This is a genomic window from Thermosynechococcus sp. HY596, from assembly GCF_030518715.1.
Taxonomy (GTDB): domain Bacteria; phylum Cyanobacteriota; class Cyanobacteriia; order Thermosynechococcales; family Thermosynechococcaceae; genus Thermosynechococcus.
On sequence record NZ_CP130346.1, the window covers coordinates 1,527,566 to 2,450,311 of the forward strand.

846 protein-coding genes, 17 tRNA genes, 3 other RNA genes, 16 pseudogenes, 2 CRISPR repeat arrays and 3 riboswitches (2 of these 887 only partly in view) are annotated in these 922,746 nt (G+C 53.7%); of the genes and pseudogenes, 450 read left to right on the plus strand and 432 right to left on the minus strand.

What is annotated here, in order from left to right; all coding sequences use genetic code 11:
* Window positions 1-86, plus strand: partial view of a hypothetical protein gene (locus tag QYC28_RS07660; RefSeq protein WP_149819672.1) — the 3' portion only. It extends 1,165 nt beyond the left edge of the window; the window shows 86 of its 1,251 coding nt (coding positions 1,166-1,251); its start codon lies beyond the left edge, outside the window; it ends in the stop codon at window positions 84-86.
* Window positions 87-92: 6 nt separating this feature from the next.
* Here QYC28_RS07660 and QYC28_RS07665 read toward each other — a convergent pair whose 3' ends face one another.
* On the minus strand, window positions 93-1,496 hold the full coding sequence (locus QYC28_RS07665; RefSeq protein WP_149819674.1) for a BCD family MFS transporter: 1,404 nt from the start codon (window positions 1,494-1,496) through the stop codon (window positions 93-95).
* 309 nt (window positions 1,497-1,805) lie between these two features.
* Between QYC28_RS07665 and QYC28_RS07670 the strand changes: the two genes are divergently transcribed.
* Both QYC28_RS07670 and QYC28_RS07675 read left to right on the plus strand, forming a co-directional pair.
* Window positions 1,806-3,017, plus strand: a complete 1,212-nt coding sequence (locus QYC28_RS07670; RefSeq protein WP_286649477.1) for an MFS transporter — start codon at window positions 1,806-1,808, stop codon at window positions 3,015-3,017.
* Window positions 3,018-3,095: 78 nt separating this feature from the next.
* Window positions 3,096-3,632, plus strand: coding sequence for a DUF2062 domain-containing protein (locus tag QYC28_RS07675; protein ID WP_286625208.1), 537 nt, complete (start codon window positions 3,096-3,098; stop codon window positions 3,630-3,632).
* Here QYC28_RS07675 and QYC28_RS07680 read toward each other — a convergent pair.
* Together QYC28_RS07680 and QYC28_RS07685 are read right to left on the minus strand one after the other, a co-directional pair.
* Entirely contained in the window at window positions 3,592-4,323 is a 732-nt protein-coding gene (locus QYC28_RS07680) for a peptidylprolyl isomerase (protein WP_302679249.1), read from the minus strand. The two genes, QYC28_RS07675 and QYC28_RS07680, sit on opposite strands and share 41 nt — an antisense overlap.
* Before the next feature lie 49 nt (window positions 4,324-4,372).
* Window positions 4,373-5,287, minus strand: a complete 915-nt coding sequence (locus QYC28_RS07685; protein WP_286649479.1) for a cell division protein FtsQ/DivIB — start codon at window positions 5,285-5,287, stop codon at window positions 4,373-4,375.
* A 127-nt stretch (window positions 5,288-5,414) separates the two neighbouring features.
* Here QYC28_RS07685 and QYC28_RS07690 point away from each other — a divergent pair, with 127 nt between their 5' ends.
* Entirely contained in the window at window positions 5,415-6,035 is a 621-nt protein-coding gene (locus tag QYC28_RS07690) for a hypothetical protein (RefSeq protein WP_206200315.1), read from the plus strand.
* Between the two features lie 6 nt (window positions 6,036-6,041).
* Window positions 6,042-6,674: an imidazoleglycerol-phosphate dehydratase HisB gene (gene hisB, locus QYC28_RS07695; RefSeq protein WP_286625210.1), complete on the plus strand. Its 633-nt coding sequence runs from the start codon at window positions 6,042-6,044 to the stop codon at window positions 6,672-6,674.
* Here the strand turns inward: hisB and QYC28_RS07700 are convergent.
* The gene (locus QYC28_RS07700) at window positions 6,671-7,480 is read right to left on the minus strand and encodes a pentapeptide repeat-containing protein (RefSeq protein ID WP_286625212.1); all 810 of its coding nucleotides are present in this window, start codon (window positions 7,478-7,480) and stop codon (window positions 6,671-6,673) included. The genes hisB and QYC28_RS07700 overlap by 4 nt on opposite strands.
* 128 nt (window positions 7,481-7,608) lie before the next feature.
* Here QYC28_RS07700 and ftsH3 point away from each other — a divergent pair, with 128 nt between their 5' ends.
* From ftsH3 to menD, 3 genes are all read left to right on the plus strand, one after another.
* A complete protein-coding gene (gene ftsH3 / locus QYC28_RS07705; protein WP_149819690.1) occupies window positions 7,609-9,447 on the plus strand; it encodes an ATP-dependent zinc metalloprotease FtsH3 in 1,839 nt (612 codons plus the stop codon).
* A gap of 55 nt (window positions 9,448-9,502) precedes the next feature.
* Window positions 9,503-9,573 (plus strand) — tRNA-Gly (locus QYC28_RS07710).
* Between the two features lie 148 nt (window positions 9,574-9,721).
* The gene (gene menD, locus QYC28_RS07715) at window positions 9,722-11,410 is read left to right on the plus strand and encodes a 2-succinyl-5-enolpyruvyl-6-hydroxy-3-cyclohexene-1-carboxylic-acid synthase (protein ID WP_302679250.1); all 1,689 of its coding nucleotides are present in this window, start codon (window positions 9,722-9,724) and stop codon (window positions 11,408-11,410) included.
* A gap of 11 nt (window positions 11,411-11,421) precedes the next feature.
* On the opposite strand, the gene QYC28_RS07720 is transcribed toward menD, so the two are convergent.
* A complete protein-coding gene (locus QYC28_RS07720; RefSeq protein WP_302679251.1) occupies window positions 11,422-11,781 on the minus strand; it encodes a hypothetical protein in 360 nt (119 codons plus the stop codon).
* Between the two features lie 442 nt (window positions 11,782-12,223).
* Here QYC28_RS07720 and QYC28_RS07725 point away from each other — a divergent pair, with 442 nt between their 5' ends.
* Window positions 12,224-14,986: an SMC family ATPase gene (locus QYC28_RS07725; RefSeq protein WP_302679252.1), complete on the plus strand. Its 2,763-nt coding sequence runs from the start codon at window positions 12,224-12,226 to the stop codon at window positions 14,984-14,986.
* On the opposite strand, the gene QYC28_RS07730 is transcribed toward QYC28_RS07725, so the two are convergent.
* Entirely contained in the window at window positions 14,983-15,120 is a 138-nt protein-coding gene (locus tag QYC28_RS07730) for a hypothetical protein (protein WP_024125599.1), read from the minus strand. The two genes, QYC28_RS07725 and QYC28_RS07730, sit on opposite strands and share 4 nt — an antisense overlap.
* 316 nt (window positions 15,121-15,436) lie before the next feature.
* On the opposite strand from QYC28_RS07730, the gene QYC28_RS07735 reads away from it, so the two are divergent.
* Both QYC28_RS07735 and QYC28_RS07740 read left to right on the plus strand, forming a co-directional pair.
* Window positions 15,437-16,177, plus strand: coding sequence for an FHA domain-containing protein (locus tag QYC28_RS07735; RefSeq protein ID WP_149819698.1), 741 nt, complete (start codon window positions 15,437-15,439; stop codon window positions 16,175-16,177).
* Between the two features lie 199 nt (window positions 16,178-16,376).
* Complete coding sequence (locus tag QYC28_RS07740; RefSeq protein ID WP_149819700.1) at window positions 16,377-16,703, plus strand: 2Fe-2S iron-sulfur cluster-binding protein; 327 nt, start codon at window positions 16,377-16,379, stop codon at window positions 16,701-16,703.
* Window positions 16,704-16,825: 122 nt separating this feature from the next.
* Here the strand turns inward: QYC28_RS07740 and glmS are convergent, their stop codons facing one another.
* Window positions 16,826-18,706 carry a glutamine--fructose-6-phosphate transaminase (isomerizing) gene (gene glmS, locus QYC28_RS07745; RefSeq protein WP_149819702.1) on the minus strand — a complete coding sequence of 627 codons (1,881 nt, stop codon included), beginning with the start codon at window positions 18,704-18,706 and terminating at the stop codon, window positions 16,826-16,828.
* Window positions 18,707-18,745: 39 nt separating this feature from the next.
* Complete coding sequence (locus tag QYC28_RS07750) at window positions 18,746-19,051, minus strand: hypothetical protein (RefSeq protein ID WP_190278022.1); 306 nt, start codon at window positions 19,049-19,051, stop codon at window positions 18,746-18,748.
* 347 nt (window positions 19,052-19,398) lie between these two features.
* On the opposite strand from QYC28_RS07750, the gene QYC28_RS07755 reads away from it, so the two are divergent.
* Both QYC28_RS07755 and QYC28_RS07760 read left to right on the plus strand, forming a co-directional pair.
* On the plus strand, window positions 19,399-20,892 hold the full coding sequence (locus QYC28_RS07755) for a UDP-N-acetylmuramoyl-L-alanyl-D-glutamate--2,6-diaminopimelate ligase (protein WP_302679253.1): 1,494 nt from the start codon (window positions 19,399-19,401) through the stop codon (window positions 20,890-20,892).
* Complete coding sequence (locus QYC28_RS07760; protein WP_302679254.1) at window positions 20,865-22,406, plus strand: helicase C-terminal domain-containing protein; 1,542 nt, start codon at window positions 20,865-20,867, stop codon at window positions 22,404-22,406. Before QYC28_RS07755 ends, QYC28_RS07760 begins: the two co-directional genes overlap by 28 nt.
* Here QYC28_RS07760 and larE read toward each other — a convergent pair.
* A complete protein-coding gene (larE, locus tag QYC28_RS07765) occupies window positions 22,378-23,190 on the minus strand; it encodes an ATP-dependent sacrificial sulfur transferase LarE (protein ID WP_302679255.1) in 813 nt (270 codons plus the stop codon). The genes QYC28_RS07760 and larE overlap by 29 nt on opposite strands.
* Before the next feature lie 153 nt (window positions 23,191-23,343).
* On the opposite strand from larE, the gene psb30 reads away from it, so the two are divergent.
* Window positions 23,344-23,484 (plus strand): photosystem II reaction center protein Ycf12/Psb30, encoded by a 141-nt coding sequence (gene psb30 / locus QYC28_RS07770; protein ID WP_149819710.1) that lies wholly within the window; start codon window positions 23,344-23,346, stop codon window positions 23,482-23,484.
* Window positions 23,485-23,503: 19 nt separating this feature from the next.
* Here psb30 and recJ (QYC28_RS07775) read toward each other — a convergent pair whose 3' ends face one another.
* Window positions 23,504-25,792 (minus strand): single-stranded-DNA-specific exonuclease RecJ, encoded by a 2,289-nt coding sequence (recJ, locus tag QYC28_RS07775; RefSeq protein ID WP_302679256.1) that lies wholly within the window; start codon window positions 25,790-25,792, stop codon window positions 23,504-23,506.
* A gap of 136 nt (window positions 25,793-25,928) precedes the next feature.
* Here recJ (QYC28_RS07775) and QYC28_RS07780 point away from each other — a divergent pair, with 136 nt between their 5' ends.
* On the plus strand, window positions 25,929-27,518 hold the full coding sequence (locus QYC28_RS07780) for an iron uptake porin (RefSeq protein ID WP_302679257.1): 1,590 nt from the start codon (window positions 25,929-25,931) through the stop codon (window positions 27,516-27,518).
* Here the strand turns inward: QYC28_RS07780 and QYC28_RS07785 are convergent.
* On the minus strand, window positions 27,515-28,459 hold the full coding sequence (locus QYC28_RS07785; RefSeq protein WP_149819714.1) for a GTP-binding protein: 945 nt from the start codon (window positions 28,457-28,459) through the stop codon (window positions 27,515-27,517). The genes QYC28_RS07780 and QYC28_RS07785 overlap by 4 nt on opposite strands.
* 109 nt (window positions 28,460-28,568) lie before the next feature.
* Between QYC28_RS07785 and QYC28_RS07790 the strand changes: the two genes are divergently transcribed.
* Entirely contained in the window at window positions 28,569-29,309 is a 741-nt protein-coding gene (locus tag QYC28_RS07790; protein ID WP_286625228.1) for a DUF561 domain-containing protein, read from the plus strand.
* On the plus strand, window positions 29,287-30,291 hold the full coding sequence (locus QYC28_RS07795; RefSeq protein WP_302679258.1) for an RsmB/NOP family class I SAM-dependent RNA methyltransferase: 1,005 nt from the start codon (window positions 29,287-29,289) through the stop codon (window positions 30,289-30,291). The genes QYC28_RS07790 and QYC28_RS07795 overlap by 23 nt, the downstream gene beginning before the upstream one ends.
* On the opposite strand, the gene QYC28_RS07800 is transcribed toward QYC28_RS07795, so the two are convergent.
* Window positions 30,195-31,322 carry a hypothetical protein gene (locus QYC28_RS07800; protein WP_302679259.1) on the minus strand — a complete coding sequence of 376 codons (1,128 nt, stop codon included), beginning with the start codon at window positions 31,320-31,322 and terminating at the stop codon, window positions 30,195-30,197. The genes QYC28_RS07795 and QYC28_RS07800 overlap by 97 nt on opposite strands.
* Before the next feature lie 38 nt (window positions 31,323-31,360).
* On the opposite strand from QYC28_RS07800, the gene glgP reads away from it, so the two are divergent.
* The 17 genes and pseudogenes from glgP to QYC28_RS07885 all read left to right on the plus strand — a co-directional run bounded on the left by glgP (window position 31,361) and on the right by QYC28_RS07885 (window position 52,605).
* Window positions 31,361-33,952: an alpha-glucan family phosphorylase gene (gene glgP, locus QYC28_RS07805; RefSeq protein WP_302679260.1), complete on the plus strand. Its 2,592-nt coding sequence runs from the start codon at window positions 31,361-31,363 to the stop codon at window positions 33,950-33,952.
* Between the two features lie 12 nt (window positions 33,953-33,964).
* Entirely contained in the window at window positions 33,965-34,270 is a 306-nt protein-coding gene (locus QYC28_RS07810) for a nucleotidyltransferase domain-containing protein (RefSeq protein ID WP_149819724.1), read from the plus strand.
* Window positions 34,264-34,746 carry a hypothetical protein gene (locus tag QYC28_RS07815; protein WP_302679261.1) on the plus strand — a complete coding sequence of 161 codons (483 nt, stop codon included), beginning with the start codon at window positions 34,264-34,266 and terminating at the stop codon, window positions 34,744-34,746. The genes QYC28_RS07810 and QYC28_RS07815 overlap by 7 nt, the downstream gene beginning before the upstream one ends.
* Window positions 34,747-34,805: 59 nt before the next feature.
* Window positions 34,806-35,520, plus strand: a pseudogene (locus QYC28_RS07820) (efflux RND transporter permease subunit); the annotation flags it as partial.
* A gap of 35 nt (window positions 35,521-35,555) precedes the next feature.
* Window positions 35,556-35,777 carry a hypothetical protein gene (locus QYC28_RS07825; protein ID WP_149819728.1) on the plus strand — a complete coding sequence of 74 codons (222 nt, stop codon included), beginning with the start codon at window positions 35,556-35,558 and terminating at the stop codon, window positions 35,775-35,777.
* Window positions 35,774-36,628, plus strand: a complete 855-nt coding sequence (locus QYC28_RS07830) for a hypothetical protein (protein WP_149819730.1) — start codon at window positions 35,774-35,776, stop codon at window positions 36,626-36,628. The genes QYC28_RS07825 and QYC28_RS07830 overlap by 4 nt, the downstream gene beginning before the upstream one ends.
* A 12-nt stretch (window positions 36,629-36,640) precedes the next feature.
* Window positions 36,641-37,327 (plus strand): two-component system response regulator RppA, encoded by a 687-nt coding sequence (rppA, locus tag QYC28_RS07835; protein WP_302679262.1) that lies wholly within the window; start codon window positions 36,641-36,643, stop codon window positions 37,325-37,327.
* 113 nt (window positions 37,328-37,440) lie between these two features.
* On the plus strand, window positions 37,441-38,040 hold the full coding sequence (locus QYC28_RS07840) for an efflux RND transporter periplasmic adaptor subunit (protein WP_302679263.1): 600 nt from the start codon (window positions 37,441-37,443) through the stop codon (window positions 38,038-38,040).
* A gap of 124 nt (window positions 38,041-38,164) precedes the next feature.
* On the plus strand, window positions 38,165-40,630 hold the full coding sequence (locus QYC28_RS07845) for an ATP-binding cassette domain-containing protein (protein WP_149819736.1): 2,466 nt from the start codon (window positions 38,165-38,167) through the stop codon (window positions 40,628-40,630).
* A 153-nt stretch (window positions 40,631-40,783) separates the two neighbouring features.
* Entirely contained in the window at window positions 40,784-42,970 is a 2,187-nt protein-coding gene (locus tag QYC28_RS07850) for an amylo-alpha-1,6-glucosidase (RefSeq protein ID WP_149819738.1), read from the plus strand.
* Between the two features lie 78 nt (window positions 42,971-43,048).
* Window positions 43,049-45,766, plus strand: a complete 2,718-nt coding sequence (locus QYC28_RS07855; RefSeq protein ID WP_149819740.1) for a bifunctional acetate--CoA ligase family protein/GNAT family N-acetyltransferase — start codon at window positions 43,049-43,051, stop codon at window positions 45,764-45,766.
* 123 nt (window positions 45,767-45,889) lie between these two features.
* Window positions 45,890-46,975, plus strand: coding sequence for a 5-(carboxyamino)imidazole ribonucleotide synthase (locus QYC28_RS07860; protein WP_399363215.1), 1,086 nt, complete (start codon window positions 45,890-45,892; stop codon window positions 46,973-46,975).
* A 12-nt stretch (window positions 46,976-46,987) separates the two neighbouring features.
* Entirely contained in the window at window positions 46,988-48,523 is a 1,536-nt protein-coding gene (locus QYC28_RS07865; RefSeq protein WP_149819744.1) for a hypothetical protein, read from the plus strand.
* Between the two features lie 2 nt (window positions 48,524-48,525).
* Entirely contained in the window at window positions 48,526-48,819 is a 294-nt protein-coding gene (locus tag QYC28_RS07870; protein WP_190278328.1) for a DUF2103 domain-containing protein, read from the plus strand.
* A gap of 3 nt (window positions 48,820-48,822) precedes the next feature.
* Window positions 48,823-49,821 carry an ABC transporter permease gene (locus QYC28_RS07875; protein ID WP_149819749.1) on the plus strand — a complete coding sequence of 333 codons (999 nt, stop codon included), beginning with the start codon at window positions 48,823-48,825 and terminating at the stop codon, window positions 49,819-49,821.
* Window positions 49,822-49,953: 132 nt separating this feature from the next.
* On the plus strand, window positions 49,954-50,316 hold the full coding sequence (locus QYC28_RS07880) for a single-stranded DNA-binding protein (RefSeq protein ID WP_286668573.1): 363 nt from the start codon (window positions 49,954-49,956) through the stop codon (window positions 50,314-50,316).
* Between the two features lie 54 nt (window positions 50,317-50,370).
* A complete protein-coding gene (locus tag QYC28_RS07885) occupies window positions 50,371-52,605 on the plus strand; it encodes a transglycosylase domain-containing protein (protein ID WP_302679264.1) in 2,235 nt (744 codons plus the stop codon).
* Here the strand turns inward: QYC28_RS07885 and QYC28_RS07890 are convergent.
* Complete coding sequence (locus tag QYC28_RS07890) at window positions 52,602-53,672, minus strand: ABC transporter ATP-binding protein (RefSeq protein WP_226971912.1); 1,071 nt, start codon at window positions 53,670-53,672, stop codon at window positions 52,602-52,604. The two genes, QYC28_RS07885 and QYC28_RS07890, sit on opposite strands and share 4 nt — an antisense overlap.
* A 267-nt stretch (window positions 53,673-53,939) precedes the next feature.
* A complete protein-coding gene (locus QYC28_RS07895; protein WP_149819757.1) occupies window positions 53,940-54,407 on the minus strand; it encodes a DUF4079 domain-containing protein in 468 nt (155 codons plus the stop codon).
* Between the two features lie 251 nt (window positions 54,408-54,658).
* Here QYC28_RS07895 and QYC28_RS07900 point away from each other — a divergent pair, with 251 nt between their 5' ends.
* Window positions 54,659-55,594 carry a DUF1517 domain-containing protein gene (locus QYC28_RS07900; protein ID WP_302679265.1) on the plus strand — a complete coding sequence of 312 codons (936 nt, stop codon included), beginning with the start codon at window positions 54,659-54,661 and terminating at the stop codon, window positions 55,592-55,594.
* A 3-nt stretch (window positions 55,595-55,597) separates the two neighbouring features.
* Here QYC28_RS07900 and QYC28_RS07905 read toward each other — a convergent pair whose 3' ends face one another.
* Together QYC28_RS07905 and purC are read right to left on the minus strand one after the other, a co-directional pair.
* Entirely contained in the window at window positions 55,598-56,581 is a 984-nt protein-coding gene (locus QYC28_RS07905; protein WP_149819761.1) for a glucokinase, read from the minus strand.
* 13 nt (window positions 56,582-56,594) lie between these two features.
* On the minus strand, window positions 56,595-57,326 hold the full coding sequence (gene purC, locus QYC28_RS07910; RefSeq protein WP_302679266.1) for a phosphoribosylaminoimidazolesuccinocarboxamide synthase: 732 nt from the start codon (window positions 57,324-57,326) through the stop codon (window positions 56,595-56,597).
* A 141-nt stretch (window positions 57,327-57,467) separates the two neighbouring features.
* On the opposite strand from purC, the gene QYC28_RS07915 reads away from it, so the two are divergent.
* Together QYC28_RS07915 and QYC28_RS07920 are read left to right on the plus strand one after the other, a co-directional pair.
* Complete coding sequence (locus QYC28_RS07915) at window positions 57,468-58,274, plus strand: helix-turn-helix domain-containing protein (RefSeq protein ID WP_149819765.1); 807 nt, start codon at window positions 57,468-57,470, stop codon at window positions 58,272-58,274.
* A 10-nt stretch (window positions 58,275-58,284) separates the two neighbouring features.
* Window positions 58,285-61,776 carry an AAA-like domain-containing protein gene (locus tag QYC28_RS07920; protein ID WP_302679267.1) on the plus strand — a complete coding sequence of 1,164 codons (3,492 nt, stop codon included), beginning with the start codon at window positions 58,285-58,287 and terminating at the stop codon, window positions 61,774-61,776.
* On the opposite strand, the gene QYC28_RS07925 is transcribed toward QYC28_RS07920, so the two are convergent.
* On the minus strand, window positions 61,773-62,093 hold the full coding sequence (locus tag QYC28_RS07925) for an MgPME-cyclase complex family protein (protein ID WP_286668575.1): 321 nt from the start codon (window positions 62,091-62,093) through the stop codon (window positions 61,773-61,775). The two genes, QYC28_RS07920 and QYC28_RS07925, sit on opposite strands and share 4 nt — an antisense overlap.
* Before the next feature lie 132 nt (window positions 62,094-62,225).
* Here QYC28_RS07925 and QYC28_RS07930 point away from each other — a divergent pair, with 132 nt between their 5' ends.
* The 5 genes from QYC28_RS07930 (at window position 62,226) to QYC28_RS07950 (ending at window position 68,702) form a co-directional block, all read left to right on the plus strand.
* Window positions 62,226-63,131 carry an Rpn family recombination-promoting nuclease/putative transposase gene (locus QYC28_RS07930; protein ID WP_302679268.1) on the plus strand — a complete coding sequence of 302 codons (906 nt, stop codon included), beginning with the start codon at window positions 62,226-62,228 and terminating at the stop codon, window positions 63,129-63,131.
* Between the two features lie 3 nt (window positions 63,132-63,134).
* Window positions 63,135-64,124: an Rpn family recombination-promoting nuclease/putative transposase gene (locus QYC28_RS07935; protein WP_302679269.1), complete on the plus strand. Its 990-nt coding sequence runs from the start codon at window positions 63,135-63,137 to the stop codon at window positions 64,122-64,124.
* Between the two features lie 3 nt (window positions 64,125-64,127).
* Window positions 64,128-65,081, plus strand: coding sequence for an Rpn family recombination-promoting nuclease/putative transposase (locus tag QYC28_RS07940; protein WP_302679270.1), 954 nt, complete (start codon window positions 64,128-64,130; stop codon window positions 65,079-65,081).
* 128 nt (window positions 65,082-65,209) lie between these two features.
* On the plus strand, window positions 65,210-65,947 hold the full coding sequence (gene fabG, locus QYC28_RS07945) for a 3-oxoacyl-[acyl-carrier-protein] reductase (protein ID WP_286625256.1): 738 nt from the start codon (window positions 65,210-65,212) through the stop codon (window positions 65,945-65,947).
* Between the two features lie 25 nt (window positions 65,948-65,972).
* Window positions 65,973-68,702, plus strand: a complete 2,730-nt coding sequence (locus tag QYC28_RS07950; protein WP_149819781.1) for a valine--tRNA ligase — start codon at window positions 65,973-65,975, stop codon at window positions 68,700-68,702.
* Window positions 68,703-68,844: 142 nt separating this feature from the next.
* Here the strand turns inward: QYC28_RS07950 and QYC28_RS07955 are convergent, their stop codons facing one another.
* The 3 genes from QYC28_RS07955 to QYC28_RS07965 are packed head-to-tail and all read right to left on the minus strand — an operon-like array spanning window position 68,845 to window position 71,093.
* A complete protein-coding gene (locus QYC28_RS07955) occupies window positions 68,845-69,201 on the minus strand; it encodes a ribulose bisphosphate carboxylase small subunit (RefSeq protein ID WP_149819783.1) in 357 nt (118 codons plus the stop codon).
* 30 nt (window positions 69,202-69,231) lie between these two features.
* Window positions 69,232-69,612, minus strand: a complete 381-nt coding sequence (rcbX, locus tag QYC28_RS07960) for a RuBisCO chaperone RbcX (RefSeq protein ID WP_149819785.1) — start codon at window positions 69,610-69,612, stop codon at window positions 69,232-69,234.
* A 53-nt stretch (window positions 69,613-69,665) separates the two neighbouring features.
* Complete coding sequence (locus QYC28_RS07965; RefSeq protein WP_149819787.1) at window positions 69,666-71,093, minus strand: form I ribulose bisphosphate carboxylase large subunit; 1,428 nt, start codon at window positions 71,091-71,093, stop codon at window positions 69,666-69,668.
* 412 nt (window positions 71,094-71,505) lie between these two features.
* Between QYC28_RS07965 and ylqF the strand changes: the two genes are divergently transcribed.
* Both ylqF and QYC28_RS07975 read left to right on the plus strand, forming a co-directional pair.
* Window positions 71,506-72,354, plus strand: a complete 849-nt coding sequence (ylqF, locus tag QYC28_RS07970) for a ribosome biogenesis GTPase YlqF (RefSeq protein ID WP_302679271.1) — start codon at window positions 71,506-71,508, stop codon at window positions 72,352-72,354.
* A 43-nt stretch (window positions 72,355-72,397) separates the two neighbouring features.
* Entirely contained in the window at window positions 72,398-73,915 is a 1,518-nt protein-coding gene (locus tag QYC28_RS07975; RefSeq protein ID WP_302679272.1) for a hypothetical protein, read from the plus strand.
* Window positions 73,916-73,928: 13 nt separating this feature from the next.
* Here QYC28_RS07975 and bchI read toward each other — a convergent pair whose 3' ends face one another.
* Window positions 73,929-74,996 (minus strand): magnesium chelatase ATPase subunit I, encoded by a 1,068-nt coding sequence (bchI, locus tag QYC28_RS07980; protein ID WP_302679273.1) that lies wholly within the window; start codon window positions 74,994-74,996, stop codon window positions 73,929-73,931.
* 342 nt (window positions 74,997-75,338) lie between these two features.
* Here bchI and QYC28_RS07985 point away from each other — a divergent pair, with 342 nt between their 5' ends.
* From QYC28_RS07985 to rsmI, 3 genes are read left to right on the plus strand one after another with little or no spacing between them, the layout of a single operon-like run.
* Window positions 75,339-75,815, plus strand: a complete 477-nt coding sequence (locus tag QYC28_RS07985) for an RNA-binding protein (RefSeq protein ID WP_286649502.1) — start codon at window positions 75,339-75,341, stop codon at window positions 75,813-75,815.
* A gap of 18 nt (window positions 75,816-75,833) precedes the next feature.
* The gene (gene cbiT / locus QYC28_RS07990) at window positions 75,834-76,436 is read left to right on the plus strand and encodes a precorrin-6Y C5,15-methyltransferase subunit CbiT (protein WP_149819795.1); all 603 of its coding nucleotides are present in this window, start codon (window positions 75,834-75,836) and stop codon (window positions 76,434-76,436) included.
* Complete coding sequence (gene rsmI / locus QYC28_RS07995; RefSeq protein WP_149819797.1) at window positions 76,436-77,281, plus strand: 16S rRNA (cytidine(1402)-2'-O)-methyltransferase; 846 nt, start codon at window positions 76,436-76,438, stop codon at window positions 77,279-77,281. Before cbiT ends, rsmI begins: the two co-directional genes overlap by 1 nt.
* Here rsmI and cofG read toward each other — a convergent pair.
* From cofG to QYC28_RS08020, 5 genes are all read right to left on the minus strand, one after another.
* Window positions 77,262-78,212, minus strand: a complete 951-nt coding sequence (cofG, locus tag QYC28_RS08000) for a 7,8-didemethyl-8-hydroxy-5-deazariboflavin synthase subunit CofG (RefSeq protein WP_302679274.1) — start codon at window positions 78,210-78,212, stop codon at window positions 77,262-77,264. The two genes, rsmI and cofG, sit on opposite strands and share 20 nt — an antisense overlap.
* 58 nt (window positions 78,213-78,270) lie before the next feature.
* On the minus strand, window positions 78,271-78,504 hold the full coding sequence (locus QYC28_RS08005) for a hypothetical protein (protein ID WP_149819801.1): 234 nt from the start codon (window positions 78,502-78,504) through the stop codon (window positions 78,271-78,273).
* A gap of 11 nt (window positions 78,505-78,515) precedes the next feature.
* Window positions 78,516-78,761 carry a ferredoxin-thioredoxin reductase variable chain gene (locus QYC28_RS08010; protein WP_149819803.1) on the minus strand — a complete coding sequence of 82 codons (246 nt, stop codon included), beginning with the start codon at window positions 78,759-78,761 and terminating at the stop codon, window positions 78,516-78,518.
* A gap of 119 nt (window positions 78,762-78,880) precedes the next feature.
* Complete coding sequence (locus QYC28_RS08015) at window positions 78,881-79,873, minus strand: CHAD domain-containing protein (RefSeq protein WP_206200371.1); 993 nt, start codon at window positions 79,871-79,873, stop codon at window positions 78,881-78,883.
* Window positions 79,874-80,076: 203 nt separating this feature from the next.
* A complete protein-coding gene (locus tag QYC28_RS08020) occupies window positions 80,077-80,679 on the minus strand; it encodes a superoxide dismutase (RefSeq protein WP_149819807.1) in 603 nt (200 codons plus the stop codon).
* A gap of 192 nt (window positions 80,680-80,871) precedes the next feature.
* Between QYC28_RS08020 and QYC28_RS08025 the strand changes: the two genes are divergently transcribed.
* From QYC28_RS08025 to folP, 3 genes are read left to right on the plus strand one after another with little or no spacing between them, the layout of a single operon-like run.
* A complete protein-coding gene (locus QYC28_RS08025) occupies window positions 80,872-82,350 on the plus strand; it encodes a phosphoglucomutase/phosphomannomutase family protein (RefSeq protein WP_302679275.1) in 1,479 nt (492 codons plus the stop codon).
* 34 nt (window positions 82,351-82,384) lie between these two features.
* Window positions 82,385-83,818, plus strand: a complete 1,434-nt coding sequence (locus QYC28_RS08030) for an MFS transporter (RefSeq protein ID WP_149819812.1) — start codon at window positions 82,385-82,387, stop codon at window positions 83,816-83,818.
* The gene (gene folP / locus QYC28_RS08035) at window positions 83,815-84,657 is read left to right on the plus strand and encodes a dihydropteroate synthase (RefSeq protein WP_149819814.1); all 843 of its coding nucleotides are present in this window, start codon (window positions 83,815-83,817) and stop codon (window positions 84,655-84,657) included. The genes QYC28_RS08030 and folP overlap by 4 nt, the downstream gene beginning before the upstream one ends.
* On the opposite strand, the gene QYC28_RS08040 is transcribed toward folP, so the two are convergent.
* Window positions 84,654-85,253 carry a hypothetical protein gene (locus QYC28_RS08040; RefSeq protein ID WP_302679276.1) on the minus strand — a complete coding sequence of 200 codons (600 nt, stop codon included), beginning with the start codon at window positions 85,251-85,253 and terminating at the stop codon, window positions 84,654-84,656. The genes folP and QYC28_RS08040 overlap by 4 nt on opposite strands.
* 162 nt (window positions 85,254-85,415) lie before the next feature.
* Here QYC28_RS08040 and QYC28_RS08045 point away from each other — a divergent pair, with 162 nt between their 5' ends.
* Window positions 85,416-86,375 (plus strand): ARPP-1 family domain-containing protein, encoded by a 960-nt coding sequence (locus QYC28_RS08045; protein ID WP_302679277.1) that lies wholly within the window; start codon window positions 85,416-85,418, stop codon window positions 86,373-86,375.
* Between the two features lie 3 nt (window positions 86,376-86,378).
* On the opposite strand, the gene QYC28_RS08050 is transcribed toward QYC28_RS08045, so the two are convergent.
* The 3 genes from QYC28_RS08050 to QYC28_RS08060 are packed head-to-tail and all read right to left on the minus strand — an operon-like array spanning window position 86,379 to window position 87,686.
* Entirely contained in the window at window positions 86,379-86,849 is a 471-nt protein-coding gene (locus QYC28_RS08050) for a hypothetical protein (protein WP_149819820.1), read from the minus strand.
* 11 nt (window positions 86,850-86,860) lie between these two features.
* Window positions 86,861-87,154, minus strand: a complete 294-nt coding sequence (gene gatC / locus QYC28_RS08055; protein ID WP_286625270.1) for an Asp-tRNA(Asn)/Glu-tRNA(Gln) amidotransferase subunit GatC — start codon at window positions 87,152-87,154, stop codon at window positions 86,861-86,863.
* Between the two features lie 10 nt (window positions 87,155-87,164).
* Complete coding sequence (locus tag QYC28_RS08060) at window positions 87,165-87,686, minus strand: photosystem I assembly protein Ycf3 (protein ID WP_286625271.1); 522 nt, start codon at window positions 87,684-87,686, stop codon at window positions 87,165-87,167.
* 278 nt (window positions 87,687-87,964) lie between these two features.
* Between QYC28_RS08060 and QYC28_RS08065 the strand changes: the two genes are divergently transcribed.
* The 3 genes from QYC28_RS08065 to QYC28_RS08075 are packed head-to-tail and all read left to right on the plus strand — an operon-like array spanning window position 87,965 to window position 90,582.
* Complete coding sequence (locus QYC28_RS08065) at window positions 87,965-88,819, plus strand: universal stress protein (protein WP_149819826.1); 855 nt, start codon at window positions 87,965-87,967, stop codon at window positions 88,817-88,819.
* A gap of 15 nt (window positions 88,820-88,834) precedes the next feature.
* A complete protein-coding gene (locus QYC28_RS08070) occupies window positions 88,835-89,458 on the plus strand; it encodes a DUF4129 domain-containing protein (protein ID WP_302679278.1) in 624 nt (207 codons plus the stop codon).
* Window positions 89,455-90,582: a DUF4350 domain-containing protein gene (locus QYC28_RS08075; RefSeq protein ID WP_302679279.1), complete on the plus strand. Its 1,128-nt coding sequence runs from the start codon at window positions 89,455-89,457 to the stop codon at window positions 90,580-90,582. The genes QYC28_RS08070 and QYC28_RS08075 overlap by 4 nt, the downstream gene beginning before the upstream one ends.
* 4 nt (window positions 90,583-90,586) lie before the next feature.
* Here the strand turns inward: QYC28_RS08075 and QYC28_RS08080 are convergent, their stop codons facing one another.
* Window positions 90,587-90,913, minus strand: a complete 327-nt coding sequence (locus tag QYC28_RS08080; RefSeq protein ID WP_286625277.1) for a 2Fe-2S iron-sulfur cluster-binding protein — start codon at window positions 90,911-90,913, stop codon at window positions 90,587-90,589.
* Window positions 90,914-91,102: 189 nt separating this feature from the next.
* Between QYC28_RS08080 and psbB the strand changes: the two genes are divergently transcribed.
* The 4 genes from psbB to QYC28_RS08100 all read left to right on the plus strand — a co-directional run bounded on the left by psbB (window position 91,103) and on the right by QYC28_RS08100 (window position 95,575).
* Window positions 91,103-92,635 (plus strand): photosystem II chlorophyll-binding protein CP47, encoded by a 1,533-nt coding sequence (psbB, locus tag QYC28_RS08085; protein WP_149819834.1) that lies wholly within the window; start codon window positions 91,103-91,105, stop codon window positions 92,633-92,635.
* A gap of 19 nt (window positions 92,636-92,654) precedes the next feature.
* Window positions 92,655-92,753: a photosystem II reaction center protein T gene (locus QYC28_RS08090; protein WP_011057371.1), complete on the plus strand. Its 99-nt coding sequence runs from the start codon at window positions 92,655-92,657 to the stop codon at window positions 92,751-92,753.
* 146 nt (window positions 92,754-92,899) lie between these two features.
* Entirely contained in the window at window positions 92,900-94,306 is a 1,407-nt protein-coding gene (locus tag QYC28_RS08095) for a histidine phosphatase family protein (RefSeq protein ID WP_149819836.1), read from the plus strand.
* Between the two features lie 3 nt (window positions 94,307-94,309).
* Window positions 94,310-95,575, plus strand: coding sequence for a dihydroorotase (locus QYC28_RS08100; RefSeq protein WP_286668581.1), 1,266 nt, complete (start codon window positions 94,310-94,312; stop codon window positions 95,573-95,575).
* Here QYC28_RS08100 and fumC read toward each other — a convergent pair.
* From fumC to QYC28_RS08120, 4 genes are all read right to left on the minus strand, one after another.
* Window positions 95,527-96,930, minus strand: a complete 1,404-nt coding sequence (gene fumC / locus QYC28_RS08105) for a class II fumarate hydratase (RefSeq protein WP_302679280.1) — start codon at window positions 96,928-96,930, stop codon at window positions 95,527-95,529. The two genes, QYC28_RS08100 and fumC, sit on opposite strands and share 49 nt — an antisense overlap.
* Before the next feature lie 232 nt (window positions 96,931-97,162).
* Entirely contained in the window at window positions 97,163-102,907 is a 5,745-nt protein-coding gene (locus tag QYC28_RS08110; RefSeq protein ID WP_302679281.1) for a DEAD/DEAH box helicase, read from the minus strand.
* Window positions 102,908-102,909: 2 nt separating this feature from the next.
* Window positions 102,910-104,277, minus strand: coding sequence for a hypothetical protein (locus QYC28_RS08115; RefSeq protein WP_302679282.1), 1,368 nt, complete (start codon window positions 104,275-104,277; stop codon window positions 102,910-102,912).
* 17 nt (window positions 104,278-104,294) lie between these two features.
* A complete protein-coding gene (locus QYC28_RS08120) occupies window positions 104,295-106,049 on the minus strand; it encodes a hypothetical protein (protein ID WP_149819846.1) in 1,755 nt (584 codons plus the stop codon).
* Between the two features lie 340 nt (window positions 106,050-106,389).
* Here QYC28_RS08120 and QYC28_RS08125 point away from each other — a divergent pair, with 340 nt between their 5' ends.
* The gene (locus QYC28_RS08125; protein WP_149819848.1) at window positions 106,390-107,253 is read left to right on the plus strand and encodes a PD-(D/E)XK nuclease family protein; all 864 of its coding nucleotides are present in this window, start codon (window positions 106,390-106,392) and stop codon (window positions 107,251-107,253) included.
* Here QYC28_RS08125 and QYC28_RS08130 read toward each other — a convergent pair.
* Entirely contained in the window at window positions 107,236-107,916 is a 681-nt protein-coding gene (locus QYC28_RS08130; RefSeq protein WP_302679283.1) for a transposase, read from the minus strand. The two genes, QYC28_RS08125 and QYC28_RS08130, sit on opposite strands and share 18 nt — an antisense overlap.
* Window positions 107,917-108,671: 755 nt before the next feature.
* On the opposite strand from QYC28_RS08130, the gene QYC28_RS08135 reads away from it, so the two are divergent.
* The gene (locus QYC28_RS08135) at window positions 108,672-109,283 is read left to right on the plus strand and encodes a cation diffusion facilitator family transporter (RefSeq protein ID WP_149819852.1); all 612 of its coding nucleotides are present in this window, start codon (window positions 108,672-108,674) and stop codon (window positions 109,281-109,283) included.
* A 63-nt stretch (window positions 109,284-109,346) separates the two neighbouring features.
* Window positions 109,347-109,964 carry an imidazole glycerol phosphate synthase subunit HisH gene (gene hisH / locus QYC28_RS08140; protein ID WP_399363219.1) on the plus strand — a complete coding sequence of 206 codons (618 nt, stop codon included), beginning with the start codon at window positions 109,347-109,349 and terminating at the stop codon, window positions 109,962-109,964.
* Between the two features lie 27 nt (window positions 109,965-109,991).
* Here hisH and QYC28_RS08145 read toward each other — a convergent pair whose 3' ends face one another.
* The 9 genes from QYC28_RS08145 to QYC28_RS08185 are packed head-to-tail and all read right to left on the minus strand — an operon-like array spanning window position 109,992 to window position 114,338.
* Window positions 109,992-110,135 (minus strand): DUF2887 domain-containing protein, encoded by a 144-nt coding sequence (locus QYC28_RS08145; RefSeq protein WP_302679285.1) that lies wholly within the window; start codon window positions 110,133-110,135, stop codon window positions 109,992-109,994.
* Between the two features lie 3 nt (window positions 110,136-110,138).
* Window positions 110,139-110,417 carry a DUF2887 domain-containing protein gene (locus tag QYC28_RS08150; protein ID WP_286668590.1) on the minus strand — a complete coding sequence of 93 codons (279 nt, stop codon included), beginning with the start codon at window positions 110,415-110,417 and terminating at the stop codon, window positions 110,139-110,141.
* A 30-nt stretch (window positions 110,418-110,447) separates the two neighbouring features.
* Window positions 110,448-111,107, minus strand: a complete 660-nt coding sequence (locus tag QYC28_RS08155; RefSeq protein ID WP_149819856.1) for a Na(+)/H(+) antiporter subunit B — start codon at window positions 111,105-111,107, stop codon at window positions 110,448-110,450.
* Window positions 111,104-111,634, minus strand: coding sequence for a DUF4040 domain-containing protein (locus tag QYC28_RS08160; protein WP_149819858.1), 531 nt, complete (start codon window positions 111,632-111,634; stop codon window positions 111,104-111,106). Before QYC28_RS08160 ends, QYC28_RS08155 begins: the two co-directional genes overlap by 4 nt.
* Entirely contained in the window at window positions 111,627-111,905 is a 279-nt protein-coding gene (locus tag QYC28_RS08165) for a monovalent cation/H(+) antiporter subunit G (RefSeq protein WP_181496944.1), read from the minus strand. The genes QYC28_RS08160 and QYC28_RS08165 overlap by 8 nt, the downstream gene beginning before the upstream one ends.
* A gap of 14 nt (window positions 111,906-111,919) precedes the next feature.
* The gene (locus tag QYC28_RS08170) at window positions 111,920-112,180 is read right to left on the minus strand and encodes a hypothetical protein (protein ID WP_181495024.1); all 261 of its coding nucleotides are present in this window, start codon (window positions 112,178-112,180) and stop codon (window positions 111,920-111,922) included.
* Window positions 112,177-112,566 carry a Na+/H+ antiporter subunit E gene (locus QYC28_RS08175; RefSeq protein WP_149819862.1) on the minus strand — a complete coding sequence of 130 codons (390 nt, stop codon included), beginning with the start codon at window positions 112,564-112,566 and terminating at the stop codon, window positions 112,177-112,179. Before QYC28_RS08175 ends, QYC28_RS08170 begins: the two co-directional genes overlap by 4 nt.
* On the minus strand, window positions 112,563-113,987 hold the full coding sequence (locus QYC28_RS08180; protein WP_226972050.1) for a cation:proton antiporter: 1,425 nt from the start codon (window positions 113,985-113,987) through the stop codon (window positions 112,563-112,565). The genes QYC28_RS08175 and QYC28_RS08180 overlap by 4 nt, the downstream gene beginning before the upstream one ends.
* A gap of 9 nt (window positions 113,988-113,996) precedes the next feature.
* Window positions 113,997-114,338, minus strand: a complete 342-nt coding sequence (locus tag QYC28_RS08185; protein WP_302679286.1) for a cation:proton antiporter subunit C — start codon at window positions 114,336-114,338, stop codon at window positions 113,997-113,999.
* A 327-nt stretch (window positions 114,339-114,665) separates the two neighbouring features.
* On the opposite strand from QYC28_RS08185, the gene QYC28_RS08190 reads away from it, so the two are divergent.
* The 3 genes from QYC28_RS08190 to QYC28_RS08200 all read left to right on the plus strand — a co-directional run bounded on the left by QYC28_RS08190 (window position 114,666) and on the right by QYC28_RS08200 (window position 117,497).
* Window positions 114,666-116,267, plus strand: a complete 1,602-nt coding sequence (locus QYC28_RS08190) for an NAD(P)H-quinone oxidoreductase subunit 4 (protein WP_302679287.1) — start codon at window positions 114,666-114,668, stop codon at window positions 116,265-116,267.
* Between the two features lie 127 nt (window positions 116,268-116,394).
* Window positions 116,395-116,622 (plus strand): Calvin cycle protein CP12, encoded by a 228-nt coding sequence (locus QYC28_RS08195; protein WP_011057657.1) that lies wholly within the window; start codon window positions 116,395-116,397, stop codon window positions 116,620-116,622.
* 11 nt (window positions 116,623-116,633) lie between these two features.
* Window positions 116,634-117,497, plus strand: coding sequence for a fructosamine kinase family protein (locus tag QYC28_RS08200; RefSeq protein ID WP_226971914.1), 864 nt, complete (start codon window positions 116,634-116,636; stop codon window positions 117,495-117,497).
* Window positions 117,498-117,581: 84 nt separating this feature from the next.
* On the opposite strand, the gene QYC28_RS08205 is transcribed toward QYC28_RS08200, so the two are convergent.
* From QYC28_RS08205 to QYC28_RS08220, 4 genes are all read right to left on the minus strand, one after another.
* The gene (locus QYC28_RS08205; RefSeq protein ID WP_286625299.1) at window positions 117,582-118,463 is read right to left on the minus strand and encodes a DUF4388 domain-containing protein; all 882 of its coding nucleotides are present in this window, start codon (window positions 118,461-118,463) and stop codon (window positions 117,582-117,584) included.
* A gap of 22 nt (window positions 118,464-118,485) precedes the next feature.
* The gene (locus QYC28_RS08210) at window positions 118,486-119,076 is read right to left on the minus strand and encodes an ATP/GTP-binding protein (protein WP_149819874.1); all 591 of its coding nucleotides are present in this window, start codon (window positions 119,074-119,076) and stop codon (window positions 118,486-118,488) included.
* 17 nt (window positions 119,077-119,093) lie between these two features.
* Window positions 119,094-119,489 carry a roadblock/LC7 domain-containing protein gene (locus tag QYC28_RS08215; RefSeq protein ID WP_149819876.1) on the minus strand — a complete coding sequence of 132 codons (396 nt, stop codon included), beginning with the start codon at window positions 119,487-119,489 and terminating at the stop codon, window positions 119,094-119,096.
* 79 nt (window positions 119,490-119,568) lie between these two features.
* Window positions 119,569-120,123, minus strand: coding sequence for a protoglobin domain-containing protein (locus QYC28_RS08220; protein ID WP_149819878.1), 555 nt, complete (start codon window positions 120,121-120,123; stop codon window positions 119,569-119,571).
* Window positions 120,124-120,320: 197 nt separating this feature from the next.
* Between QYC28_RS08220 and lepB the strand changes: the two genes are divergently transcribed.
* Together lepB and QYC28_RS08230 are read left to right on the plus strand one after the other, a co-directional pair.
* Complete coding sequence (gene lepB, locus QYC28_RS08225) at window positions 120,321-120,968, plus strand: signal peptidase I (protein ID WP_399375241.1); 648 nt, start codon at window positions 120,321-120,323, stop codon at window positions 120,966-120,968.
* On the plus strand, window positions 120,965-122,704 hold the full coding sequence (locus QYC28_RS08230; RefSeq protein ID WP_302679288.1) for an FAD-dependent oxidoreductase: 1,740 nt from the start codon (window positions 120,965-120,967) through the stop codon (window positions 122,702-122,704). Before lepB ends, QYC28_RS08230 begins: the two co-directional genes overlap by 4 nt.
* Here QYC28_RS08230 and QYC28_RS08235 read toward each other — a convergent pair.
* The 3 genes from QYC28_RS08235 to rpsN form a co-directional block, all read right to left on the minus strand.
* The gene (locus QYC28_RS08235) at window positions 122,701-124,338 is read right to left on the minus strand and encodes an acetolactate synthase large subunit (RefSeq protein ID WP_302679289.1); all 1,638 of its coding nucleotides are present in this window, start codon (window positions 124,336-124,338) and stop codon (window positions 122,701-122,703) included. The two genes, QYC28_RS08230 and QYC28_RS08235, sit on opposite strands and share 4 nt — an antisense overlap.
* An 85-nt stretch (window positions 124,339-124,423) precedes the next feature.
* The gene (locus QYC28_RS08240) at window positions 124,424-124,711 is read right to left on the minus strand and encodes a 4a-hydroxytetrahydrobiopterin dehydratase (protein ID WP_286625305.1); all 288 of its coding nucleotides are present in this window, start codon (window positions 124,709-124,711) and stop codon (window positions 124,424-124,426) included.
* 43 nt (window positions 124,712-124,754) lie between these two features.
* Window positions 124,755-125,057 carry a 30S ribosomal protein S14 gene (gene rpsN, locus QYC28_RS08245; protein ID WP_011057663.1) on the minus strand — a complete coding sequence of 101 codons (303 nt, stop codon included), beginning with the start codon at window positions 125,055-125,057 and terminating at the stop codon, window positions 124,755-124,757.
* Between the two features lie 98 nt (window positions 125,058-125,155).
* On the opposite strand from rpsN, the gene cysS reads away from it, so the two are divergent.
* Both cysS and pyrE read left to right on the plus strand, forming a co-directional pair.
* The gene (gene cysS, locus QYC28_RS08250) at window positions 125,156-126,622 is read left to right on the plus strand and encodes a cysteine--tRNA ligase (protein ID WP_190278030.1); all 1,467 of its coding nucleotides are present in this window, start codon (window positions 125,156-125,158) and stop codon (window positions 126,620-126,622) included.
* A 14-nt stretch (window positions 126,623-126,636) separates the two neighbouring features.
* The gene (gene pyrE, locus QYC28_RS08255; RefSeq protein ID WP_149819886.1) at window positions 126,637-127,206 is read left to right on the plus strand and encodes an orotate phosphoribosyltransferase; all 570 of its coding nucleotides are present in this window, start codon (window positions 126,637-126,639) and stop codon (window positions 127,204-127,206) included.
* Here pyrE and purB read toward each other — a convergent pair.
* Genes purB through ftsH form a run of 4 tightly spaced genes read right to left on the minus strand, consistent with a single transcriptional unit; the run spans window position 127,203 to window position 133,762 of the window.
* Window positions 127,203-128,498 carry an adenylosuccinate lyase gene (purB, locus tag QYC28_RS08260; RefSeq protein ID WP_149819888.1) on the minus strand — a complete coding sequence of 432 codons (1,296 nt, stop codon included), beginning with the start codon at window positions 128,496-128,498 and terminating at the stop codon, window positions 127,203-127,205. The genes pyrE and purB overlap by 4 nt on opposite strands.
* Window positions 128,499-128,554: 56 nt before the next feature.
* Entirely contained in the window at window positions 128,555-129,643 is a 1,089-nt protein-coding gene (locus tag QYC28_RS08265; RefSeq protein WP_149819890.1) for an LOG family protein, read from the minus strand.
* A 31-nt stretch (window positions 129,644-129,674) separates the two neighbouring features.
* Window positions 129,675-131,822: an ATP-binding protein gene (locus tag QYC28_RS08270; RefSeq protein WP_226971916.1), complete on the minus strand. Its 2,148-nt coding sequence runs from the start codon at window positions 131,820-131,822 to the stop codon at window positions 129,675-129,677.
* A gap of 11 nt (window positions 131,823-131,833) precedes the next feature.
* Window positions 131,834-133,762 carry an ATP-dependent zinc metalloprotease FtsH gene (gene ftsH, locus QYC28_RS08275; RefSeq protein WP_190278031.1) on the minus strand — a complete coding sequence of 643 codons (1,929 nt, stop codon included), beginning with the start codon at window positions 133,760-133,762 and terminating at the stop codon, window positions 131,834-131,836.
* A 136-nt stretch (window positions 133,763-133,898) separates the two neighbouring features.
* On the opposite strand from ftsH, the gene QYC28_RS08280 reads away from it, so the two are divergent.
* Both QYC28_RS08280 and QYC28_RS08285 read left to right on the plus strand, forming a co-directional pair.
* Window positions 133,899-135,698: an aspartate kinase gene (locus tag QYC28_RS08280; RefSeq protein ID WP_149819894.1), complete on the plus strand. Its 1,800-nt coding sequence runs from the start codon at window positions 133,899-133,901 to the stop codon at window positions 135,696-135,698.
* Window positions 135,685-136,599 (plus strand): DMT family transporter, encoded by a 915-nt coding sequence (locus QYC28_RS08285; RefSeq protein ID WP_286668600.1) that lies wholly within the window; start codon window positions 135,685-135,687, stop codon window positions 136,597-136,599. Before QYC28_RS08280 ends, QYC28_RS08285 begins: the two co-directional genes overlap by 14 nt.
* On the opposite strand, the gene QYC28_RS08290 is transcribed toward QYC28_RS08285, so the two are convergent.
* Window positions 136,596-136,949 (minus strand): hypothetical protein, encoded by a 354-nt coding sequence (locus tag QYC28_RS08290; protein WP_149819898.1) that lies wholly within the window; start codon window positions 136,947-136,949, stop codon window positions 136,596-136,598. The genes QYC28_RS08285 and QYC28_RS08290 overlap by 4 nt on opposite strands.
* A gap of 78 nt (window positions 136,950-137,027) precedes the next feature.
* Here QYC28_RS08290 and prmC point away from each other — a divergent pair, with 78 nt between their 5' ends.
* Window positions 137,028-137,903, plus strand: coding sequence for a peptide chain release factor N(5)-glutamine methyltransferase (prmC, locus tag QYC28_RS08295; protein WP_149819900.1), 876 nt, complete (start codon window positions 137,028-137,030; stop codon window positions 137,901-137,903).
* On the opposite strand, the gene QYC28_RS08300 is transcribed toward prmC, so the two are convergent.
* The gene (locus QYC28_RS08300; protein ID WP_149819902.1) at window positions 137,900-138,163 is read right to left on the minus strand and encodes a DUF3493 domain-containing protein; all 264 of its coding nucleotides are present in this window, start codon (window positions 138,161-138,163) and stop codon (window positions 137,900-137,902) included. The two genes, prmC and QYC28_RS08300, sit on opposite strands and share 4 nt — an antisense overlap.
* Window positions 138,164-138,270: 107 nt before the next feature.
* On the opposite strand from QYC28_RS08300, the gene QYC28_RS08305 reads away from it, so the two are divergent.
* A complete protein-coding gene (locus QYC28_RS08305) occupies window positions 138,271-138,849 on the plus strand; it encodes a M23 family metallopeptidase (RefSeq protein WP_149819904.1) in 579 nt (192 codons plus the stop codon).
* 19 nt (window positions 138,850-138,868) lie between these two features.
* Here the strand turns inward: QYC28_RS08305 and QYC28_RS08310 are convergent.
* Window positions 138,869-138,942, minus strand: a tRNA-Asp gene (locus QYC28_RS08310).
* A 63-nt stretch (window positions 138,943-139,005) separates the two neighbouring features.
* Between QYC28_RS08310 and QYC28_RS08315 the strand changes: the two genes are divergently transcribed.
* Window positions 139,006-139,506: a HEAT repeat domain-containing protein gene (locus QYC28_RS08315; RefSeq protein ID WP_302679290.1), complete on the plus strand. Its 501-nt coding sequence runs from the start codon at window positions 139,006-139,008 to the stop codon at window positions 139,504-139,506.
* A complete protein-coding gene (locus tag QYC28_RS08320) occupies window positions 139,507-139,860 on the plus strand; it encodes a hypothetical protein (RefSeq protein ID WP_149819908.1) in 354 nt (117 codons plus the stop codon).
* A 33-nt stretch (window positions 139,861-139,893) separates the two neighbouring features.
* Here QYC28_RS08320 and QYC28_RS08325 read toward each other — a convergent pair whose 3' ends face one another.
* Window positions 139,894-140,577 carry an O-methyltransferase gene (locus QYC28_RS08325; RefSeq protein ID WP_190278033.1) on the minus strand — a complete coding sequence of 228 codons (684 nt, stop codon included), beginning with the start codon at window positions 140,575-140,577 and terminating at the stop codon, window positions 139,894-139,896.
* A gap of 94 nt (window positions 140,578-140,671) precedes the next feature.
* Between QYC28_RS08325 and QYC28_RS08330 the strand changes: the two genes are divergently transcribed.
* Window positions 140,672-140,758, plus strand: a tRNA-Ser gene (locus QYC28_RS08330).
* Window positions 140,759-140,826: 68 nt separating this feature from the next.
* On the opposite strand, the gene QYC28_RS08335 is transcribed toward QYC28_RS08330, so the two are convergent.
* The 3 genes from QYC28_RS08335 to QYC28_RS08345 all read right to left on the minus strand — a co-directional run bounded on the left by QYC28_RS08335 (window position 140,827) and on the right by QYC28_RS08345 (window position 142,600).
* Window positions 140,827-141,264, minus strand: coding sequence for a peroxiredoxin (locus QYC28_RS08335; protein WP_149819912.1), 438 nt, complete (start codon window positions 141,262-141,264; stop codon window positions 140,827-140,829).
* A 70-nt stretch (window positions 141,265-141,334) separates the two neighbouring features.
* Window positions 141,335-142,360 carry an ABC transporter permease gene (locus tag QYC28_RS08340; protein WP_149819914.1) on the minus strand — a complete coding sequence of 342 codons (1,026 nt, stop codon included), beginning with the start codon at window positions 142,358-142,360 and terminating at the stop codon, window positions 141,335-141,337.
* Window positions 142,361-142,372: 12 nt separating this feature from the next.
* On the minus strand, window positions 142,373-142,600 hold the full coding sequence (locus tag QYC28_RS08345) for a hypothetical protein (protein WP_149819916.1): 228 nt from the start codon (window positions 142,598-142,600) through the stop codon (window positions 142,373-142,375).
* Between the two features lie 122 nt (window positions 142,601-142,722).
* Here QYC28_RS08345 and QYC28_RS08350 point away from each other — a divergent pair, with 122 nt between their 5' ends.
* On the plus strand, window positions 142,723-143,568 hold the full coding sequence (locus QYC28_RS08350) for a lipopolysaccharide assembly protein LapB (RefSeq protein ID WP_302679291.1): 846 nt from the start codon (window positions 142,723-142,725) through the stop codon (window positions 143,566-143,568).
* Between the two features lie 4 nt (window positions 143,569-143,572).
* Here QYC28_RS08350 and QYC28_RS08355 read toward each other — a convergent pair whose 3' ends face one another.
* Window positions 143,573-144,112 carry a peroxiredoxin gene (locus QYC28_RS08355; protein ID WP_302678622.1) on the minus strand — a complete coding sequence of 180 codons (540 nt, stop codon included), beginning with the start codon at window positions 144,110-144,112 and terminating at the stop codon, window positions 143,573-143,575.
* A gap of 102 nt (window positions 144,113-144,214) precedes the next feature.
* On the opposite strand from QYC28_RS08355, the gene QYC28_RS08360 reads away from it, so the two are divergent.
* From QYC28_RS08360 to QYC28_RS08395, 5 genes and pseudogenes are all read left to right on the plus strand, one after another.
* A complete protein-coding gene (locus QYC28_RS08360; protein ID WP_302679292.1) occupies window positions 144,215-147,058 on the plus strand; it encodes a UPF0182 family protein in 2,844 nt (947 codons plus the stop codon).
* A 437-nt stretch (window positions 147,059-147,495) separates the two neighbouring features.
* A complete protein-coding gene (locus QYC28_RS08365) occupies window positions 147,496-148,365 on the plus strand; it encodes a DNA methyltransferase (RefSeq protein ID WP_226971918.1) in 870 nt (289 codons plus the stop codon).
* 311 nt (window positions 148,366-148,676) lie between these two features.
* On the plus strand, window positions 148,677-150,893 hold the full coding sequence (locus QYC28_RS08370; protein WP_302679293.1) for a DUF559 domain-containing protein: 2,217 nt from the start codon (window positions 148,677-148,679) through the stop codon (window positions 150,891-150,893).
* Window positions 150,890-152,827, plus strand: coding sequence for an ATP-dependent endonuclease (locus QYC28_RS08375; RefSeq protein WP_302679294.1), 1,938 nt, complete (start codon window positions 150,890-150,892; stop codon window positions 152,825-152,827). The genes QYC28_RS08370 and QYC28_RS08375 overlap by 4 nt, the downstream gene beginning before the upstream one ends.
* Window positions 152,827-155,689 (plus strand): annotated as a pseudogene (locus QYC28_RS08395) (BPTD_3080 family restriction endonuclease). The gene QYC28_RS08375 and the pseudogene QYC28_RS08395 overlap by 1 nt, the downstream one beginning before the upstream one ends.
* Here the strand turns inward: QYC28_RS08395 and QYC28_RS08400 are convergent.
* Window positions 155,642-156,267: pseudogene (locus QYC28_RS08400) on the minus strand (transposase). The pseudogenes QYC28_RS08395 and QYC28_RS08400 sit on opposite strands and share 48 nt — an antisense overlap.
* Window positions 156,268-156,446: 179 nt before the next feature.
* Window positions 156,447-156,761 (minus strand): hypothetical protein, encoded by a 315-nt coding sequence (locus QYC28_RS13270; protein ID WP_399375118.1) that lies wholly within the window; start codon window positions 156,759-156,761, stop codon window positions 156,447-156,449.
* Window positions 156,762-156,857: 96 nt separating this feature from the next.
* Here QYC28_RS13270 and purD point away from each other — a divergent pair, with 96 nt between their 5' ends.
* Complete coding sequence (purD, locus tag QYC28_RS08410; RefSeq protein WP_302679298.1) at window positions 156,858-158,162, plus strand: phosphoribosylamine--glycine ligase; 1,305 nt, start codon at window positions 156,858-156,860, stop codon at window positions 158,160-158,162.
* A complete protein-coding gene (locus tag QYC28_RS08415) occupies window positions 158,159-158,452 on the plus strand; it encodes a DUF3082 domain-containing protein (protein WP_149819930.1) in 294 nt (97 codons plus the stop codon). Before purD ends, QYC28_RS08415 begins: the two co-directional genes overlap by 4 nt.
* Here QYC28_RS08415 and QYC28_RS08420 read toward each other — a convergent pair.
* The gene (locus QYC28_RS08420) at window positions 158,449-159,150 is read right to left on the minus strand and encodes an ABC transporter ATP-binding protein (RefSeq protein ID WP_149819932.1); all 702 of its coding nucleotides are present in this window, start codon (window positions 159,148-159,150) and stop codon (window positions 158,449-158,451) included. The two genes, QYC28_RS08415 and QYC28_RS08420, sit on opposite strands and share 4 nt — an antisense overlap.
* Window positions 159,151-159,169: 19 nt before the next feature.
* The gene (locus tag QYC28_RS08425; protein ID WP_149819934.1) at window positions 159,170-160,357 is read right to left on the minus strand and encodes a TRC40/GET3/ArsA family transport-energizing ATPase; all 1,188 of its coding nucleotides are present in this window, start codon (window positions 160,355-160,357) and stop codon (window positions 159,170-159,172) included.
* 264 nt (window positions 160,358-160,621) lie between these two features.
* Here QYC28_RS08425 and psbA (QYC28_RS08430) point away from each other — a divergent pair, with 264 nt between their 5' ends.
* On the plus strand, window positions 160,622-161,704 hold the full coding sequence (psbA, locus tag QYC28_RS08430; RefSeq protein ID WP_149819936.1) for a photosystem II q(b) protein: 1,083 nt from the start codon (window positions 160,622-160,624) through the stop codon (window positions 161,702-161,704).
* 312 nt (window positions 161,705-162,016) lie between these two features.
* Window positions 162,017-163,099 (plus strand): photosystem II q(b) protein, encoded by a 1,083-nt coding sequence (psbA, locus tag QYC28_RS08435; protein WP_149819938.1) that lies wholly within the window; start codon window positions 162,017-162,019, stop codon window positions 163,097-163,099.
* Window positions 163,100-163,172: 73 nt separating this feature from the next.
* On the opposite strand, the gene QYC28_RS08440 is transcribed toward psbA (QYC28_RS08435), so the two are convergent.
* Together QYC28_RS08440 and QYC28_RS08445 are read right to left on the minus strand one after the other, a co-directional pair.
* Window positions 163,173-164,363, minus strand: a complete 1,191-nt coding sequence (locus QYC28_RS08440; RefSeq protein WP_190278035.1) for a Coenzyme F420 hydrogenase/dehydrogenase, beta subunit C-terminal domain — start codon at window positions 164,361-164,363, stop codon at window positions 163,173-163,175.
* A 6-nt stretch (window positions 164,364-164,369) separates the two neighbouring features.
* Window positions 164,370-166,568 carry a phosphoketolase gene (locus tag QYC28_RS08445; RefSeq protein WP_302679299.1) on the minus strand — a complete coding sequence of 733 codons (2,199 nt, stop codon included), beginning with the start codon at window positions 166,566-166,568 and terminating at the stop codon, window positions 164,370-164,372.
* A gap of 156 nt (window positions 166,569-166,724) precedes the next feature.
* Between QYC28_RS08445 and QYC28_RS08450 the strand changes: the two genes are divergently transcribed.
* Both QYC28_RS08450 and QYC28_RS08455 read left to right on the plus strand, forming a co-directional pair.
* Window positions 166,725-168,050 (plus strand): cobyrinate a,c-diamide synthase, encoded by a 1,326-nt coding sequence (locus QYC28_RS08450; protein WP_302679300.1) that lies wholly within the window; start codon window positions 166,725-166,727, stop codon window positions 168,048-168,050.
* A 61-nt stretch (window positions 168,051-168,111) separates the two neighbouring features.
* The gene (locus QYC28_RS08455; protein WP_302679301.1) at window positions 168,112-169,266 is read left to right on the plus strand and encodes a M23 family metallopeptidase; all 1,155 of its coding nucleotides are present in this window, start codon (window positions 168,112-168,114) and stop codon (window positions 169,264-169,266) included.
* Here the strand turns inward: QYC28_RS08455 and QYC28_RS08460 are convergent.
* The 3 genes from QYC28_RS08460 to QYC28_RS08470 all read right to left on the minus strand — a co-directional run bounded on the left by QYC28_RS08460 (window position 169,263) and on the right by QYC28_RS08470 (window position 174,246).
* Complete coding sequence (locus tag QYC28_RS08460; protein ID WP_226971919.1) at window positions 169,263-170,918, minus strand: phosphodiester glycosidase family protein; 1,656 nt, start codon at window positions 170,916-170,918, stop codon at window positions 169,263-169,265. The two genes, QYC28_RS08455 and QYC28_RS08460, sit on opposite strands and share 4 nt — an antisense overlap.
* A gap of 172 nt (window positions 170,919-171,090) precedes the next feature.
* Window positions 171,091-173,868, minus strand: a complete 2,778-nt coding sequence (gene secA / locus QYC28_RS08465; RefSeq protein ID WP_149819950.1) for a preprotein translocase subunit SecA — start codon at window positions 173,866-173,868, stop codon at window positions 171,091-171,093.
* A 66-nt stretch (window positions 173,869-173,934) separates the two neighbouring features.
* Complete coding sequence (locus QYC28_RS08470) at window positions 173,935-174,246, minus strand: Mo-dependent nitrogenase C-terminal domain-containing protein (RefSeq protein ID WP_399375120.1); 312 nt, start codon at window positions 174,244-174,246, stop codon at window positions 173,935-173,937.
* Window positions 174,247-174,502: 256 nt separating this feature from the next.
* On the opposite strand from QYC28_RS08470, the gene QYC28_RS08475 reads away from it, so the two are divergent.
* From QYC28_RS08475 to QYC28_RS08490, 4 genes are all read left to right on the plus strand, one after another.
* The gene (locus tag QYC28_RS08475; protein WP_149819954.1) at window positions 174,503-175,510 is read left to right on the plus strand and encodes a radical SAM protein; all 1,008 of its coding nucleotides are present in this window, start codon (window positions 174,503-174,505) and stop codon (window positions 175,508-175,510) included.
* Complete coding sequence (locus tag QYC28_RS08480) at window positions 175,431-176,795, plus strand: glycosyltransferase family 2 protein (RefSeq protein WP_149819956.1); 1,365 nt, start codon at window positions 175,431-175,433, stop codon at window positions 176,793-176,795. Before QYC28_RS08475 ends, QYC28_RS08480 begins: the two co-directional genes overlap by 80 nt.
* Window positions 176,796-176,875: 80 nt before the next feature.
* Window positions 176,876-177,922 carry a PstS family phosphate ABC transporter substrate-binding protein gene (locus QYC28_RS08485; RefSeq protein WP_286625342.1) on the plus strand — a complete coding sequence of 349 codons (1,047 nt, stop codon included), beginning with the start codon at window positions 176,876-176,878 and terminating at the stop codon, window positions 177,920-177,922.
* Window positions 177,923-177,931: 9 nt separating this feature from the next.
* Window positions 177,932-179,422, plus strand: a complete 1,491-nt coding sequence (locus tag QYC28_RS08490; RefSeq protein WP_302679303.1) for a hypothetical protein — start codon at window positions 177,932-177,934, stop codon at window positions 179,420-179,422.
* Between the two features lies 1 nt (window position 179,423).
* Here QYC28_RS08490 and QYC28_RS08495 read toward each other — a convergent pair whose 3' ends face one another.
* From QYC28_RS08495 to QYC28_RS08515, 5 genes are all read right to left on the minus strand, one after another.
* The gene (locus tag QYC28_RS08495; RefSeq protein WP_149819960.1) at window positions 179,424-180,254 is read right to left on the minus strand and encodes a Tab2/Atab2 family RNA-binding protein; all 831 of its coding nucleotides are present in this window, start codon (window positions 180,252-180,254) and stop codon (window positions 179,424-179,426) included.
* 176 nt (window positions 180,255-180,430) lie between these two features.
* A complete protein-coding gene (gene cydB, locus QYC28_RS08500) occupies window positions 180,431-181,444 on the minus strand; it encodes a cytochrome d ubiquinol oxidase subunit II (protein WP_149819962.1) in 1,014 nt (337 codons plus the stop codon).
* 11 nt (window positions 181,445-181,455) lie between these two features.
* Window positions 181,456-182,907, minus strand: coding sequence for a cytochrome ubiquinol oxidase subunit I (locus QYC28_RS08505; RefSeq protein ID WP_286625347.1), 1,452 nt, complete (start codon window positions 182,905-182,907; stop codon window positions 181,456-181,458).
* Between the two features lie 96 nt (window positions 182,908-183,003).
* Window positions 183,004-185,874, minus strand: a complete 2,871-nt coding sequence (gene gcvP / locus QYC28_RS08510; RefSeq protein ID WP_302679304.1) for an aminomethyl-transferring glycine dehydrogenase — start codon at window positions 185,872-185,874, stop codon at window positions 183,004-183,006.
* Window positions 185,875-185,910: 36 nt separating this feature from the next.
* Entirely contained in the window at window positions 185,911-186,549 is a 639-nt protein-coding gene (locus QYC28_RS08515) for a class I SAM-dependent methyltransferase (RefSeq protein WP_302679305.1), read from the minus strand.
* A 147-nt stretch (window positions 186,550-186,696) separates the two neighbouring features.
* Between QYC28_RS08515 and QYC28_RS08520 the strand changes: the two genes are divergently transcribed.
* The 3 genes from QYC28_RS08520 (at window position 186,697) to ctpA (ending at window position 190,303) form a co-directional block, all read left to right on the plus strand.
* Window positions 186,697-188,136, plus strand: a complete 1,440-nt coding sequence (locus QYC28_RS08520; RefSeq protein WP_302679306.1) for a TolC family protein — start codon at window positions 186,697-186,699, stop codon at window positions 188,134-188,136.
* Window positions 188,136-188,999 (plus strand): tRNA pseudouridine(55) synthase TruB, encoded by an 864-nt coding sequence (truB, locus tag QYC28_RS08525; protein WP_149819972.1) that lies wholly within the window; start codon window positions 188,136-188,138, stop codon window positions 188,997-188,999. The genes QYC28_RS08520 and truB overlap by 1 nt, the downstream gene beginning before the upstream one ends.
* 65 nt (window positions 189,000-189,064) lie before the next feature.
* Complete coding sequence (ctpA, locus tag QYC28_RS08530; protein WP_302679307.1) at window positions 189,065-190,303, plus strand: carboxyl-terminal processing protease CtpA; 1,239 nt, start codon at window positions 189,065-189,067, stop codon at window positions 190,301-190,303.
* On the opposite strand, the gene gor is transcribed toward ctpA, so the two are convergent.
* Together gor and pipX are read right to left on the minus strand one after the other, a co-directional pair.
* Window positions 190,290-191,675, minus strand: a complete 1,386-nt coding sequence (gene gor, locus QYC28_RS08535) for a glutathione-disulfide reductase (RefSeq protein WP_302679308.1) — start codon at window positions 191,673-191,675, stop codon at window positions 190,290-190,292. The genes ctpA and gor overlap by 14 nt on opposite strands.
* A 47-nt stretch (window positions 191,676-191,722) precedes the next feature.
* The gene (gene pipX, locus QYC28_RS08540) at window positions 191,723-191,992 is read right to left on the minus strand and encodes a transcriptional coactivator PipX (RefSeq protein WP_190278331.1); all 270 of its coding nucleotides are present in this window, start codon (window positions 191,990-191,992) and stop codon (window positions 191,723-191,725) included.
* Between the two features lie 171 nt (window positions 191,993-192,163).
* On the opposite strand from pipX, the gene QYC28_RS08545 reads away from it, so the two are divergent.
* The 4 genes from QYC28_RS08545 (at window position 192,164) to QYC28_RS08560 (ending at window position 201,054) form a co-directional block, all read left to right on the plus strand.
* Window positions 192,164-193,273, plus strand: coding sequence for a S49 family peptidase (locus tag QYC28_RS08545; protein ID WP_149819980.1), 1,110 nt, complete (start codon window positions 192,164-192,166; stop codon window positions 193,271-193,273).
* Window positions 193,273-193,995: a tRNA (guanosine(37)-N1)-methyltransferase TrmD gene (gene trmD, locus QYC28_RS08550; protein ID WP_149819981.1), complete on the plus strand. Its 723-nt coding sequence runs from the start codon at window positions 193,273-193,275 to the stop codon at window positions 193,993-193,995. Before QYC28_RS08545 ends, trmD begins: the two co-directional genes overlap by 1 nt.
* Before the next feature lie 165 nt (window positions 193,996-194,160).
* The gene (locus QYC28_RS08555; RefSeq protein WP_302679309.1) at window positions 194,161-198,045 is read left to right on the plus strand and encodes an EAL domain-containing protein; all 3,885 of its coding nucleotides are present in this window, start codon (window positions 194,161-194,163) and stop codon (window positions 198,043-198,045) included.
* A gap of 9 nt (window positions 198,046-198,054) precedes the next feature.
* Window positions 198,055-201,054, plus strand: a complete 3,000-nt coding sequence (locus tag QYC28_RS08560; protein WP_302679310.1) for a DEAD/DEAH box helicase — start codon at window positions 198,055-198,057, stop codon at window positions 201,052-201,054.
* Here QYC28_RS08560 and QYC28_RS08565 read toward each other — a convergent pair.
* Window positions 201,051-201,833, minus strand: coding sequence for a YaaW family protein (locus QYC28_RS08565; RefSeq protein ID WP_190278036.1), 783 nt, complete (start codon window positions 201,831-201,833; stop codon window positions 201,051-201,053). The genes QYC28_RS08560 and QYC28_RS08565 overlap by 4 nt on opposite strands.
* A 183-nt stretch (window positions 201,834-202,016) precedes the next feature.
* Between QYC28_RS08565 and ccsB the strand changes: the two genes are divergently transcribed.
* Complete coding sequence (gene ccsB / locus QYC28_RS08570; RefSeq protein WP_286649528.1) at window positions 202,017-202,976, plus strand: c-type cytochrome biogenesis protein CcsB; 960 nt, start codon at window positions 202,017-202,019, stop codon at window positions 202,974-202,976.
* Window positions 202,977-202,989: 13 nt separating this feature from the next.
* Window positions 202,990-204,024: a tRNA lysidine(34) synthetase TilS gene (tilS, locus tag QYC28_RS08575; RefSeq protein WP_302679311.1), complete on the plus strand. Its 1,035-nt coding sequence runs from the start codon at window positions 202,990-202,992 to the stop codon at window positions 204,022-204,024.
* Here the strand turns inward: tilS and QYC28_RS08580 are convergent.
* The 3 genes from QYC28_RS08580 to QYC28_RS08590 form a co-directional block, all read right to left on the minus strand.
* Complete coding sequence (locus tag QYC28_RS08580; RefSeq protein WP_302680064.1) at window positions 203,945-206,380, minus strand: DNA topoisomerase (ATP-hydrolyzing) subunit A; 2,436 nt, start codon at window positions 206,378-206,380, stop codon at window positions 203,945-203,947. The genes tilS and QYC28_RS08580 overlap by 80 nt on opposite strands.
* A gap of 63 nt (window positions 206,381-206,443) precedes the next feature.
* Entirely contained in the window at window positions 206,444-209,578 is a 3,135-nt protein-coding gene (locus tag QYC28_RS08585; protein ID WP_302679312.1) for an efflux RND transporter permease subunit, read from the minus strand.
* 6 nt (window positions 209,579-209,584) lie between these two features.
* Entirely contained in the window at window positions 209,585-210,793 is a 1,209-nt protein-coding gene (locus QYC28_RS08590; protein ID WP_286649530.1) for an efflux RND transporter periplasmic adaptor subunit, read from the minus strand.
* A 276-nt stretch (window positions 210,794-211,069) separates the two neighbouring features.
* On the opposite strand from QYC28_RS08590, the gene infC reads away from it, so the two are divergent.
* Both infC and QYC28_RS08600 read left to right on the plus strand, forming a co-directional pair.
* Entirely contained in the window at window positions 211,070-211,564 is a 495-nt protein-coding gene (gene infC, locus QYC28_RS08595) for a translation initiation factor IF-3 (RefSeq protein WP_220131114.1), read from the plus strand.
* A 17-nt stretch (window positions 211,565-211,581) separates the two neighbouring features.
* On the plus strand, window positions 211,582-212,325 hold the full coding sequence (locus QYC28_RS08600; protein ID WP_149820000.1) for a M50 family metallopeptidase: 744 nt from the start codon (window positions 211,582-211,584) through the stop codon (window positions 212,323-212,325).
* Here QYC28_RS08600 and QYC28_RS08605 read toward each other — a convergent pair.
* The 5 genes from QYC28_RS08605 to QYC28_RS08625 all read right to left on the minus strand — a co-directional run bounded on the left by QYC28_RS08605 (window position 212,318) and on the right by QYC28_RS08625 (window position 218,965).
* Entirely contained in the window at window positions 212,318-213,220 is a 903-nt protein-coding gene (locus QYC28_RS08605) for a tRNA (5-methylaminomethyl-2-thiouridine)(34)-methyltransferase MnmD (RefSeq protein WP_302679313.1), read from the minus strand. The genes QYC28_RS08600 and QYC28_RS08605 overlap by 8 nt on opposite strands.
* On the minus strand, window positions 213,220-213,858 hold the full coding sequence (locus QYC28_RS08610) for an FHA domain-containing protein (protein ID WP_149820004.1): 639 nt from the start codon (window positions 213,856-213,858) through the stop codon (window positions 213,220-213,222). Before QYC28_RS08610 ends, QYC28_RS08605 begins: the two co-directional genes overlap by 1 nt.
* Window positions 213,859-214,142: 284 nt before the next feature.
* Window positions 214,143-216,479, minus strand: coding sequence for an NAD-binding protein (locus tag QYC28_RS08615; protein WP_302679314.1), 2,337 nt, complete (start codon window positions 216,477-216,479; stop codon window positions 214,143-214,145).
* Between the two features lie 6 nt (window positions 216,480-216,485).
* Window positions 216,486-217,502, minus strand: a complete 1,017-nt coding sequence (cobW, locus tag QYC28_RS08620) for a cobalamin biosynthesis protein CobW (RefSeq protein ID WP_302679315.1) — start codon at window positions 217,500-217,502, stop codon at window positions 216,486-216,488.
* Window positions 217,502-218,965, minus strand: coding sequence for an FAD-linked oxidase C-terminal domain-containing protein (locus QYC28_RS08625; protein ID WP_149820010.1), 1,464 nt, complete (start codon window positions 218,963-218,965; stop codon window positions 217,502-217,504). The genes cobW and QYC28_RS08625 overlap by 1 nt, the downstream gene beginning before the upstream one ends.
* 200 nt (window positions 218,966-219,165) lie before the next feature.
* Here QYC28_RS08625 and QYC28_RS08630 point away from each other — a divergent pair, with 200 nt between their 5' ends.
* The 3 genes from QYC28_RS08630 (at window position 219,166) to QYC28_RS08640 (ending at window position 221,461) form a co-directional block, all read left to right on the plus strand.
* Window positions 219,166-219,864 carry an MBL fold metallo-hydrolase gene (locus tag QYC28_RS08630; protein ID WP_024124642.1) on the plus strand — a complete coding sequence of 233 codons (699 nt, stop codon included), beginning with the start codon at window positions 219,166-219,168 and terminating at the stop codon, window positions 219,862-219,864.
* 63 nt (window positions 219,865-219,927) lie between these two features.
* The gene (locus QYC28_RS08635; protein WP_302679316.1) at window positions 219,928-220,470 is read left to right on the plus strand and encodes a rhodanese-like domain-containing protein; all 543 of its coding nucleotides are present in this window, start codon (window positions 219,928-219,930) and stop codon (window positions 220,468-220,470) included.
* A 103-nt stretch (window positions 220,471-220,573) separates the two neighbouring features.
* Entirely contained in the window at window positions 220,574-221,461 is an 888-nt protein-coding gene (locus QYC28_RS08640; protein ID WP_149820014.1) for a sulfite exporter TauE/SafE family protein, read from the plus strand.
* Here QYC28_RS08640 and rbfA read toward each other — a convergent pair.
* A complete protein-coding gene (gene rbfA / locus QYC28_RS08645; RefSeq protein WP_286625378.1) occupies window positions 221,458-221,844 on the minus strand; it encodes a 30S ribosome-binding factor RbfA in 387 nt (128 codons plus the stop codon). The two genes, QYC28_RS08640 and rbfA, sit on opposite strands and share 4 nt — an antisense overlap.
* Between rbfA and QYC28_RS08650 the strand changes: the two genes are divergently transcribed.
* The 3 genes from QYC28_RS08650 to psbC all read left to right on the plus strand — a co-directional run bounded on the left by QYC28_RS08650 (window position 221,843) and on the right by psbC (window position 224,805).
* Window positions 221,843-221,977, plus strand: a complete 135-nt coding sequence (locus QYC28_RS08650) for a hypothetical protein (RefSeq protein WP_302679317.1) — start codon at window positions 221,843-221,845, stop codon at window positions 221,975-221,977. The genes rbfA and QYC28_RS08650 overlap by 2 nt on opposite strands.
* Window positions 221,978-222,377: 400 nt before the next feature.
* Entirely contained in the window at window positions 222,378-223,436 is a 1,059-nt protein-coding gene (gene psbD, locus QYC28_RS08655) for a photosystem II D2 protein (photosystem q(a) protein) (RefSeq protein ID WP_149818344.1), read from the plus strand.
* Window positions 223,420-224,805, plus strand: a complete 1,386-nt coding sequence (psbC, locus tag QYC28_RS08660) for a photosystem II reaction center protein CP43 (protein ID WP_190278038.1) — start codon at window positions 223,420-223,422, stop codon at window positions 224,803-224,805. Before psbD ends, psbC begins: the two co-directional genes overlap by 17 nt.
* Window positions 224,806-224,882: 77 nt before the next feature.
* On the opposite strand, the gene QYC28_RS08665 is transcribed toward psbC, so the two are convergent.
* The 4 genes and pseudogenes from QYC28_RS08665 to QYC28_RS13275 all read right to left on the minus strand — a co-directional run.
* On the minus strand, window positions 224,883-226,076 hold the full coding sequence (locus QYC28_RS08665) for a lipid-A-disaccharide synthase-related protein (protein ID WP_302679318.1): 1,194 nt from the start codon (window positions 226,074-226,076) through the stop codon (window positions 224,883-224,885).
* Window positions 226,073-227,500: a YdiU family protein gene (locus QYC28_RS08670; protein WP_286649536.1), complete on the minus strand. Its 1,428-nt coding sequence runs from the start codon at window positions 227,498-227,500 to the stop codon at window positions 226,073-226,075. The genes QYC28_RS08665 and QYC28_RS08670 overlap by 4 nt, the downstream gene beginning before the upstream one ends.
* Window positions 227,501-227,524: 24 nt before the next feature.
* Complete coding sequence (locus tag QYC28_RS08675; protein ID WP_302679319.1) at window positions 227,525-229,267, minus strand: M48 family metalloprotease; 1,743 nt, start codon at window positions 229,265-229,267, stop codon at window positions 227,525-227,527.
* 102 nt (window positions 229,268-229,369) lie between these two features.
* A pseudogene (locus QYC28_RS13275) lies at window positions 229,370-229,474 on the minus strand (IS630 family transposase); the annotation flags it as partial.
* A gap of 125 nt (window positions 229,475-229,599) precedes the next feature.
* Here QYC28_RS13275 and QYC28_RS08680 point away from each other — a divergent pair.
* The 4 genes from QYC28_RS08680 to QYC28_RS08695 are packed head-to-tail and all read left to right on the plus strand — an operon-like array spanning window position 229,600 to window position 233,148.
* Window positions 229,600-231,144 carry a DEAD/DEAH box helicase family protein gene (locus QYC28_RS08680; RefSeq protein ID WP_302679320.1) on the plus strand — a complete coding sequence of 515 codons (1,545 nt, stop codon included), beginning with the start codon at window positions 229,600-229,602 and terminating at the stop codon, window positions 231,142-231,144.
* On the plus strand, window positions 231,077-231,811 hold the full coding sequence (locus QYC28_RS08685) for a hypothetical protein (protein WP_286649539.1): 735 nt from the start codon (window positions 231,077-231,079) through the stop codon (window positions 231,809-231,811). The genes QYC28_RS08680 and QYC28_RS08685 overlap by 68 nt, the downstream gene beginning before the upstream one ends.
* Before the next feature lie 28 nt (window positions 231,812-231,839).
* Window positions 231,840-232,478 (plus strand): Eco57I restriction-modification methylase domain-containing protein, encoded by a 639-nt coding sequence (locus tag QYC28_RS08690; RefSeq protein ID WP_286649540.1) that lies wholly within the window; start codon window positions 231,840-231,842, stop codon window positions 232,476-232,478.
* A gap of 46 nt (window positions 232,479-232,524) precedes the next feature.
* On the plus strand, window positions 232,525-233,148 hold the full coding sequence (locus QYC28_RS08695) for a type ISP restriction/modification enzyme (RefSeq protein ID WP_302679321.1): 624 nt from the start codon (window positions 232,525-232,527) through the stop codon (window positions 233,146-233,148).
* Between the two features lie 4 nt (window positions 233,149-233,152).
* Here QYC28_RS08695 and QYC28_RS08700 read toward each other — a convergent pair.
* Window positions 233,153-234,000 (minus strand): annotated as a pseudogene (locus QYC28_RS08700) (IS630 family transposase).
* Window positions 234,001-234,078: 78 nt separating this feature from the next.
* Between QYC28_RS08700 and QYC28_RS08705 the strand changes: the two are divergent.
* Window positions 234,079-234,258: pseudogene (locus tag QYC28_RS08705) on the plus strand (hypothetical protein); the annotation flags it as partial.
* A gap of 7 nt (window positions 234,259-234,265) precedes the next feature.
* On the opposite strand, the gene purU reads toward QYC28_RS08705, so the two are convergent.
* The 5 genes from purU to QYC28_RS08730 all read right to left on the minus strand — a co-directional run bounded on the left by purU (window position 234,266) and on the right by QYC28_RS08730 (window position 241,249).
* Window positions 234,266-235,141 carry a formyltetrahydrofolate deformylase gene (gene purU / locus QYC28_RS08710; protein ID WP_206201223.1) on the minus strand — a complete coding sequence of 292 codons (876 nt, stop codon included), beginning with the start codon at window positions 235,139-235,141 and terminating at the stop codon, window positions 234,266-234,268.
* A 43-nt stretch (window positions 235,142-235,184) separates the two neighbouring features.
* The gene (gene uvrA / locus QYC28_RS08715) at window positions 235,185-238,046 is read right to left on the minus strand and encodes an excinuclease ABC subunit UvrA (RefSeq protein ID WP_302679323.1); all 2,862 of its coding nucleotides are present in this window, start codon (window positions 238,044-238,046) and stop codon (window positions 235,185-235,187) included.
* Window positions 238,047-238,219: 173 nt separating this feature from the next.
* Window positions 238,220-239,857 carry a chaperonin GroEL gene (gene groL, locus QYC28_RS08720; RefSeq protein WP_149820028.1) on the minus strand — a complete coding sequence of 546 codons (1,638 nt, stop codon included), beginning with the start codon at window positions 239,855-239,857 and terminating at the stop codon, window positions 238,220-238,222.
* Between the two features lie 68 nt (window positions 239,858-239,925).
* On the minus strand, window positions 239,926-240,237 hold the full coding sequence (groES, locus tag QYC28_RS08725; RefSeq protein WP_149820030.1) for a co-chaperone GroES: 312 nt from the start codon (window positions 240,235-240,237) through the stop codon (window positions 239,926-239,928).
* Between the two features lie 187 nt (window positions 240,238-240,424).
* Window positions 240,425-241,249: a carbohydrate ABC transporter permease gene (locus QYC28_RS08730; protein ID WP_315863223.1), complete on the minus strand. Its 825-nt coding sequence runs from the start codon at window positions 241,247-241,249 to the stop codon at window positions 240,425-240,427.
* A 418-nt stretch (window positions 241,250-241,667) separates the two neighbouring features.
* Between QYC28_RS08730 and QYC28_RS08735 the strand changes: the two genes are divergently transcribed.
* The 10 genes and pseudogenes from QYC28_RS08735 (at window position 241,668) to QYC28_RS08780 (ending at window position 249,751) form a co-directional block, all read left to right on the plus strand.
* Entirely contained in the window at window positions 241,668-242,300 is a 633-nt protein-coding gene (locus tag QYC28_RS08735; RefSeq protein ID WP_206201218.1) for an MORN repeat-containing protein, read from the plus strand.
* Window positions 242,270-243,580, plus strand: coding sequence for a folylpolyglutamate synthase/dihydrofolate synthase family protein (locus QYC28_RS08740; RefSeq protein WP_315863207.1), 1,311 nt, complete (start codon window positions 242,270-242,272; stop codon window positions 243,578-243,580). The genes QYC28_RS08735 and QYC28_RS08740 overlap by 31 nt, the downstream gene beginning before the upstream one ends.
* A gap of 133 nt (window positions 243,581-243,713) precedes the next feature.
* Window positions 243,714-243,935: pseudogene (locus QYC28_RS08745) on the plus strand (SAM-dependent methyltransferase); the annotation flags it as partial.
* A 43-nt stretch (window positions 243,936-243,978) separates the two neighbouring features.
* The gene (locus QYC28_RS08750; RefSeq protein WP_149820036.1) at window positions 243,979-244,371 is read left to right on the plus strand and encodes a Fur family transcriptional regulator; all 393 of its coding nucleotides are present in this window, start codon (window positions 243,979-243,981) and stop codon (window positions 244,369-244,371) included.
* A gap of 38 nt (window positions 244,372-244,409) precedes the next feature.
* Window positions 244,410-246,767, plus strand: a complete 2,358-nt coding sequence (locus tag QYC28_RS08755) for a GH116 family glycosyl hydrolase (RefSeq protein WP_302679326.1) — start codon at window positions 244,410-244,412, stop codon at window positions 246,765-246,767.
* A gap of 117 nt (window positions 246,768-246,884) precedes the next feature.
* Window positions 246,885-247,334, plus strand: coding sequence for a hypothetical protein (locus tag QYC28_RS08760; protein ID WP_149820040.1), 450 nt, complete (start codon window positions 246,885-246,887; stop codon window positions 247,332-247,334).
* Window positions 247,335-248,492, plus strand: coding sequence for a HAMP domain-containing sensor histidine kinase (locus tag QYC28_RS08765; protein ID WP_149820042.1), 1,158 nt, complete (start codon window positions 247,335-247,337; stop codon window positions 248,490-248,492). It begins immediately after the preceding gene.
* A complete protein-coding gene (locus QYC28_RS08770; RefSeq protein WP_149820044.1) occupies window positions 248,489-249,079 on the plus strand; it encodes a PepSY domain-containing protein in 591 nt (196 codons plus the stop codon). The genes QYC28_RS08765 and QYC28_RS08770 overlap by 4 nt, the downstream gene beginning before the upstream one ends.
* Window positions 249,080-249,184: 105 nt before the next feature.
* Entirely contained in the window at window positions 249,185-249,280 is a 96-nt protein-coding gene (gene psaM / locus QYC28_RS08775) for a photosystem I reaction center subunit XII (protein ID WP_011056052.1), read from the plus strand.
* 144 nt (window positions 249,281-249,424) lie between these two features.
* Window positions 249,425-249,751, plus strand: a complete 327-nt coding sequence (locus tag QYC28_RS08780) for a hypothetical protein (RefSeq protein ID WP_149820046.1) — start codon at window positions 249,425-249,427, stop codon at window positions 249,749-249,751.
* Between the two features lie 7 nt (window positions 249,752-249,758).
* On the opposite strand, the gene QYC28_RS08785 is transcribed toward QYC28_RS08780, so the two are convergent.
* Genes QYC28_RS08785 through QYC28_RS08810 form a run of 6 tightly spaced genes read right to left on the minus strand, consistent with a single transcriptional unit; the run spans window position 249,759 to window position 255,398 of the window.
* Window positions 249,759-250,526 (minus strand): E3 ubiquitin ligase family protein, encoded by a 768-nt coding sequence (locus QYC28_RS08785; protein WP_149820048.1) that lies wholly within the window; start codon window positions 250,524-250,526, stop codon window positions 249,759-249,761.
* A gap of 44 nt (window positions 250,527-250,570) precedes the next feature.
* The gene (locus QYC28_RS08790; protein ID WP_286625395.1) at window positions 250,571-251,293 is read right to left on the minus strand and encodes a DUF3120 domain-containing protein; all 723 of its coding nucleotides are present in this window, start codon (window positions 251,291-251,293) and stop codon (window positions 250,571-250,573) included.
* A gap of 45 nt (window positions 251,294-251,338) precedes the next feature.
* Complete coding sequence (locus tag QYC28_RS08795; RefSeq protein ID WP_149820050.1) at window positions 251,339-252,025, minus strand: phosphate ABC transporter permease; 687 nt, start codon at window positions 252,023-252,025, stop codon at window positions 251,339-251,341.
* Between the two features lie 6 nt (window positions 252,026-252,031).
* Complete coding sequence (gene secF / locus QYC28_RS08800; protein WP_149820052.1) at window positions 252,032-252,985, minus strand: protein translocase subunit SecF; 954 nt, start codon at window positions 252,983-252,985, stop codon at window positions 252,032-252,034.
* A complete protein-coding gene (secD, locus tag QYC28_RS08805; RefSeq protein ID WP_149820054.1) occupies window positions 252,982-254,412 on the minus strand; it encodes a protein translocase subunit SecD in 1,431 nt (476 codons plus the stop codon). Before secD ends, secF begins: the two co-directional genes overlap by 4 nt.
* A gap of 2 nt (window positions 254,413-254,414) precedes the next feature.
* Entirely contained in the window at window positions 254,415-255,398 is a 984-nt protein-coding gene (locus QYC28_RS08810) for an alpha-ketoacid dehydrogenase subunit beta (protein WP_149821777.1), read from the minus strand.
* 183 nt (window positions 255,399-255,581) lie between these two features.
* On the opposite strand from QYC28_RS08810, the gene QYC28_RS08815 reads away from it, so the two are divergent.
* From QYC28_RS08815 to QYC28_RS08835, 5 genes are all read left to right on the plus strand, one after another.
* On the plus strand, window positions 255,582-256,223 hold the full coding sequence (locus tag QYC28_RS08815; protein WP_302679327.1) for an L-threonylcarbamoyladenylate synthase: 642 nt from the start codon (window positions 255,582-255,584) through the stop codon (window positions 256,221-256,223).
* Between the two features lie 100 nt (window positions 256,224-256,323).
* Window positions 256,324-256,959, plus strand: a complete 636-nt coding sequence (gene bioD / locus QYC28_RS08820) for a dethiobiotin synthase (protein WP_302679328.1) — start codon at window positions 256,324-256,326, stop codon at window positions 256,957-256,959.
* A gap of 93 nt (window positions 256,960-257,052) precedes the next feature.
* Window positions 257,053-257,613, plus strand: coding sequence for a glutathione S-transferase family protein (locus QYC28_RS08825; protein WP_149820060.1), 561 nt, complete (start codon window positions 257,053-257,055; stop codon window positions 257,611-257,613).
* Window positions 257,610-258,068: a DUF3531 family protein gene (locus QYC28_RS08830; RefSeq protein WP_302679329.1), complete on the plus strand. Its 459-nt coding sequence runs from the start codon at window positions 257,610-257,612 to the stop codon at window positions 258,066-258,068. The genes QYC28_RS08825 and QYC28_RS08830 overlap by 4 nt, the downstream gene beginning before the upstream one ends.
* Complete coding sequence (locus tag QYC28_RS08835) at window positions 258,059-259,387, plus strand: 16S rRNA (cytosine(967)-C(5))-methyltransferase (RefSeq protein WP_302679330.1); 1,329 nt, start codon at window positions 258,059-258,061, stop codon at window positions 259,385-259,387. Before QYC28_RS08830 ends, QYC28_RS08835 begins: the two co-directional genes overlap by 10 nt.
* Here QYC28_RS08835 and QYC28_RS08840 read toward each other — a convergent pair.
* The 3 genes from QYC28_RS08840 to lysS form a co-directional block, all read right to left on the minus strand.
* On the minus strand, window positions 259,359-260,165 hold the full coding sequence (locus QYC28_RS08840; RefSeq protein ID WP_302679331.1) for a CPBP family intramembrane glutamic endopeptidase: 807 nt from the start codon (window positions 260,163-260,165) through the stop codon (window positions 259,359-259,361). The genes QYC28_RS08835 and QYC28_RS08840 overlap by 29 nt on opposite strands.
* 28 nt (window positions 260,166-260,193) lie before the next feature.
* Complete coding sequence (clpS, locus tag QYC28_RS08845) at window positions 260,194-260,475, minus strand: ATP-dependent Clp protease adapter ClpS (protein ID WP_297049288.1); 282 nt, start codon at window positions 260,473-260,475, stop codon at window positions 260,194-260,196.
* 76 nt (window positions 260,476-260,551) lie between these two features.
* Window positions 260,552-262,072 carry a lysine--tRNA ligase gene (gene lysS, locus QYC28_RS08850; RefSeq protein WP_149820070.1) on the minus strand — a complete coding sequence of 507 codons (1,521 nt, stop codon included), beginning with the start codon at window positions 262,070-262,072 and terminating at the stop codon, window positions 260,552-260,554.
* A gap of 132 nt (window positions 262,073-262,204) precedes the next feature.
* Here lysS and ppk1 point away from each other — a divergent pair, with 132 nt between their 5' ends.
* Window positions 262,205-264,403: a polyphosphate kinase 1 gene (gene ppk1 / locus QYC28_RS08855; protein ID WP_302680065.1), complete on the plus strand. Its 2,199-nt coding sequence runs from the start codon at window positions 262,205-262,207 to the stop codon at window positions 264,401-264,403.
* On the opposite strand, the gene QYC28_RS08860 is transcribed toward ppk1, so the two are convergent.
* Both QYC28_RS08860 and hisA read right to left on the minus strand, forming a co-directional pair.
* Entirely contained in the window at window positions 264,400-266,211 is a 1,812-nt protein-coding gene (locus QYC28_RS08860; RefSeq protein ID WP_302679332.1) for an ABC transporter ATP-binding protein, read from the minus strand. The genes ppk1 and QYC28_RS08860 overlap by 4 nt on opposite strands.
* A 38-nt stretch (window positions 266,212-266,249) precedes the next feature.
* A complete protein-coding gene (gene hisA / locus QYC28_RS08865) occupies window positions 266,250-267,023 on the minus strand; it encodes a 1-(5-phosphoribosyl)-5-[(5-phosphoribosylamino)methylideneamino]imidazole-4-carboxamide isomerase (protein WP_286625407.1) in 774 nt (257 codons plus the stop codon).
* Between the two features lie 359 nt (window positions 267,024-267,382).
* Here hisA and QYC28_RS08870 point away from each other — a divergent pair, with 359 nt between their 5' ends.
* Entirely contained in the window at window positions 267,383-268,630 is a 1,248-nt protein-coding gene (locus tag QYC28_RS08870) for a YcjF family protein (protein ID WP_149820078.1), read from the plus strand.
* On the opposite strand, the gene QYC28_RS08875 is transcribed toward QYC28_RS08870, so the two are convergent.
* On the minus strand, window positions 268,598-269,371 hold the full coding sequence (locus QYC28_RS08875; RefSeq protein WP_302676718.1) for a WecB/TagA/CpsF family glycosyltransferase: 774 nt from the start codon (window positions 269,369-269,371) through the stop codon (window positions 268,598-268,600). The genes QYC28_RS08870 and QYC28_RS08875 overlap by 33 nt on opposite strands.
* Window positions 269,372-269,479: 108 nt before the next feature.
* On the opposite strand from QYC28_RS08875, the gene QYC28_RS08880 reads away from it, so the two are divergent.
* Entirely contained in the window at window positions 269,480-270,046 is a 567-nt protein-coding gene (locus QYC28_RS08880) for a J domain-containing protein (RefSeq protein ID WP_286649550.1), read from the plus strand.
* Here the strand turns inward: QYC28_RS08880 and QYC28_RS08885 are convergent.
* The 4 genes from QYC28_RS08885 to ndhC are packed head-to-tail and all read right to left on the minus strand — an operon-like array spanning window position 270,043 to window position 272,391.
* Window positions 270,043-270,327: a DUF3288 family protein gene (locus tag QYC28_RS08885; RefSeq protein WP_286649551.1), complete on the minus strand. Its 285-nt coding sequence runs from the start codon at window positions 270,325-270,327 to the stop codon at window positions 270,043-270,045. The two genes, QYC28_RS08880 and QYC28_RS08885, sit on opposite strands and share 4 nt — an antisense overlap.
* 29 nt (window positions 270,328-270,356) lie before the next feature.
* The gene (dprA, locus tag QYC28_RS08890) at window positions 270,357-271,481 is read right to left on the minus strand and encodes a DNA-processing protein DprA (RefSeq protein ID WP_302679333.1); all 1,125 of its coding nucleotides are present in this window, start codon (window positions 271,479-271,481) and stop codon (window positions 270,357-270,359) included.
* Window positions 271,482-271,487: 6 nt separating this feature from the next.
* Window positions 271,488-271,994, minus strand: a complete 507-nt coding sequence (locus tag QYC28_RS08895) for an NAD(P)H-quinone oxidoreductase subunit J (RefSeq protein WP_149820084.1) — start codon at window positions 271,992-271,994, stop codon at window positions 271,488-271,490.
* 34 nt (window positions 271,995-272,028) lie between these two features.
* Window positions 272,029-272,391 carry a photosynthetic/respiratory NAD(P)H-quinone oxidoreductase subunit C gene (gene ndhC, locus QYC28_RS08900; protein WP_149820086.1) on the minus strand — a complete coding sequence of 121 codons (363 nt, stop codon included), beginning with the start codon at window positions 272,389-272,391 and terminating at the stop codon, window positions 272,029-272,031.
* Between the two features lie 114 nt (window positions 272,392-272,505).
* Here ndhC and QYC28_RS08905 point away from each other — a divergent pair, with 114 nt between their 5' ends.
* On the plus strand, window positions 272,506-273,495 hold the full coding sequence (locus tag QYC28_RS08905; RefSeq protein ID WP_302679334.1) for a carbohydrate kinase: 990 nt from the start codon (window positions 272,506-272,508) through the stop codon (window positions 273,493-273,495).
* Here the strand turns inward: QYC28_RS08905 and QYC28_RS08910 are convergent.
* From QYC28_RS08910 to QYC28_RS08940, 7 genes are all read right to left on the minus strand, one after another.
* Window positions 273,437-273,685, minus strand: a complete 249-nt coding sequence (locus tag QYC28_RS08910; protein ID WP_190278043.1) for a hypothetical protein — start codon at window positions 273,683-273,685, stop codon at window positions 273,437-273,439. The genes QYC28_RS08905 and QYC28_RS08910 overlap by 59 nt on opposite strands.
* Window positions 273,686-273,957: 272 nt before the next feature.
* A complete protein-coding gene (acsF, locus tag QYC28_RS08915) occupies window positions 273,958-275,100 on the minus strand; it encodes a magnesium-protoporphyrin IX monomethyl ester (oxidative) cyclase (RefSeq protein ID WP_149820092.1) in 1,143 nt (380 codons plus the stop codon).
* An 86-nt stretch (window positions 275,101-275,186) separates the two neighbouring features.
* Complete coding sequence (locus QYC28_RS08920; protein ID WP_302679335.1) at window positions 275,187-275,555, minus strand: Npun_F0494 family protein; 369 nt, start codon at window positions 275,553-275,555, stop codon at window positions 275,187-275,189.
* An 11-nt stretch (window positions 275,556-275,566) separates the two neighbouring features.
* Entirely contained in the window at window positions 275,567-276,241 is a 675-nt protein-coding gene (locus QYC28_RS08925) for a hypothetical protein (RefSeq protein WP_149820097.1), read from the minus strand.
* Window positions 276,242-276,413: 172 nt separating this feature from the next.
* Window positions 276,414-277,157: a dienelactone hydrolase family protein gene (locus tag QYC28_RS08930; RefSeq protein WP_302679336.1), complete on the minus strand. Its 744-nt coding sequence runs from the start codon at window positions 277,155-277,157 to the stop codon at window positions 276,414-276,416.
* 10 nt (window positions 277,158-277,167) lie between these two features.
* Entirely contained in the window at window positions 277,168-277,353 is a 186-nt protein-coding gene (locus QYC28_RS08935; RefSeq protein WP_149820101.1) for a hypothetical protein, read from the minus strand.
* A 26-nt stretch (window positions 277,354-277,379) separates the two neighbouring features.
* Window positions 277,380-277,964 carry a thylakoid membrane photosystem I accumulation factor gene (locus QYC28_RS08940; RefSeq protein ID WP_226971934.1) on the minus strand — a complete coding sequence of 195 codons (585 nt, stop codon included), beginning with the start codon at window positions 277,962-277,964 and terminating at the stop codon, window positions 277,380-277,382.
* Window positions 277,965-278,132: 168 nt separating this feature from the next.
* Here QYC28_RS08940 and QYC28_RS08945 point away from each other — a divergent pair, with 168 nt between their 5' ends.
* The 4 genes from QYC28_RS08945 to QYC28_RS08960 are packed head-to-tail and all read left to right on the plus strand — an operon-like array spanning window position 278,133 to window position 280,954.
* Window positions 278,133-278,894, plus strand: a complete 762-nt coding sequence (locus QYC28_RS08945; protein WP_302679337.1) for a DUF4382 domain-containing protein — start codon at window positions 278,133-278,135, stop codon at window positions 278,892-278,894.
* Window positions 278,891-279,373, plus strand: a complete 483-nt coding sequence (locus tag QYC28_RS08950; RefSeq protein WP_302679338.1) for a carboxypeptidase regulatory-like domain-containing protein — start codon at window positions 278,891-278,893, stop codon at window positions 279,371-279,373. Before QYC28_RS08945 ends, QYC28_RS08950 begins: the two co-directional genes overlap by 4 nt.
* Complete coding sequence (gene cbiM, locus QYC28_RS08955) at window positions 279,331-280,062, plus strand: cobalt transporter CbiM (RefSeq protein WP_302676724.1); 732 nt, start codon at window positions 279,331-279,333, stop codon at window positions 280,060-280,062. The genes QYC28_RS08950 and cbiM overlap by 43 nt, the downstream gene beginning before the upstream one ends.
* Window positions 280,025-280,954 carry an AEC family transporter gene (locus tag QYC28_RS08960; RefSeq protein ID WP_302679339.1) on the plus strand — a complete coding sequence of 310 codons (930 nt, stop codon included), beginning with the start codon at window positions 280,025-280,027 and terminating at the stop codon, window positions 280,952-280,954. Before cbiM ends, QYC28_RS08960 begins: the two co-directional genes overlap by 38 nt.
* Window positions 280,955-280,968: 14 nt before the next feature.
* On the opposite strand, the gene petM is transcribed toward QYC28_RS08960, so the two are convergent.
* Both petM and QYC28_RS08965 read right to left on the minus strand, forming a co-directional pair.
* Window positions 280,969-281,070: a cytochrome b6-f complex subunit PetM gene (petM, locus tag QYC28_RS13190; RefSeq protein WP_011057256.1), complete on the minus strand. Its 102-nt coding sequence runs from the start codon at window positions 281,068-281,070 to the stop codon at window positions 280,969-280,971.
* A 51-nt stretch (window positions 281,071-281,121) separates the two neighbouring features.
* Window positions 281,122-281,484 (minus strand): hypothetical protein, encoded by a 363-nt coding sequence (locus tag QYC28_RS08965; protein ID WP_149820106.1) that lies wholly within the window; start codon window positions 281,482-281,484, stop codon window positions 281,122-281,124.
* A gap of 114 nt (window positions 281,485-281,598) precedes the next feature.
* Here QYC28_RS08965 and bchD point away from each other — a divergent pair, with 114 nt between their 5' ends.
* Window positions 281,599-283,605, plus strand: a complete 2,007-nt coding sequence (gene bchD / locus QYC28_RS08970) for a magnesium chelatase ATPase subunit D (RefSeq protein WP_302679340.1) — start codon at window positions 281,599-281,601, stop codon at window positions 283,603-283,605.
* A 67-nt stretch (window positions 283,606-283,672) separates the two neighbouring features.
* On the opposite strand, the gene groL (QYC28_RS08975) is transcribed toward bchD, so the two are convergent.
* On the minus strand, window positions 283,673-285,304 hold the full coding sequence (gene groL / locus QYC28_RS08975) for a chaperonin GroEL (RefSeq protein WP_302679341.1): 1,632 nt from the start codon (window positions 285,302-285,304) through the stop codon (window positions 283,673-283,675).
* Window positions 285,305-285,488: 184 nt separating this feature from the next.
* Here groL (QYC28_RS08975) and QYC28_RS08980 point away from each other — a divergent pair, with 184 nt between their 5' ends.
* From QYC28_RS08980 to fni, 9 genes are all read left to right on the plus strand, one after another.
* Window positions 285,489-286,088 (plus strand): CAP domain-containing protein, encoded by a 600-nt coding sequence (locus tag QYC28_RS08980; protein WP_149820112.1) that lies wholly within the window; start codon window positions 285,489-285,491, stop codon window positions 286,086-286,088.
* Between the two features lie 63 nt (window positions 286,089-286,151).
* Window positions 286,152-286,397, plus strand: a complete 246-nt coding sequence (locus tag QYC28_RS08985; protein ID WP_149820114.1) for a chlororespiratory reduction protein 7 — start codon at window positions 286,152-286,154, stop codon at window positions 286,395-286,397.
* 179 nt (window positions 286,398-286,576) lie between these two features.
* Window positions 286,577-287,047 (plus strand): SRPBCC family protein, encoded by a 471-nt coding sequence (locus tag QYC28_RS08990; protein ID WP_190278334.1) that lies wholly within the window; start codon window positions 286,577-286,579, stop codon window positions 287,045-287,047.
* A gap of 19 nt (window positions 287,048-287,066) precedes the next feature.
* On the plus strand, window positions 287,067-287,954 hold the full coding sequence (argB, locus tag QYC28_RS08995; RefSeq protein WP_149820119.1) for an acetylglutamate kinase: 888 nt from the start codon (window positions 287,067-287,069) through the stop codon (window positions 287,952-287,954).
* A 68-nt stretch (window positions 287,955-288,022) separates the two neighbouring features.
* Window positions 288,023-288,361, plus strand: coding sequence for a hypothetical protein (locus QYC28_RS09000; protein ID WP_190278045.1), 339 nt, complete (start codon window positions 288,023-288,025; stop codon window positions 288,359-288,361).
* Window positions 288,362-288,478: 117 nt separating this feature from the next.
* Window positions 288,479-289,780 (plus strand): carboxyl-terminal processing protease CtpC, encoded by a 1,302-nt coding sequence (ctpC, locus tag QYC28_RS09005; RefSeq protein ID WP_286625427.1) that lies wholly within the window; start codon window positions 288,479-288,481, stop codon window positions 289,778-289,780.
* A gap of 23 nt (window positions 289,781-289,803) precedes the next feature.
* Window positions 289,804-290,694, plus strand: coding sequence for a cation diffusion facilitator family transporter (locus QYC28_RS09010; protein WP_190278046.1), 891 nt, complete (start codon window positions 289,804-289,806; stop codon window positions 290,692-290,694).
* A gap of 56 nt (window positions 290,695-290,750) precedes the next feature.
* Window positions 290,751-291,887 (plus strand): geranylgeranyl reductase family protein, encoded by a 1,137-nt coding sequence (locus tag QYC28_RS09015; RefSeq protein ID WP_302680066.1) that lies wholly within the window; start codon window positions 290,751-290,753, stop codon window positions 291,885-291,887.
* A 69-nt stretch (window positions 291,888-291,956) separates the two neighbouring features.
* Complete coding sequence (gene fni / locus QYC28_RS09020) at window positions 291,957-292,985, plus strand: type 2 isopentenyl-diphosphate Delta-isomerase (protein ID WP_226971936.1); 1,029 nt, start codon at window positions 291,957-291,959, stop codon at window positions 292,983-292,985.
* Here fni and QYC28_RS09025 read toward each other — a convergent pair.
* Window positions 292,982-293,692 (minus strand): DUF2232 domain-containing protein, encoded by a 711-nt coding sequence (locus QYC28_RS09025; RefSeq protein WP_149820125.1) that lies wholly within the window; start codon window positions 293,690-293,692, stop codon window positions 292,982-292,984. The genes fni and QYC28_RS09025 overlap by 4 nt on opposite strands.
* Window positions 293,693-293,853: 161 nt before the next feature.
* On the opposite strand from QYC28_RS09025, the gene egtC reads away from it, so the two are divergent.
* From egtC to QYC28_RS09060, 7 genes are all read left to right on the plus strand, one after another.
* Window positions 293,854-294,615: an ergothioneine biosynthesis protein EgtC gene (gene egtC / locus QYC28_RS09030; RefSeq protein WP_286668629.1), complete on the plus strand. Its 762-nt coding sequence runs from the start codon at window positions 293,854-293,856 to the stop codon at window positions 294,613-294,615.
* A gap of 7 nt (window positions 294,616-294,622) precedes the next feature.
* Entirely contained in the window at window positions 294,623-295,735 is a 1,113-nt protein-coding gene (locus QYC28_RS09035) for an SUMF1/EgtB/PvdO family nonheme iron enzyme (RefSeq protein WP_286625436.1), read from the plus strand.
* A gap of 162 nt (window positions 295,736-295,897) precedes the next feature.
* Window positions 295,898-296,314 (plus strand): hypothetical protein, encoded by a 417-nt coding sequence (locus QYC28_RS09040; RefSeq protein WP_149820131.1) that lies wholly within the window; start codon window positions 295,898-295,900, stop codon window positions 296,312-296,314.
* A 130-nt stretch (window positions 296,315-296,444) separates the two neighbouring features.
* Window positions 296,445-297,971, plus strand: coding sequence for a peptide ligase PGM1-related protein (locus tag QYC28_RS09045; protein ID WP_149820133.1), 1,527 nt, complete (start codon window positions 296,445-296,447; stop codon window positions 297,969-297,971).
* Window positions 297,972-298,006: 35 nt separating this feature from the next.
* A riboswitch (cobalamin riboswitch) is annotated at window positions 298,007-298,148 on the plus strand.
* Window positions 298,149-298,180: 32 nt separating this feature from the next.
* Window positions 298,181-299,203: a sirohydrochlorin chelatase gene (locus tag QYC28_RS09050; protein ID WP_302679342.1), complete on the plus strand. Its 1,023-nt coding sequence runs from the start codon at window positions 298,181-298,183 to the stop codon at window positions 299,201-299,203.
* A gap of 73 nt (window positions 299,204-299,276) precedes the next feature.
* Window positions 299,277-300,911, plus strand: a complete 1,635-nt coding sequence (locus QYC28_RS09055; RefSeq protein ID WP_149820138.1) for a 2-isopropylmalate synthase — start codon at window positions 299,277-299,279, stop codon at window positions 300,909-300,911.
* Entirely contained in the window at window positions 300,892-301,335 is a 444-nt protein-coding gene (locus QYC28_RS09060) for a hypothetical protein (protein WP_286625441.1), read from the plus strand. Before QYC28_RS09055 ends, QYC28_RS09060 begins: the two co-directional genes overlap by 20 nt.
* Window positions 301,336-301,339: 4 nt before the next feature.
* On the opposite strand, the gene QYC28_RS09065 is transcribed toward QYC28_RS09060, so the two are convergent.
* From QYC28_RS09065 to QYC28_RS09145, 17 genes and pseudogenes are all read right to left on the minus strand, one after another.
* On the minus strand, window positions 301,340-303,688 hold the full coding sequence (locus QYC28_RS09065; RefSeq protein ID WP_302679344.1) for a polysaccharide biosynthesis tyrosine autokinase: 2,349 nt from the start codon (window positions 303,686-303,688) through the stop codon (window positions 301,340-301,342).
* A 17-nt stretch (window positions 303,689-303,705) separates the two neighbouring features.
* Complete coding sequence (locus QYC28_RS09070) at window positions 303,706-304,722, minus strand: NAD-dependent epimerase (RefSeq protein WP_302679345.1); 1,017 nt, start codon at window positions 304,720-304,722, stop codon at window positions 303,706-303,708.
* Window positions 304,723-304,749: 27 nt separating this feature from the next.
* Window positions 304,750-306,027 carry a Vi polysaccharide biosynthesis UDP-N-acetylglucosamine C-6 dehydrogenase TviB gene (gene tviB / locus QYC28_RS09075; RefSeq protein ID WP_315863185.1) on the minus strand — a complete coding sequence of 426 codons (1,278 nt, stop codon included), beginning with the start codon at window positions 306,025-306,027 and terminating at the stop codon, window positions 304,750-304,752.
* A gap of 69 nt (window positions 306,028-306,096) precedes the next feature.
* Window positions 306,097-307,251: a glycosyltransferase family 4 protein gene (locus QYC28_RS09080; RefSeq protein WP_302679346.1), complete on the minus strand. Its 1,155-nt coding sequence runs from the start codon at window positions 307,249-307,251 to the stop codon at window positions 306,097-306,099.
* Between the two features lies 1 nt (window position 307,252).
* Window positions 307,253-308,257: an EpsG family protein gene (locus QYC28_RS09085; protein ID WP_302679347.1), complete on the minus strand. Its 1,005-nt coding sequence runs from the start codon at window positions 308,255-308,257 to the stop codon at window positions 307,253-307,255.
* 71 nt (window positions 308,258-308,328) lie between these two features.
* Complete coding sequence (gene asnB, locus QYC28_RS09090; RefSeq protein ID WP_302679348.1) at window positions 308,329-310,287, minus strand: asparagine synthase (glutamine-hydrolyzing); 1,959 nt, start codon at window positions 310,285-310,287, stop codon at window positions 308,329-308,331.
* Between the two features lie 3 nt (window positions 310,288-310,290).
* Entirely contained in the window at window positions 310,291-311,121 is an 831-nt protein-coding gene (locus QYC28_RS09095) for a bifunctional 2-polyprenyl-6-hydroxyphenol methylase/3-demethylubiquinol 3-O-methyltransferase UbiG (RefSeq protein ID WP_302679349.1), read from the minus strand.
* A gap of 1 nt (window position 311,122) precedes the next feature.
* A complete protein-coding gene (locus QYC28_RS09100) occupies window positions 311,123-312,085 on the minus strand; it encodes an IS4 family transposase (protein WP_302679350.1) in 963 nt (320 codons plus the stop codon).
* A 139-nt stretch (window positions 312,086-312,224) separates the two neighbouring features.
* Window positions 312,225-313,274: a glycosyltransferase gene (locus QYC28_RS09105; RefSeq protein WP_302679351.1), complete on the minus strand. Its 1,050-nt coding sequence runs from the start codon at window positions 313,272-313,274 to the stop codon at window positions 312,225-312,227.
* Window positions 313,250-315,214 carry an asparagine synthase (glutamine-hydrolyzing) gene (asnB, locus tag QYC28_RS09110; protein WP_302679352.1) on the minus strand — a complete coding sequence of 655 codons (1,965 nt, stop codon included), beginning with the start codon at window positions 315,212-315,214 and terminating at the stop codon, window positions 313,250-313,252. The genes QYC28_RS09105 and asnB (QYC28_RS09110) overlap by 25 nt, the downstream gene beginning before the upstream one ends.
* A gap of 475 nt (window positions 315,215-315,689) precedes the next feature.
* A pseudogene (locus QYC28_RS09115) lies at window positions 315,690-315,860 on the minus strand (nucleotidyltransferase substrate binding protein); the annotation flags it as partial.
* Between the two features lie 11 nt (window positions 315,861-315,871).
* Window positions 315,872-316,747 carry a bifunctional 2-polyprenyl-6-hydroxyphenol methylase/3-demethylubiquinol 3-O-methyltransferase UbiG gene (locus tag QYC28_RS09120; protein WP_302679354.1) on the minus strand — a complete coding sequence of 292 codons (876 nt, stop codon included), beginning with the start codon at window positions 316,745-316,747 and terminating at the stop codon, window positions 315,872-315,874.
* Entirely contained in the window at window positions 316,728-317,891 is a 1,164-nt protein-coding gene (locus QYC28_RS09125; RefSeq protein ID WP_302679355.1) for a glycosyltransferase, read from the minus strand. Before QYC28_RS09125 ends, QYC28_RS09120 begins: the two co-directional genes overlap by 20 nt.
* Window positions 317,888-319,081 (minus strand): hypothetical protein, encoded by a 1,194-nt coding sequence (locus QYC28_RS09130; RefSeq protein ID WP_302679356.1) that lies wholly within the window; start codon window positions 319,079-319,081, stop codon window positions 317,888-317,890. Before QYC28_RS09130 ends, QYC28_RS09125 begins: the two co-directional genes overlap by 4 nt.
* Window positions 319,081-320,157 (minus strand): glycosyltransferase, encoded by a 1,077-nt coding sequence (locus tag QYC28_RS09135; protein ID WP_302679357.1) that lies wholly within the window; start codon window positions 320,155-320,157, stop codon window positions 319,081-319,083. The genes QYC28_RS09130 and QYC28_RS09135 overlap by 1 nt, the downstream gene beginning before the upstream one ends.
* A 99-nt stretch (window positions 320,158-320,256) precedes the next feature.
* The gene (locus QYC28_RS09140) at window positions 320,257-320,820 is read right to left on the minus strand and encodes a class I SAM-dependent methyltransferase (protein ID WP_302679358.1); all 564 of its coding nucleotides are present in this window, start codon (window positions 320,818-320,820) and stop codon (window positions 320,257-320,259) included.
* 158 nt (window positions 320,821-320,978) lie between these two features.
* Window positions 320,979-322,097: a glycosyltransferase family 4 protein gene (locus tag QYC28_RS09145; RefSeq protein WP_302679359.1), complete on the minus strand. Its 1,119-nt coding sequence runs from the start codon at window positions 322,095-322,097 to the stop codon at window positions 320,979-320,981.
* Between the two features lie 157 nt (window positions 322,098-322,254).
* Here QYC28_RS09145 and QYC28_RS09150 point away from each other — a divergent pair.
* Window positions 322,255-322,809, plus strand: a pseudogene (locus tag QYC28_RS09150) (transposase); the annotation flags it as partial.
* Window positions 322,810-323,001: 192 nt separating this feature from the next.
* Here QYC28_RS09150 and QYC28_RS09155 read toward each other — a convergent pair.
* The 8 genes from QYC28_RS09155 to QYC28_RS09190 form a co-directional block, all read right to left on the minus strand.
* Window positions 323,002-323,607, minus strand: a complete 606-nt coding sequence (locus QYC28_RS09155) for a glycosyltransferase (protein WP_302679360.1) — start codon at window positions 323,605-323,607, stop codon at window positions 323,002-323,004.
* A 27-nt stretch (window positions 323,608-323,634) separates the two neighbouring features.
* Window positions 323,635-323,865, minus strand: coding sequence for a glycosyltransferase (locus QYC28_RS09160; RefSeq protein ID WP_302679361.1), 231 nt, complete (start codon window positions 323,863-323,865; stop codon window positions 323,635-323,637).
* Window positions 323,862-324,104, minus strand: coding sequence for a hypothetical protein (locus QYC28_RS09165; protein ID WP_302679362.1), 243 nt, complete (start codon window positions 324,102-324,104; stop codon window positions 323,862-323,864). Before QYC28_RS09165 ends, QYC28_RS09160 begins: the two co-directional genes overlap by 4 nt.
* The gene (locus QYC28_RS09170; RefSeq protein WP_302679363.1) at window positions 324,101-325,123 is read right to left on the minus strand and encodes a hypothetical protein; all 1,023 of its coding nucleotides are present in this window, start codon (window positions 325,121-325,123) and stop codon (window positions 324,101-324,103) included. The genes QYC28_RS09165 and QYC28_RS09170 overlap by 4 nt, the downstream gene beginning before the upstream one ends.
* A 134-nt stretch (window positions 325,124-325,257) precedes the next feature.
* On the minus strand, window positions 325,258-326,220 hold the full coding sequence (locus tag QYC28_RS09175) for a glycosyltransferase family 2 protein (RefSeq protein ID WP_302679364.1): 963 nt from the start codon (window positions 326,218-326,220) through the stop codon (window positions 325,258-325,260).
* A 2-nt stretch (window positions 326,221-326,222) separates the two neighbouring features.
* Window positions 326,223-327,734 carry a hypothetical protein gene (locus tag QYC28_RS09180; RefSeq protein WP_302679365.1) on the minus strand — a complete coding sequence of 504 codons (1,512 nt, stop codon included), beginning with the start codon at window positions 327,732-327,734 and terminating at the stop codon, window positions 326,223-326,225.
* Between the two features lie 5 nt (window positions 327,735-327,739).
* The gene (locus QYC28_RS09185; protein ID WP_302679366.1) at window positions 327,740-328,837 is read right to left on the minus strand and encodes a DegT/DnrJ/EryC1/StrS aminotransferase family protein; all 1,098 of its coding nucleotides are present in this window, start codon (window positions 328,835-328,837) and stop codon (window positions 327,740-327,742) included.
* Entirely contained in the window at window positions 328,834-329,250 is a 417-nt protein-coding gene (locus tag QYC28_RS09190; RefSeq protein WP_302676752.1) for an FdtA/QdtA family cupin domain-containing protein, read from the minus strand. Before QYC28_RS09190 ends, QYC28_RS09185 begins: the two co-directional genes overlap by 4 nt.
* Window positions 329,251-329,332: 82 nt before the next feature.
* Between QYC28_RS09190 and QYC28_RS09195 the strand changes: the two genes are divergently transcribed.
* Entirely contained in the window at window positions 329,333-330,166 is an 834-nt protein-coding gene (locus QYC28_RS09195; protein ID WP_302676753.1) for a methionyl-tRNA formyltransferase, read from the plus strand.
* A gap of 13 nt (window positions 330,167-330,179) precedes the next feature.
* On the opposite strand, the gene QYC28_RS09200 is transcribed toward QYC28_RS09195, so the two are convergent.
* The 4 genes from QYC28_RS09200 to QYC28_RS09215 form a co-directional block, all read right to left on the minus strand.
* Window positions 330,180-330,253 (minus strand) — tRNA-Pro (locus QYC28_RS09200).
* A 38-nt stretch (window positions 330,254-330,291) separates the two neighbouring features.
* Complete coding sequence (locus QYC28_RS09205; RefSeq protein ID WP_302679367.1) at window positions 330,292-331,176, minus strand: alpha/beta fold hydrolase; 885 nt, start codon at window positions 331,174-331,176, stop codon at window positions 330,292-330,294.
* Window positions 331,177-331,926 (minus strand): creatininase family protein, encoded by a 750-nt coding sequence (locus QYC28_RS09210; protein ID WP_302679368.1) that lies wholly within the window; start codon window positions 331,924-331,926, stop codon window positions 331,177-331,179.
* Window positions 331,927-331,935: 9 nt separating this feature from the next.
* A complete protein-coding gene (locus tag QYC28_RS09215; protein ID WP_149820181.1) occupies window positions 331,936-333,186 on the minus strand; it encodes an MFS transporter in 1,251 nt (416 codons plus the stop codon).
* A gap of 531 nt (window positions 333,187-333,717) precedes the next feature.
* Between QYC28_RS09215 and QYC28_RS09220 the strand changes: the two genes are divergently transcribed.
* From QYC28_RS09220 to QYC28_RS09230, 3 genes are read left to right on the plus strand one after another with little or no spacing between them, the layout of a single operon-like run.
* Window positions 333,718-334,110, plus strand: coding sequence for a hypothetical protein (locus tag QYC28_RS09220; protein ID WP_302679369.1), 393 nt, complete (start codon window positions 333,718-333,720; stop codon window positions 334,108-334,110).
* An 11-nt stretch (window positions 334,111-334,121) separates the two neighbouring features.
* On the plus strand, window positions 334,122-334,568 hold the full coding sequence (locus QYC28_RS09225; RefSeq protein ID WP_149820185.1) for a hypothetical protein: 447 nt from the start codon (window positions 334,122-334,124) through the stop codon (window positions 334,566-334,568).
* 11 nt (window positions 334,569-334,579) lie between these two features.
* Window positions 334,580-335,083, plus strand: coding sequence for a hypothetical protein (locus tag QYC28_RS09230; protein WP_149820187.1), 504 nt, complete (start codon window positions 334,580-334,582; stop codon window positions 335,081-335,083).
* Window positions 335,084-335,155: 72 nt separating this feature from the next.
* Here QYC28_RS09230 and clpB read toward each other — a convergent pair whose 3' ends face one another.
* Window positions 335,156-337,771 carry an ATP-dependent chaperone ClpB gene (clpB, locus tag QYC28_RS09235; protein WP_149820189.1) on the minus strand — a complete coding sequence of 872 codons (2,616 nt, stop codon included), beginning with the start codon at window positions 337,769-337,771 and terminating at the stop codon, window positions 335,156-335,158.
* 226 nt (window positions 337,772-337,997) lie between these two features.
* Here clpB and QYC28_RS09240 point away from each other — a divergent pair, with 226 nt between their 5' ends.
* Complete coding sequence (locus QYC28_RS09240) at window positions 337,998-338,576, plus strand: photosystem I assembly protein Ycf4 (protein ID WP_149820191.1); 579 nt, start codon at window positions 337,998-338,000, stop codon at window positions 338,574-338,576.
* Window positions 338,577-338,578: 2 nt separating this feature from the next.
* Here QYC28_RS09240 and psbN read toward each other — a convergent pair whose 3' ends face one another.
* Entirely contained in the window at window positions 338,579-338,710 is a 132-nt protein-coding gene (gene psbN / locus QYC28_RS09245; RefSeq protein WP_011057227.1) for a photosystem II reaction center protein PsbN, read from the minus strand.
* Window positions 338,711-338,796: 86 nt separating this feature from the next.
* Between psbN and psbH the strand changes: the two genes are divergently transcribed.
* From psbH to QYC28_RS09270, 5 genes are all read left to right on the plus strand, one after another.
* The gene (gene psbH / locus QYC28_RS09250) at window positions 338,797-338,997 is read left to right on the plus strand and encodes a photosystem II reaction center phosphoprotein PsbH (protein ID WP_149820192.1); all 201 of its coding nucleotides are present in this window, start codon (window positions 338,797-338,799) and stop codon (window positions 338,995-338,997) included.
* Window positions 338,998-339,000: 3 nt separating this feature from the next.
* The gene (locus QYC28_RS09255) at window positions 339,001-339,234 is read left to right on the plus strand and encodes a TatA/E family twin arginine-targeting protein translocase (RefSeq protein ID WP_149820194.1); all 234 of its coding nucleotides are present in this window, start codon (window positions 339,001-339,003) and stop codon (window positions 339,232-339,234) included.
* 5 nt (window positions 339,235-339,239) lie between these two features.
* Window positions 339,240-339,857, plus strand: coding sequence for an aminoacyl-tRNA hydrolase (pth, locus tag QYC28_RS09260; RefSeq protein ID WP_149820197.1), 618 nt, complete (start codon window positions 339,240-339,242; stop codon window positions 339,855-339,857).
* A gap of 60 nt (window positions 339,858-339,917) precedes the next feature.
* Window positions 339,918-341,135: an ABC transporter permease gene (locus QYC28_RS09265; RefSeq protein WP_149820199.1), complete on the plus strand. Its 1,218-nt coding sequence runs from the start codon at window positions 339,918-339,920 to the stop codon at window positions 341,133-341,135.
* 120 nt (window positions 341,136-341,255) lie between these two features.
* The gene (locus QYC28_RS09270; protein WP_302679370.1) at window positions 341,256-342,074 is read left to right on the plus strand and encodes a carbohydrate ABC transporter permease; all 819 of its coding nucleotides are present in this window, start codon (window positions 341,256-341,258) and stop codon (window positions 342,072-342,074) included.
* Here the strand turns inward: QYC28_RS09270 and QYC28_RS09275 are convergent.
* Genes QYC28_RS09275 through QYC28_RS09285 form a run of 3 tightly spaced genes read right to left on the minus strand, consistent with a single transcriptional unit; the run spans window position 342,071 to window position 345,616 of the window.
* A complete protein-coding gene (locus QYC28_RS09275) occupies window positions 342,071-342,838 on the minus strand; it encodes a TrkA family potassium uptake protein (protein WP_149820203.1) in 768 nt (255 codons plus the stop codon). The two genes, QYC28_RS09270 and QYC28_RS09275, sit on opposite strands and share 4 nt — an antisense overlap.
* Window positions 342,835-343,884, minus strand: a complete 1,050-nt coding sequence (locus tag QYC28_RS09280; RefSeq protein WP_149820205.1) for a TrkA family potassium uptake protein — start codon at window positions 343,882-343,884, stop codon at window positions 342,835-342,837. The genes QYC28_RS09275 and QYC28_RS09280 overlap by 4 nt, the downstream gene beginning before the upstream one ends.
* A gap of 4 nt (window positions 343,885-343,888) precedes the next feature.
* Window positions 343,889-345,616: a succinate dehydrogenase/fumarate reductase flavoprotein subunit gene (locus QYC28_RS09285; protein WP_310829036.1), complete on the minus strand. Its 1,728-nt coding sequence runs from the start codon at window positions 345,614-345,616 to the stop codon at window positions 343,889-343,891.
* Window positions 345,617-345,915: 299 nt separating this feature from the next.
* On the opposite strand from QYC28_RS09285, the gene QYC28_RS09290 reads away from it, so the two are divergent.
* Together QYC28_RS09290 and dacB are read left to right on the plus strand one after the other, a co-directional pair.
* Window positions 345,916-346,371, plus strand: coding sequence for a GNAT family N-acetyltransferase (locus QYC28_RS09290; protein WP_399375242.1), 456 nt, complete (start codon window positions 345,916-345,918; stop codon window positions 346,369-346,371).
* Entirely contained in the window at window positions 346,337-347,707 is a 1,371-nt protein-coding gene (gene dacB / locus QYC28_RS09295; protein ID WP_302679372.1) for a D-alanyl-D-alanine carboxypeptidase/D-alanyl-D-alanine-endopeptidase, read from the plus strand. Before QYC28_RS09290 ends, dacB begins: the two co-directional genes overlap by 35 nt.
* A 57-nt stretch (window positions 347,708-347,764) precedes the next feature.
* Here dacB and QYC28_RS09300 read toward each other — a convergent pair.
* Window positions 347,765-348,612 (minus strand): annotated as a pseudogene (locus tag QYC28_RS09300) (IS630 family transposase).
* Window positions 348,602-348,976: a hypothetical protein gene (locus tag QYC28_RS09305; protein WP_302679373.1), complete on the minus strand. Its 375-nt coding sequence runs from the start codon at window positions 348,974-348,976 to the stop codon at window positions 348,602-348,604. The pseudogene QYC28_RS09300 and the gene QYC28_RS09305 overlap by 11 nt, the downstream one beginning before the upstream one ends.
* A gap of 112 nt (window positions 348,977-349,088) precedes the next feature.
* Between QYC28_RS09305 and QYC28_RS09310 the strand changes: the two genes are divergently transcribed.
* The gene (locus tag QYC28_RS09310) at window positions 349,089-350,825 is read left to right on the plus strand and encodes a diflavin flavoprotein (RefSeq protein ID WP_286625457.1); all 1,737 of its coding nucleotides are present in this window, start codon (window positions 349,089-349,091) and stop codon (window positions 350,823-350,825) included.
* A gap of 9 nt (window positions 350,826-350,834) precedes the next feature.
* Here the strand turns inward: QYC28_RS09310 and QYC28_RS09315 are convergent, their stop codons facing one another.
* The 4 genes from QYC28_RS09315 to gyrA all read right to left on the minus strand — a co-directional run bounded on the left by QYC28_RS09315 (window position 350,835) and on the right by gyrA (window position 356,083).
* Window positions 350,835-351,284, minus strand: a complete 450-nt coding sequence (locus QYC28_RS09315; RefSeq protein ID WP_286625458.1) for a hemerythrin family protein — start codon at window positions 351,282-351,284, stop codon at window positions 350,835-350,837.
* A gap of 119 nt (window positions 351,285-351,403) precedes the next feature.
* A complete protein-coding gene (locus QYC28_RS09320) occupies window positions 351,404-352,486 on the minus strand; it encodes a class I SAM-dependent methyltransferase (RefSeq protein ID WP_302679374.1) in 1,083 nt (360 codons plus the stop codon).
* 49 nt (window positions 352,487-352,535) lie between these two features.
* The gene (hpnA, locus tag QYC28_RS09325) at window positions 352,536-353,525 is read right to left on the minus strand and encodes a hopanoid-associated sugar epimerase (protein ID WP_286668633.1); all 990 of its coding nucleotides are present in this window, start codon (window positions 353,523-353,525) and stop codon (window positions 352,536-352,538) included.
* A complete protein-coding gene (gene gyrA / locus QYC28_RS09330; protein WP_302679375.1) occupies window positions 353,522-356,083 on the minus strand; it encodes a DNA gyrase subunit A in 2,562 nt (853 codons plus the stop codon). Before gyrA ends, hpnA begins: the two co-directional genes overlap by 4 nt.
* 379 nt (window positions 356,084-356,462) lie before the next feature.
* Between gyrA and QYC28_RS09335 the strand changes: the two genes are divergently transcribed.
* The 15 genes from QYC28_RS09335 to QYC28_RS09405 all read left to right on the plus strand — a co-directional run bounded on the left by QYC28_RS09335 (window position 356,463) and on the right by QYC28_RS09405 (window position 373,381).
* A complete protein-coding gene (locus QYC28_RS09335; RefSeq protein WP_302679376.1) occupies window positions 356,463-361,088 on the plus strand; it encodes a glutamate synthase-related protein in 4,626 nt (1,541 codons plus the stop codon).
* 59 nt (window positions 361,089-361,147) lie between these two features.
* Entirely contained in the window at window positions 361,148-364,330 is a 3,183-nt protein-coding gene (locus QYC28_RS09340) for an ATP-binding protein (protein ID WP_302679377.1), read from the plus strand.
* On the plus strand, window positions 364,330-364,764 hold the full coding sequence (ureE, locus tag QYC28_RS09345; protein WP_149820225.1) for an urease accessory protein UreE: 435 nt from the start codon (window positions 364,330-364,332) through the stop codon (window positions 364,762-364,764). Before QYC28_RS09340 ends, ureE begins: the two co-directional genes overlap by 1 nt.
* Window positions 364,754-365,239, plus strand: a complete 486-nt coding sequence (locus QYC28_RS09350) for an urease accessory protein UreF (RefSeq protein WP_302679378.1) — start codon at window positions 364,754-364,756, stop codon at window positions 365,237-365,239. The genes ureE and QYC28_RS09350 overlap by 11 nt, the downstream gene beginning before the upstream one ends.
* The gene (locus QYC28_RS09355; RefSeq protein WP_302679379.1) at window positions 365,218-365,436 is read left to right on the plus strand and encodes an urease accessory protein UreF; all 219 of its coding nucleotides are present in this window, start codon (window positions 365,218-365,220) and stop codon (window positions 365,434-365,436) included. The genes QYC28_RS09350 and QYC28_RS09355 overlap by 22 nt, the downstream gene beginning before the upstream one ends.
* Window positions 365,437-365,449: 13 nt before the next feature.
* Window positions 365,450-366,625 (plus strand): molybdopterin molybdotransferase MoeA, encoded by a 1,176-nt coding sequence (locus QYC28_RS09360; protein WP_302679380.1) that lies wholly within the window; start codon window positions 365,450-365,452, stop codon window positions 366,623-366,625.
* Window positions 366,626-366,630: 5 nt separating this feature from the next.
* Complete coding sequence (gene moaA, locus QYC28_RS09365) at window positions 366,631-367,596, plus strand: GTP 3',8-cyclase MoaA (RefSeq protein WP_190278050.1); 966 nt, start codon at window positions 366,631-366,633, stop codon at window positions 367,594-367,596.
* Window positions 367,597-367,600: 4 nt separating this feature from the next.
* A complete protein-coding gene (moaC, locus tag QYC28_RS09370) occupies window positions 367,601-368,659 on the plus strand; it encodes a cyclic pyranopterin monophosphate synthase MoaC (protein ID WP_286625471.1) in 1,059 nt (352 codons plus the stop codon).
* Entirely contained in the window at window positions 368,643-368,897 is a 255-nt protein-coding gene (locus tag QYC28_RS09375) for a MoaD/ThiS family protein (protein ID WP_149820235.1), read from the plus strand. The genes moaC and QYC28_RS09375 overlap by 17 nt, the downstream gene beginning before the upstream one ends.
* A gap of 7 nt (window positions 368,898-368,904) precedes the next feature.
* A complete protein-coding gene (locus QYC28_RS09380; protein ID WP_286625473.1) occupies window positions 368,905-369,351 on the plus strand; it encodes a molybdenum cofactor biosynthesis protein MoaE in 447 nt (148 codons plus the stop codon).
* 89 nt (window positions 369,352-369,440) lie between these two features.
* On the plus strand, window positions 369,441-369,776 hold the full coding sequence (locus QYC28_RS09385; RefSeq protein WP_286649571.1) for a DUF4258 domain-containing protein: 336 nt from the start codon (window positions 369,441-369,443) through the stop codon (window positions 369,774-369,776).
* Window positions 369,764-369,949, plus strand: coding sequence for a DUF2283 domain-containing protein (locus QYC28_RS09390; RefSeq protein ID WP_149820239.1), 186 nt, complete (start codon window positions 369,764-369,766; stop codon window positions 369,947-369,949). The genes QYC28_RS09385 and QYC28_RS09390 overlap by 13 nt, the downstream gene beginning before the upstream one ends.
* Window positions 369,950-370,299: 350 nt before the next feature.
* Window positions 370,300-371,208 carry a LysR family transcriptional regulator gene (locus QYC28_RS09395; RefSeq protein ID WP_302679381.1) on the plus strand — a complete coding sequence of 303 codons (909 nt, stop codon included), beginning with the start codon at window positions 370,300-370,302 and terminating at the stop codon, window positions 371,206-371,208.
* Entirely contained in the window at window positions 371,189-372,241 is a 1,053-nt protein-coding gene (locus QYC28_RS09400; RefSeq protein ID WP_149820243.1) for an anthranilate phosphoribosyltransferase family protein, read from the plus strand. The genes QYC28_RS09395 and QYC28_RS09400 overlap by 20 nt, the downstream gene beginning before the upstream one ends.
* Window positions 372,242-373,381: a putative sulfate/molybdate transporter gene (locus QYC28_RS09405; RefSeq protein WP_149820245.1), complete on the plus strand. Its 1,140-nt coding sequence runs from the start codon at window positions 372,242-372,244 to the stop codon at window positions 373,379-373,381.
* Window positions 373,382-373,385: 4 nt separating this feature from the next.
* Here QYC28_RS09405 and QYC28_RS09410 read toward each other — a convergent pair whose 3' ends face one another.
* The 10 genes from QYC28_RS09410 to bchB form a co-directional block, all read right to left on the minus strand.
* Entirely contained in the window at window positions 373,386-373,841 is a 456-nt protein-coding gene (locus QYC28_RS09410) for a nitrate reductase associated protein (RefSeq protein WP_149820247.1), read from the minus strand.
* A gap of 36 nt (window positions 373,842-373,877) precedes the next feature.
* Entirely contained in the window at window positions 373,878-376,301 is a 2,424-nt protein-coding gene (locus QYC28_RS09415) for a molybdopterin oxidoreductase family protein (RefSeq protein WP_302679382.1), read from the minus strand.
* Between the two features lie 7 nt (window positions 376,302-376,308).
* On the minus strand, window positions 376,309-377,124 hold the full coding sequence (locus QYC28_RS09420) for an ABC transporter ATP-binding protein (RefSeq protein WP_302679383.1): 816 nt from the start codon (window positions 377,122-377,124) through the stop codon (window positions 376,309-376,311).
* 19 nt (window positions 377,125-377,143) lie between these two features.
* The gene (locus tag QYC28_RS09425; RefSeq protein WP_286625476.1) at window positions 377,144-379,138 is read right to left on the minus strand and encodes a nitrate ABC transporter ATP-binding protein; all 1,995 of its coding nucleotides are present in this window, start codon (window positions 379,136-379,138) and stop codon (window positions 377,144-377,146) included.
* A gap of 65 nt (window positions 379,139-379,203) precedes the next feature.
* Window positions 379,204-380,049: a nitrate ABC transporter permease gene (gene ntrB / locus QYC28_RS09430; RefSeq protein WP_149820255.1), complete on the minus strand. Its 846-nt coding sequence runs from the start codon at window positions 380,047-380,049 to the stop codon at window positions 379,204-379,206.
* Between the two features lie 12 nt (window positions 380,050-380,061).
* Window positions 380,062-381,381, minus strand: coding sequence for a CmpA/NrtA family ABC transporter substrate-binding protein (locus tag QYC28_RS09435; RefSeq protein WP_149820257.1), 1,320 nt, complete (start codon window positions 381,379-381,381; stop codon window positions 380,062-380,064).
* Window positions 381,382-381,403: 22 nt separating this feature from the next.
* The gene (locus QYC28_RS09440) at window positions 381,404-382,966 is read right to left on the minus strand and encodes a ferredoxin--nitrite reductase (protein WP_149820259.1); all 1,563 of its coding nucleotides are present in this window, start codon (window positions 382,964-382,966) and stop codon (window positions 381,404-381,406) included.
* Window positions 382,967-383,320: 354 nt separating this feature from the next.
* Entirely contained in the window at window positions 383,321-384,610 is a 1,290-nt protein-coding gene (gene ahcY, locus QYC28_RS09445) for an adenosylhomocysteinase (RefSeq protein ID WP_149820261.1), read from the minus strand.
* A 44-nt stretch (window positions 384,611-384,654) separates the two neighbouring features.
* The gene (locus QYC28_RS09450; protein ID WP_149820263.1) at window positions 384,655-385,038 is read right to left on the minus strand and encodes a hypothetical protein; all 384 of its coding nucleotides are present in this window, start codon (window positions 385,036-385,038) and stop codon (window positions 384,655-384,657) included.
* Window positions 385,039-385,110: 72 nt separating this feature from the next.
* Entirely contained in the window at window positions 385,111-386,637 is a 1,527-nt protein-coding gene (gene bchB / locus QYC28_RS09455) for a ferredoxin:protochlorophyllide reductase (ATP-dependent) subunit B (RefSeq protein ID WP_149821788.1), read from the minus strand.
* A 245-nt stretch (window positions 386,638-386,882) separates the two neighbouring features.
* On the opposite strand from bchB, the gene QYC28_RS09460 reads away from it, so the two are divergent.
* Window positions 386,883-388,031: a citrate synthase gene (locus QYC28_RS09460; RefSeq protein WP_302679384.1), complete on the plus strand. Its 1,149-nt coding sequence runs from the start codon at window positions 386,883-386,885 to the stop codon at window positions 388,029-388,031.
* 272 nt (window positions 388,032-388,303) lie between these two features.
* A complete protein-coding gene (gene gatB / locus QYC28_RS09465) occupies window positions 388,304-389,806 on the plus strand; it encodes an Asp-tRNA(Asn)/Glu-tRNA(Gln) amidotransferase subunit GatB (protein WP_302680067.1) in 1,503 nt (500 codons plus the stop codon).
* On the opposite strand, the gene QYC28_RS09470 is transcribed toward gatB, so the two are convergent.
* From QYC28_RS09470 to QYC28_RS09480, 3 genes are read right to left on the minus strand one after another with little or no spacing between them, the layout of a single operon-like run.
* Window positions 389,789-391,294 carry an NAD(P)H-hydrate dehydratase gene (locus tag QYC28_RS09470; RefSeq protein WP_149820267.1) on the minus strand — a complete coding sequence of 502 codons (1,506 nt, stop codon included), beginning with the start codon at window positions 391,292-391,294 and terminating at the stop codon, window positions 389,789-389,791. The two genes, gatB and QYC28_RS09470, sit on opposite strands and share 18 nt — an antisense overlap.
* Window positions 391,291-392,427, minus strand: coding sequence for an anhydro-N-acetylmuramic acid kinase (locus QYC28_RS09475; protein ID WP_286649578.1), 1,137 nt, complete (start codon window positions 392,425-392,427; stop codon window positions 391,291-391,293). Before QYC28_RS09475 ends, QYC28_RS09470 begins: the two co-directional genes overlap by 4 nt.
* Window positions 392,428-392,436: 9 nt before the next feature.
* On the minus strand, window positions 392,437-394,161 hold the full coding sequence (locus QYC28_RS09480) for an ABC transporter permease subunit (protein WP_149820271.1): 1,725 nt from the start codon (window positions 394,159-394,161) through the stop codon (window positions 392,437-392,439).
* Between the two features lie 127 nt (window positions 394,162-394,288).
* Here QYC28_RS09480 and pyk point away from each other — a divergent pair, with 127 nt between their 5' ends.
* The 6 genes from pyk to QYC28_RS09510 all read left to right on the plus strand — a co-directional run bounded on the left by pyk (window position 394,289) and on the right by QYC28_RS09510 (window position 399,914).
* Window positions 394,289-395,722 (plus strand): pyruvate kinase, encoded by a 1,434-nt coding sequence (gene pyk, locus QYC28_RS09485; protein ID WP_302679385.1) that lies wholly within the window; start codon window positions 394,289-394,291, stop codon window positions 395,720-395,722.
* Between the two features lie 82 nt (window positions 395,723-395,804).
* Window positions 395,805-396,512 carry an SIMPL domain-containing protein gene (locus QYC28_RS09490; protein ID WP_302678752.1) on the plus strand — a complete coding sequence of 236 codons (708 nt, stop codon included), beginning with the start codon at window positions 395,805-395,807 and terminating at the stop codon, window positions 396,510-396,512.
* A 9-nt stretch (window positions 396,513-396,521) separates the two neighbouring features.
* Window positions 396,522-397,874, plus strand: a complete 1,353-nt coding sequence (locus tag QYC28_RS09495; RefSeq protein WP_302679386.1) for a DUF3370 domain-containing protein — start codon at window positions 396,522-396,524, stop codon at window positions 397,872-397,874.
* Window positions 397,875-397,944: 70 nt separating this feature from the next.
* The gene (gene moeB / locus QYC28_RS09500) at window positions 397,945-399,117 is read left to right on the plus strand and encodes a molybdopterin-synthase adenylyltransferase MoeB (RefSeq protein ID WP_149820279.1); all 1,173 of its coding nucleotides are present in this window, start codon (window positions 397,945-397,947) and stop codon (window positions 399,115-399,117) included.
* Window positions 399,118-399,279: 162 nt separating this feature from the next.
* Window positions 399,280-399,747, plus strand: coding sequence for a photosystem I reaction center protein subunit XI (locus QYC28_RS09505; protein ID WP_149820281.1), 468 nt, complete (start codon window positions 399,280-399,282; stop codon window positions 399,745-399,747).
* 50 nt (window positions 399,748-399,797) lie between these two features.
* Window positions 399,798-399,914, plus strand: a complete 117-nt coding sequence (locus QYC28_RS09510; protein WP_149820283.1) for a photosystem I reaction center subunit VIII — start codon at window positions 399,798-399,800, stop codon at window positions 399,912-399,914.
* 109 nt (window positions 399,915-400,023) lie between these two features.
* Here QYC28_RS09510 and QYC28_RS09515 read toward each other — a convergent pair whose 3' ends face one another.
* Window positions 400,024-400,557, minus strand: a complete 534-nt coding sequence (locus QYC28_RS09515; protein WP_149820285.1) for a tetratricopeptide repeat protein — start codon at window positions 400,555-400,557, stop codon at window positions 400,024-400,026.
* Between the two features lie 128 nt (window positions 400,558-400,685).
* Here QYC28_RS09515 and QYC28_RS09520 point away from each other — a divergent pair, with 128 nt between their 5' ends.
* From QYC28_RS09520 to QYC28_RS09535, 4 genes are read left to right on the plus strand one after another with little or no spacing between them, the layout of a single operon-like run.
* Entirely contained in the window at window positions 400,686-401,753 is a 1,068-nt protein-coding gene (locus tag QYC28_RS09520; RefSeq protein ID WP_302679387.1) for a hypothetical protein, read from the plus strand.
* Window positions 401,754-401,808: 55 nt separating this feature from the next.
* A complete protein-coding gene (locus QYC28_RS09525) occupies window positions 401,809-405,009 on the plus strand; it encodes a tubulin-like doman-containing protein (RefSeq protein WP_302679388.1) in 3,201 nt (1,066 codons plus the stop codon).
* A gap of 27 nt (window positions 405,010-405,036) precedes the next feature.
* Window positions 405,037-406,866, plus strand: coding sequence for a hypothetical protein (locus QYC28_RS09530; RefSeq protein ID WP_302679389.1), 1,830 nt, complete (start codon window positions 405,037-405,039; stop codon window positions 406,864-406,866).
* 10 nt (window positions 406,867-406,876) lie between these two features.
* Window positions 406,877-407,560, plus strand: a complete 684-nt coding sequence (locus tag QYC28_RS09535) for a hypothetical protein (RefSeq protein WP_302679390.1) — start codon at window positions 406,877-406,879, stop codon at window positions 407,558-407,560.
* A 13-nt stretch (window positions 407,561-407,573) separates the two neighbouring features.
* Here QYC28_RS09535 and QYC28_RS09540 read toward each other — a convergent pair whose 3' ends face one another.
* The 4 genes from QYC28_RS09540 to QYC28_RS09555 all read right to left on the minus strand — a co-directional run bounded on the left by QYC28_RS09540 (window position 407,574) and on the right by QYC28_RS09555 (window position 412,337).
* A complete protein-coding gene (locus QYC28_RS09540; protein WP_149820289.1) occupies window positions 407,574-408,782 on the minus strand; it encodes an MlaD family protein in 1,209 nt (402 codons plus the stop codon).
* 41 nt (window positions 408,783-408,823) lie between these two features.
* Window positions 408,824-410,464 (minus strand): L-aspartate oxidase, encoded by a 1,641-nt coding sequence (gene nadB / locus QYC28_RS09545; protein ID WP_286668644.1) that lies wholly within the window; start codon window positions 410,462-410,464, stop codon window positions 408,824-408,826.
* Window positions 410,465-410,495: 31 nt separating this feature from the next.
* Window positions 410,496-410,900 carry a photosystem II complex extrinsic protein PsbU gene (psbU, locus tag QYC28_RS09550; protein WP_149820293.1) on the minus strand — a complete coding sequence of 135 codons (405 nt, stop codon included), beginning with the start codon at window positions 410,898-410,900 and terminating at the stop codon, window positions 410,496-410,498.
* Between the two features lie 237 nt (window positions 410,901-411,137).
* On the minus strand, window positions 411,138-412,337 hold the full coding sequence (locus QYC28_RS09555) for an adenylate/guanylate cyclase domain-containing protein (protein ID WP_286625493.1): 1,200 nt from the start codon (window positions 412,335-412,337) through the stop codon (window positions 411,138-411,140).
* A 316-nt stretch (window positions 412,338-412,653) separates the two neighbouring features.
* On the opposite strand from QYC28_RS09555, the gene QYC28_RS09560 reads away from it, so the two are divergent.
* From QYC28_RS09560 to QYC28_RS09580, 5 genes are all read left to right on the plus strand, one after another.
* Complete coding sequence (locus QYC28_RS09560) at window positions 412,654-413,148, plus strand: Photosystem I reaction center subunit III (RefSeq protein ID WP_149820294.1); 495 nt, start codon at window positions 412,654-412,656, stop codon at window positions 413,146-413,148.
* A gap of 37 nt (window positions 413,149-413,185) precedes the next feature.
* Window positions 413,186-413,311 carry a photosystem I reaction center subunit IX gene (psaJ, locus tag QYC28_RS09565; protein ID WP_011058244.1) on the plus strand — a complete coding sequence of 42 codons (126 nt, stop codon included), beginning with the start codon at window positions 413,186-413,188 and terminating at the stop codon, window positions 413,309-413,311.
* Between the two features lie 175 nt (window positions 413,312-413,486).
* Window positions 413,487-413,945 carry a 50S ribosomal protein L9 gene (gene rplI / locus QYC28_RS09570; protein WP_149820295.1) on the plus strand — a complete coding sequence of 153 codons (459 nt, stop codon included), beginning with the start codon at window positions 413,487-413,489 and terminating at the stop codon, window positions 413,943-413,945.
* 14 nt (window positions 413,946-413,959) lie between these two features.
* Complete coding sequence (gene dnaB / locus QYC28_RS09575) at window positions 413,960-415,309, plus strand: replicative DNA helicase (protein ID WP_149820297.1); 1,350 nt, start codon at window positions 413,960-413,962, stop codon at window positions 415,307-415,309.
* Between the two features lie 102 nt (window positions 415,310-415,411).
* On the plus strand, window positions 415,412-416,170 hold the full coding sequence (locus QYC28_RS09580; protein ID WP_149820298.1) for a ChaB family protein: 759 nt from the start codon (window positions 415,412-415,414) through the stop codon (window positions 416,168-416,170).
* 67 nt (window positions 416,171-416,237) lie between these two features.
* On the opposite strand, the gene QYC28_RS09585 is transcribed toward QYC28_RS09580, so the two are convergent.
* The 3 genes from QYC28_RS09585 to QYC28_RS09595 form a co-directional block, all read right to left on the minus strand.
* A complete protein-coding gene (locus QYC28_RS09585) occupies window positions 416,238-418,115 on the minus strand; it encodes a hypothetical protein (RefSeq protein ID WP_302679391.1) in 1,878 nt (625 codons plus the stop codon).
* 61 nt (window positions 418,116-418,176) lie between these two features.
* Entirely contained in the window at window positions 418,177-419,784 is a 1,608-nt protein-coding gene (gene guaA / locus QYC28_RS09590; protein WP_149820302.1) for a glutamine-hydrolyzing GMP synthase, read from the minus strand.
* Window positions 419,781-419,993, minus strand: coding sequence for a hypothetical protein (locus tag QYC28_RS09595; RefSeq protein ID WP_149820304.1), 213 nt, complete (start codon window positions 419,991-419,993; stop codon window positions 419,781-419,783). The genes guaA and QYC28_RS09595 overlap by 4 nt, the downstream gene beginning before the upstream one ends.
* On the opposite strand from QYC28_RS09595, the gene QYC28_RS09600 reads away from it, so the two are divergent.
* Together QYC28_RS09600 and lspA are read left to right on the plus strand one after the other, a co-directional pair.
* Complete coding sequence (locus tag QYC28_RS09600; protein WP_149820305.1) at window positions 419,992-421,071, plus strand: Mrp/NBP35 family ATP-binding protein; 1,080 nt, start codon at window positions 419,992-419,994, stop codon at window positions 421,069-421,071. The genes QYC28_RS09595 and QYC28_RS09600 overlap by 2 nt on opposite strands.
* Window positions 421,068-421,544, plus strand: coding sequence for a signal peptidase II (gene lspA, locus QYC28_RS09605; RefSeq protein WP_149820307.1), 477 nt, complete (start codon window positions 421,068-421,070; stop codon window positions 421,542-421,544). Before QYC28_RS09600 ends, lspA begins: the two co-directional genes overlap by 4 nt.
* On the opposite strand, the gene QYC28_RS09610 is transcribed toward lspA, so the two are convergent.
* Together QYC28_RS09610 and QYC28_RS09615 are read right to left on the minus strand one after the other, a co-directional pair.
* On the minus strand, window positions 421,541-422,296 hold the full coding sequence (locus QYC28_RS09610) for a metallophosphoesterase (RefSeq protein WP_302679392.1): 756 nt from the start codon (window positions 422,294-422,296) through the stop codon (window positions 421,541-421,543). The two genes, lspA and QYC28_RS09610, sit on opposite strands and share 4 nt — an antisense overlap.
* Before the next feature lie 11 nt (window positions 422,297-422,307).
* Complete coding sequence (locus tag QYC28_RS09615; protein ID WP_190278053.1) at window positions 422,308-423,975, minus strand: DUF3370 domain-containing protein; 1,668 nt, start codon at window positions 423,973-423,975, stop codon at window positions 422,308-422,310.
* 482 nt (window positions 423,976-424,457) lie between these two features.
* On the opposite strand from QYC28_RS09615, the gene QYC28_RS09620 reads away from it, so the two are divergent.
* Window positions 424,458-425,186 carry a response regulator transcription factor gene (locus QYC28_RS09620; protein WP_286625503.1) on the plus strand — a complete coding sequence of 243 codons (729 nt, stop codon included), beginning with the start codon at window positions 424,458-424,460 and terminating at the stop codon, window positions 425,184-425,186.
* Here the strand turns inward: QYC28_RS09620 and QYC28_RS09625 are convergent.
* The 6 genes from QYC28_RS09625 to QYC28_RS09650 all read right to left on the minus strand — a co-directional run bounded on the left by QYC28_RS09625 (window position 425,183) and on the right by QYC28_RS09650 (window position 434,884).
* On the minus strand, window positions 425,183-427,024 hold the full coding sequence (locus QYC28_RS09625) for an NYN domain-containing protein (protein WP_302679393.1): 1,842 nt from the start codon (window positions 427,022-427,024) through the stop codon (window positions 425,183-425,185). The two genes, QYC28_RS09620 and QYC28_RS09625, sit on opposite strands and share 4 nt — an antisense overlap.
* 53 nt (window positions 427,025-427,077) lie before the next feature.
* Window positions 427,078-428,091 carry a 23S rRNA (adenine(2503)-C(2))-methyltransferase RlmN gene (gene rlmN / locus QYC28_RS09630; protein WP_302680068.1) on the minus strand — a complete coding sequence of 338 codons (1,014 nt, stop codon included), beginning with the start codon at window positions 428,089-428,091 and terminating at the stop codon, window positions 427,078-427,080.
* Window positions 428,092-428,556: 465 nt separating this feature from the next.
* Window positions 428,557-431,582: direct repeats of the CRISPR family, unit length 36 nt; unit sequence GTGCCTCTACCTTTGATGCCGTAAGGCGTTGAGCAC.
* Between the two features lie 34 nt (window positions 431,583-431,616).
* Window positions 431,617-432,756 carry a glycosyltransferase family 2 protein gene (locus QYC28_RS09635; protein ID WP_149820316.1) on the minus strand — a complete coding sequence of 380 codons (1,140 nt, stop codon included), beginning with the start codon at window positions 432,754-432,756 and terminating at the stop codon, window positions 431,617-431,619.
* A 13-nt stretch (window positions 432,757-432,769) separates the two neighbouring features.
* Complete coding sequence (gene sipA / locus QYC28_RS09640) at window positions 432,770-432,985, minus strand: regulatory protein SipA (RefSeq protein WP_190278054.1); 216 nt, start codon at window positions 432,983-432,985, stop codon at window positions 432,770-432,772.
* 85 nt (window positions 432,986-433,070) lie between these two features.
* The gene (locus QYC28_RS09645) at window positions 433,071-433,445 is read right to left on the minus strand and encodes a cytochrome c (protein WP_302679394.1); all 375 of its coding nucleotides are present in this window, start codon (window positions 433,443-433,445) and stop codon (window positions 433,071-433,073) included.
* A gap of 95 nt (window positions 433,446-433,540) precedes the next feature.
* Window positions 433,541-434,884, minus strand: a complete 1,344-nt coding sequence (locus QYC28_RS09650; protein WP_302679395.1) for a four-carbon acid sugar kinase family protein — start codon at window positions 434,882-434,884, stop codon at window positions 433,541-433,543.
* Between the two features lie 126 nt (window positions 434,885-435,010).
* Here QYC28_RS09650 and QYC28_RS09655 point away from each other — a divergent pair, with 126 nt between their 5' ends.
* Complete coding sequence (locus QYC28_RS09655) at window positions 435,011-436,021, plus strand: ADP-ribosylglycohydrolase family protein (protein ID WP_302679396.1); 1,011 nt, start codon at window positions 435,011-435,013, stop codon at window positions 436,019-436,021.
* A gap of 43 nt (window positions 436,022-436,064) precedes the next feature.
* Here the strand turns inward: QYC28_RS09655 and metH are convergent, their stop codons facing one another.
* The 5 genes from metH to QYC28_RS09680 form a co-directional block, all read right to left on the minus strand.
* A complete protein-coding gene (gene metH, locus QYC28_RS09660; RefSeq protein ID WP_302679397.1) occupies window positions 436,065-439,604 on the minus strand; it encodes a methionine synthase in 3,540 nt (1,179 codons plus the stop codon).
* Window positions 439,605-439,805: 201 nt separating this feature from the next.
* A CRISPR array of direct repeats spans window positions 439,806-440,288; the repeat unit is 36 nt; unit sequence GTTTCCACTTAATCTACTTCCCCGAAGGGAAGCAAG.
* A gap of 194 nt (window positions 440,289-440,482) precedes the next feature.
* The gene (locus tag QYC28_RS09665; protein WP_399363236.1) at window positions 440,483-441,106 is read right to left on the minus strand and encodes a lysozyme; all 624 of its coding nucleotides are present in this window, start codon (window positions 441,104-441,106) and stop codon (window positions 440,483-440,485) included.
* Between the two features lie 55 nt (window positions 441,107-441,161).
* The gene (locus tag QYC28_RS09670) at window positions 441,162-441,824 is read right to left on the minus strand and encodes an SDR family oxidoreductase (protein ID WP_302679398.1); all 663 of its coding nucleotides are present in this window, start codon (window positions 441,822-441,824) and stop codon (window positions 441,162-441,164) included.
* 30 nt (window positions 441,825-441,854) lie between these two features.
* Window positions 441,855-442,376, minus strand: coding sequence for a hypothetical protein (locus QYC28_RS09675; protein ID WP_149820329.1), 522 nt, complete (start codon window positions 442,374-442,376; stop codon window positions 441,855-441,857).
* The gene (locus QYC28_RS09680) at window positions 442,376-442,996 is read right to left on the minus strand and encodes a flavin prenyltransferase UbiX (protein WP_302679399.1); all 621 of its coding nucleotides are present in this window, start codon (window positions 442,994-442,996) and stop codon (window positions 442,376-442,378) included. The genes QYC28_RS09675 and QYC28_RS09680 overlap by 1 nt, the downstream gene beginning before the upstream one ends.
* A gap of 103 nt (window positions 442,997-443,099) precedes the next feature.
* On the opposite strand from QYC28_RS09680, the gene QYC28_RS09685 reads away from it, so the two are divergent.
* Window positions 443,100-443,606: a hypothetical protein gene (locus QYC28_RS09685; protein WP_190278058.1), complete on the plus strand. Its 507-nt coding sequence runs from the start codon at window positions 443,100-443,102 to the stop codon at window positions 443,604-443,606.
* Here the strand turns inward: QYC28_RS09685 and QYC28_RS09690 are convergent.
* From QYC28_RS09690 to QYC28_RS09720, 7 genes are all read right to left on the minus strand, one after another.
* The gene (locus QYC28_RS09690; RefSeq protein ID WP_302679400.1) at window positions 443,603-444,502 is read right to left on the minus strand and encodes a polysaccharide deacetylase family protein; all 900 of its coding nucleotides are present in this window, start codon (window positions 444,500-444,502) and stop codon (window positions 443,603-443,605) included. The two genes, QYC28_RS09685 and QYC28_RS09690, sit on opposite strands and share 4 nt — an antisense overlap.
* A gap of 24 nt (window positions 444,503-444,526) precedes the next feature.
* On the minus strand, window positions 444,527-445,414 hold the full coding sequence (gene glyQ, locus QYC28_RS09695) for a glycine--tRNA ligase subunit alpha (RefSeq protein ID WP_190278338.1): 888 nt from the start codon (window positions 445,412-445,414) through the stop codon (window positions 444,527-444,529).
* A gap of 4 nt (window positions 445,415-445,418) precedes the next feature.
* Window positions 445,419-446,129, minus strand: a complete 711-nt coding sequence (gene cysH / locus QYC28_RS09700) for a phosphoadenosine phosphosulfate reductase (RefSeq protein ID WP_226971940.1) — start codon at window positions 446,127-446,129, stop codon at window positions 445,419-445,421.
* A 116-nt stretch (window positions 446,130-446,245) separates the two neighbouring features.
* On the minus strand, window positions 446,246-446,440 hold the full coding sequence (locus QYC28_RS09705; protein ID WP_286668653.1) for a hypothetical protein: 195 nt from the start codon (window positions 446,438-446,440) through the stop codon (window positions 446,246-446,248).
* 3 nt (window positions 446,441-446,443) lie between these two features.
* Window positions 446,444-446,803, minus strand: a complete 360-nt coding sequence (locus QYC28_RS09710) for a hypothetical protein (RefSeq protein ID WP_149820343.1) — start codon at window positions 446,801-446,803, stop codon at window positions 446,444-446,446.
* A gap of 90 nt (window positions 446,804-446,893) precedes the next feature.
* Entirely contained in the window at window positions 446,894-447,169 is a 276-nt protein-coding gene (locus QYC28_RS09715) for a hypothetical protein (RefSeq protein WP_286625519.1), read from the minus strand.
* A 397-nt stretch (window positions 447,170-447,566) separates the two neighbouring features.
* A complete protein-coding gene (locus tag QYC28_RS09720) occupies window positions 447,567-448,376 on the minus strand; it encodes a fumarylacetoacetate hydrolase family protein (RefSeq protein ID WP_149820347.1) in 810 nt (269 codons plus the stop codon).
* A gap of 116 nt (window positions 448,377-448,492) precedes the next feature.
* Here QYC28_RS09720 and rpsF point away from each other — a divergent pair, with 116 nt between their 5' ends.
* The 3 genes from rpsF to QYC28_RS09735 are packed head-to-tail and all read left to right on the plus strand — an operon-like array spanning window position 448,493 to window position 451,418.
* Window positions 448,493-448,837, plus strand: coding sequence for a 30S ribosomal protein S6 (rpsF, locus tag QYC28_RS09725; RefSeq protein WP_149820349.1), 345 nt, complete (start codon window positions 448,493-448,495; stop codon window positions 448,835-448,837).
* A 40-nt stretch (window positions 448,838-448,877) separates the two neighbouring features.
* On the plus strand, window positions 448,878-450,497 hold the full coding sequence (locus tag QYC28_RS09730) for an ABC transporter substrate-binding protein (RefSeq protein WP_302679401.1): 1,620 nt from the start codon (window positions 448,878-448,880) through the stop codon (window positions 450,495-450,497).
* Between the two features lie 51 nt (window positions 450,498-450,548).
* Window positions 450,549-451,418, plus strand: a complete 870-nt coding sequence (locus tag QYC28_RS09735; protein ID WP_149820352.1) for an S-methyl-5'-thioadenosine phosphorylase — start codon at window positions 450,549-450,551, stop codon at window positions 451,416-451,418.
* Here QYC28_RS09735 and QYC28_RS09740 read toward each other — a convergent pair.
* The 5 genes from QYC28_RS09740 to QYC28_RS09760 all read right to left on the minus strand — a co-directional run bounded on the left by QYC28_RS09740 (window position 451,415) and on the right by QYC28_RS09760 (window position 457,376).
* Window positions 451,415-455,461, minus strand: a complete 4,047-nt coding sequence (locus tag QYC28_RS09740) for a GAF domain-containing protein (RefSeq protein WP_302679402.1) — start codon at window positions 455,459-455,461, stop codon at window positions 451,415-451,417. The genes QYC28_RS09735 and QYC28_RS09740 overlap by 4 nt on opposite strands.
* Window positions 455,462-455,661: 200 nt before the next feature.
* A complete protein-coding gene (petJ, locus tag QYC28_RS09745) occupies window positions 455,662-456,000 on the minus strand; it encodes a cytochrome c6 PetJ (protein ID WP_149820357.1) in 339 nt (112 codons plus the stop codon).
* 99 nt (window positions 456,001-456,099) lie between these two features.
* The gene (psbV2, locus tag QYC28_RS09750) at window positions 456,100-456,627 is read right to left on the minus strand and encodes a photosystem II cytochrome PsbV2 (RefSeq protein ID WP_302679403.1); all 528 of its coding nucleotides are present in this window, start codon (window positions 456,625-456,627) and stop codon (window positions 456,100-456,102) included.
* A gap of 29 nt (window positions 456,628-456,656) precedes the next feature.
* Window positions 456,657-457,148: a photosystem II cytochrome c-550 gene (gene psbV, locus QYC28_RS09755; protein WP_149820364.1), complete on the minus strand. Its 492-nt coding sequence runs from the start codon at window positions 457,146-457,148 to the stop codon at window positions 456,657-456,659.
* A gap of 21 nt (window positions 457,149-457,169) precedes the next feature.
* On the minus strand, window positions 457,170-457,376 hold the full coding sequence (locus tag QYC28_RS09760; protein ID WP_206201021.1) for a translation initiation factor IF-2: 207 nt from the start codon (window positions 457,374-457,376) through the stop codon (window positions 457,170-457,172).
* Window positions 457,377-457,519: 143 nt separating this feature from the next.
* Between QYC28_RS09760 and QYC28_RS09765 the strand changes: the two genes are divergently transcribed.
* From QYC28_RS09765 to QYC28_RS09785, 5 genes are all read left to right on the plus strand, one after another.
* Window positions 457,520-458,809, plus strand: coding sequence for a glucose-1-phosphate adenylyltransferase (locus QYC28_RS09765; RefSeq protein WP_190278059.1), 1,290 nt, complete (start codon window positions 457,520-457,522; stop codon window positions 458,807-458,809).
* An 88-nt stretch (window positions 458,810-458,897) separates the two neighbouring features.
* Complete coding sequence (locus tag QYC28_RS09770; RefSeq protein WP_149820368.1) at window positions 458,898-460,082, plus strand: NAD(P)H-quinone oxidoreductase subunit H; 1,185 nt, start codon at window positions 458,898-458,900, stop codon at window positions 460,080-460,082.
* A 29-nt stretch (window positions 460,083-460,111) separates the two neighbouring features.
* Complete coding sequence (locus QYC28_RS09775) at window positions 460,112-460,696, plus strand: peroxiredoxin family protein (protein WP_149820370.1); 585 nt, start codon at window positions 460,112-460,114, stop codon at window positions 460,694-460,696.
* Between the two features lie 38 nt (window positions 460,697-460,734).
* A tRNA-Arg gene (locus QYC28_RS09780) sits at window positions 460,735-460,808 on the plus strand.
* A 51-nt stretch (window positions 460,809-460,859) separates the two neighbouring features.
* Complete coding sequence (locus QYC28_RS09785; RefSeq protein ID WP_149820372.1) at window positions 460,860-462,248, plus strand: GTP-binding protein; 1,389 nt, start codon at window positions 460,860-460,862, stop codon at window positions 462,246-462,248.
* Here the strand turns inward: QYC28_RS09785 and QYC28_RS09790 are convergent.
* Genes QYC28_RS09790 through QYC28_RS09800 form a run of 3 tightly spaced genes read right to left on the minus strand, consistent with a single transcriptional unit; the run spans window position 462,241 to window position 464,285 of the window.
* Window positions 462,241-463,515, minus strand: coding sequence for an FGGY-family carbohydrate kinase (locus QYC28_RS09790; protein WP_302679404.1), 1,275 nt, complete (start codon window positions 463,513-463,515; stop codon window positions 462,241-462,243). The two genes, QYC28_RS09785 and QYC28_RS09790, sit on opposite strands and share 8 nt — an antisense overlap.
* Window positions 463,516-463,530: 15 nt before the next feature.
* Window positions 463,531-464,013, minus strand: coding sequence for a CRR6 family NdhI maturation factor (locus tag QYC28_RS09795; RefSeq protein WP_286625530.1), 483 nt, complete (start codon window positions 464,011-464,013; stop codon window positions 463,531-463,533).
* 29 nt (window positions 464,014-464,042) lie between these two features.
* Window positions 464,043-464,285: a NifU family protein gene (locus QYC28_RS09800; RefSeq protein ID WP_181495240.1), complete on the minus strand. Its 243-nt coding sequence runs from the start codon at window positions 464,283-464,285 to the stop codon at window positions 464,043-464,045.
* Between the two features lie 179 nt (window positions 464,286-464,464).
* Here QYC28_RS09800 and efp point away from each other — a divergent pair, with 179 nt between their 5' ends.
* The 3 genes from efp (at window position 464,465) to ilvB (ending at window position 467,497) form a co-directional block, all read left to right on the plus strand.
* Complete coding sequence (efp, locus tag QYC28_RS09805) at window positions 464,465-465,022, plus strand: elongation factor P (RefSeq protein WP_149820380.1); 558 nt, start codon at window positions 464,465-464,467, stop codon at window positions 465,020-465,022.
* 11 nt (window positions 465,023-465,033) lie between these two features.
* Window positions 465,034-465,513, plus strand: a complete 480-nt coding sequence (accB, locus tag QYC28_RS09810) for an acetyl-CoA carboxylase biotin carboxyl carrier protein (protein WP_190278340.1) — start codon at window positions 465,034-465,036, stop codon at window positions 465,511-465,513.
* 175 nt (window positions 465,514-465,688) lie between these two features.
* On the plus strand, window positions 465,689-467,497 hold the full coding sequence (gene ilvB / locus QYC28_RS09815; RefSeq protein WP_302679405.1) for a biosynthetic-type acetolactate synthase large subunit: 1,809 nt from the start codon (window positions 465,689-465,691) through the stop codon (window positions 467,495-467,497).
* Here ilvB and QYC28_RS09820 read toward each other — a convergent pair.
* The 5 genes from QYC28_RS09820 to QYC28_RS09840 form a co-directional block, all read right to left on the minus strand.
* On the minus strand, window positions 467,494-468,663 hold the full coding sequence (locus QYC28_RS09820; RefSeq protein WP_149820386.1) for a glycoside hydrolase family 10 protein: 1,170 nt from the start codon (window positions 468,661-468,663) through the stop codon (window positions 467,494-467,496). The genes ilvB and QYC28_RS09820 overlap by 4 nt on opposite strands.
* Before the next feature lie 3 nt (window positions 468,664-468,666).
* A complete protein-coding gene (locus QYC28_RS09825; RefSeq protein WP_302679406.1) occupies window positions 468,667-469,314 on the minus strand; it encodes an energy-coupling factor ABC transporter ATP-binding protein in 648 nt (215 codons plus the stop codon).
* Between the two features lie 13 nt (window positions 469,315-469,327).
* Window positions 469,328-470,614 carry a dihydrolipoamide acetyltransferase family protein gene (locus tag QYC28_RS09830; RefSeq protein WP_302679407.1) on the minus strand — a complete coding sequence of 429 codons (1,287 nt, stop codon included), beginning with the start codon at window positions 470,612-470,614 and terminating at the stop codon, window positions 469,328-469,330.
* A 65-nt stretch (window positions 470,615-470,679) separates the two neighbouring features.
* Window positions 470,680-471,126, minus strand: coding sequence for a YlqD family protein (locus tag QYC28_RS09835; RefSeq protein WP_149820392.1), 447 nt, complete (start codon window positions 471,124-471,126; stop codon window positions 470,680-470,682).
* A gap of 5 nt (window positions 471,127-471,131) precedes the next feature.
* The gene (locus tag QYC28_RS09840; protein WP_286649596.1) at window positions 471,132-473,108 is read right to left on the minus strand and encodes a long-chain fatty acid--CoA ligase; all 1,977 of its coding nucleotides are present in this window, start codon (window positions 473,106-473,108) and stop codon (window positions 471,132-471,134) included.
* 113 nt (window positions 473,109-473,221) lie between these two features.
* Between QYC28_RS09840 and QYC28_RS09845 the strand changes: the two genes are divergently transcribed.
* The 3 genes from QYC28_RS09845 (at window position 473,222) to QYC28_RS09855 (ending at window position 474,327) form a co-directional block, all read left to right on the plus strand.
* Window positions 473,222-473,818 (plus strand): nucleoside triphosphate pyrophosphatase, encoded by a 597-nt coding sequence (locus QYC28_RS09845; protein ID WP_206201008.1) that lies wholly within the window; start codon window positions 473,222-473,224, stop codon window positions 473,816-473,818.
* 65 nt (window positions 473,819-473,883) lie between these two features.
* A complete protein-coding gene (gene rplS, locus QYC28_RS09850; protein ID WP_149820398.1) occupies window positions 473,884-474,246 on the plus strand; it encodes a 50S ribosomal protein L19 in 363 nt (120 codons plus the stop codon).
* Between the two features lie 8 nt (window positions 474,247-474,254).
* A tRNA-Trp gene (locus tag QYC28_RS09855) sits at window positions 474,255-474,327 on the plus strand.
* Here QYC28_RS09855 and QYC28_RS09860 read toward each other — a convergent pair.
* Together QYC28_RS09860 and QYC28_RS09865 are read right to left on the minus strand one after the other, a co-directional pair.
* Window positions 474,328-475,011 carry a type I restriction endonuclease subunit R gene (locus QYC28_RS09860; RefSeq protein WP_149820400.1) on the minus strand — a complete coding sequence of 228 codons (684 nt, stop codon included), beginning with the start codon at window positions 475,009-475,011 and terminating at the stop codon, window positions 474,328-474,330.
* 22 nt (window positions 475,012-475,033) lie between these two features.
* Complete coding sequence (locus QYC28_RS09865) at window positions 475,034-476,281, minus strand: site-2 protease family protein (RefSeq protein ID WP_149820402.1); 1,248 nt, start codon at window positions 476,279-476,281, stop codon at window positions 475,034-475,036.
* A gap of 140 nt (window positions 476,282-476,421) precedes the next feature.
* Here QYC28_RS09865 and QYC28_RS09870 point away from each other — a divergent pair, with 140 nt between their 5' ends.
* Both QYC28_RS09870 and QYC28_RS09875 read left to right on the plus strand, forming a co-directional pair.
* A complete protein-coding gene (locus QYC28_RS09870) occupies window positions 476,422-476,634 on the plus strand; it encodes a hypothetical protein (protein ID WP_149820404.1) in 213 nt (70 codons plus the stop codon).
* Window positions 476,635-476,651: 17 nt separating this feature from the next.
* On the plus strand, window positions 476,652-477,011 hold the full coding sequence (locus QYC28_RS09875; protein ID WP_206201004.1) for a phage holin family protein: 360 nt from the start codon (window positions 476,652-476,654) through the stop codon (window positions 477,009-477,011).
* Here QYC28_RS09875 and cobJ read toward each other — a convergent pair.
* From cobJ to QYC28_RS09915, 8 genes are all read right to left on the minus strand, one after another.
* Window positions 477,008-478,837, minus strand: coding sequence for a precorrin-3B C(17)-methyltransferase (cobJ, locus tag QYC28_RS09880; RefSeq protein WP_302679408.1), 1,830 nt, complete (start codon window positions 478,835-478,837; stop codon window positions 477,008-477,010). The genes QYC28_RS09875 and cobJ overlap by 4 nt on opposite strands.
* Before the next feature lie 3 nt (window positions 478,838-478,840).
* Window positions 478,841-479,329: a TM2 domain-containing protein gene (locus tag QYC28_RS09885; protein WP_286668660.1), complete on the minus strand. Its 489-nt coding sequence runs from the start codon at window positions 479,327-479,329 to the stop codon at window positions 478,841-478,843.
* 89 nt (window positions 479,330-479,418) lie between these two features.
* Complete coding sequence (gene folE / locus QYC28_RS09890; protein WP_226972056.1) at window positions 479,419-480,093, minus strand: GTP cyclohydrolase I FolE; 675 nt, start codon at window positions 480,091-480,093, stop codon at window positions 479,419-479,421.
* Window positions 480,094-480,140: 47 nt separating this feature from the next.
* A complete protein-coding gene (locus QYC28_RS09895) occupies window positions 480,141-480,848 on the minus strand; it encodes an SDR family oxidoreductase (protein WP_149820412.1) in 708 nt (235 codons plus the stop codon).
* Window positions 480,845-481,819, minus strand: a complete 975-nt coding sequence (locus QYC28_RS09900; RefSeq protein ID WP_149820414.1) for an acetyl-CoA carboxylase carboxyltransferase subunit alpha — start codon at window positions 481,817-481,819, stop codon at window positions 480,845-480,847. Before QYC28_RS09900 ends, QYC28_RS09895 begins: the two co-directional genes overlap by 4 nt.
* Before the next feature lie 23 nt (window positions 481,820-481,842).
* Window positions 481,843-482,871, minus strand: coding sequence for a long-chain acyl-[acyl-carrier-protein] reductase (locus QYC28_RS09905; RefSeq protein WP_149820416.1), 1,029 nt, complete (start codon window positions 482,869-482,871; stop codon window positions 481,843-481,845).
* 44 nt (window positions 482,872-482,915) lie between these two features.
* On the minus strand, window positions 482,916-483,611 hold the full coding sequence (locus QYC28_RS09910) for an aldehyde oxygenase (deformylating) (protein WP_149820418.1): 696 nt from the start codon (window positions 483,609-483,611) through the stop codon (window positions 482,916-482,918).
* 147 nt (window positions 483,612-483,758) lie between these two features.
* Window positions 483,759-484,205, minus strand: coding sequence for a hypothetical protein (locus QYC28_RS09915; protein WP_149820420.1), 447 nt, complete (start codon window positions 484,203-484,205; stop codon window positions 483,759-483,761).
* A 330-nt stretch (window positions 484,206-484,535) separates the two neighbouring features.
* Between QYC28_RS09915 and grpE the strand changes: the two genes are divergently transcribed.
* Window positions 484,536-485,222, plus strand: coding sequence for a nucleotide exchange factor GrpE (gene grpE / locus QYC28_RS09920; RefSeq protein WP_226971942.1), 687 nt, complete (start codon window positions 484,536-484,538; stop codon window positions 485,220-485,222).
* 15 nt (window positions 485,223-485,237) lie between these two features.
* Window positions 485,238-486,590 (plus strand): tRNA (N6-isopentenyl adenosine(37)-C2)-methylthiotransferase MiaB, encoded by a 1,353-nt coding sequence (miaB, locus tag QYC28_RS09925; RefSeq protein WP_149820422.1) that lies wholly within the window; start codon window positions 485,238-485,240, stop codon window positions 486,588-486,590.
* Window positions 486,591-486,600: 10 nt separating this feature from the next.
* On the opposite strand, the gene QYC28_RS09930 is transcribed toward miaB, so the two are convergent.
* On the minus strand, window positions 486,601-487,710 hold the full coding sequence (locus QYC28_RS09930) for an ATP-dependent 6-phosphofructokinase (RefSeq protein ID WP_149820424.1): 1,110 nt from the start codon (window positions 487,708-487,710) through the stop codon (window positions 486,601-486,603).
* Between the two features lie 192 nt (window positions 487,711-487,902).
* Between QYC28_RS09930 and dnaG the strand changes: the two genes are divergently transcribed.
* Window positions 487,903-489,981, plus strand: coding sequence for a DNA primase (gene dnaG / locus QYC28_RS09935; protein ID WP_302679409.1), 2,079 nt, complete (start codon window positions 487,903-487,905; stop codon window positions 489,979-489,981).
* Between the two features lie 98 nt (window positions 489,982-490,079).
* On the opposite strand, the gene QYC28_RS09940 is transcribed toward dnaG, so the two are convergent.
* The gene (locus QYC28_RS09940; RefSeq protein WP_302679410.1) at window positions 490,080-490,757 is read right to left on the minus strand and encodes a Crp/Fnr family transcriptional regulator; all 678 of its coding nucleotides are present in this window, start codon (window positions 490,755-490,757) and stop codon (window positions 490,080-490,082) included.
* 112 nt (window positions 490,758-490,869) lie between these two features.
* On the opposite strand from QYC28_RS09940, the gene QYC28_RS09945 reads away from it, so the two are divergent.
* Genes QYC28_RS09945 through QYC28_RS09960 form a run of 4 tightly spaced genes read left to right on the plus strand, consistent with a single transcriptional unit; the run spans window position 490,870 to window position 495,206 of the window.
* On the plus strand, window positions 490,870-493,161 hold the full coding sequence (locus QYC28_RS09945) for a nitric-oxide reductase large subunit (protein WP_286668661.1): 2,292 nt from the start codon (window positions 490,870-490,872) through the stop codon (window positions 493,159-493,161).
* Window positions 493,162-493,195: 34 nt separating this feature from the next.
* Entirely contained in the window at window positions 493,196-493,912 is a 717-nt protein-coding gene (ric, locus tag QYC28_RS09950; RefSeq protein ID WP_286668662.1) for an iron-sulfur cluster repair di-iron protein, read from the plus strand.
* Window positions 493,912-494,358: a CopD family protein gene (locus QYC28_RS09955; protein WP_149820435.1), complete on the plus strand. Its 447-nt coding sequence runs from the start codon at window positions 493,912-493,914 to the stop codon at window positions 494,356-494,358. The genes ric and QYC28_RS09955 overlap by 1 nt, the downstream gene beginning before the upstream one ends.
* A 14-nt stretch (window positions 494,359-494,372) precedes the next feature.
* Window positions 494,373-495,206 carry a YwiC-like family protein gene (locus QYC28_RS09960; RefSeq protein ID WP_302679411.1) on the plus strand — a complete coding sequence of 278 codons (834 nt, stop codon included), beginning with the start codon at window positions 494,373-494,375 and terminating at the stop codon, window positions 495,204-495,206.
* A 98-nt stretch (window positions 495,207-495,304) separates the two neighbouring features.
* Here QYC28_RS09960 and QYC28_RS09965 read toward each other — a convergent pair whose 3' ends face one another.
* The 3 genes from QYC28_RS09965 to QYC28_RS09975 all read right to left on the minus strand — a co-directional run bounded on the left by QYC28_RS09965 (window position 495,305) and on the right by QYC28_RS09975 (window position 498,744).
* On the minus strand, window positions 495,305-496,117 hold the full coding sequence (locus tag QYC28_RS09965; RefSeq protein ID WP_310828575.1) for an ABC transporter ATP-binding protein: 813 nt from the start codon (window positions 496,115-496,117) through the stop codon (window positions 495,305-495,307).
* A complete protein-coding gene (locus QYC28_RS09970) occupies window positions 496,107-497,357 on the minus strand; it encodes a branched-chain amino acid ABC transporter permease (RefSeq protein WP_286625552.1) in 1,251 nt (416 codons plus the stop codon). Before QYC28_RS09970 ends, QYC28_RS09965 begins: the two co-directional genes overlap by 11 nt.
* Before the next feature lie 97 nt (window positions 497,358-497,454).
* Complete coding sequence (locus QYC28_RS09975; protein WP_149821797.1) at window positions 497,455-498,744, minus strand: PrsW family glutamic-type intramembrane protease; 1,290 nt, start codon at window positions 498,742-498,744, stop codon at window positions 497,455-497,457.
* Between the two features lie 217 nt (window positions 498,745-498,961).
* Between QYC28_RS09975 and QYC28_RS09980 the strand changes: the two genes are divergently transcribed.
* The 8 genes from QYC28_RS09980 (at window position 498,962) to QYC28_RS10015 (ending at window position 507,452) form a co-directional block, all read left to right on the plus strand.
* Window positions 498,962-499,034: transfer RNA gene (locus tag QYC28_RS09980), tRNA-Ala, on the plus strand.
* Window positions 499,035-499,259: 225 nt separating this feature from the next.
* Complete coding sequence (locus QYC28_RS09985) at window positions 499,260-499,916, plus strand: DNA methyltransferase (RefSeq protein WP_315863209.1); 657 nt, start codon at window positions 499,260-499,262, stop codon at window positions 499,914-499,916.
* Window positions 499,900-501,537: an Eco57I restriction-modification methylase domain-containing protein gene (locus QYC28_RS09990; protein WP_315863210.1), complete on the plus strand. Its 1,638-nt coding sequence runs from the start codon at window positions 499,900-499,902 to the stop codon at window positions 501,535-501,537. Before QYC28_RS09985 ends, QYC28_RS09990 begins: the two co-directional genes overlap by 17 nt.
* A 592-nt stretch (window positions 501,538-502,129) precedes the next feature.
* On the plus strand, window positions 502,130-502,471 hold the full coding sequence (locus QYC28_RS09995; RefSeq protein ID WP_302678798.1) for a GIY-YIG nuclease family protein: 342 nt from the start codon (window positions 502,130-502,132) through the stop codon (window positions 502,469-502,471).
* Window positions 502,472-503,027: 556 nt separating this feature from the next.
* Window positions 503,028-505,541, plus strand: a complete 2,514-nt coding sequence (locus QYC28_RS10000; RefSeq protein ID WP_302679414.1) for a GIY-YIG nuclease family protein — start codon at window positions 503,028-503,030, stop codon at window positions 505,539-505,541.
* A gap of 24 nt (window positions 505,542-505,565) precedes the next feature.
* A complete protein-coding gene (locus QYC28_RS10005) occupies window positions 505,566-505,697 on the plus strand; it encodes an N-6 DNA methylase (RefSeq protein WP_149820449.1) in 132 nt (43 codons plus the stop codon).
* Between the two features lie 352 nt (window positions 505,698-506,049).
* Window positions 506,050-507,036 (plus strand): hypothetical protein, encoded by a 987-nt coding sequence (locus QYC28_RS10010; protein WP_286668667.1) that lies wholly within the window; start codon window positions 506,050-506,052, stop codon window positions 507,034-507,036.
* Entirely contained in the window at window positions 507,033-507,452 is a 420-nt protein-coding gene (locus tag QYC28_RS10015) for a type II toxin-antitoxin system VapC family toxin (protein WP_149820451.1), read from the plus strand. Before QYC28_RS10010 ends, QYC28_RS10015 begins: the two co-directional genes overlap by 4 nt.
* A 127-nt stretch (window positions 507,453-507,579) precedes the next feature.
* Here QYC28_RS10015 and QYC28_RS10025 read toward each other — a convergent pair whose 3' ends face one another.
* Both QYC28_RS10025 and chlG read right to left on the minus strand, forming a co-directional pair.
* Window positions 507,580-508,509: an RluA family pseudouridine synthase gene (locus QYC28_RS10025; RefSeq protein WP_302679415.1), complete on the minus strand. Its 930-nt coding sequence runs from the start codon at window positions 508,507-508,509 to the stop codon at window positions 507,580-507,582.
* Window positions 508,510-508,518: 9 nt separating this feature from the next.
* Window positions 508,519-509,514 carry a chlorophyll synthase ChlG gene (chlG, locus tag QYC28_RS10030; protein ID WP_149820455.1) on the minus strand — a complete coding sequence of 332 codons (996 nt, stop codon included), beginning with the start codon at window positions 509,512-509,514 and terminating at the stop codon, window positions 508,519-508,521.
* Window positions 509,515-509,719: 205 nt separating this feature from the next.
* On the opposite strand from chlG, the gene QYC28_RS10035 reads away from it, so the two are divergent.
* The 5 genes from QYC28_RS10035 to QYC28_RS10055 all read left to right on the plus strand — a co-directional run bounded on the left by QYC28_RS10035 (window position 509,720) and on the right by QYC28_RS10055 (window position 513,555).
* Window positions 509,720-512,725: a CHASE2 domain-containing protein gene (locus QYC28_RS10035; RefSeq protein WP_302679416.1), complete on the plus strand. Its 3,006-nt coding sequence runs from the start codon at window positions 509,720-509,722 to the stop codon at window positions 512,723-512,725.
* A gap of 140 nt (window positions 512,726-512,865) precedes the next feature.
* Window positions 512,866-513,120, plus strand: coding sequence for a cytochrome b559 subunit alpha (gene psbE / locus QYC28_RS10040; RefSeq protein WP_149820457.1), 255 nt, complete (start codon window positions 512,866-512,868; stop codon window positions 513,118-513,120).
* Window positions 513,121-513,127: 7 nt separating this feature from the next.
* Window positions 513,128-513,265 (plus strand): cytochrome b559 subunit beta, encoded by a 138-nt coding sequence (gene psbF, locus QYC28_RS10045; RefSeq protein ID WP_099798824.1) that lies wholly within the window; start codon window positions 513,128-513,130, stop codon window positions 513,263-513,265.
* A 12-nt stretch (window positions 513,266-513,277) separates the two neighbouring features.
* The gene (locus QYC28_RS10050; protein ID WP_149820459.1) at window positions 513,278-513,391 is read left to right on the plus strand and encodes a photosystem II reaction center protein L; all 114 of its coding nucleotides are present in this window, start codon (window positions 513,278-513,280) and stop codon (window positions 513,389-513,391) included.
* 44 nt (window positions 513,392-513,435) lie between these two features.
* Window positions 513,436-513,555 (plus strand): photosystem II reaction center protein J, encoded by a 120-nt coding sequence (locus tag QYC28_RS10055; RefSeq protein WP_099798822.1) that lies wholly within the window; start codon window positions 513,436-513,438, stop codon window positions 513,553-513,555.
* Here QYC28_RS10055 and QYC28_RS10060 read toward each other — a convergent pair.
* Window positions 513,552-514,448 (minus strand): carbohydrate ABC transporter permease, encoded by an 897-nt coding sequence (locus QYC28_RS10060; RefSeq protein ID WP_149820463.1) that lies wholly within the window; start codon window positions 514,446-514,448, stop codon window positions 513,552-513,554. The genes QYC28_RS10055 and QYC28_RS10060 overlap by 4 nt on opposite strands.
* 73 nt (window positions 514,449-514,521) lie before the next feature.
* Here QYC28_RS10060 and QYC28_RS10065 point away from each other — a divergent pair, with 73 nt between their 5' ends.
* The 4 genes from QYC28_RS10065 to QYC28_RS10080 all read left to right on the plus strand — a co-directional run bounded on the left by QYC28_RS10065 (window position 514,522) and on the right by QYC28_RS10080 (window position 519,486).
* Window positions 514,522-515,556 (plus strand): ribose-phosphate pyrophosphokinase, encoded by a 1,035-nt coding sequence (locus tag QYC28_RS10065; protein ID WP_149820465.1) that lies wholly within the window; start codon window positions 514,522-514,524, stop codon window positions 515,554-515,556.
* Between the two features lie 45 nt (window positions 515,557-515,601).
* A complete protein-coding gene (gene purH, locus QYC28_RS10070; protein ID WP_302679417.1) occupies window positions 515,602-517,158 on the plus strand; it encodes a bifunctional phosphoribosylaminoimidazolecarboxamide formyltransferase/IMP cyclohydrolase in 1,557 nt (518 codons plus the stop codon).
* Between the two features lie 9 nt (window positions 517,159-517,167).
* On the plus strand, window positions 517,168-518,262 hold the full coding sequence (locus tag QYC28_RS10075; protein ID WP_149820469.1) for a metallophosphoesterase: 1,095 nt from the start codon (window positions 517,168-517,170) through the stop codon (window positions 518,260-518,262).
* An 84-nt stretch (window positions 518,263-518,346) separates the two neighbouring features.
* Window positions 518,347-519,486: an AI-2E family transporter gene (locus QYC28_RS10080; protein WP_399375139.1), complete on the plus strand. Its 1,140-nt coding sequence runs from the start codon at window positions 518,347-518,349 to the stop codon at window positions 519,484-519,486.
* Between the two features lie 1,252 nt (window positions 519,487-520,738).
* Here the strand turns inward: QYC28_RS10080 and apcD are convergent.
* Window positions 520,739-521,224 carry an allophycocyanin subunit alpha-B gene (apcD, locus tag QYC28_RS10090; RefSeq protein WP_190278062.1) on the minus strand — a complete coding sequence of 162 codons (486 nt, stop codon included), beginning with the start codon at window positions 521,222-521,224 and terminating at the stop codon, window positions 520,739-520,741.
* Between the two features lie 197 nt (window positions 521,225-521,421).
* Here apcD and serS point away from each other — a divergent pair, with 197 nt between their 5' ends.
* The 3 genes from serS (at window position 521,422) to QYC28_RS10105 (ending at window position 524,174) form a co-directional block, all read left to right on the plus strand.
* Window positions 521,422-522,714 carry a serine--tRNA ligase gene (serS, locus tag QYC28_RS10095; RefSeq protein ID WP_302679419.1) on the plus strand — a complete coding sequence of 431 codons (1,293 nt, stop codon included), beginning with the start codon at window positions 521,422-521,424 and terminating at the stop codon, window positions 522,712-522,714.
* On the plus strand, window positions 522,711-524,054 hold the full coding sequence (gene murF / locus QYC28_RS10100) for a UDP-N-acetylmuramoyl-tripeptide--D-alanyl-D-alanine ligase (RefSeq protein WP_226971947.1): 1,344 nt from the start codon (window positions 522,711-522,713) through the stop codon (window positions 524,052-524,054). Before serS ends, murF begins: the two co-directional genes overlap by 4 nt.
* Window positions 524,055-524,102: 48 nt before the next feature.
* A tRNA-Asn gene (locus tag QYC28_RS10105) sits at window positions 524,103-524,174 on the plus strand.
* A gap of 1 nt (window position 524,175) precedes the next feature.
* On the opposite strand, the gene QYC28_RS10110 is transcribed toward QYC28_RS10105, so the two are convergent.
* The 3 genes from QYC28_RS10110 to QYC28_RS10120 form a co-directional block, all read right to left on the minus strand.
* Complete coding sequence (locus QYC28_RS10110) at window positions 524,176-524,532, minus strand: hypothetical protein (RefSeq protein ID WP_302679420.1); 357 nt, start codon at window positions 524,530-524,532, stop codon at window positions 524,176-524,178.
* Between the two features lie 118 nt (window positions 524,533-524,650).
* Complete coding sequence (locus tag QYC28_RS10115; protein ID WP_149820480.1) at window positions 524,651-525,559, minus strand: MoxR family ATPase; 909 nt, start codon at window positions 525,557-525,559, stop codon at window positions 524,651-524,653.
* Entirely contained in the window at window positions 525,552-526,457 is a 906-nt protein-coding gene (locus QYC28_RS10120; RefSeq protein WP_302679421.1) for a bifunctional riboflavin kinase/FAD synthetase, read from the minus strand. Before QYC28_RS10120 ends, QYC28_RS10115 begins: the two co-directional genes overlap by 8 nt.
* 155 nt (window positions 526,458-526,612) lie before the next feature.
* Window positions 526,613-526,751: riboswitch (cyclic di-AMP (ydaO/yuaA leader) on the plus strand.
* A gap of 87 nt (window positions 526,752-526,838) precedes the next feature.
* Between QYC28_RS10120 and QYC28_RS10125 the strand changes: the two genes are divergently transcribed.
* A complete protein-coding gene (locus QYC28_RS10125; protein WP_286625574.1) occupies window positions 526,839-528,188 on the plus strand; it encodes an ArsB/NhaD family transporter in 1,350 nt (449 codons plus the stop codon).
* Window positions 528,189-528,205: 17 nt separating this feature from the next.
* Here the strand turns inward: QYC28_RS10125 and QYC28_RS10130 are convergent, their stop codons facing one another.
* The 6 genes from QYC28_RS10130 to QYC28_RS10155 form a co-directional block, all read right to left on the minus strand.
* Complete coding sequence (locus tag QYC28_RS10130; protein WP_149820486.1) at window positions 528,206-528,451, minus strand: 2Fe-2S iron-sulfur cluster-binding protein; 246 nt, start codon at window positions 528,449-528,451, stop codon at window positions 528,206-528,208.
* On the minus strand, window positions 528,448-529,443 hold the full coding sequence (locus tag QYC28_RS10135; RefSeq protein WP_149820488.1) for an aspartate carbamoyltransferase catalytic subunit: 996 nt from the start codon (window positions 529,441-529,443) through the stop codon (window positions 528,448-528,450). The genes QYC28_RS10130 and QYC28_RS10135 overlap by 4 nt, the downstream gene beginning before the upstream one ends.
* Window positions 529,440-529,958, minus strand: a complete 519-nt coding sequence (locus QYC28_RS10140; RefSeq protein ID WP_149820490.1) for a phosphoribosyltransferase — start codon at window positions 529,956-529,958, stop codon at window positions 529,440-529,442. The genes QYC28_RS10135 and QYC28_RS10140 overlap by 4 nt, the downstream gene beginning before the upstream one ends.
* Before the next feature lie 5 nt (window positions 529,959-529,963).
* The gene (locus tag QYC28_RS10145; RefSeq protein WP_286625575.1) at window positions 529,964-530,899 is read right to left on the minus strand and encodes a phytoene synthase; all 936 of its coding nucleotides are present in this window, start codon (window positions 530,897-530,899) and stop codon (window positions 529,964-529,966) included.
* Window positions 530,883-532,316: a 15-cis-phytoene desaturase gene (pds, locus tag QYC28_RS10150; protein WP_149820494.1), complete on the minus strand. Its 1,434-nt coding sequence runs from the start codon at window positions 532,314-532,316 to the stop codon at window positions 530,883-530,885. Before pds ends, QYC28_RS10145 begins: the two co-directional genes overlap by 17 nt.
* 98 nt (window positions 532,317-532,414) lie before the next feature.
* On the minus strand, window positions 532,415-533,050 hold the full coding sequence (locus tag QYC28_RS10155) for a chorismate lyase (protein ID WP_302679422.1): 636 nt from the start codon (window positions 533,048-533,050) through the stop codon (window positions 532,415-532,417).
* A 127-nt stretch (window positions 533,051-533,177) separates the two neighbouring features.
* Between QYC28_RS10155 and QYC28_RS10160 the strand changes: the two genes are divergently transcribed.
* From QYC28_RS10160 to QYC28_RS10170, 3 genes are all read left to right on the plus strand, one after another.
* Window positions 533,178-533,834 (plus strand): Mo-dependent nitrogenase C-terminal domain-containing protein, encoded by a 657-nt coding sequence (locus QYC28_RS10160; RefSeq protein ID WP_190278064.1) that lies wholly within the window; start codon window positions 533,178-533,180, stop codon window positions 533,832-533,834.
* A gap of 19 nt (window positions 533,835-533,853) precedes the next feature.
* A complete protein-coding gene (gene rimO / locus QYC28_RS10165; RefSeq protein WP_149820498.1) occupies window positions 533,854-535,176 on the plus strand; it encodes a 30S ribosomal protein S12 methylthiotransferase RimO in 1,323 nt (440 codons plus the stop codon).
* A 76-nt stretch (window positions 535,177-535,252) separates the two neighbouring features.
* Entirely contained in the window at window positions 535,253-536,491 is a 1,239-nt protein-coding gene (locus QYC28_RS10170) for a sensor histidine kinase KdpD (RefSeq protein ID WP_302679423.1), read from the plus strand.
* Here the strand turns inward: QYC28_RS10170 and QYC28_RS10175 are convergent.
* Both QYC28_RS10175 and QYC28_RS10180 read right to left on the minus strand, forming a co-directional pair.
* Window positions 536,461-537,315 carry a DNA-formamidopyrimidine glycosylase gene (locus tag QYC28_RS10175; RefSeq protein ID WP_302679424.1) on the minus strand — a complete coding sequence of 285 codons (855 nt, stop codon included), beginning with the start codon at window positions 537,313-537,315 and terminating at the stop codon, window positions 536,461-536,463. The genes QYC28_RS10170 and QYC28_RS10175 overlap by 31 nt on opposite strands.
* An 11-nt stretch (window positions 537,316-537,326) precedes the next feature.
* Entirely contained in the window at window positions 537,327-537,557 is a 231-nt protein-coding gene (locus QYC28_RS10180) for a photosystem I reaction center subunit IV (protein WP_011057407.1), read from the minus strand.
* A 200-nt stretch (window positions 537,558-537,757) separates the two neighbouring features.
* Here QYC28_RS10180 and QYC28_RS10185 point away from each other — a divergent pair, with 200 nt between their 5' ends.
* The gene (locus QYC28_RS10185) at window positions 537,758-538,096 is read left to right on the plus strand and encodes an STAS domain-containing protein (protein WP_149820504.1); all 339 of its coding nucleotides are present in this window, start codon (window positions 537,758-537,760) and stop codon (window positions 538,094-538,096) included.
* A gap of 27 nt (window positions 538,097-538,123) precedes the next feature.
* On the opposite strand, the gene QYC28_RS10190 is transcribed toward QYC28_RS10185, so the two are convergent.
* Genes QYC28_RS10190 through QYC28_RS10205 form a run of 4 tightly spaced genes read right to left on the minus strand, consistent with a single transcriptional unit; the run spans window position 538,124 to window position 541,554 of the window.
* Complete coding sequence (locus QYC28_RS10190) at window positions 538,124-539,185, minus strand: 3-deoxy-7-phosphoheptulonate synthase (RefSeq protein WP_149820506.1); 1,062 nt, start codon at window positions 539,183-539,185, stop codon at window positions 538,124-538,126.
* A 35-nt stretch (window positions 539,186-539,220) separates the two neighbouring features.
* A complete protein-coding gene (locus QYC28_RS10195; RefSeq protein WP_149820508.1) occupies window positions 539,221-540,357 on the minus strand; it encodes an LptF/LptG family permease in 1,137 nt (378 codons plus the stop codon).
* Between the two features lie 2 nt (window positions 540,358-540,359).
* Window positions 540,360-541,148, minus strand: coding sequence for an LPS export ABC transporter ATP-binding protein (gene lptB, locus QYC28_RS10200; RefSeq protein ID WP_302679425.1), 789 nt, complete (start codon window positions 541,146-541,148; stop codon window positions 540,360-540,362).
* Window positions 541,108-541,554, minus strand: coding sequence for an LptA/OstA family protein (locus tag QYC28_RS10205; protein WP_302679426.1), 447 nt, complete (start codon window positions 541,552-541,554; stop codon window positions 541,108-541,110). Before QYC28_RS10205 ends, lptB begins: the two co-directional genes overlap by 41 nt.
* A 60-nt stretch (window positions 541,555-541,614) precedes the next feature.
* Here QYC28_RS10205 and holA point away from each other — a divergent pair, with 60 nt between their 5' ends.
* A complete protein-coding gene (gene holA / locus QYC28_RS10210) occupies window positions 541,615-542,622 on the plus strand; it encodes a DNA polymerase III subunit delta (protein WP_190278066.1) in 1,008 nt (335 codons plus the stop codon).
* Here the strand turns inward: holA and QYC28_RS10215 are convergent.
* Window positions 542,559-543,014: a DUF948 domain-containing protein gene (locus QYC28_RS10215; RefSeq protein WP_149820516.1), complete on the minus strand. Its 456-nt coding sequence runs from the start codon at window positions 543,012-543,014 to the stop codon at window positions 542,559-542,561. The genes holA and QYC28_RS10215 overlap by 64 nt on opposite strands.
* Before the next feature lie 323 nt (window positions 543,015-543,337).
* On the opposite strand from QYC28_RS10215, the pseudogene QYC28_RS10220 reads away from it, so the two are divergent.
* The 7 genes and pseudogenes from QYC28_RS10220 to QYC28_RS13285 all read left to right on the plus strand — a co-directional run.
* Window positions 543,338-543,655, plus strand: a pseudogene (locus tag QYC28_RS10220) (helix-turn-helix domain-containing protein); the annotation flags it as partial.
* Between the two features lie 14 nt (window positions 543,656-543,669).
* Entirely contained in the window at window positions 543,670-543,891 is a 222-nt protein-coding gene (locus tag QYC28_RS10225; RefSeq protein WP_149820518.1) for a hypothetical protein, read from the plus strand.
* 11 nt (window positions 543,892-543,902) lie between these two features.
* The gene (locus QYC28_RS10230; RefSeq protein WP_149820521.1) at window positions 543,903-544,226 is read left to right on the plus strand and encodes a metal-sensing transcriptional repressor; all 324 of its coding nucleotides are present in this window, start codon (window positions 543,903-543,905) and stop codon (window positions 544,224-544,226) included.
* A gap of 21 nt (window positions 544,227-544,247) precedes the next feature.
* Window positions 544,248-544,544, plus strand: coding sequence for a YggT family protein (locus QYC28_RS10235; RefSeq protein WP_149820523.1), 297 nt, complete (start codon window positions 544,248-544,250; stop codon window positions 544,542-544,544).
* 74 nt (window positions 544,545-544,618) lie between these two features.
* Entirely contained in the window at window positions 544,619-545,413 is a 795-nt protein-coding gene (locus tag QYC28_RS10240; RefSeq protein ID WP_302679428.1) for a DNA adenine methylase, read from the plus strand.
* A 56-nt stretch (window positions 545,414-545,469) separates the two neighbouring features.
* Window positions 545,470-545,586, plus strand: coding sequence for an IS630 transposase-related protein (locus tag QYC28_RS13280; protein WP_399362138.1), 117 nt, complete (start codon window positions 545,470-545,472; stop codon window positions 545,584-545,586).
* 61 nt (window positions 545,587-545,647) lie between these two features.
* Window positions 545,648-545,848 (plus strand): annotated as a pseudogene (locus QYC28_RS13285) (transposase); the annotation flags it as partial.
* Window positions 545,849-545,871: 23 nt separating this feature from the next.
* On the opposite strand, the gene QYC28_RS10250 reads toward QYC28_RS13285, so the two are convergent.
* From QYC28_RS10250 to QYC28_RS10270, 5 genes and pseudogenes are all read right to left on the minus strand, one after another.
* Window positions 545,872-546,252, minus strand: a complete 381-nt coding sequence (locus QYC28_RS10250) for a GxxExxY protein (RefSeq protein ID WP_286625587.1) — start codon at window positions 546,250-546,252, stop codon at window positions 545,872-545,874.
* Entirely contained in the window at window positions 546,249-547,190 is a 942-nt protein-coding gene (locus QYC28_RS10255; protein ID WP_302679429.1) for a GDP-L-fucose synthase, read from the minus strand. Before QYC28_RS10255 ends, QYC28_RS10250 begins: the two co-directional genes overlap by 4 nt.
* 2 nt (window positions 547,191-547,192) lie before the next feature.
* Window positions 547,193-547,702: pseudogene (locus QYC28_RS13290) on the minus strand (GDP-mannose 4,6-dehydratase); the annotation flags it as partial.
* Between the two features lie 1,032 nt (window positions 547,703-548,734).
* Window positions 548,735-549,310, minus strand: a pseudogene (locus QYC28_RS10265) (GDP-mannose 4,6-dehydratase); the annotation flags it as partial.
* A 3-nt stretch (window positions 549,311-549,313) separates the two neighbouring features.
* Window positions 549,314-551,071, minus strand: coding sequence for a TolC family protein (locus tag QYC28_RS10270; protein ID WP_302679430.1), 1,758 nt, complete (start codon window positions 551,069-551,071; stop codon window positions 549,314-549,316).
* 225 nt (window positions 551,072-551,296) lie between these two features.
* Here QYC28_RS10270 and QYC28_RS10275 point away from each other — a divergent pair.
* From QYC28_RS10275 to QYC28_RS10285, 3 genes are all read left to right on the plus strand, one after another.
* A tRNA-Ser gene (locus QYC28_RS10275) sits at window positions 551,297-551,388 on the plus strand.
* Window positions 551,389-551,399: 11 nt separating this feature from the next.
* The gene (gene ndhS, locus QYC28_RS13295) at window positions 551,400-551,732 is read left to right on the plus strand and encodes a photosynthetic/respiratory NAD(P)H-quinone oxidoreductase subunit S (protein ID WP_286627186.1); all 333 of its coding nucleotides are present in this window, start codon (window positions 551,400-551,402) and stop codon (window positions 551,730-551,732) included.
* A gap of 3 nt (window positions 551,733-551,735) precedes the next feature.
* Complete coding sequence (locus tag QYC28_RS10285) at window positions 551,736-552,338, plus strand: HAS-barrel domain-containing protein (RefSeq protein ID WP_149820538.1); 603 nt, start codon at window positions 551,736-551,738, stop codon at window positions 552,336-552,338.
* Here the strand turns inward: QYC28_RS10285 and QYC28_RS10290 are convergent.
* The 13 genes and pseudogenes from QYC28_RS10290 to QYC28_RS13210 form a co-directional block, all read right to left on the minus strand.
* Complete coding sequence (locus QYC28_RS10290; protein WP_302679431.1) at window positions 552,322-552,987, minus strand: cytochrome b/b6 domain-containing protein; 666 nt, start codon at window positions 552,985-552,987, stop codon at window positions 552,322-552,324. The genes QYC28_RS10285 and QYC28_RS10290 overlap by 17 nt on opposite strands.
* 2 nt (window positions 552,988-552,989) lie before the next feature.
* Window positions 552,990-553,820, minus strand: coding sequence for a M48 family metallopeptidase (locus QYC28_RS10295; protein ID WP_286649612.1), 831 nt, complete (start codon window positions 553,818-553,820; stop codon window positions 552,990-552,992).
* Between the two features lie 203 nt (window positions 553,821-554,023).
* Window positions 554,024-558,004 (minus strand): DNA-directed RNA polymerase subunit beta'', encoded by a 3,981-nt coding sequence (locus QYC28_RS10300; RefSeq protein ID WP_302679432.1) that lies wholly within the window; start codon window positions 558,002-558,004, stop codon window positions 554,024-554,026.
* 19 nt (window positions 558,005-558,023) lie between these two features.
* A complete protein-coding gene (locus QYC28_RS10305) occupies window positions 558,024-559,892 on the minus strand; it encodes a DNA-directed RNA polymerase subunit gamma (RefSeq protein ID WP_286625599.1) in 1,869 nt (622 codons plus the stop codon).
* Between the two features lie 76 nt (window positions 559,893-559,968).
* Window positions 559,969-563,295: a DNA-directed RNA polymerase subunit beta gene (rpoB, locus tag QYC28_RS10310; protein WP_149820548.1), complete on the minus strand. Its 3,327-nt coding sequence runs from the start codon at window positions 563,293-563,295 to the stop codon at window positions 559,969-559,971.
* A 235-nt stretch (window positions 563,296-563,530) separates the two neighbouring features.
* Complete coding sequence (locus tag QYC28_RS10315; protein ID WP_149820550.1) at window positions 563,531-564,175, minus strand: Uma2 family endonuclease; 645 nt, start codon at window positions 564,173-564,175, stop codon at window positions 563,531-563,533.
* 41 nt (window positions 564,176-564,216) lie between these two features.
* A complete protein-coding gene (locus QYC28_RS10320; protein ID WP_149820552.1) occupies window positions 564,217-564,912 on the minus strand; it encodes a DevA family ABC transporter ATP-binding protein in 696 nt (231 codons plus the stop codon).
* Between the two features lie 9 nt (window positions 564,913-564,921).
* A complete protein-coding gene (gene devC / locus QYC28_RS10325; RefSeq protein WP_302679433.1) occupies window positions 564,922-566,076 on the minus strand; it encodes an ABC transporter permease DevC in 1,155 nt (384 codons plus the stop codon).
* Between the two features lie 9 nt (window positions 566,077-566,085).
* Complete coding sequence (locus QYC28_RS10330; RefSeq protein ID WP_302679434.1) at window positions 566,086-567,249, minus strand: ABC exporter membrane fusion protein; 1,164 nt, start codon at window positions 567,247-567,249, stop codon at window positions 566,086-566,088.
* A gap of 91 nt (window positions 567,250-567,340) precedes the next feature.
* Window positions 567,341-567,940, minus strand: coding sequence for a pseudouridine synthase (locus QYC28_RS10335; RefSeq protein ID WP_302679435.1), 600 nt, complete (start codon window positions 567,938-567,940; stop codon window positions 567,341-567,343).
* Window positions 567,941-567,950: 10 nt separating this feature from the next.
* A non-coding RNA gene (ssrS, locus tag QYC28_RS10340) (6S RNA) lies at window positions 567,951-568,137 on the minus strand.
* A 37-nt stretch (window positions 568,138-568,174) separates the two neighbouring features.
* Window positions 568,175-570,253 carry an LAGLIDADG family homing endonuclease gene (locus tag QYC28_RS13205; RefSeq protein WP_315863226.1) on the minus strand — a complete coding sequence of 693 codons (2,079 nt, stop codon included), beginning with the start codon at window positions 570,251-570,253 and terminating at the stop codon, window positions 568,175-568,177.
* A gap of 21 nt (window positions 570,254-570,274) precedes the next feature.
* Window positions 570,275-572,665 (minus strand): annotated as a pseudogene (locus QYC28_RS13210) (ATP-binding protein); the annotation flags it as partial.
* A gap of 126 nt (window positions 572,666-572,791) precedes the next feature.
* On the opposite strand from QYC28_RS13210, the gene miaA reads away from it, so the two are divergent.
* On the plus strand, window positions 572,792-573,694 hold the full coding sequence (miaA, locus tag QYC28_RS10350) for a tRNA (adenosine(37)-N6)-dimethylallyltransferase MiaA (protein ID WP_302679437.1): 903 nt from the start codon (window positions 572,792-572,794) through the stop codon (window positions 573,692-573,694).
* Here miaA and QYC28_RS10355 read toward each other — a convergent pair.
* Complete coding sequence (locus QYC28_RS10355) at window positions 573,673-574,416, minus strand: type 1 glutamine amidotransferase (protein WP_149820564.1); 744 nt, start codon at window positions 574,414-574,416, stop codon at window positions 573,673-573,675. The two genes, miaA and QYC28_RS10355, sit on opposite strands and share 22 nt — an antisense overlap.
* Before the next feature lie 6 nt (window positions 574,417-574,422).
* Entirely contained in the window at window positions 574,423-576,015 is a 1,593-nt protein-coding gene (locus QYC28_RS10360) for a DUF6930 domain-containing protein (RefSeq protein WP_286625611.1), read from the minus strand.
* Between the two features lie 42 nt (window positions 576,016-576,057).
* On the opposite strand from QYC28_RS10360, the gene QYC28_RS10365 reads away from it, so the two are divergent.
* Genes QYC28_RS10365 through QYC28_RS10385 form a run of 5 tightly spaced genes read left to right on the plus strand, consistent with a single transcriptional unit; the run spans window position 576,058 to window position 581,164 of the window.
* On the plus strand, window positions 576,058-576,489 hold the full coding sequence (locus tag QYC28_RS10365) for a resolvase (protein WP_149820566.1): 432 nt from the start codon (window positions 576,058-576,060) through the stop codon (window positions 576,487-576,489).
* 38 nt (window positions 576,490-576,527) lie between these two features.
* Window positions 576,528-578,558 carry a ribonuclease catalytic domain-containing protein gene (locus QYC28_RS10370; protein ID WP_149820568.1) on the plus strand — a complete coding sequence of 677 codons (2,031 nt, stop codon included), beginning with the start codon at window positions 576,528-576,530 and terminating at the stop codon, window positions 578,556-578,558.
* Between the two features lie 4 nt (window positions 578,559-578,562).
* Window positions 578,563-578,946, plus strand: a complete 384-nt coding sequence (locus QYC28_RS10375; protein WP_302679438.1) for a YkgJ family cysteine cluster protein — start codon at window positions 578,563-578,565, stop codon at window positions 578,944-578,946.
* Window positions 578,947-578,974: 28 nt separating this feature from the next.
* Window positions 578,975-579,367, plus strand: a complete 393-nt coding sequence (locus tag QYC28_RS10380; RefSeq protein WP_302679439.1) for a hypothetical protein — start codon at window positions 578,975-578,977, stop codon at window positions 579,365-579,367.
* 27 nt (window positions 579,368-579,394) lie between these two features.
* A complete protein-coding gene (locus QYC28_RS10385; protein ID WP_302679440.1) occupies window positions 579,395-581,164 on the plus strand; it encodes an ABC transporter ATP-binding protein in 1,770 nt (589 codons plus the stop codon).
* Window positions 581,165-581,277: 113 nt separating this feature from the next.
* Here the strand turns inward: QYC28_RS10385 and QYC28_RS10390 are convergent, their stop codons facing one another.
* A complete protein-coding gene (locus QYC28_RS10390; protein ID WP_302679441.1) occupies window positions 581,278-581,421 on the minus strand; it encodes a hypothetical protein in 144 nt (47 codons plus the stop codon).
* A 139-nt stretch (window positions 581,422-581,560) separates the two neighbouring features.
* On the opposite strand from QYC28_RS10390, the gene QYC28_RS10395 reads away from it, so the two are divergent.
* Window positions 581,561-582,310: a pseudouridine synthase gene (locus tag QYC28_RS10395; RefSeq protein ID WP_302679442.1), complete on the plus strand. Its 750-nt coding sequence runs from the start codon at window positions 581,561-581,563 to the stop codon at window positions 582,308-582,310.
* Here QYC28_RS10395 and QYC28_RS10400 read toward each other — a convergent pair.
* The gene (locus QYC28_RS10400; protein WP_149820578.1) at window positions 582,280-584,616 is read right to left on the minus strand and encodes a heavy metal translocating P-type ATPase; all 2,337 of its coding nucleotides are present in this window, start codon (window positions 584,614-584,616) and stop codon (window positions 582,280-582,282) included. The genes QYC28_RS10395 and QYC28_RS10400 overlap by 31 nt on opposite strands.
* 225 nt (window positions 584,617-584,841) lie before the next feature.
* Here QYC28_RS10400 and eno point away from each other — a divergent pair, with 225 nt between their 5' ends.
* Together eno and rsmA are read left to right on the plus strand one after the other, a co-directional pair.
* Window positions 584,842-586,122, plus strand: a complete 1,281-nt coding sequence (gene eno / locus QYC28_RS10405; protein WP_149820580.1) for a phosphopyruvate hydratase — start codon at window positions 584,842-584,844, stop codon at window positions 586,120-586,122.
* A gap of 3 nt (window positions 586,123-586,125) precedes the next feature.
* Window positions 586,126-586,962: a 16S rRNA (adenine(1518)-N(6)/adenine(1519)-N(6))-dimethyltransferase RsmA gene (gene rsmA, locus QYC28_RS10410; RefSeq protein WP_190278343.1), complete on the plus strand. Its 837-nt coding sequence runs from the start codon at window positions 586,126-586,128 to the stop codon at window positions 586,960-586,962.
* Here rsmA and QYC28_RS10415 read toward each other — a convergent pair.
* From QYC28_RS10415 to QYC28_RS10445, 7 genes are all read right to left on the minus strand, one after another.
* A complete protein-coding gene (locus tag QYC28_RS10415) occupies window positions 586,897-587,685 on the minus strand; it encodes an E3 ubiquitin ligase family protein (protein ID WP_149820584.1) in 789 nt (262 codons plus the stop codon). The two genes, rsmA and QYC28_RS10415, sit on opposite strands and share 66 nt — an antisense overlap.
* Before the next feature lie 59 nt (window positions 587,686-587,744).
* A complete protein-coding gene (bioB, locus tag QYC28_RS10420; RefSeq protein WP_149820586.1) occupies window positions 587,745-588,755 on the minus strand; it encodes a biotin synthase BioB in 1,011 nt (336 codons plus the stop codon).
* Window positions 588,756-588,764: 9 nt separating this feature from the next.
* A complete protein-coding gene (pheT, locus tag QYC28_RS10425) occupies window positions 588,765-591,230 on the minus strand; it encodes a phenylalanine--tRNA ligase subunit beta (RefSeq protein WP_149820588.1) in 2,466 nt (821 codons plus the stop codon).
* 85 nt (window positions 591,231-591,315) lie between these two features.
* Entirely contained in the window at window positions 591,316-591,915 is a 600-nt protein-coding gene (locus QYC28_RS10430; RefSeq protein ID WP_286625617.1) for a ribonuclease HII, read from the minus strand.
* 2 nt (window positions 591,916-591,917) lie between these two features.
* On the minus strand, window positions 591,918-593,297 hold the full coding sequence (locus QYC28_RS10435; protein ID WP_149820592.1) for a UDP-glucose/GDP-mannose dehydrogenase family protein: 1,380 nt from the start codon (window positions 593,295-593,297) through the stop codon (window positions 591,918-591,920).
* Window positions 593,298-593,311: 14 nt separating this feature from the next.
* Window positions 593,312-594,268 carry a UDP-glucuronic acid decarboxylase family protein gene (locus QYC28_RS10440; RefSeq protein ID WP_149820594.1) on the minus strand — a complete coding sequence of 319 codons (957 nt, stop codon included), beginning with the start codon at window positions 594,266-594,268 and terminating at the stop codon, window positions 593,312-593,314.
* A gap of 99 nt (window positions 594,269-594,367) precedes the next feature.
* Window positions 594,368-595,678, minus strand: a complete 1,311-nt coding sequence (locus QYC28_RS10445) for a dihydroorotase (RefSeq protein WP_149820596.1) — start codon at window positions 595,676-595,678, stop codon at window positions 594,368-594,370.
* Between the two features lie 190 nt (window positions 595,679-595,868).
* Here QYC28_RS10445 and nuoH point away from each other — a divergent pair, with 190 nt between their 5' ends.
* From nuoH to QYC28_RS10555, 22 genes are all read left to right on the plus strand, one after another.
* Window positions 595,869-596,987, plus strand: a complete 1,119-nt coding sequence (gene nuoH / locus QYC28_RS10450) for an NADH-quinone oxidoreductase subunit NuoH (protein WP_149820598.1) — start codon at window positions 595,869-595,871, stop codon at window positions 596,985-596,987.
* A gap of 29 nt (window positions 596,988-597,016) precedes the next feature.
* Entirely contained in the window at window positions 597,017-597,607 is a 591-nt protein-coding gene (ndhI, locus tag QYC28_RS10455; protein ID WP_149820600.1) for an NAD(P)H-quinone oxidoreductase subunit I, read from the plus strand.
* An 11-nt stretch (window positions 597,608-597,618) separates the two neighbouring features.
* On the plus strand, window positions 597,619-598,221 hold the full coding sequence (locus QYC28_RS10460; protein ID WP_149820602.1) for an NADH-quinone oxidoreductase subunit J: 603 nt from the start codon (window positions 597,619-597,621) through the stop codon (window positions 598,219-598,221).
* A gap of 9 nt (window positions 598,222-598,230) precedes the next feature.
* Entirely contained in the window at window positions 598,231-598,536 is a 306-nt protein-coding gene (gene nuoK, locus QYC28_RS10465) for an NADH-quinone oxidoreductase subunit NuoK (protein ID WP_149820604.1), read from the plus strand.
* A 76-nt stretch (window positions 598,537-598,612) separates the two neighbouring features.
* Window positions 598,613-599,782, plus strand: coding sequence for an HhoA/HhoB/HtrA family serine endopeptidase (locus QYC28_RS10470; RefSeq protein WP_149820606.1), 1,170 nt, complete (start codon window positions 598,613-598,615; stop codon window positions 599,780-599,782).
* Between the two features lies 1 nt (window position 599,783).
* A complete protein-coding gene (locus tag QYC28_RS10475) occupies window positions 599,784-600,797 on the plus strand; it encodes a DUF3326 domain-containing protein (protein WP_286668682.1) in 1,014 nt (337 codons plus the stop codon).
* Between the two features lie 84 nt (window positions 600,798-600,881).
* On the plus strand, window positions 600,882-601,208 hold the full coding sequence (locus QYC28_RS10480) for a DUF4351 domain-containing protein (RefSeq protein WP_302679443.1): 327 nt from the start codon (window positions 600,882-600,884) through the stop codon (window positions 601,206-601,208).
* Between the two features lie 3 nt (window positions 601,209-601,211).
* Window positions 601,212-602,141: an Rpn family recombination-promoting nuclease/putative transposase gene (locus tag QYC28_RS10485; RefSeq protein ID WP_302679444.1), complete on the plus strand. Its 930-nt coding sequence runs from the start codon at window positions 601,212-601,214 to the stop codon at window positions 602,139-602,141.
* 3 nt (window positions 602,142-602,144) lie between these two features.
* Window positions 602,145-603,074, plus strand: a complete 930-nt coding sequence (locus QYC28_RS10490) for an Rpn family recombination-promoting nuclease/putative transposase (RefSeq protein ID WP_149820615.1) — start codon at window positions 602,145-602,147, stop codon at window positions 603,072-603,074.
* 3 nt (window positions 603,075-603,077) lie between these two features.
* Window positions 603,078-603,947, plus strand: coding sequence for an Rpn family recombination-promoting nuclease/putative transposase (locus tag QYC28_RS10495; RefSeq protein ID WP_302679445.1), 870 nt, complete (start codon window positions 603,078-603,080; stop codon window positions 603,945-603,947).
* A 3-nt stretch (window positions 603,948-603,950) separates the two neighbouring features.
* Complete coding sequence (locus QYC28_RS10500; RefSeq protein ID WP_149820615.1) at window positions 603,951-604,880, plus strand: Rpn family recombination-promoting nuclease/putative transposase; 930 nt, start codon at window positions 603,951-603,953, stop codon at window positions 604,878-604,880.
* 3 nt (window positions 604,881-604,883) lie between these two features.
* Complete coding sequence (locus tag QYC28_RS10505) at window positions 604,884-605,777, plus strand: Rpn family recombination-promoting nuclease/putative transposase (protein ID WP_302679446.1); 894 nt, start codon at window positions 604,884-604,886, stop codon at window positions 605,775-605,777.
* A 3-nt stretch (window positions 605,778-605,780) separates the two neighbouring features.
* On the plus strand, window positions 605,781-606,734 hold the full coding sequence (locus tag QYC28_RS10510; RefSeq protein WP_302679447.1) for an Rpn family recombination-promoting nuclease/putative transposase: 954 nt from the start codon (window positions 605,781-605,783) through the stop codon (window positions 606,732-606,734).
* 3 nt (window positions 606,735-606,737) lie between these two features.
* Window positions 606,738-607,643, plus strand: a complete 906-nt coding sequence (locus tag QYC28_RS10515; RefSeq protein WP_302679448.1) for an Rpn family recombination-promoting nuclease/putative transposase — start codon at window positions 606,738-606,740, stop codon at window positions 607,641-607,643.
* 3 nt (window positions 607,644-607,646) lie between these two features.
* Window positions 607,647-608,624 carry an Rpn family recombination-promoting nuclease/putative transposase gene (locus QYC28_RS10520; RefSeq protein WP_302679449.1) on the plus strand — a complete coding sequence of 326 codons (978 nt, stop codon included), beginning with the start codon at window positions 607,647-607,649 and terminating at the stop codon, window positions 608,622-608,624.
* A 3-nt stretch (window positions 608,625-608,627) separates the two neighbouring features.
* Window positions 608,628-609,533 carry an Rpn family recombination-promoting nuclease/putative transposase gene (locus tag QYC28_RS10525; RefSeq protein ID WP_302679450.1) on the plus strand — a complete coding sequence of 302 codons (906 nt, stop codon included), beginning with the start codon at window positions 608,628-608,630 and terminating at the stop codon, window positions 609,531-609,533.
* 3 nt (window positions 609,534-609,536) lie between these two features.
* Entirely contained in the window at window positions 609,537-610,538 is a 1,002-nt protein-coding gene (locus QYC28_RS10530) for an Rpn family recombination-promoting nuclease/putative transposase (RefSeq protein ID WP_302679451.1), read from the plus strand.
* Window positions 610,539-610,746: 208 nt separating this feature from the next.
* The gene (hpsA, locus tag QYC28_RS10535; RefSeq protein WP_302679452.1) at window positions 610,747-615,768 is read left to right on the plus strand and encodes a hormogonium polysaccharide biosynthesis protein HpsA; all 5,022 of its coding nucleotides are present in this window, start codon (window positions 610,747-610,749) and stop codon (window positions 615,766-615,768) included.
* Between the two features lie 17 nt (window positions 615,769-615,785).
* Window positions 615,786-616,460 carry a hypothetical protein gene (locus QYC28_RS10540; RefSeq protein ID WP_302679453.1) on the plus strand — a complete coding sequence of 225 codons (675 nt, stop codon included), beginning with the start codon at window positions 615,786-615,788 and terminating at the stop codon, window positions 616,458-616,460.
* A 39-nt stretch (window positions 616,461-616,499) separates the two neighbouring features.
* Window positions 616,500-617,576 carry a type II secretion system protein J gene (locus QYC28_RS10545; protein ID WP_302679454.1) on the plus strand — a complete coding sequence of 359 codons (1,077 nt, stop codon included), beginning with the start codon at window positions 616,500-616,502 and terminating at the stop codon, window positions 617,574-617,576.
* A gap of 32 nt (window positions 617,577-617,608) precedes the next feature.
* The gene (locus QYC28_RS10550; RefSeq protein ID WP_286668695.1) at window positions 617,609-618,193 is read left to right on the plus strand and encodes a prepilin-type N-terminal cleavage/methylation domain-containing protein; all 585 of its coding nucleotides are present in this window, start codon (window positions 617,609-617,611) and stop codon (window positions 618,191-618,193) included.
* 32 nt (window positions 618,194-618,225) lie between these two features.
* A complete protein-coding gene (locus tag QYC28_RS10555) occupies window positions 618,226-618,843 on the plus strand; it encodes a prepilin-type N-terminal cleavage/methylation domain-containing protein (protein ID WP_302679455.1) in 618 nt (205 codons plus the stop codon).
* Between the two features lie 19 nt (window positions 618,844-618,862).
* Here QYC28_RS10555 and QYC28_RS10560 read toward each other — a convergent pair whose 3' ends face one another.
* The 5 genes from QYC28_RS10560 to QYC28_RS10580 all read right to left on the minus strand — a co-directional run bounded on the left by QYC28_RS10560 (window position 618,863) and on the right by QYC28_RS10580 (window position 624,408).
* Window positions 618,863-621,094, minus strand: coding sequence for a heavy metal translocating P-type ATPase (locus QYC28_RS10560; RefSeq protein WP_302679456.1), 2,232 nt, complete (start codon window positions 621,092-621,094; stop codon window positions 618,863-618,865).
* Window positions 621,091-621,285: a heavy-metal-associated domain-containing protein gene (locus QYC28_RS10565; protein WP_302679457.1), complete on the minus strand. Its 195-nt coding sequence runs from the start codon at window positions 621,283-621,285 to the stop codon at window positions 621,091-621,093. The genes QYC28_RS10560 and QYC28_RS10565 overlap by 4 nt, the downstream gene beginning before the upstream one ends.
* 69 nt (window positions 621,286-621,354) lie before the next feature.
* Window positions 621,355-622,686 carry a cytochrome c biogenesis protein gene (locus QYC28_RS10570; protein WP_302679458.1) on the minus strand — a complete coding sequence of 444 codons (1,332 nt, stop codon included), beginning with the start codon at window positions 622,684-622,686 and terminating at the stop codon, window positions 621,355-621,357.
* Window positions 622,687-623,703 carry an oxygen-dependent coproporphyrinogen oxidase gene (gene hemF / locus QYC28_RS10575; RefSeq protein ID WP_302679459.1) on the minus strand — a complete coding sequence of 339 codons (1,017 nt, stop codon included), beginning with the start codon at window positions 623,701-623,703 and terminating at the stop codon, window positions 622,687-622,689. It abuts the gene before it with no gap.
* 63 nt (window positions 623,704-623,766) lie between these two features.
* Window positions 623,767-624,408 carry a cofactor assembly of complex C subunit B gene (locus QYC28_RS10580; protein ID WP_149820642.1) on the minus strand — a complete coding sequence of 214 codons (642 nt, stop codon included), beginning with the start codon at window positions 624,406-624,408 and terminating at the stop codon, window positions 623,767-623,769.
* Between the two features lie 87 nt (window positions 624,409-624,495).
* Between QYC28_RS10580 and QYC28_RS10585 the strand changes: the two genes are divergently transcribed.
* Entirely contained in the window at window positions 624,496-625,011 is a 516-nt protein-coding gene (locus QYC28_RS10585; RefSeq protein WP_149820644.1) for a L,D-transpeptidase, read from the plus strand.
* Here the strand turns inward: QYC28_RS10585 and QYC28_RS10590 are convergent.
* Window positions 625,008-626,372, minus strand: coding sequence for a CPBP family intramembrane glutamic endopeptidase (locus tag QYC28_RS10590; RefSeq protein WP_302679460.1), 1,365 nt, complete (start codon window positions 626,370-626,372; stop codon window positions 625,008-625,010). The genes QYC28_RS10585 and QYC28_RS10590 overlap by 4 nt on opposite strands.
* A gap of 125 nt (window positions 626,373-626,497) precedes the next feature.
* Here QYC28_RS10590 and pheS point away from each other — a divergent pair, with 125 nt between their 5' ends.
* The 3 genes from pheS (at window position 626,498) to acnB (ending at window position 630,877) form a co-directional block, all read left to right on the plus strand.
* Window positions 626,498-627,508 (plus strand): phenylalanine--tRNA ligase subunit alpha, encoded by a 1,011-nt coding sequence (pheS, locus tag QYC28_RS10595; protein WP_302679461.1) that lies wholly within the window; start codon window positions 626,498-626,500, stop codon window positions 627,506-627,508.
* Between the two features lie 12 nt (window positions 627,509-627,520).
* Window positions 627,521-628,156, plus strand: a complete 636-nt coding sequence (locus QYC28_RS10600) for a ParA family protein (protein ID WP_302679462.1) — start codon at window positions 627,521-627,523, stop codon at window positions 628,154-628,156.
* 114 nt (window positions 628,157-628,270) lie between these two features.
* Complete coding sequence (gene acnB / locus QYC28_RS10605; RefSeq protein ID WP_302679463.1) at window positions 628,271-630,877, plus strand: bifunctional aconitate hydratase 2/2-methylisocitrate dehydratase; 2,607 nt, start codon at window positions 628,271-628,273, stop codon at window positions 630,875-630,877.
* An 8-nt stretch (window positions 630,878-630,885) separates the two neighbouring features.
* Here acnB and QYC28_RS10610 read toward each other — a convergent pair whose 3' ends face one another.
* The 3 genes from QYC28_RS10610 to QYC28_RS10620 are packed head-to-tail and all read right to left on the minus strand — an operon-like array spanning window position 630,886 to window position 633,291.
* Window positions 630,886-631,263, minus strand: coding sequence for a CrcB family protein (locus QYC28_RS10610; protein WP_286649625.1), 378 nt, complete (start codon window positions 631,261-631,263; stop codon window positions 630,886-630,888).
* Entirely contained in the window at window positions 631,250-631,681 is a 432-nt protein-coding gene (gene crcB / locus QYC28_RS10615) for a fluoride efflux transporter CrcB (RefSeq protein ID WP_226971950.1), read from the minus strand. Before crcB ends, QYC28_RS10610 begins: the two co-directional genes overlap by 14 nt.
* Window positions 631,678-633,291 carry a sodium:proton antiporter gene (locus QYC28_RS10620; protein ID WP_302679464.1) on the minus strand — a complete coding sequence of 538 codons (1,614 nt, stop codon included), beginning with the start codon at window positions 633,289-633,291 and terminating at the stop codon, window positions 631,678-631,680. The genes crcB and QYC28_RS10620 overlap by 4 nt, the downstream gene beginning before the upstream one ends.
* Window positions 633,292-633,429: 138 nt before the next feature.
* Here QYC28_RS10620 and QYC28_RS10625 point away from each other — a divergent pair, with 138 nt between their 5' ends.
* Window positions 633,430-634,221: a proteasome-type protease gene (locus QYC28_RS10625; protein ID WP_190278070.1), complete on the plus strand. Its 792-nt coding sequence runs from the start codon at window positions 633,430-633,432 to the stop codon at window positions 634,219-634,221.
* A gap of 12 nt (window positions 634,222-634,233) precedes the next feature.
* Window positions 634,234-634,641, plus strand: a complete 408-nt coding sequence (locus QYC28_RS10630; RefSeq protein ID WP_149820658.1) for a ferredoxin — start codon at window positions 634,234-634,236, stop codon at window positions 634,639-634,641.
* Here QYC28_RS10630 and QYC28_RS10635 read toward each other — a convergent pair.
* From QYC28_RS10635 to QYC28_RS10645, 3 genes are all read right to left on the minus strand, one after another.
* The gene (locus QYC28_RS10635) at window positions 634,523-635,104 is read right to left on the minus strand and encodes a helix-turn-helix domain-containing protein (RefSeq protein ID WP_302679465.1); all 582 of its coding nucleotides are present in this window, start codon (window positions 635,102-635,104) and stop codon (window positions 634,523-634,525) included. The two genes, QYC28_RS10630 and QYC28_RS10635, sit on opposite strands and share 119 nt — an antisense overlap.
* Window positions 635,101-636,273, minus strand: a complete 1,173-nt coding sequence (locus QYC28_RS10640; protein ID WP_149820662.1) for an ABC transporter ATP-binding protein — start codon at window positions 636,271-636,273, stop codon at window positions 635,101-635,103. Before QYC28_RS10640 ends, QYC28_RS10635 begins: the two co-directional genes overlap by 4 nt.
* A gap of 63 nt (window positions 636,274-636,336) precedes the next feature.
* A complete protein-coding gene (locus QYC28_RS10645) occupies window positions 636,337-636,597 on the minus strand; it encodes a ParB N-terminal domain-containing protein (protein WP_149820664.1) in 261 nt (86 codons plus the stop codon).
* Window positions 636,598-636,742: 145 nt separating this feature from the next.
* Here QYC28_RS10645 and QYC28_RS10650 point away from each other — a divergent pair, with 145 nt between their 5' ends.
* Complete coding sequence (locus QYC28_RS10650) at window positions 636,743-638,077, plus strand: alkaline phosphatase PhoX (RefSeq protein ID WP_149820666.1); 1,335 nt, start codon at window positions 636,743-636,745, stop codon at window positions 638,075-638,077.
* 93 nt (window positions 638,078-638,170) lie between these two features.
* Here QYC28_RS10650 and QYC28_RS10655 read toward each other — a convergent pair whose 3' ends face one another.
* From QYC28_RS10655 to QYC28_RS10680, 6 genes are all read right to left on the minus strand, one after another.
* Complete coding sequence (locus QYC28_RS10655; protein WP_149820668.1) at window positions 638,171-638,614, minus strand: DUF4278 domain-containing protein; 444 nt, start codon at window positions 638,612-638,614, stop codon at window positions 638,171-638,173.
* 39 nt (window positions 638,615-638,653) lie between these two features.
* Window positions 638,654-638,766, minus strand: a riboswitch (Glutamine riboswitch).
* A 174-nt stretch (window positions 638,767-638,940) separates the two neighbouring features.
* Complete coding sequence (gene rpmA / locus QYC28_RS10660; RefSeq protein ID WP_149820670.1) at window positions 638,941-639,204, minus strand: 50S ribosomal protein L27; 264 nt, start codon at window positions 639,202-639,204, stop codon at window positions 638,941-638,943.
* Window position 639,205: 1 nt separating this feature from the next.
* On the minus strand, window positions 639,206-639,541 hold the full coding sequence (gene rplU, locus QYC28_RS10665; RefSeq protein ID WP_149820672.1) for a 50S ribosomal protein L21: 336 nt from the start codon (window positions 639,539-639,541) through the stop codon (window positions 639,206-639,208).
* A 118-nt stretch (window positions 639,542-639,659) separates the two neighbouring features.
* Window positions 639,660-640,064 (minus strand): FHA domain-containing protein, encoded by a 405-nt coding sequence (locus tag QYC28_RS10670; protein ID WP_149820675.1) that lies wholly within the window; start codon window positions 640,062-640,064, stop codon window positions 639,660-639,662.
* Between the two features lie 42 nt (window positions 640,065-640,106).
* The gene (locus tag QYC28_RS10675; RefSeq protein WP_149820677.1) at window positions 640,107-640,553 is read right to left on the minus strand and encodes an Rrf2 family transcriptional regulator; all 447 of its coding nucleotides are present in this window, start codon (window positions 640,551-640,553) and stop codon (window positions 640,107-640,109) included.
* The gene (locus tag QYC28_RS10680; RefSeq protein WP_302679466.1) at window positions 640,550-642,085 is read right to left on the minus strand and encodes a SagB/ThcOx family dehydrogenase; all 1,536 of its coding nucleotides are present in this window, start codon (window positions 642,083-642,085) and stop codon (window positions 640,550-640,552) included. Before QYC28_RS10680 ends, QYC28_RS10675 begins: the two co-directional genes overlap by 4 nt.
* Window positions 642,086-642,206: 121 nt before the next feature.
* Here QYC28_RS10680 and QYC28_RS10685 point away from each other — a divergent pair, with 121 nt between their 5' ends.
* Window positions 642,207-642,737, plus strand: coding sequence for a pentapeptide repeat-containing protein (locus QYC28_RS10685; protein WP_149820681.1), 531 nt, complete (start codon window positions 642,207-642,209; stop codon window positions 642,735-642,737).
* On the opposite strand, the gene cbiE is transcribed toward QYC28_RS10685, so the two are convergent.
* Both cbiE and QYC28_RS10695 read right to left on the minus strand, forming a co-directional pair.
* Window positions 642,728-643,975, minus strand: coding sequence for a precorrin-6y C5,15-methyltransferase (decarboxylating) subunit CbiE (gene cbiE / locus QYC28_RS10690; protein ID WP_149820683.1), 1,248 nt, complete (start codon window positions 643,973-643,975; stop codon window positions 642,728-642,730). The genes QYC28_RS10685 and cbiE overlap by 10 nt on opposite strands.
* On the minus strand, window positions 643,972-644,586 hold the full coding sequence (locus QYC28_RS10695; RefSeq protein WP_149820685.1) for a cobalt-precorrin-8X methylmutase: 615 nt from the start codon (window positions 644,584-644,586) through the stop codon (window positions 643,972-643,974). The genes cbiE and QYC28_RS10695 overlap by 4 nt, the downstream gene beginning before the upstream one ends.
* Before the next feature lie 36 nt (window positions 644,587-644,622).
* Here QYC28_RS10695 and QYC28_RS10700 point away from each other — a divergent pair.
* Both QYC28_RS10700 and QYC28_RS10705 read left to right on the plus strand, forming a co-directional pair.
* Window positions 644,623-644,707: transfer RNA gene (locus QYC28_RS10700), tRNA-Ser, on the plus strand.
* Between the two features lie 150 nt (window positions 644,708-644,857).
* Window positions 644,858-645,154 carry a hypothetical protein gene (locus tag QYC28_RS10705; protein WP_302679467.1) on the plus strand — a complete coding sequence of 99 codons (297 nt, stop codon included), beginning with the start codon at window positions 644,858-644,860 and terminating at the stop codon, window positions 645,152-645,154.
* On the opposite strand, the gene murQ is transcribed toward QYC28_RS10705, so the two are convergent.
* Window positions 645,151-646,077, minus strand: a complete 927-nt coding sequence (murQ, locus tag QYC28_RS10710) for an N-acetylmuramic acid 6-phosphate etherase (RefSeq protein ID WP_302679468.1) — start codon at window positions 646,075-646,077, stop codon at window positions 645,151-645,153. The two genes, QYC28_RS10705 and murQ, sit on opposite strands and share 4 nt — an antisense overlap.
* Window positions 646,074-646,643 carry a glyoxalase-like domain protein gene (locus QYC28_RS10715; protein ID WP_149820691.1) on the minus strand — a complete coding sequence of 190 codons (570 nt, stop codon included), beginning with the start codon at window positions 646,641-646,643 and terminating at the stop codon, window positions 646,074-646,076. The genes murQ and QYC28_RS10715 overlap by 4 nt, the downstream gene beginning before the upstream one ends.
* 369 nt (window positions 646,644-647,012) lie before the next feature.
* On the opposite strand from QYC28_RS10715, the gene QYC28_RS10720 reads away from it, so the two are divergent.
* Window positions 647,013-647,513, plus strand: a complete 501-nt coding sequence (locus tag QYC28_RS10720; RefSeq protein WP_302679469.1) for a phosphatase PAP2 family protein — start codon at window positions 647,013-647,015, stop codon at window positions 647,511-647,513.
* Between the two features lie 31 nt (window positions 647,514-647,544).
* Here QYC28_RS10720 and pdhA read toward each other — a convergent pair whose 3' ends face one another.
* From pdhA to QYC28_RS10735, 3 genes are all read right to left on the minus strand, one after another.
* Window positions 647,545-648,573, minus strand: coding sequence for a pyruvate dehydrogenase (acetyl-transferring) E1 component subunit alpha (pdhA, locus tag QYC28_RS10725; RefSeq protein WP_149820695.1), 1,029 nt, complete (start codon window positions 648,571-648,573; stop codon window positions 647,545-647,547).
* Window positions 648,574-648,705: 132 nt separating this feature from the next.
* The gene (locus QYC28_RS10730) at window positions 648,706-648,945 is read right to left on the minus strand and encodes a hypothetical protein (RefSeq protein WP_286625662.1); all 240 of its coding nucleotides are present in this window, start codon (window positions 648,943-648,945) and stop codon (window positions 648,706-648,708) included.
* Window positions 648,946-648,984: 39 nt separating this feature from the next.
* Window positions 648,985-649,317 (minus strand): DUF565 domain-containing protein, encoded by a 333-nt coding sequence (locus tag QYC28_RS10735; RefSeq protein ID WP_286625663.1) that lies wholly within the window; start codon window positions 649,315-649,317, stop codon window positions 648,985-648,987.
* A 57-nt stretch (window positions 649,318-649,374) separates the two neighbouring features.
* On the opposite strand from QYC28_RS10735, the gene QYC28_RS10740 reads away from it, so the two are divergent.
* The gene (locus QYC28_RS10740; protein WP_190278071.1) at window positions 649,375-650,334 is read left to right on the plus strand and encodes an alpha-E domain-containing protein; all 960 of its coding nucleotides are present in this window, start codon (window positions 649,375-649,377) and stop codon (window positions 650,332-650,334) included.
* Window positions 650,335-650,359: 25 nt separating this feature from the next.
* Here the strand turns inward: QYC28_RS10740 and QYC28_RS10745 are convergent, their stop codons facing one another.
* Window positions 650,360-650,998, minus strand: coding sequence for an ATP synthase F0 subunit B (locus tag QYC28_RS10745; protein WP_149820702.1), 639 nt, complete (start codon window positions 650,996-650,998; stop codon window positions 650,360-650,362).
* The gene (gene coaD, locus QYC28_RS10750; protein ID WP_149820703.1) at window positions 650,953-651,459 is read right to left on the minus strand and encodes a pantetheine-phosphate adenylyltransferase; all 507 of its coding nucleotides are present in this window, start codon (window positions 651,457-651,459) and stop codon (window positions 650,953-650,955) included. Before coaD ends, QYC28_RS10745 begins: the two co-directional genes overlap by 46 nt.
* A 719-nt stretch (window positions 651,460-652,178) precedes the next feature.
* Between coaD and QYC28_RS10755 the strand changes: the two genes are divergently transcribed.
* Window positions 652,179-652,871 carry a hypothetical protein gene (locus tag QYC28_RS10755; protein ID WP_286625665.1) on the plus strand — a complete coding sequence of 231 codons (693 nt, stop codon included), beginning with the start codon at window positions 652,179-652,181 and terminating at the stop codon, window positions 652,869-652,871.
* Window positions 652,872-652,911: 40 nt separating this feature from the next.
* Here the strand turns inward: QYC28_RS10755 and QYC28_RS10760 are convergent, their stop codons facing one another.
* Window positions 652,912-653,643 (minus strand): hypothetical protein, encoded by a 732-nt coding sequence (locus QYC28_RS10760; RefSeq protein WP_149820705.1) that lies wholly within the window; start codon window positions 653,641-653,643, stop codon window positions 652,912-652,914.
* Window positions 653,644-653,788: 145 nt separating this feature from the next.
* Here QYC28_RS10760 and QYC28_RS10765 point away from each other — a divergent pair, with 145 nt between their 5' ends.
* Window positions 653,789-654,469: a response regulator transcription factor gene (locus tag QYC28_RS10765; RefSeq protein WP_149820706.1), complete on the plus strand. Its 681-nt coding sequence runs from the start codon at window positions 653,789-653,791 to the stop codon at window positions 654,467-654,469.
* A gap of 2 nt (window positions 654,470-654,471) precedes the next feature.
* Here the strand turns inward: QYC28_RS10765 and QYC28_RS10770 are convergent, their stop codons facing one another.
* A complete protein-coding gene (locus tag QYC28_RS10770; RefSeq protein WP_286649627.1) occupies window positions 654,472-655,380 on the minus strand; it encodes a ChaN family lipoprotein in 909 nt (302 codons plus the stop codon).
* Between the two features lie 113 nt (window positions 655,381-655,493).
* Between QYC28_RS10770 and QYC28_RS10775 the strand changes: the two genes are divergently transcribed.
* From QYC28_RS10775 to QYC28_RS10785, 3 genes are all read left to right on the plus strand, one after another.
* Complete coding sequence (locus QYC28_RS10775; RefSeq protein ID WP_149820708.1) at window positions 655,494-656,753, plus strand: bifunctional oligoribonuclease/PAP phosphatase NrnA; 1,260 nt, start codon at window positions 655,494-655,496, stop codon at window positions 656,751-656,753.
* A 34-nt stretch (window positions 656,754-656,787) separates the two neighbouring features.
* Entirely contained in the window at window positions 656,788-657,306 is a 519-nt protein-coding gene (gene sixA, locus QYC28_RS10780) for a phosphohistidine phosphatase SixA (protein WP_302679470.1), read from the plus strand.
* A gap of 91 nt (window positions 657,307-657,397) precedes the next feature.
* Window positions 657,398-657,772, plus strand: coding sequence for a SlyX family protein (locus QYC28_RS10785; RefSeq protein ID WP_149820712.1), 375 nt, complete (start codon window positions 657,398-657,400; stop codon window positions 657,770-657,772).
* Here QYC28_RS10785 and QYC28_RS10790 read toward each other — a convergent pair.
* A complete protein-coding gene (locus QYC28_RS10790; RefSeq protein WP_149820714.1) occupies window positions 657,741-658,157 on the minus strand; it encodes a nuclear transport factor 2 family protein in 417 nt (138 codons plus the stop codon). The genes QYC28_RS10785 and QYC28_RS10790 overlap by 32 nt on opposite strands.
* A gap of 79 nt (window positions 658,158-658,236) precedes the next feature.
* Complete coding sequence (locus QYC28_RS10795; RefSeq protein ID WP_286625668.1) at window positions 658,237-658,734, minus strand: orange carotenoid protein N-terminal domain-containing protein; 498 nt, start codon at window positions 658,732-658,734, stop codon at window positions 658,237-658,239.
* A 293-nt stretch (window positions 658,735-659,027) separates the two neighbouring features.
* Here QYC28_RS10795 and QYC28_RS10800 point away from each other — a divergent pair, with 293 nt between their 5' ends.
* From QYC28_RS10800 to QYC28_RS10810, 3 genes are read left to right on the plus strand one after another with little or no spacing between them, the layout of a single operon-like run.
* Window positions 659,028-660,125, plus strand: a complete 1,098-nt coding sequence (locus QYC28_RS10800) for a glycosyl transferase (protein WP_149820717.1) — start codon at window positions 659,028-659,030, stop codon at window positions 660,123-660,125.
* Window positions 660,126-660,133: 8 nt separating this feature from the next.
* The gene (locus QYC28_RS10805; RefSeq protein WP_302679471.1) at window positions 660,134-662,008 is read left to right on the plus strand and encodes a tetratricopeptide repeat protein; all 1,875 of its coding nucleotides are present in this window, start codon (window positions 660,134-660,136) and stop codon (window positions 662,006-662,008) included.
* Window positions 661,992-662,945 carry a 5'-nucleotidase gene (locus QYC28_RS10810; RefSeq protein WP_286625670.1) on the plus strand — a complete coding sequence of 318 codons (954 nt, stop codon included), beginning with the start codon at window positions 661,992-661,994 and terminating at the stop codon, window positions 662,943-662,945. Before QYC28_RS10805 ends, QYC28_RS10810 begins: the two co-directional genes overlap by 17 nt.
* Here QYC28_RS10810 and QYC28_RS10815 read toward each other — a convergent pair.
* From QYC28_RS10815 to rpiA, 3 genes are all read right to left on the minus strand, one after another.
* The gene (locus tag QYC28_RS10815) at window positions 662,930-663,247 is read right to left on the minus strand and encodes a hypothetical protein (protein ID WP_149820721.1); all 318 of its coding nucleotides are present in this window, start codon (window positions 663,245-663,247) and stop codon (window positions 662,930-662,932) included. The genes QYC28_RS10810 and QYC28_RS10815 overlap by 16 nt on opposite strands.
* 397 nt (window positions 663,248-663,644) lie before the next feature.
* Window positions 663,645-664,079 carry a hypothetical protein gene (locus QYC28_RS10820; RefSeq protein WP_149820722.1) on the minus strand — a complete coding sequence of 145 codons (435 nt, stop codon included), beginning with the start codon at window positions 664,077-664,079 and terminating at the stop codon, window positions 663,645-663,647.
* A 135-nt stretch (window positions 664,080-664,214) separates the two neighbouring features.
* On the minus strand, window positions 664,215-664,922 hold the full coding sequence (gene rpiA / locus QYC28_RS10825; protein WP_149820724.1) for a ribose-5-phosphate isomerase RpiA: 708 nt from the start codon (window positions 664,920-664,922) through the stop codon (window positions 664,215-664,217).
* 169 nt (window positions 664,923-665,091) lie between these two features.
* Here rpiA and QYC28_RS10830 point away from each other — a divergent pair, with 169 nt between their 5' ends.
* Window positions 665,092-666,750, plus strand: a complete 1,659-nt coding sequence (locus QYC28_RS10830) for an alpha/beta hydrolase (RefSeq protein ID WP_302679472.1) — start codon at window positions 665,092-665,094, stop codon at window positions 666,748-666,750.
* Here the strand turns inward: QYC28_RS10830 and pgsA are convergent.
* The 3 genes from pgsA to QYC28_RS10845 all read right to left on the minus strand — a co-directional run bounded on the left by pgsA (window position 666,735) and on the right by QYC28_RS10845 (window position 670,743).
* On the minus strand, window positions 666,735-667,241 hold the full coding sequence (gene pgsA, locus QYC28_RS10835; protein ID WP_149821806.1) for a CDP-diacylglycerol--glycerol-3-phosphate 3-phosphatidyltransferase: 507 nt from the start codon (window positions 667,239-667,241) through the stop codon (window positions 666,735-666,737). The two genes, QYC28_RS10830 and pgsA, sit on opposite strands and share 16 nt — an antisense overlap.
* A gap of 66 nt (window positions 667,242-667,307) precedes the next feature.
* Window positions 667,308-668,351, minus strand: coding sequence for a class II fructose-bisphosphatase (gene glpX / locus QYC28_RS10840; protein ID WP_149820730.1), 1,044 nt, complete (start codon window positions 668,349-668,351; stop codon window positions 667,308-667,310).
* A 157-nt stretch (window positions 668,352-668,508) separates the two neighbouring features.
* Complete coding sequence (locus tag QYC28_RS10845) at window positions 668,509-670,743, minus strand: glycoside hydrolase (protein ID WP_149820732.1); 2,235 nt, start codon at window positions 670,741-670,743, stop codon at window positions 668,509-668,511.
* A gap of 472 nt (window positions 670,744-671,215) precedes the next feature.
* Here QYC28_RS10845 and QYC28_RS10850 point away from each other — a divergent pair, with 472 nt between their 5' ends.
* The 4 genes from QYC28_RS10850 (at window position 671,216) to QYC28_RS10865 (ending at window position 676,137) form a co-directional block, all read left to right on the plus strand.
* Window positions 671,216-672,268 carry a zinc-dependent dehydrogenase gene (locus QYC28_RS10850; protein WP_302679473.1) on the plus strand — a complete coding sequence of 351 codons (1,053 nt, stop codon included), beginning with the start codon at window positions 671,216-671,218 and terminating at the stop codon, window positions 672,266-672,268.
* Window positions 672,268-672,570 carry a DUF2499 domain-containing protein gene (locus tag QYC28_RS10855; RefSeq protein ID WP_149820737.1) on the plus strand — a complete coding sequence of 101 codons (303 nt, stop codon included), beginning with the start codon at window positions 672,268-672,270 and terminating at the stop codon, window positions 672,568-672,570. The genes QYC28_RS10850 and QYC28_RS10855 overlap by 1 nt, the downstream gene beginning before the upstream one ends.
* 196 nt (window positions 672,571-672,766) lie before the next feature.
* Window positions 672,767-674,644, plus strand: a complete 1,878-nt coding sequence (locus QYC28_RS10860) for a sodium:proton antiporter (protein ID WP_302679474.1) — start codon at window positions 672,767-672,769, stop codon at window positions 674,642-674,644.
* A 128-nt stretch (window positions 674,645-674,772) separates the two neighbouring features.
* Window positions 674,773-676,137, plus strand: coding sequence for an S-layer homology domain-containing protein (locus QYC28_RS10865; protein WP_149820741.1), 1,365 nt, complete (start codon window positions 674,773-674,775; stop codon window positions 676,135-676,137).
* A 3-nt stretch (window positions 676,138-676,140) separates the two neighbouring features.
* Here QYC28_RS10865 and QYC28_RS10870 read toward each other — a convergent pair whose 3' ends face one another.
* Both QYC28_RS10870 and QYC28_RS10875 read right to left on the minus strand, forming a co-directional pair.
* The gene (locus QYC28_RS10870) at window positions 676,141-677,529 is read right to left on the minus strand and encodes an NAD-dependent malic enzyme (protein ID WP_149820743.1); all 1,389 of its coding nucleotides are present in this window, start codon (window positions 677,527-677,529) and stop codon (window positions 676,141-676,143) included.
* 56 nt (window positions 677,530-677,585) lie between these two features.
* Window positions 677,586-678,026, minus strand: a complete 441-nt coding sequence (locus QYC28_RS10875) for a hypothetical protein (protein WP_149820745.1) — start codon at window positions 678,024-678,026, stop codon at window positions 677,586-677,588.
* A 784-nt stretch (window positions 678,027-678,810) separates the two neighbouring features.
* On the opposite strand from QYC28_RS10875, the gene QYC28_RS10880 reads away from it, so the two are divergent.
* Genes QYC28_RS10880 through QYC28_RS10910 form a run of 7 tightly spaced genes read left to right on the plus strand, consistent with a single transcriptional unit; the run spans window position 678,811 to window position 686,319 of the window.
* Window positions 678,811-679,083, plus strand: coding sequence for an RNA-binding protein (locus tag QYC28_RS10880; RefSeq protein WP_149820749.1), 273 nt, complete (start codon window positions 678,811-678,813; stop codon window positions 679,081-679,083).
* A gap of 39 nt (window positions 679,084-679,122) precedes the next feature.
* Window positions 679,123-679,674 carry a DUF3172 domain-containing protein gene (locus tag QYC28_RS10885; RefSeq protein WP_190278074.1) on the plus strand — a complete coding sequence of 184 codons (552 nt, stop codon included), beginning with the start codon at window positions 679,123-679,125 and terminating at the stop codon, window positions 679,672-679,674.
* A gap of 18 nt (window positions 679,675-679,692) precedes the next feature.
* Window positions 679,693-680,487 (plus strand): MlaE family lipid ABC transporter permease subunit, encoded by a 795-nt coding sequence (locus QYC28_RS10890; RefSeq protein WP_399363245.1) that lies wholly within the window; start codon window positions 679,693-679,695, stop codon window positions 680,485-680,487.
* Between the two features lie 11 nt (window positions 680,488-680,498).
* Complete coding sequence (locus QYC28_RS10895) at window positions 680,499-680,879, plus strand: DUF1818 family protein (protein ID WP_149820755.1); 381 nt, start codon at window positions 680,499-680,501, stop codon at window positions 680,877-680,879.
* 30 nt (window positions 680,880-680,909) lie between these two features.
* A complete protein-coding gene (locus tag QYC28_RS10900) occupies window positions 680,910-683,798 on the plus strand; it encodes a GAF domain-containing protein (protein WP_302679475.1) in 2,889 nt (962 codons plus the stop codon).
* Window positions 683,795-685,585, plus strand: a complete 1,791-nt coding sequence (feoB, locus tag QYC28_RS10905) for a ferrous iron transport protein B (protein ID WP_302679476.1) — start codon at window positions 683,795-683,797, stop codon at window positions 685,583-685,585. The genes QYC28_RS10900 and feoB (QYC28_RS10905) overlap by 4 nt, the downstream gene beginning before the upstream one ends.
* On the plus strand, window positions 685,576-686,319 hold the full coding sequence (locus tag QYC28_RS10910; protein WP_399375244.1) for a precorrin-2 C(20)-methyltransferase: 744 nt from the start codon (window positions 685,576-685,578) through the stop codon (window positions 686,317-686,319). The genes feoB (QYC28_RS10905) and QYC28_RS10910 overlap by 10 nt, the downstream gene beginning before the upstream one ends.
* Before the next feature lie 162 nt (window positions 686,320-686,481).
* On the opposite strand, the gene QYC28_RS10915 is transcribed toward QYC28_RS10910, so the two are convergent.
* The 9 genes from QYC28_RS10915 to QYC28_RS10955 form a co-directional block, all read right to left on the minus strand.
* The gene (locus tag QYC28_RS10915; RefSeq protein ID WP_149820763.1) at window positions 686,482-686,937 is read right to left on the minus strand and encodes an NUDIX domain-containing protein; all 456 of its coding nucleotides are present in this window, start codon (window positions 686,935-686,937) and stop codon (window positions 686,482-686,484) included.
* Window positions 686,934-687,404 (minus strand): thioredoxin-dependent thiol peroxidase, encoded by a 471-nt coding sequence (bcp, locus tag QYC28_RS10920; protein ID WP_286625685.1) that lies wholly within the window; start codon window positions 687,402-687,404, stop codon window positions 686,934-686,936. The genes QYC28_RS10915 and bcp overlap by 4 nt, the downstream gene beginning before the upstream one ends.
* 80 nt (window positions 687,405-687,484) lie before the next feature.
* The gene (locus tag QYC28_RS10925) at window positions 687,485-688,609 is read right to left on the minus strand and encodes a hypothetical protein (RefSeq protein ID WP_302679478.1); all 1,125 of its coding nucleotides are present in this window, start codon (window positions 688,607-688,609) and stop codon (window positions 687,485-687,487) included.
* Between the two features lie 3 nt (window positions 688,610-688,612).
* Entirely contained in the window at window positions 688,613-689,911 is a 1,299-nt protein-coding gene (locus QYC28_RS10930; RefSeq protein ID WP_302679479.1) for a hypothetical protein, read from the minus strand.
* A gap of 131 nt (window positions 689,912-690,042) precedes the next feature.
* Complete coding sequence (locus tag QYC28_RS10935; RefSeq protein WP_149820771.1) at window positions 690,043-690,636, minus strand: peroxiredoxin; 594 nt, start codon at window positions 690,634-690,636, stop codon at window positions 690,043-690,045.
* A 95-nt stretch (window positions 690,637-690,731) separates the two neighbouring features.
* Window positions 690,732-691,577, minus strand: coding sequence for an amino acid ABC transporter permease (locus QYC28_RS10940; protein ID WP_149820773.1), 846 nt, complete (start codon window positions 691,575-691,577; stop codon window positions 690,732-690,734).
* A gap of 22 nt (window positions 691,578-691,599) precedes the next feature.
* Window positions 691,600-692,394: a TlyA family RNA methyltransferase gene (locus QYC28_RS10945; RefSeq protein ID WP_149820775.1), complete on the minus strand. Its 795-nt coding sequence runs from the start codon at window positions 692,392-692,394 to the stop codon at window positions 691,600-691,602.
* A complete protein-coding gene (locus tag QYC28_RS10950) occupies window positions 692,391-694,004 on the minus strand; it encodes an ABC transporter substrate-binding protein (protein ID WP_399375151.1) in 1,614 nt (537 codons plus the stop codon). Before QYC28_RS10950 ends, QYC28_RS10945 begins: the two co-directional genes overlap by 4 nt.
* Window positions 694,005-694,018: 14 nt before the next feature.
* Window positions 694,019-694,091: transfer RNA gene (locus QYC28_RS10955), tRNA-His, on the minus strand.
* A gap of 46 nt (window positions 694,092-694,137) precedes the next feature.
* Between QYC28_RS10955 and QYC28_RS10960 the strand changes: the two genes are divergently transcribed.
* The 3 genes from QYC28_RS10960 (at window position 694,138) to QYC28_RS10970 (ending at window position 697,896) form a co-directional block, all read left to right on the plus strand.
* Window positions 694,138-694,521, plus strand: a complete 384-nt coding sequence (locus QYC28_RS10960) for a DUF4359 domain-containing protein (RefSeq protein ID WP_302679481.1) — start codon at window positions 694,138-694,140, stop codon at window positions 694,519-694,521.
* Window positions 694,522-694,709: 188 nt separating this feature from the next.
* Window positions 694,710-697,328 carry an AAA-like domain-containing protein gene (locus tag QYC28_RS10965; protein ID WP_302679482.1) on the plus strand — a complete coding sequence of 873 codons (2,619 nt, stop codon included), beginning with the start codon at window positions 694,710-694,712 and terminating at the stop codon, window positions 697,326-697,328.
* A gap of 163 nt (window positions 697,329-697,491) precedes the next feature.
* Window positions 697,492-697,896 carry an ATP-binding protein gene (locus QYC28_RS10970; RefSeq protein ID WP_226971953.1) on the plus strand — a complete coding sequence of 135 codons (405 nt, stop codon included), beginning with the start codon at window positions 697,492-697,494 and terminating at the stop codon, window positions 697,894-697,896.
* A gap of 20 nt (window positions 697,897-697,916) precedes the next feature.
* Here QYC28_RS10970 and QYC28_RS10975 read toward each other — a convergent pair whose 3' ends face one another.
* The 6 genes from QYC28_RS10975 to QYC28_RS11000 all read right to left on the minus strand — a co-directional run bounded on the left by QYC28_RS10975 (window position 697,917) and on the right by QYC28_RS11000 (window position 704,296).
* Window positions 697,917-698,828 (minus strand): branched-chain amino acid transaminase, encoded by a 912-nt coding sequence (locus tag QYC28_RS10975; RefSeq protein WP_149820790.1) that lies wholly within the window; start codon window positions 698,826-698,828, stop codon window positions 697,917-697,919.
* Window positions 698,829-698,919: 91 nt separating this feature from the next.
* On the minus strand, window positions 698,920-699,930 hold the full coding sequence (locus QYC28_RS10980) for a DUF389 domain-containing protein (RefSeq protein ID WP_302679483.1): 1,011 nt from the start codon (window positions 699,928-699,930) through the stop codon (window positions 698,920-698,922).
* Window positions 699,931-699,975: 45 nt separating this feature from the next.
* The gene (locus QYC28_RS10985) at window positions 699,976-700,440 is read right to left on the minus strand and encodes an MEKHLA domain-containing protein (RefSeq protein WP_149821808.1); all 465 of its coding nucleotides are present in this window, start codon (window positions 700,438-700,440) and stop codon (window positions 699,976-699,978) included.
* A 3-nt stretch (window positions 700,441-700,443) separates the two neighbouring features.
* Window positions 700,444-701,598 (minus strand): alanine--glyoxylate aminotransferase family protein, encoded by a 1,155-nt coding sequence (locus tag QYC28_RS10990; protein WP_149820794.1) that lies wholly within the window; start codon window positions 701,596-701,598, stop codon window positions 700,444-700,446.
* A 34-nt stretch (window positions 701,599-701,632) separates the two neighbouring features.
* The gene (locus QYC28_RS10995) at window positions 701,633-702,646 is read right to left on the minus strand and encodes a type I glyceraldehyde-3-phosphate dehydrogenase (RefSeq protein WP_149820796.1); all 1,014 of its coding nucleotides are present in this window, start codon (window positions 702,644-702,646) and stop codon (window positions 701,633-701,635) included.
* A gap of 87 nt (window positions 702,647-702,733) precedes the next feature.
* Window positions 702,734-704,296 carry a photosystem II high light acclimation radical SAM protein gene (locus QYC28_RS11000; protein ID WP_149820798.1) on the minus strand — a complete coding sequence of 521 codons (1,563 nt, stop codon included), beginning with the start codon at window positions 704,294-704,296 and terminating at the stop codon, window positions 702,734-702,736.
* Between the two features lie 213 nt (window positions 704,297-704,509).
* Here QYC28_RS11000 and QYC28_RS11005 point away from each other — a divergent pair, with 213 nt between their 5' ends.
* Complete coding sequence (locus QYC28_RS11005; protein WP_149820800.1) at window positions 704,510-704,866, plus strand: DUF1830 domain-containing protein; 357 nt, start codon at window positions 704,510-704,512, stop codon at window positions 704,864-704,866.
* Entirely contained in the window at window positions 704,863-705,543 is a 681-nt protein-coding gene (locus tag QYC28_RS11010) for a RibD family protein (RefSeq protein WP_286625698.1), read from the plus strand. The genes QYC28_RS11005 and QYC28_RS11010 overlap by 4 nt, the downstream gene beginning before the upstream one ends.
* A 44-nt stretch (window positions 705,544-705,587) precedes the next feature.
* On the opposite strand, the gene QYC28_RS11015 is transcribed toward QYC28_RS11010, so the two are convergent.
* A complete protein-coding gene (locus QYC28_RS11015) occupies window positions 705,588-706,331 on the minus strand; it encodes an HAD family hydrolase (protein WP_286625700.1) in 744 nt (247 codons plus the stop codon).
* Between the two features lie 66 nt (window positions 706,332-706,397).
* Between QYC28_RS11015 and QYC28_RS11020 the strand changes: the two genes are divergently transcribed.
* From QYC28_RS11020 to QYC28_RS11090, 15 genes are all read left to right on the plus strand, one after another.
* Complete coding sequence (locus tag QYC28_RS11020; protein ID WP_286625701.1) at window positions 706,398-707,000, plus strand: aminodeoxychorismate/anthranilate synthase component II; 603 nt, start codon at window positions 706,398-706,400, stop codon at window positions 706,998-707,000.
* A 51-nt stretch (window positions 707,001-707,051) separates the two neighbouring features.
* On the plus strand, window positions 707,052-707,801 hold the full coding sequence (locus QYC28_RS11025; protein WP_190278075.1) for an MBL fold metallo-hydrolase: 750 nt from the start codon (window positions 707,052-707,054) through the stop codon (window positions 707,799-707,801).
* Between the two features lie 59 nt (window positions 707,802-707,860).
* Complete coding sequence (locus QYC28_RS11030) at window positions 707,861-708,820, plus strand: ABC transporter ATP-binding protein (protein WP_302679484.1); 960 nt, start codon at window positions 707,861-707,863, stop codon at window positions 708,818-708,820.
* Window positions 708,821-708,836: 16 nt separating this feature from the next.
* On the plus strand, window positions 708,837-709,640 hold the full coding sequence (locus QYC28_RS11035; RefSeq protein WP_315863228.1) for an ABC transporter permease subunit: 804 nt from the start codon (window positions 708,837-708,839) through the stop codon (window positions 709,638-709,640).
* A gap of 12 nt (window positions 709,641-709,652) precedes the next feature.
* Entirely contained in the window at window positions 709,653-711,194 is a 1,542-nt protein-coding gene (locus QYC28_RS11040; protein ID WP_286649639.1) for a Gldg family protein, read from the plus strand.
* A gap of 82 nt (window positions 711,195-711,276) precedes the next feature.
* Window positions 711,277-712,467, plus strand: coding sequence for a chloride channel protein (locus QYC28_RS11045; protein WP_302679486.1), 1,191 nt, complete (start codon window positions 711,277-711,279; stop codon window positions 712,465-712,467).
* Between the two features lie 184 nt (window positions 712,468-712,651).
* Window positions 712,652-713,734 carry a photosystem II q(b) protein gene (psbA, locus tag QYC28_RS11050; RefSeq protein WP_024124333.1) on the plus strand — a complete coding sequence of 361 codons (1,083 nt, stop codon included), beginning with the start codon at window positions 712,652-712,654 and terminating at the stop codon, window positions 713,732-713,734.
* 100 nt (window positions 713,735-713,834) lie between these two features.
* Window positions 713,835-714,641 carry a hypothetical protein gene (locus QYC28_RS11055; protein WP_302679487.1) on the plus strand — a complete coding sequence of 269 codons (807 nt, stop codon included), beginning with the start codon at window positions 713,835-713,837 and terminating at the stop codon, window positions 714,639-714,641.
* 7 nt (window positions 714,642-714,648) lie between these two features.
* A complete protein-coding gene (hemW, locus tag QYC28_RS11060; RefSeq protein ID WP_302679488.1) occupies window positions 714,649-715,848 on the plus strand; it encodes a radical SAM family heme chaperone HemW in 1,200 nt (399 codons plus the stop codon).
* A gap of 37 nt (window positions 715,849-715,885) precedes the next feature.
* Window positions 715,886-717,814: a molecular chaperone HtpG gene (gene htpG, locus QYC28_RS11065; protein ID WP_286625708.1), complete on the plus strand. Its 1,929-nt coding sequence runs from the start codon at window positions 715,886-715,888 to the stop codon at window positions 717,812-717,814.
* Between the two features lie 25 nt (window positions 717,815-717,839).
* Window positions 717,840-719,306 (plus strand): site-2 protease family protein, encoded by a 1,467-nt coding sequence (locus QYC28_RS11070; RefSeq protein ID WP_302679489.1) that lies wholly within the window; start codon window positions 717,840-717,842, stop codon window positions 719,304-719,306.
* Window positions 719,307-720,068, plus strand: coding sequence for a nickel pincer cofactor biosynthesis protein LarB (gene larB, locus QYC28_RS11075; RefSeq protein WP_149820825.1), 762 nt, complete (start codon window positions 719,307-719,309; stop codon window positions 720,066-720,068).
* Between the two features lie 42 nt (window positions 720,069-720,110).
* The gene (gene rpsT, locus QYC28_RS11080; protein ID WP_149820827.1) at window positions 720,111-720,407 is read left to right on the plus strand and encodes a 30S ribosomal protein S20; all 297 of its coding nucleotides are present in this window, start codon (window positions 720,111-720,113) and stop codon (window positions 720,405-720,407) included.
* A 5-nt stretch (window positions 720,408-720,412) separates the two neighbouring features.
* On the plus strand, window positions 720,413-721,210 hold the full coding sequence (locus QYC28_RS11085) for a TatD family hydrolase (RefSeq protein ID WP_286625711.1): 798 nt from the start codon (window positions 720,413-720,415) through the stop codon (window positions 721,208-721,210).
* A 248-nt stretch (window positions 721,211-721,458) separates the two neighbouring features.
* Window positions 721,459-723,897 (plus strand): phosphoketolase, encoded by a 2,439-nt coding sequence (locus QYC28_RS11090; RefSeq protein ID WP_149820831.1) that lies wholly within the window; start codon window positions 721,459-721,461, stop codon window positions 723,895-723,897.
* Window positions 723,898-723,935: 38 nt separating this feature from the next.
* On the opposite strand, the gene hisF is transcribed toward QYC28_RS11090, so the two are convergent.
* Window positions 723,936-724,730, minus strand: coding sequence for an imidazole glycerol phosphate synthase subunit HisF (gene hisF, locus QYC28_RS11095; protein ID WP_149820833.1), 795 nt, complete (start codon window positions 724,728-724,730; stop codon window positions 723,936-723,938).
* Between the two features lie 15 nt (window positions 724,731-724,745).
* A complete protein-coding gene (locus tag QYC28_RS11100) occupies window positions 724,746-725,405 on the minus strand; it encodes a hypothetical protein (protein ID WP_302679490.1) in 660 nt (219 codons plus the stop codon).
* A gap of 119 nt (window positions 725,406-725,524) precedes the next feature.
* On the opposite strand from QYC28_RS11100, the gene mrdA reads away from it, so the two are divergent.
* The 3 genes from mrdA (at window position 725,525) to QYC28_RS11115 (ending at window position 730,459) form a co-directional block, all read left to right on the plus strand.
* The gene (gene mrdA / locus QYC28_RS11105) at window positions 725,525-727,303 is read left to right on the plus strand and encodes a penicillin-binding protein 2 (RefSeq protein WP_149820837.1); all 1,779 of its coding nucleotides are present in this window, start codon (window positions 725,525-725,527) and stop codon (window positions 727,301-727,303) included.
* 77 nt (window positions 727,304-727,380) lie between these two features.
* The gene (locus QYC28_RS13300; protein ID WP_302679491.1) at window positions 727,381-728,340 is read left to right on the plus strand and encodes a M23 family metallopeptidase; all 960 of its coding nucleotides are present in this window, start codon (window positions 727,381-727,383) and stop codon (window positions 728,338-728,340) included.
* A 10-nt stretch (window positions 728,341-728,350) separates the two neighbouring features.
* Window positions 728,351-730,459, plus strand: a complete 2,109-nt coding sequence (locus QYC28_RS11115) for a M3 family metallopeptidase (protein WP_149820839.1) — start codon at window positions 728,351-728,353, stop codon at window positions 730,457-730,459.
* 8 nt (window positions 730,460-730,467) lie between these two features.
* Here the strand turns inward: QYC28_RS11115 and QYC28_RS11120 are convergent, their stop codons facing one another.
* Window positions 730,468-730,680 carry a DUF2949 domain-containing protein gene (locus tag QYC28_RS11120; protein ID WP_149820841.1) on the minus strand — a complete coding sequence of 71 codons (213 nt, stop codon included), beginning with the start codon at window positions 730,678-730,680 and terminating at the stop codon, window positions 730,468-730,470.
* 241 nt (window positions 730,681-730,921) lie between these two features.
* On the opposite strand from QYC28_RS11120, the gene QYC28_RS11125 reads away from it, so the two are divergent.
* The 3 genes from QYC28_RS11125 (at window position 730,922) to ssrA (ending at window position 733,912) form a co-directional block, all read left to right on the plus strand.
* Window positions 730,922-731,686 (plus strand): TPM domain-containing protein, encoded by a 765-nt coding sequence (locus QYC28_RS11125; protein ID WP_399363249.1) that lies wholly within the window; start codon window positions 730,922-730,924, stop codon window positions 731,684-731,686.
* An 85-nt stretch (window positions 731,687-731,771) separates the two neighbouring features.
* The gene (locus QYC28_RS11130; protein ID WP_302679492.1) at window positions 731,772-733,472 is read left to right on the plus strand and encodes an ATP-binding protein; all 1,701 of its coding nucleotides are present in this window, start codon (window positions 731,772-731,774) and stop codon (window positions 733,470-733,472) included.
* 54 nt (window positions 733,473-733,526) lie between these two features.
* Window positions 733,527-733,912: a transfer-messenger RNA gene (gene ssrA / locus QYC28_RS11135) on the plus strand.
* On the opposite strand, the gene QYC28_RS11140 is transcribed toward ssrA, so the two are convergent.
* On the minus strand, window positions 733,910-735,718 hold the full coding sequence (locus QYC28_RS11140; protein ID WP_302679493.1) for an N-acetylmuramoyl-L-alanine amidase: 1,809 nt from the start codon (window positions 735,716-735,718) through the stop codon (window positions 733,910-733,912). The two genes, ssrA and QYC28_RS11140, sit on opposite strands and share 3 nt — an antisense overlap.
* A gap of 270 nt (window positions 735,719-735,988) precedes the next feature.
* Here QYC28_RS11140 and QYC28_RS11145 point away from each other — a divergent pair, with 270 nt between their 5' ends.
* On the plus strand, window positions 735,989-736,480 hold the full coding sequence (locus tag QYC28_RS11145) for a metal-binding protein (RefSeq protein WP_302679494.1): 492 nt from the start codon (window positions 735,989-735,991) through the stop codon (window positions 736,478-736,480).
* On the opposite strand, the gene QYC28_RS11150 is transcribed toward QYC28_RS11145, so the two are convergent.
* Window positions 736,477-736,722, minus strand: a complete 246-nt coding sequence (locus tag QYC28_RS11150; RefSeq protein WP_149820848.1) for a DUF6439 family protein — start codon at window positions 736,720-736,722, stop codon at window positions 736,477-736,479. The two genes, QYC28_RS11145 and QYC28_RS11150, sit on opposite strands and share 4 nt — an antisense overlap.
* A gap of 143 nt (window positions 736,723-736,865) precedes the next feature.
* On the opposite strand from QYC28_RS11150, the gene QYC28_RS11155 reads away from it, so the two are divergent.
* Entirely contained in the window at window positions 736,866-737,450 is a 585-nt protein-coding gene (locus QYC28_RS11155) for a GerMN domain-containing protein (protein WP_190278078.1), read from the plus strand.
* On the opposite strand, the gene QYC28_RS11160 is transcribed toward QYC28_RS11155, so the two are convergent.
* Window positions 737,420-738,670 carry an APC family permease gene (locus tag QYC28_RS11160; RefSeq protein WP_149820850.1) on the minus strand — a complete coding sequence of 417 codons (1,251 nt, stop codon included), beginning with the start codon at window positions 738,668-738,670 and terminating at the stop codon, window positions 737,420-737,422. The two genes, QYC28_RS11155 and QYC28_RS11160, sit on opposite strands and share 31 nt — an antisense overlap.
* Window positions 738,671-738,774: 104 nt before the next feature.
* Between QYC28_RS11160 and QYC28_RS11165 the strand changes: the two genes are divergently transcribed.
* The 6 genes from QYC28_RS11165 (at window position 738,775) to QYC28_RS11190 (ending at window position 745,303) form a co-directional block, all read left to right on the plus strand.
* The gene (locus QYC28_RS11165; protein WP_149820852.1) at window positions 738,775-739,740 is read left to right on the plus strand and encodes a hypothetical protein; all 966 of its coding nucleotides are present in this window, start codon (window positions 738,775-738,777) and stop codon (window positions 739,738-739,740) included.
* Between the two features lie 62 nt (window positions 739,741-739,802).
* Window positions 739,803-740,750 (plus strand): F0F1 ATP synthase subunit gamma, encoded by a 948-nt coding sequence (locus tag QYC28_RS11170; protein ID WP_149820854.1) that lies wholly within the window; start codon window positions 739,803-739,805, stop codon window positions 740,748-740,750.
* A 91-nt stretch (window positions 740,751-740,841) separates the two neighbouring features.
* Complete coding sequence (locus QYC28_RS11175) at window positions 740,842-741,831, plus strand: glycosyltransferase family 4 protein (RefSeq protein WP_302680069.1); 990 nt, start codon at window positions 740,842-740,844, stop codon at window positions 741,829-741,831.
* Window positions 741,832-741,905: 74 nt separating this feature from the next.
* Window positions 741,906-742,955 (plus strand): SpoIID/LytB domain-containing protein, encoded by a 1,050-nt coding sequence (locus QYC28_RS11180; RefSeq protein WP_302679495.1) that lies wholly within the window; start codon window positions 741,906-741,908, stop codon window positions 742,953-742,955.
* A 19-nt stretch (window positions 742,956-742,974) separates the two neighbouring features.
* Window positions 742,975-743,595, plus strand: a complete 621-nt coding sequence (locus QYC28_RS11185; RefSeq protein WP_302679496.1) for a hypothetical protein — start codon at window positions 742,975-742,977, stop codon at window positions 743,593-743,595.
* 10 nt (window positions 743,596-743,605) lie between these two features.
* A complete protein-coding gene (locus QYC28_RS11190; protein WP_302679497.1) occupies window positions 743,606-745,303 on the plus strand; it encodes a hypothetical protein in 1,698 nt (565 codons plus the stop codon).
* Window positions 745,304-745,332: 29 nt separating this feature from the next.
* Here QYC28_RS11190 and QYC28_RS11195 read toward each other — a convergent pair whose 3' ends face one another.
* Window positions 745,333-745,968: a TMEM165/GDT1 family protein gene (locus QYC28_RS11195; RefSeq protein WP_149820863.1), complete on the minus strand. Its 636-nt coding sequence runs from the start codon at window positions 745,966-745,968 to the stop codon at window positions 745,333-745,335.
* A gap of 45 nt (window positions 745,969-746,013) precedes the next feature.
* Here QYC28_RS11195 and QYC28_RS11200 point away from each other — a divergent pair, with 45 nt between their 5' ends.
* A complete protein-coding gene (locus QYC28_RS11200; protein WP_302679498.1) occupies window positions 746,014-747,456 on the plus strand; it encodes a TldD/PmbA family protein in 1,443 nt (480 codons plus the stop codon).
* A gap of 547 nt (window positions 747,457-748,003) precedes the next feature.
* Here QYC28_RS11200 and QYC28_RS11205 read toward each other — a convergent pair.
* From QYC28_RS11205 to QYC28_RS11225, 5 genes are all read right to left on the minus strand, one after another.
* Window positions 748,004-750,343: a VapE domain-containing protein gene (locus QYC28_RS11205; RefSeq protein WP_302679499.1), complete on the minus strand. Its 2,340-nt coding sequence runs from the start codon at window positions 750,341-750,343 to the stop codon at window positions 748,004-748,006.
* Complete coding sequence (locus tag QYC28_RS11210) at window positions 750,336-750,746, minus strand: hypothetical protein (RefSeq protein ID WP_302679500.1); 411 nt, start codon at window positions 750,744-750,746, stop codon at window positions 750,336-750,338. The genes QYC28_RS11205 and QYC28_RS11210 overlap by 8 nt, the downstream gene beginning before the upstream one ends.
* Window positions 750,747-750,814: 68 nt before the next feature.
* On the minus strand, window positions 750,815-751,960 hold the full coding sequence (locus QYC28_RS11215; RefSeq protein ID WP_302679501.1) for a site-specific integrase: 1,146 nt from the start codon (window positions 751,958-751,960) through the stop codon (window positions 750,815-750,817).
* A gap of 190 nt (window positions 751,961-752,150) precedes the next feature.
* Window positions 752,151-752,232: transfer RNA gene (locus tag QYC28_RS11220), tRNA-Leu, on the minus strand.
* A 24-nt stretch (window positions 752,233-752,256) separates the two neighbouring features.
* On the minus strand, window positions 752,257-753,924 hold the full coding sequence (locus QYC28_RS11225; protein WP_302679502.1) for a hypothetical protein: 1,668 nt from the start codon (window positions 753,922-753,924) through the stop codon (window positions 752,257-752,259).
* Window positions 753,925-754,037: 113 nt separating this feature from the next.
* Between QYC28_RS11225 and QYC28_RS11230 the strand changes: the two genes are divergently transcribed.
* Window positions 754,038-754,111 (plus strand) — tRNA-Arg (locus QYC28_RS11230).
* Window positions 754,112-754,224: 113 nt separating this feature from the next.
* Here QYC28_RS11230 and fba read toward each other — a convergent pair.
* From fba to QYC28_RS11255, 5 genes are all read right to left on the minus strand, one after another.
* Window positions 754,225-755,304 carry a class II fructose-bisphosphate aldolase gene (gene fba / locus QYC28_RS11235; protein WP_149820867.1) on the minus strand — a complete coding sequence of 360 codons (1,080 nt, stop codon included), beginning with the start codon at window positions 755,302-755,304 and terminating at the stop codon, window positions 754,225-754,227.
* 160 nt (window positions 755,305-755,464) lie between these two features.
* The gene (locus QYC28_RS11240; protein WP_149820869.1) at window positions 755,465-755,710 is read right to left on the minus strand and encodes a type II toxin-antitoxin system HicB family antitoxin; all 246 of its coding nucleotides are present in this window, start codon (window positions 755,708-755,710) and stop codon (window positions 755,465-755,467) included.
* 2 nt (window positions 755,711-755,712) lie between these two features.
* Entirely contained in the window at window positions 755,713-757,116 is a 1,404-nt protein-coding gene (gene hemG, locus QYC28_RS11245; protein WP_302679503.1) for a protoporphyrinogen oxidase, read from the minus strand.
* Between the two features lie 24 nt (window positions 757,117-757,140).
* Window positions 757,141-757,344, minus strand: coding sequence for a DUF2811 domain-containing protein (locus tag QYC28_RS11250; RefSeq protein WP_011056228.1), 204 nt, complete (start codon window positions 757,342-757,344; stop codon window positions 757,141-757,143).
* A 554-nt stretch (window positions 757,345-757,898) separates the two neighbouring features.
* Window positions 757,899-759,149 carry a Ycf66 family protein gene (locus QYC28_RS11255; RefSeq protein ID WP_149820873.1) on the minus strand — a complete coding sequence of 417 codons (1,251 nt, stop codon included), beginning with the start codon at window positions 759,147-759,149 and terminating at the stop codon, window positions 757,899-757,901.
* A gap of 342 nt (window positions 759,150-759,491) precedes the next feature.
* Between QYC28_RS11255 and murC the strand changes: the two genes are divergently transcribed.
* The 3 genes from murC to QYC28_RS11270 are packed head-to-tail and all read left to right on the plus strand — an operon-like array spanning window position 759,492 to window position 762,900.
* Window positions 759,492-760,916: a UDP-N-acetylmuramate--L-alanine ligase gene (murC, locus tag QYC28_RS11260; RefSeq protein WP_190278349.1), complete on the plus strand. Its 1,425-nt coding sequence runs from the start codon at window positions 759,492-759,494 to the stop codon at window positions 760,914-760,916.
* The gene (gene murB, locus QYC28_RS11265) at window positions 760,913-761,818 is read left to right on the plus strand and encodes a UDP-N-acetylmuramate dehydrogenase (RefSeq protein WP_302679504.1); all 906 of its coding nucleotides are present in this window, start codon (window positions 760,913-760,915) and stop codon (window positions 761,816-761,818) included. The genes murC and murB overlap by 4 nt, the downstream gene beginning before the upstream one ends.
* A gap of 5 nt (window positions 761,819-761,823) precedes the next feature.
* Entirely contained in the window at window positions 761,824-762,900 is a 1,077-nt protein-coding gene (locus QYC28_RS11270) for a TPR domain-containing glycosyltransferase (protein ID WP_302679505.1), read from the plus strand.
* A gap of 1 nt (window position 762,901) precedes the next feature.
* Here QYC28_RS11270 and QYC28_RS11275 read toward each other — a convergent pair whose 3' ends face one another.
* The 6 genes from QYC28_RS11275 to QYC28_RS11300 are packed head-to-tail and all read right to left on the minus strand — an operon-like array spanning window position 762,902 to window position 768,686.
* Window positions 762,902-764,617 (minus strand): NAD+ synthase, encoded by a 1,716-nt coding sequence (locus QYC28_RS11275; RefSeq protein WP_302679506.1) that lies wholly within the window; start codon window positions 764,615-764,617, stop codon window positions 762,902-762,904.
* Between the two features lie 16 nt (window positions 764,618-764,633).
* Window positions 764,634-765,344: an NrtR DNA-binding winged helix domain-containing protein gene (locus QYC28_RS11280; protein ID WP_149820881.1), complete on the minus strand. Its 711-nt coding sequence runs from the start codon at window positions 765,342-765,344 to the stop codon at window positions 764,634-764,636.
* The gene (locus tag QYC28_RS11285) at window positions 765,341-765,901 is read right to left on the minus strand and encodes a nicotinate-nucleotide adenylyltransferase (RefSeq protein ID WP_149820883.1); all 561 of its coding nucleotides are present in this window, start codon (window positions 765,899-765,901) and stop codon (window positions 765,341-765,343) included. Before QYC28_RS11285 ends, QYC28_RS11280 begins: the two co-directional genes overlap by 4 nt.
* Window positions 765,898-767,211 carry a nicotinate phosphoribosyltransferase gene (locus QYC28_RS11290; RefSeq protein WP_149820885.1) on the minus strand — a complete coding sequence of 438 codons (1,314 nt, stop codon included), beginning with the start codon at window positions 767,209-767,211 and terminating at the stop codon, window positions 765,898-765,900. Before QYC28_RS11290 ends, QYC28_RS11285 begins: the two co-directional genes overlap by 4 nt.
* 23 nt (window positions 767,212-767,234) lie before the next feature.
* A complete protein-coding gene (locus QYC28_RS11295) occupies window positions 767,235-768,224 on the minus strand; it encodes an o-succinylbenzoate synthase (protein ID WP_302679507.1) in 990 nt (329 codons plus the stop codon).
* A gap of 12 nt (window positions 768,225-768,236) precedes the next feature.
* Window positions 768,237-768,686: a hypothetical protein gene (locus tag QYC28_RS11300; protein WP_149820889.1), complete on the minus strand. Its 450-nt coding sequence runs from the start codon at window positions 768,684-768,686 to the stop codon at window positions 768,237-768,239.
* A gap of 158 nt (window positions 768,687-768,844) precedes the next feature.
* On the opposite strand from QYC28_RS11300, the gene recJ (QYC28_RS11305) reads away from it, so the two are divergent.
* Window positions 768,845-771,097 carry a single-stranded-DNA-specific exonuclease RecJ gene (gene recJ / locus QYC28_RS11305; RefSeq protein WP_286625749.1) on the plus strand — a complete coding sequence of 751 codons (2,253 nt, stop codon included), beginning with the start codon at window positions 768,845-768,847 and terminating at the stop codon, window positions 771,095-771,097.
* Between the two features lie 290 nt (window positions 771,098-771,387).
* On the opposite strand, the gene QYC28_RS11310 is transcribed toward recJ (QYC28_RS11305), so the two are convergent.
* Entirely contained in the window at window positions 771,388-772,140 is a 753-nt protein-coding gene (locus QYC28_RS11310) for a YebC/PmpR family DNA-binding transcriptional regulator (protein ID WP_149820893.1), read from the minus strand.
* Between the two features lie 85 nt (window positions 772,141-772,225).
* Window positions 772,226-772,366, minus strand: a complete 141-nt coding sequence (locus tag QYC28_RS11315) for a photosystem II reaction center protein K (RefSeq protein ID WP_011056031.1) — start codon at window positions 772,364-772,366, stop codon at window positions 772,226-772,228.
* 79 nt (window positions 772,367-772,445) lie between these two features.
* On the opposite strand from QYC28_RS11315, the gene tadA reads away from it, so the two are divergent.
* Window positions 772,446-772,940 carry a tRNA adenosine(34) deaminase TadA gene (gene tadA / locus QYC28_RS11320; RefSeq protein WP_149820895.1) on the plus strand — a complete coding sequence of 165 codons (495 nt, stop codon included), beginning with the start codon at window positions 772,446-772,448 and terminating at the stop codon, window positions 772,938-772,940.
* Here the strand turns inward: tadA and folK are convergent.
* Window positions 772,861-773,442, minus strand: a complete 582-nt coding sequence (folK, locus tag QYC28_RS11325; protein ID WP_149820897.1) for a 2-amino-4-hydroxy-6-hydroxymethyldihydropteridine diphosphokinase — start codon at window positions 773,440-773,442, stop codon at window positions 772,861-772,863. The two genes, tadA and folK, sit on opposite strands and share 80 nt — an antisense overlap.
* Before the next feature lie 69 nt (window positions 773,443-773,511).
* Here folK and btpA point away from each other — a divergent pair, with 69 nt between their 5' ends.
* Window positions 773,512-774,402 (plus strand): photosystem I biogenesis protein BtpA, encoded by an 891-nt coding sequence (gene btpA, locus QYC28_RS11330; RefSeq protein ID WP_149820900.1) that lies wholly within the window; start codon window positions 773,512-773,514, stop codon window positions 774,400-774,402.
* Between the two features lie 2 nt (window positions 774,403-774,404).
* On the opposite strand, the gene hisG is transcribed toward btpA, so the two are convergent.
* The 5 genes from hisG to queF all read right to left on the minus strand — a co-directional run bounded on the left by hisG (window position 774,405) and on the right by queF (window position 777,885).
* The gene (gene hisG, locus QYC28_RS11335) at window positions 774,405-775,040 is read right to left on the minus strand and encodes an ATP phosphoribosyltransferase (protein ID WP_149820902.1); all 636 of its coding nucleotides are present in this window, start codon (window positions 775,038-775,040) and stop codon (window positions 774,405-774,407) included.
* Between the two features lie 3 nt (window positions 775,041-775,043).
* A complete protein-coding gene (locus QYC28_RS11340) occupies window positions 775,044-776,270 on the minus strand; it encodes an ATP phosphoribosyltransferase regulatory subunit (RefSeq protein WP_149820904.1) in 1,227 nt (408 codons plus the stop codon).
* A 6-nt stretch (window positions 776,271-776,276) separates the two neighbouring features.
* Window positions 776,277-777,218 carry a DnaJ domain-containing protein gene (locus QYC28_RS11345; protein WP_149820906.1) on the minus strand — a complete coding sequence of 314 codons (942 nt, stop codon included), beginning with the start codon at window positions 777,216-777,218 and terminating at the stop codon, window positions 776,277-776,279.
* A gap of 177 nt (window positions 777,219-777,395) precedes the next feature.
* A tRNA-Gly gene (locus QYC28_RS11350) sits at window positions 777,396-777,467 on the minus strand.
* Window positions 777,468-777,486: 19 nt separating this feature from the next.
* Entirely contained in the window at window positions 777,487-777,885 is a 399-nt protein-coding gene (gene queF, locus QYC28_RS11355; protein WP_149820908.1) for a preQ(1) synthase, read from the minus strand.
* A gap of 143 nt (window positions 777,886-778,028) precedes the next feature.
* Between queF and QYC28_RS11360 the strand changes: the two genes are divergently transcribed.
* On the plus strand, window positions 778,029-778,268 hold the full coding sequence (locus QYC28_RS11360; RefSeq protein WP_149820910.1) for a hypothetical protein: 240 nt from the start codon (window positions 778,029-778,031) through the stop codon (window positions 778,266-778,268).
* 4 nt (window positions 778,269-778,272) lie between these two features.
* Here QYC28_RS11360 and QYC28_RS11365 read toward each other — a convergent pair whose 3' ends face one another.
* Window positions 778,273-778,722, minus strand: coding sequence for a fasciclin domain-containing protein (locus QYC28_RS11365; RefSeq protein WP_149820912.1), 450 nt, complete (start codon window positions 778,720-778,722; stop codon window positions 778,273-778,275).
* 162 nt (window positions 778,723-778,884) lie between these two features.
* Here QYC28_RS11365 and QYC28_RS11370 point away from each other — a divergent pair, with 162 nt between their 5' ends.
* Window positions 778,885-780,261, plus strand: a complete 1,377-nt coding sequence (locus QYC28_RS11370; protein WP_302679508.1) for an NAD-dependent succinate-semialdehyde dehydrogenase — start codon at window positions 778,885-778,887, stop codon at window positions 780,259-780,261.
* A 333-nt stretch (window positions 780,262-780,594) separates the two neighbouring features.
* Window positions 780,595-781,011: an HPP family protein gene (locus QYC28_RS11375; RefSeq protein WP_226971956.1), complete on the plus strand. Its 417-nt coding sequence runs from the start codon at window positions 780,595-780,597 to the stop codon at window positions 781,009-781,011.
* Window positions 781,012-781,051: 40 nt separating this feature from the next.
* Here the strand turns inward: QYC28_RS11375 and QYC28_RS11380 are convergent, their stop codons facing one another.
* Window positions 781,052-783,004, minus strand: coding sequence for an ABC transporter ATP-binding protein/permease (locus tag QYC28_RS11380; protein ID WP_302679509.1), 1,953 nt, complete (start codon window positions 783,002-783,004; stop codon window positions 781,052-781,054).
* A 73-nt stretch (window positions 783,005-783,077) separates the two neighbouring features.
* Here QYC28_RS11380 and QYC28_RS11385 point away from each other — a divergent pair, with 73 nt between their 5' ends.
* The 6 genes from QYC28_RS11385 (at window position 783,078) to QYC28_RS11410 (ending at window position 789,842) form a co-directional block, all read left to right on the plus strand.
* The gene (locus tag QYC28_RS11385) at window positions 783,078-783,743 is read left to right on the plus strand and encodes a 1-acyl-sn-glycerol-3-phosphate acyltransferase (protein ID WP_286625757.1); all 666 of its coding nucleotides are present in this window, start codon (window positions 783,078-783,080) and stop codon (window positions 783,741-783,743) included.
* 484 nt (window positions 783,744-784,227) lie between these two features.
* Complete coding sequence (gene pflA, locus QYC28_RS11390) at window positions 784,228-784,992, plus strand: pyruvate formate-lyase-activating protein (protein ID WP_286625758.1); 765 nt, start codon at window positions 784,228-784,230, stop codon at window positions 784,990-784,992.
* Between the two features lie 39 nt (window positions 784,993-785,031).
* Window positions 785,032-787,689 carry a bifunctional acetaldehyde-CoA/alcohol dehydrogenase gene (gene adhE, locus QYC28_RS11395; protein WP_149820924.1) on the plus strand — a complete coding sequence of 886 codons (2,658 nt, stop codon included), beginning with the start codon at window positions 785,032-785,034 and terminating at the stop codon, window positions 787,687-787,689.
* Complete coding sequence (locus tag QYC28_RS11400; protein WP_226971957.1) at window positions 787,689-788,390, plus strand: lipoate--protein ligase family protein; 702 nt, start codon at window positions 787,689-787,691, stop codon at window positions 788,388-788,390. Before adhE ends, QYC28_RS11400 begins: the two co-directional genes overlap by 1 nt.
* Window positions 788,391-788,443: 53 nt before the next feature.
* Window positions 788,444-788,944 carry a hypothetical protein gene (locus QYC28_RS11405; protein WP_181495418.1) on the plus strand — a complete coding sequence of 167 codons (501 nt, stop codon included), beginning with the start codon at window positions 788,444-788,446 and terminating at the stop codon, window positions 788,942-788,944.
* 10 nt (window positions 788,945-788,954) lie between these two features.
* Complete coding sequence (locus tag QYC28_RS11410; protein ID WP_286668728.1) at window positions 788,955-789,842, plus strand: hypothetical protein; 888 nt, start codon at window positions 788,955-788,957, stop codon at window positions 789,840-789,842.
* A gap of 19 nt (window positions 789,843-789,861) precedes the next feature.
* Here QYC28_RS11410 and nadA read toward each other — a convergent pair whose 3' ends face one another.
* The 4 genes from nadA to ffs all read right to left on the minus strand — a co-directional run bounded on the left by nadA (window position 789,862) and on the right by ffs (window position 793,233).
* On the minus strand, window positions 789,862-790,821 hold the full coding sequence (gene nadA, locus QYC28_RS11415) for a quinolinate synthase NadA (protein ID WP_149820930.1): 960 nt from the start codon (window positions 790,819-790,821) through the stop codon (window positions 789,862-789,864).
* 72 nt (window positions 790,822-790,893) lie between these two features.
* Window positions 790,894-792,390, minus strand: coding sequence for a C-3',4' desaturase CrtD (crtD, locus tag QYC28_RS11420; protein ID WP_302679511.1), 1,497 nt, complete (start codon window positions 792,388-792,390; stop codon window positions 790,894-790,896).
* Between the two features lie 78 nt (window positions 792,391-792,468).
* Entirely contained in the window at window positions 792,469-793,113 is a 645-nt protein-coding gene (hisIE, locus tag QYC28_RS11425) for a bifunctional phosphoribosyl-AMP cyclohydrolase/phosphoribosyl-ATP diphosphatase HisIE (RefSeq protein ID WP_302679512.1), read from the minus strand.
* 23 nt (window positions 793,114-793,136) lie between these two features.
* Window positions 793,137-793,233: signal recognition particle sRNA small type (ffs, locus tag QYC28_RS11430), an RNA gene on the minus strand.
* Window positions 793,234-793,353: 120 nt separating this feature from the next.
* Between ffs and QYC28_RS11435 the strand changes: the two genes are divergently transcribed.
* The 6 genes from QYC28_RS11435 (at window position 793,354) to cobS (ending at window position 802,603) form a co-directional block, all read left to right on the plus strand.
* Window positions 793,354-794,025, plus strand: coding sequence for a PHP domain-containing protein (locus QYC28_RS11435; RefSeq protein WP_286625769.1), 672 nt, complete (start codon window positions 793,354-793,356; stop codon window positions 794,023-794,025).
* On the plus strand, window positions 794,022-794,261 hold the full coding sequence (locus tag QYC28_RS11440; RefSeq protein ID WP_149820936.1) for a hypothetical protein: 240 nt from the start codon (window positions 794,022-794,024) through the stop codon (window positions 794,259-794,261). Before QYC28_RS11435 ends, QYC28_RS11440 begins: the two co-directional genes overlap by 4 nt.
* A 100-nt stretch (window positions 794,262-794,361) precedes the next feature.
* Window positions 794,362-797,442 (plus strand): FHA domain-containing protein, encoded by a 3,081-nt coding sequence (locus QYC28_RS11445; RefSeq protein WP_302679513.1) that lies wholly within the window; start codon window positions 794,362-794,364, stop codon window positions 797,440-797,442.
* A gap of 75 nt (window positions 797,443-797,517) precedes the next feature.
* Complete coding sequence (gene polA / locus QYC28_RS11450) at window positions 797,518-800,355, plus strand: DNA polymerase I (protein WP_302679514.1); 2,838 nt, start codon at window positions 797,518-797,520, stop codon at window positions 800,353-800,355.
* An 8-nt stretch (window positions 800,356-800,363) separates the two neighbouring features.
* A complete protein-coding gene (locus QYC28_RS11455) occupies window positions 800,364-801,875 on the plus strand; it encodes a pitrilysin family protein (RefSeq protein WP_302679515.1) in 1,512 nt (503 codons plus the stop codon).
* Entirely contained in the window at window positions 801,872-802,603 is a 732-nt protein-coding gene (gene cobS / locus QYC28_RS11460) for an adenosylcobinamide-GDP ribazoletransferase (protein WP_149820945.1), read from the plus strand. The genes QYC28_RS11455 and cobS overlap by 4 nt, the downstream gene beginning before the upstream one ends.
* On the opposite strand, the gene QYC28_RS11465 is transcribed toward cobS, so the two are convergent.
* Together QYC28_RS11465 and QYC28_RS11470 are read right to left on the minus strand one after the other, a co-directional pair.
* Window positions 802,534-803,247, minus strand: a complete 714-nt coding sequence (locus QYC28_RS11465) for a ComF family protein (protein WP_286649655.1) — start codon at window positions 803,245-803,247, stop codon at window positions 802,534-802,536. The genes cobS and QYC28_RS11465 overlap by 70 nt on opposite strands.
* A gap of 18 nt (window positions 803,248-803,265) precedes the next feature.
* Window positions 803,266-803,553 carry a Mo-dependent nitrogenase C-terminal domain-containing protein gene (locus QYC28_RS11470; protein ID WP_149820949.1) on the minus strand — a complete coding sequence of 96 codons (288 nt, stop codon included), beginning with the start codon at window positions 803,551-803,553 and terminating at the stop codon, window positions 803,266-803,268.
* 559 nt (window positions 803,554-804,112) lie between these two features.
* Between QYC28_RS11470 and QYC28_RS11475 the strand changes: the two genes are divergently transcribed.
* Window positions 804,113-804,994 carry a universal stress protein gene (locus tag QYC28_RS11475; protein ID WP_149820951.1) on the plus strand — a complete coding sequence of 294 codons (882 nt, stop codon included), beginning with the start codon at window positions 804,113-804,115 and terminating at the stop codon, window positions 804,992-804,994.
* 63 nt (window positions 804,995-805,057) lie between these two features.
* On the opposite strand, the gene QYC28_RS11480 is transcribed toward QYC28_RS11475, so the two are convergent.
* The 4 genes from QYC28_RS11480 to QYC28_RS11495 form a co-directional block, all read right to left on the minus strand.
* Entirely contained in the window at window positions 805,058-805,372 is a 315-nt protein-coding gene (locus QYC28_RS11480) for a DUF5132 domain-containing protein (protein ID WP_190278082.1), read from the minus strand.
* 131 nt (window positions 805,373-805,503) lie between these two features.
* Window positions 805,504-805,713 carry a glycogen debranching protein gene (locus QYC28_RS11485; RefSeq protein WP_149820955.1) on the minus strand — a complete coding sequence of 70 codons (210 nt, stop codon included), beginning with the start codon at window positions 805,711-805,713 and terminating at the stop codon, window positions 805,504-805,506.
* A gap of 81 nt (window positions 805,714-805,794) precedes the next feature.
* Window positions 805,795-806,970, minus strand: a complete 1,176-nt coding sequence (gene bioF / locus QYC28_RS11490) for an 8-amino-7-oxononanoate synthase (protein ID WP_149820957.1) — start codon at window positions 806,968-806,970, stop codon at window positions 805,795-805,797.
* Between the two features lie 40 nt (window positions 806,971-807,010).
* The gene (locus tag QYC28_RS11495; RefSeq protein WP_149820959.1) at window positions 807,011-807,763 is read right to left on the minus strand and encodes a response regulator transcription factor; all 753 of its coding nucleotides are present in this window, start codon (window positions 807,761-807,763) and stop codon (window positions 807,011-807,013) included.
* Window positions 807,764-807,995: 232 nt separating this feature from the next.
* Between QYC28_RS11495 and QYC28_RS11500 the strand changes: the two genes are divergently transcribed.
* Complete coding sequence (locus QYC28_RS11500) at window positions 807,996-810,977, plus strand: FHA domain-containing protein (protein ID WP_302679516.1); 2,982 nt, start codon at window positions 807,996-807,998, stop codon at window positions 810,975-810,977.
* Here QYC28_RS11500 and QYC28_RS11505 read toward each other — a convergent pair.
* On the minus strand, window positions 810,974-812,212 hold the full coding sequence (locus QYC28_RS11505; RefSeq protein ID WP_302679517.1) for an aspartate aminotransferase family protein: 1,239 nt from the start codon (window positions 812,210-812,212) through the stop codon (window positions 810,974-810,976). The two genes, QYC28_RS11500 and QYC28_RS11505, sit on opposite strands and share 4 nt — an antisense overlap.
* A 156-nt stretch (window positions 812,213-812,368) precedes the next feature.
* On the opposite strand from QYC28_RS11505, the gene nrdJ reads away from it, so the two are divergent.
* Entirely contained in the window at window positions 812,369-816,733 is a 4,365-nt protein-coding gene (gene nrdJ, locus QYC28_RS11510) for a ribonucleoside-triphosphate reductase, adenosylcobalamin-dependent (RefSeq protein WP_302679518.1), read from the plus strand.
* Window positions 816,734-816,756: 23 nt separating this feature from the next.
* On the opposite strand, the gene QYC28_RS11515 is transcribed toward nrdJ, so the two are convergent.
* Window positions 816,757-818,325, minus strand: coding sequence for a serine/threonine-protein kinase (locus tag QYC28_RS11515; protein ID WP_149820965.1), 1,569 nt, complete (start codon window positions 818,323-818,325; stop codon window positions 816,757-816,759).
* A 353-nt stretch (window positions 818,326-818,678) separates the two neighbouring features.
* Here QYC28_RS11515 and yqeK point away from each other — a divergent pair, with 353 nt between their 5' ends.
* Complete coding sequence (yqeK, locus tag QYC28_RS11520) at window positions 818,679-819,329, plus strand: bis(5'-nucleosyl)-tetraphosphatase (symmetrical) YqeK (RefSeq protein WP_149820967.1); 651 nt, start codon at window positions 818,679-818,681, stop codon at window positions 819,327-819,329.
* 45 nt (window positions 819,330-819,374) lie between these two features.
* Window positions 819,375-820,220: an ABC transporter permease gene (locus tag QYC28_RS11525; RefSeq protein ID WP_149820969.1), complete on the plus strand. Its 846-nt coding sequence runs from the start codon at window positions 819,375-819,377 to the stop codon at window positions 820,218-820,220.
* On the opposite strand, the gene QYC28_RS11530 is transcribed toward QYC28_RS11525, so the two are convergent.
* Window positions 820,217-822,094 carry a caspase family protein gene (locus QYC28_RS11530; RefSeq protein WP_302679519.1) on the minus strand — a complete coding sequence of 626 codons (1,878 nt, stop codon included), beginning with the start codon at window positions 822,092-822,094 and terminating at the stop codon, window positions 820,217-820,219. The genes QYC28_RS11525 and QYC28_RS11530 overlap by 4 nt on opposite strands.
* Window positions 822,095-822,226: 132 nt before the next feature.
* Window positions 822,227-822,865, minus strand: a complete 639-nt coding sequence (gene phoU, locus QYC28_RS11535) for a phosphate signaling complex protein PhoU (protein ID WP_302679520.1) — start codon at window positions 822,863-822,865, stop codon at window positions 822,227-822,229.
* 298 nt (window positions 822,866-823,163) lie between these two features.
* On the opposite strand from phoU, the gene QYC28_RS11540 reads away from it, so the two are divergent.
* Window positions 823,164-823,463: a hypothetical protein gene (locus tag QYC28_RS11540; protein ID WP_302679521.1), complete on the plus strand. Its 300-nt coding sequence runs from the start codon at window positions 823,164-823,166 to the stop codon at window positions 823,461-823,463.
* Between the two features lie 75 nt (window positions 823,464-823,538).
* Window positions 823,539-824,072, plus strand: a complete 534-nt coding sequence (locus QYC28_RS11545; RefSeq protein WP_302679522.1) for a hypothetical protein — start codon at window positions 823,539-823,541, stop codon at window positions 824,070-824,072.
* Here QYC28_RS11545 and QYC28_RS11550 read toward each other — a convergent pair.
* Window positions 823,995-824,456 carry a hypothetical protein gene (locus QYC28_RS11550; protein ID WP_302679523.1) on the minus strand — a complete coding sequence of 154 codons (462 nt, stop codon included), beginning with the start codon at window positions 824,454-824,456 and terminating at the stop codon, window positions 823,995-823,997. The two genes, QYC28_RS11545 and QYC28_RS11550, sit on opposite strands and share 78 nt — an antisense overlap.
* Window positions 824,456-824,755 carry a nucleotidyltransferase domain-containing protein gene (locus QYC28_RS11555; RefSeq protein ID WP_149820981.1) on the minus strand — a complete coding sequence of 100 codons (300 nt, stop codon included), beginning with the start codon at window positions 824,753-824,755 and terminating at the stop codon, window positions 824,456-824,458. The genes QYC28_RS11550 and QYC28_RS11555 overlap by 1 nt, the downstream gene beginning before the upstream one ends.
* 152 nt (window positions 824,756-824,907) lie before the next feature.
* Between QYC28_RS11555 and QYC28_RS11560 the strand changes: the two genes are divergently transcribed.
* A complete protein-coding gene (locus QYC28_RS11560; RefSeq protein WP_302679524.1) occupies window positions 824,908-825,387 on the plus strand; it encodes a hypothetical protein in 480 nt (159 codons plus the stop codon).
* Between the two features lie 3 nt (window positions 825,388-825,390).
* On the opposite strand, the pseudogene QYC28_RS13220 reads toward QYC28_RS11560, so the two are convergent.
* Window positions 825,391-825,735, minus strand: a pseudogene (locus tag QYC28_RS13220) (hypothetical protein); the annotation flags it as partial.
* 201 nt (window positions 825,736-825,936) lie between these two features.
* On the opposite strand from QYC28_RS13220, the gene QYC28_RS11570 reads away from it, so the two are divergent.
* On the plus strand, window positions 825,937-826,620 hold the full coding sequence (locus tag QYC28_RS11570; protein ID WP_302679526.1) for a DUF4177 domain-containing protein: 684 nt from the start codon (window positions 825,937-825,939) through the stop codon (window positions 826,618-826,620).
* Between the two features lie 93 nt (window positions 826,621-826,713).
* The gene (locus tag QYC28_RS11575; protein ID WP_286668740.1) at window positions 826,714-827,085 is read left to right on the plus strand and encodes a hypothetical protein; all 372 of its coding nucleotides are present in this window, start codon (window positions 826,714-826,716) and stop codon (window positions 827,083-827,085) included.
* Here QYC28_RS11575 and QYC28_RS11580 read toward each other — a convergent pair.
* Window positions 827,039-827,740, minus strand: coding sequence for a YggS family pyridoxal phosphate-dependent enzyme (locus QYC28_RS11580; RefSeq protein ID WP_302680070.1), 702 nt, complete (start codon window positions 827,738-827,740; stop codon window positions 827,039-827,041). The genes QYC28_RS11575 and QYC28_RS11580 overlap by 47 nt on opposite strands.
* Before the next feature lie 117 nt (window positions 827,741-827,857).
* Between QYC28_RS11580 and QYC28_RS11585 the strand changes: the two genes are divergently transcribed.
* Window positions 827,858-829,348, plus strand: a complete 1,491-nt coding sequence (locus tag QYC28_RS11585) for a hypothetical protein (RefSeq protein ID WP_226971962.1) — start codon at window positions 827,858-827,860, stop codon at window positions 829,346-829,348.
* Between the two features lie 2 nt (window positions 829,349-829,350).
* On the opposite strand, the gene QYC28_RS11590 is transcribed toward QYC28_RS11585, so the two are convergent.
* The gene (locus QYC28_RS11590) at window positions 829,351-830,529 is read right to left on the minus strand and encodes a DNA double-strand break repair nuclease NurA (RefSeq protein ID WP_302679527.1); all 1,179 of its coding nucleotides are present in this window, start codon (window positions 830,527-830,529) and stop codon (window positions 829,351-829,353) included.
* Between the two features lie 117 nt (window positions 830,530-830,646).
* Here QYC28_RS11590 and QYC28_RS11595 point away from each other — a divergent pair, with 117 nt between their 5' ends.
* Together QYC28_RS11595 and QYC28_RS11600 are read left to right on the plus strand one after the other, a co-directional pair.
* The gene (locus tag QYC28_RS11595) at window positions 830,647-831,834 is read left to right on the plus strand and encodes a 1-deoxy-D-xylulose-5-phosphate reductoisomerase (protein WP_286649661.1); all 1,188 of its coding nucleotides are present in this window, start codon (window positions 830,647-830,649) and stop codon (window positions 831,832-831,834) included.
* Between the two features lie 42 nt (window positions 831,835-831,876).
* On the plus strand, window positions 831,877-833,085 hold the full coding sequence (locus QYC28_RS11600; RefSeq protein WP_286625794.1) for a 4-hydroxy-3-methylbut-2-enyl diphosphate reductase: 1,209 nt from the start codon (window positions 831,877-831,879) through the stop codon (window positions 833,083-833,085).
* On the opposite strand, the gene rlmB is transcribed toward QYC28_RS11600, so the two are convergent.
* From rlmB to QYC28_RS11615, 3 genes are all read right to left on the minus strand, one after another.
* Window positions 833,082-833,963, minus strand: coding sequence for a 23S rRNA (guanosine(2251)-2'-O)-methyltransferase RlmB (gene rlmB, locus QYC28_RS11605; RefSeq protein WP_302679528.1), 882 nt, complete (start codon window positions 833,961-833,963; stop codon window positions 833,082-833,084). The genes QYC28_RS11600 and rlmB overlap by 4 nt on opposite strands.
* A gap of 28 nt (window positions 833,964-833,991) precedes the next feature.
* The gene (locus tag QYC28_RS11610) at window positions 833,992-835,302 is read right to left on the minus strand and encodes an META domain-containing protein (RefSeq protein WP_302679529.1); all 1,311 of its coding nucleotides are present in this window, start codon (window positions 835,300-835,302) and stop codon (window positions 833,992-833,994) included.
* 85 nt (window positions 835,303-835,387) lie between these two features.
* Window positions 835,388-836,947, minus strand: coding sequence for a glycoside hydrolase family 3 N-terminal domain-containing protein (locus QYC28_RS11615; protein WP_286649663.1), 1,560 nt, complete (start codon window positions 836,945-836,947; stop codon window positions 835,388-835,390).
* 349 nt (window positions 836,948-837,296) lie between these two features.
* Here QYC28_RS11615 and QYC28_RS11620 point away from each other — a divergent pair, with 349 nt between their 5' ends.
* A complete protein-coding gene (locus QYC28_RS11620; protein WP_181495457.1) occupies window positions 837,297-837,440 on the plus strand; it encodes a hypothetical protein in 144 nt (47 codons plus the stop codon).
* A gap of 766 nt (window positions 837,441-838,206) precedes the next feature.
* On the opposite strand, the gene sat is transcribed toward QYC28_RS11620, so the two are convergent.
* Window positions 838,207-839,403: a sulfate adenylyltransferase gene (gene sat / locus QYC28_RS11625; RefSeq protein ID WP_302679530.1), complete on the minus strand. Its 1,197-nt coding sequence runs from the start codon at window positions 839,401-839,403 to the stop codon at window positions 838,207-838,209.
* A gap of 83 nt (window positions 839,404-839,486) precedes the next feature.
* Between sat and QYC28_RS11630 the strand changes: the two genes are divergently transcribed.
* The 3 genes from QYC28_RS11630 to QYC28_RS11640 all read left to right on the plus strand — a co-directional run bounded on the left by QYC28_RS11630 (window position 839,487) and on the right by QYC28_RS11640 (window position 844,386).
* A complete protein-coding gene (locus tag QYC28_RS11630) occupies window positions 839,487-840,392 on the plus strand; it encodes an alpha/beta fold hydrolase (protein WP_149821004.1) in 906 nt (301 codons plus the stop codon).
* Between the two features lie 54 nt (window positions 840,393-840,446).
* A complete protein-coding gene (locus QYC28_RS11635) occupies window positions 840,447-841,877 on the plus strand; it encodes a sodium/glutamate symporter (RefSeq protein WP_149821006.1) in 1,431 nt (476 codons plus the stop codon).
* Between the two features lie 82 nt (window positions 841,878-841,959).
* Complete coding sequence (locus QYC28_RS11640; protein WP_149821008.1) at window positions 841,960-844,386, plus strand: sucrose synthase; 2,427 nt, start codon at window positions 841,960-841,962, stop codon at window positions 844,384-844,386.
* Window positions 844,387-844,434: 48 nt separating this feature from the next.
* On the opposite strand, the gene QYC28_RS11645 is transcribed toward QYC28_RS11640, so the two are convergent.
* Together QYC28_RS11645 and QYC28_RS11650 are read right to left on the minus strand one after the other, a co-directional pair.
* A complete protein-coding gene (locus QYC28_RS11645; RefSeq protein ID WP_149821010.1) occupies window positions 844,435-845,079 on the minus strand; it encodes a response regulator transcription factor in 645 nt (214 codons plus the stop codon).
* Between the two features lie 68 nt (window positions 845,080-845,147).
* Window positions 845,148-846,824, minus strand: a complete 1,677-nt coding sequence (locus QYC28_RS11650) for a diguanylate cyclase (RefSeq protein WP_302679531.1) — start codon at window positions 846,822-846,824, stop codon at window positions 845,148-845,150.
* A 228-nt stretch (window positions 846,825-847,052) separates the two neighbouring features.
* Here QYC28_RS11650 and QYC28_RS11655 point away from each other — a divergent pair, with 228 nt between their 5' ends.
* The gene (locus QYC28_RS11655) at window positions 847,053-848,144 is read left to right on the plus strand and encodes a chlorophyll a/b binding light-harvesting protein (protein ID WP_149821828.1); all 1,092 of its coding nucleotides are present in this window, start codon (window positions 847,053-847,055) and stop codon (window positions 848,142-848,144) included.
* Between the two features lie 69 nt (window positions 848,145-848,213).
* Here QYC28_RS11655 and QYC28_RS11660 read toward each other — a convergent pair whose 3' ends face one another.
* The 3 genes from QYC28_RS11660 to QYC28_RS11670 form a co-directional block, all read right to left on the minus strand.
* Window positions 848,214-848,432, minus strand: a complete 219-nt coding sequence (locus QYC28_RS11660) for a hypothetical protein (protein ID WP_149821014.1) — start codon at window positions 848,430-848,432, stop codon at window positions 848,214-848,216.
* A gap of 2 nt (window positions 848,433-848,434) precedes the next feature.
* Entirely contained in the window at window positions 848,435-849,088 is a 654-nt protein-coding gene (locus QYC28_RS11665) for a DUF3318 domain-containing protein (protein ID WP_286625803.1), read from the minus strand.
* Window positions 849,089-849,145: 57 nt separating this feature from the next.
* Window positions 849,146-849,219 (minus strand) — tRNA-Pro (locus QYC28_RS11670).
* 1,094 nt (window positions 849,220-850,313) lie between these two features.
* On the opposite strand from QYC28_RS11670, the gene QYC28_RS11675 reads away from it, so the two are divergent.
* From QYC28_RS11675 to QYC28_RS11715, 9 genes are all read left to right on the plus strand, one after another.
* A complete protein-coding gene (locus QYC28_RS11675; protein WP_190278087.1) occupies window positions 850,314-850,778 on the plus strand; it encodes a ferrous iron transport protein A in 465 nt (154 codons plus the stop codon).
* Between the two features lie 14 nt (window positions 850,779-850,792).
* Window positions 850,793-853,090 carry a Fe(2+) transporter permease subunit FeoB gene (gene feoB / locus QYC28_RS11680; RefSeq protein WP_302679532.1) on the plus strand — a complete coding sequence of 766 codons (2,298 nt, stop codon included), beginning with the start codon at window positions 850,793-850,795 and terminating at the stop codon, window positions 853,088-853,090.
* 2 nt (window positions 853,091-853,092) lie between these two features.
* The gene (locus tag QYC28_RS11685) at window positions 853,093-853,341 is read left to right on the plus strand and encodes a FeoC-like transcriptional regulator (RefSeq protein ID WP_190278088.1); all 249 of its coding nucleotides are present in this window, start codon (window positions 853,093-853,095) and stop codon (window positions 853,339-853,341) included.
* Window positions 853,307-853,837 (plus strand): non-heme ferritin, encoded by a 531-nt coding sequence (ftnA, locus tag QYC28_RS11690; protein WP_149821024.1) that lies wholly within the window; start codon window positions 853,307-853,309, stop codon window positions 853,835-853,837. Before QYC28_RS11685 ends, ftnA begins: the two co-directional genes overlap by 35 nt.
* Before the next feature lie 172 nt (window positions 853,838-854,009).
* Window positions 854,010-854,567 carry a 16S rRNA (guanine(966)-N(2))-methyltransferase RsmD gene (rsmD, locus tag QYC28_RS11695; RefSeq protein ID WP_149821026.1) on the plus strand — a complete coding sequence of 186 codons (558 nt, stop codon included), beginning with the start codon at window positions 854,010-854,012 and terminating at the stop codon, window positions 854,565-854,567.
* Window positions 854,564-854,830, plus strand: a complete 267-nt coding sequence (locus tag QYC28_RS11700; protein WP_149821028.1) for a diguanylate cyclase — start codon at window positions 854,564-854,566, stop codon at window positions 854,828-854,830. The genes rsmD and QYC28_RS11700 overlap by 4 nt, the downstream gene beginning before the upstream one ends.
* Before the next feature lie 23 nt (window positions 854,831-854,853).
* Window positions 854,854-855,816, plus strand: coding sequence for an aldo/keto reductase (locus QYC28_RS11705; RefSeq protein WP_302679533.1), 963 nt, complete (start codon window positions 854,854-854,856; stop codon window positions 855,814-855,816).
* 21 nt (window positions 855,817-855,837) lie between these two features.
* Window positions 855,838-856,014: a hypothetical protein gene (locus tag QYC28_RS11710; protein WP_206200825.1), complete on the plus strand. Its 177-nt coding sequence runs from the start codon at window positions 855,838-855,840 to the stop codon at window positions 856,012-856,014.
* Complete coding sequence (locus QYC28_RS11715) at window positions 856,015-856,806, plus strand: cobalt-precorrin-6A reductase (protein WP_149821034.1); 792 nt, start codon at window positions 856,015-856,017, stop codon at window positions 856,804-856,806.
* Here QYC28_RS11715 and ilvD read toward each other — a convergent pair.
* From ilvD to QYC28_RS11730, 3 genes are read right to left on the minus strand one after another with little or no spacing between them, the layout of a single operon-like run.
* Complete coding sequence (ilvD, locus tag QYC28_RS11720; RefSeq protein WP_149821036.1) at window positions 856,769-858,451, minus strand: dihydroxy-acid dehydratase; 1,683 nt, start codon at window positions 858,449-858,451, stop codon at window positions 856,769-856,771. The genes QYC28_RS11715 and ilvD overlap by 38 nt on opposite strands.
* Window positions 858,452-858,492: 41 nt before the next feature.
* Window positions 858,493-859,470 carry a stage II sporulation protein M gene (locus QYC28_RS11725; protein ID WP_149821038.1) on the minus strand — a complete coding sequence of 326 codons (978 nt, stop codon included), beginning with the start codon at window positions 859,468-859,470 and terminating at the stop codon, window positions 858,493-858,495.
* On the minus strand, window positions 859,460-859,765 hold the full coding sequence (locus QYC28_RS11730; protein ID WP_286625814.1) for a hypothetical protein: 306 nt from the start codon (window positions 859,763-859,765) through the stop codon (window positions 859,460-859,462). Before QYC28_RS11730 ends, QYC28_RS11725 begins: the two co-directional genes overlap by 11 nt.
* A 95-nt stretch (window positions 859,766-859,860) precedes the next feature.
* On the opposite strand from QYC28_RS11730, the gene QYC28_RS11735 reads away from it, so the two are divergent.
* Window positions 859,861-860,208: a hypothetical protein gene (locus QYC28_RS11735; RefSeq protein ID WP_149821042.1), complete on the plus strand. Its 348-nt coding sequence runs from the start codon at window positions 859,861-859,863 to the stop codon at window positions 860,206-860,208.
* On the opposite strand, the gene mtnA is transcribed toward QYC28_RS11735, so the two are convergent.
* From mtnA to QYC28_RS11750, 3 genes are all read right to left on the minus strand, one after another.
* Entirely contained in the window at window positions 860,205-861,272 is a 1,068-nt protein-coding gene (mtnA, locus tag QYC28_RS11740) for an S-methyl-5-thioribose-1-phosphate isomerase (protein ID WP_149821044.1), read from the minus strand. The genes QYC28_RS11735 and mtnA overlap by 4 nt on opposite strands.
* Window positions 861,273-861,349: 77 nt before the next feature.
* Window positions 861,350-862,297 carry an asparaginase gene (locus tag QYC28_RS11745; RefSeq protein WP_255451666.1) on the minus strand — a complete coding sequence of 316 codons (948 nt, stop codon included), beginning with the start codon at window positions 862,295-862,297 and terminating at the stop codon, window positions 861,350-861,352.
* Window positions 862,298-862,340: 43 nt separating this feature from the next.
* On the minus strand, window positions 862,341-862,832 hold the full coding sequence (locus QYC28_RS11750) for a CGLD27 family protein (RefSeq protein WP_149821048.1): 492 nt from the start codon (window positions 862,830-862,832) through the stop codon (window positions 862,341-862,343).
* 186 nt (window positions 862,833-863,018) lie between these two features.
* Here QYC28_RS11750 and QYC28_RS11755 point away from each other — a divergent pair, with 186 nt between their 5' ends.
* The 4 genes from QYC28_RS11755 to QYC28_RS11770 all read left to right on the plus strand — a co-directional run bounded on the left by QYC28_RS11755 (window position 863,019) and on the right by QYC28_RS11770 (window position 868,233).
* Window positions 863,019-863,633: a precorrin-8X methylmutase gene (locus QYC28_RS11755; RefSeq protein WP_149821050.1), complete on the plus strand. Its 615-nt coding sequence runs from the start codon at window positions 863,019-863,021 to the stop codon at window positions 863,631-863,633.
* Entirely contained in the window at window positions 863,614-864,165 is a 552-nt protein-coding gene (gene rimM, locus QYC28_RS11760) for a ribosome maturation factor RimM (protein ID WP_149821052.1), read from the plus strand. Before QYC28_RS11755 ends, rimM begins: the two co-directional genes overlap by 20 nt.
* 199 nt (window positions 864,166-864,364) lie before the next feature.
* Window positions 864,365-867,250 (plus strand): translation initiation factor IF-2, encoded by a 2,886-nt coding sequence (gene infB / locus QYC28_RS11765; RefSeq protein ID WP_302679534.1) that lies wholly within the window; start codon window positions 864,365-864,367, stop codon window positions 867,248-867,250.
* Window positions 867,251-867,315: 65 nt separating this feature from the next.
* Window positions 867,316-868,233 carry an ABC transporter substrate-binding protein gene (locus QYC28_RS11770; RefSeq protein ID WP_149821056.1) on the plus strand — a complete coding sequence of 306 codons (918 nt, stop codon included), beginning with the start codon at window positions 867,316-867,318 and terminating at the stop codon, window positions 868,231-868,233.
* A 150-nt stretch (window positions 868,234-868,383) separates the two neighbouring features.
* On the opposite strand, the gene QYC28_RS11775 is transcribed toward QYC28_RS11770, so the two are convergent.
* Together QYC28_RS11775 and QYC28_RS11780 are read right to left on the minus strand one after the other, a co-directional pair.
* A complete protein-coding gene (locus tag QYC28_RS11775; protein WP_190278089.1) occupies window positions 868,384-868,746 on the minus strand; it encodes a hypothetical protein in 363 nt (120 codons plus the stop codon).
* A 118-nt stretch (window positions 868,747-868,864) separates the two neighbouring features.
* A complete protein-coding gene (locus QYC28_RS11780; protein WP_226971963.1) occupies window positions 868,865-870,358 on the minus strand; it encodes a pitrilysin family protein in 1,494 nt (497 codons plus the stop codon).
* 316 nt (window positions 870,359-870,674) lie between these two features.
* On the opposite strand from QYC28_RS11780, the gene QYC28_RS11785 reads away from it, so the two are divergent.
* Window positions 870,675-873,203, plus strand: a complete 2,529-nt coding sequence (locus tag QYC28_RS11785) for an EAL domain-containing protein (protein ID WP_149821058.1) — start codon at window positions 870,675-870,677, stop codon at window positions 873,201-873,203.
* Here QYC28_RS11785 and QYC28_RS11790 read toward each other — a convergent pair.
* The gene (locus QYC28_RS11790) at window positions 873,156-874,574 is read right to left on the minus strand and encodes a sugar transferase (RefSeq protein WP_149821834.1); all 1,419 of its coding nucleotides are present in this window, start codon (window positions 874,572-874,574) and stop codon (window positions 873,156-873,158) included. The two genes, QYC28_RS11785 and QYC28_RS11790, sit on opposite strands and share 48 nt — an antisense overlap.
* Before the next feature lie 137 nt (window positions 874,575-874,711).
* Between QYC28_RS11790 and QYC28_RS11795 the strand changes: the two genes are divergently transcribed.
* The 3 genes from QYC28_RS11795 (at window position 874,712) to dxs (ending at window position 877,901) form a co-directional block, all read left to right on the plus strand.
* Window positions 874,712-875,227, plus strand: coding sequence for a cofactor assembly of complex C subunit B (locus tag QYC28_RS11795; protein WP_149821060.1), 516 nt, complete (start codon window positions 874,712-874,714; stop codon window positions 875,225-875,227).
* 77 nt (window positions 875,228-875,304) lie between these two features.
* Window positions 875,305-875,883, plus strand: coding sequence for a hypothetical protein (locus QYC28_RS11800; RefSeq protein WP_190278090.1), 579 nt, complete (start codon window positions 875,305-875,307; stop codon window positions 875,881-875,883).
* A gap of 104 nt (window positions 875,884-875,987) precedes the next feature.
* Window positions 875,988-877,901 carry a 1-deoxy-D-xylulose-5-phosphate synthase gene (gene dxs / locus QYC28_RS11805; protein WP_286625826.1) on the plus strand — a complete coding sequence of 638 codons (1,914 nt, stop codon included), beginning with the start codon at window positions 875,988-875,990 and terminating at the stop codon, window positions 877,899-877,901.
* Here the strand turns inward: dxs and QYC28_RS11810 are convergent.
* Window positions 877,898-878,992, minus strand: coding sequence for a beta-ketoacyl-ACP synthase (locus QYC28_RS11810; RefSeq protein WP_149821064.1), 1,095 nt, complete (start codon window positions 878,990-878,992; stop codon window positions 877,898-877,900). The genes dxs and QYC28_RS11810 overlap by 4 nt on opposite strands.
* 31 nt (window positions 878,993-879,023) lie before the next feature.
* Here QYC28_RS11810 and cutA point away from each other — a divergent pair, with 31 nt between their 5' ends.
* The 13 genes from cutA (at window position 879,024) to cobU (ending at window position 891,550) form a co-directional block, all read left to right on the plus strand.
* Complete coding sequence (cutA, locus tag QYC28_RS11815; protein ID WP_302679535.1) at window positions 879,024-879,401, plus strand: divalent-cation tolerance protein CutA; 378 nt, start codon at window positions 879,024-879,026, stop codon at window positions 879,399-879,401.
* 2 nt (window positions 879,402-879,403) lie between these two features.
* On the plus strand, window positions 879,404-880,570 hold the full coding sequence (locus QYC28_RS11820) for a DarT ssDNA thymidine ADP-ribosyltransferase family protein (protein WP_149821066.1): 1,167 nt from the start codon (window positions 879,404-879,406) through the stop codon (window positions 880,568-880,570).
* Between the two features lie 70 nt (window positions 880,571-880,640).
* The gene (locus tag QYC28_RS11825) at window positions 880,641-881,822 is read left to right on the plus strand and encodes an FtsX-like permease family protein (protein WP_302679536.1); all 1,182 of its coding nucleotides are present in this window, start codon (window positions 880,641-880,643) and stop codon (window positions 881,820-881,822) included.
* Window positions 881,823-881,825: 3 nt separating this feature from the next.
* Window positions 881,826-883,295: a glycosyl hydrolase family 57 gene (locus QYC28_RS11830; RefSeq protein WP_302679537.1), complete on the plus strand. Its 1,470-nt coding sequence runs from the start codon at window positions 881,826-881,828 to the stop codon at window positions 883,293-883,295.
* 75 nt (window positions 883,296-883,370) lie between these two features.
* Window positions 883,371-884,897, plus strand: a complete 1,527-nt coding sequence (locus QYC28_RS11835; protein ID WP_190278091.1) for an NYN domain-containing protein — start codon at window positions 883,371-883,373, stop codon at window positions 884,895-884,897.
* A 9-nt stretch (window positions 884,898-884,906) separates the two neighbouring features.
* Window positions 884,907-885,623 (plus strand): biotin--[acetyl-CoA-carboxylase] ligase, encoded by a 717-nt coding sequence (locus tag QYC28_RS11840; RefSeq protein WP_302679538.1) that lies wholly within the window; start codon window positions 884,907-884,909, stop codon window positions 885,621-885,623.
* A gap of 70 nt (window positions 885,624-885,693) precedes the next feature.
* Window positions 885,694-887,037, plus strand: a complete 1,344-nt coding sequence (locus QYC28_RS11845; protein ID WP_302679539.1) for a hypothetical protein — start codon at window positions 885,694-885,696, stop codon at window positions 887,035-887,037.
* A gap of 9 nt (window positions 887,038-887,046) precedes the next feature.
* Window positions 887,047-887,451, plus strand: a complete 405-nt coding sequence (locus QYC28_RS11850) for a DUF3119 family protein (RefSeq protein WP_302679540.1) — start codon at window positions 887,047-887,049, stop codon at window positions 887,449-887,451.
* Window positions 887,441-888,409 (plus strand): DUF3086 domain-containing protein, encoded by a 969-nt coding sequence (locus tag QYC28_RS11855; protein ID WP_149821078.1) that lies wholly within the window; start codon window positions 887,441-887,443, stop codon window positions 888,407-888,409. The genes QYC28_RS11850 and QYC28_RS11855 overlap by 11 nt, the downstream gene beginning before the upstream one ends.
* Before the next feature lie 10 nt (window positions 888,410-888,419).
* Entirely contained in the window at window positions 888,420-889,055 is a 636-nt protein-coding gene (gene plsY / locus QYC28_RS11860) for a glycerol-3-phosphate 1-O-acyltransferase PlsY (RefSeq protein ID WP_149821080.1), read from the plus strand.
* A 141-nt stretch (window positions 889,056-889,196) separates the two neighbouring features.
* Window positions 889,197-890,111, plus strand: a complete 915-nt coding sequence (gene argF / locus QYC28_RS11865; RefSeq protein ID WP_286649676.1) for an ornithine carbamoyltransferase — start codon at window positions 889,197-889,199, stop codon at window positions 890,109-890,111.
* Between the two features lie 4 nt (window positions 890,112-890,115).
* Window positions 890,116-890,967 carry an ABC transporter permease gene (locus QYC28_RS11870; RefSeq protein WP_190278093.1) on the plus strand — a complete coding sequence of 284 codons (852 nt, stop codon included), beginning with the start codon at window positions 890,116-890,118 and terminating at the stop codon, window positions 890,965-890,967.
* A 16-nt stretch (window positions 890,968-890,983) separates the two neighbouring features.
* Window positions 890,984-891,550 carry a bifunctional adenosylcobinamide kinase/adenosylcobinamide-phosphate guanylyltransferase gene (gene cobU / locus QYC28_RS11875; RefSeq protein WP_149821086.1) on the plus strand — a complete coding sequence of 189 codons (567 nt, stop codon included), beginning with the start codon at window positions 890,984-890,986 and terminating at the stop codon, window positions 891,548-891,550.
* Window positions 891,551-891,553: 3 nt separating this feature from the next.
* On the opposite strand, the gene radA is transcribed toward cobU, so the two are convergent.
* From radA to QYC28_RS11890, 3 genes are read right to left on the minus strand one after another with little or no spacing between them, the layout of a single operon-like run.
* Window positions 891,554-892,945, minus strand: coding sequence for a DNA repair protein RadA (gene radA, locus QYC28_RS11880; protein WP_302679541.1), 1,392 nt, complete (start codon window positions 892,943-892,945; stop codon window positions 891,554-891,556).
* A gap of 18 nt (window positions 892,946-892,963) precedes the next feature.
* A complete protein-coding gene (locus QYC28_RS11885; RefSeq protein WP_302679542.1) occupies window positions 892,964-893,452 on the minus strand; it encodes an FKBP-type peptidyl-prolyl cis-trans isomerase in 489 nt (162 codons plus the stop codon).
* Window positions 893,446-893,766, minus strand: a complete 321-nt coding sequence (locus QYC28_RS11890; RefSeq protein ID WP_149821092.1) for a phasin family protein — start codon at window positions 893,764-893,766, stop codon at window positions 893,446-893,448. The genes QYC28_RS11885 and QYC28_RS11890 overlap by 7 nt, the downstream gene beginning before the upstream one ends.
* Window positions 893,767-893,875: 109 nt before the next feature.
* On the opposite strand from QYC28_RS11890, the gene secG reads away from it, so the two are divergent.
* Window positions 893,876-894,109, plus strand: coding sequence for a preprotein translocase subunit SecG (gene secG / locus QYC28_RS11895; protein WP_149821094.1), 234 nt, complete (start codon window positions 893,876-893,878; stop codon window positions 894,107-894,109).
* A gap of 11 nt (window positions 894,110-894,120) precedes the next feature.
* Entirely contained in the window at window positions 894,121-894,618 is a 498-nt protein-coding gene (locus QYC28_RS11900) for a GNAT family N-acetyltransferase (protein ID WP_149821096.1), read from the plus strand.
* On the opposite strand, the gene QYC28_RS11905 is transcribed toward QYC28_RS11900, so the two are convergent.
* Both QYC28_RS11905 and QYC28_RS11910 read right to left on the minus strand, forming a co-directional pair.
* The gene (locus tag QYC28_RS11905; RefSeq protein ID WP_149821099.1) at window positions 894,584-895,996 is read right to left on the minus strand and encodes a serine/threonine-protein kinase; all 1,413 of its coding nucleotides are present in this window, start codon (window positions 895,994-895,996) and stop codon (window positions 894,584-894,586) included. The genes QYC28_RS11900 and QYC28_RS11905 overlap by 35 nt on opposite strands.
* A gap of 28 nt (window positions 895,997-896,024) precedes the next feature.
* Window positions 896,025-896,675 (minus strand): hypothetical protein, encoded by a 651-nt coding sequence (locus QYC28_RS11910; RefSeq protein ID WP_149821101.1) that lies wholly within the window; start codon window positions 896,673-896,675, stop codon window positions 896,025-896,027.
* 417 nt (window positions 896,676-897,092) lie between these two features.
* On the opposite strand from QYC28_RS11910, the gene QYC28_RS11915 reads away from it, so the two are divergent.
* The 6 genes from QYC28_RS11915 to QYC28_RS11940 all read left to right on the plus strand — a co-directional run bounded on the left by QYC28_RS11915 (window position 897,093) and on the right by QYC28_RS11940 (window position 900,655).
* Window positions 897,093-898,148: a phytoene/squalene synthase family protein gene (locus tag QYC28_RS11915; RefSeq protein WP_302679543.1), complete on the plus strand. Its 1,056-nt coding sequence runs from the start codon at window positions 897,093-897,095 to the stop codon at window positions 898,146-898,148.
* 93 nt (window positions 898,149-898,241) lie between these two features.
* Entirely contained in the window at window positions 898,242-899,114 is an 873-nt protein-coding gene (locus QYC28_RS11920; protein ID WP_302679544.1) for a 6-carboxytetrahydropterin synthase, read from the plus strand.
* A complete protein-coding gene (locus tag QYC28_RS11925; protein ID WP_399375163.1) occupies window positions 899,115-899,528 on the plus strand; it encodes an MAPEG family protein in 414 nt (137 codons plus the stop codon).
* Window positions 899,529-899,578: 50 nt separating this feature from the next.
* Entirely contained in the window at window positions 899,579-900,064 is a 486-nt protein-coding gene (gene sufU, locus QYC28_RS11930; protein WP_286649681.1) for a Fe-S cluster assembly sulfur transfer protein SufU, read from the plus strand.
* Window positions 900,064-900,552 (plus strand): Ycf51 family protein, encoded by a 489-nt coding sequence (locus QYC28_RS11935; RefSeq protein ID WP_206200786.1) that lies wholly within the window; start codon window positions 900,064-900,066, stop codon window positions 900,550-900,552. Before sufU ends, QYC28_RS11935 begins: the two co-directional genes overlap by 1 nt.
* A 29-nt stretch (window positions 900,553-900,581) precedes the next feature.
* A tRNA-Val gene (locus tag QYC28_RS11940) sits at window positions 900,582-900,655 on the plus strand.
* Window positions 900,656-900,746: 91 nt separating this feature from the next.
* On the opposite strand, the gene QYC28_RS11945 is transcribed toward QYC28_RS11940, so the two are convergent.
* From QYC28_RS11945 to clpS (QYC28_RS11955), 3 genes are all read right to left on the minus strand, one after another.
* Window positions 900,747-900,828 (minus strand) — tRNA-Leu (locus QYC28_RS11945).
* A 43-nt stretch (window positions 900,829-900,871) separates the two neighbouring features.
* Complete coding sequence (locus QYC28_RS11950) at window positions 900,872-902,587, minus strand: diflavin flavoprotein (protein ID WP_302679546.1); 1,716 nt, start codon at window positions 902,585-902,587, stop codon at window positions 900,872-900,874.
* Between the two features lie 109 nt (window positions 902,588-902,696).
* Window positions 902,697-902,981, minus strand: coding sequence for an ATP-dependent Clp protease adapter ClpS (gene clpS, locus QYC28_RS11955; RefSeq protein ID WP_149821115.1), 285 nt, complete (start codon window positions 902,979-902,981; stop codon window positions 902,697-902,699).
* Window positions 902,982-903,116: 135 nt separating this feature from the next.
* Between clpS (QYC28_RS11955) and QYC28_RS11960 the strand changes: the two genes are divergently transcribed.
* From QYC28_RS11960 to QYC28_RS11970, 3 genes are read left to right on the plus strand one after another with little or no spacing between them, the layout of a single operon-like run.
* Complete coding sequence (locus tag QYC28_RS11960) at window positions 903,117-903,494, plus strand: DUF2237 family protein (RefSeq protein ID WP_399362305.1); 378 nt, start codon at window positions 903,117-903,119, stop codon at window positions 903,492-903,494.
* An 18-nt stretch (window positions 903,495-903,512) separates the two neighbouring features.
* Complete coding sequence (locus tag QYC28_RS11965) at window positions 903,513-905,576, plus strand: zinc metalloprotease HtpX (protein WP_302679547.1); 2,064 nt, start codon at window positions 903,513-903,515, stop codon at window positions 905,574-905,576.
* Between the two features lie 12 nt (window positions 905,577-905,588).
* Window positions 905,589-906,359, plus strand: coding sequence for a PD-(D/E)XK nuclease family protein (locus QYC28_RS11970; RefSeq protein ID WP_286625851.1), 771 nt, complete (start codon window positions 905,589-905,591; stop codon window positions 906,357-906,359).
* Here the strand turns inward: QYC28_RS11970 and QYC28_RS11975 are convergent.
* Both QYC28_RS11975 and QYC28_RS11980 read right to left on the minus strand, forming a co-directional pair.
* Window positions 906,324-906,959: a ribonuclease H-like domain-containing protein gene (locus QYC28_RS11975; protein ID WP_149821123.1), complete on the minus strand. Its 636-nt coding sequence runs from the start codon at window positions 906,957-906,959 to the stop codon at window positions 906,324-906,326. The genes QYC28_RS11970 and QYC28_RS11975 overlap by 36 nt on opposite strands.
* 14 nt (window positions 906,960-906,973) lie before the next feature.
* Window positions 906,974-907,303 carry a hypothetical protein gene (locus QYC28_RS11980; RefSeq protein WP_149821125.1) on the minus strand — a complete coding sequence of 110 codons (330 nt, stop codon included), beginning with the start codon at window positions 907,301-907,303 and terminating at the stop codon, window positions 906,974-906,976.
* Between the two features lie 191 nt (window positions 907,304-907,494).
* On the opposite strand from QYC28_RS11980, the gene QYC28_RS11985 reads away from it, so the two are divergent.
* Window positions 907,495-908,787: a TldD/PmbA family protein gene (locus tag QYC28_RS11985; RefSeq protein WP_190278354.1), complete on the plus strand. Its 1,293-nt coding sequence runs from the start codon at window positions 907,495-907,497 to the stop codon at window positions 908,785-908,787.
* On the opposite strand, the gene deoC is transcribed toward QYC28_RS11985, so the two are convergent.
* Entirely contained in the window at window positions 908,788-909,441 is a 654-nt protein-coding gene (gene deoC / locus QYC28_RS11990) for a deoxyribose-phosphate aldolase (RefSeq protein ID WP_149821126.1), read from the minus strand.
* A gap of 197 nt (window positions 909,442-909,638) precedes the next feature.
* Here deoC and QYC28_RS11995 point away from each other — a divergent pair, with 197 nt between their 5' ends.
* Window positions 909,639-909,953 carry a DUF760 domain-containing protein gene (locus QYC28_RS11995; RefSeq protein WP_226971964.1) on the plus strand — a complete coding sequence of 105 codons (315 nt, stop codon included), beginning with the start codon at window positions 909,639-909,641 and terminating at the stop codon, window positions 909,951-909,953.
* Between the two features lie 3 nt (window positions 909,954-909,956).
* Window positions 909,957-911,063 (plus strand): A/G-specific adenine glycosylase, encoded by a 1,107-nt coding sequence (gene mutY, locus QYC28_RS12000; RefSeq protein ID WP_149821131.1) that lies wholly within the window; start codon window positions 909,957-909,959, stop codon window positions 911,061-911,063.
* On the opposite strand, the gene pgl is transcribed toward mutY, so the two are convergent.
* The 9 genes from pgl to QYC28_RS12045 form a co-directional block, all read right to left on the minus strand.
* Window positions 911,060-911,785 carry a 6-phosphogluconolactonase gene (gene pgl / locus QYC28_RS12005; protein WP_149821133.1) on the minus strand — a complete coding sequence of 242 codons (726 nt, stop codon included), beginning with the start codon at window positions 911,783-911,785 and terminating at the stop codon, window positions 911,060-911,062. The two genes, mutY and pgl, sit on opposite strands and share 4 nt — an antisense overlap.
* Window positions 911,786-911,797: 12 nt before the next feature.
* Window positions 911,798-913,747 carry a DUF3769 domain-containing protein gene (locus QYC28_RS12010; RefSeq protein WP_302679548.1) on the minus strand — a complete coding sequence of 650 codons (1,950 nt, stop codon included), beginning with the start codon at window positions 913,745-913,747 and terminating at the stop codon, window positions 911,798-911,800.
* Between the two features lie 68 nt (window positions 913,748-913,815).
* The gene (locus tag QYC28_RS12015) at window positions 913,816-913,932 is read right to left on the minus strand and encodes a photosystem II reaction center protein I (protein ID WP_011056917.1); all 117 of its coding nucleotides are present in this window, start codon (window positions 913,930-913,932) and stop codon (window positions 913,816-913,818) included.
* Between the two features lie 64 nt (window positions 913,933-913,996).
* A complete protein-coding gene (locus QYC28_RS12020) occupies window positions 913,997-914,470 on the minus strand; it encodes a Tic20 family protein (RefSeq protein WP_286625855.1) in 474 nt (157 codons plus the stop codon).
* A gap of 12 nt (window positions 914,471-914,482) precedes the next feature.
* On the minus strand, window positions 914,483-914,893 hold the full coding sequence (locus QYC28_RS12025) for a hypothetical protein (RefSeq protein ID WP_190278096.1): 411 nt from the start codon (window positions 914,891-914,893) through the stop codon (window positions 914,483-914,485).
* Window positions 914,894-914,939: 46 nt separating this feature from the next.
* Complete coding sequence (locus tag QYC28_RS12030) at window positions 914,940-915,536, minus strand: ATP-dependent Clp protease proteolytic subunit (protein WP_149821139.1); 597 nt, start codon at window positions 915,534-915,536, stop codon at window positions 914,940-914,942.
* A gap of 92 nt (window positions 915,537-915,628) precedes the next feature.
* On the minus strand, window positions 915,629-916,600 hold the full coding sequence (egtD, locus tag QYC28_RS12035) for an L-histidine N(alpha)-methyltransferase (RefSeq protein WP_149821141.1): 972 nt from the start codon (window positions 916,598-916,600) through the stop codon (window positions 915,629-915,631).
* Between the two features lie 29 nt (window positions 916,601-916,629).
* Window positions 916,630-917,298 (minus strand): amino acid ABC transporter permease, encoded by a 669-nt coding sequence (locus QYC28_RS12040; protein ID WP_149821143.1) that lies wholly within the window; start codon window positions 917,296-917,298, stop codon window positions 916,630-916,632.
* A gap of 170 nt (window positions 917,299-917,468) precedes the next feature.
* Window positions 917,469-917,645, minus strand: coding sequence for a transposase family protein (locus QYC28_RS12045; protein WP_149821145.1), 177 nt, complete (start codon window positions 917,643-917,645; stop codon window positions 917,469-917,471).
* Between the two features lie 185 nt (window positions 917,646-917,830).
* Here QYC28_RS12045 and rpsD point away from each other — a divergent pair, with 185 nt between their 5' ends.
* From rpsD to QYC28_RS12060, 3 genes are read left to right on the plus strand one after another with little or no spacing between them, the layout of a single operon-like run.
* Entirely contained in the window at window positions 917,831-918,439 is a 609-nt protein-coding gene (gene rpsD, locus QYC28_RS12050) for a 30S ribosomal protein S4 (protein ID WP_181495092.1), read from the plus strand.
* Window positions 918,440-918,457: 18 nt separating this feature from the next.
* The gene (prfA, locus tag QYC28_RS12055) at window positions 918,458-919,552 is read left to right on the plus strand and encodes a peptide chain release factor 1 (protein ID WP_149821148.1); all 1,095 of its coding nucleotides are present in this window, start codon (window positions 918,458-918,460) and stop codon (window positions 919,550-919,552) included.
* Window positions 919,553-919,561: 9 nt separating this feature from the next.
* Window positions 919,562-919,831: a YciI family protein gene (locus QYC28_RS12060; RefSeq protein ID WP_149821150.1), complete on the plus strand. Its 270-nt coding sequence runs from the start codon at window positions 919,562-919,564 to the stop codon at window positions 919,829-919,831.
* A gap of 25 nt (window positions 919,832-919,856) precedes the next feature.
* Here QYC28_RS12060 and chlP read toward each other — a convergent pair whose 3' ends face one another.
* Window positions 919,857-921,065: a geranylgeranyl reductase gene (gene chlP, locus QYC28_RS12065; RefSeq protein WP_149821152.1), complete on the minus strand. Its 1,209-nt coding sequence runs from the start codon at window positions 921,063-921,065 to the stop codon at window positions 919,857-919,859.
* A gap of 282 nt (window positions 921,066-921,347) precedes the next feature.
* Here chlP and gpmI point away from each other — a divergent pair, with 282 nt between their 5' ends.
* Window positions 921,348-922,746 carry the 5' portion of a 2,3-bisphosphoglycerate-independent phosphoglycerate mutase gene (gene gpmI, locus QYC28_RS12070; RefSeq protein WP_149821155.1) on the plus strand. It continues 197 nt past the right edge of the window, so the window shows 1,399 of its 1,596 coding nt (coding positions 1-1,399); it begins with the start codon at window positions 921,348-921,350; its stop codon lies beyond the right edge, outside the window.

Genomic DNA, 922,746 nt, shown 5'->3' on the forward strand with positions numbered 1-922,746 from the left:
GGCTGGTGAATTGCCTAGAGTATTTTAATATCGCCCATGTCACCCACTTTGGTAAGTTGGATTTTTCCTTCTTTGCCCGCTGGTAGGTGACTCTATTCCAAGTCCTCAGCCAAGACCTTGGCGATCGCCACCTGAGATTGTTGGCGAAATTGACTGACATCCACTCGTTTCAGAAGTAAGACAGCGGCCAGCATTCCCAGCATCGGCAGACAAAAGACAAAGCCATAGGCGAGGATCGGCACGCCAAACAGTTGACGCCCAATATCAAGGGCCGTTCCGCCGACAACAGTCGCTGATCCCCGGGCAATGGCCTGCGCTAAGCCCCAAGCGCCAATAAATGTCCCCGCTGTTTCCGCCGCCGTTAAGTCCAGCATGAGACTGAGGGCACCCGTTGTTGTCACCCCAGCGGCAATGCCAAAGAGAAAGAGTTGCAACTGAAAGAGCCACACCTGCTGCGTGACGCCTGAGATGATCAAGAGCAAGAACATCAAGGCCACCCCCCAACAGCCATAGGTGGTGGTGCGGATCTTGCCGAGGCGGGGCACAATCAAAAATCCGGTGAAACTTAGACCCACAAGGGTACCCATGCCCCAGTAGGCATTCAAGCGGGTGGTTTCGGCGATCGTCATGCCAAAAACTTCACCGCCAAAGGGTTCCAGAATCGGTTCCTGAATAAATAAACTCAGGGTCATCAGGACAAGGAAGAGAAAAAAGCGCCACGTTTGGGAGTTGGCCGTGAGAATTTTCAGGGCGCGACCAAGGGTAATGTTTTCCGGGTTGTCACAGGCACGACTGCGCACACGGTAGCGGGAATACTTGGCCTCAACCCCCCAGGTGCTGGCGATCGCGAGTGCAAAGACCACTGTCAAAACCACCAAAAAGAGGCGATTCACACTTTGTTGCAGCAGTTCAATGGGGGTGTCTAGCTCCAACTGCCGCAGCAGCACACTACTGAGAATGGCACCGACAACAATGCCCACGGTCAACATGGACCAGACAATGCCCACCAATTTGCCCCGATCTTCCTCTTCGGAGACATCCACGAGCAGGGCAGCAAAGGGGGTCGAGCTACTACTGACACAAATGCCATAGGCGGCAAAGAGCAATCCCAATAGGCCAATCCACCCTTGGGTGACGAGACTCCAGCCCGCTTGATCTAAACTCTGCCCCACCTGCCAGATCACTTGAACAATCGCGTAGGTGACCAACGTAAAGGCCAAAGCCCCACCCCAGACATACCCCGTGCGATGATAGCCGCCAATGGGATGGGCATCGGAGAGCTGGCCAAACCACACGCGCACCGGTGAGACAAATTGATGCATGGCGATCGTCAGCGTCACCAATGTGGCCGGCACCGCCAGTTCCTTAATCAGGATGCGGTTGAGTACTCCCAACACCAGAATCGACATCATGCCCAGTGCCATCTGAAACAGACCTAGGCGAAACATCACCCACAGGGGCAGCGGCGGGGGTGCAGCGGCAGAACGAGTGGCCATACCTCACTCAACTCACATCACTGATAGAAGATGATAAATGATTTTCAGGGCAAATTTAGATTGCCATCAAGAAGGAAATCGTCAATGATACAACTAGGGCAATCAGTGTCAAAAAGAGCGATCGCTTCAAAGATTCCGTATAAGCAGACATGGGTGGCATCACCTCATCAGTAGGATGTTTTGTGCTGTGTCCAATCGATGGGAAAAGGGCTGTATTGTGTTAAGTTGTAGTCTTTTATTGTACTGCCTTTTTCTGGGGGTCAAAACCCGACAGGGCAGGCATCCATTACATCAGGACGTATCACATCAATGGGGATCAACCTACGCTCACCATTATTCATTGTTTTACTCACAATTGTCATCGACCGTTTGGGTGAGAGTCTGATTTTCCCCATTTTGCCCTTCCTTGTGGAGCGATTTAACTTTGATGCCTTGAGCTTGACGCTGTTATTTTCTGCCTTTGCCGCTGCCCAATTCATTGCTGCTCCCCTTTTGGGTGCCCTCTCGGATCACTGGGGACGTCGCCCGGTGTTGCTGATTTGCATTGCCGGCACGGCTCTGTCCTACATTCTCTTTGCTGTGGCAACGGTGCCTTGGCTGCTCTTTGTCTCGCGGATTATTGATGGCCTCACGGGGGGCGTGGTTTCAACGGCTCAGGCCTATATTGCCGACACCTCCGCTCCAGCAGATCGGGCTAAGAACTTTGGTTTAACGGGGGCAGCCTTTGGCATTGGCTTCATTTTTGGGCCGGCCATTGGCGGCAGTCTAGCAGCCATTGATCTCAAGTTGCCGATTTGGTTTGCCGCTGTTTTGGCACTGGTCAATGTGGTGTTGGCCTACTTCATCTTGCCGGAGTCATTGCCCGCAGCCCAGCGATCGCCCCTGACCCTAAAGAGCTTTGCCTTGCAGCAACAGTGGTTGGAGCTATTCAATCAACGCACCCTCCAAGCCTTACTCATGGCCTTCTTTATTTTCAACTTTGCCTTTGCTGGCTTTACCAGTATCTTCGTCCTCTTCTTGAAGCGGCAATTGAGTTGGGGACCTGCCCAAGCGGGGATCATTTTTGTGATTATTGGCGTGGTGAGTACGATTGTGCAGGCGGGCTTGATTCGCTCATTGATTCCTCGCTTTGGTGAGCAGCGCTTGAGCTTGGGGGGATTGCTCCTAGTGGCCTTGGCCTTGTTGGGGATTGCCGCTGTTCCCAGTGGGGGCAGTTTCAGCGTGCCGCTCCTCTACAGCTGTGTTGTGGGCTTGGCCTTTGGGGTGGGCATCATGTTGCCCTCCCTGCGAGGGGTGATCTCCAATCGGGTGCGAGATCAAGATCAGGGGAAAATTATTGGCGCTAGCCAATCGCTCCAAAGTGTGGCGGGGATTGCTGGACCGGCATGGGCAGGGTGGGTCTTCGATCGCTGGGGTGGGGTGGCGCCCGCTTGGCAAAGTAGTGTGATGATGGCGATCGCCCTTGGCTTTTTGGCGCTGGGATTGGGCAAGCCCAAGGATGCGACCCCTAGCACTCTCTAAGCAAAATATGTCAAACTGCTAAGCAAAGACCTTTATTCGCCCATTTTTTCAACCTTTGAACCCTCTCGAAGCTCACCTATGATGCGGTTGTCTTTTCCTCAGCCTTCTCGACAGCCCCGTTGGCTCCATGCTTGGCGACGATCGCTCCGCTATCACTATTTGCGCTTGATGCGCTCCCACAGTAGCACTGAGAGTATTGCCCGTGGCCTTGGGGCAGGGGTCTTTGCTGGCATGCTTCCCCTCTTTGGGGGTCAGATGCTCATTGCGGTCAGTGTAGCGCTCCTCGTGCGGGGAAATAAGCCCTTGGCCGCCCTTGCCACTTGGGTGAGCAATCCCTTTACCTATGTGCCCTTGTATTGGTTTAACTTTCAGGTGGGCTGGTGGCTGATGGGGCAGCCTGCCCTATCTTTTGGCGAGTGGCAATCTTGGGAAAAGCTCCTCGAACAGGGGGGGCAAATGGCAACGATTCTGATTTTTGGCAGTGTTTGGGTGGGCGTGATTGCCGGACTCCTCACCTACGCCCTGTGTTTGCGGCTGTTACCCACCCTGCGGCAACGCTTTCGGCGGCGTTCTGCTATGGCTGCTGTAAATTTTCTAAACCGGCCACAACCTTAGCGGATTGCAGGCGATCGCCCTGTTGGATCGTGTCCACCACGTCCATACCATCGGTGACATAGCCAAAGACGGCATAATTGCCATCCAGAAAATCCAGTTGATCAAGGGCAATATAAAACTGGGCTGAGGCCGAATCGGGGAGTTGCGATCGCGCCATGGCCACCGCACCGCGCGTATGATTCAGAACGGGTGAGACTTTGCCCGCTTGGCTATAGGTGGGGGTGTCACTGCCCTGACCAAGAATTTCTAGGGGAATGTAGCGGGGGCGATTGGTCGCGGGGTCAATGAATGAACCCGTGCCGTAGAGTTGCGGCGACACACTGGGGTCTTTGCTCTGGGGATCCCCCCCTTGAACCACAAAGGGTCGGGGTTCACGGACGACGCGGTGAAAAATCGTGCCATCATAGACCCCCCGCTGTACTAAATCCACAAAATTGCCAGCGGTAATCGGGGCAGCATCCCCCTTCACTTGAATCGTAATCGGGCGATCGTTGACTGTCAGTACAATCGTTGCATCGCCATTGAGTCGAGGTAAATTGGCCATAGGGGTTGGGCTTTGTGCTCCTGGAATTGAACTGGTGTCAGCCACTGAGGAGAGTGACGCGCAACTCACCAGCAGAAGCACACCGAGCACCATCACCAACTGTGGCAGAAATCGGGGCAATCTTGTGCCGAACTTCAGGGGTTTCATTGACCAGCCACTCCAAGCTAACCGTTCTATTATGCCGTGCCCTTGCGCCTTAATGACTGCGGGGAAGGGGTTGCTGTGTCGGCTGCTGCCGCAGTTGCACCAAGGGTTCATCGGGGTTCACCAAGTCAATAAAGACCATTTGGCGGGGATCCAAGTACTGAGGTAACTGCTTGAGGCTGGCTAGGGCACTGAGTTGTTTCTTAAATGTGGGACTATGCCACTGCACCACCCCAAGGTGAACCGGCGCGAGGGGGGTTTGGACAATTAGATTCTGTTCATTGCGCCAATCTAAACCCGTAATCGGTAGATCCTGCTGCTGGAGAATCTGGTGAATTTGCTGCCACTGCTGCTGGCGATCGCCATCCACGGCCAATGTCTGCGGGCGCGGCGCATCCTTAACGGGTACAAAATACCCCTGCAACTGGAGTGTGGGCATTGGCTTCACGGCCCTAGCTTGATAGCTACTCAGCGGGGCAACAAATCCGAGACCATCCACCAACCAGCGACTGGCAGGCCCTTGCAGCTGCCCGGTTGCACTCATTACCCAGCATTGATTACAGGTGGCCACTGCGACAGGCTTGCGTTCTTGGACTTCGACAATCAGTGTCGGCGGAAAGAGTTGGCGGGCGATCGTCACCCGTTGCAGAGGCAGCGTCGTTTCTAAGGCATGAATGATCTCCTGTGGCCGCAAACGCAGCAGTGACTCCGGATACTCAAGGGGCAATTGTGCCTGCAACGCTTCCGTTTTCAGCAGTTGATTGCCGCGAATCACCACTTGCTCCGGGCGGCGGATAACCCAGTCCGGCAGCGTCAGTCCCCAAACCAGTCCCCCTGTTAAGGTCAAGAGGACACTGGTACGCCAAAGCCCTGCCAGTTGCCGCCAGCGGCGTTTACTTTGCAATTGGCGGCGCCGTTCCCGAATGGCATCATGAGCCGTTGTCCCCTGAGGAGTGGGATTTACCATGGCCACGGCCTCAGTCTTGAGGAAAATTGGAACTTAGGATCCTGCACGGGCTGTCATTACTTGGTGATAAGATACGCGATGTTGATTGTCCGCTTGACTGCCTCTATCTTAGTAAAGGGTTCGCACCATGCCCCTGAATACATTTGCTCACTGCTCAAGATCATCGCTGCTCCTTGGGGTGTTACTACTGGGGGTACTCCCGCGGGCAGTGTTTGCTCAGAATCAATCTTCTAGCCCCAATGTCCAGATTGTGAATCCCACACCCCCACCCAGCTCCTCAATCTATACCCTTGAGGGGGGCAAGCGCTTGATGGATGAGGCTGCCGCCGCAGTCAATAGCCAAAATTATGCCGTCGCCGCTCGCAAGCTGCTGGAAGCCCGTACGGTGATGAACCAACTCTCGAACTTTTACCAGTCCCTCAACTCTAGCTTTTTGGGGATTGATACTGCGGCTGCCGATAGCAACCGTCGCCGTGCCCTAGAAGCAGCACAACTGCGCGATCAAGCAACTTTTCAACTGGCTTTGGTCTATCGCGCCAATAACCAACCTGAGCTTGCCGTGCCCCTTTTGGTGGAAATTATCCGCAGCCAAAACCCCACCCGTGAACTGGGACAAAAGGCCTATCAGCAATTGCTAGAATTAGGTTTTGTGGATGTGCCCTTTCCGCGTACGGGGGCAATTCCTTCCGGAACGCCTGCGGCGAGTCCACCGCCAGCCACTTCTGCCAATCCCCAACCGCGTCAGTAATTCTTCATGAATGACTCTCTCCTCAGTAATGGCCACGCCCCTCTGTTGCGCCAAGCCACGATCGATCGCCAGACCAAAGAAACTAGCGTTCACGTTGAACTGGTTCTCGATGGCAATGGTCGAGCGGACAATCACACGGGGATTCCCTTTCTCGATCACATGCTGGATCAGCTTTGCTCCCACGGCCTTGTGGATTTGCGGGTGCAGGCCACAGGCGATACCCATATTGACGACCACCACACCAATGAGGATGTGGGCATTACCTTGGGGATGGCACTCGATCAAGCCTTGGGCGATCGCCGGGGGATTCATCGTTTTGGTCACTTTGTGGCGCCCCTTGATGAAAGTTTGGTGGAAGTTGCCCTAGACTTCTCGGGGCGTCCCCACCTTAGCTATGGGTTGCAGATTCCCACGCAGCGGGTGGGCACCTATGATACGCAACTAGTGCGGGAGTTTTTCGTTGCTTTGGTGAACCATAGCCGCATGACGCTGCATATTCGCCAATTGGATGGCATTAATTCCCACCACATTATTGAAGCGACATTCAAAGCCTTTGCCCGTGCCCTACGCATGGCGATCGCCATTGACCCGCGCCGCAGTCAGCAAATTCCCAGTTCTAAGGGTGTGATTCAAGCTTAGGCGTGGACGTGCCCATCGGGCATAATCGCTCCCGTGAGGCGTGCCCCGGTCAGTTTCACTAGGAGGCGATTGCCTTGGCTGATCTTTGCTCCCCGTAAATCGGCACCCCGCAGATCAGCCCCACTCAAGTCAGCACCAATGAGATTGGCCTCTTGCAGGTCCGCATAGCTGAGATCCGCTTGCAGCAAATTGGCGCGAAAGAGATTGGCGTGGCGCAGGTTAGCGCGGTGGAGAATCACCCGATGCAAAAAGGCATCACTGAGATCGGCATAGCTGAGATTGGCATGGCTGAGGTTGCGCCCCTCAAAGTCCTTTTCACTCAGGTTGGCTCCCTGTAAATTCACCCCCGACATATCCTTGTGGGGAGGCGTCGTGCGCGGTGGTTCTGGGGGCGGTGGTGCTGCGGTACGTTGGCGTTGATAGGTGCTGTAGGTGTGGTTGTGGTGTTGACTATAGGTGTGCTGCGTGGTTTGCTGCGGCTCACGGGGCGCATGATAGCTGCGATAGGTGTAGGGATTGGATTGATAGCGTGGGGGTGGCGGCGAGGAACGATAGGTTTGCCGCTGGCTAGCAGTCCGCTGGGAGGTTTGGCTGCCGTGTCGGGCAATATGCTGCCGCAGTTGATCTCGCGCTTCATTAAATTGCTTAATTTTCTCCTGTGCCTTCTCGATTAGTCGTGTGTTGTCCTTCGGGATGCGATCGGGATGCCAAATAAACACCAAATCCCGATAAGCTCGGTTCACTTCCTCGAGGGTTGCCCCCGGCTCCAACTCCAGTACCCGGTAGCAGGTGTCTAAATCGAGCATTTTCTGACGGCTTATCATGGATATTGATGATCTTAACCACGGGACTGCTCACCTAGGGTTGCGAAAGAATGCGTTAGTATGAACTTATGTAAAGACTTTTCACTTTTCCTAGCGGAGGATGGCGATCGGTGAATAAACAATGGCGAAACGCAGGTTTATACGTTCTTCTTGCAATCGTGGTGCTGGCCTTGGCCACTGCCTTCTTTGATCGCCAACCCACGACTAAACAGACATGGCCCTACAGTGAGTTCATCCAACAGGTCGAAAGTAAGCAAATCACCAAAGTCAGTATCACCCCTGACCGCTCCCAAGCTCAAGCTATAACCCAAGATGGCACGCGAGTACTCGTCAATCTTCCCAATGACCCTGAACTCCTTGACATTCTCACAACTAACAATGTGGACATCGCTGTCTTGCCCCAAAGCAACGATGGCTTCTGGTTCCGCGCCCTGAGCAGCTTGCTTGTTCCCATTGGTCTTTTGGTACTGCTCTTTTTCCTACTGCGGCGTGCCCAAGCAGGTCCCGGCAACCAAGCGATGAACTTTGGTAAGTCGCGGGCACGGGTACAGATGGAACCCCAAACCCAAGTGACCTTTAATGATGTGGCTGGGATTGATCAGGCCAAGCTGGAACTGGGCGAGGTCGTGGAATTCCTCAAGTACGCCGATCGCTTTACGGAAGTGGGCGCCAAAATTCCCAAGGGCGTCCTCCTTGTGGGGCCTCCTGGAACGGGTAAAACCCTGCTTGCGCGGGCAGTGGCTGGTGAAGCGGGCGTTCCCTTCTTCTCGATTTCGGGTTCGGAGTTTGTGGAAATGTTTGTGGGGGTGGGTGCCTCACGGGTGCGCGACCTCTTTGAACAAGCTAAAGCCAATGCCCCTTGTATTGTCTTCATTGATGAGATTGATGCCGTTGGTCGCCAGCGCGGTGCCGGTCTGGGCGGTGGCAACGATGAACGGGAGCAAACCCTCAACCAATTGCTGACGGAAATGGATGGCTTTGAGGGGAATACGGGCATCATTATTATTGCCGCGACAAATCGTCCGGATGTTTTAGATGCAGCGCTGTTGCGTCCGGGGCGTTTTGACCGTCAAGTGGTGGTGGATCGTCCTGATTACAAGGGTCGCCTCGATATTCTCAAAGTCCATGCCCGTGGCAAAACCCTCGCTAAGGACGTGGATCTCGACAAAATTGCGCGGCGGACGCCGGGCTTTACCGGTGCGGATCTCGCGAACTTGCTCAATGAAGCGGCCATTCTGGCAGCTCGCCGCAACCTGACTGAAATCTCGATGGATGAGATTAACGATGCCATCGATCGCGTCCTCGCGGGCCCTGAGAAAAAAGACCGCGTCATGAGCGATCGCCGCAAGAAGTTAGTCGCCTACCATGAGGCGGGTCATGCCCTTGTCGGTGCCCTGATGCCCGACTACGATCCTGTCCAAAAAGTGAGCATCATTCCCCGGGGGCGGGCAGGTGGTCTGACTTGGTTTACCCCCAACGAAGATCAGATGGATTCGGGTCTCTATAGCCGTGCCTACCTGCAAAACCAAATGGCTGTTGCCTTGGGGGGTCGCATCGCGGAAGAAATTGTCTTTGGCGAAGATGAGGTGACAACGGGTGCCTCAAACGACCTGCAACAGGTGGCACGGGTGGCGCGGCAAATGGTGACGCGCTTTGGCATGAGCGATCGCCTAGGACCTGTGGCCTTGGGACGGCAAACCGGGAATGTCTTCCTTGGCCGCGACATTATGGCAGAACGGGACTTCTCCGAGGAAACGGCTGCCACCATTGATGACGAAGTGCGCAATCTCGTCGAGCAAGCCTATCGCCGTGCCAAAGAGGTCTTGGTGAACAACCGCCATGTCCTTGACCAAATTGCCCAAGTGCTGATTGAAAAAGAAACGATCGATGCTGAGGAACTCCAAGGCATCTTGGATCGCAACGATGTGAAGATGGCAACGATTCCCTAGGCTTGCCCTTTGCGATCGCCCCAAGGGTCGTGCTAATGTAGTATTCCTTGGGACTGCGGGCATGGTTTAATGGTAAAACCCTAGCCTTCCAAGCTAGAGACGCGGGTTCGATTCCCGCTGCCCGCTTAACACTCAACTCCTTGAAGAACCTGCATTTTGGCGTATGGCAAAGACTCTGGGATGCTCTTTCAAAGTCTCAAAATAGGCTCAAACTGGATTTAGCACCCTATTCTATTGGTGGCCTATGGCTAGGGTAGCGCTTCTGGATTGATGAATGATTCTCACTGAAAATCTCAATGTCCTCTGGGCGAGCGTCCTCTTTGAAACCCTCTATCGCTTGGGACTGCGGACAGTCGTTCTCTCGCCGGGATCACGTTCTGGACCATTGGCGATCGCGGCTGCTGCCCATCCCCATCTTGAGGCCCTGCCGATTCTTGACGAACGCTCGGCAGCTTTTTTTGCCCTTGGCTTTGTCCAACAGCAGGGACGACCCGTTGCCCTTGTCTGCACTTCAGGAACCGCTGCGGCCAATTTCTATCCTGCGATTATCGAAGCGAGTTTAAGTCATTTACCGTTAATTGTGCTGACCGCCGATCGCCCCCCCGAATTGCGCTTTTGCCAAGCGGGGCAAGCCATTGATCAGGTGCATCTCTATGGTCAGGCGGTACGTCACTATCGCGAACTGAGTCTGCCGGAACTTGCTTTGCTGCCCTACCTGCGGCAAACCCTCTGCCATAGCTGGCAAACTGCCCTCTGGCCAGATCCGGGGCCAGTCCATTTGAATATTCCCCTGCGGGATCCCCTTGACCTGCGCCCTGAGGCCAATTTTCATGGGGCACTTCCTGAAAACTTCTTTGATCAGGTGCAGCCCTTTGTGCCACCTCGGGTTGTCACCGCTCTCCCTTGGCAAACATGGCAGCAGATGCAGCGGGGGTTAATTATTGCGGGGCCTAGTCATGGGGTGGATTCTCTAGCGGAAGCTGCCGCGATTGATCGCCTGAGTCGGTTTCTGCAGTGGCCAGTGCTTGCCGATGCCCTCTCCTACGCACGGGGGCTGCCCCACAGTATTACCCATTACGATCTGCTACTGCGAAATGCCCACCTACGGGAATCCTTGCGTCCTGAAGCAGTGATTCAACTGGGACCGCTGCCCACCAGTAAGACCCTGCGGGAGTGGCTGAGTGCCTGCGATCCGCTGATCTGGTGCTTTGACCCCACGGGCGATAACAACAATCCTCTCCATGGTCGCTGTCAGACGCTGGCGATCGCCCCCCAAGCGGTGGACTGCCCCCCCGACCCCCTACCCCCCAACCCCTACCTCAAGGACTGGCAAGACCAAGACCAACGAATGCATGAGCAACTGCAGCGAACCTTTGAGGCCATTGATTGGTTCTGTGAGGCTAAGCTGATTTACCATCTGCCGCAGTGGTTGCCATCGCAAACGGCGATTTTTGTGGCCAGTAGTATGCCCGTGCGCGATGTTGAGGGTGTTTGGCGGGCGAGCGATCGCCACCATCGTTTTTACTTTAATCGAGGCGCCAACGGCATTGATGGCACATTATCTAGTGCCCTTGGGGTTGCCCATCGCGGTCAACCGACCCTCTTGATCACTGGGGATCTGGCCTGCTTGCACGATACCAATGGTTGGCTGATCACGCCCCAGTTTCAGGGGTGTCTCACTGTACTGCTGATCAATAACAACGGCGGTGGTATTTTTGAGCATCTACCGATTCGGCAGTTTGATCCACCCTTTGAGGCCTTTTTTGCCACCCCCCAAGCGGTCAATTTTGCCCATCTTGCAGCGGCCTACGGTATTCCCTATCACTGCTTACAGGATTGGGCGGATGTGCAAACCCAACTTTCCCTTGCCCCTTGGCCAAAAATACGGCTTTTGGAATTTAGGAGCGATCGCCACCAGAACGCCCAATGGCGACAGCAGGTGCTGGCTCACCTTGGGATCTGACTTGTGGTATCTCAGTGGCTGTGGATGTGGTGGGAGAGCAACTGTTCCTCCAGAGCAGCAATCTGGTTGTAGGCCGCCGTGAGTTGTGCCGTGAGCCGTTGAATTTGAATCTCTGGACTCAGGGGGCGATCGCCACTGAGGTTGCGTGTTTGGCTATAGTCATCATCCACCAGAATATCCTTGTGCTCTGGGGTACTCACCAAAGGACGCGGTTTGGGCAGAGGATTCTGCTCAGTAGGGGTTACAGGCAGAGGCTTGAGCCGCCCCTCCTCTAGGGCCTTAGAAACCTTTTGGTTGAGTTGTTCAACGATCTGGTAGAGGGCATCAATTTTGTTACTCAGAACCAGAATCTGCTTATGTAATAAATCCACAGGTCAAATCCTCTCGTGGTGAAATGCTGTAGTTGTCAACTCAACTGCCTCTGGAGAAAATAGCGGTGCAAGGCATTGCTAACCCTAGGCACTGGAAATACGCTTGATAAGATAAATTAGGCATTTCTCCAAGCGTAGGGTGCCTAGAGCTAGGAGCATCGAGTGCGGAGACCAAGCTTGCCGAAAAACAAGGATATTACTATAGATCCAGCCTAGGGAAAGTCACTCGCCAATGGCAACTTTTTCAAAAAGACTTAAGACCAAGTAAACTTTTGTAAAAGTATGGATCGTTTTATCAATGCAGAACACCTACCGACAAGTAATATTCCTAAAGAACTTCACACTTGGCTGAGCGAGGGTAGCTAGCTTTAACTCTCTCACTTGTTGTTTGATATGGGTTGATCAACGTTCTATCAACTGCCCTAGCCTTTGGAGACAGACGGTGGAAATTCAGCGACTAACCCTAAAAAACTTTAAGACCCACCGCGATCGTACGTTTGAGTTTCTGCCCGGTGTGAATGTCATCTGTGGCGAGAATGGTGCGGGCAAAACCAGTCTTTTTGAAGCCATTGCTTGGGTGCTCTTTGATGCTACGTCGGGGTATGGCAGTGGCTTTAATAAGGTCATTATTCGCAAGGGCGCTAAACGCGCCGAAGCCACAGTTCAGTTTATCTCGGCAGCAGATGGTCGCTCCTATGTGGTACGGCGCAATACGCAAACGGGGTACGCGATTTATGACCCCCAAGTGGGAGACCTCGGTCTTTCGTTGCGTGAAGATGTGCAGGTGTGGTTGCAGGAGCACCTCGGTATCCGCAGTGCCTTTCCGCTTCGGGATCTCTTTGAGCAGATCATTGGCATTCCCCAAGGGATGATCACGGCGGATTTTCTCAAGCCACCCGCCCAGCGGCGGCAAGTTTTTGAACCGATTTTGCAAGTCAGTGACTATCGCCAAGCCTTTGACAATGCCCTTCCCCTCGTCAATTTTTCCCAAGAGCAGGTGGTGTCCCTAGAGCGGCAGTTGGCGGTGCAAAAACAGGAACTGGCCACGCGATCGCAATATGAACAACAGGCAACCGCCTTGGCAGCGGAGCTAGAGCGCGATCGCCAGCAGTGCGAGGAATTACACCAACAATGTCAGGCCTTAGCTGCCGAAAAACAGCAATATGAAGCTGCCGTTGAAACGCTGAACCGTCTTGCGCAAACCTGTCAGCGCCTCGAAGCCCAACTCCATCAGCAGGAGGAACTCTGTCGCGATCGCCAGCGCCAGTTGGCCGCAGCTCGCAACAGCCAAGCCCAGTGCCAGCAATTGCAAGCCGACTACGATCGCTATCGGCAGCAAGAGAGCCGCTACCAAGAACTCGAGCAGCAACTGCGGGGACGAGCTGCCCTTGAGCAGAACATCCGCAAGCTAGAGCAGCAGCAACACAAGCTGGCTACCCAATTGGCCAGTATTGAAAGCCAACGTCAAGCGATCGCCACCATTGCCAGTCAACTTGCTGCCCTTGAACCCCAAATTGCTGCTGCCGACGCCCTCGATGCCGAAATTGCCCCCCTTGAGGCGCGCTACCAACAAGCCCAGCAGGCGGATCAAGAACTGCGCCACCTCAAGCAACAAGCGGCAACGTTGCAAGCCCGCCTTGAGGAAATTGCGCAACAGGTGCAAGCCCTAGAGCAACAGCGTCCCATAGCCGCCACCTTGAGCGCTAAACAGGCAGAACGGGAGCGACTCCAAGCCCAACTCAGCCACGCCACCGCCGCCCATGCCTTTGCTGCTACCCTCGATCCCATTCTCAAGAGAGCGCAAACCCAAGCCACGGAAACGGATCCCCTTGTAGCGGCAGCGATCGCCGAACTCACTGCCGCTCAGCAATTTGCTCTAGTTCGCCCTGCCATTGAACAGGGGCTAACGGCACTCCAACAGCTGCAGGAGAACTACCGTTGGCTTTTGGATCAACTCACGGCACTGCGACAAACCCTCACGGATCCTGCCGCTATTCCTGCCCTCAACCAAACGTTAAAACAGTTAGAAACTGACATTGCCCGTGCTGCCGCCGCAGAACGATCCCTCTTGCAAGCCCAAGCCCTTGAGGAGGAACGCAGCCGTTTGGCAGCAGAGCTTAAGCAGTTGAGCGATCGCCAGCAAACCGTAGAACCCCTAAGCAAAGAACTCACTGATTTAGAACGCCGCTTGAACGAGTTACGGGAAGAACGCGCTAACCTTGGTCAACCCCATGCCCAGCGGCAACTGTTACTGGAGCAGCAGGCAGCAGCCCCCCAACTGGAAGCCGACTACGCACGTTTGGGTACCGAACAGGCCAGCCTACAAGCTCGCCTCACCCCCCTTTATGAGGAACGCCAACATTACGCCACCCTTGAGGAACAGCGGCAACAGCTTAGGGATGAACTAGCTAGCTTGCGTCCCAGCTATGATACCTATCTCCAACACCAGCAGCAGGCCGCCCAAGTAGAGAGCTATGAAGCTGCCCTGCGAACAGCCACCCAATCCGCCCATGAATTGCAAGCTGCCCTTGCCAAAGCCCAAGCAGAGTACAACGCCCAAGAGCAAGGGGTCGATTTAGCCGCTCTGGAAGCCGTGCGCGATCGCTACGAGCAGCTACACCGCGAGTATCAACGGCTCCTTGGTGCGATTCCTGAAAAAGAAAAGCAGTACCAAACCTGCCTTGCCACCCTCAAGCATCTTGATGAAGTCGCCACCGAAAAGGAAAAGACACTGCAAAAGCTCGTAGCGGCACAAAAACACCACTCTCTGATTGAGACGGCCCGCGACATTTTCAAAAAGAGCGGTCCCCGGGTTGGTGAAGCCTATTTGCACACCGTTTCCAGCGAAGCCGATCGCCTGCTGCGCGAACTTCTCAACCGTCCCGATGTGGCGCTCCAGTGGACATCGGACTATGAGATTCAGGTGAATGAAGGCGGCTACTGGCGACCCTTCAAAAGCCTCTCTGGCGGCGAGCAAATGTGTGCTGCCCTTGCGGTGCGCTTAGCCCTGCTGCGGGTACTGGTCAACACCGACATTGCCTTCTTTGATGAACCGACCACCAATATGGATCAGGTGCGCCGCCAACAACTGGCCGAGAGCCTGAGCAATCTCAGAAGTTTTCATCAACTTTTTGTGATTAGCCACGATGAAACCTTTGAAGCCCTCACCGAGCACACGATCCATCTGGAGCGATCGCTCCCTTAGGCGTAGGCCGTGTGGAGTGCCCACCAAATGAGTGCCGCAATAAAGCCAAGAATCAAAACGGCAGAAATCGCGATCATCGCTGGGCTGTCAGCACCATCAAACTTCATAATGCCGCGATTAAAATCCGTGGCCATAGGAATAAACTCCAAGCACCATTGAATCCACAGTAACCAAATTAATTTTAGGCTGCTTTTCTGGCAGTGGGGTTGAGGATAACGACTTGTTACGATTTGTGGCGCTCCCTAAAAACCCTCTTCAATGTGATCAATATCACAGCAGCCCTAGGTGAAACAGGCAAAGGTAGAAGTAAGCACACAGCCTAGACCACTTGTTGAAGTGTCACGTTTTGTAACGTTGCTCCTGCCCTAACTCAAGATGAAGGCGGGGAGTATTCAGATTTGCAGAGGGGATGATTTCTTGAGGGCTGTTGAAACACGGGGGATAGAGATAATGAATAGCCTGCAACAGGAACGTCACGTCTTAATTTTGAATACCGTGGGTGGCCGGCGGGCGATCGCCCTTGAGGCAGCGGCCTACTCCCTTGGGCGCGATGAGAGTAATGCCATTGTTATTGACTTTGAAACCGTTTCCCGCCAGCACGCTATTCTCCTGCGGGTACCTGTCCCCGGTACCACCAGCTATCGCTATCGTTTGGTGGATGGCAATGCCAATGGTAAGCCCAGTACCAACGGCACCTTTGTCAATGGCAAGCGCATCAGTAGCCATGAATTGCAGCACGGCGATGTGATTCTCTTTGGTCGTAAAGCCAAGGCTTCCTATCTCATGCTCTCGATGGCGGATACCGAGTTCAGCCAATATCTGCAATCCATTGCCTTCCAAAGCATTAAATCCGATCTGCGGGGTGCCAAGGAAACCCTTGTGGGTATGGAGCTAAGTGGCGAACTGCGGCGAACCCCGAGCCGTGAATTGGTGGCAGCGGCAGCCACGCAGTTACATCCTGAAGCCGAACCCGCAAAAGAGACCTTGGCCAGTGAGAGCGACAGGGAGCCGCAGGGGAACAACAAAGAAACCGTCCATGAAAAAGAGAGCCAAGGCTCAAAAACCAGCCTCGTGGGTCTAGGGGCGATCGCCCTGGTGGTTGTTGCCATTATCGCAGGAGCCGTCTGGCGATCGGGCTTCTCCCCCAGTCAACCGCAGGGTACACCACCTGCCACTCAAACCCGCCACTAGCTCAACCCAGATCCTGCATTGCTTTGATAAATAGTTTCAAAGTATAAACAATTCCGTATAACAGTCGTTCCCCTGAGTCCCTTTGCTAAAATGAAAGCAATATAGAATGCGTTCTACAACTGCCTGTGGGGTTGCGATCGCTCTGGGTTAAGCGGACAAACAGACAGGCATTTCAAAAGCAAGTTTTAGGAGAGCTTGAATGACAAAGCGGGATCATAGCAAAGTTTATAATGTCACACTGGTCAATGAAGCAAAAGGCTTGAATAAAACCATTCGTGTTCATGCCGACGAGTACATTCTTGATGCTGCCGAAGCCCAAGGTATTGCTTTGCCCTACTCCTGCCGCGCCGGTGCCTGCGTCAACTGTGCTGGTCGGATCATCAAAGGCACGGTGGATCAGTCGGATCACTCCTTTTTGAAGCCTAAGGAGTTGGATGCTGGATTTGTGCTCCTGTGTGCAGCCTATCCCACGTCCGATTGTGTGATCTCAACCCACGAAGAAGATAACTTACTGAACTTGACTTAATCTTTTAGTTAATTTCGTCATTATTATCGCTCAAAAATTAAGTACCCCGTAGGGGCAAGACCACAAGTTTTGCTAGGTGGTCTTTTATTAGTTATTGACATTGCCGTCGGTGCAATACAAGGTTATTCAACAGTTACTGACTTGGCGAGGTTGCGGGGTTGATCGACATCTAAGCCACGGCGAGCAGCAATGTGATACGCCAACAGTTGCAGGGGGATCACCGTCAGGATCGGGGAGAGAAGCTCATCGACCTCGGGTACAGGTAAAAGGTTATCGAAGGTGTGCTGGGCTTCGGCTTCGTCAAGGGGGGTAACACCAATGAGGCGGGCATCGCGGGCACGGGCTTCTTGGGCATTGGAGAGGACTTTCTCAAAGACACTGCCAGGCATGGCGATCGTGACCACCGGTACTTTGGCATCGAGCAGGGCGATCGGGCCATGTTTCATCTCACCCGCAGGATACCCCTCGGCATGAATATAGCTAATTTCCTTGAGTTTGAGGGCACCTTCGAGGGCAATGGGAAAGTTGATGCCCCGTCCCAAAAAGATAAAGTCTTGGGTCTCGGAAAAGTCATGGGAGAGAGCTTCAATATAGCGTTCTTGGCTCTCTAAGATTTGCTCCATCTGGGCAGGCAATTGGCGCAAGCCAGTGACGAGTTCCGCCAAGCGGGAGCGATCGCAAGACTGCCGCTGCCATGCCAACTCCAAGGTCAGCAAATAGAAGGCCATGAGTTGAGCCACAAAGGTTTTTGTAGCAGCTACGCCAATTTCAATACCGGCACGGGTATCAATAATGTGGGGCACCAGATGCCCAAGACTACTTTCTGGGCGATTGGTAATCCCCAGCAAACGAGGTTGGAGAGCACCCTCGAGTCCTTGGCGGCGTTTTAGCTCCATCTCTAGAGCGGCAAGGGTGTCGGCTGTTTCCCCTGACTGGGTGACGCCAATGGTGAGGGTATGGGGTAGCAGGGGTGGGGGCGCATAGCGAAACTCTGAGGCATATTGCACACTGGTGGGAATCTGGGCGATTTGCTCAAGAAGATATTTGCCCACAAGGCCAGCGTGCCAACTGGTGCCACAGGCAACAATTTGAATGTGCTGCAGATTTTCGAGGAGGCTGGGGTCTAGGTGCAACTGCACCGGGCTACAGGAACTGTTCTCATCCCAATCGGCTCGCAAATAGTCCTCTAAACAGGTGCGCACCACCCCCGGCTGCTCATAGATTTCCTTGAGCATGTAGTGCTTAAAGCCCTGCTTTTCCACCATGACGGGGTTCCAGTTGAGGGTGCGAGGGGTTTTGCGTAGGCGATGTCCCGCAAAGTCATAGACTTCAACCCCTGTGGGCGTCAACCGAGCCAGTTCGCCATTTTCCAGCGGCAATACAGCACGGGTATAGGGAATGATCGCTGGGGTATCGGAGGCGCAGAAGAATTCCCCTTGGCCAAAGCCAATGACAAGAGGGGCTTGCTGCCGGGCCACGATCAATTCATCGGGATAATCCGCACAAATAACGGCGATCGCAAACGCCCCTTCCAGTTGATGAACCGCTTGGCGTACTGCTTCTAGGAGGCCATTGGCGGTGGGGGTCTCAGGCAACGCTTCGGCAATCAGGTGGGGAATGACTTCTGTATCGGTCTCGGAGCGGAAAATGTGCCCCCGCGCTTGGAGTTGCTCCCGCAGTTCACGGTAGTTTTCAATGATGCCATTTTGCACCACGGCTAGGCGATCGCGACTGTCGCGATGAGGGTGGGCATTGTGTTCCTCTGGTTTACCGTGGGTCGCCCAACGGGTGTGGCCAATGCCAACATGGGCAATCATATCCAGCTGTTCGACCTTCTCAGCCAAGTTGTGGAGTTTGCCCTTGGCGCGCACACAGAGGAGTTCGCCCTCATTGAGTGTGGCAATGCCAGCGGAATCATAGCCTCGATATTCCAGCTTTTGCAGCCCCTGAAGCAGGACTTGGGCTGCTCGCTGTGGGCCAATATAACCAACAATGCCACACATAATTTATAGACCTCGTAAGCTGAGAGAAACAGGAGTGCTCTAACGACGGCTAGCAAATTGCGGCAGTTCCACCTGTGACCGTTTGAGGGGGATTCGCGAACGGGAGGCAAAGCGTTCTTTGGTGAATTCGGCTTGCCACGGTTGAATGCCAATGGGTTGAATCGAACGCGGATGGGAAACTGCTGGCATGGTGATCGCGTCTAAGGGTTTCGAGGCGGTTCTGGAGGGAACCTGAACGCGGTAAACTGTCCTGTGCCAAGAGGTTTCAATCTGGCGGCGAGAATTGGCGATCGCGTGCCATTCTTGATCATCCATGTTCCACTCTACTTTGTGCCACTCACTCATCACCCAACACCCACACCTTGATGACATCTTGTTATTTGGATTTTTATGAACTAGATTATCGGAATTTTAACAAAAGGCAAGCTTTGGACAAAAATTGTCACAGGATGCTAGGGGGACAGCCTGTAACTCCCGTCACCTGCTGTGTTGAGCAATTACGCCAATCCGCTAGGGTCCATGCGCTTTCAGTACAACTCAAGACACTTCACAAACTGGTACGTGCCTAGGCTTTATCTCCTCTCACAGAATTCCTCATCCATACAGTGGGGTCGTTCATTTCCGTATCTTTCACCGGCGAGTGCCGTAGTGCCACAATACCCTAAACGGCCTATCACTGGAGATGCACAGCCATGAACCTACGGGAACTCCTGACGGCGGCAGCGATTACGCCGAGTTTTGAACATCCTGCCCTCGATCAAGAGGTGAAGTCCCTGAGTACGAATTCTTGGGAGTGTCAGCGTGGCTCTTTGTTTATTGGTATGCCCGGTACGCGGGTGGATGGGGGCAATTTTTGGCCAAGTGCCTTGGTAGCTGGGGCGATCGCGGCAGTGGTGTCTCCGCAAGCCAAACCCCGTGAGGGACATGCCTGTGTGATTGTCGTACCCGATATCGAACGCGCCTGTGGTCGGCTCGCGGCTGCTTTTTATCATTACCCCAGTCAACATCTCAGCCTGCTAGGGGTTACGGGTACCAACGGCAAAACAACCACCACCCACTTGGTGGAACATCTCCTCAACAGTGTGGGCTATCCAACGGCACTCTTGGGAACGCTCTATAGTCGTTGGCCGGGACACTGTGAGATTGCCAGTCATACCACGCCCTTTGCGGTGACCCTTCAGGAACAATTGGCGGCAGCAGTCGCAGCGGGCTGTCGGTTTGCGGTCATGGAGGTGAGTTCCCATGCCTTGGCGCAGGATCGGGTGTGGGGTTGCCAGTTTGAGGTGGCAGCTTTCACGAATTTGACCCAAGATCATCTGGACTATCACCGCGATCTGGAGGATTATTTTGCCGCTAAGGCCAAGCTCTTTACTGCTGACTATCTCAAGGGTCGAGCAATTCTCAATGGCGATGATCCCTTTGGCCAGCGACTGGCTCAACAGTTGCCGCGCGATCGCTACTGGACCTATGGCCTCAGCGAGAATGCTGATTTTCGGGCTGAGCATCTCACCTATCGTGTCAATGGCGTGACGGGCACGGTTCATACCCCTATCGGTAGCGGCACCCTAGACTCGCCTTTGGTGGGACAGTTTAATGTGGCCAATGTGCTGGCCGCGATCGCCATGGGGGCAGCGGTGGGACTCCCCCTAGAATCGATGCTGAAGGCCATTCGTGACTTTGCGGGGGTACCGGGGCGGATGGAGCAGGTGCGCATTAGCCCAGACCAAGAGATTACGGTTCTTGTGGATTATGCCCATACCCCCGATAGCCTTGAGAACTTGTTAAAAGCTGCCCGTCCCTTTATTCCCGGTAAGCTGATCTGTGTCTTTGGCTGTGGGGGCGATCGCGATCGTACCAAGCGTCCCCAGATGGGAACCATTGCCGCTCGCCTTGCGGATCAAGTGGTGGTGACCTCTGACAATCCCCGCACCGAGGATCCCCGCCGCATTCTTGATGACATCCTAGCCGGTATCCCACCACAAACGCCGCTGATTGTTGAGGCCGATCGCCGTCAAGCGATTCTGCAAGCCATTCTGAGCGCAGCGCCGGGTGATGGCGTGATCATTGCCGGCAAAGGCCATGAGGACTACCAAATTCTGGGGACTGAAAAAGTTCACTTCGACGATCGCGAGGAAGCCCGCACTGCCCTCGAACAGCGATGCAAACAACGACCGGATCAGGGCTAACGTGCCACAATAGGGGATTGTTGTTCCACAGCGAGCAGATTGTGATTGAGGCAGAGGTTCACCGCCAATTACGGGCATTTTTACGCAGCAGTGGCGATCGCCGGTGGCCTCACCATCTCACCTTGGCGCGGCTGGTTGCCCGTGCCCTACGGCTGCAGCGGGGGTGTTTACTTCAAGTCACTCAGCGGGCAGTGTTGCACCATCGCTATGGCCTGAGTTATCTGCTGCCGCTGCTGTTGTATCCTGAACCTGCCCTGCTTGTCGTCCCCCAAGAGCGACTGACACGACTACTGCACCAAAAAATTCCTGAACTCCTCACCTTCCTTGCGGTTGCGAAACCGATTCAGCATAGCCAGTACCCGCAGCCAGCCTTTGAGGGGGTGCTTGTAATGAGCCTCGAGGACTGGTGTCGCCACACCACCGTCTATCCCAACGTTGTCACGATCATTGATGGCATTGAAGCCTTGCCCCAAATTGCCCAGCAGCAGATGACCTGCACCATTACCACCAGCGATTGGGAGCATTTGAAACTGGCTCTTCCCGGTGCAGTTGATGCCATTCGCCAAGTCTATGCCCAGTTGGTGCAGCATCTCTTGCAACGGCCCCACAACCCCTATGGCGATTACCTGCTGACGCCAACGGAACAACAACCGCTCCTTGAGCTACTCAATCAATGGCCGCAGGGGTTGCCTCCCCAATGGTCACAACTGCGTGAATACCTCAACCGCAGTGACACGGCAATTTGGGGACGCCGCCACCCGACGGTGGGCTACTTTACGCTTCAAGGGCACCCCCTGAATGTGCGTCCCTATTTTCAAGGCATTTGGTCACAAGCTCCCTTTGTTCTGATCGGTAGCGGTCCGGAGACTGACCCGCCCTTGGCCTATGTGCAACAGGAATTGGGCATTCCTCCCCAAACCACGATTAAATTTGCTGGCGATCGCCACAGTGAAGCGATTACGCTCTCAATTGCTGAAGACTTACCTCTCCCTAACACCCCAGAATTTGCCCCAGCCGTCCTGCGGCGTCTCTACGATCTCATTGGCACGATCGGCCATCGGCGGGCGGTGATCCTTGTCAGCGATGTGCCCCTACGGGAACAGTTGGCCACCCAATTGGCTGCCCTCTACGGTTCACGGGTACAGGTGGAGACCCCCAACCTTGACACGAACACGATTTTAGTGACGGGGGAGACCTTTTGGCTGCGTCATGGGGCGCAGTTGCCCTGCCCAGCGCTATTCGTCTTAACGACGTTGCCCTTGCCCTCGCCAGAAAAAGCGGTGGTAAGTGCCCGCATTGAATGGCACAAGCAGCAAAAACAGGATTGGTTTCGCCAGTATCTCTTGCCAGAGTGCTTGACGGTGCTGGATCGTGCCCTTGCCCCTGTGCGTCAGGATGAAACGCTGGTGGCGATTTTGGATCGGCGGCTCACGGAGCGCAGCTATGGCCGGGAAATTCTCCAGAGTCTCAGTCCCTACAACCGCGTTAGCGATCGCGCCCAATCACCGCGTTGAGTTTGCCACTGCGAAAGCCCTCTAGATCCAACGTGACATAGGTAAAGCCAAGGGACTGAAAGTGGTTCACCAGCTTCTCCAGATCCGTCATCGTCACAAAGTGGGCAATCTGCGCTTGGGGCACCTCAATGCGCGCCGTATCGCCATGGCTGCGGACGCGGCACAGTTCCCAGCCCTGCTTGCGCAGGTAGTATTCGGCATTGCCCACCCGTTGCAGCTTGGCAAGGGTAATTTCCTCACCGTAGGGAAAACGCGAACTGAGACAGGGTTGGGCAGGTTTATTCCACCACGGCAGCCCTAGGGATTTGGCAATTTCGCGCACCTCGAGTTTACCAATCCCCACCTCGGCAAGGGGCGATCGCACCCCCCGCTCTTTGGCCGCAGCAATGCCGGGGCGATAGTCTTGAAGATCATCGGCATTCACGCCATCAAGAATATAGTCATAGCCCCACGCCTGAGCCAGTTCCCGCAGGCGATCGTGGAGTTCACTTTTGCAAAAGTAGCAGCGATTGACGGGGTTAGTGGCGTAGTTGGGGTTCTCCAGTTCATGGGTTTCAATCAGCTCATGGCGAATGCCAATGGTCGCTGCCTGAATACGCGCATCCTCTAGATCCGCTGGAAATAATGAGGGGGACACCGCCGTGACCGCCACTGCGCGATCGCCCAAGACATCCTGAGCCACCTTGGCCACGAGCGTACTATCAATACCACCAGAGTAGGCAATCAAGGCTTGATCGAGTTCGCCAATGAGATCCCGTAAGGCCGCTAGTTTGTCCACGCCCATCACCGACCAATGTTCCGAGAATTCTGCTCCTACAGTTTAGCTTAGGGATAGACGGAGCAAGCTCAAGCGCCCATTAAGCAAATGCTGCGAGTGCTCCCCCCTGCTCTACAATAAAATCACGAACTAATAACCGCTGATTGCTCGGGAGAACCTATGGGAATTTTCAATGGCATTATTGAGTTTCTTAGCAATATCAACTTTGAGGTGATTGCCCAACTGACCATGATTGCCATGATTGGCATTGCAGGGCCGGCAATTATCTTCCTACTGGCTGTGCGGCGCGGCAATTTGTAGGCCATTGTTTTGCCAAGAATTAGGAAGTCTCCCACCTTTGCGCTAGCCGTGCCAAATCCTTAGCTTGCAGCTGATACCAGCGTTGCAATCGTGTTAGTTCGGCGGTAATGCTCAGGGTGGGAGCAAATCCTTCACAGCCATAGCCCAAATGGCGCAGGATCGCTACAAGCGTACAGGGAGCAATCCAATAGGTTTGACTCAAGGCTAAAAGATTCACCTTAGTCTGTTCTTTGAGGTCATTTTGAATTGAGAGGATGAGGGTTGTCAGCGGAGCGATCGCCGGTCGTTGGCACCCTACATAGACCATTTCTGGTTGGGCAATGGCCAAGAGCCAACGCAAGTGGGTGGCAGAGGGCGGCAGTGACCAGAGAATGAGGGTGCGACAGCGATCGCGGGGGCGATCGTAGTGAATGATTGCCGTGGTTAAGTTTGGGGGGACCTCAGGGCGGCCATAGCCATAGAGCAAGACATTGTCCCGCAACTGCGGCAGGAGCGTTGTCAAAGGCGGTAGGGGTTGCCAATGGGGAAGCGGGTGACTGGGCGGATTAGGGACGTACCACGCCAGTGAGAGTTTGACCCCCTTGAGTTCGAGTTCCAACTGGGTTTCGCCATTCCAAGTGTGGGCTGTGAGGTGATAGGCAATATCGACCGTGGTGGGCAACGGAAAAAATTGTCCCCAGCGCCAAGCCTTAGCGGTCATCTGCCGCCCATTCTGCTCTAGGGTGAGTTGCAGATGTTCCCGCTGCTGACCCATGGGTGCTTGTTCGAGAATTTTGACCCCGCGACTACAGAAAATTGGCTGCGGATTCTCACTGCCAAAGGGTTGCAGTTGCTCCACTTGGGCGTAAAAGTCCCACGTCAGCTGCTCAAAGGAGACTTCGGCATCAAGGGTAACAAGGGGACGCAGATCCTCTGGTTTGAGACAGGTTTGGGCAAAGGCTCGCAGGCGATCGCGCCAAGTCGCTAAATGCTCCGCCCGTAGGCTAAACCCCCCGGCTGCCCTATGACCGCCATATTTCAAGAGCAGATCCTTGGTCGCTTCAAGGGCTTCAAAGACATGGAATTCAGGAATACTGCGAATTGAGCCGCGAATGGTTGTCTCATCTTCATAGGTGCCAATAAACACCGGTACGCCGTAGCGCTCCACAAGCCGCGAGGCAACAATGCCAATGACCCCATGGTGCCAGTCGGGCTGGACGATCACTAAGACCCACTCCTGTTGGGGATCAAAGCCCGTCTCTTCAAGGTGGGCGATCGCCTGTCTCTCAATTTCAGCACAGAGTTCCTGACGGCGGTGGTTCGTTGCCTCGCAGAGGGTGGCCAATTCCAGAGCACGCTGCGGATCTTCTGTGGTCAGCAGGTCAATTACCACTTGGGGATCGCCAATGCGGCCAATGGCATTGATGCGCGGCCCCAAGCGAAACCCCACCACCGTCGGCTTGAGAGCAGCATCCTGAGCAGGCAAACAACCCGCCACCCGCATCAGCGCTTGCACCCCCACAAGAGAAGAGGTGGGAATTGTTTGCAACCCCTGCTTGACCCAGCGGCGATTCACTCCCGTCAAGGGCGCCAGATCCGCAATCGTGCCCAAGGTACACAGTTCTCGCAAGGGTCGCACCAGTTCGCGCCAGTTGCCCAGTCGCTGTGCTAGGGACAGAGCAAGGGTATAGGCCATTCCCACCCCAGCGAGGGTATGGTAGGGGGATGCTGGCGGCACCAGTTTTGGATTGAGAATGGCATGGGCAGGGGGCAGTTGCTCCGGTACATCGTGGTGATCCGTCACGATCACCGTCAGTCCCAGTTCCCGTGCCTTGAGAATGGGCTGGTGGGCAGCAATGCCGTTGTCCACCGTGAGAATCAGTTTCACACCGCGCTCGTAGCAGTCTTGAACAATCCGCTCATTGATGCCGTAGCCTTCCTGCATCCGCGAGGGAATCTCATAGTCAATGTCGGCGCCTAGATGGCGCAGCGCACGCAACAGCAGAGCGGTACTGGTCATGCCATCAGCATCGTAATCGCCACAAATGGTCATTTTGTCACCGCGGGCGATCGCCCGTTGCAACAATTCCACCGCTAAATCAAGGTCAGGAAAGACGGTATTGGGAGGCGGTAGCTCTAGGGTTTCGGGTTCAAGAAACGCCCGGACGGCTGTGGGAGTCGTGAGACCCCGCCGCAGATAAATTTCCGCCAGTGATGCGGGACAACCCAAGGCCTGCCTCAAGGCGTCACAAGACTCGGGATCAATTGGTGGCAAGAGCCAACGTTGCTGGGGAAGGGCACCCATGATGCGGCGGGGGGAGATAGGCAAAGCGATAACCCCAATGCTAACTTGAGCGTGGCTTCGGTTGACAGGCCGAGAAAATAGAATAATAATCGTTATTATTCTCATTTAGCCTTGGTGAATTCCCGGGGCCGTGTCTTGGTGTGAGGTAAGGAGGTCAGTGATGGAAAAATCCCTAACAACGGTCATGGTGGGTGCCATTCACCTTGCACTACTCAGTCCAGCCGCTGTTGCTGAACCTCAGATGCCCGCTAGTGCCAGCATGGGACAGGTGACCTCTGTCTCCCAACTGTCTGACGTACGCCCCACCGATTGGGCCTATCAAGCCCTTGCTTCCCTTGTCGAAAAATACGGCTGTATTGCCGGCTATCCCGATGGCACCTTTCGGGGCAACCGTGCCCTAACACGGTTTGAGATGGCTGCTGCCTTGAATGCCTGCCTCGATGTTGTGAGCGATCGCTTTGCCACCAAGGAAGATTTAGCCACCTTGCAACGGCTTAGGGAGGAGTTTGCCGCTGAACTAGCGACCCTACGCGGACGGGTGGACAACCTCGAAGCCCGTACTGCTACTCTGGAGGCCACGCAATTTTCAACAACCACCAAGCTCTCTGTGGATGCCGTGATGGCCTTTCAAGCCGGTGGCAATACTCGCCAAGTCGTTGACCCCGTCTCTGGGAATACGTTCACTGGGGGCAGCTACAATCCGACGGTGATTAGCAAGGTGGAGATTAACCTCAATACCAGTTTTCGCGGTACGGATTTACTGACCACGACCCTCGAAGTGGGTAACAACGGGTTAGATACGTTTGGGGCAACGGGGATTGGTACCAGTGGTGCTATTGCGGGTGGCTCTGTGGATTATGCTGGGGTTGAATCAACCGTCAATCTCTTCCGTTTTTTCTACAGCTTCAAGCCCACAGAGGATTTAACGATTGGTGTTGGGCCGCAATTTTATCCCAGTGATATTGTGGATACCAATAGCTACGCCAACGATTCTTTCAGGGATTTTAGTTCCAATTTCTTTATCAACAACCCGCTGATTGTGCCCTACGCCGTCAATGATCCCGGTGGGGCGGGTGTCAGTATTGAATGGAATCCGGGAGGCGGATTCTTCACACTGCGCGGTGTTTATGTGGCCGCTGCAGCAGGAGCACCGACGGGTATCCCTACGGGAGGAGGTCTTTTTGGCGATCCCTATCAGGGAACCGTGGAACTGGAGTTTGCCCGTGCCTTTGGTGCCAATGAACGGAACAACTTTGCGGTGCGCCTGCAATATACCAATTCCTCAACCCTGAACATTTCCCAGAATGCCGGCGGTGTCAATGTGGAACTCACCCTCGGTAAGTTTGGCCTCTTTGGCCGCTATGCCTACTCCGATATGAAACTCTATGGCGATGGAGCAACGATTAATGGCTTGGGGCCCTTTACTGTGGATCCGGGGGTCTTTGTCCTTCCCGCTGGTGGCCAAGTGAAAACCACCGCGCAAACATGGATGGCGGGTTTGGCCTATCGGGACTTGTTGGCGGAAGGATCATTGCTAGCAGCGGCGGTGGGTCAGCCCTTTATTAACTCGTTGGCATCAGCATCCGGGATCAATGATGCTACCCAAACCAACTATGAACTCTTTTTCCGCTATCCCCTCAGCGACAATATCTCAATTACGCCTGTGTTTATGGCAATCACCAATGCCAACAATAGCGCCACCAATAGCCCCATTTTCCAAGGGTTGATCCGCACCACGTTTAGCTTCTAAACAAGACAGGCTCTAAAGGCTTGGCGCAGTTGGCTTTCATCAAGGTTGCGGCCAATAAAGATGAGTTCATTGCGCTGATGGCCAAGGGGGCGATCGAGGGGACGACCATCAAAGAGCATATGCACCCCCTGAAAAACAAAGGGCTGGGGCTGCTCCGCGAGGTGCAAAATCCCCTTCATGCGGAAAATATCGGGGCCTTGGGTTTGCAGCAACTGGCTCAGCCACGTTTGCAGCTTAGCGCCATCCAATTTGCCCTCAGCAACAATGGCCACAGAACCCACAGATTCATCGTGTTCATGGTGATCTTCGCCAAGAAAGTCTGGGTCGAGTTCGAGGGCCCGCTCAAGGTCAAAGCCCCCCACATCGAGGATGTGCTCCATGGGGATGGCGGCCTGCTGGGTGTAATACACTTTGGCCAAGGGGTTCATGGCATGAATGCGATCGCGCAACTGGGCGAGGTCTGCTTCGCTTACCAAGTCCGTTTTATTGAGCAAAATCACATCGGCAAAGGCAATTTGCTCTTGGGCTTCGTCCGCTTGCCAGTGGTAGTGAATGTGCTTGGCATCCACCACGGTAATCACGGCATCTAGGTGAGTTTGGCTGCGGATGTCCTCATCCATGAAGAAGGTTTGAATGACGGGTGCGGGATCGGCAAGCCCCGTGGTTTCAATAACAAGGTGATCAAACTTGTGCCGCCGCTTCATCAGGTTGCCAATAATGCGAATCAAGTCGCCGCGCACCGTACAGCAAATGCAGCCATTATTCATCTCGAAAATTTCTTCATCGGTATTGACCACCAGTTGATGATCAATGCCCACTTCGCCAAACTCGTTGACAATCACAGCGACCTTCTTGCCGTGTTCGTGGGTGAGAATGCGATTGAGGAGTGTGGTTTTACCGGCACCCAAGTAGCCAGTGAGCACTGTAACGGGAACGGTCATAGGCTGGACAACAGCTAGAGACTCTTTGAGCCTATCAAATATCCGTTACAGTCGTTGTGAAAAGGGCTGTAGGATAAAAAAATGCACAACTACGGAAAGTTTCAAGTCTATGCTGCATCCGCGTTTAGCCGCTGCCTTTGAGCAGCGTTCTGTTCTCAAGATTATTAGTGGCCTCAACAATTTTGATCGCGATCGCGTGCGGGCGGTGGTGACTGCTGCCGATCAGGGGGGTGCCACTTTTGTGGATATTGCTGCCGATCCTGAGCTGGTGCGCCTTGCCAAGGAACTAACGATGCTGCCCATCTGTGTGTCTGCGGTGGAGCCATTACAACTGCTGAATGCCGTTGCCGCTGGTGCCGATCTGGTGGAAATCGGCAACTACGATAGCTTCTATGCCCAGGGGCGGGTGTTTAGCGCTGAGGAAGTGCTGGTATTGACGCGCCAAACTCGCGAGTTGCTGCCCCAAATCATGCTGTCAGTAACCGTGCCCCACACGCTGCCTTTGGATCAACAGGTTGCCCTCGCTGAGGCCTTGGTGGCCGCTGGTGCCGACGTGATTCAAACCGAAGGGGGAACCAGTAGCCAACCCCACCACAGTGGCACGTTGGGTCTCATTGAAAAAGCAGCCCCGACATTGGCGGCAGCCTACGAAATTTCCCGCGCCGTTGCGGTGCCGGTGCTGTGTGCTTCGGGGCTTTCGACAGTGACGATTCCCTTGGCGATCGCTGCTGGGGCTGCGGGTGTCGGGGTCGGCTCTGCCGTCAACCAACTCAATAGTGAAGTGGCTATGGTGGCCAGTGTGCGTGCCCTCGCGGAAGCGGTCAAAGGTGCCATCGCCGTCCACCGCTAAGCCTGTGGTGATGCTCTCCCGATTGGCTGTGGCCTGTGCCAACCGTCTCTTTGAGACTGCCGGCGATCGGGAGCGTTTTTTAGAGGCTCTCACCACCCCCCCGCCCTACCCTGCCACGGTGCTGTGGTGTCGCGAGTCAGCGTCCCCCTTACCCTTTGAGCCGTTGCCGCCACTTTCTTGGCAGCCTCCTTGGGTGAGTCGCTTTGCCCCCGGCAGCCGTACCGGTCAACACCCTCTCCATGAGGCCGGGGCTTATTATTGCTTGGATAGCTCATCGGTGTTTGCGGCGGTTCCGCTGCTGACGCTGCCCCAAGAGCCATCCTTGGTGATTGATGTGTGTGCGGCGCCCGGCGGCAAGAGTCTCTTTGCGTGGCGATCGCTCCAACCCCGTTACCTCATCTGTAATGAAACCATTGGCAAACGGGTGGGGATGCTGATTAGCAATCTCAAACGCTGTCGAGTGCATCCAGTGGGCGTCACCGCTTGGGATAGTGAAGTGCTGGCTGCTGAGTTCCAAGGCGCTGCTGATGTGGTGATTGTGGATGCCCCCTGCTCCGGCCAATCCCTGCTGGCCAAGGGACAAAAAGCCGACGGGTGCTTTCATCCTCTGACGATTCGCCACAACCAACGGCGACAAAAGCGAATTCTGGCGGCAGCAACTGCCCTTGTGCGTCCGGGGGGATGGCTGCTCTATAGCACCTGCACCTTTAGTCAGGATGAAAATGAGGATGTGGCGGCTTGGCTGATGGCCAAGTTTCCGCAGTGGGTTCCTCAACCTGTGGCGGCGCTGGCGGCCTATCAATCCCATCTAGCAGCCTTTCCCTGCTATCGGCTGTGGCCCCACCAAGGGGAAGGGGCGGGAGCCTTTACAATTCTCTGGCAGCATCAGGGTAAGGGGGAATCAAACCCACTACCCGATTTAGGGGAACGTCGCGCCTTGGGCGATCGCTGGCGCTGGCAATCGAATTCCCAACCGGCATAGGTAATGGCAGCAAAGGCATTTTGATCTAAACACCTCCCGAAAATGCGACTACTGGCGATCGCTGCGCGTCCCATCAGGGTTACACCTAGAAGCTGCCCTTGGCGATTGATCACCACTTGACCCAAGCTCTGACCTTCGGAACTAAACTGCTGAATCTCCCACAGTTGAATCGGTTCTCTGAAGCGCTGCTGGGCTTGCCGCGCATTCCAACCGACGCGGGCAATGGGAACAGGTAGGGCAATCCACCACGGTTGACGGTAGTAATCAAGGGGCATGGGTTTCCGCTGCAAAATCTGGCGGGCGATCGCAAAGGCCTCAAAGTAGGTCAGGGAGGGCAAATGGTACCCCCGCTGCCAACCGCCACAGGCATAGACTTGGGGATGACTGGTGCGCCCTTGGGAATTGATCCGCAACCACCCTTGAGCATCTCGCTGCAGGCGGTGCAGGTTCAAAGGAGTTGGATCGGGGGCTTTGCGCCTTCCTAGGAGGGGAACCCCTAGACCGAGGCCACTCAGGGCAGCATGCAGGCGATCGTTGAACCACGCATCTTCTGTGGCCACAAGCGGCAGACCTTGTGCATCGGGATGCAAGGCTTTGCCAGACCAGTGGTGCCAACAGGCCAGCTCAATCCTGCTGAGGGTGTCCATATCCTGAGCATCCATTGCCGCAGGCGCATCAAGGAGGAAATAGCCTTGCGCATACAGGCGATCGCCCCCCACCTGAAAATGACAGCGGGGCTGCCAGACAAATTCCCCCGCCCCTGTGATCACATCGACCCCCACCAATTCCAAGACCCTAGGGGCATAGCGGCGCTGTCCGTGGCTGAGGTGGGCTTGAAAGTGCTGCCACTGCTGAGTGTCCAATTTTTGGGGGGGAAACTGCGACAGCCACCAGCGTTGCCACTGCCATTGCCAATGCACATCAGCGGCTGGGATTACTAGGCCAATCCGCCCCAAGGCCGCACACCGATAGGCAATGTCCAATGCCAAAGGACTCGCCGCCACAATCAGCAAATCATACTCAAAGCGCATAGGAAATTAAGATAGAAACGACGACACTGGCAGCCCCTATGAAGCCCATCCGCACGTTTAACGTTCGTCCTCACCTGCCGCAACGTTTGGAACCCCTGCGGGAACTGGCCTACAACCTCTACTGGACGTGGAACACGGAGGCGATCGCCCTCTTTCGCCGCCTCGACCCAGAACTGTGGGAGCAAACAAACCATAACCCTGTCGCCCTTTTGGGACGCATTCGCCAAGATCGCCTCTTGGATGCGGCGGCCGACAACGGCTTTTTGGCACAGATGGAGCGGGTGATCAGCCAATTTCAAGAATATGCCCAGCCTGTGCAGACGTGGTACCAGCAAACGCGCACGGACGCGCCTCCCGGCGAGTGTATTGCCTATTTTTCCCTTGAATTTGGCCTCACGGAGTGCCTGCCAATCTATTCGGGGGGCTTGGGGGTCTTGGCCGGAGATCACCTCAAATCCGCCAGTGACTTGGGACTGCCCTTGGTGGGGGTGGGGCTGCTCTATCAAAAGGGCTATTTTTCGCAGTACCTCAGTGCCGATGGCTGGCAGCAGGAACGCTATCCCAGCAACGATTTTTATACCCTGCCCCTCAAGCTGGTCACTACTGGCCAAGGTCAAGAGCATCGGATTCGAGTGGACTACCCCAATCGAGAAGTCCAAGCACGGGTTTGGCAAGTTCAGGTGGGTCGGGTTCCCCTTTATCTTTTAGACACAAACCTGCCAGAAAACAGTACCTACGATCAGCAGATCACCGACTACCTCTACGGTGGGGACATGGACATGCGCATCCATCAAGAGATGTTGCTGGGCATTGGTGGCGTGCGTCTGCTCCACAGCTTGGGGTTGCGACCAACGGTTTATCACATGAATGAGGGGCACTCCGCCTTTTTATCCCTAGAGCGCATTCGCCAACTGATCACCGAAGAGCAGCTTACCTACGATGAAGCCTTGCAGGTGGTCAAGGCCAGCCAGTTGTTTACCACCCATACCCCCGTGCCTGCGGGGATTGATCTGTTTCCTGCCGATAAGGTGACGTACTATGTCGGCCACTATGCGGAGGCCTTTAACCTCTCACAGCAGGAGTTTCTCTCCTTGGGTCGTGTCAATCCGGGGGCTTTTCAAGAACCCTTTAGTATGGCGAACCTAGCCATTCATACCGCCAGTTTTGTCAATGGGGTGAGCGCGCTCCACGGTGAAGTCTCCCGCCAGATGTTCCAAGGTCTGTGGCCCAATCTGCCGCCGACGGAGGTGCCGATTACCTCGATTACCAATGGCGTCCATGCTCGCAGTCGCGTTTCTGAACCATTGCAATACCTGCTGGATATTTACCTTGGGCCGCAGTGGTCTGATGCGCCCTTGGCGGATCCCCTCTGGTCGCGGGTCAGCAGTATTCCCGATGAGGAGTTGTGGCGTATCCATGAGATTTGCCGCTATCAGTTGGTGATGTTTGTGCGATCGCGCCTACAACGGATGCTTGAAGAGCAGGGCGCCTCTAGTGCTGAATTGACGCAAGCGGCAGAAGTGCTGGATCCGACCGCCTTGACCATTGGCTTTGCCCGTCGCTTTGCTACCTATAAACGCGCCACTCTCTTTTTGCGGGATGTGGAACGGCTGCGGCGAATTTTATTGGGATCCATACCGGTGAAAACGGGAGCAAAGCAGCGGCGGCCGATTGTCCAGTTTGTGATTGCGGGGAAGGCGCACCCCAAGGACAACCCCGGCAAAGAACTGATTCAGGAAATTATTCACTTTACGCGCCAAGAGGGCATGGCCAACCACATTGCCTTTATCCCGGATTACGATATGCACGTGGCAAAAATGATGGTGGCAGGCTGTGATGTTTGGCTGAATACCCCTTTGCGGCCTCAGGAGGCCTCCGGCACCAGTGGCATGAAAGCGGCTATGAATGGGCTACCGAATTTAAGTACATTGGACGGTTGGTGGGACGAGGCAGACTATGTGAAAACGGGTTGGGCGATTGGCCACGGCGAAACCTATGACGATCGCCACTATCAAGATCTGGTGGAAGCCAATGCGCTCTATGAACGGTTGGAGCGGGATGTCATTCCCCTCTTTTACGATCGCGATGAAAATGGTGTGCCGCGCGGCTGGGTGCAAAAGATGAAAGCCGCCCTCTCTTTGAATACGCCCCAGTTCAATACCGCCCGCATGGTGCGTGAGTATGCCCATCGCGGCTATTTCCCTGCTAGCGATCGCTCCTTTATCCTCAAGGAAAATAACTATGCCGCAGCCAAGGAACTGGCTCGCTGGAAAGCCCACATTTTTGAACATTGGTACTCGATTCAGATTATCGGGGTTGAAACCTCGGCTGAGCACAACCTCGAGGTTAACGAACTTGTGGAAGTCAAAGCCGTGATTGCCCTCGGTGCCCTATTGCCAAGCGATGTGCAGGTGATTTTGTTCCAAGGGCGGGTGAATGAGGCCGGCACCCTAGAGGAGGCCTGTCCTACCCTGATGACGTTTGTGGGTACCACCCCTGAAGGCCATAGCCTTTACACCGCTGAGATGAGCTACGACACGAGTGGCCACCAAGGCATTGCCCTCCAACTGCTACCGCGCCACGCCTATTTGAGTCATCCCTATGAAATGGGACTGGTTTTGTGGGCTTAGGAGAGAATCAGGTTGCGATTAACGGATCAGCAAGTGCAGCAAATTTGCCAGACGGTGGCGGCGCTGGTAGGTACCGAAGCCGAAGTGTGGTTGTTTGGTTCGCGGGTGAACGATGACCTAAAGGGCGGCGATGTGGATTTATTGATCCGGCTGTCTCACCCCGTTGAGAATCCTGCCCTTGTCAGTGCTCGACTCAGTGCCAAAATCAGCCGCGCCATGGCAGGTCGTAAAGTGGACATTCTCCTCTGGGCACCCAATCTCCAGCGGCAGCCGATTCACGATTGGGCCCAACAAACGGGAGTTCGCCTTCAATGTTGAGTCCTCAACTTCAGGAACGGCTACATCGCCTTTGCGAATTGGTGGAGCGAGAAGTGGCACACCTACGGGTGACGGATCAACGCCTCTTTCAGGAGCCATTTACGGCACGGCGGGCAGCACAATTGGAGGAGGATATTGACCTAGCGGAGCGGGTGGATGCTTTTTTGGCACGCTTTGGCCGCCTTCAAGATACCCTAGGGAGCAAGCTATTGCCCGCCTATCTGAGTGCCTTTGGCGAACCAGTGGCGACTTTCTTGGAAAACCTTGACCGTGCTGAACGGCTCGGCCTTGTGTCCGATGCAGATGCTTGGTTTACTATGCGGCAACTGCGCAATCAAATGGTTCACGATTACATTCGAGATGCAGCCATCTTAGCCACGAGTTTGCAAGCTGCCCACGAGTTTGTTCCTGTCCTGATTGAAACTGCAACTCGGTTTTGCCAACGAATAAAGCACAAATCGTCCGGCAACTCCTAGCTTTTCATCTTTATTTCATGTGCCTTTGCCAAAATCAGCCTTAGTAACACACTGTGGTAATGCTGAATCGAATTCTTTGGTGGTCAATTGTCCAACGTTGGTTGGTGGTGCTCGGGGCGATCGCCCTGACGATTTTCGGTATTTTTCAACTGCGGCAAATGCCCCTTGATGTACTGCCAGAGTTTGCGCCCCCCCAAGTGGAAATTCAAACGGAGGCACCGGGCCTAGCACCAGAGGAAGTGGAATCGCTGATTACGCTGCCCATTGAAAGTGTCGTCAATGGTACGGCAGGGGTCGAAACTGTGCGCTCTGCATCGTCTCTTGGCTTATCTGTTGTCAAGGTAGTTTTTAGTTGGCAAACGAATATCTATCAAGCACGGCAACTGATTACCGAGCGGTTGCAGGAGGTGCGCGATCGCCTACCACCTAATGCCTCACCCCAAATTTCACCGATTACCTCCCCCATTGCCACGATTTTGATGTATGCCCTCCGATCGCCTCGCCGCACAACAGGTCTCTTTGCAGGACGTGGTGGCGGGGGTGAGTGGCGCCAATGAAAATGCAGCGGGTGGGGTCATTGTCACTCCCGATCAGGAGTTAATTGTGCGGGGCATTGGTCGGGCAACATCAGTCGCTGATTTAGCGGTGGCGTTGGTGGCGCACCGCAATGGCCAACCAATTCGCGTGCAGGATGTGGCAACAGTCACGAAAGGGCCTGCCTTAGCGCGGGGAGATGGCAGTGTTAATGGACAGCGAGCAATTATGCTTATATTGACTTCTATATCCAAGAGGGGGAAGACCATATTCCCGTGGGTACTGCTACCGTTACTGCTGATATTGAAACGCCAACGGGCGATCGGGTCACTCTACCGATGACCTATACCCCTGAGGACAAACACTACACCGCACGGCTAGCCAATCCCGTGACAGGAGACTATGGTATTGTTCTCCTTAGACCCATCAATGGTCAACCCATTAACAGTCGTTTTCGCTTTCGTTATGAACCCAATCAGGGAGGAAGACAAGAATGATGCTACCACGCTTTATCCAACCCACCCTCTTGGGACTGGCCATGCTCTTGAGTGGGGCGATCGCCACCCTTGGGATTGCCCAGCAACGGCAAATGCCTATGCTTCATGACCACCATCACCTGCACCACAGTCCCAACCCTGAGCACGCAGACGGCTCTGCTACGACCCATATGGAACTGCTGAATGCGCCCGCACCTACGCCTCAACAACCAACCACCTTTACGTTGGCGATTCGCACCCACACTGGTGAAGCAGTGACGCAGTTTGAGCGTTTTCAAGAGGCGCTAATGCACCTGATCATCGTCAGTGATGATTTTCAAGTGTTTCAGCACCTGCATCCCCGCTATCTGGGTGAAGGTCAGTTTCAAGTCACAACCACATTGCCCCAGGGGGGAGGCTACACCCTCATTGCTGATTATAAACCCGCTGGCGCTGACGAAACGGTGGCGATGATCCCGATCGCGGCTGAAGGAACGCCGCCCGCATCGAGTACGCCAACCGCTCAAACCACCCAAGTGATTGGCACAACGGCAGTCGAACTAAAACTCCCTCAACCCCTCAAGGCTGGATCAGCGGTGGAAGTGGCCTTTCGCCTACGGGATGCTGCCACCCAGCAACCCCTTAGGGATCTGCGCCCCTACCTTGGCGAAGCAGGGCATCTGGTGATTTTGCGAGACACGACTCCCCTCGAACCTGCTGATTATCTCCATGCCCATGCCGTGGATCATCAACCTAAGGAGGTGATCCGTTTTATGACCCAGTTTCCTGTGCCCGGACGTTACAAGCTCTGGGGACAGTTCCAGCGGGGTGAGCAAATTGTTACTGCTCCCTTTTGGGTGACGGTGAATTAGGGGATTGCACGGATGAAGGTGTTGCTGCTTGAAGATGAACCGGATTTAGGAGCCGCCATTCAGCGGGTGTTGCAACGGGAAGGCTATGTGATGGACTGGGCGCAGGAGGGGGAACTGGTTTGGGCCTACGTTGAGCAGTTGCAGGTGGACTACAGTGTTGCGATTTTGGATTGGATGGTCCCTCGGCTGTCGGGGTTCGAGGTTTGTCAGCGACTGCGTATCCACCACTACACGGTGCCCATTTTGTTGCTGACGGCACGGGATGGCCTCAGCGATCGCGTTCAGGGATTAGATGCGGGGGCAGATGACTATTTGATTAAGCCCTTTGCAATGGCTGAGTTGCTGGCGCGGCTGCGGGCTTTACTGCGGCGATCGCCCCAATTCCAACCCCAGCAATTGTGTCAAGGGGCATTAACGTTAGACTATGGTACCTTCACCCTGAGAAATAGGGCGGGTACTGAGGTGCAGTTAACCGCTAAGGAATTCCAGACCTTGGAATACCTCATGAAACGCCCCCAGCGGATTCTCAGTAGCGACCAACTGATGATGCAGCTTTGGGAAGTGGGCAGTGAACCCAGTAGTAATGTAGTGGCAGCACAAATTCGCCTGCTGCGCCGCAAACTCGCCCTCCTTGGTCAAGAGCACTGCATTGAAACCGTCCATGGGTTAGGCTATCGCTTTGTTGTCGATCATGGTTGATCATAAGCTCTTCCGCCACAGCCGCAGTCGTCTTGCCCTCTGGTATGCCCTCACCATGAGCGCTATTCTCAACGGTTGCTTACCTTACAGAAGCACAGCGAGCACAGGTGGCTGTGGGTCAAGCTGTAAATATCACTGTTGCAGGACTTCCCAATCGTGTTTTCCGCAGTCGTATTGAACTCATTGATAGTGTCGTTGATCCCGCCACGCAGCGAGTTGCGGTACGCGCCAGCTTGGCTAATTCCAGCCAAGAACTCAAACCTGGTAGCTTTGCGACTGTCCAAATTTTTGACGATCGCCAAACCCGCAATGCCGTGATGATTCCCCAGTCCGCGATCGTGGAGCCAGTCGATCAGCCCCCCCTTGTGTTTGTGCAGAATGGTACTGCCTTTGAAGCTGTCGAAGTGACCCTTGGCCAGCGAGTTGGCGATCAGGTAGAAGTAATTAGCGGTCTTTATGGGGGCGATCGTATTGTTACCCAAGGTACGATGCAACTCTATGCCCAATCTCTGCGGGGGGATACCTCAACCGCTACTTCAGACACAAAACCGGAAACAGACTCTCCACCGTGGATTTGGTTGGGGGCGGCTGTTGGGGCGATCGCTCTATTTGGGGCAGGTCTGGGTTGGCAAGCCTATCGAACACAGCGGCTGAATTCCGCAGCTCATACCGAACCCTCTCAATCTTTTACCCCCACGAAGGTCAACCCTTAGAAATCGCAAAATGCCACTCGATCTTCTCCATTCTGAGGGGTTTGTGCGTCACGAGGACAGGGTGTCTGCCAAACTAGGCAAGATATTAGTTAGAGCTTTGAACACCTTGAACAGGCAGATAGTGATGCGATCGCCCCCCCCAAAAACGGTTGTTGATCTCCCCACCGTCACCCTCACCCTCGAAAGTCAGGGGAAAATGTTGACCTATTCCCTGACCCAACCGGAGCATCGCCTCGGACGCGATTACCAATGGGCGGATTTAGTAGTGCCCGATGAGCCACTGTGGTCAGTGATTTCCAGCCGCCATGCCGTTTTTCAGCAACAGGGGGCAACCTACTACCTCTGGGATGGCGATGGCCATCAACGCCGCAGTACCAATGGCACCTTCTACAACCGACGCCGCATCGGCATTGAAGAGGGCTTTGCCCTTGGGGAAACCCTACGCTTAGAAATTGGCCAAGACCCGAAAAACAAAGTGCAATTGCTGGTGCAGATCCAGTTTTCAGGCACGGCCAGTGCACCGCCTTTGCCGCAGCAGCGCCGCCTTGTCCTCAAAACCCTCAAAGAATGGCCGCTGACTTTAGGGCGCGAAGCCAGCAACAGCTATCAGCATTGGCAACTGGATGCCCCCACGGTGTCTTTGCGCCACGCCAGTATTGATCGCACCAGTGCCGGCCTCTACGTCCTACGGGATTTGGGCAGCAGCAACGGCACCTATGTCAACGCCAAACTCCTCAAAGACCCCTACACGCTGCGCAACGGGGATCAGATTCGCATTGGGCCTTTTGTCCTGCTCTACCGCCACGAGACCCTAGAGATTACGGATCAGGGCAGTCACATTCGCATTGATGCTTGGGGATTGGAACGACGGGTGAAAACCCCAGCGGGCGATCGCTCCCTCTTGCAAGAGGTCTCCTTTGTGGCGGAGCCGACGCAGCTTGTGGGTATTGTCGGTGGCAGTGGTACGGGGAAATCCACCCTCTTGAAAGTGTTGATGGGGCTGGCTCCCCTTCAGGCAGGACAGGTGCTACTCAATGGTCTCGATCTGCATCGCAATCTTGCCACCTACCGTCACCAAATTGGTTATGTACCCCAAGATGATATTGTCCACGCCCGCCTCACGGTGGCCGAAGTTCTGAACTATGCGGCGCAACTGCGCTTACCAGCGGATACCGATGCCCAAAACCGCAAAGCCGCCATTCAGCGAGTTCTTGAACAGGTGCAGTTAACGGGAACTGAAGATCAACTGGTGGCGAGTCTCAGTGGCGGTCAGCGCAAGCGGGTGAGTATTGCCGTTGAGCTATTGGCCAACCCCAAGCTCTTTTTCCTTGACGAACCCACCTCGGGTCTGGATCCGGGGCTAGACTTTTTGTTGATGCAGTTGCTGCGGCAATTGGCAGATGAAGAACGCACGATTGTCTTGGTGACCCATGCTACGAGTCATGTGCATTTGTGCGATCGCCTGCTGGTTCTAGGCTCTGGTGGGCGTCTTTGCTATTTTGGCCCCGGCGATCAGGCTCGGCAATTCTTTAGTCCTGATCGCCCCCTGAATTCCGTGGCTGAAATCTATGCCCTCTTGACTCCCGAAAATAGTGCTGAATGGAGTCAAAAATTTCGCCAATCCACGGACTATCAACGCTACCTTGCCAGCCACCTCAGCATGGGGCACCACTATGAGAGCACCAGTGTTTTGGGGGGCGAAAACCGTGCCAGTGCCGAATCCCCTCCCCAACAGCCAGCACCCCCTCACCTCTATCAATGGCGGGTGTTGTGTCAACGCCAGTGGCAACTCCTGTGGCGCGATCGCCTCAGCCTTGTCTTGAATCTGATCAGCGTCCCCATTGCCCTGCTGCTCACCCGCTTTGCTATTGATCGCTCCCCCTTTGTCCCCCAAGATCCCCCCGGCCTGCTGCAAGCGGCTCAAACCCTGCGCATTCTCTTTGTCTTTACCTGTGCCTGTCTTTGGGTGGGACTCTCCGGCTGGGCGCAAGCCTTGATTACAGAGGTGGCCATCTACCGCCGCGAACGTCTTGCCAATCTCAGTCTCTGGGCTTACATGGCAGCTAAACTCACCCTTGGTAAGGGGATGGCTTTGGTACAAACACTGCTCATTACCCTTGTGGCACTGTTGGCCTTTGGTCTGCCGCAGGGTGCCCTCCTCCCTTGGCCGGTGGGGTTTGGCATCACCACCTTCCTGACGCTGGTGGCCAGTCTCTGTCTGGGACTTTTGATCTCCGCTGCCGTGAGTAATAGCGATCAAGCGAGCAAGATTTTACCGCCATTGCTCCTGCCGCAAATTATCTTTGCCGGTGTCCTCTTTAAGCTCACGGGAATTGCAAGGGCACTCTCTTGGCTGACGATTGGCCGTTGGACAATGGGTGCCTATGGTGCCTTGATTGACGTGAATGGCATGGTACCGCCGCCCCTTGATTTTGGCCTGTTTGAACCACCGCCTCAGCCCTTTGATCCGACACCTGTCTATGCTCCCACTTGGGGTAATCTGCTGCTAAATTGGGGACTGCTGATCCTCCACAGCCTCATTTACACGGGCGTGGCCACCTATTTGCAATGGCGCAAAGCGCCACCTTAAGGCCATCGGGGGTTTACCTTCCAACCAGAGGCAACCGCATATTTACTCATTACAATTGTGCATATTTACTTATTGCAATTATGGCTGTCCTGCGAGATGATCTAGCAAATAACCGAAAATTGTTCCTATTGAACACAGACTGCTGCCGCACCCATGGAGAGCGATGTTGTTTCCCTGTATGGGCGCGATTATATCCCCATTGTCGCCCCGCCCCTGCCGGCTACTAAAATTCGAACTCACCCGAAAACTGTTCCTGTCCTTAAGGACAACGATGTGCTGCTCATTTGTGATGAATTGGGCAATATCTGCAATGATGAGCAGCAAACGGCTATTACAGGTTTATTTTGTCAGGATACCCGCTTCCTCAGTCAAGCGGAGTTGCGCGTGGGGGGCGATCGCCCGATTCTGCTGAGTTTTCATTGTACGGGTAGCCATGCGCTCAAGGTGGTGTGCACTAATTCCAAGCAACCTTCTCTGCCCGCGGAGGCCTTAGCAATTGAACGATTCCTAGTGGTGCGGGGTGCCCTCTTTGAAACGATTCTCATCACCAATCATCAGGCGCAGCCGGCCAGCGTGGAGATTAGTTTAACCTTTGCGGCAGACTTTCAAGATTTATTTGAAATTCGCCAATACGGCGGTGGTCGCCCACAGCGGGGAAAAACGCTGCAACCCGTCAGTTGTGAATTGCGCCACACCAAAGGACGCGCCGATCTCTGCTTTGCCTACCAAGGCCTTGATGGTGCCCTCATGGAGACCCAAGTGCAGTTCTTGGGCACCCCCCCCGACCGTCTTGATGACACCACCGCCACATGGCACCTCAAGCTAGAACCCCAAGGCTACCACAGCATTCACTATTGCGTCCGTCCCTTTACCAATGGGGCACCCACCGCCCATGTCCCTGTGCCTTCATCCCTAGCGGCTGCCGATCGAGCGGCGCAACAGGAACGGCAACAATGGTGGTCAGACTGCACGGAAATTGTCACCTCAAATCCGCAGTGGAATCGCATCCTACGGCGGGGGATGGCGGATCTCTATATGCTCTTGCAGTCCTTTGGCCATGGCAAGGTTTTGACTGCGGGGATTCCTTGGTTTGCGACGCTCTTTGGCCGTGACTCGATCATCTCGGCGATACAGACGCTGATCCTCAATCCAGCGATCGCCCGTGATACCCTGCGTACCCTTGCCCATTACCAAGGGAAACAGGTCTGTCCTGAGCGCGATGAGCAGCCGGGGAAAATTCTCCATGAACTGCGCTTTGGCGAGATGGCGCGCAACCGCGAGATTCCCCATACCCCCTACTATGGTACGGTGGATGCCACCCCCCTGTGGCTGATGCTCTATGCCGACTACTACGCATGGACGGGCGATCGCACCACGGTCGAGGCGCTCTGGCCCCATGCCCTTGCGGCAATGAACTGGGTGGATCAACAAATGGCCGCCACGGGCTACCTCACCTACGATCGCCAAGCAGCCAAGGGCATTGACAACCAAGGCTGGAAAGATTCTGGCAATTGTATCGTCAACCGTCGCGGTCAACTGGCTCACAGTCCCATTGCCCTCTGTGAAGTCCAAGGCTACGTCTATGCCGCCAAAACCCGTCTGAGTGCCCTTGCTCGAGACTTTGGCTATGGCGAGTGGGGCGATCGCTGGCAAAACGAAGCCGCTGCCCTCAAAGACCGCTTCAACCGTGACTTTTGGCTGGAATCAGAGGGTTTTTATGCCCTTGCCCTCGATGGCGACGGTCAGCCGGTGGATAGCCTCACCTCTAATGCGGGGCAGTGCTTGATGACGGGCATTTGCGACCCCGAGAAAGCACAGCGGATAGGGCAACGCCTGCGGCTGCCGGATCTATTCAATGGTTGGGGCATTCGCACCCTCAGCAGCACCTCCCCTGCCTACAATCCCATTGGCTATCACTTGGGGTCGGTCTGGCCCCACGATACGGGTCTGATTGCCTTGGGGCTGCGCGCCATTGGTGATAGTGACTTTGCCCTGACCTTAGTGGATACCCTTTTTGATATGGCCTGTCGGCAGCCAGATTTGCGCCCACCAGAACTTTTCTGTGGCTTCGATCGCCAGACCTATCCCCAACCGGTGCAATATCCCGTAGCCTGCTCTCCCCAAGCTTGGGCAACGGGCAGTCTGTTTCAATTCATTCAGATCATGGCTTGGCCGCTGGTGGATGTGCCCCAAGGCAAGTTTTTGGTGCATCAGCCCCTGTTGCCCAACAGTATCGAGGAACTCCACCTCCGTAATTTGCGGGTTGGTGACAGTCGCTTTCATCTGCGGCTCTGGCGCACCGGCGAGAAGGGCTGTGACTGGGAAGTGCACTCAGCGTAACGAAGCGTAACTAGGGGCGATCGCCCTCGCTAGAGTAGAGGTGGCTCAGTTCCCAACCTCTGTAGCGCGAGTAACAGCATGACACGAACCACCGCCTACGATATTTGGCGCGCCGGTCATCAGCCCCTGCGTCCCCTCTTTGCCCCCAAAAGTGTTGCTGTCATCGGTGCCAGTGAAAAAGAAGGCAGTGTTGGCCGCACCCTTCTCTGGAATCTGATTCAAACCCCCTTTGGCGGAACGGTTTTTCCCGTCAACCCGCGCCGCAGTTCGGTGTTGGGCATCAAGGCCTATGCCAGTGTGACCGCGATTCCCGAAGCGGTTGATCTCGCAGTCATTGCCACCCCTGCGGCTACAGTACCAGCGGTGGTTGCCGAGTGTGCAGCAGCGGGTGTGAAGGGGGCAATTATTGTCTCGGCGGGATTTCGGGAAGTGGGGGCGGCGGGTCTTGCCCTCGAAGAAGAGATTTTAGCCATCGCCCGTCAGGCGCGGATGCGCATTATTGGTCCCAATTGTCTGGGGGTAATGTGTCCGCCCACGGGGCTGAATGCTACCTTTGCCGCGACAATGGCGCGATCGGGTCATGTCGGCTTTCTCAGTCAAAGTGGCGCCCTGTGCACCTCAATTTTGGACTGGAGTTTGCAGGAAAATGTCGGCTTTAGTGCCTTTGTGTCCATTGGCACGATGCTGGATGTGGGCTGGGGCGACCTCATTTACTACCTAGGCGATGATCCGCAAACCCGCTGCATTGTTATTTACATGGAATCTCTGGGGGATGCGCGATCGTTCCTCTCCGCCGCGCGGGAAGTGGCCTATGTCAAGCCGATTATTGTCATCAAAGCAGGACGCACTGCCGCCGCCGCTCAGGCCGCCGCTTCCCATACCGGGGCATTGATGGGATCCGATGCAGTGGTGGATGCGGCCCTAGAACGCTGTGGGGTGCTGCGGGTGGAAACCATTGAAGATTTGTTTGACATGGCCGAAGTCTTGGACAAGCAATCGCGCCCCAAAGGCCCCCATCTGACGATTCTCACCAATGCCGGTGGACCTGGGGTCTTGGCCACTGATGCCCTGATTCGGGCGGGTGGTAAACTCAGTCCCCTCTCTGGGGATACCCTACAGGCACTGAATCAAGTGCTCCCCCCCGCTTGGAGCCACGGTAACCCCGTGGATATTTTGGGGGATGCCACTGCGGATCGCTACCTCAAGGCACTGCAACACTGTGAAACCGATGCCAACAGTGATGGCCTACTGGTGGTGCTGACGCCCCAAGCTATGACGGATCCGCTGGCGATCGCCCAAGATCTCGCTACCTATGCCAAAAACCGTCCCAGTGGTGCCAAGCCGATTCTGGCCAGTTGGATGGGGGGCACAACGGTCAAAGGGGGAGAAGCGATTCTCAATCAGGCGGGCATTCCCACCTATGCCTATGCCGATACCGCTGCCCGCATCTTTAGTTATATGTGGCGCTATAGCGATCACTTGCAGGCGCTTTACCAAACCCCCTCGCTGCCCCTAACCACCACCCCCCCGGATCGGGATGCTGTCAGTCAACTCTTTGAGCACGTGCGCAGTGAGGGGCGCACCCTATTGACGGAGTGGGAAGCCAAGGCGGTTCTTGCTGCCTACGGCCTACCGGTGGTGGAAACCTGTATTGCCCGCAGTGAAGCAGAGGCAGTGGCTGCTGCCGATCGCCTAGGGTATCCCGTAGTTCTCAAGCTCTATTCGCCCACAATTACCCACAAAACCGATGTCGGGGGTGTTGCCCTCAATCTTCCCGATGCCGCTGCGGTCATTACCGCCTACCAACAGATTGAGAAAAATGTCACCACTGCTGCTGGCGCGGGTCATTTTGCTGGTGTCACCGTGCAGCCGATGATCCCATGGAAGGGGTTTGAACTCATTTTGGGCAGTTCCACCGATGCTCAGTTTGGGCCGGTGATTCTCTTTGGTACGGGGGGACAGTTGGTGGAAGTCCTCGAAGACACCGCGATCGCCCTTCCCCCCCTGAACACCACCTTGGCACGCCGTCTGATTCAGCAAACGAAAATCTCCCGTGCCTTTGCCGGCGTGCGGGGCTGGCCAGCCGTCAACCTTGCCCTATTAGAAGATCTGCTGGTGCGCTTTAGCCTGCTGGTGGTGGAGCAGCCGTGGATTAAGGAAATTGACATCAATCCCCTGCTGGTGGCACCCCCGGATCGCCTGATGGCCTTGGATGCCCGCATTCTGCTCCACAAAGAGGAAAGCACCTTTGTCAAGCCTGCGATTCGTCCCTATCCCACCCAATACGTGAGTCCTTGGCAGTTGCGCGATGGTACCCCAGTGCTGATTCGACCGATTCGGCCAGAGGATGAACCCCTAATGCGGCAGTACCATGCGACCCTCTCGGAGCAGAGTGTCTATTTGCGCTATTTCCACCTGATGAAGTTGTCGCAGCGGGTTGCCCACGATCGCCTAGTGCGCATCTGTTTTGTGGACTACGATCGCGAGATGGCTCTGGTGGTGGAGCATCAAGGCGCCAGTGAACCGCAAATTATTGGTGCGGCTCGCCTCAGTAAGGATCACTTTAGCAATACAGCCGAGTTTTCGATGTTGATTAGCGATCGCTGGCAGCGGCAAGGCCTTGGTACTGAATTACTACGCCGCTTGATTCAAATTGGCCGCGATGAGGGTCTCAGTGCCATCCACGCCTATGTTCTCAAGGATAACGAGGGAATGATTCGTATTTGCCGCAAATTGAACTTTGAGTTTGCTGCGGGTGACGACCCCAGTGTTTGGTTGGTGCAGCTTGCCCTCTAGGGGATACAAAGCATAGAACCCTAGGATCATTGGTGTAGGACAATAGGTTCCGTTGAGTCGATTAGAGGAAGCGTGAACAACGTAACCAAGATTGGGGTGATTGGTGGCGGTCAGTTGGCTTGGATGTTGGGGCTGGCGGCCAAGGAAATGGGACTCTCGCTGTGGGTACAAACGCCTGCGGCAACGGATCCAGCCGTCGCGGTTGCTGAGGGGGTCTGCTATGGGGCGATCGCCGATGTGGCAACGACAGCACACCTAGCTAAGCAGGTTGATGTGATGACCTTTGAGAATGAGTTTGTCGATCTCGAGGGGTTGCAGCGCCTTGAACAGCAGGGGGTTTGTTTTTATCCCCGCCTTGCTTCCCTAGCCCCCCTTTTGGACAAGTACCAGCAGCGCCACTTTTTGCAACAACTGGGGATTCCTGTACCGGCCTTTGGCTATTTGGGCGATCGCCCCCCCACCTTGCCCTGTGTGATTAAGACCTGTCGCCACGGCTATGACGGCCAAGGAACATTTGTCATCTCCGATGAGCAGGCATGGCAGCAGTTTCAGCAGCGTTGGCCAGAAATTCCGCCCCAAGGGTTTTTGGTGGAAGCCTTTGTGCCCTATGTCAAAGAACTGGCGATCATGGCGGCGCGATCGCCCCAAGGGGAGATTGCCCTTTATCCCGTGGTGGAGACGCAGCAGGTGGCTGCCATCTGTCGCTGGGTGATTGCCCCTGCCCCGGTTGACCCCCAAGTGAGTGAGCAAATTCAGCAGATTGCCCGCCAAATCCTAACGGCACTTGATGCTGTGGGTATTTTTGGCATTGAGTTTTTCCTCACAGCCACGGGTGAGGTACTCGTGAATGAAATTGCGCCCCGCACCCACAATTCTGGGCATTACACCATTGATGCCTGCATCACGAGTCAATTTCAGCAGCACTTGCGCGCCATTAGTGGCCAGTCCTTGGGCAGTCCCGCCATGCAGGTACCGGCAGCGGTGATGGTAAATCTCTTGGGCTTAGCCGAACCGCAGGTTGACTATGGGGCAAAATGTCAGGCCTTGGCGGCTCTCCCCCACGCGAACCTTCACTGGTATGGTAAAAGTCAAACCTACGCGGGCCGCAAGTTGGGTCATCTTACAGTGCTGTTGGCAGAACCAGCGGCAGCCCTACCCATGATCCAGCACATTGAAGCCCTCTGGTATAGTACGCCTGTTGCTGTGTGACCGTTCCTGCTAATGCGTTCTCACTCCTTTCCTCAGCCCCTTGATCGCGCTGCTTTGAGTGTGTTCCTTGTGGCGCTGGTGCTGACCCTTTTGCTGTTGTGGGGGGGCGATCGCACCCAAGCCCAAGTGCGGGACTTTACATGGCAAAACCGCGATGTGGGGTCTGACGATCGCGCCTTTATCCTCGCCTTTAATCGGCTGATGGATTGGTCATCGGTGGCGGAGCATCTCAAGATTGAGCCACCCCTTGAGGGCAAGGCCAGTTGGTCGGGGCGTCGTTTTGCCTACACGCTGACGCAGCCGATTCCCTACGGTCAAACCTTCAAAGTCTCCCTCGAGGATGCCGTTTCTGTGCCCCAAGGGAAACCGATCAAACCCTTTCAGGGACAGTTTCGCAGTCGCGATCGCGTGCTGGTCTATCTTGGCTCCGGGGTCGAAGAGGGGCGCCTCATCCTCTATAACCTAACGCTGCAACAGAAGACCTTCCTCAGTCCCCCCAATCTACGGGTGTTTGACTTTCAGCCCTATCCTGCTGGCGATCGCATTCTCTTTAGTGCCGGCGAGCGCGGCGAGCAAATGGGCTTTGACCCCCAACTGTACACCGTGACTACCGGGCTATACTTCAATGCCCCTGAAACCCCCCGCCGGCAACCTCGACCCGTGGGCGAAATTTCCCTAATCCTTGACAATAGCGAGTATCAAAACCTGCGCTTTCAGTTGGCCAATGACGGCAGCAAAATTGTGGTTCAGCGGGTAAATCGTCTCCAGCCTGCGGATAGCTCCCTGTGGCTCCTCGATGAAAATTTTCAGCCTCGGCGGCTCAACCAAGCGGCGGCCGGTGATTTTCGCATTGCCCCCGACAACCAGCATTTAATCATTGCCCAAGGGCAGGGGTTAGCGATTGTGCCCCTAGAAGCCGGCAATGGTGAGAGTGACTTTGACTTTTTGCCCCAGTATGGCATGGTGCTGGACTTTAGCCGCGATGGCCGGCAAGTGGCAGCGGTGAAGTTTAACCCCAATTTCTCGCGATCGCTCTATGTGGTGGACATCTTTGGCGAGCATAGAGAACTGCTAACCATCAATGGCTCAATCATTGCTGGTCAATTTGACCCCAAGGGGGAATTTCTCTATGCCATCCTCACCCGCATTGAAGGGGAAGGCCATTACCGCGAAGTTCCCTATCTTGCCCTCTTTGATCTGAAAACCAAGGAACTGTTCAAGCTCAAGGATTTTGACCCGCAGCAGGAACTCTACCTCAGTTTGGCACCCGATGGCCGTACATTGGCCGTTGACTCTGTTGAGGGACGGGAAATGCCCGATGTGGTGGATAATAGCGATCTCTATAGCGAGACTGCCCCCGTCAACCCCAGTCCCAGTGATCTGGCAGAACTGCCCACTGACCCCCAAGCACCCCCCCCGCCACCGCGTCAACTGCCCCCTCAACAGCATCAAATTTGGCTTTTCCCCCTAGAATTAAATCAAGATAAAATTGTCGTTGGGATGCCAGAACCTTTGGCACCCGGCTTGCACGCACGGTGGTTACCCTAACAATGGCAGCAGGAACGGGTCGGGTTGTCCTGAATCACTCTACCCATATTGAAGGCTTGATTCCCGTCTTGGAAAAATTGGCCAAAGTGGCGGGGATTAGTACCCTCACGCCCGGTGTCATTGCCCCTGTCAAAGGGAAATCCCCCCATCTACACCTACGGGTTTCGGTGCCCATCAAAGGTGGGTTTAAGGTGATTGCGCGGCGAGGCAAAACGGTGCAGGAGGTGTTTGTCATTACCCAACTGAGTGAAGCAGAACTCAAGGCTGCTATTGATGCCGTGCTGGCTTCCAAATGATCCATGCTCAAATCCATTGGCCAAGGCTTAGGGAATGAAACGAGCCGCCTGATTTTGCGACGCTTGGGGGAAGCCCTGATCACGCTGCTGTTGGCCTCGGCGTTGAGTTTTGCCATTATGCAGTTGGCACCGGGCAACTATCTGGACAATCTCAAGGCGGATCCCCAAATTTCCTTGGAACGCTTGCAGGAATTGGAGCGGCAATTTGGCCTCGACAAGTCGCCCGTGGAGCAATACTTTCGCTGGCTGTGGCAAATTATTCGCTATGGCAACTTCGGTACTAGTTTTGTCTATCAGCGATCGGTGGCATCGCTATTGTGGGAGCGGGTACCCGCCACCCTCCTGTTGTCCGTAAGTTCCATTCTGCTCACATGGGGATTAGCCATTCCCTTAGGTATTTGGGCAGCGGTGACCCAAGATCGTTGGAGCGATCGCCTGCTGCGGGTCATTAGTTACATTGGCCAAGGGTTTCCCAGCTTCATTACCGCCCTCTTGCTGCTCTTTCTTGCCCAAAGCACCCCTTTGTTTCCGGTGGGGGGCATGACCAGTTTGTTTTACGACGACCTCCCTTGGTGGGGCAAAGTTCTGGATATTGGCTGGCACCTGATTTTACCGACTATTGCCCTCACCCTCACCAGCTTTGCGGGTTTACAGCGGCTCATGCGCGGGAATTTACTAGATGTGCTGCGCCAAAACTACATTCAAACGGCACGAGCCAAGGGACTCCCGGAATCACGGGTGATCTACGTCCATGCCCTACGCAATGCGGTGAACCCCCTCATTACCCTGTTGGGTTTTGAATTTGCCAGCCTCCTCAGTGGTGCTTTTATTGCCGAATTTTTCTTTAACTGGCCGGGTCTGGGGCGCTTAATTTTACAGGCGGTAACTGCCCAAGATATTTATGTCGTCATGGCCAGCCTGATGATGGGGGCAGTGATGCTGATTATTGGCAACCTCCTTGCAGATTTACTCCTGAAATGGGCTGACCCCCGCATTCGGTAACCCCGCAGAACCCAATTTTTACAAAAATCTATGGAGAGGCAACAGCTGAGCAAGGCGCTGGCTGGGCTTTGAGGCAGTAGCACCAATGGAACCATGTACAATGGGGCAAAGAGCAGTTTGAGGCAGTCAGCCATGGGTCTAAACGTGGTTCATCTAGTGGGTCGTGTTGGCAGTGATCCCGACGTTCGCTATTTTGAGTCGGGGAGTGTGAAGTGTCGGCTGACATTGGCGGTGAATCGCCCCACCAAGGACGATCAACCCGATTGGTTTAACTTGGAAATTTGGGGAAAAACCGCTCAGGTGGCTGCTGATTATGTGCGCAAAGGAACGCTGTTGGGTATCAAGGGCAGTCTCAAGTTCGATCGCTGGCAAGACCGCAACACGGGGGCTGAGCGCTCCTCGCCGGTCATTTTAGTTGACCGAATGGATATTCTCAGTTCCAAGCGGGATACGGATCCGAGTGCCGTGCCAGCGGGCTATGTGCCAGAAATGTAGGGATACAATCGAGTTACCTGTTCGTCAAATCACAGTGTCCCTATCGTTGCTGCCATGCCCAATCCTGCCCGAGATTTTTGGCAGTCCATGACTCAAACCGTCACCCAAGCGGTGCAAACGGTACACTCTCGCTTTGATTGGCAACAGGTCTCCCTGCGGGAAAATGCTCGCACGCCCGAGTTATGGGTTGAGTTCAAAGGTCAACGCCAAGTCTTTCCCTTGGTTGGCGATCGCTATGTTATTGGACGTAGCCACAGCCGTGCCGATATTATTGTCGATGCCGAGATTGTCAGTGGTACCCATGCCCGCCTCAAACGGCTCACCCCCACAGGCGTCTTTCAAATCCAAGACTTAGACTCCACCAACGGCATCTATCGCAAACGGCAGCGCCTGAAAACAAGTGAACTGCACCACGGCGATGTCATTACCCTTGGCCCCCCAGAGGTTAAAGGTGCTGTTACCCTCCGCTTCCACAATCCACTCCCCCCTTGGGTTCATGCTGTCACCTACAGCATTTGGGGGGCGATCGGCATCAGTGGCCTTGTAATGGGATTACTAGCTGCCGAAGCTAGCAAAGTGGCGGTGCGTCCCCTGCCTCCGATTGAGCAAGGGCCGATTATTCTCCTCGATCGCCAAGGGGAACTGATCAACCCAGTCGAAGATCGCCCCCACCGCGAACTGCAACGGCTCAATGAGTTTTCCCCTTACTTAGTCCATGGGGTCTTGGCCTCTGAGGATGTGCGCTACTACTGGCACTTTGGTGTTGATCCTCTGGGCATGGCGCGAGCGGTGGTGACCAATCTATTAACCCGCCAAACACGTGAAGGAGCAAGTACCCTATCCCAGCAGTTGGCACGTACACTCTTTCGTTCCCATGTGGGGATGGATGAGAGCCTCGGCCGCAAGTGGCGCGAAATGGCGGTTGCCCTGAAGCTGGAATTTTTCTACAGCAAAGAGGAGCTGCTGTTGGCCTACCTCAACCGCGTGTATCTGGGCTTAGGCAATCGCGGCTTTGAGGATGCGGCGCAATTCTACTTTGATAAGCCTGCCAAAGACTTGACACTCAATGAGGCCGCCACCCTAGTGGGGATTCTGCCGGCACCGAACCGCTTTAACCCGGTGCGCGACTACGATGCGGCGGTGGATTATCGCAATCGGGTCATTTTGCGCATGGTGCAGCAGGGCTACATCAGCAAAGAAGAGGGCGATCGCGCCCGTCGCTCCCGCATTGAAATTAGTCCCAAGGCGCGGGAATTGCTCACCTCCCAGCGCTTTCCCTACTACACGGATCATGTCTATCAGGAACTTGCCCAACTCCTCGGTGAAAACCTCGCCCAAGAGGGCAACCTGATTGTGGAGACAGGCCTAGACCCCCGCTGGCAAGAACTGGCCGAAACCAGTCTGCGCAATTTTATCACCAGCACTGGCAGCGCCTATGGGGTTCATCAGGGGGGACTGATTACCCTGCGGCCGAGGGATGGTTTGATTCTTGCCCTCGTGGGTGGCGTGGATTACCAAAAAAGCCAGTTTAACCGTGCCACCCTTGCCCTGCGTCAACCGGGCTCCACATTCAAGGTGTTTGTCTATACCGAAGCCCTCCTGCAAGGCCATAGGGCTGGTGAAACCTTTTCCTGCGCGCCCGTCTTCTGGCAGGGGCAACAATTTGAGGGCTGTCGTGCAGGCGGTGGTGCGATGGATTTAGCCACAGCGTTAGCCCTTTCCGAAAATCCGATTGCTTTACGTCTTGCCCAAGCCGTTGGTTTGGAGGCCACCATTCGATTGGCCAGAGCAATGGGGATTACGACGCCTCTGCAAGCGGTGCCCGGCCTTGTTCTCGGTCAAAGTGAAGTCACCCTCCTTGAAATCAGTGGTGCCTTTGCCGTACTCGCCAATGAAGGACAGCGCATTCCGCCCCATGCCATTGTTTCGGTGCGCGATGGCGGTGATTGTAAAAGAACAAACGACTGGCAGACCTGTCGCCTGATCTATGCCGCGAGTGATGAAAGGCCTCAACGGGTGCTCGACCCAGCGATCGCCAATGAAATGACGCGTTTGCTGACCGCTGTTGTCAGCCGGGGGACGGGTCGTGCCGCCGCCATTGGCCGTTCCGTGGCGGGCAAAACGGGCACCACGAATGATGGCCGCGACCTTTGGTTTATTGGCTACGTGCCCGCTGCTGATGTCCTCACCGGAATTTGGCTGGGCAATGATGATAATAGCCCCACCCAAGGCAGTAGTGGGTTGGCTGCCGCTCTTTGGGGCGAATATATGGGGCGTGCCCTAAACTAGAGTTCCTTGGGAAAGAAACGCACCGCTTGCGCGGCCACTTTCACAGGGGTACCAACGGGTAAATTCACAGCAAGGGGCTGGCGGGCGTGGAGATCTTGACCGGAGGGCAGTTGAATACAGTAGCGATACTCGCGACCAAGGAACTGGCGATCGCGAATCACAAAGCAGCTGGTTGCCGCAGTGTCTGGCTGCAATTGCACATCCTCTTCCCGAATCATCACCTCCCCTTCCCTCTTGGGGAGTGCTTCCGGCAGGGGAAAGACACCAACATCCGTGCGCACCTGAGACCCTTCGGCACAGGCCGGCAAAAAGTTGGCTTGGGTAATGAAGCCTGCCACAAATCGCGAGGCCGGCTGGCAATAAATGTCTTGGGGGTTACCCACCTGCTCAATCTTGCCTTGACGCATCACCGCTAAGCGATCCGACAGACTCAGGGCTTCCTCCTGATCATGGGTAACAAAAATTGCCGTTGTCCCTGTGCCCTTGAGAATGGTGCGTAATTCTTCCCGCAGTTGCAGTCGCACTTGGGCATCCAGATTACTCAGGGGTTCATCGAGGAGAATCACCGCTGGTTGGGGGGCGATCGCCCGCGCCAAGGCAACTCGTTGCTGTTGGCCACCCGACAACTCATGGGGATAGCGCTTTTTCAGATCCGCCAGCTGCACTAGAGCCAAAACTGCTGCCACCCGCTCCTGAATTTGCTGCTTGCTCAGGCGTTGTTGTTGCAAACCAAAGGCAATATTCTCCGCCACCGTCAAATGGGGAAACAGGGCAAAGTCCTGAAAGACCATGCCCAAAGACCGTTGCTCAGGGGGCACAAAGACATTTGCCGCTGCCACACAGCGATCGCCCACCCAAATTTCCCCAGCATCTGGCGTGTCCAGACCGGCAATTAAGCGCAGTAGCGTTGTCTTACCGCAACCCGAAGGCCCCAACAGCCCGAGAATTTCCCCCTCATGGACACAGAGGCTCACATCGCAAATCGCAGCAAAGCGGCCAAAGGATTTATGTAAGTGCTCAACCCGGACGGCTGTTTGAAGCGTTGGCATCAGGGAAAGTGTGGTCATGATCACCCAGAAAGCGAACTGTCTGCAATCAGTAAAGCGAAGGAGCACCCACTGCATTAGGAATTATTTGCAGTACAGCCCTTTTCTGAAATATTGGGTACGTCAGGTAAGTGAAATGCTGACCCACACGCGCTTTCGCAGTGCTAAGCATATTCATCCCTGTGAAAAGGGCTGTAACTAGTGCTCCTCATATTCTGGCACAAAAGTCCTCGCTTGTTGCAGAGATTTTGCAATTGCTACGCTCGCTGCCTAGGTTGCCACCCGCATCTAACTAGCATTGAGAATTCGCTGCACAATTTGCAGACCCGTCACCGCCTGCCAACCAAAAAGGATCACCAGAAACAGGTTGAGGGTCATGTGCAGGGCTCGAGCAGTCTCACTGCCCTTTTGCATAAAGGGAACTAAGCTAGCGGAAAGGGCAATCAGAGCCGTCATGGTCAGACCCACAATCAAGTGCGGTCCGACAAAGAGCTTGCCATTATTGATGTAGGTGACCGCCATCCCGCCAATCGTCCCCATGACCATCAAAGCCAATAGGATGGCGCCAACTTGGTGGTGTTTGATATTTACCTTGGATTGGATCAGTGCTTTCTTTTCCTCGCCGCTGAGGGAGCGTAGGCGACGGGTTTGAATCCCTAAATACATGGCATAAAGCGTGAGCGCAAAAAGAATCCACATCAGCACCGGGTGGGCAAAGGTAATCACCGGCTTAAGAGACTCAGGAATTTCAATCATTGTTTTCGTGAACAGAACTCGGCAGGCAAAGCATTCATCGAAAGTTTGCTTTTCATATCGTAATACAGCCCTTTTCTAAAATATGGCCTACACCAAGGGGGCGCGAGGCTTCCGTAATTTTGACTGCTGCCAGTGTGTTCCATCCCCGCGAAAAGGGCTGTAGGGTTTACCCATCTGTTCTAAAGATGACAAAACGTTAGACTGAGAGCAGGACCTCTCCTTCGGTGTGTCAATCCTTGGGAACACAATTTATGATGAAAACTTTTTGGCAACGTCTCAAATCTGTGACAGCAATTGTGGCAGTGGGGGTATTGATTGCCCATCTTGTCCTTGACAGTGGTGCCGCATGGGCAGCCCGCAGTGGTGGACGTGTCGGGGGTGGCTCCTTTAGTCGTCCGGCGCCCGCCCGTTCCTACCGTGCCCCCCGCAGTGATTACGGCGGCTATGCTCAGCCTGTTCCAGTCTATGGCGGTGGTTTTGGCTTTCCCTTCCTGATTCCCTTCTTTGGTTTTGGCGGTGGCTTTGGCGGCCTATTCACGATCATCATGATTGGTGTGCTGGCCAATATTTTGATCTCCACCTTCCGCAACTTCCGCAATAGCGGCGATGACTCAGAGATCTACCAAGACAACCCCGTGGTCTCGCTGCATACGCTGCATGTGGGACTCCTCGCCCAAGCTCGCGAACTCCAAGAGGAACTGAATCAACTAGCGCTCACCGCTGATACCCAAAGTCCCGAAGGTCTCACCAAAGTGCTGCAAGAGGCAACGCTTGCTCTGCTGCGCCATCCCCAATACTGGGTTTATGCCCACGCCAGCAGCCAAGAAACGAAACTGCTGCAAGCGGAAACAGCCTTTAACCAACTGGCGCTTGCGGAGCGCAGCAAACTCAGTGCAGAAACCCTCTCCAACTACCGCCGTGAAATTAAGCAGACAGCGATCGCCCCTGTGGTGAGCAATGATGTGGGTGAATATATTGTTGTAACTTTGGTGGTGGCTGCCACGGGTCGCTTGAAACTGCCCGCAGTCAATAATGACCTAGAGCTACGGCAAGCGCTGCAACAGTTGGGAGGCATTGGTAGCGATCGCCTACTGGCGGTCGAATTGCTCTGGCAACCCCAAGCCATTGGTGACACCCTCACTGCTGATGAGTTGCTAATGGCCTATCCACAACTGAAGCACCTCTAACCCCTAGGCCCCCTGAGCGGCTAAATGTACCGCGCCCCGCAATCCCACCTCTGGATTCGTAATCACTGCAACGTACAACTGCTCCATCAGGGGGCGAAATCGTCCCTTACTCACAAACCCTTGGCGAAACGTGCCATCGGTCATTTTCGGCAGAATTTTCGGGGCAATCCCTCCGGCAATCAGCACCCCCCCCAAGGGCAAACTTTTCAGGGCAAGGTTGCCAGCCTCTGCCCCATAGGCATCCACAAACATCCGTAAGGCTTCTGCACACAGAGGATCCCCCTCAAGGCCGTATTGACTGATCACGGCGGCGCGATCCTCCACCTCTGCCATGGCTGCTGCAACCACTGCTGATTCGGGAGCAAAGTGGACACTCTTGAGATACTCGTAAATTGCCACTAGCCCCGCGCCAGAAACCACCCGTTCCACAGAAACTCGCTCGTAGGTTTGCCACAAATAGCGCAATAGACCCATTTCCTGTTCATTGCGGGGTGGAAAGTCGGTGTGGCCGCCCTCTAGGGGCATCACTTGGTAGCGATCGCCCTGCCAAATCATCAGTGCTTCCCCTAATCCAGTACCTGCTCCCAATAGGGCAATAGGCGCCTGGGGGCGCCGCGGTCGCTCCTGAAGGACAACAAAATCCGTCGGCGGTAACACCAATGCACCATAGGCCACGGCTGCAAAATCATTCAGCAGCGTCACGCAAGGGATCTGCAATGCCGTTTCTAATTCAGCACCACTGACCCGCCAGCCCAAATTGGTTACCTGAGCCACTTGGTCAATCACAGGCCCCGGAATCCCCAGACAAGCCCGCTGGGGATGGGCAGGACTCTCCTTGAGGAACATTTGCAAAAGAGCTGTCAAGTCAGGGAAATCGCGGCTGGCGTATTTCGCCCTGTGGAGCAAATGCCAATCGCTACCCACCACATCCCATAACTCGATGAGAGTTTTTGTGCCACCCACATCGGCGCCAAGTACAACGGTCATTGCCCACCCCTTGCTAACTCACGCTATGGGCTAACACTCGCTGCATCACGAGGGCGTAGGCATCCTCAATGGCGCCCAAATCTTGGCGAAAACGATCTTTATCGAGAATGCGCTTCTCAGGATCACTTTCATCCTGATTCCAGAGGCGGCAACTGTCGGGACTAATTTCATCCGCCAAGAGAATCTCCCCCGTCGGACTGCGGCCAAACTCCAGCTTAAAGTCCACCAAGGTAATGCCACACTCAGCAAAAAAGCGACTGAGATGGGTATTGACGGCCAAGGCCATTTCCTTGATTCTTGCGACTTCCTCATCTGTGGCAATCTGCAATAGGCGCAGGCGATCGCCCGTGAGCAGCGGATCACCAAGATCATCATTCTTGAGGTAAAACTCCACCAAGGGGGGATTGAGTTCTAATCCCAAGGGCAATCCCGTCTGCCGACAAAGGCTTCCCGCTGCCCGATTGCGCACCACCACCTCAAGGGGAATAATCTCTACTCGCCGAATGTGCATCTTGTTTGGCGCCACTTGGGCAATAAAATGGTTGGGGATGCCCTGAGCCGCCAGATACCGAAACAAATGGCTGGCGATCGCGCAGTTCATCACTCCCTTGTTTTGGATCGAGCCGCGCTTCTGAGCATTAAAGGCGGTGGCATCATCCTTGAACGCCGCCAGCAAGATGTCTGGATCCGCTGTGGCATAAATAATCTTTGCCTTGCCTTCGTACAAGGGAGAGAACTGAGTCATAAAAATGAGGTGCGTCTAAAAGCCAGATCTAGCCTAGCAAAGGCAGTCCCCCAATCCACAGCAGCTTGCTATAGGATAATCCCAATGGCTAAACCCCTCTTCGGCAAATTGGCATAGACTGACGGCAGGAGATAGATAGCGATGCCTCACTTCAGTAATCAACAGGCAGAAAAACTGGCAGAAATTGGTGCCTTCCTCCGCGAAAAGCGACGGGAAGTGGGTCTAAGTCTTGAGGAGTTGGCCGCCAAAACGTTGGTGCGCCAGTCAATCCTTGCAGCCATTGAAAATGCCAACCTTGAGGAGTTACCCGAACCCGTCTATACCCAAGGATTTATTCGCCGTTTTGCCGATGCCCTTGGCCTTGATGGCAAAAGTATTGCCGCCAATTTTCCAACAGTGGCTGACCCTGTGGAGCGCCCCGATAAACCCAGTGTTCCCAAGGGTGGCATAGGTTGGCAGTTGCGCCCAATTCACCTCTACCTGATGTACTTTGCCCTCGTGGCAGCGGCAGTGGCTGGGTTGGCCTATCTCTTTCGTCCCCAAGCCCAAAGCATCACCGATTTAGCCCCCGCACCGACCCCTACCGCGTCCCCCAGCCCCACACCCACCCCCACAGCAGCGGCAACACCGACGCCCAGCCCTACGACCCCTGAAACGGTTGAGGTCAAGTTGTCCCTCTCCGATGCCTCGTGGCTCGAGGTGGAAGCCGATGGTCGAGTTGTCTATGCCGGTATTTTGGAGTCGGGAACAGAGCGCAGTTGGCAAGCCAAGGAACGTTTAATTGTCCGCACGGGGAATGCTGGCGCTGTCAAGGTGAGTGTCAATAATGGTCCGTCCCAACCGATGGGGCAACTGGGAGAAGTGACAGAAAAAGAATTTCTTGCTAGTCAGGCCACTTCAGAGAGGGCAACCACGTCAACAGCACCTGAGCGTACCGTTTCCAACTAGGTCACCCTCAATGGATGCAGCAACCACCTATCAAGTGGGGGGCAGTTTACCCACCACATCGGCAGTCTATGTCCGACGGCAAGCGGATGCGGATCTGTTGGCTGCCCTCACCGCTGGCGAATTTTGCTATATTCTCAATTCGCGGCAAATGGGCAAATCCAGCTTGCGGGTGCAGGTGACGCAGCAATTGATGACAATGGGGTACCGCTGTGCTGCCCTCGACATTACCAAAATTGGCAGCCAAAATATTCAACCCGAGCAGTGGTATGCCAGCTTTGTGGGTGCCCTCATTCAGGGATTTCAGTTAACTGATGTGGTCTCCTTGCGCTCTTGGTGGCGCGATCGCCAGCTGGTGTCACCCATTCAGCGCCTCAGTGATTTCGTAGAAACAGTGCTGCTTGCCCACACCCGTGAACCTCTTGTCATTTTTATTGATGAAATTGATAGTTTGTTGAGTCTGCCCTTTTCCACCGATGATTTTTTTGCTTGGATCCGCGCTTGTTACAACCAACGGGCAGATTATCCCGAATATCAGCGCTTAACCTTTGCTCTCTTTGGCGTGGCCACCCCCGATCAACTGATTCAAGATAAGCAACGCACCCCCTTTAACATTGGTTGTGCCATTGATTTACAGGGATTTACCCTTGCGGAAGCCACCCCCCTACTCAAGGGCATTGCCCATCTTAGCGACAACCCCGATCAACTCTTGGCGGAAATTCTCAATTGGACGGGTGGCCAACCCTTCTTGACCCAAAAACTCTGTCGCCTGCTGCAACACCACGGGTCATTCATGCCAACGTCAACCCTCTCCCAGCAGTTAGCCCAGTTTGTCCAAGAGCATATCCTTCAGGATTGGGAGCGGCAAGATGAACCCGAACACCTCAAGACCATTCGCAATCGCTTGCTGGCTGATGAACAGCGCATCGGTCGGCTCTTGGGTCTCTATCAGCGGGTTTTAGAAACGGGGGGCATTCCCCTTGATGGCAGTAGTGAGCAGCGTGCCCTCGCTCTAACGGGACTGGTGTGTCAGCGCCAAGGCAAATTGCAAGTCTTTAACCCCATCTATGCCCATATTTTTGACGCTGCGTGGGTGGAGCAACAGTTGGCACAACTGCGCCCCTACAGTGAGGAGTTCCAAGCATGGCTGCGCTCTGGGGGGAGTGATAGCTCCCGTCTCCTGCGGGGACAAGCCCTTGAGGAAGCGTTGATCTGGGCCAGTGGCAAAAGTCTCAGTGATCTGGATTATCAGTATCTTTCTGCCAGTCAGGAGGCCAACCAGAAAGCGATTCAAGACACGTTACTGCTCGAGCGCCAAGAAAAGGAGGCGATCAGTGCTGCCAACCGCATTCTCGAGGCAGCTCGCCAAAAAGCCAGTCGTCTGACCCGCCGCGCCCTCATGGCTCTTGGTATTGTTTCTGTGATTTCTCTAGGGGTAGCGGCAATTTTGGCAAAGACCCATGCGAATCTGCAAGCCGCCCAAGAAAGTCTAGCCCTTGAGCAAACCAGTAATGATCTTCTGGAACAGTTTCAAACCCAAGAGTTACCCGCCCTTTTAGCAGGTATTGAGGCAGGACGCCACTTAAAACGACTGGTGGGCGATCGCCCCCTGAGTCAATACCCCACGACGCGCCCCCTCTTTGTGCTCAATTTTTTCCTCGATCACATTCAAGCCCGCAACCAATGGCAGAGTGACAATACCCCCCTGATGGCGGCCTTTTTGACGGCTGATGGTCAGCAGTTCAGCATTAGTGAAAGCGGCCTTGTCGAATTTTGGCGAGTGAACGGCGAGCGACTGAGTGCCCAGTCTTTGGAGATTGGCAATGTCAAACTGGCGCGGATCAGCCCTGCGGGCGATCGCGTGGGTCTGCTCAATAATAAGGGCGAAATTTCCCTGTGGCGTGTCGAACTGCAAAAACTTATCTTTGAACGGCGTTTGCCTGCCTTACCGATCAATAACTTTCGCTTTAGTCCAGAGGGGCAGGAGTTGACGGCCACCACAACTACAGGGGATATGCTGCGTTGGAGCCTTGAAGGGGAATTACTGGCCACTATTCCCACCCCTAGCCAGAGTATCAATAGCTTGAGTTATGCCATCAGGGGCGATCGCTTGGCCACTGCCGATGAAGAAGGCTGGATTCGGGTTTGGTCCCGTCAGGGGGAACTGCTCCAAGCATGGCAAGTCCAAGCCGATCTTCCCGTTCCCCAAACCAGTTTGACCTATCTCAGCAATGGCCAACTGGCGACGGTAGGCAAAGATGGCACCCTCCGCCTTTGGAACACCAAGGGGCAGCAAATCAATCAATGGCGTGTCAGTGCAGCCCCAGTGTATTTTGTGGGTACGTCTCCTGTGGGCTATCGTCTATTGACCCTGAGCACAGATAACACGATGCGTCTGTGGCAGCCAACGGGTGAACTGATTGCTGAGTTGGGGAGTCATGAACGCCTGATCAATACCGTCAGCTTTAATCCAACGGGGTCAGTTCTCCTCAGTAGCGATCGCGGGGGGCAAATGACGCTGTGGTACCTCGATCATCACCGCACGGAACACTGGTTTGCCGATCAAGAAAGTATTTGGACAGTGGCCTTAGATCCCCAAGCAGCCACAGTGGTCACGGGGGGCAAAGATGGTCGCGTCAAGTACTGGCGACGGGATGGCACGCTCCTTGCCACAACCCCAGTTCTCGATCCTCAAGGCATCAACCAAGTGCTCTTTAGTCCCAGTGGCCAGCGGGTGGCGATCGCCACCAAAGGGGGAAAATTAGTGATCTGGAACCTTGCGGATCGCTCCCAGCAAATCTGGCAACTGCCCATCGAGGCTCCCCTCTACACCGTGTCCATGGATCCCCAACGACGGTACTTAGCCGCAGGCGATGAAAAAGGCACTATTTATCTTGTTGACCTCCAGCGGCCAGAGAACATTCAAAAGCGCAAAAGTGAAGGGGAAATTTGGAGCCTCAGCTTCCATCCGACACTCCCCCTGCTGGCGAGTACGGGGTCTGCGGGCACAATTGAGGTCTGGAATTTTGAGGGCGATCGCCTTGCCTATCGCCTGAACCCTGATGCAGGATGGCTGGCCGGTCTTGAATTTAGTGCCAACGGCCAATTCCTAGCGGCGGCTGGCGAAAGTGGCTCCGTCTATTTGTGGTCAATTCACGGCAAAACTGCCCCCAGCAACCCCCGTGTGTTTCGTGCTCACCAGCGGAGTATTGTCAGTCTCGGTCTGAGCCCCGATGGTGAAATGATTGCCACCGCCTCCCCCGATCGCAGTGTGCGGGTTTGGAACCAAAGAGGCCAGCTCATTACACTGATTGATCGTATTTCTGCCATTCCCTACAGCGTTGATGTGAGTGGCCAAGACGAACTTTATGTGGCGATCGGTACCGAGGATGACGAGGTCTTGATTAGCCCACTGGCCACCCTAGGACAGTTATTAACCAGTGCCTGTGACTGGCTCAAGGACTACCGTCAACAAAATCCCGCTGTTGCTCAAGCCTGTCCCTAAACGCTTGCAAGGGAAGCAAGGGGATTCGGAACCTCCTCGCTGGTGAATTGCCCCATTAGCACATACTCCAAGCGCAGCTTCAGCCACTGAATAAATTGCTGGTTGGTGGAGATAATGGCTGCGGCGGGCTGTGGACAACGTCCCTTCTGTTCAGCAAACTGGGGCTGCTCTAAAAACGCCGGCTCGGGCACCAGCCAAAAATCAATCTCCTTACCCTGCTCCCGGTAGTGACGCTGTCGCTCGCGAAACACTTCCTCAAGGGGTTCTTCCTCAGTCAAAAACTTTTTGCTTGCGAGAATGTAATAGTACGTCGCCATAGGGATCTATGCAAAACCACAACATATTCTATACAGTCCTCAGCTTAGCATAGGGGGAACACCTGCCTCCATAACACTCTAGTTCTGAAGTTTTCTGAAGTTTCTGGTCGGAGCGATCGCTCTTCCTCGCCCATGCGCCGTGACTCCCTCTTTTACCAACTGTTTGCCCAGCTACCCCAAACTCTCTTTGACCTTTTGGGCAGAGACACCCCTCAGGGGTATCGTTTTGACTCCGTGGAACTCAAGCAAACGGCCTTTCGCATGGATGGCGTCTTCGTGCCCCCTGACCCCTCGGGAATAGTCTATTTTTGTGAAGTGCAGTTTCAGCGGGACAACACCTTTTATGAACGCTTCTTTGCGGAAATCTTTCTCTATTTGCGGCTGTATCGCCACACCTTTTCTGACTGGCAAGCGGTGGTGATTTATCCCCATCGTCAAGCAGAACAAGTGTCCTTTGACCCCTATGAGGTGTTGGTGAATAGTCATCGCCTGCATCGGGTCTATTTGAATGAACTGGGGTCACTTGAGGCGTTGCCATTGAGCCTAGCGCTGATGCAACTCACCGTGCTAACCGAAGCAGAGATGCCGACAGCAGCACGGTTGCTGGCAGAGCGCACTCGCACAGAGGCAGTGCCAAAGCCAGAAGTCATAATAGAGTTAATCACCACCATTGTGTTGTACAAGTTTACGGAGCTGAGTCGGGAGGAGGTGCTGCGCATGCTGGGGTTTACGACGGAAGAGTTGAAGCGGACGCGGTTTTATCGGGACGTCTATGCTGAGGCACGGGAAGAGGGGTTACAAGAGGGGCGAGCACAAGGGCGAGAAGAAGGACGAGAAGAGGGACGGCAACAAGGGCTACAGCAAGGCGAAGCAGCCGTTGTCCTGCGGCAGTTAAGGCGGCGGTTTGGTAGTGTGCCCAATGACCTTGAAGAACGGATTCGTCAGCTCTCTCCCGATCAAATCGAAGCGTTGGCAGAAGCACTTCTAGACTTCACTGACCTAGAGGCAGTGTTTGCGTGGCTAAATCGCTCTTCCTAGCCCATGCACCGCGACTCCCTCTTTTACCAACTGTTTGCCCAGCTACCCCAAACCCTCTTCGACCTTTTGGGCAGAGAAGCGCCGCAGGGGTATCGTTTTGACTCCGTGGAACTCAAGCAAACGGCCTTTCGCATTGATGGCGTCTTCGTGCCCCCTGACCCCTCGGGAATAGTCTATTTTTGTGAAGTGCAGTTTCAGCGGGACAACACCTTTTATGAACGCTTCTTTGCGGAAATCTTTCTCTATTTGCGGCTGTATCGCCACACCTTTTCTGACTGGCAAGCGGTGGTGATTTATCCCCATCGTCAAGCAGAACAAGTGTCCTTTGACCCCTATGAGGTGTTGGTGAATAGTCATCGCCTGCGTCGGGTCTATTTGAATGAACTGGGGTCACTTGAGGCGTTGCCATTGAGCCTAGCGCTGATGCAGCTCACAGTGTTACCTGAAGCAGAAATGCCGACAGCAGCACGGTTGCTGGCAGAACGCACTCGCATAGAGGCGGTTCCAAGGCCAGAAGTCATAATGGAGTTGATCACCACCATTGTGTTGTACAAATTCACCAAGCTGAGTCGCGAGGAGGTGCTGCGCATGCTGGGGTTTACCACTGAGGAACTAAAGCGGACGCGGTTTTATCAAGAGGTTTATGCTGAGGCGCGAGAGGATGGATTACAGCAGGGATTACAGCAGGGATTGCAACAGGGACTGCAACAAGGATTGCAACAAGGATTGCAACAAGGATTGCAGCAAGGATTGCAACAAGGACTGCAGCAAGGATTGCAACAAGGATTGCAACAAGGATTGCAACAAGGGCTACAGCAAGGCGAAGCAGCCGTTGTCCTGCGGCAGTTAAGGCGGCGGTTTGGCAGTGTGCCCAATGACCTTGAAGAACGGATTCGTCAGCTCTCTCCCGATCAAATCGAAGCGTTGGCAGAAGCACTTCTAGACTTCACTGACCTAGAGGCAGTGTTTGCGTGGCTAAATCGCTCTTCCTAGCCCATGCACCGCGACTCCCTCTTTTACCAACTGTTTGCCCAGCTACCCCAAACCCTCTTCGACCTTTTGGGCAGAGAAGCGCCGCAGGGGTATCGTTTTGACTCCGTGGAACTCAAGCAAACGGCCTTTCGCATTGATGGCGTCTTCGTGCCCCCTGACCCCTCGGGAATAGTCTATTTTTGTGAAGTGCAGTTTCAGCGGGACAACACCTTTTATGAACGCTTCTTTGCGGAAATCTTTCTCTATTTGCGGCTGTATCGCCACACCTTTTCTGACTGGCAAGCGGTGGTGATTTATCCCCATCGTCAAGCAGAACAAGTGTCTTTTGACCCCTATGAGGTGTTGGTGAATAGTCATCGCCTGCATCGGGTCTATTTGAATGAACTGGGGTCACTTGAGGCGTTGCCATTGAGCCTAGCGCTGATGCAGCTCACAGTGTTACCTGAAGCAGAAATGCCGACAGCAGCACGGTTGCTGGCAGAGCGCACTCGCATAGAGGCGGTTCCAAGGCCAGAAGTCATAATGGAGTTGATCACCACCATTGTGTTGTACAAATTCACCAAGCTGAGTCGCGAGGAGGTGCTGCGCATGCTGGGGTTTACCACTGAGGAACTAAAGCGGACGCGGTTTTATCAAGAGGTTTATGCTGAGGCGCGAGAGGATGGATTACAGCAGGGATTACAGCAGGGATTGCAACAAGGACTGCAACAGGGATTGCAACAGGGACTGCAACAAGGATTGCAGCAAGGATTGCAACAAGGATTGCAACAAGGGCTACAGCAAGGCGAAGCAGCCGTTGTCCTACGGCAGTTAAGGCGGCGGTTTGGCAGTGTGCCCAATGACCTTGAAGAACGGATTCGTCAGCTCTCTCCCGATCAAATCGAAGCGTTGGCAGAAGCACTCCTAGACTTCACTGACCTAGAGGCAGTGTTTGATTGGCTCGATCACTCCGCCTAAGAATACTGCCTCGCGTGTTGATCTATTGGGTTGACATGCCCTAGACCCAAGAGGGGTAACATCGGCTGTTAAAATTTGTGATGGATTATCCATACGTGCAGCATTTTTGCCCTTAGGAGAGAACTGATTTGAGCGAAGCAGCCGTTGCCATTGTCACTGGTGCCTCACGGGGAATTGGTCGGGCGATCGCCCTCGAGCTGGCAAAAGCAGGAGCCACGGTAGTGGTTAACTACGCCCGTTCTGCTGAAGCTGCCCTTGAAGTGGTGCAAATGATTGAACAGCAAGGGGGAACAGCGATCGCGATTGCTGCCGATGTGTCTGTCCCTGAGCAGGTCGATACCCTTGTGGCCAAAACTGTGGACACCTATGGCCGCGTCGATGTGCTGGTCAACAATGCCGGCATTACCCGCGACACGCTGCTGCTGCGCATGAGCCTCGAGGATTGGCAGGCCGTGATTAACCTGAACCTGACGGGGGTCTTCCTGTGTACCCGTGCGGTGAGTAAACTGATGCTCAAGCAAAAGCGGGGACGAATTATCAACATTGCCTCTGTGGCCGGGCAAATGGGCAACCCTGGCCAAGCCAACTACAGTGCTGCCAAAGCAGGCGTGATTGGGTTTAGCAAAACTGTGGCCAAAGAACTCGCCAGTCGGGGCATTACCGTGAATGCCGTTGCCCCCGGTTTTATTGCCACTGAGATGACCGCTGGACTCAAGGCGGAGGACATTCTTAAATTCATTCCTCTAGGGCGGTATGGTGAACCCACAGAAGTGGCGGGGATGGTGCGCTTTTTGGCCTTGGATCCGGCAGCCGCTTACATTACGGGGCAAGTCTTCAATGTGGATGGTGGTATGGTGATGGCCTAGGCGCCTTGGAGTAGTGCAACAACCCATGACCGACGCGATTACCCTCCCCAGTCAATACGATCCCAAGCAAACCGAGGCCAAATGGCAACAGCTTTGGGAAAGCAGTGGTGTCTTTCACGCCGATCCCAACCACCCCGGCAAGCCCTATTGCATTGTCATTCCGCCTCCGAATGTCACCGGCAGTTTGCACATGGGGCACGCCTTTGAGCACGCCCTGATTGATGTGCTGATTCGCTATTACCGCATGATTGGTCGCAACGTTCTCTGGCTGCCGGGGACAGACCATGCCAGTATTGCTGTTAGCACGATTTTGGATCAACAGTTGCAGGCGGAGGGCACCAACCGCTTTGCCTTGGGACGAGAGGCCTATCTCCAGCGGGCTTGGGCGTGGAAGGAGTCATCGGGCAATACGATTGTCGGCCAAATTCGTCGCTTGGGACTATCGGTGGATTGGTCGCGCGAACGCTTCACCATGGACGAGGGGTTGTCGCGGGCGGTGCTGACCGCCTTTAATCGCCTCTATGAAGCAGGGCTGATCTATCGCGGTAAGTATTTGGTGAACTGGTGCCCCGCCAGTCAATCGGCAGTCTCGGATTTAGAAGTGGAAAACCGTGAAGTACAGGGGCATCTCTGGCATTTTCGCTATCCGCTGACGGATGGCTCAGGCTATTTGGAGGTGGCGACGACCCGGCCAGAAACGATGCTGGGAGATACAGCGGTGGCGGTTCACCCTGAGGACGATCGCTATCGCCATTTGATTGGCAAAACGCTGCGGCTTCCCCTGATGAATCGGGAAATTCCCATTATTGGCGATCCCTTAGTAGATCCGACCTTTGGCACCGGCTGTGTGAAAGTCACCCCAGCCCACGATTCCAATGATTTTGTCATGGGGCAACGCCATCACCTACCCATGATTAACCTGATGAATAAGGATGGCACCCTCAATGAGAATGCTGGCGAGTTTGCGGGTCTGGATCGCTTTGTGGCGCGTCAACAGGTGGTGGCTCGCCTAGAGGCAGAGGGCTTTTTGGTACGGGTGGAGGACTATAAACACACCGTTCCCTATAGCGATCGCGGCAAAGTGCCCATTGAACCGCTCCTCTCTACCCAATGGTTTGTGAAAATTCGTCCCCTCGCGGATGCCACCCTCAAGGCACTGGATAAAAAGCACTCCCCCCGCTTTATTCCCGATCGCTGGGCAAAGGTCTATCGCGATTGGCTGGTGAACTTACGGGATTGGTGTATTTCACGGCAACTGTGGTGGGGGCATCAAATTCCCGCTTGGTATGTGGTCAGTGAAACCGAGGGCGAAGTGCGCGATGACACGCCCTTTGTGGTGGCCATGGATGAGGCCGCTGCCCGCGCCAAGGCGATCGCCCAATTTGGCAAGGAGATTCAGCTCCAGCAGGATCAGGACGTACTGGATACGTGGTTTTCCTCTGGTCTATGGCCCTTTTCCACCTTGGGCTGGCCGGATGATACGCCAGATTATCACTGCTACTACCCTACTGCCACCTTGGTCACCGGCTTTGACATCATCTTTTTCTGGGTGGCGCGGATGACAATGATGGGGCAGTACTTCACCGGTAAAATCCCCTTCCGCGATGTCTATATCCACGGCTTGGTGCGGGACGAAAACAACAAAAAAATGTCCAAGTCTGCCAACAACGGCATTGACCCCTTGGTTTTAATTGAAAAATACGGCACCGATGCCCTGCGCTATAGCTTAGTCAAGGAAGTGGTGGGCGCCGGACAGGATATTCGCCTAGAGTACAACCGCAAAACCGATGAATCGGCAACCGTCGAAGCTGGCCGCAATTTTGCCAACAAGCTTTGGAATGCCTCTCGCTTTGTGCTGCTGAATCTAGAGGGGCAAACCCCCAGCCAGTTGGGGACACCGCGGCGGCGGGACTTGGCGGCTAGCGATCGCTGGATTCTCAGTCGCTACCACACGGCCATTCAAACCACCCGCGAACGCATTGAAAGCTATGGCCTTGGGGAGGCGGCCAAGGGACTCTACGAATTCATCTGGGGGGATTTTTGCGACTGGTACATTGAACTGGTGAAACCCCGTTTGCAAGGGGAAAACGCCAAAGCCAAGCGCACGGCGCAACAGGTGCTAGCTACGGTTCTCGATGGTATCCTGAAGCTGCTCCATCCTTTCATGCCCCACATTACAGAGGAAATTTGGCACACGCTGCATCAGGTGGGAGACAGGGAAGTTTTAGCGGTACAACCCTACCCGAAAGTGAATCGCCGCGCCATTGACCCTGACCTTGAAGCCCAATTTAGCCTTTTGATTGAAACCATCCGCACCCTGCGCAATCTGCGGGCAGAGGCGGGGATTAAGCCGGGGTTGTATATTACGGCCTTGATTGAGGCCAGTGCTGAGGAAGCACCGATCTTTGAGGCTGGGGCGACAGATATTCAACACCTAGCGCGTCTCGAGTCGCTAACCATTGGTACTGGACTGCAAATTCCGCAGCAGGTGTTTAGTGGTGTGGTTGGCAAAAGCGAGGTGCTCATTCCCCTAGCGGGGGTCGTAGATGTGGAGGCCTTGGTAACAAAACTCCAGAAGGAGGGCGATCGCCTGACCAAAGACATTCAATCTTTAACGGCTCGCCTCAACAACCCCAATTTTGTTAACAAAGCCCAACCAGAGGTGGTGGCTACGGCTCAGGCGCAATTGACCGCTGCCCAACAGCAACTCACGATTATTCAGCGCCGACTCCAATCCCTGAGTGCCGATGCCTAAACCCAATTCTGATCAGTAGAAAACGGCACCGCAAGCAGTCGAAGCCTATTTGCGCGATCGCTCGCCTCGTTAACATGCAATAAAAAGCAATAAAAAATAGGGGGGTGTTTCCCCCCTGAAATGGACTGAGAAAATCTCAGCCTTAGTAGCGATAGCCGCCGTAGCCGCTGTTGGCCTGATTGGGCTTGTAGACAATAAAGCCCATCACTTGGCACTGCTTGATATTGTCAAAGGCCACCACCCGGACGAAGCAGTTGGGATATTCCGAGCGGCACTGCTGCACCTCGTTGAGCACCTCTTGGGCATTGGTGCAGTTAAACAGGGGCAGCTTCCACATCGTCCAGTAGTGAATCTCAGCATCAGAGGTTTCGTTGAACTCTACGCAGGGGTGGTAACCCTGATCAATGGCGTACTGGATTTGGCGAGCAATTTGGGCGTCACTGAGGGGAGGCAGGTAGGAGAAGGTTTCGTAACGACGCTCTTTGGGCAGTGTTTTCATAGGTTCCTCAATTGGTTCACAGTCAACAAATTATTCAGGGGTTTCTGGGTTGCTGCTCTCAACATTGGCTTCCGACACTTGGGTCATTCGCTCCAGTTGTTGACAGCGTTGTTGCAAATTGGCCTGCTGGATGCCCGCACGTAGCATTTCTGGCAGGTAGTCTGCCACCATTTCCGCAAGATGTTCGCGTACCGTGAGGATGCGAAAACCGAGATCGGGCTGTTCGCGAAAGAGGGCTTCCAAGTAGCGTTCACCGTCTTGGATACTTTCTTGACTCGTGAACTGGTGTAGCCAGAGCGATCGCGGTGGATCGGTTTCGGCCAGTTGCCCAATCACGGTTCGCACGGCCTGATAGGTGAGATAACTCATCAGGGTTTTGGTGGTTTGCTTCGCAATGTGCTTGACATCCATAGACCTACGGGGAAATCGTTGCCGTAGCTCCGATTGAACCCCAACTGCACCACCTAGATCGTGTCTTGCGCTTCAAACTCGAACTTGATTTCTTTCCAGAGTTCGCAGGCAGCAGCCAGTTCTGGACTCCAGCGAGCGGCTTCGCGGATGATGTCGCTGCCTTCGCGCATCAGGTCACGACCTTCGTTGCGGGCTTGGATGCAGGCTTCAAGGGCGACCCGGTTCGCAGTTGCCCCCGGTGCATTCCCCCAAGGGTGACCAAGTGTGCCGCCCCCAAATTGCAGCACAGAATCATCACCAAAAATGTCCACCAGTGCGGGCATGTGCCAGACGTGAATGCCACCAGAAGCCACCGCCATCACTCCTGGCATCGAGGCCCAGTCTTGGGTGAAGTAAATGCCACGAGAGCGATCCTGCTCAATGTAGTTTTCCCGCAACAGATCGATAAAACCAAGGGTGATGGCTTTATCCCCTTCCAGCTTACCGACAACGGTACCGGTGTGGATGTGGTCACCACCAGACATCCGCAAGCACTTGGCCAAGACCCGGAAGTGGATGCCGTGGTTTTTCTGACGGTCAATCACAGCGTGCATAGCGCGGTGAATGTGCAGTAGCATGCCATTGTCACGGCACCATTTGGCCAAGGTAGTGTTGGCAGTGAACCCCGCGGTCAGGAAGTCATGCATGATGATGGGCATTTCCAGTTCTTTGGCAAACTCTGCCCGCTTCAGCATTTCCTCGCAAGTGGGAGCGGTTACGTTGAGATAGTGGCCTTTGATTTCGCCAGTTTCAGCCTGGGCTTTGTGAATGGCATCGGCGACAAACAGGAAGCGATCGCGCCAGCGTTGGAAAGGCTGGGAGTTGATGTTTTCGTCATCTTTGGTGAAGTCCAGACCACCGCGCAGACATTCATAAACGGCACGGCCATAGTTTTTCGCCGACAGACCCAGTTTCGGCTTAATGGTGCAGCCCAAGAGGGGACGACCGTATTTATTCAATTTGTCGCGTTCCACTTGAATCCCGTGGGGTGGCCCTTGGAAGGTTTTCAGGTAAGCCACAGGAATCCGCAGGTCTTCAAGGCGCAGCGCTTTGAGGGCTTTGAAACCAAACACGTTCCCCACAATGGAGGTCAGCATGTTGGTGACCGAGCCTTCTTCAAAGAGATCCAGCGGGTAGGCAATGTAGGCGATGAACTGATTATCTTCACCCGGCAGGGGCTCGATGTCGTAGCAGCGACCTTTGTAGCGATCCAAGTCGGTCAGCAGGTCGGTCCACACGGTGGTCCATGTCCCTGTCGAGGATTCGGCGGCAACGGCGGCAGCAGCTTCTTCAAAGGGCACGCCCGGCTGCGGGGTCACACGAAAGGCCGCTAGAATATCAGTGTCTTTGGGGGTGTAATCCGGGGTGTAATAGGTCAGGCGGTAATCTTTTACCCCTGCCTGATACCCAGCTTTCTGGGATTTAGATTGCGTGTAGGCCATAGACATTTTTCCTCTTTAACAGCTACTGTGCCAAGTAGAGCAATCTCTACGGGCAACCTTTGCAATGGGTAGTGTGAACGCTACGATTCCCCGAAAATGGGGCAAAATTGAGCAATGCAAAACTCAGCGAGAGGATGCAACCATCCGCAAGCCTGTGATATGGTCGTAGGTCTTATGCTTAGCATCAGCTTAGTTGATACCCAATGCAATAACTTTTGCTTTGGAGATTCTTAATTATTCTATAGGTTTGGGTTATCAATCTTTAGAGTTGTTTATGGGTTTCTAATCAGAGGCGCATAACTATAGTCTTCTCTCTATTCAAAAATGATTGAGGATTATCCGAAATCAATTGAATGGCACTCATGGGGGGCGATCGCTCTATTGTTTTTGCAAAAAAGGGGGTGGAATTTCTATGAGTCCGATCATTCAATGGTATCCCGGCCACATTGCCAAGGCCGAACGTGCCCTCAAGGAACAACTGAAGCAGGTGGATGTGATCTTAGAAGTGCGGGATGCGCGGATTCCCTTGGCCAGTTGCCATCCCCAAATTCGGCAGTGGGCCAGTGGCAAGCAACGCCTCTTAGTGCTCAATGGCATGGACAGGATTAGCGATCGCGATCACCAAGAGTGGCTCACTTGGTTTGAGACCCAAGGAGAAACCGTCTTTTTCACCAATGCGCAGCGGGGGGAAGGCATTTACCGCCTCCAACAGGCGACGGTGCAGGCAGGGGCTGTCATGAATCAACGCCGCCAACAGCGGGGCATGCAAGTAAGAGCCGTGCGGGCTGTGGTTCTGGGATTTCCCAATGTGGGCAAATCTGCCTTGATCAATCGCCTTTTGCAGCAGCGGGTGGTCGAGAGTGCCGCTCGGCCGGGGGTGACGCGGCAACTGCGTTGGGTGCGTTTGTCCCCCACCTTGGAACTCTTGGATGCGCCGGGGGTGTTGCCCATGAATTTCAAGAACCAAGACGCTGCGGTGAAACTAGCCATTTGCGATGACATTGGCCAAGCTGCCTACGATCCTTGTCGGGTGGCGCCGATTCTTGTTGAGCTACTGCACCAGTTGGGACAGACCGATCGCCTCAGCGATCGCTATGGTCTAGCCGTCACCGACACGGGTGAAACCTATCTTCATGATCTCGCCACTCGCCGCTACCACGGCGACTTGGAACGGGCGGCTCGTCAACTTTTGCAAGACTATCGCCGCGGTTACTTGGGGGCGATCGCCCTTGAGCATCCCCCTTTACAAAATAGCATGTAAGTATTTAGTATGTAGGTATTTCTGCAATTTTAATTGCTGTGCCATGAAAACACTGATGATTACTGTGGGCAACCGACAGGTGGGCTGGCGGTGCAAGGATGGTATTGTGCGCAATTTTGGAGCTGATGGTGATCCTGCCTGTAAGGGGGATGCGCCACCTCACCTGAGTGAGTTGTACGCGGAATTTGGCATCGAACGGGGTTTTCATGATCCTGAGGCAAAGCACCGCCACAACGTGCGCTATTTAAGTGAAATCGTTTATCGGCATTGTCAAGCCAAGAATGACTTTTCACCCGTGGTTTTGCTGCTGGATGAGCAAATCTTGGCGGAGCACTATGCCACGCCAACGGAAACCGCAGACGTGATTCTCTGGGGAACGGATCAGCCAGAATCGGTCGGTTGGCAATTTTACGCCATGGATACTTGTTGGCTGGCGCAGTTGATGGCAGGGGCAATTCAGCAGCGCTATCCCCACCTCAACGTCACGGTTTGGAACTGTCCAGTTGATGTGAATCAGAGGCAAGCCCTGTGGGACTTCACGGAAAAGCAGTTAGAGCAATATATTGAGCGTTTGCCAGAGAACGCGGCTGGCAATTGGCAGTTGCAAATTCAAACAAAGGGGTCTGTCCCTCAAATGGCAGATGCTTTGAACATGATTGCAGCAGTTCTCATGCGTCAGTATCCCGTTTGCAAAATTATCCCAACAGAGCCAAAACCGTTCTTTGATCCAAGCAATCAGTCTGCTCGCAGTGCTGAATCTTTTGAAGTGGTCTCTTTAGGTGAGATCTTTTGGCCCCTAGAGCGCCAGCGGATTGCCACAGCATGGAAACGGGGCGACTTTACGGCTGCAAAGGCACTCCTTGAAGCCCATCGCGATCGCTATGAAGCGCTCTATCACTTGGCCGATCGCCTTGCCTTAGCAAAAAACTGGAGTATTCAAGATTTTCTCAAGGGAATTCAGGGGCAACGCTGGCTGGATCAAGGGTCTACGAGAGCAGTGACTGACAAAGCTCAACGGCAGCAGTGGTGCAAGGCAACAGTCACTCGCTGTCCCAATAATGAAACGGCCACCAGCAAGTTCTTGAAAATTTGGGAATTTGAGCTATTGATTGATCTGAGCTTGCAGCAGGCGAACTATACCCTCGCCTTTATGCAATTTGCCCAGATGCTTGAACGGCTCCTGTTTTGGCGATGCGAACAGGAAGATTGGCGCACGCAGGGGCACTTAGGTGAGGAATTTTTGCAGGAGGGCAACTATCGTGCTCCGACATTGGGGGTGCTGTGGCAAGCCTGGGCAAAAGCGGAGCAGCGATCGGACGGTGATGACCTTGTTAAAAAGCTGAAGACAGTCAATGAATATCGCAATGGCGTTGTTCACCGCAATCGAGCGATCACTCGTCAAAAGCTAACCGCGTTAGCCGACGTTTCAGAAGAGGCCTCCCTAAGTGAAATTCATCAAGGGCTGTTAAAGGTGCTCTCCTCCCTTGTCAATCTGGAACATATGCCTGAGCAAGGGGTGGCGCGATCGCTCTACGAGTGGGGACTAGAGCAACTGAAGTAATCCCAATCCCAGCCTAAGCAGCAATCTCCACCCCAAAGACCTCTTGGAAGACTTTGCCCACCTTGTAGCCGGAGTCAATGGACTCGAGGGGATCCTTGCGCAGGCGGTGGCGCAGACAGAGGACAATCACCCGCGCAATATCCTCAACGGTAACATCCGTGCGTCCCTCAAAGGCGGCTAGCGCCTTGGCCGCGCGGTTAGTAACAATGTCTCCCCGCAGGCCATCCACATCTAGCTCGGCACAGACTTGGGAAATTTTCACCCGCAGTTCGTAGTCAATTGTGACACTCGGCAAGAGGGCTTGGGCAGCAACTAGCTTGGCTTGCAGCGCTTCCTGTTGGGCTTGGTATTTGGCCAAAAAGGCTGCGGGGTTTTGATCAAATTGCGATCGCTGTTCCACTATTTCCACCCGCAGGGTTGGATCCTTGACGGTGCGAATTTCAGCGTGCATGCCAAAGCGATCCAGCAGTTGCGGTCGCAGTTCCCCTTCTTCAGGGTTACCAGAGCCGACCAAGACAAAGCGTGCCGGGTGACGAATTGAAATGCCTTCGCGCTCAACGGTATTCCAGCCGGAGGCAGCGGCATCGAGCAGCACATCCACTAGGTGATCATCCAGCAGGTTCACCTCATCCACATAGAGAATGCCGCGATTGGCCTTAGCCAAGAGTCCAGGCTCAAAGGCTTTGACCCCCTCCGCTAGGGCTTTTTCAATATCAATGGTGCCGCAAACCCGATCCTCAGTTGCCCCCAAGGGCAGATCCACCATCGGCACTTTTTTCTTAATGGTGTGAAGGGGTTCACCCGCCGCCACCGCCACCTTCACTGCGTCGCTCATCAAATCTGGATCGCTGGGGTGACTATTAAAGGGATCATCGGCCACCACCTCAATTTCCGGCAGCAGATCCGCGAGGGCGCGAATGGTGGTTGATTTGCCCGTGCCGCGATCGCCCATGATCATCACCCCACCAATTTTGGGGTCAATGACATTGAGCAACAATGACAGTTTCATTTCGTCTTGACCGACAATTGCCGTAAAGGGAAAAACAGGCCGACGAGGGACAGCAGTCGCAGTCACAGGCATCACATCGCAAAAACAGCATTGATTATTGTGCCACATTGGGCTTGCGCTGCCACAGCAAAATTTTTCCGCAAAATCCTAGCCCTAGGTGGAGGAACTGTGATACCCTAAGTAGGGACAATTAAGGAGCTTAAGCGCTCTCATTGCTTTTGCTCTGCGACATCCATGCAGGTTCTCAATTAGCAACAATCGCTGTGAACCCATCCAGTCATTTTACACCACTAATAAAGGCGGAGACTTTGCGTACCATTGCGGGACGTAGGCCTCAGTTGCGAGCGGTTTCTCACGCCCGACTGTCCATTTTTCAATTGTGTTGTTTTTAAGCTGCCTAAGGGAGGTTTCTTTATGTCCGTGCGTTTATATGTGGGCAATCTGCCGCGTGAACTGAGCCGCGAAGAGCTAGAAGCCCTATTTAACCAAGAAGTGGGCGAAGTAGGCACCACTAAACTGATTACCGATCGCAAGACTGGTAAGTGCCGCGGTTTCGGCTTTGTCACCGTTGAATCCGAGGAAGTGGCGGATCAGGTGATTGAGAAACTCAACGGCTACACCTTTAAGGACAATCCCCTCAAGATTGAGAAGGCCAACGACAAGCCGAAATCTGAAGCTAAGGAAAAAGAAGAAGCAGTGGCTGAAAAAGCCACTCCCAGCAACCGCAATAATCGCAAAAATAATAAAAACAATGGGCGGCGTACCCAAGCCAATTCGGCGCCGGCTGAATATAGCTCCATGGATACGGAAGCTGCTCAACCGGATCCCCGCTGGGCAGATGCCCTAGCACAGCTTAAGGAACGACTCCTTGCCCAAAGCAGCAACGCTTAAAGGTTTTAGGCAGTTTCTATGACGGCGGATCCCTGGCCATTTGTGACCCCGGGTATCCCCGATGGTCTCTTTGAGCGCTTACCAGGTATTCCCCTCACCCAACGGGAAACGCGATTATTGATGCTCTCCTATTTGCGCCTTGAGCCGGACTCTTGTCTTTGGGATGTGGGCGCGGGCACGGGTACGATCGCTGTTGAGGCGGCACGCTTGGCAAAGCGGGGACAGGTGATTGCCGTTGAACGAGACGAGGAAGTGGTTGATCTGATCCAGCGCAATTGCGATCGCTTTGGCGTCAAGAATGTGCAGATTGTTGCCGGTTCCGCTCCAGATTGCTTTCCCCAGTTATGTCGCACACCGCAGCGCATTTGTCTCGAGGGGGGGCGCCCGATTAAGGAAGTTTTGCTGCAAGCGTGGGAGTATCTTGCGCCCGGTGGTCGCTTGGTGGCGATCGCCAGCAGTTTAGAAAATCTCTATGCCCTCTCTGAAGGGTTTGCGACAGTCCAAGCCCGCAGCCTAGAGGTGGTGCAATCAGTGATCAATCGTCTGGAAACGCGGGGCGGCCACCAAATTTTTGCAGCAGTGGAACCGATCTTTATTCTCAGTGGCGAGAAAATTTCCTAATGGGCAGCGGGCAACTGTGGGTGGTGGGTACCCCCATTGGCAATCTTGAGGATATAAGCGCTCGTGCCCTGCGCATTCTCAAGGCGGTGGATCTCATTGCTGCGGAGGATACACGCCACACCGGCCGCCTGTTACAGCATTTTGGCATTACCACACCCCAAATCAGTCTCCATGAGCACAATACCCAACAGCGCGTGCCCCAGCTGCTTCAGCGCCTAGAGGCGGGTCAACAGATTGCCTTGGTTAGCGATGCAGGGTTACCGGGGGTGTCGGATCCCGGTTATGAATTGATCACGGCCTGTATTGCCGCAGCCATTCCGGTCACACCGATTCCCGGCGCGAATGCTGCCTTAACAGCCTTGATGGCCGCAGGATTACCGATGAATCGCTTTTGTTTTGAAGGGTTTTTGCCGACCAAGGGGCGCGATCGCCAGCAGCGATTAGCAGCACTGCAACAGGAAACGCGCACAATTCTTCTCTACGAAGCCCCCCATCGCTTGCTGCAAACGGTAACAGAGTTATGTCAAATCTTGGGGAACGATCGCCCCCTCGTCCTCGCCCGCGAACTCACAAAGCGCCACGAAGAATTTTGGCGGGGAACCCTCGGCACTGCCTGCACTTATCTACAGGAGCATCCCCCCCGTGGCGAATACACACTGGTTTTAGGCGGTGCCCCTGAACACTCTGTGGCCGTGAATCCCAATCATCTCGCGGACGAATTAGCGACACTTCTCAGCCAAGGCCTTTCTCTTACCCAAGCCAGCCGTCAACTGGCAGATCTCACAGGGCTTTCACGGCGCGACATCTATCAACTGGGACTCCAGCTCAAACAGGCATCCCCTTAACTTTCTCCCTCAAGGGCGACGGCAACCCATCCACAAATTGGGGATAGACGGGGAGTCGTGGCACTAATTCCCATCCCCACGCCTGTAATTGTTCCCTCAATGCTGCCACATTGGTGTGGGGATAGTCGGGATTGACGTGATCCAAGGGAACGATGCCCCCCAAATCGCGAGCGCCCGCGTTTAGGCACGCCCGAAAGACCTCTGGATCTGTGACCAGATTCGCAGGAATTTGAATCGTGATGTCTTCAGGCAAGAGCGATCGCGCCCAGTGTACCACGTTCGGTAATTGCCTCAGATCAAAGGGGGGCAACGCTGCTTCCTGTTGCTGGCCGGGACTGTGGGGCTGCAAAATCACCTCCTGAATATGTCCCCACCGCCGATGACACTCAGCAATGGCCGTGAGCGTTTCTGCCCAATCCTGCGGCTCTTCACCAATGCCCAAGAGCAAGCCCGTAGTGAAGGGAATGCCCAATTCCCCAGCCTGTTCCAGTTGGTGTAAACGCAGTTGCGGATCCTTGCTAGGGGCATGGCGATGGACGCTTTGCAACAACTTCGGTGTTAATTGCTCTAGCATCAGTCCCATCGAGACATTCACCGCCTTGAGAGCGGCCATTTCTGCTCGATTGAGGGGACCCGCATTGGTATGGGGCAGAAATCCCTGATCCAAGGCTAAGGCGGCTAGATCATAGAGACGCTCTAACCATTGGGAACGCTGGGGACTGTTGGGGGTAACTTCGCCACTGAGAATCAAAATTTCTCGCACCTGTTGGGGGTCAAGCCCTGCCAACTGTTGAGCCGCCGCCTCTAAACTCAACCAACCACTCGTGCCAATATCCTGACGGAAGTTGCAGTAGGTACAGCGATTAAAACACTCGTACGTCGGTACAAGAGTAAAAGCTGGACTATAGGTGATGGTGCGATCATCGCTCATGGAGACTCACGAAAAAGTGCTCTTATCTCAGCACCCCTGCGTTCAAGGAGATAATTTCTCAATAACGGGCGATCGCGAACACGTAGAGGGCATGGCCTGCCAATAACGTTAACCACACCAGCGTTACCGTTGGCATAAAGGGTACTGCCGTGGGTTGCACCTGATGCCAAAACCAGCCACCAGAGTTAAAAGCAGCAAAAAGGGCAACATGAACCGCAAAATTCATGCGATCGTCCAAACGGCGATAGCTCGGATCACGGCGATCGGGCTTACGGGGCCAACGGGGAGGCATATAGAGGGTACCTAAATCACTTCCAGCTCGTCGGGGTGCAAATGGGCAATGAACTTGGGACTAAACCGCACCTGAATCGGGTAGTTGGGACTAATGGGACGGCCCTGCCAGTCGCTGAGAATGGCGAAAATCTCCCCTTCCATGCCCTGAATGTCAAAGGGTTCGTTACGGTGATCGGGATGGTGATAGACAATGGTGGGGGTCTTAACGCGCACTCGCAGACCGACACTTAAAGCTTGTTGCTCCATAACACTCATTCGTTTCTTGCTCTCCTCGACTGGCAGGGGTTTTGTTTTTATCGTCGCATACGGATCGGCAAGGGCGATCGCCCTAGGACAATTGAACATCAATTGTTACCATTGCCGCCCGACCTCTGTCAGTTGGCAGAGGAGATCATCGGATGACCGAGGGAGTTGCCATTGGCGCTTATTGTCATTGGTGGCATGAGGAGTAGAGAGCGCACTTGATGGCGTTTTTCGGGGCTGAGGTATTCCTGCTGGACGGAGCGCCAAGTTTGCCACTGGCGTGTTTGCTCAAGGGCAATCATTTCTGCAAGGCAAGGAGAGGCTTGGCGAAGATTGAGTCCAAGTTGGGTACGGAAAAAGTCATGGAGGACAACGCCATCGTGAAGTGTGCCTAGGAGTTCTTGCAACTGAGCAAAGGCATCTACCTGTTCAGTGAAGGTGTCTCCATAGACACTGCTAAAGAGTTCCATTTGGTAGCGTACCCGCTTGGTTTGCTTGCGTAGATCGTGGAGATCTTCACCCGCTGTTTGCAGCCACTGGGGCGGGTTACTCACCGCAAGGAAAAGGGGGCGATCGCCCTGCCATTCAATCGCCACTTGCCACCCCGGATGCAGCAACAGTTGACACACCAAGGGCAACAAAATATCTGGGGCAATCAGTTCCGTCGGTAAGTTGGCAATCTCACGATATTGAGGGGCAGCTAGCCATTCTTCTAGCCCCTGTTGCAATTTGCGATAGCGATCGCTGCGCAGCAATTGAAGGGCTTTTTGTAGCAGTTCTGTCCGTTGCTTTTCGAGTTTTTTGATCAGTTTTGCCAGTTGTTGTTGCTCAGGGCGAGGTAGGTGAGGGTAATACTGCTCCTTGAGCGCCAGCATCATCACATCCAAATCCCGTACGGGACTGAGGCTGCCGGCGATCGCCCGTACCCGCTGAATGGAGACTCCCTTGGGCAAACGTACGGTATTACAAAAGACCTCCAGAGCCGTTCGCAGGCGGCGCAAGCCCACCCGCATCTGGTGAATTGCCTCAACATCGCGATCGCGAATCACCCCCGGCTCGTGTTTGCTAATTTTGCGGTAGTACTTTTCAAAAGCGGCGTACGCGATATGCCCTAGGGTTTCCATAAGACCCCCTCCCTGCTCAACGCCTAAAGGAATACCACTATTAAATTAACGTTTATTAACCAAGGTTACTTTTATCTTAATTTTAACTTAACCATAGTTGTGGCTGAATCATGGCTCAGCAAAAAAAGCCCCGCTCGATCAGAACGGGGATCAGTGAAATCAGTGAAGTCATTCAGTAAGAGCGGAACAAAAAATTGGGAAACTTAGGCAGCCGCTAGATTTTTAGCAACAAAGTCCCAGTTCACCAGTTGGTTGAGGAAGTTATCAATGAAGTCTGGACGGCGGTTTTGGTAGTCGAGATAGTAGGCGTGCTCCCAAACATCAATCGTCAGGAGGGGCACTTGACCGTGAACCAAGGGGTTTTCGGCATTGGGGGTTTTGGTCACTTTCAGCGTACCCGCTTCGAGCACCAGCCATGCCCAACCGCTACCAAATTGGGTCGCCGCTGCATTTTTGAACTGGGACTTGAACTCGTCGTAGCTCCCAAAGGCACTGTTGATCCGGGCGGCCACATCACCCGTAGGAGCGCCACCGCCACCGGGCTTGAGGCTATTCCAGAAGAAGGTGTGATTCCACACTTGAGCCGCATTGTTGAAGATGCCCACCTTGGCAGCATCGCCATAGGTCATGCGAATGACATCTTCAAGGGATTTGTCAGCGAGTTCCGTATCTTGAGTCAGTTTATTGAGGTTATCCACGTAGGCTTTATGGTGCTTGCCATAGTGAAATTCAAAGGTTTTTGCAGACATCCCATAGGGTTCAAGGGCGCCCGGATCAAAGGGAAGGGGTTCTTGTACAAATGCCATAGTGCTCAATACCTCTCTAAAGGTGATGCAGGTTTAGGCTACTAGAGATCAGTCATCGCCAAAAGGCACCTAGCAGCAGTGCCCATCGCCTAATTAACAATTCGCAATAATTATATCATCCTCCTTTCCGCTTCAGAAAAGAGCTGTCTCGCAGCATGATATGTTCAGAGGGGTTCTTGGGTCTTGGGTTCTATGGTTGCTTCTGTCCTTCGCCTAGATCAGGTTTTGATTCCTGAGGATGCCCCGATTCGCTTTGGTACCGATGGCTGGCGCGGCATCATTGGCGCTGAGTTTACCTTTAACCGTCTGCTGCGGGCAGCCAAGGCAGCGGCGGCAGTGCTCCATCAAACCTATGGCAAGGGCACAACGCCTCGGATCATTGTGGGCTACGATCGCCGGTTTTTAGCGGAACAGTTTGCCGCAGCCGTTGCCCAATTACTGGCGAGCCAAGGCTATGAGGTGTGGCTTTCAAATTGTGCGGCACCGACCCCCGCCTTTAGTTGGGCCGTCAAAGCAGAGGGAGCCATTGGCGGCTTGGTAATGACGGCAAGTCACAATCCCGGTATCTATGCGGGACTGAAGGTGAAGGGCGCCTTTGGTGGCTCCGTACCCACGACCGTCACCCAAGCCATTGAAGCGCAGTTAGCTCAGGGAGAGCCGCCACCCGTGGGTGAGGCCAAAACAGACTATCAAGTCTTTGATCCGTGGCCCAGCTATTGTGCGGCCTTGCGCACTCATGTTGATCCAAGCCCCATTCGTGAGGCGATCGCCAGCGGTAAGCTGCGGATCTGTGCCGATGTTATGCATGGGGTGGCCGCAGGAGGGCTAGAGCGCTTGTTGGATTTAGCGATACCAGAGTTTCGGCGCGATCGCGATCCCCTCTTTGGGGGAGGTGCTCCTGAACCCATTGGCCGTTATTTAACTGCAACCCAAGAGCAACTGCGGCAACAACACAGTGCCACCCCAACAGTGTGTTTCGTCTTTGATGGTGATGCCGATCGCCTAGCAGTCATTGATGGCGAGGGGGTGCTGTACACTGCCCAAGAAATTATTCCCATCTTGATTGATCATCTGGCACAACACAGTAGCTACCGAGGGGCCGTGATCAAATCCATTAGCAGTTCTGATCTAGTGGCGCGAGTGTCCGCCCACCATGGTTTAGCGGTGATTGAAACGCCCATTGGCTTTAAGTACATTGGCGATCGCATGCTGGCAGGGGAAGCTGTCCTCTTGGGCGGTGAAGAATCAGGGGGAATTGGCTATGGCCATCATCTTCCTGAACGAGATGCCTTACTCTCAGCACTGTACCTACTACAAGCCCTAGTGACATCTGGCTTGAGCGTAGGGGAATACTATCAACAGTTGCAGGCAACCACGAACTTTTACAGTGCCTACGATCGCGTTGATCTCACCCTCGCGTCCTTAGCGCAGCGACAACAACTAGAAGCAATCCTAGCAGCGCATCCCTTCACCCAGATTTTGGATAGCCCCGTGAGCCACTGGGAGAGCATTGACGGCTACAAGTTTCATCTGGCCGATGGCGGTTGGTTACTGATTCGCTTTAGCGGCACCGAACCCCTGCTGCGCCTCTACTGCCAAGGGAAAACGCCTGAACAGGTGCAGCGCATTTTAGACTGGGCAAGTCAATGGGCAGTTGCAGTGGCTAGCTAATCGTTAAAAAAACAATCGTAATGGACAACGCATCATGCCACTAGACCCATCCAGCCCAAATTCCGCTGCCACCAGTGCCCGTTCGCCCCTTTCCCTATGGACAAAACTTGCCTTTGGCGCCGGTGATCTCGGAACCGCCATCACTGCCAATTTACAGGTGTTTTTCCTGATGGTGTTCTTGACCAATGTGGCTGGCCTCAATGCGGGCTTGGCAGGCAGTGTGTTGATGATTGGCAAAATCTGGGATGCCATCAATGATCCGATCATCGGCTACCTCAGCGATCGCACCCCTGTGGGCAAGTGGGGACGCCGCCACATCTGGATGATCCTAGCAGCCCTTCCCTTTGGCATTTGCTTTTTCTTGAACTGGTGGGTACCAACGACGGATCAAGGGTTGCTCTTTGGCTACTACGTTCTCATGGGTCTCCTCTTTAACACGTTTTACACCGCAGTCAACCTACCCTACAGTGCCCTAACACCAGAACTGACAGAAGACTACAACGAACGCACTAGTCTGAATAGTTTTCGCTTTGCCTTTTCCATTGGCGGCAGTATTGGCTCACTCCTATTGGCGCAAATTCTCTTCCAAGTCATTAAGGAACCCAAAACTCAGTACATTGTCCTGGGGGGCATTGCCGCTGTATTATCTGTGTTGCCCATCTATTGGTGTGTCTGGGGCACACGGGGACGGGTACGGGAGTTTGAACGGCATACCCCCAGCAGTGGCCAAAGTCCTTTACCCTTGAAGACGCAACTGCGGTTGGTCTTTAGCAATCGGCCCTTCCTATTCGTGATGGGCATTTACCTCTGTTCTTGGCTAGCGGTGCAAATTACTGCCTCGCTGATTCCCTTTTTTATTGGCGATTGGTTGCAAATGTCCCCCGCTGAATATACGCAAGTGGCGCTGGCGGTGCAATCGACGGCGATGATCATGCTTTTTGTTTGGAGTGCCGTGAGTCGGCGTATTGGCAAGAAGGCGGTCTATTACATGGGCATGGCACTGTGGATGATTGCCCAAGCTGGCTTGTTTTTATTGCAGCCGGGACAAACAACGCTGGTCTATATCTGCGCGATTCTGGCGGGGTTTGGGGTTTCAACGGCCTACCTTGTCCCTTGGTCAATGATTCCCGATGTGATTGATCTCGATGAACTCAACAGTGGCCAACGGCGGGAGGGGATCTTCTATGCCTTTATGGTGCTACTGCAAAAAATTGGTCTTGCCTTGGGGCTATTTCTCGTCGGTCAGGCCTTGCAGTGGGCAGGCTACCTCTCCAGCGTTGCCGGTGAACCGCGCCCCGTTCAGCCCCCCTCGGCACTGTTGGCAATCCGCATTGCCATTGGACCGCTACCAACCTTTTTTCTCATTATTGGCATTGTTTTAGCCTACCTCTATCCCATTACGCAAGCGGTACACCAAGAGATTCTCTTAAGGCTGCACGCTAAACGGCAAGGAGAGGCTAGTGCATGAAGGGCTGGTACGTGGGCGATCGCGCTTTTGTGTGGGGAGAGCGCACCTACATCATGGGGATCTTAAATATCACCCCCGACAGTTTTAGCGATGGCGGTGACTTTTTTAATCCCGCCAGTGCCGTTGCCCATGCCCTTGAGATGGTGGCGGCAGGGGTTGATGTCATTGATATCGGCGGTGAGTCCACCCGTCCGGGCGCCAGTGAAGTGCCCATTAGTGCTGAGTTAGCGCGGGTGTTGCCCGTGATTGAGGGCATCCGTCAGCAGTCGCAGATTCCCATTTCCATTGATACCACCCATGCGGTGGTTGCCCGCGCAGCCGTCGAAGCCGGTGCCAATATTGTCAACGATGTCTCAGGCGGGCAGGCGGATCCGGAAATGTTTGCCACGGTAGCGGCATTGGGGGTGCCCTATATCCTCATGCATCGGCGGGGAACGCCAGCCACCATGCAGCAATTAACGGACTACGAGGATTTGATTGGCGATTTGCTTCGCTATTTTCAGGAACAAACGCAGCGGGCAGTTGCCAGCGGCATTCTCCCCGAGCATCTGATGATTGATCCCGGTATTGGCTTTGCCAAAACCACGCCCCAGAATCTCACCCTTTTACGAGAACTGCGGCAATTTCACAGCCTTGGCTATCCTCTCCTGCTGGGGCCATCGCGCAAACGCTTTATTGGTGATATCCTGAACCTGCCCAATCCTAAAGACCGGGTTTGGGGTACCGCAGCGGTCTGCTGTCATGCCATTGCCCAAGGGGTCGAGATGGTGCGTGTCCACGATGTGGCGGCAATGGTGCAGGTGTGTCGGATGGCCGATGTGCTCTGGCGATCGCCCTAGAGGGACTCAAACCACTTCAGGAGACCAATGGCTATCAGAAACAGACTGGCAGCGCCTTCTAAGTAGGGCGTAAAGTGCAGAGGGGCTTGTTCCCGTAGTTGCTGCCCCAACCAAAAGCCACTGCCAATGCAGACCCAACTGGTTACTGTACTCGCTATCACAGCACTAGCGATCGGTAACTGTGCCAAACCCGCAGCTACCCCTGTGGCAAAGTTCGTCAGGGTCAAGGCTAAACCCAACAGCAGCGACTGGTAGAGCGTGAAGTCATAGGCATAGTCAAGAATTGGTAATAAGTTCGGCTTTGTGGTTTTAGAGGGATGATTCAAGTTGAGCAAGACTCCCCCCAGTGCCGATGCCCCCATGACGATTAGCAAGCCACTGCCAAGCCGCTGTGTCCAAATCAACGGCACATACTGCTCTACCCACCCACCCAACTCCATGGCCAAAAAGGTACTGCTACCCGAAAGAGCCGCAATCAGGACATTCCCCAGCCAACTCATACGATAGCGGCGCAGACCATAGCTAACGGCCACGCTAAAGTTATCCATATTGGTGGCAAAACCAAAGAGTAGGGAGGCGATCGCGACTGGGAGCATTGGAACCTCTCAAGAATTCACCCTGAGCATAAGCGATTTCTAAGGACAAAGGCACCTGTTAATTAAGATGGTTTGGCGGGGCGATCGCAAATTTTCTGGGTGGATGCATATCCCTAACAACAGCAATGGATAACCAGATGTATACCCTTGCGAGGTGATCCCATGAATCTTCTCCAAGAACTCCTACAAACCGTTGAAATTGGCACTCCCCAAACCTTTGGTGGCATGACGCTGTTTCCCCTGCTGCGCCCGATTGTGGCAGAACCCGACTATTGGACGCTGACGGAAGCAATGAACCAAAACCTGCTAAAGATTACCGAGGTGTCTGAAGGGGGGCATGTGCCTGAACTCCTGTGCCATAACTGGGGCGATCGCTCGGTACTGCTTGTGGATGGGGAAGAACTCGTCGGTGCCAAGCAAAACCGTATTCTTAACCTCACAGTACTTGTACCTGCCCACACTGATCTGAAAATTCCCGTCTCCTGTGTTGAACGGGGTCGCTGGCACTACCGCTGCCGTGAGTTTGCCGCTGCTGATCGCGCCTACCATGCCACAGGGCGCGCCAAGAAACTCCGCTATGTTACAGAGTCGTTGAAACACAGGGGAAGCCGCCGTGCTGATCAGGGGGAAATCTGGGCGGATGTCGATGACCATCTGCTTTTCTTTGCTTGCAAGTCCGCCACCGATGCCCTCGCTGATGTTTATGAAAAAGAAGCCCACTCCCTCGATGAGTACGTCCAAGCATTTCGGGCGATCGCCCAGCAGATTGGTGCGCTTTTCGTCGTGCACGGTCAAATTTTGGGCTTGGAACTCTTTGACTTCCCTGCTACCTTTGGCAAACTGCTCCCCAAATTCAGCCGCAGCTACGGCCTTGAAGCCCTGAAACCCTCTCTTTCTCACGGTTCAGAAGTCACAACTGCCGATGCTAAAGCCTTTTTGACGACTGTGGCGGCTGCAACGGCTGAAACCTTTGAGGCCTTGGCCGAAGGCACGGATGTGCGGCTCACCCATCCCGAAGTCATTGGTAGTGCCCTTGTGGCCAAGGGGCGGGTGGTGCACTTGAGCGCCTTTCCCACCGAGATCACCCAGTCCAAACGCCGGCGGTCAGGTTGGGAAATTTAAGTCCTAGGGACAATTGCTGCGCCCCGGTGCCGGCACACACAACTCCCATTCCGCATTGAAGGGTTCGTAGCCGAGAGCCACCCCCGCCCGTTCTGCTTGGTAGCGCACCTCCTCAAAGCAGTCAAAGCCATCGGGGCGCACGGCAATGATAATGTACTCGCGATCGCTCTGACGGCGGAGATTGGCCAACAAAATGGCCAGCGTGGAAGTGGGCTTGCCGAGGTCTGCTTTGGACACCAGCACCTTTTGGGGATGGATGATCACCCCCTCGCGACGGCACTCCAGATAGCGGGGGGTACGCCCGTCATTTTGGGCATTTTCCCGTGCCAAAATTTGCACATTGGTACGTTCTCGCCCAAGGCTACTAGCACTAATCACCACCACCAGCAGGATCAGCGTGCCAATGGTGCAGGCCAAGATCGAGAGGAAGGGAAATAAGTCCAGTTGTAAATGGTGGGATTGACGCCGCCGCACAGCCTGATGCCTTACATAATTTTGGGCACACGGAAAAAGTCATCCTCGCGATCCGGGGCGATCGCCAGTAGATCCTCGCGATTTGGCCAAGGCTCCAACACATCGGGACGGGTTACATTACTGACTTCAATCGCACGGGTCGTCGGTGGAATATCCGTGACATCCAGTTCACTCAATTGGTTCACATAGTCAAGGATGCTATCTAGTTGCTGGGTCAGGGCTTCAATCTCGCTTTCCTCAAGGGCGAGGCGAGCCAAGTGAGCCACCTTGCGCACATCCTCTGCGGTAATGACTTTTGTTGCCATGTGTAATCCCTTAGAAATAAACATCCATCCTGGAGCGACCCGTGGTCTTCAGCCAGTTTTGCGCCTCGATATAGTTATTGGGCGCCAGTTGAATCGCCCGTTTCCAGTAGTCTGCGGCGCGATCGAAGAGTTGTTCAGCCTCCTCGGAACGCTGTTGCTCCTCTGCCTGTGTGCCCAAGTAGTGGTAGATCACCGCGATATTATTAAGGGCTTGGGGCATGCGGGGATTGAGTTCAAGGGCTTGGTGATAATACTCTAGGGCTTTTTCATGATCGCCGTTACTGGCGTGGATCAGGCCAATGTTGTAGAGAATGTAGCTGCGATCGTTGGGGTCTTCCTCTAGTTCTAGGGCTGCTTGGTAGTTCTCCAGTGCCTCGGCATATTCCCCGTCCGCTTGGGCAGACATGCCATCGCGATAATAGGCAAAGGCGGTTTTTGACTGCGAACTGGTGGGCAAGACCTTGAGAATGAGGTCAGCCATGACCGTAAAGGTTTTGTCAATAAAATTGTCGTTCCGTTGTGATCGCGGCATAGGGCTTCCTTGAACGGTCTCTTGCTTAGTGTATCAAAAGCACTCCCAAGGGCGCCCCCTAGCCAATGCCTAAGATTTGTAGCATTCCACCAAGAAGCCCCTACCCCAGACCTAAGATCGTCATACAGCCCTTTTCTTGAGATGTGGCGTGTACGAATGAGGAGAGCATCCTATCCTCCAGCAGTTTTGACTGTTTTCAGCGTGTGCCATCCTTGGGAAAAGGGCTGTAGTGGCCATCCGTGCCCTGATGCTCACCAGATGTTGGGAGTTTAAGATTTATGATTGAAAATATTCTATTGGCAGACTCAGGAACTGGACAATCCGAACAAATGCTCAAGTCGCTGATGGAGTTGCCAGCGATTCAACGGGCTGCCGTCACTGTTTTGCACGTGATTCCACCGAAAATTACTGCCGAGGAGATGGCCGAACAACGTCAAGCGGGTGCCAAACTCCTAGCGGAAGCCGTTGCTCGACTGCATCTTGACCCAGTGATTAGTGTCAATACCATGCTGCGGGAGGGGGATCCCAAAGATACCGTGTTGCACGTGGCCGATGAAATCAATGCCGACTTAATCATCATGGGATCGCGGGGACTCAAGCGCCTGCAATCCATTCTCGAAAACTCCGTCAGCCAGTATGTGTTTCAACTGTCTTCCCGACCGATGTTGCTGGTGCGCGATGACCTCTTTGTGAAGAAAATCAACCGCATCATGGTAGCGCTCAATAATTCCGCCGCAGCCAAGGCCTCCTTGGACTTAGCCGTACGCCTGATGGAGGGGGTCAAGGGCGGTAAATTGATTCTTGCCCACGTCAATCCCGACCTCAAGGGTCATGCTGATACCCCCAGCACGGCTGCTGAAAAAGATCCGATTCTCTCGGAAGCCTCAACGGTGGCCAAGCAGCGGGGTGTGGAATACCAGTGTGTCCTGACCACCGGTAAGCCCGGTGAAGAAATCTGCCGCATTGCTGCTGATACCAATGCCGATCTCCTCGTTCTGGGTTCCCCGGATCGGCGTCCGTCCATCGCCCGCAGTTTGCCCGATTTAGATCGCCTCTTGGGCACCTCCCTTTCAGACTATGTGCGGGTCTATGCTGAGTGCCCCGTGCTCTTTGTGCGACAATTGGAGGCGTAGTCTGGGCTAGCGGCGGTGAGCCTTTTTGATGATCTGCGCTGGCAGGGCGATCGCCAGTGGCGACAATTGGGTGAAGCCCTTGAGTACAGCTTTCGCCAACTCTTTCGCCAGCAAACGGAGCCATTTTGGCAGGACTCCCCCTCCTTAGAGGCATGGCTACGCTGGTTCTTGCAAGGGGTCTTGCTCGTTGGCCTTGGACTCGCCCTCTATTTCCTAGGGCGCAGCCTGTGGCGATGGTGGCAGCAGCGATCGCGATCCTCCTCAGCAACACTGGTTTCTACCCTTGAGGAGCGACCGCGGCCTGTGCGCGAGTGGCTGGAACTTGCTCAAGACCTGCAATTGGCGGGGGATTATGGGGGTGCTTGTCGTGCTCTCTACATGGCCTTGCTCTATCGGTTGCAGGAGGCGGGCTGGCTACGGCTACAGCCCCACTGCACCAATGGCGACTATCTACGGGAATTGGAGCGACTCTTTCAACTGGGGGAGCGATCGCCAGCCGTGCGGCGGAGTATTCAGCACCTCTTTCAAGTTCACAGTCGCAGTTACTATGGCGCCGAGGCGGTGGATGCCCAAACCCTAGCCACCTGTCAAGCCGCCTATTTTGAGGTGGACCCCTTCCTGCGGGAGCGCCAGCAATGATCACGATCAACCGTCGCCAGTGGTTTTTCCTCGGCTGCGCTGTCCTTGTGCTGCTGGTGGTCGGCCTCCTGATTCTGGCGGTGGCGCCCAGTAGCCGCGCTGGCTCCTCCTTTGATGCCTCCCCTTGGGGCACGCAGAAATTTTATGCGTATCTACAACAGCAGGGGTTCCAAGTGGCGCGTTGGCAGCGGGACTATAACTACCTCAAGGGTCAAGGGCACGTTTTCATTCAAATTAGTGGTCGTCCCATGAGCTGGCCACCATCCCTTGTGGAGTGGCTGGCCCAGGGCAATACGCTGGTGCGCTTTTACTGGCATGGGGAACCCACCGCAGCCCCCTTTGTACAGCGCCTCTCCACTCCCCAGGGCAATGTGTTAGTTGAAACGCGCCGCCGCGTCCCCCGCCAGCGGGGCGATCGCCCCCTGCTCAAGGATGATCATGGTTCAATTGTCTATCTCAGGGAAGCCACTAGTCCCCAGACCCATGGACAACGAATCCTTGGGGTCTATCCTTGGCTGGTGGCTAATGTCTATGGCGGTGACCCCCCCCTTGCGAACTTTGCTGTTGTGGCCGAGATTTTGCAGAACGTGGTTACGCCGGGGGCGACGATATACTTTGATGAATGGCTCCACGGCTACCGCCAACGCACTCCAGAGGATGTGGTCAGGGAGACGGTGCCTGAAACCCTCTTCGACTACTTCAGTCGTACCCCTTGGCTGGCTGTGGGGGTGCAATTCAGCCTCTTGCTCCTCTTTTTGCTATGGCAGCAAAGTCAACGTTTTGGCCCACCCCTATTAGAAAAAGAACCTGTGGCCAGTAATAGTGCCGCCTACATTGCAGCCCTCGCAGGCGTTCTTGAGCGGGCACAGCAGCGGCACTTTGTCCTAGAACAGCTGCAAGATCGCTTTCGCTATGATTTAGCCAACCAACTCGGCCTTGCCGCCAATCCTCACCATCTGCCTAGGGATTCAGAACTCATTCAGGCATGGCAGACCACAACGGGGCGATCGCCGCAACACCTGCAAGACCTCCTCAGTATTCCCCACAGCATTGATGATTCCCAGTTACTCAAGTGGCTAGAGCAGGCCGGCAGTGCCCTACAGGCTCTGAAAAGGGCTGTCTAATGATCTAGCCCTTCGGCTTTGTCTTCACACACACAGGTCCATAGACAAGAGTTTGGCAAGCCAAGCGATAATTCTCTGGCTTACGGCGGAGCTTGCGTTCTTCCACTGGTGTGCGGGGGGAAAGGTTTTCCATACCCTCGACGATCTCAACAATACAGGTGCCACACTGGCCGTAGCCCCCACAATTCAAGAACTTGCCCTTGAGGGTGTAGAGGTCAACCCCCGCTTCCATTGCTTTTAAGCGCAGATTCGCGCCGTTGGCAGCAATAATTTCTTTGTTTTCGTTAACAAACTTAATATTTGTGGCCACAAATTCAGCTTTGCTTGCCATAGGAACCTACGCTAGTTACCATTCTTAATACATTCTCATTTTGGCAGAAAAACTGCCCAACCGTAGCTGAAGTTACGGGTAAATTGGCCGTTAAACTCTTAGTAGGGAAGCGGTTATGACCGTGATCCGGCTGCTTAATAAAATTTGTTCATGCAAACGCTAAATTTTTGTATAGGAGGAGCGTAGTCAATGGGACTACCTTGGTACCGAGTCCACACTGTCCTGATCAATGATCCAGGGCGGTTGATTGCGGCCCACCTGATGCACACGGCATTGGTCGCCGGTTGGGCAGGGTCGATGGCTCTTTATGAGCTAGCTATTTTTGATCCCAGTGATCCCGTTCTCAACCCAATGTGGCGGCAGGGAATGTTTGTGTTGCCCTTCATGGCACGGTTGGGGGTCACGGGGTCTTGGAGCGGTTGGAGTATTACTGGCGAAACAGGGATTGACCCCGGTTTTTGGAGCTTTGAGGGGGTTGCCCTCGCTCACATCGTCCTGTCAGGTCTGTTGTTCTTGGCGGCCTGCTGGCACTGGGTCTATTGGGATTTGGAACTCTTCCGCGATCCTCGCACCGGTGAGCCTGCCCTCGACTTGCCGAAAATGTTTGGCATTCACCTGTTCCTTGCCGGTTTACTCTGCTTTAGCTTTGGTGCTTTTCACCTGACCGGTCTCTTTGGTCCTGGGATGTGGGTCTCTGACCCCTATGGCTTGACGGGCAGTGTCCAGCCTGTGGCACCCGAATGGGGACCCGATGGCTTTAATCCCTACAACCCCGGTGGTGTGGTTGCTCACCATATCGCCGCAGGCATTGTCGGTATTATTGCTGGTTTATTCCACCTGCTGGTACGTCCACCCCAACGACTTTACAAAGCTCTGCGCATGGGGAATATTGAAACGGTACTCTCCAGCAGTATTGCTGCCGTCTTCTTTGCTGCCTTTGTCGTTGCCGGCACGATGTGGTATGGCAGTGCCACCACGCCCATTGAACTCTTTGGGCCGACTCGCTATCAGTGGGACAGTGGCTACTTCCAACAGGAAATTAACCGCCGCGTGCAGGCCTCCCTCGCCAGTGGCGCCACCCTTGAAGAGGCTTGGTCAGCCATTCCAGAGAAACTGGCCTTCTACGATTACATTGGCAACAACCCCGCCAAAGGAGGTCTCTTCCGTACGGGCCCGATGAACAAAGGGGATGGGATTGCCCAAGCTTGGAAAGGCCATGCCGTCTTCCGCAACAAAGAGGGTGAAGAACTCTTTGTCCGTCGCATGCCTGCCTTCTTTGAAAGCTTCCCCGTCATCCTCACCGATAAGAATGGCGTTGTCAAAGCCGACATTCCCTTCCGTCGTGCCGAGTCGAAGTATAGCTTTGAGCAACAAGGCGTGACCGTCAGCTTCTACGGTGGTGAATTGAACGGCCAAACCTTCACCGATCCACCCACCGTTAAGAGCTATGCCCGTAAAGCTATCTTCGGTGAGATCTTTGAATTCGATAAGGAAACCCTCAACTCCGACGGGATTTTCCGCACCAGTCCCCGTGGCTGGTTTACCTTCGGCCATGCGGTGTTTGCCTTGCTCTTCTTCTTTGGTCACATTTGGCATGGTGCCCGCACGCTGTTCCGCGATGTCTTCTCTGGGATTGATCCCGAACTGTCGCCGGAGCAAGTGGAATGGGGCTTCTACCAAAAAGTGGGCGATGTCACCACTCGTCGCAAAGAAGCTGTCTAGTCATTCCTAGGGGACTACTATGGAAACCATCACCTACGTTTTCATCTTTGCCTGCATTATCGCGCTGTTCTTCTTTGCCATCTTCTTCCGTGAGCCTCCTCGGATCACCAAGAAGTAGCCTCTGATCCATCAGCGAATAGGTCTTTAATACTTGCCGATCGCCCCTGCGGTCGGTTTTTTGATTTTTATGTGATGCTCAAGAGATGATGCCTGCCGATTCCTGAATCTTTCGCTCTTGAAGCCACGGTTTCTGGTACAGTCTTTATGGCACGGTGGGACGGCCAAGCTTGTTGTCTGTCAATCGCTAAGGAGAAACCTCTGAGTACCCGAGTCATTATTGTCCGCCACGGTGAAAGCACGTTTAATGTTCAGGAGCGGGTGCAAGGTCACAGTGATGCCTCTTCGCTCACGGAACGCGGTCATTGGATGGCAGCCCAAGTGGGTCTCGCTCTACGGGGCATTCCCATCCGCAAGATTTACACCAGTCCCCTGAAACGGGCAACGGAAACCGCAGAGGGCATCCATGCTCAGCTCCAAGACCCGCAACTCAAGCCACCCCATTCCCTTGATTTACTCAAAGAGATTGCGCTGCCCGCTTGGGAAGATCTGCCCTTTGCCGAAGTGAAGGCACGGTTTCCCGAGGACTATCGCCGCTGGCAGGAAGCCCCAGAAACCTTGATGATGAAAATCACCACGGAGAGTGGCCAAACCAAGGAGTTTTTTCCGCTATTGGATCTCTACGATCGCGCGGGCATGGTTTTGGAAGCGCTGCTGACGGCTCACGAAAATGAAACCATTGTCATTGTCGGCCACAGCGGTATGAATCGTGCCCTGATTTGCACGGGTCTCGGCTTGGGGGTCAAGGGCTATTTGCGGCTGCAGCAGGCCAATGGCGGCATTAGTGTCCTCAATTTCAGCAACGGCTTGCGACAACCCGCACAACTAGAAGCCCTCAATCTCACGAGCCATCTTAATGATCCCTTTCCGCAACCCCGTTTCAAGGAGCAAACGCTGCGCATCTTTTTGGTGCGCCATGGTGAAACCGACTGGAATCGCGAGGGACGCTTCCAAGGGCAAATTGATGTGCCCCTGAATGAAAATGGCCGTGCCCAAGCGGCGGCGGTGGCCGAGTTCCTCAAGGCGGTGCCCTTTCACCATGCCTTGAGTAGTCCCCTACGGCGGCCCAAGGATACGGCCTTGGCGATTTTGCAGTACCACCCTGATGTCGAGCTAGCGCTAGAACCAGCCCTTGCCGAGATTAGCCACGGGGATTGGGAGGGCAAGTTTGAACCGGAGGTGGCGGCGGCCTATCCGGGGGAACTGGAACGCTGGCGCACAACCCCGGCCCTGGTGCAAATGCCCAATGGGGAAAACCTCGAACAGGTGCGCGATCGCGTGGTTAAGGCATGGGAAGAGTGGCTGAAGCGCTGGAAAACCAATGCTCCCACCCCCCACAATGTTTTGGTTGTGGCTCATGATGCCACTAATAAGGTCTTGCTCTGCCACATTGTTGGCCTAGGCATTGAAAACTTCTGGCTCTTTAAGCAGGGCAATGGCAGCGTCACGGTAATTGACTATCCCATCAAGGGCGGTCTGCCGCGATTGCAGGCAGTGAATATCACCACCCATTTGGGGGGCGTGCTGGATCGGACGGCGGCGGGAGCCTTGTAAGCCATGGTGTGGCGACTGTTGCAACAGGTGCGGCTGCTGGATCCGGTCAACCGCCAAGATCAACGCGCCGATGTGCTGCTGGCGGCGGATCAATTGGCGGCGATCGCCCCCCAAGAGGTACCCCCTGATACAGAAGTGATTGATGCTTCAGCTTGGGTGCTGGCACCCCCCTTGGTGGATCTCTACAGCCACAGTGGTCAACCCGGTTATGAGGCGCGAGAAACCCTTGAGACACTCTTGGCCGCTGCCGCTGCCGGTGGGGTTCAGCATTTAACCCTCTTACCGACTACAAACCCCGTGATTGACCATCCTGCTGTTTGGCAAGCGCTGCAACAGGAGATACCAACCACCGCTTGGTCACAGGTACGGGTTTGGGGCGCACTCACCCAAGGATGCCAAGGGACGGCTTTAACCGATTTAGCGGAACTAGCCGCCAGTGGGGTAGTTGGCTTTTGTGATGATCGGGGGTTGACCCATTGGCCTTTGGTGCAGCGGGCACTCACCTATCTCCAGCCCCTAGGCAAACCCGTTGCCCTTTGGCCCTTTGACCCGGCCTTGGCCGCCAATGGGGTGGCGCGGCAAAGTGGGGTAGCCACTCGTCTCGGATTGGTGGAGCAACTGGTCTGCTGTGAAACCATTCCCCTATTGGCGATTTTGGAATTGGCACGCACCGTCTCAACCTCCATTCACCTCATGCGCCTGTCAACCGCTCGCAGTGTCGAGATTCTCGCTAAGGACAAACCTGAACAGGTCAGTGCCAGTGTGTCGTGGTTACATTTGCTCTTTACGGTTGAGGATCTAGCCAGTTACGATCCGCATCTGCGCCTTGACCCGCCCCTAGGAACGGCCAGCGATCGCCAAGCCCTGATCGAAGGACTCAAAACGGGGGTTATTGAGGCGATTGCCATTGACCACACCCCCTTGCTCTATGAAGAAAAAATGGTTTCCTTTGCCGAGGCACTCCCCGGTGCCATTGGTCTCGAATTAGCCCTACCCGCCCTCTGGCAGGAACTAGTAGTGAATAATACCTTGAGCGCCCTTGACCTCTGGCACGCCCTCAGTACGGCACCGGCGCGGATTTTGAGCATTGAGCCACCCCGCCTCGAACTGAACAGTCGCCACTTTGTGCTTTTTGATCCAAACGTGACTTGGACAGTGACGCACCAAAGCCTGCGATCGCGCGCTCGCAATACGCCCTTTTGGCAGCACTCCCTGCGGGGTCAATTAGTGCCCTTTTCACCCAGCATCAACTCTGGCCGCACCCACTGATCAAATTCCTCAGCCGTGAGATACCCCAATTCCACCGCCGCTTCCTTCAGGGTTTTACCTTCGCTGTAGGCCTTTTTTGCGACGGCTGCTGCCTTGTCGTAGCCAATGTGGGGGTTCAAGGCCGTCACCAACATGAGCGATCGCTGCAAATGGCGCTGAATTTGCTCCCGATTGGGTTCAATGCCCACGAGGCAAAACTGGGTAAAGGCTTCCCCGGCATCACTCAGCAGTTCAATGGAGCGCAGCACATTGTGAATGATCAGGGGCTTATAAACATTGAGTTCAAAATTCCCTTGACTGCCCGCTATCCCCACTGCGGCGTCGTTGCCCATCACTTGCACACAGACCATCGTCAGGGCTTCACATTGGGTGGGATTCACCTTGCCGGGCATAATCGACGACCCTAGCTCATTGGCGGGTAGGATCAGTTCTCCTAGACCACAACGGGGGCCTGAAGCCAACCAACGAATATCATTGGCCATTTTCATCATCGCTGCGGCCAATGTTTTCAGGGCACCACTGAGCATCACCAAGGGATCATGGGCGGCCAAGGCAGCAAAGGGGTTCTCGGCTTTGCAGAAGGGATACCCCGTCATTTGGGCTAATTCTGCCGCCACGCGATCGCCAAAGCCGGCGGGGGCATTCAAACCCGTCCCCACGGCCGTACCGCCAATGGCAAGGGGATACAGATGCTGGAGTGCGTACTCAATATGGCCTTGACAGGCAGCAATTTGACTGGCATAGCCCGAGAATTCTTGGCCAAGGGTGAGAGGCACGGCATCCATTAAGTGGGTGCGCCCAATTTTAATAATGTCGGCAAAAGCGGTGACCTTTTCCTGCAATACGGCCAGTAAGTGCCGCAACATCGGCAGCAGTCGCTCCTGCAGCTCAATCACTGTGGCAATATGCATCGCCGCCGGAAAGGTGTCATTAGAAGACTGGCTACAGTTCACATGGTCATTGGGGTGGATCGGAGTTTTGCTCCCCTTAACGCCCCCCGCCAGTTCAATGGCACGGTTGGCAATCACCTCATTCACATTCATATTGGTTTGGGTACCGCTGCCGGTCTGCCAGATGGAAAGGGGAAACTGATCATCCCAGCGCCCTTCAATGACCTCATCGGCTGCTTGCATAATCCATGCTGCTTTATCGGTAGCTAAAACCCCTAAATCGCGGTTGGCGATCGCGGCTGCCTTCTTTAGCCGTGCCATGGCATGAATAACCTCGAGGGGCATGCGCTCGTGACTGATGGGAAAATACTTTAGGGAGCGCGCCGTCTGGGCACCCCAGTAGCAGTCCGCTGGTACCTCAATGGCGCCGAGGGAGTCGTATTCTAGGCGAGTTGCAATTGTCATGATTCGTCATACCGAGGGGGAGAACCCATCTCTCATCATTGCAGAAGAAGAGCCAATGCTTACCTTAGACCTATCAGAGATAGAGTGGCAACAACTGAAATAGTCTAAGTCAATATTCCGAGTCAGAGAACTTAGCGTCGGGAAATTTGGCTGGGAATGATTTAAGTTATATTGTAAAGCCGATTTTATTGCCTGATCTCTCATCAAATCAAATGAATTTACCAGTGCTCATCTAAACATAATCTCCGGGTCGTCGGAGGGCAATCAAAGGATTAGCATGTTCAATCTGATAGTTAGGGTATCGTGTTCTAGCATCTGCCACAGCTTCTATCCATTCAGTATGCCGATCGTTCCACAAGGGATGGCGGATAATTCGAATCACACTGTTGTTTCTCTGATTTTTCACAAAACCAGTTAGATTAGCAAACTGAGTAGGACTGCCATAACCAAGGTGTTGAAAAGTTGTAGAAATTGCACCAGTTACTAAACTTTGCCAAGGATTAGGGAAATTCCCCCAATTAGAGGCTAAGTCTATAGTAACGGATGAGTCTCTGACCAATCGAGCCATATCCAAAGCCAATCGCCAGTCTAGGAGACCATGATAGGCAAGATTTCGATAATCCCGCAAACAGTCATTACAAGAAGTATCACAGTTTCTGCCGTGACCTTGAGAATTCAGCCAACGGTAGGCTATTGACAGAGAATTATTAGGGTCTGATTGAGCCATGACTTTCTCAAATTGATGAGGATTGGCTAAAAAATTGCAGTAGCCTGCACCATTCTCCAAACTGTCACAGAGAAACGCTTGGCCTACAACTTTGCCATCTTGAGCTAATGTACGAAATCCTGCTTGCAATTCCAGCGGATCGACATCTAAATAAGCAGAGGCGGCAATCCTGAGCCAAAAAGCGAAGGAATACCATGCCGCTCTCCCTTCTACCGTCATTGGATCAGCAAATACCCCCTCACTCCACCGGGCAATGTTTACCAAGAGAATGTCAGTTCTGCGCCGTGAAAGAAGTGCAATTTTATATTTCTGCCCTGAACCAGTAACACGATCGCTCCCTTCAATGGCATCGGCAACTACATAAGCTCCTGATTTGGGGTTACCGAATACTGAGGCATTTTGAAAATCGAACCCTCCCCTCCCGCCATTATCATTGATTGAAATAATGCGATCGCTTACAGAAGAAACATTAGCGTTCAAAACTAAGATTGGATTACCAGCAGGAGAATTGATACTAACAGTGGGGCGGGTCGAGCGAGGTTGCCACTCAAACTGCCCATCATAATCCTCTGGTTTCAAATTCGTAAAAAAACCTTTTGGTTCTCTAGCATCCAAAGATCGTAAACTTTGTTGATGGCACACAGGGCATTCAAAAAGTTGATCTATTTTACTGCCAGTAATAGATTGATCAGGTTGATAGGGATAAACTACGGCTTGACAATTACTGCATAACCCCAGTGCTTGGTTAGGCTCAGATAAAGGGGGCGAAAAACCAGGCTTAACATCAACGTAGTTACCATTGTTTTGAGGTACTAACTCCACAACTCCACAGGCGGTATGCACTGCTCTATCTCTTACAGTCTGAGAACCTGGCGCAAACTGACCGATCGCTATATCCAAATCACGATCGATGGTTTCTTTATTTGACCATTTGGTGTAGAGAAGCCTTACCCTAGTTGGAAAGCCAAACATAGGCAAGTATCCTGCATTTGCTAATCGCTCGCTCAAATTATTTTGAGTGTAGGTAGCATCTGCCACAATACGATCAATTTCAGGAATAAGGTCATTACGAAGATAAGTCAGAAATTGAGAGTCTTCTGTGCTTAAATCAACTTGGATTTTTAATGCCTCTAAAATAGATAGAATTTTTGACTTATTAGAATTATCCTGCAACCAAGCAATAATCTGAGGTTTGTATTTATGCCAGTCTTCAACTTTGCCAAACTCACCATGCACGCTATCAGTTAGCTCCAAAGAGCTACTAATCCCTTTTTCTTTAAATGACTGTCGTAAAACTTCCTTGATCAACACTCGCCTAAAAATCTCCTCACTACGCATATCCACATAGGGTGGGGGAGGTGGATCACCCGTAATGCTCTCTGGACGCTGGAAATAAAAATCGTCATGACTTCTACCCCTACAGAAAGTAACCGCTAGAGAAACTCCTGCACTACGCCGTCCTGCCCGTCCTACCCGTTGCTGATAGTTGAATCTGCGGGGGGGCATATTAGACATCATCACCGCCAATAACGCTCCAATATCAACACCAGCCTCCATTGTGGTCGTTACGCTTAAAAGATCAATGCCTTGAACCTTGGGAATTTCTTGACTGATGAATACATCTTGAAACCAGCGCTGGCGTTTTGGTCGCTCATCCTTATCCGTTTGTCCTGTGAGTTCTGCCGCATTCATCCGAAAAGGATTCCCCGACTGCTCCGAAAGATAAGTGTAGTAATCAAAATCCGATCTGCTTTGGCTAGGTTCAAGCCTTACTATTGGCGCATTTTTATTTTTGGAAGTATTGCATTCAGGACAAATTCCACCCGCAGGATGAAGATAAAAAGCATTGCATTGGGGACAGCGATAACCGGGGCGAGTGCCATCACTATTCAATTGTGTAGGAGGAGGAGGTACAAGATAAAGTCTGTCTGGATCGAGAACAAGACTCTCACTACTAGCTATGCCTGCATTAGAGCCAGCAAGCTGTTTTAGAACATCAGCGGAAGAAACATTAGCGATACAGTTGCAATATCTTTCAGAATAGCCGGGTAAGTTTTGATTAGTCCCTGGATGGAAATAACTGGAGTATCTATGAAGTCGGCGGATACCTAATTGGCGAATGACAGCATCCACGACTTGAACCAAAACATCAGAGGCATTCCCGACAGGTGAATAGCTAACCCACGCTTGTCCAATATTCTCAAGTACCCTAGCTGAATGAATGAATATAGCGTACATCATCTCATCAGCTAATTTTGCTTCTAGGCGATCACAATGATTAGTCTGTTCAGGAGTAATAGGATATACTTGAACCACTGGTTTGCCCCAGTCATCTGGCCAGTCATAGCACTCAAACCAAGGATGCCATTCTTTTCCAGCGCCCTGACCTACTGAGTAGTTTAGAGCACTGAGATCAGTCCCCCCTGGACAAATTCCATACTGCAATAAAGAGTCTCTTAATTTGCGCCTTAAATCCAAGAGGGGGACACGATTTGGATAATCTCGGAGCATTCTTAGCCATTCACTTCTTGCCGATTCGTTGGCAGAAGGAAGATTCCTAATCCAAGAAAGTGCCTCTGTTGTGAGAGTAGGATAGGCATTAGCAAAGCGTTTGTACCGCTCCATGTCATCTGATGAATTAGGTAGATTCAGATCATTTCTCAGCCTAGGATTCAAATCTTCTATTCTGTCAAGAATATCTTGGTTCGTGCAGGTTTGTTTCACAAATGATAATAAATCTCCCCAATAATCCTTAAAGGATTGAATTAGTAGTAATCGCACCATATCTCGATAGTGATCTCGCTCCATCCCCGCCGCCAGTTTTGCCGCATCTTGACGACTATCAGAAAAAATCACCAATTTACGAGGAGAACGAATACTTTGAGGGGCAGGTGCAGGCATTTCTCTCAACAAGCCGCCTGCAATCACCTGACAAGCCTTCTGAAAACCTGTGCGATGGGTATGCAGTGGAGTTGGAAATATTTTTCTTCTGCTGTAGTCTGCATCACATCGGGGACACTTACTCGGAAAAGCGGAAGCTTCATCTGAGCCACTACCCATCACTTGATAAAGCCAACCTGGTACCTGATTTTTCCTTGGCGGTGTATTCGACTGATCAAGCATTCCAGTTACATGATCTAGTTTTGCTTTAGTCCATTTACACTTAATTCCATTGTGAGTCCATTGCTCATCTTGAGGTTGAGTTTCCCAAGGATTGCGATCATTAGGTAGGGGCCAAAAAATGCGATAGTTGCCATACTTTTGACTTAATATAACCGCATCTGGAATTCCTTCCAAGTCAGGTTGATCGGGAGTGAGAATTTCCACAGTAGTATTTCCTACCTTTCTTGTAGCTTTGTATCCGCCCACTAGGACTTCGCCACAGACTTCACAAACAATTAAATCTAAGACACGAGAACCGCAGGAGCAAGATAAACTATGGTTGGCATGAATTGCTCCTATAGTTGGTCTACTTGGTTTTGGCTGACTATTTCGTAACTCTTGATCAACGGCTGGATCGGTACAATTGGGATTAGTACAAGCCCAAAGATTTTGCAAGTTATGGAAAAATAAATGACCTCTCACTGGTTGGGGCGATCGGCCGTTAGCCAAGGTACTCATTCCCAATGCCATTAAAAATCCTCGCATAGCATCAGAAGTAAGCTGTCCTAGTTCTCTAGCATTGGGAAAAAGCTGATCATCTAAATCTCTTACATCAGTAGCACGAACACTACCATTGACGGCTCTACAAGCATCTCTGATAGCATCTGCCGCTTCTATATTTTCTAGAGCTTCACCCAGTTGTCTGCGTGGGTCAGAGTCACTACTGAAAGTTCCTAAATTTTCTGCCAAAGTAGTTATGTATGGCAGTGATGATTCAATATCAGGTGGTTGCATGGGACGAAATGGATCGGGCTGAACTGAGCGAGCAAACTGAGCAAAAACATCGCTATATTGATTGATATTTAACCGTGCTCCTTCTCTAGGTGGAGTTTGCTCCCCAGTAATCAAACTAAAGTCCCCCCGACCAAAAAACTGCCGCAGAAAGTCGTTTCCCTCTTGTCCTGCTTCTAAACTAGCTGTGGTCGTTAAGATTCTCAGTTGGGGTGAATCAGCAGTTAAACCGAGGCGATAGTATAACAGGCGAAGGATGTAGGCAACTTCTGTACCCGGTGTACCCCGATAGGCATGCAGCTCATCAATAATTAAGTAGAATTTATTTTCTGGATTACTTTCTAACCATCTCTTTGTAGCATCAAATATATTGTTTTCGATACTTCGCATCATCATGATATTCAGCATTGAATAGTTGGTGATCAAAATATCAGGGGGATGGTCTTGCATATCCCAGCGCGATCGCATTTCACCACCATCTAATCTTGGAAAGTAGAAGCGTAAATCTGGCATGTCATTAAGCAGTGATGGATCACTTTCAATACCACTTTGAAGATTTTGATATTCCTGTTCCATAGTTCGCATGATAGTTCTTAATTCATTCAACTTGACTGAATTGGTTACCTGCTCATTTCTACGGTTTAGCCTAGTTTTTGTTCCAGGTACAGGGGTAAGCCCTGTGTAGCGTCCAAAGGTAATGCGGTTTCCTGCTCTAGTACGATCGAGCCATTCATGCACAGTAGGACTATCTAAAACTTTGCGTAATCGGCGTAATTGGTCTTCTACCAAAGCATTCAAGGGATAGAGAATCAAGGCGCGTACAGCCGCAGGACGAGTTTCATGGCTCCTTTGAGCAACCCAATCACCACGAGGATTATCAGTTTCATCCCACCAGCGTTGATTTGCAGGTTTAGCATTAGGTGCTGTCCAGCTTTGAGATTCTTTGGCTAACTCAGCTAAAAGTGGCAAGAGAAAGCACTCTGTTTTACCCGATCCTGTTCCCGTTGTAACCACAATATCTCTTTGATTAACAATCGCCTCTTGTAAACTTTGCCATTGATGCTGATAAAGCTGAATTCCATCATCAAAGAGAGTTTGTCCAAGTTGGTCTAACTCTTGATATTCTCTTGGTAAATTTCTTGCGGCATCAGACAAGCTCATGCCTGATGAGGGATAAATTGGTACTGGCTCAACTAATGGTGGAATAGTCAGGACAGGATTATGGGGATCACGAAGAAATTGCAAGCGGCGATCGCGTTCTTTGGCTAGGGCAGGATACCGCAAGGGAAATGCACTCTTGATGTAAAGTTGATAAATGCGATCAAGTCTTTGATATGTGCCAAGTAAATCATGCATAACTACTGCTCAGTTAGTGTAATCTTGAGAGCTTTTGAAATTTCTCTAGCCAGCCGTGAACTAATTCTATTATAAATCAAGAAGCCATCTCGGTAGGTAGGTAACATGCCAGATGCCATAACTAAATGAGATTCATAAATCTCTGGCAACCTTTGAGCCATAGGAATTGCCAAAGTTTTTTCTTGGCGATCGTAGTAAAACTCAACATTCTGCCCAAGAGATAGAATTGCCAAAAATCTTAATCCATACCAATCTCCTTGTAACCACTGATCTCTGTTTTGATCGTAGAAAAAACTGTACCTAAGCTGTGAAGTAGAGTCCTTTGCCAAAAACTGATAAAACCCAGTTTGATTTTGAAAAGTACAATCAACAAAGTCTGTTCCATCAAATCTCTTCAGATCAAAATTAAAAGTGAGGATACTGTCAATTCTACTCAAACTATTCTGCCAATCATTAAGGCTGAGAATACTTGGAGGTTGAGTAAATTTAATAGAATATCCATAATTTTGCATCCTTTGAGCTAAAATTTCATCCGTAATTTGACTGGACAGTATCAGCTTAATTCTGCGAGGTGCTTCCCCTCTTGGCTGATGTCTTTCCTCTAGTGATCCAAATTCTCTAAGCCTCTGTAAAAAGCGATGGCTACGCTGACCATGAAGTAAAAAAGTCTGATCGCTAGGTTCAGAATCAGTACCCACATGTACTAAAGAGGGCGGATTAACTTGCCATTTAGAGCCATTATCAGAGGTAATTAAATGATTCAGTAGTTTTAGCCGCCTTAAAATGCGCTTTGGCTCAGGGAGATCAAGAATTTCACAGGTTTTCTTAAAGGATTCCCATGTGCCGCTTCCTGAAGCAGATAGCCAATAAAGCAGATGTTCATGCTTAGTTGAGAATTGTCTAATTTGCTCATCGCTGAGGTTTTGAGTGTTTGTACTATCAACCAAGTCTAAAGGACTCTCACGAATAATTTTTTGTTGCGATCGGTATGGAATAGGATTTGTGTAATCTTGGACATCATGTGCTGCCCCAACCATTGGTTTAATATCGTCAATAGTAAATTGGTTGCGTTTCTTGTCAACAGGAAAATTAAAAAAAATTTCCTTTAAGTCTTTAATAAAACTATCTACTTCAGATGGAATATCCCCCATTTTTATGCTCTCAATGGCAACAAAAAAGTAATATTCCCCTTTTGGTTTTTTTTCGATTCTTAATAATGGTATGTACTGTACAAGATTTCTAGACTGAACTGACCTAGATATAACTTCGATTAGCTGTTCGGGTTTTAATTTATTTGTCCTTTGCTTAAATCCCATATACCATCTCACTAATCTTTGTCTACTTATTCTCTCTTGTCTGGATTGGGTCATGACTAACTCCTTGCTGATTAAGCACTAAAACTTGTAAAATCAATTTCATCCCATGTTACAACTTTTATTAGTCCCTGAGCAGATTGCCCTGAACAGGTGGCACTAACTATAAAACTACCTTGAGTCAAATTGGGAATTGAATGCCGTTGATTAGTTGAAAAAGACTGATCAGAGTAAACCGTTTCGTTGGTAGTAATGTTGGTAATCTCTACCGCAACGGTTGGATGAAATGCAAATACTGTTACCTGTGGGAGATGATCACTGATCCATGTATTATTCTTCTTGGGTACTCTTAACCCTCCTGAAAAACTAATAGATAGCGATGTTTTCGGTTGTAGTTCATTTTTCAATTCTGCTGATTGAATAAATACTGCATCCCATGCTTTAGAAAGGACTTGACACTGATAAACCTCATACCAATCTGAGTTATCACCAAAAACTAGATATTTTGTATCACGATCGCCTTCCCATTGAATTAGGTTTTCATCTCTCAATCTTTGTAAATCTGTAAATAATGATTCCCTAAAAAGGATAATAAACTGCTCTCCCAATTTTGGACTACTCCAGCTTGCATATACCCCTGATTCAGGGTTATCTGGATCGGGTACTAATATCCAAAAGTCTCGCTTGGGTAAAATTAGCTTCTCAACTTGGGTATTGGGATTTATCTGATATGTTTTGCCTTGGGATATTTCTTGTCTCAACAAAGGTTGTCCGATCGGTAAATACCAGCCCGCTCTATCTTCTCGTAAATCCCATCGTTCTCCATTGACTTCTACTGTTAATGAACCAAGCGATCGCCCTTTTTGTTGCTTTGGATACAGGTAGTACTCAATATTTCCCAGAAAATCTTCAGTGCGATATATCCCCGTGTACAACTGGTGACTCCATTCCCTATGCTTTGTTCCACCAGTTAAGGTGCTTGGTGATCCTTTCGCCAGCCAATCTTCATAAGTTTCATGAATTGCCTGAGCTACTGATTCATAGCGACTACGATCATCTATTAACTTTTTGAGATGTTGAGTAAATGTTGAGTATTCACTAGCCACTTTCGCAAATAATGTTTGCTCATCCCATCTTGTTTGCCATTGCTTTTTAGTAAAGAGTCTTATTAATCGATCCTTGTCTGTATTGCGAAGTAATGATTGAGATATTGGATAGTTGATGTATTTTCTTTGCTTGCCAGAACCTTCTTTAGCAGTTGGAATGAAGCCCTGCTCAAGCAACCACCTATTCCATGTTTCCCATAACACTTTCTCGGGAGCATCTTCATTTTGTTTTATGTGTAATCCCTTTGGCCTGCTGGGTTGCCCATCTTTAGGTAAATTTAATATCTGCCGAAACCTAGAGAAGTAATTAGTCTCGTCTAACTTACTGTCTTCATCTTCTGCCATTTGGTTTGCCGCCAAGACCATAATTCCTAAAAAAGCAACCCCTTTCGGATAGCCCCAATCGTCTAAGCCTGATACAGTCTCTAAGTCTATTCCTTCACCCTTTACTACGACGTCCCTCACAGCTTGGCAGAAATTTGTGACCCATGATTCATGATTGCAGTCGCGATTGAAACTGTTGCCAATTTTCCCTAAGGTATCATCATCAAGGCTCAGGTAGATTTTTGTACCATATGGCACATTCTGGGTGAAGTAGCTGATGATAGACGCATTCCAGTCAGAATAATTGCTCATCCTCGCCGTCACTGAATTTTGATGATATGAGAAGTTTAGCATACGATCAGGATCAGAAGTGTTGAATCTTGCAAGAAAAATTAACATCCTAAGTGACCAGTAGCTCTGGCTGCCAATCAAAGCTCCAATGCACTATCGAGCAGCGACGACTGAGTTCCAGTTGCAAATGGAGAGTAGACTGAAGAATGGTATAGTTTGATGTTCTTTTGAAGATTCCATGCGGGTTTTCCTTCGCTGGCTACTATCATTAAAACTGACCTAAATTTACCGGTCACGCTCCTCCTTTAAGATGTGTAAATAAACAGTTTACCCCTACCATTTTTCAGCTAGATCCAGTTCCTCAGACTCCTTTAAGGGCAGCAGGGCAATGACCTCGAACTCGAAAATCTTTAGAATAGGGTTACAGGTTTCAGAGTAGCTAATTTTAATGGAGCGAGAGGAAATTATTGCGCTCATTCAGCGTGAGCTACCGCAGCTTGTGGCTCAAGATCCCAGCTTGAGAGATTTGATCCTGCGCATGGTCTTGGACGTTTCTCTGCCTCGCCGTGAGGCAGATATCAAGTTTGACCGTATCCTCAGCGAACTACAGCGCGATCGCGAGGAACAGTCACGCCGTTGGCAGGAACAAGACCGCAAGTGGCAAGAACAGGTCCGGCGTTGGGAAGAACAGGATCGCAGGTGGCAAGAGCAGGCCAAGCGCTGGGAAGAACAGGACCGCCGCTGGCAAGAGCAGGCCAAGCGCTGGGAAGAACAGGATCGCAGGTGGCAAGAGCAGGCCAAGCGCTGGGAAGAACAGGACCGCCGCTGGCAAGAACAGGCCAAGCGTTGGGAAGAACAGGATCGCAGGTGGCATGAGCAACTTGCAGAGATTCGGCGTCTTGACAAGCGCTTTGACAGTACAATTGGAGCCCTTGGTGCTCGCTGGGGAATTGCTTCAGAAACCAGCTTTCGCAACGCCCTCGCGGGCATTTTGACGGAATCCTTTGGGGTTGAGGTTTTGAACTTAACCCTCTACGACCATGAGGGTGAAGTCTTTGGTCGCCCTGATCAGGTGGAGCTAGACTTGATTATCAAAAATGGCTTAACCATTGCCTGTGAAATCAAATCTTCTATTGATAAGGCAGGGATGTATATCTTTGACCGTAAGGTGAATTTCTATGCGCGGCATCACCAGCGCCAAATTGACCGCAAAATTGTGATTTCGCCAATGGTTGATCCACGCGCACGACCGGTGGCTGAGGCGCTAGGGATTGAACTCTATAGTTATGCCGACTCAGTGGAGGGCTTGTAAGGAGACTTTTGTCGCTATACGAAACTCCGTTTGATTCTCGTCAAAAAATTGAACCACGCGATATCTCTCATGATTGAGCTTCATTCTCATGTTATTCTTGATACGTACAACAAATGAGCACTTCCTCTCACTCAGTCGCTCTAAAAATTGCCAGCTCGCAAACCCTCTATCCATGATTACAACAGCGTTCTCAGGGATCATTTCTAGAATCTCCTCTTGAAAGCTCAGGTCATGTCTCTCCCCAAAAGAAATCACCGCTTTACCCATGATGTTCTCTGTTAAATCAAATCCCGTAATTAACTTCACTTGATGATATTTATAGAACCAAAAGAGTTTACTGGTCAGGGTAATGATGGTTGAATCGATAGGAAACAGCGTCATGCTTGAAGTACGATGTCTCTTTTGAGCTTGAGACATCAGTTGAGTGTAAATCCCCTCAAATAAGCTGGTTGTCCGAGTTTTGTTGGCTTTGGAAAACGTTGACATATCCACTGTAATCCCTGCATGATTCAAGCGATAAAATAAGGCTCTCATACTGGTTAACCCTTGGTCGAGAACGTAGGTCAACCAGATTTTGAAGAACAATTGAGAGTTCAGCACGGGGTAGTCACAGGGGCTGAGCCGATTGAGAATGGACTTGACAAGAGTTGCAAAAGATGCCATAGTAAATTGATTTTTTCTTCTTCTTTTAAGGGAAGAATATGACATTTCTTCCCTTTTTTCTAGCCTCTCAAACTATCTTTCAACACTTCTGGCATGAGACCAATAGTTCTTTCATTCGTATTGGTATGTTTTTCTTGCTTTACTCTTTACTTAAGATAATGTAGGCATTGATGATGAGAAACCTTAGAAGATGGATTTGAATAATCTCTAAACGGCTGACCTGATCGACTACCTTTTGGTAAATCTTGACCAGAATAAATTAGGCTGTAGCCACGGATTGATTTAGGTCGAGAAACCCCTACAACATTTTTTCAACACGTTCAACATTATAGTCTACCTCTGCATAGCCCCAAAAGTTAACCAGTATAGAGCTTGGTGTTACTGAGTCATACAGTCTTAACGCTTGAAAAAGATGTTCTAGAAAAATTCTATGGTCAAATGATCTGATTTGAGGCAGAAATATTGAATCTTGCAACAAAAATTAACGTATCAAGTGACAATCAGACCTACTTGTCAATCAAAGTGCCAATGTTATTGTTGTATTATCGAATACCGGTTAGTACCCTAAGTAGCTGTAGCTGCTAGTTAAAGCCACTTTGTGTCAATAATTGTGACAGTTTAATTTAAAAGAATAACTCTGACCGTTGTATGGCAAGTCACATCTTCATTGACTAGCTAAACAATTGTGCTATCCGAGGTCTGGCAATCCTATAGCTACTTCAGCCATGATATTTAGATACGTTTGGGAATAGCCCATGTCCGATTGTGGTTGCCACATCGAAGCAAGAAATGCGGCGGAGCGCAAAACCCTGCGCATTGTGCTGCTGATCAACGTGCTCATGTTTTTTATGGAGGTGATTACTGGCATCCTTGCTCATTCCACAGCGCTGATTGCTGATTCTCTTGATATGCTTGCCGATGCTCTCGTCTATGGCCTCTCCCTCTATGCCGTGGGGCGTTCTCCAAGGCACAAAACCCGTGCGGCAGGTCTGAGTGGTCTTTTTCAGATGACCCTTGCAGTTTTAATTTTGGGAGATGTGATCCGTCGCTTTGTCAGCGGTAGTGCCCCAGAGGCAGATTGGATGATGGCGATCGCTCTCCTTGGACTGGTGGCCAATGGCTACTGCCTTTACTTGATTGCCAAACATCGGCAAGGGGAGGTGCACATGCGCGCCAGTTGGATTTTTACCCAAAATGACGTGATTGCCAATGTCAGCGTAATTATCGCCGGCGGGCTGGTCGCCCTCTTTCGATCCCCTTATCCTGATTTGATTGTGGGTTTTGGCATCGCCAGCCTTGTGCTCTGGGGAGGAATTCGTATTGTGCGGGATGCAAGGCAGGCGGTGATGAACACCCCTGTAGAATAAGTAGGGTTACTTTTGGGGAAGTCTCCTGTGAGCGGACCAGCGATCGCCATCATTGAGTACGATATGGGCAATCTGCATTCCGTGAGTAAAGCCCTTGATGTCGTGGGGGCAACGCCCTTAGTGAGCGATCGCGCCAGTGACATTTGTGCTGCGGATGCCGTGGTTCTCCCCGGTGTCGGTGCCTTTGACCCCGCCATGACCCATCTCCACGAGCGGGAACTGGTGCCTGTCATTCAGCGGGTGATTCAGCAGGGGATGCCCTTTTTGGGGATTTGTCTGGGTCTGCAAGTCTTGTTTGAGTGCAGCGAAGAAGGCAGAGAACCCGGCCTTGGTATTTTTGCGGGGAAAGTCAAACGCTTTCAGTCTGAACCCGGCCTCACAATCCCCCACATCGGCTGGAACCAACTCACCCTAACGCAACCCGCCTGTCCCCTCTGGCAGAATTTACCGCCAACCCCTTGGGTGTATTTTGTCCACTCCTACTTTGTCGCCCCTGATGATCCAGAGCTTGTGGCCGCCACCGTCCGTCATGGTCAGCAAACTGTCACAGCCGCGATCGCCCGCAACAATATCTTTGCCTGTCAATTTCACCCCGAAAAGTCGGGCAAGATCGGCCTGCAACTACTGCGCAACTTTGTCACTCTCGTCAAACACCAGTATAGCCATTTTAATCAAGAATGAGATATTATCCAGTACAATAATTGTGAATCACCTCATCAGCACCTCCTCGCGACTTAGTGTGGTGAACTTGTACAGGACAGTTGTTATGATTAACTCTATTATGGCTTGCTGCTTCAGTTCTGTTTCTGTCTGACTCCGCTGCGCAAGTAATCGATTGGGATAAATGACCACGGCTTACCCATCAGAGAAGGTCTGGCGATACAGACGCAAATAGAGAAAGATTTCAGCAAAGAAGCGTTCGTAGAAGGTATTATCTCTTTGAAACTGGACTTCACAAAAATAGACCACTCCTGAGGGATCAGGGGGGACAAAGACACCGTCAATGCGGAAGGCGGTTGGCTTGAGTTCAACGAAGTCAAAGCGGTAGCCTCTAGGATAGTCAATTCCGAGCAGCTCAAAGAGCGTCTGAGGCAGTTGAGCAAACAGTTGGTAAAAGAGGGAGTCGCGGCGCATGGGCTAGGGAATATATCACGGGAGCATGGATTAAAGCAGGCCGCGATAGCGAATAAATGTCAGCACTGCCGCCCACGACCCCAAGGCCACTTTTAGGGCAATGAGGATATTCAGCCAAGGAATCCAGCCACCACTGAGGAGGGTGCCAAACTGACCCGCCGGCAAGGCCACCCCCATCAACAGGCTGGCACCGCAGAGAATGAAAACAATCACGGAGATTTTTTCCCATGTGGCGGCATGGAAGCGACGATAGATGCTCTCTAGCCATTCTGGAGCTGAGGTAATGGCCACAAGCCCGATCGCCGTCCCGCCAGCAACGCCAGCCGCAAATCCACCCCCCGGACTCAGGTGCCCCCGCAAGGCCAACTCAATACACACAAGGGAGCAAATGGTGGCGCCAAATCTTGCCAAAACAATCGAGGGCTGATCATTAAAGCGGCTAACGTGGCCAAGGGGTTTTTCATTGCTGAGTAGATACTGTGCCCCCATGATGGCAAGAGTGAATACCACCACTTCAAAAATGGTGTCGTACAGGCGATTGCGCAAAATCACAGCCGTAACGGCATTGGGAATGCCACTCTGGTTAACAAGGGTTTCGACAATGGGAAGCGTTGGTACCGCAGGTAGGGTGGGGATCATCAGCATTTTCACCAGCAGCAGCACTGCCGCAATGCCATAGAGCCAAATCATGTCGCTGACTCCTCTTCACTGGGCAAGGGGTAATACACGAGTTCTGTGAGACTGGTGAGGTGGGGCTTGAGGATGGTGTAAAGGCGTGCTACACGGGTCATCGTTAATAATTGAGTGGTTTCTTCAGCACATAGGGCATGAATCTCGCGATCGCGGAGCGCTATTTTAAGTTGCTCAAAGGTGGGATAAATAATTAATTCAACACGCAAATGATAGGGAGCAACGGCTTCACGAATGGCTGCCAGTAAATGATCCAAGCTATCGGTGGAGAGTGCCGAAGCTAAGATGCCCAATCGCAGCACCAAGGAAGAGCGTACTGCAACGGCGTAGAGCATAATTGAGAGCATTGTTCCCACAAGGGCTTCGGTCAGTGCCACATCAGCAGCGCCGAGAATGGCATAGAGGAGAGCCGCCACCGCACCAATAATGCCGCGAATGACAAGGGCGTGGTAGGGATTCTCCTGAAACACCAGCATCAGAGCTGTTAGAGGCAAGAGTGCAGTGACAGCAATGAACCAGCTATCCATCAGTGTCCTCCCCTTGGGAGCAGTAGGCCAAAACATAGCCCAGAATGGTGTTCCAGAGGGCGAGGGAGATCAACGCCAAGACCAGAAGTGGCCATTCGCGGGGAATGCGCAGCAAGACACCGATCATGATTGCCATCGAACCTAAGGTATCGGAGACTGACAAAAAATGCAGTTTATAGAGGGGCGATCGCCGACCCACCAGCGGCCATGTTCCCCACAGCCAAAGAAAGAGACCAAAACTAATACAGGCATAACTAATCCACTGTAAAATCACTGACCCCCTCCCTAAAGATTGGCGACATCCCGTAGTCGCCGCAGAATCTGCGCCAAGAGCATCAGGGCACCATTGCCCACACTAAGGATGATCACCCCCACAATGCCAATCATCCAATCATCCCGCTGCACCGACACCAGCAAGATCATAATGGCTGCCTTTGTGGCAATACTGGCAAAGGCCAACATCTTCGACCAGATGTGCTCCCCCTTCCAAGCAGCATAGAGGGGAATGCCCAGAATCAGCAGCATGATGACTAAAAAGGCCGTCATTTTTCGGGTCTGCGCTCCACTAGTTGATGCACTTCAAACCAGCCCTCCTCGTCGTAGTGCAGCACGATCGTCTTGGGGGTGAAGGTAATCGTAAAAATATCTAGAAAAATCAGACCGGGGGCACGGGTAGGATCAACGGGTTCACGGACGATCGCTTCATGGCGATGGGGACGCACCATCATTTCAATGGCTTCAATATAGGCACGGGGAACAGCCATCGCCACTTTTCCTAGGGTACTCAGCCACTGCCGCAGTGTTGCCATCCCCCCTCGCCCTTGGGGCAGCAGGAGCGAAACCAAAATCCCAATCGCCAGATTGACCAAGCCAAAGTCCGCCGTCAGCAGCAGCCAAATCGTTAGGCGCAGGGCAAAGTTCAAATAATTCATAGCGCTAACCCCACCAAGCCAAGTAAGAGTAACAGCATCACCCCTAGAAGATGTTCTAGACGTTCCCAAGCCCCTCGCCATGGCGATTCCCAGCGGGAGACCCCCAAAGCCACTAGGCCACACCCCACCAAGGGCGGCAAAAAGGCGCGTAACAAACTCATGCCACTACTGTAGGCTTCCATGTAGCCGGCATTGGCCAGAAATAGCCCACCCAAGAGCACCATTGTGGCGGCACTATAGCCCATAGGGGTCTTGCTAGGATAGCGAGGCAAAAAGAGGAATTTGCTGTAAATTGTGGCGGTTAAAAAGCCAGCACCATAGAGCAGTCCCTGCTGCCACGGGTCAAGGTAACTTAGGGTCAAAGCCTTAGCGGGAAATCCAGCAAGGAGGGGCACACCGACAATGCCATAACCGGCAATAATCAGGGCGATCGCCGCTGGGCGCGGCAGACCCTCTTGGCGCAATTCACTAAGACGATAGTGGCGCAGTTCCCCCACACTCAAAAAAAGGCTGGCCTTGGCTAAGCCGTGCATCAGGGCATACAAACCCGCTGCCGGTGGGGCAATGATCACCCATCCCAATTGGCCAAGGGTACTAAAGCTGAGCATCCGTCGTACATCATCGGCCACCAAGGCAAATATTAAGCCAAAAAAGATTGAGGCGAGGGCAAACAGCCGCACAATATCGGCAATGGTGCTATAGAGCAGACTGACGCGAGCAAGGCTAAACACCCCAGCATTTTCGACAATGCCGGCTAGGAGAGCAGCAACAATGGGAGCAGCAACGACGTTAGTTTGGGGCAACCAAAGCCCACTAATGAAAATGGCGCCCTTGGCCAACAATGCCATCAAAATCAGCGCCACAGCCTCTGGCGGTGCCTGCATCAGGGCACTAAAGGCAAAGGTATGGTTTGTCTGATAGACGAGCGCCACCCCCATTAGATAAAAGAGCATGGCCACGTTGCTCACCATCAGGTAGCGTAGGCCAATCCAGAGGGGGCGATCGCTACGGGGATAGGCAATTAACAAAAAGACAACAATCCCCAGCACCTCAATATTGACGTAGAGACTGAGGAAATCCGCTGAAATAAAGACGGTGTTGGCACAGCCGTGGAGCAGACACAGCAGCACATAGAAGAACGCTTTATAACCCTCCTGCCACGTATGTAACAGTGCTGCCAAAATGACGAGGGCATTGGTGACAATAAAGTAGCCACTGAGGGGGTCAATGCTCAGGGAAATGCCAAAGCTATCGAGTAGGACAAACGCAGTGTTGACTTGGTTAATGGTGATGCCTAAGCCGACACAGAGGGAAACAAGGGCGATCGCTAGGGTCAGACCCCGCGCTAAGGGGGGCAGCAGATAAAGGGTTAAGCCGGCCACAAAAGGCAACAAAATCCAAGCGATCGCCAGCGCCGTCATTGCCACTTCCTACAGATACTTTTGATCAATTTCTGGGGTTTCTAAAGTCGGGTTATCCCGCGCTAGCTTCATTGCCGCCACCAGCATCAGGGTTTGAATCGAAAGGCCAATCACGATTGCGGTTAAAATCACGGCTTGGGGTACGGGGTCGGCATAGGTAGCATCAAAGGCTCCGCCACGGGCAATGGGCGTGACCAGACCACTGTGGGTGGCAATGACCACAAACAAAGCCACTACGCCGGTGCTCATGACATCCATCGTCACAATCTTCATTAGCAGGTTTTTCTTGACGATCGTTGCTAGAAACCCGACGAGGATAGTGACAAAAACACTGGCTTCCAAGAAAATCATGAGACCCCACCCCCAGACACCTTGGTATTTAGAACAAAGGTATTTAGAACAAACTGTAACATTCTGCTTTGCCGTTACACCTTGCCTGTTGCTATAGAACTGCACCGCCGCAACCAACGGTGAGGACCCTTAAGCCCGTCAACCCCCATCTTAACTTTATTCAGATCAATATCAATTCTCTATAGAATAGATTTTTGTCAATATCAGTGTCACAAACTTTATAATTTAGAAAAATGCTTAACAATTTGCAACATTTGGCAAATAGGTATATATTCTTATTCAGACACTTGAACGAATTACTGGACTCGTCCCTTGGGGGGTTGTCTGATGAATGTCCAATTTCCTTGGCTGACTGTACTAACACTGCTGCCTTTAGGGGCAGCCTTTTTCATTCCCGTGTTGCCCGACCGTGAGGGGAAGACAGTCCGCTGGTATGCCCTAGCGATCGCACTCCTCGAACTTGGCCTCTCGGCAATGGTTTTCTGGCAGCACTACGATGCCCAATCCGCCCAGATCCAAATGGTGGAAACCGTGCCTTGGCTGCCGCAAATCGGCCTGAACTGGTCCCTAGCGGTTGATGGCCTTGCCGTCCCCCTGATTTTGCTGACGGGTCTGGTCAACACAGTGGCAATCTTTGCGGCTTGGCAAGTAAAGCAGAAGCCGCGTTTATTTTATTTCTTGATGCTGGCGCTCTACAGTGCCCAAATTGGCGTCTTTGCCGCCCAAGACCTCATCCTCTTCTTCCTGATTTGGGAATTGGAACTGGTGCCCGTCTATCTACTCATTTCCATCTGGGGGGGAGCCAAACGCCAATACGCCGCTACAAAATTCATCCTCTACACTGCCGTTGGTTCCCTCTTTATCCTCATTGCTGGCCTAGGGATGGCCTTCTATGGGGGTGACTTTACGCTCAGCATGGCGGCCTTGGGTCTCAAGGACTATCCCTTGGCGCTGGAACTGCTGGCCTATGGTGGTTTCCTGATTGCCTTTGGTGTCAAGCTGCCGATTTTCCCGCTACACACTTGGTTACCCGATGCCCATGGTGAAGCCTCGGCGCCCGTGTCAATGGTGCTGGCAGGCGTGCTCTTGAAAATGGGGGGCTATGGCCTGATTCGCTTCAACCTGCAAATGTTGCCGGATGCCCACATCTACTTTGCGCCGCTGCTGATTGCCCTTGGGGTCGTGAATATTGTCTATGGTGCCCTGACTGCTTTTGGCCAAGAAAACCTGAAGCGGCGGCTGGCCTACTCCTCGATTTCCCACATGGGCTTTGTGCTGCTGGGCATTGGTGCCCTCAATGGCATTGGTCTCAATGGGGCGATGCTGCAAATGCTTTCCCACGGTTTGATTGCGGCTGTTCTCTTCTTCTTGGCCGGGGTGACCTACGATCGCACCCACACATTGGCCATGGAAAAAATGAGCGGTATTGCCCAATCCATGCCGAAAACCTTTGCCCTGTTTACCGCTGCCTCTATGGCCTCGCTGGCGCTGCCCGGTATGAGTGGTTTTGTCAGTGAACTCACTGTCTTTTTGGGCTTGACCAATAGTGATGCCTACTCCACGAGTTTCAAAGTGGGAGTGATTTTCCTTGCCGCTGTTGGGGTGATTATTACGCCCGTCTATCTGCTCTCGATGGTGCGCCGTGTCTTTACGGGCAAACAAGCGGGCGATATGTTTGACAAACTGCTGTTGGACATCAATCCCCGTGAAACCTTCATTGCCCTGTCCCTGTTGGTGCCGATTATTGCTGTGGGGATGTATCCCAAGCTAGCCACCCAAACCTACGATGTGACCACGACAGCGATCGCTAGCCATGTCCATGCGGCTCTGCCGGCGGTAGCGCAGCACCATCTGCCCCTCTATGCCCAACTGACCCAATCCGCCCCCAGCCTAGTCAGTGAAGCAACTGTTGCCGACAGCACCCTCTAGGGGTGAGGGGTGGGGATGCACCGTCTCCAACTGGCAGTTCAGGGCATTCATTGCTAGAGTGGAGTAACGGCATTCCTGCCCTTGGGCAGATTGCATAAACTGAATACGGTGATTCAATAAAGGCTCTATGAGTAATCTCGAGAAACAAATTGAACAAGCCCGCGAGGAAGCCCACAAAATCTGTGATACCGAAGGGGCAACCTCTGGACAGTGTGCCGCCGCTTGGGATGCCCTTGAGGAACTGCAAGCGGAAGCTGCCCACCAACGTGCTGAGCAGCAAGATCACAAAACCTCCTTTCAGCAGTACTGTGATGACAACCCTGATGCTGCTGAGTGCCGCATTTACGACGACTAAGGGTTGAGGGTGTGGGTCGCTGGCAACAGTTGTGGGATCAATTTGCCGCAGCGACGGGTCAGCGGCTCCATGAGGGTAAAGCCCTTGCGGTAGGGGGCGGCAGTATCAACACCACCTATGTGTGGCAACATCCTGAGCAAACCCTCTTTGTTAAATTCAATCGCCCTGAACGGCAGTCCATGTTTGCTGCCGAAGCCAATGCCCTGCGGGCGATCGCCAAGGTTCAAGCGATTCGCGTTCCCCTTCCCCTGCTATGGGGAGTAGTTGAGGACGCGAGTTTTTTAGTGTTGGAATACTTGCCCCTCACCAGTGCCGGAGATTGGTGGCAAATGGGGGTAGAGCTGGCACAGTTGCACCTCAAGGGCACTGGCGATCGCTATGGCTGGTCGGAAAATAACACCATTGGTGCCACTCCTCAAATCAACCCTTGGTCAGACAACTGGGGGGAGTTTTTCCGCGATGCTCGCCTGCGTTATCAGCTGGAGTTGGCTCGCCGTCGGGGTGGACACTTTCCCAAGGCGGAGAAGCTCCTAGCAGCCATTCCAGAACTCCTGAACCATGAGCCAACCCCTACCCTAGTGCACGGCGATCTCTGGTCGGGAAATGCTGCCTTTTGTCGTACGGGGGAACCCGTCATTTTCGACCCCGCCAGTTACTATGGCGATCGCGAGGTGGACTTGGCCATGAGTGAACTCTTTGGTGGCTTTCCTGCGGCCTTTTATGAGGGCTACAACGCCACCTATCCCTTAGCAGTTGGCTATAGGCAACGGAAAACTATCTACAACCTGTACCACATCCTCAATCACTTCAATCTCTTTGGCGGCAGTTATGGGACTCAAGCAGAGCAAATGATGGCTGCGATTCTTGACCAATAGACGCTTACCAAGCAATTCTTAGTCGGTAAGCCTATGCTCCACAACTTTAGGTAAGCATCGGAAGGATGTCATGAAAGGGAACACTTAATTATCTTTTGCTTTGTTTCTCAAAAAGCTAACAATTCCATTAAGGAAGGAATAACTCAATTCGGCGCCAGCCCTATTATCACTTTCCCTATTGGACAAGCCTAGGTCAATCTGCTTAGGAAAGGTAGTTGCTGGCGGAGGAGAAATGCTAATGATTTCTTCTACTAAGCCCATCACTATAAAACAAAAACAGATTTTTTGAATCTCTAAGATGTGCAAGCCTAGCGTGTTAGCAATCTCTTGAATTGTTGTTGTGCCATCAATTTGCTCCCATACCTGCCACTCCTTTGCGCTTAACTGCACAGAGGGTGGCTCATGAACTAAAGCGACAATCGTCGAGCTCTCCGAGGGCAATTTATCCATCAAGGATGTCCAGTCGCGTAATAAACGCAGACCTGCTAGGGTAATCGCTTGGGGTGAAGCACTCAGACCGGTCATTTCAGAAAACGGCAGGGGATGACGGCCATCAAACTCGAAATAGCCTTCTTCAAGGCTAAACAGGTAAGGAACAGGCGTCAGCACTTGATGCCTGAATAGTAAACTAAGTTGCTGTGTGTCCAAGATTCCTTGGGATTTTAGGAAAATCCCCAAGGGTACATTTTGAGAATATCGGTCCATCACTCGTTGAATGGTCAAAGGGTGTAATAATTTCCGCTGCTCAATCAATTGCCACAAACCTTGTTGGTTGAGTGTAGTGGTTGCTGCTACCACGTTTCCATAACGAAAAAAGAGGTAGTACTCTTGCGATTGCGGTAGCACGGTTAAAATGTTTGGCATATTGATCAACTTTATGGAGAGGCATCCTGTACGCTGCCCTTGTTCCAACAACCGAAAAACCTCTCCTAGCGAAAATTCTGAAAAGTAACCGCTAATTTTCATGGGAATCTCCTCTTGAATTCAATCACTCAAGTTGTTGTCTTTTGACTGTAGCGGTGGCATCCGGAGAAGTGATTGGTCTAGCTTGGAATCGGACATATTCTTGAATAACTGTTGTCAACGCTGTGGCAACCGAAAAACGATCCAAGCTATTCACAGATATCATTGGTGGTCGTCTTTGGGGATCTAAATAGCCAAGGGCAACCCCAATTTCTTCCACCGGCCAAGCGTCAGGATGATCAGCATGACTGCAGCCGATGACCATGGGTATCTGAGTGCGGTGGCGCATGAAAGCAGCGATGCGCCGAGCCATCCGAAAGTCTTGGGGACGATGGGAACTCACTAGCAAAATGAAAGCGTGGGCTTTGCGAATAAGAATGTCCCACATGAAATCAAAGCGCTCTTGGCCAGGAGTACCGTAGAGATGAAGTGCCTTATCAGCACTAAACTGTAAGCGCCCAAAATCCATCGCTACTGTTGTTGTTGGCTTCAGATCAGCAACATGATCACTAGCTTTGCGATCTGTGTCTACAGCCTCAATTTCGCTAATTTTGCGAATAAATGTAGATTTGCCAGCGCCTACTGCACCGGTCACTACGATTCGCATAATTTCCATTGGGTAGTGACCTCAGGCTAGAGACTAACAGTTGGACTCACACTAACGAGTTGTTGTTGCAAATCGGCAATAACGTTCTTAATCTCAAGATTGATAATCCCCAGCTTGGCTGAAGCATCGGCAAGAACCAGTAAAACTGCATCTTCGGTGCAGCTAGTCAGGATGCCATAGCCACTGTTGCCTTCCACCAAAATTCGCTCAATTTGTCCTCGACTCAGTTCCCGCCCAATCCGCTCACCTAAGGAGAGCATGGCTGCTGACATGGCGGCAACACGCTCTTCATCCATGCCGCTAGGCAAGACAGCGGCAAGCGTCAGGCCATCCGGAGAAACCAGAGCTGCCCCTTGAACATTGCTGGCAGTGGCTACAAAATTTTGCAGAATTGCTTCAATTTTGACGGCGTTAATGGCCATTTTACCCCCTAGCCCAAAATAAATCGAATAAATGATGGCAAGAGCAAATAGATACCAATGAAGATAAAGAAGAGAATTGCTACATCGCGGTTGCCCCTTGAGCAATTAAACGTTGAAAGAGCGCTTGTGTCCATCCGGTCTCTTGAAGAACTGCTTGGGAAGAGACTTCAAAGTAGGCCTGCTCAATAAAGGCAAGGTCAATCATGCAAATTTTGCTTAAGGCATCCCCAAGAGCCTCCGATTGATTATCTTGGCGCAGTTTTTGCCGTAGAGCGTTGACTACAACTGCCATGGCTGGTACAACATGCTGGGGTCCAATCCCAACCTTGACATGGATAAGTCCAATTCTCCAACGGCGTTCAGCGTAGCTTTTTCCCCACTGATCCATGCCAGTAAACATCTCGTAAAACCATTCCACAAACGTTTGTTTGAGGCGATGAACTCGCCCTTCGGTAGCGTTGAGAATGGCATTCATCTCTTCATCTTTGCCAAGGTAATCATAAAAGACATCTGCCATGGCGGGGGCAACTTCCTTACCCCAAGGTGCTGCTTGGGCAAGCACCGATTTGTCTTCTTCCGTCAACTGCACACGGCGAGTCATAGTTGCCATGAAGGCGGTTGGATCGATAGCCATTGGACTTTTGATTTCAATACTAAGATGACGTGAAATTTCCGACAAAAGGCTAGCACCTTTCTTGAGGCCTGTAAATACCCTGTCGCTTCTAACTGGATTCTCAAAATTGTTGGATTCTGGCCATCGGGGCGCTGTTACCTTGGTGATGGGGTATGGTGGAGTACAGGGTTGATTTACTGTTTGCGGAGTTCCTTTCTATGGCCGATGGCAAACTGCCACCCACAAATGCTTCTACCCCTGAATCCATGAGAGCCAAGGCCGAAAAGACGACAGAACCCTGGTGGCTGGAGATGGCCAAAACCTTGGGTCTGGCTGCTCTCTTGGCCTTTGGTATTCGTACCTTTGTAGCAGAAGCGCGCTATATTCCCACCGGCTCGATGGAAGAAACCCTGCTGATTAACGATCGCCTGATTATTGAAAAAATCAGCTACCATTTCCATGCCCCCCATCGCGGCGACATTATTGTTTTCAATCCAACTCCGGCCTTGCAGCAGGCAGGCTTTCGTGATGCCTTTATCAAGCGGGTGGTGGGCTTGCCTGGGGATCGCGTGGAACTCCGCCAAGGGCGCGTCTATATCAACAATCAACCCCTACCCGAACCCTATCTAGCTCCCTCGACATTGACCTCCGTCGATACCTGTGCCGGTATTCAGCCCTATCTGGCTCAACCGCAGGTGATTCCTGCCAACAGCTACTTGGTCTTGGGGGATAACCGCAATAACAGCTTTGATGGCCGCTGCTGGGGCGTGGTACCGCGCAATTACATTATTGGTCGTGCGGCGATTCGCTTTTGGCCCCCCGATCGTTGGGGGTTGATTACCGATCCCAAGGAACCGCAACAGTGAGGCAAACCCTGCGCACCGAGGTACTCGTTGTGGGTGGTGGCACAGGGGGGGTAGCTGCTGCCTTAACGGCGGCTCGCATGGGAGCACAAACGGTGCTGGTCAGTGAAACCCCTTGGCTAGGGGGCATGCTCACGAGTGCTGGGGTGGCTGCGCCCGATGGCAATGAACTCATGGCGTGGCAAACCGGGCTGTGGGGCGAGTTTCTGCGGGCGATCGCCCAGCGACAGCCGGGGGGGTTAGATCATGCTTGGGTGAGTTTCTTTACCTTTGAGCCAAAGGTCGCCGCTGATCTTTTTGCCGAGTGGGTCAAGGCAACCCCCAACCTGACGTGGCTTGTTGGTGAAGTTCCCCAAGCGGTTTTGCGCCAAGGCGATCGCATCCTCGGGGTGGAATTGACCACCCTCACCCTCCATGCCCAAATCACCATTGACGCCACAGAACTCGGCGATCTCCTTGCCTTGGGGGAAATTCCTCATCGCTGGGGCTGGGAGTGGCAGGCAGACACCCAAGAACCCTCCGCACCGTCAGCCCCCACAGCCTTGACTCAAACCTATTCCGTTCAAGCCCCCACATGGATTGTGGTTCTACAGGACTATGGTGAGGGTGCCACTGCCCCAGAAATTCCCCCTTCCCCCCTTTGGGATGAGCACAAGTTTAACGGTGCTTGGGCAGGCTATGACCCGCTGCACTTTCTCAACTATGGCCGCCTGCCGGGAAACCGCTTTATGCTCAACTGGCCGCAGCAGGGGAATGACTATGGCGTGGGTCTGGAACGGCTGATTGGCTCTGCCCAAGAGCGACAGGCCTTTTGCCAAGAGGCGCGCTGGCACGCCCAAGATTTTGCCCGTTATGTGCAGCAACAGTTGGGTCGCCGCTATGGTTTAGCGGAGGATACCTTTCCCCAATTCCCCAGACAGCTAGGGGGGGGAGCCTATGCCCTCCATCCCTATTACCGCGAAAGTCGTCGCCTGATGGGTGTCACCACAATTCACGAGCAGGATATTCTCCCCAGTGCGCCACCGCCCGTTGATGCCCAAGGTCACTACACTGGCATTGCCATCGGCAACTATCCGAACGATCACCACTATCCGGGGATGGAACTCCCCCTGATGCCTAAGTCCATCCGTTGGGGCGGTCGTTGGACGGGAACGCCCTTCGTGATTGCCTATACGTCGTTGATTCCCCAGAGGGTAGAGGGCTTTTTAGTGGCAGAGAAAAATATCTCGGTGACCCATATTGCCAATGGTGCCACCCGCTTGCAACCGCTGGTGATGGGCATTGGGCAGGGGGCAGGGTGGTTAGCCGCCACAGCCATTCGCCAAGGGAAATCGCTGCATCAACTGGTGGGCACCCTTGATCTGAAGCCCCTGATTCAGGAGTGCCGACAGGCAATCTTTCCCTTCTTTAACCTGCCGCCGCAACATCCCGAATGGGAAGCTTGGCAACTCCAGACATTAAACACCTTTGATCCCACAATCCCCCTACCCCCAGAAGTGGCGATCGCCCAACCGACACCCATGATCGTGAGCGCCGGCATGCAAACGGTTAGCGGCGAATTTGTGAAACTAGGGGAACAGGCGTATCAACTCCGCACGGATCAGTGGTCTTGGCCTTTGGTGACACTGCACCCCACTGTGAACGATCGCCTGCAAACCTATAGAAATGGGCAACGGATCACAGTGACGGGCTTTATCAACCCCTATGCTCCTTGGATGCGGGTGGAACACGTGGCCTAAGTGTCGCAGCTTAGCTCCCCAAGGCGTTGGTTAAAGCGCAGATTCTCTCTGTAGTCCACAGGGACATCAATGATGGTGGGGACATCCTGTGCCAAGGCGGTTTTTAAGGTTGGGATAAAGTCAGCGGTGGCTTCAATGCGATACCCCTTGAGTCCCATGCTTGCGGCCAATTTAACAAAGTCGGGGTTGCCAAAGTGGACATAGGCAGATTCACCAAAGTAGCGCTGCTGCTTCCACTCAATCAGGCCATAGCCGCCGTCATTAAAGATGATGGTTGTAAAGTTGGTTCCTATGCGCAGGGCGGTTTCCAGTTCTTGGCAATTCATCATGAAGCCGCCATCGCCGGTAACTGCCACCACATGCCGCTGCGGATAGACCAATTTCGCCGCTATTGCTCCCGGTACCGCAATCCCCATTGCGGCAAAGCCATTGGAAATCAAGCACGTATTGGGGCGATCGCAATGGTAGTGACGGGCAATCCACATCTTGTGAGCACCCACATCAGAAATAACAATGTCCTCTGGTCCCATCACTTGGCGCAGGTCATAGATAAGCTTTTGCGGCTTGACAGGAAAACCCTCATCTTGGGCATATTGGCAATAGTCTGCCACAATGTCTTGGCGCAGTTGGACGGCATAGGGGGTGGGCTTATCTTGGCGATCGGTTCGCTTGAGAATTTCATAGAGGGAGTCAGAAATATCCCCCACGACCTCAACAACAGGGATGTAGCTGCTGTCAATTTCGGCATGGGTCGCGGCAATGTGAATAATCGGCAGCCGCCCATCGGGGTTCCAGCTTTTCGGGGAATACTCAATCAAGTCATAGCCAACGGCAATCACTAAGTCAGCATGATCAAAGCCGCAGCTAATGTAATCCCGCTGCTGGAGTCCCACCGTCCACAGGGCAAGGGAGTGCTGATAGGGAATGACCCCTTTACCCATGAAGGTATTGGCCACGGGGATATTCAGCTTTTCGGCAAAATGGGTGAGGGCAGCGGCAGCGTGGGCACGAATAGCGCCATTCCCCACTAAGATCAGGGGGTTCTCAGCAGCATTGATCAGTTCAGCGGCCTTGAGAATGCTCTGGAACGAGGCATAGGTTTTTTCGGGCGGGCTAGGCTTGAGGGGATAGCCCTCAGCTTCCATGGCGGCAATGTTTTCGGGCACATCAATGTGAACCGCCCCTGGCTTTTCATTCTGGGCAATCTTAAAGGCCTTGCGGACAATTTCTGGCGTAATGCTGGGGCGGACAATCTGGGCATTCCATTTGGTTACCGGGCTAAACATGGCCACCAAGTCCAGATATTGGTGGGACTCGATGTGCATGCGATCGGTGCCTACCTGCCCTGTAATGGCCACAAGAGGAGCACCATCGAGGTTAGCATCGGCAACCCCCGTCATTAAGTTCGTGGCACCGGGGCCAAGGGTAGAGAGACACACCCCCGCTTTACCGGTGAGACGACCATAGACATCGGCCATAAAGGCCGCCCCTTGTTCATGGCGGGTGGTGATAAATTGAATGGGGGAGCGACGCAGCGCTTGCAGGACATCAAGATTTTCTTCCCCCGGCAGACCAAAAATGTATTCTACGCCTTCATTTTCAAGGCATTTCACGAGTAATTCGGCGGTATTCATAGGATAGGCGATCGCGGGCACTACTCCCTATCGTAGTTCTGTCTTTTTCGCCCAATCCTTAAATGTTGGCAAATGCTGACGAAATTTATGCCGCGGCCAGATCGGAGATCACCTTGGCCAGATCAATGTCCTTTTGGGTAATGCCGCCGGCATCATGGGTGGTGAGGCAGACCGTGACCCGATTCCAAGAGATGGATAAATCAGGGTGATGTCCGGCCGCCTCAGCGGGATCCACCAGACGATTGACAAAGGCAATGGAGCCAAGAAAATCCTTGAAAACAAACGTTTGCTCAAGGCGATCGCCCGCCAATTTCCAGCCCGCTAGGTTTGCTAGTTGTGCCTCAATATCGGCTGCGGAGAGTCGCTCTGCCATGGTTGTGCCTCAACCCTATTAGCTCTAGGGTAGCAGAGGTAATTTACCAACTGGACTTGACGACCCCCGGCAGTAGCCCTTGGTGGGCCATTTCCCGCAGGGCATTGCGGCAGAGGCCAAAATCGCGATAGTAACCACGAGGACGACCCGTCAACCAGCAGCGATTCCGCAGCCGCGAAGGGGCACTATTGCGGGGCAACCGTTGCAGTTGACGATGGATGCTCATGATCTCTTCTTGGGTTTCGGCGCTGGCCAGTTGAGCCTTGAGTTCTTGGCGTTTGCTGGCGTATTTAGCAACAAGCCGTTGCCGCTTTTTTTCCCGTTCGATCATGCTTTTTTTGGCCATGGGGGTGTGTTTGTCCTCGATAATGATCAATTTGGTATCCTATATCCTATCAAAGAGCGATTTGTTGCTGCAACTGTTGATCCTTGCGGGGTGTTTCTGTGCCCTTACATCTGTACAACACACTGTCTCGCCGCCTTGAACCCTTCTCGCCCCTGCACCCAGAGCGGGTGACGATTTATGCCTGCGGGGTTACGGTGTATGACTACTGCCACTTGGGGCATGCCCGTTCCTACGTGGCTTGGGATGTGCTGCGCCGCTATCTGATGTTTTTGGGCTACCACGTCCACTATGTGCAAAATTTTACCGATATTGATGACAAGATTTTGCGCCGTGCCCATGAGAACGGCGAGACAATGGCCACAGTGAGCGATCGCTACATTGCCGCCTACCACGAGGACATGGCGGCCTTGAATATCCTACCTGCCACTGCTTATCCCCGCGCGACAGAGGTGATTCCAGAAATTATTCACCTCATCCAAGGGCTACTGGATCGCGGCTATGCCTATGTGGCCGGCGGGGATGTTTACTATGCCGTGGCACAATTTCCCAGCTATGGCAAGCTCTCTGGGCGACAGCTTGAGCAACTCATGGCCGGTGCCAGTGGCCGCATTGAGGAAGAGGAGGAGCAGCGCAAACGCCATCCCCTTGATTTTGCCCTCTGGAAAGCCGCAAAGCGGGAGGAAATGGCTGTTTATGAGCCATGGGAAGCCCCCTGGGGAAAAGGGCGCCCCGGCTGGCATATTGAATGCTCGGCGATGGTGCGGCAGGCCTTTGGCGCAACGGTGGATATCCACTGCGGCGGTATGGATTTGATTTTTCCCCACCATGAGAACGAAATTGCCCAATCGGAGGCAGTGACCCAGCAGCCCCTAGCGCGATTTTGGCTCCACAACGGCTTTGTAACCGTAAACGCCGCAAAAATGTCCAAGTCCTTGGGCAACTTCACGACGATTCGTGACCTCTTGGCTCAGGGAGTACATCCTATGGCTCTACGCCTGTTGGTTCTACAAGCCCAGTACCGCAAACCCTTGGACTTCACGCCAGAGGCACTGACCGCCGCTGCCAAGGGCTGGCAAACCCTGCAGGAGGCGCTACAGCTCAATCGGCAGCTCTCCCTGCCCGTCATTGATCCAGAGGCGGTAAAAGCTCACCCCAGTACCCAAGCCTTCTGTCAGGCCATGGATGAGGACTTGAACACCGCAGCAGCTCTAGCGGTCATCTTTGAACTGGCCAAAACCTTGAATCGTGAGCAGCATCGCTATCTCCACGGGGGAGACTGGGGGCGATCGCCCGCTGAGGTGAGTCGCGATTGGCACACCTTGGTTGCCCTTGCTCAGGTCTTGGGTCTAGAGGCCAAAGAGGCGCCAAAACCTTCGCCAACGATGGGACTCACCGATGAGGAGATTCAAAACCTGATTGCCGCTCGCACCGCTGCCCGCCAAGCCAAGAACTATGCGGAGAGCGATCGCCTGCGGGATCTCCTTTTGGCTCAAGGGGTCAAACTCGTGGATCAAAAGGACGGCACCACCCATTGGTTTCGCGTGCCCGCTGGCTCAACCCCCTAACTGTGGAGAACCCTATGCACGATTCCCTTGCTGACCTGCGTCAGGAACTCTTGGCGCTTCTGTGCCGCGATGCCTACCGTGCCGGCGAGTTTATCCTTTCCTCTGGCCAAAAAAGCCACTACTACATCAACTGCAAACCCGTGACCCTATCAGCGCGGGGCGCTTACCTTGTGGGGCGGCTCTTCTTGGCGCAGTTAGCCCCTGAAGCGGTGGCGGTGGCGGGTCTCACCCTTGGGGCAGATCCCTTGGTGGTGGCAGTGAGCGTGCTCTCCAATGTGCAGGGGCAGGATCGGGCAGCGCTGATTGTGCGCAAGGAAGCCAAAGGCCACGGCACGATGAGCTTTATTGAAGGTCCCCCCTTGCCCCAAGGGGCGGTGGTCACGGTGCTTGAGGATGTGATCACGACGGGGGGGTCTGCCCTCAAGGCGGTGCTGCGGCTCCAAGAGGCAGGCTATGTGGTCAATGAGGTTCTGGCCATTGTCGATCGCCAAGCGGGCGGGGAAGCTGCCTTTGCCGCTCAAGGAATACCCCTGCGATCGCTCTTTCGGATTAGCGACCTCGAAGCCTACCTCAATGCGGTCTAAATTCCCAACCGCTGGTAAATTTCCTCGAGGTGCTTGAGGTGATGTTCAGGGTTAAAGCAGGCCTCGAGTTCTTCTGGTGTCAGGTAGCGCTGAATCTCTGGATCCCCTTTGAGGTTGGCTGCAAAATCGCCATTGGGTTGATTCCAAGCAGCATGGGCGTGTTTTTGCACCAAGGCATAGGCGGCTTCGCGACTCAGCCCCTTCTCCACCAGCGCCAAGAGCACCCGCTGACTAAAGATGACACCGCCGTAGCAGTTCATATTGCGGCGCATATTTTCGGGGTAGATCTGTAGCGTCTGCACCAAGTCAGTCATTTCCACCAGCATAAAGTGGCTGAGAATTGAGCTATCGGGCAAAATCACCCGTTCCACTGCACTGTGGGAAATATCCCGCTCATGCCAGAGGGCAACATTTTCAAGGGCAGCCAAGGCATTCCCCCGCAGCACCCGCGCTAGACCGGTCAGTCGTTCGGAACGAATGGGATTGCGTTTATGGGGCATAGCAGAGGAGCCTTTTTGTCCCTTTGAGAAGAATTCCTCGACTTCAAGGACATCGGTGCGCTGAAGATTGCGAATCTCAACAGCAAAGCGCTCGAGGCTGGCTCCCAAGAGGGCAAGGGTTTGGGCATAGTCGGCATGGCGATCGCGGGAAATCACCTGTGTTGAAGCGGTATCGGGTTGGAGACCGAGTTTTTGGCAGGCGATCGCCTCTACACGCGGATCCACATTGGCATAAGTGCCCACTGCCCCCGAAATTTTGCCTACGGCCACGGTGCGCTGCAATTGGCACAGGCGATCGCGATGGCGCAGCAATTCCGCCAACCAGCCAGCTAGCTTAAAACCAAACGTAATTGGCTCGGCGTGAATCCCATGGCTGCGTCCCACCATCACCGTATAGCGATGTTCTTGGGCACGGTGGCGCACTGCCTGAATGAGCTGCTCCAACTGCTCTTGGATCAGGCTGAGACTGGCCACCAATTGCAGGGCTAAACCGGTGTCGAGGACATCGGAACTGGTCAAGCCAAGGTGAATATAGCGTCCGGCATCGCCAACATTTTCGTTGACATTGGTGAGGAAGGCAATGACATCGTGCTTTACCTCTGCCTCAATTTCCAGCACCCGTTGGGGGTCAAACTTGGCCTTGGCTTTGATTTCAGCGACGGCGTCAGCAGGAATATGTCCCAGTTCGGCTTGGGCTTCGCAGACCGCAATCTCAACATCGAGCCATGTTTTGAATTTGTAGGCATCCGTCCAGAGGTTCCCCATTGGGGCAAGGGTATAGCGTTCGATCATGGGCGTGTGCTTATCTAGAGTGATCAAAAACTGCAAGCTAATCGAATGGCGATCGCCTATTTGCGTTCGGGATGGTACACAGTTTCCGCCGTGGCAAAGCCATTGAGGCGATAGATGAGTTGGTAAAGACGGCTGTAGTCCCGCTGGTTAAAGTGCAGGATCAATCGCGGCAGGTGGAGCGTGTGGGTCAAGGCAGGGCGGTTAATGGGTTGCTCGTCTTCCACTTCCCGAGGCAACGGTTCAGTGCGTTCAATCTGCCCCGACACGAGGATGTCTTGAAAATCGCGATTGAGTTCTGCCAAGGCGGCATCACTAATGTCTTGGTTCAACCGCAGCACCAAGCGATCGCCCACATAGCGGCTAGAGTGATAGACACGATAAAAGCCACTCAGATAGGCTAAACCTTCCTCAACACTGGTGCAGATGCGGTAGAGTTCCTGATCTTCACCGTTAATCAGTCCCTTGGCTGCCAGTTCTTCACGAATAAACCGATCCCAATGTTGCCAGTAGGTACCACCGGCAATGTCCATCAAGACCAAGGGCTTAGGGGGGGCTTTGCCCGTTTGGCAGAGGGTCAAGCATTCAAAGGCTTCATCTTGGGTGCCAAAGCCACCGGGGAAGACGGCAATGGCATCGGTTTCCTTGAGCAAAAAGAGCTTGCGCGTAAAGAAGTACTTAAAGTGAATCAGACGCGGATCCCCTTCAATGTAGGGATTGGCACCCTGCTCAAAGGGGAGTTCAATGTTCAGGCCAAAGGACTTATTGGGGCCTGCCCCTTTGTTGCCAGCCTCCATGATGCCACCCCCGGCACCGGTGATAATCATAAACCCCGTGGCACTCGCCGCTTGAGCAAAGCGCACCGCCATTTCATAGACTGGCGCGGTGGAGGGGGTGCGGGCGGAGCCAAAGATCGAAATTTTGCGGGTATGGCGATAGGGGGCAAAGACCCGCAGGGCTTGGTGCATATCCCGCAGGCAGGAACGCAGAATCTTCCAATCTAGTCGTTCCAGTTCCTCATCGGCAATATCCAGAAAAAGTTGCAGGGCTTGGTAAATCACGTCGCCGTGGGGCACACTATCCAAGCGACGAATTAACTGTTCAAGGTCTTGCTGTAGGCTACTTAAAGCGACTCGCGAAAGGGTCATGGCACCCTAAGAACGTTAGCACCCTATTTTATCAGGCAGCGGGATCACCTGATGCAGTGGGTAGGCTGAGGGTAAAGGTGGTAATGCCCGCTTCACTGTCGGCGCTAATTTCACCCTGCAATTGCTCCACGAGTTTTTGGGTGAGGGCAAGGCCTAAACCTGTTCCCCCCTGTTGCCACGGATCGGCATTGGGAATGCGATAAAACTTTTCAAAGATGCGCGGTAGCTCCTCACTAGGAATCTCTGAGGGATTACTCACTTGAATTTGCAGGCGATCGCCCCCGATTGGATCAAAACGGACAACAATCTGTGCGCCAGCAGGGCTGTACTTACAGGCATTGTTGAGTAACTCTGCCAAGATGCGGGCTAAGGCATGGCGGTTGGAGAGGAGGGGCGGCAACGTGGCGGGGCGCAAAATCTCAAGGGATTGCTGCCGCTGTTGCATGCGGTTGCGGAAGGGTTCGAGCACCGAGGGCAGCCAACTGTCGAGATCAATCACCTCCTGTTGAATCTGGCTGCGCCCTGCCTCTAGGCGTTGCAGATCCAGCAAATCATTGATCAATTCCGTTTCGCGGTTGCACTCATTGGCGAGAATGTCGAGGTAGCGTTTCTGGCGATCGTCGGTGGCAAATTGCTTCAGCATATAGATGGCCATTTTCATATTGGCCATGGGGGTACGTAACTCGTGGGAAACGGTGCTCAAGAAATCATCCTTAATGGCATTGAGCCGCTCTAGCTCCTGCATTTTCTGTTCCAGTTCGGCAGTACGGGCGCGCACTTGGCGCTCCAAATCCGCATTGAGTTCTTGCACCTGTTGGTAAAGCTGCGCTTGGTGAATGGCGAGGGCACACTGATCGGCAATGGTTTTGACGAGGCTTAAATCTTCAGGTGTCCAAGACTTGGGCAGAGTTTGTTGCCAAAGCTGGCGATCGCTCGCCAAAACGGACGTTGCCTCACTGGGTTCCCACTCCCAATCGAGGAGCGTAATTTGCCCGAGGAGTTGGCCGAGGTAAATCAGCGGGGTGATCACCAAAGCGTTGACGTTGAAGGTTCTGAGATCCGTTTGCAGCGGCTGCGGTAAATCCGTACAACTCGCCGCCAAGACCACCTGCTCACCGTTGCTGAGGGCGGGTTCAAAGAGGGCGATCGCCTGCTGGTTCAGCGCAATCAAGTGGTTGGGTAAGCTGACAAATTGAGGACGGCTGGCATAGGTAGGGCTATTGGGCGCATGGGTTTGCGTAATCAGGCAGAGGGTCGATCCCAAGGCTTCTAGGAGTAAATCAGCGGTAATTTGCAGGACTTCCGCTGCCACCATGGTGGTGCGCATGGCTTGAATGATGCGGTTAATGATGGCCTCACGGCGGGCTTGGTTGCGCAGTTGTTCCTCGGCTCGCTTGCGATCGGTGACATCCATGACATAGCTGCGGATCAGCTCACTTTCATAGATGTAGTGAATCGATTGCTCGTAGATGCGCCCTTGGTACTCCACCTCCCGCATATGCACTTTTTCTTGGGTTTGCTTCATGTAGCGTGCGAGTTCCGGCAATCCCAGCAATAGAGGATGAGTCAACTTCTGTTGCTGTAGATCCCGAAACTGCATCACTGCCGCTGGATTGAGATACGTCACCCTCCCCTCTAAATCCACTTCCAAAATTGGGTTGGGCGTCAGCTCCGGATAGGAGGCCAAGCGCACTAAGGCCGCTTCACTAAAATTCTCGATATTGCCGTCACTGAGGGGGACAAGCGTTGCAAAGGGATTGGTGCTTTTGGAAAGAAATCCTAAGACATCAGTACTGCGGCAAAAATCCTGAAACTCCGTATCCGTCATGTTGGTCAAGGTCAAGTAGCGGGCACGCACATCGCCGCCAAACACAATCATGTCGCCGCTACGCAAATCATGGGCAACAATCCGCTGGCCATTAACCAAAGTGCCATTCGTACTGCGCTTGCCCTGCAAATCACCATCAATGAGGCGAAAAAGATGGCTATTGGTTTCAGGACTAGTCACCCGTAACAAAATCGCGTGCTGCCGTGAGACCATCTTGGAGTGAAGCACAATCGAATTCGTTGGATCACGGCCAATGGAATAGGTTGCCGCCTCTAGCAAAATGGGTCGCCGCCCCTCACTGTCTTCGAGGACTAACAGGTGGCGAACCGCCTGCCGCTCATGGCTCACCATTGCCTCCTTGTCTAGGACGGCTGGGCACTCTGACGAAAGGATACTGGTGTCGCTGTCGCCTTCCAAGTGGGTTCTTTGACAGGTAGGGTAGTATATTGGCGCACCAAGGCACGGAACTCATCACCGTCAATGGTTTCCTTCTCAAGGAGCAGCTCCACCAGCTTATCAATGGCCACCCGATGCTCGCGGATCAGTTTGCGGGCAATCTCGTAGCAGTGCATAACAATCTCGCGCACTTGGTGGTCAATTTGCACGGCCACAGCTTCAGAATATTCAGCGCGCGGCATGAGATCTCGACCCAGAAAGACCTCGTTGCCCGGCGTTTCAAGGGCTAAGTGTCCCAAATCCGACATGCCGTAACGGGTTACCATTTCCCGCGCCAGATTGGCCACTGCTCGCAAGTCGCTACTGGCACCCACGGTGACTTCAGCATCGCCAAAGATTTCCACTTCGGCAGCGCGCCCCCCCAATAGAATGGTGATCTCATCGAGGAGCCATGCACGGGTATAGAGGCCACTATCCACCCGCTCTTCATCAAAGATCTGCTGGGCAAAGCCGCCAACGCCCCCAGACCGGGGAATAATGGTCACTTTATTGAGGGGATCCGCATGTTTCAAAAGCGTCATCAGTAGAGCATGACCCACTTCGTGGTAGGCAATCAGCCACTTTTTCTTGCTGTCGAGGAGGGGAGTGAGCGTCATGCCAATCGTCACGCGATCAATGGCATCGTCAATTTCGGCATTGGTAATGGCAGGTTTGCGACGCCGAGCAGTGAGAATTGCGGCTTCATTGAGGAGGTTGGCAAGTTCGGCACCCGAAAAGCCGGGAGTACGGCGGGCGATCGCCTCTAGGGACACCTCGGGAGCAATTTTCTTGTCCCGCGCATGGACTTGGAGAATTTGCAGGCGTCCCTTGTAGCTGGGCAAATCAACGGTAATTTGGCGGTCAAAGCGACCCGGACGCAGTAGGGCAGCATCCAAAACATCGGGGCGGTTCGTTGCCGCAATGACAATAATGCCCGTATTCCCCTCAAAGCCATCCATTTCCGTCAGGAGTTGATTGAGGGTTTGCTCGCGCTCATCATTGCCACCGCCAATGCCGGCACCCCGTTGGCGACCGACGGCATCAATTTCATCAATAAACACCAGACAAGGGGCGTTTTCTTTGGCCTTTCTGAAGAGATCCCGCACACGGGAGGCACCGACGCCCACAAACATTTCCACAAATTCAGAACCAGAAATGGAAAAGAAGGGAACCCCGGCTTCACCGGCGATCGCCTTGGCAAGAAGCGTTTTTCCGGTTCCTGGTGGCCCAACTAGCAGCACCCCCTTGGGAATACGGGCACCAATGGAGGTAAATTTCTCTGAATTCTTGAGAAAGGTCACGACTTCCTGCAGCTCTTCTTTGGCCTCTTCAATCCCGGCCACATCGCCAAAGGTCACCCCCGTTTGTGCCTCCATTTGAAAGCGGGCGCGGGATTTGCCAAAGTTGAGAATCTGCCCAGGGCCGCCGGGGGCATTACTTGCCCGCCGCAAAATCATCAGGAATAAAATCAGCAGAAAGAAGCCCAGCATCAAGTTAGAAATGACGCCAACCACTGCCCCATCACTGCTAGAGGGCACCACCCGCACCGTCGTGTCATAGCGGGTACTCACTTGGCGCAGCAGTTCTACGAGTTCAGGATTGCGATCAAAGAGCCGTACCTCTTGGGGGGGAGATTGTTCGGGTTGATCTTTACGGCGAAACTTGGCTAGCCCCTGTTCCTGATAGAGTTCGACGGAGCTGACTTCACCCGCCTTGAGGGCATTGAGGAATTGACTGTAGGAAACGGTGTTGTTATTGCTCGATTGCGCTAAACCAATGTGAGTGGGAGCTAACGAGAGACCCACGACCAAAGCCAGTTGACTCAGCCGTTGGGAAAGGCGTTGAGCGTATTTCATCGGCACCCGTTTCCGAAATTCAGTTCTAATTTCCAGTTTAACAGCGATTTTTTAGTTCCCTAGCGCCTTGGGTCAGCCACAGCCAAGAATCACCGCCCTAAATATAAAATAGGACAGCATTCTCTTTAGAACGCCCATGGGACTGATTGTACAAAAGTATGGCGGCACGTCCGTCGGTAGTGTCGAGCGCATTCAAGCGGTAGCCCGCAGGGTCAAGGCAACTGTGGCAGCGGGACATCAGGTAGTGGTGGTGGTCTCGGCCATGGGCAAAACTACGGATAGCTTGGTGCAACTGGCCTATGCCATTAGCGATCGCCCCAGTCAGCGGGAAATGGATATGCTGCTTTCCACGGGGGAGCAGGTCTCGATCGCCCTATTGACGATGGCGCTCCATGCCTTGGGGGAACCCGCCATCTCCCTCACCGGTGCCCAAGTGGGCATTGTCACCGAACCGGCCCACACCCGTGCCCGCATTCTCCACATTGAGACCCAGCGCCTCGAACGGCACCTCAAAGAAGGACAAGTGGTGGTTGTGGCCGGCTTTCAGGGAATTACTGCTGCTGCGGATTTTGAAGTCACCACCCTTGGGCGGGGTGGCTCGGATACCTCGGCTGTGGCCTTGGCGGCGGCGCTGCGGGCGGATTGCTGCGAAATTTACACCGATGTCCCCGGCATTTTGACCACGGATCCGCGACTGGTGCCCAATGCCCAACTCATGAGCGAGATTACCTGCGATGAAATGCTGGAGTTGGCGAGCCTAGGGGCAAAGGTCTTGCACCCCCGCGCCGTGGAGATTGCCCGCAACTATGGCGTGGATTTGGTGGTGCGCTCCAGTTGGACGGATGATCCCGGTACCCGTGTCATTGCACCATCGCGGCCGCCGCGTCCCGTGGAAAATCTTGAACTGGGCAAACCTGTGGATGGTGTGGCGCTGGATACGGATCAGGCGAAGGTGGCACTACTGCGGGTGGCCGATCGCCCCGGCGTTGCGGCACAGCTTTTTGGCGAACTGGCACGGCAAAACCTTGATGTGGATTTGATTATCCAATCCATTCACGAAGGGCAAACGAACGATATTGCCTTCACCGTGCAAAAGCGCGTTCTTAAACAAGCCGAGGCTGTTGCTGTGGCCTTTTATCCCCGCTTGAATCCACGGGTTGAAGAGACGGATGTGCTCGTGGATGCCGACATTGCCAAGGTGAGTATCACCGGTGCAGGGATGATTGGCCGACCGGGAGTAGCCGCTCAGATGTTTTCGGCCTTGGCGGCAGCGGGCATTAACCTACAAATGATTTCCACCTCTGAAGTGAATGTCAGTTGTACAGTGGCCGCAGCGGATGCAGGTCGAGCGATCGCTGTTCTCTCCCAAACCTTTGATGTGGAAGCCGCCACCACTGTCCCCCAGGAAACCCCCGATGCCCCACCGGTGCGGGGCGTTGCCCTTGATCCCAAGCAGGCGCGGATTGCGATTCGCGATGTGCCCGATCGCCCCGGTATGGCGGCGGCAATTTTCCAGACCCTTGCGGATGCCGCCATTAGCGTGGATATGATTATCCAATCTCAGCGATCGCGCTCCCTAGGGGGGGTGATCACCCGCGATATTGCCTTTACGGTGGCCTCTGCCGATGCCGAGCGAGCCACGGAACTGCTCAGGGGGGTTCAGAGCCAATTGGGCTACGGCGACATCCTCATAGATACAGCGATCGCCAAAGTCAGTATTGTCGGTGTGGGGATGATCCACCGGCCGGGGATTGCTGCCCAAATGTTTGCGGCCCTCGCCCGTGAAAACATCAACATTCAAATGATTGCCACCTCGGAAATTCGCGTGAGTTGTGTGGTGGCAGAATCGGAGGGGGTGCGGGCGCTGCGGGCGGTGCATACAGCCTTTGGTTTAGATGGTGAGGCTCCCGTCGTCATTCCCGATGTCGGTAAATAGACCGCCCCATTGGCAAATTGCCCTTGTCCTCGGCGTGGGCGTGTTGGCGGTTTCTACAGCTGCTGTGCTGGTGCGCTGGGGGGTTGCTGGTTTAGCCACCGATTCCCTAGGCATGACCGTGGGGTTGAGCATTTTCTTGGCCAGTGGTCGCCTGAGTTTGGCTGCTCTCTTTTTGATCCCGCAATTTTACACGTGGCCGTGGCTAGACCTGACTCGCCAAAATCTGCGTTGGGCACTGGCGGCCGGGGTTGCCCTTGCGGCGCACTTTAGTCTCTGGTTTACGTCACTGAACTACACCTCGGTGGCAGCCTCAACCACATTGGTGACCACAACGCCCATCTGGTCGGCGCTCGTCGGGTACCTTTGGCAGCGACAAACCCTTCAACCCCGTGCTTGGGTGGGCATGGCGATCGCCCTTGGTGGCAGTGCCCTAATTGGGACGGCAGAACCGACCAGTGCTGTCGCAAGGAACCCCCTACTCGGAAATGCGCTGGCGATCGCGGCGGCGTGGGCGGTCAGTGCCTACTTTATTTGTGGTCAAGCGGCTCAAAAGGCGGGTCTGGCGATTCACCACTACGCCCTTGTTGCCTATGCCACTGCTGCCTTGGTTCTCTTGCCCCTGCCGCCACTGCTGGGTCTGACTTACGGAGGTTGGCCGCTGAAGCTCTATGGTGCGATTCTCCTGCTGGCTTTGATCCCCCAGTTGGTGGGGCACACCAGTCTCAATTGGGGGGTGCGTTGGCTTTCCCCTACATGGGTAACTCTTCTGGTGTTGGCAGAACCGATTGCTGCGAGTCTCTTTGCCCTGCTGCTGTTTGGTGAGGTGCCGACAACGGCAGTGATGACGGGGGGCAGTCTGGTGCTGGTGGGTTTAAGTGTAGCACTGTGGCCTCGTCCCTAGGGGGGTTTCGGCGATCGCCGCCGCTGTTTGAGGGTATCCAAAGCATCCCCCAAGGCGGTAATGAGTCCCTCACGGGTACGGGCATGATTTTGCCGTTCCTCCTCTAGGGCACGCCGTAGCCGTTCATTGTCCAAGAGGGCTTCAATCAGTTGTGCCTGAAGTTCGGCAACAGAGGTTTCACTGCGCACGCGGGCCTCAATCCGTGCCCGTTCATCCGCCCATTCCGGGGCTTCGGGATCTACAGGCGGTTGGGGCGGTTCAGGAACCAGTGACGGCAGTTCATTTGCTCGCGCCTGCGCCCGTTGCAGTTGCTCTTGCAGACGTTGAAGCTGTTCCTGAAAATCTGCCACAGTGGATAAGGCACAGTTAGAAATTCTAGGGCTATTTTGATACGAGTATCCTCAGAAAACAAGGGTCAAGATATATTCGTGAGTAGCGAGGCACTCCAAGCATGGTGGCACTGGGCACAGGCGATCATTCCAGCCCCTGAGCGCGAGAGTGGCCTACGGGAGTTAAAACAATTTCTCAGTGCCTTCACACAGTTGAGTCCCCTTGACATCACCCTGCGCCGATTTCCGCCCGAGATTCCTCTAAAACTGCCCCTTGCAGAACTCCAAGAGCGTTGGCAACGCCGCTGGCAGGAGCGGGTTCCCCTGCAATATCTCATTGGTACGGTTCACTGGCACGATCTGGAATTAGTTGTCACCCCCAGTGTGTTGATTCCTCGGCCAGAAACAGAGGAACTCCTAGAAGTGGTGGCAGTAACGGTACCCCCTTGGCAACAACAGGGGCATTGGCTGGATTTGGGCACAGGGAGTGGGGCGATCGCTATTGGGTTGGCGCGGTTATTTGCGGCGGCGCTGGTGCATGCTGTAGATTGTAGCCCTGAGGCCCTAGAGGTCGCGCAAGTCAATATTCAAAAGTACGCTTTGGGCGATCGCGTGCGCTGCTATGTTGGCAGTTGGTTTGCCCCCCTTACCCATCTGCAAGGGCAGGTGCAGGGCATCGTCAGTAATCCTCCCTATATTCCCACCAGCCTAGTGGCCACTCTCCAACCTGAGGTGCAGTACCATGAACCCCCCCTTGCCCTCGATGGTGGTGCGGATGGCTTGCAGGCGATTCGTCAGATTGTTGAGACGGCGCCAGAGTATCTTCAGCCCCAAGGCTGGCTCTTTATCGAATTGATGGCAACCCAAGGGGAAGCTGTGGCGGCGCTAGCAATGGCCACCCAAGCCTATGAACGAGTGGAAATTCTTCGGGATCTCAGTGGCCACGATCGCTTTTTGCTCGCTCAAGCAGTTTAGCCGCGATCCCAGCGCCAGAGGGCAACCATCAGGGCAACCACTCCGATTTGTAATGCCAGATTCCACACCAAATCGTTACCAGCAGTGCCCGCCAATCCCTTGAGGCCAAGGATAAAGGCACCCATGAGGCCGGAAGCGGCAAAAACGGCATAGAAAACGCGCCGTAGTCCCCGATAGGGAGCGGCTGCCTCGGCTCGCAGGCGATCGCGCAGGGTTGATTGAGTCACTTCAGCCGGTTGCTGCGGTTTGTGAGTAGCCATTTTGATTTTCCCATCACCTGAAAATATCCTACGTCCCTACAATGGGGAACGGTGTGCATCAATAACGGTCTAAGGCCGTAGGCCAAAAGAGATGTGAGGAGTTTGATATGCATTGGCAGCGAATCAGTGTAGCACTGGCGATCGCCTTGGGTAGCACGGTTGCAATTCCCCAACTCAGTCAACCCTCCCAAAATACTGGTGCAGGGACACTCCGCTGGAGCGATGCTTCCTTTCCTGTGGAAAATTTCCAAGGCTATACCTCTCCCTTTGGCTACCGGCGATCGCCCACAGGGGAACCCACGACCGAATTTCACAATGGCCTTGATTTTGCCGCTCCTCAAGGGAGCTATATCCGTAATTGGTGGGTTGGGCAGGTGATTGAAGTTTCCGATCACACCGCCTGTGGCACACTGGTACGAATTCAATCGGGGGCTTGGGAACACGTTTACTGCCACATGATGGGGCGGGTTGAGCAGACCCCCCAAGGCCGAGCCATGGTCGATCGCGCCGGTGGCCTTTTCATCCTAGAGGGGCAGCGGGTACCCACGGGGGCACGTATTGGTCGCGTGGGCATGACAGGCCGCACCACCGGACCTCACCTTCACTGGACGCTCCGCCACCGAGGGCAATTGGTCAACCCTGCCGTGGTTCTACAGGCCATGTATGGTAGCCAAGCCCAACGATAACTTTCTGATTAAAAACTAACGGGACTGACGGGGCTCGAACCCGCAACTTCCGCCGTGACAGGGCGGTGCTCTAACCGATTGAACTACAGTCCCAATTTTTGAGCGATTTTTAGACTATCAGGAAAATCATAGCCTTGTCAACTGGTTAAATTTGCCTTGCAGGGCGATCGCCTGCGGGGCATCAATCAACTGCGTAGCCTTGACCCCAACGATGCCTTTCGGCTCATTCAACCCCTCAGCCAAGATGAAAATTCCCGTGTCCGCTACGCTGCGGTGAGTCAAATTGCCAGCCTTAGGCACGTCAACCTTGATCAAGCCCATGACCTGTTGCGCGATCGCCTGCTCCATGACAGCGAAATGGATCACCACCTTGCGGATGCTCGCCAGGAAATTCTCACCGCCTTTTGTGCCCTTGCAGGCTTAGACCCAGAGATTCTGCATCAGGTGTGGCAAGCACCAACGGTTGAGGCTGCCCTCAAATTTTTAGCAACAATGGCTCCCCAAGCCTTACCTGAGATTCTCAGCCACATTGCCAACCGCATTGATGAGCGCGCCATTTCATTACAGGTGGGATGTGCCTTGTTTGGGCGCGATCGCCAAATTGTCGCCATCAGCGAGGCAGGAAACCTAATTTTGACAAGGATTAGGCTATACTAAGTGAAAGACTCAATAAAATCTGTACCAGCACTTATGAATACAAACTGCCATGTTCTTGATCGCGAAGAGGTCATTCGTTTTATCCCGAATGAAGATGATAACTCAAGGATTATTTACAAACAGCGTAATACTGATATTACTTATCCAGAAGAATTTCTAAATCTTATTTTTAATGATGCTAGATTGATTCCACCATTAGTTAGAGGTTGCTCAGCAAGAGTTATGATGCTCGATAAGACGGGTTGGCATAAGGGTAGAGTACGATTAGAAATTGTATTCTATCCCGATGAGGAAAACCCCAATATCAATGTTAGTGATGAACTGAACATTAACGAATATCTATCTCAGAGTTAGGGTTGACTCATAGAAGCTAAGGAAAGTGGTCTACTAAGGATTGGAGTTTCTAAAAACGGTAAAAGATTGATAGCCAGTATCAATTAAGATATGCTCAAATAGTTCCTCTGCAATCAATTCATCAATGACCTGCTTAACGGGTGAGTTATTATTCCCTGCGGCATCATACCAGCCATAGTAGTCGTGTAAAATAAAGTATCCCCCCGGTCGTAAATACCACGGTACATAATTGAAGACATCCGCTTTGCACCCTTCATAACTGTGATCACCATCAATGAAAATGAGATCAACTAAACCGTCAATCGTGACTTCATCTGAGCGGGTATTAATAAATTCAACATAGTTTTCAAGATTTGCTTCAAGAATTAATTCCTCAGCTTCCTTGGTTGGAAATGGATCAATTGAAAGCAGTTGTCGTTTTTTCGGCGCTTCAAATTCGTTGTAATTGATGTCAGGTCGCTGCTTATGTTGTTGTGGTTCTTGCCAGCCAATATCAATGAATCGTAGGGCACTTGCTAGACAGAGAGTTGAAAATCCCTTAAAGCGGCCAATTTCAATGATGCGAGTAGCACGAATACTCACCGCCAGAGAAAAAAGTGTCATCCCCAACCCCAGTTCTGAACCACCAGCAACGAGTGCTTTCCGCATCAGGCCAAAAAAATCCCCAAAATAGCTTTCCATCTTTTGCTGGTTATGGGCTAGGGGTTCTGTTGTCATTAGGTACTCTGGACTAAAACTCATGGGAGTATTTCCGGCAGCGACTTCTTGGGGCTCTACCTTATCCTAGCTGAGGTTACAATATAGGATGCTGGGAGAGATGGCAGAGTGGTCGAATGCGCTCGACTTGAAATCGAGTGTGGCAGTGATGTCACCGAGGGTTCGAATCCCTCTCTCTCCGTTCAATCAACAAAAAGGCAGCCAGAACCTCTCCAGCCGCCTGACCCAATGATGACTTTTTAGAGTCACCTATAAGCCGAGATCCGCCAAAATGTCGGTGGCGTGGGTATCGGTTTTGACGCTGGTATAGACATGGGTAATGATGCCATTGCCGTCAATGACATAGGTAACTCGCTTGGCGTAGCCGCCGCCGTCCACATCGTAGGCTTTAATAATGGATTTATCCACATCTGCCAAGAGGGGGAAGGGGAGATTGAATTTCTCGGTAAACTTTTGGTGTGAGGTTTCGTCGTCGGTACTCACCCCCAAAACGACAATATCTTTGCCCTGATAGGCAGCATAGTTGTCACGGAAGCTACAGGCCTCTTTGGTGCAGCCGGGGGTGTCATCCTTAGGGTAGAAGTAGAGCACCACAGTTTTGCCCGCAAAGTCGCTGAGGGACACCGTATTGCCGTGGGTGTCCTTGGCAGTAAAGGCGGGGGCGGGTGTACCAACGGCTAAAGCCATGGGGGATAACCTCCTAATGTTAAGTTTTATTACTTGCTTGTTCTTTATTTTATCGGCAGGTGCCAAAAAATTAGTAGTGGATGCGGGGGTCAATCCAAGCATTGAGCAAGTCAACGAGAATACTGGCGGCGACCACAATCACGGCAAAGAAAACCACAATGCCCTGTACGGTTGGATAGTCCCGCAGCGCGATCGCCTCGTAGAGTCGCTGACCCAACCCCGGCCAAGAAAACGTCACCTCTGTCAACACGGCTCCCCCCAAGAGGCTCGCAAGGGTCAGCCCCAAAACCGTGATCACCGGAATCAGGGCATTCTTGAGGGCATGGTGAATGAGAATCCGATGCTCAGGGATACCACGGGCACGGGCGGCTTCCACATAATCGGCCACTAGGGTTTGCTTGAGATTCACCCGCACAATGCGCTCAAAGATACCACTGAGGACGATCGCCAGCGTCAATGCAGGCAGGAGCAAGTAACTAAAAGCAGTTCCCAGTTGGTGGAGATTGCCATTCAGGAGCGCATCCAGCAGATACAGCCCTGTGGGACCTTGGGGGGGTGTTTCCGTGATTGGGTAGCGGGTACCCAAGGGAAGCCAACGCAGATTCACCGCAAAGAGCAGTTGCAAGAGCATCCCCAGCCAAAAGAGGGGCAAAGCATAGGTGATGATGCCAAAGAGACGCCCTCCGATATCCCAAGCAGTGCCAGATTTGACCGCAGCCAGACTGCCAATGAGCACCCCTAAACCAAAGGCGATCGCCAGACTCGCAAGGCCTAATTCTGCCGTTGCAGGAAAATGCTGAGCAATGATACTCGTGACGGCTTCCCCTTGACTGGTGAGGGAGGTTCCCAGATCAAATCGCAGGAGTTGCCCTAAGTAAGTCAAGTATTGCTGCCACAGGGGTTGAGCCAAGCCCAATTGTTCTCGCAAGGCCTCTTTGACAGCCGCCGGAGCACGGGGACCTAAAATCGCATCCACGGGATCCCCCGGCGTGGCTCGCAGCAGCAAAAAGACGACGGTGACAATCGTCCACAGCATCAGCGGCGCCAGTAAAAGCCGCAGGAGCAGGTACCCCTGCAATGCCCGCAGACGAGACATGAATTGCTCGAGTTATTCTTGGGGTGGGTTCGCCGCTCGCTGGCGATCGCGCTCAATCGAGGCCAAAAGACGTTTGGGATAGCTATCCGCTGCAATTTGCAGAATTTGATCGAGGGGCGTATCATTCATAAACTTGGTGGCGGCAGCAATGTACTCACGGTTGGGACAGCGATCGCCAAGGACACAGCCATTGACACAGGCCTCTGCACAATTAATCGTTTCTGGCGTTAGTTCGCTCATGGCAGCTCTCCGAGGAATCCTTCAAATTTTAGCAAGGGGAAGCCACGCAAAAATTGGCAATGATTGCCCTACCCCCTAGGCTAGAATCGTACTGGCAAGGCAAACGTTGGGCAGGAGGCAGAATGCGCAAGAAATGGATCACTCTTTTAGTGTTGGTGTTGGGGATGATTCCCTTCATCGCCATTTCTGTCATGCCCCTACTCACCAGTGCCTTTACGTCACCCCAAGCTACCCCTAGCCCTGTGGCCAGTCCCGCCGCCACTGACAAAGTTGCCGAACTGCAAGCCCAAGAAAAAGGCTACCAACTGGTGCTGGAGCGTGAACCCAACAATGCCACAGCCTTAGAAGGGTTGGTGCTGGCTCGGCTGCAACTGATTCAACTGGGCAAAGGAGAAATTGCTAGCGTCATTGACCCCCTGCGCCGCTTAGCTGCTCAGCGCCCCGAACAAACCGATTATGCGATTCTGCTGGGACAGGCACAGCAGCAAACGGGCGATCGCGAGGGGGCTGCCCAAACCTTTCAGGGGGTTCTTGCTAAATCTCCGGGGAACCTCAATGCCCTGCGGGGGCTTGTGGATCTCTACCTCAAGGAAAATCGTCCCCAAGCGGCTATTGGTTTGATTGAAGAGACCCTGCAAGGGGCAGAGCAAGCCAACAAAGTCCAACCAGGGAGCGTCGATGTCACGGCGGTACAACTTCTCCTTGGCGATGTCTATATGGCGCAAAAACGCTACGATGAGGCGCTGACCCTCTTCCAAAATCTGGGCAAAGAAAACCCCAACGATTTTCGCCCGGTGCTTGCCCAAGCGATGGCACTGACGGAACAGGGGAAAAAGACAGAAGCTGCGCCTCTGTATGCCAAAGCCGTGGAACTTGCACCCGCCAAATATAAAGATGCCATTCAGCAGGCAGCGCAGCAGGTGCAAAAGGAATCTCCAGCAACCCCTGAACCCCCGCCACAGCAATAGAGGCCTAAACTTGCTGTTGCAGTTCCTCTAGGCGAGCCAGTACTTCCTGACTGTGGATCGCGGGATTCACTTTGACAAACCGCTCGCGCAATATCCCCTCAGGATCAATGATGAAACTGTGGCGCAGCGAGACAAACCCCAACCACGAGCCATAGGCCTTGCTGACGCGGCCATCGGGGTCAGAGAGGAGGGGAAAGGTCAAGCCTTCACTGTCACAGAAATCTTCGTGGGAGTCCACGGAGTCGGCACTGACGCCAATGACTTCAGCATTGTGGGCATGAAATTGCTCAATATCCCGCTGAAAGCGTTGGGCTTCGAGGGTACAGCCAGAGGTAAAGTCCTTGGGGTAAAAGTACAGCACCACCCACTTGCCGCGATAATCCTTCAGGGAAATGGGCTGGCCATCGACACTGCTGGGAAGAGAAAAGTCGGGTGCTGGGGCATTGAGGGGCGGCAATTCACCGCCAAGGGCCAAACTTGGAGCAGGGGCGCCAAGAAGCAAAATGATACTCAAAAGGCTAACAAGTAGGGAGCGCAAGCACATAGTTGAATCGCTAAACTGGCCTTAGGAAAGCATCTAGCTGCACTGTACCGTAGTTTTAACGATTTTTCGAGGTTGATGCCGTCCCTCTCCGTTGTACAGTTTATGCCCCGTTGGTTGCGCTGGCTCTCTGGCCTCGTGCTGGCGATCGCCCTTGGGGTGGGGCTGTGCCGCTTGATTGCCGAAAGTCTCTGGTTTGATCAACTGGGCTATTTGGCGGTGGTCTGGCAGCGCTGGAGTGTCCAAGCTTTACTGTTTCTGGCGGTTGCGGGGGTATCGGCACTGTTCTATGGCTGGCAGCAACGCTGGCTCCTGCGGCAACGCACCGTGACCCTCGATCCCACCCTGACCGCCCAGAGTACCTATCGGGGGCTGGGGCTGTGGCGGCTTTTGTTGTGTGCCAGTGGTCTCATTTGGCTGCTAATTGTTGCTACTTACCACATTGGGGCGATCGCGCTGCAACTGTGGCAACAGCGTTCAGAAATCACCTTTAACAGCCCTCTGCTGCCGCAATTGAGTGTCTGGCGGGTGGCAGAGCTATCACTGCAAGTGGTGCAGAATCCTTGGCTATTAGTGCCGAGTTTGGCAGCATTGCTACTGGGGCTGTGGTTGCCTGTGCGCCTCTTTCAAGGATTGGGCATGCTCTTAAGCCTCGCGATGGGGGCGATCGCCAGCCTCAGCTGGTCAGTGGTGCTCAAGGGACTGTTTGCCGCCAGTGATCCCCATACGGAACCGCTATTTCGCCATTCCATTAGCTTTTACCTGTTTGAAATCCCCCTGTGGGAACTGTTGCGCCTATGGCTGGTGAACCTCAGTGTTGTCGGCTTAGGGGGAACGGCCTTGGGTTATCTCCTTGCCAATGAAAGTCTCAGTCATGGCAAATTCCTCGGCTTCGTGCGATCGCAACGGCGGCATTTACAGGGCTTAAGTGCCTTTGTCTTTGCCACAGTGGCCTTTAGCTTCTGGCTAGAACGCTATAAACTTCTTTATTCGACCAATGGGGCTGCCTTTGGCGCCGGCTATACCGACGTCACTGTACGCTTACCCCTCTATGGTTGGCTTTCAGCCTCGGCCTTTGGCGTCGCCTGTTTACTGGCTTGGTCAGCGATTCGACGGGGCGGTGAAGGGCAGCGGCGGCTAGGACCGATCGCCCCCGGCCTCTTTGGCTTTACATTGGGCTATTTAGTGGTCATCCTGATTGCCGATTGGCTCCTGCCCACAGCCATTGAAGCGGCCATTGTTCAACCCAATCAACTGCAACGGGAACTCCCCTACATTCAACGCACCATTACCCACACCCGCGAAGGCTTTAACCTTGAAAAAATGCGGGTCGAACCCTTTCAGCCGGAAAATAACCTCAACGCTGAGATCATTGCTGCCAACGCCGCCACCACCCGCAATATCCGCCTTTGGGATACCCGCCCCCTTTTAGAAACGAACCGGCAACTGCAACAACTGCGCTCCTACTATCGGTTTCCAGCGGCCTTTTTGGATCGCTACTATCTCAAACTATCCCCTGAGCAAGACCAATCAGAAATTCGCCAAGTCCTCATTGCCGCTCGCGAAGTGGACTACAGTGCGGTTCAGCGCTTTGCCCGTACTTGGATTAACGAGCACTTGGTCTTTACCCACGGCTATGGCTTCACCATGAGTCCCGTGAATACCGCCGAGGCCAATGGTCTGCCCAAATACTTTGTCCGCGATATTGGCGATACGGGTGAGCTACTGGTCGATCCGCCGCAAATCCGTGAAAGCATTCCCTTTTTCTACCCCCGGATCTACTACGGTGAACTCACCCATACCTATGTCTTTGCCCCTTCGGCGGTTCCAGAGCTGGATTTTCCCCGTGGCGCTGAAAATGTCTATAACCACTACGACGGTACGGGGGGGGTTCCCATTGCCAGTTGGTGGCGGCGCTTGGTCTACGGTGTCTATTTTGGTGACTGGCAACTGCTGTTGACCCCCAATTTACGACCGGACTCACGGGTACTTTTTCGTCGCTTAATTCAAGAGCGGGTGCGGGCGATCGCCCCCTTTTTACGTTTTGACAGTGAACCCTACCTTGTGGTCGCCGATCCACGCTCTGAACAGGACATTGCCGCCAGTCCTAGCGCCACAGGGGTGAGCTATCTCTACTGGATTATTGATGCCTATACCGTCAGTCGCTACTATCCCTATGGCGATCCCGGCGAGCACTCCTTTAACTACATTCGCAACTCTGTCAAAGTGGTGGTGGATGCCTATAACGGCGATGTCACGTTTTATGTGGTGGAACCCGACGATGTCATAATTCGCACGTGGCAGCGGGTTTTTCCAACCCTCTTTCATCCCCTGAGTGCCATGCCCCACCGCCTCTACCGCCACATTCGCTATCCCATTGATTTGATGCAGGTGCAGTCGGAACAACTCCTGAAATACCACATGACGGATCCCGTGGTCTTTTACAACCGCGAAGACCTCTGGCAAATTCCCAAGGAGATTTACCGCGAAAAACCCCAAGCCGTTGCCCCTTACTATCTCATTACCAAGCTGCCCATTGGCTACACTGAGGAGTTTATTCTGCTTGTTCCCTTTACGCCCGTGAATCGTCCCAACCTCATTGGTTGGCTAGCGGCTCGCTCCGATGGTCAAAACTATGGAAAGCTCCTGCTGTACGTCTTTCCCAAGCAAGAACTGGTTTTTGGCCCTGAACAAATGGAGGCGCGGATCAATCAAGACCCAATGATTTCACAGCAAATTTCCCTCTGGAATCGCCAAGGGTCAAGATCGGTGCAGGGAAATCTTCTGATTATCCCCATCGAGCGATCGCTCCTCTACGTCGAACCCATTTACCTCGAAGCCGATCAAAATCAACTGCCCACCTTGGCACGGGTCATTGTTATGGATAACCAGCGGATTGTGATGGCACCTACCCTAGAGGAGGCTTTGCAAAAACTGTTTCCTGATTAACTTTCATCGCAGAAACGTTGAAAGATAGTTTAATTGGTATTACTTCCGTAATGGGAGCACCTGATTTCTCATCAGCAGTGACAGATTCCATGGTTTCGGAGTGGGCTTTTCCCCTTGGTTGACTAAATGGCGAGAGGAGGGGTCTGTAATAACCAATCGACTGCTGGGCTTCAGCCTGTTATTTCACCGTCTGTCTCTTGGAAGCTAGTGCAGGCTGCCAGAATCCGACCCATACTTGTTGCAGAAATGCAGGTAAAAGCGCACTCACTTTCGATACTCAGGCCATTGTTCTGTTTGGGTATTTTGCTTAGATAGCAGGTTAAGTATGGGGTCTCTATGCTGTTTATCTTTACAAATTAAGTCCTTGCATACGTATCTACTATTGCAGTTTAATTACTGGTTAGCTTTCAAAACCACCAATCTGCAGACAGGACTTGATGGCCCGAAAAAAGAAGACCGAGACCAAGCGTCCGATCGCACCCTACGAGTATCGGGACAAAGCGCGCGTCAACAACCCGCCCGTTGGGCTGGTCACGCCCGAAACCGACCCCGACACCGGACAGCAGAAAAAGCGCTACGCCTACGACCCGCACCTCGACCCGCAACTGGTCTGGGCGGGCAAAGCCGAGCATACCTCGTTTGAAGTTCCCACCGTCTCCCTGCACGTCCACGAGCGCATTGACCCGCGCACAATTATCGAGGCGGTGCGCAAGAAAAATGGGCAACAGGAACCGGTGCAACTGGGGTTGTTCGAGGTCGAGCGCCAAGAACCCTTGCACAAGGTCGTCGAGTTCTACCAACACAAGCACGACTGGAGCAACCGCCTGATCGCCGGCGATTCGCTGCTGGTGATGAACTCGCTGCTGGAAAAGGAGGGCATGGCCGGCAAGGTGCAGATGATCTACATTGACCCGCCCTACGGCATCAAGTACGGCTCCAACTTCCAGCCCTTCGTCAACAAGCGCGACGTGAAGGACGGCAAGGACGAGGACTTAACTAGCGAGCCGGAGCAGATCCGCGCCTTCCGCGATACTTGGGAGCTGGGCATCCACTCCTACCTCACGTATCTTCGCGACCGGCTGCTTCTGGCGCGGGAACTGCTCACCGAGAGCGGCAGCATCTTCATGCAGATCTCAGATGAGAACGTGCACCGCGTGCGCTGTTTGATGGATGAGGTGTTCGGGGCGGGGAATTTTGTAAGACAAATATCTTTCCGCAAAACATCGCCTCTTGGGTTTGGAGAATTACCGAGAGTTCACGATATCATTAATTTGGTATGCGAAAAACAGGGAGGGCGTGAAATATAGGCAGCTTTACACGGAGAAGAGTCTTGATGAATCCTGGTTTGGATTCGTAGAGTTGCCGAGTGGAGAGGTAAAACCAATTCGTGCATTGTCAACCGAGCTTGACCAAATTGAAGGATCAAAGAGGCTGGCTTTGGGTGACCTCAAGTCTTCTGGTTACACCGAGTCTTGCACCTATGACTTTGAGTTCTCAGGAAGGATCATATCCGCACAAAGGAAAAGCTGGCGCACACATAGGGAGGGAATGCAACGCCTTATTACCGCTTGCAGACTATACGACACCGGCAACATTCCAAGATACAAGCAATGCTTTGATGATTTTCCTCTCCAGCAGATTGACAACCTTTGGAATGATACTGCCGCTGACCACCGACCTTGGCGACCTGGTGTTCGACCCGACCTGTGTGCGGAAGGGGACGAGGGTGTGGGTTTGCGGCTCCTCCCCGGCCCTCCCTACACGTGGGGAGGGAGAAGCCCTATCCCCCCGCGTGCGGGGGGATGACAGGGGGGCTACCCTCATCGCCATCGAAGACATCCACCCCGGCGACTACCTGCTGGCGCATGACGGCTTGCCCCATCGCGTCGTGCGCACGATACGGCGAATGTATCGCGGCGTGATGATCGGCATCCGGCACGACCTTAGCGGGCAAACCCTATGGCTTACGCCCGATCACAGGGTGTTGGCCCACAGACGACCGCACAGCCTGGGTGGACATTCCGACTGGTCCGGTATTCCCAAAGCGCTGCGCGGCAGAAGCAAAATACTCCGCAAGGAAATGACTCCGCCTGAACGGAAACTTTGGAAAGTCTTGCGAGGCAATGGGTTGGGCTTTACCTTCAGACGTCAGCACCCTATTGGCCCCTATATCGCCGATTTCTATTGCCGTGAAGCTGCCTTAGTGGTAGAAGTGGACGGCGCCATGGCTCATGGCACTCCGGCCGCCATGGAACATGACCGTGTTCGCGATGAGTTCATGCACGCGCTGAATCTAAAAGTGCTGCGTGTTCCCGCCGCAGAAGTAGAGCATAATCTCGAAGGGGTTTGCACTGCTATTGGACAGGCGTGTAAAGAGCAACTTTCGCCAGAGTATGCCCAGTGGATGGAGGCAGAGCAGATACAAGAGGGAGACATCCTGTTCCACGGTCCCGACCGCGTTCCCGTGCGCCTTGTGGAGGTGGTTAGAGACTTGTCCGAGGAAGAGGTTTACGATTTAGAAGTAGAGGACGCTCACTCGTTTATAACGGAAGTCTGCGCCGTACACAACTGCGGCAGCGGCACGACGGCCTATGTGGCCGAGCAGTGGGGCCGGCGCTGGATCACCTGCGACACGTCGCGCGTGGCGCTCACCCTCGCCCGCCAGCGCCTGATGACCGCGGTCTTCGACTACTACGAGCTGGCGCATCCCGAAGAGGGGGTGGGCAGCGGCTTCAAGTACAAGACCGTGCCGCATGTGACACTCAAGTCCATCGCCAACAACCCAGAGATCGACGGCATCTACGCCCGCATGCACCCGGCCATCGAACAGGCGCTGGCAGACCTCAACGCCGCGCTCCGTCTCCCCTCTCCCGCTGGGAGACCCCCTGCTGACGGGGGCAGGTGGGCCGGGGGTGAGGGCTATCCCCGTTTCAAGGTCACGCAAGGGGGTGGCGCCGGGCAATTCGTGGATTTTGCCGCGCCGGAGGACGACACCTTCACCATGCCTTCGGGTCAGGTAGTGAAGGTCAGCGAGCTTATGGAATGGGAAGTGCCCTTCGCGTTCCCTGCCGACTGGCCGGAAGCGGCTCGCAAGCCTTTTGACGCCTTCTATGCCGCCCGCCGCGCGATGCAAAAGGCCATAGATGAGGCGATCGCCCGCCACGTGCCGCAGGAAACCCTTTACGACCAGCCCTTGGTGGACCGCAAGAAGGTGCGCGTCACTGGCCCGTTCACGGTGGAGGCCGTGCCCGCGCCGGCGGTCAAGTCGCCGGAGGAGATTCTCGAAGCCAGATCCCAACCAGCCGACACATCCATCGCCCGCTCGGGCGAGACGCTGCGCCAAGCCGAATGGCGCGACGAACTGCTGCGCGCCGGCATCCGCGGCAAGGCGGGGCAGTACATCCGCTTCGCGCGCCTAGAGCCGCTGCCCGGCTGCCGCTTTTTGCACGCCGACGGCGAGACGCGCCCCAGCGACGAAGGTGCCGATTCGGTGCGCGAGCCCGGCCCGGCCGACAGCCCGATGCGCGTGGTGGTCTCCTTCGGCCCTGAACACGCGCCGCTGGAACAGCGCCAAGTGCAACGGGCATGGGAAGAAGCCCAGCAGCTTGTCCCTAAGCCGAAACTGCTGGTCTTCGCCGCCTTCCAGTTCGACCCGGAAGCCGCCAAGGATATTGACGAGATGAAGCCGAAACTCGCGGGTATGCAGTTTCTGAAGGTGCAGATGAACGCCGATCTGCTCACCGACGACCTCAAGAAAAAGCGCGCCAGCAACGAATCGTTCTGGCTCATCGGCCAGCCGATCGAGAGTTTGAAGATTATGGAGATTGACACATGAAGATCAAATCCGTCCGCATTCGAAACTTCCGCTCGATAAAGGAACAGACTATCGAACTTGATGACTACACGTGCTTCGTCGGAGCCAACGGCTCAGGGAAGTCAAGTGTCCTGCATGCCCTCAACGTCTTCTTTGGTGAATCAGGGATACCCGGTCTCAACACGCGTTCGCTCAGTGAGGAGGATTTCCATGCCAAAAACACAACGGATCCTATCGAGATAACGATCACTTTTACAGACTTCTCAGAGGAAGCTAAGAATGAACTCCAGCATTATGTGCGCCATGATCAATTGGTTGTCTCAGTTGAGGCACAATTTGATCCTGTTACAAACACAGCCGAAGTAAAGCAGTACGGTCGCCGGATGGTTATCAAGGATTTCGCGCTGTTTTTTGAAGCCGAAAAAGCTGGGAAAAAGGTTGCTGATCTGAAGGATATATACACCAGGGTGCGAGAGAAGTACCCTGATCTTCCGCATCCTGGCACGAAGGATGCAATGGTCCAAGCACTTCGTGAGTATGAAGAAAAGCACCCGGAATTGTGCGAAGAACTCCCTAGTGCGGACGAGTTCTATGGTGTATCAAAGGGTAAAAACCTTCTCGAGAAATACATCCAGTGGGTGTACGTGCCCGCAGTGAAGGAAGCGGCTAGCGAGCAGAAAGAGTCTAAGGACACAGCCCTAGGGAAGCTTTTGAGCCGCACGGTTCGGTCCAAAGTCAACCTCAACGAGTCATTTGATCCCATCCGCAAGGAAATGCAGGAGAAGTACAGACAACTCCTTGCCGATAGTCAGGCACAGCTAACCGAAATATCTACAGCTCTGCGAAATCGGCTTGTGCAGTGGGCGCATCAAGACGCAACGCTTCGAGTGCAATGGTACCAGGACCCCGAAAAGGCGGTACGTGTTGATGAGCCTTTTGCTCAGGCCATTCTCGGTGAGGCAGGGTTTGAAGGGGAGCTTACACGTTTCGGGCACGGGCTTCAACGTTCGTTTATTCTCGCACTGCTCCAAGAACTCTCTGACAGAGACGACGCAGATCCACGGCTGATTCTCGCCTGTGAGGAGCCGGAGCTCTATCAGCATCCCCCACAAGCAAGGCATCTTTATAACGTGCTCGTGAAGCTGAGCGAACAGAACTCTCAAATCTTGGTTACAACCCACAGTCCATACTTCATATCAGGTGAGAGATTCGAGAGTGTCCGGATGGTCCGCAAGGTCAATGGTGCTTCGTCTATTACTAGGACCACCCATCAAGAGGTGGCAAATCAAATTGCGGCTGTGAAAGGCCAGCAACCTGTCGAACCGAGCGAGCAGTTGGCAAAGATCCATCAAGCACTCCAGCCTCAGCTCAGCGAAATATTCTTCGCGTCTAGGATCGTATTCGTCGAGGGGCTAGAGGATACTGCATATTTGACCACCTACCTTCACTTGCTCAACCGGTGGGATGAGTTCAGACGACTCGGCTGTCACATTGTCCCCACCGGTGGAAAAAGTCGGATGCTTCAACCTCTCGCGGTAGCCAGGTGCCTGCAGATCCCGACTCTCGCGGTACTGGATTCGGACGGCGACAAGCCGGACAAAAACGGAAGCAGGGAGCAACGCCGCAGAAACAACAGCGCAATCCTCAAGTTATGCGGTGTATCTGATCCTGAGCCGTTCCCGACCAGTACGTTCTGGGGAGCCGCTGTAGTCATGTGGTCCTCAGACATCGGGCAGGTGGTTGAGCAAGAGATTGGAAAAGAGAACTGGGATGAGTTTCGATCTGAGGCAGATGCTAAATACGGGTTTGCCGGGAATCTACAGAAGAACGCGTTGCACATTGCATCGAGACTCCAGATAGCTTGGGATGCTGGCAAGAAATCGGATTCTCTCGAGAAGCTTTGCAATAAGATCATGGAGTTTGCTAATAAGAATGAAAATAGAGAGGAAAATTGATGCCCAGCACCACCATTGACCGCCTGATCATCAACTCGCCCTACGAGGAGCCGCAGCGGCACTGGCGTTACGACCGCGAGACGCGCACTTTCGAATTGGTGGAAGGCCGTCGTCCGGCGGGGTACGTGGTGGCGACGCCCGACTCAAAAGCCTTCGATGACCCGGGCATCTTCGTCGAGATTCCGCTGGTCAACCAGATCCGCCCGCGCGTCAAGGCCTAGCGCGAGGCGGGCTATCCGGGCGTCACCAGCATCACCAAGCGGCTGCTGGAACATTGGACCGACCCCGAAAACTTTGACCGGCGGCGCTTCTTCTTCTGCCAGCTGGAGGCGGTGGAGACGCTCATCTGGCTGACCGAGGCCGCCCCCACTGAGCGGATCGGTATCGAAATCCTCGGCGATGGCGGCGAGTACATCTGCCAATGCTGCAAGATGGCCACCGGTTCGGGCAAGACCATCGTCATGGCCTTGGTCATCGCCTGGCAGGTCCTGAACAAGGTGGCCAACCCGCAGGATGCCCGTTTCTCCAAAAACGTGCTGGTCATCGCCCCGGGGCTGACGGTCAAAAAGCGTCTGGAAGTGCTTTACCCCGCCGCGGACGGCAATTACTACGAAGCCCTCGTCCTTGCTCGAGAAATTGCGCCAAGGCAAAGTGCTGGTGCGCAACTGGCACGCCCTCGCCTGGGAGAGCGAAGAACAGATCAAGAAACGCAAGTCTGTGGACAAACGCGGGGTCAAAAGCGACGAGGCCTATACCCGCGAGGTGCTGGGCGAGATGGCCAATGCGCGCAACCTTCTGGTCATCAACGACGAGGCTCACCACGCCTAGCGTGTGAACTGGGAGGCGGAAGGAAAGTATTTGCGGCAGCGGGATCTCAAGGATAGCGCCGCGGAGGCCACGGTGTGGATCGGTGGGCTGGATCGCCTGCACCGCTCGCGGGGCATCCTCAGGTGCTATGATTTTTCCGCTACTCCCTTCACGCCTTCGGGCAAAAAGAGCAGCGAAGAGGCGCTCTTCGACTGGATCGTTAGCGACTTCGGCTTGAATGACGCCATCGAGTCTGGCCTAGTCAAGACCCCGCGCGTGGTGGTGCGCGACGATGCTGTCCCCGACGCTAAAACCTACAAGTCGCACCTTTACCACATCTACAACTACCCGGACGTGAAGAACGACTTAAACTGCAAGGCGCAGCCGGAGGAGCCGCTGCCCGACCTAGTGCTGAACGCCTACTACCTTTTAGGCTACGATTGGTGCGAGACGTGGAAGGCATGGAAGACAGCCGGAGTGCCCGTTCCGCCGGTGATGATCACCGTCTGCAACCGCACCGAGACCGCGGCGCGCGTGAAGCACGCCTTCGATTCGCGGCGCATCCACATCGATGAACTGTGCGACCCAGAGCGCATCCTGCATATCGACTCGAAGGTGCTCGATGAGGCGGAAGCGAAAGAAGAGTTTTTCGTTTCGAGTGGTCAGTTTGTCGAAGATGAAGAAGGGGTCGAGGCAACGGCAGAAAACGCAAAACCAGCAACTCAAAACGCAAAACTCACCAAGGCCCAGCAGGCCGAGCGCTTGCGCCAGATGGTGGACACGGTGGGCAAGGTGGGACAGCCGGGCGAGAGAATCCAAAACGTCATCTCCGTCGGCATGCTCTCCGAGGGCTGGGATGCCAAGACGGTGACGCACATCATGGGACTGCGGGCGTTCACGTCGCAGCTGCTGTGCGAGCAGGTGGTCGGTCGCGGCTTGCGGCGCACTTCGTACGAAGTCAACCCGGAAACGGGGCTGTTCGAGCCGGAATACGTCAACATCTTCGGCGTGCCCTTCACCTTCTTGCCCCACGAAGGCGGCGAGAACGACCCGCCACCGCCGCCCACGCCCAAGACCGCCGTTGAGCCAGACCCGACCAAGGCACAGCTCGAGATCCGCTGGCCGAATGTGGTGCGCATCGAGCGCGTCTTTCAACCGACGCTGACCTTGGACTGGTCGAAGGTGCGACCATTGGAACTGGACGCGGCGCAGACAGCGAAGGTCGCCGAGCTGGCGCCGATCCTCGAAGGCAAGCCAGACGTCACCCGGATCAACCGCATCAAGTTGGAGCGGCTGGCGGGGAAATTCCGCACCCAACGCATCATTTTCGAGACGGTGCGCGATGTCTTTGACCAAATGCAGACCGCTTGGAAAGGCAGCCGCGAAGTATTATTGACGCAATTGATTCGCATCGTCGAGCAATTCATCCGCTCCGACCGTATTCATATTACGCCACCGCTTTTTTATCAGGACGAATTGCGCCGACGGCTGATCATCACGCTGAACCTGTCGCGGGTGGTGCAGCATATATGGGAGGCGGTTCGGCAGGAGAACACCGATCGCATCGAGCCGGTCTTCGACCGCGATCATCCTATCCGCTCCACAGGCGAGATGCGCACTTGGTACACGGGCAAGCCCTGCGAGCGCCATATCAACGTCTGCGTCTACGACAGCACATGGGAAGCGTCCGACGCCTTCGCGCTCGACAGCAGTGACGCGGTGGCTGCCTGGGTCAAGAATGACCACCTAGGCTTCGAAGTGCTCTACGTTTATCGTGGTGTGGTGCGCAAGTATCGGCCTGATTTCCTGGTGCGGCTGAAGAACGGTGATCATCTGATTCTAGAAACAAAGGGTCAGGATACGGAGCAGGACAAGGTGAAGCGTCAGTATCTTGCAGAGTGGTGCGAAGCTGTGAACGCGCACGGCGGCTTCGGGCGATGGCGCGCGGAAGTAGCGAAGACGCCCGGTGAGATTCAGGATATAGCTATTCCAATAAAGAATGAGACATTATCCAGCACAATACTTGCGAATCACCTCATCAATCGAACTGTTTGACCCTGCATACCTCCGCGCTCGCTTCAACACACTGAAGTCGTGCTCAATCACATTCAAATCAGGAGAGTATTTCGGTAAAAATAACACCGCGTGACCCGCTGCTTTCACCACTGCCTGCATCCCCCCTTGGGGATGAATCGGTGCATTATCCATCATCAACAACGACGGTCTCTTTAACGCCGGCAAACAGTACTGACTCAACCAACTCACATAACGCATTCAAATATCCTGAAAACAGCATTGGGGCGATGAAGTCTTTCTGGTATCTATACCGTCCTGCGACTCAACTCTCTCTTTTCTGACGCCTCCCCACTCACTCTCCATCAATTCGTTGGCCTCGCGCTGACCACCCATACTCAGACTCCACTCGATCGCTGGGCACGGTCGATTAAACGGTCATCGGGATGGGTAGCAACATCCGCTGCTAAGGCCGCCCAATCCAGTTTCCAAGGACGACGGGGGACAACCGTGGGCGCTAAGTCCTCTCGCTTCAGCCAGCGATGGATGGTGGCGCGGCTCACCTGAAAAATTTGAGTTGCTTCACTGATTTTGCCACCTTGCTTGATGTAGGAGACAATCCGCTCTCGTCAGTCCAAGCTATAGCTCATGTTCTTGAGTAACATTCATGACGCTTTGAGTATAGCCTATCCCTCTTGAAAATATCTCACTCCCTTTCGAAATAGCTATATCTACCTGAACAGCCGTTTCCTATTCGGGTCAATATCTTGATAGGACGTAACTTTATGCCATAGCCAGACTACTGTTTCTCGTCATCCTTGTGAAAACGGCTGTTATTCCTGACTGATTGAGCCGATAAAACAAGGCTCTCATACTGTTTAAGCTGGCGTCCAAAATGTACGTCAGCCAGATTTTGAAGAGCAGTTGTGAGTTCAGGACGGGATAGTCGCAAGGGCTGAGGCGCTTGAGAATAGACTTGACAATAGCTCCAAAAGATGCCATAGTAAATCAACTGTTTTTTTAATCTTTTAAGGGAAAAATACGATATTTCTTCTCTTTTTCCTACCTCTTCAAACTGTTGTTCAATACTTCTGCAAAGGAATAAGCCAATCATTTTACCTTTGGAGAGAACGTTGCCTATTGACTGATAAACTTGATAGTCTCCTGAAGATTGATTTCAAAATATGGCTTATCTTTTTGGAGTGCATCTGTGAAGGTCGTTGTCGTTGGCAGTGGTGGTCGAGAGCACGCGATCGCTTGGAAATTACTCGATTCTCCTCGCGTGACACAGGTCTATTGTCTCCCCGGTAATGGGGGCACAGCCTGCTTGGAGCGGTGTGAGAATGTGGCCATTGAAGCCACCGACCTCACGGGTATTGGTGAATTTGCCAAAGAGAATAACGTTGATTTAGTGGTTGTCGGGCCAGAGGTTCCCCTTGCCGCCGGCTTAAGCGATCGCCTACAGGCACTAAAGATTCCTGTCTTTGGTCCTAGCCAAGCAGGGGCACAAATTGAAGCCAGTAAAGCTTGGGCAAAGGCGCTCATGCAGGCGGCTCAGATTCCTACGGCCAAAGCAGCAGTGTTTGACAATTATGAGGCGGCCTCTCGTTATGTTCAAGCCCAAGGGGCACCCATTGTCATTAAGGCCGATGGTTTAGCGGCAGGTAAAGGAGTGACGGTAGCGGCCACCGAAGGGGAGGCGATCGCTGCCCTCGAGCGAATTTTTGGGGGTGAATTTGGCGCCGCTGGTCAACAGGTAGTCATTGAACCAGTACTAGAGGGGCAAGAGGTCTCCGTACTCGCCGTTACCGATGGCAAAACCATTCTGCCGCTGCTGCCCGCCCAAGATCATAAGCGCGTTGGTGAAGGGGATACAGGTTCGAATACTGGGGGAATGGGGGTCTATGCCCCTGTCCCTTGGGTGACACCAGAGTTAATGCAACGGATTCAACAGACGATTCTTGAACCTGCCCTTGGGGCGTTGCAGGATCGGGGAATCCACTACTGTGGTGTGCTCTATGCCGGTCTGATGGTGACGTCCGCAGGGGATCCCTACGTGGTGGAATTTAACTGTCGCTTTGGTGATCCTGAAACCCAAGTCGTCCTCCCCCTCTTGGAAACTCCTCTGATTGAGGTGCTCTTGGCCTGTGTCGAGGGACGCTTAGCCAGTTTGGGAGCATTGCAATGGCGCAAGGAGGTGGCTCTATCCGTCGTGATGGCAGCGGGGGGCTATCCGGGGAGTTACCGCAAGGGGGATGTGATTCACGGTATTCCCGCAGCGATCGCGCAGGGGGTTCTCGTTTTCCATGCTGGAACGCGCTGGCAGGAAGGGCAATGGTACACCAATGGCGGTCGGGTATTGAACATTACCGCTTTGGCTCCTGATTTTGCCACGGCTCAAGCCAAGGCCTATGCTGGCGTCAGCGCTATTGAATTTGCTGACTGCTACTATCGTCGTGACATTGGCTACCGTATTCTGGAATCATCGGCTCACAAAGGTGAATACCGTCCATGACCCTTCTCCCCCCAAAAACTAACCCATTACGCTGTTTAAGCGGTGCGCTCATTGCGGGCACCTTGGGGATTCTCCTTTATCGGCTAACAGGGGCGATCGCCTACGTCTTTGCCACTCACGCAGTGAGCTACCACAATCAACTGGTTTATAGCTTGGCCGTGGCCGTGCGCACCCTTGTGGTGGGCTTGTGTACCCTCGCAACGGGGGTCTTGAGCATTATTGCCGTGGGTCTCGTGGCTCTGACGCTGCAACTCCTTTGGGAACGCTGGGGACAACGGGAACAGGCTTAACCGTCGCTGATTTTGCCATCTTCGATTTTGGTGAGGCGATCGGCAATGGCTGTAATCCGTGGATCATGGGTAACAATCAACACTGTGCAGCCTTTTTGCTTTGCTAGCTCGTAGAGAATTTTGATCACCTGTTGGCCATTTTGGGAATCTAGGGAAGCCGTCGGTTCATCGGCAAAAATAATCTGCGGCTCACCCGCTAGGGCACGGGCAATGGCCACCCGCTGTTTCTGACCCCCAGAAAGATTTGCGGGCACAAAGTTAAGGCGATCGCCCAAGCCAACGGCCTTGAGAAGCGCTGCTGCCTGTTCCTTCGCTTTTTTACCTTTAATGCCCTTAAGATTGAGGGCAATTTCAACATTTTCCAGTGCGGTCAAGGCGGGGAAAAGATTAAAACTCTGAAAGACAAAGCCAATATTTTGCAGCCGAAATTTTGCCAGTGCAGCCTTGGACAGTTGCGTAATCTCTTGGCCTAAGACAACCACTTGGCCACTGGTGGGGGCAAGAATGCCGGCCAAAATCGAGAGCAGGGTGGTTTTCCCCGAACCCGAAGGTCCCATTAGCAGATGGATATGACCGCGCTGGACTTGCAGGTTAATGCCCTGAAGAACAGGGGTCTCGTGATGGCCAGAACGATAAACTTTAGTCAGATTGGTGGTGGCGATCGCCAGCCCAGTTGTTGTCACAGTGGCAAGTCTCATCAATCATTGATTAGCCGCATTAGCCACGGGTGGCACTAGCAAAGCGGATTTTCAGGTAGTCCGCCTCCATTTTCGCGCCCACCGGTTGCAGTGCTGCTAATCCTTGGGGGAGCACCATATTACGACGATGGTTACCAATGCGGATATTCAACTCATCTGCCGTCTTGTTCAGTTCAATTTTTTCCTTGGGTACCCCCGGTAGATAGAGTTCAAGGCTGTACTGGCCATCACTGGGCACCACCCGAATCGTTTGCTCTTGGTAATAGACCTGAGCTGGATCTTCATCAGCGTAGAGGGTCTCCTTCAGGCGGTGCAGTGCCGCTAAACCACAGAGTTCCTCAGCAAACAGGGGCACTTCCTTCACCGGTAGCGGGCGGAAATTGTCGTGAATTTCTTGACGGTATTGCTGCTGCATTTCTTTCCAGCGGGCAAAGAAGGGATCCTGTACCGTGTTCGGCAGAATACGGTTTGCAATGACTAAGTCGGTGGCCACGTTATAGAGGCTGAGATAGGCATGGGCGCGCAGCGACTCCTTAATGACCATCTTTTCTGGATTGGTGACCAAGCGCACTGAGGTTTGGGTGTTGTCGGTGAGGACTTTTTCAAGGGCTTCAATCTGCTCATAGAATTCATAGGGCGCATCCATCACCTCTTGATCGGGCAAAGAGAACCCCACCAAGGGCTTGAAAATTGGCTCCACAATCGGTCGCAAGGCCACAGACATCCGCTGCAAAGGCTTATAGAAACGACGCATATACCAGCCGCTCACCTCGGGTAGGCTCAACAGCCGCAGTGCTGTGCCTGTGGGGGCAGAGTCAATAATTAAGACATCGTATTGGCCTTCGTCATAGTGGCGTTTCATGCGCACAAGGGCAAAAATTTCATCCATCCCCGGCAAAATTGCCAGTTCCTCGGCTTGAACGCCCTCTAGCCCGCGTGCTTGCAAGACTTGGGTAATGTAGCGTTTGACAGCGCCCCAATTGTCCTCTAGTTCCATGAGGGCGTCCAGTTCGGCTCCCCAGAGATTTTTGGCCACAGGCACAGGCACATGCCCCAATTCGAGGTCAAAACTATCGGCAAGGGAGTGGGCAGGATCGGTGCTCAGCACCAGCGTTTTGTACCCCAACTCAGCACAGCGTAACCCCGTTGCTGCCGCCACTGAGGTTTTACCAACACCACCTTTGCCAGTCATTAAAATTACGCGCATGGGAAGGCTCTGCCCTAAACACGGTTGCTTAAAACATCTTAACCCTTGAGCTTGTCCTCAGGGGGGGGCGATCGCTCGCAATCAATGGAAATAAAATCATTAAGAAAAATAAATAAATACAACTACTTATTTAGCTTTACTAACAATAATTTAGGCCTCTCCCCGATCCCTTGGGGCAAATATTAAGTTAATGCTTAAGCCCTTGCAGTTTATAACTGTTTTCAAGGGTTTGTAACTGGAAATATATTTGGACTTATCACGACTATGACCACAACTCTCCAACGTCGCGAAAGCGCGAATTTGTGGGAGCGGTTTTGTAACTGGGTAACCAGCACCGATAACCGCCTCTATGTGGGCTGGTTCGGTGTGATTATGATCCCCACCCTGCTGGCCGCAACCATTTGCTTTGTGATTGCTTTCATCGCTGCTCCCCCTGTGGACATCGATGGCATCCGTGAGCCTGTTTCTGGCTCCTTGCTCTATGGCAACAACATCATCACCGGTGCAGTGGTGCCCACCAGCAACGCCATTGGCTTGCACTTCTACCCCATTTGGGAAGCTGCTTCCCTTGATGAGTGGCTCTACAATGGTGGCCCCTACCAGTTGATTGTCTTCCACTTCCTATTGGGTGCCTCCTGCTACATGGGTCGCCAGTGGGAACTCAGCTACCGTCTTGGCATGCGGCCTTGGATCTGCGTGGCCTACTCTGCCCCCTTGGCCTCTGCCTTTGCGGTCTTCTTGATCTACCCCATTGGTCAAGGCAGCTTCTCTGACGGGATGCCCCTGGGTATCTCCGGTACCTTCAACTTCATGATTGTGTTCCAAGCGGAGCACAACATCCTCATGCACCCCTTCCACCAATTGGGTGTGGCCGGTGTCTTTGGTGGCGCACTGTTTTCCGCCATGCACGGTTCGCTGGTGACCTCCAGCCTGATCCGTGAAACCACCGAAACGGAATCCACCAACTACGGCTACAAGTTTGGTCAAGAGGAAGAAACCTACAACATCGTGGCTGCCCACGGTTACTTTGGTCGCTTGATCTTCCAATACGCCAGCTTCAACAACAGCCGTGCGCTGCACTTCTTCCTCGCCGCTTGGCCTGTGGTCGGGGTTTGGTTCACCGCTCTGGGTATCAGCACGATGGCCTTCAACCTCAACGGGTTTAACTTCAACCACTCGGTCATTGATGCCAAGGGCAACGTGATCAACACTTGGGCTGACATCATCAACCGTGCCAACTTGGGTATGGAAGTAATGCACGAGCGCAATGCTCACAACTTCCCCCTCGACTTGGCCAGCGCTGAGTCTGCTCCTGTGGCCATGATTGCTCCCAGCATCAACGGCTAAGTAACGCTCATCTGCTGAACTTTGACACAGCCGCTCCTGCACTAGGGGCGGTTTTTTATTGCGTTATAGCCCACAGGCATTAACACGCTCAACACGGTAAAAAACCAAGTCTCAGAGACGCTGCTACCCGCCCAACGTCAATCTAAAAGATTGATAAAAGTCAATGGATAGATAAAGGTTTTTTGATTCTGTAAAAGTTGACCTCAAACTTCTTGCTGTTCAGAAATATAACCATATAATCAATAAATAAGAGCTTGCAGCGTTCATTGCTGCTGCTTAAGTTCTGTTGTTATTCATGGATTCATAACGACTATGACTACAGTTCTGCAACGTCGTCAGACAGCGAATCTGTGGGAGCGTTTTTGCGATTGGATTACCAGCACCGAAAACCGCCTTTATATTGGCTGGTTTGGGGTAATCATGATCCCGACGCTCCTTGCCGCAACGATTTGCTTTGTCATTGCCTTTATTGCGGCGCCCCCCGTGGATATTGATGGCATCCGTGAGCCTGTCTCTGGCTCCTTGCTCTATGGCAACAACCTCATTACAGCCTCAGTGGTACCCTCCTCTAATGCCATTGGCTTGCACCTCTACCCCATTTGGGATGCTGCTTCTCTGGATGAGTGGCTCTACAATGGCGGCCCTTACCAACTGATTATTTTCCACTTCCTTATCGGTATCTTTGCCTACATGGGTCGCCAATGGGAACTCAGCTACCGTCTTGGCATGCGCCCTTGGATTCCGGTCGCTTACTCTGCGCCCGTTTCCGCCGCCACTGCCGTGCTGTTGATCTACCCCATTGGTCAAGGTAGCTTTTCTGATGGCTTGATGCTGGGGGTTTCTGGTACGTTCAATTTTATGATTGTGTTCCAAGCGGAGCACAATATCCTGATGCATCCCTTCCACATGCTGGGTGTGGCCGGCGTCTTTGGCGGTGCCCTCTTCTCTGCCATGCACGGTTCGCTGGTAACCTCCAGCCTGATCCGTGAAACTACAGAAACCGAGTCCACCAACTACGGCTACAAGTTTGGTCAAGAGGAAGAAACCTACAACATCGTGGCGGCTCACGGTTACTTTGGGCGCCTGATCTTCCAATACGCCAGTTTCAACAACAGCCGCTCGCTGCACTTCTTCCTCGCCGCTTGGCCAGTGGTGGGTATCTGGTTTGCTGCCCTTGGCATTAGCACGATGGCCTTTAACCTCAATGGCTTCAACTTCAACCACTCCGTTGTGGATGCGCAAGGGAATGTCATCAATACTTGGGCCGACATCATCAACCGCGCCAACATTGGTATTGAGGTGATGCACGAACGCAATGCCCACAACTTCCCCCTCGACTTGGCAAGCGGTGAATCGGCTCCTGTGGCGATGATTGCCCCAAGCATTGAAGCCTAAACAGGTCGCTCCTAAACCTCTCTAGTGATAAGTCCAAATATCGCTCCCCACAGGGGGGCTTTTTTTGTCGCGATTATTGAGCAGGGAGTTGATACTGATCAACAATTTTTTTGGCAAAGGGGGGCACGTGAGCAGCCAGTTTTTGGGGATAGTTGCGCCGCACATAGAGATAGTTGCGGGTGAAGTGGGAGTCAATGGAAAAGCGGGCATATTCAAGCCCTTTGGGACCAATGCGCTCAATTACTAGGCCGACTAGTTTCGCCGCCCACATGGGGAGCGTGACGCCTTTATCGTAGGCAGGAATGCTTTGTTGCACGGCAGCGTGGCGATCGCCGGCACTCGTAACGGGCTGCGTTTCCAATTGATCGCGCACGAGGTCAAGCATTTCTTGGCCAAGCTCATTGCGCACCACCAGCCACTGCCAACCAAAGGGGGCGCCCATGTAGCCCACGACCAGATCGGCAAGGCCATTCACGTAGTCAAAGCAACTCATACACGAGGGGGCAAAGACATCCTTGAGTTGATTCGTTTTGAGGCCAAAGAAGGGCACCGTCTCTGTGGAGCCGTCGCTGTGCTTGAAATGCACCCGAAAGTCCTGCATGAATTCGTAGTAAATCACGGTTTCGGGCGATCGGCTGGTGGTTTTAAGGAATTTTTGCAGACCCGCACGGGTGACATTGTCCACGCAGGGAGTGCCCAGGACGTAGAGCTTTTCAAGACCCAGTTTGTCCTGTACCGCTCGCAGCGCCTGAATTTGACAGCCAACCCCAATCACCAACAGGCGTTTGAGGCCGCATTGCTCCACCTGCTCGAGAACCGATAGATTGGGAGACAGGGTCGGTTTATTGACGCGAGCGGCCAGAATCTCTTCACGAGTGCGGGCAATCACGGGCTTGGGGGTAAAGCGATCGCTTTCGCTATTTTGAACGCAGACAACGCCCTCGACCCGTCCCGACTCCAACATGGCAATGGCAATACTGCTGACGATGCCCGTCCACTGCGCCCCCGCAATGGGTTCGGTTTTGCGAGCCGCTATCATCTGCTGGTGAACGCCAAAGTAGCACTCGTCCCAATTGTCAAGATCACGGGCACGGCCATGACTTTGCTGCTCGAGAGTCTCAAACTGCTGATTGAGGAAGGCGCAGGCCTCCTTGACGTAGTGGATATAGTAGGTGTCGCAGAGACCACACTCACTGCACAGCGCCTTGGCGGGGCGGGGGCTACCGGGCTTGAGGGCACGGGCTTTTTGATGGGCGGCAGTCATGGGCACTTACTTCAGGAGTGAACGGGCGCGATCGCAAATCGCTTCGGGGGTGAGGCCATTGTAGGCCATGAGTTCGGCGGGGCTAGCCGTCGTTTCTCCCCGTTGCCAAGCCAACACATCGCGGGGACAGGTGGCACGCAAAAGAATTGGCTCCAACAGTGCCGCAGGGCCGCCCGTGACTCCCAAAAGGGCATCACCACCAAAAAGTCGTTGGAAGGTGGCCTCATCGGCAAAACCACCATCGGGTTCAGCACAGGTTTGCCAAGCAACATCCGTGGGGCGGTACAGTCGCCGGGGATTGATCACCGAGACAATCCGCACCCGATAGCCAAGCTGCTCCAACTGGGGCAGGGCATTATACACGGGTTGCAAAATCATGTCCCCCAGCACCGCCAGTACCAATGTGGCACGACCAGCGGCAGACTCGTAGAGGGTTACTGCACCGTCATCAAGGGCCTGTTCGGTTTGGGCAAAGGTGGTGCGCACCGGTAGGGGTGTTTTACTGGCAAAGATGGCAATTCCCTTGTTTTGTGCTGTGAGTGCCCAGCGATAGCACACTTGAATGCTGTTGGCATCCGGCGGAAAGAGGACAAAGACATTGCCATTGCGCAATAGGGCAGCGTAGTAGGCTTCAATTTCCGGGCGTTGGTGCGTCCAGCCATTGCGCCCCTGCTCAAGGGCACCCGCAGTATAAAGGGTCACTGTGGCGGGTGTGGGACGACGGAGTTCAGCCATGGCTTGGGTAACCGTTTGCCAAATGGGAAGGCCGTTAATGGCAAAGGATTCGTAGGAGCACCAAAGGCTGCGGCTCCCCATCAAGCACAGCCCTGCCGCCAGACCCGCACAGGCATCTTCGCTCAGGGGTTCATAGACTTGGCCATTGGGCACTTGGTTGTAGAGGGGATCCGTGGTCGGGTGAATGATCTTCAGGGCTTGGTTGATGTTGCCAATGCCAGAGGCCTCATTGCCATCGGCATTCGTGACCAGATAGCGGCGATCGCGCTGTCCCACTTCTGCCACCATGCGCCCCATCGCCGTTGTGGCTACTTTGTTTTCACCCAAGGCATAGGCCTCAAGGGCAACCTCCCCAAGGGGCGGTAAATCTAAGACCTGCTCAGTAACCACCACCTCCGCCGCTGGCCCACCGGCCGCAGCAACACAGTTTTGGCGCACCAGTTCCCAAGCAGCGGGGGAAAGGGCACGGGCTTTGAGAGCATTGACAATATCAGGGTTGTCGAGGGTGTGCTGGGCGTAGAGATTGTGGGATTTTGCCCCCTTGGCATGCACGCCGGCGCCTTTCAGTTGCTTGAGGATAAAAACCGTTAACTTGCCGGAGAGGGCCGATCGCGCCGCCTCCTGTACCCCCTTGAGCACCGCCTGCATGAAGGCCAATCGCTGACCAAAGGAAAAGAGCGTGCTATCAACGTAATCCCCTTCTTGGTCGCTGTCGTCAAAGTCCTTGGCATCCACCAGCACCACCTCTTGGAAGCCATTGCCGTGCCAGTAGGCCATCATTTCGGGATTGGTTTTGCGGGAGACCATACTGTGGTGCTCTTGGCTAAAGCCGTTCCACACGAGGACAGGCAGGAAGTTGGTCACCTCAGGAAAAGCGGTGTGGAAGTGGGCCATACTGCTCATCACATAGGGTTCCCCTAGGCCACCATCCCCCAAGGTGCAGGGAAAGAGGGTTTGGCGGTGCAACCAAGCGGCGGCCATGGCAAAGTGCTGCCCCTGTCCGAGGGGACCAGCGGGGGCCAGAACCCCCGGAATATAGCCAGAGAGGTGGCCAAGGAGGCCATGTTTTTCGCGGAAGCGATCGCGCAGGTCTTGAACCGTATAAATACCCATTTTTTCTAGGGAGCGATCCAAGAACAGGGCGGCATAAAAGCCGGGGGCGTGGTGCCCTACTTCGGTGATGATGTTCTTGTGCCCCAGCATTACTAGGGCGGCATAAGCTTCCGCTTGGCTGGCAAAACCACCGGGGTGACCTGAGGCTTTACTGCCGGTCATCTGTAAAATTAGATAGCGCAGGGCGTCGGCATAGAGGAGCGTTTGATAGGCAGCCGCAGGGGTGTCTAAGTCTGTGAGGGTGCTCTGTTGGTCATTGAGGAGGGGGCTTTGACCATACCGTTGCCAATCTGGCCAATCGTCGCCGAAATACTGGATTCCTTCACAGAAACTGGGCACCGAAGTTACCGCTGTCATAGACCCTGACCCAACTGTTGACTGCACGCTTAGTCTCCTATCTTACAGGGGTGGGGGGCGCTCTCACGGCGGCTGGGGCAGGGAATCTCCCTGAAATGCAGGCATTGCGATGGATTGTGGCCATAGATTGATTTTTCTTGGGGAACGGGATTAACGATGGCATTGGTGATAGCGGGCGATCGCAGTGGTGTCGGCAAAACAACGGTTGCTTTGGCCTTGAATGCAGCCTTAACGGCACGGGGGCAGCGCGTCCAAACATTTAAGGTGGGGCCTGACTACATTGATCCCCTGTTTCACAGCGCCATCAGTGGCCGCCCTTGCTGTAACCTTGACGTGGTGTTGACCAGTGCTGACTATGTCCGCGCCTGTGTGGGCTATTACAGTCAGGGTATGGATGCAGTGCTCATTGAGGGGGTGATGGGGCTGTTTGATGGTCGAGGGGGCAGCCATGAGGGCAGTACGGCACACATTGCCCAACTCTTGCAGGCTCCCATCCTACTGGTTGTGGATGTGCAAAAACAGGCAGCTTCGGTGGCGGCCTTGGTCTATGGCTTTTGCCACTATGATCCCTCCCTCCAGATTGCCGGCGTGGTCTTAAATCGCGTGGCCAGCGATCGCCATCGGCAAATGTTAGAAGCTGCCCTTGCCCCCCTTGGGGTGCCCATTCTCGGCATCATCTATCGCGATCAGGCCTTGGCACTCCCCAGTCGCCACCTCGGCTTAGTGCCGCCCCACGAATCAGGGGAATTTCAGCACCTCGGCGATCGCCTTGCCCATTTAGGAAACACCTGTTTTGACTGGGAGCGCCTCACGCCACTCCTTGCCCCAGCCCCCACCCCCGCAGCCCCCCCTTTTAGCGTTTCCCCCCTGACTCCAGTCACCCTTGGCATTGCCCAAGATGCCGCCTTTCAGTTTTACTACGCTGACACCCTTGATCTGCTCCACGCTTTAGGGGCAACGTTAATTCCGGTCTCACCCCTGCGGGATGCCCACTTGCCCACCAGTCTACAGGGGTTGATCCTGGGGGGTGGCTTTCCAGAGGTGTTTGCCCCAGAGCTAGCGGCGAATCACTCGTTCCTTGAGTCACTGCGGCAGGCCATTGAAGGGGGCTTAGCCCTCTATGCCGAGTGTGGTGGCCTCATGTACCTCAGCCAAGGCATCCAAACCTGCGAGGGAGACTACTATCCTTTGGTGGGATACTTGCCGACGGTTGCCCGCATGGGTAAAAAACTCACCCTCGGCTATCGCCAAGCCACGGCTTTGCAAACAACGGTGTGTCTGCGGGCAGGAGAGAGGGTTCAAGGCCATGAATTTCACTATTCCTGTTTGAGTGTGCCGCCGCCAACGCCGCTGTGGCAATTGGACGGTCAAGCCGAGGGCTGGGGCAGTTCTCGACTCCACGCCAGTTATCTCCATCTCCATTGGGGCGGCAATCCGCAGTGGGCGATTCGCTTTCTGCAGCAGGCAGCAAAGGTTGGATAATGCGACTCACGGCAGCGTAATTTTTGAAGGTATTTTTGTAGGGTGGTGTTGGGGAAGGTCAATGCCAAAGCAATACCGCGACGGGCTATACCTTTGCCTTGGGCTGCTAGTGATGCTAGGCGTGACTTTGGCGGCTTGGGCAACGGCGCCCTCCCAAAACTTGGCGTATTGGCAGCGGGTGATCCAACAACATCAGCAGCACCAGCAGGCGGTGGGTCAGCAGCGTCAACAACTCGAACGCCTTGAGGCAGCGGCGAGCGATCGCCTTGAGAGTTTGGAAACCAATGTGGATACGACAACGCAGCAATTAATGGCGGCCAGCGATCGCCTGCAAGCAGCGGAAAAACTGCTCAAAGACCTCAAGGAACAGCAACAGACCCTCAGCCAGCGCTACGAAGCCAGCGTGGCCGTGATTAGCGATCGCCTGCGGCGGCTCCAACGCTACCGCGAGATTCCGCAGTGGGCAATGGTCTTTGAGGCGGAAACCCTTAACGATTGGTTTGAGCAGCAGGGGCGTCTGCGTCAAGTCTATGAGCGCGATCGCCAGCACTTGGCCGCCTTGGTTCGCGATCGCGAGCGACTTCAGCAGCAGGAGCGACAAATTCAAATGCAACAGCGCTTCATTCAAGCCCTACGCCAACAACTGCAACAGCAACAGGCCATCTATGAGCGCGAAGCTGCAAACCAACGGCAACTCATTGCTCGCCTCCGGAGCGATCGCCAAGCCCTTGCCTCCATTGAAGCCCAACTCGCCCGTGATAGTGCCGCCATTCAGCAGCTCATTAACCAACGCCTCGGTTATGTCCCTAGGGGCGCCCCACCCCTTCCCCGCAGTGGTCGTCTTGCCTACCCCATTCAAGCACCGCTGACCAGTCCCTTTGGTTGGCGGATTCACCCAATTTTAGGCACACAGCGATTTCATGCTGGGGTGGATTTTGGGGCAGATTTTGGCACCCTCATCTTTGCTGCTGAAGCGGGCACCGTGATCTTTGCCGGTTGGTCAGGGGGCTACGGCCAAACTGTGATTCTGGATCATGGCGGCGGCATGACAACCCTCTATGCCCATGCCCAGCGATTGCTCGTACGGGAAGGTGAATTTGTGCGGCAGGGACAGCCCATTGCTGAGGTTGGCTCGACGGGACTCTCAACAGGCCCCCACCTCCACTTTGAAGTGCGCCTGAACGGTGAACCCAGCGATCCCTTGGCCTATCTCTAGGGGGTTGGCTGCCAAAAGACACCAATGGCGTTGTTCACCCGCGTCGTTGTCACCGAATGGCGATCCACCAAGACCCCACCAATGTAGAGAGCCGTGGAACTGCCACCATCCAGATTGACGGCATTGATCAAGCCCAACTGGCGGACAATTTGTGCCCATTCGGCGAGGGTTGGCCCCATACCCCCAACACGGTTGTGGGTGGTGACCCAGACAATGCTGCCATCATTGCGATTGCCCATGGCACTGCGGGGGGCTGCCTGCGCATCTAAACCCGCTCCAAATTGCTCCAGTGCCGCATTCAAGACCACTCGCCCCTGATCCACCAGTAGGGGACCTGCACCAACAATATTGGGAATGCTATTAAAAACAGCGGGCACAGCCGTGGTTTCCAGTTGCACGGAAGCTCCCGGTGGGAAGTTTGCCAAGGCGGAATTAAAGTTACGCGCCACCAGTAGAAAGCCATCTGCAGGAATAGGAATCGCTTGATTGTTATTGATCGGTTGCTGCCCCACCACCTGCTGATTGCGCACCGTAATCACCACTTCGCTGCCCGTTTTCCCTTGGTAGCTCGCGCCCCAACTGGGGGTATAAAGGGCAAGACCGGCTTGGACATAGCCAGAATTGAACGTGACAATGGGTACCGTACCGGCCGGCGTCCTCACCCGCTGCTGCAAACTAAGGCGACCGACAACCATCTGGCCGCGATCGTCCCAGCCAATGGCACCGCGATTGAGAATCGGACCTGAGAGCCAGTTGCCCTCACTGCGAATGGCCCCCAAGGGAGCTTGGCGATCGCGATTAAAGAATCCAGCATTAATGGCGGCTGCGGCTTGCCAGCGTTGAGCCAGTTCGGGCACCGTTGCTAAGCCCACCAAGGTTGTGGGGGTCATGCCGAGGGGACGCAGACGCAGCCCCGGCTGCTGAGGGTTAATGATCAGCAGATCCACAGGAAACTGACGACTGCCGAGGGTAACGGTTTGCTGTTGCCAACGTAGCCCCGGTGCCCATTGAATCGTACGCGGGGGGGGCGCATCCCTGCGAAAATCAATCACCAGACGCGGTGGATTGAGCAGCATTGAGGCCACTGGGCGAGTTGTGCTAGGAATTTGTGTTTCCAAGACTGTGCGATTGGGGGTAGCTGTAATTTTGACATTGGGAATCGTGGCCAACTGTCCCGTCGCCTCAATCGTCAGGCTAAGATCGCGGGGAGCGAGACCAGTACGACTAAAGGTGAGCCGATTCACTTGCCAAGGGGTAGGGCGATCCAATTCAAAGACCCAGCGATCGCCCCAAGGTTGTCGTCCCTGCCGCCAACTGAGAATCCGTGCCGGGGGGGTACTGATCTGGAGCGTATTGCCTTGGGGTTGCACCTGCCACTGATATTGCTCAATCCACGGTGTAATGTCCAAGTAGCGATACATGCCGTTGGGGCTAAAGCGCACCGCCAAGGGGCTAAATTGCGGCTGAAACCAAGCCACTGGTTGCTGAAACGGGTCTGTAGTATCCCCAAGGAGCACCCCGAAGCGATTGGCAAGGCCACCATCGCTAATCCCTATGCGCAGTTGATTTTGGTCATCGCGCCACTGCTGCCAAGCCACTGCATAGTCGCGGCCATTTAAGTTCAGGCGATCGCCGGCGATAACCTGCGCCATTGCCATTGTTGAGGGAGCGATCGCGACAGCAATTGCACTCCCAAAAACTAAACAAACAGACCTTGAAACCACACTTAACCCTGCACATCCATACTGAAACTACGTCAGTATAGTTGACCCCGCAGCGTTAAAGATTGCTCCAAGCCAAAGACGGTGATCTGAGAAAACGAAGCTAGGCCTGATCTGAGGACGAGGATGCCGGTGCCACTTGGGGCTGGAACTGGAAGAGAGAATACACGACATTGCGGCGAATCATCACCATCATGTCCAAGAACAATTCGTAGCCCTCCCGTTTGTACTCCACCAAGGGATCCTCTTGGCCATAGCCCCGTAGGCCGACCGACTCGCGCAGGGCATCCATTTGTTGTAGGTGCTCCCGCCACAGCAGGTCAATCTGTTGTAGGATAAAGAACCGCTCCGCTTGTCGCATCAGACCCGTTTGAATGCGCTCAATTTCTGCTTCTTTTTGCTCGTAGGCGGTGCGCACTTGCTCATGCAAAAAGGCCTGCATCTCCGGTACGCTGAGATGAGCCAGATGCTCAGGGCGTAGATCCGACAGCAAATAGACAAATTCCTGTACTTTGGCCACCAAGCCCTCTAAATCCCATTCCTCTGGCGGCAGATCGGGATTGACATAGGCGGCAATGATGTCGTCCATGGTTTTTTCGGCGTACTCCAGCACCCGATCCTTGAGGTCTTCCCCTTCCAGCACTCGCCGCCGCTCAGCATAGATGGCACGCCGCTGGTTATTCATCACCTCGTCGTATTCAAAGACCTGCTTACGGATGTCATAGTAGTAGGTTTCCACCTTGCGCTGGGCATTTTCCAAGCTGCGGGTAAGGAGTCCCGACTCAATGGGCATATCCTCGTCAACGCGCAGGGCATTCATGATACTGGCGACGCGATCGCCCCCGAAGATGCGCAGCAGGTTATCCTCCAAGCTCAGGAAAAAGCGCGTGGATCCGGGGTCGCCTTGGCGTCCTGCCCGTCCCCGCAACTGGTTATCAATCCGCCGCGATTCATGGCGTTCTGTGCCAATCACGTGCAAACCACCGAGAGCCACCACTTCTTCATGTTCTTTCTTGGTGACCACCTCATATTCTTCGCGGATACGGTTAAAGGCATCCCGCAGGGCTTGAATCACAGGATCTTGGGTCGGTGCTTTCTCCGAGGCGATCGCCAGCATATCCTCCGCCTGCAACTCCGGCAGACTGCGCTCCCCATAGGTCTTGACCGCCACATCCACCGCATGGCGCAGCAGCTTTTCCGCATCCTGACTAATTTCGCAGGGGAAGAGTCCCGGTGAGGCTTTCCAGTTTTTCTGCGCCGCCTGACTAAAGCCTTGGCCACCGCCGCGATCCATTTTCAGCCCCAATAGCATCATCGGGTCGTCACTGGGGGGCATGACAATGCGAGGCATAAAGTATTCCCGCACCTTGAGGCGTGCCATATAGTCGGCATTCCCCCCTAGGATAATGTCGGTGCCTCGGCCTGCCATGTTGGTTGAGATCGTCACTGCGCCCTTGCGGCCGGCTTGGGCAATGATCTCCGACTCTCGCTCCACATTTTCAGGTTTGGCATTCAGCAGGTTATGGGGAATTTCCAACTCCCGCAGCAGTTGCGACAGTAGCTCCGACTTTTCAACACTGGTGGTACCCACGAGCACGGGGCGACCCGTAGCGTGAATCTCGGCACATTCAGAGGCCACGGCCAGCCATTTACCCCGCTCGGTTTTATAGACCACATCGGGAAAGTCCCGCCGCTGACTGGGGCGATTGGTGGGCACCACCGTCACTTCTAGCTTGTAGATTTTCTCGAATTCTGCCTCTTCGGTCTTGGCTGTCCCCGTCATCCCCGCCAACTTGGGATAGAGCAAAAAGAGATTTTGGTAGGTAATTGTGGCGAGGGTTTGGGACTCATTTTGAATGTCGAGGCCTTCTTTGGCTTCGATCGCCTGATGCAGGCCATCACTCCAGCGGCGACCCACCATGACTCGTCCCGTGAATTCATCTACAATCACCACTTCACCATTGCGGACGATGTAGTTCACATCCCGCTGAAAGAGTTCCTTGGCCTTGATGGCATTAAAGATATAGTGTGCCCAAGGGTCTTGGGGGTCATAGAGATCGCTTACCCCCAATAGTTTTTCAGCTTCGATAAACCCCTCATCGGTCATGAGGACATTACGAGCCTTTTCATCCACCTCGTAGTGCTCGTCCTTTTTCAGGAGGCGGGCAACTTCAGCCGCCTTGAGGTACTTCTCGGTGGGACGCTCCACTTGACCTGAAATAATTAGGGGCGTGCGGGCTTCGTCAATCAGTACCGAATCCACCTCGTCAATGATGCAGTAGTTGAAGGGACGCTGCACCACCTCAGCCATGGACGTAGCCATATTGTCCCGCAGGTAGTCAAAGCCAATTTCGCTGTTGGTGGCATAGGTGATATCGCAGGCATAGCTTTTCTGCCGCTCTTGGGGAGCCATGTGCTGCTGAATCAGCCCGACCGTCAGACCCAAAAAGCGATGCACCTGTCCCATCCATTCCGCATCCCGCCGTGCCAGATAGTCGTTGACCGTAACAATGTGCACCCCTTTCCCCGTCAGGGCATTCAGGTAGGCCGGCAGCGTGGCCACGAGGGTTTTTCCTTCCCCCGTTTTCATTTCGGCAATCTGGCCATCGTGGAGAATCATGCCACCGATGAGCTGGACATCAAAGTGGCGCATCCCCAGTACCCGTCGTGAAGCTTCGCGCACCACGGCAAAAGCCTCGGGCAGTAAATCATCGAGGGTCTCGCCATTGTCGAGTCGCTGCCGAAACTCAGCCGTTTTCGCCTGTAGCTCACTATCGCTTAGGGGCTGAATTTGCTCCTCCAGCAGGTTGATCTCGACCACAAGGGGTTGATACTTTTTAACCTTGCGCTGATTGGGATCGCCAAATAGGGCTTTCAGCATGCGACGGGCACCATGGATACAAAGCTATACATTTTAATCGTATAGCAACTGCAAGTTCCTCGCTGCCTAGACGTATTGGCTGATGTCCTCTTGGCAGACATCGCTGAGGTCGGTGAGGGCACGAAACCGCAGCATCACGACTTCTTCATAAAAGGGATTGAGTTTACACAGAGGGGGAATGCTGATGACTGGCCGACCAAAGAGGGAGAGGGTGCGGGCAAAGGGACATTGGGCTGGAATAAGGCGGCAAATGCGGTGGGCGATCGCTGGCGTTGTGATCGGATAAGTCATTAGCCACTGACGGATTTTGGTCGTTAAAGAAGTAGGCGTGCGTTGGGCAAGGCGTTGATTCATGGGGCTATCCTCACAATTGCGCATACCCTCACGGTAAAAGATAACCTAGGCAAATAGTAATACGCTTTTAATATAAAAAATCTTTATCAATAATAAGCATTGCTAAACTTGCAGCCGCTTCAGGGATAGATCTCCATTCCTCAGCTCAGCAGAGTGCTAAACTGTTCAGCAACTCAAACTCTGATGAAGTTTTGTCTAGAAATTTTTCAATTGCTTGCATAAACTCATTGACTGCTTTATTCATCTTGGCCTTGCTTGAATTCGTTAAGGAAGAGACTCAATGCGTCCACTGGTTGCTAACTACTACCTGACCTACCGCTGTAACGCCCGCTGCCACTTTTGCGACATTTGGGCACTGGAACCGGGCAAAGAAGCTGATTTTAGCGCCATCCAAACCAATCTGCGCGATTTGAAACGTTTGGGGGTCAAATATGTGGACTTTACGGGGGGTGAACCGCTGCTGCGTGCCGATGCCCCAGCCATCTACCGGGAAGCCAAGCGTCTCGGCTTCATGACTAGCATGACGACAAATACGATTCTCTATCCCCGCCGTGCTAGGGAAATTCAGGGCTTGGTGGATTTCTTGAACTTCTCCCTCGATGGGCCTGATGCGGCCACCCATGATCAGTCGCGGGGCGTGAAAATTTTTGACACGTTGGTGGAGTCCGTCAAAATTGCCCTTGAGCTTGGTGAATATCCAGTGCTGAATCACACCGTCACTGCCCAAAATTATGAACGGATTGGTGAGGTGGCCGAATTTGCCCAAAGTCTAGGGGTACGGGTTTGGTTGAACCCCGCCTTTACCGCCCATGAAAACTACAACGACAAGAAGAACCCCACCCCTGAAATTGCCGACCACATTGAACAAAATGCGAAGAAGTATAACAATGTTGGTTACAATAAGGCAGCATTAGCCCTCATCCGTGCGGGGGGAAACAATACCCAAAATCCCCGTTGCAAGGCGGTGGATGCAGTCATTGCCATTTCCCCCAATGATGAGTTGCTGCTACCGTGCTACCACTTTGCGCAGAAGGGAGTCCCCATCAATGGTCGCCTGTACGAGCTGTACAAGTCCTCCGAGGTGGTAGAGGAGTATCGCCGCTCCCAAGGCCGACTCTCCGTCTGCGAAGGCTGCACAGTGTGGTGTTATCTCATTCCCAGCTTCTTTAAGGGAGTGGATAAGTACTGGTTTCTCAATCAGGTGACCTATGCCGGAGAATTCCTGGCCCGAAAACAGTTTCTACAACGAAGCCGATCCCCTCGACGAACTCCTGTCGGAGTGGGTTGATGCCCCAGAGAGTCCTCCATTACAACCGCGTTCTGAGGGTCGCCGTCGCAAGGCTTTCCTAGCGCTCTCTCTGATTTGGGGGAGCACGATCGCCCTGCATCTGATTGTGGGTGGCATTTGGCTGATCTATGCCCTAACGCTGCTCATGAGCTGGCAAACACTGCGCTACTGGCGAGCCAAGCCGCAAACGCTACCTGCATTAGAGGCCACAGAAAGTGTGCAGCCAATGGTGTCTTTGGTGGTAGCGGCGAAAAATGAAGAGGCGGTGATTGGTCGCCTCGTCAAAAACCTTTGCCGCTTGGATTATCCCCACTACGAGGTGTGGATTATTGATGACAACAGTAGCGATCGCACCCCCGATATTTTGAGTGAACTACAAAAGCAATATCCTCACCTCAAAGTGCTGCGGCGGCTGCCGGGGGCGGGCGGGGGTAAGTCCGGTGCCCTCAATCAAGTCCTGCCCTTGACACGGGGAGAAATTATTGGCGTCTTTGATGCCGATGCCACCGTACCCCAAGATCTACTGCAACAGGTGGTCAACCGCTTTCAGGTGGCCAGTGTTGGCGCGGTGCAAGTGCGCAAAGCAATTAGTAATGCCGACATCAATTTGCTGACCCAAGGCCAAGCGGCAGAAATGATCCTCGATGCCTACTATCAACAGCAGCGGGTGGCCTGTGGCGGTATGGGCGAACTGCGGGGCAATGGCCAATTTGTGCGGCGGCAAGCTCTAGAGCGCTGTGGTGGCTGGAATGAAGAAACCATTACTGACGATCTGGATCTCAGTCTGAAGCTGCATCTCCACGGTTGGCAGATTGACGTGCTGATGAATCCAGCGGTACAGGAAGAAGGCGTGACCACACTCGTGGCACTGTGGCACCAACGCAATCGCTGGGGCGAGGGCGGCTACCAAAGCTATCTCGACTACTGGCAACCCTTGCTGCGCAATCGCCTTGGCTGGCAAAAAAGCTGGGATGTGCTCTGCTGGTTTTTGATCAAATACGCCATTCCCACGGCCACAATTCCCGACCTGCTGATGGCTCTACTGCGTCACCGCAGCCCGATGCTAGTACCCCTGACGACACTGAGCTTTACGCTTTCAATGGTGGGGATGCTGCGAGGGATTCCTCAAACGCAGTCGCTGGGGATTTGGCAACTATTTTGGCAGAGTTTGCGGGGTACCCTCTACATGCTCCATTGGTTGCCTGTGGTGAGTACAACAACACTGCGAATGGCTGTACGCGCCAAGCGTCTCAAGTGGGTAAAAACCGTGCACCACGGCATCTAAACCTAAACATTGGCCAAAAAAAGATCCGTGCGGGGACAACCTTGAGCTAGGCTAGGGGCAGAGTTTTGACTGGTTCTGCCATGTCTCGCAATAGCAACCTGCTGCCTTTGCTGGTGTCTCTTGTCCTCACCTGTGGTCTATTGGGGGTGGGGGCGGTGCTCGTGATTCGGTTACTGGGCAATCAAAATCCCCTTGAACAGGTGACTGAAAACTTGGGGGTACCCCAGAGTACGCCAGAGATGGCGGCTGCGAATTTCAGCGATGTCAGCAATGTTCCCAGTGGTACGTTTCAATACGGGGGCAGTACGACGTGGGCACCGATTCGCCGCGATGTCGATCCCCTGATTCAGTTAGCTTGGCCCAATTTTCGCCTGCGCTACACCAATCCCCCCACCGGCACCCCCGGATCGGGCAGTGGCATTCGCATGTTAATGAATAATCAACTGGCCTTTGCCCAGTCTTCCCGCCCCCTCAATGAGCAGGAGCGGCAGCAGGCGCAGAGCCAAGGGATAAAATTGCTGGAACTACCGGTGGCGATCGATGGCATCGCGATCGCTGTCAATCCCAACCTCCAGATTCCCGGTCTCACTGTGCAACAAGTGGTTGATATTTACACGGGCAAACTGACGAACTGGAGCCAAGTGGGCGGTCCGAATCTAGCCATTACTCCCTTTTCACGGCGGCTGGAAGATGGCGGAACGGTAGAGTTTTTCGTCCAAGATGTCTTGGGGAACCAGCCATTCAGTCCCAAGGTGGTGATGGTGCGGGATACCACAGATGCCCTACGGCGGGTGGGGGCAACCTCCGGCGGCATTTACTATGCCTCGGCACCGGAAATTGTTGGTCAGTGCAGTGTGCGACCCTTGCCTTTGGGGCGGCAGCCCAATCAGTACGTTCCTCCCTATCAGGAACCCTATGTGGATTCTGCCCAATGTCCACAGCGGCGGAATACATTGAACTATCGTGCCTTTCAGGAGGGCAGTTACCCCATTACCCGTCGCCTGTTTGTCATTGCCAAGGATGACAATAGCCCGGATGCCCAAGCCGGTCGTGCCTATGCAGCCCTGTTATTAACGGATCAGGGTCAAGCCACAATTGAAAAAGCCGGCTATGTCCGCTTGCGCTAGGGGAGCCAGATGTTTGATAAACCATTGAATCGAACCTATGAGCGGATCATGGTGGCCATTGCCAGCGCCAATTTTCTGTTGGTGCTCTTTGATCTCACCTATATTCCCCTACGGGACTTCTGGCTTTTGGGAAAAGTCCGCATTCCCCTGATTCAGCGGGTGATTTATCTGCCCCAGCCTTTGCCGATTACCCCTCTCTATGACCCCATTAAGGGAATCGAACCCCACCGGGCAACCCAGCAGTACATCAACACGGTCAACCAACTCCGGCAAACCATTGCCGCTGAAGGGGTCGATGCGCCAGCTACTCAAGCACTCTTGGCTGAGTTGCGCAAGCAGAGCAAAACCATGGTGGATACTAACCCCTTTGCCCTTGCCAATAAGACTGGCACCCTTGAGCGGATCAAGAACCTGATGCGGCTGCGGGTCTTTGGCGATCGCAATGCCTCCTCTAAACAGTCCTTTGAGCGTTTTTGGAGTGACGAGTACATCAATGAGCGGGACTGGCAGACCAACCTTGCTTGGTTTGAGGCGCAGATCATTCCCCTGATGGCTACCAATTATTGGCGCCGCTACGGTGAAGATGGGGATTTTATTGACCACTTTGATGCCATTGATATTCCCTTTAATCTCCTCTTCTTTGTGGAATTCTTGGGACGCACGTTTTGGCTGAGTCGCCAATATCGCGGTGCCCGCTGGCGGGATGCTATGTTCTGGCGCTGGTACGATGTGCTGCTCTTTTTCCCCTTTTGGTGGCTGGCACCCACTTGGGCGTGGCTACGGATTATCCCGGTCACGATTCGCCTTGATCAAGCGGATATTATTTGCCTTGATAGTCTTGAACGGCAGGCCTCTCAGGGCTTAGTGGCAGCGATCGCCACCGATATTTCGGAAGTGGTTGTCCTGCAAGTCCTCACCCAACTGCAAAAAGCAATCCGTCGCGGCCAATTGAGTCGCTGGCTACCGCGTGTCTCTGGCGGCCAAGGGAGCAAGACGCTCAATGACATTGATGAACTGGGGGAACTGGCAGCCTTGGTTGGGCAGGTGGTGATTTACCGCGTGATCCCCCAACTGCGACCAGAAGTGGAAGGCTTAGTGGCCTACAGTGTCGATCAAGTGCTGCGGCAAGCGCCCCCCTATCGGCGGTTATTGGAAATTCCATCCCTTGAGGCCTTACCCCGCCACTGGCACCAATCCCTTACCAAGGAGATTAGCGATCGCCTCTTTCTGCTATTGGAGCAAGCGAGCAAAAACCAAGGCAATCCACCCCGCGAAGGGGCATTACTGGTGAGTCAACTGGCGCAAAAATTTGGCCAAACCCTCAGCGCCGAACTCCAAGAGGAACAGGTGGGCAAGGTGATTCAAGATCTGCTGGTGGTGTGGCTAGAGGAAATCAAAATTAATTTTGTGCGGCAGACCCACCTTGAAGGCATTGAAACGGTTTTGGATGAAACCCGTGCCCTGCAGGAAAGCTTAGAACAGGGACGGCTCAAACCTTAGGCTATTCAAGGGGTTGGAGCAGCCAGAGAGCCGTGTAGGTGGTGTCATTGGGAGTCGGTTGGATGAGGAGAAAGTGCAGACCCTGAGTGGCGCGCAGGCGATCGCGAAAGAGTTCTCCCGCTTGGGAAATCTCAGCATTGTCAAACGTCAAAAAGACCCAGCGATCGCGCAAGCCGCTGTGCAACACCACCCCACAGGGTCGCCCCGGCACAAACTCTAAGCGATAGGGCAGTTGCTCTTGGAACCACCGCGCCAGCTTCAGGGACTTGCGACCGCCATAGAGAATAATTCCCGGAATCAACGTATCGGGAGCCAAGCCCAAAGCCTCTGGCAACATTGCCATTTCAAAGGCCAGAATCCGCAGCGGATATTGCATCAGTTGTGCCAAGTCGGGGGGAGTAATTGCTGCAAACTGCCAAGAATCTCCCCAAATATCCTCGGGCAGGGGCAATGGCGGCGGCTGCTCAATGGCCAATGGATCGTAGGCTTCACCGGTGTAGGTTTTTAGACTGGGATACGCCTGAGCACGTTGGCACAGGTAGTGCTTTAGAGCCGGGGTGCGGCGGGTGGCTTCGAGGGGAAGGTTGAGTTCTTGGCAAACCACTTCCACGAGGCCTAAACTCTGGGGACGAAAAACCTGTACCCGCTGCGGTAGGGGCTGCCCGCAACTTTTGAACTCTGTGGCCAGCCATGAACTGCTCACGAGGGGTTCTGGGCAAAAAGCCGTGTAGTAAAAATTTTCCTCAGGGTCACAAATCACGAGTTCCCACAGATCAAGGCCACTGGGGGTACGCAAAGGCCGACGGTAAAGGTCAACTTGCCAACAGGACATGGACGGAAATGAGCAGCAAAGGAAGTTAACAGCCTTTTCACAACCATTGAAAGCCGCTCAGCTTGCCGCTAATTCTGTTGATGCGTCCTCAAGCGAGAGAAAAAGGCTATCTGTTGCTATTGTGCCTTGTTTTGCCTCCTCGGCTAGGGTGTTTTAGGCCTGAATTCCTTCTATACCTAGGCCACAACTTTGCCACGAAAGACGAGGTAATTATAGAGGTTATAAGCCAGCATAATCGGGATTAAGAAAGCGACGAAAATCAGCATAAAGACTTGGGCACTGGGAGAGGCTGAAGCTTCGTAAATGGTGACGCTGGGGGGAATGATGTTCGGAAAAATCACAAAGCCCAAGCCAATAAATGACAGGAGAAACAGTAAAAACGTCCACACCAAGGGCATGACTTCTTCACGCTTTTGTAAACTACGCAGCAATAGAAAAATCAGCAACACCCCCAAAATGGGAATCGCGGCAAAAATGTAGAATAACGGTGGCTGAAACAGTTGGGCACGCAGGTGCTCATGGAAAATGGGGGCGCTAATGGTAATCAACACAGCACCGATAAACGTTGTCCAAGCTGCAATCGTGGCCGTGCGGTAGTGGGTTTGCTGCAACTCACCTGTGGTTTTGTAAATCAGATAGGTTGACCCAATCAGCACATAGCCCTGAATCAGCGTCAGTGCCACCAACACCGAGTGCCACGTCAGCCAATCCCACATGCCGCCCGCAAAGTGACCCGCAGCATCTACTTTGATGCCCTCAAAAACAGTGCCCACCGCAAAGCCCTGCCCCAAGGCGGCCAAAAAACTGCCAATGCCAAAGGCAAGGTTCCACACCCGTTTATTATTGGCATTCTCGCGAAACTCAAAGGACACTGCCCGCAAAATTAGCCCCACCACCATAATCACTGCGGGTAGGTAAAGGGCATTGAGGATGGTGGCATAGGCCAAGGGAAAAGCACCAAAGAGCGACCCACCCATCAGCACCAACCACGTCTCATTGGCATCCCAAACATTGCCAAGGCTGGTCATGAGGATATTGCGGCGCCGTTCATCGCTACTGGTGAGGGAGAGAATGCCAATGCCTAGGTCAAAGCCATCTAGGAGAATGTAGAGAAAGAGGAACAACCCTAGGATAAAAAACCATACCTGCGGCAAAAAGTGCTCCAAGGGTGCAAGGGGATTCGGTTCCATGGTGTACTCCCTTATTGTTGAGTTTCTAGGGGACGGCGATCCGGTTGGTGCTCTGCTAGTTTGATGCGGATTTCCAGTTGTTCAGCATTGTGCAGCCCCGGCACCGGCAAGGCAACATTGGGGCCTTTTTGGATGATGCGACTGCCAAAGAAAAGAGCCGCAAAGAAGAAAATGGTGTACAGGGCAACCAAGCCACTAAGGGAAAAAAGCACCACTTGGGGCGGTAAATTGGAGGCCGCTTCTGCTGTCCGCAACTGGCCATAGACAATCCACGGTTGACGCCCGACACAGCGGACAATCCAACCGGCTTCGACGGCAAGGTATCCCAAGGGTCCTGCAAAGATCCAGCCCCACCAGAGCCACTGGTAATTGCGCAGGCGATCGCCCTCGAGGCCAGTGCGCCACCAGACAAAAACAGTGAGGATCACGAGAGCCGCGAGGTACAGACCAATGGCCACCATCAGGCGAAAGGAATAGTAAATCAGGCCAATCAAATGGGGGCGATCGCTAGCGTTCCACTCCTTCAAGCCCAAGATCGGTGTGTCTAACTGCGGTTTCAACTCCAGTAGGTAGCTCAGCAGGCCGGGAATTTTCACTTCCAAGCTATTTGCTTGGGCGGCCTCATTGGGTAAGGCAATCACACTCCAGTCCGCAGGTGTACCCGCTGGCACCGTTTCCCACAGGGCTTCCATGGCGGCTAATTTGGCGGGTTGGTAGTGATAGACCTGCTCAGCACTGAGGTGACCGACAAACACCTGTAGGGGGGCAATCACCAAGGCCATCACCAACACCACCTTCAGGGATTTCGTGAAGAAATTGGGCAGGCGATTTTGCAGTAGATACCAAGCACTAATGCCGCCAATAACAAACAGCGAGGTTTCTAGGGTGGCAAAGAACATGTGGAAAAAACTCTTGACCATGAAGGGGTTGGCGATCGCTTGGAAGTAGTCTTGAACGCGGAACTTACCCTCGACAAAGACGCCCCCCGCTGGTGTCTGCAGCCATGAGTTGGCCGAGAGAATCCAGAAGGTGGAGAGATTGGCACCAAAGGCGACACAGATGGTCGAAATCCAATGCATCACTGGCGGTACCCGTTGCCAGCCAAAAATCATAATGCCCAAGAAGCTGGCTTCCAGCATGAAGGCCATGGTGCCCTCAAACCCCAAGACGGTACCGAAGAAATCCCCCACTGCTTCTGAGAAGGGTGCCCAGTTGAGGCCAAATTGAAAGGCCATGGGTAACCCCGAAGCCACGCCAATCCCGAAGTTGAGGATATACAGCTTTGACCAAAAGCGAGCATGGTGATAGTAGGTCAGGTTTTTGGTTTTTAGCCACAGTCCCTCAATGACCACGAGATAAATGCTCATCCCCGTGGTGAGGACGGGCCAGAGCATATGGAAAATGGCTGTGAGGGCAAATTGCCAACGGGAGAGAACAACGGTATCGAGACTAGCCAAGGTCATAACACCACCCTAGGGGTTGATCTGCCTTACTTTTAGCAACCCCCTTTGAGCGGTGACAAGGAGAATGGCGAACCGCTGCAAAAATTTCAGCTTTGCTTAAGAGTCTGGCGGGGTCATGGGCATTGAGCAGCTACACACGAGGTGGCGATCGCCATAGGCATTGTCAATGCGGGCTACCGCTGGCCAGAATTTGTACTCCCGCAGCCAAGGGGCGGGGTAGGCGGCCACTTGCCGTGAATAGGGGTAAGGCCATGGCTCTGTGGCCAGCATCAGGGCGGGATGGGGGGCATTTTTCAGGGGATTTTGCTGGCGATCGCTGACGCCGGCCTCAATTTCAGCAATTTCGGCACGAATGGCAATCATCGCCTCACAAAAGCGATCCAATTCCGCCTTGGTTTCACTTTCAGTGGGTTCAATCATCAGCGTGCCCGGCACCGGCCAAGAAATGGTGGGGGCATGGAAGCCATAGTCCATCAGCCGCTTGGCAATATCTTCCACCTCAATTCCCGCGGATTTTTTCAGCGGACGCAGATCAAGAATGCACTCGTGGGCCACCAAACCGTGGGCACCTTTGTAGAGAACCGGGTAGTAGGGTTCAAGGCGTTTGGCAATGTAGTTAGCATTGAGGATGGCAATTGCGGTGGCGCGTGTCAACCCCACCCCCCCCATCAGGGTAATGTACATCCACGAAATCGGCAAAATACTGGCACTGCCCCAAGGGGCGGCAGTCACCGGGCCAATTTCCGATCCTTGGGGAATCAGCTGTGTGGTTGGCAAGAAGGGGGCTAAATGCGCCTTGACCCCGATGGGTCCCACCCCCGGCCCACCGCCGCCGTGGGGAATACAAAAGGTTTTGTGGAGGTTGAGATGGCAGACATCGGCACCAAAGTCCGCCGGACGGCACAGCCCCACTTGGGCATTCATATTGGCACCATCCATATAGACTTGACCGCCGTAGCGATGGATGATCTCACAAATTTGGCGAATTCCCGTTTCAAAGACGCCGTGGGTCGAGGGATAGGTGATCATCAAGGCCCCTAGGCGATCGCTATAGGTTTCCGCCTTGGCCGCCAGATCCGCCACATCAATATTGCCCTGGGCATCGCAATTGACTGCCACCACCTGCATGCCAGCCATGACCGCACTGGCAGGGTTGGTGCCATGGGCAGAGGTGGGAATCAAACACACATTGCGCTGGCTTTCGCCGCGGCTGTGGTGGTATTGGCGAATCACCAAGAGTCCGGCATATTCCCCTTGGGAACCGGCATTGGGTTGTAGGGAAATGGCATCGAAGCCGGTAATTTCTGCCAGCATTGCCTCTAGCTCACGGAACAGCTGCTGATAGCCTTGGGCTTGCTCGGCAGGGGCAAAGGGATGCAGTTGATTGAATTCTGGCCAACTGATGGGCAGCATTTCCGCAGTGGCATTGAGCTTCATGGTGCAGGAGCCAAGGGGGATCATCGAGGTGGTGAGGGAGAGATCCTTGGCCTGAAGGCGGTGAATGTAGCGCAGTAGGGCGTGTTCGCTGTGGTACTCCTGAAAGACTGTGTGTTGCAGGTAGGCAGATTGGCGTTTCAGCGTTGGCGGCAGGCGATCGCCCGCGGCAACTGCCACAGGACTTGTGCCAAAGAGCGCCAGTAAATCCGCCCCATCTTTTTCGGTGGTGGTCTCATCCAAACTGATGCCGACACTGCCATCCTCAAAGTAACGCAGGTTGATTTGCGCCGCTGCTGCCCGCTCCTTGAGCACCTGTACTGGCAGGTTCCCCAAGCCAATGCGTAGGGTGTCAAAAAACTCAGAATGGTAGAGTGGATAGCCCGCTGCTGCTAAGCCTGCTGCTAGGGTCACTGCCCGTTGATGGATGCGCTCAGCGATTTGCCGCAGCCCCGCGGCTCCATGATAGACGGCGTACATACTGGCAACAACTGCGAGGAGAACTTGGGCAGTGCAGATGTTACTGGTGGCCTTTTCGCGGCGGATATGCTGCTCACGGGTTTGCAGGGCAAGGCGCAATGCTTTTTGACCCAAGGCATCGTGGGAAACCCCCACTAGTCGTCCGGGTAATTGCCGCTTAAAGTCTTCCCGGATGGCAAAGAAGGCGGCGTGAGGCCCCCCATAGCCCAAGGGCACACCAAAACGCTGGGAGCTGCCGACGGCAATATCTGCCCCCAATTCTCCCGGCGGTGTCAGCAGTGTCAAGGCCAGCAAATCAGTGGCCACCGTCACCAAGAGTCCCCGTTCATGGGCAGCGGCAATCAGGGCTTCGGGCGATCGCACCGCACCATCGCTGGCGGGATATTGCAAGAGCAGGCCAAAGGCATTCTCCCAAGGCAATTCACTGGCGATCGGGTCAATGGGTACAATCTCAATGCCAAGGGGCAGGGCACGGGTGCGCAGCACTGCTAGGGTTTGGGGATGGCTATCCTGCGCCACCAAGAAGCGGTTGGCTCCCTTTTGACGGCAGGCATTCAAGCTCAGCGTCATGGCTTCAGCGGCAGCCGTCGCCTCATCAAGGAGAGAGGCATTGGCAATGGGCAAGCCCGTTAGATCGCTGACAAGGGTTTGAAAGTTGAGGAGGGCTTCGAGGCGTCCTTGGGCAATTTCCGCTTGGTAAGGGGTGTACTGGGTGTACCAGCCGGGGTTTTCCAGAATGTTGCGCTGAATCACCGCCGGCGTAATGCAGTTGTAATAGCCCATGCCGATGTAGCTGCGCCAAACTTGGTTTTGCTGGGCAAGGGTGCGTAATTTTTGCAGGGCTGCTGTTTCACTGAGACCTTCACCCAGAGCGAGAGGGCGTTGCAAGCGAATTTCCGGGGGAATGACGGCAGTGATCAGCTCCTTGAGGCTGCCATACCCCAACAGGCTCAACATTTTGGGTAGATCGGTGGGCGTAATGCCAATGTGCCGCGCGACAAATTCGGCATCGGTCTCTAAGTTGATCTCCAGTTGGGGCAGTGAACTAACCATCGCTATCGCACTCGTGTTGTAAATCGTTCATATATCTTAATTCTTTGGGCAGGGTTTGCGGGCATGGAGAACCTGCAAGCTGCGCCCGAGGTGGTAGGTCTGCCGCTCGACAGTGAAGCCCTGTAACCGTAGCTGCTCAGCTAAGTCCGTTTGCAGCAGTTGCCAAGCGGTTTCCGTTTCAAAGAGCCAGAAAAAGAGGGCCATCCCCGGCCAAAAGAGGGGCACTTGGGGACGATGAAAATCAATCAGGGCAAACCAGCCACCGGGCTTGAGAACCCGCCACACTTCCGCCACAATGGCACGCAGTTGTTCCGCAGTCATTTCATGCAGCGCCATGCTAGTGTGTACCAGATCAAAGGTGGCATCGCCAAAGGGCATCTTCTCCGCAAAGGCTTCCACATAGGTGGCTTGGGGCACGCGCTGCCGAGCACGGGCGATCGCCCGCGGTGAAGCATCTAAACCAGTGACCTGATCAAAGGCTTGAGTTAAGGCTTGAGTGACAACGCCATGGGCACAGCAAAGGTCTAAAACTGTGGCACTGCGGGGTAAGTCCAAATCTTGCCAAGCCAACCGATGCAGGCGATCGCTCCCCCCGACCGTTATTGCTGCGAGGTCACTAATGGTGTCGTAGAGCCACGGATATTGATAGCTCCAAGTGCGTAAAATGGTTGCCACAGCGCTGGATCAAGCCTTGAATTTTGCAGAATTGGAACCAGTTGAGTGTCAGTGTACCGCCTTTTTGGCAACGATTCCTTGAGAAAGGACTGTTATAGTCTTATGTGGTAGCGAGAATCCGTAGTTGTAACGGTGTCGGGAGTGAGCATGGGTCAACCATCCATCTGCCAACAAAGCAGTCTGCTGCTGGGGAGCCTTGTGGGGGTCTTGATCACCATGAGCGGGGGGGCGATCGCCCAACCCAACCCTACGGCCACCGATCTCCTGCCCTTCAATCCCAATCCCGATCCCCTCCATCTCCCCAGTCGTCCCGATCAAGTAAAAATTGATTTGGATCGCCCCATTACCCTCAACGAAGCGATTGAACTGGCGCGGCGGAATAACCGCCAACTGCAAATCCTTGAGGCACAACTGCAACAAAGTCGGGCCGTTCTGCGCCAAGCGGCGGCGGCTCTCTATCCCAGCATCTCCTTGCAATTGGGGATTAGTCGCACAGATTCAGCAGCGATTCGGCTGCAAAATGCCCAACTACCACCCCCCTTGCGAACCAACCCCACCAGCAATACTTGGACCAGCACGGTGCAACTGGGCTACAACATTTTCACCTCTGGCCAACGGGATGGCAGTATCAAAGCAGCACAGGAACAGGTGCGCAATGCCGAACTGGATCTGCAGCGAGAATTTGAACAACTGCGGCAGGATGTCACCAATGCCTACTACAACATTCAACAGGCGGAGGCGCTGGTGCGCATTGGCGAAGCAGCGGTACAAAACTCCCAAATCAGCTTACGGGATGCGATCGCCCGCGAACGGGCTGGCTTAGGCACGCAATTCGATGTCCTCACAGCACAGGTGCAACTGGCCAATAACCAACAGCAACTCGTGCAAGCCCAAAGCCAACTGCAAACGGCTCAACGCCAACTGGCACAGCTGCTCAGTCTCAATGACAAAGCCAATGTGCGGGCGGCTGACCCCATTCGGGTAGTTGGAGAATGGAAACTCTCCCTTGAGGAGAGCATTGCCCTCGCCTTTCGCAATCGCGTGGAACTGGAACAACAACTGACCCAACGGAATGCAGCACTGCAGCAGCGCCGGGTGGCCTTGGGGAATCTAGGACCGCAGTTGGTGGCCGGCGGAAGTTTTAACACCCTTGATAGCCTCACAGATGGGAGGGCACCCCGTTGGGGATATACCGTTGGGGGTCAAATGAACCTGACCCTCTTTGATGGCGGGGTCTCCCGTGCCAGTGCTGCCCAGCAGGAAAGCGCTGCCGCGATCGCTGAAGCCCAGTATGCCGCCTTTCGCAACTTAATTCGCTTTCAAGTGGAGCAGGCCTACTACACGCTCAAATCCAGTCAGGAAAATATCCGCACCAATGAAGTGGCGGTGCGCCAAGCCACGGAGGGACTCCGCCTTGCCCGTCTGCGCTTCCAAGCAGGGATTGGCACCCAAGCGGAGGTGAGCAATGCAGAAACGGCTCTGATTCAAGCCCAGAGCAACCTGTTGAGTTCTACCATTGACTACAACCGAGCGATCGCTGCCCTGCAACGCTTTGTGAGTGGCTTACCCTTGACGGCAACGCCTTGATGTTTGGTTTTTTGAATCTGAATAAACCTGCTGGCTGCACTTCCCACGACTGCATTAACGAACTGCGAAAGCGGCTGCGGCTCAAACGCATCGGTCATGGGGGCACCTTGGATCCGATGGCTACAGGGGTACTGCCGATCGCCCTTGGTGCAGCGACGCGACTCCTCCCCTATTTAAGCGATCGCAAGGCCTATATTGGCACGGTGCGCTTTGGCATCACCACAACCACGGATGACATTACGGGTGACATTTGCCAAGAACAATCTGCCAGTTACCTCACCCTTGAGGCCATTGAGGAACAGCTTCCCCAATTCATTGGCGAGATTGAGCAATATCCCCCCGCCTATAGTGCGATTCAAGTGGATGGTCAGCGGCTCTATGCCCGTGCCCGTGCGGGTGAAGCCGTGAGCGTGCCGCCGCGGATCGTTGAGGTGTACAGCATTGATGTCTTAGATTGGCAAGCAGGATGCTACCCAGAATTGACCCTGCGCATTACCTGTGGCGGTGGCACCTATATTCGCGCCCTTGCCCGCGATTTGGGGGCGGCACTGGGGGTAGGGGGAACGCTGGCAGCCCTGCAACGGATTGAAAGTGGTGGCCTGAGGATTGAGGAGAGCCATTCCCTAGAAAGCATTTCGCCAGAGCATTTACCACTGCGCCCGCCCCAAGCGGTTCTCTCACATCTACCGTGGCTTGAACTCAATGCAGTACAACTCAACGACTGGTATCATGGCCGCGCCGTGATTGGTGAGGGGCTACCGCCGGCGGAGAGTTTCGTGGGCGTCACCTTTGCCACTACCTGTGTGGGGATCGGAGTGAGTGGGGGCGATCGCCTGCATCCTAAGGTGGTTCTCAAGGCATAACGGTGTCTTCCGAAACATTTTTCTAGTGCTAGCTTAGGAAAAAGAAGCAATCAGCAGGTGAAGGAATGGGGGTTCGTTGGCTGCAACGTCTCATTTGTTGTTTAGTGGTCTTGGTGGGAGTCTGGGGCATTTTCCCCACTGACTCGGCGATCGCCCTGACGGAGGAACAAAAACTCTTTAATGAGGCATGGCGCATTGTTAACCAAGCCTACGTGGATCCCTCTTTTAATGGCCAAAACTGGTGGCTGGTGCGCGAAAAGGCACTGAAACGTCCCCTACCCAATCGCGAAGCAACCTACGAGGCCATTCAAGCCATGTTGGCGAGTTTAGAGGATCCCTTTACACGGCTGCTGCGCCCCGCCCAATTTCGTAGCCTGCAAACCACCACAGCTGGGGAACTCACTGGTGTCGGCTTGCAAATTAGCACTGACCCTGAAACCGGTATCCTCGAAGTGATTGCTCCCATTGATGGCTCCCCTGCTGCTGAAGCGGGGATTCAACCCCGCGATCGCATTCTTGCCATTGATGGCGTCTCCACCACCCAGCTCAGCCTTGATGAAGCCGCCGAAAGAATGCGGGGAGCCGCCGGTTCTGCTGTGCATTTGTTGTTACAACGGGGCAGTGAAGCTCCTCAAGAAATCACCCTGAAACGGGGACACATTGAGATTAATCCGGTCATGGCTGAGGTTCGCCAAGTGCAGGGGCACACCGTTGGCTATATTCGTCTTGGTCAATTTAGCGCTATGGCGGTCACAGAGATGCGCAAAGCCATTCAAATGCTAGAGCAGCAGGGAGTGGAGGAGTACATTCTTGATCTGCGCAATAATCCGGGGGGACTGTTGCAGGCGGGGGTGGAAATTGCTCAACTGTGGTTGGATTCGGGGGTCATTGTCTATACCGTCGATCGCCAAGGGATCATTGATAGCCTCAATGCCAATGGCGGTGCCCTCACCCATGACCCGCTCGTCGTCCTCGTGAATGGCGGAACCGCCAGTGCCAGTGAGATTTTAGCCGCTGCCCTGCAAGATCATGGCCGTGCTCGACTGGTGGGCGATCGCACCTTTGGCAAAGGCTCGATTCAGTCCCTCTTTAACCTCAGTGATGGCTCTGGCCTTGCGGTTACCATTGCCCACTACGAAACCCCCAATCACCACAACATCAACAAAGTGGGGATTGAGCCAGATCGGCGGGTTCTCGATGCTCCCGAGAGTCTGGTGGCCATGGGTACAGCAGCAGATCCCCAATATCTGGCGGCCCTAGAGCTGCTCCACAGTCCGGTTCAAGTCGCTGCTAACGCAGGGTGACAAACTCCTCCGCCGTCGAGGGATGAATGGCCATCGTGGCATCAAAGTCCTTCTTGGTGGCGCCCATTTTGAGGGCGATCGCGATCCCTTGAATAATCTCAGCCGCATGATCCCCCACCATGTGGGCACCGAGCACCCACTCCGTATTTTTCTCCACCACCAATTTGACGATCACCTTTTCATCTCGACCCGTGAGACTGTGGTACATCGGGCGAAAGGCCGCACGGTAGATTTTCACATTCTCTTCCCCCAATTTCGCCTTGGCCTGCGCCTCAGACAGCCCCACCGAAGCCGCCTCCGGCTGGGAAAACACCGCCGAGGGAATATTCTCATAGCTCAAGGTGCGCGGTAGATTACCAAATTGCGTATCAGCAAAGGCGCGTCCTTCGGCAATGGCTACGGGAGTGAGGTTGACGCGGTTAGTGCAGTCCCCCACAGCAAAAATGTGTTCTTGATTGGTGCGGTAGTATTCATCCACAGCAATGGCGACAATCCCTTGACTATTGGCCGTAAGATGCACCCCCGCCTGATCAAGACCTAGCCCCTGCAAGTTGGGCGCACGCCCCACGGCACACAGCACCGTATCAACTTTAGTTTCACAGGCTTGCCCCTGCTGTTCGTAGCGAATGCGGATATTGCCCTTCTTGGTGAGCTTCAAGCCTGTAATGTGGCACTGGGGACGGACATCAATGCCGTGGCGAAGCATCCCCTCATAGACACCATCTTGAATGTCTTGATCAAAGCCGCGCAGGGGGCGATCGCCCCGCAGAAAGTGAATGACTTCCGTGCCGAGTCCCTGCATAATGCCGGCAAACTCAACACTGATGTAGCCGCCCCCAAGGATAGCCATGCGCTTTGGCTGCTTGGGCAACAAAAACATCTCCCGCGAGGTAATGCTGTGTTCAATGCCCGGCACATTGGGCTTAATCGCTTCCCCCCCGACGGCAATCAAGATTTTCGCCGCTGTCACTCGCTGCTGTACCTGTCCTTGGCGATCCACGAGTTCTAGGGTGTGGGGGTCAGCAAAGCGGGCAAAAAAGGGCAGCAGTTCGACCCCGGCTTTGGCAAGGTAGCTAATGTGCAGTTGGCTGAGACGATTTACCTCTTGGTTCACTGCTTGAATCAGTCGCTCCCAGTTCAACTTGGCTTCAACGGGGCGCCAGCCATAGCCGACAGCGTCTTCAAAGAGGTGGCTAAACTTGGAGCCATAGACCATGAGCTTTTTAGGGACACACCCCCGAATCACACAGGTACCGCCAACTTTATCCCCTTCGGCAATGGCCACCCTAGCGCCGTAGGAAGCTGCCCGCTTTGAGGCCGCCAAGCCACCGGAGCCGGCACCAATCACAAATAGGTCATAGTCGTAGCTCATCCTTGCTCCCCAAAACCTAGCCTCAGTCTAGCGAAATCTGGATCGGGTTACATGAAGGCTTGGCGATGAATCGCTTGTAGGGCTTGGTATTCAGCAGTTTTGCCAAGACGGCGCAGCGATCGCAACCGCTGTTCAATGAGCATGCGCGCATCAGTTCGACTAATCGATTCAAACGCCATCCCCGTCGGCCGCTGGTTGACGATAAAGAAAAGCCGCTGGGCATACAACGTTGTAAAGAGTTGCCGATGCTCATCAATAGGGCACACCCCATAAAGCAAGCCAAAGGTGGGGTGATTGAGATACTGCTCAGCGGTCATCGAGGGTTTCATTAGTAGAGAGAATCTACCTCGCAAAAGGATCGTGACAGGTCAACACGGCAAGGGTGGCTTGTGAGGGGCAAAAACAGAAGAAAACCGCAAGTGGCGGCTAAAATAAGTAAAACATTTAACTGAAAACTTTTCAGATCATACTAAACCCTTTCCTCCTCTATGACGCGCTCCCTTCCCCCCTTTTGGCCCAGTGTGTTTCACCGCTGTGGTGTGATCTTTTTTGGCACGCTGACGTTTTTTTTCACGTTGGGGGTGGTGGGCTTCAGTGCCACGATCTTCTTTGCCCTCCTCGGAGTCTTGTTGGCACCTGCTAGTGAAACCAGTCCCTACGAGCACGTCAGCGGCAAGGAGAGCAGTCGCGATCGCATTCTCAGAATTGACATTACTGGGCCAATTCTCGGTAGCCCGCAAAACGAAGAAGATAGCTTCTTTGCGCCCCTTGTCGGTGTCACCTACGGCTATGAAGTGCAGCAGCAGTTGGCAGAGGCCGCTAAGGACGAAACGATTAAAGCCGTCTTTGTTAATATCAGCACTCCCGGCGGCACGATCTTTGGCTCCCAGGCGATCGCCGAAGGTATTAGGAGCTACCGCGCAGCCACCCAAAAACCGGTCTATGCCTTTATTGAGGGCATTTCTGCCTCCGGTGGCGTTTGGGCTATGGTGACAGCGGATCGGATCTACGCTGATCACGGCAGCATGATTGGCAGTATTGGCATTCTCGGCCCTAGTGTTTTCTACTACGATCGCCCCACCAGTCTCGATAATGGCCTATTGATGGGAGGCGTTACTGCCAACAGTATTGAAGAACGGACACTGAGCGCCGGTCGTAGCAAAGATATTGGCAATCCCTTCCGTCGCCTCACCCCCCAAGAAATTGAGGTCTTCCAAGCCGGCCTTGAACAGGAGTACAGCAAGTTTATTAATCATGTGGCGCAGGCACGGGGCATTGATCCCAGCGTTATTCGCAACGAAATGGGTGCGATGATTTTCAGTAACGAGCAGGCGCAGCGCTATCGCCTCATTGATGGCACCCGCAGCCGTCCAGACACCCTCAGTGCCCTTGCTAGTGCTGCCAAGCTCAAGGAAGGAGAGTATGCGGTCGTACGTTTTCGGCGCGATCGCTCCCCTTTGATCAATCAACTCTTTGGCATTCAGTCACCTCCCCCAGCACCAGAAACCCAGCAGGTGTGGAAACAAGAGCAACTGTGTGCCCTCAGCCAATTGCGCGCCCTTGCCTACTATGGTTCCCTGTCGTGCCGTCCCCAGTGATGCGTTTCGATATTATTACCCTCTTTCCAGAGTTCTTTGCCTCCCCCCTCAGCAGTGGCTTAATGGCCAAAGCCTTGGCACGGGGGATTGCCGAGGTCGTCCTGACCAATCCGCGTGACTTTAGTACTGATAAGCACCAGCGGGTGGATGATGAACCCTACGGGGGGGGTGTGGGCATGGTGATGAAGCCTGAACCCCTCTTTGCGGCGGTGGAATCGCTGCCCTCCTTGCCCCGCCGTGAAGTGATCTATGTCACCCCCCAAGGGCAACCCCTGACCCAACAGCACCTCTGGCATTGGTCGCAGGAGCGAGATCAACTAGTGATTCTCTGTGGTCACTATGAGGGCGTGGATGAGCGGGTCGTCGAGCATTTGGTGACCCAAGAAATCTCCATTGGCGATTTTGTCCTGACCTGTGGGGAAATTCCAGCTCTGGTGATTCTCAATGGTGTGCTGCGACTGCTGCCCGGCACGGTGGGCAAAGCGGCTTCCCTGCATCAAGACAGTTTTGAGGACGGTCTATTGGACTATCCCCACTACACTCGACCCGCAGAGTTTCGGGGGTGGACGGTACCGCCGGTCTTACTTTCTGGTCACCATGGGGAAATTGCGGCTTGGCGGCGGGCACAGCAAATTGAACGCACTCACCAACGCCGCCCAGATCTGTATGCGCGCTGGCTGGCTCAGCAGGAAGCCACACTCAAAACCAAGGAAGGAGAATAGGAAATTACTTTATACTTCTTAAGAAAATCAGTTATAAATCAGTTATATGTCAAAAAAAAAAAAAAAAAAATAATAGCAAGTATCATCGTAATTATAATGTCTAATCCGAAAGCTGCTGCGGTTAGCTTTAGTCAGGAGCCCCAGTAACTTCCTACGATTAATCCTATGGATAGTTTGTCCCCTGCTTTCCTAAGGCCTGCCACCCCCAATGCCAGTGGCGGTGCAGATTCAGTGATCGACCGGTCAGATGGAATGGGGAAAAGTGATGGGGGGCACTACCTAACAGCAATCCTAGGGGCGTTACCAATTGCTGTGGCTCTTGCTGATCCTGCGGGGGAAATTAGCTACATTAACCCCTTTGGCCAAAGACTCTTGGCGGTGACGGATCCCCAAGTGGCGGCAGCCGACATTTGGGCAAATCTGCAGGTTTATTACTGCGGTAGCGATCGCCCCTACCCCAAGGAGGAGTTGCCCAATAGGCAAGTCCGCCAGCGTTTAGAACCCTGTTCTGTGGGCGTAGATCTGCTGTTGAGCGATCGGCGATTAACCCTAGCAATCCAAGCCCGCCCCATTTTTGATCCCAGCAGCAATCTGCAGTGTATTGTGCTCACGTTTCAGGACATTACTGGGCGCCAACCTCAGGAAACACAGCCCCAAGGGCTTGCCTGTTCTCGTCAGCAGCAGCCCGATTCTGGGCAGTGTGACTCCGGCATCTTCCAAGACCAAGGTGATTTTCTTTTATTCCTGCACCCAGATACCACCATCCTATTTGCCAATGAGGCCTTCTGCCGCTTCTTTAACTGTTCTGCTGCTGAAGTCATTGGTCGCCCCTTAGGGGAGTTGGTCTGCTGTGAAGATGCCGTCTGTTTCCAAGCACAGGTGATGCAGCTTACGCCCACTGCGCCCCTATTTACCTGCGAAAGTTGCCTACCTCATCCCCAAAAAGGGAGTCGCTGGATCCAGTGGCTGAATTCAGGGGTTTTTACGGCTGATGGTTCCCTCAGTGGGATTCAATCCGTCGGCCGAGATGTTACTGCGCTCAAAAATCAATTACTGCGTGAGCAGGCTCTCAATCGGGTCATCCAAGCCCTGCGCAATTCCCTTGACCTTGAAACCATCTTTGGCACCGCTGTGCGGGAAATTGTGGAAATAGGGCTGGGATGGGATGCCTGTGTGGTTCGCTACCTTCCGGAAAGGCAGGTGTGGCAGCCGGTTGCCGAATATCACAGCGATCCCAATACCCCCCAGTTTCTGGGCTTTGAAATCCCAGATCAGGACAATCCCTTGGCCACACGGCTGAAGGCAGGAGAAGTGGTTGCCATCGCCGACACCTGCCAACTGACCGATGCAGTGAATCGAGCCCTTGCGGAACAATTGCCGGGGGCATGGTTACTGGTGCCTTTGATTGTTAAAGAGCGCCCTTGGGGCAGCCTGAGTTTGTTTATGCCGCACCAAACCCATACGTGGTCAGAAGTGGAAATCAATTTTATGCGTACCATTGCCACCCAACTGGAGGTGGCGGTTTACCAGGCCAATCTATACGCCCAAGCCCGCAAAGAACTGGCTAAACGTTCCCGTCTGGCTGCGGCATTGCGCAAGAGTGAAGAACGGTTTCGCTTGACGGCTCTTCACCTCCCTGGTGCCCTGTTTCGCTATGAACAGTACCCCGATGGTCGCAATCGGGTATTTTATCTGAATCCAATGTGCGAACGTCTTTGGGGCATCCCCGCGGCGGTGGCCGCTGAGGATGGTGAAAGTTTGTGGCAGCTGGTGCATCCAGAGGATCGGGAAGCCACATGGCAATCGGTTCTCTGTTCTGCGGCAAATTTGACGCCATGGTTTTGGCAATGGCGCATTATTCATCCCACCAGCGGTGAAGTGCGCTGGCTAGAGGGCGCCGGACAGCCCACAGCGGCGGCTAATGGGGCCGTGGTCTGGTACACCGTGATGTTGGATGTCACTGAGCGCCATTTGGCCGAAGAGCGCCTCAAGGAGCAGCAGGCCCAGTTAGAGGTGGCTATCCGTGCTTCCAAGATTGGCTTTTATTTTCATGACCTCTCTACGGGAACCATGCTTGTTTCGCCGACCCACAGAGCCCAGCTGGGCGATCTACCTACGGCTGAAGCGTTCAGTTGTGCAGATTGGCAGGAGCGACTGCACCCCGAGGATCGCGATCGCGCCCTTGCGGCCTACGAGCAATTTCTGCGCGGTGAAGCGGACTATGACATTGATTTTCGCCTGCGCCACCGGGATGGTAGCTACCGCTGGTTCCACAGCAATGCCGTGTTAATTCGGGATGCCCAGGGTCGCCCCTCTAAGGTGGTGGGTACCCATATTGATATTACCGAACGCAAAGCTGCTGAACTGGCGCTGCGCGACAGCGAAGAACGCTATCGACTGCTGGCGGAAAACATGACCGATATTGTGTGCCTTTTAGATCGGGAAGGCCGGTGTTTGTATGTTAGTCCCTCCTATGAAACCCTCTTGGGTTGGTCTTCTGGGAGGCTCATTGGTCAGCATTTTACGCAGTTGTGCCATCCCCAAGAGCGATCGCGGGTCAAGCAGGAACTGCAACAGATGCTTCAGCAGCAGCGGTTTTGGCCCATCACCCATCGAGCCTGTACAGCGAATCGGGAGTTGCTCTGGCTAGAAACCCTCTTCAAGCCCCGCTACGACAGTCAGGGACAATTGCAACAGTTGCAGACCAGTTCCCGCGATGTCACCAGTCGGGTACAGGTGCAATTGCAGCTAGAGCATGAGGCCTATCACGATCCCCTGACAGGGTTGCCCAACCGCCTCTACTTCATGGAGCAGTTGGCAGCCACAATTGCCGCAGCTCAAAGCAATCCTGAGCTTCACTATGCGGTGCTGTTTTTGGATGTGGATCGCTTTAAGGTGATCAATGACAGCCTCGGCCATGCAGTGGGCGATCGCCTACTCATTGCCTTTGCCACTTTGCTGCGGCGTCTCATCGAAAATAGGCATATTGTGGCTCGCCTCGGCGGAGATGAGTTTGTGATTTTGGCAACCGCTTTACCCAACTTGGAGAGTGCCATTGCCCTTTGCGAGCAAATTACCCGTTGCCTCCAAGAACCCTTGGTCGTAGAGGAGCGGCAAATTTTCCTCAGCAGTAGTATTGGTGTGGTCTTTGCCCAAAACGACTATGAAACGGCTTTTGCTGTCCTCAGGGATGCCGATATTGCCCTGTATCAAGCCAAGGCTCATCCCACAAGACGCTACGCCATCTTTAATGCCCAGATGTACGAACAGGTGCTAGAGCGCCTCCACCTTGAACACGATCTGCGCCATGCCCTCAGCCATGGAGAACTGCAGCTGTTTTATCAGCCCTTTTTTAATTTGGCGGATCAACAACTGGTGGGCATGGAAGCCTTGGTGCGTTGGCAACATCCTGAACGGGGACTGATTCTGCCGGGTGCTTTCATTTCAATTGCTGAGGATACGGGGCTGATTGTTGACCTTGACAAGTGGGTTCTGGAGCAGGCTTGTCGACAGTTTTGGTTGTGGCAACAGCAGTCCCAAGTAGCAGCCAACTTGATCCTGAGTGTGAATGTCTCGGCCAAGACCCTGAAGCATCCCAGTTTCCGCCACCACCTTAGCCGCATTCAGCAACAGTATCCCTTGGGCAGAGGACAGTTGGTTCTAGAACTCACCGAAAGCATCGCCCTTGAGTTGGGCAGTGAAATGCTCAACCTCCTAGAATCATTGCGGGAGCGCCACATTGAAATTAGTATTGACGATTTTGGAACGGGCTATTCCTGCCTGAGTTATCTCCACAGCCTACCGATTCACCATCTAAAGGTGGATCGCGCCTTTGTCCAGCAATTGGAAAACAACCAACGCAACCTCAAAATTACCAAGATGATTTTAGTCCTTGCTCAGGAGTTGGGCTACCGCGTCATTGCCGAAGGGATTGAAACCCACGAGCAACTGCACATCCTGCAGCGACTGGGGTGTGATTATGGTCAAGGGTATCTCTTTGCCCGACCCATGCCTGCTGAAGCCCTCGCATCCCTCCTGAAAGCCCACTAAAATATTGGCATGGCTGTTTTCCGTGGGACGTGGCTGGCAACGCCGACGCCGCGCTTTTTTGTATGGGCAGAAGAATGGCGATCGCTCACTCAGGCAATCACGCCTTGGGTTCCGACTGCTGTGCCTGTTTATCCCTATGCCACCCAACTGAAGACCCCTCCGCTTGTCAATGCCGATCCGAGTGTTGCCTATGCTGCTTTGCCCGCACAGATTCAGGAGCATCACCTGTTACCGCCTCCCCTAGCGGAAGTCAACGGCGAACCGCTGTTTCTCTGGCAGGTGCCGGGTTGGGCGATTCCTGCCTCAGGGGTTTTAGAGCAACTACATCAACTGGGTCTTCAGGGTCGCGAAAGCGCTGCTATTGGCGATGATCTGCGCTATTGGCTGCACGTTAGTCGCTGGTTACTGGATTTAATTGTGCGCGGCCAATACTTGCCTACGGCTGAAGGGTGGCGGATTCTGCTCACCCACGGGGGCGATCGCGATCGCTTTCGCCAATTTAGCCAACGGATGCCGCATCTGTGTCGTTGTTATCAAGGGGATGCCACGGCGCTGCGGTTTCCGCCCCATGCCACCGATCTATTGGCGGATTTTTTACACCACACGTTGCAGGGCTATCTCCACGCTGTCCTCGCCTCCCTAGAGCTGCCCAAAGTGGGCTTAGCCAAAGCCCACAGCCACTGGCTGACTTTCCTCAAAACAGGGCAAGCAACGGAACTGCCGCCTTCTTTTGTGGAACGGCTCCAGCGTTGGCAAGAACCCTACCGCGAGCAGTTGGATCTGCGCCCCCAATGGCGCTTGGCACTGCAACTGGTTCCCCCGGCCACCGCTGATGGTGACTGGTACTTGGCCTTTGGCCTACAAACGGAGGGCGAAACGGAAACGATGCTGGCGGCGGCAGAGATTTGGCAATGTACGCAAGAGTCCCTCCTCTATCACGGACAAGTGCTCTGGCAGCCCCAAGAAACCCTGCTGCGGGGACTGGGTTTGGCCTCACGCATTTATCGTCCCCTCGATCGCAGTCTCCAAGAACCCTCCCCTGTGGGTCTGACGCTGCAAACCACGGAAGTTTATGCCTTCTTGCAAAGTGCCATTCCGCTCCTTGAGCAGCAGGGGGTTGCGATTATTGTGCCGCCGAGTTTGCGCCGCAATAGCGCCCAGCATCGCTTGGGTCTGAGGATGATTGCTTCATTGCCGCCCACCGCCACCAGCGGCTTGAGTATTGAGAGCTTGATGCAGTTTCAGTGGCAATTACAGTTGGGGCAGCATCCCCTCTCGGAAGCAGATTTTGATCAACTGCGCCGCCAAGAGAGTCCCCTTGTTTATCTCAATGGTGAGTGGGTGCTGCTGCGTCCCCAAGAGGTCAAGGCCGCTCAAGAGTTTCTCCAGTCTCCCCAAAAGACCCAGCTCTCCCTTGCCGATACGCTGCGCATTGCCACCGGGGATACGGTGACGGTGGCCAAGTTACCCATTCTCGGCCTAGACGCCAATGATGCTCTTCAGGCACTACTCGATGGCCTCACGGGTAAACAAACCCTTGATCCAGTGCCGACACCGCAGGAATTTTGTGGTGAACTGCGTCCCTACCAAGCGCGAGGGGTGGCGTGGTTGAGTTTCTTGGAACGCTGGCGGTTGGGGGCTTGCTTGGCCGATGATATGGGCTTAGGGAAAACGATTCAACTGTTGGCCTTTTTGCTCCATCTCAAGGAAGCAGGACGTGCCTACCGACCGACACTGTTGATCTGTCCCACCTCAGTACTGGGCAACTGGCTACGGGAGTGCCAAAAATTTGCACCGACATTGCGTGCCTACGTCCACCACGGCAGCGATCGCCCCAAGGGCAAGGCATTTCTGAAAAAAGTCGAAACTCACGATCTGATTCTCACCAGTTATGCCCTCCTGCAGCGCGATCGCACCACCTTGCAACAGGTGTCATGGCAGCATCTGGTCCTCGATGAAGCCCAAAACATCAAGAATGCCAACACCCAGCAGTCCCAAGCGGCACGGGAACTCTCCGCCCAGTTTCGCATTGCCCTGACGGGAACCCCCCTAGAGAATCGTCTCCTTGAACTCTGGTCGATTATGGACTTTCTGCATCCGGGGTACTTGGGCAATCGCACCTACTTTCAGCACCGCTATGTGCGACCCATTGAACGCTATGGTGACACTACCTCCCTCAACGCCCTGCGCACCTACGTTCAGCCCTTCATTCTACGGCGGCTCAAAACTGACCGCAGCATTATCCAAGACCTGCCCGAAAAACAGGAGATGCTGGTCTATTGTGGCCTCACCCTAGAGCAGATGCAGCTTTACACTGCGGTGGTGGCAGACTCCCTTGCTGCCATTGAAAATAGTGAAGGTATCCAGCGGCGGGGGAATATCTTAGCCACCCTCACCAAGCTGAAGCAAATCTGTAACCACCCGGCGCAGTATCTCAAGCAGGAAGACTATGCCCCCGATCGCTCGGGTAAATTGCAACGCCTCATAGAAATGCTGCAAGAGCTTCAGGAAGTGGGCGATCGCGCCCTTGTCTTTACCCAATTTGCCGAATTTGGCACCCACCTGAAAACCTATCTCGAAAAGGCGCTACAGATGGAGGTCTTTTTCCTGTCGGGACGCACCCCCAAAGCGCAGCGAGAACTCATGGTGGAACGCTTTCAGCACGATCCTGAGGCACCCACGGTCTTTATTCTTTCCCTAAAAGCGGGGGGCGTGGGCTTAAATCTCACCCGTGCCAATCATGTCTTTCACTACGATCGCTGGTGGAACCCTGCCGTTGAAAATCAGGCCAGCGATCGCGCCTTCCGCATTGGCCAAGCCCGCACTGTCCAAATCCACAAGTTTGTCTGCACGGGTACCCTTGAAGAAAAGATCCACGAGCAAATTGAGCAGAAAAAAGCGCTTGCGGACATGATTGTGGGCAGTGGCGAACAGTGGTTAACCGAACTCAACCTCGATCAACTGCGGCAACTGCTCACCCTGGACAAAGAGCGGATGATCACACTCTAGGCCATTGCCCACTGGGATGCCTGCTCACCGCGTAGGAGGCGAATTTGGGCGATCGCGAAAATGGTGGGAATAATGCGCGCATAGTTGGTGGAAATGGCACGCCAACCCAAGTCGGCAATAAACCACACCCACAAAGCTGTACTGGCAAAGGCTAAGACGCTGCGACCGAGGGCAAATTTAGCGGCTCCCACGGCAGCGCCCCGAGACACCAAGGGAGTGATGGAGAGCTTGTACCCAGCAAAGTGAATGGCAAATTGACGAGCCACCTGCTGCACCACCATGGAGCGGACAACAGAACTGATGGCGATCGCCGCGCCTCCCTCTAGGATCAGGCGTACAGTTTCCATGGAAATCGGGTGGCCGTTGCGCAGTTCGGGCAAGCTATCTTGGATTTGGGCAGCCAAGACCTTGCGATCTTCATCCCCCAGCTTTTTCCACATCCGCTGCAACACATTCAAGAAGATTTCCATTTCCAGTTCGGGGACTGTCCAACTGGGGGAAAACTTAATTTTCAGATAGCGACAGACCCGCATCAACGTTTGCCGATAGCTGATTTGCTGTGCTTTGCCCTTGAGTACTGTCAGACCATCTGCCGCCAAAAAGCGAAACCGCTCCTCAATATCATCCAGCCATGCTTGGCGATCCTGAGCTTGGACGGCAATGGGATCCGGCGTTGTGAGATAGTCCAAGGGATTGAGCCGACGACGAAACAGAATTTCTGTTAGGTCTTGCAACTCCTCCTCCGTCGCCAATTCCAGCGCAGCCCGTAGCTCGTTCATGGGGTTCTCGCTCCAGCAGCAGCACAATAGAACATGATGATTCTTCACCCCTGATTATAGGGATTCAGGCTGAAATTGTGGTACAGCCCTTTTCACAAGAATGGGAGATGCGCCACTATCCCAGAAAAGCACGGTTCGGACAGTACAATACAAAAGAGTAGCAGGCTGGCAAAATAAAAAGCTATGGATTTATTAACCCTAGAAGGTTGGCTCGATAACAGTGCCTTTGCGGTGCTTTTGATCACGATGTTGCTCTACTGGTGTGGGGCAGCGTTTCCCCAATGGCCTGTTCTCACGGCTGCGGGTCGCACGGGGATGGCGATCGCCAATCTCTGTATTACGGGCCTGCTGGCGGCGCGTTGGATTGAGGGGGGCTACTTTCCCATCAGCAATCTCTATGAATCCCTCTTTTTCCTGTGCTGGGGTTTGACAGCCATGCACTTTGTCGCCGAGTCCATCAGTGGCCAGCGCCTTGTGGGGGTTGTTACTGCACCCGTTGCCATGGGAATTACGGCTTTTGCGGCTCTCTCGCTCCCCCCGGAAATGCAACAGTCAGCGCCTCTGGTGCCTGCCCTGAAGTCCAACTGGTTAATGATGCACGTCAGTGTGATGATGCTCAGCTATGCCACCTTGATGGTGGGGTCACTGCTGGCGATCGCCTTCCTAGTGGTCACATGGGGCAAACCCGTCAGCCTTAAGGGCAGCTCCGTGGGCACAGGCAGCTTCCGCAGTCGCACGCCAGAACCTTCCTTAGAACCCTCGACTGGGGGCGGCGGCACCACGGTACTCACCCAACCCACCCTGCAATTGAGTTTGCAACGCCTCACCTTGGCTGAAACCCTCGATAACTTGAGCTACCGCATGATTGGTCTTGGCTTCCCACTGCTAACCATCGGCATTATCTCTGGGGCAGTATGGGCAAATGAGGCTTGGGGGGCGCCTTGGAGTTGGGATCCCAAAGAAACTTGGGCACTGATTGTCTGGCTGGTGTATGCAGCTTATCTCCATGCCCGCATGACCCGCGATTGGCAGGGACGCAAGCCCGCGATTCTCGCTACCGTTGGTTTTGGGGTGGTCTGGGTCTGCTACTTAGGGGTGAACCTACTGGGGAAAGGCCTACACTCCTACGGTTGGTTCTTCTAGTCGGTTATTGCAAGTGTGGGGCATCTACCACGCCCGCCTGCATACCACCTTAAAAACCCAACAATGGCTCCCTGTGGGGTCACGCATCCTCATTGCTCTGTCGGGGGGTCAAGACTCCGTTTGTTTAACGCGCCTGCTACTGGATCTACAGCTCCACTGGCAGTGGTTTTTGGTGGCTGTCCACTGTGATCACCGCTGGCGGGCAGATAGCGCTGCCAATGCAAATTTCGTCCAAGCGCTAGCGCAGCAATGGCACCTGCCCTGTGAGGTGGTGAGTGCGCCGCCGCTGCCGAAAACTGAGGCCGCAGCCCGTTCATGGCGTTACCAAGTCTTTGAGACCGTGGCCAAGGCGTTGGATTGCACCCATGTGGTGACCGCCCACACCCAGAGCGATCGCGCCGAAAGTCTCCTACTACATCTACTGCGCGGCACCAGCCCCGATGGCCTAGCCACCCTCTTACCTAGCCGTGCTTTGGGTGCGATTCAGTTAGTACGTCCACTCCTAGGGATGACGCGAGCGGAAACGGCTGCCTTTTGCCAAACCTACGGGTTACCCGTCTGGCAGGATGCAACGAACCACCATCTCAACTATCGCCGCAATCGGCTGCGTTTGGAGTTAATTCCCTATCTGCAAGCGCACTTTAATCCGAATGTGGAAGAGGTGCTTGCCCAAACCGCTGAACTGCTGGCTAGCGATCGCGCCTATTTCGAGGCTGAGGTGGAGCGTCTTGCCCCCACCGTGATCCGCGAGCATCCCCCTGCCTTGGAGCGGCTGCGCCTACGGGAATTGCCCCTTGCGCTGCAACGCCGCTTGATCCAGCGATTTTTGCGTCAGCACCTGAAACGGGGCATTGATTTCAGCCTAATTGAAGCGGTGCGTCCTCTGATCACGGCAGGTAATGGCAGCCAAACCTCAACGCTGCCGGGGGGGTACCACCTGCGGGTCTGTGGTCAGTGGCTTGAACTGATCAGGCCAACGGCACCACCGCCTGAATCTGTTCCTGCGGATCAAGGGGAGCGATCGCCACCCCCACCGCCTCTTTATTGAGGATGGGGATCTCTTCGCCGTTGGTGATCCAGGCTCGCTCTTGGTTCGTCACCAGTGCCAGGGGGCTACCGCCACGGCCAATGCCCGCCAAGCGATCCGCTTTTTGCCGCAGGGGCATCGCCAACTGGCCTAAATGACCAAGGGGCACAACTTCCATTAGGGGCAGCGGCACTTGTTTACCAAGGCCTGAAGCAGTAATGAGGATCACATTCTCCGGTTCCGACAGGGCGATCGCCCCCACCAAGGTTTCTTGCCCACTGAGGCGCACCGCCGCTTGACCTAGATTCAGCCGCCCTAAAGCAGGAATGTCGGGGATGAAAAAGTGAAAGACCCGCCCCCGCGAGGTGGCCAACACTAAGTGATCCGTATCTGCAGGCAGTACCCAACCGAGGGCATCCCCCGCCTTGAGTTTCATCAGTTGCAGACCGCGCCCGCTCAGGTCTTGCAGATCTGAGATTGGAATGACCTTAATGCGGCCTTGGCGCGTCAGCAAAATCAGCTTCTCTGCTGGGGCTTGACTGGGCAAGACCGTCAGGAGGGTTTCCCCTTGCGCCGACTCCGGCAAGAGAGTCAGTAGGGGTTGACCGCGATCGCTCTCACGGCGGCTGCTAACGGGTAATCGCTCTAAGGGCAGCGGATAGACCTTGCCACTTTCCGTAAACACCCACAGGCGATCCCTAGCCTGTACCGAGAAGGCCAAAGGCAATGGCTCTGACCACGGTAGCCACGTTTGCAATTGGAGACTCCCCCGACTGCGCTGGGACAGACAGCGCCCGTAACCGCGATGGTTCACTTCGACCCAGAGGGGCGTATCGTCACAATCATTGGTCTCCACGGGGGTGGGGAGCGGCGGCGCTGCCGTGAGGATTTGAGTGCGGCGGGGATCGGCAAAGGCTTTCTTTAACTGCCGCAATTCTTTCTTCAGTGCCTTGAGGCGCTCAGGACGCTGGCTAATCAGGGTTTCCAACTGGGCAATCCGCGCTTGTAGCTCCGCCTGTTCCCGTTCCAGGTCTTGGCGCTCCTGTTGAGTGAGGCGGCGTAGGGGCATGGCAATCAGGGCACTGGCTTGGCGATCGCTCAAACCCAAGCGGGTCATCAATTCCCGCTGGGCAGTACTGCCATCCGCTGCCGATCGCAAAATCTCAATCACCTGATCCACGGCATTGAGGCCAATTAAGAGTCCCGTCACCACATGCTGGCGGGCTTGAGCCGTTTCGAGATCATGGCGATATTGCCGTAGCAGGGTCTGCTCGCGAAATTGAAGAAACTCACTGAGAATCTCCTTGAGGGAGAGTTGGCGGGGTTGATTGCCCACCAGTGCCATCAAGTTGATGCCATAGGTCACTTGTAGTGCGGTTAGGCGGTAGAGTTGCTCCAAGAGTTGTGCCGCTGAGGCATCCCGCTTCAGTTCAATGACCACCCGCAGCCCCTCGCGATCGCTTTCGTCCCGCAGATCGGCAATGCCCTCAAGGCGACCTTGATTCACCAAATCCGCCACCTTCTCAATCCATGCCGCCTTATTCACCTGATAGGGTAGCTCTGTCACCACAATGGCTTGGCGACGGTGGCGGCCGCGTCCGGGCTGAATATCCTCAAGGGTGGCCACCCCCCGCAGGGTGATCGTCCCTCGACCCGTGGCGTAGGCGCGCAGCAATGCTGCCCCATCCACAATCACACCCCCCGTGGGAAAGTCCGGTCCCGGCAGGTGGGTGAGCAGTTCTTCTAGGCAGAGATGGGGACGGTCAATAAGCGCAATCAGAGCATCCACCACTTCCCCCAGATTGTGGGGTGGAATGTTTGTGGCCATGCCCACAGCAATTCCCGTTGCGCCATTCAACAGCAAAATTGGCAGTTGCGCCGGCAGCACCAAGGGCTCCTCTTGGGAACTGTCAAAGTTGGGGACAAAATCCACAATGGCGTCGCTGATATTCTCCAGTAGCGTGCGGTGGGCGATCGCTGCCAAGCGCGTTTCCGTATAGCGCATTGCCGCCGCAGGATCATCATCAATGGAGCCAAAATTGCCATGCCCTGCCAAGAGGGGATAGCGACTGCTAAAGGGCTGCACCAAGCGCACCAGTGCCTCATAGACCGCTTGATCCCCATGGGGGTGATATTTCCCCAGCACATCCCCCACCACCCGTGCACACTTGCGAAAGGGGCGATCGGGCGTCAACCCCAACTCATACATGGCATAGAGAATCCGCCGATGCACTGGTTTTAGCCCATCCCGCACATCTGGTAGTGCCCGCCCCACAATCACACTCATGGCGTACTCCAGATAGGAGCGTTGCATTTCACTGTGCAGTGGTGTTGGGATCACCTGTCCAGAGGTCAGCAAATCCAGTTGTTTGGGCATGATCACGAACGAGCCAAAGGATCATTCCCCACGATACAAGAGTTTTGCGAATTGTAAAGTAAGTTAAGACTCCGTTGGGGTTGCTTCCTCAAGCTTCTCCTTGGTCAGCCGCGCCACTAGTTCCTTAATGAGGATGTAAATGATCGGCACCACAAAGAAACTGAGAAATGTGGCTGCAAGCATGCCACCTGTGACACTTGTTCCCAAGGAGTGACGGGATTTTGCCCCAGCACCCGTAGCAATGACCAGCGGGAAAATGCCCAGAATAAAGGAGATGGCCGTCATCAAAATGGGGCGCAGCCGTTCCTCGGCGGCATTGATCACCGACTTGACAATGGACGTGCCCTTGCTTTCGCGAATTTGGTTGGCAAACTCCACAATCAAAATCGCATTCTTACTGGCGAGGCCAATCAGCATCACCAAACCAATTTGGCAAAATACATCATTACTCAGCCCCCGCAACCACTGTGCCAACAAAGCGCCCATGATCGCCAAAGGCACCGAAAGGATAATGATCAAGGGGTCAATATAGCTTTCGTACTGCGCCGAGAGCACGAGGAATACAAACACGAGACCAAGGCCAAAAATCAACGGTGCTTGGCCTGCGGAGCGGGTGGACTCTAGGGATAACCCCGTCCAGCTATAGCCGATGCCATTGGGGAGAACCTCCTGAGCCAAGGATGCCATTGTCATCATCGCTTGACTATCACTGAGGGGTGGCACATTTTGACCAGTCACCTCCGCCGAACGGAACAAGTTATGGTGATAAATAATCGGCGGTGCCGAGACCTGTTCAATCGTGACGAGATTACTGAGGGGAATGAGCGCATTTTGCTCCGAGCGTACATAGATGCGGTTGATGTCATCGGGATTCGAGCGAAACTGCTTATCCGCCTGCACAATCACTTGGTAACTGCGGGCAAAAATCGTGAATTGGTTAACGTATAACGACCCCAAGTAAATCTGCATGGCATTAAAAATGTCCTTGAGGGGAATCCCCAAGGCAAGGGCGCGGGTGCGATCGACCGTTACATTTAACTGGGGGGCATTAATGGCAAAGGGGGTATTCACTGACACAAGGCCAGGGGTTGCATTGGCTTTGAGGATTAGCTCGTTCACTGAACTCGCAAGGGCTTCAAGGCCGAGACCCTGCTGATCCATCACCTGCATATCAAAGCCGCCAAGGCCGCTGCCACCAAGGTTAATGGTCGGCACATTGGATGCAAACACCACTGCTCCGAGTTCACCCACGACGGCCTTCTGAAACTGGGGCAGCAACTGATCAAGGGTTGGCCGCTGTGACCAAGGCTTGAAACTCGTAAAGATAATCCCCTTGTCTGAACCTGTGCCGAAGAAGCTAAAACCGCCAATGGCAAAGGTATGTTCGACCGCTGGATTTTGGGCGATCGCGTCCGCTGCTTTGAAGACAATATTGCTCGTGTATTCGAGGGACACCCCCTGAGGCGATTGCACAAGGGTAACAAAATAACCTTGATCCTCTTGGGGGACAAAGCCACCGGGAACAATCTGAAACAGCCCGTAGGTCACCCCCAGCAGTGCCACAAAGCCTGCCAGCACCCAGTATTTTAGGCGCACGACCACAGTCAGGTTGCGTTCATAGCCCCGTCGCATTGTATCGAGAAAGCGGTTAATCCAGCGAAACAAAATAAAGTTCGCCATCGGGGGGCGTTCCCGCCGCAGGAGCAGGGCGCACAAAGGGGGAGAGAGGGTTAAAGCATTAAACGTAGAAAGGGCGATCGCAAAGACGATTGTCAAAGCAAACTGCTGATAGAGCCGCCCAGTGACCCCCGGAAAAAAGGCCACAGGGATAAAGACCGCCATCATCACCAACGAGGTGGCAATCAGTGCCCCTGTCACTTCCTCCATCGAGCGACTGGCGGCTTCTTGGGGGGTCATGCCCTCGTCTTCCATCAGGCGAGTGACATTTTCCACGACCACAATGGCATCATCCACCACCAGCCCCGTGGCCAGCACCAGACCAAACATGGTCAAGCTATTGATTGAGAAGTCAAAAGCCTTCATAAAGGCAAAGGTGCCCACCAAGGAAACGGGAATCGTGATCGAGGGAATGATCGTGGCACGCCAATCCTGCAAGAACAAAAAGATCACGGCAATGACAAGGATGATGGCCACAATGAGTGTAATGACCACCTCTTTGATTGATTCCTGTACCGCATCCGTGGTGCTAAATCCCACGCTCCACTTCAGACCGGGGGGAAATTTCTCAGCTAAAACAGCCATCTCCGCTTCGACAGCGCGGGCAATGTCGAGGGCATTGGCACCACTGAGTTGATAGATACCAATCCCAACGGCGTCACGGCCATCAAACTGAAAGTTGGTGTTGTAGTTTTGTGCTCCTAGCTCGGTGCGACCGACATCGCGAATGCGAATCACAGAACCATCGTCGCCGCGCTGAATAATAATGTCGGCAAACTCTTCTTCTGAGGCCAAGCGACTTTGGGCTTGAATGGAAATTTGAAACTCCTGTCCCTCTGGTGCTGGGGGGGCACCAATAATCCCGGCTCCCACTTGGACATTTTGATCGGAGAGGGCACGCACCACATCCTGAGCCGTCAGACCGCGACTGGCTAAGCGATTGGGATCAAGCCAAATCCGCATGGCATAGGTGCGTTGACCAAAGACCTGAACCTGCCCTACCCCCTTCAGACGTTGCAGGGGTTGCACCACGTAGAGGGTCGCGTAGTTACTAATGAATGTGGCGTCGTAGTTGTATCCCTCCTCTGGGTATAGGGCTAAGGCCAAAACAATCTGATTTGTGGATTTCCTGACATTTACCCCAGTGTTGATGACCTCTGGTGGCAGTTGGGAGGTGACTGATGCCACTAAGTTATTGACATCAACAGCAGCAATATTTTCGTCATAGCCCTCAGTGAAGGTGATCGTGATATTGCTGTTGCCAAAGCTGTTACTGCTGGAGTCAATGTAATCCATCCCCTCCACGCCATTAATTTGCGTTTCTAAGATCGTGGTGACATTCGTTTCAACGGTTTCAGCGTTGGCACCTGCATAGTTAGCAGACACCTGAATTGTTGGCGGTGTAACGTTAGGGTAATACTCAATGGGCAGCGTTGGCAGCGCGATCGTCCCCACCAGAATAATCAGCAGAGAACAAACCGTGGCAAAAACCGGGCGCTTAATAAAAAAATCGCTAATCATGCTCTTTTAAGACTCAGGAGTAATGGGCACACCATCGCGCAGGCGCTGAATTCCCGAGACAACAATTTGCTCTCCCGGTTTGAGGCCTTCAAAAACTTGATATCTATTTCCTTGGATTGCCCCTACTTGAATGGGCTTTTGTTTGGCAATCATTTTGCCCTCGGCGTCTTTTTCGGCAACAAAGACAAAGTTTTGGCCGGCAAGATTGGAGACAGCCGTGGTCGGCACCAAAATCCCCGGTTGCTGATCGAGAATAATGCGGGCTTGAATTTGTTGATCGGCACGGAGATTATTCCGCGTATTGTCGTAGAGCGCTTTCACTAAAATGGTTTGGGTATTGTTTGTGGTATTGGGGGCAATGAAAAAGACGGAACTCGTACCGACGACATTGCCATTCATGTCTATTAATTCCACCGGCGTCCCCATCCGAATGCGGGGGATTTGCTCAATGGGCACTTGGATATAGACTTCTAGGGGTTGATTTGAGGTCAGGGTGAGGAGGTCGGTTTGGGGCGTTACAAAATCGCCCACTTTGGGGGGAATATTGCCGACAACACCACTAAAGGGAGCACGCACCTGAAACCAATTCAGGACAACGGCCTGCTGCTGGGCATTGGCTTGGGCAGCCAAGAGGACTTTTTCTAACTGGGCAATGGTAGCCTGTTGGGCACGAATATCCGCCTCGGTTTGTTGGAGTGCTGCTTGGGCAGTGCGAAAGCTGGTGATGAAGGATTGCGCTTGTTCTTTGGAAACAGCCCCTTCTTCAAAGAGTGCTGTATAGCGTTCCGCTTGAATCCGATTGAACTCTACGGTGGCCAGATTGGAGCGGCGCTGGGCTTCAAGGGCGCGGAGGATCGAGCGGGCATTCTCTACATTGGCTTGGGCGGATTGAATCGCAGCTAAGTTGCTGGCCACAACGGCTTGCTGTTCTGAGGGGTCAATGAGAAGGAGGGGCTGACCTTGAGTGACAAACTGGCCGTTTTGAACATTGATTTGCGCAATTCGACCGGAAACTTGGGGTTGTAGCGTGATCGACTCACGGGATTGCAAAGAGGCATTGTAAACAGCGGTTTGCGAAAGGGTTTCCGTTTGAACCGCCGCAAGTTTCACCCGTGCCGCTGGTGGGGGAGCCGTTGCCTTTGGTTGGCCACAGGCGGTAGCGAGGAAGCAAAGACTGCCTAGGAGAGCTGACGTGAACAGTTGCCGTTGCACCATACCTCAGACCTTAAATGTCACCCAGAGTGGGCAATAAATATCCTCAGTCTAGCCTAGGGGCGCCTATGGCGAGTGCTGCTTTGATAATTAGTTTCTGTGTATCTAGGCGAAATAGAGAATAGCTCCTATTGGCACTCCTCCGCTAAGATGTAGAGCAAGGGGCAGGGGGTCATTGCTGGCTCACCTTAGAGGCTAGGACAGTCCTTGCGCCAACCTTTATCAACGACAGTACAGGTACCAGTGGCTCTTACCAAGAAAACACAGCAAGAACAACCCATGATTAATGAGCGCATCCGTTTTCCTCGGGTGCGGGTGGTGGATAGTGATGGTTCCCAATTGGGGATTATGTCGTCCCAAGAGGCGATCGCGATCGCCCGTGAAAAGGAACTTGATCTTGTTCTCGTCAGTGACAAGGCAGATCCACCCGTTTGCAAAATTATTGACTACGGCAAGTTTCGCTTTGAGCAGGAAAAGAAGGCGCGGGAAGCCCGCAAAAAGCAGCACACCTCCGATGTCAAAGAGGTGAAGATGCGCTACAAAATCGAAGAACACGATTACAACGTTTGCATCAACCGCGCCGAGCGTTTCCTTAAGGCTGGAGACAAGGTGAAGGCCACTGTGACCTTCCGAGGGCGGGAAATTCAACACTCCCATTTGGCAGAAGAACTCCTCAACCGCATGGCCAATGACCTGCAAGCGGTGGCCGAAGTGCAGCAGGCACCAAAGCAAGAGGGGCGCAATATGATCATGTTTTTGGCACCGAAGCGGTAATCAATGCTGGGGGGCGTATGTTTGGCTTTCGTCCAGACTCCAAATCTACCCCGCTGGATATTTCAGACCATGAGAAACCCCGTTCGGCACTGCTGCTAGCGATCGCCGCCCTTGTCACGATTCTTCTTTGGCAGATTCCCTTGGGGAACTATCTGCTGTATCCCTTTACAATCTTGGCCACATGGTTCCACGAGATGGGGCATGGCCTGACGGCGATTCTGTTGGGGGGCTACTTTCGCGAATTAGTCATCTATCCCAGTGGTTCAGGATTTGCGCGCTATGGGGGCGAGGTGCTGCTGGGCAATTTGGGACATGGCTTAGTCGCCATTGGCGGACCTCTAGGACCGGCGATCGCTGGCAGTGTCTTTATTTTGTCGAGCCGCTCTCATCGCGCCACAGATATTTGCCTCAAAGCCCTAGGAATAATGATTCTCGCCTCAGTGCTGCTGTGGGTGCGATCGCTCTTTGGCATTGTCTTCATGACGTTGGTGGGGATTGCCATTCTGCTGGTGGCCTATCGCGGCAATCGCTGGCTCAAGGGCATTTCGATTCAATTCCTTGGGGTGCAGGCCTGTATTAGCACATTTCAGCAGGTAGACTACCTCTTTACCTATGCCATGCCGGGGGGGCAGCTTTCCGATACAGGGCTTCTCCAACAGTACCTCTGGCTCCCCTATTGGCTGTGGGGGGCGCTGATTTCTGTGATGACCTTGGGGTTGCTGCTGTGGAGTCTCAAGGTGGCCTATACCCGGTCTAAGTAATGCCCCAGCGGTGTCGCCAACGACTGGTGGATTCACGGTTAGCGGTTTGTTGCTCCGCTTGGCGGCGCGATCGAATCATCTCCGCACTATCCCGCAGGTGCGGATCGCGGTAGGGAATACCCGCGCGGGTTTGCAAATGTTCCTGCTCCATCAGCGACAGGGGAATAAGCTGATCGGCTTGCCAGCGAGCCACGGTTCCCTGTGCCCATTCATGGCTGTGCTGGGGGGCAACAATCGGCAGCGTCCCAAGGTGTAAACCCGCCGCCTGCAAAGCGGCACGAACGGCAGCAGCACGACAATAGGTGGCCAAATGCCCCGCAGGCGCCAAACACTGAGCCACTAGACGCAAAAATTCTACCGTCCAGAGTTGCGGACAGCGCTGCGGTGAAAAGGGATCAAGAAAAATCGCATCTGCTTGGAATCCTCGGCGAACAAGGTCTTGAATGGTTTGGCGGGCATCACCAATTAAAAGCCGTGCCTCACAGGAGGGGGTGGTCACCTGCTGTTGCTGAGCGAGTCCCTCAAGAATCCCTTGAACCGATGCTGGCCAAGGGGGCATGACCGCTAAAGCTGCTTGGGGAACGCCCAGATCCAGTTCTAGACCGATGACGGTGACCTGACAGGTGGGATTGTGCTGCCAAATAACCTCTAACGCAGCGGCTGTGTTGTAGCCCAAACCATAGCAGATGTCCAAAAGGCGCAGATGAGAAGCTTGGGCTTTGCGGGGCAGATCGGTGGCGATCGCGAACTTTTCAAAGGCTTCCTGACGCGCTCCCCCAAGACTATGGAACGTTTCGCCAAACTCTGGAGAATAAAACGTAAAAGAGCCGTCTGCTGTGGGTTGGGGTTGCCACATTGAGTGCAAGGCAGCAGCTAAGTTTTGGGAATAGGCCATCACTGGGTTTGCGTGGGGGGCTCTGGTTGGGGGGCAGGTGGTCGGTTCATGGTCACAACGCCAATTCCCGTGATCAAAAGGACAATGACGATGCCGCCAACAATCAGTAACCAAGGGGGAGAGGATTTAGGGGCGGGTGCTGACTCTGGGGTAGCATTGGCTGGCAGCGATGGGGGCGTGGCATTAAATTCCGTTTCTTCTTCTGCACCTTCCTCAGCTTGGGTAATCGTTGAGGTCATGGGCACGGCCTTAATGCTGTGATAGTTGACGCTCTTCAAATACTTAATAAACTCCGCCTCGCCCATGGACACAGTGGCATAGTGCGCCTTAACGGATCCGCCAAAGTTAATTTCATCTCCATCTTTTAGCTCATGGCTTTGCACCCGCTGGCCATTCACTAGGATACCGTTGGCACTGGGCTTACCATCGGCATTCCCATCCACGACGCGATAGCGATAGCCATTTGGTGAGGGAATCCGCAGCAGCAGGGCGTGTTGCCGTGAAACCGTATGACCATGAATCACGATCGCATTGGTGACATCGCGGCCAATGGAGTAGGTTGCCGCATCTAAAGGGATCGTGCGCTTACCCGTTTCATCCTCAATGTTGAGTAGATGGTGCTCACGGTTACCACTCATGGGAACAACTTAGATTAATTGACGATTGCTAATCAATATCTTAGCCTGAGGGCTAGAATTCCCAAAGATACTACAAAAGCTAAGGGCAACAATCATCCCCTCTCAACATCAGGAACTAGAACCTAAACGTGGAGCGCAAAACTCCGACCCCTATTATTTAGATAGAACATTTATCGTTCTAAATAATCAGACTAGCACTCTGTGTCATAATGCCAAAATCAATTTATTCGCAATTTATTCGATCTGTTCGATAATGTAGAGCGATAGGTGAGGCCGATTTTCACCTACGCGGTTTCCTGAGCCACCAAAGGAAAGAGGCGCACAGGGGCTAGGGCTTGCAGTTGTTGACCGAGGCGAAAGGCTTGGGGTTCGTAAAGTGCGAGGGTCAGTGTCGCAGGCAGTTGCTGGATAAAGGTGCGCGATCGCAGCAGGGGCAGACCCGTAATCTTGGTGATCAGATTGCCAATTTCTAGGGCAGCTTCCGCGTTGCGCGGTTGACCGACCCAAAGCCGCCAGAGACGGCGGGGCGCCATTTTGCCCTGTTCAATGCGCCGTAGGCCATCAATGGTTGCTAAAACAATCAGGCGATCGCCCACCGTGAGTTGCAGCGTATCACTGGGCAAAAACTGATGACTGATCTCACCGCCGAGAAACTGCTCATGGCGATTGTAGAAAATGGGGATGACTGCATAACCATAGGCCACCTCGCCAATCAACTTGCCCTCAAGGGTGTCGCCGGCAGTAACGGTGTAATCGGCAATCAGTACCGTCTGCTGATCAATTTGAAACAGACCCAACATTGTTTCGCCAAAGGCGGCACCGGCAAAGGCCTCAGCAGCAAGGGCATAGGCACAGAGGGGGCGGGCACGGGGTAGGAGATCCCGCAGATCATTAGTAAGGCTGGGATCATAGATGCCAATGACCAACCCAATGGGGGATTCCCGCTGCTCCGTGGCTTGGCGGGCAATTAGGGCTGCCTCTAGATTCAACATTTCATCAGCAGTGGTGAGAACCACACTTTTGGCGGTCTCCAAATGGGCTTGGGGGAGCTTTTCTGGAATGTTGCCAAGGAGCATGGGCAGGTCTTCAAAAAGCTGAGTTTGCTCTGGGTTGTCCACCAGTAGCACGAGGGGTTGACGGAAGGCACGTAGGATTTGCACCACCTGTTGACCAATGCGATCTAAGCCAACAACAATCACGTGATCCGCCGTGGGCAGGGGGGGACGTTTCTTGAGAAAGTCAAACCGCGCTTGCAGCAGCTTTTCCGCCAAAAGTCCCAAGACACCGACAATAAAGAGGAGACTAACGATCGCCACCAAAATACAGACCACCAGCAGCCAAGGGGGAATCGGATCGTTTTCTAGCCCGCCAAAGACATCGCCAAAGCCCCCCAAAAGGAGAATAAAGCCGGCAGCAAAGGCCTTTTGCCATGTGAGTTCGGGGACGTTGTAGCGCAGCAGGATCGCGGTCACAAGCCACAGACCACTGCCCATCCAAAGGCCATTGAAGATCAACTCACGAGAGCGATCGCCATGGATCCACTGCCAGAATTGTTCTACCTGCTCAGGCAGTTGGCGCACCTGCTGAATGAGGCGCTGGATGGGATTGGGGTCAGGGATGGGCAAGGATTTCACCACTTCTACCCGTTCAATCCAAATCGGGCGATCGCCCACCTCAAAGAGTAAATCCGGTGGCCAATGGTTAAAAAGGCGGTGGGGACGAGTCGGCTGGAAGATTGAGGATTGGGAATGGCAGGCGCGAATACTAATCAGGCGTTGGTGACGGCGCTGCCAGCGGTGGGCAGGCGTACCCACGAGGGGACTCTCAGCGGTAATCGTTTGTTGCAACACCCGAAACTGCTGACCCTCAATCGTAAACGCAGCAAGGATATTTTCCTCAAGGGCTGCAAGGGCGAAGGCAGGAGCTGGTAGTTCCGTGGGATTGAGCGCCACAAAGCTCCCCAGTTTTTTCTCTAGAAGGGCGTTGAGATTATCGCGACTAGAGCGCACCACAAGATGGACATCGGGATTTAAGCGCCGAGCCACAATCGCCGTGGCAATATTGGTGGCCTCATCACTCGTAACTGCTAATAAGGTACGACAGCGATCAATCCCAGCCGCTTTCAGAACCGCCTCTTGCCGGCAATCACCGATGATCACAGGTTCACTGAGCAACTCCGTCAACTGCGGAATTTCCCACTCAATGTTGGCGTGGCGTTCAATGGCACGAATCTCTAGGGTCAAATGCTCACCTGCAAAGCGGCGCAGACTTTGGATACAAAATTGCCCCAAACTGCCAAGGCCGCAGATAATAAAGCGATCGCCCGCAGTCGTTTCGCCTATTTGAGTGGCCTGCGGTGTGGCTGAGGCAACAGACCAGGATGTCCACCAGTAGGGAAACGGTTGACGAGGCTCAGCAGCAAAAATAAGAACACTACCCCGTTGCCACTGCTGCCAAAGGGTCTTGCCCCACCTAGATAGGCGATCTAAATCTCTTGGCTCTAAAGTTGTCGATTCAACCCAGATGCTGAGGTGGCGATCGCCGATATCAATGAACCAAGTGGCCTTGCTGCCCAACAGTTGGCGCAGTTGGCGGTCAATGACATCCTCAAGGCTGGCCATAGCCTCCTAGCCAAAATGGGACAGCAACTCCTGTGGATCCAACTGACGACCAATCACCACCACACGAGTTTGGCGTGACTCTGCCGCTTGCCACGGGCGATCGTAAAACAAGTCTAACCGTTGACCCACCCCTTGCACCACCAGACGCATCGGCTTGCCCTCAATGGCCGCAAAGCCCTTAATGCGGTAAATGTCAGGTACTTGCAGCAAGCGCTCGAAGGATTGCCGCAGGCGCTGAAGATCGCAACTGCCCATCTCTAAACAAATGGCTTGAATCTCTGCATCGTGCTCATGCTCCTCCTCAAAGTCATGATGGCTGGGTCGCTGCCCCAAATTCTCCTCCACCGCTGCATTAAATCCCAGCAGCAGATCCGCCGGCACCTGTCCTTGGTGAGCCGCCAGCAGCTTAATCCGTGGGGGCAATTGAGTGCGCAGTTCAGCGATGAGCAGCTCTGCCTGATCGGGAGTCAGTTGATCCGCCTTGCTGAGGATGACCAAGTCGGCACAGGCCAGTTGATCATTAAAGAGTTCCTCAAGGGGGGTGTCCTCATGCTGCAAGTTGGGATCTCCATCTTTCTGAGCAAAGAGCGCCTCCAGATCAGCACTCACTTGACCAGCTGCTAAGGCAACGCCATCCACCACTGTCACCACCCCATCAACGGTTGCCGCATGGCGCACCTCCGGCCAACGAAAAGCCATCACGAGCGGCTTGGGTAAGGCGAGTCCAGAGGTTTCAATGACAATGTGATCAATCTCCTGCCGCCGTGCCAAGAGGGTCTGCATCGTTGGCAAAAATTCCTCCTGCACTGTGCAACACAGACAGCCGTTGGTGAGTTCCCAAATGCCCGCTGTGCGATCGCAACAGGACTGCAACAACTCGCCATCAATACCGACATCGCCAAACTCATTCACAATCACAGCAATGCGCCTGCCCGCTGCCTTCTGAAGCAACTGCCGAATCAGGGTCGTCTTACCACTACCAAGAAAGCCGGTAATAATCGTGACTGGGATTTTTGCACTCATTAAAATGCCTCAATGTTGGGAAAGTCTTTGAGTTGATGAGCCGCTTCCCCACAGGTTCGCGGTGTCGGAAACACTTTTTCAGGGTTGGCCAGACGTTTGGGATCAAAGGCGCAGCGCACCTGCTGCATCGTTTCTAAATCTGCTGGGCTAAACATCTCACCCATGAAACAGGCCTTATCACTACCAATGCCATGTTCCCCAGAAATACTGCCCCCCAAGCGCACACAGAGCTTGAGAATTTCCCCCCCCAAGGCCTCCACCTCCGCAAGCGCGCCCGGTACTGCCTGATCGTAGAGAATCAAGGGATGCAGATTGCCATCCCCAGCATGGAAGACATTGGCAATGCGATAGCCACTGCGCTGACTCAGTTGTTCAATTTCCCTGAGGACGGTGGCCAGTTGACTGCGGGGAATCACCCCATCTTGGACAAAATAATTGGGACTGAGACGACCAGCAGCCGCAAAAGCCGCTTTGCGCCCTTTCCAAAGGCGGAGGCGATCTTCAGCTTCTGTAGCAACGGTTACATGGCGTGCCCCCTGTTCATAGCAAATACGTGTGACTCGCTCCTGCAAAATCGGTACTTCTGACTCCAAGCCATCGACTTCCACCAGCAAGACCGCGCCGGCATCGCGGGGGTAGCAATTGGTGGCCACCACGTCCTCAACGGCATTGATACTCAGGTTGTCCATAATTTCCATGCCAGCGGGAATGATACCGGCACGGATAATGGCGGAAACTGTTTCCCCGGCCGCTTCAATGGTGGTGAAGTCCGCCAATAGCACAGCGATTGCCTCCGCCTGTTTGAGAATGCGCAGCCGAATTTCCGTGGCAATCCCGAGAGTGCCCTCAGACCCGACAAAAACCCCCATAAGATCATAGCCGGGCATTTCTGGCGCCGCACCCCCCAGTTCAACAATCTCACCATTGGGCAACACCACCGTCAGTCCCAGCACATGATTCGTGGTCACGCCATACTTCAGGCAATGGACACCGCCGGAGTTCTCGGCGACATTGCCGCCAATGGAGCAAATAATTTGACTGGAGGGATCGGGGGCATAGTAAAACCCCTGATCGGCTACCGCTTGAGTGACCCACGCATTAATCACCCCCGGCTGCACCACCACCTGCTGATTGGCCAGATCAATGTCTAAAATCTGGTTCATGCGAGAAGTGACGATGAGAATCCCCTCGGTGTGGGGTAAGGCTCCCCCCGATAGCCCCGTCCCTGAGCCACGGGCAACAAAGGGAATCCGATAGCGATCGCACACCTTGAGGATGGCAGAGACTTGGGCAGTGGTTTGCGGTAGCACGACCAGTTTGGGTCGTTGCCGATACATGGATAGCCCATCGCACTCATACACAAGGGCTTCTGCTGCATCACTGATGACGCTCCCCTTGCCGACAATGGCTGTTAGCTCCTCTGTGACCCGCTGCCAAGGGGTAATTTGCTGTAGTGTGGACATCCCCAGTGCTCTGAAACTGCCTTCTTTTATCCTAAATTGGCTCTCCTTTGGAAAAATGGGGGCAGGGGGGATTTGACATTTCTTTACTGAATAGTTATAAAATTATATTTAGGATCACTAAGCTGAAGTAGTAACCGTTTTAAGTCTAGCTTTCAGGCTGAATGAGTCCCCTCACGCTTTACCCCATAAAGGAGTCCGCTATGCTATTTCGCCAACTCTTTGACTACGACACTTGGACCTATTCTTACCTGATTGCCGATGAAGCCACGGGTGAGGCCGCCTTGGTGGATAGCGTCCTTGAACAGGTGGATCGGGATGTGCAGTTAATTGAGCAATTGGGGTTGAAACTGCGCTACTGCCTCGAAACCCATGTCCACGCCGACCACATTACCGGGGCGGGCAAAGTCCGCGAACGCACAGGCTGCAAAACCCTTGTGCCCGAAAATGCCCATGTGGACTGCGCCGATGGCTATATTAAAGACGGTGAAGTGATTCACGTCGGTAGCATTCCGATTCAGGCGATCGCCACCTTGGGGCACACCGATAGCCACATGGCCTTCCTCGTGAATGGCACCCACCTATTGACAGGGGATTCCCTCTTTATCCGTGGCTGTGGCCGCACTGATTTCCAAAGTGGCGATGCAGGCGCAATGTACGATGCGGTAACACAGCGGCTCTTTACACTACCGGATACCACATTGGTCTATCCCGGCCATGACTATCGCGGTCACACCGTTTCCACCATTGGTGAAGAAAAACGCTTTAATCCCCGCTTTGTCGGTCGCGATCGCCAGCAGTTCATTGAGTTCATGGCCAACCTGAACCTGCCGGATCCTAAGAAAATTATGGAAGCGGTGCCCGCTAACCAACAGTGTGGCATGGTTGCCGCTGCCGTCTAGTCCTTTGACCCCTGATCGCCCCTGTCTAGCCAACCCTGAGTAACCACTGGAGAACCAACGACCATGACCACAACAACGACTGAGTCCCCCCTCATTTCTGCAGCTGAACTGCACGATGCCCTGCAACGCCAGCAGGTACTGCTCATTGATGTGCGGGAGCCAAGCGAATACAACAATGCCCACATTCCGGGAGCGCTGCTCTGTCCTTTGGCCAATGTGAAGGAACTTGAACCCCCCTGTAATTCTGACACCCCGGTGGTGCTCTACTGTGAATCTGGCCGGCGATCGCGCATGGCCTGCGAAATCCTTGCCCAGCGGGGGTTCGCAAACCTGAAAAACCTTGAAGGGGGCATTCAACGCTGGAAACAGGGGGGCTATCCGATCACGGGTGCAGTTGGTGCCCCCATTAGTCTGATGCGGCAGGTGCAAATTGTTGCCGGCAGTCTGATTCTCAGCGGGGTGATTCTCGGCTTTGCCGTTCATCCGGGGTTCTTCTTCCTAGCAGGTTTTGTCGGTGCTGGCTTGGTCTTTGCCGGTGTCACAGGAGTCTGTACCCTAGCGCGGCTGTTGGCGCTGCTGCCCTTCAATCGCCCACAGGTGAAATAACAGCCCTTTTCTGAAGCATGAAAAACAGAGAGATGAGATCCTCTCCTACGCTAGCTTGCAAAGTGGTGAGCGTGATAAATCTTAGTGAAAAGGGCTGTAACCCATGCTGAGCTACTGGATAGGGCATGGTCTGGCGATCGCCATCGGCTTGAGTCTGGGTCTATTGGGGGGCGGTGGTTCTGTCCTTGCCCTGCCAGTGCTGGTCTATGTCATGGGCATTGAAACCAAGGTCGCGATCCCGATGACGCTTGTGATTGTCGGCAGCGTCAGTTTACTGGCAGTGATTCCCCAGTGGCGGCGCGGCTACGTTAATTTGCGTCTAGCACTGATTTTTGGTTCCGCAACCATGATGGGTGCCTATCTCGGGGCGCGACTGGCAGCCTTGCCTTGGATTACCGATACGGTGCAACTCTTACTCTTTGCCGTTGCCATGATGGTGGCGGCTATTTTAATGATTCGGCGGCAACAGCGTCCCCCTGCCCCTGAACTCACCCCGCCGGAAAGTTCCCTTGAAAGCCAGCTTTATGCCCCCCCAGTCTGTAAGTACTGTTGGCTGTGGCTACCCACCGAAGGCATTGGTGTGGGTATTCTGACGGGGTTGGTGGGAGTGGGTGGGGGATTTGCCATTGTGCCTGCCCTTGTTTTATTGGGCAAAATTCCAATGCGGCAGGCGATCGGCACCTCCCTGTTGATTATTGCCGCCAATTCCGTGGCTGCGGTTTGGGGCTATCTGGGCACAGTGAGTTTGGATCCACGCTTGACCCTGACCCTCACCTTAGCCTCTGCGGGTGGTTCTGTTATCGGTAGCTATCTCAGTCACCGCATTTCTGCCAAGCGACTTCAGCAGGGCTTTGGTTACTTCTTAATTGGCATTGCGGCCTTTGTGATCCTGAAAACCCTACTGGCACCTCCCCAGCGCAGCAAAAGTTCCTCCCTACCGCCGAGGCACTACCTTACTGCATCGGTTCCCGCAAGACCAAGCCGCACCTAAGACTCTGTTTCAGGAGTCTCTGCAGCACTCTGCTGTTGCCCAATTTGATTGAGTAGCGAAAGAACGCGACTGCCCCGTTCCAGCGATCGATCCTCAATAAAGACGACCTCCGGTGTCCGCCGCAGGCGAATGCGTTGCCCCAATTCCCGTCGCACAAAGCCTGAAGCCGCCTTCAATCCAGCCATCGTTGAGCGGCGTACCTCGTCGGTGCTGTAGATACTGACGAAGATCTTGGCGTGCTGCAAATCACCGGAAACTTCCACATCGGTGACACTGACCATGCCCGCCCCCACGCGCTCATCGCGGATTTCATACATTAACAACTGGCTTACTTCCCGTTTGATTAATTCTGCTACCCGTGCCACCCGTCGTTCGGTCGCCATGGCGGGCCTCCTTTTCTCGGTTGTTGGCAAAGACTATCCTGCAACTCTCCTATCTTATCAAGACAGCTATCGCTCTGTTTCTGGTTGGCGGGCGATCGCTCAAGACTTTTATGGCAGCAACCGCTGGCAGTAGTGTTACAAAAGTTAACATTTCTTGCTGACGTTCTCTGCAAGTTGAGGACTGAATTTCCTGCTCTCTTGCTAGATTGCGACCCCTGCTCAAAAATGAGAAAGCTGAGAAACTAGGCAACAATCACCTTGATATTTCGTAAGAATTCCGCTATCACGTTAATATAGTTCTCCCGCAGCAAATGCTGATGGGAAGCTTAACCTACCCTTGGTGAACGCCAACAGCAACTAGGTAAAACCACCTACTAGCTCAAGCGTTAGCGAGGGATGGGTTTCTTATTTATGAAGCCAAATTAACAGGATGCTGGAGCGATCGCTCCTAAGTTTTAGAGAGCCGATCACGCCCTACCAGCAACTGTAAGGTTCTAAATCTGGCATCTATATCTGCAAGAGGATTTAATTCCATGACGATCGCAATTGGACGAGCGCCAGCAGAACGGGGATGGTTTGACATCCTCGACGACTGGCTCAAGCGTGACAGATTTGTCTTTGTCGGCTGGTCAGGCATCCTGCTGTTTCCCTGCGCCTACCTTGCCCTCGGGGGCTGGCTGACCGGTACCACCTTTGTGACCTCTTGGTACACCCACGGCCTCGCCTCCAGCTACCTCGAAGGCTGCAACTTCCTCACCGTTGCCGTTTCCACCCCCGCCAACAGCATGGGGCACTCCCTTCTTCTCCTTTGGGGTCCCGAAGCCCAAGGGGACTTCACCCGCTGGTGCCAACTCGGTGGTCTGTGGACCTTTATCGCCCTCCACGGCGCCTTTGGCCTCATTGGCTTCATGCTGCGGCAATTTGAAATTGCTCGCTTGGTGGGCATCCGTCCCTACAACGCCATTGCCTTCAGTGCCCCCATTGCCGTCTTTGTCAGCGTCTTTTTGATCTACCCCTTGGGGCAATCCAGTTGGTTCTTTGCCCCCAGCTTTGGGGTGGCTGCCATCTTCCGCTTCCTGCTGTTCTTCCAAGGGTTCCACAACTGGACTTTGAACCCCTTCCACATGATGGGGGTGGCCGGTGTGCTCGGCGGTGCCCTGTTGTGTGCCATCCACGGTGCCACAGTGGAGAACACCCTCTTCCAAGATGGCGAAGGCGCCAGCACTTTCCGTGCCTTTAGCCCCACCCAATCGGAAGAGACCTACTCGATGGTGACGGCGAACCGGTTCTGGAGCCAAATTTTTGGGATTGCCTTCTCGAACAAGCGCTGGTTGCACTTTTTCATGTTGTTTGTGCCCGTAACGGGGCTGTGGATGAGTGCGATTGGCGTGGTGGGTCTGGCGTTGAACCTGCGGTCTTACGACTTTATTTCCCAGGAGATTCGGGCCGCGGAAGACCCTGAGTTTGAGACGTTCTACACGAAGAACCTGCTCTTGAACGAGGGCATCCGCGCTTGGATGGCGCCCCAAGACCAACCCCATGAAAACTTTGTCTTCCCAGAAGAGGTACTCCCCCGTGGTAACGCTCTCTAGTAACTCGATTTTTGCCACCAATCGCGACCAAGAATCCTCCGGTTTCGCGTGGTGGGCCGGTAATGCTCGTCTGATTAATCTCTCCGGCAAACTCTTGGGTGCTCACGTCGCCCACGCTGGCCTGATCGTTTTCTGGGCCGGTGCCATGACCCTGTTCGAGTTGGCTCACTTCATTCCTGAGAAGCCAATGTACGAGCAAGGGCTGATCCTCATTCCCCACATTGCCACCCTTGGTTGGGGCGTTGGCCCTGGGGGTGAAGTCGTGGACACCTTCCCCTTCTTTGTGGTCGGGGTGGTGCACCTGATTTCCTCTGCTGTTCTCGGCTTTGGTGGGGTTTACCATGCCATTCGTGGCCCTGAAACCCTTGAGGAATACTCCTCCTTCTTTGGCTACGACTGGAAAGATAAAAACAAAATGACGACGATCCTCGGTTTCCACCTGATCGTCCTCGGTATTGGTGCCCTGCTGTTGGTGGCCAAAGCCATGTTCTTTGGTGGCCTCTATGACACTTGGGCACCCGGCGGTGGCGATGTCCGCGTCATTACCAACCCCACCCTTGACCCCACGGTGATCTTTGGCTACCTGCTGAAGTCTCCCTTTGGCGGTGAGGGCTGGATCGTCAGCGTCAACAATCTTGAGGACGTTGTCGGTGGTCACATTTGGATCGGTTTGATCTGCATTGCTGGTGGTATCTGGCACATTCTGACGACGCCCTTTGGTTGGGCACGCCGTGCCTTTATCTGGTCTGGGGAAGCCTATCTGTCCTATAGCTTGGGCGCCCTGTCCATGATGGGCTTCATTGCCACCTGCTTTGTCTGGTTCAACAACACGGTCTATCCCAGTGAATTCTATGGTCCTACGGGTCCAGAGGCCTCTCAGGCTCAGGCAATGACCTTCTTGATCCGTGACCAAAAATTGGGTGCGAACGTCGGTTCGGCTCAAGGCCCCACCGGTCTTGGTAAATACCTGATGCGCTCTCCCACGGGTGAAATCATCTTCGGTGGTGAAACAATGCGCTTCTGGGATTTCCGTGGTCCTTGGTTGGAGCCGTTGCGCGGTCCCAATGGTCTTGACCTCAACAAGATCAAAAATGACATTCAGCCTTGGCAAGAGCGTCGTGCCGCTGAGTACATGACCCATGCACCTCTGGGTTCTTTGAACTCCGTGGGTGGTGTGGCCACGGAAATCAACTCGGTGAACTTCGTGTCACCCCGCTCTTGGCTGGCTACGTCCCACTTTGTCTTGGCCTTCTTCTTCCTAGTGGGTCACCTGTGGCATGCGGGTCGTGCCCGTGCCGCGGCGGCTGGTTTCGAGAAGGGGATTGACCGTGAGTCTGAACCCGTACTCTCGATGCCGAGCCTTGATTAGAGTCACTGACTTCATCTAACTAAACTCAATCCTTCTTGGCTCCCATCTACGGATGGGGGTCTTTTTTTTAGCAGGACTCAATTGCCGAGTATTTTTAACAGTTGCTCAGCAATGCGATCGCTCGCTCCGGGGTCGCCCATGCGTTCTTTGCCATTGGCGGCAATTCGCGCAAGTAAAGTCGCATCTTCCCAAATCTGCCAAAGGGTCGGGATGGCTCCTTGAGGATCATCGAGTAGGAAAATCGAGTCTCCGAGAAGGCGTTTTTGGCGACTAGCAAACTCACGGGTAAACTGGGGGCCTGCACCCGCAAAGGTGATCACGGGTTTCCCTAAGCCCACACACTGCTCTGTGGCTGTGCCGGCGAGGGCAATGCCCCCTTCGGCCCAATGCAGAAATTCACGAAAGTGATGTGAACTTAAAATCAGTTGTTGCTGACCCAACTGCCATGCGCTGGTCTGGGGTAATGCACTGGCGATGGGTTGCCAACCCTCAAGGCTTTGCTCAAGCATCCGTAAATCAAGGCTGGGACTGACAGCGGCAAGACAGGTCAGCGGCTGATCGGCATAGGGCGCCAGTACCCGTAGGATCTGCTGCCAATTGCGGTAGGCCTCAGGGGCACGAGACCCCGGCAGTAGCACAATGGTTCTAGTCGTAAAAGGCGATCGCTCAGGGGGTGGCATCACTAAGTCCATCATGGGATTGCCACAGTAGTGAACCGTGTAACCGAATTGCCGCAACCCTTTAGCGGTTAACTCATCACGGACAAAAATGCCTCGACAGCGGGGCGATCGCCACAACCATCGTTCCCAAGGCAGGTAGTCACTCCCCGCCCAGCCCATGCCCCAACGATAGGGACGCCCCGTCGGGTCATATAGGTAATAGTCAGACTTAGCAGTGCCGATAAAACTATAGGTTCCCCCTGTGCCATAGGCCAGCAGTAGAGGCACAATATCCCCCACCGCTAAGAGATGCCCTACTGAGAATCGCTGCCAACGCTGAATAGCACGAACCTGCGCCCCCAACAGTCCCAGCAGCCCTGCTCTAAGATCCCGCCATAGCTGTTGCAGATCCATGTAGATAAAGCCCCCAGAGGGGAGTATTTTTCCGGGTTGCAATACAGGAATTCCCAGCCGCGTATAGGCAGACCCTAAGCCCACCAAGGGCAACGCCATTAGGTCTAAGTGTGGGCACCGCTGCCGCAAGGCCTGCAAAATCGAGCTGGCGATCGCGTCCTCACCGTGGCCATTACTCAGGCAAAGGAGTCGCTTCATGCCTGCATCAACTCAAGGGCTGTAGTAAATCGTGACCAATCATCCGCCTGATCAATGGCCTGCCAAATGTGTTCAATCTGCGGACGAGTCAGGATAACAAGGGGATTGGCAGCCGCTAGGGTTTGGGGAAGTGCGGCTTGTTGTAACGGCGTGGCTTGCTGAAGTAGCTCAAAATAGGTTCTTTTCCAAGCCTCTAGCAATTTCTGATCTGCTGGCGTGAGGGTTGAGCTGTTACGAAAGATATGACTGGGATCTACAGCCCACTCAGGGGAGAATTCTTGCCGCAGGCTGACAAAGAATTGGGGATAACTGATGGTGCTGCGGCTGAGAAAAGCTTGGGTCTCTGCCACTAAGGGACGGCCAATTTCTAGAGGAAGATCTGCCCAACCGAGGCGCTTGAGCATGAGTTTCAAGTAGGTGGTTTGGCAGCGATCGCCAAAGGTCTTTAGGGCAGCTTGCATTTCCTCAAGGGGCATTACTGAAGACAGAGGGATTTGCAGCTTCTCCAAATTCCAAGCACAAATTGCTGGTTGATTGCCGTAGGCGTAGCGGCCATAGTAGTCAAAGTAGGCGGCTGTAAACCCCAAATCATAGTGCTCCAAAAAGACATAGGGACCATAGTCGAAGCTCTCGCCCGTAATGGCCATATTATCGGTGTTCAAAACACCGTGGCAAAACCCCGCCACCAACCACTGCGCCGCCAGATCCGCTGTGCGTGCCACTAGCTCACGATAAAAGGCACAATCCCGTTCCTTGGGGTTTGGGATCTCTAGCAAGTGGGGGTAGTAGTAGTCAATGACGTGGTCGAGCAACCGTCGAATCAAGTCCGGTCGCCGCAGATAGTGGAGCCGCTCAAAGGTACCAAAGCGAATATGGGAACGGCCAAGGCGCACTAAGACACTCGATCGCGTCGGCGATGGCTCATCCCCTCGCCAGAGGGATTCTCCCGTTTCCACCAAGCTGAGACTGCGAAAGGTGCTCACCCCCAAGCGATGCAGCAGTTCACTGGCCAAAACCTCACGGACACCGCCTTTGAGTGTCAGGCGACCATCTCCCCCCCGCGAATAGGGTGTGGTGCCGGATCCTTTCGTGCCAAGGTCATACAGTTGACCATCCACACCGCGAAACTGGCCATAGAGAAACCCTCGGCCATCCCCCAAGCGAGCATTGTATTCCCCAAATTGGTAGCCGTGGTAACGCATTGCTAAAAAAGGTTCACGCCCCTGAAACTGGCCAAAGGCCGCAATAAAGTCAGCATCAGTTACCTTGGCGGGATTCAGACCCATCAGGGGTAAGAGGGCATCATTGCGAAAACGCAGAATATGCTGCGGAAAGGTTGCCGCCTGTACCTCGTCCCAGTACTCTTCCCCTAGGGAGAGAAATGCGGGTTCGTACTCAAGGTTTTGAAAGCAATGTCGAGACATTCAGAACATTCAAAGCGGACTCAGCTATTGCGGCGTCTTGGCAGTTTCCCGTTTGGACTTTTTGGGATTGGGGGGATCCACAAGGGTACGCAAGCGCGCTTGAATTTGTTGATGGCGTTCGACCCCCTCAAAGGCAAAGGGGGTGTACCCGCGATCGCGCATCAAACCACGGATATAGCGAATGCGCTCATTGGTCGGTGGGTGGGTAGAAAACCATGGTAACGGTGGCTCCTGATGACGGTATTCCTTCTTGAGGGTGTGCATGAGGTTCAGTAGGCCATCAGCGGCATAGCCTGCCCTCGCCAGAATCCGTGTGCCCAAAATATCCGCCTCTCGCTCCATTTCTCGACTATAGCTAGTCACGAGAATTCCTGTCACATAGCCACCAGCAGGTAATAACCGCGTCAAGTTGGCAGTGGCCGTGCCTTGGGTGACCAAGCGAAAACCGTGGGAGAGCACCGCGTGGGCAATTTCGTGAGCCAGTAAGCCAGCAAGTTCTGCCTCGGTATTGGCTTTGAGAATTGCACCGGAATTGATAAAAATCTTGCCTCCTGGCAGGGCAAAGGCATTGAGATCATTATCTTTTATCACAAAAAACTCATACTCAAACTCATTGCGACCGGCCACTTTGGCGAGGCGTTGCCCCACTTCATTGACATAGGCTTGAACCTCAGGATCCTCAAGGAGCTTGACTTGGCGGCTAATTTGCTGTGCTGCTGAACGGCCTAGGGCAGATTCTCCCTGCATCATCAAGGCCATCATTTGAATTGAGTCCAAGGATAGTAAGGGATTGCCCGTGAGTGCCACACCCACCAGTCCAGTGAGGGCGCCGACAATCATGCCTTCGCGCAGTTGTCCCTGAAGGCGACGACGGAACCGTTGCATTCGCTCTGCGGCTAGTTGCTGAAATTCGGGTGTGGCGGGGTGGTCAGGATTCAGTAGGGCAAAACGTTGGGCGGCAAGGGCCGCTTCTAGCCACTGTTGCTGGCGATCGTAGAGGGTGACGAGGCTACGTTGAATATCGGGTTGATCAGGATAGAGGCTGGCGGCTTTTTCGAGATGGGCATAGGCCTCTTTGAGGGAACCCTGCTGCGCTAGAAACTCAGCAAAGCGCACTTGGCCGGGGATAAACTCTGGGAATTGCTCCACCAACAGCCGCAGGGGCACGGCTTGGGCACTGTAGAGTTGGGAACCCCCTTGAACTTCTCGCCAATAGACTTGGGCAGCGGGGGGCAGTTGACTAATTTCCAGTACGGCAGGGGGGGTGACACGGGGCGGTGGCAAATCTAGGTCAGCCTTGGCCTTTTGGTAATAGGTTTGGGCTGTGACGGTATCTCCCAATTGCCAGTGGCGATCGCCCTCCCGTAGAAGTGCTAAACGCGCCTCCTGTGCGGCTTGCTCTGCTGTCAGTTCCACTGTTGTTGGAGCCTCTGGCGAATTGTCAGTTGTTCTTAGTGCAGGTTCCACAGAGGGGGCTGCTGAATCACCCTTGATCTCAGTGCTCGTGGGTAGGGGGGCAGGGGATTCTACAGGCGGAACGACTTCTGCGGAGGGCTGGGGTGGCAGCGGCAATAGATCGACAGCAGAGCCTTCAGATTGCGGCAGGCGAGCTTGGGCAAAGGGGTCTTCTTTTATGAGAGCAATCAACTCCTCCTCTGCTACACCCGTTTGGGGTAGGGACATCTCTGCTGCTCTAACCGGTTCAAGACCCACCCCTAAAAGAAGGACAATACCCAGCGACCAGTAGCGTAACCCATCTTGCACCATGAAACTGTCCTCAAGCCACCTGATGCTTTATAGTCTAATCACTAGGCATGGGTGAATTGGGTCGTCGTTAGAATTATATCTATTCCAATAAAGAATGAGACGCTATTCGGCACAATAATTGCGAATCACTTCATCAATAGAATTGTTTGATCCTGCATACATCCGCGCTCGCTTCAACGCACTGAAGTCGTGCTCAATCACATTCAAAGGAGTGACCTCCTGCAATTCTTGAAGGCAAGAGGCCTCAAACCTTGAAAGCCCCTAGGGCGAGATGATCGCCTGTTTGAGAAAAGGGCTGTATTATAGAAAAAATTAGCAGTGCAACAAGTCTCATGGCTACGATCAATGATATTTTGGCGGAGTTTCGAGCAGCAGCAGAGTCAAAACGGCACTTGGGCGATCGCTTTGAGCGGTTGATGCAGGCTTACTTTCGCACTGACCCTTACTATCAGGATTTATTTAGCGATGTGTGGCTGTGGTGGGAGTATCCGCAGCGGGGCAATAGTGGCGACATTGGCATTGACTTGGTGGCCAAAGAACGGATCAGTGGCGAGCTTTGGGCGATTCAGTGCAAGTTTTACCATCCTGAGCATACTCTCAGCAAAAGTGATGTGGATTCCTTTTTGGCAGCCTCGGGCAAGGCGGAATTTAGTCATCGGCTCTTGGTCTCTACCATCGATCGCTGGTCAGAGAATCTGAACAAAACTCTTGACAATCAAAAAGTCCCCGTCCATCGCCTCACGGTACACGACCTCGCCAATAGCCCCATTGATTGGGAGCAGTTTTCTAGCGACACCATACCCACAGGTAGCCAGCGGCTCCAAGATGCCAAGGGAAGCTATTCTCTCAAACGCCTTCCCCGCAAGGAATTGCGTCCCCACCAGCAAATAGCCGTTGACAATGTGATCGCAGGATTGCAAACCGCCGATCGCGGCAAGCTGATCATGGCCTGTGGCACGGGCAAAACCTTTACGGCTTTGAAAATTGCTGAGCGGATGGTGGGCAAAGGGGGACGGGTGCTTTTTCTGGTGCCCTCGATTTCGTTGCTGTCTCAGAGTTTGCGGGAGTGGACTGCCGAAGCAGAAATTCCCCTACATCCCATTGCCGTCTGCTCCGATGTGAAGGTGGGGCGGCGCACAGACAGCGAAGACCTCAAAGCCAGTGATCTACCCTTTCCTGCAACCACCGATAGCGAGAAGATTCGCAAGGGGGCAGCAGCAGCAACCAACAAGATGACGGTGATTTTCTCCACCTATCAATCGATTGAGAGCATTACTGCCGCCCAAAAGGCTGGCCTACCCCCCTTTGATTTGATCATCTGCGATGAGGCTCACCGCACCACGGGCGTGATTCTCTCTAGCCAAGAGGAATCGCAATTTACCCGCGTCCACCGTCAAGAGCACGTCCAAGGCAAGAAACGCCTCTATATGACGGCAACACCGCGCCTGTATGGCGATCGCGCCAAGAGCAAGGCATTAGAAGAAAACATCACCCTTTGCTCGATGGATGAGGAAGCCATCTATGGCAAGGAACTGCACCGCTTGGGCTTTGGTGAGGCCGTACGGGCGCACGACGATCGCTTTAATGCCATTGTCAACAAGCTGGCACTCAATCAGCAGCGACCCCCGCAAATTGATGTGATTGGGATTGGGGGTGGCCGTGAAGACAGTGAAGAAATTGACAACGACCTCACACCCGTGCAGTTAGCGTTTCACTGGCCAGAACTGGAGGAGTGGAAAGAAGCCCTCTACGCCAAGGTGGTGCATAAAGTGTGGCGATCGCCAGTATTGGGAGGACTGGGCCAAGGATGTGGCCATCATTGCCGATCACCATCGCACGCGCATGGAGGGCATCATCGCCAAAAATCCCAGCGTTAGGGCCCAATTTGATGCCTTTGTCGCCAGTTTGCAGGAGATCATCAACCCCAGCATTACCGCAGCCGCCACCATAGAGATGCTGTCGCAGCACCTCATTACCAAACCCGTTTTTGATGCCCTCTTTGCCGACTATGCCTTTAGCCAGTACAACCCCGTTTCGGCAGCGATGGAGACGATGATTGCGGTGCTAGAGGGGCAGGCTCTCGACAAGGAAACCGCCAAGTTAGAGGACTTTTATACCAGCGTCAAGTTGCGTGCCAGCGGCATTGACAACCTACAGGGCAAGCAAAAAATTGTCATTGAGTTGTATGAGGGATTCTTTAAGCTGGCCTTTCCGAAAATGGCAGAGCGGTTGGGCATTGTCTATACCCCTGTGGAAATTGTGGACTTCATCATCCGCAGTGCCGATGCAGCGCTCCAGCAGGAATTTGGCCTCAGTCTAGCCTCAGAGAATGTGCATATCCTCGATCCTTTTACGGGGACGGGAACCTTTATTGTGCGGTTGCTCCAGAGTGGCTTGATTCCCCGCGAAGCTGTGCCCACCAAGTACAGCCGCGAACTCCACGCCAACGAAATTCTGCTACTGCCCTACTACATTGCGGCCATCAACATTGAGACCGCCTACGCTAGCCTTACAGGACACTACGCCCCCTTTAACGGCCTTTAACGGCATTGTCCTCACCGATACGTTTCAAATGTATGAACACGAGGGCACCCTCAATGAAGCCTTCTTCCCTGAAAACAATCGCCGCGTTTTAGCGCAGAAACAAGAAAAGATCACCGTGATCATTGGCAATCCGCCCTATTCCGCAGGGCAAAAGAGCGAAAATGATAGTAACAAAAATCTAAAATACCAGAGACTTGATAAAAAGATTGCTGAGACTTATGCAAAATTTTCTAACGCGACTTTAAAAAGAAGTCCTTATGACTCATATATTCGTGCTATTCGCTGGGCAACGGATCGTCTAGGGGAAAAAGGCGTGATTGCCTTTGTGACAAACGGCTCCTTTATTGACAGCAATGCAATGGATGGCTTGCGCAAATGTCTTGCTGATGAGTTTACCAGTGTCTATGTCTTTAATCTGCGGGGACTAAGAGGACAGAAAACTTCTGGTGAGCGAGCTAAGAAAGAGGGGGGACAAATTTTTGGTCAAGGTTGTACAAATACAGTTGCCATTACCCTGTTGATCAAGAATCCTGCCAAAACCAATCATGAAATTTACTATCACGATATTGGCTATTATCTGAGTCGGGAAGAGAAACTAAGCAAGATTGCCACCTTTGGTGACTACACAACCCTACCTTGGCAAGAGGTTACACCCAATGAGCAGTAAGATTGGATCAATGCTCGCAATCCAGAGTTTGAAAACTTTGTTTCTTTTGTCAATACAGACCCTAAAAGCATCAGTACCCGACTTAGAGTTAATTTCCAATAGCCAATGTTTTCCCCTCTATACCTATGAAAAAGTTGAAGCCACGCCACAGGGATCGTTATTTGAGAGCAACACATCAACGGGCTATCGCCAGAAAGAGAATATCAATGATGCCATCCTCAAAGTCTTTCGCGACACCTACGGGGATACCCAAATCGGTAAAGAGGATATTTTCTACTACGTTTATGGCATTTTGCACAGTCCTGACTATCGCCAACGCTACGCCAATGACCTGAAAAAGATGCTGCCGCGCATTCCCTACGTTGAAGATTTTTGGGGCTTTAGCAAGGCAGGCCGAGAGTTGGCTCACTGGCATCTCCACTATGAAACCATTGACCCCTACCCCCTCACTGAGTTGGCAGCCCCCCTGACCACTGATGCCAAAACCTTCTATCGCGTTGAAAAGATGCGCTTTGCCAAAAAAGGGCAGCAGGTGGATAAGACCACGATTATTTACAACCGTTATGTCACCCTAACGGGGATTCCTCTTCAAGCCTATGACTATGTGGTGAATGGCAAGCCTGCCATCGAGTGGGTGATGGATCACTATAGCTATTCCAATAAAGAATGAGACATTATCCAGCACAATACTTGCGAATCAACTCATCAATTGAACTGTTTGACCCTGCATACATCCGCGCTCGCTTCAGCGCACTGAAGTCGTGCTCAATTACATTCAAATCAGGAGAGTATTTCGGTAAAAATAACACCTCGTGACCCGCCGCTTTGACCGCTTCCTGAATCGCCCCTTTCGGATGAATCGGTGCATTATCCATAATCAACAACGAAGGTCTCTTTAATGCCGGCAAACAGTACTGACTCAGCCAGCTCACAAACCCTACCGCATTCAAGTATCCGCAAAACAGCATTGGGGCGATGAAGTCTTTCTGGTGTCTATACCGTCCTGCGACTAAACTCTCTCTTTTCTGACGCTTCCCCGCTCGCTCTCCATCAATTCGTTGGCCTCGCGCTGACCACCCATACTCACACTCTACTCGAGAGTCAAACCCCGTCTCATCGATATAGACTACCGTTTCCTCCCCATGGCTCTCTACCCATGTGTCGAGCTGTTGTTGATACGCTTGCCGCTCTTCTTCACACCGTTCTTGGTAACGCATCTGTTTTTTTTTCGGGTGATGCCCATCTGGGCGAGGGCATAACTAATGGTGGAAACTTGAACGCCAAATCGCTGGGCACGGTCGATTAAACGGTCATCGGGATGGGCAGCAACATCGGCTGCTAAGGCCGCCCAATCCAACTTCCAAGGACGACGGGGGACAACTGTGGGGGCTAAGTCGTCTCGCTTCAGCCAGCGATGGATAGTGGCGCGGCTCACCTGAAAAATTTGAGTCGCTTCACTGATTTTGCCACCTTGCTTGATATAGGAGACAACCCGCTCTCGTAAGTCCAAGCTATAGCTCATATTCTTGAGTAACATTCATGACTCTTTGAGTATAGCCTATCCCTCTTGAAAATATCTCATCTCCTTTCGAAATGGCTATATCAAGTCACTGTGGATAAAGACAGCCAAATTCGCAATGACCCCAACGACTGGTCAGCAGATCCCCGCTACATTATTGACTTACTGAAGCGCGTGGTGCGAGTGAGCGTCGAAACGCTCCAGATTGTCCAACAGCTTCCAAAGTTCAAGCTCCTCAGCAAAAAGGCAACTGCCCCCTGATTAGCGCCTAGGCAAAGACTGCCGTGCGATTGCCATACACCAGAATCCGATTTTGCAAATGCAGCCGTACTGCCCGTGCCAAGACCACCCGTTCTAAATCCTTGCCCTTGCGAATCAGATCTGCCACCGTATCGCGATGGCTAATGTGCACAACTGCCTGCTCAATAATCGGTCCTTCATCCAAATCCGCTGTAGCATAGTGGGCCGTGGCACCAATGATTTTTACCCCCCGCTCATAGGCACGGTGGTAGGGATTCGCCCCCGCAAAGGCAGGCAAAAATGAATGGTGAATGTTGATCACTTGGGGAAAGGCCTCAATAAATTCTGGACTGAGCACCTGCATATACTTGGCCAGCACCACCAGATCAATGTTGTAGTCCTTGAGCAGTTGCAGCTGCTTGGCTTCGGCAAGGGGCTTGGTCTCTGGCGTTACAGGGATATAGTGAAAGTCAATGCCAAACTGTTCGGCAATGGGACGTAAATGCTCATGGTTACTGATAATCAGGGGAATTTCCGCAAAGAGATCCCCCGCTCGCTGCCGCAGCAGCAAATCCCACAGGCAATGATCTTGGCGGCTCACCCAAATGGCCAAGCGATAGGGAATATCCGACGCCCGCAACTGCCAGCGCACCCCTTGCCAACTGGCAAAGACTTTTTCCCGCTGTGCATAGTTGATAAATGTGGCAGCAATCTGATCGCGGGGGATTTCAAAGCCCTCTAGTTCCCACTCGAGGCGGGAGAGAAAAATGCCCGCGACAGCATCCGTGTGGTGATCAGCATGAACAATGTTACCGTTGTAGCGATAGACAAACTGCGCCAACTTGGCCACTAACCCCCGCTGATCAGGACAGGAAATGCAGAGGGTCATGGTGGGCATGGACATAGGAATAAAGGGAATAAAGCAAGGCAGAGCAACCTGTATTCTACTACTGCTGAGGACTGGCGGCGCGATTTAACACCTTGGCGAGGTACTGCCCTGTGTAGGATTGGGGCACCAGTGCCACCGCTTCAGGGGTGCCGACGGCAACCACCTCTCCGCCGCGATCGCCCCCCTCTGGTCCAAGGTCAATAATCCAATCGGCACAGCGAATCACATCCAGATTGTGCTCAATCACCAAAATCGAGTTGCCCTTGTCCACAAGACGCTGCAATACATCGAGGAGTTTATGCACATCGTAAAAAGACAGCCCCGTGGTGGGTTCATCAATCAAGTAGAGCGTTTTGCCCGTGGCACGCCGCGACAGTTCAGAAGCCAATTTGAGGCGTTGGGCTTCGCCCCCAGAGAGGGTGGGTGCCGTTTGCCCTAGTTTGAGATAGCCCAAGCCCACATCCACGAGGGTTTGCAGCTTGCTCACTGCCTTGGGGATATTTTCAAAAAAGGCCAGTGCCGTCTCGGCGGTCATATCCAAAACGTCGGCGATCGAGCAGCCTTTGTACTTCACTTGCAGGGTATCGCGATTGTAGCGTGCCCCCTTGCACACCTCACACTGCACATAGACATCGGGCAAAAAGTTCATCTCAATCACATTGACCCCTTGGCCAGCGCAGGCTTCACAGCGTCCGCCCTTGATATTGAAGGAAAATTGCCCTGGTTTATAGCCCCGTGCCTTGGCCTCCACGGTTTGGCTAAAGACCTCACGGATAACATCAAACACCCCAATGTAGGTGGCAGGGTTCGAGCGGGGGGTACGCCCAATGGGAGACTGGTCAATGACAATCACCTTGTCAATGGCATTTAAGCCTTCAATCTCGCCAAGTCCCTTGGGGAGCGGCACACTGTGACCAAGATGGTGCTGCAGGGCAGGATAGAGGACTTCGTGCATGAGGGTGGATTTTCCCGACCCCGATACCCCCGTCAGACACACCAGCTTACCGAGGGGAATTTCTACGGTGATGTTCTTGAGATTATTGCGAGATACCTGTTTGAGAATCAGGGATTGACCATTCCCCGGCCGGCGATCGCTGGGGGTTTCAATGCGCTTGCGCCCCGACAGATAAGCCCCCGTCAGGGAGTCGGGATGATTGAGAATTGTCTCTAGGCTGCCTTGAGCCACAATCTGGCCGCCGTGGATTCCCGCTCCTGGACCAATATCAACAATGTGATCGGCAGCGCGGATCGTGTCCTCATCGTGTTCGACAACAATGAGTGTATTCCCCAAATCCCGCAGGCGAAACAGCGTTTGCAGCAGGCGATCGTTATCCCGCTGATGCAAGCCAATACTGGGTTCATCAAGGACATAGAGCACCCCCGTCAGGCCAGAGCCAATTTGAGTGGCCAAGCGAATGCGTTGGGCTTCACCACCAGAGAGGGTGGCCGCACTGCGATCCAGCGTCAGGTAATCTAGTCCCACATCCACGAGAAACTGTAATCGCGCGGTCACTTCCCGCAGGGCCAGCTCCGCAATCTGCTGTTGGCGGGCGCTCAGTTGGAGCGATCGCAGCCGTGCCAAACACTCGCGAATCGAGACACTGGTGAGATCCGTGAGGCGATATTGCCCCAAGCGCACTGCTAGGGCGGCGGGTTTTAGGCGTTGACCACCACAAGCGGGGCAGGTTTGATTGACTTGGTACTCTTCCAATTTTTGCTTGTAGGCCTCGGAGGTGGTCTCGCGGTACTGCCGCTCTAGAATTGGGATCACCCCTTGGAATTGGCGGTAATAGTCCCGTTTGCGATAGCGGGAATCGGCGGGGATGAGAATTGGGGTATCGGTGCCGTAGAGGATAATCTCCCGTTGCAACTCCGTGAGGCGGTACCACGGTGTATGGATGTCAAAGCCAAAGGCCTCAGCAACGCCCCAGAGGAGAGCAAGGTAGTAATCATGTTCTTTCTCGGCCCAGGGGGCGATCGCCAGATAGACCGGTAGTTCAGGATTGGGGACAATCAACTCCGGGCTAAATTTGCGCAAATAGCCCAAGCCATGGCACTCTGGACAGGCACCGTAGGGGGAGTTAAAGGAAAAGAGCCGCGGCGATAGCTCATCCATCACGGCCCCATGCTCCGGACAGGCAAAATTTTCGGAAAATAGGAGCGTTTGACCCTCAGCCTCACCCTCGCGGGGTACCACACTGACCATTGCCGTACCATTGGCATGGTGCAACGCCGTTCGCAGCGAGTCCGCTAAGCGTTCCTCAATCCCCGGCTTCAGCACAAGGCGATCGACAACAATTTCAATCGTGTGGGCATGGTTTTTATCCAGTTCAATGGCATCACTGAGGTCGCGCACCTCGCCATTAATGCGAACCCGCACAAAGCCTTCACTAGCAAGACTCGACAGCAGTTTTTTATGCGTGCCCTTTTTCCCCTTGACAACAGGAGCTAGAACTTGAAAGCGCGTCTGAGGGGGCAACTGCATCACCTGATCCACCATTTCATCAACGGTTTGGGGGCGAATCGAGCGATCGCAATGGGGGCAATGGGGTTCACCCGCACGGCCATAGAGCAGCCGCAGGTAGTCATAGATTTCCGTGACTGTGCCCACCGTCGAGCGAGGATTGTGGGAAGCGGACTTTTGATCAATGGAAATCGCTGGACTCAGCCCCTCAATGGCATCCACATCCGGCTTATCCAACTGGCCGAGGAATTGCCGCGCATAGGCACTGAGGGACTCCACATAGCGGCGTTGCCCTTCAGCAAAAATCGTGTCAAAGGCCAGAGAGGACTTACCGGAACCAGAAACCCCTGTCATCACAATCAGGCGATCGCGGGGCAGATCGAGGTCAATGTTTTTCAGATTATGCTGCCGTGCACCCCGAACCCGAATTTCACCCGTAGGCACTGGATCGCCCATGCTGCAAACTGCGAATGTTAAAAAACGTTACTTGAGGGTTATTATAGCAACGCTGCCAGACCCGTTTGGCACCATCCAATAAAAAAGCGGGGTGTGGTTTCCCCGCTGTGAGTGTGACTTAGGTTACTTGCGGTGAACCCAGTGAGTCTGAGGGATTCACCGCTGGATTGGGCTTAGTAGTCGAAGTCACCGCCCATGCCGGCACTGGCACCCGCAGGATTGTTGTCCTTGGGTTCGGGTTTGTCAACGATGATGCACTCGGTGGTCAGCACCATACCGGCAATAGAGGCCGCATTTTGCAGAGCCGAGCGGGTGACTTTGGCAGGGTCAACGATGCCCGCATCAAACATGTTGACATATTCATCTTTGGCGGCATCATAACCCACATCAAAGGGTTTTTCTTTGACCCGTTCGACAATGATGGCACCGTTTTGACCCGCGTTTTCAGCGATGCGACGCAGGGGAGCGCTAAGGGCACGCTCAACAATGTTGGCACCAATCAGTTCTTCACCCGTCAGGTGCTCAGCCGCCCAGTTGCTCAACTCAGGCGCCAAGTGCACCAAGGTGGTACCGCCACCGGGAACGATCCCCTCTTCCACAGCGGCTTTGGTGGCGTTAATCGCATCTTCCAGACGGAGTTTGCGATCTTTCATTTCGGTTTCAGTGGCAGCACCGACTTTAATCACGGCCACCCCACCGGCCAGTTTGGCCAACCGCTCCTGCAGTTTTTCTTTGTCGTAGCTAGAGTCGGTTTCTTCGATTTGGCGACGGATTTGCTCGCAGCGAGCTTTGACGGCTTTTTCATTGCCTTCGGCCACAATCGTGGTGTGATCTTTGGTGATGGTGATGCGGCGAGCTTTACCGAGCATATCCAGCTTGGCATTTTCCAGCTTCAGACCGGCATCTTCGGTGATCACTTGACCCGCTGTGAGGACGGCAATATCTTCGAGCATTGCTTTACGGCGATCGCCAAAGCCGGGAGCTTTCACCGCAGCCACATTCAAGACACCGCGCAGACGGTTGACCACGAGGGTCGCCAAGGCTTCTTTCTCGATGTCTTCAGCAATGATCACCAGCGGCTTACCGGCGCGAGCCACTTGTTCGAGGATCGGCACCAGATCTTGCACTAAGGTAATTTTCTTGTCGGTGATCAGCACGAAGGGTTCATCAAGCACCGCTTCCATGCGCTCGGTGTCGGTGGCAAAGTAGGGGGAGATGTAGCCCTTGTCAAAGCGCATCCCCTCAGTGACCTCGAGTTCGGTGGTCATGGATTTGCCTTCTTCGAGGGAGATCACGCCTTCTTTGCCCACTTTGTCCATGGCATCGGCAATCATCCGACCCACTTCTTCATCGTTACCGGCAGAGATCGCTGCCACTTGGGCAATGGCTTTGGAATCTTCCACCGGACGGGCATGTTCAGCAATTTTTTCGACAAGGAAGTGGGTGGCTTTGTCAATCCCGCGTTTCAGGGCAATGGGGTTAGCACCGGCAGCCACGTTGCGCAGCCCCTCTTTCACCATGGCATGGGCAAGAACCGTTGCCGTAGTTGTACCGTCACCGGCAGCATCATTGGTTTTCGAGGCGGCTTGGCGGATCAGCGCCACACCGGTGTTTTCAATGTGATCTTCCAGTTCAATTTCCTTGGCGATCGTCACCCCGTCGTTGACAATTTGGGGAGCGCCAAATTTTTTCTCCAGAACCACGTTCCGCCCTTTGGGACCAAGGGTCACGGCCACGGATTCAGCCAAGATGTCCATCCCTTTTTCGAGGGCACGACGAGCATTTTCGTTGTAGATAATGCGCTTCGCCATAGGTGTTTCCTACCTCAATCGTTCAACAGTGATGAAAAATCGCACAGAAATGAAGGAGTGTCAGCGACTTAGCCAACAATGGCCAAGATGTCTTTTTCCGAGAGGAGAACGTAGTCTTCGCCCGCCAGTTTCACTTCAGTACCGGCATATTTGGAGTACAGCACTTTGTCCCCCACTTTCACATCCATGGGCTGACGCTTGCCGTCTTCAGTGAGTTTGCCAGGACCAACGGCGGTCACTTCGCCCACTTGGGGTTTTTCACGGGCGTTGTCGGGCAGGAGGATGCCCCCTGCGGTACGTTCTTCACTTTCGCTGACTTTGACAAAAATGCGATCGCCCAAAGGCTTCACAGTTGAAACGCTTAGAGATACGGCTGCCATAGCGTACTGTTCTCCCAATTGTAAGAGTATGGATTGATAGCACTCACTGCACGGCTCATCGCGCAGTTTCTGGGGGGCAAGAGCATCACTTGCAATTGTTTAGCACTCTCACCCTTCGAGTGCTAATGTAGCGAGAGAGGGTTGGCGATCGCAACTCCTGTTGCAGTACGGTTTTCCGAACGGAACTTTAGCTCTTTAGCCCCGTGGTGGCAATGCCGCGAATCAGTTGCCGCTGACCCAAAATAAACAAAATCATCACTGGCACAGTGGCAATCACCGCCGCCGCCATCATCAACGGCCAATCATTGGTGAACTGCTCCTGAAAATTGGCCAAGGAAAGCTGCACCGTGATCAGCTCTGGCTTGGTGGTAAAGACCAAGGGCTTAAAGAGATCATTCCACTCCCCAATGAAGGTGAAGATAAAGAGTGTGACCAAGGCCGGTCGGCTCAGGGGCAAGAGAATATGCCAGAGCACTTGCCAGCGATTGGCTCCATCCAAGAGGGCGGCCTCCTCAAGGGCAACGGGCAATGTGAGAAAAAACTGCCGCATCAAAAAGATGCCAAAGCCATTGGCCGCCGTCGGCAAGATCAAGGCGCCATAGGTATTGATCAGATGACCCGCCTTGAGGATGAGGAAAATTGGGATTACCAAAAGTTGAAATGGGATCACTAGGGTTGCCAGCATCAGCAGCAACATCGTCTGTTGCCCCGGAAACGAAAGTCGCGCAAGGGCGTAACCCGCTAGGGCTGAGGTCACCAACTGGAGCGCCGTTACCGCCAAAGCCACAAACGTTGAGTTGGCAAAGGCCAAGATAAAGTGTCCCTGCTGCCATGCTGCCTGATAGCTCTGCCATGTCCAGCCTTGGGGTGGCAACAATTGGGTAGGTAGGGTTCCCGGTGGCCAGCCCGACGTACAGAGCACCACCAGTAGGGGGCTGAGAACCAGCAACGCCCCCAGTGTCAATACTAGGGTCAACCCCAAGGAGTGACCCCTGCCCAAGAGCCGTTTCAGCCCATCCACAACCTTCCGCTCCCCAAACAAAACCCTGCGCCCTTCGGAAAGCCAGCCTCTTGGCGAGGGCTGCATGTCCAATTCTCCCTCATCCCTGCTTTAACTGCCAGTGAGGTACATTCTCCTTCCCCCTTTCATAGAGATTTATCTGCCCCACTCAGGGGGTTGGGAGGGCGCTTGAGGACATCCTTGCAATCAAGATTTTGCTCAAGACGCTATCAAGGGAGCACTATACCACCCTTTGCGTCTCGCAAGAGAGTGTTTGACCATCCTCCTGAGGACTTGCTTATTCAAAGTGCTGCAGGCACAGAGACCGATTCCAAGACAAAGCTTTGAGTTTCCTCCCCAAGTTTGCATAGGAGACAAGCTGTGCCAGTTAGAGAAGTTGCAATTGTCCACCCTTGTGGAGTGTCCAGTAATGACTCATCTGTACAACCCAAATCCTGCTGTTATTTACCGCTGGGTGATGAGTTCTTGCCTTGTTGGTTTAGGATGTGCAACCCTGCACTTAGCTCCTGTAACTGCCCAAATTGCCGTCTATGAAGGGCGGCGTGTCACCGGGGATGTTACCATGACACTTCCCGACGGCAGCACCTACAAAGGGGAATTGCTCAATGGTCGTTTTAATGGCCAAGGTATCCTCACAATGGCCAATGGCAACCGCTATGAAGGGGAATTTCGCAATGGACGCTACCACGGTCAGGGGGTGCTCACCTATGCCGATGGGGGACGCTACGAAGGGGGTTTTGTGGATGGCATCTTCAATGGCAAGGGCACTCTCCAACTGGCCAATGGTCAACGCTACGAGGGCACGTTTCTCAATGGTCAATACCATGGGGAGGGGGTGCTCACCTTTCCCGACGGTACCCGCTATGAGGGGCAGTTTCTAGCGGGCAAGTATCATGGAACTGGAACGCTCTCCTTCGGAGATGGCACAAGCTATGCCGGACAGTTTCGCAATGGCTTATTTGAAGGACAGGGGGTCTTTACGCTACCGGATGGCTCCCGCATTGTGGCCACATGGCGCAATGGTCGCCGCGAACCCCGCTAATCTGCTTCAATCAGGCTGTGAGTGATCCGCTGACGGCGGCGCTAAGTCCCTACGCCCGCTTTGGGGTGCGCCTTGGCCTTGAACCCATCCAAGCGCTGCTGAGTGCTTTGGGGTCTCCCCAGTTACAGGTGCCCTTGATCCACGTTGCGGGGACAAATGGCAAAGGGTCGGTGTGTGCCTATTTGGATAGTGTTTTGCGGGCGGCGGGCTATCGCACGGGGCGTTATACTTCACCCCATCTGTTGAGTTGGTGTGAGCGGATTTGTGTCGATGGTGAACCCATTGCCCCTGAGGTCTTTTTGACCTTGATTCAACACATTAAAGCGGTACTGCCACAGGTGGCTTATCCCCCCAGTCAGTTTGAAGTGATCACGGCGGCGGCATGGTTGTATTTTGCCCAGCAGCGGGTGGATGTGGCGGTGATAGAGGTGGGCTTGGGGGGGCGCTTGGATGCCACCAATGTATGTCAGCCCCCTTTGGTGAGTGTGATTACCTCCATCGGTTGGGATCATTGGCAGCGGTTGGGCAATACCTTGGGGGCGATCGCTGGCGAAAAAGCAGGTATTCTCAAGCCGGGCGTGCCAGCCGTCATTGGCCCTGTTCCCCCCGAGGCAGAGGCGGTGATTGCGCAGCGTTTGGAAGCTTTGGGGTGCCCAGCGATCTGGCCAGAACCAGCGCAGTGGTGTGCAAAGCGGCCGGGATGGGCGATTTGGGGTGGAATCGAGTACCCCTTGCCCTTGGCTGGAGAAATGCAGTTGGTCAATTCAGCGATCGCGATCGCCACGCTACAACAGTTACAATCTCAAGGCTGGCAGATTTCCCGAGAAGCGATTCAACAGGGAATGGCGCAAACCCGCTGGCCGGGACGACTGCAATGGTTACAGTGGCAAGGGCGCAAACTGCTCATTGATGGTGCCCACAATGCTCCTGCCGCCGCCTACCTACGGCAATACGTGGATCAACTGGGCTGGACAGAGGTGACATGGGTGGTGGGGATGCTCGCCAATAAGGATCATGAGGGGATTCTCAAACATCTCCTGCGAGGGGGCGATCGCCTGTGGTTGGTACCCGTACCGGATCACGCTAGCGCTGACTTAGAGGACTTGAAGGCACTTGCCTACACCTGTTGCCCTGAGTTAGGGGAATGCCGTCTTTTTAAGGAGGTGACTGAGGCACTCGATAGGGCAGGCGATCGCTGTGTGGTCTGTGGCTCCCTTTACTTAATTGCTGGCGTTTTGGGGGCGATCGCAAGCAAAGGTTCTCAAGCAACTAGACTTTGACGCTCATCCCGCTAACGCTAGGCGTATAGCAGGAGATTCCCCGTTCACAGAGTCTTGACTAGATGACCCGAAAGTCATCCCCGCCAGAACCTCTCTAGGGGCACTCATGCCAACGGATTGATAAGGAGACACTTATTTCTACGGCACAGAGCCAAACGATTTCCTCAAAGCCCATGCCCATGACTTTGTGCCCCAAGGGCAAATTCTCTCCCTCGCCGAAGGGGAAGGGCGTAATGCCGTCTATCTTGCTCAAGAACGGGGAGTTTCCATTACTACCTATCACTGCGATCTGCGGGATGTTGACCTTGGTGAAAATGCGTGGGATGGGATTATTGTTATTTTTTGCCATCTGCCACCGGAGCGGAACGGTAAAATCAAGGTAACGTTGTCCTATTGCTATGCCGCCGCGACGCACCCGTAGCCAAGTCATTATTCTCGATGCCCTTAGAGCCAGTGGCCGAGCGCTCTCGGCACAGGAACTATTTTTGGAACTACGGCAGCGGCAAACTCCCCTAGGACTAGCAACGGTCTATCGCACCCTCGATAGTCTGCGCATCAATGGTGAGGTGCAAGCACGGGCGTTGCCCAGTGGCGAATTGGTCTATAGCCTCGTGCAGCAGGATCAACACTACCTCACCTGTTTGCACTGTGGGGCATCGATTCAGATTAACTGCTGCCCAGTCCAGCACTTAGAAGCTGAGCTACAACAGTCCTACCATTTTGAGATTTTCTACCATACCCTTGAGTTTTTCGGTCTTTGTGCCAAGTGCCAAGTGATGGCGCAGCGCTGAAGCGGTATTCTGGATCAGGCGCGTCTTCGGAAAGTGGTGTGATTGAATTTGCCAACTGTACCTGGACACGGGCGATCGCCCAAGGCTGGGAAAATCCCTATCGCGTTCGCTATGCCAGCAATTTAGACGATGGCCCTTGGCATGGCATGCCCCTTGGTGGCTTTGGCGCGGGCTGTATTGGTCGTTCCTCGGCCGGGGACTTTAACCTTTGGCACCTTGATGGCGGTGAGCACCTCTTTGGCACCCTGCCCGCCTGTCAATTTAGTCTTTTTGAGCGGGGAGAGCAAACCCAAGCCTACGCCCTAGGGACTCCCCCTAACGATGGCCGCCTCAGCACTTGGCAATGGTATCCGGCTGGCAAAGGTATCTACGCTGCCCGCTATCCCCGCAGTTGGTTTGTCTATGAGGGGGTCTTTAGCGCCCAGATCACCTGCGAACAGTTTTCACCGATTCTGCCCCACAACTACCAAGAAACCAGTTACCCCGTGGCGGTGTTTCTGTGGACGTTTAGCAATCCCACGGATCAGCCCCTCACCCTCAGCTTGATGTTTTCATGGCAAAATACCGTCGGTTGGTTTCGCAATACCACCCCTTCCTCTGCCATTGAAATCCGCGATGATGGCAGCCCCGTCTATACCTACACGCCCCCTTGGGGTCAAAGTGACGGCAATTTTAATGAACTGATTCAAACAGAGTTCTACCAAGGTTGGCGACTGCGCCGTACGCCCCACCCGAACCCACCCCAAGAAGGCGATGGTGAATGGGCAGCATTGGTTCCCACAGGCCTTGGTGAGTTTTTTGGCTGTAGTCGCTGGCAGCCAGAGGGGGATGGGGCACAACTGTGGCAATCATTTTCGGGGGATGGTTCCCTACCAATTGTCAATGATCCAACCCCAGCGGCAGCGGGAGAACAGGTGGCCGCCGCCTTTGCGGTGCGCTTTGCCTTGGCACCTAGGGAAACAAAACAAATTCCCGTGGTCTTGGCGTGGGACTTTCCTGTGACTGAGTTTGGCAAGGGCGTGATCTATTACCGTCGCTACACGGATTTTTGCGATCGCAGTGGCACCAATGCTATCACCCTTGCCGCCCGTGGCCTAGAGCATTACAAGGAATGGCAACAGCAGATTCGCACTTGGCAAGCGCCAATTCTCACCCACCCCGATTGGCCCGACTGGTTCAAGATGGCACTGTGTAGTGAGCTATACGTCCTCAGTAGTGGTGGAACGCTTTGGAGTACCGCCAGCGATCGCGACCCCGTGGGGCAGTTCGCCGTTCTAGAATGCCTTGACTACCGCTGGTATGAAAGTCTGGATGTGCGGCTCTATGGCTCCTTTGCCCTGCTGCAACTGTGGCCAGAACTGGAAAAATCCGTAATGCGTGCCTTTGCGCGGGCGATTCCCACCGCTGATCCCACCCGGAGAATCATTGGCTACTTCTATCGCGGTGACCCCGAAACCGCCTACAAAGCGCCTCGTAAACTGGCCAATGCCGTGCCCCACGATCTCGGTGCGCCCAATGAGCATCCTTGGGAAAGGACGAACTACACTGCTTATCAGGACTGCAATCTTTGGAAGGATTTAGCTTCTGACTTTGTCCTTTTGGTCTATCGCGACTTTTTGTTTACTGGGCAGACGGATCTCGACTTTGCCCGTGAGTGCTGGCCGGCTGTGGTGGCCGCCTTGGCCTATTTGAAACAATTTGACCACGATGGCGATGGCCTGCCAGAAAATGGCGGTGCCCCGGATCAAACCTACGATGACTGGAAGCTACAGGGGGTCAGTGCCTACTGTGGTGGCTTGTGGTTGGCAGCCCTCGAGGCAGCGATCGCCCTCGGCACGATTCTCCAACAACCGCAGGTGGAGACCTACCGCCAGTGGCTCAAGCAAGCTCGCCCCCGCTACCATCAACTGCTGTGGAATGGCGAGTACTACCGTCTTGATACCGGCAGTGGTTCCGATGTGATCATGGCGGATCAACTGTGTGGTCAGTTCTATGCCCAACTCTTGGGTTTGGCGGATATTGTGCCCCCAGACTGTTGCGATCGCGCCCTGCGGAAAATTTACGACACCTGTTTTCTCGAATTTCACAATGGCCAGTTGGGTGCCGCCAATGGTCTTTTGCCCAATGGTCAACCCGAAAACCCCCACGCTACCCATCCCCTTGAAGTCTGGACAGGGATTAACTTTGGCTTGGCCGCCTTTTTGTGGCAGCGGGGAATGACCCACGAAGCATGGCGCTTAGCCGAGGTGGTGGTACGGCAAATCTACGAGAATGGTCTGCAATTTCGTACACCGGAGGCGATTACGGCCAATGGTACCTTCCGTGCCTGTATGTATCTACGCCCCATGGCTATCTGGGCACTGGCTCTCGTCAGTCAGGGATCACGATCCACCTAAAAATTTTGTAATCTATTTTACATTGTTTCAATTTGTGAAGCCGCGACAATGGTGACCAATGGGCTGCCCGTCTATGATAGTGGGTAGCGCGTCAACAGCCACTTCTTTAGATAACCTATGGATAACCTCAGCCAACGTTACCTACGTCTGTGCCAAGCCTATAGCCAACTGGCAGAACGCTATACCAAACTCGATATTGACCACATGACGCTGCGGGAAAAGCTCGTCCCCTTTTTGATGGCCTTCAAATATTACAAGCAGATGAGTGAGCAACTCGTTGCTGAAAAAGAAGCCCTGCAGCGGGAACTCAACGACCTGCGCGATCGCTACCAGTTGCTCGTGAGTCAAAACGGCAATGCCCCCATCAATGAAGAACTGCTCAGTGCCCTTGCTGAAGCAGAGGAGCAGATGGGACTCATTGAAGAAACCCTCAAAGAACAGGAGGCTGACCCGGATCCCAACCTGCTTCCCATTGAAAAGCAATTGCTGGAAGAATATACAAAGGGGAGTGGTGATTTTCAAGCGCTGCTTCCACAATCGTCGAGTCACTCCGGGGTTACTGCCTAGATGCTCTGGCCAGCCAGTGAAGAATTTGCTGCCCTCTGTCGTACCCAATTAGAACTCGTTGTTAACAGCTTGGGTGCCTCTTCACTGGCGGTCTATCTGAGTGAAACCCTCAACGACTCCCCCTCATGGTCTCCCGTTGCTGTCTATCCAGAGGCGGCACCCCCCCTGAGCTTACCGTTTCCCCCAACCCTACCACCGCCAACGCAAGCAGCAGAGACCCCGTTAAGCCATCGCCCTCAACAGGTCGTCTCGTCCTTGGCCAATCAACTGATCCTGCCCCTGATGTACCAAAATTGGGTCTTGGGGGTACTGGTGGCGCAGCGGCAACACCGTCCTTGGCTGGCGGCAGAGCAGGCACAATTGCAACAGGTGGCGCAAACACTGGCGATCGCCTGCGTCTTGGATCAACGGCAACAATGGCTCAGCCACTCCCCTGCTAGCACACTGGATCAGCAGCAACAGCGCTTTGATGACCTGCTCCATCAACTGCGCAATCCCGTGGCCGCCATTCGCACCTTTGTCAAGCTCCTGCTCAAACGGTTGGAACCCGATCACCAGGGGCGCCCCCTCGCCGAAGGCATTGCCAAGGAAACAGAGCGGCTCATGGCATTGTTGGAGGACTATCGCCAACAGGGCAACGATATTCCCGTCCTCACGGGCAGCCAGCCCCTACCCCTTGCGGGTAAACCCCTCGATCTAGTTGAAACCCTCTCGCCGCTGATCACCGCCGCCCAAGCCCGTGCGGAAATGGAAGGCAAAACCTTTGTGGTCGAAATGCCACCCCAACTCCCCCCGATCTGGCTAGAGGAACGGGTGCTGCCGGAGGTGGTGGGGAATCTGCTAGACAATGCCTTTAAGTACACCCCCAAAGGCGGCACGATTGGTCTGCACTTGACCCCCACAGCTGCAGGTTTAGAGTTAACGGTTTGGGATACCGGCTGTGGAATTCCTCTGGAGGTGCAGCCGCGCCTCTTTGAACGGGGCTACCGCGGGATTCAAGCCGACAGTGGGATTGAGGGCAGTGGCCTTGGCTTAGCAATTGCTCAAGATCTGCTGCGTCCCTATGGTCTCAGTCTGCGGGTCACCAGTCCCTACGAGGGCGATCGCGGTACGGCCTTTACGTTGACAATTCCCTTGCCAATGAAGGTGGAACGATGAGTGCTCTGAAACAGCGTCTTGCCAAAATCAGCAGTCAGGGGCATCAATTCCTCGTGGCGATCTTTGCCCTACCCCTATTGATCTCCGCCACAACGGGAATCGCCCATCGTCTTGGACGCAGTTGGTTTGGGCTATCTAAAGACTTTGGGCGGGCGATGATGACCCTTCATGAAGGCCGCTATCTGGGGGAATGGGGCGTGCCGCTCTATGTGTTGGTCATTGGTTTAGGCTTGCTGGGAATCATTGCCACGGGTTTGGGTCTCCTGTGGGGGCGATCGCTGCCGGCGCAGTGGTCAGCACGGCGGCTGCATCATCTTTTGGCTGCCATTGCAGCATTGCCCTTGCTCGTGAGTGCCACGACGGGAATGGCCTATCGCCTTGGCCGCAACTGGTTTGGCCTCTCCAAAGAACAGGCGGCGATTTTCCTGAGCCTGCATCAGGGAACCTATTGGGGCGAGGTGGGGCGTCCCTTCTATGTTCTTTTGGTGGGTCTGAGTTTGCTGACACTTCTGGCCACGGGACTCTCGATGCTGACTCTCCTGCGACGGCTGCCCCACTGGCGTCCTAGGGTGACCCCGGAGACCTAGCTGCGAAATGTTACAAACTATGAGCAGGCGTTGCCAAAGGTAAGCGCCTATGGAGTAATAAATACAGCACTTGATCGCGACTGTTATTCCACAAAGGAGTTGTTCATGGCGCTGACCGATACCCAAGTTTACGTTGCCCTTGTGATTGCGCTGCTGCCTGCGGTGTTGGCATTTCGGCTGTCCACTGAGTTGTACAAGTAGTTGCACCTGTTATCGCTAACTGGCTGCATAACGTCATTTCTCCAAACTAAAATTTATCAGGCGGTTCCCGATGTTGTTGCTAAGACAGGGGGGCTGCTTTTTTCTTTTTATACTGATAGACAACTCGCCGTTCATGGTTTAGTCATGGTTCACTCTCCTCGAAAAATTCCTGCGATCGCTTGGGAAGCGGGTGCCAAAATTGCAGTGAATCTGATCCTGCTCGCCTTTGCCCTAGGGGCGATCGCCAAGCTGGTGCCCTATCAACTCAGTCAACTGCAAAAGCTCCATGCCCTCGAAGCAGAAGTGGCGCAGCTGGAGGCACGAGTTAAGGAATTGCAACTGGAACAGGAGCGCGATCGCCAACCCCAAGCACGGCAGCGCATTGCCCAAGAGGAGGCCAATTTAATTGCTGCCAATCAGCGGCGGATCATCTGGGTACAACCTAAAAACCCCAAGCAAGAACCGGACTAAGCCCAGCCTAAAACAAGGCCAAGACTAAACCACAGACACCACAGAGGGCAGCACTGAGGGACGCATAGGTCATTTTCCGTTTTTGCCGCTTGTACTGCTGGCTAAGTTGATCCTCAACACTCAAGGAAATGATGAATTTTTGTCCCCGCTTTTGTGGCTTTTGCAGGCGGAGTATCCCCCCCTGATCCGAGGCCATGCCCACCACTGAAACAGGTTGCCCCAAGGGCAGCACCCACTCCTGATAGCGATAACCCAGCGTCGTCGTGCTACCAAACCGCCAATTCAATGACAAGAACCCCAAGGAGAAGGCAAAGGAATGGGGTTTATCCGCAGGCCGCAGTTCGTCTAAGACCTGCAGTGCTTCAATCTCAGCGCCGAGGGGGTTTACCTCAATTTCCCCCTGATGATCTCGCAGAAAAAATAGGGTTGACTGCTCATGGCGGCCAATAATTTCCGACTGGCGTTCTCGACGATTGTGGCGATCGCTCCCCTCTTTTTCATACTCACGGCTGATGATTGTTTTGTAATAAACACAGGGAATACGCTTCACTTCCGAGAGCAAGGGTTGAGACGTGGTGACTTGGCCAACCACCTGCACGTACTCGCGCCAACTGCCGCTACCGATTTCCTGAGCCACCTGTTGCTGGCATTGCTGTAACTCACGAATAGAGCTAGGGTTGGCCACCTTCATTGCCTTTAACTTCAGCCGATAATAGCCCTCAAGGGCAAAGAGAAAGGCCGACCCCGTTAAGCAAAGGTGAGCAATAACCCCCATGACTGGCGCTCAATTCCTCTCTGATGGTTTTAGAGAGAACTGTCTTAACTCAAGGATAATAAACCAATGGTGAGGCCAAAGAGACCATCAACAACGAGTGTACTTAAGACAGCGCCCATAAATCCCCACACGGGCAAGACAGCGGGATAGCCACGGCGAATCTGAGATTCAAAGAGGGGCAATAGACCAATGAGGAGTAAACTCAGGCTCAAGAGAACCCCCCACACCTGGCCACTAAAGGTTTGGGCTTGGGCGATCGCCTGCCCCAGCATCTCCTGAACGGAGATCAAATCTCCTTCGAGGTACATAATCGCACGCCAATGGGGAATCACATCAATGAGGTAAAAGTAGGCATCGGTGATGGCCGTGCCCAGAAAAGACCCCAAAAAAAAGAACACTCCCACCAGTTGCTGCCGCTGCCGTAGGTGCCAGAGCATGAGCGGAATGGGGAGCGCCTCAATGGGCAAATGCCACAGGGGTTCCCAGCGCAACCACCCCCAGTAGAGCGACCCTGCCCCCCAGCACCAGCTAAATCCATAGAGCATCTCCCCCCAATAGCGGCAGTGGGATTGACGCTGGAGATAGAAACTGAGGCCTAGAAGCAGCGGCGTCAGAGCCAAACTCAGCCAAGGCTGTGTCCGCACGAGGGGCGCTTCAATAAACACGGGAACCGACACCAAGAAGGCAGCAAAGCCAAAAAGGAACCAAGCCAGACGTGAGCCAAGGCGCAGCGCAGGAAAAACCGAGGGGGACGTAAGAGCAGTCAAGGGAATATCAGGAATTGTTAACTTTTATTTCTTTCCTTTAAGGTATCACAGGCTGGAACGTCGTGGTCGGGGCGATCGCCGAGGGGCTTTTGAACGCGCTTTGCGCCGCAGTGTTTCTGATAGATCAATAAAGGCATCCCGCTGCAAAATGGGGTAGGTGCCAATCCAGAGGCGATGGCGGGGCAGGAAAACTTCAGAAATCAGTTCAATCTCTGCCAGATCAGGACGACGGGAGAGAACCAGCATTTCCGCTGCATCGCCGGGGCGAATCCCTCGATGTTGACGCAGTAACTTGGCCTGCACTCTGGTTTCAAAGCCGGTTTTATCACCAATCTCCAGATTCAAGCAGCGTTCACGGTTCTCGATAATCACCAGTTGCCCCTTGTCGTTCACCGTCTCCTCTTTGCCCACCAATTCTTCGGTGACATAGACATCCAAGACGCGCCCGCGCCAAAAACCCCCATAGGGAAACCGCCGATGGCGACGATTGCGAAATGAGGCCAACACTGCCGGTGCCCAGAGCCAATAGAGACCTGCAATCAGACCCAAAACCAGTTGGGTGCTATCCCCTAAAAAATTCAAACCAAAAGCAACAATGGCCACCGCTACCACAGAGAAGGTTAAGCGTCGTAGAAAGTCCTGAAGTTTGCCCCAAACATAGCGATACTGGGAACCCGTGGCCACCAGTGGCACCAATTGACGGACTTTTTCTTGGGTGAGGGGAATGAGCACAACCAGTTAGGGCGTAGGCGTTGTCTCCAGTGTATTCGTGGCGGGACGAGGCGGCTGGCGATCGCGCCACCAAGCAAGGAGGGTACTGGCAATAAAAATACTGGAGTAGGCTCCCGTCGTGAAACCAATGATCAGCGCTAGGGCAAAGTAGCGCAGCGTGTCGCCGCCAAAGATGAAGATGGTAATCAATGGCAGCAGGGTCGTTAGGGTGGTATTAATCGAGCGGCCAAGGGTTTGCACCACTGCCTGATCCACCACCTCTTTAATGCCGAGATCAGGGTAGAGCTTCAGGGTTTCTCGCACGCGATCGTAGATGACCACCGTATCGTTCACAGAAAAGCCAATGATGGTGAGCAGCGCCACAATGAAGAGACTGTCAATTTCCACCCCTGCCACGAGTCCCAAAATGGCAAACACCCCCGTGGTCACCAACACATCGTGGACAAGGGCGACAAGGGCAAAACAGGCGTAGTCAAACTGAAAACGCAGCGTGAGATAGATCGTAATGCCAATAAACGACACCAAGAGCGCCAGCAACCCCGATCGCAGGATTTCTTCGCCAAGGGTAGGGCCAACGGTCTCAATCTGCGTTTTCTGGGGGTCAAAGTCACCAATTTTCTGCGTGAGGGCAGCACTGAGGCGAGTGCGCTGATCCACATCGAGGGGTACCGTCCGAATACTCACCCCGTACTGATCAATAATTTGCAGACTGCTGTTGCCTAGGCCTTGCTGATTAAGCACTTGACGCACCACATCAATATCAATCGGCTGAGAACAGGTCTGCATAGCGCTACAGGCCAGTTCAAATTGCAGCCGTGTGCCACCGATAAAATCCAAGCCCAAGCGCAGGGGACTTCCTAGGGATACCCAAGAGATGGCCATTGCCACAAGGCCACTGAGAATGACTACTAGGGATAAACCCCACCAGAGCGATCGCTGGCGATTGACACTAAAGCTCATCGAAAGCTCTCCAGTTTTGGACAGAACCAATTGGGCTTACGTAGACTGGGAATGCTAATGGCGTAAAACAAGAACGTGCGACTACAGGTGAGAGCCGTAAACATACTAATGCCAATGCCGATGGCAAGGGTCACAGCAAAACCGCGCACAAACCCTGTCCCCAAGGCAAAGAGGGCAGCACAGGCAATCAAGGTGGTGACATTGCTATCGAGAATGCTGGCAAAGGCGCGATCGAACCCCGATTCAACGGAACGGTAGAGGGTTTTGCCTGCCCGTAACTCCTCGCGGGTGCGCTCAAAAATCAGCACATTGGCATCCACCGCCATACCAATACTGAGAATAAAGCCCGCAATCCCCGGCAGTGTCAGCGTCACCCCAAACAGCAGAAACGCTGCATAGGTAAAGATGGCGTAGAGAATCAGGGCAATGTCGGCAATCAATCCCGGCAGGCGGTAGTAGGCCACCATAAAGATCAGCACCAGCACCAAGCCCGCCAAACCGGCATAGAGGCTATCGCGAATGCTATCTTGACCCAGCGAAGCCCCCACCGTGCGGTTTTCCACCACCTCGAGGGGAACGGGCAGCGCCCCCCCTTGTAACTGAATGGCTAAATCATTGGCAGTTTGGGCAGTGAAGCCACCGGAAATCTCTGCACTGCCGCCAACAATCCCTGTTTCTGCATATTCCACCGCCACCGTTGGCGCACTAATCAGGCGATCGTCAAGAAAAATCCCCAGACTGCGCCCCGTGCCAGCAATCTCCTTGGTCAGTTGGGCAAAAAGTTCAGCCCCTTGGCTGTCAAAACGGACAATCACACTCCAGTTCGGGGATCCCGGAGCGACGGGACTGGCAAAGGCTTCCCTGAGCATTGCGCCTGTCAAATCCGAGGGCGTGAAGAGGCGGGCGATCGCCTGCTGGCTTTTTTCAAGGGATTCACGGTTTTTGGCCAGCTTTGCCTCAATCTCCTTCAGGGCATCAGGATGATTGGCATTTTGAGCCTGCTCCGCTAAGAGTTGCGCCTGTTCCAAGAGCAGTTGCGACTGAAGTTGCCGCTCAATTTGCAATTGAGCCTCTGTGCCCGGCTTCTGGGCGGCAAAGAGCAGTTGTGCCGTCCCCTTGAGAATCCGTTCCGCCTGCTGAGGATCGGTGACCCCCGGCAATTGCACCAAGAGCTTGTCATCCCCAGCAGTTTGCACCACAGCTTCGGCAACACCCAAGCCATCAATCCGCCGTTGCACCACCCCTTGCACTGCCGCCAGCACTTGGGGCGTAATTTGGGGCACCTTATCCGTTGTTTGCACCTGCAACGTCAGTTGGGCACCCCCCCGCAGATCTAAGCCCAGTCGAGCCGGTGTGCGCACAATGACCCACGTGGCGGCCATCAGCAACACCAAAATGGCAATCAGCCAGCCGCGATATTTTCCCATGGTTAAACCTGTCCCTGCACCAGCTTCTGCACGGCCGCTATAATTTGGGGCGGTTGCACAATTGTGAGATTCTCTAGGGTACCGTTGTAGGGGGTGGGAATATCTTGGGAGGAAAGGCGGATCACAGGGGCATCCAGCTCGTCAAAGTAGCGTTCCATGATCGAGGCTGAGAGTTCAGCACCAATGCCCCCCGTCTTCATACACTCTTCGACAATCACCACGCGATGGGTTTTGCGAATCGAGGCACCAATTGTCTCAAAGTCCAAAGGCTTTAGGGAAATCAGGTCAATCACTTCGGGGTCGTAGCCCTCTTTTTCAAGGGTTTTCACCGCTTGCAGCACATGGTGGCGCATCCGCGAGTAGGTCAAAATGGTAACATCTTCGCCACTGCGGACTATCTCAGCTTTATTGAGGGGCAGCAGGTATTCCTCTTCGGGGAGGTCTTCCTTGAGGTTGTACAGGAGCACATGCTCAAAGAACAGCACTGGGTTGGGATCGCGAATCGCCGATTTGAGCAAGCCCTTGGCGTTGTAGGGGGTTGAGCAGGCAACAATTTTTAATCCGGGGACTGCTTGAAAGTAGGCTTCAAGACGTTGCGAGTGCTCTGCCCCCAATTGCCGGCCAACACCGCCGGGACCGCGAATCACAATCGGGATTTTGAAGTTGCCGCCAGAGGTGTAGCGCAGCATGCCAGCATTGTTGGCGATTTGATTGAAGGCCAAGAGCAAAAAGCCCATATTCATGCCCTCGACAATGGGACGCAAGCCGGTCATTGCTGCCCCGATCGCCATGCCGGTAAAGCTATTTTCAGCAATGGGGGTATCCAATAGACGCAGTTCACCATACTTTTTGTAGAGGTCTTTGGTGACTTTGTAGGAGCCGCCATAATGTCCCACATCTTCCCCCAGCACAAACACTGTGGGGTCACGCTCCATTTCTTCATCAATGGCAGCACGAAGGGCATTAAACATGAAGGTCTCGGCCATGGTTGCGCGGCATACACTCATTAAGGACTATTTCCTAGGGTAGTTGAAACTGCACCGCTTGCGATCATGCTTATCAGACTCATCATTAAACGCAATCTATTCTCAACTCCCCCTAAAACCTATTGAGCATAGACTAGAGATCAAGGGCACATTTACCGCCTAATGATTTTCGGAGTACCAAACATGACCACCTTGGCGCGATCGCTCCCCGCTGATACTCGCAGCTTTCAAACCATTCAAACCCACTTGCAGCAGGATCATGTCATTATTCTGCCCATGGCCACGGTCTATAGCTTTGTCGTCAACGGCACGAGTCCAAGGGCGATCGCAAAGCTGCGTCGTCTCAAGCACTTTAGTACGGAACAGCCCTTAGCCATTCTCACCCGGGGCGATCGCGCGGCTGAAGTGGCAGACCTCTCCCAAGAGGCAAAAACCATGCTGGCTCACTTTCCCTACCCCGTCACTATGATTGTCAAGGGCAAGCCCCACCTAGACCCACAAATTATGCAGGGTTTTGATTGTGTCTATCTCGCTTGTCCCGATCGCTTTATCTACGATCTCGTGGGTGCCTTGCCCTTCTTTTTGGTGGCAGCAACGGTGAAAGTGGGGACGGAACTCATTGTCAGCTTTGAGGACGCCCAAAAATACTATGGCGAGCAAGTGCCGCTGATTGTGGATGGGGGGCGCTGTGCCTATGGACGGCGGGGAACCCTCGTGGACTTCACCCTTGAATACCCAACCATTATGAACTTTGGCCCTGTGTCTGTGGATGACTTGCGACCAATATTGCCCAACATTATTTTGCCGTCACATTTAATGAAATAGATATAATGATTGAGCATTTTCGCGTTAGGGGGGAGTCACGATTTCTCAGCATTGCCAGTCCCTACTGATTACGGGTGTGGATACCGGTGTGGGCAAAACGATGATCACGCGGGCACTGTGGTCTTACGCCCATCGCTATCGTCCCCAAGAACGTTGGGGCATTCTCAAACCAATGCAGAGCGGTACTGCGGTCGAAATTGGAGACGGTGACTACTACTGCCAAACTCTGCCCCTGCAACAAACCGCCAGTGAAGTGTGTCCCCTCAGTTTTGCAGCGCCCCTTGCGCCTCCCATTGCCGCTGAGTTGGAGCAGCGCACGATTGATCTAGCCCCTGTGTGGCAGACTTACCAGCAGCTTCAGGAGCGGTTTGATTACCTTTTAGTGGAAGGGATTGGCGGTCTAGGGTCGCCCATGACTTGGGAGTGGACGGTGGCGGACTTGGCAGCCGCTTGGAAGTTACCCATTGTCTTGGTGGCAACGGTGCGCTTGGGGGCGATCGCCCAAATTGTGGCCAATATTGCCCTTGCACGGCAGTACAAGCTGGACATTCGCGGTCTGATTCTCAACTGTGTCACCCCCTGTAGCGACACGGATATTGCACAGTGGACACCACCAGAATTTCTCAGCCGTTTTACCCAAGTGCCCGTGCTGGGGGTGCTGCCCTGTGGTCAACACTCCAATGAGGAGTTGGCGGAAATGGTCGCCGAATGGCCGCTGCATCTGCTTTGGCGTTGAGGACTGTGAGGCAAGAAATCATTTTGCGGCCGATCAAAGCGCATAATAAAAGTGACTTAGATTAATTGACACAACAGATCGCTGAACTGACCTATGCTAAAGCTCTATGGTGGTGCTAAATCCCGCGCCAGTATTGTTCGCTGGTATTTAGAAGAATTGGGAATTCCCTATGAATTTGTGCTGATGGATCTACAAGCCGGGGAGCAACATCAGCCCGACTTTCTCAAACTCAACCCCATGGGTAAAGTGCCCGTGATTGTTGATGGCGATATCGTGCTCTGGGAATCGGGAGCCATTTTGCTCTATCTTGCCCAAGTCCACGGTGAATTACCCAAGGATGCGGCTGCCGCTGCCCAAGTTTATCAGTGGGTGCTGTTTGCCAATTCCACCTTGACACAGGCAATGTTTCCGCCTGAAACGCGCGATCGCCAGCTGCCGCGACTCCTCAAAGGCATTGAGACCGCCCTCATGGGGCAGTCCTACATTCTTGGCAATCACTTTTCCGTTGCCGATGTTGCCCTCGGGTCAGTGCTGGCCTATCTACAGATGCTTTTTCAAGTGGATTTGAGTCCCTATCCTGCGGTGGCAAATTATGTGGCACGTCTCCAACAACGACCCGCATTCCAGAAGGGCTTAATGGGAGTTGGCGCATGAATGTCATCTTTCGTGAGGTCGATCCCTTTGATTTATGGATTTGGGTGGAATTTGCCGCACCGCCTTCATCCGTTGAGCAGCAGTACCTTGAGGAAGTCTTTAACTCGTGGTTTTTCCTCGGGAAGCTGGGGGGATTCAACGCTGAGAATCTGCAAGTCCAGGAAACGGGGTTAGACCTCAGTTACCTAGAGTACGATCGCGCCCAAGCTGACAGTTCGATGATGGCCGTGATGCACAATATGGGCGAGTTTGAATACAACGATCGCTGGGCACGCTGCTGGTTTGACTTGGGCACTAGTGACGCTTTAGCCTTGGATGTTTTGATTAATGCCCTCAGTCAATTTAGTGAGGACTATGTGCCCTTAAAAACGCTCGTGATTGGCGGTGACAACCCCGAATGGCCGATCGCCACCAGTGAACAGCGGGAAATGATTGAACAATCGGCGTGGAACTAAATGCGCGGCGTCTTGCCCTCGATGCCCTAGAACGGGTGGCCAAGGGAGCCTATGCCGATGTGGCACTTCATCAGGTGTTGCAGCAGCGGTCTCTCAAGGAAGGCGATCGCGCCCTGATCACTGAACTGGTCTATGGGACTATCCGCCAACAGCGCACCCTAGATACCCTTGTTCAGGGGTTTTGTCAGCAACTGCCGCCCTTGAAGGTACAGTTAGTGTTGCGCCTTGGCCTCTACCAACTGCGCTATCTGGATCGCGTTCCCCCCCATGCTGCCGTGGACACCAGTGTTGAACTGGTCAAAGAGATGGGTTTAGGCGGCTTTGCCAAACTGGTGAATGGGGTCTTGCGCCGTTACAGCCGCTCCACGACCGATCCCCTTGAGGCTCTCATTGCTCCCCTGCCCTTGGTCTCCCAACTGGGGTGTCGCTATAGCTTTCCCGATGAGCTGATTGCATCTTGGTTGGAGCGTTTAGGACAAGAGGAATGCATTGCCCTCTGTCAGTGGTTTAATCAACCCCCTCGCCTCGATCTACGCCTCAATCCATTGCGGACAACGACTAACCAACTGATTGCTGACTTTGAGGCAGCAGGTTATAGCCTGAAACCGATTCCCGACTTGCCCCAAGGACTCGTCCTGCCCCACTGTGGCCAAGCTATGCCGGCACTCCCCGGCTATGTTGAAGGTCACTGGTCGGTTCAGGATCGGGCAGCGCAGTGGGTCAGTCATTTGCTGGCTCCGCAGCCCGGTGAGGTTGTCATTGATGCCTGTGCAGCACCGGGGGGCAAAACCACGCATATTGCTGAGTTGATGGCCGATCAAGGCCGCGTCATTGCCTGCGATCGCACCCCCAGTCGCCTGCGGAAGTTGGCGCAAAATCGCAATCGCCTCGGCCTGAAGAGTATTGAAATTCACACCCTTGATAGTTCAACAGCAGGGGATTTTGCAGCGATGGGCGATCGCGTTCTTTTAGATGTGCCCTGCTCCGGTACAGGTACCCTCCACCGCCATGCCGATAGCCGCTGGCAACCCCTGAGAACACGCTTGGCTGAACTAGTGCCCCTGCAAGCTCAACTCTTAGCCAATGTTTGCCAGTGGGTGAAACCCCAAGGTCTGCTTGTCTATGCCACCTGTAGTCTAGAGCCAGCCGAAAATGAAGCCCAGATTCAGCACTTTCTGGCTCACCATCCCCAGTGGTACATTGAACCACCCCCCGCAGACTTTCCCCTAAAAGCAGCTCCCGCAGGCTGGATCACCGTCTGGCCGCAACGGCACGATATGGATGGCTTTTTTATGGTGCGGTTGCGACGCGGTAGCTAAGCCCCAAAGCCACCAAAATTAAAATACCTACCCCCATCAGGCCAGCGATCGGGTTGCCATTGATGCCGGTTAGCCACTCTGGCGCTACCCCCGTATAGCTCACCAATTTGCCCACGTTGACACCAAAATAAGCCCAGACCAAGCCACCGTGGAGTCCCATGGGAAAGCCCAATCGTCCGCTAAAGATCCATTTACTCAAGCCAAGAATCCAGCCCAACAGTGCCAAGCCGAAAAACTGCGGCCATGTGGCCAAAATGACCTCTAAGGGATGCAGATAGTGCAACGCGGCAAAGATCAGGCCATTGAGCACCAAGGCAAACCATGGTTGGTACTCTAGCTCTAGCTCCTGCAACAGCCAGCCACGAAACAACAATTCCTCAGCAAAGCCCACAGCAACACCGGTGAGGACGCCATCCAACAGCAGCAGCCCAAAGCGATCCGGTAGCCCCTGCCAGCTTACCCAGCCCAAGAGTCCTTCGATGAGAAATAGCAGGGCAACCAAAAACACCCCCGCCAGCCAGCCCAGCAGGGCATCCCGCCCAAAGTTCCACCCCCCCTTAAGGCCATAAAACACTAGGGGCGATCGCTGTTGGTGTACCCGCCGTCCCCAGACTCGCAGCAGGAGAATAAAGATGAGGTACAACAGCCCCATATTGACAAAGCTGGCACCACCGCCCTTACCCCAAAGAAAATAGATACTCAGGCCGATGGGCAGCCACAGCAGCACCAGCGTTAGGGCAAAACTAAAAATGCGAATCCAGAAGGGTCGGCGGATCATTTGCCGCCAAAACTGAGCGAAAAGTGGCTTATTCAGCGGGTTCAATGGTACTCGTCAGCCCTGCCATTTTCAGGCCTTCACAATAAAATTCAGCATGCTCAAGGGCACAGGTGATCACCAAGGCCACCCCCGTCATGTGCGCCTCCATCATGATATCCACGGCTTGGGGTTGGGTGAGGCTCGGCACCGTCTTCAGCAATACCTCCACCACATACTCCATGGAATTGACATTGTCATTGTGAAGGAGCACACGATAGCGGGGCGCCAACTTGCGAACGGTTGCTGGTTTTTCAATGGTTTGCACTGACATTGTTGGCCATGCCTCCATTCAGTGGACATTCAGTATCAGGAATTCAGCAAATATGCTTAAGATCTTAGCAAACCAATCAAACTTGACCACTTGCCGATTCCGGACGCAACAGCGGGAAAGCAATCACATCACGAATACTGGGCGAATCCGTCAGCAACATCACCAAGCGGTCAATACCAATCCCTAGGCCTCCTGTGGGTGGCATTCCATGCTCTAGAGCTGTGAGGAAATCTTCATCAACACTGTGGGCCTCCAAATCCCCAGCCGCTTTGCGCCGTGCCTGTTCCTCCAAGCGTTGCCGTTGATCCAATGGATCCGTTAACTCCGAAAAACTATTGGCGTGTTCGCGACCAACGATAAATAATTCAAATCGCTCCACCAGTCCCGGTTGGCTGCGGTGGGGCTTGGCCAAGGGGGAAATCTCCACAGGATAGTCAAGAACAAAGGTGGGTTGAATCAATGTCGGTTCAACAGTCTGCTCAAACACTTCGTTAAGCACTCGGCCAATCGTGTCACAGGCGTCTAAGTCTTTTACCCCTGCTTTTTGGGCTGCTTTCTTCGCCGCTGCTAGATCGCACAATTGGCGAAAATCAATCCCAGTGGCTTGCAACACTGCATCGTGCATGGTCACCCGTCGCCATGGGGGCGTCAGATCAATCGTTTCCCCTTGATAAGTCATCTTGAGCGTACCCAACACCTCCATCGCTGCTGTGGTGATGATTGCCTCCGTCAGCGTCATCATATCGTTGTAGTCGGCGTAGGCCTGATAGACCTCAATGGACGTAAATTCAGGGTTGTGCTTGGTTGAGATGCCCTCATTGCGAAAGATGCGCCCCAGTTCATAGACCTTCTCAAAGCCACCGACAATCAGGCGCTTCAGGTGCAGTTCTGTGGCAATGCGCAAATAAAGCTGCATCTCCAGCGTGTTGTGATAGGTAATGAAAGGACGCGCCTCGGCTCCCCCGGCTTCCGTCTGTAGCACCGGTGTTTCAATTTCAATAAAGCCCTGCTCATTGAGGTAGCGACGAATGGCGGCAGTAATCAGTGCTCGCTTGCGGAAGGTATCGCGGACGTGGGGGTTGACGATGAGATCCACATAGCGCTGGCGATAGCGTTTTTCGACATCCGTGAGGCCGTGCCATTTATCCGGCAGGGGCAACAATGACTTCGTGAGCATGGTGTAGGATTCCACCACAACCGAGAGTTCACCCTTTTCTGTGCGCTTGAGGGTGCCCACAGCGCCAAGGATATCGCCGACATCCGTCAGGTGTTTCAAATCGGCAAAGGCGGCTTCCCCCATGCCTTGGCTAATGGTTTGCTTATCGAGGTAAAGCTGAATTGTGCCGCTGTCGTCCTGAAGTGTAAAAAAGGCCAGCTTGCCAAAGACGCGCCGCGCCATAATCCGACCGGCGACACTGACGCGATCGCCCACCGCTTCGCCAGCGGCCAAGTGAGCATATTTTTCTTGCAGAACTGCTGCAGTATGGGTGCGCTCCCAACGATAGGCATAGGGGTTCATGCCCTGTGCTTGCAGTGTTTTGGCTTTCTCAATCCGTGTTGCCCGAATTTCGGCTCCCGTTGCCCCCACGTCGGCCATATTGGTAGAAACTCTCCACGATTAGCAAACCTTAACCTTCTCATTGTACGCTCTGGAATCGGTACCAACGCTGCTAAAGGGGAATCGATTACAGTGGAAGTTAGTGTGACCAATGAACAAGAACAAACGGCCATGCCCCCCGCGAAGTCCCCTCGCCGTAAAACTCCCGAACCCATTGATCTGCATGATCCGCAGTACTACTTCAACCGCTCCCTCAGTTGGCTGGAATTTAATAAGCGGGTACTCCACGAGGCCTATGACCCCCGCACACCGCTCCTAGAGCGGCTGAAATTTATGGCCATTTTCAGTTCCAACTTAGATGAATTTTTCATGGTGCGGGTGGCGGGCTTGAAGCAGCAAGTGGAAAGTGGCATTGTTCAAGGGGGAGCCGATGGCATGCCCCCAGCGGAGCAATTACAAGCAGTGCGGCAATATCTGCTACCAATCGTTACTGAGCAACACCGCTATTTCGACCAAGAATTGCGTGCTCTCTTGGCCAAGGAAGCGATTTTTCTCACCCGCTTTAATGAGTTGACCCCTGAGCAGCAGGCCTACCTCAACGACTACTTCCAAGCGCAAGTTTTTCCGGTGCTCACCCCCTTAGCAGTCGATCCGGCGCACCCCTTTCCCTACATTTCTAGCCTCAGCCTCAACCTTGCGGTTCTGATCCGTGATCCCGAATCTGGCCAAGAGCGACTGGCACGGGTAAAGGTACCGAATCGGTTTCCGCGCTTTGTTGCCCTGCCCCAACATTTGCACTCGCCCCAAGGTGCCCATTGGCTAGGCGTTCCCCTCGAAGAAATTATTGCCCACAACCTCAGTGCCCTCTTTCCGGGGATGGAGATTCAGGCCTACTTTGCCTTTCGCATTACCCGTAGTGCTGACCTCGAACTAGAAACGGACAAGGCGGATGATTTACTGATTGCCATTGAGCAGGAAATTCGTAAACGGCGCTTCGGCTCTGTGGTGCGTCTAGAGGTGCAGCGGGGCATTCCACCGCTTCTGAGGCAAACCCTGATGGAAGAGATGGATCTCGAGGAGATTGATGTCTATGAACTCGATGGTCTGTTGTGCTTGAATGATTTGTTTGCCTTTATGGGATTGCCCTTGCCCCAGTTCAAGGATCCGGAGTGGCAACCCCAAGTTCCCTCCAGTTTCCAGCGGGTAGAGGAACGGGAATCGATGTTTGACACCAGCAGCGAAATTACCACCCTCGGCACTGACTATTGGGAAGCCGTGGCCAACGAACTCTTCAGTCTCATTCGCGAGGGGGATATTATCGTTCACCATCCCTACCATTCCTTTGCAGCAACAGTACAGCGCTTTATTACCTTGGCGGCCCATGATCCCCAGGTACTGGCGATTAAGATGACCCTCTATCGCACATCGGGTGACTCGCCGATTGTCAGTGCCCTGATTAAAGCCGCAGAGAATGGCAAACAGGTGGCGGTTTTGGTGGAACTGAAGGCGCGCTTTGACGAGGAGAACAATATCCTCTGGGCACGGAAGCTGGAAAAAGTGGGCGTCCACGTGGTCTATGGCGTACCGGGTCTAAAGACTCACACAAAAACGGTTTTGGTTGTGCGCCAAGAGGCGGGGCAAATTCGTCGCTATGTCCACATTGGCACAGGCAATTACAATCCCAAAACTGCTGGCCTCTATGAGGACTTGGGGCTGTTTTCCTGCCGTGACGAGTTAGGAGCGGATCTCTCGGAACTCTTTAATGTGCTCACGGGCTATTCCCGCCAACGGGATTATCGCCAGCTTCTCGTTGCCCCGGTCACAATGCGCGATCGCACGCTGCAATTGATTTACCGTGAGATTGAACACGCCCGCAATGGTCAACCGGGGCGGATTATTGCCAAGATGAATGCAATTACGGATACGCAGGTGATTCGTGCCCTCTATGAGGCGTCCCAAGCAGGGGTAGAAATTGATCTGATCATTCGTGGCATGTGCTGTCTACGACCGGGGGTACCGGGGGTGAGCGATCGCATTCGGGTGATTAGTATCATTGGCCGCTTTTTGGAGCACTCACGGATTTTTTACTTTGGCAACAATGGCGAGCCAGAGTACTACATTGGCAGTGCCGACTGGCGATCGCGCAACTTAGACCGCCGCGTAGAAGCCATTACCCCCATTCAAGATCCAACCATTCAACTGGAACTCAAAGAGCTGCTTGAAATTATGTTGGCAGACAATCGCCAAGCGTGGGAGCTGCAACCCGATGGCACCTACCAGCAACGACAGCCAGCCCCCGGTGAACCCGAACGCGGTACCCACAGTGTTTTAATGGCACGTACCCTCAAGGAAGTAGAAGCGAGCCGCTAGTTAGCGCCTGCATACCCTTGCGCCATGGCTCGAAAGTCTGGACTGTTTTGCAGGAGTTCTTGGTAGCTCCCGACAGCCGCCACTTGGCCATTGGCCATTAGGTACAGGCGATCGCACGCCATGACAGTGCTGAGGCGGTGGGCAATCATAATAATGGTTTTTGCACCACTGAGGGCTTGAATGGCATCCATCACTCCCGCTTCCGTTTGATTGTCAAGAGCCGCTGTTGCTTCATCCATAATGAGCACTGAGGGGTTGTGGTAAAGGGCGCGGGCAATGCCAATTCGCTGGCGCTGTCCTCCCGAAAGGCGCACCCCCCGTTCACCGACAACAGTGTCTAGGCCTTTTGGCAGGGTATGGACAAAGGTGGCTAACTGAGCTGCCTCTACCGCAGCCCACAGGGCGGTTTCATCAATGGCCTCTGCCGGTAAGCCAAAGGCAATGTTGTGGCGCAGCGTGTCATCGGAAAGATAAATGGTTTGGGGAATATAGCCAATCTGCCGTTGCCACTGCGGTAGGTTGTGGTAAATGCTCTCACCATCCACCCGAATATCCCCTTGAGAAGGTTCTAGGAGTCCCAAAATCAAATCGACAATTGTGGTTTTCCCTGCCCCTGAGGCTCCAACAAAGCCAACCATTTCCCCCTGTTTAATTGTGAGAGAAACCCCACAGAGGGCTGGCCGAGGGGCATTGGGATAGGTGTAGTGCAGATCAATCAGTTCGAGGCGATCCTGAAAAATTGGTGCTGCTGCAGCAGCAGAGGTAGAGGGAGCCTGCAACATTCTGGCTTCTAAAAGATCGTCATACAACAAATCGACAGAAGCAGAATAGTAAATAACGGAGTTAAGGTTGTTGGTTAAGCGAGTTGCCGATGGCAACAGACGAAACGCTGCAGCTGCAAACAGAGAAATTAGCGGCAGAACTTGTGCCACGTTGCCCCGCTGAAGCAAGTTGAGGATAACAATAAGAATAATTGTGAGAACAGCTAATGTTTCAAAATAAGCACGGGGTAACTGCTGAATAAACTGCAAAACTAAGTTTGCTTTGCGGTCTTCAATCATGTTTTCAGCATAGGTCTTCAGGAATTGCTGCTCGCGACCTAGGACTTTCGCTTCTTTGATGCCGCCCAAACTCTCACTAATACTTTGGATCGATTTTTGAGCATAATCAATGCGACGTTGACCCACTTCCTTGAGCTTATGGCGAAAGGCTTGAAAGAAAAGCAAGGATAGGGTTGAGATTAGAGCAATAACCAAGATTGAGATGAGAGGGTTACTCCAAATAATGACTGAAAATATGGCAAAAACAATTAGAGATTCAGAAAAAATAACCAATAAAGGCAGGAGATACAAATTAAAAACATTATTTATTTCAGTATTTACATTCTGGATTAGTTTAGCAGTATTGTTTTGCAGGTGAAATGTGTAGGGTTTGTAGAGATAGGATTGCAATAATAAACTTGAGAACTTGCGGTACTTACTGTTCAGAAACTCCAACTGAAGATAGGTGCTCAAGGCAATAAACAGGTTCTTGCCCACATATAAAAGCCCTAGGGCAGCACTGAGGATCAATAGCCACTGGGATTGCTCTGCAGGGGTTAGAGGAACCTCTCGCCAAAATAGGAGGGCGTTTAAGCGTTCCGGTTTTTCGACGACAGCAATAAAGGGTAGCACCAAGCCTACCCCCAAGGCTTCCCAAATACTGCCAATGAGCATCAAGACACCAATGCCTGCCAGTTGCCAGCGATCGCCCCGATCCAATAGTCGCCAAATTTTGCCAAGGGAGCGCAGTGCAGGGTGCTTTAACATTCCGTTTTAGAGGTAACAACGCCTTGATCTTAGGCTACTTATGCCCAAGTCGTGCTTCCCAAATCTGGCGGAATATCTTGCCAGCGACCTTGACCGACCGCCCGAACCGCTTCCCGCAAATCCACTGCTTTGGTATAAAGTGCCTTACCGACGATCGCCCCCGATAACCCTTGGGGACTGAGGGCAAAGAGACTGAGAATATCCGTGAGGGAACCCACGCCACCCGATGCAATGACCGGGCGATCAGTTGCCGCCAATAACTGCCGCAGGGCTGGAATATTCGGCCCTTGGAGGGTGCCATCCCGCTGAATGTCGGTATAAACAAACCCTGCTACCCCCATTGCTGCCATTTTTTGGGCAAGATCGGTGGCCAAGATCGTTGAGGTGTCTAGCCAGCCCCGCGTTGCCACATAGCCATCGCGAGCATCCAGCCCTACCCAAATGCGTCCGGGGTATTCTGTGGCCAAACTGGCCACTAGCTCTGGATCCTCAAGAGCCACGGTACCCAAAATGGCACGATTGACGCCTTGGAGAAAGAGATCAGCCACTGCTTGGCGCGATCGCAAGCCACCCCCCACCTGCACAGGAATTTCAAGGGAGGCGACGATCTTGGCAATCAGATCATAATTTCGCGGTTCGCCCGTTTTGGCTGCATCTAGGTCAACGACATGCAAGCGGGGAGCACCCAACCGCTGCCAGTAGAGGGCAACTTTTAGAGGATCATCATGAAAAACCTTGACCTTACCATAGTCCCCTTGCACTAGGCGCACACATTTGCCGTCAAGTAAATCAATGGCGGGGATAACATCCATTGGCGTCAGAAATCCTTATTGAAAAATTGAAAATTTGAGCGCAACTCCCATCCTAGCAGTCACAAGGGGTGAAGCGCATCGGAGGATTGCTAACATAGTCCCCTCCGTTCCTGAATTGACAAGAGCCACCCATCGAAGGCCGCGCCCTGTCTAAATTCCTGTGGCGATCGCGTGATTATGCAACAGATTTAATAGGATTCCGTTTGAACATGTCCCCCATATCCTCGCGCAGCAGGTGGGGAAACTTTCATAGGCGGACAGAAAATTCAGGCTGCATTTCCTCGAGCCTTGGGAATTTGAGTGCTACTCACCAGTCAAGGTAAGCTAACAAACAAAGGATTTGCTTGGGGTACAAGGACATGGCTGTTGCTGCCGCCATTATTCTCTTGTTGTTGAGTGGCTGGGTGAATGACCATCCGTGGGGATGGCTGCTGATTCTTGGTCTAGGGTTGGGCTATTGGTACTGGCGGCGATCGCCCGCTGCGCCAAACCCAGCTCCCCCTCAACCTTCTCTGCATCCTCAATTACTGGAAAAGCAACTGGCAGACACGCGGAGCCTTTTGCAGGAACTTCCGATAGAGCGCCAAGCCTCCCTACAATCAGCCCACAGCCAACTCCAACAGCGGTTAGATAGCCCAACGGTTGAGGTGTGTGTTCTCGGGCAATCGGCCTATGCTCTCAATCGGGTGTACGATGCCGTCGCTACCCTACCCCTCGATAGCTGTACGTTTCAGCAGCAAACATTGGCAACGGTGCCCCAAGCAGACTTAGTGCTTTTGACCGTAACGGGTGCCCTTACCGCCAGTGAGTTTGAGATGCTGCGGGTATTGCAAGCAAGCCATTATCACGTTCTTGTGGTGTGGTATCCAGAAATGGTGCAGGAGCGCGATCGCCCGAAGGGCGCGCTTTGCAATCGCGTGGCAGTGCATTTACAGCAGCAACTGCAACAACTCCAGATTGGACAAGATCAACTCATTCCCTTTACACCCCACAATCCCCAAGAACTCACCTCCGCAGTGCTGCACTGTCTCACCCAAGAGCGAGCGAATCTGGTCTTAGCCGGCACCTATCGCCGTGCCCAACAACTCCATCAACAGGCGCAATCCGCCCTCAACCAGTATCGCCAAGAACGAGCCACCCCGATCATTGAACGCTACCAATGGCTGGCAGCAGCGGCAACGGCAGTGAATCCTCTTCCGCTTCTGGATCTCGTCATGGCCGGGGGGCTATTGGTGCGCCTCACGTGGGATCTCGGTCAAATCTACCAACGCTCCTTTCGCTTGGCGGATGCTGAACCCCTTGCCAAGGAGCTATTGCGGCTAATGGTGCAGTTGGGGGCTGTGGAACTGGGCACCCAATCCCTAGGACAGTGGCTCAAGGGCAATTCCCTCACCTATTTGGCAGGGAGCTGTTTACAGGGGGCAACGGCAGCCTATGTGTTGCGCTTGAGTGGCTTGAGTTTGATCCATTACTTTGAGACCGCTCCCCAAGTAAAATCTCTGCCCTTGGTGACTCGATTGCAGCAAAGCCTTCAGTGGGCACAGCAACAGGTGGGACGCTCTCCCCTGCAAACCCTAGGACAGTCTCTTGGCTTGCCGTCGGCCTAGCCAGTGACGCAGGAGTTGAGCGGCAAAAAGCACAACAAATGCGGGGTTGTTTATCAGATAGCGTTGCCAGAGGCGGCGGGGTTCTTGCAGGAGTCGAAAGAGCCACTCCAGACCGATCGCCATCATCCAGCGAGGCGCTTGCGCTACAACGCCACTGTGAAAATTAAAGGCTGCTCCCACACCCACCAAGACAATGGGCAGAAAAGGGCTTTGGCGAGCCATCCACTCCTCTTGCTTGGGACAGCCAAGGCTGACAAAAACCAGATCAGCACCGCTATCAAGAATGCGCTGGCGATCGCTGGCCTCCTCCTCAGGGGTCAAGGGACGAAAGGGAGGCGCGTAGGCACCCACTAACTGCATCTTGGGAAAGCGCTCTCGCAGATTTCGTTGCAGCCGCTCTAACACGAGGGGTTCACTGCCATAGAGGAAAATACGCCAGCCTTCCTCTTGGGCGCGATCGCACAACGCCAGCATCAAATCAGGACCATAGACCCGCTCTGCTTGCGGAAAGCCCAACAGCTGTAAGCCCCACACCAAGGGCATGCCGTCAGAGGTCACCAGTTGGGCACCATTCACCACCCGTTGAAAGGGCGATCGCCACACCCCTGTCATGACCACATGGACATTGGCCGCCACCACATAGCCCCCCTTACCTTGATTAATCCATTCAGCTATAAGATCACAGGCTTGGCTGTAGGTGGTGACATCAATCCGTGTCCCTAAAATGTGCGCCGACTCCACGCTGGGGCTACTCCGCATGTTTCACTTGATTCCAGCGTAGGACATTGGTTGCAGAACCGAAGTGAACATCCGACAATGCAAAGCAGATGTCATGTTGTGCCCTGCAGAATGAATTTAGAAGAGTGCTATCGCATTCTGGAGTTGCCACAAGGGGCGTCCTTAGCTCAAGTGAAATCCGCCTACCGACGGCTAGCACGACGCTATCATCCCGATGTCAACCCTGGCGATCGCACTGCCCATGAGAAGTTTATTCTCCTCCAACAGGCCTATGAAAAATTAGTACGAGGACTGCCCACCTTTCGGCCTACCCCTGTTAAATCAGAACCCCAATCTCGCCCACCGCAGCCACCGCCGCCTCTCTCTGCCTTTGAGATTGAACTGAAGCACGCTAGCTATCGCCAACTTCAGGAATTTCTCAAATATCGCTGCTATCAACGTGCCATATCCCTTGTGGAAGGGTTGGCCAGTCGGCTGCCTCAAGATGCCGAAGTACGCCAGTGGCAAGCCGTCACCTATCAGTGCTGGGCGAGGCAACTCATTCGCGATCGCCAGCCCCAAGCGGCACGGGAATACCTGCATCGCGCGCTGAAAGCCGATCCGGATAACCGACTCCTTTGGCAAGAAGCGGAAAAGGACTTTCGTACCCTTGAGCGCCTCTACGGCAAAGACATCTAAGTCCAGTCCTCCCGCTTATCGCTGCCCAGCTTGTAAACGCCGCCGCGAGCGTGAATGGCACGGGTACGCTCAAACAGTTCTTCCTCCGTGAGTTGCCATTTTTCTAGCAGCTCTGCCATTAACTTCTTATTGGTTTCGGCACCGGGGAAGCCATCATAGCGAATCAGCAATCGCCCCAATTCCGCCAAGTTGTAATCACTGATGCCCTCTTGTCGCAGGCGCTCGAGGACTAACCGATCTTGGGCTTCGCGGGGATGTTGTAGGTTCTGGGAGTTTGGCATTTTACCCTCCAAGATTTATTGATGAAACTTTAACGGCTAGTTTTGCGATAGCGATTCCCCGGCTGCTGCTCGACCCAACCCGTTAGCTCCAAGTGCATCAGTTCTGCCATCACCACCCCTGTTTCCAAGGGTACGCGCTGCACAATGTCATCAAAGGCAACACTATTGCTGCCTTGGCTCAGTTGTTGAATCGCCTCGAGAATTTGTTGCTGGGGGGGCGATAGCGTTGGGGGTGGGGCTGAGAAGGGGGTTGGATCGAGGGGGGGTGTATGCCCCAATTGTTCGAGGAGAGCTTCTTCTCCCAAGATAATCTGTGCCCCTTGATTCACCAGACTCAGGGCACCCTTGGCACGGTGGTTATCGAGATGCCCCGGCAGCACATAGACATCACGACCATACTCGGCAGCATAGCGAGCAGTGATCAGGGCACCGGATTTGTAGGGAGCCTCTGCAATAATCACCGCACGGCACAGACCAGCAATGATGCGGTTGCGACGCGGAAATTGGGGGCGATCGGCACCCACACCCCTAGGATACTCGCTCAAGAATCCCCCCCGTTCACGAATCTGGTAATAAAGCGAACGATTTTCCGGTGGGTAGATCATATCCACACCCGTAGCTAAAACGGCCAGTGTGGCACCTCCAGCTTCTAAAGAGCCGCGATGGGCAGCACCATCAATGCCTGCGGCCATGCCGGAAACAACAATAAACCCAGCTTGGGCAAGGGCATACCCCAGCTTGTGCGCCCAACGCTGGGCATATTCTGAAGGATCACGGGTGCCGACAATGGCAACAGTTGGTGTGGGTTGACTGAGAATTTCTAAAATGCGAGTCCCGCCATAGTAGAGCAAGGGCGGCGGATCGGGAATTTCCCGCAGCAGTGGTGGATAGCGAGGGTCACTCAGCACCCAATGGTGGGGATTTTGCTGGCAGTGGTGCTCGTAGAGAGCTAGGGGTTGGCACTGCTGACGATAGTGGGCGATCGCCCCTTGGAGTTTGGCACCAATCCCCTCTACTTTTCCTAAGGTTTCTACGGACGCTTCCCAAGCAGTTTTCAAATCCCCAAAGTGCTGCCAGAGGCGTTTGAGTAACACCGGGCCAAGGCCGGGTACCTGTGACCAACTGTACCAATAGGCAGCATCAGCGGGAACCAAGGGAGCTTAGTAGGCTTCCTGCAACTCGTAGAAGTCAGGGGTGATGTAGTCTTTGCGCAGCGGCCAGCCCAGCCAATCCTCGGGCATAAGGATGCGCTTCAAATTGGGGTGCCCCTCATAGACAATGCCAAACATATCGTAGGATTCCCGCTCTTGCCAATCGGCGGTTTTCCAAATCCAATACACCGAGGGGACACGGGGATCCTCACGGGGGACAAACACTTTAATCCGCACCTCTGGGGGGCGATCGGCATTATCACTGAGCTTGATCAGGTGGTATGTGCTCACCAAGTCTTGGCCGGGACCCGAATCATAGGCGGCTTGGCACTGCAAATAGTTAAAGCCATCGGCATAGAGGGCTTGGCACACCGCCAGCAGGCGATCGCGATCCACTTTGATGATTTCTACACCAGAGGCATCGGTACCGAGGGATTCCACACTCAGGCTTTTAGACTGGAGAAGGCGGCATACAGGGCCAGCTTCAACAATGGGGGCTTCGGGGGTGTCACTCATGTTCGCTACTCCAACCTAAAGGCAATCAACTCACTCAAGACCATTCGAGGGCACGTTTGCGCCACGCATAAACTAGAGCCACGACCAGAATGGCAATGAAAATCAAGGCTTCAATAAAGGCCAGTAAGCCCAACTGATGGAAAGCCACCGCCCAAGGATATAAAAAGACCGTCTCCACATCAAAAATGACAAAGACGAGGGCAAACATGTAGTAGCGCACATTGAACTGAATCCACGCGCCACCAATGGGTTCCATCCCCGATTCGTAGGTCGTCAAGCGGATCATCCGCCCGGATTTGGGACGCAATAGCGCAGAGGCAGCTAAAGCCAGTACGGGTACCAGACCACAGATAATCAAAAAGCCAAGAAAATACTCGTAACCACTGAGAACAAACACGGTTGCAGTGTCCCTCGATCTTGGAATTGCTACCATTTTGACACACTCCCCTAGCGATCGCTAGGCTAGGGATCAATAGAAAAAACTAAATTGCCCTATAGCGAATCATTAGCGATGTCCCAACCCACTGTCCTCTGTGCTGGCGAAGTCCTCTTTGACTGTTTAGAAGTGCCCCCTGATCCCCCGCAGTGTTTTCTGGGGGGTGCCCCGGCCAATGTGGCCTGTGGTTTGGTGAAGTTGGGGGTGAGTGCGGCCTTTTTGGGGGCTGTGGGCGACGATGCCTTAGGGGAGCAAGCCTGTGCCGAATTAGCCGCTTTGGGCGTCAATATCGAAGCGGTCGAGCGGGTCGCTGGGGTGCCGACGCGGCAAGTGCGCGTTCAATTGGTGGGGGGCGATCGCCAGTTTGTGGGATTTGCGCCAGCGGGAACTTCTGTCTTTGCCGATATGCAGTTCTCTGGCCAGCAAGTCTCGCCATCGTTCCTAGCTGGGGCACAATTTTTCGTCACCGGCACCCTCGGACTCGCCAGTGAACCCACCGCCACCACCATTGAACATCTAGTCCAGCAACTGCGGCAAAACGGTGCCTTTATTCTCATTGATGCCAACTGGCGACCAATCTTCTGGCGGGATGCGAGTGCTGCTCCTGAACGCCTTCGTCCTTTTTTAGCACAGGCGCATTTCCTGAAACTGGCCAAGGAAGAGGCGGAATTATTTTTCTCTGACAGTGATCCCCAAGTTGTCTATCGTGCCCTTTGGGGGACGGCACCTGACCATGCCGTGGTTATTACTGACGGGGATCAAACTATTCACTACTGGTGGCACGAAAATCAAGGGAAATTACACCCCCCTACCATGCCCGTTGTGGATACTACTGGTGCCGGCGATGGCTTTGTTGCGGGTTGGATTGCCCAATTATTACAGGGCAGCCCGGAAACCTACCGTGACCCCCAATGGCAGGCTGCTTGTTTAGAATTTGCCACGGTGGTGGGGGCGCTCGTGACGACAAAACGGGGGGCGATCGCTGGTCAACCCACCCTTGCTGAGGTCACTCAATGGCTTCGGGATCATCCTCAAAGAAAAATACGGACGCACTCACCGCCCTAGCAGTGGTTGATGGGCTTGTCGCGATCGCTGGCTGATGTTCACGGCTAGGGATGGCTGCCGCCAAGGGACAGGCCCGCCAAAACCCCCGCACCGGCACATTCAGTTTTTCACAGGTACCACCACGCCGCCCTTCGGAATAATAGAAGCGGCAAAAGCGGCAAGTTGTGGGAGTGAGAATTGGGCTGTCCATCGCGGGGATCAACTCCGAAGTAAAATCTTTAGGCTCTCTACCTTCCATCCTATGAAATTGCCCTCAGCGACTTTTGCAGCGATCACAGGGTCAAAGAGGCTTAGGAAGCAGGTTTTAGCGATCCCCAGTGGTCAAAAGTGCTTTTAGATTCTTTTCATACTCCCGCAACACTCCGTAATAATACGGACATCAATTGTAGGAAAAGTGAAAAAAAGGTTACGTCCGCAGACGCAACCCATGGAGATCAGTATATTTTTAAGCCACAGAGGAAATTAACGCACCGCCGCCGTCGTGGGTGCCTTGGCCGGGATCAAGAACAACTTGATCATTTGCCACACATTCGAGAGATAGAGGGGAAGTTTCTTCAGAAAACCGCCATTTTGCTTGCTAATTTCTGTCAGCTTGGCATTGTTTTCGACACACCGCTCTAACCGCTGATAAAATTCTGGATGATCGACATCGAGAATCACCGGAAAAACACGGCCTGCGGTTTCATTGGTTTTGGCAATCACCTCACGATCATACTCGCGGGCATCCAAGCCAATCGCAGCATAGAACTTCGCCCGTTGCAAATCGTTGAGGTACATTGTGGCAAAGACCGAGAGCAGGAAGAAGCGGCACCACAGTTTTGGTGGCAGCCAGCAGACCATGAAGTAGCGTGCCCATTTCTTACCAGAGAGGGACAGGGGAATTTCCTTAATCTTTTGCCAGAAGGTGCGCGGCCGATCCAGCATTTGCGGTTGAGCCCGCATGACAGCGTCAAAGAAGTCACCGTGGCGGTTTTCATCTTGGCACCAGTTCTCAAAGAAGCGGAAGATGGGGTAGATGCGATGTTCGGGGTGCTTCTCCAGATGGCGATAGATCGTAATGTAGCGCCAGTAACCAATTTTCTCGGAGAGGTAGGTGGCGTAGAAGATGAATTCTGGTTCAAAGTAGGTGTAACTGCGGTGCTGCGTCAAAAAGCCGAGATCCAGCGATAGGTTAAAGTCGGCCATCGCTTTATTCAAGAAGCCAGCGTGGCGGGCTTCATCGCGAGACATGAGGGCAAAGCATTCCGCCAATAGGGGGTTGCGATCCTTGAGCTTGCGGCTGAGTTCTTTGTAGAGGAGAAAGCCAGAAAATTCCGCTGTGCAGGAGCGCTCCAAAAATTCAATAAATAACTGGCGGGTTTCGCCATCAATGTGATCCCAAGACTGTTCAAATTCTGCATCCCGCACAAAGTGGTGGCGGTTGTAGTCGCAGCGGAATTCCTCAAGGATGGCCTGAAGTTCTGCTTTGTTTTCAGTAATGTCCATATTGGCCATCGCTTCAAAGTCAGTGGTGTAGAAGCGGGGCGTGAGGATGGTTTCCTTTGCGGGGGCTTTGATGCCCGGCCGCAGTTCTTCAAACTCTGGTTTGGCGACGGTATTAACCATAAAAAGCTGCGTCTCGCTCTTGCTAACGGCACTCATAAAGCATGGTAGCGAAAATCACCGATGCGTTACAGGTCGTTACAGAACCGTTACATTCTCCACCAGCGGCTGAGTTGATTGCGCCAGCGATCGCCCCACGAGGCCCCCCATGTGGGTTGGCTATAACGTTGAATCAACTGTTGCCCCAAGGGAGTGAGGCGATAGCGATCGGTGAGGCCTTGGCCATCCACTTCGCGGCGCAGTAAACCGACGCGGATCAACCAGTCCAACTCTGCTTCTGCTAGGAGCACAGGCAAGGGCGATCGCGTGAATCCCGATTGAAGACCCGCTTCGCCCACAATTTCTAGGAGTGCCACACTCCGCTGCTGCATTGTCTGAAACAAGAGGGGCAAAAAGGGACTACAGCGCAGGGCGCGATCGCCCCGTTCCAAAACCTTCGGAGAATACGCGATCGCCACTGCCACCAAACCTACAGAGAATTTAAGTGGCTGGTATCAATGAAGGTTGCCCGGTCATTCACTGACGTACCAGGGGCGGGGGGTGTGCGGGGCGATTGAGCTGCGGCAGAGGTTGATGGCGAAGAGGGAGTTTCTGCCTCCTGACGACGGCGATCGGGTAAGACCACGCGCTCCATAATGAACTCAATGGTGCCCTTGCGCAGCCATCCCCGTGCTACCAAAATATCGCCGAGTCTTGCCCCTGTGGCTCGCTGATCGGCTAAGGCAACCTCAATTTGTGCGGGTGTCACCAATTCTGCTTCAACCAGATAGTTCCCCAAGCGTTTCGTGTAGCTGTCATCATGGGGACGCTGGATAAAGGGGGGCTTTTTCGCGGGTGCCTCAGTCTCTGCTGCCACGCCTGGCAGGCTGTCAAAGTCACGCTGATCCCCCGCTAGGGCAACCAAGCATTCTTTGATTTTCATCAGAATTTCCGCTGCTCGCCGGGGTTGATTTTGCTGGGCTGCCTGCTCCAAGAGCCGCGCTTCTGCCTCAATCAGCGTTTGCCGGGATGCCACTGCTGCAACTTGTAAAATGCGTGCCTGCTGCTGAAGGACAGCCATATCTCGTTCAAGAAGGGCTTTTTTGCACTGCTTGAGAACAAGGGATCCCTGCTTCAGCAGGACTTTGTGGGTAGGAGTAGTCATAGACAGCAACAGCGGGGATAAAGAAGATGACTTAAAAGAATATTAAAGCTTGGCAACTGCCTTTGGCATTGTTTAGGCGATGGGGAACACGCAATCTACTTTTACTATAGCCCTTTGTATTGAACCCATTCCGCTGCAGCTGCGTCAAAGTAAAGGTTCTGTAAAGATAGGATTACTGTTGCTGCCGTAGGACGGTGTTGAAGAGTTCTTTGACTTGTTCCCACGCATCCCGTGCCGCTGCTGCATCGTAGCTATCCCGTTGATCGCAGAAGAAGCCATGATCCGCTGGATAGATGAAGATGTGGTGGCGAATGCCGTGGTGGCGCAGCGCCGTTTCAATTTGCTTCACCTGTTCCATGGGAATACTTTGGTCGCGATCGCCAAAGAAGGCATAGAGCGTGCCGCGAATTTTCGGTGTGATTTCAATGGTGGGTAGGCCACCGCCGGGGGTCATGGTTGTCATCCCGGCGCCATAGAATGAGGCCGTGGCTTTAATGTCCGGTAACTGAGCCACCAGATAGGCCACATGACCGCCAAAGCAAAAGCCAATCGTACCAATGGCATCCCCATCCACATTTTCAAGGCCGCGCAGATAGGCAATGGTGGCTTGGGTGTCACTAAGGAGTTCCGCGGCTTTGGTTTGGTTTTTGTACTGCCGCCCCAAATCAATATCAGCGGCGGTGTAGCCCGTTTCAAAGCCGGGGGCAAAGCGTTGGTAAAGGGCGGGGGCGATCGCCACATAGCCTTCGCGGGCAATGCGTTCGGTCACATCGCGGATATGGGCATTGACGCCAAAAATTTCCTGAAAGACAATCACTGCCGGATAGCGGCCGGGGGCAACAGGCTCGGCTAAGTAGGCATCAATCAGCAGATCGCCATTGACCACCTTGACCCAACGACTGGTAATCTCCACCATCGTGAACCTCCTAGGCAGGAATGTCGAGGTCTGGAAACGTGCGCTTGAAGTCGCTAATCAATTCATCGAGTTCGGCGAGGGCGGATTCAATGTCAATGGTAAGGGTGCCATGACCGGGGAGTTCCAAGAGCTTTTTAAGGCTCTCCCGTTTCGCCAAAACAACTGCTAGACGTTCCTGTAGGGTGGGTAACTCCATCTTGTACCTCGTTGCAAAGCTCACTATTACTCTACCGTTTCGTTGGCCAGCTTCTTCCCTTTGACAGGTGTCGGGGGCACCAGTTCCACATTGATTTCATTCACAGGGCGCGGCCGCAGTTCCAGAGATTGCGATCGCGGCAGCAAATCAAACACTTCCCGAAACGTGTCATCGAGGATTTCAAAGGGCACCACACCGATAAATTCCTGCCGCAATTGGCCTTGGCGATCGAAAATCAGGGTTTGCGGCACCCGGCCTTTGTAGTAGTAGCCCGCTTCATTGGCGGAGAACTGCGCCCCAAAGGGTAGGGCATCGACATCAATGGCGATGAAATCGGTGACGCGACCATAGTACCCCTGCAATTGGGAGATGGTTGAGGCAAACTGCTTGCAGTCGCGGCTATCGTTCACATAAAACAGCAGCAATGTGGCGCGATCGCTCTGACGCGATTTCTCTAGGGTGACTTTCGGCGGTACCAAAGAGCCATTGCCGGCGTAGAGGGCAAAGATATTCCCATCGTAGCGATCGTCTTGTAACCCCGCCCAACTCGGCACTGTCCACAGTCCCCACAGCAGGAGGACAAGTCCTAACCAGCCCCAAACCCGTTTCATTTTTCGCTCCATCACGCTCTGTAAAGACACTATACCGCTAGGCCATCCCCCTCCTGTGGATTGTAGAACCGATGCTACACCTTCTAAGGTAGGAAAAGTCTCTTTGTTGCTTTTGCCACTGGCTACAGGGGTGCTCTTTCTGGGGCTTTTTTCGACGTGATCAAAGGAATGAATCTGTACCAACGTTTAGGGATAGTCACGATTTTAAGTACAGCGCTACTGGCGAGTTGTGCGCCCGCCTCGCAAAAGGGCACTCTCCTACTCTATGCCAATGGTGAAGAGCGCTTGCAAACGGGATGGACAAGCAAAGATGGCTGGAAGCTCGAGTTTGACCATGTCTATTTGACGTTGGGCACGGTGACTGCCTACCAAACCCATCCTCCCTTCGATCCTGAGGCGGGCGATCGCCCCGCAAGTGAAGTGACGGTTGTGTTTAGCGATCCTATGACGGTGGATTTGGTGAGTGATCAGCGTCCCCTTGTAGGCAGTGCTGCGGCGGCGGTGGGTCACTTCAATGCCCTGCAGTGGCAGACCCTCGCACCCAGTTTACAACTGGTGGGCACGGCGCAGCGGCGCGATCTCAAGGTGCCCTTTGACATTACGTTGGATCAGCCCTTGGCCTTTGTTTGTGGCGACTACATTGGCGATGAACGCAAGGGAATGGTCACAGCGAACAGTTCCGCTGAGCTAGAGATTACACTCCACTTTGATCATCTTTTTGGTGATGGCGCTGAACCAGCAACCGCCGAGATCAATCGCGACGCGGTAGGCTTTGACCCCTTTGCCGCGATCGCTACCCCTGAGGGAGTCACGGTTGACTGGACAGGATTACAGCAAAAACTCAGCCCCAAAGATTTTGAAACACTGCGCAAAGCCCTTAGCGGTCTGGGGCATGTCGGCGAAGGTCACTGTCGGGAGGTTTCCTCATGAAAACAGTTTTAGCGAGTGTGGCTACCTTAGGACTGATAGTTCCCCAAGCCCTTGCCCATGGGGTTGAGTTGCGCTACAAACCGCAACAGGTGATTCACATTACAGCGCGCTATGACAGTGGCGAACCGATGGCAAATGCTAGGGTACAGGTCTTTGCCCCCGATCGCCCCCAAGAAGCAGCAATAACAGGAACCACCAATACCCAAGGGGAGTTTCAATTTGTGCCCGATCGCCGCGGTCAGTGGCAGGTGCAGGTACGCCAAGGGGGACATGGCGGCCTACTCACGATTCCGGTAGCGACCCATGCCCAAGCAACGGCTGAAGTTGCTCTTACCGCCGTTCCCGAACCGCCAAGAACGGTTTCCCTGAGTCAATACACTCCCGCACAAATCACGGTCATGATCTTGGCAGTGCTCTGGGGTGCCATTGGCACGGCTTGTTTTGCTTGGTCGCGGCGGCGGCTGCCAGTGGAGTCGTAGTCATGCACATCCCCGATGGTTTAGTGCCGCCCCTGTGGTGTGGACTGGGTTATGCCGGTAGCGGTGGTCTCCTGTGGTGGTCTTGCCGCCGTTTGCAGCGGGCAACGGTGGATCCGCTGGCGATCGTCCCTCGTTTGGCTCTATTAACCACTGCCTTTTTTACCGCCTCTGCGGTTTATATCCCGCTGCCTCCCGCCAGTGTCCATCTCATGTTCCTTGGCAGTCTGGGGATTCTTTTGGGGGAAGGGGCAATGATAGCCGTGGTGGTGGGATTATTTCTACAGGCGGTGATGTTTGGTCATGGCGGTCTGACGACTTTGGGCCTCAATGCGCTGATCATGGGGATTCCAGCGCTCCTTGCCGCTGCTGTTTTTCGGGGGCTGTGGCATCGCTGTCCGCCAAGGGGGCGATCGCTCCTCGGGTTTATCCTTGGGGCGGGGGCTGTGCTGTTGGCTGTTCTCTTATTTGGCGCAGTGATTCTCCTGAGCCTGCCAGCACCCTTGGATCAACAGCGGGAATGGCTAGCGATCGCTGCGATTGGGATTGCCCATTTGCCCCTTGCTATGTTGGAGGGAGTGGTCACGGCTTCACTGCTGGTCTTTTTGGCCAAAGTCAAGCCAGAATTCCTGTCCCAAGGCGTATGCTTTTCCCGTGAAAATTCTCCTTACCCTACTGCCGACCCTCGCTGAACTCTACGGATTAATCTTTCTGTGCATGGGCATTGGCTATGGCAGTAGCCGTTTTTTGCCACCAACGACGGGGGCTTGGCTGGCGCAAGGGTTGTTCTGGGTGGGGACGCCCCTAACGGCATTTAGTTTTATTGTCACCACCCCGATTACGGGTCACAGTACGTTGGCTCCGCTATTGGCGTGGCTAGGAATGGGGATCGGCGTCAGCTTGGCGTGGCTGTGGTTGCAGCAATATCCCGCTCACACGCGGCAGGAGCAGGGCAGTTTTCTCTTGGCAACCATGGTGGGCAACACGGGTTTTATTGGCTTTCCCATTACTTGGCGACTGCTGGGGCAAGAGCACTTCAGTTGGGCGTTGTTTTTTGATCTGATGGGGACGCTCCTCATTTCCTATAGTGCTGGCATTGGTGTGGCGGCGAGTTTTGGCGATCGCGCCATTTCCATCTCAAAACTGCTGTGGCACATTGGCCGCAATCCAACCCTCTGGTGTGTCGGCATCGGACTGCTGCTACGACAACATCCCCTACCGGCGATCGCCCAACAGGGACTTTTAACCTTGGGGTGGTTAATGGTGATTGCTGGATTGATCTATATGGGCATCTGCCTCGGTGAGGCTCCCCTCAAACTCCGCTGGGAACGCATCATTCCCTGTCTGGCGATTAAGATGCTACTGGTGCCGCTGCTGCTGGGGGTAGGGTTAACTCTGATTGGGGTCACCGGGCTGCCGCGCCTCGGAATGGTGCTGCAAGCAGGCATGCCCCCCGCTTTTATGACGCTGATCTTGGCGGATGTTTATCACTTAGACCGCGCTTTTGCCGCCAGCTTAATTTTGACTAGTCTTTTTGCCTTAATTCTTTTCTTGCCCCTGTGGCTGGTGCTCTTTGCCGGCTAGGGGCATTGGGTTGCTTAATCGTCTGGGGTCAAACGCAACAGCAGGTACCCTGCGCCTAAACCAACCAGAACCAGCGTAAACGTAATTACCGCAGTATTGAAAATCTCTTCTGCCATAGGGCGGCCTCAGCTAACAAGAACTCATTTTAACCAATTTGGCTCCTTTGCTTACCACGGCTCCAAAACAGGTTCCCGCAGTAGCTCATGGGTACCACGATTCACGGTCAAGAACATCCCGCGGGGTGTTTTGGTCAATAGATACGTGTACTCACCATTGACGGCTTCAAAATAGTACCCTTGAGGACTCCAATCCCGCAGGGGCAGCCGAATTGATAGGCGCGGATCCTGCTTGTGTCGTGCCATATAGTAGGCGGGGCGATCGCCCCCACAGATATTCACCCAATAGCTACGGGTCTCCGTGGCCACAAAGGTACTTTCATAGGAGCGACAGGAGAGGGGGCGTGCCAGTGCCGACAGAGGTGTCAGGATTAACAAGGTTACAGCAGCAACTGTCTGCCCAAAGTATTTCATTAAGAGAGTTCTCCATGGGTTTCTAACTCCAGTCTAGCCAAGGAGGCGGGAAAGGGTTTCCACCCTCGGTAAGATAGATGATGACGACTGCTGTTTACCTTCAACAGGGATGCAATGACGCTCGCGATCGCCCCCTTTCCCATCACCGCCATCATTGGTCAAGAGGCTATTAAATTGGCGCTGCTGTTGGCCGCCGTTGATCCCGGTTTGGGGGGGGTGATCATTGCGGGGCGGCGGGGGACTGCCAAATCCGTCCTTGCGCGGGGTATTCATGCCCTATTGCCCCCCATTGAAGTCATTGATCAAGGGGAGATCCCAGTACCGATCATTGCCAACCCCGATCCCGAACGTCCCCAAGACTGGGATAGCCGCTTGCAGGCTTGGCGCCAAAGCCATCCCGATGTCGCTTTGACCACCAAAGTGATTCCAGCCCCCTTTGTGCAAATTCCCCTAGGGGTCACCGAAGATCGCCTCTTGGGAGCCGTGGATGTGAGTCAATCGGTGCAGCGGGGCGAAGCGGTCTTTCAGCCTGGCCTCTTGGCGGCAGCCCACCGCGGCGTGCTCTATGTGGATGAAATCAATCTCTTGGATGAGCAGCTAGCCAATGTCCTGATGGCCGTGCTGAGTGCTGGCCGCAACCAAATTGAACGGGAGGGGATTAGTCTGGATCACCCCTGTCGTCCCCTGTTGATTGCCACCTTTAATCCCGATGAGGGAGAAGTACCACCCCATCTGCTGGATCGGTTTGCGATCGCCCTATCGGCGGATACGGTTCTGGGCTTAGATGAGCGGGTTGCAGCGGTGGATCATGCCACCCAATTTGCTGATTCGCCCCAAGCCTTTTTGCAGCAGTACGATGCTGAGCTAGAGGATCTGCGCACCCAAATTATTCTGGCGCGGGAATGGCTCAAGGAAGTGAAAATTCAACGGCAGCAAATTGCCTATCTGGTCACCGAAGCCCTACGGGGCGGTGTTCAAGGCCATCGAGCAGAACTCTTTGCGGTGCGGGTGGCCAAAGCCCATGCTGCCCTGAATGGCCGCAGTGGGGTCAATGCCGAAGACCTACGCCGCGCTGTTGAACTCGTCATTGTGTCGCGAGCCACGCAACTGGAACCGCCGCCGGATCAACCGCCCCCACCGCCGCCGCCCCTCCCAGAGAATCAGCAGTCTGACCCCAAAGAAGAACCCGATGAACCAGAGACACCACCGGAAGAGCAGCAGGAGACACCACCGATTCCTGAGGAATTTGTCTTTGAGGCCGATGGCACAGTCTTGGATGAGTCAGTGCTCTACTTTGCCCAACTGACCCAGCGCCAAGGGAAATCGGGGAGCCGTAGCCTGATTTATTCCCAAGATCGCGGTCGCTATATCCGCCCCATTTTGCCCCGTGGCCGAGGGGGTCGAATTGCGGTGGATGCCACCCTGCGCAGCGCCGCTCCCTACCAAAAATCCCGTCGCCTACGCCAACCCCAACGCCGCGTCATTGTTGAAAACAGTGATCTGCGAATTAAACGTTTGGTACGCAAAGCGGGTGCCTTGATTATTTTTGTCGTGGATGCCTCTGGCTCAATGGCACTGAACCGCATGAATTCTGCCAAGGGCGCTGTTTTACGCCTATTGACCCAAGCCTATCAAAACCGCGATATGGTGGCGCTGATTCCCTTTCGTGGCGAGCAAGCAGAGGTGCTCCTACCCCCCACCCGATCCATTGAAGCGGCACGGCGACGCCTTGAAACCCTGCCCTGTGGGGGTGGCTCTCCCCTTGCCCACGGTCTGACCCAAGCGGTGCGAGTGGGTTTGAATGCCAAACAAAGCGGTGAAATTGGTCAAGTGATGATTGTGGCCATTACCGATGGTCGAGGCAATATCCCCCTGAGCCGTTCCCTTGGCGAAACCATTCCGCCGGAGACCAAGCCCGATGTCAAAGCGGAAGTACTGGAAATTGCCGCTAAAATTCAAGCCTTGGGTCTGAAGCTCTTGGTGATTGACACCGAGAATAAGTTTGTTTCCACGGGGATGGGCAAAGAATTGGCACGGCAAGCGGGGGGTAAGTACTACCATTTGCCCAAGGCCACCGATCAGGCGATCGCCCAAGTGACACAGAATGCCCTGCAATTTTAGCCACCAATAAAAAACTCTCCCCCCAGTTAGAGAGGAGAGAACCTAGCAAACTATTGGGGCAGTAAGCCTACATCATGCCACCCATGCCCCCCATACCGCCATCCGCAGGAGCTGCCGGTTTCGGTTCCGGTTTTTCGACCACAAGGGCTTCTGTCGTCAGTACCATGCCGGCGATCGAACCAGCATTTTGCAGGGCAGAGCGTACGACTTTGGCAGGGTCAATAATGCCCGCACTAACGAGATCTTCATAGGTGCCCGTTGCAGCATTAAAGCCATAGTTAAAGTCACCGGCACGGACATTCTCGACGACTACGGCTCCTTCGACACCAGCATTGTCAGCAATTTGAGCCACTGGCGCTGCCAAGGCACTGGCAACAATGCGTGCCCCTGTTTGTTCCTCGGGACTGAGGCTAGGCAGCAGGGCATCAATGCGACTGGCCAAGTGAAGCAAGGTCACACCACCGCCGGGCACAATCCCTTCAGCCACTGCCGCTTTGGTGGCATTGAGGGCATCTTCGAGGCGGAGTTTGCGATCCTTCAATTCCGTTTCGGTGGCAGCTCCTACTTTGATCACCGCTACGCCGCCCACGAGCTTGGCAATGCGCTCTTGCAGCTTTTCTTTGTCGTATTCGGAGTCGGTTTCGGCCAACTGCTTCTTGAGCTGCTCGACCCGCTTTTCAATATCGGCTTTATTGCCCTTCTCCGACACCAGGGTGGTCGTGTCTTTGGTCACAGTGACGGAGGCGGCTTCTCCCAGCATGGTGATTTCCACATCATCTAGGGTCAGTCCCACTTCCTCAGAAATGACTTGACCGCCCGTGAGAATGGCAATGTCTTGGAGCATCGCTTTGCGCCGTTCGCCAAAGGCTGGGGCTTTCACGGCAACCACATTGAGGACGCCCCGCAGTTTATTCACCACCAATGTGGCGAGGGCTTCGCCTTCTACATCTTCAGCAATGATCACGAGGGGACGACCACTGCGAGCCACTCTTTCTAGGGTGGGAATCAGGTCTTGGATGCTGGTAATTTTTTTGTCCGTCAACAGCAGATAGGCATTGTTGAGTTGAACAATCATCCGCTCTGGATCGGTGACAAAGTAGGGCGAAATGTAGCCGCGATCAAACTGCATCCCCTCAACAATTTCCATTTCTGTATTCAGGGATTTCGATTCTTCAATGGTGATCACGCCATCTTTGCCGACTTTGGCCATGGCTTCACCAATCATGGCTCCCACTTCGGGGTCATTACCGGCAGAGACGGTGGCCACTTGGGCAATCATGTCCCCTTCAACGGGTTTGGCCACTTCGGCAATGCCCTCGACAATGGTTTTGATCGCTTTTTCCATACCGCGCTTGAGGGCAATGGGGTTAGCACCGGCAGCCACGTTTTTCAGGCCTTCACGGATCAGGGCTTGGGCAAGGAGGGTCGCTGTTGTTGTGCCATCGCCGACGACATCATTGGTTTTGGCGGCCACTTCCCGCATCAGTTGGGCACCAGTATTTTCGTAGGCATCTTCCAGTTCGATTTCCTTGGCGATCGTCACGCCATCGTTAACAATTTGCGGTGCGCCATACTTTTTCTCAAGCACCACGTTGCGCCCTTTGGGGCCAAGGGTAATTTTCACGGCATCGGCAAGGGCATTAATTCCGCGTTCGAGCGATCGCCGGGACTCTTCATGAAATGCGACTAATTTTGCCATGGGTGGCTATCCTTTAGTAACTTGGAGGTCATGATTGAGGGACTGCAAACTTAGCAGGCTTCAAGCCATTGTTTACAGTACTGTGGAAAACCAGCTGAGGGCAATGGCAGAAAATGTAGGGGATTCCGCACTTGCTCGCGTACACTGGCAATAGACTGACAATAGATTAACAAGCTTCGCAGCCATGACTGGCCGCCACCTCAATCAACAACGCCTACAGGTCTTCTTGTACGTCACCTTAATGCTCGGCATTGCCCTTGCAGCGGCCAAGGAGTATTTTTACTTGAACAATGGCCAAGGGGGGCAAGATTGGCAAATTGGTGCTCCACAGGTGGATGTCATTGCTGCTCAGCCAAAACGCTCCCTTGCGGAAATACGAGCCTTTGCCCTGCAATTGGTGAATCGCGATCGCCAGCTCAATGGACTGCCGCCCCTTGTTGCCGATGAATTACTGACAGAGGCAGCACAACGCCACGCCGAAGATATGCTCAAACGCCAATACTTTAGCCATACCAATCCCGATGGGCAATCCCCAATGGATCGCTTTATCGCCTTGGGGGGACGCGGTGGCGTCGGTGAAAATATCATGGAGCAGAAGGGCACCCCCGGCTTGGTGCTCAACTATAAGCTGATTGAGCGCTTCCAAAAAGGCTGGATGTATAGTGAGGGGCACCGCCAAAATATCCTGCGGCCTGAATTTACCCGCTTTGGCTTTGGCATTGCTTTGAATACAGCACGCGGAGAAGTCTATGCTGTACAGATGTTTGCACTGCCAGCCCAGTAAAGGCCGAGCGTTGCTGCGCGGATAATTTCCAATGTAATCAATGTCAACTTAACCGCATTCGCTATGTTCACTGAAGAAATGTACGTTGTCCTCGAATCCAGTGCCAGCAATGAAGTCTTTCTCACGCCGATGGAGCTACAGGCCAAGCTGGTGGAGTATCTAACAGGAACCGAGGTTGCCCTAACGCCGGATCTGCTTGCTTTGCCCGATGTGGAAAGTCGTGCCCACTACCTCCTGACAACGGGTTGTGAACTGCAATTACCCAATGGTGGCTACCTTCAGTGGTATGCCGTGCGTTTAGAAAAATAATCGTTACACAGAGTTACGAAACTCCTGCTCGGAAAATTCCGTTCTAATATAGATAAGGCTCTTGGATCAATCAAGGGTTCAGACGATTATTTATTCTTTCGTGGTGTCCAAATCGTCAGGAATAGCAGGGTAACGAGACTGTGGCCGATCGCCGTCGTCAACAAAAGAAAAAACAGCAAATGACCTACAGCTGGCCGTTGGCAGGCACCTATCAAGCCCTTAGCTCTGCATCGGTGGATTTGATCTGGCGCAAAGTGGTGAATTTGGCCGATGTGTCGTGGCATCCCTTGATTTTGCGCACGAATGTGCCCTACGGACTCGTACCCAAGCCGGGGTTTATTTTCCAAGCCATGACCCGTTGGATTCCGTGGCCGATTCAGATTTTTGTCGAACGGGTATCACCGGGAAAACTGTTGAGTATTCGCATTTTGGTCTTGCCGGGGGTAGAGGAACGGGTAACCTATCGTTTAGAATCAACGGTCTGTGGGAGTCAGATTTCTTGCTCAGTGATGTTGCGGGGGTGGCTGGCGCCATTGATTTGGTCGCTGATTCGCGATTCTGCGGCAGGGTTGGCTGCCCGCTTAGCAGTTGCTGCTGAGAAAGATCCCCCCTCTGCTCAGCCCCCCATTGATCCCTGCTTAGGTTTTTAGACGGACAAAAGAAAACTCTATGCTCAGCGATAGCGATCGCGTTCGTGTTCTCAGTGAAGCCCTGCCCTATCTCCAAGCCTTTGCCGGGCGCACCTTTGTGGTCAAATACGGCGGTGCCGCCATGAAGGAAGAACAGCTCAAGGATTCCGTGATTCGCGATATTGTCTTTCTCTCCTATGTGGGGATTCGCCCTGTGGTGGTTCATGGCGGTGGCCCAGAAATCAATACTTGGCTTGGCAAACTCAACATTGAACCCCAATTCAAAAATGGGCTGCGCGTCACCGATGCCGCAACGATGGATGTGGTGGAGATGGTCTTGGTGGGTCGGGTCAACAAGGAAATTGTCACCCTGATCAATCAGGCGGGTGGTAAAGCAGTGGGGCTGTGCGGCAAAGATGGCAACCTGATTCGTGCCCGCGCCCAAGGGGAAGATAGCATCGGCTTTGTCGGTGAAGTACAGGGGGTGGATACCCGCGTGATTACGGCACTAGTGGAGAAGGGGTATATTCCCGTCATCTCCAGTGTGGCTGCCGATGATACTGGGCAAGCCTACAACATCAATGCTGATACTGTTGCTGGCGAGATTGCGGCGGCTTTGGGGGCTGAGAAGCTGATTTTACTGACGGATACCGCAGGTATTTTACGGGATTATCGCGACCCTAGTACTCTCATTTATCGCCTTGATATTGCCGAAGCGCGGCAACTCATTAAAGAGGGGGTTGTCTCTGGGGGGATGATTCCGAAAGTCACCTGTTGCGTGCGATCGCTCGCTCAAGGGGTGAAAGCAGCGCACATTATTGATGGCCGGGTGCCCCACGCCCTATTACTGGAAATTTTTACCGATTCGGGGATTGGCTCAATGCTCGTGGGTTCCAATGCAGCCTACGATCGCGCCTTTATTGATTGAAACTTTTTGCATGAAAAAGGGCGTCCTAGGGTATGACGAGGATGTTTTAGTGTAAGCGCCTATTACTTATGAAATTATTCTCTTTAATCCTAATTAGTAGCAGCTTAGCCACTAGCCTGACGCTGCCAGCAGGGGCCATTTCCCAACCCTACCCCCCAGTGGCGGTGAATAGTTTTATGGATACCTGCATCGAGCGTGGCCGCCGATCGGCTCCCCTTGTGCCCCGTTCAATGATGGGTAACATTTGTCAGTGCTCCATCAACTACATTCAACAGCGATTGAGCTACACTGATTTTCAAACCCTTGATCCCAACGGCGGTCAACCGCAATCTCCTCGCCAACAGCGGGCACAGCGGGTTCTCGATGAAAGTGTGAACTACTGCATTCGCCAGCAACTGGGGGTCTAGGCACTTTTGGAGCCTGCTGAGCGTCGGAAAATTTAGCCTGCGATCGCCAACGGCCAAGGCAAGTCTTTGTGCTAGATTGGGCGTAGGCTAAAGGATCGACAATTTAGGACGAATCATATGGGCATCACACACCGCACGCTCGTTGTCAGTACGACAGTGGTTATGACGGCATTAGTTGCTGTCACGGGTGCGGGTCTGCACTGGTCCCGTAGCCTAGCAGGTTTTCGCCAAAGTCCTAAGGAACTGGTGGATGAAGTGTGGCAGGTCATTGACCGCGAATACGTTGATGCCACCTTCAATGGCAATGACTGGCGTGCCGTGCGGCGGGAATTTCTCTCTCGAAACTACACCAAACCCGAGGATGCTTACAAGGCAGCACGGGAAATGCTCGAGAAGCTCAATGATCCCTACACCCGCTTTATGGATCCGGAGCAGTTTCGCTCTATGCAAATTGAAACCTCTGGTGAACTCACAGGGGTAGGTATCACCATTACCCAGGACGAAAAGACCAAAGAAATCACCGTGGTTTCCCCCATTGAAGGGAGTCCCGCCGCTGAGATGGGTTTAATGGCCAAGGATGTGATCCTGAAAATTGATGGCAAATCCACCAAGGGCATGGATCTCAACCAAGCTGTCAGCATGATCCGTGGCCCTGTGAATACAAAAGTGCGCCTGACGATCCAGCGGGGCGATCAAATCTTGAATTATGAGATCACCCGTGCCCGCATTGAAATTCATCCTGTTCGCTTCAGCCTACGCCAAACTCCCCAAGGCCCTGTCGGCTATATTCGCCTTGTCACCTTTAGCTCCAATGCAGCAGCAGAAATGCGCGCCGCCATTCGGGAGTTAGAAAAGCAAGGCGTTGAAGGCTATGTTTTGGATTTACGCTCCAATCCGGGTGGCCTACTCTTTGCCAGTGCTGAAATTGCCCGCATGTTTCTACCGCAGGGCGATATTGTCTCTACGGTCAATCGCCAAGGGGAAGCAGAACGCTTACGCGCCGGTCGCGGCTTCTTGACCAATAAGCCCCTTGTGGTTCTCATTGATGGCGGCTCGGCCAGCGCCAGCGAAATCCTCGCAGGTGCCCTACAGGATAATGGCCGTGCCGTGTTGGTGGGAACACGCACCTTTGGGAAAGGCTTGGTGCAGTCCGTCCAGCCCGTGGGGGAAGGGGCAGGGATTGCGGTAACGATCGCCAAATACTTTACCCCCAGTGGTCGCGATATTAACAAGAAGGGCATTGAACCCGATATTGAAGTCACCCTCACGGAGCAGCAGCGGGAACAACTGACGCGCGATGACATTGCCACCGATCGTGATCCTCAATTTACACGGGCGCTAGCGGTTCTCAATGAACGCATCCTAGTGGAGCGACGCAACACCCAATCAGCGCGTCCTCCCCAGACAGCCAATCCTTAAGTTCACTCAGTTAGGTGAGCACCGTGGCCGACCACCGCCGACAAGCCCAGCGGGTATTGTTCTTGGCGCTAGGGGTCAATGTTGCCCTGACGGCCATTAAAGCCATTGTTGGTGTTCTCAGTCACTCATTGAGTTTACAAGCCGATGCCCTGCATAGCTTGACCGATGCCGGGAGTAGCATCTTGGGCTTAGTGGCCATGCAGTGGGCTAACCCCCATCCCGATCGCGACCATCCCTACGGTCACCAAAAGTTTGAAGCCCTCGGTGCATTGGGGATTGCCGCCTTTCTGGGCATGGTGTGCTTTGAGATTTTACAAAGTGCGGTTGAGCGCCTGCTGCATAAAAGCAGTGCCGTGACGATCACAGGGGCAGAACTGTGGATTGTGATCCTTGTCCTTGGCATGAATATCGGCCTTACTCTCTATGAACACCACATGGGGCGCAAGCTGAATAATTCCGTGCTCATTGCTGATGCCAAGCATACCCTGAGCGATGTCTGGACAACGATTATTGTTCTTTTGGGGCTGATTGGGGTGTGGACCTTCAACTGGGCCTGGTTGGATGTGGTGTTGGCATTTCCCGTCGCGGCCCTTGTGTTTTGGAGTGCGTGGGAAGTCCTCAAAAGCAACATTCCTTGGCTGGTGGATGAGATGGCGATCGCCCCCGAAGCCATCCATGAGCTAGTGATGACCGTGCCCGGTGTGGTTAATTGCCATGACATTAGCTCGCGGGGAATGGTGGGACGGCAAGTGTTTATTGAGATGCACTTAATTGTCGAGGCGGAAGATATTCCCACGGCCCATGACATTACCGAGCAAATTGAAGCTCTGCTCCAAGACCGCTATGGACCGGCTCGCATTGTCATCCACGTCGAACCCCCCGACTACGAATCCAGTCAGATCAGCTTCTCTTAGGTGATTTTTGTTATTTTTTGAGCATCTGTGCAAAGCAACTGAGGAGTGACCCTGTGGTGTACGACTGCATTGTTGTTGGTTCAGGCCCTGCGGGCGGTGCAGCTGCCTATCACTTGGCTAGGCGAGGCCGGCGGGTGTTGGTTCTGGAAAAGGAAGCTCTGCCCCGCTACAAGCCCTGTGGGGGAGGTGTGTCGCCCCAAGTGCAAGCTTGGTTTGACTTTGACTTTACTCCTGCTATCTCGCTGAAGCTGACGCAAATGGTCTGTACGTGGCAGGGTGGGGAAGCGCAAGTGCTAGAACTGCCCCCAGAGCAAGCGGTGTGGATGGTGCGCCGCGATGTCTTTGATAATTTTCTGATTCAACAGGCCCAGCAACAGGGGGCGCAGGTAGCGGCTCAAACTCCCGTTATAGGTCTAACGTGGGGGGGCGATCGCTGGCAGGTGCATACGCCCAAGGGGGATTTCACAGCGCAGTATTTAATTGGCTGTGATGGTGCCAAAGGTTCAATGGCCAAGTGGTTGGGATTCCAACATCGTCAGCAGCGTATAGGAGCAGCCATTGAGGTTGAAGCAGCCATGCCCAATCATGCCCTGAGGGCAGCCCACTTTGACTTTGGTCGCGTTCACAATGGCTACATTTGGAACTTTCCTAAACGGGAGGGCTACTCGATTGGTGTGGGCACGTTTTCCCTAAAACGCAAGCAAAATCTGAGGGCGATCGGGGCAGCATATGCTGAAACCTTTGGCGTTGATTTCAGTCAAGTCAAGGTCTATGGCCACCCCCTCTACTGTTGGCAGCGGCACCAGCGCCTGCACACCCAAAATGCCCTCCTTGCCGGGGAAGCCGCCTGTATCGTTGATCCGTTTACTGCCGAAGGCATTCGTCCCTCACTGTTGACCGGAATGCTAGCTGCCCAAGCGATCGATCGCGCCCTCAATGGTGATCCAGAGGCTCTCGCAGACTATTCCCGTCAAGTCCAACAGGCGTGGGGAGCAGATATGGTCTGGGCAAAACGTCTAGCGACTCTTTTTTATCGGATGCCCCACATGGCCTATGAAGTGGCTATCAAACGTCCCAGCGCGCTGCAACGGATGGGGCAAATTCTCTGCGGTCAGTTGCGTTACCGCGATGCAGCAGCCAATGGCCTGAAATTGTTGGCAGCGGGGTTGAGAGTGCCGACGGTTTTCCGTTAATGCCGATAGGGATGCTCCCTGAGCTGCCTTCTATAATGTTGGTGCAGCCTAACTTTAGGAACACGAGTGGTGAGCAGTCCCATTGAGCAGCGCAAGGCGGAGCACCTCGAGCTTTGTATTCAAGGTGATGTCAGTCATCAAGAAATCACCACCGGTTTCGAGAAGTATCGCTTTCGCCATTGTGCCCTGCCCGAACTGGACTTTGCCGAGATTGATCTGAGCGTCGAGTTTTTGGGCTGGCGACTCGCTGCCCCCCTGCTGATTTCCTCCATGACCGGTGGCACCCCCCAAGCGGGAGACATCAATCGCCGCTTAGCCCGGGTGGCGCAACAAAAGGGAATTGCCATGGGTGTCGGTTCCCAGCGAGTGCTGCTGGAGCATCCAGAGGTGGCGACCACGTTTGCCATTCGTCAAGAGGCACCCACTATCCCCCTCTTAGCCAATCTTGGCGCGGTGCAGTTGAACTATGGCTGTGGCGTCAATGAATGCCAAAAGATTATTGATCTCCTAGAGGCGAATGCCTTGATTTTGCACCTCAATCCCCTACAAGAGGCCGTCCAAACGGGGGGCGATCGCAACTTCAAGGGACTGTTGACGAAAATTGGTGTTCTCTGCCGTGCCCTACCGGTGCCTGTAATTGTGAAGGAAGTGGGCAATGGTATCAGTGCCGACGTGGCCAAGCAACTCGTGGAGGTGGGTGTAGCCGCTATTGACGTGGCGGGGGCAGGGGGAACCTCTTGGGCCAAGGTGGAAGCGGCGCGTGCTCAGGATGGGCGTCAGCAGTACCTCGGAGCAGCCTTTGCCGAATGGGGTATGCCTACGGCGCAGTGCTTGGAGCAAATTCATCCTGCCCTACCAGATACGCCCCTAATTGCCTCTGGCGGACTTCAAAATGGCATTGATGTGGCCAAGGCCCTTGCCCTCGGTGCTAGTCTTGCCGGTTTAGCGCGCCCCTTTTTGCAGGCCGCCCATCAATCAGAGGAGACACTTGCGCAACGCATTGATTTTATCCTTGAGGAATTGAAAACCGTGCTGTTTTGTACCGGCAGTGCCACCCCCCAAGCCCTCTATCAGCGCCGCTGTCTCGAAAGGATCTAGCGGGGGTCTTCAAGGATCGTGCGCAGCCACGGGGGCGGATCCGGAATCGGATTGCCCAATCGCTCCAACAGTGTCCATGCCAAAATATGCACCACTAAGGCATACACCGTGGACTGGAAAAAGACAAGTAGCAGTGCCACAACTTGGATCAGGGTCACCGTTGGCTCCAGCAGCAAATTCAGATTGACCAGTACCCAATCAATGAAATTCGTGACCTGCTGATTGAAGTAAATCCAGAGGTTTTCCCCGAGCAGAATGGACACAAGGCTAATCTGAAAGAAAAATCCTGCGGTGCCAATCACTGCGCCACTGAGGATGGAACGTCCCCAGCCTTCTTTTTTGGCCCAACAGCCGCCAAAAATGACCCCCATCATGCCGTGGGGCAAGAGAAATTGCAGACTGCGGGGTGGCCCCATCAACACAGAAAGGAGCAAGGCACTGACAATGGCCGCCATCCAAGCGGCGCGGCGATTCCAGCGTAAATAAACGAGGGCGATGGGAATCGGAAAAAACAGGCGCAAGACTGGACCAATGGGCAAATAAAAGTTAATCACCCACAGCAGGGCAGCGGTACTGGCAAGGAAGGCTGTTTCTGTGATCACCAAGGTGCGCTGAATTTGCGATCGCCCCAAGGCTTGGGACTGCTCAGGGGGCACAATGGCTTCGACGTCGGGAAAATCATCCTCTAGGGAATCCGTTGGGTTCATTGATTGCAGATAACCTTTTTTCTCTACACTCTAGCAAGCTTTACTGCCAGCTCTCAAACTGGATATAGCGCCCTGAAAAATCCTTTGCTGAAAGTTAGAATCGGGGGTAAGGTATTCCTATCAAACTTACATGTTAATTTATGTGCCGTCTTTATGCCTATATGGGGCGCAAAACGTCCCTTGCCCATGCCTTGGTGGATGCTCCCCATTCCCTGTTGGTGCAAAGTTATCAACCCCGCGAAATGACGGCGGGACTCTTAAATGCCGATGGCTTTGGGGTGGGCTGGTATGCTGCCCGCCAAGATGTGCCCCCCTTTCTTTATCGGCAAACGATGCCCATGTGGCATGATATTAACTTTACTGAGCATTTAAGCCGCTACATTGAATCTGCCTGTTTTTTGGCCAATGTCCGCAGTGCCACACCGGGTCAACCCGTGCAAATGACGAATACGCAGCCCTTTCGCTGGGGACGCTGGCTGGGGGTGCACAATGGCTTTATCGAGAACTTTCGCCAAACCCTCTACCGCCCTATGCGCGATCGCCTGTCGGATATTTGTTACAACATTGTTGAAGGCTCTACAGACTCTGAGCACCTGTTTGCCCTCTTCTGCAATGAATTGGTGTTGAATCCGCAACTGTCACCGTTGATGGTACTGCGGCAAACACTGCAAATTGTTTTTTCCCTAGCGCAGGCAGCGCGTACCAGTGTTAGTGCCGCCATGATTCTGACTGATGGCGTCTATATTCTCGCCACCCGCTGTGCGCGGGGCACACCACCCCCCACCCTGTACTGGAGTCAGGATGCCGAGAAAATTCAGCTCACCTCAGAGCCGGTAGATCAGCAAACGGAGTGGTATCTTTTACCGGAAAATAAATTGCTGTTGATGAGTTTGCAGAGTGAACCAGAAATTTACGCCTTCTGAGATATCAGTGCCTTTTAATCCCTTGGATCGGGGAACTTTTTGGCAAGCCTTTCAGAACCAGCGGCAATTTACACGCCAACTTGTGGCTGAGTTGAGCGAGGCCGTCCTTTGTGCGCAGCCCCATCCCCTCTATAGCCCTGTGGGATGGCATTTGGGACACATTGGCTACACAGAAGCCTTTTGGCTGTTGCCAGAATCCTCAGGGGTGAGCGATCGCGATCGCTATTGGTATGCCGCCGATGGCCGCCCCAAGGCCGAACGACAGCATCTACCGCCGCGTGGCCAGCTACTTGACTACTTAGCAGAGATTCGCCAAAAGACGGGCGATCGCCTCTACAGCCTTAGCGACGAGCAGTGGCAACGAGAACTCCGCCTCTGGTGGTGGATTTTGCAGCATGAAGCCCAACACAGTGAAACGATGCAAATGGTGCTGGCGATGCAGGGGATTGTGACCACATTACCCCCTAACCTATCGCTGCCACAGGATCACCAACGAATTCCCGCTGGGGGGTATGTCATTGGCAGTGAAGACCTCTTAGCCCTTGATAACGAGCAGCCAGTCCAGAGTGTCGAACTACTTCCTTTTACGATTGATGCGGCACCGCTGACCTGGCGGGAATTTCTCACCTTTGTGGAAGCGGGTGGTTATCAGCGGCGGGAATGGTGGTCCAGCAGTGGTTGGGAATGGCGAGAGGCAGAGGAAATTGCCTCACCGTTTTACCCGATTCCTGAGAACCTAGACTTACCCATGTGGGGACTTAGTTTCTACGAAGCCGAAGCCTATGGCCATTTCCAAGGCAAACGTCTCCCCAGTGAACGGGAATGGGAAATTGCTGCTCAGCAGGGACTCTTGAATCAGGGCTACGTTTGGGAGTGGACGCAAAGTCCCTTTGCCCCCTATCCGGGGTTCCAGAGCTATCCCTACCGGGGGTATTCTGCCCCCTACTTTGATGGCGAGCATTTTGTCCTAAAAGGCGGTAGTCACTGGACGCGCCCCATTCTCAAGCGACCCTCATTTCGCAATTGGTATAGCCGCACCACCCGTGAGGTGTTTGCTGGAGCGCGCTACGTTCACCAAGAAACAATCTCTACACCAAGGGACACTGATGCCCAAATTTGAACATGTTTAGCCTGCACTCTCCCCTCCGCGCGTCAGCAGGTGGTGTGAGCTTCATGTTTTGTGCTGCGGTTCTCATCCATCTTGTGATCGCCTTCACTGGGATTCTTCCTAGGCTCCGCCAAGATTGAATCATCACCCCTTCTCTGGAGCGTGAGCCACATCATGAAACGCTTATCTCTTTCCACCTTGCTACTGCTCACTGGGACACTCACTCAAACTAGCGGAGCTTTGGCTCTACCCACGGCAACGCTGCAAGGCCGCATTTTTTTTGGCGATCAAATGGGCAATGTTGCACCGGCTGCCTGCTCAGCGATTCGAGTTGTTGCTAAACCGCAAAATTTACCGCCCATCAAGGTATTTGCTACTGGTCCTGCCGCTGGTGCTCAGGATGGTCAATGTACCTTTAAGATGACTAATGTGCCAGCAGGTGTTCCCATTGAATTAAGCGCCGTTTACAGCGATTTGCTCTCCTATCCCGAAAAAACGTACCCCAGTCCTGCCGGCAAGTGGCAAAATCCCTTTGTTCTGCGCCCCGCTCAGGTGCATGTCAGGTACATTGAACTTGATGGCAAACCTTAGTTTGTTGGCTATTGAAGCTGAGCAAACGAAGCACCGTTCCTCAGTAAAGAAAGTTTGAACAAGATGACCCCCAAGCGATGAGTGCGACTCAAACTCCCTAAACTAGGGACAAGGGCATAGGGGCGTTTTGATGTCAATTGCTGAGGAATTCCGCCAACTGCAAACGCAACTCTTGGAGTGCTGGGACGGGACAGAAACGTTTATTCCTGAACTGCCCAAGGGTCCCGGCGGTATTGAGCGCGATATTGTGGTGGTGCCTTCCCTGAGCTTTCCCCAACCGGAGCTGGCCAAGATCACCGGCTACACCCACTACGAGGAGCGGCAACTCTATACGCTGATCCAGTTGCGGAATCCGCGTACCCGCATGATCTACGTGACGTCCCAGCCGCTGCACCCCAGCATTATTGACTATTATCTGGATTTACTCCCCGGCGTACCCAGTTCCCATGCCCGCGATCGCCTGCTGCTGCTGGCCACCTACGATCGCTCCGATAAACCCTTGACTGCGAAAATTTTAGAGCGGCCTCGCCTTTTGGAGCGTATTCGTCAAGCCCTGCGTCCCAACCAAGCCTACATGGTGTGTTTTAACTCCACCCCTTTGGAGCGGGAACTGGCGGTACGCTTAGGTATTCCCCTCTACTCGACGGATCCCGACCTCCTCTACTGGGGAACCAAGGCGGGCAGTCGGGAACTTTTTGCGGCCGCAGGCATTCCCCATCCGATGGGCAGCGGTTTTTTGCAGGGGGTACCGGAACTGGTGCGCGCGATCGCTCACCTCCAAGAGAAATCTCCTGAACTGCAACGGGTAGTGGTGAAACTCAATGAGGCTTTTTCCGGAGAAGGCAATGCTCTTCTTGATCTGCGCCCACTGCGCCCCCTTGGCAGCCCACACACCCCCGATCATCTACAACGGATTGAAAATAGCCTAGAGGAGATGGTCTTTCAGGCGCCTAATGAAACTTGGCTCTCCTATCGGCAGCGATTTATGGATCTGGGTGGCATTGTCGAAGCCTTTGTGGAAGGTGCTGTCAAGCGATCGCCCAGTGTCCAAGGCTGCATTACCCCCAAAGGCAGTGTTGAAATCGTCTCCACCCATGAGCAATTACTCAATGCCCCCACAGGTCAAATTTTCATTGGCTGTGAATTTCCCGCCCATGCCGACTATCGCCAACAACTCCAAGAATTGGGGCAAAAGGTAGGGACGTACTTGGCACAGCAGGGGGTGATCGGCTGTTTTGGTGTGGACGTTGTTGCCACCCAGACAACAGCAGGGTGGGAGCTTTACGCCATTGAAATTAACTTGCGCAAGGGTGGTACTACGCACCCCTTTATGACCTTAAAATTCCTCACCGATGGCCACTATGAGCTAGACTCTGGACTGTTTTACAGCAAGCACCGCCGTCCCAAGTATTACATTGCCTCCGATAACCTCTGCCAACCCCACTATCGGGGTCTTTTGCCCAATGATCTCTTAGATATGATTGCCCGCTACCATCTCCACTTTGATTCCAGCACCGAAACGGGCACTGTCTTTCACCTCATGGGGGCACTCTCGGAATTTGGTAAGCTGGGTCTCGTCAGTATTGGCAACACCCCCGAAGAAGCCCAAGCCATCTACAACCAAACCATTGGCGTTCTCGATGCTGCGGCGCTATAAGTCCCTAATGTGCCCACCCCCCGCATAGACAGGGGTCTGAGAATCTCGTTACAATTGGCAACGTTCACTGTGAAGAGCAGCCTGTAGGGAAAATCCAGTGCAAGTCTGGTGCTGTGCCGCAGCTGTGATGGGGAACCCCCCTCAGCCAGAATGCCTACTTGCTGTGGTTCACTCTGTTTGCCTGCGTCGCACGGGCATGGAGTTTCAACGTGGTTGTTACGCTCAACGATTCCATTCTCAATCCCCTCGGTTTTAGCCTCGATTTACCCCCTCTCCCCCAATCTCGACCGCTTTTACTCGTCGGTCATGGGACGCGCGATCCGGAAGGTCGCCAAGCATTTTTGGACTTTGCCCAAGCCTATTATCAACTGGATCCCTGCCGGCCTGTTTTTCCCTGTTTTCTGGAGTTAACGGAACCCTCGATTTTTGAAGTGCTCAGCCAGTGTGCTGCCGCAGGCCATACAGACTTGTCAGTGCTGCCAGTTTTACTCTTTGCTGCTCGCCACAATAAGTTTGATGTCACCAATGAGTTGGATTGGGCACGGCGGGCGTTTCCGCAATTGCGCTATCACTATGGCCGCCACTATGGCATTGCCCCCGAAATTTTAACCCTGTGGCGATCGCGCCTTGAACGCTTGGACACCCCAGAATTTAATCCCCAAGGCATTGGCCGCGAAGAAACCGTTCTCCTAGTGGTGGGACGCGGCTCCAGTGATCCCGATGCCAATGGCGATGTCTTTAAGCTAGCCCGCATGCTCTGGGAAGGCAGTGGCTACAAAACCGTTGAGGTCTGCTTTATTGGCATTACCCATCCCCGCCTACCCGAAGGATTTGGGCGGGCGAATCTTTACCAGCCCCGCCGCGTGATTGTTTTGCCCCACTTCATGTTTACAGGGGCATTAGTCAAGAAAATCTATACCCTTACCGCAGAAGCCCAAGCTGCCTATCCCAGTGTTGAATACGTGAACCTACCGGAAATTGGCCTGCATCCGCAACTATTTTATCTCACGCGGCAGCGGGAAATTGAAACCCATACGGGGCAGGTGGCCATGAACTGTGAAGCCTGCAAATTCCGCTTGGTGGCAGGCCATAGCCATCATCACCACCATCATCAGGATCATGAGCACCCCTCCCACAGCCATGATCACGGGGGGCATCACCCTCACCATGGATCAACCGTGGACTTGGATCACTTGCCCAGTTATCACCAACGCATTTGGCAAGTTCCCTAGACATTGCTTCCCAGCGAAAATGTTAGAGTAGAAATAATTGCTACTCTTTCTCAAGCTTGAATGGGGCTTGTCTATGCGCATTAAATATCCTCCCCAGACCGTTGATCGGGTGTTGATTTTTGATACCACCCTGCGGGACGGTGAACAGTCGCCGGGTGCCTCGCTGAATGTGGATGAAAAACTCACGATCGCCCGTCAACTGGCCCGACTGGGGGTGGATATTATTGAAGCAGGCTTTCCCTTTGCCAGTCCCGGCGACTTTGAAGCCGTACAGCGGATTGCTGAAACCGTGGGCACCGAAACGGGGCCTGTGATCTGTGGCTTGGCTCGTGCCACCCGCCAAGATATTGAAGCCGCCGCAAAAGCCCTCAAACCCGCCTACTATCCCCGCATTCACACTTTCATTGCCACCTCGGACATTCACCTAGAGTACAAACTGAAGAAAACCCGCGCTGAGGTACTGGAAATTGCCCCCGAAATGGTGGCCTATGCCAAGTCCTTTGTGGATGATGTTGAGTTTTCCCCTGAGGATGCCGGGCGTTCGGATCCTGAGTTTCTCTATCAAGTTTTGGAGCGGGTGATTGACGCCGGTGCCACAACAATTAACATTCCCGACACCGTGGGGTACACCACCCCCGCCGAATTTGGTGCCCTGATCAAAGGCATCAAGGAAAACGTGCCGAATATTGATCGTGCCGTCATTTCAGTCCATGGTCACAACGACCTAGGCTTGGCCGTTGCCAACTTCCTTGAGGCTGTGAAAAATGGGGCACGGCAACTGGAGTGTACGGTTAACGGCATTGGGGAGCGCGCCGGCAATGCTGCCCTTGAGGAATTGGTGATGGCTCTCTATGTGCGGCGGCAGTATTTTAACCCCTTCCTTGGCCGTCCCCCTGAATCAGAAGCACCCCTGACCAATATCAACACCCGCGAAATTTACAAAACCTCCCGCTTGGTTTCAAATCTAACGGGCATGCTGATTCAGCCCAATAAGGCGATCGTCGGTGCCAACGCTTTTGCTCACCAATCAGGCATTCACCAAGATGGCGTCCTCAAGCACAAGCAAACCTATGAAATCATGGACGCCCAGCTCATTGGCCTAGCCGACAATCAAATTGTTTTGGGCAAACTCTCTGGTCGCAATGCCTTTGCCACCCGCCTGCGCGAGCTGGGCTTTGAACTCAGTGAAACGGAACTCAACAAGGCGTTTTTGCGCTTCAAGGATCTGGCCGATAAGAAAAAAGAAATCACCGACTGGGATTTGGAAGCTATTGTTAAAGATGAAACCCAAGCCATTGATGTTCAAGGCTACCAGCTGGAATTTGTGCAGGTCTCCTGTGGCGATCGCGCCCGCCCCACCGCCACCGTAACCATCCGTCTGCCCAGTGGTGAGGAGCTGACAGATGCCGCCATTGGCACAGGCCCTGTGGATGCCGTCTATCGTGCCATTAACCGCGTGGTGCAAATTCCCAATCGCCTCATTGAGTATTCCGTGCAGTCAGTGACTGCGGGAATTGATGCCATCGGCGAGGTGACCATTCGCCTGCAACACGGGGATCGCATTTACTCGGGCCATGCCGCCAATACGGATATTATTGTTGCTTCGGCTCATGCCTATATGAATGCCCTCAATCGTCTCTATCGCGGGCTCCAGCAACAACGCCTCCACCCCCAGACCGCTGAGGTTCATGGTGGAACCACTCCCTAAGCCCCTTGAGCGCCATGGCATCTACCCCTGCCCTATTTGCCGCCATGGCCAAATTGTCCCCATGGTGCTCATGGAAACCCATGCCTGTAACTTTTGCCGCCACATTTTTACCCTTGATCCTGAGCGCCAAACGGCTCGCCTTGAAGATGGGGCGATCGCTTTTCGCTGGCAGTGGACAGGTACAGGCTGGCGATCGCTCCACCGCCCCTCTTCTCAGGTCACCGTTGTTGCCCTTGTGTTAGCTATTTTGCTCATCATTTTACCGCCGACACTCATCGGGCTAGCCTATGCCCTGTTTCCGCCCCTAGAAGCAGGAGTTTGGCGCTGGTTTCCCCTGCTTTGGACAGGCCTCACCTTAGCTGCCCATGCCCTACTCTTTGGGCCTGTTTTAATGGCTATTTTGTCCCCCGAAAGGGAGATGTGAAACCTTAGATAGAGAGGGGTGCCACCGCTGACTCAGCAGCACTGTTCTGATAACCTCTGAAATCTCGGTGGTTGACAGCTACACCATTGACGACAATCCCAAGCAGCTTTTGCTGTAAGCTCAGATCGCAAGCCTGCAGGGCCTGAGCAAAGGCTTCGCGTCGCGTTTTCTTTAAGCGCACAACCAAGAGGGCCCGCTCCACCGCTGCCAGAACCCGATGCGCCTCCGCAGCAGCCAAAATCGGCGGCACATCCAGAATCACGCAGTCAAAGGTATCCTTAGCGCCCTCCAAGAAATCAAACCACCGCGCAGAACTCAGCAGTATCATCGGCTCTTGCTGAACCTGACCCGCCGTCAGTACCCAGAGTCTTTCCGCACGATTTGCTAAAAGACTGAACCAGTGGGGAAAAGGCATTTCCCCTTGCAACAACTCCCCTAGGCCTGCGACATTGGGAATGCCAAGTCCTTGATGAATGCTGGGCTGACGCAAATTGGCATCCACCAGTAAGACCCGTTTTCCCATCGCCGCTGCTGCAACCGCAAGGTAAATCGCAAGGGTCGTTTGTCCTTCTTTGCCCACTGTACCCGTTATTGCCAAAGAGCGGGGCAATCCCAACGACTCTAGCTGCGTCAACAGGAAGTAAAAACTTTCCCTAAAAGCAGGTGTGGCACTCGGCAAACGGTGCTGCAATCCCCAGAGCGTCAACGGTGTTTCTAGGCGACTAAAGGCCAATTGATCAAATGTCTTCGTCAGAGGAATCTCGCCAAGAATCGGTAAGGGGGTTTGTTGGCGAATTTGCTCCACTTCCAGAAAGCGATCATCCAACCAATCGAGGATTAGGGCCAAAAGCAGCCCAGACACTCCCCCCAGCATTAAGGCTATCACCAGTGCCACTGATAAACGCTGGGTTACTTGATATTCTTCCTTGTTGTCAATATCTGAGAGGACTCGCCATGTGAAGTCCCGTTGCGCAATCTGCAGCTGGAGGGACTGTCGAGTTTGCAGTAATAACCTTAGAGATTCCTGTGCTGCTGCAAAACGTTGTTCAATCTTGCGGTAAGGATTGGCAAGGCGTATTACTCGCGATATCTCTGCCTCGGTGGTCTGAATTTGGTTGCTTAATTCAGCATCCGCCCTCCGCAGCGCTTCAAGCTCAATTCTGGTCCCTATGTACTTCTCGATTAGAGACCCAGAAACGGCACTTTGATAACCAATCAGCGTTTCGGGTTGACGAACTTGATCCTGATTTCTAATCGTAATCTGTCGAGCTTGCTGTCTGGCCTGCTCTAGCAGTAGTCGCTTTTCTTCCTGTAGCGCTTGCACCGTCGGTGAGTTTTCATTCAGCTTGGCCTGCTCCCCAGCCAGCCTAGTTTCTGCTTCTGTTAATTTTGTTAGCAACTCCTGATAGTTTTGAGAAGCAGCTAGATTGGCGGCAGCAAGTGCCTCAGTAGGAGACAGCCTTAACTGTGTTTCGAGGGAGTTAAACGTTGCCTGAGCCGACTCCAGTTTTACTCTATTTTCATTTCTTGCAGAGATCAAATTATCCAAAAGGCTAAGATAAGTTTCAAGATCGCTCCTGCCAGAGGTTGCAGAGGTAAACTGGGAAGCAACTAGGTCAGGTCGTACTACCCGATTCTGAAAGCGAAATTGGTTAAGTTGATCCTCTAGATCGTCAATTTGACTCAGGGTCTTCTGAATTTCTTGGTTAACATAGCGCAGATTATCCGCTATTTGGTTCTGCTTTTCTTCTTCACTAAATCTTTTTAATTCTTCAACAAGGATTCCTAGGAGTGATTCTATCTTTTCTTTTTCTCTTGCAGAAAATTGGATTTCTATAATCTTTTGACTTGACTGATCTGGTAGCCTATTACCTGAGGTTAGTTTCGCTCGCTGGATTTTCAAGGATCCAATAAAAGATTGATACGAATATTGTTTTGGATCTAGATCAGGATTTTCTACTAAAAATTTCTCATAAATTGGACGCAAAACAATGTCGCTATTGAGGACTTGAACTAAAGTTGCCACATCACCTCTTGTTTCACCTGACAAAATGGGCAGGGATATTAGAGCAAGCCGATGGACTGACTCTAAAGTTGTTCCTGGCCGAGCGCCTGAGGATTGGATAGGTTCAACCTGCACCAACACAGAGTGTCGATAGCTTCTCAAAAAGAGGTAAGAGTATCCCAAAAAGCCAATTGAGACTAGCGCACCTGCCAAGATGCCAACTGCTGAACGCCGCTTCAGCCCGCGAAGTACTTGATCAATGGTCACCTTATCAATTGGCTGCGGCTGCCACAAACTTGGCCGAGAGGCTTCAGAGGGCAACGACAGATGGTTATTTTCACTCGACATAGGGCAAACTCAACTCGTTAGATACCATAGTACTCACGATACCAGTGGACAAATTGCTGTACGCCTATCTCAACAGGAGTTGTGGGTTCGTAGCCTGTGTCTGCCCTAAGTTCGAGCACATCCGCGTAGGTATCGGGGACATCGCCCGGTTGCAGAGGCAGAAGATTTAACTGCGCTTTCTTCCCAAGATAGGTTTCTAAAAGTTCAATATACCGTAGGAGTTCGACGGGGCGGTGGGCACCAATGTTGTAAACACGCCAAGGTGCGAGACTAGTGGCCGGATCAGGATTTTCGCCACTCCATGAAGGGTTGGGTGTGGCAGGTCGATCCAGCACCCGTAGAATCCCCTCGACAATGTCATCAATGTAAGTAAAGTCGCGGCGATGCTTACCATAGTTAAAGACAGGCAACGGTTCATTATTCAAAATGGCTTTCGTAAACTTAAAGAGTGCCATGTCGGGGCGCCCCCATGGGCCATAGACGGTAAAAAAGCGCAGTCCAGTAGTGGGTAGGTCATAGAGGTAGCTGTAGGTATGTGCCATCAGTTCATTGGCTTTCTTGGTGGCCGCATAGAGACTCAAGGGGTGATCAACATTATCGTGAACAGAAAAGGGTAGTTTTTTATTGGCACCATAGACGCTTGAGGTGCTGGCATAGACGAGATGCTCTACCTGATGGTAGCGACAGGCTTCCAAAATGTGGATAAAACCTACAATATTACTGTCAATATAGGCCAAGGGATTCTCAATCGAGTAGCGTACACCCGCTTGCGCTGCTAAGTGGATGACCCGTTGCGGGGCAAAGTCTGTAAAGAGTTGGTTCAACTCTGCGCGATCTACAAGGTCGATTTTTCTAAATACAAATTGCTCACTTGCCGTGAAGGGGTTGAGGCGTTCAAGGCGAGCTTTCTTGAGGTTGACATCGTAGTAGTTGTTGAGATTATCGAGACCAATCACGCGATCGCCCCGCTTAAGTAGTTCCAGTGCTACTGCATTGCCAATAAACCCAGCAACACCCGTCACCAAAATATCCATCTTGATTCCTCAAATGACAAAAAGTAGCTAAAGGCGGCCGTCCACATCTTCCTTCGATAATACCCACTTCACATCATAAAGAACTCCCGGTGTTTTCAAGAGAGCACGAATGCCAGTACTACCCATTTCATGAAACTGCTGGTGGGCAACAGCAATAATGATTCCGTCCCACTGATGAGATAACTCTTCAATAAGGGAAATTCCATATTCTCTCTTGGCCTGTTGGGGATCTACCCAAGGATCGTAAATATCAACCTCTAGGCCATAACTTTGCAGTTCTTTGATAATGTCAACGACACGTGTGTTGCGTAAATCGGGGCAATTTTCCTTAAAGGTTAGTCCCATAACAAGTACACGAGCATTAGGTAAGTCAATTCCCTTTTTGACGAGTAACTTCAGAAATTGCGCTGCTACATAAAAGCCCATGTTATCGTTGATACGGCGACCAGCCAGAATCAGTTCAGGGTGATAATTGCAAGCTGCTGCTTTGTAAGTTAGATAGTAGGGATCAACGCCAATACAGTGGCCACCGACCAATCCCGGACGAAAGGGCAAGAAATTCCATTTTGTGCTTGCAGCAGCTAACACTTCTTCTGTATCAATGCCCAATAGGTGAAAAATAATAGATAGCTCATTCACAAAAGCAATATTAATGTCTCGTTGAATATTTTCAATTACTTTTGCCGCTTCGGCCACTCTAATCGAGCTTGCCTTGTGTGTTCCCGCTGGAATAATTGATGCATATAGGCGATCAACTAAATCAGCAACTTCAGGTGTTGAACCAGAGGTAACTTTTTTAATTGTGGTTAAACGATGGTTATGATCCCCCGGATTTATTCGTTCAGGGCTATAACCAACAAAAAAATCTTGATTAAATTTTAGTTTGGATTCCTGCTCAAGGATGGGAACACAAACTTCTTCTGTTACACCCGGATAAACAGTAGATTCATAGATAACTATAGACTGAGGTGATAAAATCTGACCAACACTCTTGGAAGCTTTTCTTAAAGGTTCAAGATCTGGAACTTTGTAATAATCTATTGGAGTGGGGACAGAAATAATAAAAATATTACATTTTCTTAAATCTTCGAGATCGGTTGTGTACATTAGCAAGGAACACGCTTGCAAATCAGTGTCACTGACTTCTCCTGTTCTGTCATATCCCTGCTTAAGTTCAGCGATACGTTGGCTATTAACATCATAACCAATAGTATAGTACTTCTTGCCAAATTCAACGGCCAAAGGAAGACCAACATAACCTAAGCCAATCACAGCAATCTTAAAAGTATCAGAAAAATTAAGCATCATGCACTCACCTTCGCTAATTTCGGCATCTTTCACTTTTTTGAAAAGAGTTGCAATATCCTAATAAAACTAACATGAACTGAGCAATTTGAGGTATTGAGCATTAATCTTTTTGACATCAAATAAGTCCAAAGCCATTTGATAGCTATGATACCCCATTGAAGGAATCAAACTAGGTTGTTCAATAAATTTCCGCATTGCAGTTATCAAAGCATTCACATCCCGAGGCGGAATAAGGTAACCATTATAGCCGTCAATAACCGTTTCACGGCAGCCTGGCACGTCCGTAGTAATCACTGGTCGACCCATAGCCATTGCTTCTTGCGTACTGCGGGGAACACCCTCACGGTAGGAAGGTAAGACAAACACACTAGTACTGGGTAGATACTCTTTGACATTAGCAAAGCTAAACCACTCAACTATACCAAGCTCTGTAAATTCCTTAATTTGTGCTTCAGATAAGCTCCCCGGATTGCTATCTAGTCCACCAATTAACCAAAATCGAACTTGAGGATACAGAGCTTTTAAGTATTTAGATGCCTCTAAAAACTCTAATACTCCTTTTTCAATGAGTAATCTTGCAACTAAAGTAAATGTTAATGGACGAGAAAAAGGCTCGCAATACGACCATTCTTGAAGATTAACGCCTGTCCCTTTAATGATTAAAGTTTTACAAGGATTTAGGTCACATGCTTGAGTAATTTCATGACAATCATCTTTATTTTGAAAGATAATTTTATCCGCAATAGGTAAGCATATCCTGTATAAAAAAATGAGAATAATCTTCAATTTTTTTGATTTTAATTGATGGTCAGGAGTAAATGCATAACCTAAGCCCGTGAATAATGCAGAGCGGAATTTTATACCAACAAATCTCGAGGCTAGTAATCCCCAAATAATTGGCTTCGAGCTAATAGCCAAGAGACTATCAGCATTAATTTTTTTTATTGTTTTAATAATAGAGAAGAGAGATTTAATTTCTTGACAAGGATTCATGCCATTACGAACAAGGTAAAAATGATGACATATGGCACCTATTTCATTTAATTTTGAAATTTCTGCTTCTGTATAATCTGGAGCTAAACAATGAACCTCAGCACCTGTATGAATTAATTCTAAAATCAAATCTCTTCTGAAATTAATTAACATCTGAGCATTGTTGCAAAGCAATATCAATGACAACCCATCTAGCTTGGGTATTCCATAGTGATCTTTGATTGCCATCTTAAATAAAAGGATACATGCGATAGGGTAACCACGCGAAAGCATGATCAGCAAATTGCAGCCATACCCATAATACTAAAAAACTGTAACCAAGTACTAGAAGCATCCATCGATAAAATATTTCTCGGCTTTGAGTGAGAAAGAGGTAGGGCAGATTTCCTAGAACATAGATCTGAATAGGTATTAGGTACAGCGCAAGGCGATCGGCAGCAGTTGAAGAACCTGTTAGCAAGAGTGCAAAAGAAAAAATAACTAGCCAAGATAAAGCAAGATAAACTTTTGAAGAAGTTCTAAAGAAATTATGCCCTGTATAGTATTCGATTAAAAAAATAGTTGCAGGTAAGAGATTCATGGATAGTCGAATTAAAGCACCTGAAGATGACATCCCTGCTCCGATATAGTGAACTAAAAATCTATCGCTGATGCTAGTAATCGCAATTGCACCAGATAGAGCTATCAATAATAATACTGATATAACTAATATATAAATTATTTTTCCTGTTTTTAGTGCGTCAAATAAAAATATTAATATCGGCACTAATATTAGAAATATTGCTGTCTTATGAAACAGTAATGCCAAAATAAAAAACAGAATTGAATTTATTTTTTTATTGGATTCTAATGCCATTAACGCTAGTAGCTCTAAAGCGATCGCTCCTGCTTGGCGAGTATAGCCCATTGCTACAACAGTCGTTAAGTATGGGAAAGCAACTGTTAAACCCAAGTAAGGATTTTTCAGTTTTTGACAAAAAGCAAATAAACAGCTTGTGTAAATCACTGCAACACATAAGTTTACAAAATAAATTTCCTGATTAAGAGCAGCAGCAATCTTATTAATCCAGTGATAGGCAGGGTCACCAAGTAGAGCTTCAAAGCCTACCCATGGCTGATATCTAGAAGCTTCTAATATATCTATATACGCCAACCAGTCTCCACCAACTTCAAATCTCAGACCAATAAAAGCGACATAAATACTAAAAAGAAATACCCAATACCACTTCGGCATTTCTATAACCGATGGTGTTAGCGTGAGTAAGAAAACAAAGAAATAGGGAAACATATGCTAGGGCTAGATATTCAGAAACAGCGCTCTAACCATGACTGAAACATTAATACTTCCCATAGTTGTCCTGCCCAGTTGCGTTTTCCTGTTTGATGCTCCTGCCAGTATTGCCAAACAAGGTCAGGGTGTAGGTAGCCCTCCTGCTGAAGACGGGTTGGGTTCAATAAAGTTGCTCCCCAATCTCGCAGTTCAGAACGCAACCACTGAGCTAGGGGAATGACAAACCCCATTTTAGGGCGTTCAATCAAAGTTGGGGGGACATAGCGATACAAAAGTTTACGGAGTACCTGCTTGCCCTGCTGCTGTCTGATTTTCATGTCAAGGGGGAGTGTCCAAGCAAACTCAACAATTCGATGATCTAGAAAAGGAATACGGGTCTCAAGACTCACTCCCATGGCGGCGCGATCGACCTTGACAAGAATGTCATCGGGGAGATAGGTCAGCAAATCAAGTGCCATCATATAGGATTCAAAAGGCAGTTGATGGCTCAGTTGGTCAAGCTTTTCTTGGATTAATAATGGTTCTTGACTATTAAGGACGAACTGAGAAGGTAAATCAATCAGTGATAGAAAAGAAAGATAGACTTCTTTGTCAGAGGTCATTTCACAGAGCTTAGCCAGCTTAGCGATTTTATCCCCTATGGTTGTATATCTTAAATTCTGAGGCAGAAAGATACTGAGTCCCCCAAAAAGCTGATCCCATTGTCTAGGGGATAGTTTTTTCAGCAAAGATGCAAGGGTGCGGCGCACTGGTTTCGGCAAGCGTTCTATTTTTCCCCAAATTGCAGGGGTCAAAAGGTACCGTACGTATCCGCCAAATAGTTCATCCCCTCCATCACCGGACAAAGCAACTGTCACCTCTTGGCGCGCAATCATTGGCACAAGATGGGTAGGGATTTGAGAGGAATCAGCAAAGGGTTCGTCGTAAAGGTGGGTAAGTTTGGGAATGACATCCCGCGCCTCTTGACCTGTAAGGTAATATTCAGTGTGATCGGTACCCAAGTGTTGGGCAACTGCTTTAGCATATTGGGCTTCGTTATAGGCATCTTCATAGAAGCCAATGCTAAATGTTTTAACGGGCTGGGAAGAAAGGCTTTGCATTAAGGCTACAACGGTTGAAGAATCTACTCCCCCCGATAGAAAAGCCCCTAGGGGAACATCTGCCAACAGTTGCCCTTGCAAACTCTGCCGCAGGAGATACTCTAATTCAGTAGCGGCATCTGCTTCTGTCCCCTGAAAGGTGTGAGTCAGCCCTTTTTCAATAACGGTTTGCAGTGACCAGTAAGCTTGAGGTGTCCCTTGAATGTTGGGTCTGAGAGATTCAGCAGACCACTGGAGATAGGTACCTGCTGGTAACTTCCAGATATGTTCATAGATGCTGTAGGGAGTCGGAATCCAGCTATAGCGGAAATACAGCGCTAAGGCATCGCGATTAATCAAGTTAGCAAAGGCTGGGTAAGCCCGAATCGCTTTGAGTTCTGAGGCAAAAACCAAGGCTCCATTGACCCAACCGTAGTAGAGGGGCTTTTCACCTATGCGATCCCTAGCTAGGGTTAATGTACGAGTCTTGCGATCCCAAAGGGCAAGGGCAAACATGCCAACTAGCTTTTCTAGGGCTGTGGTCACGCCCCAATGGCTAAAAGCCGCCAGTAGTGTCTCGGTATCGGAATGTCCGCGCCAAGGGGGGGCTGCACCAAGCGCTGTTAACTCCTGACGCAGTTCAAGGTGGTTGTAAATTTCACCATTAAAGACGAGGACATAACGGCCACACGCAGAAACCATCGGCTGATGTCCTGCGGGGGAAAGATCAAGAATTGCTAGACGACGGTGGCCTAGGGCGATACCTGCCGCCTCATCTATCCAGACTCCCTCATCATCAGGGCCGCGATGGGAAAGGGTGCCATTCATCTTGCGGATAGTTGCTGCCCAGTCACCTAAAAAGGCAGCGTTGAGAAAACCAACTAGGCCACACATAGTCTATTCATAAAATTTCGGTATCTCCACCTTCTTATAGCCTAATGCCGTCCAGAATGGAGGACTATCTGAAAATTGAATATTTTCTAATCCAGCTTCCTCAAGCATGTGTTGAATCTCTAATTTTGAGAATCGTTTTTCTAGGGGTGTGCCAAATCGATCTCTAGAGTCAACACGCATTGTATAGAATGTTTTATCTCGATAATAACTAAGTGGTAAGCTATTTACATTGAAGCCAGCTTTTTCAAGAAGATATGATAGTCGAGCCAAAGGAAAATAGATGGCTATAGCAATCAGGTCGGTTAGAAAAATTTTTACTTTATTAGGTAGCCTAGAAATAAACAATCGGGGAAGAATAGTCATATACCACAGACACAGGTACCAAAAAGGTCGATTATCCAGTTTGTAGTAAATATACACAAGAAATGGGGCTTTTGGCTTTAGTAAGGCTACACAAGATTTAATACCTTCAAGTGTATTAGGTATATGATGTAGAACTCCAAGACAATAACCAAAATCTTGGCTGTTAGCCTGTAAATCGATGTTATCAATTGTCGTTTTAAGAAAGTTTATATTGTGGAAGTCTCTTAGCATTGATTGAGCAACTTCAATAGCATCAGATGGTTCAATACAGTTTAGTATGCCTACTCTTGGTGCGACAAACTTTGCCCAACGACCTGTACCACAACCCATATCGAAACCAACTGCATTTGGAGGTAAAATGTCCCATGGGAAAATTCTAAAGTAATCAAGAAATAATTTTTCTAATTCAGATTCACTAACTTCAAGGTGATTAAAGCCAGAAGTGTTGAATTCTGCAACAAAACTTAACATTTTAAGTGACCAGTAGCTCTGGCTGCCAATCAAAGCTCCAATGCACTATTGAGCAGCGACGACTGAGTTCCAGTTGCAAATATCGCAATTTGTCTAATAGCTTCTTCCCAAAGTATTCAGGTATCTCCACCAGCTCTAAAATTAAATAGGCAATTAAAACCATATAAATCTGATTTATCACCCCGTTCAAACTCTTCGTAATCAACTTGTCTAATGATAAATGCATCTTCAGAAATTTCCATAGGTTCTCAATCGCCCACCGATGCCGATATAACTCACTCACTTCCTCATCACTCAGCTCCTTTAGATTTGTCGCTATACGAAACTCCGTTTGATTCTCGTCAAAAAATTGAACCACGCGATATCTCTCATGATTGAGCTTCATTCTCATGTTATTCTTGATACGTACAACAAATGAGCACTTCCTCTCACTCAGTCGCTCTAAAAATTGCCAGCTCGCAAACCCTCTATCCATGATTACAACAGCATTCTCAGGGATCATTTCTAGAATCTCCTCTTGAAAGCTCAAGTCATGTCTCTCCCCAAAAGAAATCACCGCTTTACCCATGATGTTCTCTGTTAAATCAAATCCCGTAAGTAACTTCACTTGATGATATTTATAGAACCAAAAGAGTTTACTGGTCAGGGTAATGATGGTTGAATCGATAGGAAACAGCGTCATGCTTGAAGTACGATGTCTCTTTTGAGCTTGAGACATCAGTTGAGTGTAAATCCCTTCAAATAAGCGGGTTGTCCGAGTTTTGTTGGCTTTGGAAAAAGTGGACATATCCACTGTAATCCCTGCATGATTCAAGCGATAAAATAAGGCTCTCATACTGGTTAACCCTTGGTCGAGAACGTAGGTCAACCAGATTTTGAAGAACAATTGAGAGTTCAGCACGGGGTAGTCACAGGGGCTGAGCCGATTGAGAATGGACTTGACAAGAGTTGCAAAAGATGCCATAGTAAATTGGTTGTTTTCTTCTTCTTTTAAGGGAAGAATATGACATTTCTTCCCTTTTTTCTAGCCTCTCAAACTATCTTTCAACACTTCTGGATTAAAGCTAGTCCATTCACTACCAAAACTCTCCACCACTTTAGGATCATAATTGAAAGACATTGGCTATGCTCCTCACCCAGTATAAAAAATAAGAAATGAAGGAAAGTGCGATAAACTGTAAACCAAGGATTGGAAACTGAAGTATGATTCTCGTTATAGGAAAATTATATTTATTCTTTACTTTTTCAATCAAGTAGTCTGGTAGAACTTGCCTAGATTTTAGTTGATCATTTTGCACAATATTTTCAAAAATATACATATTTATAAAATAGAACTGACATTTACAGGCTAGTTCATGAGATAAATTTTTAGGAAAATTATAGACTGTGGCGTAATCAAAAATATTATTCCAAATTTGTAAATTATCTACAAAACTGTCTATGTTTGGAATTTTAGATTGATTATTAGATTGAAATTTCTCGGCTGGTAAGCCGCAGATTTTTTGCAACAAACATAAATCGTCCGGGTTTTGCACCACAACCCGATGCGCCAAGGGGAATGCCAAGCGATACAGTTGCGTCAGCACCCAAGATAAAACCCTGCGCTTGAATGGACTGCGTCCCTCAGGATCAGCCGTAAAAGCATAGCCCAACCCTTCCACCATCGCCACCCGCCGCGGTACCCCTGCCCAGGCTGCGGCTAGGGTTCCCCAAACATTGGCCTGGGCCGTGTAACTCAGCAAGGCATCGTAGCGGTTGGTACGAAAGATGCCCACCAGCTTCAGGAATGTTCGCAGATGACCCAAGGGGTTCAAACTCTTGCGTTCCAAGGGGTAACAAAGGCAGTGGGCACCCAAACTCTCCACTTTTTGCCGTTCTTGTTGAGACCAAGTGGGCGCCAAGACATCGACGGTGCACCCCCTGTGCACCAACTCTGCGATCAATGGCAGACGAAAATTGATCACGGAATAGGCGGCATTGCTGATCAGGGCAACCTTGAAGGCCTCTTTTCTGGGCGCACCCCCCTCAGCTGTATCCTCCTCTGCCACTGTTGTGTGTGAGGTATTGCTTCCGCGCATTGCTGCCGGGAAAACCCAGCCAAGCAGTCTATCGGATCTAAAGTAACCGATCATTGTTGCAGCCACGCCTGCCACATCAGCACATCCCACAAATAATGCACCCAATTGCGCTGGCCGCAGAGATGCTCTTGCCAGCGTTGTCGGATCGGTGCTGGTGCTAGGAAACCCTCCCGTTTCAACCGCGCCTCCGAAAGCAAATCCTCCGCCCATTCCCGCAATGGTCCACGCAACCAGTGTTCGATGGGCACGCCAAAGCCCATTTTGGGCCGCTCGATGAGTTCCTTGGGGACATAGCGGTAAAGCACCTGCCGCAGCAGCCACTTGCTCTGACCTCCACGGATTTTCATTGCCAACGGCAGCTGCCAAGCAAACTCTACCACACGGTGATCCAAAAGTGGCACGCGTGTTTCCAAGCTCACTCCCATCGCCGCCCGATCCACCTTGACTAGGATGTCATCGGGAAGATAGGTGATGCTATCAAGATACAGCATGTGCTGCTCAAAATCGCAATCCTCAAGCCAAGCGGCCGGGTCGGTAAGGGGGGTGGGTGGCTCTGCCGTCACACCTAGGACGATTTCGGTGGGAGACTCCCAGTGGGAGACTAGGCGCAGATAGATTTCCTCCGGGCGGCGCACTGAAAATAACCGTGCTGCCTTATGCAGTTTATCACCAGGCAACCGAAAGCGCAGGCGGTGCGGCAACAAGGGCGCTGCGAACCCATACAGCCTGTTCCACGCCGCGGGGAAAAGCGCCCGCACCCCAGATGCCGCCAGCTGCCGCAGTGGGCGTGGCACCATCGCCAAGCGCCGCCACAACCGCCGGGTCCGGAAATAGCGGGTGTAGCCGCCAAAGAGCTCATCGCCGCCATCCCCCGACAGGCTCACCGTCACCTGCTGGCGGGTCAGCTCAGAGACCAAAAAAGTGGGAATTTGGGATGAATCGGCAAAGGGCTCGTCATAGAGTGCGGGCAGCCGCGGAATCACCGCCATTGCGTCTTTGGGCGTCACATACAGTTCCGTATGCTCCGTGCCCAAGTGCCGCGCCACCGCTTTGGCGTGCTCGGCCTCGTTGTAGTCGCCCTCATGAAAGCCAATGGTAAAGGTCTTCACTGGCTGCGGGCTTTGAGCCTGCATGAGCGCCACCACGGTGGAAGAATCGATTCCCCCCGAAAGGAACGCCCCCAAGGGCACATCAGCCACCATCTGCCCCGCCACCGCACTGCGGACAAGCCCTTCCAGTTCGTCGATGGCGTCTTGCGCTGATCCTTTGAAGGGATGATGCAACCCCCACTGCGCCACTTTCCGCAGCGACCAGTAGGTTCGGATGTCGCCGCGGCTGCCAATGGGCAAGGAGCCTGCAGCAAACTGTACATAGCACCCTGGCGGCAGCTTCCAGATGCCCTCATAGATGCTCCATGGTGTGGGAATGTAGTTGTAGCGCAGCAAAAGTGCGAGTGCCCGCCGCTCAATGCTATGGTCAAAACTGGGAAAGGTACGGATTGCCTTCAGCTCCGAGCCGAACACCAGTGTCCCCTTGACCCAGCCATAATAGAGAGGTTTTTCCCCCATGCGATCGCGAGCCAAGGTAAGTGTATGCCTATCCCGATCCCACAGAGCGAAGGCAAACATGCCGACACTGCGCTTCAGTGCCTCCTCCACACCCCAAGCCTCGCAGGCCGCCAGCAGGGTTTCGGTATCCGAATGGCCACGCCAATAGGCACTGCCAGCATCGGTTTTTTCAAGTTCCTTGCGCAGAGCCAAATGGTTATAGATCTCGCCGTTGAAAGCAATTACAAAACGTTCAGAGGGTGACACCATTGGCTGATGACCCGCCGGCGAAAGGTCTAGGATAGCAAGCCGCCGGTGCGCCAAGGCGATGCCAACTGTCTCATCCACCCACACCCCCGCATCATCCGGACCGCGGTGGATCAGTGTATCGGCCATGCGGCGGGCGGTGGTTTCCGCATCGCCCACGGCCATACCCCCAGCGTGCCAGAAGCCCGTGATACCACACATGCTCTACACCACTAACATTCCCTTCAAGACCCTCTCGATTTCGCAATAATGGCAATCGTAAAGCCAAAAGAGGCCGGCAGAAAGGTAAACGGAAGTCCAAATACTCCTATCACATCGAAATATTTTTCAATCTGATTAATCAGTAAACGATAGTCAAAACCTTTGTGTTGATTTCGCTCCACAAAATTTAGCCGCCCGAGAGTGGAATTTATTACGTCAGAAAAAGAGTAATCTTCACAGTCTTTGCTATTCAACAAGAATGCGGGAGTCAAACAGGATCGCCTTTTGCACCTTAGGATCATCACTAAGGATAACACGGATAGCTGCCAAGGTTGCAGCCGGTACTCCCCAGTTTCTCTTGCTCATACAAGCTCCGAAAAGCCGCGATCAAGTTCAAGGAACAGCGGCTGGTAGCGTTCGACCACTGCCTGCACCACGGCTAGAGCCACCGCCTCTTGGTGGGTCTGGATAGTCCTAGCAGGTTCCAAGTAAGCGCATGGGTAAACTCAAAGGCCTGAATCAACCCCTGCCGCTCTAAATCCGATAGAGGGCGCACACGAGACAGGCCCACCGCCGCCGTGAGCTGGCGCAAGGCCCGTTTGAAGTTAGCGAAGCGCTGTTTCCAGCGAATGTCGGCGTTCGTCATCGTTCAGCTCCTCATTTAACGTCAATCCACTCGGTAGCGCACCTACAACGCCCCTGACGGCGGTACACGTACTCATCACAGCCAGAGCCGAAAAACCCAGGGTTGCGCCCCCACAACCGGCCCGGTCTGGCCAGCACCCGTTCCGCGACAAAGCCCAACCTCTTCATCTGCTGCTCGACCTCGGCAGGTGAGATCGACTCATAGGGCCAGCCGCCCAGCCAGTCATGCACGTCATGGTAGTAATCCATCCCGCGGTTGGATCGGTACTCATTGACATATCGGGTGAAACTTCTGCCCGTGACCGCAAGACCCAAGCGAAACCAGGCCACGTAGATGGCACGGGCGCGGCGCTGTGCCTCCTGGGACGCATGGGCGTACCAACGTTTCTCCCACCGCCAGAAGGGATCCATCCACACCCGCCGGTACAGGGCAAACGCAAACCGGCCTTCCGTCCCCACCATGGCCGCGGCGCACCGAATGGCGCGCTCCATGTCCCCGGTGTGGTGCAGCACACCCCAGGAATAGACCGTATCGAAGGTGCCCATCGCCTCGGGACGCAGATCGAACACACTGACCGCCTCCACACGAAAGACCGCTCCCCGAGGGGCATGCCGATCGAGCAGCGCTTGGGTGGTGGCCACGCTGTCAGGGTCCAGATCCACCGCAACCACTTCCCTGGCCCCCAGACGCAGCGCCGCCAGGCTGTGCAGCCCCGACCCGCAGCCAATATCGAGAAAACGCTCTCCGTCCAGGCGCTCTGACCCCAGCAAGCGGATCAGCCCTCGCTCGGCCTCCGCGATCTCGGCCGCCGTCACCTTCTCGGCATAGGCAGCCCAGTTTTTCCCAAACGCGAAGTGGGTATCGACGCTAGTTAAATCCTCTCTCATCTGTTTCTCCCTTTCGTAACATTTTCACCGCCTCCCGCCACACGGCGCGATACCGCTGCACCATCGCCTCGATCGAAAAGTGCTCGGCGATCCGCGCCCGGCAGGCCCACTGGCGCTTGCGCCAGCTTTCACGATCCGCATGCGCCGTTAGAGCAGCAAGGATCGCCTGCGCCAGCGCCGCGCTGTCCTTCGGTGGCACGATCCAGCCCGTCTCGCCCACAATGCGCGCCGCATCCCCGACATCGGTGGCCACACAGGGCGTGCCGCAGGCCATAGCCTCGGCCAACACATTGGGGAATGCCTCTGCCGCAGAGGACAGGACATGCACATCGAGGGCATTCATCACTGCGGGCACATCCGTGCGGGGCCCGAGCAACCACACCCGCTCCGACAACCCCGCCGCCTGAACCGCATGCGACAGCTCCCTGTTTTCTGGCGTGATGGCGCTGCCCACCAGCACCGCGCAAAACCGCACTCCCCTTCGCGCCACATCAGCCAAAGCGGCGATGAGATTGCCGTGATCTTTTTGGGGATCAAACCGTGCCACCATGCCAATCAGGAGCAGATCATCGGGCACCTGCCATTGGTCACGCAGCCGCTTTCTCGCCTCGTCATCCGGTGCAAAGCAGCTCAAGTCATAGCCGTTGGGGATCACCACCATGCGGTGGCGGTCATAGCCCAGCGCGGCGTGCACCTCAACCGCGGCCTCGGCGCAGGCGACGATGCGCACCGGCAGCCAGCGCGACAGCCAAGCGCACAGGCGGGCCACAACACGCGTGTTGCGCGCCGACTTACCCGGTTCCAACGTGGTGTGACGGATCCCCCACACCACCGGCACGCCCGTCATGCGCCCCACCAGCCCGCCCAGCAAATCGGCGTGGTACATCCAGGTCTGCACCAGATCGGGCTGCACCAAGCGCACAGTGCGCCACAGACCCCGAAGACCAGCAGCCGTTAGCCGGCCGCGGGGCATGGCAAGCGCCGTCACCTCCACCCCTGCTTCGCGCAGCAGCGGGCCGTATTTACCCTCGGTGGTGAGGGACACCACATGGTGCTGATCGTCTGGGTCGTGGCATACCAGGCGATACAAGACGGCCTCGGCGCCGCCGTCGGCAAGGCCGGTGATGATGTGCAAGACTTTCATTTTCGACTTATCGCCGAGATGCGTCTAACTGCAGCGTTGGAGTCTCCCGGATTAGGCAGCTTAGATAATCGCCTCGTGCAAAGCATAAGGCTCAACCCAAGAAATTGGAATGTTGCCCATGCGAAGTCCAACTGAACACGGTGTCGGGGACCCTGAAGTTCCCCATAAACTGCATAGAGACCTACAAACAAAATGGTGTAAACTATTAAAAAATGGGAAAATGCTGTGTTGCGGTGATAAAGTTTCCATATTCCCAAGACTACAGCGGGAAGAAGCAGCCAGTGAAGGATGGCAGGCAAATCCAAGAACGCATAGGCTTCTTCGGTATTGAAGGGGATGGGCGTGAGAACAAAGCGGAAAAAGCCATAGAGTGGATTGACAAAATCTTCACGCACAGCGTGGATTGCATATTCAATCCCTTCTATACCAAAACGACTTAGGGCAATACCAAGCAAGAATAACGCAGGCAGCACAAGTTTGATCCCCCTCTGGGGAGAAGTTACGACCACCGCAGTCACCAACGCAACGCCAAACAAGATGGGCACGTAAAAACGCAAAAATAAAAGCACAAAGCTACTTGCCGCGGCCAACACCAAGGCGCTCCATCTTTGACCACGAAGAAACCAAGCCACGGACATCAAAAGCAGTACATGCAAAAGAAACACTAGTATGTCTTTCCCATTCATGACCGTCGACCAAGCAAGGATATCTGGATGCAAGACAATAAAAGCGAAGAACAAAGACCGCTGCCTTTGCGAAATCAAACCTTCGCTCACCAAGAGTTGCACACCCAATCGTGCAATTACAACCGTGAGCACGATGTTCAGCGCAACTGGAGCATAGTACCCCCTCCCAAACCATGACATGGCCAGCGCGTTGTAAAGATAATAAACAACGTGATCCCCATTCGCCACCAAGAATAAGAACTCAGAGCCGAAGAGCTCGAATAAACCGGCTTCTTGGTCGAGCAGATGTTCGACCCCCTCTAGGTATGTCCAATCATCCAAAAAAGTAAAAGTACCATCGAACAGGAAGCCGTAGTAAACAAAATATAACCCGGATTTCAATAAGGCCAGAGCTAGTGTAAGTCCCGGTCCACAGCTACTGCGCACACCCGCAATCAAGACAGCAATGAATATCAATGCTGTTGGCGACAAAAGGACGTCTAGGTCGAACGGGTAGTTTTCCATTATCGTCCACCTTCGCACTCATCTGCCCATGGCGGGAGATTCATCGCCTCGAGATAAGCATCGATCGCCCGCGCCTGATCAAAGTCCCGCGCGCGCTGGCGCACATCGGGCAACCGGTCCTTGGGGGTCGAAAGGACTTCCTCCATCGCCCGCGCCAAGGCGGCCACATCGCCGACCGGCACCAGGCGCCCCCAACGCCCATCTTCCAGAATCTCCCGCGGGCCACTGGGGCAATCGGTGCTCACCACCGGCGTGCCGCAGGCCATCGCCTCGATCAACACACCCGGCAACCCCTCCCAGCGCGAGGACAGGACAAACAGCGCCGCGCGCGCAAGATACGCAAACGGGTTGGCCACAAACCCCGGCATCTGCAGCGCATCCGGCCCTAGGCCTAGGGCATGAGACAGTTGCTCCAGCTCTTCTCGCAATTCGCCTTCGCCCAAGATGAGCAAACGCGCCTCCTTCCGTGCGCGGAGCTGGGCAAAGGCCTGCAGCAGCGCGGTGAAGTTTTTTTCCTCCGTCAAACGGCCGATCGCCACCACCACTGGCACCTGCCCCGGTTGCAGCCAAGGGTGGGGCACCGGCTCTTGGGCCAGCTGCGCGATGCGCTCGAGATCGAAAGGGTTATAGATAGCGCGAACGGTACCGGAAGGCAGTCTCGCAAAGCGCTCCAGATCCCGCGCCGCATCGCGCGAGACGGCAACAATCCCATCCGCCTTGGGATAAAGCCGCGGCACCAGGGCATAAACCGCCCGCGCCGCCAAGCCACGCGCACGCGCCACTTCCACGCTAATGGTGGTGCGCTCCGACACAACCAGCCTTGTGCGGGCTGCCGCAAGCCGCCGGGCCAGGATAGCCACCACGTTGGCGTGGTTCATGGCTGAGAGCATCGCGTGGGGCCGTTCCCGCCGCAGATAGCGCACGAGCGGCCACAGGGCCTTAATGACCCGCCCGGCACGCAAATCCACCACCCGCACGGCGGGCGCAACATCCTTGAGATACGGCCCCACAGCGCTGGCCAGCACCAGATCGACGGCGTACCCCCGCGCCGCAAAGCCGTTGGCCAGCGTCACCATCACTCGCTCGGCGCCGCCGCCAGCAAGGGAGGGTAAAAAAATAGCGATACGGGATCGCCCCCGAGGATCTAGTAATGAAGACAAATTCATTCGATTTCGCTATAGCGGTTTACGAAACATCACAAACACATTGTTGTAAAACTTCTCCGTCCGGTCTATTTGATCCAGCAGCAACCCCAAGCCGTTCATAACCAGACAAAACGGTATCCACAGCGGCAGGGTCAGCGCCTTAAGCAGCCGAGTCAGCTTATTGGCATTGAAGCTATTTTCCAGCCAGTTCAAGGTCAAAACCACCACCGTGCTGCCAAACCCGCCTTGGCATTCCAGCGTGTGTACCTCATACGGCAGCAAACGCGTCGCACCATGACTGGTAAAGCGCTGAAAATCATAGGGCGAGCCATGTTCGTTGTATAAAAACGGAAACGACAACACAATCATCCCGCCGGGCTTGCACACACGGGACATTTCCCCCAACGTGTGCGGTAGGTTTTCCACATGCTCGACAACTTGCGTCGCAAGCACCACATCAAACGAGGCGTCATCGAACGGAAACACCGCATCGGGCGCAACTATATAATCTGCCCCCCCCCGCAACATCGATTCCGACATACTCGGTAGCCTGCGCGAACCACGGCTGATAAGGCTTGTCGCCGCAGCCGACATCCAGCACCCGCCCCGTCAATTGCGGCAGCCGCAACTTTAGCATACGCACTAGATAAACCGTAGCCAGCCATTGAAAATGCCAAGGACGCAAGTGCGGGTGTTTGCCGCAAAGTGCCTCATAGATTTGCCGATAAAGCCGCCCAAGGCGCGATTCCTGATTATTTTTCATGAAGCAGTTCCTCAAATAACGCTTCCCACATTCCTACAATTCTGGCCATGGAAAACCGCTCGCGTGCCTCGATGGCGCGAGCAGCAAACCGCTGGCGCAAGGCCTCATCGCCCATCAATCGGCTCAATGCCGCACTTAACGCGGCTACATCGCCGGGCGGCACCAGCAGACCATCCACTTCATGGCGGATGATGTCGCGCGGCCCGGTATCGCAATCAAAGCTTACCGCGGGCAAGCCGTGTGCCATCGCCTCGGCGAGCGCATTGGGAAAGCCCTCGAAACGCGAAGTCATCGCATACAGATCAGCCGCGGCATACCATTCCCCAACATTGCCCACCCGCCCAGGCAGCAGGATGCGCTCGTCCAGCCCGGCATTCTTGATTTGCGCCGCAAGTTCGTTCTGCAGCGGCCCCTCGCCCAGTATGGCTAGACGCCAATCCGGAAATGCCGCCGCCAAGCCTTGAAACGCAGCGATCAGTCTGTCGAAGCCTTTTTGTTGGCTCAAGCGACCGACCGCCAGCAGTAGTCTTGCATTACCGGTCTTGACCGGCGGCATCATGTATGGCGCTTGCGCCGGCAAGGGATAGCTTGCCGCATTCGGGATCACCGGCACCTTGCGCGCTCGGGTATTTTGACGCAGCCAAGTAGCGGATTCATCGGTGAGCGCGACTACCGCATCTAACCGTCCATAGAAATAGGATCTCAGGGTTTCCCAAACCACACCCAAAGGCATCTGCGGCGGATGGATGCGCTCCGAACCGACGGTCACCAAGCCACGTAGGCCGGTTGCCGCTAACGCGAGCTGGATATTGGACGAATCCATCATGCCCAGTGCGACATCCGGCTGCACTTGGCGCAACACCCGGCGCAGGGCAGACACGCGGCGCAGGTTGTTGATCAAGCCTTTCAGCACATTGCCACTATTTTGTTGCAGACCCAGCTTTATTCTGTGCACTGAAGGTAATAGTTCATAAAAATCGTCTGTGCCATCGGATACAGTGACAACAGTCACTTCCCAGCCTTTCTCCGCCCAATAATTTGCAAGATTGGCTGCAACACGTTCGGCGCCACCGGAAGAGAGAGAGGAGATAAAAAAAAGCACTCGCATATTCAAACTCTTGGGCGGGCAAGGACGTTTTGAAATGCTGCTAGTCGATCGGGATTTAGATGCGACAGGCCAACGTTTTCCTCAATCTTAAAAATATCGTAATTCTGCGCCTGCAGCCAGGCGATCAAATCAGTTGTGTATCGTTTTTTCTGTAAATTCAGAAGCCGAGATCAACTGGCGCCGTTTCCTAGAAAAGCTGCTCGCCTGTGGCCTGAAGGGCGACAAGCTGATCGTTGCCGACGATCATGCCGGACTCAAGGCCGCACGCCGGGCGGTGCTGCCTGCCGTGCCCCGTCAGCGCTGCTAGTTCCATCTGCAGCAAAACGCAGGCCACTTCGTCACCCGTGAGGCAGCCAAAAAGACGGTGGCCGCCCAGCTGCGCGCCATCTTCAACGCGCCTGACTGGACGGAGGCCGAACGGCTCTTGAAAACCGCTCTGGAGACCTAGCGTAAGGAGCATCCGAAGCTCGCCCAGTGGGTCGAGGAAGCCATTCCCGAAGGCCTGACCGTGTTCGACTTCCCGGCGGCGCATCGCGTCCGGCTGCGCACCACCAATGGCCTAGAGCGGATCAACCGGGAGTTGCGCGGCCGCACCCACGTGGCCAGCATCTTCCCCAACCCGGATTCCTGCCTGCGCCTAGTCTCGGCAATGCTTGCCGAACTCAACGACGAGTGGATGATGAGCAAGGTCTATTTCAACCTCAACCTGTAACCCCAGCGTCATGACCACCCATCCGGAAATTTACAGAAAAGGGGTTGCACAATCAGCGCTGCCCATCCAGCCGCTCCATGCCCAACATAGAGCGCAGAGACTCCTCGGCGCAGGCCATCCAATGTTTCGAGAAACCGCGCCCAATTCGCCCCGAAGGCAAAACATGCCCCAGCCGCGATCTCCTGTTTAGCTTCAACGCTCATTTAGAATCTCCTCAATCAAAGTCTCCCACATGCCCACCACGCGATCGCGACAAAAACGCTCCCGCACCTCCACCGCTGCCGCCCCCAGCCGCGCGCGCAGGGCGGCATCCCGCCACAGCCTAGCAAGCGCTTGGGCGAGCGCGCCCACATCCTCCGTCGGCACGAGCAGGCCGTTTTCGCCGTCTTGCACCATCTCCCGCGGGCCACTATCCCAATCCGCAGCAATGACTGGGCAGCCCATCGCCATGGCCTCCAGCAACGCATTGGGAAAACCCTCGTAGCGCGATGGCAAAACGAAAAAGATGCAGCGCGCCATCCACTGCTCCGGCGCCTCGACGACCCCCGGCATGGAAACGGCCTCGCTAAGGCCAAGTTCCGCCGCCAGCCGCGTCAAAAACGCTCGTTTTGCGCCCTCCCCCAATATGACGAGCCTCGCCCCCGCCTGCTTGAGGCCGCTCATCGCAAAGGCGCGCAGCAGCAGATCGAAGCCCTTTTGGTCATCGAGCCGTCCGACGGCCAGAATCTCGTCGGCGCTTCGGCTCTGCCCGCAAACCGGCTGGGGCAAGGATCGGACGAAATTCGGCACCACCGCCACCCGTCTGCGCGGCACGAGCTTTTCGGCTCATGAGGCGACCGCTTCGGTCTGCACGACCACGCGCGCGGCGAACGGATAGAGCAGGCGACGCGCGGCATCCCAAGCACGGCCGACCCGATGCCGTCGTGGATCAATCCGCTCGGACACCACAACCGGAATACCAACCCCCAGCAGCGCCGCCAGCATCAACACGTTGTGCGTATCGCCGAAACTGACGACCACATCGGGTCGGTAGGATGTCACGGCGCTGCGAATCACCCGAGTGCGCCGAACGTTGCCGGCAACACCCTGCCAGAGCGACGACGAGTTCCAGATGAGGTCGAGCGCAAGCCGGCCAATGCGCGGGTCGAGCCGGTAATGGTCTTTATCTGCGTGACCAAGGTCATCACCGTGATTTCGTGACCCCGCTCCACCAACGCCAGCACCAATTCCGCGATTATGCGCTGGGCACCGCCCGCAGAAAGACTGGACACCGAGAGGAGGATCTTGCGCTTCATTCCATCCTTTCGAGGTAATAATCAAGCACGCGAGCAGCTATGGAACTTGCATCGCAATATGCTTCAACAAAAAGACGAGATCTTTCTCCTACTTCCAGAAAATCAACAGCGCTCCAAGTCGTCAACATTTCAGAAAGGACAGAATAAACACTTTCCTCAGATGAAATATCCAAAGCCGGTGCAGATTCTCCATATATCTTTCGGATGCACGCAGGATCATGCGAGGTCAACACCACGCGACCCAGTGCCATGGAGAGAAGCGCATTCATTCCCAACCCATCCCCAAATAGCTGATCAACCACTACATTACAAGTGGAAACGAGCTGCAGATATTCCTTAAACGGCAAACGCTCTACTATTATAACCTCAGCATTTTCGAATCTTTCCGATAGTCTGTTTAATGCGTTGATAATAAATTTTGAACCTTTGAAGCCAGCATGATTGATTCCGTGGAGAATGCGTATTTTCTCTAAGACGACGTTCTTGTTATAAGGTAGCGATTGATGATCCACAGGCATCGGTAAAGCTGCGAGACCTATCGCACTCCGTTCGTATGCACATCCGCCAAATGGGATGACGCAATCACATAGGGTATACAGTTCCTTCTCATACTTGTAGTTCATTGGAACATCTAAAACGCATTTCGTTGTTTGAGTATCAGTCATACAACCAGCGCAAGGGGATCGTTTTAGGTTGCCCATTTCCTTAATAGTCAAAGCGCTACAACCCGCGACACTCAAACCTAGTTTCACTTTATAATGCTTTCGGGCTGATTTCAGTTTCCAAATGATATATTGGCGATAGCTAGAGCTAGCTATCCTTCTTGGCAATATTAGCGAGTAAGGATTCATCAACTGGACGATGTCATTTTTCTTCAGCAATCCTTCTAACCAGTTTGGTTGTTCAATAAGCCATTTCCCCAAATCGAAATATGCGTTTTTTGGGGGGCCGTAGGCAAGTCCGCTAGGAATTTTCTTGAATCCATCACCATTAGGAAAAAGGATGTATTCATGCCCCAAAGCATCAAAGCCTTTTTTAAGTTCAGTAAGTTCAGATGTAGTGAGCTAAAGTCTCTAACCAACGCAATTTTGTCTCATTCTTTATTGGAGTAGCTATATTGATATTTTTCTACCCATGTTTAACCTAGTTCATCTTAAAAAAACAAATCTCTCATAGCACTTTGCCAACCTGAATAATATTTATAATCTCCTGAAAATAATAATTTTAAAACGTATTTTAATCTAAAAATATGAGGCATTGATCGAATTTTGCTTCTTTGATTTCTTATCAATTTCATTTTATTTATTTTATTTATTTCTTGAGTTATTTTTTCTATCATTGGTGTATTAAGCAATCTAGAATCAATTATTTTTGTCAAAGCACTGATTTCACTATTAAGCTGTTCTAACTCTAGACATGGATTATCCTTATACATTATTTTATATATTATCAGGTTAAGTGGTGTTTGTCTTTTTGTACGGCTATATATACAGTTGGATGCATTTCCTCCATGTCGTCTGTAAAACTGCAAAACAGAAGGAAGTACTTTTTTAACTTCTAATATATTAGATAGTTTATTCAGCCAAGTATCATGTGCGTGGAATTTTGGTATCGGCAAAGCCATATCTCTTAAATCCTTTCTAATTGCCATACAGCAACCAATTGCAAATTTCTCTTCTGAAAAACGTAGTGATAGTATTTGCTTCAGAATAGTTAATTTTGTAGGAGTCCCATCTGCTAAACAAATTTCAGCATCATTCATGTAGAGTAGATATTCAGTGTTTTGTTGAGCAAAATTAGTAACATATTCTATTTTATTTGGAAACCATACATCATCTTGATCGCTGAGGAATATAATGTCTCCAGATGTTTGTTTTAGGGCATTTTCAAAGTTATGTACAAAACCTAGATTGTGCTCATTTTGATATATTTTTACTTCAAATGGTGCACTCTTAGCAAAATCGTGTAGAATTTGCATTGTACTATCTGTTGAGCAATCATCTGAAATAACTAGTTCATCAGGTAAGCGAGTTTGACTCAAGAAACTATCTAGCTGCTCCTGAAGATACTTCTCGCCATTATAGGTGGCCATTGCAATTGAGATACGCATTGTCATAATTAATCTAGAGTTTTATAGATGTTCTTAATGAATCTCAAGAATCTTACTATGGGATGATCATTGCCCAAAATTGTTCTGATTGATTTTGAAATTGTTAGAGTCATATCTGTATTTTTTAATGAGTAAATTACGAGCTTTACTCTATTGATAATTGAGGTTTCACAAGGTAGCTCAGGCAATCCCTGTATCCATTCTGTTGCGTAGCATTTACCTAAAAAGAGTGTGTCAGCCTTAAAATCTAGTAGCTCATTTGGCGCTTTAGCCTCTCGACCGTACATGACATTCATTAATCGTTCTAAATAACTTGTGGGATGATGAAAACTTTGAACTTCATGAGATAGGTGTTCAGTGTCATAGGGAAGTTTACCACTAATAATATGGTCTTTGAGTCGTTGTATGACTACCTCTAAAGAGTCAGACCTTATCTGATCTGCCATAGAATATCCTTGACACGGTAATTTGGGCGCATGTATGGGAATGCCAATAGTAGCAATTTCTGAAATAACTGTACCACCTGTAAAGGGAAAACTATCTAAATATGCATTGTAGAGATAGGCGTTTTTGTATAAATTGTTATAGGGTACAAACTCTATCAGCTTAACTTTTTCTAAATTTTTTTCAGAGATATATCCTTGCTGCCACCAATCTTCCTTTCCAGATTGTCCAATTATTGTGATTATGACTTTATGATTCGTACATTCATCGAGAAGTTGGTTGATAAATAGGGGATAATTCCATCCTTGAGCAGGTCTTAGCTTTTCTACTCTAGCTATTGTCATAATGTTAAAACTTTGTTGAGTATTACTCTGGAGTTTATACTTATGCTTTACTTTTTCTAAATGAGAAATATTCAAAGGTATCCCCACTAAGTGATGTGATTGATAGTGCTTCAAAGCCTCTGTTCTGTAATAACCATAGCCACTCACTTCAAGGATGCTATTACAAATTGCATGACCATAATTAAAAACATGATCAGCATGGTTTACAAAGTAGATATCAAAATAATGCTTTTCTTTTGAAAACCATAGTGAAATTGCGGAATGAATATCGTAATGATGGATATGGGATATGACTTTTCCTTTTGTTACTAATTCAAAGAATTGACGCTGTTTTTCTAAGCGATAGACCTTACATCTAATCTCTTCCAAAAAATTCAAGGTTTGAGGATCAATAGCTCTAGTAACGAGAACAGCAACGTCTTGATTTTGCTTGATTTGTTCTTCGACTGTGGCCGTTAATAAGCGAGTATGTCCACCTGTTACATAGGTCTCTGTAATGACATGGACAAAGTCATGATTAACAATTACAGGCTCAAATCTACTCTTGGAAAGAGAAAGTAGTACATCTTTTTCTAATTCTAAATCTTCAGCAATTGGAACTAAGTTTTGAATGTTATAAGTCGCATAGATTTCTGCAAGCATCGCTTTTTGGTATGGATTTTTTTCTCTAAGAGCTAGCTCTCGAAGACCGTAGGCAAATTCCTTCTTTTTACTTAAAGAACAATGTTCCATATTCTTCAGAGAGATTTAAGTAAAGATATGACGCAGCTAATCTCATTAACTGAATGGTGAGGACTTATTGGTAAGCTTAGCACTTCTTGGGCAAATCGTTCCGCGATCGCGAAGGATTTTTGGCTGACATCGAGATTGGCATAGGCGGCCTGACGGTGAGGGGGAATGGGGTAGTGAATTAGGGTACCAATGCCTGCAGCGTGCAGGTTTTCCTGAAGAGTCTGGCGCTGGGGAGTGCGAATCACAAAGAGATGCCACACTGGCTCTGCCCAAGGGGGAACAAAGGGGAGTATTACGGAAGTTCCTTGCAGTTCTGTGAGGTAGAGTTGGGCTAGTTTTTGGCGGCGCTGGTTCCATTCATCAAGGTACTGCAATTTCACCCGTAGGATCGCGGCCTGTAGAGGATCGAGGCGACTGTTGACCCCTTGCACTTCATTTACATACTTAACCCGTGAGCCATAGTTCCGCAACATACGAATGCGATCGCTCAACTCGGGGTTATTGGTCGTTATAGCCCCCGCATCCCCAAGGGCACCCAAGTTCTTGCCGGGGTAAAAGCTCCATGCGACAGCATCCCCGTGGGCACCAATTCGCTTCCCTTTGTAGCGTGCACCATGAGCCTGAGCAGCGTCTTCGAGTACCCAGAGCTGATAATGGCGAGCAATCTCTAGGATCGGGTCAAGATCAGCCGGTTGACCATAGAGATGGACGGGTAGAATCACTTTGGTGTTGGCAGTGATCGCCGCTTCAATCTTGAGGGGATCAATATTGTAGGTATGGAGATCAGGCTCCACTGGCACAGGAATAGCTCCGCACTGACTGACGGCTAGCCAAGTGGCGATATAGGTGTTGCTGGGAACAATGACTTCGTCTCCATGGGTCACCCCTATTGCCCGCAAAGCAAGCACAAGAGCATCTAAACCATTACCAACACCAATGGCATAATTGGCACCGCAGTAAGCAGCCCATTCAGCTTCAAAGGCTTCTACCTCTGCACCAAGGATGTACCAGCCGGAGTCAAGCACACGGGCAACGGCAGCATCAATTTCCGCTTTGAGTTCGCGGTAGGCCGCCCCCAAGTCAAGAAAGGGAATCGTTGTCATGGCATTGAGCGCTTCTGAGCAAGGGCTAGGAATTCGTCGTAGTTGCGGATGTAATCGCTTTCATCATAGGGGGCAGAGGCTAAAACCATACACACGGCACCCGAGGAGAAGTTATCGAGGTATCGCCACATCATTGGGCAAATATACAGGCCAAAGTAGGAGCGGTTCAGGTGATAACGCTGCTTGCGATCGCCATCATCGAGGACAACATCAAAACTACCAGACATGGCCACCACAAATTGATGCAGCGCCTTGTGGGCATGGGCACCGCGATCGGCACCGCCGGGAACATCATAGAGGTAGTACACCCGCTCGATTTTGAAGGGAATATGACGCTCTCCCTCAATAAACGTCAGATTACCCCTTGGATCCGTAATTTTGGGGAGTTGAATAATTCTACACTGATCAAGCATAATTTTTCCTATAGAGGTTATATTATTTTTAACTTATATTCTGGTATAATGCCTAACCCATAAAGAAAAGGAGGGTATAGCATTGTTAAATCACAATGTTATTTTGTGTATTGCAGGAAAGAACGATATTGCAGTACGTGCACTTAAACTTGCACTAGCAGCTTATCATAAAGTTACTGTATTAGCCTGTCCCAATCCAGAGGATAACGGTCAGGACAGTTGGCAGCCTTCATTTAGAAGACTTGCCTCTAAGTTAGGAATTCCAATTGTAGAAATTAAAGACATAGAAGGAATATCAAACCTAGTATTTGTATCATTAGGATATTCTCGGCTTGTTAAAGTTAAAAACTTTCTATCTCGTCGATTATTTAATATTCACTTTTCTCTATTACCAGCTTACCGAGGTGCTTATACTAGTATATGGCCAATATTAAATGGTGAAAAATTTACTGGCGTAACTCTACATAAAATTGATGATGGAATTGATACGGGAGAAATAATTTCACAGAGAAAAATTGAAATTAAGCCATATATGACTTCAAGAGATCTTTACTTTACATATATGTCGGTAGGATTTGAAATCTTTCAAGACTACCTTGACATACTGATCAAAGACCCAAACCCAGAAAGTGCGCCGCAACCAATGGAGGGTGCTAGTTTTTACTCTAGAGAATCTATAGACTTTTCAGATTTAGAAATTACGTTCAATGGAACCGCTGACCAAATAGTCAGAAAACTGCGAGCTTTATCATTCCCTGAATATCAGCTACCGAAATACAAGGGCAGAGATATACTTGGCTGGCATATTCAACTAGAACGTTCCACTATGAAGCCGGGAACAATTGTTGAGTCATCAGAAAATTTCACAGTTGTTACTACCAGAGATTATAACCTTTGCTTACTCACTGAAAGGTGAATTTCCTGAATAATCGGAGCGGCGGGATTTGAACCCACGACCCCCACTACCCCAAAGTGGTGCGCTACCAAGCTGCGCTACGCCCCGTTAAGCTTTATTACTATAACACGAGTTCAGAGAACATCCTAGTCAGTGATGGAAATTTTGCGCAACCATTTCAGAATGTGGGCATTCACCTGCTCAGGTGCTTCATCTTGAGGGCAATGGCTCACCTCTGGCAAGACGACAAACTCCTGCACACAGGGAAATTGAGCTAGCTTCTGCCCTTCATCAATGGGTTCCCAAGGGTCGGCGGCACCCCACAGGAAATAGGTGGGGCAGATAATCTGCGGTAGCAAGTCTTCGGGTAAGGGACCTTGGGAATAGCGGACAAAGGCTAAGAAGACCTCGGCAGCACCCCTATCTTGGGCAGGGGTGAGTAATATCTCTACCAGTTCATCGGTGACGGCGGCAGTGTTGGCATAGGCTTGGTGGAGAATACGGCGCACAGTACGGGGTTGGGCAATTTGGCGGAAAAAGTAGGTGCCAAGGGTGCGATTGCCTAAAAGTTGCTGGAGTAGGCTGGTTCCCCAGCGGCGGTACCAAGGGAGTTGCGATCGCTTGCGATCGTGGAGCTGACGCAAAGAGCAGTTCAGCAGGATCAGTTGACTGACCCATGCAGGCTGGAAAACAGCGGCCTGTAAAGCAACGACGCAGCCAATGGAGTTGCCGATTAAAACCGTGGGCTGACCAATGACCTCACGGCAAAAGTCTAGAACCAAGGTTGCCCACGTCTCAAATGTATAGGGGATGACTGAGGGAGCGGGTTTGGCAGAGCCACCAAAGCCCAGTAAATCAATGGCATAGACTTGATGGTGAGCCGCGAGGGCAGGGATGTTTTTGCGCCAATGCAAGCTAGAGGCACCAAAGCCGTGAATCAGGAGTAGGGGGATGCCCTGAGTCCCTTGATGCCGATAGAGAATCGGGTAACCGTGCCAATGCCACGTTTGAGCTGGGAGAGAGAAAGTCATTTAGTCGGCTTGCAGAAATTGACGGTAGCGATCGCTCAACTCCTGAACAGCCCGCTCATAGAATTGCTGTCCATGCTCAGGGGTGGCCAAACTGGAATCTGCCCCCATACGACCATCGGGATAACGGCGGCGAAAATCTGCGGCACCGTAGATGGCATGACTGGTGTTGACTTCGGGATTGAGGGGAACGCGCTTAATGGCCTCTGGATAGAGAAATTGGGTCACCGCCACTTCACTAGGGGTGGCATGGGAACCCTCGCGATCGCCATACAATTCCCGTGCTAGTTGCATCACTGAACTACACATAAACCAGTTGGCCAACTCACAGCGCACCTGATCCGCCTCGGGAATGTGCAGATCGGCTAAGACTGCATAGGTTTCCGCAAAGGCCGCCTTCACTGTCGCGATATTGCCGCCATGACCATTAATGAAAAAGAAACGTTGAAAGCCTGCCCGTACCAAGCTCACTAAATAGTCGCGAATGACAAGAATCAACGTGCTAGGGCGCAAACTAATGGTGCCGGGGAAAGCCGTATGGTGTAAGGCCATGCCCACGGAAACTGTCGGGGCAACAAGGGCATGAGTTGCTTCCCCTACCCCTTTGGCGATCGCCTCGGCACAGAGGGCATCGGTGCCAATGAGACCCATAGGGCCATGCTGCTCCGTGGAGCCAATGGGAATAATCATCCCCTTGGAAGTGTTGAGATAGGCTTCGACCTCTGGCCAAGTACTCAAGTGTAGTAGGGGCATTCCTGTCTCCTAAATCGCATCCTCAAGAACGGCTCGTGTATTCCGCCATGCCCAAATGCCCGCGATCGCCACCACGCCCCCCATCCCCACCATGACCACTGTGAGGCCAAGGAAGTCCGAAAGAATCCCGGCGATCGCCAAGGGCACACTGAGGGCAATATTGACAATGTTATTTTGGAAGCCAAAGACCTTACCCCGCATCGTCGCCGGTGTCCGAACTTGAATGAGGGTCTGCATGGGAATACCAATTAAAGATGCCCCCATTCCCAGCAAAATACTTAAGCCCAGACCCACCCACAGATGATGCACAAAGGCAAAGACCAGCAGGACGGCTGCCATCACCAAAAAGCCAATCAAAGGCAGCGGTCGGTGATGCAATTTTTCCCCCCATTGGCCCAAAACCCCCGCCCCTAAAATTAACCCCAGCCCTGCGGCGGCCAAGAGAAAGCCAAACTGATTAGGACGCAGGCCAATTTCTTGGGCTAAACTGACGGCCAACACCGTCAAGGCGGCAAAGACACAATAGAGGATCGTTAACTGGAGCATGGCATTCCCCAAGAGGCGATTTTTGCGCACGTAGTGAAACCCCTCCTGCAAGTCCTGCCATACATTGAGGTGGCGATCGCGCTCATGAACTGCTTCTCGGTAGCGAATCGAGGCTAAAACCAATCCCGCCATAACGTACAGCGCACCGACAACGACTTCACGGGCATAGACACCCCCTATGGCCACAGCACCACTCAGCAATGGCTCACCGATGGCAAACCCCACTACAAGTGACCCCATCATTGTTGTGATAAAGAGGGCATTCGCTGAGAGCAGATTTTCCTCCTTCACTAGCAGGGGAATCGCCGCCTGTTCTGCCGGGGCAAAGAATTGCGTAAGAATGGACTCAGAAAAGGCAATCAGGAGCAGCAGCGTAAACCGCTTCGGAATAAAGATCAGAGCAAAAACCAGTAGCCCGCGCAGAATATTGGTAATGCTCATTAGCTCCCGCTTCGGGTAGCGATCCACAAAGGTGCCCGCCGTTGAACCAAAGAAGACCGCTGGTAGCGTATTGGCAATCATTACGGCTGAGGCCTTAGAGCCGGGCAGTTCATAGCTGGCGTCATAGGAAACCGCCAGTGTAATTAGGAGGACGAGAAAAATTTTGTCCGCCAGTTGGGAGATGATTTGACCGCCCCATAACTTGAGGAAATTCTTGTTCCGCATCAGAGCAGCAAACCCTTCTGGACGGGGCTTGGGACCAGAACTTACCATTGCTGTTGCTCACTGACCATGAACACAAGTTTCCTCACCGTTACCAAAGATTGGGGCTGGCAGTCTGAATCCAATATACCGTCAGACCCTTGCCGGCGTTTGCCCTGTCTCTGTATCCTTTGAGGTTCGTTTTGGGCATTCTGAGGAGTACAGGTCGCAAAAATCACCAGATAGGAGGAAGTAAAAATACAAAAAATCACCCTTGCCTGTGTAGCATATAACACCCTACCATCTGAGAGTTAATAACCATTTAATTTTCTGCCAATAAGAAATTATCGTTTTAGAAGCAGAACTAAATCATCGTCGCAATCTGGCTTGGCTGGAGGAGCAATTGGGAAATACCAAGGAGGCGATCGCCAGCCTGACGATGGTACTGAAGCACGTCAGTTTATTGCAGACACATTACCCCAGACTTGGCTATAACTCGGCTTCCCAGCCAACCACCAAAATTATTCGGCATTTATGGAGACGTTAAAAACGGAAATTGCTGGGTCACTCTAGAATAAACTTAAGTCCCCTTGAACTCCACCCATGAGTGAACCCATCACCCAATCGCAACTGACAGAAGTCCTCGAGACCATGAAGGCCATGCAGTCGCAACTGGCGGAACTTACCCTTGAGGTGAAAGTCGGTCAAGCGGAAATCCGTGAGAAATTTAACACGATTGATCAAAAATTCCAGACTCTGGAGGCCAAGTTTGAAGAGAAACTGAACACGCTAGAAGCAAAATTTGATGAGAAATTCAACACCATAGAAGCCAAAATCGAGGCAGTTCGCTTGGAAGTGCAAACCAATCGTGAGCAGTTAGTGGACTTAGGGAAGCGTCAAGGTTCAACGGAAAACCGCCTTTGGGCACTACTAGTGGCGCTCTTTTTGATGGTGGCGGGACTATTGGCCAAGATTACCCTGTTTGACCAAGTCTAAGGATGAGCAGCATGAGTGAACCCGTCACCCAATCGCAACTGACAGAAGTCCTCGAGACCATGAAAGCCATGCAGTCGCAACTGGCGGAACTTACCCTTGAGGTGAAAGTCGGTCACGCGGAAATCCGTGAGAAATTTAACACGATTGATCAAAAATTCCAGACTCTGGAGGCCAAGTTTGAAGAGAAACTGAACACGCTGGAAGCCAAGTTTGAAGAGAAGCTGAACACGCTAGAAGCAAAATTTGACGAGAAGTTTAACACGATTGACGAGAAATTCAACACCATAGAAGCCAAAATCGAGGCGGTTCGCTTGGAAGTGCAAACCAATCGCGAGCAGTTAGTGGACTTAGGGAAGCGTCAAGGTTCAACGGAAAATCGCCTTTGGGCACTGCTAGTGGCACTCTTTTTGATGGTGGCGGGACTATTGGCCAAGATTACCCTGTTTGACCAAGTCTAAGGATGAGCAGCATGAGTGAACCCGTCACCCAGTCTCAATTCGCAGAAGTCCTCGAGACCATGAAGGCCATGCAGTCCCAACTGGCGGAACTTACCCTTGAGGTGAAAGTCGGTCACGCGGAAATCCGTGAGAAATTCAATACGATTGATCAAAAGTTCCAGATAGTAGATGAGAAATTGAATGCTATAGAAGTCAGATTTGAAGAAAAGTTCAACACACTAGAAGCCAAGTTTGAAGAGAAACTGAACACACTAGAAGCCAAGTTTGAAGAGAAGCTGAACACGCTAGAAGCAAAATTTGACGAGAAGTTTAACACGATTGACGAGAAATTCAACACTATAGAAGCCAAAATTGAGGCGGTTCGCTTGGAGGTGCAAACCAATCGTGAGCAGTTAGTGGACTTAGGGAAGCGTCAAGGCTCGACGGAAAACCGCCTCTGGGCACTGCTAGTGGCGCTCTTTTTGATGGTGGCAGGACTATTGGCCAAGATTACCCTGTTTGACCGAGGCTACTAAAACGCTTGGTCAAAAAAAGAGGGCTGAGGGGAAAGCCCCAACCCAACCCTCTTGAATCAGTTTCAGTTGCACCTAAACGGTTACCAGTTCCGCTTGACGCTGGAAGCTGAGGCGTTCGTTCTCGCCCACATCCACCAGAATCGTATCGCCATCGAAGAAGTCGCCCCGTAGGATAGCTTTGGCAATGGGGGTTTCCAGTTGTTTCTGGATGGCGCGTTTCAGCGGGCGGGCACCATAGACAGGGTCATAACCCACTTCGGCCAAGAAGTCGATCGCCTTCTCTGTGAGGGACAAGTTAATGTGGCGATCGCTCAAGCGTTGCTGCAACCGCTGCACCTGCAATTGAACAATTTGCCGCAATTGATCCTTACGCAGGCTGTGGAAGATGATAAATTCATCCACACGGTTGAGGAACTCGGGGCGGAAGTGGGCACGCATCGCTTCCATGACGCGGTTGTACATTTCCGTGTAGCGGCTGTCATCGCCGGCAACATCGAGAATGTACTGGGAACCAATGTTGCTGGTCATAATGATGATGGTGTTCTTGAAGTCCACCGTCCGCCCTTGGGAGTCGGTGACACGGCCATCATCAAGAATTTGCAGGAACACGTTGAAGACATCAGGATGGGCTTTCTCGATCTCATCGAAGAGAACCACGGCATAGGGACGGCGGCGAATGGCTTCCGTGAGTTGACCGCCTTCGTCATAGCCCACATAACCGGGGGGCGCCCCAATCAACCGCGATACGGCGTGTTTCTCCATGTACTCGGACATATCAATCCGCACCATCGCCTCTTCGGTGTCGAACATGAAGGCCGCCAAGGCTTTGGCCAATTCCGTTTTACCGACACCCGTTGGCCCAAGGAAGATGAAGCTGGCAATGGGACGGTTGGGATCCGCTAGCCCGGCACGGGAGCGCTGAATGGCTTCCGCCACTGCGGTGACCGCCTCATCTTGACCCACAACCCGTTTGTGCAACTCTTCTTCGAGGTGGAGCAGTTTTTGGGCTTCCGACTCCACCAGTTTGCTCACGGGGATGCCTGTCCACTTGGAGATGATTTCGGCAATGTCGGCCTCGGTCACTTCATCCCGCAGGAGCGATCGCCCGCCCACTTGAATCTCCCGCAGTTTGGCTTCGGCTGCCGCCAGTTGTTTGTGCAGTTCTGTGAGCTTGCCGTACTTCAGTTCGGCAGCACGGTTGAGGTCGTAGTTGCGCTCCGCTTGCTGGATCTCGATGTTGACTTTTTCGATGTCCTCTTTGATGGCTTGGAGACGGTCAATGACCTCTTTTTCTGCTTGCCACTGGGCATTGAGGCGGCTTTGCTCCTCCTTGAGATCCGCTAGCTCTTTTTCCAGTTTCTCAAGGCGATCGCGCGAAGCAGCGGAGGTTTCTTTTTGCAAGGAGAGCCGCTCCATTTCCAGCTGCAGGATTTTGCGGTCAATCTCATCCAGTTCCTCAGGTTTCGAGGTAATCTCCATTTTTAATTTGGCTGCCGCTTCGTCCACGAGGTCAATCGCTTTGTCGGGCAAGAAGCGATCGCTAATGTAGCGGGTTGAGAGCGTAGCTGCTGCCACCAAGGCAGTATCGGAAATTTTCACGCCATGGTGGATCTCATAGCGTTCCTTGAGACCCCGCAAGATGGAGATCGTGTCCTCAACGCTGGGCTGATCCACATAGACCTGCTGGAAGCGCCGCTCTAAGGCTGCATCCTTTTCAATGTACTTGCGGTACTCATCAAGGGTGGTGGCACCAATACAGCGCAGTTCCCCCCGCGCCAACATCGGTTTGAGCAGGTTGCCGGCATCCATCGCCCCTTGGGTTGCCCCGGCACCAACGACAGTGTGGATTTCATCAATAAAGAGGATGATTTGGCCGTTGGAGTCGGTGACCTCCTTGAGAACTGCTTTGAGGCGCTCTTCAAATTCACCGCGATACTTGGCACCGGCAATCAAGGCACCCATGTCGAGAGCAATCAACTGGCGATCGCGCAGGGAATCCGGCACATCCCCGGCCACAATCCGCTGTGCCAAGCCTTCGGCAATGGCGGTTTTACCAACGCCGGGTTCACCAATGAGCACTGGGTTATTTTTGGTACGGCGGGAAAGAATCTGAATCACACGGCGAATTTCATCATCACGGCCAATGACGGGATCCAGTTTCCCTTGACGAGCCAAGAGCGTCAGATCACGGCCATATTTTTCCAGCGCCGCATATTTGCCCTCTGGATTTTGATCCGTCACTCTTTGGGAGCCGCGAATTTGCTGAATCGCTTCCCGTAGGGCTTTTTCGCTCAGGCCGACCTCCTGAAGGAGTTTTTTGCCAAAGCGATCGTCTTGGGCAAAGGCCAATACCAAGTGCTCAATCGAGATAAACTCATCGCCAAACTGTTTGCGTGCCTCTTCGGCGCGATCGAGGAGCTTGTCAAGGCTCTGTCCTAGATAGACGCCACTGGGATTACTGATTTTCGGCTGACGGTTAATGAATTCATCGGTGAGATCGCGAATGCGCTGCACCGAACAGCCAGCTTTTTGGAAAATTTGTGTCGCTAGACCCTCTTGCTCGAGCAGCGATTTCATCAGGTGTTCACTTTCGAGATTCTGGTGCTGTGCCTGCTTAGCTAGATCTGGTGTGCGGGCGATCGCGGCCCATGCTTTTTCGGTAAATTGATTTGGATTGGATGGTTGCATAGCTAACCCTTTGACCCCTTTTTACATTTTTTAACTATTTATATTGTATGGATTGCAAGAAAAACGCTGTTTCGGACTTCCCTACTCTACAGGTAGAATTAGCCACCCAAGAGTAGTTCTAGCCTAGCTTTTATGCAGAGGATTGTGGGGCAGAGAAATTCTTCCCTTAGGAATACCCCCAATTTCTCTTAATATGTAAAGTGCTTTAACTTTGGCAACGCAAGCTATGACGAACTCCCCTGTAACTGAGCCATCCCCGCGTCAAGAGTCGATTCTACGCTATAGGGTGCTGGGTTCCCGTCGCCCTAGTAACTACTTTTGGGCAACAGCGGTCTCCATTGGTGGCTTGGGCTTCTTTTTGGCTGGTCTTTCTAGCTATTTGCACCGCAACCTACTGCCGATTGGGAAACCAATTGATTTGGTCTTTATTCCCCAAGGCATTGCCATTGGCTTTTATGGGGTGGCGGCGCTGCTGTTGGCAACGTATCTGTGGCTGGCGATCGCTTGGGATATTGGCGGTGGCTTTAACGAGTTCAACAAAGAAACGGGCTTTGTGCGCATTTTCCGTTGGGGCTTCCCCGGTAAGAACCGCCGCATTGAGGTCAGCTGCCCGATCAGCGATGTTCAAGCTGTGAAAATTGTCATTAAAGAGGGACTCAACCCCAAGCGTGCCCTCTACCTCAAGATTAAAGGCCGGGGTGAAGTTCCCCTAACGCGCGTAGGTGCGCCCTTGCCCTTGGCGGAATTGGAGACGCAGGGAGCGACAATCGCCAGCTTTTTGGGAGTTCCCGTCGAGGGATTGTGATTTTAGTCCTCGTGATCGTCGAAAGGATCCGCTAGCTCCTTCGAGGGGGGGCCAAAGGAAAGATAGATGGAGTAGCCAGTGACACCAATGCAGACGGCAGCGAGAGCAATGCTAAGAACTGTTGCAGGTTCCATAGAAGCGTACTAAATGGGAGCAAGATGTGCTTCTATAATATTACGAAACATTAAAACGCTGTTCATTTCGTTCAAAAAAGGGATTTATGGCACGACGGACTTGGCTCGGGGATCTTCTGCGCCCCTTGAACTCTGAATACGGTAAAGTCGCCCCCGGCTGGGGTACCACTCCCTTGATGGCGGTCTTTATGGGGCTATTTTTGGTCTTTTTGCTGATCATTCTGCAAATCTACAACTCGACACTGATCCTCGATGGTGTTAACGTGAGTTGGAAAGCACTGGGATAATCCATGAACGTTTTTGGGATCGGTCTGCCGGAACTCATCGTCATTTTGGTGGTGGCGCTGCTCATCTTTGGGCCGAAAAAGCTGCCGGAAATTGGCCGCAGCCTTGGCAAAACAAAGCGTGCTTTTGAGGAAGCCTCCCGCGAATTCCAAGATGAAATGAAGCGGCAGACCGCTGCCCTCGAGCAGGAACAGCAGGCCAAGGCAGAATCTGAATCGCCTCGGGAACCCTCCGCTTAGGTGGCATGGCACTCCAGCCCTGTGTGATTGTCGGCCTTGGGAATCCGGGGATAGAGTATGCTACAACGCGCCACAATATTGGCTTTCGTGTCCTTGACGCCCTTGCCGAGCGGTATAGGGTGCAATTGACCCCGCAGCGGCGCTTCTTGGGAGAGGTAGGAGAGGTTCTGATTCATGGTCAAAAGGTACGCCTCCTCAAACCCACTACCTATATGAATAGTTCGGGGCAGTCTCTCCATGCCCTGCTGAATTTTTATAAGCTGCCCCTTGAGCGAACCCTTGTCGTCTATGATGATGCCGATTTGCCCCTAGGGCGGGTGCGCTTGCGCCTGAGTGGCTCAACGGGGGGACACAACGGCATTAAGTCAATTATTCAACACTGTCATTCGCAACAGTTTCCCCGCCTCAAGGTGGGCATTGCCTTTGGCGATCGCCTGCAGCAACAAACGGGACCGCGCAATGCCGTGCCCTTTGTGTTGGGACATTTTTCAGCCGCCGAACTAGCGATTTTACCCGCCGTGCTCGACCTTGCCGTGGAGGCCATTGAGTTAAGTATTCAGTCTGGGGTTGAGGCGGCCATGAATCTCTACAATGGCAAAAGTATTCCCCTGCCGCAATTGTGAACCTGAGGGGAAAGAAGATCCCAAGTTAGATTAAAAATTAGGTGTTTTCGGCACTGAATCATGGACATTGCTGAAAGTGTACGCATGGCGATCGCTACCCTCAAGGCCAATCGGCTCCGCAGTGGCCTGACGATGCTGGGGATTATTATTGGCAACGCAGCGGTGATTGCCATGGTCGGCGTGGGTCAGGGGGCACAGCGCTATGCCGCCAGTCAGTTTGAATCCCTTGGTCCGAATACGCTTTTTATTGTGCCGGGGACGCCCCAAGCCCGTAACCGTACGTTTAATGTGCCGCAAACCCTTGTCCTTGAGGATGCCAAGGCGATCGCCACCCAAGTGCCCACCGTTAAGGAAGTGGCACCGCAAATCCAAGTGCAACAACGGGTCACCTATCGAGGGCGCAATACCAATGTCCTGATTGTGGGGACCACCCCCACCTTTCCCTCAGTGCGCAGTTTTACAGTGGCGCAGGGGCGCTTTATCTCTGATGAGGATGTGGAACGGCATCGCCGCGTCGTCATTTTAGGCTCGGATTTGGCGAGGAAGCTCTTCATCAATGAAAATCCTGTGGGCCAGCAGGTGCGGATCAAGAATCTTTCCTTTGAAGTGATTGGCGTCATGGCCGAAAAGGGTGCTTTCCTTGGCAACAATCAGGATGAGGCCGCCTATATTCCCATTACGACGATGTCTTCCCGGATTGTGGGGCAGCGCTCCCCCTATGGGATTTCCCTAACCTTTATCTCGGTATCTGCCCGTGATGAGCAAAGCATTGATGCGGCCAAGTTTCAGATTACCAACCTCCTGCGGCTGCGCCATCAAATTGTTGATGAGGACGATTTTACAATTCAAACCCAAAAGGAAGCTCTGCAAATCATTGGCAATATCAGCAATGCCTTGACCTTGATGTTGGCGGCGATCGCCGGCATTTCCCTGCTGGTGGGGGGGATTGGCATTATGAACATTATGCTGGTCTCGGTAACCGAACGCACCCAAGAAATTGGCCTGCGCAAGGCCATTGGTGCCACACAGCGGGATATACTGGCACAGTTTATGATTGAGGCGATGATCCTCTCGGCTCTCGGTGGCCTCATTGGCACGGGAGTGGGCGTAGGTGGTGTGATGCTAGTGGCGATGCTGACCCCCTTGGAGGCTGGGGTTGCTCCCGTTGCTGTGGCTCTTGCTGTGGGCGTTTCGGGCAGTATTGGCCTCTTCTTTGGGGTGGTTCCCGCTCAACGGGCGGCGCGGCTGGATCCGATTGTTGCCTTGCGCAGTGTCTAAAAGTACCCTTGGGAAATTACCGATGGAAACGACAACCCTAGACTGGATGGCTGGCGGCCTTGCGATCGCCATTGTCATTGGTGGCCTGTTGATGATGTTTACCAATCTTTGGACACGGCGATGACCCTGCGGCGAGGCTTGACCTACCTGCTGTTGGTGGCGATCGCGATCGTCATGCTGCTCCCTTTGGTGTGGCTCACCAGTACCGCCTTCAAGTCTGCCAATGAAGATATTTTTGCCTTTCCGCCCCGCTGGCTGCCCGCCGAACCAACCTGGGCGAATTTTGTCACGGTTTGGCAAACGACTCCCTTTGGCCAGTACCTGTTCAACAGTACCCTAGTGGCAGTCTTAACGGTGGCCTGCAATCTCCTGACCTCTGCTTTGGCTGCCTATCCCTTGGCACGGCTGTCCTTTCGCGGACGTGAGGTGATCTTTACGGCCATTTTGGCCACGATCATGATTCCCTTTCAAATCATCATGATTCCCCTGTTTATTTTGGCGGTGCAGTTGGGGCTGCGGAATACCTATCTGGGAATGATTCTGCCGAGTTTGGCCTCTGCCTTTGGCATCTTTCTGTTGCGACAGGCCTTTATGGCGGTGCCCAAGGAACTAGAGGAAGCAGCTCGCCTCGATGGCTGCTCAGAATTGGGGCTGTGGTGGTTTGTGATGCTGCCGGCCATTCGCCCTGCCCTTGTTACCCTTGGCATTTTTGTGTTTATTGGTGCTTGGAGTGATTTTCTCTGGCCCCTGTTGGTCTTGGATCAGCCAGAACTTTATACCCTGCCCATTGGCCTGGTCACCTTGGCGGGGACGTTTTCCTTGGATTGGCGACTCATTGCCGCTGGCTCAGTGATTTCAATTGTGCCCGTGTTCATTGTGTTTATTTTCTTGCAACGATATATTATTCCCTCCCAAACCACTGCCGGCCTGAAGGGCTAGCTTCCTAGGCCGCGATAGCGAATTGGCTGGCGGTGGGCATATTGGCGAAAGAAGGTTTTAATTTCCGCTGCTCGGCCAAGGGCAATCAGGGTATCCCCCGGCCCTAGGGGCAAGGTTAAGGGGGGATGGGTCACCAAGGCACCGTTCTGATGGCGGACAGCAACAATAATAAAGCGGCCTCGGCCTTTCGCTTCCACATCGGCGATCGCTAGCCCCACCAGCGAGGACTCCAAGGGCAGCGTAAACTCCTCAATCTGAAGATCGAGCTGGCTGAGTAGCTCAATCAAGTGACTGCGCTCATCCTTTTCCTCAAGAAAATCCAAGACTGTCGGGCGAGTAATGAGCTGCACCATGCGTTGGGCACTGATACTCGAGGGCAAGACCACATGATCGGCACCGGCAAAGCGCAATTTTGACTCCGTGGCTGGCAACTCACCATAGGCCAAGATCTGGAGGTTGGGATTCAGACGACGGGCAATCAGAGTGATAAAGACATTGCTGGCATCATCGGGCAAAACAGCCACCAAGGTGCGAGCGCGATCTACCCCCACCGCCAACAGCTCATTTTCATCCATGAGATCATCGCCGCGATAAAACAGATGGCCGGACTGCTGGGCAAGCCGTAATCGCTGCCGCTGATTGTCAATCACCACAAAAGGGATTGCAGCGGCGGCCAAGTTCATGGCTAAACTGCGACCCAAAGAGCCATAGCCGCAGATGATGACATGATCCTTAAGGCCAGCGAGATGTGAGGGGGTTGTCATTGGGAGTGGCGAGGGCGGGCAGTATATTTGCGAATGAGCTTGGGGGTATCTTGAGCATGCCCCAATAGAATCAATGTATCGCCCACTTCCACAAGGGGATTGGCACGGATGGAAAACAACTGGCCATCACTTTTGCGCAAGCCAACAATAATAAACGCCCCCTGACCGCGCACCTCTAGGCCACTCAAGCGCGTGCCAACGTAAGGGTAATCGGCAGTAATCTCCAGTTCCTCTAGGCAAGCGTCAATGTGGCTCAACAGTTCATTCAGGGTCTCGCGATCGCCCGTTTGCTCAAGAAAGTCAATGCGTGGCCGCCGAATCAGGTTAGTCATTTGACTGGCACCAATTTTTGTCGGCAAGACGATGTGATCCGCTCCTGCCATACGTAGCTTTGCTTCTGTGCTTGCCAAATTCGCCCGCGCCACAATCAGCAGGCTCGGATTTAGGGAGCGCGCTGTCAGGGTAATAAAGACATTGATCGTGTCATTGGGCAGCACTGTCGCTAGGGCGATCGCCCGCTCGATCCCCACCACGCGCAGCGTTTCTTCCTCCGCCGCACTCCCCAAATAGGCCAAATAGCCCAACTGTATCGCTAGATCAATGCGCTGTTCATTGACATCCAAAATCACAAAGGGGGTTTTTAATGCCGATAATTCCTGAGCCATCACCTGACCAATGCGGCCAAAGCCACAGACAATGACATGGCGGTTGAGTTTGTTGATGTCGCGGCTTGCCCGCTGAAGATCTAGTAGGCGTTTGATCTCCCCTTCGGTAAACAGTTGCACCACCGCACCGATGGTATAAACCGTTGCTGCACTGCCGGCCACAATGATCAGCATGTTAAAGAAGCGTTGCGCCGGCGTAATCAGGGGTCGCACTTCACTGTAGCCAATGCCAAAGACGGTGATCACGTACATGTAGAGGGCATCGAGCCAGTTCCAGCCAAAGCGGGTGTAGCCCACCACCGCCACCAACATGATCAGAACAAAGAGGGTGATGCCAATAATAAAACGGTTGAGGGCAGGGGTCGCAGGTAACCGTCGCATGGCTTTAATACTTGCGCTCTTGGGGGGGAAACATGGTGATGGTGACGGGCAGATAGTCAATCCTCATGCCGTCGCTGTGGTAGGTGGCTAGGGTGTGGCGTAGGAAGTTGACATCATCCCGCTGCGGATAGTCTTCACGGAAGTGGGCACCACGACTCTCTTGGCGAGCAAGGGCGCTGCTCAAAATCACTTCCGCAACCACGAGGATATTTGCTAACTCAAACGCCTCTAACAGCTCTGTGTTCCAATAGCGCTGGCGATCGTCGAGACGAATCCGCGAATAGGCTGCTTTCAGTCGCTGCAATTCTTCCAAACCCCTCTGCATCAGAGCCGCGGTGCGAAATACGCCACAGTATTGGGTCATACAATCTTGAACCTGCTGCCGTAGTTGGGCAATGCGTAAATCCCCCGCTTGACTAAAGAGGTGCTGAATCTGTTGCTCCGCTGCCTGTAGATAGGGCTGGGGGTCAAATTGGGGTTGGGGCAAGCTCGGTAAATCTTTGGCGATCGCCCCACCGGTGCGGCGGCCATAGACCACACATTCTAGGAGGGAATTACTCCCCAAGCGATTGGCACCATGCACCGAGACACAGGCACATTCACCAGCGGCATAAAACCCGGTCACCAGTTCCGTGGCATTGGCACGCACCTGACCATTGACATTGACCGGAATCCCCCCCATTGAATAGTGCACCGTCGGACGTACAGGAATCGGCTCCACCACCGCATCCACCCCCGCCAAGCGATGGGCTTCCTCCCAACAGAAGGGAATCCGACTCATGATTATTTCGCGACCCAAGTGGCGGACATCGAGATAGACAAAAGGCCCCCCTGCAGAACCGTCACTGTGGATGCCCCGCCCTTCGCGAATTTCGATGGCGATCGCCCGCGAGGTAATATCACGGGGAGCCAGTTCCATGCGACTGGGGGCATAGCGTGCCATAAAGCGTTCCCCCTCGGCATTGACCAAATAAGCCCCTTCACCGCGCACCGCCTCAGAAATCAAAACCCCCGCTGGATACAACCCCGTGGGGTGAAATTGGACAAACTCCATATCCTCAAGGGGCAAGCCTGCCCGTGCCGTCATCGCTAAGCCATCCCCCGTGGAGGCAAAATCATTAGAGGTGGTATTAAAGACGCGACCATAGCCCCCTGTGGCAAAAAGAATGGCAGGTGCCCGCAGAATGTCCAGTTGACCCGTTTCAATGTGGTAGGCAACGACCCCCTTGGCCTGCTGATCCTCGACAATCAGCCGCAGCACATACCACTCACTAAAAAAGGTGACGTTGTATTTCAGGAGATTGCAGTAGAGTTCGTGGAGAATGGCATGACCGGTTTTGTCGGCTGCATAGCAAGTGCGCTGGTGCGTGTGACCACCAAAGGGACGTTGGGCAATACGGCCATCGGACAGACGAGAGAAGAGCACCCCCAAGTGCTCAAGGTCAATCACCACATCGGGCGCTTCTTGGGCAAGAATGGCGACGGCATCCTGATCCGCAAGAAAGTCTGACCCCTTGACGGTATCAAAGGCGTGGCTTTCCCAAGAGTCTTCGCTGTCCACATTTTTCAGCGTAGCGGCAATGCCCCCTTGGGCAGCAACGGAATGGGAACGAATGGGATGGGTTTTGGACACAAGGGCAATCGGGGTCTCTGGGGCAAGGCGGCAAATTTCCAAAGCAGCACGACAGCCTGCTAAGCCACCACCGACAATCACAACGCCAAAGTCTTGCATCGTCCGTTTGTCCAGCATCTTTTCCTATACTAAGTTGGCGATTAAGAGAGCGGCGGCGGCAGCAAAGATGAAACAAAGATAAAAACAGTAGCAAAATGATCTTGCGAGCCTCACGCTGAATCGTTAGAGTGGCAGTACAGTTCTTTTGGGGGCACAGCGGTTTCGATGCTTTTGTGCGTGTTCTCTCTCTGTGAAAAGGACTGTAATTTTATGGGAGGCAGCTGTCCTTGAGTGCATTTTTTCTTCACTATGGGGATTGTGGGGTGCGCCATTGGTGCGATCGCGATCGCGCAGCGGTCATGCACCTCATTGCTAATGTCCTCAGTGAGTTTGGCCTTTCTTGGCAACCCGAAGGCGCCGATGCCGATGTGGTTCACGTTGAAGATTACTACCACCGCCGGGGCGGACAATTTTGGGTAGTGGAGCAGGCCTCGGAAGTTGTAGGCACGATCGCCTTCTATCCCATTCAGCGGGGCGAAGCGGCTGTCGAAATTCGCAAAATGTATCTCCATCCCCGCGTACGCGGCCAAGGCCTAGGGACATTTCTCCTGCACCATCTGGAGGCAGCCATTGCAGCGGCCGGCTACCGCAAAATCTGGATTGAAACGGCCTCAATCATGACTACAGCTGTCCATTTGTACGAAAAGGCGGGCTATCAGCCGGCGACGGGTGTGGAAACGCAGCGTTGCGATCGCGTCTATGTCAAGGACGTAGTGCTTCATGGCATGGCTTCGATGGCTTCTGCCCCCTGCTAGTCTGATTGTTCTGCTGGTTTCACCTGCTGCCTTCGGTCTCTGCCGCCAAGATTTGGCTCGTGCCCTGCAACAGGAAATTCAAAATCCCCAATGGCAACGGGGTCAGTGGGGCATGGTGGTGCGGGATTTAACCACGGGGGATCTTCTCTACGACTACCAAGGGAAAAAGCTCTTTCTGGTGGCCTCGAATGTCAAGCTAACGACAGTGGCTGCCGCCTTAGACTATTGGGGAGCTAATCATTTCTTTGAGACCACCCTCAGCACGCGATCGCCCGACCAAAAAACGGTGCGTCTTCAGGGCAGTTTTGACCCCAGTTTCAGCAGCCAAGACCTGCAACAAATGGCCAGCCGTCTTGCTCAGCAGGGGATTCGCCAGATTCCAATCTTGGAAATCGGCGGTGTCACACCCGTAACGATCGAACCCACATGGGCGATCGAAGACCTGACGATGGGCTATGCCGCCGTAGTGACGCGCTTTAGTCTCAATCAAAATGCCCTGAACCTAGAGGTCATACCCCAACAGTTGGGGCAACCCTTGGTACTACGGCAGCCGCAGACTCATTTTCAGGTGGTGAATGAGACCCGCACCGTCGCTCCCTCTGAGCCGGAATTTCTAGAAAGTGAGGTGCGCGGCCAGCAGATCATTGTGCGGGGTCAACTCCACGTCGGCAGTGAGCCAGCAGAAATGCGCATTCCCCTCCCTCAGCCTGCCCCCTATCTTCAACAACAGGTGCAGCGGGCCTTTGCCCAAGCGGGCATTCACATCCGGCAGATTCACTTAGTGGAGACAGCAGACCCCCTACCGGATGTGTTGGTGCGCCATGCCTCACCCCCCCTAGAAGCCTTAATTTTGCCGGTTCTCCAAGAGAGTGACAATTTCTATGCAGAAATGCTCCTTGCCGCTCTGGAGGCAGCCCAACCCGGCTATCGCCAACGCTATCTAGAGCGCATCGGTGTCCAAGGGGCGGTTTTAGTGGATGGTTCGGGACTCTCGCGGCAAAATTGGCTGACGCCCAATGGTTTAGTCACGCTGCTGCAACATATAACGCAAACAAAGGATGCCTCGCTGTGGCGGCGATCGCTCCCCCTTGCTGGGCGATCGGGGACGTTACGCCAGCGCTTTCGTAATACAGCAGCTCAAGAGCGCGTCTGGGCGAAAACCGGCACACTGCGGGGTGTCGTTGCCCTAGCGGGCTATGTAGAACCCGTGCAGGATCGCCCCCTCGTCTTTAGTCTTGTGGTCAATCAAGGGGGGGAGGCCACGGCTCAACTCCGTGCTGGTTTGGATCGCATAGTTGTTTTGCTGGCGCAATCGCAGAACTGTCCTCACCGCTGAAAAAAACGCATCCATTCAGTACCTCGAACTATAGCTATTCCAATAAAGAATGAGACATTATCCAGCACAATACTTGCGAATCAACTCATCAATTGAACTGTTTGACCCTGCATACATCCGCGCTCGCTTCAGCGCACTGAAGTCGTGCTCAATTACATTCAAATCAGGAGAGTATTTCGGTAAAAATAACACCTCGTGACCCGCCGCTTTGACCGCTTCCTGAATCGCCCCTTTCGGATGAATCGGTGCATTATCCATAATCAACAACGAAGGTCTCTTTAATGCCGGCAAACAGTACTGACTCAGCCAGCTCACAAACCCTACCGCATTCAAGTATCCGCAAAACAGCATTGGGGCGATGAAGTCTTTCTGGTGTCTATACCGTCCTGCGACTAAACTCTCTCTTTTCTGACGCTTCCCCGCTCGCTCTCCATCAATTCGTTGGCCTCGCGCTGACCACCCATACTCACACTCTACTCGAGAGTCAAACCCCGTCTCATCGATATAGACTACCGTTTCCTCCCCATGGCTCTCTACCCATGTGTCGAGCTGTTGTTGATACGCTTGCCGCTCTTCTTCACACCGTTCTTGGTAACGCATCTGTTTTTTTTTCGGGTGATGCCCATCTGGGCGAGGGCATAACTAATGGTGGAAACTTGAACGCCAAATCGCTGGGCACGGTCGATTAAACGGTCATCGGGATGGGCAGCAACATCGGCTGCTAAGGCCGCCCAATCCAACTTCCAAGGACGACGGGGGACAACTGTGGGGGCTAAGTCGTCTCGCTTCAGCCAGCGATGGATAGTGGCGCGGCTCACCTGAAAAATTTGAGTCGCTTCACTGATTTTGCCACCTTGCTTGATATAGGAGACAACCCGCTCTCGTAAGTCCAAGCTATAGCTCATATTCTTGAGTAACATTCATGACTCTTTGAGTATAGCCTATCCCTCTTGAAAATATCTCATCTCCTTTCGAAATGGCTATACAGCCCGACACAGGCTCAAAACTGCCAGAGCGGGAGAGGATTGCATACCCGTCACGTGCCCCATATTCTAAAAAAGGGTTGTATTTATTGATGCTGCTTATAAAGCAAATATAAAAACAAAGATCAAAAACCATAACATTGAATCTCTTAATTTGATAGGATTGGAAATTATTCAAGTTTTTAAGCGTTAACCATTTTTTGAATCCCAATGACTTAACAACCTTGCGATTTGAAATAATGATTTTGCTATTTGAAAAATAATCAAATAAAACATCAATGATCAAGAATAAAAGTTTTTACTGGTAATTCCCTAGGCGATTAAACTACGTTATAGTGGCAGTGCTATTTCAATATTTTCGATAGCAGTACCGCAGATAGGTCTTCAGGAGGTGTCCAATGCTCACGGAAACTCGTCCCCGTGATGTTCAAGTCGCAGAAATTGCGCCTGGGGTTTTGGTCTTGCGATCGCGCACTTGGGATCGGCTGAAGTTTGAAGTGGAGTATGGCCGTCAGCAGGGAACCACCTCCAATTCCTACCTGATCCGAGCACCCCAACCCGCCCTGCTGGATCCGCCAGGGGAATCCTTTACCCAAATTTATTTGCAGGAACTCCAGCAGCACATTGATCTGAGTCAACTGCGGTACCTGATTCTCAGTCATGTCAACTCCAACCGTCTGGCGACCGTCAAGGTTTTGCTGGAAAAAGCGCCCCAGATCATTATCGTCTGCTCTAAAGCAGGGGCAGTAACCTTGCGCTCCACCCTTGGCGAGCAATTGAATCTCTGGATTCCCCGTGCGGAAACACCCCTAGAGTTAGGGGGCGATCGCCAACTGGCGTTTATTGCTGCTGCTACGCCCCGCTGGCCCGATGGCTTGATCACCGTTGATCCTCAGAATCAAATTGTGTTTACCGATAAGCTCTTTGGTGCCCATGTCTGTGGCGATAGCCTCTACGATGAGCAGTGGAAAAAACTCGATGCGGATCGTGCCTACTACTTTGAATGTCTGCATGCGGCGCAAACCCGCCAAGTGGAAAGTATTTTGGATCGCTTGGTAGAACTGACACCGCCACCGCGCCTCTATGCCCCCGCCCACGGCCCGATGGTCAAGTTTAGCCGTAGCCGCCTCTTTCAGGACTATCGCGACTGGTGCCAAGCCCAAACGGAACAGGACACCAAGGTGGCACTTTTCTATGCCTCTGCCTATGGCAATACAGCAATTCTAGCCAACGCGATCGCCCAAGGCTTAACCGCCGCCGGCGTTCAAGTGGAAGCCATTAACTGTGAAACCACACCCCCAGCAGAAATGCAAGCTCTGATCCACAGTAGCGACGGCTTTATCATTGGCTCGCCCACCCTAGGGGGACACATGCCGACACAGGTGCAAACCGCTTTGGGGTTTATCTTGGCGGAGGGCAGCCAAACCAAGCTGGCGGGGGTCTTTGGCTCCTATGGTTGGAGTGGCGAGGCCATTGATGACATTGAGCAAAAGTTGCTTGATGCGGGCTATACCCTTGGCTTTGAAACGCTGCGGGTGAAGTTTACCCCCACGGCGAGCGATCTTGAAAAATGCCAAATTGCTGCCAACGAGTTTGCCCAAGCCCTGAAGAAACTGCGCAAGAGTCGCACCGTCCGCCCCCCCAGTCTCGTGGAGGCACAGGTGGATCGCACCGAACAAGCCATGAACCGGGTCGTGGGTTCCCTGTGTGTTCTGACCACCCTACCGGAAGGGTGTTTTCACCTTACCCAAGCGGCAGCGATTTTGGTGTCGTCGGTCTCCCAAGCCTCGTTTAATCCCCCCGGTATCACAGTGTCCTTGCCGCAGGAATGGGCAGAAAGCCTCTGCTTGGTGGGCGATCGCTTTGTCTTGAATATTCTCAAGGAAGGCAGTCCCCTCGTTCGCCAATTTCAGCAGGCGCAACGCCTTGGTGAGCAACAGTTAGCCACCCTTGGCCTCAAAAGCGCTGAGAGTGGTGCCCCGATTTTGCTCGATGCCCTTGCCTATTTGGAATGTACGGTAGAATCCCGCATGAACTGTGGCAACCACTGGCTCATCTACGCCGTGGTCGAGAGTGGTGAGTTGCTGCAAAGCAGTGGCTTAACGGCAATCCAACATCGCAAAACCAGCAGTTAGCACAGGGAGCTAAAACGCATTTTCAGCCGTTAATTCAGCCGCTTGTTGCTGTGCTAGCTCCTCGGGATGGGTGAGCAGGTAGAGCATTGGCAGATCTTCTTCGCGAATATGGCGCACCACGAGGGCACCAATCGCCTCAATCGTCTCTGGCGTCAGCTTTTCAGGATGACCCTGCACCTCCTCAAGCACCCCACTCAAATCCCGTAGCAGATTTTGGTGAGCCGCACGGTGGGAGAGATAGAGGGGATGGTTGGCGGCAGCCATCAGAGTTTCTTCGTGCTGGAAGTGGCGTTCCGTTTCGCTAGCGCACTCTGGTAATTGCAGCTTCACTTGCGAAAAGGTTGCTCCCTCAGCGATCGCCGAGCGTAACTGCTGCAACATCTCCAGCAGTGCCTGATGTTCCTGATCGATTTCCGCCAAGCCAGAGACAAACTCCGCTTGCCATGCCAGCCCATCCATCAATTAACCCTCCAGACTGCCACAGGGAAAAGACATTTTGACGTACTGTGTTCAGCCTAGCAGTCCCGCATTGCAGGAGGTGGGCACCGTTACAAAGTGTAGCGGACTGGTACTTTTGGCTAAGAAGCCTTAAGGGCCACCCAATACTTACTCATAAAGTGGTGCTGCACCTCTTTGACCACTAGGCCCGCCTTTTCTAAGCGGATGTTGAGATCATCTTCGATGTAGTTGCGGTAAAAGGGTTCGTGGAAAAGGTTGGCAAAGTTTTCCATCATCGGGCGCTGCTCTGGGGAATCCAAGGCTTGAATCGAGTCACAGATGACAAAGACACCCCCCGGCTGGAGAACGCGGGCGCATTCATTAATCACGTTTTGGCGCACTGGGGCGGGCAGTTCATGGAAGAGAAAGACACAGGTGATAGCACTAAAGTAGTTGTCCACGTAGGGTAGGGTCTCGGCATTCCCCTGAATGAGTTGTGGCAAATCCCCGGTCTGGGTAGCAAGAAGCGAGTTGGCCTTGCGCAAATAGGTGGGCGACAGATCAATGCCAAAGAGTGCCGCTTTTGGAAAGCCATAGCGCAGTTGTTTCAGGGTGCGACCGGTGCCACAGGCAACATCGAGAATGCGTACAGGTGGCGTAGGAGGATGAGTGGCAAAATGTTGGGCAATGGGAGCAATCACGCGCCGCCGCATCGCATCTGCCGTGCCGCCAAAGAGCAGTTCCACTTGAACATCGTAGAGGTTGGCGGAGGTTTCACTGAGGTAGCCGTCGGTTTGGTAGTGGAAGTTTTGGCGATAATACTGCGGATAGTCTTCAAGGCGCACGTCTTTGGCAAACTCCTGAAATTGGCGCGATCGCGCCCGCTGCCACATCTGCGGCAAATCTAGCCACAGCACTGGATAAAAGCGCAAAAACTCTTCCCAAGGGGCATCAAAGAGAAGTGTGGGGGGATACAAGCCAGCCGCCGCATCCTGCCAATCCTGCTGGAGTAGGGCTTCATAACGTTCCTTGAGCCATGCTTGCAATTCAGGGCTAAGGGGTTGCGTCCGCTCTTCGGTGGGAAAGAAGGTATTCAAAAGACGCGCACTCAGGGTTTTGTGGGCGATCGCAAAAATGTTTTTGCCCCATTGCAAGGCTTGATAACCACTGTGCAGCGTCTCTTCCACAAAGGGTAACTGAGAGGCAAAGGGCGCGACCAACATAGCTCTTAACTAAACTTCATAATTTCCATTCCTCACTATATCGCAAACCCTAAGGGCAGTACCCCCGTTCGCGGTACCAAGTCACGGCGTCTCGGAGCGCCTCCTCAATCGGCGTCTGGGGCAAGCCCAATTCGGCCACGGCTTTGCGGGCATCGTAAAACATTTTTTGCTGTGCCATTCGCACCCCATCCACAGGAATCGCGGGTGGTTTGCCCAAAGACCCCAGCACCACTTCATCAAACCAAGCCACTACAAGGGGAATCACCACGGGAATTTCACCCAAGGGGCGCGGCAGCCCAGTGATCGCAGCTAACCGTTCTAGAATGTCCGCCAGCGTCAGGTTTTGGTGACCGAGGATGTAGCGTTCACCGGTCTTGCCTTTTGCCAGTGCTAGGAGATGACCGATCGCCACATCCCGCACATGGATCAGGTTCAACCCCGTGTTGACATAAAAGGGCATCTGTCGCCGCAAAAAACGCAGGATCATCTCACCAGTGGGGGTGGGCTTCGCATCCCAAGCGCCAATGGGGGTACTGGGATTGACAATCACAATATCTTGCCCTTGGCGGATCGCCGCGTGAGCCACCTGCTCTGCCCAGTACTTGGAGCGCTTGTACTCGCTAATCAGCTTTTCGGGGGGGCTTTGGTAGGCTTCGGTGGTGGGTTGGCCACTGGGATCCACACCAATGGCGGCCACGGAACTGGTGTAAACGGTGCGCTCAATGCCAGCCTCACGGGCAGCAGCTAAGATGCGACGGGTGCCCTCCACATTGACGGCATAGAGGAGGGAGCGATCGCGCCGCCACAGACTGTAATGGGCGGCAACATGGAAGAGCACTTGGCACCCTTGCATCAAGGGCACTAAGTCACTGGTGCGGAGATCCCCCTGCACCAACGCCACATCCCACGCTTTGAGATGGGCAGCCTGCTGCGGTTGGCGCACAAGGGCACGGACACGATACCCCCTCTCGGCAAGGACTTGTGCCACATGGGTACCGACAAAGCCACTGGCACCCGTGAGAAAGGCGGTGGTGCTCAATCTTCCTCAGCCTCCATGCTACCGGGGGGCAAGACGGCTGCCGTGACAATCACATCATCCTCATCTAGGCGTTGCAGACGGACGCCCGTGGCCGATCGCGACTGCGAGGAAATATCCATTACCTTTTGGCGAATAATGATGCCGCGACTGGTGACAATCATCAATTCATCCTCGGCATTGACAATCCGCAGAGCCGCCAGTTGATCCTCGTTACTTTTGGCTTTGAATTTGGTGGCGGTAATGCCCATGCCGGCGCGGTTTTGCAGCCGAAACTGTTGCACGGGTACCCGCTTGCCGTAGCCATTGGTGGTAATCACCAGTACCCAAGGGCCTTCACTGTGCGCCACCGTCTCCTCAACGTCTTCCATCTCGGCACTGTCATCCTCCGGGGGGGTAGCAAAACGGTTGGCGATCGCCGCCGGCAGAATATCCATCCCCACTAGTTCATCCCCCGGCCGCAGGCTCATGGATTTGACCCCCCGCGTGGCACGGCCAAGGGGGCGCAGTTGATCGTGACTGGCGCGAAAATGAATGGCCATGCCCTGCCGCGAGCCGATGATAATGGTGTCCTCTTCGCGGGTACGCCGCACCCACCGCAGTTGATCCCCCTCTTCAAGGGAAATGGCAATCAGGCCATTGGTGCGGATATTACTAAAGGCCGCTAGTGCCGTTTTCTTAATGAAGCCCTTGCGGGTGAGCATCACCAGATACTCGTCTTCACTAAACTCTTGGACGGCAATGACGGAGGTAATTTTTTCCTCGCGGGGAATGGGCAGCAGTTGGACAATGGGAGTGCCGCGGGCTTGGCGCGAGCCACTGGGAATTTGGTAGGCGGGCAAGGCATAGACTAAACCGCGATCGCTAAAGAAAAGAATGCGATCGTGATCATTACAGCTAAAGAAGTGCTCAACGGCATCATCCTCTTTAATCTCTGCCCCTTTGCGTCCCCGCCCATCGCGACTTTGGGCTTCAAAGGTATCCACGGGCATGCGCTTGATGTAGCCCTGCTGGGTAACGAGAATGACAGATTTATCGTTGGCAATTAAATCGGTGTCGCTAATCTCCCCATCCGCTTGCACAATCAGCGATCGGCGGGGCGTGGCAAACTTGGCCTTGAGTTCGGTGACTTCTTTTTCAATAATCTCCAGTATCCGCTGGCGATTGGCCAAAATATCGCGATAATCGGCTATTTGCCGCTGAAGGTCTGCGTGCTCCTGCTCAATTTTTTCCGCCTCTAAGGCCGTGAGGCGCCGCAGTTGCATCTGCAAAATGGCATCGGCTTGGGCTTCACTGAGGGCATAGGTTTGCATCAATTGCTGACGAGCAAGGGCCGTGTCACTGGCACTGCGAATGAGTTGAATCACGGCATCGAGATTGGCCAGCGCCACCAGCAACCCTTGGAGCAGGTGATCCCGTTCTTCAGCCTTGCGCAGGGCATAGCGGGTACGGCGGGCGATCGCCTCTTCACGGAAACTAAGGAACACCTCTAAACTGCGTTTGAGGGTCAGCAATTGCGGCTCGCCATTGACGATCGCCAGCATATTGGCGCCAAAATTCACCTGTAGGGGGGTTTGCTTGTAGAGATTGTTGAGCACCACCCGTGGGTAAGCCTCCCGCTTTAGCTCAATCACCACCCGAATGCCGTCGCGATCGCTTTCGTCCCGCAGATCGGCAATGCCCTCAATTTTTTTCTCGTTGACCAACTCGGCAATTTTTTCCATCAGCGCTGCCTTGTTGGTTTGGTAGGGCAACTCCGTCACGATAATCGCCTCACGGGGTTGGCGACCCGGTGCTTCAAGGGTTTCAATCGTGGCCACTGCCCGCAGCGTCATCGAGCCGCGACCGGTGGTGTAGGCCTCTTCAATGCCCCCTTGGCCGAGGATATGCCCCCCGGTGGGAAAATCAGGCCCCGGAATGTAGCGCATTAGCTCGCGATCGCTAATCTGGGGGTTATGAATTAAGGCCACCAGCCCATCCACCAGTTCTCCCAAATTATGGGGCGGGATATTCGTCGCCATCCCCACGGCAATGCCGGCGGTGCCATTGAGCAGCAACTGGGGAATCCGCGCCGGTAAAACTAGGGGTTCCTGCTGCGAGCCGTCAAAGTTATCAACAAAGTCAACGGTTTCCTGCTCGATGTCCTGCAAGAGGGCTGCTGTGGCTAGGGCTTGCAGCCGACACTCGGTGTAGCGCATCGCGGCCGGCGGATCATTGTCAATGGAGCCAAAGTTGCCGTGGCCTTCAATGAGGGGGTGACGCATCGAAAAGTCCTGCGCCATCCGCACGAGGGCATCATAGACCGCTGAATCGCCGTGGGGGTGATATTTCCCTAGCACTTCCCCCACCACACGAGCACATTTGCGGAAGGGGCGATCGCTGGTCAGCCCCAACTCATGCATGGCATAAAGGATGCGGCGGTGTACGGGTTTGAGACCATCGCGGGCATCGGGAAGGGCACGCCCAACAATGACGCTCATGGCATATTCAAGGTATGAGCGCGAAATTTCGTCCCGCAACTCAGTGGGAATGATCCGAGAAGAATCAGCAGCAAAGCTCATGGGCGTGTTTTACCAAGCAATTAATCGGGAAGCCTTGTTGTTCAGTTGGAAAATTTAATGATATCACGCCAGCCTGAACGCCAACCTTAACCCCTCTCTGCTGCGGCGTTCTAGCCCTCAAGTCAGCCTCAGCGATCGCTGGTTTGCCGGCTCCTATGGCCAAACCTTAACAATCTCTTGCTTTGGCGTTTCTGGATCCAAGAGAAACCCCTATAATAGCGAGAGACCCTATACGTTGCCCCATCACCAGCACTCCCTAATCTCTATACTGTCGCCTTGGCTCCCCCGTTCGAGTCGTGGCGTTTTTCAGTCCCTAGAGCCGGTTGCTGTTGCCAAGACAACGTTTTCATCCCTCAGTCGATTGAACGCTTTCAGACCCATGCAACAATCCACCTTTTCTTCTCCCGTGCATCAAGTTGGTTACCATGGACAGCCTTGGCTTGTGGCCGAGCGAGATGCCTGTGGTGTGGGTTTTGTTGCCCATCGCAAGGGGGTAGCTAGTCATCGCATCTTGACCCAAGCCCTTGAGGGATTGACCTGCCTTGAACACCGCGGGGGCTGTAGTGCTGATCGCGACTCTGGGGATGGGGCTGGCATCATGACGGCGATTCCGTGGGAGTTGTTGCCGGAGTTTGGCATTCCCCGCCAGCGGATTGGGGTGGCGATGATCTTTTTGCCTCAGGGGGCGGCAACAGCAGCGGCCAAATCCATTGTGGAAAAAGTTCTCAGTGAAAATGAACTGCGCCTATTGGGCTGGCGACCGGTGCCCGTAAACCCCAGTGTGTTGGGGGTGCAGGCCAAACAAAATCAGCCCCAGATTGAGCAGCTTTTTGTGGCTTCGAGCAAAGCCAGTGGCGATGAACTGGAGCGGCAGCTCTATTTGACCCGCAAGCGCATTGAGCGGGCGATCGCCCAAACGAAAGCGGACTGGCGACAGGATTTTTATATTTGTTCCTTCTCGACCCGCACCATTGTCTATAAGGGCATGGTGCGATCGGTGGTGCTGGCCCAGTTTTATGAGGATTTGCGCAACCCCAACTACATCACCCCCTTTGCCCTCTATCACCGCCGCTTTAGCACCAACACCATGCCTAAGTGGCCCTTGGCGCAACCGATGCGGATGCTGGGACACAACGGCGAAATCAATACCCTCTTGGGCAATATCAACTGGATGCGGGCACGAGCCGCCCAACTGAGCCATCCCTATTGGGGCGAAGCCTTTGGGGATCTCATGCCCATTGTCAATGCCGAAAATAGCGACTCTGCCAACCTCGACAATGTGCTGGAATTGCTGGTGCAATCGGGACGGCAGCCCCTGCAGGCAATGATGATGCTGATTCCCGAGGCCTATCAAAACCAGCCCGATTTGGCGGATCACCCCGAGGTGGTGGACTTTTACGAATACTACAGTGGCCTTCAAGAGGCTTGGGATGGTCCTGCATTGGTCGCCTTTGCCGATGGCAAAATTGTTGGCGCCACTCTCGATCGCAATGGCCTACGCCCCGCCCGCTACACCCTCACCAATGATGATCTTGTGATTGTCTCTTCTGAGGCGGGTAGCATTCAAATTGATGAAGCAACGGTGATTGAAAAGGGCCGCCTTGGCCCCGGGCAGATGATTGCCGTTGACTTGGAACACCAAGAACTCCTCACCAACTGGGAAATCAAGCAGCGGGTGGCGCAGCAGCAACCCTACGGCGAATGGCTGAAAACCTATCGCCAAGAACTTGCCCCTCAACCCTATGGCGAAACCCCCACCCTCGAAAGCCAAACCTGCCTACAACAGCAAATGGCCTTTGGCTTCAGTGCCGAAGATGTGGAAATGATCATTGAGGCCATGGCCAAGGATGGCAAGGAACCCACCTTCTGCATGGGGGATGACATTCCCTTGGCGGTGCTGTCGCAACAACCCCACCTACTCTACGACTACTTCAAGCAGCGCTTTGCCCAAGTCACCAATCCCGCCATTGATCCCCTGCGGGAAAAACTGGTCATGTCGCTGGTGACTCGCCTTGGCAAGCGGGGGAACTTGCTCAGCGAAAGCCCAGCAGATGCCCGCCTACTGCAACTCAGTTCCCCCCTCATCAACGAAGCGGAACTAGAGGAGATTCTCAGAGCACCCTTTGGCACGACTCGCCTTTCAACGCAGTTTGCGATCGCCCAAGGGCCTGCGGGGCTTGAGGCCGCTGTGAATCGGCTCTGTGAACAGGCTGCTGCCGCCGTCAAAGGAGGCGCCGAAATTCTTGTGCTCAGCGATCGCCACAACCTTGCTGGCGAACCCCATCTTTTGGATGCCGACACGTCCTATATCCCACCCCTATTGGCGGTGGGGGCAGTGCACCACCATTTGATTGCCCAAGGCATTCGCCGTCGCGTCTCCCTTGTCGTGGAAACAGCCCAATGCTGGAGTACCCATCACTTTGCCTGCCTGATTGGCTATGGCGCGGGGGCAGTGTGTCCCTACCTGACTTGGGAAACGATTCGCCAGTGGTGGCATAGCGATCGCACCCAAAGCCTGATGGCCAAGGGCAAGCTGCCCCAACTGACGCTGCAACAGGTGCAGGCCAACTACCGCAAAGCCGTAGAAGAGGGGCTCCTGAAAATCCTCTCCAAAATGGGGATTTCTCTGATTGCTAGCTATCGCGGTGCCCAAATTTTTGAGGCCATTGGCATTGGCGATGACCTACTCAACAAGGCCTTTATTGGTACTACTTCCCGCGTGGGCGGCCTGACGCTACGGGATCTGGCTCAAGAAACCATTGCTTTTCACCAGAAGGCCTTCCCCGAACTCACAACCAAAAAACTGGAAAACTTTGGCTTTATCCAGTTCCGTCCGGGGGGCGAGTACCACATGAATAACCCGGAGATGGCCAAGGCTCTCCACAGGGCGGTGAGCCGCAACAGTTATGACCACTACGAGGTCTATCGTCGCCAATTGCGGCAGCGGGTCCCCACAGCCCTGCGGGATCTGCTGGACTTCCAGAGCGATCGTCCCAGTATTCCCCTCGAAGAGGTTGAACCCGCCAGTGAAATTGTCAAGCGCTTCTGCACTGGTGGCATGTCCTTGGGTGCCCTCTCGCGGGAAGCCCATGAGGTGCTGGCGATCGCCATGAACCGCCTTGGTGCCAAATCCAACTCTGGCGAGGGGGGCGAAGATCCGATTCGCTTCCAAGTACTGACGGATGTGGATGCTGAGGGGCACTCTCCCCAATTTCCCCATTTGCGGGGCTTGCGCAACGGCGACACCGCCAGCTCAGCGATTAAACAGGTGGCCTCTGGGCGCTTTGGTGTTACTCCTGAGTACTTAATCAATGCCCAGCAAATTGAAATCAAGATTGCCCAGGGCGCGAAACCGGGGGAAGGCGGTCAACTGCCGGGCACGAAAGTCAGCCCCTACATTGCTATGCTGCGGCGATCGAAGCCGGGCGTGTCCTTAATTTCGCCGCCGCCCCACCACGACATTTACTCCATTGAGGATTTGGCGCAACTGATTTTTGACCTGCACCAGATCAATCCCCAAGCGCAAGTCTCCGTGAAACTAGTGGCCGAAATTGGTATTGGTACGATTGCTGCTGGGGTGGCAAAAGCCAACGCCGATGTGATTCAAATTTCCGGTCACGATGGTGGCACCGGTGCTTCGCCCCTGAGTTCGATTAAGCACGCTGGCAGTCCGTGGGAATTGGGGCTGACGGAGGTGCACCGCGTTCTTTTGGAAAATCAACTGCGCGATCGCGTGATTCTGCGGGTGGATGGTGGCCTCAAGTGTGGCTGGGATGTGGTCATGGGAGCCCTGATGGGTGCCGAGGAATTTGGCTTTGGCTCGGTGGCAATGATTGCCGAGGGTTGCATCATGGCGCGGATTTGCCACACCAATAACTGTCCCGTGGGCGTGGCCACCCAAAAAGAGGAACTGCGTAAGCGTTTCCCCGGCATCCCTGAGCATGTGGTGAACTTCTTCCTCTTTATTGCCGAAGAGGTGCGCTCTATTCTCGCCAAGCTGGGCTACCGCACCCTCAATGAGATCATTGGTCGCGCTGATCTGCTGGTGCCTCGTCAAGATGTCACCCTGACGAAAACTGCCCCCCTGAATCTGGCTTGCCTGACGAAGCTGCCGGATACGCGCAGCGATCGCCAGTGGTTGCAGCACGAAACAGTGCACAGTAACGGTGCCGTTCTCGATGATGAAATTTTGGCACGCCCAGAGGTGCAAGCCGCCATTGAGAAGCAGCAAACCGTTGAATTAGAGCTGCCCATTGTCAACACCGATCGCACTGTCGGGGCACGCATTGCCGGTGCCATTGCCAAAAAGTATGGCAACACAGGTTTTGAAGGTCAGATTACCCTCCACTTCCGCGGCAGTGCGGGTCAGAGCTTTGGCGCCTTCAACCTGCCGGGGATGATCCTCAATCTGACAGGCGAAGCCAATGACTATGTCGGCAAAGGCATGCACGGCGGTGAAATCATTATCAAGCCCCCGGCCAATGCCCCCTACGCGGCTGCGGACAACGTGATTATTGGCAATACCTGTCTCTATGGCGCCACGGGTGGATTCCTCTTTGCCAATGGCCGTGCCGGTGAGCGATTTGCTGTTCGCAACTCCAAAGCCTCTGCCGTTGTCGAGGGCACAGGGGATCACTGCTGCGAATACATGACCGGTGGGGTGGTCGTGGTCTTGGGAACTACGGGTCGCAATGTGGGTGCCGGTATGACCGGTGGCTTGGCCTACATCTTGGATGAAGCCAGTAACTTCCCCGCCAAGGTCAACCCCGAAATTGTCAAACTCCAGCGGGTCACCTCTGCCATTGGTGCCGCCCAACTCAAACAACTGATTACTGCCCACCACGAGCGCACGGGGAGTGCCAAGGCCGCAATGATTCTGGAGCAGTGGGAGCACTATTTACCCCTCTTCTGGCAGGTGGTGCCGCCTTCGGAAGCCAATACCCCGGAAGTGGTGGGTGAAGTGGCCACTGACAGCGACAGCAAAGTGCTCAGTCCCCTTTCCTAGAGGATTGGTCTTTTTAGGCAGCCTAAAATTGAGGGGAAGGCCTACGGAGGGCGATCGCCATGCTCAGCAAGCTATCCTTTCGCCATAAGCTCTTGCTGGGGACGCTCCTGCCGATTGTTGTCATCTACACCGGCCTTTTCCTCTACATTCGGGCGCGCCTGATTGGCCGCAGTACTGCCGATTATGAAAAGTGGCAGGGAACGCTGGTGTCCCTCTACGCCGATCAATTTAACGACTCACTGGCGCAGGTGGCGCAACTGGCAACCACCACTGCCTATGCCCTAGAAACCTTCCCCAAGGTCGATGAACAGCAGCTGTATGCATTTTTGCGCCGCAATGTCACTGTCAATCCCTTGGTCTATGGATCGGCGATTGCCTTTACTCCCTATAGCTTTTCTCCCCGCAAGCGCCTCTTTTGCCCCTATATTTATCGGCAGGAGGGCACATGGCGGCAAAAGGATACGGGAACAATTTACGACTACACCCAACCCCAATGGAACTGGTACACAGAGCCAATTCAAAGCGGTCAGCCCCGCTGGAGTGATCCCTATTTTGATCGGGGTGCGGGGGATAGTTGGATGGTAACCTATTCGGTGCCCTTCCGCCGCCAAGGTCAAATTCAGGGAGTCGCCACGGTGGATGTGGCTCTAGAAAGCCTGCAGCAGACCATGAACATTCAAGCCCTCCAAGAAGGCCAGTTCTTTGTCTTGGATCGCAAGGGACGGATTATCTTTCATAACGATGTCCAGTTCATTGGTCAATCTATTTTTTACATTGCTAAGGAAAACAACCACGGCGATCTTGCCGCCCTAGGCAGAGCAATGGTGGCGGGTCAAAGGGGACAGCAATGGGTCACTGATTGGCTTTCCCAAGAGCGCCAATGGGTCTTTTATGCGCCGATTCCCGAGGCACGCTGGAGTCTGGCCATTCGTATCAATGAAGACACACTGCTTGACTTTATTCATGAAGAAACGTGGGCGGGTCTGTGGATTTTGGGGATGTCCTTTGGCTTGATTAGTTTGCTGACTTGGGGAGTGACAGGCTACATCGTCCGCCCTCTGAAGCGGCTAAATGCTGCAGCCCACAAAATTGCAGTGGGTGATCTAGACATTGCCGCTGAGGTGGACACCGCAACTCAGGATGAGTTGGGCAACCTCGGTCGCACCTTTGTGGATATGGCAGGGCAATTACAGGAAAGTTTTAGTGAACTCCACCGCTTTAATCAACGTCTCGAAGAAGAAGTGACTCACCGGACGGCTGCCCTTGAGGCGGCCAATCAACAACTGACCGAAAAAGAACGGGTACTTCATGACCACAATGTTGCTTTGGTGCAGCTGAGCCAATCTCCCCATGTGCAACAGGGACACTTCCGTATGGCGTTGCAGGAGATTATCCAAGTGACGGCAACAACACTGCGCGTCCAGCGGGCTTCGGCATGGGAACTCCAGGGCGATCGCCTAAAATGTGTTGTCCAGTACGACCCTGCTGCCAACAACCCTACTCAATCCACCTACCTCACCCAGCCCCCCTATCCAGAGTACTTGAAGCTGCTGCGCACCGGTGAACCCCTTGTGGTCAATGATTTACTCACGGATCCGCGCACCCATGAACTGCGGGAGTATGCCAAGATGCAAAGGGTGTATTCTCGGATTGATGCGCCGATCATCTTCAATGGTCAATTATTGGGGGTGATCTGTGTTGAGAGTATTGGCGAGCATCGGGTTTGGCTGGTGGAGGAACGCAGTTTTGTCTCCAATGTGGCGGATATTGTCACAATCGCCCTTGCAGCCCATCAACGTCATCAAGCGGAGCGGGAGTTACTCAAGGCCAAAGAGGCAGCAGAGGCAGCCAACAAAGCCAAAAGTATTTTCCTTGCCAATATGAGCCATGAACTGCGCACCCCCCTCAATGCCATTTTGGGCTTTAGTCAAATTTTGCTCAGCGATCGCACCCTTGCACCGCAGCATCGGCAAACCCTTGAAAAGATCAACCGCAGTGGTGAACACCTTTTGGGTTTGATTAACGATGTCCTTGACATGGCCAAAATTGAAGCTGGACGTATCACGCTTCAGGAAACCACCTTTGATCTGCGGCGGATGCTGCAAACCCTCGAAGAAATGCTCAAGGTGCGAGCCGAGGCCAAGGGGTTGCGTCTGGTCTTTGATTTGCCCGCCAATCTGCCGGTGGCGGTAACCACCGATGAAATGAAGCTGCGCCAAGTGCTGGTCAACCTCTTGGGCAATGGCATTAAATTCACCAAAGAGGGGGGCGTCTCCCTCAAGGTCAGCTATAAAGCCCAAGAACCCCCGCGACTCGCCTTTGAAGTCAGTGATACGGGTATTGGCATGACCCCGGCAGAGTTGAAAATGCTCTTTCAGCCCTTTGTCCAAACCGATAGCAGTAAAAAAGTCAGTGAAGGCACCGGTCTGGGGTTGGCCATTAGTCGCCAGTTTGTGCAATTGATGGGGGGTGATATTCAGGTGCGCAGCACCAAGGGGCAGGGAAGTCACTTTTACTTCGAGATCAACATTGGCCTTGGCGATCCCCAAGCGCTAGAGGAGGAAAGGGCACAAACCGTTGTTGGCCTGCGATCGCCCACCTCAGCAGTGCGCATTCTGGTGGTGGATGATCTGCCCGAAAATCGGCAATTATTGACCCAGCTCCTAGAACCTGTCGGCTTTCGCTGTCGAGAAGCCGGCAATGGTCAAGAGGCGGTGGAGATCTGGCGAGAATGGCAGCCCCATGCCATTCTCATGGATATTCGCATGCCCGTGATGGATGGTAAAACGGCAACGCGACAGATCAAGAAAGAAGTGGGCGATCGCCTGCGGCGCGGCGAAGCCGTCTGCGCCCCGAAAATTCTTGCGGTGACCGCCAGTAGCTTTGAGCAGGACAAACAGGAACTGCTGACTCTCGGTTGTGATGACTACATTGCCAAGCCCTTCCGTCCGCAAACGATTTTTGAACGACTCGCCGCCCAGTTAAATCTAGAGTATGCCTACGAGGATGCTCTGCCCCCCGCAAGTGCTCCCCGTCCTCAGGTGCTGGATCCAGCCGCCCTAATGGTGATGCCCCGCCCTTGGATTGCTGAACTCCAAGAAGCGGCCAAAAAGCTCAATGCCAAGCGCATTCGCGAACTGATTGCTGAAATCCCACCCGAAGAAGCCGCCTTGATTGCAGGCCTTCAGCAACTGGTGAAAACATTCCGCTTTGATAAAATTGTCGAGTTGACGCTGGTTTGATGTTCACGCTGACGCAACTTTGCCCTACAACATTGGAAAATGCCCGTCAGTTGCACCTCTTATTGACCGCAGAGGAACGCTGTCGCAGTCGTCTCCATTGCCACAGTGATGAGGGGGAATCTCTCTATCTGAAGTTGCCGCGCGGGATTACGTTACAGCCGGGCGATCGCCTTCAGGACGAGGACGGCACAGTAGTCGTCACGGTTCACGCCAAACCCGAACCCACGCTAAAGGTGATGGCTACCACTCCCCTTGACCTTCTACAGGCCGCCTACCACCTTGGGAATCGCCACGTCCCCTTGGAAATTCACACCGATTATCTCCGCTTGAGGGCAGATTCCGTGTTGCAAACCATGCTGGAACAGCGGGGCTTAATAGTAACGTTTGAAGTCGCGCCCTTTTGTCCCGAACGCGGTGCGTACCATGCTCACTGAGTCAGCGCTGTTAACCTTGTTGCAGCGGGTGAGTCCCGCTTTGCCCATTGGCGGCTTTAACTACTCCGAGGGCTTGGAGACCCTGATTGCCCAAGGCAAGATCACCTCGGCAGCCGCCGTACAGGATTGGCTCACCTTTGAACTGGCTTTTGGCAGTGCTCACTTGGCAACAGCAGTGATGGGGCGGGTCTATGGGGCGATCGCCAAGGGTGATTTTGACGCCGTTCACCAGTGGAATGCGTGGCTCTCGGCTGCCCGCGAAAGCGCCGAACTGCGTGCCCAAAATTGGCAAATGGGAACAGCATTGATCAACCTCGTCGCTGCCCTCGATCGCCTACCGCCAGAACTTCAGACTGGTCAGCCCTACCCTTGGAATGTCAGTGTTGCCTTTTGCATTGCCGCTGCCCTTGCCGACATTCCCCTAGAAACCGCACTTCTAGCCTATTTCCATAGTTGGGTCACTACTTTACTTTGATCAATGCAGCGGTGAAACTGATTCCCCTTGGTCAGACGGCGGGTCAAGTGCTTCTGCGCCAACTTCAACCCCAGATTCAGCAAACCGTGCAGCAGAGCTTAAATGTGACTAACAATGATTTAGAAAGCTGTACCTTGGGCTTAGCCCTCGCCAGTATGCAGCACAAAACGCTCTACTGCCGTCTATTTCGCAGTTAATCCTGTCTAGAAAATGATTTCCGTCGAAACAGCCGTTGACCTGATTCAGCAGCATTTGCCCGATTGGGGCACAGAGACCATCTCTTTGACTGAGCCTCAGTACAGCCGACTAGGGGGAGCCATTACCAGCGATCGCCCCTACCCACCCATTGACCGCATCATGATGGATGGTATTGCCCTGCGGTGGGCCGCCTATGGATCTGGTCAGCGTGCCTTCCCGATTCTGGGGGTTGTCCCTGCTGGTGAGGTACCCCCCACGTTGACGGATCCACAGGCCTGCTTGGAAGTGATGACTGGTGCCGCGTTGCCCCAGGGCTGCGATCTGGTCATTCCCTACGAGGCTCTGGAAATTCGTGACGGCATTGCCCATATCCGCCACGCCGAACTGTGGTCGCCCTATCAATTTGTCCACCGCTGTGGCAGTGATGCGCCGGCGGGTCAACAGGTGCTGGCGGCAGGTACCCCTCTACACAGTCCGGCTTGGGGCATTCTTGCCGCTGTGGGGCAGAGCGAAGTTTGTGTCCAGCGCACCCCCCGCACTCAAATTGTTGCCACCGGCAATGAACTGATTCCGCCAGACCACGTACCTCAACCCCATCAACTGCGCCTCTCCAATGCCTACGCCCTAATGGCTGCCCTCAAGCGCCAAGGGTACAACCACGTCAGTATCACCCATTTACCCGATGATCCGCTGCAACTGGCAACCCACTACTGCCAAGCGAGCCAAGCGTACGATCTCCTGATTTATTGCGGCGGCGTTTCCAAGGGCAAGTTTGACTATTTACCGCAACTGTGGCGCGATCATGGCGTGCAGCAATATATCCACGGTGTCGCTCAGCGCCCTGGAAAACCCCTCTGGTTTGGGGTGGATCACATGCAGCAAACGGCAGTCTTTGGCTTGCCGGGGAACCCCGTCTCCAGTTTGGTGTGTTTACACCGCTATATTTTGGACATGCCACGCCTCTATGCCCGCTTGGCCACTCCCTTCTCTTTTGAGCAGCCCTTAACCTACTTTTTACCCGTTAAACTAGAAACCACGAAAACTGCTGAACTGATTGCCCACCCCCGTCCGATGCAAAACTCTGGTGATTTTTTGGCCTTGGCTGACAGTGATGGCTTCTTGGAGCTACCTGCCTCGCAAGGGATATTTGCTGCTGGGGAGTGCTATCGCTATTTTCCGTGGAGTTAGGGCGGATGGTTGTCACCACAGCTATCCCTAGCCAACGTTTGCTGGATAACCAAGGGCGACACATTCGCAAGTTGCGCCTGTCGGTTACCGATCGCTGTAATTTGCGCTGTACTTACTGTATGCCCGTGGATGCCGCCTTTATGCCCCCCCAGACCTATTTAAGCCCCACAGAGTATGCCACGATTGTGGCTGAACTGGTGGCACTGGGGATTGAGTCGGTGCGCCTAACGGGGGGTGAACCGCTCCTGCGAGCCGAGTTTGCTGAGATTGTCGCAGCCTTGGTGGCAGTGGGGGTACCAGAGCTAAGCTTAACCACGAATGGGATTCGCTTGGTGCCCTTTTTGCCCCTCTTGGAACAATATGGGGTACGGCGTTTGAATATCAGTCTGGATAGCCTAGACCCCGAAACCTTTGCCGCCATTAGTCATGGCCACCACTTGGAAACGGTGAAGGCGGCGGTGGCCACTGCGGTTCACCAAGGGTTTCAGGTGAAGCTGAACATGGTGGTTATGGCGGGTGTCAATGATCACGAACTGGTGCCAATGGTGGAGTACGCCAAGGGGTTGGGGATTGAGGTGCGCTTTTTGGAGCTGATGCGCATTGGCTATGCTTGCCACTTGGGGGGCGATCGCTTTGTTAGTGCTGCCACGATGATTGAGCGCTTGCGTCAGCATTATGATCTGCGACCTGTGCCACGTCCTTTGGATTCCACTTCGTTTAACTTTGAGACGGCCTGTGGCGGGCAGATTGGTTTTATCGCTTCAGAATCCCAACCCTTTTGTGGCCACTGCTCCCGTTGGCGCTTGTCTGCGGATGGTGTCCTGCGAGCGTGCCTGTTTAAGGAGGCGGGGGTGTCCCTACGGGGCTTAAGTCAAAGGGAACGGTATGCCGCCTATGAGCAAGTGTTGGGCATGAAACCCAGCTTGCGCGGAGCAGAAGTTCACCATGCGATGCACCAGATTGGAGGCTAGGAGGATGCTCTCCCACATCAATGAGAACCAACAACCCCAGATGGTGGATATTAGCGAGAAGGCCGTGAGCGATCGCCGAGCGGTGGCAGAAGCCCTGATTGAATTGCCACCGGTCTTTCAGGCCTATGTGCAAGGGGGAGATCTCTTTCTCACGAAAGGGCCTGTGGTGCAAACGGCGATTATTGCTGGCACAATGGCGGTAAAACGCACCGCTGAAGTCATTCCCTTTTGCCATTCGCTGCCGATTACCAGTTGTCGCTTTGAGACGGATATCGAGTCACTTGAGAGTGGCCTTAGAATTCGCCTGCGCTGTGAGGTCAAAACCCGCGATCGCACCGGCGTGGAAATGGAAAGCCTGCATGGGGTGGCGATCGCAGCCCTCACAATCTACGACATGGCCAAAGCCCTCAGCCCCCATATTGTGATTCGCGAGGTGCGCCTGCTGGCGAAAAGTGGTGGCAAGAAAACCCTCGGCCAATATCCCCTCTACGGCCTTGTGCTCACTGGCGGCCAGAGTCAGCGCATGGGTCAGGCCAAAGCCCTGCTAGACTACTACGGCGAACCCCATGCCCAGTACCTCTACAATTTGTTGGCTCAATCCTGCGAACAAGTCTTTCTCTCAGCGCAACCCAATCAATGGCAGGGGACTCCCCTTGCTGATTTGCCAACACTCGCCGATACCCTGCCTCAGATTGGCCCCATTGCCGGCATCCTAACAGCTTTACGTGCCTATCCCCACGTGAACTGGTTAGTGGTGGCCTGTGACTTGCCCTATTTGACCACAGAAACCCTTGCGCCCCTGTTGCACCATTACCGCGAAGATGTGGTGGCCACCTGCTATCACCATCCCCAAGAGGGTTTCCCAGAGCCATTGTGTGCCATTTATACCCCCCAAGCTCTGCCGGTATTTGAGGCCGCCTATGCAGAAGGGATCTACTGCCCTGTGAAAATTCTCCAGCGATCGCCCTGCCAGCGGATTGCCCCACCCCAGCCGACCATTACTGCCAACATCAACACCCCTGAAGACTATCTTGAAGCCCTCCACCATGTCCGACGCCCCTAAAACAATTTACCTACGCTACTTTGCCCAGTTGCGGGAGCAAAGCCAACGGGAACAGGAGGAGCGAGTGACCACCGCCCAAACCTATGGCGACCTATACCAAGAGCTAAAGACCCAGTACGGGTTTACCCTTGATCTCACCCATGTTAAGGTGGCGGCTAATGATACGTTTGTAACACTGGATCAACCCCTACGAGCAGGAGATAAGGTCGTCTTTATTCCCCCTGTTGCCGGGGGTTAACTAAGCGATGGTGATCAAGCAATTTTCCCTAACCAATACTCCCCTAGAGCCAGCTCAGTTGTGGCAGCCCCTTGCCAACTTGCGGGCCGGTGCCTTTGTTAGCTTTGAGGGTTGGGTGCGCAATCACAACCACGGCAAGATCGTCACTGCCCTAGAATACGAGGTCTATCCCGCCTTGGCTCTTAAAGAAGGAGAACAGATCCTAGCAGAAGCCATTGGGAAATTTGACTTGCTGGGGGCGATCGCCAGCCATCGCTATGGAACGCTAACTCTTGGCGAGATTGCTGTGTGGGTAGGGGTGACGGCGCCTCATCGCCAACAAGCCTTTGCTGGTGCGGCCTACATCATTGATGAAATTAAACACCGCCTACCCATTTGGAAAAAGGAATACTATCTAGATGAACCAGCCAGTTGGGTGTACTGTCGTGAGCATCACCATAACAGTCCGTTTTAGGACGTAAGATGATGTCTATGGTGGCGATCGCCAACCCTTGAGTGTGGGCACGGATTTTTCAATGAGTATGGCGATCGGAACAGCAATTGATGGAAAATGATGCGATCGCTAATGCTGAAATTTTGTTTGAAGTGACTAGTCCGCTCGGCTTTTTCGTTCGCACAACGGCTGAGTATTGGCAGTTTATTGTCACAATCAAACATCCAGTCATGGGCGACCGTCTAGCCGATGTCCAAAACACCTTAAGCGACCCAAATGAAATTCGTCTGAGCAAAGCTGATGCTCAGGTTTACTTGTTTTATCGTGATGATGGTGCGAAGCGTTGGGTCTGTACTGTAGCGAAGCGCTTAAATGGAGAAGGGTTTCTAATCACAGCCTATCGAACTAGTGTAATTAAAGAAGGAGAACTACTATGGCAGAAGTAAAAGTATTTTATGACCGCACAGGTAACACCTTGGTCGTTTGGTTTGGTAACCCTCAAGATGAGGTGATTTTGATGAAGGATCAGCAGGGGCAAGTGATTGGGTTTGAAACACTTAACTTTTTACCGCCTTCCAGTGGTCCTGTCCGCATCACCTTCGAAACCATAGCCCCCTAAGTTCATAGTTTTTGCTTTAGTAAGTCTATAGATAACAATTAAAATTATCAATAGTAACCTTTTTGCGTTTGCTGTTTACCTTGATTATGCCTCAGCAATCTACCTACGGATCCCACAACTCCCACCTCTCAAAGGCGCACAGAAGAAACAGAATGGGTATGGGAGGGCAAGTATGACCAATCAGTTTACCTAATTCAGCGCTGGAACCAAGAGGGTATGCTGTAGGACATTTTCAAGAAACTGTATCAATCAACACCCTTTACTATCCGAAAGTTGCATAAGATTAAGAGCCACAAGAGCCACAATTGCATCAATAGAAATAGACGCAGAGGGAGAACACAGCAAGTATTATGCGACTTGATCAGTTGCAATCTTTTTTAGCAGTTGCTGAAACGGGGAGTTTTCAAGCGGCAGCGCGGCGGTGTGGGGTGACGCAACCCACAATTAGTCGGCAAATTCAAGCTCTAGAAGAAAGTTTGGGAATGCAACTTGTGCACCGCTCGAATCGCGCCAAGTTAACTGTGGCGGGGGACTTGTTTTTGCGCCGTGCCCATCGCATCTGGCAAGAGTGGCAGGCCGCCAATGCGGAACTCAAAGCCATGCAAAATGGCCAGCAGCAGGAACTCTGCATTGCCGCTATTCACTCCATTTGCCGCTACTTTTTGCCCATGCTGTTACCGACGTTTTGCCAAGCATTTCCCCAAATGCAGTTGCGGGTGACTGCCCTAGGGAGCGATCGCGCCCTCAAAGTCTTGCAGGATAGCTTAGTAGATCTAGCGATTGTCATGGGCGATCGCCACCTCTTAAAACAGTCGGAATGGGTGATTGAACCGCTGTACAGTGAGCCTGTGCAAGTGCTAATGGCGGCTGAACATCCCCTCGCTGTTAATGAGACCTTGACATGGCAAGAACTAGCTCGCTTTCCCCATGTGGTATTTAAGGATGGCTATAGCATGCGCCGCTTGGTGGCTGAAGAATTTAGCCGTCGGGGTTTACCTTGGCAACCCGCTCTTGAACTCAACACCCCTGATGCGTTTATTGCTGTGATCCGCGAAAGTGAGATGGTTGCCTTGCTGCCGCGCTCTGCCCTCAAGGAAGCGCTCCACGATCCTGCCCTAGGGATTCGTGATTTATCCACGCCACTGCCCCTGCGTCAGGTGTTGGCCATTACCACCCACGATCGCCTGACCTTACCCCCCGTTGCCCAATTGCTCACATTGATCCGCCAGCAGGCTGCCCATGAGTCTTCTCTTTCGTGATCTGCTCAAAAAAGTCGGCAGTGGTGCCCACACCCACAAAGACCTGAGCCGCGCCGAGGCAGCCTTGGCGTTGCAACTCATGCTGGAGCAGGTGGCAACCCCTGCCCAAATTGGGGCGTTTTTGATTGCTCATCGGATTAAGCGACCCACCTCGGAAGAGATGGCGGGTATGCTCGATACCTACAACGAGCTAGGGCCGAAAATTCCAGCGGTTGAGACCAGTTGCCCCGTGATGATCCTCAGTCAGCCCTACGATGGTCGCGATCGCACGTTTCCCCTGAGTCCTTTAACAGCATTGGTTTTGGCGGCTGCTGGGATTCCAGTACTTCAACACGGGGGCGATCGCATACCCACCAAAGAAGGCATTCCCCTCATTGAGCTGTGGCGATGTTTGGGGGTGGACTGGTCAACCCTAACCCTAGAGCAAATTGCCCACTGCCTAGAGCAAACGGGTTTAGGTTTTGTCTATCTCCCGCGTCATTTTCCAGCAGCCCAAGGGCTAGTCCCCTACCGGGAGCAAATTGGTAAACGTCCCCCCATTGCCACATTGGAATTAATCTGGAATCCTTACCAAGGGCGCAGTCACCTCGTAGCAGGGTTTGTTCATCCGCCGACGGAAGGGATCATGCGCGATGCCCTCTATCTCCACGGTGTTCATGAATTTACTACCGTCAAAGGTCTTGAAGGCAGTTGTGATTTGCCCCGCGATCGCACCGCCATTATCGGCCTTGCCCGTGATCAAGACCCTCCTTGGCAACGCCTGCGTCTCCATCCCCAAGAGTATGGTATGGCCAGCAGTAATGTGCCTTGGTCAGAGGAGACAACGACCGCTACAAAAATGATGGCTGCTGTTTTAGCCGCAGAGGAGCAACCCCTCACCACCTCTGTGATCTGGAATAGTGGATTTTACCTGTGGCAGGGGGGCAAAGCCGATAGTCTCAATTCCGGACTCGCACTCAGCAGCGAACTCCTCCGTAGTGGTCGGGTGGCTCAACACCTACAGAAATTGCAAACCATGTTGGAGAAGATATAGGTGTTGCGGGAGCGACTGCGCTTTAATTGGCAAGAACTCAGTGGCAGTTTTGGTGATTTGGGTACGGATTTGCCCCTGTTGGTGGGCATGATCACTGCTGCCCAGTTGGATAGTGCTAACGTCTTCACTTTGTTTGGCGTAGCGCAAATTCTCACGGGGGTATTCTATGGCCTTCCCATGCCCATGCAGCCCCTAAAGGCAATGGCTGTAATTGTGATGACGGAAAAACTCACTGGATCTATCCTTTGGGCCGGGGGACTGATGGTAGGAGCAATGATGTTGGTGTTAACGTCCACCGGAATCCTGACCCGGCTGGCTCGCTGGATTCCCCAACCCGTGGTGCGGGGCTGTCAATTGGGACTGGGACTGTCTCTAGCCGCCGTTGCCCTCAAGACCTACTTGCCCGCGGGTGACCTCTTTGGTTATCTGTTAGGTGTTATGGGCTTTTTGATCTTGCTCCTTTTGCCCAAGGAACGGGGAGTTCCCGCAGGGTTACTGGTGGTATTGCTGGGGGTGGGTGTAGCGATTAGCCGTGTTCTGGCTGAGCCAGAATTGCAGTTAACCATTGCTTGGCAGCTTCCCTACCTGCGGCCTTTAGATCCTCAGGCCTTGATTCCCGGACTCGTGCTATTGGCACTGCCGCAGTTACCCCTATCGATCGCCAATGCAGTGATTGCAACCCAGCAAACTGCCCACGATCTCTTTCCCGATCGCCCCCTCTCGATTCGCCAAATTGGCCTCACGTATAGCCTCACCAACTTGATCCTGCCCTTCTTTGGTGGCGTCCCCCTCTGCCATGGCTGTAGCGGTTTGGCAGGACACTATGCCCTTGGTGCCCGCACAGGTGGGGCGGTGGTGATCTATGGCAGTCTCTACCTTCTCTTGGGTCTCTTCTTTGGTTCCAGTGTGGATAAGCTGCTGGAAATTTTTCCCCTCTCGATTTTGGGGGTCATTCTTTTGTTTGAAGCGTGGGTACTCATGGGCTTTATTAAAGATCAAGCCGCCATGCCCGCAAATTGGATGATTACCCTCTTAGTGGGGGCGATCGCCCTCAGTGTGCCCCAAGGCTTCTTAGTGGGCACCCTCGTTGGTACAACTCTGTACTACCTCAGCAGAAAAATGCCACTACAACTCTCCTAGCCCTCTAGGCCAGACCAAATTCCTGCAATGCTGGCCAAAAATTGCGATTCTCGTGGCCGGGCTGGCTGAGCTTCACAAGGGCAAAGCGTTGGAGGGGGGTCAGGGCTGACCATTTTTCCACCGTCAAGCTGTGGTGAGATACCTTGATCAGTTGTTGCTGCACTGTCTCTGGCAGTTCAGTGGTGATGTCCCAAGGGTAGGGTTGGGGAATCTCTATATCACTCGGTGGGGTTCCATGGGTGTGGGTCACCCAATCCCGCAGTTGCTGACGATAGTCTGCCTGAGCTTCGGGGGTGTCGCAGGGAGTCACCACGAGCCATTGTCGCTGTTCTTGGGAAAGTTGATGCCAGTGGAGCAGCTTCAGCTTGACCCCACATAAATCTAGTTTATAGCGAACAATCATTGGAATACAGCGTAACGAAGCCGTGAATTCGGCCTCAAACTCAAAGAAGTGGGACATCAATAGCCATAACCCTCCACAGGGAATCAGATTCTATCATTGCTTGAGGGCAGTGCCCCTTTCCTGCATGGTGGGGGTATGGGGCGTCTGCCGCAACTTCAGGGGCAGCACCTGCACCGCACAGGCTTTGAGTTCTGGCTGCTTTGAGACCGGACAGGCAATGGGATGGGTCAGTTGGTTTGCCTCACCGCTATCAGCAAAGAGAAAGCCCCAGTGCATGGGTACAAAGAGAGTGCCCGGACGAATGGCCTTGGTGAGGATGACCGGCAGGCACACTTGACCGCGGCGCGATCGCACCTCCACCCAATCTCCGTCTTTGAGATGTAAGTTTGCGGCATCGTCGGGGTGCATTTCCACAAAGGGATCGGGGTGCATTTTTTGAATTTTGGCAATGCGACCGGTACGGGTTTGCGTGTGCCAGTGGCCGTAGAGACGACCCGTTGTCAGGGTAAAGCTATAGATGTGATCGGTGGGTTCAGCCACCCCTTGACTATGAGCAAGGCAAAAATATGCCCGTTGATTGGGGGTGTGAAATCGCCAGTCAGTATAGAGGCGTTTGGGTTTGCGGGCTTCTGCATCATCCATACCGGCAGGACAGGGCCACTGCAAGGCGCCTAAACGGGCAAGGCGTTCGTGGCTCAGACCCGATTGATCGCAGGGGCGACCGGCAGTGAGTTGGACAAATTCAGCATAGACGGCAGCGGCATCGACAAATGGGAAGAGATGCCCATATCCCAAGCGGCGCCCCACCTCAGCAAAAATTTCCCAATCAGGGCGAGCCAGACCGGGGGGCGATCGAAAGGCGGGGGCAAGGGTGACGCGGCGTTCAGAGTTGGTCATCACACCTGTTTTCTCACTCCATTGCGCCGCCGGCAAAATCAGATGGGCATAGGCTGCTGTTTCAGTGGGAAAGTAGGCATCTTGGTAGACCGTAAAGGGGGATTGCAGAAAGGCGGCTTTAGCACGTTCTAAATGGGGAAAGCTAACCGCAGGATTGGTGGCCGCAATCCACAGCAGACCCACTTCTCCCTGTTCTAGACCTTCGACAATTTGCCATGCCGTGCGACCGGGGCGATCGCTTATTTGCCCTCGCGGCAGTCCCCAAAAGTCCTCTACCTCTTGGCGATGCTGTGGATTCGTCACTTGGCGATAGCCGGGCAACAGATGGCTCAAGCCGCCGGCTTCGCGCCCCCCCATGGCGTTGGGTTGCCCCGTCAGCGAAAAAGGACCACTCCCTGGGCGGCCAATTTGCCCCGTCAACAGGTGGAGATTGATGAGACAACGAGCTTTGGCCGTCCCTTCAGCAGACTGGTTAATGCCCATTGACCAGAGGGAGAGTACCGCTTGGGCATGCCCCCAATAGCGAGCCGCCTGTTCTAGATCACTTTGAGCAATGCCACAGCGTTTCGCTACCCAGTCTGGGGTGTAGGCCGCCAGCAGCTTTACATACTCGGCAAAGCCTTGGGTACACTCCTCTATAAACTCAGCATCGATCTGTCCCCATTGCAGTAGCAAATGGCCAATGCCGTGGAGCAGATCAATATCCGTGCCGGGGCGGATGGCAAGGTGCAGATCCGCCACTTCCGCTGTCGGGGTGCGCCGCGGATCGACCACAATCAGCTTGACGCGGCGATCGCGCTTGTGGTGGTTGCGCAGACGATTAAAGACAATGGGATGGCATGCGGCAGTATTAGTACCCATGAGGAACGCACAATCGGTGGCCTCCAAATCGTCGTAGCAGCAGGGGGGGCCATCAGCACCGAAGCTGGCCATGTAGGCCGACACTGCCGAGGACATACATAGCCGCGAGTTGGCATCAAAGTTGTTCGTACCCAAACAGCCCTTGATCAGCTTTTGCGCCACATAGTAGTCCTCGGTTTGAAATTGACCGGAACCGTACATACAAATGGCATCGGCGCCCCGCTCACGGCGTACCCATTGGATGCGTTCCACAAGGCGGGTCATGGCCTCGTCCCACGAAATGACCGTAAAGGGCTGATCCAAACGCTCCCGCCACAGGGGGTAGACCAAGCGATCGCGATCAAGGGCTTCTAGAATAGTTGCCCCCTTGACACAGACCATGCCTTGGGAGGAGGGATGCTGGCGATCGCCCCGAATTTTATAGGCTCCCTTGCCTTGAGGGACTGCTTCTAAGCCACAGCCCACCCCACAGTAGGGACACAGCGAGGACACTGGCTCACTTGGTTCAGGCACAGCACGCCCTTTTTCCTCAACCCGCAGGAATTCACAGGAACAGCACCTGACCCCTTGCTCCGAGCAAATGATCAGATCCGCTGTAGCATCGCCATAGAAAAAAAGCTCTTGCCTCGGAAACACCACCTGTTGCCAAGTGGGCTGATTTGACAAATAAATCTGCTGAACGCTCTCGCTGGTATTGCGGTAGTAGCAGAGGTAACGACTGGACTGAACGGCTAACGAGCCAACCCGGGGGGTACTCATACGCTACTTAGTGCCCAAACCGCGTGTACAGAAAGTCAACCACTTGGTTGCGGAGATCGTAGTACTGCGGATCCTCAAGGAGTTGCGATCGCTGCCGTGGCCGCGGAAAAGGAATCTTCACAATATTGCCAATGCGGGCGGCAGGGCCATTGGTCATCATCACCACCCGATCCGCGAGGTACAGCGCCTCATCAATGTCGTGGGTAATCATCAGTACCGTCAGTCGGTGCCTGCGCCAAATCTTTAAGAGTTCATCCTGTAACTCCTCCTTCGTGATGGCATCGAGGGCACCAAAGGGTTCATCTAAAATCAACACTTCAGGGCGAATGGCGAGGGCGCGGGCGATCGCCACCCGTTGTTTCATTCCCCCCGACAGTTGAGCAGGGCGTTTGTGGGCAGCCGCTGTTAGCCCCACCAGTTCCAAGTGCTCCTCGACAATTTGGCGCCGGCGTTGGCGAGTTTTCTGGGGATAAACGGACTTCACTGCTAGCTCAATATTTTGATAGGCCGTCAACCAAGGCAGCAGCGCGTAGTTTTGAAACACCATCATGCGATCCGGCCCCGGACGGCGCACGGGCACGCCATTGAGAGTAATTTCCCCTCGTGTTGGTGCTGTAAAACCCGCAACCATATTCAAGAGTGTGGTTTTGCCGCAGCCGGAATGGCCAATGAAACAGACAAATTCGCCGCTGCTCACCTCAAGGTGAATATCCTCAAGTACCACATGGTCGCCATTAGCCGTAGGGTAGGCTTTGCTCACCCCATCAATGCGTAGATGCTGGGTGGCCGTTAAATGGGGATCAAGACGATAGAGGGTTTCCATAGACTTCTCTCAAAAATACCTAGACAGCAACAACCTCTTGGGGATCAACAGTGCGAATATCAAGGCCACGGCGAATCGCAGCCGCCTCAATGTAGCCAAGGGGATTATCGGGGTCAAAGGGCAGTCCATCGAAAAGAGCAAAGGCAGAACGATCTGGCTCATTATCTACAACCTTCAGTTCCCGCGCTGCCGCCCCAAAGAGATCGACTCGCCGCACCTGCTCAACAATTTCTAGCCAGTTTCTCGGGAAGGGCGTAAGTTGCCAGCGAGCCAATTGGGTCATGATCCACAGCCCTTCCAACCGCCCAGGACAGGGAGAGCGATCCACATAGAACTGGTGAAACCGGGGTTGAAAAGCAGCAACAATGCCATCCCCCCGATCAAGGGGTTCCACAAAGCCGGCATAGGCATCCTCAGGAGTACACCCCACATACTCTGGCCGACAAAGCAGTTGGGCAATTTCGGGGCGATGTTTGATCGTATCGCAGTACTCACAGGCTTCGATCAATGCCTTGACCAACGCTTGGTGTAGCTGCGGGTTGGCCTGCACCCAATCGGAACGCATGCCCACAACTTTTTCCGGGTGCCCCGACCAAATCTCCAAATCCGTAGCGACAATCACCCCAATACCCTCGCGCACTGCATGGGAGTTCCACGGTTGACCGACACAAAAGCTACTGATATGGCCGGCCTTGAGGTGATAGATCATTTGGGAGGGGGGAATCACCAACAACTCGACATCGTAATCGGGGTCAATGCCAGCGGCGGCCAGCCAGTACCGCAACAGGAGGTTGTGCATTGATGCGGCATGAACCACTCCCAGCCGGGGGCGATCGCCCGTGCGCTGAATATAGGCGCGCAGATCTTCAGCAGTCTTCACCCCCTGCTGCCACAACTGGCGACTAAAGGTGATGGCATTGCCATTGCGACTCAGTACCAACGAGGTCATCAGCGGTTGTGAAGGCTGACCGTTTAACCCCAAGGTCATGGCTAAGGGCATGGCCGCCAACAGTTGAGCGCCCGTCAAGCGACCCGCGATCACCCCCATCACCAAGTCCTGCCAGCTTTCTTCGCGATGCAGCGTGACTGACTCCAAACCATACTTAGCAAAGAAGCCCATTTCCTTGGCGACAATGAGGGGGGCACTGTCCATGAGGGGCATAAAGCCAAGGGTCAGTTCCACGGGGGTAGTTGGCGCAATGGCCGGTACCGTCAAGGAGGGACGGCGGCGTTTCTGCTGATTGAGAAAGGCAATCATCTCATTGCGCAGGCCATAGTAGCTGGGATGGTTGAGCACGTCATGGCGATTGCGGGGACGGGCAAAGGGAATTTTGAGAATTTGGCCAATGTGGGCTTCAGGGCCGTTGGTGAGCAGCACCACGCGATCCGAAAGCAGTAGTGCCTCATCCACATCATGGGTGACCATAATGCAGGTGGTTTGACTGCCCTGACACACTTGCATCAACTCATCCTGCAAAGAGCCTCGCGTCAAAGCATCAAGGGCACCAAAGGGTTCATCCAGCAGGAGTACCTCCGGTTGAATCGCCAAGGCACGGGCGATCGCCACCCGTTGCTTCATTCCTCCCGACAGTTGGGCAGGGAACTTCTCGCGGGCTTTACTGAGGTGCACCTGTTCCAGCGCCGCCTCTACCCGCTGTCGTTGCTCTGCCTTGCTCAAATGCCCCAGCACCGCCGCCACCGCCAAGGCCACATTCTGGTACACCGTTTTCCAAGGCAACAGCGAATAGTTTTGGAACACCACCATGCGATCGGGACCCGGTTCCGTCACCTGCCGTCCTGCCATCACCACGCCACCACTGCTAGGCCGCTGAAAGCCAGCAATGATATTCAAGAGCGTGGACTTGCCGCAGCCAGAGTGACCGACAAGGGAAATAAACTCCCCTTTTTGGATTTCGAGGTGGATATTCTTGAGAGCAATGTAGCGATCGCCCCCGGGCAGATCAAAAACCTGATCCACATGGTCAATTTCAATAAACGGTAAAGACTTGGCCATAGGGTTAAACAACCTAATGTTCGACAGTAAGGGGAAGAGAGGGGAGGATGGGTTACGTGAGGGAGCTAGGAATGCACCTCTTCACCGTGGCTGAGCAGGCAACCCACAAAGGCCACCGAGCGATCCAAGACCAAGCCAACAATGCCGACATAGATCACGGCAACAATAATTTCACTAATCAGAGAACTGTTCCAGGCATCCCAAATAAAGAAGCCAATGCCGACACCGCCAATGAGCATCTCCGCTGCCACAATCGCCAACCAGGACAGCCCAATGCCAATGCGCAGCCCCGTAAACACATAGGGCACCGTTGCTGGTACGAGAATATTCAGGAAATAATCCTTGCGGGAGAGCTGCAACACCCGTGCCACATTCTTGTAGTCCTTGGGAATTTGCTGCACACCGACAATCGTGTTGATGATAATTGGCCAAATGGCGGTAATGAAGATCACAAAAATCGCTGCCGGTTCATTGTCCCGCAGAGCCGCCAAGGAAATGGGCAACCACGCAAGGGGGGGCACCGGACGCAACACCTGCAAAATGGGATCCACTGCATCGTAGAGCACTCGACTAGAGCCAATCAGCATCCCCAGCCCCACCCCAATGACTGCTGCCAAGGAAAAGCCAACGGCCACCCGCCGCAGACTGGAGAGAATTTGCCACCCCAACCCCACATCCGTGCCACTCCCTTGATAAAAGGGATCAACTATCAACCCCCAAGTTTCAGTAATAACAGTGAGGGGCGTTGGCAGGCGAAGTAGCCCCGCCATGCAGACAAACTGCCAAATGACCAAGAAACACAGCACCCCCAAACTACCCAGTACCACTTTGCGGAACATCGCTGACTTCTTGAGATGCTTTAACCAGCGCCGCCGTCGAGATTGAGTGAAACCCATAGAAGAACTTGCCATTGCTCTTTACCTCTAAACTTTTTTCAAATCCAAACCACTCAAGTAGGCCTGAGGATTTTGGGGATCAAAGGCCACACCATCAAAAAAGGTCTCCACGCCCCGAGAGGTGGTGGTGGGAATTTCCGCTGCCGGCACCCCCATCGCTTGAGCGGCTTCGCGCCACAGATCCTCACGGTTTACTTTTTGGATGAGAGCTTTAGTGTCCATATCCGGCGGCAAATACCCCCAGCGAATGTCCTCCGTCAGGAACCACAGATCATGACTTTGGTAGGGATAAGAGGCATTGTCTCGCCAGAACTTCATCGCTAGATCGGGGTTGTCAAAGGTACGGCCATTGCCAAAGTCAAACTTACCGAGGGAGCGATCCAAAATATTCTTCTCGGGTACCTTCAACCATTGCCGCTGGGCAATTATCTTGACCATTTCTGGTTTATTTTCAGGTTGGTCACACCACTGTTGTGCTTCCATCACAGCCATCAATAGAGCTTTAGTGGCCTTCGGATGCTGATCAACCCAATCCGCCCGCAAAGTCAGCGATTTCTCAGGATGATCCTGCCAAAATTCACCCGTGGTAATAGCATCAACCCCCACCTTTTGATTCACCGCTTGTTGTGGCCATGGCTCACCCACACAGAAAGCTTCCATGGTTCCAGTTTTCACATTGGCCACCATTTGCGGAGGAGGCACAACGATCACAGAAACGTCCTTCTCAGGATCAATGCCGCCGGCAGCCAGCCAGTAGCGCATCCACAGATCATGGGTGCCCCCTGGAAATGTCACTGCCACTTTGATCTGCTCTTGCTGATTCTGGGCACGCCGTTCAGCACGGGTTTTAGCAAAGGCCTCCTTCAGGGGGCTACTGTCAGTCCTGATATTGAGATCCTTGTAAGCATTGGCCAAGACAATTCCCTGACCATTCGTGTTTAACCGCGCCAAGATATACATGGGTACAGGTTTGCCACCGGTAATGGTTCCCACGGTCATCAGGTAGGGCATTGGTGTAAGAATGTGGGCACCATCAATGCCACCCCCGGCAGAACCCAAGACCAAGTTGTCGCGGGTCACGCCCCAGGAAGCCTGCTTAATCACCTCCACATCGGGCATCCCATACTTGGCAAACAAGCCCTTTTCCTTGGCAATAATCAGGGGAGCCGCGTCCGTCAGAGCAATAAAGCCCAGTTTCGCTCCCATCACTTCTGGAGTTTCCGCTAGGGTGGTGGGTTGGGCAACATCACTAGTTTGCTGGCTATTACCACAACCGTGGGAGATCAATGTCACGGCCGTTGTAACCGCAGCGGTCACGAGAAAGTGACGCCGGGAGAAAGTCACCATTGGTTTACAAATCCTTTAATTCCTAAACAATCGACAAGGCTAATTCAGCGTGTATCGGAACCTGCAGCGTATGTGAACTGATGGGCTGAGCACCAAAGTGATCAATCAACAGTTGGCGCAGTACCTCCGGCAGTTCATCACAGGGAATCGCTTTTTTCACACAGGTGCCCAGCTTGGCATCCTTACCGACCTTGCCACCCATGTACAAATCCACGGCATCCACGGTTTCGCCGTTACGACGGGTTTTTGTACCCATCAGGCCAATATCGGCCACTTGGGGTTGACCACAGGAGTTAGGACACCCGGTCCAGTGAATGCGCACCGGTTGAGGGAGCACCAGTTGTTGATTCAGCCAGCGGACGAGGGCAAGGGCACGATTTTTGGTTTCAATGAGGGCAAAGTTGCAAAACTGAGCACCCGTGCAGGAAACGAGGGCACGTTCTAAAGGCGGTGGTTCCGGCCGAAACTTAGTGAGGAGGGGTTCGCGCAGCAGGCTTGGTAAAACAGCGCTAGGCACATGGGGAATGATCAGATTTTGCTCCACTGTCAGCCGCACTTCCGATTGGCCATAGACTTGAGCTAGCCGTGCCAATTCATAAAAATCGGTGGCATAGAGGCGCCCTACGGGCACATGCAGTCCCACATAGTTCAACCCCCGCTGTTTTTGGCAATGCACCCCCAGATGATCTCGCTTGTCCCAGTCAATTTCATCCTTGGGAGCGGCACTGAGGAGTTCAAAGGGGAGTTTAGCGGCCACTGCTGCCCGGAATTTTTCGATACCCCATTCATCAATCAGCCACATGAGCCGCGCTTTTTGCCGATTGCCCCGTAGGCCATGGTCACGGAAAATTTCAAGGATGGCACGTGAGAGGTGCACCACAGCATCATCGGGAGGCACCCAAGCATTGAGGGGGATAGCGGCAGCGCAACGCCGAGCAGAGAAGAAACCACCGACCAAAACATTGAAGCCCAAACGCCCTTGCCGATAGGCAGGCACAAAGGCAACATCGTTAATTTCGGCATGGACAGAGTTATCCCGCCCCCCCTCGATCGCAATGTTGAATTTGCGGGGTAGATTGCTAAATTCCGGATTCCCCTGACCGTTGTTGGTAATCATCGCCTGCAATTTCATAATCAGGGGGCGAGTATCAACGAGTTCGGCCGCATCAATGCCCGCCACTGGCGATCCAGTGAGGTTGCGCACATTGTCCATGCCGGATTGCACAGAGGTCAGGCCACAGGCTTGCAGCCGCTCTATGATTTCGGGAATATCCTCAATGGGCAGACCGCGAATCTGAATGTTTTGACGGGTGGTGATGTCACCATTGCCGTTCTCACCATAGCGGTCCACAATTTCGCCAAGGGTTCGCAGTTGTTGACTGGTGAGAATCCCATTGGGTACCCGCAGCCGCATCATGAACCTGCCGGGGGTAACGGGGCGAAAGAAAATCCCAAGCCACTTGAGGCGAACATCGCGGTCAGCTTCAGGAATGCTTTCCCAGCCCATGGCTGCGAATTTCTCTAGCTCTTGTTTAACCGCTAAGACATCTTTCTCTTTTTTAATGGCTTCAATTTTGTTGCTCACGGTTGTTGCCCTTGTCTTCAACGGGTTACTTGAACACCCAATTTAGGCAGGTCAATCATGAACATTTGTAAATTTTGCTACATTTTCTTTGTCGCTATACAGTTTTCGTATTAAAAATATGCCAAAACTGTATCTAACCTTAACTTCAGGGCGGGGGACTTAATCTACCCAAACAACTAAAACAGCCCAAATTGCTCTATAAAAAGATGACATCCGGTTGCGGTAGCCGCTATTTTAGAAAAAGGCTATTGATGACAATAAATTAAAAAATAAATAAAAAGCTGCACCCTGAGATTAGCCCTAGCTAGGACGCAGCACGCAACGTTCTAATGATTTTGCAGGTGGATGGGGGGTCTAAGTGCCAGAAGTCCAAGAGTTCATGTACTCCACCTGTTCCGCAGTGAGGGTATCAATGGCAATGCCCATGGCTTGGAGTTTCAAACGGGCAATTTCTTGATCCACTGCTGCGGGAATGGGATGGATGCCGGCCGCCAATTGACCTTTATTTTTGACAAGATACTCACAGCCAAGGGCTTGGTTGGCAAAGCTCATATCCATCACACTGGCGGGGTGGCCTTCAGCAGCCGCAAGGTTAATCAGTCGCCCTTCCCCCAAAACAATGATGGACTTGCCACTGGGGAGAATGTATTCCTCGGTGAAGTTGCGCACGACGCGGACTTCCTTGGCGAGGGTTTTCAGGGTGGCAAGGTCAATTTCAATGTCAAAGTGACCGGAGTTGGCTACCATTGCCCCATCTTTCATGACGGCAAAGTGCTCGGCGCGAATCACATGCTTATTCCCAGTTACAGTAATGAAAATATCCCCAAGGGGCGCGGCTTCGATCATGGGCATCACCCGGAAGCCATCCATGACTGCCTCAATGGCCCGCACGGGATCAATTTCCGTCACAATCACATTGGCACCCATGCCCCGTGCCCGCAGCGCTGTCCCTTTACCGCACCAGCCATAGCCAGCCACGACAACGGTTTTACCGGCAAGCAGAATGTTCGTTGCCCGAATGATGCCATCTAGGGTGGATTGACCGGTGCCGTAGCGGTTGTCAAAGAAGTGTTTGGTGTCGGCATCGTTGACATTAATGGCGGGGAAGGTGAGGACGCCATCGCGGAACATGGCCTTGAGGCGGACAATGCCAGTGGTGGTTTCTTCGGTGGTGCCAATAATGTCACTGAGTTGGTGCTGGCGCTCTTTGACGAGGGTGGCAACCACATCACAGCCGTCATCAATGATGATGTTGGGACGGTGATCAAGGGCAATATTGACGTGGCGCATATAGGTGGCGGTGTCTTCCCCTTTTTGGGCAAAGACCGGGATGCCGTAGTTCACCACTAGGCTAGCGGCGACATCGTCTTGGGTGGAGAGGGGATTACTGGCAATAAGAACCGCGTCAGCACCGCCGGCTTTGAGGGCGATCGCTAGATTGGCGGTTTCTGTGGTCACATGGCAGCAGGCGGCCAAGCGAATACCGGCAAGGGGCTTTTCTTTTGCAAAGCGATCGCGAATCTGGCGCAGCACTGGCATCTCCCGACTGGCCCATTCAATGCGTTGCTGCCCTAAGGGCGCAAGGCTCAAATCTTTGACATCGTGACGAACAGAGGCTTCAGGTTTAATCGGAGAAGACACCATACTGCGGTTCCTGACAAAAGGTTACGGCTCCCCATTATAATCGCCTAAGGGGAATTCTTCCGCAGTACCCAACTGGTCACCGTGCCGCCGGGGAAAATGAGCAAATTCACGGTGCCAATTTCCAACAGATGCCCCTTGCGATTGCGAAACTGAAAGGTGCAGATATCCACCCCCACCATGAGTTGACAACCCATCAGTTCGCTATAGCCTTGACTGAGGAGATAGGCCACAATCGGGGTTGTCGTTGTCGGATTCACCATTGCCGAATTAACTACGGGTTGCCAACCGCGATCAAGGAGGCGTTGGCGGGCATCGGCATAGCTCATCCCTTGGCGTAAACGCGGAACTCGCTGGGCAAGGGCAGCCGGTGCAAACCCTACCCCTGCTGCCAGTAAACCAAGGGCAATGAAACGTTTCAGCAATACCATAGCAATTGCTTGTTAAATGCCAATCGCTATACGCTGCAAGGGTCAGGTTCATGCAGGTTCCAGAGGTGAAACTTAAGCCCCCACGGCTTCTTTGGCAGCATAGAGCACTTCTACGGTGATCTCGCTAATCCCCTGTTCGCGGGCAAATTTTTCGGTGTTGCGCTTCACCTTGCCGCGCACAAAGCCGGGAATCTTGTTTAATTCCGCTAGCCCATCCGCGGTCCATGTCAAATCCGAGTCGGCGGAAAGCCCCTTGTGAATCACTTCCTTGGTGTCGTGGCCACCAAAAATTTCCAGCAGGTGGTCTTCCATGCCCAAGGTGAAGGAGTTGTAAATTAAATCCACTAGTTGGTTGGTACCTTCGTAGCCAAGGAAGGGTCGATAGCCGACGGGAAAGTCTTGGATGTGGATGGGCGCGGCAATAACACCACAGGGAATGTTGAGGCGTTTGCCCACATGGCGCTCCATTTGGGTGCCAAAGATGGCCGCGGGTTCAACGCGGGCGATCGCGTCCCCCACCACCGTGTGGTCATCGGTAATCAGTACCTCGTCACAAAAGCCCGCCACCTCTGCGCGGAACCAATCGGCATCGTATTTGCAGTACGTCCCCGCCCAAACAACGTGGATGCCCATTTCCCGACTGAGAATTTTGGTCATTGCCGCTGCATGGGTATTGTCCCCAAAGACCACTGCTTTTTTACCGGTGAGGTTTTGGCAGTCAATGGAGCGGGAAAACCAAGCGGCTTGGGACACCTCCCGTGTTTGCTGTTCAATAAAGGCTTCGTAGTCCACATTGGCTCCTTGGGCATTGAGCACCGCTTGAATGGCACGGATACAGCGGGCGGTTTCCACCACACCCATCGGCGTCATCCTCACGCTTGGCTGGCCAAATTCCGTTTCTAGGTACTGGGCGGTGAGGCCGCCAATTTCCCGATAGGGGACAAGGTTAAACCATGCTTGGGGCAGTCGGGCAAGGTCGTGGACGCTGGCCGCCGCAGGAATCACCAGATTCACCTGAATGCCAAGGTTGGCCATGAGTTGTTTCAGCTCGCGGCAGTCATGCTGATTGTGGAAGCCGAGGGTGGTGATGCCAATAATGTTGACGCTAGGGGTGGGGGTTTTGCTGGTCACTAAGGTGCCTTGGCGGCGGGCTTTGTCAATATAAAACTGCACGATTTGCTCAAGGGTGCGATCGGCGGCTTGCAATTCATTGACGCGATAGTGATTGACATCCGCCAAGAGGACATCGGCAGTGGTGCTGAGGCTGGCGCGTTGGACAAAGTTTTGTAAGTCTTCCTGAAGAATGCTAGAGGTGCAGGTGGGGGTGAGCACAATTAAATCAGGGTGCTCTTCAGTGTCTTTGCGGGTGATATTGTCCACCACTTTTTCTTGGGAGCCGCGTGCCAAGACATGGCGATCGACAATACTGGCCGTAACAGGCGTAAAGTCGCGCTCTCGCTCGAGCATCGATCGCATGACGTTGAAGTAATCATCCCCAAGGGGCGCGTGCATAATGCCATGAACATTTTTGAAGGAACTGGCAATGCGCAGAGTACCAATGTGGGCAGGCCCTGCATACATCCAGTAGGCAAGTTTCATCGCGTCAACTCCTTGGGCAAAGGCATTTTGATGTCCGATCGCGATCGTAGCGAGGCTCTTTCCCTCGCCCGCCAAAACGTTACAAAACTTGAATGAAGTGGGAATGTCCCTTAACAAACCTCACGGAATTCCCTATCCGCCTATGCAGTGGGGTCGTTCACCATACCAACATCTTTCCCCTCTCCCCTAAAATTGATCAATACTGCAATTCCAATTCAGTTTGCCCCTTTTAAGGACACCCACGCATGGTTGCTTGCGAATTTAGCCCCGGTCTTGACGGTATTCCCGTTGCTCAGTCGGCCATTAGCTATGTGGATGGCCAAGCAGGCGTTCTTGAGTATCGCGGTGTCCCGATTGAGGAACTAGCGGAGAAAAGCACATTTTTGGAAACTGCCTTCCTCTTGATTTGGGGTTACTGGCCGAACAAAGAGGAGTTAGCAGCCTTTGAGCACGATATTACTTACCATCGCCGCGTGAAATATCGCATTCGCGACATGATGAAATGCTTTCCCGACAGTGGCCATCCCATGGATGCCCTACAGGCCTCGGCGGGAGCCTTGGGATTGTTCTATTCGCGGCGGGCCCTCGACGATCCGGAGTACATTCGGGCAGCAGTCATCCGCCTCTTGGCCAAAATTCCAACAATGGTGGCGGCGTTTCAACTGATTCGCAAGGGGAATGATCCGGTCATGCCCTGTGATGAGCTGGACTATGCGGCCAACTTTCTCTACATGCTCAATGAGCGGCGTCCCGATCCCTTTGCGGCACGGGTATTTGATATTTGCTTGATTCTCCATGCCGAGCACACGATGAATGCCTCTACCTTCTCGGCGCGGGTGACGGCCTCGACATTGACAGACCCTTACGCTGTGGTTGCTTCAGCGGTGGGTACACTGGCAGGGCCACTCCACGGGGGCGCCAATGAAGATGTGATCAATATGCTCGAAGAAATCGGCAGCGTGGAGAATGTCCGTCCCTATGTGGAAAAGTGCGTCCAGAATAAGATCAAAATTGCCGGCTTTGGCCACCGCGTGTATAAGGTCAAGGATCCCCGCGCCACGATTTTACAGAAGTTGGCGGAACAGTTGTTTGATAAGTTTGGCGGCGATCGCTACTACGACATTGCCCTGAAACTGGAAGAAGTGGTGGGTGAATACCTCAGTTACAAGGGGATTTATCCCAATGTGGACTTTTACTCGGGGCTTGTCTATCGGCGGTTGGGCATTCCTAGTGATCTGTTTACGCCTGTGTTTGCGATTGCCCGCGTGGCCGGTTGGCTAGCCCACTGGAAAGAACAACTGGAGGCCAATCGCATCTATCGCCCCACCCAAGTCTATACGGGTGCCCACAATCAGCCCTATGTGCCCATGGAGGAGCGCAATCATCGCCCCTAGCTCTTGATCCTCAATTCCCCCCCCTGAAGACAGTCCTTTTCTGAAAATGGATATAGACCTAGGGCAATCAAATACTCTCCTGTACTTGCTTTCACAGCCTTAGCGTGTTCCATCCTTGGGAAAAGGGCTGTAAGCTGCTTTATAGTGGCGGTACCCTTGTGGAGTTTCTGATGGCAAAGGCAAAATCAAGCAAACGGCAAGCATCGAAAACCTCAAAAACATCAAAAACGGCGAAATCCACCCCATCAACCTCGACGCAGCAGGCAGCAACCATTGCGCCTGAACCCACCCCTGTGGATCCCGCCAGTCTCACCTACGAGGCGGTGATTGGCCTAGAGATTCACTGCCAACTGAGTACCCAAACCAAAATTTTCTCGTCTAGCTCGACCCAGTTTGGGGCACCCCCGAATACCAACATTGACCCAGTGTGTTTGGGTTTGCCGGGGACACTCCCTGTGTTGAATGAAAAGGTGCTTGAGTATGCGGTGAAGGCGGGTTTAGCCCTCAATTGTCAGATTGCCCCCTACAGCAAATTCGATCGCAAGCAGTATTTTTATCCCGACTTGCCGAAAAACTATCAAATCTCGCAGTACGACCTGCCCATTGCCCAGCATGGCTACCTTGAGATTGAACTGGTGGATGACAACGGCACCGCCCACCGTAAAAAAATTGGCATTACTCGCCTGCACATGGAGGAAGATGCCGGCAAACTGGTTCACGCGGGGAGCGATCGCCTGTCTGGCTCCACCTACTCCCTAGTGGACTTGAATCGGGCAGGGGTGCCCCTTGTGGAAATTGTCTCTGAGCCAGATCTGCGCACGGGTCAAGAAGCTGCCGAATATGCCCAAGAACTGCGGCGCATTCTCCGTTACTTGGGGGTTTGCGACGGCAATATGCAGGAGGGGTCGCTGCGCTGCGATGTCAATATCTCCGTGCGCCCCGTGGGCAGCAACACCTTTGGCACCAAGGTCGAGATTAAGAATATGAACTCCTTTAGTGCCATCCAACGCGCCATTGACTATGAAATTGAGCGGCAAGTCGCTGCCGTCAAAGCGGGCGAAGCCATCGTTCAAGAAACCCGCCTCTGGGATGAGGCCACGCAGCAAACGCGCACCATGCGGGTCAAGGAAGGCTCCAGTGACTACCGCTACTTTCCTGAACCCGATCTCGGACCCATTGAAGTCAGTGCTGAGCAACTGGCCACTTGGCGTGCGGCTCTACCTGAACTGCCAGCGCAAAAGCGGCACCGCTACGAGACCGAGTGGGGCCTGCCCCCCCAAGACGCCCGTGTGCTCACCGATGAGCGAGCCGTTGCCGAATACTTTGAAGCCACCGTTGCCGCCGGGGCACCCCCGAAATTAGCGGCCAACTGGATCATGGGGGATATTACCGCCTATCTCAAGGAACAAAAGCTGGCGATCGAGGCACTGCCTCTGAAACCTGCTGAATTGGCGGAACTGATCCAACTGATTGAGGCGGGCACTATCAGTAGCAAAATGGCCAAGGATCTGCTGCCGGAGTTACTGGCTCAAGGTGGCTCCCCGAAAGCCCTTGTCGAGAAAAAAGGCCTCAGTCAAATCTCTGATGTCGCTACCCTTGAGGCAATGATTGATGAGGTGCTGGCGGCACACCCCAATGAACTGGAACAATACCGCGCCGGCAAGACAAAACTTCAGGGCTTCTTTGTTGGCCAAATCATGAAGAAAACCGGCGGGCGCGCCGATCCCAAGCTGACCAATCAACTCTTGGCCAAAAAGCTAAACGCCAGCAGTTAGAGCAGCGTGCAGCGTCGGTAACAGGTGGGCAATCAGTTGTTCAGGATAGACCCCTAGGGCAGTGGCCTCTCGTTCTGCCTGAAGGCCTGCTTGAGCGTGCCACCAAACCCCACCATAGGTTGCGCTGAGGGCTTCCTGCTGCGCCAAAAGACCGCCAATAAGCCCTGTGAGGACATCGCCACTGCCCCCTCGGGCAAGGGCGGGGGTACTGTGGGGGTTGATCCAGAGGTCACCCTTCGGAGAGGCAATGGCTGTCCGTGCGCCCTTGAGAAGAACAATGGCATTACTGCGGCTCGCAGCGGCGGTCACTTGATCAAGGCGATCGCCGGTGACAAGGTCTGGAAACAGGCGCCGAAACTCGCCATAGTGGGGGGTTAAGATGACGGAACTCAGCAGTGGCCATGGCGAGAGGGTAGCTAGGATATTCAGGGCATCGGCATCCAAGACAAGGGGTTGCCCGGCACCGAGAACGGTTTCCACAACGGGCACCGCCTCAGGGGTTAGCCCCGGCCCACAGGCAATGGCTGAGAACTTGCTCAAGTCTAGTGGTTCCGGCAAGCCAGCGATCGCCCCCCTCGCTGTTTCTGGACAGCCAACAACAATGGCATCGGGGACTCGTGAGAGCACAAGGGACTTCAGGGACTGGGGCACTGCCACCACTAGCATTCCCACACCCGTACAGCGGGCGGCGAGGGCACTGAGGAGAATACTGCCGCCAAACTGGGCAGAGCCGCCAATGAGTAACAGTTGTCCCTGCTGATACTTGTGGGTAATGGGCGATCGCGACAGGGGCAATTCTTGCCAACAGGAAGCATCTAAGCAATATCGCCGGGGCGCAGTCGCCAACACCGCTTCAATCACCACCGCAGGAATATCAAAGGGGATTAACACCCCCTGCCCCACCCAAGGCTGTGCTTCCTCTACCAGTAGCCCCCGCTTCCACAGTCCTAAACAGAGGGTGCGATCGGCCTGAATTGCCGTACCCAAAACTGCCCCGGTATCACTGTGGAGTCCCGAGGGGACATCAATACTCACCCGTGGTTGCCGCCACGTGTTGATTTGGTCAATGGCAGCGGCAAGTTCACCCGTCAGTTCCCGCTCTAGGCCAAAGCCAAAAAGACCATCCACGATCAGGTCAACCTCTTGCAAGCTGTCCACCGTCTCGACAAAGGGCAGACCGAGAAAGCGGGCATAGCGGGCATGATCCGCCGTCAGGGGTTTCAAACGTTCAAAGGGCTGCCAGACCTGCACCCCATAGCCGCGGTGCCATAGTTCCCGCGCCACCACCAGAGCATCGCCGCCATTGTGCCCCGGACCGGCCAAAACCCCAACACGGGAATACCGTGGAAACTGATGCTGGAGAAAGTCGCTGAGGCGTTGTCCCACCTTTTCCATCAGGGCAGGCACTGGAAAGCCGGCATTGAACATCGCCCCCTCGATTGCCTGCATTTCAGCCGTGGTGACAATGGCTGGAAAGGTTGTTTTCATGACTGTCCAATCCAACACTGACCCAAGGGAACCGCTTGGCGCGCACCTGTGACTTGGGGTAAATTCCCCGGCAAGCCCAACTCATGCCAGTAGGCGAGAATAGCGAAGGCGATCGCCTCTTTGGCATCCACCGGTACGCCCGCCGTCGCAGTGGTTTCCACGGGAATGTCTCCTAAATGCATCTGAAGGCGCTCCCTGAGAAAACGATTGTGGGCACCGCCGCCACAGAGGAAGATCCGCTGCGGTTTTTGGGGCAAAAATTGGCGATAGCTCTCAACCATACTGCGAGCCGTAAATTCCGTCAGTGTGGCCAGAAGATCCGCAGGCGCCAGACCAGCAGCCTCAGTGCGGCATCGCTGCCAAAAGGGCAGACCAAAGTATTCTCGCCCTGTGGACTTTGGCGGCGGCTGCTGAAAGAAGGGGTCTTGCAGCCAGTGCTCTACCAGTGGATCGATAATTTTGCCCTGCCGCGCCCATGCCCCATCGGCATCGTAGGTGAATTCACCCCCCGATAACTCCGTTACGGCCAGATCAAGCAGCACATTGCCGGGACCTGTATCCCAACCCATGACCCCTTTGCCCTCAGGATCCTCTCGTTGAGGCGGCAAGTAGGTAACATTGCCGATGCCACCGATGTTTTGCACACAGCGGACTTCCGTGGGATGACTGAGAAGACACCAATCGATCCGAGGCACGAGGGGCGCTCCTTGACCCCCCGAGGCAATATCCTGAGCACGAAAGTTAGCAATGGTGGTAATCCCCGTGCGCCAAGCAATCCAATCTCCCCGTCCCAGTTGTAGGCTGTAGCCGAGGCGATCGCCCGTGGGGGGGCGATGAAAGACCGTTTGACCGTGGGAGCCAATGAGATCTGCGCGGGGATATCCCTGTTGAACCGTTTGTGCTGCAAGGGCAAAGGCCTCGGCGATCGCCTCATCCAACTCCGCCAACGCTGCAAGGGTCAAGGGTTTTGCGCCACAAATGTCGAGAATCTGCTGCCGTAGGGCTGTGGGATAGGGCACCGTACAAAAATTCAGCACCTGTACCTCAAGGTCGCGATCGCCCCCCGCCAATGCAACTAAGGCCGCATCAATCCCATCCACCGAGGTTCCGCTCATCAGGCCAATGACACGCATAGTCTGCGCCTACAACAGTTGATATTTCGTTTCCGCCAAGCGGTAGAGGGGGCGCCAAACCAAGCGGTTGGTCAAAACCACCAATAGTGACATGACTGCCGTGGCGGCCATCAGTAGGGGAAAATCCCCCCGAACGCTAGCCTCAGAAATCGTGGCCCCCAAGCCAAGGGTTTGCTCCGTTTGATTCTGAAATTCCACATATTCACTGACAATGCTGGAGTTCCAAGCGCCGCCTACCGCCGTAATGATGCCCGTAATCAAATAGGGAAAAATGCCGGGCAGGATCAGGGTGCGCCACCGCTGCCACCAAGAGAGTTGATAGACCACCGCTGCTTCAAATAATTCCGTGGGAATCGCCTGGGCACCGGCAATGACATTAAAGAGGATGTACCACATCGTGCCCAGCATCATGAGAGCCACAGAGCCAATCTCCAAACCCCCACCCACATTGGCCAGCGCCAACAGCAGCACTGGAAACAGCGCCGTAGCCGGTACCGATGCCGCAATTTGGACAATGGGTTGCAACACTTGAGCAGCACGGGGATTGCGACCGATCGCCACCCCCACTGGAACTGTCCACAGTAGGGAGAGAACCAGTGCCACCACTACCCGCACCGTGGTCAGAACCGCCCCTAGACCAATTTGCTGCCAATCTTGCCAACTGACACCAAACATTTGCCGCAAAAAGGCGATCGCTCCCCAACCCACGAAGGCGGCAAAAATCAGCAAAATGATGGGGGTTATCGGCCAGTTGCCTTGGTCATTCTGGGGGGCAACAGATTGACGTGGGTGTTTGGGGCGCAACTGCTCATCCAGTCGTTCCCAGACGGGGGCAAAGATATTTTGGTGGAAGGCTCGCAACGTGGGCGATCGCCGCAGGAAATCAAGAACGAAGGATTTAGGAACATTCTCCGCCTCGACCATTTCCATCTTGAATTTTTCGCCCCAAGCAATGAGAGGGCGCCACACCAGAATATCAATCACGATAATGATGCCAATTAATACCGCCAGACCGTAGGCCAATGCTGCATAGTCCTGTTGGTTGGCTGCTTCCGCCAGATAGGAACCTAACCCCGGCAACGTAAAGGTTTTCTCGCCAATGGTAAAGGACTCGATCGCCATCAGGAAAAACCAGCCCCCCGCCACTGACATCACACTATTCCAGATCAGGCCAATGGCACCCGCCGGCAAATCCAGCGTCCACACCTGCTGCCACCACCCCAGCCGATAAATTTTTGCCACCTCCCGCAGCTCCCGAGGCACGCTAATCAAAGACTGATAAAAGCTAAACGTCATGTTCCAAGCCATCCCCGTGTAGATGAGGATAATGGCCGCCAATTCCACGCCAATACGGCTCCCCGGAAAGAGGGCAATCAGTGCCAGCACCACCCCCGGCAAAAACGACAGCACGGGAATCGATTGCAGAATATCCAGCAGCGGCAGCAGGATTTTTTCAGCAGTGCGATTGTAGTAGGCAATATAGGAATAGAGGATGCTAAACACCAAGGAGATGATATAGGCAATGAGCATCCGCAGCAGCGTTTGAGCGGTGTAACTTGGCAAGACCGCTGGACTCAGCTCAATGGTGATCGTGGGATCATACTGTCCTGTAAACTGCGCAGCCGTGTTGACAATCCAAAAGATCAGGGCAATCAAGGCCAAAATAATCAGGCCATCTTGCCAAGTCCAAGCACGATTCAGCGTTTGATTATCGGGGGTAAGGGGGCGTGCCATCGCGGCCTCCAGCGGTAGTCTCCACGAGGCAAATTATAGCCACATCCCTGTAGCCACAAAAGTTAATGTCCAATGCAAGCCAGAACACCACCGGATTCCCTGACCTATGCCTAAGATTTAGGAGAGCATGAAGTTATCCCCCTCTCCTATGCTGTTTCGTCGCACCAAAATTGTCGCCACCATTGGCCCTGCCAGTCGATCGCGGGAAGTGATTCAGCAGATGCTCGCCGCCGGCATGAATGTGGCACGGTTAAATTTCTCCCATGGTGACTATAAAGATCATGCCGAAACCATTGCCCTGCTGCGACAAGTGGCCAATGAAGCAGCAACGCCCCTGACACTCCTGCAAGATTTGCAAGGCCCGAAGATTCGCGTTGGTCAGCTTCCTGAAGGGAGCATTGAATTAGTGGAAGGGGAGCAAGTCCACCTCGTGCCGCTCACTGAGGAAGAGACACAAGGCATTGGCATTGATTATCCCTATCTTGCCGAAGAGGCGCAGCCGGGGATGCAGGTGCTCTTGGATGATGGCCTCTTGGAATTGGTGGTCGAGGCCATTGCGGGAGATCGGGTCACCTGCCGGGTGGTGCAGGGGGGCACGCTCAAAAGTCGTAAGGGGGTAAACTTGCCGGATCTCAATCTGCGGCTGCCTTCCCTCACAGACAAAGACAAGCAGGATATTCAATTTGGCATTGAGCAGGGGGTCGATATTATCTCCCTGAGTTTTGTGCGCCGAGCTGAGGATCTCTGGGAGTTGCGGGAGTACTTGGCGACCCACGGTGCCAGTGATATGCCTGTGCTGGCAAAAATTGAGAAACCCCAAGCAGTGGAAAATCTCTCAGCGATTTTAGGGGTGGCCGATGCAATCATGGTTGCGCGGGGCGATCTCGGTGTGGAGATGCGGGTAGAGAAGGTGCCGCTGCTGCAAAAGCAAATTATTCGCGAGTGCAACTACCGCAGTATTCCTGTGATTACGGCAACCCAAATGCTAGAGAGTATGATCCACAATCCCCGACCGACGCGGGCAGAGGCCAGTGATGTCGCCAACGCCATTCTTGATGGTACAGATGCGGTGATGTTGTCGGGCGAATCTGCTGTGGGGGCTTTTCCTGTGCAGGCGGTGAAGATGTTGGCGCGGATTGCAGCGGATGTGGAGCCGCACCTTGAGTTTGACAATATGCCCGCCTACCGCAATGATGAGACCCATGCCCTAGGTGAAGCCTTAACCACCATTACTCAAATCCTCGATCTGCGGGCGATCGCCTGCTTTACGGAAACCGGCTATACCGCAACCATTGCCTCTGGGGAACGGGTGAAACCCATGATTGTCGCCTTTACCGATCGCCCCCGCGTTTATCACTGGATGAATTTGCTCTGGGGTGTGAAGCCGATTCTTTTAGAAACGCTGCCTATGACGTTTGAAGGAATGATTGCCGTGGCCGAAAACCAACTCAAGGAGCGCCAAATGGTTACTGAGGGCGATAAAATTTTGATTCTGGGCGGCATTCCTGCCCAAACTCCCCAAGGAACGAATTTTATTAAAATTCATACGATTAGCGCCTAAAGGGGAACAGAATCCCAGTGAGAGGCGGTCTGGAGAGAAACAAGGTTCATGAGTTTTTTGCTGAGCTGTGGTGAATACCGCTGTGAAACATCCGTTAACGCCTTTTTATACCCTCAGTCTTGCCGCGCTTCTTGTTGGCGGATCTGTGGTGGTTGCTGAGCGACCCGCCGTGAGCCAAGAAGCCCAACGTACCCTGACGGTTACAGGTCGAGGCACAGAAGCCATTTCAGCAACCCTTGCCCAAGTCAGCCTAGGGGTCGAGGTGCAAGGTCGCACGGCTCAAGAGGTACAGCAAGAGGTGGCGCGGCGAGCCAATGCCGTTTTGGCGGTTCTGCGGGCACGGGAAGTCAGTCAACTGCAAACCACGGGGCTGAGCCTCAGTCCCAATTATCAATACACCAACAATCAGCGGATACTGGTGGGCTATATCGGGCGCAATACGGTGAGTTTTCGCATTGCTAGCGATCGCGTGGGGCCCCTGCTTGATGCTGCTGTCCAAGCTGGCGCAACGACAATTGACAATATTAGCTTTACGGCACCAGAGGCGACGATTGCCGCTGCCCAACGCACTGCCCTGCAGCGAGCGACCCAAGATGCCCAAAGTCAAGCCCAAGCGGTGCTCAGCGCCCTCAATCTCCAACCGCGCCAAGTGGTGAGCATTCAAATTAATCAGGCGGCACCCCCGCCAAGACCCCTTGCCGTTCGGGCAGCAAACATGGCCGATAGCACGCCTGTGGTGTCCGGGGAATTACAGGTAGAGGCAAGTGTAACGCTGCAAATGAGCTACTAGGTCTCGGTAATGTCTGTTCATTTCCGTTGGTTTTTGGGGAGCGGTGCGGCCTTGGTTGTCATTTCCCCAGTGCTGGCTCAGGCGCCGGCAACAATTGAAAAACCGCAAAAAGTGCTCCCTTTACCGGGGGCTCTTGATCAGGTGCCTGTGTTGAATAGCAATAGCCCAGAGGTGGTGCAGCAATCAGGGATTCTCCTGTCCACATTTCCGCCAGCGGGCAAAGCAACTCCTAGTGCCCACTTGAACTTTGCGTTTCGCGATCGCTTTGATATTTTTGCCCACCATATTGCGAAGCCCCGCGACCCGCAGGATCTCACGACCCTCTACCTAGGGATTCTCGCCTACAACCCCAGTTCTGAACCGGTAACGGTGAATTTGATCCATGCCGCCAGTTACTTGAGTCAGCCGGATGCGCCCTTTCGTCCTCTGCCCAATCAGCAGGCGAATGATCTCGGCCAAGTTTTTGCTGGTCCGGGCGATCGCGTCATGCTGGATATTCTGCGACAACGGCGGCAATCGGGATGGCCCGCACAAGTCGTGATTCCCCCGCGCAGTTATGCCCTGATCGCCAATTTACCGATTCCGGTCAAGGGACTCGACCCCCCCCTCAATGGCCGTTCGCTGCTGATTCGTGCCCGCAGTAGTGGCAACATTTACTTGGCCAGTTTAGCCCGCTTTGGCAATGAACCGCCGACCCTAGAGCAATGGCAGCAGACACTGACGGCAGGGGAATTGGTCACCCCCCGCGATCGCGCCCCCACACCCCCCGATCAAGGGGGCAGCATTATCTATGGCCGAGTGGCGGGTGTCGCCCTTGGCTCCCGCTGGCACAATCCCCAACAACAACCGATTCCGATTCCCGCTGCGGGTACCGCCTTCTCCTATCCCATTAGTTCGTTAGTGGCAGGGCGCTTGGGCACAGGACAAGTGCAAACGGCTCCCCTCGTGGTGCGCTATCCCGATACGGCCTATGCTGCCCATGGCAACTATGGCATTGAATATGATCTGGTGCTACCGCTACAAAACACCAGCGATCGCCCCCAGACCGTGCGCCTTGCCCTCCAAACCCCCATCAAATTCGACGCCCCCGCCAGGGGCTTACGGTTCTTTGCTGAACCACCCAACCGCATCTTTTTCCGAGGCAGTATCCGATTGCGCTTCCGCGATGATCAAGGCACCCCCCAAAGTCGAATCATTCACCTTGTCCAACGTCAGGGCCAGCAGGGGGACGATCTCGTGCGGCTCACGCTACAACCCCAAGAAATCCGCTGGGTACAGTTCACCATGCTCTATCCGCCGGATGCGACCCCCCCCCAAGTGTTGACAATTGAAACCTTGGCAGATCCTCTGTCGCGCCCCTAAGTAAAATAAGAAAATCCCCTCACCCTTGCTGATCGGGTTAGATCAGCCGCATTTTTTATGAAGGGCTACCATGCTAAATCCAGACCTTTCTACGATTGAACTCACGAAAGACGACTATGAACGCTATTCCCGCCATCTGATTTTGCCAGAGGTGGGTGTTGAGGGTCAAAAACGCCTCAAAGCTGCCAGCGTGCTTTGCATTGGCACGGGTGGATTGGGATCACCTCTGCTGCTCTATCTCGCCGCTGCCGGTATTGGCCGCCTTGGCATTGTAGATTTTGATGTGGTGGATAGCTCCAATTTGCAACGGCAGGTGATCCACGGCACCTCTTGGGTGGGCAAGCCGAAAATTCAATCGGCCAAGCACCGCATCCTTGAGATCAATCCCTACTGCCAAGTGGATCTCTACGAAACTCGCTTGAGCGCCGCCAATGCCCTTGAGATTATGGCAGACTACGACATTGTGGTGGATGGCACCGATAACTTCCCCACCCGCTACTTGGTGAACGATGCCTGTGTGCTCCTGAATAAGCCCAATGTCTACGGCTCGATCTTTCGCTTTGAGGGCCAAGCCACGGTCTTTAACTATGAGGGCGGCCCTAACTATCGTGATCTCTATCCGGAACCGCCGCCACCGGGTCTGGTGCCCTCCTGTGCGGAAGGGGGCGTTCTTGGGATTCTACCGGGTATGATTGGCGTCATCCAAGCCACGGAGACGATTAAAATTATTCTTGGCAAAGGCACAACCCTCAGTGGCCGCCTCTTGCTCTTCAACGCCCTAGAGATGAAATTCCGTGAACTCAAGCTGCGCCCCAACCCCGAACGGCCAGTCATTGACAAGCTCATTGACTACGAAGAATTCTGTGGTATTCGCCAAGCCAAAGCACAGGAGGCCGCCCAAATGGCAGAAATTCCCGAAATGACGGTGCAGGAACTCAAAGCCCTCATGGACAGTGGTGCCCAAGATTACGTCCTTGTGGATGTGCGCAACCCCAACGAGTACGAAATTGCCAAAATTCCCGGCGCTGTACTCGTTCCCCTATCGGAAATTGAAAATGGCCCTGGTGTGGAGAAAATCCGCAATCTGGTGAATGGCCATCGCCTCTTGGTGCACTGCAAGATGGGGGGGCGCTCTGCCAAAGCCTTGGGCATCCTCAAGCAAGCGGGCATTGAGGGGATCAATATCAAAGGGGGCATCAACGCCTGGAGTCAGGAAGTCGATCCCAGTGTACCCACCTACTAACCCCAACTCGAGGGCGGGGCTGCGTAAGGGGATGTTGCGATACATGAACTTTCTTGAAGAGATGAACGCCCTCTCTCGCGCGATCGCCCGCCCTTGCCTAGAATAACCACTTAGGTTCGTGCCTGTGCGCGGACATGACGGAATGCTAGGGAAATAAAAATCATGGCAGAAGAACTGGTTAAGCCATACAATGGCGATCCCTTTGTGGGGCACTTGTCAACGCCCATTTCTGACTCTGGCCTAGTGAAGACTTTTATTGGTAACCTCCCCGCCTATCGTCAAGGCCTCTCCCCCATTCTGCGGGGTCTTGAAATTGGCATGGCCCATGGCTACTTCCTCATTGGTCCTTGGGTCAAGCTCGGTCCCCTGCGGGACTCCGATGTGGCCAACTTGGGCGGTTTGATTTCTGGTATCGCCCTGATTTTGATTGCCACGGCCTGCTTAGCGGCCTATGGTCTAGTCAGTTTTCAAAAGGGTGGCAGCAGCAGCGATCCCCTGAAAACCGGTGAGGGTTGGAGTCAGTTTACGGCTGGCTTCTTTGTGGGGGCTATGGGTGGTGCCTTTGTGGCCTTCTTCCTCCTCGAAAACTTTGCTGTTGTCGATGGCATCATGACCGGCCTCTTTAACTAGGGCTTTGGTCACACTTTACTTTTGATCACCCAGAAGGAGAACCGCTGATTATGATGGGATCTTACGCTGCATCCTTTTTGCCTTGGATTTTTATTCCCGTGGTGTGCTGGCTGATGCCCACGGTGGTGATGGGGTTGCTGTTCCTCTATATCGAAGGAGACGCCTAAACCGAGGGGTAGCTTATCCAGCTAAATACACAGAGTGAATTGCGAACTGGTTGGGAAATGTCCTAGCCAGTTTTTTATTGTTAACTAGTTTTTGCTTGACGAGGTATCCTCAAGCCGCCGCGCCACTCAGCCGTTTTTTCAGGGAATTCACCCGCCGTTGGGCGATCGCGTTGTTGGGGTCGTATTTCAAGGTATGTTGATAGGCTTCAAGGGCAGGTTGGGCTAGGTTCTTTTTCTCATAGGCGTGACCGAGGTTGTTGGCAGCCGTGATGTACTCAGGCTGGTTTTTTAGAGCCTCTTTGTACTGGCGAATGGCCAAGTCATACTGCTCCTGCATGAAGTAGGCATAGCCAAGGGCATTGTAGATGGGAGCAAGGTAGGTTTCGCCTTCGTTTTCAGCCGCCTTCAGAGCCTTTTGAAACAGGGGAATGGCTTGACTGGCCAGTTTCTTTGTCAGGTAGATGCTGCCTAGCTCAAAGTATTCCTGAGTCGTGCCCGGTTCCTGCTTGAGTTTTCGTTGGAGGCGTGCCAAAGTAGATTCAATGCGGCGGGTTTTGAGGATTTGTTTGACCACAAACCAAGCTGAGACGCCGAGTAGAATAATCAACACACTTAAATAAACCGCAGGTAAGGCATTCTCCATGGTAAGTCGTATCCCCAGTAACAACCGATCGCTTTGCAACTTAGGTGCTATGCATTTATTCCTTAGGTCTATGATAAACAGAGGCGACCCCTTTAACCCTAGAAATCTCGCAATTTAAGCCACCGACTATGAATCCACCTGTGGTTCCCGGCAATCGTCCCCTCACCCCCCAGCAAAAGGACGGGTTGGCGTGGGTTGGGCGTTGGGGCGGTCGGGATGTGGTGCTGGCGATCGACCTCACGGAAAGTGTCGGCTTCAATGATCCAGGGCGGCTCCACCTACGGCAGATCATTGAAAAAACCTTAACCAAGGGGGACACCGTTCATATTCTGCCCTTTGCCATGACGGTGCGATCGCCCGTGGTCTTTGAATACCAAGGGCCTGTGGATATTCCCAAAATTTTAGAAGCGGTGCCCATGAATGCCGGCACTGAGCAGGGCACCGATATTATGTGTGCCGAACTCTTTGTCTATCGCTATTTGGCGCAACTCAACCAAGACCGCCTCCACAATCAGCAACCGATCAAAAACCAGTCGGTGATTTGGATTACGGATGCTCCCCTCAACCTTCCCCAAGGGCAAGCGGATCAGTGGATAGAAGTCCCCAATAGTGTCTGTGGCCTAGCCGATACCCCAGAAGCCCAAGAGCGCAGCCAATGGTTTGCGGCTCTACCAATGCAGCAGCGCAGTATTCAGCCCGGCAACTTTCAGCTAACCGTTGTCGATGTGCCAGCCACAGTGCAGGAATTTTGTACCCCTAAACCCGGCGGCGGCGACATCTGTCTAGTGGACGCCTATCTTCGGGGACAACTGGGGTGGCAGATTCTGCTGGCGAGTGTCTTGGGGGTGTTGGTTCTTGGGGCTGGCTTGTGGTTCGCTGTGCATTGGCTGCGGCAGCAAATTCCTTGGTCTGTCACTGTTCAGGTGGGGGATCAAGAGTATCGCTTTGCCCTCAAGCATGGCCAAAAAATTGGCGTCGGCGGTAGTGTCGCTGGTACGTTCTTGGTGGTGCCTTTGCCCAGTATGATGGCGATCGCCATCCTTGAACGGCGAGATCAAAACCTGATCATTCATGCCCTAGAATCAGGAGAACTCACCTGTGATGGTCAGCCAATCTTTGGCTCGATCACCATTCCTAAACAGCGTAGCTTTGCTCTCCTTGCATACAAGGATGAAATCATCAGGATAACCCTATAAAGTGATTCCTTAAGGTTGATCTCTTTCGTTTAGCAGCAGACTCATGGGGGGCTGGATGTTTACCACAGATACCGCAGAAAACAATAATTTGACCGTTATGCCCGTTATCTGCGTAGGGCTAGGGGGCACCGGGCGAGATGTTCTGGTACGCATTCGCCAAAATATCATTGAAGAATTTGGTTCCTTGGCCGATCTACCCATCGTCAGTTTTGTGCAAATTGATACCGATCGCGGGGGGCCCATTCCCAGTTACCGAGGCCAAAGCATTGAATTTACCCCGGCTGAGGAAGTCCATATCCGCGTTTCCCTCAACGAAGTCAATGAATTTAAGCAGAACTACGAACGGCGGAAAAAAAATGCCTATGTGCAAAATTCCGACGACCATATCCTTGAATGGTTTCCCGATCAACTGATTCGCAACCTCAGCGCCATTGAGCAGGGAGCAGGTGCCGTGAGGGCAGTGGGTCGTTTTGCCCTCTTCAAAAATTATGATCGGGTGGTGAGAACCTTGAACTTAGCCCATGGCCGTGTGGTTGGTGCTGATGCGGGTGCCCTGATTGCCCGTGGCATCGAAGTCAGGCCAGGGTTACGGGTTTTTGTGGCGGGTTCCCTGTGCGGCGGTACCGGTAGCGGCCTGTTTCTCGATATCGGCTACATTCTGCGGCGGCTCTTTGCCGAAAGTGTGCCCAACTTTGAAACCTACGGCTACTTTGTCGTCAGTCCCGATCTCTACGGTGGCAACGATGTCGTCAAGGCCAACTGCTACGCTGCCCTCAAGGAATTGGACTATTACACCCGCAAGGGCACCATTTTTAATGCCCAATACCCCGGCGAACGCCGTCTAGGGGAGTCTCGCCCGCCCTACGACTACATCTACTTGATGTCCAACGCCACCCCCGGCGGCACATTCATCATTCCCCCAACGGATCCCAACGCCAAGGGCAAAATCGCCAACACCATTGCTCAGAAAATTTGCCTCTTTTTGAGTAGTAGTGCGACGGCTGCCGCTGCAATCTCTGCCCGTGACAATTTGCGTTCCATTGATGCCACCGAAGAATACGATAAACACCCCCGCCCAAATCGCCAGCGCTACATGGCCACTGGACTGGCGAGCATTTACTTCCCCCAAGACAAGATCAATTTGCTGGCCGCCAACCAAATCAAAATTCAAGTGTTAGAGTTCTGGAAAAATGGTCTTGGTCAAGCCCCCACTAACAGCCAAATGCAGCAGTTCTATACAAGTCAATTTGACTGGGGGACGGATGATCTAGGGCAACTGCTGAAACAACGGTTAGAAAAAGTCCCCGTGCAGGGAGGAACGCTAAGTGCCAATTTAGAACGCTGGCGCAACGATCAATATAGTCAAATTAGTGCAGCCCAATCCCGTGGGCAACAAGATCTGTTAAAAACGCAATTTCCCCAGAATGCCATGGCACTGCTGAACTATGTGCGCCCTGCGGAGAACAGCAAAGAACGGGGGGTTTGGCTCACGCCAATTGTTGAGCACACGTCAGACGTGACCAATGACATCAAAGCCAGTATTGAAAAATTTCTAGAGCAAATCCTGCAACCAGATCACCAATTCTTTGGCCTCGACAATGCCATTAACTGGCTACAGGGACTCAAGACTAACTTCGAGCGTGTCCGTGCTCAATACGAGGCGAATCGTCCCCAAAATGCTGATGCGGAACTGCGCAATATCACTACCCAACTGCAAAATGAGGTGCAGGCAATTCAGGGGCAGCTTCTTCCCTTTGGCAAAACGGCAAAAATTCAAACTGCCTTTCGGGTGGCTGTGGATCAAGTGCTGACCCTCGCTCGCCAAAATTACCAATCGCAGGTGAGTCGTCAAGCCCGGGTGGCTACAGAAGACCTGATTGTATTTACGAATCAAAAAATTGCCCAGTTGGTGCAGTTACGCAACTTCATCCAAGAAAATATCCTCGTACTGCAACGGCGGGGTGAAAAGCTCTCGGAAGTCAATGTTCAAGAGCGAATTGGCTTGCCCATTGTCAATCCCCAAGACACCGAAAATGCGATTAATGCGGTGTTGCCCCCCAAGGAAGGGGAGCGGCGCTTGGCTCTGGAACAGCTTTCTACTGAGGTGATTCAAAAAGCAGTGGTTGTCAGCACAGAGGCGCCACCGAGCTTAGAACGCTTCCTCAAACCCCAGTTTACAGCGGAAGTTCCCATTGCCCTTGATCAAGTGGTGGACAGACGGATTTCGACCTTGATGCTGGCACTGCGGGGATCGGCAATTCAGCGTTTTATGGAAATGGGCAGCCGCGAGCAGTTGATTGCGTATTTAACATCGCTGAAGAATCAGTCGGACATTCTGCTGCCTCTGAATCTTAATGACGGCTATTTTAACAACGCCCCCCATAAGCGAACGGTCTTCATTGCCTATCACCAACCCCCCACAGAGGATGCCTATGTGCAGGCCTTTACCCAACTGCTGACGGAAACAGGGATACTGGGGAATGCACAGCGGGTGCAATTGCCGGCGTCAGAACAGCATCAAGTGATTTTCATGACGGAGTATGCCGGCTTTCCCCTGCGGTTGATCAATGATTTGACGGCCAAGAATTTCCAGTATGCCTACGAAAACCGAGGCGACGCGGGCAATTTTGACGCCCTGCATACCAATAAAACGATTACGCTCACGGATATTTTGCCGCCCCCGCCAGAAGTGGTGCGGGAAGTGCAGGAGCTGTTCTTTAAGTGCCTCGGCTTGAGAATGTTTGCCCTAGAGGGCGATAATCTTGTCTTTGATCCTAAAAACAAGGGCAGGAAAATTACCTTTGGGAATGATTGGTCAGTCGTTATTGATCAATTAACTTGGGTGCAGATTCGCAACCAAGATCAACGTACCATGACATTAACAGATGTCCTTCACCAACAACTGAATGGGGTAATTGAGCTTCTAGTGAGTAATCCCCCGCAATGGCAAAAGGACTATCGGCCACATGTGATGACACTCATTGAGGAAATTCGCGCCTATCCACCCGATCACATTAACTTTGCCATGGTGCCAATTGTGGCAGGGACAGAGATTCAAGGCCTCACGGGGATTGCCCAAAAGGGCATTCTTGAGGAGTTGATTGAGGAACTGGACAAACGCATTGAGGATCGCTGGAGCCAAACATTGACCTCGGGTACAACTCGGAGCGATCGCCTACTCAATCAGTCACCACCCCCTGAGCAACAAGATGTTGACGCGGCAGATGAGGATGATCAAGACAAACTAGAGCAATAACGCATTGTTTTCCCTGAGGTAAAAAGAATGGAGCTGTTTAGCCTGTTTCTAGAAGAGGTGCAGGGTTCGCCCATCCTCCAACTCTTTATTGGCACGCCGATCCTCATTGCCTTTATGAGTGCTGTGCTGCGGTGGCGCCTTTTTTTACGGTTAATGGAGTTTATCCGCTGGCAGTGGGCTGTGGCCAGTGAGACGACACAAGCGCCCGTTCTCATTCAGAACCTGCGGCAGCGGATGACGCGCTGCTTAGAAAAGTACGACGAGATCAATACAGTTACCTTAGTGGACTACATGCTTGGCCAAGAACGGCTGTGGGGCATGTCCCTAGAGCAAATTGAGTACCTGACACGGGTAACCCCCAACTTACTGATTGCGATTGGGTTGCTGGGCACGTTTTTGGGAATCACGATCAATGTCTTTAGCATCATCGACAACTTGGGAACACTGGATATTTCTGCCCTTCAAGGGGAAAATCCTGCCCAACAGAATGTTGTGATTCAGGAATTGTTCACTCGGTTCCGTCAGCCGCTGCGGGGAATGGCGCTGGCCTTTGTGTCGAGTTTGGTCAGCCTTTCGCTGGGAATTTTGCTAACCTTTATCAATTCTATTTGGAATACCACTTTGGCACGGCGGCACTTTTTCACAGCCGTAGAACTGTATCTGGATCATGAACTAGCTAGTGAACAACGAAACCCCACTGGACGGTTGATTAAATCCATTGATGACAACTTTTCTATCTTTTTAGAGAACTTCCATGAAACTGTCACTAGCGCAATTAGAGAACCCCTCGAGTGGGAATTGGCCAATCTTAGGCAAATGTACAGCAGGAATATTGAGCTAGCGGAGAGGGTCTTTGCCAGAATCGATAACGCAGCGGGCAATCTTGTGTCTGGGGCAAATATCTTTCAGACCGCAGTGCAGACATTGGAAAATAGCGAGTTTGCGGAGAAATTTAGTACGGCAACACAGCAACTTGCGCAGTTTATTGATCAGTTGACGACAGCGGCGGCGCGATCGCAAGAACTGAATAGTCAAGTGATTGCCCTGACCACCAAGGTTTCAGAAACCCTAGAGCGGGTCAATCGCACCCACGTGAATTTTGAGGAAATTGCCAGCGATCTCAGCACCACCACGACCACCTTTAGACATATTCACGACATGGTTTTGGGCTTGGTCAACCAGATTGAGCAGGTGAATCGGCAAGTGGCGCAGAAGTCCACGGAACTGGCACAAGTCGCAGATCAACTGACGGAACTGCTGGCGATCGCCCAAAGATCACAAAATACCCTGAGCCAAAATCAACAGGAACTCCTAACGATGCTGCGCTCTATGGAGCGACTTAGTAATGATGTTGGCCAACACCTCCTCCAAGGGAATGAGGAACTGCGGCAAGTGCGTTTTGGTGTTAGCAAGTTTTGCACGGAAGTGTCCAATATTATTGAGCAGAACAAAACCAGTCAAGAGCAGTTGCTCACTCTTTTGAGGAAGAATACCTCCCATGTCGAACAACTGAGTACAGCCGCAAACCAAATTTCCCGTGTCACAGAGCAGTTGGATCGGCAATATAAATCCCTCACCGACCAGTTAACAACTCTCAGAAATAGCTTTGAAAACTATCGCAAGCAACGCTCCGCAAGCGATGGCGATCGCCAGAGCCAGATCAAAGCCCTTGAGAAGTGCCTAGAGCAAGTGACGGATCAAATTACCCAAGTGGTCAACGAGCAGTTAAGCCAATTGAAGAAACACAGCCAAGACTCTAGCCAATCAATGACCAAAGCCGTTCAATCCCTTGAGCAAATCAATGGCAACTTGGTGACTCTCTCCCAAAAAATTACACCCGCTCCCACGCAAACTTAGGTAATTGTCTATGCGCCCACTCCGTCGCTCTTGGCAACAGGAATCAGAGGACTTCAACCCTTGGATGTCCTACACGGATCTGATGTCTGGCAGCTTGCTGATTTTGAGCTTAATCACGTTTTTCATGATGATTTTTATGATTGTTAATCAAAAACAAGTGAATGAACTGAGAAAACAGCTTCAAACCCAACAGACTGTCCAAGGACCGCCGCCGATTCTCTTTATTCCAGATAATGAAAAATTTCGTTTCCCTGCGGGCAGTGCGCAACTCTCGGAACCGTTTCGCCAATACATTTGGGTCAATTTAGCCTCAATGGTTATGGATACCCGCAAAAAGTATGGCATTGACACCGTGGAAATCATTGGCCATACCGACGGCCAACCCAATCAAGGCGGGGTCAGTAATCTCGATACCTTGCTAGAGCAGGCGGTAGCTACCAATACATTGAACCGCTTGACCCCCGGATCGAATGCTGATCTCGGCCTGATGCGGGCACTGGCGATCGCCAACGAACTGCGCAAGGTGCAAGCAAAACAACCCCAACTGGCTGGCCTGAAATTTCGCGCTTACTCTGCGGGGCAGCTCTACTTGCTCAATGGTCAGCTCGCACCAGCAAACCGCAATCCAGATGTTTCCCGGCGTCGTATCGAAGTGCGCTTTACCCGTACGGGTAGAACAGAAACCGCCCGCTAAACCAATTGCCAACCTAAGGATCATTGGTCACGGCAGCTTCTTCCTCTTTGGGGGGCGTTGCCGCCCCACTTGGACTGGGGGCGGGGCTAGGGGCAGGTGGCTGAGTTTCTCCTAGGGAAGTGGCATGGAGTGCCAAGAATTGCTGCTCAAGCTCTTCACTGGAAGCCAGTAGGCGACTGAGGATTTTAATAAGGCGTCGCAAATCAGACTGGAAGGATTCATCGCCCGTGAGTTTGAGCAAGTCATTCGTGAGTTTTTGGGCATTGATAAATGTTGCGCGTGCCGCATCTAGGGTTTGGGCGATCGACAGCATAATGATGGGACTGCTCAGTGTCCCAGAGACTTTATTGAGATTGGCTGCTGCTTCGGCACCATTTTTAATGAGAGCATCCAAATTGGCCAGCAATTCCCCCTGCTCCAGTTGATTTGTCAGGGGCCGCAGTGCTTTGAGCGTGGTTCTCAGATCGCGGGCAGCACCATCAATGTTGCGCAAGGCGGAGTTAATCGTGTTGCGGTTGACCTCAACCAGTTCGCTGATCTGGTTGGCCGCACGGGTCACTGCTTGCGAGGCGGTGCCAAAATTCCGTAGTTCAGCACGGGCTTCATTACTGAGGGCGTTGAAACTATCGAGAGCAGTGGTCACCCTCGTCAGGGATTGATCGGCACGGTTGACGGTGCGGGTTGCGCCCAAAATAAGGGTATTGGCATTGTTGATAATCCCCGATTCCTCAAGGGCAGTGGTAAAACGAGTGGCCGCTCGCACCAAATCCTCTAAGCTGGCAGTGCGTACCCCAGTCACGCGATCGCCATTGCAGTAAATCAAGTCTGGTTGGCACTTGGGGGCAAAGGCAGTGACGCCCTCGGGAATCTCCGGTACCCGCTCCTTGGGGGTAAAGTCCAAGAAGGCCTGACCAATAAAACCCGACTGGCGAATCTCCGGTACAGCACTACGGGGAATTAACACATTATTGACGCGCACACTCACTTGGACACCATTGGCGTCAAACCCAATGGCCGTGACGCGACCCACTTGGACACCGCGATAGCGCACCTGTGTCCCCACCGCTAAGCCGGGTGCTGTATCCAATTCCACCTCAAGGGTGTAGCTATTGGTACCGGCAAGGTTGCCCCGCAACCAGAGTAGGCCGACCCCTAATGTGGCTAAGCCCGCAAGGATCACCAGACCCACCAAACTTTCCTGCACACGTCGTGACTGCATCATAGGGATAGATCACCGCAAAAAATTTTTGGAATCTATAGCAACTATAGTTTACTCTGGACGCCTTGAATTGCCGCTTTTTGCCAGTGCTCTCCCCAAATTAGGGTGTGCATTTGCCAATTGGGATCGGGTTGGGGGTAGTCTTGACGGTAGTGGCCTCCGCGGCTTTCCTCGCGAAAGAGGGCACTTTTGAGAATTAAGTAGGCAATGTCCAAGAGATTGCGTAGCTCGCCCCATTCCCAAAGAGTTGTCTGGGCGGCTGTATTGCTGAGGGTATAGCAGTGATTGGGGTTGAGTTCACGAAGGGCGATCGCAATCGGATGAGCCAGCAATTCTTGGCGCCATTCCTTCACTTGGGAAAGAGCGGCCATCAGCGTGGGAGCATCGCGACAAATGCCAGCACTTTGCCACAGGAGTTCCCGCAGATCTTGGCGCCACTGCCGAAAACTCACTGGCTCAATTTCAAGGGCTTGCTGGCTAACAGGGGACACCGCCAAGGGAAGGGGCTGAGGGTGCAGATGTGCCAGTTGAGCTGAAAAGACAAAGCATTCCAAAAGGGAGTTACTAGCAAGGCGATTGGCACCGTGGACACCAGTACTGGCAACTTCACCAACGGCATAGAGGCCGGGAAGGCTGGTCTTAGCCTGCAAATCGGTGACGACTCCCCCCATCCAGTAATGGGCTGCTGGGGACACGGGAATGGGTTGCTGTTCAACGTCAATGCCCCACTGCCGACAGACAGCAATGATTTTCGGAAAACGGTAGTGCAGGCGATCGCGAGAAATCGGTCGTAAGTCCAGCCAGACATGGGGGGCATGGCTCTGCTGAAGGTGACGGTAAATGGCACGACTGACAATGTCTCGTGGTGCCAGCTCGCCAGCAGGATGGTAGTCCGCCACAAAGCGATGCCCTGTGTGGTCTATGAGATGTGCCCCTTCACCGCGCACCGCTTCACTGATCAGAAATCGCGGTGCTCCCTCAACGGCAAGAGCGGTGGGATGAAATTGGAAAAACTCGACATCCCGAATGTGTGCTCCTGCCCGCCATGCCATTGCCACACCATCGCCAGTGCTTAAGGGGGGATTCGTGGTTTGGGCAAAAACTTGACCGCCGCCCCCCGTGGCGAGAACAACTGCACCCGAGCGCAGCCACTGAAGTTGTCCCTGACACAACAGACACACCCCACAGCATCGCCCCGACTCTAGCCACAGATCAAAGACAAAGCTATTGGGCAGAAGCGTGATATGGGGTGCAGCAGTGACCTGTTCGAGCAGTGTTGTAATCAGGGCTTGACCTGTGGTGTCAGCGGCATGAAGTACCCGAGGACGAGAATGAGCCGCTTCGAGGGTCAGAGCCGGGCGATCGCCCACGCGATCAAAAGCTACCCCCATCGCCAAGAGCCGCTCCACCTGTACCGGTGCCTGCTCAACCAAAAACTGGACACTCACTGGATCACAGAGGCCAGCCCCCGCAGCAAGGGTATCTTGGGCATGGAGTAGGGGAGAATCCGTCGGGTCAATGGCCGCAGCCATACCGCCTTGTGCCCAGCCACTGGCAGATTGTCGAAGGTCAGTTTTGGTAATCAGGCCAATGCGATAGCTAGGGGGAAGGGCAAGGGCAGCACTGAGACCCGCAGCACCACTGCCAATGATTAAGACATCAAATCCAGAAGTTGCGGGAGTCAACGCTAACCCAAAATTGATCTAATGAGGGTAGTTATTTGTATAGCCCATTATTATAGCGATCGCCACCCTCAACGAGAGCCGTTTCCACCTCGGTCACCGTAAAGTGATCCAAGTTTTCCCGCAGAATTTCCTTTTGCCGCTCCGTCAAACCGGGAATGTTCAGGACATCTTCAACGGATTGGTAGGGGGCATTTTTAACGATTAATTTAGCTAGGGTTGGGTACAGACCGCGGTATTGAATAAAGGCGGCAATGTTGGTATTGTTAAGGTCAATTTTTTCACCATAGGCAGTGCCGAGTTTTTCATCTATCACATTGACCAGTTCTTCTTCAGTGGATGTAGTTGCCGCCAAGGTTGGGGCACTCCAGTTGATCCAGCCCAACAGGCTAACGCCCACGAAGTAAGCCAGTGCTAGCCAGCGGCCCAAACGTTGCATAATTCCTTTACCTCCCAAATCTCACAGATCATTACAAAAAACAGCGGTTCATTAAGAGTCAAAGCAAAGAACTGACCACATCGCACAGCGAGCGCAGGCGGCGGTAGCCGATCGCCAGCAGGGTGACAGAGGAAACTGAGGCATTACGCCCACAATAGACTGATGTCTAGACTGCCCCCTACAGGTGATTCAATAATATCAGAGGGAGGCCGTCCCTTAATCCCTTTTTTCAGGTGTTTAGTGCAGGGTGTCCCTCCCTTTGATGGCTTGGGCAAGGAACCGATGGAGGTCATCAAAGCTGCCCACGTAGGCGGGTACAGGGGCATCATAGCCCTTGAGGTTCAGCACTTGGGGTCGAAAGGGGACAACGGTTGGACAAGACTGTACAAGGTAGTGGTAGGTGGTTGCCCCCATAGCCAGATCAGCGGCAATGGTTTTGGTGGCACTCTCAAGGCGAAAGGCAGCGTTAACGGTATCTCCCAGAGCAGTATAGTCGGGGCGATCGCCACTCCCCGTATTCCCCACCATTGCATAGCCTGTATTCAAACCAGAACCAATGCGCAGTGGCCACGGCAAGGGATAGTGCTGGTGCAGTTCTCCCGTCATCAGCCGTAAATCCTCTAAGGCAGAGAGGGTGTGGCAAATTTCTTGATAGCCAATCTCCTCGCTTTCGTGGATCCAAACCGCCATGACCGCATCGCCAATGTACTTATCGACCCAACTGCCGTATTGACGAATAATCTCACCCGCCCGATGAAACCACGTGCCAATTAGCTCCGACAGTAGCTCCTCTTCGAGTTGCCGCGTCAGCTTGGTAAAGTCACGAATATCCACAACCAAGACCGTCAACAGGCGGCGGACATGGAGCAGTGCTGTGGAGGAGCCTTCGGATTGAGGCAAAGACAGAGTGGCATTTTCGGCAAATAGGGGGGCAAAGGGTTCGTTAAAAAAGTCCAGTTCCGTTTGGCCAAAGGTAATGCGATCGCCATTGTGCAGGGCAACGGGAATACTGACGCGGCGACCATTGACGAACGTGCCATTGCGACTGCCGAGATCAATGAGATAAAACTCCCCCTGTCCCATGCGCTGAATCATGGCATGGTTCCGTGACATCCAGCGATCGCTGAGCACAATGGAATTGTCTTCACTGCGGCCAATGGTCCAGCAGTTCCCCCCTGTCAAGGGAAAATAACAAACCGTGTCCTCACTCACCAGTGCCAGATGGGGTTCTGAGGGGGGTGGGGTCTCAGGGTGAACGACCTCAGGGGCGCCGGGAATCTGCGAGAGGGTATGGCGGAGTTGATTAATAATTTGCTGCTGACGCAAAATAATCGCCACTAACTGTTGGGCAGGTAAGGTCTCGAGGATCTTTTGGTCGGGCAAGTTAAACGTCAGGTCAGCATCCATGGGGGGCAAAATAGGAGAAACACTTTTCATAGTTGCGAAATCACCGTGGGTCAGCTCTCCCCCCAGCGCCACCGATGTGTAGATGTTTCAAAGTCAAATCCAGCAATAGATCCAGTCTAGCAAAGGAGCTTTGTCTGGCTCAATAGATGCAGTCTGTGCGGTAGCACCAATCAACCATAGAGCGATCGCCAGAGGAAGCATTAGTCAGCATTTGCCCTCGTAAAAATTATTAACCTTTCCCCTAGGGTTGGGTTGAAGCCCATCCGCTAAAATGATGGCAGCTTTGGGAGGGATTGCTCTCTCCGTGAATGCACTTTGACCTGTCTGCATTTGAGGACAACACTCCATGCGTCGATTGTTAGCCCTACTCCTTGTCTTGACCCTGTGGCTAGGTTTTACCCCTCTAGCCGCCGCTGATGTGGCAGGACTCGTCCCCTGCAAAGATTCTCCTGCCTTTCAAAAACGCGCTGCCGCTGCTGTGAATACCACCGCTGATCCCGCCTCCGGTCAAAAACGGTTTGAGCGCTATAGTCAAGCCCTGTGCGGCCAAGATGGTTTGCCCCACCTCGTTGTGGATGGTCGCCTCAGCCGTGCCGGTGATTTTCTCATTCCCAGTGTGCTCTTCCTGTACATTGCCGGCTGGATTGGCTGGGTGGGTCGCGCCTACTTGATTGCCGTGCGCGATAGCGGTGAAGCCAATGAAAAAGAAATCATTATTGATGTGCCCCTTGCCATCAAATGCATGCTCACGGGGTTTGCTTGGCCATTGGCTGCCCTCAAGGAGCTGGCAGCGGGTGAACTCACCGCCAAAGACAACGAAATCACCGTTTCCCCTCGCTAGCTTCACTGTTTGTTGACTGTCATAAGGACGACGTACCATGAAACACTTTTTGACCTATCTTTCCACCGCGCCCGTGCTGGCCGCCATTTGGATGACGATTACCGCTGGGATTTTGATTGAGTTTAATCGTTTCTATCCCGACTTGCTCTTCCATCCCCTTTAAGTGAACCCTTAACTTTGGAACAAACTCGGTACAAGGGTGGAACAGCGTTCTGCCCTTTTTTTGTCGCAATTGCTGCCGAGAGGCTATAGAATAGTTATTTGTCCTAAAATAGCAGCCGTAGCCACCAGCGCTGACGCTTGCTGTTAACCCATCCAGTTAATGAAAGAGGATCCCCATGGCAAAGCGGGTGCAAGTTGTCTTGAATGAAACCGTCAATAAACTCGGGCGAATGGGTCAAGTCGTCGAAGTCGCCCCCGGCTATGCCCGTAATTACCTATTTCCAAGAGGGATTGCCGAGCCAGCAACCCCCAGTGCCCTGCGGCGCGTAGAGCGGCTCCAAGAAAAAGAACGGCAGCGGCTTGCCGAACTCAAAGGCGTTGCTGAAAAACAAAAAGCCACCCTCGAAAAACTGGCCACCATTACCATCTCAATGCCCGTGGGCGAAAAAGATATGCTCTTTGGCAGCGTTACACCGCAAGATGTGGCCGATGCCATCCAAGCCATTACCGGCGAAACCATTGATCGCCGTGAAATGATTCTGCCTGAGATTCGCAAATTGGGCACCTACACGGCTGAAATCAAGCTCCACCCCGAAGTGAGTGTCAAACTCAATATCCAAGTCGTTGCCGATTAGGGCTAGCCTCCTTGATGGTTCAGGAGCCAAGTTTTCAGCCCGATAGCCAACTGATTCCCCCCCAGAACCTCGAAGCGGAAGAGTGGATCTTGGGGGGTATTCTCTTAGACCCGGAAGCCATCAACCGGGTGGTGGATATTTTGCCGGTTGAGGCCTTTTACCTCAGTGCCCACCGCGAGATCTATCGGGCAGCAGTTTCTCTCCACAGTCGCGGCAGCCCCACGGATCTGCTGTGCGTTACCGCTTGGCTACAGGATCAGGGGCTATTGGAGCGAGTTGGGGGGCACACCAAGCTGGCAGAACTGGTGGAGCGCACAGTGAGCGCGATCAATATCGATCGCTACGCCCTCTTGGTCAAGGAAAAATACCTGCGCCGTAAGCTTATTGAAGCCGGTACCCATGTGGTGAAGCTGGGTTACGATAGCAGCCTCTCATTGAATGTGATCTTGGATCAGGCCGAGCAGCAGATCTTTAGTGTGACGCAGGATCGGATTCAGCAGGGATTGACCCGCACCGATGAAATTCTTACCCGCACGTTTACGGAATTGGAGCAGCGGGCGATCGGTAATATTCAGCCGGGTCTATCCTGCAATTTCTATGATCTGGACAACATGACCCAAGGCTTCCAGCGATCGGACTTGATTATCATTGCCGGTCGTCCTTCAATGGGCAAGACGGCGATCGCCCTACAGATTGCCCGTCGCATTGCCGAAATTCACAATCTGGGGGTGGCGATCTACAGCCTTGAGATGTCCAAGGAGCAACTGGTGCAACGTCTCCTTGCCAGCGAAGCCCGCATTGACAGCAACTATTTACGGGCGGGGCGCATTAGCCAACACCAGTGGGAACCCCTAAGTCGGGCGATCGGGATTCTCTCGCAACTGCCCATCTACATTGACGACACTCCCAATCCCACCCTTGGGGAGATTCGCTCCACTGCCCGTCGCCTCCATGCCGAGCATCCCAACGGTCTCGGCCTCATTTTGATTGACTATCTGCAACTGATGGGTGGCGAAGAAACCACAGAAGGTCGGGTGCAGGAACTCTCCAAAATTACCCGCTCCCTCAAGGGACTGGCGCGGGAACTCAATGTCCCTGTCATTGCCCTCTCCCAACTCAGCCGCAGTGTCGAATCACGGCAAAATAAACGCCCCCTGATGTCTGATTTGCGCGAATCCGGCTCCATTGAACAGGATGCCGACTTGGTGATCCTGTTGTACCGCGATGAATATTACAACCCTGATACCCCCGATCGCGGCATTTGTGAACTCCTGATTGCCAAGCACCGCAATGGCCCAGTGGGCACCGTCAAGCTCCTCTTTGACCCCCAATACACTCGCTTTGAAAACCTTGCCCGCGATTAGTCGAGTGGGGAGAGCATTCTGTTTCCTCACCTTGGAGGTTCGGTGTCAACGATAATTGCTCCTATCTATACTGGGGTCATGTCCTGACGAGGAAACCCATCAATGCGTACGACTTTTGCTCAACCAGCAACAAAATGTGTCTCGGCCACCTTCAAGGAAGAGGCCAAAGTCAAAGAGGCGATCGAACGACTCTTGAATCGCGGTGTGCCCAAGGAAAATATCTCAATCATTGGCCGCAATTTTCAGTCTGAAGCCCGCATTAGTGGATTTATTACCAAGAAAGATATTATTTTGGATGGCGTCACCACGGGGGCACTCTATGGCTCGATCTTTGGTTCGCTGCTGAGTCTGCTAACCGGAGTCGGCGTTCTCTTTATTCCTTTTATTGGCGTGGTGGCTGCTGCTGGCCCTTTGGCGGCTGCCCTTTTGGGGGCGACCAGTGGTGCCCTCTATGGTGCGTTGGGCGCCGGCCTAGGATCCGCACTGATTTCCTTGGGGATGCCGCAGGACAAAGCTGCCATTTATCAAACGCGGGTACAGGCAGGTGAATTTTTGCTGGTCGTTGAAGTCCCTGAGGACAAAGCCGGCGAGATTTTTCTCCTGTTACAATCCGCTGGCGGTCAAGAGGCGGCCATTACTGAGATGCAAATTCCGCGTCAACCGGAGGGTCAGTTGTCTGGGCCAGAGGACATTTCCCCAGAAGTGCGTGCCGATCTCTCGGAGACGGCTCAGTCTAAATTTGTCGAAGCCTACAATGAGGCGCTGAAGGAGTCCAACGATGAAAAAAATGCCCTCATTAAGGCGTGGGAGCACATCAAGCGCCTCTTCCAACGGGATGATAAAGGCATCTACGGCAGTTAGGCGTTAGCCCCTTCTCCCCCTTCATTGCGCTTGAGGGGGGACTAACAACTATTGAGTTTGCATGACTTTAATTCTCCTGTGGCCGCGATCCGCCAAATAGCCAATGGAGGTTGACCCCCACCCCCGGCGACCCCTGACCGACAAGACCTGCATTGGGAATACTGCTGCCGACTGCCGTTGATCCATAGAGATCAATGCCTAGTCCCCACTGGGGCACGACGTAACGCAAGCCGGCACTATAGACCCCCGTTTGACCAAAGACCGGAGTGGCTTCCGCAATAAATTGGAGGTTGCGGACTACCTCAACATTGAGGCCGACCCCGATACCACCCACTACTTTTTGATTAGGAGTAAAAATCCCTAACTTGGGATTCAGCAGTAGTGCCACATTCTTGGTTGGCTCATACATAAAGGCCAGTTCCAAGCCGCCTAGGGAACGGCTACCCCCTCCCCCCTGCTTAATGCCACGATTAAATGAGCCTTGAAAGGCCAAAGAAAAGGGATCCCCTTGCGTTTGATCCAGAAAGCGCAACTTCGCTGCTAGCCCCAACTGCAAGTTACCACTGTAGTTGAGGTTTTCGATGAGGGTTTCGCCGCGCTCCCACTGTTCAATGGCAATGGCAAATTGGGCATCGTAGGCAAGACCAAAGCCCACCTGAAAACCGGTTCCTGTGGTGCCGCTATTGCCCCGCAGGTGCAGCATCCCCGGATCAAGGGTGCTGGGGGAGGTAAGGGTGAGGCCATTGAGTAAAAGCTGGCGATCGCGATCCGTGAGGGGTTGCCGAGGCCCACTGCGAAAACTGGGCAAAAAGGGTGGCGCAAAATCAGGCCCCATATTGGGGGTATAGCTTAATCCCGCCATGACACCCACTTGATCGGCACCGGGCAAAAAAGCCAAGGTACGACTTGCAGGTGTAATGCCAAAGGCGTTGGTGGCTGCCAAATCAATACTCACTGCAGGGTTCACTAGAAAGCGCACACCGGCACTCCACACGGGCAGGTTGACGATCGCGCCATCGCTACTGCGCACGGCATTGCCCCCCGGACCGACGGGCATATTGACATCGGCAAAAAGATTAAAGCGAGGATGGGGCTGCCAACTGATGCCTGTGCCAAAGTTGAAGTTCGTGCCGTAAAATTCCCCTCCCTTGTTCACTGTGTCGGGAAAATAGGTGAGGTTGGGCGTAAAGTGCCACTGCAACTGGGGATTAAAGGAATAGGTCATTGGCGCTTGCAATGAGGCGGCAACCGTCCACGTTCCGGCTCGTGCGGCACCCGGCACAAAGAGGAAATTGTCCGATCGCACCCGTACTGCCTCTAGGGAGCCCGCCACAGCCACCGATAGATTCTCGCCGCGATGCACTTGATATTTGAGACCAGCAGCGATCGCTCCAAACTGCAGGTCGGGCTGTAGCCCCTTCACCAAGCGTCCCAAGGGATCGTCGTAGTAATTGCCACTAAAGCTCACTTGCAAGCGATGATTGATCGCATAGTCAATGGAGCCATAGAAAATTTGCAGACCGCCGCCGCCCCCAGCCACTTGGGGATCATAGTTGCGAATTCCCCCCCGTAGTTCAAGGGTTTGCTCCGGCAGGATATTGGCGGTCTCCAAGTTAAAGAGACGGGTGGGCGGACGCATTAAGGGGGGAATGCGATACTGGGGTTCTTCGGCAATGACGGGTGTCGGTGCCTGCTCAGCTACAGGGGGCAAAATGGGTTGCGCCAGTTCTTCTGGCGTCGCTGGTTGCCACAGGCGATCGCCCCTAGGTTCGGGAACGGCTTGCCATTGGGGCAGTGCTTCCACCGTTGGTGCCACTTCAAAGGTGGGGTGAGTTATTGGCCGAGCCTCAATTTGCCATTGGGGCGGGCTAGATTGCGCCGTTGCCGCGAGGGGCAGCCATACACCTGCACTAAAGCCAAGGGCCAGCGTCCATTTGCTGTTCATGCCACATCACTCACACCACCATCTCTCCCAGTTAAACCGATCGCTCCCCTTTCTGGCAAATTTATTCCCACTCAATGGTTCCCGGTGGCTTGGAGGTAATGTCATAGACCACCCGATTCACCCCCGGCACCTCGTTGACAATGCGGTTGGAAATGCGCTCGAGGAGATCGTAGGGCACCCGTGCCCAATCAGCGGTCATTCCATCTTCACTGGTGACAAACCGCAGCACCACTGGATAGGCATAGGTTCGCTGATCGCCCATTACCCCCACAGTGCGAATCGGCAGCAGCACCGCAAAGGCTTGCCAAAAGTCGTGGTACATCTCGGCGCGGTTAATTTCCTGCCGCACAATCAGATCCGCATCCCGCAGAATCTCTAGGCGTTCCGGGGTCACTTCCCCCAGAATCCGAATCGCTAAACCGGGACCGGGAAAAGGATGCCGCCGCACAATTTCTTCGGGCAGACCCAGCGATCGCCCCACTTGGCGCACTTCATCCTTAAAGAGCTTGCGCAGGGGTTCCACCAGCTTAAAGCGCAGGTTCTCCGGCAGACCGCCCACATTGTGGTGGCTCTTGATTTTCACCGCTACGCGCTCGCCAGTTTGCGGGTCAATGTTGGTATTCGCCGATTCAATGACATCGGGATACAGCGTGCCCTGAGCAAGGTAGTCAAAAGGCCCTAGCCGCTGCGACTCTTCCTCAAAAACGCGGATAAATTCATGGCCAATGCGTTTGCGCTTTTCTTCGGGGTCTGTGACGCCCACCAGTTGGGCAAGGAAGCGATCGCGGGCATTGACGTACTCCACCTTGATGTGAAACTGCTCCTGAAAGAGCTTGAGGAGTCGCTCCGGTTCGCCTTTGCGCATGAACCCTTGGTCAATGAACATACAGGTGAGTTGATCGCCAATGGCGCGGTGGAGCAAAAAGGCCAGGGTCGAGGAATCCACCCCCCCCGATAGGGCAAGGAGTACCCGTTTGTCCCCCACTTTGGCGCGCACTTCCCGGATCGCTTCTTCGACAAAGGCAGCCGTTGTCCAAGTGGGTTCACAATCGCAAATGTGATAGACAAAGTTGCGGATCAGGGCAATACCGCCCACGGAGTGCACCACCTCTGGGTGGAACTGAACGCCATAGAGTTTCCGCTCTGGATGGGCGATCGCTGCCATTGGCGTATTGTGGGTATGCGCCAAGACGCGAAAACCGGAGGGCAACTCGGTGACGCTATCACCATGACTCATCCACATAATTGTTTCTTGCTCAACATTCGTGAGCAGATCCGTGGGGTCGTCAATAAAGAGCGCTGCCTTGCCATACTCGCCAGCGGTGGCTCGCTCCACAGTTCCCCCCAACTGTTGCACCATCAGTTGCATGCCATAGCACACGCCAAGGATGGGAATGCCGAGGTTCCAAATTTCTGGATCACATTGGGGAGCATTCTCGTCATAGACGGAGTTGGGGCCACCGGAGAGAATGATGCCCTTGGGGGCTAATTGGGCAAGTTGCTCAGCAGTGGTGCGGTAGGAAATGACCTCGGAATAGACTTGGGTCTCACGAATGCGGCGGGCAATGAGTTCGGAGTATTGCGACCCAAAATCAAGAATGACAATAAGTTGGCGTTGCAGGCCTTGACCGGCGGCTGTGGCGGGTTGGTGGAGGGTGGAGTGAGTCAACGTTGCAATCCTTCTGATCCCAAATGGCTAATACTTTCCAGAATACCGCCCTTTTCTGAAATATGGTGTAGGCAAATGGGGGTGTAATCCCGTCTGAGAGCGGTCTTGGCTTGCATCCTTTGCTGTATCGCTGCTGTGGCTGGCGGGGGAATCTGCCTAACAGTGGTACGATCGCTATCTAAGTAGCGAATGTAACGAATCACCTGCATGAGTGCCCCCCTTACTGTTGAGTCTGTGTTGGCCGTTCTGCGTCCTGTGGAAGATCCCGAGTTACGGCGATCGCTAGTGGAACTCAACATGATCCGCGATGTTGCCATTGAGGATGGCACGGTTCGCTTTACACTGGTGCTGACAACCCCGGCTTGCCCCCTACGGGAATTTATTGTCGAGGATTGCAAGAAGGCCGTCTTTACTCTGCCGGGGGTGATGGATGTGCAAGTGGCGGTTACCGCTGAAACGCCGCAGCAAAAGAGCCTGCCCGATCGCACCGATGTAGCAGGAGTCAAGAACATTATTGCCGTCTCCAGTGGTAAAGGGGGGGTCGGCAAAAGTACCGTTGCGGTGAATTTAGCCCTTGCCCTTGCCCAAGCGGGGGCTGCCGTTGGCATTATTGATGCGGATATCTATGGGCCGAATGTTCCCACGATGCTGGGGCTAGAGGATGCCATTGTCGAAGTGCGCAAGGAAGCCAGAGGCGATGTCCTGTTACCTCCGGTAGCTCATGGTTTGAAAGTGGTGTCGATGGCCTTCCTGATTGATCGTGATCAGCCGGTCATTTGGCGCGGTCCCATGCTCAATGGCATTATTCGCCAATTTCTCTACCAAAGTGATTGGGGCGCATTGGACTATCTGATTGTGGATTTGCCCCCCGGCACTGGGGATGCCCAACTCACACTGGCGCAAGCGGTACCAATGGCAGGTGTAGTGATTGTAACAACGCCCCAACCTGTTGCCCTTGGGGATGCGCGGCGGGGATTGCGGATGTTTCAGCAGTTGGGAGTCACGGTCCTTGGGCTGGTGGAAAATATGAGCTACTTTATTCCCCCTGATTTGCCCAATCGTCGCTATGACATTTTTGGCAGTGGGGGCGGTGAAGCCTTGGCGGCGGAAATGGGTGTACCCCTTTTAGGACAGGTGCCCTTGGAATTGCCCGTGCGGGAAGGGGGAGATTTGGGTCAACCGATTCTCATTGCGGATCCGCAGTCTGCTTCGGCGCAAGCGCTGCGAGCGATCGCCCAACAGGTGGCGGCACGGGTCTCAGTGGCTGCCCTTAGTCCTGTGGGATGAGCAGTCAGCGGCTCAAGATCAAGAATCCCCTTTTTTGGTGGGCGGCTGGCCTCGCCTTAATTAGCGATCGCCTGACGAAAGCATGGATTGTGGCCACCTATGCCCTAACAGTGCCGCCGCAAACAACGCCCATTATCCCCGGTGTCTTTCACATTACCTACGTTACAAATACTGGGGCGGCCTTTAGCCTCTTTGCCAATGGCAGTGTCTGGTTGCGCTGGCTGTCTCTCATCGTGAGCTTGGGTCTGATCACTTGGGCGGTGCTCGGTCCGAGATTAGATCGCTGGCAGCAAGTGGGCTATGGCTGTTTACTGGGTGGCGCCTTAGGCAATGGCATTGATCGCTTTCTCACGGGCGAGGTGGTTGACTTCTTGGATTTTCGCTTGGTTCAATTTCCCGTCTTTAATGTGGCGGACATTGCCATCAATATCGGCATTGCCTGTCTTTTGTGGTCGGCGTGGCGCCAGCGCTAGCTGATACTGTAGGAGACATCTCTTAAATCAGTTAAAAATTGAGCCAATTCTCCTTGGCGGGTACCACCGTAGAGCACATTCACTTGATAGACCCATTGATTCGTCCAGTCGAGGGCTGTTAACCAACCACTGCGGCGATGGTAGGCACCGGTTTCAATGTCTATCCAGCCAGCACCCCGCACGATTTGTCCTGCTTCGACATTGGGAAACGTAAAGGTAATCGTGTGACCCACCACAATTGTTTTATCCGCAAAGTAGGGGATGGGGTGGCCTAAAAACTGTTCGCGGATCCAGCAGCATTGTTGACTGCCTTGCTGTTCTAGGGAAAGATAGGGATCAAGACCTGCATGGACAACAAACACATCCCCTAAATCTTCATAGAAGGGAACTGTGTGCAGCCAGTCGAGGTGCTGCCAAAGCAACTCTGTGGAGGTGTAGCTGGCAAGGGTCTCATCCCCACCACTATTCGACCAGACAAAGAGCTGCGCGGCATTGATTTGTTTGCCCTCGAAGGTGAGGAGCATCATGTCTTCGTGGTTGCCCCGCACAGCACTATAGCCACACTGGCGCACGAATTCCACGACAGCGGCACTACTCGGCCCTCGATCCACAAGGTCGCCAAGAAAGTACAGGCGATCGCCCACGCGAGGTGAAACGAGATCTAGTAAACGGCACAGGCCTTCATAGTGACCGTGGACATCCCCAATCAGAACAAGGCGATTGTCCTTTCGACACGCTGCGCGATCGCCCACTGTGGTCACTCCTATGGCACTGTCACTGGTGTAAGGGACAGAGAATTGGCAGCCGCTGGCGCTTGAGTGGTGTTCTCATAGCTAGGGCCAAGTAATGTTGCCACTGTCAGCACTTGGGGTGGGGTGGCATCGGGTGGGTAGACTAGATCCACAATAACATCCCGTTTTTCACCTGGACGCATATTTAATGTCACTAATGGTTCTCCCCGCTGACCCCGCCGCTGTACCAAATGGACATAGCGCTCTTGAGCCTGTCCTAAATCATCTGTAAAGCGAACACGCACCGTTCCCCGGAAAAACACTTGGGGAGCCGGGGGTTCCAAAAATTGGAGGACGACACTGCGGTGATCTTGTTTGAGAGGGGTTTGCAGCGTTAGCACCACCGACTGGAACTGACGGGTATTGTTGACCAAGGGCAAGGTCAAACTATAGTGAACACCATAATTGCCATGGGCGTAGTAGGCGGTGTCTGGATAGCGTACTAACATGGGGGCACTTTGAATTTGACCCGTGCCAAGGGTACCTCGGTGGAGCGTACTAATGCCATAGGAGATGGCTCGCCCCGGTGCCGGAATCGTTAAAGCCTGTCCATGGGTTTGGCCATCGGTGAGGGTAGCTTGCCAGCGAGAGCCCTGACTGACACCGGCCACACGGCCATAAAAGAAGCGACCAAACTGACTACTATTGGGGGGCGTGGGTGGAATGTCGCGGGGGGTAACCAGTTGACCGCGATGGAGCATTGCCCACCATTCCTCTAGGGTGGGTGCCCGTTCGGTGCCCTGCTCGTTCATGCGGGCAAACATTGACATTTGCGCTAAGTAAATCGGGCCACTACTTTCTAAATACATCAGGGTGGAGCGGCCATTGGAGGAGGAGACTTCACCAAAGGGATTTGTATCCGGGATTAGGGGTAACTTGGGGCCGACGCTGCCATCGGCATTGAGCATAAACTCTGCCCGAACCCGATTGAGTACCGCATTGGGAAATTGAGTGGGCAACGGCAGCGGCAAATTCGCCAACATCCGCGCTTCGCGAGGGGGAATGGTTATCTGTGAGGGAAAGAACGTCTGCCGTACCCCCCGCAGCACTTGGTTGGTGACGCGACTCCCAGGCCCTGAAAAAACAAAGCCCGTGGGGTTATCGAGCATGGCGGGCAAATTGCGGAAGGGAGCATCTGGCGTACTTAAAAAACTAGCGGCTTGATGAAATCTCACCGTGACATAGCGATCCGTTGGGTTATAGGCCAACAGCCCCAAATAGAGGGTTGGCGTACTCACCGCCCGATTGGATTGGGTAATGTGGTGGGCAAAGACATCAAAGCGCCCCTCTAAGGGATAGTTGAGGTGAGCCGCCGGTTGCCATTTCCCGTGGGGTGGAAAGGTGGAGAGGAGAATTCCCTCAGAGCGCACCATCTCTGGACTGTTGCTGTTAAAGACGGGCACATCGTCTAATTGGCCGGGAAGTGGACGAATGTCTTGGGGAAAATAGGCAAAATTGGTGGGTGTGACGTAGGCCGTTGCAGCGGGTGGGGAAGGGACTTCAGGGGGTGGAACGTTGACGGGTACCGCATTGGCCTGAACAACAACATTCGAGCGAGGCGAATATTCCTGTACAACGGTGGATGAATGTTGGGGTGGAGTTGCTAGAGCGGCTTGTGCCACAAGAATGGGAGCAAGCATATTCGATCCAAACCACAGCATTACATGAGTGAGCAGTTCGCAAAAGTGAGGACAGGATCATCGTTTCTGCCCAAAAGTTGCATTCCCAAAGTATAGCCTAGGTTTGTAGAAAATCCGCTGAAGACCGCATAAAGCTCGCGGCATGAACGTAATTCTGGTTTAGCTTGCTGCGCGTAATACCAGCCTAGAACTGGGTTTCAGACTGCGCCAAGTGCTGATTAGAAAGTGGTCTAGGCCAATTCTCGATCGTTCAGTGTCCTATAGATTGAACACGCTCAACACTGGACAAGTTGATGCAGGATAGCCTCTGATCTGCTGGTGGTATTCCTTATTTTAGAGTAAGCTCTGTATCCCTAGATTGGTGTCAAATATTCAGAAAATCTAAAGAAACTCAACAAACTCTTAAGGTTTTTGCAGCGATGTTTATAATTCTCTCAGAAGCGGTAGCTGGCCGCCTGTGAGGATTGAGTGCTGTTCATTTTATGAAGCCCCGCATCTTAATCATTGATGATGATCCTGCGATCGCCGACGTCTTGGCAATAAACCTGCAAATGGCGGGCTACGAGGTCACTAAGTCCTTAGATGGGATGCAAGGGCAAGCCCTCGCCGTGCAACTTTCGCCCGATCTAATTCTCCTTGACCTGATGTTGCCCCAAGTGGATGGCTTCACCATTTGCCAACGCCTGCGGCGTGATCCGCGTACCCAAGATGTTCCGATTTTGATGCTGACGGCTCTGAGCCAAACCCATAACAAAGTGGAGGGGCTTAACGCGGGTGCCGATGACTACCTCACCAAGCCCTTTGAATTGGAGGAAATGCTGGCCCGGGTACGTGCTCTTTTGCGACGAGCCGATCGCATTCCGGCAACCGCAGGCCATCGTGAAATCCTCAGCTATGGGCCATTGACACTAGTGCCTGAACGGTTTGAGGTCTCTTGGTTTGGCAAAATTATTAAGCTGACGCGCCTTGAATTTGAACTGCTGCACTGCCTGCTGCAACGCCACGGCCAAACCGTTTCCCCCAGTGAAATTCTCAAGGAAGTCTGGGGCTACGATCCCGACGATGACATTGAAACCATCCGTGTCCATATCCGCCACCTGCGGACAAAACTAGAACCGGATCCGCGGAATCCGCGCTATATCAAAACCGTCTATGGGGCTGGCTACTGTCTAGAACTGCCCAGTCAGATTGAGCCACCATCTGCATCCTAGGTTGGGTTGTTCGCAGTCGGTAGTTGTAGAGGCTTGAGGGGAACCGCTTGGGCAAAGACCTGCTCATTGATGGTTTCACCAATCTTGCTGAGGCGTTCTGCCACGGCTTGGCGAAAGCGAGTTTGTAGCTCGATCGCCAAACTAGAAAAGTCCGTGATGGCAGGGTTGAGGGTGAGGGTGTTCCCTGTTCGTGTTAGAATACCCGCTTTGACATAGTTGGCGATCGCCCGCTTAATCCCCTGCTGACCAATGCGCTGCTGCTGCCGACGAGCTTGCTCAAGAATAATATTTATCATTCTCTCAAAAGGGGCATTGCGGGGACGATGGGCAATTAACCACTGTCCCACCTGAGTCAGTAAAAAATCTGCCGCCACTTCATCGGCAAAGATACCACGGTAGATCGAGACGGTGTGAATGGTTTGGGGACTGGAGGTGCGCAGGGTGTAGCGCTCAGGTAGGTTATTGCGCCAGCAGAGAATCGTTCTACCCAATTGACCATTCACCGCAACGCCAATTTGTAACTGATGGTGTGTGGTTAAGTAGGCCACTAATTCAGAGGGCTTGCAAAAGCCAAATCGCAGCGGATCCAATTGGGGGGCAACGGATCTCATTTCTAAAAATACGGTATTAAAGACCATACCCCTAGCCAATTCTCGCCGTCTTGTTGCATCAGTGGTGTAGTAGGAGAATAGCTCCAAAAGTTTTTCAGTTTCCCGTTGTTGAATCGCCAATGGCGGAATTTGTTCATAGTTCAACGGCTCAATGGGAAGACGCCGAGGTGAGGATGGCGCGGTGCGATTTTCTGGATTGGGTTGACGCGGGGGAGGCGTGCCGTTTCTGCCATTGGTGGCGGGGGCAGAATGAATGAAGGGATTCTCAAGGAAAATAAATTGGTGGCACACCCGCTGAAAGCTATCACTGGCGGCGTTACGGTAGGCACAGCCAATCACGGTTTTACCGTAATCCCGCAGGCGCAGGGCAATGGAGCCAAAGCCACCATCCCCGGAGATGAGTACAAAAGTATTGATGTCGGGATGTTGGTAGGCTAGATCAATGGCATCAAGGGCAAGTTGAATGTCCGCTGCATTCCGCTGATTGTGATTGCGACCATAGACGCCAACCCGCTCGATTTGCGATCGCTCCAGTTGAGCATTGAGGGCTTGGAGAATTTGATTTTGCCAGTTTCCATAGGCACGCTGGATGGCAATTTCCCCCAGATCAATAGTGCTTTTAATTGCCTCCAGAACGTTGTCTAGGGAAACAAGCTCATTCACTTTGGCGGGGTCTAGTCGCTGCCCTTGGTTAAAGACTAAGTTCTCAATGTCGTAGAGGACAGCGGTTTTTAGGGCAGTTGCTGGGGGTTGGGGTCTTTGCAGAAGGGTTTGAATGGTTTGCAGAGCGGCACTCTGGGCGTGAATGGCTTCAATGAGTGGCTCAAGTTGCTGCGCCGTCGCCGTGTTAACAGCAGCGTCCCTTTGATTGTCCTTGAGGGTTTCCAGCCTCTGCATGATCTCGTTGTGAATCGGGTTCAGGGCTTCAGGAAGTGCTTGGTGCAGTTGCTGTTCAAGGTCAGTGAGTTGTCGGCGTTGTTGTTCGAGTTCTCGCAGCAGAAGTGCTTTGAGTGCGGTGGTCTCTGGGGAGGAGCAGAGGAAGGTGTGAATGTCTCGAAGCAGGCGATCGCTACGGCGTTGGTTCTTTTCAATGAGGGGCGCACCCGCAAGGGCACCGATGCCACTCCCTAAAAGGGTTGCTAAGGGTTGTTGGGGTTGAATCAGTGTGGCAATACCACCGAGGGCGATCGCGCTAACAGGAGCAATGAACCAAAGCTCTGGCTTCATTCAAAATGTGATAGGAATTACACGAATTAGAAGATCATGATAGCAAAAAATGTTTAGGCACTGAGTTGGGCTTGGCGCAGTTGACCACAGGCGGCTTGCCGATCCAGACCCCGCGATCGCCGAATACTGGCAGTAACCCCTAGGGCTTGCAGTTGGCTGAGAAATTGCCGCAAACGCTGCTCGGTGGGACGTTGATAGGCTGCCTCAGTAATGGGATTGTAGGGAATCAGATTGACATGGCTCTGAAAGCCCCGCAATAGCTGTGCTAGCTCCTCGGCGTGCTGGGGGCGATCGTTGACCCCCGCCAGAACCGTATATTCAAAGGTGATGCGGCGCCCCGTTTGCTGCACATAGGCACGACAATCGGCAATCAGTTGGCTGAGGGGATAGTGCTTGGCGCTGGGAATGAGCTGCTCCCGTAGGCCTTGGTTGGGGGCATGGAGGCTGACGGCAAGGGTGATTTGCAATTGATATTGTGCCAGTCGCTGAATTTGTTGGGGAATACCAACCGTTGAGAGGGTAATGTGCCGCTGACCAATACCAATGTCGCGGTTGAGACAGGTGACGGCCTGCAGGACAGCCTTTAGGTTCAGCAGGGGTTCCCCCATACCCATAAACACCACATGGCTGACGCGGCGCTCCATTTCACTTTGGATGGTGAGTACCTGATCGATGATTTCATGGCTCGCCAGATTGCGGCGATAGCCCCCTTTGCCCGTGGCACAAAAATCACAGGCCATTGGACAACCCACTTGGGAAGATACACACACCGTCAGGCGATCGCCACTGGGAATGCCCACCGTTTCAATGGTTTCGCCATCGGCTAAGGTCAACAGAAGCTTGACAGTGCCATCTTGGGCATCATGGCGATAGCGAACTTGAGAGCGGCCAATTTCTACCTCAGCGAGAGCGTCACGCCACTGCTTGGGAAAAACCGTAATCTCTTGGAGCGATCGCGCCCCCTTTTGATAGAGCCACTGATGGAGTTGTTGCGCCCGATAGCCGGGCTGCCCTTGGGCTTCGACCCATGCTTTCAACTCTACTGCGGACTGTCCCAGCAGCGCCATAGTGTTCAACCGCTTCACTTCCCCTTGATCCTAACAAACTGCCAACCTGCTCTTTTCTGGAATAGGGGCACAAGAAAGAACGCTGAGGCGCTGGGACAATTGCTTTGCAGTTTTGCTAAGAGCAGTTAATCTTTCTCTTGCTGACGGGTCAGCAGCACTAAAATTTGCGAGACCCCAGAGAATGCCAGCTGAGTTTTGTCCAAGATTGTGGCGCATGCAAGCACCTCTGGACTCAAATATTCTCCGAACGCACCGATATTCAAATACAGCCCCTTGACTAGGTTTGAGAGTTTTTGTTAGATTTAGAGGTGCTTGAAAATCTCTGAACCTATTCCCCAGAGCGGGATTGACAACTGAATACTGGCCGAGGCTAAAAATTTTACAGTCACAAAAAAACCAAGTGCCAGAGGTGCTTGAAAAGTGACTGTGCTAAGCTAGTCCTAGAGGCATTTCTAGGGCGCCGCTGTGCCTCTACCTTTGATGCCGTAAGGCGTTGAGCACGACTGGTGGAGCAGGGATGGACTGGTGGAGCAGGGATGTGCCTCTACCTTTGATGCCGTAAGGCGTTGAGCACACGACCGGTACATAAATTTAACAAAACTGACCGAGTGCCTCTACCTTTGATGCCGTAAGGCGTTGAGCACAATATAGTTGTTTAATAGTTCAGCAGTTACTGGTTGTGCCTCTACCTTTGATGCCGTAAGGCGTTGAGCACCTTCTGGCAAAGATTTAATGTTTAATAATTCACGTGCCTCTACCTTTGATGCCGTAAGGCGTTGAGCACGAAACAGTCGGGGACGGGAGTAGTCGGGGACGGAGTGCCTCTACCTTTGATGCCGTAAGGCGTTGAGCACTTTTGGGTTAATAGGCGTTAATTCAATCCACCATGTGCCTCTACCTTTGATGCCGTAAGGCGTTGAGCACTTTGCAAAAAGCTTATTATAAACTGCAGGTGGTAAGTGCCTCTACCTTTGATGCCGTAAGGCGTTGAGCACGGTGCTCATTCTGGGATGAGAGATAGTGGTCTCAGGTGCCTCTACCTTTGATGCCGTAAGGCGTTGAGCACTTCTCTAATGCTGCCCATTTCTGCCTGTAATTGTTGTGCCTCTACCTTTGATGCCGTAAGGCGTTGAGCACAACGTCAATGAAATATCTCAGTAAGTTTGAAAAAGCGTGCCTCTACCTTTGATGCCGTAAGGCGTTGAGCACGTTGCGACAGAGCGATCAACTTTACTACACAGGCAGTGCCTCTACCTTTGATGCCGTAAGGCGTTGAGCACTTCTTCTTGGGAAACATCAAACAAAACAGAGCTTGTGCCTCTACCTTTGATGCCGTAAGGCGTTGAGCACTTGGAGCTGGGCAGCGATATTAGAAGGTGTGCGAAGGCGTGCCTCTACCTTTGATGCCGTAAGGCGTTGAGCACTTTCATTGACGTTCAACCTCCCCAATCAATGTGTGCGTGCCTCTACCTTTGATGCCGTAAGGCGTTGAGCACTCTGAGATTGAGCGGGATTTGAAGGCGGCGCGGGGTGCCTCTACCTTTGATGCCGTAAGGCGTTGAGCACACTTAAGCATTCACTTAAAAGTACTGCCCGTTCCGTGCCTCTACCTTTGATGCCGTAAGGCGTTGAGCACCTAAACTTCAAGGCATTGTCGCACAAGGGATTGTGCCTCTACCTTTGATGCCGTAAGGCGTTGAGCACTTTAGTGGACTTTATTAGGAGTAAGAAAATGTCTGAGTGCCTCTACCTTTGATGCCGTAAGGCGTTGAGCACTTATCTCATGTCAACGGTTAATAAAAAGCTGGTTGTGCCTCTACCTTTGATGCCGTAAGGCGTTGAGCACTAGGGCATTTTAAGCGCCTTTATTAACCGCTTTATGTGCCTCTACCTTTGATGCCGTAAGGCGTTGAGCACGTTTTTAGTTTAATTGACGCTACTGAAGTTTTTTCAAGTGCCTCTACCTTTGATGCCGTAAGGCGTTGAGCACGTTTTTAGTTTAATTGACGCTACTGAAGTTTTTTCAAGTGCCTCTACCTTTGATGCCGTAAGGCGTTGAGCACCTAGTAGTGGTAAAACTTTAGAGACAGAATTGCTGCGTGCCTCTACCTTTGATGCCGTAAGGCGTTGAGCACCCTGCGTTGGCATTGGTAGCTACGTCTACTGACCAGTGCCTCTACCTTTGATGCCGTAAGGCGTTGAGCACCTCCTGTTAATTTGTTGTTTTTGGCTACTGCCCCAGTGCCTCTACCTTTGATGCCGTAAGGCGTTGAGCACTAGAGTTATATGCCATTAGTTATGCTTTAGATTTGTTTGTGCCTCTACCTTTGATGCCGTAAGGCGTTGAGCACTACACGATACACATAATTTTTACGACTGTGATGCAGTGCCTCTACCTTTGATGCCGTAAGGCGTTGAGCACGGATGGGGACGACAACGGAACGGGATGGGGACGAGTGCCTCTACCTTTGATGCCGTAAGGCGTTGAGCACTTTTATGCTGTATAATGTATTTTCTGGTCGTGAATGTGCCTCTACCTTTGATGCCGTAAGGCGTTGAGCACGTAGTCGAAAATTGGATCCTCGAAACCGTCGAGGAGGTGCCTCTACCTTTGATGCCGTAAGGCGTTGAGCACAACACCCCTAAATTGGATAGTGTTCACATTCAAGTGTGCCTCTACCTTTGATGCCGTAAGGCGTTGAGCACGAATGGGCAGAGAAGTTCATCGAACATTGAGACTAGGTGCCTCTACCTTTGATGCCGTAAGGCGTTGAGCACCCTCATTTATGCGCCTCATTTATGCGCCTATAGCGTGCCTCTACCTTTGATGCCGTAAGGCGTTGAGCACCAAACCCGTTTTGATACAGTTCAAGTAGGGCGGGAAGTGCCTCTACCTTTGATGCCGTAAGGCGTTGAGCACGAAAACAGTTTGTTTGCGCGGGATTTTGGTTTTGCTAGTGCCTCTACCTTTGATGCCGTAAGGCGTTGAGCACAGCAATAGAGCTTAAAGCCATGGCCGCATCTAAAGCGTGCCTCTACCTTTGATGCCGTAAGGCGTTGAGCACTGATTGTATCGATAAATTTATCGAAGTTAATGGCTAGTGCCTCTACCTTTGATGCCGTAAGGCGTTGAGCACAAATTTCTAGAGGCAATTCACCACCTGCACTAGGAAGTGCCTCTACCTTTGATGCCGTAAGGCGTTGAGCACAAGTTCATAGGCTTGATCTAATACCATGTTAAGGGTGCCTCTACCTTTGATGCCGTAAGGCGTTGAGCACAATAGAATCGGCAGCACTCAACAATAAGGAGTCTGATGTGCCTCTACCTTTGATGCCGTAAGGCGTTGAGCACTCGTCCCCATCCCGTTCCGTTGTCGTCCCCATCCGTGCCTCTACCTTTGATGCCGTAAGGCGTTGAGCACTGATGGCGTTCATCGTTAGTTTTAGTCAGAAAAGTGCCTCTACCTTTGATGCCGTAAGGCGTTGAGCACTGGATTCGCTCGGCAGCAGGGGCGGGAACTCGCATCACCCTTGATTTGCCGATGCCGTCAACAGTTGTTGCAGGTACATCTGTGCAGGGGAATAGTCAGGGTTAAATTCAAGGGTCTTTTGAAAATAGGCAATGGCGCGATCGCGCTCCTGAAGGGTCATGTAGGTAAAACCTAGACTGTAGGCGGGTTGAGTCGTCATCCACTGGCGATCGAAGGGTTCAGCGCGATCGTAGGTTCCCTGCTCAAAGAGATCTAAACAGCGGTGAAAGTAGGGCAGTGCTCCGCGATGTAGACCCAATTCAAAGATGAGTAACCCCGCCACATAGAGCAGGGGCGGATAGCGATCAAAGAAGCGTAGGCCATAGCTGAGGTAATACTGAGCCGTTTCGTAGTCCTTGGCCTCAAAGGCGCGGTAGCTCACCCAAAAAAGGAGATGACGCAGCCATGTGGTGTCCTTCGGCAAAACTCCCTGTTCGACGGCAGGGGCAATTTGCTCAAGGGCTTGTTCATACCATGTTTGGGCGCGATCGCCATCGCCACAGGCGGCATAGTGATCCCCAAGACACACCAAGTTTTGCAGGCGGCGATCGCCCTGCTGCACCATTTTTTCGAGGATGGGGATATTGCGATCGCGAAGCTTTGCCAGAAACTGATCTGGTGTCTGTTGGTTGTGGTGAATGAGATAGACCCCCTGCAACTGACCCACCACTGCCTGCCGCTCCCGATAGTACAGTTGCTCATGGAGTGCCCCGGCAAAGTGAAGATCAGGAAAGCGACGGCCAAAGCGGACATTCCAAAACTCGCTCCAGTTGAGCTCCCTCGCCTGTTCACGACGCAGCAGACTCCACTGATTGATAATATGTGCACTTGCAGCGGTCAATTGGTCTCGCCATTGGGGATCCGTAACCACCAATTCTTCATCGGCATCAATGTAAAAGACCCACTCCCCGCTTGCGTGGGCTAGGGAGGCATTGCGAGCGGCGGCAAAATCCGCTTGCCAGACAACGGCATGGACATGGGGAGTAAATTCGTGGGCAATGGCGATCGTCTCATCGGTGGAACCCGTGTCCACAACAATGATTTCATCCACCCAAGGCCGCACCGACTGCAAGCAGCGCCGTAATTGATGGGCTTCGTTTTTGACAATCATGCACAGAGACAGCAGCGGAGCCATAGCAGCGAAGGCACTACAGCCGTTTGAGATACTTGGCTTCCAGCAAAAAGGCACCCCGCCCTAGGCGCACGACCCAATAGTTCCCCGGTTGCTGGCTGAGGATCACCCCTTCTTCACCGAGGGTGAGGATACTGGCGGGACGCAACATTGGCATTGGCTCCGCTGTTTTTACATAGGGGGGCAGTTCCACAAGGCGAACGCGATCGCCCACCGCAAAGGCTTCTTCCATTCCCACCAAAGGATGCTTGAAATTGGTAATACTGATAACACAATCTAATATACCGCCTCGACCTGTAGCGCTTTTGTCAAAAGTTTTAGAGTGTCTTCAAGTAGCTTAATAGGTCGGCCATGTCTTGGGGTTGGGCTTGAAACTTGGGCATGGGAGGGGTATTGCCACTGATAATTTGCTGGATGAGTTTTGTTTGCGATCGGCGGTGGCTAATCTGCACAAGGCTAGGGCCCACTTCGCCCTTGCCATCAATGCCATGACAACCCGCACAATTGAGAATAAAAATTTGCTCGCCGCGACTCGGATCGCCCACCGCCGCCCGTACCGATTGAATGTAGGGATCCCGCAGGGGCAATAGCAGAGAAACCCCCCAACCGCCACCCATCACCAGCACTACCAAGACAGGCAGCAGCCAGCGCCATACCGTTGATCGAACCCCAACCGTGTTGACTAAACTCATTCACTTATCGGGAAAGATTAAAAATTGTTTATTATTGTTGCAACTGCATTCTAAACCCTGCACTCAGCCAGATTCAAGCCACTAAGTAATAATTCCTAGACTGCGGTGCCATTGCCCTGAAAGCGATGATAGACCGTGCACAGGGCTGCGCGATCGCCGACATTGCCGGGGAACAGCACCACTGGTAATTCGGGAAAACGGGGATGATCAGCACCCGTGCGCACCACGGAGCAGCCGGGAATCACTTGCCCCAAGAGGCGAACCGTGGCTAAGTTTAAGCCCTTACTCAGCACATCGTTGGAGGTGATGCCCCCCTTGCTGATCAGATAGCGCAAATCGGCGGGTAACTGTTGAACAATTGCCATCAGCACTTCCGAGACTCGCTGCCCAAAGGCTAACCGTGTCGCTGCATCCGCGAAGGTGAGTTCCTCACGACTGGTAAAGATGACGGGGGTTTTCTCACTGGCGATCGCCTGATCCACTGCCGCCAAGACTTCGTTGATGATGTCAGGTTCAGCCGCCCCACTGTCGCGCAATCGAGCCACGGGCACTTCAATGGGAAACACATCGGGTTCCTCCAGCAAAGCGGTCAGTTGTTCAGTGGTTTTGCGCACGTGGGAACCCACTAAAACCACACCATAACGACCCGGTCGGCAATAGGTGGCCATTGCCTCTGGGGGGGTGGGTTGGGGGGGCAATTGTGCGAGGGCAGTCAGTAAACTGGCAGCACTGCGGAACAAAAAGCGTTTTCCTTGACTGGCAAGCTCAAGCACTGCTGCTGCAAACTGGTCTAAATCCTCTTGGCTCTCGGCATCCACCACCCCGCAGACATTGCCTTGTAACTGACTCAAGCGGCTGCGCAGGGTCTCTGGATTGCGCACATCGGCAAGGACAAAACGCTCTACGGCTGCAGCGGGGATGCGCCCTTGGGTCTTTTCGGCCACATAGTCGGGTAAGTAGCTGTGGTGATAGCCAAAGACGGAATCGCGGGCAAACTCCGTTTCATGGACGGGCACCGGCTGACCTGCAATCAGCAGATAGTGCTGGCTATCACGGGTAATGCGCCCCCCCTCTAAAAAGGCAGGCACCAGAAAGTGGGCATCAAAGGGTCCCAGTTCAGCGGCAATCACGTCGGTTTCAAGGGGGTAGTGGCCGCGGAGGGTGGAGTCGGAACGGCTGACAACCATGTAATCGGTGGTGCCGGTTTGGGCGATCGCTGCCTTCAAATGACAGCAGACGGTGCGCGTGACCTCCGCTGCGATTTCTGCTGGCAAAGCACGGGTATTGGTGAGGATAAAGAAAATGGGCACAGGATCGGTGAGGCCACGACAGAGGGTATCCACATCCCAGCGGCTCAACAGCAGGCAACTGTGCACCGTTTGCGAACCGGTGGGGTCATCATCTAGGACAATAATTTTTGGGCGCGTCACCGCGGGCATCTCCGACACTCTTTCGTTTGCAGTTTATCATTGGGGTGATCGCGACAGTTCTTTTCTAAAATATGGGGTACCTAGGGTGATAAGAATTCTTGAGAACTCTTGAAAAATCCGATCTGGTTGCTCCCTATGAATGCTGAATACGTTGTCAATGGATTATTGGGTGCCTGTTTAGGGGATGCCCTTGGTGTACCCGTGGAATTTAGCACTCGCTGGGAGCGCGATCGCGACCCGGTGGTGGATATGCGCAGCTATGGTACCTATTACCAGCCGCGGGGGACATGGTCGGATGATAGTTCGCTGATGCTGTGCCTTGCCGATGCCCTCTGTGGGGGATTTGACCTAGAGCAGATTGCCGCTAAGTTTCTGGCATGGTACGCCGAGAATCTCTGGACAGCCCGTGGCACCGTCTTTGATATCGGTATTGCCACCCGTCGCGCCCTGATGAAGTTGGAAGCAGGGAATTCACCCCTTACCTCCGGCGGGACTGACGAATACAGCAATGGCAATGGCGGTTTGATGCGCACGCTCCCCCTTGCCTTTCACTATTGGCGGCATCGCGATCAGCAGCGGCTCCTAGAGGAAGTGCATCAGGTGTGTGGCATCACCCACGCGCACCCGCGATCGCAATTGGCCTGTGGAATCTATGTTTTTTTTGCCATCCAGCTTCAGCAGGGAATGGCCCCCATGCGTGCCTATGAGGCAACCATTGCTTGGGCAAATACCACCTACAACCATGACTCCTTTGCTGCCGAACTGCACCATTTTGAACGCATCCTCAGTGGCAAGCTGCCCCACCTTGATCGAGGCGCGATCGCATCGGGGGGCTATGTCGTGCATACCCTTGAGGCCTCACTGTGGTGTCTCTTGAACAGTCAATCCTACTTGGAGGCAGTGCTGAAGGCGGTCAACTTGGGGGGCGATACCGATACAACCGCAACAGTGACAGGCGGCATAGCTGCCCTTGCCTTTGGCCTTGGGGATGTGCCTGCGGATTGGTGGCAGACCTTGGCACGCTACAAAGACATCGTGGCCTTGGGGCAACAGCTTGGCCAAGCAATCTCAGAAAATCCCTATCCTCTACGGGGGGTACCCATCGAATACACTGATCCCACTGAACCCGTTGCCCTAGAGGATTAGGACACCCTTGAATGATTAGTTTTAGCACGAAGAAAGCTGAGGCTTAGGCGCTGAAATACTTGGCGGTGGGATGGTAGCAGATGATCGCCGTGGTGGATTGCTCAGGGTAGAGTTGTTCACTCTCGTCCATATACATCCCCATGCGATCGCTCTCGAGGAGTCGCAGCAACGTATATTGATCCTGCATATTCGGGCAGGCAGGATAGCCAAAGCTATAGCGGGAGCCTTGGTAGCGCTGGGCAAGAATATCGCGAATCGACTCTGGATCGGGAGTGCAGCCCAATTCACGGCGAATGCGGGCATGACACCACTCTGCGAGGGCTTCCGCCGTTTGCACCGCCATGCCGTGGAAGTAGAGGTAGTCACTGTATTGATTGGCCGCAAATAGCTCCTGCGCCACTTGGGTAGCAATTTCGCCAACGGTCACCGCCTGCATGGGAAAGACATCAATGATGCCCGATGCCACAGGGGCAAAAAAGTCGGCAATACAGAGGCGACGCCCCCTCTTTTGGCGAGGGAAGGTAAACTGGGCGATCGCCCGCTCAGGGACGCAGGCACTTTTGTCACCAACCCGCTGCGGATCGTAGAGATAGACCGTGTTACCCTCACTTTGGCAGGGGAAGTAGCCATAAATCAGTTCAGGATGGAGTAGGTTTTCCGCAAGGATGCGCTGTTTCCACTCCTCAAGGATGGGATAGACCTTCTCGGCAAGGAAGGCGTCGTAGGTGGCACGGTCTTGATCCTTGGGTTTGCGAAACTGCCACTGACCGGCAATCAGGGCTTGGAGATCCAGATAGGCAAAGACCTCAGAAAGGGGAATCTGATCCGCCTTGAGGTGACGAATGCCCCAGAAGGGGGGTGTGGGGCGGGGAATCTCCACCGCAACAGCGTCAGAACGGCGTGTATCTACTACTTCTGGCGTTTCGGGTTCAGTCACCGAGGGGGGGGCCGGTGTGGCCTCTGCCTCTGGGGGAGAGACCGTTGTGCCATCCAAAAATCCTTGGCGATCGTCCCACTGCCCTGCGGCCTTTGCCCGCATCAGCCGATCCATAAAATGCAAATCGGCAAAGGCATCCTTGCCGTAGATCACTTGACCGTGGTAGGTGGCGCGGCAATCCTCGTAGACAAACTTGGGTGTGAGGGCCGCCCCCCCCAGAATCACGGGAACGGTAATGCCTCGCTCATTAAAGACCTCCAGATTCTCCTTCATAAAGGCGGTGGATTTCACTAAAAGGCCGCTCATGGCAATGCAGTCTGCCTGATGTTCTTTGTAGGCTTGGATGATATTTTCAACGGGTTGCTTAATCCCCAAGTTAATCACCCGATAGCCATTGTTGGTGAGGATAATATCCACCAAGTTTTTGCCAATATCATGGACATCGCCTTTGACGGTGGCAATCACAACCGTGCCCTTGGCGGTGTCCCCCGTGGCCGATTTCTCCATAAAGGGTTCGAGGTAGGCAACGGCGGCCTTCATCGTTTCTGCGGACTGCAAGACAAAGGGCAGTTGCATCTGCCCAGCGCCAAAGCGTTCGCCCACCACTCTCATGCCATCGAGCAAGAAGGTATTGATAATTTCAAGGGGGGCATAGGTTTCAAGGGCTTTGGCAAGGGTGTCCTCGAGACCAAGGCGATCGCCATCAATAATGTGGCGCTTTAGCCGCTCCTCAATGGGCAGGTTCTCCACCTGCGAGCGATCCGGTTGGGTGGTTTTGCCCTCAAAGAGGCGGGTCAGTTCCGCAAGGGGGTCATAGACACACACGTCCCCCTCAAATCGCCGCCGATCATAGATCAGATCACGGCACACTTCTTGGTGCTCTGGCTCAATTTTCGCCAAGGGCAGAATCTTGGCAGCACTGACAATGGCAGCATCCATGCCCGCCTGCATCGCCTCATGGAGAAACATCGAGTTCAGGACTTGGCGCGCCGCCGGGTTCAAACCAAAGGAGATATTCGAGACCCCCAGCAAAATATGACAGCCGGGGAGTTCAGCGCGGATACGCCGAATGGCGGCAATGGTTTCCCGACCGTTGACCCGATCCTCCTCAATCCCTGTGGAAATCGGCAGTGCCAAAGGGTCAAAGAAAATCTCGTAGGGGGGAATGCCGTAGTCAAGGGCGGCTTTATAAGCCCGTTCAGCAATGGCAAACTTTTTCTCAGCCGTTCGTGCCATCCCCTCTTCATCAATCGTGCCGACCACAACGCCAGCGCCATAGGTTTTCGCCAGTTCCAAAACTTTGTAAAAGCGGGGTTCACCATCCTCAAAGTTGGTGGAGTTGAGCAGGCATTTGCCCCCCGCCACCTTTAGCCCCGCTTCCATCTTTTGCCACTCCGTAGAGTCAAGCATCAGGGGCAGGGTGACATTGGTAACCAACCGCGACACCAACTCGTGCATATCCCGCACGCCATCGCGCCCCACATAGTCCACGTTGACATCAAGGATGTGGGCACCTTCACGCACTTGGGCACGGGCAAGGGCAACGAGGCCATCCCAATCTTCGGCATTGAGGAGATCGCGGCATTTTTTCGAGCCACTGGCATTGAGCCGCTCACCAATAATCAGGAAGGAATTCTCTTGGTCGTAGGGCTGCGGGCTGTAGATCGAGGCAGCCGCGGGAATCCGTTGGGGCGATCGCGCCTTGGGGGTCAAGGTCGCTGCAATCTCCGCCAGAGCAGCAATGTGATCCGGTCGCGTGCCACAACAGCCGCCAATCACTTGCACCCCAAAGTCCTCGACAAAGCGGGTGAGGGCTAGCCGCAGTTCCATCGGTGTTAATTTGTAGTAGGCACAACCACCAATGTTCTCAGGCAAGCCGGCGTTGGGAATGCAGGAAATCACAAAGGGGGAGTGCTGCGAGAGGTAGCGGATATGCTCCGTCATCAGGTCAGGCCCTGTGGCGCAGTTGAGTCCCAAAATATCAATGGGATAGGGTTCCAGAATCGTCAGGGCAGCACCAATTTCCGAGCCAACCAGCATCGTGCCCTGCTGCTCCATCGTCACGGAGACCATGAGAGGGCGGCGTTCTCCCCGCTCCCGAAAGACGGCCATTACCCCATTGAGGGCGGCTTTGATTTGCAGCACGTCTTGGCAGGTTTCAATAATAAATAGGTCAACCCCGCCATCAAAGAGACCCGCCGCTTGTTCGCGAAAAGCTGTGTAGAGGGTGTCGTAGTCAATGTGGCCAAGGGTGGGGAGTTTGGTACCAGGCCCCATTGAGCCAGCGACAAAGCGGGGTTTTTCGGGGGTGCTAAATTCAGCGGCCACGGACTTGGCCAGTTCGGCGGCTTTCTTGCTAATTTCGTAGGCGCGATCGCCCAAATTGTATTCACTGAGAACAACGGAGGAGGCTCCAAAGGTATTGGTTTCAATGACATCGGCGCCTGCTGCCAAAAAGTCCCGATGCACCTTGGCCACCGCCTCTGGCTTGCTGATGACCAAGTATTCATTGCAGCCTTCGTACGCCTTGCCCCCAAAGTCCTCTGCCGTCAGGTTTTGCGCCTGAAGATTCGTGCCCATTGCGCCATCAAAGACAATGACGCGCCGCGGTTCTGCATGGAGATACTCAAGAAACGACATAGACATCCACCAAGGCCAGCCGATTTGCACCAGAGGGTTTTTCTGATTTTAATCTCTCCGGGAGCGGTACAGCCCTTTGCTCACGGATGAAACTGACAGCTCGGCCTTGACACTTCTTGCGACAAAACAATTAGGGGTGCAGAAAACACCCCCTCACAGAAATTGGTATTTCTCCGTTCTTCATGTTCCATGTTTCCATGTTTCCATGTTTCCACTTAATCTACTTCCCCGAAGGGAAGCAAGCGCAAGTGCCGCTAAGCAACGCAGATTGGAGGATTGGATCGTTTCCACTTAATCTACTTCCCCGAAGGGAAGCAAGTGTTTATATTGACTTTTTATTGGACAACCCAAAAGCGGAGTTTCCACTTAATCTACTTCCCCGAAGGGAAGCAAGCTAGGCAGATTATCTTGGTGGGCGATCGCGATTTGGTGTTTCCACTTAATCTACTTCCCCGAAGGGAAGCAAGACAAATCCGCGATTATATTTCAAACGCTGAAGACGTTTGTTTCCACTTAATCTACTTCCCCGAAGGGAAGCAAGTTGATGCCGACCAAGATCGATGAATGGTTGTTAGAAGTTTCCACTTAATCTACTTCCCCGAAGGGAAGCAAGTTATGGTTAAATTGTACTATCATCTGGAGGTTAATTATGTAGTTTCCACTTAATCTACTTCCCCGAAGGGAAGCAAGAGCATCTTCAATATAGCCTCTCCCTGAGCGGATTGCAACCCCCTGTTCCGAGGGATCCCCTGCGAGGGGTGTCAAATCATTTTCTACGAAGCCACTGAAAATACTCAAACCCTCTTCTAGAGCGACTCCGAGGGATTCTACGCAAGAATCAGAAATTGGGGCACTTGAATAGATCCGTCGGCAGAGAAAATTGACTAGCGTAACGCATCCCTCCCCGGAGAGTGTGCAGTCTGGGAGGCGGCTAATTCTTGAGCCAACAGTTGCTGGTAAATCTCTTCGAGGTGGGGTGTGATCAGGTTGCTTTCAAGGCCGTAGCCCAGACTAGTCCACGTATCCGACAGTAGGGCAAAAACTTCCTGTACACGCCCCTCCCGCAACAGTTGGGGAATATCGGCATTCCAAGCAGCCGGATCTGTGAGCCAGCGATAGACCACCTGATCTTGATACTCTGGGGCAAAGCTATAGCCCTGCCAAAACCAGCTCGGCGGTTGGGGATGATAGCGGGCGGCTTTTTCTGCCCAAGTGGTGGTGAGAAATTGATAGCGGCCTGCGGCGGTGGTACATAGGTGCTGATTGGGACCGCGGCGAATGGGAATACAGCGATCGGGATGCTGGCTGAGGTCTTGGATGTGCTCGCCACCATAGAGCAGGGTGTAGGGATTGGCGTCGTTGGCCTCACTGGCAGAAATGGTGCGCATCAGTGCCCGTACATAGGGATCACCCCCCTGCATGACTAAGGGGGCAATTTGACCCGGCTGCCAGCGGTACCAGTACCACCAGAGGGCACTTGAACGCGACCCAAAAAAGAAATAGCCCATGCCCACTAGAAGAGCGATCGCCAGCAACCAACGGGAAAACCGCACCAACTGATCCTCACACTGCCGCAATTGAGCGGAATAACTCTGGATAGGCGGCTGGGGTTTGATCAGGACGGCTGACCACCTCAAAAATTTTGTTGTAGGCACTCGGCTCGCCCAAGGCTGCCACACAGATTTCCGCCACCCGCGATCGCGCGATACTGCCCTCAAAGAGGGTATCTGCTGGGGCAATGATCGGAAAGCCACCGTCATCGGTTTCCTTTAGCCCCCCCGGCCGCACAATCGTGTAAGTTAGACCGCTTTCTTGAAGATAACGTTCTGCCTGCTGCTTCCAATACAAAATCAGCCAAAAAAGATTCAGGGGATGGAAAAATTGCGAGACACACAGCGACGAGACGAGAATAAACTGCTGTACATCAGCGGCTTTGGCAGCATCCACCAGATTCTTGGTGCCCAGATAGTCCACACTTAGGGGTTCCAAGGGGTTGAGGCTGGGGCTGGCTCCCGTGGCACAGATGACTGCTTCACACTCTTTGAGCGCTGGGGGCAGCGTCTGCGGCTGGGTCACATCAGCGGTGCGAATCTCTACCGTTGGCCAGCGCCCTTGGGCTTTGGCGGGATTGCGCACAACAGCGATCGCCTGATGCTCAGACGCTTGTAGGGCATTCACAATGCGATGACCTGTGCGACCTGTGGCACCAACCACGGCAACTTTCACAAGCTGTTCCTCCGATGGCAACGCCTTTGATCATAGGGGAATATCCCAGTCTTCTTCATCCTCTGGGGGAGCGTCCTTGGGGGGTGGCGGCGTCAGAATGCGGTATTCGGCATCCACAACCTCTTCTGGGGGCGGTGGGGCTTTGGCGGTGGCTTTGCGGGAAGGGCGATATTGGTACGAGTAGGTCGTGCGGGGGCGATCTTGAATCTCTGGTTCGCGGGGGGCTGACTCAGGCTCGCTAAACCAATCCTCCACATCGCTGGTATCGATCTCTGGTTCATCCTCCGGCGGACGCATCGAGGCATCCAGTTCTGGTTCAGGGGGTTGCGATCGCGGGGTTGGCCGTGCTACTGGCGCTGGCGCTTCTGCGGTTAGCCAGAGTAAACACTGCCCCGCCACGATTCCTGAGAGGGCTGCCACCACAAGCCAAGCGGCAAGGGGGAGCGCCGGAGTTTGCTGTCCCAAAAAGCGCAGGGAGACCAGCGGTTGCCAATTTTGGACGACCAGTGTCGTGAGCAGGGCGATCGCCCCCAGATAAATCCAAGCGCGCATTAGGAAAGGGGTCCTTGCCAACGTTGCAGCGGCACACAATCTAACCCTAACTGATCAAGGGCACGGGCGATGACAAAATCCACTAGATCCTCAATGGTCTGCGGCCGGTGATACCACGCAGGGATGGCGGGTACAATTCGCGCCCCGGCCATTGCCAATTGGGTGAGGTTTTGCAGATGAATGAGACTAAAAGGCGTTTCGCGGGGCACCAGCACTAATGGACGGTGTTCCTTGAGGTGGACATCGGCCACCCGCTCTAGGAGATCGGAACTCAGTCCTGCCGCCAACTTAGCGACCGTACTCATACTACAGGGGAGAATCACCATGCCCAAGGTGCGAAAGGAACCGCTGGCGATCGCTGCTGCCACATCCGTTGGCCGATGACAGGTGAGGGAACCTTCCCAGACTTGCGCCTGTTCGCGCCAAAACAGTTCCTGCTTCTCGGGCTGAATCGGCAGGGTGAGGCCATATTCTGCTTGCCACACCTGATGCACAGCCTTTGATGCCACTAATTGAATAGGATAGTCCGCTCGTAATAGAAATTTAATGGCACGCACTGCGTAAATCAGACCAGACGCACCCGTTACACCCAAAACAATTGGCAAAGAAGAGGAGGTCACAACCGCGATCACCAAACAAAACCGTTATAAGGTTAACAAAGTTAGGGCAACCACCCCCTTTTGATGCACTGCAATCCCGCCCAACGCGACTTGGTAAATGCCCATGACAGCGCCTGACCCTGCATTTTCTTCCCCCAGTGAGTGGGCAGCCGTCTCTCCCGAAGTGCTCGGGGAGTTATTTGATGCGGCCTTGTTGGAGGGACTCGTGAGTAGTGAAACCCCAGACTTAGAAGCACTGTTTCAAGATTTGACTCCCCTCGATCTCAAACCAGCAGCGGGTGCGATCGCCCCCGAACAGTGGCAACAACTGCAAGCCCAACACCAGCAAATTACCCAGCACCTTGAGGAAACCCTGACCTATCTTGCCAAGGTGAAAGCATTGGCCTACCAGCTTCAGGCCGTGGCCAGTGAGTTTGTGCCCACCCCCAAGTATCGGCGCCGCCAACCGCCCCCTCCCCATCCCTTGGAATATCTCACGGCTGAACTCCTGCGGGCGATCGCCCACACCCAAGCCAGTTTAGAACCGGTCTATGAACCCCTCCATCAACTCGGCGAAACCCTCAATGGTACCTCGACGCCACAGATTAGTGAATTTCCCCTAGAGCCTTAGTTAGGGGGCATGCGGGGTGGCTCCAATTGCGGTCCACCGGGGATGCTACTGGGGGGTATCGGTATCGGCTCAGGACTGGGCAGGCTTTCTGGAGTGGGAACTGGGGTTGGACTGGGTTCCGCGGTGGGTGTTGGTGTGGGTGTCGGAGTGATTGTAGGTTGAGGCTTCGGCGTGGAGGCTTTAACTGCCAGTTGCAGCAGTTCCGGCACAGTGACAAAGCGATAACCTTTTTGCCGTAGGCGACGAATCAGCGTGGGGAGAGCTTTGCGGGTAGTGGCGCGATCGCCGCCGCCATCGTGGAGCAAAATAATACTACCCGGCTTCACTTCCTTAAGGGTGCGCTCAACAATGTCCGCTGCTGTGGTGTTGGGGCGGGTGTCGTGGGTATCCACCGACCACAGGATGATGGCGTAGTTTTTCGACTTGGCATAATCCACTAGCCCCGTGGTCAGATTGCCCCCCGGTGGCCGAAACAGGCGCGTTTGCGCTTGGCTTTGCTTGGCAATGAGCGCAGAGGTGTTTTCAATTTCTTGCTTGGCGACTTCAGGATCAACGGGCTGATAGGGATGACTCCAACTATGGTTGCCAACGGCATGACCGGCTTTGACAATGTCAGCAATGATATTGGGGTACATGAGGGCGTGCTTGCCAAGAACAAAAAATGTGGCCTTGACCTCCTCCTCCTTGAGAATTTGCAGCACTTGGCGGGTTGAGGTTCCCCAAGGGCCATCATCAAAGGTCAGCGCCACCACTTTTTCGGGCTTCAAGGGTTTGACTTGATAGACCAACTGCCCCCAAAACTTGCTAGGACTGAGAAAGCGTGGCACATCCGCTGCTAGCGTTGCCGATGCTGCAAACAAGGCCAAGACCACCGACAGGTGCCACTGCCGTCCCATGGATACTCCTTGAGCGATGGTGACTTAGGGGGCGATCGGCGTTGGCTCCTTCAGCAGTGGAAATCCTAGGGCTTCCCGTTGTTGGACATAGGCTTGGGCGACGCGCCGTGCCAGTCCACGAATGCGACCAATGTAGCGCGTGCGCTCTGCCACCGAAATCACACCACGGGCATCCAGCAGGTTAAAGGTGTGGGAACACTTGAGCACATAATCCAAGCTGGGCAGTACCAACTGCTTTTCCAGAAGCTGCTCCGCCTCCTGCTGGTAGAGACTAAAAAGGGCGAACAATCGTTCCGGGTCAGAGGCTTCAAAGTTGTACGTGGATTGCTCGATTTCCCCTTGGAGATGGACATCGCCATAGGTGAGCGTAGAGTTCCAGCGGATACTGGCGATCGCATCCACCTCTTGGAGGTACATGGTCAACCGTTCCAAGCCATAGGTAATTTCAATGGAGACCGGCCGACAATCTAAGCCACCACACTGCTGGAAATAGGTAAACTGCGTCACCTCCATACCATCGAGCCAGACCTCCCAGCCCACCCCCCACGCGCCAACGGCCGCATCCTCCCAGTTGTCTTCAACAAAGCGAATGTCATGCTCCTGGGGGCGAATGCCAAGGGCGCGCAGCGACTCCAAATAGATTTCTTGGATATTGTCAGGAGAGGGCTTAATCAGCACTTGGTACTGGTAGTAGTACTGATAGCGGTTGGGATTCTCGCCATAGCGGCCATCCCCCGGTCGGCGACAGGGTTCGACATAGGCCACTGCCCAAGGCTCAGGGCCGAGGGCACGCAAAAAGGTATGGGGGCTTTTGGTACCGGCGCCCTTTTCCACATCGTAGGGCTGGGCAATCAGGCATCCCTGAGCCGCCCAAAATTGGTGCAGTGTGGCAATAACGTCCTGAAAGTACATGGGCTTAGATGTGGATGCCGCACTCGGTTTTGCCCATGCCACGCCAGCGACCCGCCCGTTCGTCTTCCCCTTCGGCTACAGGGGTAGTGAGGGGTTCATCGCCAATGCTGGCATAGCCGCGATCGTGGAGGGGATTGTAAATTACTCCGTGCTCCATCACGTAGGTCCATGTTTGTTTGCGTGTCCAAGCAGCGAGGGGATTAATTTTCAGACGACCCTGCTTGTCCAGTTCCACGTAGGGCATATTGGCACGGGTGACCGCTTGATCGCGACGCCGTCCCGTAATCCAAGCCACCGTATTCAGTTCTGCTAAGCCCCGTTGCAGTGGTTCAATTTTAGTAAGATGGTGAAACTGCTCAACATTGGTTTCCCAAAGCTTGTCGCCATAGCGAGCAGCAAAGGCCTCACGACTGTCCACATCGGGGGTTTTATAGGTGCGCAAATCCAGACCATATTTTTCCTTGGCCTGCTGCACAAATTCAAGGGTTTCTGGAAAGTGATGCAGCGTATCCAAAAAGAGAACAGGCACCGGCGGATTGGGGCGTAGATCACGGTAGAGCAAATCCGTAATCATCATGTCATCGACATTAAAGGCACTGGTCTGCACCAGCCCTTGGGGAATTTCAGCCACTGCCCACGCTAGAATTTCGCGGGGATGTGCTCCCTCAAAGCGTTGGTTGAGGGCGTCGAGGTCAAAGGATACGGATGCAGCCATAGGAGGTGTTAGCACGGTTTTAGAAAGCATTCTTTAGCTTACCAAAGAATTGGGTCTAAAGCCCCGCCCTGCGACTCGCGATCGCCCCCCTGCCAACAATTTCTCCAACTTTGACACTAGCGAGGCATTGGGTACCCTTCAATCCAAGTCATGCCAGCATTTTTGGAAGTCGCATTATAAGACCACGTTTGCGGGCTGGAGGTCAACACTGCATACCGCCCCGGCGCTACCACAATTTCGGGTTGCACGACCCAATAGTAGCGATCTTCCAGCCGTGCAGTCCATGTGCCCACCACTTGCCGCGTTTCCACATTTCAGAGCATCACTTGTCCAGCAGGGGCACCCCGACCACCGTTCCAGTGATAGGTAGTAATTTTACTAAAGTGATAGGGGCGATCGAGTACTAGAATCCGTGCTTCAGGAGGACAGCTGGCAACGGCATGGGGATTGTTGTTGGAGAAGACAATTCTTGGTGTCATCTGGGGTGGGTGACTATAGGTGGGGGTTGGTGCCGCTGGCCGAGTCACCGTAGAATCAGGTTCCACTGTAAAGGAGGTAACGACCCGTTGGGCTGCTTGCCCACCGCCTGCTTGGCGCACGCAAGGAGAATCAATCAAAACTTGGAAATAGTACATTTCCCTTGAGGTTAAGTGCCAGATATTGACACGATGCATTGGTACACCCTCTTGATAGTTCCTCACTTCTCGTCCCCCTTGGTACACGGTACTAGAGATCGTTTTAATATCTGGGCTGTGGTTCAGCAATTAACCAGTAGCGGTATAGCGTGCCATGCGCACTGGGTGACGAACTACATAGTTGAGGGCAAGGTAAGGCGTTTTATCGGTGACCTGCTTCAGGTAGGCGGGGCCTTGAACTTTGAACCATCCTTCCTTGGGCTGACTACAGTTTTGCCAGCCAGCGATCGCTGGCCAGTTAACCTCTAAGCGAAAATTGACGGGGTTGGCGAGTCCTTGGGGAACAACAACAAGACCCATGCCTAGCAACAGCGTCAGCGCTGACTTAAAGTGGATATTTAACATTGCCCTGCCTCCCTAATAATTCCTCAATAGTGAATAGCTAATTGAAAACAGCCCCAAAGTGACTGAAATTGAAATAATAATTAACTACAAAAAATCAAAAAATAATTGCTTCTAAAGTCCTTTTCTAAAATGTTGGTTACTGATAATTAGTTTCTATCTCTTTGAAAAGGTTTCTAAATCGCTACTACAATGCTAGCATTGTGTCAAATTTACCAAGAATAAGGCATTGAAAAACTTAATATCCTTCCCCTGATTAGAGGTTTTTCCCGTTCCATCGTTACAGTTTGGCTTTGCCCAACTCAGCCGTCAGATGAATGCCTTTATCTGTCCACTGGTGCATCAATGGAGCCGACAATGTGTCTTTTCATCCGCCTAAAGTCATTAAAGAGGGATATTCCTAATAGACGCGACCTAAGGGGGGTGTCCAAGGGGTCTCCGGTGTTGTGACTACCGACAGGAGGCTGCCAATGCCTTCAATTTCGACGCGCACGCGATCGCCCACCTGTAATGCACCAATTCCTGCGGGTGTCCCCGTCAATACCACATCCCCCGGCAGCAGTGTCATCACATAGCTAATGAAACTCACCAACTTGGCGGGTGAGAAAACCATTTGATCAATCGTTGCTGATTGGACGGGTTGCGCGGCCTCATTAATAAAGGTTTGCAACCGCGCATCGCTAGGAACCTCTCGCACAATCCAAGGCCCTAGGGGGCAAAAGGTGTCAAACCCCTTAGCCCGTGTCCATTGTTGCTCCCGCTGCTGCAGATCCCGAGCCGTGACATCGTTGGCGATCGTGTAACCCCAAATATGCTCAAGAGCTTCATTTTCAGGGCAGGCACGGGTACGACGACCAATGACCACCGCCAATTCCCCCTCATAGTCCACCCGCTTTACTTGGGGCGGATACCAAATGGGACAGCCGGGGGCTTGAACCGTTGTCGGCGGCTTTAGAAAAATCAATGGCTCAGGGGGCACACTATCGCCCATTTCGGCAGCGTGCTTCACATAGTTGCGTCCGACAGCAACAATTTTTGAGGGGGAGCAGGGAGCCAGCAGTTGATAGCTATCGGGACTGAGGACTTGGTTCGTGGGTTGGCCATGGAGCCACGGTGCCGCATCCCAAATCATCACTTCGCGGTTGAGTTGCAGTGTGCCGTAATGAATCTGTCCCCCCGTGGTCTGTACCCGCACAAACCGTTCCACCATAGTGAACTTAGTCCCCTCTTTTCCTTGCCAAGAATGGCAAACTGCAGTGCTAGAATTATAAAGCCTTGCTTTTTGCATCCGTCAAAAGGCCATTTGTCCAAAGGGAGTTGACCTCAATGATTACACGGAACTACGAAACGCTCTATATTATTCGTCCTGATGTGGGCGAAGAACAACTGGAACAAACCATTAGCCAATTTCGCACTTTTTTAGAAGAACAGGGTGCGACAAAGCTTAAGGTGCAAAATCGCGGTAAGCGTCGGTTTGCCTACCCGATCAAGAAACTGCGGGAGGGCTACTACATTCTGATGACCTATACCGCTGCTGGGACGGCGATCGCCCCCCTAGAACGCGCCATGCGCCTCAATGAAAACATCCTCCGCTTCATGACGATTGTCCTTGAAGAAGAGGCCGACACCGAAGACGCCGAAGACGAAAATCCTGTTCTTGCCCGTGCTTAGGACAGTACACTGATCCAAATTCACTTGAAAGGGGGGCATCATGGCACCATCTCCCGGTTCTTGGAAGTGCGATGGCGTACCTAAAAACGGTAAATCCTACCCCAATGCCAGTGGTCCCCACCCCCCCTATGAAAACTTTGGCCCCGACTGTAACATCTGTGGACTACCCCGTGAGGCCATGAATCCTGCCAGTGGTAATGGCGGTGCCGGGGCGGGAAAATCGAAACTACCGCTAGTTGCTGCTGCCCTTGGGGTGGTTCTATTACTCGCGGGTGGTATTGGTTTCCTTGGCTATCGAATCTTTATTGCTAACCGCAACGGCACTACGCCACTGCCGATAGGAGGGACAACCAGCGGCAACCACTTGGTGAGCAAAACCACTGCCCGCAACACAGCCTATATTAGCCAAGGGGAGCGCATCCTGATCAGTGAACCCAATCCGCAGCGAGCAGCCCTGAAGCAAGAAGCCGCCCTTGCCTTTGATCAGGGAGATTGGGCACAGGCGATCGCCAAGTATCAAGAACTCGTCACCCTCGATCCCAATGATCCAGAGGCGCGCATTTATCTTAACAATGCCCGTGCTCGCCAAGCCGGCAACCCGATGACGATGGCCACCGTTGTTCCCATTGGTACTAGCCCCGATACTGCCAAGGAAATTCTGCGGGGGGTCGCTCAGTACCAAGAGCGCTTTAATGCCAGTGGCCCCAGTCGTGCCCTTGAAGTCGCCATTGTCAATGAAAACAGCCCCAATGGTGTGACCAGTTTGGCCGAAGATTTGATCAACAGTTCAATCCAAGGGGTACTGGGTCATGGCACCGACGCCAATAGTCGTGCCGCTCTACAGGTTTATGAGCAAGCAGGGATTGCTGCCCTTTCTCCCCTGACCACGAATGTCACCCCCCAAGGCAGCGGCACAGTACAGGTACAGACGCTATCCCTGAATGAAAAGGGGCAACAACTTCTCAATACCTACCTTGACAATGCCGCCAATACCCTCGCCCAAGCCGCTGCGAAAAAAGTCCCTAATGCCAAAGTGGCTGTTCTCTACAACAGCGATAGTCCCTACAGTGATGAACTGAAAACTAAATTAGTCGCTGCTCTGCCTCGGTTTGGTGCTCAAGTGGTGCAACAGATGGATGTGGCCGCCTCCGGCTTTAATGCCAATACAGCAATGACCACAGCACAGCAAGCGGGAGCCAATGTGGTCATTTTGGCCATGAGTCGCGCCCGGGTGAATGATGCCGTTGCCCTTGCTATTGCCAATCAAACCCAAACTACCCCCGTGCAGTTGTTTGGTAGTGATCAACTCTACAGCCCTGATTTACTGATCAAGGGGGATAGCGCCATCAATGGCATGATTCTAGCAGTGCCTTGGAGTACTAACCCCAGTGATCCCTTTGCGCAGCAGGCAGCCCAAGCGTGGCGGGGGCAAATTAGTTGGCGCACCACAACCGCCTACGATGCTACGCAGGCGCTGGCTCAAGCCATGGCCAAAGGGGGCGATCGCGCCAGCACCCAACAACTGCTCCGCCAAGGGGTACAAATTCAGGGGCAAACCGCCAGTGGTACCTTTGATCGAGTTCCTCTGGTGCAAGCAGCACCGGGACCCAATGGCCCTAAAGGCTCCAACTACCAGTTCAACCCCCTCGGTAGCATCTAAAGCCGGTCAACTAATGCTAAGCTATTGCCGATTGGTGTTTTAGGAATCTCCATGACTGCAAAAATTGGCATTATTGGCGGTAGTGGTCTCTACAAGATGGAGGCTCTCACCGATGTCGAAGAGGTACGTCTGACTACGCCCTTTGGTGATCCTTCCGATGCCTTTATTTGCGGCAAGATTGCTGGGGTTCCAGTCGTCTTTTTGGCACGCCATGGCCGCGATCACCATCTACTGCCGACGGAGATTCCCTTTCGTGCCAACATCTATGGCTTCAAATCCCTTGGGGTCGAGTACCTGCTTTCTGCGTCTGCGGTGGGTTCCCTACAGGAACAGGTGAAACCCCTTGATATGGTGGTGCCCGATCAGTTTATTGACCGTACCCGCAACCGCATTTCCACATTCTTTGGGGATGGCATTGTGGCGCACATTGGCTTTGCCGATCCGGTGTGTCCTGCTCTTGCTGGTGTTCTCGCGGATGCGATCGCTGATCTCAACCTGCCCGATGTCACCCTCCACCGCCAAGGTACCTATGTGTGTATGGAAGGCCCTGCTTTCTCAACGCTGGCAGAGTCCAACCTGTACCGCTCGTGGGGCGGCACCGTAATTGGCATGACGAATCTACCGGAGGCCAAACTGGCTCGTGAAGCGGAGATTGCCTATGCAACGCTGGCGCTCGTTACCGATTACGACTGCTGGCACCCCGAGCATGACTCAGTCACAGTGGAGATGATTATTGGCAACTTGCAGCGCAATGTCAAAAATGCCCAAGCGATTATCTGTGAAACCGTCAAACGCCTCCATGCCAATCCACCAGCCTCTAAAGCCCACCGTGCCTTAAAGAATGCCATTCTCACTCCCCTTGACAAGGTACCCGCAGCCACCAAGGAGAAACTGCATCTGCTCTTGGCTAAGTATCTCTAGGTCATAGACTCTGCTGTATTCTGATCACCCTCAAAACTGATCTGCTCACACAGTTGCGGATAGGTCGTCTTGGGACTGAGGCAGCGACAGCGGTTGAGGGCGGCGGCAAGGGCTTCAATTTTAATCGGTTTACTGATGTAGTCATCCATCCCCGCCGCAAAGCAGCGTTCGCGATCGCCAGCTAGGGCATTTGCCGTCATGGCAATAATCCAAGGACGCTGGCTGGGGGGCCATTGGGCACAGATGCGTTCGGTGGTCTCGAGGCCATCCATCTTTGGCATTTGCACATCCATCAGCACAACATCGTAGGGGCGCTGTTGCAGTGCTTCAAGCACCTCGAGGCCATTGGCCGCCACATCGGCACGGTAGCCCATCCGCTTGAGAATATGCAGTGCCACCTTTTGGTTAACAGCATTATCCTCAGCAAGGAGGATACGCAGCGGAAAGCGACTGCCCAAGTTGGGATCAATGCCTGTTTTTGTCAGGGCAGGCTGAGTTGTAGATTCACTGCTAAGGGTCTTAATTAGGGTTTGCCGTAGGGTGAGAGGGCGAATGGGTTTGGGGACGTGGGCTGTGATCAACTCCTTGCGACTAGCGGTTTCCAGCCAACTCAGGGGTGTGAGCAGAATAATCGGCTGTTGATTGAAGTGGGGCTCTGATTGCAACCGCTCTGCTAACTGAAGCCCAGTCATCTCGGGCATATTCAAATCAATTACTGCCAAATCCCACTGGGGAGCGGCCTCTAGCACCAGTTGGGGATTGCCATACCCGATAGGCACCATCCCCCAGTTTTGCAGTAATGTGCAGAGATTCTCACGGCTAGCGGCATTGTCATCAACAACGAGGACACGCTTGCCCTCCAAAGCCGGATGAAGCGTTGGCGGTACATAGGGTTTTTGCCCCTCAGCGAGGATCGTAAAGGTAAAGGTTGTACCTTGACCTTCAGTACTCTCAACGGACATATCGCCGCCCATTAGCTCACAGAGGCGTTTGCTAATGACTAGCCCTAGGCCTGTGCCGCCATACTCGCGCGTCGTGGAGGCATCCACTTGACTGAAGGGCTTGAAGAGTCGATCCAAGCGATCGCTGGGAATGCCAATGCCCGTATCCTGAACTTGAAATTGGAGAAAATCCTTGCCCTCGTGCTTGACCGCGCTCACATGGACGACGACTTGGCCTTCGTGGGTAAACTTAATGCCATTGCCCACTAGGTTAACGAGGATCTGCCGTAGCCGGGTCACGTCCCCTTTAACTTGGGCAGGGGTTTTGGGGGTACAGGTGTAAAGTAACTCTAACTCCTTCTCCTCGGCTTTGCTGGCCAATAGGCTTAGGACATCCTCCACACACTCGCGCACATCAAAGAACTGCTGCTCTAGCACCAGTTTGCCCGATTCAATTTTCGAGAAGTCAAGAATATCGTTAATAATTGTCAGGAGTGCCTCGCCGGCCTGGTGCAGAGTTTGCAAAAAGTCCCGCTGCTGCTCATTGAGGGGCGTATCCAACAGCAAATTGGTAAAGCCCAAAACCGCATTCATCGGGGTGCGGATCTCATGGCTCATGGTGGCCAAAAACTCACTCTTGGCCCGGTTGGCCAGTTCCGCTTGCAGCCGCGCCTGTTCCAGTTCGTGGTTTTGCTGAGCTAACAGCTGTCGCTGCTGCTGTTCATGGCGCAGCAGTTCTGCTTGGGCGATCGCAATCCCCACTTGCGCGGCCACTGCTTCCAGAAGTTCAATCTCATCAGTCGTCCACTGCCGCTGGCGATCGCACTGATGCAGGCCAATAATGCCATTGGGTACGCCTTTATAGGAGGTGCGAATAGCCAGCATTGACTGGATTTGAAATTGATGACACAGCTCAATGGCACTGCCAAGTAGGGGCTCTTGAGTCACATCGTGGGAAACAACGGCGGCATCACTCCTGAGCACCTCCAAGGCGTGGGGGTTGTTTTCCACGGGCACACTGACCCCCCGCATTGAGGGGTAGCCCGGTTGCAGGTATTCAGCCACATCGGGAATACGCGGCGGTGGCCCCGGCTCGTAGCGATGAATTAAACAGCGACTGACCCCAAAGGCCTGACCAATTTGGGTGACGGTTGTTTCAAACACCGTTTCCGTATCGAGGCTCTGGCGAATCTGTTCGGTAATTTGATTCAGAAGCAACGCCCGCTGCATTTGCTGTTGCAGTTGCTGACGTTGGCGGGTTTCCTGTTCCAAAAGTTGCACTTGGGCAAGGCCAATTCCCACTTGCGCCGCCACACTCTTGAGTAAACTTTTAATCGCCTCCGTCCACCGCCGCTGGCGATCGCACTGGTGCAAAATGAGCAAACCATTCGCTTGATTGCGATAGGCCGTGCGCACAATCACCGCAGATTTCACATTCAGGACTTCGCAGTACTCATGAAGTGAGGTTAGACGACTGTCTGTTGCCACATCCTCGCAGCTAAACACCTCATCGGAGGCAAAAACCGATTCCAAAAACGCTCCCCGCATCTGGCTCAAATCGAGAGGGCATTCCTTGACGGAAGACACCCCCGGTGCACAGTACTCAGCCACCAGTGCCATCGGCGCATGCTCTTGATAGACAAACAAGAGACAACGACTGACATTGAGGGTTGTCCCCACCTGCTGAACTGCCGTGCGACAAATGTGCTCCCGTTCAATTTGCTGGCGAATTTCCTCGGTAATGCGATTGAGCAGGAGCGTGCGCTTCACCTGCTGCTGTAAAAACAGTTGTGCCCGCTGCCGTTCGGTGACATCACTTTGAATGCCAATGTAGTGGGTAATTTCACCAAATTCGTTATAAATCGGGGAGATGGCAAGTTCATTCCAGAAGGGTTGGCCGTTTTTGCGGTAGTTGCGCAGCACCACCCGGCAGGATTGGCCTTTTTTAATGGCATTACGAATGGCTTCAGCCCCCGGTTGATGGCGATCGCGCCCCTGCAAAAAGCGGCAATTTTTGCCAATCACCTCCGTTGCTCGGTATCCTGTCATCCGCTCAAAGGCGGGGTTCACATAGATAATTGGATTATCGGGTTGGCGGTAGTCGGTAATCACAATGCCATTGGTGCTAGCAATAATGGCTCGCTCCCGCAGTCGCAGCTCCGCCTCAATTTTTTTCTTGTCGGTAATATCAATGGCTAACTCCAAAAAGCCAATCAGTTGCTCTTGGCTATCATGAATCGGGGTGACTGACAGGGACACAGGAAAGCGAGAGCCATCCCGCCGTACAAATGTCCACTCCTGCTCATCGGCCAAGCCCCGCCGCGCCCGAGCCACGAGAGTCTCAAACCCCGCAGGAATGGGTTCTCCCAATTGTGCACTGAGGATCTGGGCATAGCGCTCCACCTCTTGAGAATCAAGGAAACGTTCTGGAGTCGCTTTACCCACCAGTTCTGAAGCAGGATATCCTAGCCATTCCTCAGCGGCTCGATTCAGCAGCGTGATAATGCCATCGGTACGGGTGGCAATGATGGCGTGATTACTACTATTGAAGACCGCCTCTTGGAGGCTGCTCATCTGCTGAATGTAGGCCAGTTGTTGCTGGGTGACCTCTAAGTGATGGCGGATTTCCAGTTCACTAATGACTTGGCGAGCAAGGGTGCGCAGGGTTTGCTGTTGAACGGGGTTTAGCTCACGCGGCTTATAGTCCACCACACAGAGGGTACCAATGCCATAGCCATCGGGCGTCATCAAGGGCATCCCCGCATAGAAGCGGATATAGGGCGGCCCTGTAACAACGGGATTATCGGCAAAGCGGGGATCCAGCCGAGCATCCGGTACAATGACGAGTTCTGGTTGCAGGATAACGTGAGCACAAAAGGCAACATCCCTAGGGGTTTCACAGGCATCAATGCCTACTTTGGCTTTAAACCACTGCCGTTGACGATCAACAAGACTAATGAGGGCAATGGGCGCTTCGCAAATTGCCGCCGCTAAGTGGGTAATTTCATCAAAGATCGGTTCCGGAGGCGTATCTAAGACTCGATACTGCTCAAGGGCACGTTGCCGTTCCGGTTCATTTGCTGGCAATGGGGCAGCAGGCATAGCCCAAGTGTACCGCCTTTTTGTAGGAGCAAGTCTTTCATCATTATATGAATTGCACTGGTTCTAGAGAGGATTCCCTAGGGGATGCAGAACACAACATCTATCTTTGCAGGACTTGGAGGGCAGTCACAGAATAAAAAAAGGATGTAGCACCTACGCCTACACCCTTCATCAATCCTTATTTTCAGACGGTGGCAATTTTAGCCTGCCCAACCCTTGGCAGCTTGATCGAGCACGTAGGCGGCTACATCCTGAATTTGTTCATCGGTGAGACGACCAGCAAAAGCGGGCATGGCATTTTTGCCGTGCTGCACTTGGTAGATAATGGCATCCTCGGAGTACATACCAAATTGCTCAAGGGCTTCTTTTTTCAGGGTTTTGTTGGCCATCACCACATTGCCACCCCCCATGTGACAGGCTGCACAGTTGCCGCTAAAGACTTTGGCACCATTGGCTAAATCTGCCGCAAAGGCCGCAGGGGTGAGGTTGACAAACAGCGCGATCGCGATCGCGCAAACACAAATGAATAGCTTTTTCAACGGAGTTCTCCTTTCATGGAATGCGTCAGGGTATGGATAAAGCCCCAAAAATCAAGGGGTGCAAGGTTCACCAAAGGTCAGTGTAGCAAAGTTCCCAACCTAGGGGGCACTGTCCGGAAAGCTTTCTACGCCCCAACCGGGGGCTACGGCTGCCGCTCGCAAAATAAAGGCAGCTAAGGTCTCCAGCTGTTTCGTGGTCAACCAGTCCTCACTCACGCGGCGGCAGGAATAACTCTCTTCGCTGCCATCGTAGGACATCGGCGATCGCTGGAAAGCAACGAGGCTGGCGATCGTATCCCGTGGCGGCGTTGCCCCCTTGAGATCCTTCAGAGAGAGGGACACCAAAGGATTGGGTAACGTGCTGCCACCGACATGACAGTTTTTGCAGTTTTCCTCAAAGAGCCGCTTGCCACGGGTCAGATCCGCTGCTGTGAAGGTTTTGGTCTCACCGCGGTCATTGAGGGGCAGTTCCACCGTATCTGTGACCTTCAGGTATTGGATCACATAGTTATCGACCCCAGAGGCCGCCAGCGCCGTTGCCGGGGCGATCGCCCAGCCCAGCAGCAAGAACAGTAGGCCACTGCAGAGCCAGACAACAGGCCGAAGCCGAGAGTGAGGTTGGTGCATGAGTTGGGAAGATCCTTCTTGAGTTGTGACTAGTAGTAAATTTTACCGCCTCCCCATTTATCCCCAAGAATCTTGGGTTCGACGAGGATGTGACCGGCAATCGCCACCAAATCTTTCTCCGTCAGATTGCGCATTTTCGGGAAAATGTCGGCACTGCGCAAACTGGGGTGCACCTCAGCAATTTCCTGCTCGCCATCGTAGGTGGTGGGGTTTTTCATATAGTCCACCAAGCCTTCGATGTTATCCCGTGGCGGTGTGGCCAAAGCTAGGGTTTCAGTGCGCAAATCCAAATTGGGGTTGGTTTTGGTGATCCCCCCCACATGGCAGGAGGCGCAAGCATACTGGAAGAGACGCTTACCCTCAAAGTATTGCTTTTCCGTCAGGGTAATGGTTTTTCCTTCACTGTTGAGGGGAACGGTCAGGACGTCAGGGGTCAGTTCAGCGGCCAGTGCTGTACCTAGGGTCAGTTGCCAGAGGCAGAGGCAAAGGGCGACCGCAAGCCAAATGCATTTTTTTAACATAGTTCTCCCAATAAGCAGGTCTTACGAGTGCGGTGACGTGTCCCGTTGATCGGTCGGTGTAGCAGAGTCCGTCAAAGCCAAAATGATTGCTTTGGCATCTTCAAGGGGCAGGCGCGTTTGCGGACTGGTATAGCGAATACCCAAGCGATCGCACAACCCACAGACGGTTTCGACCGAGACGCCGTAGTCCGCTGCCAAATCAGCGATCGCAATATCCACAAATCCCATGCTGCTACTCTCCGCTTGGGATCAACGACCAAGTATCATTATCATGCCATTGTGCGGCTTCTTTACCAAAAAGCGTCCCCTTCGCAAAGAGAAGTGCCGCCACAGCGTACACTGTTGATGTGGCCGTTCAGATGGAGTTTGCAATGAAACGAGTCTTGGCGATTATCCTTGGGGGCGGTGCCGGCACACGTCTCTATCCCTTGACCAAGCGTCGAGCCAAGCCTGCGGTTCCCCTTGCTGGAAAATATCGCCTCATTGATATTCCTGTGAGCAATTGCATCAACTCCGAAATTAATAACATTTACGTCCTTACCCAATTCAACTCGGCCTCCCTCAACCGTCATATTGCTCGTACCTATACCTTCCCCGGCTTGACGGGCGGCTTTGTCGAAGTCCTAGCAGCCCAACAAACCCCAGAAAATCCCAACTGGTTTCAAGGCACTGCTGATGCGGTGCGTCAATACCTGTGGCTGTTGGCCGATTGGGACGTGGATGAATACCTGATTCTTTCAGGAGATCACCTCTACCGCATGGACTATCGCCTGTTTGTGCAGCGCCATCGCGAAACGGGCGCCGATATTACCCTCTCCGTCTTGCCCGTCGATGAAAAAGCCGCCTCTGGCTTTGGCTTGATTAAGGTAGATGGCACAGGGCGAGTCATTGAATTCCGCGAAAAACCCAGCGGTGATGCCCTACGGGATATGCGCGTGGACACAACCCGCTATGGCCTTAGTGCCGAGGAAGCCCATCGCAAACCCTACATTGCCTCAATGGGGATTTATGTCTTTAAGCGGCAAGTGCTGATTGATCTGCTGCAACAGATGGCCGATGCCACGGACTTTGGCAAGGAAATCATTCCCGCCGCGGCCCGTTCTCATCTTGTCCAAACCTACGTCTTTAATGGCTACTGGGAAGATATTGGCACAATCGGCTCCTTCTACGAAGCCAACCTTGCGCTTACCCAACAACCCCAACCGCCCTTTAGCTTCTACGACGAAAACGCCCCTATCTACACCCGTCCCCGCTACTTGCCCCCCAGCAAGATTCTCAGTTGCACCATCACCGAGTCCATTATTAGTGAGGGCTGTATCCTCAAGGAATGTCAAGTCCACCATTCCGTCTTGGGGGTGCGATCGCGCGTAGAATCCGGTTGTGTCATTGATCATTCCCTGCTGATGGGCGCCGACTACTACCAAGACTCGGCGCAGCGCAGCCAGCTCCTGTTGCAACATAAAATTCCCATCGGCATTGGTGCCAACAGTGTCATTCGCGGGGCAATTGTCGATAAAAATGCCTGCATTGGCCGCGATGTCAAAATCATCAACAAAGACCATGTTGAAGAATCCAACCGTGAGGATCAAGGATTTTATATCCGCAGCGGGGTGGTGGTGATTATCAAAAATGCCGCGATTCCCGATGGTATGGTTATCTAAGCCATAAGCAAATTTGAATTGGCAAGCGCGGAAAACCTGTGTAGCATATCAACAGTAAGCGTCCAACCCTCTAGCGGAACTGCCATCTATGCCCACGATAGAGACTCGCACAGAACCCATGGTCATCAACATGGGGCCGCACCATCCCTCAATGCACGGGGTTTTGCGGTTAATGGTGACCCTTGATGGCGAAGATGTCATTGACTGCGAGCCGGTGATTGGCTACCTCCATCGCGGCATGGAGAAAATTGCTGAAAACCGCACCAACATTATGTTCATCCCCTACGTGAGTCGTTGGGACTACGCCGCCGGGATGTTTAACGAAGCGGTCACCGTCAACGCTCCCGAAAAGTTGGCTGGTATTCCTGTGCCCAAACGCGCCAGCTATATCCGCGTGATCATGCTAGAGTTGAACCGCATTGCCAATCACCTGCTGTGGTTAGGCCCCTTCTTGGCGGATGTCGGTGCCCAGACGCCCTTTTTCTACATCTTCCGTGAGCGGGAATACATCTACGATCTCTTTGAAGCCGCCACAGGCATGCGCTTCATCAACAACAACTACTTCCGCATGGGGGGAGTGGCCGCCGACCTCACCTATGGCTGGGTAACCAAGTGCCGCGACTTTTGCGATTACTTCCTGCCCAAAGTGGATGAGTACGAGCGCCTGATCACCAACAACCCCATCTTTGTGCGCCGCTTACAGGGGGTGGGCAAAATTAGCCGTGAGGATGCCATCAACTGGGGGCTATCGGGGCCGATGCTCCGTGCCTCTGGGGTGAAGTGGGATCTGCGCAAGGTGGATCACTACGAGTGCTATGACGACTTTGACTGGGATGTACCCGTGGCCACCGAAGGTGATTGCCTTGCCCGCTACATTGTCCGTATTCAAGAAATGCGCGAGTCGGTGAAGATCATTCGCCAAGCCTTGGATGGTTTGCCCGGTGGTCCTTATGAAAACCTCGAAGCCAAGCGGATGTTGGAGGGTGCCAAGTCGGAATGGAATGGCTTTGACTATCAGTACATTGGCAAGAAGCTGGCTCCCACCTTCAAAATTCCCAAAGGCGAACACTATGTGCGGGTTGAATCGGGGAAAGGGGAGCTAGGGATTTACCTGATTGGGGATGATAATGTCTTCCCTTGGCGCTGGAAGATTCGGCCACCGGATTTCAATAATCTGCAAGTGCTGCCCCAGTTGCTGAAGGGGATGAAAGTGGCGGATATTGTTGCTATCCTTGGCAGTATCGATGTGATTATGGGATCCGTCGATCGCTAGGAAAGTGTTGAGCCACCAGCGAGGGAGCCATGGCTGTTCAATTACCGTTTTTTACCTCCACCAACTTCAGTGGCCTCTTTAATGAGCGGTTTTGGCAGAATGCGTGGCCACTACCGCCCCAAAATCAACTGCAGCGGGGTGAACTAGTGCCTGATGTGGAACTACCCGGCGTAGGACTAACCGTGCCCGTGCGCCTTTCAACGGTGTGGAAAGAGCAGCCGCTCCTACTGGTGTTTACCCGTATCTTTACGGAGCATCAGTACTGTCCGCTGTGCTACCCCTATCTCAAGGCCTTGAATGCAAACTATGAAGCATTTCAAGGCAAGGGAGTGGCCGTTCTTGTGGTCACTAGTACCGATGCCCAGCAAAGTGAAAAGGTCAAGGCGGATATGGCTCTAAAGATGCCCCTGCTCTATGACCCCAGTTGCCAAGTCTTTCGCAAATACCGCACGGGTCAAGCCTTGGGGGCACCGCTACCGGCGCAGTTTCTCATTGATCAGGAAGGCAAGCTGCGCTACAAGCATCTCTTCTCGTTTTTAGAACCCAATGCTCCCCTAGAGCGCTTGTTTCAGGAAATTGACGCCCTGAGGGCAACAGTGGCAACAGCAGCTTAGGGGCGATCAAAACTCGCTAGGATAGAAGGTATCTCTTTGGGGCTGTAGCTCAGTCGGATAGAGCGAGCGCCTCCTAAGCGCTAGGCCGTGCGTTCAAATCGCACCAGTCCCGTTCTTGCCCTTAGAATAAAAAGCAAATCTTTGTAACGTCAGTGTTGCATCTGTGATAGAGCGATCGCCAGCGAATTCCCTCCTAAAGGAACTTCAAGGCACGATTGATGACCTTGAGGACTACCAAAGCGCCCGTAGCTACGAAGCGGCCAAGAGTGCCCTTGAAAAATTACTGTTCGAGTGCAAAGCCACTGGCAGCGAAAAAGCCTCCCTCGCCCGCGCGATCGCTGACCTCGAAGCAATGCTCGACAAGCTCCACTATGGTGTCGTGCAAATTGCCGTCTTTGGTATGGTGGGGCGGGGAAAGTCCTCTCTACTAAATGCGCTGCTAGGGGAACCCTACTTTGCGACTGGGCCGATTCATGGCGTCACTCAAGAAGAAGCCAGTGCCCTGTGGCAAATTTCGGAAGCCCAGCGGGGTAATCCCATCCGCCTCATTGATACACCGGGGTTAGACGAAGTCAATGGCGCCGCACGGGAGCAACTAGCACGAGAGGTAGCAGCTCAAGCGGATTTGATTCTCTTTGTTATTGCTGGCGACTTGACCCGTCTTGAATATCAAGCCCTCAGTGAATTGCGGCAGGTAGGCAAGCCAATGATTCTGGTTTTTAACAAAGTGGATCAGTATCCAGAGGCTGACCGGGAAGCAATCTATGCCAAACTCCGCGATGAGCGCGTCAAAGAACTCCTCTCCCCCGAAGAGATTGTCATGGTAGCAGCAGCGCCCCTTGTCCCCCAAGTGAACCGCGATCGCCAAGGCCGAGTACAGGTGAAAATGACCGTCGGTGCTCCCCAAGTGGAACCCCTGAAGCAAAAGATCTTGGAGGTGCTCAATCGCGAAGGGAAGGCCCTGATTGCCCTGAACTCAATGCTTTTTGCCAATAAAGTCAGTGAAGAATTAGCCCGCTACAAGCTGGAACTGCGGGATCAGGAGGCCAACCAACTGATTTGGAAAGGAGCTGTCGCCAAGGCGCTGGCGATCGCCCTCAACCCTGTTACCGTGCTCGATATGGTCAGCAGTGCCGTCATTGACTTGACCACAATTCAACTGCTCTCGCGCCTCTACAGCATTGAACTCACAGAAGCAGGCGCCAAGGAACTGCTGCAAACCATTGCCCTTGCCATGGGCAGCATTAGCTTAGGGGAATTTGCCGTCAATTTGGGACTCAGTTCCCTCAAGGGACTGTTGGGATTAGCTACGCCCATGAGTGGCGGCATTGCCCTTGGCCCTTACCTCTCAGTCGCCATGACCCAAGCGGGGATTGCTGGCTTTGCCTCCTATACGATGGGACAAGTAGCCAAAACCTACTTTGCCAACGGCGCAGGCTGGGGAACGGCTGGGCCGAAAACCGTAGTGCAACAAATCCTCAGTCAGTTGGATCAGCGCCATATTCTCAATCGGCTGAAGTCAGAAATTCAAGCCCAACTCTACCCTAGTTAAAATTCAGGCCTGCTTGAGCCAGACGGGCGGCGCCATAGGCGGCCTCTGTTTGAGGTGAAACGGTCACGGGAACCCCTAGGTATTGCTGGCGGAGGGCTAACCATGCGGGATTACGGGCACCGCCCCCCGCCGTCCAGACCCGTTTCAAGGGCGAGGCACCCAGACGTTGTAATTGTTGATAGCCTTGGGCTTCAATGCGGCTGAGACTTTCGAGAAGTCCCTGCAAAAAGAGGCGAGGGTCGTCGGGTCGGGGTTCTAGGCGCGGTTCAAGATGCGGATCGTTGATGGGAAAGCGCTCACCCCGCTTGAGCAGAGGATAGTAATCCAACCCCGTGGGTTGATTGACATCGATTTGGGCGCTGAGGCGCTCTAGTTCCTCTGGGGTAAAAAACTGGGCTAAAATTGCGGCGCCACAGTTGGAGGCACCCCCCACCAGCCAGCGATCGCCTACGGCGCGCGAGCTGCGATCGCCCAAGCGATGACTGTAGATACCTGCTGCCAAATCCTCTACCCTAGAGGCACTCAAGAGCTTGAGCACAAGGGTTGACCCCAAAGATGTCACCGCCTCACCCACCTGCGAGGCACCACTCGCTAAAAAGGCGGCAATGCTATCGGTGGTACCGGCACACACCTCACACTCTAAAGACAAGCCTAAATCGGTGGCTGTGACCTTTCCCAGAACTGTACCGGGGGGAATGACCTTAGGGAGCAGGGGCTGCAAGGACGCAAGCGTGGGGTGGCTGAACCAGTCGGGGTAAGCTTCCTGTGCCGGGTCATAGCCCAACTTCAGGGCATTGTGCCAGTCGGAAATGCCCAGTTGACCATGGAGCAAAAAGGCCAGCCAATCCGCTTGGTGTACCAAAACAGCGTTGACCGTGGGGTAGTGGGTCTGGAGCCACAACAGCTTAACGAGACTACTGGTGGCACTCAGGACAAGGTGATCCGTGGTTAAAATCTGCCGCAGGGTTTGAACGTGATTCTGGGCGCGATCGTCGTTATAGAGGAGAACGGGTGAGCAGGGCTGCCCCTGAGCATCACAGAGGAAAACGGTGCTAGAGGTGGCATCAATAGCAATCCGCTGAATTTGCTGACGGATAGCGCTTGGAATATCTAAAATCAACGCCCGCAGGGTTGCCGCCCATTCTTGGGGGCGATCGGGCTGGTGCAACAGACGACGGGCAGTGGCGAGAATCTTGCCTTCAGGATCGATGGCGATCGCCCGCGCCCCCGAGGTACCAAAATCAATCCCCAGTGCGATGACCGCCATAGCGCTAGGGAGCCTTCAAAACTCAAGGAGGTCAAAAAGAGCCGTATCTAGCTCATAGCCAAACATTGCCGCCATGCCTTTAATTTTTTCAGCAGCAGGATAGCCCTGTCCCTGAAGCCATTGCCAAAGGGTAAAGACCTTGGCCATCACAAAAATATCAAGGGCTTGGGGGTTGAAGATAATACCCTGCTGCGGATGAAATTCGTGGGGCACCAGCATTGCCCCATAGCGCACCAACTCACCTGCTGACCAATCCAGTAAATAGGGCAACCATGGGTAGCAGACATCAGCACGAATGAACCAAAGGCGCACAGCTGGCAATTCCGAAAGCTCTAGATCAGGCTCATCAGCTGGCCGCGGGTAGTCAATGACAAAACGCAGTGCTTGGTGATGATCTAGAAGCCGCTGCTCTGCAATCAGGGGAGCAAGGACTTGTTGCAGGGGAGATACATCAAGACGATCAATTTGATCTGGCGTTAACTGGATCGCGATCGCCACTACCTCACTTCTCCCCGGCGGCCAACTATTTAGAGAACCTGCTGCACTTCTGCAATTTCCGGAATGGCTTCTTTCAACTTGCGCTCAATCCCCATGCGCAGCGTCATCGTCGAACTAGGACAAGAGCCACAGGCACCCTGTAAGCGCAGCCGTACCACAGGTCCTTCAATTTCCACAAGTTCGACATTACCGCCGTCGGCCATCAAATAGGGGCGCAGTTCATCAAGGACTTTTTCGACGTTTTCTTGACTTAGTTCAAGGGTTGCAGCCATTGTTACTGTCCTTGGCGTATCGTTCACATTTCCTTAGTCTAGCATTTGCAGGGGCGATCGCCCTTTGGGAATTGCAAGGGATGGCAATGGATCTGACTCTAGGGAAATCTGCTGAACAATGTTTAGGAAGGGCAACGCTCAAGGATACAATAATAGCTTGGTGAACTGCACGGTAGGACATGATTTCCAGTAATGATTTTCGCCCCGGTGTAAGTATTGAGCTGGATGGTGCCGTCTGGCGAGTCGTCGAATTTTTGCACGTCAAACCCGGTAAAGGCTCAGCCTTTGTGCGAACAAAGCTAAAGAATGTACAAACGGGCAACGTGATTGAGCGCACCTTCCGCGCCGGCGAGACCGTTCCCCAAGCCACCCTTGAAAAACGCACCATGCAGCATACCTACAAAGATGGCGAAGACTATGTCTTTATGGACATGGAAAGCTATGAGGAGGCTCGCCTCACGCCCGCACAAATGGGCGATCGCGCCAAGTATCTCAAAGAAGGAATGGAAGTCAATATTGTCAAATGGGGTGAGCAAGTCCTTGAGGTGGAGCTACCCAACTCCGTTGTTTTAGAAGTGGTGCAAACCGATCCGGGGGTTAAAGGGGATACCGCCACCGGTGGCTCGAAACCCGCCATTGTCGAAACCGGTGCCCAAGTCATGGTACCGTTATTTATCTCTGTCGGCGAGCGGATTCGCATTGATACTCGCTCAGATACATATCTTGGCCGCGAATAGGAGTAATGGGTGTGGAGCTTGACCTCAACCAAGTACGCGAACTGCTACTAATGTTCGACCAAACCAGCGTCACCGAACTCAACCTTAAGAGTGGCGAACTGGAACTTCAACTCCGCAAGCGTGAGCAGCTCAGTGGCAGCGCCCCTGTGGTTGTGGCTCCAGCTCCTGCATCAACCGTCACGCCCACCCCTGTGCCCCCGCCAGCCGTCACTGCCGATCCGGAACCGACGCCACCCGCCGCCAACCGTAAAACCGTGGATATTGTGGCGCCAATGGTAGGAACCTTTTATCGTGCCCCCGCTCCCGATGAACCCCCCTTTGTCGAAGTGGGGGACACAGTGAAAAAAGGCCAAGTGGTTTGCATCATTGAAGCCATGAAGCTGATGAATGAAATTGAAGCCGAAGTCAATGGCCAAGTGGTCGAAATTCTGGTGCAAAATGCTGAACCAATTGAGTATGGTCAAACCTTAATGCGCATTTTGCCTAACTAAATATCGTTTTTTGTTTTTTCAGCAAAGGCAGGCACTAATTGCAAAGATATGTTAAGCATTGAGGAGTTTAAGGCCAAGAATTCAATGCTTTCAAGCCTTTGTGCTCTTGCCGAGACCCTAATTGAAAAATTAGAATTTAGAAACATCTACCACCACTGCCTGACGAGGTTGGCCTGTGCAAGCAACTGGAGCATACATTCTTATTGATACCCTATGCCGTCACGGCGTTAAGCATATTTTTGGCTATCCTGGTGGCGCAATCTTACCAATTTATGATGAGCTTTACCGTGCTGAGTCGCAGGGAAAGATTCAGCATATTCTAGTACGCCACGAACAGGGGGCAGCCCATGCCGCTGACGGCTACGCTCGTGCTACAGGTCAAGTGGGCGTCTGTTTTGCCACTTCAGGGCCAGGAGCAACCAACTTAGTGACAGGCATTGCCACAGCCCACATGGATTCGATTCCCCTGCTGGTGATCACCGGTCAGGTGTCTCGCTCCGCCATTGGCACCGATGCCTTTCAGGAAACGGATATCTTTGGCATTACGCTGCCCATTGTCAAGCACTCCTACGTCGTGCGGGCAGCCAAGGACATGGCACGGATTGTTGCTGAGGCAATCTACATTGCCACCACCGGTCGGCCAGGGCCGGTGCTCGTGGATATTCCCAAGGATGTGGGGCTAGAGGTCTGTGAGTATGAACCGATCGAGCCGGGGCAAGTCAAGCTAAGGGGCTATCGTCCCACGATTCGCGGCAATGTGCGCCAAATTGCCCAAGCGGTTCAACTGATTCGTGAGGCCAAGCGACCCTTGCTCTATGTGGGCGGCGGTGCAATTACAGCAGGTGCTCACGAGGAAGTGCTCAAGTTAGCTGAGTTATTCCAGATTCCGGTGACAACAACCCTGATGGGCAAGGGGGCGTTTCCTGAGTCCCATCCCCTCTCCGTGGGTATGTTGGGGATGCATGGCACCGCCTATGCCAACTTTGCCGTCAGTGAGTGTGATCTATTGATTGCCGTGGGGGCGCGGTTTGACGATCGCGTCACCGGTAAACTGGATGAATTTGCCTCCCGCGCTAAGGTGATTCACATTGACATTGATCCTGCTGAGGTGGGCAAAAACCGCGTGCCGGATGTGCCGATTGTTGGCAGCGTTAAACCCGTGCTCCAGCAACTTCTCAAGCACATTGAAGACAGTGGTGAAGCCGTTGAACCCGCCACCCAGGTGTGGCTCGAGCGCATCAAGGTCTGGAAAGAGGACTATCCCCTTGTCGTGCCGCAACCCAGTGGTGAACTCTCGCCCCAAGAGGTGATTGTTGCCTTTGGCCGCCATGCGCCTGATGCCTACTACACGACTGATGTGGGTCAGCACCAGATGTGGGCAGCGCAATTCCTGAAAAATGGCCCGCGGCGTTGGATCTCCAGTGCTGGCTTGGGCACGATGGGCTTTGGCATGCCTGCAGCAATGGGGGTGAAGGTGGCACTACCCGATCAACAGGTGATCTGTATTAGTGGCGATGCCAGTTTTCAAATGAATTCCCAAGAGTTGGCCACATTGGCGCAGTACGGTATTGCTGTCAAGACGGTGATTATTAACAATTTTTGGCAGGGAATGGTGCGCCAGTGGCAACAGGCCTTTTACGAGAAGCGTTATTCCCATTCCAATATGGCCAAGGGGATGCCCGATTTTGTGAAATTGGCGGAGGCCTACGGGGTTAAGGGGTTGCGGGTGAGCGATCGCCACGATTTGGATGCCATTGTCCAAGAGGTCTTAGCTTACGATGGCCCCGTGCTCCTAGATGCCCATGTCACTCGTGAGGAAAATTGCTATCCGATGGTGGCTCCCGGCAAAGCCAACTCCCAAATGCTAGGGCTGCCGGAACGCAAGGTGCTGGAAAAGGCTGCCGAATTAATCTACTGCGCCAACTGTGGGGCAAAGACAATTTCGACCCATCGCTTTTGTCCAGAGTGCGGCAGTAAGCTCTAGGGAGTTGGACAGGCTTGAGCAAACAACCGCCTTGGCAGGGGCTGGCGAAAATGAAAGAGGATCGTATTTTGGCGGCGATCGCGCGGTTCGGGACCACGCCCCCATAACGTTTCAAAGGAGAAAAAGGACACCCCTAACCCTGATCGCAGCGCGGCTTCTACCTTGGCATCCACCAGTTCAATGGGCACAGGGTTGGTGCGTAGCCCCGTGAGGACACCAACGGCAGTGGGAATTTTCGCTTGGGCGTGGAGCATCTCTGGCTGAGTTAACTGCTGCACAAAGCTGGGGAGATTGTAGCGATAGACTTGCACAATCACTTCATCGAGGAGGCCGAGGGCGACCCACTGCGGCCAATCTTGGAGAAATGTCTGGTAGGCGGTGGGCAATGTGGTCGGTGAGACGGAAAAAATGGCATTGGGAAATTCTTGCTTGACCCGCTGCCGCAACGTTTGCACAAAGGCGGTGAGTTTGTCGGCACGCCAGCGCATCCAGTCTGGATCACGGGGATTGTCGGGAACGGGCTTTTGGGTTTCCTGCTGATAGAGGGCACGGGTGTAGTCATCGTAGCCAAACTCCACGGGCAGGCTGAGGTGGTCATCAAACTGCACCCCATCCACGGGATACTGCCGCAGCACCTCTAGGACAATGTTGGTCAAGAAAGCCTGCACCTCAGGATGAAAGGGATTCATCCAAGCTACTTCACCAGCCGCCGTTAAGCGAGTGGTTTGACCATTGACCCCTTGGGTGAGCCAGTCTGGATGGGCAAGGGCGAGTTCTGAGGTTTCTGGCACCATGAAGCCAAATTCAAACCAAGGAATGATCAACAGATTACGGCAGTGCGCCTGCTGGGTGAGTTCCCAAAGAAGGTCGTAGTCCTGAATCCCTCGCAGCACAAAGGGCTGGATGCCCAGATTCCTAGCCGTAGCACTGGGGAAACTGACATACCCAGAGTTCCAGACAACGGGATAGAGAGTGTTGAAGTTCAACCGCTGTAAATCATTGAGGGTTGCCTCCAACCGAGGGCGATCGCGCAGGATCGGTAAATCATTGGTTGTCAGCCAGACGCCGCGAATCAGCGTTGAGTTTTGTGCCTGTACTGGCCAAATCGTCCAACACAAACTCCAACAGAAGAGCACGAACAACAGCCAAACGCGACGATGCAGCATAGGTTACAACGCCAGTGGACGGAGATGTCCTGACTCTAGGAGAAAAATCTGAGTACAGACTCTGCGTAAAAATGCAGGGTCATGACTGACGATGAGACCGGGGGTGGTATCCGCCTGCAAAAACTCGATCAACGTGCCACAACTTCGCTGATCCAAAAAGGCCGTGGGTTCATCATAGAGAATCAACTGGGGCTGCATGGCTAAAATGCCCGCGATCGCCACCATGCGTTGTTCGCCTCCCGACAGTTGATGGGGCATGCGATCGGCCAAGTGACTGGTTCCTGTCTTGGCCAAGGCTTGGTGAACTCGCTGCTGAACCTCTGGAGGGGAACAGCCCAAGTTTTCTGGGCCAAAGGCGACATCCTCGGCCACGGTAGCCCCGATTAACTGATCCGCTGGATGTTGCAGCACGACCCCCACCGCCGGTTGAAACTGTCCAGCCACCACCGACTGTCCCAAGCAGGTGATCGTTCCCCGCTGTGGCGCAAGAACAGCAGCACAGAGCAGCAGAAGTGTGGTTTTGCCAGAACCATTGTCCCCCATGATGCCTAGGCGATCCCTCCCCTGCACCGTGAGATCAATCCCTTGGAGTAGTGAGGGGGTTGCTCCATAGCCAAAATGGAGATCCCTGATTTCCAGCAGGGCAGTCACAGTTTAGAGCGTCTTAGAGCGTCAAGGCTTGGGGATTGGTTTCAATCAGTTTCGCCAAATCCTGAAGGAAAGCGGCAGCATCGGCACCATAGATCACACGGTGATCACAGGTGATATTCACCTTCATCTGCCGTTTCACCCCCAGCAGGCCATCCTCGGTGGCAACCACCGTCGGACGCGACGCCCCCACCGCCATAATGGCTCCTTGACCGGGGGTGAGAATGGCGTCGAAGAAGTCAACCCCGAACATTCCTAAATTGGAGAGACTAAAGGTACCCGTGCTGTACTCCTCAGGTTGCAGTTGCTTGGCGCGCGCCCGCTCCACTAATTCTTTCCAAGTGCGCGAGAGGCTGTAGATGTCAACTTGGTCGGCGTTCTTCAACACCGGTGTAATCAGCCCCCCTCCCGGCATCGCCACAGCCACAGCAATGTTAATGTCGCGGCGGTATTGAATCCCTTGCTCCGTGTAATAGGCATTCATGATCGGGTGTTTTTGCAGCGTCAGGGCGATCGCCTTGGCAAGCAGCGCCGTCATTGTCACCCCTTTTGACTTGATTTGCTGGTACAGCCGATCCAACGCATCCGTTGTAATCGTGTAGGCCACATGGAAATCAGGAATGCCGAGGCTGGCCACCATATTGCGCACAACGGCATTTTGTAGCGTTGTCAGGGGCACCAGATCCTCTTTGGCGACGACCGGGGCAGTCGCAGGGGGGGCTGTGGGGACAGGGGGTGTCGCTACTGGTGTAACGGGAGTTGCAGGCGCACCAATCAAGGCTTCCACATCAGCGGCGGTAATCCGACCATTGGGACCCGTTCCCTTGAGCGTCTGCAAATCAATTTTGTGTTCCTTGGCCAATTTGCGGGCACGGGGGGAAGCAACCACTCGCCCAGTAGTTGCAGCAACAGCACTGGTGGGAGAAGCCACTGCCACAGGAGCCGTTGCGGAGCCATTACTTGTGGCCGCAGCGGGAGTCGAGGCCGTTGCTGCAGAACTCGTCGTAGAACTGGTCGCCGCCCCAAGGGACTTGGCCTTTGCCTCTGCTTCCGCAATTTCTGCTTCTGTTTCTGCCACGAGGCCAATGGTGGAACCGACGGGTGCCACTTCGCCAGCAGGCACGGTAATCACCGCCAAATAGCCGTCGTAGAAGGACTCCACATCCATATCGGCCTTGTCGGATTCCACAATCAGCACGGTTTCCCCCTTGGCCACCTTATCCCCGGGAGATTTCACCCAAGAGACAATTTTCCCTTCGGTCATGGTGGAGCTGAGGGCGGGCATGAACAGTTCACGAATCATAGAGGCTGCTATCCTTGGTTGGCAATCGAGAGGGAGTCAAATTCACTAAAGATGAAAGGTAAAAGTTAGAGCGTGCCGCGAATTTCTTCGATGACGCCATTGCGCAGGAGAATCTCCACCTGCATTTTTTGGATCAAGTTGTCTCCTTTAGTGACATAGAAGAAATTATCCACTTGACCTTGATCCACTTCCTGCCCCATTTCTAGGCGTTGCACCTGATCCAATTGTTGAAGAATCAGATTTTTTTGCTGCAACAGTTGCGCCTTTTGGTTGTTGGCTTGTCCTTGAACCTCTTGAATACGGGCATTGACCACATCCGCTGCTTCATTACTTTTGCGCAGTTCGTCAATCACTTGCTGCAATTGAAAATCCAACTGCTGAATTTGGCCATCCACTTGATTTAGTTGTGCCTGAAGCTGCCTTTGGGCATCGTCTTTCCACTCGGGAGTGACGATTGCTTTCACCATAATCTGGCGCCGCAGGAGCAGTTTAGTATCCATAGGGTCTGTCATGGAGATTACTCAAACATGGCGTTAATCATATCGCGGTAGCGATCGCTCACGACATGACGACGAATTTTTAGGGTTTGGGTCAAAAGACCATTCTCTATCGTAAAGGGTTCGAGGACAAAGCGAAATGTGGCAATGCGATCATCTGGGCGATAGCCGGGGCGATTTTGCACTTCCCGCAGCAGTTCTTGGCGGTAGAGATCAATAATCACTTTGCTCTCCAGCGTCACCAGTTCACCCGTGCCCGCTGGTGCCGGTCGGTTCGGCAACTCTAGCCGGTACCCCTTGGCAGCCACCCACTGCTCCAGCGCTTCCAAATTAGGCACAATCAAGGCACCCAAGGCTTTTTGATCTTGACCCACCAGCATAATCTGGTCAATGTAGGCGCTGCGGATACAGGCATCCTCAATGGGCTGCGGTTCAATATTTTCGCCGTTGCTGAGAACAATCGTGTCCTTCTGCCGCCCCGTCAGCACCAAATCGCCATTGGGGGTGAGGTAGCCCAAGTCGCCCGTGTCAAACCAGCCCTCAGCATCCAGCACCTTGGCAGTGGCCTCCGGTTTGTTGTAGTAGCCGCGCATCACTTGTGGCCCTTTGGCCATCACCAGTCCTTTTTGGCCAAACTCGACGGGGGCTTTAGTTTCGGGATCCACAATCTTAATGGCGGTATCGGGAATGGGACGGCCGGTGGAGCCGCGTAGATTTGCCCAAGAGCGGCGAGCGGTCAGTACCACAGCCGTTTCTGTGAGGCCATAGCCCACTAGCACTTCTAGGTTGATGACTTCATAGAATGTGTCCAAATGGGGGGCAAGGGCACCGCCACCACTAATCACCTGTTTAATTTCACCGCCTGTGGCTTCACGAATTTTGCTATAGACACGCTTCTCCCCCAGTTCGTAGAGAGGCTTGAGGAAAAAGGTTTGCAGACGGGCAACCAATTTTTGCCAACCGCTGGGATGGGGGTTGGTCAGGCTGAGGCCGGTGAGCAGTCGCCGTTGCAGGACATATTGCTGGCCCACACTGAGGAAAAACTGGGCAAGACGCCGCTTTGTGGCCGGGGCATCGCGCAGTTGCTTTTGCACCCCTTCATAAAAGCCTTCCCAGATACGAGGTACGGCAATCATGTAGTGGGGCTTACACCGTTTTAAGTCATTCTTGAAGTGACGGAGGTTAGTATAGGTTTGGCTACAGCCACAGGCAAAGAGAAAGTACTCGGCCACCCGTTCGTAGGCATGCCAAATGGGCAAGATACTGAGAATGCGATCGCCCACCTGCGGTTGCACAATTGCCCAGAGATTGACAATTTGACTCAGTAGCCCCCCATGGGTGACCATCACGCCCTTGGGTTGACCTGTGGTACCGGAGGTGTACATCAGCGTTGCCAAGTCATCGGGGGTAATGGCGACTGCCCGCACTGTGCCATATTGTCCTTCCGTAAAGACTTGACCAAAATTCAAGAGCCGCAGGGGAAAATGCTCAAGTTCTGGGGATTCTGCACTTAAGAGCACAACAGTTTCCACCCCTGTCTCTGCTAAACCCTCTTGAAGTTTGCGCAAGGTGGCCAAGTTTTCAATCAGCAGCAGGGTTGCGCCACTATCGCGCAGAATGTAGAGCAGTTCTTGGGCCTCTGCGGTACCACTGCGCACCACATTAATGGCACCGGCCATCATACTGCCTTGATCGGCAATCAGCCAGCGGGGACTATTGTCAGCAAATAAGGCCACGCGATCGCCGGCAGCGACACCCAGCGCTTGTAGGCCAGCAGCAAAGCGTTGAATGCGTTGATAGAGTTCACTGTAGGTAATGCGCGTCGGAGGGTCTTCGTAGGGCGCATCAACAGCCACCACCTCCCCATGGCGTTGCGCTAGTAGAGGCCAAATTTCCGGCAGCGACTGGAGGGTTTTGTAGGCCAAAAAGTGATCGGGTAACGACGCATCTTGGGGGAGGCCGCCGGGGGGAGTGTAGGTGTAGGCCGCACTGGTCATTGGTTTGGCTCCAGACGCAACACCTAGATAATAAACCCTCAATGGGACACCTCATGCAGGTTTAACAATTTCAATGTGAGATCATAAGAATCGGTTACTTAGCAAGCAGTCCTATGGTGCCCTTTGTTCTTGCCTCTGCTTCGCCGGCGCGCCGCCAACTGCTGCGACAGGTTGGCATTGATCCCATTATTCAACCCAGTCACTTTGATGAATCCGTGATTCAGGCAACTACTCCCACGGAACTGGTGCGATTACTGGCACGGTGTAAGGCAGAAACAGTGGCTCAAACCTACCCACCCCCCGCCCTCATTTTGGGCTGTGATTCTGTGCTGGTTCTAGGGGGAGAAATTTATGGTAAACCAGCCTCACCGGAGGTGGCGATCGCCCGCTGGCAACAAATGCGCAGTCAAACGGGAGAATTGCTGACAGGCCATGCCTTGATTGACTTGGCACAGGGGCGCACCTGTGTTGAGGTGGAGTCCACCCAAGTTGTTTTTGCCGATATTAGCGATGCCGAAATCGCTGCCTACGTCGCTTCTGGTGAACCCCTTGCCTGTGCTGGTTGTTTTGCCCTCGATGGCCAAGGTGGTGCCTTTGTCGAGAAAATTGTCGGGACTCCTAGTAATGTCATTGGCTTGAGCTTGCCCCTACTGCGGCGGATGCTGCTGAGCTTGGGATACACCCTTGGCGATGTGCAAGGCAAGAAATGAAAAACTAGCCTAGACAAGTCTAAATGCTTAGGGTATGCTAAGAGATTGCGAGTTAAGGAACTGTCATGAACGCCCAAGAGATTATTCGCTCGATTGAAGCGGAGCAAATGAAGACTGACTTGCCCGTGATTCATGTGGGCGATCGCGTTCGGGTCGGAGTCAAAATTCAAGAAGGCGGTAAAGAGCGCGTCCAACCCTACGAAGGGGATGTGATTGCCATGCGCAACACGGGCATTAACCGCACCATTACCGTGCGCCGTGTCTTCCAAGGAGTGGGCGTTGAGCGCGTCTTTTTGCTACATTCGCCACGAATTGATAGTATAAAAGTAATCCAGCGGGGTAAAGTCCGCCGTGCCAAACTCTACTACCTGCGCAACCTCGTAGGTAAAGCCTCGCGCATCAAAGCACGGTTCGATCGCCCTCTGTAAACAGCCTTGCGTCCTTAGTTCAGTTGGTAGAACGTCGGTCTCCAAAACCGGATGTCGGGGGTTCGAGTCCTCCAGGGCGCGTTAGTTAGTCTGATCTGAAGGTTTTGGCGTCTTAAAGTCCTTTGCAACAGGGATGTACTGGACTAAATGCTTGAGTATCTGGGCGACGCGGATGAGATTGCGATCGCTATCGCCAAGCAAACTAAAGTTGTGGGATAGCGCAAATTCATTACCGAGCAGTTTCACAAAAAGATAGTCATAGCCATTGGTCACCAAGCCAAAAATGGGGATATTGCGGTCGGGACGGGCAGACATATAGGCAAGGGCTTGGGGCACAGCGCGTAAGACACTAAAGCCACTCCGTTTACCTTCAATCACGACTAGCCAGAAGTTGTCCCGAATGGTCAGCGCATCTATCCGTCCCTCTAGGCTGACTTTGCCCTCCTCACTATCAACTTCCGTTTGGATTTCTACCCATGTTTCACCGCGAATGCGATAGGGGGGGTCACACAGGCCTAATGCGTCTAGTAAGGGGGATAGCAAGATAATGTTTAGCGTTCCCTCGCTCACTTCACTTTCTTCTAAGTAGAGTAAATACCGTTGGGATAAGCGGTTTAATGCCTCTATTTCCCTATCGCTGAGCTGTGATGTTGCGGATTGCCACTCAGGGAAAAAGTTAGGGTTTCTTGATTTAGTGAGGCCTAGTTTGGTCTCTAAATCCCGAAAGGTGATGATTCCTCTAGCGATCGCGGTTGCAGTAGCCATTATTACCCATTAAAAACGATACCTAGCGAACTTCAGAGACGAGGGGTGTGCCGCGATCGCTCCCCTGAAATTGTAGCGCTGTTTTTGCCAGTTCCAATAATTGCAGTTCAGGGGGATAGTGCCTTTCTTGCTTGAGGCGTTGAATGTCCTGTTTCCCCAGTTGCCAGTGCAACCGTTTGGCTAGAGCCAGTAGGACATCGCTGCGATCAATGACGCCCGCCACAGCATCGGCAGGGGTTAAAACCGTAACAAAGCGTTGTTGCTGCTCCTCTAGGGTGCAAACCGTCTTGGCGAGAGAGTCTGATTCTTTGACGGTGGCGATCGCCCGCAGGGGGACGGCTAACTCTTCGACTGGCGTCACTTCCCAGCGGCTGCGCTCCACATGGTTCAAGGCTTGGGGATCCAAATAGCCTCGGTAGCGACCAGCGGTGGCGACAAAGTAGGCTGTGGGCTGGCGATCAGCCAGGAGGAGATAGCGATCGGCAAACTCCCGCAGAGAGAGCGTCCCCTCAATGACGCGAAAATCCCGTGTCATGGCCTCGGCAGCCGTTAGAGTGAGCAGCGTTTCTTGGAGCTGGCTGAGACGGTGGTAGAGTATCGCATTTTGCAGGGCAAACCAACCCAACAGTCCCAACCACAGACCGTTACCACTGCCAAGGAGGGTCAGCAATAGCCCAAAACTAATAGCTAACCATCCCAACATCTGCCCCGATCGCGCCGCCCAGCGCATCCCCTGAAAGCGATTGCCTGTCAATTTCCAAACGGCTGCCTTGAGCACTTGACCCCCATCGAGGGGAAGTCCCGGCAGAAGGTTAAAAACCCCCAAGACAAAGTTGATATTGGCCAGATAGAGCAACAGTTCATGGAGGGGATGATCCGCCGGCAGTACCACGGCTGCCCCTTGCAACAGGGCAAAAAGGGCAAAACTCACCAAAGGCCCCGCGATCGCCACCTGAAAAGCTTGACCGGGGGTATTGGATTCCCGTTCAATAGCCGCCATACCACCAAAGAGAAAGAGGGTAATCGAGCGCACCGTAATCCCTTGGGAACGAGCCACCAAGCTGTGCCCCAATTCATGGAGCAAGACTGAGGCAAACAACAGCAGGGAAACGACAAATCCCATTCCCCATGCCAGTGCTCCCCACTGCGGGTACGTGGTCTGCCAGTCACTGCCATTGAGAAAGGTAAACAGCAGAATCACCAGAAACCACGACCGATCAATGTAGAGGGGAATGCCAAAGACACGCCCCACTTGCCAACCTTGTCCCATGCCCACCTCAGTGCATCGCGCTCTATCTCCATTATCGCCCCAGATTCTGAATACACATGATTTACAAAAATTTGCGTCTCAAAACGTGACCTTCCCATCTCTGGCCTAAAATAAAGGCAACGCTGCTAGAGGATGGTGCGATGTCTCAAGCCCCTGTACTGGTCTCTGCCAATGGCCATGTCCTAGACGTGCCCTTTGATTCCTTTTGGCAAGGGTTGCAGGAGTTTGGCTCCCATTTGCTGTGGTCATTGTGTCTCTCACTGCTCCTGAGCCTTCTCCTCAGTCTGATCAGCTACTGGCTTAGCGTGACTTTCGGGATACCCGTACTGCCCTTCTTTTTGATTGTTGTTTAACTTGTGGGGAGCTGCGTATGTGGGGTTTACTCATTACTTGGATTGTGACCAGTATTAGTTTGTTTATTGTGTCGCGCCTCTCGTTTTTGGGCGTGGAAATTGATAAATTCACAACTGCGCTGTGGTCGGCGATTGTCTTCGGCTTTTTGAATGCCACGTTGGGGGCTATCCTGAAATTCTTTGCATTCCCCTTTATTTTTCTGACGTTTGGCTTGGTTGCGCTGATTATCAATGCCGCTATTTTTGCCCTTGCAGCAGCCCTTGTGGATGGCTTTAGACTACGCAATGGCTTTTGGAGCGCCTTTTTTGGCTCGATCGCCCTCAGTATTGTCAACTGGGCTTGCTTTAGTCTGCTGGGTCAGGCCGGCTTGCTCTAGGATGCCTTTCCTAGATAGCCACGAGGGGTAATCAGCCAATCATGGAAGCAGCGGGTACTGGCATTGCCGATCAGCACCAAGCTGAACATATCCACCGTTTCCGGTTTCAAGGCGCCAAGGGTGGTGAGGGTGATCTGCTCCTCAGGGCGATAGGCGGCACGGACGATCGCTACGGGTGTTTGTGGTGAACGATATTTTAAGAAAATGGCTTTGGCATCCACCAATTGCTGCTGGCGATCGCGCGAACGGGGATTGTAAAGGGCAGTTACAAAATCCGCTTCTGCCGCTGCCCGTAAGCGCTTCTCAATCACTGGCCAAGGGGTCAGGCGATCGCTGAGGCTAATCGTACAAAAATCGTGCATCAGGGGTGCTCCCAAACGAGCTGCCGCCGCATTAACAGCACTCACCCCCGGCAACACCTCTACGGGTAAATCACTGATACCCGCTTCTGCCAATAGCTCCAGCACCAGACCCGCCATGCCATAGATGCCACAGTCGCCCGAAGAGACCACAGCGACATTGAGTCCCCACTGAGCCAGATCAATCGCTGCTTGGGCACGTTGTCGCTCTTGGGTAATGGTATAGGCAGCAACCATCTGTCCCGGTCGCCGCAGGGGAGCCAGCAATTCTAAGTAAAGCCCATAGCCCACGAGAATATCGGCGGCCAAAAGGGCAGAACGGGCTGCGAGGGTGAGTTGATCCAAGGCTCCCGGACCAGTGCCAATCAGGCTCAAGGCACCTTGGCGGGGAATGAATTCCCGTTCAGACTGGGCAATGGCGATCGTCACCGCACCGGGTTCACCCCCTTGACGGTAAATCTGCTTAGGAACAATTAAACGCCCCCCCTCACTGGCTAACACTGCTGCGGCTTCAGCCACACTGGGCGTTCCCATTTCTGCGGCGACAATGGTTGAGGGGGTGGGTACGCTAACAGGCGCCAATTCTTGAGCGGAAAACCAGCGGCTTGGCCAATCGTGCGCCTCAGCCACCTGACATAACCCCACTTCATCGGCTTTGCGATCAATACTAGCAAGGCCGGCGATCGCCAGCGGGCTTAACCCGGCTTGGGCAAGGGTATGATCAATGGCCTGCTGGATCAGGGCTGCCGATGTTCCCCGTTCACAGCCAATGCCGAGCCACAGTACCCGTGGATGCCAAGCCACACCTGAGGTCAAAGAGGAGGGCAACGCTTTTTCGGTAATCCAAACCGCATTTTCTAGGGGTGGGGTGCTGACAAACTCAAGGGGGTGATCTGAACTAAGAGCCGTGCGCCACAAAGAGCTACCGCAGGTTTGATACACTTGCAGCGGTTTTCCTTGAGCCTGTTGGCTAGCGATCGCATTCCAGTCTCCTGCCCCCCGTTGCCACCCCAAGGCCGTTCCCCAGGTATCCACAGCAAAGTAGCCTTGGGCATGACTTGCTCCCGTGAGAATGGGTGTCGCCCCAATGGCGGCGCTGAGCACTTGACACAGGCGATCGCCCCCAGCCCCATGACTACCTAGCAAACTCACGATCCATTGACCATCCTCAGACAGAACGCAGACCGCCGGATCCTGTCTTTTGTGGGTCAACAGGGGCGCGATTAACCGCACCACAGCACCGCAGGCTAGGGCAAAAATCCAAGCCTGATAGTGGCACCAGTGGTTTTCGAGATGCGCGGCAAGGGGGCGATCGTAGCTTTGTACCCTAGGGTGAGTGGATGCTAAATGGCTGGGTACCCAGATGCTCAGGGGAATCCCCGTGTCCACAAGGCGTTGCAGTTGAGCCAGCCCTTGGGCAGTGGTGGCGATCGCCCCAATGGGTTGAAACTGGTCTAACCGTGGCATGAACTAGACATCAAAGCGATAGCGCACTGCGCCCGTTTCTGGATCGTTAAATACTGTGGCGTAGCCGAGGCGTTGGGCTTCAAAGAGCAGTTCCTCAACGGTTTGGGCATCAAAATGGGTATAAAGTGCGGCTTGGGCGGCAGAAAGGACGCCACCGTGTTCCTTAGCCACTTGCAGTAAGCGGTGCATGGGCGTCGCGGGGTTGAGGTCGGCTTGTTCCCATGCGGTCAGATAGCGCCCCCGCAGGTAGGTATTGCGGTGATCCACCATCCCCGGAATTAAAAAGAGATCAATGAATTGACCAATGCCACAAAAGCCAAAGGTGATCAGGTATAAAAAGCCAATCATCGGCTGGCCGACATAGAAGCGTTGCAGGCCACAGAAACCCACAAAGCTCAAGCACCACAGCAGATAGGCAACCCCCACCTTGAGGAATTTTGGCTGCGTTTGCCAGCGTTGGCGATGAGTGGAAAAGTAGAGTGTTTGCCCCATGATCTCAGGAGGATTCCGCTACTTCTCATCCTAACCTAAGTTTCTGAGAACCACTGCGGGGGCTAGCGATCGCCCCCCAAGAATACGTCCTAGAAATTCGGCTGATGACGAATCAGATTCAGAAACTCCTCACGGGTCTTTTGATCTTCACGGAAGACCCCCAACATTGAACTGGTCACCGTCCACGAGCCGGGTTTTTGGACACCGCGCATCACCATGCACATATGGCTGGCTTCCATGACCACAGCCACCCCCTGCGGATCGAGAACGGTTTCAATGGCTTCGGCCACTTGACGGGTCAGGCGCTCCTGCACTTGCAGCCGCCGCGCATACATTTCGACAACCCGTGCCAGTTTGCTGAGGCCGATCACCCGCTGATTGGGGATATAGGCCACATGGGCTTTGCCAATGAAAGGCAACATGTGATGCTCACAGAGGCTAAAGAAGTTTATGTCGCGCACTAAGACCATTTCATCGTGGCCTTCATCGAAAATCGCGCCGTTGACAAGGGTTTCAAGGGATTGACTATAGCCACTGGTGAGAAATTGCATCGCTTCAGCAACCCGCTTGGGGGTTTTCAGTAACCCCTCGCGATCGGGATCCTCACCCACATTCAGCAGAATTGTGCGCACTGCGGCCATCATTTCTTCTTTGGCAACATCTGGGGGGGGTGGGTGGGGAATCGCTTCTTTGCCTTGGTGGGTGTTGCGATCGGGCAGAATTGCCGGAGTGGTCGCTTTACCGTTAATGATCGAATCGGGCATATTGAACGTTGTCATAGAAAGAGTGACAAGTGAAGGACAAAGGGAGCCTAGAGGGTTCCGCCAAGGGGCATCACCACTAGCTCTTCCACAAAAGCCGTTTGCGGCAATTGAGTCGTGTACAAAATCGTGTTAGCAACGTGTTCAGGGGTTAACATCCCCGTGCGGTCAAAGTCTCCTGCTACGTCTTCCCAAATGGGGGTATCAACGGCGCCGGGACAGATGGCAATCACGCGGATACCGTGGGCGCGTTCTTCAGCCGCCATCGTTTTGGTCAAGGCCATGAGGGCAAACTTCGAGACACAGTAGGCGCCCCAGTCGGGAAAAACTTGGCGTCCAGCAATTGAAACAACATTTACTATCGTACCGCACTGGCGGGATCGCAGTTGCGGCAGTACCGCTTGCGAGCAAATGAGGGCACTGGTGAGGTTGACGTTAAGAATTTGCTGCCAGTCCGCCAAGGGTTGATCAATCAGGGGCACGGTTCTTGCCATACCGGCATTATTCACCAGTACATGGACATCGCCAACACGAGCGAGAATCTCATCAAGGCGCGATCGCAGGGGTTCAGGATCGCTAAAGTCCACGCTAAAGGTATGGGCTTCAACCCCACAGGCCACCACTTGGGCATGAACGGCAGCAAGTTTGGCGGGCGATCGCCCCAACAGCACGACATTAAACCCCGCTTGGGCAAAGGCAATGGCCGTGGCGGCCCCAATGCCACTACTGGCGCCCGTGATTAAGACTTGTTGGGTCATACTGCTTCACTAAAGACGCCCATGCGCCGGAACTTTTGATAGCGCAACTCCCGCCGTTCACTACTGCTGAGGGCTTGCACTTCCGCCAAATTTCGCAGGAGAGCCCCCTTGAGATTTTCCGCCGCTTCTACGGGGTTGCTATGGGCAGCGCCGACAGGCTCGGGCACAATTTCATCAATAATTCCCAGCTTCAGCAGGTCGCGAGCCGTAATTTTCAGGGCTTCCGCCGCTTGGGGCGCCTTTTGGGCATCGCGCCAGAGAATCGCGGCACAGGCTTCTGGGGGCGCCACACTATAGACGGCGTGCTCAAACATCAGCAGGCGATCGCCGACACCAATGGCCAAGGCTCCCCCTGAGCCACCTTCACCAATCACGGTGCAGATGATCGGCACCTCAAAGCGAAACATCTCCCGCAGATTGTAGGCAATCGCTTCCCCTTGGCCAAACTTCTCCGCCTCTACCCCAGCCCAAGCCGCTGGTGTATCAATAAAGGTGAGGATGGGCATCTGAAAACGGTTCGCGTGCTCCATCAGACGCAGGGCTTTGCGATAGCCCCCTGGTGAGGCCATACCAAAATTGCGAGCCACATTGTCCTTGGTATCGCGACCCTTTTGCTGCCCCAGCATCACGACGGGTTGACCATTGAGGCGACCAATACCACCGACAATCGCTGGATCATCGCTGCCTCGGCGATCGCCATGGAGTTCAATCCACTCTTCGCTAATGGCTTGGATGTAATCCAGCGTGCTGGGACGGCGCGGATGACGAGCCACCTGCAGGGTTTGCCCCGGCGTCAGCTTACTGAAAATTTCATAGCGCAGTTGCTTGGCGCGCTCTTCCAATTCACGGATTTGCTCCGAGACATCAACGCCAAACTCCGAGGACTTATCCCGCACCTGCTGAATTTGGGCTTCTAGCTCCACGAGGGGCTTTTCAAACTCCAACAGAAGCGTGCGACGTTCGTTTGCCATAGGCGATTGGGTTCCTTTTGGTGTTACTGGGTGTTCAACAGTAGGGGCTGAAATCCGTGTTTACGGGAGACTTCACCAATTTGCTGCATCTTTTCCACCGTGATTTGATTGCGCCCCCAAGAGAAATTGGTGTGCCAGCCCTCAAACTCTAAAAGCATGGCTTCCGCAAAACAAGCAAACATCTGCCGTGAGGGCACATCCATATTCACAATTTCCATAATTTTCCAGTCAATATCGAGGGCGTGCTCGACAATGCCACCATTGAGAACATGAATCTCGGGGTGCTGAATTTTGGTGCCCATATTTTTGGGGTAGCCGCCATCAATCATCAGCGAGGGGCGCTTCAACTGCTCAACGCTCAGCTCGACTCCCTTGGGCATACTGGCCACCCAAACCACAATATCGGCAAGGGGTAGGGCATCCATTAGGTCTAGAATTTTCCCCCGTCCCAATTCCGCCTGTAGGTCTAGCAGGCGATCGCGATTCCGTGCCACCAGTAAGAGATCCTGCACATCCAAGCAGGTATTCAACCAACGGCAGACGGCACTGCCAATATCCCCAGTAGCCCCACAGACAGCCACAGTTGCCTGACGCAAATCAATCCCCACTTGGGGCGCCGCCTGCTCAATTTGTTGGCAGATGATATAGGCGGTGTGGGTATTCCCCGTGGTAAAGCGGCGAAAGTCTAGCTCGATATTGCGAACGTGGGACATTTTCTCCAGATCAAAATTCTCAAAAATGATCGAGGAGAAGCCCCCCAGCGCCGTAATGTCAATATCATGCTTTTGGGCGTGGGCCATGGCGTTAATGATTTTGCGAGTGGCCGCCTTCACCCGCTGGTTGGCCAGCATTTCCGGTAAGAAGCAGGACTCGACGTATTTGCCATAGATAGTTTTGCCCGTGACGCTTGTCACCGTAATCTCATCGACGATCTGCGGCGGTGCCATACACCAAAATTCCAAGCCTTGATCGGCGTATTCGGGATACCCTAACTGGTGGGCAACGGCTTGGGCGTGCTCCAGATTCGTCAGATGACCAATTAATCCAAACATACAAGCGTGCGGTGACTAAAATGTAACGATATGTTAAGCCACCCTTATGCCGCAGTTAGGCCATAAACCGACATCTTCATAATTTCGCGGGTGGTAAAGCCGATATTTTCTAGGGCACCACTGTACTGAATCATGAAGTCTTCCACAAGGGCGTCTTTTTCCATGCCAAGCACTTTGGCGTCTGCTTCCACTTGGTTGAGCATTTTCCAGACCAAGGGCAGGTTGGCGCGATTGGCTTCTTCAACTTCCGCTTTGACGCTCTCAAAGTTTTCCTTTAACCAGATTTCGCCAAAGTTGAGGTGGCTGTACTCATCTTTGACCACACCCTCAGTAATTTTGCGGGCAAAGGGATCTGCCATCGGGATGTAGATGTTGTAGGCCGCGATCGCAAAGCACTCGATGATTAAAGCTTGAATCAGCAAGCAAGTCGCAATTTTCCCCTCTGCCAGTGCCGCTTGAAAGTTACCGTGCAGTTTTTCAAAGAAGGCCTTGGCAAATTCCATATCCGGGGTCACGCTCAGGTTGCGACCACAGGCCTCAAACCCCTTTCTGTGGCGGGCTTCCATCTTGGCCAGGCGGGTGAGTTCTTCTTGGTGCTCAGGCAGCAGCTTGGCTAGGTCAATGTAATTGTCGTGAGCTTCCTGTTCACCTTCAATGACAATGGCGTTGATGCGGCTGTAGGCATCCTTGTAGCGATCGCTATGGTAGTCCAACTCAGGGGTAGCGGTAGCCGTTGTCATTGCGAACTCTCCTAAACACAAATTTATTGGAAGTTATGAGGTAGCAGGGCTTCCGTTATCATAGCGCAGCAGCGATCCCCTGACGAGGGGCAACGTGCCAGAGATTTTCGAGTTCCTGAATAGGCGAATCTCTATGCACCGATAGCACTAGAAACTGCCCATATTGCTTGGGGGTGGCACTTCTGGCAACGGCTGAGGGGGAGGAGCGACTGACTGAATAGGGCCATTGTAGTCAATGCGAATCATCGGATTGCTGGGGTCGGGGTTGACCGTGACAATACTTTCAATAGTTGGTGGTTCCGCAGGTGCCCCCCCTAGAAAGCGAAAGGTAAACGTACCATCACCATTGTCCACGTAGGGAGATTGACTCGCAGGCCCAAACATGGATGCTTCAGCGCGGTAGCGACTCAACCCGCCATTCGCCCGCTCTGCTGCCTGTCGTGCCCAATTCCGTGCCCGCTGGAGGACTGGATTATCTACCCCAAAGGGATTAAAGTTTTCCCGTGGTGGTGGCTCTGTCTGTGCCAGCACTGGACTGATACCTGTCAACGCGCACGTTAGAATCAGGCTGAATGCCATAGGACGAAAGGACATCAACGCAAACTCCCACTCCTAAACTTTGCTTTGGCAGTCATGTACCCCTTAAGTGACGAGCAACTGAATCTTTCAGTTCCAAACCCAATATGAACCTTGTCCTAAAATAGGGGATCCATAAAGGGGAGGCAATTCTCTTCAATAGTGCCCCTCAGGTTTTTGGCTGCGTGCCAGCCTTGGGAAAAGAGCCGTAGTAGAGAAGTCCGTAATAGACGGATGCCTCGCCCCTATTGATACAATGGGTAAAGTGATAGGCTAAAACGATTGCATGAGTTAAACGCACTGCGGTGCGCAATCCACAGTCTAGAGGGCATAAACCTGAGTCAACCTATGAGTGATGAAACCGTAACCAACCCCGCTGCTGAAGCCCAAGAAGGCGAAATTACCCCCGATGTCGTTGAGAATCATGCAGAGGCCACCACGAGCGAAGAGGGTCAAGCATCTGAGGCGACCTCTACGGATACTCCTGCGGATGCAGCGGACTTGCTAGAGAAAATTGCTGCCCTTGAAGCTGCCAAGGCTAGTCTTTCGCAGGTGGTGGAGGAGCGCAATAGCCAATATATGCGCCTTGCCGCTGACTTTGAAAACTTCCGCAAACGCACCCAGCGAGAAAAAGAGGAACTAGAGCTACAGATTAAGTGCAGCGTCATTGCTGATTTACTGCCGGTGGTGGATAGCTTTGAGCTAGCCCGCACCCACATTCAAACCGAAACAGAGGCGGAAGAAAAAATTCACCGCAGCTATCAGGGGGTTTACAAGCAACTGGTGGAGTGCCTCAAGCGCATTGGTGTTTCGGCGATGCAGGCCAAAGGCAAGCCCTTTGATCCCAATCTCCATGAGGCTGTGCTGCGGGAAGCAACGAATGAGCACCCTGAAGGCACGGTGATTGAAGAACTCAAGCGGGGGTATATGCTGGGCGATCGCGTGTTGCGCCATGCCATGGTCAAAGTGGCCGCTCCTCCTGAAGAGGGTAGTGCCAGTGACACGAATCCCACCAATGATGTGACGGACGTATAGGGGCACTTCAAGGGAATGCCACGCCGCTACTACATCACCACCTTTGGCTGCCAAATGAACAAGGCCGACTCCGAGCGCATGGCCGGGGTTCTAGAAGCAATGGGCTTAGAACCGGTGGCCGAGCCGGATGAGGCCGATGTCTTGCTCTATAACACCTGCACGATTCGCGACAACGCCGAGCAGAAACTCTATTCTTACCTAGGGCGGCAAGCCAAGCGCAAGCATCAAGAACCCAACCTAACGCTGATTGTGGCCGGTTGTGTGGCTCAACAGGAGGGGGAACAATTGCTGCGGCGAGTTCCTGAAGTGGATCTGGTGATGGGGCCGCAGTATGCCAATCGCCTTGGTGAGCTGCTGGAGCAGGTGTGGAATGGCAGCCAAGTGGTGGCAACGGAGCCACTGCACATTGTTGAGGACATTACCAAACCCCGCCGCGATAGTAGGGTCACTGCTTGGGTCAATGTGATCTATGGCTGTAATGAACGCTGTACCTACTGTGTGGTGCCGGGGGTACGGGGGCAAGAGCAATCCCGCCGCCCCGAGGCAATCCGCGCCGAAATTGAGGAACTGGCGGCTCAAGGCTACAAGGAAGTGACGCTCCTTGGGCAAAACATTGATGCCTACGGTCGTGATTTGCCGGGAATTACCCCAGAGGGGCGGCGACAGCACACGTTTACTGATTTGCTTTACTACATTCATGATGTTGCTGGGATTGAGCGGATTCGCTTTGCCACCAGCCATCCCCGTTATTTTACAGAACGCTTAATTCGCGCCTGTGCTGAACTTCCCAAGGTGTGTAAGCATTTTCACATTCCCTTTCAGTCGGGGGATAATGAAGTTCTCAAGGCGATGGCACGGGGCTATACTCGCGAGCGTTACCTACAAATCATTGAAACGATTCGCCGCTATATGCCGGATGCTGCCATTAGTGCCGATGCCATTGTTGGTTTTCCGGGCGAAACAGAAGCCCAATTCCAACGCACCCTAGATCTGGTGGCGGAGGTGGGCTTTGACCAACTGAATACAGCAGCCTATTCGCCGCGCCCGAATACGCCAGCGGCCACTTGGGACAATCAAGTACCGGAAGAAATTAAAGAAGACCGTCTGCAACGGCTGAATCATTTAGTGGCCACGATCGCTGGCGATCGCTCCCAACGCTATCTTGGCCGGGAAGAGGTGGTGCTGGTGGAGGGGGTCAATCCCAAGGATCCGCAACAAGTCTATGGCCGCACCGATGGCAACCGCCTGACCTACTTACCCGGTGAGATTGAGACCCTACGGGGACAACTGGTGCGGGTCCGCATTACCGAGGCGCGAGCCTTTAGCCTCAGTGGCATGCCTCTGACAGCTCATTCCTTGGTTGGCTGATTTAGGGGGGCTAGATCGCACAAATCACTTCATCGCGGCAGAGGGTGGGATCCACGTAGGGCAGCATTGGCTTATCGCCAACGTAAATTCCCAAGCCTTGAGCCGTGCGAATCAAGAAGCTATTGGGATCCACATGGCGTGGGCATTGAGCCACCACATCGGCAATGGGAACAGTGACCACCTGTCCTGCCTGCCAGGCTACCATGCGGCCAAAGGTTCCTTGAGCGGCCAAATCCACAGCGGTATTGCCCATGCCCGCTGCCAGCAGCCGATCCATGGCCATGGGGGCACCGCCCCGTTGAATGTGACCTAGGACTGAAACCCGCAGCTCAATGGGGATGGGACTGTGCTGGGCAATTTTATCGGCAATGTACTGACCAATACTGCAATGGCGGCGCTGGTGGGCGTCCTGCTCCAGTTCTTTGACACCCTCGGCAACGACGATGAGGGCAAACTTACGTCCCCAGCGATCGCGCAACTTTTGCAGATGCTGGCAAATGCCTTCAATGGAGTAAGGAATTTCTGGGATGAGGATCATATCGGCACCCCCAGCAATCCCCGAATACAGAGCCAAGTGACCGGCAGTGCGCCCCATCACTTCCACCACAAAGACGCGATCATGGCTAGCGGCGGTGGAGGTAATCCGACTCAGGGCTTCCACCACAATGTTGACGGCGGTATCAAAGCCAAGGGCGCGATCGGTCAAGGCGACATCGTTATCAATGGTTTTCGGCACGGCAAGGAAATTCCAGTTTCCCTTTTGCGCCAGTTGATGCAAAATTTTCAGGCTGCCATCGCCACAAATGGCAATAAGCGCATCCAAGCCCAATTCATAGTACCCAGCAATGACTTCATCGGCATGACCAAGGGTATCGCCCTTATTAATTGCTCCGAGAATGGTTCCCCCCATGTTGAGCAATACATCCATTCCCCCGAGACCCTCGGCATTGAGGGGGATCGCCTTCCGCTCAATTAACCCCTGAGTGGCGTGGAGAATGCCAAGCACCTCCCAACCGTAACTTAGAGTAGCATGGGCAACAATGGCACGGATGGCCGTATTTAGACCCGGACAATCTCCGCCACTGGTGAACACACCAAGTCGTTTGCGGCTGGTACTCATGAATCCTTGCTTCCTATGTGAACGGTTATGGCCTCAAAGCCTGCCTCTGCGCCTAACAACGGCACCGTCAACATCCTAGCGAAGGTCAATCGCCCTTGACTGCTTGAGTTAAGAGCTTGCAACATCCTTAGGAATCGTTGAATTTTGCAGCGGGGAATATCTGATTAGGGGGATCGCTTAGACTAGTGATCTATGGAAATTCCTCGCCTACACCCCGATACGATTGAGGCAGTGCGCCAAGCGGTCAACATTGTCGATGTGGTGGCCGAGCACGTTGTCCTACGCAAGCGTGGGCAAGAATACGTGGGTTGTTGTCCTTTTCATGAGGAGAAAACCCCCAGTTTTACGGTGAGTCCCCTGAAGGGCTTTTATTACTGTTTTGGCTGCGGTGCCGGGGGCAATGCCATTAAGTTCCTGATGGAACTGCAAAAACGCTCCTTTGCCGAGGTGGTACTCGACCTTGCCCAACGCCATCAGATTCCAGTGCGCACCCTCGATAGTGAGCAAAAACAGGCCCTACAAGCGCGGCTCTCCCTTCAAGAGCAACTCTACGAGATTCTGGCGATCGCCACCAGTTTCTATGAACATGCCCTGCGGCAACCCATTGGCCAAGCCGCCCAAGACTATTTGCAGCGACAACGCCATCTCAAAGAGGACACGATTCAGCAATTTCGCTTGGGCTATGCCCCTGCGGGTTGGCAAGTGCTCTACACCTACCTTGTGGAGCAAAAAGGATATCCCCCTCAGCTGGTAGAACAGGCCGGTTTGATTATGCCTCGGCAGACAGGAGACGGCTACTATGACCGCTTTCGCGATCGCCTGATGATCCCGATTATGGATGCCCAAGGACGGGTGGTGGGGTTTGGCGGTCGTACCCTCAGCAACGAAGAGCCAAAGTATCTCAACTCCCCAGAAACTCCGATTTTTAACAAGGGTCAGTTGCTCTTTGGGCTGGATAAGGCGCGGCAAGCGATCGCCCGCAAAGATCAAGCAATTGTTGTCGAGGGTTACTTTGACGTGATGGCGCTGCACCAAGCGGGGTTTTCCCAAGCGGTGGCCAGTCTAGGAACGGCCCTCAGCCAAGCTCAAATTAAATTACTGCTGCGCTACACCGAGTCGAAGCAAATTATTCTCAACTTTGATGCCGACCCAGCGGGAGAACGGGCGGCCGATCGCGCCATTGGTAAGGCTGCCGATTTGGCCTATCGGGGTGATCTGCGACTGCGAATTCTCACATTACCAGCGGGCAAAGATGCCGCTGACTTTTTCAGTGCGGGTGAAGCACAGCGTGAACACTACCAAGCCCTCCTAGATCAAGCGCCCCTGTGGCTGGATTGGCAAATTCAAACCATTGTGCAGCAGTACGATCTCAAGCAAAGTGATCAATTTCAGCAAGCCAGCCAAGCCCTGAGCCAACTGTTGGGAAAACTGCCCAATGCCACACTGCGCAGCCACTACATTCACCACTGTGCTGAGCTATTGGGAGGCCATGATAGTCGCTTCGTTCTCCGTTTAGAAGAATCCCTGCGGCAACAGGTGCGGGGTCAACGTTGGCAGGGGCGATCGCAAAAATGGCAACGTCCGGCGGACTATAACCTCCGTCAAGCGGCGGAAGAACAACTGCTACGCCTCTACCTCCACTGCGGCGACTATCGTCCCCTGATTCGCCAAGCCCTGCAAGCGCGGGACATTGAATTTAGCCTCTCCCACCATCGTTGGCTGTGGCGGCAGATCTTGGCCATTGAAGAAGCGTACTGTGCCGGTCTGCCAGCGCCCGATGATCCCTATACCACTGAGTGGCTCCTTCATTCGCCCACGGAAACAGGAACCCAACTCACGGATTTAGATTTGGTCACGCACCTTTTTGATCGCCTCGATGAGGCAGAGGAGGCCGCCCTCATTACTCCACTACTCCATTTGGATGAAACGACTGCCGTGAGTCTGGATCGTCCTGAACTCGTGATCCAAGCAGCGGCAGCAGCCCTTGAGCGCATTGCTGTTGAAAAGCGATGTCGCTATATTCTCCGGGCTTGGCAGGAAACTGTCGCGCTGATTTTAAGTGAATCCCTTGCCAGCGAAGCCCTGCGCCAGTATTTGGATCGCCTGCTCACCGACAACGAACCTGCGATTGACGACGTCCCCGGTGTGGCGCCAGAGCGACTGCAAGTGCTTGCCCAACTGCGCCGTGACTACTACCAGCATCGCCAATACCTGCAGCAATTGGATCAGCAGCGCTGTCCGCCGTTGGCCGCAATTCGCAGCTATACCTAGGTCTAGTTCTGGTGCTGTTCAATACTGAGCCCCTTCATCGCTCCCCAAAATTGTTTCTGAAAGTTTTGAGCCGGTTGAGCCTTGGGGAAAAAGCTGGACTATTCTTCACTCAATCTTTGTAGCCGCTGGCGATCGCAGATGGTAATCTCATTGCCCTCTACCCTCAGAATGCCTTGGGTATTCAGGTCGTAAAACGCCCGCGACAGCGTTGCAGGAATAGTGCCTAGCAAAGCGGCCAGCTCTGTTTTTTTCAAATCTAGGGTAATGCTATCTGGGCGATCGCTAGTGGCCAATCGTTGCAACAAATAGGCTGCTAGGCGTTGGGGCACCTGTCTAAAGGAAAGGTCTTCTATAAGACTCACCAAATGACGCAGATGCCTAGCAAAGCTAGCTAGCAAACGAACACTTAGATCCGCATCTTGGTGGAGCAAATTCAAAAAAGCGAACCGCGGCAAAAAGATCAGTTCAACGTATTCAATTGCTTCTGCCGAGGCAGGATAGGGCTGGTTATCGAAGGCCACCACCTCCGCAAAGCTGTCGCCCGGTTCAAAGATATTTAGGATTTGCTCCTTCCCTGCCGCTGAAAGATTAAAGACCTTGACCCGCCCGGTTTTCACGACAAAAAACCCCGCAGCGGCATCGCCTTTTCTAAAAATGATTTGCTGCCGTTGCCAAATCTGTAACTGTGCAATTGCAACCAACCGCCCTAGCTGGGGTGGCGAAAGTTCACTAAACATTGGTGACTGGCGCAGACATTCCTCAATACCCGCTTTCATGACCCACCGTAAAAGTTAAATATTTCTCAAGGTTCCTTTTGACCTAAGTCAAGGCGCTACCCCCCACGCCGCAGCTACCTTAAGTCTCAATAGCTGCCGAGAGGAAGTGTCTATGGCAAACGTCCCCTTCAATATTACTCAAGCAGCTCACCTAGAGCGAGGGTGGCACTTGCGGCTGCCCGCTTGGTTAGTGCTAGTCTGTGTCATTACCTTTAGTGTGCTGCTGACAGCAGGCGCCGTTATTTACCGGCATGCCCCGCCGATACCGACAACGATTGTCTCGCCCCAACAGGAGGTGCTTTTTAGCCGTGAGAACATACAGCGAGGTCAAGAACTGTATCTGGCACGGGGCGGCCAGCACATTGGCAGCATCTGGGGTCATGGCAGTTATCTGGCTCCAGACTGGACAGCGGATGTGCTGCACCGCTGGGGTCTAGCCACCGCTGGAATTCTCTACCGCGGCGATGCGAGCTTTAGCCAAGCAGATTGGGAGGCACTCTCTGCCTCTGAGCGGGCTCAACTACAGGTGCAAGTGCAAGAGCAATTTAAGCCCAACCGTTACAATCCTGAAACAGGAGTGCTGACGCTCACCCGTGCTCAAACCCAAGGACTGCGCCACGTCTTTGAGCAGTACAAAACACTGCTATCCCAAGGTGCTGCGGCGCACTCTATTCCGCGCAACTGGTTTACTGATCCCGCGCAAATCCGCGATGTGACTGCTTTTTTTGCCTGGACCGCTTGGGCAGCAGTCGCCACTCGTCCTTTGGCGCCCTTTTCCTACACGGCGAATTTTCCCCATGATCCACTGGTGGGCAACCAACCCCCAGGGCAGTTTGTCATTTGGTCGATTGTCTCAGTCGTCGTGTTAATTGCTGCGATCGCCGGCTTTCTCGTTGTCTATCTGCTCCAAGGGGAGGATGCGGTTCAAGCGGTAACAGAGCGCCCCGCCATCCGCCTTGCCACCCCCAGCCAAAAAGTGACTACCCTTTTCTTTGGGGTGGCCATGGGTCTGTTTCTCCTGCAGATCCTCATGGGCATGGTCACTGCCCACTATGCCGTGGAAGGAGATGGATTTTATGGTGTGCCAATTCAGCAGTATCTCCCCTACGCTGCCTCACGGACATGGCACGTGCAACTGGCGGTCTTTTGGATTGCCACCTGCTGGCTGGCGGCCGGTCTATACTTTGGTCCTCGCTTTGCGCGCCATGAACCGAAGTTTCAGGCTTGGGGAAACATGGGGCTTCTGATTGCCCTCACCGTAGTGGTTCTTGGTTCCCTTGGGGGAGCTTGGGCAGCCGTTCAGGGCTATCTGGGTGCCCGGAGTTTTTGGTTGGGCCATCAGGGCTATGAGTATGTGGAGCTAGGGCGACTTTGGCAACTCTTGCTGATTGGTGGCATGGTATTTTGGTTATGGTTGATGTTTCGGGCGCTGCGACCTGCCCTTCAGGCAGAAGGGAGCAAGACAGGCCTCAACCACTTTTTCCTTTACAGCGCCATTACCATTCCCCTCTTTTATGGGGCAGGGCTGATGTACACCAACCATACCCCTCTCAGTGTGGCTGAGTATTGGCGCTGGTGGGTGGTTCATCTGTGGGTAGAGGGCTTCTTTGAGGTCTTTGCCACGGTGGCGATCGCCTACTTGTGCAGTGAACTGGGATTCCTAAGGCGCTCCGCAGCTCTGCGGGCCACTTACTTGACCACCATTCTCTACCTCGGCAGTGGTGTCATTGGCACACTCCATCACCTCTATTTTGCGGGTACACCGGTTCTGATCACTGCTTTGGGCGCTGTGGCCTCAGCGTTGGAAGTGGTTCCCTTGACCCTGATTGGGTTTGAGGTTCTGAAGTCGCTGCAGCTTTCCCAAGAAGCCCAAGGGTTCTATCGGCTACCCCTGCGATTTTTCATTGCTACCTGCTTTTGGAATTTGCTGGGGGCAGGGGTTTTTGGTTTTCTAATCAATCCACCGATAGTTCTCTACTATTCCCAAGGACTGAATACGACGCCAATTCATGCCCATGCCGCCCTCTACGGCGTATACGGCTCGCTGGCGATCGCCTTAATGCTCTTTGTGCTGCGGGAAATCACCCCGGAAACTGCTTGGGATGAAAAGACCTTCAACTGGGCATTTTGGTGGCTCAACGGTGGCTTGGTGGGCATGCTGGTGCTCGGTCTGATTCCCAATGGCTTCTATCAGCTGGTGCAATCCATTAACCACGGTACTTGGTATGCCCGCAGTGGAGCCGTCATTCACTCCCCTTGGATGGAATGGACCGTCTGGCTGCGGATTCCTGGGGATGTCATCTTTGCCGTTGGTGCCGGACTGCTCATCTATGGCGTAGGACGCGCCCTCTGGGGGATTTGGCGGCAACCCAGTGTTGCGGCCTCCCTCGACCTTACCCCCTAGATTCTCTCTCCACCTTGCATTTGGAGGCCTGACCATGACATCTTTACAACTGACGGATACGGTGGGTGCCCTTGTGCGGGATTACCCTTCCTTAGCGGCCTTGTTTGAGACGGCAGAGATTGATTACTGCTGTGGCGGTCGGCAAACCCTTGCTGAAGCCTGTGCCCAGCGGGGCATCGATGCCCAAACCTTCCTTAAGGAGCTAGAAGCTGCCATAGAAACTGCTCCTGAGCCGGCGATCGCTGACCTTTCACTGACCGCCCTCGTTGACCACATTGAAACAGTGCACCATGCCTACTTGCAGCGGGAACTCCCCCGCCTCGAGGCGCAGGCGGAGAAGGTGGCGGCCGTTCACGGCTCGCGGGATGCCCGTCTCCAGCAACTGCACGCAACCGTAGTGGCCTTGGCCGCAGAGCTAAAAACCCACCTCCAAAAAGAGGAGCAAGTTCTGTTCCCCAGGCTGCGGCAGTTGGAGAAAAGCTATGATCAGGCAGTCGATGTCTTGATCCCAGCTGCGATTGATTGTATGCAACGGGAGCATACAGAGACAGGCGTAGCCCTCACCCAGTTGCGGCGCCTGAGCGATGGTTTTACGCCGCCTGAGTGGGCCTGCAATACGTACCGCGTGCTTTTGGCAGGGCTGTTGAGCCTTGAGAAAGACTTGCACCAACATATCCACAAGGAAAACAATCTCCTGTTTCCCAAGGCGATCGCCCTCCTTGAAGCCAAGCGTCTAGCCTGTGCGTCGTGATGTTATTCAAACTCCTAGTGATTCTCCATACCCTCGGCGCAACTGTATGGGTGGGCGGGCACCTTGTTCTTGCCCTAACCGTTCTACCCAAGGCCCTTAGGCAGCAGGATGCAACGCCTATCCAGCAGTTTGAGCAGCCTTTTGAAAGGTTGGGTCTGGGGGCATTATTGCTGCAGGTGCTGACGGGTATTGCCCTAACCCTCATTTATTTTCCCGGCGGGGTGGGATTTTGGCCACCGCAGTCTGTGGTCTCCCAATATGTTCTCGTGAAGTTGGGACTGTTGCTGGCAACCCTTGCCCTCGCTGTACAGGCCCGCTGGTTCATTTTGCCCAAGCTGACAGCAGAAACACTGCCCCGGCTGGGGTTTCACATTATGGGGGTCACCGTTCTGGCTGTTCTGTTGACTATTTTTGGTGTTGGTATTCGTCTAGGGGGATTGGTTTAGCGGAGGATGCAATTATGACCATTTCAGAGCCATCAGCGGTTGCGGAAACTGCATCAGCAGCAAGGAGGGGAACACCTTGGTACGTGCCCACCTTCTCCCCAGAACATGGGGTTTATGTGATGTTGATTGTGGCGTTTCTCACGGGGGCAGCAGCAGCGCAGCACTGGAGTTGGAGAACCACGCTGGCTCTGGTGACTGCCTTTAGTGCCTTTCAGGCGGAGCATCCCTTAACACTACAAATCAAGCAGCGGCGAAGTTGGAAACCCCGTTGCCTGGTGTGGGGAGGCGTCTACAGTGCCCTTGCCCTTGGCCTTGCTTTTTATCTTTACCTTGAGGTGCCACGGTTACTTTGGATTTACCTAGGGGCGATCGCCATTTTTGTGATTGATAGTATTGCTGTGTTTTATCGTCAACGCAAAGCCATCTGGAACGAGTTACTCACCTTTGCAGGGGTCTGCTTGGTGGCTCCCCTAACGGAGATGGCCACAACTGGAGAGGCCTCTTTCCTGTCTGTTGGATTATGGCTGTTGAATACCCTTTTCTTTGGCAGTGCGATTTTTGCTGTGAAGCTGCGTAAGCACAAAACCGCCTTTTGGCTCCCTGGTTTGATTTATCACAGTGTTGCCGCTCTCCTCATTGGTCTTTTGTGGTGGCTAGGGTGGTTGCCCCCCTTGGCAGCGGCGGCCTTTGCCATTGCACTGCTCAAGTTTGGTCTCATTGTTTGGCAAGCCAACTGGTACAGAAACACAGCCATAAAAAACGTTGCCTTGCTGGAAACAGGCTCAGCATTTTTATTTCTCAGCCTGATCCTTGCGGCGCTATTGCCTGCCCATTTGCCTCGACCTTAGCTTTTTTAGCGGTTTTGGCCCAATGCGCGTGAGGATTCAAAGCTGTGGAGAGCCATGCCAACAATCCCCAAAGCTTTAGCCCTTAATGGGAGTAGGAACTACTGTCCGAGGTAAGCGGTCAGAACCTCAGGATTGGTTTGAATCTCACTGGGGGAACCATCCGCCAGATTTTTCCCCTCTGCTAAGACCCAGATGTGCTGACACAGGGACATGACTACGTCCATATTGTGTTCAATAATCAAAAATGTCACGCCCTGTTGGTTCCACCGCACAATGTGCTCACAAATTTGATGGATCAAGGTGGGGTTAACACCTGCTGCTGGCTCATCGAGGAGCACCATGCGGGGATGGTGCATCATCACCCGTGCCATTTCTAAAAGTTTGCGTTGCCCTCCCGACAAGGCGCCAGCGTAGTCATTGGCCTTAGCGGTTAACCCCACAGACTCCAAAATCTCCCACGCCCGTTGCCGCAGCTTTTGTTCCTCTTGACGAATGCGCAGCGGTTGTAGCCAACTATTCCAGAATTTCTCCCCTGTTTGCAGCGGCGCCGCCAAGAGCATATTTTCGAGAACCGAGAGGCGCGAGAGCACACGGGGCACTTGGAAGGTGCGCAGGAGTCCTTGGAGAGCAACTTGGTGGGTGGGCAGATGGCTAATGGGGGCACCATCAAAAATCACGCGGCCTTGGTCGGGGGTGAGGAAATTGCACAACAGGTTGAATAGGGTGGTTTTGCCCGCACCATTGGGGCCAATGAGACCGGTGATGCTGCCGCGGGCAACCCGAATTTCCACATGATCGACAGCGCGAATACCACCAAAACTTTTGCACAGCCCCGTGGCCACTAGGAGATCCGAAGGCAAGACTTGACTGACACCACTAGAGACGGGCGCAAGAGAAGATTCATCGACCAAGGCTGAGTTCCTCCTTTTTGCCCAAAATACCTTGGGGTCGCCACATCATCAAGATAATGAGGACAAGGCCAATGAGCATCATCCGCAAGGCCTCTAGGCGACCGCCATCAAGGGGAATAAAGCGGGTCAGGGCAGTGTAGGCCCAAAAGAGGGCAGCGCCGAGGAGGGTACCCATGTTATTGCCTGCGCCCCCCAAAACCACAATGGTCCACGCCTGAAATGTAATCAGGGATACAAAGCCGTCGGGGTTAATAAAGGTCAGCTGCCACGCATAAAACGACCCGGCCACCGCCGCGATCGCCCCCCCCAGAAGGAAGGATTGCATTTTGTAGGCAAAGACATTTTTACCCAAGGCCTTGGCCACTTCTTCATCCTCACGGATGGCTTTGAGCACCCGTCCCCAAGGAGAACGGATCAAACGCTCCAACTGCCACACCACCAAAGCAAGCACCAATACCAGCAGCCACAACAACCCAGCGCGGTAGCTAAAGGCCCACAGACCAAGGGTTAGAGCTTTGACCACCAGACCCACCAAAGCAGCGGCCAAGGTATTCAGGACAATGGGAACCACGGCTCGTTTTTCTGGATGGCAATAATAGCTCACAAGGGCGATCGCCCCACCCAGCGTCACCAGTGTCAACCCAAGAGGAAAAAGGGCAATTCCCCGGCCTAAGCTCAAGGGGAGCAACGTTGCCCAAAGGTTGAGGGTACCGGTTATCAGCAGGGCCGCATAGCTAGGGAGTAACCAGCGGGGATGCGATCGCCCATACTGCCGCTGTAGCCATTGCCACCACTGCCATGCAGCCGCCCCCACCACAGCCCAAAAAAGAGCAATCATCCCCAGTTTGGTCAGCAGATTGGGATTGAACTGAGCAAGGGGCAGCGGAAACCCATACACCCCCCGACCGCCTCGGGTTAGCCAATCCTCATTGAGGGCAATCAAGCGGACAATTTCCGCCATGCCGATCGTCACAATCGCGAGGTAATCTTCCCGCAGCCGCAGCGTCGCAATCCCCATTAAAAAGCCTAGTCCCATCGCCAGCACCACGCCAGCAAGGACAGCAAAGAACATGGGGACGCCAGCAATCCCCAACAAAATCGTGGTGTAGGAACCAATGGCCAAAAAGCCAACATGGCCAAAGTTAATTAGCCCCGTATAGCCCCAGTGCAAATTCAGCCCCAAGCTAAAAAGGGCAAAGGTGGCAGTAAAGATACCAAGGGAAATGAGATAGCCAACCATTTAGATCATCGAAGTTAAGGGCGAGACAGTTGCGCTGCGCTGTTGCGATCGCGCCAGTGGATGAAGGAATCAAAATGAGTATATTTTATACACCTGCCTAGCGATAACCATAGAACCGAGTGGCAAAGTTTTGCGATCGCGTCGGGGACAGTTGACGCGCTTTCAAAATCGCGGCGGTGAGAAATACATAGGCCAAAATCCCCACCACTGCCAAACCCATCGGACCAAAACGGGCGGCAGCCGTATTCCAAAGGGCATGCAGAAAGGCCGCTAGACCTAGGCCAACCATTAAAATCAAGGGCGCTCGATGGGGGCGCAATACGCTCAATCCCACACAATAGCCCAAGTAGCCCGTGTAGGCCATGTGCCCCGTTAGGGATCCCAAGACCCGGGGAATCAGCACTTGCAGACCAGCTAAATTACCAAATTGACCGGCAATACTAGGGACATACTGCCCAAGGGTTTCTGTCCACGTAAAACCAAGGCCGGCAGCCGCTCCCAAGAGAATACCATCGAGGGGTTCCCATACGCCCACCTTTTGTTTCCACGGACTCGGCAGCCATCGCCCTAAGCCATAGGCTACGATAATGGGTAACGCCTTGAGTAGCTCTTCCATTAACCCGGCACCAATGAAGTTGCGGCTGAATAACACCCAAAATGAGGGATGGGGCGGATGCAGTTGGCCGGGTAAAACGGTGCGAAAGACATAGATCATCGCTGGCAAAATTGGGCTTTGCAGAATCAAAATTTCCAGCGTCAACGTGCCCAGTAGAACCCATGCGGGTTTGCGTTTGCCACAGAGTTGATAGATGAAGTAATAGGCAGCACTGCCCAAATAGAGCGCCAAGATGACTTTGAAGGCATCGGGGGAGCCAGCAGTGGCAAAAAGGAGGATAACCGCAACAACCGTGACAATCCCCGGTACCAGATAGGCTTTGCGTACCCAGTCGGGATGAATGGCAAAAATGGGTAGGAGTTGGGTGAGGGTGAGGGGTTGATCGGGCTGGGTGCTTACGACTTCAGTGAGGGGAAGATATTCTAGGACAAATTCAGGCCCTTGGCGCCCCAATTGAATGCGATCGCCCGCCTTGAGCACAGTTGATGTTTCCACTCGCTGTTGATTGACATAGGTGCCATTGACACTGCCGAGGTCAGCGATCGCCCACACGGGAATACTGCCACGCTTTTGACAGGTGAGTTGGGCATGGTGGCGGGAAACAGAAGTATAGATGTGAGCGTCAAGGACAATGTGGCAGGTAGCGGGGTCACGACCAATAATGGTCACATCCTCCTGAGACAGCCAAAACTGCCCCACTTCAGGGGAAACTTGCCGCAGCACACCCGCATACTTCAGCGTTGGATGGAGGGGGGAGCGATCGCGATTCATTAGTACCCGTATCAACTGCAAGGGGGACGATGAGACTTTCAAAGTCCTAGCCACTCAGCACTCACACCCACTATACACTGAGGACTTGAGACCGCCTTTGCGCAAAGGGGCGATCGCGAGGGGAAACCATGGTTGTCCATCCTCAGCAGAGGGTGACTTTGGGGGCAGGAGTTGACAAAGGGCAGCATTTTGCGCAATGATAAAGTTCTGCTAGTTCGGGGCTATAGCTCAGTTGGTAGAGCACTTCAATGGCATTGAAGGGGTCAGCGGTTCGAATCCGCTTAGCTCCAGTGGAAACGCAAACCATGCTTTTTGTTAGGCCGAGGGGTGCAGTCAGTATAGGCTGTCACTCCAAATCAGCACCGCAATGAACCATGGCACTCGCAAAGGAAACCGAACGGGCGATCGCATCCACCCGCAACAAGGAGCGTTTAATCCTCCCTTCCAGACCGACCCACCGGCCGACCAGTTGTCCATGGGGCGAAATTGAGGTTTGACTTCCATGTTGGCGAGCGATGAGAACAATGACAAAATCCAGACAGCGGGTGGTGGATTACGGTGAGGTTCTGACACCGCCGCCCATCGTCAACGCCATGCTCGATCTGGTCAAGCAGGAGACCGAGCGGGTTGATTCGCGCTTTCTTGAGCCGGCCTGTGGCACAGGGAATTTTCTGGTCGAGATTCTGAACCGAAAACTGCGCGTGGTGGAAGCGCGCTATGCCAAAAGTCAACTGGAGTACGAGCGCTACGCCATCCTTGCCGTGTCGTCCATCTATGGCATCGACATTCTGGAAGACAACGCTGCGGAATGCCGGCAACGCCTGTTTGCCGTGTTTGACGAAGCCTACACGCGGCTTTTCAAAGACAAGATCAAAGCGTCCTGCCGGGAAACGGTGCGCTATATCCTCAGCAAAAACATCGTCCACGGCGACGCGCTGACCTTGAAAACCGCAGGGGCCAACCCCCAGCCGATTATTTTCCCAGAGTGGTCACTGGTGAGTGGCAGCCTGCTCAAGCGGCGGGACTTTGCCTTCCATGAACTAGTGAACCATGGGGCGATGCGGGAGTTGCCGCTCTTTTCGGATGCCGGCGAGGAGGTGTTCATCCCTGAACCGGTCAAAGACTACCCGCCGGTGCATTTTCTGGAGGTGGCCCATGCCTACGATGAGTAGCCACAACCCGGACGTGCTCTTGTGCCTGGCCAACCTCTCCAGCGACGAGGTCTTCACCCCGCCGGCGCTGGCTAACCAGATGCTGGATCTGCTGCCGTCTGAACTCTGGAGTAACCCCGACGCCCGTTTTCTTGACCCGGCCTGCAAGTCCGGCGTGTTCCTTCGCGAAATCGCGAAGCGGCTCGACAAGGGCCTGGAGAACCACATTCCTGACCGCCAAGCGCGCATCAACCACATCATGAAGCACCAGCTCTTCGGCATCGCCATTACGGAACTGACGGCGCTCATCGCGCGGCGCACCCTCTACTGCTCCAAGACCGCCAACGGCAAATACTCCATTTGCACCGCCTTTAACACCGAAGAAGGCAACATCCGCTACCGGCGCACTGAACACACATGGCGAAACGGACGCTGCGTCTTCTGCGGTGCAAGTGAAGAAAACTATGCCCGCGGCGAGGAACTGGAAACCCACGCCTACGAGTTCATCCACACCGAAAACCCACTCCGTCTTTTCGACGAGCACAGCGAGCCATGTCATTTCGACGAGCACAGCGAGCCATGTCATTTCGACGAGCACAACGAGCCATGTCATTTCGACGAGCACAACGAGCCATGTCATTTCGACGAGCACAGCGAGGAGAAATCGATGAAATTCGATGTCATCATCGGCAATCCGCCGTATCAGTTGAGCGATGGGGGGTTTGGCAGAAGCGCGACGCCCATTTACAACAAGTTTGTCCATCAAGCAAAGAAACTGAATCCACGTTACTTGGTGATGATCATCCCTTCCCGCTGGTTTGCAGGCGGTAAGGGCTTGGATTCCTTCCGAGCCGAGATGCTTGGCGATGATCGCATCCGAAAACTGGTGGATTTCGAGGATGCGTCAGAGGTCTTCCCTGGCGTAGACATTGCCGGCGGGGTGTGTTATTTCCTTTGGGAGCGGGACGCGCGTGGGCCTTGCAAAGTGACCAATGTGCATCAAGGGGAGAAGGTCGTTTCGATACGGAAACTCGATGAATTCCCAACCTTCATCCGCCATAGTCAGGCCGTGTTTATTGTGAGAAAAGTACTCGCTAAGCAAGAAAGAAGGATGAGCGAACAGGTGTCAAGCAGAAAACCTTTTGGATTACCTACCAATGCTCGCCCTCAAGAATCTGGCGACCTCATCCTGCGCTGGCAAAACGGCGAAGGACCGTACAAAAGGGAGGACATAACCGTTGGCGTGGAAATGATCGACAAATGGAAAGTTATTACATCCTACGTGGGCTATGACCATGCCGGAAATCCCGGAACAGACGGAAGGAGAAGGGTTTTTTCCAAAATAGACATACTACCCCCGAGAACCATCTGCACAGAAACGTATCTGGTCATTGGAGCTTATGATTCCCAAAAGCAGGCTGAACATTTGGCGGCCTATATGAAGACGCGGTTCTTTCGTTTCTTGGTATCGCAGTTCATGTATTCGCATCACATTACAAAGGATGCCTACGCCTTCGTGCCCATCCTCGACATGAACACCGAATGGACCGATGAAAAGCTCTACAAGCGATACGGGCTTACGGAAGAAGAAATTGCCTTTATCGAGTCGAAAATTCGCCCGATGGAGGCTGGTGATGCCTGACACCTGCTTCCCGTTGCGCCGGAAGGAATAGAACATGTCATTTCGCAGGAGCGAAGCGACCTTGTCATTTCGCAGAAGCGCAGCAACGCTGTCATTTCGCAGGAGCGCAGCGACGCTGTCATTTCGCAGGAGCGCAGCGACTGAGAAATCCTTCTCCCCATTGTGGGATGAGGATTTCTCGCTTCGCTCGAAATGACACTTGCTACGCTCGAAATGACGCACGCACGGCTCGAATGGAACATCGCCGTTTCGCAGGAGCGCAGCGACGCTGTCATTTCGAAGGAGCGAAGCGACTGAGAAATCCTACCCATCATGGCATGACGATTTCTCGCTTCGCTCGAAATGACGCACGCACGGCTCGAATGGCGCAACACACCCTTATCATTGCGCAGGAGCACAGCGACCATGTCATTTCGAAGGAGCGAGGCGACCTTGTCATTTCGAAGGAGCGCAGCGACTGAGAAATCCTACCCATTATGGCATGACGATTTCTCGCTTCGCTCGAAGTGACACTTGCGGCGCGCGAATGCGCACACTGCGATCGAACCCACAAGGATGAACCTCTCTTGAAATCACAAAGTAAGGAGCGCTCATGAAAAGAGACTATCACTTCTACGTCTACATCCTTACTAACTGGAATAACAAAGTCATGTATGTTGGTATGACAAACAACCTTGAACGCCGAATATACGAACACAAAAACAAACTGGTGGATGGCTTTACCAAAAAATACAACGTGAACAAACTTGTGTATTACGAGCACACAACTGACGTCTACGCCGCGATCGCCAGAGAAAAACAAATCAAAAAATGGCGGCGAGAAAAAAAGAACCAATTGGTTATGACCACGAACCCCGAGTGGAAGGACTTGAGTTTGGAATGGGAAGCAACACCGAAGGAGCAAGGCAACACCGCTATTTCGAAAGAGCAATAGCAACCATGTCATTCCGAAAGAGCGCAGCGACCTTGTCATTTCGAAGGAGCGCAGCAACCATGTCATTTCGAAGGAGCGCAGCGACTGAGAAATCCTACCCATCATGGCATGACGATTTCTCGCTTCGCTCGAAATGACGCACGCACGGCTCGAATGGCGCAACACACCCTTGTCATTGCGCAGGAGCACAGCAACCTTGTCATTTCGAAAGAGCGCAGCGACCTTGTCATTTCGAAAGAGCACAGCAACCTTGTCATTTCGAAGGAGCGCAGCGACTGAGAAATCCTACCCATCATGGCATGACGATTTCTCGCTTCGCTCGAAATGACGCACGCACGGCTCGAATGGCGCAACACACCCTTGTCATTGCGCAGGAGCACAGCAACCTTGTCATTGCGCAGGAGCACAGCAACCTTGTCATTTCGAAAGAGCGCAGCAACCTTGTCATTTCGAAGGAGCGCAGCGACTGAGAAATCTTGCCTAGAGTGTGAGGATTTCTCGCTTTGGTCGAAATGACGTACGCTGTGCTTGGAATGAGAATTGCTAAGATGAAACCATGACAAAAGATTTTTTCCCGCCCCGACCCAAAATCGAGCCGAAAATCTACGCCTACGAGGACACCAACCCGCAGTATGCGGGTCTGCTCAAGATCGGCTACACCACGAAGAGCGTGCAGGAGCGGGTGGCGCAGCAGTATCCCACGCTCCGTCCTGGCGAGAAGCCCTATCGCATCGTGCTGGAGGAGCCGGCCATTCGCAACGACGGCACGGGGTTCACCGACCACGATGTGCACCGCATGTTGCGCATCAATGGCGTTCAGCAGGCCGGCGGCGAGTGGTTCCGCTGCACCGTGGAGCAGGTGAAAGCGGCCATCAACGCCGTACGGCATGGGCAACTCTTTGAGGAGCAGCGATCGCTGAGTTTCGGCTTGCGTCCCGAGCAGGAAGCCGCGATTCAAAAAACCGTCGCCTATTTCCAGACCTGCCGCCGGGAAAGCGACAAGCCGCCCCATTTCCTCTGGAACTGCAAGATGCGCTTTGGCAAGACCTTTGCCGCCTACCAACTGGCCAAGCGCATGGGCTGGAAAAAGATGCTGGTGCTCACCTTCAAGCCGGCAGTGCAAAGCGCTTGGGAAGAAGACTTGCGCTGTCACGTGGATTTTCAGGGCTGGCAATTCATCAAACCCGGCGGCCTCACCTACGAACAGGCGGACAAGAACAGACCCATCGTCTGCTTCGGTTCCTTTCAGGATTATCTGGGTCGCAATCCGAGCACCGGCGGGATTAAAACCAAGAATGAATGGGTGCATACCACACACTGGGACTGCGTGATGTTCGATGAATATCACTTCGGCGCTTGGCGGGAGAAAGCTAAAGACCTTTTTGAATCCGAAGACGAACAGGAAAGAAAAGCGGCGGAAGGTGAAGCCATCGACTACTTTGATGAAGACATTTTGCCCATCACCGCGGATCACTATCTGTATCTTTCCGGCACACCGTTCCGAGCCATTGCCACCGGCGAATTCATCGAAGAGCAGATCTACAACTGGACCTATTCCGACGAACAGCGAGCCAAAGCCGAATGGCAAGGGTCTTCCGAAGACAACCCCTATCGCGCTTTGCCACGTATGGTGCTTTTGACCTATCAACTGCCAGATGCCATCCGCGACGTGGCGATGAAGGGCGAGTTTAACGAGTTCGACCTAAATGTCTTCTTCTCGGCAGAAGGCGTCGGCGAGCAGGCGCGGTTCAAGTATGAAGAGGAAGTCCAGAAGTGGCTCGATCTGATTCGGGGCGCCTATCTCCCCACGAGTGGAGACAACTTAAAACTGGGTGCGCAGAAACCGCCGCTGCCTTTCTCGGATGTGCGGCTGTTGAATGTGCTCTCGCACACCCTGTGGTTCTTGCCCAGCGTTGCCTCTTGCTACGCTATGCAGAATCTGCTGGCAAAGAGCCAAAATAAATTCTACTACGATTACAAAGTCATCGTTGCTGCCGGTGCAGCCGCGGGTATTGGGGTCAATGCGTTACCGCCAGTTCTGGAGGCAATGGGCGATCCGCTGAAGAGCAAAACCATCACCCTCACCTGCGGCAAGCTCACCACCGGCGTGACGGTGCGCCCCTGGACGGGTATTTTCATGCTGCGCAACACCTCCAGCCCGGAGACCTACTTTCAGGCCGCCTTTCGCGTGCAAAGCCCTTGGACCATCAGAAATCCCGACGGTGTTTCGCCCAATGAGGAGCTGATCCTCAAAGAGGAGTGCTACGTCTTCGATTTTGCACCGGATCGGGCCTTGCGCCAGATTGCCGACTACAGTTGCCGCCTCAACGTCAACGGGGAAGACCCAGAAAAGAAGGTGGCAGAATTTATCCAATTTTTGCCGGTGTTGGCCTACGACGGCAGTTCCATGAGGCAGATTGACGCCGCCGGTGTGCTCGATATGGCCATGGCCGGTACCACGGCAACCCTGTTGGCCCGCCGCTGGGAAAGCGCGCTACTGGTGAACGTGGACGACGACACCCTGCGGCGGTTGATGAACAATAAAGAGGCGATGCAGGCTCTCATGCGCATCGAGGGGTTTCGCAATCTCAATCAGGAGATCGAAACCATCATCAACAAATCTGAAGCGGTCAAGAAGGCGAAGAAAGAGGCAAATGACCAGAAACTTTCCTCTCAAGAGAAAAAGCAGCTCACGGAAGAAGAAAAGGAATTCAAGAGCAAGCGCAAGCAAATTCAGGAAAAACTTATCAAACTTGCCACCCGCATCCCCATTTTCATGTACCTGACCGATTACCGAGAACGAACCCTGCGGGATGTGATCACGCAACTGGAGCCTGGGTTGTTCAAGAAGGTCACAGGGTTGACGGTCAAAGACTTTGAACTGCTCGTCAGCTTGGGGGTATTCAACAGTGCTCTGATGAACGATGCGGTGTATAAGTTCAAAAGATATGAAGACCCGAGCTTGGCCTATACAGGGATCAATAAGCATGAAGGGGAAGACATCGGCTTGTATGATACCGTCCTCCGTCGCGGAAACTGCCCCTCATCCCTGCCCGAAGTAAGCATTTAGAGGGATTGATTCAGAATTGAGCGCTTGCTGGCGCAGTTCGAATACCACATCAAGCTCTATGAGACGCTCTTTATCCAGCACATGATGAATGCCCTGCGCCCCGCTGAGCGCGCCGCTGTGGTACTCAAGGAAGGGCTGCTGTTTGACTCCATTTGACTCCAAGAAGATGCTGCGCCATATCTGCTGCAAGCTTGTGGAGCAGTTCGAGATCCTAGCGGTCATCAGCCTGCCCAACGGCGTCGTGGGCAACGATAGACCAGATTCGCGCCACCGACTACAACCCGACCGCACGCCGCTACTGCCGGCACCAAGCCGAGGCCGTCGAGCACGAAAAGCCGGAGGTGCTCATCAATCGCCTGCTGGAGCTAGAGGAGGAAATATACTGAAGACCTGCGCCAGCTTCTGGCGATGGTATCGAGAAATAATTTTGTCAGCAGTTCACAACGCTCGATAAATGCTTAATGATAAATGCTTAATAAATTAGCCTAGTCATGAGGAGGTGCGCACCATGAACGGGAAAACTTCACTATTGACCCTGATTTTAGAAGGCAGGTTTGTCCGCTCAGGTCGAATAGCTGTTTCACAGCTTTCAGAGCTTTTGTCGAGCCTTCAAAAAGTCTTTTACCGAACAGGCCAAGTGCTCTTAGGCGAAACCGATAGTATTCGCAAAGGACCCAAGTCGAAACAGCTCAAGCAGCTTCTGGAATTAGACCTTATTGAGATTAACCACGGAAGCCCATCAACCCTACTCCGCTTCGACAGGCGAGCTGAACCAAGCTTGTTCCCCGAAGAGGATTTTTTACTTCACATCTTAGAGACTGCTCTTACAGGCATACGCGAAGTCCAAGAGCCGGCTGATGTCCTTCCTCGTGGATTTGATCGGGGAGTCTTACTTGCATGGCGTGATGTCGGCAGGCTTTTCCAGAAAGAAGTATATTCAATAACTTTTGAACTCAATCATCGTCCAAGTCCGCTACGGGTTCAGTACACCCCCCAAGCGTTCCAGGTAATCCAGCAGCGGATTCAGGGACCCAAAACTCACCTCACCACCATTGAAGGCCGCTTGCTTATGGCGGACTTCAAAGAAGAAGGTATGCGGTTACGGGTTCATCCTCCTGTTGGTGATCCAGTCGTATGCGTGTTCGATGAGGAGCAAAAGGAAGAGGTACTTGAGAATCTTCTGCGTCGCGTCCGCATAATCGGTGAAGCACTCAGCGATCCTGAGACCGGCAAGATTAACCGAGTGCGTATCCACGACATCGAACCTTTAGAGGAACTCACGGAGGCGATAGAGGAAATTCCGCTCGCTCCAGCAGAAGTTTATGATTTCTGGACTTCAAGGACACTGGAAGAACTTGCCCAAATGCAGGGCGTCCAGCCTGTAGCTAATCTTGCTACTTTATATGGCACTTGGCCCGGCGAACGCAACGATGGCTTTGAGGAGTTTATTCAAGAATTGCGACAAGGCAATGTCATCGGGAGGCATGGCTCGTGACATCCGCCTATCTGCTCTTGGATACTAACATTCTCTCGTACATCATGAAAGGTGCGCCAGAGGCGAGGCTTTATGAGAATCATCTCTTCGGCACAACCTTGGCGATTTCCTTCATCACTGTTGGCGAACTTTGGGCAGGGGCAGAATACGCTGGGTGGGGAGAGCAGAAGCGAAAGAAGCTTGAGAGCGTGCTCCGTAACTTTGTGGTGATTCCTTATGACTACGAAATCGCAAAAAGGTACGGCGAGATTGTTGCAGGACGAAAGCGTATCGGTAAGCCGATTTCCTTTGCCGATGCTTGGATCGCTGCTTGTGCGCTGTGCTATCAGGTGCCGCTCGTTACTCATAACGAGAAAGACTTCCAGAATATACCCAACCTTTCCGTAATCACACAGCAAGGTGGTCAGACACCATGACCACGTTTGCCATCACAGTATTCGGCTGAGTCAATACTGTTTGCCGGCGTTAGGGATCGTTGTTGATGATGGATAATGCACCAATTCATCCGAAAAGGGCGATTCAGGCAGTGGTGAAAGCAGCGGGTCACGAAGTGTTATTCTGGCGCAGTAGTCGCAGTAGTTTTTGCCAATGCTCTGGCAGAGGGGCGATCGCCACGATCTCCTCACCTGTACGTGGATGCTGCAACTGTAAGCGATAGGCATGGAGCGCTTGGCCGGGCAGTTTTACTTTTAGCGGTGCACCGCGGCCATAGACAGGATCCCCCAACAGCGGCCAACCAAGGTGAGCAGCATGAACGCGGATTTGATGGGTGCGACCGGTTTCAAGGCGAAACTCCACAAGGGCACAGTGGCGGAAGCGCTCCTGCACGTACCAGTGGGTAATTGCTGTGCGGCCTTTTTCAGGGGGCACCACCGCCATCTTTTTGCGATCTACCGGGTGACGACCAATGGGCGCAATGACGGTTCCAGTGTCCTCAGGGGGTTGACCATAGACAACACCAAGGTAGTGGCGCTGCATTTGCCGTGCTTTCAATTGCTGTTGCAGATGGTGTAGGGCAAACTCCGTTTTGGCAACAACCATCACCCCAGAGGTGTCTTTGTCTAGGCGATGCACAATCCCCGGTCGCTGGACACCACCAATGCCTGTCAACTCAGGGCAATGGGCTAACAGACCATGAACCAGGGTGCCGTGGCGATGACCGGGGGCAGGATGCACCACTAGATCCACGGGTTTATTGAGAATTAGTAACTCATCATCCTCATAGAGGATACTCAGGGGTAGGGGTTCAGGGATTAAATCCAATGGCTCTGGCTCAGGGAGCACCACCTCTAGTACCTCCCCACCACTGAGGGGCTGATTTTTGCGATCGCACACTTGGCCATTCATACGCACATGTCCCTGTTGGATCAGCTGCTGCCAGCGCGATCGCGAGAGTTCAGGATGCTGCTGTGCAAGAAACGTATCGAGGCGATCGCCCCCCTGTTCTACCTTGAAGATTAGGGATGTCGCCATGCCCCTCAACTACCCCAGCGTATGTCCAAGGGCTAGACCCACCACTAGCATCCCTAAGACGAGAAAGGGCTGAGCACTGGCTTGGTACTTCACATCGTTTTTCAAGGGATCTCGCAGGAAGTACATATCCTGAAAGACAATTTGGGGAATAATCAGCAAAATCAGCAGCACTGCATAAAGATTGGCATGGATCGCCATCAGGTAACCAGCTATTGCCAACTGGAAAATGTCAATCATCAGAACACAAATCCATGCGGCGGTAGTAACGCCAAACATCACCGGCAAGGAAGCCAAGCCGAGTTGGCGATCGCCCTCAACGCTTTTGAAGTCATTGACAATGGCAATACCCAAGCCCGCCAAACTGTAAATCAACGTCAAGATCACAATCGTCGGTGTCAATTCGCCAAAAAGGGCGTGACCTGCCCACCACGGTAAAGCAATGTAGCTGGCCCCTAGGGCATAATTCCCCAGCCAACCATTCTTTTTCAGCTTCAGGGGCGGTGCGGAATAAATATACGCCAAAAAGCCTCCCAGCAAAGCAATTTTGGTCACAGGGAACGTGGGATGGCCAGCCCATAGATCGAGTAGAACAGCTAGACCCAAACCTGCGACAACGAGGAAGATAATCTGCGCCCGCACTTGGTTAAGGGAAATCGCCCCTGAAGGAATGGGACGGTAGGGTTCGTTAATCGCATCAATCTCGCGATCGTAGTAATCGTTGAGCGTTTGCGTATAGCCCGCCATCAAAGGCCCCGACAGCAGCATACAGGTCGCTGCCTTGAGCACATCCTCCAGACTCCAAGTAAATCCCCCCGACGAGGCTGCACCACAGACCACGCCCCAAAGGAGGGGGATCCATGTAATCGGCTTCATTAGTTGCAGGCGAATTTTCCAGATATTGGTCTCGCCGCTTTTGGCGCCCTTCATGCCCAGCAGTTGACGTGCGGCTGCCGTTGTACTTTCTGGGGATGTTGAAGTCGTCGTTGAATCGGGGGTTTCCGTCATAGCGCTTGTTGTGCTCAGCAATCACCTCAATGATTATAGTCGTTTCACCTTCCGCCACCTAGGGGGATCATGTTGCCCTCTGGAGTGGGCAGGATGTTAAAAGTTGTCCTCGTAAATTTGCCGATCGCCCGTGGTGTAGGTCAGGATAGAAGCGAAACTGCTCTTAGCATCTTTCAGCCTCAGCAGAACAGCCCCAATTTGTGCCATGACCCCTGTCTCCATCCCTGATTATCTTAAACGCGCTCTACCGGCGGCCATTGCCACGGCGATCGCCACCGTGGGTGTCCTTGCGCTGCGAGTGGGTGGCCTGCTGGAACCGTTGGAATTAAGAGTCTATGACCAATGGCTGCGCTGGCGATCGACACCGGCCACGTCCCAGCGACTGCTGATTGTTGAGATTACCGAGGCTGATATTCAAACCCTCAAGCAGTACCCAATTCCTGACGAAGTGCTCATTCAGGCCGTCAACGAATTGCAGGAGTACCAACCCAAGGTCATTGGCATTGACATTTTTCGCGATTTTCCGGTGTCCGATCGCTTCAAGCCGCCAACCGATGTGCTGCCCTCCCTCGGACGGGTGATGATGACCCAGCCCAACACCGTTATTGTCTGTAAAGTGGGGGGCGAAACGGATGCCGGAATTGCCCCTCCCGCTGGACTGCTCAATGATCAGGTGGGATTTGCGGACATTCCCATTGATGAGGATGGCGTGGTGCGGCGGGCGATTTTGGCAACTCAACCCGAAGCCAGCGATCGCTGCTCCACCCCTCAATCCTTTGCCCTTGCCTTGGCGCGTGTTTTTCTGGGGACTCATCCCCAAGCTGTGACTGAGAACCGCCTTGACTTAGGAACGGCTCGCTTTCAGGCCTTAACCAGCAACTGGGGGGGCTACAACAACCTAGATGCCGCGGGGTTTCAAATCCTCATCAACTATGCCCACCCAACCCAGCCCTATGAAACCGTCACCCTGAGCGAGGTGCTGACAGGTCAAGTGCTGCCCTCCAAGGTGCGCGATCGCGCCGTCCTCATTGGCCTCACTGGCAGTAGTAGTAACGATAAGTTTTTGATTCCGATTACCCTGCCGGGGCAAACCAACCGCCTCACCCCCGGTGTTGTGGTTCAAGCAGCGATCCTTGAAGATTTGCTAGCAGCGGCTCTGGATAACCGTTTTCCAATTGGTACATGGCCACAGGAGGCGATCTCCCTTTGGATTCTGGCTTGGTCTGGCCTTGGTGCCCTGATCATCGCCAAGGGACAGCGCTGGGTGATCGTGCCGCTGTTGGTTGCTGGGGGACTGGGTCTCAGTGGCCTGACATTCCTCCTCTTTTTACAGGGGAGTTGGCTTCCGCTGGTGGCACCTCTGGTTGGCTTTGGCAGTGCGGCGGTTTTGATGCTGGGCTATCGTGCCTTCAGTCCTGGAGAATCCACCCCTACCCCCTCTACACCGACGGCTGTCCCCAGTGGCCGCTCAGCAACTCCCTTGGAGTTCATGACTGAAGGCATCAGTCAATCAACCACACCTGAATCAGCCCCCATTCTGGAAATCCCTGAAACCTCGCCAACAGAAGTCTCTCGCCTAGAGACGGATGCCAATGCAACGGTGCTGCAACCGGAAACAGCAATTTCCTTTACCCCCATCGAACCCACCCCACCCCCTGGAGATAAACCCCACACCGCACCTACCCTCCTCACCTCCGTCGTTGATCAAATTCCCCCCACAGAGATCCGCGAGACACCACCACAATCCATCACTGAGAGGGAAACCTTCTTAGTGGTTCACCCTGAGGACGCTGCCACTGCCGCCACCGAATTGCCAGAAACTCCCACAACTGCTCCTGAACCTACCCATGTTGAGCTTCCTGAAACCCAGAGGGTGGTTCCTACCCCGCAGCCAACAGTTCCCTCAGAGATCCCCTCGACACTGCGCCCTGACTTACCCGAAACGCAACTCACCCTACCTGAGCCACTAACTACCCCAGAACTGACCTCGACGCCCTCAACCCAATTTGCAACCAGTGTGGACTTGCCTGAAACCCAACTATCAGTACCTGAGACCGTGAGTCTAGCAGAAGTCACCTCAACTCCCGATGGGGACACTCCTGAAACACCACTGAACATCACCTCAACTCCACCCACCCAATTTACAACCAGCGCAGATTTGCCCGAAACCCAATTGTCAATCCCAGCCACCCCCAAGGGAGACCTACCAGCAACCCAGCCATCCAACCCTGACCCCTTAACCGCGGCGCCTGTGGATGCCACCCAGCGGCCAGAGGTGATTCCCACCACGACAGTCCCCTCGCCGCCCCCCCCAACCACAGAGACACAAACACCGAGCGGCACCCAACCCAAAACCACCGTCATTTCTGACATCAGCGAAGAAGCCAGTGAACCCTTACCACAAACTGTGGGGGGACGCTACCGTGTCCTGAGTCAACTAGGCGAAGGGGGATTTGGGCGCACGTTCTTGGCTGCGGATTTACACCTGCCGGATCATCCGATCTGCGTGGTCAAGCAGTTGGTGCCCTCCCGCAAGGATGAACGTTTTTTGGCCATTGCCCGTCGCCTCTTTCAGCGGGAAGCAGAAACCTTAGCCCAATTGGGTCAACACGAGCGTATCCCTCGATTACTCGCTTACTTTGAAGAGGGGGGATATTTCTATCTCACCCAAGAGTATGTGGATGGGGAATCCCTCAAGGAGGAGTTTGCAAAGAAAATTACCCTCTCCCAAGCCGAAGCCCTCACCATTCTCAAGAGTATTCTGGAAATTTTGCAGTATGTGCATCAGTTTGGGGTGGTGCATCGCGACATTAAGCCTGCCAATATCATGCGCCGCCGCAGTGATCAACAACTGTTTTTGATTGACTTTGGGGCGGTACGCCATGTCCAGCCCGAGGATTTGCTCCAGCACGGCAAATATACGATCTCCATTGGTACCCGTGGCTATGCCCCTAGCGAGCAAATGGCAGGACGACCGGTGATTGCCAGTGATATTTACTCTTTGGGCATGGTTATTGTTGAAGGTCTGACGGGACTCGCCCCGATGGATTTGCCCTCTGATCGCAACACGGGTGATATGATTTGGCAGCCGGGACGGCATCTTTCGCCGCAGTTTGTTGCCATTATCAATAAAATGATCAAGTATAACTTTCGCGATCGCTACCAGAGTGCTGCAGAAGTGCTCACCGATTTGGCCAAGGCTGGACTTTAGGCCTATAGACCCAAGTTTTAGCGCTGTAGAGGGGGCTTGCAGTTCTTAGTTTATGCGGCTCAATCGTTGTGAAAAAAGGCTGTATGATAGATAGTACCGTTTCCTTTTTTTAACATTAGACACTTTGGAGGCATCGCAACGTGGCTGGAACGACAGGAGAACGACCATTTTCCGACATTATTACCAGTGTCCGTTATTGGGTGATTCATAGCATCACCATTCCGGCGTTGTTCATTGCTGGCTGGCTCTTTGTCAGCACCGGTTTGGCCTATGATGTGTTTGGCACACCACGCCCCGATAGCTACTATGCTCAGGAACAGCGGTCGATTCCTCTGGTGACCGATCGCTTTCAAGCTAAACAACAAGTTGAAACCTTCTTAGAACAGGTGAAGTAGGATTGCCATGACCAGTAATACCCCCAATCAAGAACCCGTTTCTTACCCAATTTTTACGGTCCGCTGGTTGGCCGTTCACACCCTTGCTGTGCCCACGATTTTCTTCCTCGGGGCGATCGCGGCAATGCAGTTTATCCAACGTTAGGAAGGTGCAGCCATGGAACCGAATCCCAACCGTCAGCCGGTCGAACTGAATCGCACATCCCTGTACCTAGGGTTGCTGCTGATCTTCGTCCTTGCGTTGCTCTTTTCAAGCTACTTCTTTAACTAAATTTCTTCTCTATAACTGAATCTGCTTAGGAGGAATTGATCATGTTGTCTGAAGGCGGACGCATTCCCCTCTGGGTTGTGGCCACGGTGGCCGGCATGGGAGTGATTGTCATTGTCGGGCTGTTTTTCTACGGTGCCTACGCTGGTCTTGGCTCCTCTCTCTAGAGATTGGGGTCTTGGCGCGTACGCAATTGTAGCCAGATCAGTCCAAAGGTGACTCCCAAAAGAACCGTTGCTGCCGCAGCGGCATAGCCAAAGTCAAATAACGCGAAGGCCTGTTGGTAAATATAAAATACCAGCAGGTTTGTTGTATCTAAGGGGCCGCCACCGGTCACCACATAGACCTGTTCAAAACTGCGCAATGTGAAAATCGTTGTTGTGACAAACACCAAAATTAAGGTGGGTCGCAACCCCGGCAGCGTAATGTAGCGAAACTGTTGCCAAGCATTGGCACCATCGAGAAGTGCCGCCTCATAGCGATCGCGGGGAATCGTTTGCAACCCCGCTAAAAAGACCACTAAATTAAACCCCAATTGCTTCCAGCTACTGAGCAAAATCAGCACTGGCATTGCCCAGGTGGGATCACTCAGCCAAGCAATCGGTTGTCCCCCCAAGGTTTGCACCAGTTGATTCACCGGGCCATCGGTTTGAAACAGCCAACGAAACCCTAAACCCGCCGCCACAATCGAGGTCATTGTTGGTAAAAAGTAGGCCGTGCGCAGCAGATCCCGTCCCCTGATCCCTTGGTTGAGACCCACCGCCAAGAGTAAGGGCAGCACAATCGTCGGTAGCACCGTTGCCCCTGTGAAATAGAGGGTATTGCCAATCACTTGCCAAAAGTCTGGACTCAGGAGCAATTGCTGATAATTTTGCAGGCCAACCCAACGCACCCCTTCTTGACTAAAACTCCCCGTCGTAAAACTAAGATAGACAAGGTACAAAATCGGCAAAAAAACAAAAATTGTCAGAAACAAAAGTGCAGGTAAAAGGAATAACCAAGCGACCCCTATCGGTGACAAAAAAACATCCCCCAATCGTGGGAATTGCGATCGCGCCATTGGCAAAGCTGATGACCTCAAAATTCATCTTTCTATAAATTCAATCCTAGGGTAGTGGCTCCCAAAATTGGAAATGATAAGATCAAAGTCAAAATGCACGCCATCTTGGGGAGATGCTGTGATTCACACTGCGCCATTGCCCACGACTACCCCCTCTCACATTTCTGATCATAGTCGTCTAAAGCTGTTTTCGGGTTCTGCCAACACTGCCCTTGCTCAGGAAATTGCCCGCTACCTCGGTATTGATCTCGGCCCAATGGTGCGCAAGCGATTTGCTGATGGCGAGCTGTACGTGCAGATTCAAGAATCCATTCGCGGTTGTGATGTCTATCTGATCCAGCCCTGTTGCCGACCCGTCAATGACCACCTGATGGAACTGCTGATCATGGTGGATGCCTGCCGCCGCGCTTCAGCCCGCCAAGTGACTGCGGTGATTCCCTACTATGGCTATGCCCGTGCCGATCGCAAGACCGCTGGCCGCGAGTCCATTACCGCCAAACTAGTAGCCAACCTGATTACGCAAGCGGGAGCGAGTCGCGTTTTGGCCATGGATCTGCACTCAGCGCAAATTCAAGGCTACTTTGACATTCCCGTGGATCATGTCTATGGTTCACCCGTACTCCTTGACTACCTGCGCAGCAAAAATCTTGAGGATATTGTGGTGGTGTCCCCCGACGTGGGTGGGGTGGCTCGTGCCCGTGCCTTTGCCAATAAGCTTGATGATGCGCCCCTCGCCATTATTGATAAACGACGCCAAGCCCACAATGTGGCCGAAGTGATGAACGTGGTGGGGGATGTTAAGGGCAAGACAGCGGTGCTCGTGGATGACATGATTGATACAGCCGGCACGATTTTAGAAGGAGCACGGTTACTGCGGCGGGAAGGTGCCAAGGAAGTCTATGCCTGTGCCACCCATGCGGTTTTTTCACCGCCAGCGATTGAGCGACTCCAAGGGGGCGATTTTGAAGAGGTGATTGTCACCAACACGATTCCTGTACCGGAGACGCAACGTTTTCCCCAACTCACGGTGCTGTCGGTGGCGAGTATTCTCGGCGAAACCATTTGGCGCATCCATGAAGATAGCTCTGTGAGCAGTATGTTCCGCTAAAACCGCTAAAATAGGTGTTCTTAGTCGCCTAGGAGGATTGCAGGCATGGGGCGAATTGCCTTACTCAGCACCAGCAATAAGCAGGGACTGGTGGCGTTGGCTACGGCCTTGGTGCAGGAGTTTGGCTTTACGCTCCTGAGTAGTGGTGGCACCGCAAAGACCTTACAGGCAGCGGGGATTCCCGTGACAACGGTCTCGGAGTACACAGGGGCACCGGAAATCCTTGGTGGGCGGGTCAAGACCCTGCATCCCAAAATTCACGGCGGTATTTTGGCACGGCGCGATCGCCCCGAAGACGAGGCTGATCTGCAAGCCCAAGGGATTAATCCGATTGATCTGGTGGTTGTCAATCTCTATCCCTTTGCCGAAACAATTGCCCAGCCCAACGTGACTCTTGCCCAGGCGATCGAGCAAATTGATATTGGTGGGCCGACGCTGATTCGCGCTGCTGCCAAAAACCATGCCCATGTGACAGTATTGGTGGATCCCAGCCAGTATGAAACTTACCTTCAGGAATTACGATTACACGGGGAAGCTCAACCTGCTTTTCGCCTTGCCTGTGCCCAGCGGGCGTTTGCGCTGACGGCCAGTTACGATCAGGCGATCGCCGAGTATCTCCAAGAAATCACGTCCCTTGGTACTGAACCAGAAATTCTGCCGCCGGTCTTCCACCTAACGGGGCAGCAAAAACAAGTCCTGCGCTATGGCGAAAATCCCCATCAACGGGCTGCTTGGTACATGAGTGGGGCACACCCCAGTGGTTGGGCAGCCGCCGACCTGCTTCAGGGCAAAGAACTTAGCTACAACAACCTGCTGGATCTAGAAGCGGCACGGGCGGTGATCAGTGAATTTTTAGGGGAGGGTGCCCCCACTGCCGTCATTATCAAACACACGAATCCCTGTGGCGTGGCTGAGGGCAAAACCCTTGTGGAGGCCTACGAGCGCGCCTTTGCAGCCGATAGTGTCTCTGCCTTTGGCGGCATTGTTGCCCTGAATCGCCCCTTGGATGTGGCTACCGCTGAAGCCCTGACCCGTACCTTTTTAGAGTGTGTGGTGGCACCTGCCTGTGAAGAAGCGGCACTACCGATCCTGAAAACCAAGCCCAAGATGCGGGTTCTCACCTTACCTGAGTTGCAGACGGCTCCCACCACGGCGATTCAAACCATTGCTGGCGGCTTTCTTGTCCAAGATATTCACCCCGCTCCCATTGATCCAGAGGCGTGGCAAGTGGTCACCGCCACCGCCCCTCGTCCAGAGTTGATGGCGGAACTGATCTTTGCCTGGAAAGTGGTGAAACACGTTAAGTCCAATGCCATTGTGGTCAGTCGCGATCGCCAGACCCGCGGCATTGGCGCCGGTCAAATGAATCGGGTGGCTGCTGTACACATTGCCCTCAGGGAGGCCGGTGAGGCTGCCCGCGGCGCTGTGCTGGCCAGTGATGGCTTTTTCCCCTTTGCCGATTCCGTGCAAGCCGCTGCCCTTGCTGGTATTGCCGCCATTATTCAACCGGGGGGCAGTTTGCGGGATAATGAGTCTATCCAAGCAGCCAATGAAGCGGGAATTGCCATGGTCTTTACCAACCGGCGACACTTCCGCCACTAGGAAATAGCGATGGCGGTGCGACTCGGCATTATCAGTGATCCCCACATCGCCCTGCCGGAGACAATTCCGACAGATTATCCCCCCATTTTTCTCTACGAAGTCAGTATCCCTGCCTTTGAAGCTGCCGTTGCCCATCTCCTAGAGTTAGGCATTGACGCCCTATTGATTCCCGGTGACCTGACGCGGGATGGCGAAATCCTTAACCATCGCTGGCTTAGCACCTATCTGCAAACCCTGCCCATTCCCTGCTATGTGATTCCGGGGAATCACGATGTGCCTCTGCCGCTAGGAGATCACAAGCGTATTGGCTGGGCTGACTTTCCCCAGTGGTATCCCCATGCGGGCTATGGCAAGGGCGCCAAGCATTACTATCAAGCTCTGCTCGCAGACAACCTGCAACTGATTGCCCTGAATTCCAACCAATTTAGTCCAACGGGTCAGCAGATGGGGGCTGTCGATCAAGGACAACTGGCATGGTTGGCGGCTCTATTGGCAAAACCTTTTGCCGGACTGCGCCTTGTAATGATTCACCACAATGTCCTTGAGCATTGGCCACAACAGAGCCAAAGTCCGATGGGGCAGCGCTACCTCTTGGAGAATCGAGCGGAACTCCTCAACCTCCTGCGATCGGCGGGGGTGACCTTGGTCTTAACCGGACATCTCCATGTCCAAGATATTGCCTATGAGCAGGGGCTGTTTGATCTAACGACGGGTTCCCTCGTCAGCTATCCCCATCCCTATCGCCGGCTCATTTTGCAGCAACATCCCCAAGGGGGCTGGCAAGTGGATGTGGAATCCTACCGCATTGAATCCCTGAAGACCTATCCCACCTTGAGTGACCTCTCTCGCCAATGGATGCTGCAGCGGGGTGCGGGGTTTATGGTGCGCTTTCTCACCTTACCGCCCTTTAATTTATCGGAAACTGAGGCCCAGCCCCTCGCCCAAGCCCTATCGTCCCTCTGGCCAGAAATTGCCCAAGGAGATACCCAAGTCACACTACCGACCCTACCCGAACCCTTGGCCGCCTACTTTGCCCAGTTTAACCACAGAGCACCAGCGGAGTATCCCCAGCTGCGGGACAACAATACGGTCTTTGTCATTTAGCACCTCGCAATTCCCTTGGTTGGGATGGTAGAGTCCCAAAACCTGCTCTAATAGGGGGTTGAGGCACGAATTGGACGCAAAGTAGTGACGTTTGGTCAGTGGATTGGCTTGCTGGTACTGGGGGTATGTCTCTACATCCTCTGGGAAATTCGCCAAGTGTTACTCTTGGTCTTTTTGGCGGTGGTCTTGGCAACGGCACTCAACTGGCTGCAACTGCGACTCCAGAGCTGGGGACTACAACGAGGCCGGGCGATCGCCATCAGTATTAGCTTGACTTTCCTGATCATCTTTGGTTTCTTTTGGATGATCATTCCCCCCTTTTTGCAGGAAGCACAGCAACTGGGTGTATTGATTCCCAAGGGGTTAGGACGGGTGGAAGCATGGCTGGATGAGATGGCTTACCTTTTGCCAAGTAGCGGCTTTGATGATACCCCTTTCATTAATCGGCTGATTACCCAGTTAGAGCCATTCCTTGAGCAAATCTTTAATAACTTCCTTGCCCTCTTTTCCAATACACTGGCGGTCCTACTAAATACGCTGTTGGTCTTGGTGCTGACGGTGATGCTAGTGATTGATCCTCAGCCCTACCGTCGGGGATTCATTCGCCTCTTTCCAGCGTTTTATCGGTCTCGCATTGACACGATTCTCACCGAAAGTGAACAGGCGCTCTTGGCATGGCTGGCGGGCACAGGCTTGAATATGCTGGTCATTGGTGTGGTCAGTGGCATTGCTCTTGCGCTACTGGGGGTGCGATTGGTCTTGGCCAATGCTTTCTTGGCCGGTCTGCTGGAGGCGATTCCCAATATTGGCCCTGCCCTGAGTGTGATTCCGCCGATGATCATTGCTTTTATTGACAATCCGTGGCGGGCGGTGGCCGTTCTCATTGCCTACATTGTGATTCAACAGTTGGAGCAATACCTGCTGGTGCCTGTCGTCATGGCCAAACAGGTGGCTCTACTGCCCGCGGTGACGCTGGTTTCACAAATTATTTTTGCCATTTTCTTTGGCTTTCTGGGCTTACTGCTGGCACTGCCTCTGGTGATTGTGGGTCAAATTTGGTTTACAGAAATTGTGCTCAAGGACATTCTCGATCGCTGGCAGCCCAGCCCGCCACCTGCAGGGTCAAATCCACCAATTTTGCCGCTGCCCCCGCCGCCCCCACCTGCTGCCGCAAATCCTGCTGCATCTGATGCAATTTCTGAGGATGACTCAATAGAGACTTAATCTGATCAGCAACCACCGCCGGCTCAATCGGACCCACCAGTTCTGGTACAATTTCTCTGCCCGCCCAGATATTCGGCCACGCCTTGTAGCCGAGACCCTGTTTCACTAAGTCCCAATCTATCTCTGGCGATCGCCACAACTGCCAAAACCGCCGCCAGCCCAATCCCTTGGCCACCAGTGCCCAAAACACCAATGCCGTCCACTGTCGCCCGATCGCTGGCAAGCCCACCAGCAACCCGGCTAACCCATCCCAAGGGTGTGCCCGCTGTACCCGCAGTTGTTGGGCCGGCAAAAGAACAATCATCGGCACATTCAAGGCGGCCAGTTCAGCGGTATTGGCGCCAACGGTTGTCACACAGAGGGCAACCTGCCGCAGCAGGGGATAGTTGGGTAACTGCTGCCAGAGATAGACCTTCGTACCCCTCGGCGTTTTCAGATAGGGTAGCCCCTCACTGGGTTGGATGAGTGTCGCCGTCGTGCCCTCAACGTGCTTGAGTTCAGGGTTAAAGCGGGGATCGGCGTAGCAACTGAGGGTCTTGATCGTCAGGGTGGGTGCCACTGGAATCACACACTGAATCGGGGGATGAGCAGCAGCTAAATGGTCGGCGATCGCCAGCGAAAGGGGCACCCCCAGCTTGAGCTTATTGGGCTTGGAACCCACCATCAGACCCACAAGGGGAGCATCGGAAGCAACGCCTAACTGTTGGCGCACATCAGGCAGAGAATCGAGGGCAAGGGCTTGCACATCAGTCATCAGATCCCCCACCACCGCCACCTTGGCTCTTGTTTTGCCCACGGGGAGCGGACGCCGCAACCCAATGCCATCCACCCACCCTTGCCAGCGTGCCTGCCACTCACAATAGAGCACACAGCGATAGCCCAGACGCTTGGCCAACAGCACCGCAAAGAGCTGATCGCCCCCCAAGAAAACCACAACCCCTTCGGCAAACCAATCCCAATTACTACAGGTGGTCTTTGTGCGCATGAGGTGCCAAAACTCTGTGGCCGGCAGCACCCGATCCACCTCCGCATAGCGGCGCGCAATCTCCGCTTCTTGACCACTGGCATGGGGACAGGGAACAATGACCACTGAAACCCGCAGCCCCTCTCTGACCTGTTGCCGCAGCGTTGTTACAAAGGGATACACCCAAGTGGTCAGTTCACCGGGGCCATTGCTGACAACCACAATTTCAAGGGGAGATGTCATGGGTTGTGTTCCCCTTGAATGCAGAATTGGCTGCCGTCAGTCTCCCTAGGACATTTCTTGAATAATGTAGTCAAAGTAGGGTGCCGCCACTTCAGCATCTTCAGTGCTTAGCAGTGCCAAGGAGGCGTCCTTGAGGCAACGAATGGCTTCTGCCATCCCTGTCATCGGCACACCAAGGGAGTTATACATTTCCCGCACCCCAATAATACCCGTGCGCTCAATGGGGTCTTTGTCACCCGCGAGGATGCCATAGGTAATCAGGCGCATGTACCAGCCATAGTCGCGCAGACAGAGGGCACGCTGTTTCTGGCCGTAGGCATTGCCCCCCGGTGAGATGAAGTCAGGCCGCTTCTGCCACAGTTGTTTGCTGGCTTGCTCAACAATGCGTTTCTCATTTTCGGCCAGTGTCGTGGCAATGCGGAGGCGTTGCTCACCCGTTTGGAAAAAGTCACTAATCGTCTGGAGTTCGCCCGTGGTGGGGTAGCGCAATTCATCGTCCGCTTTAAGAAGAACCTGACTAATGACACTCATATTGCTAACACCGCTTAATACATCCCTCATTTTAGAGGACGGCGACCCCTTGTTGACGCCACTCCTGATCAAAATCTCGACGGTTGATAGAGGAATTTAGCGGTGTCGATGGCAAACCACAGCAAGACAGCCCCCTAGAGCCAATCTGCTCCCTTGGTGATAGGATCAATGCGGTTTGCACTGGTTTTCGTCCACCTGTGATTGATCTCAAACAACTGCGAGAAAATCCCCAAGCCTTTGGCGATCGCCTGCGGCGGCGCGGCGGTGACTTTGACCTTGAGCGCATTTTAGAGTTGGATGCGCAGCAGCGACAGCTTGAACAACAGCGATCGCACCTCCAAGCCCGCAGTAACGAAATAGGTGCCCTCGTCGGCAAAAAGATCAAGTCCGGCGTTGCCCCGACGGATGCAGAAATTCAAGCCCTCAAGGCCGAGGCCAACGATCTCAAGCAGCAACTCAGTGATCTTGAACCCCAAGAACGGCAACTTAAGGAAGAATTGGAACGCCTGCTGCTAACGATTCCCAACCCCCCCAGTGAGACCACCCCCATTGGCCGCGATGAAACCGAAAACGTTGAGGTACGCCGCTGGGGTGAGGAGTATAAACCGAGCCAGCCTTGTCAGCCCCACTGGGACATTGCCACTCAATTGGGACTCTGGGATGTGGAGCGATCGGTGAAAGTAGCGCAGAGTCGCTTTGTTACCCTAGTGGGCATGGGGGCTGCCCTTGAGCGAGCCTTGATCCAATTTATGCTTGATACCCACCGCGATCGCGGCTATGTGGAAGTCTTGCCGCCCTTGTTGGTCAATAGTGCCTCGCTGACAGGAACGGGGCAGTTACCCAAATTTGCCGAGGAAAGTTTTCGCTGTGCCGATGATGATCTCTGGCTGATTCCGACAGCGGAAGTGCCGGTGACGAATCTCTACCGCGATGAAATTTTAGCTGCCGATCAATTGCCCATTTACCACTGTGCCTACACCCCCTGTTTTCGCCGTGAAGCGGGCAGTTATGGCAAAGATACACGCGGCCTGATTCGCCTACACCAATTCAACAAAGTGGAGTTGGTCAAGTTTGTTCACCCGGAAACCTCTGCCGCTGAACATGAAGCCCTTGTGGCCGATGCCGAGTTTATTCTCCAAGCCCTGCAGTTGCCCTATCGAGTGATTGAACTGTGTACTGGCGATTTGGGCTTTGGCGCCATGAAGTGCTACGACTTAGAGGTGTGGCTGCCCGCTGCCGGCTGTTACCGCGAAATTTCCAGTTGCTCGAACTTTGGCGATTTCCAAGCGCGGCGTGCCAAGATTCGCTTCAAAGCTGCCAAGCAAAAAGGGACACAGTTTGTCCACACCCTTAATGGCTCTGGCCTAGCCGTTGGACGAACCATGGCAGCTATTCTTGAAAACTACCAACAACCCGATGGGACGGTGCGGGTACCGGCGGTGCTGCAACCTTACTTGAAGTGCAGCTACATTGGCGGGGCAACATCGTGAACACCACCCTCGGGGCGATCGCCCAAGCTTTGGGGTTAGATACAACTCATCCAGATCTGCCAATCACAGGCATTTCCACTGACTCCCGCCAAATCGCAACTGGCAATCTCTTTGTTGCTCTGCGGGGGGAAACCTTTGATGGCCATCAATTTGTCGATCTGGCCGCCGCCGCCGGCGCGATCGCCCTAATTGTCGAGGTGCCGGTGTCTTCTGCTCTGCCACAACTTCAGGTAGCCAATACCCTAGCTGCCTATCAACGCTTGGGACAGTGGTGGCGGCAGCAATGTCCAGCCAAAGTCATTGCCGTCACTGGCTCCGTGGGCAAAACCACCACCAAGGAAATGATTGCCGCTGTCCTGAGTCACTATGGCGCCGTCCTCAAAACCGAAGCCAACTTCAATAACGAGATTGGCGTGCCCAAAACCCTTTTACAACTGGAACCCCACCACCAATTTGCCGTGATTGAAATGGGGATGCGGGCGCGCGGTGAAATTGCCCTTTTGAGCCAGATTGCCCAACCGGATGTTGCCGTGATTACCAATGTGGGTACTGCCCATATTGGCCGCCTCGGTTCCCGCGAAGCCATTGCCCAAGCCAAATGCGAACTGCTTGCCGAAATGCCCCAAGGGGGAACAGCCGTGCTCAATGCCGATAGTCCCCTACTTTTGCCGACAGCGGCGCAGGTCTGGTCAGGGCCCACGATTACCTATGGCCTTGAGGGGGGCACCCTACGGGGAATCTATCAACCGCCCCAAACCCTCCACGTGGATCAACGCACCTACACCGTTCCCCTTGCGGGGGCACACCATGCCTTGAACTTTCTGGCTGCCCTTGGGGTGTTGCAAGCCTTGAACTTAAAGAGCGATCGCCTACCCCGACAGTTGACGATAGAATTGCCCAGTGGTCGGGGCGGTCGCTATCGCCTCGAACCCGATATTTGGCTACTGGATGAAACCTACAATGCGGGTCTGGAATCGATGGTGGCGGCCTTGCAGTTGTTGCGATCGCTCCCCGGTCAGCGGCATCTGGCGGTTCTTGGCCCCATGCGGGAACTGGGGGACTTTGCGATTGCCTTCCATGAGCAGGTGGGAGCCACTGTTGCCCAATTAGACCTCGATGGCCTCTTAATTCTCGATAAAGGCGATGAAGGAGCAGCCCTTGCGCGGGGGGCTGGGCGCGTTCCCAGTCAGCAATTTGCTTCCCATGAAGAATTAATGGAGTACCTATTGCGGGAGTTGCAAGCGGGCGATCGCCTCCTCTTTAAGGCCTCCCATGCCGTTGCCTTGGATCGCGTAGTGAATGAACTGCGGCAGCGCTGGCCAAAACTTCAGGGCGGTTGAGACTTGCCAAGAGTAGTGAACTACGCTACATTAGAAAATCGTCAATATTCCTCAGTAGCTCAGCGGTAGAGCGGTCGGCTGTTAACCGATTGGTCGCTGGTTCGAATCCAGCCTGGGGAGTTTAATAACTTGAGCTACGATAGCGACGGCGGTGCTGCCCATCATCCTCTCCCTTTGGGGTTGGAGCTGTGTCGGCTGCCCTAATTTGGCGATCGTGACCCGCCCTAATAACCACAGGTATCGCCGGAAAGCGAGACTGTGCCACCTGACAAAAGCGGTAGGGATTGGTGACCATCATGCCCATATCTAACAGCAGCAATTGGGACAATGCTAGGCCAGCCGTCTCCATGCCCTCTAGCACAACAAGGATGTCAGCATCAAGGTTTTCCCAGATGACCGTAAGGTTTTGACTGCTGAGGACGTTGTGCCAAATTTCTCCCTGCCGTTGGAGGGCTTGTGTCATGAGTATCGTTGTCATAAATGCCTAAATCCTTCGACGGTTGCGAGGGCGATCGCGATGTTAAAAAGACTTAACACTACAATGACAGGTTGGCGATCGCAGAGATGTTCATAGAGAACAGTCGCGCCAACTCTCCCTAGGGAACGACTACCATTTCCAACAATTCTGCCACACAGGCTCGCCCTGAGCGCCCTGCTGCTGTAATCAAACGATGAGCTAGAACATGGGGCGCCAATTGCTTCACATCATCGGGGAGGACATAGTCACGGCCATTGAGCAAGGCCAAGGCCTGAGCTGTGCGCTGGAGCATCACGGTACCGCGAGGACTCACCCCCAAGGTAATGCGATCGCTCTCGCGGCTCGCCCGCACAAGGGCAAGAATGTACTTTTGCAAGACTGAATCTACCCGCACCTGTAGCACCTGCTGCCGCAACTGTTGGATCTCCGCCAAGCTGAGGCACGGTTCCAGTTGATTGACATCTAAGCCCCCCTGCACCCGTTGCAGCATTTGTAGTTCCTCTTCCTCGGTGGGGTAGCCCAAGCTAAAACACAGGGCAAAGCGATCCAACTGGGCTTCGGGCAGCGGAAAGGTGCCTTGGTATTCCACGGGGTTCTGGGTGGCAATGACAAAAAAGGGCTGGGGCAGGGGGTAGGTGACGCCATCAATGGTGACTTGGTACTCCTCCATGACCTCTAGGAGTGCCGATTGGGTGCGGGGTGTGGCGCGGTTAATTTCATCCGCCAGCAGGATATTGCAGAAGACAGGACCTGGGCGAAACTCAAACTCCGCTGTTTTGGGATTCCAGATATTGGTGCCCGATAAGTCCGTGGGCAGGAGATCGGGTGTGGCCTGGATGCGCTGAAAGGTACCCGCCAGCGATCGCGCCAAGGCCTTGGCCAAGAGGGTTTTTCCCACCCCCGGTACATCCTCCAGCAAAACGTGTCCCCCCGCCAGCAACCCCACTAGCATGAGTTCAATGGCAGCTTTTTTGCCCACCATGACCTGTCCAAGGTTATTGACCAGTCGCTGTAGGGGTTCACGCATAGGAGACCACTCGTTCAAGAAGATCAGCCGCTACTTGGCAATCGGCAGCAATTTGCGCCTGTAGGGCAGCCAAACTGGGAAACCGTACCTCTGGGCGAATAAAGGCCTCTAAATGAAGTGTGATCTCTTGATTGTAAAGATTTCCCTGCCAGTTGAATAGATGCACCTCTGTTGTCACTTGCCGACCCGTCACCGTCGGTCGCATCCCAATATTCACCACCCCCAATTGCTCAGTGGCAAACGCTGCCCCCGTAACGCGGCAAGCATAAACGCCGTGGCGAGGCAATAATTTGTCTGGGGGGAGGGCTAGATTGGCGGTGGGAAATCCCAACTGCCGTCCCAACTGTTCCCCTTGAATCACGGTGCCGGTCAATTGGTAGGGGCGTCCCAAAAGCTCCCGTGCCAAGGCCACATCTCCCTCGGCGAGGGCGGCCCTTACTGCTGAGCTACTGACGCGATCGCTCCCCCGACAATAGGGGGGCACAATATGCACTGGAATACCAAAGGCAGCACAGAGGGTGCGCAAATCCGCCGCCGTCCCCGATCGCCCACGGCCAAAGCCAAAATTAAAACCCACACTCAATACCTTGGCCTGCAACTGCTGTACCAAAATCTGCTCAACAAACTCCAAGGGCGACAGTTGGGCAAGAGCATGGGTAAAGGGCAGGACAATCACCTGCTCAATGCCATAGTGGTTCAAAAGGGCACGTTTTTCCGCCTCTGGGGTCAGCAGCAGGCGCTCTTCTCCCGTAAAAAATGCCTGCGGGTGGGGCGAAAACGTAATCACTGACCGGTAACAGTCGGGAGGCGCTGCTTCAACAAGCGTACGGATAACCTCTTGGTGCCCTCGATGGACACCGTCAAAATTGCCAAGGGCGATCGCCGTAGGAGTTTGCAAGGGTAGGCCGCTATTCAATTGACACAGGAAACATTTTGACACATTTAACCGCGGCGCAACAGTCTGGGAAAGTTTTTATTAAGATTTTCTATTCACGTCATAGAAGAACTTCTCTTGAATCCCCCAAGAGGCCTATGCTACGTTGAGTAGCAATTTATCTTTTTATGCCTAATCTGAGCCTTGGCAGCTTGGAGCGGAGGAACCAACGAATCAGGGGCGCATTCTCCACCGAGAAAGGATACCACTGAATCCTAGCCCGTCAGCTAACTTCGTCGGCATTCAGTTGGAGACTGGCTGTTTTTCACAACTGCTCAGTGTTCCAGTGATTCGGTTTCGTGGGGTTGACCGAATTTGTTACCTTAGAAACTTTTAGGAAGCCCAATGCTGATTGAACACTGGCATACATTCGCTGCTGGCACGATCTTCCTAGGCGTGATCCTCCTGATCATGACCGAGTGGATCAACATTACCATTGCAGCCTTTTTGGGCGCGATTCTCCTCGTCTTTCTCAACATTATGACCCTTGGGGAGGCCATTAGCTACATTGGCCGCAGTCACGGTACTCTCGCTCTCTTTTTCGGTGTCATGGTTCTGGTCCGCGCCTTTGAACCGACCAAGGTATTTGAGTATCTGGCCACCCAAATGGTGATCCTTGCCCGAGGTCAGGGAAAACGCCTGCTGCTGGGGATCGTGGCTCTGACAACCCCCATCTGTGCCGTACTGCCCAATGCCACAACAGTGATGCTCCTTGCCCCCCTGTTGCCCCCCATGGCGGCTGAAGTGGGGGTGGACTTTGTCCCCCTGATTATCTTGATGGTGATTGTCTCCAATAGCGCTGGCTTGCTGACCCTTGTCGGGGATCCAGCGACTTATATTGTCGGGGATGCCATTAATCTCAGCTTTGCCGATTATCTCCTGCGTCTCAGCTTAGGGGGGGTACTGGCAATCGCTGTCATTGTTTTTTGTCTGCCGGTTCTCTTTCGCCGCATTTGGCGCAAAGAACTCAACTCCCTTGATCACTTGCCCCACCCCAAAATTAATCATCCCCGCACCCTAGCGGTGGGTTGTGTGATCATCGTCTTTGTCTTGACCTTCTTTGTTATTGGCGATGGCATGGTCGTCAAAGTGTCTCCCCCTGCGGTCGCTTTAATGGGGGCTGCCCTTGCACTCCTTTTATCCCATCAAAGCAAAATCGATACGGTCACCCACATTCTGCGGGATGTGGACTGGGCCACCCTGATCTTTTTTATGAGCATTTTTGTCTTGATCGGTGGCCTAGAAAAAACCGGCATCATTGGTCAACTCTCCCACCTCCTCGCCATTCTCATTGGCCAAAATATCTTTTTTGGCTCCCTGCTGCTCTTATTTGCGATTGGCATTCTCTCTAGCGTCATTCCCAATATCCCCCTTGTGGTGGCGATGGTGCCACTGCTGAAAAAATACCTTGTCGATGTGGGTCTAGCAGGTTCAGAAATTCTCCACCCTGGTTATGGGGGTGATTTGCCCCCCCAGGTGCTGCCCCTGTTCTATGCCATGATGCTAGGGGCAACGTTGGGCGGCAATGCCACGCTGGTCGGCGCCTCTGCCAACATTGTTGGTGCCGGAATTGCGGAACTCCATGGCCGCCGCATTAGCTTCAAAACCTTTCTGCGCTATGGGGTGCCGATTACGGCGTTGCAGTTGGGGGTTTCAGCACTCTTTCTAACTGTGCGCTTTCTCATTTGGCGCTAAGGGTTTGATTCCTGTGATCACCACGTGGGATCTCGAAAGACATAGGCAGTAATCTGGGTGCCATCCTCGCCATCGCCCGCGATCGTAGAGATACAAGCGCGAATTTCTTCGCCGTCCTCGAGTTCCAGAGTGCAGGCGCCACACGTCCCCATACGACAGCCGGTGGGAATTTCAATCCCGGCACGCTCAGCGACGCTCAACCAACTTTCACCCACTTCGGCCTCGACGCAGACCTGATCCGGCAGAAACGTCACCCTAATCATGCCTTGACCTCATGGTACGTTCCCATCAAATACAGTAACGCCATCCGTACCGCCACACCACTGGTCACCTGCTGATTCACTAAACTGAACTGCGGATCATCCAGCAATGCCGAACTCAATTCCACACCGCGATTCACCGGTCCTGGATGCAAAACCCGCACCTCCGGTCGGCACAGGTGCAGCCGTTCATGGGTGATACCAAACTGCTGATGGTACTCCCGCAAACTGGGAATCAGGTGCTGATCCATGCGTTCCCGTTGCAGGCGCAGCGTCATCACAATATCGGCATCAGCAAGGGCAGGTTCCAGTGTCCAGTGGAGCGTTGCGCCGTACTCTGCAAATTCGGCGGGTAACAGGGTGGGGGGGCCAGCCAAATGCACGTCAGCACCGGCCGTTTTCAGGCTATAGAGGTTCGATCGCGCCACACGGGAATGGCGAATATCGCCAATAATGGCCACTTTCTTTCCCTGCAATAGGGCACAGCGGGGTTGACGTGAATCGTAGAGTTGACAAAGGGTAAACAGATCCAGCAGCGCTTGGGAGGGATGCTCGTGCAGGCCATCACCGGCATTGAGAACCGCCACCTGACCGCCAAGGCGATCCATTTCCGCCGCAATTGTATGGGGCACCCCCGACTGCTGATGGCGAATCACCATGAATTCTGCCCCCATCGCCCACAGGGTCTTAGCCGTATCGAGGATCGTTTCCCCTTTACTCAGGGCCGAGGTACCGGGGGAAAAGTTGAGAATATCCGCAGAAAGACGTTTGGCCGCCAGTTCAAAGCTATTGCGGGTGCGCGTCGAGCTTTCAAAGAAAAGATTAGCAACCACCCGCGCTTGCAGGGTGGGAACTTTCTTAGTGCGACGATTCAGGACTTCCTGAAAACTGAGCGCTGTTTGCAGCACAATATCTAGCTCCGCCACCGTAAAGTCTTGCAGGGAGAGGACGTGGCGACGCTGCCATTGGAGGGGGGGAGTGAGGGTAGGCGTCATGGACAGGGGGTTAGGGTTTGAGCAAGATCAGCCGCTGTCAGTTGTTCGTAGCGTTCAAAGGGTTGATGGATCCAAGGATTTTCAGGCAGGTAATGAACATAGTAGTCCGGACGAATACAAGAGGCCGCTTTATACCAGAGAACGGCAGTGCGCACTTCCTCCACCGCAAAGCCATATTTGACCTCTAGCCAGCGCAGGGTTTTCTGCAAAGAAAGGCCGGAATCCACCAAATCATCCACTAAGAGGACATGACTGCCAAGGGTAGCAGTCGTCATGGTCAAGTCCCGCGCAAAGGTGATGCGACCCCGCTCTTGGTTATTGACACCGCCATAGGAGGACACCGCCAGAATCGCGAGGGGTTGATTAAACAAGCGGCTGAGAATGTCCCCTACCCGCAGCCCCCCCTTGGCCAAGCAGAGGATTTGATTGAACTGCCATCCCGATTCATAGATAGCGATCGCCAACTGTTCAATGGTGCGATGGTACTCGTCCCAATCCACGTAGAGATCTGCCATGGTGCCTAAAAGCTGGCCTTGAACCAAGAAATGGGGATAAACAGCAGCTTGCGCCAGTCAGAGACAAAGGCGCGCCGATTAAAGACATCGTAATCGTTGGCTTCGATGACATCAAGAATCTGGCGATAGAGCATCAACGCCGACCACACGGGCCAACGGGCATCCCGCTCTAGGTAAGCCACCCCCACTTCGGCTTCCCGATAAAATTGCCGTGCCCGCTGAATTTGAAAGCGCATCAGTGCCCGCCAGCGATCGTCAATCACCCCCCGCTGCAAGTCTTCTTCGGTGTAGTTAAAGGCAGCCAAGTCCTCTAGGGGCAGATAGATACGCCCCCGCCGCATATCTTCGCCCACATCCCGCAGGATATTGGTGAGTTGATTGGCAATGCCAAGGGCAATGGCTTGATCCTTGAGGGTGCCTTTGGCCTGATAGGGATCCACCCAGGGGGAACACAGGCGATCGCTGTAGGGGTTTCCCCCCATCACCTCAAGGGACATGAGGCCGACGGTACCGGCCACGCGATAGCAATAGAGTTCTAGTTCAGCAAAAGTTTCATAGCGACTGCGATGCAAGTCCATCCGCTGGCCAGCAATCATGTCCCGAAAGGGCTGGATGTCGAGGGGGTACTGTTCCAGCGTCGCCGTCAATGCCAAGTCCATACCATCGTGGGGATGACCGGCAAAAATATCCTCAAGGCGGGCTTCCCACTCGTCGAGGGTGGCCATTGTTGTCGTTGCGGCTTGGGGGCCATCCACCAGTTCATCGGTGCGGCGACACCAGACGTAAATCGCCCAAATGGCACGGCGCTTGGCGGGGGGCATCAACAGCGTGCCGAGGTAAAACGTCTTGGCATAGGCGGCAGTGACCTGACGACACAGCTCGTAGGCTTCGTCGAGGGAAATCAGGGGAGGGACGTACTCGGCTCTAGGCAGTTGCAGCATTGGCGACAGTCTGAGTAGAGGGTTTGGGGGGCTGTGGGGCGTTGCTCTCTGCGAGCCGCTTCGCGATCGCCTGCGCTGTCAGCTTACCAGAAAGTACCGCCCCTTCCATACTCCCTAGGTAGGGCTGCATCGTGTAGCTCCCCGCAAGGAAGAAGTTGGGAATGGGCGTGGCCTGATCCGGACGAAAGGCTTGGCGACCGGGGGTGGCTTTATAGACTGAGCGGGGGGTTTTCACCACCGCCGTTTTCAGCACTTTAGCAGGTTCCGGTAGGTGATTGGGGAAGAGTTTGGCCAGTTCCGCAAGGGTCGCCTCAACAATCTCCTCATCACTGCGGCCAATCCACTCCGCAGCAGGCGCCAATACCAGCTCTAACATTGACTTGTCGGGATCGGCATAGCCCTTGCAGGTTTCGCTCATATCGGCATAAACACTCAACAGGGGCGATCGCGAGAAGAGCAGGTGATCTACCGTCGGCAATTTGCGATCAAACCAGATTTGGACATTAATCACAGGGACGCCTTCGAGGCCATTGAGTTTCTGGAAAAAGGGTAGGTCTTGCCACGGCTGCGGCAGCAGCAGTTTAATGGCATCCACCGACATCGCTGAGACATAGGCATCCGCTGTGACTTCAAAGCGCTGTTGCCCCTCGCGATCGGCCATGACAAAGGACTGCACCGAGAGATCTTCATTGAGGACAATCTCCCGCAGAGCCACACTGGTGTGCACTTCACCGCCCCGTGCGGTCACATAATCCACAATGGGCTGACACAACCGTTCGGGGGGTGCCCCATCCAAGAAGGCAATTTTTGAGCCATAGCGTTCCCGCAGAAAGCGGTTCATCGCCGTCAGGGGAATCGTGGCCGAGACCTCATCGGGGTTCAGGAAGGTCAGTGCCTTTGAGGCCGCAATAAAAATGTCGGAGTTTACCCGCTCATCAATCCCTTGGCGTTGCAGCCATTCGAGGAGGGTGTACTTGTCCATTGCCTCGACGTATTTTTGGCCGCGCACGATCGCTGGCCACAGCCCCAAGGCAAAGCGGAATTTCTGCTCCCACGTCAGCATATCGTTGTTGCGCAAAATGGAGAGCAGTACATTAAAAGGCGAAGGAATATCGGGAACATCAAACCACGAGAGCACCCCCGGCTTTTCGGGTTGGTTAAAAATCAGGGCATGGCGTTTCCATTGCAGGCGATCGCTAATCCCCAATTCCGCTAGGAGTTGCAGCATATTGGGGTAGGCACCAAAAAAGGCGTGCAAGCCCGTTTCCACCCAATCCCCATCGGCATCCTGCCATGCCGCCACCAAGCCACCAAGGACATTGGCACGCTCAAACACCATGGGGGTATGTCCTGCATCCACTAGATACTTGGCGCAAGCTAAGCCCGCTAAGCCACCACCGGCAATTGCAACTCGCATGAATGACGCTACCCTAACTGACGAAGATGAACGCAACCCCCTAGGGGGACAAAAAGCTGTTCATATTATATTTACAAAACGTTACGGAGACACCCGCTTTAGCCTAATGTTGGGGCTGAATTTGCCAAATAGGCCGTATTTCCCATCGGACCAAGGTACCGGCAGAGGTAGGGCGAAAAGACTTCATAAATCAGCGTAATGGGACGGCGATCGTGCCAAAAGAGATAATGCCGCCCCCAAAAAGGCCCCGCCTCGCCAAAGGCTGCCGCCAAGGTTCCAGAGTGCCCGAGATACACCGCCTGAATGTCGCGGTAAAGCTCCACCTTGCGTTGGGCGAGGTTCGTCCAAATGGGCATGGCACGGTTTTGCAAATACTCATCCACATGGGCAGCTTCCCACCAAGAGGTGGCGTAGGCCAAACGTTGACCTGAAGCGGTGCGTAGCCACACTTGACGCCGCAGCCGCGGGCCGGGAATGAGTTGCAGTTGCGCCGGGGCGCGATCGCTGGCATGGCCAATGGCCGACATATCTATCACGTCCACTTCCGTGGTTTCACCCGTCAGCAGTTGCAAGTGGCGGGTGGGGGAGCCATCCCCGAGAATCAGGATTTGCCACGCCGGCGCTAAAAGATCATGGGGCAATCCTTGGGCGATCGCCGCCGCGTCCCCCTGCCAAATGGGATCAAGGGCATACCAAGGGGTTGAGCAAGTGGAGGGCAACAGCGAAACAGTCAAGGATGTGACACAGTGCTTAACAAAACTTCGTCAATTGTAGCAAGGATTTTATCCGTCCTTCAGGATGGCACGAAAGACCCAGACCTAGAGTACAGTCGTAGTGAGCAGCAATCTTGGGGCAATCTCTATGGCAACCACCGCAGCATCTCCCCTTGAACTGACACCGGAACAAACGGCCATTTGGATTAAGGGTCTCTTGAGCATTGCCGGCGCCGATGGTCACTTTGATCCCGAAGAGAAGCAACTGATTGCGAGCCTGATTCGCGAGGAAATTGCCCCAGAAATTGATCTTGAACATTTTGCTCCAGTCACCGATGAAGAGCTGGTGGCCACCTTTGGCGGCGATCGCGCCCTTGCGGAAAATTTCGTGCGCACAGCCGTAATGGTGGCGCTTGCCAATGGCATTTACTCCCAATCGGAGGATGCCGAACTGCAACGCTTCTGCAACGCCTTGGGACTGGAAATTACTGCCCTTGAGTCCCTGAAGCACACCCTTGATGGTCAGCACGAGAGCAATGAACAAACCCTGCGCCTATTGGATCCCGTGCGCCACTGGCTGGATGGTTTAGAGGTCAAAGATGCCAAGGTGGCTCGCTTTCTCTGCCGCCTGATTCCCCCCCAATGCCCCTTTGAGCGCGACATTACCCTTTTTGGTCGCAAGATTGTCCATATTCCCCCCCTCTGTAAACTCAATCCCCTTTATGATCAATTAGTGGGGTTGCGCTTCCGCTCGCTCAGCTATTTAGCCGACGAGTGTGGTGAAGATATTACCCCCTACTGTTAGATGCTGCTGACCCGTTTAGATGCCAAACCCAACTAAACCGAAAATTGCCTTTGCCCACCTTGGCTGTGATAAGAACCGCGTGGATACGGAGCACATGATTGGTCTCCTTGCGGCAGCGGGCTATGGGGTGGGTACCGATGAAACCGAAGCCGACTACGTTATTGTCAATACCTGTAGCTTTATCCAAGCCGCCCGCGAAGAGTCGGTGCGCACACTGGTAGAACTGGCAGAAGCCAATAAGAAGATTGTGATCACAGGCTGCTTAGCGCAGCATTTTCAAGGGGAACTCTTGGCGGAGCTTCCTGAGGCGGTGGCCGTCGTTGGCAGTGGCGATTACCAGCACATTGTTGAGGTGATTGAGCGGGTAGAAACGGGTGAGCGGGTGCAACAAATTAGTGCTGTGCCCACCTACATTGCCGATGAAACCGTTCCTCGCTACCGCACCACGCCGGAACCGGTGGCCTATCTGCGGATTGCTGAGGGCTGTGACTATCGCTGTGCCTTTTGTATCATTCCCCATCTGCGGGGCAACCAGCGATCGCGCCCCATTGAGTCCATTGTCAGTGAAGCCCATCAACTCGCCAGCGAGGGCGTCCAAGAAATCATTATTGTTTCCCAAATTACCACCAACTATGGCATTGATCTCTATGGTCAACCCCAACTCGCGGCGCTGATTCGTGCCCTTGGCAAAGTGGATGTGCCTTGGATTCGCTTGCACTACGCCTATCCCACGGGGCTAACGCCTGAGGTGATTGCAGCGATGCGGGAAACTCCTAACATCTTGCCCTATCTTGATTTGCCGTTGCAACATTCCCACCCAGAGGTGCTGCGCGCTATGAATCGGCCGTGGCAAGCGGGGGTGAACGATCGCCTGATTGAACGGTTACGGCAGGACTTACCCGAAGCAGTGATGCGGACGACGTTTATTGTTGGCTTCCCCGGTGAGACTGAGCACCACTTTGAGCATCTTTGCCAGTTTGTGCAGCGCCATGAATTTGACCATGTGGGGGTCTTTACCTACTCCGCCGAGGAAGGGACTGCCGCCTATGATCTGCCGGATCAGGTTCCAGAGGAAATCAAAATGGCGCGGCGCGATCGCCTGATGCAACTGCAACAACCCATTGCCCAGCGCAAAAATGCTGCTGAAGTGGGCAAAACCGTACCTGTGCTCATTGAGCAGGAAAACCCGCAAACTGGGGAACTGATTGGACGATCGCCCCGCTTTGCCCCGGATGTGGATGGCGTGGTTTATGTCAAGGGAGCTGCCACCTTGGGCACAATTGTCCCCGTAGAAATCACCGCTGCTGATATTTACGATCTGTACGGCATCATCCCCACCTAAGTTCGGTTTTACTCCTAGGCAGATTGGAATCATTGGGGCTATGGTCGAGGCAGTTGGGGACGTTGCATCGGCTGCTATGGGACGCTCGCATTCCACCATTGATCGGTATGATACCCGTGCTGGCGATCGCTTTTGGCAGTGGCAAGCGGGGGTTGCTGCCTTAGAAAGATTATTGGCAGTTACGCATCCCATTGAGGGCTTTTTAGTCTCCTTCCCCAGCCTCATTCTTCAAGATTGTCCCCTAAAAACCTATGTCCTCATGCCCCAGGGGCGATCGCTGCCCTACCTGCCCCCCACAGACACCCATCCTGCTTTGCCGGCAATGACCCTTTTGCCCGCGGCGCGAGAAGGCATGAATCCCTTTTGCCTACTACTGAGTCCAGAGGTTAATCTTTTACTGATCTATCAAGGGGAGCGCGGACTGCACTTTTCCTTTGCTCCTGAGGAAATTCATGCTTTTTGGCAGCAGTTGCGGCAGCAACTTCCCTTAGCCGATCTCGACCCCATTGATCAGTGGCTGGCCAGTGTGGAGATGGTGCCCCCCAGCTATCGTTTGGTGAGTCAGTTTGGTCAATGGCTGCTGGACTATAGTCAACCGGCGGCCACGCCCCTGACTGTGACTTCTACCCCCATGGCTGCGGACATTAGCCTGCTTCAAGCCCTTTCCCACGAGGTGCGCACTCCGCTCACCACCATCAATACCTTTATCCAATTGCTACAACGGCAAGAGAATCTACCGCAGCGCACGTACCAGTATCTGCAAAAGATTGGTCAAGAGATTCAAGATCAAATCACCCGCTTTAATCTCCTGAGTGATGCCGCCGAAATCTTCACCAGTCCTAGCCCCAAACCCCCCCTTGCGTTTGGGCGGACCCACTTGACGGAACTCTTCACAACCAACTTGGCTCGCTGGCAAAAGCAGGCGGCGCGTCGTCAGGTCAAATTGGTTCTTGATTATCCGCCCAATTTACCCCTTGTTCTCAGTGATCCAAGGTCTTTAGATCAGGTCTTGACCGGGTTAGTGGAATACTATAGCCAAACCCTTGCCCCAGAGAGTGAACTGCAATTGGTGGTGCAGCGGGCAGGGCAGCACGTGAAGCTAGAATTGCGATCGCCCCAGTACAAACACCGCAGCGATCTGGCCGCCTTGGGGCACCTGCTCCTGTGGCATCCCGCAACCGGGCAACTGAGTCTCAACTTTCAGGCGGCAAAACTCTTAATAGAAGCGGTCGGCGCTAAGGTCATTCAACGGCGCGATCGCCAAGCGGGCGAAATTCTCACCCTTTATTTGCCCATTGCGGAAGAGAGTGGCTGACAGCGAGGACAATAGTGACTGGAGCGTCCTGCCAAGCGCAGCCGTTCAATTGTTGTGCCACAGACGCGGCAGGCTTCCCCCTTGCGACCATAGACCCATGCTTGACCCCCATAGCAACCATTCACCCCCGTCGGAGTGACAAAGCTACGAATTGTCGTACCACCCGCTGCAATCGCTTCCCTCAGCACTTGGCGAATCACCTGATGGAGGTGAACGATCTGCTCAATCGTTAGGGTGTAGGTGGGTAGGGCGGGGTGCAGACCACTCAAGAAAAGACTTTCATCGGCATAGATATTCCCCATGCCCGCAACAACGGTTTGATCTAAGAGCGCCGTTTTCAGCGCGCGACGATAATGCACCAACCGTTCCGCCAAGAACCAAACTGTAAAGGCCTCACTCAGGGGTTCCGGTGCCAAGCTGGCCAGTGTGGGAATCGCCGTTTCGGGGCGGCAGTGTGCAGGAATCCACCAACAGCGACCAAACGTCCGTTGATCCACAAAGCGGAGTTCTGCCCCCGTTGCGAAAAACCAGCGCACACGGGTATGGGGGCAGGGAGGCTGGGGAGTCGTCAGCCACAACAACTGGCCGCTCATGCGCAGATGAATCACGAGGCGACTGCCGTCATTGAGGGCGGCCAAAAGATACTTGCCCCGCCGATGCCACTGTTGAATAGAGCGATCGCGCAGGTGATCAATAAACGCTTGCGGCTCTTCCGGAAGCGCAATAGAACGGGCTAGAAGCACCTCGACCCCCACAATGGGTTGCCCAAGGGTGACCACCTCTAGCCCACGACGTACGGTTTCAACTTCCGGTAATTCCGGCACGGTCTCAGAAACTATTTCCCTTTTTTGGGCGGAGCCACTTCTTGCACTTCGTGCAGCGCAAAGTTATTGGTATTCACACCGCTGGCACTGCCGCTGTAGCCGGTGTAATTGACTTTGTCGAAGCGCACAATCACAGGATATTTGACGCCGGGGGTTTGATCCACAGAGGCGACGGTACCCACTTCGTTGTACCAGTAGGATTCAGGGCGGAGAATCTTGACCTTAGAACCACGTTGCACCATGAGTTATCGTCCTAAAAATTTCTCAACGGCTAGAGTTAAGCCTACTATGACTACTACGGCTTGTTACGCTCGCTCCACAAAATTTCACAGAGCACCCCATCTCTGGAACCCAGCAAAGGGCGGTTATGGGTTGGTCGCGTGACGAATCTCGGTAAAAAAAGGCTGTATACTAGCGGGGAACTCCTTTCCATCATCCTGTTATGGCCAATACTGTCGAAGTGATTAAGCTGTCTGGGGTCTTTGGTGGCCCCCAAGCTCAGGAATTTCGTCAAACCATTAGTGAGCTGGTTCAAGGGGGGACTCAAGCCCTATTGCTGGATTGTGGTGAGGTCACCTTCATTGATAGTTCTGGCTTAGGCGCTCTTGTTGTTGCCCTAAAAACGGTCCGGGCAGGTGGGGGACAGCTTTACCTATGCAATATTCCCAAGCAGATGATGATGCTCTTTGAACTCACGAGCATGGATAAGGTCTTTCACATCCTCAAAAATGAGGAAGAATTCTTTTCATTGAATCTACCTTCCCAAGGGGCAAGTAACTAGCTTCCCCTGCTACAATAGGCGATTCAGTTATCTGGCAACCAGTTGTGACCCCACCGCACTAGCCAATTCCTCGAGCATCGTTACTGTTGTCGCAAAGTCCACGCAGGGATCGGTAATACTTTGACCATAGACCAACTGCGAAAGATCCTTGGGAATCGGTTGATTACCCGCCTTGAGATGGCTCTCGATCATCACACCCGCCAAATAACGGGAACCTTGCTGTACCTGCTGGGCAAGATTTTCACACACTAGCACTTGGCGTTGGGCATCTTTGGCAGCGTTGGCATGGCTACAATCCACCATCAGGCGGGGGGTGAGTCCCTTACGCTCTAGGAGGGCAGCCGCCATTTCGATGTGAGCGGCAGAATAGTTAGGGCCCTCTTTGCCGCCGCGCAGTACAAGGTGAGTATCGGGATTCCCAGTGGTGGCAACAATACTGGCACGGCCTTCAGCATTAATTCCCAGAAAATGGTGCGACTGCTGTGCCGCGATCATGGCATTAATTGCCGAATCTAAGTGACCATCAGTGCCATTTTTGAAGCCTACGGGCATCGAGAGACCCGACGCCATTTGACGGTGGGTTTGGCTTTCCGTCGTACGAGCACCAATGGCGGTCCAACTCACAACGTCAGCAATGTACTGGGGAATGATTGGATCGAGCAATTCTGTAGCGGCGGGCATCCCCAAGTTGGCCAAATCCAGCAGCAGCTTGCGTGCGAGGCGTAACCCAGTGTTGATATCATAGCTGCCATCGAGGTGCGGATCGTTGATCAGCCCTTTCCAGCCTACAGAAGTGCGTGGTTTTTCAAAATAAACCCGCATGACGATTTCAAGACTATCCCGCAGGCGATCGCGCAGCCGCGCCAACTTTTCCCCATATTCCAAGGCCGCCTTGACATCGTGAATTGAACAAGGCCCCACAATGACCAGCAGTCGGCGATCGCGCCCCTTGAAAATATCACGAATGCGATCGCGGGTTGTGGCCACAAGGGTGGCTTGGGATTCGGTCAGCGGCAAATCCGCCAGCAGGGTAGCAGGCGTCAACAAGGGTCGCGTCTCAACAACGTGAAGATCAAACGTTTGCGGCATGGATCAGCAATCAGCACTTTTTTCATCATACCTCTCTAGCTGCGATCCGCACGCCACAGTAGGGCGATCGCCACCACCAAGCCAATGCCGTGGGGCAACCACGCTGCTGCAAGGGGGGAGAGGGTGCCAATCGTCCCCAGTGCACCGAGAAAAAACGTGAGCACGTACTGACCAAACACCACCGCCACACTAATGCCAAATCCCTGCCGCCCCCGCCGTTGGGAGGGACTGAGGCCAAACCCCACCCCTAAAAGGGCAAAGACCACCGCCAAAAAGGGTTGGGCATAGGCCTGAGCCAAGTGAACCTTGAGGGCACGCACCAGTTCTGGCTCTTGATTGGGATCGAGACGTTGCAGCGCACGGCGTGCTTGGGTGATCGAGAGTTCATCCACATCCGTTGGCCGCAGTTGTTGAGATTGGGCAGGCCGAGGCAAGCGGATCTCCTGTTGGTCAAATTGCAACAGATTGCGGCTGACCCCCGTGTGGCTAATCAAATAGGCTATCCCCTGAGAGAGTAACCAGCGACTCTCACGCACATTCCACTCCGCGGATTCAGCGCTAATGACCTGAGTCACCTGCGGTTGCGAAAAGTCCAAAACCGTGATTCCCTGAATGCGGCTGCCATCAAAGCGATGCCCATAATACAGTCGCCGCACATCTCCTTGGCGATCGTACTCAGGGTAGAAAATATCGGTGCCTGAGCCGAGGGTACGCTGCTGTTGCAGTAACTCCCGCATGAGTTTTTGCGATTCATACTTGGCGATGGGTACGGCGATTTCATTGAGCGCAAGGGTCAACCCACTCACAAACAATGCAAAAACCACCACAGGGACGAGGACACGGCGCAGACAAATCCCCACACTGCGCAGCGCAACCCACTCCCCCTCCTCTGAGAGCCGACTCATCGCCCCCACAACCGCGAGCAACACGGCCATCGGAAACACCAAGACCAAGACGGTAGGCAGTTGATAGCCAATCAATTGCAGCAAAATCGTTAGGGGCAGTTGAGCATCGGCAATTTGTCGCACCAGATCAAAAATCGTGCCGACGGTCAGCGCCAAAGTGGTAAAGATTGTAACGCCAAAAACAAACCCCGGCAGCAGTAGCGAGAGAAGATACTGATCTAACTTGGGGAGGGTCGGCAGCCAGATCCGCCGCAGTGCTCTGATCATGTCTAGAAGCGAAAATCCTCACCGAGGTAGTATTGCCGCACTTTGGCATCCTGTGCCAATTCCCAGCTATTCCCTGCGGCTAAAATCTGCCCTTCCCGTAAAATGTAGGCGCGGTCAATAATTTCCAGCGTTTCCCGCACATTGTGATCGGTAATGAGAATGCCCATTTGGCGATCGCGCAGCTTGGCAATCATGTCCTGGAGGTCATGCACAGCAATGGGATCCACACCCGCAAAGGGTTCATCGAGCAGTAAAAAACTGGGTCCTTGGTTGCCTACTGCCAAGGCACGGGCTAATTCGGTGCGCCGCCGTTCTCCCCCTGAGACTCGCCGACCGAGGGTGTGGGCAATGTGGGTCAAGCGAAATTCCGTCAGCAGTTGATCCAAGCGATCGCGCCACTGTCGCCGCGGCACTCCCGTCTCCTCTAAAACCAAGAGAATATTTTCAGCAACCGTCAACTGGCGAAAGATACTCGGTTCTTGGGGCAGATAGCCAATGCCCCGCCGTGCCCGCTGATGCAAGGGAGCTTGGGTAATATCCTCATCATCCAGCCATACTCGGCCATCATCCGGTCGTTCAATCCCCGTGGCCATGTAAAAGGTCGTCGTTTTCCCTGCACCATTGGGCCCCAGCAGACCCACCACTTCTCCCCGTGCCACCGAGAGACTGACGTGATCCACCACCCAACGACTGCCATACCGTTTACATACCCCCTCTAGGCGAAGCGTGGTCGGTAGCGCAAACCGCCCATTAGGGCTGCACAGGTGTAAGAATTTGTTGGTTAGGGTCATCGGGGATCATTAAAATAGATTCGACTTGGCGGCTGGGGGCGGACAGAGCGACAAATTTTGCTTCCTCAATAAGATATGTGATGGTGTCAGCGCGGAGACTGTTCCCCTGTTGCAAAACATACACATTCCCACTGAGGACAATGCGCCCCTCCCGGCTAAAGTATTGTGCTTGTGCCGCCGTGGCCTGAATTTGGCGGGCGGGATAACGTAGTTGCACATTGCCCCGTGCCGTGATCACGCCTGTGACGGCATTTGCCTGCTGCACATCCGCCAAGATGGTGAGGGCTTGGGAAGGCGTTTCTTGGGAGTCTGCGGGCTGCCAGAGGAGGGGAGCGATTGCTAACCCTACCCCCAGTGTACCCAGCGCCAAAAGGCGGGATGGCCATCGGGAACAAGAGTGCAACATTTCCTTAAAGTCTCCGCCACAATGTCTTTATCCTAGTGGATAAGGGAAAATTTCCGCATCATGCCCGTTTACTTCTACTGGGGAGAAGATCAATTTCGACTCGAGCAGGCCGTCAAAGACCTACGGCAGCGGGTGGTTGATCCCCTGTGGGAGAGTTTTAACTTCGAAAAATTTGCTGGGGAGGATGCTGAGGCCGTTCAAGCCGCGTTGGCGCAGGTGATGACGCCGCCCTTTGGAGAAGGCGATCGCTTGGTGTGGCTGGTGAATACGACCTTGGGTCAACGCTGTAGTGCGGAACTACTCGCAGATTTAGAACTCACCTTGCCGCAAGTTCCTCCGAACTGTCATTTACTGCTCACCAGTAGCCAAAAACCCGACAGCCGCAGTAAAGCCGTCAAGCTGCTGCAACAGCATGGCACGATTCAGGAATTTAGTCCGATTGCCGCTTGGAAAACCCCTGAGATTGAACAGCAGATCCGTGAGGCGGCTCAACGCTATCCAGTCCGCCTGCCCCCAGAAGGAATACAACTGCTTGCCGAAGCCGTGGGCAATGACAGTCGCCAACTCCACAATGAATTAGAAAAATTGGCCTTGTTTGCGGGCGATCGCCCCCTTACCGCTGAAGACATCACCACCCTTGTTCATGCCACCCAACAAAGTAGCCTCACCCTTGCCAGTACCCTGCTGCGGGGAGACACAGCCACTGCCCTGAGCCAACTGGAGGACTTGCTACTCCAAAATGAACCCCCCTTGCGCCTTTTGGCCACCCTGACGAAACAATTTCGCACGTGGTTGTGGGTCAAGTTGCTCAGCCATGAGCGCGACAATCAACGCATTGCCAAGCTCGCCGAAGTGGGAAATCCGAAACGGGTCTATTTCCTGCAAAAAGAAGTGAACGCTGTTGCTTTGCCGGCCCTTCAAGCCTGTTTGCAGATTCTCTTAACCACGGAGTATCAACTCAAGCTAGGGGCTGAGCCAGTGGCGACTCTACGCCAAGGGATGATTCAGCTTTCCTTGGCCTGCTCACGGCGTTCTTGGAGCGATCGCTCTGGCGGCGGTGAGAATTGACTCGGCGGCAACCGCGAAGGTTTGCGACTGGGACGATTCCACGTTTGCCATGCGGCTTTTACCCCGGCAAAAACACTACGGGTGGTCACTTTCGCCTCTTGAACTTGGCGTTTTGCCGCTGCAATTCCTTGATCCACCTGCTTGACGACATTGCCCGCACTTTCTACCCCTTGGCTAATGTCATCGGTGAGATCGCTAATCTCCAGACCCGTCAAGCGAATTGCTTCTAGGGTAGGCGGCAGTTCACGCCCCAAGGTATCAAAGAGCTTTTCGGCACTGCGCGCCGCCCGTGCCAATTCCATAAATGCCGGAATCGCAGCAACCAGAACGGCTGCCAAGCATACGGCCACTAATACCAGTGACACCGCCAACCAAAAAATTGGTTCTGTCACGTTGGTTCGTCCACTGAATCCTGCGGGGGATGTGTCCCGATACTATCACGACTTCCCTAGGGACAACAGTTACGGGAGTGACGCCCAAGGCAAACGCCCATTCGAAAATTTAGGAAAGAGCCGTAACATTCATGGCCAAAACCAAGCGCAGCTAGCAAGTTTGCTACCAAAATTCGCCGCAGTGCTCCGTCTATACCGCAAAGCGGTTAGGTGGTGGTGAGGCAGCGGGCGACTGCAGGGAGTAGTCACTCAATCTCAGCTTGTTGCTGGATATATTGAGCTAGCACCGAACATCGGGCGCGACTAATAGCTATAATCCACTCATGCTCACCCTGACGTACGAGTACAAACTAAAACTAACCCAGCAGCAGGCCAAGCAGATCGACCACGATCTAGAGGTGTGCCGCAGGGTTTGGAATCACGCGCTGAGGGAGCGCAAAAACTGGATTGCTTCGCGCAAATGTCCAGTCAATGCCTGCTCTGTGCGTAGCGAGTACATCATCCCAGCGGATGCCCCTTACCCCAGCTTCAACGTGCAGTGCCAACGATTGACTGAAGCAAAGCAGACCAACCCTGATTTAGCGTCGGTTAACGCCCAAGCATTGCAGCAAGACTTGAAGCGGCTAGATCAAGCGTTTGAGCGGCGGCATTGGTGATGAGCTTACGGGAGATGCTGCAACGAACACGTTTTGCGGCTGCTTTAGAAGTCCAAGAAGTTCTCAGCCCTGCTCAGCGCCAACAACTGGCAGCTATGAATCGCCAACGCTTAGTGAATTTAAGAAATTATTTTCAACAGGGAGCAACACAACACCTAGTTCCTAATCTGTTGAATATTCTGTTCAATAGGTTGATTGTTGTACTGATTGTTATTGTTTAGGACTGTTTGCCGTGGGCACTGAATCTCATTCCCATTCTTCCCCTTCCCTACATTCCCATCCCCATCATCACAGTGAGGAATCGCTGCGGGCGATCGTCAATCGGCTCTCGCGCATTGAAGGGCACGTGCGTGGTATCAAAACGATGGTCCAGGATAGTCGCCCTTGCCCAGAGGTACTGATTCAAATTGCCGCAGTGCGGGGAGCGTTGGATCGGGTGGCACGGCTGATTCTCGATGAGCATTTGAATGAATGTGTGACTCGTGCCGCTCAAGAGGGACGCATTGATCAGGAACTGGCAGAACTTAAAGCTGCCCTTGATCATTTTTTGGGATAATGATTTGGGATAGTGTAAGCAATGCCAATGCCTGTCGTTGTCATCAATTGGGTACTGGGAATCATCCTCGCCCTTTTTACCCTGATCTTTCTGGTGCGGATTGTCCTCACATGGTACCCCCAGATCAACCTCACCCAAGGGCCATTGAAAGTGATTTACTGGCTTTCAGAGCCTGTGCTGGCACCAACTCGCCGCGTCGTGCCGCCCCTTGGGGGAGTGGATATTAGTCCCATTATCTGGGTGGGTATTGTCACGCTCCTACGGGAATTGCTCGTGGGGCAGCAGGGACTGTTGTTCATCCTGTTTCCACCGGCCTAGTGGGGACAGCAACAATCCTCAGCCCGAAACCATTTCTCAAGTGGGCGGGGGGCAAGTCGCAATTGTTGAGCCAAATGGCTCCCTATTTACCCCATCAATGTCGCTGTTATGCTGAGCCGTTTTGTGGGAGCGCGGCACTCTACTGGTATCTCTTTGGCCAAGCCCAACAGGGGCAGTTTCAGTTTCAGCAGGCGCGGCTGAGCGATCGCAACCCTGAACTAATGAACTGCTACCAAATTGTGCGCGATCGCGTGGAGGACTTAATTCAAGAACTCACGGCATATCGCCAGCAGCACAGCGAAGCCTTTTACTACCACATTCGTAGCTTAGATCAGCAGCAACTTGATCCCCTCGCGCGAGCGGCTCGCTTCATCTATCTGAACAAAACCTGTTTTAACGGCCTCTATCGTGTTAATCGTGCGGGGCAGTTCAACGTTCCCATGGGTCGTTATCGCAATCCCCAGATTTTTGATCCAGAGGCTCTGCGCCAAGCGAGCATTGCTCTGCAAAACGTGACATTAAGTGTGGCGGATTTTCAAGAGGTCTTAACTTGGGCAACGGCGGGGGATTTTATCTACTTTGATCCGCCTTACTATCCCCTTTCCAAAACGGCCAGCTTCACCAGCTACACCGATCAACCCTTTGGTGAAGCAGAACAGATTGCCTTAGCTAAGGTTGTTGGTGAGTTGGCTCAACGGGGATGCTACGTCATGCTCAGCAATGCTTGGGTAGAACCGATGCTGCAACTGTATCAATCTTGGCGCTGCATTGAACTGAAAGCTAGCCGTGTGATCAACTCCAATCACCACAAACGCGGTAAGATTAGCGAGCTGCTGGTTGTCACCTATGGCCATTTCGAAAGGGAATGAGATATTTTCAAGAAGGATAGGCTATACTCAAAAATTCATGAATATCACTCAAGAACATGAGCTATACCTTGGACTTACGAGAGCGGGTTGTCTCATATATCAAGAAAGGTGGTAAAATCAGTGAAGCGACTCAAATCTTTCAGGTGAGCCGCGCCACCATCCATCGCTGTTAGTTACGCCCTCGACCAGATGGGCATCACCCGAAAAAAACAAATGCGTTACCAAGAACGGTGTATGAATCATGCACCGATTCATCCGAAAGGAGCGATCCAGGCAGTGGTGAAAGCGGCGGGTCACGAGGTGTTATTTTTACCGAAATACTCTCTTGATTTGAATGTGATTGAGCACGACTTCAGTGCGCTGAAGCGAGCGCGGATGTATGCAGGGTCAAACAGTTCGATTGATGAAGTGATTCGCAAGTATTGTGCTGGATGATATCTCATTCTTTATTGGAACAGCTATAGGTTCACTTCAATGATTTGCGGCCGATCCCCTGCTGTAGAAGTGGAAAAGTTGACGACAACCCCTACAGGAATTTTGAGGGTTTCTATATACTTCTTGACTTGCTTGACTTCCTTATCGCCAATGTTCTGAACAGCCTTGAGTTCAACGACTACAACCGCTTGGCCATTGTCACGCACAATGAGATCGGGAATGGCCTCCCCCACAAAATAACCGTGAAAGAAAATCGGTACCTTGCGTTGTTCTTCGTAATCAATTTGCCGTTCCCGCAGGGCAACCTCAAAAGCTTTTTGATAGATGGCTTCGCTGAAACCACTGCCTAATTCTTGGAAGATGTCTTGGGCAATCTCTTGAATAAGCTGGATCCAGTGTCTCATAGGGACGTAGCGTGCTGACGGTACCAAGTAATTGTACGTTCTAAGCCTTCTTTGAGGGAAACTTGGGCACGAAACCCAAAGGCCTCTTTTGCCTTAGTGGTATCTAGGCAGCGGCGGGGTTGACCATTGGGCTTATCGGTTTGCCATTTAATCTGGCCTTGAAAGTCCATCAGGTCGCAGATGAGTTCAACTAAATTCTTAATGGTGATTTCTTCACCCGTACCGAGGTTAACCGGATCAGGATGATCGTAGGCTTGGGTGGCCATGACAATCCCACGGGCAGCATCTTCAACATAGAGAAATTCGCGGCTAGGGCTGCCATCCCCCCACACGGGAATCACCCTCTCCCCCTGTTGCTGAGCAATGTAAACTTTGCGAATTAAAGCAGGAATCACATGGGAACTCAGGGGGTCAAAGTTATCCCCCGGCCCATAAAGATTCACGGGCAAGAGATAGATACCATTAAAGCCATACTGCTGCCGATAGGCTTGCAATTGCACGAGAAGGGCTTTTTTAGCAATACCGTAGGGGGCGTTGGTTTCTTCGGGGTAGCCGTTCCAAAGATCGCTTTCTTTGAAGGGAACAGGGGTAAATTTGGGATAGGCGCAAATCGTCCCCACACAGACGAATTTCTCGACTCCCGCGCGATAGGCACAATCAATGAGTTGTGCCCCCATCATCAGGTTGTCATAAAAGAGTTCAGCGGGCTTGACTTGATTGAGGCCAATTCCCCCCACATGGGCAGCAAGGTGAATGATAATATCTTGGTTTTGAACGACGGCTTGGCAAGCAGAGAGTTGGCGTAGGTCGTAGTCGCGCGATCGCACCACTGTGATTTGCTCAGGCACTGCCCCGGCGTTTTGCAACTGCGCCACCACTTGGCGTCCCAAAAATCCCGCCCCACCGGTGACAAGAATCCTTTTTTTACTGAGATCCATCACTAGTCTGCCTTACTGATAAACTGCCGCTGGGCAATGAGATCCAGCACGGTGTCGGAGGTGGTTTTGGGGGTTGTTCCTTGAATCCCCACGGCATGGAGATCCGCTTCCACCATCAACGCCACCAGTTCCGGAAAGGTAACCGAGGGCTGCCAACCCAAAACGGTTTTGGCTTTGGTTGGATCCCCCAAGAGTAAATCCACCTCTGTGGGACGCAAATAACGGGGGTCAAACTCCACATAGTCCTGCCAGTTGAGACCAACATAACCAAAGGCCAGTTCTAAAAATTCCCGCACGGAGTGGGTTTCACCTGTGGCCACCACATAGTCATCGGGTTTCTCCTGTTGCAGCATCAGCCACATGGCACGCACATAGTCCTTGGCGTAGCCCCAATCTCGCTTCGCTTCTAGGTTGCCCAAATAGAGCTTGTTTTGCTGGCCGGCGACGATGCGAGCCACCGCACGGGTAATTTTGCGGGTCACGAATGTTTCACCCCGCCGCGGGGAGTTATGGATCCAACCTTGGCCAATGCCAGCATGAAAGGTGCCCGAGGTGGTTGCCAAATCGAATACCCATCCTTCATGGGCGATCGCGTGGGCTTTAATGACTTCGTCCTTGGGTTTACAGAGATGCTGTCCCGATTGGGTGGTCTGGGGACTGTTCAAATTCAGCTTGTAGTAGGTGCGATCGCCCCGTTCTTCGAGACCAAGGGTAATACGCTGCTCCAAGGTGGTGCTCACCAACCAATAGAGGCCTGCCGCCAATACGGGTGAAGCCGTGCAAAAGCCCTGAAATTCATAGGTACAAGGGGTACTGCGCAAACCATCCCCAGCGTTAAAGCCCTCAAGAAACGCCAAGCGAGCTGCATGATCAGCGTTGAGAATGCGTTGGGGAATCCGCTTGTGACCCTCACGGGTATAGATTTGGGGGTAGAGGTAGCGGCCATAGTCGCAATTGCCATTGAGATGCAGTTGGGTCACAGGCTGACCGTTTGGGAAGCCGCTCGCAGCGGTGTACTCACTGGTATATCCTGCGGCAACTTTTCGCCATGTGGCACTGACCCGCGCCAATAATTCTGGGTCTTGGTTAGCGACTTTCACTTTACCTTCAGGGGTAATATGCCCCTCTGCAACTAGAATCCCGAGGAGCCAAGCTTCGCTGGGGCTGACATCCACTTGCTCTGTAGCGGGGGGCAGATCAATGAGGGCAAGGCGATCGCCCACCTGGACCTGCTGTGTCTCCTTCGCGCAGGGCGTTTCCCTATCGAGGACAAAAACTTGATGATCAGCAGTTGTTTCGTAGAGAGCCGCCCCTGCCATGATCCGATGAACGGTTTTATCGCCGCCATTCCAAGTGGCCGTCATGCAGGTCACACTGGTCCAGCCTTCGGCATCCCAGACCTCAAAGCGATCCTCGGGTGCCAAGTCGGTTGTGTAGCGTTTACCCTGCTTGGGATCACTGCGATGGGGAACAACATCGGCAATAGGCCGAATATCCATTAGTCCCCGCCGCCGCAGAATCACTGGTGTGGTGCCAGTCACACACTCGTGGTTAAAGAGAATCCCATTACAGGCAAAAAGATTATAGGCCTCGCGATAATTCACCGTTTGCCAGTGGGCATAGACCTTGGCACAGGCATAGGGACTGCGGGGATAAAAGGGCGTTGTTTCCCGCTGCGGCACCTCCTGCACCAAGCCAAACATCTCGGAAGACCCCGCTTGGTAAAACTTCACCTGTTTGCCCGTGCGCTCTTGATATTCACGAATGGCCTCTAGCAGTCGCAGGGTGCCCATGGCCACTGTTTCGACGGTGTATTGTGGCGCATCAAAGCTCACCCGCACATGGGATTGCGCCCCCAAATTGTAAATTTCATCGGGCTGGCTCAGTTCTAAAATGCGCCGTAGGGTACCGCCATCGGTAAGATCGCCATAGTGCAGGCGCAGGGGAGCGCCCTCTTGGTGAGGGTCAACGTAAATGTGATCAATGCGATCGGTGTTAAATGTGGAGGTGCGGCGAATAATGCCGTGGACTTCATAGCCCTTCTCAAGGAGTAGCTCACTCAGATAAGATCCATCTTGACCGGTGATGCCCGTAATTAATGCCCGCTTGCGATCGCCCATCCTTTATTGCCTTGCGCCTAAACGTGTTTGTTCTGGATAGCCCACAGCCCGCTTTAATGCGGCTAGGGAGCGATTATAGTTCAAAATGGCAGCAAGAAGGTTCCCTTGGGCTTGGGTCAAATTCGTTTCGGCATTGGTGACTTCTTGTTGCGTTCCTACCCCCGCTTGAAAACGCAGCCGAGCGAGGCGCAGCCCTTCAGTGGCTTGGGTAACCGCTGTCCGTGCTGTAGCAATGTTTTTCGCATTGGCTCTGAGATTGGTGTAGGCTGTTTCCACCTCTAGGCGGATGATGTTTTTCTGATTGGCATATTGTTCCTCAGCGGTTGCTGCAAGGGCTTCTTGGCGAGCCGCACTGGCACGGGCATTGCCGCCATCAAAGAGGTCTAATTGCATTTGCAGTCCTACCCCATAGCCAAAGCGAGGTGCGAGATCATCCGTGACCTTGTCCAGCAGATTGCCACTGGCAAAGAGACTCAGTTGGGGACGGGTAGCCGCCAATACTACCTGACGATTGTTCAGGGCAATCGTGCGCTGTAGCAGCCGCTGCTCTAGCTCAACACGGTTCTGATAGGCAAGGAGAATACTATCCTCAAGGGAAAGTGACCATTCTTCAGCGGGTTCAACGCGGTCAGCGATCGCCACATCCACCGTCTGATTCACATTCAATCGCTGTGCCAACTGTCGCCGGGTGGTGATTTCCAAATTGCGCGCTTGGCTCAAGTTTTGCTGGGCATTGGCAAGGTTCACCTCGGCAGTTAACACATCCAATAGAGTGCCAATCCCGGCTTGCTCAAAGGCCGTCGCATCCCGCAGGGTCACTTGGGCATTGGCTACGGCAGCTTCACCAATTTGCACCTGTACCTTGGCCTGTTGCGCCAAATAGTAATCATTCGTTACATCAAGGATCAGTTGTTGGCGTTGGCGTTGTACCTCTAGTTCACTGAGGCGCACTTGGTCACGAGCTGCTGCAATGGCCGCCGATCGCCCGCCCCCCGCAAACAACGTATAGTTCATCACCAGGGCTGCATTCGACGTTGCCCCACTCGTCGCCCCAAAAAGATTGGTAAAAAAGTTCGTAAAGTTGAGTCGATTTACTGGTGCAAGGGTAATGGGAGTGAAGTTGGAGGGGGTAGCCGCCTGACTGGCACTATTTTGCAGTTGTTGCAGTTGCTGTTGCAGCTCAAGGTTTTGCTGATCCGAAAACGCCGTGAGTTGGGGGCCTTGAAATCGCTGTTGCAGTCGTTGCACCTGAGTATTCAAAATACTGCTGGCGGCCAGTTGCTGAGCGAGAAGCTGTTGCTGCGCCTGTTGCTGTTGCTGCTGTTGTAAAGAGAGTTGCTGCTGAAAGTTGAGGGGCAGGTAGGCAGGCTGGCCACCGGGGGAGGTATTTTGGCCAATGCTGGCTTGAAACACAAGGGTGGGATAAAGCTGTGCTTGCACCTGTCGCAGTTGTGCCCGTGCCCGTTGTAGTTGTAGCTCACTAATCTGTAGGCCAATGTTATTGCGAATCGCCACCTCAATCGCTTGCTCGAGGGTGAGGGGTTGATTGAGATCAATCTTGACCGTCTCAGGAAGCGCCAGTCTATCGGGATTGGGGTCGAGAGGCGTGAGGACATCCGAGGCTGGCGTTTGGGAAGATGCCTGTGCCATTGGAGTCGTGGTGGGTGTAGCTTGAACCGAGCTAGACAGCGTCACGGGGGCGATCGCGAGGAGTCCCGACACCAGCATTTTTTGGGGATTCAGGGCAAGATCATTCAACATGAGAACTTAGACGTGCAACCTGCTCAACTTAGCCACGGTAGGACTGCGCCTAAGCACTGGTGAAGATTGCCAGCATACAGCCATGTGCTTCACTCCCACAACACACCCATTCTGCAAAACTCTAGCATGGATTCTCGATTGCGATCGCCCCCTAGAGCAACAGCCGCAGACCACGAGGATTGAAAAGGGGGAGAAAACTGATCTACAATAAGGAACCCTCAAAAAGGAGAGGTGGCTGAGTGGTCGAAAGCGGCAGATTGCTAATCTGTTGATAGGCAGGTAACTCCTATCCGAGGGTTCGAATCCCTCCCTCTCCGTTGAAGAAAAGATCATCAAACCAATAGCTGACACTTATCCTTTGCTACCCCTCAGCAAAGCGCGAACGGGGCAAGGGCAGGAGATAATAAATTCACATAAACATCTTTGGGATAAGACGATGGCCAGCGACTTAGCAATGACAATTCTCCCTGGTATGACCGTGAAGGTCACCAATCCCAACGATACCTACTACCAATTTCAGGGGATTGTACAGCGGGTTACAGATGGCAAAGTGGCAGTGCTCTTTGAAGGCGGGAACTGGGATAAATTGGTTACTTTTCAGACTAGTGAGCTAGAGCCAGTGGTGACCACGCCCAAGGAAAAAGCGAAAGCGAAAAAGTAAACGATGGCGCGGCGATCGCCTCCCCCCCAGCCCTTTGCGGAAATTATCCAAACCGCAACGGATCACTGCATTGCCCAGTGCCACGAACCCGCTAGCCTCGATTTTCCCCTAGTGCCCGCCTTGGGTAGTTGGGTGCGGATTCCTGAAGGTGATCGCGTCATTTATGGCGTTGTTGCCTATGTAGTAACGGCTCCCATTGACACCATTCACCGTGCCACCGCCTTGGGGCTATCCCTAGAGCAACTACGGCAAGAGCAGCCCCATATTTTTGCCATGTTGAAAACTGAGATCACGATCGCCATCACTGGCTTTCAGGAACAGGAACACTTTTATCACCATTTGCCCCCCCACCCACCCCAAATGCACCAGCAGGTCTATGGCTGTCCTGTTGAGGAAGTGATTGCCTTCAGTGGCACATTGACCTTTTTGCGAACACTGTTGACCCTGCGCTATGGTCCCGGCGATGCCTTGGTGGCGGCAACGCTGCGTTCCTTGTATCAACTCCGCCAGCGCGATCGCCAGTGGCTGGTGCAGGCAGCGCAATACCTGAACCGACTCCTCAAGGATGACTACGATCGCCTGCGGGGCATTATCGAGCAGTTATGATAGCGGGCAAAACAAAAGCAATCACAATCCCCAGCAAAATAACAATTTCTAGGCCCAACAACACTTGATTGGAAGGCTTGAGCCTACCGCCACGCCACCAGTTCCCGATCCGCCGATCCTCTGGGCGGATTGCAAAACTCACCATTGAAACCAAAAGTGGCCGCCCCCCTGCCTTTGCCCCCAGAATCAAGTGAGACAGCAAACTCAGGAGCACCACACTCCAAGCCCCTAAATGAGCCAAGTACCAGCCTCGATTTAGCTCGCCTGTGGGCAACCACTCCTCCTGCATCATCCGCCCGCTGATAAGGGCAAACGTGACCGCCACCAGCATTAGGGTATTTGCCAACCGTTGCCAAGCGTGCCAATTCCCTTGGGAAAGTTGCGCCAAGGATTTCTTGTGCAACAGCCGGCGATCGCCCCAATGAAAGCAGTAGAGCGCAAAGAAGGGAAACAGCAATAAAAGGACGAGGGCAATCGTCCCGTGGAGGCCTTGAATATCGGGAATCTTGGGTAGGGGCAGTGATCCCCAGCGGCCATCGTAGGTGTTGTAGACCCAAAACCCTGAGATGAGAGCGAGGAGTGCCAAAATCGCGATCGCCCCATGGGCAAGGCGTAGCAGAAGGGGTTGATAGGGAATCGGTTTGGCCATCGTTATTGACGAACAGGGTGTAATTGCTTGACGAGGCGATCGTACTGCTGCGTTTCCGCCCAATCTAGAATTTCCCGTGCCCGCAGCACCGGTAGTGGGTGAGTCAGTTGACTGGCCTGCAATTCCTTGAAAAGGTTGTACCAACCCCGATCAGCGGCCTCATAGTCACGCGCTTGGGCAATGAAGGCATCGAGATTCAGGCGATCGCTCCACTGGGGCGAGCCACCACAGAGTTTCATCAGCACCGAGGCCACAACCCGCGGGTCTTGGGTCACCAACAAGGCCGCGCGATCGCAGGTGAGTTCAGCACAGCGCAACCAATGCATCAATTGGGTTTGCAGTCCTTGCGCCAAGAGCAAGCCCCAAGGGGAGAGTTGACTAGTGGCAAACAGCAGCAGGTTGGCGATCGTCAGATACACGCCATGCTCGCACTTCAGATGTCCCAACTCGTGCGCCAGTACTGCCTGCAATTCCTTGGGTGTCAGCAATTCCACAAGGGAGGAGTGCAGTACAACAAAGGGCTGCTTGCCCCGCATGGCAAAGGTATAGGCATTGGGGACAGGATGCTGTTTCAGATACAGTTGGGGTGGCTCTAGGCCTAAAATGCGGCAAGCCTCGATATGAAGCCCGTAAATGTCTGGAAGTTGCTGTTCACTTAGGCGCAGACTGCTGCCAATATTTTCAAGATAAAAGGCCTGCTCCGCCACCGAACCTAGGAGCGATCGCACGAGAAGATCTAACCCCGGCAGTTGTTGGAGTGCTTGGGTGGCCTCGCGATCGCGGGGATGACGAAACTGATCAGCCCTCAGGCTGGAATACGCTGGAACAGGCATGAAATCGTGATTTTTACTTTGACCCCTCTACTGCCAATTTTAAGGTATGGCACAGGTTTCTCGCATCCCTGCCAAAACGTTCGGCGGTGTTCGGCATGATCTGCGACCTGAGACCAAAAAAGCTACGGCAAGTGCACCCATCGCTTGCTCCTAGATTAGGTGCTCACCTCTACCGTAGCCTTCTTTAGTCAAGGGAGTTTTAGTTAGAAGGCGTCATCCTCCTCTTCCTCCCCATAGTCATCGTCCTCGTCTAGGAGTTCGTCCTCTTCATCGTCAGCATCACTACTGGCGAATTCAAAATCGCGAGTCCGTCCAGTGATTTTTTCAATCACGTGGGGCGCCGTTTCATCGTCAATGAGGACATCCTCACCGAGGTCAGCGGTCACATTGACCGTCATTGAGGGGGGTTCGGGTTCAGGGCTGATAACGTGGGTTTGACCCAAGCGATCTTCACCCTCTTCCCACTCTTCGTCGCCGTTGCTACTTTCCTCGTAGCTGTTGAAGCCGGTGCCCGCTGGGATGAGACGGCCAATGATGACGTTTTCCTTAAGTCCCCGCAGCCAATCGGACTTGCCTTCAATGGCCGCTTCCGTGAGTACCCGTGTTGTCTCTTGGAAACTGGCGGCTGAAATAAAGCTATCGGTATTCAGTGAAGCCTTGGTAATCCCCAAGAGGACAGGGGTATATTGGGCAGGTGCACCACCGGTGAGTGCCATGGGTTCGTTGGCTTGCTCCGCTTGGCGCAGACTCATGAGTTCCCCAGAGAGAACGATTGTATCGCCGGCATCATCAATCCGTACCTTCGAGGTCATCTGGCGGACGACCACCTCAATGTGTTTATCGGCAATCTCAATCCCTTGGGTGAGATACACCGACTGCACCTCGTTGACCAAGAAGGATTGCACCTTCTCAAGGCTAATTTGGGCGGCTTTGAGCAACCCTTGGGGTTTGTAGTACTCAAAGTAAATGGAGAGGATGTCGTGGGGATCCACAGGGCCATCGGTGAGGGGGTCAGCGAGATTGACCTTTTGACCATCCACCACCAAGGGGTTTTGACCCGGCAGGACAGGGTATTCCTGAATCGTGCCATCCTCTTCAATGACTTTGATATCTACGCTGTCATCACTGTTATAGGTGACTTGACAGGTGCCGGGGCGCACAGCCAGCACGCATTTTTCTTTGGGATGGCGCGCTTCAAGGAGTTCTTCAATCCGAGGTAACCCCTGAATAATGTCCCCCGTTTTCGCCCGCTCAAACACCAACAGGGCGAGGTTATCCCCGCGCTGCACAAGGTCACCGTCCTCAATTTGCAGCACTGCCCCCGGCGAGACAAGGTAGGGACGGGCTAAGCGCAGGATCACGTGGTCATCGGCCACCGCCATGACCGCTGCTGTTTCTGGGGCAGTCACCCCCTTGGCCAGTTCATCGCCGGGACGCACGAGATCGCCAACTTTGACCGTGGGTTTAGCCCCGTTGGTCTCGATCCGCAGGCGATCGCTCTCAGTAACGACCAGAATACGGCGAACCGATTCCCCACTGCGCAAGATCCCCTGCACTTCACCTGCCTGCTTGGCTTTGATGTCCGTGCGGGCAATCACGGCACCGGGGCCAATGTGATCGCCATCCTTGACCAAGAGGGAAGTAAACGTACTGCCTTGGGTTTGATCGGCAGCAATGTCACGGCGAATCACCAAGGATTCCAGAATCACCAGTTGGAGGCGCCGGGCTTCTGGATCCACCTCATCCGTCACAATTTCAATGTCAGCAGCCAGTTGGGGGGCTTCGCTGCCAATTTCAAGGACTAACTGTGTCCGCAGCAGATCAACGCCATCAACGGATTTAACTCGCTCATCGTGTTTGTAGGGCAACCGCTGCACAGCCCGCAGGCGAATGGACTGCCCTGAGCTATCACTGGAGTCTTGGCTGGGTACCGATGGCTCATCAGGCACGCTAAATTCTTGGACGGGGCGCAGCAGAATCGCTGGTCCTTCGGGAGTGTCCTCCAGATAATCCACTTGCGAGAGGGTTTCAACCACAAGGCCGGGGAGTACCTCTTCACCCGGACGCGCCAACACACCATGCTTCAGCCGCGCGGCTTCCGGATCATCCACAAGGTGCAGTTCGCCGGGCTTGATAATAATTTCCCGCAGAATGTCGTTTTTCTGGATGACTTCGACGACACCGCTGTTTTGACAGAAGATGTCCTTGACAACCTCCGTCCCTGCTTCGACGTATTGGTTGTCCTCTACCATGAGCAGCGAAATGTCTTTATTTACCTCATGGGTTTCTTCGGGAATCCACAGGAGCGTCCCCCCCTTGAGGACTTCGTAGCCCTGCTTGGCTTTGCCTTTTTTGGCCACTTCAATGTCGGCATATTTGAGGATACCGCCAGTCGTGGTGTGGTAGCGATCGTCAATGAGTTCGGCCACCACTTGACCATTGGCGACTTTCGTACCGGGGGCAGCTTTCAAGGAGAAGCGCTGACCAGTGGCGGTTTCAATAATGTAATGCTCGCGTCCCTGCTGGGTTTCTTTGAGCACCTTGGCTTTATCGAGCATCACCGAGGCAGTAATAATTTCCACCTCGCGACCGCCTTTGCTATCCTGTTGCTCAGGGAGACGCACGACACCGCCATGCTCGGTTTTCACCGTGGTTTCTGCAAGCACGGCCCCGGCTTCAATGCGATCGCCATTTTTCACCACCGGCTCTGCACCGGGGGGCAGGTTATAGACTTCCCCAGACAGTACCCAAATCAAGCCACCTTTGGGGGCAATGCGCGTTGTGGTGCCTTGGCGATCGCGCTTCTCCTCTGCTTCGAGGTTGACGAACTTCACTTGACCCGCCAAATCCGAGGCCACATCCTTGGTCACTTTCTCCGTGGACTTGCGGACACTGCGGGAGGCCTGCGCCACTTCCGCCAACAATTGACCCGCTTCAACGGTTTCACCCTCTGCCACTAGCACAATTGACCCTTGGGAGAGGTCAAATTCTTGGCTTTGTTGAGCGCCTTTGATCACAAGCTTGCCAGCGGTTTCGACAATAAAGGCATCATCCCCGTGACGAGTGCGGTAGGGACGTACCCGTAATTTCTTGCCGTACTCCACCGTGCCAGCAAAGGGAGCGCGTTCTTGGCGAGCCACTTCCCCCGTAAACACCCCACCAGTGTGGAACGTGCGCATGGTCAACTGCGTACCGGGTTCACCAATGGATTGAGCGGCAATAATGCCCACCGCTTCTCCCATATCCACCAGTTGGGCATGGGCAAGGCTCCAGCCGTAGCAAAGACGACACACAGAGCCAGTGGCCTCGCAGGTGAGGGGCGATCGCACCACTACTTCTTCGATACCCGCATCAACAATTTTCTTCGCTAGATCAGCAGAGATGGCTTGATTTTTGGCCACCAGCACTTCGCCCGTTTCCGGATGGCAGACATCATTGAGCACCACTCGACCCAAAAGCCGATCCTCTAGCGCCAGTACCTTATCCCCCACCGTCATACTGCGCAGCGTAATGCCCCGCTCCGTTTCACAATCCTCTTCGCGGATAATCACATCTTGGGAGACATCCACCAAGCGCCGGGTCAAGTAACCGGAGTCCGCCGTCCGCAGTGCTGTATCCACCAGTCCTTTACGCGCACCGTAGGAGGAGATAATGTACTCCGTCACCGTCAGCCCTTCGCGGAAGTTGGTTTTAATCGGCAGGTCAATGATTTCCCCTTGGGGATTGGCCATTAACCCCCGCATTCCCACCAACTGGCGCACCTGCGAGAGGTTCCCCCGTGCCCCCGAGAAGGCCATCATATACACGGAGTTGAGGACATCAGTATTACGGAAGTGCCGCACCACCTCGTTTTTCAGTTCTTCGTTGGTGGTGTTCCAAGTGTCAATCACCTTCTGGAAGCGTTCCACCTCCGTAATTTCACCCCGCGAGTAGCGCTCCTGAGCGGTTTTAATTTCCTTTTCAGCGGCTTCGAGGAGTTCCTGTTTTTTCGGGGGCACGAGCAGGTCATCAACACTGATGGAGACACCGGCGCGGGTGGCATAGCGAAAGCCAAGGTCTTTGACTTTGTCGGCCATTTCCGCTGTGCGGGCGGTGCCAAAGTTGCTAAACGACCAAGCAATTAGGTTCCGCAAGCCTTTTTTGTCAATGATGCGGTTAAAGAAAACAGGCTTTTTCTCAGTCATGGTGTTGGGCTCTCCCAAATTAACTGGCTAGGGCTTCTTGAATCGTTTGGTTGTAGATGATGCGACCGGGGGTGGTGCGGATGTATTGGGAAATCAGTTGACCGTTGGCATCCTCCTTGACTCGCCGCAGGGAATACTCCAGTAAACGGGAACCATCTTCATAGGTCGTAATCTGAGGTTCACTGCTGTCACCATCGTCCACCTCACCGTCGTAGCGCACCCAGACAAAGGCATGGAGCGGCAAGTGTCCCTGTTCGTAGGCCATGACCACGTCTTGGAAGTTGGCATAGTAGCGATCGCTATAATCTGGCAGCTTCGGATTTTCTGCTGTCAAGTAATAGCAGCCCAAAACCATGTCTTGGCTGGGGGTAATAATCGGCTTGCCCGTGGCCGGCGACAGAATATTATTTGAGGCTAGCATCAGCATCCGCGCCTCCGCTTGGGCCTCAATCGAGAGGGGGACGTGCACCGCCATTTGATCCCCGTCAAAGTCGGCGTTGAAGGCAGGACACACCAAGGGGTGCAGTTGAATGGCACGCCCTTCCACCAGAATTGGCTCAAAGGCCTGAATCCCCAAACGGTGGAGGGTTGGCGCCCGGTTGAGCAGCACCGGGTGACCCTCAATCACCTCCTCTAGCACATCCCAAATTTGGGGGTCATTGCGCTGGATCATCCGCTTCGCTGCCTTAATGTTGTTGACAATTTGTTGGCGAATCAAGCGGTGAATCACAAAGGGCTGGAAGAGTTCAATGGCCATTTCCCGAGGCAGGCCGCACTGGTGCATTTGCAGTTTTGGCCCCACCACAATCACCGAACGACCGGAGTAGTCCACCCGTTTCCCCAGCAGGTTTTGGCGGAAGCGACCCTGTTTCCCCTCAATAATGTCGGAAAGGGACTTCAGGGGACGGTTGTTGGCGCCCACTACCGTACGACCGCGACGACCATTATCAATCAGGGCATCCACCGCCTCTTGAAGCATGCGCTTCTCATTCCGAACAATAATCTCGGGGGCGAGAATCTCTTGCAGGCGGGCAAGGCGGTTGTTGCGGTTAATGACGCGGCGGTACAGGTCATTCAGGTCAGAGGTGGCAAAGCGCCCACCATCTAACTGCACCATTGGCCGCAGATCCGGTGGAATCACGGGAATTACCGTCAAAACCATCCACTCTGGCTTTGCTCCAGTGGCAATGAAGTTGTCAATGACCCGCAGCCGTTTGATGAGCTTGGCGCGTTTTTGCCCCTTGGAGTTGAGGATTTCCTGCCGCAGTTGGTCGGCCTCTTTTTGCAGATCTAAATCCTGAAGTAGGCGTTGAATGGCTTCAGCCCCAATGCCCACCTCAATACCCTCTAGCTCCGAGTCTTCGCTGTAGATCTCTTCTTCAATTTCCTGCCACTGATCTTCGCTTAGGAGCTGCTTGTAGCTGAGGCTAGGGTGATTGCCCGGATCTAGCACTACATAGGAATTGAAATAGACAATTTGCTCCACATCCCGCAGGGGCATATCCAGCAGGATCGCCATGTAGCTGGGAATCCCCTTCAGATACCAAACATGGGTCACTGGGGCAGCCAACTTAATGTAGCCCATGCGATGGCGGCGCACCCGCGATTCGGTGACTTCAACGCCACAACGTTCGCAGACAATGCCACGATGGCGCACCCGCTTGTATTTACCGCAGTGGCACTCCCAATCCTTAGCAGGACCAAAAATCCGCTCGCAGAAGAGGCCGTCCATCTCTGGCTTGAGGGTGCGATAGTTAATGGTTTCTGGTTTAGTCACCTCGCCCACCACTTGACCGTTGGGGAGCGTGCGCTGCCCCCATTGGATGATGCGCTCCGGTGACGCGAGAGACACTTTTACATAATCAAAGCGTTGCTCGATTCTGGGCATAAACTCACAAATCCTTTGGCGGTGAATGGATCAAGGGGGCGATCGCCCCCAAACAAGCTGACTCAGTTCTGAGTGTTTAGAATGTCGTTGCCCCTTCTTTGTCGTCCGTGTCGTCGAGGGCACTGTAGTCAATTGTGGGTCGTGCCGGGGTACGGCGAGGGCTGACATCCACCATCAAATCCACCTCGGGGTCAGGTTTCATTTCGCCATCGTCATCAAAGCTGGGAATACTGGCCTTGCGCACGGAAATATCCAAGCACAGGGATTGCAGCTCCCGCATCAGCACCTTGAAGGACTCTGGCGTGCCCGGTCGTGGAATGGATTGCCCTTTAACAATGGCATTGAGGGCTTCATTGCGTCCTTGCATATCATCGGACTTGACCGTCAGCAACTCTTGGAGAATATAGGCGGCACCATAGGCCTCCAATGCCCACACCTCCATCTCGCCAAAGCGCTGACCCCCTTGCTGGGCTTTACCACCGAGGGGCTGTTGAGTAACCAAAGAGTAAGGCCCTGTGGAGCGGGCGTGGATCTTATCGTCCACCAAGTGCACGAGCTTCAGCATATAGGCCATCCCCACCGTCACGGGCCGGTCAAAGGGTTCACCGGTGCGGCCATCATAGACGACCATTTTGCCCGGATCCTCAGGATTAAAGACCCAATCTTGACCCGTGACTTCTTTGGCCTCTTGTAGCTTGGCATGGACGGTTTCGCGGGATTTTTCCTTGCCGTGCATTTCATCAAAGGGAGTAATTTTGAACCGACGACCAAGGCACTCCCCAGCCCAGCCCAGCAAACACTCATAGACTTGCCCCACATTCATCCGTGAAGGCACCCCCAAGGGATTGAGGACAATATCCACGGGGCGACCATCGGGTAGGAAAGGCATATCCTCCACAGGGAGAATGCGGGAAATAATCCCCTTGTTGCCGTGGCGGCCAGCCATTTTGTCCCCCACCTGAATTTTGCGCTTCTGGGCCACATAGACCCGCACCACCATATTGGCACCGGGGGGTAGTTCATCTCCCTGCTCACGGGTAAAGACGCGCACATCGACAACGCGCCCTTTTTCACCATTGGGCACCCGCAGGGAGTTATCCCGCACATCCCGCGCTTTTTCACCAAAGATGGCACGCAGGAGTTTTTCTTCGGGGGGCTGATCCGATTCCCCTTTGGGGGTGACTTTACCGACGAGAATATCGCCTGCTTCTACAAAGGCACCGATGCGGATAATGCCGTTTTCATCCAACTGCCGCAGGGCATCTTCAGAGACGTTGGGCACTTCGCGGGTAATTTCCTCAGGACCTAGTTTGGTTTGCCGCGCCTCGATCTCGTACTTCTCAATGTGGATGGAGGTATAGACATCCTCTTGAACTAGCCGTTCGCTGATCAGGATGGCGTCTTCGTAGTTGTAGCCTTCCCAAGGCATATAGGCCACAAGGATGTTTTGGCCAAGGGCTAGTTCGCCCCCCTCAGTGGCGGAGCCATCAGCAATCACCTGTCCTGCCTGCACGCGATCGCCGACAAAGACAATCGGTCGTTGATTCAAGCAGGTATCTTGGTTGGAGCGCTGGTACTTTTGCAGCGTGTAGGTCATCTCAGGGCCGTTATCGGTTTTGACGCGAATTTGATTGGCATCCACATAGGTGACCACACCATTGGTCTGGCTGAGAATCACCATCCCAGAGTCCCGTGCTGCCTGAGCCTCTAGACCGGTACCCACTAAGGGACGGTGCGGTCGCAACAGGGGGACTGCCTGCCGCTGCATGTTGGATCCCATGAGGGCACGGTTGGCGTCATCGTGCTCTAGAAAGGGAATCAGCGAGGTGGCCACAGAGATAATCTGTACTGGCGAAACTGCTACGTAGTCCACCTGATCGGGGGTGGTGGTGGTGAAATCTTGACGATAGCGTACAGGCACCACATCCCCAAGGATGTAGCCGTTTTCATCGGTGGGCACGTCCCCCGGCGCCACCCGCTTATCATCCTCTTCGTCAGCGGTCATGTAAACGGGAGGGCGATCCTTCAGCACCCGACCATTTTCCACTGGATAGAAAGGCGTCTCAATAAAGCCATATTCGTTGACGCGGGCATGGGTGGCCAAGGAACCAATCAACCCAGCGTTGGGACCTTCAGGAGTTTCAATGGGGCAAATGCGACCATAGTGACTCGGGTGAATATCCCGCACCGCAAAGCCCGCCCGCTCCCGAGTGAGACCGCCGGGGCCTAGGGCACTCAAGCGCCGTTTGTGGGTGAGTTCCGCGAGGGGGTTGGTCTGATCCATGAATTGGGAAAGCTGGCTAGAACCAAAGAATTCCTTGATGGCCGCCACCAAGGGCTTCGGGTTGACCAGCGAAGTGGGCGTCAAAGAATCCGTGTCAGACACCGTCATCCGCTCGCGAATGATGCGCTCTAGGCGATTGAGGCCAACGCGCACTTGGTTTTGCAGCAATTCACCCACAGAACGGACGCGGCGGTTGCCCAAGTGGTCAATGTCATCAATCGTGCCCAGATCAAACTCGAGGTTAATTAGATAATCAATGGCCGCAAGAATATCTTCTGGGGTGAGGATGCGTACCGAGTCGGGAATATTCAACTGCAACTTGCGGTTGAGCTTATAGCGACCTACCCGGCCAAGGTCGTAGCGTTTGGGATCAAAGAAGCGCGACTCCAGAAGCTGTTGTCCCCCTGAAACCGTGGGCGGCTCCCCTGGGCGCAGTTTTTTGTACAGTTCAATAAGGGCGTCTTCTTCGGAGAATTTGCCTTCTTTTTCAACAGTTTTTTGGTAGTACTCGGGGTGACGCAGCCGCTCTAGAATTTCGCTATCGGTTAACCCCAAGGCCTTGAGGAGAACGTGCGCTGAGAGCTTACGGGTTTTGTCAATGCGTACCCAGAGCAGATCGTTTTTATCGGTTTCAAATTTCAGCCAAGCGCCCCGGTTGGGAATCAGGCTGGCATTGTAGGTACGGCGACCATTCTTGTCGGTTTCTGATTTGTAGTAAACGCCGGGACTGCGGACAATCTGGTTGACAATGACGCGCTCTGCACCATTGATAATAAATGTCCCGCGATCGGTCATCAGGGGCAGATCGCCGATGAACACATCTTGGTCAATGATATTGCCGTTTTCTTTGTTAATGAGGCGAGTCGGGACATACATTTGCATTGAGTAGGTGGCATCCCGCCGCTTGGCCTCATCGACGCTATACTTCGGCTCCTTGAGTCGGTAGTCCTTGGCCAAAAAGTGCAACTCAATTTTGCCGGTATAATCAGTAATGGGGGAGAAACTCTCTAGCTCTTCAATGAGTCCTTCTTCCAGAAACCATCGGAAGCTGGCCCGCTGAATCTCGACAAGGTCTGGCAAGGTAAAAGCGGGTGGCGTGTAAATCTGATTACTAGCCATGTATATCCTCTAGAGGGTATCGCTAAAACGCGGATCTTGCATCTTAAATGAAGAGGCGTTGCCCTGTCAAGCACACCAAAAGCTCCGCTTACGGCAAACACTGCCGCCGGAGACCTCTGGCAAGATAAAGCTGTTGGAAACGAGAAGAGTTGACAAGTGCCACTGCCGCGCTTGCAAGCCGCTACCTATGACCATAGCACAGAGTTCTTACAGTTAAGCGACAGTTCACTAATAGTTATGGGGGTTGCTGCAACTTCAATCCTGTGTGCAGGGTTTCCAAAACAAGCGTTAAATGACCGTCTCTCAGGGCTGGCCAGTGGAGCCACAATCCAGAGAAGTGCCCACTGCGAAAAATGCCGTGGTCATCGGGTGCTTGACGGCGGTAGCTTGTTCCTTCCTTGAGATACCAATGAAAATCCTGCTCCGGTACCACCCAGACCAAGTATTCCTGAACCCCACAGCGACAATAAACCTCTAGTTTGTCGTGGAGATCGTAGGCGGCACTGCTACTGGCAATTTCGACAATGAGTTCAGGCGCCCCTTCAAGATAATCATCCTCGCTGATATGGGAGGTGCCATTGACAAGGCGCAGCAGGGCATCGGGTTGCACCACTGTTTGGGCATCTAAGCGGACGGTGGCATTAGCGAGCACCATGACGTTGGCTGTTGCCACTTCAAAGGCCATCAACCAGCCCATGACGAGACTGTGGGGACGGCTGTGGGAATTCACCCGCACAGGGGAGGCCACGTACACGACTCCGTTAATGAGTTCAGCTTTTTTAATATGAGGACATTGGGCATACAGGCGCTCAAAGGCCTCGCGACTGAGGCGATCGCCACTCTCCAACATTGGCACTGTCCCCTGCGGAGCTGCAAACATGATCAGCGGATTTGCCCTGCACTGCTTGCCTCTATTCTAGGCTAGGCGGAAAGGCCAATTGTGGTTTCTGAGAGGCGGCCATCTTCCATGTGAATGATGCGATCGGCGACATCAAGAATACGGTTATCGTGGGTCACAATTAAAATGGTGCAGCCCTGTTCGCGGGCAAGGCTACGCATAATTTCCACCACATCGCGACCGGATTTTTTATCGAGAGCAGCCGTCGGTTCATCGGCAAGGACAATTTTGGGATGTCCCACGAGAGCGCGAGCGATCGCCACCCGTTGCTTTTGCCCCCCCGAAAGTTCATGGGGATAGTAGTCAAGGCGCTCTCCAAGGCCAACGGCACAGAGCATGGCTTCCACCCGCTCTCGAACTTCCTGTGGACTGAGGTGGGGTTGCAAATCCAGCGCCATTTGCACATTTTGGCGAGCCGTCAAGGCATGGAGCAGATTGTGCCCTTGGAAGATGTAGCCCGTTTGCCGCCGAATTTGAATCTGCTGCTCTTTTGTGGCGTTGCGTAGCTCCTGACCCAGAACCCGCAGACTGCCCTCTTGTGCCGATCGCAAGGCACCGATCAGGGTTAACAGTGTGGTTTTCCCTGACCCCGAAGGCCCCGTCATGATCACAATTTCACCCGCCTCAATGCGAGCGCAGAGATCAAAGAGAATTTGCTTGCGCAGTTGCCCCTGACCAAAGTAGTGATTGAGGCCTTGAATGTGGATCACTGGCTCCATAACACCATCCTAGAAAATATCGGCAGGATCAGCCGCTTGGATCCGCCGCATGGCGATCGCTCCCGAAAGGGTACACATTAAGACCGTGAGGGTAAAGACCAAACTGGCGCGCTCTACGGTCATCCACACTGGCAGTGACGTGGCTCTGGCAATCAGGATGTAGAGTAAAAATGACACGATAAAGCCTGGAACATAGCCCATACAGGAGAGAATCAAGGACTCCTGCATGACCACGCCATAGAAGAAGATATCGCGGTAGCCCATGGCCTTGAGGGTGGCATACTCCGCCAAGTGATCCGTGACATCGGTGTAGAGAATTTGATAGACAATCACGGAACCAACGATAAATCCCATCAGGGCACCAAGGGAGAAAATAAAGCCAATGGAGGTACTCTTTTCCCAATAACTGCGCTCAAACTCAGCAAACTCCTCACGGGTCATCACCAGTACATCATTGCCGAGGGAAGCATTCATCCGCCGTGCCAATGCTTTCGTATTCACCCCCGGCTGCACCCGTACTAAACCCACATCGATCAGCCCCGGATGACGTTCGGGGAAAAGGCGCAAAAAGTTCAAATCACTCGTGAGCAAATTACCATCGGCACCAAAGTTGGCTCCCATGCGAAACAAGCCTGCCACGGTGATTTTGCGGCCAGAGACTTCGGTCGTGACCTCTTCCCCTTGGCGGTATAGCTCAGGAATCGGGCCAAACTCAGCGCGGGATTGGGCATCAAAAAGAACATGATCCGCTAGCTTAATCGCCTCTTGCCAGTGGGGGGTATCGGATACGGCAATGGACACCGCCATCGGATCGACGCCAATCACCATCAGTTGGCGAGTACTTTTGTTAATGGGATTGCGCCAGAGACCAAAACTCAGGTAGAGGGGAGAAACCGACTCGACCCCTTCAAAGCCCGCTGCTTGGTAGAGTCGCCGCCGGGGAAAGCTGCGCATGGCAATCAGCGCCGTCGACTGGGGACTAATGAGGACAATATCGGTGTTTAAGCTCTCGTGGAAGCGCACTGCCGCCTTAAAGAGGGCATCGCGAAAGCCAAACTGCATCAGCATCAGCACAACCGCAAAGGCAATGCCCGCGATCGCCACCAATAGGCGAATGCGCTCTCGAATCAGTTGTAGCCAAGCTAAGGGAATTGCAAAAATCATCCTTGAACCTCAGCGTGGATCAATGGCAATTTCCACTTGCATATTTGTTAGACCCGCCACCGGCTCACTGTTGTCAAGGCGAATTTTCACTTCCACAACCCGCGCATCCGTTTTGGCGGCTGGATCCGTATCAGTCACGTCATTCTTGGCCACCACCAGCCCTACTTGCGCCACACGGCCACTAAGCGGCGCGCTGAGGGCACTGCTGCGAATTTCAGCGGGCTGTCCTACACGAACCCGAGGCACATCGGTCTCATACACCTCAGCAACGGCATACATTTGGTCGGTATTCCCCAATTCAAGAATCCCCCGTTCATTGATAGTTTCGCCAGCACGGGTGTGAATCCGCAGCACCCGACCATTGCGGGGGGCGCGAATAATGGTGCGCTCAAGGCGGGCTTCTGCCAGCTGCAGATTGCGCTCTGCTGAGAGGAGCTGCACTTGGGTTTGTACCCGTCCCAGATTGGCTTGGGCGGCTTCGATCTGAGCAGTGGCGGTGGCAAGTTCCGTACGCCGTTCCTCCTGTAGGCGAACAAGGTTGGCTTGGGCGTTGCGCAGTTCTTCCTGTAAGCTCCGGACGCGAACTGTGCGATCGTCGAGATCCTGTTGCGACACTGCCCCATCGGCAAAGAGTTGGGCAAAGCGCTGGTACTCGCGATTGGCGGTCTCTAATTCCGCTTGAATGCGTTGAATTGTGGCCTGCTGGGCTTGAATGGCGGCAATGGCCGGTTCATTGGCGCGATCGCGACGGCGTTCGGCTTCGGCAATTTGAGCAACAGCTAGGCGGGTTTCGGCCTCATAGCGTAGGCGGGCTTCCTGCAACTGACTGGCCGCCAAGTCCCGTTCGGCTTTGCGTTCCGGGTAGGTATCTAAATAGGCAAGGGGTTGACCGGCAACCACGCGATCGCCTTCGCGCACTAACAACTGTCCCAATCGCTCCGTCATCGAGGGGGCACTCACCGCCACCACTTCCCCTTCCGGTTCGAGTCGGCCAAGGGCGGTAATGCGATCGCTCATGGGATTGGCAAGGGCTGCCTGAATTGCCTGTTCTTCATTGACCCGTTGACGCTGCTGCCAATAGTTCAAACTGAATGCCAAGCTGCCTAATCCGATGGCGATCGCCCCCCCGATCAGCCATGGACGACCAATTTTGCTGAGAAACGGCTGTCCCATGGGACGACCTCTTGAATGCAGTGCAGTCAAAAATAACAAGTGTTACCTCATCTTAATATAGACGCCCTCGGTTATTAAGGAATGCTAAGTGCTAAGCAAGTCGAGGCGGTCGCCGACCACAGGCTCGCCAAAGGGTTTGCCGTTCTTGGGGCAGAACCTCGCGCCATTCTCCGGGGGCAAGGCCACTCAATTGCAAGTTGGCGATCGCCACCCGTACCAAGCGCAGCGTAGGTAAGCCCACCGCAGCCGTCATGCGGCGGACTTGGCGATTGCGACCTTCCCGCAACGTTAGACTTAGCCAGTGGGTAGGAATAGAACGACGATAACGAATGGGTGGCTCCCTAGGGGGTAAGGAGGGTTCCTGTTCCAGTACTTGGACAACCGCAGGTCGCGTGCGATAGCCTTGGACGACAACGCCTTCGGCCAACTCAGTCAGGGCTGCGGGGTTGGGTTCACCTTCCACCTGTACCCAGTAGGTGCGCGGATGACCATAGCGGGGATCCGTCAAGCAGTGTTGCAACCAGCCATCATTGGTGAGGAGAACCAGCCCCTCGCTGTCGTAGTCGAGGCGGCCAGCGGGATAAATATCAGGAATGGGAACGTAATCTTTGAGGGTCGATCGCCCCTCTTGATCTTGAAACTGACAAAGCACCCGATAGGGCTTGTACAGGAGAATGTAGCGATGGTTCATCGTTAGGAAAAGTCTAACTGCGACGCCGTTTTACCTCAGTTTATGACCTAGTAAAGACTAGGGGGGAATGCTAACCGCAGACTTAGAAGTTTCTGGCTCGAAGACCAGTTTACTGCCGCCCACAGTGTTGATTCCCAAATGTTTTGCAATTGTAGATCACAAAACAATATTGGCAGTCACCAACGTCGCAGCCAAACCAGAGCTACTATAGCACATCTACTCTGGGGGCTGGCTTTAGATATCGAGGTTTTCTAGGGCCAACTGGGGGCCATAGGTCTCGATAAATTCGCGACGAGGTGCCACGCGATCGCCCATCAGGATGGTGAAAATGCGATCGGCCTCAGCAGCATCTTCAATTTCCACCCGTTTGAGAATGCGCGTCTCTGGGTTCATCGTCGTTTCCCACAACTGCTCAGGCATCATTTCCCCGAGACCCTTAAAGCGCTGGATCGTGTAATTGGCATTTTCCGGGAAGGCGGCAATCTGCTGCTGCAGCTCGCGATCGCTATAGCAATAGAAGTGCTGTCGCCCGCGTTCGACCTTATACAGGGGTGGGCAGGCAATATAGACAAAGCCTTGGTTAATCAATTCCTGCTGATAGCGATAGAAAAAGGTCAGCAACAAGGTGCGAATGTGGGAACCATCCACATCAGCGTCTGTATTGTGGGCACACAACCCACCGACACCGCAAATAAAGTTTTCATCCCCCTCCACTGAGAAGTCATAGACATACTCACCCACGGGTGGAATTTCCGCAACTTGCGTCACCTCTAGTGCCATTAAGTCTTCACTAATAGGGGTAAAAGCCAGTGGCTTGTGGTGGGGCGAAGCCAGATAGGCCTTCAGGGATTCACTGTGGGGATGACGCTGCCAAATGGGCCGAGCAGCTTCCAGTTGGGGTTTACCGCTCAGGGTGAGGCAATGCACTTCGTGGCGGGTTTGTACCCGTGAATTGGCAACGGCTTCTGGTTTTAGCGTTGTCCAGCTTGCTACCCAACCCAACTGACCAAACAGGTAGAGGAGGCCATCTTTGAGGGTAGGAGAAGTGGTGGTCATAGAGATGTGGCTGTGGGCGATCGCCCCATCGCCGAGGAAATACCCCTCCAAAAAGGCCAACTGTAGCTCTAGGGGCACCCGCCACACCAAGGAGGGCAGGCACTTCTCGTGGGCTTTGCCCCCCACCCCCAAGGCTTTGAGTAAACAGGCTGCCAAGACACTGTGGAAGTAGAGTTTTTGTCCTTGACTTTCAGGGTCAGCATCGCAGCGAGGAGACTCGCCAAAGAGGGTCTCAATGGTACGGCAGAGTTCAGGGATAAAGGGCTGTTTTTTTCGCCCTAAGCTGAGGCTAACTTGATGTTGACTCAGGCTTCCCTCGGCTACATACCAACCTAAAAACCACAGTAACTCCCGATTAACCTCTAAATATCGGCCAAAAGCTTTGTTATGGTGGGCACGGGGCACGAGTTGCACATCCCCAGTGAGGCACTCTAGTTCCGCAAGGGTAAAGCTATCGAGGGGCTGATAACCGCTGATTTGGCGGTAGGGGGCATTTTTGCTGTCGTCACTTTGATGCTGAATCCTCTCAAGCCGCGACGGTAACGTTTGGTATTGGAGTGGGTAATGCCACTGAATGGCCTCGAGGTAATTGAGGAAGTGTTTCAGTGTGGGCGTGGTTTGACCCCGTTCCCATTGGGAAATGATGATGGCCTGTTTGACCCCCACTTGGGCAGCAACGGCCTGTTGACTGAGCCCTTGGACGTGACGCGCTTGCCGTAGGGGTTCCCACAGCTGGGGATCATAGGCAACACGCGGTTCTTGCCCCTCCGAGGAGCACTCGACCCGTGCTAGGAGTTGTTGGTCACACAGGGCTTTGACACCTTCCCCCTTGAGATACAGTCCCTCCGTCAGACCCGCTTGGTAAAACAAGTGCAGCAGATCAATGCGCTCAACAATTGGGAGACGCGGTAAGCGGCGACTGGCAACAAGGCGATCGCCCACTTGAATCTCATTTCCTTTTTTCAACTTGATCTGACCGTCTTCATAAACATAGACACTGTGGGAGGCCGTCACCTTAATGGAGCGATGGTAGCGGGTTTGAATTGCATACATTGGCTCTTCATGGGAATGGCGAATCACTGCCTTCAGGGGTTGAAAGCGAGTCTGACCCGTCTTGGGATCAAAGGACATCACCTGATAGTGCTCAGCAATCCGTTGCCCCTCAATGCACTGATCAATAAACTCGCCAATTTTGACCAATTCCACCTGCCCGTAGGCATTCCTGACAAGGGTGGGTTCATCCCCGGCCACACTCATAATAATGATGCGGTGATAGCGCAACTTGGCAGGGTCAAACTCCTCTCCCTTTACGCCTAAACCAAGGGCAGTAATTAAAGACTGTACCTCGTTATTCTTGTAAATTTTGGCATCATCGGTTTTTTCAATGTTGAGAATCTTGCCCCGCAGCGGCAAAATCGCTTGGAAGCGGCGATCGCGCCCTTGCTTGGCACTGTTGTGAACAAAAACGCCACTAGCCAGCGCAAAGTTATGGGTTCCCGGCACTTCTAAATCGTAAACATCAATCTTTTCACCCATAACCTCAATTGAGACAATGCGATGGTTATAGTTTTTGATTGCTTCTAAGGCACGATTTGAATCGCCATCAAAGTACCGATTACAGAAAGTTTTAAAGCGTAAGAGCGACTTATCACGTGTTTGGCAACGATATTCGCGATAAGACTCTAAATCAATATTAGCTTGTTCTAACTCAATTTTCTTTAGGGCTTTAATTGTCTTGTCAAAGTAGGTCTTTGATAGTGCTTCTTTCCGCTTCTGACGGCACTTCTCCTTAACTTCAGGATGATCTAAGGTTTTATCAATGTGCTGGCGATGAAGTTCAAGATGTGCATCAGCAGACAGACGAATCAGATTCGTGGGATTATTGTTTCGCTTGTTGAAGTCAACATGATGACAATGCTCACCACTTTCTAAGGCGTATTTTTCTTGCCAGCGGTTATACCAATCTGCAAGCATGTGGGTAAACAGCCAAGAATTTGATCGAGGATCCCAAACCCTTTCGTAGCCATCGATCGTAATTCCCGAATCAGCGCTGCTAGATGCTTTTCGATAAAGTGGCATTAGGGAATCATCGGGAGTTAACGCCTGTGCCTCTTTATACTCACCATTGCGGAGCATGAAACGGTGATCGGGGGTGCAGATAATCACCTCGCCGTTGTCAAGGGTGAGCTTAATGACTTCAGCATTTGTTTTAGTTTTGCGGACGTTGACCAGTCGCTCAATACCAATCGTGCCATCGTGGCGAACTGTGTAGCCAAAATGCTCCTTGCCTACCGCTTGTTCTGCCATTAACTCCACAAAACTGAGGCAACGGCCATCGGCGAGAGCCACCTTTGTATCACCAGCAAAGCAGCCACCGGCAGAATCACCTTCGACAATGAAAATTTCCGAGACAGCGGGATCCCGTGAACTGCAATCCGCCAATTTCCCCGGCAGCGTCGAAGACTCCAGCACCGACTTGCGCCGTACCATTTCCCGTGCCCGCCGCGCCGCTTCAGCCGCATTAAAGGCTTGGATGGCTTTTTCCAAAATCGTGTCGGTGACGGTCGGATGAAAGTCAAGGTATTCCGTTAGGGCTTCGCCCACAATGGCATCCACAATGCCGCGTACTTCGGTATTGCCCAGCTTGGTTTTTGTTTGCCCTTCAAATTCGGGGTTGGGTACCTTGACGGAAATGATCGCTGTCAGGCCTTCGCGAATGTTTTCCCCCGCCAAATTGGCATCCCCCTCCTTGAGTTTATTGCGCTTGCGGCCAAGGGCATTGAGGGTCCGCGTTAGGACTGCCTTTAGCCCCTCCATGTGGGTACCGCCATCAATGGTGCGGATATTATTGGCAAAGCCTAGCAGGTTTTCACTGTAGGCATCGGCACACCACTGTAGGGCTGCTTCCACCTGCACATCGTTTTTTTCCCCCTGAATGTAGATGATCTCTGGGTGAAGGGGTTCCTTTTCCTGCACCATGTAGCGGACATATTCACGGATACCGCCTTCATAGCAGTAGGTTTCACTCAAGGGGGGCGTAACGCGCAAATCCTTGAAATCAATACGAATGCCGGCATTGAGATAGGCCAGTTCCCGCAGCCGTGTCATCAGCACCTTGGCGTCAAATTCAATCGTTTCTGTGAAAATCTGGCGATCAGGAAAGAAGGTCACTGAGGTACCCCGCCGTTCCTCACTATCGGGGGTCTTTTCGAGGGGAGTAATGGGAACCCCCCGTTCATAGCGCTGATGATGGACAAAACCATTACGCCAGACCGTCACTTCTAGCCATTCCGAGAGGGCGTTGACCACAGAGACACCCACACCGTGCAACCCCCCTGAGACTTTGTAGCCACCATCGCCAAACTTGCCCCCGGCGTGGAGCACCGTCATCACCGTCTCAACCCCAGAGACGCCGGTATCGGGGTGAATATCCGTTGGAATCCCGCGCCCATTGTCGGTGACCGTGACGGAGCCATCAGCATTGATCTGAACTAGAATGGTGGAACAGTATCCTGCTAAGGCTTCATCAACGGAGTTGTCCACGACTTCATAAACCAAGTGGTGGAGTCCCTTGGGGCCAGTGCTGCCGATGTACATCCCCGGTCGGGTTCGTACGGGTTCAAGGCCTTTGAGCACCCGCAACTGGGCAGAGGAATACTCGGCGGTCATGGCAACTCCCTAACTGCTATAGAATCGAGGCAAATGCGTCTTCACTTGCCTAAATGTCAAATCTGACCTAAATTTTAGCACATAAGGGTTATAGGCGATTCTAGGAAATTTTCAGGCTGTATTTGAGTGGGGGATGCAGGGCTAATTGTTATTGGGGGGGCAACGGCCACCGGCAAAACGGCACTGGCGATCGCCCTCGCGCAGCAATTGAACAGTGTGATTTTGAGTGCCGACTCCCGCCAAGTCTATCGCGGCTTTGATGTTGGCACCGCCAAGCCCACCCCCGCCCAACAACGCCAAGTGCGCCACCACCTCATTGATATTTGTGACCCCCGCGATACTCTGACCCTGGCCATTTATCAAGCCAAAGCCCAAGCCCTCATTGCCCACTACCATGCCCAAGGGATCACGCCCCTCTTGGTGGGGGGGACAGGATTGTACATCCGCAGTATTACCCAAGGGCTAACGATGCCCCAAGTCCCACCGCAACCACATCTACGGGCACAGTTGATGGCTCTAGGTCAGCAGGAATGCTATCAATGGCTTCAGCAGGTGGATCCTGTGGCGGCGCAACGCATCCATGCCCACGATCACGTGCGTACCCTGCGGGCTTTGGAAGTCTATTACGTAACGGGGGTACCCCTCAGCCAGCAGCAGCGGCGCGAACCGCCTCCCTATCCGATTTGGTACTTTGCCCTAGCGGGGGGCGATCGCCAGCAACAGCGCCGCCGCATTCAAGAGCGCACCCAGCAAATGCTGGCCATGGGATGGTTGGATGAAATTCGGCAACTGCAAGCGCAGTACGGTGATGAACTGCCCCTATTAGATACACTGGGCTATCGCGAGATGCGCCAATATCTGCGGGGAGAACTCACCCTTGAGGCGGCGATTGCGCTCACGGTACAGCACACCCAACAATTTGCCAAACGACAGCGGACATGGTTTCGGGCAGAACCCGGCATCCATTGGCTGCAAGCCACCACCCTAGAGGAGCAACTAGCAGAGATTCAAGCACAACTGGGAATATAGCCCAGCACCACCTCAACAAAGCGGCGGATCAACTGATTGGCGTAGGGGGTAGGACGGGCTGTTTGCTTGAGTTTTTCCAGTTCGGCAGTGCCCAATTGATAGCGATCGCAATAACGGCTAATGCGGGCAATCAGGTCGCGATCGTCCACCTCCGGATGAAACTGAAAGGCGTAGAAGGGTTTACCCTCCAAGCGAAAGGCATGGTAGGGACACAACTCACTGTAGGCCAGTAAGGTCGCTCCCGCTGGCAGGGTCAAGGCGCGCTCCTGGTGTCCAGAAATCGCCAAAAAAGGATTGGGAAAGCCGGCAAATAGTGGATCAGCAACTCCCAAAGGCGTGAGATACAAAGGGTAGGTGCCCATTTCCATCCCCTGCCGATCCACAATCACCTGCCCTCCCAAGGCCTGCACTGCCAATTGAAAGCCAAAACAGGAGGCCAACACGGGGATCTCCTGCTCAATACAGGCCAAAATTAAGTCCATTGCCGGCGGTACAAAGCGATAGATCTCTGGCTTGAGCACTGTGGCATCACTGGAGCCACCGATAAAAAGGGCATCAAAGCCTTGAATACAGTCGGGGGTAAAGTCAGCACACTCAAAGCCATTGAGCACTGTAAATTGCTCGGCGGCCAAACCGCTCAGGCGGATAAATTCTGCCAATTCCTCCTGCTGCGTAGTGCGATCGCCCCGTGCCTGAAGCAGTAGAATCCGTAGAGACTTCACCGTTCTCTAGCGTTTAGAAATCTCAATGGGCTGAGGGGTCGGTGGACGTTGGGTGTCCACGAAACTAAACACAAGGGACGTTTCAAAAAGTCCCACGATTTGCTTGAGGGTTGGCTGCATCCGTGTTTTGCCCGTCATGCCATAGGCCACAGCAAGGCCACAGGCGCCCTCAAGGTCATTGACCTCCTTGATCCAATCGAGGAGCAGCGGACCACTTTCGGGGTCAAAGGTATCCAAAAGCCAAAGATGGTTGGCATTGGTTTGGGCAAGGAGCATGACTATTTGCTCGGAACCTGAGAGGGGAAAGACCGTTAGATGGTGAATGCCGCCCTCCTCAGCAATTTTGGCGGCGAGCGCCGCCGCTGCGGCTTTTTTGGTTTGAATCGTCAACACGGGATAGCCCTCAAACGCCTCGGGAATCTCCCCCCGTTGATGGTAAGAGACGGCTGCTTGTAATTCCTGTAGCTTTTTCGGCGGAAACAACTTAAAGAGGATATAGGCCTCCCCCGGAATTGCTTCCGTATCAATGGGAATCTGGTGCTGTGATTTGCTCTCCTCAGGGTCACCATTGATTTCTGCCATCATCGCTGGCACTGTTGCCACGTGCACCTGATAACTAAGGGCAGAATGGCGGGGTGAAGGAATCTTGAACCTCAGGTCTAGTTCAGGGCACTCCTCCTTCTCAAACTGTTTCTTGGTCTTTTTCCAGAATTTGATCAGCGCCTCGATCGCCACATAGACCATTTCCGCTTCCTCAGGGGCATAAAAGGGTCGCATTCCCTCCAAAGGATGGATGACACCCGGTTCAATGGTGTAAAGATGCCCCTTGAGGACAAAAGAGAGATCATTGCCTAAATCCTCTTCGCCAACCTCGGAAAAATTCAAGAAGAGACAATCGTTGCGCAGAACCGTTTCCTCTAAACGCTCATCATCGTCTTCGTCAATGTAGGGATACTCGTGATCAATCTGCTGCCAAAAGTTGCGTAGTGCCTCCTCCCCGCGGTAGAGCATCAGACCAAAGTCACGGTTGGCTCCTTGGGGGTTCACCAGTACTGCAAAGAGGGTGGGAGAGTCCCAAGCGTCGCAGTGGAGTTTAAGGGGGGTAAGACTGTCTAGGCGCCGCCAGATGTCCAGTTGAGCAAATTCCCTAATTTTCTGTGTGTAGAGGGAAACATATTCAGGGGGGAGCACCTCGATATCTACATCATCACTGGTGACTTCCGCCGCAATGAATTCAAAAAATTCATCCAGCAGGGGAATGTGGGCTTGATACTCCACCTGAATATCGAGGGGAGCCACCACACCGCGCAGAAAAAATTGCAACTCGCGGTCATCAACGATGATGGTGTGGGGACGGCAGGGCTGAGCTTGGGGATGGCGGGGATATTCGATCGCCTGCACCAAGAGCCGCATGAGTTGCTCTGGGGTGGGGGGAAACTGACCCACCTCCATGCTGCGTACCCCCTGATCCTTGGGATCGAGCCAAGCCGCACAAAAGACTTCCTCGCTGCTGTCGAGTCTGCGGCCACCACCCACCCAAGTGGCGGCAACTTGCGGTACATTCAACAGACGACGGATGGTCGCAGCGGGTAGGCTCACAGGGCGATCGCTCTCAATTCGATAACCTTTCCACTCTAGCAAATGACGCAAATGGGTCGCACTAAGTATTTATTGGGGTTTGATCCAGGGCGGGACAAGTGTGGGTTAGCCCTTGCCCTCGGTCAAGAAGTGGTGCGCTATGAAGTGGTGGCCAGCGATCGCGCGATCGCCCGTGTCCAAGAGTGGCATCAAGCCTACCCATTTGAACAAGTGATTATGGGCAATCAAACCACCTCTCGCCAGTGGCAGCAGCAATTGCAAGCGGCTTTGGCTGTAGAAATTATTCCAGTGGATGAGCGCAATAGCACCCTAGACGCCCGCGATCGCTATTGGCAACTCTTTCCGCCCCACGGTTGGCAGCGGCTGATTCCCAAGGGGTTGCGCCTGCCCCCCCGACCCATTGATGATATTGTCGCCATTGTGCTGTTGGAACGCTACTGTGGTTATCCCCTACTGCTCAGTCAGAGGCAATAAACTTTATAATTGTCAGGTTATGGTACAGCACGGCAGCCGTGGAGAAAGGCACCCTCATTGAATTTCGGGTCAATAACCAGCGTCGCTTGGCGGTGATCGATCGCCCCGAAGGTAAAAAGCATTGGATTGCCATTGATCAGCATTTGCAAGCCCACACCATTCATCCGCGCCAACTGACCTTTACGGTGCCCGAGGAGCGGTTTCGTCCCCAAGAGATTCCCACATTTTGGCAGCAGGTGCAGCCGCTCTTGGATGCCGACAGTTTAGAAGTGGCTTGGGAAATTATCCGCGAGGAAAACCGCGCCATTACGCCAGCGGATCTAGCAGAGCTGCTTTTTTCGGAGCGATCGGCGGTGGCCTGCTATGCGGCCTACTATCTCCTTAGTGAGGATCGTTTCTACTTCAAGCTCAAGGGGGAAACCTACGAGGCTCGACCGGCTGCCCAAGTGGCAGAACTCAAACATCAAAGGGAGCGGGAAGCCCAACGCTTGGCGGAGGAAGTCAGCTTCCGTGAACATTTGACCCAAGCCCTGAAGGGGGAAACTGTGGCGTGGTCTGCCAGTGATCGCAAGCGCCTTGAGCAGTTAGAACGTTATGCTATAGCCATTGAACCCAGTGGCCAACACCAAGCAGCCATTGACCTCCTCAGTGAATTGCAGCGTCCCACCCAACCCTTGGGCGCTTTCCAACTGTTGGTGGATCTCGGCCTCTGGTCAGAGCACGAAAATCTGTTCCTGCGCCGTAGTCAAATTGACGTTGAATTCTCTGCCAAGGTACTTGCTGTGGCCCATGAACGCCTCACCTCACCCCCCACAGATATTGACGCTCCCCTGCGCCGCGATCTCACCCATCTCAAGGTCTATACCATTGACGACGAAAGTACCCAAGAAATTGACGATGGCCTCAGCCTCGAAGTCGTGGGCGATCGCCAAAAGCTGTGGATCCACATTGCCGATCCCACCCGCTGGGTGATGGTGGATGATGTCTTGGATCAGGAGGCTCGCCGCCGCGCCACAACGGTCTATCTGCCGACGGGGATGATTCCCATGTTTCCCACGGAGTTGGCCACAGGACCGATGAGTTTGGTTGCGGGACAAACCTGTTGTGCCCTGAGTTTTGGCATTCTTTTAGCCGACAACGGCGAAGTGCTGGAGTACGAAATTTGCCCCAGTTGGATTCGCCCCACCTATCGCCTGAGCTATGACGATGTGGACATGATTTTGGAGCAGGGGGTGACCGGGGAAGCGGATCTGCTGGCGATCGCCCAATGGGGACAGCGGCGTAGTGAGTGGCGGCAACAACGGGGAGCGATTCGCATTCATATCCCTGAACCCAACATTAAAGTGGCTGGTGAAGAGGTGGAAATCTCGCCCCTCCATGACTCCCCCGCCCGCCAACTGGTGGCAGAAATGATGATTCTTGCCGGTGAAGTAGCCGCCCATTTTGGCGCCCGTGAGGGCATCCCTCTGCCCTTTCGCAGTCAATCACCGCCAGAACTGCCCTCAGAGGAGGAATTGTTGCAACTGCCCGCTGGAATGGTGCGGGACTGTGCCATTCGTCGTTGTATGCCCCGCAGTGAAATGAGCACCCAACCCAATCCCCATGCCAGCCTTGGCCTTGATGCCTACTGCCAAGTGACTTCCCCCATTCGCCGCTACACGGATTTGCTGGCGCACCGTCAGATTAAAGCCCACCTCCGCGGGGAAACCCCACCCCTCACACCCGAGCAACTGAATGAAATTTTATTGGGGCTGGTGTCGTCAGTTCAGGAGTCCTCCCTTGTGGAGCGGCAGACCAACCGCTATTGGTGCTTGGAATACCTGCGGCGGCATCGCGAAGAGGTGTGGCGGGGCATTTTACTGCGTTGGTTGCGTCCTGAGGAGGGGCTGGGGCTGGTTCTGCTGGAGGATTTGGGGGTAGAACTGGCAATGCGCTTTCAACGGCAGGCCAATTTGGGAGAGTGTGTGTTGGTGCGGGTGAGTCGTGTTGATCCCCGCAGTGATCAAATTTGGCTGGAGGAAGTGCCTGCTGAGGCACCGATGCCCACAGAAACCGTTGCATTATCCTGAAAGCATGAAAAAGTGGCAGTGTATGCAGGGGTGTGGTGCCTGCTGTTACCTTGAGTTGAGCGATCGCTCAGAGGTGCCCACCATTCTCAATGCAGAGGAATTTGCCCTCTACCAATCCCTCATTGGTGCCGATGGCTGGTGTATTCACTTTGACCCCCTCAGTCACCGCTGTCGTATCTACGAGAATCGCCCCCGCTTTTGCCGCGTCACCCCAGAGGTGTTTGAGGACTTGTACGGCGTCACGTCCGAGGAACTCGATGAATTTGCCATTCAGTGCTGCTGTGAACACATTCGCGATCGCTACGGTGAGCGGAGTTTTGAACTGCTGCGCTATGAATATCTGGTGGGTCAGGGCGTAGATTCCCCACAGGGGGAGGAGGCTCCCTAGGGCTGTCCTTTGTGAACGGACACCTATAATGACAGCAAATGACAACAGTTGTGTGCAGCCAGAGCCTATGGATGACTATCGGATGCGGGTGAACTTGGTCGAAGGCTCGGTGAGTTTTCGCTTCTCTCGGACAGCCGCAGAGGCCCTACGGCAACAGATTCAGGCTTTAATGGAACGGATGCGGGCGATCGCCACCGCCAAAACCGCAGGGACTCCTCTGCCTCCCCAAGCGGCCATGGAATACCAACACGTGGGTGAAGTCTTTTTTGAAGTATTTTGCAACCCGAATATCTGGGCTAACCCCTACGCCGCTAAAGTCCTCTTGACGGTACGTGATGACCGCATTCGCTTAACCACTGAAGCAGAGCTAAATCGTCTCGTGGAAGACCTCAACCAGTTTCTCGAAAGCGCTCCCCCCTAGGGGGACAACATCTGTTAGGTTGAGGATATGGTTACTCTTCCTAAAGCTGGCCGCTCTGGCCGTTTTCGTCGCCTCTTGGCCTATCTGCGTCCTCACCAAACAAAAATTTGGGGGGGGATTGTTGCGCTTTTTATCGTCAACCTTTTGGGCACCTATTTGCCCCTGCTCATTGGTACTGCGGTTGATGAATTGCAGGCCAAGTTTGACTTTCAGCGGGTGGTGTTCTATGCCCTGCTGCTGATTGGTTTAGCCTCGTTGATGTGGCTCATTCGCATGGCCTCGCGCCTCTGGATCTTTGGTGCTGGGCGATTGGTGGAATTTGACCTCAAGCAACGGCTCTTTGAACATCTGCTGCGTTTAGAACCCAGTTACTTTGCGGAGAATACCCCCGGAGATCTCATTAGCCGTGCCACCAGTGATGTGGATAATATTCGCCGTCTGGTGGGTTTTGGCCTTTTGAATGCGGCGAACACCGTGTTTGCCTACGGTATGACGCTGCCCGTGATGTTAGCCATTCATCCGGGCTTGAGTTTGGGGGCGATCGCTGTCTATCCAGCGGTTCTTTTTATTGTCCAAACCTTTAGCGATCGCCTGCGGGCAGAACAACTGGACGTGCAACAAAGCCTCGCGGAACTCAGCGATCTCATCCAAGAGGACATGAGTGGCATTGCCCTGATTAAAATCTATGGCCAAGAGGCCAACGAGCAACGCCAGTTTGACCAGCTAAATCAAGACTTACTCCGCAATAACTTGGTTTTGGCCAAAACCCGCAACATTCTCTTTCCCCTCTTGGGGGGGATGGTCAGCTTTAGTTTGCTGATTTTGCTGTGGTTTGGTAGCCGCATGATTGCTGCCAATACGATTCAAGTGGGGGATTTTATTGCCCTGCTGCTGTACATTGAGCGGCTGATTTTCCCGACGGCATTATTGGGATTTACGATTACCACCTACCAACGGGGTGAAGTGAGCATTGACCGGATTGAGGCCATTTTAAGTGTGGAACCCCGCATTACAGATGCGCCAAATGCCGTTGCCTTACCCCGCGATCGCGTTCAGGGGCACCTGCGTTGTCAAAATCTAACTTTTACATACCCCAATCGCCGCACCCCTGCCCTCAATCACCTCAGCTTTGAAATTCAAGCGGGGGAAATGGTGGCGATCGTCGGCCCCATTGGCTGCGGCAAATCCACCTTGGCCAGTGCCCTGCCCCGTTTATTGGAGATTGCCCCGAATCAGATTTTTCTGGATGGCATTGACATTACGCGCTTGCACCTTGGCGACTTACGGGCAGCGATCGCCTACGTGCCCCAAGAAAGCTTTCTCTTTAGCACCACAATCAAAAACAACATTCGCTACGGCGAACCCGATGCCACGGAGTTAAAGGTGATTGCCGCCGCCAGCCAAGCCCAAATTCACAATGAGATCCTCAACTTTCCCCAGCAGTACGACACCCTTGTGGGCGAGCGGGGCATTACCCTCTCTGGGGGACAGCGCCAACGAACCGCCTTAGCCCGTGCCCTACTGGTGGATGCACCAATTTTAGTCCTCGATGATGCCCTCGCCAGCGTTGATAACCAAACGGCTAGCCAAATTTTGCAAGCGCTGCGGCAGCAACAGCACACACGCACGGTGCTCTTTATTTCCCATCAATTGTCGGCAGCGGCAACCTGCGATCGCATTCTGGTCATGGATCAAGGGCGGATTGTTCAACAGGGTACCCATGATGAACTGGTGGCAGCAGGGGGGTTATATCAATCCCTTTGGCAGCGGTATCAGCTGGAAAGCTCCCTTGGATAACTGGATCGCCTGCTGGAGAATGCCAATTTCCCATTAGAAAGGGGCAACCCTGACGGCTACCCCTAGCTTCAGTATCATTAAGAATAGACAATATCGCTAAAAGCTAAAAGGAACTACTGCCCTGGCGTTTGCGGACTGGGGGATTCGGTTGGCGTTTGGTTATCGGTTGTACCACCGCCACCGCCACAGGCAACTAGCGTTGTCGAAAAGCCCACTAAAATTAACCCTAAGGCGGCGAGTTTGTAAAGAAATTTCATAGAACTCCTCACGGTAGATAATAGGTAAGGATTGAACAGTTCTTTTCTACCAATTCTGCTAGGGGATTGGCAACTCTGCAGCAATAATGGGTCTATAGAGAGTCCCCTCAAGAACGCAACGTCACCCTAGACAGCAACGATGACCACAGAGCGGTTACAAAAAGTCCTTGCCCACTGGGGAGTGGCCTCCCGCCGCCATGCCGAAATGCTGATCCGCAGTGGTCAGGTCTTTGTCAATGGGCAGCGGGCAAAATTGGGGGACAAAGTGGATGCGGTGCGCGATCGCATTGAATACAAAGGACAACCCCTGAACCCACCCCGCCCACCCCAACGGCTCTACCTGCTGCTCCATAAGCCCAAGGGGGTTCTCTGTACCTGTCACGATCCCCAAGGGCGCACCACCGTTTTGGATCTTTTGCCGCCTAGGTATCAGCAGGTGGCCGGTCTGCATCCTGTGGGGCGTTTAGATGCCGATTCCAGTGGGGCGCTGCTGCTTACCAATGATGGGGCTTTCACCTACTATCTCAGCCATCCCCGCCATCACATCCCCAAAACCTACCGCGTTTGGGTGCAGGGACAGCCGCCAGAAAGGGTGTTACAAAGATGGCGACAGGGTATTCCCTTGGACGGGGTGATGACGCTACCCGCAGCGGTTCAGCTCCTGCGCACCGAGGGCGATCGCTCCCTCTTGGAAATCATCCTGCACGAAGGTCGCAACCGCCAGATTCGCCGTGTGGCCGATCAGCTTGGCTATCCTGTTGTTGCCTTGCAACGGATCGCGATCGGCCCGGTTCACCTCGGCAATCTTCGCCCCAGAGCCGTTCGTCCCCTCAGCCACCGTGAATTGGCCGCCCTTGCTTATCCAGCCAACCGTGAAGGCCCAGCCTGAGAGCCAGTCATTTTGGGTGGAATATGCTGCACCGGATGATCGGGATGGGTGGCTTCCCATTCCGCAAGAAATTCCTGTGTGTCTTTGACGGGCGGTAAGGGCAAGGAGCCACCGGGACCTGCCAAGGGACGCAAACCATTCAACTCGGCTAAAATGGCAGTGCCGTTGTTAATAACCACCGCCAAAATCGGGTCAAGGGCAAAGAAGACCCCCGACAGCAGCGCACCAATATTAGGAATGGCCACGATCGCTGTATTTTGCCAGACAATCTCCATCGCCTGCTTGGCAATCCGAATAGCAAGGGTCAATCCCCGCAAGTCATCCTCCATCAGCACCACATCGGCGGTTTCACGGGCGATATCGGTTGCGCCGGCAAAGGAAATAGAGACATCGGCATAGGCAAGAGCGGCAGAGTCATTGATACCATCGCCACAGAAAGCCACGACTTTACCGCTGTCATGGAGGGCACGCACCACCTCCACTTTCTTTTCCGGGAAGGCTTCGGCGTAGATATGCTCAGGAGCAATTCCTAGATCCTTAGCAACCGCCCGGGCAACGCGGCCAATGTCACCCGTCAGCATATGGGGAGTAATGCCTGCCCCCTTGAGTTCACGGATGACTTCAGGACTTTCATTGCGGATTGGGTCACTGTAGAGAATCACCCCAATCAAGCGACCATCCCCGGCCACATAGACAATTGACGCCCGCCCAGAATCGAGATCGGGGAAACGTTCATTGAGATCAATTAGGCAAATGTTTTCCTGCTCCATCATGCGGCGGCTGCCCACCCGCAGATCCACACCCCGCACTTTTGTGGCCACACCGAGGCCAACGCGGTATTCCCAGTCTTCACAGTCAAAGAGGGGCTGATGGGTTTCGCGGGCATGGCGGACAATGGCTTCAGCCACAGGGTGGGTGAGTCCCTGCTCAGCACTGGCGGCCATACTGAGGATGTCATCGGCGCTGAAGCGCGGATCCATGACTTTAATCTCGGTAACCCCTGCATGGCCTTGGGTCAGGGTGCCAGTTTTATCAAAGACAATGGTGTCAATCTGAGCCAGTTTTTCGATCGCCCGACCACTGCGGATGAGGACGCCATGTTGAGCGGCATAGGTGAGCGCCGACAAAATCGTGGTAGGCACCGAGACCCGAATCCCTGTACCGAGGTCAAGGGTCAGCAGGGCGATCGCCCGATTGAGATCCCCTGAGAGTAAGCCAACACCTGTGCCAATGGCCAAGGTTGGAATGACGGCTTGGTTAGCCACCATGGCAGCATAGTTTTCAATGCGCGTGTCATGTACCGGTGCCGACTGCATTAAGCCGACAATCACCCCTGCCCGGGTATTGTTACCCACCCGCTCCGCTAAAATGACCAATTGGCCATCCACCAGTAGGGTCGAAGCAAAAACCTCCATCCCCTCCGTGCGCGTTACCGGTACAGACTCGCCCGTGAGTTTGCACTGATCAATCAGGCCTGTGCCCCGCAAAATAATGCCATCAACGGGAATTTGATCCCCCGGATAGACGACCACGCGATCGCCCTCCACGAGATCTTTAACTTCCACCTCCACCTCAACGCCATCCCGTTCCACAAAGGCGGTTTTGCCTAGACAGTCGAGCAAATCAAGGTTCGCCCGCTCCGATCCCCGTGCCGTGAGGTCGCGGATCACTTCCCCCCCCTCAATCAGACCCAGCATAAAGGAGGGGGCAAAATAGTGCCCTTGCATGGTGTGGAGGGAAATTGCCAAGCCATCGAGGAAGTCAATCGTTAACTGTTTTTCCTCTTGAATCGCTTCCCATGCTCGCTGAAACACCGGCATTGCCCCGGCAATCACCACACTGGCAATCACATAGCCGGGAATCGGTACCCCCATCAGGGAGGCCACACTCAACCCCAAACCCAGAGCCGGTAAGCCCAAGCGTTCCCAATAGTTAATTTCGTGAGCTTCCGCCGCAGGGGTGGCCTTCTCAGTACTTAGGGCGGGAAGATCTGGATTGGCCGCCACTTGAATCGACTCAAAAATTTGCCCTTGAATCGTTGCTAGGGCTTCCCCAAAGAGCTTGGGATTATACTCCACCACAAGGGAGCGGGCAGGGGGGTTAATGCGTGCCGTTGTCACTGCGGGTAAACTGCCCACAATGTAGAGCAGCCGTGCCCCATATTCAGCATCAAAGCCCAGCCGAGGAATGCGAATCCGAAAGCGACCCCTAATCCAATGCACAACTTGATAGTGAACGGTCTCTGTGGTGATAGGGCGGGTGAGTACTTCAGACTGCGGGGAACGACTTCGGGCAATAGTGGTCATGATGGATTCCTACGAATGGTCGGGCAAGTGAAGCTGGCTAAAAGTCTTGGTAATCTTTTCCCCCAATTGTGGATGATGTACACCAAAGTTGAGTCAAATTAAACCAGTCTCAGACAAGAAAGGCAATGCAATACAGGACACTTTATAGCTTAGGTCATCCTTAAGCCATTTCAGTTTTATCGGGCATCTATCGTACAATCTAGCTGCATATTGAGGAACAAGCAGATGATGGATACGGCGATCGCAACGATTCGTGCCCGCGAAATTCTCGACTCGCGGGGGCGCCCCACGGTAGAAGCAGAAGTTGAACTGGATTGTGGCATTGTTGGACTGGCGCAGGTTCCTAGTGGTGCCTCAACGGGGAGTTTTGAAGCCCATGAACTGCGGGACGGCGATCCCAAGCGCTACGGTGGCAAAGGTGTCCTCACAGCGGTGGAAAACATTGAAACCACCATTCTCAGTGCCCTTGTGGATCTCAACGCCCTTGATCAGACGGTGATTGACCAGTGCCTCTTGGAACTGGATGGCAGTGAGAACAAATCCAACCTCGGTGCCAATGCCATTCTTGCCGTTTCCCTTGCCACGGCTAAAGCAGCCGCAGAATATCTCGGTCAACCCCTCTACCGCTATTTGGGGGGGCCGCTGGCCAATGTCCTCCCCGTGCCGATGATGAATGTGATCAACGGGGGTGCCCATGCCGCCAACAACATTGACTTTCAGGAATTCATGATCATGCCCATTGGTGCCCCTAGTTTTCGGGAGGGGCTGCGCTGGGGGGCAGAGGTTTTTGCCGCTCTGAGTAAGGTGCTGGCGGATAAGGGTTTGCTGACCGGGGTGGGGGATGAAGGGGGCTTTGCGCCTAACCTCGACTCCAACCAAGCAGCCTTGGATATTTTACTTCAGGCGATTGAAACCGCAGGTTACACCCCCGGCACTGACGTTGCCCTTGCCCTCGATGTGGCGGCCAATGAATTTTATGAAGACGGCAAATATGTGTTTGATAATGCCAGCTGCACCGGCTCTGAGTTAATTCGCTACTATGAAGACCTAGTGAGCAACTATCCCATTGTCTCGATTGAGGACGGCTTGCAGGAGGAGGACTGGGATCACTGGGCACTCTTGACCGAAACCCTTGGCAGTCGTATTCAACTCGTGGGGGATGACTTGTTTGTCACCAATCCCAAGCGCTTGCAACGGGGGATTGACAATGGCGTGGCCAATGCCATCTTGATTAAGCTCAATCAGATTGGCTCGCTAACCGAAACCCTGCAAACCATTGATCTGGCAACCCGCAAGGGCTACCGCTCAGTGATTAGCCACCGCTCTGGCGAAACCGAAGATACCACGATTGCGGATTTGGCTGTAGCTACCCGTGCGGGTCAAATTAAAACCGGTTCCCTCTGCCGCAGTGAACGGGTTGCCAAGTACAATCGCCTGTTGCGCATTGAAGCAGAACTAGGGGATCAAGCAGTCTATGCGCCCACGGTGGGCTTGGGGCCGCGCTAGGTGATTCGTGCCCGCAAACGGTTTGGCCAGCATTGGCTGCGCAGCGAATCGGTTTTAGCTCAGATCATTGCAGCGGCTGAACTGCACGCGGGCGATCGCATCCTAGAAATTGGTCCCGGTCGGGGTGCCCTCACTCGCCCTCTTCTAGCCAGTGGTGCTGAGGTGGTGGCCGTTGAACTGGATCGGGATCTCTGTGGCCAATTGCAACGGCAGTTTGGCAGTGAGCGGTTCCAGTTGATTGCGGGGGATATTCTGCGGCTGGACTTAGCGCCCTTGGGGTGCAACAAAGTGGTGGCCAATATCCCCTACAACATCACAGGGCCGTTACTGGGGCATCTGCTTGGCAGTATTGCGCGACCGCGTCGCCCGCCCTTTGAGCGGTTGATTCTGCTAGTGCAAAAAGAAATTGGCGATCGCCTGATGGCAACGCCTAGTAGCAAGGCCTACGGTGCCCTCTCCGTACGGGTGCAATTTCTGGCCACCTGTGAGAAGGTATGTGCAGTGCCCCCCCGCGCCTTTCAGCCGCCGCCTAAGGTGGATTCTGTGGTGATCTGTCTGCGACCCCACGCGACACTGCCAAGGGTGCGATCGCCCCAATGGTTAGAAACGCTGCTGAAACAGGGGTTTGCCACTCGCCGTAAGATGCTGGCCAATGCCCTCAAGTCCCTTGTTGAACCCGATCAAGTGCGCCAAGCGCTGCTTCAGTTGGGGCGAGATGTCAATAGCCGCGCCGAAGCCCTCAGCCTCGAGGATTGGCTAGCCCTCAGTGAACTGCTACAGCAGTCCCACCAAGATCAACAAAATCCCCAACCCACCACAGGCGGCAGCACCAATGGTTGAATAGAGCACGGCATTGCTGGTGTCTTGACTCAGGCTGTCTTCTGATTTCAGGGAGACAAAGAACTTTTGTCCCTTGACGGTGGGACGTTCAATGCGTAGCGTGCCCGTTTGATCACTGGCGGTGCCCACGACCAACACCTGCCGATCCACTGGCGTGATCCATTCCTGATAGCGATAACCAATGGTATTGCCACTGCCAAAGGTGAGGCTGCCCACGTTTACCTGAAAGCTGCCAAAGCCAAGGCGGGCAGTGTTATTGGCGGGTCGAAATTCATCGATGACTTGGATCGTTTCCATGTCAGCCCCGCGGGGATCCACTTCAATCTCGCCGTAGCGATCGCGCACGCGGAAAGGAATGGTTTGGCTATTGCTGCTAATCGTGTCGGAGCGGCGTTCAGTGCGCCAGCGGGTGCGGCCTTCACTATCGGTTTCGCGCACCTGTTCTTCATACTCGCGGCTGACACACATGCGGTAATGGACGCAGGGCACCTGCTTTAACTCCGAGATCAGGGGCTGATCGACAACAATCTGACCAGAAACCTTCACATATTCCCGTAGGTTGCCACCGCCAATTTCCTGTGCCACCTGCTGTTGGAGCTGATGGAGATCCGCCGTGGTGGATGGCGTGGCTAGCTTAAGACTACGGAGCTTCAGGCGATAGTGGCGCTGTACAAAAAAGAGGGCAATCGCCGCAATTAGCAAAAGGCCACCAAAAATGCTCATCGGAGACTCCGCAACAGTAGCGCCGCCAATCCCTAGTTTAGCGATGGGTAGCCCACATGTTATGGGGCGATCGCCCGCCCTTCGGGGTCTTCAAGGACAAAGCCAGCATCGGCAATCATTTGCCAGTCTTGGTGGGGAGCTTGGCCGCGGGTCGTTAGATAATCCCCCACAAATATAGAGTTAGCGGCATAGAGGCCAAGGGGTTGCAGCGATCGCAGATGCACTTCGCGGCCACCAGCAATGCGGATCTCTTGGCGCGGCAAAAGCAGACGAAAGAGCACGAGAATGCGTAAACAGTGGCGCGGATTGAGGTTGTGCTGTTGGCCAAGGGGTGTCCCCGGAATGGGAATCAGAAAATTCACTGGTACACTGGTCACCTGACGCTGCCGCAGGGAAAGGGCAAGATCAATGACATCGTCATCGGATTCCCCCATACCCAAAATGCCGCCAGAGCAAGTTGTAATTCCAGCGGCTTGGATATTGGCCAAGGTCTGGTCGCGATCGCTAAAGGTGTGAGTGGTGCAAATTTCGCCGTGGAAGTTTTCCGAGGTATTTAGGTTGTGATTGACGCGATCGACGCCTGCTGCCGCTAGCCGGGCTGTTTGCTCAGCGGTGAGTAAGCCCAAGCAGGCACAGATTTTCAGGGGATAGCGCTCCTTAACTGCCCGAATAGCAGCAAGTACCTGCTCAAAGACCTTCTCATTGGGCGATCGCCCGGAAATGACCATGCAAAAGGTACCAGCCTTGAGTTGGGCAGCGCGATCGGCCGCAGCAAGAATTTTTTCCTGCGAGAGCAGGGGATACTTTTCAATCTCAGCCGTGGAGATTTTTGATTGTGAGCAGTAGTGGCAATCCTCTGGACAGAGACCACTTTGGGCATTGAGCAGATAGTGCAGCCGTACCCGATTCCCCCAGTAGTGGTAGCGCACCCGATAGGCCGCCGCCAGTTGATTCAGGAGTTCAGTATCCGCGGCTTGTAACACCGCCCGCGCTTGATCGCGGCTGAGGCATTCATCGGCAAGGGCTAAATCGGCAAGGTGCTGCCAATCGGTCGTCAATACTGTGTTCATGGTTTTTTCTTAGCTACGGAGGGTCACGGCGTATTTTTCCACAAGGCTGTCGCGAATGCGCTGATGTAGTTCATTCACCTCGGCCTCGGTGAGGGTGCGATCGCTGGCGCGGTAGGTGAGGCGAAAGGCCAAACTGCGCTGCCCTTCGGGGACACCAGTGCCACTGTACTCATCAAAGACTTCGACACTCTCAAGGAGGGAGTCGCGCCCGCCTGCAGCTTTCCAAATGGTGCGGCTGAGTTCTGCCACAGTGAGATCCGCCGGCGCAAAAAAGGCGAGGTCGCGATCGCTGGCGGGATAAGTTGAAAAGGGCTGAAAAATAATCTGGCGATAGCGTTCCTCAAGGCGGCTCAGGAGTACCTCCAGATCCAGTTCAAAGACATACACCGCCGCCGGCAGGTCGAGGGTCGCCGCATACTGCGGGTGTAACTGGCCAAAAATACCGAGCCGTTCTCCATTCAAACACAGGGCCGCCGTCCGCCCCGGGTGCAAGCGTTCTTCTTGGCGATCGCTCTGATATTCTACATGCAAACCAAACCGCTGAAAGACACTCTCGAGAATCCCCTTGGCTTCATACCATGTGAGGGGTTGGGCTTGCTGTGAGCGGCGTACCCATTTCCCCTGCCACGGATCGCCACCGATGATGCCCCCAAGGCGATCGCTTTCCCAAAGACCCTCTTCATCTTGACCAAAAACACGGCCAATTTCAAAACCATTGAGGGGCGGATTCCCCTGTTCTTGGTTGTAGCGGAAGGCCTGTACTAGACCCGTAATTAGATCCGTACGCAGCGACGAAAACTCCGCCACTAGCGGATTCACAACGGTGACTTGGTTGGGCTGACCACCTTTTACCCAAGAATAGTGCATCAATTCCGTCAGACCCGCCCCGCGAAAGGCCGCCCGTAGCTCCCGCAGTAGGGTGAGTTCCAGCGGTAGTGCTCCCAATTCCGATTGAGCGGGCAAGGTTTCCTCAAAGCGGTCGTAACCGTAGAGCCGCGCAATCTCCTCAATGAGATCCACCTCTCGCTCAATATCCCGGAAGCGGTAAGGGGGCACCGTCACCGACCACACCACTAACTCGTCCTCAAAGGTTTCTTGACGGCTGAGGTGAAAGCCAAGGCGGCTGAGTAGCTCTTCAACGGTCTCTGCGCCCAAATAGGCGAGTTCATCGCTCTCCGCTTCATCAGCAACCACGGCCCCCAAGAGCCGGTGCACTTGTTCCAGCCGCAGGGTGAGGGTACGTTCGAGGGGCGGACGCTGATCCGCTAGTGTAGTGTAGGTCACTGTCCCTTGAGCCACCTCAGTCAATAGGGCGATCGCTTCAGCGGTGGCCGCCTCTAGTTCTGCGGGGTTCACCCCCCGTTCATAGCGAGCCGAAGCTTCCGTGCGTAATCCTTGGGCGCGAGCCGATCGCCGAATCACCGGACTAGCAAAGAGTGCCGCCTCAAGGAAGACATTCTGCGTACCCTCGTAAACTTCAGTCTCTTCGCCCCCCATTACTCCGGCAAGGGCAACGGGCACATCCCCGGCGGTAATCAGGAGATTGTCGGCACTCAGCACCCGCTGCTCACCATCGAGGGTTTTCAGGGTTTCCCCGGCCTTGGCAAAACGCACGCCAACACTCACTGGGGTTTGGGCAGCAACCCCTTGCAACCGATCCCAATCAAAGGCATGGAGGGGCTGACCCCACTTCAGCAGGATGTAGTTGGTGATATCCACCACATTATTGATGGCACGCAAACCGGCAGCCTCTAACCGTTGCTGGAGCCAAGGGGGCGAAGGGGCAATCTGAACATTGGTGATCAGTGTGCCACAGTAGGCAGGACAGGCTTGGGGATCAGCGATTGCAAGCTGTACAGGAGCCTTAGCACGGGACTTTTTGGGGGCGATCGCCTTTGGGGCGGGTAGCGTCAGGGGAGCACCAGTAAGTGCGGCCACTTCACGGGCAATGCCCACCATACTCAGGGCATCGGCACGGTTGGCAGTTGAGGTCAGGTGCAAAATCACATCATCCAAGCCGAGGAGAGGACGTACATCTTCCCCGACGGTTACTGCATCAGCGAATGGGTGAATGCCCTCAGACTCTTTGGTTAGCCCCAACTCAGCAAGGGAGCAAATCATCCCCTCAGATTTCACGCCCCGCAGTTTTGCCGGTCGAATTTTCAGATCAATTTTGGCCAGATATGCCCCCGGTAGTGCCACAGGTACATACAAGCCTGCAGCGGCATTGGGTGCCCCACAGACAATCGTGCGGGGTTCCCCTTGACCCACATCCACTTGGCAAACCCGTAATTTTTGGGCATTGGGATGGGGTTCACAGGCCAAAATATGACCCACCACAACCCCTTGCGCCCATGTGCGCCGATCTTCAATTTCTTCGACTTCAAACCCCGCCATCGTCAGGCGATCGGCCAAAGTCGTCACATCGAGATCAACAGCCACCAATTCCTGTAGCCAGCGAAGGGAAACCCGCATGGAACCCTCAAAAAAACGTCATACTTTGCCATTTTTCAGCCTACTCTCCTGTGATGGCATTACACAAGTGTAAGTCGGTATGAAGCTAGGATTTCAAGAACGATCGCCGATGCCAAGGGGTCAGGCCATACTGCTCAAGGGCTTGACGGTGTTGGGGGGTGCCGTAGCCCACATTGCGTTCCCAGCCATACTGGGGATAACACCGAGCTAAGCGTGCCATGAAGCGATCGCGCCGTACCTTGGCAATAATTGAGGCACAGGCAATACTATAGCTGTGGCGATCGCCCCCGATAATGGCCGTTACCTTTTCAAAGGGTGCTGTTTTTGTTAATTTGCCGTCAATCAGGGCATGATCCCAAGGGGCAACCCGCGCTAGGGCACGCGCCATGGCTCGATAGGTGGCTTGCAGGATATTCACCTGATCAATTTCCGCCACACTGGCACTACCAATGCCAATGGCGATCGCGTGGTTATAAATCTGCCTAAAGAGGCGCGATCGCTGGCGGGCACTCAACTGTTTGGAGTCGCGCACCTCTGGAAGAGGCACACAGTCTACCGGTAAAATTACGGCTGCTGCCACCACTGGCCCTGCCAAACAACCCCGACCCACTTCATCCACACCGACAACGCGACAATAGCCCTGTTGCCAGTAGGCCTGCTCATAGATGAGGCTGGGCGGTTCCATGCTTAATGGCCAATCCCCACATAGCGAAAGCCCAGTGACTCTAGCCCCTTGCGATCCAAGAAGTTGCGGCCATCAATGATCACGGGTTGGTGCATCACCTTGGCCAGTTCCCCATAATCCACCTCTTGGAACTGTGGCCAGTCGGTCACCAGCACCAAAGCATCACAGCCATCGGCGAGGTGTAGCAAATCCGTTTCCACAATCACATGGGAGAGACCCGATCGCAGACCCGACTGGGACACGAGGGGGTCATAGGCCTTGACCTTGGCACCCAAGCGATACAGTTCCTCGATCAAATTCAGGGCAGGGGCATCCCGCAGATCATCGGTGTTGGGCTTAAACGTTAACCCCAAAAGGCCAATCGTTTTACCCTTGAGGATTTTCAGTACCTGTTGCAGTTTTTCAATGACAATAAAGCGTTGCCGCTGGTTGACTTGAACGGCTGCTTTGAGCAACTGGGCATCGTAGCCGTAGTCTTCCGCCGTGTGGATGAGCGCCGAAACATCCTTGGGAAAACAGGAACCCCCCCAGCCCAAGCCCGCTTGCAGAAATTTCTCGCCAATGCGGGAATCCAGGCCAATCCCCTTGGCCACTTGAACCACATCCGCCCCCACGCGATCGCAAATATTGGCAATTTCGTTGATAAAGCTGATTTTAGTGGCTAAAAAGGCATTGGCAGCGTACTTAATCATTTCCGCCGAACTGAGATCCGTCACCAACACCGGCACGGGGGGCAAGGTGGGATCAGCCGCATACTTACGTTCAATGATCGGCGCATAGAGTTCCTGCATGATTTGAATCGCTTTGCGGCTACTGCTGCCCAAGACAATGCGATCGGGATTAAACGTGTCATAGACCGCTGAGCCTTCCCGCAGAAATTCAGGGTTGCTGACCACATCAAAATCCAACGGCGGATGGGTCGCCCCGCCTTTAATGGCATCGGCTAAATCGGGGTCTCGCTCAACCACACCATCGAGAATAATCATCCGCACCCAGTCCCCTGAGCCAATCGGCACCGTGGATTTGTTGACAATGACTTTGTACCCCAGATGCAAATGGGCACCAATACCGCGGGCAACGGCTTCTACATAGCGGGTATCGGTTTCACCATTGGGTAAGGCGGGTGTACCAACGGCGATAAAGAGCACTTCACCAAACTCCACCCCAGCGCCAAGATCACTACTGAAGCGAATGTGGCCACTGGCAATGCAACCACGGAGTAACTCCGTTAGACCGGGTTCATAAATAGGGGATTCCCCCTGTTGCAGCAGCTTAACTTTATCAATGTTGTTGTCAATGCAAATCACCTCATGGCCAATATGTGCCAAGCACACTCCCGTCACCAAGCCCACATAGCCAGTGCCAATCACACATACCCGCATTCCCTGTGGCCTCCCTAAACTTCCACCATCATAGGCGTATAGGGCACGCCTAGTCGCTCGGCAAAGTCAGGAATTGTGCGCTGTAATCCCTCTAGGAGGGGGACGGTCGGTTGCCAGCCCAACACCGTGCGAGCAAGGGTAATGTCAGGACGACGGCGCTGGGGGTCATCACTGGGCAGGGGCTTAAACTGAATTTCCACCCCCGGATTAATCAGGGCTTGGATTTTTTGGGCTAGCTCCAGCACGGTGTATTCATCAGGGTTGCCCAGATTCACAGGGCCAATGTGATCGCTATTCATCAGCCGAATTAACCCTTCCACCAAATCGCTGACATAGCAAAAACTGCGGGTTTGCGAGCCGTCGCCATAAACGGTGAGGGGAATGCCCTGCAAGGCTTGAACAATAAAATTGCTGACTACGCGGCCATCGTTGACTTGCATTTTGGGGCCATAGGTATTAAAAATCCGTGCCACCCGCACATCCACATTATTTTGGCGGTGGTAGTCAAAGGTGAGGGTCTCTGCCACCCGCTTGCCTTCGTCGTAACAGGAGCGGATACCAATGGGGTTGACATTCCCCCAGTAGGACTCAGATTGGGGATGCACCAGCGGGTCACCATAGACTTCTGAGGTGGAAGCAAGGAGAAACCGTGCCTTTACACGTTTGGCCAACCCCAGCATGTGGAGGGTGCCCATGACATTGGTTTTAATCGTTTTGACGGGGTTGTACTGGTAGTGAACTGGCGAGGCGGGGCAGGCCAAGTGATAGATTTGATCCACCTCAAGGCGAATCGGATCGGTGACATCATGGCGGATCAGTTCAAAATTGGGGTGACCCATCCAGCGCAGAATGTTGCGCTTTGTACCAGTGAAGTAGTTATCTAAGCAAATGACCTCATGACCTGCTTCCATCAGCCGATCAACTAGATGGGAACCAATAAACCCAGCACCGCCAGTAACCAGAATACGCATTGTGTTGTCTAAATAGAGTTACGCTATTCCTTTGCCTCAGATTAGCACGAGTTCATAGGAAGCCAGTAATGTCTCATTCCAGTCCGCGATCGCTCCCCGTTAGCTGCCAAATTGAAGGGGGCGGCCACGCACGTCGGTATTCACCCGCCCTTGGCTAAAAACAATCTCACCATTGACAAAGGTGTAAACTGGCCACCCCGTCAATGACCAGCCCTCAAAGGGACTCCAGCCGCACTTGGTGAGCAGTTCCTCGCGGCGCACTGGGCGATAGGTCTGCAAATCCACGAGCACCAGATCCGCATCGTCACCGGGGGCAATTTTGCCTTTATTGGGAATGTCGTAGGCCGCAGCAACGGCAGTGGACATCCAACGCACCACTTGGGGCACCGTACAGCGACCGGCCATGGCTTGGGTCAACATCAGGGGCAAAGAGGTTTCCACCCCCGGCATACCCGAAGGGCTTTGGGGATAGGGCTGCGCCTTTTCCTCTAGGGTGTGGGGAGCATGATCCGTGGCAATAAAGTCAATCACCCCATCCAATAGTCCCTGCCAGAGTTTTCCATTATCTCCTGCGGTGCGCAAGGGCGGGTTCATTTGAGCAAGGGAGCCAATGTTGGCATAGGCCTCTGTGGTCAGCAATAGGTGCTGGGGGGTAACTTCCACCGTTATCCAAGGAAGCTTGTGCTTGCGCAGAAAGTCCACTTCAATTCCTGTGGACAGATGGAGAATGTGCAGGCGGCGTTCGTATTTACGGGAGAGCTTCACTGCTAACTGGGTGGCGTTGAGGGCAGCAATCTCGTCTTGAATTTGCGAGTGTACGGCCACATCGCTAATGCCAGCAAATTGTTCGCGACGGGCACGGATGCGCCCCTGATCTTCGGCATGGACAGCAATGAGGCGTTTACCCTCACTAAAGATGCGGTCTAAAATTGGCTCCTCATCCACCAAGAGGGGGCCGTGCATTGACCCCATGAAAATCTTGATGCCACAGACGGGCTGGACGGTGTTGAGGACGGCAAGGTTATCCTTAGTAGCGCCGATGAAAAAGCCATAATTAACAACACATTTGGCGGCAGCACGGGCGAGTTTATCGTCTAGGCTGGCCTGATCAATGGTCAGGGGACGGGTATTGGGCATTTCCAAAAAGCTGGTGACCCCCCCCTTGGCACAGGCACAACTGGCAGTAAATAGATCCTCTTTGTGCTCTAAGCCCGGTTCACGAAAATGGACTTGGGGGTCGATCACACCGGGCAGGAGCGTGAGACCGGTAGCATCAATAACCGTATCCTCTGGGTGGACGGTGACAGTTTCTGCGACTTCGGTGATGCGATCGCCCTCAAGGCGTACCTGTTGTTGTCGCAGTTCTCCCTCTGGGGTACAAATCACCGCATTTTGGATTGCGATCGCCACCCTGTTCTCCTGCAAAATTGGCTCTCTCCCTTGATCCTACTGGCATCTGAGACCCAAAGACACGAGGTGTAAACTATAAACATCTGTAATACCTGTGGTGATAAAAATTTGCCCCAGATCTATCTTCGGAACGGAAATAAAACCCTTATACTGTAGAGCGTGTCTGTAGGTGGGGCGCGATCGAATCGCTATGGAATCTGGTATTGACTTACAGGGGCAGTTTATTCGTGCATTGGAATCCCTTGGCCTCTCCCATGATCTGGCCAAGCTGCTATGGCTACCTCTGCCAATGTTAATGATGCTCATTGTGGCTACCGTGGGTGTGCTGGTGGCCGTTTGGCTAGAACGGAAAATTTCTGCCGCTGTGCAACAGCGTATTGGCCCGGAATACATTGGCCCATTGGGGATTTTGGCTCCCTTGGCCGACGGCCTGAAACTGATTTTTAAGGAAGATGTTCTCCCCGCGAATACTGATCGCTGGCTGTTTACCCTTGGGCCAGCGGTGGTCGTGATTCCTGTCTTTTTGTCCTATATTATTGTCCCCTTTGGCCAAAACCTACTGATCTCCAACTTGGCGATGGGGGTCTTTCTCTGGATTGCCCTCTCAAGTATTGCGCCCATTGGCCTACTGATGTCAGGCTATGCCTCCAACAACAAATACTCCCTACTGGGGGGACTGCGGGCAGCGGCACAATCCATTAGCTATGAAATTCCCCTTGCCTTGGCGGTGTTGGCGGTGGCCATGATGTCCAATGGTTTGGGTACGGTGGAAATTGTCGAGCAGCAGTCGGAGTATGGCATCCTGAGTTGGAATGTCTGGCGGCAGCCCATCGGCTTTTTGATCTTTTGGATTGCGGCTCTGGCAGAGTGTGAGCGCCTCCCCTTTGACTTGCCGGAAGCCGAGGAAGAACTCGTGGCTGGCTACCAAACAGAGTACGCTGGCATGAAGTTTGCCCTCTTTTACCTTGGTGCCTACGTTAACCTTGTGCTTTCGGCACTCTTGGTCAGTGTTCTTTACTTCGGGGGTTGGAGCTTCCCCATTCCCCTAGAAACCATTGCCAATCTTCTTGGGGTGAGTGAGAGCAATCCCTTTTTGCAGATTGCCTTTGCGGTGCTGGGCATCACGATGACCCTGATGAAGGCCTACTTCTTTGTCTTTTTGGCGATTCTGCTGCGCTGGACTGTGCCCCGTGTGCGCATTGACCAACTCCTAGACCTTGGTTGGAAATTCCTATTACCCGTGGGTCTAGTGAACTTGCTGCTGACCGCTGGCTTGAAGCTCGCCTTTCCCGTAGCCTTTGGCGGTTAAGAAACTCCCCATTTCCATGAGGTGACACCATGAAATTCCTCAATCAGATTACCAACTATGCCAAAGAGGCAGTGCAGTCCGCTAAGTACATTGGTCAAGGCCTCTCCGTGACCTTTGATCACATGCGGCGGCGGCCGGTGACGGTGCAATATCCCTACGAAAAACTCATTCCCTCGGAACGGTTTCGGGGACGGATTCACTTTGAGTTTGACAAGTGCATTGCCTGTGAAGTGTGCGTGCGCGTCTGCCCGATTAACCTGCCCGTGGTGGATTGGGTCTTCAACAAAGAGATCAAGAAGAAAGAACTGAGGCACTACAGCATTGACTTTGGTGTGTGCATCTTCTGTGCCAACTGTGTGGAATACTGCCCCACCAATTGCCTCTCGGTAACAGAGGAGTACGAACTGGCCACCTACGATCGCCATGAGCTGAACTACGACAGTGTGGCAATGGGACGCATTCCCTATAAAGTGACCCAAGATCCGATGGTGACCCCGATCCGCGAGTTTGCCTACCTGCCGGCGGGGGTAATGTCTGGTCATAATTTGCCTGCGGGTGCCCAACGGGCGGGAGAGCATCCGGAGGCGATCGCCAACACTGCTGAATCATCTGAGAACTAGGAGTTGTTGCTGTGGACTTAGCCACCCTGACCCAAACGATGACCTTCTTTGCCCTTGCCGCTGCAGTGATTGTTGCTGCCCTTGGCGTTGTGCTCCTGAACAACGTTGTCTATTCTGCCTTCTTGCTGGGGGGTGTGTTCCTGAGCATCTCTGGGCTATATATCCTCATGAATGCTGACTTTGTCTCAGCGGCACAAATTCTCATCTATGTCGGCGCGGTGAACGTTCTCATCCTCTTTGCCATCATGCTCGTCAATAAGCGCGAGGCCTATACCCCAGTGCCGGGGCGTTGGCTGCGTCAGGGGGGTGCCGCAGTAGTCTCCCTTGGCGTCTTTGCCCTGCTGACAAAAATGATTTTGCAAACCCCTTGGCAACTCAGTTCCCTGCCGCCTACGACTGACAGCATCACAACGATTGGCCAGCACTTTTTCAGCGATTTCCTCTTGCCCTTTGAGTTGGCCTCGGTCTTGCTGCTGATGGCCTTGATTGGGGCAGTGGTTCTCGCCCGCCGCGAACTGGTCTTGGAACCTGAACCCCTCTTAGGGGAAGAGGTGGTTCCCCCCTTGGAGTTGCCGGAACGTCCCCGTGAACCTGTAGCCTTGTCTGAAAAATAGGGAAAGACGATGCAGTTAACCTATGTTTTGATCTTGGCAGCACTGCTATTTTGTATTGGCATCTATGGCCTCGTCACCAGTCGCAATGCTGTGCGCGTGCTCATGTCCATTGAGTTGCTTCTGAATGCTGTCAACCTCAACCTGATTGGTTTTGCCAACTATCTGGATGGTCAGCAAATTAAGGGTCAAGTTTTTGCTGTGTTTGTGATTACGGTGGCAGCCGCCGAAGCCGCCGTAGGTCTAGCCATTATCTTGGCCATCTATCGCAACCGCCAGACCGTTGACATGGAGAAATTCAACCTCCTGAAGTGGTAGGCTAGAAGTTGGAACTTGGCTCCCTGAATGGTCGTCTTCTTTTCAAGAACCAGTGTCAGCAAAGGGGCAATGGCCTATGACAGTGCGTCTTGGTAAATCGGTCACTTATCTGTCGTTAATGGCATTGGGGGCAGCCGCTGCCATGTTTGCCACCCACTTAATGCCAGCGTCAACGCCCTTGGTGACCCCCAGTTTAGCGCAGTTACCGGCACCGCTACCAGCGGGAAATGACATTAACTTTATTGCCCGTGCTGTTGAACAAGTAGGACCTGCCGTAGTGCGGATTGATGCTTCCCGTACGGTGCAGACCCGCGTGCCAGCCATCTTTAATGACCCTTTCTTTCAGGAGTTTTTTGGGCCAATGATGCCCCCCCGCAGCCGCGAGGAGCGGGGTTTAGGCTCTGGCTTCATCATTAGCAGTGATGGCCTGATTCTGACCAATGCCCATGTGGTGGATGGTGCCAATCGCGTACGGGTGACACTCAAGGATGGCCGCACATTTGAGGGTCAAGTTTTGGGGCAAGACCGACTGACGGATGTGGCCGTAGTCAAGGTGAATGCCAACAATTTACCGGTGGTGCGTCTTGGCAATTCTGATCATTTGCGCCCCGGTGAGTGGGCGATCGCCATCGGCAATCCCTTGGGTCTCGATAATACGGTGACTGCGGGCATCATTAGTGCGACGGGACGCTCTAGCGGTGATATTGGCGTGCCCGATAAGCGGGTGGGCTTCATTCAAACCGATGCGGCCATTAACCCCGGCAACTCTGGTGGCCCCCTGTTGAATCAACGGGGAGAGGTGATTGGCATGAATACCGCGATCATTGGTGGTGCCCAAGGCTTGGGATTTGCCATTCCCATCAACACGGCTCAGCGGATTGCCAACCAACTGATTGCCAATGGTCGTGTCGATCACCCCTTCCTTGGTATTCGCATGGCCAATCTCACCCCTGAGATGCAGCAGCGCCTCAACGCCAATCCCAATAGTCCTGTGCGTGTGCAGGAAAGTTCGGGTGTTTTGATTTTTCAAGTCTTGCCCAACTCTCCCGCTGCCCGTGCAGGTTTGCAACCCGGAGATGTGATCCGTCGCATCAATGGCCAAAACATCACCAAAGCGGATCAAGTGCAGCAAATGGTGGAAAGCACAGGCATTGGTCGCACCATGGAACTGGAAGTGCGCCGTAGTGGCCAAACTGTAACTGTGGCCGTGCAGCCGGCTCCCCTCCCTGCCCAAGCTAGTCGCTAACGTGCTGACGGCCGTTCTGATCATTCCAACCGGCATTGGGGCTGCCATTGGCGGCTATGCGGGTGATGCGATTCCCGTCGTTCGTGCTTTGGCTCAAGTGTGCGATCGCCTGATCACCCATCCCAACGTTCTCAATGGGGCAATGCTCTATTGGCCGCTGCCCAATGTTTGGTATGTGGAAGGCTATGCCCTTGATGAATTTGCTGTTGGCCGTTGGGGATTGCTGCCACCCCATCCCAATCGCATTGGCCTGTTACTGGATGCGGCGATTGAAGCGGATCTCCAACTGCGCCATCGTCAAGCAGCGGCGGCCTGTGCTGCCACCTTGGGTCTAATGATGACTGAACCTGTAATTACAGATGAACCCTTGGGCGTGCAGTTGCAAACCGCTGCCTCGGGGGCAACCTGGGGGACTCTGGCGAACCCCGCTAGTTTATTGCGGGCGGCAGAAAAACTGATTCAAGAGGCCAAGGCGGAGGCGATCGCGATTGTCACCCGCTTTCCCGACGATCCCGGTACGGCAGCCTTACAGCACTATCGCAGTGGCCAAGGTGTCGATCCCCTCGCCGGGGCAGAAGCGGTCATTAGTCATTTGGTTGTCCAGCACTTTCAGATTCCGGCAGCCCATGCCCCAGCCCTGCAACCATTGCCCCTAGAGGAGACTGTACATCCCCGCGCCCTAGCTGAGGAAATTGGCTACACCTTTTTGCCCTCGGTGTTGGTGGGATTGAGTCGTGCTCCCCGCTATAGCCCAACTGCTAGGGAGGCCCTGTGGCGACAGGACGTGGATGCGGTGATTGTACCCGCCACTGCCCTTGGTGGACGGGGAATTCTGGCCTTGGCTCAGCGGGGCGTCCCCATCCTAACGGTGACTAACAATACCACAACCCTCAATGTTACAGCTGCCGATTTGGGGATAGAGACAATCCCTTGCCAGTCCTATGCCGAGGCCATTGGCGTGTTGAGTGCGATGAAGGCAGGGGTATCTTGGCAAACGGTTACACTGGCAACCTGAAAAAATTTTTGCTTTTATTCCCATCGCCAGGCTGAACAAGTGTCCAACCCTATGAGATGTTGGTGAAGAGCAACTACCGGCATATTGTACAAGTTCACGGAGCTGAGTCGCGAGGAGGTGCTGCGCATGCTGGGGTTTACCACTGAGGAACTAAAGCGGACGCGATTTTATCAAGAAGTGTATGCTGAGGCACGAGAGGATGGATTACAGCAAGGATTACAACAAGGACTACAGCAAGGCGAAGCAGCCGTTGTCCTGCGGCAGTTAAGGCGGCGGTTTGGTAGTGTGCCCAATGACCTTGAAGAACGGATTCGTCAGCTCTCTCCCGATCAAATCGAAGCGTTGGCAGAAGCACTTCTAGACTTCACTGACCTAGAGGCAGTGTTTGCGTGGCTAAATCGCTCTTCCTAGCCCATGCACCGCGACTCCCTCTTTTACCAACTGTTTGCCCAGCTACCCCAAACCCTTTTTGATCTTTTGGGCAGAGAAGCGCCGCAGGGGTATCGCTTTGACTCCGTGGAGCTGAAGCAAACGGCCTTTCGCATTGATGGCGTCTTCATGCCCCCTGACCCCTCAGGAATCGTCTATTTCTGTGAGGTGCAGTTTCAGCGCGATAACAGCTTCTATGAACGCTTCTTTGCGGAAATCTTTCTCTATCTGCGGCTGTATCGCCACACCTTTTCTGACTGGCAAGCGGTGGTGATTTATCCCCATCGTCAAGCAGAACAAGTGTCTTTTGACCCCTATGAGGTGTTGGTGAATAGTCATCGCCTGCATCGGGTCTATTTGAATGAACTGGGGTCACTTGAGGCGTTGCCACTGAGCCTAGCCCTGATGCAGCTCACAGTGTTACCTGAAGCAGAAATGCCGACAGCAGCACGGTTGCTGGCAGAACGCACTCGCATAGAGGCAGTGCCAAGGCCAGAAGTCATAATAGAGTTAATCACCACCATTGTGTTGTACAAATTCACCAAGCTGAGTCGCGAGGAGGTGCTGCGCATGCTGGGGTTTACCACTGAGGAACTAAAGCGGACGCGGTTTTATCGGGACGTCTATGCTGAGGTACGGGAAGAGGTCTATGCTGAGGTACGGGAAGAGGTATTACAGCAGGGATTGCAACAAGGATTGCAACAAGGATTGCAACAAGGGCTGCAACAGGGATTGCAACAGGGAGAGACCCTTGTTGTTTTACGCCTCCTAAGGCGGCGGTTTGGCGAGTTACCAGCTGGCCTTGAGGAGCGCATTCGCCAGCTCCCTGTCCATCAAATTGAAGCCTTGGCAGAAGCTCTCTTGGACTTCACTACCCTAGAGGAAGTTTTTGCGTGGCTAGAGCACTCCACCTAGCCCATGCGCCGCGACTCCCTTTTTTATCAACTCTTTGCCCAGCTGCCCCAGACCCTCTTTGACCTTTTGGGCATAGACACGCCGCAGGGGTATCGCTTTGACTCCGTGGAGCTGAAGCAAACGGCCTTTCGCATTGATGGCGTCTTCATGCCCCCTGACCCCTCAGGAATCGTCTATTTCTGTGAGGTGCAGTTTCAGCGCGATAACAGCTTCTATGAACGCTTCTTTGCGGAAATCTTTCTCTATCTGCGGCTGTATCGCCACACCTTTTCTGACTGGCAAGCGGTGGTGATTTATCCCCATCGTCAAGCAGAACAAGTGTCCTTTGACCCCTATGAGGTGTTGGTGAATAGTCATCGCCTGCATCGGGTCTATTTGAATGAACTGGGGTCACTTGAGGCGTTGCCACTGAGCCTAGCCCTGATGCAGCTCACAGTGTTACCTGAAGCAGAAATGCCGACAGCAGCACGGTTGCTGGCAGAACGCACTCGCATAGAGGCAGTGCCAAGGCCAGAAGTCATAATAGAGTTAATCACCACCATTGTGTTGTACAAGTTTACGGAGCTGAGTCGGGAGGAGGTGCTGCGCATGCTGGGGTTTACCACTGAGGAACTGAAGCGGACGCGGTTTTATCGGGACGTCTATGCTGAGGTACGGGAAGAGGTCTATGCTGAGGTACGGGAAGAGGTATTACAGCAGGGATTGCAACAAGGATTGCAACAAGGATTGCAACAAGGGCTGCAACAGGGATTGCAACAGGGAGAGACCCTTGTTGTTTTACGCCTCCTAAGGCGGCGGTTTGGCGAGTTACCAGCTGGCCTTGAGGAGCGCATTCGCCAGCTCCCTGTCCATCAAATTGAAGCCTTGGCAGAAGCTCTCTTGGACTTCACTACCCTAGAGGAAGTTTTTGCGTGGCTAGAGCACTCCACCTAGCCGATGCGCCGCGACTCCCTTTTTTATCAACTCTTTGCCCAGCTGCCCCAGACCCTCTTTGACCTTTTGGGCATAGACACGCCGCAGGGGTATCGCTTTGACTCCGTGGAACTCAAGCAAACGGCCTTTCGCATTGATGGCGTCTTCATGCCCCCTGACCCCTCAGGAATCGTCTATTTCTGTGAGGTGCAGTTTCAGCGCGATAACAGCTTCTATGAACGCTTCTTTGCGGAAATCTTTCTCTATCTGCGGCTGTATCGCCACACCTTTTCTGACTGGCAAGCGGTGGTGATTTATCCCCATCGTCAAGCAGAACAAGTGTCCTTTGACCCCTATGAGGTGTTGGTGAATAGTCATCGCCTGCATCGGGTCTATTTGAATGAACTGGGGTCACTTGAGGCGTTGCCACTGAGCCTAGCCCTGATGCAACTCACAGTGTTACCTGAAGCAGAGATGCCGACAGCAGCACGGTTGCTGGCAGAACGCACTCGCACAGAGGCAGTGCCAAGGCCAGAAGCCATAATAGAGTTAATCACCACCATTGTGTTGTACAAGTTCACGGAGCTGAGTCGGGAGGAGGTGCTGCGCATGCTGGGGTTTACCACGGAAGAGTTGAAGCGGACGCGGTTTTATCAAGAAGTGTATGCTGAGGCACGGGAAGAGGTATTACAGCAGGGACTGCAACAGGGATTGCAGCAGGGAGAGACCCTCGTTGTGCTGCGGCAGTTAAGGCGGCGGTTTGGCGAGTTACCAGCTGGCCTTGAGGAGCGCATTCGCCAGCTCCCTGTCCATCAAATTGAAGCCTTGGCAGAAGCTCTCTTGGACTTCACTACCCTAGAGGAAGTTTTTGCGTGGCTAGAGCACTCCACCTAGCCCATGCGCCGCGACTCCCTTTTTTATCAACTCTTTGCCCAGCTGCCCCAGACCCTCTTTGACCTTTTGGGCATAGACACGCCGCAGGGGTATCGCTTTGACTCCGTGGAGCTGAAGCAAACGGCCTTTCGCATTGATGGCGTCTTCATGCCCCCTGACCCCTCAGGAATCGTCTATTTCTGTGAGGTGCAGTTTCAGCGCGATAACAGCTTCTATGAACGCTTCTTTGCGGAAATCTTTCTCTATCTGCGGCTGTATCGCCACACCTTTTCTGACTGGCAAGCGGTGGTGATTTATCCCCATCGTCAAGCAGAACAAGTGTCTTTTGACCCCTATGAGGTGTTGGTGAATAGTCATCGCCTGCATCGGGTCTATTTGAATGAACTGGGGTCACTTGAGGCGTTGCCATTGAGCCTAGCCCTGATGCAGCTCACAGTGTTACCTGAAGCAGAAATGCCGACAGCAGCACGGTTGCTGGCAGAACGCACTCGCATAGAGGCAGTGCCAAGGCCAGAAGTCATAATAGAGTTAATCACCACCATTGTGTTGTACAAGTTTACGGAGCTGAGTCGGGAGGAGGTGCTGCGCATGCTGGGGTTTACTACTGAGGAACTGAAGCGGACGCGGTTTTATCGGGACGTCTATGCTGAGGTACGGGAAGAGGTCTATGCTGAGGTACGGGAAGAGGTATTACAGCAGGGATTGCAACAAGGATTGCAACAAGGATTGCAACAAGGGCTGCAACAGGGATTGCAGCAGGGAGAGACCCTCGTTGTGCTGCGTCTCCTAAGACGGCGGTTTGGCGAGTTACCAGCTGGCCTTGAGGAGCGCATTCGCCAGCTCCCTGTCCATCAAATTGAAGCCTTGGCAGAAGCTCTCTTGGACTTCACTACCCTAGAGGAAGTTTTTGCGTGGCTAGAGCACTCCACCTAGCCCATGCGCCGCGACTCCCTTTTTTATCAACTCTTTGCCCAGCTGCCCCAGACCCTCTTTGACCTTTTGGGCATAGACACGCCGCAGGGGTATCGCTTTGACTCCGTGGAACTCAAGCAAACGGCCTTTCGCATTGATGGCGTCTTCATGCCCCCTGACCCCTCAGGAATCGTCTATTTCTGTGAGGTGCAGTTTCAGCGCGATAACAGCTTCTATGAACGCTTCTTTGCGGAAATTTTTCTCTATCTGCGGCTGTATCGCCACACCTTTTCTGACTGGCAAGCGGTGGTGATTTATCCCCATCGTCAAGCAGAACAAGTGTCCTTTGACCCCTATGAGGTGTTGGTGAATAGTCATCGCCTGCATCGGGTCTATTTGAATGAACTGGGGTCACTTGAGGCGTTGCCACTGAGCCTAGCCCTGATGCAGCTCACAGTGTTACCTGAAGCAGAAATGCCGACAGCAGCACGGTTGCTGGCAGAACGCACTCGCATAGAGGCAGTGCCAAGGCCAGAAGTCATAATAGAGTTAATCACCACCATTGTGTTGTACAAGTTTACGGAGCTGAGTCGGGAGGAGGTGCTGCGCATGCTGGGGTTTACCACTGAGGAACTGAAGCGGACGCGGTTTTATCAAGAGGTTTATGCTGAGGCGCGAGAGGATGGATTACAGCAGGGGTTGCAGCAGGGATTGCAGCAGGGATTGCAGCAGGGATTGCAGCAGGGAGAGACCCTCGTTGTGCTGCGGCAGTTAAGACGGCGGTTTGGCGAGTTACCAGCTGGCCTTGAGGAGCGCATTCGCCAGCTCCCTGTCCATCAAATTGAAGCCTTGGCAGAAGCTCTCTTGGACTTCACTACCCTAGAGGAAGTTTTTGCGTGGCTAGAGCACTCCACCTAGCCCATGCGCCGCGACTCCCTTTTTTATCAACTCTTTGCCCAGCTACCCCAAACCCTTTTTGATCTTTTGGGCAGAGAAGCGCCGCAGGGGTATCGCTTTGACTCCGTGGAACTCAAGCAAACGGCCTTTCGCATTGATGGCGTCTTCATGCCCCCTGACCCCTCAGGAATCGTCTATTTCTGTGAGGTGCAGTTTCAGCGCGATAACAGCTTCTATGAACGCTTCTTTGCGGAAATTTTTCTCTATCTGCGGCTGTATCGCCACACCTTTTCTGACTGGCAAGCGGTGGTGATTTATCCCCATCGTCAAGCAGAACAAGTGTCTTTTGACCCCTATGAGGTGTTGGTGAATAGTCATCGCCTGCGTCGGGTCTATTTGAATGAACTGGGGTCACTTGAGGCGTTGCCACTGAGCCTAGCGCTGATGCAACTCACAGTGTTACCTGAAGCAGAGATGCCGACAGCAGCACGGTTGCTGGCAGAACGCACTCGCATAGAGGCAGTGCCAAGGCCAGAAGCCATAATAGAGTTAATCACCACCATTGTGTTGTACAAGTTTACGGAGCTGAGTCGGGAGGAGGTGCTGCGCATGCTGGGGTTTACGACGGAAGAGTTGAAGCGGACGCGGTTTTATCGGGAGGTGTATGCTGAGGCACGGGAAGAGGGGTTACAAGAGGGGCGAGCACAAGGGCGAGAAGAAGGACGACAGGAAGGACGACAGCAGGGGTTGCAGCAGGGATTGCAGCAGGGATTGCAGCAGGGATTACAGCAGGGATTACAACAGGGAGAGACCCTTGTTGTTTTACGCCTCCTAAGACGGCGGTTTGGCGAGTTACCAGCTGGCCTTGAGGAGCGCATTCGCCAGCTCCCTGTCCATCAAATTGAAGCCTTGGCAGAGGCTCTCCTGGACTTCACTACCCTAGAGGAAGTTTTTGCGTGGCTAGAGCACTCCACCTAGCCCATGCGCCGCGACTCCCTTTTTTATCAACTCTTTGCCCAGCTACCCCAAACCCTTTTTGATCTTTTGGGCAGAGAAGCGCCGCAGGGGTATCGCTTTGACTCCGTGGAGCTGAAGCAAACGGCCTTTCGCATTGATGGCGTCTTCATGCCCCCTGACCCCTCAGGAATCGTCTATTTCTGTGAGGTGCAGTTTCAGCGCGATAACAGCTTCTATGAACGCTTCTTTGCGGAAATTTTTCTCTATCTGCGGCTGTATCGCCACACCTTTTCTGACTGGCAAGCGGTGGTGATTTATCCCCATCGTCAAGCAGAACAAGTGTCCTTTGACCCCTATGAGGTGTTGGTGAATAGTCATCGCCTGCATCGGGTCTATTTGAATGAACTGGGGTCACTTGAGGCGTTGCCATTGAGCCTAGCCCTGATGCAGCTCACAGTGTTACCTGAAGCAGAGATGCCGACAGCAGCACGGTTGCTGGCAGAACGCACTCGCATAGAGGCAGTGCCAAGGCCAGAAGCCATAATAGAGTTAATCACCACCATTGTGTTGTACAAGTTTACGGAGCTGAGTCGGGAGGAGGTGCTGCGCATGCTGGGGTTTACGACGGAAGAGTTGAAGCGGACGCGGTTTTATCGGGACGTCTATGCTGAGGTACGGGAAGAGGTCTATGCTGAGGTACGGGAAGAGGTATTGCAGCAGGGATTGCAACAAGGACTGCAACAGGGATTGCAGCAGGGAGAGACCCTCGTTGTGCTGCGGCAGTTAAGGCGGCGGTTTGGCGAGTTACCAGCTGGCCTTGAGGAGCGCATTCGCCAGCTCCCTGTCCATCAAATTGAAGCCTTGGCAGAAGCTCTCTTGGACTTCACTACCCTAGAGGAAGTTTTTGCGTGGCTAGAGCACTCCACCTAGCCCATGCGCCGCGACTCCCTTTTTTATCAACTCTTTGCCCAGCTACCCCAGACCCTCTTTGACCTTTTGGGCAGAGACACACCGCAGGGGTATCGTTTTGAGTCCGTGGAGCTGAAGCAAACGGCCTTTCGCATTGATGGCGTCTTCATGCCCCCTGACCCCTCAGGAATCGTCTATTTCTGTGAGGTGCAGTTTCAGCGCGATAACAGCTTCTATGAACGCTTCTTTGCGGAAATTTTTCTCTATCTGCGGCTGTATCGCCACACCTTTTCTGACTGGCAAGCGGTGGTGATTTATCCCCATCGTCAAGCAGAACAAGTGTCCTTTGACCCCTATGAGGTGTTGGTGAATAGTCATCGCCTGCATCGGGTCTATTTGAATGAACTCGGTTCACTTGAGGCGTTGCCACTGAGCCTAGCCCTGATGCAGCTCACAGTGTTACCTGAAGCAGAAATGCCGACAGCAGCGCGGTTGCTGGCAGAGCGTACTCGCACAGAGGCAGTGCCAAGGCCAGAAGTCATAATAGAGTTAATCACCACCATTGTGTTGTACAAGTTTACGGAGCTGAGTCGGGAGGAGGTGCTGCGCATGCTGGGGTTTACCACGGAAGAGTTGAAGCGGACGCGGTTTTATCAGGAGGTGTATGCTGAGGCACGGGAAGAGGGGTTACAAGAGGGGCGAGCACAAGGGCGAGAAGAAGGACGACAGGAAGGACGACAGCAGGGGTTGCAGCAGGGATTGCAGCAGGGATTGCAGCAGGGATTACAGCAGGGATTGCAACAAGGGCTGCAACAGGGATTGCAGCAGGGAGAGACCCTCGTTGTGCTGCGGCAGTTAAGGCGGCGGTTTGGCGAGTTACCAGCTGGCCTTGAGGAGCGCATTCGCCAGCTCCCTGTCTATCAAATTGAAGCCTTGGCAGAGGCTCTCCTGGACTTCACTACCCTAGAGGAAGTTTTTGCGTGGCTAGAGCACTCCACCTAGCCCATGCGCCGCGACTCCCTTTTTTATCAACTCTTTGCCCAGCTACCCCAAACCCTTTTTGATCTTTTGGGCAGAGAAGCGCCGCAGGGGTATCGCTTTGACTCCGTGGAACTCAAGCAAACGGCCTTTCGCATTGATGGCGTCTTCATGCCCCCTGACCCCTCAGGAATCGTCTATTTCTGTGAGGTGCAGTTTCAGCGCGATAACAGCTTCTATGAACGCTTCTTTGCGGAAATCTTTCTCTATCTGCGGCTGTATCGCCACACCTTTTCTGACTGGCAAGCGGTGGTGATTTATCCCCATCGTCAAGCTGAACAAGTGTCCTTTGAACCCTATGAGCTGTTGGTGAATAGTCATCGCCTGCATCGGGTCTATCTGAATGAACTGGGGTCACTTGAGGAATTGCCATTGAGCCTAGCGCTGATGCAGTTGATGGTGGTACCTGAAGCAGAAATGCCGACAGCAGCTCGGTTGCTGGCAGAGCGCACTCGCACAGAGGCAGTGCCAAGGCCAGAAGTCATAATAGAGTTAATCACCACCATTGTGTTGTACAAGTTTACGGAGCTGAGTCGGGAGGAGGTGCTGCGCATGCTGGGGTTTACCACTGAGGAACTAAAGCGGACGCGGTTTTATCAAGAGGTTTATGCTGAGGCGCGAGAGGATGGATTACAGCAGGGATTACAGCAGGGATTGCAGCAGGGATTGCAGCAGGGATTGCAGCAGGGATTGCAGCAGGGAGAGACCCTCGTTGTGCTGCGGCAGTTAAGGCGGCGGTTTGGCGAGTTACCAGCTGGCCTTGAGGAGCGCATTCGCCAGCTCCCTGTCCATCAAATTGAAGCCTTGGCAGAGGCTCTCCTGGACTTCACTACCCTAGAGGAAGTTTTTGCGTGGCTAGAGCACTCCACCTAGCCCATGCGCCGCGACTCCCTTTTTTATCAACTCTTTGCCCAGCTACCCCAAACCCTTTTTGATCTTTTGGGCAGAGAAGCGCCGCAGGGGTATCGTTTTGACTCCGTGGAACTCAAGCAAACGGCCTTTCGCATTGATGGCGTCTTCGTGCCCCCTGACCCCTCGGGAATAGTCTATTTTTGTGAAGTGCAGTTTCAGCGGGACAACACCTTTTATGAACGCTTCTTTGCGGAAATTTTTCTCTATCTGCGGCTGTATCGCCACACCTTTTCTGACTGGCAAGCGGTGGTGATTTATCCCCATCGTCAAGCAGAACAAGTGTCCTTTGACCCCTATGAGGTGTTGGTGAATAGTCATCGCCTGCATCGGGTCTATTTGAATGAACTGGGGTCACTTGAGGCGTTGCCACTGAGCCTAGCCCTGATGCAGCTCACAGTGTTACCTGAAGCAGAAATGCCGACAGCAGCACGGTTGCTGGCAGAGCGCACTCGCACAGAGGCGGTTCCAAGGCCAGAAGCCATAATAGAGTTAATCACCACCATTGTGTTGTACAAGTTTACGGAGCTGAGTCGCGAGGAGGTGTTGCACATGCTGGGGTTTACTACTGAGGAACTGAAGCGGACGCGGTTTTATCGGGACGTCTATGCTGAGGTACGGGAAGAGGTCTATGCTGAGGTACGGGAAGAGGTATTGCAGCAGGGATTACAGGAGGGATTGCAGCAGGGATTACAGGAGGGATTGCAGCAGGGATTACAGGAGGGATTGCAGCAGGGATTGCAGCAAGGATTACAGCAGGGATTACAGCAAGGATTACAGCAGGGATTACAGCAGGGAGAGGCCCTCGTTGTGTTGCGGCAGTTAAGGCGGCGGTTTGGCGAGTTACCAGCTGGCCTTGAGGAGCGCATTCGCCAGCTCCCTGTCCATGAGATTGAAGCCTTGGCAGAAGCTCTTCTGGACTTCACTGACCTAGAGGAAGTTTTTGCATGGCTAAATCGCTCTTCCTAGGCATCATAAATCGCTAGTTTGGACTTTTGAACAATTGTGTTTTTGATCTTTAAGGATGATTGCTGTGCGCAACAATCCGAAAAATTGTCTGGAGGCTGAAATTTTTTACCAAGGAAAAACCATACTAATTACTAGCCTATTTCAGATCTATTGATCGCTCCATAACTAGTGGTAGGTTATTGCTCCCGTGCGTTGACTAGGTGCCCCTATGAAAAAGAATGACCGACGCTTTGGCCTCTCGAAACGGCAGTATCGCAAGCTGACTCGCGCAATCCGTCATTTGCTTTACCAGTTGCGCCTGTGGGTACAGCGACGGCTGGCACCCCTAGGGGGGCGGCAACTGCGGTTTGGGCGTCGGGGCTTTGTGTTGCCGACGGCGGTGATTGTGTTGGTGGTGCTGACATTAACGGTGGCAGCACTGATGATCCGCACGCTGAATCGCACCGCAGAGGTGGGGGGGCAACGGCAGACCACCCAAGTTTTGAATGCCACTGCACCGGCCATTGATAGGGCGCGTGCCAAGCTAGAGTACTTCTTTAACCAAGATCCGCTGCGTCCGAATGGGGTGCCGGGGGAAGAAACCATTGAACGGATTATTGGCAATCGGCTAGACACCCCCCGCAACCCCGATCCCTATACGATGGCTGACGAGCAGCGGATTGATATTAATGGCGATGGCCAAGTGGATAATGCTTGGGTGTTTCAACCCACCAGTGACTCCATTGTTGCCTACTCGATCTTGATGCGGCGGCCGAGCGATGCACAACTCGATCAACCGGATGCGCAAAAAGCTGGTCAATTGATCACCCGCAGTCGGTCAATGGGGATTACTGAACTGGGGAATCAGTGTAGTGATCTGGGCGGCGCCGCAGGCCAACAGGTGGAAGTGGGCTGGGATGAAGTGGGCAGTGCCATTTTGCGCAAGAACTTTCAAATTAATGCCTTTGTCTATGAAAACCGCAATGGCGGTCAGGCACTGTCGACGATTGAGTTTGTGCAGGAACGCCAAATGGAGCGGGGCAATAAATGGGGGGCATGGTTCCGCAATGATTTGGAGATTTTTCCGGGGCCGGCCTTTCGCTGGAATGGGGCACTGCACACCGAGGGGAGTGTCTTTTTGACGGGTGGTACTGGTTTCACCGCCTATCTGATTAGCGCGCCGAAGTCCTGTGTTTATACCCGCGCGGCTTCAGAGATTACGGCAACGGAAATCCGCAACCCAGAAACCAATGAGATTGAATTCCAAGGCCAATTTATGGCGGGGAGCTTGCGGGATAACAACACCAATGCGCCAAATGTTTACATTCACTCTTACCGCGAGCCGCCCAGTGCCCCCTACACCAGTGGGGATGCGAATCCACCTGCTGAAAACGTCAGGTTTAACGCGAGCCGCGACTCTGTAAAGAATGATTTCGTGCCTGCAAATGTCGCTCTCAACCCAGTGGCTATTGTGACCGAAGACCGCAGTCGGGCGCGCGGGAGTGATCCAACCAATGTGACGGTACGGGATCCTAACTGGTCGAGTCAGTTTTATGTGCAGCAGGGGCGCTTTGACAATAAAACCCAACCTAAGCCCTACGTGGATGATACGTACCGCGCTGATGACCGCTATGGCCCTAAGCCCGTGTATGACGTCAAGATGCCTGCTTCTGATCCGCTGCGGCAAATTCCGCCAGGCGCTAAGGTGGGCGACCCGATTGAGGGGCGCGATCTGCTGACGCGCAATGTTGCCCCCCCCGACAGCCAAAATAAACGGGAGGATTTGGGACTGGATGGCTACTGGGAGCGGCGGGCACGCCAAGAAGGCCTACGAATCATTGTGGGGGAACGCTTGGAACTGGGCAAACCTCTTGATCCACCTAAGGGTAATACCGCTGATGACAGCCGCCGCAATGAGTTTTATCAGCACCGCACACTGCGGGATGATTTGGCGGCCGTGCAAGCCACAGCCGTTTATCACTACAAAGCGAGGGGAACAACGGTTGACTCCAGTATTCCCGATCCGTTCACGGAGCCTTATCCAGGGCAAAACACAGGGGGCTATGAGCCGATCGCCTGCTTGGCGACTACTCACCACCACGGCACACCGCAAACTGCCCTGCGCAGCATCATGTTCAACCAGTACGATGGCATTCAGGACTTGCCCCCTAATTTCCGCTTCTTTGACTTCTTTACCGGGCGCGGCACCAATGGTTGGGAGTTTGAGCCTCCTAATTTCACCAATCGACAGATGATACAGGCGATGGAGAACCTCGTGGCCTATGCGAGTGATGGTGTGGATGGGGCGTTTCCACCCAAACAGGAAATAGGGGGAACCACAATTCACCCCAATCCTGATAAGACCCGTGCTGGGAATTTCTCGAACCTTGCTCGTGCGCTTCAACTCCTAGAGCAAAGAGGCAGCTTGAGCGCTCTAAGCTTGGCCGATCAAAGTACAATCCACACCGCAGGCTGTATGTTGGGAATGCTGGCTCATAGTGTGGATACCCTTAAAAATCTAAATTACCAAAACCTCAACCTGAGTGATCTGGATGATGAGATCGTCAATAAAGTGACTTTCGATAGTGATAGTGGTGCCATCAAGGTCGATCGCAACGGCCGTGAGCCATTGAGGTATCGCGGGGGCTATTTGGATGCCAATGCCTACATCACAGCCCTGATCCCTAATGCTCGCTGGAGTCAGCGCCCGCTGCAAGAAACTAATGCCGATGTCAATGCCCGTCTTGCGCGGTTAATTGCCCTCAAGGAGCAGGTGGCCTATGACCTTAATCCACAAAAGTACACGTGTGGAATTCCTGACAAACCTCAGTATAGCAACTTGCGGAATGCTTTTTGCCTAGGGCAAGACAAACGAGGATTTGTGATTGGCCAGAAGTTTGAGATGCCGAACCCCGGTGGAATAGTGACTGTCAATACAGTGCCTCGTGTCAATCTTGAAGATGCCCCCAGCTATAACTTTGACCTGCGCAACTCTGATAAGGGCAAAGTTGTCTATGTCACCGGTGCGGGGTGGATGATTCTGGAGGACTTCGACCGTGATGACCATGGCAAAATCCTCCGAGTAAAGTTGAAAAATCCGGACTCCACTGAGGACTTCCCAAGCGGCGTCCCAGGTAATGCGCCACCAGAAAAGGAAATTCCAGCAGGAGCTTCTGCGTCGATTTCGAATTTCAACCCCGTGGAATTCCGAAACACTCGTACTGGTACTATCAGCGTTGCCGTTTCGTTTCCCAATAACCCAACAAGCAACAGTACCCCCCCAATCACAATCACATACAGGCTAGGGCCCACGCCACCGCCCCAACTCCAAGTTGGAGACATTGTGGAAATTCGCAGTCCCATCAATAATCGCATAGAGGGAATCTTTGAGGTCATTGACGATCCTCCTCTACCAACTTCAACTACAGCAACTCTACGCTACATTGGCGGCACAGAACGTACGGGTACGGGTACAACTGACATTGCTGTGAACTCGACACTGGTGGTGCTCAAACGCCAAGGTGAACTGCCTCTCGGTACCTTTAATACGGTGATTAAATATCCAGCGTTGCGGGAGATCTTCAACCCCTCGGAGGAGAAGCGTGTAACTCCGAGAGATATTAAAGCAACCCCACGTAGGAATCCAACAGATTTCCTTACCCCTACCGAGCCAGCTACTGGGACTCTAGTGAATAATATCCGCTATCCCGACCGCCTGAATCAAATCATTGACTTTGACGGCAATGCTCGCAATGTCGCTTTCCTTGATAACACCCTCTTCAATGGTCGTGAAGAGATGGCGGTGCGGGAGATGGATATTGACCTTGACCTGCTGCGGCGCAAGACCATTGGTGGGGATACATGGCTGCCGATGGGGGGCATTGTCTATGCCTTCCGCGAGGATGCAGTGCGCGAAGATGGCATTGCCCGACCTGCCATTACAGGTCAAAACTGGATGAATACTGATCCCAGCAATCCTCATGATCCGATCCGAGCCGCCAACGGCATTTCGACAAAACCAGTGGATTTCTTTGCCGATCCAATGCGGCGACCCAATGGCTTTCGATTGTGGAATGGCCGGCGCCTTGACCGCCAAGGAATTCCTGCCGAGAAGAATATCGCTGGCCTGTCGTTTATTAGCGATAACCCCGTGTATATTCAGGGGAACTTTAACCTCCACAGTACCAACGGCACAACAAACAATCTGGAGGAATTTACCACAACCCTAGACGCAAACTGGAGCAACTTCTACAGCCGTAATACGCTCGATAATCGCTTTGCCCGTCCTAACTCCGACACTTGGCGACCCGCAGAAATCCTCGGGGATGCGGTGACGATTCTCTCTGACAATTTCTGCAATGGCTCTGCCAATGACTATTTTGCCGAGGCTTACAACGATGATATTCAAGGGCTTGGCAACAACTCCCCTGAAAACCTCGCCACGAACTATGTGCAAAACACCGGAAGTGACGCACGGGTTAACAACAGCAACAATACTGGCCGAATCTACCTGACCTGTGCCAACAACGCAAACCTGCGCACCTCTTTCTTGAATGCCAATCGTCCTAGTGCCAACTTACCCAATCGTCCTAGTGCCAACTTACCGGAGAATGCTGTTTGGCTGCGGGAAAGTCCCTTTGATCCCAGTTCACCGATTTACGTGGATCGCAATGGCACGCCCTGGGCGATTAATTACCAAACAGGTGAACGGAATGAACCCTACAATGCTTATTACGGTTTTGGCCAAAGCCGTTCCCGGAATGGGGCGCAAGATACCCAAGTCAATGCGGTAATCATCAGTGGCACTGTGCCTTCGCGGCCAACCCAATCCTATGGCGGCATGCATAACTTCCCGCGTTTTCTGGAGGGATGGGGTAACCTTACCATTCAGGGATCCTTTATTCAACTGAACTTCTCGACCCAAGCCACTGCCCCCTTTGACCAAGACCAGTGGGAAATTCCCAACGATTCTCGCTGCCGGGATGTCAACACCGCCTTCAATTGTCCAGCGCAATCTGTAGAGTTAATTCAGTACTACGGAGCGCCGACTCGGCGTTGGGGCTATGACGTGGGTCTGCAACTGGCACCGGCAGGGCCAGTGGCGCGGCGGTTTATTACCCCAGGGCGGCAACGCAATGAATTCTACACTGAGCTGCGTGCCGACGATCCCTATATCCTACGCCTACGCTGTGCCCAACGTCCTGACGGTAGTGGACGAGTTGATCCAACGGTGTCTAATTGTCCTGCCTAACCATGGAGGTGAGTTCGATGATTCGACAATTGCAGCGGCCGCAGCCAGCCAATGGGGGGCTGACCTTGGTGGAGTGTCTCATTGCCATTCTGGTGGTGAACCTCTCTGTGGCTATGTTGGCCGCACCGCTGCTGTTGGTGGCGGCTACCCGCTTGCGCAATGACCGCATTAACCAGGCCACAGAAATTGCCCGTGGCGAGCTGGATCGGCTGCGGGTGATGATGGAGCAGGGCATCGACATTCGCGCAGACAGCCATAGCCTGCTGCCGCCTGCAAGCACCGTTGGCGCCTCCGTGAGCAATCCCTCAGTCCTCTCTAGGCAAGCGCCGCCCACCAGTCTGACAAGCTGCGACTTGCCCAGCAATGCCACCACGGCCTGCGAGCGGCAGCTGAACAATGCCCGCTTTGGGGTGCAAATCTATCGCGGTACCATGATTACCGACGCTGCCCGCAGGGTCTTGGCTTATCCAGTGCAGGTGCGGGTCTATAGCGCTGCAGCCTTGCCGATGGAGTCAGAGATGAACCCCGACCCCATTGAGCCAGAACCGGTGATGATGACCAGCAGCATTGTGGGGGCTGAAAGACGGCCTTTGGCGGTGTTGACAACGGTGCTGCTGCGCAGTGACTCCGCTGAAACCCTGCCGCTGATGGCTGTGCCGGATGGAGATGGCGGTTCAGGTTCTGGTTCATAAGGTGTTGTTGTCGCAATTAGGAAATTAGGAGAGGTTGCAATGAAACTACGGGGTTGGTGGCGGCGGCGATCTAAGGGCTTCACGATCACCGAGATTCTGGTTTCCTTGGTCATTGCTGGGGTGATCACCGCCTCCCTAGGCTCAATTTTGATCGACATGATCCAAACCGAAAGCCGCGAGGCCGCTTTGAATCAGCTGCGCCAAGACCTCAAGGCGACCCTGGATGTGATCAGTACGGATCTGTCCCAGGCGGTGTTTGTCTATAACGGCAACTGCTTAGCTGGCAGCAACAGCGACCCCTGTGGCGATACCTCCCGCCCCGAACCCCTGACAAACTACCTGCCCAACTTTCCAAACACCATGCGGCCGGTGTTGGCGATGTGGATTTTGGAGCCCTTTCCCTACTACCAAAACCAACTGGGGTATGCCAAATTCGTCATGCCGCGGGATTGCTCAAGGGTATGGTCGACGGATCAGGCAAATGCGAAAGCACACTGCGAAGAGCTGAGAAGTGGCCGCCGCAGTTATACCTTGGTGGTGTATTATATCGATACCGCCCGCCAGTCCTTTTGGGCACCGGAATCGGATTGGCAGGGGCAGGCACGACTCGTGCGCTACCAACTGCGCAAATATAAGGAAGCGGCGAGGGCTAGTGATGCTAACTACGACTGGCTGGGAATTAACCAAGGGTATGTTGACCCTACGGGAAAAACCAACTTTGCCCGCTGGCCCATTGATGTGCAAACTGGTGCCAATCTGCAATCTAGTCGCCCCGTCAGCACCATTGAGGGCTATCTACGGGTCACAGATCTGACAGTGGTCACAGATTTTATTGATACTGAGGTCACAGATTTTATTGATACTGACACCGGTATGCCAAGGCCAAACTGCCCAGCGGGGACAATTCGCACTCCCCGAGACCCCAGTGATGCGCCGGCGGGCTTTTTTGCCTGTGTGCAAGAGCGCGGCTCAAGCTTTAATGCTGCCACCTTTGTTTATCTGCGGGGCAATCCCCAGGGCTTGCCGGGGATCCGTGAAGAGGATATCCAAAATCGGCCCGTGCTGACCACCACGGTGTTGAGCCGTTCGGTGCAAGGAAAGGTTCCCAACTTTTAGCCAACCACCTGAGGAAAAGGAGCGCCGCAGCTATGAACAGCCGCCAACGGGGCTACACCATGACTGAGATGCTGGTGGTCATTGTCCTGATTGCCATTGTTGTGGGCATTGGCACCATGACCCTATTTCCGCTGCTGCAACGGCAACGGGTGCGCGCCGCCGTAAATAATGCCCGCAATGTACTGCGCCTTGCCCAGGCCAATGCCAAAAGGGAAAAGCTGCCTTGGATAGCGGCATTTCGCAATACCGATTTTGGCCCGCAGTGGTCGACCAATCCAGTGGACCGGGATAGGAGGGATTGGCAATGGCAGCCCCTGGTGGATGACGATGAGCAGTTGGTGATGGTCATGTACGCCACTGACTTTAACTCCACGGAGGTGGGGGAGGGGAATCGAATTTTGGAATGCTGGCAGCCCCAGGCGCAATCGGCGGCAGTCCAACAGTGTGAGCTGGCCTTTGACCATCAGGGGCGGGTGATCACGCCGGTGACGCCACGGCGGATTGCCTTTAGCATCTATGCCTATGAACAGGAGTACCTCCAGTGCGTGCGGATACCAACCATTTTGGGGGGGATGCGCATTGAGCAGGGACAATCCTGTGGCGCGTATCGTGAGTAACATGGCGGTAGAGCAGCCTTGAAGAGGAAGTGATGGTTATGACGGCACAGGGAAACAGGGGTCGGGACAGTGTGTATCTGAAGCTGCTGTTTTTTCTGCAGGAGCGGCGGCGGTGGGGAGTCAATGGGGGGCTCACCTTTCCGGAGGTGCTGGTGGTGATAGTGATTTTAGGGGTGATTGCCCTAATTGCCTTGCCTTCGCTGCTGAATCAACGGCTCAAGGCACAACTGGCGGGGGCCAAATCAGCGGTGGGGGCGGTTAACCGTGCCCAGGAGGCCTACCGGGTGCGCCACAAAATTTTTGCCACCAAAATTGCCTATTTGGGTCTCTATAACACCCAAGGGGGGGGCTACAGAGTGGATGGCTACTATCCCTTGACGCTCACCTATGACCAAGTGAAGGAGGAAAATACTGGCCGCATCCTCCATGGGGGCGGTAATCCGTGGTATGCCGCTGTGCATGCCCAAGCCATTGATCCGGCAGGCAAGGGGGTGTCGGGCTGTGTCTGGGCGAAGCCGGGGGATTTTGGGGTCACGAGTGCTTCGGTGAAGGAGGGAACAACGGCAGCACCCCCTGGGGATTGTTGGGAAGAGCAGCCAGAAGGTTCTAATGACCCAGTCAAGTATTTTCCGATTCAGACAACGGAGTAATTTTAGGGGGTTAGAATGTCTAGGATAGTCGAAAAGAGCGCAGGCGCAGGGCATTCATCACCACGGAGAAGGAACTAAAGGCCATTGCTGCACCGGCCAGCATGGGATTGAGGAGCCAGCCCGTTAAGGGATAAAGGATGCCAGCGGCAATGGGAATGCCAGCCACATTATAGAGGAAGGCGAAAAAGAGATTCTGGCGAATATTTTGGATTGTGGCGCGGCTGAGTTGGAGGGCGGTGACAATGCCCTGAAGATGACCGGCAATGAGGGTGATGTCACTGCTGGCGATCGCTACATCGGTACCCGTGCCCAGAGCAATGCCCACATCGGCTTGAGCGAGGGCGGGGGCATCATTCATGCCATCCCCCACCATGGCCACACACTTGCCTTGCCGTTGCAGTTCAGCAATGATCGCTGCCTTTTGATCGGGGCGGACACTGGCAACGTAATGCTCAATTCCCACTTGCTGGGCAATGGCCGCAGCGGTTACGGCCTGATCGCCGGTCAGCAGAATCACCTCTAATCCCATGCGCTTGAGGGCAGCCACTACCGCTGGGGCTTCGGGTTTCAGCGTGTCGGCAAGGGCGATCAGCCCCCTGACTTGGGCATCCACCGCTATCCAGATGACCGTTTTCCCCTGCTGTGCAAGGGTTTGAGCTTGAGGCTGCCAAGGGGCGGTGGCAATGCCGTGGCCTGCTAGAAAGGCGGGGGTACCAATGAGCACCCATTGATCCTCAACCATGCCCTGTACCCCTTGACCAATCGTGGCCCCAAAGTCGCGAACCGCTTGCGGCGATACCCCCTGGGCTTGGGCATACTCGACCACAGCGGCAGCCAAGGGATGTTCCGAGTGCCATTCCACACTGGCGGCCAGCCGCAAAAGGGTTGTGGCCTCCGCCTGAGGATAAAAATCGGTGACGCTGGGATGGCCCTGGGTGAGGGTGCCTGTTTTGTCGAGAACCACGGTTTGCACCCGATGGGCGAGCTGGAGACTGCGGGCATCTTTAATCAAAATGCCATACTCCGCTGCTTTGCCGCTGGCCACCATGATTGAGGTGGGGGTGGCCAAGCCAAGGGCACAGGGACAGGCAATGATCAAAACGCCAATGGTGGTCAACAGGGCTAGGGTGGGATTGCGGCCAATGGTTAGCCACAGCAGCCCCGTCAGGAGAGCGATCGCCAGCACCGTCGGTACAAACCAAGCCGTGATGCGATCCGCTAGTTTTTGAATGGGGGCTTTTGAGGCTTGGGCCTGCTGCACCAGTCGAATCATTTGTGCCAAAAAGGTTTGCGACCCCACCCGCGTGGCTCGGATCTGCAGACTTCCGGTTTGATTGAGGGTGGCGCCAATGACTTCATCCCCCTCGCGCTTTTCCACTGGTAAGCTTTCCCCCGTTACCATGGATTCATCGACGGTTGAGGCCCCAGCCACAATCTCACCATCGACGGGAATCTTTTCGCCGGGACGCACCAGCAATCGATCCCCCACTTGCACTTCAATCAGGGGCACCTCCACCGCTTCTCCGTTACGAATTACCCGTGCCGTTTTCGGTTGCAGGGCGAGGAGTTTGCGAATAGCGGCAGCAGTTTCCCGTTTGGCGCGACTTTCGAGAAAGCGTCCCAGGAGAATCAGGGTAATGACGACGGCTGAGACTTCGTAATAGACCTCTGGCATGTGGGCATGGAAGGCTTGGGGAAAGAGCGTCACAAAGAGCGAGTAGAAAAAGGCGACACTGGTGCCCAGAGCCACTAGGGTGTCCATCGTTGCTGTGCGATAGCGCAGTGCTCGCCAGGCGCCCTCATAAAAGGATTCACCACTCCAAAACTGAATTGGCGCTGTCAGCAACAGTTGCAGCCAAGGATGGTGCAGCCATGGCGGGATCCAAGGGAGATGCCAGCCCGTCATCATGGGTAGATTCCCCACTAGCAGGAGTAGGGTTGCGCTACCGGCAAAGAGGAGTCGGCGTTTGAGACGGCGCAGCTCAGCCCGATAGGTCAATTCTGCGGTGGCGGTGTCAGTTACCAAGCCTTCTTCAGGCAGTCGCTCTGCGTGATAGCCGGCTTTAGCGATCGCCCCCTGTAGATCTGACCAGGTCACTTGCTGGGGATCGTAGGTGACCGTGGCCTGAGCGGCGGCAAAATAAATTTCACAGTCCCTGACGCCCGGTAGCGATCGCAGGGCAGTTTCAATGACATTGGCGCAAGCGGCGCACTGCATCCCCTGCACCTGGAAGGTGAGCTGGGTGATCATTGGGGTGTATAACCGGCTTGACGAATGGCACTGCGGATGTCTGCCGCTGCGGCTTGGGTGTCAATTTCTAGCTCTTTGGTTGCGAGATCGGCGCTAACAGTGGCACCGGTGTCAACCGCTTGAATGGCTTGGATAATGGCATCACGACAGGCGCCACAGGCCATGTCGGGCACGCGCAGTTTGAGAACCATGGTGAGATTCCCCTAGAGCACTCCCTATTGAGAATCTTCAAGTCTCCAGTCAACTAGAGAGTCAAGGGGCTAAACTTCCACTTCTGTGGTTTGGCTTTGGGGTGCCAATTGACGGGCGATCGCCACCAATTCCTGCTCAAAGGCCAACTGCGCCCGATTGGTGCGGCCACCTACATAGAGGAGATCGTTTTCCTGCAGCCCCCACACCTGCGAGTGGGACACATAGCTCATGATCACCCCCGCCATCAACAGGGCAAAGCCCGCATAAAACAGGGGAATCCCCGGATCGGCTTTCATTTGTAGCCCTGTACTGCCCACCAGTTCAACCAATGTCAGCCTGACCCCATTGATTTCTGTACTCATGCCGGTGCGCAAGCTAGTGAGAAACTCGCCCTTGGGGCTGTAGATGAGCACCGTGCCTTGGAGATCCCGCGCAATCAGGGAAATCCCCTCCGAGAGATCCGGTTTCGTGGGCAGCCATGTGCCCCAAAGACGACCTTTGCCTTCTGTGTCTAGCTGGGCCATGGGCAGTTGCAGCACGGGACTGTTGTTCAGGCGAAAGCGAATGGCGGCAATACTCCAGTCCGCCTGATAGAGGGTGACCCCGCCATACTTCAGGGGCTGGTTGACATGGATTGTGCCCCGCTTCACCTCTTGGCCTTGCGCATCCAGTATCGAGAGGTCTGAGTAGAACTGATCAATCTCCCCCGCATCAGTGTAATCAATCCAAAAGCGATTTACCCTGACCGACCAGTGTTGGGGGATGCGCGCCAGTGGCCCCGCCTGCACAATGTGCTGAAGATGAAAGGTTTCACCACTGGGAATCAGTTCCTGCGCCATAAAGCCCGTTAGCGCCCCCAAAATCCCCCCCAGCAAAATCAGAATCATACTGGCATGAACCACAATCGGGCCCATGCGACCAACAATGCCTTTGCGGGCATAGAGTTGATTATCGGTTTGCCAGACGCGGTAGCCCTTTGCACCTAGGGCAGTGGCCAGTTCCTTGAGGGAGCCTTGGGGAATCGTGGTGCTCAGGGCCAGTTTGGTGAATTGACGCGGTTGGGAGTAGTACTGCCAGCGTTGGGCCGTGGTGAGGGCAGGCACCTGCCGAGTGAAGGTACAGGCCGTTAAACTCGCCCCAAAGAGCACCAACAGAGTGAGATACCAAGGGGTGCGATAGACATGATCTAGCCCTAGGGCCAGCAGCACCCGCCAACTGAGAAAACCAAACAGGGCAGGGTCTTCGGGATAGTTTTCTTGGTAGAAGCTGAGGGATTGCCCCTGCTCAATCACGGTGCCGGCAATACTGGCGATCGCAATCACCAGCAGCAGGAGAATCGCTAGGCGCAGATCACCTAGGAGGGCAAGCACACGGCGCAACACAGGGGCACTGATCCTCATTTAGCTTGGCCAATTCACCCAGTCTTGGGGCTTGAGAAAGGTGGTGTACAGTTCCGCTTCGCGGCTGTTGGGTTCCGGGGTATAGCCATATTCCCAGCGGACAAGGGGGGGCAGAGACATCAAAATAGACTCGGTGCGGCCATTGGTTTGCAGGCCGAAGATGGTGCCGCGGTCATAGACGAGGTTGAATTCCACATAGCGCCCGCGCCGATAGAGCTGAAATTGCCGCTCGCGATCGCCATACTCGAGGTGACGCCGCCGTTCCACAATTGGTAGGTAGGCTTCTAGAAAGGCTTGGCCACAGCTTTGAATAAAGGCAAACAGGTCTTCCCAGGAGCGACTGCCCACAGACCCCACTTGGCGGCTATAGCGAGCAGCTTCGCCATGGGGATCAGGGCCGCGGTAAAGCTCGCGATCGCTGCCATCTTGGTAGTCAAAGAAAATGCCGCCCACGCCACGGGTTTCGCCGCGATGCTTGAGGTAGAAGTATTCATCACACCAGCGTTTGAACACGGGGTAGTACTCGCTGTGGTGGCGATCGCAGGCAGCCTTATGCACCTGATGGAAGTGTTTCGCATCCTCAGCAAAGGGGTAGTAGGGGGTCAAATCTGCGCCACCGCCAAACCACCACACCGGCCCAGCTTCAAAGTAGCGATAATTCAAATGCACCGTTGGCACATAGGGATTGCGGGGATGGAGCACCATGGAGGTACCCGTGGCATAGAAGCCATGCCCCGCCGCCTCCGGCCGCTGCGCCAAGATTGAGGGCGGCAATTGCTCCCCCCACACCTCTGAGAAATTAACGCCCCCCTGCTCCAGAAGCTGGCCATTTTTCATCACCCGCGAGCGACCACCGCCCCCTTCGGGACGTTGCCAACTGTCCTCTTGAAACTGGGCACCGCCATCGGCTGCCTCTAGGGCCTGACAAATCTGATCCTGGAGGTCTTTCAAAAAAGTCGCTGCCCGTTGACGCGAGTCGCTGGGCACAGCAGGGGTAGCAGAAGTGGCAACAGTCATAGTAAATATCGAAATCCTAATCAACGGTCTTCAGTGTCAAAAAAAAGTCGCTGCAAAGCGTGTCTAGGCTTTATTGTACTGTTCTGCCAGCACTTGGGCGAGCTTGGCGGCAAGGGCAGCTACCCACTGTTCATCCTGTTTGGTATAGCGGCGGGGGGCATTGGTGCCGAGAATCATCACCGTTTGCGTATCCACCGGTTGGCAGATCACCCCTTGGGTATTGGGGGGCAAATAGTCAAATTCAATGCGTCCGGGGTAAAGGGCTAAATTCACTAAATAGATGGGGCGTTGGGTTTGCAGGGCGCGCTGCACAATGGCACCCGTGGCGCTCATTGGTTTGGGCCCCAGAATACCGCGGCGCAGGAGGGGGCGATCGGCCCGCCAAATGACAATGGACTTTGTCGGCGTATTCGTCAGCAAGGTATAGGACAGCCACGCCAGCTCTGTTTTCAGGGCAGCATCCAGATCATCGGCAAGTTCAAATCCCTCTTCCCCTTCAAGGATCACCGCTTCCGCAGGACGGGGCTGCACCCGCTGCCAAATCAGCGTCGTCAAAATCAAGACTGCCGCAAGGATCACCCCCACGACATCGGCACGGGCTTGGGAAGGGGTCAGCATGGGGGTCAAGAGGCGATTGATGAGGAGAAGTGTGCCCCCCAAAACCCCCGTTGCAAGGGGTAAATAGCGGAGAACTTGGTCATTCATCTAGAATTTTGAAAAATTTTTCAGTAGCAACGTAGCTATCTATTATTCCCCAATGCCAATCTCACAGTGGTAGGAGTGAATTGCGGAATGAAAGCACAAGGCTTCCTAAAAGCTGGCCAGCGCGCGATCGCGGTTATTGGCTGGGTGAGTTTGAGCCTCTTGGGTCGTCTCCCCTTTGCCCTTGCTACTGCTCCTCCCCCAGCGGTCACCGCTCCCCTGCGCCTAGAAATCAGCCTATCACGGCGCCAATTGACCCTCTATCAAGGACAAACTCCCCTGCGCCGGTATCCCGTGGCCGTGGGTCGTCCGGGGTGGGAAACCCCCACAGGTCAATTTCAAGTGCGGGAGATGATTCGCGATCCCGCTTGGAAAAATCCCTTTACCGGGGCAGTGATTGCCGGTGGACATCCCCGCAACCCCTTGGGGCGGCGTTGGATTGGCTTTTGGAGTGATGGCACCAATTGGGTTGGGTTGCACGGTACCCCCCATCCGGATTCCATTGGTCAGGCGGTTTCCCACGGTTGCGTGCGGATGTACAACCGCGACATTGAGGAGCTTTTTGAGAAAGTGCAACCGGGTGTGCCTGTGATTGTGGTGCGCTAGAAAGGGGCAACAAGGGCAGCGCCAAAAAAGACGACGGCGATCGCATCCACCAGACCATGCAGGAGAACGCCCGCCCAGAGGCGCTGGGTACAGGCAAAGGTGAGGCAGTAAAAGAGGGAGGCCAAGGTTGCCATGATGATATACACCGCTCGGTAGGCCATGAGGGGCAGTTGAATATCGGCATTCGGCTCATTGCCTACATGGAGAATACCAAAAAGCAGCGAACAAATGAGAATGGCACCCCAAGTAATGACCACCGGCCGCTGGCGATCGCCCCCATAGTGCTGCCACAGATCCCGCACGAAAATCATCAAACCACTGCGAAAGAGCACCTCCTCAAAAATGCCCACCCGCATTGCAAAGAGGGTGACATAGACAAACACCGCCAAAGGCGAAGGCGTCAAGTTAAATTTCGCCAAGGGCAAAAAGCCCAATAGACTCCCCAAGGGCACCATGGTTACCAAAGCCGCCAAGAACATTGCCGCCAATAAACGAGCATCGCGCCAGCGGGGTTCAAAGCTATAGCCAAAGTGCGATCGCCCCAGCCCCCTGCCAAAAATGATCACCAAAATAAACAGTTGCAGTGCCACAAAAGGGCCAAAGCGAAAGTAGGGGGTCGAGAACCAGTAGAGACTAAAAAGCGAGACCGCAATTAGGGGAAGGTCGTGTAGTCCCAATCCCGTGGGGGTCGTCCGTGGGGGGTGTCGCCGCTGCCAATCGCCCCAAGCACATAGGAGCAAATAGATAGGGGTAATGATGAATCCTTCCGTGTACGCCTTGGGGAAGGCTGGCGAAATCAACCCACTGTGGCTGAGCAACAAATAAAGCGCTGCTCCACTGATCCAAGCCCACAACACTGGTGGCGGTGTGGTTTGCTGCCGCAAGAGGAAAGGGACGCGCACCATGGCCCAGACGCCTCCGAGAAAGATCAGCAAGTTCAGCCACGGCTGATCAGCAAAGATTAAATTGGTGAGAACCCGCTGCCAAGGAAAGCGGCCTGCTTGGGGGAGAATCAAGCCAATGGCAATGTACAGTGCCAAACTGAGGAGCAACCGCCCCGGCCACCGTTGAGCCATCTTATTAAAATCCCGCTGGCCCCTTGCCCACCACAGCACTGGGAAACCACCAATGATGACGACGGCGGCGGCCTCCACCAGACTTTCGAGCCACGGCCAAGGGGTTGTAGACAAATCGTGCAGGTAAAGAAGCTGGGCCAAAAACCACAGCCCACAGGCAGCGATCGCCATCTGTTGCTCGCGGTTCGCAGAAAACCGCGGTGAACGGAGAAAGGCTTGGGGTGCGCTGGCTAGCCACTGACTGACCGTATGTTTAGGCTGGCTGGTGAGGTTAGGAATCGGCATTCGAGAACCATCGCGATCGCAACTGCGGGCATAGCGTTATAATCAAGGCTTATTCCCGACAGGTGGGAATGCTTTATCTTGACCGAAATTGTTGCCATTTGTGCACCCCGCAACTGCATTTTGCCATGACGACCCCCACCCTTGATCGTGATCGGCTCAGCCAACAACTTAAAGATTTAGAAGCCAAAGCCCTACAGGCGATCGCTGCAGCCCGCAGCCTCGATACCCTAGAGCAATTGCGCGTTGCCTACTTGGGCAAAAAAGGCGAACTCTCACAAATTCTCGCCCTTATGGGCAAACTGCCCCCTAGCGATCGCCCCACCATCGGTACCCTCGCCAACACCCTCAAGGAAAAACTGCTCCAAGAACTAGAAGCCCGCCGCGAAACCCTGCAAGCCGAAAAAATTGCTGCCCAACTGGCGGCTGAAAGCCTTGATGTCACCCCGCCGGGCGTCTATCGTCCCCAAGGGCACATTCATCCCCTCAATAGCACCATTGACCGCATCCTCGATATTTTTGTGGGTCTCGGCTATACCGTTGCCAATGGCCCCGAAATGGAAAGCGACTACTACAACTTTGAGGCGCTGAATACACCTGCAGATCACCCGGCGCGCGACATGCAGGACACCTTCTACCTGCCCGATGGCAATCTGCTGCGCACCCACACCTCCTCGGTGCAGATTCGCTACATGGAACTCAATGATCCGCCCATTCGCATTGTTGCCCCCGGCCGCTGTTATCGGCGGGATACGGAGGATGCCACCCACGCGGCTGTGTTCCATCAGATTGAGATTTTGGCAGTGGATGAGGGGCTGACCTTTACCGACCTCAAAGGCACGGTCACCACCTTTCTGGCGGCACTCTTTGGCGATGTTCCCATTCGTTTCCGTGCCAGCTATTTCCCCTTTACCGAACCCTCGGCGGAGGTGGATGTGCAGTGGCAGGGACGCTGGCTAGAGGTGATGGGCTGTGGCATGGTGGATCCTGCTGTGCTCAAAAATGTCGGCTACGATCCAGAGGTCTACACGGGCTTTGCCGCCGGGTTTGGTGTGGAGCGGTTTGCCATGGTGCTGCATCAAATTGATGATATTCGCCGCTTTTACACCAGCGATTTGCGCTTTCTGCGGCAGTTTTAGGAGGATAGGGCCTTGGCTGAACCCCGTCTGCTCGCTGTCCTGAACGGTAAGGGAGGCGTTGGTAAAACCACAACGGCAATCAACCTAGCAGCCACCTATGCCGAGCAGTACAAAGTGTTGTTGGTGGATACGGATCCCCAAGCCTCGGCGACGTGGTGGTTTCAGCGCAGTGGCCAATCCATGGGCTTCGATCTCGCACAGGAGCTTAACCCCAAACTCCTCAGCAGGGTACGCCAGCTCTCTGGCTATGACTTGATTGTTGTCGATACGCCGCCGGCCTTAGCTTCCAGTGCCCTAGCAGCAGTGGTACCGATCGCCGACTATCTGGTGCTGCCCACCCCCCCCGCCCCCATTGACCTTGCCGCCCTCATTGAAACAGTGAAGCAAGTGGTGCAACCGTCTAAAGTTCCCCACCGCGTCCTGCTCACCCGCGTTGACCCCCGCTGTGTCAATGAAGCCCTCGAAGCCCAAAATACGCTCTTGCAGTTGGGGGTGGCGGCTTGTCATTCTTTTATTCGCGCCTACAAAGCCCATGAACGGGCAGCTCTCGATGGGGTTCCCATTACCCAATGGAAGGGCAAACAGGCGAAGGAAGCTCAAGCGGATTACCGTCGCGTTGCTGAAGAGTTACAGCGGGACTGGCGATAGGGGCAAGGGTATGGCAGGCAACTAAACCACCAAAGGGGAATCTGTACTCTAAAATCTAGATCCGCACCTAAATGATTTTGTTTTTCCTTGGAGCCAAATTGAGGTCAACAGCGCGTGGACACAACCGTACTCAGCCAATACCGTCAGCAAACCCAAGAGCGTGCTGCCTTGGGAATTCCCCCCTTGCCCCTGACGGCGGCAGAAACCTCGGCGGTCTGTGATCTCCTGCAACACCCCCCAGCGGGCGAAGAAGACTACCTACTGCACCTAATTCGCGATCGCGTGCCCCCCGGTGTCGATGAAGCGGCCTACATTAAAGCCGGCTTTTTGACGGCGATCGCCAAAGGAGAACTCACCAGTCCCCTCATCACCCCCGTGGCAGCGGTGGAACTCCTAGGGACAATGCTGGGGGGCTACAATGTCCAAGCGCTGATTGATCTGCTGTGCCATCAGACCCCTGAATTGGCCGCTGCGGCAGCTAAGGCCCTCAGCCATACCCTCTTGGTCTATGACGCCTTTCACGATGTCCAAGACCTGATGCACCAAGGCAACCCCTACGCCCGTCAGGTGATGGAATCTTGGGCCAATGGGGATTGGTTTACCTGCCGTGAACCCCTTCCAGAAGCGATTACCGTCACTGTCTTCAAAGTGGCGGGTGAAACCAACACCGATGATCTTTCCCCTGCCCCCCATGCCACCACTCGCCCCGATATTCCGCTGCACGCTACGGTGATGCTGGAAAGCCGCTTGCCGGGGGCACTGCAAATCATTGCCGAACTGAAGCAAAAGGGCTACCCCCTTGCCTATGTGGGGGATGTGGTCGGCACCGGTTCCTCCCGCAAGTCCGCCACCAACTCTGTGATTTGGCACATTGGTCGCGACATTCCCTACGTTCCCAATAAGCGCACCGGGGGCGTCTGTCTTGGTGGCAAAATTGCCCCCATTTTCTTCAACACCATGGAGGACTCCGGCGCGCTGCCCATTGAGTGCGATGTTACCCAAATGAATATGGGGGATGTGATCACGATCTACCCCTACCGCGGCGAAATCACCAATGCAGCGGGGGAGGTCATCAGTGTGTTTACCCTCAAACCCGAGACCCTCTTGGATGAAGTGCGAGCGGGGGGGCGCATTCCCCTTCTCATTGGGCGTACCCTCACCGACAAAGCACGGGCTGCCCTTGGCCAAGAACCCAGTCCCCTCTTTACTCGTCCCAAGCCCCCCGTTGAGAGCAGTAAGGGCTATACCTTGGCGCAAAAGATTGTCGGTAAAGCCTGTGGTCTGCCTGGCGTGCGCCCCGGCACCTACTGTGAACCGGTCATGACAACGGTTGGCTCCCAAGATACGACAGGCCCAATGACCCGCGATGAACTCAAGGAACTGGCCTGCCTTGGCTTTGGTGCGGATTTGGTCTTGCAAAGTTTCTGCCATACGGCGGCTTATCCCAAGCCCGTTGACATCAAAACCCACAAAGAACTGCCGGACTTTATGACCTCGCGAGGGGGCGTCTCGCTACGACCGGGAGATGGCATTATTCACTCTTGGCTCAACCGCATGCTGCTGCCGGATACCGTGGGCACGGGGGGCGATTCCCATACCCGTTTTCCCTTGGGCATTTCGTTCCCAGCAGGTTCTGGCTTGGTCGCCTTTGCAGCGGCCTTGGGGGTGATGCCTTTGGATATGCCGGAGTCGGTGCTCGTGCGCTTCAAAGGTGCGTTGCAACCGGGGGTGACGCTGCGGGACATTGTCAATGCCATTCCCTATGTGGCCATTCAGCAGGGTAAGCTCACCGTTGCCAAGGAGAATAAAAAGAATGTTTTCTCCGGACGGATCATGGAAATGGAGGGGCTGCCGCACTTGCAACTGGAGCAGGCCTTTGAACTCACCGATGCCACAGCGGAGCGATCAGCCGCAGGGTGCACGATTAAACTCAGTGAAGAAACGGTGGCAACCTACCTGCGCTCCAATGTAGCCCTCCTGAAAAATATGGTGGCTCGTGGCTACGGCGATGCGCGTACGATTCTACGGCGGGTGAAAAAGATGGAGGCATGGCTGGCCAATCCCAGTCTTCTCTCGGCGGATGCGGATGCCGAGTATGCCGATGTGATTGAGGTGGATCTAGATCAAATCAAGGAACCCCTTGTGGCTGCCCCCAATGACCCCGACAATATCAAAACCCTCTCCGAATGTGCTGGCGATCCAGTGCAGGAGGTCTTTATTGGCTCCTGTATGACCAATATTGGCCACTACCGTGCCGCTGCCAAGGTACTGGAAGGAGAGGGGGTGGTGAAGGTTCGCCTCTGGATTGCACCCCCCACCCGCATGGATGAGCAGCAGTTGCGCGAAGAGGGCTACTATAGCATTTTTGCTGCCGCTGGTGCCCGCATGGAAATGCCAGGCTGCTCCCTGTGCATGGGCAACCAAGCCCGCGTTGCTGATCACACCACGGTTTTCTCCACCTCCACCCGCAACTTTAATAACCGCATGGGCAAAGGGGCACGGGTCTATCTTGGTTCTGCAGAGCTAGCAGCAGTTTGTGCCCTACTGGGGCGCATTCCCACCCGCGAGGAGTACCTAGAGATTGTGACGCGGAAAATTGATCCCTTTGCAGCGGATCTCTATCGCTACCTCTACTTTGACCAAATTCCCGACTACGAAAACCAAGGTCGCCTCATTTCCAAGGAGGAGGAAGCAAAGCTACTGGCCAGTATTGGCGGCTAGCCGTTGAGCTACATCCAATGGGAGAGGCCAATGCCGGCTTCCACACAGAGAAACCCGAGGATAGGCGTACTCAGCCAGTACAGCCACGCAATGCGGGGGTAGCCTTCACGACGCAGGTTCGATACCTCCAGGATAAACGTAGAAAAGGTGGTCAAAGATCCCAAAAAACCGACGGTGATGCCATAGCTAAGCCACAGCGGTGCCCCCCAACGGACTAAAACAGGGCTCAAAAAGCCCATAAGAAAGGCACCCATGAGATTCACGCTCAGGGTACCGAAGACAAGGGTGCCAAAGCGGCGATCGCTCCATAAACCGACGTAGTAGCGTGTCAAAGCGCCGGGCACAGCCCCAAGGGCGATCGCCAACAATCCTTCAGGTGAGATCATCCCATTTCTCCCAATCGGCTAACCCCCGCAGCACTAAGCGGCTGCCCAACTCCAAGGCCAGCAATCCCAGCCCCGTACTGCCGAGCCAGTAAAAACCCTCGACTGCCGCATCTGTGATCCCCAAGAGCTTGTCGTTATCCAACTCGTAGGATGAAAAGGTTGTGTAGGAACCAATAAACCCCGTTGTTAATAGCAAGCGCAAATCGGGGTGCAGTACAAACGTGCGGGCAAAGGCAAGGGGAGCAATCACCCCCAGCAAAAAACAGCCAGTGACATTCACAATCAAGGTAGCAAAGGGCACATTACCCGCAAGATAGGGTTCCAAATAGGCCTCCAGTAAGAAGCGACTCAAGGCAGCGGGGATGGCTCCAAGACTAACGGCCAACGCAGGGCGCAGCCGAGGATGAATCGAGATCACGAGCGTGGCTCCTCCACAATCAACACGGGTCGAGTTGAGGTCTCAAGAATACTCTGACACACAGACCCCATGAGGACACGCTTGAGACCCTTTTGACCATGTTTGCCAAGAATGATTTCCGTCACGTTGTACAGGGCAGCGGTATCCAAAATGGCTTCGGTAATCGGGCCAGCGGTCACAATGAAACGATAGCGAATGTCTGCGAGGTACTGCTTGACTTGGGCTTCGAGTGTGGCCACTGCCTTGGGATCAGGTACGTCCTGCACATGGAGCACAATCACTTCCGCATCAGCACGCCGCGCTAATTCCGCCGTCTTTTGGAGAACGTAGGGGGTGACACTCGAAACATCCACCGGTGCTAAGAGGACTACGCGTGGTTGTAGCAGGACTTTGGTGGGATCCACCTCGCCCTTTTGCAGGAGTTTTGGCGCAAACGTGGGAATTGCCCATGCCCCCAAGGGAGCCGTAATCAGGATCGAGAGAACCGCGATCGCCAGCATCGTTTCACCCCCCGCCACCCCAGCGGATAAGGGTAAAGCACCGATCGCCGCTTGCACCGTTGCCTTTGCGGAATTCCCCGGCAGCAAAAAGAGGCGTTCGGAGAGTGTCCAATTACTGCCTAGGGTGGAAAGATACCAACCGATGCCCCGCCCAATCAAGGTACCCACCGCTAAAATCACCAAACCCACACCGAGGGAACTTTGCAACACCCCCAACTGGACACTGGCACCCAACAGCACGAAGAGAAAAATCTCTGCCACCTGCCACAGCACATCAAAGCCGCCCCGCAATTGCCGCGCTAGGGGGGCATCCATCTCAATCAAGAAGAAGCCGGCACTCATCACCGCAAGGTAGCCGGAAAACAAGGGCAGGCGATCGGCCAAGCCCACCGCTCCCAAGGCCACTGCTGCTGCCACGAGGGTTGTTTGCACCCGATTTTGACTCCAGTTTTGCTTGACCAACAAAAAGACCAGCGCCCAGGCCAAGCCATAGCCCACGATCAAGCCACCACCAATTTCAAGGAGTGCCTGCACACTCACCCCCAAGGCGGGCGGCAAAGCCCCTAGGAATCCTCCCTCATGCTCAGCCCCCATCAGCAAACTAAACAGCAGCAGTATGACTACATCGGAAATAGCACTGCCCGAGAGAATTGCATCACTAATCCCCTTGTCCACGCCCCAGCCCAAACTTTTTAGCCGTAGCATGCCCGGCACAATGACAGCCGGGGACTCCGGTGCCACGATCGCCCCCAACAATAGCCCTTGGCGCACATCAAATCCCAGTAGCAGCATCGCCACCCCAGCCACAACGACCATTTCACACAGTGCGGGTAATACACCGAGGCGTAGCGCCACCGTGCCCTGTTGTGCCAACTTCTGGCGATCCAAGCCCAGCCCCGCCTTCATCAAAATCACCATCACCGCCACGGCCCGGAAGGTGGGGGCTGCCGTTAGGACATTGGTTTGCAACAGATTCAAGGCCGCAGGCCCGAGGACAATCCCCACGAGAATCATACCGATCAAGGCCGGTGCCCGCAGTCGCCGCACCAACTGACCCGCAAAGAATCCCAGCAGGAGAATCAGGGCAAGGGTTTCTAGAATGGCTGACATCGCTGCAAACTTCGCTGTGACACCGAACCCTACCCTATCGGATGATCAGGTCGATTTCCAATCCTCAGCGTCCCTAGCGATCGCTGCAAATCCCTTATATGCTCTATAGTGCTTGGTTATTGGCGGAGCATAGGCAAAATGACATATTGCTTGGGAATTCTCACCACGTCGGGTCTGGTGATGGCGGCAGACTCTCGCACCAATGCGGGGGTGGATTACATTTCCACCTATCAGAAACTCTTTGATTTTTCGGTGCCGGGGGAGCGGGTGATTGTCATTTGTACCGCTGGTAACCTTTCAATTACTCAGGAAGTGCTCACGCTCATTCGCCGTGATCTCAAGGGTCAGTTGGAGCACAGTCTCAACTCACTGCCCAATATGTACGAGGTAGCCCGCTATGTCGGTGGTAAGCTGCGGGAGGTCACCGATAGTCATCGCCCTTGGTTGGCCAAAGATAACATTGACTACCAATGCACATTTCTGGTGGGGGGGCAAATTCGTGGCGAGGAACCCTACCTCTACCTGATCTACAGTCAGGGCAACTTTCTGCAAGCGACCCCCGAAACTCCCTTTCTTCAAATTGGTGAAACAAAATATGGCAAGCCGATTTTAGACCGCACGTTGCGCTTCGATACGCCGGTAGATGCGGCGGCAAAGTATGCACTGCTCTCCCTTGATTCAACGATGAAATCCAATATCTCCGTCGGCCCCCCCCTTGACCTGATCATGTACCGCACCGATAGCTTTCAGATCTGTCACCGCGCCGAATTTGTCTTGGGTGATCCTTTTTTGTCGAAGGTGCGGCAGTTCTGGGAGGCCTCCCTACGGCGGGCTTTTGAGGAAATGCCCGACATTGAATGGAATCGGCGTCAACCCTCCCCCACGTCCTCAATGGTGCTACCAACACCGGAAACCCTTGTTGCAGATTAGAAAAAGCCAACTATGACATCTCCTTCGTTAGCGCAGCAAGTAGCAGCTCTCGGCATTGATCACATTCAGCGGCATCTATTCCTATGTGCTGATCAAACCAAACCCCTGTGCTGTGACAAGGCAGTGGGTTTAGAAGCATGGGAGTATTTGAAAAAACGCCTCAAGGAATTGGGCTTGGATCAACCGCGCCCAGAGGGCTGTATTTTTCGCACAAAGGCCAATTGCCTACGGGTGTGTCAACAAGGCCCCATTTTAGTGGTCTATCCCGATGGCGTCTGGTATCACTCGGCAACGCCAGCAGTTATTGAGCGGGTGATTCAGGAGCATGTGCTGAGGGGGCAGATTGTCCAAGAGTATCTACTGGCGTCACCACCGCCCGAAAGAGCAGGCGATCGCCCCACCAATAGCCCGCATGGGTAATGCGCACCGGTGTCCCTTTCTCTAAGGACACGCGATCGCTTTGGTGCTGGTGCGGATCAAAGGGAACACAGGCTCCAACCTCACCAATGGCTTTGACTCCCCACTGTTGCAAGAGTTGAAACACTGGCTTTACCAGGGGCAAAATCCGCTGGGCGGGGGCGGTGGGGTTTTGGCTAGCAGCATAAGCGGCAGTGGGCCAGAAACGCAGAAACGGCTCCAGGATCTGAAGGGCTTGGTGTTGGAGCGCCGCCTCAGCAGCCGATTCACCATAGAGCCACTGAAACAACTCCAAGGGAGTCACCCCCAGAACTTGGGCAAGGTGTTCGAGGGTTTCTAGGCGCAGTTGGTGTAGGTCGCCAGACCAAATGGCATTGGCTTGCTGGCGGCTAAATCCTTTACGGCGTAGTTGACTCTTGCGGGTAATGCCGGCCATGGCGAGGCGGGCTTGCAGACGCTGGCTCATGGTTCTAGGCGCTGCCCCGTTTGCTCATCAAAGAAGTGGAAATGCTGGGGATCAGGGCGCAAATACAGGCGATCGCCCCGCTGAATCGGCTGTTGTCCCGGCAAGCGCACCCGCAACAATTCTCCTGTTGCAGTGAGGTGAACCGTCAACCCCGTTTCATGGCCAAGGGCTTCCACCAGATCTACTTCAACGGGCAGCGTATTCTCTGCATCGGCCGTCGCCAGCACAAAATGCTCAGGACGAATCCCCAACCATGCCTTGGATACCGAGGGTAAGGGCTGGCTTAGGGACAACTGCCAATGGTGGTACTGAATCTTCCCTTGGTTGAGGGTCACGGCTAAGAAATTCATTGGCGGTGAGCCAATAAACTCAGCGACAAAGCGATTGGCAGGGCGTTGATACAGGTCGAGGGGGCTGGCAATTTGTTGGATTTGACCTTGGTGCAGCACCACAATGCGATCGCCCATCGTCATCGCTTCCGTTTGATCATGGGTCACATAAATGGTTGTGATGCCCAATTGCCGCTGAAGTTGGACAATTTGAGCGCGGGTTTCGGTGCGCAGCTTGGCATCAAGGTTTGAAAGCGGTTCATCCATCAAAAAGACTTGGGGATTGCGGGCCATGGCTCGTCCGAGGGCCACCCGCTGCTTCTGACCACCCGACAGTTGTTTGGGATAGCGATAGAGCAAGTGACCAATTTGCAACATCGCCGCAATCTGCATCACCCGCTGGTGAATCATGCGTTCGCGGGGAAAAGAGAGTTGCATCCCCTTGGGGAGCGATCGCGTCCAGCGGGTCAGGGTCGCTTCAATGGGGGCGGGTAACAGGCCATTCATTTGCGAGTTGCGGCGCAAGCCAAAGGCCAAGTTGTCATAAACCGTGAGATGGGGATAGAGGGCATAGCTTTGAAAAACCATGGCAATGTCCCGCGCTTTGGGGGGTAAACCATTGACCACGCGATCGCCCACCCAAATTGTGCCCGTGGTTGGTTCATCCAAACCCGCAATCAGCCGCAGCAGGGTACTTTTGCCACACCCCGAAGGCCCCACCAGCACCAAAAACTCGCCCGCACCGACCCTCAGATCAATCCCTTGCAGCACCGTGACATCATGCCCGCGCTGGGGGTCGCGATAGACCTTGGTCAGTTGTTCAAGGCGTACACCGGTCACGATCGCTATCCTAGAGGGGCTAATTGGCTAGAATCCCACACTGAGGCGAATCTGACAAGACACCTAGGCAAGGTGCAGATTCAGTACCGAACGGGGCGCACGGCGGACTCGTGCCCGAATCGTCGGCAGTCCGAGCCGTTGACAGGCTTCGTAGCGATGACACCCCGAAAAGCCATAGTACTGCCCTTCGACTTCAAGGACATCAATGGGTTCCTGCTGGCCAATTTCCGCAATGGAGGCCATCAAGGCTGCGACTTTTGCAGGATCCGTTTGCCGCATCAGGGGACGACGAATGGCATTGAGGGGCAAATCGATCACTCGCATTGACTTATCCAAACTCATTATGACTTTATTTTAGCAAGCGATCTGCAATCGGCCACAAAACTCCCTTGAATAACTTCCTAAGTTTGCAGTAAGACAATAGGGGTCGGCTTTTAGCCGTTGGTTGTGCAGTTTACATGGGTTTTTTATGGGTTTGCAACGTCGTCGCTTCCTCACCCTTGCCGCCGCCGGTATGGGGGCAGCACTTTTTCCCCAAGGATTACAGCTTCTCTATCAACGGGCAGCCCAAGGTGAACTGCTGACCACACGCGGATTTGGCCCCTTGGTGAAGGATCCCAATGGCCTGTTGGATTTGCCGGCAGGCTTTCAGTATCGGGTGTTTTCCAAGCTGGGCGATCGCCTGAGTGATGGTGCCCCCGTCCCGACGCTCCATGATGGCATGGCCGCCTTCCCCGGCCCCGATGGCACGACCATCCTTGTGCGCAACCATGAGATGTATCCGGGGCTACCCCGTGCCTTTCAGGGGGTGGTGGCTCCCAAGGAGCGGATGTATGACCCCATTGCCCCCGGCGGCACCACTACACTCGTGGTGAGTAAAGATCGGCAACTCCTCAAGCATTACGTTTCTTTGGCCGGTACCTCGCGCAATTGTGGTGGCGGCAAAACCCTTTGGGGCAGTTGGATTAGCTGCGAGGAAACCATTTCCACGCCCGAACATCCTGCCAACCGCGGTCCGGTGCAAAAACGCCACGGCTACAACTTTGAAGTACCGATCAGTGCCCAAGGCCCCGTGACGCCAGTTCCCCTCAAGGCAATGGGGCGCTTTCAACATGAGGCGATCGCCATCGACCCGCAAACGCATATCGTCTATCAAACAGAGGATCGCGGCGATAGTCTCTTTTATCGCTTTATTCCCAAGGAACCCACCAACCTTGCTGCTGGCGGCCAACTCCAAGCCTTGAAAATCAAACGCTACCCGAAAATTAACACCGGTCAGGATTTTCCCCTACGCAAACCCTTCGAGGTGGAATGGGTAAATATCACCCAGCCTGACCCTCCCCTAGACACCGTGCGCTATGAGGGCTATGACAAGGGGGCAGCCCAATTTGTACGCGGTGAAGGCCTCTGCTACCACAATGGCGAGTTTTACTTTACAGCCACCAGTGGTGGTGAAAAGCGGCTAGGCCAAATCTGGCGATACCGCCCCGGTCGCACCGCAGCAGATGGTGGCACGATTGAGCTGTTTGTCGAGTCCCCCGGCAAAGAGGTTCTTGATTATCCCGATAACTTGACGATGGCCCCTTGGGGAGATCTCATTTGCTGCGAAGATGGCGACGATGCCATTAATCGCCTCATTGGTATCACCCCCCAAGGAGAGCTATACACCTTTGCGCGCAATGCCCTCAATGATCAAGAACTGGCAGGGGTTTGCTTCTCACCCGACGGCCAAACCATGTTTGTCAATCTCTACCATCCGGGGATGACCTTTGCCATTTGGGGGCCCTGGGATCGGCGGGGTTAATGCCCACAGCAAAAGGGAGCCAAGAATGACCTGACTCCCTCGTTATTTTCCTACTGACTCAACTCAACACTTCAACCCAGTGTCATTGCTGCCTTAGCTCAGCGCCACAGGGGAGCGATCGTAGGTGGCACCAAAGACGGGGTTAATTTTCCCTTGGATTTGGTTCCAGTAGTGGGCTGCCGCCACCGGCATGCCGATTGCTTCTGCCATCCGGGCAAGGAGGGTTTGTTCACGGCTTTTAATCATCACATGATGTGCCATCGCCAAGGAGCGAGCCATTTCGTTAACCGTTGCCGTCACGGGCACAGAAGCCACATTATCGGCCAAGCGAGCAGCGGGAACACCGGCGGGTTGTTTGCCTTTTTGATACTTGACACCCCGATAGGTCATGATTTTTAAGGAGTCTTCCGGTGGATTTGTCGGAGCAGCCACACGATAGGTGCTACCGCGATACTTGGCCACGACATCCGTTGCTTGGCTGTTGATCGCTGGAGGAACGTAGTTGTATTGAACGCCGCGATAAGTAAGAGTCGTCATAATTTTCGCCCCATTTTTATTACAAGGTGGACTGATTGAGGCGCGTTCCTTCGGGATCTGTTGCCCTACTTCCGTCCCTCGCGAAGGTACAACGCTGACAATTAAACTCGGTCTGAAAAGCGTTTACTGATGTCCTGCGAGAGATGAACGATTTATTTCTGTATCTAATTTAACAATTTCTCGACCTTAAAGCAAGCTGTTCATAGAAATTTACAATACTCGGGTCAACACTTCCTTAGGGGTGTCATGGGCTAAGACAACAAAAAAGGCCAACCCAGAGGATTGACCCAATTAGATGATTTTTGAATGTTTATCGAGGAGTGGTTTTAGCCCTCGGCTAGGGGATAGACACTCACGCGCTTGCGATTTTTGCCATAGCGCTCAAAGGTGACCACACCCGCGATCGTTGCAAAAAGAGTATCGTCACTGCCGCGACCGACATTGACGCCGGGGTGAAACTTTGTCCCCCGCTGCCGTACAAGAATGTGACCGGCCTTAACCACTTCACCGCCAAAGTGCTTGACCCCCAGACGCTGGGCATTGGAGTCACGACCGTTGCGGGTACTACCTGTTCCTTTCTTGTGTGCCATGTTAACCTCCTAGGGATTCACCGTTGAGACGAATCTCGTTGATCATGATGCGGGTCAGTTCTTGGCGATGGCCTTGTTTTTTGCGGGTTTTCTTTTTCGGACGCATTTTATAGACAATCACCTTGGGGCCGCGACGATGCTCCATCACCGTACCAGAGACAACCGCACCACTAACGTAGGGTTGACCGACGTGGACTTGGCTATCGGTTTGCACCAGCAACACCCGTTCTAGATCAATTGTGCCCTCTGGCTCGACGGGGAGCCGCTCCACATCGTAAAAGCGCCCGGCTTCAACGCGCAGTTGCTTGCCACCGGTCTCAATGATTGCGTATGCCATAGAAACTAAAAAACTCCTTGCCGTGCAGGTGAGGGGATGCGTGCCTCTTGCAAAACCTGTTCCGTGCAAACTCAACAATTTTCCATCATAAAATTTATCCCCTGTGGCTGTCAAACCCCTAGCCAACCCAAGGCAGACTGCCGGTTGAACGTTTGCTCAGTTTGGGGCGCTCATCGAGGGAGATGTCCTTAAACATGTCTGGATAGTAAAAAACAATGAGGGTGGTACCCACACAAATGACATCTTCATGGTGGAGGAGGGTGCTGTGCTGAATTGGCAGGCCATTGAGGAGCGTGCCATTGCGACTGTGGTAATCACTAATGAAATAGAGGGGCTGCCCCTTAAAGAGAAAGGCGTTGATGACGGCATGCACTCGCGAGACGTAGGTATCTTTGAGGAGAATACTGCAATCCAGTTGGCGACCAATCGTCCACTGGCGATCGGGACTGAGAATAACTTCCCGTTTCGGCAAACCACGTTCGCGAATGATCAGCCATGCTTTGGGGTAGGTTGGTGCTGACATGGGTGTCTCCCCCCACTCTGGGATGCCCTTAGCCTAGATCGCCTAGATGACAAACGTTGCCCCATCCCCTTGAGCCGCTTGCCAACTACGGGCATCAAAGTATAAATCCTCAAGGGAAATACTGGCCAAGGCATCTTGAAGTTTTTGGTGCAGACGTTGCCAGAGGCTGAGGGTTACCCAATCTGCTGTGCTGTCTTCTGGTTGGGGAGGATGCAAAAACAGGGGGGTTGGCGATTCACCAACGGCAGTGAGGATGTCCCGCAGGGAAATGGCGGCCGGCGGACGGGCCAGTTGATAGCCCCCATAGACGCCTCGCAGCGATCGCACCAAGCCAGCCCGCCGCAATTCAATCAAGAGTTTTTCCAGATAGGGGGCAGGAATCTTTTGCCGCTCAGCAATGGCGCGCACGGAGGCAGGCCCATAGTTGGGTAACAGACTCAAGTCCAATAGAGCCTTGATACTGTAGTGGCCACGGGTGGTGAGGGTCACGCTGCTTTGCCAACGGTGGTAATGTACAGAACCGCTTCTTGCGGGGGAATGCCCAAGAGATCGTTGACCTGATCATCAAAGAAACCGCCAATGCCACTGACCCCTAGCCCCAAAGCGGTGGCAGCCAAATTGATCCGCTGTCCAAGGTGGCCAGCATCCATGTGGAGGTAGCGATAAGCCCGTTCCCCATAGCGAGCGATCGCCCGCTCCAGATTGGCGGTATGGAAAATCACCACGGCGGCATCGCGACCGAGGTCTTGATTGAGGCAGAGGAAATGCAACTGCTCTTGAAAGTTCTTGAAGCGAATTTGGCGTAGCTCATGCTCGGCCACAGCATAGTAGTAGCAGCCCTCCTCCAGATCCTTGACCCGCGTCACGGCAATAAAGGTTTCCACCAATGTCGGGTCAAAGAAACTAGGGGCTTCATCTAGGCCTTGATCGCGGTAGTCCTGAGGATGGTAGGCAAAGGTGAGCAGGGCAGCTAGTTGATCCACCTCAATCCCTTGGCCACTGTACTGACGAGTCGAGCGCCGCTGCAGAATAGTTTGCTGGAGAGCGGCTAGATGGGTTTCCCAGTCAATGATGGTTTTGCTGAGACTCACCCGCAGACCAAAGGGAAAGTTGTATTTACTAGCAGGGGGTTCAGTAGGCTCCTTGGCAGGGGGGCTGGGGATCTCTTTGGCCATGCCGTAGATCATGTCACTATTGGTGAGGGCACTGGCACGATGGTAAGCCTTCAGTAGCTCGCCACTGGCGATCGCCCCATAGTCATAGCAGGTGGCAGAGGCCAACACTGCGGGGAAGGTGGACAAGTTTTCACCCACTTCGAGTAAATTGGCAAGGGCAACCACCGCCAACACTCCCTCCTGTTCTGGATCAAGGTAAAGCAGTTCATTCATTTGGGCATCCACAAAACCACCAATGAAGTGAGCGCGAAAGTCATGGATATTGGCGGCCAGTTCCACATTCCCCAAAAGGTGCCCAATGTCGAGGCAAATGCGGCGATAGGCGCGATCGCCATAACGCCAAGCGGAACGGTAAAAGACGGCTGTCACGATCAGCGCAATGTGCGTCCTTTCTAGCGCTGGATGCCAAAGACAAGCGGCCTGTAGGGCTGACCAAGAATAGCTTTGCCACACCTGCACAAGGGCATGGTCTTTCACTTGGTAGTTATAAATGCCAGCGGGAATGGCGGTGTCGTTGCGAGTGAGGAGATAGATTTCCGCTGGATATAGCCCCCCGGCAGAAGGTGCTGCCCGCATATAAAAGGGCTGATCGGGATAGGGAACCACCCCAGTAATGCCATAGGTACAGTACAACAACCGTGAGAGTCGCTGCCAGTGGGGGTGGGCTGCCCCCTGCTCAGGTTCTAAAAACGGCTTGAGGGAGAAGAACTGACCAAGGGGATAGGTTTTGAAGGGACTGGGCTGGCGACTAAAATCGAGCGGTGCTGCCTGTTGGGCTAAGGTCTCAGGGGCGTACTTGGTGCGTTCGTGGTAATGCTGTGCCAAGGAAAGCGGTTGAAACCCCATTGTGGTGCCTCACCAAGTTAAGAAACCATTAAATAAAATGAACTTCTTCAATAAATCCCCCTACAGTCAAAAAGGTTTAGGTAGAAATACTTAGTCACAGTACAACGCTCTTTATACCATTATGGCCAAATTCAGCAATGAGGAACTATTGGCAGCCTATGCAGCGGGGGAACGAGATTTTCGGGGCAGCGATCTGACGGGTCTGAGCCTTTTTGACACCAATCTCAGCGATGCCGATTTTAGTGACAGTGATCTGGAGAATGCCTATCTGCCCTATTGCCAGTTGAATCGAATTCAAGCGACTGCCACCAATCTACGCCACAGTGAATTAGGGGATGCTCAGTTGTATCAAGCGAACCTTGCGGCAGCGGATCTTGAAGGAGCCAACCTTGTCCGCACCAACCTCCGATCGGCCAATTTGGAACGGGCAAACCTGCAAGGCGCTAATCTTCAGGGGGCGGATCTGCGCTATGCCAATTTGCGACAAGCGAATCTCCAAGGGGCCAACCTGCAACAGGCCAATTTAGAGCAGGCAGATTTAACGGCAGCACAGGTACAGCGGTGTAATTTTTTTCGGGCAACGGGTGTTGATCTGTCGGCTGCGGTGTGCGATCGCACCACAGTTTATCCCGATGGCTATTTTTACCCCTGACTCAGGGTGATGAGGGTGACTGGATTAAGGGGATGGAGGCGGTGGCCTTGACCCAAGGGAACGGAGCGGCTGAGTTGCACGTGTAGCACTTGCGGGCTGATTTGCTGGGTCTGACACCAATGGAGAACTTGGCCTTGGTGTTCAAGGGTGGCGATCGCCAGCACCACCCGGCCGCCAGCTTTCAAGTGTGACCAACAATAGTCAAGATTGGCCAGTAATTGGGCACCACTGCCGCCAATAAACACGCGATCCGGTTGCGGCAAGCCACTGAGGCTCTGGGGAGCCGCCCCTTGAATTGGGATCAGATTGGTCAAACCAAAAGCCTTGCGGTTGCGCTCAATCAGTTGGCAGCCAATCGCCGTTTTCTCGATCCCATAGATGGTGGCTTGGGGAGCAAGGCGGGCGATTTCCACAGCGACACTGCCGGTGCCGGCACCTATATCCCAAACGGTTTCGATAGTGCTGGTGAGGGCAAGTTCCGCCAAGGCCAATACCCGCACTTCCCGCTTCGTCATCAAGCTGGGGCGATCGCCAAAGGTGAAAAATTGATCATCCCCTAAGCCAAAAACGGGCTGTTCCCGAGGGGGTAGGTGCTGGGGTTGACGCAGGAGCACCACCAAATTCAAGGGATGTACTGGCGGCAATTCCGTCACTGGTTGGGCTAAGTCCCACCGCAGAATGGCTTCCTCTGCGCTACCCAAGGCCTGACACACCCACGCCCGATAGGACACAGGCAGGTGCAATGCTTGATATAAGCGGCTAATGGCAGCAATATTAGCCTCACCATCGGTATAGATGGCAATTTTCTCCACCCCCCGCTGCAACAGCGGCACCAACCCGGCTAAATCGCGACCGTGGGCACTGTAGATCACGGCATCCTGCCAAGGGAGCTTGAGGCGACTAAAGGCCAACTGCACCGCACTGAGGTGGGGATGAAATGTCAACTGATCGGGGGTAAAAACTTCAAGGAGCCAGCGTCCCAAGCCGTAAAACAGGGGATCGCCACTGGTGAGAATGACCACTTGGGGGTCGGGGGTTGTTGCCAAGTGGGTTTGAATCGCCTTGAAAGTGGCATGAAAGTCTCGTAGAGACAAGCGGGGGGCGTCTCCGTGGGGAATCAACTGAAGATGGCGATCGCTCCCCACCAAGAGCGTCGCTGTGCGAATAATTTCCTGAACTGTTGCCCCCAACCCTGCCAGCCCCTCTAGGCCAATGCCGACTACATGAATCGGGGTCACGCTGACTCCTCACTATCGGCCAACTCCAGTAGGGCATTCACAATCGCTGCCGCCACAGGCGACCCCCCCTTGCGACCGGCAACGCGAATTTGAGGCACGGGCAGTTGGGCAAGGGCTGCTTTTGACTCTACAACATTGACAAAGCCAACGGGGACACCAATGACGCCCGCCGGCGGTACACGGGTTTGTTGCAGGCGATCGCACAGGGCAAGGAGCGCCGTTGGCGCATTCCCAACCACAAACAGGCCATAGGGCCACTGTTGCCAAGCGCGGATCATCCCTGCTTCGCTGCGGGTTTGACTAGGGGCGGTGTGGCTGCCATCGTCGAGGGCGGTAATAATTGGATTCTGAAAGGTACGGCTGACCATGGTTTGAATGCCGACCCTGACCATGGCCACATCGGTAATAATCGGCACACCTGAGCGCAGGGCCTGTGTGATGTGGGCGATCGCCCCCGGCGAAATCTCCAGCAGGTTCTTAAACTCAAAATCTGCTGTGCTGTGGATAATTCGCCGCAAAATCGCATAGCTTGGGGCATCAAAAGGGTGAGGACCGATCTCGCGATCAATGATGGCAAAACTGGCTTGGGCAATGGGATGCAGCAGAGACACAGGACTTCTGATAGGATAGTAGAACTGCCTAAACGTGGAGAGATGGCCGAGTGGTCGAAGGCGCAGCACTGGAAATGCTGTGTGGGGCAACTCACCGAGGGTTCGAATCCCTCTCTCTCCGTCCTATTGTTATCTTGCCACTACAGGGGGTATCCTTTGCGGCAACCAAGGGAGAGGTGGCTGCCCTAGAATAGAAAGCATAGAGAATACTCCCAACGCAGTTAGGGGTTCTTAAGTGCTTAATTTCTAACCCCCTTGAGGATTCTTTACTATGCGTTTCTCCTCAATCCCTTGGATAGTAATTGCCAGTATGCTGCCTGCTGTACCTGTCTTTGCTAATTCCGCTGCCATTGGCACGATTCAAGTTAGCCCCGAGTTGCGATCGGTACTGCAATCAGCCCCCGATCCTACGGCAAACCCCAATGCTGTCCAACCTGCGAGTAATATGGCAGAGATTGAAAACAGCCTAGAGATTTCGCCTGTGCCTACTCGCCCCGATCCAAAGGTGTACAGGCAGTTTGAAGAGCCGCGTAATAATCGCGGTCTTGGCTTCAAAGTGGGCATCTAGGGATTCAGGGCAGTACTTTTGGCCGCGTGCAGTTGGCCATTGTGTTGATCGAGTAGAGCTTGAGCGGCAAGGGCGTCCAGTCCTGTCCAGTACATGAGCAGAGCACGCTTCACTTGGTAGCCACTGCGTTCGAGAAGGTCTGCTGCTGCTGCGCGATCAATTCCCGTGAGATCCGTAAGAATCCGCAGGGCACGATCCAAAAGCTTACGGTTGCTGACGGCTACATCCACCATGCGGTTGCCATAGACTTTGCCCAACTGCACCATCACCCCCGTGGAAATGATATTCAATGCCATCTTTGTGGCAGTACCGGCTTTCAAACGGGTAGATCCGGCAAGGAGTTCTGGCCCAACCAACAGGCGAATGTCAATGTCGGCAGCCCGCTGTACCTGATCCGAGGGAACACAGGCCATAAAGACCGTAAGTGCCCCTACTGCTTGCGCTGCATCCAGTGCCCCATGGACATAGGGAGTGGTTCCGCCAGCGGTAATCCCAATCAAGACATCTTGGGCAGTGATCTGGCGATCGCCCACCACGGCGGCGCCATCTTCGTAGCGATCCTCAAGGCCTTCAGAACTGCGCACAAGGGCAGCCTCACCGCCAGCCAGAATGCCTTGAACCAAATGGGGCGGTGTACAAAACGTGGGCGGACATTCGGCAGCATCCAAAACCCCCAAGCGACCACTGGTGCCGGCACCAATGTAGAAGAGGCGTCCCCCTTGGCGAAGGCGGGCTGCTGTGGCGGTAATGGTTTGGGCTAAGGCCTCGCGGGCTTGGGCGATCGCCCGCAGCGTCTGGGCATCTTCCTGATTAAAAAGATCAACTAGTTCCAAGGGAGTGAGCTGATCCAGATTTTGGCTGGCGGGATTGATCTGCTCCGTCAAGAGATGACCACGACTAGGGAGTTCTTGGAGATCTGTCATGGCCGCGCTGAAATTTCTGCCATTTCAATCACAGTGCCGTCGTAGTCCTTAACAAGGAAATTGAGGGGGCGATCGCTGCGCATTTTGTAGCGCAACTGCCGCCGCTGAATCCGCAGCAATAGGAGCTCGAGGCACTCACGGTCAAAGCAGACATGGCGCTGACGGTTGCGTTCCCCCTTGCTGGCACCACTAATGACATGCAGTTGCGTATTTTTCTTGAGTTGGTACCACAACCCATCCCTAGGGCTGGGGCGCTTGGGGCTGCTGTAGCTCAAGGCCGAGGGCACATAGAGCGGATCCATCGAAGCCACGCCAAGGGTTTGCTCATAGTTGTAGTAGTAGTGCAGCGGTACATCAGCGATCGGCAAATGCAACTCCTGCTCGTAGAACTGCCGCGCGTGCTCTAGATCCGAAACCATGATCGTATAGACTTTGGGGGCACTGGACAAAAAGAGCCACATTGCCCCTGCGTAGCCCATCAGCAGCATGATCATGATCCCCTGGGTGGAGAATACCCCATCCCAGAGACCATCCAGCCAAGCAAATAAAGGAGGAGTCAACAACATGCCAATGTTCTAGGGAAAGCTCCTTTTATTCTAGTGACTATCCTAGTCAACAGACCCAGCAATAGTTTATTCATTGATAAAAATATATTCTTGACGTTGCTGAGACTGGGATTTGCCAAGGGCTGTAGGGGTGTGGGGCTAGGTTATAATCCCTTAATCTGTAAATAATGTTCTCTTAAACACGAGTTTCCCCTAGAACTGTCGTTGTGAGCTATGCCCCTCAGCGCATTTTGCCAGACGAGTGTTTACCAAAAGACAACACCCCAGCCCCCTGCAACATTCCAAATTCCACTTATTTGTGTTTGCGGTTGCTTCTTAGGCATTTGTTTCTTAGTGTTCAGTGGACTTGGCCAACAGTGGGATATTGCTTTGTCCGAGATTGTCCGAACCGTTTTACCGCGTGAGTTTGCTCCTGTTGCAAAATTGTCCTATTTTTCGGGCAATGCCCCCGTTGCTGGCAGTTTGGTGTTTATTTCCCTCGTGATTTTAGGGAGACATCGCCGCTGGCGCGAGGTGAGGGCGATCGCGTTCTCGACGCTGTTCATCCTGATTCTCATTGATCGGGTGCTCAAACCGTTCTTTGATGTCGCTCGACCCGATAATCCACTGGTCTTGCACTTGAGCGGGCATAGTTTTCCCAGTGGGCATGCAGCAGGGAATCTTCTGCTGTACTTCCTCTGGAGCTATTTCCTTTCTAAGAAGCGACCAACCTTGAGAGGATTGAGCTATGGAGTCGCGATCGCCCTGATGATTTTAATGGGCATCAGCCCTGTTTATGTAGGTGCCCACTGGGTGAGTGATGTATTAGCAGGCTACTGTGTGGGCGATGCGATTTACTTAGTAACGGTGCGATACCTCGAACGCTCCTAGATGTTTGGTTATTTGCTAGGAGCGGCCCAACCTATTCATCTGCAAAGATGTAGTCGTAGAGTTCTTCGGGCTTAGGCTCAGGACTTTCCTCGGCAAAGGCCACAGCATCATCAACAATTGCCTGTACTTTTTGCTCAATGGCACGCAGGTCTTCGCTAGTGGCCAATTCCTGCTCCACGAGGTAGGCACCCAGCTTTTTGATCGGATCGCGCTTCAGCCAAAATTCTTTCTCTTCTTTGGAGCGCAGTTCATCGGGATCGGCAAGGGAGTGCCCCCGGAAACGGTAGGTCAACGCTTCAATGAGGGTGGGGCCTTCTCCGGCACGGGCACGGGCGATCGCTGCCTCAGCTACTGTACGCACCGCCAGCACATCCATGCCATCTACTTCCTCACCCACCATGCCAAAGACCTTGGCCTTCTTGTAGATTTCTGTTTCGGAACTGGCACGCTCATGGGCCATACCGATCGCCCACTTGTTATTTTCTACAATGAAAAGAATAGGTAATTTCCAGAGTGCCGCCATATTCAAGCACTCAAAGAACTGGCCATTATTGCTGGCACCATCGCCAAAGAAACAGGCGGTGACCTGATCGGCTTTGGCATCGCCCATCACCTGACGGCGGTACATCGTCTGAAATGCTGCCCCCGTTGCGACTGGAATCCCCTCAGCGACAAAGGCAAAGCCCCCCAAGAGATTATGCTTGGCAGAAAAGAGGTGCATTGAGCCGCCCCGGCCTTTGCTACACCCCGTTGCCTTGCCAAAGAGTTCAGCCATCACTTCACGGGCAGGAACACCGGCGCTCAGGGCATGAACGTGATCGCGATAGGTACTGCAGACGTAATCATCGGGACGCATCGCCTTGATCACACCTGTAGAGACTGCCTCTTGACCGTTGTAGAGGTGGACAAAGCCAAACATCCGCCCTCGGTAGTACATTTCGGCACACTTATCTTCAAAGGTGCGCCCCAGTACCATATCTTCATAGAGCATTAACCCCTGCTCACGGGTAATCGTGGTTTGGGGAATGGACAAAGAGGGCAGACTACGCTCTTGAACCATAGTAGGCAGTGATCAACCTAGGGTAAACGCCGTACCAACAGGGCAAGCCGCCGTTGGCATCACACTATTGTACTCAAATTACAGCCCTTTTCTTAAATATGGGAGTGACAAGGGAATGCCAGCCTCTGCTAATCACAGTAAATGAGTATTCCTGCCCCCTGCTGGTTTGCTAAAAAGAGAAGCAGGATAGATGTGGGCAGCAGCCATTGCCTCTGGGTCAAAACGTTTTGCTAGGGTCGTTTGCAGACCGTGCCATGCAGTTTCTAGGATGCAACTGGGTAAGTCTCCTTCCTCTGCAGCTACGATGAGCGCTTCAAGGTCTGTTGGCGGTTCATTGTCGGGAATGGCGATTAAAATTGCAGCAATACTCATTCAGAAGTCCCCAGTAAACTTGATCGAGGTAATCAGCAACTAACTTCCCAGAAGGAAGGCAACGAGGAACAAGCCATAGAGCAGACCAAACTTCAGGGCATTGAGAATTTGACCAAAGAGAGTTTGCCGCAGTTTCCAGCGATCGCTATAGAACAAGGCACTAATCACTTCAGCAATAATTGCTACGATGCTCGAGGCCACAATATCTAAATAGCCCAATTGACCTGCACTCGAGGAAATGGCCAAGCCCAAGAACACCCCAAAAAGAAAGGCAATAGTCAGTGTCGCTAGCCGTCGCCACGGATTTTTTAACTGCTCCTGAATCCCAGCGCCTAGACGATCAAGCAGGGTATTAAGACGGGTTTGCTGCATATACTCAGGACGGGAAAAGGTTGCTAGGGTGGGCAGAGAGTGAATGCTTGCCAGTATATGTTAAGTCGTGTTGCCGATGCGGTCTATTGGTTAAATCGCTACATTGAGCGGGCAGAGAATATTGCTCGTTTTGTTGATGTCAACTTGAACATGCTGCTGGATCTGCCCACGAGTCTTTCAGGTCAATGGGATCCCCTAGTGCTAACAACGGGGGATTTGTCCTTTTTTCAGGAACACTATGGCACGGCCACGGCTGAAAATGTGATTCAGTTCCTCACCTTTGACACCACCTATGCCAACTCGATCATCTCCTGTCTGCGGGCGGCACGGGAGAATGCCACATCCATTCGCGAGGTGATTTCCTCAGAAATGTGGCAGCAGGTGAATGCCTTCTATACGATGGTGCGGGAGGCGGCTAAAGCCCCGGATCAATTGGAGATTGCCAGCTTTTTGGAGCAAGTGAAACAGGCCAGTCACCTTTTTGCCGGCGTGATGGATAGTACGATGAGCCACAATGAAGCGTGGCACTTTGGTCAAATGGGGCGGCTACTGGAGCGAGCCGATAAAACCTCGCGGATTCTCGATGTGAAATACTATCTGCTGTTGCCCTCAGTGGAAGATGTGGGCACGCCCATTGATGAATTGGGTTGGATTGCGCTCCTCAAGTCCGCCAGTGCCTATGAGATGTATCGTAAACGGGGTTCGCATCGGATTACACCCGCAGGGGTCGCAGAGTTTTTGATTCTCGATGCCGAGTTTCCCCGCGCGATCCGCTTTTGTCTGTTGCAGGTGGAAAAATCCCTCTACAAAATTACAGGAACGCCCTTGGGGAGCTGGCACCAGCCCGTGGAACGCCAACTGGGACGCCTGCGATCGCAACTGGACTATTTGACGATTGATGAAATTATTGGCCAAGGCATGCACGAGTTCCTCGATCACTTGCAGCAGCAAATGAATGAGGTGGATACGCAAATTTTTCAAACGTTCTTTACCCTAGAGCCTGTGAAAGCCCGCTAGCGTGACAATTGAATTGGGGTATTGCCTAGGGTTGACGGTGGGCTTGGTGCTGCTTGAGGTATTGGCGCCCATTTTGAATCACCGCTAGCATTTCCTTGAATTGGCGTTCCATTTCCGCAAGGGTGCGATCGGCATAGGCATCCGCTTCCTGTTGCCGCTCTTGACATTCATGGCGGGTCACTTGGCGCAGATGGGCTAGTTCTTTTTCTGTGTTTTGCCGTAGCAGATTGATTTCCTCGATCGCGCGCTGGCGCATAAACTCCACCTCTTGCTGCACCTGCTGGCGAATTTTCTGGGCTTCGAGTTCTGCCTGCTGGCGAATCCGCAGTTCATCGGCAATTTGGGCAGCGCGTTGCTCTGCGGCACGGATAATTTCTTGGGCGCGGTGCTGGGCCTGTTTAATGATCTCATCCCGCTGATTGAGAATCCGCTGCGCTGTCTTCACTGATTCGGGGATCGCCTGTTCAATGTGGGTAAGCTGATTCAGGATCTGCTCTTCATCAATGAGTTTGCGGCCGGTCAGCGGGATCTTCGTCCCTTCGAGAATTAGGAGTTCTTCCAGCTTTTCCAATTGTTGCAGGAGTTGCAGCGGTACGGAAGGGACATCAAGCGCTTCATTTACTCCAGTGGTCGTTGAGATGGGATCGGCGTTTGAGTAAAGCATGCTTCTAAATCCTTTGCAACAGTGGCTGGTACTAGATGACGAACATTACCGCCAAATCGGGCAATTTCTTTTACTAAGCTACTACTTAAGAAACTATACTCATTGGACGTGGTGAGGAACACGGTCTCAATCTCTGGCCAGAGGCTTTTATTGGTGTGGGACATCTGCAGCTCGTATTCAAAGTCCGACAGAACCCGTAGCCCCCGCAGAAGAACTGTTGCCTGTTGCGATCGCGCGTACTCAACGGTCAGGCCATCAAAGGTATCCACCCGCACATTTTTTAAGTGAACGGTAGCCGCCTCTACTTGTTTGATCCGTTGGCTGACGCTAAAGAGGGCTTTTTTTTGTGGGTTGTGGGCGATCGCCACAATCACTTCACTAAAGAGACGAGCACCCCGCTCAATAATGTCCAAGTGCCCTAGGGTAATGGGATCAAAACTTCCAGGATAAACAGCAAGCATAGGCGGCTCAATAACGAGATGAGAGGTTAAACAGCATCAAGGGTAAGACAATCATCGCTGATTTCTCGGAACAGCGGATACCATTGCTGCATTGGCAGACCACTCGCGATCGCCCCAGAAATTTTCTGACTGTATCTTTGCCGATCAACCCTACAACCAAGGGGATGAATGATCCCCGTCTGTGGATAGAAATGGAGCTGCTGCAATTAATAAAAATTAATGTAAAGAGTTGTAATCAGAATATAAAAAAATCAAATCATTATTACAGCTTTATTGACAACATTTGTAGCCTTAGCTACCAAATTTAGGCTCAATATGAACTAATGTAAACGATTTCTTAAATTTTGCAGTGTCACGTAGCGGCTATGTTACAGAATGGTGACGCAAAAACTATTTGTATCAAGCAATACTTGACGATCTCAGATCTCAGCATTTATAACAGAAACATGTTTCATTCAAGGCAGTTAGGGTTGTCTTTCACTTAAATACCTTAAATTAACCTGTAAAACTAAAGTAATTGGTGTTTCCCTGATGATGATTAGTTTTTTTTGAATAACTATTTCGTTATATTAACTTGCTTCCCTAGTCCCTGCGTTTGTTAAACAAGTATTAAGTATTCATCATTGACTTAACTTCTTACACATCTGAAAGTACGTGCATGTCACGTGCCTCTCTCCCTTTTGCTGCTATGTCCCGTCCTAACTGTGAGGGTTCCCCCTATGAATATTTCTCCAGTCACTCGCTACTATATGCGGCGCTTACTGGCAGAGCATCCCGCCATTCAATCCTATGTTGCCCGTGACACACACCCACTGGGCATTGAGGAAGAATACCTAGAGCGTTACATTAATCTAGATCATTTAACCTATCCACAACTGAATCAATTAGAATTTCTCATTGAGTTACATCAAAAAATAAAAGTTAACGAACCACATCAAACTCACCAGCTTCAACAGATTGAGCAGAAAATTTTTGACCTCATTGGTATTCAACTTCCTGTCTCCCACAGTGCCTTAACAGATTTGATGTCTTTCTTTAGTCAGGTTGCGGAAACTCAAGAGCAGATTCCTGTGCCTAGCGTAAACCATGAATCGACAAACCTTGCTGATTACTATGAATACTGTCGGCGAATTACAGAAGTAACGGTACGCTACCTTGGCAAAATGATTGTCACTAACTATTGGTTATTGACACGACCCCGTGAAAGCTGGCTGGCGCAAATTCAAGTGGAGCAGTTCCACAACCGTAACTTCACGCCCCACGATCAACTTTTAACCAACTATGAAGTCGAAACCTTGCAACGGTGGATCCATGATTTCATTCGGCATTGCTGTCGTGTCCTGCCCACTCTACCGCGCCTTCTCTTGGCGGCAGGAGTTCCTTCCCACCTGCTCTACGATCTCGTTCGTTAACGGTCAGGTTATTCCCGAAAGGGGCTTCCCTATGCAAATATCAATGGAAATCAAAAGGTTCTAGGAGCGTTTGCAGCACGGTGGGCAACTTCTCGGCTAGCTCTTGGGAATGGCTATAGATGAGGCGCTGGCGACTGGGAACTTCAATGGGAAGAGGCGCCCGCTGGCTGGGGTGCTCCTGCTGAATGACAAGGATTTGATTGCGGCGTTTGCTGGCAAGGGCGTAGCCGAGTTCTAGGGCAATCATGGTGGACAACTGGCCATTCTCAACCGCTGTGCCATCGGCAACAAACAGGAGCGAGCGACGCAATTGGGTGATCACGGGACTATCCAGACGCAGAGGAGCCGTGGCTGAGCGTGGGCTTTCGACCAGTTCCAAGGGGAAGCGACTAGGGGTATTGGTCACAAATGCTTTGAGGGCGGTGCGAATCTCGTCACTACTGGGGCTATCGGCGGGACTGAAAAAGAGGGTCGGTTCCAAGTAACTCAGGCGATCGCTCTTGATGAAATAGATTTCATGACTGAGAACATCAATGTTGGCGATCGTATAGCTGCCGCTCCCCTCAATATAAAATTCCACGGTTTCCCCAAGGCGATAGCGTTGAAACCACTCCGAACGCTGCACGGTTTCTAAGTCATCGAGAAAATCTGCCCGCAATGCCGTTTTCAGCAAGCTACTTTTGTTGAGCCGTAGATCGTGGGGACGTTGCTCGATGTGTTCGAGGGGTTCATACTGCGGTAGGTACCATGCCCGCAGCGCAATAATCGCCATTCAATTATTCCACCTAGGTACTGCCAATTATGTTAGAGCATAAATACAGTCCTTTTCTGGGGTACACAGATGAGCACTGACTGAGCGTATTCCATCCGTGTGAAAAGGGCTGTAAATTAAGTCCTACTGGCATAGGAGACAGCCAATGACAGCAAAATTATTGCTGGTGGATGATGAGCCGGGGGTGCGCGAGGCGGTAACGGCCTATTTAGAGGACAGTGGCTTTGAGGTGACAGCAGTGGCCAATGGTCAAGCGGCTCTGGAGTATCTAGAAACCAATGTACCCGACCTGATTATTACGGATATTATGATGCCGCAGATGGATGGCTATGCCTTTTTGGAAACAGTGCGCCAACAACCCCATCTCAACCATATTCCCGTTATCTTCCTCACAGCGCGGGGCATGAAGCGCGATCGCATCCAAGGCTATGATGCTGGCTGTGATGCCTACCTAGCCAAACCCTTTGACCCCGATGAACTGGTGGCCATTATCAAAAATCTGCTGCGGCGGCAAGCGGCTGCTCGCGATGAGGGAGAACCCAATCTGGCCAATTTAGCTCAACAAATTGCCGAACTGCGGGCAATGCTCGTCCAACAGGGCAAACGCAATCCCACGGCTCCCCCAATTCAACTGGATCTCACCCCCCGCGAAGCCAGTGTGCTGCAACTGGTGGTCAAGGGTCTGATGAATAAGGAAATTGCCAGCCAACTGAATACCAGTGTTCGCAATATTGAAAAGTATGTCAGTCGCCTCTTTGTGAAAACCGGTACCAGTAGCCGCACAGAACTCGTGCGCTTTGCCCTTGAACATGGCTTGGCTGATTAGGTTTAGAGAGAGGGATCATTTTGCCAGAACCAGTCGGCAATGCGGGGTTTGGCTTTTTCCGTTGCTGTGGGATTGAGGAGGATAATGGCTTGGCGGAGGTTGGGGGCCAGCCGTCGCTGTACCCGTTGGGGAATGCCATCGCCAAAATAAACATGACCCCGCCCCGTCAGCACCACAATCAGGCGATCGGGATGCCGCTGATGCTGTTTAGCAATGACTTTGGCCATCGTTTCATCCCAAAGGACTTGAGCTTGGTAAAAGAAGTCAAAATTCATACTGTGGCTCATCCCTTGATGGGCAGCAACAAAAATCTCCTGCAGGCGATCGCGATAGGCAGTGTTGCTCAAGTCAATATCTGCTAGGGGTGGAATATAGCGAAAATCATCTTCCCCTAAGCTCTCTAGACCTTGGCGTGCCACTTGGCGGGTGACTTCGGTGGGCGTATTCAGGGCAATCAGGGGAATCTGCTGCTCCTTGGCAAAGCGAAAAATCGGTGCATACAGCGACCAAGGGAAGCCCCAGCGCTGGGCATATTGGGTTTGCTCCAGCAATTCCATCTCGGTAATTTCACCGCCAATGTAGGCATCGAGGGCGGCTTGAAAGGGACGCTGAATCATTTCAAGGGCGATCGCTAGGGGGCGACCCCGCCGTTGCAATTCCTGCAAAATTTGCAGTTGTGCCTGATGATCGGCCACGCTATCGTGGGTTTCACCCAAATAGAGGATGTGCTTTTGCTGCCAGTCGGCATAGGCTCTTTGCAGGGGGACGGATTCACTGCCCCGCCAGACCTGCTGCGCTTTCACACTGTGGGTTCCCGCGACCAAAAGGGCGATCGCTAAAGTAAAAGCTAAAGGCTGCCAAGCAGGGGACGATCGCCACTGGCGCAACCGCTGTCCAAGGGGGGATGCCAAACGATAAAATATCTGCCAAGATCGAGATAGAGTCGTTGACGGTATGGTGACGACAATTATCTTCTGCGCGTTCCCCATTGGGTTCAACCCTGTTATCCAACGCTGAAACAACTATGCAATCTCCCTATCCACTTGAACTCAGTGACCCCGCTGCCAGTGACGTCGGTTCCACTCATCCTGAACTGAATGGTAACGCACTGGTGAAATCGGAGACGACCTCTACAGAATTGGCCAAGGCGGAAGTTCGCTTGAGTGACCCCCGTGCCGAAGCGCTGCGGCAAATGTTGGAACGCCATCGCGGTACGCGGCAGTTGATTATTCTCCAAGATTTTCCTGACCCCGATGCCCTCTCTTCGGCATGGACCTATAAACTCATTGCTGAGCAGTTTGAGATTCAGTGCGATATTGCCTACGCCGGTGCCCTGAGCCATCAGGAGAATATCACCCTAGTGCGGCTGACGGGGATGCCCCTTGTGCGCTGGGCGGTGCAAGGTACGAAAAATAAAGATCAGCGGGATTGTACCTGTTACCAAGGCTACGTTCTCATTGACAACCAAGGCACCACCAGTCAACTGCTGCCCATGGTGCAGGAGGCTGGCCTGCCGGCGATCGCCATCATTGATCACCACAGTCTCCAAGAAGCCATTCAAGCCGAGTTTACAGACATTCGACCCACGACCCGCGCCACGGCTACCATCTTTACCCAATACCTGCAAGCGGGGCTACTCACCCTCGACAGTAGCAACCCAGTTCACGTGAAATGTGCCACGGCTCTGATGCATGGCCTGCGCTCTGACACCGATTGCCTCAAACAAGCCAAAGAAGAGGACTTTCTCGCAGCCGCCTTCCTGAGTCGTTTTATTGATTATCAACTGCTGAACACCATTTTGCAGTCCCACCGCTCGAAGCAGGTGATGGATGTGATCGAGCGATCGCTGAAAAACCGCTCCATTCACAACAATTTCTCAATTTCTGGCGTGGGCTATATCCGCTACGAAGACCGCGATGCCATTCCCCAAGCGGCGGATTTCCTTGTGACTGAAGAGAACGTCCACACTGCCGTTGTCTATGGCCTTGTCCACGACGAAGACGAAGAGGTGGAACTGATTATCGGTTCGCTGCGCACAACAAAAATTACCCTTGACCCCGACGAATTTATCAAAGAGGCCTTTGGTAAGGATCGCCAAGGACGCTTCTTTGGTGGGGGTCGCTCCCAAGCCGGCGGTTTTGAAATTCCCGTGGGCTTCTTGTCGGGTCTCAATGAGAATCCAGAATACGCTAAACTCAAGTGGAGCGTTTACGATACGCAGATTAAGCAGAAGCTCCTCCACCTCGTCAATCCGAAGAACAATGTCCTCCACGGTACGGAGTAAGGCACTGTTCGTAGTAATCAAGTTTTAGGTCTTTATGACGGAGCTAACAGTCCTTTTTTTCCGCCACGGAATCGCGGTCGAACGGGAAGTGTTTGAAGGCAGTGATAGCGATCGCCCCCTTACCGCCAAAGGCGAAAAGAAAACCCAGCAGATTGCGCGGCGGTTACTTGATCTAGGCATTGAGGCAGAACTGATTCTCTCCTCCCCACTGGTGCGGGCACGGCAAACGGCAGAAATTCTCCTTGAAGTGGGGGTTGCCCCCGATCTGATGATTTCTGACCTGTTGGCTCCAAGCGGTCGTTTGCTAGATTGGCTCCATTGGCTAAATCACTGGCGTCAAGACCATGAGGGTGCCCTGATTGCCGTGGGTCATGAACCCAATCTCAGTCACTGGACCGAACTGCTCATCTGTGGTAAAGCCTTGGGACACCTCCAGCTCAAGAAAGCCGGCATTATTGGCCTGCTGATTCCAGAAACCGATCCCCTTGGTAATAGTCAACTTTTTTGGCTGACGCCTCCCAAGTTTTTACTTAATGGCAGTGGCCTTGCCTGACTACAGGTGTCCATTCCGATGCTTCGACCCTCTCGCCACTGCTCTCCCTAAAGCGACAAAATAGAAGTACAGCCTGCCACAGGATAGAATCGTGAATTCTGAGTCGGAAATTACGGAGCATTTACCGCCCGATGTTCTCAGTTGGCTGTATGCCTATCAGCGGGAGCATCAATTTACTAGCCTTGAAGCGGCAATTGTTGACATTGTCTGCAAGTTTTATATTCAAGCGGAGCATTTGCCTGAACGGGTGGCGGATCTAGAGCGACGGGTGAATGCCCTCAGCCGTGAAGTGATTCATCTGCGCCAACAACTGCCCGAAAACTACGATCGCCTACGGGAACAGTTGGCAGCGGTGCGCCTGAGTCATTCGGGCATTCTCCACAATTTGCGCGATCGCGTGGAGGCCTTAGAGTCCGAGGTGTTTCCCGGTCGCCCTAGCGCTGCTGACGTAGAGGCTGATAGTTGAGGAGTTCCTCCAAGGTTGCCAGCAAATCCACTTTCACAAATGTGATTTGATCCTCAGCATTGAGGCCAAATTGCCAAGCCACATTGACGCTAAAAAGGGGGAGTGTAACTTTACCCACAAGGCGGTAGCGACGTTCTGTGCCCTCTGTGCTTAGTAGTTCTCCTTTAAGGGGTTCTGCCCGCATACCCACGGCTTCAAGGTGGAGATAATGGGCGATCGCCCCGCGGCCAATGACAGCATCCTCAAAGGGCGGATAGAGAACTCCCGCCTCAGCAAACAGGGCGGCCACATCTTCGTAGCGTTCCTCATTGAGGGCAGCAAAATAGGCGATCAGCGTCGGTTCATCAATGCCGAGAACAGGACTTCCTTGAACAAGATGGGTCATGGTTGCAGTTCCTCAGTGGTTTGAATCGAGACAAAAAAAGGGAGCGAGCTGCCCCCTTGCGTAACCCATGGCATCTCAATTAGACGGCAAGTGGATCCACACCCATGGCGACCACTGCATTCCGCAGGACAGTAATCTGCTGACCAAAGTCAAGGGCTTTGATGGCTGCAAACACGCGATCGGCATCGCGGCTGAGGGTATAACCGGGGGGCACAGGTACCACAAACCCCTGTTTCATCAGTTCTGCCAGTTGATACCAGAAGGCGAGCTTGGTGTTGGGGCTAAAGACACCGTAGGCACGGGTGAGAGGGGTGTCCACATTGGCCACCAAGTCGCGCATGAATTGAAGTTGATCATCAAAACTGAGTGCTTTGACCTGATTGAGCAGCCCTTCCGCCAGTTGTAGGCGAGCCGTACCGGGGGCGGCGGCTGTAATCGAACGACCCGTTTCTGTGTAGATAAACCACAGGAGTCCCAACTTGTCATCCACGCTCAGGCAGTTAAAGAGAGTGGTTACCTCTTGAACCGCTGTGGCTAGGGTGGTGGGATTGAAACGCGTATCGGTGGTGTAGGTCATATCGCTTCAGAGATGTTAAATGTCTAGTCTGTCGCTAGGGTTATCTCTGCCTCCTAGTCAACAGTATGTTACATATCTTCATAAAAAGCAACACAAGTTTATAAATACCGACAATAAATCTATCTTATATGTTAATCAAATAGAATAAACTCAATACATTGTAGAGGGCTAAACCCAAGGACATGTCCTAGTTAATCCCGCTGTTGCCCTCTTGCGCAAAAAAGCAGTTAGCAACCTCCATGGTGGGTTGTTACAAATGTTAAGATTGCATCGGTTTTGGCAGGAACACTGCTGTGGCTCGACCAACCCTCTACGTAGCAATCACCAATCATGGCTTTGGTCATGTGGCGCGGACAACGGCGCTGGTGAATGCCATTCGCCGCCAAGTGCCTGATCTCTTGCCACTGATCGTGACGGCAGCTCCCTATTGGTTGTTGCAGGCGAATCTGGAGGGGGAGTTTATTCATCGTCCCCGTGCCCTTGATCTGGGGGTCGTGCAAGCCGATAGTTTGCAAATGGATTTGCCCGCAACCCGTGCCAAGCTCTTGGAACTTCAGGCGGCAGCCCCTGAGTTGATCCACGCCGAGGCAGATTTTATTCAGCAAAATCGGGCACAGTTGGTGCTAGCGGATATTCCCCCTTTGGCGGTGGCGATCGCCCATGCAGCGGGGGTGCCCTGTTGGATGGTTAGTAACTTTGGCTGGGATTTTATCTATCGCTCCTTTGGCGATGACTTTAGCGAGATTGCGGATTGGGTGAGTAATCTTTATAGCGGGTGCGATCGCTTGTTTCAACTGCCCTTTGCCGAACCCCTCAATGCTTTTCCCCACAAAGAACCCGTGGGACTGACGGGAGCCGAACCGCGTTTTGAACCAGAGGAGTTGCGGCAGCGCCTTGGCCTCACCACTCCCCGCGATCGCACGGTTTTGTTGACCTTTGGCGGGTTGAGCCTGCAGGCCATTCCCTATGAAGCCCTCAAGGACTTTCCCGATTGGCAGTTTCTCACCTTCGATGGGGCTGCACCAGAGGATCTGCCAAACCTACTGAAGCTCTGTGGCCGTCAACTCCGCCCGCTGGATGTGATGCCTCTCTGTGGTCGAGTCGTGTCCAAGCCCGGCTATGGCACCTACGCGGAGGCCTGTCGCTTGGGGGTACCGGTGGCAACGATTCGTCGTGATGATTTTGCCGAGGGGCCAATTTTAGTGGCCGGATTGCAGGCTCATCACTACCATCAGATCCTCAGTCATGAAGAATTTTTTGGTGGCCACTGGCACTTTTTGGCAGCGGAACCTCAGCCGCCTTTAGACCCCACACCGCTTGATCTTGATGGCAATTCTAAGATCGCTACCGCTGTTGCTTATTATTTGAATCAACACAATTCCTATTCGTAGCAATTGCCGTGGGTATCTTTGGATGGCAAACAGCCTCGCTTTTAAAAAAGGCTTGGCAGCTTTATCAGCAACAGCACTGGCGCAGGGCACAGCAGTTGGCTCGTCAAGTCATTGAACGTTCCCCGCAGCCAGAGGCCTACTATTTGTTGGGGGTGATTGCCGAGGAACGGGGGCAACCCCTTGGGGCGCAAGCGGCCTATGAACAGGCGATCGCCCTTGATCCGTGGCATGCTGCTGCCCACTATCGGCTGGCGATTGTTCTCCACGATCTGCTGTCGCAACCGGCCGCTGCTGTACCCCACTATCAACGCGCCCTTGAGGTGCAGCCAGAGTGGGTGGAAGCCCACAGCAACCTAGGGAATGCCTATTTGGACTTAGGGGAGATTGAGCGGGCGATCGCCTGCTATCAAAAAGCCCTTTCCCTGAATCCGGACTTACCGACGACCCTGTATAACTTGGGACTGTGTCTGCACTCCCAAGGCAAACTTACAGAGGCCAGTGCCTGCTATGAACAGTCGCTGTATCTTAAACCCGGTCAAGCGGATGTCCACAACAATCTGGGCAGCGTTTATCTCGAACTCAAGAACTACAGGGCAGCGATTCGTCAATTTCAAGCTGCCCTCAGCGCCAATCCAGAACTATTGGCAGCGCACTACAATCTGGGCTATGCCCTCCATTTACAGGGCAACCTTGCAGCGGCCCGCGATCGCTATCAAGAGGTCTTGCTGCGGGAAAATAAACATCCACAGGCACTCCTGCAACTGGGGCAAATTTGCCTCAGCGAAGCGGATTTTACGGGAGCCATCCGCTACTACCAACGCTGTCTTGACCTCAACCCTTGCAACGGTTCTGCCCAAGCGGGCTTGGCCACAGCGCTTCTGGAAACAGGAAACCCAGAGGCGGCCCTCCACCACTTTCGCCAAGCCGTTGCCCTAGACCCCAATGGGGCGGATGTGCGCCTCAACTTTGCCCTTGTCCTGCTCATGCTAGGACATTTTCAAGAGGGATGGGAGGAATACGAATGGCGCTGGCAACAACCCACGGGCGGATTACGCACCTATGCGCAACCCCGTTGGCAAGGTCAATCCTTGGCGGGGAAAACCCTCTTTGTCTATAGTGAGCAGGGGCTAGGGGATTGCATTCAGTTTGTGCGCTTACTGCCCTTGATGGCGCGGCGTGCCCAACGGCTCATTTTTGCTGCCTATCCGCCCTTGGTGCGCCTGTGTCAAACACTGCCGGGGATTGAAGTGATAAGCACCGAGGAGACGCCTCCCCCCTTTGATTGCCATACCCCCCTGCTGAGTCTGCCGCGCTACTTAGGCATTGATAAAGACCACTTTCCTAAGTTCAAGCCCTATTTCCCTTTGCCCGCCCACCCACCCCACAGTATCTTTAATATCTCTAAACCTCGGATCGGTCTGGTTTGGGCCAGCCATAGTCAAACACGCACGACGGCACAGCGGTCTTGTCCCCTTGAGTATGTCCTACCCCTGCTGCGGGAATTTGAGGTGCAATGGTATAGCCTGCAAAAGGAGCGATCGCCAGCGGAAGCTGAACAGTTACAGGAGGTGGGGGTGATTGATTGCCAGCCCTATATGGGGGATTTTCTGGATACGGCGCTTTTGATCCAGCAGTTGGATGCTGTGGTAACAATTGATACGGCTGTGGCACACTTGGCGGGTGCCCTAGGGAAGCCCCTGTGGATCCTGTTGCCCTTTGTGGCGGATTGGCGGTGGCTCTGGCAGCGATCGCGATCGCCTTGGTATCCTTCGGCGCAGTTAATTCGCCAGCCCCAGCGGGGTGATTGGCAAGGGGCGATCGCCCAATTGCGGACTGCGCTTCAATCCCACTATCGGATGCTCAGCAATGGGATACCCAATTGAGCAGAAATTAGTGATTGCAGTGGCCTCCAGTGCCCTCTTTGATTTGGGGGAGGCGGATGATGTCTTTCGCAATGAGGGGACCGAAAAGTACCGCCAATTTCAGCGGGAAAGGAAATACGATGTCTTGCCGAAGGGGGTGGCATTTCCCTTTATTCGCCGCTTCTTAAATCTCAACCGTGCCTATCCCGAACAAGAGCCCGTGGAGGTCGTGCTTCTTTCGAGAAACGATCCCGATACCGGTCAGCGGGTCTTCTATTCAATTCAGCACTACGGTCTGAACATTACCCGCGCCGCATTTTTGGGCGGCAAATCCCCCCATCCCTACATTCCTGCCTTTAATGTGTCCCTATTTCTCTCGGCAAATGCCAAGGACGTGCAGCAGGCGATCGCGGCTGGGTATCCAGCGGGCATGGTGATTCGATCGCCCATTACCGATCAGGAAGAGGATGCCGAGTTGCGCATTGCCTTTGACTTTGATGGTGTGCTAGCGGATGATGAAGCGGAAGCCGTCTTTCGCCAAGGGGATCTCGAGCAATTTCAAGCCCATGAACTGCAAAAGGCCAACATTCCCCACAACCCAGGCCCCCTGAGTGACCTGTTTAGAAAACTGGCAGCCTTTCAACAGTTAGAGATGGCCAAAGAACAGCAGGATGCCAGCTATCGGCGGCTGTTACGGATTGCGATTGTGACGGCACGCAATATCCTTGCTAGTGAACGGGTGGTAACTACCCTCAATAGTTGGGGCGTCATGCCGGATGAAACCTTTTTCCTTGGCGGTATGGAGAAGGTACGGGTTCTCAAGCAACTCAAACCGCATATTTTCTTTGATGATCAACTGACTCATCTAGAATCAGCAGCGGGTTCGATTCCCTCAGTGCATGTCCCCTTTGGCGTGCGCAACTGTGACATTTGTGGCATTTATTATGGGCAGACCTGACGCCCATTCATCTGAACAATGGAAACATCTAGCTCGCGATCATCAAGTTCAAGTTTGCCACTGGCAGTAACAACGCCGCCCACCCTAAGAACGCCATTGCGCAGGGCAGGTTTGCAGGCATCCGGTAGATCGAGCTTGTAGCGTTGGTTATTGGCCTCAATTAAGACTTCATCATCATCAACAACCGCCGTAATTTGACCCGTAAGCGTGGCGGGCACCTCCTTACCAGCACGGCTGGCGATCGCTCCTGTGATCAACATTCCTGCCACTCCTAATGCCAATACCAACCAACGCAATCCCATGGCACAAATCCTCAAGTAGAAGGTTTCCCAATAATTTGACGAGCGATCGCCCCCAAGAGTTCAATTAAGTTTTCTCTGCCGACGGATCTATTCAAATTTCCTAAAGTCTGATTTTGGCGTTGAATCCCTCGGAGTCTCTCTATAGGAGGCTTTGAGTATTTTTAGTAGCTTTGTAGAAAATAATTTGACACCCCTCGCAGGGGATCCCTCGGAACAGGGGGCTGCAATCCGCTCAGGGAGAGGCTATATTAAAGATGCGCTTGCTTTCCTTCGCGGAAGTAAAATAAATGAAAATTGGTAAAGTACGCTAAAAATAAGCACAAAAAAAGGTCAGTGTCGTTGCCACCGACCCTTGAATAGATGAAGACGAGTTAAGTTTCTAGGAGTTTATTCCTCATTAACGGGGAACAACGGCAGGCTGCACTTGGATGCCCCATGAACTGAGCGTGCCTACATTACAGCCACCTTGCCGTCCAATCGCCCCAATTTGAATCGTGTGATTCCCCCGCTCCCAATTGCCACCAATGGGCAAAAAGGCTGAACGGTTGGGGCCAAGGAACTCCGTTTCGACCCGCTGTCCCTGACGATTGGTGGTGAAATATTTCACTTCCGAGCAGTGGGTAGCAGGCGCAGTGACTTGGAGGGCATAATCCCAATACGGACTTTCAGAGCGGAAGTTGTAACGCGCCATTTGATCGCAAACTTGGCCACTGCTGTTGCAGTTGACGATAATCGGTGGGTTTGCCTGTGCTGCCGTAGTAGCAACCACAACACCTGAAACCACAATACTGCTTAGGGTGATCAACCGATGGGTGAAGGAGTGGAGAGACATTGGAGGCTCCTATGGAGTGGATACCCCAATTATTGATGGCAATCCTGTCGCCGCCTGAGACCTCAATCACTGATGGGTTGAGAGATTGATCACCGGAAAGTAACTGTTGCTTCCTCGCAGGAAATGGAAAAACTGCTAGGCCATTTCACGCACACGGGGCTGGCCATCCACAATCTCACCAATGAGGATGACATCGGCCACGTTGACAAACAGGCCATTTTCGACAACGCCAGGGATGTTGTTCATCGTTTTCTCTAGTTCGGCGGGGTTAGAAATGTCATCAAATTTGACATCAAGGACAAGGTTGCCTTGATCTGTCACCACTGGGCCATCTTTTTTCACCCCCATGCGCAGTTCAGGCTGCCCCCCAAGAGCTTGCAGGGCACGAGTGACGGGAGCCACGGCAAAGGGTAACACTTCCACGGGCACAGGGAAAGTGGCACCCAATTTCTGCACCAGTTTGCTGCTGTCCACCACGACCAAGAACTGATCCGCAAGGGAGTCAACAATTTTTTCACGGGTATGAGCTGCCCCACCCCCCTTGATCAGGTTTTTGGCGGGATCCACTTCATCGGCACCGTCAATGGCAATGTCTAATTTCTCCACATCATCGAGGGTGACTAGGGGAATGCCATACTTTTTAGCAAGGACAGAGGCCTGAAACGAGGTGGGCACACCAGCGATGTTGCTCAGTTCTCCGTTGCGCAGGCGATCGCCCAAAAATTGGATGACAAAGGCGGTGGTTGACCCAGTGCCCAAGCCGACAATCATTCCAGACTGCACGCGATCGGCAGCAGCTTTGGCAACAGCCTGCTTCATTTGCTTGACTGCATCATCACTCATGGGCGAATTCCCTCATTTTTTCCAAAAGCACCATACCACAGCGGCCGCCCTTTACAGCCCTTTTCAGAGAGTCGGAACCTAGGCCTCAGGCTGCCAGTCCTTGGAAATGAGTTGCAGGTGACGTTGCAAACAACGATAATGCTAGTGATTAAGTGAGGGTATCTCAGGGATGGCGATCGCGCGCGCAAGGAAAAAATGGCAGTGGTTCTCCCTGTTGGGCGCAGCAGCAACCGTTTGGGCACAGACGGGACTGGCGGCTGAACAAATTAGCCTTGTGTATCCGCCCTTTGGCACCTTCAACATCCAAGTGAGTGACCTTGCCAGCTTTGCCAAAACGGGTAATACCAGCCCAGAGCTAGGGTTTTTAATTCGGTTGCTCCCCAATGATCAACAGCCAAACCTGCGGGAGAGCTTAACCACCCGTATGGACCTAGCACCCACAACCGTTAGCCAGTTTGTCAACAGCCCCATCGGTCAAGCCTTTCTGGAGCGTATTGGCCAAGTCATTCGTGCAGATAATGATGTCAATGGTGGCCCAGCCCTTGGGGAAGCCCTGAAAACCGCCGCCAGTTCCCCCGCAGGCATTACCCTACTCTCAGTACTACAGGCCTTTCCCGGCAAGAGTGTTAAAGTCAATGGTGAACTCGGTCTGAAGGCAGTGGGTGCCTTTACCCGTGCCGTGAATCAAGAACAACGGGCGCAAGACTTTATCGAACGCTTGGCGCAACTCCAACCAAGAACGCCACTGCCTGCCAGTAGCCTTAATCCTGCCCAAAAAGGACCCTTCCAGTGGCAAAAGCAAAAAATTGAATTTACTAATCCCAATCGCACCACAGGCTCCATTCCCGCAGATCTCTATGTCCCCACAGGAATTACGGCGCCGGCCCCTCTCATTGTCATTTCCCACGGTTTAGCCTCAGACCGCACGACATTTGCCTACTTAGCAGAGCACTTGGCTAGTTATGGCCTAGCGGTTTTAGCAGTCACTCACCCCGGTTCCGATGCCAGCCGAATTAATAGTTTTCTCTCCGGGGCACCCCTCGACTACGAGAACTTGCCAAAGGATTGGGCACAGCGCCCCCTTGACTTGAAATTGGGGGTAGATGCTGTAGCGGCGTTAGTTCAGAAAAATCCAGCCCTGAAAATTGACACCAATAATGTGGGGCTATTTGGCCACTCCATGGGGGGCTTTACCGTACTGGCAGCGGCTGGGGGTACCGTTGACTGGAATGCAGTGAAACAACGCTGTCTAGCAGCCGCTAGGGATCTCTTTATCTTTAATATCTCAGTGCCCCTGCAATGTCGTAGTCTCGGTCTTGCCGATGGGCCCTCTACACTGGCGGATCCACGGGTCAAGTCTGTGATTGCTGTCAATCCAGTGAGTAGTATTCTCATTGGTGAACGGGGCATGGCCAATATCAAGGTGCCGACGCTGATTATTTCCAGTAGCAAGGATGTCTTTGCGCCCCCGTTAGAGGAGCAGATCTGGCCTTTTACATGGTTGCAGGCGCAGCCCAAGTATCTTGCCATGCTCGTGCCCGGTACCCACTTCTCAGCAGTGGGGGTCAGTGAAGCGGGAGTATTACCGGTTCCCAATGATCTCATTGGCCCGAACCCACAGTTGGCACAGCCCTTCTTTAAGGGGGTAAGCACTGCCTTCTTTGGTGTCTTTAATCAACAAAATGAGCAGTTGCGTCCCTTCTTGAGTCAAACCTTTGTCAATCAGGTGACCCAGCCCACTTTTCAAGCCTATTGGCTGGATCGCATCAATCCCCAGCAGTTGCAGGAGGTGCTCGCGGGGCGCATTGGCACTCAACCACGAAGATAAAGTGCCCCAGAAATCAGTGTGAGGGCGATCGCCCCCCCATAAACAATGAGAATTCCCCCCTGCCAACTGGGTGGTAAGGGAGCGAGAAGTAATGCCACGGCCATAATCTGGCTAACGGTTTTGGCTTTGCCCCAAAGGTTTGCCCCCTGAATTTGAGATTGCTGCACCCGCCAACTGGCAATCCCGAGTTCCCGAAAGAGGATCAACGCCACTGACCATGCGGGCACCTCTCCCCATTCAATGCACAGCAACAGGGGCACCAAGATTAGCAACTTATCCACGAGCGGATCCAGCACTTTGCCCAAATCCGTGACCTGATTAAAACGGCGGGCAATGTAGCCATCCAGCCAATCCGTCAGGGCTGCCACCAAAAATAAACCCACCCCCCACCAGCGATAGACCACTCCATGATTGAAGGAGAGCAAGCCTAGGATCACTGGCACAATCAACAGGCGAGCAAGGGTAATCGTAGTGGCGAGGTTCACAGGCATAGCACTCATGCAAAAGAAAACCCCCTCACGCAGAGGGAGTTCATTATCTTTTATCGCAGTCAGTGCTTAGTACAACTGGAGCGACTTCAACTGCTTATCGAACATGTGGATAGTGTCCACAAAGCGCGCTGTCTTCGACTGGGTGGAAATGACCAGAGATTGGGTACGGGCACCCCCCCTAAAGAAACGCACCCCTTTCATGAGTATACCGGGGGTAATTCCACAGGCAGCAAAGAGAACGGTTTCGCCGGAGGCCAATTCCTCCGCTTCATAGACCTTGTCGGGATCAGTGATGCCGGCTTTTTTGAGTTCCTCGAGGTTGCCTTCGCGGGTGCGATTCGCCCATTCCTTGGTCATGACCACAGCGGGATCATAGACCAGTTGCCCTTGGAAGTGCCCCCCTAAGGCGCGCATGGCAGCAGCAGAAATCACCCCTTCCGGCGCAGCACCAATTCCCATCAGGGCATGAATGTTGGTTCCCGAAAAGGCACAGCAGAGCGCTGCCGAGACATCGCCATCGGAGATCAGTTGGACGCGGGCACCCGCATCGCGAATTTCTTGAATCAAGTCATTGTGGCGATCGCGCTTCATTACCACCACCACTAACTCATCAATGGCGCGGTCAAGGCATTCCGAGAGAATTTTCAGGTTTTCTGTCGCCGAGTTGCGAATGTCCACTTTACCCTTAGCAGCGGGGGGCGCCGCCAATTTCTTCATATAAAAGTCGGGAGCCGCAAACAACCCCCCTTTTTCCGAAATGGCCAGCACAGCCATCGATCCCGGTTGGCCATAGGCGCAGAGATTGGTCCCTTCACAGGGGTCAACGGCAATGTCAATTTCAATGAGTTCTTCCGGGTTGCAGTACTGCGCTGCATCGGGACGGGTGCAGATACCCACTTCTTCGCCAATGTAGAGCATGGGGGCTTCATCCCGTTCCCCTTCGCCAATCACAATACGACCGCGCATATGGATTTGATTCATGCGGTTGCGCATGGCATCCACGGCCACCTGATCGGCCATGTGTTTGTCGCCCTTGCCCATCCACCGCGCTGAGGCGATCGCCGCCTGCTCGACAACTTCAATAATCTCTAAGCCAATGACGTTATCCACACAACCCTCCTAACTGCACAAGTTGATCCCGCAGAGGTTTCCTATCTGAGCTTACAGAACTTTGGGATCTAGAAAATAATTTCTCGTTGCAAATTATTTGCTCCTACCGCCAAGGGGTTGTCGGATATCCTTTGGCCGTGGAAAAGACGCTCAAGGACTAGGGGGTAGTCAAAAAGAGCAGTTGCTCTGGGGGCAGATGGTCAAGGTAATAGCCCTCTTGAGCCAGCACGATCAACAGACGCAGGCCACAATCGGGATACAGGTGCAGATCTGCCCAAGGAATGGCCACTTCTAGGCAGATGCCCAAGGCATAGCGGGCATGGCTGGGTCGCTCTTTCCACTGGTAGTTGGCGATCGCCTCCTTGAAGGCAATCTGTTGCTTTTCAAAGTCAATCACCAATTGATGGTGGTACAGGTAGTTGAGGGGGGCTTCGTCGGGGCAATCTCGCAGATCAGAGAGGGGGCTATTGTACGTCACCATGTTGGGGTAGTACCAGCAAAAGTGCAGGGTGCTGATGTCATTCCCAAAGGGCTGTTTCTGGTTCGGAGCATCAAGACGCAGATAGATATTTAGGTGATCCACCCCATACCAGAGGCGACTGATCAGCGTTTGGCGGTGCATCGTCCCGCGGCTGCCACCGATTTGAATCCGGCCAGCAAAGTTCCAGTCCTGCTCATCACCGCGCCCATCAATCTCAGGGTGAATAAAGCCTTGGGGCGGGTAGGTATCCTTGGCTTCGTGGACTTCTAAGGGATCATTGAGAACCTCAGGAATTGGCTCCCCCAATGCTGTGTAGAGCGCCATCAAATGCTCACGGAAAAGCTGATCAAACATGGCATCGTGGTTCGAGGAGTGGCCTTCACCAAACCACCAAAACCAGTCAGAGCCTTCAGCCGCCAAAAGGGCTTGCCATGCTGCCGGATTCTTCGTTTCAGTGGCTTCGGAGTGGCGTTCAAGGGTTTGGCGGGCAGCCCCTAGATAGTCCCAAGCTTTGTTTTTTACCGGATCGCCAATCCATGTACAGAAATTGCCATCAATCCAAGAGCCGCTGTGGAGAGCAGAACCCGAAATCACCGCACGTGGGGGATATTGTTGCAGATACTGCGCCACAGAAACACAGGCAAAGTGCTCGTTCTCGCTCAGGCCTTGGTAAAGCCTTTCTAAGAAGGGCAGGCCGTCGCGGGGATAGTACTCCCAGCAGTTTTCACCATCGAGGGCAATGGTCACAAGCCATGGTTGTGCCAAACTGGATTGGCCAGTCCCTTCATAGGCAATGAGTTGCTGGCGAATACCCTCAAGCTGCTTGAGCAGATCCGCTGCCGCTGCTTCGGGAGCCATGGCACTGTAGGTAAAGCCAATCAAATCCGAGAGGCGGTGATCGCGAAAGACAATGTTGAGATCCCCTTTGGCCGTGGTCAGGCGGTAGGGTTGGTAAAGAACATTGGCCTGTTGGACAACCCCCGCTTCGTTGCGGTGAAAATAGGTTCCCGTTGTCCAGCCCAAGATTGCTTCATCGGAGCAAATCCACTCAAATCCCTGCTCGACAATGGGTTCAAGAATGGCTGGACTTACGGATTGCTCTGACGGCCACAGTCCGCGGGGCGATCGCCCAAAGAATTGTTCATAAAGAACTCGCGCCCGCCGCAAATGCCGAGGAACATCTTCGGGATATTGAAACCGCTGTTGGGGCAGGGCAATGTTGGGAACCGCTACTTTGGCGGCATCGGTATCCACCAAGAGGGGCAAAATCGGGTGGGTATAGGGGGTTGTGGTGACTTCAATTTGACCCGCCTCTTGAAGGGCGCGATGCTGGGGAATGATTTGGCCAAGAATTTCCCGCTGTTTGGCAATGATCCGCTGGCGATCGCTGAGGCTAAAATCCCGCCCTTGGGACAACCATTGGGCAATCTCTGGCTCATCCCAGTAGAGGGGATCGATCCAAGCTAAATTGTGCCACGCCAACAGATCCCCATAGTCTTGGGGCTGCCAGTGTTGCCAACACCAAGTTTTCCCCTGGGTTTGCCGCTGCTCGTAGAGTTCGCGATAGCGGGGATGGGGGTCAATCATCGTGCGGTGGTGGGCATCAAAGAAATGCTCAATGATAAACCAGCGCTGCTGATCGGTGAGCTGCTCCACCGGGGTCAGTGTGGCTGTCAGATAGGGATCAAGGGCCGTACCGTTGACATAATCCTGAATTTGCAGCAACAGGGAGGGGACAAGGTTGACGGTTTGCTTGAGGCGGGGATATTTGGCGAGGACTAAGATCAGATCTAAGTAGTCCTTCGTGCCGTGGAGCCGTACCCAAGGGAGCAGGTATTGACCGGTGCGACAACTTTTGTAGAGGGGTTGGTGCTGGTGCCAAATGAAGGCAACGTGCAAGGGATAGGCCACAACCAATTTGCCTCCATGACTTAGGACAGACGCTTTCTCCAGTATTTCAGAGGAGTTTGGTGTGGTACCACTTTGTTACACAACATCTCAAACGCCGCAAGAATCTTAATACCCAATCAGGGGGTTCCCTCTCTCGTCCATATCGCCCGATCGGCAGTGGGCTTCCCGTGAATTGGAGAACTGGGGCTAGTGATCAGGCAATCCTGTGGTGCGTTGGGAAGAACAACCTAGTTAGGATAAAAGAGCCATTGGGAAAGGTTTGATGATCCTAGGCAGGAAGCCACAACCATCATCCCTCAGGAAAGCGCCTATCAGGATGAATTGATGGAGGGCGATCGCCAAGGAATGGCCCCCAAAGATTTGGATCGCCTTTGGCAAATTTTGCTGGCTGCTCAAACTAGGTCTTTCATCAAGACTTGCCCTCGGTGCGACGGGCAATTATCTTAGGGGTGACGAGTTTGCAAAGGTCTCAATGAAAGCCCAAGTGTTCCGAGGGGTGAATCAACTCAGCTACGAGGACATTCCCATCCCTGAGACTGCTGCCGATGAAGTGCTAGTGCGGGTCAGGGTGGTTGGGTTGTGCCAATCGGACATCAAAAAAATTCGCTATCCCCTCTATGAGCCGCCTCGTATTTTTGGCCATGAAACGGCGGGTGAAATTGCGGCGGTGGGTGAGGCCGTGACGGGTTGGCAGGTGGGTCAGCGGGTGGTGGTCATGCACCATATTCCCTGTATGCACTGCGCCTACTGCTTGAATGAAAACTATTCAATGTGCCATGTGTATAAAACCGTTACAACCACGGCGGGGTTTATTCCCAGTGGTGGGGGCTTTGCCGAGTATGTGAAAGTACCGGGGCACATTGTGCAGCATGGCGGTCTGATTCCGATTCCCGATGAGATTAGCGATGAAGAAGCCAGCTTCGTTGAACCCACCAACTGTTGTCTGAAGGCAGTCAAGAAGGCGGGCATTACTGCCGGTCAAACAGTGCTGATCACTGGGGCAGGGCCTATTGGCCTGATGTTTATTATGTTGGTGAATCTCTTTGGGGCACGGGCGATCGCCACCGATCTACTGCCCTCCCGAATCGCCAAAGCCAAAGAAGTGGGCGCCGCTGCCGCTTTTGATGCCCGCGATCCCGATCTCAGTGCCAAGGTGCAAGCCCTGACCCATGGCTTGGGGGTGGATGTCAGTCTTTTAGCGGTTCCCAGTGAAAAAGCCTTTTTCCAAGCCCTAGAGTGTACGCGCAAGGGGGGCAAAATTCTCTTCTTTGCCGAGTTTCCCGATGAAGTGGAAATTCCCCTCAATCCCAACATTCTCTATCGCCGTGAGATTGACCTCATGGGCAGCTACAGTTCCTCCTACCGCTTACAGTCGCTTGCCTGCGACATTATCTTTAACCGCCGCATTGATGTCAAAGCCCTGATCAGCGATCGCTATCCCCTATCAAAGCTGGCTGAAGCGGTGGAGCAGGCAGTACAGCCGACGCCGGAAACCTATAAAATCCTCATTTATCCAGAATCCTAATGCACGCCCTATCAATTCCCACGTGGATGGTGCATATTTCCAGTGTGCTGGAGTGGATGGCAGCCATTTGGTTTGTGGCACAACTGGATCGCCGCTGTCCGCAGCAGGGATGGCGGTGGTTGGCGTGGGCAATGCTACCAGCGTTGGTGAGTGCCATGTGTGCCTGTACGTGGCATTACTTCGATAATGCAGTGACACTGGCTTGGTTGGTGGATCTGCAAGCGCTGCTCACGTTCATTGGCAACTGTACCCTCTGTGGTGCAGCAGCATGGCTGTGGTGGCGATCGCAAAGCGCACTGTAGCTGCCCTCTTGAAGTAAAGCTTAACAAGATTGATTGAAATTGGCAGTGCTCAAGGACTTCCAGTATCCTGTAATCAGGTTCCCTGCAATAGGGTGTGACAAATGCAACAGTCCAATACTGAACTTTGACGTAGAACAAGGAGGAACGCTTGCCCGTCAGTCTAGCCCTAAACGCCTAAACCTCTGTGGAGGCTGCGATGGAAAGTAGTGCCGAACTCACCGCCTTGTTCGTCATCACCGTTGTCCTAGGCATTGGTGCCCAAGTGACTGCCCATTGGTTACGGCTGCCGAGTATTGTCCTGTTGTTACTGGCGGGTATTCTTTCAGGCCCCAGTGGCTTGGGGCTAGTCCATCCGGAAGTTTTAGGCGAAGGCCTAGAGGTGTTAGTGCCCCTGTGTGTGGCCTTGATTCTCTTTGAGGGGGGCTTGAGCTTAGACCTGAGCCGCGCTGACCAAGATATTACGGGTAGCCTCTGGAAGTTAGTGACGCTGGGGGGATTGGTGACGTTTGTGGCGGGGGCAATGGCTGCCCATTGGATTGGCGAATTTCCGTGGCAACTGGCTTTTCTCTATGCCTCCCTCGTGGTGGTGACCGGGCCTACGGTTGTTGGACCGCTGCTGCGGCAAGTGGGGGTAGAGCACAAGCTAGCGGTCATCCTCGAAGGGGAAGGGGTACTGATTGACCCCATTGGTGCCATTTTGGCGGTGATGGTGCTGAACGTAGTTCTCAATCAAGACCTCGGCATGGGGGCGATCGCCCTCGGGATTATTCAGCGCTTGGCAGTGGGGGTCTTGATTGGTGGTATTGGTGGCTGGTGTCTCAATCGCTTCCTGCACCGCGCTTGGTTTTTGGCGGAAGATTTGCGGAACCTGTTGGTGCTGGCAGTGCTGTGGGGGCTATTTTGGCTCTCGGATCAACTGGTGAGCGAATCCGGCTTGATGATGGCGGTGGTTCTGGGGCTGGTACTGCGTTGGTCGGATGTGCCGGGGGGGCGGCTACTGCGGCGTTTTAAGGGGCAACTGAGTACGCTCTCGATCTCGGTCTTGTTTGTGCTGCTGGCTGCGGATCTCTCGATCGCTGGTCTATTGGAGCTAGGTTGGTCGGGGGTGTTCACGGTGTTGTGCTTAATGTTCCTGATCCGTCCCCTCGGCGTTGTCCTATGTACGTGGGGCAGTGACCTCAGTTGGCAACAAAAAGCCTTCCTCAGTTGGATTGCGCCGCGGGGAATTGTTGCGGCTTCAGTGGCTTCGCTATTTTCGATTACCCTTACCAATGCGGGAATTAGTGGGGGGGATGCCATTAAAGGACAAGTGTTCCTGACGATTTTGATGACGGTTTTCGGCCAAGGCCTAACGGCGCGCTGGGTGGCAACCCAACTGAATGTGCGTGCCCAAGGGGCTTCAGGGGTGATGATTGCTGGCTGTACGCCCTTGGGTCGTTTGTTGGCGCGGATCTTGCGCGATCGCGGCGAAGAGGTGGTGATGATTGACACCGATCCTGAGGCCGTTGAACAAGCCCGCCGTGAACACCTACCCGTCTATCTCAGTAGTGCCCTTGACCTGAATATTTTGCAGGAGGCCGGCATTACTGAATTGGGCACCTATCTGGCTGTGACTAGTAATACTGAGGTGAATGCGGTGCTGGCACAGCGCGTCCTCGAAGAATTTCACCCGCCACGGGTCTTGGCCGCCCTTGAGGTAGAGGATTGTCCCCTAGGTCTGAGTCCAGCCTTTGCTCGGCAACTGTCCATCAAAAAATGGAACCAATATATCAACACTGAGGCGGTTCGTTTGGGGGAACTGGTGATTGAGGAGGAGCGATCGCAATTGCAACGCCAGCACCTTGACGCCTTGATCCGCTCTGGGAAAGTGCTTCCCCTGCTTGTGGAACGGCCAGAGGGATTGCGGGTGGTGCGAGCCAATGAAGAGTGGCAAGTGGGCGATCGCCTGATTTACCTGCTCCACAGCCCCAAACCCCATACCCTACCCGCCGCCTTAATTTCGGGCTGGCAAATGAATACCCAAGTAGAATCGGTTCTTGTCCCCAGTGAAACCCCTACGCCCAAGGGAACCTAATCTCCGGCACTGCGTCCATAGGCATCAGCAGAGTCAACGATTGACGTGTTTTCCCAATCAAAATTGCTGAGGGGTATCCAAAACCCTCTCAGATAACTTGAATACCCTCTTACTTGGAGAGATTTGCTATGCAAAGCCTCGCACAGCGCAGCTTGGCTGTTTTGAGCTGCGGTTTAATGAGTTCTGGTACCCTTGCCCTTGTAGCGGCTGTTCCGGTCCAAGCCCAATCCCGTTTTACCGATACCCAAGGCATCTGGGCACAGGCCTGTATTGACCACCTTGCCAGTCGCAACATTATCAGCGGCTATCCCGATGGCACCTTTCGCCCCTTTGCCCCCGTCACTCGGGCTGAATATGCGGCCATGCTGGGGAAGGCGTTTCCCAATGCCCCAGTGGTGCGTACCCCCAGTACGTTTAACGATGTCCCCAGCACATTTTGGGCAGCGAGTGCGATTCAAAATGCCACCCGTACCGGCTTCTTGAGTGGTTACCCCGGCAATGTTTTTCAGCCCAATCAAAATATTCCGCGTGTTCAGGCGATCGTGGCCTTGGCCAGTGGCTTGCAATATCCCACACCGCCTTCTGTGGAGGGGGTCTTAGCCCAGTTCAATGATGCGGCGGCAATTCCCGCCTATGGACGTGCCGGTGTGGCCGCTGCCACCGCTAAACAAGTGGTGGTGAACTATCCCAATGTGCAGTTCTTTGCGCCGAACCAACTGGCTACCCGTGCCGATATTGCGGCTTTCCTTTGTCAAGCAACCCGTGCCCCCGCTGCCCAAGCGCTGGTTCCCAGCCAGTACATTGCTGGTGCAGCCACCGCTTCCCCGTCACCCCTTGCTCTACCCGCCGGTCAGCAAATTCCGGCTCGCTTCCCCGATGCAGAGCGGATTGTCGTCAGTCCCAATGAAACCGTGGCGATTCGCTTGGTGACGGCGGCGGATGTGCGCGATGGCCAAGGGCGGGTTGTCATTCCCCTAGGCAGTGAAGTTTTTGGTCAGATTCAGCCGGCCCAAGGGGGGGCGCAATTTGTCGCCAACACGGTGGTGATCAATAACCGACAGCTGCCGATCGCCGCCAATTCCCAAGTCATTCGTACGATTCGCGATGCCCGTGATCCCAACATTGGCAATATTTTCCGTAATGCGGCCATTGGTTCCGCTGTTGCTGCGGGGATTTCTGGCTTGGCGGGAGACCGCAGGATTACGCCCCTGAAGGTTCTCACAGGAACCCTGACCGGTACAGCCATTGAAACCAACCAAGGACGGCCTGCTACCTCCATTATTCGCGATACGCTGATTGGTGCCGCTTTGGCCACGGGTGCTTCTGCAGTGATTGGCGATCGCAAGATTACGCCCGAAAAAGTGATTACCGGTGCAGCCGCCGGTGCCACCATTGGTGGTGCGATTGATCCAGCCGTGCAGCGACTAGTGGTGATTGATGCCAATACGGATTTGGGCTTGACCCTGACTCAACCCTTTACTGTCTCGCAATAGAGACTAGGCACGCGCTAACCCCAGCGATCGCGCGCAGTCCTCGACAGCCTTGGCCACTGCCGGTGCCACCCGTGGATCAAACACTGAGGGGATAATATAGGCTGAGTGCAGTTCCGAGGGACTGACCAAGGCCGCGATCGCTGCTGCTGCCGCGAGGAACATCTCCTCCGTCATGCGGGGTGCCCGACAGGCAAGGGTACCCTTAAACACCCCCGGAAAAGCGAGCACATTGTTGATTTGATTGGGATAGTCACTGCGGCCAGTGGCCACCACCGCCACATGATCATAAATGAGTTCGGGTTGGATTTCCGGAACGGGATTGGCCATCGCAAAAACAATCGCTTTTGGGGCCATGCGCTGCACCATTTCCAATGTCAGGACGCCGGGGGCACTCAAGCCAATAAAGACATCGGCACCCTCTAGAGCATCAGCCAGCGTTCCTGTTTCAGCGACGGCAAATTCCTGCTGTGCTGGTGTTTGTGCTTTGTCTTTTGAGAGGATGCCTTGGCGGTTGCAGAGAGTTAGATGGTGGGCGCCGGCTTTGCGCAGGAGCCTAGCCACGGCGATGCCGGCTGCCCCCGCACCGTTAATGACAATGCGCACCGTATCTAAGGATTTAGCCACTAGTTGCAGGGCATTTTTAAGGGCGGCAAGGGTGACAATGGCCGTGCCGTGCTGGTCATCGTGAAACACAGGGATATCCAATTCCGCTTGCAGACGGGCTTCGATTTCAAAGCAGCGGGGGGCGCTAATATCCTCTAGATTGATGCCACCAAAGACGGGGGCGATGTGCTTCACGGTGGCAACAATTTCATCCACCTCCTGCGTGCTCAAGCAGATGGGAAAGGCGTCCAGACCGGCAAATTCCTGAAAGAGCATAGCCTTGCCCTCCATCACCGGTAGAGCAGCCTCTGGGCCGATATTGCCCAATCCCAAGACCGCACTGCCATCACTGACAATGGCCACCGTATGGCTTTTGATCGTCAGTTTGTGCACCAATTGAGGATCGTCAGCGATCGCCTGGGACACCCGACCGACGCCCGGTGTATAGGCCATCGCCAGATCGTCGTACTCCTGAAGGGGATGCTTGCTTCTAACGGTGATTTTGCCGCCCTCATGGAGCCGAAAGGTGCGATCGCTCACCTCTAGCACCGTGGCTTGGGTGTCAGATTTCACAGCATTGACAATGGCCGCAGCATGATCGCGGCTGGCAGCCACCACCACCAGTTCCCGTAGGATTTTATTAGCGGTTTTCTCGATCAGGGTGATGGAACCCACTTGCCCCTGTTGCCCACCAATGATCTGGAGAACGGTTCCTAATTCCGTTGGATCTAAGGAAGTCTTCAATCGCAGCGTCAGACTATAGGCAGGCGTCGGGGTCAGCTTAACCATTCAGACTTAACCAAAAGTTAACGGCAAAAGGTACCGTCTGATGATAGCACCTCTGCCTAGCTTCCGGTTTGGGTGGCAATGGGCAGGGACTCGGCTTTGCAGGCGGCCAAAATGGCGCGATCGCTAGCACTAATACGACGCAAACTATAGAAACTGGGTAAATCAATTTCTGCTTGGTAGGGTTCCTCCTCATAGGTGGGTAGAACCGTCACCTGCAACTGGCGATCCCCCACGGTACCCCGAAAACAATCAAAGGAGGAATTGGGCATGTAAAACGCCCCATAGACCTTCTGATCTTTGACTTCAAAGACAATATAGCTATGACCCACCTGTTGGGGTTGGGGCGACTCGCCAAGGAGATACAGGCCATTGACCAATGGAGATTGATTTTGTCGGGCCAAGAGCGGTTGAGCGATCGCCAGCCCATTGGTGAACCCAAGGGTAACAACTCCCAATACAACTGAAAGTGACCAACCCAAACGTGCCAACGAAATCATTCTATTTCCCTACCTGAAACGCGAAGTGGCCTAAACCAGCGTTTTGAAGCCTCAACCGTAGCGAAGGGCGGTGTCGTTACGCTGATACTTTGATCCTGACAGGTGAATAGCCGTTTTTCGTTGGAACTATGCCAGTAGTGGCACAGGCACAAATTGACCCCTAAAGAGGATAGTCCTTGCTAGCGTTCCCATTTAGTCCACTGCCTTGAAGGGAAGGGAGTTTATACCATTATTTGCTGAGCAGTAGAAGATGGCAGATTGTTTGAGTTCGCTGGATGAACAGAGTTCAAGCGACAAGAGGCGATATCTTAACACTACCAATAACTAAAGAACAAAAGAACAACTACTGTTTTTGATTGATAAACTGTCAGAATTCTCATTTAATCCACTTCCCCGAAGAGAAGCAAGAGCACCTTCAACATAGCCTCTCCCAGAGCGGATTGCAACCCCCTGTTCCGAGGGATCCCTTGCGAGGGGGGTGAAATTATTTTCTACAAGGCCACTGAAAATACTCAAATCCTCTCCTAGAGAGACTCCGGTGGATTCCACGAGAGAATGGGCTTGGCGGCAATTTGCTGAATCTGTCGGACGCGGCTCAAACCCTGTGCAAAGGGCTGTAGGTGACATCAAGGGAGGAATTAATTTCTTTTTAACCTTGGTATATTTTGGGCTGATAGAAAACGTTAATTTTCTTTGCAAGGTGTTGGGGTCTGTAGTCTGGATCGCATGGATAAGGGAAAGCGAGAGGCTATGATGATTGTCAAATTGCTTCTGAGTTCGGGTTATGACACTGTACATCGGCAACCTCTCCTATGAGGCGACAGAAAACGATCTTCGCGAAGTTTTTGAAAAATATGGTGCTATTCGCCGGATTGTGTTGCCGGTGGATCGAGAAACAGGCAAACGGCGTGGCTTTGCTTTTGTTGAACTGGTGGATGAAACTCAGGAGGCCGCTGCCATTGATGATCTCGACGGTGCAACATGGCTAGGACGGGTGCTCAAGGTCAACAAGGCGAAGCCCAAACAAGCGGGGGGGCAGTCAAACCCTGCCTTCTAAGGGCATACTGGTAGGGAAGTGCTGTTCACTCTTCCTGCTATGCCTCGACGTTCGCCATCGCCACCGCGTCCCCGTCCTCAAACTCGTCGTCCCCCACAGCCAGAATCAAAGTCAGCGGTGAATACCCGCACTCTGGCAGTGTTGGGAGGGGTCTTTATTATTGGCGTCGGTGTGGGTGTCACCTTTAGCAAAACGACCACCCTCAATCCTGATAACGTGGCTTCAACGCAGTTTATTGATCAGGCGGCGCCCAATCCCGATATTTGTGTGCAATTTGGCGCGAGCGCGATCGCGGTGGATACGCGGATTTTTGTCACCTTTAACCCCTTCTCGGTCTTTGTTTCCCAACCTGTGATGCAACCGGGCTGTGTGATTCGCGCCAATAACGTCGCCCTCTTAGAACAGCGACAACTCATTACGGGTGAGCAATTGCGCAGTTGTCGGCAACGGCTGAATACCTTTGGCTATGTGGGCAACTTGGAGAGTAACCCGGAAATAAGCTGTGTCTATCAGAGCACAACAGATAAAAACCTCTTCCTCAAACTCTCAGGCTTGGGCAATGGTGCTGCGGGTGAAACCGGTAATTTCTAGGACGCAACAATGAAGGCGATGAAGTGGCCACGGCTGCGCTGGCGTGCAAGTCAGGGTGTACAACGCTTGGGTACAGCCTTTCTCTTGGCGGGTCAGGTGATCTTTTATCTGGTGCGGGGGCGAATTGCGCTGCGCAACTCAATTGAGCAAATGGCTTTGGTGGGGCCTGCCTCCCTCAGTGTTGCCCTGATTACAGCGGCCTTCGTGGGTATGGTGTTTACGATTCAGGTCGCCCGTGAATTTATTACCTTTGGTGCCACCTCTGCGGTGGGTGGCGTACTGGCGATCGCCCTAGCGCGGGAACTAGGGCCAGTACTGACAGCGGTGGTACTCGCCGGGCGAGTTGGCTCTGCCTTTGCGGCTGAAATTGGCACCATGAAAGTCACTGAGCAAATTGACGCCCTCTATATGTTGGGCACGGATCCTGTAGATTATCTGGTGGTGCCACGGTTTATTGCCTGTGTGCTGATGTTGCCCATTCTCAATATCTTGGCACTCGTAACGGGGCTGTGGGGGGGCTTGATGATTGCCGATTATCTCTACGGCATTCCCCGTGGGGTCTATATTGAGTCCATTCAGAACTTTCTGCAAACTTGGGATCTGTGGAGTTCAATTATCAAGTCAGGCATTTTTGGCGGTGTGGTGGCCATCATTGGCTGCAATTGGGGCATTACAACCACAGGGGGCGCCAAGGGGGTCGGTCAATCCACTACGGCGGCTGTGGTGATCTCGCTATTGGCAATCTTTATTCTCAACTTTTTCCTGTCTTGGGCTCTCTTTGGCGGCAGCAGTAGCCTCGTACCCACGTTTTAGAGGGCTAGTCTGTGGAACTGCGGGTGGGGGAAGGCTGGCGGGTGGGCTGGCGCAATGATCAATTCTATGCCGCTCTGGTGGGCGCTGAGGATTGGGCCACGGAACTCACCGCAGTAGAATTCAAGGCATTTGTGGATTTATTTTGCCAACTTCACGGGCAGCTTCAGGCGATCGCCCCCGAATTGATGGCAGAGGAAATGATTACCCTCAGTGGCAGCAACGATGCTGTGCATTTGGAATTGGAGGGCTATCCCCATGCCTATAGCCTGCATCTAATTGTGTTGGGCGATCGCCGAGTTGAGGGGACATGGCCTGCTCCTGTGCCCCCAGACTTTCTCCTTGCCTGCTGTGAGTTGCAGCACAGGATTGCGGAGGGGCAAAGTTTAGAATAGAAGACATCCTTCTCGGTTGCGATCGCCCCTATGACCTCTGCCAAATCCTCGAAGGTCAGCCCCGCTTTGGCGGCACTGGTTAACACCATTAAGCAACTGCAACAGCAAGAGCAAATTGGCGGACTCATTGCTCCCTTGGTCAGCTTTGTCCAAGAAACCCTCGGCATGTCCTTTGTCTGGCTGGGACTATACAATGAAGCCGCCAAACAACTCATTGGCCAAGGGGGAACCACGCCCGTTGGTGATCATCCCTTCCTCAAGCAGAAACTGACCCTTGCTGCCGGCAGCCTTCTCGATCAGGTGTTGATGAACCGCAAGCCGATTAGTTTGCCCAGTCTCAAGGAGGAAGTACGTCTAGCAGAGTTACGGGAAGCCGCTACCCGTTTGGGCATTCAAGGCACGGCCATCTATCCCATTATCCGCCATCGTCAACCCCTCGGCATTCTCATGATCGGTTCCACCACATGGGGCGATACCCTGCGGGGGGATGATTTGGCCCACATGAGCCTCTTGGTGAGTGCCCTTGGCGCCGAACTGGAACGCCTAACAGCCACGCCAGCAACGAAAGCAGCACCAGAAGCAAAGCAAGCGGCTGCTCCCACAATTACTAGTGATGACCCCGTACGCCATCTGCTTCAGGAGGCCAGTCGTGCGCCTAGCTTGGGTCAACGCATTGAAGCCCTGTTGCGGGCAGTGCACCAATTCTGTCAACCTCAACGTACCAGCCTCTTTTGGCGAGATTTGGAGCAACCCCTCTATCGGCGGCGCAGTTACACCGTTGGTAAACCCCAGAGCCGCGAGAGCCAGCGGCAACCCTTAGCGATTACACAGCAGGAGTTAGCAGGTTGTTATACTGCCCTTGCCAGCGGCCAAACCGTGAGTGTCAGCGATAGTCAAAGTGTGGTCAGTGCTACCGCACCCTTACGGTTAATGCAAATGCTGAATTGCCGTGCCCTAGTGGCGACCCCGATTCTGGTGGGCACCGATGTCGTGGGCTTTCTCACATTCGAGCGCAGTGAGCCTTACCCTTGGAATGACAATGAAAAGAAACTTCTCCAAGTCACCGCAGAGCTATTGGCCTTGGCAGCCCCCACTGAACGCCTCGAGCACCTCCTAGCACAGACCCAGCATGCCCAAAGCTTGGTGAGTGAGTTGGCGCAAGCGATTTGTGATGAGCAGGACTGGAAGCGGGTGCTCCAGCATGCGGGCGAAAGGTTAGCGGCAGATTTAGGGGCACAGTGGGTCTTTTTGTTAAGCTACAACTCCCTGACCCAAGCGTTTGATGTCCTATTTCAGTATCCAGCGCCCCGGGGGCGCGATCGCCATCCGCCCTTCCCGCCATTACAAAAAATGGATTGGCAACTTTTGGAAACGGCCACCACAGCCATTGCCCTTGAGGACTATAGCCATGAACTGCGCCTCTACTCTTGGAAAGAGGTTCTCGACAAGCTGCATATCCAGTCCCTTGTGGTAGCAACCACCACCCCCGGCCATTCCTTGGAAGCACTGCTGTTAGTGGGGCGCACTGAACCCACAGTTTGGAGCAAAAGTCAGCAAACCCTGATCCAGGAGGTGGCGCGCACCCTTGGCCTCATTAGCCATCAGTGGCAACTGCAAACCACCAATACGCAGCAGGAGCAGGTGCGATCAGCGATGTTGGCGGGTTTTACGGCACTGCAACGCACCCAAAACCTCGAGCGCATTGAACTGACGGGCTTACAGCAGCTCATGAACTTAATGCAGGTGCCCCTTGTGGCCTTAGTGACTTGGCGACCCGGTCAGACGGTTGGTTCGATTGTGGCACCGCCCCCCGGCCATCCCAAATTTGCCATTCGCAACGATGCTGAGATTGCCCTCTATGAGGATCCGCTGATCCACAGTGCCCTGATGGCCTCCCAAGCCGATGTCAGCAGCAATCCCTACGCTTGGTTAATTCAAACCACAGCAGCAGAACTGGATCCGCGTACGCGGGAATGGCTATCAGGACCAGACATTGGCCAAATTTTGGCGATCGCCCTGCGCACTGATCCGGAATACGAACCCTCTGGGGTTCTCATTGTCGCCGATCGCCGCGATCGCCGGTGGTCAACCTTGCACCTAGAGGCCTTCCTTACCCTTGTCAACCATTTGGCTTGGGCACACCGCAGTACTTCCCTCATTCAAATGCTCACCCAAGGCTGGCAAACCCTTGAAACCCTCAACTGGTACAAGCACCGTCGCCTTGAACAGGTCTATAGTCAACTTGCGAGTCTCTGCAATCAGTTGACGCAATGGGTTCAGCAACACCCTGAGGCGGCTCCCCTGCTGCGGCGGTTGGGCACACTCCTGCAAACCCAGTTGGAATCCCTCCATCCCCTCTTGAGTCATGAGGTATGGCAACTGGACAAAACGACTGACACAGCAGGCCTAGCGGTGCTCCTCAAGCGAGTGATGGATCGCATCGAAAATTGGAAGCAGCGCAAACAACTGTGGATTCAAGTTCACAATCAACCTGTCCTCACCCTCAATGGTGACATTAGCAAGCTGGAGTTAATCCTTTACGAGTTGTTGCTTTTTGCCTGCCAGCGATCGCCCTCCCAAGGCCGCATTGACATCTGGTGCCAACAAATTGAAGGCATGGGTCAGGGGGGCAAAATGCAGTCTTGGCTGGAACTGTCAATCACCGACAATGGGGAAATAGAGCCACAGTTACTCATTAAACTGCACCAACTCGAACATCTCGACTGGCTTGCTCCCTCCAGCCTTGATCAGCCCCCCGGACGACACCTCAAAGTCTGCTTTAACCTGTGTCAACGCCTAGGCTATAACCTCGATATGTATAAATTAGAGGATGGCCGCTTCCTGAGTCGTCTGCTCATTCCCCTGAATAGTGGCGACACGGGTACCTTTGAATTGCAATCCTCACAGCCGCGCCAATGACCCTAAGCACGATCGCCCTTCTTGGCCTCCCGAACACTGGTAAATCCACATTTTTCAATCGCATTGCCGCTGCCCGTGCCCATGTAGGCAACTGGCCGGGGATTACGGTGGACTTAGCAGAAGCCGAGATTTCCCTCAATGGTGAAATGGTTAAACTGGTGGATTTGCCGGGCATCTACGATCTGGCGGGGACGGCTGCCGATGAAACCCTTGTGCGTGAGTTTTTCCAACGGGTGCCGGTGCGGCTGGTGTTGGTTATTCTCAATGCCAGTCAGATTCAGCATCAATTGCGCTTAGCCCTTCAGGTGAAGGCTTGGGGACTACCAATGGTGGTGCTCCTGAATATGGCCGATGAAGCGCGGCAACTGGGGATTCAGATTGATACCGAGAAATTGAGCGATCGCCTTGGGGTGCCGGTGGTGGCCCTGAGTGCCAAATATGGTGGTGGTTATTGGGAGGCCTACGCAACGATTTGCCATGCCCTCAAGGAAGCACCGATTCCCCAAGCCCCGCTCTTCAAGCCAACGTTGCCAGAAATTGAACCGGGGGCGATCGCGCCCCTATTGGCGGGCACCGTTACTTTCCCCAGTCGCACCGTTCGCAGACTAACAGAACAGTTGGATCACTGGTTGCTACACCCTTTGTGGGGACTGCCCCTCTTTTTTGTAGGGCTATACCTTGTCTTTCAAGTGGTATGGGTGCTAGGGCTGGGGGTTCAAGGCTGGCTTAGTGATGCGTTTGAAGCCTTTCAGGGACAGGTGCTGGAGCCATTCCTCGCGGGGCTGCCCCCCTTGCTCAGCAGTTTGCTCATTGAGGGCATCTATGGCGGTATGACCACGGTGGCAGCGTTTGTGCCCTTAGTCACCATCTTCTTTATTGTGATGGCGATCGTTGAGGACAGTGGCTACCTTGCCCGTGCCGCCTACCTGATGGATGGCCTGATGGCACGCTTGGGTTTAGATGGACGCAGTTTCGTCCTCAGCTTGATGGGCTTTGGCTGCAATGTCCCCGCCCTGATGGCCACCCGCATTATTCGCTCGCCGGGGCTGCGGCTACTGACGATGCTGATCATTCCCTTTTCCCTCTGCTCAGCGCGGCTACAGGTGTTTGTCTTTCTCATTGCCTGTTTGTTTCCCCCGCAGTGGGGGGCAGTCGTCCTGCTGTCTCTCTATGGCTGGAGTATTCTGGCGGCCTTGCTTACTGCCCTCTGTTTCCAGGGCTATTTCCCGAATACGGATCCCTTTTTGCTGGAGTTGCCCCCCTATCGCTGGCCGACGGGGCGACAGGTGATTCTGCGGGCGTGGGGCGAGGTGCGGCATTTTCTCTCGCGAGCCGCGGGCTTCATTATGATAGGTGTCTTGGTGGTGTGGGCATTGACCCATTTACCCCTGAATGCAACGCCCTCAAGTCCAGAAACGTGGGCGGGTCAACTGGGGATAGCGCTACAGCCGCTTTTGGCACCGGTGGGCATTACACCTGCCCTAACGATCGCCCTGATTGTCGGCTTTGTGGCCAAGGAGATTGTGATTGGCGCGTTGGCGGTAATCTATCACCTTTCGGGTACCTCGTTACAGCAGGCGATCGCCCAAGATTTAACGCCCCTACAGGCCTACAGCTTTATGCTTTTTACTCTCCTGTACACCCCCTGCTTGAGCACCCTTGCCACCCTCTGGAGTGAATCGAAACGCGGGCAGTTTACGATTTTTGCGACCCTCTATGCCTTGGTGATGGCGTGGGTGGTGAGTGGCAGTGTCTATCAACTGGGGCACTGGTGGGGATGGGGCTAATGGCCACCCTTTGTGGCATTGGCGTAGGCCCCGGCGATCCCGAACTCATTACCCTCAAGGGTTGGCGACGCTTACAGCAAGCAAGGGTGATTGCCTTTCCGGCGGGACTACAAAGACGGCGCGGCATTGCCGAGGAGATCATTTCCCCCTACAAAGACCCCCAGCAAATGTATCTGCCCCTCGAATTCCCCTATGTCCTTGCAGAAGATGTTCTAGAACAGGCATGGCAAAAGGCGGCAGAGCAAGTCTATGCCTACCTCGCTCAGGGCATTGATGTGGTCTTTGTCTCTGAGGGGGATGTCAGTTTCTACAGTACGTTTTCCTATCTAGCGGCAGCCGTCCAGAGCCTTGACCCCCATATTGCGATTGAAGTGATTCCGGGAATTTGCTCGCCTTTGGCTGCAGCGGCTAGCTTAGGGGTGCCCCTGACCTTGGGGAGCGATCGCCTAGCGATTTTGCCAGCAATGTACCACGTGGAGGACTTGACGCGGGTATGGGCATGGGCGGAGGTGGTGGTTTTAATGAAGGTGCGATCGGTCTATGGCCACGTCTGGCATTGGCTCAAGGAACAAGACTTGTTCGATCAAGCAGCAGTAGTGACTTGGGCAACAACCCCCAAACAGCAGATTTACGCCTCCCTTAGGGACTATCCAGAATTGGAATTGCCCTACTTTTCGCTGCTCATTGTTTGGAAGCGGCGCCTGCAGGCTTGGGGAGTAGGGGGAAGGGAATAAAAGCTTGTACCTGTTCCCCAGCTACTTGGGTTATTGCATACTATCCTGTTAGCCCACGCCCCATAGCCGGTTGGCATATCTATGATTTGTTAAATAAGCCTAGACTCTATTCAACGAAAGTGCTCTGTCGTTAAATAAGACTTAACAACCTAGCTTTGGTGTTCATGACAATCCTAGATGTCCACTCAAATAGTCCTGTAACTGTTGGGCATGGTCGTGGGCGAGATCGGCTAAGGGGAGGTCACTGAGGGGAAAGGCTTGTACTGCACGCACTTCCTTGACATCCAAAACCTGCGGCTCACCAACAACGCGGGCAGCGATCGCGATACACACGGCATGAACACGGGGATCTCGCTTCGGGTCGGAGTAAACCCCCACTAGGCCTTCAAAGCTCTTGAGGCGCAGCCCTGTTTCTTCCGCCAGTTCGCGGGCACCCGTATCAAGAATCGTTTCTCCCCAGTCCATCATGCCCCCCGGCAGTGACCATTGGCCGGTATCGCGGCGTTGAACCAAAATTAGGTGATCGCCCGCTGTCAAGGCAATCACCGACACTGCCACAAAGGGGTGCCGCCAGAATCGCTTCAGGAAAAAACGGACAACTCGCCAGAACCAATTCACGCTTGCAGCTGCTCCAGATCTGCCAGCACTTGTGCCACATGGGCATCGGGCTTCACCCGCCGATAAATAGCCGCAATTTTGCCCGTGGGATCGATGAGAAACGTATCCCGATAAACACCGAGATATTCCTTGCCCATGAACTTTTTCGGACCATAGCTGCCGTAGGCTTGGGCAACGCTGGTGTCCACATCGGCCAGCAGACGAAAGGGCAAGTTAAGCTTTTGCTGAAATTTGGCGTGGGAGGCGACACTATCGGGGCTAATGCCTAGGATAACGACGTTGCGATCGCCCAAGGTGGCACTGACATCGCGGTAGGCACAGGCTTCTTTGGTGCAGCCGGGGGTATTGTCACGGGGATAAAAGTAGAGAATCACCCACTGACCTTGAAAGTCCGCCAAACGCACCCGCTCACCCGTAGCATCCGCCAGTTCAAAGGAAGGGGCGATCGCCCCAACGGTCAGGGACATTTCTGAGCAATTTCCAATGGTTGGCCATATCTATCTTCCCCCAGTTTGGCTCCTGCTGTGGTGGCTAAGGGGCGTAGCCTTTAGCCCTCAGAGATAAAGAGGCGAATGAACAGGTACAGCATGAGCTGGCGATAACGATAGAGCAGGAAGGCGATCGCCGGTGTCAGAACCACAAAAAAGCCGTACAGCCCCACCACGGTGGCTAAGTCCGTGTGAAAAAAGTCGCGAGCCAGACGCACAAAATCGTGATCAATGCCCCCTTTGCCCATCAGGTACATCTCTCGAAACACAGGATTAAACTGCAACTGCCAAGCAAAGCGCATATTAAAAAACACAATGAAAAACCCCACCATACCGTAGAGGGGACGTTCAATGGGATAGCGGCAGCCCCAACCACTGAGGGCACGGTAGAGAAAAACGACGGCAAAAATGAGTTCAAAGCCATGCCCCATCGCTACAAAGAGCATTTCATGGACTGGACTAAAGGCCACAAGGGTATAAAGCAGCGTAAAGACCCCAAGGCAAATAAGGGTCAGCCGATTGTGACGGTAGAAATAGGCCAAGGCCAGCAATCCCGTATAAATGAGCAGAACGATGCCGCCCGCGCGATCGCCATGGAGAGTGACGCCACCACCGTAGCGAAAATCAAAGGCGGGAACCGCTGGATAGCCAAAGAGCCACGCCATTACTGCATGACCCATTTCGTGGACAAGGGTAATCAGCGGACTGAGCAAAAACATCACCTGCTCTGACGTAAGAAGAAGGAGCGATAGACCCAACCCCGCCGCGATCACTTGCCAATCTTTGGTGCTGAGGGGTTGGACAGGAATGCCGAACTCTTCCTTGCGAGGAGGAGAAGGGAGGGAGAGAGTCTGACGTAGATGCTCCCCCTTGGCAAGGCGTTGTAACTCATGGCGACTGATGAGATCAAGCACCTCTTCCCAGAGTTCATGGCTGTCTTGGCAGGCCGTGATCAGGATGCTGCTGTGGGCATAGCTTGGCCAGTGGATCAGTTCGCGAGCGAGTAGCGTTAGCACAATTGCAGCTGGGACACTCGTTGGACACTGGAGGTGCAACAAGAGACATTCGCGCCGCTGGCTCACCGTGACGGTTATCCCCTTGGGAGCAAGGGCCGCTTCTAGGAGGGCTTGAATGGCCTTGAGATCTCCAGTGGCAGCCGCTGGGCGCAGGGAGGAGCGGGTCATGATCTACTCCGATTCCAGTCGGCGTAACCATTCGCGATCGATGGCTTCCGATTGGGCGAGTTCCTGCTCCACTAAATCCTGATCTGAGCGATAGATAACATCCTGTTCACGGATTTGCCGCTGCTGGGCATAGGCTTGAGCTGCCCGTAATTTGGCACGCAACTGCGGTGTGGGATTGGTCAGAATATTGGCGTAGTGGTAGCGGCGGGCATTGCGATCGCGAATGCGTTGATTTTGCCACAGTAACCAGTAGTACCGCCCCAAGGGAATACCCAAAAAGCCAATACCATAGCCCAGCAAAATCCAAAAGATGGAGGCCACAAAGGCCACCAGCCCCCCCAGTTCTTGGGCGATCGCCCCATCTCCCAAGAGGTACCACAGCATCAGCGCCCCGATCAGATTGACACAGCCCAAGCCAATGGCCACCATAATTTGCCAAGCGGGTGCCCGACTAAAGCGCCAGCGGTGCTCTTCCAAGATGGGGGGAAGCGTCTGCCGTTGCCCTTTGCGAGTTTGAGCCGTCGTTTGTAACTCAGGAAAGCGATAGATAATCTGCCCTGTCTCTGTGACTTCGGGGCGACCGTTAAAGTGGGTGAGCACCGGCAGCATATACCACTCATCGTCCCCCGGATCTGTTTCTAAATCGAGATAGGGGGCAATTTGCTCTGCCGTGACTGCCCCGCCATTGTTGCGGATCACTTGGCCAATGAGTTGCCAGCGGCGTTCTTCGAGGTCGGCATTGGGATTGCCATCGCCAAAGAGGAAAGAATAGACCCCCTCAAAGAAGTTCATTTCCTCGTCATTGTCCTGTGACCGGGGGCGCGATCGCTGGGGAGAGGGATCGCCAAAGAAATACCAAAAGTCGGGAAAGACCCAAAAATTGATGCCACCGCCCCCCCAAGAGCCGCCTTGGCCGCGATCGTCACCGTCTCGCCCTTGACTGGAAAGGGCAATCAAAATGATGGCGATCGCCAGAAAAATCAGAACTATCGAAACAATGAGAAAAATACCAAAGGAAATGCGAATCAGATAGAAAACAACACCCCAAACCCGCTGCGCCACCGCCCGCAGTCGCAGTTGCCAGTATTTTGCTTGCAGGATATTGCGAAAATTTCTCGGGAAGACGTAGGCAATATCGCCGCTTTCGGCCACTTGTAGCGTGCCGCCAACATCGGCAGCCAAGGCCATTAATCCTTTTTCAGCCGTTTGCAGTGGTAATCCCACCGTACCCGCCACATCCCCTGCGGTCACTCGGTACCCCAGTGTTTCTACAGCTTGCATTAGGCGGCGATCGACCGTCATGTTTGCCTCCCTCTTCGGTAAAAGGCCTCCTGTTCCACCCTAACGTTTTCCCACAGGTCTTGGCGAGACAAAAAAAGAACCCACCCCAAGGGCAGGTTCACAGCACGGATCAGTCTGAGACAGAGGGGCAATTAGCCCACCGCTTCAAAATAGACTTTGGATTTGACAGGGTCAGGGTTCATCGTTTTGTCGCCGGGTTGCCAGCCCGCAGGGCAGACTTCGTCGGGGTGAGCTTGGACGTATTGAATCGCTTGTAGCACCCGCAGGGTCTCATCGACGCTGCGGCCAAAGGCCAGGTTATTGATCGTTGCGTGTTGGATAATCCCTTCTTTGTCAATGATGAAGAGACCGCGCAGTGCCACCCCTTCCTCGGTCAGCACGTTGTAGGCGGTGCTGATTTCTTTTTTCAGATCAGACACGAGGGGATATTTGAGATCGCCCACACCACCAGCTTTGCGATCGGTTTGCGTCCACGCCAAGTGGGAGAACTGGCTATCCACAGACACGCCAAGGATTTCGGTGTTCAGTTTGGCGAATTCATCGTAGCGATCGCTAAAAGCGACAATTTCTGTGGGGCAAACAAACGTGAAGTCCAAAGGATAGAAGAACAAAACAACGTACTTACCGCGATAGTCCGAGAGCTTGACGGTTTTGAACTCTTGGTCATAAACAGCAACCGCTTCAAAATCCGGGGCGGGCTGACCAACACGCAGACAGTCAGACATAGAAAACCTCGTACTCCTAACTACGACAGGTTGAATAGAGCTGTTCACATTTTTTAACAGCTATGCTTACTATATCATACTCATAACGGTTTTGATTATGAAATAGCTGATCGCTGCCACCGTTGCTCAAGGAAGCGGGAGAGCCGTGACAGAGGAAAACAGAGGGCAAAGTAGAACATCGCACCCAAGACATAGATAAAGAGCTTCCGCTGCGGATCGGTAATGGGATTGGCAAAGGTGCTCGTCATGTTTTGCAGTTCGGGCACACCAATCACCACCAAGAGGGCGCAGTCCTGCATCAGCGTAATGAAGTTATTGGTAAAGGGGGGCAGGATAATCAAAATGGCTTGGGGCAGAATAATCCGCCATAGGGTTTGCCGACCCGAGAGGCCAAGGCTGAGGCTGGCTTCTGTTTGTCCCTTGGGAACCCCCTCTAGGCCACTGCGAAAGACCTCACTCAAATAGGCACCATAGTTAAAGCCCAAGCCAAGAATGCCGTAGAAAATGTAGTTAAAAAGCGGCGACACCAAGCGGTTGCTTTGCAGCACAGTCATGACATCAAAGGCAATTTGCCGAGGATCAAAACCCCATTGACTCAAGAGCCCACCAATGCCAAAGCCCCACACCAGCAGTTGCACCAAGGTTGGGGTACCGCGCACAAATTCAATGTAAACCGTACTCAGCCAGCGCAATGGCGGGACAGGATGCAACCTCGCCCAGGTGGCGATCGCCCCCAGGATGACCGCCAACAGCAAACTAAAGACTGAGATCAAAAACGTCGTAATTGCCGCCTGCAGGAGAAACGGCGCGTACAGTATCAACGTCTCATGAAAGTAATAAAGGTAGCCACAAAAGGCAAGAATGCCCAGTCCTAGGCACACCAAAAAGATGCCATTGAGCCATTTTGCCCAAGGAGGAATAAACGGTGCCACTTGCTGCATTCTCGAAAAGCCATCATTTTTGTCAGGATGATGATACCATCTCGTTCTCTAGGGAAGCATTTTCCACAGCACGACAGAAAAAATAGGCGAGGAACTCTTGATTGCCCGCAGGCCCTAAAATCGGCGAGGGAGTCACACCGTGGCACTGCCACCCCAACGCTTCGGCGGCGGCAATCACCTGATCCACGGCTTCTTGACGCGCCTTGGCATCGCGCACCACACCATGTTTGCCGAGGCGATCGCGCCCCACTTCAAATTGCGGCTTAATTAAGGCAATTAGCTCTCGCGGCGGCAGCAGTAATTCCCATAGGGCGGGTAAAACTTTAGTCAGGGAAATAAAAGAGAGATCCACCACGCCGAGATCGGGGCGGGGCGCATCGTCGGTGTAGAGATCAGCGGGGGTTAAATAGCGCAGGTTGGTGCGTTCCCTGAGGATAACGCGGGGGTCTTGGCGCAGTTTCCAATCCACTTGGCCATAGCCGACATCAATGCCATAGACCCGTTTGGCGCCCGCTTGCAGCAGACAATCCGTAAAGCCGCCCGTGGAAATACCGCCATCTAAACACACGCGATCGCGCACCACCACAGGAAAGACCCCTAGGGCATGGGCAAGTTTTTCACCCCCCCGCGAAACATAGGCGGCTTTTGCCTTCACCTGAATCGTGGCATCCACTGCCACCAGTGTGCCCGGCTTATCAATGGGGACATGGTTGACCTGCACTTCCCCAGCGCGAATCCAGCGTTGTGCCTGTTGGCGGCTCTCACACAGGTGCCGCTCCACAAGGAGACTATCCAAGCGTTGTTTGCGGGGACTCATAGGTTTTTCCGAAGGGGCGCAAAGGCAAAGAGTTGGTTGACATCCAGTGTTAAACCGTGCAAGTTCCCTTGAGCAAAGAGGGTGGTTTCACTCTGCCACAGGGGTATAAAAGCAACTGCCGCGGCATTGAGTTCCTGAAGCTGGCGCAAGAGCTGTCCACGGCGTTGGGGATTGACCTCACGGCGACTGGCAACAATGAGGTCATTGGCCTCAGGACTGTAGAAAAAGGATCCCCACGCCGCACTGGCACCACTGTCGCAGCCTGTTTCCACAGAACCGCGATCGCAACTCAGGAAGGGTTCAAGGTAGTTATCAGCATCGTAAAAATCACCATACCAATCGAGCAAGACCAAGGGGTAAGCCCCACTGTCTAAATTGCGGTAGATCGTAGCCGAGTCAGCGCTGTCCAATTGCACCTGCACGCGATCGCCCAAATCCCGCTCTAATGAGGCTTTAAGAACCGTTGCCGCCAAGACATTACTGGGAACATTGGCACGGTACCAAAGGTTGACCACCAAGGGCTGCTGTGGTGAAATGGTCGTGTTCTCCAACCAGTGGTCTATTTGGCTCGAATCGCCGTCTCCATAGCGATCGCGAAAAACAGGCTCACTCTCAGGAAATAAACTGGGCACCAGGGAGTACAGGGGTTCTGCTTCCCCCAAAAAGACCCGTTCCGCGAGGCGTTGACGATTGACACTGGCGGCCAACACCTGCCGCGCCGCCAATTGATCCCAAGGGGGCTGGCGCAAATTAATGCTTAAGACGGTGACAGCGTTGCCTGGGCCTGTAATCACCTGCCAATGTTTTGTTGTTGCCTGAGCCCTTAGAGCATGAATTTGATTGGGATCCAATGAGCCGATGGCCACATCGACTGCCCCCGTGCGAAAGGCATTGTAGAGATTAGCGCTACTGGAAAAGATTTGCAGGCGAATCCCCGTATTTTGGGGCTTGGTTCCCCAATAGTCGGCAAAGGGTTCAAGGCGTACCCCATCGGTACTGTAGGCCGCTAAACGGTAAGGGCCTGTGCCCACAAACTGCGTCGGCAAAAAGCCATCGCCCGCTGCACCATAGGCCGTCGGCGAAACGGCACACAAGCCGCTAAAGGCCAACAAATGGGGAAAAGCCACAAAGGGTTCCTTGAGGCGAATTTCCAGTAAGTCCTCCGCGATCGCCTGAATTTCCTTAACGCGCCCGGCCAAGAGGGAGGCGGGTTGGCCACCACTATTCATAAATCGCTCAAGGGAAAAGGCCATGGCGGCTGCATTAAACGGTGTGCCATCGTGGAAGCGAACCCCCCGCCGCAGGGGAATGCGGTAAGTCAGGCCATCCTCGCTCACTTCAGGTAGCGCTGTGGCCAGTTGGGGAATGAGGTCTTTGCCTTCGTAGCTATAGAGACGATCGCCCAAATTCAACAGCAGCAGTCCCGCCAAATTTTCGTAGGCATCAGCGGGGTCTAGGGTGCGCAGGCGAGCCGTGGTACCAATGACAATACTGTCATCCCCTTGGCGAGGCTGATCACCGCCACAGGCAACCAGCAGCAGGCTCAACAACAGTACCAGACATCCCCACAGTAACCGTCGTGTCACGGATACACCCGCTCGGTACATCATCCACTAGAATAAAGGGCGAGCGATGGGACTCGAACCCACGAATGGTGGAACCACAATCCACTGCCTTAACCACTTGGCTACGCTCGCCATGCTTCCTGAGCTAGTCCTCTAGCATAGCATAGAGAACTCTCCTATGAAAGTGCCTCTCCTTTCCCAAGTCATGGCACGCCCTCTTTGGTGGGGCGGTGGCGCCTTCTTGCTCTTGGGGATTATTGCGGCCTGCCTCACTAATCCCACCCCTGCCGACTATCAACGCCGCGCCGCAGCGGAAATGAACACCTTCCTTTTGACTCAAGTGTGTCCAGAGATCATCAATCGCGATAGCGCGATCGCCCTAGTGGCTTTGGAAGTCTGCGATCAACTGGAATCCCGCCCAGCAGAAGACATTGAACGCTACATCGCCTACAACACCCAATCCTATAACCTTGGCGTTGCCACCCTCTTTGTGACAGAGTTGCCCATTGACACCGTCTGGAGCCTCGGCCTCTTTGGTCAAATCATTCCCCTCAGACTGTAAGCTTCCTCTCTCCCTGATTTCAGCAGCAGGTGCAAAATGCAAATACCCATTTCCCCAGACCTCTGCTTGGCAGCAGGGTTGCTTTTAGAACCAGTGGCGTTCGCCAGCTAGTGAGCCTTCGGCAGGGGGCGGGAAAGACTATGCCAAAATATATCAACAACCACAGAAACCAGTAAAACGTAATTACCATGATTGGGAAAACCCTTGGCGGGCGCTACAAATTGATTCGAGTTTTAGGGGCTGGGAACTTTGGCCAAACGTTTCTCGCTGAGGATATTCACCGTCCCATTCGTGCCAAGTGTGTGGTTAAGTACCTGCGCCCCGCCCGTACGGATGCGGCCTTTCTCCCTTTGGCGCGATCGCTCTTTCAGCGGGAGGCACAAATTCTAGAGCGGTTGGGCAGTCACGAGCAAATCCCCCGCCTCCTTGCCTACTTTGAGGAAGACAAAGAATTTTACCTTGTCCAAGACTTCATTGAGGGTCAAGTCCTACGGCAGGAATTGTTGCCGGGCTGTGCGTGGTCAGAGGCACGGGTGATGGCGTTGCTCCAAGATGCCCTGCGGGTTTTGGCCTTTGTGCATCAATGTGGTGTTATCCACCGCGATATTAAACCCGATAATCTGATTCGTCGCCAATCGGATCACCGCTTAGTGCTCATTGATTTTGGGGCAGTGAAGGAGATGGGGGTCTCCATTGGTGGCGGTACCTTGGTGGGAGAGACCAATCCACAGACAATTGCCATTGGCACACCAGGGTATATGGCCCCAGAGCAAGCCCAAGGGCGTCCGCGTCCGGCCAGCGATCTCTATGCCTTGGGGATGGTGGCGGTACAGGCATTGACGGGGTTGAGTCCTCTGCAACTCACCCAAGACCCCTACGGTTGTTGGTGTTGGCAAGCTGCTGAACCAGTGAGCGATCGCCTAGTGCAGTTTGTCAATAAGCTGATTCACCCTTCTCCCTACGAGCGCTTTGCCACGGCTACCGATGCCCTTGCCAGCCTGCAACAGGTGGAGGTGCCCAGATCCTTTTGGTTTCGCCTTGGCAAATTTCTCAAAACTCCCGTTCAAGACCTCTGGCGATCTCCCGAAGGGCGCGCTGCGCGATCGCCAAGGGAGGATCAGGGTGCTTCTACAGTGCCGCCCCGTCCACTAGCCGCTGTTTCCCCGCTGCCGCCACAAGTCACCGAACCGAAACCAGTGTCCTCTCCAGCGGCAGCCACCGCCGCCCTTTCCAACCAAGGTCGCCATGTTTTTATCAGTCACTCCAGTGACGGCACCGATTTGCAGTTGGCCAGTGCCCTCCAAGAGGTGTTGCAAAAAGCGGGTCACCAACCCTTTATGGCCAGCCAAAGTATCCGCCTTGGGGAGGCATGGGCACAGCGGATTGATCAGGAGCTAAAGCGGTGTGATTTCTTTGTTCTGTTGCTTTCACAAACGGCGGCGCAAAGTGAAATGGTGCTTGAGGAAGTCCGCACGGTCAAGCTGTTGCAAGCCCAACGGGGCGATCGCCGTCCCTTTATTCTGCCGGTACGGGTCAATTTTCCGCTAGATATGCCCTTGAACTATGAGTTGCGGGGCTACCTGCATCGCCTACAACAGCGCTTCTGGCGATCGCCAGCGGACACCGACACCCTGCTGCAAGAGATTCTCGACTTGGTGAATGCGACTACTGCCCCTGTAGCCACCAGTAGCGATGCCGCCCAAGAAACCATTGCTGAATCTGCGCAAATTGGCACATTGGTGGGTGATGGTGCGCCTGTTCCCGTGGCTGAGCCAGAACTCCCAGAAGGGCAGGTGGAAGTGGCCTCGGCGTTTTATATTGAGCGCCCCCCCATCGAGCAACGCTGTCGTGAAACCCTCTTGCAACCCGGCTCCCTGATTCGCATCAAAGCCCCCCGTCAAATGGGCAAAACCTCACTCATGGCACGGCTGCTGTACCGCGCGACCCAAGAGGGCTATGGCATTGTTCCCCTCAGTTTTCAGCTGGCGGATGCCCAAGTCTTCAGTGATTTGGAAAAACTCCTGCGCTGGCTCTGTGCCAGTGTGGGGCGGCGATTAGGGCTAGAAAACCGCCTCAATGAGTATTGGGATGACATTTTTGGCAGTAAATACAACTGTACCGCCTACTTTGAGGAGTATCTCTTACCCAATTGCCAAAAAGCGGGGACACAGTTTGAGGGTCGTCCCCTTGTCTTGGGTCTCGATGAAGTGGATCGGGTGTTTGAGTATCCGGAAGTGGCCAGTGACTTCTTTGGCTTGTTGCGGGCATGGCATGAAGAGGGCAAAAACCGCGATATTTGGCGCAACCTGCGCTTAATTGTGGTTCATGGCACCGAGGTTTATATTCCCCTTGACATCAACCAGTCCCCCTTTAACGTTGGCTTAGCCGTTGACCTGCCCGAATTTAATCAAGAACAAATCGCCGAGTTGTGTCGCCTCCATGGTTTGACCCTTTCAGAGGCGCAGATCCAAGAACTTCAGCACTTGGTGGGGGGGCATCCCTATCTGATTCGCCTGAGCCTTTACCATCTTGCTCGCCAAGACTTGACATGGCAGGCGTTAATAGCCAATGCGGCCTCAGAAACGGGGTTATATCGAGATCACCTGCGGCGGCAGTGGTGGCATCTCCAGCAGCAGGCGGAACTGGTGCCTGCTTTTAGGAATATTTTGCAAGTGGAGAGTGGCAGTGTCGTGGACAGCACTGTTGGCTTTAAGCTCCACAGTTTGGGACTGATTACCCTAGAGGGAAATTTAGCTAAGGTGCGCTGTGATCTTTACCGCCGCTATTTTGGCGATCGCCTGCACTAGTGGACTGAATCATTGGCAGGACAGGCAGCGGTTGTGCGAGCAACAACTCCCTTGCTAAGCTAGAGGAAGAGGGGTTCGGTTATCCGCCAATGACTCTCGTCAGTCTCGGAACTGTATCCCGCTGCCCAGTTATCCTTCGCGGGTTATGCCGTCTATGACGTTAATGTACGTTGCGCCTCAGTGGCAAACCCTAGCATTTCCCTCGACACTTTTTCTCCAACCCATCCTAGAGATTCTACTCAGTGATCTTCCCCCCCAGTACAAAGATGAAATTAGGCTAGGTCTCCAAGAAGCCCTCGTCAATGCGGCTCGCCACGGCAATCAACTCAATCCCGAAAAGCTGGTGTCTGTCCGTTATACCTTTTCTCCCGATCAATGCTGGTGGGTGATTACAGATCAGGGGGATGGTTTCTCTCCTCCTAGTAATGTTTCTGAGACCGCTGATGAGTTGTTGCCAGCCGCCGACTGTGAATGTGGTCGGGGCTTATTTTTGATCTATGCCATCTTTGATGAGGTCTATTGGAACCCGAAAGGAACTGAATTAAGTCTGTGTAAGTACCTCACCTAAGCGGATTACGAACCTTTGAGCTAGAGGGGAATGACATCAACCCAGTGGCGATACTGTGGCTCCCGGCCTTCAACAATGGCCTGTAATTGTTTTTGCAGTTGGCGTGTCAGGGGGCGATCGCTCGGCAGCGTGTAGGTCTCAATCCGACTGACGGGCACAATTCGCGCAGCCGTGCCGGTTAAAAAGACCTCATCGGCGATCAACAGTTCCGTACGATCCACAGGCCGCTCAATCACCTTGACACCGGCTGCTTGCCCTAGTTCAATCACACTGCGGCGCGTAATCCCCTCCAGAATATCCTGATCCACGCTCGGCGTAATCAATTGCCCATCCCGCACCAAGAAGAGATTCATCCCCGACGCTTCACAGACTTTCCCTTGATCGTTGAGGAGAATCGCCTCATCAAAGCCAGAGGAAACAGCCTCTGTTTTTGCTAGTGCCGAGACAATATAGGAGGTGGTCAGCTTGCCCCGCAACGGGAAGGAGCGATCGCACTGCCGCTGCCATGAACTAATGCGACAGGTAACGCCTGCAGCTGACAGGTAATCGCCAAGGGGCATGCCGTAAATAAGAAAATCCTTCTCAATGTCATGGAGCCGTGGCGCAATGCCTAGCCCAGAGGTATAGACCAAAGGCCGAATATAGAAGGGCACGCTGGGTTGGTTTTTTTGCACCCATGCAACAATTTTCGACTTAATCTCGCTGGTGGGCAATTCATAGCCCAAATAGTGGGCACTGCGACTGAGGCGACGACAGTGATCCTCCAGCCGAAAGAGGAGAATTTCCTTGGAATTGGCCGGATTGGGGAGACCGCGCAAGCCTCCTAGGGCGGCTGTTCCGTAGTGGAGGGCATGGGTGGCCACAGAAATTTTGGCCTCTGCAAAGGGAACAAACTGACCGTTGAGATAGGCGTAGGGGAGAAAGTCACTCATGCGTCAATGGGAAGCGTTGACAAAAGACAGATGCAACCAAAGATCAGCTGCAATCTCAATAGTCTAACATTTTGGCTTAACGCTCAAAAAATTAGGGCAACGGCTCCCCTGAGGTGACCTCTTCAATGCTAGACACCTGTAGGACTAAACGAAAAGAGCGATTCATCCGCTGTTGGATAAACTCTTCCATGAGTGCCACTTGTTTTGGGGTGACCGGCTCGCGGGCACGCACATTGACCCGAATCACGGGTGGGTTACTGACCCAATTCGTCTCCATGCCCAACAGATCGAGGCGTTGAAATGTCAGCGTTCCGCGAATGAGCGCCTCTCGTACTTGCTGTTGCAACCGCGCTTGTTCAATGAGCCGACTGAAGCTAATGGCAAGGGGAATCACCAACAGACCGGTGAGGGCAGCGGCAATGGTGAGGGGACGGCGCCCTTGGTGCAGAGGGATATAGCCCACAATGACAAAAACTACCATGCAGGCCAGCGTAATTCCTAACAGGTTTGTGAAATATAACAGCGTTGCACCCACACTCAGACTCGTATTCAACTGCGCTATCCCAAGGCCAACGGTGCAAACGGGCGGCATGAGAGCAACGGCGATCGCTGTCCCCGCCAAGGTGTTTGAAACACGGGGTTCCGCCACCGCATAGGCACTCACGGCACCTGCGGCCACCGCAATGCCCAAGTCCAGCAGATTGGGTTGGGAGCGGGCCATGATCTCACTGCCATAGATCTCAAGACCCACCATGACACCAATCGTCCAAGACATGCCAATGGCCATGAGGGTGCCGACAATCAAGGCAATCCCTGCCTCACGAAACATCTTGAAATCACCAATGAGAGCGGCTAAGGCCAATCCGCGAATCGGCAGCATCAGCGGTGCAATCACCATCGCCCCAATAATCACAGCGGCACTGTTGGCGAGCAAACCAAAGGTGGCGATTGCGCAGGACGTAACAATCAAGACCACATAGGGAACATTCAAATGGGATTCAGCATACAGTATCTGAATCAATTGATTGAGGCTTTCTGGCGTGCGGCGATGATAGCGGAAGGCTTGAACCTGATGCAACCAATGGGCAAGGAGTTCTTTCATGGACAACCTTGTACAGCAACTTACACGCGAGTGGTTAGATCAATGCTACAGGAACTGCCATTGATTAAACGTTGCTGCTTGTCCTATGGGATTGCCCGTCTCATCCAAAACCGTCCAAATCCAAGCATTTTCAATGCGAAACCGCCGCCCAGAACGAGAAATGCGAACACCACTGTAGTTGTTGGCATAGCCTTGGCGGGCTGCTGCAGCAAGAAGTCTCGCGCGTTCTTCTTGAGCCATGGGTTCCGCCGTCAACCGCGAAGGCAGTTGCACCAGTTCTGGCCAAGAGAGTTCCCACAGGGTGAGAGCGGCGTGGTTGCCATAGTTGAGAACGGGATCCGTCTCACAGCCGTGGGACAGCACTGGTTGTGACCAGTGGAACAACTGTTGCGCCAAACCCAAATCATCCTCAGCAGGATGCGGCAGGAGCGATCGCCCTGTCCACTGTTGAAAACTGGCGCAAATGCGTCGTGCCTGCTGGACGGCCAGTGGTTGTAACCAAGGCTCCATCACTTAGGCCGTGGTCAATACACGACTGGCGGCGGCTACCCCAGCGCCGGGGCTAAAGTTGCTGTACCCCAATTCGCCAAGCACGGCTTCAAGCGCACTGATGGCTGCCAAAATATCGCGATCGCTGACAAAGCCCAAGTGACCGACTCGGAAAATTTGCCCCTTGAGATGATCTTGACCGCCAGCTAGGGCAATGTCAAAGCGTTTTTTCATCAGGCTGCGAATCTTTTCGGCCTCCACCCCTTGGGGTGCCACCGCCGTAATCGCGGGACTGGCACAGTGATCCGGCGCATAGAGGGGCAAGTTGAGCGCCTTCATGGCGGCGCGGGTGGCCTGCATCAAGCGCTGGTGACGGGCAAAGATATTCTCTAAGCCCTCCGCTTGCATCATCTCCAGTGCGGTCTTCAGGGCAAAGAAGAGATTCACCGGTGGCGTAAAGGGGGTTGTGTTCTTGGCGGCATCTTTGCGGTATTTGCCAAGGTCAAGATAGAACTTCGGTAGTGTAGCGGTTTTGTAGGCTTCCCATGCCTTGGCACTCACACTAACAAAGGCTAACCCCGGCGGAATCATATAGCCCTTTTGGGAGCCAGAGCCAACTACATCCAACCCCCACTCATCAACGGGGACATTGACTGCTCCTAGGCTGGTGACGGCATCCACAATGATCAGGGCTTGGCCGTGGGCTTTGACATGGCGGTTGATCGCCTCTAAGTCGTTGATCACCCCTGTGGAGGTTTCACTGTGGGTAATGATGACCGCCTTAATCGTTTTGGCACTGTCCGCCTCAAGGGCGGCTTTGAAGTCATCGGGGTTGAGGGGTTGTCCCCAAGGGGCGCTAATGCGCTCGGTTTTGAGGCCGTAGGCATCGCACACTTCCCCCCAGCGATCGCCAAACTTACCGTTACAGCCCACAAGGACGCGATCGCCCGCACTGAGAAAGTTAATGATCCCGGCCTCCATTGCCCCTGTGCCACTGGCGGTCAAAATCAGCACATCGTTCGTAGTCTGATGCAGCCATTTCAACCCTGCCGTCACCGCCGCCATGATCTCGCTAAAGTCACCGCTGCGATGGCCAATGGGATGTTTGCTGAGGGACAGAAGAACTGACTCCGGTACCGGCGTCGGACCCGGAATCATTAACATCGATTTATCTTGCATCGTGAGTTGCGAACCAATCCTTAAAATGAAACGACTAAGCCCAGTGAGCGGCCATGTGCTCTGCCAAGTCCAGAACCCGCTGGCTATAGCCCCACTCGTTATCGTACCAAGCCACCACTTTCACTAGATTGCCCCCCATCACCATCGTGAGGGACGCATCCAAAATCGAGGAGGCGTTGTGACCGCGATAGTCGGAAGACACCAGTTCCAATTCACTGTAGTGGATAATCCCCTTCATGGTGGTTTCAGAGGCTTCTTTGATCACTTGGTTCACCTGCTCAGCAATGGTGGGTTTTTCCACCTGAGCAACAAAGTCCACTACAGAAACATTGGGGGTGGGTACCCGCAGGGCAATCCCGTTCAGCTTACCTTGCAACTCGGGAATCACCAATCCGACTGCCTTAGCAGCCCCCGTAGAGGTGGGCACAATGTTCATCGCTGCTGCCCGTGCCCGCCGCAGATCGCGGTGACTGGCATCGAGTAGGCGTTGATCCCCCGTGTAGCTGTGGGTCGTCGTCATCATCCCCTGCTGAATGCCAAAGGTTTCATGGAGCACCTTGACAATCGGCGCCAAGCAGTTGGTGGTGCAACTGGCATTGCTGACGATGTCTTCACTGGGATTGTAGGTGTGGTGATTCACCCCGACCACATAGGTGGGGATATTGCCTTTGCCGGGCGCGGTAATCAGAACTTTTTTTGCCCCTGCACTTAAGTGTTTGCTCGCGCCCTCGCGGCTGGTAAAGACCCCCGTGGCCTCAATAACGAGGTCAATTCCCCAGGAGCTCCAGGGCAGATTTTCAGGGTTGCGATCGGACACACATTTGACCGCATGGCCACCGGCATAGATGCAGTCGTCGTCAGCACTGATTTCGGCATCGTGGAAAATGCCCAACATTGAGTCATACTTCAGCAAATGGGCATTGGTGCGGGGATCGGAGGTATCGTTGATGCCTACAATCTCTAGCTTGCTATTGGCTTTCCGCTGTAACCAGCAACGCATGAAGTTCCGACCGATGCGCCCAAAACCATTGATAGCGACTCTAACCACCTGATCCCTTCCTCTGTTTACTAACTCATTGCCAGAAATGATCTAGGAAACATTCTAAGGGGGAATGGTCATTTTATCGCGCTTTTTTTAACGATGCACCAAAGGGCGTTCCTCAAGAGGCGCAGACAAGGCCTCCGCCAAGGGGGCACAGCCAAAGCGCTCCTCCAGTAGATCCATGACGGTGCGGCCAAAGTCATTGGGATTGAGGCGCCAAGCCGCAAGGCACACTTCCCCAAAGACGGATCCCATCGGTTCGGGGTTCCAAAGCAATTTCTTAGCAGTCCAAGGCATGAGGCTCATGGGGTTGTAGCCGGGGCGCAGAATGCCGCGCTCGAGGGCATATGCCTCAAGATGGGTGTGGGGTTGCAGGCCAATAAAGAAAATGGCTGGCTCAACGTTATCTGCACCAAAAATGCGTTCCAGTTCGCGGTGGTAGGCAATGGTCTGGGCAATCGTTTCAGGGCGTTCGTCAATGACATTGAAGGAGTAATTCACAGAAACGAGGGCGTTGAACCCGGCGGCTTTCAAATCACGACAGTTTTGCAGCACCGTTCGCAGGTTGTAGCCCATGCGCATTTTCCGCACCAGTTCTTGGGAGCCACTGGTAATGCCGATTTCAAAGTAGTTCATCCCCGTTTGCACCATTAGCTCAGACAATTCGGGGGTGAGGTTGTCGGCACGGATGTAGGCTGCCCAGTGAATATCCTTCATGCCTGCTTTCAGGATTTCCCGCAGCAGGGCGATCGCGTCGGGGATAAATTTGCGAGCGGGGATAAACTGGGCATCGGTAAACCAAAAGTTGCGCACACCGCGATCGTAGAGCTGGCGCATTTCGGCGACGACTTCTTCAGCAGGGTTAATGCGCACCTGTTTGCCTTCAACCACGGTATAGACGCAGTAGCAGCAGTTGTGGGGACAGCCGCGCTTGGTTTGCACCCCAATATAAAAGTCGCCCCCCTGAAGGTAATACTCAAATTCTGGCCAAATCGTCTCGATGTAGTCGTAGTTGCAGGCGGTTTTTTCGATGGGGGTTGGCCATTCGTGGATGAGGCGATCGCGGGGCTTTTCCACACCCGCAATGTAGCAACGCTCCCCGGCAATTGGCTGGCTCGTTAGGACTTTGTGCAGCAGCGTTTCCCCTTCACCAACGGAAACAATGGTGCCTTTGGGCAGTTGAGAACCCAATTGTTCATAAAAGACACTGACCGCACCGCCACCGACGATGGTTGTGACTTGCGGATGGTGACGCTTGGCATGGTGGCGTCCCAAACGGATTAAATTGAGGTTTCGCCAGAGTTCACCATAGTAGGCACTCATCACCCGCAGACCCCCGATCGCCCCCCGCAGCTTCACCAAGGGATTGCGGGCGTAATAGACCTCAAAGGCATGTTGCAGTGGATTGCCCCCCCGTCCCCCCACAGGGGCATAGATTTGAATATCCCGCCAAGAAAAAACAAGATGCGTGGGTTCAAAGTCATCAATCACTTGGGCAAGGGCACGGCGAAAATCAAGGGGGGGCACCGTTCCCAAATCAAAAATGCGTTGTTCAACACTGGGTAATTGCTTATGGATATAATCCGCAAGATAGACGACACCAATGGGAAAAATGGGATTGCAGGGGAGACGGACGTAGAGGACACGCGGGGACATAGGCTAGCCCAAGATCTATGGAAACGCTAAATTCTTAATAAATCTCTATCGCTGTTTAGGTTGTAACACATTTGCGCCTTTCCAGCAGGGGATCACGGGAACTCAAGGAAAGGATGAACTGTCCATCCTGTAGTTGAGTTTACAACTGGATCGAATTGGCAATGTTAGGCTAACAAGGGTAAAGACACGTCCTATAACAAACCATTACTTCCTATGCCGCAAATCTTTGATCCTGTCCCTAGCGATAGTTGCGATCGCATCCTCTGCTGTTATGTCAACGCCACCAGCAAAATTCAGGTGGTGCGGATTACAAATATTGCCAACTGGTATTTCGAGCGGGTTGTTTTTCCGGGGCAGCGACTGGTATTTGAATCGCCACGGGCAGGACAACTGGAAGTTCACAGCGGCATGATGGCAAGTGCAATTCTCTCCGACATGATCCCCTGTACGGAGCTACTGGTGCAAGAGGGGAGAGATAATTTTTTTCCCAGTGATCCCGTCAGCCAGCAACGGCTAGAATTGCTCAATGAGACGCCTGCGCCAGCGACTGAAAAAGTCATGATCCCTTGAGCCAGCTCCAGCCGATTTCTCGCCCCTACACAATTGCAGTTTTGGCCAGTAGTTTAGATGGCCGCCTTGCTCGCGCCGATGCTTTGGGTCAGCGCATTGCCTCGGCCTATGACTTTCAGCACCTTGAACAGCAGGTGGCACAGGTGGATGCCGTACTCTTTGGGGCGACAACATTGCGTTTGGGGGGGACAGCGATGCGCCTTCAGTCTCCCCATCTGATTGCTGAGCGTGAGCACCAAGGGCAATCGCCCCAACCGCTGCAAATTGTCTGCTCCGCTAGTGGTGAATTCGATCTCAATCTCCCTTTCTTTCGCCAGCCGATTCACCGTGCCTTACTGACCACCGAGAAAGGCGCCAGCCGCTGGCAAGGATCCACTGCCTTTGATCACTGTTGGTCTGCTGGGGTGGCGGAGATTGACTGGCCGCAGGCGTTTAGGCACATTCAAGAGGCTGGTGTGCAAACCTTGGCCGTGTTGGGAGGAGGACAGCTTTTCGCCTCCCTGTTGCAGATGGCTGCCATTGACGAGTTGTGGTTGACCCTCTGCCCCCTCCTCCTAGGGTCGGTAGCGCCTAGCCTCTATCCAGAGGAGATTGCCTTCTCAGGGAGGTTGATGCTCCTGAATGTCTTGCCCGTGGGCAATGAGGTTTATCTCCACTACCGCCTTAATTATGCTTGACTCATTGCGAGTAACCCTCAATCACCACTGAGTCTAATTAGTTCTCAGTCAGCACTAATCTGCATCTCCAAGGGTGAGGCAAGGATGCAATCACAGTAATTGAGCACTGGTGGCCGATGCCAACCCCACGTAACACCAATGCTGCCCGCTGCACCCCCCCGCTGTGCCATGAGGCCATCACTATCGGCATCGCCAATAACCACGGTTTGATTGGGTCGCACCCCAAGGCGATCGCACACCCTCAGGAGTACCTGCGGATCGGGCTTCGTGGGTGGCTCATCTCCCCCCTGCCAGCATTGGAAAAAGGGCTTCAGGTGATAGGTGTCTAAAAAAGCCTCGATTTCCGACCTGCGATCGCTAGAGATAATCGCCAACGCGCATCCTTGCCCATGGAGCCGTTGCACGAGTTCAATGACCCCCGGCAGGGGTGGTGTAAACGCTGCTTTGGCAGTAAATTCTCGCTCTGCGGCAGTAAAGGCGGCATTTGCCTGTTCTAAGGCAGCAATCCAAGGAATTCCCTGTGTGGCCACAAAGGCTGCAGCGGCAATTTGGTTCTCCTGCCGTGTCCCCACCGCTTGTAATCCAGTGGGATCGAGATGGTCGCCGATCACCCCAAAGGCCTGAAGTAGCAACGCTTTGAGATTGGGAAAGTGTTCAGCAATTTTCACAGCGCGGGCGATCGCCACCCACCGCAGGTAATGGGCAACATCTGCTAATGTGCCATCTTTATCAAAGATCACCGCTGCTACCGAGGGAAAACAGCGTCCCTGACACCATAGTTGCACCATTGCCTCAACCCCTTGGGTAGTAGGATCAAAACACAAAGCATCGAAGATGATGAGGACACCTCTCCCTTGATTATCGTTATTGATAACTACGACAGCTTCACCTACAACCTTGTCCAGTACCTAGGAGAGCTAGCGCAGGAGTTCCCAGTTGCTGCGGATCTGCGGGTCTTTCGCAACGACAAGATCACCCTCGATGAGATCGCTGCCCTCGCCCCTGCGGGTATTGTGATTTCCCCCGGCCCGGGTCGCCCTGCCGATGCGGGGATTTCCGAAGCCCTGATCCGCACCTATGCTGGCACACTACCCATCTTGGGGGTTTGCTTGGGACATCAAGCGATTGGTGAAGTTTTCGGCGGCACGGTGACGCTCGCACCAACCCTCATGCACGGCAAAACGTCAGAAATTTACCACAGTGGTGTGGGGGTGTTCCAAAATTTGCCCCAACCCTTTACCGCAACCCGCTACCACAGCCTTGTTATTGATCGTGACAGTTGCCCTGATGTATTGGAAATTACGGCTTGGACAGAGGATGGCCTGATTATGGGGGTGCGCCACCGCCAATATCCGACGCTGGAAGGGGTGCAATTCCATCCGGAGAGCATTCTCACCACCTGCGGCAAAGACCTGCTACGGAACTTTTTGCGACGGCTGTCCAGTCCATCGTTGTGAGCCAGCCACTTTTCGGTACACTGAGCTGGAATAGGAGTGTGGGGAGAGAAAATGGAACGGCGGCAGTTCTTGCGTTTGGCTCAAGTTGGGGCGATCGCCAGCCTGAGTGGACACTGGGCAGCCCATGCCCAAGGGGGGGGTCTCTCTCTGCAATGGTTTGGCCACACCTGCTTTCTCTTCACCGGCAGTGGTCAGCGGGTACTGGTGAATCCCTTCCGTCCCATTGGTTGCACCAAAGGATTGCGGCCTCCCCGTGTCACTGCGGATATTGTCATGATCAGTAGTCGCCTCCTAGACGAGGGCTACATCGAAGGCTTACCCGGTCGGCCTAAACTGCTTTTTCAACCCGGTTCCTATAAAGTCAATGGTTTGAGTATTCAGGGCATCCGCACCAGTCATGATCGCGTCGGTGGCTTTCGCTTTGGCGTCAACGTGGTTTGGCGCTGGCAGCAGGGGGGCATCAATCTCCTGCACATGGGCGGCATTGCCATGCCAATCACGATTGAACAACGCATTCTCATGGGACGGCCTGATGTGATGATTGTGCCAGTGGGAGGAAGTGACAAAGCCTATAGGGCTGAGGAGGCCAAGGCAGCCGTTGAAGTTTTGCAACCCCGTTTGGTCATTCCTTCCCACTATCGGACGGCAGCGGCTGACCCCAATAATTGTGATCTGACAGGGCTAGAGGACTTTTTGAAAGTTATGGAGGGAACCCCGGTTCGCCGCAGTGGGGGTGCCTCCCTCAGTCTATCGGCAGCCAATCTGCCCCAAAATACCACTATCCAAGTCCTCAGTATTTGATGAGGAAAACGGCTACATTGTGTGTCAATGTTTCCCGTAGAACGAGTTGAGGAAACGCCATGATTCAGGTCGAACACCTGACCAAGGTTTACGGTACAACCGTCGCGCTGCGGGATGTCAGCTTTTCAGCGGCCAGTGGTGAGATTCTCGGTCTCCTCGGCCCCAATGGCGCAGGCAAAACCACCACAATGCGGATTTTGGCGGGGTATCTACCGGCAACGAGTGGCACAGCATCTATTGCAGGCTATGAAGTCCACACGAATCCGATGGCGGTGCGGCAGCGCATTGGCTATCTGCCAGAAAATCCCCCCCTCTATACGGAAATGACGGTGGCGGGCTATTTGCACTTTGTGGCTCGCATCAAGGGCGTCAGTGCGGGCGATCGCCCCCAGCGGGTGGAATATGCCCTCAAAAGCTGCGGCCTCTGGGATCGGCAACAGACCATTATTCGCAAACTCTCGAAGGGCTATCGGCAGCGGGTCGGCATTGCCCAAGCGATCGTTCACGATCCGCCAGCCATCATTCTGGATGAACCCACGGTGGGTCTCGATCCGCGGCAAATTATTGAGGTGCGCAACCTGATTAAAAACTTGGCGGGACAGCATACAGTGATTCTTTCCACCCATATTTTGGCGGAAGTGAGCATGACCTGCGATCGCGCCGTGATTATCAATAAAGGCGAAGTGGCGGGCATTGGCCAACTGGATGAACTGCTGCAACGCCTCAGCGGTAGCTACACCTATGACCTCGAACTCTTGGGCGATCGCGCCGCTATTGAATCCCTCCTCCAACAGTTGCCTGCTCTGCAACAGATCACATGGGGCAATAGCACTCCCCAAGGGCGACAGCAACTGCAAGTCAGCAGTCCTTCAGAAATCGGTGCCGATCTCGCCAGTCTCCTTGTCCAAAATGGGGTGCAACTCTTTGAAATGCGCCGCTCCCGTGCCAACCTAGAGGAGGTGTTCTTGAAGCTAACGACCGATGAACCCAGCGATACCACCGAAGAAGCCCGTGCTTAGCGTTTCCCTCCACGGGCTGCGTGTCCTCTTTGCCAACATTCTTGCCATCTATCGCCGCGAACTCCAGAGTTACTTTAGTGCCCCCTTCTACTATGTGATTGCCGGGGTGTTCTGGCTGCTCAGCGGCCTGTTTTTCCTCGTTGTGATGACGACAATTATTAGCCAAGTGGCTCAGCAGGATTTGCTGCAACAACAGTTTGGGGCGCCGAGCCAAGCCATTGACGTTCCCAAGCTCATCCTCGAAAGTTTCCTTGGACTCCTCGGCTCCATTTCCCAAGTCATTTTGCCCATGCTCTCGATGGGACTCTACACCGAAGAGCGCAAACGCGGCACCCTCGAACTTTTAGCCACCTCACCGATTACGAACTGGTGTGTGGCAACGGGTAAACTCTTGGCAGTGCTGACGTTTTATACCACGCTGTTGCTGCCTGTGATTGTCTATCAGTTTGTGGCACTCCAACAGAGTACGCCCCCCCTCTCCCCTTGGCTAATTCTTGCGGGCAATGGCGGATTGATTCTTTTAGCAGCAGCCATTCTCTCCTTGGGGATGTTTCTCTCATCCTTGACCGATAGCACGATCCTAGCGGCCATTTTGGGGTTTGCGGTGTTGCTGATTCTCTGGGTACTCGATGTCTTGGCTAAAAATACTGGCGGGAATCTCAGTGATATCCTCACCTACGTCTCACCCCTAGAGCACTTTACCAACCTGACACGGGGAATTTTCCGCAGCAGTAGTCTTGTTGTCTTTGGTAGTTATATTTTCCTCGGCATTTTCCTCACGGCACAGTCCATTGATGCCTTTCGTTACCAGCGCAATTAGGGGGTACCGGTCATGAAACGCTTTGCCCTAGGCTCACCTGAACGATTGACCACGGTATTGCTGTGGGCGGCGCCACTTTTGATCATTGCTGGCTTGAGTGCTGGCATCGTCACCAATCGCTGGAATTGGTTACCCTTGAGCCTTTTAGCTTTGGGGGGGATTGCCCTACTGCTGTGGCTGATCCAGCAAAGTCGTGTCTCCACAGGGTTTTGGGGGCGGCGTTCTACCCAAACCAGTACGAATGCCATCCTGACTGTGATTGCGGTGATTGCTCTATTGGGCATCGTCAATTTTTTGGCCGATCGCTACAGGGTTGAAATCGATCTCACCGAAAACCGTGCCTTTACCTTAGCAGCGGAAACCCGTGATGTTCTGCAAACTCTGGAGCAGCCGGTGCGGGTATTGGTGTTTGATGCCAATGCCGCCAGTCGCGATCGCCTGCTGTTGGAACAGTACCGCCGTCAGGCCAACAACCAATTTTCCTTCGAGTTCATTGACCCCCAAGAGCAACCCGCCCTTGCTAAAAAGTACAACGTGACGCAAGTGGGGCAAGTGATTGTTGTGGCGGGCGAGAAAACGCAGCGCATTGATGAAGACCTTTCCGAAAGTAACCTCACCCCTGCCCTGATTCGGGTGACGAGCGATCGCACGATCCGTGCCTATTTCACCACGGGGCACAATGAACTTCCCCTCACAGGTGGCTCCGCCAGTCTCAGTGAAGTGGCTAAACTTCTTGAGCAGCGAGATGTGGAACTCCTGCCCCTGAATTTGCTGGAGAAGGGCAAAATTCCCGAAGATGCCAATGTCATTGTTGTGGCTGGCCCCCGGCAGCCCTTTTTGCGTCTGGAGCAGGATCTTCTCAAGGCGTACCTGAATCGGGGTGGTAGCCTGTTGCTGATGCTCGATGTTGATGTCAACGCCGGTCTGGATGATTTACTGAAAAACTGGGGACTCACCCTCGATAATCGCTGGGTCATTGATGGCTCTGGTGTGGGTCAACAGGTGGGACTCGGTCCCGATACGATTATTGTCACCACCTATGGCAATCACCCGATTACTCAACGCTTTGCCCAAGGTCCGAGTGTCTTTCCCCGCGCGCAAGCCATTCGCATTGATCCTGTGAAGGATGATGACATTGTGGAAATTGTCCTCTCGGGCCCGCAAACTTGGGCGGAAACCGACTGGCAGTCGGGCAACCTTGAATTCACTGAAGGTGTAGATACCAAAGGGCCGCTGCCGATTGGTGTAGCGATTACTCGTCAGTTGAGTGATAACCCACCGAAGGAAGCCCGCTTGGTGGTCTTTGGGGATTCGGAGTTTGCCACCGATGGCGTGATTGCCTACCAAGGGATTAATAGTGATCTCTTTGTCAATTCCGTGCTCTGGTTGGGCGATCGCGACCAAAAGGCACTCTCCATTCGTCCGCGTGAAACCACCAATCGCCGCCTGCAACTCAATGTCACCACCAGTCGTTGGCTAGAGATTATCAGTGTCTTTCTGCTGCCCCTTGTCGGGTTTGGCTCAGCCGTTTTTGTCTGGTGGCGGCGCCGCTAACTCTTCTTCTATGGCCAGAGCCTCCTGCCCTTACCCTTGTTTGCTCCTGTATGCCCTAATCATTGGTCTGCTTGGTGGCTGCGTGGCCACGGCCTTTTATCTCGCTCTTAAGCTGGGGTTTGCGCTGTTGTGGGGGACTGATCCTAGCCAAGTGAGCATTGGCACGTGGGCGCACCTCTATCCTTACATGCCGCTTTTGACGGCCTTTGGTGGCTTGTTGGTGGGCTTATCGGTCAAATTCTTGGGGGCAACGGAGGGACTCGCGGATGCGATCGCAGAGTTACACCACGAGGGTCGGTTAAGTTATCGCTTTCTACCGGGTATGGCATTGGCTTCTAGCCTATCTTTGCTGTTTGGCAGTAGTGCTGGCCCTGAAAGTCCCATGATTGATATCAATGGCGGCTTGGGCAGTTGGTTCGCGGAGCGTTTGCATCTACCCCCAGAGAGCACCCGTATTCTCACCCTCTGCGGTATGGCAGCGGGCATGGGCGTGTTTTTTGAGTCCCCCCTCGGCGCCACACTGTTTGTTTTGGAAGTCCCCCATCGCCGCAGTGTGGAGTTTTATGAGGCAATCATTCCAGCCCTGATTTCTGCGGCTGCTGGGTTTACCCTTTTTCGGGTCATTACAGGCACAACCATTGGTGACATTTATCGGTTCCCTGCCTACGATACGCTGCGTCCTGAGGATATTGGCTTTGCAGTGTTGCTCGGCATCATTGGTGCGGCGGTGGGAACGCTCTTTATCCTTGTAGATCGGCAGATTCAACGCTGGCTGAACCCCTATCGACAATATCCTCTTGTCTTAATTGTGGCGGTGGGTTTTCTGATTGGTTTGATTGCCCTGATGCATCCGATCACCCTGTTCTACGGTGAGCGGCAAATTGAACAAGTCATCCAAGTGGTCAACCGCTACAGCATTGGCATTCTGCTGAGCGTCGCTTTCTTTAAGCTGGTTGCCCTGAGTCTCTGTCTGCGGGGGGGCTTCCGTGGGGGGGTCGTCTTTCCCCTATTTTTTGTAGGTGCTTGTGTGGGCATGGCCGTACATGAGGCACTCCCGAATACACCCTTGAGTGTGGCCTTGGCTGGCATGATGGCGGCAATCACGGTGGTGGTGACCAAAACACCTTTGGGGCTGGCGGTGATTCTGACGGTGATTTCCCATACATCAATGCTGCCCTTGATTACGATCGCCACCTTAACCAGTTATCTATTGACCTTACCCATTACTTGGATTCCCAGCCAGCGATCGCGCGAGGACACCCCTGATCCCTGAGAAATCATTAACAGAATATAAAATTCAGACACAACCCTTTACATTTTCCTAAGAGATTGATTAATATAAGGTTACATTCCGTTGCACAACACCAGCGGGTGCGCCTGAGGTCTCTCAGGGACTCGATTTGGGAGTGTAAACGGTTTGTAACATTCATTCATCTTGTTCAACAGGACTTATCACTATGACGACTGTTTTACAACGTCGCGAGCAACTGAACCTGTGGGAGCAATTTTGTAGCTGGGTTACCAGCACCAACAACCGCCTCTATGTGGGCTGGTTCGGTGTGTTGATGATCCCCACTCTGCTCGCTGCTACCATCTGCTTCGTGATTGCTTTCATCGCTGCTCCCCCTGTGGACATCGATGGCATCCGTGAGCCTGTCGCTGGCTCCTTGCTCTATGGCAACAACATCATCACGGGTGCGGTTGTCCCCTCCAGCAACGCCATTGGCTTGCACTTCTACCCCATTTGGGAAGCTGCTTCCCTTGATGAGTGGCTCTACAACGGTGGCCCTTACCAACTGATCATCTTCCACTTCTTGATCGGTGTCTTCTGCTACATGGGTCGTGAGTGGGAACTCAGCTACCGCCTCGGTATGCGCCCTTGGATCTGCGTGGCCTACTCCGCTCCTGTGGCTGCCGCTACCGCTGTGTTCTTGATCTACCCCATTGGTCAAGGCAGCTTCTCTGACGGGATGCCCCTGGGTATCTCTGGTACCTTCAACTTCATGCTTGTGTTCCAAGCGGAGCACAACATCCTGATGCACCCCTTCCACCAACTGGGTGTGGCTGGTGTCTTTGGTGGTGCCCTGTTCTCCGCTATGCACGGTTCGCTGGTGACCTCCAGCCTGATCCGTGAAACCACCGAAACCGAGTCTCAAAACTACGGTTACAAATTCGGTCAAGAGGAAGAAACCTACAACATCGTGGCTGCCCACGGTTACTTTGGTCGCTTGATTTTCCAATACGCCAGCTTCAACAACAGCCGTGCGCTGCACTTCTTCCTCGCCGCTTGGCCGGTGATCGGTATTTGGTTCACCGCTCTGGGTATCAGCACGATGGCCTTCAACCTCAACGGTTTCAACTTCAACCACTCCGTTGTGGATGCACAAGGCAACGTGATCAACACTTGGGCTGACATCATCAACCGTGCCAACTTGGGTATGGAAGTAATGCACGAGCGCAATGCTCACAACTTCCCCCTCGACTTGGCCAGCGCTGAGTCTGCTCCTGTGGCCATGATTGCTCCTAGCATCAACGGCTAATTCCTAGAGCAACTCTAACTAGCGTTTAGTTAAAGGAACCGCCTCTTCATCGGGGGCGGTCTTTTTTTATGATGATGGTCAAAGGGTAGAGACTTTGTTAATGAATGGTTGGACATCCCTCTTGGCAGTGGCAGTGCCTCTTGTGGTGCAAGCAGCAACACCAGCTCCAGAGATCATTACGCGGGCGATCGCGATCGCTGCCGAGCAGTTTGGTGAGGAACCAGCGCAAATTAGCGTGGTTCAAGTTCAGCCCAAAGTTTGGTCCGATGGCTGTTTGGGCTTGGGGGGATTGCGGGTTGATTGTGCTGAGCGTTTAACCCCCGGTTGGGAAATTACCCTGACGAATCGCAATGCTCCCTATCCCCAACAGTGGGTCTATCGCACCAATCAAAGTGGTTCCCTGATTCTTTGGGATGCCGCTGGCAGTCGGATGATCGGCACCCTGATTCAGCGCCCCCAACGCCTGAGTCCAGAAGAGTTGCCGCCCCCCCTTCCTGAGGGCGTGAGTTTTCGCGTGATTCGGCAAAGTGATGCCTCTGGAAATCGTTCACCCTCAACGACAACAACACTGCTCTATAACGATGGTCGGATTGTGCAGCAAACCACCAATGCTCGCGGGGAAACCCTCAGCCGCACCCTACGCACAGTGACACCTGCTCAAGTCAGTCAATTTAATCAATTGTTGAGCGATCGCCGGTTTGAGCGCTTCAATGGCTTTGATTTTGTACCCACACCCGTAGAACGACCGGTGCCTATTCATCTCGTCTCGACCCCCACCGCAACGGTGCGCTTTGCTGAAGCCAATGAATACCGCCTTGCCTCTGATTTGGTCGCTGTTTTGCGGGCATGGGAGCTATTGGTTGCCAAAGGTCGGCTGCCTAGCCAGATTTCATCACAAACCAGTTAAGAAAACAATGACTAGAGCCGCATACATTCATCTACCCTTTTGTCGGCGCCGCTGCTTCTACTGTGACTTTCCGATTACGGTAGTGGGGGATTCTCCGACACTGGCAGAATCACTTATCCAAGAGTATGTGGCTGCACTCTGTCAAGAAATTGCCCATACCCCTGCTGAGCGGCTACCGCTCCAAACGATTTTTTTTGGGGGGGGAACACCGTCTCTAGTCCCGCCGCAATACATTGGCCAACTGCTGGAAGCCCTCGATCGCCAAATAGGTATTGCCCGAGGGGCAGAAATTTCTATGGAAATGGATCCGGGAACCTTTGACTTAAAACAATTGCAGGGCTATCTCAAAGTAGGGGTGAATCGCGTCAGCTTGGGTGTACAGGCCTTTGACGATGAGCTATTGCAAGTGTGTGGCCGTAGTCACGATGTAGCCGATGTTGAGCAGGCAGTTGCGATGCTTCATAGGGCGGGGGTAGCAAACTGGAGCATGGATCTCATTTCAGGCTTGCCGCAACAATCCTTAGCAGATTGGCAGTTCTCCCTCGAGCGAGCGATCGCCCTCAACCCTGCCCATCTATCCATCTACGACCTGATCATTGAACCCAAAACCGTCTTTAGCAAACGCTATCAACCCGAAACAGACTCCCTACCCACTCAAGAGCAAGCCGCTGCCGCCTACTGCCTTACCCACAAGAGGCTAACAGCAGCAGGGTATGAGCACTATGAAATTTCCAATTATGCCCGACCGGGGTTTGCCTGTCGTCACAATCAAGTCTATTGGCGCAATCAACCCTACTATGGCTTTGGCATGGGCGCCACCAGTTATCTCGGGCATCGTCGCCTCAGCCGTCCGCGTACCCGCCGGGAATACTATCAATGGCTGCAAAGTTTACCCGAGAGCCTCAATCAAGTGAGTCCAGATGCCCTGTGGGATCGCTGGTTGGAAACCCTGATGCTGGGCTTGCGCCTCAGGGATGGCCTCTCTTTAACTGCTCTGGCGGATGAATTTCCGATGTCGTGGGTTGAAGCCCTACAAGCAGCAGCGGCAAACATGTCTCCAGAGATGCTTTCTTTGACGGGCGATCGCCTGCACTTGACCCAGCCAGAAGGATTTCTAGTGGCCAATCACGTCATTGTCACCCTGTGGGAAGCATTGGAGGGATCGGTTTTCCGCCAACAGGAAGCGCAACCCCTACCGATACACTAGAGGTTGTCTGACCAAGAATACACTCACGGGAAGCATCATGTTGGAACAGGGAACCATTTCAATCCATACTGAGAACATTTTTCCAATTATTAAAAAGTGGCTCTACTCCGATCATGAGATTTTCCTGCGGGAACTGGTCTCCAACGCCGTAGATGCCATTCAAAAACTGCGGATGGTGGCACGCTCTGGGGAATATAGCGGCGATGTGGATCACCCGGAAGTGACGATCACGATTGACAAAGAAAATAAAAAGCTGGCGATCGCCGACAACGGCATTGGCATGACCGCCGAGGAGGTGAAAAAGTACATTACCCAAGTGGCCTTTTCCAGTGCCGAGGAATTCGTCCAAAAGTACAAAGGGGAAGGGGAAAACGCAATCATTGGTCACTTTGGGCTGGGGTTTTACTCTGCCTTCATGGTTTCAGAACGGGTGGAAATTGATACCCTCTCCTACCGCGAAGGTGCCGTCCCCGTGCATTGGACCTGTGATGGTTCCACTGAATTTACCCTCTCCGATGGTCAGCGCACCAGTGTTGGTACAACCGTCACCCTAACCCTGCAAGAGGGTGAGTTGGAGTACCTAGAACCCGGCCGCATTCGCGAATTGGTACGCAAATACTGTGACTTTTTGCCGGTGCCAATTAAGCTAGGGGGTGAGCAAATTAATAAGCAAATTGCCCCTTGGAAGAGTGCCCCCAATAGCCTCAGCAAAGAGGACTACCTAGAGTTTTACCGCTATCTCTATCCCTTTCAAGAAGACCCGCTGCTTTGGGTTCACCTCAATACCGACTATCCCTTTGTGGTCAATGGCATTCTCTACTTTCCCAAGCTGCGCCCCGATATTGATGTCACTAAGGGGCAAATTAAGCTCTACTGCAACCAAGTCTTTGTCAGCGATAACTGCGAAGAGGTGATCCCGCGCTTTTTGCTGCCTTTGCGGGGGGTCATTGACAGCAGCGACATTCCCCTGAATGTGTCCCGCAGTTTCCTGCAAAACGATCGCACGGTGCGCAAAATTGCCGACTACATTGCTAAAAAGGTGGGCGATCGCCTGAAGGAGCTATACCGCGAAGACCCGGCGGCCTACGTACGCTCGTGGCAAGACTTGGGCACCTTTGTCAAATTCGGTTCCATCAACGATGAGAAGTTCAAAAAGCAGGTGGAGGACATTCTCATCTACCGCACCACCGCTGAACTAACCTCTAAAGAAAGCGAAGATGTCTGGGCCAGTGAGGGGGGCATCCAAGTGGATGGCAAAACCTACACCACCCTCAAGGAGTACCTCGAGCGCAACCAAGAGCGCCAAGGCAAGCGCGTCTATTACTGCACCGATGAGGTCGGCCAAGCCACCTACGTGCAACTGCTTAAAAGCCAAGGGATTGAAGTCCTGTTTATGGACAGTTTCATTGATACCCACTTTGTGCCGTGGCTGGAGCAGAACTACAGCGATGTCAAGTTTCTGCGGGTGGATGCAGAACTCGATGAGACGCTCATTGACAAAAACAAAGAGAGCGAACTAGTGGATCCCACCACGAAGAAGACGCGCAGCGAGCAGATCAAATCCCTCTTTGAATCCGTGCTGAAAAAGCCGAAACTGACCATTCGCACCGAAGCCCTCAAGGCCGATGCCCCTCCGGCAATGATCCTGTTGCCCGAAACCAGTCGGCGGATGCAGGAAATGATGGCAATGATGCAGCAGCAACCCAATGCGCAGTTGCCGGAGGAGCATACCCTTGTTGTCAATACCGCCCATCCCTTGGTGCAAAATCTCCTCAGCCTCAACCAAGGCACGATTATTCAAACCAGCGGCACCTCAGAAACGGGTGCATTGGTCGAAAAGCTGTGTCAGTATATCTACGATTTGGCTCTATTGTCACAGCGGGGCTTTGATGCCAATGGTATGCAGCAATTTACAGAGCGTGCCAGTCAAGTTCTGACCCAACTGACCACGATGGCCACGCGCTAACGTTTGCAAACGCGGGAGGTAACGCATGATTATTACGGTAGGCCTATTGGCGGGGGCGATCGCCCTACTGGCGTGGGGACTGTACCGCAACCTGCCCTACGGCAAGCTGGGGATTGTGGCTTGGTTGCAAACCCTTGTCCTGATGCTCCCTTGGCTAGTGGTTTTTGGCAGCCTCAGCTTTGGGATTGTGATTAACTTTGCTGCCGTGCTCTTTGGGCTGGTGTTCTCGATTGTGGCCTATGTTGCCCTTGGCCGTTGGTTGCGATCGCTGGCGGCCACCGCCGAATTGCCCCTACCCTCTGCTCCCTCTGGCCGTTCGGAACTAGAGCAAGCCACCACAGAGCAGACGACCCCAGCCCAGCCTACTGCACGACCCAGCCTTCCCGCCGAAGACCTACAAGCCATTCAAAGTATCTTTAGCGTGGATACCTACTTCGCCACCGACTACATTCCCTACAAAGGGGGCGTGATCTGCCCGGGGAATCTGCGGGGAGAGGCCAAAGTGGTGCATCAGCAACTCACTGAACGCCTACAGGCCGCCTTGCCCGATCGCTATCGCCTCTTTATGGTGGCCAATGGGGATGGCAAGCCGATGGTCGTGATTTTACCGATGACGACCGAACCGATTCGCTCGGGCAATCTTCAGAAGCTGGCAGCGGTTTTCTTGGCGGTGGCCACCCTTGGAACCTGTCTCGAGACCAGTGCCATCCTGCAGGGGTTTAGCTTACTGGGAAATCCAACCACTGGCCTCTTCCAGCGATCGCTCCCCTTTGCCTTGGGTCTCTTTGGCATTGCCGCTATACGGGAAGGGGGTCACTGGCTAATGGCCAACCGCTATCGGGCACGCTTAGGGCCGCCCATTTTCTTACCCGCGTGGCAGTTGGGGACTTTTGGGGCCATGACCCGCATTGAATCCTTCCTTGCCAATCGCAGTCAACTCTTTGACATTGGTGCAGCGGGGGCGATCGCCGCCGGTAGTGTTTCGCTGCTGCTGTTGGCCATTGGCCTTGTTCTCTCGCCCACGAGCCAGGGGTTAGAGGTGCCGACCCTCTTTTTCCAAGGCTCGATTTTGGTGGGGACGATCGCCAAGCTCTTTTTGGGGCAGCAGTTGCAAAGTGAAGTGGTGATGGTGCATCCCTTTGTGATTCTGGGCTGGCTGGGCTTGATCATGACGGCCTTAAACTTGATGCCCGCAGGACAACTGGATGGGGGGCGGATTATTCAAGCCATTTACGGTACCAAAACCGCCAAACGACTGACGATTATGACCCTTGTGGTCTTGGGCTTGGTGGCGATCGTCAACCCCTTGGCCTTGTATTGGGCGTTGGTGATTCTGCTGTTGCAGCGGGATATGGATCAGCCCAGTCTCGATGAGATCACCGAACCCGATGATACCCGTGCTGGTCTTGGTCTGCTGCTATTGTTCCTGATGGCCGCTACCTTGATCCCGATGGCACCGGGGCTAGCGGGTCGCTTGGGAATTGGAGGCTAAATGCCCGATCCACTGCGGCAAATTTTGACGGCGATCGCCCAAGGGCAACTGAGCGTAGAGACCGCCTATCGCCAACTGCAACACCTGTCCTACGAACCCATTGGCGATTTTGCACGCATTGATCACCAAAGGCAGCAGCGCACTGGCTTTCCAGAGGTGATTTGGGGACCCGGCAAAACCCCGCAGCAGATTGCCGAGATTTTGGAGCGGATGCGTCCCCACTATCCCTGTGTAATGGCCACACGTATTTCTCCCGAGGTGTTTGAGGCCCTGCGATCGCGCGTTGGTGGACTGCACTATTTTGAAAAGGCACGGATTTGCAGTACAGCCCCCATTTTGCCGCCGCAGTTTCCCCTGCCGGTGGGCTTGGTCTGTGCGGGCACAGCGGATCTGCCCGTGGCCGAAGAGGCAGCAGTGACGTTGCAACTGTCAGGATTTGGGGTTGAGCGATTTTGGGATGTGGGGGTGGCGGGGATTCATCGGCTGTTGAGTGTGCGCGATCGCCTAGAGGAGATGGCCGTGCTCATTGTGGTTGCCGGCATGGAGGGGGCACTGCCCAGTGTGGTGGCGGGGCTAGTCTCAGTGCCCGTGATTGCTGTGCCCACCAGTATTGGCTATGGCGCGAACTTTGGCGGTTTGGCAGCGCTACTGACAATGCTCAACTCCTGTGCCCCCGGCATTGGTGTCGTCAATATTGACAATGGCTTTGGGGCGGCAATGCTGGCAGCCAAGATCTTGCGATCGCTCAGTCAACGGTTATAATGGTTATTTGTTCTTAATGTGTGATTGATCATCAGGTGACCTGTGGCTAACATCAAATCTGCCGCTAAACGTGCCCAAATTGCTGAGCGCAACCGTCTTCGCAACAAAGCCTATCGCTCGGCAGTGCGGACGCTGATTAAAAACTACTTGACGGCTATTAGTCAGTATGCTGCCGATCCCACTCCGGAAAAACTGGCGGAAGTCCAGCAGCGACTCAACTTGGCCTTTAGCAAAATTGACAAAGCCGTTAAGCGCGGTGTTCTCCATCGCAACACCGGTGCCCGTCGTAAAGCGCGGCTGACCCGTATCCTCAACAAAACGCTGCAACCGGCTGCCTAATCCCCATGTTGGTGGATACCCACGTCCATCTCAACTTTCCAGAGTACGCGCCCGATCTCGACTCAGTGGCTAAACGCTGGCGATCGGCGGGAGTGGTGCGGCTGGTTCACTCCTGCGTTGAACCCAGTGAATTTCCCACCATTCAGAGCCTTGCCGCGCAGTTTCCCGAACTCTTTATGGCAGTGGGTCTCCATCCCCTAGATACGGAGCAGTGGCAGCCGGATCTCAAGGAAAAAATTGCCCGCCTTGCCGCCAGTGATCCTAAAGTGGTGGCCATTGGCGAAACGGGTTTAGATTTTTACAAAGCCACGAATCGCGAAGAACAGGAAGCGGCCTTTTGGGCACAGTTGGAGGTTGCCCACAGCTTGAATCTGCCAGTGATTATCCACTGTCGGGAAGCAGCTGCTGCCGCGCGGGATTTGCTTCAACAGTTTGTTCGCGATCGCGGGCAGGTGCAAGGAGTGATGCACTGCTGGGGCGGTACCCCCGAAGAAACGGAGTGGTTTCTCGATCTGGGTCTTTTTATCAGCTTTAGCGGCACCGTCACGTTTAAGAACGCCAAACAAATTCATGCCTCGGCACAAATGGTTCCCAGCGATCGCCTACTGGTGGAAACGGATTGCCCCTTCCTTGCCCCTGTGCCCAAACGCGGCGAAAAACGCAATGAACCCAGCTATGTGCGCTTTGTGGCTGAAGCCGTCGCCCGTCTGCGACAATGTGACCTCTTGGAATTAGAACAGCAAACCACCCTCAACGCCTGTCAGCTCTTTCGCCTCCCCCTGCCCGCTGAACTTGCCGCATAAATTTTTCAGGCATTGGGGCATTCACTGAGTCGAATCAACGTTAAAAAATCTAGCGCATTTGCGAGCCTAGCCATTTCAGCATCCTAGGATGGGGCTGTAGGCTAAAGACGGCTGTTTAGGATGTGTCCTTAATTAGCAAATGCTTTTAGTAACCTGTGGACTCTTTTGAATGCCGTTGGCACTTTACTTTGATCTATTGATCTAAGTTGATTTTCCTGATACTCATGCTGACTTGACGAGGATACTGTATGGTTAGCTCTCCTCCCCGTCCCACCGAACTCACCGCTGATATTCATGCCTTTGGGCCGGCTCGCGCCACGATTCAAGGACAGCCCTTGAGTGATAGTGAAGTTGAGGCCATGGATGCCTTCTTCCGTGCCTGTAACTATCTGGCCGTGGGCATGATCTATTTGCTCGATAACCCCCTACTCAAGGAACCCCTCAAGCCTGAACACATCAAAAAACGCCTCCTTGGTCACTGGGGATCGAGTCCAGGTCTGTCCTTTTGCTACCTTCACCTCAATCGCATTATTAAAAAGTACCAACAGGAGGTGATTTTCCTAGCGGGTCCCGGTCATGGGGCACCGGGGGTCTTGGCACCTGTTTACCTTGAAGGCAGTTACACCGAGATTTACCACAACATTAGTGAGGATGCCCACGGCCTCAAAAAATTCTTCAAGCAGTTCTCCTTCCCCGGTGGCATTGGGAGCCACTGCACCCCAGAAACGCCCGGCTCGATACACGAAGGGGGAGAATTGGGCTATGTCCTCTCCCATGCCTGTGGTGCTGCCTTTGACAATCCTGATTTAATTGTGGCGGCAGTGGTTGGCGATGGGGAAGCAGAAACGGGGCCTTTGGCCACCTCATGGCACATCAATAAATTCCTCAACCCGGCGCGCGATGGGGCAGTCTTGCCGATTCTCAACTTGAATGGCTACAAGATTAACAACCCGACGATTTTGGCACGGATTCCCCATCAGGATTTGGAAAACTTCTTCCGGGGCCTAGGGTATGAACCCTGCTTTGTGGAAGGTTCCGATCGCCCCTCAATGCACCAAGCAATGGCCGCCACCCTCGACTACTGCGTGACTAAAATTAAGGAGATTCAACGAGCAGCTCGGGAAGAGGGCGTCACCACCTTGCCCCGTTGGCCGATGATTGTGCTGCGCACCCCCAAAGGGTGGACAGGCCCCGCGGAAGTGAATGGCCACAAAGTGGAAGGCTTCTGGCGAGCACACCAAGTGCCCATGGCCGATGTCCACACCAACCCTGAAAACCTTAAGCTCCTTGAAAATTGGCTGCGCAGCTACCGCCCCGAAGAACTCTTTGATGAGAATGGCACATTTCGTCCTGAACTCAAGGCCTTGGCGCCAACCGGCAACTACCGTATGGGCATGAATCCCCACGCCAATGGTGGGCTATTGCGCAAGGATTTGAAAATGCCCGACTTTCGGCAGTACGGCATTACGTTTGAGAAACCCGCCCAAATTGAGGTGGAAAATACCCGTCCCCTTGGGGTCTTCCTGCGGGATGTGATGCGCAATAACATGACCAATTTCCGTGTCTTTGGTCCCGATGAAAATACCTCGAATAAGCTCAATGCCATTTACGAGGTCAGCAAGAAACTCTGGATTGCGGAATACTTTGAGGAGGACGCCGATGGCGGTGAATTGTCCCCCAATGGTCGCGTCATTGAAATGCTCAGCGAGCACACCATGGAGGGGATGCTGGAGGGCTACCTGCTGACGGGTCGCCATGGCTTCTTCTCCACCTATGAGTCCTTTGTCCATGTGATTGACTCGATGTTTAACCAACACGCCAAATGGTTGAGCATCTGCAATGAACTCTCGTGGCGGGCGGATGTGGCCTCATTGAACTTGCTGATTACGTCCACGGTGTGGCGGCAGGATCACAATGGCTTTACCCACCAAGATCCGGGATTTTTGGATATTGTCTGCAACAAGAGTGCGAAGGTTACGCGCATTTACTTACCGCCTGATGTGAACTCACTGCTGTCGGTGGCGGATCACTGCCTGCGCAGCAAAAATTATGTGAATGTGATTGTCTCCGACAAGCAGTTGCACTTGCAGTACCTGACAATGGATCAGGCAATTATCCACTGCACCAAGGGAGTCGGCATTTGGGATTGGGCCAGCAATGATCAAGGCTGTGAACCGGATCTGGTGATGGCCAGTGCGGGGGATATTCCTACCCAAGAGGCGTTGGCGGCGATCGCCCTCCTGCGGCAGGAGTTTCCAGAGCTGAAGATTCGCTATATCAATGTGGTGGATCTCTTTAAGCTGCAACCCGAAACCGAACACCCCCACGGCCTCAGCGATCGCGACTTTGATAGTCTCTTTACCCTCGATCGCCCGATTATCTTTAACTTCCATGGTTATCCGTGGTTGATCCACCGTCTCACGTACCGCCGTCACAATCACCGTAATTTGCACGTGCGCGGCTACAAAGAAAAGGGCAACATTAACACCCCCCTTGAGTTGGCCATCAATAATGAGATTGATCGCTTTAGTCTTGCCATTGATGCCATTGATCGCCTCCCCGGTCTTCAAGTGGCGGGTGCCCATGCCAAGGAGAAATTCCGCAACATGCAAATTGAAGCCCGCAACTACGCCTACGAGTACGGTGTGGACAAGCCGGAGTTTAGCCACTGGACTTGGCCATTTTAGCTTGATCCTCTAGGTTGATGTTCTGCCCCTCTCTTCGCTTATCGGCAAGGGAGGGGTTCTTCTTGGCGCACGGGCACTTGGTGCTGATGGAGATAGTCCTTGATCTGGGCGATCGTCAGTTGGCCATAGTGTAGGAGCGAAGCCAACAGTGCCGCCTCTGCTTTCCCTTCCACAAGAGCCGCGCGAATATGCTCACAGGTACCCGCCCCCCCAGAGGCAATCACAGGAATCTCCACCCGCTCAGCGATCGCCCGCGTCAATTCGAGGTCGTAGCCCGCCTGTGTCCCATCGGCATCCATACTGGTCACCAGCAGTTCGCCCGCACCCCGTTTAGCCATTTCCACCGCCCATTCAATCGCATCTAGCCCCGTAGCTTCCCGTCCGCCGCGCACATAGACTTGCCAACGGGGGTTTTTAGGATCCCAATGGGGTTCGCGCCGCGCATCAATGGCGACAACAATACATTGGGCACCAAAGCGATCGCTGGCCTGATTCACGAGATCGGGTTGCCGCACTGCCGCCGAATTCAGGCTGACTTTATCTGCCCCGGCGCGCAATAGGTCTTTGATCATCGTCAGGGACTGAATCCCGCCCCCCACCGTCAGGGGAATGAACACCTGATCCGCGGTGCGATAGACGACATCAATAATAATGTTCCGCTCTTCATGGGTGGCCGTAATATCGAGAAACACCAGCTCATCCGCACCCGCTGCATTGTAGGCTTGGGCCAGTTCAACCGGATCGCCGGCATCGCGCAGGTTGACAAAGTTCACGCCCTTGACGACGCGACCCGCCTTCACATCCAGACAGGGCAAAATTCGTTTGGCAAGCATTTAGCCTCCTTGGGACTACTGCACAGTGACACGGCGACCCCCGCCACTGACAAAGATAATGGCGCGACCCTCCGCCATCGGTTCCCAACCGACATCAAAGCCACTGCGCCAAGCCACCGCACGGGCTGCCCGGAAACAATCAAAGCTATCGGGACGCACAAAAAAGACAAGGGAATAGCGGCTGGGGGAGAGGCGATCAATGGTACGCCGAAAGTTGGACGCGGGTTTTTCCAGCGTGCTAAAGGATTCGCCACCGCTGCGATCGCGGAGTTCAAAAAGGGTTTGCAAAATTGGTTGCCCTTGGCTGTGCACCAGACTCAGGCGCACATCGTAGTGGCGGGTACGGTGGCGAAAGGACTCTAGTTGTTGCTGAATTTGGCGGGGATCTGCAAAGGGATTTTCTGTAATGCGCCGCAGGTGGCGATCGATGGCCTCACTGGCTTGATCCTCCTCAAGGGGCAGGGCGCGATTTTCACGACACTCAAAGAAATACACCTGCTTGCGGGTTTCACGGGCAATGGGCGTGCGCACAAGAGCAGGAGACACTGCTGCTGTCAAGCTGGCAAAGAGGCAGACAAAGATCATCACCCCCACGGTATTGGTGAGGACATCGAGGAACGAGTCCAGATTTTGACTGGGGGCTTGGACTTGGGGACGGCAGCGCGATCGCTTCATGAAGCGGCAGTACAGAGACTTCTTCTAGGTTATCGGAATTCTTGACCTCTGGTCTTAGCGCATCTGATAGAGTGGCAATTGAATAGCCTCAGTGATCAATTCCTCAACTCCCCCTGCCTATGGCAATGCTAAAAACCCGTCCCCCTCGTCCCCTCACCTACCAAGCCTACGATCGTGTGGTTGGCAAACAGGGTCGGGTCTTGGTGTTGCTCTCGATCATGACCATATTTTTGCTGGGGGGCATTGGTGCCCGCTTGGGGTATCTGCAAATTGTTGAGGGCGATCGCAACCGCCAGATGGCCGATGAAAACCGCATTCGCCTAATTCCCAAACCGCCGGAGCGGGGGAAGATTTTGGATCGCAAAGGGCGGATCCTCGCGGGAAATAAGTTCTCCTACTCGGTATTTCTCTGGCCCCTTGCGGCGAAAAAGCCCGAATGGCCGCAGACGGTGAACATTCTCTCGCGGGTGCTCAATATCCCTGCCAGTGAGATCGAAGCGCGGGTCAAACAAGCAGGGGTGAATTCTCCTTCGTTGATTCGCATTGCCCAAGGGATTAGCCAAGCGCAAATTGTTGCCCTTGAAGAACACCGCAATTTCCTGACGGGGGTCGAAATTGACCGCGAGGCCATGCGCTTTTATCCCCACGGCGAAACGGCAGCTCACATCATTGGCTACATCGGCGAACTGAATGAGGAGGAACTAGCAGCACGCCGGGATCAGGGCTACCGCCTTGGCGATGTCATGGGCAAAATGGGCGTCGAAGCCACCTATGAAAAGGTACTACGGGGGACATGGGGCGGTCAGCAGGTGGAGGTGGATGGTCAAGGTAAAGTGATTCGCATTCTAGGCCAAAAGGTGGCTCGACCGGGAAATGACATCACGCTGTCAGTGGATTTGGACTTGCAAAAAGCGGCGGAAGCAGCCCTAGGGAGTCGGCCGGGGGCGATCGTGGCCATGGATCCCCGCGATGGTTCGATTCTTGCCCTTGCCAGCTATCCTGCCTTTGACCCCAATTGGTTTGCCCGCCGCATGACCCAAGCCCAGTGGGACGAGCTACAACGGCGGCAATTTCCCTTTGTCAACCGTGCCCTCCAAGGGTTCCCTCCCGCGAGTACGTTCAAAATCGTAACGACGGTGGCGGGTCTGGAGTCTGGGAAGTTTAGCCCTGATACGGTACTGATGACCTATCCTGCCCTCTACACAGGTGGCTTTGCCTTCCATGATTGGAACCGGGCAGGCTTTGGCCCCCTTGGCTTTGCGGGTGCGATGGCGTGGAGTAGTAACACCTTTTTTGGTCAAGTGGCGCGCCGTATTGGTCCTGAGACCCTCATTGAGTGGGCACGGCGCTTTGGCATGGGGTCTAAAACGGGTATTGACTTACCCGGTGAAGCTCCCGGATTTGTGCCAACCCCCCAGTGGAAGCAAGAAACCTTTGGCGAGGGGTGGTACGACGGCGATTCCTTGATTACCGCCATTGGTCAAGGGGCCTTGCAGGTGAGTCCACTTCAGGCAGCAGTGATGTTTGCAGTGCCCGCCAATGGGGGCTATAAAGTGCGGCCGCACCTAATTGCTTCAGACCATCCCGATCGCTGGCGACAATCATTGAACTTAAAGCCCTCTACCATTCAAGTGCTGCGCCAAGGGTTACGGCAGGTGGTGACCAGTGGTACAGGGGCTGCCCTGAATGTTCCTGAGGTCGCGATCGCCGGCAAAAGTGGTACCGGGGAAGACCCACCTCGCCCTAACCACACTTGGTTTGGTGCCTATGCCCCTGCAGACAAACCGGAAATTGTGGTCGTCGCCTTTGCCGAAAACTCTGGTGGTGGGGGTGGGTCTGTGGCAGGTCCGATGGTGCTCAAAGTGATTCAGACCTATATGAAAATTCGCGATCGCTAGCCCCTTGCGGCCAAGCAGATTGTCATTCCCCAAGGTTGCGCCTAGAATTTGAAGGAATGCGTGTGATGGGGTGAACCATGATCGAGCAGCGCGTCCTTGCCCTTGGGCTGACAATAGGTCTCTTGACAACCGCCTTGGGGACTCGCCAGAGTGTTGCTGAAACGATTCTTGCTGAACCAGAAGCGGCTGCACCGATCCTTGTCAATCCTGTTCAACCGGTGGACAGTGAGCCTCTTGTTTTCTCCACAGAACCCGTGGATCCACCTCCCGGCAGCGAACCCCTTGAAAACCTGAAGCCTGCCCGCTCTATCCCCGTGGTGATCCAAGAACGCTCGACAGGCTGTCAAGCGATCGTTAGCGAGGGCGTTCCCCCCAACATTTGCCAAGCCCAAGGTGCTCCACACCCCCTAGTGACCCCCACGGCTACATCACCTTCTGCTCCAGCTTCCCATCGCCCCTTGGTGGCTGCAAACCCAAGAAATTTTGTGCCATCTGCCCAAACGGCTGCGCCGGCCTATGTACGCCAGCCCTTTCCGGGACCGAATCCCTTGCGTTGGCTAAAGGTCAACAATGGCCAAATGCTCTTTCCCTTGCCGTTTCCGGTGCCCATTACCTCAACTTTTGGCTGGCGCATCCATCCCATTTTTGGCGATCGCCGCTTCCATTCGGGAACCGATTTGGGCGCTCCTGAAGGGACACCCGTGTTGGCAGTTTTTGATGGTCGTGTGGTTGAGTCGAACTGGCTGGGGGGCTATGGCCTCACCGTCATTTTGCAACACCTGCCAGAACAGCACCAAACCCTCTATGCCCACCTCTCACAGCTTTTTGTCAATCCCGGTCAATGGGTGAAGCAGGGGGATGTTATTGGCCTTGTCGGCAGTACTGGCAACTCCACAGGTCCGCACCTGCATTTTGAAATCCATGAGATGACGGCTCAGGGGTTGATTCCCGTTGCCCCCGAAGCGCGGTTAGAATTGGCCTTAGCACAGTTAAAGCAGGCGATCGCCCAAGCGCGTCAGCAATCGAATCGCAGTTAGTAGGATACCGATGGTTATTGCGACTTCCCCTCACACCGATAATCCCCTCTTGCGGGGCGATGGTTTTCCCCCCTTTGATCAGATTGAGGTGAGCCATGTTGAGCCAGCCGTGCGCCAACTGTTGCAGGAACTCACCCAAGAATTAGAGACCCTCGAGCAATCCTTCACGCCCACGTGGGAAGGGCTAGTGGAACCCCTCGAACGTTTGAGCGATCGCCTCGGTTGGACATGGGGCATTGTCAGTCATCTCACCGGCGTCAAAAATAGTCCCGAATTGCGTCAAGCCTACGAAGCCGTTCAACCCCAAGTAGTGGAGTTTTACACCCGTTTGGGTCAATCGCGCCCCCTCTATGAAGGCTTTAAGGCACTGGCTGCCAGTCCTGAGTTCCAAACCTTTTCCCCTGCGCGTAAACGCATTGTCGAAGCCGCCATTCGCAACGCCGAACACAGTGGTGTCAGCCTAACGGGTGCTGCCAAGGAACGCTTTAATGCCATTCAACTGGAATTGGCCGAGCTATCCACCCAGTTTTCCAATAACCTTTTGGATGCCACCAAGGCCTTTCGCCTCAAGCTCACCCAACCCGATGAAGTGGCTGGACTTCCCCCCAGCCTACTGGCGCTGGCTGCCCAAACCGCTCGCCAAGATGGCATTGAGACCGCCACCCCCGAAACAGGGCCATGGCACATTACCCTCGACTTCCCCAGCTTTGGCCCCTTTATGCAGCACAGCCAACGGCGGGATTTGCGGGAGCAGCTCTATCGCGCCTACATTTCCCGTGCCAGCAGTGGTGAGTGGGATAACCGTCCCATTCTTGAGCGCATCCTTGCCCTGCGGGTCGAAGAGGCACAGCTTTTGGGATTCAACACCTATGCTGAACTCAGCCTTGCCAGCAAAATGGCCGATAGTGTGGCCAGTGTGGAAAAGCTCCTCGAGGAACTGCGGCAAGTCAGCTATCGTGCGGCGGCGCAAGAACTGGAAGAACTGAAAGCCTTTGCTGCTGCCCAAGGGGCACCCGAAGCCACCGATCTGCAGCACTGGGATATTCCCTATTGGGCTGAACGGCAGCGGGAGGCGCTCTTTGACTTCAATGATGAGGAACTGCGTCCCTACTTTCCTCTCCCCCAAGTGCTGGAGGGCTTATTTGGCCTAGTGAAGCGACTGTTTGGGGTGACGGTGGTGCCTGCGGATGGTCAAGTACCCGTTTGGCATCCTGATGTGCACTTTTTTGCCATCCTCGATGAAAATCATCTGACGATCGCCCACTTTTACCTTGACCCCTACAGCCGTCCTGCCGAAAAACGCAGTGGGGCATGGATGGACGATTGCCTTGGCCGTGCCAAATATCGCATTCAGGGGGAATGGCGCACCCGCTTACCCGTTGCCTACTTGGTCTGCAATCAAACCCCCCCAGTGGATGGCAAGCCCAGCCTGATGACCTTTAGCGAAGTGGAAACCCTCTTCCATGAGTTTGGGCATGGTTTGCACCACATGCTGACGCGGGTGGATGAAGCGGGGGCAGCGGGCATCAACAATGTGGAGTGGGATGCCGTCGAACTTCCCAGTCAATTTATGGAAAACTGGTGCTACCATCGGCCAACGCTCTTTGGCATGGCACGCCACTATGAAACGGGGGAACCCCTGCCAGAACACTACTATGAAAAACTGGTTGCTGCCCGTACCTATCGCGCAGGCAGTGCCCTATTGCGGCAGTTGCACTTTAGTTTGTTAGATTTAGAACTGCACCATCGCTATCAACCGGGGCAAGGAGAAACCCCCCAACAGGTGCGCGATCGCCTAGCGCAGACAACAACCATTTTGCCCCCCTTGCCCGAGGATGCCTTTCTCTGTAGTTTTGGCCACATTTTTGCTGGGGGGTATGCTGCGGGTTACTACAGCTATCTGTGGGCAGAAGTTCTCAGTGCCGATGCCTTTGCCGCCTTTGAGGAAGCAGGCCTAGACAACGAGCAAGCCATTGCTGAAATGGGACGACGCTATCGCGAAACCGTGCTTGCCCTTGGCGGCAGCCAACCCCCGATGGAGATCTTCAAAGCCTTCCGCGGCCGTGAACCCATTACTGAACCTCTACTACGGCACCGAGGATTGTTGTCGAAAACTTAGTTTGCCACTTACGGAGCCTTAGGCAGGCGATCGCCCCGCGTTTGATCCAGCCACTCAAAAATCCGATCCAACTGCTCCAAGGTAATGAAGCCATACTGCCAAAGAATAATCGGCAAAGATCCGCGCTGCTGTTGCCACTGACGCAAAGCCATCGCAATACTCTCTGGCGGCAGTGCCAGTTCCTGTTCAAGGTATTGCAGTAGTTGAGGAGAGTAGGGCATCGCAGGTGAGGAGTGACTGATGAGGCAGGGACAACAAAACTTTTAGACTTGCAGTATAGCAATGGGATTCTCAGGATAGGGTGAGTTTAACAAAAGCTGCATATTATCTGAGAAGACGCCGAGGCTGATTGCAATGTTTCGCAGCATACCCTTAAGATAATCAAAAAAGATGCCCTATTTGTAAATTTTTATTACGATGCTTCAACAAGTTCGGCGCTGGTTTCGCCAAATTGGTTTAGTGATGGTGCTTGTGAGCTTCTGCTGGTTGGGAGCGATCGCCCCTGCCCACAGCTTCAACAATCCAGAGTTGTTGCCCGCGGAGCCAACCAATGTCGTTGACTTAGCGCAGATTCTGACACCCGTTCAAAAGGAACGCCTTGACAGCGAACTGGCAGAATTTGAAGCACAGACGGGCTGGAAGTTGCGCGTCCTCACCCAGTACGATCGCACCCCCGGCCTAGCAGTGCGGGATTTTTGGGACTTAGACGATCGCAGTATTCTGCTGGTGGCCGATACGCGCGGCGGCAATCTTTTGAACTTCAATGTTGGTGACACCGCCTACCGCGTCCTCCAGCGCACCTTTTGGGTTGAGTTGCAAACCCGCTTTGGCAATCAATACTTTGTCCGTGACAACGGCGAAGATCAGGCCATCCTGCAATCGCTTCATGCCATTGAAACCTGCCTTGCCCAAGGGGGGTGCCGTGCCGTACCGGGATTACCCCAAGAGCAATGGCTTCTCACCCTTGCCACCTCCATCTTTGGCGGCATCATTTTGGGCTTTGTGGCTCGTCCCCGCCGTGCGGATCAAAAAGTGGCTTGGACGTGGATTCTCCTCTTTTCGCCCCTGTGGGGGATGCTTTTCTTTGCCTTTGGCCTTGGTCCTGTTCTAGTGCGCACCCAAGAATGGCTACCCGTTCTGCGCAATGTTGCTGGTTTTGCCTTGGGTGCCATTGTTGCCTTTTTAATTCCTGCCCCCAGTGGGCCGCCGCCAGTGCTTGAGGAATAGGCACCTTGCAGACCCTTGATCAGAAAATCGCGTAGGATTGGGGTTAACTACACTACACCCTTGGTTGGGGAACCCGTCCCGTGCTATGAATAGTCATCATTCCTCGCGTCACATTGTCGGCATTGTCAAAGGCCCCGGAGACAGCGGTAGCGAGTACGTCTTTATTACTGCCGATGCCCAGCCTGTGCGAATGGGTGAATTTGTCTATTATGAGTTGAGCCATTCCCCAAGTGTGGCCTCAAACTCCCATGCTGCTGCTGTTCACCAAGTCTTGGGCAAGATTACTGGCTGCCGTCTGATTGAGCATCTACCGGATCGGATGTTTGCTGATCACGAACTGAATCCCGGTGCGGTGGCTGCCCTGATTGGTTTTACCTGTGAACCGGCGGAACTCTACGAAATGACCGTAGAAGTGATGGGGGAATTTCATGAGGTCTTTGGCTTTAATAATTTGCGGCGGCTTCCCCTGCCGGGTGCCAAGGTCTATTTAGCTGACGATGCGCTGTTGCGGCATGTCCTCAATAAGAAAAAGCCAGAGGAGGTGGGGGCTGCCCATATCGGTTCACTGTTGTTGCGGCAGGAGGGTGCTGTGCCCATTGCCCTCGATGTCAAGGAACTGGTGAGTACGCATGTGGCCATTCTAGCCGGCACAGGTTCCGGGAAATCCTATACCGCAGGGGTATTGGTGGAGGAATTGCTGTCGCCGAAAAATCGCGCCGCAGTGCTGATCCTCGACCCCCATGGTGAATACCACACGCTGGCGCAGCTGAGGGGACACCCCGCTTTTCAAGGGGCGGATGGCTATCAACCCCAAGTGAGAATTATTACGCCCCAAGAGGTCAAAATTCGTGTTTCTTCCCTAGAGTTTTACGATATTCTGACGCTGCTCCCCCCGATGAGCGATCGCCAGCAGGCCATTCTCAAAAAAGCCTATGACGAAGTACGCGGTCGTTTCAAAGATGGCCGTTGGAGTACCGAAGACTTGATTGCAGCGGTCTATGCTGTGGATCGCGTTGAGGATGAAGAGGGCAATGTCAAGCAGGGTTCCTCGGCTGATGCCTTGGCTTGGAAGCTAGAAAAAATGCAGCGCTCTGACTATTTCCATGCCTACAAGCATTTGCCCCCCTGCGAGTTGTTTGCCCCCGGCCAAGTCACCATCCTGCAAATGAATGAGATTCCCCTTGAAGAGCAGCAGGTGATTGCCACGGCAATTTTGCGCCAAACCAACCATGCCCGCATGAATACCCAAAAAGACCGTGTCTTTGAGGGGGATGAGCAGTACCTCCCCTACCCGGTGTTCATCTTAATTGAGGAGGCGCACCGCTTTGCCCCCGCCCATGAACCTTCCCAATGTAAGCGGGTGCTGCGCACGATTCTCAGTGAGGGCCGTAAATTTGGCCTTGGGGTGGGACTGATTACTCAGCGTCCCGGCAAACTGGATAGCGATGTGCTCTCCCAGTGTATGAGCCAGTTTATGCTGCGGATTGTCAACCCTGTCGATCAAGAGAGCCTTAAACATGGGGTGGAGGCCGCTGGCCGAGATCTGCTCAAGGAACTGCCTGCCCTGAGTAAGGGGCAAGTGATTATTGCGGGTGCCTGTGTGAATACGCCTGTCCTCTGTCGGGTGCGGGAACGCTTAACAACTCATGGGGGTGACACGCTGGATGCCTCTGCCCTGTGGCAAGAGTATTTTGCCCACCACAAACAGTTGGATCGCATGGTGGCGATGGCAGGCCCGGCGCCCCGTCCTAAACCGCGAACCATTGACCGGCGATCGCTCGAATAATTAGCCGTTGTCAACTCCAAAAAAATGCGCTAGCTTAGGAGTAGCTCTACACAAGGGGCTGAAACGGCTTCGACGTCCTAGTGAAAGTTGGGCTGTGATGCAGGTCGAGAGTGGGCTATCTCTCGTTAATCCAGAGTCCAAACTAAAAGTAACTGCGAACAACATCGTTCCTTTCGCTCGTAAAGCTGCTGCGGTAGCCTAAGACCTCTATACAGGTTCGAGCACTCGTTGTCCGACTCCGTTAAGGGCAGCGGGTTAACCCCAACGGATGCGCTAGGCAGTTCTCTCTGGTGGGCTGTTTAGCAAAGACTCTACCAGAGCATCCTACTGTTCGGGATAAAGAACAGTTCCCGCCTGAGGGTGAGAAAGGCTAAACCTGTGAAGGAGCAGTCGATGAATAGCTAGGGCGGACACGGGTTCGACTCCCGTCAGCTCCATCATCTTCCATGCAAAAAGTTCAAAATGCCTTGGGCGATCGCCCGTGCCATCTGCGTCCGCCATGCAGGATTTTGAAAGTTTGCGGCATCCTCTGCGCCCGTGACAAATCCTGTCTCGACAAGGGCAGAATCCATTGACGTATTGCGAATCACATAGAATCGTGCCGCCCTCACCCCGCGATCGCGAATGTTCAAGGAATTGAGAATACTATTGTGAATGGCAGATGCCAAACGACTTGAGCGTCCGGGGGCATAGTAGGTTTCTAAACCATTGACATCGGGGCGAGCCAGACTAATAGCATTGGCGTGAATACTCACAAAGGCATTTGCCCGTGCCCGTTCCGCAATGGCGACCCGAGGAGCCAAGTCTAAGTCAATGTCTGTGGTGCGGGTCATAATCACCTGCACACCTTGCTGCTGCAAAAATTGGGAAACTTGCAGGCTGATATCGAGAACAATATCCTTTTCACGAATACCGCCAATGCCAATGGCACCGGGATCGCGTCCGCCATGTCCGGGATCAATGACCACCACAAACCGGCCGCGGGGGACGGGCTGATTGGGGGGCTGAGGGGTTGCTGTGGGGGGAATATCAATTGGGGTGGGCGTACTGCTCGGAGGGTCATTTGCTCCCTGAATTTGCACCACAAACGCTTCAGCTGACAGGGGACGAGGGCCAAGGATGCGAAAGTTGGGCGCTGGGGTGAGCAGAATCGAGACGGTTTGGTTATCCTCTTGACGAAATTCAATGTTGCTTAAGGGACTACCGGTAACTAGGCGGGGTTCGCGCAGATTACTGTCCAACTGTGCTTGCCGTAGGCGAATGCGATAGCGATTGCCTTCCCAGCCCACGTTATAGAAAACGGTGCGATCGCCTTGAATCAGCAACTCTCGTCCCCCCAAGTCAACGCGCTGAATCGTTGTGACAGGAGTTTGAGCACTGGCCGCAGGAATCACACTGGGGCGCGGCGGCGGTGTTGGGGGGGCTGGCGGTGGTGTGATGGCAGTAGTGGAGGGCACAATCACAAAGCCATCATGACGGGGCGTCACTTGCCAATCGGCATCTTGAGGGTCAATGTCGAGGGTAATTTGGACTTGGCGATTGCTCTGAGTCCGTACCTCTGCCCGGACACGATCCCGACCAAAGCGGCGCAGTTCCAAGCGCCGCGGACTAAAGTTGCGAATCAATTCACTATTGCTGAGGAGAATTTCAATGCGATCGCGCCGAGGGCGGCGAATAGTGTAGCTTCCTTCGGGCAGGGGGCGATCGGCTAGCACTAGAAAACCTGTGGCATCTGCCCGCCAACTTCGCACTTGCAGCGGCCCTGTGGGCGTTACGGGAGGAGCAGAAGGAGGAGACGGTGGGGGTGGCGGCGGTAGCGAAACTGTTTGCTGCTGGGGGGTAGGCAGTTGCACCAACCAGTTATTAGCCGTGACTCCCCGAAAGCGCACCTGCTGCGGCTCAATTGTAAAACCAGCCGCATATTCCACCACAATCCGCGTCGTTTGGGGGTCAAACTGAGCAACCCGCACTTGGCGAATGGCACCACTGTAGTTTTGACTGATCTGGGGGCTACCGAGAACGACACCCGGCAAGTCAATGACAAGGCGGGTCGGGTTATAGACCAACTCAGCACGGGGCTGAACAGCGCGTTCGGTGCGAATTTCTAGTTGATTGGTGGCGGGGTTGAGTCGCCACAATTGTAGGCGGCTGGCTGAAGCAGGCTGAGCCATGACCAGTGCAGCGGCAGGTGCCCATAGCAAACTCACTACAGCTCGAAATTGCCAAGAACGCCACGGTTGATCCATTCACGCTTCCTCCACCAGCGATGCACAATACACTGCCAAGTTGGCTAGCCAAGCCGCTCGCTCAAACGTGCTCAGCATACTTGATCGGGGACAGGTATGTGAACTGGCACACCCTGCGATTTAGTTTTGCGCGATCGCCCTTCATCAGATTCAAATTTCAGCTTGGTTCAAGTCCACTTAGACGCACACGGGTGCCAATGAGTTCTCCGATTGCATGATCTAGCCCGTTTTGCCGTAGCTTTGCCCTAGGAAATATCTGCGGAATCCTCAATGCCCAGTGGCCCTACCCACGATCGCCTGACTTGGATCGGCATGCCCCTTGTGGGCTTCACCGCCAGTGCCCTCACCCGTGATTGGATCTGGGGGGCAATTGCCAGCAGTAGCTTTGGTATTGGCGGCTTTCTCCTCAGTCCAGACCTCGATACCCCCTCTCTACCCTACTACCGTTGGGGCTGGCTGCGGGCAATATGGCTACCCTACCAAAAAGCCTTTCACCATCGCTCCTTTTGGACCCATGGCCCAGTGGTGGGCACGGTGATTCGGTTGCTCTATCTCAGCTTTTGGTTGGGGTTAGGACTGGGTCTTGTGGCCGGGGTCGCCGCATTCACAGGCCACCTTTCCCTTGTGCAGGAATGGCTACATCGTTGGCCGGGAATTGACTGGCGCTGGGGAGTTGCGATCGCCCTTGGCCTAGAGCTATCGGCACTGCTTCATGTCACCAGCGATCTGGTGGTTTCTCGGTGGCGACGCTGGCACCGCTAATGGTGGTGCGTAGGGCAAGGCGGCGCACTAATGGAGCGATCGAGCCAACCCACTGCCTGTTGGAGATGCGCCAGTGCCTCAGCATCATTTTCCTTGAGGAGATAGACCAGAGCGGCAGCCGCCTGTTCGAGGGCGCGGGCACGGCGATTCCCCTTGAGGCGATGCCAATCTTGGGGAGCAATCCTAACCGCATCAAGGAGGGCAGTGGCTAGTTCTTCTGCACGGGGAGTCGTTTGCACCATGACTTAAACTTGATCTAAAGGGAGAACTATCCTCTAGTTTAAGCAGTGAGCAACTGCCCCTAAGGCCACAGGCACTGGAACTTTACCCTTGAATCATAGCGTCTAAGGTAAAGGCAGGTGCATCCCGCCAAGGAGAGATCGTGATGGTAGCAAAAGTCACCCGCTCCCGCCCCGCCTTGATTGTGCTGGCGGTTATTGGCCTTGCCTCGGCTGGCACAGCGGCATGGCTAACCTTGAGTCCCCCCCGGCAGGGAGATCCGGTTCCTAATCCGGCGGAAGTTGCCCAGCAGCAGGAAACTCAAATCTTTTGGGTCAAGAATGAAGGGGATAGCCTCGTTTTAGTGCCCTCTACGGTACGGATCAATACCCCGGCAACGCGGCCAGAACTCTTTATTCAATCTCGTCTCGAGCGGCTTTTGGCGGGTCCTGCCAATCAAGATGTCACTACCAGCATTCCGGAAAATACCCGTGTCAATCGGGTAGAAGTCAAGGCCGATGGCATCCATGTGGATCTCTCCCCAGAGTTTACCAAAGGGGGGGGAAGTGCTTCGATGCAAGCACGCCTAGGACAGGTACTGTACACAGCAACAGTGAGTAATCCCAATGCGCCAGTTTGGATTTCCATTGGGGGTGAACCCCTGCGCGTCCTAGGGGGTGAGGGGCTAGAGGTGACGCAACCGATGACCCGGCAAGACTTTCAAACGGCCTTTGCCCTCCGCACCCAGTAGTGCCAAGCAAGTCCAAGAAGAATGAGACCACACCCCGACAGCCACACTTGGACTTCGACCCAAAAAGCCAGCCCTAGACAGCCGATTAAACCTGCAACCGCAAGCCAGCGGGGAAATTGTGGCTCCTTCAGTTGCAGTGTGGCAAGGTTGGTAATGGCGTAGTAAATCAGCACGCTAAAGGCACTAAAAGACCACGTAGTTTTTACATTGCCAATCAGGATCAAGAGGGCAATCCCCCCACTCACCGCAAGAATGGCAGCAACAGGTTGTTTTCCTTGGGCTGGAATCTGAGCCAAAATTGCCGGTAAATCTCGCCGTCGCGCCATTGCCAACACCACACGGGAGAGGCCGAGCAACAGATTGAGCAAAATCCCCACCATGGCCGCGATCGCCCCCAGCGTAATCAGAGGCGGCAGCCAAGAGACACCCAATTCACTGGCGACAATCTCTAAAGAGGCGGCCGTGGTCAACTTCCCAGAGCCATGACTCCCCAGAACAATCAAGGCAACACTGAAGTAGAGCAGGACAACAATACCAATGGCTAGGGCAATGGCTCGTGGAATGGTTCGCCGAGGAGTCTTGACCTCCTCTGCCAGCACAGCAATACGGGCATAGCCGGCATAGGCGACAAAGAGCAGTGCCGTTGCTTGGAGAAGATTCTTGAGCGAGAGTGGTTGCGATGCTGCCGACCAAAGTAGCCCTCCCTGTTGTTGGACGTGGCCAATGCCGACAAAGAGCAACAAACTGGTGAACGTGACTAGGAGAATCCCCAGATTCACTTGCACCGATCGCCGGATGCCCAAAAGCACCACACAGGTCAAGACCGCCAGTAGCCCCAGAGCAGCCATGATTTGCCAGCGCCCGCTATTGTCCTCTAGGCCGAGCCATTGGAAGAGATAGGCCATAGAGCCAAGGGCAGCAGTGGCTGCAGAAGCCGATTTGGCCAGTAAAAACATCCACCCCGCTGTAAAGCCGAAAGGGGGAGAAAGATAGCGATACCCATACTCGTAGGTGCCCCCACTCACAGGATGGGAGGCAGCCAATTGGGCACTACTGAGGCCATTACACAGCGCGATCGCGGCTGCTAGGATCAGGGCTATCAACACCCAAGGGCCAGCGAGGTCGGTGGCAATGCCTAAACTGACAAACAGACCCGTACCGATCATGGAACCTAGACCTGTTAAAGTGGCACCCCACAGCCCCAATTCGCGTTTGAGCATTTTAGTCGAGTCGGTCTAGGAACGAACGCCTTCTAGCCTAGAGGATAGGGACGGCGATCGCTATAATTGGAGCAATTCTTAGCACGCGCGCAGGTATCAGGATCATGGCCAGTCCAGAACCCCCTAGCAACCAACCCGACGATCTCCTAGAAAACATCATTACTGATTTGGGTGAGTTGGACGAGCCTCCCGCACAGGATATTGATCTCAACTCCCTGACGGCTGAATTGGAGTCACTCACCCTTACCGCAGAACAGCGGGCGATCGCCCAAAACCAAGCCCTACAGGAGCAAATTAGCCAGCTCACCGCAGAACTGCACAACGTTCAACAGCAGCGAGATCAACTGAGCCAAGACCTTGCTCGCCTCCAGGAAGAAAATGCCACCTTGAGCGGCCTGCGGCAAAATCTTGAACAGGAACTGGCCCAGGCTCTCATTCAGCAAGATGAACTTCAGCAGCAACTGGTGACACTGCAACTGCAAGCCTCCCAGATTCAGGAACTGCAAAGTCAAGTGGCAACCCTGCAATCCCAAGTCTCACAAATTCAAGAACTTCAAGATCAACTTGCCTCACTGCAAACAGAAAAAACAGCTCTCGAACAACAACTTCAGGCGGTATTGGCTGCTTCACCACCCGCTCCTTTGGAGGATACCGCCCTTCTCGGTAATCCCCCAGACGCCGGCCTTGCCCAACAACTGGCGGAGATAACGCGGCAACTCACCCAAGTGGAAAGGGAGCGCGATCGCCTGCAAGAGGAACTTGCCCAAGCGCAAAATGAACTGCTCGGTCTGCAGCACGATTTAGAGGTGCTGCGCAACCAATCCGCAACCGTTGTCCCCACTGAACTCACCCTTGCTGCCCAAGAAAATCGCCAACTAAAGCGACAACAACGGCGGCGTGACACCGTGCTTTGGATCAGTGGCATTGCGGCAACGGTAGTTTCTGCTTTGAGCGTCAGCTTAAATCTGCCGCAGCCCATTGGCCGCATCATTCCCCCTGTCGCCGCTTTGGCAGTTCCTGTGATCACAACGCTGGTTGGTAGGGGTGGGTCAAGTGAAAAGACTGCTTAGGCGATCCCCCTCTGGGCTAAAATCTTAGGGCAGGGACGCTTTGCTTAGGAGTTTAGATTACCGTGCCCAATCTCAAAGCTATTCGCGATCGCATCAAAACGATTAAAGATACCCGCAAGATCACTGAAGCTATGCGCCTCGTGGCGGCAGCAAAAGTTCGCCGTGCCCAAGAGCAGGTCATGGCGAGCCGTCCCTTTGCCGATCGCTTAGCTCAGGTGCTCTATGGCTTGCAAACCCGACTGCGCTTTGAGGATGCTAATTTACCGCTATTGGCCAAGCGTCCTGTGAAGACGGTGGCGCTGCTGGTGGTGACGGGCGATCGCGGTCTGTGCGGCGGTTACAATACCAACGTCATTCGCCGTGCCAAGGAGCGTACCCAAGAACTGGAAGCCGAGGGCGTCAAGTATATTCTTGTCATTGTCGGTCGCAAGGCAGCCCAATACTTCCAGCGCCGTAATTATCCCATTGATGCCGTGTACTCTGGCCTAGAGCAAATCCCCTCCGCCAGTGAAGCGGGTCAAATTGCCAGTGAACTGCTTTCCCTCTTTCTTTCGGAAACGGTGGATCGGGTGGAGCTCATCTACACCAAGTTTGTCTCCCTCATTAGTTCAAAGCCCGTTGTCCAAACCCTGCTCCCCCTCGATCCCCAAGGGCTAGAAGCGCCCGATGATGAAATTTTTCGGCTGACGACGCGGGGTTCGCATCTGGAAGTCAACCGTGAGAAAGTCACCTCAACCTTACCCGCTTTGCCCTCCGATATGATTTTTGAGCAGGATCCGGTGCAAATTCTCGATGCCCTGCTGCCCCTGTACTTGAATAACCAGTTGCTACGGGCACTGCAAGAGGCCGCCGCCTCGGAATTGGCAGCGCGGATGACAGCAATGAATAACGCGAGCGATAATGCTCAAGCGCTGATTGGGACCCTCACCCTCTCCTACAACAAAGCGCGTCAAGCCGCCATTACCCAAGAGATTCTCGAAGTGGTGGCGGGTGCTGAGGCTCTGCGCTAGGAGTTGACCTCTGAAGCTGCTTTTTGTTTCCACTTCGGTTGGCCCTCTAGGCACAGGAAAAGGGGGCGGTGTTGAATTGACGATCCTCAATATGGCTCAGGCCTTGGGCGATCGCCAGCATACCATTCACATCCTGGCCTCCGAGGGTTCCCACTTGCCGGTGGCGGCGACCATTGAACCAGTAGCGGGTGCCCTTCAAGTGCCAGCGCAGCATCAAAGCCGCGAGCAACCCATTACCCTGCCGGCCAATAGTGTGTTAGCCAATATGTGGGCACGGGTGCGGCAGCTCCAGCACCAATTTGATGTCATTGTCAACTTTGCCTACGACTGGCTGCCCTTTTACCTCACTCCCTTTTTGAGTCGGCCGGTGGGGCATTTGGTGAGCATGGCCTCGGTTTCAGACGTGATGGATCAGGCGATCGCCCGTGTCATTGATGACTATCCGGGAACCATTAGTGTCTATACCCGTACCCAAGCGGCCACCTTCCCCTTTGGCGATCGCTGTGTGTGTTTGGGCAGTGGTCTGGATCTTTCCCTCTATGACTTTTGTGCAGAGCCAGAGGATTCCCTGTGCTGGCTGGGACGCATTGCTCCCGAAAAGGGACTCGAAGATGCTGTCGCCGCCGTCAATGTCACCCGCACCCCTTTGAAAATCATGGGGCAACTGCAAGATATAGACTATTGGCAGCGCATTCAAGCCAACTACCCCAATGCCCCCATTGAATATTTGGGATTTTTCTCCACTCGGGAAATGCAGGCACGCTTGCGGCGGTGTCGTGCTCTCCTACTCACCTCCCGCTGGGTTGAAGCCTTTGGCAATGTGGTCATCGAAAGCCTTGCCTGTGGCGTTCCCGTCATTGCCTACGATCGCGGTGGGCCGAGGGAAATTGTCCGTGATGGTCAAACCGGGTTTCTCATTACCCCGGATTCTGTCGAGGCCTTAATTGCTGCCATTGGCAAGATTGATCAAATTGATCGGGCGGCCTGTCGGCAGCAGGCGGAACAGGAGTATAGCTTAGCTGTTTATGGGGATAGGGTGGAGCAATGGCTACAACGGGTAGCAGTTTCCTCTCTGCCCTAAACCAGCAAATGTTGCATGGCAAATTCCGTGCTCCCCTATACAATAGGCAAGGTGCTAGTGGAGATGACACTTGGATGGGCTGGGTTCTGTTCCAAGGGACAAAGCGAGGACACTCACCCTTGCTCATTTCCTTTACGATGGCTGCGATCGCTAGTGCGGGTCTAGGGTTCTGGTTTTTGCGGAGCCTGTCCCCAACACCGATGGCTCTCTCAGAACCAATGCCTTTACCTGACCCAGTTCAACTTGAACGACCTCTGCCCCGGCCGATTTTGGATGGCCGCGATCCCCTATTAGCAACTGTCCCCAATCAAGCCCCCCAACCACCAGCGGCTGCCTCTACCCACGCCAAGGCAATCTTGCCCACAGTGCCCCCTCCTGCTCTGCAACCCGTGCCTCCGAGCCAAGGCCCTGCCCCTCAAGTGCGGGTGGCGATCGCCCGTGATCAAAGTCAACTGACCGTTGGCACCGCCGTAGCTACCGCTGTCACCAATGATCAACAGCAAGTGATGACGCAGCTTACCCCTTCCCAAGGGGTCGTGGTCACAGCCCGCGATGGCTTTTTGCTCTGGAATGGCCAACCCCTTGCCCCCTCCCTCTGGATTCGCCCCAGCAATCAACTCACATTTGTTGGCGGTAAATGGTATCGCGGTGTGGTGCGCCTTATTGCCCAAGGAAACACGGTTACAGCCGTCAATCAAGTGGACTTGGAACAATACCTCGTCAGTGTCGTGGGTTCAGAGGTCTATCCCGACTGGCCAATGGAAACCCTCAAAGCCCAGGCGATCGCCGCCCGTTCCTATGCCCTTGCCCAAATGTTTCAACCCGCTAGCCGCTTTTTTGATCTGGGGAACGACGAGCGTTGGCAGGTGTATCGTGGGATTGAAACCGAGTGGAACACCACTCAAGCGGCAGTCCAAGCCACGCGGGGCATTGTCCTCACCAAAAGTGGACGAGTGATGGTTTCGATGTATGCAGCAACCGACGACATTGTGCGCGATGTCTTTGGCGGGCGTGGCATGAGTCAGACGGGTGCCTATGAACTGGGCAAGCGCGGCTACAACTACCTGCAAATTTTAGGCACCTACTATCCGGGGGCGGGTCTATCGCAACTGCAAACCCAATAACTCTTTGGAGGCCAAGTCCATGAAATCGCCTCTTTTAGCGACTGCTCTTGCCCTGACAACGGTGGTCTGCCTTCAGTACAGTGGGCGAGCAGATTCGCCCTTGACCTCCACCCCCTTCTACGAAGCCTATACCGATGTCCCCATGGTGATGCGAGCCAAGCGCAGTGGCCGCCTTGATCTGAAAATGTCGGAGTGGCTCTTTTCGCCGCAGGTTCCCACAGATCACAAAGCTGCCCTGATCAATGCCCTCGGCTGGGATTTCAACGGCAAAGCCAATGGTCAAGCCTACCGCGCCTATCTTGCCCTAAGACAGGGTACGACCCCTGAAAATATCCTGCTGGAAAGCCTTACCGCCGATGAGTTAATGGCCCTAGGGTATCTCACAGCAATGGACAACTACTTTCAACCACAGCGGGGGATGTCTTTTCTCAATATGGCACAGGAACGTGACCCCGAAAGCTATGCGATCGCGATGGTACGCGGCCTTGTGGAAGCACAAACCCTCTTTGATGTCAGTTGGTGTCAAGTCTGGCAAGCGGTGAATCGCGTGGATGAAAATCGTCAACTAAAGCGAGATTTCCGCCCCACAGCGCGGGAGATTATCCTCAAATATCTGCGCTTATACCGTCGGGATTGCTAAGTTTCAGGTTATGGGGTGTATCGAAGAGTTCATTGCAAGAACGACTCAACAAAAAGGCCACCTTGCCTTTGCCAAGGGGTGGGAAAAACTAGCCATTAATAAATGGAATGATAACAGCTATCGAGCTGTGGTCTCAGGCCTGAAGCATGCCTTGGCACTTGATCCTCGCCTAGCAAGATGTTGGTACCTGTTGGGCATGATCAGTGGTGTTGATAGTGATTTACAACAGGCACTAGAAGCCTACAAAAAAGCGATTGAACTGAGACCTGACTGGCAAATTGGCATTGACTTTCTCAAGTGTACGAGGTACTTGATTTACGTTTATAAAGATGTAGAAGAGCTACAGGATTGCCGTCAAAAAATCAGAGAATCCGTTGCCGAGTTCTATCAAACGTTTCAAAGTTTCTCTTTAGATAAGAAACAATATCTCTCTGAGTGGCTGGGGAATGTGAACACATTTTTACTGCCCTATCAAGGGAAAGAAACCCGCGATGTCCAACAACAGTACGGGCAGATGATCTACGAAATCATGACCAGTGTGATTCCAGCCGCCAAAGAACACCCCCCAATGCCACCAGTGAAGGTCAATGAACCCCTACGGATTGGGTTTGTTTCAGGGCACTTTCGTGCGCATACGGTTTGGAAGTTGCTGCTCCACGGCTGGCTTAAACATCTTGATAAAACACAATTTCAGCTTTATGGCTACTACGTGCGAGATTATCGCGATCGCTGGACAGAGGCCGCAGAGAGCTATTGCCATCGCTTTGTCATGGGCACTAAATCGCCTCAAGAATGGTTTGAGCAGATTCGTGCCGATCAATTACATCTAGTGATTTTCCCCGAACTGGGCATGGATCTGGAACTGATCAAGATTGCCGCTCTGAAATTAGCGCCGATTCAATGTATGTCTTGGGGGCATCCCGACACCTCTGGCTTACCCACAATTGATTATTTCCTCAGTAGTGAGTTGATGGAACCCCCTGATGGCGAAACGCATTACACAGAAAAGCTGATCAGGCTAAAAAATCTGGGGATTGCCTTTAGTCCCCCGCCACCCGATCCGCGATCGCCCATTACGCGGGAGGAATTCGGCCTCAAAAGCGATGCCGTTATCTACGGTTGCCTGCAAAGTGTCTTTAAGTACCTGCCACAGTTTGACCACATCTACCCCGAAATTGCCGCAGCGGTCGGGAATTGTCAATTTGTTTTTATTACCAATCTTATGACCAAAAACAGCCGCCAGCGGTTTGAAGGACGTCTAGAACGAGCTTTTGCTGCCAAAAACCTTGACTATAGGGCGTACTGCTTTTTCTCACGCCCCTTAAACTTCTATGGTTTTACCTCCATGTTGCATTGTCTCGATGTTTTCCTAGACAGCCTTGAATGGTCAGGGGGAAATTCTACCCTTGAAGCCCTCTACTATGCCCAAGTCCCTATGGTGACCACACCAGGACGCTTTATGCGGGGGCGGCATACCGCTGGTATTCTCACACTCCTAGAGCTACCGGAATTAATTGCGCCAGATGTTTCTGCCTATATTCAAAAAGCCATTGAACTGGGTCAAAGCGCTGAGTATCGCCGATTTATCCGCGAAAAAATCCAAAACAATCTGCCGAAGGTGTTCGAGGATCAAGCCGGGGTGCGCTCCCTTGAAGACTTTATTCGCGCTGCAGTGCAGGAGTTTGCCACCTCTGGCCGCCTTCTATAACCAATTGGAGTTCTAGATTCAGAAGCGGCTCAAGAAGCCCTTGGCATCCCTTGCAAGGCGGTAACAATCGCGAAGATTAAAAATAGGGCACCACCGCCCAAGGTCAATGTCCGTTCGGAGATGCGTCCAGCCATCAGGCCGCCGCCTAGAACCGCGATCGCCACACAGATGCCGTGACCAAGAAGCGCGCCGAGGGCAACCCCTAGGGCATGACTGGTGGCAGCAAGGGTAATGGTGGCAATTTGGGTGCGATCGCCCCATTCAGCAATGAAGGTGAGACTAAAAGCCTCCACAAAAGTCGCCCAAGCAGGGTTACTGCCCCAACGGCTGAGATTGGCTTCCGCCTTTTCAACGGTTTCCACTGCCGCTTCACACTCCTCCTCACAGGGGCTATCCCCCATCCGCCAGCCTTGAATCAGCATCTTGAGACCAAAAACGGTGAAGAGCAAAATCGCCGCATAGAAGGTGAACTCTCGCGGTAAAAGTTGAAAGACCTTGCCCACGGCCACTGAAAGCAGTGTCATCACAATTAAAGCCGCCCATGACCCTAGGAAGACCCACCGCTTGCTGTGACGGGTTGCCAAAACCATGGCAATAAAGAAGGTCTTGTCTCCCAGCTCAGAAATCGCGATGAGGGACAGCCCCGCAGTAAAAGCCGTTAGCATAGGAAAGGATTCAAACTTTACCATGCCTTAAATTAGCACACTGCCATGACGACACCGAAGAATTTCACCGCCCTTTTGAATCAGATTGATTTACCCCTCGATTGGCTAGGGCTGCGTTACGTTGAGGAGATTGTCACGACTCGCAGTGCTCGGGATGGAAATCCTGAAATGAACCAGCGATCGCACCAACGGGGGGTCATGGTTGAGGTGCTCGTCGATGGTCAATTTGCCTATACAGCAACCCCAAATTTGCAACCCAGTGCTATCCATCGGGCGATTCAGCAGGCCTATCAACAGGCGAAAACCGCTGCCCATTGGCGAGTCTTTAACTTTACGCCAGCGGCACGGGGCAAGGGCAAGGGACACTATCGATCGCCCCAGCGGCAACCTTTTGACCAACTTTCAGCCGCTGAATTGAATCACTTACTCCAAGACCTTTGCCATTGGCTCAAGGTTAGTGACGATATTGTCCAAACCCGTGCTTTTGTGCAGACCGTCGAGACCACTAGCCAGTGGTTCACCAGTGATGGCGGTGAAATTGAACAGCAATTTTATCAAGTGCTCACCGATATGAGCGCCACGGCTCAGGGGGCAGGGGTGGTTCAGCAGCGAACCGATCATGGTTGGTTAGCGCGGTGCTATCAAGGGGGGCTAGAGTGGCTGACGGCTGATCAATTGAGCGATCGCGCCCATCACATTGGCGAGCAGGCCGTTGAACTCCTCAGTGCCCAAGAGTGCCCAGAAACAACGACAACCTTGGTACTTGCCCCCGATCAAATGATGCTGCAAATCCACGAGAGCATTGGTCATCCCCTAGAGCTAGACCGCATTTTGGGGGATGAGCGCAACTATGCCGGCAGCAGCTTTATTCGCCTTGAGGACTTTGGGCAGCGGCAGTACGGCTCCCCCCTCTTGAACGTCACGTTTGATCCGACCGTTGCCGGTGAACTGGCCAGCTATGCCTTTGATGATTTGGGGGTGGCGGCTGAACGCATCTATCTCATCAAGGAAGGACGCCTCCTGCGCGGTCTGGGCAGCCTTGAAAGTCAGCAGCGAGCCGGGGTTGCCGGAGTTGCCAATGCCCGTGCCTGTTCTTGGAATCGTCCCCCCATTGACCGGATGGCCAATCTGAATATCGAGCCGGGCACACAATCGTTTGATCAGATTATCGGCAACATCGAGTCAGGGGTGTACATGGAGTCCAATCGCTCTTGGTCAATCGACGACTATCGCCTCAAATTTCAGTTTGGCTGCGAATATGCCAAGCGCATTGAAAATGGCCGCCTGACCCAAACCCTGCGCAATCCCAACTATCGCGGCACCACGCCTGAATTTTGGCACAGCCTCATTGCGGTGGGAGATGCCTCCACCTTCGGTATTTTTGGTACACCGTTTTGTGGTAAGGGCGAACCCAACCAGGCCATTCGTGTCGGTCACGCTTCACCGGTGTGTGCCTTTGCCAATATCCAAGTCTTTGGTGGCGGCTAAGTCAATGGGCGAGGTCAGACTCGAACTGACATGGGGAACCCCCGCTACATTTTGAGTGGCTATCCCCTCATAAATCAGTTTTTGACAGAGCAGTGCATATTCCTTCTACTATACCCAAAACGTACCATACTCACTCATCCCAAAAAAAAACTGTGCCCCCCTATGGGTTCGGCAAACGAAAAAAACGATCAGCAAGCACAACTGACCCAGTATGAAGATAGGCATCCACTCCCAGCCGAGAAACACAGTATCGGTATAGCGAATAAAATCCTCGGCAGTACAGGGTACTGGATCACGGATCAGACTCCCCTTGAGCGCCCATGCTGACCCTATAGGTGCGGCGGTGTTAAGACGTGTTAGATCAAGCTCAACCCTCCCCTAGTCAGTTCTTAAGGACTATGGAAAGGGGAGCGGCTTCGCGGCACCAAATCGCTCTAGCAAGCAGAAAGGAAAAACCGCTAGCAACTTCTCTCACTTTGGCAAAAGTCTTGATATTCATTCTTAAGCGAGAAAAATGAGACTCGCGTGAGGTGGTAAAGCCATCATGTCATTCATACCCATCGCAATAAAGATCCCATTCGGATCCATTCACGGAAAAGTTTTGGGTAAAAAGCACTTTTGAGGGGTCATAGGGGTCATTCGGGTCATCCAGTCGGCGCAAGGCTTGAAAAATCGAGGTTTCTATTATGACTCCTTGGTAAATTTCCTCTTTTTTTAAGGGGTCATGAGAGTCGTTGGGGTCATCTCCCAATGACCCGTCATCTACTTTGCCGTTATAGGGGTCATTAGAGGGGTCATCGCTAGAAGTGCTTGATCCGTCTAGCTTTTGAGTACTATATGACCCATATGACCCATATGACCCGTATTGATCAAAATTTTGAATTAAGGGGGAGCGCTGTTGTTCCATTCGCTCAGAACAACCCTGGCTATTAGGTTGTTGCGGTTCCGTCTTCACCCATTTCTTGCCACGCATCCCATGCCGCCGCTCCCAACCAAGTTGATGCAGGATTGCGGCAATTCGCCGCTGTTTATACTGTTCTCGCTGTGACATGTCTACCCCCAGCACTTCCGAAAAAATTTCTGCCATGGTTGTTTCTGAGCGCGCCGCGAGGAAGTTGGCAATCGGCTCCTGCCACGGGTCTTCATTTTCGTGTCGGCTGGTCAAGTCCGAAACAGCTTGCTGCTCCGACGAAGACAGCCACCAAGCAAAACCAGACTTGTAAAGAGCGACAGCTTCTGCCCAAATTTGGTCTCTCTCGGCTTCTACCCTCTCCAGGGGGATGGGGGCGCGCACCGGAACTATCCAAAAACGGCGATTTCCAGTCGGGTCATCGAGGAATTGAAGATGATTGGTTGTCCCAACCACTACGAAGTGCCGATCTAGGGTTTCAAAGACTCGGCCGTAGGGGCGACGAATCCGATCTCGGCAAGTCGAAAGCAAAGCTTTGAGCGTTCCGCGTTGTTGCTTAGTGGCGAACATCTGTTCCGCTTCCTGGAATTCGACTATCCAAGAAGCGTGTAACTGTAGCCGCGAATCCTTATCGCCCAAAGATTCCAAGTCGAGGGAATCATCAAACCATGCCGCACTGGCCAAAGCGCGCCAAAAGGAAGATTTACGGTATCCCTGAGGACCGCACAAGATTAGGATGGTGTCCACCTTAACCCCCGGTTCATAGGCGCGCGCCACAGCTCCCACCAATGTTTTGATGACAAGTAAACGCAGCACGCTGTTGTCGCAACCTAGATATGCCTCAATTCGCCGATGCAAGGATTCCAGGGGATGGGGGTTTGACCGATTGGATAGCCAAACCCTCTCTAAGTAATCCCGTACTGGAGAGTAAGCGTGCTCCTTGGCTAGCTTTACAGTAATACTGGCGATGTCTTCCTTAGTGGATTTCAGTTTGATTCCATGGTCAATCGCAAAAAGGAGCTTTGCTTCGCCGACTTCTATCGGCTGACCATCCAGCTCTACATCCTTGGTCAGCAGATTGTAGCGCAGTCTGCCTTCAAACCGATTTTTTAGCAGTTCATAATCTAGTAATTCCTTGGGCTTGTCATCCGCAGGGGGATTGGTAGGCGCAAAACCCTTCCGTCGGCTCTCTGCCGACCTGAGAATCAATTCTTTTATCTCATGCTTTTGCAGTCCCTGTTCAGCAAGAATAGCAATCCAGTCAGCGATATCAAAACCACCATTCTTGGGAATAGAAAGACCCTTCTCAAAAGCAATATCAAGATACAGCCAGCGTGCTTCAGGATAATCTTGGGCGACAGCTTCTGCGTACTTAAATCCCACCTCATCCCAATCCGGACATATAACTAGCGCTTTGGAGTCAAACAGATTGCGGTACTGGTGGGGCCTATATTGGCCAGATCCGCCAATAGTCGTCGTTGCAGCAATGCCTATATCCCATAAGCTGTCAGCGCAAGTTTCACCTTCCACCCAAAATACGGGGTACCCTTGGGATTGGGCGGATATGCACTCGGGATAGCGGTAAGGCAGCGCAAACGTTAACGTTTCTGCGGGGGATTTTCCCTTTATTAAGGACTCTTGCCAGATTCGCTTTGGGCGGCCATCCCCGAAGTCTTGGCGATGAACTCGGATAATTTTTTGTTTTTTGTTGTCATAATAGTCCCAATACCGCTTCCCTGCTGGGCGATAAGGCTTGTGCCAATCTTCTCTTATCTTGATAAACTTGCCCCATAGTGGATTATCGGACAGACCAATAAACTTCCAGCCATTAACTTCTTCCCATAAACGGAGAGAATCAGTGTAGGAGTGGCAAAGAACAAGCTGTTTGTCAGGGGTAATGCGGCAGTCGCTATCTTTGGTTCGCCCACACACAGGACAAGGATTCGTCTTGGAAGATGGAATAAATTTTCTATGCATCAGAATCTCTCCTTTTCATGGCTTCATAAATTTCTTCCGCAGAGTAACGGGACTGCAAGAAACGCAGAACGTTTCGATCAAGGTCTTTCAAGGCTTTAGCTGCTAGGGCCACAAGGTGTGGGTTAGGTATTGGCTTGGTAGCCCAGACTCGTTTTGCTTCTTCAATTGGGAAAGAATAATCAGGATCGCAAAGAGCAAAATCTACCTGCGAAAAGGGTCTAATCCCTCCAGTGAAATAGAAAAGCTCTGAGACTCGCGCTACATAAGGAGAAAGCTGCCAGTACCCATCCGAAAAGTAGGGTACTGGGGGGAACAATTCGCAGTGACCGACATGAATCGGTTCACCGTTGAACCATAACTCAGCTAAATTGTGATCAAAGTCCAGTATGATTTTGGCTTGCATTCTTTCCACCCCTTTACAAAATTAGATTGGCGACACTTTGGTTAATGTGTCGCTCTTTTTTAGTGCAGCTATCTAGAGTCTTCCTCTAGAAGATTCGGGATAATATCAGCTTGGCAGCCCACAAACTTCGCATAATGGCGGGTCACCATCTCAAGACTTTTATGGCCAGCTAATTCAGCCGCAGCAGGTAATCCATGCTCTTTGGCCACATGGGAAAGGACAGTATGGCGACATTGATAGGGATATCGGTAGGGAATACCCAGCCCCTCTAAAACCCTACGCCATGCCTTCCTAAAGGAATTGATGTCGAGCAATCCGCCCCGTCTGCCGGGGAATACGTAGGGACTATCGCTTGTCTCCTTTAGCTCCTTCAGCATTGCTTCCATACTGGAAGTCAGATAAAGAAAACGGATTTCTCCAGTTTTCGTTTCCTTGAGAATGAGGCTTGACGAGGTTGGGGATTGACTCAGATTACGGCTGGCAGTTTGCTCAATAACAATTAACCTGTCTTCCCAAAGAACTTTATCCCAGGTGAGAGCAATAGCTTCTCCCAGCCGTGTTCCATAAGTAAATAGGAATTTCACGAAAGGGAGATAGTAGGAGTGCTTAGTATTGGCGGTTTTCGAGCAAAAAGTATCCTCGCTAAACGCCTTAACAATTGCTTGTACTTCTGCTCTACTGAACGGCTTGATCCGCGATTGCCCTCTTTTGCATCGCAGCTTAACGGAGCCCCAAGGATTCTCCCCGGAAATTAAGCCAGTCGCTATGCCCCAGTCCACGCAACGCCGAATCATCGTGAGACGGGAGCGAGCAGTGCTAGCAGACCATTCAGCAGATTTTCTGAGAAACCATGCCGTTTCGTACCACAGTGCTTTTCCGGGGATAGCTGCTCTTGTCCAGTGGTAGTGGTTGTGTCGTACAGCCGGCTCTAGATTTAGTGTTTCTACCCATCTATCCCAAAGCCCTTGCAAGGTTATCTTTGGCCGAGCAGGGGAACTCTTAACCTGAAGACTGTGGCGCAGGGAATAACTCTTTAGATCGGGATTCAGGGTGCCGTTCAGCACGTCATTTTGGAGCTTTCGATGCAATCGAACTGCCGTAGCGTAGTCCCTGGTCCCATAGTAAACAGCATGGCGCTTGCCGGCGATAGTGAACCGACACCGGTAGCACCCCTTAAAGTTTTCCAGCGTAAGTTTCATAGCAAAGAAGGCCATTCACTGCAAAAACAAGGAATTGACCACTTCTCTGTCATGTCTTTCCCTAAGCGTTTCCGGCGTCGGATAATCGCTGAATACCCTGACAATACCCAAGCACCTATCCAGAACCGCCAAATGCGCTCGCCTTGGCCAACCTTTTCAGAGTTAGGGGCTTTGGAAACCCGCTACCAGACTAGGTTTTCAGAAATGGGCGAGGTCAGACTCGAACTGACATGGGGAACCCCCGCTACATTTTGAGTGTAGTGCGTCTACCATTTCGCCACTCGCCCTCAGACTTATTACTATACCATGCTTTAGGACGACTGAGTTATCTCCAGAGCGTGACAAGCGCGATCCACAAGGGTCTGTAGGGCAGGCAGTTGCTCGGTGTGTTCTGAGTAGTACAAATTGGCATTGCCGCGATCGGTGTCCTCCCAAAACTTGGGCTGAGCCTGGCGCAGGCGATCGCAATTTTGCTGAAAGAGACGCTTAAACCCCGCCAAGCCGAGAACCGCTGCATCCTCCACCATATCCTCAACAATCCGCTGCGCAAACTGAGGTTGCTGCCGTGCCAAGTAAAAGAGGGCGAGTCCCATTTGTAGTAGGCGAACCCCTGTACTTTTGCCATAGGGGCGATCGCCATTTTGGGGTTGCCGCAGTTCCGGTGGATTATCTAGGCGAAGCATTTCCTCCAAGAGTTCCAGTTGCAGTCGCTCCTCCCACTGCTGCTCGTTCACCAAGATTAAGACCTTCTTTAGCTCAGCGGCAAAGACATCAACAATGAAATACAGTGCAGGACTATTCTGTGCTAACTCATAGACTTCATTCCCGTAGGCACGTAGATAATTCACACACTTTTGGGTGAGCTGGGGGCGCTGGTAATGCACCAGACTCTCAATAAACCGCCGATAGTGAAAGGCCAAGTTATAGAGATTGCGTGCCTCGTTGTGACGACTGCCGTGTTTAATGGCAAAGCGCATCATTGTATTAAAGCGAATAATGATTAGGTCCAGCAAAATGTCATCCCCCCTACTGAGAATGCGGTGGGCGATCGCGCACATCTCAGAGCCACACAGCGACGCGAGAGGAAACTGCTCCTCCTCCAAAAAGCGCACATAGGCATTCCCAAGGAGCCGAAAACACTTTTGCTCGTAGAAGGTATGGTTCTCTTCAATTTGACCAAATTGATCAAACATGGTCTTGAAGGCAATATCCCCCATCACCGCACCGCTGAGGCGAAAGAAATAGGCTGGATAGCTGGGTTTGCAACTGATGTAGTGCTGCAGTAGTTCACTGACTACACCAATAATTTCAGCCTGCGCCCCGCGAAACGCCACATAGGCCAGCAAATCATCCAATTGGTTCAATCCCGCGATCAGGTGAGCCTGACTACGGCGCAAAAACTGCGGTTGATAGGACACCCCATCCTTGAGAACAATGCCCAGTCGACTCATGTAGTGATACTGGCGGCGGTAAATTTGCTGAGCCACACTTTCTGGCTGGATGGACTTGAGGATGTAGAAGATGTAGGGTAGTGCCGTCAAAATTGCCAAGGGCAAGAGGCCGTATACATTCAACAGGATGCTACCCACAGGATGCCTGCCCAAGTCCTGCAAAATCTTGATGTAGAAGATATGGGCACCCCCCAAAACCAGACACCAGACATAGATCAGGCTCGTCCAGTCCTGCATGTACAGTTCAGTAATTTTGGGGATATTTTGCGCCGCAATGGAAATCACAATGATTAACGTGCCGAGGGTGAGGCCAATCACCGAGAGCCACACCTCTGGGGCAAAGCCAGTATCAAAGGTACCAGCAACCAAGCCAGCAAAGAACCTTGGGGCAGTTGCTTTTAGATGAGCGAGGACAAGATTAGCACTGCTATCCAAGAGGGCAAGGGCAGCCAGACTCAGACCAAAAGCCACCAGCGATCGCGGCAGATGGGGAGTGGTCAAGAACCAGCGGTGGAGTTTCTTCAGCATCTATCCGTTTGAGTCAAGGGTCTCCGCTCCCGACTATGACACACCCGCGCGCAAATTTCCTTTCGCCCCTTTGATCTCTCTGGGAATTCATGCTAGGATAGTGTTCCTGACTTGGGCTTGTAGCTTAGTGGATTAGAGCGGCTGACTACGGATCAGCAGGTCGGGGGTTCGAGTCCCTCCAAGCCCGTTGAGTAAAGCTGAATAAAACTATAGAGCTATTATTTTTTATTCAAATCAAAAAGGGTGACCGTAGCCACCCTCTATCACGTTACTTATCGTTGCTCAGCGATCGCAGAGTGCCTAGACCACCACGGTTTTCTGAGTCACTTGTTTCAGCTCACCTTTGGCATATTTGGCAGCATAGTCATCAAGGCTGAGTTGCTTGATTTTGCTGGCGTTGCCGGCGGTGCCAAATTGCTGATAGCGATCGGCACAGACTTTTTGCATGTATTTAATGGATGGCTTCAGGAAGTGACGGGGGTCAAATTCCTTGGGTGCCAAGGCGAGAGCTTCGCGCACCGCAGCGGTAATGGCTAGGCGGTTGTCGGTGTCAATGTTCACTTTGCGGACACCGCTCTTGATGCCTTTTTGGATTTCTTCCACAGGCACGCCGTAGGTTTCAGGAATCGTGCCACCGTACTGGTTGATGATGTCAATCAAGTCTTGGGGTACGGAGCTAGAACCGTGCATCACCAAGTGGGTGTTGGGCAAACGACGGTGGATTTCTTCCACGCGGCTGATGGCGAGGATTTCACCCGTGGGTTTGCGGCTAAATTTATAGGCACCGTGGCTGGTACCAATGGCCACTGCAAGGGCATCGACTTGGGTACGCTCCACGAAGTCCACGGCTTGATCGGGGTCGGTGAGGAGCATCGAGTGATCAAGGGCACCTTCAAATCCGTGGCCATCTTCGGCTTCCCCTTTACCGGTTTCCAAGGAACCAAGGCAGCCCAGCTCGCCTTCCACAGAAACACCAATGGAGTGCGCGACTTTTACCACTTCGCTGGTGACGGCCACGTTGTACTCATAGCTGGCGGGGGTTTTGGCATCGGCTTCAAGGGAGCCATCCATCATCACACTAGTAAAGCCGTTGCGAATGGCGGAGTAGCAGGTGGCAGGCTCGTTACCATGGTCTTGGTGCATGACAATGGGGATGTGGGGGTAGGTTTCCACCGCAGCCAAAATCAGGTGACGCAGGAAGTTTTCCCCAGCATATTTACGGGCACCCCGCGATGCTTGCAAAATCACGGGACTGTCGGTTTCATGGGCCGCCTGCATGATGGCTTGGATTTGCTCCATGTTGTTGACGTTGAAGGCGGGAATGCCGTAACCATTTTCGGCTGCGTGATCGAGCAGCAAGCGCATGGGTACGAGTGCCATAGGGTTATGTCCTCCTTAGTAGAGCGGATGTATCGCTTCGTTAACCTTACCGATAATCTTAGGCTATGTTTGCTCGTTTATGTTACAGGGGAGCGATCGCTGGCCTATTGAGAATACAGTCCTTGTTCTATAGATAAGGGGTACCCAAAGAGGGTGAGATTCAAAAAATCTCCCGTACGGGAACTTCAATGCCGTTAATCACGGGTACGGGAATGCCCCGCGAGACATGGAAGTAGATCCAATCCTCTAAGAGTTCGGAGAGATGCTCGCGGCATTCAAGCACTGTCTTGCCATGGGCCTTGACCCCCTCAAGGTCTGGAATTTCACCGTAAATCAGTCCATCCTCTGCATTGAAGTGATAGATAGCCCGCTCAAGAGCCGCATTCATATAGTCCGACAGCGACATCCCTAGGGCTGGCCTCCTGAAAGGTAGGCAGCAACAGCAGCAGCGGTTCGATTGCCATGTTCAACACGATCGCCCAAGGCGACACCCTCAGCATAGTTACTACACAGGAAAAGGCCGGGGGTTTGACTGAGGGCATGGGTCACCTGCTGCCACTGCTCAGGGTAGCCGACAATATATTGGGGAATCGCCCGTCGCCAAACCTTCATACCGAGTAAGCGTGCCTTGGCTGCAGGTAAATCAAGGAGTCGGCTCAAATCCTGCTGCACCTGCTGGACAATGGCTTCTTCGCTGAGGCTAGCCAAATCAGGATCCGTGGCACCGCCAATAAAACTCGTAAAGACTTGCCAACCGGCGGGAGTGCGTTGGGGAAAGAGACAGGACGACCAAATGGTGCCAAGGGTGCGGATGCCCTGACCGCGAGGAATGAGTACCCCAAAGCCGGGGCGGACACTGCGCCCGAGTCCAACGGGGTAGGCCAAGACCACACAGGCCACGGTGGGATAGGGGATGGTAGCCAAAACACGGGCGATCGCTGGTTGAAAAGGTGCTACCAACTCTGCAGTTTGATAGGCGGGCGTTGCCAAGACCACACTGCGGGCGTGCCAGGTTTGCTCACCACTGCGCAGCAGGTAGCCACCCTTGGATTCTGGGGTAATTTCCTGAACCGGGGTTTGCAGGTGAATCGGTGCCTTCAATTGTTGGGCGATCGCCCGAGGTAGCACAGCCAAGCCTTCCTTAAAGGAGCCAAGTTCCCCCGGTCGCATCTGCACACCCGTAGGCGGCTTCGGTTTAGGGGCTTGTTGACGCCGTAGGCGCAGGGCACCGGCAATGAGGCCACCCCCGAGTTTTTCCAGTTGGGCAATACGACGAAAAGCAGCAGCGGCACTCAGTTGTTGTGGATCACCCGCATAAACCCCAGAGACAAAGGGCGCCACCAGCCGTTCAGCCACCTCTTGCCCCAAATGGCGACGGAAAAATGAATGAACTGATTCATCGCCACTGCCCAGATAGGGGGGCACAAACCCAAGGGCACCAAGGGCTGCCCGCACTTTTCCCCAAGGACTGAGGAGATTTGAGGTGGCTAAGGCAAGGGGACGGGTGGGTTCTAGGGGGTAGAGGTGTCCCCGCCAGTAGATGTAGCGCGGTAGGTGGCGATCGCCCCGAATCAGTTCCGACTGCAAGCCCAGCTCAGCAATGAGTTGTAACAGGGCAGGGGTCGGTGCAAAGCTATTGGGGCCCAGTTCCCAAACAAAGCCCTCCGCTGCTTGTGTCGTAATATTCCCCCCAAGGCGATCGCTGGCCTCTAGGAGAACCACACTGTACTGGGGGGCGCTTTGCTGCAACCGCCAAGCCAGACTTAGGCCACTGAGGCCACCACCCACAATTGCGACATCTACTTCACTCACCCGTTTTGCTACCCTCCAACGTGTTTAGGATCGCTTGAACAACGAGTCGAGATAGACCCGTGCCGTGCGGCGATCGCATTCTCCATTTTGCAGCAAAAAGAGGGACAGTGCGGCCACAAAGACGCGATCCTGATCCCAATCGGGATGCCGCTCGAGGTAGTATTTCAGGGTCTCGTGTAGCTCCTCTGGAATCTCGGCAAGAATACTAATCGTGGCTTGAGCGTTCATACCGTGAGTTACCTCAATAAAACCAAGACAAAATTGCAGGCGCCATCAGCTCGCCCTGGGTAAACCTGTGGAAAACTCCCATAAAAGTTCTGACCAAATCCCCAGACCCCTGACTCAGAGCGGGATTTAGCCCTACATTCACAAGGTTTCAGAGCAAGTGAATCTCTATCCGTGGAACTCCATTGTCTGGGTTGTCCTAGGGTCTGTCAATCCTTGTTTTCACCCATCTTGGCGATCGCAATCCACGACAGAATCAGCGTTTCCGGACTTTTAGCGCTCCTTGCGTTTTCCCCAAGGCTTCAGCAGCAGTTATCCCCAAAAATGTCTTGAAATCCGATCACACCGTCAAGGCCTGTGGAAAACTTTGCCCCAATCTGTGGAAAACCTTGGGAAAATTGGGGAATTTTTGGGGAAAGTTAGGGGAAAATTAAGGTTCTATTAAGGTTCGCTTCAGAGAAAATAAAAGCAGCAAAAGTCAGGGATTCATGACTTTATTAACTTTTGCGGGATTCGCGGAGCGATAAGTCCTGCCCTGTACCCGATGGCGTGAGAGGTCACAGACGGGCTTCAGGGGGCGGCCAGTCATCATCTTCAGGGGGAGTATGTTCTGGATTTTCGATGGTTGTCCCCTCTGATATTCCCTCATCCTCAATATCACTACTTTCGGGAATATCCCCTAGGAGATCGGCGGCAGCGGTGCGCGATTCTGGCACTGGAGGCAGCGTTTCTGTCGATTCAGCATCGGGAGCAGATTCAGAGACTAGAGGCGGTTCAACCACTCCTTCAGAGGTCGCCGTCGGTTCTGGAGTCTCAACCACTGTTTCAGGAACTGCCTGTTCTGCCACTGGCTCAGGAGTTGCCGTGGGTTCTGGGGCATCAACAACTGTCTCAGGGGGCGTCACTGCTGCCGTTTCAGGAGGGGCTGGTTCTGCCACTGCCTCAGGAGTCACCGTGGATTCTGGAGTCTCAATTGCCGTTTCAGGAGATGCGTGCTCTTCTGGTGCTTCGGCGGTCACTGTGGGTTCTGGAGCGTCAACTATTGTCTCAGGAGGGGCTGGTTCTTCTGAAGCAGTAACCGTTGCTGGTTCTGACTCCTCTGGGGTACTGGCAGTGGGCGGCTGCGGCGTTTCAACACTAGGGGTTTCTGGGGGAGTCATTTCGGCAACCCCTTCGGACGGCAGATCAGCCGGTGCGTCTGTAGGAGTGTCTGCGGTGGGACTGGCTGTTGTTTCTGCGACTGGCGCTGGTTCAGCAGATTCTTCTGGGACTGCGGCAGCTTCCTCAGTGGCTGGGGTGGGTTGTTCGGCAACGGTACTGGGGGTGCTGGTTTCCCCTGTCCACAGATCTTCTTTAATGTCGCCAGTATCCATCGGCGGTGGTGGGGTATCCACAGGAAGCTGGGGGCGATCCGGCTGTTTCTGGAGGCGATCGCGCAAGCTACTGATGAAGCCTTGCAGTTGCTCACCGATTTTTGCAAAGGTACCTTCGGGCAGCAGAGACTGGACTTTTTGCCAGAGGGCTTGAGCTTTTTGGGTGTCGGTGCGATCGCCCGGGTAGGTGAGTTGCCAGCGATAGCTGAGGGTCTGCCAACCCAACCAGAGAATTAAGGCCACTGCGGCTGCTGTTCCTAGGAGCAATCCACCGCCAATGCGATCGCCATAGATCCACAGAGTCAGGGCAAAGAATAATCCCGCGCCACTGGCCACCAGATCAAACCTACGGTACAGTTCCGGCAGGAAGAACCCCAACAGATACAAGCCTAAACTGGCGATCGCCATACTCCAAGCCAGCAAGTTCGTCAGCATTCCCAGTCCTCAGAAAGATAACGGCACACCGACAAGGCGGTATCAACCTTCTACCTTACACCGCACTGAATTTGTCTCTGCTAGAGTTTATTCTTTGTCGAACTGCTGATCCCCAAGGAAGAGGGTGCCACGGGCTGAATAAACTGTTTGCAAAAAATTTTTGGCTCAGAGTGACATATTTGCCTTGGATCTGCCAGTATTAGCCCATGAGGATTGAGGGTGACCTGCTATGATGAGCCTAAGGATTTATGCCTATTGATACTAATCTATTGATATTAATTATTGATTAACGTATTTCTTTTTGGTGGAGCAAAGGAGTTGTTTGTGGCAAATCAGCCAGTGATGGAGTTTAGTGAGCGTCCATTCCACTTCATTGGCATTGGTGGTATTGGTATGTCAGCCCTTGCCTACATTCTCGCCAAGCAGGGCTTTAGGGTGTCTGGATCCGATTTGCGTCCCAACCGCTTGACCGAGCAACTGGCTGAGTTAGGTGTGCAGATCTTTATTGGTCAGAGTGCGGCCAACCTTGAAAGGTATCCCTTTGCCCCGCTGCCTCAAGTCATCTCCTCCACTGCCATTGGCAGCGATAACCCTGAATATCAAGCGGCTCAACGATTGGGCTGTCCAATTTTTCATCGTTCCGATCTGCTGGCTGCCCTAATGCACCGTCACCAAAGTATTGCCGTTGCCGGTACCCACGGTAAGACAACCACCAGCAGCATGATTGCCTATTTGCTGTTGCAAGCCGGGCTGGATCCAACGATTATCGTCGGGGGTGAAGTGGCGGCGTGGCAGGGCAACGCCCGCGTGGGTCAAGGTCCTTACCTTGTTGCTGAAGCGGATGAGTCCGATGGCTCCCTGCGCAAATTCCATCCCCATATTGGCGTCATTACGAATATCGAGCTTGACCACCCCGATCACTACAATTCCTTGGAAGAGGTGGTGGCCACGTTTCAGCAGTTTGCTGATCAGGCAGACATTGTGATTGGCTGTGCCGATTGTCCGAATATCCACGATCGCCTGCATCATCCGCGCCTGTTGACCTATAGCCTTCAGCGACAAGCGACGGTGGACTACTGTGTGGATCATATTCAATACACCTCTGAGGGCACCACGGCACGGGTTTGGGAGCGGGGCACGTCCCTTGGCATTCTGCAACTGAGTGTCTTAGGTGCCCACAATCTCCAAAATGCTCTGGCGGTGATTGCAGTGGGACGTTATCTTGGCATTGACTTTGCCACCATTGCTGCTGCTTTATTGGAGTTTCGCGGTGCCCGCCGCCGCTTTGAAGAACGGGGACAGGTGAATGGGATTCGCTTTATTGATGACTATGCCCACCATCCCAGCGAAATTATAGCTACCCTAAAAGCAGCCCGCCTGCAGGTGGGTACGCACGCCCCTTGGCAACGGATCGTGGCAGTCTTTCAACCCCATCGCTATAGCCGCACCCAAACCTTTCTCGAGGCCTTTGGCCAGTGCTTCACCGCAGCGGATCACGTGATCTTGACGGATATCTATAGTGCGGGTGAACCCAATCCCGGCACAATTAGTGGTGCCGATGTGGCCGCCTGTGCCCGTCAGTATCATGCTGCAGTGGATTATTGCGCCACCCTTGAAGCGGTACAAACTCGCTTGGCGCATCTGCTGCAACCTGGGGATCTGGTGATCTTTCTTGGGGCTGGCAACCTCAATCAACTGATTCCGTCTGTAATGGCGGATCAAGAACAATTAAGTGTCTCTTCCCTCACTGAGGCGATCGCCCTATGACCTTGCCCTGCTTGCCCCAAACCCAGTGCCCTCTGCAACGCCACATCTCCCTTGCCGAGTTTACGACCCTGAATGTGGGTGGCTGTGCTGAATGGTTTGTGGAACCGCGTACGGTCGCTGAATTGCAGGCAGCCTACATTTGGGCGCAGGAACAGGAACTGCCAATTACGGTTTTGGGGGCAGGGTCTAATCTGCTGGTGAGCGATCGCGGTGTGGCGGGTCTTGTGATCGCAACCAAGCATCTGCGCTATCTCAAAAGTGATCTAGAAACTGGACAACTGACGGTGGGTGCGGGGTATCCCTTGCCCAAGTTGGCTCACTATGCCGCAAAACTGGGCTGGCGCGGTCTGGAGTGGATTGTTGGCATTCCCGGTACCGTAGGCGGGGCAGTGGTGATGAATGCGGGTGCCCACGGCGGCTGTACAGCGGAGCGGTTGGTGTCAGCAGTGATTTTAGAACCCGATGGCACGTTGGCGGTGGTGGCGGCACGGGAGTTGGGCTATGGCTACCGTACCTCTTGTCTTCAGAACAGCCAGCGATTGGTGTTGCAGGCCACATGGCAGCTGGAACCGGGACATGATCCAGCCCAGGTCAAAGCAGACACCCAAAAACACCTGAGCGATCGCCTGCGGACGCAGCCCTACGACTTCCCCAACTGTGGCAGTGTCTTTCGCAATCCTCAGCAGCAGGCGGCCGGTTGGTTGATTGAGCAAGCGGGATTGAAGGGCTACCAGATTGGCCGCGCCCAAGTTTCCCAAAAACATGCCAACTTTATTCTCAACTGTGGTGGCGCAACAGCGATGGATGTCTATCGCTTGATTCGCCATGTACAAGCTGCTGTTGCGGATCACTGGTCCGTGTGGTTGCAGCCGGAAGTGAAGCTGATTGGTGACTTTGCCTAGTTGCTATGGCCATTACCCTCTGTATGATTGTCCGGGATGAGGCGGCACGCTTACCCCGATGCCTTGCCAGTGTGGTTGGTGTGGTGGATGAGGCGGTGATTGTGGATACGGGGTCACAGGATGAAACGGTGGCGATCGCCCGCCAGTGGGGAGCACGGGTCTATGAAGTTCCTTGGCAAGAGGATTTTGCTGCCGCTCGCAACATTGCCCTGCAATATGTCACTACCGAGTGGGTACTGGTTCTCGATGCGGATGAAACGCTGACACCGTCCTTTGCCGCCGTGCTGCCTGAGATCTGTCGACAACCGAATTGGCTGGTGGTGATATTGCTGCGGCAGGAATTGGGCGTTGTGCCCCCCTATACTTATGTGTCGCGCCTCTTTCGTCACCATCCCGACCTCTTTTTTCAGCGTCCGTACCACGAAACGATTGATGACAGCGTTCTTGCCCTGCAACAGCGGGAACCCCATTGGCAAATTGGTCAAGTTAACCGTGTGGCCATTGTGCACAGTGGCTACCTTGGTTCCCAGCGACAACAAAAGCAGGAACGGGCGGAGCGGATCATGCGCCGCCACCTTGAGCAGCACCCGCAGGATGCCTACCTGTGGAGTAAATTGGCAGGGGTGTATCTGGCTAAAGGAGCTTGGCAGCAGGCTCAGCACTGTCTGGAGCAGGGGCTAAAGGTCAAAAGCGCCCCCCCCGCCGTTGCCTACGAACTCCACTATCAACGGGGCAATCTCTATGCCGAACGCGGTGAGTGGCCGGCAGCCATCCAAGCCTATGAAACCGCCCTCAGAACCCCCACCCCTGCGGTGATGCATCTGGCAACCTATCTGCGGCTGGCGGAGGCCCAAAAGCAATTGAAACGCTGGGGCGATGCCCTTGCCACCTACGATCGCCTGCAAGCCGTGGATCCCACCTGTGCCTTAGCCTATCAAAATCAGGGGGCACTGCTGCTGCGTTTAGGACAAGTCAGACCGGCCCTTGACAAACTGCAGCAAGCCATTCATTTACTGCAGGTTCAAAATCCCCAAGAAGCGCAACGCCTCAGCCAAGAACTGCAAGCCATGGGACTGCTGTAGCTTACCACTGGGCGGCAATCGGCATCCGCCAACCGGAACCAAAGGCGCGATCGGTCACTTTCAACCCCGGTGCCGCCTGCTGACGTTTGAATTCTGCCCGTTGAACCATGCGGCGCACCCGCTGCACCAAGTCTAGGTCGTATCCCGCAGCGGCAATTTCCTGATCTGACTGGTGGCGATCGATCATTCGTACCAAAATGCCATCGAGAATGTCGTAGGGCGGTAGGCTATCCTGATCCGTTTGACCGGGCTTGAGTTCGGCACTGGGGGCTTTGGTGAGAATGTGGGGGGGAATGACAACGGCACCAGCGATCGCCAGATCGGGAATCGGATGCCCCTGAGCGGCCTGCTGATTCAGCCAATGGCAGAGTTCATAGACACGGGTTTTGGGCACATCGGCAATGGCTGCAAGGCCACCATTCATATCGCCGTAGAGGGTGCAGTAGCCCACCGCTAGTTCAGATTTATTGCCGGTGGAAATAAGCAAGTGGCCAAACTTGTTGGCGATCGCCATCAGCAGCGTACCGCGAATACGGGCTTGGATATTTTCCTCAGCAACTCCACTGGGGGTACCAGCAAATAGAGGCGCCAGCACCTCACTGTAGGTCTGCATCAGGGGCGCAATCGGTAAGATCTGCGTGGCAATGCCCAGATTTGCGGCCAAGTCCTTAGCATCGGTGATTGAGTGATCGGAACTGTAGGGAGAGGGCATCAACACCCCCAGCACCTGTTGGTTGCCCAAGGCTGCCGTCGCGATCGCTGCCACCAAGGCGGAATCAATCCCCCCACTGAGGCCAATGACCACTTGTTGAAAGCCACATTTGCGGACATAGTCGCGCACCCCTAAAACCAAGGCTTGCCAAATTTCCTCAGGTTCGCCCGTGGCTGCAGGGGCGATCGCCGTTGGTTCGAGGTCTCCCTTTTCCCAGCGCACGGCTAGGTAGTCCTCACGAAACCCCTTGGCTTGGCTAACGATCTGCCCCTGACGATTCACCGCTAAGCTGCTGCCATCAAAAATCAAATCATCATTGCCTCCCACCTGATTGGCGTAGATTAAGGGACAGCCATATTGGCGAGCCGTATGTTCAATCAACGCCTGCCGTAACTTCGGTTTCCCCACACAGTAGGGCGATGCCGAAAGATTCACAATCAGATCTGCTCCCTGGGCCACCAATGCAGCAACCGGATTGCGCTGGTAGTGCCGCTCTCCCCAAAACTGCTCATTGTTCCAGAGGTCTTCACAGATGGTGACGCCAATTTTGAGTTGATCGCTGGCCGTCGTCAGCGTAAAGAGATTCTCCGTACCGCCGGGGGCAAAATAGCGACATTCATCAAAGACATCGTAGGTGGGCAATAACTGCTTCGCAAAGACCTGTTGCACCTGTCCCCCCTTCAGGAGGGCTGCGCCATTGTAGAGGGGCTTTTCTCCCTTGACGCCAGCGGCGGGATTGGCTAGCACTGTGCCCACTAAAACTGCCACATCAGCCGGTAAGGCAGCGGCAAGGCGGTGCAGTTCTGCTTGAATCGCTTCAACAAAGTAGCGGTTGAGGAGCAGATCCTTGGGGGGGTAGCCACAGAGGGCGAGTTCAGAGGTGATCAGCAAATCCAGAGGGTGCTGGCTGCGGATCTCTTGGACTGCGGTGAGAATTGCTTGGGCATTGGCCTTGAGACTGCCGACGGTGGGGTTCAGTTGCGCAATCCACAGATGCACAGCCATAGAAATTCCTCAAAGGTTAGACAAAAACTAGGGGCTTATCCTTAAGGGGCGCAAAGGCCTCGCGATCGAAGCGGTAGAGCGTTGCCGGTCGGCCCGCGCCGCGGATCACTTTTTGGTGCGTATCCTGCAAAATGCCGAGTTTCAAAAGCCGTGAGCGGAAATTGGAGTAGTCGGAGAAGTTGGCTCCCAAAACGGTGCTGTAAAACTGGTAAAGATCATTGAGGGTGAAATACTCAGGCAACACATCAAAAGCCACAGGGCTGTACTCCAGCTTATTGCAGAGGCGGCGGTGACCATAGGCCAAGATTTTGCTATGGTCAAAGGCCAGTTCTGGACAGGTACTTAGGGCAAACCACTGCACTGGAGATTCGCCCACCGCAATCAGTTCCGCATCGGCAAAGCGCACCAAGGCAAAGTAACTCACCGACAGATAGCGCTTGCCATAGGTGGTCTCGCGGGGATCCCGCGCCGGTTCGCCAAAGGTGTACAGTTGCTCCAGATAGAGGTTACTGACGCGAATTTTTTCCGCGAGGGTGCGATAGGCAGCCGCTTCGAGGGATTCCCCCTGCCGCACGAGGGTACCGGGGAGACTCCAATACCCGGCAAAGGGCACCTGTTGTCGCTGCACCAAGAGCACAAGGAGGCGATTTTGATCCGTATCCACGGAGAAAATGACGTTGTCCACACCGACAACAAATTCCGCAAGGGGCAAAGGGGAGGCGCTCATGGCTGGGAGTAGAGTCCTTGCTGCTGAATATACTGGGCGATCGCCGGCAGAAGTTGTTGTTCATCCCGCTGTTGCCGATAGGTCGTCGAGGAGACCGCTGGCCCCCGATAGTTTGCCAGTTCCATCTGGGGACACAATTGCCGCACAGCTTGCCAATCCTTGGGGTCAATGATGACGCCGGGACGCTGCAAGACCAAGAGCTTCACCTGTTTAAGGAGCTGCGCCGCCTGATACCACTGGGGCAGCTTAGCGAGAACATCACTGCCCACCACAAGGGTGAGGGGTTCATCGGGCCACTGTTGTTTCACCTGCTCAACGGAATGGATGGTGTAGGGGTGGCTGAGTTCGGGGTGGTGTTCGACGTTGGGGCGGTTGAGGCTGCGCACCAAGAGATTGAGCATGGCTTGGCGATAGGGCAAGGGGGTTTGCTGCCCTTTGAAGGGGTTATCGGCTGCCCACACTAGGACGCGGTCATAGCGATCGCTCAACCACTGGAGAATATCCCCGTGGGCGGCGGTGGGTGGATCAGCACTGGTACCAAAAAGGGCGATCGTCATGGGCGGTGGCGTAATTGTTGAATCAGGGTGTCAAGGGCAGGGGAATAAACCACGGGCTGGGTCACATCCAAGAGGGTCTCGGGCAACTCTGCTAGGCTGGCACGGTGGCGATCGCGAATTGTCGCCAAAGACTCCGGGGGAGAGAGGGGGCGCCCTGCCTTCATGACGGGTTCGAGGAGCGGTCTGCCCCAAACATTTTCCTCGCTGGCAAGGGCAAGGCAATCCCCACTGGGACGGCGATAAATTTGCTTGCGTCCGGGTAGGGTCATTTTGCCACTGGAGACCTTCATCACCCCCTGACCATTGATCTCCACTAGTTTATAGACACCGTTGACGGTTTCGCCGCTGACCAGCTTGGTGCCAATGCCATAGGCATCAATGGGGGCGTTGGCTGCTTTCAAGCGCCGAACTTCGGCTTCATCGAGATCCCCACTGGCAATAATTTTTGTTTGGGGCAAGAGCTGGCGAATTTTTTGGGAGAGGCTGAGGAGATCCCCTGAATCAATGCGCACGGCCTTGACGATAATTTCCCCGGCCGCTTGGCGATCGGCCAAAGTAGCAACGGCGGCGAGGGTGTCATAGGTGTCTACCAAGAGTGCCCCTTCCGGATAGTAACGCAGGAAAACCGTAAAGGCATCCTGTTCTGTACCAGCGAGGGTGGCGATCGCCATCACCAGAGAATGCGCCATCGTGCCTGTGGGGGAAACCCCCAACTGCTGTGCTGCCAAGACATTCGAGGTGGCTGTAAATCCGGCGGCGAGGGCTGAGCGTGCTGCCCACAGGGACGCTTGGGGACTAAAGGCACGGCGCGTACCAAATTCCAACAGATCAATCTCTGCCCCCACCAACTGGCGCAGCCGAGAAGCGCGGGTGGCCACAAGGGTTTGGTAGTTCACGATATTGAGCAGACAAGTTTCTAGCCACTGGGCTTGCCAGAGGGGGGCTTCAATCCGCAGCAGGGGTTCTTGGGCAAACACCACTGTCCCTTCCGGAACCGCCCAGACATCCCCACGAAACTCACTGTGGCTCAACAGGTCCCAAAATGCTGCAGGTGCCCGCTCAAAAACCGCTAGACTTTTCAAGTAATCAATTTGCTGGGGGGTGAATTGCACCTGTTGTAGGTATTCCAGTACCTGAGCCAACCCCATGGCCACCAAATAGGTGCATCCCCGGGGCAGTCGCCGCACACTGAGTTCAAAGCTGGCGGGCGTCCCAGCCAAATCCTCACCTGCGTAGGTGGCTACCATTGTCAGTTGGTAGAGATCCGTCAGCAAACTGTAATCACTGGCGGCCAAGGTGAAACCTGTCATGGCTTTGAGAGGTAAAGGATGTTTTATTTATAGTAACTTTTACCATAATTGTCAAGGCAATCCCATATCGCTGTGTAATCCGCAAGAGTGGTCAGTAGGGGAGCCGATCGCCAGCGTTCGACGCCAAAGCCAAGGGCATGACAGGGCTGCCATGTTTCAAAGCACTGAAAAATTGCCGTGCGGGCGATCGCCCCTTCGAGGGCAGAGGAAAAGACCAGCCGTTGCGGTTCTAAACCTTGACGCAACAGGACACTCAAGCGTTCTGGAGAGCCAAACAGCGCTGGCTTAATCACAAAGCGTCCCGGCCAGCCGCGCTCTAACCAACGCTGCAATTCTGTTGCACTCACTACGCTCTCATCGAGGGCAATGGGTGTGGTCACCCTCTGGGCAAGGGTCAATAGAGCTTGCCATTGGTCAGGGGGTAGCGGTTGCTCCACATACTCAATTTTGCCGTTCCCATGGCGATCGAGCCAAGCAAACCACCGCTCTGCAGTTGCCAAATCCCAACCCCCATTGGCATCAAGGCGTAATTTAGCCCCCTGAGGCAGTGCGGCCAGTAGCTCCCTGAGGATCCCTTGCTCCTCCTCTGGGGACAGGACACCAACTTTCCATTTGAAGGTAGTTTGCCCCTGCTGCCAAGGCTGCTGCCACTGCTCAAGGGCGGCTCGACCACTGCCTAAAAGGGCGCAGATTGGCCAAGGGCGTAGCCGATAGGGAAGTTGGCTCACACTTTGCCATGCCGTGGCAAAACCAAACTGGGCGGCGGGTAAGTCCTCAGGAATTGCGGCAATGATCTCTGGGGTGAGGTGGGTGGGCAGTTGCTGACACAGGGCAATAGCGGCACTGAGGGTTTCGCTGCCCCAGCCGGGAAGGGGGGCAATTTCACCGTAGCCGACTTGACCTTGTTCATCTTCGAGGCGCAGATAAATCCCTGAGCGCGATCGCCAGACCCGCTGCGCCGTTGCCAAGGGTTCTCGAAGGAGTTCCTCGTACACCCGCCATTGCCAGCGCATCCGTGCAGGCCGCTAAACCCGTTCAAGCGTTGCCTCGAGCAAATGTTTGAGCTTATGGCTGTTGTGAATCCCACTCAGCAGTGTGTAATGATTGGCATCCAGTTGCCAGTAGTGCTCGAAGCCTGTACAGCGGTTGGCATCCCCCAGCAAAATAAACTGCTGCACGATCGCATGGGGCGTAATCCATCCCTCTCCCTCCAGCCGACCAAAGAGGCTGTGTTGGAGCACATAGGTAAACACCTGCTCATCCAATTCCAACTTCCCCCGCGACTGCAACACTAATTCTGGCTTGACTTGATCGGGAAAGGTGATCTTGGCGGCCATTGAAAACCAGTCATCTTGGCCGTAGGAGACAAGAATCCTCCCCGTCACGGGAATGGGTTCCTGATTGGCCTCTAACCACATTCCCTTGAGCAGCCACCGTCCCCCATCAACTAAAAACGTATGATTCACGTTTCTCATATCCCCAATGGCTGTCCTGATTGTATCGTTACCCTATGGGTAGGGGTAGAGATCAGCAGAAATTCTTGTTGGTTTCTCCAGCTTGCGCGGGCGATCGCTATGATTAAAGGAATAGTCAAAGAATATCTCTGCTGCCCTTCCCTAGAAACTGAACTTCCATGCAGCGTCCTTGGCAATCCTGTTCTGCTCACCCTGCCCCCTTAGACTTTATCGAGCAAGTCAAGAGCCTCCACCCCGATGCGGGGGCAATCACTGCCCAGTTGCTTTGGCAGCGGGGCTATCGCGATCTTCATCGGCAAGTGCCCGCTTTTTTAAATTGGCGACACTACCAACCTGCCTCTCCCTTTGAGTTTCCAGAAATGCAAGCTGCCCTAGCCCGTTTGCAGAAAGCCCTAAACAATCAAGAAAACGTTGCCATTTGGGGAGACTTTGACACCGATGGGGTCACGGCCACCGCCGTTCTCTGGGAAGGGCTAAAACCGCTTTTGGGGGCGCAATTGGTGGACTTTTATATTCCAAATCGCCAGCAAGATTCCCATGGTCTCTCGCCCCATGGCCTTGAGGAGCTTCAGCAAAAAGGAGTTTCCCTGATCATTACCTGTGATACGGGCTGTACCAATGGTGCTGAAATTGCCTTTGCCCGTCAGTTGGGGATGGAGGTGATTGTTACCGATCACCACACCCTTGAACCCACACCCTTGGGGGCTGTGGCGCTGATCAATCCGCGGCAGTTGCCTTGGGAGCATCCCCTGCGCCATTTATCCGGGGTTGGCGTTGCCTACAAGTTCTTGGAAGCCGTTTATGCAACGTGGCCAGAGAAAACCCAGGGGTATGCCCTCGAAAACCTCCTTGATTTGGTGGCCATTGGCCTGATTGCCGACTTGGTTGAATTGAGGGATGAGTGCCGCTACCTTGCCCAGCGCGGCCTAGAACAACTCGGCAAGCGTCAGCCCCTCCGCCCGGGTATTGCTGTCCTTTTGCAGGGCGCGTCCAAAGACACGGCTCGGCAACGGCAGATTAGTTTTACCGTCGCACCCCGCCTCAATGCTGTCAGTCGTGTAGAGGGAGATGTGCGGCCTTTGATTACGCTTTTGACCACCCAAGATTGGCGTCAAGCACGGCAGTTGGCACAGCACATTGAAAAAGTGAATGCAGAACGGCAGCGACGCCAAAAAGAGATTGCTCAGATGGCTCATGCCAAAGTCGCTCAGTTGGACCTCTCAGCATCGCGGGTGATTCTCCTCACCGATAACAGTTGGCCCTTGAGTCTTTTGGGGCTAGTGGCAAACGAGATTGTCAAAACCTATGGCCGCCCCGCCATTTTGCTTCAGACAAATCCAGAAACGGGAATGGCCGCAGGTTCAGCGCGGTCTGATGGCTTTGTGGACCTCTATGAGGCACTCTATAGCCAACGGCACTTATTTGAGGGGTTTGGCGGGCATCCCTATGCAGCGGGCTTTCGGCTGAAGGTGGCGCATATTCCCCTTTTGGAAGCCGCCCTCAACCAATTCTTGGCACAGCAGGAGGGCACAGCTAGCGCCACACCGCAACCCTTGCGGATTGACTTGGAAGTGACCTTGGATCAACTCAATGAGCGATTGTTCAGGGAACTGGAAGTGTTGGCTCCCTTTGATTCAACTCACCATCCCTTGCCGCGATTGCTGGTGCGCAATGTGGAACTTACTGACCTCAAAGATAACCAGAACAGGGGGAATCAGAACATCAGAAAATACGTCTCAATGCTGCTTCGCGATCCCCAAGGGAAGTCCTCCTTTCCTGCCAAGTGGTGGGATCATCAAGTGGCGGATTGTCCCAAAGAACGCTGTGATCTGGTGATTGAGCTAGAGCAGTGGCAAAAGTCCCTATCAGCCGTCATTAAAGAGCTGCGACCCAGTGCAACCAATGTCATCCAATCGGCCTCTTTTCAGTCCCTCATGGATTATCGCGATCGCCCCCACGAGGCAAGCGGCAAGGGTCTGCGCGTCGAAACTTGCCCGACATCACGGGAAAGCTGGCGCCAGTGGATTCAGCGAGCGAAAAGGGAACAGCAACCTTTAATTCTGGCCTACTCTCTCCCCCCAGAGCAGGACGCCCTAAAAGTCTGGCAGGTATTTTTGACGTTATGCCAACAAGCCAGTCAACAGGGAACATCTTTACAACGCGAGGAGTTGCGGGAACACCTTGGCATTGAAGCGGCCACCTTGAACTATGCCCTCAATGTGCTGGAGACACTGGGGGTTCAAGTTATGCAGAGCGGAGAAGAGTTTTGGTGTGAGTGGCCACCTGAAGTGAAGTCTTCCCCCCATACGGCGGTGGCCTTAGAGACCTTCACAGCAGCGATCGCCGAGGAAAATTTCCGTCGTCGCTATTTCGCTGCCGCCCCCCTCCCAGCGCTTCAGGAAACACATTAAAAACTGGCTACAACTTTTTTCAGCAGGGAACCTGAGGAACACACACGAGCCGACAGGGGAAACACACAAAGGCGGGAACACACGGGCAATCAACGTTGATTGAGAGAAGAAGAGCGATCGCTCTCAGGAGAGCCTCAGTCTGGTTACACACAACGTGCCTCGGTGCAATGCCTGCAACCGTACTTTTATGCTCCCACGGCTGCCTTTGGCTGCCTACCGTGTTTCCACTCAATTTTTTGAGTCTCAGCAGCGCAGAAATCTTTGCCAAAATCCCGTAAAACCACGGATGCCTAGACGTACATCGCCTCCATGAGGGCATCGCTCATCGTGACGTTGGTGGCCACACTTTGAATATCATCGAGATTTTCGAGGGCATCCATAAGCTTAAGGACGCGCCGCGCGGTATCTTCATCGGTGATTTCTACCGTATTCATTGAGACCCAGCGGCTTTCGGTGTCGAGAACAGTGTAGCCGTGTTCTTTCAGGGTTTCGCTGACGGTTTCTAGGGCAGGCACGGGACAGCGCACTTCAGCCACCCCCTCTAGGATCTCGTAGGTTTCCACATCCGCCGCCAGTAGTGCCTCAAGGAAGGCTTCCTCATCTGTAGGGGCGGTAACAGTAACAATGCCCCACTGCTCAAACATCCAGCCCACACAGCCGGTTTCGCCGAGGTTGCCCCCCTGTTTATTAAAGGCTGCCCGCAGATCCGCTGCCGTGCGATTGCGATTATCCGTGAGGGCCTCAATCAAAAACGCCACACCCCCCGGCCCATAGCCTTCGTAGCGAATTTCCTCTAGGGGAGCATCACTGTCGAGGGTACCGGTGCCCTTGGCGATCGCCCGCTCAATATTTTCACTGGGAATCCCCGCGGCTTTTGCCTTCTCAATCGCACTGCGCAGTTGAAAGTTGCCCGCTGGATCCCCTCCCCCATGCCGCGCCGCAATAATAATCGCTCGCGATAGCCGCGCAAAGGTCTTGCCCTTTTGGGCATCCACCCGCGCCTTTTGCCGTTTAATGTTTGCCCACTTACTGTGACCTGCCATAGGGGAAACACATGCCAAAAGTCAAGAAGAACCCCGCTGAAATCAACGGGGCAAGTCAACAGGGTTATTTTGATCGAAGCTATCTTTAACGGAAACCGACAGCGGCTTGCCAAACAAAGGCCAAGGCCAAAAAGAGCACAGGAATTACCGGCAGCACATCCACGAGGGGATCAAAAATGGCGTAGGCTTCCGGGAGTTTAGCAACCAAAACTAAAGCATCAATCATGGTGTTTTCCTAAAAGAATTCAGCGATCGCAAGAGAACTGAAAAAATAGTACCATAGCCACTGCGGCAACGGGATCGCCATGCCAGACATTCTCCCTTTATCCGAAACAGACCCGCATGACTTTTGGATGCAACAGGCGATCGCCCTCGCAGCACAGGCAGGAGCCGCCGATGAAGTGCCCGTAGGCGCGGTGATTGTCAGTGCCGAGAATGAACTCATTGCCACGGGGGAAAATCGCCGCCAGCGAGATCATGACCCCACTGCCCATGCGGAAATCATTGCCCTCCGCCGCGCGGGTCAACGTCTAGGTACGTGGTATTTAACGGGCTGCCGCCTCTATGTGACCCTAGAACCCTGCCCGATGTGTGCCGCTGCCATTGTTCAAGCCCGCATTCACACCCTCATCTACGGGACGACCGATCCAAAAGCAGGGGCCATTGATTCAGTGCTGCAACTTCCGCAAAGCCCAGCGGTGTTCCACCGGCTTCAGGTGATTAGCGGGGTTCAGGCGGCGGCCTGTCGGCAGCAGTTGCAAACGTGGTTTCGCCAGCATCGTCAGAAAGAACGGCAATAATGCCCGCATCCCCCACCCGCTCCCGTAGGGTTTGGATGGTTTCACCCAGTAGGGGGTGTCGCCAGTGGGGGGCGATCGCTGCAAGGGGCACAAGGACAAAGGGTCGCTCGGCCAAGCGGGGATGGGGCAGGGTGAGTTCGGCAGTGGTCATGACGCGATCGCCATAGAGCAGCAGATCCAGATCAAGCGTGCGGGATCCCCAATGCTCTTGCCGTTGGCGACCAAACTGCGTCTCAATCCTTTGCAGCGTTTGCAGAAGTGCCCAAGGGGAAAGTTGCGTTCGGGCAATCAGACAGCCATTCCAGTAGTCCGGTTGCGGGGGGCCTACGGGGGTCGTGCGATACCACGGCGAGCAGGCTAAGACATGAATCCCCGGCGTTTGGGCAAGCACTTGGACGGCTGAGCGCAGTTGCAGCAATGGCTCACCAAGGTTGCTTCCGAGGGCGATCGCCACGAGGGGGGGGTCAGACGGGGATATACTTAAGTCAGTGCATTCTGCCATTGTGCCTGTGTAGAGTGCCTGCCACTCCTCCTGTTATACCTGCACTGTTCACCTATTGCCGAAATCGTTGTGGATCTCCAGACTCTCTTTCACACTGCAACCCCCGTCATTGGTGTTGTCCACCTCCTTCCCTTACCCACCTCTGCCCGTTGGGGGGGGAGCCTGAAGGCCGTTATTGACCGCGCAGAACAGGAAGCCACAGCCCTCGCCTCAGGGGGAGCCAATGCCATTATTGTTGAGAATTTCTTTGATGCTCCCTTCACCAAAGATCGGGTGGATGCCGCCGTCGTTAGTGCCATGACCTTGGTGGTGCAGCGGTTAAAGAATCTGGTGGCCTTGCCCATTGGCCTGAATGTGCTGCGCAATGATGCCTTCAGTGGTCTGGCGATCGCTGCCTGTACCGGGGCACAATTTATCCGCGTTAATGTGCTCACTGGGGTAATGGCGACAGATCAAGGCATTATTGAAGGCCAAGCCCATCAACTCCTGCGCTACCGCCGCGAACTGGGGCAAGACATCAAAATTTTTGCCGATGTGATGGTCAAGCACGCCCAGCCGCTCCACAGTCCGAACCTCGCCACTGCGGTACGGGACACCTTTGAACGGGGACTCGCCGATGGGGTGATTCTCTCCGGTTGGGCAACGGGACATCCGCCCACTGAGGAAGATCTATCGGTCGCCGCCAGTGCCGCCAAGGGACAACCCCTCTTTATTGGCAGTGGTGCCTCTTGGGACAATGTGGAGCAATTAGTGCCCTACGTCAACGGCGTCATTGTTGCCAGTTCTCTGAAGCGCAATGGCCAGATTGAACAACCCATTGACCCCATTCGTGTCAGCCGTTTTGTCGAAGCATGGCAGCGGGCTCACCACAAGATTCAGGAACTCAATCGCGCCAATGGCAACTGCCGGGGGTCGATCAATGAACCCCTGCCAGCCATGGTTGTGCACGGCCAAAAATGAGATCAGGCGATCGCTCCTGTTAACTGCGGAACATAGTGTCCAAGCCCATTGAGGTTGAGGCGATAGCTGCGGGGATGGGCAATCAAGTAGGCGGTGCTGCTAAAAATTTGCTCTAACTCCACAAGGCCATTTTCCTTGAGGGTGCGCCCCGTTGACACCAAATCCACAATCGCCTCTGCCATACCCGTAATCGGTCCCAGTTCCACCGAACCATAGAGCGGCACTATATCCACGGGCAAATCCAACTGCTGGAAAAAGGCATCGGCACAGCGGACAAACTTTGAGGCGACGCGGCAATGGGGGGGCAAATCGCGGGCACTGCGGTAGGGGCTAGAGGCTTTGACGGCCACCGACAGCCGACACTGACCAAAACCTAAATCCGCTAGCTTGGCCACGTGGGGATTTTTTTCCCGCAGCACATCGTAGCCCACAATGCCCAACTGCGCTTGACCATACTGCACATAAACCGGGACATCTTGGGCACGTACCAAAAGGGCACGGGCACGGCCATCCTCAGAAAGCACTTGCAGTTGGCGATTTCCCGGCTCGAGGAGCGCTGCAAAATTTAAGCCCACCCGTTGGAAGTAGGCAATACTATCTTTGAGTAGGGCACCTTTGGGTAGGGCGATCGTTAGCATGGCCTAGACACTCTGAATCTGCAAATAGGTTGCCCCATCACTGAGGGCTTCGATCTGCGGTGGCGCATCACGCTCAATCCAAGCAATATAGGGAATCTGGCGATCGCGGGCATAGGCGCGGATTTGTTCTGGCGTCAGATCTAGAAGTGCCAACTCCACCCGAGTCGAGCCATCCAAGCGTAGGGTTTGGGCATGGTGGAGGGCAGCAGCGAGGGCGTTGCTTGTGCGGGGAACCACCAGCCACTGACTACGGGGAGCTAAGAGAGCCGCTGGGGGAATGGCGATCGCCTGCAAGAGCGCCTCGACATTAAAGACAAAACCAATCCCCGGCACCGTGGCACCGTCTGGATGATAGATACTGAGCAGTTGATCATAGCGCCCCCCTTGAGCCACCAACCGCAGTTCCGTTTCCGTGGGAATTAAAACCTCAAAGATAATCCCCGTGTAGTAATCAAAGGACTGCACAAGGCTGAGATCAAGGGTAATCGCCAAAGACTCAGCCACCAAGCCCAACAACTGTTGCAATTCCCCAAAGCGATCGGCCACCCCTGCCACGTCAGACCACTGCGCCAAGCGTTCCCCCACTTCCCTTGGAGTGCCCCGTAGATCAAAGAGGGCAAGGGCGCGATCGCGCCAAGGAGCGGGGAGAGCCTGCAAACTCACGCGGTCTAAATTAGCCAAGCACTGGCGCACCGTTTTTTGCAGCTCCGCTGGAAAGGGACTGAGCAACTGTTGCGTCAGGTGGGCATCCCCCACCAAGAGATAGGCCTCCTCAACCGCTAACGCCCCAAGGCACTCCTGCACCAGCCAGAGAATTTCTGCATCCGCCGCTAAACCTGTTGCCCCCAGTAGCTCCACTCCCGCTTGGAAAAATTCCTGCTGGTTGCCCAACTCTGCCACGGTTGTCCGCCGAAAGACATTGGTTTTGTAATAGAGCCGTTGGGGCAGTTGCCTGCCTGCCATACGAGTTACAGCGGCGCGGGCAATGGAAGCCGTTAATTCTGGCCGCAATCCCAAGGGTTCATCACCACTGCCTTGGACTTGAATGACCGTCTCGGGATGAACCGTTCCCCCTGCTGTGAGGGTTGCTAGGGTCTCGATCGTCGGCGTAATAATTTCTTGATACCCCCAGCTTTGAAAGACGCGCTCCAAGCGCTGCTCTAGCCACCGTTGCCGTGCCACATCAAGGGGCAAAATATCGCGGGCACCACAGGCAGGTTGATACACCATAGTGAATTATTTTTTCCCAAAAAGACCAAAGAAGGAAGATTTCTTTTTCTCCGGTTTTGGCGGCTCAGTATTTTTTTGCTGTTGCTGGGCTTTGCGCTCCCTCTTGCTAATTGCTTCGAGTCCCTGTATGGCCGTCACCTCTTGAGGATTCAGCTTCAGGGCTTGATTAAAGTGAATTTTGGCCATACTGAGGGAGCCTTGTTGCAGGTACACCTTGCCCAGTAGAGCATTGCAGCGGGCACTGCGGGGGTCAATTTTCAGGGCATCCTTCAATTCTTTGATGGCTTCCAGATAAATGCCTTTATTAAAGAGTTCCTCTGCCCGTCGGAGGTATTGCTCTGTAAATTGCTCTGTTTTGGGAGCCTCTGTCGGCGGTGTCGTCCCTGTGGCGGCTGCTGGTGTGGCACGCACTTGGGTTTCATCTGATTTGGGTGGGGGTGCAGGCGTAGAAACCGTGGCTGCGGTTGCCTTGCCGCCCGCCGATCGCCACAAGTAAATCAAATTGAGTTCACTAATTTGTTCGCTAATTTTCAGGGCATTGTTTAAGTCTTTGTACTGATCTTGGGCAAGGGTATTGAGCGCCTTTTGATAGGCTTCTTCAATATTGGCGGCGTTAAAGACTTCCTGTGCCAAATCAAAGGTGGGCGTTGGCACAATATTGGCCGTTAGCAGTTGCTTTTCAAGCAAGCGCAAAATGACTTGATATTCTTCCCGCTCTTTTTCTTGGGAAAGCACCTCATAGGCAGGATTCACAAACTTGGAGAGCAAATCACTGGCCATTTTTTTGCCCGATTCATCATCACGGCTGTCGGGGTGCAGTGTCTTGGCAATTTTGAGATACCGCTTGCGAATTTCCCCGGGTGCTGCCGACAATGGAATGCCTAGGGCAGCATGGAGATCCCGTTTGGAGTTAAAGCGACCCAGACCGTGATTGATCTCGAAGGGCATAATCAGTGAAACCGCAGGGGCAGAACATCATTAGATTATACCTGCTGATAGAGGGGGTTGGTGACCAAACAATTGGGTAAAGCCCCGCCCTTCATGGCTCCGCCACGCTAGCGCGAAAGGGCAGCTTTGAATCTCTGAAATGTCCTAGAGTACCGTATTTTGGTGGTTTTTAGGGAAAGCGGACGATGGGACTCGAACCCACGACGTTCAGCTTGGGAAGCTGACATTCTACCACTGAATTACGTCCGCAGTCTTGCAGCCTATAATTTTAGCACGAACTGTCCGGCTGGCGATGGTGTTCGACTGTAATAACGGTATGCACATTGCCACGGGGGGCAAAGTCCCCTTTGATTTTCATGTAGAGGGGGTCGCAGGCGGCCACGAGATCATCGAGGACTTGATTCACCGCTTCTTCGTGGGAAATGTAGCGATCGCGATAACTGTTGATGTAAAGCTTAATCGCTTTCAGTTCCACCACCTTTTCATGGGGAATATAGCTAACGTAAAGCGTGGCAAAGTCAGGATAGCCAGAAAATGGACACTTACAGGTAAACTCCGGCAGGGTAATCTCAATGGTGTATTGCCGACCGGGACGTGGATTGGGAAATGTAATCAGTTGCCCTTCTTGAATGGCGCGTTCGCCGTACTTCATTTCTGATACTTGCATTGTTTGGTTCCAACAGCTTGAGAACGACTCAGAGATTCTCTTTAGACCATAACTAAAGTTTATCAAGATTTAAGTTCCTAGCCCCTCGACACCAACGTTGCAGGGTGAGAATAGGGTAGAGAGGTTGTTGAGGCAAGAGTGCTATGGAACGTTATCAGCCAAATGGAACCCCTCTCTCAGAGGCCGATAAAGCAGAACTAGCCCAACTCAAACAACTGCTAGAGCGAGCGATCGCCGACGGCGTATTGACTGTCGACGAAATGGCGCAAATCAAGCGACAAATTCGCGCTGATGGCAAAGTCACCTATGAAGAGCTAGAGCTTTACCGCCAGTTTGTGGAGGAGAAAATCCGCCAAGGGCTTTTGGTGCGGGAAATTCGCTAACGCCCTAGACTTTGTAGGGGATGTTGGTGTCCTGAAAGGAGTGGGCTGGATTCAGCCCCATCAAGATCACGGTGTCAATGACATGGATAATACCGTTCTCCGCTTCAATATCAGCGGCAAGGACAGTGGCGTTTTTGACTTCCAAGGGATGATCGCCATGAATCGGAATAGTGGAACCTTCGAGGGAAGTGACAATTCCCATCTTTTTCAGGTCGGCGGCTTTGTAGGCACCGGCAACCACATGGTATTTGAGAATCCGCGCTAACTGGGGAGGATTTTGCACAAGGGAGGTAATGGTGCCATCGGGCAACTTGGCAAAGGCATCATCATTGGGGGCAAACACCGTAAAAGGCCCCGGCGATTGCAGGGCTTCCACCAGATTGGCCACCTTGACAGCAGTCACTAGTGTGGAAAAGCCAGGAGTATTCACTGCAACATCAACAATGGTTGCCATAAAAGCGTGCCCCAAAACTGCGATGAAAATGCACAACGATGGTTTGCGATCGCCCCATTCATCAAGAGGATGGGGACTGTAACAAACGCTAGAATTAGCATACTGAACCCACGTCCTAGGCGCTAGCGATCGCTGGCGTCAGCCAGATAGGGAAATTTAATCATGGCAATCGCGTCGGTTAATCCCACAACGGCTGAGGTCTTAAAAACTTTTTCCCCCTTAGGGGCTGAGGAAGTGGAGAGGGCGATTGCCCAAGGGGCGACGACCTTTGAGACCTATCGTCTGACAGCCTTTGAGCAGCGTGCCCAGTGGCTAGAAAACACAGCAAATCTCCTGCAACAGCAGCGGGATGCGGTTGCTCGCCTCATGACCCTTGAGATGGGTAAACCAATGACAGAGGCGCGGGCTGAAATTGACAAATGTGCGTGGGTGTGTCGTTACTATGCCGAGCAGGGGACAGCTTTCCTGCGGCCTGAATTAATTCCCACAGAGGCAAGCTACAGCGGGATTCATTACCAGCCCCTTGGCATTATTTTGGCCGTGATGCCGTGGAATTTTCCCTTTTGGCAGGTGTTTCGCTTTGCGGCACCGGCCTTGATGGCGGGGAATGTGGTTCTGCTCAAGCATGCTTCTAATGTGCCTCAGTGCGCGCTGGCGATCGCCCAGCTCTTGAGGGAAGCGGGCTTTCCTGCGGGGGTCTTTCAAACCCTGCTGATTCTTGGCAGTGCCGTTGCTGATCTGGTGGCGGATCCGCGTATTAAGGCAGCGACTCTCACGGGCAGCGAAGCAGCGGGCAAAAGTTTAGCCCAAGCAGCAGGTCAGCACCTCAAGAAAACCGTTCTGGAACTGGGGGGAAGTGATCCTTTTATTGTCATGCCCAGTGCCAATATCCCCCAAGCAATTGCCACCGCTGTCCAAGCCCGCATGATTAACAATGGCCAATCCTGCATTGCGGCTAAACGCTTTATTGTCCATGAGGCTGTCTATGACACCTTTGCCGAGGGCATGAAAGCCGCCTTCGAGACGTGGGTGATTGGCGATCCCTTGGAACCCACCACACAACTGGGGCCTCTTGCTACTGCCGCCATCCGTGATGAACTCCACGCCCAGGTTGAACTTGCCCTTGCCCATGGTGCCAAGGTCTTTTACCGCCGCAACCTTGATCTGCCGAGCCATTGTCAGCAGGGGTATTTCTTTGCGCCGACGATGTTGGCAGAGGTCACTCCAGATAACCCCGTGTTTACCCAAGAGCTATTTGGGCCTGTGGCAATGCTCTTTCGGGTACCGTCCCTAACTGCGGCAATCGAACTGGCCAATGCCACACCCTTTGGTTTAGGCGCCAGTGCTTGGACACAGGAGAGCGATGAAGCGGAGATCCTCGTGCGGGATCTCGAAGCGGGTGCCGTCTTCATTAACACGATGGTCAAGTCGGATCCACGTTTGCCCTTTGGCGGGATCAAGACCTCTGGCTATGGCCGTGAACTGGGACGGGCAGGACTCTTGGAGTTTGTCAATATTAAAACCATTTGCCAATTTTAATTTTCTAGGATTTGAGGATAAGCCCCCAAAAACCTCAGGATAAAATTTGGTTAATTCAGAATTTCCAGAATTTACAACAGTGATAAATACCCATTGGTACACTTGGATCGTGTAGGTTTATGACAACAGCTTAAAAATTCTAAGCAATCATCGTTATCGCTGATCTTCCGAATGAAGTTTCCATTGAGTCCTCTTAGGGCAGTTTCCCGCCATCATTTGTATCGAGCCGGTTGGGTACAGATTGTCAGGAACACGCAAAACATTGCTAGAGGCTCCTCGTACCAGCCCCATTTTTCTTTTCAGCACACGTTACTCTCTTGGGTAGGCAGTTTTTTGGGAATCGCTCTTTTAGCCTACCTTTCCACCTATACCCACTATCCTTTGATTGCTGCACCTTTTGGGGCGACAGCGGTCTTGGTATTTGGGGTGCCAGAAAGCCCCCTTGCCCAACCTCGGAATGTTATTGGGGGTAATTGTATCGGTGCAATAATTGCAATTCTAGCGGTACATTTCTTTGGTACAGCTCCTTGGGTGATGGCGCTAGCGGTTGCTACTGCGATTAAACTTATGCAACTGACGAAGACACTCCATCCCCCCGGCGGCGCTGTGGCTTTGGTGGGTGTGATGGGAGCAGCCTCATGGCAATTCCTAATTACGCCGGTATTTATCGGCTCAGTTCTCATCGTTTTGACAACTGCGTTATTCAATAACCTAGTCTCTGGGCGGCAGTACCCTAAACACTGGTTCTAACAGCCTATCCCAGTGGGCAAGTCTGTGGGGGACGTTAGCGCTATGGGGCGTTGAGTACAGGGTAAAATTTCCATTCGCGATCGCCTTTGAGTTCTAAAACGTACTTGTGGTACTGCATCAGGCTCTCACGATGGCCAACACTAATGTAGTTGCGGGTGGTGCGCTGAATGTGCTCATAGACCCGTTTTTCGTTGGCTAAGTCTAGGGCGCTGGTGGCTTCGTCCAAAATGGCGTAGGGGCGGTGATTTAGCAGCAGGCGGGCGATCGCCAGTCGTTGTTGCTCCCCAAGCGACAGCACATCATCCCACGCTAATTCCACATCGAGGCCACCGACGCGATCCGGCAAATGTGCCAAGTTGACTTCGTTAAGGGCGTGCAAAAGCACATCGTCCGGGGTCTGGCGATCGCCACTGGGGTAGAGCAGTTGGGTGCGCAACGTACCCAGCACCATATAGGGGCGTTGGGGCAAAAAGAGCACTTCATCCACGGGGGGACGAATAATACGGCCACTGCCACTTTGCCAGAGTCCAGCGATCGCCCGCAGTAGCGAACTTTTACCCACCCCACTCGGCCCCATGATCACCACACTGTCCCCCGCCTCAAGGGCAAATGTGACATCTTCCACCAGCCGCCGTGCCAAGTTCGGTGTATCCACAGCCACGTGTTCTAGGGCAATGTAGGACTTCTCCACCAATTCAATTTGCGATTGGGGTGGCACCGGCGGAGTTGTCAGCGCCTCATCAAACTCTGCCAAACGCTCAATACCGGCAATAAAGCCCGTGAGGTTCGTAAACTGGTTCACAATGATTGAGAGTGCCCCCAGCACCTGCGAGAAAGCAAAGCTGGCTTGGCTAATAGCACCAAAGTCAATGTCACCGGCAAAGTAGCGGGGAGCAACCACCGCTGCCGGCACGATGATCACAAAGTAGTTATAGGCCGTCGTGAAAAAATCAAGATTTCGCTGCCAGCCAATCAAGAGGTTAAAGTTCCGCAGCACCTCGAGAAAGCGTTGACGCACCTGTACCGACTCTTGGCCTTCACCGCGATAAAAGGCAATGGACTCGGCATTATCGCGCACATGGACAAGGCCATAACGAAAGTCTGCTTCCCGTCGCAGTTGGTTAAAATTCAGCCAAATCAGGCGTTGCCCAATCAAAACGGTCACAATCGTACCGACAATGGCATAGCCAACCAAGGTCAGCGTTAGGGTTTGGGAGATACTCCAGAGAATGCCACTAAAGGCAATGAGGTCAATAATTTCGCCCAGAATGATTAGTAGAAACTGGAGTGAGGTTTGGGTAAATGAGCGGATATCCTCGGTGATCCGTTGATCAGGGTTATCAATCTCGCCTTGGTTTTCGATGGTGTAGTAGGCTCGATTCTGGAAATAGCGATCCAAAAAATGACGGGTGAGCCAATCCCGCCAGCGCAGCCCTAGATATTCGCGCACGTAGCGATAAATGACGACAATCGGCGTCCCCACCACAAAAACGCCAGCATACACCAAGAGGAATCGCCAGTAGGTTTCAGCATTTTTCTCCGCCAGTGCCGTCTGGAAGAAGCGCCCGACAAAGCTAATGATCACGTTGAGGCCACTCACAGAGAGGGAAAGCATCAGCAGTAACCCCAAGAGTGCCCACGCTTGCCACCGAGGCAGCAGGGGTTGCCGCAGCAGCGCAAAAACGCCCAAGGGGACAATCACCGTCCCCAGCAGAATACTACGGCTCAGGGGCTGCACCCACAGGGATTGCATCATCTCCATGAGGCCGCCAGCAATTTGTCCCATCAGTTCGGGGGCAAGGGCATTAAGGCCAAAGGTCACGGCTGCCGTCAGACCGAAGAGGAAGCCAAACATGAGGGCAATGACTAGAAAAAGCAGCAGAATAAAGATCACACTGCTGCCCCAGCGATCGCGGGGAAAGAAATAGGGTTGGGCAATCCGCAGAAACTGCCCCCAAACACGGAGATTAAAGCGATGGGTCGGCTGCGACATTGGCTTGTTCCTCGACAGTGGCAAGGGGCTACAGGCCTACTATTGTAGTGGGGGCAGCTACAGAGGAGAACGGATGCGCCATAAAAAAACGGCACCCACCACATCTCATATCTCACCGTGGCTCTATTGGGGGTTGTGGCCAATTCATCGCCTATTTTTGCCCCTTTACTTTTCGCGGATTACGATTGTCGGTCGCGAGCAGTTGCCCAAGGAGGGTCATTTCTTGCTTGCCCCCAAGCACTGTAGCCGTTGGGATCCGGTGATTTTGCCCTTGGTGTGGCCTTATCCGCTACGCTTTATGACCAATGCGATCGAGTTTGGCGGGGTGCAGGGCTGGTTTATCCGTCGTCTGGGTGCCTTTGCTGTGAACCTCAACCGTCCTCAGCCCAGTAGTTTGCGCCATGTGCTGGAGATTCTCAATGCAGGTCAGCCCCTAGTGATCTTTCCCGAGGGTGGGATTGTGCCGGATCAGGTAGTACGTCCCCTGAAGCCCGGTCTTGCCCGTCTTGTCTTGCAGGCCGATCGCCCCCTGCCGATTTTTCCCGTTGGTATTGCCTACGATCCACAGCCGCAGTTTCGTGCGCGGGTAGCCCTTTGGATTGGAGCGCCCCTGTGGACGCCCGCTGAGCGCGAGGGCAACCTCAAACAACAGGCTATGGAATTAACGCAGCAACTGGAAGCAGCCTTACATGCAGCCGTGCTTGAGGCCCGCAAATGTGCGCGATCGCAGGGCGAGTAGAGCTACTTTGTCACTAATCACGCAATTGGCCTAGATCAAGAGAATTTTGTAGAATAAAGACAAGATTGAACAAGTCCTCAAAAGCCTCAATCTTGATATTTTCCAAGCTTTGAGCGAGCGATCGCCCATCAATAGGGGTGTACTTAAAGACTCTTTATTAAGTTAGGCAACGTTGCGAAACAACCACCAATCCTAAAAGTTAATTAAGACAGCGGGCAAATTGTGCCTCTGCTTTTATGCTGAAATTATAGTTTTACCAAGCGCAGCACTGTACTGCTCTTTTCCCAAGAATGGAGCACGTTCAAAATGGCTACATAACAGATGTACCCCCTAGGCCGTAGGCAAGATGTAGAGAGCAATTGAAAACGGAGTTTTTGTTACCGGGATACTTTCTTAAGCGATTAAAATTTTAGCGAATTCTTAGAGAGGTGCTCTTCAACCCTATAAACGCTATCTCAAGCGATCTATTGTCACCGAGGTTCCAATGATGGTTTCTACACTCCCTGAAAAACAACCCGAAAAACAAAAGGTGACAGGTTACATTCACTCCGTTGAGACCTGTGGCACGGTAGATGGCCCCGGCATTCGCTATGTGATTTTTACCCAAGGGTGTCCGCTGCGCTGTCTGTACTGCCACAATCCCGACTGTCGTGAACCCCATCAGGGCAAGCTCGTAACCGTGGATGAACTGATTGCCGATATTCAGCGCTACCAATCCTATCTGCGCCAAGGGGGCGTAACAGCCAGCGGCGGTGAACCCCTGATGCAGCCAGAATTTGTCCGCGAAATTTTTGAGCGTTGTCACGAGTTGGGATTGCACACTGCCCTAGATACCTCAGGTTATGTGGTTTTGGAGGCGGCCAAGCCGGTGGTGGCGGCAACGGATCTGGTGTTGCTCGACATTAAATCCTTTCTGCCCGAGACCTATCGGCGGGTCACCAGTGTCACGATTACCCCCACCTTGGAGTTGGCCAAGTACCTAGATGAGATCCATAAACCGACGTGGATCCGCTTTGTCTTGGTACCGGGGCTGACGGATGATCCCGAAAATATCCGGGGATTGGCGCAATTTGTGTCGGGTCTGCGTAACGTGGAGAAAGTGGAGGTGTTGCCCTTTCACAAAATGGGGGAATACAAATGGCAGCAATTAGGGCTGCCCTATGAACTGTTTGATACGCCGGCGGCGAGTCCAGAGGATGTCCAGCGGGCGATCGCCCTCTTCCGTGAATACGATCTCAACGTTCATTAACTTGCCCATTTAAGAAATTTCTTTCCTAAGGAGTCGCCCATGACTGCCCAAGCCTTAACTCATTCTCAACCCGTTCAAACCATTGCCGATCTCGAAGCACTCATTGAGCGCGTCCAAAGGGCACAAACCCAGTATGCCCAGTTTACCCAAGAGCAGGTGGATCACATTTTCCACCAAGCGGCCATGGCGGCCAACCAAGCGCGGATTCCCCTTGCCAAACAAGCCGTTGCCGAAACGGGCATGGGGGTTGTCGAAGATAAAGTCATTAAAAATCACTTTGCCTCGGAATATATCTACAACAAGTACAAACATGAGAAAACCTGCGGCGTAATTGAGGATGATCCCATTTTTGGCATCCAAAAAATTGCTGAACCCGTGGGGATCATTGCTGGTGTGGTGCCGGTGACGAACCCAACTTCGACGACCATCTTTAAGGCATTGATTGCCCTGAAAACCCGCAATGGCATTGTCTTTTCGCCCCACCCCCGAGCCAAGGGCTGTACGGTGGCCGCAGCCAAGGTGGTGTTGGATGCAGCGGTTGCTGCCGGGGCGCCCCCAGATATTATTGGCTGGATTGATGAACCCACCATTGAACTCTCCCAAGCCCTGATGCAGCACCCCCAAATTAAATTGATTTTGGCTACAGGAGGGCCGGGCATGGTGAAGGCGGCCTATTCCTCTGGCCATCCGGCGATCGGGGTCGGGGCGGGGAATACCCCAGTGCTCATTGATGCCACAGCCGATATTCCCACAGCAGTGAGTTCGATTCTCCTGAGTAAGGCCTTTGACAATGGCATGATCTGTGCCTCGGAGCAGGCGGTGATTGTTGTTGATGAGATCTATGATGCGGTCAAGGCCGAGTTTCAACGGCGGGGGGGCTACATTCTCTCCCCTGAGGAACGGCAGCGGGTGGCACAACTCCTCCTGAAAGATGGTCGTCTCAATGCCGCCATTGTTGGTCAATCGGCAGCCACCATTGCTGCAATGGCCAATATCCAAGTGCCGCCCGAGACGCGGGTACTCATTGGCGAAGTGAGTGAAGTCGGGTCGCAGGAGCCATTTTCCTATGAGAAACTCTGTCCGGTATTGGCCTTGTATCGGGCACCCCAGTTCCACAAAGGGGTGGAGATTGCCGCACAGTTGGTGAATTTTGGCGGCATGGGGCATACCTCTGTGCTCTACACCGATCCCCGCAATCAAGATGATATTGCCTATTTCAAATACCGCATGCAAACGGCGCGGGTTCTGATTAATACACCTTCTTCCCAAGGGGCGATCGGGGATCTCTACAACTTCAAGTTGGATCCCTCGCTGACCTTGGGGTGTGGTACGTGGGGCGGTAATGTCACGTCGGAAAATGTCGGTCCCCATCACCTGTTGAATATCAAAACGGTGAGCGATCGCCGCGAAAATATGCTCTGGTTCCGCGTGCCGCCGAAAATTTACTTCAAACCCGGCTGCCTACCCATTGCCCTGCGGGATCTGGAAGGGAAAAAACGCGCCTTCCTCGTCACCGATAAACCCCTCTTTGACTTGGGCATCACTGACCCGATTGTGCACACCCTCGAAGAACTGGGCATCAAGCACGACATCTTCCATGAAGTGGAGCCAGACCCGACCCTGAGTACGGTGAATCGCGGCCTAGAACTGCTGCGAGACTATCAGCCCGATGTGATTATTGCCGTGGGGGGTGGCTCACCCATGGATGCGGCCAAGGTGATGTGGCTGTTGTACGAGCATCCCGAAGTAGAGTTTGACGGCCTGGCCATGCGCTTCATGGATATTCGCAAGCGGGTGTACCAACTGCCCCCCTTGGGTCAAAAAGCCATGATGGTGGCAATTCCCACGACCTCGGGGACGGGTTCCGAAGTAACGCCCTTTGCAGTGGTTACCGACGATCGCGTGGGGATTAAATACCCCTTGGCGGACTATGCCCTCACGCCCACCATGGCGATTGTGGATCCCGACTTGGTGCTGCACATGCCCAAGAAACTCACGGCCTATGGCGGCATTGATGCCCTAACCCATGCCTTGGAGTCCTATGTATCGGTGCTCTCGACGGAGTTTACTGAGGGACTGGCATTGGAGGCAATCAAACTGCTGTTTACGTACTTACCCCGTGCCTATCGCTTGGGGGCGGCTGACCCAGAAGCTCGCGAGAAAGTTCACTATGCAGCGACGATCGCCGGCATGGCCTTTGCGAATGCCTTCTTGGGGGTTTGCCACTCGATGGCCCACAAACTTGGCTCCACCTTCCATTTGCCCCACGGCCTTGCCAATGCGCTGATGATTTGCCATGTCATCCGCTATAACGCCACGGATGCCCCTCTGAAACAGGCAATCTTTCCACAGTACAAGTATCCACAAGCCAAGGAACGCTATGCCCAAATTGCCGACTTTCTTGAATTGGGTGGTAGCACTCCAGAGGAAAAAGTGGAGCGCCTGATTGCCGCCATTGAAGACCTGAAGGCGCAGTTAGAGATTCCAGCCACCATTAAGGAAGCCCTCAACAGTGAGGATCAAGCCTTCTATGAACAGGTGCAAAGCATGGCCGAACTCGCCTTTGACGATCAGTGCACGGGGGCAAATCCTCGCTATCCGCTGATTCAGGACCTGAAGGAGTTGTATATCCTTGCCTATATGGGGTGTCGGCGGGATGCGGCAGCCTACCATCCAGCGGAAGCAACGTCGAGTTGATGTGGCGTTATCTGCCCCCCTTGGCAGCACCGGGGAGGGTGCAAATGGCGGTGGATCGGTGGTTGTGGCAGTCTAGCGATCGCCCCTGTCTGCGGTTTTACAATTGGTCACCGCCCGCCATCTCCCTTGGCTATAGTCAGCGGCAAATTCCAGAGCACTGGCAACACCTGCACTGGCAGGGGCAACCCATCGAACTGGTGCAGCGACCCACGGGGGGGCGGGCTGTTTTGCACCAAGGGGATCTCACCTACAGTCTAGTGGTGTGGGGGTTGGGGCAACGGCGGCGACAGGTTTATACCGATCTGTGTCAATTCCTGAGGGTAGGGTTTGAGCGCCTAGGATGGCCTCTGCAGTTGGGACAAGACTCCTATTCCTCTCAAGCGCCGATCAATTGCTTTGCCCAAGCCACCGTGGCCGATTTGGTTTTACCTACGGGCGAGAAAGTCATTGGTAGTGCCCAAGCTTGGCGGGGCGATCGCGTCCTGCAACATGGTTCAATTGTCCTGACCCCTGACCTCGATCTATGGCAGCAGGTATTTGGCAGTGTTCCCCATCGGCAGTCCCTTCCCCCTTTAGAGGTGGTGCAAACGGCTCTCTTGGACGCCTTTGAGGCGCAGTGGCAAGTGAAACTGACCCCGGAACCCTTGAGCGATCGCGAGTGGCAAGAGATTAATGCAGAAATTAACAAAGTATCAAACTAGGGCTGTGGCTTCCCCCTCTAGGTTATGATTGGCTTGTTGTCTTGGGGATTCACATGGCACGCTGGCTGACTGCGCTTGTTTTAGCCCTGACGCTTCTCATTACCGGTTGCGCTCCTACCCCGCCCTCTCCCTATGAGCAGGTGCAACAGGAAAGCACCCAGCGTAATGCACCCCCGGCAGTGAGTCGTGAAGCCACCCAAGGCAGTGAATTTAATCGCTTCTTTCCGCCCGAGGGGAATGGCTTTGAGCGCATCTATGTCCAAGAGAAAAAGGGCTTTGCCGAGGCTAAGCTGAAAAAAGATGGCAAAGAACTGGCGATGCTGGCCATTTCCGATACGATTAGCACCCCTGAGGCTGCCGCCAAGTTTCAAAACAGTACGATGCAGATTGCCGGCTATCCAGCAGTAGAGGTGGGAACCACACAAACGGCCATTTTGGTGGCCAACCGCTATCAGGTGAAGGTACTCTCCCGTGATCCCAGCTTTACTGCCAGCGATCGCCGGGAATGGATTGAAAAATTTGATCTTGCTGGTTTAGCCCAACTTGCCCCCTAAGGAGACCACCGTGAGCGAAGCTATCTACAAAATTGTTGATCAACTCCCCACTGGGGGCATCACCGTTATGGCCCTCAAGTCCTTGGATTTCATCATTCCCGGCCAGTGGCAAAATATCGTTGGTTTTGATAACACAATCCGCCATGTGACTGGGGAAACGGATCCTGCCTTGATTCGCCAAATTGGCGATCGCGCCGTGCGGCTCTTTAATGACAAATCCCAAGGCTATCAGCGGGCACTGTGGCTCTATCAAACCGTGGACAACACCGATGCTCTCCTAGGAGCGGCTGCCCTTGCCAACAAAGTGGGCGAGAAAATTTCCTTCCTCGGCTTCTTGGATAAAATGACGCCCAAGCCAGAGCGGGCGCAGTCCATTGACCTCAGCATTAAGCTGATTGTGGAAATTCTGGCCTTTTGTCAAATCAATGGCATTCCCGGTGATAGCCTCGGCGACTTCCTGCGTGCCCTTGCCGACTACAGTGGTGAATCCCTGATGCGGATGGCTGCCCTCATCTGCTTTGATGGCCTGATTCCCCTAGGGCCTGACTTTCTTCTCAAATGCTTGGGCACACTGCAAAGCTTGCAACCCAATGATCTCCAGGAAAACCCCACCTTCAAAGCAATTGGCAGTGTCGTGCCGGGGGGCAATCCCAGCGGTCAATTGGGCTTTATTATTCAGAGCTTTCATGCGGTGCAGGGGTGGATGAACCAATTTGTCAGCAGCCACGAGTTAACGCCGCAAAAGGTGATCAATAGTCTGCAAAGTTTTATTGAACTCTCGAAGGATAACCTCGACTACTTGGGAGCCTTTTTGGACATGAGCACCAACTACTACTACCATACGGGCGTTCAGACCCTAGCTCGTCGCCTGATTGAGCGAGCAGTTGCTGAGATTTAAGGGAGCTGACACCCTTGGTTTAGGACATTTGCAGCATGCGTTGGATGGGTTTGAGCGCTGCAAGGCGGATGTCTTCTGGTAGTTCAATCTGGGGCTGGCGATCGCGCATACACCAATAGAGTTTTTCTAGGGTATTCAGGCGCATAAAGGGGCACTCATTACAATTGCAGGTCTGATCCTGAGGGGGCGCAGGGATAAAGGTTTTCTCTGGGTTGCGCCGCTGCATCTGGTGGAGAATCCCTGGCTCGGTGACAACGATAAAGGTATCGTGATCTTGGCGTTGGCTATAGTTGAGCAAAGCCGTTGTCGAACCAATAAAATCGGCATGGCGGAGTACGGCTTCTTCGCATTCGGGGTGGGCAATCACCTGGGCCGTGGGGTAGGCGGCCTTGAGTTCGAGGATGCGCCGCTCTGAAAAGGTTTCATGGACAATGCAACTGCCGTCCCACAGCACCATCTGCCGTCCGGTTTGTGCCATAACATAGCGACCAAGGTTGCGATCGGGGGCAAAAATCAGGGGCTGATCCGCAGGCAACTGCTGCACAATTTTCACTGCATTAGAACTGGTGCAAATAATGTCACTCAGGGCTTTGATTTCAGCAGTGCAGTTAATGTAGGAAATCACCCAATGATCAGGATACTGCGCCTTAAAAGCAGCAAAGGCGTCCGCAGGACAACTGTCTGCCAAAGAACAGCCCGCCGCCAAATCCGGCAGCAACACCAGCTTATCGGGGTTGAGAATCTTGGCGGTTTCGGCCATGAAATGCACCCCAGCAAAAACAATGACATCGGCATTGGTACTGGCGGCCTGCCGCGACAGCCCAAGGGAATCACCAATGTAATCGGCCACATCTTGAATGGCGGGGTCTTGGTAGTAGTGGGCTAGAATCACTGCATTCAGTTCCCGCTTCAGGTCTTGGATGGCCGCAATTAAATCCAACGGCAGGGACGGTTGAGGGGCAGCGAGAGTCGCAAACACAGGCAGTGGGTTCCTTTCGCAATTGGTAACGAGTCTCTCTATTATAGTGATTTTCACCAAAATAGGAATCCCTTAGGCATCATTGGCGAGCAGTTGCTGCACAAGGGCACGGGCACCATAGCTGACACCGGCCGTACCTTCCCCCGGATGCACGGAATCTCCCACTAACCACAGGTGAGGAATCGGGGTGCGGGTTGCTAAGCCAAAGGGGCCAAAGGTGCTCAGGCGTTGACTCATGCCCCCGACAATGCCATCTAGCCGCGCGGTATAGCGCCAGAAGGTGCGGGGGGTCGCCGCTTCACAGTGGACAATGTGCTCAGGCCGCAGATCAAAGAATTCCCCGAGGTGTTCAAGAGCTGTTTGGGTGTATTGCGCCTTGGTGGCGGCATAGTCTAAGTCAGGCTGACGCCAAAAATTCACTTCGGTGAAGCTCGAAGCAATCAGGGTGCGATAGCCAACAGGGGCACGGCCATCCCGCGGCTGACTGACGGAGACAAAGAGGGAGTTGTTTTCGCCAATGGGGCCTGCAGGATCGTAGAGAAATTGCAAGTGGGGCGGACAACTTTCCGGAATGGCGGCCTCTTTAACGCCAAGGTAAATCACAAAGGCACCGGAGGCTGGGGGCAGAGTTTTTAGACGGCGGGCATAGCCAGCGGGAAGGGCATCCCCTAGGAGTTGGGGTAGGTTTTGGGCAGGGACATTGGCCACAATGTGATCGGCTTCGACCCGCTGAAGGGTTTTTGTTTTTAAGTTCTCCACCTGTACAGCAACGGCACGCCCCCGCTCGACTTCAATGTAACGCACCAAATGCCGGGTGTAAATTTGACCGCCATCGCGCTGCAAGGCATTGGCGAGTAAATCACTGAGAACCTGCATACTGCCGTGGAGATGGTAGAGGCCGTGGGGGTCTTGGGACAGACAGAGGGCGGTGGCGGCATAGAGGAGTGCAGTTTCACTGGCATCCACTTGGGAGTAGAGCTTGAGTTGCAAATCCAGAAATTGCCGCAGCCGGCGATCGCCCCCGACACCACAGAGAGTCATCCAATCGGTCACCGTCATCAGGCTAAAGGGCAACGTGAGAAGCGTCTCCGGACGCAGGGCTTGCACCAATTGCCACAGATCAAAGCCATTGCGCGGGGGCAAAATGGGCTGCCGCTGCTGAAATCGCCAACTAATGGCAAAGAGGTGTTCGAGGCCTTGCCAAAACCGCTCACTGTGGGGAAAGTGGTGTTGACGTTCCAGTTGCCAGCGATCGCGATCGCGCCAAACATTGATGGGCGTCGTTTCCTGCGGCAGATACACCGCACAGGCAGGATCGCAGGGGGTTGCTGCCGGCAGAGGCATCTCCAATTCAGCAAAAATTGCCGCGTGAATCCCCCCCGGCTCAAGGCCAGCCACTTGGGTGGCGCCAACATCGAAGGTAAAGCCCCGCCGCTGAAATGTGGAGGCACAGCCCCCCAGTTGGGCTGCCTGCTCAAACAGCTGAACGCGATAGCCCCGTCGTGCCAACAATGCCGCTGTGGTCAGACCCCCAATGCCGCCGCCAATGACGACCACCTGCTTTGCCATTTGTATAGTTATGTAAATTACCTGTATCTAGCACTTTAACGACGTTGAGCCAGTGCTGACAAGGAAAACGGCAAGCAACTAGCGCCGCCGCAACTGCAGCTGCTCATAGACCTGCCGCAGGGACACCCCATGATAGGCAAGGGCAACTAGCGTGTGGTAAAACAAGTCCGCCACCTCACCGGCGATCGCCTCGGTGTCATCGTCTTTGCAGGCCATCACCACTTCTACGGTTTCTTCGCCCAGCTTCTTGAGAATTTTATTATCACCGGCTGTGAACAGGCTGGAAGTGTAGGACTGTAGCTGTGGAAAGTCGCGCCGCTGACAGACCACGTTATACACTTGCGAAAGGGTATCTGCTGGTGGGTCTTCTACCCGTTGTCCGGCCTCCCCATGGCGGTGGAAACAACTGCGCTGCCCCGTGTGGCAAGCGACTTGGCCCACTTGCTCTACTGTTAACAACAGGGCATCGCTATCGCAGTCGTAGCGGATACTTTTGACCCACTGGACATGGCCAGAGGTTTCGCCCTTGGGCCACAGTTCTTGGCGCGAACGACTCCAAAACCACGTACGACCGGTTTCAAGGGTTTTCTGTAGCGATTCCCGATTCATCCACGCCAGCATCAACACGGTGCCGTCCAAATAGTCTTGGACAATTGCTGGCACTAAACCCCGTTCATCGTAGCGAATCTCATCGAGGGGGAGGCTAAGGGTAGTGGCAGGCATGAATTGTTCGCAGGTCTCAAGAGGGTGACCCGGAGATCACGCCTACCGCAAGCATCCCGTATTGCTGCTTCCTTCCGGACCTGACAAGGTTGAGGCGTTGCGATCGCATGATTCCGAGCCAACTTGTATCCTAGCACACCCCATCGAGGTACATAAATCGCCCTATTAGGAATCTTTATCTCTCGTTTCTTAAAGAAAGTTTATATTAAAGAGGTAACAGCGTAAGATTTGGTAATGCCTATGACCCTTGCTGCACTGATGGTGACGCAGGCGGAGACCCTCAAAGGTCTCTTTCGGACATTGACGGCAACCAGTTGTCCCTATCGCTATAACTTTCATCTCCATACCATCTGCTCCGATGGCCAGCTGACACCGCAGCAAGTGGCACAGCAGGCAATGATCCATGGCCTCAAGGGATTTGCCATTACCGATCACCATGCCCTAGAGGGCTATTTTCAGGCTCGCATCTACGTAGAAGCCTATCCAGGAACGGATCGCCCCCAAATTTACACGGGCATTGAAATTACGGCTCAACTCTTGGGTACTGAGGTGCATATTCTGGGCTATGGCTTTGACCCCCATGCCTGGGTTTTGCATCCCTACGCCTTGGGAACTGCTCCCGAAGGAGAATTGGCACAAGCAGAACGGGTGATTGCGGCTCTCCATGAGGCGGGGGGTCTGGCAATTTTGGCGCACCCGGCACGTTATCGGCTGCCCGCTGAACAATTGATTCCCGCAGCTGTGGCGCGGGGGATTGATGGGGTGGAAACCTACTACTGTTACAGCAATCCCGATGTGTGGGAACCCACCCCTGAAACAACAGCCCTTGTGCATGCTTTGGCCGTTGAACACCAGTTGCTGGAGACCTGCGGCACGGATACCCATGGCCAAGATATTTTGGTGCGGCGATGACGGTGACTGAAATCCTGATCACCTTAGGGGCGATCGCCATCAGTGGGTTGGTGCTGCACTGGTTGATCAGGGTGCTGAAGGTGACCGTGGGTACTGCCTTGAGGATTGCCCTAATTGTCTTCCTATTGCAACTCTTTTTTGGCATTGGTCCCGATCGCCTGTGGGAGCAAGCGCAGTTTCTATGGTCACAGGTGGCGAGTTATTTGCCGATGCCTTCCTTGCCATCCTCGCAATAATGATAGGTTTCTGCGCCGGTTGAGCTTTGGCGGGCGTCTTTTGTCAGATCGGCCAGAATCCAGTAAACTGACCGGCATCAAGCCCCTTTGCCCCAAGGTCATGACTCAAACAGCATGGTTAGAACTTGTCAAATCCGTCAGTGAGCAGGGGGTTCAGCTACCCGCCAGCGGCCTCAAAATTGGCCGTGCCCCCGATAATGACATTGTCCTCAATGATCTTTCCGTGTCCCGCTACCACGCTTTCTTGGAGTGGCAAGAAGGGAAAGTTCACCTCGTGGATCTCGGCAGTACAGCGGGCACCCATCTCAATGGCCAACCGGTTGTGCCCAATACCCCCATTCCCCTCGAAGATGGCGACCTGATTACACTGGGCAACTCTGCTGTGCGCTTTCGCCTCATCTGGCACTACCACGACTATCAACTCCGTGCCACTGAGGTCAGCAAAGAGACTGAAGTCCCTGTGATTGAAGTGCGCACCAAAACATGGCGACAACGCTGGGGGCTACAGGAGCAAACGACGCTTTTGGGAACCCATCCCGCCTGCGATGTGGTGGTGGATACCCCTGAACTTTTGCCCTGCCACTTGAAATTACGCTTTGCGGATCAGCATTTGCAGGTGGTAGATCTCAGTGACCCGCAACCGGCAATGAATGTGCATTTGGGAATCGGGGAGAGTTATGCCCTGACGGAATTTGTCACACTGACCTATGTGGGGCAGCAGTTGCCCGATCGCATTGACACAGAGCCTCATGCCGTTGTCTTTAGCCCCGCGACGGAGTTGAGCACAGCAACAGTACTGGCGATTCCTGAGGCCGATGCGACATCCACCGTCCCCGTGAAGACGATTTCGCTGGTGGGATACAACACGTTCACGATTGGCCGCGATCCAAGCAATGATCTGGTGATTGAGCATCCAACGGTGTCCCGTCACCACGCCAAAATTGAGCGCCGCAATGGCGATTTCCTGCTCACGGATCTGGGGTCGAGTAATGGCACGTTTGTCAATGGCCGTGAGGTGGAGGAACCCACACTGCTGCGGGTGGGGGACAGTATTCGCATTGGTAGCGATCGCCTTGTCCTCAATGTTGATGAAACCCTGACCCAATATGCCGAATCGGGTCACATGCGCCTAGATGCCATCAATCTCAGTAAGGTGGTGGGCAAGGGAACGCAAATTCTCCACGATATTTCGCTATCGATCATGCCCAAGGAGTTTGTGGCCATCTTGGGACCTAGTGGTAGCGGCAAGTCAACGCTCCTCGATGCCCTCAATGGACTGCGGCCAGCAACAACGGGCACGGTACTGGTGAATGGCACAAATTTCTACCGCAACTATCAGGCCTTTCAAGCGCAATTGGGCTATGTGCCGCAGAAAAATATCATCCACGAGGAGCTGACAGTTGCCCAAGCCTTGGAATACGCCGCCAAACTACGCATGCCTCCCGATACAACCCCAGCGGAACGCCAACAGCGGGTGACCGAGGTGTTAACGGAATTGGGACTGAACCATCGTCGCGATGTACCCATTTCCCGCCTCAGTGGCGGTCAGCAGCGACGGGTATGTATTGGGGCCGAATTGCTCACGCAACCCAGTCTCTTCTTCCTCGATGAGGCCACCTCTGGCTTAGATCCGGGCACGGAAGCTGACCTGATGTTTTTGCTGCGGCAGTTGGCGGATCAGGGGCGAACGATTCTCATTATTACCCACGCCACCCAAAATATTCGGGAGTGTGATCTGGTGATCTATCTAGCGGCGGGCGGCCGGCTGGCCTACTTTGGTCCTCCTGATCAACTGCTGCCCTACTTTCGGGCTACCTTTGGCGATCGCTTTAGTGGCATTAAGCTTGAGGATTTCTCTGGTATTTATCGTGCCCTAGACAAAGAGAAAAACCCCAATGCTCCCACTTCGGCAGAACTAGAGGAAGCCTACCGGCGATCGCGCCTCTATCAGGAATATGTGGTCGGGCGACAGCAGGTGCTAGCTCACATGCCCGATGAAAGTCAACGGCGCACCAAGGGCAAATCCCGTCGCAGCAGTGAAACCAAGTCGAAAATCTCCCCTTGGCAACAATTTCTCATTCTCACCCGCCGCAATCTCACAATTCTTGGCCAAGATCGTAGTAACCTGCTGCTGACCCTCTTAATAGCCCCCCTCTTGGGGAGTTTGAGTTTTGTTTCTTGGCAGCGGGATCTCTTTAATCCGGAAACGGGGAATGGGGGTCAAGCCCTGACGATGATTTTTGTCACCAGTCTGATTGCTGTGATGATTGGTGCGATGACAACGATGCGGGAATTGGTTAAGGAGGTGGAGGTTTATCGGCGGGAGCGGATGATTGGCCTGCGGCTGTTGCCCTACATTGGCTCCAAGGTGGCGATCGCCCTTGGGCTAGCCCTTTATCAAGCGGCCACTTACCTTGCGGTGACAAAGCTGGCGGTGGATTTACCGGGAGATTGGGGGGTTACTTTTGCCATGTACGTCACCCTTGCCCTTGCCATTTTTGGCGGTATGGCGATGGGTCTTTTGGTCTCTGCCTTTGCCCCTAGCCAGAACATTGTGCCGCTGCTGGTGCTGATGTTTTTAGTGCCCCAAATTATCTTTAGTGGCGGGATTCAGCCCGTTTCTTCCTTCGGGTTACCGGGGCAGATTATTAACCATCTGACGGTGATTAAGTGGCCCTTTGAGGCGATGGTGAAGCTCACGGGTATGGGGGATGACATTGCCAATGACCCCTGTTGGCTGGAGCCAGAGGAAGAGCGGGAAAAAATGACCGAGGAGATGCAGCGGGATTTTTGTCTTTGCTATGGTCCGGGTCTGTTTCAAACCTGCAACTTTCCGGGTATTCGCGCCAAATATGTACCGGCAGTGGATGAACCCGCCCCCCCTCGACCGGCGTCTCCCGGCGATCCCCCCAATGATCCAGCGGCGCTCCAAGACTATCTGCAACGGCTGCAAGCCTATCAGGCAGCCATGGATGAGTGGGAACTAAAATATTCTGAGTGGAACCGCCAACGCAGTCGTGCCATCAATGAAGCCCAAGGGATTATCAGCCGCTTCCAACGAGATCAAGGCTACATGTTTACCGTAGATGTGCAACGCCATTGGCGCGATCAAAGCATTCTCATCTTGGCAATGCTAGTGGCTTTGCCCTTCTGCCAAAAACGCCGTGACTTTAGCCGTTGATACGCTGGCATTTTCAGGGGTGGGGTTTTGGAGCAATTTTTTGAATAATGGAAAAGCTGTCCTCTTCACGCTCCCATGTCCACCCCCAATCTCTTGCTTATTGATGGCCATTCCTTGGCCTTTCGTGCCTACTACGCCTTTAGTAAGGGGCGAGAGGGGGGGTTGCGTACCTCCACGGGGATTCCCACTAGTGTGTGTTTTGGCTTTCTTAAGACGCTGCTGGAGATTCTGGAGCAGCAGCAGCCGGATCATGTGGCCATTGCTTTTGATTTGGGGGAGCCGACATTTCGCCACACAGCCGATGAGAACTACAAGGCGGGACGGGCGGAGACTCCAGCGGACTTTATGACCGATATTGCCAATTTGCAGGCGTTGCTGCGGGCACTGCGTCTACCCCTGTTGAGTCAGCCGGGCTATGAAGCCGATGATGTGATTGGTACGGTGGTCCATCGCCTGCGACCCCAAGGATGGCAGGTGTCCATTGTCAGTGGCGATCGCGACCTCTTTCAATTGATTGATCGCGAAGGTCAAGTACAAGTCTTGTATCTGGGGAATACCCTTGGCCAACGCAAGCAGGGTCTGGAGGCCTTTGATGCCCTCAAGGTCAAGGAAAAAATGGGGGTTTGGCCCGAGCAAATTGTGGACTATAAAGCCCTCTGTGGCGACGCCAGCGATCGCATTCCCGGTATTAAGGGGATTGGCCCGAAAACAGCGGTGCAATTACTGAGTCAGTACCCTACCTTTGAAGATATTTACGCCCACATTAGTGAGATTACGCCCCCCGGCCTGAGAACGAAGCTGATCAATGGGGAGGCCGATGCCCGCCATTCCCGCACCCTAGCTCAAATTATCCTCGATGTCCCCTTGGAACTCCCCCTAGAGGAATTGCATCTGAGTCCCTTTGACTGGCCAACGCTGGATCAGCTATTGGATCAGTTGGAGTTTCGTGCCCTGCGGATGCAACTTCAGGACTGGCACCTCCGCTTGGGGGGGACACTGCCGGATGTAGAGAGCGATGCGGATGCAACATGGTTTTTTGCCCCGACGGACACCCCCGATCCAGTGAATGTGCAACTCATTGAAACGCCAGAGCAACTGCAATGGCTGATCGCCCAGTTAGAAACCTGTACCGATGCGAACCATCCCGTGGCTTGGGACACGGAAACCACGGCCTTGAACCCCCGTGATGCTGCCTTGGTGGGCTTGGGCTGCTGTTGGGGCGCAGCGCCTGATCAGGTGGCCTATCTGCCCTTGGGGCACAAAGAGGGGCAGAACCTACCCCTACCAGAGACCCTCGCCGCTTTGCGACCGATTCTTGAGGGCGATCGCTACCCCAAAGTCTTGCAAAATGCCAAGTTTGACCGCTTGGTGCTGCGGTTTCAGGGGATTCAATTACAAGGTGTCGTATTTGACACGATGCTGGCGAGCTATGTGATTAATCCCGAAGCCAGTCACAACCTCAAGGATCTGTGTCAACGCTATCTGCCCCTCCAAGCCCAAACCTACCGCAGTCTTGTCGGCAAAGATCAAACCCTTGCGGATCTGTCTCCGGCCACGGTGGCACAATACTGCGGCCTCGATGTCTATACCACCTATCTTCTCAAGGACAAACTAGAGGCCGACTTGACCCCCCGCCTGCGGCAACTCCTCCTAGAGATAGAATTGCCCCTCGAACCCATTCTGGCGGAAATGGAAGCCACGGGGATTCGTATTGACAGTGACTATTTGCGGCAACTCTCCCAAGAACTGGAACAGCAACTGGCAGCCCTGCAACAACAAGCATGGGATGCCGTGGGACAACCCTTTAACTTGGCCTCCCCCAAGCAACTGAGTGAACTGCTCTTTGGCACCTTGGGGTTAGATACGAAAAAGACCCATAAAACGAAACTGGGCTACTCCACCGATGCCGCAACCCTCGAAAAACTGCGGGGAGATCATCCTGTGATTGAACTCATTTTGAACCATCGCACCCTCGCCAAGCTCAAATCCACCTATGTGGATGTGTTGCCCACCTTGGTGCGTCCGGACACAGGCCGTGTACATACGGAATTCAACCAAGCGGTGACCGCTACGGGGCGCCTTTCCTCCTCTAATCCCAATCTGCAAAATATCCCCATTCGCACCGAGTTTAGTCGGCAAATTCGCCGCGCCTTTATTCCCGAGCCGGGCTGGTTGCTGGTGGCAGCGGACTATTCCCAAATTGAGTTGCGCATCCTTGCTCATCTGAGTCAAGAGCCTGCCCTGCTAGAGGCCTACCAAAAAGGAGAGGATGTCCATCATCTCACAGCTCAGTTTCTCTTAGAAAAAACCGACATTAGTTCCAGTGAGCGACGCTTGGGCAAAATTATTAACTTTGGCGTCATTTACGGGATGGGAGCGCCGCGGTTTGCCCGTGAGGCCGGGGTGAGTGTGGCCGATGCTAAGGTGTTTATTCAGCGGTTTTACGATCGCTATCCACGGGTCTTTGACTATTTGCGGCAAATGGAACGGCTTGCCCTCAGCCAAGGCTATGTGGAAACCATTTTGGGACGGCGGCGCTATTTTGAATTTCAGAGTTCTGAACTGCAAGTCCTGCGGGGCAAGCCTTTAGAGGCGCTAGCCGATGTCGATCCCAGTAAACTAAAAATGAGCAATTACGAGCGGGGGCTATTGCGGGCGGCAGCCAATGCCCCGATTCAAGGGTCCAGTGCCGATATTATTAAGTGTGCGATGGTGAAACTGGCTCCCCTACTTTCCCCTGAAGAAGCCCGCCTGCTGCTCCAAGTCCACGATGAATTGGTGTTGGAGATGACCCCTGAGGCGTGGGAACAACTGCAAACTACGATTCCCGAAGTCATGAGTACAGCAGTGCCCCTGAGTGTGCCCCTTGCGGTGGACATTTACGCGGCGGCCAACTGGCTGGAGGCCAACTAGGTTTGTTGATGCGGCAGCAACGCCACTGGCAAGTTTATTTCTGGCAAATTCTCCTCTGCCTTGTTTTGGGGGCGATCGCCCTCTCCTTGCCGGCCGACGCCCAAACGATTCACTCCTACATTGACCGTGCCATGGATCAAATTAGTGAATTCTATCTTGACAATGGGATGCACTTCATTGTCATGGAGCAACACCAAGTCCCGATAGTGTCATTTCTCACCTACGTGGATGTGGGGGGCGTTGATGAACCGGAAGGCCAGACCGGTGTGGCGCACTATCTGGAACACTTGGCCTTTAAGGGCACCCGCCGCATTGGGACGACGGATTATACCGCTGAAAAGGAAAAACTTGCCCAACTGGATCGCCTCTTTGAGCAACTGCAAGCCACGACGGATGAGCGGCAACGTCAGGCATTGATTACGGAATTTGCCGCTGTGCAGCAGGCTGCCGATCGCTATGTGATTCGCAATCAATATGGCCAAATTGTCCAGCAGGCCGGGGGCGTGGGTCTCAATGCAACCACATCTGCCGATGCCACCCGTTACTTCTACAGTTTTCCCGCCAACAAATTGGAACTGTGGATGTCCCTAGAGTCGGAACGCTTTTTGGAACCCGTCTTTCGCGACTTCTATCAAGAAAAGGAAGTCATCCTTGAGGAGCGGCGGTTGCGCACTGAAAATTCCCCCACCGGCCAACTCTTTGAGGCCTTTTTGGCCACCAGCTTTCGTCAGCATCCCTACCGCCGACCCGTCATTGGCTACCGTGAGGATATTCAAAACCTGCGCCGCGCCGATGTGGAACGGTTCTTTCGCCAGTATTACACCCCCGACAAAATGACCATGGTGCTGGTGGGAGACGTGGATCCCCAAGAGGTTAAGAAATTAGCCAAGGTTTATTTTGGTCGCTATCCCAAAGGCGCCGCCAAGACCCCAACGATTCCCCCCGAACCGCCGCAAACGGAACCTCGGCAGATTACCCTCGAATTCGCCAGTCAACCCCTCTATATTGAAGCCTATCCCTGTCCACCTTTGGGGGATCCCGCGTACCTCACCTATGAAATTTTGGCACGTCTCCTCAGTGGCGGTCGCACGTCCCGTCTGTACCGTTCCCTTGTCCTAGAGCAAAAACTCGCCCTCAATGTCCAAACCTATGTGGGCTTCCCCGGCAACAAATACCCCAATCGCTTTCTCATCTACGGGGCACCGGCACCGGGTCAAACGACGGCTGCCCTTGCCGCAGGTATTGCCCAAGAACTGAAGGCACTGCAAACTGCCCCCGTGACCCCAGCCGAATTGGAGCGGGTAAAAACCCAACTGCGGATGGAACTGCTGCAAAATCTGATGTCCAATGAGGGCATGGCCAAACTCTTGGCGGAGTATGCTGTAAAAGGCGGCGGCTGGCAGCAACTCTTTGCCCGTTTAGAGGCCATTAATGACATTACCTCTGCCGATATTCAGCGGGTGGCTCAATCCCTGCAACCGCAGCAGCGAACCGTGGCACAGATTCAAACTCGCCCATGAAGTCCATTTGGATGGAATGGCTGGGGGCGATCGCCTTCTATACCTGTTTGCCCATTCCCCCTAACTGCCCCATGCAATTGGCGGGAGCTGCCAAGTGGTGTCCTTGGGTGGGGCTACTGTTGGCAATGCTTCTCTGGGGGGCGCAGTGGCTGCTGGCACTTTTGCACGTTCCCCCCCTCGTGGCCAGTGTCTTGGTTGTGGCACTTTGGCTAGGATTAACTGGGGGATTGCACTTGGATGGTGCCATGGACACGGCCGATGGTTTAGCCGTCAGGGATCAACAGCGGCGCCTTGAGGTGATGGCGGACAGTCGAGCGGGGGCTTTTGGCGTCATGGCCGCAATTGTGATCCTGCTCTTAAAAGTCACGAGCTTAAGTAGCTTAGAGAAGGGCGGCGTTTTGGTGTGGGTATTGGTGCTGGGGCGCCTTGCTCAGGTGTGGGCGATCGCCCGCTATCCCTATTTGAAACCCCAAGGCACGGGTCAGATCCATAAAGCCAGTGGTGTCTTTCCCCGCGATTTTTGGCCGAGTGGTTTACTAGTGCTCTTCCTCAGCTTCCTGCTGCCGCTTCCCCTCGGGCAATTACTTTTTGGTTTGCTCTTGATTCTCTTGATCCCGGCATGGTTGCAGTGGCAGTTGGGCGGTCACACGGGGGATACCTATGGTGCGGTTGTTGAGTGGACGGAAGCCTTGATGTTGGTTGCCTTGACGGTGGGATCGGTCAATTGATCCGGCAGCGCCACGGCCACGGTGATGATCCCCAAGACCTTGTAGCCAGCCCCCCGTAATACTGCGGCTGCAGTTCGTGCCGTTGTCCCCGTGGTATAAATGTCATCGCACAAAAGGAGCCAGCGCTGGCGTTGCAGACCCCGCCCAAGGCGAAAGGCATTGTCAAGATTGGCTTGGCGTTCTGTGAGTGAAAGCTGAAACATGGACTGGGTTGCTCTTTGGCGGATTAATCCCACTGGGGCAAGGGGTAGCTCAAGGGCACGGCAAAACCCCTCAGCAATGAGCGCTGCTTGATTAAAGCCCCGGCTCTGCAATTTATCGCGATGGAGGGGAATGGGCACAATCTGCAACGGGAGGCGTTGGGCGATCTTCGCTTCCAACCAACTCAGGGCTAACCATTGGCCAAACAGGGCAGCCAGTTCGGGGTGATTGTTGTATTTCATGGTGGCGATCGCCCGCTTGAGGTCTTGCTGATAATACCCCCAAGGAAAAAGGGGGAGACTGCCCCGCCAGTAGCGTTGGCGTTGGTGCACTTCCCATGACCTTAGCCGCCGTTCACAATCCCTACAGATCGTTTGGGGACTGGCTCGACCGCAACAGGAACAGGGCTGTTGCCCCAAAAAGGAGGTGAGCGATCGCCACACCAGCACACCCCCTAGGTACTAACAGTAGGCACTAATATCCTCATGGCACTCATCCGCCAAATAGCAGAGGGCACGGTAGCGCAACAGCATGAGCTCCTCGTAAAGGGGATTGAGGTGGCACAGGGGCGGAATGTGAATATGCCATTTTGCAACCACGATATCGCGTTCAAAGGGACACTGGGCGGGGATCAAGCGGCATAGACGATGCGCTAGCTGGCGATCGTGCACTTCTAGATGCTCTAGCCACTGCCGGACAGGCCACAAAATTGTGCGGAGCATGCGTTGCCCCAACGTCAAAATTGTCATCAACTCAACACCTCAACTCAATCATTGAAGTTGGCAGCGAAAGCTCCCCTTCCTCAACTGTTTAAGAAGGCAATTTCAGTTACTTAAAACCCTCTTTTGAGAAGGGCAAATGTGTCGCTGCATTCGATGGGAAAAAAGTCGTTGTGATTCTGATTTGACAGCTCTTAGCGAGGGGCGAAATCCCAGAAAAGTCTCAATGAAAATCGCATCACGATAGACAATCTCCTTGCTTCACAGGGATTTAGTAGTAATGGATACATTATTGAATTTAATGATGACTCTGTACCCATCCCTATTTTAGTGACTCCTGTTGAAGTTGACGATGTGGTTTTCCGAAAAGTTGCCCCTAAGCAACCGTTTTCTTCTCTATCAGTTGTCCGTATAGGGTCGCGCAACTGCCCCCAAGATTTTGGCAGTGCCCTTGTCATTTGCCAGCAGAGACCCCTGCAGCTTGCGAGAGGGTAATATTTTATTACTTAAAAAGAGAAAAGAACCAAGTAGCGCGACTCCCCCTTCTAAGGTAATCTGCAATTAGAGTCTGGCATCGGGGAGCAACAGCATGTTCAAGAACATATTGATTCCAACAGATCTCCATGATGGTCTCCCCAAACTGACCCACTACCTTGAGGCACTGAAAACAGCGGGTGCTCGCAGGTTGATCTTCTTCCATGCCCGCCCCATTGACGAGGATGGCGATAAGCCTCGGCTGCGGGAAAAAAAGCTGCAACAGGCACGCGAATTACTCAAAATCGATGCCGCAAAAGTTCCAGCGGATCTTAAAGCAGAAGTGATCATCGAAAACCGCCGCCCCGCCGATGCCATTCTGGACACCGTTGAAAAGCATCAAATTGACTTGGTGCTGGCCAGCCGTCCCATTCGCAATCTCTTGGACGAGAAGCTCTTCGGCAGTACAACCATTGAGGTGCTGCAACGGATTAAAGTGCCAGTGATGATTATGCGCCCGCAAGTGTTGTGGGTGATGACAACCGCAGAACTGAATCTCCGCTGTCAAAATCTCTTTCGCCACCTACTGGTGCCCTACGACCACAGCCCCTCTGCCCAACACCTTGTTCAAAAACTGCGGGAAGGCGTGCAAAAGCGCGATCAAACCAGCATTGCTGCACTGACCTTCTGCTGGATTATCAGCGATGCCGGCAAAGGGGAACTGGGAGTTGGCGAGCAACGTCCGAAGGCTGAAAAAATTCTTGCCGAGCTAAAGCAAGAATTCACAGGCTATGGCCTCAACGTCGAAACTGAGATTCGCTTTGGTAGCCCTGTCGTTGAAGCCCAACTCGCTGCCCACGATCGCGACATCTATGGGATTGCCGTTTCCTCTGGTTCCGTCGGTAAAATTTGGGAGTTATCAATCCCTAGCTTTGCCGGGGAGATCATTCGCCGTTGCGTCTTTCCCGTGATCTATTTCCCGCCCGCTGGTCGCTAATTAAAAAAAATAAAGAGGGGGCAGCAGAACTACCCCAAAGGCATTTCAATTAGGCACTAAAACTTAGCTAATCGTCACTTGGCGGGGTTCCTCAGGCGCGGCGGCCTTTGCTGCTTTTTGCTCCATCATTTCTGAGCGGGCTTCGGCAACCAAGTCTTGGAAAGACTCACTGGCTTCAGCGACAGCCGTCTGTGCCTTTTCATAGGCTTCAAACGCCCACATCAAGCCTGATTTTGCCGCATTGCGAGCTTGCTCTGCCAAGTTGTGACCGGTCATTGAGTCAACGGCACCCACAACGGGGGCAACAGCAACAGCACCCACCCCAAGGGCAAGCACGGTAAGTGGTTCTAAACCAAGTAACAGGGCTTCAAACTCCATTCTGCGGCATCCTCCAAAGGAAAAGAAATGATCAGCACATCGCACCCATCATAGCAAAGGTGCAGGGAGGGCAACGTCCCCACTGGCTTAATCGCTCCACTAAGATTCTTATGCAGGGCTGAGCCAAAAGATTAGCAGAGCTTGAGGGCAGTACTGGGAACCTCATCCCAAGAGGCCACCGTACGCAGGCGCACTTGCCAACCGGCGGCTTTTTGTTCTGTCGTCAAGTTTTTCTCAAAAGACTGCACACACTCCCTCGCCTGTGCTTCATCACGACAGGCAATACAGGCATAAAGCAGGCCAGAGGGATCAATTTGCTCGCTCACCCAAATCGTCCTCATCACTCACTCCTTGGCACAGTTTGCCGATGGCACGGAACTATCTACAGCCTAGGCGAAATAGAGAGTGATCGTCAGCGATTCTTAACAGCCCTTTAATAAGGCTCCCAACGCTGCCAACAATTGCGCAATGTGCTCAGAAGTGTGATCGGCTCTTAGGGTGATGCGCAGACGACTAAAGGGCACGGTCGGTGGCCGTACCGCCGCCACCCAACATCCAGCCTCTTGTAATTTCTGACCCCATTGGAGAACAGTGGCTGGATCCGGAGCAGGCAGGCAAAAGATGGGGGTCGGTAGCGGACGGGGCAAAACGGGGCAACCCAATTCTTGCAGTCCTTCTTCGAGTTGTTGAATGCGCTCCTCAAGGGCTTGGCGCAGGGCAGGCTCTGCTTGTAGTTGCTCAAGGGCGGCAAGGGCAGCAGCGGTATCGGCAGGTGAAAGTCCCGTGCTATAGATCCATGTGCTGGCACGGTGTTGCAAATAGGTGATCAAGGCTTGAGAGCCGGCAATGTATCCCCCTAAACTGCCAAGGGCTTTGCTGAGGGTACCCATTTGAATGACGGTCGAACTCGATTGCTTCAAGGCGGCTAAGGTACCGGCACCATTAGTTCCCAACACCCCTGTGCCGTGGGCATCGTCCACCAGTACCATGGCTGTGTAGGCTTCGGCTAGCGCCAATATCTCCTCTAGGGGGGCAACATCCCCATCCATACTAAAGACACCATCGGTGAGGATAAGACAGCGGCGATATTGGCAGCGATGGGTTTCTAGAAGTTGGGCAAGGATGGCGACGTTGTTGTGGGGATATTCGTAGAAGACGGCCCGACTGAGGCGAGCACCTTTTTTGAGGCAGGCATGGTTGTAGGCATCCCCTAGTACCAAGTCCCGTTGATCCACAAGGGCAGCAATGGTACCGAGATTGGCGGCAGTACCGGAACTAAAGACTAAGGCAGCCTCTGTACCTTTCCACTGGGCGATCGCCCGCTCTAGTTGTTCATGAAGACAACGTTGACCACTGAGAAGGCGAGACCCGGTCGCCCCAGTACCCCATTCGTCAATCGCCTTAATGGCGGCTGCTTTCACCTGCGGATGGTTGGCCAGACCCAAGTAGTCATTGCTGCAAAAGTTAATCAATGGGCGGGGTGGCTCGCCAACACTCACCACTGCCCCCGGTGCGCTACTGAGAAGGGGTTGGCGATACCAATGGGCACGGTGCAGGGCATCTAGGGCAGGTTCTAGCCACGCAAAGGGATCGCTCATTTGAGAAACTTGAGCATATTTTAGGAAGACTGGACAAAGTCTAAACCAATACGTGGCGGGGCGATCGCGGGGGACGGGAATGGGGTTTATTGCCATTCTGCTGGTAGCGCCCATTCAATGCCTCAAGGTGCAGCCGATAGCCCACATTGCGCACGGTTTGAATGAGGCGCGGCTGCTGCGGATCCACTTCGATTTTCTTACGCAAAGATAAGATATGCGTATCCACGGTGCGGGGGTTGTCAATGCTCTCTGGCCAAGCTCGCCGCAGCAACTCCTGACGACTCAAAGGCGTGCCCCCCATTTGCGTCAGAACATAGAGTAGGCTAAATTCCTGCGGTGTCAAATCCACTGGCACATTGCGTACCACCACTCGCCGCTGCACTAAATCGACTTGTAACTCACCCAAGTTCAGGACACTGGGTAAACAGGGGCGTGCTCGCCGTGCCAAGGCCTCGACTCGGGCAAGAAATTCCTGCATCCCAAAGGGTTTGGCCAAGTAATCATCGGCACCCACCCGCAGCGCCGTCACCACATCCGCTTCATCCTCATGGGCGGAAAGAACTAAAATCAAAACAGTGTTTTGGTAGTGAAGCCAGCGGCATAATTCCAAACCATTGCCCTCATTCAAGTCCAGATCGAGAACAACCAAATCGGGATGTCGCAGTTGAAATACTTCCTGCCCCTGTTGACAACCACTGGCAAGATGAACGATGTGCCCCACTTGCTGTAGGTGCCAGCCAAGGAGGGAACGCAGGTGGGGGTTACTTTCAATAATTTCAACGTGCATCAACATGAATACATCCCCACAACAACGGCGGAGTACAGGAAAAAGAGATTTCTTCTACATGTCTGGGAGAGGGTGCAACAGAGTGGCAATGTCTGGATGAATTGGATGCTAATTTAGCAAATTTAATCCCAATGATTTCGTAACGACTAATACTTTAGGGTTTTTTCTTGTTCCTGTAATAGAAAATTCTTACTCTGGCTCTAGTGACAAAATGAAGTGGGGTTTCTAAACAAGCGGTATGGCAGTGCCCATTCTCAACCTTTTAGCGGCTGATGGTTCACGACAGCAAATTCAACTGGGGCGCGATCGCCTGCTTATCGGTACCGACCCCCAAAGCCAAGTGATTCTCGTCGGTGAGGGGATTTCCCGCCACCATGCCTTGATTATTCCCACGGAGACGGGTTATCAAGTGGCGGATCTTGGGAGCGCCAGCGGCACTTTTTTGAATGGTACGAAGCTGCGGCCACGCACCCCTGTGGCTCTAAAGGCGGGCGATCGCCTACAAATCGGTGACTTTGAAGCCATTTTTGATCCAGATGGCATGGCAACAACGGAACTGCCGGGCACGGTGGTGATGGGGGCTGCCAGTACGCCGATCTTGCAGGTGGCAACGCCCCAGTGGTTGCAGGAATTTCCGCTGCTGAAGGAGGAACTGGTTCTCGGTCGGGATCCGAAGGCGGACATCACCATTGACCATCCCTTTGTGTCCTTTCACCATGCCAAGCTGGTGCGATCGGGAGAGCATTACAAAATTATTGACTTGGGCAGCAAGAATGGCCTTCACTGGCGAGGCACAACGATTAGCGAACATGCCTTGGCACCGGGGGATGTGATCCATGTGGGGGAATTCCTGCGGCTGACCTACTTGTTGATGCCCGCCACGGAGGTTGTGGAGCAAACGCGCCCCCTCCAACTGCGCGATCGCCAGCAGGTGCGGATTGGCCGAGATCCCAGCAATGATATGGTACTGGATCATCCGGTCGTCTCGCGGTTTCATGCCCGCCTCTACCTTCAGGAAGGACAGTGGTACATTGTCGATCTCGACTCTGCCAACGGCACCTTCATCAATAACCAGCGCCTTGAACCCCGCAAACCCGTGCCTTTACCCACGGGGGCTTTGGTGCGCATTGGCCCCTATAGCTCGCTGTTTACGCCCGACGAAACCATTGTTCCCCACAATGACAGTGGTAATCTGCGCCTCGATGCCATCCACCTCAGCAAAACCACGGCCAAGGGGGCGAAGCTGCTGCAAGATATTTCCCTTTCAATTTTGCCCCGCGAGTTTGTCGCGATTGTTGGCGGCAGTGGTGCCGGTAAATCAACACTCCTCGATGCCCTCAATGGCTTTCGTCCTGCTACGGGGGGTACGGTACTTGTCAACGGCTATGATCTGTACCGCTACTTTGGCACCTATCGCACCCAGATTGGCTATGTGCCTCAGGATGACATTATCCACAGCGAGCTAACGGTGGCTCAGGCCTTGGACTATGCGGCACGACTGCGCTTACCTGCTGATTTTAGCGATCAAGAGCGACAGGAACAGGTGAACCGCGTCCTTGCGGAATTGGAGTTAACATCTCGTCGCAATGTACTGGTGAAACAACTGAGTGGCGGTCAGCGCAAACGGGTGTCGATTGGTGTGGAATTGCTCACCCGCCCCAGTTTATTTTTCTTGGATGAAGCCACTTCTGGCTTGGATCCGGGCACAGAAACCCAGATGATGCGGCTGTTGCGGCAGTTGGCAGATCAGGGGCGAACGATTTTACTGATTACCCATGCGACTAAGAATGTCATGCTCTGCGATTTGGTGGTGTTTTTGGCACGGGGCGGCCACCTTGCCTATTTTGGGCCACCGGATCAGGCCCTTAGCTATTTTGATGTCCAAGATTTTGATGAAATTTACCTCAAGATTGAGAGCGAACCAAATCCAGCGGTGTGGCAGCAGCGCTATCGCCGGTCTCATCTGTATCAAACCTATGTGGTGGAGCGGCAGCGTCCCCTCAACGTGGATACGGGGGCAACCCGTCAAGTTCAACCGCAACGCCAAAAAGCAACGATTCCCCAAGTGGCACCGTGGCGGCAGTGGTGGATCCTCACCCAGCGAAACTTGGCCATTTTGCGACAGGATCGGGCGGCACTCATTCTCATGCTCTCCCTCGCGCCGATTTTGGGAGCCTTGGATTTTGTCCTCTGGAAGCCAACGATTCTCGATCCGGATCAGGGGGATGCGGGGCAGGCATTTACGATGGCCTTTGTTACTGTGCTGATTGCGGTGATGGTGGGCAGCCTAGCGACGATGCGGGAAATTGTTAAGGAACTGGAGATCTATCGCCGCGAACGGATGGTGGGGTTGGGGCTGTGGCCCTATATTTTCTCCAAGCTTGGCCCAGCAGTGGTGCTGGCACTGTACCAAGCAGCGGTTTTTTTGGCGGTGAAGTTTTTGGCGATCGATCTGAGCCTCGGTATTGGGGCGATCGCTGGCTTGTATCTAACGCTGTTTCTGGCCACCTTTGGTGGCATGGTGATGGGGTTACTGGTCTCTGCCCTCTCGCCGACGCAAACCGTGGCTCCCTTGTTAACGATTCTCTTTTTGGTACCGCAGATTACCTTTGCTGGAGCAATTATTCCTCTGAAGGATCTAGGGGGCGTGGGCAATCTAATCAGTGATGTGACGTTGACCCGCTGGAGTTATGCCAATGTGGTGTCCCTCTTCGGTTTTGGTCAGGATGTGGCGCGGGATGCCTGCTGGCAGCAATCCAAATCTGAACGGGAGAAACTCAGTCCTGAAGCCCTAGAGCAATGTCCGTGTTTTGATGATAACCTCTTTCAACGTTGCCGCTTTCCCGGCGTGCGCAAGGAGTACCACCCCGCTGTAGATGAACCCGAACCCCCACAACCTCCGGAACCGGGTGATCCACCGCCACTGCCCAATTCGGTCTTAGAGTTTGATCAGGCCTATCGCGATCGCGTCGAGGAGTACAATCAACGGGTCAAAGACTATCAGGCGGCCATGGAGCGCTGGCAAGACCAATTTGCCCTCTGGAAAGAGCAGCGGGGGCGGGCGATCGCCAGCGGTGAAGCTCTTATTGATCGCTTTTGGAGTCTTCAGAGGCACACGTTCAACGCCAATGTCACCGTCAATAACCTGCGCTTAGGGGGCATTATTGCCCTCATGCTGGGACTAGTGGGGGTCTTTCAAAAACGCAAGGATGTGCTTTAGGCTGCTAAGTGGGCAAAGGCTCGGCTCACTGCCCCTAAGGCCATATCAATCTCGGCAGCACTGACAATGAGAGGAGGGACAAAGCGCACCACCTGCGGCCCCGCCGGCACCAGCAATAGCCCCTCAGCAAGGGCAGCTTTGACGACTTCAGCAGCGGTGAGGGGGGTGTCGGGTTGCAGTTCCAGACCGTTGATCAGTCCCCAGCCGCGTACCTCAGCAATGAGCTGGGGATAGGTTGCTGCTAGTTCGCGTAGTCCTGTCCGCAGTTGCTGCCCGCGATCGCGCACATTTTCGAAGAGATTCTCTTTTTCAAGGGTTTCACAAACCGTGAGCGCTGCTGCCGTGGCCAAGGGGTTACCGCCAAAGGTACTGGCATGATCCCCCGGCTGAAAGACAGCACAAAACTCCTTGGCAATCATGGCACCAATGGGAACGCCGCCAGCAAGGCCTTTGGCGGAGGTGAAAATATCGGGTTCGACACCGAGGGTTTCATAGCCCCACAGGAATCCGGTGCGACCAATGCCCACTTGCACTTCATCAAAAATCAGGAGAATGCCTTTTTCGGTACAGAGTTGGCGTACCTGCTCAAAGTAGGGGCGATCGCCAGGACGGACTCCCCCTTCTCCCTGTAACGGTTCCAACAGAATAGCGGCCACTTGGGGCTGGGATCGATCTAGCTGCTCAACAAGAGTCTGCAATGCCGCAAAATCGTTGTAGGGAACATAGGCGAAGCCGGGCACTAGGGGGTCAAAGTGTTGTTGGTATTTGGGTTGACCCGTAGCGGTAATCGTGGCGAGGGTACGCCCGTGGAAGCTAGCCTGTGCCGTAATGATGATCGGGTTGGCAATGTGGCGAACGGTATGGGCGTATTTACGGGCCAGTTTAATGGCGGCTTCGTTGGCTTCAGCCCCGGAATTGCAGAAAAAGACGCGATCGCCGCAGGAGTGAGCCACCAACCACTGCGCCAGTGCCCCCTGTTGGGGAATGTAATACAGATTTGAGACGTGGTGTAGCGTTTGCATTTGGCGGCTGACTGTCTCCACCAAAGCCGGATGGGCATGACCGAGGGTACAGGTGGCAATTCCCGCCACAAAGTCCAGATAGCTGCGGCCTTGATCATCCCAAACACGGCAGCCTTCACCGCGCACGAGCGTAATGGGAAAGCGGCCATAGGTGGTCATCACCACTTGGTCAAAGGCATCGGTACTGAAGGACGTTGGGAGAGCAGCAACCATTGACTCTGGACTCAAAGCAAAAACTTCCTGCTATCTTAGCATCTCCCTCTCGCTGTGGCAGGGGAGTTACAGGTCTCTCTAGAATTAGTGCTTATTGACCCCCAAGGATTGCTTCGGTACACTACACCTAGTATTCCGCCATTGAGTCCTGCCCCTATGGTGCAAAATCCTCCCCGTCCTCAAACCAGCTTCCCCGCTACGGCTCCCACAGCCTATCCCGTGTTTTACCGCACCTACAGCCGCCAAAATGAAGCGGGCGAGCGGGAGAGTTGGCAACAGGTGTGCGATCGCACCCTGCAAGGACTACAGGAAGTGGGGCACCTCACCGCAGCAGAAGTTGCCCTTCTCCGGGAAATGCAGCAGGACTTGAAGGCACTGCCCTCTGGCCGTTGGTTGTGGGTGGGAGGAACGGATTGGGTGCGCCAGCCCGAGAACTTTTCCGGTGCCTACAACTGCACCAGCACCAATGTCGTGGATTGGGATTCCTTTGGCCTGATGATGGACTTGGCCATGCAGGGCTGTGGCACAGGGGCGATTCTAGAGCAGAAATACATCTCCCAGTTGCCGCCGATTTGCAATCGCCTTGAGGTGACTGTCATTGGTCAAATTGGTCAAACCCCCAAGGAAGCGCGTCAAGAGCAAACAACTGTAATACTCACGGGGCAGACCTGTCAAATCAAAGTGGGGGATAGCCGCCAAGGGTGGGTGAAGTCCTACCAAACGCTGCTTGAACTCGCCAGCAACCCTCAACTCGCTGGTTCAGTTCAGGTGACGATTGACATTAGTGATGTGCGTCCTACGGGCGAGCGGCTCAAGGGGTTTGGGGGAGTTGCCAATCCAGTAAAGCTGCCAGACCTCTACCATCGCTGCGCGGCACTGTTGAATGCGGCGGTGGGTCGCCAGTTGACCTCTGTGGAGTGTTGTCTGCTGATTGATGAGGCAGCCGTTGTGGTTGTTGCTGGCAATGTGAGGCGTTGTTTGCCTGAGGATGCTTTGGTACACACAAGCAAGGGACTGATCCCTATCAAAGACATCCAAGTGGGGGACTGGGTGCAAACGCCCTTAGGGTTTCGGCAAGTAACCCAGAAATTTGACCAAGGCTACCAAGAGGCTTATGAAGTAATAACAAATGGTCCCTTGCTGCGAGCTACCCTAAACCATCGGATCGCAACTCTTGCGGATGTTTCAGGGGGAATTCACTGGAAATTTGTCAATGCCTTAAACCCGGGCGATCGCCTGCTTCACAATACTCAAGTTTTACCCGGTACAGTTACTCATTTGCCATCAGACTTTACTGATTCTCGACCACGCGGTAGTCATACTTCTCAAGCAATCACTATTCCAGAACTGACGGCTGATGTTGCTTGGTTAATTGGCTTTACCCACGGGGATGGTTATGTTAGCTTGGGACGCAACAAGTACAACAAACCCTTTGGTAGCATTTGTTGGGTTTACAACAGTTTAGATTCCAAGCTTGCTCAGCAGATTCATACTAAAATCAACTGTGCTCTTACTCTCTTCGGTGTACAAGCCAGACAAGAGTGTATTGAAGGTGAGAATACCTTGCGATCGCGAGTAACCTCTATTCATCTTGCAGAATACTTTCACCGCTATATTAAGCAACCTAAACAACCGTTAGAAGTCCCTAGCTTTATCTTGCAGGGAACGGTTGAGGTGCGTTGCGCTTACTTAGCAGGTCTAGTGGATAGTGACGGTTCTGCCTGTGGGCGGCCACCTTACCTATTAACGACTGTATATCCTAAATTTGCTCGTCAAGTTAGCGCTCTTTTATCTAGTTTGGGAATTGCTGTTCGAATCGGTGTCACGCTCCCCCAAAAAGAGCATTGGCAACTCAAATATCACCTCAAACTACCAGCTTTTAAGGCTCGCTACAACAGTCTCATTGCACCGTATTCCTTGAAAGGTAAAATTCATCAAGGACAGGAAGCCCATGGCTTTACAATTCCTGCAACCATGATGCGGGAAACCTATACCTATAGCCAAATGCGGGAAATGGGTTTTGAAGGTTCCCGAAGCGTGGATGCCAATTACGAGAGGTATATTGCTGAAGCTGAAGTTAGTCTTGATATTCCCGTAACAGTAAAAGAACTAGGCAGCTATGACTATGTTCAGACCTATGATATTGAGGTCAAAGATGCCCACTGTTTTTACTGTGATGGTTATCTGATGCACAACAGCGCTGGTATGCGTCAGGGGGCAAGTGAGGATGAAGCTTTTGCCCAGGCTAAACAAAATCTCTGGCAACAGGATGAGCAAGGCAATTGGCGAATTGATCCGAAGCGGGATGCGCTGCGGATGGCCAACCACACCCGTGTCTTTCACACCAAGCCCAGTCTCGAGGAATGTATCAATGCCGTGCGCAGTCAGTTCTATTCAGGGGAAGGTGCCATTCAATGGGCCGGGGAGGCCGTTGCCCGCGCCAATGCCGATCTTTTGACTACAGCGGATCTCAAGCAGGCCTTCCTCCGTGCCTATGAAAATCAACAGGGGGAGGCGTTTTTGCGGCAACTGTTGCCCACTATCGATCAACGGGAGCTGGCTCACCGCTTGGGTCGTTATGGCCTCAATCCCTGTGTTACAAGCGATACGTGGGTACTCACAGAAGTAGGGCCGCGCCAAGTCAAAGATTTGATCGGCCAACAGCACGGCACCTATGTCAATGGCAAATTGTTTAGTACCACCGCCGCTGGCTTTTTCCTGAGTGGTATCCAGCCAGTTCTCAAACTCACCACCCGTGAAGGCTATACCCTACGGCTCACCGCGAACCATCGTTTGCTGAAAGTGACCGCCCAAACCCCGAAAAGACAATACACGGAATGGGTAGAAGCAGGTCAATTGCACGCAGGCGATCGCCTTCTTTTGCACAATCACCGTGATCTAACTCCTTGGGGTGGTAAGGGAACTTGGGAAGAAGGCCGTTACACCGCTCAAGCCCTTTATCAAGTTGCCATAGGAAGCGCTGCTGTGCAAACCCAAGCAGCAGGCTGTTTCACAGGGATTGAACACCGCCAAAACGACTGGATAGCTGTACTCCCCCATAGCTTAGAAAAGAACTTTCGCCTAATCACCATCGAAGAAGGCAGCTATGCATTCTACTGCGGGTTCCTCCGAGAGATTTTCGTGACGACTCAGTTAACATCAATACCACGGCTGCATGTCACACTGGGGGATCGACAACTAGCTTCACTTATTCAGCGCATGCTACTGCGTTTGGGAATCGTTTCGGTGGTTGCAGAATCATCCCTAGTTATCCAAGGGGATAATCTCACAACGCTGGCTCGGGTTCTGGAATTGGGGGCGATCGCCCATAATGACTCCTTACCTCCCGAACGCTTTACAGTTGTCGTTGAGTCAATTACTCCCGATGGCATTGAGCCAGTGTATGACTGTACCGTGCCCGGCCCGAATTGCTTTGATGCCAATGGCTTTGTTGCTCACAATTGCGGTGAAATTATTGGTGCTGATTTCCACTGCAACCTTGCGGAAATCCACCTGAATCAAATTGATCCAGCGGATACGATCACACAGGAAAAAGCCTTCAAGGCTGGTGCGCTCTCAGTGGCAGCGCTATTGAACCATCGCTTTGTTGTCGATCGCTATCAATACTCCCGCGCGATTGATCCCATTGTTGGCGTCAGTTTTACGGGGCTATTTGACTTCTGTGTTCATGCCTTTGGTGTGCCTTGGCTGGAATGGTGGGCCGCGGGACGACCGGATACCCCCCAAGGGCGCGAATTCAAAGCCCAAGAGGCAGCCTTCCTGCAACGCTGGCGGCAAATTGTCCATGAGACCGTCTGGGAGTATTGCGATCGCCACGGCCTCAAGCGCCCCAATCGCTGTACCACCGTCCAACCCTCCGGTACCAAATCCCTGTTGACGGGTGCCTCTCCCGGCTGGCATCCCCCCAAAGCCCAACGCTTTATTCGACGGATTACCTTCCGCAAGGGCGACCCCGTGGCCATGGCCTGCTATGACTTTGGCTACAATATCATTCCCTCCCAGTCCGATAAGGATGAGACAGGGAAACTTCTTGATGATCCCTTTGATCCACGGTGTACCGAGTGGCTAGTGGAAATTCCCGTTGCCGTCTCTTGGGCAGATCTGCCGGGGGCAGACACGATTGATATTAGCCAGTTTTCGGCCTTGGCGCAGTTTGACTTCTATATGCAGGTGCAGCAGCACTACACCACCCACAACACCAGTGCCACCATTGAGCTACGGGAACCTGAAGTCGAACCCCTTGCCACGGCAATTTACACGGCGATTCAGCAGGATCAAGGGTATATCTCTGCGGCGCTCTTGGCACGCTTTGATGCCCATGAAACATTCCCGCGTCTGCCCTTTGAACCCATTAGCAAAGAACGGTACGAGCAGGAAGTCACTGCGGTTGCTCGGCGCAAGCGGATCCATGATTTCCATGAAGCCCTCTCCCGCTATACCCAACCCCTCATGGAAGCAGGACCTGCGGGCTGCGACTCCGATAAGTGTCTAATGTCCTAGGAAAAGGGGGCAAACTCGCCCCTCTATTTAGGCAACTTTGTAAACCAGTTCTTCTTGGCGCGATCGAGTTGGCCTTGAACCATTCCAGAGACCATACTGAAGTCTGCCCCAGAAATATCGGCACCGGTAAAGTTGGCTCCTGAGATCGAGGCATCCTGCAATTTTGCTCCCTTCAAATTTGCCCGCTCAAAGTTGGCTTGCACCAGATAGGCACCGCAGAGATTGGCATCACTCAGGTTAGCTCCTTGAAGATTGGCTTCCCGCAAGACCACATTGGTGAGGATACAACCCTTCAAATCAGCATTGGTAAAATTGGCATTGGCAAAATTGGCACCGGAGAGATCGGCATTGCGCAATACCACATTGGAGAGGTCGACATCCACAAAATCCCGTTCTCCCCGCTTATAGGCCGTTAGCACTTGGGCAGCCGTCATCCGTACGGTGACTTTGGGGCGCAGATGCTGACCCGAGCCTGCCCCCACAACTGGCGGCCCACCCCATGGAGATCCTGTCATCCGCGATTGCCGCAACCGAGCTGCTGCAGCATTTTGACGCACAGAGGAGGCATAACTAGAGGACTGAGCTGATCCACGGGGTCGGCCTTGGCTGGGAGGGGCTGCAAGGGCATTACTGAGGTCATCATCCTCTGCTGTAACGGTAGGGGCAGCCAGCGCAGGTGTTTCTTGGCAATCAAGGAGCTGGAGATCGGCTAGGACATCGATCGCGCTTTGGTAACGGTTTTTAACGCTATCCTCCAGCATTTTGTCGAGGAGAGCGGCAAACCCAGGGGAGATATTTTTGACGTACCGCTTCCAATGCCATTCCCCCGTGTGCGGATCTCGCTCAATCTCTTTGGGTGATTTACCAGTGAGGAGATAAACACAGGTGACACCCAGAGCGTAAATATCGCTGGCATAGATGGGACGCATGGCCATTTGCTCCGGCGGCGCATACATGGGCGTTCCCACGGCAAAGCTGGTAAATGTGGATAGCTCTGGGGCATTTTCCACCATCGCCTGGGTGACTTTGTCTTTGACTGCACCAAAGTCAATGAGCACTAGCTTGTTGTCAATATCACGGCGGATCAAGTTGGCAGGCTTAATGTCACGGTGGATCACACCATTTTTGTGTAGGTAATCAAGGATGGGCAGCACTTCCTGCAAAACCTGCTTCACCTCTTCTTCGCTTTTGGGGCCAAAGCGTTTGACCTCCTGTTGCAGGGTGAGGCCACCCACATATTCTTGGATGAGATAGAACTCATTTTCATTTTCAAAGTAGCCAAGCAAACGCGGCAGTTGTGGATGGTTGCCAACTTTGCCGAGGGTGGTCGCTTCCCGCAAAAAGAGTTCCCGCGCCATGGCCAAGATATGGGGAGCAGTGGCGGCTGGCCGTAATTGTTTAATCACACAACTGGGGTTGCCGGGCAGTTTTGTATCCACGGCCAAAAAGGTAGTACCAAACCCTCCCCGCCCCAGCACCTTAATGGCTTTGTATTGATCGTTGAGCAACAATTTGCTGCCACAGGATTGGCAAACCTCTACATGATCGGGGTTTTCTGGCTTGACACAGTTTGGGTTTAGGCAGTAACTCATAGGCAGCCAAGGGGATGAATAGCACGTTCAACAGGGGGAAGGGTGATAGGGTGACCTGTTTTCAAGTCACAGCTCACAGGAATGTGCCCCCACCGCTAGTATGATTCAATAGCTTCCACAGGACGACTCCGTACTTTTACGATACTCTTTTTTCTTTGCCTCACCCTATCCGTGAAATTACGGAAGTTGGACAAAACGCTTACAGCCCTTTCCTAAAATATGGGATGCATAGGGACGAAGCTGATCCTGCTCGACAGTAGCTTTGACTGTTTTAAGGGTTTCCCAACCTTGTGAAAAGAGCCTTCGGTATGATACAAGGGTAGCACTTCATCATCCCTGCTGTGGCTTTGGCTATGACCCCGCTTGTGACAACTGATGCTAAAGATTCGCTGTGCGATCGCCAGCAGGTTTTGGCGTGGTTGACGGAGAATGTGCCTGCACCTCGACTCCAACATATCCTGCGGGTAGAAACGATGGCAGCGGAGCTAGCCCTACACCACGGTTTGGATGTGGATCGCGCTGCTTGGGCGGGGTTATTACACGATTTGGCAAAGTACTTTCCGCCGGAGCGGCTATTGAGCATGGCACGGGAGGCGGGGCTGCCGATTACGGAGGTGGATGAGGCGGATCCCCACCTGCTTCACGCGGATGTGAGTGCCCTTGTGGCGCGACAGCAATTTGGTATTACCGATGAACAGGTCTTAGCAGCCGTTGCCAACCATACCTTGGGTCAACCGGGAATGGATGCCTTGAGTTGTGTTGTGTTTCTGGCGGATAGCTTGGAGCCGGGGCGAGGCCAGACGGTGGAGCTAGAGGAATTGCGCAAGGTGGCTCACCAAAATTTACAGGAGGCGGTGTGGCGGGTGTGCGATCGCACGCTGTTGTGGTTGGTTGACCAGCACCGTTTAATTCACCCCCGCATGATCCTCACCCGCAACTGGGCAATGCAGGTGGCACCAGCAAAACCGAAAAAGAGCGAAAAGAAAGGCGCCGCCAAGGTTTAGAGGCCTTGCTACCCTAGAAAACGGGTTTGATCTCGGAGTTGCGTTATGACCACTGCTTCAGCAAGGGCTGTTCCCGGTATTTTCTCAGGTGAATTCATTCAGGAAACGCTCGCTTTGACCCGTCGCCTGTTTATCCAACTGCAACGGCGCCCTTCAACACTGGTGGCGGGGGTGGTACAACCCTTGATTTGGCTGATCCTCTTTGGGGCTCTCTTCCAGAATGTGCCGCAGGGTCTGTTTGGCGAGAGTACCAATTATGGTCAGTTTCTCTGTGCCGGTATTATTGTCTTTACCGCCTTTAGTGGCGCCCTCAATGCGGGGCTGCCGGTGATGTTTGACCGTGAGTTTGGCTTTTTGAATCGGCTGTTGGTGGCGCCATTGGCTTCGCGGTTTTCAATTGTGTTGGCCTCGGCTTTGTTCATCACAACCCTGAGTTTGATTCAGGTGGTGGCGATCGCCAGCCTAGGGGTGCTGCTAGGGACCGGGCTACCGAATTTAGCGGGCATTGGGGTTGTTTTGGCCACCGTACTAATCTTGGTTTTTGGTGTGACAGCCCTAAGTCTCGGACTCACCTTTGCCTTGCCCGGTCACATTGAACTGTTGGCGGTGATTTTTGTGATCAACCTGCCGTTACTCTTTGCCAGTACTGCCTTGGTGCCCCTGTCGTTTATGCCGCGCTGGTTGCAGTGGATTGCCAGCCTCAACCCCCTCAGTTTGGCGATTGAACCGATTCGCTATGTCTATTTACATCCTGACTGGCAGTTTAGTGATGTGGTCATGGTGGCGCCTTGGGGATCCCTAAGCTTGGGAGCAGCGCTGCTGATTCTTTTGGCGGTTGCCGTAGGGATGAGCCTACTCATTCAACCCCTGTTGCGGCGGCGCTTGGCCTAGACCACCCGCAGCGTGAAGCCTTGGGTACACCACTCCCGCACATCCAAGCAAAACTCATTCCCCTCCGGTTCACTGCTGAGATCCCCTAGCAGACCGAGAACCAAGGCAAGACTATCCTCACCAGAAATTAGCAATGGCTCTGAATGGCTAGGGTGGCTACTCAGTTGGCTAAAACGAGTCAGGGGGCGGTGGCTGCTGATGATAAAGACCTTCAGCCATTGGCAAGGACGATTCAGCGTCCACGTATAAAGGGGAATATTCAAGCCCGGCGCAACCACCAACTGCCACGACTGCGTTTGCAGTGGCAGCAGGAGAATCCCCTGACTGCTATCCCAAGCAACGGCAACAATGTTGAGGGGGCGATCGCCATAGTTGTAGAGGCTCCAGCGGCAAGTATCCCCCTTGGCCAAGGTGAGGGGGGTGTCTAAGTTCGTGGCTGGCAGCTTGGTGCTCAGAACCTCCGGCAGGGGATTGGGGCTGCGGGGGGGGGATTGGCGGCTCAGGAGTTTTGCGGTTGGCGATAGTTGCTCAAGGGTTGTACACACGGCCACCTGACTAGAGGTGGGGTTCAAGGTCAGTGTCAGCCATTTTTGAGCCAGCAGGGCATTCAGCAGGGGGTTCAAGCGACGGATGCTGGCTTTGGCGGCTTCATTGGTCCCTGTGCAACTGTGTTGGAGCAACGTTCCCACCGGCCATTCCAATCCATAGCTACCCCCTGTGGCACTTCTAGTGAGAACCACATCTGGCAGCGACTCACTGCCGTTGAGCACAGCAACGTTCTCTTCGTTGGTCAGCGCATTGATGGCATCTACCCGCTCAATCTTGCTCAGCTTGGGGTCTAGTGCCACTTGTAGCTGCAGATTTTTCCCTAGGCGCCGTTGTTGCTCATAGAGGCGATCGCCCACTTGCAGGGGCTGACCACTTACCCCCTGAGCCATGATGCCATTAAAACTAACCATGTCAACGACCGTGGCACCATCGGCAGTGCTCCAACGACTGTGGGGATGACAATGGGCTAATAGCCAAGGACTGAGGCCGCCACACCAGATTTGAAGGGCGCGATCGTGACCGGTACTTTGCACCACACCATCAAAGCCGTGGGGTAGGGGGACATTCCCCGGCAATCCATCGCTGACGAGATGAATTTCTGCCCCAGTTTGCCAGCGCAGTTCATCGGCGGTGTACATCAGGCTGGTCGCCAAGGGGCGATCGCCCCCCAAAGCCGCTAGATAATGGCTCAAACTAGCAGTAAAGAGTCCCATAGGAACGCCATTCAGGTGCGTTTCTACCCCCAAATCGACCCAGAGCAGATGATCCTTGGGAACTTGGCCTGTGCCACGGCTCTCTACAGGTTGCAACGGCACAAATCGCCAGCGCAACATCTCCCCCTCAATGGGTGGCGGGCTAAAGCGGGTGTCGAGCCATACCTGTACCCCTTTGGTACGCAGTAATTCAGCAAGCGGTAAGATGCCCTCACCTGCTGCTGTGGCATCGGCGAAAACCAGTGCTGGTTGTTGCTGCCAAAGCGTGCCGTAGCCACTAAAGTAAACTAACAGGGGCTGACCAGCGTGCTCCAGCACCCCTAGGGTTTCTTGAACCGCATCGAGGGTTGCCGCCTGTTCCGTCAGTAGCGTAATGTCACTGTCCGCTAGCCCCCAGCCATCTAGCAATAGGTTTTTCACTAGCTCAACATCCGTTAGACAACCGCCTAAAGGGGGCACACCCACCAACTGGGGATAGTGGTTAATGCCAATCAGGAGTGCTCGCCACGGACGAAGAGAGTCTGCCAAGGAGCCGCCTGCCGTTTGCCAAACCCACGGCATCAGTGTCAGTGCCGCAGCACCGTACAAAAAAGAACGACGGCTTAACCTCATGCCTTACCTCCCAGCAGGCCCATCCTCAGATTCGAGCACAGGCACGACAACACTTATGAATTAGGACTAGTTCTATTCTCAAAGGTTGTGGACGCAATTCAGCGCACAGCGAGCATAAAACGTCAATTTTTCCTAGGGGTCTTCCCCCCGCACAATGAAGCAGACGCGCTGGCCAATGGTTACCGCATGATCACCAATGCGCTCTAGGTTGCGAATCAGCAGCAGGAGGATTAAGCGCAATTCCACTGGTTCTTGCGGATCCAAAGGGGTGCAGAGTCGCTCATAAAGACGTTGATAGTCGGCATCGACGGCATCATCGCAGTTGGCAAGGGCTAGCCCGACCTCAGGATCCAAATTAGCAATGGCGGATAGGGCTTCCGATAGTAACAGTTGCGATCGCTGGAACATCACGCGGATGTCCTCAAGGTAGGGTGGGGGTGGATAGCGCAGCAGCGTTTGACCCGCACGGCCAATTTCAAGGGCATAATCGCCGATCCGCTCTAGATCGCGGCAGAGGTGCGAGAGCATGACCAAAAATCGGAGATCCTCGGCCACAGGGGCTTGCAATGTCAGCAGGGCGATCGCCTCACGATTGAGTTCTTGGGCGCTGCGGTCAATGTCCCGCTCCCTTTGGATCAACTGCTCGACACTGAGGAGATGTCGCTCAATCAAGACACCATAGGCCAACTGACAGGCACTTTCCACCAGTGTCCCCAGTCGCAGCAAGTCACTGCGCAGACGTTGTAATTGCCGTTCAAAATGGGTGGCCACGGCCTCAGACCAGCTCTTTGTAACATTAAGCCTAATAAAATCGCAACGAGTCCACCATTAGCGGTATCTTCAAATTGAATTGGTATTAATAAGTTCTTTATCGAAATAAATTCGGGATACATTCAGTGACGACACCACAGTGCTTTTCTCAAATACGGGGTACATCGAAGGAAATGGGAGGCTATCCTAGGCCAGCTTCTGCTGTGTTGAGCAGGTGCCATTATTGCGAAAAGAGCTGTAAAGTGAGGGCAAAAGACTGTGAGGCTTCTAAGTAAGCTAAATTAGGAGACCCCAATTCATGGAGGCGGGTTTACCGTCCCTGTTTCAAGTGTGTACGCCCCGTGCGGATGTCCGTCAAGAGCAGATCGTCGACTCAGATTTCGCGGCAGATTTAGCGCAGGTGATTCGCGGTCAAGCACCACCCGCCTATCAAGACCCACAGCAATTTTTTGCCCATACCCATCCCACGCGGGGATTGCGGCAATTACTCACCAGTGTTTGCCAGCGACTTCAGGGCAGCCATGAGCAGGTGGGGGCAATTTTTCGCCTTGATACCAGCTATGGCGGCGGGAAAACCCATGCCCTTATCGCCCTGTGACATATCCTAGGCAATCTTGCAAATGCTAGTCACCTCAATGAGTTTATTGATCCAGCCTTACTGCCTCGGCAAAAGGTGGGGGTTGCTGCCTTTGATGGTGAAAATGCGGATCCGCTCAACGGTCGCCAGTTGGCACCGGGCATTTTGGCACGCACTCCTTGGGGAGAAATTGCATGGGCGTTGGCGGGACAGGAGGGAAATGATGCCTTTGTGATTCTGGCCTATGTCTGTCAACTCCCTGAGACGAAAACAACCGTCTCGTGGCAGGGTAACTGTCAGACAGTGGCGGGCAGTCACCTCGAATTTGAGTACGAGGGCAATCTCAATGATCTAGGACCTGTGAAGGACTTTTGGGCAGCACAGATGCGAGCAGCCAGTGAGAAAGAACTTCATGCCACCTACGCGATCGAGTTTTTCAAAGGGTTAGAGTTGGCGGGCAATACCCCAGAGCAGGTCACAGAACGCCTCTGTCGCCAAGGGGTGGGGCAGCCCATGTGCAGGCAAGTGCCTCAATTGCGACCTAGGAGGAATTCACGTCGCGTTTATGAGCAAACGGCGAGCAGTTGCAATCAATACCGGTACAAACCCATGAGCCGCCTCAAGCGCTGAAGCTAAAATTGCCGCATCTTCAACGTATTCATGCACCATTTGATTGCGCAGCTTACGCATATCTATCCAGGCTTGGGCATCGAGGATCAGACCCAGTTTTTCAGCCCGATCCAGATTCTGGGCAAACGTTGCCGTACGCTCGCCGTGCACAGCCAAATAGGTCGGCAATAGCTTATCGCCAACGGTATCTTGGAGACGACTAAAGCGGCAGACAAAAGCATCCACTCGCTCGGCTAAATCCTCATCCTCAGTCAATTGACGAGCACGCTCTGGTGTAAAAGGCTGGTCAAACAAACGCCGGTCAGTGGCTTCCAAGCGTAGAATTTCCCGCTCTACCAACTGGGAGAGATACTGCCAGCGGGCAGCAAGTCGCGAATCGAGCATCACAGAAGAATCCCCTCTTGACGGGCAACCTCGTGGATGGGCAAACGGAGGAGATTGGGTGCCGCTAAAACCACATCAACATTGCGTTCATCCAAAAAGCGGCTGATTCGGCCAGCAAGGCGGGCAGCCAGTAGAGCAGGCGATACCACTGGATAGGGCAGTTCCACGAGTAGATCGACATCGCCGCCCCGCAGATCATCGTAGATACGAGAACCAAAAAGGCGAACGGTGGCTTCTTCGCCCGCCAATTCGCTGACAATAGAGCGAATGCCAGTCACTTGTTCAGGTGTTAAGCGCATGCGATCGCCTGCTCATTCCTCTATTAAATTGATCTTAAGTCGAGACTGGGCCTAAGATTGCCGTTTGGGTAGTGCAGATTTTCATCAGTGGGCACGGGCAGCAGCTAAACTGCAAGAACTGGGCATTGATCCTGAGACCTTAGAGATGTAGCATGACCCCAACAACGACAGCGGCTCCCCTTCCCAGCCTAGAGTCTGCCCTTGGCCAGCCGAATTATCAACTGCGGGTGACCTATAGCCGTGCCAGTGATCTGCACATGGAGGTGTGGCAACTACCTGCGGTAGCAACGCCCGATCTGGTGAAGCCCTTGCGTTTGGGGGGCTTAGGAGGACGACATCTTGCCCTCATTGAAGAGCGGGTGCTACAGCAATTGGCGCGATCGCGCGTGAAGCTGGGGAAAGTACTGCCCCATGAACCTCAGGTGTATTCCCTGACAGAAGAGGTGGCACTACGGCTAGGGTTAATTTTTCGGGTGTTGGCGCCGATGCGCAGTCGCGACAAAATGATGGCCTGTGTGATGGGGATTGAGGAAATGGGACAGGAGGAAGCGGCCTATTGGTTGGGCATGGCACTGCATCACCAGAATCCTCGGCGGGTCTTGGCAGCACTACGATTGTTGTTGCAGGAGTAAAAATTAATTTGGCTCCAAAATCTTAACAAGAATCCGCATCAAAGTCTCAAGATCGTCGGGAACGCGGTACAGGGTTAGGCTTTGTTGAATTTGCTTTTGCGCTCGATGCAGGAGGCCAAATTGCCAAATATCCCCGGTGGAAACTGCCCCTTGCAGGATGGGCTGCGGACTCTCTGTCTATTGGTCGAGGGCAATCAGTTCAACGGCCAGTTGGGTAAAGCCTTTGGCAAGGTCAGCATTTTGGGCTTCAACCACCAGCAGCTTGCCGACAGCGTAAAGGTAGTAGTCGAGGGAGCCTTTAAGCTGGTCACTGACGGTGAGGGGATACTCGATGCGCAGTTGAGCGTAGTTGTCGAAAGGTATAGGACTGTGCGGGCTAGAAAATAGCAGGTCTAGTCATCTTGCAGTCTGTTGCTTGGTTCCTGCGGCATCGCTCTTTTAGTGTAGCTTTTGGCTTTGACTGGACGGAGAAAAAAGGCGTAGCGGTGCATATTGCATCCTTACTCCAATGGATAAAACTTAGGCAAAGATATTGTGGGATGAGCACTGATGAAAACGAATCTTGAGGCTATCAAGCAAGCGATCCAAGGCGCGATCGCCAGTGAAGCAGTGACGGTTGAAGTTTCACAAACAGGCTCTCAACTCACAGTGATTTTCAATCGCCCTAGGGACAAAACAGTGGACTTTACGGCTCTAGCGGATCAAACTGTGGATATCCTAAATCGGCAACCCTTGGGACGGATCAACTTCGTGAAATTTTATGGGCGCAAAACTGGGGGAACCCCTGAATGGGAATATGCCGAACCGCTATCCCCCCCACCCCCGCAAGCGGTTATTCAGGAAACACTGCAAACAGGTCTCTCGGAATTTGGGCAGCGGTTTCAGTTCTATAATCAAACCATTACGGCGGCATCAGCCCTTGCGATCTTCCTCATGCTGTTGCTGGGGGGACTTTTCCCGAATAGCAAGTGGGAGTACAAGACAGTATATGTTACGGCAAAAACAGTATCTTTAGGTGCGTACCCAAAATTTTCCGCAAAAGAAGTTTCCCTGATGGAGTTGGAGAGTGAGGTAGAAAAGCTGGGTAAGCAGGGTTGGGAGCTAGTGGATTCTTTTGTGGAGGATGAAACGGTGCATCCCAATTTTGGCAACGAGGAATACGTAACAGGTTTGCAGCCCAATGTGCGCCCCAATAGGGTGGTGTTGCTTTTTAAGCGGAAGACGTGGTTTTAGATAGGGTTCAAGCAATGACAGGGTGGCAGGGGCGATCGCGCCGTGCCCGCGTGCTGAGTGTGCCGGCTGCCCTAGAGGAAAAGTTACTGCCCTTTGCCCCTGCAAGCCCGCCGCCTGCGGGAAACCCCAACGCTCTATACCCCTCAAGTCGCAAAACCTGCCCCCACCCCTGAACCAGTTCTGACCTGTTCGCCCCGTGCTTTGGTTTGGCATTATCTGTATGATGCACCGCGTCATTCCCCAGCGGGCGATCGCGTGGATGTGGCCTACCTTGCCTCCGGCCTACCCCAAGCGGTGCGGGTCACCACTGATCCTGAGTACTACGATCAGCACTGCGATAGCGTTGAACTTTGGTCGCCGGGCAGTCCCCTCTTTCCGCCACCGGTGATGATTCCCGAACCAACCCCTTCCAAGGGCATTACTCGTGGTGAATTTCTAGCGTTGCTTGGCGATCGCCAAAAATAGCCGTGCCAATGCGCACCATGGTTGCCCCAGCTTGCACCGCAAGGGGATAGTCCTGCGTCATACCCATGGAATACTCCTGCCACTGCAGCTGCTGCCACGGTTTTGTACGCAGTTCCTCGCCCCAAGCCCGCAATTCCTGAAAGACTTGCAATTGCTCTGCGGGGGGCAACCCCAAGGGCAGAATCGTCATCAGGCCACAGCAGCGCAGATGGGAGAGGGCATCGAGTTGGGGAAGGGCTGCTTCCAGTTTGGATCTTTCCCAGCCGTGTTTTTGGGGGTCGGGGCGGAGCTTCACCTGCAGTAGACAGTGGGGACTGGGGGCGTCGGTTTCCCTGAGAATGGCATTGATGCGCTCAGCTAATTTCCAGCGGTCAACGGTGTGAATCCAGTCAAAGAGTTGCAGCGCCTGCCGCACTTTATTGGTTTGCAGATGGCCAATGAGATGCCAGGTAATATCCGTGAGGTCAGCCAATTCAGTGCGTTTACTGGCCGCTTCCTGGACGCGACTTTCGCCAAAATCCCGAATGCCGGCCTCGTAGGCAGCCCGAATCGCGGCCGCTGGCATAAACTTACTCACGGCAATGAGGCGGACATGGGGGGGAAGTGTTGATTTGAGGTGGGTGGCGCGATCGCGAATTTCAGCAGCGGATAACACAGGCAATTTGCGGGCAAGGATGCTTTTTGATCCTAAAACCCTGTTGCAAAAAGTGAAACCATGGCAGGATTTTGAGTTTCCTTGACTAGGCTAGAGGGTAGGATTCAGAACGCTGCTATGGCTGTGCCCCTCAAACTCTCCCTTGGCCTCATTGGTTTACTCGCTCTCGGTACCCTTTTAGCGGGGAAGTTGCTCTCCCCAGGAGAAAGCTTTATGTCCTCTGCCCAAGGTCAACCCAATTGGGGAATTGAGTCAAACCCCTCGCCACTCCCTAAACCTGAACCACCACCGCGCGTTTCTGTGGCTGACTACGATCGCTACCGCCAAGTCATTGAGCGCACCCGCAGCATGATCCACAACTCAGAAGCGCGGCGGCTTGCCGAGCAATATGGCTTGAACATTCTTGACATCACATGGGAGGACACCGCTCGCTACCACCACTCTGCCGTCGGCCCTAATATCAGTGACATGACGATTCAAATTCAGCAGTACAACCCACGCACCAAGGGTTATGAACTGAGTCTGATGCCCGTGATTCGCTTTCCCAATTTTAGCGATCGCACAGCGGATATTCCCCTCGAACGCTTCTTTATCTTGGTGGGCAATGAAAAGGGCAAGCCGCTTCAACGGGTCAACCTCAAGGAATTTCTCGGTAACTTCCGCAAGTATCTCCACAATCCCCGCTCCTGGGCAGGGAATCGTCGCTCCCTTTTGGCCGATCGCGATAGCCATGTGCTGGTGAGTGCCCAAGCCTGTTTCCTACCCATTCCACCCCAAGGGGAAGCCACCTTTAACCCTGTGCTGTTTAACTACCAGAGCTACGAAAAAAATCCAGCGGTTTTAGCAATTCTCGTCACTCGCCAAGGTACCAGCGCCACCGTTATTGACAACAAGCGGGATGCCTTTGAAGCGGGGCAGACGTGGGGGCAGCGACTGTTTTTCAATAAGAATGGCGAACGGGCGAGCCTAGTGGGACAACGCGCCAGTGATTTTGGGGTGAGAACTGGTGGTGGTGAGATTACCTCTGCCCAAGCGGAAGCGGCGGGGATGAATATGGTGATGCTGATCCAAGTGCCCCTGAAGCAAGCCCCTCGGCCCCGATCGGTTATGCCCCCTTTCTCGATGCCCGCCCCCGCCCTCATGGAGGCAGCACCTAGCGCTGGTCGTTCCAATGTGGAGGCGGCAGTCATTAGTTATGGCAAGGTGGAAGGCCCCTTCACTGAAATTGATAACCTGCCGATCGAGCGGGATCCCCGCTTCCCCATCCGCGTCACGGTGCAATTTTATAAAGCCACCGATAATGGCGTTGTTGCTGCCGAGGATATGCGCCACATCAAGGATCAAATTGCCAAGGTCTATAGCAATGCCGATTATGTCGGCAGCCTCGTCATTGATGGTGACACTGGGCGCCCCACGGAATACACAGGCAGCAAGCAGCAACCCCCCGGCTGGTGGGACGACTTCTGGCAACGGCACCAACAAAATACTGGTCAAACCCGTGAGGAAGCCCTAGAAATGTTGCGGCGATTGCGGGGCAAAGACTGGATGCCGAGGTCGCAAGGGGAATTGGAACAGGCACTGAAGGCGCTGCAAAATTCGTCCCAATAGAGCTAACGCCGCTGCTGCTTACTTACCCATTTGCGACTAAAGCGCAGTTCCATGCCGACGCCCTCTGCCCAGACTTGCAATTGCTTGAGGAAGGCTTGGCGATCGCTCCCTTGGAGAACGGCCAATTGATCCGCCGCTTCGAGGGCGTAGGGGTACCCTTGACCCGTAATCAGTTCACCGCAGAGCCAGCGAATCACCTGATCCAGTAAGCCCGCTTCGTAGAGCCACAGGGGGAGTTCGAGGCGCACAGGATAGCCCTGATGGGCCTTGAGGTAGCAAAAGCCAATGCCCTTGGCCCAAGGGCCATACCGTTCGAGGATGCCCCCGCGATCGCAGATAAACACAGGGGAGCGATCGCCCCATTGGGTCAACACCGTGCTCAACAGTTGGGCATCCGAGAGGTGGGGACTCGGCGCCAGCTGCTCCAGATATCCCAAAAGGGTCACCAAATCCCGTGCCTGAGAGCTATCAATATAGGCCACCAAGGGAATCTGGTGTTGCCGGCTCGCGGCAAGGGTTTGGCACAGTGCCGCCACATATCGCCTCTGCCACTCGGGGGCATAGGACTCGGCAAACGTGGCCACAAAGGAGCCATCAAACAATAGTAATGCGGGTGCGGTTACCTCGGCCATGCGCTCCCGTAGGGTTTTTAATTCCAGTTCAAAGCGGCGCAGATGGATATAGCGTTCGTGGAAGCGATAAATTTGCGGCTGTCGCAACTGTTCTTCCGCTTGGCGCAGTTCCGCTGGTGTAATTAGTTCAAGGACAATTTCCTTGGCGTAGGGGCGATCGCGCCGATGGGGATTGAGAAACCACCCCGCCTGTACCACACCCACGGGCAAAAATAGCTCTTCACTGGGCACAATCTGGGAACCATCCACCGCCACAGTGGTGACATCCATGAGTTGAGTCATTGCCCACTCCTGCGCCGCCTGACGATGGGGCCACTGTACCCCCAAGGGAATGCGCCACCCCTGAGGCCATGGTTCAATAGGACGTGCTCCCCAATCTGAGATCTGCGGATCAATGGCAGCGGTGATGTCGGCAATGGTTTGCTGCTGCCATGTCTTGAGAGCCTGTTGGTAGGCCTGTCGCACCTGAGCTAGGGCGGTGTCATAGCTGAGAAATTCGGCCTTTTTATGATTTAGTTGCTGCACCAGTTGGGAAAGGGGTAACACCATGACTGGGAAAGACTAGAGAAACGCCTGTTGCTATTCTCAACGGAATAGGTATGGGTTTGCCTTGTGTCCCCTCCTGCGGTAGATATTAAGGTGTTCACTGACCCTCCCCCAAAAACTGTGAAGGCACTCACTCTCCTTGGCTCCACTGGCTCCATTGGTACCCAAACCCTTGACATTGTTGCCCAATATCCCGATCGCTTTCGTGTCGTTGGCCTTGCGGCGGGTCGTAACTTGGAGCGACTGATTCCGCAAATTCGCCAATTTCAGCCGGAGATTGTCAGTATTGCCGATGCCAAGCAACTGCCAGAGTTAGAGGCGGCACTGGCCGATCTGCCCCAAAAACCGCAACTGGTGGCGGGGGAATCCGGTATTGCGACGGTAGCGGCCTATGGGGATGCCGATGTTGTGGTCACCGGCATTGTTGGTTGTGCCGGTCTGGTGCCGACGATCGCCGCCATTAAAGCGGGTAAAGATATTGCCTTGGCCAATAAGGAAACGCTGATTGCCGGTGGACCCGTGGTTTTGCCGCTGCTTCAGGAGTACGGTGTCAAGCTCTTGCCCGCTGATTCTGAGCACTCGGCGATTTTTCAGTGTTTGCAGGGGGTGCCCGAGGGAGGACTGCGGAAAATTATTCTCACTGCTTCGGGAGGCGCTTTTCGTGATTGGCCGGTGGAGAAACTCTCGCAAGTGACGGTGGCCGATGCCCTCAAACACCCCAACTGGTCAATGGGACCCAAAATTACTGTGGACTCGGCAACCCTGATGAATAAAGGCCTAGAGGTGATTGAAGCCCACTACCTCTTTGGCATGGACTACGACAATATCGAGATTGTGATCCATCCCCAAAGCATTATCCACTCGCTGATTGAGTTGCAGGATACCTCCGTGCTGGCGCAGTTGGGCTGGCCAGATATGCGGTTGCCGCTGTTGTATGCCCTCTCGTGGCCAGAGCGAATTCCCACCAACTGGTCATCACTGGACTTGGTAAAGGCAGGAGATTTAACCTTTCGATCGCCGGATCACCAAAAGTATCCCTGTATGGGGCTGGCCTATGCTGCGGGTCGCGCTGGTGGGGCAATGCCAGCGGTGCTGAACGCTGCCAATGAACAGGCGGTGGCGCTCTTTATTGCCGAGGCGATTTCGTTCCTTGAGATTCCCCGTCTGATTGAGATGACCTGCGATCGCTACTCTGCCCAAAACATTAACAACCCTACCCTAGAGGACATTTTGGCCGCCGATCGCTGGGCGCGAGAAACGGTACAGGAGTTGGCACAACGGGGAGTTAGCCCCATGGTTGCGCTATAGAGTGTGTCAAAATACCATACAGATTGCTTCAGAGGAAAGCCAATGGATACCCGCGCATTCAAGCGATCGCTACATAGTTCCGAAAACTACCACCGCAAAGGCTTTGGCCACGGCGAGGAGGTGAACCAGCAGCTGCAAGGGGAGTATCAAAGTTCGCTGATTCAGCAAATCCGCGCCAATGGCTATCGCTGGCAGGAGGGGGATGTAACGATTCGCTTGGCGGAGGCCTTTGGCTTTTGTTGGGGGGTAGAACGTGCCGTTGCCTTGGCCTATGAAACCCGCACCCACTTTCCCACGGAGCGCATCTGGATCACGAATGAAATTATCCATAATCCCTCGGTGAATGAGCGCCTGCGGCAAATGGCCGTGGAATTTATTCCGGTGGTCAATGGGGCAAAGGACTTTAGTGAGGTGCGCCAAGGGGATGTGGTGATTTTGCCCGCTTTTGGTGCCAGTGTCCAAGAAATGCAACTGCTGAATGAGCGGGGCTGCACGATTGTCGATACCACTTGCCCGTGGGTCTCGAAAGTGTGGCACAGTGTTGAAAAGCACAAAAAGGTGAGCTTCACCTCGATCATTCACGGTAAGTACAACCACGAAGAAACGATCGCCACCAGTTCCTTTGCGGGCACCTATTTGATTGTCCTCAACCTCGAAGAAGCCCGCTATGTCTGCGATTACATCCTCAAGGGAGGCGATCGCGAGGCCTTCATGGCCAAATTTGCCAAGGCCTGTTCTGCGGGCTTTGACCCCGATCGCGATCTGGTGCGGGTCGGCATTGCCAATCAAACAACGATGCTCAAGGGGGAAACCGAACAAATTGGCAAACTCTTTGAACGCACGATGATCCAAAAGTATGGTCCCGATCGCCTCAATGAGCACTTCATGAGCTTCAACACGATTTGCGATGCCACCCAAGAACGCCAAGATGCAATGCTGAACTTGGTCAAGGAACCCTTAGATCTGATGGTGGTGATCGGTGGCTACAACTCATCAAATACCACCCATCTCCAAGAAATTGCCATTGAACATGGGATTCCTTCCTACCACATTGATTCTGCCGATCGCATTGGGCCGGGGAATCGCATTGAACACAAACCGCTGCATCACGCTCTCACTGTTACCGAGAACTGGCTGCCCGATCGCCCAATCACCATTGGCATTACGTCCGGTGCCTCCACTCCCGATAAGGTGGTCGAGGCGGTTCTCAATAAAATTTTTGCCCTGCGGTCTGTGGTAGCGGTTTCCTAGGCCTCTGATGCTTGGGTCAAATCCCAAGCGGGCGATCGCTGACAACTGATCTCGTAGAGGGCAATGCCCACCGCCACTGAGGCATTTAGGCTATTGGTGCGCCCCGCCAAGGGAATGGCGACAATTTCATCGCAGTGCTTTTGCGTTTGCAGGCTAATTCCTTCCCCTTCACTACCAACCACAAAGACCGTAGGGCGATCGAAGGTAATTTTCGGTAGGGGCACCGCGCCACGTTCCGAGAGGCCATAGATCCAGTAGCCGGCTTCTTTAAGGGTTTCAAGGGCTTGGTTGAGGTTAATCACCCGTGCCACCGGCAAATACTCTAGGGCGCCGGCGGCGGCTTTGGCCACTGTTGCAGTAATGCCCACTGCTCGCCGTTGAGGAATAATCACCCCTTGCATGCCCAGAGCTTCCGCAGTGCGGATCATGGCACCAAGATTTTGCGGATCCGTAATACCATCGGCAGCCAAGAGTACTGGTTGATTCACGGTTGCGGCCTTGGCCAAGAGATCCTCAAGGGACCAGTAGTGATAGGCAGCCACCTGAAGGGCGATCCCCTGATGGCGCCCCCCCTGGCACAGTTGATCGAGGCGTTCGGGGGTCACGGTATCAATAATCGCCCCCTGCTGTTTAGCTTCATTCAAGCGTTGATGAAAACGTGGATCGTAGCGCAGCGAGGGAATCACCCAAATACGGTTGCAGGGGCGGCCACTTTCAAGGGCTGAGAGCACGGCATGGCGGCCATAGAGGAGTTCGGGGGCATCCTCGGCAGTTGGGGGTGCTTTCCGAATTAGTTGAGCTGGGGTGCGGCGCTGGGGGCGAGGAGGGCGGGTCGCGATCGGTCGGTTTTTTTTGCGGGGACGAGGTTTCTCGGTCATGAAAAGTCACTAAGATTGCAGATCTTCCCTAGGGTGTTCGCTGGAACATCGCAAGGGGGCGATCGCCATCATAGAACGTCAATGTATTTCCCTCAATGCGGTAGCGGTTCGTTTGCTCAAGGGTCTGTAAAAACGACATCTCCATCCTTTGTGCCCGTTGGCCAATACAGGCGCGCCGCGTTGTCGCCACTGCCGAAAACCGCAATTGCTGGCCATTGACGCTGTAACCACCGTTAAAGTTATTGCAGCCACTAAAGCCCGTTGCTCGCTGGGCATTGCTATCAAACTCAATAAACGCCGTATTCATGGGATTGCGCGGTGGCATCGGCATATTGGCTAGGCGCTGCAGTTGCCAGCGGCCACTGAGGGGACTTTCCGTCGCACCCGCTTCAAAGGTCAATAGCAGGCGATTGCCCTCAAAGAGTTGCAGCGTATTTCCTTGAACGCGGTAGCGATTGGTGCGACTTAGCCCCTGTAGCATCTGGGTTTCCACACTCTGAAGGGGTTCTTGGCCGCAGAGGCGTTGGGTGGTGGCTAAGGGGGCAAAAAGCAGACGCGGGCCGTTGGCGGTGTAGCCACCATTAAAGCTATTACAGCCCGTAAAACCATTGGCACGGCGGTTAGCACTATCAAACTCAATAAAGGCGGTATCCACTGGCACGGCTTGATTGCCAATGCGTCTGAGACGCCAGCGTTGACCGCTGAGGCTCAGTTCTGGGGGTTGGGAGGGAGGGTTATTTGCTGTTGCTTGTGTGGAAACCGCCACAGGCACCAAGCGCGGCAGGGGTAGGAGTCCCCCTGCGAGGCGATAGGTGACAGTACTGATGCGACTGGGGCAACAGAGGGGATCATTGGGCGTGTAGCGGGCAAAGTCTGCGGTGAAGGTGCCATCGTTTTGGAACTTGACCTCGCCTAGGAATGAGCCATCAGCGCGGGAATCCATGAGATTCGGCGATAGCGTTCCCAAGTAACGTCCTCCGGAAAAAACAAAGGCCTGATACCCCATCGGGCGACACATGCCATCAAAGCGACTATTGCCAAGAATAATTTCCACATTCTGATGGCGAATCGGGGTGCCCACGAGATACCAGCCTCGCTGTTGGATCAGGCGATCGGCCATGGATTGGGGAGAACGTAGGGTGCTGCGACAGCGGTTCAACTCACTGGGATCAGGATTGCCCCGTGGGGGAATATCTAGGATAGGAAGGTTGGGATTCCAGTTGCGCAGCGGTTGATCGAGCCAAGATTGGGGGGCGGCGAAACTCAGGGGGGCGATCGCCAGCGTTGTGGTGACTGTGTAGAGCGTTGCCAAGCTAACCGCAGTGGGAAACTGAATCATGGTGATGAAAGACCAAGCTCTATGGGGGTATCTCTAGGGACGTACAGAGAGTATAGGGGTTCCCTATCGATTCCCTCGCAAAAGATCAGGAAACCTTTAGCAAGTACGCTAGAGCCAGACCTTGGGCGATGCTGTAGTGCCCATAGCTAAAAACGCGGGGCACGTCGGAGTGCAGATGCTGGGCAATTTCGCGGTAGGCGTAGGGACTGCCATAGACCACCAGACCCGCCAGTTGATTTTGGGCTTGCAGTCGTTCGAGGGTGGCGATCGCTGGCGCACTTAAACCCGCTTTGCCTCGGAAGGGATTGCCACGACTAAACACCTGCACTAAGGTCGGTGCCTTGGGGAAGCCCTCAATCATGGTGAGGGGCGTTTGCTGATCAATCACCACCCGTTGGTCAAAGCCCCAAGTGGGGGGCAGTGTCAATGCGGGACAAGTACGGTTCAAAAAGCTAGCGTGTAGAGCATCATCCACGATCAGACAATTCACCCCTAAGGGCACAGGTTGCAAGGCTTGGCCAGCCCGCTCGAGACTGTCTTGGGCAATGGTGGTGGCCACCTCAACGGCTGGTGTCGTTTGGAAATAGTCCAACTGTAATGCTAGAGGCTGAAGGCGAGCCTTCGCGGCTTGAATGCGGGCTACAGCGGCCTGAATGCGCTCAGGAGGAATCCGCCCTGACTCAACGGCGGCAACCACCGCTTCAATGGCTGCCGGCGGATCCAAGGGCATGAGCAGAATATCGGCACCTGCTTCTACGGCTTTGACGGCAGCTTCGGCGGTACCGTAGGTGTTGGCGATCGCCCCCATGACCAAAGCATCGGTCACAATTAGACCCTTAAACCCCATCTCTTGGCGCAGGATTCCCGTGAGAATCGGGGGAGACAGGGTGGCGGGTCGCTCGGCATCCAAGGTGGGTAGGTGGACATGGGCGCTCATGACGGTATCCACCCCGGCGGCAATGGCAGCAACAAAGGGCGGCCATTCAATGGCTTGCAGGCGATCGCGATCGTGGGGAATCACGGGCAGTTCCAAATGCGAATCCGTGGCTGTATCCCCATGGCCGGGAAAGTGCTTTGCCGTTGTGAGCACTGGATAGGCACGTGCCCCTTGAATAAACGCGGTTGCAAGGGTACTCACAATGTCTGGCTCCTCGCCAAAGGCACGCACGTTAATCACTGGGTTTGCGGGATTATTATTCACGTCCACCACCGGGGCGAGAACCCAATTCAAGCCAATGGCTAAAGCTTCGGCTGCGGTGTATGCCCCCATTTCCTTTGCAAGGTCAACCGCCCGTTTTTGGTTCTTTTGGGCAATGGCACCTAAAGCTGCTGGCGGGGGAAATTGTGTGGCACCACTGAAGCGTTGACCAACCCCCTCCTCAATATCCGCCGCTAGTAACAGTGGAATCGTGGCCCAAGATTGGAGTTGCCGACAGCGTTCTGCCACTTCGACGGCACTGCCCCCCAAGAGAATCACCCCACCAACTCCCCAGTCTTTAATCCAGTGTTTTAAGGTGTTTTGGGGCGGCTCCCAAGCGGGATACTGAATCTGGCTGTCGTAGAGGTAGCCACTGGCTCGTACAACCACCATCTGCGCCACCTGTGCCCGCAGTGAAAGATCAGAAAGAGGGGGAATAAATGTCATGGGTGTGATCTCATTCAGAGCAAAATTTCACAAATGAATAACTTTCTTATTCAGCATATAAAAAATTGTCTCAAACCCTCTCAGGTAACTGGTCTGATTTTTTATACTAAAAGTACAGCCTTTACAGCCCTTTTCTAAGTACGGGCTGCATAAGGGGAAATGAACCTCCTCTATAGGAGCCTTACTTGTTTTGAGTGTGTTCCATTCATGTGAAAAGGGCTGTACCTAATGATCTTGAGGCAAAGTCCGATTCCGTTGCTTCGGGAGAGCAAGTTTCAAGTTTTTCCTGCGGTGTTCAATCATTAAGCCAAAGGCTGAAGCCTAAATCGCTTTCTTTAGGAGTTGACCTATGTTAAAAGCACTACGTGAGAAACTGCAAAGTATGATGGTCTTTTTGATGGAGGCATTTGGGCGCATCTTCACCCCTCGCAATGATCACTATCCTTCTACAGGAGCACAGCCCTTCACGGGAACGCCCTCCCGTAAGAGTTAGTTACTGTCTTCCGCAAGCAGAATCCCTGTAGAGACTTTACAGGTAAAAATAACTAGTATTCCTTCCGCATCAGCTCCGCCATAGCGGCAATTAGGGGGCGGGTGCAGTTTTTTTAGTTTTTTTATGAGCTTGGGGCGATCGCCCAAACTGTTAAAACCTAGAGATAACGCTCAGCGCTAAGGATACCACCAAAAGGTTGCAACCACTGAATCTAACGACATATTTCAGAATCAGTTAAGGAATATTTCAGATATTGAATTTTCCGTTAACATTTGAGCATTCCCAAAGGCCTATGCTAACTTAAAAGTAGGCACAGAAAGAAAGGTTAACGATAAGAGTGAACTTAAGGCTTGTGCCTCCCAGTCCTTGAGTTCGGGATAAAGCAAAGTTACTCCAAGATAAATCTCACTCCTGTCTTGCGAGTAATATCAAAACCAATCCTTTGAGCTTCACCGTTGTATAGTTGTCTTCTCGCTTTATCCAGCCTTATCGTTTGTGTGGTTACTGCCGAAGTCCCCATCCTGTCGTCCATGGGAGTTAAGGCAAAGCTAGGTAACCTCCCAGTATCCAAGGTCGTCAACGTTGACAGCAATTCATTACCTAGTGTCCATGCTCCAAGCTTGATCGGTTGAGATCGCCTAGTGGGGGTTTGGATCGCCAGCTAAAACCACGTCTTGTCCACGTTAGTTGTTGAGTTACTTCGTCATTGCTAACTTCGTTAGGGGTCTTGCTGCCGTCAGCTTGACCCCCTCGTTTTATGTTTAGGTTATGGCGTGAGTTGCGGTTGTCGCATGGCGCGTACCAGTTCTGCTGCTACTTCTGGCCGTGAAAACTCTGGAGGTGGCAATTCGCCCCGGCGCAGCATTTCCCGTACCTTTGTCCCTGAGAGGTGAATGCGCTCTTCGGGTTTGCTGGGACTGGTTTTACTGGTGGCCATAGACTGGGTGCGGGTGCAGTAGAAGGCATGCTCAAATTTCAAGGGAATAATGCCTAAGGCCGCTGGATCAAATTCATCGAAGATATGTTGGGCATCGTAGGTGCCGTAGTAGTCCCCCACACCCGCGTGATCGCGACCAACAATGAAATGGGTACAGCCGTAGTTCTTGCGGACGAGGGCATGGAAAATCGCTTCCCGTGGCCCTGCATAGCGCATCGCTGCCGGATTAATGGCCAGAATCACCCGATCTTTGGGGAAGTAGTGCTCGAGCATGATTTCATAGCAGCGCATCCGCACATCGGCGGGAATGTCATCCTCCTTGGTGGCACCTACGAGGGGATGCAAAAAGAGACCATCGACGATTTCAAGGGCACATTTTTGGATATATTCGTGGGCGCGGTGGATCGGATTGCGGGTCTGGAACCCCACAATGGTGCGCCAACCTTTTTCACGGAAGAGGGTACGGGAATCCACCGGATCAATACAATAGTTGGGGAATTGGGGATGGGGATGCCGCTCTAGGAGCCAAATCGGGCCTGCAAGGTTGACTTCTCCCTGTTCATAGACCACTTTGACGCCGGGGTGTTTGTCATCTTCGGTGCGATAGACACAGCGCGCCTCACGGCGTTTGTCGTAGGTGTATTTTTCGGTGAGTTCAAGAATTCCCAAAAACTGACCGGCTGCGTTATCGAGGCGAATGGTTTGGCCAATTTCTAGGGGAGCCGCCACCTCCGCACTGACGGAGAGGGTAATGGGAACTGACCAAGGCAACCCATTGGCAAGGTACATTTCTTCGACCACTCGCTCATAGTCGGCCTGTCCCATAAAGCCGGTCAGGGGACTAAAGCCACCAATAGCGATGAGTTCTAAATCGGAGACAGCGCGTTCATCAAGGGTAATGCGGGGCAATTGATCGGCACGGGCGAGCCACGCCTGTTTTTGTTCGGGGGAGAGAATACGATTGACGAGGATACCGCCGTGGGGGGCGATCGCATCCTTTGTCTGTACTGTTGCTGATGGACTCAAGGTCGAACTCCTTTTTGGGGCTGGATGAACCTGTTGCAAAACTTCATAACTAAGATAGAAGTCATTATTGGACGAATAGGTGCATGAGACAACTGGTAGACCCCTATCGTTATGGCGTCGAGCGGGAGTGGTGCTGGCGGGGATGGCAGAGTCGCTATAGTTTTTGGCGACCCGCTCATGGGGGGTCTCCAGTGATCTTGCTCCACGGCTTTGGGGCTTCTCTAGGGCACTGGCGATACAATTTGCGGCTCTTGGGAGAGCATCAGCCGACCTATGCCCTTGATTTGATGGGGTTGGGGGCAGCAGAAAAGCCCATTGCGGCCTATGGGGCTGAGTTTTGGGCGGCTCAGGTTCATGCCTTTTGGCAGAAGATTGTCGGGCAGCCAGCGGTGATTGTTGGCAACTCCATTGGGGCGTTGATTGCCCTGACCTGTGCTTATCGCTATCCGCAGATGGCGGCAGGGGTGGTGATGCTGAGTCTGCCCGATCCAGCGGTGCGCGAGGAGTTGATTCCGAGGGCGATCGCCCCCCTGGTGAGCGGAATTGAACAGATTTTTACGGCTCCTTGGCTGCTGCGCACCCTTTTTTACGCGATTCGCCGTCCCTTCATTGTCAAGCGTTGGGCACAATTGGCCTACGCCAACCCTGATTGTGTGGATGATGAATTATTGGAAATCCTGCTCACGCCTGCCTATGACGATGGTAGCGATCGCGCCTTTGTGCAAATAACCCGCGCCATGAGTCGTACAGACTTTGGCCCCAGTGCTAAAACGATGCTCAAAACGGTGTCCCAACCCCTATTGCTGATCTGGGGCAAACAGGATCGCTTCATCCCGCCTGCGCTAAGTCAACGGTTTCAACAGGCACAGCCAAGAATGCAAGTGGTGGAGCTAGATCAAACCGGTCACTGCCCCCACGATGAGCAGCCCGATCGCGTCAATGGCCTGATTTTGGATTGGTTGCGCAGCCACAGACTGGCAAGGGGTTGAGTCCTACGGTTGCAGGCTCTATGATCACGACAATCTTCAGAGTTGGCATGGCGGATGTTTAGGCTGATTACGGTTTTCTGGGCGTTTATTTTTATTGGTGTTTTGCTACTCTTGGGGCGAATCGTGCGGCAGCGTTGGGTACTGATGCGATCGCTCTATATGCCCAGTTCAGTCATTGCGGGCGTTTTGGGACTCATTCTTGGCCCTAGTGTGCTGGGGGCGATCGCCAGTCAAATTGCTCCCAACTCCGGTTTAGGGAACGGTCTTTTTGCCGAAGACATCCTCGAAGTTTGGCAGCAGTCCTCCAGCATTTTCATCAACATAGTTTTTGCCTGTCTATTTCTAGGGGAGATCATCCCTAGCCCTCGGGAAATTTGGCAGAAAGCTTCGCCGCAGGTGGCCTTTGGTCAGATTTTGGCTTGGGGGCAATACGTGGTGGGGCTGCTGCTGACGTTGCTCGTTCTCACTCCTGTCTTTGGCATGGATCCAATTGCTGGTGCCCTGATTGAGATCAGCTTTGAGGGGGGGCATGGCACTGCCGCCGGCATGGCCGATACCTTTAGGGAGTTAAACTTTACCGCTGGGGCTGATATGGCCTTGGGCTTGGCCACTGTGGGCTTAGTCTCTGGGGTGGTTTTTGGAGTAGCACTGATCAACTGGGCACGGCGCACAGGGCGCTTGCAGATCAAACCCTTGGTGGACTCTGAAACCGAGGAGAATCTCGACCTTCATCCCCACGATGACCTAGAAACACGGCAACGGCGGCGACAACTGCTGCGGGAGTTACTCATTGATCCTTTGTCATTAAATTTCTGTTTTGTGGGTTTGGCGATTATTGTGGGCTGGGTGATTCTTGAAGCGCTGCGACTCCTAGAGCGTCTCACTTGGGGACAAACGGGTTTAAAGCTCATGGCCTATGTGCCCCTATTTCCCTTGGCGCTGATCGGTGGCATTATTGTGCAGCTCATCCTGACCCGTTGGCGCAAACAGTACCTGATTAGCCGGCCACTGATTAACCATATTGGCGGTGTCGCCTTGGATGTGACGATTATTACCGCCTTGGCCACCCTCTCTTTAGCCGCCATTGGTGAAAATCTCATTCCCTTTCTCCTCTTGAGTGTGGGGGGAATTGCTTGGAATCTCTTTGTCATGCTCTATTTAGCGCCGCGAATTTTGCCCATGTTCTGGTTTGAGCGGGGAATTGGCGACATGGGGCAATCAATGGGGGTGACATCTACTGGACTATTGCTGATTCGTATGGTGGATCCCCACAACCAATCGGGGGCACTGGAAAGTTTTGCCTACAAGCAAATTCTCTTTGAGCCAATTGTCGGCGGTGGCTTATTTACGGCGGCAGCACCGATTTTGATCCGTAATTTTGGCCTTGTGCCGCTGCTGGGATTGACAGGTGCGCTATTGTTGCTGTGGTTGTGGTTTGGTTTTTGGAACTATGGCCAAATCCGGCCATCGCTGGCGCAAAATTGACCGTATTCAGGGAGAAACCTAGAATAGAAACGACTTGAGCCGCTGTGCCGTCTCAGGTAAAAGCCGTGTTGTGAGTTTGCCGATGACCTCTGTCCTCCTCGAATCCGTTGTTGAAAGTGATGAACGTGCCGATCTGCGTCAGTTTTCACGCATCCTACAACTAGGGGAAAAACGCTATCTGCTGCGCAATGATATTCTGGGCGCCTTTGCAGATTACTGTCGCGCCCTCGATCGCCCTGTCCCCACGCCCCTCGAATCCCGCCTCAGCAAGCTGGTGTTTTACACCCAAGAGATCATTGTCGACAATGAGAGTCTGTGTTGGATTATTCGGCCACGGATTGCGCAGCAGGAGGTATGTCGGCTGCTGGTGGAGGATTTGACGATCGTGCCAATGACGATTCCAGAGCTACTGGATCTGCGCGATCGCCTAGTGAATCGGTACCATCCCAACGAGGGGGATGTTTTTGAAATTGATGTCCAGCCCTTCTATGACTACTCGCCGATCATCCGTGATGCCAAGAATATCGGTAAGGGGGTGGAATTTCTCAACCGTTACTTATCTAGTAAACTTTTCCAAGATCCGCGCCAGTGGCAGCAGAACCTCTTTAACTTTTTGCAAATTCACCGCTACAACGGCTATCAACTCCTGATTAATGAGCGGATTCGCTCTCCTCAGCACCTCTCAGAACAGGTGAAGCAAGCTCTTGTGGCCTTGAGCGATCGCGCCTCCGACGAGGCCTACAGTGAGTTTCGCTTTGAACTCCAAAATCTGGGCTTTGAACCGGGTTGGGGCAATACGGCGGCACGGGTACGCGACACCCTAGAAATTTTAGATCAACTCTTGGATTCGCCCGATCACCAAGTGCTAGAGGCCTTTGTCTCGCGGATTCCGATGCTCTTTCGCATTGCCCTCATTTCTCCCCACGGCTGGTTTGGCCAAGAGGGGGTGCTGGGGCGACCCGACACCGGCGGGCAGGTGGTCTATATCCTCGATCAAGTGAAAAGCCTTGAAAAACAAATGCGGGAGGATTTAGAACTGGCAGGGCTGGGGGTACTGGAGGCACGGCCTAAAATTATTGTCCTGACTCGCCTGATTCCCAATGCCGAAGGAACGCTGTGCAACCAACGCCTAGAGAAAATCTACGGCACCAACAACGCTTGGATCCTGCGGGTGCCGTTTCGGGAATTTAATCCCAAGGTGACCCAAAACTGGATTTCTCGCTTTGAAATCTGGCCCTATTTGGAAACCTTTGCCATTGACGCGGAGCGGGAGTTGCGGGCGGAATTTGGCCATGTGCCCGATTTAATTATTGGTAACTATTCCGATGGCAACTTGGTGGCTTTTTTGCTGGCGCGGCGAATGAAGGTGACCCAATGCAACATTGCCCATGCCCTCGAGAAATCTAAATACCTCTTTAGTAACCTCTACTGGCAGGACTTAGAGGATAAATATCACTTCTCGATGCAATTTACGGCGGATCTGATTGCCATGAATGCTGCCAACTTTATCATCAGCAGCACCTACCAAGAGATTGTGGGCACACCCGACAGTATTGGCCAGTACGAGTCCTATCAATCCTTTACGATGCCTGACCTGTACCATGTGGTGAATGGCATTGAACTCTTTAGCCCGAAATTTAATGTGGTGCCACCGGGGGTGAATGAACAGGTTTACTTTCCCTACTACCACTACACGGAGCGGCTAGAGGGCGATCGCCAGCGATTGGAGGAATTGCTCTTTACCCTTGAGGATCCGCAGCAGATCTACGGTCACTTAGAGTATCCCGAAAAACGCCCTCTCTTTTCGATGGCACGGCTGGATCGCATTAAAAACCTCACAGGACTGGCAGAGGCCTTTGGCCGCAGCAAAGCACTGCAAGAGCGCTGTAATTTAATTTTGGTGGCAGGGAAATTGCGTACCGAAGACTCCAGCGATCGCGAGGAAATCGCCGAAATTGAGAAGCTCTATCAAATCATCCACGAGTACAATCTCCATGGCAAAATTCGCTGGCTAGGGATTCGTTTACCGAAAGCAGATTCGGGGGAAATTTACCGCATCATTGCCGATCGCCAAGGGATTTTTGTCCAGCCGGCGTTGTTTGAAGCTTTTGGCCTGACGATTTTGGAAGCCATGATCAGTGGTCTGCCCACCTTTGGTACCCGCTTTGGTGGCCCTCTGGAAATTATCCAAGATGGGGTGAATGGTTTTTATATCAACCCAACCCACCTAGAAGAAATGGCGGAGACTATCCTCCGCTTTATAGAGGCTTGCGATCGCGATCCGCAGCAGTGGCAACGAATTTCCAAAGCGGGTATCCAGCGGGTCTACAGCACCTACACTTGGAAAATTCACTGCACACGCCTGCTCTCCCTCGCCAAGATTTACGGCTTCTGGAACTTCTCTTCCCAAGAAAACCGCGAAGACATGATGCGCTATATGGAGGCACTCTTCTATCTGCTCTATAAACCCCGCGCCCAAGCCCTATTGGCAGAACACATGCAGCGGTGATATGGGTTTAGCGACTAGGCGGGAAGCCCCGCGATCGTCGAGAGTATGTTACACGTAATGGTAATCGATCGCCCAGCGAGCCAATTCAGTACGATTGTGGCAGCCTGTTTTCCCCAGCATATTGCTGACGTGGCTTTCCACCGTGCGCTGACTCACGTGTAGCTCAGCAGCAATTTCACGATTCGACATGCCCCGAGCGACGTATTGGAGAATTCGCGTTTCTGTGGGGGTGAGTTCGACACCGGGGGGTGGGGTGGGCACAGGCGGCGATTGCAGTCCTTGGGCTTCCCGTAGGCGAGCGGTTTGTTTGAGGAGGGCTTGGATTTGGGCTAAGAGTTCATCCGGTTCAAAGGGCTTGACCAAGTAAACATCCCCCCCCGTTTGCAGCCCCTTAATGCGATCGTGGGTTTGCCCCTTGGCCGAGAGAAAGAGCACCGGTAACCAACTGAGGTGTGTTTGTTGTCGCACTGCACTGACAAAGCTATAGCCATCCATCTGGGGCATCATCACATCACAAATAATTAAGTCGGGCGTCTGCTGCTGCAGAATTGCCAGACCTTCGTTGCCATGGGCTGCCGTCAGTACACGATACCCCTGCATCTCAAGGTAATCCTTGACCAAGAGGACAAGATTAGGGTCGTCATCCACCAGTAAAATCGTGGCATTTTGCGCAGGGGAAGCCTCAAGGTTCATACATTCAGAGCAGTTAACGGTGCTGACGCCAAGTCTTACTAAGAATGAGTGTGCTCCTTTAGGATAGCTTATTCCTCTGGGGAGGAAGCGTTGGCAAATTCTGGGGCAGCCTCTTTTGGTGCGATGACAATCTGAGAACGTCCTGCTGCCTTAGCGGCATAGAGGGCGTCATCCGCTATCTTCACTAGTTGCAGTAAACTCTGTCCATGGGTGGGAAACTGACTGATGCCGGCACTAAAACTCACCTTGAAGCTGTCATGGTTGGGGGCGTGGAAGGTGTGATTCCGCAATCGCTGTAAACAGATGGCAAGGCGGTGTTTGGCCACATCAAGGAAAATATCATAGAGGGCAATTAAAAATTCTTCGCCACCCCAGCGAGCAACCACATCTTCCATCCGTAGGGACTGTCGCAGCATGCGGGCAGTGGTTACCAATACCTGATCCCCAACGTCATGGCCATAGGTGTCATTAATACGTTTGAAATGGTCTAAATCTAAAACAGCAATGCAAAGGGTTTGTTGTTGGCGGTTGGCAAGGGTCAAAAAGCGTTCAATCTCTTCTGTGGCTTTACGACGATTGCTCAATCCCGTGAGGGGATCTACCTCTGCCAAGCGTTTCAGGAGGCGAGTACGCTCTAGGCGATTGATGATCCGCGTCATTAGCTCAGGGCCGACAATTGGCTTGCTAACAAAATCATCGGCGCCAGCGGCAAAGAGTTGGGTGACGAGGGCTGGATCGGTGGTTGCGGTGAGAAAGAGAATTGGCAGCTGGTTCCAGCGCGGATCATTGCGCACCACTTGGCAGAGTTCTAGGCCGTTAATACCGGGCATCTGGACATCGAGAATGACCAATTCGGGGTTGGTGGCCTCTAGGACATCCCAAAATTGATCGGGATCCTGAAGGGAGGTGACACTCATTCCCCAGGGTTCCAAGAGCCGTTTCAAGATGGCTAGGGTGACGGCGTCATCATCCACGGTCAGGATACTAGCGGAGGTCATTTCTTGAGGTTGCAGTAACTGTTCGAGAGTCTGCAAGAGTCGCTCAAGATCAACAGGCTTACTCAAGGTGATCCGCGAGCCAAGGCGAATGGCGGCGAGGCGATCGCGCCAGGTGTCACGGGCAGTAAATACTAGGGCGGGGATGGAGGGACGATGTTGCCGCAACTGCTGCAAGAACTCGCGGGTGGTTACCTCATCAGGCATCACTTCAGGATTGAGAATGACAGCATTGGGCCAGCATTCCTCAAGTAAGGTGTTGACCAGCGGCCAGCTATCCATAGCGACGTAGCGGAACCCACCATCAACGGAGTGCTCCTCAAGGGAGCGAATTAACTCGGCGTCGTTGTCAATGTGCAGGACAAGGGGCAGGCCTGAGTCGTTATGATTGTCAGGTTTGGAGGTGGCGATCGCGCTGAGGAGTTGCTGGACAATTTCAAGAAGGGCAGCGGGCGAGCAGGGGTAGTGGTAATAAATCACTTGGGTTTCTGGCTGGGTTGGCCAATCCTTGCGCGTCAGGATCAAAATCGGTTCCTGAAACCCGCGATCGCGCACCTGCTGGCAAAAGGCCTCAACTGCCGTGCCTAAATGGGACTCATCCACAATCAATAGGTGATAGCGACTACTGGCCAATAGTCCCCAGAGGTCTTCAGAGCGAGCAACGACATCCACCCGATGATCCGCAGTGGTCAAAATGGAGACCAACGTTGCTGCCGTTGCCACGTCGTCGTGATAAAGCAAAATGGCCATACTTGCCCGCCAACAGCCTATTGCTATTACCCTACTGCCTTGGCTTGATCTTGCTCAAGTTCTCGGAGATACAGATTGCCGCTGGAGGGTAGTTACATATCTTTACATTTTATCCTTGCCAGATGCTAATAATTCTCAACAGTGATGCTATAGTAGGCCTAGGCTTTATTGAGATTTATCCTCAATAAGTTCAGCGTCGATATTATGCGTTTATCGAAGGAGGAATGTATGGCGATCGCCAGTGAATCCCCAACCTCTGTGACTACACCACCACCAACAGGTGCAGGTTTACAAACCTATGGCCAAGCCAATGTCAAGTACGACTGGTGGGCAGGCAATGCCCGATTTGTGAACCTCTCAGGCCTATTCATTGCCGCCCATGTGGCGCAAGCAGCGCTAACTGTATTTTGGGCGGGTGCCTTTACGCTCTACGAAATTTCCCAATACAAACCCGATCTACCCATGGGGGAACAGGGCTTGATTTTGCTGCCCCATCTGGCGACCTTAGGGTTTGGCATTGGCGAGGGCGGTAAAGTTGTGGATTTGTACCCCTACTTTGTCATTGGCACAGTGCATCTCATTTCCTCAGCCGTGCTGGGTGCCGGTGCACTCTTTCATACCTTTCGTGCCCCTCAGGATCTGAGTACTGCCAGTGGCCGGGCGCGCCGTTTCCACTTCCGCTGGGATGATCCAAAGCAACTGGGAATCATTTTGGGACACCATTTGCTCTTCTTGGGGTTCGGTGCCCTGCTACTGGTGCTCAAAGCAACAATCTGGGGCGGGTTGTACGATGCCAATTTGCAAACGGTACGCCTTGTCACCCAGCCCACCTTGGATCCCTTTGTCATCTATGGCTATCAAACCCACTTCGCCAGTATTAACAATTTGGAAGACCTTGTGGGCGGGCATATCTACGTCGCCCTTTTGCTCATTGGAGGGGGCATTTGGCATATTTTGGTACCACCGCTGACTTGGGCGCGAAAAGTGCTGATGTTTAATGCTGAAGCTATCCTTTCCTACTCCCTTGGCGGCATTGCCCTCGCCGGATTTGTAGCGGCCTATTTTTGTGCGGTGAATACCCTCGCCTATCCCGTAGAGTTTTATGGGCCACCCCTAGAAGTGAAACTGGGAGTTGCTCCCTATTTTGCCGACACGATTGACTTGCCCCTTGGGCAGCATACCCCACGGGCTTGGTTGGCCAATGCCCACTTCTTCCTTGCCTTTTTCTTCCTACAGGGTCACCTTTGGCATGCCCTGCGCGCCATGGGATTTAATTTCAGGCAATTAGAAACTTTTCTCAATCCAGCTCTTGAAAATTAATTGCAATAGTTTTCCTCTTGAGCCATAGGGGCTGCCCTCGGTCAGAGCGATCGAGGGTTTTTTATGAATTTAAGGCAGGCTTTCATTTTTTGGGGAACGTTTGGTACCCCTAAGCTGTCGCGCGATCGCTGGCGCAAAGAAAATCAAAAAAGCAACTTGCGCCGTGAAGACCCAGCCATAATACCGCAGGACAGGATGTAAATCCCACTGCGCCATAAACCCTAGACTGGCCACTGTCCATAGGAGAATGAGGGTTGGTAGCAGCAGTTGGCGTTTTAGGCGAGCCATGATTAAGATTCTGCTGGGGTGTCGTTTTGCATGGCCTGCATGCGCGCTTTTGCTTTAGCTGCGCTCTTTTTCAGTGCTTGCAGACGCAGTTCATAGCGTTTGCGTTGACGGCGATTGGGGGCTTGCTCAATCAAGAGCTTGAGGGCACTGCCAAGGCTTTTGTAGGCGTTGGGGAGTTCATAGCCAAAACGAGTCGCAAGGGCGATCGCCCGCTCATCAGCAGCAATGGCTTCCTTGAGAACCTTTTCACCATTATTGCGCTGGTAGAGCCGCCAGCCCGAAAAGCCACACAGCCCAAGGGCAAGCAGCAGCAACAGGCCATCCTGCACCCAGAGTTCTCCCACAGCACCCCCTAAACCAATCGCCAGTGCTGCCATCTCCCAGCCATCGCGGGGAATCGTGTCATTTTGAATGCGGGCGACCTCATGCCAAAAGAGGAGATTGCGCTGATCCTTGGCCAATTGATCCCAACGGGCTAAATCAATTTGAATCTCCACCTCATCCTTGCCAATTTCTTCACAGGTAATGAGGGGAGGATTCACCCCACTAGCTGGTTCAATCATCACCCAGCTTTGCAGCTCTGGTGGCAAGAGAGACTTGAGACGACGCAATTCTGCTAAGTCAGAACGGGCAACTGAGGATGCAGCCGAGGTCATAGCACAACACAATCCTAGGGTATGTATTACCTATCTTAACAGTTGAAGGCTGACCAATCGGGATGACAGGATTTGAACCTGCGACCCCTTCGTCCCGAACGAAGTGCGCTACCAAGCTGCGCTACATCCCGATAACTTATCTAAGATAGCATCTGCTGGCTTTTTCCTCAATGGAAATGTGGGGGTTACAGGGCAAGGAAATTTAGGCCAATTTTAGTCCAACATCCAAACTAGGGCACTGAAAACTCCCACTAAGAGACAGTTTTAGGAATCTGCTTTATTGCGGCACCCACAATCGGTCAAACCGAACCCGTCCAGTAGAGCGGTTTTCCAAGGGTTCGATACCAACGCTTGTCTCTGGGGATGGCAACTGTAAACCTTAAGGAGAAGAACATCCCCCCTCTCAAGTACGGTCAGACTTCGAGATCGCCTTAAGTCGCGTGTTTGCCCTGATTCGTCTTGTTCATCTGCTCACAGCAGAACATTGACCGCCGAGACAGCTCTACCGCACCAGAAAAACGATCCTAGTCGCTCTTCTTTACCTGATTGGCAACGCTCGGCTTTTTCCCGACATGGACGATCCGCAGGTGTGGTACACCGATTACTACGATTTAATCGTTGCTGCCAAAGCGCTGGGAACGGGGGATGACACCTTACCCCACTGACCTGAAAAAACCAATGAGTTCAAACGCTACTTGAAAATCAGAAGCTCTGACCTCGCTGGCCTGTTCATTTGTTTTATCGAGGCGGAGATGACCCAATGGCAGAAAAACAGCATCAAAACTTGGCTAACGACAAAACTTAGGCAAATTTTCAAGCTGCCTTTATGAGCAAGGGTGATTTCTAAACCCATAGGGACTTTCGTCGTTTTGAGCGGATTTGATCGCCGTGACTTGCAGGAGCTTTGCGCATCCATAAAAACGCTCTTTGTAAAATCTCTTATGAGATTAAACATCTCAATAAAAGACTTATTGCAAGTCTCAATATCTCACTTAAGACAAAATTCACACTAAAACTTTCAAATAGACCCAGCTCTTAGGATGATTGGAGATAGGTTAAGACTTGCTAAAGTCACGGTGCCACTGCAAAGCTGTGCTATAAATTGAGAATTATATGCAATAACTAGCTTTCAAAAAATCATTAATGCAATATGTCATCACCTTTGTGGCCACCCTTTACCTATATCGCCGACCCCCATTCTCAAAGACAGCGCTGGAGACGTGGCATGTCTAAGCTGATTTCCCTTGCCGAAGCTAAGGTGGGCGATCGCTACTGCATTATGAAATTAATGTGCAACAATACCCAGCAACTGTTGGGGATGGGCTTGGCACCGGGGGCAATAATTAGCATCCTCCATCGGGGCGATCGCGGGGCAGTCATGGTGGCTCTTGACTCAAAGCGGTTTTGTGTGAACCACGAGCTAGCCCAAAACATCTTGCTCAAAGAGCTGGAATTGGCAGCTGTAAACCTACGCAGTGCCCCCATTGGTGCTCGCCTGCGCATTATCGGCTATGCCCCTACGACCCCCAGTTACAAACGCAAATTATTAGCCATGGGTTTAACCCCCGGCACCGAAGTTGAGGTTGTCCGCCATGCCCCCTTGGGTGATCCCACAGATATTAAGGTGCGAGGCTTTCATTTGAGCTTGCGTAAGGATGAAGCTGATGCTCTCAAAGTCCATCTGCTCTAGCAAAGGAGTGTGACATGGCAGCAACAATTGCGTTAATTGGTAACCCAAATTGTGGCAAAACAACCATTTTCAATGGTCTTACGGGGGCAAATCAGCGGGTGGGAAACTGGCCAGGAGTTACTGTTGAGCGCAAGGAAGGCCGCTATCGCGATCGCGACATCACTGTCCAAGTTGTGGATCTACCGGGGGTCTATGCCCTCGATGCCGAGGATAGCACTGGCTTAGACGAGCAGATTGCCCGCAAGTTTCTATTGGCGGGGGAATATGACTTGGTAGTGAATATTCTGGATGCCGCTAACTTAGAGCGCAATTTTTACCTCACATCGCAATTGCTTGATCTAGGAGTCCCCCTCATCCTTGTCCTCAACATGATGGATGTGGCTCGTGCCGCCAAAATCAAGATGGATATCCCAGCCTTGAGCCAGCGCTTAGGTCTGCCGGTGCTGCCTTTTTGTGCCAAACAACAACAGCATTTTGCTCAACTGCGGCAAACTATTCGCACCGCCTTGGCAGCACCACCTGTTTCCAGCGTTAGTGTGCCCCAACCCTCTGTGATTGAAGAGGCTATTGCTGATTTGCTGACTCAAGGCCTCAAAAATCGGGCACAGGCCTTGGCTTGGCTGCAATATATTGAATCAGTTCCCAATGATGTTGTAGCACCACTACGCCAATGGCGAGAGCGGATTCACCAGACCCTAGGAGAAGACATAGACCTTGTGATTGCCGATAGTCGCTATGGCTGGATTCAGCACCTAATGGCTGAGGTTCTGGAACAGGGCGATCGCCTGACAACAACAGTCTCCGATCGCATTGACCGCATTGTACTCAACCGCTGGTTGGGAATTCCCATTTTCTTGGCCGTCATGTACTTGATGTTTCTCATCTCAATTAATGTGGGGGGTGCCTTTATTGACTTTTTTGATATTGGTGTCGGAACGCTGGTTGTGGGTTGGCCAACCCAAGTGCTGCAAACATTCAATGCCCCCGGTTGGCTCATTGGTCTTCTGGCAGAGGGAGTGGGGGGCGGTATCCAAACAACGGCAACATTTATTCCTCAAATTGGCTTGCTCTTTATTTTTCTCACACTTCTTGAAGACTCTGGTTATTTAGCACGGGCAGCCTTTGTCATGGATCGGTTGATGCGCTGGCTCGGCTTACCCGGTAAGTCCTTTGTACCAATGATGGTTTCCTTTGGCTGCAATATCCCCGGCATTATGGCCACCCGCACACTCGAGAATCGGCGCGATCGCCTGATGACGATTTTGATGAATCCCTTTATGTCCTGTGGTGCCCGCCTACCGGTCTATGCCCTGTTTGTTGCTGCTTTCTTCCCCCGCAACGGCCAAAATATCGTGTTTTTGCTTTATGTGGTGGGAATTGCCGCAGCCATCTTCACGGGATTCTTGATGAAGCGCACCCTCTTTCAAGGAGAGATTGCTCCGTTTGTAATGGAGTTGCCCCCCTACCGTTTACCCACCTTCAGAGGGGTACTGCTGCGGGCTTGGGAGCGGCTAAAAACCTTTCTTAGTCGAGCAGGCAAGATGATTGTCATCCTTGTCGTCATTCTCGGACTGCTCAACTCTGTCGGCACCGATGGTCGCTTTGGCCAAAAGGATAGTACTCAATCGATTTTGAGCGCCTTTAGTCGCCAAATTACGCCGATTTTCTCGCCAATGGGGATTCAGTCCGACAACTGGCCAGCAACCGTGGGACTCTTTACGGGGATCTTTGCCAAGGAAGTGATGGTGGGAACGATGGATGCCCTCTATACAGAGTTAGCTCGCCAAGAAGCTCAAAGCACTGAAGCTGGGGATACACCAGAAGAACCCTTTTCCGTTTGGGAGGGATTGCAGGAAGCGGTGCTCAGCATTCCCAAAAATCTCAGTGAGCTGGGACAACGGGTGCTTGATCCTTTAGGGTTCCATGTGTTGCAAGAGGCAGATAACCCCGAAGCAGCGGCTGAACTTCAGAGCGTGCACTACACAACATTTGGCCAGATGGCACAACGGTTTGGCACGACAACGGCAGCGATCGCCTTCCTGCTCTTTGTTTTGCTCTACTTTCCCTGTGTATCGGCCACTGCCGCCGTCTATCGAGAAACCAATTTGGGCTGGACCATCTTTGTAGCGGCTTGGACAACGGGATTGGCCTACTGGGTCGCCACTGCTTACTACCAACTCATGACCTTTGCGGCGCATCCGATGTTCTCGTTGATTTGGTTACTGGCTCTAGGGGCAGTGATGGGGATGGTAATCATGGCCTTGAAATATTGGGGCGATCGCCAGCGGTTTTCCTCGCCACAGGGGACATGATTATGCTCTTACAACTACAGGACTATATTCAGAAGCACCACGTGGTTTCCTTGGAAGAATTGGTTGCCCATTTTCAGGTACCGCCAGCGATGATTGAACTGATCCTTAGCCAACTCATCCGCAAAGGACGGGTGAAAAAAATCATCCCTAGCCACTGTGGCGGCTGTTATCAGTGTGGCTCTTACCCTCTTGAACTTTACGAATGGAGAATCAACAATGCTATCCCAAGCAATGACCAACCGGCTCAATGAGCAAATCAACCTTGAGATTTATTCAGCACATCTCTACTTGCAGATGAGTTCTTGGTGTGCCCACAAAGCCCTTGAGGGTTGTGCGGCCTTCCTTAGTCAACATGCTGATGAAGAAATGGCACACATGCGGCGGCTTTTGAACTACATGCATGAAACCGGCGCCTTGGCAATCCTAGGCGGTATGGAAGCTCCCCCACACACATTTCAGTCCCTGAAGGAGATGTTCAGTAAAGTTTATGAGCATGAACAGTTTGTGACTCACAAAATTAATGAGTTAGTGCAGTTAGCGGATACGGAGCCTGACTATGCGACGTTGCAATTTTTGCAGTGGTATGTGGCCGAGCAGCACCAAGAAGAGTTTTTGTTCAAGAGTATCCTTGACAAAATTGAACTGATTGGCACGGAGGGGCAAGGACTCTTCTTTATTGATCAGGAAATTGGCAGGCTTGCCCAAACCAAAGGAACCACGACAATGCAGTCAACACCCGCAGCCTAAAGAGAAAAGGGTGCCGCTTGAGAAAGTGTCATGTGCCGCTATAGGAGTGCCCAAGGACTCAGAGTATCTTTTAGGTAGTGAGGAGTGATTCGCAAACAAAAGTCTCGGGGTCGAAACACGGCAAGACTCCCGGGGCTTTTTATTTTGGGCGAAAACCGTTACGTTAAAGAATATGCCTTTGCGAATTTCTGGCCAGCGATCGCTCAAAACGCTGCCGGGTCACAGTACGCGACCCACCAGTGCCAAAGTCCGCCAAGCCATTTTCAATATCTGGCAGGGTCGCCTCCAAGGATGTTGCTGGCTGGATTTGTGTGCTGGTACCGGTGCCATGGGAGCGGAAGCCCTGCTGCGGGGTGCCCAGTGGGTAGTGGGTATTGAGCAGTCTCCCCAAGCCTGCCAAGTCATTCGTGACAACTGGTCAGCCGTTGCCCAACCCCATCAGCACACGCTGGTTTTGCGGGGAGATGTACGCCAGAAATTGCCGCAAGTCCCTATTCCGCAGTTTGACTTTATTTACTTTGACCCCCCCTACAATGGTGATTTATATCTACCCGTTCTCCAGTTGCTTTGGCAGGAGGAGCGTCTCAGCCCTAAGGGGGAAATTGCTGTTGAGTGTCGCACCAAAAATCCACCAGATTTAGAGGCGATCCTAGCGATCGGCTGGCAGCAGCAACGCATTAAAACCTATGGCAGCACAACAGTACTCTTCTTGGTTTGTTACAAAAATTGACATTTACAGACATTGGTGGTGCTGAATTGGTAGCACGGCAGTTGCAGGAGGCTATGCAGGCACGGTACATTGTCCATGAATATTCTTCAGCGAGTCATTGTGTGAGTCTCAGCTTTGGGGTGGCAGCCCTGATTCCGGGGGGCAGTGATTCTCCCTTAGAGCTTTTTAACGCAGCGGATCAGGCGCTTTACGATGCTAAACGCCAAGAACGCAACCGCATTGTTGTCCGCCCCATTGTCAAGTCGCCCACAGTGCCTCGTTAGTGGTTCCTTTATGGGGATTTCTTATGCAAACTCGCCCCCTCGGCCGCACAGAGATTCAAATTACACCGCTGATTCTTGGCACTTGGCAAGCAGGCAAACGCTGGTGGGTCGGTATTGAAGATGAGGAGTCCATTCGCACGATTCGTACCGCTGTCGAAGCAGGGATGACCACCATTGATACGGCTGAGGTCTATGGGGATGGTCATTCAGAGCGGATTGTGGCCGCCGCCGTGGGAGACTTGCGCGATCGCTGTGTCTATGCGACGAAGGTCTTTGCCAATCACTTGCGCTACAAAGAGGTGATTGCCGCCTGCGAGCGATCGCTGCGCAACCTGAACACTGATTACATTGACCTCTACCAAATTCACTGGCCCGCCGGTTCCTTTGGCTCGGAAATCGTGCCCATCGAGGAAACCATGCAGGCAATGGTGGAGTTGCAAGTGGCGGGCAAAATCCGTGCCATTGGGGTCTCCAACTTTTCCCGTGCTCAACTGGCGGAGGCGATGCAGTACGGACGCATTGAGAGTGTCCAGCCCCCCTATTCCCTCTTTTGGCGTTGGGCAGAAACAGAACTCATCCCCTTCTGTATTGAGCATGAGATTACGGTTTTGGCCTACTCCTCTCTGGCTCAAGGGTTACTCACGGGTCGCTTTGGCCCCGGCCACCAGTTCGATCCCGAAGATAACCGCGCCAAAAACCAACTTTTTCAGGGGGAAACTTACGCCCGTGCCCTTGAAGCCATTGAACTGATGAAGCCCATTGCCACCAGCTTGGGCACAACGATAGGGAATTTAGCCTTGGCGTGGCTACTCCATCAACCGCAAACCTGTGCCATTGTTGGTGCCCGCCATCCAGAGCAGGTGCTAGAAAATATCAAAGCGGCTGACCTCCACTTGGATGAGTCGATTTTGGCCATGCTCGATGAAATTAGCCAGCCAGTCATCGCCACCCTTGATCCGGAGAATCCAGTAATGTGGAAGTGGTAGTTCAGATTCACCAATGTGTTTATGGAACTCCTTGGTCTTGGTGCAATTGTTCTCTACTTCTTAATTGCCCTGCGCTTTTGGCAAGGGTTTCACCGCACGTACTACACACAATCGCGCTTTGTCCTCAGCGTGCTGTGGCTACCGCTGCTCATGAATAAGTCCTATCGGGAAAACTTTCGCCGCGCACTGCTGGGCTAGGTGACTGGGGCGATTTGGCTGATTGGCGGCACCCAAGAGAGTCGCTGGATTGCCCAATTAATTGTCTGCCAAGGGTTTCCCTGCTGGGTGAGCGTGACCACAGCGGCGGCCTGCCATCTTTATGACGCGCATCCGTTGTTGAGTTGCCATATCGAGCGCTTGACCCCTGAGCGTGCCCGTGAGTTTATCGAGCAACATTCGATTCGAGCCGTAGTGGATGCATCCCATCCCTTTGCGGTGGCAATCTCTGCCCTTGCCATTGCCATCAGCCAAGAATTTGGCTTGCCCTACCTGCGCTTTGAACGCCCAGCATTTCCGCCAGTTCTTGGCATCTATACTGATTTGCCAACACTGCTGCAAGGGAATCTCCTCATGGGTGAGCGGGTGTTGCTGACCCTAGGAGTCAAACATTTGGCAGCTTTTGTGCCCCTCCAGCGTCAGGCTACCCTCTTTGCACGGATTTTGCCCACAACAAGCGCACTGGAGGCTGCCTTGGCGGCGGGGTTCGATCGCCAGCGCTTAATTGCCATTTTCCCCCCCGTATCGCGAGAGTTAGAGCGCGCCCTCTGGCAACAGTGGCAGATTACAACGGTGGTGACCAAGGCCTCGGGTACCGAGAGTGAGCAGATCAAACAGGCGATTGCCCGTGAGCTGGGGGTGAAGCTGATTACACTGCAACGCCCGCCTATGGTTTATCCGCGCCAAACAAGCGATCGCGCTGGTATCGAGGCCTTTTTGCAGGAATTAGCCACCTCTAAACAAAGCGATCAGTCACCGCCCCCAAACTACTAGAAGACACTAGCTTAGCATACTTGGCCAATACCCCACGGGTATAGCGAGGTGCCGGGGGCTGCCATTTAGCCCGCCGCGCTGCCAGTTCTTCCTCACTGACATTCAGTTGCAGCAGCCGCTGATGGGCATCAATGGTGATCGAGTCTCCCTCCTCCACAAGGGCGATCGTCCCACCCACTGCCGCCTCCGGAGCCACGTGACCCACAACCATGCCATAGGTTCCACCAGAGAAGCGACCATCGGTAATGAGGCCGACACTATCCCCTAAACCGGCACCAATAATGGCAGAGGTGGGAGCCAGCATTTCTCGCATCCCCGGACCACCCACAGGGCCTTCATAGCGAATGACAATGACATCGCCGGGGTTGATCTTGCCGGCAAGAATGGCATCAAGACAGGCTTCCTCGGAGTCAAAGACGCGGGCCGGCCCAGTAATTTGGGGATTTTTCACCCCGGAGATTTTGGCCACAGCCCCCTCACTGGCTAAATTACCCTTGAGAATGGTCAGGTGGCCGGTGGCGTAGAGAGGCTTGTCAAACGGACGAATCACCTCTTGGTTGGGGTCGGGGGTATTGGGCACATCCCGCAGCCGCTCGGCAATGGTTTCCCCCGTAATCGTGAGGCAATCCCCGTGGAGCAAGCCAGCATTGAGGAGCATTTTCATTACTTGGGGAATGCCCCCTGCCCGATGTAGATCCGCAGTCACGTATTTACCCGAGGGCTTGAGATCGCAGAGAACGGGCACCCGCTGGCGAATGGTTTCAAAGTCATCAATGGTGAGGGGAACCTCGGCACTGTGGGCGATCGCCAGAAAGTGCAGCACGGCATTTGTCGAGCCACCGATCGCCATAATCACACTGAGGGCATTTTCAATGGATTTGCGGGTGATAATATCGCGGGGTCGAATATTCTTACGAATCGCCTCCACCAGCACCTTGCCCGCTAACTCTGTATTGTCGGCTTTTTCAGCATCCTCCGCTGTCATTGTTGAGGAGTACATCAGGCTCATGCCCATGGCTTCAAAGGCTGAGGACATTGTGTTGGCCGTGAACATCCCGCCGCAGGAACCCGCCCCCGGACAGGCATGGTGTTCAATCGCATGGAGCGTCGCCTCATCCATTTTGCCGGCACTAAACTGACCCACGGCTTCAAAGGCGCTAACAACCGTCAGGTCTTGACCCTGCCAATGACCGGGCTTAATCGTGCCCCCATAGACAAAAATGGCGGGAATGTTCATCCGTGCCATGGCAATCATCGCGCCGGGCATATTTTTGTCGCAGCCACCGATCGCCAGCACCCCATCCATACTTTGGGCATTACAGGCGGTTTCAATTGAATCAGCAATCACATCCCGCGAGACCAAGGAGTATTTCATCCCCTCCGTGCCCATGGAAATACCATCGCTGACCGTAATTGTGCCAAACAACTGCGGCATCCCCCCCGCTGCGCGAATGCCTGCTTCGGCGCGACTGGCAAGGGCGGCAATCCCCATATTGCAAGGGGTAATCGTACTGTGGGCACTGGCCACCCCAACAATCGGCTTGTTGAAATCGTCATCGCCAAAGCCCACGGCTCGCAGCATGGCTCGGTTGGGGGTGCGTTGAACGCCTTCTGTAATGATGCGACTGCGCCAGTTTTCTGCCATAGTGTTCTCGCGATCGGCCTAAACGTCAATAAAGCATCCTTCTATTTTCCCTCACCCGTGGGCGATCGCTCTAGCGGCCAAGCCAAATAAAAGCCTAAAGCCGCAAACAACCCTAGGCCAGACAAATATTTCACACTGTTGGGAATCAGGGGATTGGGCGACCAGAAGCCCTCGATAATGCCCGCAATCACCAAGAGGGGAACAATGCCAAACATCAGTTGTGCTGCCAAAGCGCCATTGCGTTTGAGTGCGCTCAGGCGACGGTAACGCCCCGGCAAGAGAATCGCTTGCCCCAACAACAGACCCGCAGCGCCGGCCAGAAAAATTGCAGGCAGCTCCAAAGCACCATGGGAACTGACAAACGCCCAAAAGGGATACCCTAGGTTGTTTTGCGCCACCAAGGCAGCGATCGCCCCGATATGCAGACCGTTATTCCAGAGGATATAGAGGGTTCCTAGTCCCCCTAGGATGCCGCCCGCTAGCATTGTAAAAGCCACACTCAGGTTATTGGTCATAATGGCACTGGAGGCTAGGGGTTCAACCCCGACGATCGATCCCATCCAGAGCTTGCCCTCCTCTTCCACGAGGGACAGAATGTCTGAGGGCACCACCAGCTCCAAAAATTGGCGATCGCTCCACGCATACCACCAAGCGATCGCCGCCGCCACCAGAAATACCCCCAAGGCAAAGGCCGTATAGACCCATGTTTGCTGGACAACCGCTGGGAAGCCCCGCTGGAAAAACCACCAAACTTGGCGCCAATCTTGGGAGCGCTCACCCTGATAGACTTGGCTATAACTCCGCAAGGTGAGACCCTGCAAATAGTTGACGATGCTACTGCCCAAGCGGCGAGTTTTTGCCCGCGCTAAATCTGCACTAACCAAGCGGTACAACTGACTGAGGCGGCGAATCTCCGTTGCCGATAGCGCTTGAATCCCCTCTGTCTCAGCACGGTTGAGGAGGTGTTCTAGCTCTAGCCACTGCGGCTCTTGGCGGATCAGCCAGCGTTCAACATTCATGACTATCCGATTCCTCTTGAATTGCCCCCAAAAAAGACTCTAGGCGTTTGCGGGGAATGTAGGGCCAGCCGCCATTGGTTTCAATATCCCGCAGTAGTTTATAGAGCGCTTGGCGGTTGGTGGGCAAGGCCGCTTGAAACTGATTGTTACAAATTTCACGATGCAATTGCTCTAAAAGCCGCAGCAATGCCAACAGGTCATGGACATTTCCATTGGCTCGCTCAGCCGCGATACGGATCCGTTCAGCAAGGGCGTTGAGGTCGGTTGTACTTAAAGAGGATGGTGAGGAAATCATTTTTTCTATTTTTCTATAAAGCTTTTTGAACTAAGAATAACGATGTTCTAGCACAATTGCTACGATCGTATTACCAAAGAAAGAGGTTTCTGACCATGTTTCGGACACCTGTTGCCCTTGTGGGGGCAGCAACGTTGAGCCTCAGTCTGGCGATCGCCCCGCCTGCTTTCGCAGAAATGGAAGTGGAAGTGGCTCGCGACAGTAGAGGCCGTGTTTACACCGTGGATATGGATTCCCGTCGCTTTTATAGAAATAGGAATGGCATTATCCAAGTGGATTTTAGCCTCTCGACCCTTGGCGACGATTACTGGCATCGGGCAACCGCCTCCTGTAATCCCTATGACATTAAAAGTGAGTATTACGGTTGGGAGTGGACGGGAACCAAAAGCTATCCCCCCGGCACGATAGCGGGTGATATTGCCCGTGCGGTCTGTCGTCGTTAACCTGCTGCTGCACCAATACCCCGTGCAAGGTCAGCGGGAGCAAAAACCCCTAGCTCTGTGATAATGCCGCTAATTAAATGGGCAGGGGTGACATCAAAGGCAGGGTTGTAAAAATCTACCCCAGCGGGTGTAATGCGGCTAAACCCCACCTGATAAATTTCTTGAGGGTGTCGCTCCTCAATGGGAATTTCCGCCCCAGTGGCAATTTTGGTGTCAATGGTAGAAAGGGGGGCGGCGACAAAGAAGGGAATGTTGTGGGCTTTGGCGGCAAGAGCCACACTATAGGTACCAATTTTGTTGGCGGTATCTCCATTCAGGGCAATGCGATCGGCACCCACCACCACCGCATCAATCATCCCCCGCTGCATACAGTGCGCCGCCATCGTATCCGCCAGCAGGGTGACAGGAATGCCCTCTTGCACACATTCCCAAGCGGTTAATTTCGCTCCCTGAAGACGAGGACGAGTTTCATCGGCATAGACTCGCTCCAAGCGACCCGCCGCCCAAGCCGCACGCACCACCCCTAACGCTGTTCCATAGCCTGCTGTCGCTAGGGCACCGGCATTGCAGTGGGTAAGCAAGCGCAACTTCTCGGGTGTTTTCGGCAGGACACTAAGGCCGTTTTCACCAATGGCTTGACAGGTTTGCACATCTTCACGGGCAATGGTTTGGGCGGTTTCAAGAAGGTGCTGCTGGAGTTCCTCAAGGCTGGCTGTGGCTTGCTGGGCTGCCCCAAGCATGCGATCGATGGCCCAAAATAAATTCACTGCCGTGGGGCGGGTTTGCCGCAATTCGGAAGCGACATTCTCTAGGTGAGCCAAGAAGCCCTCGCGATCGCTCCCTGTGTATTCCCGTGCCCCTAAGACCATACCAAAAGCTGCTGCCACACCAATCGCTGGCGCACCCCGTACAATCATCGTCCGAATGGCGGTGGCCATCTCCGCTGCGGTGGTGATGTCCTTGAGTTCATACTGTTCTGGCAAGCGGGTTTGGTCAATTAACTGCACGCGATCGCCCGCCCACACCACAGGAAAGATGGTTCCGACATTTGCTGTGACAGCCACAACAGCCTCCGTGCTCACTAAAATTGAATACAAATCATAACCCAAGGGAGAGCCTATTCAGGCTAGAATCTAGCCCCCTAGGCAAAGGTCAGTTCACCATTCACCTCGAGACGGGTAAATTGGTTGGGAATCAGAAACTGCTCCCCCAAGGCTTCCGCCACACTGGGAGTAATCCAGCCCAGTTGCTTCAACAGTTGAATGGCAACGGCATACTTAGCACGCTTCGCACCATCACTCACCTTAATCGCCAATCCCATCCCTTCGCCCACACGACCCACACACTGAATCCCCTCAGCTCCGGACTTACTGAGGATTTCCCCCTCCGTGAGGCGCATCAGCTCGCTATCAAAGGCACCGGGACCGGCAACAAAATCAGGGTGGTGGGTCATGGCACGAACGACGCGCTCCATTGCCCAGTCATTGCCCGAGGCCAGTTGGCCGTAAAGGGTAGCCATCTGCACCAGTTGCATCAAATACGTGGGCGCCCCACAGTCGTCGTGGGCACAGATAAATTCTGCGGCGGGCATCTTCAGTAGTTCCGCCACCTTAGAGAGGATCAGAGCCTGAACGGGGTGATTTTTGTGCAGATAACTTGCCAATGGCCAATTACGCTGTTGACAAACCGCTAGCATCCCCGCATGTTTACCCGAACAGTTGTGCTGCAGTGCCCCTTGGCGGCCGGGGGGAACGGGACATTGCAAGGCGGTGGGATCCACATCGGCACGCCAGAGGATGTTAAAGACTTGGCGCACTTGCTCAATACGACCTTGGTGAGAGCTACAGATAATCGCGAGGTCGCGATCGCTCAAGTCAAACCGCTCCATCGTTCCCGTGGTGGTCACTGCCAAGGCTTGAAAGGGCTTGAGGGCAGAGCGGATAAAAGCAGCGGTTTCAGCGTTTCCTGCAAGGGCAAGAATTCGCCCCCGGGCGTCACAGACCACGGCATGGGCATGGTGGCGCGACTCAACAATCCCTTCCCGCAGTAAGCAAACATCGAGGAGAGGGGCTTGGGTGCGTTTGGACATAGGTTCGGTCATGCAGGTCAATGAGCAACAATATCAGCAGCAGCTACAGGAGTGCCCAAGCAAGGGTCAGTCCCAAAGAAAAGATCACGAGCGCCAAAAGGGTTACCTGTAACCGTTGTAAAATCGGGCGCAACTCGTAGGTATAGATCAGGCGATCTTGAGCCAATTCAGCTTCGGGTTTTTGCCACTCCTGACCGTCGTACCAGCCTGTTTCCTCATAAATGACGGTGGGACGGTGCAGGCGATCGCCCACGTAGGCCCAACCGAGTACAAGGCGCAAAAGAATCAGCAACAGCAGGAAGTTTGCTCCTAGCGCCCCAGCGAAGAAAACATGTAGGGGTGCCTCTTTCAGAGAAAAGCTGGCGATCGCCACCGGTCCACTGACTAGCCAAGCCATCCCCCACAGCAGTAGCAAACGCCGTTGAAAGCGTGGCCGCGGCCAACTCGACCATTCAAAAAACCAAGAGGCTTTGAGGTCACGATATTCGTTGATCGGTCGTTGATCTGCCGGGACAGGACAGAGAATCTGAGACACAGTGGCACAAGTTCAAGGACGCTGTTTCCAGCATACCAGTCTCGCTGAAATCGTGGATCGCCACACCATGCATGAAATCGGGCGATCGCCCCGTACACTAGAGGGTGTCACGCCTACCCCGCGTCTAGTGGGGGGAAAACTTTGTTGCTATATTGATTATTCCCTAGCTCCCTTGCGGCACCTTTGATGGAATGGCACCAGTCTGACGTTGCACAACTACGGGTTATTGACCAGTTGCTGGCCGGGCACAACCTGAGTCCAGCACAGTACGATATTACGCGCCGTGTGATTTATGCGACGGGGGATTTAGAATATCTGAATTTGATTGTCTATTCAGAGCAGGCCCTGCAATCCGGTGTGGCTGCCCTTGCCGCTCATACCCCGATTGTGGTGGATGTGACGATGGTGCAGGTGGGGGTGCTCTCCTACACCCAAAACACCTTTGGCAATCCCATTTACTGTGGGGCAGAAACCTTCACCCGTCCGCAGCAGGAAAAGTCCCGCATTGCTTTTGGCATAGAAACCTTGGCACGACGCCATCCCACGGCTATTTTTGTCCTCAGTAGTGATCATTCAGCCCTAGAACCTCTCCTGACTTTAGTGGAGGCTCAGGAAATTCGCCCTGCCTTAATTATTGACGCTGCCCCCAATTTTCTCCCCCCCATTTTGGATCGCCTGCAAAAGTCTTGGGTGCCCCACATCTCCATTAAGGGTTGCAAGGGGGGCGTGAGCGTTGCCACAGCAATTATGAACGGTTTACTCAAGTTGGCTTGGACGGCCTATGGTGACCCCCTTCCCTGAGACAAGTGAATGGCTCTGTATCGGCCAAATTGTCGGTGCCCACGGCCTGCGGGGGGAGGTGAAGGTCAAGCCCTTTAGTGATTTTCCCGAACGCTTTACCGTAGCGGGTTCTCGTTGGTTGCGATCGCCCCGGCAGCTCCAACCCTATGCGGTTACCCTTGTGCGCGGGCGATTTTTACCCCGTGTCGAACAGTTTGTGGTTACCTTTGCCGAAGTCAGCGATCGCACCGCAGCGGAGGCACTCAAGGGGGCAGAAATTTTAGTCCCCGCTAGCGATCGCCCACCCCTTGCCGCAAATGAATACCACCTCATGGACTTGATTGGACTCGCCGTGTATCACCACGGTGAGCGAGTTGGCGAAGTGGTGGGCTTGGTCAATGCCGGCAATGACCTACTAGAAGTGCAGTTACTCGACCCAGCGCAAGAAGCCCGCCGATCAGTGTATATTCCTTTTGTGCCAGCCATCGTGCCGCTGGTTGATCTAGCAGCCCGCAGAATTGAAATTGATCCCCCCTTGGGGCTGTTGCCCTGATCAATCCCTACCAAAATCGTTAATAATAGGGATACTTCTATTTTTTAGCCCCGACTCTTGAGATTGTTGTTGAGTGAGTTGCCCCAACCCATCCCTTAAAACCCATTAATTCCACCTTGACGGTAGCCTTTACTTGAGCGATCGCGATCGCCCTACCGTTTGCCCCTTTGTAGAGATTTCAGAGCCTTTGAGAGACAGCATGAGCATTGGTAAAGTTCGCATTTATGACCTATCAAAAGAACTCAACCTAGATAATCGAGATTTATTGGCGATCTGTGAACAGTTGGGAATTGCCTATAAAAGTCACAGCAGCACAATTTCCGATGCCGATGCCGATCGCATTCGCGAAGCTGCCAAAACCTATCAACCCCATAGTGCCTCTCCCCGTAAAGTTTCAAAAACACCTCCTCCTGTGAAGAAAGCCGCAGCCCCTCCAAAAACGCAGCAAATTGTTGCTGTCCACACTCAACCCCGCTCTGAGACACCAGAAGCGCCCAAGCCTCAATTACAACAACCTCCCGCTCGTCCCCAAGCACCGCAGCCCCCTGCGCGACCCACACCCCCTGCGCCGGTTGCCACCAAGCCAGTGGAACCTGTGGCGCCCAAACCCCCTACACCTCCCGCAAAACCCGAACCGACACCACCGCGTCCAGCGCCTACTTTAGTCCCCCCGCCCGCCCGCCCCACCAAGAAAGCGGAAAAAGTCGCTGCGGCTCCCCCGCCCCGCAAAGAGCTAAAGGAACCCCCCAAAAAAGAAAAGGTGGCGATCGCTCCTGCGAAACCCAGCAGTCAAGATCGCATTGAAATTGTCCAGCGGGCAGTTCCCCCGGCACCCGTCAAGCCCCCGGAAATGGCGCCCAAGCCAGCTTTACCAGAGCTACAACCGCCACCCAAACCCGTTGCGCCAGTCCTGCGGGCACCAAATCCACCCAAGCCCGTCACCGAAACCGTTGAGGTACTCGATGACAAGTCCGTTAGCAAAGTCATCAAAGACCGCCACCGTCACAAAGACTTTGATGATGAGGAGAACAAACGGAAATCCTCTCGCGTTGTCAAGTTGCGTGAAGAAGTCATCGACGAAGAGGAAGAACTAGAACTCACCAGCCGTTTGGTCGGGGTACACCAAGTAACCGTTGATGTCAGCCAATCGCTGCAACGGCCACCCAAGCCCAAGGCGCCTCGTCCTGCCCGCCCCGTTACACCAGCGGCGAAAACCGAAAAAAGCAGCGAGAAAAAACAACCCCGGCATCGCGATCGCCGTCACGAAGAGCCAGCCGAAGCACCACCGCCCGATCACATTACGATTGAAGGCCCGATGTCAGTGCAGGAGTTGGCCAGTTTAGTGCGTCGCCCCGAAGCGGAAATCATTAAAATTCTCTTCTTTAAGGGAATTGCCGCCACCATCAACCAAACCCTTGAGGTGGAAACAATTGAACTCGTGGCCAAGGAATTGGGGATTACGGTGGAAACGGCACAGCAGAAAGCCGAGGCCACAAAAGTCACCGAAATGCTGGAGTCGAGCGACCTCGATCACCTGCAACGGCGTCCACCCGTAGTCACGATTATGGGTCACGTGGATCATGGCAAAACCAGCCTTCTCGATGCCATTCGCAATGCCAAAGTGGCCCAAGGGGAAGCAGGCGGCATCACCCAACACATTGGCGCCTACCACGTGGATGTCGAACACAACGGCGAAAAACATCAGGTCGTCTTTCTCGATACCCCCGGTCACGAAGCCTTTACCGCCATGCGGGCACGGGGGGCACGGGTCACCGATATTGCTGTTCTCGTGGTTGCTGCCGATGATGGGGTGCAACCTCAAACCATTGAAGCCATTAGCCACGCCAAAGCAGCTAAAGTGCCGATCATTGTCGCCATTAACAAAATTGACAAAGAGTCTGCCCAACCGGAGCGGGTCAAGCAGGAACTCACCGAATACGGCTTGGTGCCCGAAGAGTGGGGGGGCGACACGATTATGGTTCCCGTCAGTGCCCTGCAACAGCAAAATCTCGATACGCTCCTAGAAATGATCCTGCTGGTGGCTGAGGTGGAGGATCTCTACGCCAATCCCGATCGCCCTGCCAAAGGCACCGTCATTGAAGCCCACTTGGATCGGGCACGGGGACCTGTGGCCACATTGCTGGTACAAAACGGTACTCTGCGGGTCGGCGATATTCTGGTGGCAGGTGCCTGTTTTGGTCGGGTTCGCGCCATGATTGACGATCGCGGGCAGCGTGTCGAGGCAGCAACCCCCTCCTTTGCTGTCGAAGTCTTGGGTCTGGCGGATGTCCCTGCTGCCGGGGATGAATTTGAAGTCCTCAGCGATGAAAAAGCCGCCCGTGCCCTTGCGGAGGAGCGAGCCGCCGCTCAACGCCAATCCCGCCTTGCCCAAGCCGCAGCCGCCCGGCGGGTCTCCCTTACCTCGTTGTCCAGTCAAGCCCGCGAAGGGGAACTCAAGGAACTCAATCTCATTCTCAAAGCCGACGTTCAAGGTTCCGTCGAGGCGATTTTGGCGGCCCTCAACCAACTGCCCCAAGATCAAGTACAGTTGCGAGTCTTGTTGGCTGCCCCCGGCGAAATTACTGAAACCGATGTTGACCTTGCCGCCGCCAGTAGTGCCGTCATCATTGGCTTTAATACGACCCTTGCCTCAGGGGCACGCCAAGCGGCTGAGCAGCACAATGTTGATGTCCGCGAATACAACATCATCTATAAGCTCCTCGATGATATTCAAGGGGCAATGGAGGGGATGCTGGAACCCGAACTGGTCGAGGAAGAACTGGGTCAAGCCGAAGTGCGAGCTATCTTCCCCCTCAGCAAAGGAGCTGTGGCCGGTTGTTATGTCCTCAATGGCAAGCTCGTGCGCAACTGCAAAGTACGGGTGCTGCGCCAGCAAAGCGTCATTCACACAGGCATCTTGAGTTCGCTAAAACGCCTGAAGGACGATGTCCGCGAAGTTGCGGCGGGCTACGAATGTGGTGTGCGCTTGGATGATTTTCAACAATGGCAGGAAGGAGATATTATTTACGCCTTCCAAACAGTAACAAAACGTCGTAGTCTTGGCAGCGGTAGCGATAGAAACTAAACTGAGTCAAAGTTGATCAATTGATAACTCTAAATTCAAGATCAACCTGATGTGAGGAGAGCGCTATGGGACTGCACCGTCGTACGTTTTTGCGCCGTGTGGCACAGGGGATGGGGGCAATCGCGATCGCCACAGGGAGTAAAACCCTACTCACGGCCTGTGCCGGCAATGTCGATTCGACCTCTGGAACGTCAACTACGGGCACTGTCTCCAGCAAAGGTCTCCTCAATCCCGGTACATTGGCTTGGGGGGCTGAGGCGATTAGTGGTGCTCCCTACGTTTTTTACGACCCAGTTGATCCCGGTAAGTTGATTGGCTTTGAGGTGGAAATTGCCGACGCAATCGCCCAACTAATGGGGGTCAATGCCGTATTCGTTGCCACTGCCTACGATCAACTGTCCGCTGCCCTTGCCGCCAATCGCTTTGACATGATTCTTAACGGTTGGGAGATCACCACCGATCGCGATCGCACCCAACTCTTTTCCCAGCCCTACTATCGCTATGGCCAACAGATCGTTGTCCGAGCCAATGACCCCCGTTTTGAGCAATACACTGCCACGAGTGAAGTCACACTGGCCAATCTGGCTGGCATGACTGTCGGCACTGGCATTGGCTACAAAGCCCAAGAAATTCTTGAAAGGGACAAAAACATTAAAACCCGTGCCTACGATGGCAACCTGCCCTTTGATGATCTCGCCCAAGGGCGGATTGATGCCGTGATGCTAGACTATCCGATTGTTGCCTACTATGTTCTTGGCGCCGGTCCGGGGGGCACAGTGAACAATAGCCTGCGTCCAATTGGTGTCCCGATCTTTTTGAATAACTATGTGATTGCCTTTAATAAGAACAACCCCAAAGGAGAAACCCTCAAAACAGAAGTTGATCAAGCCATCGACATCCTCAAGAAGGACGGCACATTACGCCGCATCTACGAAAAATGGAAAATGTGGAATGATCAACAGACCCAAATTGGGATTGTGTGACATCCTCCCGACGCTGACCCTACGGTTCTCAACCTCACTTCTCGCTTGTGGGGCAAGGGATGACTAAAATCGTGAGGATGGTATTAGGGAGCAGGGCAAGCAGGTTAATCCAGCGGCTCATACTTGGATCCTACTCCCTTGTATCCAGTATTAACCCAATTGATTGAGGGGAGGCTGGCCACGCATTTGCCGTAAGGCATTTAGACACAGGGGACAATCACAGCCAAATAGCGCGATCGCGGTATTACTTTCTTCCTCAGTAAACTCTAGTACAGGAGGGGGCAGCGAACCATTATCACGACTGGCTTGCAGTTTTGTTTCCTGAGCGCCTAGGCGAGTACAGACCAGTTGAAACTTCTGGTGGGGATTAGTGACACACTCACTGCTTTCTGGAGGTGGCACGGGAATGGGGGTACTGAGTTGGGCATGGGCAGGTGCAATCAATGCGACCAAGCTCAGGACGGATCCCAAAAAGGTAGGGCTGACTAAAAGAGCGAGACGCAAAGCTGACATAGGGTTTCCTCACAACTTGTTACTTGATTTTGGAAAAGGTCTGTATCGCTAGTCTAACGATGATTGCTTGATTTGGCACAGCCGCGCAATATTCTGAATGCGAAAGCTCATCTTGCTCTTAGGATTGAGATTGTCGTTGCTGGCAATTTGTCGTAGGGCAGGGGATGCGATCGCCCACAATCAGGGTACGCCACTGTTCTGGTTTTAGGCGGGTTTGTGCCACCCGTTGCAGATCTGCTGCCGTTGCGGCTTTAACGGCTCGCTGATAGCGGAAGATAAAATCCTTGGGCAAATCGTAGTATTCGTAGCGCAGGAGACGATTGAGAATTTGCAGGCGATCGCGAAAATTAAAGACAAAGGAGTTGAGAATACTGTCTTTGGCGTAGTTCAGTTCTGCGGCACTAACGGGTTCCTGTTGCAGTCGCTGGATTTCCTGCCGTAGGGCGCTGAGAAACTTGGCTGTGGTTTCTGTTTGCGTTTGGCCAACGCCATAAAACACCCCCGGATAGTCAAATTCGGGACTCCAAGCGGCATAAACACTATAGGCCAAGCCCTGGCGCGATCGCACTTCATTGAAAAGACGCCCACCAAAGCCATTGAGAACCCCATTGAGAACATAGAAGTTAAACACGTCCGGATCTTTGAGCGTCCCCCCCAATTGCCCCGTGTAGATATAGCTTTGGGAGAGATGGGGGCGATTAATCACCACCGTTGTTGGCGACGTATCAACTGTTACCCTAGGTAAGGGGGGCAAAGGAGGTAAATTCGGTGGATCTTGCCATGAGCCAAAAATTGCTTCAAGGCGATCGCCCATTTGCGAGGCATCAAAGTCGCCCACCAAGCCCAAAATACAGCGGGAGGGAGCGAGGTACCTGCGGTAAAACTGCTGCACATCCGCCGGTGTGATCTTGGCAAGGGTCTCTAACTCTTGGGTGCGGGCATAGGGACTCTCAGCACCGTAGATCAGCTTGTAAAATTCCCGTTCTGCTTGGGCATTGGGTTGATCATCGCGGCGTTGAATGATCCCTTGCCGCCGCCGAATCGCCAGTTCAAATCGCTCTGGTTCTACTGCTGGCGCTTGGAGCATCTCCGCTAGTTGGCTTAGAACCGCTTCACTGTGTTCCTTGAGGCTGTTGAAATTAATCCGCCCTAAACTTTTGCCGACACCCGATTCAATGGCTGCTGCTCGATCCTCAAGCCATTGGTCAATTTCAGCGGCACGATGAACTTGGGTGCCACCCGTGCGAATCAGGTCGCCACTGACTTCTGCCAAACCCACCTGAGCCGGCGGATCCCAACGACTACCTGCCCGAAAGATTAAGGTGCCTCGCACCAAGGGCCACTCGTGATCCTCTAGGAGATAGACCACCATCCCATTGGCCAACTGACGGCGTTCATAGGCCGGCACTTGAATTTCCGGTAAGGGGGGAAATGTCAGCTCAGTGTAGTGCTTGGGGGTCATGGCTGCTGCCAAAGGGGGTGGGATCAACCATAGCAGGAGAGCCACTACGAGTCCAAGGCAAAGCGATCGCCCCACTGGACGGCGTCTTTGGAGCCAGACAGCCATCGAGAGAAAAAGAATAAAAATAATCCGATAGGATGAAGCCAACATATAACTGTTTTCTAAATTATGGGATATGTGAGGGGGATATCATCCTCTCCCAGAGCAGCTTTCACAGTTTTAAGTGTGTTCCATCGATGTGAAAAAGACTGCCAGCCATGAAAATTACATTACACTGTTAAGAAATGCTTAACTTATTCCAAGTATTGTCAGGATAAAGACTGCACTGCAACCCAGTAAATTTTCTGTAAACAGAATAAAATCTCACGTCCTAGAATAGCAAGTGAGTCTCTTCATCAATACCGGCTTGATTGGGGAGTTTCTAGTGAAAACCGTTCCGTCATGAGAATTTGCCGAGGCGATTGATGTGAAGTCTGATCCGCCGAAGAAGTGGCGCCATCTTCTCGTTATTGAGGATCAAGAGGGTCGGCGTACCATTCCCTTGGAAGCCAGTACCTATACAATTGGGCGACATCCCAGTAATACGATTGTTCTTAAGTCGCCAATGGTTTCCCGTCAGCACGCTGTTTTGCTACGGGTTTTGGATCCCAGCAGTGGTAATTTTTTCTTTCGCCTCATTGATGGCGATCTACAAGGGAAGCGCAGTGTCAATGGTCTGACGGTCAATGGCAAGCCCTGTCAATCCCACATTCTTCAGCATAAGGATTTGATCGTCTTTGGCGGTGATGTGCGTGCCCGCTACCACGCGATCGCCAATATTTCTGACTCCGGGTTCAATCGCTACACCCGCGCCCTCGAAGCATCAAGTATCTCAGATCAAGACGTGGCCTCTTTGGGGGGTGCCTTCGTCAGCAGTGAAATGTCTGAGGTGACCGAAATCCAACTGCTGCGGTTGTCCTCCTTTCCAGAGTTAAGTCCCTATCCGATCATTGAACTGGCTCCCAATGGCCAAATTACCTATCTCAACCCAGCGGCCATTCAGGAATTTCCCGATCTTGGGGAACCAGATGTGCAGCATCCGCTGCTATCGCGCCTCAAAAGCTGGTCGTTGCAGGAAAAGCGATTTTCTGTTGAAGAAATCAACGTTGGCGATCGCACCTACGAAGTGACAATCCATCTGCTGCGGGAGAGCCAATTAATTCGCTGCTACATTACCGATATTACTGAACGCAAACGTTCTGAACTCGCCCTGCGCATTAGTGAAGAACGCTATGCTCTGGCAGCTGAGGGCGCCAATGATGGCCTTTGGGATTGGCAGATTAGCGATCGCTCGATGTATTATTCTCCCCGCTGGGAACTGCTGGTTGGCGAAACCCCCGGTACCCTACAACCCACCATCGAGGAATGGTGGCGGCGTGTCCACCCCGATGACCTAGAGCGGCTACGCCAGAGCATGAAGGAGCATCTTCTCAGTACCCGTCCCCATTTTGAGTGTGAGTTTCGGATTAAACACGCCGATGGCAGTTACCGTTGGATGCGATCGCGAGGCAAAGCCCTGCGCAATGAAGAGGGGCAGCCCTATCGCATGGCCGGTTCGATGACCGATGTCACAGAGTACCACTTGATTCAGGAGCAAATTCTCCACGATGCGCTGCACGATGCCATGACGGGGCTACCCAACCGGGTGCTCTTTATGGATCGGCTGACGCAGGCCATTACCCGCCGCGTGCGACGTCCCAACTCCCTCTTTGCGGTGCTGTTTTTAGATGTGGATCGCTTTAAGGTGATCAACGATAGCTTGGGGCACTTAGCTGGGGATCAACTCCTGATTGGCATTGGCCAGCGACTGACGGCCTGTACCCGCGCTGAGGACACGATCGCCCGCCTTGGGGGTGATGAATTTGCCATTCTCTTGGAGGAGTTAACGACTCCCGCCCAAGCGATCGAAGTGGCAGAACGAGTGCTAGTGGCTCTGAGCCGTCCCTTTCTCCTTGAGGGGCATGAAGTCTTTACCAGTGCCAGTATTGGCATTGCCTTCCCCAGCGAGGAAAGCAAAACGGCTGAGGACTTATTGCGAGATGCGGATACCGCCATGTACCGCGCGAAATCCTTGGGCAAAGCTCGCTATGAAGTCTTTAGCATGACGATGCGTGCCCAGAGCATTGCCCTGATGCAAATGGAAACTGATCTGCGACGGGCGGCAGAGCGCGATGAATTTTTGGTGTACTATCAACCGATTGTTGATCTATCAACGCTCAATATTGTCGGCTTTGAAACGCTGCTGCGCTGGCAACATCCCGAACGGGGAATCGTCTCCCCTAGTGAATTCATGACTGTCGCCGAAGAAACGGGTCTGATCCTACCCATTAGTTGGTGGGTGATGGCAGAAGCCTGTCGGCAAATGCAACGCTGGTCAAAGGTGTTTCCCCGCAGTCGCGGTTTAAGCATTAGTGTCAACCTCAGCGGTCGTCATTTCCAGCAAGCGGATCTGCTGCTCAACTTAAGATCAATTTTGTCAGAAACAGAATTTCCCGCTGAGCGACTGCGCCTTGAGGTGACCGAGGGCATCTTGATTGACAACAAGGAGGTGGCGATCGCCACCCTTGAGGAAATTCGCGCCATGGGCATTGGCGTGTATATGGACGACTTTGGTACAGGATATTCTTCCCTGAGTTATTTGCACCGTTTTCCCATTGACACACTAAAAATTGATCGCACGTTTATTTCCGCTCTCAACAATGAGGAATCTTCGGCGACAATTGTGCACACGATTCTCATGCTGGCGCATTCTTTGCGGTTGAAGGTGGTGGCGGAGGGTATTGAAACACGCGATCAGTATCGCGTTCTTCAGGCGCTTGGCTGCAACTATGGCCAAGGTTATTTCTTTGCCCGCCCCCTCTCAGCTCAACAGGTGGAACAGTTATTTGCCAGCCAATTGTTGCCGCACCTAGTACGCCCCACTGCCAAAAAGCACAATACGCACCGTCTCCACTAAAATTTCCAAATCCAGATTGAGCGACCAATTGTCAATGTAGTAGAGGTCAAGGCGTGCCGCTTCATCAAAGTTGCCAATCTCAGAGCGGCCAGAAATTTGCCACAGCCCGGTAATCCCTGGCATCACCTGATGGCGAATATGGTGCCAAGAATGAAAACGGGCAACATCCCGCAGGGGTAGCGGACGCGGCCCCACTAAACTCATGTCTCCCCAGAGGACATTAAACAGTTGCGGCAGTTCATCAATGCTGGTCTTGCGCAGGAAACTGCCGAGGCGCGTGCAGCGGGGGTCGTTTTTGACCTTGAAGAGAATGCCATCGGCGGATTCATTTTGTGTTTCCAACTGCGCTTGGAGTTGCGGGGCATCGGCTCGCATGGTGCGAAATTTCCACATCTGAAAGACTTGGCCGTGGAGTCCTACCCGCTCTTGGCGGAAAAAGACAGGCCCTGGGGAGGTGAGTTTGATGGCGATCGCCACCACGATAAAGAGGGGTGCCAGCACCACGATGCCAAAGAGTGCCAAAATCACGTCCAAATAGCGCTTCAGCCGATATTCCCAACCATTGAGATACGTCATATCTACCCGCAGGGTGGGCAAAGCCGCCACAATTTCCGGGGTGCCGCGGCGGTAGAGCATTTCCAAGCTGGAGGGGATCAACCGTAGGGCAATGCCATGTTGGCGTAGCTGCCAATAGAGGGCTGAAGCGAGATGGGCTGGGGGGAGGCCTTCTACAATCACCTCTTGGGCTTGACAGTTGAGAATCTCGGTCAGGGTTTCCGGTTCATTGGCCATGGTGGCGATCGCCCTGCCGACAATCTTATAGTTCGAGCGTTGCTCTAGTAGGCTGCTGAGATGCTCCTGTCGCTCCGGGGGCGCCACCAGAAAAGCGCGAATCGGTTGCCGTAGGGTGCAAATTTTAAACGCCAGACTCACGGCTAAGCGCAAGATCACGGCGAAAACCACACTGAGACCCCAAGCACTAAAAAACAGTGAGCGAGGCAAATCTACCTTGGGATCATAGAAGTAGGCGATCGCCAGTGCCAACAAATAGCCCAAGCTCAGTACCTTAGCAAGGCGCAGATAATTTTTCCAATGGCCGCGCGGGTGATACAGCCCACTCACAGCAATCAAAAACAATAGACCAGTGGCAAAGAGCCAAAAGACACTGGGCAATCCCAGCCAGTACCACGCTGCTAAATCAGGGGGCAACGGCGCATAGAAGCGATTGAGTTGTAAGCCCAACTTCCAAGCCAACACCAACCCCACGAGGTCACTGGTCAATAGCAGCAGGGCAAAAGCTGTTTCTGAGCGCAACCACATCCGACGGCAGCGGGGTGCCCGAATATCACGGGGGGAAGCTTGAGACCGCATCATGGAGCAACACAACAACAATGGCTAGGGTTTAGTATTCCGCAGAACCCCAAGGGGCGATCGCGGTGCAATATCTCTTTGCAGACCCCCATAAATCCTTGACAATAAGAGACAAACAGTCCATTTACCCAACCTCCATGTCCAGCGATTTAATTTATCCTTCCACTCTCTTACTCACGAGTCTCTTGGCCGTCGGATTTGTGTTTTTTATTCGTGCTTCCACCAAAGAACGCATTGAAACCAAAGAATGGCTCATTGCCCAGCCCATTGCTGAACTTGCTCCCCGCCTCAAGCAGTATTTCCAGCAGCGGGGCTACCGCCTGCATACCGTCAGTGCTGATGGCAGTGAAGTGACGTTTCAGGGAAATGTTGCCGCTAGTCCCTTTTTGGCCGCATTGCTTTTTGGCCTTGCCGTCTCCGGTGCCACAGCGATCGCCCTTGTGTTGACCGTTCTCTTTCCCGATCGCGGCATTCTGGCCTTTGGTCTGATTGGCCTGACGCCCATTGCCCCGTGGTTCTATTGGCGAGGTGCCCAACGGCTCGAAACCGTCAAACTCTCTTTGCAACCCCATGCGATCGGTACCCAAGTCACCCTAGAGGGACACCGCGATGAACTAATGACTTTCGAGAACACGGTGTTGGGAGCTTTGTAGGCTGCCTTCTTGGCTGAGGTGCATAACGGAAAAAACATCACAGGATAATCTTTTGACGACCTGTGAGGGACTTCGCGATGACCTACTCGCAAACCACCACCACCACTGATGAGCGTACCTTTGGTCAACTCCTGCTTGAACTCGACATCCACCTCAGTCCCGAAGAAGTGGATCGTTTAGAGAAAAACTTTCGGGTGTATCTCGCCTGTGAAGGCTACCCCCTCACTAAAGTTCCCCACTGCGCTGTCGAGCGTCAGGTAGATAGTCATGGTCGCTTGATGGCTGAAACGGTCAAGCCCAGTTCCCTAGAGACCAACGCCGCCTTTGAGCGGGCTTGTCAATGTGCTCAGATGTCCCTGAGTCACCTCAGTGCGATGACCGAACGCTTCCTAGGGGATCTCCAAGACTTGGCCACAAGCCACGGTTACCCCAAACGGTTGGGAACTGACCTTGCGCGGGGAATTCTCGCCAACTATTGGCAACAGTGGGGTCGGGAGCGATTTTACCAATGGGTGATTTGGTTGGTGGAAAATTATACCAATGAATCCACGGAAGAAATTCGTGAATTGAGCGAACTCTATGAAACAGCGTTAGAAATTTATGATCAACTGTTTCGGGATTATTGCGGCTTTTCACCGCGTCTAGGGGCGAAATAATGCCCAACTTCGGTGGGGGACTTTGCTAGAATCAGTCAACAGATAGTTTTTCTGTGGTCAGCGGTAGGCTATCGCTCCTAGGTATCTTGCGAGGTCGGGTTTCTATGCACCTAAGTGAACTCACCCATCCCAACCAGTTGCATGGGTTGTCCATTGCCCAATTGAGTCAAATTGCCGCCCAAATCCGCGACAAACATTTGGAAACGGTGGCGGCCACGGGAGGACACCTTGGGCCAGGGTTGGGGGTTGTCGAACTCACCCTCGCACTCTACCAAACCCTTGACTTAGACAGAGATCGTGTGGTCTGGGATGTGGGGCACCAAGCCTACCCCCACAAAATGTTGACGGGTCGCTACAACAACTTCCATACCCTGCGGCAAAAGGGAGGAATTGCTGGCTATCTCAACCTCCGCGAAAGCCCCTTTGATCACTTTGGTGCCGGTCATGCCTCCACCAGTATTTCCGCGGCCTTAGGGATGGCGATCGCCCGCGATCTCAAGGGAGAGAAGTTCAAAGTCGTGGCCATTATTGGTGATGGTGCTTTAACTGGGGGGATGGCGCTAGAAGCAATTAACCACGCCGGCCACTTGCCCCACACCAACCTGATGGTGGTGCTGAACGACAATGAGATGTCCATTTCCCCCAATGTGGGCGCGATTCCCCGCTATCTGAATAAAATCCGCCTCTCGCCGCAGGTGCAATTTATTACTGATAACCTCGAAGAGCAGTTCAAACATATCCCCTTCTTTGGTGAAAACCTAACCCCGGAGATGCAGCGCATCAAGGAGGGCATGAAACGCCTTGCGGTTCCTAAGGTGGGCGCCGTCTTTGAGGAACTGGGCTTTACTTACGTTGGTCCGGTGGATGGCCACAATTTGGAAGAACTCATTACCACATTCCAACATGCCCATACGATTTCCGGTCCTGTCTTGGTTCACGTGGCAACGGTTAAGGGCAAAGGCTACGCGATCGCCGAGAAAGACCAAGTGGGCTACCATGCACAAAACCCCTTTGATCTCGTCACTGGTAAGGCCAAACCCTCCAGCAAACCCAAGCCCCCCAGCTACTCCAAAGTCTTTGGCGAAACCCTGACTAAACTCGCAGAAAACGATCCGCGCATTGTTGGCATTACAGCGGCGATGGCCACGGGTACAGGGCTAGATATCCTCCAAAAACGGGTGCCCAACCAATACATTGATGTCGGCATTGCCGAGCAGCACGCCGTAACAATGGCCGCCGGCATGGCCACCCAAGGAATGCGCCCCGTAGCGGCGATTTACTCCACCTTCTTGCAGCGCGCCTACGACCAAATTGTTCACGATGTCTGCATCCAAAAGCTACCCGTCTTCTTCTGCATGGATCGGGCGGGGATTGTCGGTGCTGATGGCCCGACCCACCAAGGGATGTACGACATTGCCTATTTGCGCTGCCTACCCAATATGGTGCTGATGGCACCCAAGGATGAGGCGGAATTGCAACGCATGATTGTAACGGGCATCAACTACACCGATGGCCCGATCGCCCTACGCTATCCCCGGGGCAATGGCTATGGTGTCGCCCTCATGGAGGAAGGCTGGGAACCCCTCGAAATCGGCAAAGGGGAACTCCTGCGCCCCGGTGAAGAGATTCTCTTGGTGGCCTACGGCTCAATGGTCTATCCGGCGATGCAAGTGGCAGAAATCCTCAAGGAACACGGCATGAGTGCCGCAGTGATCAATGCCCGCTTTGCCAAACCGCTAGATACTGAGTTGATTCTGCCTTTGGCGAAACAAATTGGCCGCGTGGTCACCTTAGAAGAAGGCTGCCTGATGGGGGGCTTTGGCTCGGCGGTACTCGAGGTACTCCAAGAGGCGGATATTTTGGTGCCTGTGTTACGTTTAGGAGTACCGGATATCTTGGTTGAGCACGCTAGTCCCGAAGAATCAAAGGCTGACTTAGGACTCACACCCCCACAAATGGCTAAAACGATCATGGAAAAGTTTGGGGTGGCTCAACCAAGGGTGGTCACTGCCTCCTAGGGAGGGGCGAGGACAATCGCGGCATTTTGCCCCCCAAAGCCGTAACTACAGCAGAGAATGTGCTCTAGAGGGGCAGAACGCGTCTGTTGGACAATGTCCAAGTCAAAGTCGGGAGTCTCACAGCCAACACAGGGAGGAATCTGCTGCTCCCGTAAGGATAAGCAAGAGAGGGCGATCGCGATCGCGCCAGCAGCACCTAGGGTATGCCCAAGGGCCCCTTTGTGACTGGTGACCGCAACCCCTTGACCAAAAAGGGTTTGCATCCAAGTGGCTTCGGCGGCATCGTTACGCTGTGTGCCCGTACCGTGACTATGGATACAGTCGATCTGTGGCGGTGTTAGCCCCGCCTGAGCCAAGGCCTTTTGAATGGCTAGGAGAGCACCAGTTTGGTGGACACTGGGGGCAGCCATATGCTCGGCATCAGCACTGAGACCCACTCCAGCAATTCGGGCATAGGGGTCAATGCCTCGCGATCGCGCCCGTGCCTCAGATTCTAGGACGACAATAGCACCGCCGGCCGCTAAGCCAAATCCCTGCCGCTGGCGATCGAAGGGGGCCGCACGCTCCTGAGCCAATACCCCCAACTGCCGAAATCCCGCCAAGGTCAAGGGGGAGACGGCGGACTCGACCCCTCCCGCCAACACCAGATCACACTGGTTCTGCTCAATGAGTAATGCCCCTTGGGCGATCGCCCACATTCCCGTGGCACAGGCGGCTGTGGGGTTGAGCACTATCCCCTGAATGCCTGCAATTTGTGCTACCTGCTGCGAGACAGTTGCTGGCAAGGTTTGTAACCATGTTTCTCGCGATAGAGAAGGCTGCCGTAACCACGTTTCCCACTGTGCTTGAAAGCCCCGACTGGAGCCAACCACCACTCCAGCATCGCCTAGGGGAACCGTTAATTTTGCGTCGTTGAGCGCTTGAGTTGTCGTCGCAGCAATAATTTTCTCAATCGGTAAGGTCGTTGCACCCACCAGTCCTTTAGGCGTGGCGATGAGTGCCGTTTTTCCTTGACAGTAGCGCCGCCATGTGGCGATCGCGCTCTCCCCCAGAGCTGTCCACAGACCAATACCGGTAATAACAACATTCACTGCACGATTTTATTCAAGATTTGTTCAGGATATGATCGACATCATCAAGCGTGACGTGAGGACAGCAGGCTTGGAAGCGGCAATGGAGTATTGTGTGGTGATGGTTACCACGGCCACAGAAGCTGAGGCACTCTCCTTGGCCGATCAACTCGTGGCTGAGCACCTCGCTGCCTGTGTGCAAATTCTGCCTATTCAATCAATATACCGCTGGCAAGGAACCGTACATCGCGATCCAGAATGGCAATTGCTCATTAAAACTCGCATCACTTTATTTGAGCAGGTGCGCGATCGCCTGCTGGCATTACACAGTTATGAAGTTCCAGAAATCATTGCCCTGCCAATTATTGCCGGTTCTCCTGCTTACTTGAGTTGGGTCAAAGAACAAACTCAAAAAATCTCTAGAGGTTAAGAATGCCTGAACCCAAAATCAAAAGCTTATATTACATTACCCATGTGAACAACCTCTCCTCTATATTCCAACACGGAATTCTTGCACATGAGCAAGTCGTAGAACGCGGTCTTTCCCCGACACCTATCTATAACGCAGACATCGTTGCGCATCGGCAACACCGCCTCGCACCAAATGGTCAGAGTCTATGGCAATATGCCAACCTCTATTTTCAACCCCGAAATCCCATGCTTTATAAAGTATTAAGTGAAATCAATAAAAACAATGTTGTCATTTTAGGAATTAAACCCCGTATCCTAGATATCAAAGGAACCTTCATTGCTTTAGGGAATGCAGCCCACTTCGTTACTGAAATCCGCGATGCTAAAACTGGACTACAAATCATCCATCGCGATTATTGGAGCATTCTCAATAATGACTGGTGGAAAACTGAAGATGGTACAAAGCGAAAAATTATGGCGGAATGCTTGGTTCCAAAAGTGGTTCCCCCCACTGAGATTCATTCTGTTTATGTTGCAAGTCAGGAGATGGCAGAGCGCCTTCGACAACAGTTCAGTTCTGTTGAAGTCGTAGTTGAACCCCACATGTTTTTCCAACCCCGACGACGTGCTGCAATTACGACTCATCTATCTTGGGTGGATGGAGATATGTTCTTCTCCCAAATGCAAACCCTAACAATCAGTGTCAATACCGTCGGTGTAATGGGTAAGGGATTAGCCTCACGGGCAAAATATCAATTTCCGGATATGTACGTCGTCTATCAAGATGTCTGCAAGAAAAAGCAACTTACAATGGGGAAACCATATTTGTATAAACGTGAAGCTTCTCTAGACAGCGATCTAGCGGATGAACCTTTGAGCTTACCCAACTTGAATGCCAATAAATGGTTTTTACTCTTTCCGACTAAAACTCACTGGAAACGATCGTCTGACATTACAGGAATTGAGCGAGGTTTGCAATGGTTAGTGGATAGCTATCAAGCAGAAGGCATTCAATCTCTTGCTGTTCCCGCCCTTGGCTGTGGCTTGGGGGGTCTAGACTGGAGGGAAATAGGACCACTGATGTGTCGTTATCTTTCACAAATGCAGATTCAAGTGGCTATTTACTTGCCCCAGGAACAAGAGGTACCAGCAGAGTTTTTAACTAGGGATTTTTTACTAGCCGCCTAAGGTGGCCGTTTTTTCCCCAACTGCCTAGCACGGTCTAGACATGTCCCCATCGCAAACTTAAGATAGAAAAATGGTTTCCCTTGCCCGCAAAAATCTCTTAGAAGACTTTAGTCGCTTTCTCGTGGCTCAACTAGGCATCACGTTTGCCGTCAGTCTCGTCACCATTCAAACGGGACTCCTTGAGGGATTTGGGCGATCGGCCACTCTCTTGGTGAACAAAAGCCAAGCGGATTTCTGGATTGCCTCCAGTGAGTTGCGCTATTTTGGCTTAACGTTGCCTATTGAGTATCAAGTTGTCCTCGATGCCCAGGCAGTTGCAGGGGTTGTAGCCGCAGAACCTCTGTTGATCCAGTCAGCGATGTGGCGCCGTTCAGAGACAGAGGCGATCGATCCAGTGCAGGTGGTGGGTATTGAACCAACAGGCACCTTGCTGCCCTTGACGACAGTTGCTGGTGCAACCCTGACGGAGCTAGAGGAACCCTACAGTGTCATCGTGGATCGCATTGACCTCAATGCCCTTTCCCTTACGGCTCTAGGGGAGCAAGGTCGCGTGAATAACTACCCAGCGACGGTCACTGGCTGGACGCGCGGTGTCAAATCCATTGTCTCTAGCCCCTATGTCTTTACCTCGTTAGAAACGGCGAACCTTTACTTGAACTTCCCGCGGTTTGATACCAGTGAGCCGGTTCCCGAATTTCTGCCGTTGGTGTCCCCCAGTACCCGCATCACCTATGTTATGGTAAAAGCCAACCCGGCAGAGGATCTAGCAAAAGTGCAGGAGCGCTTGCGGGCAGCCTTTCCCAACTATCAAGTGCTCAGTCGTGCCGCTCTGAGTGAAATGACGCGGCGCTATTGGTTGGCCAGTACCAGTGTGGGGTTCATTTTGGGGCTAGGAGCAGGGGTGGGCATCGTTGTAGGGATAGTGATTGTCAGTCAGATTCTCTATTCCTCGGTGAGCGATCGCCTACAGGAGTATGGCACCCTCAAAGCAATGGGGGCTTCTGACGGGTACTTGTATCGCATTATTATTGAGCAAGCCCTGTGGATGGCCGTACTGGGTTATCTGCCCGGTTTAGGCCTGTGCTGGGGACTGGGGATGTGGACCATGCAAGCCCGTGCCATCCAAATTATCATTACTCCCCAACTTGCCCTCGCCGTTTTTAGTGCCACCGTCGCCATGTGTGTCAGTGCTTCCCTATTGGCGATTCAAAAAGTGATGCGCCTTGATCCCGCCCAAGTTTTTCGAGCTTGAATCATGCCCCGCCCTACCCTCCCTTGGTCAACCTGTCCGCCTCAAGGAGAACCTGTCCTCAGTGGTTGGGAACAGGCGTTGAGTGAAGTGCCCCGTTGCCCCCCCTTGCCCCCCCAAATGCTCCCCTCTATTCGCGCGGCCTTTGCCTGTGCCCTCCATATGCACCAGCCGACCATTCCAGCGGGGGAGGGCGGCAGCCTCATCAGTCACTTGCAGTATATGCTGATGCATCCCCACGAGGGGGACAATCACAACGCAACCCAATTTCTCTGGTGTTATCGACGCATGGGGGACTGGATTCCCCAGTTGGTGGCTGAGGGCTGTCAACCGCGGATTATGCTCGATTACTCCGGCAACCTCCTCTGGGGGCTGGAGCAGATGGGACAGGAAGAGGTGCTGGACGCCCTACGGCGGATTACCGTGGATGCCTATGCTCCCTATGTGGAATGGCTGGGCACCTGCTGGGGACATGCGGTGATTCCCTCCACTCCAATCGCTGACATTGAGTTGCATATTCGCGCTTGGCAGCATCAATTTGTGGCCCTCTTTGGGGTTGAGGCGCTGCAACGGGTACAGGGCTTTTCACTGCCAGAAATGCATTTGCCCAACCATCCGGATACGCTCTTTACCTTGGTGACCTGCCTCAAACGCTGTGGATACAGTTGGTTGCTGGTACAGGAGCACAGTGTTGAACAGTTGGATGGGTCGCCGCTACCCTACGCTGCCAAGTATGTACCGAATGTCCTTGTGGCGCGCAACTCCCAAGGAGAGGTGGCGGAAATAACGGTGCTGATTAAAACCCAAGGCTCGGATACGAAACTTGTGGCGCAAATGCAGCCTTATCACGAAGCTAAGCATCTGGCCACTCACTGGCAGGCTCCCCTTGGTCCCCCCTGTGTGAGTCAAATTGCCGATGGTGAAAACGGTGGTGTGATGATGAATGAATATCCCCGCGATTTTATGCCGGTGTGGCATGAGATAAAAGCGAATCCAGAGGCGGGGGTGGTGGGTCTCAATGGCAGTGAGTACCTTGCCCTCTTGGCGGCTCAGGGAGTGACTAGCGATCGCTTTCCTCGCTGTCAAGCGGTACACCAACATCTACTCTGGCAGACCTTAGGGGATAGCCCGATAACGCCAGAAAGGGTTGCGGCAGCGATCGCCCACCTTGAACAAACCAATCCCCACTTCTCCATGGCGGGTGCCTCTTGGACGAATCACCTCAGTTGGGTCAAGGGCTATGAGACCGTTCTGCAACCGATGGAACGCCTGAGTGCCGAGTTTCACCGCATCTATGATCCTTTGGTGGCGACTGACCCGCAAGTGACCCAAAGCCCTGCCTACCGCGAAGCGCTCCTCTATGTGCTGACATCGCAAACCAGTTGTTTTCGCTACTGGGGCAGTGGCCGCTGGACAGACTATGCAAAAACGATTTGCGATCGCGGGATGGCACTGTTGCAAGAAACTAGTGTTTGAGAGGGAGTTTGCCAAGAATTCGTAAAATAAGTTATGGCATGGCAGAACTGGTGCATACCTCCTTTAGGAGCGATTGTGGCGGGTTCCCTCGCCGTCGCCCTTACCCGTGAACCGCTTCCTGTGGTGGCGGTCAGTTCTGCGGGGGCATGGGTGGGCACTTGGGTGCAAGATCGTCAACGTCATTCCCTAACCCCCCAGATCGAAGACCTCCTCCAACGTTTAGAGGAAAGACTGCAACACCTTGAAACCCGCACTTCTGGAAATGGCCCGCGTCGTACCGCTATTTTCTACGACATTGAAAACCTGATCAAAGGCTACAACATCAAAGCCGCAGATGTGGCCAAAATCTCCCTCGCTGCCATCCAAGCCCATATTCGCCAAGCCTACCCCATCGAGCGGGTGCTGCTGCAACGTGCCTATGCCAACTGGAGTGATGCTCGCCTTGGGCCACTGCGCCGGGAAATGCACCAATTGGGCATTGAGCCTGTACAGGTCTTTGGCTTTTCCTACGAAAATCGCAAAAATGCTGCTGATATTCAATTGGCGATTGATGTGGTGGATTTGATTTTTCAGGATGACCGCTTTGATACGTTTGTGATTGTCTCCGGCGATGGTGGCTTTGGCTCCCTTGCCAAGAAGTTACGGCAGTACGGCAAAACAGTCATTGGCTGCGCCTACGAAGATGCGGCTGGCAAGAGTTTTCAGGCCATTTGTGATGCCTTTGTCCACATCCCTGATCCAACCGTAAAACCCCGCCCACCTGTCGCCAGTCCCGCTCCCCCCATTGAAGCGCCGCCGCCCAGCATCCCATCCTCCGCCATTCCCTTAGATCCTGATAATCGTCGTTTGTGTGCGGATTTAAGTATCAGCTTGGCTCGCCATGCCGAGGGGGCGATCGCCAAAACGCGGCAGATTCTCGATTGGTACCGCCGTGATTCGGAGTGTGGCAAGCTCCTGCGGCAGGAAGGGCTACCCATTAGTAAAGTCCAAGGGGCGGTACAAGCCCTGCTGCCCAACTTTGACATTTTGCAGTTGGGGATGGTCAAGTTCTCGGAATACTTGCGCTACGTCTGCAAAAACACGATCTTCTGCGTCTTTCATCGGCAGGGCAGTGCCAATCAACTGCGTCTTGGCCTACGGGAGCATCTTCCCCCCAGTGCTGTGGTGATGGCCAATTTTGAAAAGCGTCCCCTCCATAGTCTGGCAACCTATCGCGCTTTGCTCAGTCACGAACGGGTGGCGATCGCCCAACCCCCAGCCTTAGCCTATGTTTTAGCGTGGCTCCTTGACCATCGCGATTGCGCTGCCACCCTAGAAGAACTGGCCACCATGATTGAGCAAACCGCCCCAGCGGAGATTGGTGGCAGTCAAATTGAAATTGCCTTGAATAACTGCCAAGCGGCCAATATTCTTGTGCCAGCTCCCCACAGTGGCGATCGCTATTTTGTTGCTGCGAAAATCACAACCCTTCCCGCAAGCTATGCCGCACTGGCGCAGTGGCTAGATCAGACCCTTCGGGTGTTTTTTGAACGGGTAGGGGCGCATCCGAAACCAGAACTGTTGCGGGCACTCATTGAGCCATCTGTTTCTGTGCACCAGTAAGCGATCGCCATGGAATTTCCTTGGTTGGTGTGGCTAGAAACCTGTGAGAGCACGAATACATGGGCATTGCACCACGCCGATCAACTCTATGGTGGTCAAGTCATCTACACTCAGGCACAAACACGGGGGCGAGGTCAGTACAACCGCACTTGGCAGTCCCCAAAGGGAGTGTTGACGGCCTCCTTTATCCTGCCGCAGTCGGCGGCGATCGTTGCTCCCAGTGTCCAAGCCGGGATAGCCGTGATGCGGGCGTTGAGTGGGCTGCGACCAACGGTGGAACGCCATCTGCAATTGAAGTGGCCGAATGATGTGATGGTTCAGGGCAAGAAACTGGCGGGAATTCTCTGTGAACGCCGTTCCCCTTGGCTGGTGGTGGGGGTGGGACTGAACCGCTGTGTTGATGTTGCCGCAATGGGTCTTCCCCAAGCCATTAGCCTCCACATGCTGCTTCATTCTCCCGAAGCGGTGCCTACGGATCTGGAACTGCTAGCGGCGATTCGCGCTGAGCTTTTGTGGTGTTGGCAACAGTCCCAAGGGGTGCAGATCACGGCGCAGCGGGATTTTTTACGGGGGCGATCGCTGACTCTTGTTCAAGGAGCACAAAGGTGGCAGGGCATCGGTGTGGGCATTAGCGATCGCGGGACGTTGCAAGTACGCCTGAACAATGGGGAGTTGCGAGAATTTAGCAGTGGCCATGTCCTCTACAGCGGCGATCGTGCTCCCTAGATCTGGCTTGCTGAAGTGGGTAGCCCATCTGCGAAAATTGTCCTTGGTACTACAACCATCTGAGGTGGGCATGAAGGGTTGGCAGGTCTGTTGGCAACGGGCGATCGCTTTCGTTCTCAGCATCGTTCTCCTGTGGTCAGTGGGGGACATCGCCGCGGCAAAAGCCAGTGGCTCGCTGGCAGAGGTGGCGGCTCCTGTGGCCATTGAGGATATGAAGGATTGGTTCGATCGCTATGAACCGCGGCTGAAAATTCTCACCCCCGAAGCCAACCAAACCCTCCAAAGCCGCAACGTCACCGTCAAGCTGAGTGTCCAAGGGCTGCGCCTGTTTCAAGATCAGCGCACAGGGTTAGGCCCCCATGTGGAGGTGGTGCTCGATGATCTGCCCAGCCGCAGTGTCTATGACCTGAACACCCCCATTGAATTTACGAACCTTGAGCCGGGAACGCACCTTCTGCGTGCTTTTGTTGTGTACCCTTGGGGTGAAAGTCTGAAACATCCCCTTGCCTATGCTCAAACGGCCTTTCATCTTTACACTGCAGATGAGGACACTCGATCTGCTAGTCTTCCCCTGCTCACCTACAATCAGCCCAGCGGCACCTATGGCGCTGAACCAGTGCTCCTTGATTTTTATCTCAGCAACCTGCCGTTGGATCAACAATTAAACAATGAGAAAGTCTGGCAGGTGCGCTGCACAATCAATGGTCAATCCTTCACGGTCGATCGCTGGCAGGCCTACTATCTCACTGGACTCCAGCCGGGGGATAACTGGGTACGGCTCGAACTTCTGGATGGCAATGGTCAGCGTATCCCCTCTCCCTATAATCCCATTACCCGCCTTGTGACCTATCAACCCAATGGCAAGGATGTCCTCTCGCGCCTGCTGCGGGGAGAACTGGCCGCCAAAAATCTTCAAAGTAGCCTCAGTCCGGATCTCCCCAGCAACCTCCCTCCTGAACCGACCCCAGAGCCAACACCTGTCGTTGAGGAATCCGCCGCTCCCTCCGAGCCGACCCCAGAGCCAACAGCTGTTGTTGAAGAATCTGCCGCTCAGACCCCCGTTGCTGAGGAACCTACACCAACGTCGGCAGTAGAGGCACCAACACGCACCGTTGAACCTGTAGAGGAAACGCCCGTTGCACCAGAGCCAACCCCAGAACCCACCGTCAAAGCAGCCGAAGAGACACCGCCCCCCACGCCGCAAAAGCCCTTCTGGCAGCGCCTGAATCCCTTTAAGAAAGCAGAAAGCCCGACTCGTTCTGTTCTCGTTAGCCCGCGAGTTCCATCCAAGCCGTCCCCACCTTTGGAGCAACCGACTCTAGAGACCACTGCACCTGAGGTCACTGAACAGGAAACTCCTCCCACTCCAGAGGATTTGCCACAATTAGAAGAACCGACGACCCCTCAGGAGTAGAGTAAAACCATGCAAGGAACCTCACTGGCCACAGTACGTCTTCAACCCTCATTTGCTGTTCCTCTGGGGGTTCTGCTGTTAAGTCTGCCCCTGTGGTGGCTGCGCTGGTGGCTGGGCTTGCCCATCTCCCTGTTTGCGCTATTCTTGGCTGTGCAGGCGGCTACCCTGCGACTAGAATTTACGGCAACAGCACTAGATGTCTATCGGGGCAGCCAACAAATTCGCCACTTTCCCTATCAGCAATGGCAGCATTGGGAGGTCTTTTGGCCAGCCTTTCCCGTGCTCTTTTATTTTCGGGAGGTCAAGAATATCCACTTTCTGCCGATTCTGTTTGACGCCAAAACTTTAGTACAATGCCTCCAAGAACGCTGCCCACGTACAGCCTTTATTTCCACGGTTCGCAATGACGGATGACCCTACGGTGACTGATGCCTCTGAACCTACCCCAGAGGAACTAACTGCCCTCAAAGCTCAACGGGATGCCCTCAAAGCTGAAATTCAAGCCCTTGATGCTGAGTTTCATCGTCTCGTCCACGATCGCCTCAAGTCCCTTGAAGAGCGGCAACAAAGTCTGCAACTCACCATTGAGCAACTAGAACGGCGCAAGGAACGCATCGAACAGGAGCTCCGCCGCAACTTTGTGGGTGCCTCCCAAGAACTCGCGATTCGAGTGCAGGGGTTCAAGGAATTTCTCGTCAAGAGCATGCAGGAGTTGGCGGCCACCGTTGAGGAAATGGAATTGCTGCCCCCGACGCCCGCTGTCGTGGAAACTGCCCCTGCTCCAGCAGCAACAGCGACAACGCCACCCAAGTTAGTTCTTGATGAGGGATTTCAGGAGGAAGCGGATCGGATTCGCCGTTTGCTAGAGCAATATCGGAGTAGCCCCAATTACTATGGCCCTCCTTGGCAGTTGCGACGTACGTTTGAGCAAGTTCATGCTGAGCGGGTAGAAAGTTGGTTCTTTGATCTCGGGGGACGGGGTGCCCTGCGATCGCTCCCCAGTCGGTTGCAAAATATCCTTGTTGCCTCGGCAATCATCTCGATCCTGCGGGACTTCTATGGCGATATGTTGCGGGTGTTGGTCTTGGCCGATTCCCCTGAGCGGCTGGGAGACTGGCGACGGGGATTGCAGGATTGCTTGGGCATTAGTCGCCAAGATTTTGGTCCCGATCAGGGGGTGGCGCTCTTTGAATCTGCGGATGCCTTGGCCTTTCGTGCCGATCGCCTCGAGCAGGAGGACTACATCCCTCTAATTCTTATTGATGATTCCCAACCCCAAGTCAGCCTTTCACTACTGCAATATCCCTTGCTCTTGGGCTTTGCCCCTGAACCCCAGTTGCGTCCTAGCCGTAGTTCTGATTTCTTTGAGTAGGGAGGCTCCTGTGACCACTGCACTCATCCTTGGACTGCTGGCGCTCGCTAGCTACCTGCTCGGCTCGATTCCCACGGGCTACCTCTTGACCAAAGCGCTGCGGGGGATTGATATTCGTGAACATGGCTCTGGCTCAACGGGGGCGACCAATGTGCTGCGGGTAGTGGGCAAAGGCCCCGGACTAGTGACGTTTTTAGTCGATGTGGGCAAGGGACTAGGGGCAGTTCTTTTGGCGCGATGGGTTCTGGGGCAATCTTGGAGTACGGTACCGACCACTTGGTTGGAATTTGTCTTGCTGGCGATCGCCTTCATTGCGGTTCTAGCCCACAGTAAGCCGATTTGGTTGGGCTGGCGCGGCGGCAAATCCGTTGCCACTGGTTTAGGGGTGCTCCTTGCCCTCAATGCCCCTACGGCTTTGGCCACCTTTGGGGTGTTTCTCGTGGTCTTGGCGGCCAGCCGCATTGTCTCCCTGAGTTCAATCACTGCTGCTATCTCCTTGCCCTTCTGGTTTTGGTTCTTTACGCAGTCGTGGCCCTTTGTCGGCTTTAGCGTGATTGCAGGTGCCTTTGTGATTTGGCGACACCAGAGTAATATTCAGCGCCTCCTTGCAGGGACAGAGCCACGGTTGGGCGCCTCGGAAGGATAGACCTCTTAGAAGGTGACTTTTGGACGGGTTCGGCGTTCCTTAATGCCCCCCATATTTTAGAAAAGGGTTGTATTTGTACATTTGGAAGACCTCTGAGGTTGCTACCATGAGTGGATACCAGTTTTGGTGGGGAGATTTGTGATGGAAACACTGCGGGGGCGTGATTTGCTGAGCATCGCCGACCTCTCACGGGCAGAGGCGGAATATCTGCTGGATTTAGCAGCACAGATGAAAATCGGCAAGGTGGCTTCCCAGTGTCCTAAGGTCTTGGGGCTGCTGTTTCAGAAGGCTTCGACCCGTACCCGTGTCAGCTTTACGGTGGCGATGTACCAACTGGGCGGCCAAGTCATTGACCTGAATCCCCAATCCATGCAGGTGGGGCGTGGTGAACCGTTGCCCGATACAGCACGGGTATTGGATCGCTATTTGGATGCGGTGGCGATTCGCACCTATGGTCAGGCAGAACTGCAACTTTTTGCCGACTATGCCCGGATACCTGTGATTAATGCCCTCACCGATCGCGAGCATCCCTGTCAGATTTTGGCGGATTTGCTGACGCTCCGGGAATCCTTTGGCACATTGGCGGGACTGACCCTCTGCTACATTGGCGATGGCAATAATGTGGCGCATTCCTTACTACTGGGCTGTGCCCTCTTGGGGGTGAATATTCGTGTGGCTTCCCCACCGCCGTTTGCGCCTTTGCCCGATATTGTGACGCAAGCCAAGGCACTGAGTGGCGGTAAGAGTGAAGTGACTGTTCTCACGGATCCGCAGGCCGCGGCTAAGGGTGCCCATGCGCTTTACACGGATGTCTGGGCGAGTATGGGACAGGAAGCAGAAGCGGGCGATCGCCAGCCCATTTTTCAGCCCTACCAAATTAATGATCAACTGCTAGCCCTTGCGGATCCACGGGCGATCGTTCTCCATTGCCTGCCGGCTCACCGCGACGAGGAAATTACGGCCAGTGTTCTTGAAGGGCCGCAGTCTCGGGTTTGGGAGCAGGCGGAAAATCGTCTCCATACCCAGAAGGCTCTACTTGCCACTCTCTTGGGATAGGGTGATGCTCTACTCCCGTTGGCAGAAATTCAGCCTCTCGGATCGGTTATTGCTGGTGGGGGCGGTCATTTGTGGGGCTTTTTTGCTGCTGGCGGTTCTTGCTCCCCTTGGCCAAGCCCTCGGTTGGATTGCCAATCCCCAAGAATTTCTTGACTTTCCGATTCACGCGCCGCCTTCGCCGCAGCACTGGTTTGGTACGAATCGCTTGGGCTATGATGTCTTTTCCCGCACGATTTTTGGTGCCCAAGCGGCTTTGCAGGTGGTCTTGGTGGCAACGCTTTTGAGCTTGGTGGTGGGGGTGCCCTTGGGATTGTTGAGTGGCTACCGCGGGGGCTGGCTCGATCGCGGGTTGCTCTTTTTCATGGATACGATTTACACGTTGCCGGGGCTACTCCTAGCGGTAACGGTGGCCTTTGTGGTCGGCAAGGGGGTGCTCAATGCGGCGATCGCCCTTAGTGTCGCCTATATTCCCCAGTACTATCGCGTTGTGCGCAACCACACGGTGAGCCTAAAAAATGAGGTCTTTATCGAAGCTGCCCGCGCCCTTGGTGCCTCGACCCCCCGCATTCTGCAGCGGTATCTTTTGGTGAATGTGCTTCCCAGTATCCCCGTGCTCTTTACCCTCAATGCTGCCGATGCCATCCTGACCTTGGCAGGGCTGGGGTTCTTGGGCTTAGGGTTACCGCCGCAGGTACCAGAGTGGGGGCAGGATCTACGACAGGCCTTGGATGGGTTGTCGGTGGGCATCTGGTGGACGACGCTCTTTCCGGGGCTAGCCATGACATTGCTGGTCGTGGGTCTGTCGCTCCTTGGTGAGGGTTTGGGAGAACGTCTTGATCCCCGACAGTTGAGTTAACCAACAGTGCCTAATCATGCCTGATCATGTCTTGGTGACCGGTCCGAGTCGCAGTGGCAAGAGTGAATGGGCAGAAGCCGTTGCTACCCAAAGCGAACAACCGGTGATTTATATTGCGACGGCGATCGCCCCCCCAGAGGATACAGAATGGCTGCAGCGGATTGAACAGCACCGTGCTCGCCGCCCCGCTGAGTGGCAATTGCGGGAGTGCCCCCTCGAACTAGCTGCCCTGCTGCGTGACCTGCCGCCTGATCATTGCGCCCTTGTGGATTCCTTGGGAACATGGGTGGCCAATTGCCTAGATCAATCTCAAGATCAATGGCAAGCAACCGTTACTGAATTCCTAGCGAGTGTGCAAGGGTGTGCCGCTCAACTCATTTTTGTTGCTGAAGAGGTGGGCTGGGGAGTTGTTCCTGCCTATGCCAGTGGCCGCTGTTTTCGCGATCGCCTAGGGGAACTGTGTCAGCAATTGAGTCCGTTGATGGCGGAAGTGTATCTTGTCACAACTGGCTTTGCACTGCCGCTGCACCAATGGGGTATTTGTCTCAGACATCTTAGGGATAAATTGGACTCGCAAGGATAGCCCTCAGGGGGATTCCTCAGTGGTCATGGCGGCAAGGGCAGCCACAATGGCATCGGTGACACGATGTACAGGATAAATTTCTAGCCCCGCGATCGCACAGGCTTGGCTTTCGGGAATAATGGCACGGCGAAATCCCAACTTCAGCGCCTCCCGCAGCCGTAATTCTAACTGGGAAACCGCTCGCACCTGTCCCCCTAAGCCCACTTCGCCAATGATCACGGTTTGGGGTTGTACCCAGCGATCGCGAAAACTGGCCACAACAGCCACCGCCACCCCGAGATCAGCAGCGGGTTCCGCCACATTCAGCCCGCCAGCGGACGCCACATAGGCATCTAGCTTCGAGAGGGGCACGCCTAGGCGTTTTTCTAGGACGGCGAGAATTTGCAAAAAGCGATTGTACTCAATGCCCGTGGCCGTGCGGCGCGGAGAGGGATAACTGGTGGGGCTGACCAAACTTTGCAACTCAACCACAAGCGGACGGGTGCCTTCACAGGCCACAATGGTGGCGGTACCGGGGGTTGGCTCGCGATCGCCCAAAAACAGCGCGGAGGGATTTGTGACCTCGGCTAAGCCCTGCGCGCCCATTTCAAAAACGCCAATTTCTTGACTAGCACCAAAGCGGTTTTTGACAGCGCGTACGAGGCGGTGACTGGCAAAGCGATCGCCCTCAAAGTAGAGCACGGTATCCACCAAATGTTCCAGCACCTTCGGACCGGCGATCGCCCCTTCCTTTGTGACATGCCCCACAATAAATAAACTCATTTGCTCCCGCTTGGCTAAGCGCATCAAGGCGGCTGTGCCCTCACGGACCTGAGACACCGAGCCGGGGGCAGCCGTCAGTTGGGGCAGATACACCGCTTGGATGCTATCAATAATCGCCAGATGGGGTTGCAGATGGGTAAGTTCCTGCAGGATGACCTCTAAATCCGTCTCGGCCAAGAGATAAAGGGAAGGGGGGGCAGCAATGCCCAAGCGTTGCGATCGCAATTTCACCTGCTGCGCCGATTCCTCTGCACAGACATAGAGCACCCGCTGCTGTTGCCCCAAGGTGGCTGCCATCTGCAACAAAAGCGTGGACTTGCCAATTCCCGGTTCGCCGGCCACCAACACGAGGGAGCCAACCACAATCCCCCCTCCCAAAACCCGATCCAACTCAGCAAATCCAGAGGCAGAACGGCTCTGGGTCTGTTCGCTAATCTCTCCTAAGGCCTTGGCGCTGAGGGGGTGGGGAGCGGTCGATTTTCGGGAGGTTGTGCGTCGAGCAGCGGTCTCTACAGGGGTAACCACCTGCTCATCAAGGGTATTCCACTGACCACAGTTGGGACAGCGACCAAAGTATTGCAGAGACTCGGCACCACACTCGCGGCAGATATACAGTACCTTGGCCTTGGGCATCCCTTGCCGAGTTCAATCCTATTGCACACCCAAAAGTTCAACGTCAAAAATCAGCGTCGCATTAGGGGGAATGACCCCGCCGGCACCGCGTGCACCATAGCCTAGGTTCGGGGGAATAATCAGCCGCCGCTGCCCCCCGACGTGCATTGAGCCAACTCCTTCATCCCAGCCTTTGATGACTTGACCGACACCAATTTGAAATTGGAAGGGCTGACCGCGATCGCGGGAGCTATCAAAAATGCGGCCATCGGTGAGCATTCCTGTGTAGTGCACCGTTACCCGATCGCCCACTTGAGGCTGCGCCCCTGAGCCGACAACAATATCTTCGTATTGCAAACCTGAAGGAGTGGTCACCACCTTTGGATTCCCCATAAGTCCCGCAGCCTCCGTTGACGCTTCCAGCGGCACACTGGCGATCGCGATCGGAGCGGCCACCAACCATACCACTACTAGGACAATACCACAGAGGAGCCAGCCGTAGGCTCGATGCACCCGTTGTCTTACCATGAGCGATTTTTTAACTCCCTAACGTCCCGTTCTAGGCGATCAATGCGTCCCCGCAGTTCATCAATTTCTGACTGTTGTGGCACCCCCAAGCTCTCTAGAAACTGGCGCGTTTGTCGTTGCACCGCTTCATCGAGGGAGGCGGCATCTTCTTTGAGGTGGGCAAGGACTTCATCCACCATTGCCTTGGCCTGATCGGCATTGAGGCGTCCCTCTTTCACCCATTGGTCGCTCACTTGACGCAACTTCTCGGCCACAAGGGAGGTGGTGCCGACACCAATTAAAAGCAATTGCTGAAGCAGATTTTGCTGGTTCATGGGGCACGTTCAAAACGCCTATCTTGTATTGTGCCATTGGCTCCTAGGCTTGCGGTAAGATGAGGGAGAGGTCAAGTTGTATAGATTCGCATCGCCAGCGAGGTTGAGGATGATTGAAAAAATTGCCATTGGTCTGTGGGCATTTTCAGCAGTTGGCCTGATTGTATTGGTCTTGCTCCACAGTCCCAAGGGGGATGGCCTCGGTGGTATTGGCGGTCAAGCCCAGCTCTTTACCAGCACCAAAAGTGCAGAAGCGACCTTAAACCGTGCCACGTGGACTTTGACAGTGTTGTTTATGGCGCTTACCGTTGCTCTGAGTGCTGGTTGGCTGCGCTCAATTTAGTTTGGGTTAGCGTGTCTTTCTCCTTTGCGATTCGTGCAGCGACCCCGGCGGATGTTCCAATCATCTTCCAACTGATCCAAGCGCTTGCGGCCTATGAAAAGCTCAGCCACGCAGTAACGGGCACAGAGGAAGCGCTGCGGCAGCATTTGTTTGGCGATCGCCCCTATGCCGAGGTACTCCTTGCCCATACCCCCACAGACGTTATTGGCTATGCCCTGTTTTTCACCACCTACTCCACATTCCTCACCCGCCCCGGCCTTTGGCTAGAGGATTTGTTTGTCCTCCCCGCCTATCGGCGTCAAGGGGTGGGCACTGCTCTTCTGAAGGCATTAGCCCGGCTAGCCAGCGATCGCGACTATGGCCGTATCGAGTGGAGCGTCTTGGACTGGAATACTCCCGCGATTCAATTCTATGAGCGCATCGGTGCGACTGTGCTACCTGACTGGCGTATCTGCCGCCTCAGTGGTGATGTTCTCAAGCACTTCGGACATCCTGACGAGCCTGTGTGACCCGTCGCCCCAGATAGCGGCCAAGGGTGTAGGCCAACCATTCCAGATCCCTTGAGGTCACGCTAAGGGCATTTTCAGTCAGTTCGATCGCTTGGCTACCGGCACGAATCACCAGTTTGCTCGATAGCTCTTGGCGATCGCCCTCGCGATCGCGGTACGTGCTGTGGGGCTGAAATTCAATCTGTTCAATCACTTCAAGCGGCAGGACTTTGGGACGACGCCAGCGGAAACCAAGGATATGTTCATAGAAGCGCAGATCCTTACGGGTGACCATCAGCACCTGCCATCCCAATAGCATGTAAAGAATGCCGCCAATGAGGCCTAAACCGACAGCAAGATGACCAGTAGCAAAAACAGCCATCAGCCAAAAGCCAGAACTAATCGCTAGACTGTACCAGACGACCAAAAACCCATTCCAAGCCACTGCAAAGGGAATCAGGAAGAGGAGACTGACATTAAATCCAACCGGGGGAATTTGCACCAGTAGCCCTTGGGGTGTTTCTCTCACCTGTAGGCGGGAGCCGTAGGGCGGCGTTTTTGTTATGAGTGAGGCCTCGTGGGGTGATGTGTCCAGTCGCTTTAGGGCTTGGCGAGCCGCAGTCGCGGAGTCAAATCGCTCCTCAAGGGCGGGCGCGACCATTTTTTCGAGCCAGCGGATAAAAGGGGGACTCAAGGAGACCAAGGGTTGAAATTGAACCCGCAGTTCCTTTTGCGGCAGCTCATCGGGGGGAGTGCCGGTTGCTAAGTAGATGAGGGTCATGCCCAAGGCGTAGAGATCACTGGCGGGTAGGGTTTTACCGCCGAATTGTTCCGGGGGCATATAGCCATAGGTACCCACCACGGTTCGGGTGCTGCCTGCGATCGCGGTTTGTACCGCCCCAAAGTCCACAAGATAGACCTTGCCAAGATCATGACCGGAGCGATCGCCCAAGAGAATATTTGTCGGCTTAATATCGCGGTGAATCACCGGTGGTTGACGGCCATGGAGATAGATCAAAATATCCAGCAGGCGATCGGCCAACAGCCGCAAATCCTCTTCACTAAACACTCGTCCTTCTGCTTGCCATGTGGCGAGGGATTTTGCCTCAATGTAGGTTTGCACCAAAGCAAAGCCCTTGAGATCAGGGGTATTGATTTCAAAGTAGTCGAGATAGCGGGGAATGGCCGGATGATCCAAGGTTTGCAGCACAGCCGCTTCCCGTTCAAAGAGCTTAAAGTCGTCCCATGTCATGCCGCCACCAAAAAGCAGCAGCTTCAGCACCACCTGTTCATAGCGCCGCCGATCCAACGCCAGATAGGTGCGCCGCCCCGGATGAGACCCCAGTTCGCGCAGGAGTTCATAGCGATCGCCCAAAATTTCACCAATGAGCTGCGCCACAGCGTTCTCCAAGCTGGCTACCCCTATCTTAGCCATTGAGTTGCTGCACAATCTCTGGGGCAATTCTTGTGAGCACCTTGAGGGCTTTGAGGCTGCCTTGAATCAAATGTGCCGCCCCACGGGGGTTGCGCAGCATTGCAATAGCCAGTGGCCCCGGCCGCAAATTGCCTTGAGCATCAAAGGCTTGACTCAAATCGGGGAGGTCGCGATCGCCACCATCACTGATCACCCGCACCATCACCACCGGCATTCCCGCTAAAGCCTTGAGGAGTGGCACCCCTTCCATATCCACCACCTCCACCCCCCAGCGAACCGCAAGACTCTGTTTTTCCTGAGCCTGAGAAAGGGTTCTTGCGGTTGTGATGCCTTTTACCCGTCGCCAAGCAGGCGCTAATTTCGCCGATAACGTCTGGTCTAAAGAATACGTTTGCCCTGTTTCATCCTGACACGTGGCATAAACCACCACTTCACCGATGCGATCATCAGGACGTAAGCCGCCACAGACCCCCAAGATGAGAACCATGGCAGGCGATTCCCTGAGGGCACTGATCAATGCCGGTGTGGTCACTGTGGCTGCCCCCGCTCGGATCGGAATAATCACCCCCTTGGACGCCTGTAGCCCTCGTTGTACCGCTTGATATTCTGCCCCTTGGGGCACAAGGACGAGGCATGAGGTCATTGTTTTATCATTACCGTCTTAACTTTTGGATAGACCGATCGCGGGCAATTTAGAAACTGACCAATGGAAAGAGTGTCACACTCAAGCGTCCGCTATGGTGGACGAGAGGCATTTTCCGCCAAATCTGATACCGTTGTTAATTGTTGAAGCTATGTTATTGTTCTGGCAAATTGTGAGCTATCCACCATTCTACCTCAGGCAATCTCGGCAACTGTCACAGGCCACCTAGACAAACAAAAATGAGTATGATAGCTATAGATTTTGCTCAATCCTTGTTTGTGGAAGTCGTCCCCTGCTGGGTTGCGATCGCGAGACCCTTTTGGAGAATCGTGAATTGACTGCCCTAGAGTGTTGGCCTGAGGAACGGTCGAGGATTGACTCAACTATCGATCAATGCGTGTAGGAGTGAACCCCCATATGATTCAAATGGTGCTGGAGAACCCAGTTTCCGTCAAGGATGCTGAGCGCTTTTGCCAAGAGATACTCCCCCAAGTCTCGCGCACATTTGCCCTCAGTATTCGCTTCCTCCCCGGAAATTTGGGTCGGGCGGTTCTTGTGGCCTATCTCATCTGTCGCATTGCCGATACCGTTGAGGATGATCCGGTCGCCAGTATCCCCGCAAAAACAGCTCTATTGGATCACCTGCTGGAGTGTTTTGACAGTGCCGATCTAGCCAATAGCTATGGTGAAACGGCACGGGGGGTTCAGGGGGAGCCAGCCCATGTCCAACTGGTGAAAAATACGAGACTCGTCTTTGCCCTCTACCGTTCTTTGCCCCTCACGTCCCAACAGCACGTCCAACGCTGGGTGAGCGAAATGGTGCATGGGATGAAAAAGTTTATTAACCTCTATCCCAATGGCATTCGCATTCAAACCCTCGATGAATATAAGGAGTACTGTTATTACGTCGCGGGTACCGTTGGCTATCTCCTGACGGATTTGTGGTACGAGCATTCCCCCAGCATTGGTGCCGATGAATACCAAGTACTCCTCAAGCGCTGCGCTGCCTTTGGTGAAGCGCTGCAAACGGTGAACATTCTCAAGGATATTGCTTGGGATGCGGAGCACGAAAACTCGATCTATATCCCCAATGAATCTCTGCTGCTCCAAGGCAGTAGCCACCACTCCATCCTCAGTGCTGAACATCTTGAGCAAAATCATGCCGCCATTAAAGAATTGATTGCCCTTGCTTGGCATGATCTCGATGAAGCTCAAGCCTACTTGCTATCCGTGCCCAAGGCGGCAATTCCGATTCGCCTCTTTTGCGTGCTGCCGCTGCTCTTTGCCTATGCCACCCTACGGGAACTCACTCACTCGACGGCGATGCTGCAACCGGGAGGGGTAGTTAAAATTAGCCGTGCAGAGGTGAAATCCCTGATGGTCATGGGGCCTTTATCGATTCTCAGTAACCACAGTCTGCGCTGGCTGATTGGCCAAGTACGGCAAAAGCCTTTCATCCTTGGCGGACTTTAGGGAAATGTGCCAAAAAAGCCAATGGTTGGGGGAACCAGAATCCGTTAGGATAGGGGGAGATTGCTGAATTGTTGCAAATCTTCATAACTTGACATGAATTGTATTATTCACCGCCGTGCTGAGTTTGCCGCCAGTCATCGCTACTGGTTGCCAGAATGGTCTGAAGCAGAGAATTTGGCTCGGTTTGGTGCCAATAGTCGCTTTCCCGGCCACGGTCATAACTATGAGTTGTTTGTTTCAATGGGCGGCGTTGTTGATGACTTTGGCATGGTGTTGAACCTATCGGATGTCAAGCACATCATTCGCCGTGAAGTCATTGCACCCCTGAATTTTTCCTATCTCAATGAGGTGTGGCCAGAGTTTCAAGCCACATTACCCACGACTGAACATATTGCACGGGTGATTTGGGATCGACTCTCTCCCCATTTACCCCTTGTGCGCATTCAACTGTTTGAACACCCCCGCCTTTGGGCGGACTACACGGGAGACCCTATGGAAGCCTATCTTTCTGTTGGTGCTCACTTTAGTGCGGCGCATCGTCTAGCCCTTGAGGATCTCAGCTACGAAGAAAACTGCCGCATCTATGGCAAGTGTGCTCGCCCCCACGGCCATGGCCACAACTACCACGTGGAGATTACGGTCAAGGGGGCGATTCATCCGCGGACGGGCATGATTGTTGATTTGATCAAGCTCGAGGAGGTGCTCAAGGAACAGGTGATTGAACCTTTGGATCACACGTTTTTGAATAAAGATATTCCCTATTTTGCGACGGTGGTGCCGACGGCAGAGAATATCGCCATTTACATTGCCCAGTTGTTGCAGGAGCCGATTCGCCAGTTGGGGGCGACGCTGCATAAGGTGAAGTTGATTGAAAGTCCCAATAACTCTTGCGAAATTCTCTGTGAGGAATTGCCCCCTCGCGATGGGGTGCTCAGTGGTGTGCTGCCAGTGTTGGAGCGAGTCTAGGTGATGTTGAGCAATATCCCTTGGCTACTAGCCGCCAGTTTACTGACAGCAACGCTGCTGATCTATTTCCCCTACATTTTTGTTGTGGTGGGGCGCTTGCAGGCGGGCTTTGATATGGCGGCTCCCCGTGCCCTCTTTGAGAAACTGCCCCCCTTTGCGCAGCGGGCGGTGTGGGCACACGAAAATAGCTTTGAAACCTTTATGCCCTTTGCAGCAGCAGTGTTGCTGACCCTTTTTGCGGGGGTGGATAATGCAACGGTGGCGATCGCCAGCCTCAGTTTCGTTGCGGCTCGCTTTTTGTACAGCATCTGCTATATTGCCAACTTTCCCCTTGGTCGCTCCCTCATGTTTGGTGTCGGCACAGCAGCCACCTTGACGCTTTTTTGGCAAAGTCTCACCGCCCTTGGCCGTTAATATAGTTTATAAAATCCTTGAGGAAATGCACTGAGCATAGAGTATTCTAAATGTCTCTTAATAATCTCCGCACTCTCTACCAGCAAGTCATCCTAGAGCACTACAAGAAACCTCGCCACCGTGGCCGCACTCAGCCTGTGGATCGTCAGCAGCGGGGACATAACCCTTCCTGTGGCGACACAATTGATTTAACTGTTGCCCTAGGCACCAATGAGCAGGGGGAGACAATCATTCAGGATATTCAGTTTGAGGGGGAAGGCTGTGCGATCGCCATGGCCTCAGCGGATTTGATGGCCGATGCCCTGCGGGGGCAACCCGTGAGTCGTGCCCTCCAAATGGTGGAGCAGTTCCAAGCGATGATGAAGGGGCAGTTTGAGTTCCCTCGGGAGTTTCGCAAGCTCAATGTCATGCAGGGGGTGGCTCAGTTTCCGGTGCGGATTAAGTGTGCGACATTGACATGGCATACCCTGCGGGCAGCGTTGCAGCAGGATCAAGCCCCTGGGAATGGTTTTGTCAGTAATGAGGAGGAAGAGTAGTGCTGACCCCCGCCGATTTTGCCACCTATAGCCGCTGGGCTGGCATTGCCACCCTTGTCATGGCTGGCTTAACCGCACTCACATTTGTTTTTCGCTGGGGTGTGCGCTTTCGCTTTGTTGGTATTACGGGGTTTCTCGGTGTTGTGACAGTGGGACTCTTTGCCTTGAGTATTGTACCGATTGTGCACTCCCCAGTGCCCGGTGCCGGCAAATACACCCTCGTCTATGACAACGGAGCAACGCAAGTTGTGATCACAGTGCCCCCGGACATTGAGAGCAGTACCCTTGAGGCAACGCTGGTACAGGCAGCGAATGATTTATTTTCCTTGGGACGGCTCGGCCGAGGGAGCGATCGCCTGACCGTGATTGCACGAACCATCGAACATCCTGAACCGGGGGTGACTGAGCCAGTGGTTTTAGGGGTGGCCACTCGTTCGTTGAGCGATCGCACCGATACAAATGTGACGGTCAAACTACTTAAAGGTTAGCCTTGTGTATGCTATATTAGGAATTCCGAGGACGCATAGCTCAGTTGGTTAGAGCACCACGTTGACATCGTGGGGGTCACTGGTTCGAGTCCAGTTGTGTCCATTTTTCTAAATCTGCACTATGGGGAAGCTTGCTGCCACCCCTTTCTTAAGAGTGAATTGCAAACTTTGTACTCAATTGCTAATCCCTAGGATGCGGACGGAGGGACTTGAACCCACACACCTTGCGGTACTAGAACCTAAATCTAGCGCGTCTGCCAATTCCGCCACGTCCGCAGCAAACCTAGTCTAGCGCACTTTGGGTAGGGAGTGCCCAAGTTTAGTAATGGTTCCCCACTTTGCGATGGTGAACGGCAGTCATGCCATCGGGTTTTGAGACACGGCCACTGTCAACGGTGCTATAGACAATCCAGTGATCGTGGGCATCAAGACGGCTGACCACTGTGCATTCCATGTAAGCAAGGGCATCGGCCAAAATGGGACTGCCATTACTGGCTGGATAGGTTTTCACATGGGCAAAGCGATCGGCGCCCGGTGGGAATCGCTTCAGAAAATGGCGCATCAGGGGCTGGTAGTTCCCTTCTTCAAGAACATTGAGGACAAAGGCATCCCCCACGTGTAGGAAGGACTCAATAGCCCGATCCTTGGCCACGGCAATGGAAACCCCAAGAGGTTCGGTACTGGCCTGCGCCACCCAAGAGGCCAACATGGCACTGTTAATGGCACCTTTTTGTGCCGTAATGATGTAGAGACCACCACTGAGCCGCCCAAGGGCTTTATCTAAGTCGGTATCCAAGGCCTTCATTTGCTTGACGGTGCGATCGCGCAACAGCCATTGACCCATGTCGGTACCCGCTTCTTCCGCCTCTTGAAAGAGGGCATCGGTGGGAGTTGCTGTGACCCGAATCACAGGAAATGAAGGCGTCAGTCCCGCATCCCGAAACTGGTTGAGCAGGGGATAGGCCGGTTCAGCATCGGCCACACCACTTTCAAAGACCCCAATCGCCTGCTTGGCATGGGCAGCAACGCGAATGGTACTCAGTGCCGTTTTCGCCACGGCAGTGGTGGGTGGGGTACCAATAATGATTCCTGCAGCAATCTCGGTGAGTTCGCGAATATCTTGGGGTTCAGCGGTGAGCAGATCCATTTTTTCAACCACCACACCGGTTTTGGCTGCCCCCCGTTCGATCGCTTCGGCAAGAGCATTGGCATAACCATAGTTGGCGGCGTAGAAAATAGCCACCGTCGTTGCCGCTTTGGCCTGTTCTTGACTCCAGTTGCGGTAGGAATCTAGCCATTGCGGGAGATGATAGCGCAGCAGTGGGCCATGGCCTGTGGCCACCAATTGCACGGGGGGCAGGGGTTCCAAGCGCTTGAAGGCCGAAAGAACGGAGCGGGCATTAGGCCCCATCAGACAATCGTAGTAAAACTTGAAATCGGGTTCTAGTAGTTCCGGTTCGCTGTCAAAAGGATCATCATTGCAGAAGTGGGCACCAAAAACATCACAGGTAAAGAGGGTCTGGGTGCCGTGATCAAATGTGAGGATGGTGTCGGGCCAGTGGAGATTGGGTGCCATGACAAATTCAAGAATATGCCCTTTCCCCAAGTCAAGGCGATCGCCATTTTTCACCTGTCGCTGACTAAAGGGCTGATGGATCAAATCCCCCAGAAACTGCAATGCCACCTTTGAGGCCACCACGGTTACATGGGGGGCTTTTGCCAATACATCCTTGACCAGGCCACTGTGGTCGGGTTCGGTATGGCTGACGATGAGATAGTTCAAGTCACTGGGGTTCACTAGTTGCCAGAGTTGCTCGAGGTAGCGATCACTAAACTTGGCATGGGACGTATCTACGAGGGCAATCTGTTCCCCTTTGATCAGAAAGGAATTGTAGGTGGTGCCATTTTCAAGGGCAAACTCAATATCAAAGCGATCGCGATCCCAATCTAGGCAGCGAATTGCCGTCGTCTCAGGGGCAATGTCCAACACCTGAAGCGTTAAGCGCGGTGGACGTTTGGGCGTAGTGACGGCCATAGGCAGTTCCTCAATCTTTGAAACTACCTTTTATCCTGACATATGAAGAAAGGTAACAGGATTCAAAGTTTTTAATAGCGGTGATAACAGGCTTTACAAAGGGCAATGCCTATGCGGGTTCAAGGGGTGCCATTGTCAGCCCCGCCCGCAAAAGTTGCTCATGGTACAGTTCCGCCTGTTCTTGGGGTCCCACCCAAACAATGGCTTGGCCTTCGTAATGAACTTGATTCGTTAATGCCCACGCGCGATCGCTGGTCATATTGGGAATGTATTTCATCAAACAGGCAGCCACGTGCTGAAACGTATTGACGTCATCGTTGAGAACAATGACTTTGTAGTTGGGGTAGTGCTTGCGAGTAACCTGTTGCCGCTCTTGGGGAACAACGCTAGGCATAGGTCAAACATTTTTGTAGCTACACTGCCCCTTAGTTTAACTTATTTGTGAAGGATTGGTTGGTTTGCTGTAGGAACATTGGGAAACCTCCTATGCTATAGCTAGACTTAGGTTGATGACTTAGGGGCATTGGTGATGACGGCAATGAATGTGTTGGGAACACCCCTGGTGTGCTGCTGTCAAAATCCACTCACAGGATTCTATCGCGATGGTTTTTGTCGGACGGGGGCAGGAGATGTCGGTGCCCATGTGGTCTGTGCGGAAATGACCGCCGAATTTCTCACCTTTACCCGTTCGCGGGGCAATGATCTTTCGACGCCAGTGCCCGCCTATCAATTTCCGGGGCTGAAACCGGGCGATCGCTGGTGTCTGTGTGCCTCCCGTTGGCGGGAAGCCCTAGAGGCTGACGTAGCTCCCCCAGTAATTCTGGAAGCAACCCATGTCAGTGCCCTTGAGTATGTCTCCCTAGAGGATTTGAAAGCCCACGCCCTTGGTGGTAACCAGCAACCGTGATCTGGGGAATACTCAAGTATGCCCGATCCAGAATCCGATTTTCGCTTAGATCCTCGCTATATTGCGGGTTTAGCGGCCTTTAATCGCGGAGATTATCAACTGGCGATCGCCGCCTTCAAAGCCGTCATTGCCAGCCACGGTCAACGCCGCGAAGGTCTAAAGGCTCATCTGCACCTGATTAAAGCCTATGCCCACACCCACCAGTGGCAAGAGGCCATTGATCTGTGTCAACTCTTGGCGCGATCGCCCCTCCCCTCCATTCGGGCTTGGGCAGAAAAACATCTGCCAGAGTTAGAACGCTATTTGGATGAGGAACCCACTTCCTCCTACCTTGAGTGTGTTTCAGCGCCTAGTTTAAGGCGGCCTATGCAACTGCGGCAGATGCCTCGCATTTATCTCTGGCTGAGTCAGGGGGCAACACTGCTGCTAATTGCTTGGCTGCTGCAAGGGCTGCTCCAAGGGATGATTGCGGGTCTCCTCAACTATGCCAATGATCAACTGGCACTCCTGCGGGGCTGGGAAGGGGTGATGGCGTGGTTTTTGCTGGGCTGCTTGGGGCTGGGGCTGCTCAGTGGTGACAGTTGGCTGTGGTCGTGGCGATTGCGTGCCCGTTATGGTCTGCGTCCCGTGAGTCTCGGCGAACTTGAGGAGTATAGTGCGGAAACGGTGATGCTCTTGGGGCGTTTGTCGTGGTCGTGGTGGCAACCCCGTCCCCAAATAGGCTGCTTGATGACGGCAGCACCGATCATTTTTAGCTATGGACGCTGGCAGCGCCGCATTATTGTCAGCGAAGGTCTATTGCGATCGCTCTCTGGCGAGGAACTGCTGGCTTTAATGGCCAGTGAAATTGCCCAACTACGGCTGGGGCTGAATACCCTAGTGACCCCCCTTGTACTGCTGTTGCAACTGCCCTATGACCTTTACTGTTGGTGTAGCCGTTGGGGCGATCGTTTTGCCCCTCCCTATGGCAACAATTGGGAACGGCGGATCATCAGGGGTACCCTCTATCTCCTCTGCGCCATAGTGGGTCAGGGAAGTTATCTTCTCTTTCGTGGGCTGGAGATGCTCTGCTTCTGGAGCAATCAATTGCGGCACTACTATAGCGATCGCCAAGGGGCAGCCTTGATCGGTAATCCCAATACCCTTGTGATGGCTTGGTTGCGCCTCATGGCAGCCACAGCAACGACGGTGTGTGCCCAAGGGGAAATCGGTGCCCCCCTAGAATCCTTGCGCCTGCTCCTACCCCTAAATCCAACCCAAGCTGCCCTGTGGGGCAATCAACCCCTCGATTGGCCAATGCTGCTCCGCTGGGATACCGCCCATCCCCTGCGCTATTGGTTTCGCTTGACCTCCTCCCATCGTCCCCTTGGACTACGCCTGCAAGCCCTGATGACCGATGCGCGGCAATGGCGACTGGAACCCCTGCTTTCCCTGCCCTCGACTTCCTCCCTTCGCTGTCAACGGGCCTGGCTACAACTGGCTCCCTTCTGGGGGGCGATCGCGGGAGTCATCACGACGATTATCCTCACGGGCGTTGGTCAATTTGCACTGCGGGCGGGGACGATCGCCTTTCCTCTGTGGTGGTTGGCGGATGGGTTAACCTTGGCACGGGGCTTCATTCCCATTGGCCTTGGGTTAGGCCTCTTTTTACGTCTGAATGCCTACTACCCGCCTCGGCCTCCCCAAACCTACACCTTGGGTCAGCTTCTCCATCGTCTTTTGCCCCTCGATAGTCCCGTTGCCGAGCTAAAGGGGCATTTACGGGCAGTGACCGGCTTGCGCAATGGTCTAGGACAGCACCTGTGGCTGGAGACGGATCAGGGCTTGTTTCCCCTGCGCTGCCATCGAGCTTGGGGGCCGATTTGGCCAATCCTTGAGCCAGCCTATCTGAAAACCTTGGCGGGGCGATCGCTGGTGGTACGCGGCTGGTTTCGACGTGGGACAGTTCCCTTTGTTGAGGTGAGTGAGTGGCACTCCCTAGATTTACAGCAAAAGCAATCTTGGGCTGCCCCCTATTGGGCGATCGCCATTGCCACGCTGTGGATTCTCTACGGCCTCATGACACTATTGGGTTGGATCTAGACATCTAAGACTATGCAACTTTCCCAAGCCCATCTGCGCACCCTGCAAACCTGTGCACGGCAATATCAGTACCGCTATCTTGACAGCTTGATACTGCCAGAGGCCACACAATTAACGGAAACCACTGCCCAAAAGCAGGGTCGCGACTTCCACCGCCTGATGCAACAGCACTTTCAAGGACTCGATATCCGCCCAATTCTTGAGGCGCAGCCCGAATTACAACCGTGGTTTGCGGCCTTTCAAACCATGCCACCGCCGATGATCGAGGGCCAAGGGGAAGCAGAGCATGTCCGCAGTCTGGGCTGGCAGGAATTCACCCTTGTGGGCGTGTATGACTACGTGATTTTTGGCCAAGGGCAAGCGCAGATCCTCGATTGGAAAACCTATGCCCATCTGCCCGCCCCAGACACCTTAGCCCGTCATTGGCAGACTCGCCTTTACTGTTATCTCCTGGCAGCCACCAGTCCCTACCCCCCCAGCGAGATTTCCATGACCTACTGGTTTGCCCAAGGAGAAAAGGGGGCAAATTTCTACACCTTTCCCTACAGTGAGGCGATCCACCAGCAAATCCACCATACCCTAGAGCAGTGCCTTAGCCAACTGCGCCAATGGTTACAAGCCTATGAGCAAGGACAGGAGCTGCCCCAAGTGCCCCCAGCCCAGATTCGGAAATACTGCGATGCGTGCGCCTTTAATGAGCGGTGTCAGCGTGGCCAGCCAACTTCTGTTTCGACCATTGACCCATTCCTAGCCGTGCTCAAAGACTTGAGTGTAGCCCGCTAAATCCAGATCGACAATCGCGGGTAGACAACTCAGAGCCGTTTGGAATAACTCAAAGCGTTCTTCCCGTTTCAGCATGGCCGTGAGCTGCTGCCGCAGAGGAATCAAATAGCGCACATCATTAGCGGCATAACGGATTTGATCCTCCCGCAGTGCCATGGCATTCCCCCAGTCGGAGCTTTGCGCGGATTTATCAATTTCTACCCCCAGCAGATCCAGAACCAAATCCTTAAGGCCGTGGCGGGGGGAATAGGTGCGGGCAATCTTACTGGCAACTTTGGTGCAGAAAACGGGATGAACACGGATCCCCAAATGGTAGCGCAAGGTGGCCAGATCAAAGCGGGCGTAGTGGAAGATTTTAGTAATGCGGGGGTGCTCTAGGAGTTGCTGAAGGTGGGGGGCTTCGGTTTGGCCACGGCCAATCTTGACAACGGCCACTTGCCCCTCGGGGTCACACACCTGCACCAGACACAGGCGATCGCGGGGGATATTCAAGCCCATGGTTTCCGTATCCACGGCCAACTGATCGGCATTGAGAAAGTGCGCTAAGGCTGTAGCACTCAAGTCGTACTCAAAACACTCAAGGGGAAATTCCAGATCCATGATTCGCTCGCAAACTACGTCGGGGGCAATTCTGAGGACTGCTCTTTGGCGACATCAATGCGTTCCAATTGCCAGAGAATTTGGTTGCTTTCACGGCGCACCCGCGAAATCTGCCAATTGCGCCATGTCCATTCTTCACCGCGACTGGTGACGGCACTGGCGTGCACATCCATCAATTCTGCCAATTCACCACTGGTAATCAAGTATTTACCAGCCGCCAATTCATCGGCAACCCGCAGTGTCACAATTAATTCTTCAAGGCGGGCGCGGCGCTCAGACCACTGGGGCGATTTTCCCCCCAACCACTCGCCGTCACCATCAAGCCCCAAGGATGGTTGCACCATGGCTCCCTTCTCGCGATCAACATTGCTCCAAAAATCTTAGCGAGAAACGATGTGATTTTTAACCCACCTAGGCGATCGCCCACCACGCCGAGGATAGGGCTAGAATGGTTTTAAGATTTGTTAATTACATTGAACCGAACACCATGACGGTAACCTTGACCCCTGCATCCACCCTCCACGAGCGGGTCGTGATGATCGCCCGCCGCCTTGGTATTGAGAAATTTGACCTTGGTGGCTCCCATGTGGATGAGGTGAGTGTCCAAGTGCAGCAGGGAGAACCCAAACAGGTGAAGGCCTCCCAGCGATCGGGGATTACCGTGCGGGTGTGGAACTCAACGGGTCGCCTAGGGGTTGCCAGCACCACCCAATTGGACGATCGCGGTCTGGAAACAGCCCTAGAAATGGCCAAAGAAGCCAGTGCCTTTGGCGTCACCGAGGACATTCCCGACTTTAGTCCCTTGGCCACAGCGCCCCTTGGGGAGACGACGCTAACGACGGCTGATGTGCCCCTTGCCCCGGCGAAAACCCTCTTGGATCAACTGATTGCTGCGGAACGAGACCTCTTGGAACGCCACCCAGCGATCGCCAGTGTGCCCTACAATGGCCTGAGCCAGCGACGGTTAGAACGGTTTTATCTCAACAGTGAGGGTGCCAATCGCCAGCAAACCACCACCACAACCACACTCTATCTCTACAGCAAAACCGATGAGGCGGGTCGCAAACCCCGCAGTGCGGGTGCCATTCGCATCAGTCCCGATCTTGAGCACTTAGACATTGCGGGCTGCATTGATGAAGTGGCCGACAAAACCATTCGCCACTTGGCCTATGAACCCATTGTTTCGGGTCAGTACCCCATTCTTTTTTCACCCGCCGCCTTCCTCAGCCTGCTCAATGCCTTTAGCAATCTCTTTAATGCCCAAAACATTTTGGATCGTCAAAGCCTTTCGACGCCGGAGTCCCTCCATCAGGCGATCGCCAGCCCCCTTCTCAGCATCTATGATGACGCTCGCCACCCTGAAAATGTCGGTCAACCCCTCTTTGATGGCGAAGGTACCCCCACCCGCCGCACCCCTTTAATTGAGCAGGGGATTCTCACGGGTCTCTACCACAGTGCTGGTACGGCGCGTCGCTTTCAAACCCAGCCCACGGGGCATGCCAACTTAGGGGCAAAGGTGACAGTGAGTGGTCACTTCTACGATGTCCCAGCGGGTGAAGGGGGCGATCGCGCCGATGGCCTTGTTTGGATTGATGAACTCCATGCCCTCCATGCGGGCGTGAAAGCCCTCCAAGGCTCATTTTCCCTCCCCTTTGACGGTTGGTTACTGCGTAACGGCGAAGCCATCAGCATTGAAGCGGCCACCGTGGCCGGGGACATTCGCAGTCTGCTGAAAAATATCCTCCATCTGGGCACTGAGGTTGAAGTGACCCCCTACGGTTGTTGTCCGTCCGTGTGGGTGAGTCCCCTTGCGATTACAGGGGAATAGCTAAACCTGCATCAAGTCGAGACTACGGGAGGTGCCCAAGCGGGTGGCACCGGCATCAATGAGTTCAAGGGCTTGCTCCCGGGTACGAATGCCGCCAGAGGCCTTTATGCCGACGCGATCGCGACTCAAGCGCTTGAGCAAACGCACATCCGCAACCGTGGCACCACCGCGCCAGCCGGTACTGGTTTTCAGGAAAGCCACCCCCGCGTCCAAGCAAATATCCACTGCCAGTTGTTTTTCTTCCTCTGTCAGCACCGTGGTTTCCAAAATTGCCTTAACGGTTACCCCCGTTTCCGCGCAGATTTGGGCGATGTCGCGATAGACGGCCTCGGTGTTGCCCTCCTTGAGCCAACCCAAGTTAATGACCACATCCAACTCAGTTGCCCCACTGTCAACCGCCTCCTGCGCCTCATAGAGTTTCGTGGCACTGGTGTGGGCACCACTGGGAAAGCCAATGACGGTACACACTTTCACGGGTGTGCGATGGAGCAACTGGACTGCGGTCTTCACCCACACGGGCATGACACAGACGGCGGCAAATTTCCACTGTTCGGCTTCGGCACAACACCGTTCAATCTCTGCTGGGGTTGCCAAGGGGTCAAGCTGGGTATGATCAATGTAGGGTGCAAGGTCAAACAAATCACGTTCCGTCATAGGAATTCACCCAGAACAACCCTATTTTTATTAACTAAATAATAATAAAAACGGGGACGGAAAATGAGACCTTGGGAGATCGGTTCTCCCACCCCCCACCTAAAATTCACCCTTGCTAGATTAAAACTAGGCTATCACAGACACGATGACCTGTTGGCCAGACTACCTTTTTGGGAGGACACTCTATGGAGCCAACCATGAACCCTCGCAATCTTCAAGAAAGTGCTGATTCCCTCTGGAACTATCTGCAAAGTTTGGATGCAGAAGTGGTGGCTCGCCTGTCCCGTCCCGCGTCGCCGGAAATGGCCATTGTGATGGAACGCCACATTGGCAACCTGCTGGGCTACTTGCCACCGGAGGGGTTTGAGGTTTCCATTACCACGAATCGGGAGCACCTTGGGCGTCTCTTGGCTTCGGCAATGATGAGTGGTTACTTCTTGCGCGGTGCCGAGCAACGTCTTGAATTCGAGCGATCGCTGCAAGCGGCTGCCCAAGGGGAAGACAGCAAATAACCCATGCCAACGGTACAGGACCGTGGGGGCGGGTATACACTACCTGCCCTTCGTTTTGCACTTTTACAGTGGTATCAGCAGCAGGGGCGGGATTTACCTTGGCGGCACACGCGCGATCCCTATGCCATCTGGGTCTCAGAAATCATGCTGCAGCAAACCCAAGTGGCCACGGTGATTCCCTACTATCAGCGTTGGCTAGCCACCTTTCCCGCGATCGCCGACTTAGCGATTGCCGATTTGGAAACCGTCTTGAAACTGTGGCAGGGATTGGGCTACTATGCACGGGCACGCCATTTGCACCGCGCGGCTCAACAGATCATGGCCGATCATGGGGGGCAATTTCCCTGCACCTACGAGGCCGTGGTGGCGTTACCGGGAATTGGTCGCAGTACCGCAGGTGCGATCCTCAGTGCTGCCTTTAATCAGCCCCAGCCGATTCTCGATGGCAATGTCAAACGGGTGCTTGCCCGTCTCTATGGACTCACGATCCCCCCCAAGCAAGCGGAAGCCCAACTCTGGCAGTGGTCGGCGCAACTGCTGTGTTCCCAAGCCCCCCGCGATTTTAATCAAGCCCTGATGGATCTGGGGGCAACCATCTGTACACCCCGCCAACCCCTGTGTCATGCTTGTCCTTGGCAAGATCATTGCTTGGCGCATCGCCACCAGTTAACCCATGAGATTCCTCGCAAAATGAGCCGTTCCCCCTTACCCCATAAAAAGATTGGTGTCGCGGTGATTTGGAATGCGGCAGGTCAGATTCTCATCGATCGGCGGCCACCAACAGGTCTATTGGGGGGACTATGGGAGTTTCCGGGGGGCAAAATTGAACCCAATGAGACGGTTCAGGAGTGTATTCAGCGGGAAATTCGTGAGGAATTGGGCATTGAGATTAGTGTTGGTGAGCATTTGATTGACATTGATCATGCCTACACCCATTTTCGGGTGACGCTCCATGTCTATTACTGCCAGTATCTTTCAGGAAGTCCTCAGCCCTTGGGGTGCGATGCCATCCGTTGGGTGACCCCTGAGGAATTGGAGCAGTTTCCCTTTCCAAAAGCCAATACTGCAATTATTCAGGCCATTCACGAACGGGGCAGACCCACAGCCTAGGCGTTTGCAACGACACCCTCAGCCGCCGCCGCATCCAAAAACCAAAGGGCATTGCCAGTAATCAGCCGTGCTGGATAGAGATGGGGATCAGTTGTCCCAGAGAAAATATGACGTAGGGCAGTTTGTTTATTGGCACCCGTCACAAGAAAGAGAATTTGACGGGTATGGTTAATCAGGGGCACTGTGAAGGTGAGGCGGGGCTGGCCATCCTTGTTGCCCACGGTAATCAGGCGATCGCCCACCGTCAGCGCTGCTGTGTGGGGAAACAGGGAGGCCGTATGGCCATCGGGTCCCATACCGAGCAAAATCAGATCAAAGCTGGGAACTTCTCCTTCACGGATGCCAAAGGTTTGGCGCAGGATTTGCTCATAGCGATCGGCAGCGGTCTGCGGATCCGCATCCGCCGTTGGCATTGGGTGAATCTGATTTTTGGGAATCGGTACATGATTGAGCCACGCCTGAAAGGCCATCCCCGCATTGCTGTCGGGATGATCGAGGGGAACATAGCGTTCATCCCCCCAGAAAATGTGCCACCGTGACCAAGGGGTATCCGCACAGACAAGGCTTTCATACAACGGTTTAGGCGTGTTGCCGCCGGCAAGGGCAAGCGTAAATTGTCCCCGTTGGGCGATCGCCCCAGTGGCCTGCTCAAGCACAAACTGCTTTGCCGCCGCCGTCAGGGCAGCCAAATCTGGAAAAACACGTACATTGGGTGTTGGCATAGAAGCATCCTCCTAATTGGAGCGAATCACACCATCGGTCGCCGTACCCAGTCCGGGACTGGAAAAGGGATCAGCATTGCCGCGCCAGTTAAACCCATTAATGCGCAAAAGAATCGTCGCCAACTGGCGATCGAGGTTATAGCGAAACATCACCCCATAGGTGCGACGGCTATATTCCACAATAATGTTTGTATCAAAAACTCTCCCTGTGTCCACATTAATTTGCATTTGGGCACCCGCTCGCAGCGGACCGTAAATCTGCTGCAACAATCCCACGTTGAGCACACTAAAATCAGTAATCCGATCAAAGAGAAAGGGGGAGGATGGCTCACTCAATGTCTGTGTAAATCCCACATCAAAACTGGTGTAGTCAAACCAATGACGAGAAAAATGACCCACTTGACCCCGAAACCCTGCCCCTGCAACTAACGCGGGTTGGGTACTGCCATTGGTATAGTAGTTCGCTACACCGCCTACCTGACCATAGAACTGCAAGAAGGGTTGGACAGGACGGGGACTATAGCGCAGGCCTTGGGTTCGCGTCGGCGGCAAGGGAGTGCCCCGCCAAATGGGCATCACCCAGTTAAGACTTGCGGCAGCTTGAAGACGACCTAGGCTTGGCTTAGGGGGTAGGGAGGGATCATCACTGGCTGCCGTGACGTATTGACCTCCCAGAAGATAACTGAGTGCTAGGCCCTGAGTTAAGGGAATACCTGTACCACTGAACGTGCCGCCAAAGCTACTGGTAATTTCTTGCTCCCCAAGGGAACGATTAAAAACCCGTTGGCGATAAAGGGCAGAAACAGTTAGGAGATTGCGGGCATCAAAATTGTAGAACAAGTCTACCCCTGCGCGTGACGTACTCGGCCAGTCGTTAGGGTTGAGCGTATTCAAGAAGCCGTAACCGCGCACACGAGTCTGCGGCGTGAACCGATGGCCTAGCTCGATCGCCGCCCCGTAGCTTTTAGCATCAAAAACATCAAAGTCATTGTTGATGATCCGTTCTAAATAAATGGATGGCAGGAAGGTGATTTGGGTATTGGGAGTGTTGATCGCTCTGTAGCGATAGGCGAGAAATACGCCGCCGCGATCTTGTTCATCATAGCCAAACTCAAAGGGCAACACTTCGTAGGGACGACCTACAACAAACCGCCGCAGCACAATGGGTAAGGCCACCCGCTGATCAAAGACCACACGACCCCGTCGTACCTTGAGCAGGGTTTCATCGGCACTGAGGGGTTCTGCTGTTGCTTCCTGAGCCCGTGCCTCCAGTTCTGGTGGACTAAAGGGGTCATTGGTAATCCGTAGATTGGTAGCAAACCAGCGGCGGCCATCAAACTCTAGGCGATCGGCCTCAAAGCGCAACCGATCAAATGTTTCTGTCACTTCGGCTTGGGGATCTGTGCCCTGTTCGTCAAGACCGGGGAGAGGGCTAAGGGGTGGGGGGCTAGGAGAGCGGGTCAGGCTCAGGTCTTGATCCACCCTAGCGGTATTGACGACGCCGCGAGCATTCGTGAGAGAGCCTTGATCGAGTCTGAGGTTATATTCCAAGCGATCGCCCTGCAGGACTTGATCGCCGCGCGTAATTGTCACATTACCTTCCGCCACCAGAATTTGGGCGTCAATATCGGTTTGAATACGATCAGCGGTGAGTTCAGCTTCCTTGAATCGGAGGAAAACATTGCCAATGGCATTAAATAATCGCCGCATCAGATCAAACTCTTGGCGATCGGCCGTCACCTCTAAGGGTTGATCACGGACAACGGGCGTTTCAGCATTGGCCTCCCCAAGACGGAGGGGGGCTGTAAAATCCGGTGTTGGCCTCGGGCTGAGCGGCGTTGTACTGCTGAGATCAGGGGCTACCGTTGTTCCAAGTAGCTCCGCTGGTGATGCGCCGCTGACCTCAGTAATTTCTGCGGGTTGTGTCGGGGGGGGCAGACTAGCAAAAAGGGGTAAAAACAACAACGGCCAAACTTCCTCACGACCACTGCCTAGTTACGTTACCCGATGCCCACCCCCTTTGGCGAGGATTACTCGAGATCCTTACGCTTAGGGTTACGAGCTGGGTCACCCGAGAGGAACCCGAAAACAAAGAGCAGGACAAAGAAGGTCACAACGATATAAACGGTAATTTTGAGTGTTTCCATGATGTTGTCGTTTTTCGTAGCGTCACCTTCTGATCATACGGGATGAGGGACTCCCTCGCATCCCCTAAAACACTTGGCTTTTTGTGGCATCCGACAGCGTGGGAATTTCGGCATAGATGCCGCGTACAGACTGCACCACCGCATAGATGACGCCAATCACCGTGGCAATAAAGACAAAGTTGAAGAGCACTTTAATCAGCAGGTCAAAACTAGCAACGCGGACCAGCAGTTGTACCAGTAGTTGGACAATAAACAGCACAATCCCCATCAACAGTGCCTGCATCGTGTTATAGCGAATAAAAAGGCTGATACGACTGTTGCGCACCACCAGCAGGTACAACAGCATAAAAACAATTAGGCCAGCAAAGGGAATGGAGTAGATCAAGGCTACCGGTAAAACCACTAACACCAGTGCTTGCAGTGGTGGAAACAAATCAAACAAAAAGCCACCAAAGGGCATGACGTAGAAGAGCGGCAGCAGATACGCTAAGCTGGCAAAGATACGATCTAACGCAGTGGTCGTGGCACGCCAAGTCATGGGTTGCTCCTTTTAGGGGTTGGAGGGGGATTGACTCATGACCTTCAGCAGTAGATCCGCCGAAATCATGTTGCATTCCACAACTTTACTGACCAGCGGTGGCCCCACTCGCGAGACAATGATCCCTTGCAGCTCCGGATTATTTCTGACTGACAGGATAGCAGCACCGATGATGGAACCGGAATCGGGAGCTGGGTTAGTACCATTGGTGGGTAGCATTTTGAGCAACTGGGCGATATCTGTACAACTTGCCCGTGACACATATTTTGCCAAGGAATCACTCAGCTGCTCAACCATGGTCTTCATCATTTCCGGAGGCAGCGGGCTGGCGCCTTGGGCACGCACTGGTTGACCTGCTCCTAGGACAAGGATGCCACCCATCACAAGGGGAATGCCGATAGCCGACTTGAGCAATTGCAACATGTTCAACCTCATGTTCATTTGAACTCTCAGCCAATGTGCCAGCAAACTAGCTGTGACGCTCCTCAATCACCCGATCAATCAAGCCGTAGTTTTTTGCCTCTTCGGCGGACATAAAGAAGTCACGATCCATATCCCGCTCAATTTTTTCGAGGGGCTGGCCGGTATGGTAGGCGTATAGCTCATTGAGTTGTCGCCGTACCCGTAAAATTTCGCGAGCTTCGATCTCAATATCCGTTGCTTGGCCACGGGTACCACCAGAGGGCTGGTGAATCATGATGCGGGAGTGGGGTAGTGCCAACCGTTTGCCTTTGGTACCGGCTGCAAGGAGGAAAGACCCCATCGAGGCAGCCAGACCCACACAAATGGTGACGACATCGGATTTAATATGTTGCATCGTGTCATAGATTGCCATGCCAGCGGTGACGGAGCCACCGGGGGAGTTGATGTAGAGCATGATGTCTTTGCCCGGATCTTCGGAGTCAAGGTAGAGCATCACCGCCACAATTTGGTTGGCAATCTCATCATCGACTTCTTTACCAAGGAAAATAATCCGCTCGCGATAGAGACGGTTGTAGATGTCAATCCACTGGGTGTAGGGTTCACCGGGCATCCGGTAGGGGACTTTGGGTACTCCGATGGGCATAGAATCCTTCCACGCTGAGCTATCAACGCCGCAACCTGAGCCACGAAGGCGGCTTTTCTCCCTGATTCTAACCTATTCCAAAGACCTTCGCTCTAAACCTGGCAGAGGCAGAGGGCAAACCACTGCTGAGGGTCGGTAAAGGCCTTGATCCATCGAAATCCAGCAGCCGTTAATGCCGCCTTGAGGGCAGCAAGATCAAACTTGCGGGAAATTTCGGTGAGAATCGGTTCACCCACAGTAAAAGTGCACTGAAAATCAAGGGCAGCCAAGGTAACGGTTTGCCGCTGCTGTGAATCGAGATACATTTCAATTTGCTGGGCAATCGGGTTATAGATGGCGCGATGGGCAAAGGCTGCGGGCTGAAAATTTCCTTGAAAGCGCCAGTTGAGGTGATGGAGGAGATTGCGGTTAAAGGCAGCCGTCACCCCTTGGGCATCGTTGTAAGCAGGGAGCAAAATACTCGTGTCTTTGATCAGATCCACGCCCAGCAGGAAATAGTCCCCGTCCCTAAGAACCTGATGAATCTGTTGAAAAAGGGTCTGGCATTCGCTGGGGGAGAGGTTGCCAATGGTGCTACCGAGAAAGCAGAGCAAGCGCCGAGGTGCCAAGGGGGGCGGTAGGTGCTCTAAGCCCACTTGATAGGTGCCGACAAGACCATGAATACTGAGCTGCGGATAGTCGGCAAGAAGAGCCATGGCACTGGTTTTGAGGATTGAGCCACTGACATCAATGGGACGATAGTAAAGCCGAGGTTGTACGTGGGCATAGGCCGATAGGAGAAGGCGAATCTTGCGATCGCTGCCACTGCCAAGTTCCACCAGTTCACAGGCGCCCGTGAGTTGGGCGATCGCCCCGGCGGCGGTCTCTAAAATGCCCAATTCTGTACGGGTGGGGTAGTATTCCGGCAGCTCACAGATTTGCTCAAAGAGGCGTGATCCCGCAGCATCGTAGAAGTAGTAGGAGGGAAGAGACTTGGGTTGCTGAGTCAAACCTCGGATAACATCTTGGCCGTCCCGTTCTGTGGCGAGACTGGGTAAGTGGGTCAGGTGCAGGCGATCGCTCACAGGGAAAGCGGCTCCAGAATGTGCAGACCTTAAGATATTTTAGCCTTTAGCCGCTGCTCCAAACGCCGTCCCCACCACGCGATCGGCAAACTCATTAGCAGGTAGAGAATTAAGGCCAGCGCATACAGAGGAAATGGCTGGCTACTGTTGCGAATCACCCACACCCGCATCACTGAGGTTAAGTCCACGCCGGCAATCACACTGACAATGGCCGAATCCTTGAGCATGTAGATAAAGTCATTGACGAGGGGTGGGATCACAATTTGAATGGCTTGGGGCAAAATGATGCGCACAAATCCCTGTTGTTGACTCATGCCTAGGGAGAGAGCCGCTTCCCGTTGCCCCACATCCACCGCTTGCAGACCCGCACGAAAGACCTCTGCTTCATAGGCGCCATAGTTGAGCGCCAGGGCTGTCACCCCCGCTGTCCACGCATTCACCCAAGTCGCAAGATTCATCTGGGCTAATACTGCACCGACGCCGTAGTAGAGCAGGAGCAGTTGGGTGATCATGGGGGTATTGCGCATTAGCTCAATAAAGCCAAGTGCTGGCCAGCGCAGAAACAGAAAGGGGGAGGTGCTCATGGCGGCGAGGACAATGCCTAGCAACACCGCTAGCGGAAAGGAAATGCCACAGTAAATGAGTGTATTTAGTGCTCCCCGCAAAAAGGCCGGCAGGGCAGCTTGGATCAGTTCCATCGAAGAGATTGGGTTACACCTGTTGCTCTAACTTAATGAGGGGTTCAGGGAGCTATCAGTCCCGCGCTCTACCTAAAAGGTGAGCGACATGGACTCCCCGCACCTGTCGATTTTCCACCGCGACGCGGAAGCCAGCTACGATGGGGACGAGATTAAGTCTTTATCGTACACTACAGTCCAGTCATGTAGTCCTCAATCTCCACCCACACCTCTGCACCACAGAGGACGGCACAGATGGTCAGACCAATGATGTCAAGGAGTTGATGCTCTAGCAAGTGTTCTGCGCGGGGGTCTTGTAGGGTTTTGACGTGGTCGAGCAGACCGGCAGAGGGTCGGCATGGTGACATTCCCACAAACGATTGGCTTACTTTTCTACTATGCGTTTGCTCTAGAAATCCTCGTCCTAGGGTTGCGATCGCGCCCAGCCCCTTGATATACTAGGCAAGCTGATTAAGTTGCCCTCGGCACATCAGTCTATTTCTTGCCCATTTTTGGTTGGACACCATCATCACTGTAGGTTGGGTATAGTTGCATGGCTCGATATCGTGGCCCTCGTTTGAGAATTGTCCGTCGTCTGGGTGAACTGGCTGGTCTCACCCGCAAAGCCCCCAAGCGGAGCTATCCCCCTGGTCAACACGGCCAAGCCCGCAAAAAGCGCTCGGAATATGCCCTGCGCCTTGACGAAAAGCAAAAACTGCGCTTCAACTACGGGGTTTCGGAGCGGCAACTGGTGCGCTATGTGCGTAAGGCCCGTCGGGTCAGTGGTTCCACGGGGCAAACCCTTCTACAGTTACTGGAAATGCGGCTGGATAACACCGTTTTCCGCCTTGGAATGGCACCAACGATTCCAGCCGCCCGCCAACTGGTGAATCATGGCCATATTCTGGTCAATGGTCGCAGCGTTTCTATTCCCAGCTATCAGTGCCGTCCGGGGGACGTGATTACGGTTCGCGATAATGAGCGATCGCGCCGCTTGGTGGAAACCAACCTGCAAAATCCCGGACTTGCCAATCTTCCCAGCCACTTGGAACTGGATAAAAGCACCCTCACCGGCAGAGTCACCGGTATTGTCGAACGGCAATGGGTGGCTCTCCAAGTCAATGAACTCCTCGTGGTTGAGTACTACTCCCGCAAAGTCTAGAGTATCGCCGCCCTTCCTATGGCAGAAGCCTATCTTCTGGAAAAACTCCGCACTGTCGAGCAAACCTTTACGGAACTGACCCGTCGCTTGGCGGATCCCGATGTGGCGGTCAACCCAACCGAATTTCAGAAGGTGGCTCGCTCCCGTGCTGCCTTGGAGGAGACGGTGAATGCCTATCACGAATGGCAGTCCCTCAATCAGCAACTGGTGGATGCCCGCCAACTACTGAAAGAAGCAGTCAATGAACCCGAGCTACGCCAGATGGCTGAAGAAGAAGTCGCGGATCTCAGCCGCCGCATTGCCGAGCTCGAGGAACGCCTAAAAATTCTGCTTTTGCCCCGTGACCCCAATGATGATAAAAACATCATGCTAGAAATTCGAGCGGGTGCTGGGGGCGATGAAGCGGGAATTTGGGCAGGGGATTTAGTGCGAATGTACTCCCGCTACGCCAAAAGCCAAGGCTGGCAGGTGAGCTTAGTCAGTGAATCCCTCGCGGAAATGGGGGGCTTCAAGGAAGCCATCCTCGAAATCAAGGGCGATCGCGTCTATAGCAAGCTGAAGTTTGAATCCGGTGTCCATCGCGTGCAGCGGGTGCCTGTCACCGAAGCGGGGGGGCGAGTTCACACCTCTACGGCCACCGTGGCGGTAATGCCCGAAGTGGATGAAGTGGAAGTAGAAATTGATCCCAAGGATATTGAACTCACCACAGCGCGATCCGGGGGTGCCGGTGGCCAAAACGTCAACAAAGTAGAAACAGCCGTTGACCTCTTCCACAAGCCGACGGGTATTCGCATCTTCTGCACCGAAGAGCGTAGCCAACTGAAAAACAAAGAGCGCGCGTTCCAAATCCTACGGGCAAAACTCTACGAAATGAAGCTGCGGGAACAGCAGGAAGCTATTACCTCAATGCGTCGCTCCCAAGTGGGTACGGGCGATCGCTCCGAAAAAATTCGCACCTACAACTACAAAGATGACCGCGTCACCGATCACCGTTTAGGACAAAACTTTAGCCTCAGCAGTGTCCTAGAAGGGGATCTAGAACCAATTATCCAAGCCTGCATTAGCCGTGATCAGCAGGAACAACTGGCACAACTGGCTGCCGAACAAGCCTAGGAGGATCAAATGACCAAATTTGTGGCTTGGGGACGCTACTGTGAAGATGTCCTTGAACGGCGTTCCCCCCATCGCCAAGCACACCTCGACGGCCTTGCGGTTCAAAAAGCCCAAGGGGTGCTCATCACCATTGGTCCTACGAAAGACCTGCGCTACTTTTTTGCCATTTACGAGGCGGATAGCGAAGAGACCGTGCGCCAATTGATTGAAAACGACCCCTACTGGCAGCATCAGGTGTGGACAGAGTACAGCATTCATGAGTGGATCCAAGCCCTCTAGAGGCGAGGGCGGATCCGAAACTCACTTAGGGCGCAAGGGCATTGCCCCGCATCAGGCTACCAATCGTTTTTGCCGTAATTTTCAACTGCACTAAGGGATTAGCCGGCACCACCGTCTTGTAGAGGTAGCTATCGAAGGTGAGCTTCTGTACATCAATATCGCTACACATCTCCACAAAGGCCTCACGGGTGGCATCGGAGCGATAAAAGACCCGTTGCAACAGATCTAACACTAGGTACGTCATGCCGTAGGCTTTGTCCCAGCGCTTCAGGTACAGCTTGAGATCTGCTTCGGTGGGGATACGGCGACCGCTGTTGGAGGTTTCAACAATCGTTTCAGCGCACATGCGGGCTGACTTGGCGGCAAAGTAAATGCCTTCCCCTGAAGATTTCGTGACCGTACCGGCTGCATCTCCCACCAGAGCCACGCGACCGACCACCCGCCGCGGCCGAGGATGCTCAGGAATGGGGTGAGCTTCCACTTTAATAATTTGCCCCCCTTCCAGTTTGGCAGCAGCACGGGCGCGGATTCCCGCCTGCAGCTCCCGAATGCGGTCTTTGTTGACCTTCATGGTGCCGGTACCCACGGCCACATGGTCATATTTCGGGAAAACCCATGCATAGAAGTCAGGGGACACGTCATCCCCCACGTACATTTCTGCCAACTCGTTGTAGTAGGCCATTTTGTCCTCAGGCAGGCGGATGCGCTCCTGATAGGCAATGGCGTAGTTGTAATCGCCGGCATCAATTTCCTTGGCAATGCGGGAATTTGCCCCATCGGCACCAATCACCACATCCACTTCAAGGGTCTGAGCTGTGCCATCCTCTTGGACATAGTGGAGGGTGTAGGGCTGATCGCTGGTGGCGGGCTGCTCCAGCTTAAAGACGGTGCCATTGATCAAGTTGGCGCCCAAATCCGCTGCCCGATTGCGCATAAAGCTATCGAGGACTTCGCGGCGACACATACCGATATACTCGTGGTCTTTGAGGGTATGGCCAATGTTCACCTCGATATTGGAGGGGGAAATCATCTTCATTTTGCGCACGCGGCGGTCAATGATTTCCGGCGGCAAGTCAAATTCACTGACCATGCACAGGGGGATCGCACCGCCACAGGGCTTGGCATTGTCTAATTTACGTTCAAAGAGATAGGTCTGGATTCCGGCTTTGGCTAAGGTTTCGGCGGCTGAGGAACCCGCTGGACCACCACCGACCACTGCTACCCGAAGTGACAACGGACGACTCCCAATTTTGGCTAACAAACAACAGCTTGGATACTATCACGGCAATTTTTTGTCTTCAAGGATTTAATCCCGAAAAGCCGCATCTGTAACAGTTTTCAACATTTGGCCATCGTTGATCCGTTAGGATAGATCTATCTATGGATTCAGAATTGATCCAGCGTGCGGACTGTAGCAGAAGCTACCCAATTTGTCTCTCGCGGTGGAGAATGGTATCATTTGCGAGGTTGGACAATTTACACCATTTCCCAGAGAAGTTTAAGGTAGGGCATTCACATGGCATCGTCTCCTGTTGCGCCCGTTGTTTTGATGATTTTGGATGGCTGGGGCTATCGCGAAGAGACCTACGGTAATGCGATCGCTAGCGCCAATACGCCCGTCATGGACAGTTTGTGGCAAGCCTACCCCCACACATTGATTTGCACCTCTGGGAAGGCGGTGGGACTCCCCAAGGGTCAAATGGGTAACTCCGAGGTGGGGCACTTAAATATCGGTGCTGGGCGCATTGTTCCCCAAGAGTTGGTGCGCATTTCCGATGCCGTTGAAGATGGTAGCCTCTTTAGCAATCCCGTCCTTGTGAAGCTCTGCCAAACTGTGCAGGAGCGCAAGGGCAAGCTGCATTTTATCGGCCTGTGTTCTGCAGGCGGGGTGCATTCCCACATTGATCATCTGTACGGCTTGGTGGAACTGGCCAAGCGCCATGAGTTACCGGCCTGTATTCATGCCATTACCGATGGTCGCGATACACCCCCCCGCGATGCCGCAGGTGTCCTTGAGGAATTGGAGCAACGCCTGAAAACCATTGGCTGCGGACGAATTGTGACGGTGAGTGGTCGCTACTATGCCATGGATCGCGATCGCCGTTGGGATCGCACCGAGGCGGCCTACCGCGTCATGACCAGCAATGAGAATATTCAACCCCTGCGGGCGGTGGATGTGGCCAGTAAGTCCTATGCCCAAGATATTGGCGATGAATTTATTGTCCCCACGCGCATTGCTGAAGGAGCCGTTGAACCCGGCGATGGTGTGGTGTTCTTTAATTTCCGTCCCGATCGCGCCCGCCAACTCACCCAAGCCTTTATTGACCCTGATTTTAGCGGCTTTGAACGGACGCTAATTACGCCCTTGGAATACGTGACCTTCACCCAATACGATGTTAACTTTAAATGTGGTGTCGCCTTCCCGCCCCAAAACCTCAATCATATCCTTGGGGAAGTGATTGCCGAGCATGGCCTGAAGCAACTGCGGGCAGCGGAAACGGAAAAATATGCCCACGTCACCTATTTCTTCAATGGCGGCCTTGAGGAACCCTTCCCCGGCGAAGATCGCATTCTTATCCCCAGTCCAATGGTGGCCACCTACGATCAAGCGCCAGCCATGTCTGCCCTTGCCGTAACAGAAGCGGTTAAGGAGGCCATTGAGAAACAGGAATATGCCCTAATTGTGGTGAACTTTGCTAACCCCGATATGGTGGGGCACACGGGGCAGATGGAAGCTACCATTCAAGCCATTGAAACTGTGGATCGCTGTGTAGGCGTATTGGTGGAAGCAACAACAAAGGTGGGGGGCACGCTGCTGATTACCGCTGATCATGGCAACGCTGAGTACATGATTGACGAGGACGGTAACCCTTGGACGGCTCACACCACCAACCCCGTTCCCTTCATCTTGGTGG

Excerpts from the sequence above, each read along its gene's own strand:
- psbU (WP_149820293.1), bottom strand. The coding sequence starts at position 410,900 with ATGCAACGTTTGGGCCGCTGGCTAGCACTGGCTTACTTCGTGGGCGTT.
- QYC28_RS10065 (WP_149820465.1), top strand. The coding sequence starts at position 514,522 with ATGATAAGATCAAAGTCAAAATGCACGCCATCTTGGGGAGATGCTGTG.
- ctpC (WP_286625427.1), top strand. The coding sequence starts at position 288,479 with ATGGGCATCACACACCGCACGCTCGTTGTCAGTACGACAGTGGTTATG.
- QYC28_RS11055 (WP_302679487.1), top strand. The coding sequence starts at position 713,835 with ATGAATGGTTGGACATCCCTCTTGGCAGTGGCAGTGCCTCTTGTGGTG.
- pflA (WP_286625758.1), top strand. The coding sequence starts at position 784,228 with ATGATGGTTTCTACACTCCCTGAAAAACAACCCGAAAAACAAAAGGTG.
- QYC28_RS11790 (WP_149821834.1), bottom strand. The coding sequence starts at position 874,574 with ATGCGGTCTCAAGCTTCCCCCCGTGATATTCGGGCACCCCGCTGCCGT.
- devC (WP_302679433.1), bottom strand. The coding sequence starts at position 566,076 with ATGATTTTTGCAATTCCCTTAGCTTGGCTACAACTGATTCGAGAGCGC.
- QYC28_RS08375 (WP_302679294.1), top strand. The coding sequence starts at position 150,890 with ATGAAGATCAAATCCGTCCGCATTCGAAACTTCCGCTCGATAAAGGAA.
- QYC28_RS10295 (WP_286649612.1), bottom strand. The coding sequence starts at position 553,820 with ATGCCTGTTCCAGCGTATTCCAGCCTGAGGGCTGATCAGTTTCGTCAT.
- QYC28_RS10965 (WP_302679482.1), top strand. The coding sequence starts at position 694,710 with ATGATTGGGAAAACCCTTGGCGGGCGCTACAAATTGATTCGAGTTTTA.
- QYC28_RS08945 (WP_302679337.1), top strand. The coding sequence starts at position 278,133 with ATGAATCTGTACCAACGTTTAGGGATAGTCACGATTTTAAGTACAGCG.
- QYC28_RS09945 (WP_286668661.1), top strand. The coding sequence starts at position 490,870 with ATGGCAAACGTCCCCTTCAATATTACTCAAGCAGCTCACCTAGAGCGA.
- rplS (WP_149820398.1), top strand. The coding sequence starts at position 473,884 with ATGAACGCCCAAGAGATTATTCGCTCGATTGAAGCGGAGCAAATGAAG.
- QYC28_RS09875 (WP_206201004.1), top strand. The coding sequence starts at position 476,652 with ATGTGGGGTTTACTCATTACTTGGATTGTGACCAGTATTAGTTTGTTT.
- QYC28_RS10570 (WP_302679458.1), bottom strand. The coding sequence starts at position 622,686 with ATGAGGATCAGTGCCCCTGTGTTGCGCCGTGTGCTTGCCCTCCTAGGT.
- QYC28_RS11780 (WP_226971963.1), bottom strand. The coding sequence starts at position 870,358 with ATGTTGGCTTCATCCTATCGGATTATTTTTATTCTTTTTCTCTCGATG.
- QYC28_RS09515 (WP_149820285.1), bottom strand. The coding sequence starts at position 400,557 with ATGGAGAATGCCTTACCTGCGGTTTATTTAAGTGTGTTGATTATTCTA.
- QYC28_RS08545 (WP_149819980.1), top strand. The coding sequence starts at position 192,164 with ATGACGCGCTCCCTTCCCCCCTTTTGGCCCAGTGTGTTTCACCGCTGT.
- QYC28_RS10110 (WP_302679420.1), bottom strand. The coding sequence starts at position 524,532 with ATGACAACGATACTCATGACACAAGCCCTCCAACGGCAGGGAGAAATT.
- menD (WP_302679250.1), top strand. The coding sequence starts at position 9,722 with ATGATTCTCACTGAAAATCTCAATGTCCTCTGGGCGAGCGTCCTCTTT.
- QYC28_RS10980 (WP_302679483.1), bottom strand. The coding sequence starts at position 699,930 with ATGAAAGAACTCCTTGCCCATTGGTTGCATCAGGTTCAAGCCTTCCGC.
- nuoH (WP_149820598.1), top strand. The coding sequence starts at position 595,869 with ATGGAATCTGGTATTGACTTACAGGGGCAGTTTATTCGTGCATTGGAA.
- QYC28_RS10860 (WP_302679474.1), top strand. The coding sequence starts at position 672,767 with ATGGAAAGTAGTGCCGAACTCACCGCCTTGTTCGTCATCACCGTTGTC.
- QYC28_RS12025 (WP_190278096.1), bottom strand. The coding sequence starts at position 914,893 with ATGTTGCAATTGCTCAAGTCGGCTATCGGCATTCCCCTTGTGATGGGT.
- moaC (WP_286625471.1), top strand. The coding sequence starts at position 367,601 with ATGCTCTCCCACATCAATGAGAACCAACAACCCCAGATGGTGGATATT.
- QYC28_RS11295 (WP_302679507.1), bottom strand. The coding sequence starts at position 768,224 with ATGCGCTGGCAATGGCGGGTGTACGAGGAACTCCTTCGAGAACCCTTG.
- QYC28_RS11340 (WP_149820904.1), bottom strand. The coding sequence starts at position 776,270 with ATGGTGTATCAACCTGCCTGTGGTGCCCGCGATATTTTGCCCCTTGAT.
- QYC28_RS10730 (WP_286625662.1), bottom strand. The coding sequence starts at position 648,945 with ATGAGTATTGCTGCAATTTTAATCGCCATTCCCGACAATGAACCGCCA.
- QYC28_RS11540 (WP_302679521.1), top strand. The coding sequence starts at position 823,164 with ATGGAGGCGGGTTTACCGTCCCTGTTTCAAGTGTGTACGCCCCGTGCG.
- QYC28_RS09840 (WP_286649596.1), bottom strand. The coding sequence starts at position 473,108 with ATGACCAGTGCGGCCTACACCTACACTCCCCCCGGCGGCCTCCCCCAA.
- asnB (WP_302679352.1), bottom strand. The coding sequence starts at position 315,214 with ATGTGTGGTATCACGGGCTTCTGGCACGCTGGGGGTATGGCCGTGGGC.
- QYC28_RS09140 (WP_302679358.1), bottom strand. The coding sequence starts at position 320,820 with ATGTCGGCTGCGGCGACAAGCCTTATCAGCCGTGGTTCGCGCAGGCTA.
- psbA (WP_149819936.1), top strand. The coding sequence starts at position 160,622 with ATGACCACAACTCTCCAACGTCGCGAAAGCGCGAATTTGTGGGAGCGG.
- nrdJ (WP_302679518.1), top strand. The coding sequence starts at position 812,369 with ATGGTGCAAAATCCTCCCCGTCCTCAAACCAGCTTCCCCGCTACGGCT.
- queF (WP_149820908.1), bottom strand. The coding sequence starts at position 777,885 with ATGCAAGTATCAGAAATGAAGTACGGCGAACGCGCCATTCAAGAAGGG.
- QYC28_RS10620 (WP_302679464.1), bottom strand. The coding sequence starts at position 633,291 with ATGTCAGCCATTCTAGAAACCCTTGCCCTGATTCTCCTGCTGGGATTC.
- QYC28_RS08095 (WP_149819836.1), top strand. The coding sequence starts at position 92,900 with ATGGCACGGTGGGACGGCCAAGCTTGTTGTCTGTCAATCGCTAAGGAG.
- QYC28_RS07925 (WP_286668575.1), bottom strand. The coding sequence starts at position 62,093 with ATGGCGACGTACTATTACATTCTCGCAAGCAAAAAGTTTTTGACTGAG.
- cysH (WP_226971940.1), bottom strand. The coding sequence starts at position 446,129 with ATGGCTGCATCCGTATCCTTTGACCTCGACGCCCTCAACCAACGCTTT.
- tadA (WP_149820895.1), top strand. The coding sequence starts at position 772,446 with ATGCCAGACATTCTCCCTTTATCCGAAACAGACCCGCATGACTTTTGG.
- hisH (WP_399363219.1), top strand. The coding sequence starts at position 109,347 with ATGGGCAATCTGCATTCCGTGAGTAAAGCCCTTGATGTCGTGGGGGCA.
- QYC28_RS08135 (WP_149819852.1), top strand. The coding sequence starts at position 108,672 with ATGTCCGATTGTGGTTGCCACATCGAAGCAAGAAATGCGGCGGAGCGC.
- QYC28_RS09025 (WP_149820125.1), bottom strand. The coding sequence starts at position 293,692 with ATGAACCCAACGGATTCCCTAGAGGATGATTTTCCCGACGTCGAAGCC.
- QYC28_RS08460 (WP_226971919.1), bottom strand. The coding sequence starts at position 170,918 with ATGGCGCAGGTTATCGCCGGCGATCGCCTGAACTTAAATGGCCGCGAC.
- QYC28_RS07900 (WP_302679265.1), top strand. The coding sequence starts at position 54,659 with ATGATGAAAACTTTTTGGCAACGTCTCAAATCTGTGACAGCAATTGTG.
- QYC28_RS08965 (WP_149820106.1), bottom strand. The coding sequence starts at position 281,484 with ATGAAATACTTTGGGCAGACAGTTGCTGCTGTAACCTTGTTAATCCTG.
- QYC28_RS09580 (WP_149820298.1), top strand. The coding sequence starts at position 415,412 with ATGCGTACGACTTTTGCTCAACCAGCAACAAAATGTGTCTCGGCCACC.
- QYC28_RS08475 (WP_149819954.1), top strand. The coding sequence starts at position 174,503 with ATGCGTCCACTGGTTGCTAACTACTACCTGACCTACCGCTGTAACGCC.
- QYC28_RS08450 (WP_302679300.1), top strand. The coding sequence starts at position 166,725 with ATGGCATTGGTGATAGCGGGCGATCGCAGTGGTGTCGGCAAAACAACG.
- clpS (WP_297049288.1), bottom strand. The coding sequence starts at position 260,475 with ATGTCAGTGCAAACCATTGAAAAACCAGCAACCGTTCGCAAGTTGGCG.
- QYC28_RS08335 (WP_149819912.1), bottom strand. The coding sequence starts at position 141,264 with ATGGCTTTAGCCGTTGGTACACCCGCCCCCGCCTTTACTGCCAAGGAC.
- QYC28_RS10495 (WP_302679445.1), top strand. The coding sequence starts at position 603,078 with ATGCGCCGCGACTCCCTTTTTTATCAACTCTTTGCCCAGCTGCCCCAG.
- cobJ (WP_302679408.1), bottom strand. The coding sequence starts at position 478,837 with ATGCCACGGTTAGACCAGTTTCAACCCATTGGGGCGATCGCCACCACT.
- QYC28_RS11405 (WP_181495418.1), top strand. The coding sequence starts at position 788,444 with ATGGCACGCTGGCTGACTGCGCTTGTTTTAGCCCTGACGCTTCTCATT.
- QYC28_RS10585 (WP_149820644.1), top strand. The coding sequence starts at position 624,496 with ATGAAAGCACAAGGCTTCCTAAAAGCTGGCCAGCGCGCGATCGCGGTT.
- QYC28_RS10715 (WP_149820691.1), bottom strand. The coding sequence starts at position 646,643 with ATGTTGTTGACTCCTCCTTTATTTGCTTGGCTGGATGGTCTCTGGGAT.
- murC (WP_190278349.1), top strand. The coding sequence starts at position 759,492 with ATGGAGTTTAGTGAGCGTCCATTCCACTTCATTGGCATTGGTGGTATT.
- rppA (WP_302679262.1), top strand. The coding sequence starts at position 36,641 with ATGAAGGTGTTGCTGCTTGAAGATGAACCGGATTTAGGAGCCGCCATT.
- QYC28_RS13280 (WP_399362138.1), top strand. The coding sequence starts at position 545,470 with ATGAGCTATACCTTGGACTTACGAGAGCGGGTTGTCTCATATATCAAG.
- QYC28_RS09145 (WP_302679359.1), bottom strand. The coding sequence starts at position 322,097 with ATGCGAGTGCTTTTTTTTATCTCCTCTCTCTCTTCCGGTGGCGCCGAA.
- QYC28_RS08490 (WP_302679303.1), top strand. The coding sequence starts at position 177,932 with ATGTTTGATAAACCATTGAATCGAACCTATGAGCGGATCATGGTGGCC.
- argB (WP_149820119.1), top strand. The coding sequence starts at position 287,067 with ATGCTCAGCGATAGCGATCGCGTTCGTGTTCTCAGTGAAGCCCTGCCC.
- feoB (WP_302679532.1), top strand. The coding sequence starts at position 850,793 with ATGGCAGCAACAATTGCGTTAATTGGTAACCCAAATTGTGGCAAAACA.
- QYC28_RS09800 (WP_181495240.1), bottom strand. The coding sequence starts at position 464,285 with ATGGCTGCAACCCTTGAACTAAGTCAAGAAAACGTCGAAAAAGTCCTT.
- QYC28_RS10560 (WP_302679456.1), bottom strand. The coding sequence starts at position 621,094 with ATGATCACCCAGCTCACCTTCCAGGTGCAGGGGATGCAGTGCGCCGCT.
- bchI (WP_302679273.1), bottom strand. The coding sequence starts at position 74,996 with ATGCCTGTGACTGCGACTGCTGTCCCTCGTCGGCCTGTTTTTCCCTTT.
- QYC28_RS07665 (WP_149819674.1), bottom strand. The coding sequence starts at position 1,496 with ATGGCCACTCGTTCTGCCGCTGCACCCCCGCCGCTGCCCCTGTGGGTG.
- QYC28_RS11960 (WP_399362305.1), top strand. The coding sequence starts at position 903,117 with ATGACGGCAATGAATGTGTTGGGAACACCCCTGGTGTGCTGCTGTCAA.
- QYC28_RS09400 (WP_149820243.1), top strand. The coding sequence starts at position 371,189 with ATGAGTCTTCTCTTTCGTGATCTGCTCAAAAAAGTCGGCAGTGGTGCC.
- QYC28_RS08585 (WP_302679312.1), bottom strand. The coding sequence starts at position 209,578 with ATGATTAGCGATTTTTTTATTAAGCGCCCGGTTTTTGCCACGGTTTGT.
- QYC28_RS10380 (WP_302679439.1), top strand. The coding sequence starts at position 578,975 with ATGACAGCAAATGACAACAGTTGTGTGCAGCCAGAGCCTATGGATGAC.
- QYC28_RS08075 (WP_302679279.1), top strand. The coding sequence starts at position 89,455 with ATGATCACGATCAACCGTCGCCAGTGGTTTTTCCTCGGCTGCGCTGTC.
- QYC28_RS09290 (WP_399375242.1), top strand. The coding sequence starts at position 345,916 with ATGCACCTCATTGCTAATGTCCTCAGTGAGTTTGGCCTTTCTTGGCAA.
- psb30 (WP_149819710.1), top strand. The coding sequence starts at position 23,344 with ATGGGAATTTTCAATGGCATTATTGAGTTTCTTAGCAATATCAACTTT.
- QYC28_RS07680 (WP_302679249.1), bottom strand. The coding sequence starts at position 4,323 with ATGAAACCCCTGAAGTTCGGCACAAGATTGCCCCGATTTCTGCCACAG.
- QYC28_RS08015 (WP_206200371.1), bottom strand. The coding sequence starts at position 79,873 with ATGGAAACCCTAGGGCATATCGCGTACGCCGCTTTTGAAAAGTACTAC.
- QYC28_RS09205 (WP_302679367.1), bottom strand. The coding sequence starts at position 331,176 with ATGACTTTCTCTCTCCCAGCTCAAACGTGGCATTGGCACGGTTACCCG.
- QYC28_RS09185 (WP_302679366.1), bottom strand. The coding sequence starts at position 328,837 with ATGACAACGATTCCCTTTCTTGACTTGGGGGCGGCCTACCGCGAACTC.
- QYC28_RS08220 (WP_149819878.1), bottom strand. The coding sequence starts at position 120,123 with ATGGCTATCGATCCAACCGCCTTCATGGCAACTATGACTCGCCGTGTG.
- QYC28_RS11685 (WP_190278088.1), top strand. The coding sequence starts at position 853,093 with ATGCTCTTACAACTACAGGACTATATTCAGAAGCACCACGTGGTTTCC.
- purU (WP_206201223.1), bottom strand. The coding sequence starts at position 235,141 with ATGTCCATGCCCACCATGACCCTCTGCATTTCCTGTCCTGATCAGCGG.
- QYC28_RS11500 (WP_302679516.1), top strand. The coding sequence starts at position 807,996 with ATGGCAGTGCCCATTCTCAACCTTTTAGCGGCTGATGGTTCACGACAG.
- QYC28_RS10610 (WP_286649625.1), bottom strand. The coding sequence starts at position 631,263 with ATGATCTCACCTGAAGGATTGTTGGCGATCGCCCTTGGGGCTGTGCCC.
- QYC28_RS11380 (WP_302679509.1), bottom strand. The coding sequence starts at position 783,004 with ATGTCGCAGCCGACCCATCGCTTTAATCTCCGTGTTTGGGGGCAGTTT.
- ahcY (WP_149820261.1), bottom strand. The coding sequence starts at position 384,610 with ATGGTGTCTTCTCCGATTAAACCTGAAGCCTCTGTTCGTCACGATGTC.
- QYC28_RS09900 (WP_149820414.1), bottom strand. The coding sequence starts at position 481,819 with ATGGCAAACGAACGTCGCACGCTTCTGTTGGAGTTTGAAAAGCCCCTC.
- QYC28_RS10240 (WP_302679428.1), top strand. The coding sequence starts at position 544,619 with ATGGCTCCCTATTTACCCCATCAATGTCGCTGTTATGCTGAGCCGTTT.
- QYC28_RS09125 (WP_302679355.1), bottom strand. The coding sequence starts at position 317,891 with ATGAAAGTCTTGCACATCATCACCGGCCTTGCCGACGGCGGCGCCGAG.
- QYC28_RS08625 (WP_149820010.1), bottom strand. The coding sequence starts at position 218,965 with ATGTCCACACTACAGCAAATTACCCCTTGGCAGCGGGTCACAGAGGAG.
- QYC28_RS09615 (WP_190278053.1), bottom strand. The coding sequence starts at position 423,975 with ATGCTTGCTCCCATTCTTGTGGCACAAGCCGCTCTAGCAACTCCACCC.
- QYC28_RS10775 (WP_149820708.1), top strand. The coding sequence starts at position 655,494 with ATGCAATCTCCCTATCCACTTGAACTCAGTGACCCCGCTGCCAGTGAC.
- QYC28_RS10135 (WP_149820488.1), bottom strand. The coding sequence starts at position 529,443 with ATGACGCCTACCCTCACTCCCCCCCTCCAATGGCAGCGTCGCCACGTC.
- psbV2 (WP_302679403.1), bottom strand. The coding sequence starts at position 456,627 with ATGCACCAACCTCACTCTCGGCTTCGGCCTGTTGTCTGGCTCTGCAGT.
- QYC28_RS11620 (WP_181495457.1), top strand. The coding sequence starts at position 837,297 with ATGTTAAAAGCACTACGTGAGAAACTGCAAAGTATGATGGTCTTTTTG.
- QYC28_RS11995 (WP_226971964.1), top strand. The coding sequence starts at position 909,639 with ATGAACCCTCGCAATCTTCAAGAAAGTGCTGATTCCCTCTGGAACTAT.
- QYC28_RS09285 (WP_310829036.1), bottom strand. The coding sequence starts at position 345,616 with ATGCAAGACTTTGGCGTTGTGATTGTCGGTGGTGGCTTAGCAGGCTGT.
- QYC28_RS10630 (WP_149820658.1), top strand. The coding sequence starts at position 634,234 with ATGACATCTCCTTCGTTAGCGCAGCAAGTAGCAGCTCTCGGCATTGAT.
- QYC28_RS08760 (WP_149820040.1), top strand. The coding sequence starts at position 246,885 with ATGGATAACCTCAGCCAACGTTACCTACGTCTGTGCCAAGCCTATAGC.
- gatC (WP_286625270.1), bottom strand. The coding sequence starts at position 87,154 with ATGGCAACAAAAGTCATTACCGCAGAGGATGTGCGCAAGGTGGCTCAC.
- gor (WP_302679308.1), bottom strand. The coding sequence starts at position 191,675 with ATGAGCTACGACTATGACCTATTTGTGATTGGTGCCGGCTCCGGTGGC.
- QYC28_RS08495 (WP_149819960.1), bottom strand. The coding sequence starts at position 180,254 with ATGTCCTGTTGGCAAGTTGACCTTTACCGTCGGCCTTTGCGTACCCCC.
- QYC28_RS11825 (WP_302679536.1), top strand. The coding sequence starts at position 880,641 with ATGGTTTCCCTTGCCCGCAAAAATCTCTTAGAAGACTTTAGTCGCTTT.
- QYC28_RS10010 (WP_286668667.1), top strand. The coding sequence starts at position 506,050 with ATGAACGGGAAAACTTCACTATTGACCCTGATTTTAGAAGGCAGGTTT.
- QYC28_RS08675 (WP_302679319.1), bottom strand. The coding sequence starts at position 229,267 with ATGGTGCAAGATGGGTTACGCTACTGGTCGCTGGGTATTGTCCTTCTT.
- QYC28_RS09475 (WP_286649578.1), bottom strand. The coding sequence starts at position 392,427 with ATGCGTGTCATTGGCCTGATGAGCGGAACCTCGGTGGATGGGATTGAT.
- miaB (WP_149820422.1), top strand. The coding sequence starts at position 485,238 with ATGCCACGCCGCTACTACATCACCACCTTTGGCTGCCAAATGAACAAG.
- QYC28_RS08815 (WP_302679327.1), top strand. The coding sequence starts at position 255,582 with ATGACCACCTTGGCGCGATCGCTCCCCGCTGATACTCGCAGCTTTCAA.
- QYC28_RS09120 (WP_302679354.1), bottom strand. The coding sequence starts at position 316,747 with ATGAGAGAGGATTTAACTAGCGTCGATACCCACTTCGCGTTTGGGAAA.
- QYC28_RS10375 (WP_302679438.1), top strand. The coding sequence starts at position 578,563 with ATGAAAAAGTGGCAGTGTATGCAGGGGTGTGGTGCCTGCTGTTACCTT.
- QYC28_RS07685 (WP_286649479.1), bottom strand. The coding sequence starts at position 5,287 with ATGGTAAATCCCACTCCTCAGGGGACAACGGCTCATGATGCCATTCGG.
- hisB (WP_286625210.1), top strand. The coding sequence starts at position 6,042 with ATGAATGACTCTCTCCTCAGTAATGGCCACGCCCCTCTGTTGCGCCAA.
- fba (WP_149820867.1), bottom strand. The coding sequence starts at position 755,304 with ATGGCACTCGTACCCATGCGCTTGCTGCTCGATCACGCAGCCGAAAAT.
- QYC28_RS11180 (WP_302679495.1), top strand. The coding sequence starts at position 741,906 with ATGGGCTGGGTTCTGTTCCAAGGGACAAAGCGAGGACACTCACCCTTG.
- prfA (WP_149821148.1), top strand. The coding sequence starts at position 918,458 with ATGGCAGAAGCCTATCTTCTGGAAAAACTCCGCACTGTCGAGCAAACC.
- QYC28_RS10365 (WP_149820566.1), top strand. The coding sequence starts at position 576,058 with ATGACGCAAATGGGTCGCACTAAGTATTTATTGGGGTTTGATCCAGGG.
- psbA (WP_024124333.1), top strand. The coding sequence starts at position 712,652 with ATGACGACTGTTTTACAACGTCGCGAGCAACTGAACCTGTGGGAGCAA.
- QYC28_RS09740 (WP_302679402.1), bottom strand. The coding sequence starts at position 455,461 with ATGCCTGCTGCCCCATTGCCAGCAAATGAACCGGAACGGCAACGTGCC.
- QYC28_RS08505 (WP_286625347.1), bottom strand. The coding sequence starts at position 182,907 with ATGACCTTGGCTAGTCTCGATACCGTTGTTCTCTCCCGTTGGCAATTT.
- QYC28_RS10735 (WP_286625663.1), bottom strand. The coding sequence starts at position 649,317 with ATGCAGCAAACCCGTCTTAATACCCTGCTTGATCGTCTAGGCGCTGGG.
- QYC28_RS11315 (WP_011056031.1), bottom strand. The coding sequence starts at position 772,366 with ATGATTGATGCTTTAGTTTTGGTTGCTAAACTCCCGGAAGCCTACGCC.
- QYC28_RS09735 (WP_149820352.1), top strand. The coding sequence starts at position 450,549 with ATGACTGCAAAAATTGGCATTATTGGCGGTAGTGGTCTCTACAAGATG.
- rbfA (WP_286625378.1), bottom strand. The coding sequence starts at position 221,844 with ATGGCGACCGAACGACGGGTGGCACGGGTAGCAGAATTAATCAAACGG.
- QYC28_RS11435 (WP_286625769.1), top strand. The coding sequence starts at position 793,354 with ATGACCCTTGCTGCACTGATGGTGACGCAGGCGGAGACCCTCAAAGGT.
- QYC28_RS10580 (WP_149820642.1), bottom strand. The coding sequence starts at position 624,408 with ATGAATGACCAAGTTCTCCGCTATTTACCCCTTGCAACGGGGGTTTTG.
- QYC28_RS08300 (WP_149819902.1), bottom strand. The coding sequence starts at position 138,163 with ATGGCTACTCACAAACCGCAGCAACCGGCTGAAGTGACTCAATCAACC.
- hisG (WP_149820902.1), bottom strand. The coding sequence starts at position 775,040 with ATGCTAACGATCGCCCTACCCAAAGGTGCCCTACTCAAAGATAGTATT.
- QYC28_RS10940 (WP_149820773.1), bottom strand. The coding sequence starts at position 691,577 with ATGCAGCAAGTGGCACCGTTTATTCCTCCTTGGGCAAAATGGCTCAAT.
- QYC28_RS09165 (WP_302679362.1), bottom strand. The coding sequence starts at position 324,104 with ATGAAGCGCAAGATCCTCCTCTCGGTGTCCAGTCTTTCTGCGGGCGGT.
- QYC28_RS09135 (WP_302679357.1), bottom strand. The coding sequence starts at position 320,157 with ATGGTGACGCTGGCCAACGGCTTTGCGGCGCGGGGGTACGCCGTCGAT.
- QYC28_RS10060 (WP_149820463.1), bottom strand. The coding sequence starts at position 514,448 with ATGGCGCGATCGCAATTCCCACGATTGGGGGATGTTTTTTTGTCACCG.
- QYC28_RS08870 (WP_149820078.1), top strand. The coding sequence starts at position 267,383 with ATGGCTGTTGCTGCCGCCATTATTCTCTTGTTGTTGAGTGGCTGGGTG.
- QYC28_RS11910 (WP_149821101.1), bottom strand. The coding sequence starts at position 896,675 with ATGACCTCATGCCTCGTCCTTGTGCCCCAAGGGGCAGAATATCAAGCG.
- QYC28_RS08265 (WP_149819890.1), bottom strand. The coding sequence starts at position 129,643 with ATGACCCTTTCGCGAGTCGCTTTAAGTAGCCTACAGCAAGACCTTGAA.
- QYC28_RS09230 (WP_149820187.1), top strand. The coding sequence starts at position 334,580 with ATGAGTGAACCCGTCACCCAGTCTCAATTCGCAGAAGTCCTCGAGACC.
- QYC28_RS08155 (WP_149819856.1), bottom strand. The coding sequence starts at position 111,107 with ATGATTTGGCTCTATGGCATTGCGGCAGTGCTGCTGCTGGTGAAAATG.
- dacB (WP_302679372.1), top strand. The coding sequence starts at position 346,337 with ATGGCATGGCTTCGATGGCTTCTGCCCCCTGCTAGTCTGATTGTTCTG.
- tviB (WP_315863185.1), bottom strand. The coding sequence starts at position 306,027 with ATGCTTAATTTTTCTGATACTTTTAAGATTGCTGTGATTGGCTTAGGT.
- QYC28_RS09625 (WP_302679393.1), bottom strand. The coding sequence starts at position 427,024 with ATGAAGCCAGAGCTTTGGTTCATTGCTCCTGTTAGCGCGATCGCCCTC.
- QYC28_RS08425 (WP_149819934.1), bottom strand. The coding sequence starts at position 160,357 with ATGCGCGTAATTTTAATGACTGGCAAAGGTGGTGTTGGTAAAACCTCA.
- QYC28_RS11675 (WP_190278087.1), top strand. The coding sequence starts at position 850,314 with ATGTCTAAGCTGATTTCCCTTGCCGAAGCTAAGGTGGGCGATCGCTAC.
- larB (WP_149820825.1), top strand. The coding sequence starts at position 719,307 with ATGCCCGATCCACTGCGGCAAATTTTGACGGCGATCGCCCAAGGGCAA.
- QYC28_RS08455 (WP_302679301.1), top strand. The coding sequence starts at position 168,112 with ATGCCAAAGCAATACCGCGACGGGCTATACCTTTGCCTTGGGCTGCTA.
- hisF (WP_149820833.1), bottom strand. The coding sequence starts at position 724,730 with ATGCTTGCCAAACGAATTTTGCCCTGTCTGGATGTGAAGGCGGGTCGC.
- QYC28_RS07895 (WP_149819757.1), bottom strand. The coding sequence starts at position 54,407 with ATGATTGAAATTCCTGAGTCTCTTAAGCCGGTGATTACCTTTGCCCAC.
- QYC28_RS09210 (WP_302679368.1), bottom strand. The coding sequence starts at position 331,926 with ATGCCCCTACTACACTTGAGTACTTGGCCAGAGGTCGAAGCCTATCTC.
- pyrE (WP_149819886.1), top strand. The coding sequence starts at position 126,637 with ATGCACGATTCCCTTGCTGACCTGCGTCAGGAACTCTTGGCGCTTCTG.
- eno (WP_149820580.1), top strand. The coding sequence starts at position 584,842 with ATGATGGATACGGCGATCGCAACGATTCGTGCCCGCGAAATTCTCGAC.
- QYC28_RS11555 (WP_149820981.1), bottom strand. The coding sequence starts at position 824,755 with ATGCGCTTAACACCTGAACAAGTGACTGGCATTCGCTCTATTGTCAGC.
- QYC28_RS11645 (WP_149821010.1), bottom strand. The coding sequence starts at position 845,079 with ATGAACCTTGAGGCTTCCCCTGCGCAAAATGCCACGATTTTACTGGTG.
- QYC28_RS10745 (WP_149820702.1), bottom strand. The coding sequence starts at position 650,998 with ATGCTTTACTCAAACGCCGATCCCATCTCAACGACCACTGGAGTAAAT.
- QYC28_RS08305 (WP_149819904.1), top strand. The coding sequence starts at position 138,271 with ATGCATTGGCAGCGAATCAGTGTAGCACTGGCGATCGCCTTGGGTAGC.
- QYC28_RS08950 (WP_302679338.1), top strand. The coding sequence starts at position 278,891 with ATGAAAACAGTTTTAGCGAGTGTGGCTACCTTAGGACTGATAGTTCCC.
- QYC28_RS10925 (WP_302679478.1), bottom strand. The coding sequence starts at position 688,609 with ATGACCCGCTCCTCCCTGCGCCCAGCGGCTGCCACTGGAGATCTCAAG.
- QYC28_RS10250 (WP_286625587.1), bottom strand. The coding sequence starts at position 546,252 with ATGAGACACTGGATCCAGCTTATTCAAGAGATTGCCCAAGACATCTTC.
- QYC28_RS09830 (WP_302679407.1), bottom strand. The coding sequence starts at position 470,614 with ATGATTCGTGAACTGTTCATGCCCGCCCTCAGCTCCACCATGACCGAA.
- QYC28_RS10635 (WP_302679465.1), bottom strand. The coding sequence starts at position 635,104 with ATGAGCCAGCGTCTGCAAGCCCGCCTCGCCATGGCCGGCATTACCCGC.
- QYC28_RS10235 (WP_149820523.1), top strand. The coding sequence starts at position 544,248 with ATGCCAATGCCTGTCGTTGTCATCAATTGGGTACTGGGAATCATCCTC.
- QYC28_RS10025 (WP_302679415.1), bottom strand. The coding sequence starts at position 508,509 with ATGGCGACATCCCTAATCTTCAAGGTAGAACAGGGGGGCGATCGCCTC.
- QYC28_RS08555 (WP_302679309.1), top strand. The coding sequence starts at position 194,161 with ATGGATAGTTTGTCCCCTGCTTTCCTAAGGCCTGCCACCCCCAATGCC.
- QYC28_RS11140 (WP_302679493.1), bottom strand. The coding sequence starts at position 735,718 with ATGGATCAACCGTGGCGTTCTTGGCAATTTCGAGCTGTAGTGAGTTTG.
- QYC28_RS09480 (WP_149820271.1), bottom strand. The coding sequence starts at position 394,161 with ATGGCACGCCCCCTTACCCCCGATAATCAAACGCTGAATCGTGCTTGG.
- sufU (WP_286649681.1), top strand. The coding sequence starts at position 899,579 with ATGTCTCTTAATAATCTCCGCACTCTCTACCAGCAAGTCATCCTAGAG.
- QYC28_RS11130 (WP_302679492.1), top strand. The coding sequence starts at position 731,772 with ATGAATAGTCATCATTCCTCGCGTCACATTGTCGGCATTGTCAAAGGC.
- QYC28_RS11440 (WP_149820936.1), top strand. The coding sequence starts at position 794,022 with ATGACGGTGACTGAAATCCTGATCACCTTAGGGGCGATCGCCATCAGT.
- QYC28_RS07965 (WP_149819787.1), bottom strand. The coding sequence starts at position 71,093 with ATGGCCTACACGCAATCTAAATCCCAGAAAGCTGGGTATCAGGCAGGG.
- QYC28_RS11005 (WP_149820800.1), top strand. The coding sequence starts at position 704,510 with ATGCCGCAAATCTTTGATCCTGTCCCTAGCGATAGTTGCGATCGCATC.
- QYC28_RS10225 (WP_149820518.1), top strand. The coding sequence starts at position 543,670 with ATGAGCTTACGGGAGATGCTGCAACGAACACGTTTTGCGGCTGCTTTA.
- htpG (WP_286625708.1), top strand. The coding sequence starts at position 715,886 with ATGTTGGAACAGGGAACCATTTCAATCCATACTGAGAACATTTTTCCA.
- egtC (WP_286668629.1), top strand. The coding sequence starts at position 293,854 with ATGGGGCGCAAAACGTCCCTTGCCCATGCCTTGGTGGATGCTCCCCAT.
- QYC28_RS09905 (WP_149820416.1), bottom strand. The coding sequence starts at position 482,871 with ATGTTTGGATTAATTGGTCATCTGACGAATCTGGAGCACGCCCAAGCC.
- murB (WP_302679504.1), top strand. The coding sequence starts at position 760,913 with ATGACCTTGCCCTGCTTGCCCCAAACCCAGTGCCCTCTGCAACGCCAC.
- QYC28_RS08190 (WP_302679287.1), top strand. The coding sequence starts at position 114,666 with ATGAATGTCCAATTTCCTTGGCTGACTGTACTAACACTGCTGCCTTTA.
- QYC28_RS08325 (WP_190278033.1), bottom strand. The coding sequence starts at position 140,577 with ATGACAACAGAACCCCTAGCCCATAACCAGCAAAAGATGGAAAGCTAT.
- QYC28_RS11310 (WP_149820893.1), bottom strand. The coding sequence starts at position 772,140 with ATGGCAGGTCACAGTAAGTGGGCAAACATTAAACGGCAAAAGGCGCGG.
- QYC28_RS07870 (WP_190278328.1), top strand. The coding sequence starts at position 48,526 with ATGGCAGCAGGAACGGGTCGGGTTGTCCTGAATCACTCTACCCATATT.
- QYC28_RS08080 (WP_286625277.1), bottom strand. The coding sequence starts at position 90,913 with ATGGCAAGCAAAGCTGAATTTGTGGCCACAAATATTAAGTTTGTTAAC.
- QYC28_RS07950 (WP_149819781.1), top strand. The coding sequence starts at position 65,973 with ATGACCGACGCGATTACCCTCCCCAGTCAATACGATCCCAAGCAAACC.
- QYC28_RS09820 (WP_149820386.1), bottom strand. The coding sequence starts at position 468,663 with ATGCTGCATCGTCGCGTTTGGCTGTTGTTCGTGCTCTTCTGTTGGAGT.
- QYC28_RS10075 (WP_149820469.1), top strand. The coding sequence starts at position 517,168 with ATGGCGGTGCGACTCGGCATTATCAGTGATCCCCACATCGCCCTGCCG.
- QYC28_RS11175 (WP_302680069.1), top strand. The coding sequence starts at position 740,842 with ATGGCTCAGGCCTTGGGCGATCGCCAGCATACCATTCACATCCTGGCC.
- QYC28_RS11885 (WP_302679542.1), bottom strand. The coding sequence starts at position 893,452 with ATGGTAAGACAACGGGTGCATCGAGCCTACGGCTGGCTCCTCTGTGGT.
- QYC28_RS09970 (WP_286625552.1), bottom strand. The coding sequence starts at position 497,357 with ATGGTTGGCTATCTCATTTCCCTTGGTATCTTTACTGCCACCTTTGCC.
- QYC28_RS10130 (WP_149820486.1), bottom strand. The coding sequence starts at position 528,451 with ATGATTAGGGTGACGTTTCTGCCGGATCAGGTCTGCGTCGAGGCCGAA.
- bioB (WP_149820586.1), bottom strand. The coding sequence starts at position 588,755 with ATGAACACAGTATTGACGACCGATTGGCAGCACCTTGCCGATTTAGCC.
- QYC28_RS09555 (WP_286625493.1), bottom strand. The coding sequence starts at position 412,337 with ATGAAAAGTGTTTCTCCTATTTTGCCCCCCATGGATGCTGACCTGACG.
- QYC28_RS09435 (WP_149820257.1), bottom strand. The coding sequence starts at position 381,381 with ATGGTGACTTTCTCCCGGCGTCACTTTCTCGTGACCGCTGCGGTTACA.
- QYC28_RS11970 (WP_286625851.1), top strand. The coding sequence starts at position 905,589 with ATGCAACTTTCCCAAGCCCATCTGCGCACCCTGCAAACCTGTGCACGG.
- QYC28_RS09960 (WP_302679411.1), top strand. The coding sequence starts at position 494,373 with ATGACCATTTCAGAGCCATCAGCGGTTGCGGAAACTGCATCAGCAGCA.
- QYC28_RS11190 (WP_302679497.1), top strand. The coding sequence starts at position 743,606 with ATGGGGTGTATCGAAGAGTTCATTGCAAGAACGACTCAACAAAAAGGC.
- QYC28_RS10705 (WP_302679467.1), top strand. The coding sequence starts at position 644,858 with ATGCGTTTCTCCTCAATCCCTTGGATAGTAATTGCCAGTATGCTGCCT.
- QYC28_RS10525 (WP_302679450.1), top strand. The coding sequence starts at position 608,628 with ATGCGCCGCGACTCCCTTTTTTATCAACTCTTTGCCCAGCTACCCCAA.
- secD (WP_149820054.1), bottom strand. The coding sequence starts at position 254,412 with ATGGGAAAATATCGCGGCTGGCTGATTGCCATTTTGGTGTTGCTGATG.
- QYC28_RS10740 (WP_190278071.1), top strand. The coding sequence starts at position 649,375 with ATGTTAAGTCGTGTTGCCGATGCGGTCTATTGGTTAAATCGCTACATT.
- QYC28_RS09675 (WP_149820329.1), bottom strand. The coding sequence starts at position 442,376 with ATGCGCGCTTGGATTTATCTGGGGGCGATCGCCCTGCTCACGACACTG.
- QYC28_RS11165 (WP_149820852.1), top strand. The coding sequence starts at position 738,775 with ATGGCCAGTCCAGAACCCCCTAGCAACCAACCCGACGATCTCCTAGAA.
- bchD (WP_302679340.1), top strand. The coding sequence starts at position 281,599 with ATGACGCTCGCGATCGCCCCCTTTCCCATCACCGCCATCATTGGTCAA.
- QYC28_RS08120 (WP_149819846.1), bottom strand. The coding sequence starts at position 106,049 with ATGTTAATTTTTCTTGCAAGATTCAACACTTCTGATCCTGATCGTATG.
- QYC28_RS10185 (WP_149820504.1), top strand. The coding sequence starts at position 537,758 with ATGGCCAATACTGTCGAAGTGATTAAGCTGTCTGGGGTCTTTGGTGGC.
- QYC28_RS08765 (WP_149820042.1), top strand. The coding sequence starts at position 247,335 with ATGCTCTGGCCAGCCAGTGAAGAATTTGCTGCCCTCTGTCGTACCCAA.
- QYC28_RS10830 (WP_302679472.1), top strand. The coding sequence starts at position 665,092 with ATGGCGATCGCGCGCGCAAGGAAAAAATGGCAGTGGTTCTCCCTGTTG.
- QYC28_RS11385 (WP_286625757.1), top strand. The coding sequence starts at position 783,078 with ATGCGCCATAAAAAAACGGCACCCACCACATCTCATATCTCACCGTGG.
- QYC28_RS08445 (WP_302679299.1), bottom strand. The coding sequence starts at position 166,568 with ATGACAGCGGTAACTTCGGTGCCCAGTTTCTGTGAAGGAATCCAGTAT.
- QYC28_RS11665 (WP_286625803.1), bottom strand. The coding sequence starts at position 849,088 with ATGACCTCGGCTGCATCCTCAGTTGCCCGTTCTGACTTAGCAGAATTG.
- mrdA (WP_149820837.1), top strand. The coding sequence starts at position 725,525 with ATGGCAATGCTAAAAACCCGTCCCCCTCGTCCCCTCACCTACCAAGCC.
- grpE (WP_226971942.1), top strand. The coding sequence starts at position 484,536 with ATGAGTGATGAAACCGTAACCAACCCCGCTGCTGAAGCCCAAGAAGGC.
- QYC28_RS11275 (WP_302679506.1), bottom strand. The coding sequence starts at position 764,617 with ATGGCTGTGCATCTGTGGATTGCGCAACTGAACCCCACCGTCGGCAGT.
- QYC28_RS08910 (WP_190278043.1), bottom strand. The coding sequence starts at position 273,685 with ATGGACAGCCCAATTCTCACTCCCACAACTTGCCGCTTTTGCCGCTTC.
- QYC28_RS09425 (WP_286625476.1), bottom strand. The coding sequence starts at position 379,138 with ATGGCCAAGTCTTTACCGTTTATTGAAATTGACCATGTGGATCAGGTT.
- QYC28_RS08215 (WP_149819876.1), bottom strand. The coding sequence starts at position 119,489 with ATGGCCATTAACGCCGTCAAAATTGAAGCAATTCTGCAAAATTTTGTA.
- ilvD (WP_149821036.1), bottom strand. The coding sequence starts at position 858,451 with ATGGCAGAAAACTGGCGCAGTCGCATCATTACAGAAGGCGTTCAACGC.
- QYC28_RS09460 (WP_302679384.1), top strand. The coding sequence starts at position 386,883 with ATGGTTGCTTGCGAATTTAGCCCCGGTCTTGACGGTATTCCCGTTGCT.
- QYC28_RS08005 (WP_149819801.1), bottom strand. The coding sequence starts at position 78,504 with ATGCCTCCCCGTTGGCCCCGTAAGCCCGATCGCCGTGATCCGAGCTAT.
- QYC28_RS11755 (WP_149821050.1), top strand. The coding sequence starts at position 863,019 with ATGGAATGGCACCAGTCTGACGTTGCACAACTACGGGTTATTGACCAG.
- rpsD (WP_181495092.1), top strand. The coding sequence starts at position 917,831 with ATGGCTCGATATCGTGGCCCTCGTTTGAGAATTGTCCGTCGTCTGGGT.
- QYC28_RS11530 (WP_302679519.1), bottom strand. The coding sequence starts at position 822,094 with ATGAGGTTAAGCCGTCGTTCTTTTTTGTACGGTGCTGCGGCACTGACA.
- QYC28_RS12020 (WP_286625855.1), bottom strand. The coding sequence starts at position 914,470 with ATGACTTGGCGTGCCACGACCACTGCGTTAGATCGTATCTTTGCCAGC.
- QYC28_RS09775 (WP_149820370.1), top strand. The coding sequence starts at position 460,112 with ATGGCTGTTCAATTACCGTTTTTTACCTCCACCAACTTCAGTGGCCTC.
- cobU (WP_149821086.1), top strand. The coding sequence starts at position 890,984 with ATGCCTGATCATGTCTTGGTGACCGGTCCGAGTCGCAGTGGCAAGAGT.
- QYC28_RS10335 (WP_302679435.1), bottom strand. The coding sequence starts at position 567,940 with ATGAACCATCGCTACATTCTCCTGTACAAGCCCTATCGGGTGCTTTGT.
- QYC28_RS11240 (WP_149820869.1), bottom strand. The coding sequence starts at position 755,710 with ATGTCGCTGTCGGACTATATGAATGCGGCTCTTGAGCGGGCTATCTAT.
- QYC28_RS11585 (WP_226971962.1), top strand. The coding sequence starts at position 827,858 with ATGGCTGTGCCCCTCAAACTCTCCCTTGGCCTCATTGGTTTACTCGCT.
- QYC28_RS10990 (WP_149820794.1), bottom strand. The coding sequence starts at position 701,598 with ATGCAAGATAAATCGATGTTAATGATTCCGGGTCCGACGCCGGTACCG.
- QYC28_RS09220 (WP_302679369.1), top strand. The coding sequence starts at position 333,718 with ATGAGTGAACCCATCACCCAATCGCAACTGACAGAAGTCCTCGAGACC.
- QYC28_RS11600 (WP_286625794.1), top strand. The coding sequence starts at position 831,877 with ATGGATACCCGCGCATTCAAGCGATCGCTACATAGTTCCGAAAACTAC.
- rplU (WP_149820672.1), bottom strand. The coding sequence starts at position 639,541 with ATGGCATACGCAATCATTGAGACCGGTGGCAAGCAACTGCGCGTTGAA.
- QYC28_RS10985 (WP_149821808.1), bottom strand. The coding sequence starts at position 700,440 with ATGGAGCCTTGGTTACAACCACTGGCCGTCCAGCAGGCACGACGCATT.
- QYC28_RS07855 (WP_149819740.1), top strand. The coding sequence starts at position 43,049 with ATGACACGAACCACCGCCTACGATATTTGGCGCGCCGGTCATCAGCCC.
- pds (WP_149820494.1), bottom strand. The coding sequence starts at position 532,316 with ATGCGAGTTGCAATTGCCGGTGGTGGCTTAGCGGGCTTAGCTTGCGCC.
- QYC28_RS11770 (WP_149821056.1), top strand. The coding sequence starts at position 867,316 with ATGGGACTGCACCGTCGTACGTTTTTGCGCCGTGTGGCACAGGGGATG.
- pheT (WP_149820588.1), bottom strand. The coding sequence starts at position 591,230 with ATGCGGGTTTCCCTTCGCTGGCTACAGGAATTGGTGGCTGTTGATCTC.
- pipX (WP_190278331.1), bottom strand. The coding sequence starts at position 191,992 with ATGACCGCTGAGCAGTATCTCAATCACCCCACCTTTGGCTTGCTTTAT.
- QYC28_RS07750 (WP_190278022.1), bottom strand. The coding sequence starts at position 19,051 with ATGAGTGAGTGGCACAAAGTAGAGTGGAACATGGATGATCAAGAATGG.
- QYC28_RS11920 (WP_302679544.1), top strand. The coding sequence starts at position 898,242 with ATGAATTGTATTATTCACCGCCGTGCTGAGTTTGCCGCCAGTCATCGC.
- QYC28_RS10515 (WP_302679448.1), top strand. The coding sequence starts at position 606,738 with ATGCGCCGCGACTCCCTTTTTTATCAACTCTTTGCCCAGCTACCCCAA.
- QYC28_RS07930 (WP_302679268.1), top strand. The coding sequence starts at position 62,226 with ATGCGCCGTGACTCCCTCTTTTACCAACTGTTTGCCCAGCTACCCCAA.
- QYC28_RS09390 (WP_149820239.1), top strand. The coding sequence starts at position 369,764 with ATGGCAGAAGTAAAAGTATTTTATGACCGCACAGGTAACACCTTGGTC.
- QYC28_RS08665 (WP_302679318.1), bottom strand. The coding sequence starts at position 226,076 with ATGAAGCGACTCCTTTGCCTGAGTAATGGCCACGGTGAGGACGCGATC.
- rcbX (WP_149819785.1), bottom strand. The coding sequence starts at position 69,612 with ATGGATGTCAAGCACATTGCGAAGCAAACCACCAAAACCCTGATGAGT.
- folP (WP_149819814.1), top strand. The coding sequence starts at position 83,815 with ATGAAGGGCTGGTACGTGGGCGATCGCGCTTTTGTGTGGGGAGAGCGC.
- QYC28_RS09665 (WP_399363236.1), bottom strand. The coding sequence starts at position 441,106 with ATGGGCTATTTCTTTTTTGGGTCGCGTTCAAGTGCCCTCTGGTGGTAC.
- recJ (WP_286625749.1), top strand. The coding sequence starts at position 768,845 with ATGCAGCGTCCTTGGCAATCCTGTTCTGCTCACCCTGCCCCCTTAGAC.
- glyQ (WP_190278338.1), bottom strand. The coding sequence starts at position 445,414 with ATGTACTTTCAGGACGTTATTGCCACACTGCACCAATTTTGGGCGGCT.
- QYC28_RS08195 (WP_011057657.1), top strand. The coding sequence starts at position 116,395 with ATGAGTAATCTCGAGAAACAAATTGAACAAGCCCGCGAGGAAGCCCAC.
- QYC28_RS11495 (WP_149820959.1), bottom strand. The coding sequence starts at position 807,763 with ATGTTGATGCACGTTGAAATTATTGAAAGTAACCCCCACCTGCGTTCC.
- QYC28_RS10655 (WP_149820668.1), bottom strand. The coding sequence starts at position 638,614 with ATGACGACTCTTACTTATCGCGGCGTTCAATACAACTACGTTCCTCCA.
- QYC28_RS11845 (WP_302679539.1), top strand. The coding sequence starts at position 885,694 with ATGAAGGGTTGGCAGGTCTGTTGGCAACGGGCGATCGCTTTCGTTCTC.
- QYC28_RS11985 (WP_190278354.1), top strand. The coding sequence starts at position 907,495 with ATGATCGCCCGCCGCCTTGGTATTGAGAAATTTGACCTTGGTGGCTCC.
- QYC28_RS09375 (WP_149820235.1), top strand. The coding sequence starts at position 368,643 with ATGTCCGACGCCCCTAAAACAATTTACCTACGCTACTTTGCCCAGTTG.
- psbN (WP_011057227.1), bottom strand. The coding sequence starts at position 338,710 with ATGGAACCTGCAACAGTTCTTAGCATTGCTCTCGCTGCCGTCTGCATT.
- QYC28_RS08060 (WP_286625271.1), bottom strand. The coding sequence starts at position 87,686 with ATGCCGCGATCACAACGGAACGACAATTTTATTGACAAAACCTTTACG.
- QYC28_RS10255 (WP_302679429.1), bottom strand. The coding sequence starts at position 547,190 with ATGGATCTCAGTAAAAAAAGGATTCTTGTCACCGGTGGGGCGGGATTT.
- yqeK (WP_149820967.1), top strand. The coding sequence starts at position 818,679 with ATGACCCCGCTTGTGACAACTGATGCTAAAGATTCGCTGTGCGATCGC.
- cobW (WP_302679315.1), bottom strand. The coding sequence starts at position 217,502 with ATGAGTGCAAAAATCCCAGTCACGATTATTACCGGCTTTCTTGGTAGT.
- QYC28_RS08285 (WP_286668600.1), top strand. The coding sequence starts at position 135,685 with ATGTCGGTAAATAGACCGCCCCATTGGCAAATTGCCCTTGTCCTCGGC.
- QYC28_RS10870 (WP_149820743.1), bottom strand. The coding sequence starts at position 677,529 with ATGGTTAAGCTGACCCCGACGCCTGCCTATAGTCTGACGCTGCGATTG.
- QYC28_RS11850 (WP_302679540.1), top strand. The coding sequence starts at position 887,047 with ATGCAAGGAACCTCACTGGCCACAGTACGTCTTCAACCCTCATTTGCT.
- petM (WP_011057256.1), bottom strand. The coding sequence starts at position 281,070 with ATGGCAGAAGAGATTTTCAATACTGCGGTAATTACGTTTACGCTGGTT.
- QYC28_RS09395 (WP_302679381.1), top strand. The coding sequence starts at position 370,300 with ATGCGACTTGATCAGTTGCAATCTTTTTTAGCAGTTGCTGAAACGGGG.
- QYC28_RS11345 (WP_149820906.1), bottom strand. The coding sequence starts at position 777,218 with ATGCCCTTCGAGATCAATCACGGTCTGGGTCGCTTTAACTCCAAACGG.
- feoB (WP_302679476.1), top strand. The coding sequence starts at position 683,795 with ATGACCCTAAGCACGATCGCCCTTCTTGGCCTCCCGAACACTGGTAAA.
- QYC28_RS10540 (WP_302679453.1), top strand. The coding sequence starts at position 615,786 with ATGATTCGACAATTGCAGCGGCCGCAGCCAGCCAATGGGGGGCTGACC.
- sixA (WP_302679470.1), top strand. The coding sequence starts at position 656,788 with ATGACGGAGCTAACAGTCCTTTTTTTCCGCCACGGAATCGCGGTCGAA.
- psbH (WP_149820192.1), top strand. The coding sequence starts at position 338,797 with ATGGCACGACGGACTTGGCTCGGGGATCTTCTGCGCCCCTTGAACTCT.
- QYC28_RS08205 (WP_286625299.1), bottom strand. The coding sequence starts at position 118,463 with ATGAAAATTAGCGGTTACTTTTCAGAATTTTCGCTAGGAGAGGTTTTT.
- QYC28_RS11360 (WP_149820910.1), top strand. The coding sequence starts at position 778,029 with ATGGAACGTTATCAGCCAAATGGAACCCCTCTCTCAGAGGCCGATAAA.
- QYC28_RS09335 (WP_302679376.1), top strand. The coding sequence starts at position 356,463 with ATGCAACAATCCACCTTTTCTTCTCCCGTGCATCAAGTTGGTTACCAT.
- QYC28_RS08415 (WP_149819930.1), top strand. The coding sequence starts at position 158,159 with ATGACCCTTCTCCCCCCAAAAACTAACCCATTACGCTGTTTAAGCGGT.
- QYC28_RS09495 (WP_302679386.1), top strand. The coding sequence starts at position 396,522 with ATGTCTGTTCATTTCCGTTGGTTTTTGGGGAGCGGTGCGGCCTTGGTT.
- gyrA (WP_302679375.1), bottom strand. The coding sequence starts at position 356,083 with ATGAGCTTTGCTGCTGATTCTTCTCGGATCATTCCCACTGAGTTGCGG.
- QYC28_RS07880 (WP_286668573.1), top strand. The coding sequence starts at position 49,954 with ATGGGTCTAAACGTGGTTCATCTAGTGGGTCGTGTTGGCAGTGATCCC.
- larE (WP_302679255.1), bottom strand. The coding sequence starts at position 23,190 with ATGGGCGTGGACAAACTAGCGGCCTTACGGGATCTCATTGGCGAACTC.
- QYC28_RS08020 (WP_149819807.1), bottom strand. The coding sequence starts at position 80,679 with ATGGCATTTGTACAAGAACCCCTTCCCTTTGATCCGGGCGCCCTTGAA.
- bioF (WP_149820957.1), bottom strand. The coding sequence starts at position 806,970 with ATGAGCGATCCCTTTGCGTGGCTAGAACCTGCCCTAGATGCCCTGCAC.
- QYC28_RS09720 (WP_149820347.1), bottom strand. The coding sequence starts at position 448,376 with ATGGTGGAACGGTTTGTGCGGGTACAGACCACGGGGGGACAGATTCAT.
- hisIE (WP_302679512.1), bottom strand. The coding sequence starts at position 793,113 with ATGCCTGCCACTACCCTTAGCCTCCCCCTCGATGAGATTCGCTACGAT.
- QYC28_RS09065 (WP_302679344.1), bottom strand. The coding sequence starts at position 303,688 with ATGTCGAGTGAAAATAACCATCTGTCGTTGCCCTCTGAAGCCTCTCGG.
- QYC28_RS08420 (WP_149819932.1), bottom strand. The coding sequence starts at position 159,150 with ATGAGACTTGCCACTGTGACAACAACTGGGCTGGCGATCGCCACCACC.
- pgsA (WP_149821806.1), bottom strand. The coding sequence starts at position 667,241 with ATGCCTGTGAACCTCGCCACTACGATTACCCTTGCTCGCCTGTTGATT.
- gcvP (WP_302679304.1), bottom strand. The coding sequence starts at position 185,874 with ATGGTTAGTTCACTGCCCCAACTGGAGATCAACTTAGAGACCGATGCC.
- QYC28_RS10960 (WP_302679481.1), top strand. The coding sequence starts at position 694,138 with ATGAAAGTGCCTCTCCTTTCCCAAGTCATGGCACGCCCTCTTTGGTGG.
- truB (WP_149819972.1), top strand. The coding sequence starts at position 188,136 with ATGTTTGGTTTTTTGAATCTGAATAAACCTGCTGGCTGCACTTCCCAC.
- QYC28_RS10900 (WP_302679475.1), top strand. The coding sequence starts at position 680,910 with ATGACCTCTGCCAAATCCTCGAAGGTCAGCCCCGCTTTGGCGGCACTG.
- holA (WP_190278066.1), top strand. The coding sequence starts at position 541,615 with ATGCCCGTTTACTTCTACTGGGGAGAAGATCAATTTCGACTCGAGCAG.
- QYC28_RS09620 (WP_286625503.1), top strand. The coding sequence starts at position 424,458 with ATGAAGCCCCGCATCTTAATCATTGATGATGATCCTGCGATCGCCGAC.
- glgP (WP_302679260.1), top strand. The coding sequence starts at position 31,361 with ATGAAGCCCATCCGCACGTTTAACGTTCGTCCTCACCTGCCGCAACGT.
- QYC28_RS10000 (WP_302679414.1), top strand. The coding sequence starts at position 503,028 with ATGACAAAAGATTTTTTCCCGCCCCGACCCAAAATCGAGCCGAAAATC.
- QYC28_RS10650 (WP_149820666.1), top strand. The coding sequence starts at position 636,743 with ATGGGTTTGCAACGTCGTCGCTTCCTCACCCTTGCCGCCGCCGGTATG.
- QYC28_RS09710 (WP_149820343.1), bottom strand. The coding sequence starts at position 446,803 with ATGCATCGTGTCAATATCTGGCACTTAACCTCAAGGGAAATGTACTAT.
- QYC28_RS10790 (WP_149820714.1), bottom strand. The coding sequence starts at position 658,157 with ATGACCCATCTTGTTCAAGGAAGTCCTGTTCTCGGCATTGATGAACCG.
- QYC28_RS11515 (WP_149820965.1), bottom strand. The coding sequence starts at position 818,325 with ATGAGTTACTGCCTAAACCCAAACTGTGTCAAGCCAGAAAACCCCGAT.
- QYC28_RS11270 (WP_302679505.1), top strand. The coding sequence starts at position 761,824 with ATGGCCATTACCCTCTGTATGATTGTCCGGGATGAGGCGGCACGCTTA.
- QYC28_RS10435 (WP_149820592.1), bottom strand. The coding sequence starts at position 593,297 with ATGCGGGTATGTGTGATTGGCACTGGCTATGTGGGCTTGGTGACGGGA.
- QYC28_RS10530 (WP_302679451.1), top strand. The coding sequence starts at position 609,537 with ATGCGCCGCGACTCCCTTTTTTATCAACTCTTTGCCCAGCTACCCCAA.
- QYC28_RS09655 (WP_302679396.1), top strand. The coding sequence starts at position 435,011 with ATGAATGCTGAATACGTTGTCAATGGATTATTGGGTGCCTGTTTAGGG.
- QYC28_RS11015 (WP_286625700.1), bottom strand. The coding sequence starts at position 706,331 with ATGGTGCAACTATGGTGTCAGGGACGCTGTTTTCCCTCGGTAGCAGCG.
- QYC28_RS11570 (WP_302679526.1), top strand. The coding sequence starts at position 825,937 with ATGAAAACGAATCTTGAGGCTATCAAGCAAGCGATCCAAGGCGCGATC.
- QYC28_RS10050 (WP_149820459.1), top strand. The coding sequence starts at position 513,278 with ATGGAACCGAATCCCAACCGTCAGCCGGTCGAACTGAATCGCACATCC.
- QYC28_RS09930 (WP_149820424.1), bottom strand. The coding sequence starts at position 487,710 with ATGAGTACCAGCCGCAAACGACTTGGTGTGTTCACCAGTGGCGGAGAT.
- pgl (WP_149821133.1), bottom strand. The coding sequence starts at position 911,785 with ATGCCAACACCCAATGTACGTGTTTTTCCAGATTTGGCTGCCCTGACG.
- purC (WP_302679266.1), bottom strand. The coding sequence starts at position 57,326 with ATGACTCAGTTCTCTCCCTTGTACGAAGGCAAGGCAAAGATTATTTAT.
- QYC28_RS10755 (WP_286625665.1), top strand. The coding sequence starts at position 652,179 with ATGAATATTTCTCCAGTCACTCGCTACTATATGCGGCGCTTACTGGCA.
- QYC28_RS09835 (WP_149820392.1), bottom strand. The coding sequence starts at position 471,126 with ATGACAGACCCTATGGATACTAAACTGCTCCTGCGGCGCCAGATTATG.
- QYC28_RS07875 (WP_149819749.1), top strand. The coding sequence starts at position 48,823 with ATGCTCAAATCCATTGGCCAAGGCTTAGGGAATGAAACGAGCCGCCTG.
- QYC28_RS09410 (WP_149820247.1), bottom strand. The coding sequence starts at position 373,841 with ATGTCCCACTTCTTTGAGTTTGAGGCCGAATTCACGGCTTCGTTACGC.
- QYC28_RS09715 (WP_286625519.1), bottom strand. The coding sequence starts at position 447,169 with ATGTTAAATATCCACTTTAAGTCAGCGCTGACGCTGTTGCTAGGCATG.
- QYC28_RS08680 (WP_302679320.1), top strand. The coding sequence starts at position 229,600 with ATGGCTACGATCAATGATATTTTGGCGGAGTTTCGAGCAGCAGCAGAG.
- QYC28_RS09070 (WP_302679345.1), bottom strand. The coding sequence starts at position 304,722 with ATGGATATTTTGGTGACGGGTGTTGCTGGGTTTATTGGCAATGCAGTA.
- QYC28_RS08470 (WP_399375120.1), bottom strand. The coding sequence starts at position 174,246 with ATGCGCAATTGTGAGGATAGCCCCATGAATCAACGCCTTGCCCAACGC.
- QYC28_RS11550 (WP_302679523.1), bottom strand. The coding sequence starts at position 824,456 with ATGCTCGATTCGCGACTTGCTGCCCGCTGGCAGTATCTCTCCCAGTTG.
- folE (WP_226972056.1), bottom strand. The coding sequence starts at position 480,093 with ATGCCCGATTCGATCATTAACGGTAAAGCGACCACTCCGGCAATTCTG.
- nuoK (WP_149820604.1), top strand. The coding sequence starts at position 598,231 with ATGCAGTTAACCTATGTTTTGATCTTGGCAGCACTGCTATTTTGTATT.
- QYC28_RS08010 (WP_149819803.1), bottom strand. The coding sequence starts at position 78,761 with ATGAGTGTTATGGAGCAACAAGCTTTAAGTGTCGGTCTGCGAGTGCGC.
- sipA (WP_190278054.1), bottom strand. The coding sequence starts at position 432,985 with ATGGAAGAAGCCTTTGCGGTGGGCGATCGCGTTCGCCTTGTGGAACTG.
- QYC28_RS08940 (WP_226971934.1), bottom strand. The coding sequence starts at position 277,964 with ATGAAACGGGTTTGGGGCTGGTTAGGACTTGTCCTCCTGCTGTGGGGA.
- QYC28_RS10205 (WP_302679426.1), bottom strand. The coding sequence starts at position 541,554 with ATGTTGCACTCTTGTTCCCGATGGCCATCCCGCCTTTTGGCGCTGGGT.
- QYC28_RS10505 (WP_302679446.1), top strand. The coding sequence starts at position 604,884 with ATGCGCCGCGACTCCCTTTTTTATCAACTCTTTGCCCAGCTGCCCCAG.
- QYC28_RS08985 (WP_149820114.1), top strand. The coding sequence starts at position 286,152 with ATGTTCACTGAAGAAATGTACGTTGTCCTCGAATCCAGTGCCAGCAAT.
- QYC28_RS09870 (WP_149820404.1), top strand. The coding sequence starts at position 476,422 with ATGTCTCAAGCCCCTGTACTGGTCTCTGCCAATGGCCATGTCCTAGAC.
- lspA (WP_149820307.1), top strand. The coding sequence starts at position 421,068 with ATGAGCAGTCAGCGGCTCAAGATCAAGAATCCCCTTTTTTGGTGGGCG.
- QYC28_RS12030 (WP_149821139.1), bottom strand. The coding sequence starts at position 915,536 with ATGCCCATCGGAGTACCCAAAGTCCCCTACCGGATGCCCGGTGAACCC.
- QYC28_RS08160 (WP_149819858.1), bottom strand. The coding sequence starts at position 111,634 with ATGGATAGCTGGTTCATTGCTGTCACTGCACTCTTGCCTCTAACAGCT.
- QYC28_RS09600 (WP_149820305.1), top strand. The coding sequence starts at position 419,992 with ATGAGTGCCCCCCTTACTGTTGAGTCTGTGTTGGCCGTTCTGCGTCCT.
- QYC28_RS08610 (WP_149820004.1), bottom strand. The coding sequence starts at position 213,858 with ATGAGTGGTAACCGTGAGCACCATCTACTCAACATTGAGGATGAAACG.
- fumC (WP_302679280.1), bottom strand. The coding sequence starts at position 96,930 with ATGACAATTGCAACTCGCCTAGAATACGACTCCCTCGGCGCCATTGAG.
- QYC28_RS09055 (WP_149820138.1), top strand. The coding sequence starts at position 299,277 with ATGCGCATTAAATATCCTCCCCAGACCGTTGATCGGGTGTTGATTTTT.
- QYC28_RS07690 (WP_206200315.1), top strand. The coding sequence starts at position 5,415 with ATGCCCCTGAATACATTTGCTCACTGCTCAAGATCATCGCTGCTCCTT.
- QYC28_RS09955 (WP_149820435.1), top strand. The coding sequence starts at position 493,912 with ATGTTATTCAAACTCCTAGTGATTCTCCATACCCTCGGCGCAACTGTA.
- QYC28_RS08180 (WP_226972050.1), bottom strand. The coding sequence starts at position 113,987 with ATGACGGCGCTGGCGATCGCTTGGATTTTGTTGCCTTTTGTGGCCGGC.
- QYC28_RS08895 (WP_149820084.1), bottom strand. The coding sequence starts at position 271,994 with ATGAGTGACACCCCCGAAGCCCCCATTGTTGAAGCTGGCCCTGTATGC.
- QYC28_RS10590 (WP_302679460.1), bottom strand. The coding sequence starts at position 626,372 with ATGCCGATTCCTAACCTCACCAGCCAGCCTAAACATACGGTCAGTCAG.
- QYC28_RS11795 (WP_149821060.1), top strand. The coding sequence starts at position 874,712 with ATGTCCAGCGATTTAATTTATCCTTCCACTCTCTTACTCACGAGTCTC.
- QYC28_RS10195 (WP_149820508.1), bottom strand. The coding sequence starts at position 540,357 with ATGATCAGAGCACTGCGGCGGATCTGGCTGCCGACCCTCCCCAAGTTA.
- QYC28_RS08150 (WP_286668590.1), bottom strand. The coding sequence starts at position 110,417 with ATGCGCCGCGACTCCCTCTTTTACCAACTGTTTGCTCAACTGCCTCAG.
- QYC28_RS11650 (WP_302679531.1), bottom strand. The coding sequence starts at position 846,824 with ATGGCCATTTTGCTTTATCACGACGACGTGGCAACGGCAGCAACGTTG.
- folK (WP_149820897.1), bottom strand. The coding sequence starts at position 773,442 with ATGGCAGAATGCACTGACTTAAGTATATCCCCGTCTGACCCCCCCCTC.
- QYC28_RS08210 (WP_149819874.1), bottom strand. The coding sequence starts at position 119,076 with ATGGAAATTATGCGAATCGTAGTGACCGGTGCAGTAGGCGCTGGCAAA.
- QYC28_RS09865 (WP_149820402.1), bottom strand. The coding sequence starts at position 476,281 with ATGGGACAAGGTTGGCAAGTGGGGCGTGTCTTTGGCATTCCCCTCTAC.
- lptB (WP_302679425.1), bottom strand. The coding sequence starts at position 541,148 with ATGACCCTAACCAACAAATTCTTACACCTGTGCAGCCCTAATGGGCGG.
- QYC28_RS09000 (WP_190278045.1), top strand. The coding sequence starts at position 288,023 with ATGAAATTATTCTCTTTAATCCTAATTAGTAGCAGCTTAGCCACTAGC.
- QYC28_RS10820 (WP_149820722.1), bottom strand. The coding sequence starts at position 664,079 with ATGTCTCTCCACTCCTTCACCCATCGGTTGATCACCCTAAGCAGTATT.
- rlmB (WP_302679528.1), bottom strand. The coding sequence starts at position 833,963 with ATGACCGAGAAACCTCGTCCCCGCAAAAAAAACCGACCGATCGCGACC.
- QYC28_RS11840 (WP_302679538.1), top strand. The coding sequence starts at position 884,907 with ATGGAATTTCCTTGGTTGGTGTGGCTAGAAACCTGTGAGAGCACGAAT.
- QYC28_RS11030 (WP_302679484.1), top strand. The coding sequence starts at position 707,861 with ATGATTCAGGTCGAACACCTGACCAAGGTTTACGGTACAACCGTCGCG.
- QYC28_RS11145 (WP_302679494.1), top strand. The coding sequence starts at position 735,989 with ATGCCCAGTGGCCCTACCCACGATCGCCTGACTTGGATCGGCATGCCC.
- QYC28_RS10545 (WP_302679454.1), top strand. The coding sequence starts at position 616,500 with ATGAAACTACGGGGTTGGTGGCGGCGGCGATCTAAGGGCTTCACGATC.
- QYC28_RS10390 (WP_302679441.1), bottom strand. The coding sequence starts at position 581,421 with ATGAAATTTCTTTACAAACTCGCCGCCTTAGGGTTAATTTTAGTGGGC.
- QYC28_RS11980 (WP_149821125.1), bottom strand. The coding sequence starts at position 907,303 with ATGGTGCAACCATCCTTGGGGCTTGATGGTGACGGCGAGTGGTTGGGG.
- QYC28_RS08185 (WP_302679286.1), bottom strand. The coding sequence starts at position 114,338 with ATGATTTTCTTGGAAGCCAGTGTTTTTGTCACTATCCTCGTCGGGTTT.
- QYC28_RS10565 (WP_302679457.1), bottom strand. The coding sequence starts at position 621,285 with ATGGTTCTCAAACTGCGCGTGCCCGACATGGCCTGTGGCGCCTGTCGT.
- QYC28_RS12060 (WP_149821150.1), top strand. The coding sequence starts at position 919,562 with ATGACCAAATTTGTGGCTTGGGGACGCTACTGTGAAGATGTCCTTGAA.
- rpsF (WP_149820349.1), top strand. The coding sequence starts at position 448,493 with ATGATTACACGGAACTACGAAACGCTCTATATTATTCGTCCTGATGTG.
- cutA (WP_302679535.1), top strand. The coding sequence starts at position 879,024 with ATGATCGACATCATCAAGCGTGACGTGAGGACAGCAGGCTTGGAAGCG.
- rpiA (WP_149820724.1), bottom strand. The coding sequence starts at position 664,922 with ATGAGTGATGATGCAGTCAAGCAAATGAAGCAGGCTGTTGCCAAAGCT.
- QYC28_RS08340 (WP_149819914.1), bottom strand. The coding sequence starts at position 142,360 with ATGTCTCGTCTGCGGGCATTGCAGGGGTACCTGCTCCTGCGGCTTTTA.
- ctpA (WP_302679307.1), top strand. The coding sequence starts at position 189,065 with ATGGGGGTTCGTTGGCTGCAACGTCTCATTTGTTGTTTAGTGGTCTTG.
- clpB (WP_149820189.1), bottom strand. The coding sequence starts at position 337,771 with ATGCAACCATCCAATCCAAATCAATTTACCGAAAAAGCATGGGCCGCG.
- QYC28_RS08635 (WP_302679316.1), top strand. The coding sequence starts at position 219,928 with ATGACCACAACAACGACTGAGTCCCCCCTCATTTCTGCAGCTGAACTG.
- QYC28_RS13270 (WP_399375118.1), bottom strand. The coding sequence starts at position 156,761 with ATGATTGGCTTATTCCTTTGCAGAAGTATTGAACAACAGTTTGAAGAG.
- rpoB (WP_149820548.1), bottom strand. The coding sequence starts at position 563,295 with ATGGCTAGTAATCAGATTTACACGCCACCCGCTTTTACCTTGCCAGAC.
- QYC28_RS08365 (WP_226971918.1), top strand. The coding sequence starts at position 147,496 with ATGGCCCGAAAAAAGAAGACCGAGACCAAGCGTCCGATCGCACCCTAC.
- QYC28_RS12045 (WP_149821145.1), bottom strand. The coding sequence starts at position 917,645 with ATGTCACCATGCCGACCCTCTGCCGGTCTGCTCGACCACGTCAAAACC.
- rpsN (WP_011057663.1), bottom strand. The coding sequence starts at position 125,057 with ATGGCCAAAAAAAGCATGATCGAACGGGAAAAAAAGCGGCAACGGCTT.
- QYC28_RS10320 (WP_149820552.1), bottom strand. The coding sequence starts at position 564,912 with ATGGAGCCAGTGATCCACATTCAAGGCCTCAATCACTACTTTGGTCAG.
- QYC28_RS07740 (WP_149819700.1), top strand. The coding sequence starts at position 16,377 with ATGACAAAGCGGGATCATAGCAAAGTTTATAATGTCACACTGGTCAAT.
- QYC28_RS10385 (WP_302679440.1), top strand. The coding sequence starts at position 579,395 with ATGGTTACTCTTCCTAAAGCTGGCCGCTCTGGCCGTTTTCGTCGCCTC.
- QYC28_RS11505 (WP_302679517.1), bottom strand. The coding sequence starts at position 812,212 with ATGGTTGCTGCTCTCCCAACGTCCTTCAGTACCGATGCCTTTGACCAA.
- rsmD (WP_149821026.1), top strand. The coding sequence starts at position 854,010 with ATGCCTTTGCGAATTTCTGGCCAGCGATCGCTCAAAACGCTGCCGGGT.
- QYC28_RS11800 (WP_190278090.1), top strand. The coding sequence starts at position 875,305 with ATGACCTACTCGCAAACCACCACCACCACTGATGAGCGTACCTTTGGT.
- QYC28_RS09265 (WP_149820199.1), top strand. The coding sequence starts at position 339,918 with ATGGACATTGCTGAAAGTGTACGCATGGCGATCGCTACCCTCAAGGCC.
- secF (WP_149820052.1), bottom strand. The coding sequence starts at position 252,985 with ATGAGCTTTAGTGTCAATCGCCAGCGATCGCTCTGGTGGGGTTTATCC.
- dnaB (WP_149820297.1), top strand. The coding sequence starts at position 413,960 with ATGGTTCAGGAGCCAAGTTTTCAGCCCGATAGCCAACTGATTCCCCCC.
- QYC28_RS08735 (WP_206201218.1), top strand. The coding sequence starts at position 241,668 with ATGACTCATCTGTACAACCCAAATCCTGCTGTTATTTACCGCTGGGTG.
- QYC28_RS08840 (WP_302679331.1), bottom strand. The coding sequence starts at position 260,165 with ATGATCCGCCGACCCTTCTGGATTCGCATTTTTAGTTTTGCCCTAACG.
- QYC28_RS12040 (WP_149821143.1), bottom strand. The coding sequence starts at position 917,298 with ATGGAACTGATCCAAGCTGCCCTGCCGGCCTTTTTGCGGGGAGCACTA.
- QYC28_RS07935 (WP_302679269.1), top strand. The coding sequence starts at position 63,135 with ATGCACCGCGACTCCCTCTTTTACCAACTGTTTGCCCAGCTACCCCAA.
- QYC28_RS09385 (WP_286649571.1), top strand. The coding sequence starts at position 369,441 with ATGGAAAATGATGCGATCGCTAATGCTGAAATTTTGTTTGAAGTGACT.
- hpsA (WP_302679452.1), top strand. The coding sequence starts at position 610,747 with ATGAAAAAGAATGACCGACGCTTTGGCCTCTCGAAACGGCAGTATCGC.
- hisA (WP_286625407.1), bottom strand. The coding sequence starts at position 267,023 with ATGGATGTTATCCCCGCCATTGATTTACTTGACGGCAAATGTGTGCGC.
- pth (WP_149820197.1), top strand. The coding sequence starts at position 339,240 with ATGGCACTCCAGCCCTGTGTGATTGTCGGCCTTGGGAATCCGGGGATA.
- QYC28_RS08280 (WP_149819894.1), top strand. The coding sequence starts at position 133,899 with ATGGGACTGATTGTACAAAAGTATGGCGGCACGTCCGTCGGTAGTGTC.
- metH (WP_302679397.1), bottom strand. The coding sequence starts at position 439,604 with ATGTCTATGTCGTTTCTTGAGTATCTCCATGCAGAACCGCGGCGCGTC.
- QYC28_RS11965 (WP_302679547.1), top strand. The coding sequence starts at position 903,513 with ATGCCCGATCCAGAATCCGATTTTCGCTTAGATCCTCGCTATATTGCG.
- QYC28_RS10300 (WP_302679432.1), bottom strand. The coding sequence starts at position 558,004 with ATGACTGAGAAAAAGCCTGTTTTCTTTAACCGCATCATTGACAAAAAA.
- QYC28_RS11225 (WP_302679502.1), bottom strand. The coding sequence starts at position 753,924 with ATGCTGAAGAAACTCCACCGCTGGTTCTTGACCACTCCCCATCTGCCG.
- QYC28_RS10180 (WP_011057407.1), bottom strand. The coding sequence starts at position 537,557 with ATGGTGCAACGTGGTTCTAAGGTCAAGATTCTCCGCCCTGAATCCTAC.
- QYC28_RS09450 (WP_149820263.1), bottom strand. The coding sequence starts at position 385,038 with ATGGTATTGCTGAAACGTTTCATTGCCCTTGGTTTACTGGCAGCAGGG.
- QYC28_RS07860 (WP_399363215.1), top strand. The coding sequence starts at position 45,890 with ATGTTGGGGCTGGCGGCCAAGGAAATGGGACTCTCGCTGTGGGTACAA.
- QYC28_RS09595 (WP_149820304.1), bottom strand. The coding sequence starts at position 419,993 with ATGCAGGTGATTCGTTACATTCGCTACTTAGATAGCGATCGTACCACT.
- QYC28_RS09340 (WP_302679377.1), top strand. The coding sequence starts at position 361,148 with ATGCTCAGCAAGCTATCCTTTCGCCATAAGCTCTTGCTGGGGACGCTC.
- QYC28_RS09635 (WP_149820316.1), bottom strand. The coding sequence starts at position 432,756 with ATGGCTCCGCTGCTGTCTCTGTGCATGATTGTCAAAAACGAAGCCCAT.
- efp (WP_149820380.1), top strand. The coding sequence starts at position 464,465 with ATGATTTCCAGTAATGATTTTCGCCCCGGTGTAAGTATTGAGCTGGAT.
- QYC28_RS08885 (WP_286649551.1), bottom strand. The coding sequence starts at position 270,327 with ATGCCAAACTCCCAGAACCTACAACATCCCCGCGAAGCCCAAGATCGG.
- QYC28_RS08980 (WP_149820112.1), top strand. The coding sequence starts at position 285,489 with ATGACTGGCCGCCACCTCAATCAACAACGCCTACAGGTCTTCTTGTAC.
- QYC28_RS09080 (WP_302679346.1), bottom strand. The coding sequence starts at position 307,251 with ATGGCAATCAAAGATCACTATGGAATACCCAAGCTAGATGGGTTGTCA.
- QYC28_RS09315 (WP_286625458.1), bottom strand. The coding sequence starts at position 351,284 with ATGGATGGGCTGGCATGGCAAGCGGAGTTTGTCTCTGGCTTGGCGGAA.
- QYC28_RS11745 (WP_255451666.1), bottom strand. The coding sequence starts at position 862,297 with ATGTCCAAACGCACCCAAGCCCCTCTCCTCGATGTTTGCTTACTGCGG.
- bioD (WP_302679328.1), top strand. The coding sequence starts at position 256,324 with ATGATCACGCGGGCACTGTGGTCTTACGCCCATCGCTATCGTCCCCAA.
- QYC28_RS11735 (WP_149821042.1), top strand. The coding sequence starts at position 859,861 with ATGTTTCGGACACCTGTTGCCCTTGTGGGGGCAGCAACGTTGAGCCTC.
- QYC28_RS11485 (WP_149820955.1), bottom strand. The coding sequence starts at position 805,713 with ATGAGGACGATTTGGGTGAGCGAGCAAATTGATCCCTCTGGCCTGCTT.
- QYC28_RS09275 (WP_149820203.1), bottom strand. The coding sequence starts at position 342,838 with ATGACAACCCCCTCACATCTCGCTGGCCTTAAGGATCATGTCATCATC.
- QYC28_RS10865 (WP_149820741.1), top strand. The coding sequence starts at position 674,773 with ATGCAAAGCCTCGCACAGCGCAGCTTGGCTGTTTTGAGCTGCGGTTTA.
- QYC28_RS10760 (WP_149820705.1), bottom strand. The coding sequence starts at position 653,643 with ATGGCGATTATTGCGCTGCGGGCATGGTACCTACCGCAGTATGAACCC.
- QYC28_RS10485 (WP_302679444.1), top strand. The coding sequence starts at position 601,212 with ATGCACCGCGACTCCCTCTTTTACCAACTGTTTGCCCAGCTACCCCAA.
- rlmN (WP_302680068.1), bottom strand. The coding sequence starts at position 428,091 with ATGGCGCTGCTGGGACAGTCCGCAGTAGAGTTGAAAGCATGGGTCGAA.
- QYC28_RS11185 (WP_302679496.1), top strand. The coding sequence starts at position 742,975 with ATGAAATCGCCTCTTTTAGCGACTGCTCTTGCCCTGACAACGGTGGTC.
- QYC28_RS10685 (WP_149820681.1), top strand. The coding sequence starts at position 642,207 with ATGGCCAAATTCAGCAATGAGGAACTATTGGCAGCCTATGCAGCGGGG.
- QYC28_RS09045 (WP_149820133.1), top strand. The coding sequence starts at position 296,445 with ATGTCAATTGCTGAGGAATTCCGCCAACTGCAAACGCAACTCTTGGAG.
- pdhA (WP_149820695.1), bottom strand. The coding sequence starts at position 648,573 with ATGGTTCAAGAGCGTAGTCTGCCCTCTTTGTCCATTCCCCAAACCACG.
- QYC28_RS07955 (WP_149819783.1), bottom strand. The coding sequence starts at position 69,201 with ATGAAAACACTGCCCAAAGAGCGTCGTTACGAAACCTTCTCCTACCTG.
- QYC28_RS08480 (WP_149819956.1), top strand. The coding sequence starts at position 175,431 with ATGCCGGAGAATTCCTGGCCCGAAAACAGTTTCTACAACGAAGCCGAT.
- rpmA (WP_149820670.1), bottom strand. The coding sequence starts at position 639,204 with ATGGCACACAAGAAAGGAACAGGTAGTACCCGCAACGGTCGTGACTCC.
- ftnA (WP_149821024.1), top strand. The coding sequence starts at position 853,307 with ATGCTATCCCAAGCAATGACCAACCGGCTCAATGAGCAAATCAACCTT.
- QYC28_RS11200 (WP_302679498.1), top strand. The coding sequence starts at position 746,014 with ATGACGACACCGAAGAATTTCACCGCCCTTTTGAATCAGATTGATTTA.
- QYC28_RS08780 (WP_149820046.1), top strand. The coding sequence starts at position 249,425 with ATGGTTCACTCTCCTCGAAAAATTCCTGCGATCGCTTGGGAAGCGGGT.
- dxs (WP_286625826.1), top strand. The coding sequence starts at position 875,988 with ATGCACCTAAGTGAACTCACCCATCCCAACCAGTTGCATGGGTTGTCC.
- QYC28_RS09915 (WP_149820420.1), bottom strand. The coding sequence starts at position 484,205 with ATGTCCTTTCGTCCTATGGCATTCAGCCTGATTCTAACGTGCGCGTTG.
- QYC28_RS08925 (WP_149820097.1), bottom strand. The coding sequence starts at position 276,241 with ATGACTACTCCTACCCACAAAGTCCTGCTGAAGCAGGGATCCCTTGTT.
- QYC28_RS09650 (WP_302679395.1), bottom strand. The coding sequence starts at position 434,884 with ATGCCCGCGGTGACGCGCCCAAAAATTATTGTCCTAGATGATGACCCC.
- QYC28_RS10875 (WP_149820745.1), bottom strand. The coding sequence starts at position 678,026 with ATGATTTCGTTGGCACGTTTGGGTTGGTCACTTTCAGTTGTATTGGGA.
- QYC28_RS11120 (WP_149820841.1), bottom strand. The coding sequence starts at position 730,680 with ATGCCCTACTCTCCTCAACTACTGCAATACCTTGAACAGGAACTGGCA.
- QYC28_RS09415 (WP_302679382.1), bottom strand. The coding sequence starts at position 376,301 with ATGAGTACCCCCCGGGTTGGCTCGTTAGCCGTTCAGTCCAGTCGTTAC.
- mutY (WP_149821131.1), top strand. The coding sequence starts at position 909,957 with ATGCCAACGGTACAGGACCGTGGGGGCGGGTATACACTACCTGCCCTT.
- QYC28_RS12015 (WP_011056917.1), bottom strand. The coding sequence starts at position 913,932 with ATGGAAACACTCAAAATTACCGTTTATATCGTTGTGACCTTCTTTGTC.
- QYC28_RS11710 (WP_206200825.1), top strand. The coding sequence starts at position 855,838 with ATGGAACTCCTTGGTCTTGGTGCAATTGTTCTCTACTTCTTAATTGCC.
- QYC28_RS09910 (WP_149820418.1), bottom strand. The coding sequence starts at position 483,611 with ATGACAACGGCTACCGCTACCCCTGAGTTGGACTACCATAGCGATCGC.
- moaA (WP_190278050.1), top strand. The coding sequence starts at position 366,631 with ATGGTTGTCACCACAGCTATCCCTAGCCAACGTTTGCTGGATAACCAA.
- QYC28_RS10395 (WP_302679442.1), top strand. The coding sequence starts at position 581,561 with ATGACCACAGAGCGGTTACAAAAAGTCCTTGCCCACTGGGGAGTGGCC.
- QYC28_RS09255 (WP_149820194.1), top strand. The coding sequence starts at position 339,001 with ATGAACGTTTTTGGGATCGGTCTGCCGGAACTCATCGTCATTTTGGTG.
- QYC28_RS09535 (WP_302679390.1), top strand. The coding sequence starts at position 406,877 with ATGCGCCCACTCCGTCGCTCTTGGCAACAGGAATCAGAGGACTTCAAC.
- QYC28_RS09770 (WP_149820368.1), top strand. The coding sequence starts at position 458,898 with ATGCCCACGATAGAGACTCGCACAGAACCCATGGTCATCAACATGGGG.
- QYC28_RS07815 (WP_302679261.1), top strand. The coding sequence starts at position 34,264 with ATGTTGAGTCCTCAACTTCAGGAACGGCTACATCGCCTTTGCGAATTG.
- ftsH (WP_190278031.1), bottom strand. The coding sequence starts at position 133,762 with ATGAAATACGCTCAACGCCTTTCCCAACGGCTGAGTCAACTGGCTTTG.
- QYC28_RS09520 (WP_302679387.1), top strand. The coding sequence starts at position 400,686 with ATGAATCCACCTGTGGTTCCCGGCAATCGTCCCCTCACCCCCCAGCAA.
- lepB (WP_399375241.1), top strand. The coding sequence starts at position 120,321 with ATGGCCGATGGCAAACTGCCACCCACAAATGCTTCTACCCCTGAATCC.
- psaM (WP_011056052.1), top strand. The coding sequence starts at position 249,185 with ATGGCGCTGACCGATACCCAAGTTTACGTTGCCCTTGTGATTGCGCTG.
- QYC28_RS10645 (WP_149820664.1), bottom strand. The coding sequence starts at position 636,597 with ATGCGAGTGATCGATTTGCCCCTCAATGCCATTCGTCGTCCCCTGATG.
- QYC28_RS10190 (WP_149820506.1), bottom strand. The coding sequence starts at position 539,185 with ATGCCGCAAACGTTTGATCTTCACGTTGTTGAGACGCGACCCTTGTTG.
- cbiT (WP_149819795.1), top strand. The coding sequence starts at position 75,834 with ATGACGGCGGATCCCTGGCCATTTGTGACCCCGGGTATCCCCGATGGT.
- QYC28_RS10680 (WP_302679466.1), bottom strand. The coding sequence starts at position 642,085 with ATGGGGTTTCAACCGCTTTCCTTGGCACAGCATTACCACGAACGCACC.
- acsF (WP_149820092.1), bottom strand. The coding sequence starts at position 275,100 with ATGGTTAATACCGTCGCCAAACCAGAGTTTGAAGAACTGCGGCCGGGC.
- QYC28_RS08100 (WP_286668581.1), top strand. The coding sequence starts at position 94,310 with ATGGTGTGGCGACTGTTGCAACAGGTGCGGCTGCTGGATCCGGTCAAC.
- QYC28_RS08115 (WP_302679282.1), bottom strand. The coding sequence starts at position 104,277 with ATGACCCAATCCAGACAAGAGAGAATAAGTAGACAAAGATTAGTGAGA.
- dnaG (WP_302679409.1), top strand. The coding sequence starts at position 487,903 with ATGGAAATTCCTCGCCTACACCCCGATACGATTGAGGCAGTGCGCCAA.
- QYC28_RS07760 (WP_302679254.1), top strand. The coding sequence starts at position 20,865 with ATGCAAACAACGACCGGATCAGGGCTAACGTGCCACAATAGGGGATTG.
- QYC28_RS09975 (WP_149821797.1), bottom strand. The coding sequence starts at position 498,744 with ATGAATCGCGATCGCTCCCCCCTCCATCCAACGCTGAAGTATGCGGGT.
- QYC28_RS09860 (WP_149820400.1), bottom strand. The coding sequence starts at position 475,011 with ATGGCTACTGCAACCGCGATCGCTAGAGGAATCATCACCTTTCGGGAT.
- QYC28_RS07755 (WP_302679253.1), top strand. The coding sequence starts at position 19,399 with ATGAACCTACGGGAACTCCTGACGGCGGCAGCGATTACGCCGAGTTTT.
- QYC28_RS09525 (WP_302679388.1), top strand. The coding sequence starts at position 401,809 with ATGTTTACCACAGATACCGCAGAAAACAATAATTTGACCGTTATGCCC.
- QYC28_RS09585 (WP_302679391.1), bottom strand. The coding sequence starts at position 418,115 with ATGAACAGCAAATGGACGCTGGCCCTTGGCTTTAGTGCAGGTGTATGG.
- QYC28_RS09690 (WP_302679400.1), bottom strand. The coding sequence starts at position 444,502 with ATGGGACGGCAGTGGCACCTGTCGGTGGTCTTGGCCTTGTTTGCAGCA.
- QYC28_RS08240 (WP_286625305.1), bottom strand. The coding sequence starts at position 124,711 with ATGGCAGAGCGACTCTCCGCAGCCGATATTGAGGCACAACTAGCAAAC.
- radA (WP_302679541.1), bottom strand. The coding sequence starts at position 892,945 with ATGCCCAAGGCCAAGGTACTGTATATCTGCCGCGAGTGTGGTGCCGAG.
- QYC28_RS08440 (WP_190278035.1), bottom strand. The coding sequence starts at position 164,363 with ATGACTGCCGCCCATCAAAAAGCCCGTGCCCTCAAGCCCGGTAGCCCC.
- ppk1 (WP_302680065.1), top strand. The coding sequence starts at position 262,205 with ATGCCCCCCGCGAAGTCCCCTCGCCGTAAAACTCCCGAACCCATTGAT.
- QYC28_RS11215 (WP_302679501.1), bottom strand. The coding sequence starts at position 751,960 with ATGGCCTTCTTTGCTATGAAACTTACGCTGGAAAACTTTAAGGGGTGC.
- QYC28_RS13205 (WP_315863226.1), bottom strand. The coding sequence starts at position 570,253 with ATGAGTGTGGCCGGGGATGAACCCACCCTTGTCAGGAATGCCTACGGG.
- QYC28_RS08580 (WP_302680064.1), bottom strand. The coding sequence starts at position 206,380 with ATGCCCAAACAACTGGATTTGCTGACCTCTGGACAGGTGATCCCAACA.
- QYC28_RS09990 (WP_315863210.1), top strand. The coding sequence starts at position 499,900 with ATGCCTACGATGAGTAGCCACAACCCGGACGTGCTCTTGTGCCTGGCC.
- cofG (WP_302679274.1), bottom strand. The coding sequence starts at position 78,212 with ATGAGCGATGATCGCACCATCACCTATAGTCCAGCTTTTACTCTTGTA.
- QYC28_RS10500 (WP_149820615.1), top strand. The coding sequence starts at position 603,951 with ATGCGCCGCGACTCCCTTTTTTATCAACTCTTTGCCCAGCTGCCCCAG.
- QYC28_RS10970 (WP_226971953.1), top strand. The coding sequence starts at position 697,492 with ATGTACGTTGCGCCTCAGTGGCAAACCCTAGCATTTCCCTCGACACTT.
- purB (WP_149819888.1), bottom strand. The coding sequence starts at position 128,498 with ATGATCGAACGCTATACCCTTGCCCCAATGGGGAACCTCTGGACGGAT.
- QYC28_RS10810 (WP_286625670.1), top strand. The coding sequence starts at position 661,992 with ATGGGATACCCAATTGAGCAGAAATTAGTGATTGCAGTGGCCTCCAGT.
- QYC28_RS09540 (WP_149820289.1), bottom strand. The coding sequence starts at position 408,782 with ATGATGCAGTCACGACGTGTGCAGGAAAGTTTGGTGGGTCTGGTGATC.
- QYC28_RS07785 (WP_149819714.1), bottom strand. The coding sequence starts at position 28,459 with ATGACCGTTCCCGTTACAGTGCTCACTGGCTACTTGGGTGCCGGTAAA.
- secA (WP_149819950.1), bottom strand. The coding sequence starts at position 173,868 with ATGCTGAAAGCCCTATTTGGCGATCCCAATCAGCGCAAGGTTAAAAAG.
- QYC28_RS11820 (WP_149821066.1), top strand. The coding sequence starts at position 879,404 with ATGCCTGAACCCAAAATCAAAAGCTTATATTACATTACCCATGTGAAC.
- QYC28_RS08590 (WP_286649530.1), bottom strand. The coding sequence starts at position 210,793 with ATGGTGCAACGGCAACTGTTCACGTCAGCTCTCCTAGGCAGTCTTTGC.
- QYC28_RS10285 (WP_149820538.1), top strand. The coding sequence starts at position 551,736 with ATGGCGCGGCGATCGCCTCCCCCCCAGCCCTTTGCGGAAATTATCCAA.
- asnB (WP_302679348.1), bottom strand. The coding sequence starts at position 310,287 with ATGTGTGGCCTAGTTGGTTTTCTCAACGCTGCCTTTTTAGGTGACTGG.
- QYC28_RS07735 (WP_149819698.1), top strand. The coding sequence starts at position 15,437 with ATGAATAGCCTGCAACAGGAACGTCACGTCTTAATTTTGAATACCGTG.
- moeB (WP_149820279.1), top strand. The coding sequence starts at position 397,945 with ATGCTAAATCCAGACCTTTCTACGATTGAACTCACGAAAGACGACTAT.
- QYC28_RS09885 (WP_286668660.1), bottom strand. The coding sequence starts at position 479,329 with ATGGGGCAAACACTCTACTTTTCCACTCATCGCCAACGCTGGCAAACG.
- QYC28_RS08125 (WP_149819848.1), top strand. The coding sequence starts at position 106,390 with ATGGAGCGAGAGGAAATTATTGCGCTCATTCAGCGTGAGCTACCGCAG.
- QYC28_RS10125 (WP_286625574.1), top strand. The coding sequence starts at position 526,839 with ATGCTGATTGAACACTGGCATACATTCGCTGCTGGCACGATCTTCCTA.
- QYC28_RS09505 (WP_149820281.1), top strand. The coding sequence starts at position 399,280 with ATGGCAGAAGAACTGGTTAAGCCATACAATGGCGATCCCTTTGTGGGG.
- QYC28_RS08355 (WP_302678622.1), bottom strand. The coding sequence starts at position 144,112 with ATGTGCTTGCGCTCCCTACTTGTTAGCCTTTTGAGTATCATTTTGCTT.
- QYC28_RS11950 (WP_302679546.1), bottom strand. The coding sequence starts at position 902,587 with ATGGCCGTCACTACGCCCAAACGTCCACCGCGCTTAACGCTTCAGGTG.
- QYC28_RS08235 (WP_302679289.1), bottom strand. The coding sequence starts at position 124,338 with ATGAATACCGCCGAATTACTCGTGAAATGCCTTGAAAATGAAGGCGTA.
- QYC28_RS11300 (WP_149820889.1), bottom strand. The coding sequence starts at position 768,686 with ATGAGAAACGTGAATCATACGTTTTTAGTTGATGGGGGACGGTGGCTG.
- QYC28_RS09380 (WP_286625473.1), top strand. The coding sequence starts at position 368,905 with ATGGTGATCAAGCAATTTTCCCTAACCAATACTCCCCTAGAGCCAGCT.
- QYC28_RS07700 (WP_286625212.1), bottom strand. The coding sequence starts at position 7,480 with ATGCTCGATTTAGACACCTGCTACCGGGTACTGGAGTTGGAGCCGGGG.
- QYC28_RS09985 (WP_315863209.1), top strand. The coding sequence starts at position 499,260 with ATGAGAACAATGACAAAATCCAGACAGCGGGTGGTGGATTACGGTGAG.
- QYC28_RS11115 (WP_149820839.1), top strand. The coding sequence starts at position 728,351 with ATGGTTATTGCGACTTCCCCTCACACCGATAATCCCCTCTTGCGGGGC.
- QYC28_RS11160 (WP_149820850.1), bottom strand. The coding sequence starts at position 738,670 with ATGCTCAAACGCGAATTGGGGCTGTGGGGTGCCACTTTAACAGGTCTA.
- QYC28_RS09685 (WP_190278058.1), top strand. The coding sequence starts at position 443,100 with ATGACAGCGCCTGACCCTGCATTTTCTTCCCCCAGTGAGTGGGCAGCC.
- QYC28_RS08170 (WP_181495024.1), bottom strand. The coding sequence starts at position 112,180 with ATGACGGCCTTTTTAGTCATCATGCTGCTGATTCTGGGCATTCCCCTC.
- QYC28_RS10170 (WP_302679423.1), top strand. The coding sequence starts at position 535,253 with ATGGGACGCTCGCATTCCACCATTGATCGGTATGATACCCGTGCTGGC.
- QYC28_RS10885 (WP_190278074.1), top strand. The coding sequence starts at position 679,123 with ATGCCTCGACGTTCGCCATCGCCACCGCGTCCCCGTCCTCAAACTCGT.
- QYC28_RS08605 (WP_302679313.1), bottom strand. The coding sequence starts at position 213,220 with ATGGCCTATTCCCAAAACTTAGCTGCTGCCTTGCACTCAATGTGGCAA.
- QYC28_RS09420 (WP_302679383.1), bottom strand. The coding sequence starts at position 377,124 with ATGGAAACCCTCTATCGTCTTGATCCCCATTTAACGGCCACCCAGCAT.
- QYC28_RS08350 (WP_302679291.1), top strand. The coding sequence starts at position 142,723 with ATGCGCAAGAAATGGATCACTCTTTTAGTGTTGGTGTTGGGGATGATT.
- QYC28_RS09360 (WP_302679380.1), top strand. The coding sequence starts at position 365,450 with ATGATTTCCGTCGAAACAGCCGTTGACCTGATTCAGCAGCATTTGCCC.
- apcD (WP_190278062.1), bottom strand. The coding sequence starts at position 521,224 with ATGAGTGTCATTAGTCAGGTTCTTCTTAAAGCGGACGATGAATTGCGC.
- QYC28_RS09530 (WP_302679389.1), top strand. The coding sequence starts at position 405,037 with ATGGAGCTGTTTAGCCTGTTTCTAGAAGAGGTGCAGGGTTCGCCCATC.
- rplI (WP_149820295.1), top strand. The coding sequence starts at position 413,487 with ATGGCAAAGCGGGTGCAAGTTGTCTTGAATGAAACCGTCAATAAACTC.
- QYC28_RS09240 (WP_149820191.1), top strand. The coding sequence starts at position 337,998 with ATGACGAACTCCCCTGTAACTGAGCCATCCCCGCGTCAAGAGTCGATT.
- QYC28_RS11445 (WP_302679513.1), top strand. The coding sequence starts at position 794,362 with ATGACTCAAACAGCATGGTTAGAACTTGTCAAATCCGTCAGTGAGCAG.
- QYC28_RS11250 (WP_011056228.1), bottom strand. The coding sequence starts at position 757,344 with ATGAACGCTCAAGCCACGATTAGTATTCTTGCCGAGATTCCAGAGGAG.
- QYC28_RS10160 (WP_190278064.1), top strand. The coding sequence starts at position 533,178 with ATGGCAACCACCGCAGCATCTCCCCTTGAACTGACACCGGAACAAACG.
- QYC28_RS08110 (WP_302679281.1), bottom strand. The coding sequence starts at position 102,907 with ATGCATGATTTACTTGGCACATATCAAAGACTTGATCGCATTTATCAA.
- QYC28_RS10930 (WP_302679479.1), bottom strand. The coding sequence starts at position 689,911 with ATGACGGTCGATCGCCGCCTAATGCAAGCTGTAGAAACACTGGGGTAC.
- QYC28_RS11210 (WP_302679500.1), bottom strand. The coding sequence starts at position 750,746 with ATGCAAGCCAAAATCATACTGGACTTTGATCACAATTTAGCTGAGTTA.
- murQ (WP_302679468.1), bottom strand. The coding sequence starts at position 646,077 with ATGACAGATCTCCAAGAACTCCCTAGTCGTGGTCATCTCTTGACGGAG.
- QYC28_RS11455 (WP_302679515.1), top strand. The coding sequence starts at position 800,364 with ATGCGGCAGCAACGCCACTGGCAAGTTTATTTCTGGCAAATTCTCCTC.
- QYC28_RS10670 (WP_149820675.1), bottom strand. The coding sequence starts at position 640,064 with ATGTCAGCACCAACCTACCCCAAAGCATGGCTGATCATTCGCGAACGT.
- ric (WP_286668662.1), top strand. The coding sequence starts at position 493,196 with ATGACATCTTTACAACTGACGGATACGGTGGGTGCCCTTGTGCGGGAT.
- adhE (WP_149820924.1), top strand. The coding sequence starts at position 785,032 with ATGACTGCCCAAGCCTTAACTCATTCTCAACCCGTTCAAACCATTGCC.
- QYC28_RS11370 (WP_302679508.1), top strand. The coding sequence starts at position 778,885 with ATGGCAATCGCGTCGGTTAATCCCACAACGGCTGAGGTCTTAAAAACT.
- QYC28_RS08560 (WP_302679310.1), top strand. The coding sequence starts at position 198,055 with ATGGCTGTTTTCCGTGGGACGTGGCTGGCAACGCCGACGCCGCGCTTT.
- QYC28_RS11640 (WP_149821008.1), top strand. The coding sequence starts at position 841,960 with ATGACCTCTGTCCTCCTCGAATCCGTTGTTGAAAGTGATGAACGTGCC.
- QYC28_RS07865 (WP_149819744.1), top strand. The coding sequence starts at position 46,988 with ATGCGTTCTCACTCCTTTCCTCAGCCCCTTGATCGCGCTGCTTTGAGT.
- QYC28_RS08270 (WP_226971916.1), bottom strand. The coding sequence starts at position 131,822 with ATGGTGAGCCATGAGCGGCAGGCGGTTCGCCACCTGTTAGTCCTCGAA.
- QYC28_RS07940 (WP_302679270.1), top strand. The coding sequence starts at position 64,128 with ATGCACCGCGACTCCCTCTTTTACCAACTGTTTGCCCAGCTACCCCAA.
- QYC28_RS11855 (WP_149821078.1), top strand. The coding sequence starts at position 887,441 with ATGACGGATGACCCTACGGTGACTGATGCCTCTGAACCTACCCCAGAG.
- QYC28_RS09190 (WP_302676752.1), bottom strand. The coding sequence starts at position 329,250 with ATGCTTGATCAGTGTAGAATTATTCAACTCCCCAAAATTACGGATCCA.
- QYC28_RS08990 (WP_190278334.1), top strand. The coding sequence starts at position 286,577 with ATGACCTACAGCTGGCCGTTGGCAGGCACCTATCAAGCCCTTAGCTCT.
- bcp (WP_286625685.1), bottom strand. The coding sequence starts at position 687,404 with ATGTCCCTGACCGTTGGGGCGATCGCCCCTTCCTTTGAACTGGCGGAT.
- QYC28_RS09060 (WP_286625441.1), top strand. The coding sequence starts at position 300,892 with ATGGTGGAACCACTCCCTAAGCCCCTTGAGCGCCATGGCATCTACCCC.
- QYC28_RS10880 (WP_149820749.1), top strand. The coding sequence starts at position 678,811 with ATGACACTGTACATCGGCAACCTCTCCTATGAGGCGACAGAAAACGAT.
- clpS (WP_149821115.1), bottom strand. The coding sequence starts at position 902,981 with ATGCCTAGCGTTGTTCCCCAAGAGCGGCAACAGGTTACTCGCAAGCAC.
- cydB (WP_149819962.1), bottom strand. The coding sequence starts at position 181,444 with ATGGAACCGAATCCCCTTGCACCCTTGGAGCACTTTTTGCCGCAGGTA.
- QYC28_RS07845 (WP_149819736.1), top strand. The coding sequence starts at position 38,165 with ATGCGATCGCCCCCCCCAAAAACGGTTGTTGATCTCCCCACCGTCACC.
- QYC28_RS10290 (WP_302679431.1), bottom strand. The coding sequence starts at position 552,987 with ATGGCCAAACCGATTCCCTATCAACCCCTTCTGCTACGCCTTGCCCAT.
- ndhI (WP_149820600.1), top strand. The coding sequence starts at position 597,017 with ATGAAATTCCTCAATCAGATTACCAACTATGCCAAAGAGGCAGTGCAG.
- QYC28_RS10440 (WP_149820594.1), bottom strand. The coding sequence starts at position 594,268 with ATGCGTATTCTGGTTACTGGCGGTGCTGGGTTTATTGGTTCCCATCTA.
- QYC28_RS09100 (WP_302679350.1), bottom strand. The coding sequence starts at position 312,085 with ATGGCATCTTTTGCAACTCTTGTCAAGTCCATTCTCAATCGGCTCAGC.
- QYC28_RS07675 (WP_286625208.1), top strand. The coding sequence starts at position 3,096 with ATGATGCGGTTGTCTTTTCCTCAGCCTTCTCGACAGCCCCGTTGGCTC.
- QYC28_RS11285 (WP_149820883.1), bottom strand. The coding sequence starts at position 765,901 with ATGACGATCGCCCTTTTTGGTACCAGTGCTGATCCACCCACCGCCGCC.
- QYC28_RS08740 (WP_315863207.1), top strand. The coding sequence starts at position 242,270 with ATGGCGCAATGGTCGCCGCGAACCCCGCTAATCTGCTTCAATCAGGCT.
- QYC28_RS09995 (WP_302678798.1), top strand. The coding sequence starts at position 502,130 with ATGAAAAGAGACTATCACTTCTACGTCTACATCCTTACTAACTGGAAT.
- QYC28_RS09765 (WP_190278059.1), top strand. The coding sequence starts at position 457,520 with ATGAAACGAGTCTTGGCGATTATCCTTGGGGGCGGTGCCGGCACACGT.
- infB (WP_302679534.1), top strand. The coding sequence starts at position 864,365 with ATGAGCATTGGTAAAGTTCGCATTTATGACCTATCAAAAGAACTCAAC.
- QYC28_RS07670 (WP_286649477.1), top strand. The coding sequence starts at position 1,806 with ATGGGGATCAACCTACGCTCACCATTATTCATTGTTTTACTCACAATT.
- QYC28_RS11290 (WP_149820885.1), bottom strand. The coding sequence starts at position 767,211 with ATGACAGGTTTCACCTTGGCCGCCAGTGATTACAGTTTGCTGACGGAT.
- QYC28_RS11480 (WP_190278082.1), bottom strand. The coding sequence starts at position 805,372 with ATGGAGTTTGAAGCCCTGTTACTTGGTTTAGAACCACTTACCGTGCTT.
- QYC28_RS11775 (WP_190278089.1), bottom strand. The coding sequence starts at position 868,746 with ATGTCAGCTTTGCGTCTCGCTCTTTTAGTCAGCCCTACCTTTTTGGGA.
- QYC28_RS09320 (WP_302679374.1), bottom strand. The coding sequence starts at position 352,486 with ATGTTGGTCGCGCCCTTTGCCTCTCAGTTACCCTTTGTGGAAGAGACG.
- QYC28_RS07885 (WP_302679264.1), top strand. The coding sequence starts at position 50,371 with ATGCCCAATCCTGCCCGAGATTTTTGGCAGTCCATGACTCAAACCGTC.
- QYC28_RS11475 (WP_149820951.1), top strand. The coding sequence starts at position 804,113 with ATGTTCAAGAACATATTGATTCCAACAGATCTCCATGATGGTCTCCCC.
- QYC28_RS08825 (WP_149820060.1), top strand. The coding sequence starts at position 257,053 with ATGCTAAAGCTCTATGGTGGTGCTAAATCCCGCGCCAGTATTGTTCGC.
- QYC28_RS08045 (WP_302679277.1), top strand. The coding sequence starts at position 85,416 with ATGAATCTTCTCCAAGAACTCCTACAAACCGTTGAAATTGGCACTCCC.
- QYC28_RS11890 (WP_149821092.1), bottom strand. The coding sequence starts at position 893,766 with ATGAACCAGCAAAATCTGCTTCAGCAATTGCTTTTAATTGGTGTCGGC.
- QYC28_RS08750 (WP_149820036.1), top strand. The coding sequence starts at position 243,979 with ATGCCGCCGCGACGCACCCGTAGCCAAGTCATTATTCTCGATGCCCTT.
- QYC28_RS11025 (WP_190278075.1), top strand. The coding sequence starts at position 707,052 with ATGGAACGGCGGCAGTTCTTGCGTTTGGCTCAAGTTGGGGCGATCGCC.
- QYC28_RS09130 (WP_302679356.1), bottom strand. The coding sequence starts at position 319,081 with ATGGAAAACTACCCGTTCGACCTAGACGTCCTTTTGTCGCCAACAGCA.
- chlG (WP_149820455.1), bottom strand. The coding sequence starts at position 509,514 with ATGACGGAAACCCCCGATTCAACGACGACTTCAACATCCCCAGAAAGT.
- QYC28_RS09215 (WP_149820181.1), bottom strand. The coding sequence starts at position 333,186 with ATGGTAAGTTCTGGTCCCAAGCCCCGTCCAGAAGGGTTTGCTGCTCTG.
- QYC28_RS09510 (WP_149820283.1), top strand. The coding sequence starts at position 399,798 with ATGATGGGATCTTACGCTGCATCCTTTTTGCCTTGGATTTTTATTCCC.
- QYC28_RS11525 (WP_149820969.1), top strand. The coding sequence starts at position 819,375 with ATGACCACTGCTTCAGCAAGGGCTGTTCCCGGTATTTTCTCAGGTGAA.
- QYC28_RS07780 (WP_302679257.1), top strand. The coding sequence starts at position 25,929 with ATGGAAAAATCCCTAACAACGGTCATGGTGGGTGCCATTCACCTTGCA.
- psbD (WP_149818344.1), top strand. The coding sequence starts at position 222,378 with ATGACGATCGCAATTGGACGAGCGCCAGCAGAACGGGGATGGTTTGAC.
- QYC28_RS08905 (WP_302679334.1), top strand. The coding sequence starts at position 272,506 with ATGTCCCAACCCACTGTCCTCTGTGCTGGCGAAGTCCTCTTTGACTGT.
- QYC28_RS09560 (WP_149820294.1), top strand. The coding sequence starts at position 412,654 with ATGCGTCGATTGTTAGCCCTACTCCTTGTCTTGACCCTGTGGCTAGGT.
- QYC28_RS10415 (WP_149820584.1), bottom strand. The coding sequence starts at position 587,685 with ATGAGCATTTTTGGTGGCCTTTTGCTAATTGCGGCGATTGCCCTCTTT.
- QYC28_RS10555 (WP_302679455.1), top strand. The coding sequence starts at position 618,226 with ATGGTTATGACGGCACAGGGAAACAGGGGTCGGGACAGTGTGTATCTG.
- QYC28_RS11205 (WP_302679499.1), bottom strand. The coding sequence starts at position 750,343 with ATGCATAGAAAATTTATTCCATCTTCCAAGACGAATCCTTGTCCTGTG.
- QYC28_RS11100 (WP_302679490.1), bottom strand. The coding sequence starts at position 725,405 with ATGAAGCGATCGCGCTGCCGTCCCCAAGTCCAAGCCCCCAGTCAAAAT.
- QYC28_RS11150 (WP_149820848.1), bottom strand. The coding sequence starts at position 736,722 with ATGGTGCAAACGACTCCCCGTGCAGAAGAACTAGCCACTGCCCTCCTT.
- QYC28_RS10550 (WP_286668695.1), top strand. The coding sequence starts at position 617,609 with ATGAACAGCCGCCAACGGGGCTACACCATGACTGAGATGCTGGTGGTC.
- QYC28_RS07800 (WP_302679259.1), bottom strand. The coding sequence starts at position 31,322 with ATGCGCTTTGAGTATGATTTGCTGATTGTGGCGGCGAGTCCTTTGGCA.
- QYC28_RS09790 (WP_302679404.1), bottom strand. The coding sequence starts at position 463,515 with ATGGCGGTCATCGCACTGGGGATTGATTTTGGTACCTCGGGGGCGCGG.
- QYC28_RS11470 (WP_149820949.1), bottom strand. The coding sequence starts at position 803,553 with ATGACAATTTTGACGTTGGGGCAACGCATGCTCCGCACAATTTTGTGG.
- QYC28_RS08630 (WP_024124642.1), top strand. The coding sequence starts at position 219,166 with ATGCTATTTCGCCAACTCTTTGACTACGACACTTGGACCTATTCTTAC.
- QYC28_RS10470 (WP_149820606.1), top strand. The coding sequence starts at position 598,613 with ATGACAGTGCGTCTTGGTAAATCGGTCACTTATCTGTCGTTAATGGCA.
- bchB (WP_149821788.1), bottom strand. The coding sequence starts at position 386,637 with ATGAAACTTGCCTACTGGATGTATGCAGGGCCTGCCCACATTGGTACT.
- QYC28_RS11125 (WP_399363249.1), top strand. The coding sequence starts at position 730,922 with ATGGTGCTTGTGAGCTTCTGCTGGTTGGGAGCGATCGCCCCTGCCCAC.
- trmD (WP_149819981.1), top strand. The coding sequence starts at position 193,273 with ATGCGTTTCGATATTATTACCCTCTTTCCAGAGTTCTTTGCCTCCCCC.
- QYC28_RS11085 (WP_286625711.1), top strand. The coding sequence starts at position 720,413 with ATGTTGGTGGATACCCACGTCCATCTCAACTTTCCAGAGTACGCGCCC.
- QYC28_RS09310 (WP_286625457.1), top strand. The coding sequence starts at position 349,089 with ATGCTCACGGAAACTCGTCCCCGTGATGTTCAAGTCGCAGAAATTGCG.
- coaD (WP_149820703.1), bottom strand. The coding sequence starts at position 651,459 with ATGCTTGCTGTTTATCCTGGAAGTTTTGATCCCATTACCCTAGGGCAC.
- hemF (WP_302679459.1), bottom strand. The coding sequence starts at position 623,703 with ATGACTGTTGCCACTTCTGCTACCCCTGCTGTGCCCAGCGACTCGCGT.
- QYC28_RS09940 (WP_302679410.1), bottom strand. The coding sequence starts at position 490,757 with ATGAAAGCGGGTATTGAGGAATGTCTGCGCCAGTCACCAATGTTTAGT.
- QYC28_RS10115 (WP_149820480.1), bottom strand. The coding sequence starts at position 525,559 with ATGCGTGAACCCCTACAGCGACTGGTCAATAACCTTGGACAGGTCATG.
- QYC28_RS11725 (WP_149821038.1), bottom strand. The coding sequence starts at position 859,470 with ATGAATGTTGAACGCTGGCTGATCCGCCAAGAGCCGCAGTGGCTAGAG.
- QYC28_RS08615 (WP_302679314.1), bottom strand. The coding sequence starts at position 216,479 with ATGGCCAGCCTTGAGGATGTCATTGACCGCCAACTGCGCCAACTGTTG.
- QYC28_RS08040 (WP_302679276.1), bottom strand. The coding sequence starts at position 85,253 with ATGCTCCCAGTCGCGATCGCCTCCCTACTCTTTGGTTTTGCCACCAAT.
- QYC28_RS11830 (WP_302679537.1), top strand. The coding sequence starts at position 881,826 with ATGCCCCGCCCTACCCTCCCTTGGTCAACCTGTCCGCCTCAAGGAGAA.
- QYC28_RS11590 (WP_302679527.1), bottom strand. The coding sequence starts at position 830,529 with ATGGTGTTACCCCTTTCCCAACTGGTGCAGCAACTAAATCATAAAAAG.
- rimO (WP_149820498.1), top strand. The coding sequence starts at position 533,854 with ATGCCAAACCCAACTAAACCGAAAATTGCCTTTGCCCACCTTGGCTGT.
- QYC28_RS11610 (WP_302679529.1), bottom strand. The coding sequence starts at position 835,302 with ATGATTCAGTTTCCCACTGCGGTTAGCTTGGCAACGCTCTACACAGTC.
- QYC28_RS08485 (WP_286625342.1), top strand. The coding sequence starts at position 176,876 with ATGTCTCGCAATAGCAACCTGCTGCCTTTGCTGGTGTCTCTTGTCCTC.
- ureE (WP_149820225.1), top strand. The coding sequence starts at position 364,330 with ATGTTCACGCTGACGCAACTTTGCCCTACAACATTGGAAAATGCCCGT.
- QYC28_RS11730 (WP_286625814.1), bottom strand. The coding sequence starts at position 859,765 with ATGATTTCCTCACCATCCTCTTTAAGTACAACCGACCTCAACGCCCTT.
- QYC28_RS08935 (WP_149820101.1), bottom strand. The coding sequence starts at position 277,353 with ATGGAGTTACCCACCCTACAGGAACGTCTAGCAGTTGTTTTGGCGAAA.
- QYC28_RS11365 (WP_149820912.1), bottom strand. The coding sequence starts at position 778,722 with ATGGCAACCATTGTTGATGTTGCAGTGAATACTCCTGGCTTTTCCACA.
- QYC28_RS09270 (WP_302679370.1), top strand. The coding sequence starts at position 341,256 with ATGACCCTGCGGCGAGGCTTGACCTACCTGCTGTTGGTGGCGATCGCG.
- psbA (WP_149819938.1), top strand. The coding sequence starts at position 162,017 with ATGACTACAGTTCTGCAACGTCGTCAGACAGCGAATCTGTGGGAGCGT.
- QYC28_RS08690 (WP_286649540.1), top strand. The coding sequence starts at position 231,840 with ATGTATGAACACGAGGGCACCCTCAATGAAGCCTTCTTCCCTGAAAAC.
- QYC28_RS11195 (WP_149820863.1), bottom strand. The coding sequence starts at position 745,968 with ATGCTAACGGCTTTTACTGCGGGGCTGTCCCTCATCGCGATTTCTGAG.
- QYC28_RS11915 (WP_302679543.1), top strand. The coding sequence starts at position 897,093 with ATGATTCAAATGGTGCTGGAGAACCCAGTTTCCGTCAAGGATGCTGAG.
- QYC28_RS10145 (WP_286625575.1), bottom strand. The coding sequence starts at position 530,899 with ATGCTGCAACTGCCTAGAGCCGAGTACGTCCCTCCCCTGATTTCCCTC.
- QYC28_RS10855 (WP_149820737.1), top strand. The coding sequence starts at position 672,268 with ATGCACGCCCTATCAATTCCCACGTGGATGGTGCATATTTCCAGTGTG.
- groES (WP_149820030.1), bottom strand. The coding sequence starts at position 240,237 with ATGGCAGCCGTATCTCTAAGCGTTTCAACTGTGAAGCCTTTGGGCGAT.
- psbB (WP_149819834.1), top strand. The coding sequence starts at position 91,103 with ATGGGACTACCTTGGTACCGAGTCCACACTGTCCTGATCAATGATCCA.
- QYC28_RS13300 (WP_302679491.1), top strand. The coding sequence starts at position 727,381 with ATGATCGAGCAGCGCGTCCTTGCCCTTGGGCTGACAATAGGTCTCTTG.
- QYC28_RS11560 (WP_302679524.1), top strand. The coding sequence starts at position 824,908 with ATGACCCCAACAACGACAGCGGCTCCCCTTCCCAGCCTAGAGTCTGCC.
- groL (WP_149820028.1), bottom strand. The coding sequence starts at position 239,857 with ATGGCGAAGCGCATTATCTACAACGAAAATGCTCGTCGTGCCCTCGAA.
- psbV (WP_149820364.1), bottom strand. The coding sequence starts at position 457,148 with ATGTTAAAAAAATGCATTTGGCTTGCGGTCGCCCTTTGCCTCTGCCTC.
- cobS (WP_149820945.1), top strand. The coding sequence starts at position 801,872 with ATGAAGTCCATTTGGATGGAATGGCTGGGGGCGATCGCCTTCTATACC.
- pyk (WP_302679385.1), top strand. The coding sequence starts at position 394,289 with ATGAAGTTATCCCCCTCTCCTATGCTGTTTCGTCGCACCAAAATTGTC.
- polA (WP_302679514.1), top strand. The coding sequence starts at position 797,518 with ATGTCCACCCCCAATCTCTTGCTTATTGATGGCCATTCCTTGGCCTTT.
- QYC28_RS11615 (WP_286649663.1), bottom strand. The coding sequence starts at position 836,947 with ATGACATTTATTCCCCCTCTTTCTGATCTTTCACTGCGGGCACAGGTG.
- QYC28_RS07730 (WP_024125599.1), bottom strand. The coding sequence starts at position 15,120 with ATGGCCACGGATTTTAATCGCGGCATTATGAAGTTTGATGGTGCTGAC.
- QYC28_RS10625 (WP_190278070.1), top strand. The coding sequence starts at position 633,430 with ATGACATATTGCTTGGGAATTCTCACCACGTCGGGTCTGGTGATGGCG.
- psaJ (WP_011058244.1), top strand. The coding sequence starts at position 413,186 with ATGAAACACTTTTTGACCTATCTTTCCACCGCGCCCGTGCTGGCCGCC.
- QYC28_RS09760 (WP_206201021.1), bottom strand. The coding sequence starts at position 457,376 with ATGGGATTTGTGGATATTGCGATCGCTGATTTGGCAGCGGACTACGGC.
- QYC28_RS08370 (WP_302679293.1), top strand. The coding sequence starts at position 148,677 with ATGATTTTCCTCTCCAGCAGATTGACAACCTTTGGAATGATACTGCCG.
- QYC28_RS10430 (WP_286625617.1), bottom strand. The coding sequence starts at position 591,915 with ATGGAACCGCCCAGCCTCATCTATGAGCAGGCCTACTGGCAACAGGGC.
- QYC28_RS08830 (WP_302679329.1), top strand. The coding sequence starts at position 257,610 with ATGAATGTCATCTTTCGTGAGGTCGATCCCTTTGATTTATGGATTTGG.
- QYC28_RS10935 (WP_149820771.1), bottom strand. The coding sequence starts at position 690,636 with ATGTCTGACTGTCTGCGTGTTGGTCAGCCCGCCCCGGATTTTGAAGCG.
- ntrB (WP_149820255.1), bottom strand. The coding sequence starts at position 380,049 with ATGGCAAGTTCTTCTATGGGTTTCACTCAATCTCGACGGCGGCGCTGG.
- QYC28_RS09895 (WP_149820412.1), bottom strand. The coding sequence starts at position 480,848 with ATGACCCAACAAGTCTTAATCACGGGCGCCAGTAGTGGCATTGGGGCC.
- QYC28_RS10795 (WP_286625668.1), bottom strand. The coding sequence starts at position 658,734 with ATGACCTACACCACCGATACGCGTTTCAATCCCACCACCCTAGCCACA.
- QYC28_RS11000 (WP_149820798.1), bottom strand. The coding sequence starts at position 704,296 with ATGTCCCCGCGTGTCCTCTACGTCCGTCTCCCCTGCAATCCCATTTTT.
- QYC28_RS08090 (WP_011057371.1), top strand. The coding sequence starts at position 92,655 with ATGGAAACCATCACCTACGTTTTCATCTTTGCCTGCATTATCGCGCTG.
- deoC (WP_149821126.1), bottom strand. The coding sequence starts at position 909,441 with ATGACGGAACGTGATTTGTTTGACCTTGCACCCTACATTGATCATACC.
- QYC28_RS11975 (WP_149821123.1), bottom strand. The coding sequence starts at position 906,959 with ATGGATCTGGAATTTCCCCTTGAGTGTTTTGAGTACGACTTGAGTGCT.
- QYC28_RS08030 (WP_149819812.1), top strand. The coding sequence starts at position 82,385 with ATGCCACTAGACCCATCCAGCCCAAATTCCGCTGCCACCAGTGCCCGT.
- QYC28_RS07790 (WP_286625228.1), top strand. The coding sequence starts at position 28,569 with ATGCTGCATCCGCGTTTAGCCGCTGCCTTTGAGCAGCGTTCTGTTCTC.
- rsmI (WP_149819797.1), top strand. The coding sequence starts at position 76,436 with ATGGGCAGCGGGCAACTGTGGGTGGTGGGTACCCCCATTGGCAATCTT.
- QYC28_RS09730 (WP_302679401.1), top strand. The coding sequence starts at position 448,878 with ATGGCACCATCTCCCGGTTCTTGGAAGTGCGATGGCGTACCTAAAAAC.
- QYC28_RS09645 (WP_302679394.1), bottom strand. The coding sequence starts at position 433,445 with ATGAGTTTAGTCAACACGGTTGGGGTTCGATCAACGGTATGGCGCTGG.
- QYC28_RS11705 (WP_302679533.1), top strand. The coding sequence starts at position 854,854 with ATGCAAACTCGCCCCCTCGGCCGCACAGAGATTCAAATTACACCGCTG.
- QYC28_RS07905 (WP_149819761.1), bottom strand. The coding sequence starts at position 56,581 with ATGACCGTTGTACTTGGCGCCGATGTGGGTGGCACAAAAACTCTCATC.
- QYC28_RS08880 (WP_286649550.1), top strand. The coding sequence starts at position 269,480 with ATGAATTTAGAAGAGTGCTATCGCATTCTGGAGTTGCCACAAGGGGCG.
- QYC28_RS08930 (WP_302679336.1), bottom strand. The coding sequence starts at position 277,157 with ATGGTGGAGATTACCAGTCGTTGGGTCAAGGTGGTCAATGGCGATCTG.
- QYC28_RS11280 (WP_149820881.1), bottom strand. The coding sequence starts at position 765,344 with ATGAGCGCCTCCCCTTTGCCCCTTGCGGAATTTGTTGTCGGTGTGGAC.
- QYC28_RS09225 (WP_149820185.1), top strand. The coding sequence starts at position 334,122 with ATGAGTGAACCCGTCACCCAATCGCAACTGACAGAAGTCCTCGAGACC.
- ccsB (WP_286649528.1), top strand. The coding sequence starts at position 202,017 with ATGGATTTATTAACCCTAGAAGGTTGGCTCGATAACAGTGCCTTTGCG.
- rimM (WP_149821052.1), top strand. The coding sequence starts at position 863,614 with ATGGTGACCCCCTTCCCTGAGACAAGTGAATGGCTCTGTATCGGCCAA.
- glmS (WP_149819702.1), bottom strand. The coding sequence starts at position 18,706 with ATGTGTGGCATTGTTGGTTATATTGGCCCACAGCGAGCAGCCCAAGTC.
- QYC28_RS08345 (WP_149819916.1), bottom strand. The coding sequence starts at position 142,600 with ATGAGCGAACTAACGCCAGAAACGATTAATTGTGCAGAGGCCTGTGTC.
- QYC28_RS10315 (WP_149820550.1), bottom strand. The coding sequence starts at position 564,175 with ATGTTTGCAGCTCCGCAGGGGACAGTGCCAATGTTGGAGAGTGGCGAT.
- QYC28_RS07890 (WP_226971912.1), bottom strand. The coding sequence starts at position 53,672 with ATGACCACACTTTCCCTGATGCCAACGCTTCAAACAGCCGTCCGGGTT.
- uvrA (WP_302679323.1), bottom strand. The coding sequence starts at position 238,046 with ATGGGCGATCCAGTGCCTACGGGTGAAATTCGGGTTCGGGGTGCACGG.
- lysS (WP_149820070.1), bottom strand. The coding sequence starts at position 262,072 with ATGGCCGACGTGGGGGCAACGGGAGCCGAAATTCGGGCAACACGGATT.
- QYC28_RS09280 (WP_149820205.1), bottom strand. The coding sequence starts at position 343,884 with ATGCGACGGTTACCTGCGACCCCTGCCCTCAACCGTTTTATTATTGGC.
- QYC28_RS08600 (WP_149820000.1), top strand. The coding sequence starts at position 211,582 with ATGTTTGGCTTTCGTCCAGACTCCAAATCTACCCCGCTGGATATTTCA.
- QYC28_RS11070 (WP_302679489.1), top strand. The coding sequence starts at position 717,840 with ATGATTATTACGGTAGGCCTATTGGCGGGGGCGATCGCCCTACTGGCG.
- QYC28_RS08810 (WP_149821777.1), bottom strand. The coding sequence starts at position 255,398 with ATGGCCGAGACCTTCATGTTTAATGCCCTTCGTGCTGCCATTGATGAA.
- QYC28_RS08025 (WP_302679275.1), top strand. The coding sequence starts at position 80,872 with ATGGTTGCTTCTGTCCTTCGCCTAGATCAGGTTTTGATTCCTGAGGAT.
- QYC28_RS08860 (WP_302679332.1), bottom strand. The coding sequence starts at position 266,211 with ATGTTAAAGCACCCTGCACTGCGCTCCCTTGGCAAAATTTGGCGACTA.
- QYC28_RS09085 (WP_302679347.1), bottom strand. The coding sequence starts at position 308,257 with ATGCCGAAGTGGTATTGGGTATTTCTTTTTAGTATTTATGTCGCTTTT.
- QYC28_RS10815 (WP_149820721.1), bottom strand. The coding sequence starts at position 663,247 with ATGGGATTGCGTTGGTTGGTATTGGCATTAGGAGTGGCAGGAATGTTG.
- QYC28_RS10140 (WP_149820490.1), bottom strand. The coding sequence starts at position 529,958 with ATGGCAGATCTCTACGTGGATTGGGACGAGTACCATCGCACCATTGAA.
- QYC28_RS10270 (WP_302679430.1), bottom strand. The coding sequence starts at position 551,071 with ATGTTGAATGATCTTGCCCTGAATCCCCAAAAAATGCTGGTGTCGGGA.
- QYC28_RS07850 (WP_149819738.1), top strand. The coding sequence starts at position 40,784 with ATGGAGAGCGATGTTGTTTCCCTGTATGGGCGCGATTATATCCCCATT.
- QYC28_RS10520 (WP_302679449.1), top strand. The coding sequence starts at position 607,647 with ATGCGCCGCGACTCCCTTTTTTATCAACTCTTTGCCCAGCTACCCCAG.
- QYC28_RS10305 (WP_286625599.1), bottom strand. The coding sequence starts at position 559,892 with ATGCCCAGAATCGAGCAACGCTTTGATTATGTAAAAGTGTCTCTCGCG.
- pheS (WP_302679461.1), top strand. The coding sequence starts at position 626,498 with ATGACGACCCCCACCCTTGATCGTGATCGGCTCAGCCAACAACTTAAA.
- QYC28_RS07830 (WP_149819730.1), top strand. The coding sequence starts at position 35,774 with ATGATGCTACCACGCTTTATCCAACCCACCCTCTTGGGACTGGCCATG.
- QYC28_RS10330 (WP_302679434.1), bottom strand. The coding sequence starts at position 567,249 with ATGGGACAGCCGTTTCTCAGCAAAATTGGTCGTCCATGGCTGATCGGG.
- QYC28_RS10400 (WP_149820578.1), bottom strand. The coding sequence starts at position 584,616 with ATGACCACTATTGCCCGAAGTCGTTCCCCGCAGTCTGAAGTACTCACC.
- QYC28_RS08360 (WP_302679292.1), top strand. The coding sequence starts at position 144,215 with ATGCCCCGTTGGTTGCGCTGGCTCTCTGGCCTCGTGCTGGCGATCGCC.
- QYC28_RS10910 (WP_399375244.1), top strand. The coding sequence starts at position 685,576 with ATGGGGCTAATGGCCACCCTTTGTGGCATTGGCGTAGGCCCCGGCGAT.
- QYC28_RS08785 (WP_149820048.1), bottom strand. The coding sequence starts at position 250,526 with ATGGGGGTTATTGCTCACCTTTGCTTAACGGGGTCGGCCTTTCTCTTT.
- QYC28_RS10490 (WP_149820615.1), top strand. The coding sequence starts at position 602,145 with ATGCGCCGCGACTCCCTTTTTTATCAACTCTTTGCCCAGCTGCCCCAG.
- QYC28_RS08770 (WP_149820044.1), top strand. The coding sequence starts at position 248,489 with ATGAGTGCTCTGAAACAGCGTCTTGCCAAAATCAGCAGTCAGGGGCAT.
- crtD (WP_302679511.1), bottom strand. The coding sequence starts at position 792,390 with ATGGCAAAGCAGGTGGTCGTCATTGGCGGCGGCATTGGGGGTCTGACC.
- QYC28_RS11400 (WP_226971957.1), top strand. The coding sequence starts at position 787,689 with ATGTGGCGTTATCTGCCCCCCTTGGCAGCACCGGGGAGGGTGCAAATG.
- QYC28_RS09175 (WP_302679364.1), bottom strand. The coding sequence starts at position 326,220 with ATGACAATGCGTATCTCAATTGCAATGGCCACCTATAATGGCGAGAAG.
- QYC28_RS09095 (WP_302679349.1), bottom strand. The coding sequence starts at position 311,121 with ATGTTAAGTTTTGTTGCAGAATTCAACACTTCTGGCTTTAATCACCTT.
- QYC28_RS11870 (WP_190278093.1), top strand. The coding sequence starts at position 890,116 with ATGCTCTACTCCCGTTGGCAGAAATTCAGCCTCTCGGATCGGTTATTG.
- QYC28_RS08640 (WP_149820014.1), top strand. The coding sequence starts at position 220,574 with ATGCTGAGCTACTGGATAGGGCATGGTCTGGCGATCGCCATCGGCTTG.
- QYC28_RS11655 (WP_149821828.1), top strand. The coding sequence starts at position 847,053 with ATGGCGATCGCCAGTGAATCCCCAACCTCTGTGACTACACCACCACCA.
- QYC28_RS08130 (WP_302679283.1), bottom strand. The coding sequence starts at position 107,916 with ATGGCATCTTTTGCAACTCTTGTCAAGTCCATTCTCAATCGGCTCAGC.
- psbF (WP_099798824.1), top strand. The coding sequence starts at position 513,128 with ATGACCAGTAATACCCCCAATCAAGAACCCGTTTCTTACCCAATTTTT.
- QYC28_RS08065 (WP_149819826.1), top strand. The coding sequence starts at position 87,965 with ATGATTGAAAATATTCTATTGGCAGACTCAGGAACTGGACAATCCGAA.
- QYC28_RS08520 (WP_302679306.1), top strand. The coding sequence starts at position 186,697 with ATGGGTCAACCATCCATCTGCCAACAAAGCAGTCTGCTGCTGGGGAGC.
- QYC28_RS10945 (WP_149820775.1), bottom strand. The coding sequence starts at position 692,394 with ATGAGTCCCCGCAAACAACGCTTGGATAGTCTCCTTGTGGAGCGGCAC.
- QYC28_RS10765 (WP_149820706.1), top strand. The coding sequence starts at position 653,789 with ATGACAGCAAAATTATTGCTGGTGGATGATGAGCCGGGGGTGCGCGAG.
- QYC28_RS07985 (WP_286649502.1), top strand. The coding sequence starts at position 75,339 with ATGTCCGTGCGTTTATATGTGGGCAATCTGCCGCGTGAACTGAGCCGC.
- QYC28_RS07920 (WP_302679267.1), top strand. The coding sequence starts at position 58,285 with ATGGATGCAGCAACCACCTATCAAGTGGGGGGCAGTTTACCCACCACA.
- QYC28_RS10890 (WP_399363245.1), top strand. The coding sequence starts at position 679,693 with ATGAAGTGGCCACGGCTGCGCTGGCGTGCAAGTCAGGGTGTACAACGC.
- QYC28_RS07915 (WP_149819765.1), top strand. The coding sequence starts at position 57,468 with ATGCCTCACTTCAGTAATCAACAGGCAGAAAAACTGGCAGAAATTGGT.
- QYC28_RS08175 (WP_149819862.1), bottom strand. The coding sequence starts at position 112,566 with ATGAATTATTTGAACTTTGCCCTGCGCCTAACGATTTGGCTGCTGCTG.
- QYC28_RS08650 (WP_302679317.1), top strand. The coding sequence starts at position 221,843 with ATGGCGGGCCTCCTTTTCTCGGTTGTTGGCAAAGACTATCCTGCAACT.
- purH (WP_302679417.1), top strand. The coding sequence starts at position 515,602 with ATGGGGCGAATTGCCTTACTCAGCACCAGCAATAAGCAGGGACTGGTG.
- QYC28_RS11040 (WP_286649639.1), top strand. The coding sequence starts at position 709,653 with ATGAAACGCTTTGCCCTAGGCTCACCTGAACGATTGACCACGGTATTG.
- QYC28_RS09350 (WP_302679378.1), top strand. The coding sequence starts at position 364,754 with ATGCTCACTGAGTCAGCGCTGTTAACCTTGTTGCAGCGGGTGAGTCCC.
- QYC28_RS07975 (WP_302679272.1), top strand. The coding sequence starts at position 72,398 with ATGAAAACACTGATGATTACTGTGGGCAACCGACAGGTGGGCTGGCGG.
- infC (WP_220131114.1), top strand. The coding sequence starts at position 211,070 with ATGATTAATGAGCGCATCCGTTTTCCTCGGGTGCGGGTGGTGGATAGT.
- QYC28_RS10950 (WP_399375151.1), bottom strand. The coding sequence starts at position 694,004 with ATGATGTACCGAGCGGGTGTATCCGTGACACGACGGTTACTGTGGGGA.
- groL (WP_302679341.1), bottom strand. The coding sequence starts at position 285,304 with ATGGCAAAATTAGTCGCATTTCATGAAGAGTCCCGGCGATCGCTCGAA.
- secG (WP_149821094.1), top strand. The coding sequence starts at position 893,876 with ATGATTGAAAAAATTGCCATTGGTCTGTGGGCATTTTCAGCAGTTGGC.
- QYC28_RS11155 (WP_190278078.1), top strand. The coding sequence starts at position 736,866 with ATGGTAGCAAAAGTCACCCGCTCCCGCCCCGCCTTGATTGTGCTGGCG.
- QYC28_RS09845 (WP_206201008.1), top strand. The coding sequence starts at position 473,222 with ATGGTGCCCTTTGTTCTTGCCTCTGCTTCGCCGGCGCGCCGCCAACTG.
- QYC28_RS11635 (WP_149821006.1), top strand. The coding sequence starts at position 840,447 with ATGTTTAGGCTGATTACGGTTTTCTGGGCGTTTATTTTTATTGGTGTT.
- hemW (WP_302679488.1), top strand. The coding sequence starts at position 714,649 with ATGACTAGAGCCGCATACATTCATCTACCCTTTTGTCGGCGCCGCTGC.
- QYC28_RS11255 (WP_149820873.1), bottom strand. The coding sequence starts at position 759,149 with ATGCTGACGAACTTGCTGGCTTGGAGTATGGCGATCGCCAGTTTAGGC.
- QYC28_RS10850 (WP_302679473.1), top strand. The coding sequence starts at position 671,216 with ATGAAAGCCCAAGTGTTCCGAGGGGTGAATCAACTCAGCTACGAGGAC.
- QYC28_RS10975 (WP_149820790.1), bottom strand. The coding sequence starts at position 698,828 with ATGAGTGACTTTCTCCCCTACGCCTATCTCAACGGTCAGTTTGTTCCC.
- QYC28_RS09470 (WP_149820267.1), bottom strand. The coding sequence starts at position 391,294 with ATGAAAACAACCTTTCCAGCCATTGTCACCACGGCTGAAATGCAGGCA.
- QYC28_RS11630 (WP_149821004.1), top strand. The coding sequence starts at position 839,487 with ATGAGACAACTGGTAGACCCCTATCGTTATGGCGTCGAGCGGGAGTGG.
- QYC28_RS09180 (WP_302679365.1), bottom strand. The coding sequence starts at position 327,734 with ATGGAACATTGTTCTTTAAGTAAAAAGAAGGAATTTGCCTACGGTCTT.
- QYC28_RS08670 (WP_286649536.1), bottom strand. The coding sequence starts at position 227,500 with ATGTCTCGACATTGCTTTCAAAACCTTGAGTACGAACCCGCATTTCTC.
- QYC28_RS11090 (WP_149820831.1), top strand. The coding sequence starts at position 721,459 with ATGGTTAGCTCTCCTCCCCGTCCCACCGAACTCACCGCTGATATTCAT.
- QYC28_RS10510 (WP_302679447.1), top strand. The coding sequence starts at position 605,781 with ATGCGCCGCGACTCCCTTTTTTATCAACTCTTTGCCCAGCTACCCCAA.
- QYC28_RS08565 (WP_190278036.1), bottom strand. The coding sequence starts at position 201,833 with ATGAACGAGCTACGGGCTGCGCTGGAATTGGCGACGGAGGAGGAGTTG.
- ylqF (WP_302679271.1), top strand. The coding sequence starts at position 71,506 with ATGAGTCCGATCATTCAATGGTATCCCGGCCACATTGCCAAGGCCGAA.
- QYC28_RS10035 (WP_302679416.1), top strand. The coding sequence starts at position 509,720 with ATGACCCCTGTCTCCATCCCTGATTATCTTAAACGCGCTCTACCGGCG.
- QYC28_RS11660 (WP_149821014.1), bottom strand. The coding sequence starts at position 848,432 with ATGGCTCGCCTAAAACGCCAACTGCTGCTACCAACCCTCATTCTCCTA.
- QYC28_RS09040 (WP_149820131.1), top strand. The coding sequence starts at position 295,898 with ATGAAACGCTTATCTCTTTCCACCTTGCTACTGCTCACTGGGACACTC.
- argF (WP_286649676.1), top strand. The coding sequence starts at position 889,197 with ATGGAAACACTGCGGGGGCGTGATTTGCTGAGCATCGCCGACCTCTCA.